This is a genomic window from Corynebacterium nuruki S6-4 (assembly GCF_007970465.1).
Classification (GTDB): domain Bacteria; phylum Actinomycetota; class Actinomycetes; order Mycobacteriales; family Mycobacteriaceae; genus Corynebacterium; species Corynebacterium nuruki.
On record NZ_CP042429.1, the window covers coordinates 173,015 to 1,095,760 of the forward strand.

Consider the following 922,746-nt stretch of genomic DNA (forward strand, 5'->3'; position numbering starts at 1 on the left):
TCAACGCCCTCGGCGACTGCCTCGACGAGCCCGGTCTCGGCCGGGACGGCGAGCAGTGGGGCATCCACCGCGACGCCCCGTCCTTCGACCAGCTCGAGGGTCGCACCCAGATGATGGAGACGGGCATCAAGGTCATCGACCTGCTGACCCCGTACGTCCAGGGCGGCAAGATCGGCCTGTTCGGCGGTGCCGGTGTGGGCAAGACCGTGCTCATCCAGGAGATGATCACCCGTATCGCCCGCGAGTTCTCCGGTACCTCCGTGTTCGCCGGCGTCGGCGAGCGCACCCGTGAGGGTACGGACCTCCACCTGGAGATGGAGGAGATGGGCGTCCTGCAGGACACCGCCCTCGTTTTCGGCCAGATGGACGAGCCCCCGGGAGTCCGTATGCGCGTGGCCCTGTCCGGTCTGACCATGGCGGAGTACTTCCGCGATGTGCAGAACCAGGACGTGCTGCTGTTCATCGACAACATCTTCCGTTTCACCCAGGCCGGTTCCGAGGTCTCCACGCTGCTGGGCCGCATGCCCTCCGCCGTGGGTTACCAGCCGACCCTGGCGGACGAGATGGGTGAGCTGCAGGAGCGGATCACGTCGACCAAGGGCCACTCGATCACCTCGCTGCAGGCCGTCTACGTGCCTGCCGACGACTACACCGACCCGGCCCCGGCGACGACGTTCGCCCACCTGGACGCGACCACCGAGCTCGACCGTGCGATTTCCTCGAAGGGTATCTACCCTGCGGTGAACCCGCTGACGTCGACCTCCCGCATCCTGGAGCCCGGCATCGTCGGCCAGCGCCACTACGACATCGCGCAGCGCGTGATCGGTATCCTGCAGAAGAACAAGGAACTGCAGGACATCATCGCCATCCTCGGTATGGACGAGCTGTCCGAGGAGGACAAGATCGTCGTGGCGCGTGCCCGCCGGATCGAGCGCTTCCTGGGCCAGAACTTCTTCGTGGCCCAGAAGTTCACGGACATCCCGGGTTCGTTCGTGCCGCTGAAGGACACGATCGACGCGTTCGAGCGGATCTGCAACGGCGAGTTCGACGCCTACCCGGAGCAGTGCTTCGACGGTCTGGGTGGACTCGACGACGTCGAGGCCGCCTACAAGAAGCTCACCGAGAAGTAGGGAGACACGCACATGGCTGAGATTGCCGCTGAACTGGTGGCCGTGGAGCGGAAGCTGTGGTCCGGTAAGGCCACCTCCGTCTCCGCGCAGACCACCGAGGGCGAGATCGGCGTGCTCCCCGGCCACGAGCCGCTCCTCGGCCAGCTGGTCGAGGACGGTGTGGTCGTCATCCGGACGGTCGACGGCGAGAAGCTCGTCGCCGCCGTCCAGGGTGGTTTCATCTCCGTGTCCACGGAGAAGATCACCATCCTGGCCGACACGGCCGTCTGGGCCTCCGAGGTCGACACCTCCGCGGCCGAGGCCGCGGAGAACCGGGCGGACGCCTCCCGGAGCGACCACGACCGGGCGGTGTCCGAACTGCGCGCCGTCAAGCGTCTGCAGGAGCACTAGACCGCTCCCGTCGCGCTTGCGACCCGGGCTCCCCGCGAGCCCCCTGACCGGCGGCCCTCCCCACCACGGGGAGGGCCGCCGGTTTCTGTATGCCTTTTTGTCCGCACACCCCGGGCCGTTAGACTGGTCGGAAAGCTCCGGCAGGCCGGAGAGTGTGACGTCAGTGGACTCCGCGGGTGACTCCCGCCGGGGAATCGGCGACCGAGAAGGGGCGTGACTGGTGGTCTGGACCATCGTGGTGACCGTGGTAGTGATCGCACTGGTATGTGCGGTGCTCATCGCCGGAGGGCGGTTCCTCACGCTCCGGAGTCGCGGTATCCTTGTGGTGGTCAGGCCCCTTCCCAGCCCGGAAGGACGGCACTGGCGCCACGGGGTTCTCGTTTACGGGGGACTGGGCGCCCGGGTGTTCCAGGTCCGGTCACTGCGCCCGCTGCCGGACATGGAGATCCACCGGCAGGGCACCGAGATCGCCGGCCGCCGGGGGATCACCGAGTGGGAGTCCCAGTTCCTCGAGCCCGAGCTCCACGTCCTCGAGGTCACCGACGGGGGACGCCGTTTCGAGGTCGCCCTCGACGAAGCGGGGGACACCGCGCTGGTCGCCTGGCTGGAATCGGCGCCGTCGACCCGCCAGGTCCGGTCGATGAACAAGGTGGACCCGCGGCACGGTCTCGACTCCCGGTCGTGACCGCCCCCGCGGCTTTGTTACGCTGTCACCCATGCGAGTGCTGATCTGCCGGTGTGCCGTGGACTACGACGGGCGGCTGGAGGCGCACCTGCCCGAGGCCGACCGGCTGGTCCTGGTCAAGGCGGACGGTTCGGTGAGCATCCACGCCGATGACCGCGCCTACAAGCCGTTGAACTGGATGACCCCGCCCTGCACCCTGCGGGAGACCACCGGGGACGACCTCACGGAGGCGGACCGGGAACTCGGCGTCCGGCAGCTGTGGACGGTGGAGAACCCGAAGAAGGAACGTCTGACGATCCGGATCTTCGAGGTGTACCAGGACGTCTCCCGGGAGCTCGGGGAGGACCCCGGCCTGGTCAAGGACGGTGTGGAGGCGCATCTGCAGGAGCTGCTGGCCGCACAGATCGAGATCCTCGGGGAGGGTTACACCCTGGTCCGGCGGGAGTACCCGACCGCGATCGGGCCGGTCGACATCCTCTCGCGCGACAGTGAGGGCGGCTCGGTCGCCGTCGAGATCAAGCGGCGCGGCGGGATCGACGGCGTGGAACAGCTGACCCGCTATGTCGAACTGCTCAACCGTGACGAACTGCTCGCCCCGGTGCAGGGGGTGTTCGCCGCCCAGGAGATCAAGCCGCAGGCCCGGACCCTGGCCGAGGACCGCGGATTCCGCTGCGTGGTGCTGGACTACCAGGCGATGCGCGGTCTGGAACCGACCGAACTCCGGCTGTTCTGAGCGGGGGTCACAGCGATGCCGCGCCACAACCGCCGCGCCACCCCGGTTCCCCGCGGGCGGCGGACCCTGCCGTCGGAGGGGTCGACGTACTGGGGGACCCGCCGGGAGACCGGTCCGGGATGGGCGATGGGGGAGACCTACCTGGTCCGCCACATGGGTGCGTCCGCGGCCCGCAAGTTCTACGTGTGCCCGGGCTGCAACCAGAACATCCCGCCCGGGGTGGCCCACATCGTCGCCTGGCCGGACACCCACCGCGGCGGGGAGGACCGGAGGCACTGGCACACCGCGTGCTGGGACCGTCGCTAGAGTGGGGACCATGACCAACCCCCAGTCGCCCCGTTCATCCCAGCCCGCCGCGCCGGACCGCTTCGCCGCCCGCGCCATCGATCTCGCCGCCGTGAAACAGGCGGCGGACCAGCGGGAGAAGGCCAGGGAGGAGGCGGCGTCCGGGGTGCCGGTGCCGGTCGCGGCGACGGTCACCGCGGAGAGCTTCGAGCAGGACCTCGTGGTCCGCTCCACCCAGGTGCCGGTCATTCTCCAGCTCGGCAGTTCCCGGGCCCAGGGATCCGACGACATGGCGGCGGACCTCGCGCGCCTGGCCGCGGAGCAGGAGGTCTCCGGGGAGATCCGGTGGGTGTTCCGTCAGGTCGACGTGGACGCCACCCCGGAGATCGCGCAGGCACTCGGCGTCCGCGCTGTCCCGACCGTCCTCGCGCTCGCCGCGGGGCGGCCGCTGACCAACTTCGAGGGCGTGCAGCCGGAGGACCAGCTCCGTCAGTTCGTCGCCGCGGTGATCCAGGCGACGGCGGGGAAGCTGCCCGGCCTGCCCGCGTCCGGTGCCGCCGCGGAGGACGCCGGGGCAGCGGACACCGCCGGTGATCCGCGCTTCACGGAGGCGGCCGAGGCGCTGGAGCGGGAGGACTACCTCGCCGCGGTGGCGGTGTACGACCGGATCCTCGCCGACAGTCCGGAGCCGGAGGTGAAGAGCGAGGCGCAGACCGCCCGTGCCACCGCGGTGCTGCTGGGCCGGACGGCCGACGGCAGCGGCGACGAGGTCGACGAGATGCTGCTCGCCGGTCAGCGGACCGACGCCTTCGACACCCTCATCGGCCAACTGCAGGGTGCGGTGACCGGGGGACGGACCGACGAACGGGACGCCCTGCGCGACCGGCTGCTCGACCTGTTCTCCCTCTACGACCCGGCGGACCCGACGGTCATCGACGCCCGTACCCGTATGGCCAGCGCCCTGTTCTGACCCCGACAACCTAGAATGCGTGCTGTGGACAACAAACTGATCTCCGCCCCCGCGACCGCCGAGACGTGGCAGGAGGATCTCGTTCTCGACCTGCGGGATGTTTCGGTCCGGCGCGGTGGGCGTGCCCTCGTCTCCCACGTGACCTGGCAGGTCGAGGAGGATGAACGGTGGGTGGTCATCGGCCCGAACGGGGCGGGGAAGACCACCCTGATGAGCATCGCCGCGGCCACCCTGTACCCGTCCGAGGGCACCGCGACGATCGTGGGCCAGGAACTGGGCAGGACCGACGTCCGGGAGATCCGGACCTCGGTGGGGGTGACCTCCTCCGCCCTGGCCCACCGTATCCCGTCCCATGAGACGGTCAGTGACCTGGTGATCTCCGCCGGCTACGACGTGCTGGGCCGGTGGCGCGAGGAGTACGACGCGGCGGACCGGGAGCAGGCCGTCGCGATGCTCGAGGAGGTCGGTGCGATGCATCTGGCGGACCAGGAGTGGGGCACCCTCAGCGAGGGTGAACGCAAGCGGGTGCTCATCGCGCGCGCGCTGATGACCGACCCCGAACTGCTGCTGCTCGACGAGCCCGGTGCGGGGCTGGATCTCGGCGGCCGGGAGGACCTCGTGACCCTGCTCGGCGATCTGGCCGTGGACCCGGACGCCCCGGCGATGGTCATGGTGACCCACCATGTCGAGGAGATCCCGCAGGGATTCACCCACGGTCTCATCCTCGACGAGGGCGAGGTGGTGGCCATGGGGCTGCTCTCCGACGTGATGACCGCGGAGAATCTCACCCGCGCGTACCACCAGCCGATCGCCCTGACCGTCGACGACGGACGCTACTTCGCCCGCCGGGCCCGCCGCGGCGGGGACCACCGGGCCGGGCGTACGGACCGTGGCTAGAGTGGACGGCATGGCTGACAGCGCGGACGAGAAGAAGCCGGTGACGCCGCGTCACTCATCGACGGTGATGCTGCTCCGGGACACGCTCAGCGGACCGGAGGTCTATGTGCAGGAGCGGGCCAGCACCATGGCCTTCTGCGCGGAGATGACCGTCTTCCCCGGCGGCGGGGTCGACTCCCGTGACATGCCGGGGGACGTCGACGGAGACGGGCAGCCGTCACCGGAGATCCGGTGGCAGGGCCAGTCCACGACGTGGTGGGCCGAGCGGCTCGCGACCACACCCGAGATCGCCCGCGCGCTGGTCTGCGCGGCGGTCCGTGAGACCTTCGAGGAATCCGGGACGCTGCTCGCCGCCCACGCCGACGGGTCGCCGGTGACGGACACCACCCCCTACCTGTCGCAGCGGGCGGACCTGGAGCACCACCGCCTCGCCTTCACCGACTTCATGGACCAGCACGATCTCACGCTGCGCAGTGACCTGCTGCGGCCGTGGGCGAACTGGGTGACCCCGGAATCCCAGCCGATCCGCTATGACACGGCCTTCTTCGTCGCCGCGATGCCCAAGGGGCAGCAGGCCCACGGTGATACGCGGGAGGCGACCTCGACCGGCTGGTTCCGCCCGGGCACGCTGCTCGACGGCTGGCGCAACCGGAAGATCAACCTCATGCCCCCGACCTGGGCACAGCTGCGGATGCTCGACACGTTCCGCACCGTCCGCGAGGTGATGGAGTTCGCGGCCGGGGTGAAGGTCGACCCGGTGACCGAGGAACCGGTCGACGTCCCCTACATGGCCGAGTACTATCTGCTGGAGACCCGGATGTACGGCTACCCGGAGCGGGTCTTCGCCCCCGGGATGAAGTTCGCCGTGGACCCGGACGATCTGCCGCGGCACCCCTACGAGGGCTGAGCGGGACCACTGTGGCTTTCTCCGTCGACGACGTCGCCTGGTTGACGTCGCATCCGGACGCCGTCGTCGCGGCGTCCGGTCTCAGTTTCTCCGCCGCGGACACGGTGCGGGACACCGCCACCCTGCGTGACGCCTACGGCGACCGGGCGCGGGTGCTCGCTGAACTGGTGACCGCCCGGCGCCGGGGCAAGGTCCCGGCCGACTGGCTGGTGTGCTCCGACTCGGCGCAGCAGGCGACCCCGGCGGCCGTCGCGGCGGTCCGCGCCCGGCATCTCGCGGCGGTGGCACCGGGCGCGGTGGTCTTCGACGCGACCTGCTCGGTGGGGACCGAGCTGGCGCACCTGGCTGACCCGGCGTGGGGGTTCGGCCTCGTCGCCGGCGGCGACCTGGATCCGGCGCGCCTGGCGATGGCCCACCACAATCTGCCGGAGATTCCGCTGGTGCGGGCGGACGCGACCCGGCCTGCGGTGCGCGCCGATGTCGTCGTCGCCGATCCCGCCCGCCGGACGGCCCGGGGCCGGATCCGGGACCCGAAGGATCTCATTCCGCCGCTGCCGGACCTGCTCGAGGCCTGGCGTACCGTCCGGGGGCCGGGTGGCGGTCCCACCGGAACCGCGGTGAAGTGTGCCCCGGGCATCGACTACTCGGAGTGGGAGGGGCAGGTCGACATCGTCAGCCTGGCCGGCTCCTCTGGCGCCGGCGGGGGAGTGAAGGAGGCGTGCCTCTATTCCCCGGGACTGTCGGTGGTCGACCGTCGTGCCGTGGTGGTGGGGCAGGACCGTACCGTCGAGCTGACGTCCGCGGATGCGGAGTCCGACGCGGTGGCCCCGGTCGGCCGCTACATCCTGGACCCGGACGGGGCGGTGGTGCGCGCCGGGCTGGTGACGCAGTATGCGGCGGCGTTGGGCTGGTGGCGGCTCGACCCGCACATCGCCTACCTGTCCGGCGACACGGTCCCGGCGCCGGCGGACATGGTGCCGGGTCAGCGGGTCTTCGAGGTGGTGGACACGGTGCCGCTGAAGAAGCTGAAGGCGGCGCTCGCCGCGGCGACGGCGGGGCTGTCCGCGGCGGAGACCGGTGGCCGGGGTGCGACGAGCCTGGAGATCCTGGTGCGCGGGGCGGACGTGGACCCCGATGCACTGCGGAAGAAGATGCGGCCGGTCCTGACCCGTGGGGGTGGTGGATCGCTGACCGTCGTGATCGCGAGGATCGGACGGTCCCCGGTCGCGGTCGTGACCCGGCAGGTACACCCGCGGGGGTAGTGATAAAAATATTTTTATCTTGGGTCGTCGGGAAACGTGCAGGTTATCGCGGTCATGATACGGTGTTTCGCTAGGTGAAACGAGCTGGATTCCGGGGTGTGCCCTGCGTCACGCCGCTGCGAATGTAGACTGACCACCGAGAAATCGCACCCTACGGCAGGAAGGCCAACGAATGTCGAACATCGTGGTTCTGGTCAAGCAGGTGCCGGACACCTACTCCGAGCGCAAGCTGACCGATGACGACTTCACTCTCGACCGGGAGGGCGCAGACGCCATCCTCGACGAGATCAACGAGAACGCCGTCGAGGCGGCGCTGCAGCTCAGGGAAGCCGACGGATCCCGCAACATCGTCGTCATCTCCGTCGGTCCCGAGCGCGCCACGGAGGCACTGCGCAAGGCCCTCTCCCTCGGCGCCGACGAGGCCATCCTCGTCACCGACGAGGCGCTCGCCGGTTCCGACGCACTGGGCACCGCCTGGACCCTGTCCAACGCGCTGAACCTCGTCGACGACATCGAGCTCATCATCACCGGTAACGCCTCCACCGACGGTGGCGCCGGCGCGGTCCCCGGACTGCTCTCCGAGTACCGCCAGATCCCCGCCCTGACCCACCTGCGCAGCCTCGAGGTCACCGCGGACAAGGTCTCCGGCGAGCGGGTCACCGAGGACGGCGTGTTCACCGTCGAGGCCCCGAAGCCGGCCATCGTCTCCGTCACGGAGAAGGCCAACACCCCCCGCTTCGCCGTCTTCAAGGGCATCATGGCCGCGAAGAAGAAGAAGATCCGCGAGGTCTCCATCGCCGAGATCGGCGTCGACCCGGCCAACGTCGGCCTCGCCGCCGCCGCGACCCGCGTCACCGCCTCCAACCCGAAGCCGGCCAAGACCGCCGGTGAGATGGTCACCGACGAGGGTGACGGCGGCGTGAAGCTCGTCGAGTTCCTCGTCAACAACAAGCTCGTCTAGGCCCACCCGAGCACTGCGAGAACAACCACCTTCCGAAAGGACTTTCCAGCCATGACCAATGTCCTGGTCCTCGTTGAGCACACGCAGGGTGAGCTGAAGAACGCCACCCGCGAGCTCATCACCGCCGCCCGCGTCTTCGGTACCGTCGGTGCCGTCGTCGTCGGCGCCCCCGGCACCTCCGAGAAGCTGCAGCCCGCCCTGGCCGCCGCCGGCGCCGAGACCGTCTACGCCGCCGAGGCCGACTTCGCCGACAACCACGTCGTCACCCCCTCGGTGGACGCCGTCTCCGGCCTGGCCGCCCAGTTCCAGGTGCCGGTCATCATCTCCGCCTCCGCCGCCGGCAACGAGATCGCCGGCCGCGTCGGCGCCCGGGTCGCCTCCGGTGTGCTCTACGACCAGATCGAGATCAACGCCGACCGCAGCGCGAAGGGCTCGATCTTCGGTGGCGACTTCACCACCGAGAACACCGTCGGTGGCGCCGCACCGGTCTACACCCTGCGCTCCGGCGCCGTCGACCCGGTCGAGCAGGCCGCCGCCGGCACCGTGCAGCCCGTCGAACTCCCGGCTCCGGGCCCGACCGCCGTGACCGTCACCAACTTCGCGCCGGCCGAGCAGGCCGACCGCCCCGAGCTCACCGAGGCGAAGATCATCGTCTCCGGTGGCCGTGGTGTCGCCGGTCCGGAAGGCTTCCACGACGTCGTCGAGCCGCTCGCCGACGTCCTCGGTGCCGCCGTCGGTGCCTCCCGTGCCGCGGTCGACGCCGACTACTACCCGGGCAAGTTCCAGGTCGGCCAGACCGGTAAGACGGTCTCCCCGAACCTGTACATCGCCCTCGGCATCTCCGGCGCCATCCAGCACAAGGCCGGTATGCAGACCTCCAAGACCATCGTCGCCGTCAACAAGGACGAGGAGGCCGGCATCTTCGAGATCACCGACTTCGGCGTCGTCGGTGACCTGTTCAAGGTCGCCCCGCAGGCCACCGAGGAGCTCAAGAAGCGCCAGTAGGTGTGTTCCGCCCGTCGCGGCGGAAACTGCAGGTGAACACCGGTCAATTACCGGGAGACACCGCACGGTAGAATGGACGGCGATAACCGTCCGTGACCACCGGACCACAGGGTCCGCACCCGGTCGGGTGCGGACCCTGCGGTTGTCTCTGCACCATCCCCGCCCGTCGTCGTCCCGTCCCCGGAAGGACCCCCGCCTCAGTGACCACACTGATCGTCATTCTCGGCCTCATGCTCGCCACCGTCATCACCGTGGGCGTGGGTGACCGGGTCGGGTTGCCCTGGCCGGTCCTGCTGCTGCTGGTGACGACCGCGGCCATGTTCATCCCGGGAATGCCGACCGTCGACGTCGATCCGCACCTCATCCTCCCGCTGGCCCTGCCACCACTGCTGTGGGCGCTGGCCCGCCGGACATCGTGGGGGATGTTCCGGGACCAGTGGCGCTCCATCCTCAGCCTGTCGGTGATGCTCGTCATCGTGACCGTCGCTGTGGTCGCCGGCGTCGCCATGTGGATCATCCCGGGGCTCACCCTCGTCGGTGCCCTGGCGCTGGCCGCCGCGGTCGCCCCGCCCGACCCGGTCGCCGTGGAGGCGGTCGCCGAACCCGCGGGCATCCCGCGCCGCATCATCGGCACCCTGCAGTCCGAGGGACTGTTCAATGACGCCGCCTCGCTCGTCATCTTCAGTGCGGCGGTCACCGCCGCCCAGTTCCACCACGACATCCACTGGTTCGAGGCCGCCGGCACCATGGTCTACAGCGCCCTGGTGGCGGTGGCACTGGGCTGGGTCGTCGGCCGACTGTCCGCGAAATTCGTCGAATGGCTCGATTCCCCGGTCGCCGGCAACGCCTTCACCTGGGTCCTGCCCTTCGTCATCTACCTGGTGTGCGAGGAGATCCACGTCTCCGGTGTCATTGCCGTGGTCGTCGGCGCCGTTGAACTCAGTTCCCGGCTGGACGCCACCGCGGCCGACGCCCGGCTCGCCGGCTCCTCCTTCTGGGAGGTCATCGAACTGCTCGTGACCGGCATGGCCTTCGGCCTGATGGGCATGAACGTCCGGGAGTCCATCTTCGACGAGGAGGTCCAGCACCTCAGGCCGGTGATGTGGGGGCTGGTGATCTCCGTCGTCCTCGTCGCGGTCCGGGCACTGTGGATGTCCACCCTGCTGTGGCAGAACATGCGCAAGAGAGGCCTGTACCGCGCACCGGTGCGCTGGACCGACGTCCTCCTGCTCACCTGGGCCGGCATGCGCGGCCTGGTGACGTTCGCCCTGGTGCTGTCCCTGAGCCCCGCCGACTTCCCGATGCGCGACGAGTTCACCATCGTGGCCTTCATCGTCCTGCTGTGCACCATGGTCATCCCGGGACTGACCCTGCCGTGGCTCACCGACTACCTCCGCCGCAGGTACGACCTCCACGACCTGGCGGACGCCGCCACCGAGGAGGCGATGGACGAGGCGCACCGGGCAGCGGTCGCGGTGGTGACCCGGAAACTCGCCGACGAGGTCATCACCCCGGAGACCGCGGCGAGGATCTCCGAACGTCTCAACGTCATCCGGTCGCCCTCCGCCCTCGACGACGGCGATGACGGGGTGGCCGATGCCGACGAGGACGCCCGGCTGCGCCGGCAGAAGCGCGAGCGCGCGGCACGTACCGCCATCGAGATCCGGCGCGAGTCCCTCAACGCCGCCCAGCGCAGCCTCGCCGCCGCCCGGTACCGCAAGGGCGTGGACCCCACGGCCGTGGCGGAAAAGATGCATGAGCTGGACCGCCGCCTGCTCGCCCTCCCGCACGGGGAGGAGCGGTGACCACGCGCATCTACCTGGACCACGCGGCGTCCGCTCCGCTGCGGCCCGAGGCCGTTGAGGCACTTGACCGCACCGCCGCCCTGCTGAACCCGGCGGGCCAGTACGCCTCGGGGCGGGCAGCGTCCCGGATCGTCGAGGACGCCCGCGAACAGATCGGTGCTCTGCTGGGGGCGGATCGGGCGGAGGTCCTGTTCACCGGCTCCGGGACGGAGGCCGACAACATCGCCGTGCAGGGGCTCGCCTTCGGTGCGCTGCGGGCCCACGGTGCCCGCCGGATCCACAGTTCCCCGGTGGAGCACCCGGCGGTGGGGGAGGCCGTCGACTGGCTGTGCGACCCGGCCGGACTGCCCGTCCCCGAGCCGCTGTTCGACCGGGTCCCGCTGACGGTGGACGCGACCGGCCGGCCCCGCCCGGTGGACGGCCCGTTGTCGGTCAGGGACGATGCGCTGGTCACCGCCATGTGGGTGAACAACGAGACCGGGAACATCACCGACCTGGCCGGGGTCATCGGCCCCGCGGTCGCCGCGGACGTGCCCACCCACGTCGACGCCGTCCAGGCGGTCGGCCATCTGCCGGTGGACTTCCGGACCCTCGGGGTCTCGACGCTGGCGGCGAGCGCCCACAAATTCGGCGGGCCGAAATCCGTCGGCCTGCTGCTGGCACGCCGGGACGCCGCCGTGCAGTCCCCGGTCCGCGGCGGTGGCCAGGAACGTCGGCTGCGCTCCGGCACCGTCAACCCGCAGGGTGCTGCGGCTGCGGCTGCGGCACTGCAGGCCGCCGTCGACGAGATGGACGCCGAACACGCCCGGCTGGCCGGTTACCAGGCGCGGCTGCTGGCCGTGGCCCGGTCGATCCCGGATGCGGTGGTGTACACCGATCCGGTCGCCGACGGGCAGGGTGCGTCAGGTGCGTCAGATGTGCCGGGCGCGCTGCCCTCCCACGTCCACATGAGTTTCCCCGGGGCGGAGGGCGACAGCCTCATCATGCTGCTGGACGCTGCCGGGGTGGACGCTTCCACCGGGTCCGCCTGCTCCGCCGGGGTGAACCGGGCGTCCCACGTCCTCACCGCCATGGGTGTGGAGGTGCACACCGCCCGCGGGGCCCTGCGCCTGACCACCGGACCGGCCACCACCGACGGCGACATCGACCGGATCTGTGCCCTGTTGCCGGGCGTGGTGGACCAGGCGCGGGCGGCCGGGACGGCCTACTGAGCGCTCTGCTACGCTCACCGCCGTGAACCGCATCGGCATCATCGTCACCGACCCCGCGTCCTACCCGCCGGAGGACATCGACCACGACACCCCGCTGCTCCTCGCAGCCCTGCGTGAACGGGGTGCGACCGCGGAAGCCGCGGTCTGGCACGACAGCGGCGTCGACTGGACCGGCTTCGATCTGCTGGTCATCCGCAGCCCCTGGGACTACATGCGGCGTCCCGCCGACTTCATCGACTGGCTCGACCGGGTGGGCGCGGCTGGGGTGCGGGTGCTCAACGACCCCCGGCTGATCCGGTGGAACATGGACAAGCGCTACCTCGCCGACCTTGCCGACCTTGCCGATACCGACTCCGCCGACCGGTCTGGAGCAGGCATCGCGGTGGTCCCCACCGGCTACCACCACACCCTCGCCGCCGCGCGCACCGCCCTCGCGGCAGCAGGGGACGGCAACGTCGTCGTCAAACCGACCGTCGGGGCCGGATCCTCGCACACCGGCCTGTTCACGGCGTCCGACCCCGCCGCGGCGGAGCTGGCCGCCGAGATCCTCGCCACCGGTGCCTCCGTCATGATCCAGCCCGAGATCCCCGAACTCTCCGCCGGGAAGGAGAAGGCGCTCTACCTCGTCGACGGCCGGCTCACCCACGCCATCGCCAAGGGTGCGCTGCTCGCCCACGGCGGCGGCTTCCGCGGTGGCGTCTACCGGGAACACCCTGTGACCGTGGAGACCACACCGGCGGAGGAGGAGTTTTCCTCCCGCGTGCTCACCGCCGCCGCCCGGTTCACCCGCACGGCCCTGCCGCTGTACGGCCGTATCGACATGGTCGAGACCGCCGGCCCGGCAGGGTCGGCGGGGTCGGAAGAGAAGAGCCTGGTGCTGCTGGAGGCGGAACTGTTCGAACCTGACTTCCACCTCGACCTCGTCCCCGGGGTCGCCGGGACACTGGCGGACGCCGTCCTCGCGCGCGTGTCCGACCGCCCGGCCACGGTGTAGGGTGAAGGGCTGTCCACACGACGGTCCACGACAGAAAGGTGACAGGCGGATGCGGGTAGTCGCGGCGATGAGCGGAGGCGTCGATTCCTCCGTGGCGGCGGCCAGGGCACTGGCGGCCGGACACGAGGTCATCGGCGTCCACCTAGCCCTGTCCCAGTCCCCGGACGCGGTCCGCGCCGGGTCGCGCGGCTGCTGCTCCCTCGAGGATTCCGCCGACGCCCGCCGGGTCTGCGACGCACTCGGCATCCCCTTCTACGTCTGGGACTTCTCCGACCGGTTCAAGGCCGACGTCATCGACAACTTCGTCGAGTCCTACGAGATCGGCGAGACCCCCAACCCCTGCCTGCGCTGCAACGAGAAGATCAAGTTCGAGGCACTGCTCGACCGCTCCATCGCCCTCGGTTTCGACGCGGTCGTCACCGGCCACTACGCGCAGCTGCACGACGGGGTGATGCGCCGCGGCATCGACGACAACAAGGACCAGTCCTACGTCCTCGGCGTGCTCACCGACGACCAGCTGGCCCACTGCCTGTTCCCGGTCGGCGACACCTGGAAGCCGCAGATCCGGGAGGAGGCCGCCGAACTGGGGCTCGGGGTGGCCTCCAAGCCGGACAGCCACGACATCTGCTTCATCCCCGACGGGCGGACGCAGGCCTTCCTCGGCACGAGGATCGGCATGCGCCCCGGCATCGTGAAGTCCGTCGACGGTGAGACCCTGGCCGAACACGACGGCGTCTACGGCTTCACCATCGGCCAGCGCAAGGGCCTCGGCCTGCCCGGCCCCGCCGCCGACGGGCAGCCGCGCTACGTCACCGACATTGACGCGGCCACCGGCACCGTGACCGTCGGCCGCAAGCGCGACCTGCGGACCGGGCACATCACCGCCGACCGGCTCAAGCGGCTCGACCCGGCGAAGCACGGCCGGCACTTCGACTGTGAGGTCCAGGTCCGCGCCCACGGCGGGGTGGTCCCGGCGACCGCGACGCTGACCGGGGCGGCGTCCGACGGGCCCGAGGCGGCCGTGGAACTGGAACTGCACGAACCGCTGCAGGGCGTCGCCCGGGGCCAGGCGGCCGTGATCTACCTGCCCGACGAGGCCGGGGACATCCTCATCGGCTCTGGCACCATCAGTGCCACCGTCCCCTGGCAGGACGCCGGCACCGGGGCAGAGGCGCGGACTGCATGACCCGGCTGGCCTGGTGGGAGGACATCCGCACCACCCACAGTGACCTGCACGCCGCCCTCGCCGCGGCGTCCCGCCGGACCAGGGACGTCGACGAGGACGTCGGCGTGGTGCCGCCGCTGAGCCTGCCCCGGTCCGCCGTCGACGGTGGTCTGCTCATGGAGACCGCCGCGATGGGGGTGACCGTAGGCGGGCCCTACCTGCGGTCCCACTCCCGCGGCTGGGAGATCGCACCGGGGAAGACCCTTGACATGCGCGCATTCCTGGGACGCCGCCACGAACTCACCGACCTCGTCGCCGAGGTCATGCCCGGTGCTGACCGGCTCATGGTGCACGTGACCGGGCCGTGGACCTTCGGGGCGTCCGTGGAGTACCACGGGCACCCGCTGTGTTTCGACCGGCCGGCCTTCCGGGACGTGGCCCTGGCACTGGGGGAGGGGGTGCGCGAATTCTGCGACGCGGTCGGCGCCTCGGTGGTGCACGTCCACGAACGACGGCTGCCGGAGGTGACCTCGCGGCTGGAGGGTGCGACCGAATTCGAGACGATGAGTGTGGACCGCGAGATCGCCGTGAACGTCGAGCGGCGGTTCCTCGACCAGGTGCGTGGCGCCGACGGTGCTCAGGTCGGTGCCGACGGTGCTGATGAGGCCACCGCGGGTGACGACGCCGACGGTGGGGACGCCGCCCGGGTCATCGCGCTGGACGCCGGCTGCATGTACCCGGACCTGGTGCACACCGGGGCGGACGTCCTGGTGGCCGATGAACTGGACGACGATGTCGCCCGGTTGATCGACGGTGGATCGTCGGTGGCCTGGCGGGTGTACGGTGACCGCTCCAGCGAGGACATCGCGCACGCGGTGATGCGCACCTGGCGGCAGTGGACCTTCGACGGCGCGAGCCCCGAGCCGCAGATCGACCTGGTGGCGTGCAGTGCCGGTGACGGCGCCGGCGTCCTCACTCCGAATGCGGCGGCCGAGCTGGCGCGGACCGTGCGCGGGGCCGCCGCACTGCTGCACCGGAACTGACCGGCGCGGCTGTTGCGCGGCCCAGCGCCCGACCCGGTGCCCGGCTTGGTGCACGGCCCGGAAAGTATTACCACCTCAGGCCGGTACTTTTTTCGGCGACCTGGGGAAATGTCCCGTTGCGGCCGGCTGAGGCGGTAATACTTCTGACGGTTTCGGCGGCGGGGCGGGGCGGCTACTCCTGTCCGGCGATCGCGTCGAGATCGACGACCTCGAACTCCAGCAGGTCGGCACCGGTGGCCACCGGCTTCTTCCCGGCGCCGGAGTGGCTGCCGCTGTGCGCCGCCTTCGCCGGACCCGCGGCCCACGCCCGGAAATCCTCTTCGGACGCCCAGGTGGTGACGACGAAGTAGCGGTCGTCGCCGTTGGTCGGGCGCAGCAGCTGGAAGCCCTCGAAACCGGGGGAGTTCTCCACGGTGTGCGCGCGGCCGGCGAACCGCTTCTCCAGTTCGGGGCCGGCACCCTCGGGGACGGAAATGGCGTTGATCTTCACGACAGACATACCCGTGAGCCTACCCTCAGCCGGTCGAGCAGAACCTCGTCGTGGCTGACGACGATCAGGGCACCCCGGTAGGACGCCAACGCCTCCACCAGTGCGTCGACGGTCGCCAGGTCGAGGTTGTTCGTCGGCTCATCGAGGATGAGCAGCTGGTTCGTCGGCTCCGTGAGTAGCAGCCGGGCCAGGGACACCCGGAAACGTTCGCCACCGGAGAGAACGCCGATGCGCCGGTCGACGTCGTCCTTCCGGAAGAGGAACCGGGCCAGTTGCGCCCGGATCCGCTGGGGATCGGCGGAAGGAGCGGCGATCCGCACCTGGTTGAACACCGTCGCACCCTCGTCGAGATCGTCGGAACGCTGCGGCAGGTACCCGACCCGGTCGGTGTGCAGGCAGCCACGTCGTCCGTGGACGAGATCCTCGAGCAGCCGGGTCTTGCCGCAGCCGTTGTCACCGGTGACGGCCAGACGCTCCGGGCCCTGCAGGATCACACCGCCCGACGGGGTGGGCAGCTCGGCGATGACCCGGGACGCGGGGACGCCCGGGTCCGGCAGATCGATGCGGACATGGTCATCGCACCGGACCGCGGCGGCCTTCTTCTCGACAGCGGCCTGTGCGGACTCCACGTCGCCCGCCATGGCGGTCCGCAGTTTCCCGGCGCTGACCTGGGCCTCCTGCTTCCGGTTGTTCATGATCTGTTTCGGACGCCGTTTGTTGGCGAAGTCCTTCTTCGCGTACCTCAGCCGACGGGCGAGCCTGGTCTGTGCCTCCACCTGCTGGCGCTGCTCGGTCTTCAGTGCCTGTTCGGCGGTGCTGAGCGCCTGTTCCGCCGCGGCCTGCTGCACGGCACGTTGCTCACGGTAGGCGGAGTACGGGCCGCCGAACACCGTCAGCGACCCGGTGTGCAGCTCGGCAGTATGGTCCATGAGGTCGAGGAGCTCGACATCGTGGGAGACGACGATGAGGGTCGGCGCCCAGGATGTGTGGCCGGCCACGGCGTCGTACAGGTACTCCCGGGCATGCCGGTCGAGATTGTTCGTCGGTTCATCGAGCAGGACGAGTTCATGGCGGCTCCGGCGCAGACCGACGAGGGCGGTGAGGACGGTCTGCCCGCCGGAGAGCGTCCTGACGCGCCGGGTGAGGGCGATGCCGTCGAGCCCGGCGGCGGCGAGGTCGGCGAGGCACCGGTCGCCGATGTCCCAGTCGTCACCGACAGTGTCGAAGTCGGCCGGGTCGGTGCTGCCGTGCCCGATCCGGTCCAGCGCGTCGAGGATGCCCCGGACGCCGAGGAGGTCGGCGACCGTGACGTCTGTGTCCGGTGTGAGGCGCTGCGGCAGGTACCCCACGTCGTGGGGGGGCCCGGAACCGGGGACGGAAAGATGCCCGGAGGTGGGGGACAGTTCCCCGGTGAGGACGCGGAGCAGCGTGGACTTCCCGGTGCCGTTCGCGCCGGTCAGACCGGTGCATCCGGCGGGGAACGCGGCGGTGAGATGGTCCAGGACGGGTGTGCCGTCCGGCCAGGTGACAGTGAGGTCGTCGAGGACGACTGAAGGGTGTGTGGATAACACAGGGGCCTCCCGGTGATCAGCGGTCGCGCTGATCGGAGCAGGGCCGGGACGGCAGGCTCTACGACGTCAGCGCACGGACCGCGCGGACAGTGGCGCGGAGTGGGAGTCGCAGATGATCATGGGGACGAGGCTAAGCCCTGACGGGGCCGTGGTCAAGGGTCAGGCGCAGGACTCATCGACCGGGTCCAGCGGGACACACGGACGGGGCAGCCTGGGGCAGGCGCGTCCTACCTCACCGCGTCCGGGCCCTCGGTCAGCAGCGTCTCGAACCCGTCCTCGTCGAGTACCGGGACGCCGAGATCCTCGGCCTTGGTGAGCTTCGAGCCGGCCTTCTCGCCGGCGACGAGGAAGTCGGTGTTCTTCGACACCGAACCCGCAGCCTTGCCGCCGCGGGACTCGACGGCCTCCTTCGCGCTGGTCCGGTCGTAGTTCTCCAGGGAGCCGGTGACGACGACCGTGAGCCCGGCCAGGGTCTGCTCCGGAAGATCGGAGGCCTCGACAATCTGCTCCATCCGGACGCCGGCCTCGGCCCAGGCGTCCACGATCTCCCGGTGCCAGTCCACGGCGAACCAGTCCTTCACCGACTGCGCGATGATCCCGCCGACACCGTCGATCTCCGCCATGTCCTCCACCGACGCCTCATCGATGGCGGGGATGGACTGCAGGGTGGCGGCCAGGGCCTTCGCCGCCGTCGGACCGACATGGCGGATCGACAGGGCGGTGATCACCCGCCACAGGTCAACCTGTTTGGCCTGCTCCAGGTTCGCCAGCAGGATCTCACCGGGCTTGTTCAGCTTCCCGGCCTTCGTCGTGTACGCACTGGTGGTGGTGAGATCCTCGGCTGTCAGGGAGAACAGGCGTCCCTCATCGGGCAGGACGCCGGAGGCGATGAGGTCGTGGGCGGCACGCTCACCGAGCGCGTCGATGTCGAAGGCGCCGCGTCCTGCCAGGTAGTTCAGCCGGTTCTGGAGCTGGCCCGGGCAGTAGCGGGTGTTGGGGCAGCGCCAGTCGGCGTCCCCCTCCTTCGTCGGGGCGAGCGGGGTCCCGCACTCCGGGCAGACCGAGGAGAAGAGGAACTCGCGTTCGGAGCCGTCGCGCGCCTCCTCGACCGGTCCGAGGACCTCGGGGATGACCTCACCGGCCTTGCGGATCATCGCCCGGTCGCCCAACCGGATGCCCTTGCGGTGCGCCTCGGTGGGATTGTGCAGGGTCGCCATCGAGACCGTCGACCCGGCGACGTAGGTGGGGCTCATCACGGCGAACGGGGTGGCGCGCCCGGTGCGTCCGATCCCGACGCGGATCGACTCCACCGTCGTCATCGCCTCCTCCGGGGCGTACTTGTAGGCGATGGCCCACCGTGGTGCACGGCTGGTGGCGCCCAACCGTTCCTGCTCGGCCAGGGAGTCGACCTTGACGACCACGCCGTCCATCTCGTGGGCGGCATCGTGGCGGTGCCCGCCCCAGTACTCGACGCGCTCCAGGACCTCCTTCGCCGAATGGACCTGCTTCGTGTACGGGCTGACCGGCAGCCCCCACGCCGCGATCGCCCGGTACGCGTCATGCTGGGTGGCCGGCTCGAAACCCTCCCGGGCGCCGATGCCGTGGCAGATCAGCTTGAGCGGACGCTTCGCGGTCTCCGCCGGATTCTTCTGCCGCATCGCCCCGGCCGCGGCATTGCGCGGGTTGGCGAACATCTTCTTTCCCTCGGCCTGCCGGTCGGCGTTCATCGTGGCGAAATCCTCGACGGTGATGAAGATCTCGCCGCGGATCTCGACCAGGTGGGGGACCGGGAACTCGTCGGTGCCGGTGAGCCGGTCGGGGATGTCCCGGATCATCCGGGCGTTGTGGGTGATGTCCTCACCGGTCACCCCGTCGCCCCGGGTCAGGGCCGTGTCGAGCACCCCGTCGATGTACAGCAGGTCGATGGAGGCGCCGTCGATCTTCAGCTCGGTGAGGTACGTGTCGGCCGGAGTGCGGTGCAGCCACTCGGTGAGCTCGTCGGCGTCGAAGACGTTGTCGAGGCTGAGCATGCGCTCGCGGTGGTCGACATTGCGGAACGGGGACCGCCCCGGGGTGGGCGGCGGGGCGACCTCCTGGGTCGGGCTCGGGCCGGTCACCGCCTCGGGGTGTTCGGCCTCGAGCTGCTGGAGCTCACGCATGTAGGTGTCGAACTCGGCGTCCGAGATTTCCGGGGTGCCGTAGTAGTAGAGGTCCCGGTGGTGCCGGACCAGATCCGCCAGGCGGGTCCACTGCTGTGCGGGGGTGCCGTCGGTTGTCGCTGCGGGGGTCTGTTCCGGGGTGTCAGTCACGTCGACGATTCTAGCGGCGCCACCGGACAGCGTCGGATTCCGGCGGACGCCGTCGGACAGCATCGGACGCCGGCGGACGCCGTCGGACGCCGGCGGCAGGTAGTTCTGCCGGCAGGTGAGTGTCAGATCACAGTGGACGGGACCGGTGCGGGACGCATCACAGCAGGTGGGGGTGGGGATGCGTCCGGTCAAAACAACTTCTCGGTCGTCGCTGAGCGCCGCTGTGCTGGGGCGACGGTCAGGTGGTGATGGAACTATACGGGGGGACGGGGTGCGCAGGGGTAGATCTGTTCGTGGCAGAAAACATAGTGTCGTCGGAGTCAGAGGAACACCCCACACCTTCCAGAGAGGACGGACACCATGTTCAACCAGCTCAGCCGTGAAGAGATCGCCGACATGACGGCCGGCGCCTCCTACTACCTGTTCGGTGACGACGAGGCACTCGCCGTCGACACCCCCGAGTACGAGGACTTCCTCGTGTAGATCAGGATCCACCGCACGTCACGGCACCCCGTGCCCGCCCACCGGTGGACACGGGGTGCCGTCGCTGTCCGGCGGGCGTTATAGGGTGGCTGCCATGACGACGACACCCCGGTTCGACCCCGGCCACATGCTCAGTTTCGACCTGGAGACCACCGGCCCCGACCCGATGACCGCACGCATCGTGACCAGCGCGCTCATCACCATCAAGGGACCGAACCGCGACGACCTGGAGCTGCTCGCCGACCCCGGCGTGGAGATTCCCGAAGGCGCCACGAAGGTCCACGGCATCACCACCGAGTACGCCCGGGAACACGGCCGGCCGCACGACGAGGTCCTCGCCGAGACCATCGAACGCATCCGCCGCGGCTGGCAGGAGGGGGCCACCCTCATCGTCTACAACGCCTGTTACGACCTCACCGTGCTGCGGCAGCTGGAGCCGACCTTCGCCGTCGACGGCCCGGTCGTCGACCCGCTGGTGATCGACAAGGCGGTGGACCGCTACCGCAAGGGCGGCCGTCGGCTCACCCAGGTCTGCGAACACTACGGGGTCAGCCTCGACAACGCCCATGAGGCGTCGGCGGACGCGGTCGCGGCCGCGAGGATCGCCTGGAAACTCGCCCGCGCCTACCCCGACAAACTCACCGGAGTCAGCGCCGACCAGCTCATGCTCGACCAGGCCACCTGGTACTACGAGCAGCAGACCGGGCTCCGGGAGTACTTCGAGAAGAGCGGCAAGCCGGAGCGTGCGGCGACCGTGAACACCTCCTGGCCACTGCAGCTGTGACGCGCCTCGCAGTCGCGCCGGGTCACTGAGTAGCATGGTCTGTCATGGCAAAGACTTCGGCACAGTACCTCCGTGACATCGTCGCGGCTCCCGTCTACCGGGCCGCGAAGCACACCTCCATTGAGACGATGGACGGGCTGTCGGAGCGAATTCACAACCGGGTGCTGGTCAAGCGCGAGGACCAGCAGCCGGTGCACAGTTTCAAGCTGCGCGGCGCCTTCAACCGCATGTCCCAGCTCACCGACTGCGCCGGTGTGATCACCGCCTCCGCCGGCAACCACGCACAGGGTGTGGCTCTGTCCGGCCAGGTCCTCGGTATCCGGTCCGTCATCGTCATGCCGGTCACCACCCCGTCGATCAAGGTGGACGCCGTCCGCGGATTCGGGGGAGAGGTGGTCCTCCACGGGGAGAACTTCGACGCCGCCCAGGGCAAGGCCATCGAACTCGCGCGCCTGGAGAACCTCGAGTACGTCCCGCCGTTCGACAATGAGGCGGTCATCGCCGGGCAGGGCACCATCGGCCTGGAGATCTTCCAGTCCGGGGAGACCGTCGACCGCGTGTTCGTCCCCGTCGGCGGCGGCGGACTCGCAGCAGGAGTGGCCGTGCTGCTCAAGGAACTCGACCCGTCGATCCAGGTCATCGGTGTGGAGCCGGAGGAGTCCGCCTGCCTCACCGCCGCCCTGGAAGCGGGCGAACCGGTCACGCTCGACCACGTCAGCCTCTTCGCCGAGGGGGTCGCGGTCAAGACCATCGGGACCGAGACGTTCCGGCTGTGCCGGCAGTACCTCGATGACGTCATCACCGTCAGCTCCGACGAGATCAGTGCGGCGATCAAGGACCTCTTCGATGACACGCGTGCCATCGCCGAACCCGCGGGCGCGACGTCGCTGGCCGGGCTGAAGAAGTATGTCGCCGCCAACGACATCCGCGACGAGACGCTGGTGAACGTCCTTTCCGGAGCGAACCTCAACTTCCACACCCTGCGCTACATTTCGGAGCGCGCCGAGCTCGGTGAGGGCGGCGAGGGGATCTTCGCCGTCAGCATCCCCGAGGAACAGGGGGCCTTCCTGCGTTTCTGCCAGGTCCTCGACGGTCGGATGGTCACCGAGTTCAACTACCGGGTCGACGACCGCAGTGCCGGCCAGAAGGACGGGCACAGCGCGCGGATCTTCGTCGGTGTCCAGCTCAAGGAGGGGGCGGCCGAGCGCAAGGCCATCGCCGGAGCACTGGTCGACGCCGGCTACGACGTCGTCGACCTCTCCGACGACGAGGTGGCCAAGGAACACGTCCGCTACATGGTCGGTGGCGTGCCGCCGCGGTTCGTCGACGAGCGGGTGTTCTCCTTCGAGTTCCCGGAGCACCCCGGTGCCCTCATCCGGTTCCTCGACGTCCTCGGCACCCGGTGGAACATCACCGCGTTCCACTACCGCAGTCAGGGCATGGACTACGGTCGGGTGCTCGCCGCGTTCGAGGAGGCCGGCAGTGCCGAGTTCGTCTCCCACCTCGCGGAACTGGCCTACCCGTTCACCGAGATCACCGACGACCCCTCCTACCGGCTGTTCCTGGCCCCGGCGTCCGCGGAGTAGGAGTAGCCGCCGGGACCGTGCCGGGCTGAGCCGGGCTGTGGCTACCGGCCTTCCCCTGGATCGTGGGACGGCAGGTCACTTTTCCGGTTGAGGGCGGACCTGCCGGCCCAATGTGTGGACGTCGGGAGGGTGACGATCGCACGGGGGGGATTTCTGCAGTGCCAAATCTGCTTTGATGGAGGAATGGGGGAGAACAACACCAATCCGGCATGGGAACTGCCGCAGGACATCATCGACGCACTGAATGAGGGGCGCTACACGCCCGGGTGGGGACCCTGGTACTGCACCAGAATCCTCCCGGTGATGATGCCTCGGCGTCGGAAGGATCTGCTGGCCGGGGGTGTGACCAGGAGGACCCTCGACCGGGACTACGTCACGCTCACCCGCGGGATCGTCGTTCCCGCCGCCGAGATCCCGGATTCCGGTGAAGATCGTGGCGTTTACGGTGCCTGCGGTGTGCTCCGGGCGCGGGCGTTCCACGTTCTCTACCCGGACCGTATCGTCGCGGGCTGGCAGGCGGCGGCGCTCCACGGGCTGCCCTACTGGGCCGATTCGGCCCCGGTCCTCATGCTCAGTCTCACCGCTGCGCCCTCCGGGTCACACCGGACGACTGTAGCGGCGGAGCACCCGTACCGGGTGGCGGTACGGCGGCCACCGGAGAACTTCGACGTCGACCGGGACACGGTCACCCCGGACCCGGTGTGTCCGGCGATGCGGGTCGTGACAGTTCCGGTCGCGCTGGCGCAGTGTGTCCGTTCCGTATTGTCGGGCCACCATATCTGGCAGGTGCCGGAAGTCCCCGGCCTGACGGACAGGGAGATCCGTGCCGTCCAACTCATCGACGCCTTCGTGCAGTGCACGACGGTGACGGCCGGGGAGTTCGCCTACGCAGCGAAAGGACTGGTCTCACGGCGGCAGGTCAGGAAGCTCACCGGTCTGGCATGTCGGGGTGCGGAATCACCGCGGGAGACGCTGCTCCGGCTCTACGTCCGGGCGCTGCTTCCGGCCGGGTACCGCTGGCGCACCCAGGTCGCGGTCCGGTACCGCGACATCCGCAGTGACGGTAGTGAGCGGATCCGGACAACCTATCTTGACCTGGGTTGTCCCGAGCTGAAGGTGGGGCTGTACTACGACGGCGGACACCACGCCGGTGCAGGGCAGACGGACCGGGATTTTGCGCAGTTGCAGGATCTGCGTGACGAGCAGTGGACGGTGGTCCGGATCGACAAGGACCTCATGAAGAATGTCAGGAAGATGCTCACCCAGGTCAGCACGGTGATCGGAATGGCGGTTCAAGCCGGTGACCGCGGCGCCGGAGATGCCGGTGACGGCACGGAGTGAGCGGACGTGCGTGGTGGGGTGGTGCCGGGTGGTGCGGGGTATGGGACGGCAGGTCACTTTTTCGGTGCTGAACGGGCCTGCCGTCCCAAGAACTGGCACGCGGTGGCAGGGCGGGCGGTGCGTGGGGCGAGGTATGGGACGGGAGGTCACTTTTTCGGTGCTGAACGGGCCTGCTGTCCCAAGGAGGAGCCGAAGGAGGAGAAGAGTGGGCCGCGGCAGCGGCTCAGCTCAGCAGTGCGCCGAGGATCTGACCCATCTCGCCGAGGTGTCCGATCTCGGTGAGCAGGAAATCGGGCCCGCCGGGGCGTCCGATGACGAGGATGAGGTCCGTGCCGTCGAGCGGTGTGGCGGCCAGCGCCGAATCCATGACCTTCCAGCTGTCGGGGACCCAGGAATCCGCGTCGGTGAGGGTCCTGGCCTCGGTGACGGGGGTCTCCGGCAGCGTCCTGCCGTCGTCCTCCGGCGCGGAGGATGAGGCCGCGACCCGGTGCACCCCGACGACACCGTCGGCGTCCGTGACGGATTCGAGTACGACCGCCCACTGCACCGACATCGTCTTGGGCAGCTTCTCGAGCAGCGAGGTCAGGCTCTCGTCGCGCCGGTGACGGCGCCGGGCGACCGAGGCGATGAGGCTGACCTGGCCGCGGCGGTCGACGGAGCCGGAGAAGGGACGGAGCGAATCGACGTAGACGCCGTCGACCTCCTGGGCCGCACTGATGAGGGCGTCCGCCAACCGGCCCGAAGGCAGGTCGACGACGATGTCGTCGACCACGGAACCGTCGGGGTCATGTTCGACGACGTCGACTGTCCTGATGTCGGCGTCGATCGCGCCCAGCGTCGCGGCGATGAGGCCGAGGGTGCCGGGAATGTCGGGGAGACGGACACGCATCAGGTAGGACAACAGGACCTCGCTTAATTCTGGAGAGCAACCGGAAACCGGTGTGCGGTGGCTTGCAACGTGCCGATTGTAGCGAACCTCCGGCCACCGGGGCAGGGCACAGTGGTCGGAGGACGGACGCAGTGGGCGCGGAGTCCGGTGGTCCTACTACAGTGGTCCGGGTAGAGAAGACAGGTCGGTAACGGCCGACCACCACCATGCACAGACAGAAGGGATCCCCTGTGCCCGAGATCTCCCGCGACGAGGTCGCCCACCTCGCGACGCTCTCCCGACTCGCGCTGACCGAGGAGGAACTCACGCACTACGCCGACCAGATCGACGACATCGTCGCCACGGTCGCCGCCATCCAGGAGGTGGACACCGACGGGGTCACCCCGCTGAGCCACCCCACCCAGAACGTCGACGGCGCGGTGTCCGTCATGCGTGAGGACGTCCCCGAGTCGCTGCTCACCGCCGAGCAGGCACTCGACCAGGCCCCGAAGCAGGACCAGGACCGCTTCCAGGTCCCGCGGATCCTGGGCGAGTAGAACCGGCGACAAGGAGAACAACACCATGACTGACACTGTGCAGACCGCCCTCGTCGGGGAGCGCACCGATGCGGACCTGACCACCTGGACCGCCGCCGAGCTCGCGGAGAAGATCCACTCCCGCGAGATCAGCTCGGTGGACGCCACCCGCGCCCACCTGGACCGCATCGCCGCCGTCGACGGCGACGTCCACGCATTCCTCCACGTCGGGGAGGACGCCGCCCTCGCCGCCGCTGAACAGGTCGACAAGGACATCGCCGCCGGGACCGTGGCCTCGCCGCTGGCGGGTGTGCCGCTGGCGCTCAAGGACGTCTTCGTGACGACCGACGCACCGACGACCTGTGCCTCGAAGATCCTCGAGGGGTACATGAGCCCCTACGACGCGACGGTGACCACGAAGCTGCGTGCCGCCGGCATCCCGATCCTCGGCAAGACCAACATGGACGAGTTCGCCATGGGGTCCTCCACCGAGAACTCGGCCTACGGCCCCACCCACAACCCGTGGGACCTGACCCGGACCGCGGGCGGCTCCGGCGGCGGCTCCTCCGCCTCACTGGCCGCGGGCATGGCGCCGCTGGCCATCGGCACCGACACCGGCGGGTCGATCCGCCAGCCCGCCGCACTGACCAACACCGTCGGCGTGAAGCCGACCTACGGGTCGGTCTCCCGCTACGGACTCGTCGCCTGCGCGTCCTCGCTCGACCAGGGCGGTCCGACCGGCCGCACCGTGCTGGACACGGCGCTGCTCCACGAGATCATCGCCGGCCACGACCGGTTCGACGCGACGAGCTCGCAGCGTCCGGTCGCCCCCGTCGTCGCCGCGGCGAAGGAGGGCGCGAACGGCGACCTCACCGGCGTGACCGTCGGTGTGGTCAAGCAGCTGGAGGCCGTCCGCGGCCTGCAGCCCGGCGTGGAGGAGAGCTACAAGGCCTCCCTGGAGCAGCTGAAGAGCCAGGGTGCGACGATCGTCGAGGTCGACTGCCCGAGCTTCGACTACGCGCTGAACGCCTACTACCTCATCCTGCCCTGTGAGGTCAGCTCCAACCTGGCCCGGTTCGACGGCATGCGCTACGGCCAGCGCCGGGGCGACGACGGCCACCACTCCGCCGACGAGGTCATGGCCATCACCCGCGCCGAGGGCTTCGGCCCGGAGGTCAAGCGCCGCATCATCCTGGGCACCTACGCCCTGTCGGTGGGCTACTACGACGCCTACTACATCCAGGCGCAGCGGGTCCGTAACCTCATCGCGCAGGACTTCGCGAAGGCCTACGAGAAGGTCGACGTGCTGGTCTCCCCGGTGACCCCGTCCACGGCGTTCGCGCTGGGGGAGAAGGCGGACGATCCGCTGGCGATGTACCTGTTCGACCTGTGCACCCTGCCGCTGAACCTGGCCGGGGTGTGCGGCATGTCCGTGCCGGCCCCGCTGGCGAAGGACACCGGCCTGCCGGTCGGTCTGCAGATCATGGGCCCGGCCCACGGCGATGACCGGCTGTACAAGGTCGGCGCCGCCTTCGAGGCCGGCCGGAAGTAGGCCGCCGGCCCCGGCGTGACCGCCGGGGCCGCCAGGGGGATCAGGGGGTGCCCCAGGGCCGTAGAGGCAGTCAGGGGCTGTCAGGGCACAGCGGGGGTGCCCCAGTCGTGGGCGAGCCCGCGCACGACGATGTCGATCTTCTCCTCGACCAGCCGACGGGCGGTCGCGGGGTCGCTGACCCCCACGACGGGTCCGGGGGCGTCCCCCGCCTGCAGGCGGGCAGCGGACATCATCGACAGGGTGGCATGGGTGCTGAACGCGACCCCGCAGACGAAGTCGAGTCCGAATCCGGCACGCAGGCGGGGGAGCCCCGCGGCCGTCGCGGCGTCCAGACAGGGCGTGGTCGCCGGCACGATGAGCAGCCGCGCCGCCGCCGGGTGGCTGTAGACGATCGGCGCCAGGCCGGGATGGCGCTCGCAGGCGTCCCAGCATTCGGTGCCCCAGAGCCGGAGGACGCCCTGCCACCCGGTGCCGGGGTCGGGTGTGCGGAACTCGGTGGCGATGCGGGCCAGGCAGGCGTCGAGCACCGCCTCCCGGTGCGGGAACAGCCGGTAGAGTGCCGGCGTGCCGACGCCGAGGCGGGCGGCGACGTCGGCGAGTGCGAAGGTGCCGATACCGAGGTCGAGCGCGGCGTCGACGATGTCGTCGGCAGTGAAGGTGGCGCGGCGGCCCCTGGTGTGCCGGGCCTGCCGGTCCTGCCGGTCCGGGTGCGGCCTACCGGAGTGGAGGCTGTCCATACCGGACCAGGGTAGTCGGGGAGCTCGGGGCGGTCGCGTGCAGGCGGGTCAGTTGCCGGGCCGCACGCGTAGGGTGGGCGCCATGGCAACACAGGAGATCCACGGTGACGGCTGGGCCGTCGGAGCGGACGGCGTCCGGCGCTGGGGCACCCTCGGAGCGGCCGGACTGTTCCTGACCACCGCGGAGGACGGTGTCACCCTGCTGCTCGTCCAGCACCGGGCGATGTGGACCAACTTCGGCGGCACCTGGGGCATCCCCGGCGGCGCGATCGACACCGGCGAGACCGCCGTCGAGGCCGCGCTGCGCGAGACCATGGAGGAGACCGGCGTGGACCCGTCCGACGTGACCACCGGTGAGGCGGTCGTCACCGCCCGGGCCCCGCTCGACCATGTCCTGCGCCGCGTGCCGCTCACCGAGGCCGAACTGCCGCTGGCGGACGCCGTGACCTCGGCCGTGGCAGGGGGAGCCACGCTCTTCGACGCCGTCCGGGGTCACCGCCTGACCCACCCGGAGACCGGCTATCCGCTCGTCGCCACCCTGCAGGGTGACCTGTGCTGGGAGGTGCCCGACGACACGGTCCCGGAATGGACCTACACCACCGTGCTGTGCACCGCCGACCACCCGCTGGAACTCAACCCCACCGCGGAGAGCGCCGACCTGGCCTGGTGCCCGCTCGACGAGGTCGCCGAACTCAACCTGCTCCCGCCGTTCCGCGAGGCGCTGCCGGGACTGATCGCCCGGCTGGGTTCCTGACCCCGGAGAAGGGCGGCAGGGCCGGCAGGAGGGACCGGCAGGAGGGACTGCCCCTGACCCGCACCGTGTGGCAGACTGTCCCTCTGTGACTGACGCCGACAACCCCACCGACACCCGGGCGGACAACTCCCGGTACCCCTCACTTCCGCTGCCCGAACCGCAGGCGTGGAAGGCGCTCATCGCGCTGTGCACGGGTTTCTTCATGATCCTGCTCGACCAGACGATCGTGGCGGTGGCGACCCCGGAGTTCCAGGACCATCTCGACGCCGACTACAACTCGGTCATCTGGGTCACCTCGGTCTACCTGCTCACCTTCGCCGTCCCGCTGCTCGTCACCGGACGCCTCGGCGACCGCTTCGGCCCCAAGAACGTCTACTGCGTGGGCATGGTGATCTTCACCCTCTCCTCGCTGTGGTGCGGCCTGTCCGGCAGCATCGAGATGCTCATCGCCGCCCGTGCGGTCCAGGGACTGGGTGCGGCGCTGCTCACCCCGCAGACCATGGCCGTGATCAACCGCATCTTCGCGCGCGACCGGCGCGGTGCAGCCCTCGGCGTCTGGGGTGCCACGGCCAGCCTGTCGACACTGTCCGGCCCCATCCTCGGCGGACTGATCACCGAGTACGTCGGCTGGGAGTGGATCTTCTTCGTCAATGTGCCGATCGGCGTCATCTCCGTGCTGGCGGTGACCCGGTGGGTGCCGCAGCTGCAGACCACCACCCGGCCCATCGACCCGCTGTCCATCATCCTGTCGGTCGCCGCCGTGTTCTTCCTCGTGTTCGCCCTGCAGCAGGGCGAGAAGGAGGACTGGACCTGGTGGATCTGGGTGATGGTCGCCGCCGCCGTCGTCCTGTTCGGCTGGTTCGTCCGACAGCAGGTCGTCGCCGAGGACCGTGGCAGAGACCCGCTGATGCCGCTGAGCCTGTTCAAGGTGCGCAACTTCAGCCTCGGCAACATCGGCATCACGGCCATGGGCTTCACCGTGGCGTCCATCCCCCTGCCGTTCACGATGTACTACCAGCAGGTCCACGGGCTGGACCCGCTGGGCGCCGGCCTGATGATGATCCCGCAGGCCGGTACCTCGCTGATCCTGTCGCCGATCGTCGGCCGGATGAGTGACCGGCTCAGCGCCCGCCGCCTCGGTGCCTTCGGCTTCGCCGCCGTCTTCGTCGGCATCATCGGGATGACCGTGGTCATGTCCTCGGGAACCTCCTACTGGTGGACGGTGATCCCCCTGATCGTCCTCGGTGTGGGCAACTCGTTCGTGTGGGCGCCGAACTCCGCCTCGACGATGCGGGACCTGGAACTGCACCAGATGGGCACCGGCTCCGGTGTCTACAACCAGACCCGTCAGCTCGGCTCGGTGCTGGGCGCGGCGACCGTCGGCGCACTCATCCAGTGGCGGATCGTGGCGACCGACCCCGGCTCCGCCTTCGGCCAGGCGATCCTGGCCCCGGCGGTGGTCATCCTGCTCGGCGTGGTGACCAGCCTGCTGTCCCGGGACAGTGACCTGAGCACCCCGGCGCGGCCGTAACGGCCTGGCACCCGGGTCTCCGCCCCCGGCGGCCCGGGGCGTCCGGCGGTACGCTGGGCGCCATGCGTATCGCGACTCTCACCAGCGGCGGCGACTGCCCCGGGCTCAATGCGGTGATCCGGAGCGTCGTCCGCACCGCGGCCGGGGCCGGGGCCACCGTCGTCGGCTACGAGGACGGCTGGCAGGGCCTGGTCGGGGACCGGCGCCGGCAGCTCTACGACGACGAGGAGATCGACCGGATCCTCACCCGCGGCGGCACGGTCCTGGGCACCGGACGGATGAAGACCGCCGACTTCACCGCGGCCGTCGACACGGTCAAGGAGAACCTCGCGGACGCCGGCATCGACGCGCTCATCGCCATCGGCGGGGAGGGGACGCTCAAGGGCGCCCGCTGGCTCCACGACAACGGGGTGCCGGTGGTCGGGGTGCCCAAGACCATCGACAACGACGTCAACGCCACCGACTACACCTTCGGTTTCGATTCCGCGGTCGCCGTCGCCACCGACGCGATCGACCGGCTCCACACCACCGCCGAATCCCACAACCGGGTGATGATCGTCCAGGTGATGGGACGCCACGTCGGCTGGATCGCGCTGCACGCCGGGATGGCCGGCGGTGCCCACGACATCCTCATCCCCGAGCACCCCTTCGACATCGAAGGCGTGTGCAAGCGGATGGCCCGCCGGTTCCAGCTGGGGGAGAAGTACGGGATCATCGTCGTCGCCGAGGGGGCGATGCCCGAGGAGGGGACGCTGGAGATGCCGGAGCGGGAGGTCGACCAGTTCGGCCACCAGAAGTTCGACGACATCGGGTCCGTCATCGCCCGGGAGATCGAGAACCGGTTGGATACCGACGTCCGGTCGACAGTGCTCGGGCACATCCAGCGCGGCGGGACGCCGACCGCCTTCGACCGGGTGCTCGCCACCCGCTACGGGGTGCATGCGACGAAGGCGGCGCTGCGCGGGGACTTCGGGAAGGTCGTCGCCCTGCACGGTGAGGACATCGAACTGGTCACCTTCGATGAGGCGGTCGGGACCCTGAAGCAGGTCCCGGATCTGCGGTGGGAGAGTGCGCTGGCCCTGCTGGGCTGAGCGACCCGCTGGCTGTACAACCGGTTTTTCACACTTCCATGGCGTCCCACGATAAGAGACGTGCAGGTCAGATCGTTGTGAGTTCGACGGGGACCGCGGCGCAGGTGTGAAAAACCGGCGGGGGTGCCGGCACGGGCGAAGGCGCACTACGGTGGGTGCGCAGTGGCCCGGCGGGGGAGGATGCCGGGGACCGTCGGCCGGGCGACAGCCGGGAGAACGGCCGGGGACAGCAGTCAGGACAACAGGGGTGGGGACAGTGCCGTACTACGGCGGGGAACTCGACAGGCGGATCCGGGATGCCTGGGTGCGGCCGAACGCACTGTCGGATCTGCCGGCACCGCTTCCGCTGCCGCCGGGGGACAACGCCGGAATCCCGGACCGCTACATCATCCACAACGGTCTGCTGGTTCCCCGTGCGGCGGTCCGGGAACCCCGCCCCGTCGCTCTCGGGGCGCGCGGTCATCCGCGGGGGATCAGTTACGACCTTGACCCGCTCACCCGGATCCGCATCGCGTTGCTCGGGCACCGGGACCGCGCCGCCGCGGCATGGAGTGCGCTGCATGTCTGGGGTCTGCCCTACTTGTGTGCGGACGCCGACACGTGTGTGCTCTCGGGCGGGCGACCTGTCGTGGCGTCCGGACCGGAGGAGGTGACGCGGGTGCGTCGGCAGGGGGTGCAGGCCACCGTCGCGACGTTCCGGCCTGACCCCGTGGTCCGCGACATGGCGGTGGTCCCGCCGGTGCAGGCGCTGTTGCAGGCCCTGCGGATGCTCTGGCGTGGCACCCACGACTGGTACACCCCACCTGTCGCGGGGACGCCGCGCCAGGAGGTCGCGGCGGTGCAGCTGATCGACAGTTTCTGCGGCACGTTCGGTGTCGACCCGGTGGAACTCCCGGCGGCGGGCAGGTTCCTGTTCGACAGTCCGACGCTGCAGCGGCTTGTCCGGTCGTGCGACCGTGGGGCGGAATCGCCGATGGAGACGGTGCTCCGGCTGCTTGTCGTCGATCTGCTGGGGCAGACCGGGCGGGAGCTGGTGCCCCAGCTGGTCATCCACCGTGACGGGGGAGTGTCTGACCCGGTGCACGGTGTTCCCCGGACAGATGCGGCGTCGCCGGTGGTCGCCCGGGTGGATCTGGGGCATCCCGGCCTGAAGCTGGCCCTGCAGTACGACGGGGAGGGGCACCTCGCAAAGGAGCGGCGTGACCGGGATGCGAGGGTCAACACCGGTCTGGCGAATCTGGGGTGGCACACCCTCCGGCTGACCTACGGGCACCTCACCGATCCGGTGGAGCTGGGTCGGGTGCTGCACGACGGGGTGGCGTTGTGCCGGGAGCGGTTGAGTAGCTGAGACGGGGTGAGGCGGGACGGGGACGGGCCGTGCCATCCGGTTTTTCACACCTGCAGGGCGTCCCACGATGAGAGACGTGCAGGTCAGGGACGTGCGGAGAAGACCGTTCGCGCGGCGGAGGTGTGAAAAACCGGGGCGGGGGACCGGGACGCCCCGGCCGGTCGTAATGTGACGCTCACCGCACGCCCGTCCCCTCCGTCGACCACGGTGCGCCTTTCGTCCCGAACCCGGGACGGCCGCACGCGTCGACATTTTCCTGACGTGAAAGACCGCTTCCCGACATGTCCTCCCCGAATTCCACCCCGGACGCCGACCGGAGTGCTGCGCCGGCCGCCGAACCGCAGCAGTCCGCCGACCGCAGTGCCTACATCGCCACCCTCGGCTTCCCCCTCCTCGTCATCATCGGCGGTCTCGTCGGCTTCATCGGCCACGGGTCGATCGCCGGACACAGTGACTGGGTCAATCCACTGCTCGGCGTGATCATGTTCGGGATGGGGCTGACACTGCGTCCCGCCGACTTCGTCCTCGTCGTCAAGCGGCCGCTGCCGGTCCTCATCGGCGTCGTCGCCCACTACGTCATCATGCCGCTGGCCGCCCTGCTGGTCGTGTGGGTCCTGCGGCTTCCGGACGCGGTCGCCGCCGGCGTCATCCTCGTCGGCTGCGCACCCTCGGGCACGGCGTCCAACGTCGTCGCCTTCCTCGCCCGCGGTGACCTGGCACTGTCGGTGGCGATGTCCTCGATCTCCACCCTCATCGCCCCGGTGATGACCCCGCTGCTCACCCTCTGGCTCGCCGGTGAGTACATGCCGCTGGAGGCCGGAGACATGGCACTCGACATCGTCAAGGTGGTGCTGCTGCCGGTGCTCGTGGGTCTGCTCGCGCACATCTTCGTGCCGCGGATCGTGGAGAAGATCCTGCCGGTCCTGCCGTGGGTGTCCGTCCTGGCCATCGCCGTCGTCGTCGCCCTGGTCATCTCCGGGGCGCACGACAAGATCCTGGACGCCGGGATCAGCGTCCTGGCCGCCGTGGTCCTCCACAACCTGCTCGGGCTGGGCTTCGGCTTCGGCGCCGGGAAGCTCTTCCGGCAGCCGGAACCGGCGTGCCGGACGATGGCCGTGGAGGTCGGGATGCAGAACTCTGGGCTGGCCGCGGGGCTTGCCGCACAGTACATGGAGCCGCTGTCGGCGCTGCCGGGGGCCATTTTCTCGGTGTGGCACAACGTCTCCGGCGCACTGTTCGCGATGCTGTGCCGGGCTGTCGACAACCGGCGGGCGCGGAGCAACTAGAGTAGGGGACCATGACTGCCGCGGTGAACGACTACTCCGATGATGTGATGGACTTCGACGAGGTGCTCGAGCGCTTCGACCCGGTGATGGGTATGGAGGTCCACGTCGAGCTGCTGACGAAGTCGAAGATGTTCTCGACCTCGTCCGCCGAGTTCGGCGACGACCCGAACAGCAACGTCGACCCGGTGTGCCTCGGCCTGCCGGGCGCGCTGCCGGTGGTGAACCGGCAGGGTGTGGAATGGGCCATCAAGATCGGCCTCGCGCTGAACTGCGAGATCGCCCCCTACTCCCGCTTCGCCCGGAAGAACTACTTCTACCCGGACCAGCCGAAGAACTACCAGATCTCGCAGTACGACGAGCCCATCGCCCACGACGGCTACCTCGACATCGTCCTCGACGACGGGACGCCGTGGCGGGTCGAGATCGAGCGCGCACACATGGAGGAGGACACGGCCAAGCTGACCCACCTCGGTGGTGCCGGCGGCCGTATCCGTGGCGCCACGGCGTCCCTGGTGGACGCCAACCGTGCCGGAATCCCGCTCATCGAGATCGTCACCAAGCCGATCGAGGGTGCCGGTGCCCGCGCCCCCGAGGTCGCCCGTGCCTACGTCACCGCGCTGCGTGAGCTGGTCAAGGCACTCGGCGTCTCCGACGTCCGGATGGACCAGGGGTCGATGCGCGTGGACTCGAACCTCTCGCTGCGTCCGGTCGGCACCACGGAGTTCGGCACCCGCACCGAGTCGAAGAACATCAACTCGCTGAAGTCGGTCGAGCAGGCCGTCCGCTTCGAGATGCAGCGGCAGGCCGCCTGCCTGGTCAACGGGGTGGAGATCGTCCAGGAGACCCGTCACTACCAGGAGGCCGACGGCACCACGGCCAAGGGCCGGCCGAAGGAGACGATGGCGGACTACCGCTACTTCAACGACCCGGACCTGCCGCCGGTGCTCGCCCCCGCCGAGTGGGTCGAGGAGATCCGGAAGACCCTGCCGGAGATGCCGTGGATCCGCCGCGCCCGCATCCAGGAGGAGTGGGGCCTCAAGGACGAGGAGATGCGTGACCTCGTCAACGCCGGTGCCCTCGAGCTGATCATCGCCACCGTCGAGGCCGGGACCACCCCGGCCGAGGCACGCAGCTGGTGGGTCGCCTACCTGTCCCAGAAGGCCAACGAGGCGGGGACGGACCTGGAGGGCCTGGCCATCACGCCGGCCCAGGTCGCCCGCGTGGTCGCGCTGATCAAGGAGGGCAAGCTGACCAACAAGCTCGCCCGCAAGGCCGTCGACGGTGTGCTCGCCGGGGAGGGTGACGTCGACGAGGTCGTCGCCGCCCGCGGCCTCGAGGTCGTCCGTGACGACGGTGCCATCGAGAAGGCCGTCGACGAGGCGCTCGCCGCGAACCCGGACATCGTCGAGAAGTACCGGGCCGGCAACAAGAAGGTCACCGGTGCGATCGTCGGCGCGGTCATGAAGGCCACCCGCGGCAAGGCGGATCCGGGCCAGGTCAACAAGCTCATCGCCACGAAGCTGGGCTGACCGGCCGGCGTCACATCCCCGCCACCTCCGTACCACCTCTCCGTCATCTCCCCGTCCGCTGTCCGGGTCGCCCCGGGCCGTGGGCGGGGAGAGGTCTGTCCGGGGGGTTTCCCGGGGGTGGGGCCGGGGAAAGTTCGGGGCGATTTTCCCGTAACCGTTGTTCCAATATGGGTCTATCTGCATAATTAACACGACGTTTACAGACGTGACCGCATTGACGAGCCGTCACGCTCGGGGACCCGCCGGAGCCACCCACCCGAAGCCTCCGGTGCGTCCGCCCCGCGCGCCACGGCCGCCCACCAGAGGAGCCCTACGTTGCTCATCGGTATCCCGCGGGAACCACAGACACTGGTTGCCGCCACCCCCGACACGGTCGGCAAACTCATCAAGCTCGGCTACGACGTCGAGGTCCAGTCCGGCGCCGGCGACCGCGCGGACCACCCGGACAGTCAGTACGAGGCCGCCGGGGCCACGGTCGTCGGCGACGACGTCTGGTCGACCGCCGACATCATCACCACCCTGGACACCCCCGACGCCGCCCAGCTGGCTGCGATGAAGCCGCAGGCCATGCTCGTCTCCCGGCTCGCCCCGGGCCGCAACGACGACCTGGTCGCCGACCTCGCAGCGAGGAACATCACCGCGCTGGCGATGGACACCGTCCCGCGCATCAGCCGCGCACAGGCCATGGACGTGCTCAGCTCCCAGGCCAACGTCGGCGGCTACCGCGCCGTCATCGAGGCGGCCAACGCCTTCGGCCGGCTGTTCACCGGTCAGGTCACCGCCGCCGGCAAGGTTCCGCCGGCCACCGTGTACGTGATCGGCGCCGGCGTGGCCGGGCTGGCCGCCATCGGCACCGCCAGCTCCATGGGCGCGATCGTCAAGGCCACCGACCTCCGCCCGGAGACCGCCGAGCAGGTCGAGTCGATGGGCGCCGAGTTCGTCGCCATCCCGACCGCCGCCGAGAAATCCGACGACGGCTACGCCAAGGAGATGACCGACGACCAGGCGACCGCCGCCGCGAAGCTCTACGCCGAGCAGTCCGCCGCCGCCGACATCGTCATCACCACCGCGAACATCCCGGGCCGCACCTCCCCGGTGCTGCTCACCGCCGCCGATGTCGCGGCGATGAAGCCCGGCTCCGTCATCGTCGACATGGCCGCCGCCAACGGCGGCAACTGCGAGCTCACCGTCGCCGGGGAGGTCACCACCACCGACAACGGTGTGACGATCATCGGCTACACCGACCTCGCCGGCCGGCTGCCCGCGCAGTCCTCGCAGCTCTACGGCCAGAACGTGGTCAACCTGTTCAAGCTGCTCACCCCGGCCAAGGACGGTACGCCCGTCCTGGACTTCGACGACGAGATCGTCCGCGGCATCACCGTCACCCACGCCACGGCGTCCGGTACCGACATCCTGTGGCCCCCGCCGCCGGTGAAGGTCTCCGCCGCCCCGGCCCCGGCCGCCGCCCCCGCGCAGGACGCCGCGGCGTCCGCCCCGGAGGAGGAGAAGTCCTCCTCCGGACTGTGGTGGAAGATCGTCGCCGGGGTGCTCGGTGTGGCCCTCGTGCTCGCCAGCCCGCTGTCGGTGACGACGAACTACATGATCCTCATGCTCGCCGTCGTCGTCGGCTTCTACGTCATCACCGCGGTGACGCACTCCCTGCACACGCCGCTGATGAGTGAGACCAACGCCATCTCCGGCATCATCCTCGTCGGTGCGGTGCTCCAGGTCGGGTCCTCGAACGTCGCGATCGCCGTGCTCGCGTTCATCGCGATCGTCATCGCCTCGATCAACATCTTCGGCGGCTTCGCCGTCACCCGACGCATGCTCGCCATGTTCCAGGGAGGTAACTGATGAACACCCTCACCCTCGCCGCCGAGGTCACCGACCCGGACGTCTCCCAGGACCTCCTGGACTGGACCGACCGCATCTCGACGCTGGCCTACCTCGTGGCCGCCCTGCTGTTCATCCTGGCGCTCGCCGGGCTGTCCAAGCAGCAGTCCGCCTCGCGCGGCAACACCTTCGGCATCGCCGGCATGACCATCGCCCTGGTGGCGACCGTCTTCAAGGCCGCGGTGCAGTCCCACGCCGACCCGGAGAACTACAACAGCGCCTGGGTCACCGTCCTGCTCGTCGCCGTCGCCATGCTCATCGGTGCCGTCGTCGGCATCGCCCGGGCCCGCAAGGTCGAGATGACCGGCATGCCCGAGCTCATCGCCATGCTCCACTGCTTCGTGGGTCTGGCCGCCGTGCTCATCGGCGTGAACTCCTTCATCCACTCCGAGCACGCCACCGAGGCCGGCTATGAGAAGTTCCACCTCGGCGAGGTCTACCTCGGCATCTTCATCGGTGCGGTGACCTTCACCGGCTCCATCATCGCCTTCCTCAAGCTCTCCGGCCGGATCAAGGGTGCCCCGTTGACCCTGCCGGGCCGCAACCTGCTGAACCTCGGCATCATCGTGGTCTCCGTGGTGGGCATGGTCTTCTTCATCCTCACCGGTACCGAGGCGGCGGACAACCGGCCGGTGGCCTGGATCATCCTCGCCGTGATGATCGTCCTCGCCCTGGCTCTCGGCCTGCACCTCGTCGCCGCGATCGGCGGCGGTGACATGCCGGTCGTCGTGTCGATGCTGAACTCCTACTCCGGCTGGGCCGCGGCCGCCGCGGGCTTCATGCTCGCCAACCCGCTGCTCATCATCACCGGTGCACTGGTCGGCTCCTCCGGTGCCTACCTGTCCTACATCATGTGCAAGGCGATGAACCGGTCGTTCATCTCGGTCATCCTCGGCGGCTTCGGCACCGAGGCCGCCTCCGCCGACGACCGGGACTACGGGTCCCACACCGAGGTCACCGCCGAGGAGACCGCGGAGATCCTGAAGAACGCGAAGTCCGTCATGATCACCCCCGGCTACGGCATGGCCGTCGCCCAGGCGCAGTACCCGGTCGCCGACCTGGTGCGCAAGCTCCGGGACAAGGGTGTGGACGTGACCTTCGGTATCCACCCGGTCGCTGGCCGCCTCCCCGGACACATGAACGTGCTGCTCGCCGAGGCGAAGGTCCCCTACGACATCGTCCTGGAGATGGACGAGGTCAACGATGACTTCGCCGACGTGGACGTCGTCCTCGTCATCGGCGCCAACGACACGGTCAACCCCATCGCCGAGGAGCCGGGTTCGCCCATCGCGGGCATGCCCGTGCTCAAGGTGTGGGAGGCCGGACGCGTCATCGTGTTCAAGCGCTCCATGGGCGCCGGTTACGCCGGCGTGCAGAACCCGCTGTTCTTCAACGAGAACTCCGACATGCTGCTCGGCGACGCCAAGCAGTCCGTCGAGGCGATCAGCGCGGCACTGTAACGGCCCGCAGCGGACCGCTTCTCCCGCCACCGGCGGAACCTCAGACGAACGCCCCGGTCTCGTCACCGTCCCGGACATCCTCCGGACGCGGTGCGGCCGGGGCGGTCGCATCTCCGGCGGCGTTGTGGAAGGGCGTCCCGCCGAGCCGGTCCCGGTCGTGCGGGGTGTAGAACGCCGCCGGATCCGGGCCCACCGCGACCACCCCGGTGGGGTTGATGTCGGTGTGCACCCGGTAGTAGTGCTGCTTGATCTGGTCGAGGTTCACCGTGTCGCCGAAACCCGGGGTCTGGAACAGGTCCCGCAGATAGCCCCACAGGTTCGGCATCTCGGCGATCCGGTTCCGGTTGCACTTGAAATGACCGTGGTAGACGTGGTCGAAGCGCACCAGTGTGGCGAACAGGTACACGTCGGCCAACGTCAGATGGTCACCGACGAGGTAGCGGCGGTCGGCCAGATGCTCCTCGAGCTCGTCGAGCCGGCTGAACAGTGCCGCGAACGCCTCCTCGTAGGACGCCTGGTCGCCGGCGAAGCCGCAGCGGTACACCCCGTTGTTCACCGTCCGGAAGTTGACGTCCGCCATTGCGTCGATCTCCGCCTGCAGCCCGGCGGGGTAGAGGTCCGGGGCGCCGGGACGGTGCAGCGGGGCCCATTCGGTGGCGAGATCGGTGACCATGGTGCGGAAATCGTTGGTCACGACCGCCTTCGAGCCGATCTCGACGAGGGCGGGGACCGTGATGCCCTTCGGATAGTCGGCGTAGCGGTGCAGGTAACAGTCCCGCAGCCGTCCCACCCCGAGGACGGGATCCACCGAATCCGGGTCGAGGTCGAAGGTCCACGACTTCCAGTCGTGCGTCGGACCGCACAGCCCCAGCGACAACGGCGCCGGGCCGGTCTCCTCCGGCCCGGCGTCGAGTCCGGTCAGCCGGCGGGTGATGATCGCCCGGTGGGCCCAGGGGCAGGCCCGCGACCCGACCAGCCGGTACCGGCCCGCGGCGACGGGCCACCGGCGGTCCCCGGTCGGGTCCGCCACCACCCGGTCGTCGATGTAACTCATGTCGCGGTCGTACCCGCCCGCCTCGACATACCCCATGATGAACTCCTGCCGTCGTTTCTGTCGTTCCTGTCCTCCGCGGTCCCGGGCGTCGTCGCGACATGCGCGAGGTGCGGCGCCTGCGCGGATCAGCGTGCCGCCTAGCCTAGGCTGGACGGCGTGAACAGTGCACCCGGGACCGGAAGGTGGATGCCATGAGCAGGAAGCGTGACAGGCTCGACGACAGGGTCGGGGACCTCGACGACGTCTCCGATATCGAGGACTTCGACGTCCCCGACGTCCCCGATGCCCCTGAGGGTATCGACGTACCGGACGCCGTGGAGCAGCGTGAGGCCGACGACGCCGCCGGTGACGGGGCCGCCGGGGCAGGTGACGGGGCGGCCGGGACTGCCCCGACCAGTCGCGTGAGCCGGGACATCTACGACGTCGTCGGTCGGGCCCGCCCGCAGAAGATCGCCCCCGCGGCGTCCGGCGCCGGTGGACCGGCCGCAGCCGACCCGGCGGAGGACGAGGCCGGGAACGAGGGTGAGGACGCCGCCCCGACCGAGGTCTTCGCCACCGGCGACGGGGGACAGGCCGACGACGGGTACCGGCTGCCCGAGAGCGCCGATGCTGCCGACGGTGCAGCAGCCGTGACGGCGGACGAGACCGCCACCACCGCATTCGCGGGAACCCCTGCGGCCTACACCGACCCGGGCCCGGTCTACGAGTCGCCGTTCGACGAGAACGGCGGCTACGTGCAGGCCGACGGCAGCGCCGGGAGCCAGGACGTCGCGGCCGACGACGGGGACAACGAGACCCGTGTCTTCGCTCCCGCCGGTGCCGCCGGTGCCGCCGGTGCAGTCGGGGCGGCCGGTGCGGCTGCCGCAGCCGGTGACGGCTACGACGGCTACGACGAGACCTACGGTGCGGTGCCGGTCCCTCAGCAGGAGGCCGAGGAGGCTGACCGGGCGGCCGCCGACGAGGCGGCGTCGACACGGCGCGGCACACTCGACCTGGGCCTGCTCATTCTCCGCCTGGTGGCCGGCGTGCTGCTGGGACTGCGGGGCGTGCAGACCCTATTCGCCTTCGGTGGCGACCCGGGGATCGACTCCCTCGAACAGGTCCTCGGCAGCTACGACGGGGCCCAGGTCCTCGCGATCGCCCTGCCCGTCGCGGAACTCGTCGGCGGCGTCCTCCTGCTCCTCGGACTGCTGACTCCGGTGGGCGGTGCGGTGGCACTGGTCTCCGCGAGCTTCATGGCCCTGCACTACCTCTCGGGCTCCGGGGCCGAGTACTGGCCCTACCAGCTGGACGCCAACGCCCAGGCCTGGGCGTTCCTCGCGGTGCTCGGGCTGGTGCTCGTGTTCACCGGACCCGGCCGCTACGCGGTCGACGGCAGCCGCGGCTGGGCGACCCGTCCGCGCGCCTCCGCCTGGCTGTGGGCGGTCATCGGCCTCGCCGGCGCCGCGGCGCTGTGGATCCTCGTCGGTGGCGGCAACCCCTTCTGACCGGGTGCCGGCGGGCCCGTCGCGTGCACTGAGCTTCCTGAGCTCCGTGCGCGAGCTCCCTGAGCTCCCTGAGCTCCCTGAGCTCCCTGAGCTCCCTGAGTTCGTCACCGAATCCGGACGCCGTGGCCCGACCGCGGTGAATTCGGTGACGAACTCGGGGAGTGCCGGGGAAGCTGGAGCGGGGGACTCAGCCCATCATCGCCAGGCGCGCAGCCATGCCGATCATGAGCACCCCGATGCCGAGGTTGATCCAGCGCCAGACCCTCACACTCGACAACGGCCGGCTGAGCAGCCGCGCACCGTAGCCGATGCAGATGAAGAACAGCGTGGAGGCCACGAGTGCGCCGGTGGTGAAGACCCACTTCCCGGCGTCGTCGTACTGGTTGGCCATCGAACCGAACACGACCATCCCGTCGACGTAGGCCGCGGGGTTGAGGAAGGTCACGGCCAGGGCGGTGGGCAGGGCGGCGAGGGCGGGGAGCCGGGTCACCGCCCGGGACCGGACGGACGTGCGGGCCGGCAGTGTCGCGACCGCCGTGCCACCGGTGCCGCCGACGCCCGTCCCGCCAGTAGGCAGGTCGGTGTCACCGGAGACGGCCGGGACGGCGTCCTGACCGGCGTCCTGACCGGGGGCGGCGCCGGAGGTGTCGATGGGGGTGGGGTGCCGGACATCGCGCAGGCAGGTCGAGGCGAACCACAGCAGGTACGCCACACCACCCCAGCGCAGGATCTCGAGCAGCACCGGCATCCGTTCCACGACCACGCTGACGCCGGCGGTGCCCACCGGCAGCAGGATCAGGTCGCCGAGGGTGCACACCGCGACGACCAGACCCACGCCCCAGCGTCGCACGCCCTGCCGGAGCAGGACGATATTCTGCGGACCGACGCCGACGATGACCGTCAGCTGGAAGAAGAGTCCGGCGAGTGCGATGTGGAGGGATTCGGTGAACACGACCGGAAGCCTAGGAACCCACCGGTAGTGAAGGCAAACAAGCATATCTGGACTCGCGTAAGATCAGCTTCATGATTGCACGTCACCTGGATACTCTGCTGCTCGTCGTCGATGAGGGGAGTTTCGAGGCCGCCGCCGCCCGGCTCGGCGTGAGTCCCTCGGCGGTGAGCCAGCGGATCAAGGCCCTCGAATCCGACGTCGGCCGGGTCGTCGTCCGCCGCACGACCCCGGTCGGCGTCACCGACGCCGGCGAGGTACTCGTCCAGGCCGCCCGCCGGATGCGGCTGCTGGAGACCGAGACCGACGACCGCCTCCACCACCGGGTCAGTGAACGGCCGGTGACCGTCGGCATCAACGCGGACTCGCTGGGGACCTGGTTCCGGCCCGTGCTGCGCAGCGTCGCCGCCCACGGCGGCATCGGTCTGCAGCTGCAGGTCGAGGACGAACAGCACTCCCTGGAGATGCTGCGCCGCGGCGACGTCATGGGCGTGGTCACCGCCGAAGCCGATCCTGTCCCCGGCTGCGTGTCCGAGGAACTCGGGGTGATGCGCTACTGGCCGGTGGGCTCCCCGGAGCTGGCGGCGACCCTCGGCGACGGGCCGGGGCAGGTGGGGCTGGACCGGCTCCCGGTGCTCATCATCGGGTCCTACGACCGGATGACCGACGACGTCCTCGCCGGGCGCGGCCTCACCGGGTCCGCGGACCGGCGGGTGTCCCGCATCCCGAGTTTCGAGGGGCTCAATGACGCGGTCGTCGCCGGCCTCGGCTGGACGGTGGTCCCGGTCAGTGCCGCGGACCCGTATGTCCGGGCCGGGACGATGGTGCGGCTCGGCGACGAGGTGGGGGAGGTGCCGCTGTACTGGCAGCGCTGGCGGCTCGAATCGGACACCCTCGGGGCACTCACCGACGCGGTCCACGCCGCCGCCGCGGTGGGCCTCGACTGACTCAGGCCGGACCTGTCCCCGCGGCCTCCGCCAGCGCCCGACCGGTCGCCGTCCCGGACGCCGCCACCTGTGCCGGTGTGCCGTCGGCCACCACCCGGCCACCCGCGGCCCCCGCACCCGGCCCCAGGTCGATGACCCGGTCGGCACCGGCGACGACCCGCAGGTCGTGTTCCACCACGACCACCGTGTCCCCGTCGGCGACCAGCCGCCGGAGCTCGGTGACCAGCAGGTCGACATCCGCCGGGTGGAGCCCGGTCGTCGGCTCGTCGAGCAGGTGCACGGTCGGGGTGCGGCGCCGGGTGCGGGTGGACCGCTGCAGCTCGGTGGCCAGCTTGATGCGCTGCGCCTCCCCACCGGAGAGCTCCGGGGCGCCCTGACCCAGCCGCAGATAGTCCAGCCCCACCGCGTGCAGCGCCGCCAGGGCACCGGCGACCGGCGGTTCACCGGCGAACACCTCCCGGGCCTCGGCGACCGTCAGGTCGAGGATGTCGGCGACGGTGTACCCGTGCCAGGTCACCTCGAGAGTCTCCGGGTTGTAGCGGGCCCCGTGGCAGTCCGGGCAGGTCGTGTAGCTGCCGGGCAGGAACACCAGCTCGACCTCGATCTTGCCCTCACCGTGGCAGGTCGGGCAGCGGCCCTGGGTGACGTTGTAGGAGAACCGGGAGACCGTCCAGCCCCGCCGGCCCGCCTCCGGTGTGGCGGCGAAGAGCCGGCGGACATGGTCGAACAGTCCGGTGTAGGTCGCCAGCGTCGACCGCGGGGTGCGTCCGATGGGCTGCTGGGTGATGAGGTTGGTGCGCAGTCCCTCCTGACCGAGCACCTCGGGCAGCACCCGGGAGACCAGCGTGGACTTCCCCGCACCGGAGACCCCGGTGACCGCGGTGAACTGGCCGAGACCGAGGCCGAGATCCACGTCGAGCGTGCGCTCGGTACTGCGCACCCGCAGCGGACCGGACGCCGCCTCCGCACCGTCGCGCAGGCGGGGGAACGGTGCTGCCAGGGCGCGGCCGGTGGGGGTGTCCTGCCCGGTGAGCCCGGCGACCGGCCCGGACCACAGCACCTCACCGCCGAGTTCGCCGGCACCGGGGCCGACATCGACCACCCAGTCCGCCCCCGCCACCAGATCCATGTCGTGCTCCACGAGCAGGACGCTGTTCCCGGCGGCGAGGAACCGGTCCATCAGGCCGCGGACCGCCGCCCGCTCGGTCGGATGCAGTCCCGCCGTCGGCTCATCGAGGACGTACACCACACCGAACAGGCCGGAGTGAAGCTGGGAGGCCAGCCGCAGCCGTTGCAGTTCCCCGGCGGACAGGGTGGTCGCCGGGCGGTCGAGGCTGAGATGACCGAGACCGAGATCCACCGCCGCGGTGAGCGTGGGCACCACCTGGTCGAGCAGCAGACGCTCGGCCTCGGCGGCGGCGTCCTGCCCGGTGGTACCGGAGCCGTCATCCCCGTCGAGTAACGCCAGCAGCCGGTCCAGCGGCAGCGCGTTGAGGCGGTCGACGGTGAGACCGCGGTACGTGACGCGCAGGGCCCCGGGGATCAGCCGCCGCCCGCCGCAGGCCGGACAGGTCGAATCCGTCATGAACGACAGCACCCGTGCCCGCGTCTTCTCCGAGGACGTGGACGCCAGCGACTCGCGCAGGTACACCGCCACCGAACGCCAGGTGCCCCGGTAGGTGCCGTGCGCCTGGTCCGGCCCGCGCTCCGGATGCACCGTCACCACCGGACGCTCCTCCGTGAACAGGATCCAGTCCCGGTCGGCCCGCGGCAGGTCCCGCCACGGCACGTCGGTGCGGTACCCGAGGGTGACCAGGATGTCGTGGAAGTTCTTGCCCAGCCACGCGCCCGGCCAGGCGGCGACCGCGCCGTCGTCGATCGACAGGGACGGGTCCGGCACCATCGATTCCTCGGTGGGGGCGTGGACGGTCCCGGTGCCCTGGCAGGTCGGGCACATGCCCGCGGCGGTGTTGGGGGAGAAGCAGTCCGAGTCGAGGCGTCCCGCCGTCTCCCGCAGGTCGGCCGGGTAGTCGCCGCAGCGGGAGAACAGCAGCCGCACCGAATTCGACACGGTGGAGAACGTGCCGACCGTCGACCGCGCCCCACCGGCCGTCCGGTTCTGTTCCAGGGCGACGGTCGGGGGCAGGCCGTCGATCCGGGCGACCTGCGGGTCGACCGCGCCCGCGATGAGCCGGCGGGCGAAGGGAGCGACGGACTCGAGGTAGCGGCGCTGTGCCTCACCGTGGATCGTGCCGAAGGCCAGTGAGGACTTCCCGGACCCGGAGACACCGGTCACCGCGACCAGCCGGTCGCGGGGCAGCTCCACGTCGACGTGGCGGAGATTGCGCAGGTGCGCATCGTGGACGGTGATGTTGCCAGCCATGGCCGCCCAGTCTAGGCGGTACGGTGGGCGCCATGGACTTCGGTATCGCAGGACGGTGGGCGCTGGTGTGCGCCTCGAGCAGAGGACTCGGATTCGGATGCGCCGAGGCGCTGGCCGGCGAGGGGGTGAACCTCGTCGTCAACGCGCGGAGTTCGGACACCCTCGCGCAGGCCGCCGAACGGTTGCGCGGCCACGGTGTGGAGGTCCGGGAGGTCGCCGGGGACGTCACCTCACCCGCCGTGCGCGGCATGCTGCTGGACGCCGCCCCGCAGGTCGACATCCTCGTCAACAACGCCGGCAGCCCGCCGCCGGGGGACTTCCGGGACTGGGGTGAGTCGGAATGGCTGGCGGCCCTGCAGTCCAACATGCTCACCGCGGTGGAACTGATCCGGGGGACCGTGGACGACATGGCGGCCCGCGGCTTCGGCCGGGTGGTGAACATCACCTCGGGATCGGTGAAGGCACCGATCGCGAACCTGGGCCTGTCGAACGGGGCGCGGTCCGGGTTGACCGGGTTCGTCGCCGGGGTGGCGCGGCAGCCGCAGCTGGCGGCGCACGGGGTGACGCTGAACAATCTGCTGCCGGGCCGTTTCGCGACCGCCCGGATCCTGCAGACCAACGGCGGGACGCCGCCCGAGCCGACCGGGATCCCGGCCGGGCGCTTCGGGGATCCGGCGGAGTTCGGTGCGGCGTGCGCGTACCTGTGCTCGGCACAGGCCGGGTACATCACCGGGCAGAACCTGCTGCTCGACGGTGGGGCGTACCCGGGGACGTTCTGAGGTGGTGGAGGCTGGTCCGCCTCCCCCCGCCTCCCCACACCCCGGTTTTTCACACCTGCGCGGTCGGGGACGCTCATCGGGCGACTCTCTGACCTGCGGGTATCACATCGTGGGACCGGGTGGAGGTGTGAAAAACCGGACGGCCCGGCCACCGTGTCACGGTGACCGGGCCGTCCGGCCGAGGCGGGAAAGCGGGGATCAGTCCTCGGGGACGATACGGACCGCACCCTTGTCGGCGCTGGACGCCATGCTGGCGTACGCGCGCAGCGCCTTGGTGACCTTGCGCTGCCGGTGGTCCGGCTTCCACGGACGCTCGGAGGCGTTCATCGCCACCCGCCGACGCTCGATCTCCTCATCGGGGAGGTCGAGGGTCAGGCTGCGGTTGTGGACGTCGATGGTGACCGTGTCACCGTTCTCGATGAGACCGATGAGCCCGCCGTCGGCGGCCTCGGGGGAGACGTGGCCGACGGAGATGCCCGACGATCCGCCGGAGAACCGGCCGTCGGTGACCAGGGCGCACTTCTTGCCGAGGCCGGACCCCTTGAGGAAGGAGGTCGGGTGCAGCATCTCCTGCATGCCCGGACCACCCGACGGACCCTCGTAGCGGATGACCAGGACGTCGCCGGCCTTGATCTTCTTCTTGAGGATGACGTCCACCGCCTCCTCCTGGGACTCGACGACCAGCGCCGGGCCGGAGAAGTGCCACAGGGACTCGTCGATGCCGGCGGACTTGATCACCGCACCGTCGGGGGAGAGGTTGCCGCGCAGGATGACCAGACCACCGTCGGAGGTGATGGCGTTCTCCACCGAGTGGATGCAGCCGTTCTCCGGGTCGGTGTCCAGCTCGTCCCACACGTTGTCCGTGGAGAACGGGACCGTGGTGCGCACTCCGCCGGGGGCGGCGTGGTACAGGTCGAGGGCCTGCTGCGACGGGTGCTCCGCCGAGATGTCCCATGCCTCCAGCCACTCGGCCAGGGAGGCGGAGTGGACGGTGTGCACGTCCTCCTCGAGCTTGCCGCCGCGCCACAGCTCACCGAGGATGCGGGGGATGCCGCCGGCGCGGTGGACGTCCTCCATGTGGTAGTCGGAGTTCGGGGCGACCTTCGACAGGCAGGGGACGAACCTGGACAGGTCGTCGATGTCCTGCAGGTCGAAGTCCACGCCACCCTCCTGGGCGGCGGCGAGGATGTGCAGCACCGTGTTGGTGGAACCGCCCATGGCCATGTCGAGGGCCATGGCGTTGCGGAAGGCGTTCTTCGTGGCGACGTTGCGCGGCAGGACCGAATCGTCACCCTCGCCGTAGTAACGGCGGCACATGTCGACGATGAGCCGGCCGGCCTCGGAGAACAGGGCGCGACGCTTCTCGTGGGTGGCCAGGGTCGAACCGTTGCCCGGCAGCGACAGGCCGAGGGCCTCGGTCAGGCAGTTCATCGAGTTCGCGGTGAACATGCCGGAGCAGGAACCGCAGGTCGGGCAGGCGGCCTGCTCGACGGTCAGCAGACCCTGCTGGGTGACCTGGTCGTTGGCGGAGGCGGACATCGTCGAGATGAGGTCGGTCGGGGCGTGGGCGACGCCGTCGACGACGACAGCCTTACCGGCCTCCATCGGACCGCCGGAGACGAAGACCACCGGGATGTTGAGCCGCATGGCGGCGTTGAGCATGCCGGGGGTGATCTTGTCGCAGTTGGAGATGCAGACGATGGCGTCCGCCTTGTGCGCGTTGACCATGTACTCGACCGAGTCGGAGATGATCTCGCGGCTCGGCAGGGAGTAGAGCATGCCGGAGTGACCCATCGCGATCCCGTCGTCGACGGCGATCGTGTTGAACTCGCGGGCGATGCCGCCGGCCTCATGGACGGCTTCGGCGACGATGTCGCCGACGTTCTTGAGGTGCACGTGGCCGGGGACGAACTGGGTGTACGAGTTGGCGATCGCGATGATCGGCTTCTCGAAATCCTCGTCGGTCATGCCGGTGGCGCGCCACAGGGCGCGGGCACCGGAGGCGTTGCGCCCCTGGGTGGTCACCGAGGACCGGAACGGGATCTTGTTCATGGTCGTGGTCGTCCTCTCAGCGGGCCGTCTCGCGGCCCGTCATACGTGAGTCATGCAGTTGTGGTGTGTGGTCGGCGGGGAAGTCACCCCGAACCCGGTGTGTCCGCTGACTCTGCCGCTACGTGCGCGGCCGCTGCTCTTCTTCCCGGCGCCGGAGTTCCTCGCGGGCCAGCGTGGCGGTGCGGCGACGGGCCTCGTACTCGTCGTAGTCGTCCTTGTCCATGAGGACGGTGTCGCCGCTGTCCCGGTTGACCACCTTCACCTTGTCATCGGAGGCGGTGATGCCCGGGGTCACCGGGTCGGGAATTCTGCCCCCGGTCACCTCGGCCAGGGTCACCAGCGAGTTGAAACTCACACCGGGCAGCGGGAACGACGTCCCGTCGGTCCGGACGGCGAGGGCTTTTCCTCCACGGGTGAATCGTAGCGCCTTGAACTCGTCCCACACCAACGACCTCCCGGCACGCAGCATGTAGCGGGCACTGATGCCCGTGGCGTCCACGATGGTCCGGCACCGCAGGATGTACACGATGAACAGGATCGGGAGGAGCGGCAGCCAGACGAGGAAGGGGGTGTAGGCGATGCCGATGAGGCTGAGCCCGAGCATCAGCAGGGCGGGAACGAGGTTTCCGCGGTCAGGGCCGGTCCGGTAGGTGGAATTCCGGTCCGGAGCGGCGTCCGGGGAAGTGTCCGTGGAATCCGGTGAACTCATGGTGCCCCATCTAACCAGTCTGACCACCCTGCGGAGCAATCGGGACGCCGTCCCCGGCCCCGGTGCTCCGCCCCAGGGACTGGGACTGAGGGTCGGACTGCGGGTTCGCCTGTCCGGTACCGCCGGTGCCGCCACCGCCGTTGTCGGCCTGGCCGCCGATCTCCCCGGAGTTCCCGGAGTTCCCGGTGTCCCCGGAGGTGCCGGTACCGGTGCCGTAGTCGGAGTTCCCGGTGCCGGTGGTGTCGGTCGTGCCGTCGCCGGTGCCGTGGTCGGTGCCCGAATTCGACGTACTCTGCCGGGCCTGCCCGTCACGGTCGGCGGTGCCGGTCCCGGTCGTCTGCCCGGAGTCCCCGGTCGGGGTGGCCTGTTCCTGACTCGTGGGCGCCGGGGTGCCGGTGCCCGCGGTGCCCGGGGCGGTGGTGGCGGGTGCGGTGACCGCCGGTGCGTCGTTGCGCAGGCGGGACGGGGCGAGCCAGCCGGCGTCGCCGCCGGAGGGGGTGGCGGAGAACAGTCCGATGACCCCCAGCACGGCGAGGACGATGAACAGCACGGTGGTCGAGGGTCGGACGCGGCCGCCGACACTGAAGATCCGCTTGGCGCGGGACCGGTGCGTCTCGTGCCGCCACACCCCGTGTTCGGTGACGTCCTCGATCAGCTCGTCGGTGCTGTCGGTGACCGGCTCGGCCGAGGTGTCGACGGGTTCACTGCCACTGTCGGCGTCGGCATCTCCGGGAGCTGCGGGGTTTTCCGACGTCGCGGGGTTCCCGGTGCCGGGGCCGGCGGTCGGGGTGGCGTCCTGCCGGGTGTCCTGGTCCGTTCCGCCGGACGCCGCGACGATCTGTTCCGGGGTGATCGGCGGCCACTCCTGGGTGGGGGTGTCCTCCCGGTCGACGGCCCGGCCCGGGGCCTGGAACCGGTCCCAGAACGCGGTGATGACCGCCGACCGGATGGTGCGCTGGACCATCCACTGGGTGGCTGGGTTGACGTCGACGGTGACCTCCATGCCGACCGTCCACGGCAGTCCGGCGGCGGTGGGGGCGGTGATGCTCATGGCGGGCAGGACATCGATCTCACCGAGGATCTCGTCCTTGATGCCGGCGGCCTCGATGGCGTCCTCCGCGGCCTCGTGGACGGTCTCGGACAGCGAGGACATCGTGTCCCCGTCACGCATCGGTACCTCGATGTCCACCACGGCGCGCGACCAGTGCTGCGAATAGTTGATCGTCACACTGGCCTGGCTGTTCGGCACGGTGATGAGTTCGCCCTTGCCGGTGCGGATCTGGGTCGCGCGCAGCGTGAGGCGCACGACCTTGCCCATGACCTGGTCACTGGTGCCGTCGAAGGAGACCGTGTCCCCGACGCCGTACTGGTGCTCGGAGATGATGAAGAACCCGGCGAGGAAGTCCCCGATGACCTTCTGGGCGCCGAAACCGACGGCGGCGGAGACCACGGTGGCCGGGACCGCCGCGCCGACGGTGGAGACGCCGAGGTTCTTCAGTGCGGCGTAGACGATGATGAAGTAACCGAGCACCTCCAGCAGGTACACCCCGGCGCCGATGAGGGCGGTCCAGGATTTCCTGCCCTCGTCATCCTTCATGAGCCGGTTGGTGGCGACCCGCAGGAGCAGGCGGGCGACCCGGGGGATGAGGATCCCGACGATGATGAGGGCGGCGAGGGTCAGACCGTGGACGACGATCCAGTCCCACAACGCAATGAGCACGAACTTCACATCCATGGTGCCGACCGTAGTGCACAATTGTTGGGACTTCCTGGCGTGACCGGGATCACCGGAGAATGGCCCGGCGGCGTCCCCGGTGACGGTCCCGGTGACGGCCCGAAACTCGATCACAGAATGAGACTGGGGGTATCAGCGGGTGGGAAAATTGTGGCCACAGCGTTGACCGACGGGGGTCGGTCCGCTACGCTGACCGCCATGACAAACTTCCGACTTCTCGTATCCGCCGGGCGCTAGAGCCCCTGCGGACCATGTCGCGGAAACTTCTGGCGCCCCCGCCCCGTGCAACTGGCACGGGGTCGCGGGGCGTCAGTCATGTCAGGACCTGTCAGACCCACAACTCACGAACCCGTAAAGGAGCGCACGGACTGTGAACGACACTTCACGCTCACGCCCCAGTCCCGCTACTGTCGCCGCCACCGGTCGTGGCCGACGCCCCGAGCGCATCAACGGCGCCCAGGCCGTCGTCCGGTCCCTGGAGGAACTCGGCACCGACGTCGTCTTCGGACTTCCGGGCGGAGCGGTACTCCCGCTCTACGACGCGATCTACGGGTCGGAGAAGCTCAACCACATCCTCGTCCGCCACGAGCAGGGCGCCGGCCATGCAGCCACCGGTTACGCCCAGGTCACCGGCGGCGTCGGCGTGTGCATCGCCACCTCCGGCCCCGGGGCGACGAACCTCGTCACCCCGCTGGCGGACGCCAACATGGACTCGGTCCCGGTCGTCGCCATCACCGGGCAGGTCGGCACCCAGCTGCTGGGCACCGACGGCTTCCAGGAGGCCGACATCCGGGGTATCACGATGCCCGTCACCAAGCACAGCTTCATGGTGACCCGCGCCGAGGACATCCCCGCCGCCATCGCGGAGGCCTTCCACGTCGCCACCACCGGGCGTCCCGGTGCCGTGCTCGTCGACATCCCCAAGGACGTCCAGAACGCCGAACTCGACTTCGTCTGGCCGCCGAGCTACCGCCTGCCCGGGTACCACCCGGTCACCGCGCCGCACTCCCGCCAGATCGAGGAGGCGGCACGGATGCTCAGTGCCGCGAAGCACCCCGTCGTCTACGCCGGCGGTGGCGTGATCAAGTCCAACGCCTCCGCGGAACTGCTCGACTTCGCCGAGCAGACCGGTATCCCGGTGACCACCACCCTCATGGCGCTGGGTTCCTTCCCCGAGTCCCACCCGCAGTTCCTCGGCATGCCCGGCATGCACGGCACGGTCCCGGCCGTCGCCGCCCTGCAGAAGGCCGACCTCATCCTCGCCGTCGGTGCCCGCTTCGACGACCGCGTCACCGGTGACGTCAACTCCTTCGCGCCGGACGCCGCGGTCATCCACGCAGACATCGACCCCGCCGAGATCGGCAAGATCCGTGAGGCCCAGGTGCCGATCGTCGGGGACGCCCGCGAGGTGCTCTCCGCCCTGACCCGGGCCATGGGCGACCTGCAGCTGCCCGTCCCGGACATCGCCGAGTGGCGCACCTACCTGCGCAAGCTCGGTGAGGACTTCCCGGCCGGCTACGACGAGCCGGAGGACGGCAAGACCGCCCCGCAGTACGTGCTCGAGCAGCTCGCCGAGGCCGTGGGCCCCGACGGGATCTACGTCGCCGGCGTCGGCCAGCACCAGATGTGGGCCGCCCAGTTCCTCAACTTCGAGAAGCCGCGCACCTGGCTGAACTCCGGTGGCCTCGGCACGATGGGCTACGCCATCCCCGCGGCCATGGGTGCCAAGGCCGCGGCGCCGGACCGCGAGGTCTGGGCCGTCGACGGTGACGGCTGCTTCCAGATGACCAACCAGGAACTCGTCACCTGCGCCATCGAGGGCCTGCCGATCAAGGTCGCCCTGATCAACAACGGCAACCTGGGCATGGTCCGCCAGTGGCAGACCCTGTTCTTCGACGGGCACTACTCCAACACGAACCTGAAGCCGGGGGACAAGTACCTGCCGGACTTCGTCGGGCTCGCCGAGTCCATGGGCTGCGCCGCGATCCGGGTGACCCGCAAGGAGGACGTCGCCGACGCGATCGCCAAGGCCCGGGAGATCAACGACCGCCCGGTCGTCATCGACTTCATCGTCGGTGAGGACGCCCAGGTGTGGCCGATGATCGCCGCCGGGGCGTCCAACGACGAGATCCAGTACGTCAAGAGCCTCGCGCCGTTGTTCGAGCCCGACAACGTCGCCGAGGTCGCCGAGGAAGGTGAGCAGTAACCATGTCGCAGATCCACACCCTCAGCGTGCTGTGCGAGGACGTGTCCGGTATCGCCTCCCGGATCACCGGGATGTTCACGCGCCGTGCCTTCAACATCATCTCGATCTCCTCGGGACGCACCGAGGTCGAGGGCGTCAACCGCTTCACCATCCAGGTGGAGGGCGAGGACCACGTCATCGAGCAGATCACCAAGCAGCTCAACAAGCTGATCCCGGTGATCAAGGTCAGCCGGCACGCCCCGGACTCGATCGTGTCCCGCGAGCTCATGCTCGTGAAGGTCAGCGCGGACAACGCCAACCGGACCCAGGTCGTCGAGGCGGCCAACCTGTTCCGTGCCCACGTCGTGGACGTCGGACCCGAGTCCCTCGTCATCGAGGCGACCGGTACCCCCTCGAAGCTGCAGGCTCTGCTCGACGTCCTGGAGCCGTTCGGCATCCGGGAGCTCGTCGAGTCCAGCCTGACCGCGGTGAGCCGCGGCCCCAAGGCGATGTACCCGGCGAAGCTCTAGTCGGAAAAACTTTAGTCACCGTGTGAGATACCCCGTCTCACACTTTGAAAAAACATCCTGTTACGATCGGCTGCAGAGAATCAGCCATCCCAGCGAAAGGTGCTCAACCATGGCAATTGACGTCTACTACGACGACGACGCCGACCTGTCCATCATCCAGGGTCGCAAGGTCGCCGTGATCGGCTACGGCTCCCAGGGCCACGCCCACTCCCAGAACCTGCGTGACTCGGGTGTCGAGGTCGTCATCGGCCTGCGTGAGGGCTCCAAGTCCCGCGAGAAGGCCGAAGAGGCCGGCTTCAAGGTCCTGACCAACGCCGAGGCCGCCAAGTGGGCCGACGTCGTCATGATCCTGGCCCCGGACACCTCCCAGGCCAAGATCTACGAGGACGACATCGCCCCGAACCTGGAGGACGGCAACGCCATCTTCTTCGGCCACGGCCTCAACATCCACTTCGAGCTGATCAAGCCGGACGCGAACATCACCGTCGCCATGGCCGCCCCGAAGGGCCCGGGCCACCTGGTCCGCCGCCAGTACGTCGACGGCAAGGGCGTCCCGTGCCTCATCGCCGTCCAGCAGGACCCGAAGGGTGAGGGCCACGACCTGGCGCTGTCCTACGCCGCCGCCATCGGTGGCGCGCGCGCCGGCGTCATCGCCACCACCTTCAAGGAGGAGACCGAGACCGACCTGTTCGGTGAGCAGGCCGTGCTCTGCGGTGGCCTCGAGTACCTCATCATGAACGGTTTCGAGGTCCTCACCGAGGCCGGCTACCAGCCGGAGATGGCCTACTTCGAGGTGCTGCACGAGATGAAGCTCATCGTCGACCTCGTCTACGAAGGCGGCATCGGCAACATGAACTACTCCGTCTCGGACACCGCCGAGTTCGGCGGCTACCTCTCCGGCCCGCGCATCGTGGACGCCGGCGCCAAGGAGCGGATGCGCGAGGTCCTGACGGACATCCAGAACGGTAACTTCGTCAAGCGCCTCATCGCCAACGTCGAGGGCGGCAACAAGGAGCTCGAGGGTCTGCGCAACAAGATCGCGGAGCACCCGATCGAGGCCACCGGCGCCAAGCTGCGCGACATGATGAGCTGGGTCAAGAACCCGCTGGACGCCACCGCGTAGTCTGACCCGGTCTGACCCGGTCTGACCGACCCCGCCCGCTGTCCCCGGATTTCCGGGTGCGGCAGGCGGGGTTCTGTCATGTCCGGGGCAGGTGGGCGCACCGAGCGGTCACGGGGCGGACCGCGTGTCCGCGGGCGCCATGTCGCCGGTCGAGAGCTCCGTGTGATCCGTGAAGTCGAGCAGGAACTGTACCGGGGCCCGCACTCGGCACCATTGCTGCTCGAGTTCGCTGATGCGTGACTCGCGGGGGCAGGGTGTCGGGGGAGGGATGGAGGGATGTCGACCAAACGAACCCAGGTGGCGGATTCTAGCGATCGACGCAACACCCTCACGGGTAGCGGATCTGCTTAAGCCTCACCGAGGATACCGTCCAGTTCCGCCCACATCGCCTCAGCGGGGGTAGCCCAGTTCAGTGCCTTCCGCGGCCGGTTGTTCATCAGCATCTCCACCTCCCGCAACCGGTCACGCCCATGGACCGACAGGTCCGTGGACTTCGGGAAGTACTGCCGCAGCAACCCGTTGGTGTTCTCGTTGGTGCCCCGCTGCCACGGGGAATGCGGATCACAGAAGTACACGTCCAGATCCGCGGCCACACTGATCTCCCTGTGCAACGACATCTCCGACCCCTGGTCCCAGGTCACCGACAACCCCATCTGGGCGGGCATGCCGGTGAACCGTTCGATCATCGCGTCGCGGACACTGAGTGCATCATGGGCACCGGGCAGGTGCAGCAGCATCACGTACCGGGTCTTACGGTCGACCAGCGTGCCGATCGCGGACTTGTTGTACGCCCCACAGATCAGATCCCCTTCCCAGTCACCGGGTACCGCCCGGTCCTCGATCTCAGCGGGCCGCTCGGCGATGCTGACCCGGTCATGGTCGCGGGGGATCCTCACCGCTGACTCCCTGGGTTTACGGGTTGTCCGACCGGTACGCAGGGCCTTTTTCACCTCACTGCGCAGGCTGCCCTTCGGGTAGACGTACAACGCCTGGTAAATCGTCTCAGTACACACATGCCACTCCGGATGCTCGGGGAAGTCCAACCGTAACCGGTGGGCGATCTGCTCGGGTGACCAGTGCTCCAGTCGTTGGGTGATCAGCGCCCGCAGCATCGGGTCGGCGTACACCTTCGACAACCTCGGTCGGGCCCGGCGGGCTGCGGCATGCCGGGTCGCGGTGAACGGGTTGTACACCAGGTCACCGGCCCCGCCGGTACTGCCGGTGTCGCCGGGATCGGCAGGATCAGCAGGATCAGCAGGATCAGCAGGATCACTGTTGCGGGCGAGTTCCCGGCTGATCGTGGACCGGTGCCTGCCCAGCTTCCGGGCGATCGCCGCCTTCGTCGCTCCCTCACGCAGCATCACCGCGATGGTGTCCCGTTCTGCCGCGGTCAGGTACCGGTCGGATATCACCCGGTCAGGGTCACGGTGGTGGACCGGGGCGGCCGGTGGCATCCGGGGATCGGGTGCCGGGGTGTCAAAGACCATCGGGGCGGGGATACTGTGCCGGCCACTGTGCCGACCACGTCGGCGGGTGGGTTTGGCCGTGGGACTGTGCCGGGCACGGTTCCCCCGGTGGGCACCACGATCGGCACTGTCGGCGGTGAACCCGGCTTTCCGGTCCACGGCGTCGGTGGCGTCGGTGGCGTCGGTGGCGTCGGTGGTGTCGGTGGTGTCGGTGGCGCGGCCCAGTTTGCGGTCCCTGCGGGCAGATGGTCGACGCACCGGTGCCGCCGGTGTCGCCGATGCCGCCTCAGACTCCACGGGGCCGCCGGCAGGCGGGTTCTTCCGGGCCCGGACTGCCGGTGCAGCAACCGGCGCGGGACTCGGTGCGGGACTCGGTGCGACCGGGCGCAGTGCGGCGCCGGGTTTACGCCGGAGCTGTCTGCGGCCGGCCCGTCCGGCATCACGCTGACGCTGATCAGCGGCGTGTTGGCGCCGAACCCGTTTCGGGGTGTCGACGGTGATCTGGTCGGCCACGGCGGTGTTCACATCTGATGAGTACACCCCGTCGGGATCCAGTTGCGACAGTGGCCTGCCGGTACTGGCCGCCGCTGTCGCCGGGGTCGCCCCGGACAGCAGTGCCCGGTAGAAACTGATGGTCGCCTCGTCGTAGGCATCCTCCGGCCGGGCGGGGGTCGGGAACCGGTTGACCCAACCGCAGACGGTCTGACGGGTCACGTTGATCAGTGCGGCGACGTCAGCCTGGGTCATACCCGCGCTGACCAGGATCAGTGCGAGTTGCCGGACAAGGTGGTTGGGGCGGCGCCGTGGGGTGTGGAGCCCGTGCCGGGTCAACCAGTCGTTGACCGTGGTAGCCGGGCGGCCCAGTGCCGTGGATATCTGTCGGACGGTGGAGCCGGCGGCGTGCTCGGTGATCATCAACTCGCGCTCGGCGGGGGTGAAGGCGGTGAAGGCGAGGAGTCTCTGCGCGGGGGTGGATCGCGGTCCGGCGGTGGGCCGGTGCGAGGGGTTCGGTGTGGGCACTGTTCACTCCTGAACATGTCAGGGGTGTTGCAACGACCACTGGAACCCAAGGGTGCCGCTCCAGGTCGGATTTTTCGACCTGTGGGTTCGTTCCGTCGACCTGCGGTCCTGGATGTCGACCTGTCGGTTCGTTCCGTCGACATGGGGTCCGTGACATGGGGCCCGGCGGCTCTGTCCACGGACAAGACGGGACGTCGGGGTGATGCCAGGGTCATCTTCGGCAGGGGAGGGGGCAGGGGACATGGCGGGGTACCGGGAAGGGGTACCAGGGCGGGTGCCAGTGGAATGGGAGCCAGTGCGGAGACCTGTCGACGGAAGGCCTCCGCGTCGCCTTAACGAAAATGATTACGGTTGCCTAAATATGACGTTGACGTGCGGAAATGTTGGACGTAGGCTTGGGTCTGACCGTTAATGAAAATGGAGGACCGGGATGACCCACGAGCACATGCACGATCAGGATCACGCCCACGACCACAGTCACAGCCAGGACCACGATCACAGCCACGATCACGGCCACAGTCACGGCCACGGGCATGACCATCCGGCACCCCGGGGACGTGCCCTGTGGGTCGTCATCGCGATGACCGCCGTCATCTTCCTCGCCGAGGTCATCGGCGGCCTGGTCTCCGGATCACTGGCCCTGCTCGCGGACGCCGGCCACATGCTCTCCGACGCCGGCGGACTCATCATCGCCGCCTGCGCGATCCTCATCGGACAGCGCCGTGCGACGACCCGCGCCACCTACGGCTTCCGACGCGCCGAGGTCATCGCCGCCGCCGTGAACGCCGGGGCAGTGGCCGTGATCGCGGTGTGGATCGCCGTCTCGGCCCTCCGCCGGTTCGGGGACCCCGAGGAGGTCACGACCGGTCTAATGGCGGGTATCGCCGTCGTGGGTCTGGTGGCCAACATCGTGTCGGCGGTGGTGCTGCACCGGTCGGCGGGGGAGTCGCTGAACCTGCGCGGCGCCTACCTCCACGTCCTGGCCGACCTGCTCGGTTCGGTGGCGGTCATCGTCGCCGCGGTGGTCATCGCCGTCACCGGCTGGACCTGGGTCGATCCGCTGGCGTCACTGGGGATCGCGGCACTGATCCTGCCCCGGTCCTGGAACCTGCTGCGCACGGCGGTGGGCGTCCTCATGGAGAACGCCCCGGCGTCCTTCGACCCGGTGGGGATCCGGGACGACATCCTGCGGGTCGACGGGGTCGAGGCGGTGCACGACCTCCATGTGTGGTCGGTCGACGGCGAGAGCGCCATGGCGTCCGTCCACGTGGTCAGTGCGGACCGCGATCCGGGCATCCTCGACCGGGTCCGTGCGGTCATCGCGGGCCGTGGGGTGGGGCATATCACGGTGCAGCTGGAGAAGCCGGAACACCGGGACCACGAGGAAGAGGTGTGCGACTCGCCGCTGGCGGGAGCGGTCGGGGAGACCGGAGAACCCGGTGGCTCCGGCGTGAACCGCAGCTGAGAACGTCGGCAGGGGTGACCGCCGGGGTGACCGTCGGTCTACCGGCGACCTTCTTCACCCCCGGCGGGCGGGGGCGTACTAAGCTGTTCTGCGTCGTACGTCACTCCCCGTCGGGCTGCTACGGGTCCGTCGGGGGAAAGGCGTGGGCCCTGCCCTCCGACGCGGTCGTGCCGGAGGTGACAGGCACTCAATGATTCGTCAGGAGATCCTGTGAGCCAGAATTCCCGTCCCGTCGTCCTCATCGCCGACAAGCTCGCCCAGTCCACCGTGGACGCCCTCGGAGACTCTGTCGAGGTGCGCTGGGTCGACGGTCCGAACCGCCCCGAGCTCCTCGAAGCCGTGAAGGACGCGGACGCGCTGCTCGTCCGTTCCGCCACCACCGTGGACGCCGAGGTCCTCGAGGCCGCCCCGAAGCTGCAGATCGTCGGCCGCGCCGGCGTGGGCCTGGACAACGTCGACATCGAGACCGCCACCGCCAAGGGCGTCATGGTCGCCAACGCCCCGACCTCCAACATCCACTCCGCCTGCGAGCACGCCATCGCGCTGCTGCTGTCGACCGCCCGCCAGATCCCGGCCGCGGACAAGACCCTGCGGGACGCCGAGTGGAAGCGCTCCTCCTTCAAGGGTGTGGAGGTCTTCGGCAAGACCATCGGTATCGTCGGCTTCGGCCACATCGGCCAGCTGTTCGCGCAGCGTCTCGCCGCGTTCGAGACCGACATCATCGCCTACGACCCCTACGCCAACCCGGCCCGCGCCGCCCAGCTGGGTGTCGAGCTCGTCGAGCTCGATGAGCTGGTCGCCCGTGCCGACTTCGTGACGATCCACCTGCCGAAGACCCCGGAGACGGCCGGCATGTTCAACGCCGAGCTCCTTGCGAAGTCGAAGAAGGGTCAGATCATCATCAACGCGGCCCGTGGTGGCCTCGTTGACGAGCAGGCCCTGGCGGACGCCATCAAGGCCGGTCAGATCCGCGGCGCCGGCTTCGACGTCTACTCCAAGGAGCCCTGCACCGACTCGCCGCTGTTCGAGCTCGACGAGGTCGTCGTGACCCCGCACCTGGGTGCCTCCACCGTCGAGGCGCAGGACCGCGCCGGCACGGACGTCGCGGCGTCCGTCCTCAAGGCGCTCGCCGGTGACTTCGTGCCGGACGCCGTCAACGTCACCGGCGGCAAGGTCAGCGAAGAGGTCGCCCTGTGGCTCGGCCTGTCCACCAAGCTGGGCAAGGTCGCCTCCGCCCTGCTGGACGCCCCGGTCGCCGCGGTCACCGTCGAGGCCCGTGGCGAGCTGTCCACCGAGTCGGTGGACGCCCTGGGGCTCGCCGCCCTGCGCGGCATCTTTGACGGTGTCGTCGATGAGCAGGTCACCTTCGTCAACACCCCGCAGATCGCGGAGGAGCGCGGTGTGGAACTCACCGTCACCACCGCCGATGAGTCGGTCACCCACCGCTCCGTGCTCGAGGTCAAGGCCGTGACCGGTGACGGCACCGCGGTGAGCGTCATCGGTGCGCTGACCGGCCTGGAGCACGTCGAGAAGATCGTCCGGATCAACGACCGTGGCCTGGACCTGCGTGCCGAGGGCCTGAACCTGTTCCTGACCTACACCGACCAGCCGGGTGCGCTGGGTACCGTGGGCACCTTCCTGGGTCGCGAGGGCATCAACATCAACGCCGCCGCGCTGTCGCAGAACCTCAACGAGGGTTCCGCCACCCTGGTGCTCCGCGTCGACAAGGAGATCTCCACCGATCTCGTCGGCCAGATCAAGGACGCCCTCTCGGCGTCCCACGCTGTCCTGCTGAACCTGGGTTAGTCTCCGGTTCCTTAAGGGGAGTGTCCGCCCGGTCCCCGTCGTGGGGGCCGGGGTGGGGGAGGGCGAGCGGAGTCGAGCGGAGTCGAGCGAGACGGCCGCAGACAGCAGCTGACAGCCGCAGACAGCTGTAGACAGAGCCGCAGACCCGGTCCGGGTCTGCGGCTGTCGTCGTTTTTGTCTGGGTTTGTCGGGGGTCTCTCAGGCGACCGGCGGGACCGGATGGGCGACTTGGTGTTTAAGAGACTTATATAATACGGTGGACTGTCGTGGTCGACACAGACAATCAGAACCAGGATGACAACCTCATCGTCGCGGCGGAGGTGCGCGAAGCGCTGCGCTCCGCACTCCACATGATCCGCATGCTCGAATACCCGGGGGAGCTGTCCACCACCCAGGTCTCGATCCTCAACACCGTCGCGGCGGAACCGCACCCCATGGGGTTGCTCGCCCGGCGCAGCGGGATGACCCAACCGGGAATGAGCCAGCAGGTCGCCCGCCTCGAAGCGGCCGGCCTGGTGCGGCGGGACCCCGATCCCCGGGACGCCCGGGTCGCCCTGGTGACGATCACGGACTCCGGCGAGGAGACCCGGCGACGGGTCAACCACGAACGCAACGAGGTCCTGGCCCGCTACTTCGCCGTCCTCGACGATGACGCACGGACCGCACTCCGGGACGGGCTCGGCCCGCTGACCCGGCTGTCCGAGGCCGTCGTCCAGCGCGAGATCCGAGGCGTCCGACCACAGGAGAACACCCGGCGGGACTGAGCGCCCCGCCCCATGACACGAACAGAAGAGAAAAGAGGGATGCGGCCGGATGGTCACGTCGAATCAGCATCAACAGAGAGTGACGGTCGAGGGCGCGACCCTCGAATCCGAGAAGGCGTCGATGCTCCGCCAGCCGATCGCCGTCTGGGCGACCGCGCTGGCCTGTGTGTTCGCCTTCATGGGCATCGGCCTGGTGGACCCGATCCTGCCCGCCATCGCAGAGAACCTCGACGCCGGGCCGTCCGAGGTCTCCCTGCTGTTCACCAGCTACTTCGCCGTCACTGCGGTGATGATGCTCATCACCAGTGCCGTGTCCAGCCGGATCGGCGGCAAGAAGACGCTGCTCGCCGGGCTGACACTCATCGTCATCTTCGCCGCGCTGGCCGGGACCTCCTCCAGCGTCGGTGAGCTCGTTGGCTTCCGCGCCGGCTGGGGTCTGGGTAACGCACTGTTCGTGGCGACCGCGCTGGCCGTGATCGTCGCCGTGGCCTCCGGTGGCCGGGCCGTCGCGATCATCCTCTACGAGGCCGCGCTCGGCCTGGGCATGGCCTGCGGCCCGCTCGTCGGCGCCGTCCTCGGCCACATGAACTGGCGGGGTCCGTTCTTCGGCACCGCCGTCCTCATGTTCATCGCCCTCGTCGTGCTGCTGTGGAAGCTGCCGGAGACCCCGAAGCCGGCGACGAAGACCGGATTCCTCGACTCACTGAAGGCGCTGCGCCACGGTGGGCTGTTCGGGGTCTCGTTCTCCGCACTGTTCTACAACTTCGGCTTCTTCACGGTGCTCGCCTACACGCCGTTCCTGCCGGTGATCAAGGAGACCGGCGAATACGGCATCGGCCTGGTCTTCTTCGGCTGGGGCTGCGCCCTGGCGGTCTGCTCGGTGTTCCTCGCCCCGATCGTCCAGAACCGGATCGGCGCGGCGAACACCGCCATGGTCATGCTCATCGGGCTGCTGGTGCTCTACGTGCTGCTCGGCCTGTTCCACGACAACCGGCCGACCGTCATCCTCGTGGTGATCGTCGCCGGTGCGCTGATGGGCATCAACAACACCGTCTACACCGAGATGGCGATGAGCGTGTCCGACAACCCGCAGCCGGTCGCCTCGGCCGCGTACAACTTCGTGCGGTGGATGGGCGGCGTGATCGCCCCGTTCGCCTCGACGAAGATCGCCGACCACTTCTCGGTCGACACCCCCTACTACGTCGCCGCGGTGGTCGTGGTCGTCGCCGTCGCGGTGATGCTGTTCACCCGCAACGCCGTGGAGGTCCACGGACCCGAGGCGGTCTAGGCGCCTGCGGCTCCCGCGGACTTCGGGGCAGCGTCCTGACTGCCCTGACTGTCCTGGGCGTCCTCAGCGTCCTGCGGAGCCTGCTGCCGGCCGGCGAGGAACTCCCGGAGCCCGAGTGCCGCGAAGACCAGCATGATCACCGAGGCCCACAGGATCCACAGGTGGTCGAAGGGGGCGGGCAGTCCCGGTTGTCCGAGGAAGGAGAACCGGACCGAGATCTGGTGACTGCAGTAGGGGATCATGGTGACGAACACGATCACCAGGGTGACGATCATCGCCGCCTGCTCGGTGAGCCAGCCGCGGACCCCGGGTGTGCGACCGCGCAGCCGGGCACCGGCCCGGGCCCCGAGGTCGACGAGACAGACCACCAGCGGCACCAGCCACACCCAGTGATGGTGCCAGGAGAACGGGGAGACCAGGCAGGCGGTGATACCGCCGAAGCACATGACCAGTGCCTGGTTGCCCCGTCGCGTCGCCCACCGCACCGCGAAGAAGCAGGCGACGAGGGCGACGAGCACGAGGACGATCCACAGGAGGGTGGAGCCGGTCCCGGTGCCCAGCGTGCGCTCACAGAACCCCTTGAGCGACTGGGACGCCGAGATCGTCACGTCGCCGACCCGGTCGGACTCGAACATGGACTTCGTCCAGAACGTCGTGGCGTCCGGAACCGCGATGAGCCCGATCACCACCGTGACGAGGAAGGTAACCGCGGCGGTGACCGCCTCACGCCACCTCCGCTGCATGGCGAACACGATGATGAAGAAACCGGGGGTGAGTTTGAGCCCGGCGGCCAGGCCGACGCCGATGCCGGTGAACCTGTCGCGCTTACGCAGGAAGTCGAAGGCCACCAGCAGCATGAGCAGGACGTTGATCTGCCCGTAGAAGAAGCTGTCGCGCACCGGGGACAGGGCCAGGGTGCCGACCGCGGCACCGACGCCGATGACGGCGGTCGGGGCGTCCAGCCGGTACCCGCGCTGCGCGAGGACGCCGAGGATGACCGCGATGACCGCGCCGACACAGGCCAGCTGCCAGAATGTCGCGGCCATCGCCTCCGGGGCGACCGCCAGGCCCCGGAACAGTGCCCCGGCGAACGGCGCGTAGGTGAACGGCAGCTCACCCAGCAGCGGACCGTCGTAGAGGTTGCCGCCGTGCGCCATGACTTCGCCGGCACGGTAGTAGACGAGGAAGTCGGTGGGGACCTTGTAGAGGTTCAGCTCGGTCCCGAACACCGGGGGGCGGGTCTCCCGGTACGCGACGACGGCCAGCAGGATCACGAGTCCGATGCCGAGGACACCACGCCCCGGCAGCCGGCGACCGGGGGAGGCCGGCTGCGCCGCGGCCGGAGGGGACACCGGGTCCACCTGAGGTGCAGACGTGTCAGGTTTGCTCATAGGAACACAAAACCACTGTCCGGTGCGGATATCCGGTAGACCCGCCGGTGGGGGTGCACGGAACGGGGCATCTCACCCGAACAGGGCGTTGCCCCAGGGGTCGGCGCAGGTGGGGTGACGGCCCGGACATGGTAATGTGTCGGTAATTTCCAACGATGTGGGACGAAACGACACAAAGGAGTCCAAGGAATGAAACTCGCGGTCATCGCCGGCGACGGTATCGGTACCGAGGTCACGACGGAGGCACTGAAGGTTCTCCGGGCCGTCACGGCCGCGACCAGTGACGAGACCGTCGAGACCACCGACTACGATCTCGGTGCCCGCCGCTACCTCCGCAACGGTGAGCTGCTCACCGACGCTGACCTGGCGTCCCTGAAGGAGCACGACGCGATCCTCCTCGGCGCGATCGGTGATCCGCGCTCCGTGCCCGCCGGCGTCCTCGAGCGTGGCCTGCTGCTGCCGCTGCGGTTCAAGCTGGACCACGCGGTGAACCTGCGTCCGGCGAAGCTCTACCCGGGGTCCACCTCACCGTTGGCGGACCCGGGCGAGATCGACTTCGTCGTCGTCCGCGAGGGCACCGAGGGCCTGTACTGCGGCAACGGCGGCACCCTGCGGGAGGGCACCGACCACGAGGTGGCCAGTGAGCTCAGCCAGAACACCTGGTACGGCGTGGAGCGCGTCGTCCGGGACGCCTTCGGACGCGCACGGTCCCGCCGGAAGAAGCTGACCCTGGTCCACAAGACCAACGTGCTGGTCAACGCCGGTGGCCTGTGGCAGCGCGCTGTCGACGCGGTCGGGGCGGAGTTCCCCGAGGTCGAGGTCGACTACTGCCACATCGACGCCGCCACGATCTACATGACCACCGACCCGGGCCGCTTCGACGTCATCGTCACCGACAACCTCTTCGGCGACATCCTCACCGACCTCGCCGGTGCGGTCACCGGGGGCATCGGCCTGGCGGCGTCCGGCAACATCGACCCGTCGCGCGTCAGCCCGTCGATGTTCGAGCCGGTCCACGGCTCCGCGCCGGACATCGCCGGCCAGGGGATCGCCGACCCGTGCGCGGCGATCCTCTCTGCGGCCCTGCTGCTGCGTCACCTCGCCGGTGACGAGGGGGAGGACGCCGCGCTGCGGGTCTCCCAGGCGGAGAAGATCGAGGCTGCGGTGCTCGCCGAGGCGGGGTCCCGCGACGGTTCGCAGATCCGCACCGCCGAGGTCGGCGACCGGATCGCCGCCGCGGTGTCCGCGTAGGTTCCGTCACCCGCGTGACGGACCAGGGCAGGGGCGTCAGTGGGGCGTCAGTGCGGGTACGGCCAGGTGTGTTCCTCGTCGTTCCAGAGGGCCTGGTACTTCCCGTCCTTCTCCTCTGACGGCGGATCCCCGGTGATCCACCCCTTCACCATCCGGTAGAGCCCGTAGATGAGGGCGACGATTCCGTTGACGATGTATCCGAGTGCCATATGCGGCCCTCCTGCCTCTTCCTGCGTTGTCGGGGGCGTTGCTGTGCCGTACCGACCACGGTACATACCGGGGCGGGACGCCGTGACGGGTCACGGGGCCGGAGGTGGACGGCTACTGCACGAGGTAGAGCAGGCTGCCGTTGCCGGCCTTGTCGATCCGGACCTGGGCATTGTTGCCGCCGGTGCAGACCGATGACACTGCGGCGGAACCGATACCGCACTGCATCGTGTACGTCTGACCGGTGGAGGGACTGGTAGCGGTGACGGTGGCGATGCCGGCGTAGCCGTTGGCGTCGGGGGAGGAGATCGTGTCCGGCCCGTAGACCGGCTGCAGCGCCTGGGCGGCGACATTCATCGCGAAACCGCAGCTCGTCGATTCCCCGGCGGTGACCTTCGCCCCGTCGAGGGTGCCGCACGTGCCGCCGACCTGGTCGGGATTGTCCGCCTGGACCGCCGGGGTGGCAGGTGCTGACGGGGCAGTCCGATGTGCCGGAGCCGGTGCCCCGGCCGTGGGGGCCGGGCCACCGGCTGCCGCCTGGCTGGTCGAGGGGGCATCGGCGGTGACCGTCACGACCTCGGGGTCGGAGCTGCCGGAACAGCCGGTGGTGGCGGTGAGGAGGGCAACGGTGGCCGCGGCAGCGGCGGGGACACGACGGCGCATGGAAAATCCTGAACGTCATAGGGGAAGTTGCTGAGTTTCCATCAGTGTAGCCGGTGGCCCCCGGATTCCCGCGTACCCGGCGTGTGCTGCGGCTACCGTCATGGCGGAAGCATAGGTCAGGAAAGGAAAGCACCATGCACATACACCGACCCGGTGCCTCGTCCGGCAGATCCCCGGTCAGCCTCCTCATCGCACTCACGGCGGTACCCGTCCTGCTCGCCGGCGCGGTGGCTCTTCCCGCAGCCCGGGCGGACAGTCCGGACGCACCGGTGACGGCCGGGGAGGAGTGGCCGCCGCTGACCGTCGACGAGGCGGACCTCGACCGTTCCCTGGACTGCCACGGCGACCCGGCCGGAAGTGACCGCAACACGGTGCTCCTGCTGCACGGGACGACCGCGAATGCGTCGGCCAACTGGTCCTGGAACTGGGAACCGGCGCTCGCCGCGGAGGGTCGGCCCTACTGCACGGTGGATCTGCCGGAGAACGGCCTGCAGGATATACAAGTCTCCGCCGAGAACGTCACCCACGCCATCCGGACGATCCACGCGACCAGCGGCCGGAAGGTGGACATCGTCGGCCACAGCCAGGGCGGGATGATCGGCCGGTGGACCACGAAATGGTGGCCGGACACCCGCGACATGGTGGCGAACATGGTCGGCCTCGGGTCCTCGAACAACGGCTCCGACATGATCTCCCTGACCTGCACGGTCGGATGTCCGGACGCACTGCGGCAGCAGGGCAGCGGGTCGGACTTCATCACCACGCTCAACGACGACGGGGCAACCTATCCGGGGATCAGGTACACCACCATCGCCACCCGCTTCGACGAGATCGTCACGCCCTATGACAGGGCCTTTCTGCCGTCCGCGGACAACGTCACGAACATCACCCTGCAGGACCAGTGTCCGAACGAACCGGTGGACCATTTCCTCCTCGCGGTGAGTAACCCGGTGTGGGAGCTGGCCAACCAGGCGCTCGACGGCAACCCGTCGCCGTCGGTGGATCCCGGCGCCTGTCTGAAACTGATGCCGGGGGTCGATCCCGCCCGACTGCCGGAGAACACCGGTGACACACTCCTGACGCTGTCCGGGGCACTGATCTCCACCCCGTGGACGCAGACTGAGCCGGGCCCCGCGGAATACGTGCGCCGGTAGTCGTCAGTGGCTCAGGCGACGATCGGTGTAATGGCGTCCAGTTCGTCGTGGTGTTTTTCTTTGGCGATCTCGATGTCGTAGTCGAGCTGAAGGTTGACCCAGAAGTGTTCACTCATGCCCAGTGCCCTGGACAGCCGGATGCCGGTGTCGGGGGTGATCTTCCTTGTCCCGTGGACGATCTCGTTGATGCGCCGAGGTGGGACGTTGATGGCCTTGGCCAGTCGGTACTGGGAGATTCCCATGGGCTTGAGGAACTCCTCCAGAAGAATCTCGCCGGGCGTGATCGGCTCATGGGCTTTGTGGTCAGCGGGATGCGGTGCGGAAGCCATGGAGATTCTCCTCAGTGGTAGTCGGTGATTTCAACGTCTGCCGGGCCGTCCTGAGTCCAGCGGAAGCAGATTCGGAACTGACTGTTGACTCTGATCGAGTACTGCCCCTGACGGTTGCCGGAGAGCTTCTCCAGTCGATTTCCGGGAGGTACCCGTAGATCGTTGATGGTCTCTGACCGGTTCAGAATCAGCAGTTTCCGGTGGGCCGCTCGCTGCACGTCCGGGCCGAGTCCTTTCGCCCGGTCACGTTGCCAGACCTTCCGGGTACGCGAGTCTGCAAAAGACCGGATCATTTAACCATGATAACGCGATGCGTTATTATCGGCAAGGATTCACCGCCCCGTGTGACGCAGCCAGGCGAGCACCGCACGGACCCGCCGGTTCTCGTCGGTCGGGGTCATCCCCAGCTTCATGAACACGTTGGCGACGTGTTTGCTCACCGCGCCGGGGCGTCGGTGGGGCAGCGCCGTGCGGTGGCGTGGTGGGAGTCTGCGGCGGTCGTCGTCAGCGCAGGGATCCTCACCCTGCTGTTCACCGTGCCCGGGGTGGCGGTCACCGACCACATCTACCGGGGTGCGTTCTTCCCGGACAGCTGGTGGCGGGACATCCTCTGGGGTCCGTTAGGAGTGGTCCTCGTGGTGATGTGGATGCTCGTCGCCGCGGTGACGGTGGGGACCTCCCGGATGCGGGGTTGACGGTACAGGCGGTGCAGCCGGTGCAGGCCCGGGTGAGGGACGCGGGTTAACCTGGGGGATGTCCGGCGTGCTGTCCCGCCATACTGTCCCGCCCAGGAGGAGTCCTGACCGTGTCACCGTCCCCGTCCCGTCCGTCATCGTCCCCGTCGACCGACCAGACGACGGCCTGGCCGATCGTCATGCTGGTCGGCGGGTTCCTGTCGTTCATCGGGATCATGTTCACCCCGCTGGCGGGGATCCTGGCGATCGCCGTGGTGGTGCTCTCGGGGCTGCTGCTGCGGTTCGCCCTGCTGCCGCGGGACCGGACCCGGCTGAAGATCGCGCTGGGGATCTCGGGGACCGCGACATTGCTGTTCATCCTGATGGTGCTGCTCACCATCGGATAGCAGGAGGTCGCAGCAGGTCGCAGGAGGTTGCCGCAGGTCACGACCGGCGCCCGACAGAGTGGTGCCCCCGACCAGCACAGGGGCGCGGTCAGTGACCGCTGTCGGCGAGCTTCGCCGCCATGAGCCGACGGCACAGCTGCTCGGGGACCTCGTCGGTGTACATGATCTTCAGGAATCCGGCGCCGTAGCCGTAGCCCGCCGCGGCGACCTCCGCCTGGAACGGGCCGAAGAAGTCCGGGGTGAACCGCAGTGAGCAGTGCTTCGCGAACGCCTGCAGCAGCCACGCCGTCCCGTCCCCGGTGACGTAGGCCGGCTGGTTCCATTTCAGGGTCTCGGTGACCTCGGGGTAGGAGAGGCTGATCTCCCGCAACGTCAGCAGGTGCGGCCGCTGCTGCTCGTCGAGCAGGTCGAAGAAGTTGTCGGGGCTGGTGCGCCTGGGGAACGGCATGGCGCCGATGCTACGGCGCCCGATGCGTCCGCGGCCGTGTCCGCCGTGTCCGCCGTGTCCGCGGAACGAACCGGGAGGGCGTCCACGGTCCGATTTTTCAGCACCTCGGTTCGCTCCACCGACCTGCGGGGCAGGACCACGACCTGTCGGTTCGTTCCACCGACCTGCGGCAGTGGCAGCGGCCCGGCTCCCTCAGCCGACCTCACCGCGCTGCCGCGGGTGGCGCACCACGATCACGGTCCGGACGCCACGGGCCCCGGGCAGGTCCGGGCGGGCGAACAACTGCTCCATCGCGGTGGTGCCGGCCTCGTCGAGGTGCTCGAACGGTTCGTCGAGCAGCAGCACCGGCGCGTCGGTCAGCAGCATCCGGGCGAGCAGCAGCCGGCGGCGCTGCCCACCGGACAGACTTCCGGCGCCCCCGCTGAGCACGGTGGACAGCCCGTCGGGCAGACCGTCGACCCAGTCGTCGAGCCCGACGGCGGTGAGGACCGCGTGCATCTGCCCGTCGGAGGCGGTCGGCGCCCCCACCGCGAGATTGTCGCGCACGGTGGTGAGGAACACGTGGGCGTCCTCCGGCAGGTAGGCGATGGTGCGGTGCAGCTGCTCCGGGTCCGCCGCGGCGAGCTCCCGGATGTCGGTGCCGTCGAGACGGACCGCCCCGGAGACCGGGGGGATCAGCCCGGCGAGGGTCAGCAGCAGGGTGGTCTTGCCGGACCCGGAGGCGGCGGTGACCGTCTTCCTCACCCCGGCGGGCAGATCCAGGTCGACCTCGCCGAGGGGACCGTCGTGGCCGTAGACCAGGTGCGTGGCGGTCAGCTCCGGCACGGCGGCCGGCACAGCTACCGGTGCATCCGGTGCAGCGGCCCCGGCCGGGGGCTCCGGGGGCTCCGGGAGCTGCCGGGTGGCGTCCGGGTCACCGACGAGTTCCCGCAGCCGGCGTCCGGCACCCCGGGCGCGGGTGACCGCCACCGCGGCCTCCGGCAGCGCCGAGGTCGCCTCGAACGCGGAGAGCGCCAGCAGCACCAGCACCCCCAGCCACTGCGGGGAGTGGCCGGGGTAGGCGGTCACCGCGACGCACAGCACCCCGAGCGCGGTCGCCGCGGAGGCGAAGACGGTCAGTCCGGCGCCCGCGGCATCGGCGGGGGCACCGGCCTCGGCGGCGTCCGTCAGACCGCGGGAGGCGCCCGCGGCCCGGCCCAGCTCCCCGTCGAGCCGGCCCCGGATCCGCAGCGAGGGGGCGTCCGTGAGCACCCGGTCGACCGCGGTCGCGTAGTCCCGGACCGCCGCAGCACGGCGGCGTTCGGAGGTCTGCACCGACCGGCCCACCACCCACGGGGCCGCGACCCCGGCGATGAGCAGTCCGACGGTCAGCACGAGCGCCGCCGACGGCGACAGCAGTGCGGTGAACCCCACGGAGATCACCGCGGTGACCAGGGCGACAAGGGCGGGCACGATGCCCCGGACGATGACGTCGGCCACCGCGTCCACATCCGCGGTGAGCCGCGAGGTGAGGTCACCCCGGCCCAGCCGGGCGGTCCGGGTGACCGGGGCGAGGCTCAGCGCCCGGTAGGCGGTGACCCGGGCCTGTGCGGCGCAGCGCAGCGCCAGTGAATGGGAGGCCAGCCGGTCGATGTAGCGGAACACCGCCCGGGAGATGCCGAGTGCCCGGACGGCGGTCACCGCCACGGTGAGGTCCATGACCGGCGGCATCTGCCAGGCCCGGGTGATCAGCCAGGCGGAGACGACGGTGAGGCTCAGCGCGGCGAGGAGCGTGACCGTGCCCGAGAGCACCGGCCACACCAGGTCCCGGGCGCGCAGCCCGGTGAGGGTACGGAAGGTCATGACGCCACCTCCTGCGCGGTACCGACCGCGATGACCCGGTCGGCCGCCGCGGTGAGCAGCGGATCGTGGGACGCCGCGACGACCGTCGCGCCCTCGCGGGCACACCGGCGCAGCCGGTCGACCATCAGCCGCGCGTTGGCGGTGTCCAGGTGCGCGGTCGGCTCATCGAGGACGACGAGCTCGCGGCCCAGTTCCAGCTCGTCGGCGACGGCGACACGCTGCCGCTGGCCGAGGGAGAGTCCGGAGGTGTCGCCGACCGAGGCGGCGTCCAGCACCGGGCGCTGCGGCAGATAGGACGTCCGGTCCCACAGCTCCCGCCCGGTGAGCACGCCGGTCCGGTCGAGGCACACGGCGGTGCCGTGGACCCCGTCGGTGACGATGCCGAGCAGGGCGAGCAGGGCGGTGGACTTGCCGGAACCGTTGGCGCCGGTGAGCACGGTCAGCGCGCCGGGGTCGGCGGTACCGGTGACGTCACCGGGGCGGGCACCGTCCCGGCCGTCGACGCTGAGCCCGTCGAAGACGACGCGGACACCGTCGGCGGGCAGCGAGGGTACCGGCCGGACGGCCGGCGCGGCGGCGTCCGGTGCGGCGTCCGGTGCGGTGGTGGTGCCGGAGTTGAGCAGGGTGAGGATCTCGCCGACGGCGACGAAGCCGTCGCGGGCGTCGTGGAACCGGGCGCCGACCTGGCGGACCGGGTTGTAGACCTCCGGGACGATGATGAGCACGCACAGTCCCGCCGCCAGCGTCATCGACCCGTCGAGCAGCCGGAAACCGATCCCGACGGCGACGAGGGCGATGGACAGGGTGGCGAGGAACTCCAGGACGAAACTGGAGAGGAACGCGATGCGCAGCACCGCCAGGGTGGAACTGCGGTGCCGGTCGGACAGCCGCCGGATCTCGTCGGCGGGGGAGCGCAGCCGACCCAGGGCACGCAGGGTCGGCAGCCCGGTGATGAGGTCGAGCAGCTGGTCGGCGAGGGTGCCGAGGGCTTCGAGCTTGCGTTCGGTCAGTCCGGCGGTCAGGGTGCCGACGAGCCACATGAACAGCGGGATCAGCGGGAGGGTGACCAGGGCGATGAGTGCGGACCCGGCGTCCAGCCACCAGACGGTGACGAGGACCGCGGGGGTGGCGATCGCCGTGCTGACGAGTGCGGGGAGGTAACCGGTGAGATAGGGGCCCAGCCCGTCGATGCCCTCGGTGAGCAGGGTGCGCCACCGGGGGCGGTCCACCTGCCGGGGGTCGGTGACCGCCAGGGCACGCAGCGCGCGGTCCCGCAGGTCGCGGGTCGCCTGACCGGCGGCGCGCCGGCCGTAGCGCTTCTCCGCCCAGGCGAGCACGGCGCGCAGCACGACGAGGATGCCGAGGGTGACCAGTGGGCCGGTCTCGTCGGCGAGGTCGATGGCGGTGCCGTCGGCGGCGTCGGTGATGACCCGGGCGGCGACGGTACCGGTGAGCACACCGGCGGCGACGAGACAGACGGTGCGGGCGGCGGTCACCGCGGCGAGCAGCAGGATCCACCGGCGTGCGTCACCGGACAGCCGCAGCAGGCGGGCGTCGACGGGACCGGGCACGGTCACTCACCTCCTGTGACGGTGTGCGTGGTCGGCGGGGTTGCCTGCGGGGGTTCCGGGGCAGTGGTGGTGGCACCGGTGGAACTGTCGGCGGGTGCCGGGGTCCCGACCGGGGCGGCGGTGATGCGGCGGCGGAAGACCCAGTAGGTCCAGCCCTGGTACAGCAGCACCAGCGGCAGGACGAACACGGTCGCCCACGTCATCACCGTCAGCGTGTAGTGCCCGGAGGCGGCGTTGCGGATGTCGAGACCGGTGCCGTCGGCCAGGGTGGTGGGCATCAGCCACGGGTACAGCGAGCCGAACAGCAGCACCACGGTGCAGACCACCGTGACGGCGGTGGCGGTGAACGCGGTGCCGTCGTGGTGGCGGAGCATCGCGGCCACCGCGGTCAGGACGCCGACCACCGCGAGGACGGTGACGGCCCAGGTCCACGGCTTACCGTGGGAGAGCTGCGTCCACAGCAGGAATGCCGTGCCGGCGACGGCGGCGAGCACACCGACCGGGGTGATGAGCCGTCCGGCCCGGTCCCGGACCTCGCCGGCGGTCTTCAGGCGCAGGAAGCTGAGCCCGTGCAGCAGGAAGACGGTGGCGAAGGCGGCGGCCCCGAGCAGGCCGTAGGGGTTGAACAGGCCGAGCAGGGTGCCCAGGTCACTGGACATGTTCAGGTCGGCATCGACCGGGACGCCGCGGACGAGGTTGGCGAAGGCGATGCCCCACAGTACCGGTGGCAGCCAGGAGCTCACGGACACCGCGAGGTCGCAGCGGCGGCGCCAGGTCAGGCTGCCGACCTTGCCGCGCCATTCCAGTCCGACGACCCGGACGATGAGGGCGACGAGGATGAGGAACAGTGGCAGGTAGAAGCCGGAGAACAGGGTGGCGTACCACTCGGGGAAGGCGGCGAACAGGGCGCCGCCGGCGAGGATGAGCCAGACCTCGTTGCCGTCCCACACCGGGCCGATGGTGCGCAGTGCGGCGGTCCGGCGGGCATCGCGGGCAGTGCCGTCGGTGTCACGGCCGCCGAGGAACGGCAGCAGCATGCCGACGCCGAAGTCGAATCCCTCCAGCAGGAAGTACCCGGCGAACAGGCAGGTGACGAGGATGAACCAGAGGACGGGGAGATCGATACCGGACATGGCTAGACGCTCCTTCCGGCGGTGACGGGATCAGTGGAATCAGTGGACTCGGCGGACTCGGTGGGATCGGTGGCGGCGGGTGCCGTGGTGAAGTGGACCGGCTCGGCCGGTCCGGCGTCGCCGTCGACGGTCGGACCGTCTTCGACGGGCGGTCCGGCGAGCACGGCCCGGCGCACCAGCCAGAACCAGATCACGGCGAGCACCGCGTAGAGCAGGGTGAACCCGATGAGGGTGACGATGACGGTCCAGGGGGCGTGGTCGGACACGCCCATGTCGACGGTCATCCGGATCAGTTCGGTGTTCGGGTCACCGACCGAGTCCGGGTTGGGGTGGACGATCCAGGGCTGGCGTCCCATCTCGGTGAAGACCCAGCCGGCGGAGTTGGCCAGGAAGGGGGTCGGGATCGCGATGAGGGAGATCCAGCGGAAGGCCGTCGCGGCCCGGCCGGAGGGGATCCGGCCCTTCCTGGTCAGCAGCCAGCTCAGGGCGGCGAGGAAGAGGGAGACGACCATCAGTCCGATCATCATCCGGAATCCCCAGTAGGTCACGAACAGGTTCGGTGAGTAGTTGCCCGGACCGTAGAGCTGTTCGGCCTGCCGTTGCAGGTCCTCGACACCCTGCAGTGTCACACCGCTGAACTTCCCGTCGGCGAGGAAGGGCAGCACCCACGGCAGCTCGATGAGGTGCCGGACAGAGTCACAGTCGTTGTGGGTGCCGATGGTCAGGACGGAGAACATCGGGTCGGTCGCGGTGTGGCACAGGGACTCGGCGGACGCCATCTTCATCGGCTGCTGGACGAACATGAGCTTCGCCTGCATGTCGCCGGTGATGAACAGGGCCACGGCGGAGACCACGGTGGTCCACCAGCCGAGCCGGTGGGCGGGCCGGTGCATGTCGTGGCGGGCGACCTCGGGCGCGAGCTGACCACCCTCGGCGAGCTTGCGCATCGCGGCGCGGTCGCGGACCATCCACCAACCGCTGACGCCGAGGACGAACGTGCCCGCGGTGAGCAGGGACCCGGCGACCGCGTGGGGGAACGCCGCCAGTGCCGTCGGGTTGGTGAGCAGGGCGATGATGTCGGTGAGTTCGGCGCGTCCGGTGTCCGGGTTGTACTCGGCGCCGACCGGGTGCTGCATGAACGAGTTCGCCACGATGATGAAGTAGGCGGAGAGGTTCACGGCTACCGCGACGATCCAGATGCACGCGGTGTGCAGCCAGCCGGGGAGCTTCCCCCAGCCGAAGATCCACAGTCCGAGGAAGGTGGATTCGAGGAAGAAGGCGACGAGGCCTTCGAGGGCGAGCGGGCCGCCGAAGACGTCACCGACCATCCGCGAGTACTCGGACCAGTTCATGCCGAACTGGAATTCCTGGACGATGCCGGTGGCCACGCCGACGGCGAAGTTGACGAGCAGGACGGTGCCGAAGAACCGTGTCGCCCGGTACCACGCCGGTTTCCCGGTGACCTGCCAGAACGTCTGCATCAGGGCGACCATCGGCGCCAGCCCGATGGTCAGCGGAACGAAAATGAAGTGATAGACGGTGGTGATGCCGAACTGCCACCGTGAGATGTCGACGACATCCATGGGCTCATTCCTCCACGACTGGTGTTCCCGGCCCGGCGGACTGCCGGGCCTCTGGACGGGGCCGGACATCGGCGTCCGGATTGTCCGTCTGTAGAAAGGGTCGTCCGGGCCGGGGACGGAGTTCCGGTGGGGCGATCACCTCTACCCGCAATCTTAAGTCGACTTATGCATGACTGGGGGTGATGTCCTAGCCATCACATAAGTGATAACTCAATGCATAACAGCTGGTTATGTTGCGGGGTGACCGGTCAGCCCGTCCGGCATGCGTCCCCGGCGGGTCGGCCGTGTTGCGCCGGTGTGTCCGGCACCGGGGCCTGCCGCAGGTCCGTGAACCGGAGGTTAAACAGTGCTCTCACGGCTCAACAGCTCCGACTGCGCCGGTTAGCGTCCTGTCCAGACCGACCCGCCCCGCATCAGGACCGACGGTGACGGGGTCACGACGACGGAAGGACCGGCACAATGACCAGCACAGCGACCAGCATGACGACCGGCACGGCGACCGGCACGGCGACCGGCACAGACCGGAGCAACGACGGTGACGTCACCGGGGGAGGCATCGTCATCGTCGGCCTCGGCATGGTCGGCCACCGCACCGCCGGGGAGATCCTCGCCCGCGACCCGGCGGCGCGGGTGACCGTGGTCTCCGGCGAGCACTGTCCCGCCTACGACCGGGTGGCCCTGTCCAGTTACGTCGGCAACTGGGACCGCGGCCTCCTCGAATTCGACGCCCTCCCGGCAACTGTCGACCGCATCGACGGCACCGCGACGGCGGTCGATCCCGGGACGCGGACGCTCACCGTGACGGACGCCGCGGGTGAGACCACCGACCTGCCCTATGACCACCTCGTCCTGGCCACCGGCTCCCACGCCTTCGTCCCCCCGGTGCCCGGCCACGATCTGCCGCACTGCACCGTCTACCGGACCCTCGACGACCTTGACGGTATCCGCGAGACCGTCGAATCCGCCCGGGCGCGGCAGCTGACCGCGGCAGGCACAGACGGCACAGGCGGCACAGGCAGCACGGATGTCACGGTGCGGGCCGCGGTCATCGGCGGCGGGCTGCTCGGTCTCGAGGCCGCGAATGCCCTGCGACTGCTCGGCGCCGAGGCCCACATCATCGAACGCTCGCCCCGGCTCATGCCCATCCAGGTCGATGCCCCCGGTGGCGCCCTGCTCGCCGACAAGATCCGGGAACTCGGCGTCCGGGTCCACACCGCGGCGACCACCGACGCGATCACCGTCAGCACCGTCGATCCCGAGCGGCTCGACATCGCCCTCTCGGTGGAGACCGACGGCACCGGAGAGACCGGCGGCCGCCTCACCCTCACCGTCGACATCGTCGTGTTCTCCACCGGGGTGCGCCCCAACGACCAGCTCGCCGGCCCCGCCGGCCTGGCCACCGCACCGCGCGGCGGCATCCTCGTCGACCGCGACTGCCGCACCTCCGACCCGCACATCAGCGCCGTGGGGGAGTGCGCCGCCGTCGACGGGGTCTGCTACGGACTCGTCGCCCCCGGCTACACCACCGCGACCATCGTCGCCGACCGGCTCACCGGGCGCACCCACACCCCGTTCGAGGACCCGGACATGTCCACCAAACTGAAACTGCTCGGCGTGGGGGTCGCCAGCTTCGGCGACGCCCACGCCGTCACCCCGGACGCCCGCGCACTCAACATCACCGATCCGGTGACCGGGGTGTACAAGAAGCTGGTCATGGCGTCCGACAACGCGACCCTGCTCGGCGGGGTGCTCGTCGGTGACGTGGAGGCGTACTCGCTGCTGCGCCCCATGGTCGGGGCCGCACTGCCCGGCGACCCGGTGTCCTTCATCGCACCGGCCGGGGCAGGCGCCCCGGAGGTCGGCGTCAGCGCGCTGCCGGACGCCGCCCAGATCTGTTCGTGCAACTCGGTCACCAAGGGCGAGCTGTGCGGGGCGATCCACGACGGCGCCCACTCCGTCGGCGACCTCAAGACCTGCACCAAAGCCGGCACCAGCTGCGGATCCTGCGTCAATCTCCTGAAGAAGCTGCTGGACGCGGAGGGCATCGAACAGTCGAAGGCGGTCTGCGGACACTTCGACCAGTCCCGCGCCGAACTGTTCGAGATCGCCTCGTCCACCGGCATCCGCGACTTCACCACCTTCATCCGCCGCTTCGGCACCGGCCACGGCTGCGAGGTGTGCAAACCGACCCTCGCCTCGATCTTCGCGACCCTCGACACCAGCGACCACGTCCTCGACGACGGGCGGGCGGCCCTGCAGGACTCCAACGACCGCTTCCTCGCCAACATCCAACGCAACGGCTCCTACTCGGTGGTGCCCCGGATGCCCGCCGGACAGGTCACCGCCGAGCAGCTCATCGTCGTCGGCGAGATCGCCCGCGACTTCGACCTGTACGTCAAGGTCACCGGTGCCCAACGCATCGACATGTTCGGCGCCCGGGTCGAGCAGCTGCCGGAGATCTGGCGGCGGCTGGTGGACGCGGGGATGGAATCCGGCCAGGCCTACGGCAAGTCACTGCGTGCGGTGAAGAGCTGCGTGGGCACCGACTGGTGCCGCTACGGTCAGCAGGACTCGGTGAAGATGGCCGTCGAACTGGAACTGCGCTACCGGGGCCTGCGCAGCCCCCACAAGCTGAAGATGGGCGTCTCCGGCTGCGCCCGGGAATGCGCGGAGGCCCGCAGCAAGGACGTGGGCGTGATCGCCACCGAGAACGGCTGGAACCTCTACGTCGGCGGCAACGGCGGTGCCACACCCCGCCACGCCGAACTGCTCGCCGGCGATCTCGACGACAGCACCCTCATCGCCTACATCGACCGGTTCCTCGGTTTCTACGTCCGCACCGCCGACCGTCTGCAGCGCACCGCGCACTGGATCGAGGAGACCGAGGGCGGCCTCGACCATATCCGGGACGTCGTCTGCGGGGACTCGCTGGGCATCGCCGGGGACCTCGAGGAGTTCGTCGCCGCCCATGTCGACGCCTACACCGACGAATGGACCCGGGTCCTGGAGGACCCGGAGAAACTGTCCCGCTTCGTCTCCTTCGTCAACGCCCCCGGGTCCCCGGACCCGACGATCCGGTTCGGGCAGCAGGACGGCCGCAAGGTCCCGCTGCCGGCCCCCGCCATGCCCGCCGCCGTCTGATACCGCACCACCTCCCACCCCGGAAGGATTTACGCCATGACCTCCACACTCACCTCCACCGCCGCCTCCACACCCACCCCGGCGTCCACCCCGACCCGGCACCTCACCGTCTGCCGTGCCGACGATCTCGAGGACAACCTCGGGGTCGCCGTCCTGCTGCCCGACGGCAGCCAGGCCGCCCTGTTCCGGATCCCCGCCGACGACGTCGATGACGCCGCCAACGGCGACTACACCGACGAACCCGTGTTCCTCGCGGTCTCCAACACCGACCCCTACACCGGTGCCGCCGTCATCAGCCGTGGCATCGTCGGGGAGCACGACGGGCACCCCACCGTGGCGTCCCCGCTGCTCAAACAGTCCTTCTCACTGATCGACGGCACGTCGACCGCCGGTGACGGCCGGGATCTCCCGGTCTACCCGGTGGAGACCGTCGACGGGGACGTCATCCTGCACTACTGAACCCCGCAATCTCACACCGCCCACCGGCGTGCGCTGAGAACTCCGACGCACGCTGCTGACCCGGGCGTGGCGGAGCGGACACACACTCCGCCTACCCTGGGACCCGTGACGAACAGACCGACCACCATCCACGCCACACAGGCGGCCCGCGGCGTCCGGCAGCTCTCGGAGGCCCTGTCGGGATGCGCCGTCCTGCTGCCCGTCGACCGGAGATCCACCGAACTCGCCGGCGCCCTGCAGCGCCACGGTGCGGAGACCTCCATCGCCCCGCCGTTGACCGTCATCCCGCACTACGACGACGTCGAACTCATCGACCGGACCCGCGACCTCATCGCGGACCCGCCGGACATCGTCATCGCGACCACCGGGGTGGGGTTCCGCGGCTGGATCGACGCCGCGGAATCCGCGGGACTCGGCGACGCCCTCACCGACGCCCTCGGACAGGCGCAGATCCTCGTCCGTGGTCCGAAGGCCCGCGGCGCCGTCCAGCAGGCCGGGTTGGAGACCGACTGGGTCGCCGAATCCGAGACCTCCGGCGAACTCACCGAATTCCTGCTGGCGGAGGGGGTGGCGGGCCGGCGCATCGCCGTGCAGCACCACGGTGCCGGCGACCCGGACATGGAGGACACCCTCCGGGACGCCGGGGCGCAGGTCCGTGGCCTGACCGTGTACCGCTGGGGACCACCCGCCGATCCCGCCCTGGTCGGGCGCAGCACCGGACTCGTCGCCGCCGGAGACGTGGACGCCGTGCTCTTCACCTCCGCGCCGGGCGTCCGCGCCTGGCTGGAGACCGCCGAACAGCTCGGCACACTGCCCGCCGTGCTGGAGATGTTCCGGGACCGGACGATGGCCGCCGCGGTCGGACCCGTCTCCGCGGCACCGCTGCGCCAGTACGGTATCGACCCGGTCGTGCCGGACCGCTACCGGATGGGGGCGATGGTCCGCGAGACGGTCAACCATCTCGCCGGCGAGGACACGGCGGTCCCGACCGCCGCCGGCGCACTGCACGTGCGGACCGGGGGAGTGCTGCTCGACGGCGCGTTCCACCCGCTCGGCCGCACCGCCACCGACGTGCTGCGCCTGTTCGCCCGGCGGCCCGGGGCGGTGCTGAGCCGCCGTGAGCTGCTCGACGGGCTGGTCGGACGCCTCGCCGACGGCCAGGCCACCGACCATGCGGTGGAAGTGACGGTCGCCCGGATCCGGGAGAAGCTCGGTGCCGGGTTCATCGAGACGGTGTACAAGCGCGGTTACCGGCTGGCCGTGTAACCGTAGTTCCCCGTGAAGTTGTGACGTTGTGACGTTGTGAGGGTGTGAGGTTGTGACCGTCGCCGTGTGGAACGGGCGAGGCCCGTAGTCGGTGCGACGTGGTCGTCGGGTCGGTGTCGGTTTCACGAACCGAGGTGTCGATCGGCCCCTGTGCATGTCGGTTTCACGAACCGAGGTGCGGTCCGGGGACAGGAAAATCGACCTGTCGGTTCGTTCCGCGGGCGGCGGGGGACAGCGTCGGGGTCAGCACAGGTCAGCACAGGTCAGCACGGGTCAGTACGGGGTCAGCACACGGCAGGTCAGCACAGGTCAACGCTGGTCAGTACACGTCGCGCACGTAGCGGCGGGAGGACACGAGGTCGGCGACGAACGCGTCGGCCTGCGCGGCGTCCAGCCCGCCCTGGTCGGCGACGATGCCCCGCAGGGTGGCGTCCACGTCCGCCGCCATCCGGGCGGCGTCGCCGCAGACATAGAGGTGGGCACCGCGGCGCAGCCACGACCACAGTTCCCCGGCGCGTTCCCGCATCCGGTCCTGGACGTACACCTTTTCCGGCTGGTCGCGGGAGAACGCCAGGTCCAGGCGGGTGAGGACGCCCCGGTGTGTTCGCGGTCCTGCAGGAATCCGCGGAACGGCGCGACCCCGGTCCCCGGGCCCACCATGATCATCGGGGTACCCGGCTCCGGCGGCCCGGGACCCGGTTCGCGGCCGCCGACGTGTGACCGTCACGCGATGGCGGCGGCGGCCTCGGTACCCTGCCGGATCGCCCGCTTGGCGTCCAGCTCGGCGGCGAGATCGGCACCGCCGACGACGTCCACGCTCAGCCCGGCGGCCGTCAGCGGACCGGCGAGTTCCGCCACGGACTCCTGACCGGTGCACAGCACGATGTTGTCGACCTCGATGACACGTCGGCCGGTCAGTTCCTTCGAGACCACGTTGCCCTTCCGGTCCTTCTTCTCCTCGTAGAAGGCCAGGTGCAGTCCGTCGTCGTCGATCTTCTCGTAGGTCGCGCCGCTGATCTGCTCGACCTTCTTCCCCTTCACCGCCGCCCGGTGGACCCACCCGGTGGTCTTGCCCAGGGACTTCCCCTGCCGGGAGGACTTACGCTGCACCATGTACACCTCACGCAGCGGGGCCTCCGGCCGGGGCCTGGTGAGGAAGCCGGGGGTCTCCAGGTCCTCGGTCACACCCCACTCCTGCTCCCACTCCTTGAGGTGCAGTGACGGGGAATCCTCACCGGTCGGGGTGGTGAGGAACTCGGAGACGTCGAAGCCGATGCCGCCGGCGCCGAGGACGGCGACCCGGTGGCCGATCTCCCGCTCGCCGAGCACCGCCTGGGCGTAGGTCATGACCATCGGGTGGTCCACCCCGTCGATCTGCGGGATGCGGGGGGTCACACCGGTGGCGAGGATGACGTGGTCGAAGCCCCCGTCGACGAGGTCGTCGACGCTCGCGCGGGTGTTCAGGCGCACATCCACCCCGCGGACCTGCAGCTGCGTCCGGAAGTAACGGATGGACTCGTGGAACTCCTCCTTGCCGGGGATCCGGGAGGCGATGGCGAACTGGCCGCCGACATGGTCGCGGGATTCGAAGAGCGTGACCTTGTGACCCTTCTCCGCCGCGGAGACCGCGGCCGAGAGACCGGCGGGGCCGGCGCCGATGACCGCCACCTTCTTCGCGGTGCGGGTGGGGGAGAGGGTCAGGGTGGTTTCCCGGCCGGCACGGGGGTTGACCAGGCAGGAGACCTTCTTCCCGACGAAGATGTGGTCGAGGCAGGCCTGGTTGCAGCCGATGCAGGTGTTGATCCGGTCGGAGTGCCCCGCCGCGGCCTTGGCCATGAACGCGGGATCGGCGAGGAACGGCCGGGCCATGGAGACCGCGTCCACCCGGTGCTCGGTGAGGACCTGCTCGGCGACCTCCGGGGTGTTGATGCGGTTCGAGGCGATCAGCGGGATGGCGACCTCGTCGCGCAGCCGCTCGGTGAACTTCACGAACGCGGCGCGCGGCACCGAGGTGACGATGGTGGGGACGCGCGCCTCGTGCCAGCCGATGTCGGTGTTGATCGCGTCCACCCCGTGGCGTTCGGCCCGGCGGGCCAGCAGCGCGATCTCGTCGAAGGTCTGCCCGTCCTTGACGAAGTCCGCCACGGACTGCCGCAGGATCACCGGGAAGTCCCGCGGCACCTGGCGGCGGATCTCGTCGATGACCTCGATGAGGAACCTCTGCCGGTTGGCGGTGGACCCGCCCCACCGGTCGGTGCGGTCATTGGTGTGGGGGCACAGGAACTGGTTGATGAGGTAGCCCTCGCCACCCATGATCTCGACCGCGTCGTACCCCGCCTTGCGCGCCAGCCGGGCGGCGCGGCCGAAGGAGCGGATGGTCCGCAGGATCATCGACTCGGTCATCCGGATGTGCTTGAACGGGTGGATGGGGGAGGGCTCCGACCCCGGCGCGGCCTTGAAGGGGGTCACCCCGTAGCGGCCGGCGTGGAGGATCTGCATGGCGATGAGACCGCCGGCCTCGTGGACCTTGTCGGTGACCTTGCGGTGGTGGTACACGGACAGCGGGGTCGCCATGCGGCCGCCCATGGCCATGAGGTCACCGGACCGGATCGGAGCGATGCCGCCGGTGATGATCAGGCCCACGCCGCCGCGGGCGCGCTCGGCGTAGAACTCGCCGAGTTCGTCGGCATGTTTGATGCGGTCCTCCAGGCCGGTGTGCATCGAGCCCATGACCGAGCGGTTGGGCAGCGTGATGCCGCCGATGTCGAGCGGCCGGAACAGGCTCGGGTACGGGGAGGTGGCGGAGGCGGAGGTGGAGTCAGTCATGTCAGCTCTTCTCTGCTGTCGGGGTCGTCGTTGTCGTCGTTGTCGCAGTTGTCGGGTCGCAGGTCGGGTCCGGGGTGAGCGCGTCCAGGACCTCGTCGCACCAGTCGACGAAGGCCTCCTCGAGACGGATGCCGCCGCGCAGGACGAGGTACTGGTGGAGCCGGCGGCCGGTCAGGGTCGTCCGCTCGGGGAACTGGCTGTCGGCGTAACCGTGGTAGAGCGCCAGCCGGTCGTGGTGGGCACGGCGGTGGTGGGCGACGTCGGCGAGGACGTCGGTGAGGGCACCGTGCTCGGCGCCGCGCAGTTTCACCCCCAGTTCGTCACGCAGGGCGGTCACCGTCGTCGGCTCGGCGATCCAGGCGGCCAGGGCGTCCTGTCCGGCGGATGCCAGGGAGTAGACCTTCTTGTCGGGCCGGCCCTGCTGGGGGACGTCCCGGCAGGTGATGAGACCGTCGTCGGACAGTCGGGCGAGGGTGCGGTAGATCTGCTGGCGGCTCGCCGGCCAGAAGTGGCCGAGTGAGACCGAGAACTGCCGGCCCAGCTCGTAGCCGGTGCCCGGCCGTTCCGCCAGGGAGATCATGATCGCGTGCTCCAACGCCATGGGTGAAGCGTAACGCAGCTCACACCACTATGTGCAACTTGTTGTATATACCCCCGGGTCGGGGGTGAACTTTCGTCGCCGCACGTACCCTCACAGCATGAGCGTGGAACTCGACGAGGTCCGGCGGTTCCTCGCCGCCCACGAACCCTTCGCCCACCTGCCCGCCGCCGAACTCGACGCCCTGCCCGCGGCCATGACGGTGAGCTACGTCCGCCGCGGCACGACGATCATGGCCGCCGGGGCGGCCTGCTCGCAGATGTTCGTCGTACGCTCCGGGGCCGTCGACGTCCTCGACGCCGACGGCGTCCTGCTCGACCGGCGGGGGACCGGCGATTCCGTCGGCTACTCCACCGTCGTCCCCGCCCCCGGCAACCCGCCGGGCACCGCCCGCTACACCATGGTCGCCGTCGAGGACAGCCTCCTGCTCACCCTCCCCGGCGCCGACCTGCTCGGCCTGGTCGACCGCTGCCCCGAGGTCGCCCGCTACTACGCCGGCCTGTCGGTACGGATCCGGGCGGACGCCGACCGGCTGCGGCAGCGCGCCGGCGCCGACATCCTGCGGATCCGGGTCGCCGACCTGCTGCCGGACGCCCCCGAAGGCGTCCTGCGGACCGCCGTCACCACCGGGGCGGACGCCACCGTCGCCGCCGCGGCCCGGCTGATGGTCGCCGAGGGGGTCTCCTGCCTGCCGGTCACCGACGACGGCCGGCTCGCCGGCATCCTCACCGACCGTGACCTGCGCAGCCGGGTCGTCGCCGCCGAGCTGCCCGGCACCACCGGGGTCGGGGAGGTGATGACCGCCGACCCGGTCGCCGCCGACCCCGACGCGACCGTCTTCGAGGCCATGCTGCAGATGAGTGACCTGGGCATCCACCACCTGCCGGTCGTCGCCGAGGACGGGCAGGTCATCGCCGTCCTCGCCGCCGCCGACGTGATGCGCCGGCTGCGGACCGACCCCATCTACCTCGCCGCCGACCTCGCCCGGGCCACCGACCCCGCACAGCTGCGCCGGATCGTCGACGACACCGCCGAAATGGCGTCCGGATTCATCGAGCGCGGCGCCTCGCCCGACGAGATCGCCGGCCTGCTGACCGTCGGACTCGACGCGCTCGCCCGCCGGCTGCTCACCCTCGCCGAGGAGGAACTCGGCGCCCCGCCGGTGCCCTACGCCTTCGTCGTCGTCGGGTCCCAGGGGCGCCGCGCCGTCGGTTTCGCCTCCGACCAGGACAACGCCCTCGTCCTCGACGACAGCTACGACGCGGACGCCCACGGCGCCTACTTCGCCGCGCTGTCACAGCGGGTGTGCGACGGACTGCATGCCGCCGGCCAGGTTCACTGCCCCGGGGACATGATGGCCTCCAACCCGGCGTGGCGGATGACCGAGTCCCAGTGGCGGGAGACCTTCCACACCTGGGTCACCGCTCCCGACCCGGACGCCCTGCTCCACGCCCAGACCTTCTTCGACATGCGCGTCATCCACGGCGTCCGCGACCTCGTCGACGGCGACCACGGGGTGCACCGCTACGCCGTGGCGGTCGCAAAGGACGCCCCGCGCCTCCACGCCCAGCTCGCCGCCATCGCCGCACGCCGCGAACCGCCCCTCGGCGTGTTCCGCGGACTCGCCGTCGACCGTGGCGGCGCCTACGCCCACACCCTGCACATCAAGGCCGGCGGGACCGCGGCGATCGTCCAGATCGCCCGGCTCTACTCCCTTGTCGCCGGCTCCACAGTCGTCGGCACCCGGGCCCGGCTGGCCGCGGCGGCCGAGGCCGGCGTCCTGTCCGGGCAGGGTGCCCGCGACCTCACCGACGCCTTCGACGCCCTCACCGCCGTCACGCTGCGCCACCAGGCCGCCCGGCTGCGCCGCGGGGAGACCCCCGACTACCACATCGACCCCGACACTCTCGGGAAGATGGACCGGGAGAACCTGCGGGACGCCTTCGGGATCGTCAAGTCCGCCCAGTCCGGCCTCGCCGTCGCCTACCCGGTGCGTGCGACATGAAGTGGGGACGGACGAGGTGGGGCCGATGAGATGGGGCAGAGACCGCCGCGCCACCGCCGCGGCGAAGGCCACCGGCGCACTCGGGAATTTCTACCGGACGCCCGCGCCCGACCCGGAGACCGGGCTGGCGGACCTGCCGCTGCTCGCCGTCGACGTCGAGACCACCGGCCTGGACCCGCGGCGCGACCGGCTGCTCTCCATCGGGTGGGTCCCCGTCGACGGGCGGCACATCACCCTCGCCGGCGCCCGGGAACTCGTCCTCACCGGACAGACCGGACCGGCCGGGGTGGGGCAGTCCGCCACGCTCCACGGCCTGACCGACGACGCCCTGGCCGGCGGCGTGCCCGTCGAGGAGGCGCTGGGTGAACTGCTCACGGCACTGTCCGGCCGGGCGCTGCTCGCGCACTTCGCCGACATCGAGACCGGGTTCCTGTCGGTGGCCTGCCGTCGGGCGTTCGGGGCGCGCCTCGAGGTGCCGACCGTCGACACCCTCGAACTCGAACGCCGCCACATGGAGCGGATGGCCACCCTGCCGCGCGGCGAGGATCTCCGGCTGCCGCGGGTACGGTCCCGCTACGGGCTGCCCGACTACCGCAGTCACCGCGCGGTGACCGACGCCCAGGCGTGCGCGGAACTCTATCTCGCACTCACCGAACCGGAGCCGGGACGCCGCGAGTACCGGACGCTGGGGGAGCTGCGGACCTGACAGGGGTGAGGGGCCGGAGCTGTACGCTGCGACGACGGGGGTGATGGTTTTGGTCACGCAGCGAACGCTGCTATGTCGAGGGGTGATGCCCGCGGGCACAGGGTGCCCTCTGTAATGTGGGGCACCATGCGAATCTCCAGAATTGCCCACCCGGAAGGGATGTCCTTCGTCGTCGTGGAGGGCGGCGAGGCGGACGGTGCCGGTGCCACCTGCTGCGAGATCAAGGGCCACCCCTTCGGCGAGCCGGAGTACACCGGCCGCACCTGGCCCCTGGCCGACGTCCGTCTGCTGTCCCCGATCCTGCCCTCCAAGGTCGTCGCGGTCGGACGCAACTACGCCGACCACGTCAAGGAGGTGTTCAGCAAGTCCGCCGAGCACCTGCCGCCGACGATCTTCATCAAGCCGCCGACAGCCGTCGTCGGCCCGGGTGCCCCGATCCGGATCCCGGAGTGGGCCACCCGTGTCGAGTTCGAGGGCGAGCTCGCCATCGTCATCGGCCGGCCCTGCAAGGACGTCAAGCGGGAGGACTGGAAGTCCGTCGTCCGCGGCTTCACCATCGTCAACGACGTCTCGTCGCGCGACCTGCAGTTCTCCGACGGCCAGTGGGCGCGGGCCAAGGGCCTGGACAGCTTCTGCCCGCTCGGCCCCTGGATCGAGACCGACCTCGACTTCGCCGAGCTCGACAACCTGCCGATCAAGGCGCACCTCACCCACGACGGGGTGACCGAGACCAAGCAGGACTCGAACTCCAACCAGATGATCAAGGCAGTCCCGGAGATCGTCGAGTGGATCTCCTCCGCCTTCACCCTGCTGCCCGGCGACGTCATCTGCACCGGTTCCCCCGCGGGCACCGCCGAGATGGTCCCCGGCGACTCGATCGACGTCGAGATCCCCGGCATCGGCCACCTGGTCAACCCGGTCGAGCGCTACTAGTACCGGCCGGTACCGGCCGGTACCGGTTGGTACCAGCCGGCACCAGCCGGCACCAGCCGGCACCGACCCCGCCGGTCGAGACAGGAAACCGGGCCCGTCACATGTCCCTCATGACATGACGGGCCCGGTTCCCTGTGCCGTGCGCGCACCGGTGCACCTGGCTGTGGGCCGGGGCGGATGTGTGTGGCTGCCCCGGCCACTCAGCGCCGCTCAGTGGCGTCCGCTCAGAACGGCAGCTCCGGCAGCTTGATGTCCAGGGCGTTGCCCAGACCGATGCCCGCGGTGATCAGACCGATGACCGTGGTGATGTGGGAAATCGTGTCGAATTCGTCGTCGCCGACGAACGAACCGAGGATTCCGTCCTGGTCCGTCAGGCTCGACAGGATGTCGCCGCCGCCCTGGCCGCCCTCGCTGGAACCCTCGGCGTTGGCGACACCGGCGCCGGCGAAGGTGACGGCGCCGACGGTGGCGACGGCGAGCAGGCTCTTCTTGATCTTCATCGGGTACTTCCTTTTCAGGTCAGAATGCCCCGGCGGCTCACCGGAGCCGCGGAACCTTCAGTGGTCGCCGGCCCCGTTGCCGGAGCGCATGGAGATGCACCGACCATGATCTTCGCCGCCCGTCCGGAACGTCGACTACGGGTACCGCGGGTGTATCCGCCGGTCAGCCCGTCACCGTCTCTGACCTCGGACGGTGCGGTCCGGCCGGGGGGAACGAGACCTGCTGCATGTCTGCCCGACGGGACCGGAAACACTTCTACAAGGATATTAAGATAAGCGTCACATCAGTATCCATTAAATGTCCGGCGCTGTGAACTCGCCACGATCTCAGGGAAATCAGACGGTCCGCATCGCCAACGGGACATTCAGCGCCCGCAGTGCCGTCTGCAGCTTCGCCGTCGTCTCCGTGGTCTCCGCCGCCGCCGAGGAACTCGCGATGATCCCGCCGCCCGCCCAGCAGCGGGCGATCGTCCCGGCGACCTCCGCGCAGCGGATCGAGACCATGTACTCGCCGTCGCCGTCGGAATCGCACCAGCCGACGAAACCCGCGTAGAAGTCCCGCGGCTCCTCCACCTCCTCGATGATGCCCAGCGCGGCATCCGTCGGCGTCCCGCCGACCGCCGGAGTCGGGTGCAGCATCAGCGCGAGATCCAGCGCAGAGGGCGCGGTACCGTCCGCACCGACCGTCAGCGTGCCGGTGATGTGGGTGGCCAGGTGCCACATCTCGTTGGTCTGCACCAGCTCGGGGGAGTCCGGCACACTGAGCTCGTCGCACACCGCACTGAGGATCCGCCGGTAGTGGTCGGTGACCCACCGGTGCTCGCTGAGGTCCTTGACCGAATCCTGCAGGGCCCGGCCGGTGGCCATGTCCTTCTCCAGATCGGACTGCCGGGCCGCCGACCCCGCCAACGGCAGCGCCTCGACGGTCCGGCCGCGCCGGCGCACCAGCATCTCGGGGGACGAGCCGACGAACATCGTGTCCCGGTCATCGGACCGGCCCGTCGCCCCCAGATCGACCGCGAAGCCCTCCCGGTGGGCGGACAGGTCGATCATCCGCGCCGCGATGAGCAGCGGATCGACCTCGTCGGCGTACTCCACGTCCACCGCCCGGGCCAGCACGACCTTGTCCAGCACCGTGTTCTGCATCGTCGCGATCGCCGACTCGACGGTCGCCTGATGCTCCTCCGGCGTCGTCAACGGGGAGACTCCGACGACCTCCATGAGGTCGGCGGCGTCCTGCCCCCGGTAGTGCGCGGGCGGCTCCAGCGGGCCCTCGTCCCGGATGACCGACTCGGGGGCCATGAGGGCGGCCCGGTTGGCCGTGTCGAACGGTACCGCGCCGACGACCAGACGCACCTCACCGTTGCGCAGCGCGGTCGCCGCCTCGAAGGGGTCCGGGTAGGACGCCTTCATCCCCTGGGTACGGATGCTCCCCGACGGGCGGGACAGGAGAAAGTCGGGGGCCGTCGCCGGACGGTCGTCATAGCTCACAGGTCCACCGTACTCAGCCCCGGCCGAGGTACGGCATTCCGGCGGCGGTCACGGTCACCGCGTCCACACTGACACCCGCCGGCAGTTCGGCGACGGTGGTCAGCAGACGTGCGGCATCGTCGGCACTGAACATCGGTTCGGCGCCGGTGAAGGTGCCGAGCAGGTCCGTCCGGGCATTGCCGATGTCCAGCTCGGTGGCCGTGATCCCGCAGTCCCGCCCGTCCAGGGCCGTCGAGACCGTCAGGGAGGCCACCGCCGCCTTGGAGGCGGCATAGGCCGCGGCCTGCGCCCGCGGGGCGTGGGCGGCGATCGACCCGTTGTTGATGATCCGGCCGCCACCGTGGCCGGCCATCCAGGCGAAGACGGCTCGGGTGCACAGGAACGTGCCGAGCGTGTTGGTGCGCAGCGTGGCCTCGAATGCGACGGGGTCCACCGTGTCGAGCCGGCCGGTGGGGCCGGGCGTGCCGGCGTTGTTGACGAGCAGGTCGAGACGACCGTAGCGGCCGGTCACCTCGGCGAGGGCCGCGGCGACCGAGGATTCGTCGGTGACATCGCAGACCGTGGTGTGGTCGGCGGTGCCGGACGCCGTGAGCTCGGCGAGGGTGGCCGCGGTCCGCCCCCAGCCGACGACGGTCCACCCGGCGTCGGTGAGCGCGGCGCAGAAGGCGCGGCCCAGACCTCCGGCGGCGCCGGTGACGACCGCGACTCTCGTTGTCGGGGTGCCGGGATCGGTGATGTGGTCAGTGGCGGCGGATGACGGGTCCGGGGTGCTCATGGGGTCGATCGTAGAGTGTGGCGGCCGGTGAGGTGGCCCCGATGCGCGCATCGCGCGACGGGAGGATGGTCGGACCCCACCCGGACCATCCCCACGTCGCGCGATGCGGACATCCGTGCTGCCGGGTGGTCGACCGGGGGGCGGACCCGTCACACATGACCCGCCGGACCCGCCATACTGGTGCCCATGACCTCCGACTGGGACCGCCCCGACCCCGACCGGCTCTGCACCGCCGTCAACTGCTCGATCGGCCGCCCGGCCGGTGACCCCGACCTCGGCCGCGCACGGCAGCTCGGACTCGACCGCATCGAACTGTGGTGGCCGTGGACCACCCCGGAGCCGACCGACGACCAGGTCGACGAGCTCGTCGGGGAACTGAAACGGCGCGGACTCACCCTCGTCGCCCTGAACTTCTGGGGCGGGGACACCGCCGGCGGCGAGCGGGGCGTCCTCGACGTCGAGGATCTCAGCGCCCGCCATCTGGACGCACACGCCCGCCTCGCCGGCAAAACCGGTGCCGACAGGTTCAACCTGCTGGTCGGCCGGGGCGGGCGGACAATCACCACCGCCCAACGTGACCGGATCGCCCGGGTGGCAGACTCGGTGACCGGCCGCGGACTCGGCACCGTGCTCCTCGAACCGAGCCGCAGCCCGGGGGAGGGGCCGGCGGACTATCCGCTGCAGACCTTCGACGACGTCTACGACGTGCTGTTCTCCACGGCCGGAACCGGGCTGCTCGTGGACTTCTGGCACCTCGCCGGGACCGAGGGTACGGCGGGGATCGGGACCTGGCTGGAGCGCATCACGGCGTCCCGCCAGCTGCCGTCCCACGTCCAGATCGCCGACGACCCGGGCCGCGGCGCCCCGGGCACCGGACACCTGCCGGTGGGCGAGTGGGTGGCGGGCCTGCATGCGGCCGGTTACACCGGCGATGTCGCGGGGGAGTGGGTGTGGTGAAATAGGGGTTATGAGTGACATTCGCGTCCGATTCTGTCCGTCGCCGACCGGGACCCCGCACGTCGGCATGGTCCGTACCGCACTGTTCAACTGGGCCTGGGCCCGCCACACCGGTGGCACGCTCGTCTTCCGTATCGAGGACACCGACGCCGCCCGGGACTCGGAGGAGTCCTACCAGGCCATCGTCGACTCGCTGAACTGGCTCGGCCTGAGCTGGGACGAGGGCATCGACCCGGTCGGCGGCCCCTACGGCCCGTACCGCCAGTCGCAGCGCATGGACATCTACGCCGATGTCCTGCAGAAGCTCAAGGACGCCGGGGAGGTCTACCCCGCCTACTCCACCGCCGAGGAGGTCGAGGAGCGCCACAAGGCCGCCGGGGAGGACCCGAAGCTCGGCTACGACAACTACGACCGCGACCTCACCGACGAGCAGATCGCCGCGTTCGAGGCCGAGGGCCGTAAGCCGGTGTGGCGGCTGCGGATGCCGGCACGCACCTGGACCTGGAACGACCTGGTCCGCGGCGAGGTCAGCGTGGAGGGCTCCACCCTGCCGGACTTCGTCGTGGCCCGCTCCAACGGTGCCCCGCTGTACACCCTGGTCAACCCGGTGGACGACGCGATGATGAAGATCACCCACGTACTGCGCGGCGAGGACCTGCTGCCGTCCACCCCGCGTCAGCTGGCGCTGTACGAGGCGCTGCAGCGCATCGGTGTCGCCGAGTTCACCCCGGAGTTCGGCCACCTGCCGTTCGTCATGGGCGAGGGCAACAAGAAGCTGTCCAAGCGTGACCCGGAGTCCAACCTGTTCAACCACCGGGACGCCGGCATCATCCCCGAGGGCATGATCAACTACCTGTCGCTGCTGGGCTGGTCCCTGTCCGCGGACCAGGACATCTTCAGCGTCGACGAGCTCGTCGCCAACTTCGACATCGCCGACGTGAAGCCGAACCCGGCCCGCTTCGACCAGAAGAAGCTGGAGGCGATCAACGCCGACCACATCCGGCTGCTGGACCCGGCGGACTTCGCGACCCGGCTGCGGACCTACCTGGAGGAGTACAGGGACTTCCCGGCGGACTACCCGGCCGACAAGTTCGCGGTCGCCGCCGACCTGGTGCAGACCCGCATCAAGGTCCTCGGCGACGCGGACGGGCTGCTGCGCTTCCTCATCACCGCGGACGCCGACCTGGAGCTCAACCCGAAGGCGGCGAAGAAGAACCTCAAGGAGGACGCCGTCGCGGTTCTCGACGCCGCCCTCGAGGAGCTCGAGGCGCTCGGGGAGGACGAGTGGGTCACCGCCACGATCGAGGAGAAGCTGTCCGGCCGGCTCATCGGGTCGATGGAGCTGAAGCCGCGGAAGGCCTACGGTGCGCTGCGCGTCGCCGTCTCCGGTGAGATGGTCTCCCCGCCGCTGTTCGAGTCGATGGAGCTGCTGGGCCGTGAGTCGACGCTTGCGCGGCTGCGTGCGGCCCGTGCGGTCACCCCGTTCGTCGCGCCGGAGCAGTAGCGGAGCAGTGACAGGGCACTGCCTACCTGCGGGTTTGCGCCGCTGAGCGGCGCGGGCCTATAGTAGTCCCCGTTGCACGGCAGGGGGCACCGGTTTTCGGAGGCTCCCCTCACCGTCGTAATGATTGGCCTATGGTGTAATTGGCAACACAGCGGTTTCTGGTACCGCCATTCTAGGTTCGAGTCCTGGTAGGCCAGCTGAAAAGCTGGAAAGTTTTTCATGCTCCGTTCGTCTAGCGGCCTAGGACGCTGGCCTCTCACGCCGGTAACACGGGTTCAAATCCCGTACGGAGTACCATGCATGTCTTCTGACGTGCAGTTTGATTGGCCTATGGTGTAATTGGCAACACAGCGGTTTCTGGTACCGCCATTCTAGGTTCGAGTCCTGGTAGGCCAGCTGAAAAGCTGGAAAGTTTTTCATGCTCCGCTCGTCTAGCGGCCTAGGACGCTGGCCTCTCACGCCGGTAACACGGGTTCAAATCCCGTGCGGAGTACAACAGGGACAAGGCCCCGCACCGATCTTCCGGTGCGGGGCTCGTCGCATGCGCGGACAGCGGGGGCCCCGGACCTCGTCCGGCGTGTGGCCCCGATACTGCACTCCCTGTCACCGCCCGGCCGACGACAACGGTGCTGGGCAGTGCAGTATCTTCTGTTCACCGCCGTCACCCTCCGCATGCCCGGGTGGCTACGCTGGGCAGCATGATGCCGAAGAACCTCATCCTCGTCCGGCACGGCCAGAGTGAGGCCAATGTGATCCAGACCCACGACAAGCACGGGGACCAGGCGCTCTACACCGAGGAAGCCATGCTCGTCCCCGACCGCTCGTGGCGGTTGACGGAGACCGGCGTGGCCCAGGCGCGGACCGCCGGGGCATGGATCCGGACCCATGTGCCGTCCTTCGACCGCTGCATCACCTCCCCGTACATCCGCACCCGGGAAACCGCCGCGAACCTCGGCATCCCCGGTGCGCGGTGGGAGGAGAACCGGGTGGTGCGGGAACGCTCGTGGGGTGAGATCTCGCCGCTGCCCAGGAAAGTCTTCGAGGAGCAGTACGCCCACAATGCGATGCTGAAGCACAATGACCCGCTGTACTGGGCGCCACCGGCGGGGGAGTCGGTCGCCAATGTCGCGGAGAACCGCGTCCGGAACCTGCTGTCCACCCTGCACCGGGAGAGCGCGGACCAGGACGTGCTCGTCGCCACCCACGGTGAGTTCATCTGGGCGACCCGGCTGGTGCTGGAGCGCTGGAGCGACGAGGAGTTCCTGCGCTACGACAAAGACCCGGCGATGAAGCTGCACAACTGCGTGGTGATCCACTACACCCGCATCGACCCGTCGACCGGGGAGGAGGCCCGCAAGATCCGCTGGGTGCGGCGGGCCTACCCGGAGCGCGTCGACGGGCAGTGGCGGATGAGCGTCGACGACTGGTACGAGTTCGACCGCCGCTACCTCAGCGGGGACGACCTGCTGGCGCTGGCCGAGGAACAGTCGAGGATCCTCACCACCGACCGGTGACCGTCCCGGCGTGGACGGTGACGGGCCGGAAGATACCGTTCTTCGTCGCCACCTCGGCGAAAACCGCCGGACTGACGATGTCGGAGCGGTCGGCGTAGGCCAGCAGGTATTCGTCGAACCCGGGCAGGCGCAGCGGCGGGGCGTCAGGGGAGACCGCGGCGGCGAGTTCACCGGGCGTCACGTCGGCCTGCCAGTCGGCGAGGTACAGGGTGCGGCCGTCGTCGGCGGTACGGGCGATCACCGTGCCGGTGGCGAGCGCGAGGACGGCGGCCTGTTTTGCGTCGGTGCGCGTCAGCCCGGCCCACCACGCGAAATCGGCTGTGGTCGCCGGGCCCCGGGAGTGGAAGTAGCGGACGCCGAGTTCGCGCAGGGCGTCCTGTCCGGTGAGCTCCACCGGGTCGGTGACCACGGCATCGTGCAGCACGAACGTGTCCCCGTCGGCGGGGGCGCCCTGGATGATGTCGCCCTCCCCGCCGAAGTGGCGGAGCAGGTGCGGCCCGCGTCCGCCGTCGGGGTCCACCCCGGCGGTGCGGAAGACGTCGTAGCACTGTGTGCGGGTGAGCGTGGCGCCGGCCGGGAGGGCGGCGAGGGCGGTGAGCAGCGCCTCCCGGCAGCGGTCGACGTCGTCGTCGGTGAGCCCGACCCGGCCGCGGCGCTGCGCGGAGGCGCGCTGGACCCGCGGGCTGCACAGCCGGGTGATCCACCGGACGTCGCGGGCCGGCAGCAGGTGGTGTGTGCCGCGCTGTGACCAGCTGCGGACGATACCGGCGGCGGCGAGGTCGGCGGGGGAGACGGTGCCGGGGTCGGCGTACACGTCGGTGCCGAGGCGCAGGGCGAGGGCGTCCCGTCCGGCGGCGGCGTTCTGGTCCTGGACGGCGGTCATCCAGGACGCCGCCCCGGCCAGGTCGGTGGGGGTGGGGCGGGCTGCGGCGGGGGCGAGGAGCTGGGCGATGAGCCGGCGGGCGCGGAGGTCGGCTGACCCGGTGGTGTCGGTTGTGCCGGTGGATCCGGTGGTGTCGGCGGTCATGGCGACAGGGTACGCGGTCTGGCTGTGGACGACGCGCTACCAGGCGATTAGGTGGGTCCGTGCGGCTCGTATACACTTCTCCCCGTTGCACAGCGCGGCTCCGGCCGGGTTGGGTGGAACATGCTCCGTTCGTCTAGCGGCCTAGGACGCTGGCCTCTCACGCCGGTAACACGGGTTCAAATCCCGTACGGAGTACCAGAAGGAAACCCCGCACCTGAATGATCAGGTGCGGGGTTTCCGCATGTGTCTGGCGGGGCCGGTGATGCGGCGCCGGGGGTGCGTGGGTGCGGTCGTCGTCCGCCCCATGCCGTCGGTGTACCGAGCTGACCCGGTTCGGGCGATTCGGTCCCCCGGAAACGGTGGAACCGGGTCAACTGGCTCCGGGTGTGCGTCGACAGGGTGGCCCGGCGGAGGAAAACCACCCTGTCGACGGACACCCGGAAGGGCTGTCCCGCGGGCAGGGTCAGGCAGGGGCAGGCAGGGTCAGGCAGGGGCAGGCAGGGGGCCGACCAAGGTCAGCTGGGGTTGCCAGGGTCCGCGATGTGGCGCCGGCAGCGGCCGTCGGCGTGCCACCCGGACGCAGCTGCGCGGGCGCCACAGCTACCGCAGGTGGGCCTCCAGCTCCGCGGCGGCGTCCTGCAGCGCTTCCCGGTGCAGAGCGGCGGGGGAGGGGCCCATCCGGTCGACCGGGCCGGAGATCGACAGTGCTGCGATGACCCCCGTGGCGTCCCGCACCGGGACTGAGGCGCTGGCCAGCACCGGTTCGCGCTCGCCGATCGATTCCGCGACCCGGGCCATGCGGACCTTCTCCAGGTCCGCGGCGGAATACACCGAGTGCTCCAGGACCGAGGCCTGGAACGCCGGCGGGGCATAGGCGACGAGCACCTTGGCCGCGGACCCGGCGGTGAGCGTCATCCGGGAACCGACCGGGACCGTGTCCCGCAGACCCAGCGGCGGTTCGGCGGTCGCCACGCAGATCCGCTCATTGCCGGAGAGCTTGTAGAGCTGGACGGATTCGCCGGTGCGCTTGACCAGGTTGGGCAGCACGAACTCGGCGGCCTCGTCGAGCCGGGCCGAGGACTTCGGGGCGAGCTCGGCGAGGGCGGGGCCGGCGGTCCACTGACCGTCGTCGAGCCGGGTGACCATACGGTGCTTCTCCAGCGCCACGGCGATACGGTGGGCGGTGGCGCGGGGGAGACCGGTGGTCTCGCAGAGTTCGGAGAGGCTGTGCGGGCGCCGGGCCACGATGCCGAGGATGAGCAAGGCGCGGTCGAGCACCTGGATACCGCTGGTGACGGGCGCAGGGGCGTCGGAGGTGTTTCCCATAATCTGATACTATACATTCCATTCCGTGGAACTGTCACGGAGGTCCGGGGATGACGACCCGGCCCCGCGGCAGCGCACGGCCGACCCTGTCAGCACCGAGGAGAGAAGGCCCGTGAACGCTGTGACACAGCAGAACCGGCAGCAGGAGGACGCGGCGGCGGTGACCACGCCACGCACCCTCGCCCAGAAAGTCTGGGACGACCACGTCGTGAAGAAGGGGGAGAACGGGGAACCCGACCTCATCTACATCGACCTCCACCTCATCCATGAGGTGACCAGCCCCCAGGCCTTCGACGGCCTGCGCCAGGCGGGACGCCCCGTCCGGCGCCCCGACCTCACCCTGGGCACCGAGGACCACAACGTCCCCACCATCGGCGTCCACAGCGGCAACCTGCTGGAGATCGAGGACAAGGTCTCCCGCACCCAGGTCGAGACGCTGCGGAAGAACTGCGCCGAATTCGGCGTGGAACTGCACCCCATGGGCGACGCCGACCAGGGCATCGTCCACACCGTCGGCCCTCAGCTCGGCGCCAGCCAGCCCGGCATGACCATCGTCTGCGGCGACTCGCACACCTCCACCCACGGCGCCTTCGGCTCCATCGGCATGGGCATCGGCACCAGTGAGGTCGAGCACGTCCTGGCCACCCAGACCCTGTCGCTGCGCCCGTTCAAGACGATGGCCATCGAGGTCAGCGGCCAGCTGCAGCCGGGAGTCACCGCCAAGGACCTCATCCTCGCCATCATCGCGAAGATCGGCACCGGCGGCGCCCAGGGCCACATCATCGAGTACCGCGGCGAGGCGATCCGCAACCTGTCCATGGAGGGCCGGCTGACGGTCTGCAACATGAGCATCGAGGCCGGCGCCCGCGCCGGCATGATCGCCCCCGACGACACGACCTTCGACTACCTGAAGGGACGCCGCTTCGCGCCCACCGGGCAGGACTGGGACGATGCGGTCGCCTACTGGCGCTCCCTGGCCACCGACGAGGGGGCCGAATACGACACGGTCGTGGAGATCGACGGATCCGCGCTGACCCCCTTCGTCACCTGGGGCACCAACCCCTCCCAGGGGCTGCCGCTGTCGGGGTCGGTGCCCGACCCGCTCGACATCACCGACGAGACCGAACGTGTCGCCGCCGAAGCCGCCCTGGAGTACATGGGGCTGGCACCGGGCACCCCGCTGCGCGACATTGAGGTGGACACCGTCTTCCTCGGCTCCTGCACCAACAGTCGCATCGAGGACCTGCGCGCCGCCGCGGAGGTCCTCCGGGGCCGCACGGTCGCCGACGGCGTCCGGATGATGGTCGTGCCCTCGTCTACGAGGGTGAAGATGCAGGCCGAGGAGGAGGGGCTGGATCAGATCTTCCTCGGGGCGGGCGCCGAATGGCGTACCGCCGGCTGCTCGATGTGCCTGGGGATGAACCCCGACCAGCTCGACCCGGGCGAGCGCTCGGCCTCGACCTCCAACCGCAACTTCGAGGGACGCCAGGGCAAGGGCGGTCGCACCCACCTGGTCTCCCCGCCCGTCGCCGCCGCCACCGCCGTGCTGGGGCACTTCGCCTCACCCGCGGACCTGTAGAGAGAGGAGAGCACCATGAAGGCCTTCACCACCCACACCGGGGTCGCGCTGCCGCTGAAGCGGTCCAACGTGGACACCGACCAGATCGTCCCCGCCGAATACCTCAAGCTCGTCACGAAGACCGGCTTCGAGTCCGGCCTGTTCAAGTCCTGGCGGACCGACCCTGCGTTCATCCTCAACCAGGCGCCCTACGTGCACTCCTCGGTGCTCGTCGCCGGCCCCGACTTCGGCACCGGATCCTCCCGCGAGCACGCGGTTTGGGCGCTGCTGGACTACGGCTTCCGGGTCGTGTTCTCCCCGCGCTTCGGTGACATCTTCCGCGGCAACACCGCCAAGAACGGCCTGCTCGCCGGCATCATGCCGGAGGAGCAGATCGAACTGATCTGGAAACTGCTGGAGCAGCAGCCCGGTGCGGAGATGACCGTCGACCTCGAGTCCCGCACCGCGACCCTCGGCGAGCACGTCTTCCCCTTCGAGGTCGACGACGACACCCGCTGGCGCCTGCTCAACGGTCTCGACGACATCGGCATCACCCTGCAGGACGAGGACGCCATCGCCGCCTACGAGGCGACGCGCCCCTCCTTCAAGCCGGTGATCCGCTGACCCCGTCCGGTCACTTCACCGGCAGCGGGGAGGCCAGGTAGTCCGCGCCGAGCAGCTGCTCGTTCTCGGCGACGTGCAGCACCCACACCGACGCCTTCTTCGCCCGGAAGTCGTCGATCTCGAAGCCGGCGTCCGCCGCGAGCCCCTGGACGACCGCGGGGATCGCATCGCCCTGGGAGGCGACGACACTGACCTTCGCCGAACACGCCTTCGCCAGCGACTCGATCGCGGTGCGGGGGGAGAACTCCAGGACGGCGTCCCCCAGATTGGGGTCGGTGACGACCTCGAGGCCGAGCGCGTCGGCCAGCGGGGAGACCGTGTCCACGCACCGCTCGGGCAGCGCCGCGGCGACCGACCCGGGCCGGTAGGCGGCGAGCGCCGGAACCAGCGACTCCGCCTGCCGCCGGCCCTTCCTCGTCAGCGGGCGCAGCTGGTCGTCGCCCTGCCAGCCGCGGCGGTCGGCGGCCTTGGCGTGGCGGACATAGAGCACCCGGCGGACCGCACCCCGGCCCAGGGCGTCCAGCGCCGCGTCGATGACCTCGCGGTCGGCGGCGTAACTGACGATGTCGCGGGCGGCGGCGGGGGAGAGCCAGCGCAGTTCCTCCACCTCGTCGGTGTCCTCCGGGACGGCGGCGGAACGGTCGGTGACCTCGGCGGTCCAGTAGTAGACGACCTTGGTGGATTTGCCGACCGGATAGTGGACGTAGCCGAGCAGCCACCCGAGGGCGGGCGAGTAGCCGGTCTCCTCCCGGATCTCCCGGGCGGCGGTCTGCGGCAGATTCTCACCCTTGTCGACCTTGCCCTTGGGCAGCGACCAGTCGTCGTAGCGGGGCCGGTGGATGACCGCGATCTCGATCGCCGCCGGGTCAGCGGTCTCCGGGCTGGCGGGATCCCGCCCGTCGCCGGTCCGGCGCCAGAGCACCGCACCGGCGGCGAAGGTGGGATTCTCGAACTCGTCGCCGGGGGCGCTGCCGATGCGGGCGACCGGGGCGTGTTCGAAGGACCGGGAGGCGATGGAGGTGGAGAGGTCGCCGGTGCCGGAATGTGAGATCACAATGGAAACCTTCCTGTGCCGCCCGACACCATCACCGGGTTCGGTCCACGGCGGCGGGCGCGTCTGGTTCAATAGTCTGAAGTACCGGGGTACATCGTACCAACGAGAGGAGAACGGGCAGTATGGCAAGTCCTGGCAGCAACAGCCGCGTCGCCGTGATGGGGGCAGGGTCGTGGGGGACGACGGTGGCGAAGATCGCCGCGGACGCCGGTTGCCCCGTCACCCTCTGGGCGCGCCGCCCCGAGGTCGCCGAGGAGATCAACGCCGGCGGCAACGCCCGCTACCTGCCCGACATCACGCTGCCGGACTCGCTGCGGGCCACCAGTGACCCCGCCACCGCCCTCACCGGCGCCGACATCGTCTTCCTCGGCATCCCCTCCCAGTCCATGCGCGACAACCTCGGCGGCTGGCGCGACCTCATCGGGCCGGACGCCACGCTCGTCAGCCTCACCAAGGGCATCGAACATTCCAGCCGGCGCCGCATGAGCCAGGTCATCGCCGACGTGGCGGGGGTCGACGAGGACCGGGTGGCGGTGCTCTCCGGACCCAACCTCGCCTACGAGGTCGCCCAGCGCCAGCCCGCCGCCACCGTCGTGGCGTGCCGCGACGCCGAGCGGGCCGTGGCCGTGCAGACCGCGGTCGCCGCACCCTACTTCCGGCCGTACACCAACGACGACGTCATCGGCTGCGAGATCGCCGGCGCCTGCAAGAACGTCATCGCCCTGGCCTGCGGGATGGCGGCGGGCAAGGGGATGGGCTACAACTCCACCGCCACGGTCATCACCCGCGGCCTCGCCGAAATCACCCGGCTCGTCGTCGCACTCGGCGGTCAGGAACGCACCATGGCCGGGCTCGCCGGCCTCGGGGACCTCGTGGCGACCTGCAACTCGCCGCTGTCGCGCAACCGCACCTTCGGCGAGCGGCTGGGCCGCGGTGAGACCCTCGACCAGGCGCGGCAGTCGACCCGTGGCCAGGTCGCCGAGGGCGTGATCTCCTCGATCTCCATCGCCGAGATCGCCGCCGACCACGGGGTGGACATGCCGATCACCCGGGCCGTCGTCGAGGTCTGCCACCACGGCGGCAGCGTGGGCGAGGCGATCCGGGCGCTGCTGGGGCGCACCCGCAAGGCGGAGTGAACCGGGGGTCGGGTCACCGCTACACTTGGCCCCTGTGACTGACAAGCCTGTCTCCCCAGCCCCCCGTACCCGCGTCGCCGTCCTCTACGGGGGACACAGCGACGAACACAGCGTCTCCTGCATCTCCGCCGCCGCGGTGATCGGGCACCTCGACCCGGAGCGTTACGAGGTGGTGCCCGTCGGCATCACGGAAAACGGCCGGTGGGTCAAGGGCACGACCGACACCGACAAGCTCACCGCACACGGCCGGGAACTGCCCACCGTCGGCGGCGGCCGGTCGGTGCACCTCACTCTCGGCGGGGAGGCGAAGGAGTTCCGCTTCGACGACGGCTCCCTCTACGCCGCCGTCGACGTCGTCTTCCCGGTGCTCCACGGCCGGGACGGTGAGGACGGGACCGTCCAGGGGCTGCTGGAGCTCGCCGGGGTGCCCTACGTCGGCAACGGGGTGCTGGCCTCCGCGGCCTGCATGGACAAGGAGTACACCAAGCTCATCGCCCGGGCGTCCGGTATCCCGGTCGGGGACGAGGTCGTCCTCACCGAGCGGCGCGAACTCACCGCCGCCGAGCACGAGCAGCTGGGACTGCCGGTCTTCGTCAAGCCCGCCCGCGGCGGCTCGTCGATCGGCATCACCAAGGTCAGTGACTGGGACGCGCTGCCCGCCGCCCTGGACCTGGCCTTCGACCACGATTCCAAGGTCCTCGTCGAGGCCATGCTCCACGGTGTGGAGGTCGAGTGCGGGGTGCTGCAGTACCCCGACGGGACCGTCCACGCCTCCCACCCGTCCCTGCTCAAGGGCACCGAGGACGGTCCGGAGGGGTTCTACGGTTTCGACACCAAGTACCTCGACGACATCATCAGCTACGAGATCCCCGCCCCGCTGCCCGACGGTCAGGCGGACGCCGTGCGCCGCTGGGCGGTGGAGACTTTCCGGGCGCTGGGCTGCGAGGGGCTGGCCCGGGTCGACTTCTTCGTCACCGAGGACGGTCCGGTGCTCAACGAGCCGAACACCATGCCGGGGTTCACCCCCATCAGCATGTACCCGAAGATGTTCGAGGCCTCCGGGGTGGCCTACCCCGAACTGCTCGACATCCTCATCGCCCGGGCGCTCGCACCGCGCGCCTAGCGGAACACCCCGGGGACGCCGGGTGTGCGAACCGAGGTGTCGGTCGGACTCAGAGTCGGGGGCAGGGGAGGGACGCTATTCGCCGGTCTTCCGGAAGGACCCGGCGATCTGCTCACTGACCTGGGTGAGCACCTGGTTCCCCGCGTCGGTCGGCAGGGAGACTGCGACGGTGGGGGCGTAGCCGAGGGCGTACCACACACCCGCCGTGGACCCCTGCGCCAGTGCAGTGTCCTCGAACCAGGGGACGTCGTTGATCTGGGTCAGCCGGGCACCGGCCTGATAGGAGTCAGACAGCCGGACGCCGCAGCGCACCACCACCGGCTCCAGGCCGGGGGCGGTCCAGGCCGCGGCACGGTCGGGCAGGTCGGCAGCGCGCGGGTCATCGGCGGCGATCCGCCGGTAGTCGCCGAACCCGTCGGGCAGGCCGTCGAGCAGTCCGGTGCACCGGTCGGCTGCGGCACCTGAGGCGGCGTCCTGCCGCAGGTCGGTGAGGGGGACCGGGGCGGGGGCGGGGGCGTCCGCACCGTCGGTGTGTCCGGCGAGGGCGGTGCCGAACCCGGTGAGGGCGGCCGCGTCATCGGCGCCGTGGGATCCGGTGACGGCGACGACGGGGGAGACGCCCACGGAGTACCAGGTCGTGAGGTCGGAGCCGGGGGTGGCGTCGGTGACCTGCAGCCACTCGACGCCGCCGTGCCCGGTGGTCTCGCTGAGCACCGAGTACTGCGCCGGGAGGTTCACCCCGCAGCGCACCGTCAGTTCCGTCCCGCCGGAATCCCGGTAGGCCGCCGTCCCGGCCGGGGCGGGGTCCGCCACATCGACCGACCGGTAGTCGGAGGTCCGGTCGGGCAGGGCGCCGACGACGTCGGCGCAGGTCTGCGAATCCGCGGCGGGGGAGTCCACCGGACCCATCGCGACGGCGGTGTAGACATTGCGGTCGACGAGGATCTTCGCCCCGCCGAGCACGGCCGCGACGAAGACGAGGGCGATCACCAGGGCGAGCACCGCCCGGCGGTTCACCCCCCGTCGCCCGGTGGCGCCGTCCTGTCCGGTGGTGCTGCTACCCTGATCGGAGACTTCGGAACCGTTCGACATGGCTCCGATACTACGGTCCGCCGTAGCGACGACTGACGAGAGGACGCGGGCAACGCCGATGACAGGGACACGCACGGTGGCACAGGCCGGGGAGGCGGGGACCATCGCGGCCATCCGTGACGCGGCCCCCAGTTCGGTCAACGGCGACGATGCCGCTGTCCTGGACCCGGATCCGCCGAATTCCCGGCATGTCGCCTCCACCGATGTCCTCGTCGAGGACGAGCACTTCCGCTTCGACTGGTCGACCCCCTTCGAGGTGGGGGCGAAGGCCGTCACCCAGAATTTCGCCGACATCCAGGCGATGGGGGCCCGGCCGACCGCCGTGCTCATGTCCCTGGCGACCCCCGGTGACCTGCCGCTCGACATCGTCAGTGAGATTGCCCGCGGGATGGGGGCGACGGCGGCCCCGTGGGCCGTGGAACTTGTCGGCGGGGATGTCGTCCGCGCCCGCCAGCTGGTGATCTCGGTGACGGCGATCGGGGTGCTCTCCGGCCCGGACCGGGCCCTCACCGTCGACGGTGCCGAGGTCGGGCACACGGTCGTCGCCGGTGGGGTGATGGGGCACTCCGCCGCCGGCCAGGCACTGCTGGAGTACTTCGGCGGCCGGGCGAACGTGCCGGACGATCCGGTGCTCCAGGACCTGGTGCAGCGGCACTGTTCCCCGCAGCTCGTCGTCGGCCGGGGGTCGGTCGCACGCGCGGCGGAGATGGCGTCGATGACCGACAACTCCGACGGCCTCATCCACGACCTCACCACCCTGGCGCGCCGGTCCGGCGTCCGGATCAACCTCGACGGTGCGGCGCTGACCCCCGACGCGCAGCTCTACTACGCCGCCGAGGTCCTCGGCGTGGACCCGTGGCAGTGGGTCTTCACCGGCGGGGAGGACCACACCCTGGTCGGCACGACCGCCCACGAGCCGCCCGCCGGCTACCGGGCGATCGGCGAGGTCGTCGCCGTCGCCGACCCCGACGGTGCTGAGGGTACTGACGGCGCCGGCCTGCCGCCGGTCACCGTCGACGGCCAGATCCCCGCATTCAGCGGGGGGTGGGACTCGCTGTGAGCGACACCCAACGGCTCGCCGGGCGGATCCTCGCCACCGTGCACCCGACGTGGCGCCACGAACTGGAGACGGTCCGGGGCGTCTCACTGAGCGAGGCCGCCGAATGGGCCGCCGCCCGGATCACCGACGGGGAACAGGTCCTGCCCGCCCCGGAGAACATCTTCCGGGCGCTGAGCCGGCCCGCCGACGAGACGCGCGTGCTCATCCTCGGCCAGGACCCGTACCCCACCCCGGGCCACGCGGTCGGACTGTCCTTTTCCTCGGCGGCGACGACCCGGCCGCTGCCGAAGTCACTGCAGAACATCTACACCGAGTACGTCGACGACCTCGGTCTGCCGCGTCCGGAATCCGCCGATCTCACCCCGTGGACCCGGCACGGGGTGATGCTGCTCAACAGGGTGCTCACCGTCTGCGCCGGTGCCGCGGGCAGTCACCGCGGTATGGGCTGGGAGCAGGTCACCGGGGCTGTCGTCGACCATCTCTCCCGGCGTCCGGTCGCGGCGATCCTGTGGGGCCGGCAGGCCCAGGAGGTCGCCACGACGGTGGGGAAGCAGCGGTGCGTCCTGTCCCCGCACCCGTCACCGCTGTCGGCCTACCGCGGGTTCTTCGGCTCCCACCCGTTCACCCGCGCCAACCGGATCCTCGCCGACCAGGGTGTCGGCGAGGTGGACTGGTCCCTGGCCGACCAGGAGGTGGCGTAGGTGGCACCGCACAACGATCCGCGGGACGCCGGCCTGACCGGTGAACTCATCGCCGCGTGGGCGCGCCGGTCGGCTGAGCTGCTGCACCACCACCGCAGCGAGATCAACGGTCTCAACGTCTTCCCGATCCCGGATGCGGACACCGGGTCGAACATGACCGCCACGATGGAGTCCGCGGTCGCTGCGCTCGATGCGATGCAGCTGCCCGCCCCGCAGGACGCCGCCACCGTCGCCGCGGCCCTGGCCGCCGGGGCGGTGCGCGGTGCGCGGGGGAATTCCGGCATGGTGCTCAGCCAGATCCTCCGGGCGCTGGCCGAGACCGCCTCGATGTCACCGACCGGTGAGCTCAACGCGACCGCCGTGCCCACGATGCTCACCCGGGCCGAACGGCTCGTCTGCACCGCCATGTCCGATCCGGTGGAGGGCACGGTGATCACGGTGCTGCGCCGCGCCGCCGCCGGTGCCGCGGCCGTCGGACCGGACGCCCCGCTCGCCGTCGTGGCGGACGCCGCCCGGACGGCGGCCCAGGAGGCCCTCGCGGCGACGACGGACCAGCTCGACGCCCTGCGGGAGGCCGGTGTGGTCGATGCCGGCGGCCGGGGGCTCGTCGTCATCCTCGACGCGCTGCACGATGCGCTGGCCGGCACCGCCGCGGGGACGACGGATGCCGGGGCAGAGACCGGCGACGGGACCGGGTCGGGCACCGGCGACGGTGCCCCGGAACAGTGCGCGGTGACCGGGGCCGGCGCCGCCCTGGAGATCATGTTCACCTTCCGCGGCCCCGCCGACCGGCTGCGCACCGTCCTGGAGCGCAGCGGGGACAGCGTCATCGTCGTCGGTGACGGCGGTGGCGCCCACCGGGCACATGTCCACACCCGCAGCGCCGGTCCGCTGATCGAGGAGATCTTCGCCCTCGGTGAGGTCGGTGACCTGCGGCTGGAGGTTCTTCCCGAGTCCGGTGTGACGGAACACGACCGGGGCCGGAACCACCGGACCTCCCCGGTGTACGCGCTGGCGCCGGCCGGCGGCCCCCGGGAGATCTTCGCGCGGGCCGGGGCGACCGTCGGCGACCCGGCCGAGGTCCTGCCCGACGACCGGGTCAGCATCGTGCTGACCAACGGGCAGGAGACCGGGGCACTGCCGGCCGCGCTCGCCGCCGGCCTCACCGTGGTGGACACCGGCAGTCTCGTCGGCGGGCTCGCCGCCCTCGCCGTCTACAGTGCGTCCGCCGACGCGGAGGACAATGCCGAGGAGATGGCGGACGCCGTCTCCGCGCAGCGCAGTGCCGTCGTCCCCGGGTCGGCGGCGGACTCGACCGCCGACGCGGTCGTGGCGACCGCCGGTGACCTGCTCGCCGACGGCGGGGAACTGGTCACCGTCCTCTACGATCCGGCGCTGCCGGAGGAGAAGGGGGCCACGGTGCAGGAGTCGTTGGCGGCGTCCTGGCCCGGCGTGGAGGTCCACACCATCCCCGTGCCCGGTCTCGGCATGGTCGCGCAGGTGGGGGTGGAGTAGATGCTCGGCTGGGACGATCCACGGCCGCTGAGCCTGGTGGTCACGCCCGAGCGCGCCCGGACCCTGGCGGGCAAACCCGGGCTGGCGACGATGGGGGAGGCGCTGCTGAACTTCCCGGTCTCCTACGTCCACTCCAGCGCCACCGGCGCCTTCGCCGACCGGCACGGGGCGGAACCCGAGGAGGGCGACCAGCTGACCTGCCTCGCGGAGATCACCGACGCCCGGGTGCAGGACAACCGGGGCCGGCGCGGCCCCCGCGAGATCCTCACCTTCCACTTCGTCGTCGACGGGGTGGAGATGAGCTCCGCACTGTTCGGCAACGTCCGGCAGCACAGGCCGTTCATCCAGCCGGGCGCGAAGATGATGCTCTCCGGGAAGCTGGGCCTGTTCCGCGACCAGTGGCAGCTGAAGAACCCCAGCTACATCACCCTGCACCCCGCCCCGCTGCCGGAGGGGCGGCCCCGGACCGAGGCCGAGTACGAGGCGGCGTTCGGCGCCTTCGGCCCGCTGGCGACGATCGTCGAGGTCTCCGGCGGGATGCGGGCGGCCCAGCAGCTGCTGTCGAAGCCGTGGCTGCCGACCTACCGGCGGCGTCCCGGCACCAGCTCCGCGGAGGTCATGGCGGTGACCGGCCAGGTGCTGGCCGCGATGGGCAGCCCCTCGGAGATGCTGCCGCACCATCCCGGGGCGCCGGCCTGGCCACGGATGTGGGGCGGGCCGCTCATCGATTTCGCCACCGCGCTCCACGACGTCCACCAGCCGCCGGAGGAGGGGCCGGACGCCGCCCGGACCCGCCTGAAATTCAACGAGGCACTGGGCCTGCAGCTGGTCATGGCGCTGCGTCGGGCGGAGACGACCGTCCGGCTCGCACGCCCCGTCGTGCCGGTCCGCCCCGGTTCCGCCTATGCCGCGCTGATCTCCCGGCTGCCGTTCACCCTCACCGCCACCCAGGACAGTGCCCTGGAGAAGATCGGCGACGCGATGGAGGGCAACGACCCGACCGCACCGACCGCGCCGATGAGCATGCTGCTGCAGGGCGACGTGGGTTCCGGCAAGACGGTCGTCGCGCTGCTGGCGATGCTGCGGGTGGTGGACTCCGGCGGCCAGTGCGCCTTCCTCGCCCCGACCGAGGTGCTCGCCACCCAGCACGCCGAGACCCTCACCCGCCTGCTCGACGGCACCGGGGTGACGGTCACCCTGCTCACCGGCTCGCAGCGCGCCGCCGCCCGCAAGGCCGCGCTGCTCGACATCGTCGCGGGCACCGCCGACATCGTCATCGGTACGCACTCTGTCATCCAGGACTCGGTGGAGTTCTTCGACCTGGGGATGGTCGTCGTCGACGAGCAGCACCGGTTCGGCGTCCGGCAGCGCGACCGGCTGCGGGAGACCTCCCCGGTCGACCGGACGCCCCACCTGCTCGTCATGACCGCCACCCCGATCCCGCGCACCGTGGCGATGACGATGTTCGGCGACCTGGAGATCTGCACGCTCTCCGGATCACCGGCCGGCCGCGGGTCGGTGAAGTCCTTCGTCGTGCCGATGTGGAAACGCAGCTGGATCGACCGGGTGTGGGCGGTCATCCGGGAACAGGTCGCCGCCGGCCACCAGGCGTTCATCGTCGTGCCCCGCATCGACGGCGAGGGCGGGGTGGACGACGTCGCCGACCGGCTGTCGGCCGGGCCGCTGGCCGGCCTGCGCATCGGCCGGCTGCACGGCCGGATGGACGACAAGAACGAGGTCATGGCGGACCTCGCCGCCGGGGACCTCGACGTCCTCGTCGCCACGACCGTCATCGAGGTCGGGGTCGATGTGCCGGGGGCGACGGTGATGGCGGTGCTCGACGCCGAGAATTTCGGCGTCAGCCAGCTCCACCAGCTGCGCGGCCGGGTCGGCCGTGGCACAGCGGACTCCCTGTGCTTCCTGTGCACCACCGCGCTGCCCGCCGGGGATCCGGGGGCGACCCCCGGTTCCGCCCGCTCGTACCACCGGCTCGACCAGGTCGCGGCGACGACCGACGGATTCCGGCTGGCGGAACTGGACCTGCGGACCCGCACCGAAGGCGATGTCCTCGGGGAGGCGCAGTCCGGGGCACGGCTGCGCCGCACCACGCTGCTCGACCTGGTGGACGACGGGGAGATCATCGCCGAGGCCCGCCGGTACGCCGAGGACCTCGTCGACTATGACCCGGCGCTGGCCCGGGCCCTGGTCGCCGACATCGCCGGCGACGACCAGGAGTACATCGAACGCAGCTGAGTGCCCGGCCCTGACTCACGTCCCTGTCTCCCGGCCGGGTCGGTGGCGCGGGCACGGCCCCGATAGACTCGGTGGTCATGGACATCTACGCACCCTTCGCCGGGATCGTCAGGTTCGAGGTCGCCGACGGCCAGACCGTGGCCACCGGCGACCGCCTCGCCGTCGTCGAGGCGGTCAAGCTCGAGGCCCCGGTCGAGGCACCGGGGCCGGGGACCGTGCGCCGCGGGATCGTCGACGACTTCGCCGACGTCTCCGGCGGGGACGCCCTGCTGCGGATCGAGGCCCTGCCGTGACCCGCATCATCTCCGGCACCGCCCGCGGCCGCACCCTGAAGGTGCCCGACGAGGTCACCCGACCGACCTCCGACCGGGCGAGGGAGGGACTGTTCTCCTCCCTGCAGGTCCGCTTCGGTTTCGACGGTGAGATCGTCCTCGACCTGTTCGCCGGCTCCGGGGCACTCGGTCTGGAGGCGGCGTCCCGCGGGGCGGCGGATGTCACCCTCGTCGAGGCCGACCACCGGGCGTGCGCCACGATCACGAAGAACATCGCGACCGTCGGCCACCCGCACACCCGGGTGGTGGAGGCGAAGGCCTCCGCATTCCTGGCGAATGCGCCGCGCAACCACTACACGATGGTGCTCGCCGACCCGCCGTACGCACTGACCGACGAGGCGGTCGACGAGATGGTCGCCGCGCTGGTGCCCACGCTCGCCCCGGACGCCGTCGTCGTCGTGGAGCGCCACGTGGACTCCGCCGGAGTCGACTGGCCGGCGGGCTTCGAGCCGACCGGCCAGAAACTGAAGAAGCGCACCTTCGGCATCGCCCGGATGGACATGGCGATCTGGCGGGGCGCCGGGGCCTGAACAGGGCTCTGCACCTGCGTCACGGCCGGTCCCGTTCGTCGACCATCGCCGCCGGCAGCCGGCCCTTCGTCACCGTCACGGTGAGCTCCGGGTACCGGCGGGCCAGCTCCCGGTCGAGCTGCCCGGTGTAGGCCGACCAGGACGGCGTCCGGCGGCGCCACCGGTACCAGGAGACCCGGAGACCGTCGTCGACGGTCTCGACCTGGGCGCGGACGACGCGGCCGGGCCAGGCCGGGGAGGGGTCGGCGAGGAGCTCGCGGGCAGCGCGCCCGCTGCCGGGGCCGCTGAGGTGGACTGTCGCCGACCGGGTCGCCAGAGAGGCGACGAAATCGATGTCGAGCAGGGCGCTGAACGCGCCGCCGAGGATGTCCAGCATGCGGGCCAGGGTACCGGCGGGCATAGAATGTCCGTCATGCGAGTCTGCTGCCCCGGGTCCTTCGACCCCGTCACCAACGGCCACATCGACGTCTTCACCCGTGCCGCGCGGATGTTCGACGAGGTGACGGTGCTGGTCACCTACAACCCCAACAAGTCCGGCCTGTTCACCCCGCAGGAGCGGATCGACCTGATCCAGGGGGCGCTCGCCGAGCACGGCGGCCCCGAGGTGTCGAAGATCACCGTGGACACCTGGGACAGTCTGCTGGTCGACTACCTCTCCGACCATGAGATTCCTGCACTGGTGAAGGGGCTCCGCAGTTCCCTGGACTACGAGTACGAACTGCCGATGGCGCAGATGAACCAGCGGCTGACGGGGGTCGACACCTTCTTCCTGCTCACCGACCCGAAGTACGGGTACGTCTCCTCGTCGATCTGCAAGGAGGTCGCGAAGTACGGTGGCGACGTCCACGGGCTGCTGCCGGAGAACGTGGCGGACGCCGTCGCGGAGCGCTACCGCGCGGACTAGACGTCCGTCCCGGCGAGGTCGCGGAGACGACTAACGGGATGACGTGAACGGAGTCGCTCCGTGACGCATCCCGAGTCCGGCACCGACCCCGACGTCCGTGGAACGAACCGACGGGTCGATTTTTCTGTTCCCGGACGGCACCTGGGTTCGTAACTCCGGCCGTCCCGGGACGTGACCGACCTCCCGGTTCTGAAAACCGACACCGGCGGCGTCCGCAACCTCCCGGGGCGTGCAACTGGACCTCGCGTGTCACACCAGCCCCATCCGCACTGTTTCTGGCATGCTGGTCGGCATGTACAAGACATTCCAGGGCCTTGATGATCTCCAGAACATGGTGGACCAGGCGTACGGCGTGCCGATGACGTCGAACTGCATGGTTCCGCGGCGCGAGGTCCAGGATCTGCTCGACGAGGTCAGGACGGCCATCCCGATCGAGATGGACGACGCCCAGGACGTCCTCGACCGCCGGGACGCGGTCCTCGCCGAGGCCGAGGACGAGGCCGAGGGCATGATCTCCGACGCGAAATCGGAGCGCGACCGCATCCTCGACGAGGCCCGCCGCCAGGCCGACGAGATGGTCGCGGACGCCGAGAACCAGGCCACCGCCACCGTCTCCCGCGCCGAGGCCGAGGCGGACCGGCTCGTCAGCGACGCCCGCCGGGACGCCGAGGACACGGTCTCCCGCGCCGAGTCCGAGTCCCAGCGGCTGGTCTCCGCCGGCAACGAGTCCTACGACCGCTCCGTCAACGAAGGCATCGCCGAACAGCAGCGGCTGGTCAGCGAGGCCGAGGTCGTCCGCCAGGCCAATGACGAGGCCCGCCGTATCGTCGAGTCCGCCCACGCGGACTCCGACCGGCTGCGCCGCGAATGCGACCAGTACGTGGACTCGACCCTCGCTCAGTTCGAGGAGTCCCTCACCGGCACGCTGCGCACCGTCACCCGCGACCGCACTGCACTGCGCAAGGGCGCCGGGGTCTCCGGACCACGCGCGCCGCGTGGCGACGGTGGCGATCGTGGCGGGCGTGGCGAACACAGCGATGTCCGGGAATCCTCCCGCGAGGACGGCTGGGGCACGCGGGGCTGACCCCGCACCGACTGCACCGACTGCACCGACTGCATCGACCACACCGTTCGCACCGGCACCACCACCGGCCGTCCTGATTGGCACCGTCACCGCTGGCAGGGGTACAAATGACCACCGTGAGTAACAATCCGTTCCAGCTTGACGTCCGCGAGGCCCTGCGCACCACGGGGCTTCCCCAGCACCTGACGACTTCGGGGCCCGCACCCCAGCGCCTCGGTGGCGAGATGCTCGGTGTGGCCGAGGGTGCCCCGGTCGAGATCATCGCCGACGTGACGAACCTGGGGGAGTCCCTGCTGGTGGACGCCACCCTGCACGGCACGGCCACCGGCCAGTGCTCCCGCTGCCTCAGCCCGCTCGAGGAGCCGCTGGAGCTGCACGTCAGCGATGTCTTCGGTCTCAGCCCCGACTTCATCACCCGGGACGCCGGGAAGACCGGCACCGATGACGGGGACGGCGAGGACGACTTCGAGCCGTTGTTCGTCGAGGAGGACCGGGCCGACCTGACCCAGCTCTTCGTCGACGAGGCCGGACTGACCCTCCCGTTCAACCCCACCTGCGCCGACTACGGCCGCGAGTGCGATGAGGGGACGCCGGAACCCGACGGCATCTCCGAGGAGCAGGCCGCCGCCCCCGACCCCCGCTGGGCAGGGCTGGCCGAGAAGTTCGGCGCCACCGATGAAGACGGAGAGAACTGATGTCCCGTAAGCGCCGTCTCACCGGGGAGGCCGCCCTCGAGGCCGCCTTCACCCGCACCGACCATGCCCCGCTGCTGGCCGCCTGGGGCGTGGAGCTGTCCGACGACATGCTCCGCCTCGCCCTCACCCACCGTTCCTTCGCCAACGAGAACGGCAACCTGCCCAACAATGAGCGGCTCGAATTCCTCGGGGACGCCGTGCTCGGACTCTCCGTCGCCGAACAGCTCTACCGGCAGTTCCCGGACCGCTCGGAGTCCGACATCTCGAAGATGCGCGCCGGCGTGGTCAACATGTACGCCCTCGCCGACGTTGCCCGGGAACTCGGTATGGGCGACCACCTGCTCCTCGGCCGCGGCGAGATGATGACCGGCGGATCCGACAAGCACTCGATCATCGCCGACTCGGTGGAGGCGATGCTCGGGGCGATCTACCTTGAGAAGGGCTTCGACGTCGCCCGGGCCACGGTGCTGCGCATCTTCGAACGCCGCATCACCACCGCCCCCTCCACCGGCCTGACGATGGACTGGAAGACGGTGCTGCTGGAGCGGCTGTCCGACCTGAGGATGTCGGTCGACCCGGTCTACGAGTCCGAGGCGGACGGCCCGGCCCACGACCAGACCTTCCACGCCACCGTGTCCTTCGACGGTGCGGTGAAGGGCCGCGGGGACGGCCACACCAAGAAGGAGGCCGAGCACCATGCGGCCCGCGAGGCCTACCGGGCACTGAGCTGACCCGGACCCGCGGGAATCCGTCATGCCTGAACTCCCCGAGGTCGAGGTCGTCCGCCGTGGTCTGGCCGCCCACATCACCGGCGCGACCATGGTGGGCACCGAGGTGCTGCACCCGCGTGCGGTGCGCAGCCAGCCCGGCGGCGCCACCGAACTGGAGGCTGGGCTCGACGACGTCCGCATCGACGCGGTCCGGCGCCGCGGCAAGTACCTGTGGCTGGAACTGACGCCCCGCCGGGCGGCGTCCGGTGGGACGCGCTGCCTGCTCGTCCACCTCGGCATGTCGGGCCAGATGCTGCTCGGCGAACCCGGCGAGGTCACCTCACCGCACCTGCGGATCCGCTCACTACTTGTCACCGAGGACGGCCGGGAGCTCGAACTGAGCTTCGTCGACCAGCGCACCTTCGGCCGCTGGGAACTCTGCGACCGGGTGCCCGCCGCCGACGGGTCGGGATACCGGGTACCGGCGGCGGTCGCGCACATCGCCCTCGACCCGCTCGATCCGGCCTTCGACGCGGCGAAGGTGGCGCGGGTCATCCGGAAGAAGCGCTCCGAGATCAAACGCGTCCTGCTCGACCAGACCGTGGTCTCGGGGATCGGGAACATCTACGCCGACGAATCCCTGTGGGCCGCGCAGGTCCACCCGCGGAAGAAGGCGACCGCGATGCGGCAGGGCGACGTGGTCACACTGCTGGACGCCGCGGCGGAGGTCATGACCCGTGCCCTGGCCGCCGGCGGCACGTCCTTCGACGACCTCTACGTCAACGTCAACGGCGCCTCCGGCTACTTCTCCCGGTCGCTCAACGTCTACGGGCGTGAGGGGCAGCCGTGCCCCCGCTGCGGGACGCCGATCGTGCGGGAACAGTGGACCAACCGGTCCTCGCACTTCTGCCCGGTCTGCCAGCGGAGGTAGCCGGCCAGGCGGAGTGACCCCGGGGTGGGTGACGCGGGGCGATCACCTCTGCACCGGCGATGATCACCTCCCCGGCAGCGCATCTGTCCGGGCGGCAGGCCAAAACCATGCCGCAGGCGGTGATGAACGACGTTTACGCCTGCCGGTGTGACAGATGCGCTGCCAGGTGGGGGAAAGACAGTCCAGCGGCATCGGTGGCGGGGTCGATGCCAGAGGCGGGGTGCTACCCCAGATGCCGGAGGAACCGCCGGGGCTCGTCGAGGAAATTCCGCCAGTTCCGGACCAGATCCAGGTCGTCGTAGTCCCGGTGGTGGGAGGCCCGTGTCGTCGAGCTCGAGGATCTCGGCGTCCGGCAGTGAAGCCAGCAACGGGGAGTGGGTGGCGACAATGACCTGCGACCCCTGCTCCGTCAGGCGGGAGATCTGGGCCATGAGCAGCAGACACCCGCTGAAGGAGAGCGCGGACTCGGCCTCGTCGAAGATCCAGAGGCCCCGGATGCCGGCGCGGGAGGTGACGAACTCGATGAAGGACTCACCGTGGCTCTGGAAGTTGTTGCGGCCGGCGTCCCCGATACCGGACAGGTAGGTGAAATGGCCGTGCATCGTCTCGGCACGGAGGAACACACCCTTGCGGGGCGCGCCGCCGGCACGGATGAGCTTGAGGTGGTCGGCGAGCCCGGACTCGGTCCGCTCGGTGACATGCACCGCATTGTGCGTACCACCTTCCGGATTGAGCCCGTAGGCCTCCGCGACCGCCTCGACCAGGGTGGACTTGCCGGAACCGTTCTCGCCGACGAGCACGGTCACCGGGGAGAGGTCGAGACCGTGGTCGAGCAGGTCACGGACGGCGGGGACGGTGGCCGGCCAGCTGCGGCGGTCGGCGGGGTCGATGCCCAGCTCCTCGATCCGGCGGACCGGGAGGGGAAGACGGCGGAGCATGGCAGCCAGCCTAACGTGCGCGGCCGCGTCGGGGCAGTGGCCTGACCACCGGTGCGGTAACCTCAGCAGCCATGACGGACTTCATCACTTCACTGAACGACGGTTACTGGGGCGTGGTCGTCTGGATCCTCCTGGCCGCCGGCGTGTACTTCGGCGTCCGGACGGTGGTGGTGCAGCTCCGCCTGCTGCCCCACATGTTCCGGGCCGTCACCGAACAGCCCTACGAGGAGGACGAGATCCTCGCCGCCGGACGCGCCGAAGCCGGTCCGCAGAAGAGCATCTCCCCGTTCAAGGCGTTCACGATCTCCGCGGCGTCCCGCGTCGGCACCGGCAACGTCGCCGGTGTGGCGGTCGCCATCACCCTCGGCGGGCCCGGGGCGGTGTTCTGGATGTGGATGATCGCCATCCTCGGCGGGGCGACCGCCTTCATCGAGGCGACGCTGGCACAGCTGTACAAGACCCGCGACTACACCAGCAACGCCTACCGCGGCGGGCCCGCCTACTACATGACCCGCGGCCTGAACGCCCGCTGGCTCGCGGTCATCTTCGGGGTGGTCATCACCGTCACCTTCGGCTTCATCAACAACGCGCTGCAGACCAACTCCATCGTCAGCTCCGTCGGTACCTCGGTCGGCAGCGACGCCACCGCCCTGAAGGTCGTCATCGGGGTGGCCGTCGCCCTGCTCACCGCCATGATCGTCTTCGGTGGTGTGCAGCGGATCGCCTCGTTCACCCAGATCTTCGTCCCGTTCATGGCGATCGCCTACATCCTGCTCGGCCTGCTGGTCATCGGGATGAACATCTCCGACCTGCCCCGGGTGATCGGCGACATCGTCGGCGGGGCGTTCGGCCTCAGGGAATTCGCCGGGGCGACGGTCGGTGCCGCGTTCATGAACGGTATGCGCCGCGGCCTGTTCTCCAATGAGGCCGGCCAGGGGTCCGCACCGAATGCCGCGGGCACCGCGGCGGCGTCCCACCCGTGCAAGCAGGGACTGGTCCAGACCCTCGGCGTGTACTTCGACACGCTCATCGTGTGCTCGGTGACCGCCTTCATCATCCTGCTGTCGCACCCGACCTACGGCACCGAGGTCGAGGGGGCGAAACTCACCCAGGACTCGGTCGCCTCGCAGGTCGGCGACTGGGGCATCCATGCGGTGACCCTGATCCTGTTCTTCCTCGCCTTCTCCTCGGTGATCGGCAACTACTACCTCGCCCAGTCCAACGTGGAGTACTTCACGAAGAACCCGGTGGTGATGCTGGTGTTCCGGTCGCTGGTGGTGGTGTGCGTCTTCCTCGGCGCCCTGGTGGACGTGCCCGCGATCTGGGCGCTGGCGGACACCGGCGCGGCGACCATGGTGGTGCTCAACCTCTGTGCGCTGGTCCCGCTGTGCCCGGTGGTGCTCAAACTGCTGCGCAACTACCGGATCCAGAAGAAGCAGGGCCTCGACCCGGTGTTCCGCCGGTCGATGATCCCGGGACTGAAGAACGTGGAGTGCTGGGACGACAAGGACGAGACCTTCGACGCAGCCGACCCGGTCAGCCTGCGGGGGTAGGTGGGTCAGGCCCTTCGGGGGATGATGGGGCACATGGACATCGAGGTACGTCCGGCCACTGTCTTCGAGGACGTCGCCACGCTGGTCGGCCCGAAGAAGTCGCCGACGGCCAACGTGTGCTTCTGCCTGAGCTACCGGCTGCGCAGCAAGGAGAACAACGCCCTGCGCGGTCCGCAGCGCGGTGAACGGGTCCGGGAACTGTGTGCCGGGGATCCGCCGCCCGGGGTGGTCGCCTACCTGGACGGGGAACCGGTCGGGTGGGCTGCGGTGCACCCCAGGTCGGCGACGAGTTTCGCCGTGAACCGGCGGATCCCGCACATCGACGACCTGGACGTGTGGTCGCTGTGGTGCCTGCGGGTCCGCCCCGGGTACCGGAAGAAGGGGATCACCCGTCAGCTCATTGCCGGCGCGGTGGAGCATGCGCGGGCATCCGGGGCACCGGCGGTCGAGGCCTATCCGGTGGACAACGCGGGGGAGCGGGTGGACCTGACGATGGCCTACGTCGGGACCCGCCACATGTTCGAGGAGGCCGGGTTCACCCTCGCCTCGGAGACGACCTCGGTGCTCAACGGGTTCCCGCGCGTCCTCATGCGGCTGGATCTGCGGTGACCGGTGACGTCTGATACACAATCCGGGACATCCGTGCCACGGACCGACCGATTTGTGTATCCGTTGTCACCGCGACGGTGACCGGGCCGCCGACTAGGATCTTCGGCATGGACACCGCCGACACCACCGACCTCCCCGCCCGCCTCACCGCCTGGGTGCACGGGCACGTGCAGGGCGTCGGCTTCCGGTGGTCGACGCGGAAGAAGGCCCTGGAACTCGGCCTGGTCGGCTTCGCCTCGAACTACCCCGACGGCCGCGTCCTCGTCGTCGCCGAAGGGCCCGAGACGGCGACCGACCGGCTGCTCGCCTGGCTGAAATCCGGTGACACGCCGGGCCGGGTGGACACGGTGGTGCACGACGTCACCGGCCCCCGCGGCGGGTACAGTGGCTTTGATACCCGCTAGCTGAAAGACACCGACCACCCCATGTACCTCAAGTCCCTGACCCTGAAGGGCTTCAAGTCCTTCGCGTCAGCGACGACGCTGAAGCTCGAACCCGGGATCTGCGCCGTCGTCGGCCCCAACGGCTCCGGCAAGTCCAATGTCGTGGACGCGCTCGCCTGGGTGATGGGGGAGCAGGGGGCGAAGACCCTGCGCGGCGGCAAGATGGAGGACGTCATCTTCGCCGGCGCCGGGGACCGCAAACCGCTCGGTCGTGCGGAAGTCACCCTGACCATCGACAACTCCGACGGCGCACTGCCCATCGAGTACTCGGAGGTGTCCGTCACCCGGCGGATGTTCCGCGACGGGGCGTCCGAATACGAGATCAACGGGGCGAAGGCCCGGCTGATGGACATCCAGGAACTCCTCAGTGACTCGGGCATCGGCCGGGAGATGCACGTCATCGTCGGCCAGGGGCGGCTGGCCCAGATCCTCGAGTCCCGGCCGGAGGAACGCCGCGCCTACATCGAGGAGGCGGCCGGTGTGCTGAAGCACCGCCGTCGCCGGGAGAAGGCGCAGCGCAAGCTCGTGTCGATGCAGGGCAACCTCGACCGGCTGCACGACCTCACCGACGAACTGGGCAAGCAGCTCAAGCCGCTGGCCCGGCAGGCCGAGACCGCACAGCGCGCCGAGCAGGTCCAGGCCACGATCCGGAACAACCGGCTGCTGCTCACCGCCGACAAGGTCAGCCGCCTGACCGCGGAACTGCAGGACGCCGACGGGCAGGCCACCGTCCTCGCCGAGGAGATCACCGAACTGCGGGACGCCCTGGAGGAGCACACCGGGGAACTCACCGCCACCGAGGAGGAACTGCGCACCGCCCTGGAGCAGGCCGAGGCGGCGAAATCCCTGTGGTACCGGCTGTCGACGGTGGCGGAGAAGAACTCCGCCACGCTGCGCATCGCCGCCGACCGGGCCGCCGATTCCGGGGTCGGCACCGAATGGACCGGGCAGGACCCCGCCGAGCTCGAGGCGCGTGCGGAGCAGGCGGAGGAGGAACAGGCCGCCCTCGACGAGGAGGTCGAGATCGCCACCGAACGCCTCGAGCAGGTCCGCGAGGAGGTCGAGGACCGGGCGGAGGCCGCCCGCGAGGCCGAACACGAGCACATGGCCCAGGTCCGGGCGGTCGCCGACCGGCGGGAGGGCATCGTGCGGCTGTTGTCGCAGCAGGACGCCCTGGCCCAGCGCCGGACCGCGGCCGACAATGAGCTGGAGCGGCTGGAACAGGCCCTCGTCGACCAGCGCGGCGCCCTCGAGGAGGCGTCCGACCCCGGGGCACTCGAACAGCTCGACGAGGTCGAGGCGCAGGGTGGTGGACTGCAGGAGGCCGCCGACCGGGCGGCCGAGGAGTCCGCGGGGGCGGAGGCCCGGGTCGCCGAGCTGCGGGGGACCGAGCGGGACCTGGAGCGCACCATCGCCCGGGACGAGGCGAGTGTCGCCGCCTGGACCGACCGGCTGCGGCCCACCGACGGCGGCGAGATCGCGGTGACCACGGCGCGGGAGCTCGGTCTCGGCGAACTGGAACCGCTGGCCGGGCTGGTGACGGTCCGGGACGGCTGGGCGGCCGCCGTCGCCGCGGTGCTGCCGGAAGGACTCGTCGGCTCCACCGACGCCCGGGTGGTCGAGGCGCTCGTCGCCGCGGCGCAGGGCCGCTCCCTGCTCATGGACGGCACCGCCGGCAGCGACGGGCGGTTCGGATCCTCCTGGCGGCTCGACCGGCCGGACACGGCCGGGCCCACCGACTGGCTGCTCGACCACATCGACATCACCGCCGGCACCGACATCACCGCACCGTTGACCGCCCTGCTCGTCGACGTCGTCGCCGCCGACTCGGTCGACGAGGCACGCCGTACCGTCACCGACGACCCCCGGCTGCGCGCCGTGACCCGCGACGGCGTGCTCTGCGGGGCAGGCTGGGTGGCCGCCGGCTCCGGTGGGGCGTCCCCGGTCGAACTGAACACCCGCATCGCCGAGACCACCGCGGCCACCGACGCACGCCGGGCGGAACTGTCCGACCTGCAGGCCACCCTGCGCGGTGCGGAACAGGCCGCGGAGGAACTGCGCACCGCCGCCGCCTCGGCGAAGGCCGCCGTGCGGGACCACGCCACCCGGCTCCAGGCCGCCCGGCAGCGGGCCGAGGCCGCCTCGAAATCCGCGGAGCAGGCCGCCCGGCTGCTGGCGCGGGCCACCGAGCAGCGTGACGAGGCCGAACAGCGCCGCGAGAAACTCATCGCCGAGGCCGCGGAGGTCGACGACCGGCTGTCGCGGGTGGACGCCGAGGAGACCGGCGACGAACCCTCCACCGTCGAGCGGGACGCCACCGCCCAGGCCCTCACCCAGGCCCGCGCCATGGAGATGGAGGCCCGGCTGGGGCTGCGCACCGCCGAGGAACGTGCGGGCAGTCACCGTGGCCGGGCCGAGGGACTGCGCCGGCAGGCGCGGCAGGAGGCCGCCGCCCGCGCGCAGTTCGAGCAGGCCGCCGAACGCCGCCGCCGGGCCCGCGAACGCGCCGAGGTGGTGCACGCCCAGGCCCGCCGGGTCGAACTGCGGATCCGGGACGCCCTGGCACGGTCGGAGGAGGCCCGGCAGCACACCGCCGAGGCCCACCGGCAGTGGCAGGCGGCCCTGTCGCAGCGCAAGGACAAGGTCGACAGCCTGACCCTGCGCCTCAACCACCTCACCGACAAGTCCCACCAGGCCGAACTCGCCCGCAGTCAGGCGCAGCTGCGCATCGAGCAGGCGCTGGAACAGGCGACCGAGCAACTGGGCATGTCCGCCGCCCAGCTGCTCGCCGAGGCCCCCGGCGAGGACTTCGACCGGGAGGCCGCGGCCAAGGAGCTCAAGGCGGCGGAGAAGTCGCTGCGGTCCCTCGGCAAGGTCAACCCGTTGGCGCTCGAGGAGTACGCGGCGCTGGAGGAGCGCTACCAGTTCCTGTCGACCCAGCTCGACGACGTCGAGCGGGCCCGCGGCGACCTCGAGGGCGTCATCCAGGATGTGGACGCCACGATCCTCCAGCTGTTCACCGACGCCTGGCACGACGTCGCGGAGGAGTTCCCGCACGTCTTCGACACCCTGTTCCCCGGTGGTGCCGGACGCCTGTTCCTCACCGACCCCGACGACATGCTCACCACCGGCATCGAGGTGGAGGCGCGTCCGCCGGGCAAGAAGGTCAAGCGGCTGTCACTGCTGTCCGGCGGGGAGAAGTCGTTGACCGCCCTGGCGCTGCTCGTCGCGATCTTCCGCGCCCGCCCCAGCCCGTTCTACGTCATGGACGAGGTCGAGGCGGCCCTCGACGACGTCAACCTGCGCCGCCTCATCGCCCTGTTCGAGGAGCTGCGGGAGGACAGTCAGCTCATCGTCATCACGCACCAGAAGCCCACCATGGACGTGGCGAACGTGCTCTACGGCGTGACGATGCGCGGGGACGGGGTGACCCGTGTGATCTCCCAGCGGATGCATCCGGCGCCCGCCGGGGCCGCGGTCTCCGACCCGTCCTAGAATGGGCGACCGTGACGTCTCAGAGCCCCACTGCCAGCCCTGCCCTTTCCCCCATCGCCGACCTGTCCGACACCCTCCTCGCGTGGGCCTCCGGGACCGAGGTCGACCTCGCCCGTCGACTCGGTGAGGTCGAGGTCTTCGTCGACCTCGACATCACCGGTGACGAACTCGAGCGGATCACGACGTTCTACGGGACGTTCCTGTCCCGGCAGATCGCCGCGGGCGGTGACGAGGCCGCACTGCTGGCGACCTGCCCGGCCCTGACCGCGACGACGCTGCTGTTCCGCGCCGCCCGGCTCAACGTCGTCGACGAACTGCCCGCCGAGTTCTGGTCCGGCCTCGGCCTGACCCCCACGCCGGAGCGCATCGCGCTGGTGGACGCCGACCACTACGCCGGCCTGCTCACCGCCGCCGGGCTCGACCCGGTGGACAGTGCGGTGGCGGGGCCGGACGGTGACCGCGGCCGCCTGTTCGCCCACATCGGGCTCGCCAGTGACTGGATCCCCGAGCTCATCGAACTCATCGACACCCGCCGGCTCGACGGCACCGCGGCGCAGGACGCGACCGCCGAGGCCGCCGCGGTCGTCGGCGTCCTCGCCGCCGAATCCGTCCAGGCCGGCCCGCTGTGCGCGGTGCTGCCGGACCTGGCGGCCCGCCTCATCGCCCCGGTCGTCACCGTCGTGCGCTACGCCGCCGGCCACCCTGACCACTGGCGCCACGGCCTCGCCGGTGCGGGGGCCGGCACGGTCCCGGGCAGCGACCTGCGCGTGCCCCGGCTGATCCTCGAGGACGTCCTCGAGGAGCTGCGGGAGCGCCCCGCCGGCACGACCGCCCGCCGCCACCGGGTGGGCGTCGGCACCCGGGAGGACCAGCCCCGGCTCGCCCTGGATCTCGCCCGGCAGCGCACCGTCCTGCGGCTGCCCGCCGTCCCGCTGGAGGAGGGGCGGACCGAGGTGCGCTGGCACATCGACGTGGCCGGACGCCCCGCCGGTTTCCGCACCCGGGTCGCCGAGACCCCGGCCGATCCGGTGGAGGGGGAGACCTCCGTCGCCCGGCCGGTGACCAGCGTGCTCGACATCCCGGTGCGCCGCCCGGTCCGGGAGATCGGCGTCCGCGACCTCAGCCACGACGAGTCCTGGGTGCTCAGCGGTGTCGACGAGGACGACCCGGTGCTCGTGTTCACCCGCCGCGGCACCGAACTCACCGACCGGGTCTCGCTGCACCACGCCCGGGTCCTCGTGGTCTGCCCGGCGGACTCGACCGCGGTCGACCCGGTCAACGACACGACGATCCCGGTGGTCTCCGAGCGACCGCTGAAGACCTGGGACGGCTGGGTCATCCGCGACCTCGACCTCGCGGCGGCCACGTCCCTGTACATCGAGCGCCCGGGCGTCCCGCGGCCGGCGATGGGGACGCTGCGCTGCGTGGACGCCCGGCAGCGTGTGTGGTTCCGTGAGCCCGATGAGCCGGTCGCCGGACTGCGCTCCCTCGGCGGGTTGCCGGTCCACGCCGAGAGCCTGCAGGCGGTGTTCCCGCCGACGGTCTCCGGCGCCCCGGAGATCTGGTTCCTGTCCGTCAGCTCCTGGGCCGGCCCCGACGAGACCGGGGAGGAGGTCACCGAGGAGGAGCCGCTGGAGGTCCCCGCCGAGGGCGGCATGTTCGAGGTCTTCGACCCGGAGGCCTACGACACCCCGTGGGTCGGCGAGTACCTCGTGCGGCTGCGCGGCCCGCGCAGCGAGTCCTTCCGCCACGAGTACGCCGTCGTCGAGGGACTCGACGTCGAGGCCCCAGAGTCACCGCGGCTGGCGAAGACCGCCGGCCTGTCGCCGGTGACCGTGACCTTCCACGGCGGTGAGAAGCCGCTCATCATCCCCCGGTCGGTGGACCTGACCCCGACCGAGAAGTCCGTCCAGGTCGTCGCCGAGACCGACGCCGGCGATGCCCTTCCGCTGGTCGTCGAGCCGCCGCGGCTGCGCTACCAGCTCATGCTCCAGGGTGAGGACCCGATGTGGCGCACCGAGTCGGTGACCGTCTCCGCCAGCGGCCTGGACACCCGCACCCGGTTCCGCATCCGCCCGGGCATGGCCGTCGAATCGCCGCGGCTGGTCGTCCGCGACCGGCACGGCTCCCCGCTGCGGACCCTGCGGCTCGGCACCGTCGACGACGTCACCTGGTCGGTCGCCCTGTCCCCGCTGGCCGGACTGCTCCCGCAGCTGCGGGAGGGTTCCTGTGAGCTCGAATTCGTCGCGGACGGTCGCAGCCACAGCGTCCGGGTCGCGACCCTGCGGCCCGCCGTCGAGCGCACCGCCGAGCTCACCGACGGCGTCCTGACGATCACGCCCGCCCCGGCCGGCGGTGTGTGGATCTGGCCGTTGACCGCCCCCTGGCAGTCTGCGGCGACCGTCGATTTCGGCGGGTCGGAGACCGCCGCCGTCCCGGCGGACCTCGTCGACGCCGGACCGCTGAGCGTCCAGCTGTTCAACCGGGACCGGTTCAGCCCGCTGTACCCGCCGGCCGCGCCCGGCCCCGCCGCCCTGCGCGTCGAGGCCGCCGGGTACGCCCACTCCGACGACGGTGGCCCGTGGACGCGCCTGTCCGCGTTCATCGCCGGGGAGTCCGACGAAGCCCCGGATGATCCGGACGTGCTCACCACCCTGTGGGACGTGCTCGCCGGCTGGCTGTCGGGCAAGGCGACGGCCGCCGCCGGGGAGGCGATGCGGGCCGCGCTCGGCCGCCACCCGCGGGAGTCCCTCCACGCCATGTCACGGTCCCTGGTGCCGTCGACCGACCGCCCCGCCCAGTTCATCCTGTCGGGTCTGGTGGACGCCCCCATGGTCGCCGAGGAGGGCAGGCCGGTCACCGGCATCGCCTGGATCGCGGCCCTGGAGACCCTCGGTGAGCTCGCCGCCACCTCCGACGACGAGATCACCGCGCGTCGGGCCATCGTCCGCCGGCTCAGCGGCATCGGCGGACCGGAGCTGTCGAAGACGGTGGAGTCCGGCCGGGACGCCACCCTGGAGACCTCCTGCATCGACGCGACGACGGTGCAGATCGCCCACCTGTCCGAGGAACAGCAGGAGGCCGTGCTCGGCGCCTTCTTCGCCGGCTCGCAGGTCGTGCCCGGTGCCCTGTCGGAGGGCAACTCGCGGCTGATCGCGGTGTTCGAGGCCTTCCGCCACCGTGACGAACTCAATGAGCTGCTCGCCGACCCGGAGCTGCTGCGCGTCGCGCTGTCCCTGCTGCGCCGCATCAAGCAGACGAACCGGCAGCTGTACACCTCGGCGCGTGTGCGCTTCGACCGGCTCGACAACGTCGACACGGACGCCGCCGCCAACCGGTGGGCGCTCGCCCCGGTCATCAGCATGATCCTCGCCCTCGCCGCGCGGCTGCGCGCCCACGGACGGCTCGGGTCGCTGGGCCAGCTGCGCGACGCCTATCCCGGGTGGGCGGAACTCGCCCGCGTGGTCCCCGACCTGGTGACCGGCGACATCGTCTCCGCCGACGCCATGGTGCTCGGCGTCTTCGGTCCCGACGAACCGGAGACCGACGACTAGCCGGTCACCCCGTGGCGCCCGGGCAGCCGGGGCTGCCCGGGGCGGGCGGGGCTGGCACGGCGAAAAGTGACGGTCCGCCACTTTTGATTCCGTTGTCGCAGGGGCGGCACTGGGGCAGGATTGACGGTATGACCTCCCCATCCCCGACCTCACCGGCCGTCGGCCGCGTCCCCCGGGCCATCGGAATAGCGCTGTGCAGCTACGCCCTGCTGGGCGTCCTCCTCGTCATCCTCGGCTACATCGACCACGGTGTCCGGGGTCTGCGGACCGATCTCGGTCTGCTCGTCCTCCCGCTTCCGGCGTCCTTCGCCTGGTGCGTCGCCCTGGTCTTCCTCGGCGGCGCACTCCTCGCGGCGAAACGGACCGCCTGGGTGATCTCCGTCGGCCTCCTGCTGCTGCTCAACCTCGCCAACCTCGGACTCCTGGCCTACGTGCTCGGCAACGGCGGCTCCGACGACATGTCGGCGCTCGAGGACAGCAGCCTGCCGGCGGTGGTCACCGGGAACCTCCGGGAACTCTACGGGGACCGCTGGATCCTGTTCATCATCGGCTGCGTCGTCGAACTCCTGCTGCTCATCGTCCTGCTCGCCGCCGGACGCAGCTTCCGCGCCCGGACCCGCCGGGGGGCGGTCCTGCGGGGTATCGGCGCCTGGCTCGCCGGCGTCGTCTGCGCCGGCGTGGTCGGTGCGGTACTCGTCGCGCTCTGGCCCGGCGGCCTCCACGGCGCCGACCGGTGGTGGTGGGTGGTCGACCATGCGGTGGGGGTGGCGGTCACCGACCACAACCTCGCCGGCAGCGGACCCTCGGGCATCATCCGCCTCATCGTCTCGGTCATCTCCGCACTCGCTGTCATCGCCGGCGCGATGACGCTCCTGCGGTCCCGCAGCGACCGCAACGCGCTGACCGCCACCGAGGAGGAGATCCTCCGTGCCATGACGGCGCGCTACAACACGACCGACTCGTTGGCCTACTTCGCCCTCCGTCACGACAAGTCCGTCATCTTCGCCCCCGACGGCCGGTCCGCGGTGACCTACCGGGTCGAGAACGGGGTGTGCCTGGCCTCCGCCGACCCGCTCGGTGACCCCGGGGTCTGGGATGAGGCGATCTCGGCGTGGACGGCCATGGCGGCGTCCTACGGCTGGACCACCGCGGTGATGGGTGCCTCGGAGACCGGCGCCGCCGCCTACGGCCGGCACGGCCTCACCGCCCTGCACCTCGGCGATGAGGCGGTGCTCAACGCCGACGACCTGCACCTGTCCGCCCCGGAGTTCCGGGCGCTGCGGCAGGCGGTCGCCCGCGCCCGACGGGCCGGGATCACCGTGCGGGCCCGCCGCCACCGCGACCTCACCGACGACGAGCTCCGGCTCGCCGAAGAACGCGCCAACCTCTGGCGGGACACCACCGACGAGCGCGGTTTCTCCATGGCACTGGGACGCCTCGGTGACCCCGGGGACGGCGACTGCGTCCTCGTCGAGGCGCTGCTCGACGACGAGGTCGTCGCCGAACTCTCCCTGGTGCCGTGGGGGACCGACGGACTGTCGCTCGACCTCATGCGCCGCAGCCCCGCCGCACCCAACGGCACCGTCGAGACGATGGTCGTCGACCTCGTCCTCGGCCAGGCGACCACGACCGGCAGCACGATCGAACCGCGGCGGGTGTCGCTGAACTTCGCCGTCTTCCGCAGCATCTTCGCCACCGAGAACCAGATCGGCGTCAACCCGCTGACCCGGCTGACCCGGCGCATCCTCGTCTTCTTCTCCCGGTGGTGGCAGATGGAGGCCCTCTACCGGTCGAACGAGAAGTACAACCCGCAGTGGGTCCCGCGGTTCATCTGCTACGGCGAGAGCGCCTCGGTGCTGCGGGTCGCCGTGGCGTCCGGGATGGCCGAGGGGTTCATGCCCGACCTGTCCACCCTGCCGGGACTGCGCCAGCTGACCGCCCGTCGCCCGCACCGGGACCCCGACCCGTCGCCGGCGGTGCGCCGGGCCCTCGACCTCGTCCCGGTCTGGCAGGAGGAGACCGCCAACCCGCCACGGCCGGCGCGGCGGGTGCCCGAGCAGGTCGCGGTGCGGATCGCCACCGCACAGCGGATGCGGGACGCCGGGACCGAACCCTGGCCGGTCACCACCGCCCCCACCGCGGGCTGCGGGGACATCAGCGACCGGAGCGCCGGCCCCGGAACCACCGTCACCGTCGCCGGCCGGGTCATGGGACGCCGCCGTTTCGGCGGTGTGGTCTTCCTCGACCTGCAGGACCTCACCGGCCGGTGCCAGATCCTGCTGGAACGCGACCGGCCGGCCTCACTCGCCGGACTGCGCGACCTCGACCTCGCCGACCTGGTCCAGGTCACCGGGACCGTCGGGACCTCGCGCACCGGCACCCCCTCGGTCCTCGCCGACACGGTCACCGTCGAAGCCAAGGCACTGCACCCCCTGCCGGACACCCGGTCCGGGCTCACCGACCCCGAGACGCGGCTGCGCAACCGCCACCTCGACATGACCGTCAACCCGGAGCTGAGCCGACGCCTGCGGGCCCGGGGTGCGGTCCTCGGGGCGATCCGCAGCGAACTCGGCGGCGACGGCTACCTCGAGGTCGAGACCCCGATCCTGCAGAAGACCCACGGTGGCGCGGCGGCCCGACCGTTCCTCACCAGGTCGAACGCCTACAACATGGACCTCTACCTGCGCATCGCCCCCGAGCTGTACCTCAAGCGGCTGCTGTGCGGCGGGCTTGACCGGGTGTACGAACTCGGCCGGGACTTCCGCAACGAGGGAGTGGACGCGACCCACAACCCCGAGTTCACGGTGCTGGAGGCCTACCGGACCCACTCCGACTACCGGGACATGATGGACCTGACCCGGCGGCTCATCCAGGCTGCCGCGGCCGCCGTCCACGGCAGTCCGAAGGTCGTCGGTCCGGACGGCGACCTCGTGGACATCTCGGGGGACTGGCCCGTCGTCAGCGTGTACGGTGCGCTCACCGATGCCCTGACCGGGGAACTCACCGCCCGGGGCCGGACCCCCGAACCCGGGTGGCAGCTGACGCCGTCCACCCCGGTCGAGGAGCTGCGCGCCATCGCCGACATCATCGGATTCGACTACCGGACCGAGTGGGACCACGGCTACCTCGTCGAGGAGCTGTACGGCGACTACGTGGAGGACCGGACGACCACCCCGACCTTCTACGCGGACTTCCCGGTCTCGACATCCCCGCTCACCCGACCGCACCGTTCCATCGCCGGTGTCGTCGAACGGTGGGACCTGGTCGCCTGGGGGACCGAGCTCGGTACCGCCTACACCGAGCTGACGGATCCGCTGCTGCAGCGGGAACGGCTCGAGGCGCAGTCGCTGCTCGCCGCCGGCGGGGACCCGGAGGCGATGGAGGTCGACGAGGACTTCCTGCGTGCCCTGGAATTCGGTATGCCGCCGACCGGCGGTATGGGTATCGGCATCGACCGGTTGATCATGCTCATCGTCGGTGGCAGCATCCGCGACGTCCTGGCATTCCCCACCACCCGGTGACCCGGCTGTGGGGGAGGGGGCGGGCCGTCACGGTCGTCGCCGTTGTCACGGTTGTCACGGTCGTCACGGTCGTCACAGCCCGCCCTGCTCGGCGACGGTGGGGAAGGCCTCCTTCAGCGCGGTCCGCCAGGTCCCGAAGTCATGGCCGCCGGGGACCTTGCGCACCGTGACATCGGCGCCGGCCGCGGTCGCCAGCTGGGCCAGGGCGGAGAGATCTCGGACCGCGCCCTGGTCGGAATGTCCGGCGACGAACCAGATCCGCAGATGGCGGTAGCGACCGTCGTCGGCGTGGGCCTTGAAGAGATCCTCCGGGTTGGCCGCCCGGAAGGCGTCCTCCGACCCGCCGAAGAAGTCCCGGACCGTCGCGGCATGGTCGCCCGCGTCGTTGACCGGGGTGCGTTCCCCCGAGAAGTCCAGCACCGTACCGTAGCCGCGGGGCGAGTTGGCGCCGACCTGCAGGGCACAGGTGCCGCCGTAGGAGAGACCGCCGATCGCCCAGTGGGCGCGGTCCGGGTCGGCGTCGAGCCGGTCGGTCAGCCAGGCCGGGACGTCCTGGTCGAGGTAGGTGCGGACCTTCCCGCGGGGGGAATCGGTGCACACCGGGTTGTTCCAGGTCGCACCGGTGGCGTCGACGACCGCGACGATGGGGGAGAGGCCGTGGTGATTCTTCTGGTAGTCCTGGGACACTTCGGCAGCCTGTCCCTCATCGAACCACTGGTCGGGTGACCCGGGGATGCCGGGCATGAGGACGACGACGGGGAGCCGGGGGCGCGGCACGGTGAACCAGGCCGGCGGCAGATAGATCTGTGCCGGCCGGGCCTGGAACCCCGAGGCGGGGGCCGGGATCGTCGCGGAGAACCGGGTGCCGACATCCGGCATGCCCCGGCTGGTCCGCGGCGGATTCCAGTCGCGGACCGCGACTGTCCCGTCGGCACCGACGGCGTCGGGGATCTGGTCGGCGTGGACCTTGGTGTAGGGCTCGTCGGGGGTCAGGGACCCGATGTCCGGGTAGATCCGGTAGGAGCCGTTGACCGTCACCAGCCCCACGATGACGGCGACCGCGACCGGCACGGTCAGCCACACCCGTCGCCAGGAGGTGGACAGCCGGTCGAGGTGGGAGGCCAGGTCCACGACGCCCAGGAACAGGCACCAGAGGATCAGGACGACACCGACCATGGTGCCCACCGGTATCTCACTGAGCGGTACCGACAGGACGACAAGGACGACGACCAGTGCGACCACGCTGACGAGCACGGTCAGTCCGCTGGCGAGGACGAGGATCCGCGTTCTGCGGTCCTTCGGCAGGGCGAGGACCAGGACCACGACGGCGAGGACGCCGAGGACGGCACAGACCACGGTCGTCGCCGTGCCGTACAGGGGAATGGAATCCAGGAAATCCAGCACGTCACCGATGGTAGTGCCCGGGCCGGGCGTTGAGGGGTGGAATGGACGGCCCTGCCCCGGCCCTGACCTGGTCTTGACCTGGTCTGCCCTGTGCTCGCCCGATCTGCCCCGGCCTGCTCTGCTCCGGCCTGGCCTGGTCTGCCCTGATCTGCTCCGGCCTGTCCCGGAGCAGGTCGGGTGGGCCGGCTGCCGGGCGTCGCATCCGGAGGCAGCGGATCTGTCTGTGTGGCAGGCCAAAATGGCGTCGGACACGGTGGTGAACGACGTTTTGGCCTGCCAGCCGAACAGATGCGCTGCCACGGAGTCTGGCTCCGCCCCTCCGGAGACTCCCGGTCGACCGGGTCCGGCAGCCGCTTATCCGCGGTCGACGCTCACCTGGTCCGGGGTTATCTGATTCACTGGGGGGTATGGAGCCGCTTTACTGGATCATTATTGCCGCGGTCGTAGTCGTCGTTGTCGTCGCGCTGCTGATCGTCCTCGGGATCCGCCGGGGGAAATCGAAGGAGATCTCGTTCGAGAAGAAGGACGAGCTCGAGCAGCAGAAGCCGTCGTCCGGAAACTACGAGGCGAAGGGCGGATTCAACTTCAGTGCCGGGACCGCGACGGGGCTGGCGGACGAGGCCCAGAAGATCGCGGAGGGCAAGACCCCGGAGCCGGAACCGGTGACGGAGGCTGTGACGCCCCCGGAGGAGAAGCCGGCCGCCCCCGAGCCTGTTCCCGAGCCCGAGCCCGAGCCCGAGCCGGAGCCGGAGCAGAAGCCTGAGCCTGAGCCTGAGCAGGCGCCGGAACCCGAGGCGGCTCCCGAGCCGGAGCCCACTCCGGAGTCCGAGCAGGAGCCGGAGCCCGCGGAAACGCAGGCACCTGCTGCCGAAGAGGCGCCCACGGAAGCGACCGAAGCGGCATCTGCCGAGGAGGAGGCCCACGAGACCACTGCTGCGGAGGAACCGGCAGCGGAGCCGGCCACCGAGGCAGCACCGGAGGTCACTCCGGCACCCGTCGTCGAACCTGTTCCCGAGCCCGAGCCCGAGCCCACCCCGGAGCCCGAGCCCCAGCCGGAGCCCGCACCGCGCGACGAGATCGCCCCGGTCGAGGGCCGGCTCGGACGGCTGCGCGGCAACCTGTCGAAGTCGCAGAACGTCATCGGGCGCGGTGTGCTCGGTATCCTGTCCGCCGGCGACCTCGACGAGGACGCCTGGGAGGAGATCGAGGACACGCTGATCATGGCGGACCTCGGCACGAAGACCACCGTGGCAGTCGTCGAGAAGCTCCGGGACCGGATCGCGGAACACGGCGTGTCCAGCGAGGACGAGGCCCGCGCCATGCTGCGCGAGTGCCTCATCGAGGCCGGACGCCCCGAACTCGACCGGTCGATCCACGCCATGCCCTACGACGGCAAGCCCGCGGTGATCATGGTCGTGGGTGTCAACGGCACCGGCAAGACCACCACCACCGGCAAGCTCTCCCGGGTGCTCGTCGGCATGGGGCACAGCGTCCTGCTCGGTGCGGCGGACACCTTCCGTGCCGCCGCAGCGGACCAGCTGGAGACCTGGGGACGCCGCGTCGGGGCCGAGACCGTCCGCGGCAAGGAAGGTGCGGACCCGGCGTCCGTCGCCTTCGACGCCGTCGCCCGGGGCGTGGAAGACGGGGTGGACGTCGTCCTCGTCGACACCGCCGGCCGACTGCACACCTCCGTCGGTCTGATGGACCAGCTCGGCAAGGTCAAGCGTGTCGTCGAGAAGAAGGCGAAGGTCGACGAGGTCCTCCTCGTGCTCGACGCCACGGTGGGGCAGAACGGCCTGATGCAGGCCCGGACGTTCCGCGACGTCGTCGACATCTCCGGTGTGGTGCTCACCAAGCTCGACGGCACCGCGAAGGGCGGTATCGTCTTCCAGGTGCAGGAGGAGCTCGGCGTCCCGGTGAAGCTCGTCGGACTGGGGGAGGGGGCCGACGACCTCGCCCCCTTCGAGGTCGAGAGTTTCGTGGACGCACTGCTCGGCTGACCGGCGCACCGTGAACGCACGGTGACTGCCGCGGCGACCGCCCTGTGGCGTGACGGGAAACATTCCCGTAACGCCCGGGGCGGTTCTTTCATGTCACGGAAATCTGAGCGGGAGAAAAGACGAAACACGGGGGACGTTTACTCAGGGACAAGACCGATCCGCTGCACGACAGCAAGGAGAGAGTGAAATGACCCCTGAGGAGATGGCCTCGGCCACCGGCGATTCCGCCTGGATGCTCATGAGCGCCGCACTGGTGCTGCTCATGACCCCGGCACTCGCCCTGTTCTACGGCGGCATGTCCCGCCAGAAGTCCGCGATCAACATGATGATGATGTCCTTCGGGACACTCGGACTCGTCGGCGTGATCTACGTGCTGTGGGGCTGGTCGATGTCCTACGGCACCGAATCCGTGGCCGGCTGGTTCGCCAACCCCTTCCAGTTCTTCGGCCTGCGGAACTCGGTGACCGACGCCGCCGGCAACTACCTCGCCGGCGCCAACGGCTACGCCAACGTCATCGACATCGGCTTCCAGCTGACCTTCGCCGTGATCACCGTGGCGATCATCTCCGGGTCGCTGGCCAACCGCGTGAAGTTCTCCACCTGGATGATCTTCGCCGGCCTGTGGGTCACCCTCGCCTACTTCCCGCTGGCGCACATGGTGTGGGGCGGCGGTTTCCTCTCCGATTCCGCCGACGGTATCGCCGCGAAACTGTTCGGTACCGTCACCGAGGACGGTGAGAAGATCGCGGCGATCGCCCCGATCGACTTCGCCGGCGGCACCGTGGTGCACATCAACGCCGGTATGGCCGCCCTGATCCTCGCCCTGATCATCGGCCGTTCCCGCTCGTTCATGAAGACCGAGACCCGGCCCCACAACCTGCCGCTGGTCATGCTCGGTGCCGCGCTGCTGTGGTTCGGCTGGTTCGGGTTCAACGGCGGCTCCGCCTTCGGCGCCAACGGGGACGCCGGCCTGGCGTGGCTCAACACGACCGTCGCCACCTGTGCCGCGATGCTCGGCTGGCTGCTCGTCGAACAGCTGCGTGACAAGCACGTCAGCTCGCTCGGCGCGGCGTCCGGTGTGGTCGCCGGCCTGGTCGCGGTCACCCCGGCCGCCGGGAACCTCACCCCGGTCACCGCGATCATCCTCGGCGCGGTCGGCGGTGCCCTCGCCGCGGTCGGTGTGGGCCTGAAGTACCGCTTCAAGTTCGACGACTCGCTCGACGTCGTCGGCGTCCACCTGGTCGCCGGCCTGTGGGGCACCGTGGGGATCGGCCTGCTGGCCACCGACGACGGTCTGCTCACCGGGGGCGGCACCGCCGGCTTCAAGCTCTTCATCGTCCAGGTCGTCATCGCGGTCGTCGCGCTGGTCTACACCGCGGTGGTCACCTTCCTCATCGGCATGGCCCTGAAGAAGACGGTGGGCTGGCGCATCTCCGGTGACGACGAGGTCGCCGGTATCGATGCCACGCTCCACGCCGAGACCGCCTACGCCAACGACGAGGCGCGGGAGCTCACCGCCCTCGAGGAGGAACAGGACGCCGCGGCGGCGCCCACCATGGGCTGACCCGGCAGGGTCGGCCGGCGCAGGGGAGAGGCGGGGGCAGAGTGGGCGCAGGGCGGGGGCAGGGATGGGCTCAGCCGAACCCCGCCCCACCGACTGTGCCGGTCGTGACCCGCCGGGTAGTGTGGTGGGGTCACGTGCCGTCCTCAACCCGCAGGGAGAAGTTCCACAGTGTTTGAGTCCTTGTCCGACCGTCTCACCGGCGCCCTCAAGGGGCTGCGGGACAAAGGCCGGCTCACCGAGGCCGACGTCAACGCCACCGCGCGCGAGATCCGTCTGGCGCTGCTGGAGGCCGACGTCTCCCTGCCGGTCGTGCGGGGCTTCATCAAGCGGGTGAAGGAGCGGGCGAACGGCGTCATCGTCTCCGAGGCCCTCAACCCGGCGCAGCAGGTCATCAAGATCGTCGACGAGGAGCTCAAGGACATCCTCGGCGGCGAGACCCGCCGCCTCAACCTCGCGAAGAACCCGCCGACGGTGATCATGCTCGCCGGCCTGCAGGGTGCCGGTAAGACCACCCTGGCCGGAAAGCTCGCCCACCACCTGGAGAAGCAGGGGCACACCCCGCTGCTCGTCGCCTGTGACCTGCAGCGTCCGGGCGCGGTACAGCAGCTGCAGATCGTCGGCGAGCGCGCCGGCGTCCCGACGTTCGCCCCGGACCCGGGCACCTCCCTGGATTCGCACGAGCACGAGATGGGCACCAGCCACGGCGACCCGGTCGCCGTGGCGAAGGCCGGTATCGAGCAGGCGACCCACGACAAGCGCGACGTGGTCATCATCGACACCGCCGGCCGCCTCGGCATCGACGAGGACCTGATGACCCAGGCGCGGAACATCCGCGACGCGGTCAACCCCGACGAGGTCCTGTTCGTCATCGACGCGATGATCGGTCAGGACGCCGTCACCACCGCCGAGGCCTTCCGGGACGGGGTGGACTTCACCGGCGTGGTGCTCACCAAGCTCGACGGTGACGCCCGCGGTGGTGCCGCCCTGTCGATCCGTGAGGTCACCGGCAAGCCGATCCTGTTCGCCTCCACCGGTGAGAAGCTCGACGACTTCGATGTCTTCCACCCCGACCGCATGGCCGACCGCATCCTCGGGATGGGTGACGTGCTCACCCTCATCGAACAGGCCGAACAGGTCATGGACCAGAAGCAGGCCGAGGATTCGGCGATGCGGATGGCACGGGGTGAGCTGACCCTCGAGGACTTCCTCGAGCAGATGCTCATGATCCGGAAGATGGGCCCGCTGGGCGGCATCCTCAAGATGCTGCCGGGCGGCAAGCAGATGAGTCAGATGGCCGACCAGGTCGACGAGAAGCAGCTCGACCGGATTCAGGCGATCATCCGCGGTATGACCCCGGCGGAGCGCACCGACCCGAACATCCTCAACGCGTCCCGCCGCCGACGTATCGCCACCGGTTCCGGCGTGGAGGTCTCGGACGTCAACCAGCTGGTGAACCGTTTCTTCGAGGCGAAGAAGATGATGGGCAAGATGGCCGGCCAGTTCGGGATGGGCGGCGGTGGCCGCAGCGCGACGAAGAAGAAGCCGAAGGGCCGCAAGGGCAAGAACGGCAAGCGCAAGCCCGCCAAGAAGGGCGGCGGCCAGCGTGGCGGACAGGGGATGCCCGGTATGCCGGGCATGGGCGGAATGCCGGGGATGCCCGGTATGCCGGGTGCCGGTGGCGGCACCCCCGACCTGTCCGCCCTGCAGGGACAGATGCCCCCGGGGTTCGAGAACGTGGACCTCAGCAAGCTCGATTTCGGTAAAGGAAAGAAGTAGGGGTACTGTGGGACGGTCTGCGTAACACCGTCCCCGACCCCGGTCGGCCGGTGGTCACGCGCAGGATAAATCCAAGGGTTGAACCGGCCCGGTGCGTCACCGTCACAGGTGGGGCAGCGGGTGTCCGCACTGCCCGGTGACCGTCTACAGGAAGAGGACCATCATGGCCGTCAAGATCAAGCTCCAGCGTCTGGGCAAGATCCGTACCCCGCACTACCGCGTCGTCATCGCCGACGCCCGCACCCGCCGTTCCGGCAACGTGATCGAGAACATCGGCACGTACGAGCCGAAGGCTGAGCCCTCCGTCATCAAGATCGACTCCGAGCGCGCTCAGCACTGGCTGTCCGTCGGCGCCCAGCCGACCGAGCCGGTCCTCGCCCTGCTGAAGGTCACCGGTGACTGGCAGAAGTTCAAGGGTCTGCCGGGCGCCGAGGGCACCCTGAAGGCCCAGCCGGAGAAGCGCTCCAAGCTGGACATCTTCAACGAGGCCCTCGCCGAGGCCGCCAACGGCCCGACCGCCGAGGCCATCACCGAGAAGAAGAAGAAGAAGGCCAAGGCGGACGCCGAGGCCAAGGCCGCTGCTGAGGCTGAGGCTGCTGCCGCCGCCGAGGCTGCCGAGGCTGAGGCCCCGGCCGAGGAGTCCGCTGAGTAACAGCGTTTTCCCGGCGCTCCCGGCGCCGCCCGCGCGGAACCGACCCCGCCACCGCACCTTCACCGGTGCGGCGGCGGGGTTCCGTGTATCCGGTGCCAGGTGTCTGTCGGCCGGGTGGCCGGGCCGGGACAATCCACCCTGCCGACGCGCACCCGGAGGCTGGACCCGACCACCCCCGCCGTGTTAACACGATGTAAAAGATCATCGTGAAGATTACCGTTGTATTTCGACCAAGGTATCTCACCGGTAAACTGTGCGAGGTTGCGTGTTTCGCCCGCGTTACGTGGTCTCCATCGGCCACCGGGGCGCACACGCCGGCCAACGGGACCGCTGGTCTGCGGTCCCCATGCCTACCGAAGGGAGCACGATGGACGTCGATTCCACAGTCAAGGGCTTTTACGAGCAGATTCTCCAGCGCAATGCGGGGGAGCCGGAGTTCCACCAGGCGGTGTCGGAGGTGCTCGCCAGCCTCCGGTACGTGCTGCGGAAGGACCCCCATTACGCAGACAACGGACTCATCCAGCGGCTCACCGAGCCCGAGCGGCAGATCATCTTCCGCGTGCCGTGGATCGACGACCAGGGCCAGGTCCAGGTCAACCGGGGTTTCCGGGTCCAGTTCAACTCCGTCCTCGGCCCGTACAAGGGGGGTCTGCGCTTCCACCCGTCGGTGAACCTGGGCATCATCAAGTTCCTCGGCTTCGAGCAGATCTTCAAGAACTCGCTGACCGGCCTGCCCATCGGCGGCGGCAAGGGCGGCTCCGACTTCGACCCGAAGGGCAAGTCGGACATGGAGATCATGCGCTTCTGCCAGTCCTTCATGACCGAGCTGGAGCGCCACATCGGCGACAAGGTCGACGTCCCCGCCGGTGACATCGGCGTCGGCGGCCGCGAGATCGGCTACCTGTTCGGCCAGTACCGGCGCATGACCGGCCGCCACGTCTCCGGCACGCTCACCGGCAAGGGCCTGACCTGGGGTGGTTCCCTGGTCCGTACCGAGGCCACCGGATACGGCTGCGTGTACTTCACCCAGGAGATGATGGCCTCCCGCGGTGACCGTCTCCACGGGGCGAAGGTCATCATCTCCGGGTCCGGCAACGTCGCCATCTACGCCATCGAGAAGGCCCAGGAGCTCGGCGCCACCGTCGTCGCGTTCTCGGATTCCTCCGGCTACGTCTCCACCCCTGACGGGGTCGATGTCGAACTGCTCCGCGACATCAAGGAGGTGCGTCGGCTGCGGGTCTCCGACTACGTCAAGGAGACCAACGGCGCCACCTTCCACAAGGGCGGCAACATCTGGGAGACCGAGGCGGACGTCGCGCTGCCGTGTGCCACCCAGAACGAGCTCGACGGCGAGGCGGCGAAGCTGCTGGCCGACCACGGCGTGAAGTACGTCGCCGAGGGTGCGAACATGCCCTGCACCCACGACGCGATCCAGGTGTTCAAGAAGCGGAAGATCGACTTCGCCCCGGGCAAGGCCGCCAACGCCGGCGGTGTGGCGACCTCCGCCCTGGAGATGCAGCAGAACGCCTCGCGGGACTCCTGGACCTTCGAATACACCGACAAGCGGCTGCGCGACATCATGCGCAACATCTTCAAGAACGCGGCGAGGACCGCCGAGGACTACGACGTCCCGCGGGACTTCGTCGTCGGTGCGAACATCGCCGGGTTCAAGAAGGTCGCCGATGCGATGATCGCCCAGGGCGTCATTTAATCTGGACTGCATGACAGAACTGCAGATCGGCCGGGTCATCAAACCGCACGGGGTGCGTGGTGAGATTGTCGTGGACCCCACGACAGATGATCCGGACGCCCGGTTCGCCGTCGGAACGGTGCTGACCGGACGACAGGGGGGCCGTGGCGGCCGGGGTGGCCGTGAGCTCAGCCTCACGGTGGCCTCGGTGCGCCCCCACCAGGGGCGGCTGCTCATCACCTTCGACGAGGTCCCCGACCGGACCGCGGCCGAGTCCATGCGGGGTCTGAAGTTCTTCGCGCCGCCGGTGTTCGACGCCGACGACGACGGCTACTACGACCACGAACTCGAAGGCCTCCACGTGCTCGACTGCGGGCCGGTGGATGCGGCGACGGCGTCCGCCCGTGCCTACGAGGGTGCACAGCCCGAACCGGTCGACATCGGTGAGGTCACCGGCGTGACCCACGGTCCGGCCGGCACCCTGCTCGAGGTGGCCGTGGACGGGCGCACCGTCCTCATCCCGTTCCGCCACGCGATCGTGCCGATCGTGGACCTGGACAACGGGGCACTCGTCATCACCCCACCGGAGGGGTTGCTCGAGCTGTGACCGGGTAACATCCGTGCCCATGCGTCTGGATGTCGTCACCATCTTCCCCGAGTACCTCGACCCGCTGCGGCACGCCCTGCTGGGGCGCGCCATCGAACGCGGCATCCTCGAGGTCGGGGTGCACAATCTGCGGGACTGGGCCCACGACGTGCACAAGTCCGTCGACGACACCCCCTTCGGCGGTGGCCCCGGCATGGTCATGAAACCGGAGGTGTGGGGCCCCGCCCTCGACGACGTCGTCGCGCTCACCGGGCCGGCCGCCGCCGACGGTGTACTGGATTCCGCGCTGCCGCACGTCCCCGCGAATGTTCCGGAACAGGTGGCCGCGCAGGAGCGGGGAGAGGACGCCGCCACGGCGTCCGACGGTGACCGGCGTCCGGTCCTCGTCGTCCCGACCCCGGGCGGGGCACCGTTCACCCAGGACACCGCACAGCGCTGGTCCTGCGAGGACCGGCTGGTCTTCGCCTGCGGCAGGTACGAGGGCATCGACCAGCGGGTCTTCGACGACGCGGCACAGCGGTACCGCGTCGAGGAGGTCTCGCTCGGCGACTACGTCCTCATCGGCGGGGAGGTCGCGGTTCTCGTCATGGCGGAGGCCGTCGTGCGGCTGATCCCCGGGGTGCTCGGCAACCGGCGCAGTCACGAGGAGGACTCCTTCCAGGACGGTCTGCTGGAAGGCCCGGCGTACACGAAACCGCGGGTATGGCGCGACCTCGAGGTCCCCGGGGTCCTCACCTCCGGGGACCACGGGAAGGTGGACCGGTGGCGGCGGGACCAGGCGTTGCTGCGGACCGCGCGGCAGCGTCCGGACCTCATCGAGGCGGCACGGGCCCGCGGGGACCTGGACCGGCAGGATCTCGGGGTGCTGGGGGAGTAGCCGGGCAATGTTGTCCACAGGGGTCCGGTTGTCCACAGGCTCCTGGGCTTTCGCCGTCGGGACATCCGGTGCCGGGGCGGGGGCCACGTAGTCTCCGGCAGGGAAGGCCACCGGAACCCCGGGGGCCGGGGACACACATCCTGGAGGGGACCCACCATGCTGTACACCGAACCCGTCGGACATCCGGCGATCGAGGAACTGACCGTCTACCCGCTCAACCGGGCGGAACTCCGGCTGGCGGACGCCTTCGCCGGCGGGCGGTCGGCGGTGGAACGGACCGCCGTGGAGAACGCCACCCGCGGCCGCGGTGCCGCCTATGTCGCCCGTGTCCGGCACACCACGGAGATGTCGTGGCGGATGCCGGTCCTGTTCTCTGCCGCGCTGGACGACGGCCGGATGACCGTCGACCACTTCGATGCCCTGTGGCGGCGGATGGACCGCCACCCTTGTGTGCGCGCCGAGGTCGATAGTCAGATCATCGCCCGCGAGAACCGGGCGGCGGAGCGGGCACGCCGCGAGGAGCTGCGGGAACAGGCGCGGGAGGCGGGGGAGCCGGAGCCGACGTGGGACGACGAGGGCTACCACGACGATGCGTGGGACGGGTACTCCGCCGATCCGGTCCGCCGTGACCCATTCAGCGGGAGCATGGTCTACCGGCTGCCGGATCCGGAGAACGGCCGCAGCAGCTTCCTCGACGAGCATGTCGAGCGGGTGCTGCTCGACTGGTTGCGGGACATCCCGCACCGGCTGAGCAGTCCGGGTGGGGAACAGACCACGGTGCCCCGCCCGACGGTGACCATCCACCGGCTGCGTGAGGCCGTCGACCGGGCGCTCGATGACGCGGCCGAGGATCTGGAGCGTTACCGCGAGCAGGGGCAGGAGATGGCAGAGCAGGCCGAGCAGGCCGACCGGGACCGGCTGGAGGCGGCGGCTCGCGCGAAGAAGGCGGCGGATACCCGGGCGAGGAAACGGGCGGAGCGGGCGGCGCGCAGGAAGGCGGAGAAGGTGAGGGACGCAGAGCAGGCAGCGAAGGCAACGAAGGCAACGAAAGCGGCGAAGGCGGGGACAGCGGCGAAGGCGGGGGACACCGGGAAAGCCGGGATCCCAGTGGAGGATGCCGCCGCGGTCGTTCCGGACGACGGGGATGCCCGGCCCTTCTAGGTGTAGTTCCCGTCCTGGTGTACGTCCCGGGGAGGTTGTGAACGTCGCCGTCGGTGTCAGGATTGCGAATCGAGGGGTCGGCCGGCTGCTGCGGATGTCGGTTTTACGAACCCAGGGGTCGGTCCGCTCTTCCGGATGCTGGGTTCACGAACCCAGGTGCTGCATTCAGACGGGAAAATAGACCTGTCGGTTCGTTCCGCGGGCATCGGCCCAGTGGCAGGCGCAGTATCGGCCCAGCGTCGGGCCCAGCGTCGGGCCCAGCGTCGCGTTCAGTGTCGGATCCACGGGCGCGTCACGGGTGGGGTACCGGGGCCCGCCGGTTCCCCGTTGCCGGTGGCGGTTGCCCTGCCACGGTCACCGGTGGTCTTCTTCGGTGTTCTCCCGGTGGTCGTGTCCACAGCCTCTCCGGGAACTACATCTAGGCTGGGGCCTATGACACCGGACCGCCACACCTTCACTGACCTCAACGCCCTGTTCCGTGGTTCGGACAAGGCAGCGACCGTCACCCGGATCACCGACGGGGTCACCGCCCTCGGCTGCACCGGTGTGCAGGTCCGTGCCCGGGTGATCACCCTGGCCTGCGAACCCGACAACATGCTCGTCGCCGCCTACCAGCAGGTGCACGACGCACCACCGGTGACCGAGGACCTGCACCGCATCACCGTCTCCGCGACGGTACCGGCCGCGGTCACTGCCGCAGCCACTGCCACAGCCGCCGACACAACCGCCGGAGCTGCCGACATCACGGACCGGGTCACCCGGGCCGTGGTCGCGGCCCTGCCGACCGGGCCGGACGGGACGGCCACCGTCTGGTTCGGCTCCACCCGCTACGATGAACCGAATGACGACAGTGACATCCCCAGGGACAATCACAGCGACAACCACAGCGGCCATCACGGCGACGATCGCCCGTGAACTCGGTGTCGGCGAGCAGCAGGTCGCCGCGACCGTCCGCCTGCTCGACGAAGGCAACACCGTGCCGTTCATCGCCCGCTACCGCAAGGAGATCACCGGCGGGCTCGACGACAGTCAGCTGCGCACCCTCGACACCCGCCTGACCTACCTGCGCGAACTCGAGGACCGGCGCGCCACCGTGCTCGCCGCGATCGAGGAGCAGGGCAAACTCACCGACGACCTCCGGGGCCAGATCCTCGCCTGCACGACGAAGGCCCGTCTCGAGGACCTCTACCTGCCCTTCAAGTCCACCCGTCGGACGAAGGCGACGATCGCCCGCGAAGCCGGTCTGGAACCGCTCGTCGAGGCACTCCTCGGCGACTGCGCCACCGACCCCGCCGACCTGGCGTCCGGCTACGTCACCGAGGGGTTCGCCGATGCGAAGTCGGTGCTGACCGGGGCGCGAGCCATCGTGCTCGACGAGATCGCGACGGACGCCGACCTCGTCGGCGAGGTCCGTGAACGGTTCTTCGGTACCGGCACCATGGCCGCCGGTGTGGTCGAGGGCAGGGAGAACAGTCCCGAGGCACAGAAGTACCGCGACTACTTCGAGTTCTCCGAACCCTTCACCGACCTGCCCTCCCACCGCATCCTCGCACTGCTGCGCGGGGAGCATGAAGGGGTGCTGCAGCTCAACCTCGACCCGGGTGACGACACGGTCTACCAGGGCATGATCGCCGACGCCCGGGGCCTGGCCCCGCGCGGGGACGCCGCCGACAAGTTCCGTGCCGAGTGCGTCCGCTACGGCTGGCGCACCAAACTGCAGATCTCCTCCGGCGTCGATGTCCGGATGCGGCTCAAGGAGAAGGCGGACGCCCAGGCCGTCGAGGTCTTCGCCCGCAACCTCCATGACCTGCTGCTCGCCGCCCCCGCCGGCCAGCGCGCCACCCTCGGACTCGATCCCGGGTACGCCCACGGCGTGAAGTGCGCCGTCGTCGACTCGACCGGCAAGGTCCTCGATACGGCGGTGGTCTACCCGCACCAGCCGCGCAACCGCTGGTCGGAGAGTTCCGACGTCCTCGCCCGGCTCTGCGCCCGCTACAACGTCGAGCTCATGGCCGTCGGCAACGGGACGGCGTCCCGGGAGACCGAGAAACTCGCCCGGGAGATCTCCGACACCGTCTCCACGGCCACCGGCACCCGGCCCACGCCCGTCGTCGTCTCGGAGGCCGGCGCCTCGGTCTACTCCGCCTCCGAACTGGCGGCCGAGGAGTTCCCGGACATGGATGTCGCACTGCGTGGTGCGGTCTCCATCGCCCGTCGGCTCCAGGACCCGCTCGCCGAACTGGTGAAGATCGACCCGAAGTCCATCGGCGTCGGCCAGTACCAGCACGACGTCAACCAGGTCATGCTCGCCGGGGGACTCGACGATGTCGTGGAGGACGCCGTCAACTCCGTGGGCGTGGACGTGAACACGGCCTCGGCGCCGTTGCTGCGCCGGGTCGCCGGCATCTCCGCGACCGTCGCCGAGAACATCGTGCGCTACCGGGAGGAGCACGGTGCCTTCGCCTCCCGTCGCCAGCTCGGAGACGTCCCGCGGCTCGGCCCCAAGGCCTTCGAGCAGTGCGCCGGGTTCCTGCGCATCCGCGGCGGCTCCGATCCGTTGGACGCCTCGGCGGTGCACCCTGAGGCATATCCGCTGGTCCGGCGCATCACCGACCGGACCGGAGTGGATGTCGCCGAGCTCATCGGCAACACGCGGGTGCTGTCGACGGTGAAGCCGGCCGATCTGGCGGACGCCACATTCGGCGTCCCGACCGTGACCGACGTGCTCGCCGAGCTGGAGAAGCCGGGCCGGGATCCGCGGCCGGAGTTCCGGACCGCGGCGCTGGCCGAGGGGATCGAGAAGGTCTCCGACCTGACGCCCGGCATGGTACTGGAGGGCACGGTCACCAACGTGGCTGCGTTCGGCGCCTTCGTCGACGTGGGCGTCCACCAGGACGGTCTGGTGCACGTCTCGGCGATGTCCGACAAGTTCGTCGAGGATCCGCACGACGTGGTCCGCTCCGGGCAGGTCGTCCGGGTCAAGGTCATGGAGGTCGACGTGGAACGTCAGCGGATCGGTCTGTCGCTGCGGCTCACCGATGAGCCGGGGCAGGAGCGGCCGAAGAAGGGCTCCGGCGGCGGTCGTGGTCCCCGCGGTGAGCGTGGCGAGCGTGGTGGCCGACGTGGTGGTCAGGGCAACCGTGGCGGTCGCTCCGGTGGCCGGCAGGGCGGCCAGCAGGGTGGCACGCAGGGCGGCAAGGCCGGTGGTTCGATGGCGGACGCCCTGCGCGCCGCCGGTTTCGGCCACTGACACCGTCGGATTTGTCCGTCGGCCAGCGCCGCTGGCATACTTTGAGGGTTGCGTGTCTGCGGTGAACCGCCGTCGGTCACGACACAACTGAATGGTGTGGGCACGAACGCGGCTGCCGCGGTCCTCTGTCCGATCGAGCTACAGCAAGGATTCTTCCATGAACAACATCCTCGACAAGGTTGATGCAGCCCAGCTGCGGACCGACATCCCGGACTTCCGCCCCGGCGACACCCTCGACGTGCACGTCAAGGTCATCGAGGGCTCGAAGAGCCGTATCCAGGTGTTCCGTGGCGTCGTCATCCGTCGCCAGAACTCCGGCATCCGCGAGACCTTCACCGTCCGTAAGGTCTCCTTCGGCTGCGGTGTGGAGCGTACCTTCCCGGTCCACTCCCCGAACATCGACCACATCGACGTCCTGACCCGCGGTAAGGTCCGGCGCGCCAAGCTGTACTACCTCCGTGACCTGCGCGGCAAGAAGGCGAAGATCAAGGAGAAGCGCTAAAGTCAGCTGCCTGACCAGCGCGAAACAGGCCCCGGCCTGCGTGATGTCCCGAGCGGACACCATGCGGGACGGGGCTTTTCCCATGTCTGCCCCGTGTCCGTCCCGTGTCTGGCTATTGCCTGGCCCGTGTCCTCCCCGTGCCTGCCCATGTCCTCCACGTGCCTGCTAGTGCCCAGCTGTATTTCCCGGGAAGGTCGTGGACACCGCCGTCGGTGTCGGTTTTACGAACCCGGGGGTCGGTCGGCTCCTGCGGATGTGGGGTTCACGAACCGAGGTGCGGTCTCAGGACCGGAAAATCGACCTGCCGGTTCGTTCCGCGGACACCGGGGTCAGTGCCGGGGTCAGAGTCGGGACCTGTGTCAGTGCCGGGGTCGCTGTCGGACCCGGCGACGGTACGGGGGTGGGCTGCCGACTCCCGGTGCACCGCGGTCTCCGGGACGGCCGATGGTAACGTGACCAGGCGTGACCCACGCCAGCTCCCCGACCCCAGAATCCGCCGGACGCCCCTACGGGCGCCACGCGTCACCGGGGGAGGGCCACGGGCAGGACGCCCCGGCACCGCGGCGTCCGACCAGTGAACGCGAGAAGGTCGCCGCCCGGCGCCGTGCCGAAGAAGAGAAGCGCCGCGGGCGCAAAACCTACCCCTGGTGGGTCGAGTTCCCCATCATCCTCGTCGCCGCCCTGGTGCTGCTCGCGCTGATCAACTCCTTCGTCGGGCGGCTGTACCAGATCCCCTCGGAGTCCATGGAACCCACACTGCACGGCTGTGAGGGCTGCACGGGTGACCGGATCTTCGTCAACAAGATCTCCTACGATTTCGGACGCCACCCCGAACCCGGGGACGTGGTCGTGTTCGTCGGCCCGGACTCGTGGAACGACAGGTACGTCTCGCAGCGCTCCGACAACGGGGTGAAGCGTGGCGTGCAGAACGGGCTGTCCTATATCGGCATCGTCGCCCCTGACGAGAACACCCTGGTCAAGCGGGTCATCGCCACCGGTGGGCAGACGGTGAGCTGCCAGGCGGGCGATCCCGGGATCATGGTCGACGGCAAGGAAGTCGACAGTTCCTACATCCAGGATCCGGCGACGTACCCGGTCGACGCCGCGACCGGCTCGGACGCCTGCGGCGGGGCCTATTTCGGCCCGGTGACCGTCCCCGACGGCAACCTGTGGATGATGGGCGACAACCGGACGAACTCCGGGGACTCGCGCTACCACCTCGGCGATGAACTGCAGGGCACCGTCCCGGAATCCAACGTCGTCGGCAAGGTCGAGGCCAAGGTCTGGCCGCTGGGCAGGATCGGGGGCGTCGGTGCCCCCGACATCCAGAAGTGACGTGCCCGGCATGACCGCCACGGTACGCACCATGCCCGACGGCAGGACGCTGGAGTGGGCGGTGCACAAGGCAGGGCTGGGTCCGGTCGCCGGAGTCGACGAGGCGGGCCGGGGCGCCTGCTGCGGCCCGGTGACCGTGGCCGCCTGCATCCTGCCGCCCGGCCCGCTGCCGGAACTCGACGGTCTCACGGACTCGAAGAAGCTCACCGCGCGCCGACGGGAGAAGTACTTCGACCTCATCACCGCGGCGGCGGTGGACTATGCGGTGGTGAACGTGCCGGCGTCCTACGTCGACCGGTGGGGGATCCAGCACGCCAACCTCGGCGGTATGCGCCGGGCGGTGGCCCGGCTCGGGGTACGCCCCGGCTATGTGCTCACCGACGCGATGAAGGTCAACGGCTTGACCCGGCCGCATCTTCCCGTGGTCAAGGGCGATCTGATCTGCCGGTGCATCTCGGCGGCGAGCGTGCTGGCCAAGGTGACCCGGGACCGGTTGATGGTGGAACTGGACGCCGTGTACCCGGGCTACGGTCTGGCATCGCACAAGGGGTACGGCACCTCCTCCCACATGGACTCGGTGAGTCTGCTCGGCGGTACTCCGGAGCACCGCTACACTTACTCCAACGTGGCCGCCGCACACGCGCGGTGGCTCCAGGCAGCACAGCAGGCACAGCAGAAGGGGTGATCCGTAACCGTGAGCGCGGAGGATCTTGAGGACTACGAGTCCAATGTCGAGCTGTCGATGTACCGCGAGTACCGCGATGTCGTCAGCCAGTTCAGCTATGTCGTGGAGACCGAGCGCAGGTTCTATCTCGCCAACGCCGTCGAGCTGATCCCGCGCAACTCCGGGGGCGAGGTCTACTACGAGGTCCGGATGTCGGACGCCTGGGTGTGGGACATGTACCGTCCCGCCCGCTTCGTCCGCTACGTGCGGGTGATCACCTACAAGGACGTCAACATCGAGGAGCTCGACAAGCCCGACATCCGGGTCCCCGAGTGAAGTCCGTGGCCTGACCGGGCTGGTCGAGGCCGTTCGAGGCCGTTCGAGGCGGTCGGTGCTGGTCAGGGCCGGTCGTGCCGGCCGGAAAAATATTGTCCACAGGGGCCGGGTTGTCCACAGGCTCCTGGGCTTTCCCCGCCGGGGCGACGGGGCGGGTCCACCGGATCTGCCAGGGTCGGGGGCATGGACACCACAGACCACACCCGGAATCTCCGTCAGGTCGGTGCGGCGGGGGAGGACACGGCCGCCGGCTACCTGACGGACCGTGGCTACACCCTGCTCGACCGCAACTTCTTCACCCGCCGCGGCGAGATCGACATCGTCGCCCGTCCACCGGGCGACCCCGCCGATCCCACGGTCGGCGACGAGATCGTCTTCGTCGAGGTCAAATGGCGCACCGGCGGACGCTACGGCACCGGGGCGGAGGCGGTCACCGCGGCGAAACTCGCCGCCATGCGGTACGCCTCCCGGGAATGGTTGCGCCGCCACCCCGACCACCGGGCGGAATTCATCCGCTTCGACGTGCTCGACATCACCGCCGGCGAGATCACCCACTATGAGGGGATCGGATCATGACGGGGACAGCCGAGGCAGCAGGGGTAGCAGGAAAGTCAGGGGCGACCGGTGCCGTCACCGTCAGTGACCGGTCCCCGGTCCGCGTCGGCCAGGCCAGGGGCATGTGCCTGGTCGGGGTCGACGGTGTGCCGGTCACCGTGGAATGCGACATCAGCCGTGGTCTGCCCGGGATGAGCATCGGCGGACTCGGCGACACGGCCGTCAACCAGGCCCGCGACCGGGTCCGGTCCGCGATGATCAACAGTGGTCTGGCCTGGCCGAAGAGCCGCGTGGTGATGAGCCTGTCCCCGGCGGCCCTGCCGAAGTCCGGGTCAGGATTCGACCTGCCGATGGTGCTCGCCGTCCTCAGCGCGCAGGGCATGGTGGCCGACGGTGCCCCCGGAGCCGACCCGACGGCCACCGTCGTCATCGGCGAACTGGGACTGACCGGGGAGGTCCGGCCGGTCCCCGGCGTGCTGCCGATGCTGCTCGCCGCCCGCGGCGCCGGTGCTGTGCGGGCCGCCGTCCCGGCGGGGAACGCTGCCGAGGCGGCCCGGGTCGACGGCATGGACATCACCGGGCTCGACCACCTCGACCAGCTGCTGCCCTGGGTCCACGAGGAACTCGATGCACCGGTGGCGGACCTCGTCGGAGCGGAGGGAGACCAGGTCGCGGCCACCCCGTCGCGGGTTCCCGATCTCAGTGAGGTCTCCGGGCAGTCCGCGGCACGCCGGGCCCTCGAAGTCGCCGCCGCCGGCGGCCACCACCTGTGGCTCACCGGCCCACCCGGCTCCGGCAAATCGATGCTCGCCGAACGGCTGCCCGGCATTCTGCCGCCGCTGACGGACACCGAGCGGACCGAGACCGCGGCCGTGCACTCTGTCGCCGCGGAGCAGGGCAATCTGCCGGCGGTGTGGAGCGGTCGGCGACCTTTCGTCGCCCCCCATCCCTCACTGACCCTGCCCGCCCTCACCGGCGGGGGTGCCGGCCGGGTCCGGCCGGGGGCGGCGAGCCTGGCACACCACGGGGTGCTGTTCCTCGATGAGGCCCCCGAAATCCGTCGGGAGGTTCTCGAGGGGCTGCGCACCCCGATGGAGAACGGCCGTATCGCCCTGTCCCGGGCCCGCGGCACGGTGGTGCTGCCCGCCCGGTTCCAGCTGGTGCTGGCGTCCAACCCGTGCCCGTGCGGGGCGCCGGAACCCGCCGACTGCCGGTGCCGGGGCGGGGTCCGGGACCGCTACCTGCAGCGGATCTCCGGCCCGGTGCGTGACCGCCTCGATCTCACCGCCCGCACCACCACGGACCGCTCGGCGGTGCTGGACACCGGCGGTGGCGTCGAGGACTCGGCGACGGTGCGCGACCGGGTCCTCTCCGCCAGAGACCGTGGCCGGCACCGGTGGCAGGCGGTCAACGCCCTCGTCGACGGTCCGGCACTGCGGCGGGACCATCCCGCGCAGGACGCCGCCATGCTGCTGCTCCAGGAGCACCTGCGCGCCGGCGGCCTGACGCACCGGGGCGTGGACCGGTCCCTGCGGGTGGCCTGGACCCTCGCCGACCTCGCCGGGGTGGGGCAGCCGGGGATCGGTGAGGTGATGGATGCGGTGGAACTGTTCACCGCCGAGATCGACGGCGGACGGTCATGACCGGGACAGGCCGGGGCGTCGGGGGCACCGGGCGCGATGACGGACAGCAGACGGCGTGGGACACCCGCCGCACCGCCTGGGCCTACCTGCGCCGGGTGGTGGAGGCCTCCCGCGGCGACGTCGTCCGGCTGCTGTGGCCCGACGGCGATGTGACGGCACCGGCCGATGTCGAGCGGGTCGCCGGCATGATCCGGGCCGCCGATCCGACACTGCCGGCCCGCCTGGCCGCGGCGACCGGGCCACGCACCGGGGCGGACCCGGCGACCGACCGGGAATGGGCGGAGCGGCACGGTTGGCGGCTGATCACCCCCGACGACCCGGAGTGGCCCACCACCCGGCTGGCGGAGGCCTTCCGGGACTTCCCGGACCTCGCCGGCGGCGGCGATGTCGCCGACGACGGGGTGCGGGGCCGGGCCGCACGACCCTTCGCCCTGTGGGCCACCGGACCCGCCGACCTCGGTCGGGCGGTCGAGCGCAGTGTCGCGATGGTCGGCACCCGCTCGGCGACCTCCTACGGCACCCGGATCACCCGCACCATGGCCGGTGACCTCGCCGCAGCCGGGCACACCGTCGTCTCCGGCGGGGCGGTGGGCATCGACACCGCCGCACACCGCGGGGCGCTCGCCGTGCAGGGCACCACGGTCGCGGTGGCGGCGAGCGGACCGGGGGAGATCTACCCGCGGGCGAACGCCGACCTGTTCGGCAGGATCGCCGGGTCCGGGCTGGTGGTCACCGAGTACCCGCCCCTGCTGCGTCCGGCACGGCACCGCTTCCTCACCCGCAACCGACTCGTCGCCGCCCTCACCCGCGGCACCGTCCTGCTCGCCGCCGGCTACCGGTCCGGGGCCGTCAACACCGCCAACTGGGCGGACGCGATGCTGCGGCCCGTCATGGTGCTGCCCGGGCCCGTCGACTCGCCGGACTACGTCGGCTGCCACAAACGGCTGCGCGACCAGGCCGGGATCCTCGTCACCCGCGCCGACGACGTCCGGGAGATCCTCGACCCCGTCGGAGCGGTCGACACCGACGGTCAGCTGCGCATGGAGTTCGCCGCCACCCCGGTCCAACAGCTCACCCAGGACCAGCTGGCGGTCTTCGACGCGTGCGCGCTCGCCGGCCGGCGCGCCGACGGCACCGGCACACCCGACCGCATCGTCGCGGAGACCGGACTGGCACTGCGCGCTGTGGTCCGCATCATCGCCGAGCTGGAGAAGGCGGGTCTGGCGCGCCGGGAGGGGAGCCGCTGGATCAAGACCGACCGGTGACCGACGGCTGAGTCACTGAGCCGCTGAGCCGCTGAGCCGCTGAGTCACCGGGTCACCGGGGCGCCGCCGGTCCGCGGACTAGGATGGGCTGCCATGAGCACCGGATCAGTCACCGAGGTGGCGCAGGCCGTCGACGGGTACCTCGAGTACCTGGAGCTGGTGAAGGGCCGGTCGACGAACACGGTGAAGGCCTACGGCGCCGACCTGCGCACCGCGTTCGAGGATGTGCCCACCCTCGACCGGTTCACCCTCGACCACTGCCGTGACGTGCTCGACTGGGCACTGCAGGCCGGCGAGTCCCGGGCCTCGGTCGCCCGGATGGTCTCCAGCCTCCGGGGTTTCGGGTCCTGGCTGAGCCACACCGGTGCCCTGCCGGCCAATCCGGCCGCCGGACTGCAGGCACCGCGTACCCACCGCCCGTTGCCGCGGGTGCTCGACAACGATGAGGCGGCCTCGGTCCTGGAGACGGCACGCACACTCGCCGGGGTTCCCGACGACACCGGACGCCCCGATCCGGTCGCGGTCCGCGACTGGGCCATGCTGGAGCTGCTGTACGCCAGCGGGATCCGGGTCTCCGAACTCACCGGCGCCGATGTCGGGGATCTCGGTGACCACCAGCTGCGGGTGCACGGCAAGGGCGGCAAGACCCGGGTCGTGCCGTTCGGGCACCGGGCCGATGAGGCTCTCGGTGCCTGGTGCGGGGAGCGCCCCCGCCTGCTGCCCGACCGGTCCGGGGCCGAGGCGGCGCAGTCCGCCCTCTTCCTCGGTACCCGGGGCGGCCGGATCGATCCGCGGCAGGTCCGGCGCGTGGTGCACCGGGCGACCGGTGGTGAGGACGGGGAAGCGGCCGGTATCGCCCCGCACGGGCTGCGGCATTCGGCGGCGACCGCGGTTCTGGAGGGCGGGGCGGACCTGCGGGTGGTCCAGGAGCTGTTGGGTCACTCGTCGATGGCGACGACGCAGATCTACACCCATGTCGGCACCGAGCGGCTGCGAGCGGCCTACCGGCAGGCCCATCCCCGGTCAGGGTCCCAGGACTGACGGCGCCGTGCCGGTCGTTCAGGCCCAGAGCCGGACCTGCACCGGGCCGAGCAGCGTCATCGGGTCGATGTAGTGCCCGTCGGCGTCCTCACCGATGACCGCACCCCAGGACAGTCCCGGGGTGCGCCGGGCGGTCTCCGGCAGGGTGGCGGCGTCCGCCAGATGACCGATGACCTGGCCACGGCTGACGTGGTCGCCGCGGTGGACCGTGGTGAGGACCGGTTCGTAGGTGGTGCGCAGTCCGGTGCCGTGGTCGATGGAGACCACCGGTGTCCCGGCGACGGTGCCGGCGAACCGGACGGTGCCCGCGGCACTGGCGTGCACCGCGGCGCCGGGGGCGGCGGTGAGGTCGACTCCGCGGTGGCCGGGCAGCCAGTTCTTCTCCGGAATATCGGCGGGGACCAGGACGCTGCCGGGGACGGGGCGGCGGTGCGTCGCCGTGACACCCGGCGGAGCGTCGGCGGGTGCGGCGTCCGGTGGGGGAAGGGTGACGACCAGGGCGGCGGCGAGCAGACCGGCGGTCAGGCGGGGGCGGCGGCGGAACCGGCAGGGACGGCAGGGCCGGCGGAGCAGAGTGGTGGTCATGGCACCGATCGTCGCCGGTCACCGGGCCACGCACCAGGGCCGGAAAATCCTGTGGACAACGCCGGTGGAGTTGTCCACAGGCGGCACGGGGAAAGTTGTGTGTCAGACCAGCGCACGGTATTATTTCGCGTGCAGTATGCCCGGCCCGGCGCCGGTGGCGACCGCAGCGATCGGATGGCACACGCTTCCACCCCTGACCTGCACGACAGTTGCCACGGTCACGGTCCGCCCGGTTCGGACGCACTGACATCGCGTAGGTACTGCGTGATCCGATATGTGGCCCGTCCGTCAACGGTTCCCCGGAGCTTTTCCGGGGTCTATCTGGGCGGGGACGACCCCGGATGCCTGCCAGGACGACCGGTGAGCCCGACCGATGAGGGACGGTGAGCCGGCGTGAGGAAAACCGTCAACCCTTCACTTTCGAAAGCGAGGAAGGGGAGTGGAAGGCCGCACCTGCTTCAAGGGCGGCACGCAACAACTCCCCTGAACACACCATGGCTGTTGTCACCATGCGAGAACTGCTGGACGCCGGAGTTCACTTCGGCCACCAGACCCGTCGTTGGAACCCGAAGATGCGTCGTTTCATCTTCACCGACCGCAACGGCATCTACATCATCGACCTGCAGCAGACGCTGACCTTCATCGATGAGGCCTACGAGTTCGTCAAGGAGACCGTCGCCCACGGCGGCAACATCCTGTACGTCGGCACCAAGAAGCAGGCCCAGGAGGCCATCGCCAACGAGGCACAGCGCGTGGGCATGCCCTACGTCAACCACCGTTGGCTCGGCGGCATGCTCACCAACTTCCAGACGGTCGCCAAGCGTCTGCACCGCCTCAAGGAGCTCCAGGCCATGGATGCTGCCGAGGACGGCTACGCCGGCCGCACCAAGAAGGAGGTGCTGATGCTGACCCGCGAGCGCAACAAGCTCGAGCGCGTCCTGGGCGGCATCGCCGACATGTCCAAGGTGCCCTCCGCACTCTGGATCGTCGACACCAACAAGGAGCACATCGCCGTCTCCGAGGCGAAGAAGCTCAACATCCCGGTCGTCGCCATCCTCGACACCAACTGTGACCCGGACGTCGTCGACTACCCGATCCCGGGCAACGACGACGCCATCCGCGCCACCACCCTGCTGACCTCGATCATCTCCTCCGCCGTCGAGGCCGGTCGCACCGCCCGCGCCGAGCGCCAGGCCGCCGCCGCCAAGGAGACCGCCGGGGACGCCGAGGTCGCCGAGATCGTGACCGAAGCCGAGCAGGAGAACGCCGCGAACGCCGCGGAGATCGCCTCGGAGGAGGTCGCCGCCGAGGAGAAGCCCGCCGAGGACAAGTCCGGCGAGCAGACCCCCGCCGCCGAGTAAGACCTCTATCCACTCCCATCACATAAAGGAGGATCGCCACACATGGCGAACTACACCGCCGCCGACGTGAAGAAGCTGCGTGAGACCACCGGCTCCGGCATGATGGCCTGCAAGAAGGCTCTGGACGAGGCCGAGGGCGATTTCGAGAAGGCCGTCGAGATCCTGCGCATCAAGGGTGCCAAGGACGTGGGCAAGCGCGCTGAGCGCACCGCGGCCGAGGGCCTGATCGCTGTCTCCGGCGCCACCATGATCGAGGTCAACTCCGAGACCGACTTCGTCGCGAAGAACGAGGAGTTCATCGACTTCGCGAACAAGGTTGCCGAGGCCGCTGCCGCCGTCAAGGCGAACAGCGCCGAGGAGCTCGCGGCCGTCGACGTCGACGGCAAGACCGCCCAGGAGGCGCTCGACGAGCTCTCCGCCAAGATCGGTGAGAAGCTGCAGCTGCGCCGCGCCGTCACCCTCGAGGGTGACAACGTCGCCGTGTACCTGCACCACCGCTCCGCCGACCTCCCGCCGGCCGTCGGCGTGCTCGTCGCCTACACCGGTGACGACGCCGAGGCCGCCAAGGGCGCCGCCATGCAGGTCGCCGCTCTGAAGGCCCAGTTCCTCAACGAGGACGAGGTCCCCGAGGAGACCAAGGACAAGGAGCGGGAGATCGCCGCCGCCACCGCCCGCGAAGAGGGCAAGCCGGAGAAGATCATCCCGAACATCGTCGAGGGTCGTCTCAAGGGCTACTTCAAGGACGCCTGCCTGCTCGACCAGCCGTCCGTCACGGACAACAAGAAGTCCGTCAAGCAGGTCATGGACGCCGCCGGCGTCACCCTGACCGGCTTCGTCCGCTTCGAGGTCGGTCAGTAGACCGTCCCCGTCCGGCACGGACCGCACACCGGCCCGCCGCATCCTGACCCCGCACCGCGGGGGGAGGGGCGGCGGGTCTGTCGCATGTGGGGGAGGGGCCGCACGGTAGGATGACTGCCGGAGCCGTGGCCCGGGGGACACCGGGCCGCACGCCACCGATCACGACGCTCACGGATGCAAGGAGACCCCCAGTGACTGACAGCGAGAACGCCCCGGAACGGACCGGCTACAAGCGGGTGATGCTCAAGCTCGGCGGTGAGATGTTCGGTGGCGGCAAGGTCGGTATCGACCCCGACGTCGTCGAGAACGTCGCCCGCCAGATCGCGGAGGTCGCCAAGTCCGGGGTGGAGATCGCCGTCGTCATCGGGGGCGGGAACTTCTTCCGCGGCGCCGAGCTGCAGCAGCGGGGCCTGGACCGGTCGCGTTCGGACTACATGGGCATGCTCGGCACCGTGATGAACTGCCTGGCACTGCAGGACTTCCTGGAGAAGCAGGGGGTCGACACGCGCGTCCAGACCGCCATCAACATGGCCCAGGTCGCCGAGCCCTACCTGCCGCTGCGTGCGGTCCGCCACCTGGAGAAGGGCCGCGTCGTCATCTTCGGCGCCGGCATGGGCATGCCCTACTTCTCGACGGACACGACCGCCGCGCAACGCGCCCTGGAGATCGGCTGCGAGGTGCTGCTGATGGCCAAGGCCGTCGACGGGGTGTACGACGACGACCCGCGCACCAACCCGTCGGCCGAACTGTTCACGCAGATCACCCACGCCGAGGTCATCGAACGCGGCCTGAAGGTCGCGGACGCCACCTCGTTCAGCCTGTGCATGGACAACAGCATGCCGATGCTCGTGTTCAACCTGCTGACCGAGGGCAACATCGCGCGCGCCGTCTCCGGCGAGCCGATCGGCACGCTGGTCGCCAGCGGCGGCGACGCGGCCTGACCTGGTAGATTCACCTACCGAATCCACTTTCCCTACCCACATTCTTTTCACGAGGACGCACCGATGATTGACGACACACTGCTCGAGGCAGAAGACCACATGAGCCGCTCCGTGGAGCATGTCCGCGAGGACCTGACCACGATCCGCACCGGGCGGGCCAACCCGGCGATGTTCAACGGTGTGTTCGCCGAGTACTACGGCGTCCGGACGCCCATCACCCAGATGGCCACCATCAGCGTCCCCGAGCCGCGGATGCTCATCATCCGCCCCTACGAGATGTCCGTGCTCGGCGAGATCGAGAACGCGATCCGCAACTCCGATCTCGGCCTGAACCCCACCGATGACGGTCAGGTCCTGCGTGTCACCGTGCCGCAGCTGACCGAGGAGCGCCGTAAGGAGATGGTGAAGGTCGCCAAGTCCAAGGGGGAGGACGCGAAGATCGCGATCCGCAACATCCGCCGCAAGGGCATGGACGCGCTGCAGAAGATCCAGAAGGACGGCGACGCCGGCGAGGACGAGGTCAAGGCCGCCGAAAAGGAGCTCGACAAGGTCACCCAGACCTACGTGGGGCAGGTCGACGACGTCGTCGGCGCCAAGGAGAAGGAGCTGATGGAGGTCTAGCACCATGGCAGATTCCTCCACCGCGTCGTCGGACAAGGACGACAGACTCCACCTCCCGCACCCGAAGAACTCCGCGGGACGCAACCTCCCGGTCGCGATCACCACCGGTGTACTCCTCGGCATCCTGGTGATCGTCTGCCTCATCGTGCCCTACGCGTGGTACCCGATGATCGCGGTCGTCATGGGGCTGGCGACCTACGAGGTGTGGCGGCGGCTCACCGAGCACGGCTACGACCTCAACCTGCCGGTCCTCCTCGTCGGCGGCCAGGCGATGATCTGGTTGTCCTGGCCGTTCGGGGCGACCGGACTGCTCTCCGCGTTCGCGGTCACCGCACTGGTCACGGTGATTGTCCGGCTGTTCCATTCCGGACGCACCGAACCGCCGCGGAACTGGCTGCGGGATTCCGGGGTCTCCCTGTTCGTCATGTTCTGGATCCCGCTGTGCGGCGGTTTCGCCGCCATGCTCTCGGAGATGGAGCACGACGGTGTCCGCGGCTGGGCGTTCATCGTCACCCTGATGCTGTGCGTCATCGCCTCCGACGTCGGCGGATTCGCCGCCGGCGTGTTCTTCGGCAGTCACCCGATGGTCCCCGCCATCAGCCCGAAGAAGTCGTGGGAGGGGTTCTGCGGCTCCCTCGTCGTCGCCGCCCTGGTGGGGATGGCCGGGGTGGTCATCCTGCTGAAGATCCACGGTGTGGGCGGATACCTGCTGGGTCTGGGCCTCGGGCTCGGCCTGGCACTGTGCGCCACCCTCGGTGACCTCGTGGAATCCCAGTTCAAGCGGGATCTCGGCATCAAGGACATGTCGACGATGCTGCCCGGCCACGGCGGTCTCATGGACCGCCTCGACGGGATGCTGCCCGCGGCGCTGCTGACCTGGGTCGTGCTCAACGCCGTGTCGGCGGCCTAGCGGCTCACTTCGCCACCTGCCGGCGCAGCTGCACGATCCGCACCACCCCGACGCTGGCCATCACCAGGGCACCACCGACGGCGGCGATGAGCATGCCGACGCCGATAGGGAAGTTCCACTGCCACGCGAACATGTGGAGGGTGACCGTGTCCATGTTCTGCAGGATGAACACCAGCAGCAGGACGAGAATCAGCGCGCCGATGATGAGCGCCACCCAGGTCGATCCGGCGAGGCTGCTGCGGACCTTGCGGCGTCCGGCTGTGTCTCCGCCGGCGCCTGTGGTGGCGGCGGAATCCTTCTCCGGGACAGCGCCGGACGCCGCCTCCGGGGCGGGGGCGGTAGTCGATGCGCCCCGGTCAGTCGTGGTGGTCGGGGTGGGTGTGTCGGCCGTCGTCGGCTCCTTCTTTGCCATGGTGGCCATTCTAGGTCGTCCCACGATGTGCCTGCAGCGGTGCTGAAGTGCAATAATGACCACACCATGGCTACACCCGTACAACTGCAGTTCCGTGCCCCGACCCGCGGCATGCCCCCGACCCACCTGGCCGACCTCACCGACGACGAGGTCAAGGCCGCGCTGAAGGAGGCCGGGCTCCCCGGTTTCCGTGCCAACCAGATCGCCCGTCAGTACTACGGCCGCCTCGAAGGCGACCCGTCGGCGATGACCGACCTGCCGGAGAAGCTCCGCGACACGGTCAAGGACGCCCTGTTCCCGACCCTCATGGACCCGGTCCGGCACATCGCGTGCGATGACGGCCAGACCCGCAAGACCCTGTGGCGGCTGCACGACGCGACCCTGCTGGAGAGCGTGCTCATGCGGTACCCGGACCGGGCCACCCTGTGCATCTCCTCCCAGGCCGGCTGCGGTATGGCCTGCCCGTTCTGCGCCACCGGCCAGGGCGGGCTGGACCGCAACCTGTCCACCGGCGAGATCGTCGAACAGGTCCGCGCCGCGGCCCGGGCCATGCGCGACGGCGATGTCGAGGGTGGCGAAGGCCGGCTGTCCAACATCGTCTTCATGGGGATGGGGGAGCCGCTCGCCAACTACAAGCGCGTGGTCGCCGCGATCAAGCGGATCACCTCGCCGGCGCCGGAGGGCTTCGGCATCTCCCAGCGCAACATCACCGTCTCCACGGTGGGTCTGGCACCGGCGATCCGGCGCCTCGCCGACGAGGGGATGCACATGCGTCTCGCGGTGAGCCTGCACTGCCCGGACGACGAGCTGCGCGACACGCTCGTCCCGGTCAACAACCGCTGGTCCATCGACGAGGTGCTGGACGCCGCTGCCTACTACGCCGAGAAGTCCGGACGCCGCGTGTCGATCGAGTACGCGCTGATCAAGGAAGTCAACGACCAGCCGTGGCGGGCCGACATGCTGGGCAAGCGGCTGAAGCGCAAGCTCGGCAACCAGGTGCACGTCAACCTCATCCCGCTGAACCCGACGCCGGGTTCGGAGTGGGACGCCTCACCGAAGCCGGTGCAGGACGAGTTCGTCCGGCGTGTCAACGAGCAGGGCGTGGCCTGCACGGTGCGCGACACCCGCGGCCAGGAGATCGCCGCGGCCTGCGGCCAGCTGGCCGCCGAGGAGCGGTAGTACCGGCCGACGGCGCCGCAGTAGCACCGTGGTGTCATGGTGCAGTGGCGCGAGCTGACCCGATTCTGCTGTTTTCCGGGGACTGAATCGTCTGAATCGGGTCAACTGGGGAGACTCCCTCCGGCCCCTCGCCGGACGCAGTCTCCGGGTGTCCGTCGGCAGGGTGGATTTTCCCCGCCCGGCCACCCTGTCGACGCACACCCGGAGCTGCCGGGTCGGCCGGTGTCACGCTGTAAGTAGCACATACGGAAAACCCCGCCGACTGCAGCTGCAGTGGGCGGGGTGGTGCTCCGTCGGGCGGGGCGACTACTTGTGGGCCAGGCCGTAGGACGGGGTCGGGACATCCTCGACACCGTCGACGCCGACACCGGGGAGGTTCCAGGCGCGCAGCTCGGCGGTGGTGAGGTCCGCGTAGCGGCCGGTGAGGTTCGCCTGGTCCTCGGTCCAGAGCGGCTCGACGTGGCCGACCGGCTGGTTGTGGGAGGTCAGCGTCTTCCGCGAAGCGTGCGGCTGCCAGTTCGGCGAGGACTTCCGGGCGTAGATCGTGACGCCGACGGCGACGAACACCGCGAGGACCACCAGGTAGATGTCCTCGATCTTGCCGCGGTGGTTGCCGAAGAGCATGCCCAGCAGGCACAGCGCACCGAGGTAGCCGATGGCGATGGTGGTCTTACGCGGGAACTGGTGCCAGCCCCACGCTGCGGAGGGCTCGTCCTCCGTGGACACTCCGTTGAACACTTCCACTGTCGTACCGTGGTCAGCCACGTCGCGATCCTCCTGAAGTCGGCGGCAGGTGTCACCTGCCCGGTTTATCTGCCGTCCATTCTTGCATACCGGCCGGACAATGCGAACACCAGCGCCCTGTCGGGGCCCTCCACCGCCCCCGGATGTGTCGACCCGCCGTTCCGTGGAACAATGGGGCGGGTGAAGACGCGCGTTGTGGTGCTCGGCAGCACCGGATCCATCGGTACCCAGGCCCTCGAGATCGTCGCGGAGAATCCCGACCTCTTCGAGCTGGTCGGCATCTCCGCCCACGGCTCCAAGCCCGATGTCCTGCTCGACCAGGTCCACCGGTTCGGACTGTCCCCGTCGTGCGTCGCCGTCGCCAGTGACCGGACCGCCGATCTCATCGACCGCGAGATCGACGGGCACGTCATCCGTGGCGCCCATTCCTCCCGGGAGCTCGCGGAGCGGGTCGAGGCGGACGTCGTGCTCAACGCCCTCGTCGGTTCCCTCGGTCTCGACGCGACCCTGGCCACCCTCGAAGGTGGCGCGCGGCTGGCGCTCGCGAACAAGGAGTCGCTGGTGGCCGGCGGTGACCTCGTGCTGGACGCCGCCGATGAGGGTCAGCTGATCCCGGTGGACTCGGAGCACTCGGCGATCCTGCAGTGCCTGCGCGCCGGAGTGCACGATGAGGTGGCCTCGCTCGTGCTCACGGCGTCCGGCGGTCCGTTCCGCGGCTGGACCCGCGAGCAGCTGGAGCCGGTCACGCCGCTGCAGGCCGCCGAGCACCCGACCTGGTCGATGGGGCAGATGAACACGCTGAACTCCTCGACGATGGTGAACAAGGGTCTCGAGGTCATCGAGGCGTCGCTGCTGTTCGACACGCCCGCCGACCGGATCGAGGTGACGGTCCACCCCGAGTCGGTCGTCCACTCGATGGTGACGTTCACCGACGGTGCGACGATCGCCCAGGCGTCCCCACCGTCGATGCGGCTGCCGATCAGTCTCGCGCTGGGCTGGCCGCACCGCATCGCCGGCGCCCACACCCCGCTCGATTTCGCCGGGGCGACCGGCCCGACGTCGTGGACGTTCGAGCCGCTGGACGACGAGGTCTTCCCCGCCGTGACACTCGCCCGGCAGGCCGTCACCGCCGGCGGCCGGATGCCGGCGGTGTACAACGCCGCGAACGAGGAGGCCGCCGTCGAGTTCCTCGCCGGGACCCTGTCCTTCCCGCGGATCGTGGACACCATCGCCGCGGTCCTCGACGACTGCTCCGAATTCGACACGGCGCCGCGTGACCTCGACGACGTCCTCGAGGCCGAACGTGCGGCCCGTGCCGCCGCCCACGAAAGGATGAGTGCGTGGCTTACGCGGTAGGCGTCATCCTCTTCGCGGCCGGCATCTGCCTGTCGATCGCCCTGCACGAGGCGGGCCACATGGCCGCCGCCAAGTCCTTCGGGATGCGGGTGCGCCGCTACTTCATCGGCTTCGGCCCCACCATCTGGTCGACGAAGAAAGGGCACACCGAGTACGGCCTGAAGGCCGTGCCCGCCGGCGGGTTCTGCGACATCGCGGGCATGACCGCCCTCGACGACTACACCGAGGACGAGAAACCGTACCTCATGGTCGACCGTCCGGCCTGGCAACGCCTGGTGGTGATGCTCGCCGGCATCATCGTCAACATCGTGCTCGGCATCGCCATCATCTTCGGGGTCGCGGTGGCGCACGGACTGCCGAACACCGCGATCAGCACCCTCTCCGACGTCCCTGCGGTGGTGGGGAAGACGTTGTGCACCCCGGCCACCGCCGCGGACGCCAGCGCCAATGACGGGGAGGGGGAGTGCACCGGCGCCGGGCCGGCGGCCGATTCCGGGCTGCGCGAGGGAGACCGGATCACCGCGGTCGACGGCTCCGCCACCGACACCTTCGGTGACCTGCAGGAGAAACTGGACGCCGTCGGCTCGGCCGCCGCGGCGTCCGGCACCGTCACCGGCTCCCGCACCACCGTGCCCGCCACCGTCGAGCGCGACGGCGCCGATCGTGGGATCGACCTGCAGGTCGAGGTCGTGGAGCGGGAGAAGACCGACGGGTCGACGACACAGACCGGCGCGGTCGGCATGCAGGTCCGCATCCCCGGCTCCGGGGAACTGACCAACCACTACAATCCGGTCACCGCAGTCGGCGGCACCGCGGACTACTCCTGGTACGTGGTCCGGGGGACGGCGAAGGCACTGGTGGACCTGCCGTCGCGGTACTGGCCGGTCGTCGAATCCATCTTCGGCGGCGAACGGTCGATGGACAGCCCGGTCAGTGTGGTCGGCGCCTCGCGGGCCGGCGGTGAACTGGTCAAGCACGACCAGTGGGTGCAGTTCGCCCTGCTGCTGGCGAACCTGAACTTCTTCCTCGCCGCGTTCAACCTCGTGCCGCTGCCGCCGATGGACGGCGGCCACGGCGCGGTGATCGTCTGGGAGAAGATCCGCGACTGGTTCCGGAAGCGCCGCGGCCTGGCCCCCGGTGGTCCGGCGGACTACACGAAGCTGCTGCCGGTGACCTATGTCGTCGCCGCGATCCTGCTGGTCTTCGGGGCGACGGTCATCATCGCCGACGTGGTGAACCCGGTCCGGCTGTTCTGAGCGGCCGGTCCGGGCGCGGGTACGATGCGGGGTGACGACCACGACGACAGTCTCCAGACCCTGGAGAAGACCCTGAAACAGACCCTGAAAAGAGGACCCGTTCACCCATGACCGGTATCTCACTCGGCATGCCCGACGGACCGCTGCCCACCCTCGCACCGCGTCGAAAGACCCGCCAGCTCATGGTCGGCGATGTGGGCGTGGGCAGCGACTATCCGGTGTCCGTCCAGTCGATGACGACGACGAAGACGCACGACATCAACGCCACCCTCCAGCAGATCGCCCAGCTCACCGCCGCCGGCTGCGACATCATCCGCGTCGCCTGCCCGAAGACGGTGGACGCCGAGGCCCTGCCGGTCATCGCGGCGAAGTCCCCGATCCCCGTCATCGCCGACATCCACTTCCAGCCCAGGTACATCTTCGCCGCCATCGACGCCGGCTGTGCCGCGGTGCGCGTGAACCCCGGCAACATCAGGGAGTTCGACGGCCGGGTCAAGGAGGTCGCCAAGGCCGCCGGGGACGCGGGCGTCCCGATCCGCATCGGCATCAACGCCGGCTCCCTGGACCGGCGGATCATGGAGAAGTACGGGAAAGCCACCCCGGAAGCCCTCGTGGAATCCGCGGTCATGGAGGCCGCCCTGTTCGAGGAGCACGGCTTCGGCGACATCGCCATCTCCGTCAAACACAACGACCCGGTGGTGATGGTGGCGGCCTACCGGCAGCTCGCCGCGCAGACCGACTATCCGCTGCACCTGGGTGTGACCGAGGCCGGCCCCGCCTTCCAGGGCACCGTCAAGTCCGCCGTGGCCTTCGGTGCCCTGCTGGCCGAGGGGATCGGGGACACGATCCGGACCTCGCTGTCGGCGGACCCGGTGGAGGAGATCAAGGTCGGCGACCAGATCCTCCAGTCGCTGAACCTGCGGCCCCGCACCCTCGAGATCGTCTCCTGCCCGTCCTGCGGCCGCGCCCAGGTCGACGTCTACACCCTCGCCGAGCGGGTCTCCGCCGGGCTGGAGGGACTGGAGGTCCCGCTGCGGGTCGCGGTGATGGGCTGCGTGGTCAACGGGCCGGGCGAGGCCCGCGACGCCGACCTGGGGGTCGCCTCCGGCAACGGCAAGGGGCAGATCTTCGTCAAGGGTGAGGTCATCCGGACCGTTCCCGAGGACCAGATCGTCGAGACCCTCATCGAGGAGGCCATGCACATGGCCGACGGGATGACCGACGACCCGGCAGGTGTCGCTGGCGCGCCTCAGGTGACCGTCACCCGCTAGTTGCTACGGTGCTGACATGCACCCCAGTTTCCGCCGCCCCGCCACCACCGTCGCGGCTGCACTCCTCACCGTCGGAGTCACGGCGGCAGGCCTGACCGCATGCACCCCGCGGCCGGATTCCGCGGACGATGTCGTCGGGGACTTCCTCGCCGCCCTCGCCGACCGGGACGCCGGCGCGGCCGCCGGAGACACCGACGACGCGCAGACCGCACAGGACGCCATCGCCGCCAGCTGGGACGGACTGCAGGCCGAGGGGCTGACCACCGACGTGCACTCGGTGACCACCGACGGGGACGTGGCACAGGCCTCCTACGCCCTGAACTGGGACCTGCCCGGCGACCGGGACCTGAGTTACGACTCGACCCTCACCGCCACCAAGTCCGGCGACGACTGGTCGGTGCGCTGGACCCCCTCGGTCCTGCATCCGGACCTCGGGGCGGACCAGCACCTGGAGCTGCGCAAGGTCGCCGCACAGACCGCCGACGTCGTCGGCTCCGACGGATCGGTCCTGCTCACCCCGGGCACCCGGTGGCGTGTACTCGTCGACACGGACAAGGTCAAGGACCTGTCCGGAACCATGAACCACCTGGCCGGTGTTCTCGCCGGGGCACACAACCAGGATGAGGCGGTGCCCACCATCGACGCCGCCGAGGAGACGACGGAGGCGCGGCAGGCCGGCGGCACCTACTCGGTCACGCTGCTTCCCTCACCGCAGGGGACGAAGATCCGGGACCAGCTCGCCGGGGTCGACGGGCTGACCTTCAACGAGGAACCGACGATGGTGCGCCCGGACCCCGGCTTCGCCCCCGACCTCATGTCGCGGGTCAACGCGCTCGTCGGTCCGGACCTCGCCGGCGAGGACGGCTGGGAGGTCGTCGGCGCGAACCGGGACGGCAATGTCGTCACGACGATGGAGAAGACCGCCCCGAAACCGTCGCCGGCGGTGAAGGTCAGCCTGTCGAAGCAGGTGCAGGCCGCCGCGCAGAAGGCGGTCGACACCCGGCAGGACGCACAGACGATGATGGTCGTGATGAAGCCCTCCACCGGGGAGCTACTCGCCGTCGCCCAGACCCCCGAGGCTGACAAAGCCGGTGACCTCGCACTGTCCGGCCAGTTCCCGCCCGGGTCGACGTTCAAGATGATCACCGCCTCGGCCGGGCTGTCCGGGAAGACGGGACAGGACCTCACCCCGGACACCACGGTGCCCTGCCCGGCGACGATGAACATCGGCGGGCGTGTGGTCACCAACTACAACTCCTTCGACCTGGGCAACACGAGTCTGCGCCACGCCTTCGCCGAATCCTGCAACACCACCTTCGCCGACCTGTCGACCCAGTTGCAGCCCGGCGAGTTGAAGGGGCAGGCCGAACAGATGGGCCTGGGCCGCAACTACGACATCCCCGGGCTCACCACCGTCACCGGTGACGTGCCGCAGGGCGACGTGATGCTCGACCGGACGGAGTCCGGCTACGGGCAGGGCCTCGACCTCGCCAGCCCGTTCGGCATGGCGCTCGTCGCCGCGACCGCGGCCAACGGCCGGACGCCGGTCCCCACCCTCGTGGAGACGGAGAAGGGTGCCACCACCGACGACGGGAAGAAGGCCGAGCCCGGGGCCCCGCTGGACCCGCACGTCCTCGACGGCCTGCGTGACATGATGCGGGCGGTGGTGACCAGCGGCTCCGGGTCGGCGATCTCCGGCGCCGGCGAGGTCTACGCCAAGACCGGTGAGGCCGAGTACAACGGCGGGTCCCACGCCTGGTTCGCCGGATACCGCGGTGACCTCGCCTTCGCCACCCTCATCGTCGGCGGTGGCGGGTCGGAGCACTCGGTGGCGGTCACCCAGCAGTTCTTCAGGGAACTGGACGCCCCGGCGCCGCAGTAGCGTCCGATCGGCGGCAGCGTCCCGCCGCAGCCGTGGGCGGCAGGGACCGGCCACGGAGTACGCTGGAGGTCCATGAGTACCAGCAACAGAGCACCGCAGGTCCCCGGTAAGCAGAGCCCGATCCGGACCGTCCCGAAGAACATCGCCCGCCCCGAGTACGCCTGGAAGGACTCGGTCCGGGAGAACATCGGCGAGCCGTGGGTGCAGACCCCCGAGGTGGTCGAGGCGATGCGGGAATCCTCGAAGATCGCCGCGGACGCCCTGTCGGCCGCCGGTGCGGCCGTCGCCCCCGGTGTGACCACCGACGAGCTCGACCGGATCGCCCACGAGTACATGTGCGACCACGGCGCCTACCCCTCCACCCTGGGGTACCGGCACTTCCCGAAGTCGGTGTGCACCAGCCTCAACGAGATCGTCTGTCACGGCATCCCGGATTCGACGGTGCTGCAGGACGGCGACATCGTCAACATCGACATCACCGCCTACAAGAACGGCGTGCACGGGGACACCTCCGCGATGTTCATCGCCGGCGAGCCCACCGAGGAGCACCAGCAGCTCGTCGACCGGACCTACGAGGCGATGTGGCGCGGCATCAGGGCCGTGAAGCCGGGCCGTGAGGTCAACGTCATCGGCCGGGTCATCGGTGCCTACGCCAAGCGCTTCGGCTACAACGTGGTCAAGGACTTCACCGGCCACGGTGTGGGTCCGACGTTCCACAACGGGCTGATCGTCGTCCACCACGACGAGCCGGCGTACGACACGATCCTGGAGCCGGGGATGACGCTGACCATCGAGCCGATGTTCAACCTCGGGTCGCTGGACTACACGATCTGGGACGACGACTGGACGGTGCAGAACACCGACCACAAGTGGACCGCCCAGTGGGAGCACACCATGGTCGTCACCGACGACGGGGTCGAGGTGCTCACGCTGCGCGAGGGCGAGGTCGACCGCACGAAGAAGTAGGGGGAGGGGCTCGCCGGGCGGCCGACCGGGGCGGCCGACCGGTCCGACCGGGGCGGGCCGCGGCCAGGTTTTTCACACCTGCGCCGCATCCCACGATGAGAGACATGCAGGTCAGGGGGTTGCGGTGAGCGGTGGTCCGCGACCCGGGGTGTGAAAAACCGTGGGGAGCGGCGCCGGGGAGGTAGCGTCGGGGAGTATGAGTGCAGGACAACAGCCATCCCTCCGCCCCGGTGAGAGACGCCCGGGACTGCGCCAACTCGGTCCCGTGAACTATGCCGTCGAGCGGATCGGCGCCCGGGTCAGGGGGACCAGGACACTCGGCGTGTTCGCCACCGTCGGCCGGGCGAAGACCCTGTTCAAGGGCTGGCTGGCGTACTCGGGGACGATGATGCCGTTCGGGGACCTGTCCCGGAAGGAGACCGAGCTGGTTATCCTGCGCGTCGCGGCGCTGAAAGGGGGCGACGGCGGCGCGTACGAGGCCGACCACCACCGCGCACTCGGCCGGAAGGCGGGGCTCATCGACGGGGACTTCGCGGCGGTGGCCCGGGTCGACGAGGGCCTGGAACCGGGGACCCACGGTTTCCGGGACCGGACCGGGGCGATGATCGACGTCACCGACGAGATCGTGCGGTTCGGGGAGGTCTCGGACGCCGCGTGGGAGCGGCTGGCCGCCTATCTCGACGACCGGGAGTGTGTGGCACTTGTGATGCTGGTGACGCACTACGCCGGACTGGCGACCGCGCTGTCGGTACTGCACACCCCACGCGACGAGAAGCGCTGACGCCCGTCGACGACCAGGGTGGGGGACGCCATCCGGATCGTCACCGGAGCACCCGGGCATCGGCGGCGCTCGTCATCGTCCACGGGGACTTCTGGTCGACCAGGAACTTCTCCACGTCCTTCGCAATGGCCCGCAGTTCGGGGTCGAATTTCAGGTACGCCTTCGTCTCCCGTGCGATCAGGCCGGAGAGGATCAGGAGGCCCACCAGGTTCGGCAGTGCCATCAGTCCGTTGGCCAGGTCGGAGAACGTCCAGGCGACGTCGAGCTCCATCGTCGCGCCGATGACGACCACACAGGTGAAGATCGCGCGGTACGGGACGGTCGCCCAGGATCCGAAGATGCGCTGCGCGTTGCGTTCCCCGTAGTAGGACCAGCCGAGCAGGGTCGAGAACGCGAAGAAGACGATGGAGATCGTGACGATGTTGCCTCCCCAGTCGCCCGGCAGAGCCTCGGAGAAGGCGTCCGAGGTCATGGTGCCGGCGCGGTCCTCGCCCTGGTCCCACACCCCGGAGCAGACGACAACCAGTCCGGTGAAGGTGACGACGATGATCGTGTCGATGAAGGTCTGCGTCATGGAGACCAGGCCCTGCCGGACCGGGTGGGTGGTCTTCGCGGCGGCGGCTGCGACGGCGGCCGAGCCCATCCCGGACTCGTTGGAGAAGATGCCGCGGGCGACACCCATCTGGACCGCGAGCATGATGCCTGAGCCGATGAAGCCGCCGACGGCCGAGGTGCCGGTGAACGCGTCCGAGAAGATCAGGCCGAAGGCGTCGGGGATGTTCCCGGCGTTGATGCACAGCACGACGATGCCGCCGATGATGTAGATCAGGATCATCAGGGGGACGAAGGCCGAGGTGACGTTGCCGATGGCCTTGATGCCGCCGAGCAGGACGGCGCCGGTGAGGATGAAGAGGATGACGGCGGTGATCGTCGGGTCGATGTTGAAGGAGTTCTCGAGGTTCTCGGAGACGGCATTCGCCTGGGTCATGTTGCCGATACCGAAGGAGGCGATGACCGCGGCGATGGCGAAGAACCAGGCGAGGAACTTCCCGAGGCCGCCCGGGATGCCGCGCTCGAGGTAGCGCTGCGGCCCGCCGGACATGTTGCCTCTGGCGTCCTTGACGCGGAAGCGGACACCGAGGAACGCCTCCGAGTACTTGGACGCCATCCCCACCAGGCCGGTGACCCACATCCAGAACAGGGCCCCGGGGCCACCGACGGAAATGGCGGTGGCGACACCGACGATGTTGCCCACTCCGACTGTCGCGGCCAGCGCCGTGGTGAGTGCCTGGTACTGCGAGATGTCGCCCTCGCCGCCGTCGTCGCTGCGGTCCATGAGGCCGAGCCGCAGGGCGGGCACGAGCTTGCGGAACTGGATGCCCCGTAGCCGGAACGTCAGTACGAGACCGGTGATGAGGAGCAGGGGGATCAGCAGCCAGGGGCCCCACACGAAGTCCCGGACTGATCCGAGCCAGTCATTGAGGTGGTCGGTGAACGACGTTGCATTCTCTTCCATGTCGTGAAGGTATCCGACCGAGGAGGAGCCCGGCGGGTCGAACGTGTAAAAACTGCGGGAATCCTCTGTGTGGCTGGTTGTCCAGCCACTGTCCGCCGGCGGCGGGGGTGACCCGGGGGTAGTTTTGGGCAGTAAGTAGATCCGCGGAGGTAACGCACGAGGTTTCGACGGGGATACCATGACTGGGACGGAGCACGAGGCACCGTCACAGAAACCTGAAAGGTCCACCGACATGATCGCGAGCATCGCCGAGTTCTTCCAGAGCATCGTCTCCCTTGTGGGCGACGGCATCATCGGGCTGTCCCACGCCATCGCCGGACTGCTGAAGTAGCTGACGCAGCTGACGTAGCAGTGCCCCGCGGGAACCTCTCACGATCCACGACCTGCTCTCCGCCTCATCCTTCAACATCAAGGAGTTTCTCATGATCGGTGCAATCTCTGACTTCCTCGGCCTCCTCGTCCAGGTTCTCGACCTCGGTGTCCAGCTGATCGTCGGCGGCCTCGTCGACCTCATCAACGGCTAGGACAGCAGCCGGGACCCCGGTCTGGGTCCGACCTGCCGGCCCCCGCCCGCTCCGGTCACTGTCACCGGAGGCGGCGGGGGCCGTCGCTGTGCCGGTGCGCGTCCGTGCGCGACCGGGCCGGGGCGTCACATTCCGGACGGCATGTCGAGAGTCCGGGTGATGAACGCGGTGGTCAGCCCGAGGACCTGCTCGCCGGTGGGGACCTTCCCCGCGGCATTGACCAGCCCGTGGGCGTGGTGCGGCAGATAGTGCAGTTCCACCGCGGTGCCGCACCGGGTGAGGGCGGCCGCGTAGTCCACCGCCTCAGTACCCAGCGGATCCAGTCCCAGCGCGAGGACGAACGCCGGCGGCTGTGCCACGGCCGTCCCCGCCTCCTCCTGCCCACGCAGCCACGCCAGCGGGGAGGCCCGCGGATCATCGGCGTCCGACGGATCGGCGGGACGGGAGAACAGCCGGTCGGCGAACCAGCGGACCGATGCCGCCGTCAGCTGGAATCCGGCGGTGACTCGCTGGTAGGCCTCGGTCTCGTGGGCGAGATCCACCGAGGGGTACAGCAGCACCTGGGCCACGACCGTCGTGCCCGCCACCTGCGCCGCGGGAACCGAGGCGAGCCCGGCGGCGATGCCACCGCCGGCACTGTCGCCGGAGACCACGACCCGGTCCGGATCCCAGTGGCGGTCGGACGCCGCATCCCGGACCCAGGCCAGTGCGTCGGCACAGTCGGTGTAGGGCACCGGGAACGGGTGCTCCGGGGCGAGCCGGTAGTTCACCGACACGACCGGCAGTCCGGTGCCGGAGCACAGCCGTCGGGCGACGGAATCGTGGGTGTCGACCGAGCCGATGACCCAGCCGCCGCCGTGGGCGTAGAGGATGACGGGGGAGGGGCCGGTACTGCCGCTGCTGTTGCCGCCGCGGGGGTCGTAGACCCGGACACTGAAGTCGCCGAGGTCGACATCCTCCACCGCGGCGATGTCGTCGGGCGGCAGCGCACCGGCCGCCGACAGCTCCGCGGAGGAGACCCGCAGGGCCTCGACGGACGCGGCGTCCTCGTAGGAGGCCTCGCCGGCCTCGCGGAAGGCGCGCACCGACGGGCGCTGGTCCGTGGCGACCTCCTCGAGGGGGATACGGTCGGGGTTGCGGTCAGCCATGGTCTACGCCTCCCTGTCCTCCGCGCCCTTCGCGCCCTGCACGTCCAGTACCCCACGCTGGATCCGGTCGCGTTCCACGGCGATCTCCGGCCGGGGCGGCTGCCCGTAGGCCTGCTCCACCTGCTCGAAGACCGGCTCCATCCCCGCGGTGCTCATGTCCGGGGTCGCCGGCGGGATCGAGGCGAAGCTCGGGCCGATGTGTTCCATGAAGCCGCGGAGTCCGCCCTCACCGCCGCCGAGGTGCATCCCCTCCAGCGGTCCGACGGCCGCCCAGCGCAGGCCGAGGGAGTTCTTCACCGCGTCGTCGAGATCGGCGGCGTCCACGATGCCTTCCTCGACGAGGTAGACCGCTTCGCGCAGCACCGCGTTCTGCAGCCGGTTGCCGACGAAGCCCGCGGACTCCCTGTGCAGCCGGACCGGGTGCCGGTCCAGTGCACGGTAGAAGTTCAGGGACCGCTCCACCGTCTCCCCGCTGGTGCGGGGGCCGGGGACGACCTCCACCAGCGGCATGAGGTGCGGTGGGTTGAAGGGGTGGCCGACGATGATCCGGGCCGCGGTGGTGTCGTCGAGGTGTTCGCCGATGATACCGGCGGTGATCGCCGAGGAGGAGGTGGCCAGGACCGCGTGATCGGGGGCGGCCGCGGCGATCTCGGCGAACAACTGCTGCTTGACGTCCGGACGTTCCGGGCCGTTCTCCTGGACGTGGTCGGCTCCGGTGACGGCGTCCGAGACGGAGGTGGCGACGAGGATGCGGTCCTCGTCGACCCCCGCGGCGGTCCGCACCGCGGCGGCGACGTCGGCGAGGTCGGGTCGGGGATCGGAGAGCCGGACAGTGAGTCCGCGGGAGGCGAACAGCCGTGCCCACGACTGTCCGATGGTGCCCGCGCCGATGACGGCGACGGTGCCGGAGAGTGAGTTAGTTTCGGTCATGATCCCACCGTAACCCCGTGCCCGCCCCCGGTGGGCCGGTCCGGCTATCCTGGGCCGCAGGAACGGACCCGGTGACAGTCACCGGGAGACAGTACGGAAAGGGCCTCATGAGCAGCGACAGGACCGATGTCTGGGATGCCGTCGGCTGGGACCGGCCGACGGTCCTCGGACCGGACAACACCCTGCGCGCCGTGGACCATCTGGTGACCTATTTCGCCGACCGTGCCGGCCACACCGGCCCGCGGTACACCGGGGCCCTGTTCACCGAGATCGGTGGCGGCGGCGACCGGCCGGCCGTGGCCACCGCCGTCACCGCCGAGGACATCGTCGCCGTCTCCACCCTGTCGCGGGAGATCCCGGCCGAGCACGCTCTCCAGCTCATGGGCCTGGTCAGTACCCCGGAGGGGGAGGCGCAGACCGCGCTGTGGCGGGGGTCCCGGGAGGTTCCGGGGATCCGCGACGTCCCGGTGGACGCCACGGAGATCTCCCGGCTGCTCGCCGAGCTGCCCGTCGACGTCGATCTGGTGGACGCCACCGACGGGGATCTCGAGGTCGCCGGCCGACTGTGGTGGGAGGTCCGCCGCCGTGGCCTGGGACAGAGCCGGGTGAGCGCACTGCTGGCGCGCAAACGCCCCCGCCTGCTGCCCGTCATCGACCGGGACGTGCGCCGTCAGCTCGGGCACGGCAGGAACCGGACCGACGTCCTGGTGTCGCTGCGGACGGTCCTGCAGGACGCCACTGCCGGTCTGCCCGGTCAGCTGGCCGACATCCGGCAGCTCGCGGTCGCCGAGAGTGGTGGGGACGCCCGCATCGGCCGTCTCAGTGACCTGCGTGTGTTCGATATCGTGCTGCGGATGGCGGAGCGGCGGTCGCGCCGGGGGTCATGACCGGCATCATGACCGGCGCAGCCCGGTCCAGCGGGTGTACTCCGGCAGGCGCAGTCCATCGTCGGCCGGGTCGCCCAGCAGCGTGAGGAATTCGGTCACGGCCGGCGAGGGGGTGCGTCCGGTGTCCTGCAGGACGCCGATGTGGCGGGTGGTGTCCCCGGCAGGCAGGGGCCGGGTCACCACACCGGCGATGCGAGTCATGGGGACGACGAACCCGGGCACCGCCGAGACCCCGAGTCCGGCGGCGCACAGGCCGGCCACCGCGGAGATCGTGCCGGCGGAGACAGTGCGGGCGGCGGCGAGTCCGGCGGCGGCGAAGGCCCGGTCGGTGATCCGGCGGACGGAGCTGGCCCGGGTGAAGGAGATGAACGGCTGGTCGGCCAGATCGGCCCAGTCAACCGAGTCCCGGGCGGTGAGGGGGTGGTCCTCGGGGAGGATGCAGGCGAAGTCCTCCTCGGCGACGGCATCGAAGCGGAAGCCCGGCGGGAGGTCGACGGCCAGGTCGGCGTCCTGCGCGGTGATGGCGAGGTCGACCTCGCCGCGGCGGCACAGGTCGATGATGTCGGCGGCCTTGAGGTCGAGCAGGTCGACGGTGACGCGGGGGAACCGCTGGTGGAAGCGGTGGATGAAGGCGGGCAGCAGGGTGGCGGCCAGGGAGGGCAGGGTGGCGATGCGTAGGGCGCCGGACGGGCCGTCGAGGAAAGCGCGGAAGTTGTTGACGGCCCGGTCGTAGTGTCCGACGACCGAGCGGGCGGTGCGCAGGAATTCCTCGCCGGTGGCGGTGGTGGCGAAACTGCGGGTGGTGCGGTCGAACAGGCGGGTGCCGACGGCTTTCTCGACGAGGGCGACAGTGCGGCTCAGTGAGGACTGGGACTGGCCGAGACGGTCGGCGGCGGGGGTGAAGCCGCCCTCGTCGGCGATGCAGACGACCGTCCGCATCTGGTCCACCGTGATCTGATCTATGCGCATAGCGCAAAAATCTATGCCATATTGTTGTTTGACGCAACTAAGTGAGGCGGATCATACTCAGGAGGTCCATGCGGGGCCGGCACAAGCCGACCCGCACCACCTACCGACAGAAGGGGGAACCCGTGCTCGCACTGTGGGGATTCCTCACCGTGGGCGTCTTCCTGGCCCTCACCCTGTTCACGAGGACCTCCGTCCTCGTCGGACTGGTCCTCGTGCCCATCGTGTTCGCGGTCATCGCGGGGAAGGCCGGCGACCTCGGCGACAACATCGGCGACGGCCTGCTGCAGGTCGCCCCGGTCGCGGTCATGATGACCTTCGCGGTCCTGTACTTCAGCCTGATGATGGAATCGGGCCTGTTCGACCCGCTGATCCGCAAGATCGTCGCCTGGGCCAAGGGCGACCCCGTCAAGATCGCGGTCGGCACCGCCGTCGTCACGATGTGCGTCCACCTCGACGGCGACGGTGCCGCGACGTTCCTCATCACCCTCTCGGCGTTCCTGCCGATCTACCGGCGGATCGGCATGCGGCCGATCACCCTGACCGCCATCGTCGCCCTCGGCGCCGGCCTGATGAACATGCTGCCCTGGGGTGGACCCACGTTGCGCGCCATGGCGGCCCTGGACCTGCCGTCCTCCGAGGTCTTCTTCCCGATGATCGTGCCGATGATCGCCGGCGGCATCTGGGTGCTCTTCGCCGCCTGGATCCTCGGCCGGCGGGAACGCCGACGGCTCGGCACCATCAGCGTCGGCGGTTCCGGACAGGACGCCACGGCCGGTGCGGCCGACGACGACGGCATCTCTGACGGCGCTGAGATCGCCGAGAACGTTGAGAGTGCTGACGGCGGTGCGGTCGACGACACCAGCCACGCGTCCCGCGACAAGGACGTCCCGCGCTGGCGGATGATCACCAACCTGCTGCTCACCGTCGCGCTCATCGTCGTCCTGCTCACCCACAGCCTGCCGATGGAAGTCTGCTTCATCGTCGCCTTCACCATCGCCGCGGTGGTGAACATCCCGAAGTGGGCCGACCAGCAGAAGCTGTTCAAGGACCACGGCGCCAACGTCGTGCTCGTCACCTCGATGGTCTTCGCCGCCGGCGTGTTCACCGGCATCCTCGGCAACACCGGCATGATCCAGGAGATGGCGAAGACCCTCGCCGACCTCATCCCCGACGGTGTCGGCGGTGCCCTGCCCGCCATCGTCGGCGTGGTCGCCATGCCGCTCAGCCTGGTGTTCACCCCGGACGCCTTCTACTTCGGCGTCCTCCCGGTCTTCGCCGAGACCGCCTCGGCGATGGGCGTCGACCCCGCGATGGTCGCCCGCGGCGCGATCGCCGGCCAGATGACCACCGGCTTCCCGCTGAGCCCGCTCACCGCCTCCACCTTCATCCTCATCGGCATGGCGAAGGTCGAACTGGGCAAGCACCAGCGCTTCACGTTCCTGTGGGCCTGGGGCACCACGATCGTCATGCTCGTCGTCGCGCTCATCACCGGCGCGCTCACTCTCTGACCCCCTCCCTGATCCACTCTCTGACCTCTGCAAAGGAGCATCCATGTCCACCATCAGAATCGGCTCGGGCGCCGGCTTCGCCGGTGACCGCCTCGACCCGGCGGTGAAACTCGCCAAGGACGGGAACCTCGACTACCTCGTCTTCGAGTGCCTCGGCGAGCGCACCGTCGCCGCCGGCCAGCTGCGCCGTCTCACCGACCCCTCGACCGGCTACGACCCGCTGCTCGAGACCCGGATGCGGGCAGTCCTGCCGTACACCGTCGCCCGGGGCACGACCGTGGTCACCAACTCCGGTGCCGCGAACCCGGAGGCCGCCGGCCGGCTCATCGCCCGGATCGCCGCCGAGGTCGTCCCGGACCGCACGGTCACCGTCGCCGTGCTGACCGGCGACGGCGTCCTGTCCCAGGTGCGCAGCGCCGACCCGCAGGTGTGGGAGACCGGGGCACCGCTGTCCGCGGAGACCGACGAACTCGTCTCCGCCCACGCCTACCTGGGGGTCGAGCAGGTACTGCCCGCCTTCGGCCTCGGCGCCGACGTCATCGTCACCGGCCGACTGGCGGACCCCTCCCTGTTCCTCGCCCCGATGGTCCACGAATTCGGCTGGTCGCTGGCGGACTGGCCCCGGCTCGGCGCCGGGACCCTGGTCGGCCACCTGCTGGAATGCGCCGGCCAGGTCACCGGCGGCTACTTCGCCGACCCGGTCACCAAACCGGTGCCCGGCATGGCCGACCTCGGCTTCCCGTTCGCCGACATCTCCGACGACGGCACTGCGGTGCTCGGCAAACTCGCCGACACCGGCGGCATGCTCACCCGCGCGACCGTCCGCGAGCAGATGCTCTACGAGGTCGCCGACCCGGGCGCCTACCTCACCCCCGACGTCGTCGCCGACTTCACCGGCGTGACCGTCGACCAGGTCGGGCCGGACGCCGTCCGGGTCTCCGGCGGGACCGGCCGACCGCGCACCGGCACCCTCAAGGTGACCCTCGGCTACCGCGGCGGCTGGCTGGGGGAGGGACAGATCAGCTACGCCGGGCCGCGCGCCCGGGAACGCGCCGAACTGGCCTGGCAGATCGTCTCCGAACGGCTCGTCACCGTCCACGGCCTCGACCCGGAGGCGGCCAGCGTGGAGTTCATCGGCACCGGCGCCGCCTTCCGCGGCCTGGCCCCGATGCCCGCCGACCCGCCGGAGGTGCGGATGCGTGTCGCCGGCCGGGTGGAGACCGCCGCCCAGGCCCACGCCATCGGCTGGGAGGTCGAGGCCCTCTACTGCGCCGGCCCGGCCGCCGGCGGCGGAGCCCGCAAGGGGCTCAGCGAGGTGCTGGCGATCCGCTCGGCCCTGCTACCCCGCGAGGCCGTCGAGGCGCAGGTCACGATGTACAGCTCCGACAATGCCGCCGACGGCGCCGTCGCTGCTACCTCTACCGATACCGACAAGGAAGGGGCACTGTGATGCCGATCCTCGACGACTACGCGGACACCCGCACCGGCGACAAGGGGGACACCCTCATCGTCGCCGTCCTGCCGCGCACCCACGACCACTACGAACACCTGGCCACCGCCCTGGAACCCGCCGGCATCGCCACACACTTCGGCTGCGCGCTCACCGACGTGACCGTGCGCCGGGTGCCGAACGTCGGCGCCTTCGTCGTCGAACTGCGCGGCATGCTCGGCGGCGGGGTCACCGGCTCGCCGGTCCTCGACGGGCACGGCAAGACCCTCAGCTACCACATGCTCACCCTGCCGGTGCCGGGGGAGTAACCGGCGCGACTCAGCTCCGAAAGAATCCGGTGGCGCAGAGCACGTCCACGGCCTCGGACAGCAGGATCCGCTCCTGTTCGATCCGCAGGTTCCCCAGGGATGCCAGAAGATCCAGCGCCGCATCCTCCGCGGTGGTGAGATACGGCAGGATCTTCCGGTCGGGATGGGTGTCCGTCGTCGCGAGAGGACGCCATCGCCGTACCGCCGCCTCATCCATGAGAACTGACTGGACCTGCGGCAGGTGGGAACGGACCGCCGAGAGAATTGCGAAGCCGTCCGTGTCCAGATCGCCCCAGTACCAGGTGGGCAGATTGACCAGCCACGGCAGTTGCGCCCATTTCCGGGCACGGTAGCCGGCACCCCAGATCAGCATCCGTCCCGGGCAGACCGGTAGCGCCAGAAAGGTCTCGAGGTTCTCCACGATGAGCACTCCGGTTACCGGGACCGTCGTTTCCGCCCACAGCATGGCCGCCCCGGTCCATGTCAGTGTCATGTCTTCCGGAAACACGTCACGTCCCGGGACATCCGACGGAAGCCGCATCCTGATCTGGGGCTCCCGCTCGACCAGTCCAAGATCGGACAGTGACCGGACCAGGCTACCGTCCGGTGCACCGCGATGGGCGGACACCAGACGGGTGACGAGGGTGAGATGATGGGGCCTGACCCCCGTGTGGTGGACACCCTGACCCCGGCGATGCGCCGGGAAAGAAAGGTAGTGTTCCACCATGCCCCTGAAGACCTACTCGGAGCAGTTCAAACGTGACGCCGTCGCCCTCTACGAGTCCACCGAAGGCGCGTCACTGAAATCCGTGGCCGCCGAACTCGGGATCAACCGCAACACCCTCAAAGCCTGGGTCGCCCGCTTCTCCGCCAACCCGCGGGCCGGCAGCACCGACGATTCCCCGGCAGCCGTGATCACCGATGCTGAACGGATCCGACAGCTCGAACGCGACAACGCCAGACTCCGGGAGGAACGCGACATCCTGCGGCGGGCCGCGAAGTATTTCGCGGAAGAGACGAACTGGTGAGCCGCTTCAAGTTCGTTGACGACACCCGCACCGACTACCCGGTCAAGCGGCTCTGCGAGGTCCTGAACCTCAACAGGTCCTCCTACTACAAGTGGAAAGCCTCAACCCCCGCACGCAACCAACGCACCTGTGACGATGCGCTGCTGGCAGCCAGGATCACCGTCATCTTCAACGATCACGACGGGTGCTACGGAGCCAAGCGCATCGCCGCTGAACTCAACGATGTCGCCGACCCCGGTGACCTTGGGGACCTCGGTGACCTCGGCGATGACGTACCCGTCGACGCACAACAGCCGGTGAACCATAAGCGTGTCGCCCGGCTGATGAAGACCAACGGCCTGGCCGGGTACGTCCGGCGCCGACGGGTGACCACCACCGTCGCCGATACGTCCCGACGGGTCTTCGCCGACCTCGTCAACCGCAGGTTCACCGCCGAGGACCCCAACAAGGTCTACGTGGGTGACATTACCTACCTGCCGATATCCGACGGGTCGAACATGTACCTGGCCACGGTCATCGACTGCTTCTCCCGCCGGCTGGTCGGCTTCGCGATCGCCGACCACATGCGCACCAGTCTGGTCGTCGATGCACTGAACTCGGCGGCCGGTCAACGCGGGAGTCTCGCCGGGGCGATCTTCCACTCCGACCACGGCAGCGTGTACACCTCCGGGACGTTCCAGAAAGCCTGCCGGGAGCTCGGAGTCCGGCAGTCGATGGGGGCGGTCGGTACGAGCGCGGACAATGCTCTGGCGGAGTCGTTCAACGCCGCACTGAAACGTGAGGTCCTCAAAGACGACAGGACCTTCGCCAACCAGTTGGTGTGCCGTCGGGACGTGTTCCGGTGGTGCGTGCGTTACAACACAACTCGTCGGCATTCCTGGTGCAGGTACCTCTCGCCACAGGTCTACGAGGCCCGGAGTTCGGGTAGACTCCGACTCGTATCCTGAATCACATCCCCGTGTCCACCATCCGGGGTTCGGGCCCATGCTCCAGCCACTTGCCGTGTACCCCCTCAACCGGCACCGCCCGGGGAGTGAGTCCGGAATCCGGGTACGCCAGCAGCCAGTCGACGACGGCATGCAGCCGGACCAGGTCTTCGTCGGTCAGGTCACTCCACCGTGTCATGACCGCGGCCGCCGCAGTGCGCACCCCGGGGGCCGGACGTTCGCCGAGCAGCCGTGACATCCGGTGGATCAGTCCGCGCCATCGGCTCTTCTGTCCGGTGAGAGTCACCAGTGCCTCCACTCCGGTGACCTGCAGCCGGTCCGGTACGCGTTGACGGCCCAGTCCGGCGGCCGACCAGGACTTCTCCACCCAGACCACCGTCACAGTCGAATCTGCACCTGTATGCCCGCGCTCCCACCGTTGCCAGGACCGTATCCAGTCAGCGGCCGAGGCGGGGTCGGCGCCGGCCTTTTTCCCCGTCGGCGGATGCAACGGCAGATCGGCAGTGGCAGTGTCCGCAAGCTGCGGATCAGCCAGCCAGTCCTTCCACTGACGCTCCACCCACGCGGTGAGTGAGGTGACGGCATCGGTCGGGGTGAGGGGGCCGCTACTCTTCACCATCGTGATCCCTGCTCCGTCGCAGTGCCTCTTCGAAGCTGACTGGTGCCAGGGTCGTGGCTGCACGAATCACACCTGAGGGGTCCGGACGCTCGGTATAGGCGACGACGGCCACCCCGCCGACATAGTCATCCAGGGTCTGGATCAGCTTCAGCGGGGTGGCGAGCACCATGTGGAACCCGAAGCTGGTGAACACGTCCATGGCGGTGCGGGTGAACTCCGGGTCTGCCCGGTCGAAAGCTTCGTCGAGGATGACCGTGGCATACCGGGGGAACTCCTCGTCCACATCGGCGAGCTGGAACCGCAGCGCCGCAGCGAGACAGAAGAACACCAGCTTCTGAGCCTGCCCACCGGACAGGGAGGCGGAATCCACATAGGCGTTCACTGCTGTGCCATGTTCATCGACCTCCACCCCGATGAACCGGACATGCCGACGGGTGTCCAGCACAGTGCGACGCCAGCGACGGTCCGCCGTCTCCTCGGATGCCAGCCGGTCGAGCAGCTCCGACATCCGCCGGTAACGGGACTCAGCCTCTTCCGGACTGTCCGCGGTACCCAGCCGGTTCTCCACCGCGGCCTGCAGATCCCGCTGGAAATCGGTGACTTCGCTGCCGCGGTTGTCGCGGACGTCGATGCGCAGCCAACGTCCCGGCGCGAACCGGGAACGAGACAGTGACTCGTTGACACTGCTGATCCGTTCCTCGATGAGGTCCTTCGCCCGCCGCAGTGACCGGGACAGTTGGGTGAGGTTCGTGACCGAGGTGCCGTTCATCAGGGTCAGGAACCGGTCGGTGAACTCGGCGAGCCGGTTGCCGCGTAGCGCGGTGAGCCGGGCAACCGCTTCGCCGGCGAACTCAGGGTCGGCGGTAAGGTCGGACTTCTCCTCCGGCCACCGCTCCAGATAGGTCGCCAGGACCGACTGGATGCGCTGGTCGGCGCGGTGGATACTGTCCCGGGCGTCCGTCTCGGCGCGGTGCAGGTTCTCACTGACCAGAGTGGTCAGCTCCTGGACATTATCCACTGTTACCCGACGGGTGTGGCGGGCATATTCGGCTTCGACAGCGGCGACGGTGGCAGCCGCATCGGTCGTCTCCGGGCGGTCAATGGCACTGCTCATTTTCTCGAGTCCGGCAAGCTCGGCGACGGCACGGTCGCGTCGGTCCGTGATCACCCCGACCTTCTGGTCCGCCGCGCTACGGACCTTCACTGCGTCATGCACTCTGACGGTCGCGGCATCACGGGATTCCGTGAGCGTGGTGCGCTCCGGAGATCCTGACCAGGCGGTCACAGCTGCGGTCGCCTCGGCAAGCTGCCTTCCGGCACGGGAGGTGTCGACATCCAGCCAGGTGGTGGCGCGGATACGGGACGCCGCGGCTTTCGACGCTTCGAGCGAGGCCAGCGCGACTTCACCGTCGCGCCGTTGCCGGTCGGCAGCTTCGACCTGCCCGGCGACAGTTGTCTTCCGTCGCGACAGGAGTTCCTGTTTGTCATGGTTGGTGGAGCCCAGTGTCCAGTGGCTCCGGTCATCGATACGGTGGCGGTCGTCTTTTTCGAAGCGGACTGATCCATCGGACTCCCGCCGACCGTGGACCAGACCACTGCGGGTCACTCCGCGGTCAGTGCCGAGTGTGGCGAAGTCCGCCGGAGACTCCACACACCGGTATTCGTACCGGGTACGCAGTTGAGCCAGTACCCAGTTGTGGAAAGGGCCGTCGACGATCTTCAACTTCAGGCTGAGAGCATCTGTGGTGCCTGCCCGTTGCGGTACCCGCACCTGATCGGGGATGGAACGGTACACCAGGCGCACTCCGGTGTGATGGTCGTTGATGTACGCGGAAACCTGACCGATCACCGACTCGGGGACGAGCAGGGTGGTGGCGAAACCGCCGAGCAGCCGTTGTGCGACCGGCTCCCATTCCCGGTGGTCGTCGACGACGTCGATGAGTTCCCCGGCAAAGGGCAGTTCGCGGGGGCGCAGTCCCAGTTCACGGCACAGTTCCTCTCGGACGATGATGTGACGGTGCCCGATGTTCGAGGTCCTCTTTGCGAGGCTCGTCAGTTCCTCATTGATCTCACGGAGTTCTGTCCGTGCCTTACCGTGGCGGCGGATGGCGTCATTACGGGCGCTCTCATGGCGCTCCCGCTCCGTCGTATATGTCTCGAGGACATTGAGCGCCTGCCCGGTGAGTACCGTGAACTCCTCGTCGCTGGTCGGCGCGGCGCCGCCCAACGTAGTGACGGCATCGGCCAGGGTCTCCGCCTTCTCCCGGACGCGGTCGAGCGCACTGCGTGCCAGTTCGACATCCTTCTCCAGAACGCGCAGTTGGTCGCCGCCGGCTCCTGCGAGGGCAGTTTCGATATTCTGCAGGTCGTCGATCGCACGGCGTTCATCCTGCAGCGCCCGGGCAAGCACATCATTGGCCGAGACCAGTGTCGTCTCCTGTTCACGGATGAGGTCGGTGAGTGATTCGCGGCGCAACCGGTCGCGGACCTGCGGCAGGACCGACAGCATGGACGTTGCTCGAGTGGCCTCGAGCGTTGCCGCATCACGGGTGGAGACCAGTTCCGGCAGAGGAGACAGCACGTCGATGCGGGACTTGACGTCCTGCACCCGCTCGTAGGCGGTCCGTAGTTCGGTGAACTGGTTCACGGCGTCCGCTGCCAGAGTGAACGTCTCCGGTTCCACGAGCATGTAGTCGCGGAAAAGCTGGTCGAGATTGTCGAGCTGCTTCGCCGACTGGGTACGGTGCAGCAGCAGGAGCGCTTCCGGGGAAGTGATGCCCAACTTCGGGCGGAACCGGTCAGCGAATATCCGGTGTGTCTGGGTGAACTGGGCGGGTGAGGGCCAGTGCGCCTTGATCCGGCGGACATTGATACCGGTGCTCATCATCGGGTGCAGGGTGCTCGGATCAAGATCCAGGGGCTCGTGATGCACCCCGTAGAGCTTCGAGACCGCGGTCTGTGAGGTATCCCCGGCGCGCAGGTAGTAGAACGCGGTGAGAGTGACGACCTCGGTGCCGGAGGTGTAGGTCAGCGCGACGGCGGACCACGTCGCGCCGGGACGCAGGTAGGTCGACGTCATATCGCCGGTCGCGGCGTCCTCTCTGCTGCGCCACGCGCCGCGGATGTAGGACACAAGGGTGCGGCCGGTGGAACGGCGGGTGCCACCGGACTGGCCGGCTGCGTTGAAGTGCAACTTCTCCGGCGGCATGAGAACTGCCGCCACTGCGTCGATGATCGTCGACTTGCCGGAACCGGACGCGCCGGTGACGAGGAAACCTTCGCGGGGAACGTCGACGTCGAGGTAACCGTCGACGGTGCCCCAGTTGATCAGCTGGATGCGGGAGAGCCGGAACTGCCCGGGGTGGATGGTCATTGTGCTTCTCCTGCTTCTTCTGTGTCTTCCTCTCCGCCAGTTTCAGCGAACCGTCGGTATTCAGCGGTGACCGCAGAGACGGTCTGTGGGTCGAAGATGTGCTTGAGTGCAGGGGAGATCTCGTAACGGCCGTCGGTCTCCGTGGTGCTCAGCAGATTGAACTTGTTGTTGAGACGGGTCATGGAGGCATCGAAACGTCGGCGGAATGCTGCTTCATCCGTATCAGTCACACTGCGGTAGACGAGTATCTCGGCGAACAGGTCGTCCGCGTCGACGATCACCCGTTCACCGGGCAGGGCATGCGCTATCCGGGAACGCAGGTGCAGGAGGATAAGTGTGTCCACGTGGGTCAGCGGTTCGGTGCGCAGGACCTGCGGAATGTCGAGTTCCTCTGGAGCTTCTATACCGGGGCGCACCATCCGCGTGAAGGCGATCCCCGCGTTCTCGTCGAGGACCAGGTCGAGAAAGACCTCTGCCAACCGGGCCCGGAGTGCGGACTCGTCGGAGAGCACTGCGGCCCAGATCGCAGAATGTTTTGTCGCAGTGATCAGCGGTCCTTTAAGTAACTGAACCAGGGCGCGTCGGGATCTCAGTGACAGCGATCCGGTGTCGCCGGGCCACAGAGCGTCGGGGGTGTCAGGAGTGGTCATCAGCCTTCCTCGGTGGTGACAGGTGTCTCGGTGATCTCTGGTGTCTCAGGCGCGGCGAATATCCAGCGGGGGATGGTGGCGCGTCGCGGATTTCCACGCTCATCGTCCCAGGTGACCTGCTCGGTCCCCTCACCGGCCGTACCATGGCGGATCGCGAGATGCAGTAGGCCCACGACCGAGGCGAGACCCTGGGATGCAGGATGACGGTGCAACACCGTGGCGACCGTGGCTGTTGAAGAGTCGCCGAGCACGTCGCGGATGTCCGCCTCGAGTTCCGTCAGGTCGATTTCACTGGATCTGACGGCAGCGAGCAGCGCGTCCGCATCGACGGTGGGCGTTGCCACGGGCGTCGGTGCGTTCTGTACCGTCTCATCTCCCGGATTCCGGAGTCTCAGGGCGCTTACCGAGGTAATCGGCATGCCGATACGGACCAGGGGAGTCTGCATACGCTGGTAGGCGCGGACGTCCACACCGTCGCCGGACACGGCTTCGGCGGCGGCGGTGCGTGCCTCGTGCAGCAGCTCCACCATTCTCCGGTCCTCCGCGAACTCCTCGGAGGTGACGTAGTTGCGCAGGGATCTGGCCAGGCTGGTCATCGTACGGTTCACGTGTGCGCCGGCGTCCTCCATGGACCGGAACAGGTGGCGTAGCCGGGTTCGGGTTGCAGTCGGTAGTTCTTTTGCCTGTGGCCGGCTGAGTATGTCGGCTATCCATCGGTCGATCCAGGCTGACCGCTCCTGGTCGAGCAGGACCGAGTAGAAACCGTTGAAGCTGCGTCCGGCTTCGGATTCGCCGATGAGGTCCACTCCGTCGAAGATTTCGTCGAGGACGTCTCCGCGCGACCCCTCCGGATCGAGCAATTGACGGCGCAGTGACCGGTTGAGATCTTCCAGATCCCGGGAGACCCGGGAGAAGTCAGCTGGAACCGCGGACGCCTGATCGAGGATGTCGGTGACCCGTTCAACCACCTCGGCACTGCCCAGAACCTCGTAGTCGCCGTGTTCCACCCGCTCGATCTGCCGGTCGATTCCGTCGCGTTGGGCCTGGAGAGAGGCCACGCGGGAGCGGGTGTCCGGGTCGACGTCACGGGCGAGGGTGCGCAACGATTCGGTGAGGGATTCCACCCGGGTCGCGGTCACCACGGAGCGCGGTTCCTCCCAGCGGCTGACCGTGTCGAGCACGGAGAGCGTCTCTTCTGTGGGTTCGAGCATCTCTCCGGTTGCGGCCGTGCCGGGGTGCCGGATAAGCCACCCGGCCTTGACCCAGTCGGTGCAGTACTGCTGGGCAGATCGGGAGAGTGGAAACTGGTCGGGATAGCGGCCTGTAAGAAGGCGCAGATCGGCGCCGAGCAGTTCGTACAGTTCGGCGGCGGGTCGTTGCCGGGTGCCCTGCGGGAAATATTCGTGGACCATCGCCAGAACAACCGGTGCGAGCGGGCTTCGGAGCAGCGACATCGCAGGGGAGGACCGTTGCAGGCGGGAAATCGACAGCGCCCGGGCTTCGATGCTCATGTGCGTCATTGTCGCATGTGAGGGGCTCCAGGGGTGAGGTGGATGTGGACCGGGTGTGCCCGGATCGGCCATGCCAGGCACCATCGGCTGATACTGTCCCGTTCTATGGGGAAACAAGATGCTGTCGGGGTGTGGACATCGGAACGGGAACCGCGGCTGGCGCGACTCGGTGAATCCATCGGGGGCGGAGACGGTATGGATGGTGCCGAGCTCGGTCTGCTGTTCACTGCTCTCGCCTCAGAGTTCCAGGGATTCAGCCGCGATCTGCACGACGAGACTGCCACGGAGATCATGGATCTGATGACGGGACTACCGCTGGTGTTGAGGAGTATCGCCCCGATGACAGCGGTGCAACGCCGTGCATTGAACCGGGGGAGTGCCACGACGAGGACCGTCGGCGAAGACTTCAAGCTGATGGGGGTGTCAGTATGGCGGCTGGTCCAGCGGGCGGAACGCGAGAGGTATCCACTGTGGCGGCGCGCGCTGGATGATGTCCACCGCATCCGGAATGCGTCGGTACATGCCAACCGGAGTTCACTGGCCAGCCTGATCGAGGAAGGACTGGTGACCTGGGCGAGATGGCAGGCGGCGAAAACGATGATCGGGGAACTGGTCCTTGGTATGGACGGTGCCGTCACGGCATACTTGAGGTCCGTGGCCATGGCTGAGTACTCGGGAGGGTGAGTGGAAATGGCAGACAGTGTGACAGTGACCGACCCCCGTTTCGGCGATCGTGTCCGCGTGCAGTTCGGGCCGGCCGTCTACCCGGGTATCGTCCGTGGTTTTGTCCGGGACAGGATCAAGGTCCAGATTCTCTGGGGCGATGAAGACGACTTCAATGACGATGTCGACCACATCTGCTCCTTCTACCGGCCGGAGGAACTCAGACCGGATGATCCGGATGCGCCGTCGCCGGAGGAACAGATCCTCGAGGGTTTCGACTGGGAGGCGGCGAAGCGTCGCCGTCGGGCCTGACCGATAGACTGACCGGGTCCCAGTTCCCCGACCCGGAGTTCCCGTGCACCGACGCCTCACCGTCCCCGCCGCCACCGCCGTACTCGCCGGCGCTGCGGCATTCCTTCTCACCGCGTGCGCCGGGGGCGCCGATGACAGTGCCGCCCCCACGTTCACACCGGCGGACACCGTCTCTGCGGACGCCGGGACCACGGGCTCCGGCGCACCGGACCCGACCACCACAGCGGCTGCGCCGTCCGGATCCGCCCACGACACCGGGGCAGCGGCGTCCTCCCGCAGCAGCGGCCGGCACGGGTCCGGTTCCGACCGCCCGGCGTCGCTCACCGATGCCGGCTGGGCGGGGACGTCCACGAAATGCCGGCACGGTGACCCGTGGGTCTACGCGGCCCAGGGTGAGCCGGGGCAGGTCGTCATCTGTGTCTCCGATGACTTCCTCTACGCCGTCGACACCGGTCGACCCGGCGGTTACGACGCGGCACAGGAATTCCTGACCAGTGTCTGCCCGGTGGAGGGGAACAGTCCGGGCCGGTTCGTCTGGAACAACTCGGATGTCGGCTGGACCGAGTACAACGGCACCTCGCACTCCGTCATGGACGTGATCGACGGCGCAGGGGAGATGGATCTGGGGGATGCCCGCAACCTCGTCCAGGATTCCTACGACGGCGCCTGGACCAACACCGCCGTGGACATCCCCGATCTCCGACGGTGCAACAGTGACCGCGACTGGTCCCGTACCGACCGGCTGCTGTCGCAGTCCTGAGTGCGTCCGACCGGACATCAGGTTGCTGTCCGGTGGGCATGGCACAATGCGCCGCATGGCACGCCACACCGTCACCACCAGCCTTCTCGACCTCATCCGGACCACCACCTCCGACCGGACATGCGACGAGGCACTCACCGTGTTTGACATGGGCGGGGTGGTCTCCGCGGGCTCCGAGACCATCCCCGACGGCACCGTCCACTTCTTCGACGTGCTGAGCAGCCCCGCGGCCGCCACCGCCGAGGAGGTCACCGTCGTACAGGCCCGTGGCCTGCTGCGCGCCACCGAGTGCAGTTGCCCCAGTACGGTCCCGTGTGTCCACGAGGCGGCCGCCCTGCTCGCCCTGGACGCGGCGGGTGCACTCCAGATCGGCGACGACGGGGCGGCGTCCGGAACCGTCGACACGCCCGTGGTGCCGCCGTGGCGGCAGGTCCTCGACGAGGTACTGCCGCCGGTGCAGGAGGAGGAGTCGCCGGTGGGGAAGCTCTGCCTCTTCGTCGACCGGCAGGGACTCTCGGTGCGCATCCGCCCCGGCGAGAAGGGGAGGAAGGGCGGATGGATCAAGGGGACGATGGGCTGGGACCGCGTGCCGTACGCCCGGGTCGGCCGGGAGGTCACCGCGCTGCTGGAGACGATGTACGAATTCTCCGTCCAGGGCTACGACCGGTACGGCCGCGGCTACGGCTTCGCCGGCGAATGGCTGCCGCTGGAACACCTCGACGACCCGCACCTGTGGGAGCACCTGCGGTTCCTCCGCGATGCCGGGGTGGAACTGCTCACCTGGGAAGGCCGCGTCCCGGTGGACCTGTCGGACGCCCCTGCCGCCCTGCAGGCCGGCATCACCGAGGGACCGGACGCCGCACTGCGGGTCGCCGGGGAACTCACCGTCGCCGGCGAGCCCGTCGTCGACCGCCCCGGCACCGAGCACCTGTTCCTCGGGAACCCCGCCACCACACTGGCGGTGGTGCAGTCGGGCCCGCGGCACCAGCAGATCACCCTGCACCGCATCACCGAACCCGTCACCCGGGACATGGCGGTGCTGGCCGACCACGTCCGGGATCTGCAGGTCACCGCGGCGGACCGCGCGGAGTTCGAGTCCGACTACCTGCCGAGGATCCGGAAACTGCTGGCCGTGACCTCCCCCGACGGCTCGTACACACCGCCGGAACCGCGCCGGGCGGTGCTCGTCATCGAGGTCTCACCCGTCCTCGACGAGGCGGAGATGCTGACGGGCGTGCGGCTCACGCAGCGCTGGGACCGCAGCGGCGGAGTGGACGACCGCGTCCATGAGGAGGCCGTGCTGCAGTCCGTCCGCGACCTGGACGGACCTCCCCTGGAACCGTCGATGTCACGGCACCAGGCGGTCCCGTTCCTCGCCGAGACCCTGCCGCGACTGCTGGAACTCGACCATGTCCGCGTCGAGGTCACTGCCCCGATCCCGGAGTTCCGGCGCGCCGGGGAGGATCCGACGGTGACGGTACGCACCGCCGGCGACGTGGACAATGACTGGTTCGACCTGCGGGTGACCGTCAGCATCGCCGGGGAGGACGTGAATTTCGCCGACCTGTTCCGCGCGCTGACGCTGCGGGAGCCGCTGTTCATCCTGCCGTCCGGCACGTACTTTCCCCTGGACATCCCGGAGTTCGACCAGCTGCGGCGCATCATCGACGAGGCCCGCACCCTCAACGACGTCGGCCCGACCGGACTGCGCATCAGCCGCTACCAGGTCGACATGTGGGAGGAACTCGTCCGCTCCGGTCTCGTCGAAGCCCAGGACCACGCCTGGTGGCAGCGGATCCGGGACCTCGTGGCGGACGGGTCCGCCGTTGACGGTCCGGTGCGGGCGGTGCCGTCGGGACTGGCGGCGACCCTGCGCGACTACCAGGTCCGCGGGTACCGGTGGCTGGAGACGCTGCGGCGCAACAGGCTCGGCGGCATTCTCGCCGACGACATGGGTCTGGGTAAGACGCTGCAGGTCATCGCCATGATGCTTGCCGCGCACGAGGACGCCGCAGCGCAGGGGGAGGATGGCGCGCCGGCCCGGGTCGCCCCGTTCCTCGTCGTCGCGCCGACCAGCGTGGTGGGCAACTGGGTCCGGGAGATCGAACGGTTCGCCCCCGGGTTACGGGCCCGGGCGGTGACGGAGACCTCGAAGAAGCGCCGGTCGAGCCTGGCCGGGGCGGTCGCCGGGGCCGATGTGGTGGTCACCAGCTACACCCTGTTCCGGCTGGACATCGAGGAGTACCACGCCCTGAACTGGTCGGCGGCGGTCTTCGACGAGGCGCAGATGATCAAGAACCACACCTCGCGGGCCTACGCCGCCGCCCGTGTGCTGGGCACCCCGGTGAAGATCGCGGTGACCGGTACCCCGCTGGAGAACAACCTGCTGGAACTGTGGGCGCTGGCCTCCCTGGTGTGCCCCGGACTGCTGGGCTCGAAGGCGCACTTCACCGAGTTCTTCCGCCATCCGGTGGAGAAACAGGGCGACACACAGCGGCTTGCCCTGCTGCAGCGTCGGCTCCGCCCCTTTCTGCTGCGCCGGACCAAGGACATGGTGGCCGCCGACCTGCCGGCGAAAACGGAGAAGGTCCTGGAACTGCAGCTGTCGCCGACGCACCGGAGGATCTACGACGTCCGGCTGCAACGCGAGCGCGCCAAGGTCCTCGGCCTGGTCCAGGACCTGGACGCCAACCGGTTCGAGGTCTTCCGCTCACTGACTCTGCTGCGCCAGCTCGCCCTGGATTCGGAACTGGCGGGGGAGGCGCCGACCCCCTCGGCGAAACTGTCGGCGCTGGCGGAACTGCTCACCACGGTGACGCAGGAGGGGCACAAGGTCCTGGTGCTCAGCCAGTTCACCCGGTTCCTCCGCAAGGCGCGGGACGCCGCCACCGCCGCGGGGATCGACAGTCTCTACCTCGACGGGGCGACGAGGAACCGGCAGCAGGTCATCGACGCGTTCCGCGGGGAGGGGGACGGTGACGGTGCCGCTGGCAGCGGGGCGCCGGTGTTCTTCATCTCGCTGAAGGCCGGCGGCTTCGGACTGAACCTCACCGAGGCGGACTATGTGGTGCTGCTGGACCCGTGGTGGAACCCGGCGACCGAGGCGCAGGCGGTGGACCGGGCGCACCGGATCGGCCAGACCCGCCCGGTGGTCGTCTACCGGCTGGTCTCGGCGAACACCATCGAGTCGAAGGTGATGGCCCTCAAGGAGACGAAGGCGGCCCTGTTCGACCGGGTCCTCGACGGCGGTGGTGCGGTGGTCGACGGTGATGCGGCCGGAGGTGCCGCTGACCGGTCGGCGGTCGGCGGTGGTGACATCGGTCGGGCGCTGGACGCGGCCGACATCCGGGAGCTGCTGGCGTAGGTGGGGCCGGGGTGGGCGAGGCCGGGGTGAATGGAGCTCAGGTGTACCTCCCGGAGAGGGTGTGAACGTCGCTGTCGGTGTCGGTTTTCCGAACCGAGGGGGCGGTCGGCTCCTGCGGATGTCGGGTTCACGAGCCCAGGTGCGGTCTCAGGACCGAAAAATCGGCCCGTCGGTTCGTTCCGCGAGCACTGGGGTCAGTGTCGGACGCAGCGTCGGTGTCAGGGGCGTCCGCCGTGGGGCGTGGTGACCCGGGTGAAACGGACCGTCGCCTCGGCCGCCGCGGTCCGGCTGTCCTCGTCGAAGTCCGGGGCACAGCACAGGAACAGATCCCGGCCGTCCGGGCCGCCGGGCATGCAGGCGAAGACGGGGGAGCCGGCATCGACCCGGTCGAGGATCTCCCCGCCTTCGGCGACGAGCAGGGTGGGGCCGCCCAGGGCGTCCGCCACCCAGAGGTTGCCGTCGGCATCCAGGCCGCAGCCGTCGGGGGCGACCACTGCGGCGGCCATGGCGTCGTCCAGGGCGGAGGATGCCGCGCGCGGACCGAACACCGCCCAGTCGCGGCGGGGGCCGAGGCTGCCGTCCGCGGCGATGTCGAAGGCGCTGACCCGGTTGGCGAAGGTCTCGTCGACCAGCAGGGTGCGACCGTCCGGGGTGATCACACTGCCGTTGGGGAAGTACAGCTCGTCGGCGACGATGCGGGCGGAACCGTCCGGCTCGACGAGGATGAGGGCGGCGGGGGCGACATCGTCGCCGGCCATGAGGTCGAAACCGAAGTTGCCGACGTAGGCGCGGCCCTGATCGTCGACGACCATGTCGTTGAGGTGCCCGGTCGCGAGGCTGCTCAGATCGGCGTGCTCGACGACGGCGCCGTCGGCCTCGCGGCGCAGGATCTTCCGGTCCTTCATGGAGATGACCAGCAGGCGGTCATCGGGCAGCCACCCCAGGCCGGAGGGCTGGGCGGGGACGTCGAGTTCGGTGCGCAGTCCGGAACCGTCGGCGGCCATGGACAGGACGCGGCGGCTGTAGAAGTCGACGAAGAACCAGCGGTCGCCGTGCCAGCGCGGGCACTCGGTGAAGTGGAGGTTGGTGAGGACGGTGCGGATCTCGTGGGTGGTGGAGGACGCGGAGGTGCCGGGTGTGGTTTCAGTCATGAAACGGAGGCTAGCAGGGGGCGGTGGGGTGACGCTCGCGACTGTAGTATCAGTAGGGAAATGGCACAGGGGGCGGGGTTGTTCCGGCTTTCCTTGTGGGGCGGACAAAGGGGACGTTGTGAAGCGTAATACGAACGTAGTACGGTGAAATCGTGGCTGACTGGACATACCGGGCCAGCTACATCGCCAAGCACGGCACGACTGTGGCGCAGGTGGAAGAGGCACTGTCAGATGACGAACGGCTGGTTCTCGAGCCGGATCCTGCGAGTAGAAGCGGCGTCAGCGTTCGTACGATCGGATTTTCCGCTTCTGCGGCCGCGGTGTTGACGGTCATTACGGTCCTTGACGGCGACAGGACCTACGGCGTCAACTGCTGGCCGTCTAACTCGACCGACCAGGCGAAATACCGAAACAGACAGGAGGAGTTATGACCATCCCCGACAAGTTGCGCCGGGCGATCGAGGAGACGGCCGATGTCGAAAAGGGGGCGACTGTCCGGCAGGACACGTCGGTGAGCAGGCCGGGGAAGTCACGGAACCATACCTTGCAGATCCGGCTCTCCGACGCCGAATACCAGCAGCTCGTGACGGTGGCAGGGGATGAGCCGGCATCCGCTTTCGCCCGGTCAGTGCTGATGCAGTGCATCGCCGACGGCTCCACCGAGTCCCTCCGACTGGTGGGGGCATTGCGTGACGCGCTGGAATCGACCGGTTACGAACTGACCCGTCGCGGGGTGGCCTGATCCGGCGTCCGTGCGCGCGACACCCGCGGAATCCGACACGGAAAGCGACCCCGGACGGGGCTTCACATATGTAAAAACTCGCCGCACCCACTACTTTCGTAACGCTCACAACTGTTGCTCTCAGTTTCCTGGCACAGTGGTGACCCATCGGCACCGCCGGACAACCACCGGGTACACCACTGACGAAAGGGAACCGCCATGCCTGACCGACGACCCGAGGTGGTCAGCACATGACCGGCGTCATCGCACTGGCACTGATCGGGGCAATGTGCAGCATCGGCGTCCTGCTGCGCCGCTGGGTGCCGCTGTTCCGCAACTACCTGGTCCCGGCGACCGTCATCGCCGGCGTCCTCGGCGTGGTCGTCATGAACGCCGGCCTGGGGAAGGCCTTCGACGGGGTGGACGCCACACTGTTCGGCAACATCACCACCGAACTGTTCACCCTGACCTTCATCTCGATCGGCCTGACCGCCGCACCGAAGACCGCCGACGGCGACGGGGAGGGACCGCAGGCCCGCGGCTGGCGGCGGCTCGTCCCGCAGTCCCCGCTGGTGCGCGGCGCCTGGATCATGGGCCTGACCTGGGTGGTCCTGTTCGCCGTGCAGGATTTCGTCGGCGTGGGCATCGTGGGATCCCTCGGCAGCGCCTTCGACATGCCGCCCGAGTACGGCCTCATGGCCGCCTTCTCCTTCGCCCAGGGACCGGGCCAGGCCGCCACCTTCGGCTCGATCTTCGTCGACCAGGGTTGGGACGAGGCCGTCAGCGTGGGCCTGACGTTCTCCACCCTCGGCTTCCTCGCCGCCTTCTTCGTCGGCGTGCCACTGGCCAAGCGCGGCATCGCCCGCGGCCTGACGAGCCAGAACGTGGAGATCAACGAGACCACCAAGCGCGGCCTCTACAGCCGCGAGGAGCAGCGCGAGTCCATGGGCCGGGTGACGACCTTCTCCGGGAGCATCGAGTCCCTCGGCCTGGCCATGTCCGTGGTCGGGGTCTGCTACCTCGGGGCGATGGGGATCGCCCGGCTGTTCGCCCTCATCCCCGGCTTCATCGGCACGACGATGAGCGGGATGATGTTCATGAACGGCCTGTTCGCCGCCTACATCATCCGCTGGATCCTGGGCCGGTTCGGCGCCGACCACGTCATCAACGCCGATGTGCAGCGCAAGATCACCGGCCTGTTCAGTGACTTCACGGTCGTCGCCGCGTTCATGGCGGTGGAGCTCGCCGTGGTGATGGACTGGATCGTCCCGATCCTCGTCGTCACCGTCGCCGTCACCGTGGTCACCCTGCTGATCACCGTGTTCCTCGGCCAGCACTACGGCAGCGACCACGATTTCGAGCGCACCCTCGGGCTGTACGGCACCGGTACCGGCACCACCCCGACCGGGCTGGCCCTGGTGCGCATCGTCGACCCGAAACTGCGGACGCCGACCGCGGCGGAGATGGGCCTGATGAACCTGCCGGAGCAGCTCTACCTGCCGGTCGTGGTCATCGTCTCGGCCGTCTTCGCCGGCGACCTGTCGATGACCGTCGGCCTGATCCTCACCGCGGTCTGTCTGGTGGTCTACCTCGGGCTCACCCTGTGGGCGGGGGACTTCAGCAGGGCGTCCTACCGGCTCACCGGCACGCCGCGGCGTGGGGCACAGCGGCAGGACGCCGCCCCGACCGCGCTGGAGGGCGAACTGGTCATGGACACCCGGACGGGGAGGCAGTGAGATGACGACGATCTACCATTCGGGAACGGTCATCACGATGGACGGCGGACCCGACGACGGTCCGGACGCACCGGAGTGCGTGGTCACCGACGGCGCCCGCATCGTCTACGTCGGCGGGCACGCGCGGGCGCGGGAACTCTACGGCGCCGGATGCGTAGAGGTCGACCTGCAGGGACGCGTCCTCATGCCGGCGTTCATCGACGCCCACGGCCACTTCATGAACTTCGGCATGGCCGCCCGCCAGGTGGACCTGCGGGCGTGCGGGAGCGTCGACGAGATCGTGGCCGCCCTCGCCGCCGCGCTCGCGGCCCGGCCGGCGGGGGACGCCGCACCGGTGGTCGGGGTGGGCTACGACCACAACAACCTGCCCGGCTACCGGCACCCGACCCGCCACGATCTGGACCGGGTCAGTACCGGTGTGCCGGTCGTCGCCGTGCACCGCTCCTCCCACATGGGCGTGGTGAATTCGGCGGCGCTGGCGCACGTGGGGATCACCGCGGCGACCCCGGACCCGGTCGGCGGCCGGTTCGGGCGGGAGGCCGACGGGGTGACCCCCGACGGCTACGTCGAGGAGATCTCGGCGCTGATGATCGTCGCCGAGGGCCTCGCCGACGGGGCCCGGCCGTCGCTGCTGATGCCGGGGGCGCGCACAGACCCGCGCGACGCGATCCGCACCGCCCAGGACGGGTACCTCGCCCGCGGCATCACGACGGTGCAGGAGGGGGCGGCCGCCCCGGAGGAGGTGGACGCCCTCATCGCCGCCGGCGGTGACGGTGACCTGGTGGTCGATGTGGTGGCGTACCCGATCGTCACCGCCGGTGGCCTCGATGTGCTGGACGCGCACCCGGAACGGGTCGGCGCCTACGAGGGGCATGTGCGGCTCGGCGGCTGCAAGATGATCCTCGACGGGTCGCCGCAGGCCCGCTCGGCGTGGCTGTCGCAGCCCTATGAGGTGGAGGGTGCTGGGGCAGAGGGTGCTGTGGTGGCCGGTGACGTGGGCGCCCACGATGACGGCCCCGGGCAGTGCTGCTGCGGCTACCCGTCCCTGCCGGACGACCAGGTCGAGGATTACATCGCCCGGGCGGTCGACAGCGGCTACCAGGTGCTCGCACACTGCAACGGGGACGCCGCCTCCGAACAGTTCCTCACCGCTTACGCCGCCGTGTCCGCCGACCGGCCGGAAGCGGCGGCGCTGCGTCCGGTGATGATCCACGCCCAGACGGTGCGCGACGACCAGCTCGACCGGATGCCCGCCCTCGGCATGGTCGCCTCGTTCTTCGTCGGCCACGTCTGGTTCTGGGGCGACACACACCTGCGAAACCTCGGGGACGACCGCGGCCGGCGGATCTCGCCGGTCCGCTCCGCGCTCGACCGGGGTGTGCCCGTCACCCTGCACCAGGACGCCCCGGTCACCGACCCGGACATGCCCGTCTCGCTGGCCGCGGCGACGACCCGACGGAGTTGCCGGGGGACCGTCGTCGGCCCCGAGCAGGCCGTCAGCCGCTATGAGGCGCTGCGGGCCGTCACCGCCGGCAGTGCCTACAAGTACGGCGAGGAGACCGACAAGGGCCGGATCCGGACCGGCCTGCGCGCCGACCTCATCGTCGTCGACCGTAACCCACTGACCTGTGCCGATGACGACCTGCAGGGGCTGACCGTCCTGCGCACGGTCAAGGACGGCACCACCGTATTCACCCGACAGGAGCAACCGTGAAACTCATCGAAGCGATCATCAGACCCGAGAAGCTCACCGACGTCCAGCAGGCGCTGGGCGAGGCCGGCTTCAGCGGCATGACCCACTGGAGCGTGTCCGGGCGCGGAAAACAGCAGGGGATCAAGGTGGGGGAGGCCACCTACTCCGAACTGCCGAAGGCCATGGTCCATGTCGTCGTCGCCGACGGGGACAAGGACGAGGCGATCAACATCATCATCGACCACGCCGCCACCGGGGAGGCCGGCAACCCCGGTGACGGGCGGATCTTCGTGGTGGATGTGGCGGAGAGCTACACGATCTCGAGTCAGAGTAAGGACTGAGAAGGTGGACTGTCTGTGACGGTGGGGGAGCAGTCACACCGGCGCGCCGGGCCGGGGCCGCAGGATGCGCGGTGTGACCACGCGTCCACTACTTGTCGAACAGTGCCGAGGAGACCTGGTCGAGACCGTCAAGGATCGCGGTGCCGGAGGACACCCCGGTGATGGCGGAATCCACGTAGTAGACCCGGTCGTTCTTGACCGCCGGCACATCCTTCAGCGCAGGGTTGTCGATGAGTTCGGCGAAGGCGTCCTTGCCGGAATCGGCACTGGTCTGCACGATGATGACCTCGGGAGCCTCCTTGACGATGACCTCGGGGTCGGCGGCGATCATGGACTGGGCGTCCAGGTGATCGACGGCGGGATCACCGCCGGCCTCGCGGATCAGGCCGGTGAGCATGAGGGTCTTCGAACCGATCATCTGCTTGTTGGCGTGGGCCCAGATCCCGATGGTGTTCGGGGCGTCCTTCCCGTCGGCGCGGGCGATGATCTTGTCGCGCTTCTCGGTGAGATCCGCGGCGAGCTCTTCTCCCTTGGCCTTCTCACCGACCAGGTCCGCGATCTCTCCGATGTGGTCGATGATCCCTTCGGAACCCGACCAGGAATCCCCGCTGAACACGGCGACCGGGATGTCGAAACTGCGGAGCTGGTCGGCGGCGTCCTTCTCGAAATCGTGGCGGGCACTGATCATCACCAGATCAGGCTTGGACGCCATGACCTGCTCGGCATCGATGCTGGCCGACGGAGCCATCGTGGTGCCGACCTTGTCCAGCTCGGTGGCGAGGTCGCCGGTGGCGGACATCTCCGGGGCGAGTGCGACGTTGTCGCCGCCGGTCAGCGGGAGGACCAGGGAGGCGAGGTCGCTGGAGAGTACGGCGATGTGCTCCGGCTTGGCGGTGAGTTTGACCTCCTCGTCACCGACGGTGACGCTGCGCGGGTAGGACGCCTCGGATGCGGTCGTGGATCCCGGGGCGGACCCGGAGGCGTCGTCCGAGCTGCAGGCGGTGAGGGTGAGGCCGGTGCCCAGCAGCAGGGTGGTGGCAGCGATGCCGAAGCGGCGGGTGAGCGTGACGGTCACGGGTGTTCTCCTTGTTGGGTTTCTTGAAAGTCAGGTTGGTGCGCGCCGGCACCGGGATGGTCCGGCAGTGGCACAACGGTCAGCCGGCGCGGACGCCCCGGGGAACCGGAGTGCTCCACCCCGACCGGGATGTCGTAGACCTCACTGAGCAGATCCTCGGTGAGGACCTCGTCGGTGGTGCCTTCGGCGTGGACACGGCCCTGGTGGAGCAGGACGGCCCGGTCACACCAGCGTCCGACGTCGTTGAGGTCGTGCAGGACGACCAAGACGGTCGCCCCGGCCGCGGCCCGGTCACGCAGCAGCTGGTAGACGGCCACCTGGTGCTGCAGGTCGAGAGCACTGGTTGGCTCGTCGAGCAGCAGCACCGGGGTGGACTGTGCGAAGGCGCGGGCCAGGTGCACCAGCTGGCGCTGGCCGCCCGAGAGCTGGTCGACCGGATGGTCGGCGAAGGGGCGGACGCCGGTGATGTCGAGGGTTTCCTCGATGATCCGCCGGTCCTCCGGGGTCTCCCGGGTGAAGCGGCCGCGGTGCGGGTGGCGCCCCATGGTGATGACCTCGCGGGCCGGGAAGCTGATGGACAGCGTGGTGGTCTGCGGGACCATTGCCATGCACCGGGCGCGCTCGTCGATGCGTTGGGAGAGCAGGTCGGAGCCGTCGAGGTCGACGCGTCCGGTGGACTCGAGGAGCCCGGCGACCGCGCCCAGGAGGGTGGATTTACCGGTGCCGTTCGGGCCGATGAGGGCGGTGACCTGACCGGGTGGGACGGTGAAGTCGACGTCGTGGACGACCTCGTGGTGGTCGTAGGAGACGGAGAGTCCGCTGACGGTGAGCCGGCCGGTCATACGCCCAGCCCCTTGTGCCGGCGGGCGCGGGTGGTCAGCAGCAGCCAGAGGAAGATCGGCGAGCCGAGGAAGGCGATGACGGTGCCGGTCTGCAGGACGACGGGGGAGAAGAGCATCCGGGCGATGATGTCGGAGACGATGACGAAGGTGGCGCCGAGGACCGCGGCGACGGGCAGCAGACGGCGGTGGTCGGGGCCGAGGAGGATGCGGACGAAGTGGGGGACGATCAGGCCGATGAAGGAGATCGCACCACTGACGGCGACGGCGCTGGCGGTGATCCAGGCGGCCAGGGCGAGCAGCTTCATCCGGAGCTTCCTGACGTCTACGCCGGACGACTGGGCGGTTTCGGAGCCGAGGAGGAGGACGTTGAGGTCGCGGGCGAGCAGCCAGGACAGTCCGATACCGCCGAGGATCGGGACGGTGGCGATCGTCACGTGGTTCCAGGTGCGGGCGACGAGGTCGCCGTTCATCCAGAACTGGACGCTGCGCAGGTCGGAATCGTCCGGGGCGTTGGCGATGACGGCGGAGATGATCGCACCGAGGAAGGCGGTGATCGCCATGCCGACCAGCACGAGGGTGGCAGGGTCCGCGCCGCGGCCGCCGAGGGCTTTCGAGTTCGCGATGAGGTAGATCAGCAGGACGGTGGCCAGGGCGCCGAGGAAGGCACCGGCGGGCAGGGTCCAGCGGCCGAGGAAGTTCACTCCGGTGACGATGACGAGGACGGCGGCGACGGCGGCACCGGAGGAGACGCCGATGATGCCGGGGTCGGCCAGCGGGTTGAGGAAGACGGTCTGCATCAGGGCGCCGGCGGTGGCGAGTCCGGCGCCGACCAGCCCGGCGATGATGATGCGGGGCAGGCGGATCTCACGGACGATGTCGGAGCCGGCGATCTCGGTGAGGGGGATGGTCACCGGGCCGATGGAGACGGCGGCGAGGAAGGCGATGACCAGCAGACACGGGGCGAGGATGAGGATGACCGGGACGGTCTTGCGCGGGGCTGTGCCGGGAGCGATGTCGGGGGGCTGACCCGGGGAGTTTCCCGGGTCTCTGCCGGTTTCCTGCACTGCCACGACCTGGATCCGCCACCTTGTTCTCTTGAGTACCGTTCTTATGACGCTCGTAGTAACAATATAGGGAAGGTTGCGCTAACCTCAAGTCAGGCTGGAGTATGTATCCGAGGCCAGAGTGGGCCGACGCTATAGAGTTCCGGGGAGCAGGCGGCCCTCCGCAGCCGGTAGCCTGGCCGACATGGACAATTCCGTGTGGGAGACTGTCGGATGGACCCGGCCGACAGTCCTCGACGAGCATCGGGCACTCGTCGCAGTCGACCACCTTGTCACCTACTTCGCCGACCGCGCCGGGCACACCGGACCCCGGTTCACCGGTTCCCTGTTCACCGAACTTGGCGGAGGAGGGGACCGGCCGGAGACCGCCCACTCCTTCACTGCCGAAGACCTTGTCGCGATCTCGACGCTGTCGGTGGACATCGCCGCCGAGCACGCCCTGCAGCTGCTCGGTGTGGTGGGGATCCCCGAGGGGGAGGCCGCCACCGCGATCTCCCGCGGTTCGACGGGTGTGCGCTCGTCCCGGGACGTGCCGATCGACCCGGTCGAGGTCTCCCGGCTGCTCGCCCAGCTGCCGACGGACGTCGACCTGGTGGACGCCACCGACGAGGACCTGGCGACAGCCGACCGGCTGTGGCGGGAGATCCGGCGCAAGGGACTGGGCCCGACGAGGGTGAGCAAACTGATGGCTCGGAAACGTCCGCGGCTGTGCCCGGTGATCGACCGGGACGTGCGCAACCACCTGGGCCACGGGAAGAACCGGACCGACTTCTTCGCCAGCCTGCGCACCGTACTACGCGACGGGGACGCCGGACTTCCGGCCCAGCTGCACAAGATCCGTCAGCTGGCCGTGGCGGAGAGCTGGCGGGCGACCTGGCCGGTGCAGACTCCGGTCGGTGACGGGCTCGTCGCTAACCCGGCGGCCCCGGAAAGGATCGGTCGGCTCAGTGACCTGCGCGTGTTCGATATCGTGGTGTGGATGGCGGAACAGGAGGAGCGGCGGGACCGCTCAGGTGGTGGGGCTTTTCTTCTTCCCGAACCTAGCGCCGCCGAGAGAGTTCAACCTCATTTCGACGTTGTTGAGTCCGATGACCGCAGTCGTGAGGGAGGACGGTGAAACCAGTTCCTCGATCTGCTGGTCGCGGATCCGGAGGGGCTCGCCGGTCTCGGTCGTGCCCACCTGAGTGTTGCGCAGCCGGTAGGCGTGCATGACCTTCGACACCAGTTCGTCTTCGTACACTAGGGCGTGTCTCTTTAAATAGTGGCCGTGTCCCGCCATACTGGGCTCATGGCCGCCACCGACCGCTACCAGCAACTCACCGATGCCCAGTGGGCCCGCATCGAACCCCTCCTACCCTCCAGTGACGGCAGGAGGGGTCGCCCGTTCCGGGACTCCCGCCAGATCCTCGAAGGGGTGATCTACCGGTACCGCACCGGGATTCCCTGGCGTGACCTGCCCGAACACTTCGGACCCTGGCAGACGGTGTGGAAACGTCACCGCCGTTACACCGTCGACGGGACCTGGGACCGGATCCTGCAGTCACTGCTGGCCGACGCTGACGCCGCCGGCCTGATCAGCTGGATCGTCTCGGTCGACGCGACGATCAACCGTGCTCACCAGCACGCGACGAACACGACCCGCCCCGAGCAGCACACGGGGGGCCCAGTCGAATTACAGGAATCAGGCCTGTTCTGACCTTGATGAGTGCGAACCTGCAGGCCATGGGGTTGGGCGTTCGCGGGGAGGGTTGAGCACGAAGATCCATCACGCCGTCGACGGGAAGGGCCGTCCACTGTCGGTGGTGGTCACCGGAGGTCAGCGTAACGACGGCAGTATGTTGCAGGTGGTCATTGACGATATCCGGGTGCCACAGCCGGCAGGACGGTCGGGCAGGCCCCGGACCACCCCGGATGCGGTGATGGCGGACCGGGCGTACCCGAGTCGGGCGAATCGGGAGTACCTGCGGGACCGGGGGATCGTCGCGGTGATCCCGGAGAAGGTCGACCACGTCAACGCCCGCAAACGCAAAGGATCTGCCGGCGGTCGTCCACCCAAGATGGACTGGGAGGCGTACAAGGGCCGCAATGTGGTGGAGAGGTCGTTCAACCTGCTCAAACAGTGGCGGGGACTGGCGACCCGGTACGACAAGCTGGCGGTGATCTACCGCGGGGCTGCCGTCCTGGCTGCGATCGTCGCCTGGCTCAAAGCATTAGGAGACACGCCCTAGGTGGATGAGGTCGATGACCTCGGACTGGGTGGCACGGGGGAACTTTTCGGTCCAGTGCCGGATCTCTTCCTGGAACACCGGGAATGCCTTGTTGAAGTGGATGGTTCCGTTGGATCCGTCCCGGATCTCCTTGGGATCGAAACGAGCGGCGTAGAGCTTCTCGTTGTCTGCGGTGAATTCGTCGTCCCACGTAACTTCGGGGATGCCGTTGGTTGCCCGCCGGTGCCGGCCCAGTTTGCTGCCTGCAGCGTCAGCGGAGAGTCTCACCGTGGATCCGGACGCCCGACCTCCGTCCGGATGCACGCCGGTGGTGGTTTTTGGTGCCCGGGTGGTGTCCGAGTTCGTGCTGCCACCCGATGTTGCCGTCGGGTTCCCACGGTGCTTGCCGGACTTCGACTGGGTGAGGGAGGAGCCTCGCCAGCGGTTGCCGAACTGGCTCTCCAGGCGCTCCATCCTCTTCCGTCGGCTTTCCGCGTCCCCGGACGCCTCGGTCCGCTGACTGGCGATCTTGGCCTTCTCGATTGGCTCCGGGGTGTTGTCCAGGAAATAGTCCCACCATTCCTCCCAGGGCAGCGGACCACCGTCATTGGAGATCAGCATTCCCCGGGACGCCTGGGGTGTGACTCCCCAGGACAAGGAGTTCTTGGACATGCGGGGAGGTTCGATGACGAGCCAGACCCGGTCCCGGATCTCGTCCGGGATGCCGAACTGCCGAAAATCATGAGCGGCGTTCTTGACGTCGTAGGCTTCGTTGTCGTACTTGACCACGATCGAAGGATGGACGAGCTGGTAGGAGCCCACTCCCTTCCGGTCGTCCGATTCCGCGGTCAGGTACCACTGGATCGTGGTGTCACGTGGGGCCTCCATCGTCCCGGACTGCAGGGCCTTCGTGGCGTCTCCGGTGATCCGGGACCGGATACCGGACACCCGTCGGGAATGGACGGACCGCCGGTCCTCGGTCCCGTCCGTCCGGACATGGACGATGAACCGGTCCTTGCTGTCCCGACGGTCGGTGTCCTGGGCGTCCTTCTTCGCCTCTGCGGTGGAGACAGTCAGATCGACCCCCTCAGGGAGATCCAGGAACCTGCTGTTGAGATAGCGGACGATACCGCGGCGGTCATTCCGGCACTCGTCGCGGAGATAGTCCCCGTCCACCGTGTCCGGGTGGTCCTCGCTGCCGAGGAAGAGGAAGACCGTACCCTGCCCGGCGTCCGCGATCTCGTCCGTCTTCAGCAGGGAAGCGTCGATGTCGATCCCGGGGATGGTGATGTCCGGCCGGATGCAGTCACCGAAGCTGTCCACGAACTCGCCGTTCTCGTCGTAGAAGTCGAAGTCCTTCAGCTCCCAGTAGACGTGGTCGCCGTCCTGTCGTCGGTGGATCCAGATCATCCATCCCTCAGGATCTTCCCTGGTCCAGGAGGCGACGATGATCCCGTAGGGGTTCCACTCGTAGCAAGACGCCTTGAAACCCTGGCCGTAGTTCTGCCCGATCCCGATCTCCCGGCCCCCGCCGCCGAACGAGGAGAGGAAATTAGGGAGTTCGTCCGCGCCCATCCCGCAGCCGTTGTCGGCGATGTAGCGGCGCAGGATGCCGTGCTTCTGGAAACCCTGCGGTTCAATCCCGAAGTTGATCCACGTCGCACCTGCCTGAACGGAGTTGACGGCGCCTTCCCGGGCCCACTGGAACTTTCCGCCGGCATGGTATGCCTCGGTGATGAGGTGGTGAACGTCGTATTCGTTGACGCCGACGCGCTTGCTCATGGTCTTCTCCGTTGCTGTCGTGTGTGTCGGGGTAGAGCATATTGGCAGCGTGGTCGGGAATTATCGTTCCTCGAACAGATATTCCTCTCGTGGGTCGACAGGATCAGTGCCTCCCCGGTCACCCCGGATCGCTGTATTATGCGTCGGGCGTCGTGGTCTTGCCTGCACGGTAGGCCGCTCGGACCTGGTCAAGTGTCTGACCGGTACCCTCGACCGCCCACCAGATCCATCCGTTCTCAGACTCTGATCCGGCGGCCACCCGGGCGGCCATGGACGGGGAGGGGTACGTAGTCCCGTCCAGGGCGATGTCGCCATCAGCGGTGACTGTTGCCGTTGTACCGTGCCATCGGCTGCTCTGCCGGGCGCAGTGGAGGACGGTTCCGACGGGGAGGGCGCCGGATCTGACGAGGTCCTTCAGCGTAACTGTCGTGGAGGGAGTGGTCGGTCCGGATACATGGTCGGTGACGGTGCAGCCTTCCGGAACCGGCCAGATCGTGAGGATCTCCTCGACAAGTTCGCTGGTCCGTGCCTCGATGGTCTCCTCGTCCCACACTGGTGGTTCTAATGTGGTGGCATCCCTGGTCAGAAGGACATCATCGTGACTGATCAGGTCCGCACGCTTGGTGGTCCAGGCGCTGTTGCTGACCTTGCTGTTGAGCTTCTGGGTGAGCAGAGTCAGGTTACCGATCTGGTCGAGGACCGAATCCCGTGTGGCCTCCTGCTCCTCGGTGAGGTCTGCGGGCCAGTGCTTCCGCCACTTCTGGGGCATGAGGTGCTCCACTGTGCCCTTACCGCGGGGGATTGGTCCCATGGACAGTTGTTTACCGTCAGGGTAGCCACGCCGGTTGTCTTCGACTGCCTCAAGGACCATACGTAGTCGGTCGCGTCGGTATTTCTGGAAGGCCCGGGCGCCGACCAGGGACGCTCGGACATCGTGGTCACTGGGCCAGTACCCGATGGTCGTGGCGTTGGCGGTGAGGAAGCGCGCAGTTTCCGAGGGGAGTGCGTCCTGCGGGGACTTGCTCAGCGTTTTCATGAGGTCGATGATCAGCCGGTTCCCGCCCTGGGACGGGACCTTCACCAGCGCCCGTCGGACAAGCCATCCCTCCAGGATGACGAGGACGCATCCCTTGTCCTCCTGGGGGATTCCGGACTGTTCGGGCTCGTCGAGCCAGATCAGCAGGGGCCGGGTGATCTCGGAGTCGAGAGTGCTGATTCGGTAGCTGAACAATTCCGGTCGGCTGAGCTCTCCGATGGGTCGGGAACCTCCCTCGATGATCGACCGATAACGGTCGGACGACCTCTTGATGTGAGGGAGGAGGCCAGAGACGGGGATGTCGGTGGTGGCTACGTAATTCTTGAACTGACGGAACACTTCACGGATGGGAAATTCCGTGAGGGTACGGGCGATGAGCCACTGCCAGAGGAACCAGGAGGAACGCGAGTTCGTCACCCGACCGTAGGTGATCTCCTTCTCCCACCAGTCGGTCTCGAACTGCTCCCAGTAATTCGCGTAGGCGTCTTCCGCCTGGTGCTGTGCGGTGTCGAGGTTCTGGAAGACGAAGTTCTTGATGAGGTCTGCGGCGGACAGCGGGGTTCCGCGGGCGTTGAGGGTCTCGAAGATGGCCTGGGCGTCCTCATTGGAGTCGAGCTGGATGTTCACGATGCGCAGGCGGTCGAGAATGGTACTCACCAGGGCGGTCGCCCGTTCCGGGGAGTCATCGTCATCCAGCCACGTGTCGATCGCCTCCATGAAGAACCGGTGCGCGGGAACCAGTCGGGAGGACGTCGAGTCGCCTTGGGGGCTCCCGGATGGGCAGACGTTGCTCGCGTCGAGATATGTGGCAGTCATGGCTGAGACGAAGGCGGTGCGGTCCTTGTTGGTCGGCCAGAGTTTGTACCTGTCGTCGTCGGTCTGCCGAATGTACTCGGGGTTCTCGATCAGGGGGAGAACCTGTGCTGCGATCTGTTCATGGCCGTGGGCGACCAGTTGCCGGTACAAAGCATTGAGGATGATCTGGAGCGTAGTGAGGCGCTGCTGGCCGTCAATGGCGATCCACCGGGGCAGCCCACCGAACGGGGAGTTGCGGCTCTGGAGGACGACTGCCCCGAGGAAGTGGGTGGACTGGTTGTCGTGTGAAGCCAGCGAGTCGTTGGTGAGCCGGATGATGTCCTCCCATAGCGGCTCCCACTGGATGTCCCGGGTCCAGACGTACGGGCGCTGGAACAGCGGGACGTCGATCCGGACGGGGGTCTGGAAGATCTCCCGGAGGCTCTGGAAGTTGGGCGGGATCATGCGGGGGCTCCGTTCTGTTCCGTGGCGCTGGGGGTGATTCCGGCGATGATCTTCTGCGTCTCCACAGCGACGGTGGTGACGCGGCCGATAAGGTCGATGATGTAGCGAGGGTTGTCCTGCTCGTCGCACCAATCGTTGGGGTCGTTGGTGATGCCGGAGGCCTTATCCGTCTTCACCTGCCACCGGTCGATGACCCAGCCCAGGGCGGACCGGGAGCCGAGCATGTATTCCTCGGCCTCCTCGGGAATGTCGATGATCGTGACCTTCGGGTTGTAGATGATGGTGGTGTGGTCGGTGACGCCCTTCGTCTTCTTCCACTTCATCTTCGTGACCCGCCAGGTCTCCCGGTCGGAAGGGTCGGCGGTCTTCTTCACATCGACGGTCAGCGGGTACGGTTCCACGGTCTCGAAGTTGATGTGCAGGTCCATGAGCTGCTGACCCGCGGTGGCGAGTGCATCGAAGCGGGACCGGTCGGTCGGCGTCTGGATGTGAGGGAGCATCTTCTTCAGGTCCGCGGCATAGGTTTCCCGGTAGGCGGGGTCGTGCAGTTGGCCGTAGACGAAGTGGAAGATGTCGTCCTTGGTGATCTCTTCGCCGAGGACCTGCCGGTAGATGCCGAGGATCTCGTCGGTGATGTTGTCTATACGACGGTAGCCGTCGGCATCGACGTCATTTCCGTCGGAGGACGTGGCGGAGAAGTCGAGAGTCCCGGATTCCGGCTCGACCTTTTCATAGGTCCAGCGAGGAAAGAACTGACCGGTATCCAGAGTGTGGAGGTTAGGCAGAAGGTCCGTGGCAATCGGTGTGAAGTCGAAGTGCGATCCGGAGGCGGTCAGGATGATTCCAATGTTCTTGTGACGAGGGGTGGGGAATAGTGATGGGAGTAGGGATACAATTTCATTGATCTGTCGGTCGAAGTAAGTATTTTGTTTCTGAAATGGCCTATATAGGCTAATTCGGAATCCGTCCTCATCCAAGTTGATCTCATCGCCTCGAGCGAGTTGCTGTTTGAGGCCTCGGCTCCAATTCGTGGAGCCTGGACCTGTAATGTCAGGATGTGTGGCGAGGAAATCATTAACGTCGGAAACCTTTACCTTCTGAATGTTATTGTCTCTACGCCGTGTTGCGAATAGTGATCTTGCCTGACAATACTGATCGGATATTGACTGTACCTGTTCGTGGAGCTGCACATCCGAGTACGAATAGCACCAGGCATCACGAGCTGTACTGAGACCGAGGGAATAGGTTGAGAAGAATTGGGGAACTCCGTTTTCGTTCTTTTTGTCTCCGAGGATCGGCCAGGTGGCGAAGTCTTCGGAGCGCTGGTTGACCCAGTCACCCTGGATGTTCGGGGTGATCGATGCCCAGTCGAGATTCTCCAGCGTCGCCTTTGAGACCAGGGAGAGCTTCTCCTCTCGGGAGAGGTAATCGCCGATGTCCTTGTAGAAGACCTCGCAGGAACCGGTATGTGCAGGATCTTTGACACCGATCCAGATGGCGATGGTGTTCCGGGACCCCGAACCGAAGACCTTGCCGCCTTCTCTACGTGAGAGTTCACCGGTCGTGCGCTGGTTACCACGCAGGTTGTAGACGTAGATTCGTGAGTAATCCTCTGCCAGAGACAGTCGGATACCGTCTGCCGTATTGCCGTCGATCCACCCACCGTTCGAGACGAAGGAGACGATCCCCTGGCTCCCGATGCGGTCCGTGGCCCAGCGGAAGGCTCGGAGGTAGGAATCGTAAAGGTTTCTCTTCAGTGCTGCCGTCGAATATTTCGCGTAGGTCTCCTCGATCCGGGCATCCAACGTCGGGTACTTCAGGTTCGCGTTGAGATCGTTCGCCGAGGTCTGTCCCACAGAGTACGGCGGGTTGCCGACGATCACATTGATGGGCGATGCGAGCTGCGCCTCGATACGCTCGTTGTTGGCGGGAAAGACCTCCAGATCTAGCTCATCATTGTTCTCCGAGATCTGGAACGTATCCGCCATGACGATACCGGGGAAAGGCTCGTAATCCTGGGTATCAGCGTTCTGCCCCGGCTCGCGGGTCAGCGCATGGTACGTGGCTTCGATGTTCACTGCGGCGATGTAGTACGCCAGCAGCATTAGTTCATTGGCGTGCAGTTCGGTGGCGTATTTGCGGGCCAGGTCCTCCGGTCGGATGAGACCGGACTGCAGCAGGCGCGTCATGAAGGTCCCCGTGCCGGTGAAGCCGTCGAGGATGTGCACGCCCTCGTCAGTCAGCCCCTTACCGAAAGCGTTCCGGGAGGCGGTGTCCGCAGCCCGGAGGATGAAGTCCACGATCTCGACCGGGGTGTACACGATGCCCAGGGCGTCCGACTGGGCCTTGAAACCGATACGGAAGAACTTCTCGTAGAGCTCCGCGATGACCTGCTGCTTTCCCTCCGCACTCTGTACCTCGGAGGCACGGACCCGGACCGAGGCGTAGAACTTCTCCAGCCCGGCGGTCTCGGACTCCAGACCGTAATCGTTGAGAGCCTCCACCATGGTCTGCATGACTTTGGACACCGGGTTGTGCTCGGCGAAGTTCTGGCCCTCGAAGAGGGCGTCGAAGACCGGCTTGGTGATGAGGTGTTGGGCGAGCATGGAGACGGCGTCCGCTACAGACACGGATTCGTTCAGATTGTCGCGCAGCCCCTGGACAAAGGTGTCGAAGCGCCGGCGCATGACCGAACGGTTGCCCGTCTCGTTGTAGACGGCGGTGATCCGGGTGATGAGGCGGTCGACGATGTCAGCGACATCGGCTGCCCAGTCCTCCCAGTAGGTTCGGGTGCCGACTTTGTCGACGATGCGGGTGTAGATGGCCTGGGTCCATTCGGACAAGGCGAACAGAGCCATCTGGCTACCGGTGACAGCATCACCTTCCCTGGTCTGTGCCTGGTCCTGAGGATCAGCGGTGCCCTCGGCGAGAGACTCATCCTCGGTGGTGGGCCCGACGTGGCCGCCGAGCAAACGGTCGGACTCCTTGCCGTTCTTCTGCGGTTCTTTCGCATTGAGGGCGATGGAGTTCACCATGGCATTGAAGCGCTCATCATGAGCGCGCAGGGCATTGAGCACCTGCCACACCGTCTTGAACCGCTTGTTGTCGCCGAGAGCAGCAGCGGGTGCAACACCGGCGGGCACAGCGACCGGCAGGATGATGTAGCCGTAGTCCTTGCCCTCGGCTTTTCGCATCACCCGGCCCACCGACTGGACCACATCGACGACCGAGTTGCGTGGATGGAGGAACAGGACAGCGTCCAGTGCCGGAACATCCACACCCTCCGACAGGCACCGGGCATTGGTCAGGATGCGGCACTCGTCATCGGCGACAGGGGCCTTGAGCCAGGTCAGTTCCTCATTGCGCTGCAGGGCGTTGAAGGTGCCGTCGACATGGTGGACCTCACAGCGCAGATCGCGGTTCGTTCCCTCGATGCTGTGACCTTTGTCCTCCTGTTCATTGAGAAGGTCCTGGTAGGCGGTGACCACCTGCGGGAACATCTCGGCGACCTGCTTGGAGGATTTGATGTCCTTGGCGAAGGCCACCGCCCGTCGCATCGGAATCTCGCCGGGGGAGAAAGACGACCCGTCCGGGGCGGTGCCGGCCCGCTTGGCCAGACCGTTCCAGCAACCGACGATCTTCGAGGCATCGTCCAGATTCAGTTCACCGTCCGTCGCGAGCGATCCCTGGAGTTTTCCTGCCATGACGGAGTCATCGACCGTGAGGACCAGCACCTTGTAATCGGTGAGCAGGCCACGGTCCACCGCCTCGCCGAAGGACAGTCGGTGGAACTCCGGGCCGAAGGTGTCCAGATCATCCATGGAGACGATCTCCGCGGAGTGTTCCTCGGCCTTGGACTTCGTTGTGTCATCGAACAGTCGGGGGGTGGCGGTCATGTAGAGCCGCTTGGCGGACCTGATGAAGTCCGGATCGTGGACCTTCACGAAATTCGAGGCGTCCTCTCCGTCGAGGGTGACGCCGGTGGTGCGATGAGCTTCATCGCAGATGATGAGATCGAAGGCGTCCGCGCCATGCTGTTGTGCTTCGTGGATGGCCGGCAGGGACTGATAGGTGGTGAAGACAACCGTCAGACCCTTCGCGCGGCGGCGGTGCCCGCCGAGCTTTTCCGCCAGGACGGTTCCGTCGGTGGTGACGGGGATGATGACGTCCTCGGTGGACATGTCCTCGGTCGCGCGCGAGACCTTGTTGTCCGAGCAGACCGCAAAACTGCGCATGTCGACAGTGGACTGGGCGTTCCACTCGCGCAGCGTCTGGGACAACAGGGAGATCGACGGGACCGCGAAAAGGATGCGCGCCTTGCCACCGAGATCCCCGGCGAGACGTTCCGCGATCTTCAGGGAGGTGAAGGTCTTGCCCGTGCCGCAGGCCATGATGAGTTTGCCGCGATCGGTGGTGGTTCCGTCACCCTCGGCCCAGCCCTGGAAGACGGCGTCCACCGCTTCACTCTGGTGTGGGCGAAGCTCGTGAGGCTTCTTCGGGGTGAGATCGACCTGCAGCGAATTCTGCGGCCAGGCGATATCCCAGCTGACCGGGGAATCCTCCAGGTCCTTCATACTGATCCGGGTGACCGGAATCTGCTGCCCCTCCAGGGCGGCCTCGGCGTTCTTCCCCCACTTGTCGGTGGTGGAGATGATCACCCGGCGGGTGAAAGGGGCCTTGCCGGACTCGGTGAAGAAGGAATCGATGTCCTGCTTCGCCAGGCGGTGCTCCGGGTCGTAGAACTTGCACTGGACTGCGGCGAACTCGTCGTCGGTACCGAAGTCCGGTCCGGTCTCCCTGACGTGGGCGACGATGTCGATTCCATTGTCGCCGTGGTTGTGACGGCCCGGCCAGTCCGGCCACCGCCACACCTTGTCGTACTGCTCATGCAGGGTCGGGTCGAGCTCGAACCAGCGGACCATGAGTTGCTCGAACTGCGTGCCCCGTTCGGAGGTGGAGCGGGAGGTGCGGAACGCATCGATCACATCATGCACAGAAGCCATGGTCGGGCAGTTTACTTCGGCTGTACTCAGTTTCGGGGGAGGTCAGTGGGGTGTGGGGGATGTTCAGGAGCGCGGAGTACCCCCGAGGGTCTGTGACCCGTCAGCGGGCCGGAACACCCGGAATGCCGTTCGGGTACTTCTGGTTGACCGCGCCGCAGAGCGAGGGATCGGTGATGTATCCGTCCTCGCAGCCGTTGTAGGTCTGGATTTCGCCGGAGGAGGGGTTCGGGTTGCCGTTCGCGTCGTGTCCGTAACCGCACCGGTAGGCGGGGCAGGTGCCGCCGTCAGCGAACGGGATGGTGGCGGGATCCGGCGCGGTGTTCACGGGTGGGGCAACCTCTACCGGGCTGGCGGGCTCGACCGGATCGGGTGCCGGTGCAGGCGCCAGCGCGGGTTCGGGGGCGGTTGTCGGGGACGGAGTGGCGCTGCTTGACGACATCGTCGATGACGAGGTCGTGGTCGACGGTGTGGCGGACGAGAAGGTGGGGGTCGAGCTGTCGTCATCGCTGCCGCAGGCGGCGAGGAACAGCGTGCCGGCGGCGCCGAGGGCGAGGACGGTGCGACGGATGGTCATGGGAAGCTCCTGACAGGGGCGGGAAAAGGAGGGCCTGACTGCGTTCCCGGTCAACAATATGCGCTACGGTTCACATCATGAAAATAAGAGCAGCTGGAGCTGCCGCTGGGATCATCCTTATGATGGCCTCTCTGGTCGCCTGTACTGACGGGCAGGCTGCATCACCGTCGACGGTGACGAACACCGTGGAACGGACCGTGGAGCACACGGTGACGGTTACTGCGTCGCCTGTCGCAGATCCTGAGAAGCAGTCGGCGGCGACTTCGCCGGTTGAGCCGCGGCGTCCTGCCGCCCCGGCGACGGGTGGTGGCGGCATGATGGACGGTATCTACGCGGACATGATGCGGGACGAGGGGATCGACGTGACCGCCGGTCAGATGTCCCAGTTGTCGGCACAGGTGTGCGACGCCTTCGATACCGGTTCGGGTCAGGATGAAGCGCTGGGAATCGTGCAGGAGGTGACGGGGGAGACCGGGTGGCGAGCGACGCGTCTGCTGCAGGGCGCTGTGGTGAACCGGTGTGCTCAGCACTCCGACAGCACCTACTGAGGAAGTGGCAGTGCACTGACCGGGGGTGACATGACGTAAACCCCCGCTCCTGTGACGAGGAGTCTTGACGGCCGGGGTGAAATAATGATCACCGCATAAGAGCAGAGGGAGAGAAATGAACAGGAAGATCAGTCTGTGTGCCGTGGTTGCCGCCGGCGCGTTGGCCCTGGCGGGGTGCTCCGGCGACGGTGATGTATCCCCGTCGGAAGCTGCTTCGGCGTCGTCAGATTCGAATGTGCCAGCGCAGAAAGCTGTCGGACAGCCGGGCGGCGCATACTGCGGCGAATCGGACTCAGACAATCCGGAGGACTGGAACTGCGCAGTGCTGTTCACCGTGACCGCTCTCAAGATCGGAGATACCTGTTCATCCCTCGGATACCCGAACCAGGAATACGGTGAGCCGGAGAAGCCGGTCCTGCGTATAGATGCGGATATGGCCTTCGCCCCGGAGGCTGACGACCAGGAAACGATCTTCGGTGCCGCCACAAACTGGGAGGTCGAGACCGGAGACGGGTTCACAACACCGCTGCAGCAGGCCTCCGCGTGCTACGGGGACGGTGGATACGACGGGAACAACAACTGGTCCACGTCCAGTCAGCCGGGCAGGAAATACCAGCGCACCACCCTGTTCGAACTCCCGGCAGGTGCTGAGAAACTCGTTCTCACGTCGATCCAGAGCAGTGGCATGCAGTGGGAGTGGGAGCTGCCGGACACCGGAGCGGGTGATAGTGCGGCCGCCAGCGGGGGCCCGCATCCGACTGTCTCCGCCGCATGAGAATGTCGGCCTTCGGAGCTTCTCAGCCTTCCGCCCATAGGGGTTCCGTCTGCGGCGTTTCGTCAATCACCGGCGCGCTCGGCCCCGGCGATCCCCGAGAAGTCGATGCCGTCCACCGCATCAGAGCTGAGGTACTCCTGCACCCTCTCCTTGAACCGGTCCACGTGCCGGACGGCCGTCGCCAGCGCCCGGGGGAGATCCCGGTCGCGGAGTGCGGCGAGGTAACCCCAGTGCTCGTCGTGGACATTGCGGTAGTGCGCGGCGAGTTCCTCGGTGGAATCCGGGCTCCGGATGTCGCCTCCGGTGCCCCCGAAACTGATGAAGGACAACCGCTGCAGGTGGGTGTGGATCGTCCGGCCCATCGGCAGCAGGTACGAGTTCCCCGACAGCTCCACCTCGAGGATGTGGAGGCGTGCGTTGGTCTCGGCGACCGCCCCGGGATCACCTGACAGTTCTGCCTCGTCGACGTCGCGGACCGCCTGCTCGAGCCGGTCCAGGTCGGCCTCGGTGATACGCGCGATGAGCAGGTGGGTGACCGCGCGGACGAGGATGTGCTGGGCTTCGATGAGTTCGCGGAACCGGGGGATGTTCATGTCGGCGACGACGTAGCCGCCGCGGGAGACCACGGTGACGAGTCCTTCCGAGGCCAGCTGGTAGAAGGCTTCCCGGACGGGGGTACGGCTGACGCCCACCCGCTCGGCGACGGTGCTTTCGTCGATCCGTTGCGAGGGGAGCAGGCGCAACGTGAGGATATCCGCTCTCACCTGGTCGTACGCGCGGTCGCGGGCACTGCGGTCTCGGGTGCTCATGGGGTATTTCTACCACCTTCCGGAAACAAACTTTCAGTCAGCTAGTGACACACACCACATCCTGTGTCACTGTGTATTCGGATCGTATACAACTCTCACGATGCTCAACCCCTGAGGAGAAGAACCGTGACGCAAGGTACGACAGCACAGACACACGGCGACCCACCGACCGAGAGCGCCGAACTCGTCAGCAACCGCCGCAAAGCGGTCACCGCCTCCGGCATCGGCTGGGGCCTGGACGGCTTCACCTGGACGATGTACGGCTTCGCCCTGCCGGCGGCGACCGCCGCGCTGGGGATGAGCTCCGGCGCCGGCGGCTGGATCACCGCCGTCAGCATCGTCGCCTCCGCCGCGGGCGGACTGCTCTTCGGCAACCTCGCCGACCGGTTCGGCCGGGTGAAGATGCTCAGCATCGTCATCCTCGGCTACGCGGTGTTCACCGCACTGACCGCGACCTCGCAGGCCGGCTGGCAGTTCCTGATGTGGCGACTGCTCGAGGGACTGTTCTTCGGCGGGGAATGGGCCGTCGGTGCCGCACTGGTGGCCGAATACGCCAGGCCGTCGCAGCGTGGCCGCCAGCTGTCCATCGTGCAGAGCTGTTACGCGGTCGGCTGGGCGGCCTCGACCCTGGCCTACCTCACCCTGTACTCCGTGTTTTCGGCCGAGCAGGCCTGGCGCTACCTCTTCCTCGTCGGGATCCTCCCGGCTCTCGCCGTGTTCTGGATCCGACGGTCGGCCAAGGACGCCACGGACATCGCGCCTGCCACCACCACGGACGACACCGGAGCCGACGCTTCCGGAACAGCCGCCCCGGCAGGCGGGACGGTGAGGAAGCCGGTCAAGATCCGACGCCTGTTCGCGCCCGGCATCCGGCGGCACACCATCTTCGGCGTCCTGCTCGGTATCGGGGTGCAGGGCATCTACTATTCCGTGTTCGTCTTCCTGCCCAGCTACCTCCAGCAGGACCGCGGCCTCGGCATCGGCGGGACCGCGACATTCACCTGGTTCGCCATCCTCGGGTCCTTCATCGGCTACCTCTCCTCCGGCTGGTTCCTCGACAGCATCGGACGCCGCAGGACCTTCTTCTTCTTTTTCGTCGGCTCCGCGGCCAGCACCGCACTGTTCGTCTTCACCCCCTCGGTCAACACCGGGGTGGCCCTGTTCTTCATCGTGCTGCTCGGCTTCTTCTCCTCCGGCCAGGCCGGTGGCACCGGCGCCTACCTCGCCGAACTGTTCCCGACGGAGATCCGCGCCACCGGCCAGGCGCTGACCTACAACCTGGGCCGCGGCCTCGCCGCCTTCGGACCGCTGAGCATCGGCATCCTGGTCGGATCGATCGGCTGGGGGAAATCGATCTTGGCCATCACCGTCGCCGGAGCCGTCATCGGCTCGGTGGCGCTGGCCATGCTGCCGGAGACCAAGAACGCACAACTCGTCGACACAATCGACTGACCCGACAACCGACGACAACCGACCAGCAGGAGACACAGCATGACTGCACAGAACCCGCGCGCGACCCCCACCGCCGTCCAGGTGGCCGCGGACACCGGCGGAACATTCACCGACATCGGCCTGCGCCGCGCCGACGGAAGCCTGTCGGTGTGGAAGGTCCCCTCCACCCCGTCACATCCCGATGAAGCGGTCATCAAGGGGATCCGCGCCGTGCTGGAACAGCAGGGCGTGTCCGCCCAGGACATCAACCGGCTCGTGCACGGCACGACGGTCGCGACGAACACGGTCCTCACCAGAGAAGGGGCGAAGGTCGGCCTGCTGACCACCGCCGGGTTCCGTGACATTCTCGCGATCTCCCACCAGGCGCGCCCGATGATCTACGACAACGAGGTCCACCGACCCGCACCACTGGTCCCCGACGACCTCATCGTCGAGATCACCGAGCGCACCGGAGCCGACGGCGAGGAGATCACCCCGTTGGAGGACAGTGAACTCGAGCGGGTCGCCGGCGAACTCGCCGACCTGGACCTGGACGTGGTCGTCGTCTCGTTCCTCAACGCCTACCGCAACAGCGACCACGAGGACCGGGCGGTCAGCTACCTGACCGGGCGGGGAGTGGCCCCGATCGTCTCGGCGGCCACGGACGTCACCTCGGAGATGCGGGAGTACGACCGCACCTCGACGGCCGTCATCAACGCCTATGTGCGCCCGAAGGTCTCCGGCTACATGGACCGGCTGGGGACCACGGTCGAGGACATGGGGGTGGCGTCCCGGCTCTGGGTGATGCAGTCCAACGGCGGCCTGCTCACGCCCGGTCTCGCCGGCACCCACAGTGCCCGCACGGTCCTGTCCGGCCTGGCCGGTGGCGTGATCGGGGCGGCGAACTGGGCCCGGCACCTCGGCCTCGACAAGGTCGTGAGCTTCGACATCGGTGGCACGAGCACGGACATCGCCATGATCCGGCACGGTGAACCCGACGAGACCACCACCGGCGAGATCGACTCGATGCCGCTGCGACTGCCCAGCGTCGACGTCAACACCATCGGTGCCGGCGGTGGCTCGATCGCCTGGCTCGACAGCGGCGGCGGACTGCGGGTCGGCCCGCACAGCGCCGGCGCGGTCCCCGGACCCGTGGCCTACGGACACGGCGGCACCGAACTGACCGTCACCGACGCCCACGTGGTGCTCGGGAGACTGGGCACCTCACTGCTCGGCGGCGGATTCGACCTGGACTACGCCACCGCCCGCGCCCGGATGGCGGAGTTCGCGGAGAAGCTCGGCATGTTGGCAGAGGACTGCGCTGAAGGCATCCTCACCGTCATCGCGGCGACGATGGGCCGGGGCATCCGGAAAGTCACCGTGGAGCGCGGCATCGACGTCCGTGCCAGTCACCTCATGGCATTCGGCGGCGCCGGCCCGCTGCACGGGGCCGATCTCATCCACGAACTGGGCATGACCTCGGCGGTGATCCCGCCGCTGCCCGGCATCGCTTCGGCAGTGGGCATGCTCGATGCCCCGGTCCGGCACGATTTCGCCGCTCCGGTACCGCGGGAGAATGCCGACGGTTCCGGCAGCCTCGAGGACGTCTTCCGGACGCTGCGTCGCCGTGCCCTCGACGAGATGGGGGACGCAGGCTTCGACGAGGAGCGGCTGATCGACGCCCGGTACACCGGCCAGAGCTACGAACTGACGATCCCGTACACCGCCGACCAGTTCGCGCAGCGTGAACTGCTCGATGAGAACCACGAGGAACGCTACGGGTTCCGGGACCCGGACGCCGAGATGGAACTGGTGGCGGTGCGGCTGGTGGCCACCGTCCCGAAGCCGGACATCCCGCAGGCCCGGATCGCCGCGGGGGACGGGGCCGCCGTCGTCCCGAAGGAGCGGCGTCCGGTCTACATCGACGGTGCCTGGACGGACACCGCCGTCTACGACCGGGATGCCCTGTCCGCCGGCACCACCCTTGAGGGGCCGGCGATCATCGACCAGTTCGACACGACCACCTACGTGCGGCCCGACCAGACCTGCCGGTGCGACGACGCCGGATTCCTGCACCTGACCCGACGCTGACACCGGACATCACAGAGGAGCCACCACCATGCACGACCATGACACCGACAACACCGCTGCCGTCAACGCCATCGAGATCGAAGTCGCCCGGAACCGGCTGACCTCGATCTCCGAGGAGGTCGGGACGGCGCTGATCCGTACGTCCTATTCCCCCAACATCAAGGACCGCCGTGACTGCTCCGCCGGCATCTACGCCGCCGACGGCACGCTGATCTCGCAGGCGGAGCATATCCCGCTGCACCTCGGCCTCATGCCGACCCTGATCTCCAACGCACTCGAGGAATACGGGGCGGACCGGCTGCGGCCCGGCGACGTCCTCATGACCAACAACCCCTATCTCGGCGGTTCCCACCTGCCCGACATGTGCGTCATCACCCCGGTGTTCGTCGACGGGACCGTGACCGCCCTGGTCGCCACGATGGCCCACCACGTGGACATGGGCGGCATCGTGCCCGGCTCCATGGCGACCCAGGCGACCGAGATCTTCCAGGAGGGGATCCGGGTCCCGCCGATCCGGCTGTTCGCCGGTGGAGAGCTGCAGCGCGAGTCGCTGGAGCTGCTGCTGATGAACATCCGGACCGCCGACAAGACCCGGGGCGATCTCATGGCACAGGTCGCGGCCAACCGGCTCGGCGAACGCCGCATCCTCGAACTCGTCGGGGAGTGGGGTGCCGACGGTTTCCGGCAGTCCTGTGAGGCCCTGGTGGACTACGGGGAGCGGCGGACGCGTGCGGCGCTGGCGAAACTGCCGGACGGTACCGGGACCTTCACGGACCACCTCGAACACGACGGGGTGGAGCCGGTGGACATACCGGTCACCGCGACGGTCACCGTCTCCGGGGAGGACATCGTCATCGACCTGACCGGCACTGCCGACCAGGTCCAGGGTGCGGTGAACTGCTCCTACGCCGTCGCCCGGGCGTGTGCGGCCTATGTCGTGAAGATCCTCGCCGACCCGTCACTGCCCTCGAATGCGGGGCTCATGGCCCCGATCGAGGTCCGTACCCGCCCCGGCAGCCTCGTCCACGCTGAATTCCCCGCCCCGGTCGCGCACGGCAACACCCAGACCTCCCAACGGATCGTGGACGCCATCCTCGGCGCCTTCGAACAGTTCACCGACGGCCTGGTTCCGGCGGCGTCGAGCGGCAGCATGAGCATCGTGACGATAGGCGGCGTCGACCCGCGGGACGGGCAGTACTACTCCTACGTCGAAACTTACGGCGGCGGTCAGGGGGCGTCCCCGGCCTCGGACGGGGCTTCGGCCACCCACACCCACATGACCAACACCCGGAACACCCCGTGCGAGGTGATTGAACGGGAGTATCCGCTGCGGGTGGACAGTTACGGAATCGTGCGGGGGACCGGCGGTGCTGGGGACCACCGGGGCGGTGACGGACTGTACCGGCAGCTCTCGCTGACCCGGGGCGAGGCGACGGTGGTGGCCGGCACGTCGAGAGTGACGACGGTGCCGTGGGGTCTCGGTGGCGGCGCCCCGGGCAGCAGTGCCGCCGTCCGGTACCACCACGACGGCACAGCCGAACCCCGGCCCTCGATGAGCCGGTTCGACCTCACCGCGGGCGAGGGGGTGTCGATCAGTACCGCCGGCGGTGGCGGCTACGGGGCATCCGGCGCCGGTGCGGCCGGATCCCGATAAGAACTCCCCACCCGCGAATGTCGAGCGCACCGGGGCTGCCCACGTGGTGTAACTTAACGTTCGACGATACACACGCTGAGGAGAATAACCAGTGGAACACATGCCCCGGATCAGAGGATTCGCAACGGCTGCGGTGGCCGGACTGCTCACCGTGTCGATGACCGCGTGCGGCGTCTTCGACCGTGACCAGGAGACGGTCACCGTCACCCAGACCCCCGCGTCGCCGAGCGGCGCATCCAACGGCTCGGCGGGCGGGGCGTCCGGCAACGCCGGCCCGGCACCGACACCGGGTGCGCCCGCCGCGGCCCCGCAGGCCCCGGCACCCGCTGCTCCGGCGGCCCCGGTCCAGACCCGGTACACCACCTACTACGCGGCGACCTCGAACACCTCCGAGAGCTTCGCCGCGGCGGTCTTCAGCGCCTTCACCGCCACCTACGCCTCCACCGGAAACTCGGAGCCGACCCTGTCGGTGACCTCCCCGGAGACCGGGCAGACCTACACGATGCGGTGTGCCCACTACGGGCAGACCGTCCACTGCAACGGTGGGAACAACGCCATCGTCGGGATCTACTGACCGGCGGTCAGCCACTCGTTGAACGGGTCGCCGGTCGTCGGCCCCTCGACATCGGTCCAGACGGCGGCGTCCTCCGCCGTCAGTCCGAGCGCCTCCACCCCGGTGCGGGGTGTGTCCTGCCCCCAGCGTTCCTTCAGCCAGGCCCGGTAGGGCGCCAGTGCGGTATCGGAGAGTTCGGCATCGGGGATGTCGTCGAGTTCCGGTGGTGCACTCCACCCTTCGTTGAATGCCGGGGTGAAGTATCCGACGGCGAACAGGCGCAGGACGGACAGGGCGTCCGGGAACGTCGCCCACAGACACGATCCCGAACCCGAGCCGTGGTTGACGACGTGCTGCACACCGTCGTCGTCGAGCCACAGGCAGAAGGTGGACCCGTCGCCGCCGGTGTACCCCACCTCGTAGAGCCGGTCCGGGTCGGGGAGATAGCCGTCGGGGAAGGGGACCCGCTCGCCGAGGAAGAGCTTCACGTCGCCGGTGACGTGGATATCGGGGTCGGCGATGAAGGTGATGTCACTGATGCCGTACCCCTGCTGTTCGCACCAGTCGGCGAGACTGAGGAACTCTTCGGGCATGGTGAAGTGGCCGGGCATGCCCGTGGTCAGTTTTTCCCGGAAACTCATGCGGTGAAAATACCAGGACGCCGGGGTCTGCCGTCTGCGGTCGTCCGCAGGGTAACCTCAGGGCCGAGATCCGGAACCGTGCCGCAGCCCTGTGGTGTGGTGCGCCGGCACCGAACCTATGAGGACCACGAGGAGCACACTGTGACGGAGCCATCGTCGACCCCGCCGGACAACGACCCGGAGAACGGACCGGACCAGACCCGGGACGACATTCCGGACCAGACCCCCGGAGCCAACCCGGACGAGCAGGAGACAACCGTCTGGGGCAGGGCCGACGAACCGTCGGTGCCGTCCTCTGACGGCACGCCGTCCGCCGACCAGACCCCGTACAGCGGGACTCCGTACACCGACACCCCGTACGGCACCGCGTCGTACGAGACCGCGGTCTACGGCGATACCCCGTACGGCCAGCAGTACGCCCAGCCGGATCAGCCGGGCCAGTACAACCAGCCCGGTCAGCCCGGTCAGCCCGGCCCTTACAACCAGCAGGTCCCGCCGCAGGGACAGGGTTACCCGCAGGGCCCCCAGGGGAATCCCGGCTATCCCGGTGGACCGACGCCGGCCGGATACCCCGCCGGCGCCCCCGCCTATGGCATGAACCCCGGTTACCCCGGTGCGCAGGGTTACCCCGGCTATCCGGGTCCTCAGGGTTACCCGGGCTACGGCGTCCCGCAGACCTCACCGAAGTCGAAGATCGCCGCGGCCCTGCTCGCGTTCTTCCTCGGTGGTCTCGGAGTGCACAACTTCTACCTGGGCCTGAAGAACCGCGCCATCGGCCAGCTGGTCACCACGGTGCTCAGCATCATCCTCATGATCGTCGGCTTCGCGGTCATGTTCTCCGGCTTCGGTGACAGCTACGACTCCTACGACGGCACCTCCGGGTACTACAACACCTGGGAGGAGGACAACGGTGCCCTCATCGGTACCGGACTCGTCCTCATCGTGATCTCCTCGATCGCCCTGTGCGCCGTCAGCATCTGGGCGTTCGTCGAGTTCATCCTCATCCTCGTGGGCTCCGGCAACTACGCCCACGACCGGGAGGGACGTCCGCTGAGCTGACGCGGACACGTCCCTCCGGCCCGGGGAACCGGGGGACAGGTCGGGCAAGCGAACTGACAGGTCGATATCCCGGTCTCCACGTCGAGGAAACGAACCCGTAGGTCGAAAAAACCGCCGTGGAGCAGCACCTGGGCTCTTTCCGCGGACATGGCAGGCACAGCAGGCACAGCGGACACAGCGGACACAGCGGTCACGTCCCGTGCACCGCAGGGGGGCGCCGCATCGATCGTCGGATCCTGTGATTAGGATGACTCTCCGTTCCATCGTGTCAGAGGTCACACCACACCAAGGTCGGGCACCGGAACGACAGGCACCCGGTGACCCTCCGACCGTGCCGTCACGAACCCGTGTCCACTCCCGCGCGCTCCCTGTCCCACCTTCCCCGTGAAAGAGACCCCGTGAGCATCCACGTTGTCACGATCGTCGTTCTGGTACTGATCTTCCTGGTCGGCACCCTCCGCAACATCAACCTGGGCATCCTCGGCCTGGTCGGTGGCTTCCTCGTCGCCCTCGGCGTCCCGGAGTTCACCGGTGACGGGGCGGACACCGGCGACATCTTCTCCAAGGTCTTCGACGGTTTCCCCGTCGACCTGATGATCGCCCTGATGGGCCTGACCTACCTGTTCGGCTTCGCGCAGCAGAACGGCACCATCGACCTCATCCTGCGGTGGGCGATGCGGGCGGTCCGGGGCAACCGGGCGGTGATGCCGTGGATCTTCTTCGCCCTCACCGGATTTTTCATGTCCATCGGCGCCATCTTCGCCATCGGTGTGATCTCCCCGCTGGCGATCCCGTTCGCCCGCCGCTACCGCATCAACCAGCTGATGATGGGCATGATGGTGGTCCACGGCGGCATGGCGGGGCTGCTCAGCCCGCTGAGTGTCTACGGCATCTACGTCAACGACTTCCTCACCAACCACGATCTCGGCGACCACACCTGGGCACTGTTCCTCATGGCGATGGCCTTCAACATCGTCATGGGCGCGGTCGTCTACGTCTTCCTCGGCGGCCGGGCCCTCTTCGGCGCCCGCGCCCGGGCAGACGAGGAGAAACTGCGGGCGGATGCCGCCTCCGCCGGTGACACGGCCCCGGACACGGACGGGGCGTCCGGTACGACACCGGTGGCCACCGCGGTCGACGCAATGGCCGGTACCGCCCCGGTCCGTCAGGTCACCTGGTACCAGTGGTGCACCATCGTGGGTCTGACGGCCCTCGTCATTGCGGCCGGGATCTTCGGCCTGGACATCGGGGTGGTCTCGCTGGTCATCGGCGCGGTGCTGGCGGTGCTGAAGCCGAAGGAATCGCACAAGGCACTGGCGAATGTGTCCTGGTCGACCATCGTGCTGGTCGGCGGCATGGTGACCTACATCGAGGTGCTGCAGGACGCAGGCACGGTGGACGTCATCTCCGACGGCATCGCCACCCTCGGCGCCCCGATGCTGGGCCTGGTGCTGCTGTGCTACATGTCAGGCATCGTCTCGGCGCTCGCGTCCTCGATCGCCACGATCGGGATCGCGATCACCATGGCCGCCCCCTTCCTCACCAGCGGGGATCTGCCGGTCGCGGGCACGGCGGCGGCCATCGCCATCGCCGCGACGGTGGTGGACGTCTCCCCGTTCTCCACCAACGGTGCGATGGTGCTGGCCAATGTGGATGCCGACCACCGCGACCGGTTCTTCCGGCAGATGCTCGTCTATTCCGGCGTCGTCGTCGCCGTCGGACCGCTGGTGGCGTGGCTGCTGGTGCTGCTGCCGTTCTGACGGCGCGCCGTCACCAGATGCCGGGACACCGGCCACCGCAGCTGCTCGGTGCGGTGGTGCGGGTGACGCCAGAACAGCGGCTTAGTCAGCTCGGTGACGGCCACGTACCCGATCGCGATGAGCACCACCAGGCCCACCAGCGACCACCGGATGACCTCCAGGTGCAGCAGATCGCCGACGGGGGAGAGCACGATACCGAAGGCGGAGACGGCGACGAGCACCGACAGCAGCACGAGGATCCGGGACGGCTTCGACCGCCACAGCGGACCCCGGGTGCGCAGGCTGAACAGCACCAGCACCTCGGTGAGCACGGAGGCGAGGAACCAGGCGGTCTGGAACTCGCTCTCCCCGGCGTGGAACCCCCAGCGCAGCACACCGAAGGTCACCAGGTCGAAAACCGAGGACAGGATGCCGAAGACGAGCATGTAGTTGCGGATCAGCCGCATGTCCCAGCGCTGCGGGTGGCGCAGCTGCCGCGGGTCGACCCGGTCGGTGGCGATGGCGGTGGCGGGCAGGTCGGTGAGCAGGTTGATCACCAGGATCTGGGAGGCCAGCAGCGGCAGGAACGGCAGGATCACCGAGGCGACGGCCATGGAGATCATGTTGCCGACGTTCGCACTGGTGGTCATCTGGATGTACTTCATGGTGTTGGCGAAGGTGCGGCGTCCGGCGTGCATGCCGTCGAGCAGGGCGCGCAGGTTCTTCTCCAGCATGACGATGGAGGCGGATTCGGCGGCGACGTCGGAGGCGCCGGTCACCGAGATGCCGACGTCGGCGGCGTGGAGGGCGGGGGCGTCGTTGATGCCGTCGCCCATGTAACCGACGGTCTCCCCGTCGTGGCCGAGTGCCCGGACGATGCGTTCCTTGTGGTGCGGGGTGGTCTCGCAGAACACCCGGATGCCCTCGGCCTGGTCGGCGAGATCCTCGTCGGACAGGGCGTCGATCTGGGTGCCGCTCATCACCGCCGCCGGGTCCAGGCCCAGCTCGCCGGCGATGTGGGTGGCGACCGGGCGGGCGTCCCCGGTGATCATCCGGACCGTCACTCCGGCGGTCGCGAAGTCGGCGATGGTGTCCGCCGCATCGGGTTTCACCGGGTCGGCGAAGCTCAGCAGGCCGACGAGGGTGAGCTCGGACTCGTCGGCGGCGGTCGTGGCGGCGTCCTGCCCGGTGGCGGCGACGGCGAGGACCCGGAAGCCGCGGGCGCCGAGGTCGTCGACCACGCCGCGCACATCGTCGATGACCTGCGGCAGCGCCACGGTTTCCCCGTCGATCCGGGCCCGGGTGCAGACCTCCAGCACCTTCTCCACCGCCCCCTTGGTCACCAGCGTCGGGACGCCGCCCCCGGTCTCCGGATCGGTCACCAGCACCGACAGGCGCTTCCGGGTGAAGTCGTAGGGCAGTTCGTCGATCGCCGTGGCGTCCGACAGGTCCAGGCCCGCACCGTGGACCGCCCGGGTGATCGCCTGGTCCATCGCATTGGTCTTGCCGGACTGCAGCATGGCGTTGAGCCCGGCGGTGCGCAGCAGCGCGGGATCCTTGTCGCCGTGCAGGTCCAGCGGGGCGGAGAGGTGGATCTCCCCGGCGGTCATCGTGCCGGTCTTGTCGGTGCACAGGGCCGTCATCGCCCCGAAGTCCTCGATGGCGTTGAGCCGCTTGACGATCACCCGGTGCTTGGCGATGATCTTCGACCCCTGGGCCAGCGACAGGCCGACGATCGCGGGCAGCAGCTGCGGGGTCAGGCCCACCGCCAGGGACAGGGAGAACAGGGCCGAGTCGACGACCGGCCGGTCGAGGACGAGGTTGACGATGAAGATGGCGATGACGAGCACCACCATGATGCGGGTGAGCATCAGGCCGAAGCGGGTCATGCCCCGTTCGAAACCGGTGGGCTTCTGCTTGGCGGCCAGGGACTGCTTCACCCGGCCGAATTCGGTGTCGCGGCCGGTGGCGACGACGACGGCGGTCCCCTCGCCCGACGCCACGTGGGTGCCGGAGTACAGCAGACAGCTGCGCTGCGCCAGTTCGGTGTCGGCGGCGACCGGGCCGGGCTGCTTGTCCACCGGGAAGGTCTCGCCGGTGAGAGACGCCTGGTCGAGCTGCAGGTCGCGGGCGTCGAGCAGGACGGCATCCGCCGGGAGGATGTCGCCGCCGCTGACCCGGATGACGTCACCGGGGACGACCTCGGCGAAGGGGACCTCCGTGTCCGACCCGTCGCGGACGACGGTGGCGGTGAGCCGGACGGCGCCGAGGAGCTTGTCCATGGAGGCCTGGGCGCCGCGCTCCTGGGCGAAGTCGAGCAGGCCGGACAGGACGACGATGACGAGGATGATCACCGTGTCCAGCCAGTCGCCGAGGATGCCGGCGATGAGCGTGGCGACGATGAGGATGATGATGATCGGGCTGGTGAACTGCTTGGCGAGCAGACGCCAGGCCGAGTTCGCGCCGGAGCCGGCGACGGCCCGGGCGCGGGTGGCGGGGAGCCGGCGGGCGGCTTCGTCCGCGGTGAGCCCGGGGGCGGCGGAGCTGTCGTCGGTCGCGACACTGGTGCCCAGTGCCTCGGCGAGCTCGGCGGGGCTCTTCGCCCACGGCTGTGCCGGGAGGCCCGCGGCGGCTGTCTCGGCGGTGCCGGCGGTGCCCGGCGCGCCGGCTGTGGAGTGTCCGGTGGAGTTCTTCACAGGTCCAGGTTTACCCCGGAACCTTCTCCGCCTGCAGCCACGAGTAGGTCGCATCCCGACGCGCCAGGTCAGTCATACCCCCGGGTGACCGTCCTGGCCCGTCGGGATGCGGACATCCGGCGGGGATGCCGTTCAGGCCGCCGCCCACCGCAGCCCGCGGTTGAGCAGCCGCATCACCGCGCGGTACGCCCACGGCATGTTCACCTGCGCCCACCGGCCGAGGCGGATGTCCGCGCTGGTGTAGATGAGGTACCGGTTCTTCCGTACCCCGCCGACGATCTTCCGGGCGGCCTTCTCCGGGGTCACGGCGATGCCGCGGAACAGGCCCTTGACCCGCGCCGCCCGGGGCGCGTCGGTGTCCACCCCCTCGATGTCGATGGTGCGGACCAGGGGAGTGTCCACCGCGCCGGGCACCGCACAGTGCACCCTCACGTCGTGTGGCGCCAGATCGAACCGCAGCACCTCGCACATCCCCAGCACCCCGCCCTTCGACGCGGCATAGGCACCGTGCCACGGCAGTCCGAGGAACCCCGCGGCCGAGGACACACAGCACAGGTCACACCGCCCCGGGGCCTCGGTCATCGCCGGCACCAGGGCCTCGACGACGTTGACGGTGCCCATGAGGTTGACGTCGATGACCTTCGTCCACTTGTTGTGCGGCAGGGTACGCGGATCGCCCCAGACGGCGATGCCGGCGACGTGGTACACCTCGGCCGGTGCGCCGTGCTCCGCCACCAGGCCGGACGCCCACCGCTCGACCGCGTCATGGTCGGTGATGTCGAGCACCGTGGCATCGAGTACGGCGTCCGGCAGTTCGTCGCGCACCGACGCCACCCCGGCGGCGTCCCGGTCGGTCACCGCCACCCGGCGTCCCTCACCGGCCAGCAGCAGTGCCACCGCCCGCCCGATACCGGACGCCGCCCCGGTCACCACGCAGTATCCGCCGTCGACCACGACAGGCCTAGACGAACTCGAGGCCGAGCAGCGCATTCTCCACCAGTTCGGAGAGGGCGGGGTGCGGCCAGTACTGCTTCGTGGCGAACTCGACGAGGTCCAGGTCGAACTCGATGGCGGTGACCAGCAGCTGGATCAGGGTGGCCGCCTGCGGGCCCATGATGTGGGCGCCGAGCAACCGGCGGGAATCGGCGTCCGCGATGAGCTTGCAGAACCCGGTCGTGTCCTCCATCGCCCAGCCGTAGGCGACATCGGAGTACTCCTGCACCTTCACGGTGATCCGCCGGCCGTTGTCCGCCGCCCAGTCGCGCGCCTCGGCCTCGGTCATGCCGACATAGCCGATCTGCGGGTGGCTGAAGATCCCGCCCGGGACATTGTCGTGCTTGAGCCGCTGCAGCTGCGACTCATCCCCGTCCGCGATGGTGACGTTGTGGAACACCGCCCGCGCCTCCTGGTTGGCGACGTGCTTGAGCTGCAGGGTGTTCGCCGCATCCCCGAGCGCCCACACCCCCGGCGCGCTGGACCGGCCGAATTCGTCGACGAGCACCCGGTTGTCGTCGGCGAGATCCACGCCGCCGGACGCCGCGTCCAGCAGATCGCCGTTGGGCACCCGCCCCTGGGCGAGCAGCAGTTCGTCGCAGTCGATCTCCCGGCCGTCGTCGAGGGTGAGGGTCACCAGACCCCCCTCCTCGCGGGCGGCGGTGACCGTGCGGCCCAGCAGGTTGGTCCACTGCCGGCCGGCCAGTTCGGTGAACCGGGAGCTCACCGTCTCATCCTGCTTGCGCAGCAGGGTGTCGGACCGGTTGATGAGGAAGACCTCCACCCCCATCGCGGAGAAGATGTGGGCGAACTCGGTGGCGATGATGCCGCCGCCCATGATCGCCAGGGTGCGGGGGAGCTTCTCCATCCGCATGATGTCGATGTTGGTGCGGTAGCGGACCCCGGACTCGGCGATCACCGGCGGCACCCAGGTCCGCGACCCAGTGGCGAGGATGATCTGGTCGGCGGTGATCGTGGCGTCCGGGCCGCCGTCGGTGCGGTCGGTGACCGACATGGTGCGCTCGCCGGTGAAGCGGGCGGTGCCGGAGTACAGGGTGATGTTCGGGGTCTCGTCGCCGCGCCGGTACGCCTCGCCGCCGCGCGAGATCGGGTCGATGCGCCGGCCGAACACGCGGGCCTGCAGGTCGGCCCACTCGATGTCCCAGTCCGGCGGTTCAACCGGGTCGCCGGTGACCGGGGAGGTGGCGGTGATGCTGTAGCGGGAGAAGTCACGCAGTTCGCGGAGGACGTCAGCGGCGTAGACGTACATCTTCGTCGGGATGCAGCCGACGTTGATGCAGGTGCCGCCGAAGATGCCCTTCTCCACGATGGCGATCTTCCGGTCGTTGAGCTCCTCGGGGATGGAGTTCCCGGAGCCGGTGCCGACGATGATGAGGTCGTAGTGCTCTGCGCTGTCTGCCATGCGCCCGATCGTAGCGCGTGCGGGACTGCGGGACGCCGCTCCCGCCCGACCATCAGGTGTGCGCATCGCGCGACGTGGGGATGGTCGGGGACGCCGCTGACCATCCCCACGTCGCGCGATGCGCACAGGTGCCGGCGGAAACCGCCGAACCCCGGTCACCCGGGCGGCAGCTGTGCTGTGATGGGGACGGCACACGGGGGTGAGGGGCACTCCCGGGAGGGGAGGATGACCGTGGCCTACCGCAACGGGACCCGTGACGAGAACGTGAATCCGGCCTGGCGGCTGCCGGAGCACGTCGCCGAGGCCGCGGAGCAGGGGCGCTACACGCCGGGCCGCGGGCCCTGGTACTGCGTCCGGATCCTCCCGGACCATGGTCCGGTGACCCGCCGGAGCCTGCTCGACGGGGGCGTGAGCCGGTGGAAGGTCGACAACTACTACACCGCCGTCGCCGACGGGGTCGTCGTGGCGCGGGAGGTGGCGGGCAACGGGGAGGACACCGGTGCCTACCCCGCCTGCATCATCACCCGGGCCCGTGCGCAGCACCTCAACCACCCGACGTGCATCCTCGGCGGCTGGGCGGCCGCCGCCTACCACGGGTTGATGTACTGGGCGGACGCCGCGGTGGTCCTCCTGCTCAGCCCCACCAGGTCCGGTGGTTCCGACCGGACGCAGCGGGCGGCGTCCCGACCACTGCGGGCGGCCTTCCGGCACCTGCCCGCCGGATTCGATCCGGTCCGTGACACTGTCACCCCGGACCCGCGGTTCCCGCACCTGCGGGTGGTCTCCGCGGCGGTGGCCCTGGCGCAGTGCCTGCGGTCGGTGCTGTCCGCCAAGCACACGTGGCATGTTCCCGCCGTCGCCGGACTGTCCGACGTGGAGATCCGGGCGGTCCAGCTCATCGACGCCGTCGCCCAGTGCACCGGCGTGACCCGGGCACAGATCATCCGCGCCTGCCGGGGATTGGTCTCCGTCCGGCGGGTGCGACGACTGCTGGCGTTGTCCGTCGGCGGAGCGGAATCGCCGCGGGAGACTCTGCTGCGCCTGTTCGTCCGGGATCTGCTGCCGGCCGGACACCGTTGGGAGACCCAGGTGGGGGTGCGGTACCGGGAGGTCGTCGGCGGCGGCGTCCGGACGAAGCGCACCTTCTTCGACCTGGGCTGCCGGACGCTGCGGATCGGCCTGTACTACGACGGTGCCCACCATGGCGGGGAGGCGCAGACGGAGAAGGACTTCGAACAGCTGCAGGATCTGCGCGACGAGAGGTGGCAGGTTGTCCGGGTGAACAAGACGCTGATGGCCAACCCCGCGAAGATGCTCGCCCAGATCGGCAACGCGATCGCGCGGGCGGAGGCGTCAGCGGATGCGGAGGCGGACACAGACACGGCGGCGGGGGAGCAGGGGCAGGGGCGGGGCAGCTGACGCTCCGCCCCGGTGTACTGACCCGACTCTCCGCCCCGACTCTCCGCCCCGGTGTACGCATCGCGCGACGAGGGGATGGTCAGCGGCGTCCTCGACCATCCTCTCGTCGCGCGATGCCGACAGGTGGGCTGCTGCCCCGCGCGAGGCCGAGAGGAGGGCCGCTGCTCCTGTGCGGAGCTACGGCAGGGCGGCGAGCCAGGCGTCCGCCGCCCGGAAGGCCGCGGCGCGTACCTCCGGGCCGGACAGGAACACGTCGTGCATCGCGCCGGGGACGGTGCGGACGTCGCAGTGCGGGTCGACGAGGTGGGCGGCGGCCCGCATCTGGTCGGGTTTCAGGACCGTGTCGGTGAGGAAGGCGTCCGGATCGGGGGCGGCTGCACCGTCGGCACCGGGACGACCGCCGCCACTGTGCCGGTCGGAGCACAGCAGCAGGGTCGGCACCCCGGTGGCGAAGCCGCCGGTGTGCAGTTTGTCGATCTCGCGGGACACCCCGACCAGCCAGCTGACCTTCTTCGGCCGCGGGTACAGCGGCTTGTACGTCCGGTCGTAGTCCCATTCGCCGTACTCCTCGACGTGCAGCGTCCGGCCGTAGGAGGGGTCGATGCCGCCGGGGACGTGCCAGTCCGGGGCGAACCGGGCGACGGTGGGGAAGATGTGGCGGATGACGGCGTTGGTCACGGCGTCGAACTGCAGGTCGAGCCACGGACTGTTGAGGACGACCGCGCGGACGGCGGCGTACAACCGGGCGCGGGCGGCGTCCCCGTCGGTGGCGGCACGGTGCAGCCGGGCGACCCACATGGTGACGTCGAGCCCACCGGTGGAGTGGCCGACGGGGATGACCGAGGGATGGCCGGCGGCGAGCAGGGACAGGGCGACGGTGAGGTCCTCGTCGTAGATCGACTGGCTGGACACGTGGTGCCAGGTCTGGCCGGGCCGGTGGGACCGGCCGCACTTGCGCAGGTCGAGGCCGTAGACGGCGTAGCCGAGGGCGTGGAAGTGTTCGGCGACGTGGGTCTGGAAGAAGAAGTCGGTCATGCCGTGGACGAACAGCAGTGCCGGCCGGGTCCGCCAGGCGTCGTCGGCCACCCCCGTCGGAAGGTGGCGGACGAGGGTGGTCACGACGGGGCGTCCGGGCGTCTCCCCGTCGGGGTCGTCGCCGAGGACGAGGGTGTGCGCCCCGTAGCCCGGACCGAGCAGGTCGGGGCCGAAGCTCAGGTCATGGACGGACTTTCCCATGGGGTGGGACAGGACGTCGGCGAGGGACAGGCGGGAGGTGGCGTCCTGCGGCGGCAGGGCGGTCCCGGTGGTCTCAGCAGTCTCAGTGGTCTCAGCGGTCACAGCCGTCGATGCTACCGCCGCCACGCACGGGGGTTGGATGTGGTGGCGCGCACCCCGCGGCGTACCATTGCCTGATTGTGGACGCCAGCGGGTCCCGTCCGCGGACCAGGGACCCCCGGGCGCAACAGCCGCCAAAAGAAGGATTGTCTATATCGTGTCTCCTCAGAACGATCATGTCGACGTCGCGCTGATCGGCGCCGGTGTCATCTCGACCACCCTGTCTGTGATGCTGCGCGAGCTGCAGCCGGACTGGAGCCAGCTGATCATCGAGCGCCAGGATATCCCGGCCTCCGAGTCCTCCGACCCGTGGAACAACGCCGGTACCGGCCACTCCGCGCTCTGTGAGCTCAACTACACCCCCGAGGTCAACGGCAAGGTCGACACGACCAAGGCCGTGAACATCAACGAGAAGTTCCAGATCTCCCGCCAGTTCTGGTCCTACCTCGTCGAGAACGGCACCCTGGGTGAGCCGAGCGAGTGGATCAACCCCACCCCGCACATGTCCTTCGGCCACGGCGCCAAGGATGTCGCCTACATCAAGGCCCGCTACGAGGCTCTGAAGGACAACCCGCTCTTCCCGGACATGAAGTTCACGGATGATCCGGACACCTTCTCCGAGATGCTGCCGCTGATGGGCGAGGGCCGCGACTTCTCCGAGGGCGCCGCCGTGTCCTGGACCAACGTGGGAACCGACATCAACTACGGTGCCCTGACCCGCCAGTACCTGGACGCCGTCACCGCCGAGGGCGTCGAGGTCCGCTACGGCTCCCAGGTCACCGACATCACCCGCGACGGTGCAGGCTGGAAGGTCACCGTCAAGAACCTGCACAACGGCGACACCTCCACCGTGCACGCGAAGTTCGTCTTCGTCGGCGCCGGTGGCATGGCCCTGCCGCTGCTGCAGAAGGCCGGCATCCCGGAGATCAGGGGCTACGCCGGCTTCCCGGTCTCCGGCGAGTGGCTGCGCTGCACCAACGAGGAGCTCATCGAGCAGCACGCCGCGAAGGTCTACGGCAAGGCTGCCGTGGGCGCCCCGCCGATGTCCGTGCCGCACCTGGACACCCGCATCATCGACGGCAAGAAGGGCCTGCTGTTCGGCCCGTACGCCGGCTGGACCCCGAAGTTCCTGAAGAAGGGCTCCTGGCTCGACCTGTTCAAGTCGCTGCGTCCGGGCAACATCCCCTCCTACCTGGGCGTCGCCGTCCAGGAGATGGGCCTGACCAAGTACCTGGTCACCGAGGTCCTGAAGAACCAGGAGGCACGCATCGAGTCCCTCAAGGAGTACATGCCGACGGCGAAGTCCGAGGACTGGGAGCTGGTCACCGCCGGCCAGCGTGTCCAGGTCATCAAGCCGGCGAAGGCGCCGAAGTTCGGCACCCTCGAGTTCGGTACCGCGCTGATCAACTCCAACGACGGTTCGATCGCCGGCCTGATGGGTGCGTCCCCGGGAGCCTCCATCGCCCCGTCCGCGATGATCGAGGTGCTCGAGCGGTGCTTCGGTGAGCGCATGGGCGACTGGGCCCCGAAGCTCAAGGAGATGGTCCCGTCCTACGGCGGGAGGATCTCCGACGATCTCGCGCTGTACAACCAGCAGTGGGAGCGCAGCCAGAAGGCGCTGAAGCTGGCCCGCTAGGTCAGCTAGGCCCGCCCGGGACAACTCCCGGCACCGGAGACCCGCACCGTGCGCGGTGGTCTGATCCGTTCAGACCACCCCGCGGGGGCGGGTCTCCGGTCGTACCGGGTGGGGTGACCGGGGGCGCACTATGATCTTCCCCATGAGTCTTCTCCTCACCGGGGTCCGGGTCCTCGTCGCCGACGGACCGGACGCCGCCCTCACCGCCGACCGCCTCCGCGAACGCGGCGCACTCCCGGTCGCCGCAGACACGGCAGACAGCACCGACCACCCCGCCGCACTCGTCCACATCGCCGCCACCACCCCGCCGGACGCCGCGGCGACGACCCTGGCCTGGGCCACCGCCCACGGCGTCCCCGTCGATGACCGGCGCGCGCAGGACGCCACCCCGACCGCGGCAGCCGGGGAGTCCACCGTCGGCGAGGTCGTGCTCGTCGGCGGGGGACCCGGCGACCCGGACCTCATCACCGTCGCCGGTGCCCGGGAGATCGCCGCCGCCGACGTCATCCTCGCCGACCATCTCGGCCCGGTGGTGCTGGCGGAGCAGGCCGCCGGGCGGGGCGTGGAACTCATCGACGTCGCGAAGATCCCCTACGCCCGCCAGGTCGCCCAGGAACGCATCAACGACCTGCTCGTCGAGCGGGCGCGGGCGGGGAAGCGGGTCGTCCGGCTCAAGGGCGGCGACCCGTTCATCTTCGGCCGCGGGTTCGAGGAGATCGAGGTCTGTGCGGCCGCGGGCATCCCGGTCCGGGTGGTGCCGGGCGTGACCTCGGCGACCGCCGCACCGGCCCTCGCCGGGTTCTCGGTCACCCACCGGGGGCTGAACCACGACCTCACGCTGGTCTCCGGGCATGTGCCGCCGGACTCGCCGAAGTCCCTCGTGGACTGGGACGCCACCGCCCGGATGACCGGCACTCTCGTGCTCATCATGGCGGTGCGCAACGCGGGGGCGATCGCCGCCCGCCTCATCGACGGCGGGAAGCCGGCCACGACGCCCGCCGCGGTCATCGAGAACGCGTCCACCGCCGGGGAACGGGTGACGCAGACGACCCTCGGGGACCTCGGCGGGACGATCACGCGGGAGGGCCTGGGGTCCCCGGCGATCATCGTCGTCGGGGAGGCGGCGGGGCGCCGCGCCCGGCTGGGGTGAGCCTTACACCACCAGGGTCAGGGAATCCTTCGGCGGCGTGACCTTCCCGGATGCCGTCGTGGTCGGCGCGTTGACCTCGACGGTGAACCCGGCACCGCGGGCCAGGTCGGCGACGTCCGCGGCGGTCCGCGCATCATCGGCGTCCGATCCCGCGGTGGCCAGCACCCGCGCCAGGACGCCCTTGTAGTGCTTGTTGAAATGACTGACGACCTTGCGGGTCCCGTCCGGGCGGACCGACTCGACCCGGACCGTCACCGCCCCGGTGCCGGACGCCGCATCCTGGACGGGCAGTTTCCCGAGTCCCTGGTAGCTGCCGGACCGCAGGTCGACGATCACGCCGTCCCCGGCGCCGTCGGGGGTGGTGGTCAGTGCGTCGGTGATGGTCCGGCCCCAGCGCTTCTTCATCGTCGGTGCCGCACCGGACGCCGCCGCCCGCCGCGGCAGTTTCGTCGACCCCGACAGCCGGTAGTGGGGGATGGGGTCGTCGGCGCGCACCACACCGAACAGAGCCGAGCCGACGGCGAGCCGGGACCGGGCGGCCGGGTCAGCGTCGGTGAGGGTGGCGGCGTCCAGTGCGTCGTAGAGCACCCCGGTGTAGCGGCCCAGTGCGGGCATGGTCGGCGCCTCCCGCAGCGCCCGGTTGGCCTCCGCCTCGCCGCGCAGCGTCTCCGAGATGCCCAGCACGGTCAGTGCCTCATCGACGTCGAGTGCCACGAGATCGGCGAGAATATCCGCCCTGACCTCGGTGAGTCCGGGGAAGGACAGGGTGGTCAGATCGAGGGCTCCGCCGGTGCCGCCGGTGGCCTTCGTCTCGGACGGGGGCAGGAGGATGAGCATGGGGCACACCCTAGCGCCACGGCGTGAGCGGATGAACTAAAGTACCCCCCATGATCACCCGGATGTCCTCCCTCTTCCTGCGTACCCTGCGAGAAGACCCCGCTGATGCGGAAGTTCCCAGCCACAAGCTTCTCGTGCGAGCCGGTTATATCCGGCGCGTCGCCCCGGGTGTCTATTCGTGGCTGCCGCTGGGACTGCGCGTCCTGCACAAGGTCGAGGAGATCGTGCGCCGGGAGATGGACGCCATCGGCGCCCAGGAGATCCGGCTGCCCGCCCTGCTGCCGCGGGAGCCCTACGAGCGCTCCAACCGGTGGACCGAGTACGGCGATTCCCTGCTGCGCCTCAAGGACCGCAAGGGGGCCGACTACCTTCTCGGGCCGACGCACGAGGAGATGTTCACCGACCTGGTGAAGGGGGAGTACTCCTCCTACAAGGACTTCCCGGTCACCCTGTACCAGATCCAGACGAAGTACCGCGACGAGGAGCGGCCGCGCGCCGGCATCCTCCGTGGCCGCGAGTTCATCATGAAGGACTCGTACTCCTTCACCATGGACGATGCCGGACTGGATGAGGCCTACCGGCTGCACCGTGCCGCCTACCAGCGCATCTTCGATTCGCTGGGTGTGGAGTACGCGATCTGTGCGGCGACCTCCGGCGCGATGGGCGGCTCGGCCTCCGAGGAGTTCCTCGCGGTGTCCGCCAACGGTGAGGACACGTTCGTCCGGGCCACCGACGGTGACTACGCCGCCAACGTCGAGGCCGTCGTCACCCCGGCTCCGGCCCCCCGTGACATCGAGGGACTGCCCGCCGCCCAGGTGTACGAAACGCCTGACGCGACGACGATGGACACGTTGCTCGAGTGGGCCCGGTCCATCGATCTGCAGGTCGACGGGCGTCCCGCCGAGCTGTCGGACACCCTCAAGTGCCTGGTCGTGAAGATCACCGAGCCCGGTGGGGAGCCCACGCTCACCGGTGTGCTGCTGCCCGGGGACCGGGAGGCCGACATGAAGCGTCTCGAGGCCTCGCTGGAGCCGGCGGTCGTCGAGCTCGCCTCCGACGAGGACTTCGCGAAGAACCCGTTCCTCGTCAAGGGGTATGTCGGGCCGAAGGGCCTGGCGGACAACGGGGTGCGGGTGCTCGCCGATCCGCGCGTGGTCACCGGTACCTCCTGGATCACCGGTGCGGACGCGAAGAACCACCATGTCGCGAACATGGTGGCCGGCCGTGACTTCATCCCGGACGGCTACATCGAGGCCGCGGAGATCCGTGAAGGCGATCCGGCGCCGGAGGGGATGGGGACGCTCACCCTCGAGCGCGGTATCGAGATCGGCCACATCTTCCAGCTCGGCCGGAAGTACACCGAGGCTTTCGAGGTGAAGATCCTCGACGAGAACGGCAAGCGGTCGGTGCCGACGATGGGCTCCTACGGGCTCGGCGTCTCGCGCCTCATCGCCGTGATCGCCGAGCAGATGCACGACGAGAAGGGTCTGCGGTGGCCGTCGACCGTCGCGCCGTTCGACGTGCATGTCGTCATCGCGAACAAGGACGTCGCCGCCGGTGAGGCGGCGCAGAACCTGGTGACTGCGCTGGACGACGCGGGACTGACGGTGCTGTTCGACGAGCGGCCCAAGGTCGGCCCGGGTGTGAAGTTCAAGGACGCCGAGCTGCTCGGTATGCCGCTGGTCGTCATCGTCGGACGCGGTTTCGCCGAGGGCACTGTCGAACTGCGCAACCGGCTGACCGGCGAGACGACGAATGTCCCGTACGGCGAGGCGGTCGCCACGATCCGCGGTCTCGCCGGAAAGTAGTCGCCTGGCTGCGTTATGCTGTCCTGCGGTCGTCCTGCACGGAGGCGGGACCACGGACGCGGGAGGTGAATACTTGGCGCAGAAGAAGCGGGGACGTGCGCGGACCCGGTCGACATCGACGGTCGGGGAGACCCGGCCGGGGACCTGGAAGATGGACCCGGAGCAGCTGCAGCAGCATCTGCTGCTGAAGAACCGGGCGCGGATGATCCCGGACAAGAAGAAACAGCATGACCGCAGGGCCTGCCGGAACACCCGGCAGGCCTTTCGGCCGTCTACGGCCATTCTGCTGCGGCAGCCCGAGTCCTCCGCACACGACAGTGCACGACAGTGCCGGTCGACGTCTCCGGCGGAACCTGCGGACCCGACCCGGACGATACGGCAGCCACATCAGTTGCAGCCGTCACAACAGTCCCGGCCGTCAGAACATCCAGGGCATCCACAACAGTCACAACACCCAGAACTTTCACAACAGTCACAGCAGTCACTGTGGCTGCGGCGGGGCGGGTATGTCCCGGAGAAAAACAGCTATGCTATGCCGCATGGCATAACGGAAAATGGCGGGGACATATAACCTGCCGTGGAACCAGGGGGGGCAAGTGGGACCGGCGGGGTCCGCGTGACCGGTGGGGACTGTTTGACTGCCGGGAACTGTTCGACCGACGGGAACCGTGGCGACTGACCGCTCCGGCAGCTACTGGCCGCGGACGGTGACCGTCAGCGGATCCGTCCCGAGCTGGTCCTCGAGCGCGGCCTCACACCGGGCGGAGACCGCAGCCCACATGGCTGCCGTCTCACGGTCGGCACCGTCGAGGGAACCGACCGCCCGACGCAGCTCCACCGTCACGTCGTGCACGGCCTGCAGCAGCGCGGTGACCGCGCCGTTCCGGTCGGTGGGCGTGGCGGCGCCGTCAGCGAAGGTGTAACCCGGTGCGGCGGGCACACCGGAGGCCTCCGCCACGGCGTCCCGGATCCCGCGCAGCCGGCTTCCGACGGCGGAGACCGTGCCCGAGGAATCGCCGGCGACGGGGAGGACGACGCCGGTGAGGTACACCGCCTGGTCGACGAGCTCGGTCGCCCTGCCGAGCGCGTCGGAACTGCCGTCGGTGAATCCGGCGTCGGTGATGTCGGAGTCGATGGCGGGACCGCCGGCATCGGCGTCCTCGACGGTCGCAAGTGCGGCATGGAGCCCGGTGAGCAGGACCGCGCGGTCACCACCGCCGGTACCGATGAGATCCATCATCTCCGTCCGGACCTTGTCGATGTCCGGTACGTCTGCGGGGGCCTGGGCCGGGGTGGCGCAACCGGCCGGGGATTCCCCGTCCCGGGTCCCGCACTCCCGCAGCACCTCCGCATCGACCAGGTCCGCCTGGGCGGCGAAGATCCCGTTGCCGTCGAGGGCACCGTCGGACGACAGTGCGCGCAGATCGGCGGAGATCCCCTGCAGACCCGCATCGGGCGTGGGGTCGTCGGGGGAGCAGGCCACCATGCCGGCGGCACCCGGGACGACCGCGAGGGTCAGCAGGAGGGCGGCGGAGCGACGGGACGCGAGGGTGAGATGCACGGTCCTCATAGTGCCATCCGGGTGGGATACCCCGAGGCACCGCACCGGCCCTCTGCTATCGTCAGGCCATGGCGTTCCCCACTGAGCAGGAGATTCGTGATGTCGTGGCCCCGCTGGCGGCCGCCACGGGACTGGATGTCGAGGGGGTGAAGATCACCCGGGCGGGAAAGAAGTCCGCGGTGCGTATCGCACTCGACGGTGACCGACGGCCCGACCTCGACCTGCTGGAGACGGTGAGCCAGGCGGTGTCGGGGGAGTTCGACGCCCGGGAGGCGTCCGGTGCGATGAACTTCGGTGCCGGGTACACCCTCGAACTCACCACACCGGGCCTGGACACCCCGCTGACCGAGCCGCGGCATTTCCGCCGCAACATCGGCCGCCTCGTCAGTATCGCTCCGGCCGCTCGGGACGCGTCCGCTGATGCCGCCGCGACCGGGAAAAAGAAGAAGTCTGCCCCCGAGAAGCTCCGCGTCGCGGGGACGGACGGGGAGACGGTCTGGCTGGTGCGTCCGGCCGCCAACCGCCGGGCGGAACCCACCGTCGAGGCCCGCGGATTGGCGGATGCGGCGGGGGCACTGGTAGAAGTTGAATTCTCTGAACCACCGGCCGCCGAGGCGGACCTGGTGGGACTCGACCCCGAGAAGTACCGTGCGCTGACCGCGCAGGAGGAAAACAAGTGAAAATTGACCTGAGTGCCCTGAAAGCCCTGGAGAACATCGAACATGTCCCGGAGCAGAACCTCATCAGGGCGATCTCGTACGCCCTGAAGGACTCCTACCGGGAGCTGACCGGGGACACCGGCAATGTCTGGGTCGCCATCGACCCGGTGGACGGCGCGGTCACCGTGACCCGCCGCGAGCTCGATGACGAGGGCGAGGTCACCGGCGAGTTCGACGTCACCCCCGACGACTTCGGCCGGGACGCCGCCCGCACCGTCCGGGACGCCATCCGTGGCCAGGTCAAGGCCGCCCGTGCGGAGACGACCTACGGCAAGTACGCCTCCCTCGAAGGCACCGTCGTCTCCGGCGTGGTGAACCGGGACGCCCGCGCCAACGAGCGCGGCATCACCGTCGTCCACCTCGGGACCGAGGCCGACGGCCAGGACGGACTGATCCTCTCGGCCGAGCACCTGCCCGGTGAGCGCCTGGAGCACGGCACCCGCGTGAAGTGCTACGTCACCGCGGTGCACAAGGGCCCGCGCGGCGTGCAGATCCTGCTGTCCCGTACCCACCCGGAGCTCGTCCGCGGACTGTTCGCCCTGGAGGTCCCGGAGGTCGCGGACGAGTCGGTGGAGATCACCGGTATCGCCCGGGAAGCCGGCCACCGGTCGAAGGTGTCGGTGAAGTCGACCGTCAACGGCCTCAACGCGAAGGGCGCCTGCATCGGCCCGCGCGGTCAGCGCGTGAGCGCCATCATGACCGAACTTGGTGGGGAGAAGATCGACATCGTCGACTTCTCGGAGGACCCGGCACGCTACGTCGGGAATGCCCTGGCACCCGCCAAGGTTGTACGGGTCGAGGTCACCGACCACGACATGCGCGTCGCGCGGGCCGTGGTCCCGGATGACCAGCTGTCGCTCGCGATCGGTCGTGAGGGGCAGAATGCCCGGCTCGCGGCGCGGCTCACCGGCTGGAAGATCGACATCCGCCCGGTCTCTGACGCGGACGCCGCTGACGGGGCCGACACCGGAATCACACCCGTGTAACCCGGTGCCGCCCCTGCGGTCGGCACACGGTTGGCTCCGGGGGTCGGTGAGGAGTTACACTGAACGTCGGTCTGATTCCGCCCGGGACGAGGAGTGTGAGTGGTGGCGAAGAACCACGACGAACGCAACGTCGCCCCGGCGGAGGCAGGTCCCCAGCGGACCTGCATCGCCACCCGCCGCGTGCAGCCGGCCGACCGGCTGCTGCGGTGTGTCGTTGAGACGGCTCCGGACGGTACCCGACGTATCGTCCCGGATCCGGCCCGGCGGCTTCCCGGACGGGGTGCCTGGATCACCCCGACGGTGGCGGCGTACGAGACAGCGGTCCAGCGCCGGGCGTTCAGCCGGGCGCTGAAGGTTCCTGCGGGTACCGACTCGCAGGCGGTCCGCGATGTCATCGAGACGGACCATCCGCTGCACGGGACGTGCAGCGGCTGAGAAGGAAAAGGAAACCGATTACTGATGAGCGCACGATGAAGCAGCATCAGCGATGAGTGTCCATCTGCACTGGAGTCGCACGTAGCTGGGATACGCCGGGAACACCGGTGGTCGACCGGCCTGCGGCTCCGACGGAATGAAGGAGAGTAGTGCCCGGAAAGCTACGTGTCCACGAGCTCGCGAAGGAGCTCGGGGTGACCAGCAAAGAACTTCTCGCCTCGCTCAAGGAGCAGGGTGAGTTCGTCAAGTCGGCGTCTTCCACGGTGGAGCCGCCGGTCGTGAAGAAGATGCGGAAGCACTTCGGCGTGGATTCCGCGTCGAAGGGTTCCGCCGTGCCGCAGCCCGACCTGAGCGGACAGCCGTCCGGTCAGGCGGCGGTGAAGCCGGGGCCGACCCCCGGTGCCGCGGCGAAGAAGCACCCGACCCCGGGCCCGGCGAAGAAGCCGACCCCGGGTGCGGGCCACAAGCCCGGCGAGAAGCCGGCCGCCGGCCAGTCGGCGCCGAAGCCGCACAAGGCTCAGCCGGGTCAGCCGACCCGGCACCCGAAGCCGGCTGCCGGTTCCACCGCGCACCCGACCCCGGGTGCGAAGCCGCGTCCGAACCCCGCTGCGGCGGCGAAGCAGGCCGATGAGGCCCGGCACGCCCCGAAGCCGGGGTCGGCTGCCGCGCACGGCGGTCAGCAGGCGAAGCCGGCGCACAAGCCGGGTCCGCGTCCGGCCCACAAGCCGGGCCCGAAGCCCGGTGGCCGCGCACCGCGGGTCGCCAACAACCCGTTCTCGTCGGGGACCGAGCGTCCGGCACCGCGTCCGCGCGGCGGTCAGGGCGGTCGCAACGACATGCCGCGTCCGGGCCAGGCCCGGGGCGGTGCCCCGCGTCCGGGTCAGGGCGGTGCCCCGCGTCCGGGTCAGGGCGGTGCCCCGCGTCCGGGTCAGGGCGGCGCGAAGCAGGGCGGCGGCAACCGGCCGTCGCCGGCGATGATGCCGCACCACCCGAGCCCGGGTCAGATGCCGGCGAAGTCCGGCAACAACGCCGGTGGCGGCGGTCGTGGCCGGGGCGGTCACGGTCCCGGTGGCGGCGGTCCCGGTGGCGGACCCCGCGGTGGTCGCGGTGGACGCCGCGGCGGTACCGCAGGAGCGTTCGGACGTCCGGGCGGCGCACCGCGCCGTGGGCGGAAGTCGAAGCGGCAGAAGCGGCACGAGTACGAGGCCATGCAGGCCCCGTCCGTGGTCGGTGGCGTCAAGCTGCCGAACGGCAAGGGCGCGACCATCCGGCTGCGCCGTGGTGCCTCGCTGTCCGACTTCGCCGAGAAGATCAACGCCGATCCGGCCGCACTGGTCCAGGCGCTGTTCAACCTCGGTGAGATGGTCACGGCGACGGCGTCCGTCCCGGACGACACGCTGAAGCTGCTCGGCAACGAGATGGACTACCAGGTCGAGGTCGTCTCCCCGGAGGACGAGGACCGCGAGCTGCTCGAGTCCTTCGACCTCAGCTTCGGTGAGGACGCCGGCGACGACGAGGACCTGCAGAAGCGTCCTCCGGTGGTCACCGTCATGGGCCACGTCGACCACGGTAAGACCCGGCTGCTGGACACGATCCGCAAGACCAACGTCGGTTCCGACGAGGCCGGCGGCATCACCCAGCACATCGGTGCCTACCAGGTCGATGTCGACCTCGACGGTCACGAGCGCACGGTCACGCTGCTGGATACCCCGGGTCACGAGGCGTTCACCGCCATGCGTGCCCGTGGTGCGAAGGCGACGGACATCGCGATCCTCGTGGTCGCCGCGGATGACGGTGTGATGCCGCAGACCGTGGAGGCCATCAACCACGCGAAGGCGGCCGATGTGCCGATCGTCGTGGCGGTGAACAAGATCGACAAGGAGGGCGCCGACCCGGAGAAGATTCGTGGCCAGCTTACCGAGTACGGTCTGACTCCCGAGGAGTGGGGCGGTGACACGATGTTCGTCGACATCTCCGCGAAGAAGGGCACGAACATCGACGAGCTGCTCGAGGCCGTGCTGCTGACGGCGGACGCCTCGCTGGATCTGCGTGCGAACCCGGACATGCCCGCCCAGGGTGTCGCCATCGAGGCGCACCTGGACCGCGGCCGTGGTCCGGTGGCGAACGTCATCATCCAGCGCGGTACCCTGCACGTCGGTGACTCGATCGTGGTCGGTGACGCCCACGGCCGTGTCCGTCGCATGGTCGACGAGCACGGTGAGGACGTCAAGGAGGCGGGTCCGTCCCGTCCGGTCCAGGTGCTGGGTCTCACCAGTGTCTCGGGTGCCGGCGACAACCTGCTGGCCGTCGACGACGACCGCACCGCCCGTCAGATCGCCGACCAGCGCAACGCCCGTCGCCGTAACGCTCTTCTCACGAAGAACCGGAAGCGGGTCAGCCTGGCCGACCTCGACAAGGTGCTCCAGGAGACCAGTACCCTGAACCTCATCCTCAAGGGTGACAACGCCGGTACGGTCGAGGCCCTGGAGGACGCGCTGCTCAAGATCGACATCGACGACGAGGTGGAGCTCAACGTCATCGACCGCGGTGTGGGTGCTGTCACCCAGACCAACGTCGACCTGGCCGCTGCGTCCGACGCCGTCATCATCGGCTTCAACGTCCGCGCCGAGGGCAAGGCGACCGAGGTCGCCCACTCGGAGGGTGTGGAGATCCGGTACTACTCGGTGATCTACGATGCGATCGACGACGTCGAGAATGCCCTCAAGGGCATGCTCAAGCCGGTCTACGAGGAGCGGGAGATCGGTACCGCCGAGATCCGCCAGCTGTTCCGGGCCTCCGCGGTCGGCCTCATCGCCGGTTGCATGGTCCAGACCGGTCACATGCGCCGCAACGCGCAGGTCCGCCTCATCCGCGACGGCAAGGTCGTGGCGGAGAAGGCGACGATCGAGTCGCTGCGCCGCGGCAAGGACGATGCCACCGAGGTCAACCACGGCTACGAGTGCGGTATGGTTCTGTCGTACCCGAACATCGAGGTCGGGGACGTCATCGAGGCCTACGAGCTGGTCGAGGTTCCGCGCGACCAGGTGAAGAAGGACTCGAAGGAGTCCGGGAACAAGGGCAACGACAAGTAGTCGTCCCACCCCCGCCGTACCGGCCCCGTCCGCATCCGCGGGCGGGGCCGGTGCGGTCATGTTGTCACGAGAACGAACTGAGGAGAGGCCACCATGGCAGACCACGCCCGCGCAGCCCGTATGGCCAAGCGCATCATGACCATTGTCGCCAGCGCGATCGAGCATGAGGTGAAGGACAACCGGCTCGAGTACGTCACTGTGACCGACTGCCGGGTGACCGGCGACCTGCATGACGCGACCGTGTACTACACGGTCCGGGGCCGCACCCTCGACGAGGAGCCGGACACGGCCGCCGCCGCCGAGGCGCTGCACCGCGCCCGCGGTCAGCTCCGCAAGATCGTCGGGGACCAGCTGTCGGTGCGTTTCACCCCGACCCTGGCCTTCGAACTCGACACGGTGCCGGAGGCGTCCGCCCACATGACGGAGCTGCTGGCGAAGGCCCGCGAGATCGACGACCGGGTCCGCGCCCAGGCCGCCGGCGCGGCCCCCGCCGGCGACGCCGACCCCTACCGCACCGGCGGAGACGGTGACGACGACGCCGCGCGCTGACACGACCGGGGACGCGGGCACCACCGGTGCCGGCACAGCGCCCGGGACCGCCGTCACGGCGGGCCCCGGGCGCATTCTCGTGTTGGCGTGGCCCGCCCTGGCGGTCCTCGCCGCGACCCCGCTGTACCTGCTGTGGGACACCGCGGTGGTCGGCCGGCTCGGCGCCGCCGAGCTGGCCGCCCTCGGTGCGGGCGCGACCGTCCTCGCCCAGGTGACCACGCAGCTGACCTTCCTGTCCTACGGGACGACGGCCCGGGCCGCCCGGCGCTACGGGGCGGGCGACAGTACCGGTGCGGTCGCCGAGGGCGTCCAGGCGACGTGGGTCGCTCTGGGCGTCGGTGTGGTGCTCGCCGTGGCGCTGCGCCTGCTCGCCGCACCCGTCGCCGGCTGGCTCACCGGCGGTGACGGAGAGGTGGCCCACGAGGCCGCCCGCTGGCTGGAGGTCACCTCGCTGTCGGTCGTGCCCGCCCTGGTGACGATGGCCGGCAACGGCTGGCTCCGGGGGATGTCGAACACCCGGTGGCCGTTGTACTTCACGCTGGCCGGGGTGGTGCCGATGGCGGTGACCGTCCCGTTGGCCGTCGGCCGCTGGGGTCTGGTCGGCTCGGCGTACGCCAATGTGCTGGGGGAGACCCTGACGGCCCTGGGCTTTCTCTGGGCGCTTGTCCACACCTGGCGGGAGGTGGGGGACGACCGGGGGACCCGGCCGTCGTGGCGGGTGATCCGCCCTCAGCTGGCGATGGGTCGGGACCTGGTGCTGCGCTCACTGAGTTTCCAGGTCGCGTTCCTCTCCGCCGCGGCGGTGGCCGGCCGGATGGGCGCGTCGTCGTTGGCGGCCCACCAGATCCTCCTGCAGGTGTGGAACTTCCTCACCCTCGTGCTCGACTCGGTGGCGGTGGCGGCGCAGGCCCTCGTCGGTGCGGCCCTGGGATCAGGGTCCGCGTCGGCGGCGCGACGGGTGGGGCGGACGGTGCTCCGGTTCTCGGTCGGTGCCGGTGCCGTCCTGGCGGTGGCGGTCGCCGTCGGCGGCGCGGTGCTGCCCGGGGCATTCACCTCGGACGCCGCGGTGCTCGCGGCGATGGGGGCGCCGGGCGGGCTGCCGCCGTGGGGTCCGTGGTGGATCCTGGCGGTGATGGTGCTGGCCGGCGGTGTGGTCTTCGCCCTGGACGGGGTGCTGCTCGGGGCGGGCGATGTAGCGTACCTGCGGACCGCGACGATCGTCTCTGTGGTGCTCGGCTTCATCCCCGGAGTCTGGCTGGCGTGGTTCGCCGATCTCGGGCTGACCGGGGTGTGGTACGGGCTGCTGGCCTTCATCGGCGTCCGGCTGGTGGCGGTGGTGTGGCGGTTCCGGTCGGGCCGGTGGGCGCGGACCGGAGCCGTGGCGACGGCCGCCGACGAGTGACACAGGTTGTTCCTGTGGCAAATGTGACTAAAGTGACGTGAGTGACTTTTCAGGACGGAGACGGTATGACGGCACGGCGGACCCTGTGGGCGGTCTCGGACCTCCACGTCGCGGCCCGGGGCAACCGGGAACTCGTCGACGCCCTGGTCCGCCCGAGGGACCCCGGGGACTGGCTCATCGTCGCCGGAGATGTCGCCGAACGGACCGCGACGGTCCTCGGCGTCCTGTCCGACCTGCGTGACCGTTTCGCCCAGGTGATCTGGGTCCCCGGCAACCACGAACTGTTCTCCCGCAGCACCGACACCCGGCACGGTCGGGAGCGCTACGCCGATCTCGTCCGCGGATGCCGCGATCTGGGGGTGCTCACCCCGGAGGATCCGTGGCCGGTGTTCGCCGGGCGGACCATCGTGCCGATGTTCACGCTGTACGACTACTCGTGGCGGTCGCCGGGGACGACCACCGAGGAGGCGCTCAGCGCCGCCGAGGGCAACGGGGTGATGTTCACCGACCAGGTCGCCATCGCCCCCTATGTCGATGTCCCGGTGTGGTGCCGCGAGCGGCTCTCGGCGACCGTGCGCCGGCTGTCCCGGGTTACCGGGCCGACCGTGCTGGTCAACCACTGGCCGCTCGTCCGGGAGGTCACCGACCGTCTCGCGCTGCCGGAGATCGCGCTGTGGTCGGGCACCCGGCACACCGAGGACTGGCCGACCCGGTTCCACGCCGAGACGGTGGTCTACGGGCACCTGCACATCCCGCTCGTCCGCGAGATCGACGGGGTGGTCCATGCCGAGGTCTCACTGGGCTATCCCCGCGAACACGACCGCTCCCTCGCCACGCGGCGGGCGGACGGTCTGTGGCCCTATCCGGTGCTCACGGAACCGGCAGAGTTTTCCGCAGAGGTTATGGAATGATTACCACTATGTCCCGAATCACCGCCGTCGACCGGCACGGTACGCGCCTGCGGTCCGTCCTGGACGCCGCGAGCGTCCCGGTGGGGACCACGCTGGTCGAACTGCACACCGACGGTACCCCGGACCTCAGCCGGTTCCGGATGCTCTCCGCCCTCGAACAGCGCATCGTCCGGCACGCGGTACCGTTGCGCAAGTCGGATTTCGGGGACGCCCGGTGGTGCGCCCATGAGGCGCTGCGGCAGTGGCGGGAAAGCGGCGGCACCTACGGCACCGGGGACACGGGGGACGTGGCAGGCTCGGCGGACGCCGTGTCGGCCGCCCCGGTGCTGCGCGGGCTCAAGGGGATGCCGCTGTTCCCGACCGGGGTGGTGGGCAGTCTGTCGCACACCGAGGGACTGCGGGCGGCGCTGGTCGGCCCGGCGGACCGGTGGCGGAGCCTGGGGATCGACGTGGAGCGGGCGGTGCCGCTGCCGGCCGGTGTGCTCCATTCGGTGACCTCACCGGTGGAACGCTGGCAGCTCGAACTCGCCGCCGGGGACGATATCGACCCGGACGTCCTGGGGACCGTGCTGTTCAGTGCGAAGGAGTGCGTCTACAAGTCCTGGTTCCCCCTGGCGGAACGCTTCCTCGACTTCGACGGTGCGGAAGTGACCCTGACGGTCGACCATGTCCTCCCGCACCACCGGTCACCGGAGGTGCGGGGGAGCTGGGTCGCCCGGCTGCTGGCCGACCCGACGCCGGTGGATGAGATCCACGGGTCCTGGGTGGTCAGGGACGGTTATGTCGCGACCGTCGGCGCGGTCGATCAGTAGTAGCCGCCCTGGCGGAAGTCCCAGGAGTTGAACTGGTCGGAGAGGATCAGGACGATCTCGTCGTTGTACACGCCCTTGCGGATCAGGGTCGGGCACGGGGTGATGCCGCGCTCGCCGTGCTGCTCGGGGACGAGATTGCCCTCGTCATCGACCATGGAGACCATGACACCCTGCTCGTAGCGGGTCTCGACGGTCTTGTCGGGCTGGATGGAGGCGACGTAGGCGTCGCCCTCGATGATGAGGTCGGCCTCGTTGGCGATCTCCTCGCCGATGCCCTCGACCATGCCGCGGTTGCCCTTGCCGGACGGGTTGGCGGACGAGGCGAAGACCAGCTTGCGCTCCTTGTCCCACAGTTCACGGGCGATGTTCTCGCCGGGGGTGCCGAACTTCAGCACGAAGCAGCTGGTGTTGCGGACGTCGGTGGCCAGTTCCCCGGCACCCTCGGGCAGGTACTTCTCCTGGGCCTCGGGCTTCCAGGGCAGGATGCAGCCCATGAGGATGTCGCGGTCCCAGCAGGTCTGGTAAAACTTCTCGATCTCCGGGGTGAGCTGGGCGAGCTCCTTGAGCTGCTCCATCGAGCCGCACAGGACGACGCCCGGCTTGTTGCGCTTGCGGTGCTTGACGGCGAACTTGCGCTCGAGTCCCTCGCGGTCGCTGGTGGCGATGATGTAGCCGACCTTCGTGGGGGTCACCACGATGTGCCCGGGGGTGTTGAGCAGCTCGACGGCCTCCTCCTGGAGTCCGCCGTTCCAGGTGATCTGGTTAGTGGCCATGGGGTTCCTCTCGGTTGACGCGACGGTCGCCGTCTCACAGGTCGGGAGACGGCGTCTCATACTCTGGCATTGTAGGGTACAGCACGCTGGACGGGGCAATCAGGGGCGGGGAGGGCGGAGGCGACGGGGGTGCAGGACCGGACAGGCACGCGTACATTAGAAGGTAAGGGTAACCAAACACGTAGTTTCCCGGTTGATTGGCGGCTGCCCGACAGCTGCCGGAAGGAGAACGTAGATGACGGAAGTTCAGGACCTCGCCGCCTTCGTCGAGAAGGCCTCGCTGGACGACCTCAGTCCGGAGGCGCTCGAACAACTCAAGATCCGGGTACTCGACACGCTCGGCGTCGCCGTCGGTGCGCTGGACGCCGAACCGATCGTCGCGATCCGCGGCCTGCTGGCCGACCTCGGCGGCACCGAGCAGTCGACCCTCATCGGAGGGGGGAAGACCACCCCGGAGCGGGCCGCGTTCTTCAACAGCGCACTGAGCCGCTACCTCGACTTCATGGACGCCTACCTCGCCAAGGGGGAGACCAACCACCCCTCCGACAATTTCGGGGCGGTCCTCGCCGCCGCCGAGGCCGTCGACGCCTCCGGCGCCGATCTGCTCACCGCCTTCGCGGTGGCCTACCAGATCCATGCCCGGCTCTCCGACGTCGCACCCGTGCGTGATCTCGGGTTCGACCACACCACCCAGGGCGCCTTCGCTGCCGCCGCGGCGGCCGCGAAGGCCTTCGGGCTGCCCGCCGACCAGATCGCCAACGCCGCGGCGATGGCGGGGACCGCGAACGTGGCGCTGCGTGTCACGCGTACCGGGAACCTGTCGAACTGGAAGGGACTGGCCTACCCGCACGTCGCCAAGGAGGGCACCTGGTCGGCGATGCTGGCCTCCCGCGGCATCACCGGCCCCGAGGAGGTCTTCGAGGGCAACAAGGGGTTCAAGGACCTCGCCGGCCACTACGAGCTGGACTGGTCGAAGGAGAACCTCGAGCGGGTCACCCGCAGCATCATCAAGAAGTACAACGCGGAGATCCACTCGCAGTCCGCCCTCGACGCAGCGCTCAAGCTCCGTGAGGAGAACAGTATCGACCCGGCCCGGATCGCGAAGATCGAGCTGACCACCTTCGACGTCGCCTACTCCATCATCGGTGGTGGCGAGGAGGGCTCCAAGCAGCTCGTGCGCACCAAGGAGGAGGCGGACCACTCCCTGCCGTGGATGCTGGCCGTCGCACTGCTCGACGGGGAACTCAACCCCGGCCAGTACGCCCCGGAGCGCATCGTCGCCGACGACGTGCAGGACCTGATGAAGAAGGTCACCATCACCCCGGACCAGGCGCTGTCCGACCGGTTCCCCGACGAGATGCCCGCCGTCGTCACCATCACCCTCGACGACGGCACCGCGTACACCCGGGAGGACGCCGCCTACGACGGCTTCTTCACCCAGCCGCTGGACTGGGACGGTGCACGCCGCAAGTTCGACGCGCTCACCACACCGTTCACCGACCAGGGTCTGCGCGACGAGATCAGCGACCTCGTCCATGACCTGGAGCACCACCGCGTCAGCGAACTGACCGCGGCGCTCGCCAGGGTCAGCACCACCCGCAGCCAGGTGTAGTTTCCCGTGAGGTTGTGAACACGACCACCGGGAGGACGCGGAAGAACCCCTCCGGCGCCCCGACCCCGGCGCTGGCCCTGATGTTTGCCTCGACCCCGGCGCTGGCCCCGGTGTCCGCGGAACGAACCGGCAGGTCGACGGCTCGGCCCTCATGTCGACATTGCGAACCGGCAGGTCGAAAAACCCGCCCCGGAGCAGCACCTGGATTCGTTCCACCGACTTCGCAGGGACACGGGGGACCTCTCGGTTGTTGAAAACCGACATCCGCAGGAGCCGACCGGACAACCACGTCACACCGTTCACGAGTCTCGCCCGTTCCACACGGCGACGTTCACGGCCTTCCCGGGAAGTACGGCTAGGCCATCCCGGCGGGCCGGGCGACGAACACGCTCGCCGCCCGGTTCCCCTTCTCCTCGAGCAGTGCGACCGCCCGACCCGCAGGTGTGACCGCTGCGACGACCCGCTTCTCACCGATCGGGTCGAGCCATTTGCCCGTCGCCAGGTCCTCGCCCTCCGCCTCGGTGATGTTCCGGACCGGGAAGCAGGACGCCATGGCCTCGTCCAGGGTCGACGACAGTGCCGGGGGGCGTCCGGTGGCGGTGACCTCCTCACCGAGCTCGTCGAGGGTTCGGGCCTGTCCGGCCGTGAAGGGGCCGGCACTGGTGCGCCGCAGGGCCACCAGGTGGCCGCCGACCCCGAGATCCTCGCCGACGTCACGGGCGATCGACCGGATGTAGGTGCCCGAGGAGCAGTGCACCCGGATGTCCGCCTCGGCCCAGGGCCGGTCCGGACCGGGCAGCCGGATATCGTCGACGTCCAGGGTGAACACGGTCACCGGCCGCTCGGGCAGCACCACATCCACGCCCTCGCGGACGAGTTCGTGGGCGCGGCGGCCGTTGACCTTCACCGAACTGACGCTGCTGGGGCGCTGCATGATCTCACCGGTCTGCCGGGCGAACGCCGCCCGGACCCGGTCCGCGTCCAGCGCCGCCAGCGCCTCCGGGGTCGCGGTGGTGAGGACGTCGCCCTCGGTGTCGTCGGTGACGGTGGAGGTCCCGAACCGGACGGTCGCGGCGTACCGCTTGTCGTGGGTGACGACGTGGGCGAGGAATTTCGTGCCCCGTTCGATCCCGATGACCAGGACGCCGGTCGCCATCGGGTCGAGGGTGCCGGAGTGTCCCACGCGGCGGGTGCCGAACAGGCGCCGGCAGCGTCCCACGACATCGTGGCTGGTCAGGCCGGACGGCTTGTCGACGATGACGAGGCCGGAGCGGTCGAGGATGCCGAGGTCGCTGAGGTCGGCGGTCGGGCGGGGTGTGTCAGACATGCGGCTCAGTCTAGGTGTGCGGGTACGCGGCGGGGGAGGTGTGTCGTAGTCTGGACGCCGTGGATATCTGGAACGGACTGGATCAGGTCCCGGCGGATCTCGCGGGCTCCTCGGTGACCATCGGGGTCTTCGACGGGGTGCACCGGGGACATCAGCGGCTCATCGCCACTGCGGTGGAGAAGGCGCACGAAGCGGGCGTCCCGGCGGTCATGGTGACCTTCGACCCGCATCCGACCGTGATCTTCCGGCCGGACCATGTCCCGCCGATGCTCGCCACGCTCGAACAGCGGGCGGTCACCGCGGCACGCTACGGCATCGACGCGATGCTCGTGGTCAGCTTCGACCGGGAGATCGCCGCGTGGAGCCCCGAGGAGTACGTGCAGCGCGTCCTCGTCGACCTGCTGCACGCCCGGGCGGTGACGGTCGGGGACAACTTCACCTTCGGTCACCGGGCGGCCGGCACCAGCGACACCCTCGTGGAACTGGGGGAGAAGTACGGCTTCGACGTCACCGTCCACGGCCTGCTCACCGACGGGACGGGGGAGGACGCCCACGCCGTGTGCTCCACCTGGATCCGGGACCGGATCGTCGTCGGGGACGTGGCCGCGGCCGCCGGGGCGCTCGGCCGGAATTTCACGGTGCGCGGGGTGGTGACCCGCGGGGCGGGACGCGGTGGCGCAGCCCTCGGGTTCCCGACCGCCAACCTGTACTTCCCGGACGAGCAGGCGCTGCCGGCCGACGGGGTGTACGCCGGTGACCTCCGGATCCTGCCGACGCAGAAGGATCCGAAGGGTGCACTGGTGGGCGACATGCCGGTGGGGACGCACCTTCCGGCGGCGATCTCGGTGGGCACCAACCCGACATTCGGCGACGAGACCCGCAGCGTGGAGGCCTACGTCCTGGATCACGAGGCGGACCTCTACGGCCGCAAGGTCACGGTGAGCTTCATCGACCGGATCCGGGGGATGGAGAGCTACCCGGACCTGGATTCCCTCGCCGCCGCCATCGGGCGGGACGTGTCCGAGACCCGTCGTTTGGTCCCCGGGGAACGCGACTGATAGTGTCGGACGGTCTGTGACTGTGGTCTGCGGTAGTCACGGCGGTCACGACCCTTTCATTGCGCGGACTGAAAAAACGACAGGAGATTCACCATGGCTCTCACCAAGGAGCAGAAGGCCGGGACCCTCAAGGAGTTCGGTCTCCACGAGACCGACACCGGCTCGCCCGAGGCGCAGGTCGCGCTGCTGACCGTCCGGATCACCCAGCTGACCGAGCACCTCAAGTTCCACAAGCACGACCACCACTCCCGCCGCGGCCTGCTGCTGCTGGTCGGTCGTCGTAAGGGCCTGCTGAAGTACCTGCAGGAGAACAACGTCGAGCGTTACCGCTCGCTCATCGAGCGCCTGGGCCTGCGCCGCTAGCCGGTCAGACCCGGAGCCGACCCCCGGTCGTCCCACCTCACGGTGCGGGTGACCGGGGGTTCTCTGTGTTCGCGGCGCTGGTGTACGCTGGCCCGTGACCTATGTCCGAGATTTCCGCAGCCGACACCGAAGATCGGCGTCCCACGAGGGTGGGGCAACGGAGAGCTGACCCGAAAGGGAACACACCATCGTCATGACGACGAAGAACACCAAGAGCACGTCCGCGAAGAAGGCCCCGACGACGAAGGCCACCGCGAAGAAGTCGGCCCCGAAGGCCGCCCCCACCCACACCGCCGAACTGGTCGACCCGGACTCGGGCGTGTGGGAGTCCGTCGCCACCATCGACAACGGCGACTTCGGTACCCGCACCATCACCTTCGAGACCGGGCTGCTGGCCCGGCAGGCCGACGGTGCCGTCACCACCTACCTCGACGATGACACGATGCTGCTGTCGACGACGACCGCGTCGAAGCACCCGCGCGAGAACCTCGACTTCTTCCCGCTGACGGTGGACGTCGAGGAGCGGATGTACGCCGCCGGCCGGATCCCCGGCAACTTCTTCCGCCGTGAGGGCCGGCCGAGCAGCGAGGCCATCCTCGCCTGCCGTCTCATCGACCGTCCGCTGCGTCCGACCTTCTTCAAGGGCCTGCGCAACGAGGTCCAGGTCGTCATCACCGTGATGTCGATCGACCCGGAGGACCAGTACGACGTCGTCGCGATCAACGGCGCCTCCGCCTCCACCCAGCTCTCCGGTCTGCCGGTCTCCGGCCCGGTCGGCGGCGTGCGCATGGCGCTCGTCGTCGACGAGGCCCACCCGGCCGGCCAGTGGGTCGCCTTCCCGACCCGCAGCCAGCACGAGCAGGCGGTGTTCGAGCTCGTCGTCGCCGGCCGCATCTCCGAGACCGCCAGGGGCCGTGGCCGTGGCCGCCGCAAGGCGAACCCCGGCGACAACGTCGCCATCATGATGGTCGAGGCCGGCGCCACCGAGAACGCCGTCGCCCGGATCGCCGAGGGTGCCCCGGCGCCGACCGAGGAGGTCGTCGCCCAGGGTATCGAGGCCGCCCGCCCGTTCATCGCCGAGCTGTGCGGTGCCCAGCAGGCACTGACCACCGCCGTCGTCGACGAGTCCGCCACCCGTGACTTCGAGCTGTTCCCGGCCTTCGGTGAGGACGTCTACGCCTCCGTTGAGTCCGAGGCGGGCGAGGCGCTGCGCGGCATCATGGCCGTCGCCGACAAGCAGGAGCGGGACGCCGCCCTGTCGGCGAACATGGACGCCACCGTCGATGCCCTCATCGAGCAGTACGAGGGCCGCGAGTCCGAGATCCGCAACGCCCACAACGAGGTGAGCCGGCAGATCGTCCGCGAGCGCATCCTCACCGAGGGCTTCCGCATCGACGGCCGCGACACCACCGCGATCCGCGATCTCGGCGTGATGATTGACCTGGTGCCCCGCGCCCACGGTTCCGCGCTGTTCGAGCGGGGCGAGACCCAGATCCTGGGCGTCACCACCCTCGACATGCTCAAGATGGAGCAGCAGATCGACAGCCTGAGCCCGGTGGAGTCCAAGCGCTACATCCACCACTACAACTTCCCGCCGTACTCCACCGGTGAGACCGGCCGCGTCGGGTCCCCGAAGCGCCGCGAGATCGGCCACGGTGCGCTCGCCGAGCGCGCCCTGCTGCCGGTCATCCCGTCCCGCGAGGAGTTCCCCTACACGATCCGTCAGGTCTCCGAGGCCCTCGGTTCCAACGGCTCGACCTCCATGGGTTCGGTCTGTGCCTCGACCCTCTCGCTCTACAACGCGGGTGTCCCGCTGAAGGCACCGGTCGCCGGCATCGCCATGGGTCTGGTCACCGGCCAGGTCGACGGCAAGGACACCTACGTCACCCTCACCGACATCCTCGGTGCGGAGGACGCCTTCGGCGACATGGACTTCAAGGTTGCCGGTACCTCGCAGTTCGTCACCGCCCTGCAGCTGGACACCAAGGTCGACGGCATCCCGGCCGAGGTCCTCAACGAGGCGCTCGGCCAGGCCCGCAACGCCCGGCTGGAGATCCTCTCGACGATGGCCGAGGCCATCGAGGGCCCGGAGGAGATGAGCGACTTCGCGCCGCGCATCGTCACCGTCTCCGTGCCGCAGAACAAGATCGGTGAGCTGATCGGCCCGAAGGGCAAGACGATCAACAAGATCACCGAGGAAACCGGCGCCGAGGTCAGCATCGAGGAAGACGGCACCGTCTTCGTCTCCGCCACCGACGGCAAGGCCGCCGAGGCAGCCGTCGACCGCATCAACTCGATCGCGAACCCGCAGCTGCCGAAGGTCGGGGACCGTTTCCTCGGCACCGTGGTGAAGACGACCGCCTTCGGCGCGTTCGTCTCGCTGCTGCCGGGCCGCGACGGTCTGCTGCACATCTCCAACCTCGGCGGCGACCGCCGGGTGGAGAAGGTCGAGGACGAGGTCAACGTCGGGGACTCCCTCGAGGTCGAGATCGCCGACATCGACAACCGCGGCAAGATCTCCCTGGTCCTCGTCGAGGACTAGTCGAGGACTCGTCGAGTCACACACCGGCCGGAGCCCCGGTCCGGCACCGGCCGGTCACACCACACACAGCGAAGGAGCACATGAGATGACGAAGGTTGGCGTTCTCGGGGCGCACGGACGGGTCGGGACGGCGGTCGTCGCCGCCGTGGAACGGACGGCGGGCCTCGAGCTCTCCGCCGCGCTCGACCATGCCGACGATCTGCAGGAGCTCGTCGACACGGGCACCGAGGTCATCGTCGACTTCACCGTGCCGGAGGCGGTGATGGGAAACCTGGAGTTCTGCGTGAACCACGGTATCCACGCCGTGGTCGGGACCACCGGATGGACGGCGCAGCGGTACGACGAACTGCGTGGCTGGCTCGCCGCCAACCCGTCGGTCGGCGTCCTCGTCGCCCCCAACTTCGCCATCTCGGCCGTGCTCACCATGAAACTGTCGGAGATCGCCGCACCCTACTTCGACTCGGTCGAGGTCATCGAGATGCACCACCCGAACAAGAAGGACGCCCCCTCCGGCACCGCGGTCCACACCGCCGAGGGCATCGCCCGGGCCAGGAAGGCCGCGGGCCTGGGAGCCCAGCCGGATGCCACGGACCAGGCACTCGACGGTGCGCGCGGCGCGGACGTCGACGGTGTCCCGGTCCACGCGGTCCGGATGACCGGCACGGTCGCGCACGAGCAGGTGATCTTCGGGGCTGCGGGCCAGACCCTGACCATCAAGCAGGACTCCTACGACCGTGAGTCCTTCATCCCGGGCGTCCTGCTCGGTGTGGAGAAGACGCCGCAGACGCCGGGCCTCACCATCGGCCTGGAGACCTTCCTCGGGCTCGACGGGTGACACGACCGTGAGTGAGTCGAATGTCCCCGAGGTTCCCGGTGGACACGGCGGGACCGCCGTACCGTCTGAACTGGCGGAATTCTCGGTCCGGCTGATCGCCCGGACCTCCTTCACCCCGCCCGACGATGTCCCCTGGGAACCGTCGCCGGAGGCGGGGGAGGCGTCCTCGCTCGTCGAGTTCGCCGGCCGCGCCTGCTACGAGACGTGGGACCGGCCGAACCCGCACACCGCGACGACGGACGCCTATGTCCGTCACATCATGGATGTCGGGCACCTGAGCCTGCTCGAGCACGCCTCGGCGACGATGTACCTGCGTGGCGTGTCCCGGTCGTGTGCCCAGGAGATCATGCGGCACCGGCACTTCTCCTTCAGTCAGCTCTCGCAGCGCTACGTGCCGGCCGGCCGGTCGGATGTGGTGGTGCCTGAACCGATCGCCGGTGACGCGGACCTGGAGGACCTGTTCCTGCGGGCCAGCGATGTCTCGCGGCAGGCGTACGAGGAACTGCTGGACGCCCTGGAGGAACGCTTCTCCGGCGAGTCGAACACGGTGCTGCGCGAGAAGCAGGCCCGGCAGGCGGCGCGGGCGGTCCTGCCGAACGCGACCGAGACCCGGTTCGTCATGACCGGGAACCTGCGGAGCTGGCGGCACTTCATCGCGATGCGGGCCGCCGAGCACGCCGACCCGGAGATCCGCCGGGTGGCGGTGACCTGCCTGCGGCTGCTGCAGGAGATGAGCCCGGAGGTCTTCAACGACTTCACGGTGCTGGAGCTCCGCGACGGCACGGAGACGGCGAGCAGCCCGTACGTCGCCGACATCTGAGCAAGGTTTTCCCCTCCTGTAACCCGACACACATGCCCCGGTACACACGTCCGGGGTCTGTGGCGGTATCCTGGGTGGTCATGAGCACAGGTATGGCAGCGACAAGGGGAGCCGAGTTCTTCGGCACGGTGTCTGTGGCGATGGTCACGCCCTTCACGAAGGACGGCGACCTCGATCTGGACGCCGGCGTGGCCCTCGCCGGACATCTGGCGGACAAGGGCCTCGACGGCCTGGTACTCGGCGGCACGACGGGCGAATCCCCGACCGTGCGCCCCGAAGAGAAGCTGAACCTGCTCAAGGCCGTCCGTTCCGAGCTGGGGGACCGCATCAAACTGGTCGCCGGCAGCGGAACGTACAGCACCGCGGAATCCGTGGAACTGTCCCGCGCCTCGGAGAAGGCCGGTGCGGATGGTCTGCTCGTGGTTACCCCGTACTACTCCCGTCCCAGTCAGGAGGGGCTCTACCGGCACTTCACCGCAGTTGCGGACGCCGTGGACACCCCTGTCTGCCTGTACGACATCCCGTCCCGTTCCGTGGTGCCGATCGCCGAGGACACGCTCCGTCGGCTGGCGGCCCACCCGAACATCCGGGCGGTGAAGGACGCGAAGGGCGATATCCCCGCCGCCATGCGGCTCATGGAGGAGACCGACCTCGCGTGGTACTCGGGGGATGACCCGTTGAATGTCCCGTGGCTCGCGGTCGGCGCCACCGGTCTGATCTCCGTGATCGGACACGCCGCCCCGGCCCAGCTGCGCGCCCTGCGCGACGCCGTGGACGCCGGCGACATCACCGGCGCCCGGACGATCTCGAACCGGCTCGCTCCGCTCATGGCGGCGCAGGGTCGGCTCGGAGGCGTCACGTTCGCGAAGGCCGCGCTCAAGCTTCAGGGAATCGAGGTGGGCGCGCCGCGCCTGCCGATCATTGAACCGACGCCGGACGAGTACGACCGTCTGGCCGAAGACCTGCGTACCGCAGGTGTGTAGTTAGGACACTATGACTGAAAACCGTTCCCGGGCACGCAAGGTGACCCGGAAGTCCGCTCCGCCGAGTGCGGAGACCGCCGCGGCGGCCAACGAGGCCGCCGGCACCACCTTCAACGACGGTGGCCAGGCGGCTGCGGCAGCGGCCGACCAGACCGCCCCCGCCGCATCGAACGCCGGCAAGGCCGACCGGGCCGAGAAGGCCGACAAGACCGACAAGTCTGACGGCAACACCGGACACTCCGGCGGCAACCGCAACCGCTCGCGCCGTTCCCGCGGCCACGGCGGCAACAGCGGCAACGCCAACAACTCCGGCGGCAACCGCTCCGGTCGGGGCCGCGGCGGCAACAGCGGTCACGGCGGCGGTCGCAACAGCAACCGTGGTGGGGGCCGCAAGACCTCCCTGCAGACCATGCAGGGCGCGGACCTCACCCGTCGTCTGCCGAAGCCGCCGGCCGCCCCGAAGGAGGGCCTGCGCATCGTCGCACTCGGCGGTATCTCCGAGATCGGCCGCAACATGACCGTCTTCGAGTACCACAACCGGCTGATCATCATCGACTGCGGTGTTCTGTTCCCGTCCTCCGGAGAGCCGGGTGTGGACCTGATCCTGCCGGACTTCTCCTACCTGGAGGGCAAGTGGGACCGGGTCGAGGCGCTCGTCGTGACCCACGGTCACGAGGACCACATCGGCGGAATCCCGTGGCTGCTCAAGCAGCGTGCGGACATCCCCATCATCGCCTCCCGGTTCACCTGCGCCCTCATCGAGGCCAAGTGCCAGGAGCACCGTCAGCGCCCGAAGCTGGTGCAGGTCGACGACACCTCGCACGAGAAGCGCGGTCCGTTCGACATCCGTTTCTTCAACGTCGGCCACTCCATCCCGGAGTGCCTCGGCATCGCCCTGAAGACGGGTGCCGGCCTGCTCATCCACACCGGTGACGTCAAGATGGACCAGACCCCGGCCGACGGTCGTCCGACCGACCTGCCGGCACTGTCCCGGTTCGGTGACGAGGGCGTGGACCTGCTGCTCTGCGACTCGACGAACGCGACCACCCCCGGTGTGTCCCCGTCCGAGGCCGGCATCGCGCCGACCCTGGAGCGGCTCATCGGCAACGCCAAGCAGCGCGTCCTGGTGGCGTCCTTCGCCTCCAACGTCAGCCGCGTGCAGATGGCCGTGGACGCCGCCGTGAAGGCCGGCCGCAAGGTCGCCTTCAACGGCCGGTCGATGATCCGCAACATGGAGATCGCCGAGCGCCTGGGACTGCTCACCGCGCCCCGCGGCACCATCGTCTCGATGGACGAGGCCTCCCGCATGGCGCCCCACAAGGTGCTGCTGATCACCACCGGTACCCAGGGTGAGCCGATGGCGGCCCTGTCCCGGATGGCCCGCCGCGAGCACCGGCAGATCACCATCCGCCCGGGTGACCTTATCATCCTGTCCTCGTCGCTGATCCCCGGCAACGAGGAGGCGGTGTTCGGTGTGACCAACATGCTCGCCCAGATCGGCGCCGAGGTCATCACGAACAAGGACGCCATGGTCCACACCTCGGGCCACGGCTACTCCGGGGAGCTGCTGTTCCTCTACAACGCCGCCCGGCCGAAGAACGCGATGCCGGTCCACGGTGAGTGGCGCCACCTGCGCGCGAACCGCCAGCTGGCCATCTCCACCGGCGTGAACCCGGACAACACCGTGCTGGCCCAGAACGGCGTGGTCGTCGACCTCGTCAACGGTCAGGCCTCGGTCGTCGGCCAGGTGCCGGTCGGCAACCTCTACGTCGACGGCGTCACCATGGGTGACGTGGGCGAGGAGGAGATCGAGGAGCGCGCCACGATGAAGGAGGGCGGCCTGATCAACGTGACGGTCGTCATCGACAACCGCAGCGGCCGTCCCCTCGAGGACCCGCAGGTCGTGGCGAAGGGCTTCTCCGACGCCTCCGCCGCCATGATGAAGCAGGTCAGCGAGGTCGTGGACAACACGATGCTCGACCTGGCCGGCGAGGGCGAGAACGATCCGTACCGGATGGCGCAGGTGCTGCGCCGCAAGGTCGGCAAGTTCGTCCGTGACAAGTGGAAGCGCGAGCCGCTGATCGTCCCGACCATCGTCCCGATGACCAGCGAGATCGTCGAAGAGCTCGACCCGGAGGAGCACGTCCCCTCGCTGTAGTGCAGCAGGAGATCTGAACCCCCGGAAGGTCCGCCACACGGCGCGTAGCATCGGGAGACATGACCGTCTCCCATGATGAACGCACCGCGTGTGCGGACCTTCTGCTGTCCCTGGGCCCCGATGCGCCGACCCTGTGCGAGGGGTGGACCACCCGGGATCTCGCGGTCCACCTCGTCGTCCGGGAACACCGGCCGGACGCCACCGTCGGCATGTTCGTCCGACCGTTCGCCGGGCATCTCGCCGCGGTGACCGAACAGTACTCCGCGAAACCCTACGAGGAACTCGTGGAGAGCTACCGGCAGGGGCCGCCGGTGTGGAATCCGATGCGGCTGGTGGACCGGTTCATCAATCTGGCGGAGAACTTCGTCCACCACGAGGATGTCCGCCGTGGGGGAGGGGAGCGGACGCCGCGGGATCTGCCGCAGGCGACGCGGGACGCCCTGTGGTCCGCGGTCACCCAGTCGGCCCGGGGTTTCGTGAGTTCCTCGGGTGCCGGTGTGCGGCTGGTCCGGACCGATGCCGCCGGGTCCGGGTCCGGCCACCGGCCCGAGGTGACCGTCGGTGGTAGCCCGGAGGTCACGCTGACCGGTGAAGCCGGCGAGCTGCTGCTCTGGATTTTCGGTCGGGACAAGGCGTGCACGTTGACCATTGAGGGTCCAGTCGACAAGGTTGTCCGCCGGAAAATCTGAGCAGAAGTTGCGCGTGTGACGTGTGTTGCGACTGTTAAGCCTGGGGTTCGCGGGCTAGACTGGCGGGCATGCCTACGACAAGCCGTTCGAGAACGTCGCCGTCCCGGGACTCCGGTCGCCGGCCGGCGTCGTCGCGTCCTGCCCGTCGGACCCCGTCCTATGACACGAGTGACTTCGAGCGCACCTCCGGGGCGTTCGGTGCCGTCGGGTCATCGCTGGGGTCACTGTTCAGCGGGGCGGCGCGGGGAGTCGGCGGACTCGCCCGGCACCTGTCCGTCCGGGATGACGGAACCGGTCTGACCGACGATCTCGACCTCGTCGACGACGCGGATGACGCCCCCCGCCCCGCGCGCGGGCGGAAGAAGCGGCGCCGGACCGACAGTGCAGACAGAGCTGCCGGTGATGCGGTGCCGACGACGGTGATGGACCGCGCGGCGGCGAACTTCTCCCGTGCGACGACGAAGACGGGCGGGCGGCACGGCGGTAAGGACGACCCTGCCGGTGACGCCGGCCGGGACGACCGTGACGACCGTGACGACCGTGACGACCGTGACGACCGTGACGACCGTGACGACCGTGACGACCGTGACGACCGTGACATCGCCGCCGCGGCGGAGCCGGTGGACCGGCTGCCCGTCGGCGGCGGCTACGACGGCCCCGCCCTCATCGTGTTCGCCCTCGCCCTCGTCACGGCCGCCACACTCTGGTTCGGTATCGGCGGGACGGTCGGCGACGGTCTGGCGTTCGCGCTGACCTGGCTGATCGGCGCGGGCGCCCTCGTGGTGCCCGTCGTCCTGGTCGGTGTGGGATGGGTCCTCATGGTCGGCATCCGCACCACCCAGCACTCCCACCTCCGGTTGGGTATCGGCATCGCCCTGATCGTCGTGGCGGTCCTCGCCCTGTTCCACGTCTTCGCGGGCCAGCCGGCGGACACCGACGGTCGCGCCCGGGCCGGCGGAATCATCGGCACCCTCATCGGCGGCCCGGCGGCGGTGGGCTTCAGTCCCTATCTCGCTGTGCCGCTCCTGCTTCTCGTCATCGTCTACGGCGGACTGCAGCTGACCGGCATGACGGTCCGGGAACTCGGTCGCGCCCTGTCGTCCTGGCTCGGCTTCGCCGGTCGCGGCCGCATGTCGTACCGACGTGACTACCGTGACTACCGTGACGGGGCGGACGCCCCGTACACCACGTCCGATCAGGTGGACGGGCACGACGACCCGATGGAGCTCAGCGACTACCCGGCCCACCGCCCGCCGGCGAGCCGCCGGGCCGCCGGGCCGCGGTCGGCGCGCGGCGGTGCGGGACGTCCGCACCGTGCTGCAGCGGCTCCGGGGCGAGCCGAAGCTGCTGAGCCCCCGCGGTCGCCCGTGGACAACTACCCGGTGGACGAGCACGGCACCCTGTCGTTCTCTCCGGCGGACGCTGCGGATGCCTCGGACGCTGCAGACACAGATCCCGTCGACACCGTGGAACCGTGGGATGAGCCGGTGGCCCCCGAGGACGGCGAATACGAGGCCTTCGGCTTCGATGAGCCGCACCACCAGGATCACCGGCCGGACGACGACCTCGACGTCAATCTGCTCGACGACGTTGCTGCGGACACCGCGGCTCCTGCGGCGCCCGTGACCCCCGCTGCGGCGCCCCGACCGGCCGCGGCACGTCCGGTCACCTCCCGCCCGGCCGCGACCCAGGACGAGACCCCCACGTCAGAGCTGCCGACGGTTGACGCCACCGCCGGTGCTGCCGCCGCGGCGCCTGCCCCGGCCCCCGCCGTGGTCGAGGAGACCCGCCGTCGGATCGCGGCACGGTCCGGTATCGACGCAGCCACCGTCCCGGCGACCGCACCGGTGGAGGAGGACGGTGCCGCTGCACCGGCGGACACGGCGTCCGACTACGTCCTGCCCTCCAGCGACCTGCTGATCCCCGGCGAGGCGCCGAAGACCCGCAGCGCCGCGAACGACCGGATGATCGCCGCGATCACCGAGGTCTTCCTGGAATTCAAGGTGGACGCCAAGGTCACCGGGTTCTCCCGGGGGCCGACGGTCACCCGCTACGAGGTCGAGCTCGGCCCGGGTGTGAAGGTCTCCAAGATCACCAACCTGCAGTCGAACCTGGCCTACGCCGCGGCGACGGACAATGTCCGCCTGCTCACCCCGATCCCGGGGAAGTCCGCGGTCGGTATCGAGGTGCCGAACACCGACCGTGAGATGGTGCGGCTCAGCGATGTGCTGCACGCTCCGGCGGTGGTCGCCGACCACGACCCGATGCTCATCGGCCTGGGCAAGGACATCGAGGGCGACTTTGTCGCGCACTCGATCCAGAAGATGCCGCACCTGCTGGTCGCCGGCTCCACCGGTTCCGGTAAGTCGGCCTTCGTCAACTCGCTGCTCGTGTCCCTCCTCACCCGGGCGACCCCGGAGGAGGTCCGCCTCATCCTCGTCGACCCGAAGATGGTGGAGCTGACCCCCTACGAGGGCATCCCGCATCTCATCACGCCGATCATCACGCAGCCGAAGAAGGCTGCGACGGCGCTGACCTGGCTGGTCGAGGAGATGGAGCAGCGGTACATGGACATGAAGTCCGCCCGCGTGCGCCACATCAAGGACTTCAACCGGAAGGTGAAGTCCGGCGAGATCACCACCCCGCTCGGCTCCGAGCGGGAGTACCGGCCGTATCCGTACATCGTCTGCGTCGTCGACGAGCTCGCCGACCTCATGATGACGGCCCCGAAGGAGATCGAGGACGCCATCGTCCGGATCACCCAGAAGGCCCGCGCCGCGGGTATCCACCTGGTGCTGGCGACGCAGCGCCCGTCCGTGGACGTCGTCACCGGTCTGATCAAGACCAATGTGCCGTCCCGGCTGGCCTTCGCGACGTCCTCGCTGACGGACTCCCGCGTCATCCTCGACCAGGGTGGTGCCGAGAAGCTCATCGGTATGGGCGACGGCCTGTTCATCCCGCAGGGGGCGAACAAGCCGAAGCGGCTCCAGGGCGCCTTCGTCACCGACGAAGAGGTCCAGGCGGTCGTGGACGCCGCCAAGGCGCAGGCGGAGCCCGACTACACCGAGGGCGTGACCGAGGACAAGGCCGCCGAGGCGAAGAAGGAGATCGACGCCGATATCGGCGACGACCTCGAGGACCTGCTCCAGGCCGTCGAACTGGTCGTGAGCAGTCAGTTCGGTTCGACGTCGATGCTGCAGCGCAAGCTGCGTATCGGTTTCGCCAAGGCCGGCCGTCTCATGGACCTCATGGAGACCCGCGGCGTGGTCGGACCGTCCGAGGGATCGAAGGCCCGTGAGGTCCTCGTCAAGCCCGAGGAGCTGGAGACCATGCTCTGGATGATCAAGGGGGCCGACCCGGCGGACGCGCCCAAGGGCGTGCTCGACGACGGGCCGGACGCCGCCGACGACGGTGCCGGAGACGGCTTCGGCGTGGTGGACGCGGACCCTGCGACCCGGGTGGTCCGGGCGGACCCTAGCGGGAACACCGGGGCGTTCTGACCGGCAGGCGCGGCACCCCCTGCCGCGGCGTCCGGGCCTGGTATGCTGGCCAGCGTCATGGAGGGGAGTACCCCGCCCACGACGACGATCGTCAACACGGTGGCGCGCGCCCGGCTCCTACAGCCGGTCCCGTGGCGTCCCCCGGTCGCGTCGGCCACCCGCCCGTTCCGGGGCGAGGTGGTGGGGGAGACCTCCGGTCACCGACTCATCGCGACCGGAGGAATATTCCGTCATGGAAGTGAACGCTCTCACCTGGATCATCACGATCCTCGTCATCGCCGGCTTCTTCATCTTCGATTTCTACTCCCACGTCCGGAAACCCCACGCCCCGTCGATGCGGGAATCCGGGTTCTGGACCCTCTTCTACGTCCTGGTGTCCGTCGCTTTCGGCGTGTTCCTCTGGCTGACCTGGGGTGAACCCGGCGACCCGCACGCGCACGGCATGGAGTTCTTCTCCGGCTATGTCACGGAGAAGGCGTTGAGTGTGGACAACCTCTTCGTCTTCGCCCTGATCATGGGCGCATTCAAGATCCCGCCGAAGTACCAGCAGAAGGTCCTGCTCATCGGCATCGCCCTGTCGCTGGTGCTGCGGGGCGTGTTCATCGCCCTGGGTGCGGCGATCATCGAGGCATGGTCGGACGTGTTCTACCTCTTCGGGCTGTTCCTGCTGGTGATCGCGGTGAAGACCATCGCCGACGAGGTGCGGGACGTGCCGGAGACCGACCCGAACGACATGAAGCTCATCAAGTTCATCCGGAAGGTCATCCCGGTCAGCGAGGGCTATGACTCGGACCGGCTGGTCACCCGCCACCTCGGCAAGCGTGCCCTGACCCCGCTGTTCATCTGCCTCGTCGCCATCGGCCTGACCGACCTCATGTTCGCGCTGGACTCCATCCCCGCGATCTACGGCATCACCCAGGAGCCCTACATCGTGTTCACCACGAACGCGCTGTCGCTGCTGGGGCTGCGTCAGATGTACTTCCTGCTGGGAGGGCTGCTCGAGCGTCTCGTGTACCTGCCCTACGGACTGGGCGTCATCCTCGCCTTCATCGGCGTGAAGATGGTCCTCCATGCCCTCCACGAGAACAACATCCCGTTCATCAACGGCGGCGACGGCGTGCACGGTGCCCCGGAGATCAGTACCGTCACGTCGCTGCTGGTCATTGTCGTGGTGCTCGTCGTCACCATCGGCGCGAGTCTCTGGAAGAGTCGGCGGGACACCGACGAACAACCGGTGGAGCACGAGCGTCACGTCGTCGAGGGCACCGATTAGGGGCACGACCGGCACAGAGCAGGCGGTGGCCGCGCCCGGAACGGGGTCCGGGTCGGCGCCGCGACGGGTCATCTGGGTAGAGTGAGGGGCGTGCACGAGACAGCGGACCAGAGCAGGGAGCACCACCACGGCCTGAGGTGGCGCCGGTCGACCATGGGGCGGGCGGTCCACCGCTACCACGTCCCCAACGTACTGACCACGGTCCGTATCGTCCTCATCCCGTTCTTCGTCTGGCTGCTGGTCGCGGCGGGTCCGCTCGACGGCGACCGCGAACTCCACGACGGGCTGCGCTGGTGGGCGCTGCTGGCCTTCGCCGCACTGATGATGACCGACCAGCTGGACGGCTTCCTCGCCCGGCGCTACGAGGTGATCACCGACTACGGCAAACTCGCTGACCCGGTCGCGGACAAGGCCCTCATGATCTCCGCGATGGTCACCCTGAACATCCTCGGTGACCTGTGGTGGTGGGTCACGGTCGTCATCGTGGTGCGTGAACTCGGTATCACCGTCTGGCGGATGATCCTGGCCCGCCGCGGCAAGGTGGTGCCCGCCTCCAAGGGCGGAAAGCTCAAGACCCTGCTGCAGACCTTCGCGGTGGGCATGGTCATCGCGCCGCTGCCGGGCTGGACCGACTGGATCACCCTCGTCCTGGTGCTCGCCGCCGTTGTCGTCACCGTCGTCACCGGTGCCCAGTACCTGCTGGACTCGCGGAACCGGCCGGAGGTCGGGGCTCAGGCATGACCGGCCACGGATTCCGTCAGGCGGAGACGAGCGCGGACACCACCGGTACCGGCCGGCAGGTGGCGGCCGACCTCGTCGCGACCGCCGGTGCCGCGGGTGTCACCGTCGCCACCGCGGAATCACTGACCGCCGGACTGCTCGCCGCCACGGTGGCGGAGATCCCGGGTGCGTCCGCTGTGCTGCGCGGCGGCCTCATCGTCTACGCCACCGAACTCAAGCACGACCTCGCCGGGGTGGACGCCACCCTGCTTGCCCGCCGTGGCCCGGTGGACCCCGAGGTCGCCGGTCAGCTCGCCCGGGGGACGGCACAGCGGTGCGGCGCGGATCTCGGGGTCGGGGTCACCGGCGTGGCCGGCCCGGACAGTCAGGACGGGCACCCGGTCGGGGAGGTGTGGATCGGAGTCTGGTCCGCACGTCTGGACGCCGGGGTACCGCGGGTGGCCGCCCTGGATGACCGCTGGCAGTCGGCGGCCGGGGGTACGGACGAGGCGGTCCGCTCCGCGGTACGGCGGGCGACCGTCGACCAGGCGCTGGAGGAACTGCTCACCGCGGTCGGCGCGCTGCAGCCCGGGGGCGCCTGCCGGGAATGACCGGCCCGGTGTTCCCGGGACCGGTCCCCGGACAGTTTCCGGAATGCGGTCGTCACATGCCTGTGACATGCGACGGAGCTCAGTCGGGTAAACTCGGGGAACATAACCGCCCCCTCAGCCGTTGGAGGTTGTGATGGCCAAGAACACGACGCTACTCGAGAAAAGGCACCCGGGGAACGCTGAGCAGGCTCAGCACCCCGAGGTGTTCCGCACTGCCGGTACCACTGCCCCGGTGGCGGAACCCCTGCTGCGCGAGGCACTGGGGGCGACGCTGCGTGGGCTCCGGGAGGACGCCCACCGGTCGCTGCGCGACCTGGCGGACCAGGCGAAGGTCAGCCCCGGGTATCTCTCCGAGCTGGAACGCGGTCGCAAGGAGGTCTCCTCGGAACTGCTGGCGAGCATCTGCCATGCTCTCGGCGTGCAGGTGTCCCGGGTGATCCTCGAAGCGGCCGAGATGATGGCGTTCGATGCCGCTGCAGCGCAACTCGCCGCTCATCTCGACGAGGGTGGTCGCCCTGATATACTTTCGCCCGTCTCGCCTGCGTGACGACCCGCCGCAGCATCCGAACCTCTAGGAGAGCACAAGACCCATGGCTAACCCGTTCAGCAAGGGCTGGAAATATCTGATGGCCCTGTTCGACTCGAAGATCGAGGAGAACGCGGATCCGAAGATCCAGATCGAGCAGGCGATCCAGGAGGCGCAGAACCAGCATCGCCAGCTCTCCCAGCAGGCGGCCGCCGTGATCGGCAACCAGCGGCAGATCGAGATGAAGCTGAACCGTCAGCTCGCCGAGATCGAGAAACTGCAGGCGAACACGAAGCAGGCGCTGACGCTGGCGGACAAGGCCCGCGCCGACGGCGACGCGCAGAAGGCCACCGAATACGAGAATGCCGCGGAGGCCTTCGCCGCACAGCTGGTGACCGGCGAGCAGTCGGTGGAGGACCTCAAGACGCTCCATGACCAGGCTCTCCAGCAGGCTGCCCAGGCGAAGAAGGCGGTGGAGCGCAATGCGATGCAGCTCCAGCAGAAGACCGCCGAGCGCACGAAGCTGCTCAGTCAGCTGGAGCAGGCCAAGATGCAGGAGAAGGTCGCCGAGTCCCTGCAGTCGATGAACCAGGTGACCGACGGCAGCTCCCCGAACCTGGACCAGGTGCGGGAGAAGATCGAGCGCCGGTACTCCAACGCGCTCGGTCAGGCCGAACTCGCCGAGAACTCGGTGCAGAACCGGATGGTGGAGGTGCAGCAGGCCGGGGTGCAGATGGCCGGGCACTCCCGCCTCGAGCAGCTGCGTGCCGAGATGAACGGTGGGCAGCAGGGTGGTCCGGCCGCGGTGGCCGGCGGCGCTGCGAAGGCCATCGACGGGCAGGCGCAGCCGGACGCGGCCCAGCCCACGGCGCAGAATGTCAGTGCGGACGCCGTCGCCGAGAAGATGCGGCAGCTCCGGGGGGAGTAGCTGTACGTCCCCGGGGTCAGTCGGCCGCGCCGCGGGCCCGCAGGGCGTCCGAGATGCCACGGGCCCGCAGGATGGTGCGGACGACGACGGGGACACCGAAGGCGGTGAGGGACAGGCCCGCGGCACGGGAGCCGCGGGCCTTTCTCGCGTCGAGGACCTCACCGACCATCTGCACCTGCAGGGGGATGAGCCGGATGGTGAGGGTCAGGGCGAGACTGACGGCCTCGACCGGAACACCGAACCGTCCCAGCGGCCGCAGCATCCGGTCGAAACCCGCCATCATCGCCGAGACCCGGGTGGTGAGGGTGAGCAGGACGGCGGCGGAGACGGCGGCGAGGAGGACGAGGACGGTGGACAGGGCGTCCTGCCAGGTGCTCCGCCACCACAGCAGCAGACCGACGAAGACGAGGATCGGCACCGGGCCGGTGAGCTGACGTGCCAGGACACGCAGCGGCACCCTGGCCAGCAGTGCGACGAAGACCACGACGGCGATGCTGACCAGCCCGCCGACCCAGGTGTCGACGACGATCGCGGTGGTGACGAGAAATACGGCGAGGACGGTGAGCTTCGCCCACACCGGTGCCCGGTGGACTGGCGAGGTGCCGGGGACGTACAGACCCAGCGGGACGCGGTCGGCCCGGATCATGCGACGGCCATCCTCTCGACGTAGGAGGCGATGACGTCCGCCGGGGCTCCGTCGTCGATGACGCGGCCGCCGGAGATGCAGAGCGTCCGGTCGGCGTCCGCGGCGAGCTCGAGATCATGGGTGACGACGATGAGCTGCTGCGGGAGGGCGTCGAAGCGGCGGCGCAGCCGGTTGCGGTTGACGAGGTCGAGCAGTCCGGTGGGCTCGTCGGCGACGATGAGTGAGGGGTCCAGGGCGGTGACGGACGCCAGGGCGAGCATCTGTTTCTCCCCGCCGGAGAGCAGGTGGGGGGACTGGTCGCCGCGTCCGGCGAGGCCGACGGCGGCGAGCGCGTCCTCGACCGCCTGTGCGGTCGCCGCCCGGGACAGTCCGGTGCCGCGCAGCGAGAAGGCGACGTCCTCGGCGACGGTCGGCATGATGATCTGGTTGTCGGGGTCGGAGAAGAGGAACCCGACGCGCTGTCGGACCTTGCGGCCCTTCTTCGCGACGTCCAGGCCGTCGACGTGGACCTGTCCGCCGGTGAGGTCGGTCAGTCCGTTGATGAGGCGGATGAAGGTGGATTTCCCGCTGCCGTTGGCCCCGATGATGCTGATGCGGTGTTCGGCGAGCGTGCAGCTCGTCGGGTGGAGGATGGTGCGGTCGTCGGTGACGACGGTCGCACGGTCGAACTGCACGGTCATCTAGATCGCCCGGGTCGGGGTGCCGGCGGTCGCGGGGGCGCCGGTCGCCGTGCTGGCGGTGGTGGCTGCGGTGGAGCGCCGGGGCCGCAGGTCCGGGATCGCGCGCAGGACGGCGGTGGCGATGACGGCGGCGACGACGACCTTGATGACGTCTCCGGGGATGAAGGGGCCGTTGGAGGCGAGCGCGGCGCCGAAGTCCATGCCGGTGCGGACCATGAGCCCGACGGATCCGCACAGGTACTGCACCAGGACGCCGATGAGGCCGGCGACGGTGAACCAGGCGGTGAGCAGGGCGGGGTTCCCGGCGACCCGGGGGATGCGGGAGCTGAGGTCGCAGAGTGCCCCGACGAGGAAGCCGACGACGGCGTAGCCCACGATGTAGCCGACGGTGGGCCCGGAGACCGCGGAGAGGGCGGGGGTCCAGCCGGCCATGTTCGGGACGCCGAGGAAGCCGACCCCGAGGAACAGGAGGACGGCGAGGCCGCCGCGGCGCCAGCCGAGGATCATGGTGGCCAGGGCGATGCCCATGTTCTGCAGGACGATCGGGACGCCCGCGCCGCCGACTGGGACGGAGACACCGCCGAGGACGATGATGAGGGCCGCGAACGCGGCGATGACGGCGATGTCACCGGCCCGGACGCCGGTGGGGTTTCCTGCGGATCGTTTTGTCATGGGCAGTAGTGTAGATCCTTACTGTACGGTGTTCAATTCGGGGTGGGTGCGGCTCGGAGGTAGGCTGGGGCACCATGCGACGTACGGAATTCGACCGGCTGGTCACGGGGGAGTTCGGCGACGCCTTCGGCAGCTGGATCGCCGGCTCCCATGTCCTGTCCGCCTTCGGCGCGACCGCCGGGGAACTGGTGGAACGCGGCGCTGACCTCCGGGAGGTCTGGTGGGCGCTGTGCGACGATTTCGACGTCCCGGAGGACCGTCGGCTCGGTGCGGACGAATGATCTCGACATTCGAACAGTCGTTCGTGTACAGTGGCCGGTGTCCGACGGCCACGGTAGAACGACGGGGAACCAACGGACGCGCAGGAGCGTCTATCCGGTGAATCACCGGGAACTACACGGCGTGACCACCACGAAAGCGAGAGAACATCATGGCTGCTAAGAAGAAGAGTTCCGCATCGGGCGGTAACGACAGGCAGAAGGCCCTCGATCTGGCCATGGCGCAGATCGAGAAGGACTTCGGCAAGGGCGCCGTCATGCGTCTGGGGGATGACGACCGGCCACCGATGCGTGTGATCTCCTCGGGGAATATCGCGATCAACGTCGCGCTCGGCATCGGCGGGTTCCCGCGGGGCCGTGTCGTCGAGATCTACGGTCCGGAGTCCTCGGGTAAGACCACGGTGGCGCTCCACGCGGTCGCCGAGGCACAGAAGGGCGGCGGTATCGCCGCCTTCATCGACGCGGAGCACGCCCTCGACCCCGAGTACGCCAAGAAGCTCGGCGTGGACACGGACAACCTCCTCGTCTCCCAGCCGGACACCGGCGAGCAGGCACTCGAGATCGCCGACATGCTCGTCCGGTCGGGTGCGGTCGACATCATCGTGGTGGACTCGGTCGCGGCGCTGACCCCGAAGGCGGAGATCGAGGGGGAGATGGGCGACAGCCACGTCGGTCTGCAGGCCCGCCTCATGAGCCAGGCGCTGCGCAAGATGACCGGTGCGCTCAGCCAGACCGGCACCACCGCCATCTTCATCAACCAGCTCCGCGAGAAGATCGGCGTGATGTTCGGTTCGCCGGAGACGACGACCGGCGGTAAGGCACTGAAGTTCTACGCTTCTGTCCGCTGTGACATCCGCCGGATCCAGACCCTCAAGGACGGGCAGGACGCGGTCGGTAACCGGACCAAGATGAAGATCGTCAAGAACAAGGTCTCGCCGCCGTTCAAGATCGCCGAGTTCGATGTCCTCTACGGCCAGGGCATCTCCCGGGAAGGGTCGATCATCGACCTGGGCGTGGACAACGGACTGATCAAGAAGTCCGGATCCTGGTACACCTACAAGGGCGACCAGCTGGGGCAGGGCAAGGAGAAGGCCCGTGAGTTCCTCAAGGAGAACCCGGACCTGTCCTCGGAGATCGAGGATCTCATCATGCAGGAACTGCACGTCGGCCCCTACGCCGGCAAGCAGGCCGAGCCGGAGGAGGACGCGGCGGAGGATGCCGCAGGTCTCGCCGCCGTCGCCAACGGCGTCCCGGAGGACGCGCCGATCGGTGTGGTGCCGACCTTCGACGACGAGGACGACGACTAGACCGTGCCGGGGGACGACACAGGCCGGACCGACCGCCTCGAGCGACTGCGCGCCGCCATCGAGGCGGTCCAGTCGGGCGGGGGAGAACCGCTCGTCGACGAACTGGCGGAGGAACGCCTCGCGCCGTTGACGGCGAAGGCGAACCGCCTCATCGAACAGCGGGACCGGTCCGTCGCCGAGCTGCGGCGCCGGCTCACCGACAGCCTCGACGAGGGCGACGATCCCGCCCTGGTGGAGGCGGTCATCGACCGCTGCCTGCGGGCCGGCATGCTCGATGACGCACGTTTCGCGCACGAATGGGTCCGGCAGCGGGCGGCCAACCAACGCAAGTCGGTGGCCGTGCTGCGCCGCGAGCTCCGGGAGAAAGGCGTGGCGGCCCCGGTCATCGAGGAGGCGCTGGAACAGGTCTCCGAGGCCGACCAGGACCGGGTGCTCGGCGAGCTCGTGACGAAGAAGGCCGGCACGGTGAAAACCGTGCCGGCCGACCGGCGGGACTACGACCGGGCGCTCCGACGGATCGTCGGGGTGGCGGCCCGCCGCGGATTCCCGCAGGGGCGCAGCCTCACCGCCGCGCGGCAGGCGCTGGACGCCCGCATCGCCGAACTCGGCGGGGAGCGGTAGCCCGGCCCCCGGGGCTACTCGAAGTCGCCCTGGATGGGCTTGTACCCCTCATCGTGCGGGTCCACGATGGCGCCGTCCTTGGTCTCCAACCCACCCTGGGTCTTCTGGTGGGGGACCTTCGCCACGATGTTGCGGCGGGAGCGGCCGGCGCGGAGCTGGTACTCGATCCGCTCCGCGAGCTTCGTCAGCGCGTAGTTGATGATGATCATGATGGCCGCCACCACCAGCAGCGACGGCAGCATCGAGCTGTAGTACTCACCGAGCTGGCGTCCGCCACGGACGACCTCGACGAAGCCGATGGCGTAACCGAGCGCGGAATCCTTCAGGGCGATGACCATCTGCGAGATGATCGCCGGCAGCATGGCCGCGAACGCCTGCGGCAGTAGGATCTTGCGCATGGTGAGACCCCAGGACAGGCCCAGGGCCGCGGCCGCCTCCGACTGACCCTTCGGCAGCGACTCGATGCCGGACCGCAGGGTCTCGGCGATGACCGAACCGTTGTACATCGTCAGACCGAAGACGACGGCGGCGAAACCGAGCATGGTGGAGGGGAACACCGCGTACTCCGCGAAGAGTACGTAGGCGAACAGCATGAGCACCAGCACCGGGATCGAGCGGAAGAACTCCACGATCACGGTGCAGATCCACCGGATCGACCGGTGGGTGGAGAGACGTCCGATGCCCAGCAGGGCACCGATGATGAGGGCGAGGATGATCGAGAAGATCGCTGCGACGACAGTGTTGAGCAGCCCGGGGAGGATATAGGTCGTCCACGTGGTGCCGTAGAAGAAGATCTCCCACTTGTCGCCGTCGAGCTGTCCGCCGTCACCGAGCTTCCACAGCACACCGGCGAGGATGAGCAGCAGGACGATGACGGTGATGACGGCGAGACCGAGGTTGACCTTCCGGGCGCGGGGGCCGGGGGCGTCGTAGAGGACGGTGGCGCGGGTATCGGACATCAGCGCTTCACCGCCCAACGCTTGCCGGCCCAGCCGAAGAACAGACCGGTCGGGAGGGTGAGGATGATGAAGCCGACCGCGATGATCGCGAAGATGGCGAACATGTCACTGGCGTAGTTCTCCTGCATTGTCTTCATCAGCAGTGAGGCCTCCGCCACACCGATGACCGAGGCGATGGTCGTGTTCTTGATCAGGGCGATCAACGTGTTCCCCAGCGGGACGATGGAACCGCGGATGGCCTGCGGGAAGACCACGTAGCGGAAGTTCTGCATGAACGACATCCCGAGCGAGCGGGCGGCCTCGGCCTGTCCGAAGGGCACGGTGTTGATCCCCGATCGCAGGGACTCCGCCACGAAGGTGGAGGTGTAGACGATGAACGCCAGCACCGCCAGGCGGAAGTTCTGCTGCTCGATGAACTTGTTGCTGGAGTCCGAGGCGAGCAGCACGTTGAGGTTGTAGTAGAGGCCCAGCGACGCGATGAGGATGATCAGCGTCAGCGGGGTGTTACGGATGATGGTCGTGTAGGCGTTGGCGACCGCACGGAGGATACCGACCGGGCACACCCTCATGGCGGTGAGGATGATGCCGAGGATCAGGGACCCGATCGCGGAATAGACCGAGAGCTTGATGGTCACCCAGAAGGCGGGCCACAGCTCAGGGCCCATATCGGACCAGAGTTCGGAACTCATGATGTGATGCACCTCCCTTTCTAGTCTTTGTCCGCGAACGACAGGTCACCGATGTCGGGCTTGTCGCCGATCTCGAAGTCGTCGCCGAGGTTGTCCTTGACCATCCGTGTGAAGCTTCCGTCGGAGTACATGTCCTCGAGAGCCTCGTTGATGGCGTCCTTGTCGGCGCCGTCACCCTTGGGGATGCCGATGCCGTAGTTCTCGTCGGTCCAGAAGGAGCCGTCGGGGTTCTTCAGCTGCACGACCTTGAAGTCGTCGCCGTAGCGCTCCTTGTAACGCTCCGCGAACCCGGCGAGGATCGTCGCGTCGGTGGTGAGGGCGTCGACGACGCCCTGCTTCACTCCTTCGGCGCAGGCGGCGTAGGTGTCGAACTCCTGGAGCTGCACGTCGGGCAGCGCCGCCTTGACCTTCTGGGCGGGGGTGGAGCCGGAGACCGAGCACAGCCGGGTTCCGGGGGCGACGTCACTGAGCTGCTTGATTCCCGAGTCGCCGCGCACCAGCAGTGCCTGGTGCGTGACAAGGTAGGGTCCGCCGAAGTCGACGGCGGCGAGCCGTCCGGCGTTGATCGAGTACGAGGCGGTGATCATGTTGACCTCGCCGTTGTTGATCAGCGTCTCACGCTGGGCGGACGGTGTCTCGCGCCAGGTGATGTCCGGTTCCTCCCAGCCGTTCTTCTCGGCGATGTGGTTGACGACGTAGCGGGAGACGTCGGTGTCGAGACCGACGAAGTTCTTGTTCGGCGTGCGCTCGCCGAGGCCGGGCTGGTCGAACTTGGTGCCGAGGGTGACATGGCCGTCACGGATGTCGTCGAGCAGCGACCGTGGCTCCGAGGAGCCGCAGGAGGCCAGTGCGAAGGCGCCGGCGACGGCGACGACCGCCGCGGTCGTGCGCCGTACGAGGTGTCGGGTGATTCTGCCTTTCCTGGGCATGTGCACCGCCTCCTAGTGTCCGACGATCTTGGACAGGAAGTCCTTGGCCCGGTCGGACTCCGGGTTGGTGAAGAACTCGTCCGGGGTGGAGTCCTCGACGATGGCGCCGTCGGCGAGGAACAGGACGCGGTTGGCGACCCGGCGGGCGAAACCCATCTCGTGGGTGACACAGACCATGGTCATGCCGTCGGCGGCGAGACCGGCCATGACGTCGAGCACCTCGTTGATCATCTCCGGGTCGAGCGCGGAGGTCGGCTCGTCGAAGAGCATGATCTTCGGCTCCATGGCCAGGGCGCGGGCGATGGCGACGCGCTGCTGCTGGCCGCCCGAGAGCTGGGCGGGGTACTTGTCGGCCTGGGCGCCGATCCCGACCCGTTCGAGGAGCTGGTCGGCGAGCTTGTTGGCCTCGGCCTTCGACTTGCCGCGGACCTTCATCGGGGCGAGGGTGATGTTGTCCCGGATGGTCATGTGGCTGAACAGGTTGAACTGCTGGAAGACCATGCCGACATCGGACCGGAGGCGGGCGAGGTCCTTGCCCTCCTCGGGGAGGAGTTCACCGTCGATACGGATCTCACCGGAGTCGATGGTCTCGAGCCGGTTGATGGTCCGGCACAGGGTCGACTTACCGGAACCGGAGGGACCGAGCAGGACGACGACCTGGCCGGCCGGGACGTCGAGGTTGATGTCGCGGAGGGCGTGGTAGTCGCCGAAGTACTTGTTCACCCCGCTCAGCTGAATCATGCTGTGGGCATTCTCTGTTGCTGTCATAGTGGAACCCTATCCGATGGGGGCGGGGGCGGTGCGCTGCGCCACAGGTTTTTTAACCGGGAGGAAATGGCGGCCCCCGACGGTGGCCCACGACGGCGGCTCAGATCGTGGCCCGGCACGCGGACGCAGGTTTCGGGGGCGTCCGTCGGCTGCACTAGACTCGGGGACCGTGGTTGACTACCAGAGAACTGACGGAGCCGGGGGCGTGGCCGGGGAGACGGCCACGGCCCGCCGCACCTACCAGGTGCGGACGTTCGGCTGCCAGATGAACGTGCACGATTCGGAACGGCTCTCCGGCCTGCTGGAGGACAGCGGCTACCTGCCGGCGGGGGAGGACGCCGACCCGGACGTCGTCGTCTTCAACACCTGCGCGGTGCGGGAGAACGCCGACAACCGGCTCTACGGCACCCTCGGCCAGCTGAAGAAGGTGAAGGACGCCCACCCGGGGATGCAGATCGCCGTCGGCGGCTGCATGGCGCAGAAGGACAAGGACGTCGTCGTCGACCGTGCCCCGTGGGTCGACGTCGTCTTCGGCACCCACAACATGGGCTCGCTGCCGACACTGCTGTCGCGCAGCGCCCACAACCGGCGCGCCGAGGTGGAGATCGCCGACTCGCTGGAGCAGTTCCCCTCCGTCCTCCCGGCGAAGCGGGAGTCCGCCTACGCCGGCTGGGTGAGCGTCTCGGTGGGCTGCAACAACACCTGCACCTTCTGCATCGTCCCGTCGCTGCGGGGCACCGAGCAGGACCGGCGTCCCGGCGACATCCTCGCCGAGGTGAAGGCACTGGTCGATCAGGGGGTCACCGAGGTGACACTGCTCGGCCAGAACGTCAACGCCTACGGCGTCCACTTCTCCGATCCCGCCATCGCGCGGGACCGCAGCGCCTTCTCGAAACTGCTGCGCGCCTGCGGGGAGATCGAGGGGCTGGAGCGCCTCCGCTTCACCAGCCCGCACCCGGCCGAGTTCACCGATGACGTCATCGACGCGATGGCGGAGACCCCGGTGGTGTGCCCGCAGCTGCACATGCCGCTGCAGTCGGGCTCCGACAAGGTGCTGAAGGACATGCGCCGGTCCTACCGGTCGAAGAAGTTCCTCGGCATCCTCGACAAGGTCCGGGCGAAACTGCCGGACGCGGCGATCACCACCGACATCATCGTCGGCTTCCCCGGGGAGACCGAGGAGGATTTCCAGGACACCCTCCGGGTGGTCGAACAGGCCCGGTTCACCAGTGCGTTCACCTTCCAGTACTCGCCGCGTCCGGGAACCCCGGCCGCCGACCTGGCCGACCAGGTGCCCAAGGCGGTGGTCCAGGACCGGTACGAACGGCTCCTGGCCCTGCAGGAGCGCATCAGCGCCGAGGAGAACGCGAAGCTGGTGGGACGCCGCCTCGAACTGCTCGTGCAGGAGGGCGGCGGACGCAAGAACGCCACCACCCACCGGATGTCCGGCCGCGCCCGCGACGGACGACTGGTGCACTTCGCGGTGCCCGACGAGGCGACGGTGCGTCCCGGCGACGTCGTCGAGGTGACGGTCACGGGTGCGGCACCGCACTTCCTCCTCGCCGATTCGGGGCTGCACAGCCACCGCCGCACGCGGGCGGGCGACATGAGCGCGTCAGGTCAGACCCCTACGACGGCACCAGTCGGCGTGGGGCTGGGACTGCCCGGGATCGGGCGTCCCGGACAGGAACCGGCAGCATCCTGCTGCGGTTCGGACACGGACGGAGGATGCGGTTGTGAGTGACACGCAGGACACGCCGGAGACGGCACGGGCGGAAGCCAACCGGAAACGCCGGTCGGCGATCGACCGGCGGGTGACGCAACTGACCCAGGAATCCGGCGGTGACCTGGCGAAGGCGGAACGCTCCGCGGCAGGGACGATCGTGCTGGGGCGGGTCACCCCGTGGCTCGCCATCGGCCTGATCATGGTGTTCGTGGCGATCTTCCTGCCGCACTCCGGCAAGGTGTTCGGCTACGACGTGCTGCTGTTCTCGCAGCGCGCGGAAGACTACGTCACGACGATGCCCGAGCGGATCTACGCCTGGCTGGCCCTGATCGGCGGCGTGCTCCTGCCGCTGGGCACGTTGTTCTCGAAATCCTCGGTCGTGGCCTGGGTGAACTGGGCATTCGCCGCCGTCGGTGCCTTCTACTGTGTGCTGGCGATCGGCTTCCGGAACTCCCGGCCGCCGACAGAGCCCGGCTCGGGCCCGTCGATCGGCCTGTTCATCGGCGGTATCGGCCTGCTGGTCATCGTCTTCACCCTGTCGTCACGGCTGTTCCGCCGGAGCGCGGTGCAGTCGGCGATCAACGCGCTGCGCCGGGACGCCGTGCACCGGGACGAGGATTCCCGGGCCGCCCAGCAGGTCCTCCGGACCGGACTGCAGCCCCATGACGATGCGGTCGTCGTCGACGACCGTCGTGCCCGGGCCCGTGCCCGCCGGGAACGGGCCGGCCGGGACAGCGGTGCCGACAGCAGCGACAGCAGCGGCAGCACCGGTAGCACCGGCAGCACCGACGGGAGCGCCGGGGCCGACGGCGCCGGTCAGTCCTCCTGACCCGCTGCGGCGGCCGCGGTGGCCGCCCATTCCTCCCACTGTGCCGCCTGAGCCCGCAGCTCGGCGGCCTTCTTCGTCTTCCCGGCCTGCGCCGCGGCCGCGGCGTCGGCGGTGAACTGTGCCGCGCGGTCCCGGAACTGGTCGAGCCGGGACTGCAGTTCCGGATCGGTCCGGCGCCACTGCGCATCCGCGAAGTCGGTGACCCGGGACTGCAGGGCCCCGAGCCGGTCATCGAACTCCCGGACCCGGTCGCGGGGGACGAAACCGATCGCGTCCCACTTCTCCTCCAGCTCCCGGAGCAGGTCACGCGCCCGGTCGAGGCCGGCGGCGGGGTCGATGCGGCTGTCGTACTCGTCGAGCAGCGCCAGTTTGCGCTCGGCGTTGCCGGCGAACTCGTCGTCCCGTCGGGCGTTGTCGGCGTCCCGGGCGGCGAAGAACACGTCCTGGGCGGCGCGGAACCGGGCCCACAGCCGGTCGTCGTCGGCGCGGTGGGCGCGTCCGGCGGCCTTCCACTCGGCCATGAGGTCCCGGTAGGCGCGGGCGGTGGCACCCCAGTCGGTGGAGTTCTGCAGCCGCTCGGCACGTTCGACGAGCTTCTCCTTGTCGGCACGGACCCGGTCGCGGGCCCGGTCCAGGTCGGCGAAGTGACCGCTGCGCCGCTCGTTGAAGGTTTCGCGGGCGGCCCGGTACCGCTTCCAGAGGGCGTCGTCGGTGTGCTTGTCGATGCCGCGGACCGCCTTCCACCGGTCCAGGACGGAGGTGAACCGGTCACTGGCGTCCCGCCAGCCGTGCGGACCCTCATGGTCGCCGGCGGCGAGTTCCTCGGCCTCGGCGATGAGGGCCTCCTTGCGGGCGACCGCCTCCTCCCGCTGCTGCCGGCGGCGCGCGGCCTCGTCCTCGCCGGCGGCGGTGGCGCGGTCGACGAGGGCGGTGAGGCGACGCTCCAGCGCGGGGAGATCGCCGACAACCTCGGCGGTGGGCAGTTCGCCGAGCAGCTTCCGGGCGTCCGCGGTGACGTGAGCGGCCTCGTCGGGGTGTGCGGTGAGGCGGGACTCGAGCTGGGAGACGGTGGTGGCGAGGTCGTCGTAGCGCCGGCCGAAGTGAGCGAGACCTTCGGCGGGGGTGCCGGCCTGCCATTCCCCGACGCGGCGCTCACCGTCGGCGGTGGTCACCCAGACCACGCCGTCGTCGTCGATCCGGCCGAACCGGGTCGGGTCCGACGGCCGCACCGCGGCGGCGGGGGCGACCGGTCCGGTAGACCCTGCCGCCCCTGCCGCCCCTGCCGCTGCGGCAGGGCGGGCGACGCTCCCGGGGCGGGGCCCCGGCTTGGGGCCCGGCTTCGGACCCGGTTTCGGCACCGGTCTCGTCATGGGAAGTCCTCCTGGTTGTCGTGTTGGGTCACCTGACAGTGTCACCATTATGTTCCACGGCCGAATAGGAGCGGACGGCCACCCCCGGCACCCCCGGGTCGGTGCCGGGCGACTGGCCGGGCTGTCCCGGCGGCTTTGTAGAGTCGGACCCATGCCTGCGCCCGTAGATCCGGTGGAACCTGTCGAGACCGCTGAGACCGCTGAGACCGCTGAGACCGCACGGCCGCGTCCGGTCGCCGTCATCGGCCCCACCGGCTCGGGGAAGTCCGAGCTCTCCCTCGCCCTCGCCGAAGCGCTCGACGGGGAGGTCGTGAACATCGACTCGATGCAGCTGTACCGCGGCATGGACATCGGCACCGCGAAACTTCCCCCGGCCCAGCGCCGCGGCATCCCGCACCACCAGTTCGACACGCTCGACGTTACCGAGACCGCCTCCGTCGCCGCCTACCGGGACGCCGCGACCGCCGACATCACCGCAATCCGGCAACGGGGGAGAACCCCCGTCATCGTCGGTGGCTCGATGATGTACATCCAGGCCCTGCTGGACGCCTGGGAACTGCCGCCGACCGACCCGGCGGTGCGCGCCCGGTGGGAGGCGGAACTGGACCGGGTGGGGGTGGAGGCACTCCACGACGAACTGGCCCTCCGGGATCCGGCCGCCGCGGCCGTCATCGAGCGACGCGACCCCCGCCGTACCGTCCGGGCACTGGAGGTCATCGAGCTGACCGGCCGCCCCTTCGCCGCCTCCCAGCCGCCGAAGGACCGGCCGACCCGGTGGAACACCCTCATCCTCGGCCTGCAGGCGGATGCCGACTGGCTCAACCCGCGGCTGGCGGACCGGGTGCACCGCATGTTCGGGCAGGGACTGGTCGCCGAGGTGGAGGGACTTGTCGGGCAGGGGCTGCGCCGTGACTCGACCGCGGGACAGGCGATCGGCTACGCCCAGGTCCTCGACTACCTGGCCGGCGACCTCGACTACGACGAGGCGGTGGAACGCACCGTCACCGGGACCCGGCGGTACGCCCGGCGGCAGCGGGCCTGGTTCCGCCGCGACCCCCGCATCCGGTGGTTGGCCGCCGCGGGCCCGGATGTGGCCGACCGGGCACTGGAGGTCGTGCGGCTAGAATCGTGAGCCATGACCGCTCTCGACTTCCTCAAGGGACACGGCACGGGCAATGACTTCGTGGTGCTCCCGGACCCGTCCGCCGACATCGACCTCACCCCGGACCTCGTCCGTGCCCTGGCCGACCGGCACCGCGGCATCGGTGCCGACGGGGTGATCCGGGTCGCGACGACCGGTGCCCTGGTCAGCCGGGGGGTGATCGCGGAGGCTCCCGCGGGGGTGGGGGAGGAGGACTGGTTCATGGACTACCGCAACGCCGACGGCTCGGTGGCGGAGATGTGCGGTAACGGCGTCCGTGTCTTCGGCCACGTTCTCGCCGGAATGGGCGTCCCCGGGACGGCGGAGGGCGACCCCGTCACCATCGGTACCCGTGCCGGTCGGCGCGTGCTGACCGTCCATGCCGTCCAGGGTGACCTGGCCGACGTCAGTGTGGACATGGGTGCACCGGTGGTGGGCGGGGAATCCGCCGCCACCCTCGACGGGGAGACCTACCGTGGCCTGGCGGTGGACATGGGCAACCCCCACCTCGCCTGTGTCGTCCCCGGTCTGACGGCGGACACGCTGGCCGCGCTGGATGTCACCTGTCAGCCGACGTGGGATCCCGCTGACTTCCCGGCGGGGGTGAACCTCGAACTGCTCACCCCACTCGCCGACGGTGCGGTGCACATGCGTGTCCATGAGCGTGGCGTGGGCGAGACCCTCTCCTGCGGGACGGGGACGGTCGCCGCCGCCGTCGCCGCACTGCGGGACGCCGGGGAGCGGACCGGGGTCGTCGAGGTCCACGTCCCCGGCGGTACCGTGCGGGTCACCGTCACCGCGGACGGCTCCGAACTCCGTGGTCCCTCCCGCCTGGTCTTCCGCAGCACCGTGGAGACCTCGGCCCTGGCGGGTTAGCTGTACCTCTGGGCCCGATGGCCCCGATAGCCCCGATGACCGTGGAACGAACCGACGGGTCGATATTTCTGTCCTCAGGCGGCACCTGGGTTCGTGATCCCGACATCCGCAGGAGCCGACCGGCCCCCGGTTCGTAAAACCGACTCCCGGGACGTGCAGCTAGCTGCAGCCGCAGCTGCCCGAACTGCACCCGTCACCGCAGCCGCCCGAGCAGGCCGCCGGATCGGTGGCCGTGGCGGTGAACTGCACCTCGCCGGCGAGGATGCTGCCCGGCTCCACCGTGACAGCCCCGTCGGACCCGTCAGCCCCGTCGGCCCCTGCCGTCGCCGACAGGACGACGGTGAAGTCGAAGGGTGCCTGGATCCGGCACACCCAGAAGGGCTGGCCGGTCAGTGCGGTCGTCCGTCGTTCCGCCTCGACGACCTCGAGGGCGACGGTGGCGGCGGCGTGCGGGGCGACACCACCGGAGTTCAGGTCCGCCGCACCGCGGGAGTCGACCACACCCACCCGCAGGACGCCGGCCCGGGCGGCCTCATCCCGGCCGGCGTACACGGCGAGGTCCGCGGCCAGGGCGGTGAGCTGCACCGGCTGGTAGGACAGTTCGCCCGACTCGGCGAGCAGGGCTCCCTGGGCGACGGTGGCGGTGAGCGTGGCGAGCACCGGGGCGTCCTGCGCACCGATCTGCAGCAGGGGCGTGTCGGCGACGATGTCGAGGACCCCGACGATGTCGTTGACCATCGACAGGTGGGCGGTGGTGCCCACCCCACCGCTGAAACTGGCGAACGAACCGTAGGGCGGTGCGGCGAGGATGACGAGGCGGGCGCCGCTGGGATCGTCGTACTGGAGGACCTGGCCGTCCTCGACTTCACCGGTGACGCGCAGGGCCCCGGAGCCGTAGGCGGCCTCCAGGGCGTCCTGCCAACGGAGGAAATCGAGGCCGACGCTTCTGAGTTCCGGAATCATGCCCCGTAGTCTAGTCCCGGTCGCCCGCTGCAGCCGTGTCCGGTGGCGCCGGACGCCGATGGCACCGGAACCGCCGGACCGTGGAAAGATGGTGGGTGATGACTGATGTGACTGACGCCGGCAGCAACCACGGCGACCCCACCGTCGGCGAAATGGACCTCGCCCAGCGGTCCAGCCTGCGCCGCCTGTCCCGCGGAACCCACGACCACACGACCGAGCAGTCCGACGGCTATGACGTCGAGTACCGCAAACTGCGACTGGAACGGGTCGTGCTCATCGGTGTGTGGACCGAGGGCACCGTCGACCAGATCGAGGCCCGCCTCGACGAGCTGGCGGCCCTCGCGGAGACGGCCGGTTCCGAGGTCGTCGACATGCTCTACCAGCGACGCGACAAGCCCGACGCCGGAACCTACATCGGGTCCGGAAAGGTCGAGGAACTCCGCCAGGTCGTCGTCGAGACCGGGGCGGACACCGTCGTCGCCGACGGTGAGCTCAGCCCCGGCCAGATGATCGCCCTGGAGAAGGCGCTGGACGTCAAGGTCATCGACCGGACGATGCTCATCCTCGACATCTTCGCCCAGCACGCGAAGTCCAGGGAAGGCAAGGCGCAGGTCCAGCTCGCCCAGCTGGAGTACCTCATCACCCGGGTCCGTGGCTGGGGCGGGGCACTGTCCCGGCAGGCCGGTGGCCGGGCCGGTTCCAACGGCGGCGTGGGACTGCGCGGTCCCGGTGAGACGAAGATCGAGGCCGACCGTCGACGGATCCGCACGGACATGGCACGGCTGCGCCGGGAGATCGCCGGGATGAAGAAGGCGCGCGAGACCAAGCGTCGCCGGCGGGACGCCTCCGCCGTCGCCCAGGTCGCCATCGCCGGCTACACCAACGCGGGGAAATCCTCCCTGCTCAACGCCCTGACCGGCGCCGGCGTCCTCGTCGAGGACGCGCTGTTCGCCACCCTGGACCCCACGACCCGCCGTGCCTCCCTGAAAGACGGCAGGACCGTGGTGTTCTCCGACACGGTCGGCTTCATCCGCTTCCTGCCCACCCAGCTCGTCGAGGCGTTCCGGTCGACCCTGGAGGAGGTGATGGCCGCCGACGTGGTGCTGCACGTCGTCGATGGTTCCGACCCGTTCCCCATGGAGCAGATCGCCGCGGTCAACTCCGTCATCGGCGACATCGCCGCCGAGACCGGTGAGGACGCCCCGCCGGAGATCCTCGTGGTCAACAAGGTGGACGCCGCAGACCCACTGGTCCTCGCCGAGCTCCGCAGCCGGCTCGACGACGTCGTCTTCGTCTCCGCGGCCACCGGTGAGGGCATCGCCGAACTCGAGAGCAGGCTGGAACTGTTCCTCAACTCGCTGGACACCCGCGTCCGGCTGCACATCCCCTTCGACCGTGGCGATGTCGTCGCCCGGGTGCACGAGTACGGGACGGTGCTCTCCGAGGAGTACACCGCCGACGGCACGGACATCGATGTCCGGCTGCCCCCGGTGACCGCCCGCGAACTGGCGGAGTTCCGGGCGGACTGAGCGCCCTGCGGAGGGCCGGTTTAGGATCATCCGCATGACATCTCACGAGCGAGAATCCGCGACCACCGGTGCGCGGCGGGGCTGGGGCTGGTCCCTCCACGGTGACGGCCGGCACGTCCGACCCGGTGCCGTCGTCGCCCCCGACGAACGGCTGAGCTGGCCCCGTACCGTCGGCATCGGCATGCAGCACGTCATCGCCATGTTCGGGTCGACCCTGCTGGTCCCCACCATCACAGGTTTCCCGGTCAACACGACCCTGCTGTTCTCCGGGCTGGGCACACTGATCTTCCTGCTGGCCACCCGGAACCGGGTGCCGTCGTATCTCGGCAGTTCCTTCGCCTTCATCGCCCCGCTGACGGCGTCCCAGGCCGACGGATTCCCCGCCCAGCTCGGCGGCATCGTCGTCGTCGGCGTGGTGCTCTTCGTCATCGGTCTGATCGTCAAGGCGGCGGGGCGTCGTGTCATCGACGCCGTCATGCCGCCGGCGGTGACCGGCGCCATCGTCGCGATGATCGGCCTGAACCTCGCCCCCAGTGCGGCGGAGAACTTCGGGACGCAGCCGCTGGTCGCCGCCGTGACCCTCGCCGCGGTCCTGCTGTTCACCCTGGCCGGCCGAGGCATGGTCGGCCGCCTCGGCATCCTGTTCGGTGTCGTCGTCGGCTGGCTGTTCGCCGTGGCGACCGGGAACCTCGCCGACGGCGCCGGGGACACGATCCGGGAGGCGTCCTGGATCGGCCTGCCGCACTTCGACACCCCGGAGTTCCAGCTCAACGCGATCCTGCTGACCCTCCCGGTCATCGTCGTCCTCATCGCCGAGAACGTCGGCCACGTGAAGGCCGTGTCCGGGATGACGGGCCGCGATCTCGACGACGAGCAGGGGCCGGCACTGATGGCGGACGGTGTGTCCACCGCCCTCGCCGGCATGTTCGGTGGTTCGGGCACGACCACCTACGCGGAGAACATCGGTGTGATGGCCGCGACCCGGGTGTACTCCACCGCCGCCTACTGGGTGGCCGGTGTCACCGCGGCGGCCCTCGCCTTCGTCCCGAAGTTCGGGGCCGTGATCCAGACGATCCCGGTCGGCGTCCTCGGCGGCGCGGCGATGGTGCTCTACGGCATGATCGGGCTGCTGGGCATCCGCATCTGGGCGGAGAACGGGGTGAACCTGGCGCACCCGCTGAACCTGTCGACGGCGGCGGTCGCGCTCATCGCCGGGATCGGCAACCTCACCCTGAGCTTCGGCGACCTGACCCTGGAGGGGATCGCCTGGGGTGCCGTCGGCATGATCATCGGCTACCCGCTGCTGAAGTGGATCTACGAGCATGTCGGGGAGGGGCGCGAACCCCTGGTCCGGACCTACCTCACACCGCACATGACCCGGGACGGGGTCCGGGAGAAGTAGCTGTCCCGCCCGGACGCCCGCCCGGCGTCCAGTTCGTCGTGTTATTCGTCGTCGAGGTTCTTCTCGACGAGGGCGGCGATGGCCTCGACGGCGTCCGCGTTGTCGGAGCTGACGGTCACCTGGTCACCGTGCTCGGCACCCAGGGCCATGATCATCAGCGAGGAGGAGGCGTCCGACGGCTCCTCGTCGTCGCCGACGAGGGCGAGCAGGATCTCGTCGTCATAGGCGGCCGCAGCCTCGGAGATGACGGTCGCGGGGCGGGCGTGGAGGCCGACGGTGGAACCGACGGTGACGGTCTTCGAAGCCATGGCAGAAATCCTTTTCGTGGGGGAGTCCGTCGCGGAGCCGGACGGTCCGGGGATCCGGCGACGGGTGGTCGGGTCTGACGGCCCCAGCGTAGCGGAGCGGCGTCCGGTCGTGCACCGGCCTCAGTTACCGAGGACGGCGATGCCGGCGTCCCGGAACGAATCCAGGTAGCGGTCGGGGGCACCGTCGTCGGTGACGATGACGTCGACCTCGTCGACGGTGGCGAAGCTCACCAGGTAGTCCCGCCCGAATTTCGTCGAGTCGCACATCGCCACGACCATCGCCGCATTGGCGATCATGGCCCGCTTCACCGCGGCCTCCTGGGCGTCCGTCGTGGACAGGCCGTGTTCCAGTGACAGGGCGTTGGTGCCGATGAAGGCGACCTCGGCATGCTGCACGGCGAGGGCGCGCAACGTCGTGTCACCGATGACCGCCTGGGTGTTGGGGCGGATCCTGCCGCCGAGCAGCTCGACCTTCTCGATGCCGGCGGCGCCGAGCCGGACGGCGATCGGGAGGCAGTTGGTGAGGAACGAGACCTCCGGGCTGACCCGCGAGGGATCCTCGGCGATGGCGTCGGCGAGCATGGCGGTCGTCGAGCCGGCGTCGAGGAAGACGAGGCCGGCGTCCGGCAGCAGTCCGACGGCGGCGCGGCCGATGCTGATCTTCGCCGCCGTGGACGTCGAACTCCGGACGTCGAGGGGGGTCTGGCGCGTCTGGTAGTCGTTGCTGGGGACGGCCCCGCCGTGGACCCGGTGCAGGGCACCGTCGTCGTCGAGGACGGTGAGGTCCCGGCGGATGGTCTCCGGGGTGACGTTGAAACGCTCCGCGAGTTCGACGACGGTGACCCGGCCGTTCACGGCGGTGAGTGAGGCGATCTGCCGGCGACGTTCTTCAGAATTCACACCCCTCATCCTATGGGGTGGGGGTGGTCAAGGGTGGGGGATGAGGGGGTGAGGGCACCCGCCGGGTGGGGGTAGTGTGGGGCGCGATAACGAACCGCGCGACACTCTGTCGTCCCTGTCACCAGGGGTGGGACGCCCCACCCCGGGGCAGCGGCGCAGATTTCTGGAGGCCACTGTGACCACGTCAGATCCCGTCCACGATGCTGATTCCGCCACTGAAGAGGTCGGTGTGCCGGCGCTGCTGAGGGGCAAGCCGGTGGTCCCGGGGGCGGTCACTGCCCCGGTGACCTGGGTGACCGCCCGGCCGGCGCTGCCCGGACCGGACGCGACGGTGCCCGAGGACCGGCGGGACGCCGAATTCGCCGCCTTCACCGCCGCCGTGGACGCCGTCGCGGACCGGCTGTCCGGGCGCGCGGAGACCGTGGACGGGCACGCCCGGCAGGTCCTCGAGGCGACGGTGGCCATCGCCCGCGACCGTGCCTGGGCGAAGAAGGTGAAGAAGTCGGTCGCCGGGGGACAGGCCGCCGACTATGCGGTCCGGCAGGCCACCGACGACTTCGTCGCCATGTTCGTCAAGGCGGGCGGGGTGATGGCGGACCGGGTGACCGACCTGCGGGACGTGCGGGACCGGGTGATCGCCGAACTGCACGGTGAGCCGGAGCCGGGCGTCCCGGTGGTCGACGCCCCGCATGTGCTGTTCGCCGACGATCTCGCACCGGCGGACACCGCCACCCTCGACCCGTCCCTGATCGTGGCGGTCGTCACCGAGAAGGGCGGGGCGACGAGCCACACCGCCATCATCGCCCGACAGCTCAACATCCCGTGCGTGGTCGCGGTCGGCGCGGATCTGCGGGCCATCCCGGCGGACACCCCCGTACTCGTCGACGCGTCGGCCGGCACGGTGGAGACCGGTGTGCCGGCGGATGAGGCACAGCGCCGGGTCGCCGAGGCGGCGGACCGGGCGGCGCGGATCAGCAGCTGGACCGGTCCCTGTGCGACCGCTGACGGTCACCGGGTTCAGTTGCTGGCGAATGTGCAGGACGGCGCGACGGCACGGCAGGCCGCCGCCTCCGTGGCGGAGGGGGTCGGCCTGTTCCGCACCGAGCTGTGCTTCCTCAGTGAGACGAGTGAACCCTCGGTGGAGGACCAGGCGGCGCGGTATGCGGAGGTGTTCGCCGCGTTCCCGGAGGGGAAGGTGGTGGTCCGCACCCTCGACGCCGGGTCGGACAAGCCGGTGCCGTTCGTCAACGCCGAGGACGAGGAGAACCCGGCCCTCGGTGTCCGTGGACTGCGGATCGCCCGGGGGAATCAGGAGCTGCTGGAACGTCAGTTGGACGGTATCGCTCTGGCCCTGTCGCAGACGGAGCGCCGTGGCCCGGACGCGCAGGCGTGGGTGATGGCACCGATGGTGGCGACGGTGCATGAGGCGGCGTGGTTCGCCGAGCTGTGCCATGCCCGGGGGCTCACCGCCGGCGCGATGATCGAGGTGCCGGCGGCGGCGCTGCTGGCGGAGAAGATGATGCGCCACCTGGATTTCGTCTCGATCGGGACCAATGACCTGACCCAGTACACGATGGCGGCGGACCGGCTGTCGGCGTCGCTGGCCTATCTCACGGATCCGTGGCAGCCGGCTGTGCTGCGGCTGGTGCACACCACCTGCCGGGCGGGTTCCGCGGCGAAGACCGCGGTGGGCGTGTGCGGCGAGGCTGCCGCGGACCCGCTGCTGGCCTGTGTACTCACCGGTCTCGGGGTGACGTCCCTGTCGGCGGCGACGCCCGCACTCGCAGCGGTCGGTACCCAGCTCGGTGAGGTCGATTTCGTCACATGCCGCGACATGGCCGCCGCCGCACTCGACGCCGACGGCGCGGAGGAGGCCCGGATCGCGGCCGCCGCGGTCATCGGTCTCTAGCTTCCGCCCGCTGGGTCCCTGTGGCCCCCGGTACTGCTGGGCCCGGTACTTCCGTGGCCTTGTGATCCTGCGACCCTGCGCTCCTGCGCTCGACCCGCACGTCCAGGGGCGGTTGCGGACGTCGCCGGTGTCGGTTTTGAGAACCCAGGGGTCGGTCGCATCCTGGCCCGGTCGGGTTCGCGAGCCCAGGTGCTGTCCTGGGGCAGGAAACTCGACCCGTCGGTTCGTTCCGCGGACATGAACCTGTCGGTTCGTTCCGCGGACATCGGGTTCGAAGCCGGGATCAGGGTCGGGCTCAGGGTCGGGCCCGGGGGTCCTTTCCCGCGTCATCCCGGTGGTCGCGACCGGGTGCCACGACATCCCCGGGACGGCCACCTAGATCTTGCGGAGCACGGCGACGACCCGGCCGAGGATCTCGGCGTCGTCGCCGCGGATCGGCTCGTACAGTGCATTGTGGGGGATGAGCCAGGCGTGGCCGGCGTCCCGCTGGAACTCCTTGACCGTGGCTTCGCCGTCGATCATGGCGGCCACGAACTCGCCGAGCTCGGCGGTGTTCTGGGACCGGACCACCACCCAGTCACCGTTGTAGATGCCGGCATCCTGCATGGAGTTGCCGACGACCTGGAGGAGGAAGAGCTCGCCACCGCCGACGAGCTCCTGCGGCAGGGGGAAGTGGGCCTCGACATGCTCCTCGGCGAGGATCGGGGCGCCGGCGGCGATCTGGCCGACGACGGGGACGTAGGCCGGGGTCGGCATTGAGTCGTCGACGGCCGCGGCGGACATCGGTTTACGGCCCGGTCGGGGAGCGGACGAGATGTCCTCCGGACTGCCGTCGAAGGACCGGATGTCCACGGCACGGGGCTTGTTGTCCTCACGACGGAGGTAGCCCTTCCGCTCAAGTTCCTTGAGGTGGTAGGAGACCGAGGAGGTCGAGTTCAGGCCGACCGCGTCGCAGATCTCGCGGATGCTGGGCGGGTAGCCGCTGAACCGGATCGCGTCCTTGATGACCTCGAGGATCCGTCGCTGCCGGTCGGAGAGCTTCTCCCGCCCCTGCGGATCGTCGTGGGTCCCCTTGGCGGACAGTGACCCCTTCGGCCTGCCCCGCTTGCGTCCGCCCGTGGGTGTCCCCGTCGGCTGCTGTGTGTCTGCCATGATCCCTCACTCCTGGACTGGGTCAATCTGTGGCCCGTCGCCGCCGGCGCCGGGTAGTCCCCTCTGACCCTACAGGACGGCGAGCGGTTTTCCCACCAAGATGTTCGAAATATTCCCGCGGGCTGTGGACAGTCTCGAACGGGTGTGCTACCTTCGCGTTCGACGGCGTCATTTCGAACAGAGGTTCCATGTTCGATGGCCGCTGACGGTCCGGTGTCCGGTGCCGGTGGTCTGATGACCGGCATCGGCGCTGCACCGTCAGTGCGGACGCACCGAGCAGAAGGAGATTGCCACCATGGCTGCACCAGTTGTCTATCCGGTCCGGTTGACCGACTACCGTGACCGCCCCGTGACCCCGTCGGCCCGGATCCACGGCACCGGCCGGGTGCGGCGGTACCGGGATGCGGACACCGGTACGGGGAGTTCGAACACCGCGGGATGCGGTGAGGCGGTCCGTCCGACCCCCGCGGCGCGGGCCCGGCTCCGGATGCGGACCACCCGGCAGGAACGCCCGTTCGACGTCGGGGGACGGGCCGTCGCACTGCGCCGGCGGATCTGGTCCGTCGCACAGTCGCCCGGCGGCGTGCTGCTGTCCTTCGCCACCGCGCTCCTGCTCGCGTGCGGGGTGCCGGTCCTCACCGGGTCCCTGGACGGGGATGCCGGACAGGGGCCGGAACCGGCGGTCGCCGCGGCGACGGTGGACGACGGGACAGCCCCCGGCGGGCCCGGCACACCGCACTATGTCCGGGTCGCGGAGGGGCAGAGCCTCTACGACATCGCCCGCTCACAGGCGCCGGACATCGCGGTCGGGGAGGCGATGGCCGCTCTCTCCGACCTCAATGATCTGGGGGACCGGGACCCGCGTCCGGGCACGTTACTGTCCGTCCCGCAGTGGTGACCGGCACGGAAGTGCGGCCCTGCGGGCACGGACGGCTAGGATGGTGGCGTTTCTGACCGCCACCCGATTTTCAAGGACGTCGCCCATGCTGTGCCCCTCCTGCCGTTCCGAGCAGTCGCGGGTGGTCGATTCCCGCACCGTGGACTCAGGGTCGGCGATCCGCCGCCGGCGTGAGTGCACCCGGTGCGGCACCCGGTTCACGACCATGGAGCGGTCGGTGCTGCTGGTGACCAAGCGCAACGGGGTCACCGAGGAGTTCAACCGGGACAAGCTCATCCGGGGTGTCGGCCGGGCATGTCAGGGGCTCGGGGTCTCCGGGGACGAGCTGAAGGTGCTCGCCCATGAGGTGGAGCAGTCGGTCCGCGCGACCCACGGCTCGCAGGTCGCCGCCAACGAGATCGGGCTCGCGATCCTCGACCCGCTGCGTCGGCTCAACGAGGTCGCCTATCTGCGCTTCGCCTCGGTCTACAAGTCCTTCCGTTCCGCCGACGATTTCGAGGAGGAGATCCGGTCACTGCGCGCCCTCCGGACCGGTGGGCCCGGACAGCCGGGGGACGGGACCGCCGCGGCGGGCGGGACGGCGGGCGACCGGCCCGTCAGCTGAGACCGGGGAGTCGACGCACCCGCCGCCCCGCGTCAGTGGATCTTCGCCAGTGCCTTGTGCACCCGCTGCACGCTCGCCGTGCGGGCGGTACCGAGGTGCTGGGCGAACAGCGAGACGCGCAGTTCCTCCACCAGCCACTCGACATCCTTGAGCTGCGGTGAGGCCGCCCGCGCCGACGGCAGGCGGTCGCGGGTCGCCTTGACGGCCTCGATGCAGCCGTTGACCTGGTCGGCGAGCTCGGCCTCCTTGTCGGGGTCCTGCTCCAGCAGGGTCAGCCGTTCCTGCATCGCCGCGACATAGCGGGGCACATGGCGCAGATGCGCCACACCGTTGCGGGCGATGCGGTGCGGGCCGAGGAAGAAGTCGAGCTGCCGGGACATGTCGTCGATGGACTCGCCGGACCACCCCTTCAGCTCTTCGCGCATGTCCGCGACGGCGAGGACGGCCGGGGCGACCGCCACCACCGTCTGACGGACGAGACCGGGGCCACGGTCGCGGGCGGCGGCGACCGCGTCGGCGCACCGTTCCGGGTCCCGCACGACCGGTCCGTACTCCTGCAGCAGCTGCCGGCAGGCGAGGACCCGGCAGTCGTCGACGACCGCCTCAGGACCACCGGACGGGTAGTTGTCCAGGGCCACCCGCTGGCGCAGCGGCAGTCCCTTCACCATCTGTTTCGTCGACACGGTGCAGTCCGCGAGCATGAGATCGAGGACGGCGGTGAACTGCTGTCCGGCTGCCGCGCGTTCGGTCGGGTACGCACGCAGGACGACCGACCCCTTCTCCACGACGAGAGCGGGATACGTGTCGACCGGCTGGCCGTCGACGAAGGTCTGGACCGACTCGGGGATCGTACCGATGCCGTCAGCGGTCCAGCTGTCCTCACGGGCGAGGATACCGGCGGCACTGCCGGCGCTCCCCGCGCCGCCGGAGCCGCCTGAACTGTCCCGGCCGGCCCGGTCCCCGGAACCCCGGCGCTTCCGTTTCCGGCCCGGGGTGTGGACCGCGGCATCGGTGGGTGCGGGCGCATTTCCCCGGGCCGCGGCGGCGGCGATGGACTGGGTGATCTCCCCGGCGAGCTCCCGCTGCAGGTCGGCGAGATCACGGCTGCGCGCGACGGTGTTGCCGCGCCGGTCCACCGCGGCGAAGATCATCCGCAGGTGGTCGGGGACCCGGGACCAGTCGAAGTCGGAGGCGCTGATCCCGGAGCCGCCGAGTGACCGGAGTGCATCGGCGAGCGCCTCGTCGACGGCCCCGTCGAAGGGGGTCATGCGCTGCAGTGCCGCACGGGCGAACTCACCGGCCGGGACGACGGTGGTGCGCAGCGGTTTGGGCAGCGTGCGGATCAGCGCGACGCAGAGCTCCTCACGCATGCCCGCGACGAGCCAGCGGGTGTCGGTGTCATCGACACTGGCCAGCAGCGGCAGGGGGATGCGCATCGTGATGCCGTCATCGGGGTCCCCGGGCCGGAAGACGTATGTCAGGTCGAACTCCATCGAGCCCTGCCGCCAGGTGTCCGGGAACTCCCGGGCCTGCGCGGCCTGGTCGTCGGAACTGATGAGGGCGTCCTCGGTGAAATCCAGGAGCGTCGGATCACTGCGGCGGGCCTTCTTCCACCACGAATCGAAGTGCCGGGCGGAGACGACCGAGTCGGGGATCCGTCGGTCGTAGAACTCGTAGAGGATGTCGTCGTCGACGACGATGTCGCGCCGGCGGGCCTTCTCCTCCAGCAGGGTGGTCTCCTCGAGCATCTCGCGGTTGTGCCGGAAGAACGCGTGGTTGGTCCGCCAGTCGCCTTCGACGAGGGCACTGCGGATGAACATCTCCCTGGCTTCGGCGGGCTGGACCCGGGCCAGCGGGACCGTCCGGTCGGGGATAACCGGCAGTCCGAGCATGAGGACCTTCTGGTGCACCATCGCCGCGCCCCGCTTCGAGGACCAGTGCGGCTCGGAGTAGGTGGACTTCAGCATGTGCGGTGCCACCTCCTCGAGCCATTCCGGGACGAGCGGCCCCACGGTGCGGGCGTACACCCGGGAGGTCTCGACGAGCTCGGCGGCCATGACCCACTGCGGCGGCTTCTTCGCCAGGTTCGACGACGGGTGGATCATGAACGAGGTGTTGCGGGGTCCGGTGAACTGCCGGCTCGAGCCCTCCCGCATGCCGATGTTGGTGATGAGTCCGGAGAGCATCGCCTTGTGGACGGCGTCCTCGTCGACCACCGGACCGGACGCCGCGGTGGCGGCGGTGGCGTCAGAGGCGTCGAGGACGAAGCTGAGGTTGCGGACGTGCCGGATGTTCGGCACCTTCCAGTGCAGGTCCTGGATGGTGGTGAGCAGCTGACGGACGAGGTCGATCCACTCCCGGACCCGGACGTAGTGGATGAACTCGGCCTTGCACAGCTGGCGGAACCGGTTGCCGGACAGTTCCCGACGCTGCTCCTGGAGGTAGTTCCAGAGTTTGAGCAGCGAGGTGAAGTCGGAGTCCGCCCGGAACCGGGCGTGCGCCTGGTCCGCCTGGGCCTGCTTCTCCATCGGGCGTTCGCGCACGTCCTGGATACTGAGGGCGGCGACGATGACCGTGACCTCCTCGAGGACGTGGGCGACATGGGCGGCGACGAGCATGCGGGCCAGGCGCGGATCGGTGGGGATCCGCGCCATGTCGCGACCGGTCGGGGTGAGGGTCTGTCCGGTGCCCTCGAAGGCGCCGAGTTCGCGGAGCAGCTGGACGCCGTCCCGGACCGACTTGGCGTCCGGCGGCTGCAGGAAGGGGAACCGGGAGATGTCGCCGAGGTCGAGTGCCGCCATCGACAGGATGACGCTGGACAGGTGGGTCCGGAGGATCTCGGGATCGGTGAACTCCGGGCGGGCCTCGAAGTTCTCCTCGGAGTAGAGGCGGATCGCGATACCGTCGGCGGTACGGCCGCAGCGTCCGGAACGCTGCCGGGCACTGGCCTGACTGATCTCCTCGACGGGGAGGCGCTGGACCTTCGTCCGGTGCGAGTACCGCGAGATGCGGGCGTACCCGGTGTCGACGACATAGCGGATACCCGGGACGGTCAGTGAGGTCTCCGCGATGTTCGTGGCGAGGATGATCCGTCGCCGGGGCCCGGTGGAGAACACCCGGTGCTGCTCCGCCGAGGACAACCGGCCGAACAACGGCAGGATGTCGATGTTCCGGAACTTCGCGTCATGGAGGGCGTCCGCCGCATCCCGGATCTCACGCTCCCCGGAGAAGAAGCAGAGGATGTCGCCGGGGCCCTCCGCCATGAGCTCGCCGACCGCATCGGTCAGACCGACCAGGGGGTCGGTCTCGACCTCCCGGCCACCGTCGCCGTTGTCGTCGGCGCCGACGGTGCGGGTCAGGGGGCGGTAGCGGATCTCGACCGGATACGTGCGGCCGGAGACCTCGATGACCGGAGCCGGCGTGCCGTCGGGCTCGGCGAAGTGCTTCGCGAAGGATTCCGGGTCGATCGTCGCGGAGGTGATGATGACCTTGAGATCGGGACGCTTCGGGAGGATCTCGCGCAGGTAGCCGAGGAGGAAGTCGATGTTGAGGCTGCGCTCGTGTGCCTCGTCGACGATGATCGTGTCGTAACCGCGTAGCAGGCGGTCGTGCTGGATCTCCGCGAGCAGGATACCGTCGGTCATGAGTTTGACGGCGGTGGAGTCGCTGACATGGTCGTCGAACCGGATCTTGTAACCGACCCGGCCGCCGGGCTCCCCGGCCTTCTCCCCGAGCTCGTCGGCGATGCGGTCGGCGACGCTGCGGGCGGCGATCCGTCGCGGCTGGGTATGACCGATCCGTCCCCGGGCACCCCGGCCCAGGGCGAGGCACATCTTCGGCAGCTGGGTGGTCTTGCCCGAGCCGGTCTCGCCGGCGACGATGACCACCTGATGGTCACGGATCGCGGCCATGATGTCGTCCCGTCGTGCGGAGACCGGGAGCGACTCGGGGAACCGGATGCCCCGGTCCAGGTTCTGGCGCAGTGGACGCCGCGACTGTCGTGCCCGGTGCGACCGGTTCCCCCTGCCCCGGCGTCGCTTCCCCGGCTGTCCCTGCCGGCCCTGTCCGCTCTGCTGACCGTCATTCCGGGGGGCGGTCGCGCGCTGCCCTGCCTGTTCTCCGTCGGATGCCACCCCGCGATTCTACCACCGGGTCTGCTGCCGGCGGACCGGGCGCCGGAGCGTCCCGCCGCTGGTCGCGGGGGAGGTCAGGGGAGTGGTCGACCCGGTCACGACAGCAGACAGCGTGGCCGACCTGGTGTGGTCGGCCACGCTGTCTGTGTGGCTGGGTGGTCGCCGGAGCGACCGGTGTGTGCTAGATCGAGTCCGCGATCTGCAGCGCCTGGGCGACGCCCTGGACGGTTGCGGCGACCTTGACGGCCTCGAAGACCTGCTCCTTGGTCAGACCCTCCTCGCGGACGGTCTTCTCGTGGGCGACGGTGCAGTGCTCGCAGCCGTTGATCGTCGACACGGCGAGGGAGAAGAGCTCGAAGTCGGCCTTCTCGATACCCGGCTTGGAGATGACGTTCATCCGCAGGCCCATACGGACCTGGGAGTAGTCGTCCCCGAGCCAGCCGCGGGCGCGGTAGGCGACGTTGTTCATCGCCATGATCGAGGCGGCGGCGAGGGCCGCGTTGTAGGCCTCGTCCGACAGGTGGGTCTTGGCTTCCTCGGTGATCTCGGAAATGACCTGGTCGTTACGGGTGGCGGCGGCGGTGGCGACGAAGGTGCCCCACAGCTGCTGCTCCGACAGCTCAGTGGACCGGGCGAGCGAACCGAGGTTCAGCTTGAGATCCTTGGCGAACTCGGGCAGGCCGCCCTTGAGGTTGTCGATCGACATTACTTGAGGGCCTCCTGCACGACATCCATCTTGTTGATGTTCTTGGTCGGGTCGTTGGCCTGCCAGTTGCAGGCGCAGACCTCCTCGGACTGCAGCGCGTCGAGGACGCGGAGCACCTCGTCGACGTTACGGCCGACGGCGTCCGGGGTGACGGAGACGAACTGGATGACGTTGTCCGGGTCCACGATGAAGGTGGCGCGGTCGGCGACACCGTCGGCGTTCTCCACACCGAGGGAGCGGATCAGGTTGTGGGCGACGTCGGCGAACATCGGGAACGGCACACCCTTGAGGTCCGGGTGGGTTGCGCGCCAGTTGAAGTGCGCGAACTCGTTGTCGGTGGAGCCGCCCAGGATCTGGGTGTCGCGGTCCTGGAACTCGTCGTCGAGCTTGCCGAAGGCGGCGATCTCGGTCGGGCAGACGAAGGTGAAGTCCTTCGGGTAGAAGAAGATGACCTTCCACTTGCCCTGGAACTTGTCCAGGCTGACGGTCTCGAAGTAGTCGTCGGGGGACTGGGCGTTGGCCTCGTGCAGGTCGCCGCCCTTGAGGGCGGTGAGCTCGAACTCCGGGAACTTGTCACCGACGGTGAGGATTGACACGGTATTTGCCTCCTAGATGGATGTGGAGCGCCTGACATGATCCGCATGGGACGCTCTGTCAACAACGGAACCCAGTATGCCACGGGGTCGGCGGAAGTGCAAAGGGAAATCCTCTGAATGGGGGTAATCCTATAGGTATTGCGTATTTCCGGGTGAGGATAAGGCATATCCAGGCGTCGGGCGTAGTGTGATAGGCATGGCCAATAAAGAGTACCGCCCCACGGTGTCGCAGCTCCGGACCTTCGTCACCATCGCCGAGAACGGTCACTTCGGCGCCGCAGCCCAGCGGCTCGGCATCTCCCAGCCGTCGCTGTCCCAGGCGCTCGCCGCGCTGGAGCAGGGACTGGGCGTCCAGCTCATCGAACGGTCCACCCGCAAGGTGATCGTGACCCCCGTCGGACAGACGCTGCTGCCGTACGCGCAGGCCACGCTGGACAGCATTGATGCGTTCGTCAGCCACGCCCGGGGCGCCCGCGGCGGTCTCGTCGGGCCGATGAACATCGGGATGATCCCGACCGTCGCCCCGTTCATCCTCCCGGCACTGCTGCGCCAGCTCAGTGAGACCGCCCCCTCGCTGCAGCCCCGGATCGTCGAGGAGAAGACGGCGAACCTCGTCGATTCGCTGCGCCAGGGCGGGTTGGACGCCGCCGTGGTCGCCAGCCCGGTGAACTCCTCGGCGATCCGGTCGACCGACATCTACACCGAGGAATTCGTCCTCGTCCTCCCCGAGGGACACCCGTTCGGGGGGCGCCGCGACATCCGCGTCGACGAACTCGAGGGACTCGATCTCCTCCTGCTCGACGACGGACACTGTCTCCGGGACCAGGTGCTCGACCTGTGTCGTGCCGTCCCCGGCAGCCGGGATCCGTCCCGCGCCGTCACCCGGGCCGCGAGCCTGTCGACGATCGTCCAGTGCGTCGTCGGCGGACTCGGCAGTACCCTCGTCCCGCTCTCGGCCGTCGCCGCCGAATGCGACCGGCCGGGGCTGACCCTGGCGACCTTCGCCGGGGGAGCGGCGACGGCGGGACGGACCGTGTCGTTGAGCTACCGGTCGAGCTCGAACCGTGCCGACGACTTCGCGGTCATCACCGAGGCGGTGTCCCGGGCCTACCAGGATTCGGTCGTGGATTCCCGCCGGGTCCTCGAGGAGAAGATCGCCGCCGCCGGCAGCGGCGCTGAGGCAGCTGAGTCAGCCGACGCCCGCGGGCTGAGCACCGCCGGGCGCAGCTAGCTGCACTCCCCGGGGGGTCAGTGGAACGAACCCAGGTGCTGCTCCGGGGCGGATTTTTTGACCTGTCGATTCGCAATGTCGACATGGCGGCCGGGCCGTCGACCTGTCGGTTCGTTCCGCGGACATCGGGGGCCGGCGTCGGGGGTCAGAGACGGGGTCGCCGGAGGTCTTCAGTGGCGTCACCCCGGTGGAGGCGACCGACAACGCCCCCGGGGAGGTGCGGCTAGCCCCGCACCACCCGCAGGCTCGACAGGCGGACCTCGCCGGCTGCATCGGTGGCGTCGAGGTCCACGACGCCCTCAAAGGCCCAGCCGTGGTCCTTCTCCGGATCATCGAGAATCTGCCGGACGGCCCAGGACCGGCCGTTCTCCGTGATGAGGATGAGCTCCGGCGACCGCGCCCCGGCGTCCACCCCGAGGTCGTCGTACTCGTCGAAGTAGGCGTCCATTTCGTCGGGCCAGTCCGGGGCGTCCTCCAGATAGCTGTCGAGTTCCGCCAGATCCTCCTCGCGCTCGAAGGCGAACAGCTCGATGTGCCGGAAGAAGTGGTTGCGTACCATCCGGCGCAGCGCGCGGGGATTGGCGCTGAGCAGGGACGGATCGGTGACGCCGAAGGCGTGCTCGGCGACCTGCTCGTCGGTGACCGGTGCGTCCGGGTCCGACATGGCGGTCCACTCGTCGACCAGGGAGGAGTCCACCTGGCGGATGAGCTCGCCGAGCCACACGAGGATGTCCTCGAGTTCCTCCGTGCGGTGTTCGGGCGGCACGCTGTGGGTCAACGTCCGCCACGCGTCGGTGAGGTACCGCAGCACGACCCCCTCGGAGCGGGCCAGGGAGTACGTCGACACGAGGTCGGAGAAGGTCATGGCCTTCTCGATCATCTCCCGCACCACCGACTTCGGGGACAGCCGGAAGTCGCGGGCCCACGGGTTGGATTCGCAGAACGTGTCGTAGGCCTGCTCCAGTTCCTCCTCCAGCGGCTTGTCCCAGGTGACCTCCTCGATCAGCGCCATCCGCTCGGTGTAGTCCACGCCCTCCGCCTTCAGTGCGGCGATCTCCTCACCGCGGCGGGCCCGCTGCTGGGCCGACAGGATCTGGTTCGGGTCGTCGAGGATCGCCTCAAAGGTGCTGATGATGTCGAGCGTGTAGGTGTCCGACTCCGGGTCCAGCAGATCCAGCGCCGCGAGTGCGAACGGGGACAGCGGCTGGTTGAGGGCGAAGTCGCGCTGCAGTTCGCGGGTCAGCCGCGCGTCCTTGCCGGAGGGGGTGTCCGCCGGGACTTCCTCGACGATGCCGGCCTGCAGCAGTCCCCGGTACAGGGCGATGGTGGTGAGGATCTCCCTGTTCTGCCGGGTCCGTGTGTCATGGTTGCCGCGCAGCAGCCCCTTGAGCGCCGCATAGGTCCAGCCGTCGCGGGCGATGACGTTGATGAGCATGGCGTTGCTCATCCGGAACTGGCTGACCAGCTCCTCGGGCTCGGCGGTGGTCAACCGGTCGAAGGTCGACTCGGACCAGGTCGCCCGCCCTTCCGGGGCGTGCTTCTTGCGCAGCTTCTTCAGCTTCTTCGGGTCCTGGCCGGCCTTCTGCCGCAGCCGGTAGTTCTCGATCTCGTGGTCGGGTGCCTCGACGACGACGGTGCCCTCCGTGTCGTAGCCGGCGCGTCCGGCCCGTCCGGCGATCTGGTGGAACTCACGGGACTTCAGGACGCGGTGGCGGACCCCGTCGTACTTCGCCAGACCTGTCATGAGGACGGTGCGGATGGGCACGTTGATGCCCACGCCGAGCGTGTCGGTCCCGCAGATCACGGTGAGCAGTCCCTGCTGGGCGAGTTTCTCGACGAGCCGCCGGTACTTCGGCAGCATGCCGGCGTGGTGGACGCCGATACCGCGGCGCAGGAGCCCGGACAGGGTCTTGCCGAAAGAAGAGGTGAAGCGGAACGACCCGATGGCCTCGGCGATCTCCGCTTTCCGGGTCTTTGGGTCCAGGCCGGCCTTCGTCAGGATGTCGATGCTGGTCAGTGACTGGGCACGTTCGACGGCGTCCCGCTGGGAGAAGTGGACGACGTAGATCGGGGCCTTGCCGTCGGACAGCAGGTCCTCGACCGTCTCGTGCACCGGGGTGTAGACGTAGTGGAAGTCGAGCGGGACCGGCCGGGTGGACCCGGCGACGGTCGTCGAGGTGCGGCCGGTACGGCGTTCGAGGTCGTCCTCGAGCCAGCCGGTGGATCCCAGGGTTGCGCTCATGAGGAGGAACTGGGCCCGGTGGAGCTCGAGCAGCGGCACCTGCCAGGCCCAGCCGCGGTCCGGTTCGGAGTAGTAGTGGAACTCGTCCATGACGACCTGGTCGATGTCGGCGGCGGCACCGTCGCGCAGGGCGATGTTCGCCACGATCTCGGCGGTCGCGCAGATGATCGGGGCGCGGCCGTTCACGGTCGCGTCCCCGGTCATCATCCCGACATTCGCCGGGCCGAAGATTTCGCAGAGGGCGAAGAATTTCTCGCTGACCAGTGCCTTGATCGGCGCGGTGTAGAACGTCCGCTTCCCGTGGGCGAGGGCGATGAAGTGCGCGGCGGTGGCGACCAGCGACTTGCCGGAGCCGGTGGGGGTGGCGAGGATGACGTTGTCCCCGGCGGCGAGTGCGGTGGCGGCCTCCTCCTGCGCCGGGTACAGGGAGATCCCGCGGTCCCGGGCCCAGGCGAGGAAGGAGTCGAGGACGGCGTCGTCAAGCAGTCCGGACGGCACCTCCGCGAGGTCAGGGAGGAGATCGGACAGGGTCTGACGGGGGGCGCCGGTCTCGGGAGTGTTCACGGTCCCCAGCGTACCGGGGTGGGACGCACCGGTCAGTGGCCGGTGTCGTCTCCACGGTCCGGCGGGGTGTCGTCGTCACCCCGGGGCGCATCCCCGTGGTCCATGCCGTCTCCGTGGCCCCGGTCGTCGCCGGTGCTGTCGTCGCCGGTGCTGCCGGACGCCGCGTCGCGGTCGGAGACATCGGCGAGGAACTTCTCGAACTCCGCACCGATCTCGTCGCCGGAGGGGACTTCCTGGCCGGGGGCCAGCAGGGTGTTCTCCCGCTGCCGCCGCAGCCGCGCCATCTCGTTGTCGTACTGGCGCTCGAGGGCGTTGACCACCCCGGCGATCTCCGCGGAATCCTCCACCTGCTCGGCGAGCTGGCGGCGGACCTTCTCCATGTCGGACTGCAGCGCGCGCAGCGGCAGCTCCAGCCCGGTCACCTTCTCGGTCGCACGGAGCAGCCCGTAGGTGGCCTCCGGGTAGTCCGAGGCCGCGATGTAGTGGGGCACGTGCGCGGTCAGTCCGACCGTGTCGAGCCCCGCCCCGGAGAGTCGGAGCTCGATGCCCAGCGCCGCGCCACCGGGGATGATCATCCGAGACTCCCACGACTGCAGATCGGAGACGATCCCGGGGTCCGACGCGTGGGCGGACACGACCAGCGGACGGGTGTGCGGCACCGTCATCGGCGCGGCGTACAGCGCGACGCTGCGGGTGACACCCAACCGGTCGGCGAGTTCGGCGACGGCGCCGGTGAAGGCGTTCCACCGCAGATCCGGCTCGGGTCCGGCGAGCAGCAGGAACGGCCGCCCGGAACTGTCGGTGAGCAGGTGGAGTGTCAGCGAGAGATCCTCACTGCCCACCAGCCGGCTCCGGTCGATGGTCACACCGGGGCGGCGGGAGCGGTAGTCGATGAGGGAGTCCACGTCGAACGTCGCCACCGGACGGTGGTCCAGTGCCTGCAGCAGGTGCTGCGCGGCCTGCTGGACCCCCTGGCCGGCGTCCGCGTAGCCGTGGAGCGCGATGATCATCGCCAGTCCGTCGCGTCCGTCGACCTCGACAGACGGTGCGGGATACTCGAGTTCGTACATGCGACCGTTGTCCGACATGATCCGGAATACTCCCTTCGCGCTGGCACGGTGCTGCTGACTGTCAGCTTAGCAATGCCGCTGGTGTGAATCTTGTCCACAGGTGCCGAGTTGTCCACAGGCTCCTGCGGGAACGCTGTCCGCCGGCGGGGACATGTCCGGCCTGCCGGTCATGATGGCCCTATGACGTACACCATGGACAACCCGAAACACACCGACGGTATTCCCGGCGACAGCATCCACCTCGGAGCCGACCCGGGCGGGCTCATCGCCGCGGTGCCCGCACTGCTCGGCTTCGTGCCGGTCGACTCACTCGTGCTCATCGGGCTGGCGACGGTGCCGACGCCGGCCGGTCGGCCCGGCCATCCGGCGCAGGTCGGTCCGGTCCTGCGCACCGATCTGGACTCCGGCGCGGTCCGTGAGGGCGCCCGCGTGCTCACCCGTGCGGTGGCGGACCTGCCCGGCGGGGAGGTCGTCGCCGTGCACGCCGGTCGGTGGGACCCGTCACCCGGTGGCCTGGACCGGCTCACCGACCTCCTCGCCACGGCGGAACAGGCGCTGGAGCGGAAATCGGTGACGATCACCGCCGCGTACTCGGTCCCGGCGCTGACCGCCGGATCCCCGTGGCGCCGGCTGCACCCCGGGGCGCTCGGAACCGTCGACTGGTCGGTCGCCGGGCTGCGGGACGGGGAGGGTGGCGTCCTGCCGGACCCGTCGGCCAGCCCCGCCCGCGGGGCGGTGGTGACATCGCCGCCGACGGCGCCGGGGGCGGACCTCCCGTCCCAACGCGAGTTCGATGCACTGCTGGACCCGGTGCGCGTCCCGGACGACCTGTCGGCGGCGCTGCGTCGGCACCGGCGGTCCGGGGAGCGCGCTGGACCCGCTGCCGGAGCCGTCGGCCCGGTGCAGGTGGCGGCACTGCTGGCCTCGTTACCCGAGGCGGCCGCACGGGCCCTGTCCGGGGCGGATGCCGCGGCGACGGTCGAGGTCCGGGGGTGGCTGAGAGCGCCCGGCACGTTGGACATTCTGATCCCTGCGTGCGACCGGGCCGACCTCTTCCCGGTACTGGTTGTCGCGTCGGTCGGGCAGCGGAGTGAACAGGTCCGCGGCCTGCTCGCCGAACTGGCACGGCTGACCCGGGGGACGCTGCGCCACCGGGTGCTGGTGCTGTTCGGTCTCGCCGCCCTCGCCTCCGGCAGCGGTGTGGTCGGCTACCGGGCGGTCTCGCGGGCGGAGGGGGAGATCACTGTCAGTGAGGACCGGGCGCGGCGCCGGGGCGGACCGGGGACCCCGGAGGAGGACCGGGTCCGGGAGGCCGACCGGGAGCGGGTCACCGGACGCTGTGTCGCGGCGCTGCTCGGGCCGGTCCGGACCGGTGGTCCGGGGACGCCGGGTGATCCGGCTGATCCGGTCGCCGCCGTCCTCTCCGAGGGGCTCGGCCTGGTCACACTGTCGGATACGGAGCGGGCGTCCCTCTCCGTGGTGGAGCGGGACGCCCTCGATGCGGTCGTCGATCCGGCGGCGGTCAGCGCCGTGCTGCGTGCGCCCGGTCGCCGAGTCCGGCGGTGAAGGACCAGGCGTCCTGCACGATGGTGTGCAGATCCGAGCGCTGCGGCCGCCAACCGAGGTCGGCGACGGCACGGGCGGAGGACGCGATGAGTGTCGCGGGATCGCCGGCGCGGCGGGGAGCCACCTCGGCCGGGATCGGGTGGCCGGTGACCTCCCGGCAGGTGTCGATGACCTGACGGACGCTGAAGCCGTCGCCGGAACCGAGGTTGAAGATCCGGTGGGTTCCGGGCTCATTCGAGGTGGCCGCCAGCAGGTGCGCGTCGGCGAGATCACGGACGTGGATGTAGTCGCGGATGCAGGTGCCGTCCGCGGTGGGGAAGTCGTCACCGAAGATGAAGATCTTCTCCCGGTAGCCCATGGCGACCTGCAGCACCAGCGGGATCAGGTGGGTCTCGACGGCCCGGTTCTCGCCGACCTCGCCGTAGGCGCCGGCCACGTTGAAGTAGCGCAGGCTGGTCGCCCCGAGCCCGTAGGCGGCGGCGTAGGAGGTGATGATCGCGTCGATGGAGAGCTTCGTCGCACCGTAGGGGTTCGTCGGGAGGGTGGGCATGTCCTCGGTGATCGGCACCGTCTCCGGCTCGCCGTAGCAGGCGGCGGTGGAGGAGAACACGAGGTTGTCCACGCCCGCGGCGCGCATGAGGTCGAGCAGCTGCAGTGTGGTCACCACATTGCCGTGCCAGTACTTCGCCGGCGATTCCACCGACTCGCCGACCAGTGACTTCGCGGCGAAGTGGAACACGGCGGCGCAGTCGTCGGCGAGGACCGACGGGGCGGCGTCGAGAACATCGCTCTCGACGAAGGTCGCGTCGGACGGGACCGCCGCGCGGTTACCCGTGGACAGGTCGTCGATGACGGTGACGCGGTAACCCTGCTCGCACAGCACCGTGGCGCACACGCTGCCGACATAGCCGGCGCCGCCGGTGACCAGGACATGGGATCCGGGGGTGAGGGACATGGTCGGATCAGTCCTCCGTGAGGACGATGCGGATCGCGTGGCCGAGCTCGTCGGGGACGGTGACCGTCCCGTTGTCGCCGGTGATGGTGAGACCGTCCGGCGTGTCCTGCAGGGTCACGGTGCTCCCGGTCCGCACACCTGCGGCGTCGAGGCGGCCGATGACACTGTGCTCGACTTGGATGATCTCGTTGAAGCTGACGATGCGGGCCTTCTTCGGGGAGCTGAGATCGAGGTCGGAGGCGCGGTGCGAGTCCGCGGGGGCGCCGACGGACGTCTCACCGAGCTCCTCGAGCCCGGGCACGGGGTTGCCGAAGGGGGAGCTGCTGTGGTCCTGGAGGACGGAGAGCAGCCGCTTCTCGACCTCCAGACCCATGACGTGCTCCCAGCGGCACGCCTCATCATGGACGTCGGCGAGCGGCATCCCGATGACGTCCACGAGCAGCCGTTCCGCCAGCCGGTGCTTACGCATCACGGCGGTGGCGTGGGCACGCCCCTCCTCGGTGAGCTTCAGCGACCGGTCATCCGCGATCCACAGCAGGCCGTCACGCTCCATCCGGGCGACGGTCTGGCTGACCGTCGGGCCGGACTGCTCGAGACGCTCGGCGATGCGGGCGCGGAGCGGCGGAATCCCCTCTTCCTCCAGCTCATAGATGGTGCGGAGGTACATCTCGGTGGTATCGACGAGGTCCTTCACTTGATGAGGCCTTTCTTATCAATGTCACGTGTCTGATTATGTGTGACAGTATCCCCCCACACCGTACACGGTCCTCCCCGCGACGGGGAGGACCGTGGTGGCCGGAGGCCGGATGAGCTGGTATCGGCGGACGATACGGGAGCGGTCAGAAGGTCAGACCGCGTACTCCCGCAGTCGGGCGGCGCGGTCACCCTCACGGAGCTTGGCCATGACCTCACGCTCGATCTGGCGGACGCGCTCCCGGGACAACCCGAAGCTGCGTCCGATCTGGTCGAGGGTCCGGGGCATGCCGTCGTCGAGACCATAGCGCATCTTGATGACATCCTGCTCCCGCTCGTCGAGAGTGTCGAGCACGGCGCGGACATCGGAGTGCCGCAGCGACGCCACCACGGCGGCCTCCGCATCGGTGGCCTCCGAATCCTCGATGAAGTCGCCGAGCGGCGCCTCCTCGTCGGAACCGACCGGCATGTCGAGGCTCACCGGGTCACGGGACTGCTTGAGCAGCATCTCGATCTTCGACTCGTCGATGCCGGACTCGTCGGCGAGCTCCTCGTTGGTCGCCTCGCGGCCGAGCTGCTGGTACATCTCCCGCTTGATGCGCGAGAGCTTGTTGACCTGCTCGACGAGGTGGACGGGGAGCCGGATGGTCCGGGACTGGTCCGCCATGCCGCGGGTGATGGCCTGCCGGATCCACCAGGTGGCGTAGGTGGAGAACTTGTAGCCCTTGGCGTAGTCGAACTTCTCCATGGCGCGGATCAGGCCGAGGTTGCCCTCCTGGATGAGGTCCAGCAGCGGCATGCCACGACCGGTGTACCGCTTGGCCAGCGAGACGACGAGGCGGAGGTTCGCCTCCAGCAGGTGGGTACGGGCGGCACGGCCCTCGCGGACGAGGACCTTGAGGTCACGCTTGCGGGCGCGGGTGAGCTTCTCGCCGGAATCGAGCAGGTGCTCGGCGTAGAGCCCCGCCTCGATCCGCTGGGAGAGCTCGACCTCGTCCGCCGCAGTCAGCAGCGGCGTCCGGCCGATCCCGTTGAGGTAGACCCGGACGAGGTCAGCCGAGGGGTTCTCGTTGTTGCCGCGGCGGCGGCCCTTGTCCTTCTTGGGGGCCTTGTCGGCGGATTCGCTGTCCTCGGCGGAGTCCTCGGAGTTCTCCGAGTCCGCAGAGTCCTCTGCATCGCCGGCGCCGTTGTCGCTGTCGACGACGGCTCCCGGGTCCGCGGTCGGGGCAGAGTCGCCGTCGTTGTCGTCGTCGTTGTCGGCGTCGGTGGCCACGCCGGAGTCCTCGACGGTGGTCTCGTCGAGCTCGTTGATCTCGTCGGCGGTGTCGCCGGTCGCCCGGGTGGTCTCCAGAATGCTGTCGTCGTCGGCCGTGCCGGGTTCACCGGCGCTGTGGCTCTGTCGTGCCGCTGTCGTACTCATACGGGACCTCCTGGATAGGTTGTCGGACGCTCTGACAGTGACAACGGGGCAGGAGCCGCTATTGTTCCCGGTCCGGTCCGCGGCGGTGGCCGCCGGGCCGTCGGAACGCCCCTCCATCGGTGGGGTGCGCTGGGTAAATGCCACCATTGTAAGTTATTGTCCCCGGCAGTGTTCCGGGAGGGAAACTACACCTGTAAGGGGGTGGTCAGGCCTCTACGAGGACAGTGTACGGACCGTCATTCACCGAACTCACCGACATCTGCGCACCGAATACGCCGGTCTCGACCCGCAGTCCCCGTTCCCGCAGGTCGGCGACGATCCGGTCGATCACCGGTTCCGCCACATCCCCCGGGGCCGCCGCGGACCAGGACGGGCGGCGTCCCCGCGCGGTCGCCCCCAGCAGGGTGAACTGGCTGACGACGAGGACCTCGGCCCCGTTGTCGACCGCACCGGCGTCCCGCCGCGCGTCGGTGTCCGGGTCCCCCTGCCCGTCCGACCCCTCCGGGCCGGCGGCGGGACGCAGGATCCGGAGCTCCGCGATCTTCCGGGCGACAGTGCGCCAGGCATCGGGATCGTCGTCGCGGCCCACCCCGATGAGGGCGAGCAGGGCGCCGCGGCCGGCCCCGTCGCGGTTGCCGTCGACGGCGCCGACGACCTCCCCGTCGACGGTGACGGAGGCCTCGGTCACGGTGGAGATGACCGCCTTCACCGGTCCACCTCCGGCCCCTCGGGATCATCGAACCCGTCGGCGTCGCCCTGATCATCGAGATCCCCGGGGATGAGCAGCCCGTGCCGGACGAGGTCGACGATGAGCGGGACCAGGGCGTCGCAGAACTCGGCGGCGTCCCGGTCCGTCACCGCGCAGTAGAGTTCCGCGGTGTCCCGCAGCGACAGTCCTGACGGGTTGAGCCCGGCGATGACCGCCGACAGCGGCTCGTCGATCTCGTGGCTGAACCCGGGGCCGTCGGTGCGGGTGAGACGGGTGACCACCTCACGGAACCCGGCACCGGTGGTGCGGTCGGGCAGTTCCACGGTCTCCCGGGCGACGGTCGGCCGCACCCGGTAGGTGCTGTCGAGGATCCCGTCGCCGTCCCGGTCGGCCAACCAGCCGGCACGCCGGAACCAGTCGGTCACCTCATCGCCGAAGAAACCGAGGTCGGCGGTGGTGATCTCCTCGAATGTGACCTCGCTCGGGCCGGTGATCCGCTGCAGATGGACGAAGCCCATCCCGATCCGTGCCACGTCCGCGTCGGCGAGCACCTCCAGCCAGGCCGCGGTCCGGTCCCGGCCGTCCGTCGTGCGCACATCGACTGATTCATCGGTCAACCAGGTCCGGACGTAGTCGGCGGGGCTGACCTCGTCGCGCTGGATGACCCACGCGCGGACCCCCGTGTCCGGCAGCCAGCCGGCGACCCGGGACGCCGGGGACTCCGACAGGCCCGTCGCCCAGGCACCGAGCAGATGAGCGGTACCGCCGGGGGACAGGTGTCCGGCGGCGCCGCGGACGACGAGGGCACTTGCGCCGTCGAGTGCGATCCCCGAGTCCCGGTAGACGTGGCCGACGTCGCCGGGGCCGACGACGAACGGCGGATTGGACACGATGCGGTCGAAGGTCTCCCCGGCCACCGGGTCGAACCAGCTGCCGGCCCGCCAGTCGACGGTCCGGTCCCGGGCGCTCTGCGCCGAGGCCCGGGCATAGGCGAGGGCACGCTCGTGGATGTCGGTGGCGACGGTCTCCCGGGCGGGCAGGATCAGACTCAGCACGCCCGATCCGGTCCCGAGGTCGAGCAGTCGGTCAGCGGGGGTGGACGGGATCTGCCGGAGCAGGGTCAACGGCGCCTGCCCGACGCCGGGCACATGGTCGGGTCCGGGGATCACGGCCTCGGAGGAGGCGTCCGGATCAGAGACGACGAGCACTTCCGCACCCCCGTCCTCCCGGGGGCTGACCGGCCGGATGTCGACGGTGCTCCGCACGGCCGTCGTGTCCGGTGCCACCGGGGTCAGGACGCCCGCCCCGCGCAACCGGTCGATCAGGTCACCACCGAGAAGGTCGGTGAGAGCGCGGGCGTCAGCGGGTTCGCGGAGGAAGAACGCGCGCACGATCAGCCGGTCGCGGTCGGGGGCTGTAGACCGGTCGAGGAACCACACCGCTGCCCCCGGGTTGCCGGACAGGGCCTGGCGGAAGCCGTCACGGCCGAGGGTGCGCACGATCAGCGGGGTGCCGTAGCCGAGGGCGCTGAGGGCGGTGACGAGGCCGCCCAGCGCGTCGACGTCAGGGGTGGCAGGGGCAGTGGGGGCGTCGGTGCTCACGGGGTCTCCTCGGTGTCGGTCTCGGTGTCAGGGTCGGTCCCGGGGGCGGTCCCACGGTCAGTCACGGTGTCCGGGGTGTCCGGCGGGTCGTCGGCATCGATGATCCCGGGCCCGTCGTCGAGCTCCCGCGGCGCCGCCTCCTGCTGTGCCTCCAACTGCTGGCGGGCAATTCTCGCCCGGTTCTCCCGGACGAGTGCGGGCTTGTAGACCTTCGGCTCACCCTTCTCCCGCCCGTCGCCGGTCTCATTGGCCAGCAGTACCGCGATCCACGGCAGCGGCAGGGAGACCACCGCCACGCAGGCGGCGATGACCGGCTGGTGGGCGAGGCCGTAGACCGCCACCGCGATGATGAACAGGGGGATGCGGGCCAGCTGCAGGGTCGCGTAGAGGTGCCGTCGGTGCCGCCAGCCGGCGAGCCGGGAACGCCGGGCGGTGGTGATCAGGGAAACGGGCCTGTCGCCGTGCGGCGTCCGGCGTGCGCCGACGCGACGGGTGCGGTGGCCGCGGTGTGCTGATCCGTCGTCTCCCTCATCTGCCATGCCGCCCACGGTAGTCCCCCGGACCAGCGGGCATGCGGCACACCCGGCCACAGCGGCGGGCCGGGGTGGAAATGACCGGGGACGAGGGGCATGATTGTCTACCGTGACTACTCCCGGAACAACAACGATTGAACGCCCGGATGTCCGGACCGACGAGAAGACCTCCGATGACACACCGAAGTTCTTCCACTACGTCAGGAAGGACCAGATCGTGGATTCCGCGGTGAACGGCAGGATGGTCGTCGCGCTGTGCGGCGAGACCTTCCCCGTCACCAAGCAGGCCAAGCCGGGATCCCCCGTGTGCCCCGACTGCGAGAGGATTTACCAGGGGCTCAGCAAGAAGTGAGTCAGAGCCTGTCCACCGCAGCACCGGATGCCCTGTACACCGGCCTCCGCACCTGGCAGCGAGAGGCGCTGCAGCGCTATCTCGAGACCGGTCCGCGTGACTACCTGGCGGTGGCGACGCCGGGCGCCGGGAAGACGACCTTCGCGCTGACCGTCGCCCGCGCCCTGCTCGACAACCGCACCGTCGAGCGGATCGTCATCGTCGTACCGACCGAGCACCTCAAGTCGCAGTGGTCGACGGCCGCCGCCCGGATGGGGATGGCGATCGACGCGGACTTCACCAACTCCTCCCCGGTGAACCCCTCGTACCACGGTGTGGCGGTGACCTACGCCCAGGTCGGGATGAAGCCGACCAAGCACTACCAGGTCGCCACGGCGCGCAAGACCCTGGTCATCCTCGACGAGATCCACCACGCCGGCGACGCCAAGAGCTGGGGCGACGGTGTCCGCTTCGCTTACGAGCAGGCGGAACGACGCCTGGCGCTGACCGGTACACCGTTCCGGTCAGATGACTCGGCCATCCCGTTCGTGCTCTACCGGGACATCGACGGGGCCCTGGTCTCCCAGGCCGACTACACCTACGGCTACCAGGAGGCGCTGGCAGACGGTGTGGTGCGCCCCGTCGTCTTCCTCGCCTACTCCGGTAACGCCCGCTGGCGGGACAGTGCCGGCGAGGAGTACGAGGCGCGCCTCGGCGAACCGCTCAATGCCGAGCAGACCGCCCGGGCGTGGCGGACCGCCCTCGATCCGGCGGGGGAGTGGATCCCGGCCGTCCTCGCGGCCGCGCACACCCGGTTGATGCAGCTGCGGGAGAACATCCCGGACGCCGGTGGCCTCGTGATCGCCACCGACACGACCACCGCCCGCGCCTACGCGAAGATCCTGGAACGGATCAGCGGCCGCCCGGTGACCGTCGTGCTCTCCGACGAGGCGGGTTCCAGCGACCGCATCAAGACCTTCTCCGACTCGACGGACTTCTGGATGGTCGCCGTCCGGATGGTCTCCGAGGGCGTCGACGTCCCGCGGCTCGCCGTGGGTGTGTACGCGACCTCGGCCTCCACCCCGCTGTTCTTCGCCCAGGCGATCGGCCGTTTCGTGCGGTCGCGCCGCAAGGGCGAGTCCGCCAGTGTGTTCCTGCCGAGTGTCCCGGTGCTGCTGGACCTCGCCTCGAAGCTGGAGCGGCAGCGCAACCACGTCCTCGGTAAGCCCGACCGGCCGAACGAGGGCTGGGACGATGAGCTGCTCGCCCAGGCCAACCGGGAGGAGAACGAGCCGGACGAGGACAAGGGCTACGAGTCGCTCGGCGCGCAGGCCGAACTCGACAGCCTGATCTTCGACGGGTCGACCTACGGCACCGCCACGATGACGGGTTCGGAGGAGGAGCAGGACTATCTCGGGCTTCCGGGGCTGCTGGACGCCGACCAGATGAAGACCCTCCTGCGCGCCCGGCAGGCCGAGCAGCTCGATCACCGGGCGAAGGAGGAGCACGCGCAGCGGGAGCGGGCGGCCAGGGAGGCGCAGGACGCCGCGGCAGGTGGACACGGTGGTGCGGACACCCACCGCGACCGGGTCGCCAGTGAGGAGATCCCGGCACTGCGCAAGAAGCTCAACGCACTCGTGTCGGCGAAGTCCGCGCGGACCGGCCGGCCACACGGTGCGATCCACAATGACGCCCGCCGCAACTGCGGCGGTCCGCCCACCGCACTGTGCACCGCGCAGCAGCTCCGCGACCGGATCGCGTATCTGCGCGACTGGTGAGAAGCGCGGACGGGCGGGTCCGCCGGTCCCGTTGGTCCGTCAGACCGTCAGTCCGTTAGTCTTGGCCGGACCGTCCGGTGCCGGCACCGGTATCCACCACGAGAGGCAGTGACCCTGATGCCCCCGAAGCCCCCCTCGCACCCGACGTCCCCGTCTCCCTCGTCGCCTTCTGCCGCCGTTCCCGGGAAGCGGCCACCGCGCCGGCAGAGCAGGCTCGGGCTTGTCGCCCTCATCTTCGCTGTCCTGGCGTTGCCCGCCGCCCTGTCCCCGGTTCTGGGGATCATCGTGGCGGTCATCGTCCTCATCGTCGGGCTGGTGGCGCTCATCCGCGCGACCAGGGTCAGCGAAATCAGTACGGGTCAGCCGGTGGTGGCGGTCGTGGTCGCCATTGTGGCGCTCATCCTGGCCAGTGTCGTGACCTCGGCGGCCGATGACCGGGTGCAGGACTGCGGTGCCCGGACCTACGACGATGCCCGGGAGTGCCTGCAGGGCGACAACTGACCCCGGGCACCCACCCCCGATGTCCCGATACCCTCCCCCGAAGCCCCGGTGCCCCAACCCCCGATGCCCGCGGAACGAACCGACAGGCGGATTTTCCTGCCTCTGAGCGGCACCTGGGTTCGTGAACCCGACCACCCCGGGCCGCGACCGACCCCTGGGTTCGTGAACCCGGCATCCGCGGGAGCGGACCGGGCGCCTGCACCTAGTCCAGGTAGTCGCGCAGCACCTGGGAGCGCGAGGGGTGGCGCAGCTTCGACATCGTCTTCGACTCGATCTGACGGATCCGCTCGCGGGTCACGCCGTAGACCTGACCGATCTCGTCGAGCGTGCGGGGCATACCGTCGGTGAGCCCGAACCGGAGCTTCACCACACCGGCCTCGCGGTCGGACAGCGTGTGGAGGACATCCTGCAGCTGGTCCTGCAGCAGCGTGAAGCTGACGGCGTCGACGGCGACGACGGCCTCCGAGTCCTCGATGAAGTCGCCCAGCTGGCTGTCGCCCTCGTCGCCGATGGTCTGGTCCAGGGAGATCGGCTCACGGGCGTACTGCTGGATCTCCAGCACCTTGTCCACGGTGATGTCCATCTCGCGGGCGAGTTCCTCGGGGGTGGGCTCGCGTCCCAGATCCTGGAGCAGTTCGCGCTGGATACGGCCGAGCTTGTTGATGACCTCGACCATGTGCACCGGGATACGGATGGTACGGGCCTGGTCCGCCATCGCGCGGGTGATGGCCTGCCGGATCCACCAGGTGGCGTAGGTGGAGAACTTGTAGCCCTTGACGTAGTCGAACTTCTCGACGGCGCGGATCAGACCGAGGTTGCCCTCCTGGATCAGGTCGAGGAAGGCCATACCGCGACCGGTGTAGCGCTTGGCGATCGAGACCACCAGGCGCAGGTTCGCCTCGAGCAGGTGGCTCTTGGCCTTCCGGCCGTCCCGGTCGATCTCGCGGAGATCGCGGCGCTGCATGGGCGAGAGCTTCTCGTCGTTGAGCTTGGCCTGGTCGAGCCGGTAATGGGCGTAGAGGCCCGCCTCGACCCGCTTGGCGAGCGAAACCTCCTGCTCGGCGTTGAGCAGGGCGACCTTACCGATCTGCTTGAGGTAGGCGCGGACCGAGTCCGCCGAGGCGGTGAGCTCGGCGTCCTTCCGGGCCTGGCGCAGTGCCGCGGACTCGTCCTCGTCCCAGACGAAGCTGCCGTCCTCCTTGGTGGCCTTGGCGGCTTTGCCGGAGTTGGCCGAGTCGGTGTCCCCGTCAGCGTCGTCGTCGGAGGAGGTGTCCTCCTCGTCCCCGTCATCGACCGCGAGATCCTCGTGGTCGTCCTCGTCGAGGTTGTCGAAGTCGGCGTCGTCGATGTCCTCGTGGTCCGGGTGGAAGTCGTCCTCGTCCGCGGCCTCCTCATCGTGCACGCCGTGGCCCGCCTTGGCGGCGCGGCGGGTCTGCTCGGCACCGTCCTTGGTCGCGGTGGCCTTCGCGGCGGCCGTCTTCTTCGCCGCCGTCTTCTTCGCGGTCGTCTTCTTGGCGGCCTTGCGGGTCGTCTTCTTCGCCGCGGTCTTCTTCGCGGTCGTCTTGCGGGCGGTCTTGCGCGCCTTCTTCGGGGCCGGGGCCTCCTCGGCCGCCGGGGTGGACGCTGCTGCCGCCGCAGCTGGCGTTTCCGACGCTGCAGCCCCTGCCGACCCTGTCGGGACAGCGGGGGTGGCTGCGGCCCTCCGGGTGGCGGTCCGCGCCGTCTTCCGGGCGGCAGACTTCTTCGCCACCTTCCGGGCCGGGGTCGCGGCCGCGGTAGCTTCGTTGTCGGTACCGGAGGTGGAACTGGTGTTGACCGCCACGGAAGACCTTTCATACGGGGACGGGGACAGTTGCCTGGGGTCCGCGGACACGTCAGCGGACCGCGGAGCATGATCGACCCCCAATTGTAACCCAGCCGGCGATCCGGCTGCGCCACGGGTGGTCAGGGGTGGTACCGGATCAGGGGCGGATACCTTCACGGACCGCGACGGCGGCACCGACGATGCCGGCCCGGTTGCGGAGTTCGGCCGCCACGACGGGGACGTCGACGGTGAGTTCCGGCACCCATTTGTCGGCCTTCCGGGACACTCCGCCGCCGACGATGACGGTCTGCGGGTTGAGGATCCGCACGTACTCGGCGAGGACGAGATCGAGACGACGGGCCCACTCGCGGTAGGTGAGGTCCTCCCGGTCCTTCACGGCCGAGGACGCCCACTTCTCGGCGTCCATCGCCGGGAACCGGAGATGCCCCAGCTCCGTGTTCGGGTAGAGCACCCCGTTGACGAGCAGGGCAGAGCCGATGCCGGTGCCCAGGGTCAGCAGCAGGACCGCACCGCTGCGGGCGGCGTCCGAACCGTACCGGGCCTCGGCGATGCCGGCGGCGTCCGCGTCATTGAGGACGGTGACCTCGCGCGGGACGCCGTCGACGGCGAGCCGGGTGCGGAACAGTTCCGCGCAGTCGGTGCCGATCCAGCTGTGGTCGATGTTCGCGGCGGTGCGCGCGGTCTGGTCCTGGACCACCGCGGGCACCGTGATCCCGACCGGTCCGGTCCAGCCGGTGCGGTCCAGCAGGTCGGCGACGACGTCGGCGACGGCGTCCGGTGTCGCGGGACGAGGAGTGAGGATCTTGGTCCGCTCGCCGATGAAGTCACCGGTGTCGAGATCGACCGTGGCACCCTTGATCCCGCTGCCGCCGATGTCGACGCCGAATCCGACGTCCTGTGCTCTGCTGTCGGTAGCCATGGCGACTGATCGTACCGGACGGTGGCACCATGGGGGACATGACCGGAACACCTGACCAGCTGCTGCTGACGCCGCAGAACACCGCTGACCTGACCGCCCCCACCGCCGCCGTCCTCGGCGACCGCAGCCCGGAGGACCTGCGGGCGCTCGCCGTGCGGGTGGCCTCCGAGGCTGCCGCCCACGTCCGCCGGTCCCGTGCCGGGCTCCACGGCCGGGTGGCGGTCGCCGACACGAAGAGTTCGGAGGTTGATCCGGTGACCGCGGTCGACCGTTCCAGTGAGGCGGTGATCCGGCGGCGACTCGCGGAACTCGCCGCCGGCGACGCGGTGCTGGGGGAGGAGGACGGTGGTGCGCTGGCCCCGGACCGGGTCACCTGGGTGGCAGACCCGATCGACGGGACGGTGAACTTCGTCTACGGCATCCCGTCGAGTGCGGTGAGCATCGCGGCGGTGGTCGACGGTGTGCCGGTGGCGGCGGCGGTCGCCGACATCGTGCGGCAGCGGGTGTTCTCGGCGTGCACGGGCGGCCGGGCGATGGTCTCGGGGGAGACCGAGCCCGACGGCCGGCTCACCGGTGGCCGGGTGCTGCAGGTCGGCACGGAGACGCCCACGGAGCTGTCGACCGCACTGGTGGGCACCGGATTCTCCTACGGGGCCGACCGGCGCCGGCAGCAGGCGGAGCTGCTGGTGACGGTCCTGCCGCGGGTCCGGGACATCCGTCGCATCGGGTCGGCGGCCCTGGACCTGTGCGCGGTCGCCGCCGGGTCGCTGGACGCATACTACGAGCACGGACTCGGCCCCTGGGACCATGCCGCCGGTGCCCTCGTCGCCGCCCGCGCGGGTGCGGTCGTGCGCCAGGCGAGCCTGTCCGCCGGGTCCGACCGGGGACTCTGCACCCTCGCGGCCGTCCCGTCGGTCGCCGACGAGCTGGCCGACCTCGTCGCCGCGGTGAGTTTCCCCGCCTGAACCTGCGGCGGTCCGGCCGCCGGGTGTCCCCGGGGGAACGGCTTTCCTGCAGGTCGCGGGCGTGTCCGCCGGGCAACGTGACAACAACGCCCCGCTCGTTTACCATGCGCGGGACAACCCTGGGAATGCGGGTCGGTGAAGCTACGTTGACCTGTCCGCGTAAGCCTGGAACAACTGCAGGACCGACGACCGAGGAGGCACCACCATGGCCACCGATTACGACGCACCGCGTCAGAGTGCGGAAGACGAGATCGAGACCGATTCACTGGAAGGACTGAAGTCCGCCGAGAAGGCGGAACCGGCGGTCGACGACACCGATGACGGTGAGGTCGTCGAGCCCCTGGACATCCCGCTGGCCGACCTGTCGGGTGAGGAACTGAGCGGAACGGTCATTCCCCGCCAGCTCGACGAGTTCACCTGTTCCGTGTGCTTCCTCGTGCAGCACCGCAACCGGATCGCCGAAGAGGACGGCGAGGGCGGCTACATCTGCGTGGACTGCGCCTGATACTCCGCCGGACGCCCTGTCCGGTGCTGTCCGGCAGGGCGTCCGGACCGGGGAGGGGGTACCGGACGCCGCGGGGGAGTCCGGGGACGTGGGGGACGGACTCAGGCGACCGGGGCGCCGAAGGCGGCGAGCAGGTCCTCGGGATGGTTCGTCGAGATGAGCCAGTAGGGGGTCGGGTCGTCGGCGTCGTCGAGGACCAGCATCGCCATCGACGGGATCCACGGCCGGTGGACCACATAGGCCGCCGGGTCGAGCTGGCGGCCCATCGCCGCACTGCGGGCCGTCGGCGGCACCGGCAGCGTCCGGCTGACGGCGGACCGGGGCAGTGAGGCTTCGCCGACGTGCAGCCAGGTCTCCCCGCTGCCGTCGCGTTCGACGATCACCTGGTTGCGGGACATGTAGATCAGCGCCCAGGCCACGGCGGCGAGGGCGACGACGCCGAAGATGACCCCCCAGTACCAGGACCGGCTCATCTGACCCTGCCAACCGATGAGGGCGGCGACGCCCACCCCGATGACCCAGTACGACAGCGGTACCCGCTGGTGTTCCCGGTAGAGCACTCCCGGGTCGCCCTGCGGGGTCGTGTCCTCGGTCACGTCATCTCCTGTCGGATCACCGTCGTTCACAGTTGCACAGTGTACCGCGACGGGCCGTGGGGACCCTAAGCAGGTGAGACGGTAGAGTGTCCGACCATGACTGGTAGCAGCGCAGAACCTCCCCTGCGGATCCGGCGGCTCGACCCTGACCTGCCGCTCCCACGGCGGGCCCACCCCACCGATGCGGGCATTGACCTGTACAGCGCCGAAGATCTCACACTCGCCCCCGGCGAGCGGGCCCTCATCGGCACCGGCATCGCCATGGCGCTCCCGGTCGGGACGGTCGGCCTGGTCCACCCCCGGAGCGGGCTGGCCGCCCGGCACGGTCTCTCCATCGTCAACACCCCGGGCACCATCGATGCGGACTACCGTGGCGAGGTGAAGGTGTGCCTGGTGAACACGGACCGGGACACTCCGGTCACGGTGAGCCGGGGCGACCGTATCGCCCAGCTGCTCGTCCAGGCGGTGAGCCTGTGCGACGTCGTCGAGGTCGACGACCCGGCGGAGCTCGGCGAGACCGTCCGCGGCACCGGCGGATACGGATCGACCGGCGTCTGACCGGCGCCCCGACAGGACAATCTCAACAGAGAAGGGAGCCACACGGTATGTGGCCTTTCGGCAGTAAATCCTCCGGCACTGACCGGGACGACGACCGCGACGCGCAGCGGGGCAGTACGGCTGCGACGTCTGCGGACTCTGCGGACTCTGCGACCGCTGCAACCTCTGCGGCGTCCGGTGCCCCGGCATCCGGGCCGGACGCGGCGACGGCTCCGGCCGGGACATCCGACACGGCAGGCTCTGCAGGCTCTGCAGGCTCTGCAGGCTCTGCGGGTACGGCAGATGCGGCCGGGGCGTCCTATGACCCGGTCAACGGAAGCTACGGTCCGTTCGACGGTGACCGGGTGGACTACCGGGAGTTCGACTTCTCCGACTTCGCCAAGGGGGGACTGGACCTGGGGTCGATGATGGTCCCGGTGCCGCACCAGGGTGAGGTCCAGGTGGAGATGGGCCCGCAGGGACCCCAGATGATCCACATCGTCACCCCGGTCGGCAGGGTGACCCCTGTGGCGTTCGCCGCGCCCCGCAGCGGCGGGCTCTGGGAGGAATCCCTGGAGTCCCTGGAGGAGGGGATGGTCAACGACGGTCTGGCGACCTCGCGTGGCACGAACCTCTGGGGCGAGGAGATCATCGGGACCGCCGGCAACGGACGGATGCGGGTCATCGGGGTCGACGGTCCACGCTGGATGCTCCGGGTGACGCTCGCCGGACCGGCCGAGACCGCCGACGAGTTGGCGTCACTGGCCTATGACCTGATCTCGCGCACGTTCGTCAACCGCGGGGACGCCCCGGTCCCGGCGGGTTCGCCGCTGCCGGTGACGATTCCCGCGGCAATGGCGGAGGAACTCAAGCGCGCCGTCGAACAGCAGAACCAGCAGGCCCAGCAGGCACAGGCCCAGCAGAACCAGGCACAGCAGAACCAGGCACAGCAGCCGGCGGCACCCGCCGGACCTGTCGACCACGACGCGGACGGCCCGGCACGCCCCGCCCGCCGGAACTCCGGGACGGCCGACGGCCGGATGGGGGACGCCGGGTGAGTCGACACGCCGTCGGCGACACGAACCCCGGCCCCGATTCCGACGCCGGCACCGCCGACCGCTCCGCCGGGGAGCCGACCCTCCTCGACCAGCTCGGCGGCCTGTCGGGCCTGCTGTCCACGGTCATCCCGGTGCTCGTGCTGGTCCCGGTCAACGCGAAGTGGGGCCTCGGGCCCGCACTGTGGTCGGCGGTCGGCGTGTCCGTGGTCATCTTCATCTGGCGGCTGGCCCGCCGGGAGACGGTCATGCCGGCGGTCTCGGGACTGCTGGGCGTCGGACTGTGCGCCCTCATCGCCTGGTTCACCGGCGACGCGAAGGGCTACTTCGCCTACGGGATCTGGTACTCGCTGGTCGCGGGCATCGTCTTCGTCCTGTCGGTCGTGGTCCGGTGGCCGCTGGTCGGTCTCATCTGGAAAGGCGTCAACGGTGATCCGCGACGCTGGCGGACGAGCCGCACCTCGGTCCGGGTCTATTCGCTGGCGACGCTGGCGTGGGCGGTCGTGTTCTTCGCCCGGTTCATCGTCCAGCAGTGGCTCTACGGTCAGGACGACGCGGTCGGCGCACTCGGCGTCGCCCGGATCGCCATGGGGCTGCCGCTGACCGCGGTGGTCGTGGCCGCGACGGTCTGGGCGGTCAGGGTCGCCGACCGCGCCGAGGGAATCGGCCGGCACGGCGACCCGGACAGTAACCACAGCCCCGGCAGCACGACCGACAACACACATCACAATCAAGGAGAGCAAGAGTGAGCGAGACCCCGGTCCTACTCGACATGGCGGGCCCGGCCCACGGCGGCCAGACCGTCGCGCGGCTCGACGGGCAGGTCGTCTTCGTCCGTGGCGCCCTGCCCGGGGAGAGCGGCGTCCCCGTCGTCCTCGACCCGCCGACGAAGAAATCCTTCCGGACCGGGCAGGTCGCCGATGTCGCCGCGATCGCCGCGCCGTCGCCCCACCGGGTCGCCCCGCAGGATCCCGCGACCGTCGCCGGTGCGGGCTGCTCCGATCTCGACATCGTCGACGCCGCCGGGTCACTCGAGCTCAAACGGCAGGTGGTCCTCGACCAGTTCGCCCGGATCGGGCACCTGGACTTCGCCGGTGAGCTGGCGGATGTCCCGGTCGAGGCGGTCTCCCCGGAACCCTTCACCGGGTACCGGACGCGGGTGCGGCTCGGTGTCGACGGGCAGGGGCGGGCCGGGCTCCGCCGTGCGGCCAGTCACGACATCGTCGCCCTGACGGACATCCCCGGTGGCGCGAGCGCGCAATGGTCCCCGGCGTTGGCCGACGGGCTGGCCGGGGAGCTGGCCGCGGTGGAGCTCACCCCGGGCGCGGAGGTGTGCGTCGCCGTCGGCGACGACGGCGTCCGCTCGGCCGTGGAGCTCACCACGACCGGTCGTGGCCGCCGCCGGGCGTCCGGACGCCGCGTGCTCACCGGCACCGGCACCGTCACCCACACGGTCAACGGCTTGTCCTGGACGGTGCCGGTGGAGGCCTTCTGGCAGGCGCACCAGGGTGTGCCGGCGCTGTACTCCGGCTGGATCGCGGACGCCCTCGCCGACGACCCGACCGCACCCGGCCACGTGCCCGGGGAGCGGGGCGCCTGCGCCTGGGACCTCTACGGTGGTGCCGGCGTGTTCGCCGCCGCCCTGACGGACGCCGTCCCGGGACTGGCCGTCGACAGTGTCGACGTGGAGTCCGAGGCCGTCGCCGCGGGCCGCGCGGCACTCGACGGCCGGGACATCCGGTTCGTGGCCGGTGACGTGGCGAAGAAGACCGATGCCCTGCGCAGCCGGGGCGGTCTGGAAGCGGTCGTCCTCGACCCGCCGCGCACCGGTGCGGACAAGAGCGTGCTCGCCGCGGTGGTCAAGGCCCGGCCGCGGCACATCCTGCACATCGGCTGTGATCCGGCCACCGCGGCGCGGGACGCCGCCCGCCTGGTCGCCGGTGGGTACCGGCCGGCGGGGATGACCGTCGTCGACGCCTTCGGCCTCACCCACCATGTCGAGGTGCTGCTGCACCTCGTGGCCGTGACCGGGGACGGGGACGGCACCGTCCGGAACTGACGGTGACGACGGCGGTGACGACGATGACGGCGATGCAGTGAACCGGCTGCACCGTCCCGGCCGGTAGCATGGGCGCATGTCGATTCTCGAGACGGTGTCTTCCCCGGCGGACCTGAAGAACCTGGATCCGGTGGACCTGGACCGGCTCGCCGGGGAGATCCGGGGCTTCCTCATCGAGAAGGTCTCGGCCACCGGCGGGCACCTCGGCCCGAACCTCGGTGTCGTCGAATTGACGATCGCCCTGCACCGGGTGTTCACCTCTCCGACGGACCCGGTCATCTTCGACACCGGGCACCAGTCCTACGTCCACAAGATCCTCACCGGACGCCGCGACATGTTCGACACCCTGCGACAGTACGACGGACTGTCCGGGTACCCCTCCCGGCAGGAGAGCCCCCATGACTGGGTGGAGTCCTCCCACGCCTCGGCGTCGCTGTCCTACGCCGACGGGCTGGCGAAGGCCTTCGAGGTCACCGGCCAGACCCGGCGGTGCGTCGTCGCCGTCATCGGTGACGGTGCCCTCACCGGGGGCATGGCCTGGGAGGCGCTCAACAACATCGCCGAGGCCGACCACCGGCGGGTGGTCATCGTCGTCAACGACAACGGCCGCTCCTATTCCCCGACGATCGGGGGACTGGCGCAGAACCTCGCGGCGCTGCGGCTGCAGCCCGCCTACGACCGGATGATGGAACAGGGCAAGAACTCCCTCGGCCGGATGGGCACGCTGGGCGACCGCGCCTTCCAGCTGCTGCACGGCTTCAAGGAGGGGGTGAAGCATGCGGTCGTGCCCCCGGAACTGTTCAGCAACCTCGGGCTGAAGTACGTCGGCCCGGTGGACGGCCACGACATCGGGGCGGTGGAGAAGGCGCTGCGGTACGCCCGGAACTACGGTGGCCCGGTCATCGTCCACACGGTGACCGAGAAGGGCCACGGTTTCGCCCCGGCGGTCAACGACACGGCCGACCAGATGCACTCGACCGGGGTGATCGACCCGGTCACCGGCGTGCCGGTCACCACCGGGGGACGCGGCTGGACCGACGTCTTCGCCGACGAGCTCATCCGGCTCGGCGACCAGCGTGACGATCTCGTCGCCCTCACTGCGGCGATGGCCGGGCCGACCGGCCTGGCTCGGTTCGCCGAGCGGTTCCCGGACCGTACCTTCGACGTCGGTATCGCCGAGCAGCACGCGATGACCTCTGCGGCCGGTCTCGCCCTCGGCGGCCTGCACCCGGTCGTGGCCCTGTACTCCACGTTCCTCAACCGGGCCTTCGACCAGCTGCTCATGGATGTCGGCCTGCTGCACCTGCCGGTCACCGTCGTCCTCGACCGGGCGGGGGTCACCGGCCCTGACGGGGCCAGCCACGACGGGATGTGGGATCTGTCGGTCACCGGCGTGGTGCCGGGGATCCGGGTCGCCGCGCCCCGCGACGGCGCGCGGTTGACGGAGGCCCTCGACCGCTGTGTGGCGGTCGCGGACGGTCCCACGGTCATCCGGTTCCCGAAGGGGAGTGTGCCGGACCCGGTGGCCGCGGTCCGCTCGGAATCCGACCACGATGTCCTCGTGGAACGGGCCGGCACCGCCGCCGACGCCCGCACCGTCCTCATCGTCAACTACGGTGCCTTGACGGCGCAGAGCGTCGCGGCGGCGGACGCGGTGACCGCGGCCGGCCACACCGTGACGGTCGTCGACCCGGTGTGGGTCACCCCGGTCGCCGCTTCTCTGGTCGACCTCGTGGCGGCGTCCGATCTGGTCATCACCGTCGAGGACGGTGGCGTGCACGGCGGTGCGGGCCAGCAGCTGCACCGCGCCGCGGTGGACCGTGAGGTCGACACACCGTTCCGCTACCTGGCCATTCCGCAGGAGTTCCTCGACCAAGGGTCGCGCGCGGAGGTCCTCGCCGACATCGGACTGGACACCGGCAGTGTCACCCGGCGCGTCGCCGACTGGCTGGGGACCGGCGCGGAAGCCTGAGGTCAGCCGCCTCAGCGGCCAACGGGGGCAGCAGGGCGTCGGTGAGCAGATCCTCCTGCCAGCGACGGACGCCCTGCTGGTCGAGCAGACCACCGAGAAGCACCTCGAGATCGCCGACCGGGTCAGGCGAGTCCGGTCGCAGGGCCGTGTCCGGCGCGGTCAACCCGACGGCGGACTCCCACGCGACGGTCCGCACGGACCGGGCGACGAGCAGCTCGGGCGGCTGCAGCCCGAGGTCGTCGGCGAGAGTGTCGACGGCGTCCCGGTAGCCGTGCAGCAGCCGGTCGGCGAGTGGATAGTCCCGGGCCCAGGTGCGGTGGTCGGGGTGACCGTGGTGGACTGCGGGCCGCGGCGGCAGGGTGTCGGGGGCGGCGGTGAGCGCCTCGTCGACGGCCCGGGCCAGTGCCCGGCGCAGCCGCGCGGAACCCCGGAGACCGTCGGCGAGGATGTCGGCGGCCCGGGCGGGGGTGCGGGCGGCGTCCACGATGGTGGCGGAGCGCAGCACCTTCTCCGGGGGGATGTCGCGGTCCTGGGCGACCGCGGTGCGGACCTGGGAGAGCCGGCGGGCGACCTCGAGACCGCGCGGGTCCCGGACCGCGCCGAGCCCCCGCAGCCCGGTCCAGTCGGGTGCGGTGACCGGACGGGACCAGGTGGTGAGGATGTGCTCGCACTCCTGCCGGTACCAGTCGGCCCGGCCGAGGTCGTCGAGGCGGGGGAGGGTGTCGGCGAGCAGCTCCGGGAGCAGCTCGACGTCGAGGGCGGCGTAGGTGAGCATGTCGGTGGGGATCGGCCGGGTCGACCAGTCCTCCCGCCCCTTGTCCTTGGCGACGGTCACACCGAGGAAGTGTTCGAGCATGCCCGCCAGGCCGATCTGCCCGAAGCCGAGGAGCCGACCGGCGATCTGCGTGTCGTGCAGCTGCGGTGCGGACCAGCCGAGGGTCGTCAGGGCAGGCAGGTCGGTGTGCGCCGCGTGGAGGACCCACGGGCTGGCGTCCATCACCGGAGCCAGCAGCCGGCCGGCCGCGGGGACGGCGGCCGGATCGATGAGATGGGTCCCGGCACCCGACCGGCGGAGCTGGACGAGCCAGGCCCGGTCGTCGAAACGGAACCCGGAGGCGCGTTCGGTGTCCACGGCGATCGGGCCGGTGCCCGCGGCGAGGGCGTCGGCGGCCCGCTCCACGGCGGCCCGGCTGTCCGCCAGCGGGGGCAGTCCGTCCCGCGGCCGGGTGACGATCGGCAGGTCGGTGCCGCTCACCGTCGGCTGCGGCGCCGGAACGAGGCCACCCCCTCCGGCGGCAGGCCGGCGGACTTCGCGAGAACGTGTGCGAAGGCCGTGACATGTCCGGACAGGTCGGTGCCGGTGGCGGTCCACGAGGCACGCAGCTCCAGCTGGAACGCCCGTGGTGGGCCGGCGATGTCGCCGTAGCGCACCGACGTCGTCGACGTGACGGTGCCGCCGAGGTCGGTGTACAGACCGGGGGAGCCGGTGAGTTCCTCGGTGAGCCAGTCCCAGGCCACCTCGGGCAGCAGGGGATCGCCTTCGGTGGTCGGGTCCTGGTCGGCCTGGATGTAGGCGACGAGCCGCATCACGCCGGGGCCTTCCTCGCCCCGGGGGTCGTGGAGGAGGATGAGCCGGCCGAAGGCGTCTCCCTCACCGTCGACCGGGACGGCGTCCGGGTCGGGCAGAACGGCTTCCCCACCGTTCTCCCCGGCCGCGGCGGCGCGGTCGACCTCGAAGCCGACCGCGTGGCTGTAGGGGGCGAGTTTCCGGGGCGGTCGGATGTCGGTGAGCACCACTCCCGCGCGCACCGGCGCGGCGTGCATCGACTCGACGGCCGCCCGGAAGGCGTCCGGTGCCGGTGCGGAGCCGCCGACAGCGTCCCCCGGTGAGGGTGCTGTGGGTTGTCTCTCTAGGTTCACACCGGCCAACCTATCGAGCGGTGCGGACGTGAGGGGGTAGGCGCGCCGCAGGTACAGCCCCGGTATCTGATTTCGTCCGGCCGGCGGGGCATAATCGGGACCATGGCTCTGACGACCTCCCCCGACGATGTGACAGCGTCCGCCGTGGCCGCCGCCGCGTCCGCCCGCCGCGCCGATGCGGACGCCCCCTTCCTCGCCGCGGTGCGCGGCGAACGCCCGTCCCGCCGGCCGGTGTGGATGATGCGGCAGGCGGGCCGGTCCCTGCCCGAGTACCGGGAGCTGCGCGCCGGCGTGGCCATGCTGGACTCCTGCTTCCGGCCCGACCTGCTCTCCGAGATCACCCTGCAGCCGGTCCGCCGGCATGACGCGGACGCCGCCATCCTGTTCTCCGACATCGTCGTCCCGCTCAAGGCGGCCGGCGTGGCGGTCGACATCGTGCCGGGCCGTGGTCCGGTCATGGATCACCCGGTCCGCACCGCGGCGGACATCGCCGCCCTGCCCGAGGTGGAGCCCGACCAGCTGGCGCCGATCGTCGAGGGCATCGGCGGGGTGCTGGCAGGACTGCGCGGTGACCAGGTGCTCATCGGCTTCGCCGGTGCCCCGTTCACCCTGGCGTCCTACCTCATCGAAGGTGGGCCGTCGAAGGACCACGGGGTGACCAAGGCGCTGATGTACAGCGAGCCGCAGCTGTGGCACGCGCTCATGGCGAAACTCACGCCGACGGTGATCCGGTTCCTCCGGGCCCAGATCGGTGCCGGGGCGGATGCGGTGCAGCTCTTCGATTCGTGGGCGGGTTTCCTCTCGTTGCGCGACTACCGGGAGTTCGTCGCCCCCTACTCCCGGCAGATCTTCGACGCGGTCCGGCCGTTCGGCGTGCCGATGATCCACTTCGGGGTCAACACCGGGGAACTGCTCGGGGAGATGGCGGCGGTCGGCCCCGACGTCACCGGGGTGGACTGGAAGGTCCCCCTCGACGTCGCCGCCCGCCGGATCAGTGAGGCGGCCGGGCCGACGGTCCTGCAGGGCAACATGGACCCCGCCGTGCTGCTCGCCGGCGACCGGGTCATCGCCGACCAGGTCCGCCGCATCTGCGGCGAAGCCGATGCGGCGGTCGCCGCGGGGACCGCCCGCGGCCACATCTTCAACCTGGGACACGGGGTGCTGCCGCAGACCCCGGCGGACGCCGTGACCCGTGCCTTCGAGGAGGTCCACGCACTGTGACATATTCGGTAGCCGTGATCGGCGGCGGTATCTCCGGGGTGACCGCGGCCTGGGAACTGCGCCGGCAGCTCGGGCCGGAGGCGGCGATCACCGTCTTCGAGGCCTACGACCGGCTCGGCGGCAAACTCAAGACCGTCGACTTCGCCGACGGCCCCGTCGACATGGGGGCCGAGGCCTTCCTCACCCGCCGTACCGGACTCGACGCCATCATCCGTGAGGTCGGGCTCGCCGACCAGCTGCGCGTCCCGTCCGGACTGCCCAGCGGGTTCTTCGCCGACGGACACCTCGTGTCCGCCCCGGCGCACACCGTGATGGGTATCCCCGCCCACGGCGCGGACGTCGCCGACCTGGTCTCAGTGGAGACCGCCGCCCGGATCGACGCCGAACCGGACGCCGCCGGGCTGGACTGGACCCCCGGCACCGACATCAACGTCGGGGAGCTCGTCCGCTCCCGGTACGGTGACGAGGCCGTGCAGCGGCTCGTCTCCCCGATGCTCGGCGGGGTGTACTCCAGCAGTGCCGACGATCTCGGCCTGCGGGCCACGGTGCCCGACCTCGCCGCGGAGTTCGACGCGCTCGCCGAACGCGACGGCACCGTCCACCTGGCGACCGCCGTCCAGCGGATGCTGGACCGGCGGGCCGTCGCCGCCGAAAAGCAGCGGGAATCCGGCACCGCCCCCGCCCCGGCGTTCAACACGCTGGCGACCGGCTACCGGGAACTCGTCCGGCAGCTGGCCCGGGCCGCGGACGCGGACATCCGGCTGAACTCCCAGGTCGAATCGGTGAGCAGCTGGCAGGGCGGCTACTGGCTCGAACCCTTCGGCCAGTTCGACGCGGTCATCGTCGCCACCCCGGCCCCGACCGCCGCCGTGCTGCTGCAGGACGTCGTCCCGCACGCCGCCACCCGCCTCGACCGGGTGCAGCTGGCCAGTTCCGCCGTCGTCGGGATGCGTTTCGCGACCGACGAGGGACTGCCGCGCCGGTCCGGGGTCCTCCTCGGGTCGGACGCCCCGACCCATGCCAAGGCCTTCACCTTCTCCTCCCGGAAATGGCCGCACATCGCCGACCGGGGCGGCGCCTTCGTGCGCGCCAGCTTCGGCACCCTGCGCGACCCCGGGCTGCTCGACGCGGACGACGAGACCCTCATCGGCTACGCCGTGGAGGATCTCGCCACCGTCACCGGCGCGTCGCTGCGTCCGGTGGAGACCTTCGTCCAGCGCTGGTGGGGCGGACTGCCCTGCTACGGGGTCGGCCACCGCCGGCTCGTCGACGGAGTCCGTGCCGCCGTCGCGGAGGTCGACGGGATCGCGGTCGCCGGCGCCGTGTTCGACGGGGTCGGCGTGCCGGCCTGCGCCGACACCGGCCGCGCCGCGGCGACGAAGATCGTGGCCGACCTCGGTGCACGCTAGAACCTGCTAGAACCTGCTGTACCCGCTAGAACCTGCCAGAATCCAGACACAGACTGTCCCGCGAGAGGAAAACCGATGTCCAAAATCAACTTCAGGGCACTCAACGAAAAGCTGCAGTACACGATGTGGTCAGTGTTCAAGGTCCGCAACGGGGAACTCGGGGAGGAGTCCGGGCGCGCCGCGGTCGCCGAGGAGTTCCGCGCCTTCCTGGCGTCCTACGACGACGAGGAACTCACCGTCCGGGGTGTCTACGACCTCACCGGACAGCGTGCCGAGGCCGATCTCATGATCTGGTGGCACGCGGAGAAGTTCGAGGACCTGCAGCGCGCCTACCGCCGCTTCCTCCGGGAGACCCGGCTGGGTCAGGCCTGCGACGCGGTGTGGACGAACTCCGCCCTGCACCGGCCCGCCGAGTTCAACAAGTCCCACCTGCCGTCGTTCATCATGGGGGAGGAGCCGGGCGACTGGATCGCTGTCTACCCCTTCGTCCGCTCCTACGACTGGTACCTGCTGCCCGACGCCGAGCGTCGCACGATCCTCGCCGAGCACGGCATGGCCGCCCGCGGTTTCGACGAGGTCCGGGCGAACACCGTCCCGGCCTTCGCCCTCGGCGACTACGAGTGGATCCTCGCCTTCGAGTCCCCGACCCTCGACCGGATCGTGGACCTGATGTACAAGATGCGGTACACCGAGGCCCGCCGGCACGTCCGGGAGGAGATCCCCTTCTTCACCGGCCACCGCGTCAACGGTTCGGACGCCGACCTGACCGGCTTCATCACCGAACTGCCCTGATACGCAGGGTCAGTGAGGGCGGCCGGCGCGGTGGGGGTCGGCCGACCGTCTACTTCGGCTGCTGCTGCAGCGCCAGACCGTTGATGCAGTAACGCAGATCGGTGGGGGTGTCATAGCCCTCACCGGCGAAGACATGGCCCAGGTGGCCGCCGCAGTTCGCGCACAGCACCTCGGTCCGGCGCGTCCCCAGGGAATCGTCGACGCGCTCGATGACCGCGTCCGAGTCCGCCGGGTCGAAGAAGGACGGCCACCCGCAGTGCGAGTGGAACTTCTCGGTGGAGCGGAACAGCTCCGCGCCGCAGCCGCGGCACACGTAGACGGCCTCGGTGTCGTCGTCGTTGTAGGGGTGGCTGAAGGGGCGTTCCGTCGCCGCGTGCCGGAGCACCTGGTAGGAGTTCGGGTCGAGACGCTCCCGCCACTGCTCGTCGGTGAGGGTGGAGAAGTCCTCGATCGGGCCGACCGCCGCGGTCCCGCCGGTGCTGTTCTGGTCAGTCTCAGGTGTCTCAGTTGTCTCGGATGTCTCAGCCATGGTGCCTGTGCCTCGCTGTCGTCGTATCGGAATCTCTGTCCCCAGTTGTAGCGCTTTCGGCGGACGCCGTGTTCCCGGTCATCGTGCGCACCGGGGACAGCAGGTCGCGGACCAGCGCCGCAGGGCCCACCGGCATCCCCGACGCACGCAGCTGCCGCAGCCAGACGACGACGGCGACCGCCGCGGTCAGGACGAGCAGACCCCAGCCCACGGTGCCGCGGGTGTACTCCAGGACCCGGCCGACGGACTCCCAGCGGTCCGAGGTCCAGGAGTCGGGGGCCATGCAGCAGAAGACCCCGGCCCAGGCGACGGCGTTGTGCATCACCGAGCGGGAGCAGAAGACGGTGAAGATCATCGGCAGCAGCATCATCGAGTAGTACATCTGGCCCAGCGTGCTGACGAGGAACACCCCGGTCAGCAGCACACCGGTCGACGTCGCCGCCCAGAGGAAGGGGGCGGACTCACGCCACCACAGCAGGCCGAGCACCGCCACCGCCACGGCGACCGCCGCGATGACCTGGAACACCGGCACGATGCCGGCGGGGAGACCGTAGTGCGCGCCGACCCCGGAGATCGACGAGTTCGCGTAGTCGCGGACCTCGCCGAGATAGGGGGCGACGATGTCGAGGTAGTCCCCGGGCCGGGTCATGAGCGGCCAGGCGATGACATTGGCGAGCACCGGCACGGCGATACCGGTGCCGAGCGTGGCCCACTGGCGCCGCACCAGCGGCAGAAACAGCAGGACCGCGAACTGCGGCTTCACCGTGATCGCCAGGCCGAGCGCCAGTCCGGCCAGTACCCCGGACCAGCGGATCCGGTCGCGGGCGAGCAGCAGGGCGAGGAACAGCACCTCGAGCAGCAGCAGAACACCGTTGACGTTCGTGAACAGGAGCGTGTTGGTCACCGACTCGGTGGCGAAGACCAGGAAGAGGGAGACCGGCCACACCGGCCCGGAGAGACGGCGTCCGACGAGAACGGTGAGCAGCGCGAGGGCGGCGACGATCGCGACGGCGTCGGCGGCGATGAGCAGTGCACGGCCGGCCTCCTGCGACAGCGCGCCCAGCGGGCTGAGGACCAGGGTGCCGCCGGGGGAGTAGAGGTAGTGCGGGTCGTCGCCCGAGTAGTCCTCGGTGTAGACGGCCACCCCGGTGACGAAGCGGTGGACCGCGGCCCAGACCGTCGAGAAATCGTCGGTCGGGTGGTTGTTGTACGGGGTGATCACGATCCGGTGGATCATCGTCAGGACCGCGAGCGGCCATGCCGCCCGGGTCAGGATCCGCGGGGCACGTGCTGCGGCCGAAGGACGGACGGGGTGCGGGGTCGCGGAATCGGGGAGTCTGGTGCTGGTCACCACTGCATCATATCGGCAGGTCATCCCGCCGGGGCAGATTGGGGCGTACCGGCGACGATCCGGCTCTGATCCGGCTCTGATCCGGCGCTGTCGGCTGTCGGGTCACCTGATGGACGTGAACGTCGGATACTGCACTGTGTGGCACCGTTTCGGTCCGCTCGGCGGTGACAGGGAGTGCAGTATCGACGGAGCGGGCGGGTGCCGGGGAGATGCACAAACCGGGTTAATGGTCAAAAAGTGTGTCCGGGTTCCAGCCTCCACAGCAGGTCACCACCCTGAAAACGGCCCCGAATGGCTCCCGGACAGCTATTCGCCCAGGGTGCGTGACAAAGCCATACCCATATGTCCTACGCGGCCGGGCGTCTGGAGCGCCAGGATCGGGTCACTGTCGACAACGCCGTGCCACACGTCGTAGAGAACCGGCATCTGACAGGTCAACACGTCCTGACCGGGACATACCGAGGGTTACAGCGGTGCGTGCACGGTGGCAGAGATCCTGGTCGTCTCCGAGGCCCCAAGCCGACCAGAGGGTCTGCGAGGCTGCACGCACCTCCGCCGGTCGTCCGGTCTCCCCGACCCGAACTCCTCGACACGCCCACAAAAGACACACATTCTGACCATTAACCCCACAAAGCCCCGGTGCGCCAGGCCAGAGTTGGATCTGGCCGGCGCACCGGGGCGGTGTTCTGTGGTCCCAGCTGGGATCGAACCAGCGACCTTTCCGGTGTGAACGGAACGCTCTTCCACTGAGCCATGGGACCGCTCGGGAACGGCAGTAAATGTAACACCTGTCGCGTGGTTCCGGAAAACCGCGAGGTCAGCCGGGGTAACGGTGGCGCCCGCGGAATCACATGGTGTCGCATCGTGTCGCACTGTGTCGCATCTGCCGTGCGGGCCGCCGGGTTCGTGCCGTGTCTCCGGCAGGGACTGCCCATGTCCACCGCGGAGGCTGCGGTCGGCGGTACGGGGACTGCGGTGCCGGTTGTCTGTCACTGACGGCGACAGTCGGTGTTCCGCGGTGTGTTGCGGAAGAAGAGGGGGAAGGAAGAGAAGAGTGGGGAGAAGAGGTGAGGTCAGGAGAAGCGAGGGAGGTAGGGGGTGGCTGAGGGGAGCGGGTCCGCGGGGTGGACGTGGCCGACCCGGTCTGTGCGGGCCGGTTAATCACACCGATGTCATCCCGATTGCGCCCTGTCAGCCTGCCTCGGCGTCCGGAAATCGTTGTGACCTGCGTGTTTGTGCCTCTGTGGCGGAACCGCTAAAGTTCATTCCCGCACCGCAACGGTGCATGCGGATGTAGCGCAGTTGGTAGCGCATAACCTTGCCAAGGTTAGGGTCGCGAGTTCGAGTCTCGTCATCCGCTCAGGATATCCATTTCCCTCTCGTCTCCCGGGACGGTAGGGTCGGAGTCCGAACGAGGCGGAGACGCCACGGTGGAATGGCTGAGTGGCTTAGGCAACGGTCTGCAAAACCGTGTACACGGGTTCGATTCCCGTTTCCACCTCGCAGCGCGCGTTTAGCTCAGCGGGAGAGCGCTTCCCTGACACGGAAGAGGTCACTGGTTCGATCCCAGTATCGCGCACGAACAGGTCGCCTGTGGTGGCCTGGTCACAAGTGAAAATGCGGATGTAGCGCAGTTGGTAGCGCATAACCTTGCCAAGGTTAGGGTCGCGAGTTCGAGTCTCGTCATCCGCTCCACTCCCGTCCGGACCTCGGTCCGGGCACGAGGGAGCCCGCGCGTTTAGCTCAGCGGGAGAGCGCTTCCCTGACACGGAAGAGGTCACTGGTTCGATCCCAGTATCGCGCACGAACAGGTCGCCTGTGGTGGCCTGGTCACAAGTGAAAATGCGGATGTAGCGCAGTTGGTAGCGCATAACCTTGCCAAGGTTAGGGTCGCGAGTTCGAGTCTCGTCATCCGCTCAGAAGCCACGGAGGCCCGGTACCCCAGGTACCGGGCCTTCGTCGTCGTATCTGCGGGGCGCCAGGTACCGGGGTCGAGGGTCGGGGGTCAGGGTGATCCGGGGTGTCGCCGACGCCGATGTGCCGGCGGTGGCAGCGGTCACGGTGGAGTGGCAGCGCATCTGTCCGGGCGGCAGCGGAAAATGTCGTTCACCATAGGGGTGATCGACGTTTACCGCTGCCGGTCCGTCAGAACCGCTGCCGGCCGGAGGTTCTGAGGGTGCGCTGGCCCGCCAGCGAGTGAGAATCCCGGGCACGATGCTCTGTCGCGGGCGCAGGCGCGGCGGAAGGGCCGGGCTCCGGGATTCTGCGCCGACTTGTTGGATTGGCACTGCCACGAGATGGCCGAAATGTCGGCGGAAATGCCGGCGCGCCCCTGCTACGGGTCCGGGAGCTGCCCCGGCGACCCGGCAACTCCACGACCCCCGGTATGAGCCCCATCACGGCGGGCTATCCGGGCTGGCAGATCCGGGCAGGTCACGGGCTAGGGTGGGAGGGGAACAGGGAGTCCGCGTACCCCCGACGGCACCACCCGCCGGACCCCGGCGGGAACCACCGGGTCAGCGGCACCGACTGATAGTCCGGTGGTGCATGTGCGCCACCCGACGCGAAGGACCCCAGAACACACCGGAAGAGGGAGAACCCGAGGATGACATCAAGCCGTATCCGCCGCATGACCATGGCACCAGCGCTGGCAGGTGCCCTGTTCGCCGCCGGCGGTGTTGTCGGGGCATCCTCCCTGCTGCCTGCCGCCGTCGCCCACGACGGCCTCGTCGCGGCGACCCCGGGGCAGGACGCCACCGTGGACGCCGCCCCGACCACGATCACCCTCGAATTCTCGGGGGAGCCGCGACCGGACTTCAACACGGTCGCCCTCTCCCGCGACGGGGAGGTCGTGGCCTCCGGGACCCCGGATCTCGACGGCCGGACCCTGACACTGGACATCCCCTCGGACGTGACCCTCGCCGACGGTGACTACACCGTCGGCTACCAGATCACCTCCTCGGACGGACACCCCACACGCGGCAGCTACAACTTCACGCTCGCCGCCGGTGGGACGTCGACTGACGGGGCGTCCGGACAGGGTGCTGCGACAGACAGTCCGGCCGCCTCCGCCGACTCCGACAGTGGGCTGCCCGGCTGGGCGAAGCCGCTGCTCGGCGTCGCCGGGGTGATCGTGCTGATCGGCGTGATCGTCGTCCTGGTCACGCAGCTGCGTCGGACCCGTCACGACCGGTGACGGCCAGTATCGACTAGAGACACAAGAGAAGAGAGCAACCGTGAACATTTCCCGCTCCACCGGACGCCGCCTCACCGTGGCGGCCTTTGCTGCGACCCTCAGCCTCGGCGTCGCCGGCCTCACGGCCTGTGGTGACGACTCGGACGGGGACCAGGCCACCACCACTGCGGCCGGTACCTCGGCCGGTACCTCGGCCGGTACCTCGGCCGGTACCTCGGCCGCAACTTCGGACGCTGCCGCCGATGCCGTCACCCTCAAGGACGGCTACGTCGGCGCGAAGGCGGCGGACAAGGCGATGACGGCGGTCTTCGGTGACCTGACCAACACCACCGACAAGGACATCCATCTGACGAAGGTCACCGGTGACCTGCCGGGGATGTACCAGTACCACGAGGTCGTCAACGGGGTGATGAAGGAGATGGACGACGGTCTCGTCGTCCCCGCCGGTGGCAGTGTCCACATGGCACCCGGTGGGCACCACATCATGGTCATGGACAACCATGACGACATCGCCGCCGGTGACGTGCTGACCCTCACCCTCACCGCGGAGGACGGCACGACCTACACCCTCAAGGACATCCCGGTGCGGGTCCAGCAGTCGGGCCACGAGGACTACGGCACCGACGGCATGGCCGACAGCAGTGACAGCGGTGACGGCAGCGGCCACGGCGGCGACGGTCACGGCGGTATGAGCGGTACGGATATGGATCATGCCGGGCACTGACGCAGGCCCTGACACGGGTACCACCCGGTTCACCCGCCGGCGTTTCCTCGGCGGACTCGGTGTGCTCGGGGCGACGGCGGCGGTCTCCACGACGGCCGCCTGCGCCACCGACGACGACCGTGACCCGGGCGAGACCGCCGGGCGTGCGGCTGCGGCCGCGGCGTCCGCCACCGTCGCGTTCGACGGGCCCCATCAGGCGGGGATCGCCACGCCGTCCCAGTCGCACAACACCACCGTCGCGTTCTCGCTGCGTGACGGGGTGGGACGCCGTGAGATCCAGCGTCTGCTGCGGATCTGGACCGGTGACGCCCGTCGCCTCTGCTCCGGGGAGAAGGTCCTCGCCGACCTCGAACCCGAACTGTCGGTCAACCCGGCGAACTTGACGATCACCTGTGGCTTCGGTCGGGGACTGTACCGGCGTGCCGGTCTCGCCGACGCGGCGCCGGAGTGGCTCACCCCGCTGCCGGGGTTCGCCGGTGACCGGCTCGACGACCGGTGGGGTGAGCGGGACCTGGTCCTGCAGCTCTGCGGCGACGACCGCACCACTGTCTCGCATGCGTTGCGGGTCCTGGTGCGCGGCGGCGCCGACTATGCCCGCCCGTCATGGACGCAGACCGGGTTCCTCGATATCCCGGTGGCCGCCGACGGCAGTCACGGCACCCCACGGAACCTCTTCGGGTTCAAGGACGGCACTGTCAACCCCCGGACCGACGGGGAGTTCGACGCCCAGGTATGGAACCCGGACGGCGGCAGCTGCATGATCGTCCGGCGGATCGCCTTCGACATGCCGCTGTGGGAGGAGGCCGACCGGGTGACCCGGGAGGTCTCGATGGGCCGGGACATCCCGGAGGGCGCGCCGCTCAGCGGCGGTGACGAGTTCACCGCCCCGGATCCCGGGAAGGTCGGCGCCGACGGGCTGCCGCTCATCGACACGCATTCGCATGTCGCTCTGGCGACGGCGACCGGGCGTGACGAGGCGCAGCGGCTGCTGCGGCGGGCGTACAACTACGATCTGCCGGTCACCGGTGCCCGTGCGGACACCCTGGCGGACGCCGACCTGGTGGCACTGTCGGACACCGGGCTGATCTTCACCTGTTTCCAGCGGGACCCCCGGACGTCGTTCATCCCGGTGCAGCGCCGGCTGGCGGACGGGGACCGGCTCAACGAATGGATCACCCACGTCGGCTCGGCGGTGTTCCACGTCCCGGGCGGGACGGATCCGGACGGCTACTGGGGGCAGGGCATCCTCGGCTGAGACGCGGCTAGTACAGTGAACGGGGAATTCTGACTGTCACCAGGTATGTGACCGTCACCACCTGTTGTGTAAGGAGCACACCACCCGTGAGTGAATCAGCCGTGAGCACCACCCCCGCCGCCCCCGTGACCTTCACGGTCCCGGCGGGCGAGTCCGCCGGTGCCGCCATGCGTCCGCTGGAACTGCCCAACAAGGGTCCCGAGGCTGTCGTCTGCGTGAAGGACGCCGACGGTAACCTGCGTGACCTCGCCTTCACTCCGGAGACCGACACCGAGGTCACCGCCGTCCCGGCCAACACCGACGACGGGCGTGGCGTGATCCGCCACTCCTGCGCCCACGTCCTGGCCCAGGCCGTGCAGAAGGAGTTCCCCGGCACGAAGCTGGGGATCGGTCCGGCGATCGAGGACGGCTTCTACTACGACTTCGAGCCCGCCGAGCCCTTCACCCCCGAGGACCTGAAGAAGCTCGAGAAGGTGATGAAGAAGATCATCAAGTCGGGCCAGAAGTTCGAGCGCAAGGCCTATGACTCGGTGGAGGACGCCCGCCTGGAGTACCTCCAGGAGCCGTTCAAGCTGGAGCTCGTCGACGACAAATCCCGCGGCGACATCCCCGACGGCGATGCCTCGGTGGAGGTCGGCGAGGGTGAGCTCACCGCCTACTCCAACGTGAACCCGCGGACCGGCGAGGTCGAGTGGTACGACCTGTGCCGCGGCCCGCACGTCCCGACGACCCGGTACATCCCGGCGTTCGCCCTCACCCGTACCTCCGCCGCCTACTGGCGCGGCGACCAGTCCAAGGCCGGCCTGCAGCGCATCTACGGCACCGCGTGGGAGTCGAAGGAGGCGCTCGACGCCTACCAGACCCGCATCGCGGAGGCGGAGAAGCGCGACCACCGTCGCCTCGGCCAGGAGCTGGACCTGTTCAGCTTCCCCGACGAGATCGGCTCCGGCTTCCCGGTCTTCCACCCGGACGGGGCGATCGTGCGGTTCGAGATGGAGGAGCACTCGCGTCGCCGGCACCTCGCCAGCGGCTACTCCTTCGTCAACACCCCGCACATCACCAAGGGTGACCTGTTCAAGAAGTCGGGGCACCTCGACTGGTACGCCGACGGCATGTTCCCGCCCATGAAGCTCGACGAGGAGCGGGACGCCGACGGCAACATCACCAAGCAGGCCGTCGACTACTACGCCAAGCCGATGAACTGCCCGATGCACAACCTCATCTTCGCCTCCCGCGGCCGGTCCTACCGCGAACTGCCGCTGCGGCTGTTCGAGTTCGGCACCGTCTACCGCTACGAGAAGTCCGGTGTGATCCACGGCCTGACCCGCGCCCGCGGCTTCACCCAGGACGACGCGCACATCTACTGCACCGAGGACCAGCTCGAGACCGAGCTGACCTCCGTGCTCGAGTTCATCATCTCGCTGCTCAAGGACTACGGTCTCGACGACTTCTACCTGGAGCTGTCGACCAAGGACCCGAACAAGTACATCGGTGACGACGACGTGTGGGAGCGCTCCACCGAGACGCTGCGTTCCGTCGCCGAGAAGTCCGGCCTCGAGCTGGTCCCGGACCCGGCCGGTGCGGCGTTCTACGGCCCGAAGATCTCGGTCCAGGCCCGGGACGCCATCGGCCGTACCTGGCAGATGTCCACCCTGCAGCTGGACTTCAACCTGCCGGAGCGTTTCGACCTGGAGTACACCGCCCCCGACGGTTCGAAGCAGCGTCCGGTGATGATCCACCGTGCCCTGTTCGGGTCGATCGAGCGGTTCTTCGCCGTCCTGCTGGAGCACTACGCCGGTGCGTTCCCCGCCTGGCTGGCCCCGCACCAGGTCACCGGCATCCCCGTCGCCGACGAGTTCACCCCGTACCTCGAGGAGCTCATCGCCGAGCTGCGCGGCCACGGCGTCCGCGCCGCGGTGGACACCTCCGACGACCGGATGCAGAAGAAGATCCGCAACCACACCACCGGCAAGGTCCCCTTCATGCTGCTGGCCGGTGGCCGGGACGTCGAGGCGAACGCGGTGAGCTTCCGCTTCCTCGACGGCTCCCAGGTCAACGGGGTGCCGCGGGAGGACGCCGTGCGCGTGATCGCGGACTGGGTCGCCTCCCGCCGTAACCAGCAGCCGAGCGGAGAGAGCATTGCAGAGTTCCTCTGACCCGCGGGACAGTGACCGGCGCGACAGCGACCGGCCGGCTCCCGTGACGGACACCGGTGCCGGCGTCCCCGACCGCCTCGAGCGGCTGTGGGCGCCCTACCGGTCGTCCTACGTCAGCAGCAACGGGCGGTCGGCCGATCCTTTCGTCGACCTGCCCGCGGGCACGGACGAGGACGGTCTCATCGTGGCGCGCGGGGCCGAGGTGTTCTGCATTCTGAACCTCTACCCGTACAATCCTGGTCACATGATGGTCATCCCGTACCGTCCGGTCGCCTCCTATGAGGACCTGACGGAATCGGAGACCGCCGAATTCGCCGCCTTCACCAAGACGGCGTTGCGTGTGCTGCACCGCGTGTCCCACCCGGACGCGGTGAACGTCGGCATGAACCTCGGGAAAGCCTCGGGGGGTTCGGTCCCCGGTCACCTGCACCAGCACATCGTGCCGCGGTGGCAGGGCGACGCGAACTTCATGACGGTCCTGGACGGGACGAAGGTGCTCGTCCAGGCACTGTCGGAGACCAGGGCACTGCTGGCGCAGGCGTGGCGGCAGTGTGATGAGGGTGGCAAGACGGAGGAGACGGAGTAATGCTCAGTGTGCACGGACGGCGTCCGGCGGCGGTCGTCATCGAACCGATCGCCCGACGGCTGGTGTCGTGGGGGGTGACCCCCAACGTGGTCACCATCGCCTCGACGACCGTCGCTGTGGTGCTGTCGGTCGCACTGATCCCGACGGGCTGGCATTTCCTCGCCGCCGTGCTGCTCGGCGTGGCGGTCGCCAGCGACATGATCGACGGCACGATGGCGCGGATGCGCGGCGGCGGAACCCGGTTCGGCGCCACGCTGGACGCCTCCTGCGACCGCATCACCGACGGGGTGCTCTTCGGGTCGATCGCCTGGTGGATGGCCTTCCAGAACGACCACGAGCCGTACCGGGGCCTGTTCCTGTGCGCGCTGATCATCATGGTCGCCAGCCAGGTCACCTCCTATGTGAAGGCCCGCGCCGAGGCCTCCGGCATCAAGGTCGACGGGGGTCTCATCGAGCGCCCCGAGCGGCTCATCATCGGGCTCGTCGCCCTCGGCCTGTCCGGGCTCGGCGTGCCCTACGTGCTGGGCGGCGGCCTGATCATCCTCGCGGTCGGCTCGGTGTACACCGTCATCGAACGGCTCGTCATCGTCGCGAAATCCGATCTGGCGCAGGAGACCATCGCACCGCCGACGGGGGCGAAGGACTTCACGGACGAGGCGGAGGACTGACCCCGCGATGACGGAACAGACCCCCGCCACCCCGACCCTCACCGACCGGCTGACCTCCGAGGCCAGCGCCCTGGCCTACCGGGCGGGCTGGGCCGTCACCCGGCTGCTCCCGCAGCAGGTGGCGGACCGGCTCTTCGACATGATCGCCGACGTCGCCTCGCATCAGGGGGTCGGCCCCGAGCAGTTGCGCGCCAACCTCGGCCGGGTCGTCGGGGACGCCAACGTCACCCGTCGGCTGGTCCGCGACTCGATGCGGTCCTACCTGCGCTACTGGAAAGAAGCCTTCCGGCTGCCGTCGATGAGCGGCCCGGACAAGGTCGCCGACCTGACCGCGACGCTGCGTGCCGGCTTCGCACCCGCGGACATCGAGCGGCTCGCCGCCGCCCACGCGCGCGGCAGAGGGGTGGTGCTCACCCTGCCGCACTCCGGCAACTGGGACATGGCGGGGGTGTGGCTGGTCAACACCTTCGGCCAGTTCACCACCGTCGCCGAGCGGCTGAAACCGGAGAGCCTGTTCGAGGCCTTCGTCGACTACCGGGAGTCCCTCGGCTTCGAGGTGCTCCCGCTGTCGGGCGGGGAGCAGCCGCCGTTCGCGCGGCTGCGCGAGGTGCTCCGTGGCGGCGGGATCGTCTGCCTGCTGGGGGAGCGGGACCTCTCTGGTAAAGGTGTGGAGGTTGACTTCTTCGGTGAGCGCACGAGTATGCCCGCCGGGTCCTGCCGGCTGGCCCAGGAGACCGGGGCGGCGGTGATCCCCGTCCACTCCTACTTCACCGACGGCGGCTGGGGTCTCGTCATCGGCGAGGAGATCGATTCCACACTGCCGCTGACGGAGATGGTCCAGCAGCAGGCGGACCAGTTCGCCGCGAACATCGCCGCCCATCCGGCCGACTGGCACATGCTCCAGCCGCTGTGGTTCGGGGACCTCTCGGACCGCCGGCGGCGCATCCTCGGCCTCGACGACACGGACGGTGCGACCGGAGGTGACCGGGCGTGAAGATCGGCATGGTCTGCCCCTACTCCTTCGACGAGCCCGGCGGCGTCCAGAACCACGCGATCCAGCTCTGCGAGGAACTGCAGCGCCGGGGCCACGAGGTCAGCCTCATAGGCCCCGGCGGGCCGGACGCCGACGTACCCGATTTCGTCGACTGCGGCGGCGGCTCGATCCCGATCCGCTACAACGGGTCGGTCGCCCGGCTGTCCTTCCTCCCGCCGACCTGGCACCACCTCAAGCGGTGGATCTCGGCCCATGACTTCGACGTGCTGCACCTGCACGAACCCAACTCGCCGAGTTACTCGATGATCAGCCTGGCCGTCGCCGACGGCCCGATGGTCGCGACCTACCATGCCGCCACGACGAACTCCCTGATCCTGCGGACTTTCCTGCCGGTGCTGCGCCCGTTCCTGGAGAAGATCCACGCCGGTATCGCCGTCTCGGAGGAGGCGCGCCGCTGGCAGGTCGAGATGCTCGCCGGCGACCCGGTGCTCATCCCCAACGGTGTGGAGACCCGCCTCTACCGGGACGCCACGCCGCTGGCGGGTCTCGACCCCGACCGGCCGCGGGTGATGTTCCTCGGCCGGTTCGAGGAGCCCCGCAAGGGGTTCCAGATCCTGCTGCGTGCCCTGCCCCGGATCCTGAAGGAGGTCCCGGACCTCGAGGTGATCGTCGTGGGCGGCGGTGACATCGGGGACCTGCACCAGATGCTCCGCCGGGCGAAGGTCAGCTGGGTCGACGGGGTGGAGACCGCCGACCGGGCGACGGTGCGGATCCTCGGCCGGGTCAGTGAGGAGGACAAGGCCGCGGCCCTGGCCGCCTCGGACGTCTACATCGCCCCGAACACCGGCGGTGAGAGTTTCGGCATCGTGCTCGTCGAGGCGATGGCGGCGGGCGCGGCGATCGTCGCCAGTGACATCCCCGCGTTCGCCGCCGTCACCGACCACGGCCAGGCCGGCCGGTTGTTCGGAAACGGGTCGGCCCGCGAACTCGCCCAGGCCGTCACCGGGGTCCTGCTCGACGACGAGGGCCGGGCGGACCTGATCCGGCGCGGCACCGAACGCAGCCGCGACTTCGACTGGGACCGGGTCGCCACCCAGGTCGAGCGGGTCTACGAGACCGTGGTGACCCCCGGTCGCAAGGTGGTGCGCGCATGATCCCCGGCTGGCTGCTCATTGTCGTGGCCGTGGTCGCGGTGGTCGCCGTGGTGGGGATGTGGTTGTCGGGGCTGGCGAACCGCCTCAACCGGCTGCACATCCGCACCGACTCGGCGCGGATCAACCTGGAGGGCGCACTGCGCGCCCGGGCCGGCGTGGTCGCCGCACTGCGCCCGGACCTGTCGCCGGAGGCCGGTCGGACGACCGCGGTCGCGCTGCGGGCCTCCGACATGGACGCCCGCTCGGAGGTGGAGAACCTGCTGCTGCGCGAGCTCAGTGACTCCGACCGCCGCAACCCCGCCTTCATCGAGGCCTCGACGAAGGTCGATCTCGCCGGCCGGTTCTACAACGACGCGGTCGGGGACACCCGCGACGTGCGCGGACGCCTGGTCGTCCGACTGTTCCGGCTGGCGGGCAACGCCCCGTTGCCGGAGTACTACGAGGCCCTCTCGGCCGGCGACGTCGGCCTCTGACGGTAACTGTGGCCCCGGAACGGACCGGGCGGTCTACCGGGCGGTACGATGACTTCAACTGCGAACGGACGCAGGGCAATCACGAGACAAGCGAGGATCGATGACTGACAACACTGCCGCCGCCGACGCCGGACGGGGCACCGCCCGCGTGAAGCGGGGCCTGGCCGACATGCTCAAGGGCGGCGTGATCATGGACGTGGTCACCCCGGAGCAGGCGAAGATCGCCGAGGACGCGGGCGCGACCGCCGTCATGGCACTGGAGCGGGTACCCGCCGACATCCGCGCCGAGGGCGGGGTCTCCCGGGCATCCGACCCCGACATGATCGAGGGGATCATCGAGGCGGTCACCATCCCGGTGATGGCCAAGGCCCGGATCGGCCACTTCGTCGAGGCGCAGGTGCTGCAGAGCCTGGGCGTCGACTTCATCGACGAGTCGGAGGTCCTGACCCCGGCCGACTACAGCAACCACATCGACAAGTTCGATTTCACCGTGCCGTTCGTGTGCGGCGCGACGAACCTCGGCGAGGCGCTGCGCCGCATCAACGAGGGTGCCGCAATGATCCGGTCGAAGGGTGAGGCCGGCACCGGTGACGTCTCCAACGCCGTCACCCACATGCGCACCATCCGCGCCGAGATCAACCGGCTGCGGTCGATGGCCCCCGACGAGCTCTACGTCGCGGCCAAGGAGCTGCAGGCCCCCTACGAGCTGGTCCGCGAGGTCGCCGAGAACGGCAAGCTCCCGGTGGTGCTGTTCACCGCCGGCGGCATCGCCACCCCGGCCGATGCCGCGATGATGATGCAGCTCGGCGCCGAGGGCGTGTTCGTCGGCTCCGGCATCTTCAAGTCCGGCGACCCGGTCAAGCGGGCGAAGGCGATCGTCCAGGCCACCCTGAACTACGAGGACCCGGCCACCATCGCCGAGGTCTCCCGTGGTCTCGGCGAGGCCATGGTCGGCATCAACGTCGACGACATCCCGCAGCCGCACCGGCTGGCGGAACGGGGCTGGTGACCCGGTCGTGACCGACACCCCGAACACCCGCCCCGGGCTGCGTGACGTTCCCACGGAACGTCGTCCGAGGATCACCGACGTCCTGGATCTCGAGCGTATCGACTCGGGCATCTACCGTGGCCAGGTCATCCCCTCGGCCCTGAAGCGGACGTTCGGTGGTCAGGTCGCGGCACAGTCGCTGGTCGCGGCGACCCGCACGGTCGGCCCCGAGTACCGGGTGCACTCACTGCACGGCTACTTCGTCGGCCCCGGCGACTCCGACCGGCCCGCCGTCTACCTCGTCGACGAGGTCCGCAACGGCCGTTCGTTCCGGGTCCGCTCGGTGCGGGCGGTGCAGGACGGCCGCACGCTGTTCATCATGCAGGCCAGTTTCCATGTCCGGGACGACCACGGCCCGGAGCACTCCAACACGATGCGCGACGTCCCCGGTCCCGAGTCGATCGTCCCGGACCTGTCGGACAGTCGGCCGTCGACGAAGGCCTTCGCGAAGGACTGGGAGGACTGGGACATCCGTATCGTCCCGCCGGACCAGTACGAGCACGATCCGCACGCCGCCTCCCAGCAGGTGGTGTGGTTCCGGTCGAAGCTGCCGCTGCCCGATGACGAGACCTTCCACATCTGCACCCTGGCGTACATGTCGGACATGACGTTGCTCGGTTCGGCGACGGTGCCGCACCGGGACCAGAAGGTGCAGGAGGCGTCCCTGGACCACGCCATGTGGTTCATGCGCCCGTTCCGGGCCGACGAGTGGCTGCTCTACGACCAGACCTCGCCCTCGGCCCATGGTGGCCGGGCACTGACCACCGGACGGATCTTCAACCAGCACGGTGACCTCGTTGCCTCGGTGACCCAGGAGGGCCTGACCCGCATTCTGGCGGAGGGCCGGCAGCCCATTCCCCTGAAGGAGCAGAAGTGACGGATCCTCTGATCGGCGTCCTGGCGCTGCAGGGCGGCGTGGTGGAGCACCGGGCGTCGCTGGAGCGGGCCGGCGCCCGGACCCGGCTGGTGCGCCGCACCGCGCAGCTCGAGGGACTCGACGGGCTGGTGCTGCCCGGTGGCGAGTCGACGACGATGTCGAAGCTGCTGGACATCGGCGGGATGCTCGACCCGCTGCGCGGCATGCTCGCTGACGGACTGCCGGCCTTCGGAACCTGCGCAGGGCTGATCCTGCTGGCCCGTGAGGTGCTCGACACGCGCGCGGACGCGCACAGTCTCGGGGCACTTGACATCACGGTGCGCCGCAACGCCTTCGGACGCCAGGTCGACTCGTTCGAGACGGATCTGGCGGTCACGGGCGTGACCGACGGTGAGGACGCCGCTCCCGTCCATGCGGTGTTCATCCGTGCACCCTGGGTCGAGGGTGTGGGGGAGGACGTGTCCGTCGTCGCCCGCGTCTCCGACGGGGGTGCCGCGCACGGTGCCGTCGTGGGGGTCCGGCAGGGTCCGGTGCTGGGGATCTCCTTCCACCCGGAGCTCACCGGCGACGACCGGCTGCACCGGCATTTCCTCGACATCGTGGCAGGGCAGGCCTGATATCCACGGGTCGGTGGTCGTGCACTAGGATGGGTCCGTCAGAGTATCCCCACCCGAAAGAGCAGGTAGACCATGAGCGGCCACTCGAAATGGGCGACAACCAAGCACAAGAAGGCTGCGAATGACGCCAAGCGTGGCAAAGAGTTCGCGAAGCTGATCAAGAACATCGAGGTCGCGGCCCGGACCGGCGGCGGGGATCCGTCGGGTAACCCGACCCTCGACGACATGATCAAGAAGGCCAAGAAGGCCTCGGTCCCCAACACCAACATCGAGAGCGCGCGGAAGCGCGGTTCCGGTGAGGAGACCGGCGGCTCGGACTGGGAGACCATCGTCTACGAGGGCTACGGCCCCAACGGCGTCGCCGTGCTCATCGAGTGCCTCACCGACAACCGCAACCGTGCCGCGACGGACGTGCGGACCGCCATGAACAAGAACGGCGGCAACATGGCGGACGCCGGTTCGGTGTCCTACCTGTTCAACCACAAGGCCGTCGCCGTGCTGGACAAGGGCGACAACACCGAGGACGACGTGCTGATGGCCGTGCTCGACGCCGGTGCCGAGGAGGTCAACGACCTGGGCGACAAGTTCGAGGTCGTCGCGGACTTCTCGGACCTGGCGAAGGTGCGCAACGCGCTCAATGAGGCGGGGATCGAGTACGATTCGCTGGATCCGGACTACCGGGCCGATGTCGAGGTTCCGCTGGACGCGGACGGGGCGAAGAAGATCCTGCGCCTCATCGACGCGCTCGAGGACGTCGACGACGTCCAGGACGTCTTCACCAACATGGACGTCTCCGACGAGGTCCTCGCCGAACTCGACGACTAGTCGGGACCCCGGGGCGTCACCCGCCGAACGGCGGGCCGACGACCATGAGGACCGCGAAGACGACCACGACGACGGCGGCGAGGGCTCCGGTGGTCGCCAGGGGGCGGCCGACGACGGTCGCGAGAACGGGGCCGTCCTGCCGCCAGCCGCCGTCGAGCAGCCCGGACCGGGTGGTGGACCGGGCGAAGGGGACCGTGCAGAACGGGATCACCGAGCTCAGCAGCCCGGTGATACCGCGGCCGGGGGACCAGCGGTTGTTCGTCCACACCAGCGCGGTGACGACGACGAAGGTGAGGAAGGCCAGGCCGTGGACGGGCCCGGCGACGGGGACCAGGGCACCGGTCAGCCCGGTGTATTTCAGGATCATGCCGAGGATCAGCAGGCCCCAGGTGGCGGCCTCGATGTCGGCGACGGTGCGGTACAGTTTCTGCGGTCTCATCGGGGCCTGATGCTACCGGAGCGGCGCGCGTCCGGCGCCATTCCGGTGAGTGACGTTCACCACCGGGGGAGAGTTCCTTTATCGCACATCCGTGCTAGATTGGCGGCGTGCAGATGAATCTCAACGGACTCCGCGTGATGGGGATCGACCCCGGGTTGACCCGGTGCGGCCTGTCGGTCGTCCAGGCCGGCCACGGTCGCAGCGTCCGGCCGGTGGCCGTGGGGGTGGTGCGCACCCCGCACACCGATGAGCTGCCGGTCCGCCTGCTCCGGCTGTCGAACGCCGTCGAGGAGTGGATGGACGACTACCGGCCGGACGTCGTGGCGATCGAGCGCGTATTCGAACGGGGGAACGTGTCCACCGTGATGAACACCGCGCACGCCGTCGGCGTCCTGATGCTCAGCGCCGCGCGCCGGTCCCTGCCGGTCACCCAGTACACTCCGAGTGAGGCCAAGAAGGCACTGACCGGCAACGGCCGGGCGGACAAGAAGCAGATGACGAACATGATCACCCGGATCCTGGGGCTCGCGGAGCCGCCGAGACCGGCGGATGCGGCGGATGCACTGGCGTTGGCGGTGTGCCACTGCTGGCGCGCCCCGTTCACGGCGGAGGCGCTGGCGCTGAGCCAGGGGAGCCGGGACAGGCAGACACAACAGGCACGACAGGCACAGGACACGACGAGGAGTGGACGACAGTGATCGCATCCCTGCACGGGACCGTGGTGGACAAGGGACTCGACAGTGTGGTCGTCGAGTGCGGTGGCGTGGGCTATCTCTGCCAGGCCACCCCCCGCACCCTGGCGGAGCTGCCCGGGGGCGCCGAGGTCACGGTGCTCACCACCATGGTCGTCCGGGAGGACGCGATGACGCTCTACGCGTTCAGCGACGCCGCCTCCCGTGAGATCTTCGCCCTGGTGCAGACCGTCTCCGGGGTGGGCGCGCGCAATGCGCTGGCCCTGTTGTCGGTGCTGACCCCCGGTGAGATCGCCGGCGCCGTCGCCGACGGTGACGTCAAGGCGCTGCAGCGGGCTCCGGGGGTCGGTAAGCGGCTCGCCGAGCGGATGGCGGTGGATCTCAAGGGGAAGCTGGACGCCTACATGGTGGCTGCACCGGCCCCGACCGCACCCGACGGAGGTGCCGGAACAGCCGGGGACGCCGCTGACGCCGCGGTCGTCGCACAGGTCACCGAGGCCCTCACCGGACTCGGCTTCGGGGACAAGGAGGCCGCTGCCGCGGTCGCCGAGGTCCTGACCGACTCAGCCGACTCAGCCACCGCCGGCGCCGCGGACGTGTCCTCGGTGCTGCGGGCGGCGCTGTCGGTGCTGGGTGGGGCGCGGTAACCGTGGGAGACATCGAACGGACCGAATTCGACCTCGGGGGCACCACCGGCGGGGCCGGCGCACCTGCCCGCAGCGACAGCGTGTCTGCCCTGCCGTTGTCCGGCGAGGCGGAGCAGGAACTGTCGCTGCGTCCCCGCTCGCTCGGGGAGTTCATCGGTCAGCCGAAGGTCCGCAGCCAGCTGGAACTCGTCCTCGGCGGTGCCCGTACCCGCGGGGTGGTCCCGGACCATGTGCTGCTGGCCGGGCCGCCCGGACTCGGCAAGACGACCATGGCGATGATCATCGCCCAGGAACTCGGCACCTCGCTGCGGATGACCTCCGGACCCGCCCTGGAGCGGGCCGGGGACCTCGCGGCGATGCTCTCCAACCTCATGGAGGGTGATGTCCTGTTCGTCGACGAGATCCACCGGATGGCGCGGCCGGCGGAGGAGATGCTCTACATGGCGATGGAGGACTTCCGCATCGACGTCATCGTCGGCAAGGGCCCGGGGGCGACGTCGATCCCCATCGAGATCCCGCCGTTCACTCTCGTCGGGGCCACGACCCGGGCCGGGATGCTCACCGGTCCGTTGCGCGACCGCTTCGGGTTCACCGCGCAGATGGAGTTCTACAGCACCGAGGATCTCACCCGGGTCGTCACCCGCACCGCAGGGATCCTCGGGGTGGAGCTGCGGCAGGACGCCGCCACCGAGATCGCCTCCCGGTCCCGGGGCACCCCCCGTATCGCCAACCGGCTGCTCCGGCGCGTCCGCGACTATGCCGATGTCCAGGGCGACGGCACCATCACCCTCGAGGTGGCCCGGGCGGCACTGCTCGTCTTCGACGTCGACGAACTCGGTCTCGACCGGCTCGACCGGGCCGTGCTCGATGCGCTGGTCCGTGGCCACGGCGGTGGCCCGGTGGGCGTCAACACCCTGGCGGTGGCCGTGGGGGAAGAGGCCGGCACCGTGGAGGAGGTCTGCGAGCCGTATCTCGTCCGGGCCGGGATGATCTCCCGCACCCCGCGCGGCCGGACCGCCACACCGGCGGCGTGGCGCCACCTGGGGCTGCAGCCACCGGGGTGAACAGAGGTCAACGACTGACGCTGTGGCAGACTGGCGGACATGGAAATCCTCATCTTCATCGTCATCGTCGTGATCTTCCTGGGCCTGCCGGTCATGCAGATGCGCAAGCAGAACAAGCAGGTCAACGAGATCAAGAACTTCCAGTCCCGGCTGGAGCCCGGGATGGTGGTGCAGATGACCTCGGGGATCCACGGCAGGATCACCAGCGTCGGGCCGACGACCGTCGACGTGGAGGTCGCCACCGGCACCGTGACGACCTGGGACCGCAATGCCGTCCTCAAGCTCGTCACCTCCGTCGAGCCGGGGACGACCGAGGCCGACCGGCTCACGGCCGGGAACGCCGGCACTGACGACAGTGCCGAGGGTACCGACGGTGCCGACAGCGTCGACGACAGCGACACTCCCGTGGTGCCCGACGATCTCAGCAGCCTCGGTGACTTCGGCGGCATGGACGCCGGCACGGCCGGCACCGCCGACGATGCCCCGGATGACGTCACTGACCGCACCACGGATGCTGCCCGTGACCACGACAGCGACCGCAGCGGCGACCGGAACACCGACCACGGCGACGACGGGGACGGACGGGGCACCACCGGCCACTGACCGGCCACTGACCGGCCACTGACCGGCACGCCGGGCGGGGCAACGGTGGTCGTCGCCAGGATGGAGGTCTAGACTCTGGCGGGGTTGCGTGTCCCCGTGACACGCCACAGCATGTGTCCTTTCCCCGACCAGCCAGGAGATTCCAGCGTGAGTTCTTCGGGTGCATCAGCTGCCCGGGCCAGAAAATGGCCCGTGCGGGCGCTCCTTCTCTTCGTCGTCGTGACCGTCGTGGTCTACGCTCTCGTCTTCCTCACGGGAGACCGGAAGGCCGAACCGAAACTCGGTATCGATCTGCAGGGCGGTACCCGGGTCACCCTGGTACCGCAGGGCGGCAGCCCCAGCAGTTCCCAGCTCGACCAGGCCCGCAAGATCCTGGAGAACCGCGTCAACGGTATGGGCGTCAGCGGCGCCGAGGTGGTCACCGACGGTAACTCGCTGGTCATCACGGTCCCGGGGGAGGATTCCTCCCAGGCCCGGGCCCTCGGCCAGACCTCGCAGCTCAGCTTCCGTCCGGTGGACACCCAGGGCGGTGTACCCGACGACAAACTGCCCGACGTGCTCACCGACATGGCGAACCGCTGGGTGAAGGCCGGAATCCTCACCGCCGACGAGGCGAACCAGAAGATCAAGGACGGCCTCGACCAGATGAAGCAGGGGGGCGCCCCGGTTCCGGACACGACCCCCACGGTCTCGGAGAAGGACGCCCCGGCGCCGAAGAACTCCATCGAGGAGACCGACCGGCGCAACACCATGATCGACGTGATGAAGAAGGACCGGCAGTCCACCGACGGCAACGCGCAGAACGCCGCGGTCCTGCTCATGGGCTGCAACCCCGAGCAGACCGGCGACGATCCGCTGGCCGGTGCCGACGATCCCGCCAAGCCGCTGGTCTCCTGCAGTGAGCAGGGCCCGGTCCTGCTGTCCCCGGTCCCGGTCCTCACCGGACAGAATCCGGATGATCCGGCCGCCAAGCGGCTCACCGGCGACATGATCGACAGCAACTCGCAGATCTTCGGCGGGCTGAACACCCAGACCGGACAGATCGAGATCAACTTCAAGTTCAAGACCGGGTCGAACACCCCCGGCGGCGAAACCTGGAGCGACCTCACCACCAAGTATCAGGGCCAGCAGGTCGCCATCACGCTGGACAGCCAGGTCATCTCCGCCCCGCAGATCCAGTCGCCGACGCCGGCCGGCCAGTCCACGCAGATCACCGGTGACTTCACGGAAAAGGAGGCGCAGGACCTCGCCAACAACCTCAAGTACGGTGCCCTGCCGCTGAGCTTCACCGGCGAGAACGGGGAGAAGGGCGGCACCGCCGAGACCATCTCCCCGACGATGGGTGAGGCCTCGTTGAAGGCCGGCCTCATCGCCGGCGTCATCGGCCTGATCATCGTCGCCGTCTACGCGCTGATCTACTACCGCGGACTCGGGCTGGTCGCGCTGGCCTCCCTGATCACCTCCGGCATCCTGATCTACGGCGCCCTGGTGCTCCTGGGTCGCTGGATCAACTACAGCCTGGACCTCGCGGGTATCGCCGGCCTGATCATCGGTATCGGCACCACCGCGGACTCGTTCGTCGTCTACTTCGAACGCGTCAAGGACTTCATCCACCGGGGGTCGACCTTCCGGTCGGCCGCCCCGAAGGCCTGGGACCGCGCGAAGAAGACGATCATCACCGGCAACGTGGTCTCCCTCGTCGCCTCGATCGTGCTGTACTTCGTCGCCGTCGGCGAGGTGAAGGGCTTCGCCTTCACCCTCGGCCTCACCACCGTCTTCGACATCGTCATCGCCTTCATCGTCACCGCCCCGCTGGTGGTGCTGCTGTCGCGCAAGGAGGCGTTCGCGAAGCCCTCCGTCAACGGTCTGCACTCCGCCTACCGTGCCGCAGCGCGCCAGAAGGAGCGCGACGAGGCCGAGCAGGCCGAGCTGGCCGCCGAGGTAGCTAAGCAGGCTGAGCAGGCCGGGCCGGAGGCCGGGGCAGTCGCCACGGACACGCCGGACGAGGACGCGACCACGCCGGGAAAGGACAACTGACATGAGCCAGTCCACGACGAAAACCAGTTTCCTGGAACGGATGTACAACGGCGAGGGCGCCTTCGCGATCGTCGCGAAGCGCCGCCGCTGGTACTGGATCTACGCGATCCTCACCGTCGTCTTCATCCTCGTCATCGCGCTGCGCGGGTTCACCCTCGGCATCGATTTCGAGGGTGGCACGAAGATGTCGATGCCGCCGGCCTCCGGCGCCACCGAGACCTCCGTCGCAGAGACCTTCGAGGACGCCACGGGCATGGCCCCGCAGACCACGCAGACCGTCGGCTCCGGCGACTCGAAGATCATCGAGGTCACCGCGGAGCAGATGTCCGACGACCAGATCCGTGAGGCCCGCCAGGCACTGTTCGACAAGTACCACCCGGTCGACAACACCGGCCAGCCCAGTCCGGACGCCATCAACGACTCGACGGTCTCCGAATCGTGGGGCTCGTCGATGACCCAGCGCATGCTCATCGGCATGGCGGTGTTCCTCGTCCTCGTCTTCGCCTACATCACCATCCGGCTGGAGCGGGACATGGCGGTCTCGGCGATCGTCACACTCATCCTCGACGGCCTGTTCGTCGCCGGAGTGTACTCCATCGTCGGCTTCGAGGTCTCCCCGGCGACGGTCATCGGCCTGCTGACGATCCTGGCGTACTCGCTGTACGACACGGTCATCGTCTTCGACAAGGTCCACGAGAACACCGAGGACGTCCTGTCGTCGACCCGGTCGACCTACGGCGAACAGGTGAACCTGGCGGTCAACCAGACGATCATGCGGTCGCTGAACACCTCGCTGTTCTCCGTCATCCCCATCGCCGCACTGCTCGTCATCGCCGTGTGGCTGATGGGCGTCGGCACGCTCAAGGACCTGGCGCTGGTGCAGCTGGCCGGTGTCATCGCCGGTACCTTCAGCTCGATCTACTTCTCGGCGCCGCTGCTGGTGACGATGAAGGGCTGGCAGAAGAAGTACCGCGAGCACGACCAGCGCGTCGCCCGCGCCCGGGAACTCGGTATCGACCGGGTCACCGCCGCGGCCGGGACCGCGCCGGAGCCGGCGACCGTACCGGCCGCGGGGGAGCCGGCCCCGACACCCGAAGAGACCGGCACCACCGGTGCGTCCGACGACGCCCCGCAGAAGCGGACCGTCAGCCGGCCGAGCGCCCCGGAGGGGGACGCCGGGCGCTCCTGGCGTCCGGGGATGTGAGCGGCACCGTGAACCGCAGTGTCCACGGTGCCCGCGCTGCCCGCCGCACCGGCCGTACCGTGCTCGCCACGGCCGTCACCACGGTGACCGCCGCGGGCCTCGTCGCCTGCTCCGGATCCGACGACGACGCGCAGGGACCCCGGTTCGGCTACGCGCTGAACACCCCGCTGGTGACGGTGAACGCCGCCAGCGCCCGGGGTGTGGCGACCGACGCGGCGAAACTGTCCGCACGCCTGTTCCCCGGCGCCTTCATCCTCGGCCCCGACAACCGGCTGCTGCCCAACCACGACCTGGTCACTGCCACCCCCGCCGAGGATGCCCCGGACGAGGTGGACTACGCCATCAACGACGACGCCACCTACTCCGACGGCTCCCCGGTCGTCTGCGACGACTTCCTGCTGTCGTGGGTCGCGGTCGCCACACCCGGGGTGTTCGCCTCCTCCGGCGGGCTCGCCGAACGGGTCCGCAACCTCGACTGCGCCCCGGGGCAGAAGACCTTCCACGTCTCCTTCGACGAGGGCATGGGCGAACGCTACCGGGAACTCTTCCCCGCCGGGGAGGTGCTCCCCGCACACACCGTCGCCGACCGCGCCCACCTGTCCGCCCGGGACCTCGTCGACACCCTCGACGCCCGCGACCCCGAGGCCCTCGCCCCGGTCGCCACAGCCTGGCAGGACGCCTTCGACCTCACCGACGGTGACGTCGCCGACATCCCGACCGCCGGCCCGTTCCGGATCAGTGCCCGCGGCGACGCCGGGGAACTGACCCTCACCCCCAACCCTGAATGGGACGGGGACCGCCCCGGCCTCGACGAGATCGTCGTCTGGCCCGGGACTACCGGTACCGACGGTGCTCCGGACCATCACCAGCTCGTCGAGGAGGACCGGCTGCAGGTTGCCGATGCCGCCCCGGGCGCGGATTCGACCGGCCTGCCGGAGACCCGGGCGACCGGACACCGGGTGGACACGCTGAGTTTCGCGCAGTCGGGACTGTTTTCCACCCCCGAAGTCCGGAAGGCCTTCGCCGGTCTCGTCGACCGGAAGGCGGTCGCCGTCGCGGTGGAGAAGGCGACCGGTACAGCGGTGGAACCCGCGGCCCTGCGGATCGCCGCCCCGGCGAGCACGCTGGCCGGCAAACTGGGCGACGTGATCGCCCGCAACAGTGCCGTCGACCCGGCGGCGGCGGGGGACGCCCTGGGCGGGGCGACCGTGCGGATCGGCTACCTGGGCGGCGTCCCGCGCTACAAGGCACAGATCGACGCGCTCGTCGCCGCGGCGAAGGCCGTCGGCGTGACCGTCGAGCCGGTGTCGCTGACACCGGAGCACTACGGCACACTCGGCCGGGACTACGATGTCCTGCTGGACACCCGGTCGTCGTTCGGCCGGAACCCGACCTCCACCGCCTCGCCGGTCTCAGCCCTCGCTGCGGTCCGGCAGGCGGAGGACGACCTGGCGGCCCAGGCACTGACCGTCCCGCTCACCGCGGAGCCGCGGATCATCGCCGTGGCAGACGGGGTGGACAACGTGACCGACAACGCCGGTGAGACCGGACTGAGCTGGAACATGGACCGCTGGACCGCGGACCAGTTCCCGGCCGACGAGACCCGTACAGAGGAGAAGCAATGACCGCCCTTGACGGCGCCGATGCCCGCGAGGCACTGGCCAGCCTGACCCGGTTCGTCCCGGACTACCCGGACAAGGGTGTGGTCTTCCAGGACCTCACCCCGGTCCTCGCCGACGCCCACGGGTTCCGCCTCATCGTCAACGACATGGCGGACGCCTGCGGCCCGTGCAACGCCGACCTGGTCGGCGGGCTCGACGCCCGCGGCTTCCTGCTGGGCTCGGCGGTCGCCATGTCGCTGGGGGTGGGCATCCTCGCGATCCGCAAGGCGGGCAAGCTGCCCCCGCCGGTCCTCAACGAGACCTACGCGCTCGAATACGGGGAGGCGGCGCTGGAGATACCGGCCGACGGACTTGATCTGACCGGACGCCGCGTCCTGCTCATCGACGACGTGCTCGCCACCGGCGGCACCATGGCGGCGTCCCGCCGGTTGATCGAGCGGGCCGGTGGCACGGTGTGCGGCATGGCCGTCGCCCTGGAAGTCCCGGAACTCAACGGCCGGGCACGGTTCAGCGACCTCCCGTTGTACGTCGTTTCGAAGGGCCAGTAGGCTTACCGGAACAACAAGGGTGACACCCCGGAGAGGCAACGGTGACTGATGAGCAACGAGAAGAACTCGCTGTGGATGGCGGCACGGATCGCCAGGAGCCTCACCGGAAGGAGCCGGATCAATCCGGTGCTCGGGCCGCTCATCGCGGTGCACCGGCGCTACCACCCCAAAGCGGACATCGAACTGCTCGACCGGGCGTACACGACCGCCGAGAAGCTGCACGAGGGGGTGCTGCGCAAATCGGGTGAACCCTACATCACCCACCCGCTCGCGGTGGCGAACATCGCCGCCGAGATCGGCATGGACACCACCACCCTCGTCGCCGCCCTGCTCCACGACACGGTGGAGGACACGGACTACTCGCTGGAGGACCTCACCCGCGACTTCGGCCCCGAGGTGGCACTGCTCGTCGACGGGGTGACGAAGCTGGACAAGGTGGCGCTCGGCTCGGCGGCGGAGGCCGAGACGATCCGCAAGATGATCGTCGCGATGGCCCACGACCCCCGCGTACTGGTCATCAAGGTCGCCGACCGGCTGCACAACATGCGCACCATGCGCTTCCTGCCGCCGGAGAAGCAGGCGAAGAAGGCCCGCCAGACCCTGGAGGTCATCGCCCCGCTGGCACACCGGCTCGGCATGGCGACGATCAAGTGGGAACTCGAGGACCTGTCTTTCGCGATCCTGTACCCGAAGAAGTACGACGAGATCGTCCGACTGGTCGCCGACCGGGCGCCGAAGCGCGACCAGTACCTGACGAAGGTCATCGACGAGATCCAGCAGACGATGACGTCCGCCCACATCACCGCGGAGGTGGTCGGCCGGCCGAAGCACTACTGGTCGATCTACCAGAAGATGATCGTCCGCGGCCGCGACTTCGACGACATCTACGACCTGGTCGGTATCCGCATCCTCGTCGACGACGTCAAGGACTGCTATGCGGCGATCGGTGCGGTGCACTCGCTGTACCAGCCGATGCCGGGCCGGTTCAAGGACTACATCTCGCAGCCGCGGTTCGGGGTGTACCGGTCGTTGCACACCACCGTCATCGGGCCGGACGCCAAGGCCCTCGAAGTCCAGATCCGGACCCACGAGATGCACTACGAGGCGGAGTACGGCATCGCCGCCCACTGGCGCTACAAGGAGACGAAGGGCTCCCACAAGGGCGACAATGCCGAGGTCGACCAGATGGCGTGGATGCGCCAGCTGCTGGACTGGCAGAAGGAGGCGGCGGACCCCAACGAGTTCCTCGATTCGCTGCGCTACGACCTGTCGACCAACCAGATCTTCGCGTTCACCCCGAAGGGCGACGCGATCACCCTGCCGGCCGGCTCCACCCCGGTGGACTTCGCCTATGCGGTCCACACCGAGGTCGGTCACCGCTGTATCGGGGCGAAGGTCAACGGCCGCCTGGTGGCGCTGGAGACCACGCTGAACACCGGCGACAAGGTCGAGGTCTTCACGTCGAAGGACGCCGGGGCGGGTCCGTCGAAGGACTGGGAGAGTTTCGTCGTCTCCCCGCGGGCCAAGAACAAGATCCGGGCCTGGTTCAACAAGGAGCGGCGTGAGGAGTCGCTGGAGAAGGGTAAGGAGGCCCTGGCCCATGAGGCGCAGCGCACCGGGATCCCGCTGCAGCGACTGGTGACTGCCGAGGCGCTGAAGACGGTGGCCGCCTCGTTGCAGCGGTCGAGCGTCGATGACCTCTATGACGCGATCGGCAAGGGCGGGGAGACCGCCGGGCATGTCGTCAAACTGCTCAAGGAGATCTACCAGGGCGACGCGGTCGATGACGCAGACGACATCCCGGAGCTCACGCCCGCCCGTTCCGGACGCGCCGTCACCCACGCCGGTGCGACCCGGGCCGGCCGCGGTGACGGCTCGGGTGTGCTGGTACAGGGCAACGCGGACTTCTCGGCGAAGCTGGCGAAGTGCTGCACCCCGGTGCCCGGCGACGACATCTTCGGCTTCATCACGAAGAACGGTGGCGTGTCCGTCCACCGCACCGACTGCACCAATGCGGAGAAGCTGCACGCCGAGCCGGAGCGGATCATCGAGGTCAGCTGGGCCTCCGACACCCGCGATGCGACGTTCATGGTGACGCTGCAGATCGAGGGGCTGGACCGGACCGGGCTGCTGTCGGAGGTGACCAGGGTGGTCAGTGAGCAGAAGGTCCCGATCACCTCGACGAGCACCCATGTCTCCGAGGACCGGGTGGCGGTGTGCCGGTTCACCTTCGAGGTCTCCGACATCAAGCAGCTGGGCTACCTGATGAACCAGCTGCGCAACGTGGAGGGCGTGTTCGACGTCTACCGCGTGACGACCGGCGGTTAGTGAGGGTCCACGGCGACCCGGGCCAACGTTGCGGTCGCTCGCCGGGTTCGTCAGGAATCCTCGGCTGCCGTACCCCGCTATTCGCCCTGACCACGTCAGCCTTATCAGTCCCGTCGGGCCCGTCAGTCCTGTCAGCTCCGTTGGTCACACCTGTCACGACCGTCACGACCGTCACGACCGTCACCGACGGGGGAGTATGTCCGGATGAAAATCCACTATGTGATGCGGCATAGCATAGTGACGAATTTCGGCGATATACATCCGCCACCCAGTGGCCCACGTGTCTGCGGTAGCTGCAGTGGCTCCAGAGGTTGTAGAGGGTTCAGTGGTCCTAGTGGTCCTAGTGGTCCTAGTGGTCCTAGTGGTCCTAGTGGTCACAGCGGTCACGGGGCCGCAGTGTCCAGAGCGGCCGATGTGGCTGAAGCGACCCGGAACGACGAGAAAATCCTCACCCCCAGGGGAACGCATCCGGACCTGTGATGTCTCAGGACATCGGTAACAAAACCGACTCAAGACATCGGTGACAGTTCATGTCTCAGGACTTCGGTGACACTTCACCGCTGTCCCGGGACTTTCCTGTTTTCCGGGGGCGTCCCTGTGGGACACCGTTGCTGACGTAGTCCGTCCCGGCCGGTGGATGCTCATGGACGACGATGACTACCCCGTCCATGTCCGCGAACACGATGAAATCCGGATCCCACGCCACTCTCACCTCTTTTCCCCGGTACCGGCTTCCCATCAGGAACTTGACCCCACGGAATGAGACGTAGCCCCGGGCGGTGGCGTGCCTGGTCGTGTATCCGGAATCCTCGATCCTGCGGGCCGGGGTCCTGACCACCGCAGTTGCGTCGCCAGACTCGTCGACCTTCGCGTCACCGACCTGCAGTGACTGCTGCAGATGGTCCTGGTATGTCGGGGGTTCGTACCACTGCCCGGCCTGTTGCCCGGGCACGGGTCGGTGCGGTGCCGGCGGATCCGGCGGGGCAGCCACCGGGGTCGCCTCCCACGCCTGGGCCGGGGTCATCCGGCAGGTCCGACCGTCACTGTCTCGCCTGGTCAGGCCCTGGTGACGACGCTGCGTGTTGTACCAGACGTCGAACTCGTCGACCAGGGCCTGCATCCCGGCGATACTGTCAGGGTCGGGGCGGGTGTCCAACCAGGTGAACAGGGTCTGGTGGAACCGTTCGTTCTTTCCCTGTGTGGTGGGCTTGCCGGGTTTACCGGTGATCATGGTGACCCCCAGCGGAGCCAGGTAGGCCATCAGCCGGGTGGTCCAGCCGCGTCGGGAACTGTTGAACGACACGCCGTTGTCGGACAGGAACTTCTGCGGGATCCCGTGGGCGTCGATAGCTTTCTTCACGACCGTCAGGGCTCCGGCGGCGGTTTCGCCGGTGTCGACGTGGCTGGCCAGTGCCAGGCGGGAATGGTCGTCGATGAGCTGGAAGATCGTGCACGTCGTGCCGTTCGCGAGGGGTCGTTCGGTGCCGTCGATCTGCCACAGGCAATTGGGGGCGGGGTAGACGAACCGTTTGTACGCGGAGCGGGGGTTTCTTCCTCGGTTGCTCGGGGGCTGCACCGGTGTCACGGAAGATCCTGCCGATCGATGCGACCGACGGTGGGCTCATGCCCATGTCGGCCATCTTGTCGAACACGCTGATCGGGCCGTGGTCTGCGCCGGATTCTTCCAGGGCATCACGGACGTTGACGACGTGTTGTTTCACCTCGTCGGTGATCCTCGTGGGGGAAGTGTGTGGTCTGCGGGACTTCGGTTCCAGGACCGCTGCGGGTCCTTCGGTCGCGGCGATGCGCCGCAGCTTGTAGAAGGTCTTGCGTGACAGGTTGTACTCGTCGCAGAACGCGGTGACCGCGCCGCGGGGGGCATTGTCGGGCCACCGGCTGATCACCAACCGGATTCGGGGGTCGATGGGGTCGTTGGATGCCATCGGACAAGCCAACCCCCGCCGGTGTGGCGGGGGTTGGATTACTCACCGGAAGTGTCACCACGTGACCCCGGGGAAGTGTTACCGATGTCCTGATCCGGAACTGTTACCGATGTCCTGAGACATGACAGAACGCATCCGGACCGGAAACGTTCCCCCGGGGGTGAGGATTTCGTGGTGGAGAGGGGATCGAGGCGGAGCAGCGGCGCAGCCGGACGGAACTGCTACGCGTCCACCGTGGCGGACTCGATCTTCACCTCGTTGACCGGGGCACCGTCGCCGCCCTTGTCCTGGTTGGCGTCCTTGTTCTCGTCGATGACCTTGTCCAGGGTGGCCAGACCGTCCTCGGAGATGGTGCCGAAGATGGTGTAGCTGTTCTGCAGCTTCGAGTCCCCGTCAACGAGGAAGAACTGCGAACCGTTGGTGTCCGGGCCGGAGTTGGCCATCGCGAGAGTGCCGCGGGTGTACAGGTTGTCGCCGGCATCGGCGTCGCCCACCGGGAACTCGTCGGGGAAGGAGAAGCCCGGGCCGCCGGAACCCTGACCGGTCGGGTCACCGCACTGCAGGATCTTCATGCCGTCGGAGACCACCACACGGTGGCAGACCGTGTTGTCGTAGAACTTCTCGCGCACCAGGTGCTCGATCGCGTTCGCGGCGTCCGGCGCCTTCTTGTGGTCGAGAGTGACCGCAATGTCGCCGGCGCTGGTGTGGAAGGTGACGTTCGTCGTCCCGTCCTGCGGAATGTTGTCACCGTCGGGCAGGGAGACATCCTTCGCGGCGTCCCCGGTGCCCTTGTACGGGCCGGAGGTCTCGGCGGGGGTGTCCTCGGTGGTCGACCCGGCGGCGTCCTGCGCGGTCGTGTCCTCGTCATCGCCTCCGCGGGTGGCGGCGAACCACATACCGCCGACGAAGACGACCAGGACCACGAGCGTGGCCAGCGTGACACCCAGCGGGCGGAGCTTCTCGCGGCGCGCGCGGGACTTCAGCTCCTTGTCGAGGTTCTTCAGTGCCGCATCGCGGCGGGCGGAGTTATCGGACAACGCTCCAGGCCTCCCAGTGTGTTCGGTCAGTTTCCAACGCACCATTGTTCCACACCGGTAGTCTCGGGCGACATGACCGCACCGAAGGAACTCAACATCGTCGTCCTGCCGACCGGCCCGTTCGAGACGAACTGCCTCCTCGTCCATGACGGAACCGAAGCCACCGTCGTCGACCCCGGCATGGGTGCGGCGACTCTGGTCCGTCAGGCCGTCGCCGCCGCCGGGGTGACCGTCACCCAGATCGTGCTCACCCACGGGCACATCGACCATGTCCGTGACCTGCCCGAGGTGCAGCAGGAGTACGGCGTCCCGTCCTACATGAACCATGACGACCTGCCGTGGATCACCCGCGAGGCCCTGGACTCGATGGGGGAGCTCGGCCGTACCCACGCCACCGGTGACATGGCCGTCCCGGAGCAGCCGCGCCCGGTCGCCGACGGCGACACCCTGGACATCGCAGGGGTGGAGTTCACCGCCTTCCACATGCCCGGGCATTCGCCCGGCTCGGTGATGTACCGGGGCGAGCACGGCGACGGTGCCGTCATCCTCGGCGGCGACGTCCTGTTCCGCCGGGGGATCGGACGCACCGACCTGCCACTGTCTGACCCGCACGCGATGGTCGCCAGCCTGCAGCGCATCCCGGAGATCTTCGACGACGCAGACACGGTCTTCCCCGGCCACGGTCCCACGACGACCGTGGGGGAGGAGCGGCGCGAGAACGGGTTCCTGCAGGGGTTGGCAGGCTAGGCCATCGCATCAGTCTTCACGTTGTCCTGTGGAGCGGCTACTGTGGGGCGTGAACAAGGAGGTGCAGCATGACCGTCGCATTCAACTACGTGACCGACGATGAGCTTCAGCATCGCCGGGACTCGCTCCTGGCGGATGCGGACCTCACATGGGGGCAGCTCGAGCAACTCGCGGAGGACCGGGACCTGACGGAGGACCAGGAGTACCTGCTCGAGGAGATCAGACGGATCGACTTCCTTCTGGGGAAGTAGACCAGGTGGATGCGGGGGCCATCGAACGATGGTGCGCAGAGTTCGTGGAGGAGACCAGGGCGACACTGTGCGCCGTCCTTCCCGGGGCGCCCCAGCTGATCAGCGGTATCGACGTCAGCGAAAAGCGCTGCGTCGCCGCATTCGACATGTGCATCGATCTCAGGACACCGGCGGCTGACCGTCTCGCACGCCTGGTGCTGAGCTACCGGATCGGCACCGACCGGTCAGGCCGGCACATCGCGGTGCACAACTCGTCATTCAAGGTCGGGATTCCGCGTCAGAAGACCCAGGTTCTTCCGGCCATCAGATATGAATACGACCGGGAACCCAGACGGTGGGTCTCCGCCCACATCCACGTTCATGCCGAGAACGGAATGCTCACCAGGGTGAGGACTCTGGCGGGAAAGAAAGCGCCGGACGAGCTCAGGCACATGCACTATCCGGTGGGCGGGGACCGGTTCCGACCCTGCCTCGAAGACTTCCTCTATTTCCTCATCGAGGAGTGCGGATTCCAGTCGAAGAAGGGGTGGGAGGAGGCGCTGACGGAGCGTCGCGACGTCTACCGGAGAAAACAGGCGCGTTCGGTGATCCGTGACTATCACGATGACGCGGCAGAGGTCCTCCGGGCGCTCGGTTACACGGTGACCGGCGCGCCCACGAGTGAACCGAACCCACCGCACCGCGAGTGGTGACCCGTGGGCCGGTCATGACCTGCAGGGGCTACACTGAACCGCGTGACTGACGCCCAGAACACCCCGAAGATCCAGCCGTTCCACGCCCCCAAGGGCGTGCCCGACTACGTGCCGCCGGCCTCCGCCGACTTCCATGCGGTGCGCAGTACCTTCGAGAAGGTCATCCATGACTCGGGCTACGGGCACATCGAACTGCCGGTGTTCGAGGAGACCGCCCTGTTCGCCCGCGGGGTGGGGGAATCCACCGACGTCGTCTCCAAGGAGATGTACACCTTCGAGGACCGCGGCGGCCGCTCCGTGACCCTGCGCCCGGAGGGCACCGCCGGGGTGATGCGCGCGGTCATCGAGCACAACCTCGACCGCGGCCAGCTGCCGGTGAAGCTGACCTACTCCGGCCCGTTCTTCCGCTACGAGCGCCCCCAGGCCGGCCGCTACCGCCAGCTGCAGCAGGTCGGCGTGGAGGCTATCGGGGTCGACGACCCGGCCCTCGACGCCGAAGTCGTCGCCCTGGCGGACCGCTGCTACCGGGCACTGGGCCTGTCGGGCTACCGTCTGGAGCTCACCAGCCTCGGCGACGAGACCTGCCGGCCGCAGTACCGGCAGAAGCTGCAGGACTTCCTGTTCGCCCTGCCGCTCGACGAGGAGACCCGGAAGCGGGCGGAGATCAACCCGCTGCGCGTCCTCGACGACAAGCGCCCCGAGGTCCAGGAGATGCTCGCGGACGCCCCGCTGATGCCCGACCACCTGTCGGCCGAGGCCCGCGAGCACTTCGAGACCGTCACCGGCCTGCTCGACGACATGGGTGTGGAGTACACGCTGAACCCGCGTCTGGTCCGTGGCCTGGACTACTACACGAAGACCTGCTTCGAGTTCGTCCACGACGGCCTCGGCGCCCAGTCCGGCATCGGCGGCGGCGGACGCTACGACGGCCTCATGGCCCAGCTCGGCGGCCAGGACCTCTCCGGTATCGGCTTCGGGCTCGGCGTGGACCGCACGATCCTCGCCCTGGCGGCCGAGGGTGTGTCCCCGACGACCGGACGCCGAGTCGACGTCTACGGCGTCCCGATGGGTGTCGAGGCGAAGAAGACCCTCGCGGTCGTCGTCGACCGGCTGCGGCGGGCCGGGGTGAGCACCGACATGTCCTACGGCGACCGTGGCCTCAAGGGTGCGATGAAGGGCGCGGACCGGGCCGGCGCCCTGTTCGCCCTGGTCCTCGGGGAGCAGGAGCTCGCCGACGGCACCGTGGTGCTGCGTGACCTGACCACCCGCGAGCAGCACGAGGTCGCGCTGCAGGATGTGGTGGACACGGTGCGCCGGGCGCTGGCGTAGCGGCGTCCCGCGGGACCGGGCTCAGACCCCGGAGGCTGCAGGATTTGCTGAGCGGGTACGGTGGTCCGCGTACACACGCATTCTGAATCGAGAAAGGCTGTGCCGGTGGCACACTCAGAAACATCGACGGACGACGGGGATCCCGAACTAACCGGGCCGGACGGGGGGTCCGGGAACGAGGGCGTCCGCGGGGGGAAGACGAAACACGTCGATTCGCCGGTGAACTGGCCGGTCTTCGGCACCGCCGCAGGCCTCATCATCGCCTTCGTGCTGTGGGCCTGGCTGGCCCCGCACTCGGCGGACACGGTCATCAACAACGTCAAGGACTGGATCGCGACGAACCTCGGCTGGTTCTACGTCCTGACCGCCGGGGTCGTCGTCGTCTTCGTCCTCGTCATCGCCTTCCGCCGGACCGGCAACACGAAGATCGGCCCCGACCACTCCCAGCCGAAGTTCGGCCTGTTCACCTGGGGCGCGATGCTCTTCGCCGCGGGGATCGGCGTGGACCTGATGTTCTTCGGCATCTCCGGGCCGGCGACGAACTACCTCACTCCGCCCGAGGGCGCCGGCATGTCCGACGAGGCCGCCCGCATGGCGCCGCTGTGGACGATGTTCCACTACGGCATCCCCGGCTGGGCGATGTACGCCCTGATGGGCATGGCCTTCGGCCTGTTCGCCTACCGCTATCACATGCCGTTGAGCATCCGCTCGGCCCTCGCCCCGATTTTCGGCCGCCGCATCCACGGCGCCCCGGGGCACGCGGTCGAGATCGCCGCGTCGATCGGCACCGCCTTCGGCATCTCCGTCTCCCTCGGCATCGGCGTGGTCTTCATCAACTACGGCCTGTCCGAACTGTTCGGCATTCCGACGAGCACCGGGGTGCAGATCGCCCTGATCTGCCTGTCGGTGTTCATCACGATCCTGTCCACCGTCTCCGGGGTGGACAAGGGTATCCGGCGGCTGTCGGAGCTCAACGTCTGGCTGGCCGTGATCCTCATGGTGTGGATCGTGGTGATGGGCAAGACCGCGGACCTGCTGAACTCGCTGGTGCAGAACATCGGCGACTTCGTCTCCCGGTTCCCCTCGATGATGCTGAACACCTTCTCCTATTCCGAGGGGTCCCCGGACTACCCGGCCCAGGACTGGATGTCGGACTGGACCCTGTTCTTCTGGGCGTGGTGGATCGCCTGGGCGCCGTTCGTCGGTCTGTTCCTCGCCCGCATCTCCCGGGGCCGGACGGTGCGCCAGTTCGTCGTCGGCGTGCTGGTCATCCCGTTCACCTTCATCGCCATGTGGATCTCCATCTTCGGCAACGCGGCGCTGAGCTTCTTCCGCGACGGTGACGAGGAGTTCCTGAAGACCGCGGTGGACACCCCCGAGTCGGGCTTCTTCCTGCTGCTGCAGCAGTACCCGGGGGCGACCTTCGCGGTCGCCCTGGCGGTCGTCACCGGCCTGCTGTTCTACGTCACCTCGGCGGACTCCGGTTCGCTGGTCATGGCGACGATGACGTCGAAGTCCTCGAAGGACGATTCGGACGGCCCGCCGTGGCTGCGCATCGTGTGGGCGGTGATCACCGGTGCCCTGACGCTGGTGATGCTGCTCATCGGCGGGGTGTACACCCTGCAGTCCGCGACGGTGCTCATCGGTCTGCCGTTCGCCGTGGTGATGTACCTGATCATGCTGAGTGTGTGGCGGGTACTCACCGCCGAGCGGCACTCCCTGGAATCCCGGGAGATGTCCCGGGTCGGCGCACTGCTGGACCGGGCCGGGGACACCGGACCCGCACGGCTGGCCTGGCGGCGTCGCCTGCGCCGCCGGATGAGCTTCCCGAGTGCCGCGGAGACCGAGAAGTACCTGGAGGAGACCGCCGCCCCGGCGATCGAGGAGGTCGCCGCCGAGCTCAAGGGCCTCGGACTGGACGTGACCTGCCACCGCGGCACCCACCCCGACTACCCGATCAGCTACGTCGACCTCGTCGTCCAGTTCCCGCACCAGGACGAGTTCAAGTACGAGGCCTACCCGGTGGCCGCACAGGTGCCGAACTTCGCGGTGAACCTCAACGTCGACGAGGACGTGTACTACACCCTCGAGATCTTCTCGGCGACCGGCTCCCGCGGCCACGACATCCTCGGGTACACGAAGGATCAGGTCATCGCGGACGTCCTCGACGCCTATGACGCCCATGTCGAGTACATGGAGTTGGTCGGCGACAAGGGCACCCCGACCGGGGAGGCCCACACCCCGGTGCCGGAGTTCTGGGGCGAGGACGGCGAGGTCACCGACGACAACATCACTGATGAAACCACTGACGAAACCACAGCCAAGGAAAGAGAGAACCAGGAATGAGTGAGACAACAGCGACGCTGTTCATCGACGGGCAGTGGGTGGCGTCCTCCGACGGCGGCACGCGCACCGTGACCTGCCCGGCGGACGGCTCGACGGTCGGCGTGGTCTCCGAGGCCACCGCCGCGGACACCGAGAAGGCCATCGCCGCGGCCCGGCGTGCCTTCGACGAGGGTTCCTGGTCGGCCACCCCGGCCGCCCGGCGCGGTGACCTCCTGCTGAAGGTCGCCGACGCGCTGGTGGAGCGGAAGGACGAGTTCGCCCGCGCCGAGGCCCTCGACACGGGCAAGCGCCTGGTCGAGGCCGAGGGCGACATGGACGACATCGCCAACTGCTTCCGGCACTTCGGCAAGATCGCCGACCAGCACCCCGGCCGGATCGTGGACGCCGGTGACCCGACGGTCATCTCCCAGGTCGTCTACGAGCCGGTGGGGGTGTGCGGGATGATCACCCCGTGGAACTTCCCGCTGCTCCAGGCCAGCTGGAAGATCGCGCCGGCGCTCGCCGCGGGCGACACCTTCGTGCTCAAGCCGGCGGAACTGACCCCGCACACCGCGATCCTCATCATGGACGTGCTCGACAAGCTCGGCCTGCCCGCCGGCGTCGGCAACCTGGTCCTCGGCGCGGGTGCGGAGGCCGGTGCACCGCTGTCCTCCCACCCGGACGTCGACCTGGTCTCGTTCACCGGGGGACTGGTGACCGGCCGCACCATCGCGGCCGCCGCCGCACCGACGGTGAAGAAGGTCGCGCTCGAGCTCGGCGGGAAGAACCCCAACGTGGTCTTCGCGGACGCCGATTTCGACGCCGCCGTGGACAACGCCCTCAATGCGGGCTTCCTCGATTCGGGCCTGGTCTGCTCGGCCGGTACCCGGCTGATCATCCAGGACTCGATCAAGGAGAAGTTCGTCGACGAACTCGTCCGCCGCGCCGAGGGCATCGTCCTCGGCGGCCCGTTCGACGAGAACGCCGAATCCGGCCCGCTGATCTCCGAGGCCCACCGGGCGAAGGTGACCGACTATGTCAGGCGTGGTGTCGAGGCCGGCGCGACGCTGCGCTGCGGCGGCAACTGGGGCGGCGAGGAGCTGGCCGCCGGCTGCTTCTACCGGCCGACGGTGCTGGACAACTGCACCATCGATAACCCCGCCGTGGTCGAGGAGGGCTTCGGCCCCGTGATCACCGTGGAGACCTTCTCCACGGAGGCGGAGGCGGTCGCGATCGCCAACCACACCGAGTACGGCCTGGCCGGTGCGGTGTGGACCACCGACCGCGGCACGGCCCACCGGGTCTCCCGGGCCCTGCGCCACGGGACGATCTGGATCAACGACTACCACCCCTACGTCCCCCAGGCGGAGTGGGGCGGGTTCAAGGCCTCCGGAAACGGCCGTGAGCTCGGCATCACCGGACTCGAGGAGTACCGGGAGGCGAAGCACATCTACGAGAACACGGAGCCCGCCGAGACCGGCTGGTTCCCGAAGAAGTAACAGACGACGACAGGAGAATACATGCGCGAGAAGTACGACTACATCATTGTCGGTGCCGGGTCCTCCGGCGCCGTGGTGGCGTCCCGCCTCAGTGAGGACCCGTCGGTCAGCGTGGCCCTCATCGAGGCCGGCCCGACCGACGTGGACAAGCCCGAGATCCTCAATCTCGATGAATGGCCTGCCCTGCTGGAGTCCGGCTACGACTGGGACTACCTCATCGAGCCACAGGAGAAGGGGAACTCCTTCATGCGGCACGCCCGGGCCAAGGTGCTCGGCGGCTGCTCCTCGCACAATTCCTGCATCGCCTTCCACACCCCGGCGCAGGACCTGGACCACTGGGTCGCGCTCGGCGCCGAGGGGTGGGACGCGGAGACCGTGCTCCCGCTGATCCGGGAACGCCTCGAGGACAACGACCGTCCCGGGGACAACCACGGCCACGGCGGCAACGTCCATCTGCGCTCGGTCCACCCGAAGGACCCGGTGGGTGTGGCCGTCCTCGAGGCCTGTGAACAGGAAGGCCTGCCGACCACCCCGTTCAACGAGGGGGAGACGGTCAGCCACGGCGCGGACTGGTTCCAGATCAACGCCAGCACGGACAACATCCGGGCCTCGTCGTCCGTGTCCTACCTGCACCCGGTGCTGGACCGGGAGAACCTGGACATCCTCACCGACCTCCACGTCTCCCGCATCCTGTTCGAGGGGACGCGCGCGGTCGGCATCGAGTACCAGAAGGACATGTTCGGCCGGATGGCCACGCTGGCCGCCGACCGGGAGGTCATCGTCTCCGCCGGTGCGATCAACAGCCCGAAGCTGCTCATGCTCTCCGGCATCGGCCCGGCCGACCACCTGCGGGAGTTCGGGATCGACGTGCTGGTGGACGCCCCGGGCGTCGGCTCGAACCTGCAGGACCACCCGGAGGCGGTGATCTCCTGGGAGTCGAAGGTCCCGATGATCCGGGACGCCAGCCAGTGGTGGGAGATCGGCATCTTCGAGAAGGTCGACGAGGGCGGGGCCGACGGTCTCGGCCTGCCGGACCTGATGATGCACTACGGATCGATGCCCTTCGACATGCACACCCGGCGGCAGGGGTACCCGACCGCGGACGAGGCGTTCTGCCTCACCCCGAACATCACCCACGCGAAGGCGCGGGGCACGGTGCGGCTGCGGTCCTGCGACTACCGGGACAAGCCGAAGGTCGACCCGCGGTACTTCACCGACGAGGAGGGCTACGACATGCGGATCGCCGTGGCGGGCATCAAGTTGGCCCGGCAGATCGTCGCGCAGCCCGCGATGGCGGAGTTCGCCGGCCGGGAACTGTTCCCGGGCACCGACGTGCAGTCCGACGAGGACATCGCCGACTACGTGGCCAGGACCCACAACACCGTCTACCACCCGGCCGGCACGGTGCGGATGGGTGCGGTCGACGACGACATGTCGCCGCTGGACCCGCAGCTGCGGGTCAAGGGGGTCGAGGGGCTGCGCGTGGTGGACGCCTCGGTGATGCCGCAGCTCACCGCGGTGAACCCGAACATCACCTGCATGCTGATCGGGGAGCGGGCCTCGGACCTGATCCGCGGCTGATCCGCACCTGACTACTGCCGGAACTCCTGCCGGCAGGAGTCCACCGTGCCGCCCTGGTAGCCGGTCGTGAACATCTGCTGACGCTGTTCCGAGGACCCGTGGGTCCAGGCGTCCGGGTTGACCCGGGAGCCGGAGGAGCGCTGGATCGCGTCGTCGCCGATCGCCTGGGCCGACTGGATGGCCTGGGCGATCTGGTCGTCGGTGAGCGGGTCGAGGACGGCGCCGTCACCCTTGTCGGCGTGGCTGGCCCACACCCCGGCGTAGCAGTCGGCCTGCAGTTCCATCTTCACCGCGTTGGAGTCCTCACCCGGGTCGTCGTAGTTCGACAGGCCGATGGTGCCCTGGAGGTTCTGGATGTGGTGGCCGAACTCGTGGGCGACGACGTACATCTGCGAGAACGGTCCGTTCGACCCGCCCATCTGTTTGAGCTGGGCGAAGAAGTCGTCGCCGATGTACACGGTCTGGTCACCGGGGCAGTAGAACGGTCCGGTCTGTGCGGTGGACGCCCTGCCGCAGCCGGTGTTCACCGTCCCGTCGCCGATCTGGACCTGCGGCCTGGTGTAGTTGATGCCGGCCTGCTCGGGCAGGATCTGCCCCCACACCTGGTCCAGGGAGATTGCGGTGCCTTCGATGCGGCAGTCGTCGTACTTGTTCGCGTCCTCGTAGGTCTTGCAGTGGGTCAGGCTGCCACCGTTGACGTTGCCCTGTCCCCGGTCGTAGGCGTTGCTGCCGGAGTTGCCCCCGCCGAACATGCCGGTGCCGCCGTTGACGAAGAAGAGGATGACGGCGACGACGATGATGCCGGGGATGCCGAAGCGGCGCCCGACCTTGCTCATCAACAGCATCCCGAGTATGCCGCTGAGACCGCCCCCGCGGTTGCCTCCGCCGCCGCCACCGAATCCGAAGCCGCCGCCGGGCCCGCCGGAGCTGCCGCCGGAGGACGCCCGGCCGCCCATCCCGTTCAGGTTGTTGTTGAAGGTCATGGTGGTTACCCTACCGTACGGCGTTTTCCCAGGTCACTGCGGCGAATAGGCCGGGCGGGTTGGACCCGGAAGCGACTGACGTCAGCATCGCGCGACGTGAGGATGGTCGGGCCCCTGTCAGACCATCCCCACGACGCGCGATGCGGACAGGCCGGGTGTGCTGCGCGGCAGCAGGCGCCCTGGTGTGACACGATCATGGCATGGCACAATCCCACACCCCTCTCGCAGCGCTTCTCACCGGCGCCGGTGTACTCCACCTGGTCCCCGCAACCGCCCGGTACTTCGACACCCTCATCCCCGACGAGCTTCCCGGGACAGCCCGCACCTGGACGGTCGGGTCAGGAATCGTCGAACTGGCGACCGCCGGTCTCCTCAGCCGTCGACGGACCCGCCGCCTCGGTGGGACAGCCGCTGCGGCCCTGTTCGTCGCCGTGTTCCCCGGCAACCTGAAAATGGCCCACGACTGGCGTCACAGTGCGGCGTGGATGCAGCTCATCGCCTACGGACGCCTTCCCCTCCAACTTCCTCTGATCTGGGCGGGGTGGCAGGTCAGACAGCAGAACGCGGCATAGCACCCGGGACGCCCTGATGGTGAGATCGGTGGACCGGGGGTTTCTACGTACCCCGGGAACCTGTCCGTCAGTGATCCCAGCCGGTGATCACCAGCTCGTTGAGGATGGCGCGGGCGGTGGTGAAGTCCGTTACCGAGTCGACGGTCTGCCCGCCCGACCCCTTCGGTGAGCCGTGCCGCACACCGACCAGGGCGACCGTCTCCGGGCCGGTCTTCATGTACGCTGGCGTACCATTCACGCTCGTTCCCCGGGGTGTGGTGTATGCGGCTGGCCCGATACCGGTGGCGGTGTGTGGTGTCCCGCAGCTGTCCCCAGCACGCTTCGGGCACCGGCGTCTGGCAGTGCCTGGCGTCAGCAGTGCCCCGAAGCTCCGAGGTGAGCAACGCGCGACGTGAGGATGGTCGGGCCCGTGTCAGACCATCCCCACGTCGCGCGATGCGGACCGGCCGGGCGTGCTGCGCGGCGGCAGGGCGGGTGTGCTGCGTTGCGGACAGGCCGGGTGTGCTGCGCGGCGACAGTATGTCCTGCGGACGCTGCTAAGCCGCTACAGCTGCTCGGCGAGCATCGGGGCCGCGGTGGCCGGGTCGACACCGGCGGCACGCAGCGCGTCGATCGCGCCCTGCGGGTTCGAGGAGAACTGCTCGGCGGTGCCCCGGTCGATGCCCATCCGCTCGGCAGCGGAGATGGTGGCGGCCGGGTCGGCGGCGAGACGGTCGGCGGTCCCGGGGTCGACCCCGGCGCCGAGCAGGGCGTCCCGGATCCCGGCGTCCCCGGCCGGTGCCGGCGGTGCCTCCGGGGCAGGGGCTGCCTCGGGTGCCGGCGGGGCGTCTTCGGGGGCGGGGGCCGGTGCAGGTGCTGCCTCCGGCGGCGGGGTCGGCTCCCCGGGCTTGTCGGCGGGCGGCTGCTCCGACGAGGGGGCGGCCGAGGTCGTCGACGAGGGGTGCGCGGTCGTCGCCGAGCTGGTCGGGGACCCGGTGGTGGTGGACGATGCAGGGGCGGCCGAGGGATCGTCGTCGGAGGAACAGGCCGTCACCGCCAGTCCGGAGACGAGGACGGCGGCGGCGAGGAACTGGATGCGGTGGTCCGCTGGACGGCAGTATTTCACCCGGCAAGCGTATCCGAGAGCGCGGCCGATGCAAGGGCGACGCGCGGGCGACGCGCGGGCGACCGGACGCACCGCCGGGACCGCCGACTAAGATTCCCCACCGGAAACCAGAATGCCGTCCGGCACCGCCCCGTCCGAAGGAGAACCGTGTCCCCGATGTCCATCCCCGACCTGGCCGACCAGGCCTGCCTCATCGTGCACGGCCCCGACCAGCAGGGCATCGTCGCCCACGTCTCGGCGCTGATCGCCCGCAACAACGGCAACATCACCGCCCTGGACCAGTACTCCACCGGCTCCCAGGACGGTGACTTCTTCCAGCGGATCGTCTTCCACCGGGAGAATCTCGTGGCGGCGATGGAGGACATCCAGGCGGATCTCGCCGAGACGCTCGCCCCGTACAATATGGCGTGGTCGCTCAGTGACCGGTCGCAGCCGAAGCGGATGGCGATCCTCGCGTCGAAGAGCGATCACTGCCTGCTCGACCTGCTGTGGCGGCACCGTCGCGGTGAACTGCCGGTGACGGTCCCGATGGTGATCTCCAACCATGCGGACACCGCCGATGACGTCCGCTCCTTCGGCGTCCCGTTCTTCCACGTGCCCTCGCAGCAGGGCGCGGACAAGAGCGCGTCGGAGGAGGCGATCCTCAAACTGCTGAAGGGCAATGTCGACTTCGTCGTGCTGGCCCGCTACATGCAGATCATCTCCGAGGATTTCCTGCAGAAGCTGGGTGTCCCGGTCATCAACATCCACCATTCCTTCCTGCCGGCGTTCATCGGCGCCGACCCGTACCGGCGGGCCTGGGAGCGCGGCGTGAAGCTCATCGGGGCGACCGCCCACTATGTCACCGGGGATCTCGACGAGGGGCCGATCATCGAGCAGGACACGGTCCGGGTCACCCATGCCGATTCGGTCGCCGACCTGCGGCAGCGTGGCGCCGAGGTGGAGCGCTCCGTGCTGTCCCGGGCAGTGAGCTGGCACGCCCAGGACCGGGTGATCCGCACGGGGAACCACACCATCGTGTTCTGAGGCCCGGGCGATCCTCTAGGGTGGTCCGGTGTGCGGGTACTTCTGATTACCAACCCTTATGCCACCTCGACGACCAGGGTGGGGCGGGACGCCGTCGCGTCGGCGCTGGCGTCCCGCGTGGACGTCGACGTCGTGCCGACGACCCACCGTGGTCACGCCGCGGAGCTGGGCGCCCGGTCGGTCGAACAGGGCTATGACGCGGTCGTGGTCCACGGCGGCGACGGGTCGGTGAACGAGGTCGTCAACGGCATGCTCGGGACGCCGGGGGAGCCGGCGGCACGGGGGTCAGCACCGGTCGACCCGGCGGACCTGCCGGCGGTGGGCGTGGTCCCCGGGGGTAACGCCAATGTCTTCGCCCGGGCGCTGGGGGTGGACCGGCACCCGGTGCAGGCCACCGCGCAGCTCGTGGACAGTCTCGTCGCGGGACGCCGCCGGACCGTCGGGCTCGGCCACATGCTCGACCGATGGTTCCTGTTCAACGCCGGCATGGGGCTGGACGCCTCCGTGGTCCGCGGTGTCGACGAGAAGCGGGGGACCGGTCGGCCGGTGACGAACCTGATGTACCTGCAGACCGCCGCCGCGGCGTTCCTGAAGCCGGAGCTCACCGACGCGGACATCACCGTGGAAGTTCCCGGCCGGGCACCGGTCAGCGGCGTCCGGTTCGGGTTCGTCAGCAACACCGCGCCGTGGACCTACCTGGGGCCGCGGGCGATCCGGACGAATCCGGGCACGGACTTCGACCACGGTCTCGGGCTGTTCGCCGCGACGTCCACTGCGCTGCTGCCCAGTCTCGCCCTGGGGGCGCAGCTGCTCGCCGGGTCCGGTGATCCGCGGGGGCGCAGCCTGGTCCGCGACGACGATCTCGCGTGGGTGCGCTTCACCGCGGACCGGCCGGTGGACGTCCAGATGGACGGGGAGTATCTCGGCACGCACCGGACCGTGGAGTTCGGGTGCCGGCCCGGCGTGCTCGACGTGGTGGCCGGACGCTGAGTTCGGCTGAGCCCGGCTGAGCCCGGTTACTGCGGGTCGGGTTCGACGAGGGTTCCGCCGAGGATCTTCGTGACGTCGATGCACCGGTCGAGGCCGAATGTGCCGCCGGGGCCGCAGTCGAACAGCCAGTTCTGGCCGACGATCACTGCGGGGGTGTCGGGGTCCTGCTGGAACGTCACCGCCGCGGTCGCGGCCGGGTTGTCGGCGATGTACACGCCGTGGACGCCGGCGTTGCCGGCCATCAGGCAGGACGCCACCCCGTCGTCGACGTCGTTCCATTTTCCGCAGGCGTGGTCGGTGTCCGCCAGGGCGTCCCGGATGTCGGTCGTCTTCTCGTAGCGGGTCAGGGAGGAGCCGGTGTCGGGCGGGGTGGTGCCGGCACCGTCGGCGTGATCGTCTCCGCTGCCGCAGGCGGTGAGCAGGAGGACGGATGCTGCGGCGGCACTCAGGAACTTCAGACGCATGGGGGAGACGCTACCCGCCCCGGGTATCCTGAGAGACGGAAAACGCCGTTCACCGACAAGATTCCGGGAGTAGTCCATGAAGTCCCTGCGTACGCCCCTGTTCACCGCCGTGCTCGTGGCGGGGGGAGTGCTCACCGCCTGTGGTTCCGATGATGGAGCGGCACCGGAGACGACGGTGGCCGGCACGACTCCCGCCGCGACGTCCGCTGTGCCCGCCACCGGCTCCGCCACAGGTGCCCCGGTCGATGCCCGCGGTGCCGCCGAGGCGGCACTGGCGGCGCAGCCGGGGGCGGCGGTCATCGGCATCGACGACGAGCGGGACATCCGGAAGTGGGAGGTCACGCTGGTGACCGCCGGCGGGGACGGGGTGGAGCTGCTCGTGGACATGGCCGACGGGTCGGTCTCCGGTGAGCGTCCGACCATGGTCCACCCGGAGGAGGCCACCCCGCCCCGGATCGCGGCGGTGGACGCGGTCTCGGCGGCGCTGGCGGAGCGGCCGGGGACACTCACGGAACTGGATTACGACCGGGATCACGGCCGGATGGTCTGGGAGGCGAGTGTCCGCGGCGACGACGGTGCCGAATGGGAGATCGACATCGACCCGGACAGCGGGGATGTCATCGCGGTGGACCGGGACTGACCCCGCCGGGTCGGGGATCAGGGCTGGTAGTTGGACCAGGCGTCCGGGATGATCGCGTCGAGGACGCCGTGCACGAGGTCCCAGTTGCTGTAGGCGAGCCAGTCGGCGCGGGTGAGGAGGTCTGAGATGAGGGAAGTGATGTCCATGACGGTCACCCTAACACCTCATTCCTGCAGGCGGGAGTGACGGGTGTTACCTATGTGACTCATGTTACTCGGAGTTTCACCCCCGGGGTCGGGCGGCCTTCAGTGTCACTGCGTGACATGTCCCTGCTCCGACACTGACCCGCCCTGGTCCACACCTGCCCCGCTCGTGGCCCCACCCTGACCCCACCCTGATCCCGCCGCTTCCCCTGATGTCCGCGGAACGAACCGACAGGTCGAATGCCTGCGGAACGAACCGACAGGCGGATTTTCCGGTCCCCGGTCGGCACCTGGGTTCGTGAACCCAACCGCCCCGGGACAGGACCGACCTCCGGGTTCGGAAAACCGACACCGGTGCCGGCCGGGGCCGGACTCAGTCCCAGGTCCGGTGCCGGCCGGGACTGGCGACTAGGTGACGTTCGCGCTCTTGAGGTCGCTGCCGATCCGGGACAGCAGCAGTCCCACGATGGACAGCATGCTCACGATGAGCGACAGCATGCCGCTGATCCACACGCCGTCACTGTCCACGGCGATCCCGGTGATGATCGCGATGACCGCGAAGACGAAGGACACCGCGAGGATCACCTGGTTGCTCACCCAGAACAGGCGGTAGGGGTCCCGCTGGTCCAGCGGGGTGACGATGACGTCCTCGACGGTCATCTCGTCCGGGACGCCGTCGGAATCCGGATGGCGGGCGGACTGGCGTCCGGTGTTGTCGGTCATGGATCTTCTCCTGTCGGGGTCGAACTGTCGCCCCCAACGGTAGCGGGCGGCGGGCCGGGGGTGGTTGCCCGACCCGCCCCCGGGCCGGTATCGGGATCGTGCCGGAACCTCTCCCCGCGCCGTCGGGGGCACCCCGGCGAGGGCGGCGGTGCGGGGAGTACCATTGGCAGCCGACATGCGTGCGCCCACCCGTTGCGCGCACCCGACCTCCCGACCCCACGGCCGGGACATCCCAGGCCCATCACCGAAAGGACAACGCGACGTGCTGCGGACGCATCTGTGCGGCGAACTTCGCTCCGACGACATCGACGGGGAGGTCACCCTCACGGGGTGGGTCGCCCGCCGCCGGGACCACGGTGGGGTGATCTTCATCGACCTGCGGGACCGCTCCGGACTCGCCCAGGTCGTCTTCCGCGAGAACGAGGTGGCGGAGCGCGCCCACGCGCTGCGCAGCGAGTACTGCATCAAGGTCACCGGCATCGTCGAGGCCCGCCCCGAGGGCTCCGCGAACCCGAACCTGGCCTCCGGCGCCATCGAGGTCAACGTCTCCGACCTCGAGATCCTCAACGAGGCTGCGCCGCTGCCGTTCCAGATCGAGGACACGACCGGCGGTGAGGTCGGCGAGGAGACCCGCCTGAAGTACCGCTACCTCGACCTGCGCCGCGAGAGCCAGGCACGCGCCCTGCGGCTGCGTTCGAAGGTCAGCCAGGCCGCCCGTGGCGTCCTGCTCGACCAGGACTTCACCGAGATCGAGACCCCGACGCTCACCCGCTCCACCCCGGAGGGTGCCCGCGACTTCCTGGTCCCGGCCCGCCTGCGCCCGGGCAGCTTCTACGCCCTGCCGCAGTCCCCGCAGCTGTTCAAGCAGCTGCTCATGGTCGCCGGCATGGAGCGCTACTTCCAGATCGCCCGCTGCTACCGCGACGAGGACTTCCGCGCCGACCGGCAGCCGGAGTTCACCCAGCTCGACGTGGAGATGAGCTTCGTCGACCAGGAGGACGTCATCGCCCTGGCCGAGAAGATCCTCACCGCCGTGTGGAAGGAGATCGGCTACGACATCCAGACGCCGATCCCGCGCATGACCTACGCCGAGGCCATGAAGAAGTACGGCTCCGACAAGCCGGACCTGCGCTTCGACATCGAGATCACCGAGTGCACGGAGTTCTTCAAGGACACGACCTTCCGCGTCTTCAAGTCCCCCTACGTCGGTGCCGTGGTCATGGACGGCGGCGCCTCCCAGCCCCGCCGTACCCTCGACGCCTGGCAGGAGTGGGCCAAGCAGCGCGGCGCCAAGGGCCTCGCCTACATCCTCGTCGGCGAGGACGGCACCCTGTCCGGCCCGGTGGCCAAGAACATCACCGACGGCGAGCGTGAGGGCATCGCCGCCCACGTCGGCGCGAAGCCCGGCGACTGCATCTTCTTCGCCGCCGGTGAGGTCAAGCCCTCCCGCGGTCTGCTCGGTGCCGCCCGCAACGAGATCGCCGACCGGCTCGGCCTCATCAAGGACGGCGACTGGGCCTTCACCTGGGTCGTCGACGCGCCCCTGTTCGAGCCCGCCGCGGACGCCACCGCCGAGGGCGACGTCGCCCTGGGCCACTCGTCCTGGACCGCCGTGCACCACGCGTTCACCTCCCCGAAGCCGGAGTGGATCGACTCCTTCGACGAGAACCCGGGCGAGGCCACGGCCTACGCCTACGACATCGTCTGCAACGGCAACGAGATCGGCGGCGGCTCGATCCGTATCCACCAGCGCGACGTCCAGGAGCGGGTCTTCGCCGTCATGGGCATCACCGAGCAGGAGGCCCGCGAGAAGTTCGGCTTCCTCCTCGACGCCTTCGCCTTCGGCGCCCCGCCGCACGGCGGCATCGCCTTCGGCTGGGACCGTATCGTCTCCCTGCTCGGCGGCTACGACTCGATCCGCGACGTCATCGCCTTCCCGAAGACCGGTGGCGGCGTCGACCCGCTGACCGACGCGCCGGCGCCGATCACCGCCCAGCAGCGCAAGGAGGCCGGCCTCGACGTCAAGCCGAAGAAGGCTGACGCGGCTGCCCCGACCAACAGTTAAAGGATCCGTTGTGCTGAGTATCGACGCTGTCCTCGACCGGGCCGCCCACCTGCTGGGCAACCGGTTCGGAGGCACTCCGGAGCTCACCCACCCGGAGGACCTCGGCGGGTCCTCCGAGTCCGTGGTGCTGCGGGTCAAGGTCACCCCGAACCCGTTCCTCCAGGAGCGGACCGTGGTCATCAAGCAGCTCCCGCCGGTCGACGCGACGGCGTCCGACGGGGCGACCGCCGAGGCCGCCGAAATGGCTGAGGCCGCTGAAGCCGCTGAGGCGGCCATGATCCGTGAGGTCGTCGCATACCAGTACACCAACACCCTCGCCGAGGAGAACCGGCCGGGGCCGCTGCTGCTCGCCCACGACATCGACCAGCGCGTGATGGTGCTCTCCGACGCGGGTGACGGCACCAGCTACGCCGACATCCTCTCCGTCGACGGGGACGAGAAGCGCCGGTCGGCGCTGCGCAAGCTCGGCCGCGCCCTCGGCCGGATGCAGGTCGCCACCGCCGACGGCGAGGAGGCTTTCAACACCCTCAACCGGCGCCAGTACTCCCGGCACGGTCTGCCGGCCGACCGGGTCGACGAGCGTGACGTCGACGTCGCGGCGCTGGTGGAGCAGGGGCTCGGGCTGCTGCGCCGCAGCGGCATCGAGGTCTCCGACACGGTCGCGGAGTTCGCGGCGGAGGCCGGGCAGCGGCAGCAGCGGTCGCGTCTGCGCGCGTTCACCCCGTTCGACCTGACCCCCGACAACATCATGCTCACCGACCGGGTCGACTTCCTCGACTTCGAGTGGGCGGGCTTCCGCGACATCGTCTCCGACGTCGCCTGTGTCGTCGCCGGGTTCCCGCATGACACGGCCACCCCGCTGCTCGACGACGGGGAGATCCGCGAGTTCATCGACGCGTGGAGCTCCGAGGTCGTCGCGGTGTGGCCTGACGTGCGCCGGGAGAACGAACTCGCGGGGGCCCTCGTGACCTCGCTGATCGGCTGGGCGCTGATGAGCCTGTCGCTGCTGTACCACGGCACCCTGGCGGTCATCGCCAACGCCGGCGGTGCGGAGGAGGGTGCGCGCCGGCTCGACCGGATGCCGGAGACCCACCTCGCCGACCTGGCGACGACGATCGAGTCGATCCGCCGGTTCTCGTTGCACGCCGCCGAGGAGAACCCCGACGACCCCCGGTACCCGGATGTCACCGGCTTCGCGGCCGGTCTCCTGGAGAAGCTCGCCGGTCTCGGCGCCTACCCGCAGATCCGCTGACATGGCCGACCTGTTCGACCAGCAGGCCGACCCGCCGCCGCCCTCGCGGTCGGCGGACGCCTACTTCCACCCCGGGGCGCACGCCCCGTTGGCGGTCCGGCTGCGGCCCCGCACCCTCGACGAGGTCGTCGGCCAGTCCCACGTCCTCGGCGAGGGCTCGCCGCTGCGCCGGCTCATCGACGGCCGGGGTGAGTCCTCGGTCATCCTCTACGGCCCGCCGGGCACCGGCAAGACCACCGTCGCCTCACTCATCGCCGGCTCCTCCGGACGCCGTTTCGAGGCCCTCTCCGCACTGAACTCCGGGGTGAAGGAGGTCCGCGCGGTCATCGAGGCCGCCCGTGACCGGCTGCGCGACGGGGTGTCCACCGTCCTGTTCATCGACGAGGTCCACCGGTTCTCGAAGACGCAGCAGGACGCCCTGCTGGCCGCCGTGGAGAACCGGACGGTGCTGCTGGTCGCCGCGACGACCGAGAACCCGAGTTTCTCGGTCGTCGCCCCGCTGCTGTCCCGCTCCCTGCTGGTGCAGCTGAAGCCGCTGGCACCGACGGACATCGCCACACTGCTGCAGCGCGCCGTCGACGACGACCGCGGCTACGGCGGCCGCATCACGCTGACCACGGAGGCCCGCGACCAGCTCACCGCACTGGCGGCCGGGGACGCCCGGCGGGCACTGACCTATCTCGAGGCCGCCGCCGAGACGGTGGAGGACGGCGACGCCGAGGTCACCCTCGAGGTGGTGCAGCGCTCCACCGACCGGGCCGTGGCCCGCTACGACCGCGACGGTGACCAGCACTACGACGTCACCAGCGCCTTCATCAAGTCCATCCGCGGCTCCGACCCGGACGCCGCCCTGCACTACCTCGCCCGGATGATCGACGCGGGGGAGGACCCCCGGTTCATCGCCCGGCGGCTGGTGATCCACGCCGCCGAGGACATCGGCATGGCCGACCCGCAGGCCCTGCAGACCGCCGTCGCCGCCCACCAGGCGGTGAGCTTCATCGGCATGCCCGAGGGCCGCATCCCGTTGGCCGAGGCGACGGTGTACCTGGCGACCGCCGCCAAGTCGAATTCGGTGATCACCGGCATCGACGCGGCGCTGGCCGACGTCCGGGCGGGCCGCGGCGCGGTGGTGCCGGCCCATCTGCGCGACGGCCACTACTCCGGCGCCGAATCCCTCGGCAACGCCGTGGGGTACCGCTATCCCCACGACGACCCCCGTGGCGTCCTGCGGCAGGATTACCTGCCCGCCGACCTGGCGGACGCCCGCTACTACAGTCCCACCGACCACGGCCACGAGCGCCGGGTCGGCGTCACCCTCGAGACCCTGCGTGGGATCGTGCGTGGCGACGGGTAGACTCTTTCCCGGTAAAGCCCCGAAACAAGCAAGAAGGTTCCCAACACCGTGCAGACGCATGAGATCCGCGAGCGATTCATCAACCACTACGTCAAGGCCGGACACACCGAGGTGCCCAGCGCTTCGCTGATCCTGGACGATCCTGACCTGCTGTTCGTCAACGCCGGCATGGTGCCCTTCAAGCCCTACTTCCTCGGGCAGCAGAACCCGCCGTTCCCCAACGGCACCGCGACGTCCATCCAGAAGTGCGTGCGCACCCTCGACATCGAGGAGGTGGGCATCACCACCCGCCACAACACCTTCTTCCAGATGGCCGGCAACTTCTCCTTCGGCCAGTACTTCAAGGAGGGGGCGATCACCCACGCCTGGTCGCTGCTCACCGACTCCGTCGAGGACGGCGGCTTCGGCCTGGACAAGGACCGGCTGTGGGTCACCGTCTACCTCGACGACGACGAGGCCGCCCAGATCTGGCACGAGAAGATCGGACTGCCCGAGGAGCGCATCCAGCGCCTCGGCATGGCGGACAACTACTGGTCGATGGGCGTGCCCGGCCCCTGCGGCCCGTGCTCGGAGATCTACTACGACCGCGGTGAGGCCTACGGCGAGTACGGCGGGCCGGTCGTCGACGACACCCGCTACATCGAGCTGTGGAACCTCGTGTTCATGCAGAACGAGCGGGGCAAGGGGATCGGCAAGGACGACTTCGAGATCCTCGGCCCGCTGCCGAAGAAGAACATCGACACCGGCATGGGCGTCGAGCGCATCGCCTGCATCCTGCAGGGCGTGGACAACGTCTACGAGACCGACCTGCTCGCCCCGGTGATCAAGGTCGCCGAGGAACTCACCGGCGCGACCTACGGCCGCAGCGAGAAGCTCGCCGAGGACGATCCGGAGTACGCGGCCGCCCACACCGACGACATCCGCTTCCGCGTCATCGCCGACCACTCCCGCACCGGCCTCATGCTCATCCTCGACGGCGTGACCCCCGGCAACGAGGGCCGCGGCTACATCCTGCGCCGCCTGCTGCGCCGCATCATCCGTTCCGCCCGGCTGCTCGGCGCGACCGGCCACACCATGGAGCGGTTCATGGACACCGTCCGCGAGACGATGACCCCCTCCTACCCGGAGATCGCCGACGCGTGGGAGCGCATCCGCGCCGTCGCCGTGGGCGAGGAGACCGCCTTCCTCAAGACCCTCGAGTCCGGCACCCGGCTGTTCGAGGACGCCGCGGCACAGGTCAAGGCGTCCGGCAGCACCGTGCTCGGCGGGGACGCCGCCTTCACCCTCCACGACACCCACGGATTCCCCATCGACCTCACCGTCGAGATGGCCGCCGAATCCGGACTGACCGTGGACACCGAGGGCTTCGACGCCCGCATGGCCGAGCAGAAGGCCCGCGCGAAGGCCGACAACCGTGCCAAGAAGCACGGCCACGCCGACGTCTCGGTCTACCGGCCCTTCGTCGACAACCAGCCCACCAGCTTCCTCGGCTACGGCTCGACCGAAGCCGAGGGCCGCATCATCGGCCTGGTCCGCGACGGCGCCCTCGTCGACCGTGCCGCCGAGGGCAGCCAGGTCCAGGTCATCCTCGACCAGACGCCCTTCTACGCCGAGTCCGGCGGACAGCTCGCCGACCGCGGCACCATCGCCGGCCCCGGCGGGGTGGCGCAGGTGGAGGACGTCCAGAAGACCGGCAAGAAGGTCTGGCTGCACGACGTCACCGTCACCGGCGGTGAACTCGCCGTCGGCGATTCGGTCGAGGCGACCGTCGACCACACCTGGCGCCACAAGGCCCGCCAGGCGCACTCCGGCACCCACCTCATCCACGCCGCCCTGCGGCAGGTGCTGGGCCCGACCGCGGTCCAGGCCGGCTCGATGAACCGGCCCGGCTACCTGCGTTTCGACTTCAACTACGGTGAGCAGCTCACCGACGACCAGATCCACCGGATCGAGGCCATCGCCAACGAGGCGGTGGACACCGACTACACCGTCAACACCATCGAGACCAGCCTCGACGAGGCCAAGGCGATGGGCGCGATGGCCCTGTTCGGCGAGAACTACGGTGCCCAGGTGCGCGTCGTGGAGATCGGCGGTCCGTTCTCCATGGAGCTGTGCGGCGGCACCCACGTCGCCCACTCCTCCCAGATCGGCCCGGTGACCGTCCTCGGCGAGTCCTCCGTGGGCTCCGGCGTCCGACGGATCGAGGCCTACACCGGCACCGAGTCCTTCCAGTACCTGTCCGGCCTGCACCGGATGTCCGACACGGTCGCCTCGCAGCTGCGGATCCCCACCGCCGAGCTGCCGGAGCGTGTCGAGTCGATGAGCAGCCGGCTGAAGGAGGCCGAGAAGCGGATCGAGCAGTTCCGCTCCGCCGAACTCACCGCGAAGGTCGGCGACTACGTGCTGGAGTCGGTGGACCTCGACGGCGTCCGCTTCGTCGCCGCCCGCGTCCCCGACGGCACCGCCGCCGGCGACCTGCGCACCATCGCCAACGACGCGAAGGGCCGCTTCGGCGCGGACGCCGCGGTGGTCGTCTTCGCCGCCGCCGACCCGGACTCCGGCAAGGTGCCGTTCATCGTCGCCGTCACCACCGCCGCCCAGGACCTCGGTCTGTCGGCCGGGGCACTCGTCAAGGCCTTCGCCCCCGCGGTGGGCGGCCGCGGCGGCGGCAAGGCAGCCATGGCCCAGGGTTCCGGCTCGGACGCCACCGGCATCGAGGCCGGCTTCGGCATCGTGCGCGAGGCCGTCGCCGGGCGGGGGACGGGCAAGTAGTGTCCGGCTCCACCCTCGGGACCCCCGACGACGCCACCCCCGTGTCGGACCGGCCCGGACCCGATGACCCCGGTCGTGGGCGACGCCTCGCCCTCGATGTCGGCACCGTCCGCATCGGCGTGGCCCTGTCCGACCCGGACGGCATTCTGGCGACCCCGCTGGAGACTGTCGCGGCGGACAAGACCTCCGGTGCGAAGCCGGGCGCCGAGTTCGACCGTGTCCTGCAGCTCATCGACGAGAACTTCATCGTCGAGGTCGTCGTCGGACTGCCGGTGAGCCTGCACTCCCGGCGGACCGCCTCGACCCGCCGTGCCGAGAACTATGCGGCGAAGATCGGGCGTGCCCGCCGCGGCATCCCGGTGCGCCTCGTCGACGAACGCATGTCGACGGTCGCGGCGACCTCGGCGATGCACTCGTCCGGGGTGAACCAGAAGAAGGGCAGGTCGCGGATCGACCAGGCCGCCGCCGTCCATATCCTGCAGGGATGGCTCGACGCCCGCCGCGCCTGGCTCGCCCGACAGGATGTCACCCCCGACGCCGGTGTGTCCGATTCCGAATCGTGACCGTTTCGTGACACAATGGGCGGGTTGAAGCCCCCTAGGACAGGGGGAGGCCGCCCGGGCCACCTGACGTGACGACCGAATAACCATTGCGACTGTGAAAGGCGCGGAGACGACAGCCATGCCGAGAACGCCCAGCACCGAACCGAAGTACCGCCGCCGGAAGCAGTGGTCTCTCGCGATCAGCCTCGGCCTCGTACTGTTGCTGGTCTTCGTCATCGGCTACGTCTACTACCAGCGTGAGGTCCTCGGGAACCGGGACTACGACGGGGAGGGCAACGGCAAGGTCGTGCTCGTCCGCGTCGAGGAGGGGGACACGGTCGACGGCCTCGTGCCCCAGCTGCTCGACGACGATGTCGTCGGCTCGCGGACCGCGATGATCAACGCCGCGGAGGACTACGAGAAGTCCGGGAAGAACCGCGGCGTCGAGGCCGGCTACTACGCGCTGCAGCAGAAGATGTCGGCGGCCTCCGCCATGTCCGCGCTCACCGACGACAACCGCCGGCTCGGCGTCGTCGACGTCTCCAACGGCCTCACTCTCGATGACACGGCCGTCGTCGGCGGGGAGACCCGCACCGGCATCCTGACGATGATCGCCGACAACTCCTGCCGTGAGGGGCTCACCGACGGGCTCGAGGACTGCGTCACCGTCGACGACCTGCGCAGCGCCATCGCCGACACGGACCCCGCCCAGCTCGGCGTGCCGGACTGGGCGGTCCAGCAGGTCACCGACCGGGGCAACGACCCGCGGCGCATCGAGGGGCTCATCTCCCCGGGTGTCCACCTGTTCGACCCGACCGCCGACGCGCAGGAGATCATCCGCCAGCTCGTCACCTCCTCCACCCAGGTCTACGAGGGCACCGGCCTCACCGAGGCCGCGGGCACCGTCGGCCTGGCCCCCTACGACATGCTCACCGCCGCCTCACTGGTGGAGCGGGAGGCACCCGCCGGCGACTTCGACAAGGTCGCCCGGGTGATCCTCAACCGGCTCAACGAAGGCCAGAAGCTGCAGTTCGACTCGACGGTGAACTACGGTCTGGACTCCCAGGAGGTCGCGACCACCGACGACGACCGCAAGCGCGAGACGCCGTGGAACACCTACGCCATGGACGGTCTGCCGCACACCCCGATCGCCTCGCCGGGCATCGACGCCGTCAAGGCCATCGAGCACCCCGCCGACGGTGACTGGCTGTACTTCGTCACCGTCGACAAGGACGGCACCACCGTGTTCAACCGGGACTTCGGCGAGCACGAGAAGGCCATCGAGGATTCCCGCGCCAACGGCGTGCTGGACAGCCACCGATGAGCCCCGCCGGCCCGGCGGTGTACTCCGTCGCGGAGTTCCTCGACCTCGCGGCGACCCGGCCCGCCGACGCGCCGCTGTGCGCCGTCCTCGGCCGCCCCGTCGCCCACTCCCTGTCCCCGGTGATCCACCGCGGTGCGGCGGATGCCGCCGGCGCAGCCGTCCCCGGGTCCTTCGACTATGTCCGCGTCGAGGCGGGGGAGACCTGGGAGCTCCGGCAGCTGACCGCCTCGGCGCCGGCATGCGTCCGCGGCTTCTCGGTCACCATGCCCGGCAAGCCGGTCGCGCTGGCGCTGGCCGACGAGGTCACCGACCGCGCGGCCGCGGTGGGCAGCGCGAACACGCTCATCCCGCTGGGCGGGGGCCGGTGGCGCGCCGAGAACACCGATGTCGCCGGCGTGGCCGCCTGCCTGGACGCGGTGTCGGGGGAGAACCCGCTGCGCCGTGCCGCGGTCGTCGGGAACGGGGGGACGGCCCGGCCGGCCGTCGCCGCGCTCGCCGCCGCCGGTGTCGGCCACGTCGAGGTGATCGCTCGGTCGGACCGGGCGCTCCGGCTGCGCGACCTCGTCGAGGGCTACGGCATGACCTTCGCCTGGACCCGGCTCGACGATCCGGCGCTGGGGGAGGTCTGTGCCGGCTGCGACGTGCTGGTCTCCACCGTCCCGGCGGCCGCTGCCGCACCGGTGGCACCCGCCCTGGCGCGGGCGGCCGCGGTCGTCGACGTCATCTACGACCCGTACCCGACCGACCTGCTCGCCGCGGCGCGGACGGCCGGACGCCCCGCCGCCGACGGCCTGCTCATGCTCGCCGGACAGGGCGTGGAACAGTTCCGGCTGTTCACCGGCGCGACGACATCGACGTCCGCCATGTATTCTCTGCTGAAAGGACATCTCGGGCTGGGGTAGGCGCCCGGGGTGAGGCCCAGCGGAGGGGGAGTGTCGTGGGGGCGGCGATGGTGGCGGGACTCGCGGTGCTGGCGGCACTGTGGTCCGTCGCGCTCATCGTCACCGATCTGCGGTCCCGGCGACTACCCGATGTGCTGACCCTGCCCGCGGCGGCGGTGACGACGGCCGCGGTGATCGCCGCCGGACACCCGTGGGCGGTGGCCGGCGGGACCGCATGGTTCCTGGTGTGCGTGGTGCCCGACCTGCTGCCGGGGCCGGCGGGACGCCGGGTGCGGGTGGGGCGGGGGGACGCGAAACTCGCCCTGACCCTGGGCACCGCCGCGGTGGCCGCCGCCGGACCGGGCGGCTGGTTCGCGGCGGTCGCGGCGTCCGGGATCCTGACCCTCGGGACACTCGTCCTGCCGGGCGTCCGGCAGATGGGAACCGACCGCCTGCCGCACGGCCCGGGCATGATCCTCGCCACCGCGACGGTCGTCGGGCTCTCCGGCACGGGGTGGTGGTGACCCGCAGATGGTTCGCGTGTCACAATGAGCGCATGCTTCGTTGGACGACTGCCGGGGAATCCCACGGCCAGGCCCTTGTCACCATCGTCGAGAACATGCCCGCCGGTGTGCCGGTCACGCGCGCGGACGTCTCCCGGCAGCTCGCCCGTCGGCGGCTCGGCTACGGCCGCGGCGCCCGGATGAAATTCGAGGCCGACGAGGTGACCTTCCTCGGTGGCGTCCGCCACGGCCGCACCCTCGGGTCACCCGTCGCGGTCATGGTCGGCAACACCGAGTGGCCGAAGTGGACCACCATCATGTCCGCCGACCCGGTGGACCTCGACGACCCCGAGGTCGCCAAGGAGATGGCCTCCGGCCGCGGTGCCCGGCTCACCCGTCCCCGCCCCGGTCACGCCGACCTGTCCGGCATGCTCAAGTACGGGCACACCGAGGCCCGCCCGATCCTGGAACGCTCCAGCGCCCGCGAGACCGCCGCCCGCGTCGCGGCGGCCACGGTCGCCCGCTCACTGCTGCGCGAGGTGCTCGGCGTCGAGGTCGTCAGCCACGTCGTCTCCATCGGCGACTCGGTCGACTACGACGGACCCGCACCGGCCCCCGCCGACCTCGGCGCGGTGGACGCCTCCCCGGTCCGGGCCTTCACCGGTGAGACCGACGCCCACGAGGCCTCGATGATCGAACAGATCGAGAAGGCGAAGAAGTCGGGGGACACCCTCGGCGGTGTCGTCGAGGTCGTCGTCACCGGCCTGCCGGTCGGCCTCGGCAGCCACGTCAGCTGGGACTCCCGCCTCGACGGCCAGCTCGCCCAGGCCGTGATGAGCATCCAGGCCATCAAGGGCGTGGAGATCGGCGACGGTTTCGCCGAGGCCCGCCGCCGCGGCTCCGAGGCCCACGACGAGATCTACAACGACGGCGACCACCTGACCCGGCACACCAACCGGGCCGGCGGCCTCGAGGGCGGCATGACCGACGGGCAGACCCTGCGGATCCGGGCGGCGATGAAGCCGATCTCCACCGTGCCCCGCGCCCTCGCCACCGTCGACATGGACACCGGCGCGAAGGCCACCGGCATCCACCAGCGCTCCGACGTCTGCGCGGTGCCCGCCGCCGGCGTCGTCGCCGAGGCCATGGTCGCGCTCGTCCTCGCCCGCGCCCTGCTGGCGAAGACCGGCGGTGACAGCCTCACCGAGGTGCAGCGCAACCTCGCCGCCTACCTCGCCGACGTCGACGCCCGCCAGCACTGGTCCGGGGAGGACGCATGACCGCACCCCGGCTCGTCCTCGTCGGGCTGCCCGGCGCCGGCAAGACCACGGTCGGCCGGCTGCTCGCCGAGGCCCTGGACTGCGGGGTGGTGGACTCCGACGAGCTGCTGGAACAGGAGTCCGGCACCGCCTGCGGGGAACTCTTCGCGGCCCTCGGCGAACCGGCGTTCCGGGAGCGCGAGGAGGCCGCGGTCGCCCGCGCCCTGACCACCGACGGGATCGTCTCACTCGGCGGCGGTGCCGTCACCAGCGCCGCGACCCGCGCCCTGCTCGCCGACCACACCGTCGTCTACCTGCGGATCAGCGCCGAGGAGGGCGTCCGGCGGACCGCTGTCGACGATTCCCGCCCGGTGCTCGCCGCCACCGACCCCACCGCCCGCTACCGCAGCCTGCTCACCGAGCGGGAACCCTGGTACCGGGAGGTCGCCGACCTGGTGGTCGACGTCGACCACCGCACACCCCCCGAGATCGTCACGGAGATCACCACCATGCTCAACCAGTCCGGCGACCTGCCCGGAGCGGCCGCCACCCGCGTCCGCGTCGCCACCGACCACCCCTACGACGTCGTCATCGGCCGTGACCTGGTCGGCGAGGTCGCCCCCGCGGTCGCCGGGGCGTCCCACGTCGTCGTCCTCCACCAGCCGCCGCTCGCCGACCTCGCCGGCCGGATCGCCGAGGCGGTCCGCGCCGTCGGCATCGAAGTGACCGTCCACGAGACCCCCGATGCGGAGGACGCGAAGACCGTCGCCGGCGCCGCAGAATGCTGGGACGTCTGTGCGGCCGCCGGGCTGTCCCGGCAGGACGCCGTCATCGGCGTCGGCGGCGGCGCCACCACCGACCTCGCCGGGTTCATCGCCGCGACCTGGATGCGCGGCATCAACGTGGTGCAGTACCCGACCACGCTGCTGGCGATGGTGGACGCCGCGGTGGGCGGGAAGACCGGCATCAACACCGCCGCCGGCAAGAATCTCGTCGGCGCCTTCCACGAACCCGCCACCGTCCTGGTGGACCTCGACGTGCTCGACGGCCTGCCGCGCCCCGAGATCGTCGCCGGCTCCGCCGAGATCATCAAGGCCGGCTTCATCCGCGACCCGCGGATCCTCGACCTCTACGAGGCGGATCCGGCCGCGGCCCTTGACCCGCGGGGCGCACTGCCGGAGCTCATTGAGCGGTCCGTCCGGGTGAAGGCCGATGTCGTCGGCCAGGACCTGCGGGAATCCTCGCTGCGTGAGATCCTCAACTACGGCCACACCTACGGCCACGCCGTCGAACAGCACGAGCACTACCGGTGGCGCCACGGCAACGCGGTCGCCGTCGGCATGGTCTTCGAGGCCGAACTGGCCCACGCCGCCGGGCTGCTCAGTGCGGCGGCGGTGGAGCGGCACCGTCGCATCCTCACCTCGGTCGGGCTGCCGACGTCCTACGACGGGGCGACCCTCGCCGAGCTGGTGGAGGTGATGGGCCGCGACAAGAAGAACCGCGACGGGCACATCCGCGTCGTCGTCCTCAGTGACGGCGGTGACGGCGGTGACGGCAGCGACGGCAGCGCGAGCACCGGCAGCACCTATACCCCGCAGCGCCTCGAGGCCCCCGCCGGCGAGGACCTGCAGACCGCCTACGACGCCACCCGGGAGGCGTGACATGCGCATCGTCATCATCAACGGCCCCAACCTCGACCGGCTCGGCAAGCGCCAGCCGGACGTCTACGGGGCGACCACCCTCGCCGACATCAACGCCGGACTGCGGACCCGCGCCGACGAACTCGGGGTCGAGGTCGACTTCTTCCAGTCCAACATCGAAGGGGAACTCGTCGAGCGCGTCCACGCCGCCGCCGACGACGGCGACGCGGTCATCGTCAACGCCGGTGGCCTGACCCACACCTCCGTCGTGCTGCGGGACGCCCTGGCCGAGGTCGCCGACGGCGCCGGCTTCGTCGAGGTCCACATCTCCAACGTCCACGCCCGTGAGGAGTTCCGCCACCACAGCTACCTCTCGGCCATCGCGTCCGGCGTGATCGTCGGGCTGGGGGAGTTCGGCTACACCGCGGCCCTGGAGTACCTGGCCCGGAAGTAGCTGCGCATCCCGGCACGGTGCTGCCCGTCGTCGTGGGGCATGGGCGGGGCCGGTAGCCGACGCGATGTGGTCGTACGGCCGGGGCCCGGTGTCGGGTTCACGAGCCGAGGGGTCGGTCGCGTCCGGGAACGGTCGGGTTCACGAGCCGAGGTGTCGCCCGGGGACTGGAAAATCCGCCTGTCGGTTCGTTCCGCGGGCATCGGCGCCCGGTGTCGGCGTCTGGTGTCGGGTTCGCGAGCCGGGGGGTCGGTCGGCTTCGGGGGCGGTCGGGTTCACGAGCCGAGGTGTCGTCTGGGGACTGGAAAATCCGCCTGTCGGTTCGTTCCGCGGGCATCGGCGCCCGGTGTCGGCGTCTGGTGTCGGGTTCACGAGCCGAGGGGTCGGTCGGGTCCGGGGGCGGTCGGGTTCACGAACCCAGGTGCCGCCCGGGGACCGGAAAATCCGCCTGTCGGTTCGTTCCGTGGGCATCGGTGTCCGACCCGCCGGGACGGGGTACCGTGGTCGCCATGACCGACTACGCTTCCCGCCGGGCCGCCGTCGCCCGCACCGTCGCCGAGGCAGGACACAAGAACCTGCTGGTCAGCGACCTGAAGAACATCCGTTACCTCACCGGGTTCTCCGGCTCCAACGCCGCAGTACTGCTCAACGCCGACGGTGCCGCGACCATCGTCACCGACGGCCGCTACGACACGCAGGTCCACCAGGAGACCGCGTCGGGCCCCGCCTCCCCGCTCGACATCATCATCAGCCGGGACCTGTTCGGTGAACTCACCCGCGTCGCCGGGGACGCCGGCTACGCCATCGAACCCGGGCTGAGCGTCGGGGAGGCCCGCACCCTCGGGGACCCGGCGATCCTCGCCGGCGCGGTGGAGTCCGCCCGGCTCGTCAAGGATGCCGCCGAGCTCGACGCCCTGCGGGAGGCCGGCCGCCTGGCGGACACGGTCTTCACCGAGTTCCTCGCCGCCGGCGGTATCCGCGCCGGCCTCACCGAGATCGAGGCCGCCGCCGACCTGGAGCACCGGCTGCGCGCGGCCGGTGCCGACGGCCTGAGTTTCGACACCATCCTGGCGTCCGGCGAGAACGCCGCGAAGCCGCACGCAGGGGTCTCCCGGGACGTCATCGTCCCCGGGCTCGTGACAATCGATTTCGGGGTGTGGCTCGACGGCTACGCCTCCGACCAGACCCGCACGGTCTGCGTCGGTGAGCCGGACGCGCTGTCCCGCGAGCTCTACGACCTCGTCCACCGGTCCTTCTCCGCCGGGACGGACGCCGTGCGCCCCGGTGCGGGCCTGTTCGCGATCGACAAGGTCTGCCGCGACATCATCGCCGACGCCGGGTACGGGGAGTACTTCGTGCACTCCACCGGCCACGGGGTGGGGCTCGACGTCCACGAGGGTCCGAATGCGGCGTCCCGCACCGATGAGTCCGAGACCCTGGTGGCCGGGGAGACGCTGACCATCGAGCCGGGCGTGTACCTGCCGGGGAAGACCGGGGTGCGGATCGAGAACACCTACATCGTCACCGACGACGGTGCGGAGACGGTCAACCCGTCGACCACCGAACTGCAGGTCGTGTGACGGCCTGACCCGACCGGCCTGCTAGACTGACAGGCCGATTACCTGTCCGACTTTCCTCTAGGGAGTACACACGTGGCAACCACCGCGGATTTCAAGAACGGTCTTGTGCTGAAGATCGACAACAAGCTGCAGCAGATTACCGAGTTCCAGCACGTCAAGCCCGGTAAGGGCCCGGCGTTCGTCCGCACCAAGCTCAAGGACGTCGTCTCCGGCAAGGTCATCGACAAGACCTTCAACGCCGGTGTCAAGGTCGAGACCGCCACGGTGGACCGCCGCGACATGGACTACCTGTACAACGACGGCGAGAACTACGTCGTCATGGACCAGAAGACCTTCGAGCAGTACGAGGTCCCGCAGGAGAAGTTCGGCGACGCCGGCCGCTTCCTCAAGGACGGCATGAAGGTGCAGCTGTCCTTCCACGACGGTGAGATCCTCTTCGCCGAGCTGCCCGTCTCCGTCGACCTGGTCATCGAGCACACCGACCCGGGTCTGCAGGGCGACCGCTCCACCGGCGGCACCAAGCCCGCCACCCTCGAGACCGGCGCCGAGATCCAGGTTCCGCTGTTCCTCGAGACCGGCAACGTCGTCAAGGTGGACACCCGCTCCGGCGAGTACCTCTCCCGCGTCAACAACTAGAGGACGCCGGACACCCGCAATGACAGACGAGAAGAAGAACCACCGCCGCCACGGCAGCCGGTACAAGGCGCGCCGCCGTGCGGTGGACATGCTCTTCGAGGCGGAGTTCCGCGACATCGACCCCGTCGAGATCGTGACGGACCGCGTGGAGCTGTCCCGCGACCCGGCGAACCAGGTCAACCCGGTGCCGGAGTACACCGGAACCATCGTCCGGGGGGTCGCCACGGCCCTCGACGGGATCGATGACGCCATCGCACGTCACCTCAGCAGCGAGTGGTCGCTCGACCGCCTGCCCGCGGTGGACCGTGCGGTGCTCCGGGTCTCGGCCTGGGAGATCCTCCACAACGACGATGTCCCGGTGAAGGTCGCGGTCTCCGAGGGGATCGGCCTGGCGGGGGAGTACTCCCACGACAAGGCGCCGGGCTACGTCAACGCCGTGCTCGACGGCATCGCCCGCGACAAGGGAATCGCCGACCGGGAGGCCGCCGACGCCGCAGCCGCCGCCGAGCAGGCCGCGGCCCGTGCCGAGGCCGACGCCCGGACCGAGGACCTCATCGAGGGCGTCCTCGGTGACGTGGCCGGCGAGGCCGACCACAAGGCCACCGACAGCGCCGCCGACGAGGCCGCTCCGGAGGAGTGACCGGCTCCGGCCGGTACCGCCCGCCCCACCAGGTCGCAGGACCGGGTGGGGCGGGCATCTGTATGCCGGTGTCACCGGGGGGACCACGGCCGCGGCCCACCCCCGTGCTAATATCGTCGTCGGACAAGGACCGGTTCACCGCCGGTCCGGCCACCTTTAACGATCCGTCCAGAGAGGCGGGGAAGGAGGTCACGATGAGTACGGAGCATGCCGACGACAGCGCGGTGTCCCTCATGGACACCGACGACGTCGGACGCACGGTCGCCCGCATCGCGCACCAGATCATCGAGAAGACGGCGCTCGACGCGCCCGGCGCCGACCGGGTCGTCCTGCTGGGGATCCCGTCGGGGGGAGTGCCGCTGGCGGCGCGTCTCGCCGCGAAGATCGGGGAGTTCAGCGGAGTCTCCGTCTTCCACGGGGCCCTCGACATCACGCTCTACCGGGACGATCTCGAGAAGACCCCGCACCGGGCACTGAAGCCCACCACCGTGCCGCGCGAGGGCATCGACGGCACCACCGTCATCCTCGTCGACGACGTGCTCTACTCGGGCCGCACCATCCGTGCCGCCCTCGACGCACTGCGGGACATCGGCCGCGCCCACGTCACCCAGCTCGCCGTCCTCGTCGACCGGGGCCACCGCGAACTGCCGATCCGCGCCGACTACGTCGGCAAGAACATCCCGACCTCCACCACCGAAGACGTCGAGGTGACCCTCGCCGAGATCGACGGCGCGGACGGCGTCCGGCTGGTCCGGGAAGGAGACCACGCATGAAGCACCTGCTGAGCATCGGTGACCTCGACGCCACCGAGATCACCGGCCTGATGGACGAGGCCGACCGGTTCGCCGAGACGCTGCGCGACCGTGAGATCAAGAAGCTGCCCACCCTGCGGGGCCGCACCGTCTTCACCCTGTTCTACGAGAACTCGACCCGCACCCGCTCCAGCTTCGAGACCGCCGGCAAGTGGATGAGCGCGGACGTCATCAACATCTCCGCCTCCTCCTCGTCCGTGAAGAAGGGGGAGTCGCTCAAGGACACGGCCCTGACCCTGCGCGCGGTCGGCGCCGACGCGATCATCATGCGGCACCCCTCCTCCGGCGCGGCCCGCCAGGTCGCGAACTGGGTGGGGCAGGGGCCCGACGGCATCAGCGTCCTCAACGCCGGTGACGGTGCCCACGAGCACCCCACCCAGGCACTGCTGGACGCGGTCACCCTGCGCAACCGCCTCGGCGACCTCGCCGGTGCGAAGATCGTCATCGTCGGCGACATCCTGCATTCCCGGGTCGCCCGGTCGAACGCACTGCTGCTCACCGCCCTGGGCGCGCACGTCACCTTCGTCGCCCCGCCGACGCTGCTGCCGGTCGGCATCGACCACTGGCTGAACCCGAACGGCGCCCCCGGCACGGTCACGACCGGCACCGACTTCGACGCGGCGCTCGACGGCGCGGACGCGGTGATGATGCTGCGGGTCCAGGCCGAACGCATGAACGGCGGCTTCTTCCCCTCGCACCGGGAGTACGCGGCACGCTACGGCCTGTCCGAGGCGCGGGCCGGCCGGCTGCCGGAACACGCGGTGATCATGCACCCCGGCCCGATGCTGCGCGGCATGGAGATCAGCGACGCGGTGGCGGACGCCCCCAACGCGGTGGTCCTCCAGCAGGTCAGTGCCGGGGTCCACGTCCGTATGGCGGCCCTGTTCACCCTGCTGGTCGGAGCGGAAGGAAGCGTCACAGAATGAACCAGGAGAACAACGTGAACGACTACCCGGTGACCGGGACGCTGCACGCCCCCGCCGAGGGTGAGGTGCTGCTGCGCGGCGTCCTGCTCTACGGCGACGGTGACCCCTCCGACGTGCTGGTGCGCGACGGTGTGATCGCGGAGATCGGCGCCGCCGGCACGCTGACCGCCGACGCGGCCGAGGTCCTCGACCTCGACGGCCAGGTGCTGCTGCCCGGCCTGGTGGACATGCACGTCCACCTGCGGGAACCGGGCCGGGAGGACACGGAGACCATCGCCTCCGGCTCGGCCGCGGCCGCCCGCGGCGGCTTCACCGCCGTGTTCACCATGGCGAACACCCAGCCGGTGACCGACAACCCCGCCGTCGCCGAGATGGTGTGGCTCAAGGGCCAGCAGACCAACCTGTGCGACGTCCACCCGGTCGGCTCGATCAGCGCGGGCCTCAAGGGTGCCGAGCTCACCGAGTTCGGCATGATGGCGGCGTCCGAGGCGAAGGTCCGGATGTTCTCCGACGACGGGAAATGCGTCGCCGACCCGCGGCTGATGCGCCGCGCCGTCGAGTACTCGAAGGGGCTCGACGTCCTCCTCGCGCAGCACTGCGAGGAACCGCGCCTCACCGAGGGCGCCGTCGCCCACGAGGGCGAGGTCGCCGCCCGCCTCGGACTGCGCGGCTGGCCGCGGGTCGCCGAGGAATCCATCGTGATCCGGGACGCCCTGCTCGCCCGCGACTACGGCGGCCGGGTGCACATCTGCCACGCCTCCACCGAGGGGACCGTGGAACTGCTGCGCTGGGCGAAGGACCACGACATCCCGCTGACCGCGGAGGTCACCCCGCACCACCTCGTCCTCACCGACGGGAAGCTGGAGAGCTACGACGGGAACTTCCGCGTCAACCCGCCGCTGCGGGAGGAGCGGGACACCCTCGCCCTGCGCGCGGCACTGCTCGACGGCACCATCGACTGCGTGGCCACCGACCACGCCCCGCACGGCTCCGAGGAGAAGTGCTGCGAGTTCGACCACGCCCGCCCGGGCATGCTCGGCCTGGAGACGTCGCTGGCGCTGGTCGCCCGCACGTTCGCCGGTGCCGACGGCACGGTGGACTGGCGCTTCGTCGCGAAGGTCATGTCGGAGCGACCGGCGCAGATCACGAAGCTGCCGGGGCACGGCCGTCCGCTGGCGGTCGGCGAACCGGCGAACCTGTGTGTGGTGGACACCCGCCGCACCTGGACCGCCCACGGCGCGGACCTGGCATCGAAGGCCTCCAACACCCCGTACGAGGGTGAGGAGATGCCGGTGAAGGTCTCCACCACGCTGCTGCGCGGCAGGGTCACCTGCCGCGACGGCGAGGCGGTGACGGAGTAAATGACGACTACGAGAGAGAAGAGCACTTCCGTGAGTTCCACCCGAACCACCGACCGGATCCCTGCGGCACTCGTCCTCGGCGACGGACGTGTGTTCCGTGGCCGGGCGTTCGGTGCGACCGGCACCACCCTGGGCGAGGCCGTGTTCAGCACGGCGATGACCGGCTACCAGGAGACGATGACCGACCCGTCCTACGACCGTCAGATCGTCGTCGCCACCGCCCCGCAGATCGGCAACACCGGCTGGAACGACGAGGACGGCGAGTCCCGCGGCGACCGCATCTGGGTCGCCGGCCTGGTCATCCGCGACCTGTCCCGCACGGTCTCCAACTGGCGCGCCGCCCGGTCGCTGCCGGAGGAGATGGCGTCCCAGGGCGTCATCGGCATCCAGGGTGTGGACACCCGCGCCATCGTCCGCCACCTGCGCGACAAGGGGTCGGTCAAGGCCGGCATCTTCTCCGGGGACGCCGCCGACCGCCCGGTCGACGACCTCGTCGCCGAGGTCAACGGCCAGGCCGACATGAAGGGCGCCGACCTCGCCGCCAACGTCTCCACCGACGAGACCTACATCGTCGAGCCCTCCGGTGAGTTCGCCGGGAAGGACCCCCGGTTCACCGTGCTGGCCTACGACATGGGCATCAAGACCAACACGCCCCGCAACTTCGCCGCCCGCGGCATCCGCACCGTCGTCGTGCCCGCCGGCTCGCCGGTCACCCCGCTGCTCGAGCAGTACAAGCCGGACGGTGTCTTCGTCTCCAACGGCCCCGGCGACCCCGCCACCGCCGACGACATGGTCGAGCAGGTCCGCACCGTGCTGGGGAAGAAGATCCCCTTCTTCGGCATCTGCTTCGGCAACCAGATCCTCGGCCGCGCGCTCGGCATGGAGACCTACAAGCTGAAGTTCGGCCACCGCGGCATCAACGTGCCGGTCATCAACCACCTCACCGGGGTCATCGACATCACGGCCCAGAACCACGGCTTCGCTCTGCGGGGACGCGCCGGTGAGCCGTTCGAGACCGACTTCGGCACCGCCCAGGTCACCCACACCTGCCTCAACGACGACTGTGTGGAAGGTGTCGCCCTCGACGACGGCATGGCCTTCTCCGTCCAGTACCACCCGGAGGCCGCCGCCGGCCCCCATGACGCCAACCCGCTGTTCGACCAGTTCATCGAGCTGATGGAGGGAAACAACTAAATGCCGAAGCGCACCGACCTCAACCACATTCTCGTCATCGGCTCCGGCCCGATCGTCATCGGCCAGGCCTGCGAGTTCGACTACTCCGGCACCCAGGCCTGCCGTGTCCTCAAGGAGGAGGGGCTGCGGGTCACCCTCATCAACTCCAACCCGGCGACGATCATGACCGACCCGGAGTTCGCCGACCACACCTACATCGAGCCGATCCAGCCGACCTACATCGAGAAGATCTTCGCCGCGGAGGCGGAGGCGGGCCACAAGGTGGACGCCGTCCTCGCCACCCTCGGCGGCCAGACCGCGCTGAACGCCGCGATCCAGCTCGACGAGCTCGGCATCCTCGACAAGTACGGTGTCGAGCTCATCGGCGCCGACATCCCCGCCATCCAGCGGGGTGAGGACCGCCAGAAGTTCAAGGACATCGTCGCCTCCATCGGCGGCGAGTCCGCCCGGTCCGCGGTGTGCCACACCATGGACGAGGTCCACGAGACCGTCGCCGAGCTCGGCCTGCCCGTCGTCGTCCGCCCGTCGTTCACCATGGGCGGCCTCGGCTCCGGCCTGGCCTACACCTACGAGGACCTGGACCGGATCGCCGGTGGCGGTCTCGCCGCCTCGCCGTCGGCCAACGTGCTCATCGAGGAGTCCATTCTCGGCTGGAAGGAGTTCGAGCTCGAGCTCATGCGTGACGGCGCCGACAACGCGGTCGTCGTCTGCTCCATCGAGAACGTGGACGCCCTCGGCGTGCACACCGGCGACTCGATGACCGTCGCCCCGTCGATGACGCTCACCGACCGCGAGTACCAGAAGATGCGTGACCAGGGTCTCGCCATCCTCCGGGCGGTCGGCGTGGACACCGGCGGCTGCAACATCCAGTTCGCGATCAACCCGGACGACGGCCGGCTCATCACCATCGAGATGAACCCGCGCGTGTCCCGGTCCTCGGCGCTGGCCTCCAAGGCCACCGGTTTCCCGATCGCCAAGATCGCCGCGAAGCTGGCCATCGGCTACACCCTCGACGAGATCACCAACGACATCACCGAGGTCACCCCGGCCGCCTTCGAGCCGACCCTGGACTACGTCATCGTCAAGGCCCCCCGGTTCGCCTTCGAGAAGTTCCCCGGCTCCGATGACACGCTCACCACGACGATGAAGTCCGTCGGCGAGGCCATGGCCGTCTCCCGCAACTACATCTCGGCCCTCAACAAGGTGCTGCGCTCCCTCGAGACGAAGGCCGCCGGCTTCTGGACCATCTCCGACGAGCAGCTCGCCGGCGAGCGGGCCCACGACGTCGCCGCCGTGCTCGACGACCTGTCCCGCCCGACCGAGGGCCGGATGTACGACATGGAGCTGGCACTGCGGCTCGGCGCCACCGTCGACGAGGTGCACCGCGCCTCGCAGGGCGTGGACCCGTGGTTCCTCGAGGAGCTCAAGGCTCTCGTCGACTTCCGTGCCGAACTGGAGGGGGCCCCGGTCCTCACCGCGGAGCTGCTCCGCGAGGCGAAGGTGTTCGGCCTGTCGGACGCCCAGGTCGCCGCGCTGCGTCCGGAGTTCAACGGGGAGGACGGCGTCCGGTCCCTGCGCTGGTCGCTGGGGATCCGCCCGGTCTACAAGACCGTCGACACCTGCGCCGCCGAGTTCGAGGCGCGGACGCCGTACCACTACTCGACCTATGAGCTGGACCCGGCCGCCGAGACCGAGATCGCCCCGCAGACCGAGCGGCCGAAGGTGCTGATCCTGGGTTCCGGCCCGAACCGGATCGGCCAGGGCATCGAGTTCGACTACTCCTGTGTCCACGCGGCCCTGGAACTGTCGCGGGTCGGCTACGAGACCGTCATGGTCAACTGCAATCCGGAGACGGTCTCCACCGACTACGACACGGCCGACCGCCTCTACTTCGAGCCGCTGACCTTCGAGGACGTCATGGAGGTCTACCACGCGGAGACCGAGTCCGGCGAGGTCGCGGGCGTCATCGTCCAGCTCGGCGGCCAGACCCCGCTGGGCCTGGCGCAGCGCCTGTCGGACGCCGGCGTCCCGGTCATCGGCACCTCCCCGGAGGCCATCAACCTGGCCGAGGACCGTGGCGAGTTCGGCCACGTCCTGGCGAAGGCCGCGCTGCCCGCTCCGGCGTACGGCACCGCCACCAGCTTCGACGAGGCCAAGGCCGTCGCCGCGGAGATCAGCTACCCGGTGCTCGTCCGCCCGTCCTACGTGCTCGGCGGCCGCGGCATGGAGATCGTCTACGACGAGGACTCGCTGCACGACTACATCGACCGCGCCACCGAGATCACCTCGGACCACCCGGTGCTGGTCGACCGGTTCCTCGACAACGCCATCGAGATCGACGTGGACGCCCTGTGCGACGGCGAGGATGTCTACCTCGCCGGCGTGATGGAGCACATCGAGGAGGCCGGCATCCACTCCGGTGACTCGGCCTGCTCGCTGCCGCCGATGACGCTGGGGGAGTCCGACATCGAGAATGTCCGCCGCTCCACCGCCGCCCTCGCCCACGGCATCGGGGTCAAGGGTCTGATGAACGTCCAGTACGCCCTCAAGGACGACGTCCTCTACGTCATCGAGGCCAACCCGCGTGCCTCGCGCACCGTGCCCTTCGTCTCGAAGGCGACGGGTGTGCAGCTGGCGAAGGCCGCCGCACGGATCATGACGGGCACCAGCCTGCGTGAGCTCGTCGCCGAGGGCATCGTCCCCGGGGACCGTGACGGTGGCTCGCTGCCGCTGGGCCACCCGGTGGCGGTGAAGGAGGCGGTCATGCCGTTCAACCGCTTCCGTGACCCGAAGGGTGAGGTGCTCGACAGCCTGCTCAGCCCGGAGATGAAGTCCACCGGTGAGGTCATGGGTCTCGCCGCCGACTTCGGCACGGCCTTCGCCAAGTCGCAGGAGGGCGCCTACGGTCGGCTGCCGGTCGAGGGCACCGTCTTCGTCTCGGTCGCCAACCGCGACAAGCGGACGATGATCCTGCCGATCCAGCGGCTCGCCTCGCTCGGTTTCGACCTGCTCGCGACCGCCGGCACCGCCGCCATGCTGCGGCGCAACGGTATCGACTGCACCACGGTGGCGAAGCAGTCCGACGAGCTTCCGGCACACTCGTCGGAGCGTCGCGTCGTCGACCTCATCAAGGCCGGCGAGGTGGACTTCATCCTGAACACCCCGGCCGGCAACGCCGCGGCCCGCGACGACGGCTACGACATCCGCTCCGCGGCGGTCAACGTCGGCGTGCCGTGCGTGACCACGGTGCAGGGTGCGGTCGCCGCGGTGCAGGGCATCGAGGCACTGAAGGACCACGAGACCGGCGTGACCGCGATCCAGGACATCGCCCATGACGAGCAGTAGTCCGGGCACCTTCGGTGACCGCTTCCTCGCGCGCTCGGCCCGCTACGGGCGGCTGTGTGTGGGGATGGACCCGCACGCGGGCATCCTCGCCGACTGGGGCCTGACCGTCGACGTCGCGGGACTGCGCGAGTTCTCGCGGATCTGTGTCGAGGCGTTCCGGGAGACCGCCTGCGTCGTGAAGCCGCAGGTCGCGTTCTACGAGGCCTTCGGGTCGGCGGGGTTCGCGGTCCTGGAGGAGTCGATCGCGGCGCTGCGTGCCGCGGGCGTGCTCGTCATCGCGGACGCCAAGCGCGGTGACATCGGGTCGACGATGGCCGGTTACGCCCGCGCCTGGCTCGACGACGGTTCCCCGCTGTGCGCGGACGCCGTGACGGTGTCCCCGTACCTGGGCCTGTCCTCGCTGGACCCGGTGGTGGAGCTCGGGGAGCGGACCGGTCGGGGCGTCATCGCCCTGGCCGCCACCTCGAACCCGTCGGGGCCGCAGTTCCAGACCCTCGACGCCGGTACCGGCGTGAGCGTGGCGCAGACCGTCGTGGACTGGGCGGCCGCGGGTAACGCGGCCCGGGTCGCCGCCGGTGGCGCCGGGAATCTCGGTGTCGTGGTCGGCGCGACGGTCGTCGATCCGCCCCGGCTGGACGCAGTCGGCGGCATGGTGCTCATGCCCGGTGTCGGCGCCCAGGGCGCGACCGGGGCGGACGCCGACCGGATCGCCGGCGCGGCGGCCCGCCATGCCTGCCCCAACATGTCGCGGTCGGTGCTCGCGGCAGGTCCGGATGTGGGGTCGCTGGCGGCCGCCGTCCGGGCGTCCGGCGCGGAGTTCCCGCAGGTGGCCGGGGCGTAGGACCCGCCCCGGTATTCGACAACCGCAGGTGGTGGCGCTACACTTGCCTCCGTTGTTTCTCGGTGGGACCGGCGGAAACGCCGGAATCTCCGGGAGCGAAGCAGTACTGTGCGGTAACGTACATCCCAATATTCGACGACTACATACGGAGGAACCCGTGGCCCTTCCCCAGCTGACCCCGGAGCAGCGTGCAGAAGCCCTCAAGAAGGCTGCCGAGGCCCGCAAGGCCCGTGCCGAGCTCAAGGACAAGCTGAAGCGTGGCGGTACCGACCTCAAGCAGGTCCTGGCCGACGCTGACAGTGATCCGATCATCGGCAAGATGAAGGTCTCCGCCCTCCTCGAGGCTCTGCCGAAGGTCGGCAAGGTCAAGGCCCAGGAGATCATGACTGAGCTGGAGATCGCCCCGACCCGTCGTCTGCGTGGTCTCGGCGACCGCCAGCGTCGTGCCCTGCTGGAGCGTTTCGGTTACGAGGCGTAGTTCTGGTGGCAACGGATGCCAGCACGACCGGAACCGGGGAGGGGACGCCCCGTCTCGTCGTCCTCGCCGGTCCGTCCGCCGTCGGGAAGTCGACGGTCGTCCAGGGACTGAAGGACTCGGTCCCTGACCTGTTCTTCAGCGTCTCGATGACCACCCGGGACCCCCGTCCCGGTGAGGTCGACGGCCGTGACTACCATTACGTGTCAGAGGCCGAATTCCGGCAGGCCATCGACGACGGTCAGATGCTCGAATGGGCCGAGATCCACGGTGGGCTCCAGCTGTCGGGGACGCCCCGGCAGCCCGTCGAGAACGCTCTCGCCGCCGGACGCCCGGTCCTGGTCGAGGTCGACCTCGCGGGTGCCCGCAACGTCAAGCAGTTGCTGCCGCAGGCGGTGACCGTCTTCCTCGCCCCGCCGACCTGGGAGGATCTCGTCTCCCGGCTCACCGGCCGTGGGACCGAGAGTGACGAGGTCATCCGGCGTCGGTTGGAGACCGCCCACGAGGAGCTCGCCAGCAAGGACGAGTTCGACCGGGTCGTCGTCAACCGGGACGTGGACACGGCGGTCGGTGAGATCGCCGATATCCTGCTCGGCCGGTAGTACGAACATTCCCCTTCGATTTACAGAGGTGCACCAGTGGACACCCAGTCCGACCAGGACGTCATCGACGTCAACGACAACTCGCGGGTCTTCGACCAGCCGATCGGCATCACCAACCCGCCCATCGACGACCTCCTCACGAAGGTCTCGTCGAAGTATGCTCTGGTGATCTTCGCCGCGAAGCGGGCCCGCCAGATCAACAACTACTTCCAGAACGTGGGCGAGGGCGTCTTCGAGTTCGTCGGCCCCCTGGTGACCCCGGAGCCGAAGGAGAAGCCGCTGTCGATCGCCCTGCGCGAGATCGACGCCGACCTCCTGGAGCACACCGAGGGCTAGTCACCCCGGCGCACGTCACGACCGCCCAGGGGTGGTTCTGCTGGTCAGAACCGCCCCTGGGCGGTCGTCGTGTCCGTGCCCCGCTCGGCTAGGATGGTCCACCGTGAATGACGTGAGCGAAAGCCTGAAGATCCTCGTCGGCGTCGGCGGGGGTATCGCCGCCTACAAGGCGTGTGCCCTCATCCGGAGTTTCACGAAGGCCGGGCATGACGTCCACGTCATCCCGACCCCCTCGGCCCTGCAGTTCGTCGGTACCGCGACGTTCGAGGCCCTGTCGGGCAACCCGGTCTCCACCACGGTCTTCGACGCGGTCGACGAGGTGCAGCACGTCCGGCTGGGGCAGGAGGCCGATCTCGTGGTGATCGCCCCGGCCACCGCCGACCTCATGGCCCGGCTGGCCCAGGGGCGGGCCGATGACCTGCTCACCGCCAGTTGTCTCGTGGCGACCTGTCCGGTGGTGCTGGCCCCGGCGATGCACACCGAGATGTGGCAGAACCCGGCGACGCGGGCGAACGTGGAGACCCTGCGCGGCCGCGGCACCGTCGTACTGGAACCGGCCTCCGGACGCCTCACCGGTCCCGACTCGGGCCCGGGCCGGCTGCCGGAGCCGGAGCACATCGCGTCGCTGGCGCTGGCGGCGGTGGACCGGTTCGGGATCTTCCGCCGCTCGTTGGCGGGCCGTCGCATCCTCGTCACCGCCGGCGGCACCCATGAGCAGCTCGACCCGGTGCGCTTCCTCGGCAACGCCTCCTCGGGCCGGCAGGGGTACGCGCTGGCGGACATCGCCACCCAGCGCGGCGCCCAGGTGGAGCTGGTCGCCGCGCACACCGTCGAGCTGCCCACCCCGTCGGGGGCGACTGTCACCCGGGTCAGCACCGCCCTGGAGCTGCAGGAGGCGGTGGCGGCCCTCGCTCCGTCGGTGGATGCCGTGGTCATGGCCGCCGCCGTCGCGGACGTCCGGCCGGCCTCGAAGGCCGCCGCGAAGATGAAGAAGGGCGGTTCCGACGACCTGTCGACGCTGGCGCTGACGGAGAACCCGGACATCCTGCGCGGGCTCGTCGAGGCCCGCCGCACCGGTGATCTGCCGGAGGACCTGCTCATCGCCGGCTTCGCGGCGGAGACCGGGGACGCCGACCACACCCCGCTGGACCTTGCCCGGGCGAAGCTGCGGCGCAAGGGCTGTGACCTGCTGATGTGCAACCAGGTGGGGGAAGGGGTGGTGTTCGGGCAGCCGGACAGTGCAGGATGGCTCCTGGTACCCGGCGACCAGGCGGGCCATGAGGAGGTCCGGGAGGTCCCGGCATCCTCGAAGCTCGTCGTCGCCTCGCACATCCTCGACGCGCTCGAGGAGCTTTTCCCGGCGTCCTGAGGACCCCGGCGCCCCCATTGGCAGACCGCTTGGTCTAATATGGTGCAGTCTATCCGATCCACCCCGACAGGAAGTGACCACGACAGTGTCCTACCGTCTTTTCACCAGTGAGTCCGTGACCGAGGGTCACCCGGACAAGATCTGCGACGCCATCTCCGACACGATCCTCGACGCGATGCTCACCGAGGACCCGCACGCCCACGTCGCCGTGGAGACCCTCGTCACCACCGGCCAGGTCCACGTCGTCGGTGAGGTGAAGACGGGCGGTTACGTCGAGATCCCCGATCTGGTCCGCAAGGTCATCCGGGACATCGGCTTCACCTCCTCCGAGGTGGGCTTCGACGGCTCCACCTGCGGCGTCAACGTCGCCATCGGCGCCCAGTCCCAGGAGATCGACGAAGGCGTGACCACCTCCCACGAGTACCGCAACGGTGAGGACGGGCAGGCGCAGGACGCCGACGACGAGGCCGGCGCCGGCGACCAGGGTCTCATGTTCGGCTATGCGACCGACGAGACCCCGGAGTACATGCCGCTGCCGATCGCGACCGCCCACCGGCTGTCCCGTCGCCTGACCCAGGTGCGCAAGGAAGGCATCGTCGACCACCTGCGTCCGGACGGGAAGACCCAGGTCACCTTCGCCTACGACGAGGACGGTGCCCCGCACCACCTCGACACGGTCGTCATCTCCACCCAGCACGATCCGGAGGTCACCCAGCAGTGGCTCGAGGAGCAGCTGCGCGAGCACGTCATCAACTGGGTCGTCCAGGACGCCGATCTGGCGCAGTACGTCACCGGCGACCTCACGGTGCTCATCAACCCGTCGGGCTCCTTCATCCTCGGCGGCCCGATGGGCGATGCGGGCCTCACCGGCCGCAAGATCATCGTCGACACCTACGGCGGCATGGCCCGCCACGGCGGCGGTGCGTTCTCCGGCAAGGACCCGAGCAAGGTCGACCGGTCCGCCGCCTACGCGATGCGCTGGGTCGCCAAGAACATCGTCGCCGCCGGCCTCGCCCACCGGGCGGAGGTGCAGGTCGCCTACGCCATCGGTAAGGCGCAGCCGGTCGGTCTCTACGTCGAGACCTTCGGCACCGCCGCGGAGGGCCTGACCGACAGCAGCATCCAGGCGGCCGTCGACGAGGTCTTCGACCTGCGTCCCGCCGCGATCATCCGCGAGCTGGACCTGCTGCGCCCGATCTACGCGCAGACCGCCGCCTACGGCCACTTCGGCCGGACCGACGTCGACCTGCCGTGGGAGCACACCGACCGCGCCGACCTGCTCAAGGTCGCCGCAAAGGCCGCTGTCGGCGCGTAACGGTGGATCTCCCGGTGGCACGGGTGCTCCCGCTGACGGGGGTGCCCCATCTGGACCGGCTGTTCGACTACGCGGTCACCGACGAGCTGGACGCCACCGCGCAGCCGGGGGTGCGGGTACGCATCCGCTTCGCCGGCCGTCTGGTCGACGGGATCCTGGTGGAACGCCGTCGCCGCACCGACCACCAGGGGAAACTTTCTGACCTCCAGCGCGTCATCAGCCCGGAACGGGTCGTGCCACCGCAGCTGTGGGAGCTGGTCAACCGGCTGGCCGACCGCTACGCCGGCGTCCGGCCGGACATCATCCGCTCCTGCGTCCCGTCCCGGCACGCCAGTGCGGAGAAGGCGGGGCTGTTCGGCGACGGCCGCTCCTGGGAGGAGCTCTACGGGGCGTTGGAGTCCCCGGCCGACCTGGCGACGGCCGCCCGGGAGGCGGCGCTGGACAACTGGTCGGCCTACCGCCACGCCGACAGTCTGCTGGGTGCTGTCCTGGCGGGGCGGGGACCGCGGGCGTCCTGGTTGTGGACGCCGGGGGAGGACTGGCCGACCCGCATCGCCGAACTGGCCGCCGCCGTGGCCTGGGACGGTGGCGGGGTGCTCCTCGTCGCCCCCAACCAGCGGGAGGTCGACCGGATCACCGGCGCCCTGCGACGGTTCCTGTCCGCCGCCCAGATCACCGAACTGACCGCGGCGGTCGGCCCGCAGGCCCGCTACCGGCGCTACCTCTCGGTGCTGGCGGGCCAGGGCCGGGTCGTGGTGGGCACCCGGTCGGCGGCCACCGCCCCGGTCGCAGACCTGCGGCTGATCATGCTCGTCGGCGAATCCGACGAGTCCCTGGTGGATCCGCGCGCCCCCTACATCCACGCCCGCGAGGTGCTCCGGATGCGCGCGGAGGCCGAGGGCCCCGCGTTCGTCGTCGGCGGCGCGCACCGGTCCGCCGAGGTGCAGTCCTGGGTGGCGGAGGGGTTTCTGCCGACCCTGCGCGCCGACCCGGCGGTGCTGCACGAACGCATGCCGTGGATCCACGGCCTCGACGACATCTTCGACGCCCACGCCTCGTTCACCCGGCTGCCCACCGCCGGGTTCAAGGCGGTCCGCCGGGCGCTGGACGCCGACCTCCCGGCCCTGGTCCAGGTGCCCCGGCGCGGCTACGCCCCGGCGGTGGCGTGCTCGTCGTGCCGCACCCCGGCCCGGTGCCGTCGGTGCAACGGCCCGCTGGAGATCCCCGCCGCCGGCCCCGGGGAGACCGCTGCGGCGCCCCGGTGCCGCTGGTGCGGGGCGATCGAGGGGCACTTCACCTGTACCAGCTGCGGTGGTCATGCCCTGCGGATGACGGTCGTCGGCTCGGACCGTACGGCCGAGGAACTGGGCCGGGCCTTCCCCGGGGTGCCGGTGACAGTCTCCGGCGGGGCACAGGTGCACCCCACCGTCGCCGCGGGGGCGCGGCTGGTGGTGGCGACGACCGGTGCGGAGCCGGTGGCGGAATCCGGCTACGGTGCGGCGGTGGTCCTCGACCCGTGGCTGTCGCTGAACCGGCCGGATCTGCGGGCCACGGAGAATGCGGTGGCCCGCTGGATGGACCTGGCCTGCCTCGTCGTGCCACGGGCGCAGGGCGGTGAGCTGCTGGTCGTCTCCGCCCCGGATGTCTCGGCGGTCCAGGACCTCATCCGGTGGGACCCGGAGGGTTCGGCGGCCCGGGAGCTGGCGAACCGGGCGGAGGCGCATTTCCCGCCGGCGGTCGTGCTCGTCGCCGTCGACGGGACCTCGGCGACCCTCGGTGAGCTGCGGGAGGCCTGGGAGGGCCGGCCCGGGGCGGCGGAGCTGGGTGTGGAGTTCCTCGGCCCGGTGGAGCTGCCGCCCGGGGTCCGGTTGCCCGCCGGTCTGGGCGAGCAGGAGGCGGGGCAGGCGCGGCGGCTGATCCTGCGCGCTCCCGGCGACCGGGCGGAGCGCCTCGGCGCCACACTGCGGGAGGCGCAGGCGGTGCGGTCGGGTCGCCGGCAGTCGGGCCCGCTGCGGGTGGTCGTCGACCCCGTCCGGGTCGGGTGACCCGCTGGGCTAGACTGGGCGGTCATGACTGCCCTTGATATCCGCCTGTTCGGCGACCCGGTGCTGCGCACCGTCGCCGACGAGGTCACCGACCCGTCCGACCCGACTCTGCGCACCCTCGTCAGCGACATGTTCGAGACGATGGACGCCGCCGGCGGGGTGGGTCTGGCGGCGAACCAGGTGGGGGTGACCCGCCGGGTCTTCGTCTACGACTGCCACGGCGACCGGGGCCACATCGTCAACCCGGTGTGGAGCGCGGTCGGCGGGGAGACGCAGACCGGCCGGGAGGGCTGCCTGTCGGTCCCGGAGGTCGGCGGCGACGTCACCCGGGCGCAGTCGGTGCACGTCACCGGAGTCACCGTCGACGGTGAGCCGGTGGACCGGGAGGTCAGCGGGCTGCTGGCCCGGTGCGTCCAGCACGAGACCGATCACCTCGACGGGGTGATGTTCTTCCAGCGGATGGCCGCGGACGACCGCCGTACGGTCATGTCCGGTATCCGGGAAAGTGAGTGGTTCAACCGATGAGGATCCTGTTCGCCGGCACGCCGGAGCCGGCCGCCGTCACCCTGCAGTACCTGCTTGAGGACTCGCCGCACGAGGTGGTGGCGGTGCTCACCCAGCCGGACGCGAAGCGGGGCCGGGGCCGGACCCTGCACCCCTCCGCCGTCGCCGAGGTCGCCGAGGCGGCCGGGGTGCCGGTCCACAAGTGGCCGTCGTTGAAGGCGTCCGCCGAGGACGCCGAGGAGGTCCGCGCCGCACTGCGCGCCTATGCGGCGGACGGCGTGACGGCGGTGGCGGTCGTCGCCTACGGCCAGATCCTCCCGGCCGACGTGCTCGACGTGTTCGACGAGGGGTGGGTCAACCTGCACTTCTCGCTGCTGCCGCGGTGGCGCGGGGCGGCCCCGGTGCAGGCCGCGATCGCCGCGGGCGACGAGGTCACCGGGGCCACGACCTTCCGCATCGTCCCGGAGCTGGACGCCGGCCCGGTACTCGGTGAGGTCGAGGAGGCGATCGGCCAGGAGGACACCGCCGACGACCTGCTGACCCGGCTGACCTACGCCGGTCGGGAACTGCTCGCGGACACGCTCACCGGACTGGAGACCGGCCGGGTCACCGGGACCGAACAGCCGGCGGAGGGGATGACGTACGCGGCGAAGATCACGCCGGCGGACGCCCGGGTCGACTGGGCCCGTCCCGCCGCCGAGATCCAGCGGGTCACGCGCGCCCACACCCCGGCGCCGGGGGCGTGGACCACGCTGGCCGGGGACCGGTACAAGCTCGGTCTGCTCCTGCCGGTCGACGACTATGACGGGCTGGCCGTCGGTGAGGTCGTCGCCGGGAAGTCCCGGGTCCTCGTCGGGACCGGCGACGGCGTCCTGCAGATCACCCGGATCCAGCCGCCGGGGAAGAAGATGATGGCCGCGGCCGACTGGGCGCGCGGCCAGGGCGACCTGTTCGCCGGCGAGGTCCGTTTCGACACGGCTGGCACGACCGGCAGGACTGACACAGAGGGAGAGAACTGATGGGTGGCTTCCGGGCACGGTCGGAGTCCGCACGCGAGACGGGGCAGGCACGCAGCACCCCGCGCGGCGGGAAAAAGAACGGCGGGCAGAACGGCGGCGACGGCGGTTACCGGCGGCGCAGTGAGTCGCACCGCCGCGAACATGCGCAGGCCACCCGCCGGACCGGGTCGGGTGACCGGGTCCGCGACATCGTGTTCGGCGTCCTGCGGCAGGTCAGTGAGAAGGGGGCGTTCGCCAACATCGCCCTGCCTGCCGCGCTGCGCGAGCAGAAGGTCCACGGGCGGGACGCCGCCTTCGCCACCGAACTCACCTACGGCACGCTGCGTGCCCGCGGGCTGCTTGACGCGGTCATCGCGTCCGCCGCGGGGCGTCCGGTGAACAAGATCGACGCGGTGGTCCTCGACGCGCTGCGGCTGGGCACCTACGAGATCCTGCGCACCCGGGTGGAGGACCACGCCGCGGTGAACACCACCGTCGAACTGGTCAAGGCCAACGGGGAGGGGAAGGCCGCCGGTTTCGCCAACGGTGTGCTGCGTACCGTCACCCGCACCCCCGCCGCGACCTGGGTCGACCGGGTCACCGCGGGGATCAGCGATCCGGTGGCGCAGCTGGCCCTGCGGACCGCGCACCCGGCCTGGATCGCCGAGGCCTTCAACGAGGCGCTGGGCGGTACCCCGGAGCAGCCGGCCGCGGAACTCGCCGCGGCGTTGGCCGCCGATGACGCCCGCCCGCTGGTGCACCTCGCCGCCCGGCCCGGCCAGATCACCGCCGAGGAGCTCGCCCTGGTCACCGGTGGGGAGGAGGGCCGCTGGTCCCCGTACGCCGTGTACCTGCCCGAGGGCGACCCCGGGCAGCTGGAGCCGGTGAAGGAGCAGCTCGCCGGCGTGCAGGACGAGGGGTCCCAGCTCATCGCCCTGGCGCTGCTGCGGGCCCGGGTCGACGACGACCACGGCCGCTGGCTGGACCTGTGTTCGGGCCCGGGCGGCAAGACCGCCTTCATCGCCTCCTGGGCGATGGGGACCGCGGTCACCGGCGGTGCCGCAACGGTGGACGCGGTGGAGCCGGCGGAGCACCGGGCGACGCTGGTGCGCAATGCCACACACGGGCTGCCGGTCCGCGTGCATGTCGGTGACGGTCGCAAGCCCGCCGGCATCGACGGGCTGGACATCCCGGCCGCCGGCTTCGACCGGGTGCTCGTCGATGCGCCGTGCACCGGTCTGGGTGCCCTGCGGCGGCGTCCGGAGGCGCGCTGGCGCAAGTCGCCGGAGGATGTCACCGAGCTCGTCAGCCTGCAGCGTGATCTGCTGCGCTCGGCGGTCGGGGTCACCCGCCCCGGCGGGATCGTCGTCTACTCGACCTGTTCGCCGCACCCGGCGGAGACCAGCGGGGTGGTCCGCTCCATCGCGGCGGAGACCGGTGCGGTGATCGAGGACGCCACGGCACTGTTCCCGGAGTTCGACGGGGCCGCACCGGAGGAGTCGCTGGATTCGGCGCCGTTCGTGCAGCTGTGGCCGCACCGGCACGGGACCGACGCGATGTTCTTCGCGGTGCTGCGGGTCCCGGCGTAGCGTCCGGCCGCCGGACATGGTTCACTGGTCAGACATGGACACTCCCACGACCGGTCCCGCCCAGCGTGCCGTCGTCGACGCGTTCCTCGACGTCGCCGCCGAGATCCTCGACGGGTACGGCGCGGCCCTGGCGACCTTCGACGATGACACGGTCAACGCCACCCCGGTGCCGGGGACCGTCAACAGTGCCTTCGCCCTCGTCGCCCATGTCCACGGTATGGCGGTGTTCTGGGGCGGGTCGTTCATCGCCGGCGAGGACCGGGAGCGGGACCGTGCCGCGGAGTTCCGCGCGACCGGCACGGTGCAGGAGGCCGGTGCCCTGGTCGCCGAGATCCGGGACCGGCTGCCGGAGTGGGCGGCGGTGGCGATGACCGAGGGCGTCCGGAACCGGTCGGCGAAGGGCACGTCCCGGCCGGACGCCGCGTTCGTCACCCCGGAGTGGGTGCTCAACCACATGCTCCGGGAGATGGCGCAGCATCTCGGCCACCTGGAGGTGTGCCGGGACGTCGTCCTGGCCGAACGCGCTGACCGGGCTGACCGGGCCCGCTGACCGCCGCGTTACGATGGTCCCCATGAGCCGACAGCCCCTGATCGCCCCGTCCATCCTTTCCGCGGACTTCGCCCACCTCGCCGACGAGATCGCCCGGGTCCCGCGCGCCGACTGGCTGCACATCGACGTCATGGACGCCCACTTCGTGCCGAACCTCAGCTTCGGTCTGCCGGTCGCCGAAGCGGTCCGGTCGGTGACGGACACCTTCCTCGACGTCCACCTCATGATCGAGGATCCGGCCCGCTGGGCCCCGGACTACGCCGCGTTCGGCAACGTGACTTTCCACCTCGAGGCGGTCGCCGACGTCGATGCCGCGGTGGCGCTGGCCGCCACGCTGCGTGCCGCGGGGACCCGGGCGGGGGTGTCGGTGAAGCCGGGGACGCCGGTGGAGCCGCTGCTCGACGAACTCGCCGCCTTCGACACGGTCCTCGTCATGAGCGTGGAGCCGGGCTTCGGCGGGCAGTCGTTCATGCCGGAGGTCCTCGACAAGGTCCGTGCCCTGCGTGCCCGGATCGACGAGGAGGGGCTGACCACGGTCGTGGAGATCGACGGCGGCATCACCCCGGAGACCGCCGCACCCGCCGCGGCGGCCGGGGTGGATGTCTTCGTCGCCGGGTCCGCGGTCTTCGGTAAGGAGGATCCGGCCGGGCGTATCGAGGAGATCCGTACGGCTGCCGCCGCGGCCGGGGACTACCGGTAGCTGTGGCGGAACCAGCAGGGGTCTCGGCACTGACTGCAGCACTGCCCGCTGTGCTGCGTGAGGCTGTCGCCCGGGCGGACGCCGCCGGCCAGGCGGTCCGCGGCACCACCAGTCCCAACCCGCCGGTCGGTGCCGTGATTCTCGATGCCGCCGGGGAGACCGTCGGTGTCGGGGCGACCAGTCCGGTCGGTGGCCCGCATGCCGAGGTCAATGCCCTGGCCGCGGCGGGGGAGCGGGCGCGGGGTGGCACGGCGGTGGTCACCCTGGAGCCCTGCAACCACACCGGACGCACCGGGCCGTGCAGTGAGGCGTTGCTCGCCGCCGGGATCGCCGAGGTCGTCTATGTCTTCGCCGACCCGGGTGCCGCCGCCGGCGGTGGCGGGGACCGGCTGCGCCGGGCCGGGGTGGCGGTGACGGGTCCGCTGGTGACGGCGTCCACCGCTCTGGCCGGGGTTCCGCAGTTCAGTGTCGAACCGTGGTTGGCGGCCCAGCGGCTCGGTCGGCCGCACGTCACGCTGAAGTACGCGGGCACCCTCGACGGCTTCGCCGCGGCGACCGACGGGACGTCGCAGTGGATCACCGGGGAGGCCGCCCGGGCGCGTGTCCATCTCGACCGGTCGCGGCGGGACGCCATCCTCGTGGGCGCCGGGACGGTGCGGGCCGATGATCCGCGGCTGACGGCACGGCGTCCCGACGGCGGGCTCTACGACCATCAGCCGGTGCGGGTCGTCGTCGGCCGGACCGATGTGCCGGCCGGTGCCGCGGTGCTCCCCGCGCTGCGGTACCGGGATGAGGGGCTGCCGGAGGTGCTGGCGGACCTGTGGGGCAGGGGAGTGGTGGATCTGCTCGTCGAAGGGGGACCGCATGTCGCCGCCTCCTTCATCGCGGCCGATCTGGTGGACGCGGTGGACGCCTACACCGCCCCGGCACTGCTCGGTGCCGGTATCCCCGTGGTGGCGCCCGGGCCGCACGCGTCGACGACGATGGCGGGGATCCGGCGGTTCACGTTGCGTTCGGTGGCGGCGCTGGGCGGGGATGTGGTCAGTGTGGCGGTGCGCGGTCGGTCCTGAGGTCGGCGCTGTGGTCGGTGCTGTGGCCTGTTTGTGACCGGTTCCGGCCTGTCAGTTTCTCAGCTGTCCGGGTGCGGTGCCGGTGCCGTCAGATTCGTGGTCCGCGACACGCCGGGAACGTGGCGGGACAGGACGCTTTTCCGTCGCCTCCACGGGCAGTTTCCCACGGGACGTGAGAACCTCCGGTGAACTCCACCAGAATCGAACATATGTATTGTTTCCTGTTCGAATCCGGGTATCCTCGAGGACAGTGCACCACACCGGGGAACAACCGGGAACAACCGGTGTCACAGACAGGAGGGGACCATGACCACCACACCGCCCACCGGGCCCGACGACGGCGGAATATCCTACAACGCGCTGTCGGCGGAACTCGCCGGGCCGGTCAACCGTGCCGAACTGCACCTCGTCAGTTTCCTCACGACCGTCCCGTCTGATGCACAGCTCTCCGTGGCGCAGGCGGTCCGCCGTCGCGGCCCCCGCGAGTGCCGGATGTACGCCCATGCCGCGGACCTCGCGGTGCGGATGCCGGCACTGTTCGACACTATGGTCGCCGATACGCGCTATTCCGTGGAACACCTCGAGGCGATCTGGAACAGGATCAACCGGCATGCCCGTGCTCTCGCCCGGGCGGGCCGGGAGATGCCTGCCGAAGTCGACACGCAGGTCGCCGAGGCGGTCCTCGACTGGGTCGCGGACCCGGGCCACAGTGTCGGGATCCCGGCGGTCTCCGACGTCACCGATGCGACGCTCGTCCACGTGGCCGAGATCCCCGTCGCCGAGACCGAGGCCACCGAGGCCAGGTCCGTGGAGCTGAGGAAGAAGGACACCCGACTGATCCTGGAGTGCGGGGACCCGATGGTGGCCGCCGGCCTGTGGGAGACCGTCAGCGATGCGGCGCTGGCCGTCCGCAAGGAACTGATCGCCGAACAGGAGGCACGGCGGGACGACCTGACCGGGCAGGACGCCACCGGGGAAGACCGGGAGGAGGACTCTCCCGAGATGGCGGCGGCCCGGCAGACCGTCACCGAGGTCCTCGCCCGGCGTGCCGGCAGTGACGGCGATGCCGCCGATGCCGCCGATGCCGACGGTGACGATGCCAGCGTTGCCGATGAGGAGTCGATGCCGACCAGGGCCGAGCCGCTGCCCCCTCCGGGGATGGCCCGGTGCCGGGGTGAGGCCGTGCTCGGTATCCTCGGTGGCCGTCGGAGCCAGCTGAAGGTCACCGTCAACGTCTACACCCCGGCAGGCGGTCCCGAGCCCCGGCCGGACAACGGCGGCCCCGGGCCCGGCCCCGAGCCTGATCATGAGCCCACCGGCAACGACCCGGCAGGCCCCACGGCCACCACGGCACCCACGGCACCCACCGGCCCCACCGGCCGTGCCGGGTACATCATCGGCACCGGCTGGGTCTCCCCGGCGACCACGGCCGCACTGGCCGAGACAGCCGACCTGGTCCGGAAGCTTCCCGCCCTCGACGAGATCAGGGACACCTCCTGCTACCGGTTCACCACCCGGCAACGGGCGGCGGTCATCGGCCGGGATGTCCGGTGCCGGTTCCCCGGCTGTCAGGTCCCGGCCGACCGGTGCGAACTCGACCACATCGTCAACTCGCCGTTCACCGACCCGACCAGTCACGGACCGACGGACATCTCCAACTGCGCCTGCCTGTGCCGGACCCACCATGCGTTGAAGACGAAGAAGGTCTGGCAGGTCTGCACCCCGGACAACGGCGTCACCCTCGCATGGAAGGGACCGGCGGAAGTGGCGGTGACGACCGTGGCGTCCGGACCGGTGTCCCCGTCGCAGGCGGCCTGACCGGCTGTGACCTACCCCCCGGCAGAACCACCGGCCGCTGTGCCGGCGATCAGCCGTGCCCTGCCTCCAGCGCCCGGGCCCTGCGCACCTCCAGCGCGGACTCCGCCTTCGTCCGCGGCGGGATCACCCCGCGTTCGGTGAGCCGGTGCAGCAGTGTCGAGGCCTGCGACAGGTAGGAGGCCTCCTCGGCCTCCGTGGCGGCGCCGTCGGCATGGCTGAGCAGTTTGAGGGCACGGTCGGCGTCCTTCGCCAGCGGGGCGCTGAGCCTGTCGTGGCCGGTGCGGCGCGCGTTCTGCTCCGCGACGCGCCAGGCCGCCAGCAGGCGCCTGGTCGCCGCGTCATAGTCCTCGACGGCCCCGGGATGCGGGTTCTTCGGCCCACCCGGGATATCGCCGGTGCGCAACCGGCTGCAGCGCTCCATCGCGGTGAAGAACTCCTGCGTCTCCGGCAGCGCGTAGTTCCACAGTGCCGGATACGACAGCAGCATCCGGGGGTCCAGTTCCCATTCGCTGTACTCGGTGAGAACCCGGTCATGGCGGTCGGTGGCGTCGGCCCACAACGCCCTCGCCCGCTCGGCCGGTGTTTCCGCGGCCTGTGCGCCGGTCGCCGCAGGATGCATCCGGTGCGGGGCCGGCGCGGATTCGGGCTTCCCGATCTCCCGCGCCGCAGTCCACGCGACCAGCGCGGCGACCAGCACCCCGCCGAGTATCCCGGTGACGGCCCACGGCACCGTCTCACCGACGGACAGGGCGGCCATGACAGCGACGACCGCGACCACCGCCACGCTGGTGACGGCGGCGGGGACGGGGCTGCGGCGGGTGACCCGCTGGTCGGTCATGAGGGTAAGAGTACCGTGACCGGCGCCACGGCTGTGACGTGGCATACACTGACGGGGTGCACAGCAGCTCACGAGGAGTTCCCCCGGCCCTGCCCGCCTTTTTCACGGTCACCGCGGTCATCCTCGCCATGCTCGCGCCCGCGGCCCCCGCCGGGTCGTGGCAGGTCATCGGCTTCACCCTCGCCGCCGTCGAACTCGCCGCACTGCCGTGGCTGCTGCACGCCGCCGGGCAGCATCCCGGTGCCGGATCCACCCGCTCCGGCGTCATCACCGCGGCCGTGGTGGGCGTCGTCGTCGGCGGCATCCTGCTGTCCTTCGTCCCGATGTTCCGCACCCTGACCGACGATGTCGCCGGCACCGGCACCGGCAGCCCGGGGGACCCCGTCGCCGCCGGGGAGACCGCGGCGGGGGAGCACCGTTTCCAGGAACTCTGGGAGGACACGCTCCACGCCGTCGAAAACGCCTCGCCCGGCTCCACACAGCGGCTCGACGATGTCCGCATCCAGGGTAACCAGGTGTGGGTGACCTACCTCGATGAGCGCGGCGCCACCTTCGACATGTACAACATGGGCGGCCGGGGGTGGAACGATCCGTCGCCGGGGATCATCGCCTCGAACCGGCAGAACATCTTCGACGCCGCCGTGGTCACCGCGGACCTCGACGCGACCGCGGACGCCGTGCTCGAGTCCTCCCGGCCGGTGGCCGACAAGCTGTCGGTCATCGACCTGGAGGTCGGGAAGGCCGACGGGGACATCGTCGTCGACACCCCCGGCCGGGAGCACGTCGTCGCGGACTCGGGCGAAGCGGTCATCACCGTCGGCCTCGACCCGCTGGCCGATCAGAACATCCCGAGCTTCAGTTTCGAGGCGATGGGCGACGGCTCGCAACCCGCGGTGATCGCCGGGCGGGACGACATCGGCGCCAACCACCGCCTCGGGGCGTCCGCCCTGCAGGCCGCCGGGCAGGATCCCGATACGACCGTGGTGACCGGGTTCACCGTCGACGGCAACCCGCCGTACCCGGACTACTCGGCGCAGGTCGACCTGTCGGGCGGCCGGTGGGCCTACCTCAACTGGACGCCGGGCACGTTCGTCCGGCAGCGGGTCGAGTCCGCCGGCGGGGACGATGTACCGACGGGCCTGCTCTACCGTGATCTCGACATCGCCGGGCTCGACCGGGCGGTGCTGGATGCCCGCACCCGGGGCGGGTACGCCCCCGGTGACTACGGCCGGGACTACGTCTCCCTGACCTACCGGGATCTGTGGGGTGACGGGGCGGAGGTCACCGTGAAGATCAGCGACGATCCCACGGCGACGGGGATCTACGATGCCGCCGGGGCCTGGCTGCGTCCGGTCGGCTAGCCGGCTAGCCGGTGAGCCCGGCGTAGCGCTCGGCCTCCGCCCGCCACCGTGCGGCCTCCGCCGGCTGCCCGAGGTCGTCGTGGAGGCCCGCCAGGGTGGAGCAGTACGTCGCCGTCGCACCGGGGTCCACCCCGGGCACCGCGACGGCCTGTTCCAGCATCCCGACCGCCGCCGGCAGGTCCTCCGACCACACCGCGTACCGGGCACCCTGGTTGAACTGGGCGGCGGCATTGTCCGGGTCGCCGCGGTCGACCATGACCGCGGCGATCTCCCGGCAGCCGTCGAGCGCCTCCGCCAACCGGCCGAAGGTGTACAGCACCCGGTTGAAGGATTCGCGGACGTACACCTGGTCACTGACGGTGAGGGCCCGGTCGAGGTTCTCCTGCAGGGTGTCGAGTGCGGCCGGGTCCCCGGCCTCGGCCTGCGCCACCGCCACCCGGTCGCGCAGCCGCAGTTCGGCCTGCCGGTCATCGGACAGGGTCATCGCCGCCGGCAGCGTGGCGGTCAACTGGTCGACGACCGCCGCATGGTCCCCGGTGCGGGCGGCCAGGTCGGCGAAGTCGTTGACCGCGGCGACCGCCAACCCGACCTCACCCTGGTCCAGGGCGATGTCCCGGACCTGCAGCAGTACCCAGCCCGCCGGTTCGGCGGTCGCCGGGCGGGTGGACAGCGCCAGCCCGAGGGCCAGGGCGGCGTCCAGCTCTGCGCCGCTGAACTCCCCGTCACGCTGCTGCAGCCGGGGGACGAGCAGCGGTTCGAGCACCTCGCGGCACTCGTCGTACCGGCCGGCGTAGTTCAGTGCCTCGCCGTGGGCCAGTTCGGCCTCCCGGGTGGGGTAGCCGGCCGCGGCGAGTTCCCGCACCGCCAGCCGCGCCCGTTCCACCGCTTCCGGACGCCGCCCCGAGCGGATCAGGGCATCCACGCTGCCCTGGGCGACCCGGGCAGTGACCTCGCGCATCCCCAGGTGAATCAGGTCGGCGAGCAGCCGGTCGACCACCGGGAAACCGTCCTCGGCACCGGCGCGGGCGGCGGCCTGGGCGAAGAGGATGTCGAGTGCCACGGTCGTCGGCCAGGTCAGTTCCTCGCGCAGCGCGGTGTACGCGGCGGGCGGATCGGCGAGTTCGCCGAGGGACAGCCGGATGCTGAACCAGTTCACCGCTGCCAGGCCGTGCGCGGCGAGGGTGCCCGCCGTCCGCAGCCGGGCGATGAGTTCCCGGGTCCGCAGGATCCCCTCCTCGCTCTCCCCGCCGGACGCCACCATGAGCGCGGCGACGAGGTGGCCGGTCAGTTCCGCCCAGGAATCACTGCCCGGGGTCAGCCGGTCGATTTCCGCCCGCCACCGGTCGAGGTGGTCGGCGGGGATGTCGACGAAGTCCCCGACCGTGAGGGTGGACAGGAAGTCGGCCTCGGGCCGTCCCTGTGCAGTGAGTTCGGCGAGGTAGGCGGCGTGGACCTGCTGTGCCCCGTCCCGGTCGCCGCTACGGTGCCGGAACCGCAGCACGTTGTCGAGGTGGCGGATCTTCGCCGCCGGCGGCAGATCGAGGTCCGGGTCGGCGTAGACCGCGGCGTCCCGCCGGGCACCGGTGTGCAGGGCGAGGGCGAACCGGTCGGCCCGGTCGGCGTCGGTGGGTTCTGTCGGGGACGCCGGCGCGGTCTGTGCCTTGAGCAGGAGGTTCGTCGAGCCCAGGTCGAGCGGGATGTCGAGGGTGGTGTGCTCGCGGGCGGTGGCGAGGCGGGTGGTGTAGTTGTCGTTGCCGTTGCGTTCGTCGTAGCGGGCGGCGAGGTCGGCGGCGGCGGAGGCACAGCGGTCCGCGAGAGCGGCGACAGTGTAGTCTCCGCCGTCGGCACCGTCAGTACCGTCGCCGGCCGGGCCGTAGACCGGGGCCAGGTCCGCCGCACCCGACCCGGTGACGGCGACGTCGCCGAACCCGGCGCGGTCGGTCGCGGCGAGCAGCACCCAGGCCCCGGTGAGGAACCGGAACCGGCTGTCGGTGTCCAGCGGATCGTCGAGCAGGTCCCTCTGGTAGCGCTGGAGCATGCCCAGGCCGAGGGAATGGTTGCCGGTCACCCCGAGGAACTCGAGGTGGCGTCCGACGGTGCTGAGGTAGAGCAGGCGGGGGTTCACCGAGGCGCTGGTGCGTTGGGCGTAGGCGGCGAGCTCGGGGTCGCCCTCGGTCAGGGCCGTGAGCATGTAGCCGGCCAGCGCGCCCTCCGGCTCGTTGCGGCAGCCGATGTCACCGGCCTGCAGGATCGCCATGAGACTGTCGCGGGCGGCGGCCGTGTCCCCGGTGGCGAGGTCGAGGTACATCCGGCCCGCCAACCGGCAGGTGGGGCAGTCGTCGAACGGGTCACGCACCCCGGCCTCCTCATCCGCCTCCACCCGGGCCTGCAGGGCAAGCGCGGTGGCCGGGTCGCCGTTCAGGACCGCATCCTCGCGGCGGGCGATGTCCACGGCGGTCGCCGGGACACCTGCGGCACGGAAATGCTCGTCCATCTGGTCGAGGATCGCCGCCGCCTGCTCCCGCGAGAAGAACACCGAGGAGGTGATGATCTCCACAGCCTCCTTGTACTGCCAGAACAGGTGCGGGTAGCTGCCGTCGCTCTCACCGGGGAACCGCTGCGGGTCACGGTCGTGCATGGACGCCGCGGCGGAGAAGTGGGTGAGGAAGGAGGGACTGTCGTCGATGCTGCGGTAGCTGGCGGTCAGGGCCAGCCGCGCCCGGTACTCCGTGTCCTCGTCGCCGGTCTCCCGGGCCAGCGCCAGCGCCTCGTGGAGGACGTCGCGTTCCTCCTCACTGAACGGCAGGTGGTTGGCACGGTCGAGCAGGTCGGTGGGCGTCATCGCGGGGCCGTCGGGGGAGGTCATGGGGGAGAGGATACCGGGCGCCTGCCCCTGGCGATCCTTTTCTACCCCGCCAAGGAACGAACGCGCTCCCGAAGCGCGTCGGCGTACTTGTAGATGTCCTCGATAGCTTCGAGGTCGTGTTGCGTCTCGTTCTTGTCCGCGTCGAAGGTGATGATCCGCGGCACCTTGCGGTCGAACAGCAGCCGGGCGATGGGCTTGCGGTTGTTGTCCTGGAACAGGATCGCGCAGTAACTCTTGGCGTCACGCATGGTGATGTCGGTGGCGGGCACCTCAGAGCAGCAGATCGCCCGGATGATGTCGTGGGCCTGGCGCTCCTCGTCGGTGGTGACGACCCCGCCACCGGGCGTATCCGGTTCCGAGCTCTCGGACACCTGCGCAGCGGCTGGCGCAGCCGGGGTCTCCGGCTCCTCCAGATCTTGGGCCGAGCGCAGCCGGCGATTGGCTTCGTCGCGCAGGTACTGGCTGGCGGCGGTGGCGGTCAACCGGGTGAACAGTTCCATGTTCGCCGCTATCATCCGACGGGAGGTCACCTTTGCAGCGAGCAGCTTCACGAAGTCCGAGCTGGGCTCCTTCAGCTCGGAAGCGATGTTCTTGCGCAGCTCGGAGACGTACTTCAGTTCCTCGGCGTTCGCTGCGATGGTCTCGGAGTCGAACCGGGACTTGGTGCACATCTCCAGGTGGGGGAACAGGCGGGCGTCGACCGAGGAGAGGTCCAGCGTCATGAACGGCCGCTGGTCCATGCGGTTGGCGGCGTCGAGCTGGGCGTAGAACTGGAACACCTCGCCGTTGGTCAGGATCGCGAACTCGGTGTCGGTGAGATTGAAGTAGCGGACCAGCTGGCTGGCATGGTTCAGATTCAGCGGCTCGCCGATCTTCTTGCACTCGATCAGGAACCGGAAGTCGTCGCCGGACTTGATCGCGAAGTCGACCTTTTCGCCCTTCTTGGTTCCGACGTCAGCGGTGTACTCGGGGATCACTTCGCGGGGGTCGGTGACGTCGTAGCCGAGGACTGTACTGATGAACGGGATGATGAAGGCGGTCTTGGTCGCTTCTTCGGTCTCGATGATGGGCTTCAGCTCGCGGACCTTGGTGGCGAGGTCGTAGATGGCCTGGTCGATGCTCACGGTGATGTAGACCCTCCTGCGCGGACAATAATGTATGCCTGAAGAATCTACCTGCTTTGTGCCGGGGGACGTACATGGGGCTACCGTTGCTCCAGATACCCCCGGCCGGGAGTCACCTGCTCCGCGAGATCGTCATGCGGTGAAGTCTAGTGACAGCGCCACCAGGTCCGACAGTGAATCGGTGAGCATCGCCCGCTCCTGTTCCCCCAGCGGGCGGCGTCCGGCGAGCAGGGCCTGGACGTAGAGCAGGCGGACGGTGCGGGAGACCACGGTCGTGTCGCCGGCGTCGGCGAGCTGCCGGACCAGTGGCGCATTCCAGTTCAGGCACAGCACCGCCAGCGGGCCGGCTCCGTCGTCGGGCTGCTGCGCGGTCAATGACCGGTCGACGGTGGCGAGGATGTCCGCCCACCGCCCGGTGGCCTCGTCCCGGGCGTCCGACCGGTCGCGTCGTGCCCCGGCCGCCCGGTCGGTGACGAACACCGCCGGGACATCCGCCGGTTCGAAGACCCGGACCGCCCCACGGACCTGCATCTCCGACAGTGCGCCGGTGACCGCCGTCTCCAGGGCGGTGGTCCGCCCGGCAAGCTCCAACGGCGGTACGGCCAGCAGGTCCAGGGAGGCGCGCAGGTCCGCGGTCGTCAACCGGATGTCGTCGTAGAGCCGCGGCAGCAGCCAGGCCAGTTCCGTGTCGTGGACGTAGCCGCCGTTGATGACCAGCGGGGTTTCCGGGCCGGGCGCGGGCGGGGTGAGTGCGGCGATCTGCCGGAAATCGTCGAGTCCGCGGGCGATCTGCAGCGGCCGGCCGGAGTCCCGCACGATGTCGACGATGTCGGTCACCGGCAGCCGGCCCTGCGTGGTCTCGAAGGTGAGGAACTGCAGCACCGTGGCCGCCAGCTCGGCGTCCGAGACGCACAGTGAGCGCAGCGCCAGGTCGTGGACCGCGGTGAACTCGCGGAGCCGCTGCGGGTTCGACCGGCCCAGCTCCAGCAGCCAGGCCCGGATCCGGCCGGCGATGTGGTCGCGGACGTCGAGCAGGGCGGCGTCCTCCACCAGTGCCTCGCGGGAGGCCGTCGGCGACAGGTCCGTGGAGTTGATCTCGCACTCGACGAAGAACGCCCAGGACGGCAGCAGCGGCGACGGGCCGTGGTCGACGAGCATCCGGTTGACGTACACACTGTGGTTGCGGGTCATGTGCGGCGCCTGCGGCTGCGGCAGCACGTAGGCCACGCCCTGCAGCCCGGGGAACTCCGGGCCGGCCAGGTCGATGACGTCGAAGGGGGAGCGGCCCAGCCGCTCCCGGCCGGCGGCCAGCCGGGTGCGCTTGTCCACGCCCGCCGCGAACACCGGACGCCGCGTCAGGTGCGTGGTCCTGACCCCCTCCACGACAATGTCGACCGGCAGGTAGCGGCCGTATTCGCCGGCGACCGCCACGACGGCGTCCTCGGTGAGCAGCATGCGCTCGTCGGGGCGTGGGGTGAGGCGGGTGGTCGTGCCCACCGGCAGGGCGTCGGTCTGCGCGGCGGTGAGTTCGGTCAGCTCGAAGGTGCCGTCGGCGAAGCCGGTCCACTGCACCGCCCGGGTGCCGGGCAGCGCCGACCGGGAGACCATCGTGATGCCGTCGGCGACCATGAAGCAGCTCAGCAGGCCGATGCCGAACTGGCCGAGCCGGCATTCCCGCTGCAGTCCGAACTCGTCGCGTTTCGAGGTCCGGCCGACGGTGGTGAGCAGATCCCGGGCCTCGTCGGCGGTCAGGCCAATGCCCGGGTCGGTGAGGGTGAAGGTGGTGCGGGCGTCCGCGGTGCCGTGGGCCTCGGTCAGCGGCCGGATGCGGATGACGGGGGTGGCGGAATCCGCCGTGCTGTGATCCGCGCTGTCATCCGGGTCGATGTCGCGCCGGGCGGCGACGGCGTCCACCGCGTTCTGCAGCAGTTCCCGCAGGTACACCCGCGGACCCGAGTACAGGTGACGGCTGAGCAGGTCGACCACCCCGCCCAGGTCGACCTGGAAATTCTGCTGATTCTGCGGGTCCCCGTTGTCCGTCGGCATGGGGTGATTGTCGCACAGGCCGAAATGGGCCGCGGCCGGTCGGGGTACCCTCGCCACCATGTCCGATGAGAACCCCTCGACCGTGAATCCGCCCACCTGGTCCGCCGAGGACCCCTTCTCCCCGCGTCCCGTGCTCGGGGCGCTGCTGTACGACGAGCTGCCGACGGTCGAGGCCGTCATCGGCGCCGTGACCACCATCCCCGGTGCCGACGAACTCGGCATCACCGCGACCCCCGTCGAGGGGGAGGACGGCATCATCGACGTCCGCCTCGGCAAGTTCGGGATCTCCGCCCTGCTGACCGTCATCGACGCGCCCGTGCCCGGCTCCGAAGCCGTCGACAACGCCCACCAGCTCTACTGCCAGGGCGAGGAGCGCGAGCGGGTGGCCGCACACGCCGGCCAGGTACTCGTCGCCGTGCGCCCCGAGATCGAGGAACGCACCGCCGACCAGGTCCGTGACCTGCCGGGACGCCAGCAGCAGCTGGTGTTCAGCCGGGTCCACGGCCTCATGGTCGTCGCACTGACCCGGATGCCGGGGATCGCCGGCTACTACTCCGGGGACGCCGCAGCGACCTTCGGCACCACCTTCCTGCACCAGGTGGCCGCCGGGGAATTCGGCGCCACCCCGTGGCCGCTGTGGGTCTCCGCCTGGCTGCAGCCCGGACCGACGGGCGTGTCCGGCTACACCTACGGACTGTGGGCACTGGGCCATCCGGAACTGCAGGTCGAGAACTCGACGATGCCGCCGGAGGACCTGTTCCTCTACCTCATGGACGTCGCCGCCTACCTCGTGCTCGACGGCGGCAGCTTCGCCGACGGGGAGACCACCGGACGCAGCGAGCGGGAGAGGTTCACCATCCACGCGGACGCCTGGGTCGTCGACCAGTCTGTTCCGGCGTTCCGTATCGACATGTGAGACCGCCGCGGGGGCGCGGCCGGGGCCGGAATTGGGGACCGTTGCACGGGGGTGTTGCGGTGGGGGCGGCCGGGCTACTGTTCATCTCACCCCTGCCACGGGATGCGGGGGCGCGGACGCCGGCAGCGGCGGACGCCAGGGGAGAGGAACACTGAGGGGAAAGACATGGGGAACCAGGGATGATCGGCCGTGGGAGACGACCCGGCCGGTACCGGCCGACGGTCAGGGCGACCGCGGCCGCCACGACAGGAGTCGCACTGCTGGTCAGCGGGTGCGCCGGTGACAGGGACGACCGGGCGACCGGACAGTCGGGCGACGCCGCCGCAGCCGTGACCGAGGACGGCATCCCGCCGCCGCCCGGGCATGTCGGGCTGTGGTTCGGGACGGAGCCGTGGGGGCCGCTGGACCACCTCGTGTGGGCGTCGCAGCGCTACATCGGGGACCCGGTCGCGGTACCACCGGTCGGTGACCGGGCGAAGGGGCCAGCGGCGAGGGACCTGCCGGACGTCTGCGACCCGCGGGTCGTGGACCGGATGGTGGAGCTGGGGTTGCGGGCAGGGGCGGAACCATCTGCAGGCCACTCGTACAGACAATGCTCGGTGCTGGGAGACTTCGCCGACAAAGGGCTGCGAGGGGTCCAATTCTATTGGGGCTCGCTGTCGGAGATCAGCATACTTTCCGACAAACGACTAGACGGCGGCCCTGATGAAAGTGGAACAGAGACCCTGGCAACTGGGCCAATTGCCGAGCAGTTCGGTTGTGTTGGCTTGCGCCGCCCGTTCTCTGAGCACGGCGCAGTCTTCGCCTATTTCGGCACCATTGCCGACTATGGCGAATGCAGGGATGTTCGAAAAATTATTCAGATCGTATTCAATACACTAGGGGGAGATCTTGTTCAAATTTGATCTTGAGGCAGTTCGGGAAGTAAGCGTCATGGTTGGTAACGCTGCCACTCAGTTCGGTGAAACGGGGATGGCATCGGTCGATATCGCCGGCTTCACCACCTCGCCGGCACTCGGTGCGGTCGCCAGTCAGTACGCCGCCTACCTCGGTGGACATCCGGGGTCGCTGCAGGTCGCCACAGAGGCAGTCACGAAGAACCTCGAGTTCCTCCACACATCGATGACCAGGCTCGCCGATGCCCTGACGAAACAGGAGGACCTGGCGGAGAAGTGCTTCATCACCGGACCCGGACTCATCGAACTCCCGGACGGTCTCGGGAAATTCGTCCTGCCGAACAGGACGCACGTCCCGATCCTCGATCTGGGCTACCTGGCACCGGTCGCCGCGACCGAAGCGACAACTCCACTGTCCGCACTCACAGCGATGTTCGCCGGGTCCGACGGAGCCGTCATCGCCGCCGCGGACGCCTGGACCGAAGCCGGGACCCGCATGACCGGGGTGGTCGATGCGCTGACCTCCGCGGGTTCACTCCTCGCCGCGACGACCGAGGGAGAGGCCTTCGACGCGGCCCAGAAAACCATCGCCGAGGTTGCGAAACAGGGCACGGTCATCGCGATGAACTCCACCGCCATGGGAACGGCGATGGCCGAGCTCGCCCCGATCCGGGCCTCCGCCCATGCCCAGCTGGTCGCGCTCGAAGCGGAGGCTGATTCCCGCAAAGCCGCCATCGCCGCCGCCGGGGCCACCAACCCCGCGGCAGCGGCCTCCGCACCGGCGGCCCTGGCCGCGGCGGAGACCCAGACCCAGGCAGAAGTCGCCGCCTTCGTCTCCTCCTACCTCCAGCCCGCGCTGGACACCGCCCGCCCCCGCGTGACGAATCTCGGTGTGGAGGTCGTGGGACACACCGGCGGCGACACCCTGACCACCGGAGCGACCCCGACCCTGCCGTCAGAAGAGGTTGCCACACAGGTCGCCGGGGGTGCGACCGCCGCCGGCCAGACCACGGCAGCATCACCACTGACCGCGGCGTCGCATCCGGCGGGGGCGACGGGCGCACCGACGGCGGCGCCCACCGGGTCACCGGCACCTGCCGGACAGGTGGGACAGGTCGCGACCGCACCCGCCGGAAGTCCGGTCCCCGCACCGGCTGCCGCGACGACCGGAGACCGCGCAGCAACAGCACTGGTCCCGCCCACCGGTCGGCCCACGCTGACCACAGCCGCCGGGGCCGCTCCGACGGGGCGTACAGCTGCTATGCCGCCGACGACAGGGCCCGCCGTGCCGGCACGGCCTGCAACGCCTGCCGCAGGACTGGGTGGGGCTGCGGGCCGTGGCACTACCGGATCCCCGCGGGGGACCGTGGTGCAGCCGCTGCTGCCCCGGTCAGTCAACGGGACCGGCGCGGTACCCGGCACGGGGCAGGGGACAGGTGTGGGACGAGGACCGGGGGCAGGCGGGGCGACCGGAGTTCCCGGCGGCGCAGGGGCGCGGCCGTTCGGCGGGCACGGCGGTAACGGTGGATCCGGCATCCACGGTGGACTCAGCGGCCCCGGTCCGGTGTCCGGCACCGCGGCCGGTGGTGGAGCAGGTGCCGGAACCCGCGGTGGCGGCGTCCCGATGGGTGGCGGGATCGGGGGACCGGCCGGCGGCAGGGCCGGGGCCGGACGCACCGACAGGAAACCCGGGGCATCACCGTTCGCGGCGGGACCGAAGACCTCGACGCGGGACCTGGTCACCGACTACTTCCGCCGGCAGTTCCTCGGGAAGAAACCGCGGACGGTGAAGAAGGTCATCCGGTGACGGCCTCCGACCATCTCTGACGGTCGGCTTACGCGCCCTGCCAGACCGTGTCGAACGGGGTGTTCGCCGACACGCGGTGCTCGATACCGCGGGTGACGAAGTCCTTGGCGACGTGGACGGCGGTGGCGACGTCATTGCCCTTGGCCAGCTCCGCGGTGACGGCCGCGGCGACGGTGCACCCGGCACCGGACACCCGCTGCTCGCCGACCTTCGGGGCGGTGAAGCGGGTGATCTCGTGACCGTCCCACAGCACGTCGACAGCCTGGTCGCCGGGCAGCTCCACGCCACCCTTGGCCAGCACGTAGGGGACATGCTCACCGATACGCCGGGCAGCCTCCTCGAGGTCCTCGACGGTGTCGATGCGGTCCATCCCCGACAGGGTCTGGGACTCGAAGACGTTCGGGGTGACGACGGTGGCCAGCGGCAGGATCTTCTCACGCAGCGCATTGTCGGTGTCGAGTGCGGCCCCGGGCTCCTGGCCCTTGCAGATCAGCACCGGGTCGACGACAAGGTTCTCCCAGGAACGCTCGGCGAGCTTCGCCGCGACGATGTCGATGGTGGCCGGGGTGCCCAACATGCCGACCTTGGCGGTGTGCATGGCCTCGGGCGAGTGGGTGGCCAGTGCGGCCTCGAACTGTTCGGCGATGATCTCCGGGTCGACCGGGTGGAAGCGGTGCGCCCATCCGTTGGCCGGGTCGAAGGCGACGATGCAGCTCAGGGCACCGACGCCGTAGACGCCGAGCTGCTGGAAGGTCTTGAGATCGACCTGGAAACCGGCGCCACCGGTGGCCTCGGAGCCGGCGATGACGAATGCGATGGGGGGAGTGGTCATGGGGCAATCTTAGGCGACCGGGTGGGGAACCTGAACGCGGCAGGGCCGACTTCTGACCTGATACGGGGATAACCCCCCGACCTGCGGTGCCGTTCGCTATACCGGTTATGCCGGCAATGCCGGACGCAGCGCCCCGATGATCTGCCCGTCATGCCCGTGGACGATCATGAGCAGACCGTAGTGGTCGATGCTGCTCACCCCACCGAGCCACTGGTTCTGGCCCGGGCAGGCCATCATGGTGGAGATGAACGGTTCGACATGCGCGACATTGCCGGTGACCGTGTAGGTCGAGCCGATGCCGTTGCAGCCGTCGGTGCCGGAGACCCGGCCGTTGTCAAACGTCAGTTCACCGCTACCGCCCGGGTAGAGATCGACCCACCGCCCGGCGAAATCGACGTCCGGCAGCGAGGGCAGCGACGACAGCGACGAGGTCGCCCCGTCGGGCAACGCCGGAAGGTCGGGCAGGCCGGGCGCCGCGCCGGCGGTGGGCAGTCCGGCGAGACCGGCCGCGGTGAGTACGGCGGCGGCGCCGGTGAGAATCCTGCGGGTGAGTCGGGTGCGTGGTGTACGTGTCATGGTCTCTGCCACTCCTCATGGCGGTCAGGGGCGACCGGCGGTGGCCGCCCTCTCACCCTGTTCGAACGCCGCACACCCCGGCTTCGTTAACGGGTCAGCCGAGCGTCCGCTCCAGCACCTGCGCCACCCCGTCCTCGTCGTTCGACCCGGTGACGGCGTCCGCGATGTCCTTCACTGCGTCATCGGCGTTGGCGACGGCGACACCGTGGCCGGCCCAGGCGAGCATCTCCCGGTCATTGAGACCGTCACCGAAGGCGAGGACCTCGGACTGCCGCACCCCGAGCCGGGCGCACAGCTGTGCCAGCCCACTGGCCTTGGACACGCCGGACGCCATCACCTCGACGAACGGTGCCCCCGACATCGTCATCTCGAAGTCCGCGCCGTCGAGTGTCCCGCTGCCGACCAGGCCGCGGGCGATGTCGTAGAGGTCCGCGCTGCTGATCGTCGCGTGACGGAAGACGAGTTTCAGGGCGGACGCCCCGGTCACCGTCGCCAGTGACTCGCCGTGCATCGCCGCGGGGTCGCGTTTGTGGTCGGCGAACGTGGCCAGCTCGGCATATCCCTCCTGGGCGACGAACTGCTCCCCGGCGTCCCGCACCGCCGCATACCGGACGCCGGGCACGGCCCGGTCGAGGGTGCGGACGAAGCGGCCGATGATCCCGGCGGGGAGTTCGTCGGCGAACAGGAGTTCGCGGGTGGACAGGTGCACGCCGAAGGCGCCGTTGCTGCACAGCGCCCAGTCCCGGAAGCCGGTCTCCGGCTGCAGGTGCTGCAGTCCCACCGGGTTCCGGGCCGTGGCGGGGACCACGGGGATTCCGGCTGCCGCGGCGGCGTCGAGTGCCGCCCGGGTCCGTGGACTGACGGTCCCGTCGCCGGTGAGCAGGGTGCGGTCGAGGTCGGTGGCGATGAGGCGGGGGATCACGCCGGTTCCACCGGTTCGAGGCGGCCGAGTTCGACGCCCTCGGCGCCGGCGTCCGCGCCGTCCCTGACGGCGGCCCGGACGGTGAGGTGGTCGCCGTCATGGTGGAAGGACTTCGCGGATGTCAGCCAGGCACTCCACGGGCCGGGGCAGGCCATCATGGTGCTGATGAAGCCCTCGACGGTGGCGGTGGAGCCCTCGCCACCGTCGCCGTCGGTGAGGGTCCAGGTGGATCGCAGGCTGTTGCACCCGTCGGTGCCGGTCACGGTGCCGTCGTCGGCGAAGGTGAGGGCACCGCCGCCGTCCGGGTCGTGCCAGGTGCCGGTGAAGGCCGCCGGACCGGCGGGGACGACCGGCTGGTCGGGCTGGCCGGGGTGGGACGACTCAGACGGGACAGGTGCCACAGTGGTCTCCTCCGGGGCGGTCGTCGGTGCCTGACCGGACGCCGTGGCGGTGGCGTCCTGCGTACTGTCCTGCTCGGAGTTCGAGCAGGCGGCGAGGGTGAGCGCCAGCACCGCGGCGGCGACGCAGGCCGGCATCGTTCGTCGGTTCATGCCACCTACTCTGCCACTCCCGCGGTGTACTGCGACAGCGCACCGTCGCGCAGGAAGCGTCCGGAGAGGTCGACGGCGGGCTCGGAGGAATCCGCGCCGGCGATGAAGGTGCAGAAGGCGAGGTCGCCGACCGTGCCGACGAACCAGCCGTGGGCCGCACCGCCGTCGACCTCCGCCGTGCCGGTCTTGCCTCCCAGACCGGGAATGTCCGACAGGGACCGGGCGGTGCCGGAGGTGACGGTCTCCCGCATCATCGACCGCAGTTCCTCCACCACCGTCGGATCGAGGGGGTCGGGATGCTGGTCGGAGGTCGTCTTCTGCCCCTGGATGACCGACGGGGTGACCATGCGGCCACCGTTGGCGACGGAGGCCTCCATCAGAGCCAGTCCGAACGGGGACGCGACGACCTGGCCCTGGCCGATGGCGGACTCCACCCGGGCCGCCCCCTGACCGGTCTCCGGCACGGAGCCGGTGACACTGGTCATCCCGGGTGCGGTGAAGTCCACGCCGAGACCCAGCCGGGCGGCGGTGTTCTTCAGGTCGGCCGGGTCCAGGTCGCGGGAGATCATCGCCTGGGTGGTGTTGCAGGACTGCGCGAAGGCGGTGTGCATCGGGACGTCACCGAGGTCGAAGTCGTGGTCGTTGGGGATCACGCGCCCGTCAACCTCGGTGCTGGCGGGGCAGGCGACCGTGTCGTCGGGGTGGACGGTGCCCTTGCCGAGTGCGGCGGAGGTGGTGACCGTCTTGAAGGTCGAGCCGGGCGGGAACAGGCCGGTCATCGCCGGGGTGCCCTGGTCGTCGGCGGCGCCGTTCTGGGCGGCGGCGACCACACCGCCGGTCGAGGGGGAGATGGCGACGATCGCCGCCGGGCGCTGCTCCGCGTCCAGGGCCCGCTGTGCCGCACCCTGGACGCCGAGATCCATGGTGGTGTGCACCGGGTCGGTCGTCCCCGGGTCCTTGTGCCCCAGCACGTCCCCGGCCGAGGTGGCGAGAGTCCAGCCGACGGACTTGTCGAGCTGCTGGTCCCAGTAGTCGCGCAGGTCGCCGTCGAGCGGGGAGCGGGTCTCCCGGCCGGACAGCAGGCGGCCTTCCTCGCGGGTGCTGACACCGGGGATGTCCGCGAGGGCGTCGGCGACCTTCCCGGCGTCCTCGGGACGCAGCGAGAACAGTGTCACGGCACCGTCGCCCGCATTCCTGATCTGGGAGGCTGCGTCCTGCGTGTCGAAGTCGGGGATCGCGGGGCGGACCGCATCGGCCACCGCCTGCAGATCGGCCTCCTTCGTCGCCGAGACGACGGTGACCGGGGTCCAGGACATCTGGGAGGCGTTGCGGATGTCGGTGACCGGGACATCCCAGGTGCGGTCGTCGGCGTAGGTGACCGTGTCGGAGTCCCCGAGCTGGTCGGAGAACACCGCCGGGGTCCAGGTGACCTTGCCGCCGTCACCGGTGGTGAGGGTGCCGTCGGTGGTGACCTCGTCGCCGGCGGGGACGGTCCACGTCGCGGTGGTGCTGCCGTCGTCGGCGGACAGGTGCAGGGTCGTGTCCCCGGTCGAGTCGTCGAGGTCGGCGAGCCACCGGCCGGCGGCGTCCGGATCGGTGGTCTGGTCGGCCGCGGCGGTCCAGTCGCCGTCGTTGACCGCATCGAGGAACTTGTCGGTGGGGGAGTGCGACCACGGGGCGGAGCAGCCGGCGAGGAGCAGGGCCCCTTCGAGACCGCGTCGATCGGACGCCTCGAGCTCGAGGACGGCGGGGTGATCGAGGACTGCTGGCTCGCCTACGCCACCGCCGGCGAGCTCAACGCCGACAGGTCGAACGCGATCCTCATCCCCACCTGGTACTCGGGCACCCACGGCACGTGGTTCGAGCACTACATCGGGGACGGCCACGCCCTCGACCCGGAAAAATACTTTCTGATCTGCATCAACCAGATCGGCAACGGCATGTCGGTCTCGCCGTTCAACACCACCGACGACTCCATCGCGATGTCGAAGTTCCCCCACGTGCGGATCGGCGACGACGTCGTCGCCCAGGAACGGCTGCTGCGGGAGAAGTTCGGCATCGAGACCCTGTTCGCCGTCGTCGGCGGGTCGATGGGCGCCCAGCAGACCTACGAGTGGGCCGTCCGGTTCCCCGACAAGGTGCAGCGCGCCGCCCCCATCGCCGGCACCGCGAAGAACACCCCGCACGACTTCCTGTTCACCCAGACCCTCAACGAGGCCGTCGAATCCGACCCCGGATTCAACGGCGGCGAGTACTCCTCGCACACCGAGGTCGCCGACGGGCTGCGCCGGCAGTCGCATCTGTGGGCGACGATGGGCTTCTCCACCGAGTTCTGGAAGCAGGAGGCCTGGCGGGGGCTCGGGCTGGAGTCGAAGGAGGCGGCCCTGGCCGACTTCCTCGATCCGCTGTTCATGTCCATGGACCCGAACACGCTGCTCAACAACGCCTGGAAGTGGCAGCGCGGCGACGTCTCCCGCCACACCGACGGCGACCTCGCCGCCGCGCTCGGACGGGTCACCGCCACCATGTTCGTCATGCCCCTCAGCGAGGACATGTTCTTCCCGGTCCGGGACTGCGCCGCGGAGCAGGCCCTGGTCCCCGGCAGTGAACTGCGCGTCATCGACGAGATCGCAGGTCACCTGGGCCTGTTCAATCTCAGCGCGACCTACATGCCGCAGATCGACCGGAACCTCACGGAGCTGTTCGCGCGCTAACGTGGCCGGTGTGACCGACACCTACACCCACGGCCACGGCGCCGCCGTGCTCGCCAACCACGCCACCCGGACCGCCACAGACTCTCTGGCGGTGGTCCTCCCGTATCTCACCGCCGGCTCCCGGGTCCTCGACGTCGGCTGCGGCCCCGGATCGATCACACTGGACCTGGCGGCGATGATCGCCGGTCTCGGCGGCGCGGCGTCCCAGGTGACCGGGGTGGAGAACACGCCGGAACCGTTGCGTGAGGCCCGTGCGGCCGCCACCTCCCGCGGGATCGCCGCCCGGTTCGTCCCCGGGGACGCCTACCGGCTGCCGTTCCGCGCCGGGGAGTTCGACGTGGTGGTGGCCCACCAGGTGCTCCAGCATCTCAGCGACCCGGTGGCCGCCCTGTCCGAGATGCTGCGGGTGACCGCCGCCGGCGGCGTGATCGCGGTGCGGGACGCCGACTACGCGGGCATGTTCTTCTCACCCGCCCCGCCCGGGCTGCGGGAATGGCAGGCCCGCTACCGGGAGATCGCCCACCGCAACGGTGCCGAGCCGGATGCCGCCCGCCACCTCGTCGGCTGGGCGCTGGCCGCCGGCTGCACACCGGAGCAGTTGACCTTCTCCTGCTCGACCTGGGTGTACACCCGCAGTGTCGGGGACGCCGCCTGGCTGGCCGGCAGCTGGATCCGGCGGACCGGAGAGGAGCACTACCGTGCCCAGCTCGCCGGACTGCCCGACGTCGGGTCGGCTGGTGACACGGTCCACCGCATCACCGAAGGGTGGATGGAATGGGCGGAGGACCCGGCGGCGACGTTCGTCATGCCGCACGGTGAGTTGCTGATCCACGTCCCCTGAGCAGCACTGCTGCTACCTTTCTGTGGAAAAAGGGTCACGATCCGGTAACGGGTCTGCTACCGTCGCCGCCATGAGATCCACCTCCACCTCTCTCACCGCCCTGTCCGTCCTCTCACTCGCCACCGCCGCCTGCCTCACCGCCGCCACACTGCCCGCCGCGGCCGCCGAAGACTCCGCCGGCTCCCTCGGCGGCGGCGGCGGTGGCACCGTCGCCGGCATCGACGTCTCCAGTCACCAGCACAACGAGTCCCCGGTCTCCGACTGGATCGCCGCCCGTGGCGCCGGCACCGGCTTCGTGTACGTGAAGGCCACCGAAGGCACCGACTACGTCAACCCGAACTGGATCGGCGACGTCAACCTCGCCCGGACCACCGGCATCCGCGGCGGCAGCTACCACTACGCCCGTCCCTCGGACGCCCCCGGGGACGCCGCCGCCCAAGCCAACACCTTCGCCACCGCCACCATCGGTTCCCCGGCACCGACCCTGACCCCCGTCCTCGACCTCGAGGAGAGCGGCGGACTGTCCCCGGAGCAGCTGCAGTCCTGGGTCCGTGACTACCTCAACGTCCTCAAGCTGCGGACCGGACGGGACGCGGTGATCTACACGTACCCGAACTTCTGGCGGGACGCGATGGGGGACACCGCCGAATTCTCGGACCACCCGCTGTGGATCGCCGACTACAACGGCGGCTCCGCCCCGGACCTGCCCGGCGGCTGGGACAACTGGACGATCTGGCAGACCGGCTCCGACGGAACGGTCCCGGGCGTCGAGGGCCCGGTCGACCAGAACGTCTTCAACGGCGACGCCCAGGGTCTCGACAGAATGCTCGGGTAACATCGAGGGGTCGAGAATCCCCGATGCGACCGAAAGCGAAGTTCCCCGATGAGCAACAACTACCCCTACGACAACAACGGGCGTCAGGACGAGACCCGTCAGTACCGTCGGCAGGAGTACGGCCAGGGCTACGACCGCAGCTACGACCAGAACTACCGCGACGGGTACCCGCAGCCCCAGTATCAGGAGCAGTACCAGCAGCAGTACCAGGACCAGTACCGGCAGCAGGACAACGGGCCGACACTGCTCGCCGGGAAGTTCGACCCGAAGAAGGTCGCCGTCAACCTCGTCCTGCTCGGTGTGCTCGCTGCGGTGGTCACCTTCGCCATCGTGCTCATCGTCGACCAGATCATCGCGCGGATCACCGGGGATCCCGCCCAGGGGCCGGGGCAGGCGGTGATCACCGGGGTCATCGCCGGCATCATCGGCGTCCTCGCCGGCCTGCTCTACGTCCCGGTCTCCGGGACCGGCAATGAAGGCCTGTTCAATGCGGCGATCGTCGCGCTGACCGTCGCCGCCGCCGTGTTCTACGTCCTGTTCGGCGGGCTGCTCGACAAGGACTGGACCACGATCCTCACCCTCGCGGCGATCCTGTGCGCCGGGGTCACCGCCTCCGCCGCACCGACCCGGATCGAGGCGGCGCGGGTCCGGTAGCAGGTCCGGCAACAGGGGGCGCAGGCCGGGGGGACCGGTCGGGCCGGGGTGTACCATGACGGCATTGCACCGGACTGAAGAAAGGCAACCCTTCATGGCAGTGACCCCCGACATTCCGCTGATCGATGTCTCCACCTGGCGGTCGTCGGGGCCGGAGGAACGGGCCGTCCTGGCCCGACGGCTGGACCGGGCGATGCAGGATTCCGGCTTCTTCATGGTCAGCGGGCACGGGATCGATCCGCAGCTGTCCGCCGACCTGCGCGCCGCGGCGTCCCGGTTCTTCGCCCAGCCGGACGCGGTCAAGGAACAGTACCGGACGCCGGTCGGCGGTCGCGGGTGGATCCGCACCGGCGACGAGGCCAACGCCTACTACGGTGAGGAGATCGACCCGGACCGGGCCGACCTCAAGGAGACGCTCACCTTCGGTCGGGAGCACACCACCGGCGACCCCGCGATCGACGAGGTCTACTTCCGCCCGAACGTCTATCCGGCGGAGGTGCCTGAGCTGCACGAGCTCGTCCCCGCCTGGATCGGGGCCGCCCGGGCGCTCTACCGGGACCTGCTGGAGATGCTCGCCACCGCACTCGGGCTCGACGAGCAGTACTTCGTGGTGCGGGCGGAGAACTCGCCCAACACCTTCAACATCAACCGCTACTCGTCGCTCGGGGTGGTCGGCGCCGCCGGGGAGGACCAGTACCGCATCGCGCCGCACACCGACTGGGGGCTGGTGACGATCCTCGACCGCCAGCCCGGCTACGGCGGCCTGCAGGTCCAGACTCTCGACGGGGAGTGGGCGGACGCCCCCTTCGTCGAGGGCGCGATGACGATCAACATCGCCGACCTGCTCGCCCGCTGGACCGGGGACCGGTGGCGCTCCACGAAACACCGGGTCCTCGCCCCCAGCGACCGGGCGCCGGGGGAGGAGCTGTACAGCATCATCTGCTTCTGCGAACCCGACATGGACCAGATCGTCGAGCCGCTCGCCCCGCCGGTCGGCGGCGGCGTCCACTACGACCCGGTGCGTGCGGCCGACTACTTCGACGAGCGGAACGCGGCGGCGAGTGTGGACACCCCCGTCGCCGCCGGTGCCACACTGGAGGTATGAGCGACCGCGACGACCTCCTGACCGTCGACGTCGCCGGGACACCTGTCCGGGTCACCCACCCGGACAAGGTCATGTACCCGTCGACGGGCACGACGAAGCGTGACGTCATCGACTACGCCTGCGCGGTGGGGCCCTGGTTCACCGCGCACGCCCACGACCGGCCCGCGGCCCGGCGACGCTGGGTCGACGGCGTCGGCACCGCCCGGGACCCCGGCGAATCCTTCTTCGAACGGGACCTGCGCACCGGCGTCGGGGACATGCCCACCCGTGACTACACGCACCGGACGAGGACCGTCACCTACCCGCTGGTCAACGACACGGCCACGCTGGTGCGGCTCAGCCAGGCCGATGCCCTGGAGATCCACACCCCGCAGTGGCGGTACGGCCCGCGCGGCGGGATCCACAATCCCGACCGGGCGGTCTTCGACCTCGACCCCGGGGACGGCGCCGGCCTCGCCGAGTGCAGTGCCGTCGCCCACCTCATCCGGGAGGAACTGGACCGGCAGGGGGTTGTCACGGTCCCGGTGACGACCGGGAGCCGGGGGATCCACGTCTACGCCGGCCTGTCCGGGCGGCACCGGCCGTCGGTGATCCGGGACGGCGTCCACGCCCTCGCCGACCGGCTCGCGGAGGAGCATCCCGACCTGGTGGTCAGTGCGCAGTCGGCGGACCGGACCGGAAAGGTGCTCATCGACTGGAGCCAGAACGACGGGGTGCGGACCACCTGTGCACCGTACTCCCTGCGCGGACGGCTCCGGCCGACCGTCGCTGCGCCCCGGCGCTGGGAGGAGATCGGTGACGGGCTGCGCCAGCTGGAGTACCGGCAGGTGCTCGACCGGCTGCTCACCGACGGGGACCCGATGGACGTGCTGCTGACCCCGGGCGACGGCGGGCCGTCCTTCGTCATCCAGGAACACGATGCCTCCCACCTGCACTGGGACTTCCGGCTGGAGCACGACGGCGTGCTCGTCTCCTGGGCACTGCCGAAGGGGGTGCCGACCGACACCCGGCACAACCGGCTGGCGGTCCGGACGCCGGACCATCCGCTGAGCTACGGCAGGTTCGAGGGGACGATCGGGGAGGGGAAGGCCGGTGCCGGGACGGTCCGCATCTGGGATGCGGGCACCTACCGGCTGGACAAGTGGCACGACGACGAGATCTCGGTGACGCTGCACGGTCGGGACGCCGGCGGCCTCGGCGGCACTCCGGTGGCTGTCACCCTGATCGCCGCAGCCCTGGACGGGGATCCGGACAACTGGTTGCTGCACCGACGTCGGAATGGATGACGTATCACCGGGTGGGGCGTACAGATGGAGTAGTTGAACAATCAACTACCAAGACAGGAGCTTTTCCGATGTCCACTCTCCGTACGACCCTGAGCCTCGGCGCCGGCGCCGTCCTTCTCGCAGCCGGCGCGGCGACCGCGACCGCCGCCGCCGACACCCCCTCCGCCCCCAACTACGGCGGTGGCGCCGTCGTCCCCGGTGGCGGCGACTACACCTACCCGGTCCAGCTCGAGGGCCCCACGGTCCACGAGGGGGGGACCACCGCGGCACCGGCACCGACCGCGCCGAACGGCTCGCCGGTCACCGTCCACTCCGAGGAAGGCCTGGCCGTCAGCGGTGGTCAGGTGACCTACCCGCGCGAGGGTTACTACCACTGGAGCTTCCAGTCCGAGGACAACTCCTACACCGGCGTGGTCCTCGTCCGCGTCGTCGCCTGACCGGTCACAACCGGTCACAACCGGTCGATCGCCTCATCGAGGCGTTCGACCTTGCCGGTGATCTCGCCGGACCTGCCGGGCCGCAGATCCGCCTTCAGGACCAGTGACACGCGGGGGGAGACTTCGGCGACGGCCTCACAGGCGCGCTTGATCACCGGCATCACCTCGTCCCAGTCGCCCTCGACCGTGGTGAACATGGAGGAGGTCTCCTGGGGGAGACCCGATTCCCGGATCACCTCCACGGCGCGGGCGACGATGTGGGACATCGAGCCGTCCGGTTCCGGGGTGGTGGCGGGTGAGATGGAAAACGCGAACAACATCTAGAGACCGAGCTTCTCCAGGCCGGCCCGCAGACGCTCGACGGTGCCGTCGACGTCCTGCAGCTTGTCGAGACCGAACAGGCCCACCCGGAAGGTGGAGAAGTCCGCGGACTCACCGCACTGCAGCGGGACACCCGAGGCGACCTGGATCCCGGCCTCCTTGAACTTCGCGCCGGACTTCAGCTCCGGATCGTCGGTGTAGACCACGACCACGCTGGGGGCAGCGCAGTCGTCGGCGGCGATGGAGGCGAAGCCGTGCTCGGCCAGCAGGGCGCGGACCTTCGTGCCCAGCTCGATCTGCGCGGCACGCAGCTTCTCCAGTCCGTAGTCACGGGCCTCGACCATGAGCTGCGCGTTGTGGAACAGGCCGTCGGTCGGCAGGGTCGCGTGGTAGGGGGTGCGGCCGGCGCGGTACTCGTCGGCGATGAACAGCCACTTCTTCAGGTCCGCGGCGAAGCTGGTGGAGGTCGTGGACTCCACGGCCTTACGGCCGGCCTCGCTGAGCATGACGTAACCGGCGCACGGGGTGCCGCTCCAGCCCTTCTGCGGGGCGCTGATCAGCACGTCGACCCCGTTGTCGGACATCGACAGCCAGGAGGCGCCGGAGGCGACGCAGTCGATGACCAGCAGGCCGCCGACCTCGTGGACGGCCTCGCCGAGTGCCCGGATGTAGTCGTCGGACAGCTGGATGCCGGCGGCGGTCTCGACATGGGCGGCGATCACGACGGCCGGCTTCTGCTCGCGGATCGCGGCGGTGACCTCCTCGACGGGGGCGGGCTCCCACGGTGCGGTGGCCCCGGCGCCGGTCTGTGCGGCAGTGAAGACGGTGACGTCGTCGGTGATCTTGCCGGCGTCGATGATCTGCGACCACCGGTAGGAGAACAGTCCGTTGCGGACGATGAGGGTCTTCTGGTCCGTCACGAGCTGACGGGCCACGGCCTCCATGGCGTAGCTGCCGCCACCGGGGACGACGGCGGCGTCCGCCGCATCGTAGGTGGTGATGAGGACGTCGAGGAGTTCCTGCATGGAACCGAGGAAACGCTTCGACATGTGGTTGAGGGAACGGTCGGTGAAGACCACCGAGTATTCCAGCAGTCCGTCGGGATCGATGTCAGCGTGGGGAAGAGTCGTCATACCGGCTATTTTGCCATATGCCCCCGACGGAATTCCCACCAGACGGTGGAAACGTCCCACTCAGCGCCGGATATGTCCCACTCTCTGGAATGCCCGGGCGTGACAGACCGGGCCGGACGCCGTCTCAGGCCGGGGGAGGCGGCAGCTCACCCTCACGGATCACGGTCCCGTCCGCATTGAGCGTGTAGCGGGAGGAGACCAGGCCGGTCGGGTCGGCGTTCGAGTCGCCGGGCTGCGGGAACCGGTAGTCGACCTGGAGGATGTTGTCCTCGATCCGGAGCACCTGCTGGTTCGGATAGGCGGCCGCGGTGGTCGTGCCGATGTAGCGGTCACCGGCGAACAGTGCGACCTGCTGCGGGGAACTTTCGGTACCGCCCGCGGTGTTGATGCGGATCGCGGAGAACGGCAGCCACGGCAGGTAGGTGGCGGTGTCCGCACCGTCGGTGGTCCACGGGCCGGCCGGTGACGGCGGCGTGAGATCGACGGCCGTCTGGACCGCCGCCTGGTCGTCAGCGGCCACCTGTGCAGCTGCCGGGCCAGTCGGATCGGCAGGATCAGCTGTGGTCGTGGCCGTCGTGGCGGCGGCACCTCCGAGCGCGAGGAGTCCTGCGGTGGTGAGTGCGATGAGCTTCGGATGACGCTGTGTGCGGTACATGACTTGTCTCCCGTCTGTGGATTCAGTGTCAGTCCTTCCACCGGGGCAACCGGGCCCTGTCAGGGAGCCGTTACAATGCCCAGCGCATCCCGTAGGTTCGCGACAGGAAATATCCGGCCCGCGCACCGGTCCGGAGGGTAGCCTGTGCGCATGACGCTCTACCACATCGCCCGGCTGCCGGACTGGCAGGACGCCCTGAAGATCGGGGAGTACCGGGTCTCCACGGCGGGACTGTCCCTGACGCAGGTCGGCTTCATCCACGCATCCGCCGCCGACCAGGTCGCGCCCACGGCGGAGCGGTTCTACAAGGACGAGGAGGGTGGCCTCTGCGTCCTGGTCATCGACGACGCCGCGGTACGCCGGGCCGGGACAGAGATCGTCACCGAGAATGTCGGCGGTGAGCTGTTCCCGCACATCTACGGGCCGCTGCGCACCGCCTGGGTGAGTGAAGTCCGCCCGGCGGCGTTCACCTCGGACGGCCGGTTCCTGTGGTGACGTCAGCGACGGGGCCCGCCGACCTGCCGGTCCGGCAGGCGCGCCTGTCCGATATCGACGCAATGCAGGCCGTCGTCACCGCCGCGTACAGCATCTATCTGCCGCGGATGGACACACCGCCGGCGCCGATGACCCATGACCTCACCCCGGATGTCGGGGCCGGCCATGTCTGGGTCATCGGGGACCCGGTCATCGGACTGATCTGTCTGATCCCGCGTGACGGCGCACTGCTGATCGAGAACGTCGCACTGGCTCCGGAGGCCCAGGGTCGCGGCGCGGGACGTCGCCTGCTCCGTTTCGCGGAAGACCGTGCCCGCGAACTCGGCAGGAACCGTCTCCGGCTGTACACGAACGAGAAGATGACCGAGAACGTGGCACTCTACACGCGGCTCGGATACGCCGAGACCGACCGCCGGACCGACGACGGACACCGGCGCGTGTTCATGGAGAAGGTCCTCGGTGAGCCGACGTGACCGTCGCCGGCGTCCGCGCACGGCGAGGGAGGCCCCTGATGTCCAAAATGTCATAATGTATATTATCGGACAATCGCGGTGAGGTGCACGGACCGTACGTCACCCGGCCGCCATCCTGACTGCCGGCCCGGCTGCCGCCTGATCCTGTCGACGTGCCCGACAGGCAGGCTCACTGCGCCGCACATGCCGACCCGGCCGCCGACCGATTCGCCGTCGGCGGGTACCCGTCGCCTGCAGACGCTCCGGCGACAACGGATATCACGACGTCTCCACCCGGGCCGACCCGACGTCGTCGCCGGAAAACGCCTCCGACCCCGGTTTTCCGGCGATCCGCCGTCAGGACTCAAAACGTCAGTGTGACGTTTCATTGAGGATTCCCGGGGGTCCCGGCGCCGCAGATTCCTGTGGGACGATAGGTCCATGCATGTCACCTACGCCACCGCCACCACAGCGAACGGTTTCCTCGCGACCCTCGACGACTCGCTCGCATGGCTCTTCGCCGTCACCGGCGACACACCCGACCTTGACGCGCTCTACTCCGCGGCCAATGCCGTCGTCATGGGATCCAGCACCTACGAGTGGCTGCTGCGTGACCGCACCCTCAACGACGACCCCGACGGCTGGGCCTCCGCGTTCGGAGACACTCCCGTCGTCGTCTTCACCACCCGGGCGCTCCGGGTGCCGGACGGCGCCGATGTCCGGTTCCTCTCCGGCCCCGTCACCGACAATGTCACCGCACTCCGCAGGATCTCCGGGGACGGGACCGTCTGGGTCCAGGGCGGCGGCGATCTCGCCGGACAGTTCCTCGACGCCGACCTGCTCGACGACATCACCCTGCACATCTCCCCTGCTTTCCTTTCCGAAGGAAAGCCCCTGTTCCCACGCAACCTCGCCTCCGACCGCCTGACGCTCGTCGATGTCCGCCGGACCGGCCAGTTCATCGAGGCGACATGGCAGGTCAGGAACGACTGAGCGCGTCCTGCAGACACCGGCCGGTCACCGACCGTGCCCCGGCCCGTGCCAGCTCGGCGGGCGTGCCCTCGAAAACGACCCGACCACCGTCCCCGCCGGCACCCGGACCGATATCGATGACATGGTCGGCATGGGCGATGACCTGCAGGTTGTGCTCGATGAGCACGAGTGTGCCGCCGGCGTCCACAAGGTCGTCGAACAGGTCCAGCAGGCGGCGCACATCGGTGGCGTGCAGCCCGGTCGTCGGCTCATCCATGATGAGCTGCAACGGTGCGTCCGCGTCGACCCCACCGAGATGTCTGGCCAGGAGCAGTCGCTGACGCTCACCGCCGGACAGCCCGTCGAGCGTCCGGCCCACCGCGAGGTAGCCCAGCCCGACCCGGTCGACCCAGCGCAGCCGGGCCGCGTCCTCCGGGCCGAGCAGGTCCGCAACCTCGGCCGGGCGCAGTGCCTCGACATCGGCGACGGTCCGCCCACCCACCGTCACGGACAAGGCCCTGTCGTTGAACCCGGACCCGCCGCAGGCCTCACAGGGCGTTCTCGTGTCCTCCAGGAAAGCCAGATCCGTGGTGATCTCCCCGGTGCCGCGGCACTCCGGGCAGGCGCCCTTCGCATTGCGGGAGAACCAGGACGCCGACAGGTCACCGGCCGACGCGAACAGCGCCCGGAGCCCGTCGGCCACACCGGTCACCGTCAGCAGCGAGGAACGGCGTCCACCGTGCAGGGGCTGTTGCCCGACGACGGTGAACCCGGGGTGTTGCGCGGCGAAATCCGTGGTCAGCGAGGACTTCCCGCTTCCTGCCACACCGGTGACGACGGTGAGCACGCCGGTCGGCACCGTCACCGTCAGATCCCGGAGATTGTGGCTCCGGGCGTGCTCCACGGTCACCGAACCCGTCGGTGTCCGGATCACCGGCTTGAGCACCGGCACCTCGCCCCCGGGCAGCCCGTCGGGTGTGCCGGTGTACATGACCCGACCACCGTCTCCCCCGGCCCCCGGCCCCATGCCGATCACATGGTCCGCCGAGGCGATGACGGCCGGATGGTGGTCGACGACGAGAACCGTGTTGTGCCGGTCCCGCAGTCCGGTGAGCAACGTGATGAGTCGCTGCACGTCAAAAGGATGCAGGCCGGCGGCCGGCTCGTCGAAGACATAGGTCACCTCGGTCAACGGACTGCCCAGGTGGCGCACCATCTTCACCCGCTGGGCCTCACCGCCGGACAAGGTCGGCGACGGTCGGTCGAGATTCAGGTAACCCAGCCCGACCTCGACCAGGGCGTCCACCCGGCGGGAGATGTCCGCCAGCAGCGGTGCGGCACTCTCCCCCAGCGATGCCGCCTCATCCACCAGTCCGCGCAGGTCGGCGACAGGGACTGCACTCCACTCCGCAATGGACCGGCCGTCGATGAGACTGCCCCGGGCTGCCGCATTGACCCGGGCACCGGCGCAGTCCGGGCAGGTCCGGTGATCGACCACGGCCGCCAGCCCCGCGCGCTCTGCGGCGGTGAGCCGGGACGGCGTCCTGCGCAGGTAGGAATCCTGCAGGCGGGGAAGGATCCCGTCGAAGCGCCGGTGGGCCGGATACCCGGGCAGCGGGTGCTCCAGGCGGAGATCCCGGGCGTGCAGCAGCACGTCGCGGACCTGTGCCGGCAACTGCGACCAGGGCGTCGACGGATCGCAGAGACCGGAGGTGACCAGGCGCTTCCACCGGTAGGTGCCGGGCGCGAACGTCGGGAACTGCACCGCACCGGCCGCCAGCGAGAGTGCGGGATCAATCAGCGCGTCCTCGTCGATGACGGAGACGGTCCCCAGCCCCTCACAGGTCGGGCACATGCCCGCCGGATCGTTGGGCGAGTATGCCGGGGAGAAGCCCGCGGACGGGACGGCGAACCGGGAGAAGAGCATCCGCAGCGGTGTCGAGAGATCCACGGCGGTGGCCACCGTCGACCGGACGTTGCCGGTGAACCGGTGCTGGTCGACCACGGTGGTGAAGGTCAGCCCGTCGATCCGGTCGACGTCCGCCGCCGGGTACTGCGCCAGGCGGGTGCGGACGAAGGACGGGTATCCGGCGGCTGTGGCCCGTTGTGCTTCCGCCGCGACCGTGTCGAAGACCAGTGAGGACTTCCCTGACCCGGACACCCCGGTGACCACGGTCAGCGTGTGGGCCGGGATCGACACGTCGATGCCCCGCAGGTTGTGGGTCCGGGCGCCGGTGACGGTGATCATGGTCGTCTCAGAGCATACTGGCGAGGATGACCTGGGCGATGGAGAAGTAGATGATCAGGCCGGTGGCGTCCACCAGGGTGGAGACCATCGGGGTGGAGAACACCGCCGGGTCCACGCCCAGCTTCTTCGCCGCCAGCGGGAGCATTCCGCCGACCAGGCAGGCCCAGGTGCAGATGCAGGCGATCGTCAGGCTCATCACCGCACCGATCCGCGGTTCGTAGATCAGCGCGATGAACGGGAAGATCAGCACACCGAGGAACACGCCGAGCATCAGGCCCACCCGGGCCTCCCGCCACAGGACCTTGGCGATGTCCCGCGGTCTCACCTCGTCGACCGCCAGGGCACGGACCACCGAGGACGCCGCCTGGGACCCCGCGTTTCCGCCGGTGCCGGTGATCATCGGCACGAAGGTCGCCAGGACGACCACCTTCGCCAACGTGTCCTCGAAGAAGCTCATGACGTTGATCGTCAGTACGGCGGTGATGATGAGGACGAGCAGCCAGGTACCGCGCTTGCGGGCGATGTCGAAGACCGTGGCGGTGAGGTACGGCTGCTCCAGCGGCTCGGAACCACCGGCACGGTAGGCGTCCTCGGTGGCCTCGTCCTCGAGGATCTCCATCGCGTCATCGACGGTGATCATGCCGAGGAACCGGTTCTCGTCGTCGACGACGGGCAGGGCCAGCAGGTCGGCCTCCTGCACCAGGCGGGCCGCCGCCTCCCGGTCGTCGGTGGCGTTGACCGCGTGGGTCTCCTCGTTCATCATCTCGTCGAGCGGGGTGTCCGCCGGAGAGGTCACGAGCGTCGACAGGTCCACCACGCCGACGAGCCGCCGGGTGTGGTCGGTGACCGCGAGCACCGCGATGTCCCGGTTGCGCAGTTCCCGGCCGCGGAGCTTCTGCAGGGCGGCCTCCCGCGTCGAATCCGAGGAGATGACGGTCGGCACGGGGGTCATGTAGCGCCCGGCGGACTGGTCCGGATAGCCCAGCAGCGTGGAGGTCATCTTCCGACGGTCCTCCGGCAGGCCCGCCAGCATCCGGGCGGCGACCTTCGCCGGCATCTCGTCGAGCAGCCGGGCGCGGTCGTCGTCCGGCAGTTCGAGCACCAGCTCGGCGGACCGGCCCTCCCGCAGTTCGTCGAGCAGCTCCGCCTGGTGGGCGACATCGAGGTACTCGAAGACCTGGGACGCCCGGTCCTTGTCCAGCAGGCGGAACAGCACCGCCTGGTCGGTCGTGTCGAGCCGGGACATCTCGTCGGCGATCTCGACGGTGTTCAGTTCGCCGAGGCTGGCGTGCAGTGCAGTCAGGTCCACGGCGGGTTACTCCATGTACTTCTCGTCGGTGTAGAGCTTCCAGAGCTGCCAGGCGGTGAGTGCGAGGAACGCCGCACACACCGCGATGAAGAGATAACCGACCGCCGACCTCAGGAACAGCAGCAGGATGATGAAGGCGATGAGTGCCGCCAGCCGGATCCACCGGGTGACGACCATGACGTTACGGTCCACGGATCTCCTCAGGTTGTGTCCCCGCTACCCGGGGTTCCTCTACTTCTGCCCGAACACGAGCAACAGGTCGAGGGTACCCTCGTCGGCGATCTGGGACGCCACGAAGGTCGGCGAGTTCAGGTCGTAGTCCGCCCGCACGACCGGCAGATTCCCCTCGACGATGACGTTGTCGCCGGTGCGCAGTGCCTTCACATCGGTCGAGACCGGACGGGTCTTGCCGTGCAGGGTGAGATTGCCGGTGAGCGTGACCTTGCCCGAGGTGCCGTCGTCGGGCAGTGCCGACAGATCGGTCGACTTCGTCACCTCGAACGACGCCTCCGGGTAGGTGTCGGTCTGCAGGATGTGGTTGCGGACGTTGATGTCCCGCTTCTCGATGTCCGAGCTGATCGACGCGACATCGACGGTGATCTTCCCCTCGGTGAGCTTCCCGCCGGTGACGACGAGATCACCGCTCACCCCCTCACCACGTCCGGAGGTGGACTTCCGCTGTCCCGGGAGCACCTCGTCGAAGGTGTAGCCGACCTGGCTGGTGTTCTTCCCGGAGCCGGGGATGACGTCCCAGTGCCCGTCGACGCCGACACTGGCGGCCTGTCCGGAATCATCCGAGATGGACGCGGTCTGCAGTCCGTGGTCACTGAAGAGACGGTAGACCGGTGGCCCGACGAGTCCCAGGGCGAGGGCGACACACGCGATCACGAACAGCGTGACGAGTCCTTTACGCATACCCCCACCCTAACCGTCGGGGGACCGGTCCCCGGCATCGCCCATAACCCGGGGTTACCCCTCCCCTGCCCCGTCTTCGCCGACCCGGCGCCGGATCTTCTCCGCCGTCTTCGCCATCGCCACCAGTTCGGTGCACAGTGCCGCGACCTCGGCGGAGCTCACGGCGTCCGCGTCCTCGGTGACCGCGGTGCGGATGTCCTCGGCGGCGCAGCGCAGCTCGAACAGTGTGTCGGTGAGCTCCTCGGCGGCCCGGCGGGACAGCACCACGACATCGGCCGGCAGACCGGTCCCGGACAGCTGCCGGCGCTGTTCGTAGGCCCGCTGCCGGCACGACTGGCTGCAGTACCGGCGGTGCCGGCCCGACCCGGACTGCACGATCTCCCGCCCGCACCAGGCGCAACGGTCAGGTTTCCTGGCGGGCATGTGGCAGTCCTTCCGGTTCCGGGGTAACATTACAGGGTTGACAGTACGCGAGGGTACGGAAGGAAGAGGTAACGATGGCAGATCGTGTTCTCCGCGGCAGCCGCATGGGGGCCGTCTCCTATGAGACGGACCGTGACCATGACCTGGCTCCCCGCCAGATGGCGAAGTACCAGACGGAGTCCGGCGAGGTGTTCGAGGTCCCCTTCGCCGATGACGCCGAACTCCCGAACGAGTGGATGTGCAAGAACGGGCAGATGGGCAAACTCCTCGAGGGTGAGGGGCAGGACGCCAAGCCCGTCAAGCCGCCGCGCACCCACTGGGACATGCTGCGTGAGCGCCGCTCCCTCGAGGAGCTCGACGAGCTGCTCGACGAGCGCATCGAGCTGCTGCGCAAGCGCCGCCGCTCGGCGATGAAGCTCATGAAGGAACAGCAGGAGTCCGCAGCCAAGTAATACCGGCCAGCTGACCCCGGCCGTCACCGGAACCCGCCGACCGCCCACCCCTGACCCGGGGTGGGAGGTCGGCGGGTTCTCCTGTGTCGGCCGTCTACCGGCGGGCCCGACGGTTCTTCCGGGCCTCCCGCACCGTCTGCACGGCCAGGCCGCCGAACGCGGACACGAGATCCCGGACCTGACGGTAGCGGTGCTCCAGGCCCCACTTCGTCACGACCGCGAGACTGTCCTTGACGAAACTGCCGTCCAGCTTCGACTCGCCGATGACCCGCTCGGTGAAGGTGATCGGCACCTCGCGCACGTCGTAGCCCGCGTCGACGGACCGGCGGGCCAGGTCGACCTGGAAGATGTAGCCGGCATTCGACAGCTCGTCGAGCGGGAGTGCCTCCAGCAGCTCCCGGCGGTACGCCCGGTACCCGGCGGTCATGTCGGACAGGCCGGCGCCGAGTGCGACCGAGATGTAGATGTTGCCCAGCTTCGACAGCAGGTAGCGCTGCCACGGCCAGTTGACGGTCTTGCCGCCGCGGATGTAGCGGGAGCCGATGACGAGGTCGGCACCGTTGTCGACCTCCTCGAGCAGCAGGTGGAGCTGCTCGGGGGCGTGTGAACCGTCGGCGTCCATCTCGCACAGGACGGTGTAGCCGGCGTCCAGCCCCCACTGGAAACCCTTCATGTAGGCGCCGCACAGACCGCCCTTGCCCTCCCGGTGCAGGACGTTGATGTGCCCGTCGGCGGCGGCGAGCTCGTCGGCGAGCTCACCGGTGCCGTCGGGGCTGTTGTCGTCGACGATGAGGATGTCCACGCCGTCGGGCAGCGCATCCCGGACCCGTCCGGTGATGAGCGGGAGGTTCTCCAGCTCGTTGAAGGTCGGGATGATGACCAGCGTTCTGTCGCTGGGCTGTACCGTTGCGCTCATTCTCTTCCTCTTCGTGTGGTCTTCCGGAATCTCATCCCGGCGTAGAGGGCGGCGGCCAGCCCTGCGGCTGAGAGGACCCACTCCCCGACAGCTCCGAGACGTGCGGACAATGTCCTAGTATCCCGCAAAGGTATGTCAGCCTGCAAAAGGCCCTGCCGGAAAATCTCCGTGTCCTGCGTGACAGCCCCGTCCGGGTCGATCATCGCCGAGACACCGGAGGTGGCGGCGACGGTGACGGCACGATCGTACTCGATGGCCCGCATCCGGTTGATGGCCAGCTGCTGGTAGGTCATGTCGGTGTGCCCGAAAGTCGCGTTGTTCGTCGGGCTGGCGAACATCGTCGCGCCGTTGTCGACCGCGTCCCGGTAGGCCCCGTCGAAGGAGACCTCGTAGCAGGTCGCCACGCCCACGACCGGACCGCCGGTGCCCGCGGGGTGCAGGGTGCCGGGGCCGTCACCGGGCTTGTAGTCGCCGGCGAGGTCGACGTAACTGCTCACGTGCCGCAGCAGGTCGCGCAGCGGCATGTACTCGCCGAAGGGCTGCAGGAACTTCTTGACGTGCTGCTCCCCCGGGCCGTCGGTCGGATCCCAGACGACGATGGTGTTGCGGGACCCGACCTCGTCACGGGTGATCGTGCCGACGAGGATGGGGGCCTTGACCGCCTCGGCGGCGGCCTGGATCCGCGTGTAGGCGTCCGGGTTACGGAACGGGTCGACGTCGGAGGCGTTCTCCGGCCACACCACCAGGTCCGGCCGGGCCCGCGTCCCGGCATCGACCTCGTCGGCGAGCTGGCGGGTGACCTGCAGGTGGTTGTTGAGCACCGCCTCGCGCTGGGCGTTGAAGTCGAGACCGAGCCGCGGCACATTGCCCTGCACCGCCGCGACATTGAGCGTGGGGCTGTCGTCCCCGCTGCGCCACACAGGGCTCACCACGGGGATGATCAGGCCGCCGACCAGGGTGACGACCAGGGCAGCTGCCCCGGTGATCCACCGGCGGTGGACCAGGAGGGCGATCCCCAGGCCGGCGACGACGACGGCGTAGGCGACCAGTGCCGGGCCGGCCAGGGTGATCCAGTGCGCGAGCGGGCCACCGACCTGACCCCAGGCGAGCCGGACCCAGCCGAAGCCACCGAAGGGCCAGTTCGCACGGAGCCATTCCACGGCCACGTACCAGGCCGGCACGGCGAGGAACGGCAGGATCCCGCGGGTCCGCCCACCTGCCGCGGAGGCGGACCGCGACCAGGTCAGCAGGGCGGCGAGTCCCAGCCCGAACAGCAGACTGTAGAGGGACTCGACGACCGACAGGCCGAACCAGGCGATTGCGCCGACGTACTCACCCACCCAGGGCAGCAGCAGGAGGTAGCAGGTCAGCCCCTGGACCCAGGACAACCACACCGACCAGCGCCGGGTGGTGCGCGGATCTTTTCCCGCGACGGCCCGGTCAACGGTCCAGAAGAACAGGCCGAAGCCCAGCGGGGCCGCCCACCACAGTCCGGTCGGCTGGTAGGAGGCGTACTGCGCGAGTCCGGCGAAGGCGGCGGCCAGGGTGAGGAGGAGGAACCGGCCCACCGTGCGTCGGTCCGGGCGCCTCACTTGTCGCCGAATTCATCGCCGCGGTGGTCGATGACGTCGCCCCAGCCCCCGGTGGCGTCCCCGGGCCTGCCCGAGCCGGGGCCACCGCCGCCGGGGAACCGCGATCCGAGGGAGACGACCTGCAGGCCGAGGGACTTCCCCACCCGGTGGCCGACGAGGGTCCGCACCGGCGGGATGAGCAGTACCAGTCCGACGACGAAGGAGGCGATACCGGGCACGACCAGCAGACCCGCGGCGATCATCGTCACCGCGATGTCGGCGACGAAGGCGTCCGTCCGGGCGGAGCTGGACCGCTGGCCGGGGCTGCGGCGGCGGACCGCGGCGAGCGCCCGGTGGGCGACAGGCATCCCGACCAGCGGGGTGACCAGGGCGATGAGGACGGCCCATCCGAATCCGATCCACTGTCCGAGGACGATGAACACCGCAATCTCGACGACGAGATAGATCAGGGGGAGGGAGAACAGCATGCGACCATCCTAGCGGGTCACCGGGTCCGCTATGATCTCTGCTCATGACCAGACTCCGTCGCAGCTCCGTCGCCCTCGCCCTCGCCACCACCACCGCCTTCGCCGGTGCCGCGGCCGTCCCCGCCGTCGCGGACACCGCAGCGACGTCGGCGCCCGCGGCGGCCACGGTCGCTGAGGCTCCGGCAGCCTCGGCGGATCTGCCGACCGGCAGCGCCACCGGATCCTCCCCCGCCGCCAACTGCGGCGAGAACGCTCCGGAGGGCGTGACCGGGTCCCTGCAGTGTGCCGCCGCCGTGGGCAGCAGCGCCGGGCTCGCCGCCGTCCTCTTCGGCGCGCTGCGCACCCTCGTCTACAACATCCTCGGGATCTGAGCCGGGGTGGCCCGGCCGGGGCGTCCTGGTTTTTCACACCTCTCCCCCGGCTCCGTCAGCTACTCTGCTGACATCGCCGCAGGTCAACGCGTTCCTGCGGTCCGGGTCGTCCCGGCCCGGGTGTGAAAAACCGGGGATCTACCGCGGGGCGAGCCGCCACAGCGCCCGCGGCACCAGCCGCATCACCGTGGCGACCAGCCCCAGTGCCCGCGGCACCCACACATCGGTCCGGCCCCGTTCCAGCGCGGTGACCACCGCCTCCGCCACGACCTCCGGCGTCGTCGACAGCGGTGCAGGGTCCATCCCCGTCGTCATCCGGCCGATGACGAATCCGGGTCGCACGACCGTCAACGTCACCCCGGTACCGCGGAGCGCATCCTGCATGCCCTGGCAGAACCCGTCGAGGCCCGCCTTCGCCGACCCGTAGACGTAGTTCGGACGCCGCACCCGCGCCCCGGCGATCGACGAGAACGCCACGAGCCGCCCGCTGCCCCGCGCCCTCATCCGGGCCGAGAGTTCGGTGAGCAGCACCGCCTGCGCCGTGAAGTCGGTATGCAGGATCCGCGCCACCTCCCCACCGTCGCGTTCGGCCAGATCCTGGTCGCCCAGGACACCGAAGGCGGCGACGGCGGTGTCGACCGCGCCCCGCGACCAGATATCGTCGAGGACCGCGGCCTGGCCGGCCACGTCCGCGGCATCGAAGAAGACGGTCTCCACGTCGGTCGCACCGGCGGCACGGCAGGCGTCCGCCAGTCCGTCGAGCGCCTCCGGCCGACGCGCGGCGAGCACGACCGCGTTGCCGGCCGCGAGCCGGGTGACGACCTCGCCGCCGATCTCGCTGGTCGCACCGAACAGGGCGATGCGGCTCATGCCTGCGCCCCGGTACCGGCGGCGGTCGACACCAGGTCGTGGGTGGTGACATTGAGCGGTTCACAGCCGGACGCCGTGAGTACGACGATGTCCTCGATCCGCGCACCCCAGTCACCCGGGACGTAGATGCCCGGCTCGATGGAGAAGGCCATGCCCTCGGCCAGCGGCAGCTCATTGCCCGCGATGATGAACGGTTCCTCGTGACCGGACAGGCCGATGCCGTGGCCGGTGCGGTGGGTGTAGTACTCCCCGTAGCCGGCCTCGGCGATCACACCGCGGACGACCGCATCGAGTTCCTGGGCGGTGATGCCCGGCTTCGCGGCGTCCAGTCCGGCCTGCTGTGCCTGCTGCAGCACGGCGTAGGCAGCGAGCCGGTCCGCCCGGTCGTCACCAACCCCGCCGACGACGTAGGTGCGGGTGCAGTCCGAGTGGTAGCCGGTGTCGAGCGTGCCGCCGATGTCGACGACGACGATGTCGCCCTCGGTGATCACCCGGTCGGAGAAGTCGTGGTGCGGGTCGGCGCCGTGCGGTCCGGACCCGACGATGATGAAGTCCACGACCTCATGCTCGACGAGGATGAGGCGTTCCAGGTCGTCAGCGACCTCCCGCTCGGTGCGTCCGGCGCGCAGCAGGCCCGGCACCTGCCGGTGCACGGTGTCGATCGCGCGGCCCGCACGGCGCAGCTCGTCGATCTCGGCGGTGTCCTTGACCATGAACACGTCCCGCAGGACGGCGGTGGCGTTGACCGTGGTCAGGCCGCGGTCCTGCAGCGCGAGCACATGGTTCGCGGGCATCTCGCCGGAGACCGCGACAGTGGCGCCCTCCGGCAGGTCACCGACGGCGAGGGCGAGGGCGTCCTGCCCGTCGTTCCACGGCACGACGGTCACCCCGGCCCGGCCGGGGACACCGTCGCGCAGTGCGCCGGCGTCCACCGAGGGCACGATGACGCGCAGGGAGGTCGGGGTGACCACGAGGGCGGAGAACCGCTCGTGGGTGTCGAGGTCGCTGGCGAGGAGGAAACGCAGGTCGGCGCCGGGGGTGAGCACGGCCGCGTCGATGTGCTGCCGTGTCAGCAGGTCGGCGACGGCGGCCAGCCGGGTGGTGTAGGTCTCGAGGGGGAAAGCGGTTGTCATGGTCCCCCACTGTACGACGTGGGCGGGCCGGTCAGCCCGCGGAGGCCCCCAGCTCCACCACACCGCGGCGGATCGCCGGCACCGCCTTGCGCGAGGCGGCCTTCACCCCGTCCGAGTAACCGGTGTACCGGATCTGCCCGAGCAGGTCGATGACCCGGTTGCACCAGCGCACGAAGTCCCCCGGGGTGAGCTCGGCCCCGCTGGCCTCCGCCGCCCGGATGCAGTACTCCAGCGGAGCCCCGGCGGTCCACTGGTGCAGGGCGGTGACGAAACCGGTCTGCGGCTCCCGGGTCTGCGGCAGACCGTGCCGCTCCTCGTCACTGGTGAGCTCCCGGTGGATGCGCTGGACCGCGTTCACCGCGTCCACGAGCGCCTCAGTGGGTACACCGACATCGGAGCGGTCCTCGGGCCGGGTCTCCTTCCGGTTCTCGAAGACGCAGGTCGAGGCGGCGGCGGCGAGCTCGGCGGGATCGAGACCGTCCCACACACCACGGCGCAGGCACTGGGCGACGAGCAGATCGGACTCGTGGTGGATCCGGGCGAGCTTCTCCCCCTCCTCGGTCACCACGGCGGTCTCCCGGCCCCCGTCGAGTTCCAGGTAGTCCAGCTCGGCGAGCAGGTCGACGATGTGGTCGAAGGTCGCGGACAGGGACTCGGAGTCCGGGGTGAGGGCCTGCTCCTCGAGATCGAGGGTGCGACGCGCGGCGACGACGCGCTCGGCCGGGCGGACCAGCTCCTCCCGCTCGGGCAGGGCGTGCACCGGGTGCATGTGCAGCCGGTCCCGCAGGTCCGCGACCTCCTTCGACCCGCCGCGTGCCTTCGGCCTGATCTTCTTCGGCCGGTCGATGTGCTGGCGCCGCAGGTTGGCGGCCACCGCCCGGGCCTGCCGCTTCGGGGAGCGTTCCACGCCCCGGCCGAGCCGCATGTGGCCGACCTCGACCGGCACATTGCCGAAGGCCTCCGAGGACACCGGGCCGCACCAGCCGTCCTCGGTGATGATCCACGGGCGGGGACGCCGCCGGTTCGAGTCGCCGCGGGCGACGACGGCACACACCGGGTTCTTGCCCGTCGGCAGGGCGATGATGTCGCCGACCTGCAGGGAGGCCAGCAGTGCGGCGGTCTCCTTCTCCCGCTCCTCCCCGGCGTTGCGCCGGGCCTTCCGTTCGGTGACGGACAGTTCCCGGCGCAGCCGCGCGTAGTCGACGATCTCCTCGGGGGTGACGTCGGCGTGGATCTTCTTCAGGGTGCGGGCCAGGTCCTTCTGCAGTCCGGCGAGGTCGCGGCGGCGCTGGGTGAGCCGGGCGGCCTCCTCCACGACGTGGGCGGCGGTCTGGTACTGGGCGAAGGAGCGGTCGAGGATCCGCTGCGAATCCTCGTAGCCGCGGGTGCCGATGAGGTTGACGGCCATGTTGTAGCCGGGCCGGAATGTCGAGTCCAGCGGGTAGGTGCGGGTCTGCGCGAGGTTCGCGACCGCGTACGGGTCGATCCCCGGGCTCCACAGCACGACCGCGTTACCTTCGGTGTCCTTGCCGCGGCGTCCGGCGCGCCCGGTGAGCTGCGTGTACTGGCCCGGGGTGAGGTCGACGTGCGCCTCCCCGTTGAACTTCACCAGCTTCTCGAGCACCACCGACCGGGCGGGCATGTTGATGCCCAGGGCGAGGGTCTCGGTGGCGAAGCAGACCTTGAGCAGTCCGCGGGTGAACAGGTCCTCGACGATGTGGCGGAACGCCGGCAGCATGCCGGCGTGGTGGGCCGCATAGCCGTTGCCCAGGGCCCGGCGCCACTGCCGGAATCCGAGGACGCCCAGGTCCTCGGTGGGGATCTCGTGGACGCCCTCGTCGACGGTGCTGAGGATCTCGTCGCGTTCGTCGTCGGTGGTCAGTCGGATCCGGTCGACGAGCAGCTGCCGCATCGCCGCATCGCAGCCGTTGCGGGAGAAGATGAAGTAGATCGCCGGGAGCATGCCGGCCGCACGCATCCGCATGACGACGTCGGTGCGTTTCGGGCCGCGGCGGCGTCCGGTGTCCTCGGCGTGGCCGGCGGCGTGCAGCAGGGCGCGGTTGACGTAGCCGGGGTCCGGCCGGTCCTGGTCGGCGAACATCGGAAGCATCTGACTGCCGACCATCATGTACTGGTGCAGCGGCACGGGCCGGTGGGTGGTGATGATGAGGTCGGTCTGTCCGCGGACGGTGGTGAGCCAGCCGCCGAACTCCTCGGCGTTGCTCACCGTCGCCGACAGGCTGACGAGGATGACCGACGGATCGAGGTTGAGGATGACCTCCTCCCACACCGGACCGCGGGACGGGTCGGCGAGGAAGTGCACCTCGTCCATGACGACGTGGGTGAGCCGGTCGAGCCGGTCGGAGGTCGCGTAGACCATGTTGCGCAGCACCTCGGTCGTCATGACGACGACGGGGGCGTCCCCGTTGATGCTGACGTCGCCGGTGAGCAGACCGACCTGTTCCTCACCGTAGCGGTCGACGAGGTCGTGGTACTTCTGGTTGCTCAGGGCCTTGATCGGCGTGGTGTAGAAGCAGGCGCCGCCGTCGCGCAGCGCCTGGTGGACGGCGAATTCCCCCACCACGGTCTTACCGGCGCCGGTGGGGGCGCACACCAGGACGCCCCGGCCCGCCGCGATCGCGCGGGCGGCCTCGAGCTGGAAGTCGTCGAGGGGGAAGGGGTAGTCGGCGGCGAAGGCCGCGACCGAATCAGAGGATGTCATCGCTGCTACCGTAGTCGAACGCCCGGTCCGGACCGGCGTCGCGGACCGGTGCGGGTGCGGCGACCCGGTCGGTGGTGACCGGCCGTGCACCGCTGACCGGCTGCGCGGCGGCGATCTGTGAGCCCTCGTCGTCGGCGATCCCGACCGGTGCCCCGTCGGACCCGGACCTGCGTGCCTTCCGCTTGTCGTGGATCCGGGCGATCTGCATGGCGATCTCCATGAGCACGCACAGCGTGACCGCGAGTGCGGACATCGAGAACGGGTCCTGGCCGGGGGTGATGACGGCGGCGAAGATGAACAGTCCGACGATGATGTACCGGCGCTTGTTCTTCATCGCGCTGTAGGGCAGCACCCCGGCGAGGTTCAGCATGACGATGACGAGGGGTACCTCGAAACTCACGCCGAACAGGAGGATGAGGATGAGGACGAAGTTGAAGTAGTCGGTACCCGTCAGGGCGGCGATCTGCGCCTCACTGCCGATCGAGAGCAGGAACTCGAAGGCGAAGATGAGGACGACGTAGGCGAGCACCGCGCCGAGGATGAACAGGGTCGTCGCCGCGGCGACGAAGGTCCGGGTCCAGCGCTTCTCGTTCTTCTTCAGGCCCGGGGTGATGAACCCCCACAGCTGGCCGAGCCAGACCGGGGCGGAGACGACCAGGCCGACGATGCTGCCGAGCTTGAGCCGGAGGATGAACATCTCGAGCGGCGCGGTCGACAGCAGCCGGCATTCCCCGGTCTCGCTGCCGAACCGGAGGTCCGGGTCCAGGGCACAGTAGGGACCCCGGAGGATCTCCCCCAGGCTCGGGACGGGGCCGACGGACACGCCGTACCAGATGAAGCCGAGGATCGTGCCGACGAGCATCGCGGCGAGGGCGACGAGCAGTCGCCGCCGGAGTTCCTTGAGATGCTCGATGAGGGCCATCTCGGCACCGTTCGCGCGGCGCCGACGACGACCGGAACCCGGCAGGTGTACGTGCCGGGTTCTGTTCTGGGGGTTGTCGGAAGTGGTCATCGCGGTGGGGTCTAGGACTCCCCGTTCTTCTCCGCAGTGGACTTCGGGGTGGACTTCGTGGCGTCCGTGACCGTGACGGTCACGTCCGGCTCGTCGGCGGCGGGGATTTCCACGGTCTTGCCGTTCTTGCCGTCCGTCTTGAGCTCATCCATCTCCGACTTGAAGATGCGCATCGACCGTCCGAGGTTCCGGGCCAGCTTCGGCAGCTGGGAGGCGCCGAGGACCAGCACCACCACGAGGATCACGATGAGCCACTCGTTCATCGGGTACTACCTTTCCGTCAGTGCGCCGGTCGAGGAGAACCGGCCGTCGGTTGTCACCCTACGCCAGGTCCCGGTAGGCGGCCAACGCGCGGGACGTGCGGTCTGCCACACGGTCCCGGACCTCGTCGGGCGCCACCGCGGTGATGCCGGACGCGTAGGCGATGAGGAAGCGGTCGAGCCAGGCACCGGTGTCCGGGATGAGGGCGGTCGGTGTCTCCGGGGTGGTGTCCGCCGTCGGCCAGATCTGCAGGTACTCCAGCATCCACGCCGCATCCGGGGTCAGGGTGAGTTCGGCGCCCTGTTCGGCGGCACGCTTCATCCCGAAGGGGTCGTCGGCGGTGATCCGGGGACGCACCCGCGCTGGTGCGGGACGGTCGGTCACGGTGAGCCCGGAGATCCGGGACACCGCGAAACAACGCTGTGCGGCGTCCCCGGTCGGCCGGCCCCACAGGTAGCCCTCCCCCTCGACCAGTCCGACGTGGTCCGGGATGAGGACGCGGTGCCGGCGGGTGTCTGAGGAGGCGGAGACGTAGTCGAACTCCACCTCGTGGCGTCCGGCGACGGCCCGGTTGAGCCGTGCCATCGTGGCCGCGGCAGGGCCCGACGGATCGGGTGTCCCGGCAGAATCACCGGTGCCGCCGGTGTCACCGGGCGCACCCGCGGGGTCGTCCCAGCCTTCCCGCCGGTTGCGGGACTCGCGGAGCAGGCCACGGATCTTCCCGGCGGCGGACGCGACATCCCCGCGCTCCTCCGCCGGCAGCACACTCGCCAGGCGTTCCAGGCAGAACAGCAGGACGCCCGCCTCCGAATCCGTGAGGGAGAACGGGACATCGAGGCCCTGGGCGTCCACGACATCGGCGTGGTTGGCCGACAGGGTGACGTCCACCAGCGAGCCGGCGAGATGGCCGGGCAGGCCGCACTCGGTGGCCTGCAGCAGCTCGTGCTTGAGCTGCGGCACACTCACCCCGAACTGCTCGGCGGCGGCGGTGAGACTGCCGCCCGGGTGACTGCGGAACCAGGCCAGCAGGTTGACCGTGCGGCCGACCTGCCAGGCGGCGTAGTCACGGGTGTTCCGGCGTGGCCGGGTGGGCCGGTCGAAGCGGTCGGTCACGGCTGCTCCCCTCCGTAGACGGTGGCGGCATGGTCCAGCAGGGTGATGACGGCGTCGACGACCTCGGGCGGGTCGAGGACGAGCGCGTCCGGGGCGTAGGCGGCGGCCAGCCGGACCAGACGGTCCCGGTCGACGGGGCCGAGGGTCAGGACCTCCCCGCGGGGGTCGGTCAGCTGCGGTTCCGCCCGGTTGTCCGGATTGTCCGGGGCCGCCAGTGCCCGCAGTTCGTGGGCCCCGTCGGTGGTGAACAGCACCCGTGCGGTGGTCTCGGTGGCCGCGGCCGCCAGCCCCCGGGCGACGAGACTGCGGGGGCTGCCCGCGGGCCGGTCATGGGTGATGAACTGCTGCAGCACCGCGACATCGGTCAGCCGGGACAGCCGGAACGTCCGCTGACCCTCCCGGTCGAGGTCGAAGCCGGTGAGGAACAGTTTGCCGTCCCGGGCGGCCAGCGCCCACGGGTCCATCCGGCGGTCCTGCGGCTCCGCCAGCGGGGTCGGCCAGTACCGGAACCCCAGGGCGAGACCACGGTCGAGTGCCCGGTTGATGGCCTCGACATCCTCGCCCCCGAGATCGAGGGTGTCCGGTACCTCACCGACGACGGGGCTCACCCCTCCGGCGGATTCGCGCTGCCCGGCGGCGGCGAGCTTGCTGAACGCGGAGCGGACCTGCCGGGCCTGACGGTCGGTCAGTGCCCACCGCGAGGCCGCCGTGACGGCGTCCCATTCGCCGGGGGTGAAGGAGATCTCCGGCAGGAAGCTCAGCGAGCGCTCCACCCGGAAACCGGTCTCCGCGTGGTTGTCGTCGTCGTGGATCTCCGTCTCGACGATCCGGATGCCGAGATCCTCGAGAACCTGCCGGTCGCGGCTGAACCGCTTCCGGACGGTGTCCGCACCGTCCCCGTCACCGTAGCCGTCGACATGGTCGGCGATCCAGGACAGCGACCGGGGCATCCGCTGGTTGAGCAGGGCGATCACGAGGTTGAGCAGGCGGCCGGAGGCGTCGTCCCAGTGGACCTCGACCTCGGTGTTGCGGTTGCCGGACACGTCTCACCCCTCCGGCGACGGGGTGGCCGGCGAGTCGTCGAGGATCCGGATGAGATCGTCGACCCCGTCACCGGTGCTGTCGAAGGGGTCCGGCAGCAGCAGTTCGCCGCCGCCGTCCCCGTTGACCTTCAGCCGGGTCCAGTCCACCGTCGTCTGCCGGGCGGAGTGCTCCGCCGCGGCGAGGAACCGGCCCCGCACGGCCGCCCGGGTCGTGGCCGGGGCGGTGGTCGCCGCGGTCGCGACCTCGTCGTCGGTGACGAGGGTGGCGGCCCGGCCGCGGCGGGCGAGCAGGTGGAACAGGCCGCGGTCCGGGTTGATGTCGTGGTAGGTCAGGTCGATCTGGGCGAGCCGGGGATCGGTGATCGCCAGGTCACTGCGGGCGGCGACCGCATCGATGAGCTTCTTCTTGATCACCCAGTCGATCTCGGTGTCCACCGCGGAGAAATCCCCGCTCTCAAAGCCGTCGAGCACCCGGCCCCACAGGTCCACGACCGGGGCGAGCTGCGCGTTCGGCGTGCCGGTGCCCTCCTCCGGGCGGCGGGCCAGCCAGTCGGTCGCCGCCGCGTGGAAGGCGCGCTGGATCTCCAGCGCGGTGACGGTGCCGCCGTGGCGCAGGGTCAGCAGGGCACCACCGGTGAGGTCCCGGGAGATCTCCCGGATCGACCGGATCTCGTTGGCCAGCTCGAAGTCCGGCAGACTGATGCCGGCCTCGATCATCTCGAGGACGAGGACGGCCGAGCCGACCTTCAGCGCGGTGGTCGTCTCCGACATGTTCGAGTCGCCGACGATGATGTGCAGCCGACGGAACCGGGACGAGTCCCCGTGCGGTTCATCGCGGGTGTTGATGATCGGCCGGGACCGGGTCGTCGCCGAGGAGACGCCCTCCCACACATGGTCGGCCCGCTGCGACAGGCAGTAGCCGGGCGCGAAGTTCTCGTTGGGCGCCCCCGCCGTCGGCACACTGATCTTCCCCGCCCCGCAGATCAGCTGACGGGTGACGAGGAACGGCAGCAGCTGGGCGGCGAGCGCCTTGAGCGGGATGTCCCGGCCCACGAGGTAGTTCTCGTGGCAGCCGTAGGAGTTGCCGATCGAGTCGGTGTTGTTCTTGAGCAGGTACACCCGCCCGCCGATCCCGCGCTCGCCGAAGGAGGTCTCGCACCGGGCGGCGAGATCCTGGAAGATCCGCTCCCCCGCCCGGTCGTAGGCGATGAGCTGGTGCAGCGAGTCGCATTCCGCGGTGGCGTACTCCGGGTGCGCCCCGACGTCGAGGTAGACCCGCGAGCCGTTGCGCCAGTAGATGTTGCTGGAGCGCCAGCGTTCCACCACCGGACTGAACAGGTGGCGGGCGACCTCGTCGGGACCGAGCCGACGGTGGCTGTCGAGCACACTGGTGATGCCGAACTCGGTCTCCAGCCCCATGATCCGGCGGGTGTACAGCGGAGTGGCCGGGCCCGTCACCGTGCTCACTCGCCGCCCTTCTGCACGTAGGACTTCACGAACTCCTCGGCGTTGGATTCCAGCAGGCCGTCGATCTCGTCGAGCAGGTCGTCGGTGCCGCTGACCTTCAGCTGGTCCTGGCCGGACGCCGTGACCCCGGTGTCCGGTTCCCCGGATCCACCGTGGCCGTGCCCGCCGTGGACCTGTCCCTGTCCGCCGCTCGTCATCGTCGTCTCCGTTCCTGTGGGCGTCGTTTCCCTGTCAAGGCTAGTCCATGCCGGCGACACATCCGGGCAGGGCACGGTCGAGGACGGCCACCAGCTCCCCCGCGTCCGTCACCCCCGCCAACTGTCCCTCCAGCTGGCCGGCGGTCGCCGCGGCCGGGTCCGGCAGGCTCACCCGGGTCGTGGTGGACCCGTGGAACGGCGCGTCGAGCACCAGGGCGTCCCAGTTCGCGGCGAGGAGGGCGTCCGGGAACCGGCGGGCGACCTCACCGCGCAGCCAGGCGCGCGTGTCCCGCGGCGGGGTGGCGACCGCGGCCGCGACCGCCTCCGCCGGGACGAGGGTGCGCATCCGGCCCTTGCGGACCAGGGCGTTGTACAGGCCCTTCGCCGGATCGATGTCGTGGTACTGGATGTCGATGACCGCCAGCCGCGGATCCCCCCACGCCAGGCCGCGCGCCCGGTAGGCGTTGAGCAGGGCGAGCTTCGCCGACCAGTCCAGCCGGTCGGCGGTGCTCGCCGGGTCGCGGTCCAGGTCGTCGAGGATCTCCCCCCACAGTTCCAGGACGAGCTCGTCGTGGCCCACCCGGTCGGCGGCGGGGACCGCCTCGGCGACGCGCCGGCGGATCTCCCGCTGCAGCTGCACCGCGGTCATCTCCCGGTTGCCGTACAGCCGGAGCGGGCGGGTGCAGGCCAGGTCGCGGGAGACCTCCCGGACCGCCTCGACCGGGGCGTGGAGGGCCAGGTCGGAGAAGTCCGCCCCCACCCCGACCGCGTCGAGGACCAGGGCGGTGGTGCCCAGTTTGAGGAAGGTGGCGTACTCCGACAGGTTCGCGTCGCCGACGATGACGTGCATCCGGGCCCAGGTCTCCCCCGAGTGCGGTTCATCGCGGGTGTTGATGATGCCCCGGTTCAGCGTCGTCTCCAGGGAGACGGTGGTCTCGATGTAGTCGGCGCGCTGACTGATCTGGAAACCGTGGTCCTGCCCGGTCTCCCCCAGCCCGACCCGGCCCGCCCCGGTGTAGACCTGCCGGGTGACGAAGTGGACCGTCAGTGCGGCCTGCACCGCCTCAGCGTCGTAGGAGCGGGGGTAGAGGTAGTTCTCGTGGGCACCGTAGGAGGCGCCCTTGCCGTCGACGTTGTTCTTGTGGATCTGCAGTCGCGGCTGCCCCTCGACCTCGCCGGCGGCCTGCGCGGCGGCGTGCATGACCTGCTCCCCGGCCTTGTCCCAGATCACCGCGTCCCAGGCGTCCGTGGTCTCCGGGGAGGAGTACTCGGGGTGGGCGTGGTCGACGTAGAACCGGGCACCGGAGGTCGTCACCACGTTCGCGTTGCCCGGGGTGTTCGGGTCGATGACCGGTGCACTGCGGTAGCGGCGCAGGTCGAATCCGCGCAGGTCACGCAGCGGGGACTCGGCGGCATAGTCCCAGCGGGTCCGCCGGTTCACGCCCAGCCCGCTCACCGCGGCATAGGCGATGACGGCCTGGGTGGAGGTCTCGATGGGGCTCAGCGTCGGCTCGTCGGGGGCGATGATGCCGAACTCGGTCTCGGTGCCGAGGATGCGGCGGGTCATGCGGTCACCCCTGCCGAACCGGCAGAGTCGGTCGAGTCGGTCGGGTCGCCGGCATGCAGCGTGATGTCCACGACCCGCTTCGAACTGTGGCCGGAGATCCGGGCCCATTCGCCCGGGTTGGTGGTGTCCGGCAGATCGTCGTTGTCGTGGCACTCCTCGGCCACCGCCCGGTCGACGTGGGCGGTGGTGATGCCGCCGACCTCCCCGCGCAGGGCGTCCTTGATGGCGAACTTCTTCGCCCGGTCGACGATGTTGGCGAGCATCGCGCCGGAGGCGAAGTCACCGTAGTACAGGTCACTGTGGCCGCCGTCGGCGTAGTGCAGGGTGAGGAACGGCCGGTCGTGGGAGTACAGGTCGTCGACGATGCGGGTCCGCAGCTGCGCCGCCGTGGCGGAGGCGTCCAGCGGCAGGTCGTCGGTGAGGTACTTGCCGAGGATGTCGAGTGCGGCGGCCCGGTCGGGGCGCTCCACCCGGATCTTCACGTCGAGGCGTCCGGGGCGCAGGATCGCCGGGTCGATGAGTTCCTCCCGGTTGGAGGCGCCGATGACGATGACGTTGCGCAGCCCCTCCACCCCGTCGATCTCGGCGAGCAGCTGCGGCACCACGGTGGACTCCACATCGGAGGAGACCCCCGTGCCGCGGGTCCGGAAAATGGCCTCCATCTCGTCGAAGAAGACGATGACCGGATGACCGGCCGAGGCGATCTTGCGGGCGCGCTCGAAGATCAGCCGGATCTGCCGCTCGGTCTCGCCGACGAACTTGTTGAGCAGTTCCGGGCCCTTGATGTTGAGGAAGTAGGAGCGGTTGTGCGCCGCGTCCGCCCCGCCCTCGGCCTGGATCCGCTTCGACAGGGAGGACGCCACAGCCTTGGCGATGAGCGTCTTACCGCACCCGGGCGGGCCGTAGAGCAGGACGCCCTTCGGCGGCAGCAGGCCGTAGTTCCGGTACAGGTCGGGGTGCAGGAACGGCAGTTCGACCGCGTCATGGAGCTGTTCGATCTGGTCGGTCAGCCCGCCGATGTCGGCGTAGGAGACGTCCGGCACCTCCTCGAGCACGAGGTTCTCCACCTCGGCGCGGGTGATGACCTCGAAGGCGTACCCGGCGCGCCGGTCCACCACGACACTGTCCCCGGGACCGACCTGCTCGGCGGCGAGGTCGTCGGTGAGGGCGCCGGCGCACTTCATGAGGGTCTCCTCGCCGAGCTTGTCGGCGACGACGATGCGGTCGGCGTCCACGACCTCGACGACGGTGGCGATGTCGCCGGAGTCGGTGTAGCCGCACACCTCGACGACCTGCTGGCCCTCACCGAGCCGGACGAGGGTGCCGGGCTGCAGGTCGGAGCGGTTGACGAAGGGGCTGACCATCAGCCGCATGCGGCGTCCGGCGGTGTGGACCTCGGCGGTGGCGGCGTCCTCCGCGATCTCGAGGAGCACACCGTAGGTGCTGGGGGGTTCGGCGAGGGCCTCGAGCCGGCCGTTGAGGTCGTCGAGCTTGTCCCGGCTGGCCCTGAGCAGCTCCGTGAGCTTGGCGTTCCGGGTGCCGAGGGTCCGGTTGGCCAGCTGCAGCTGGCGGTAGGACTCGGGACCGGAGTCCACGTGGGGATGTGTGTCGTTCGCCGCACCGTTGGTCATGACCCCACTCTACAAGCCAGGTGAGGCTGTGTTCGTGGTCCCCTGGGTCCGGGGTCACCCCGGGGTTGCCCCAGGGTTGCCCCGGGGCTGTTTCCCGGCTACTTCCCGGCTACTTCCGGGCGCGACGCTGCGGTTTCGGTGCCACGGTCCCGTCGGCCAGGCGGCGGGCCCAGACGAGGAAGGCGGTGTGGGCGTTCATGCGGTGTTCGGGACGGGTCGCCAGCCCCTCGACCTTCCACTCCCGCACGAGGGACTCCCACGCCTTGGGCTCGGTGAAGCAGTGGAGCTCACGGATGCCCTCCATGACCTTCATCAGCTGCGGGACGGTGGCCACGTAGGTCATGAAGACGCCGCCGGGGATGAGCAGGTCGCGGACGGTCTCCAGGCACTCCCAAGGGGCGAGCATGTCGAGGATGACGCGGTCGACCGGGCCGTCGGTGTCCTCGACGGTGACGTCCTTGAGGTCGCCGAGCCGCAGATCCCAGTTGTCGGGGTGGCCGCCCATGTACTCGGTGACGTTGTCCTCGGCGTACTGCAGGTGGTCCTCGCGGACCTCGTAGGAGATGAGCCGGCCGTGTTCACCCACGGCACGCAGCAGGGTCATCGACAGGGCCCCGGATCCGGCGCCGGCCTCCAGGACCTTCGCGCCGGGGAAGATGTCGCCCTCGACGAGGATCTGCGCCGAGTCCTTCGGGTAGATCACCGCCGCGCCGCGGGGCATGGAGAGCACGTGGTCGACGAGCAGGTGGCGGAAGCACAGGTATTCGCCGCCGACGTGGGAGGTGACGACGGTGCCCTCATCCCTGCCGATGATGTCGTCGTGCTTGATCTCCCCCTTGTGGGTGAAGTAGCTGCCCCCCGATTCCAGGGTGATGGTGTAGTGGCGGCGCTTGGCGTCGGTGAGCTGGACCCGGTCACCGGGCTGGAACGGACCGGAGTAGGCCACGGGGTTCCCCTTTGCGGTTGGACTGTCGCTGAACCCGGACAGTCTAGTGCAGGGCCCCGGGCTTCCCGGCCCCGGATGTCCGCATCACGCGCCGTGGGGATGGTGGCGGCACCTCGCCACCATCCTCACGTCGCGCGATGCCGACGCCGCCGGGGCCGGATTCAGGGTAACGGCTGCGCCACGCCGCACACCCCGGCGCGGCAGATCTGCGCCACCGCGCTCTCTGCGCTCTCTGCGCCACCGGGGGCCTCGCCGACGAGTTCCGCCCCGTCCTCGACACGGACGATGAGCGCGGATGTCCCCAGCTCCGCCCGGAGCTCGCTGATCTGCTCGTCGGACGCCCCGCGCACCGTGGCGGTCACCGGGCCGGCCAGATGGGCGGTGAGGGCGCACAGCCAACCGCCGGCGGAGGGCAGGTGGCGTTCGATCACGGCGGTGTGGGCGTCGAGGATGCGGCGGGCCTCCGCACTCCACCGGCCGCCGAGAGTCCGCAGGTCGGCATCCCCGGAGGCACCCGCACGGGCACCGGCGTAACTCAGCGCCTCGGCGAGCACGCCGACCGCGGCCGGGGTGGCACCGTCGTAGGGCTCCCGGGGCCGGACGCCGGTCCCGCCGACACTGTCCGCACCGTCGTACCAGGTGCCCCGGTGCCCGTCGCCGGTGCGGGAGAAGACCAGCTGGATGTAGCGGATGAGTTCGCTGACCCGCCCGGCAAGGACAGTGCTGTCCTCCCTGCCGTCGTCGCTGCCGTCATCCCCGCCGCATTCCCAGGCGCGCACCAGGGCCAGCAGCAGCCAGGCGCAGTCCTCCAGGGTGCCCGGGGACGCCGGCTCCCCCGTGCAGCGCACCACGTCGAGGACGGTGCCGTCGTCGTCGGTGAGCACCGCATGGTCCCACAGTCGGGCGGTGACCGCCGGACCGGCGGAGTCCGACGACCCGGTCAGGGGAGCCGCGGCCTCGGTCAGCGCCACCGCGGCCATGGCGTTCCACGCGGTGACGGTCTTGTCGTCGACGGCGGGGCGCGGCCGCTCCCGGCGGGCTGCGAGCAGCGCCTTGCGCACCCGGTGCATCCGCAGGTTCTCGGCGGCCCCGCCGTCACCACCGGTCTTCCAGTCGTCGATGATGCCGCGGGCCTCCCACGGCAGGGCCTCGTTGGCGGCCAGGTCCTCGCCACGTTCCCCGTCGCTGTAGCCCACGTCCCGGCGGTAGGTCAGCACCGAGCGGCCGTCGATGTCACCGTCGTCGGTGACCCCGAAGGCGGCCATGGCGTAGCGGGCGTCGCTCTCAGCCTCCGCCGGTTCCCGGCGCAGCTCCTCGGGCATCCGCGTGCGCCACGCCTCCATGGCCTCGCGGACCTGCTGCGGAGTCCACGTGTAGGTCAGCCCCTCCACCCCGTCGGTGTCGGCGTCCAGTCCGCTGGCGAACAGCCCGTCCGTCGTCCCCAGGTCGTCGGTGAAGAAGGCGACGGTCTTCTCGGCGGCACGGCGGACCAGCAGGTCCGCCGGCCGGTCGGCGAGGTAGGCGGCCATGGCCCGCAGCAACAGGGCATTGTCGTAGAGGGTCTTCTCGAAGTGCGGGACCTGCCAGGCGGCGTCCACGCAGTAGCGGTGGAACCCGCCGCCGAGCTGGTCGTACAGGCCGCCGCGCAGCATCGCGTGCAGGGTCTCCCGGACCCGGTCGGTCTCCCCGGCGCGCACCAGCCCCAGCAGTGCGGCACTCGGCGGGAAGGTCGGTGCGCCCTCGACCACGCCAGCCCCGGCCCCGACGATCCGCGCCGGGAGACCTGTCGTGGCGTCCTGCGCCGCCCAGGAGGCGCTCCCCCGGTCCTCCTCGGCGGCGGCGGACAGGGCGGCGGTCAGTTTCCCGGCGATGCCGTCCACCTGTGCCCGGTCGGTGGTCCAGACCCGGGTGAGGGCGGTGAGCAGCTGGCGGAGCTGGTCGCGGCGGAAGAAGGTGCCGGCGAAGAACGGCCGGCCGTCGGCGTCGGTGACCACGGTCATCGGCCAGCCGCCCTGCCCGGTGAGCGCCTGGGTGGCCTGCAGGTAGACCGCGTCGACCCCCGGCAGCTGCTCCCGGTCGACCTTGACGGGCACGTAGCCGGCGTTGATCTGTGCGGCGGTCGCCGGGTCGGTGAAGCTGTCGGCGGCCATGACGTGGCACCAGTGGCAGGTGGCGTAGCCGATCGAGAGGAACACCGGGACGTCCCGGCGGCGGGCTTCGGCGAAGGCGTCGGCCCCCCACGGCCACCAGTCGACCGGATTGTCGGCGTGCTGGCGCAGGTACGGCGAGGAGGAGTCGGCGAGGCGGTTCAGCGGCTGGGTCATGGCGTCCACGGTAACCTGTGCTGTCGTGCACAACTACCGTCGTGGTGAGCAGCTGCTCGCCGTCGCCCTCACCGTCCTGGCAGGTTTCGTCGATTCCGTCGGCTTCCTGTACCTGGGTGGCGTGTTCCTGTCGTTCATGTCCGGCAACACGACCCGCTTCGCGACCGCCGCCGTCGAGGGCGACACCCATCTCGCCTGGTTGGCGGGCAGCTGCCTGATCCTCTTCCTCGTCGGGGTCGTCTGGGGCGCACTGATCCACCGGCTGACCCGCCGCCGCTACGACCTCACCCGGGCCCGGGAGGTGGTGCTGTTCACCGTCGCCGGACTGTTCCTGCTCTCCTCACTGCTCGTCGCGGTCGGGGTGGAACGGGCGGCACTGCTGGTGCTGTCGGTGGGCATCGGTGCGCTCAACAGTGTCTTCGAGCGCGACGGGGAGGTCTCGATCCCGCTGACGTACATGACCGGCACCCTGGTGAAGATGGGGCAGCGACTGGTGGACGCGTTCTTCGGCGGCAGTCACGCCCGGTGGATCCACCATTTCGTGCTGTGGCTCGGGCTCGCGACCGGTGCGGTGCTCGGCGCCCTGACCTTCGACGCGGTGGGGATCAGCACCGTCTATGTCATCGCCGGGTACACGCTGGTCGTCGCGACGGTGAACCTCGTCGTCCGGGAGCGCCGGCGCCGCCTGGGGCTGCCGCTGTGACGTGGCGGACGGTGACTACAGTGGATTCCCATGACTTTCACCGACCTCGGTGACCGGCTGACCGGCTCGCTGACCACCGACCCCGACATCCTGGCGACCTACTCCTGCGACCAGTCCCTCTACAGCCCGGCGGGGACCCCTGCCGCGCTGGTGCGGGCGAAGACCGTGGACGATGTCGTCGCGACGATGCGCTACGCTCACGACCACCACATCCCGGTGGTGCCGCAGGGGGCCCGCTCCGGGATCTCGGGGGCGGCCAACGCGGTCGACGGGGCGATCCTGCTGTCGGTGCGCGGTATGGACCGGATCCTCGAGGTCGACGAGGCGAACATGACCGTCACCGTCGAGCCCGGAATCATCAACCAGGAGCTCAAGGACGCGCTGCGGCCGAAGAAGCTCGCCTATCCGCCGGATCCGGGGTCGGTGGCCATGTGCTCGATCGGCGGGAACATCGCCACCAACGCCGGTGGCATGTGCTGCGTGAAGTACGGCGTGACCCGCGAGTACGTCCGGGAGCTGAAGGTCGTGCTCGCCGACGGGACGCTCACCCGGCTCGGCCACCGCACCGTCAAGGGGGTCGCCGGGCTGGACCTCGCCGGCCTGTTCACCGGCTCGGAGGGGACGCTCGGCGTGATCGTCGAGGCGACCCTGAAGCTCGTGCCGCTGGGCCCGGACCCGCTGACCGCCCTGGCGACCTTCCCCTCGGTCACCGCGGCGATGCGGGCGGTCGCCGCCTACATGGCCACCGGCGCCAGCCCCTCGCTGCTGGAGATGATGGACGCCACGACCATCGGCATGATCAACCAGATCGGCGATTTCGGTCTCGACGAGAACGTCGGTGCGGTGCTCATCATGCAGTCGGACGCCACCACGGCCGCGGCGGACACCGAGGCCTTCGCCGCGGTCGCCCAGGACAACGGCGCCACCGACGTCGCCTTCGCCGACAATGCGACGGACTCCGAACTCCTCGTCGCCGCCCGCCGTTCCGCCCAGCCGGCCTGGGAGCACTACGCCCAGGGCCACGGCGGCGGCCAGCTGCTCGACGACGTGTGCATCCCGCGCTCCACGATGGCGGAGTTCTGCGACCGGATCGAGGGGATCAGCGCGGAGACCGGCGCGATGGTGGCCGTCATCGCCCACGCCGGCGACGGCAACATGCACCCCTCGGTCTTCTTCGACTCCTCCGACGAGGCTTCCGTCGCCCGCGCCCAGGACGCCTTCGACCGCATCATGGCCCTCGGCCTGGAACTCGGCGGCACCATCACCGGTGAGCACGGGGTGGGCAACCTGAAGTCGGCCTGGCTGGCGAAGGAACTCGACGAGGGCAACCGCCGGCTGCACCGTGAGATCAAGAACGCCGTCGACCCCGACGGCATCCTCAACCCCGGGAAGATGCTGGCGGACCTGTGACCGATCCCGATACCCCCGCCGCCCTGGCCTCCCTCGCCGCCGAACTGTCCGGCTCACTGAGCACCGACCCCGACATTCTCGCGACCTACTCGGTCGACGAGTCCGTCCATGAACCGACCGGGCAGGCCCTCGCCCTGGTCAGGGCGTCCTGCGTCGACGATGTCGTCGCCACGATGCGGTTCGCCCACGCCCACGGCATCCCCGTCGTGCCGCAGGGGGCGCGCTCCGGGCTGTCCGGTGGTGCCTGCGCGGTCGACGGCGGCATCCTGCTGTCGGTGCGCGGCATGGACCGCATCCTGGAGATCGACGAGGCGAACATGACCGTCACCGTCGAACCCGGGATCATCAACCAGGATCTCAAGGACGCCCTGCGTCCCCACGGTCTCGCCTACCCGCCGGACCCCGGCTCGGTCGGCATGTGTTCGATCGGCGGGAACATCGCCACCGATGCCGGCGGAATGTGCTGCGTGAAGTACGGGGTGACGCACGAGTACGTCCGGGAGATCACCGTCGTGCTCGCCGACGGCACCGTCACCCGGCTCGGTCACCGCACCGTCAAGGGTGTCGCCGGGCTGGATCTCGCCGGCCTGTTCACCGGCTCGGAGGGCACCCTCGGTGTCATCGTCGAGGCGACCCTCAAACTCGTCCCGTTGGGGGCCGACCCGCTCGCCGCCCTGGCGACCTTCCCCAGCGTGCGTGCGGCCACCGAGGCCGTCGCTGCCTACATGGCCACCGGTGCGACCCCGTCGATGCTGGAGATGATGGACGGGATGACCATCGGCTTCCTCGCCGAAATCGGCGACTTCGGGCTGGACGCCTCGGTCGGCGCCGTGCTCATCATGCAGTCGGATTCGGACCGGGCCGCCGCGGACACCGAGGCCTTCGCCGACATCGCCCGCGACAACGGTGCCGTCGACGTCGCCTTCGCCGACAACCCCACCGATTCCGCGCTGCTGCTCAACGCCCGGCGGTCGGTGCAGCCGGCCAACGAGTTCTACACCCGCTCCCACGGCGGCGGCCAGATGATCGACGACGTGTGCGTCCCGAGGTCCCGGCTCGCCGAATTCTGCACCGGAGTGGAGGCCATCCGCGACGAGACCGGGGTGACCGTCGCCCTGGTCGCCCACGCCGGGGACGGCAATGTCCACCCGTCGGTCTTCTACGACACCGCCGACGAGGCCTCGGTCGCCGCCGGCATGGGCGCCTTCGACCGCATCATGGCGCTCGGGCTCTCCCTCGGCGGCACGATCACCGGTGAACACGGCATCGGCGTGCTCAAGGCGCAGTGGCTGGCGGAGGAGCTCGACGAGGGAAACCGTCGGCTGCACCGCGAGATCAAGCACGCCGTGGACCCCGCCGGGATCCTGAATCCCGGTAAAATGCTGGACTATGTCTGAACTTGCTGAACTCGCCGGGCAGCTGTCCGGATCACTGACCACCGACCCCGACATCCTGGCCACGTATTCGGCCGACCAGTCGGTGTACCGGGCCGACGGCACCGCGCTGGCCCTGGTCCGCGCGAGCTGTGTCGACGATGTCGTCGCCACGATGCGGTGGGCGCACGCCAACGGCGTCCCCGTGGTGCCGCAGGGCGCGAGATCGGGACTGTCCGGCGGGGCCTGCGCGGTCGACGGCGGCATCCTGCTGTCCGTCAGCGGCATGGACCGCATCCTCGAGATCGACGAGGCGAACATGACCGTCACCGTCGAACCCGGCATCATCAACAAGGACCTGAAGGACGCCCTGCGCCCGAAGAAGCTCGCCTACCCGCCGGACCCCGGGTCCTACGCCATGTGCTCGATCGGCGGCAACATCGCCACCAACGCCGGTGGCATGTGCTGCGTCAAGTACGGCGTGACCCGTGAGTACGTCCGCGAGATCAAGGTCGTCCTCGCCGACGGGACGCTCACCCGGCTCGGCCACCGCACCGTCAAAGGTGTCGCGGGCCTGGATCTGGCGAGCCTGTTCACCGGCTCGGAGGGGACCCTCGGCGTGATCGTCGAGGCCACCCTGAAGCTCGTCCCGCTGGGCCCGGACCCGCTCAGCGCGCTGGCGACCTTCCCCTCGGTCACCGCGGCGGCGGAAGCGGTGAGCGCCTACATGAACACCGGCGCCCAGCCGTCCATGCTGGAGATGATGGACGGCACCACCATCGCCATGGTGCAGGACATGACCGACTTCGGACTGGACACCTCGGTCGGCGCGGTGCTCATCATGCAGTCGGACGCCACCACCGCCGCGGCGGACACCGAGGCCTTCGCCGACATCGCCCAGGCCCACGGTGCCGTCGACGTCGCTTTCGCCGACAACGCCACCGACTCCGAGCTCCTCGTCGCCGCCCGCCGGTCGTCCCAGACCGCCTACGAGCACTACGCGCAGAGCCACGGTGGCGGCCAGATGCTCGACGACGTGTGCGTCCCCCGTGACCGGCTCGCCGAATTCTGTACCGGGCTGACCCGGATCAGTGAGGAGACCGGCATCACCGTCGCCGTCATCGCCCACGCCGGCGACGGCAACACCCACCCGTCCGTGTTCTTCGACGACAGTGACGAGGCCTCCGTGAAAGCCGGGTACGACGCCTTCCACCGCATCATGGAGTACGGCCTGGAACTCGGCGGCACGATCACCGGCGAACACGGCGTGGGCGCACTCAAGGCGGTGTGGCTGCCCGAGGAACTCGACGAGGGGTCCCGGCGACTGCACCGCGACATCAAGGACGCCGTCGACCCCGACGGCATCCTCAACCCCGGAAAGATGCTCTCTCACCTGTGAACCAGCCCGCCAAGCGCCGTCGTCTCGCCCTCTCCCCCTCACGTGTCGGGGACTACCGGCAGTGCCCGCTACTCTACCGGTTCCGCACCATCGACCGGCTGCCCGAGCCCAGCACCGTCGCCCAGGTCAAGGGCACACTCGTCCACGCCGTCCTGGAGGAACTCCACGGCCTGCCGCGCGACGAGCGCACCTACCCGGCGGCGGTGAAGATGATCAAGCCGCACTGGGCGGCGATGACCGCCAAGGACCCGGAGCTGTCGGAGCTCGTGCCCGACGAGGACTACATGGACTTCCTCGTCGAGGCCCGGCGCCTGGTCAAGGGCTATTTCCTCATGGAGAACCCCAGCGGGTTCGATGCCGAGTCCTGTGAGAAGTTCGTCGACACCACCCTGCCCAACGGTGTGCCGGTCCGCGGCTTCATCGACCGGGTGGATGTCGCCCCCGGCGGCCAGGTCCGGGTCGTCGACTACAAGACCGGGAAGAAGCCGATCCCCCGGTTCGCCGGGCAGGCGATGTTCCAGATGCGGTTCTATGCACTGGTGTGGTGGCGGCTGTTCGACCACATCCCCGAGCAGCTCCGGCTGATGTACCTGAAGGTCCACGATGACATGGTGCTCTCCCCCACCCCGGCGGAGCTGAACTACGTGGAGAAGGACCTCGCCCGCACCTGGGAGGCCATCGGCGACAACGCCCGGACCGGGAACTTCGCCCCGAAGACCTCGAAGTTGTGCGGCTGGTGTTCGTTCCAGAGGATCTGCCCGGCCTTCGGCGGGACGCCGCCCGAGTACCCGGGGGTGCCGCCCGAGTTCGCGTGACGGGGCAGGGCCGACTGTCTGCGCATCCGTCCGGCAGGCAGGCGAAAACGTCGTTCACCTGGGTCATCGAGGCACTTTTGGCCTGCCAGGCGAGCGGATGGTCTGCCATGCCGACGGTTGCGCTGCCACCGGCCGGTGACACGATGACACGCCGGTAAAAGACACGCGTTGTGACGTATAACCCGAACAGCGCGAGCCGCAGGATTACTCGCCGTATGACGAGGCCTGCGGTTCGCGCTGTGTCGGGGCGGTCTGCGGGGCCGACTACCGCAGCGGCGTGAGCACCCACGGCGAGTCGGGGTGGTGCAGCGCCGTCGCCATCCCACCGGCGTACTCCAGCGACCCGTCGTCGACGGCTTCCACCCACTGGGCCCGGCCGACGAGGAAACCGTCGGCGTGCTCCCGCCAGGAACCGTAGACCTGCCGGGTGAGGTCGAGGGCGGCCCGGACGAACGGCTCGGCGTCCTGTTCGGTGACGAACCCGGCCCCGTGGGCCATCCACAGCACCCGCAGGGACCGCGCCGTGTCCCAGCCGACCGTGTCCGCCGGCAGCGTGGCCGGCAGTGCCAGCACGGACTCCGGGACGAGGAACGGACCGACCACCCGGTTGACTTCCGCGACGACCTGCTCGTCGGTGACCGAGTCCTCGACGGCGCCGCGCACCATCTCGGCGATGCTGGCCAGGTAGCCGGGCCGCTGGCCGACCGGGACGGTCAACAGCTGCCGCAGGGCAGGGAGCATCGCCCGGTACCCCGGATCACCGGCGTACTCCAGCAGGTTCTGCACCGTCCCCAGGGTCTCGTCGCGGTCGTGGACGCCCCAGGAATTGGCGAGCATCTGCCGGTAGGTGCCGGCCATGTCGGTGCCGAACATCTTCTTCAGCCCCTTCTTCGGGGTGTGGACCGGCCCCGGGGCGTCCACGACCTGGCCGTCACCGAGTTCGTAGGGCATGTGCAGCGACCAGCCGAGCGCGAGGTCCGGGTCGAGCCGGTTCTGCCGGACGAGGTGCCAGCCCCGGTCGCGGAACTCAGGCAGTTCCAGGTACTCGTCGTAGGTCGTGGCGGTGCTCTGCTGAGGTGAGGTCATGCTCAGTACCGTATCAAGGTCGAGTACTGTGGCGCGGACAAGGTCGACCCCGCGGCAACTGTCCTCTCATCGCCGACTGTAAGCCCGTAGTCAGGCAGTGACGGAGCGACTCGCTTCCCAGGGGTTCTCGGCAGTCCAGGCAGACCATTGACAGATTAGATCCGAAATGGGACATTATCTGTCATGGACGGCAGTCAGTTTCTCACGGTCACCGAGACCGCTGAAGCTCTCGGAGTGACGCCGCGGCACGCCAGAAGGCTGGCGGATTCGGGGGCTCTCACCAGGATCGCCCGAGGAATCATCGACCGGGAGTCGGTGGACAAGTACCTCGTTTCACAGCGTCAAAGTCGCACCAGGTCATGGTCCGAACCAACCGCCTGGGGAGCTGCCGCCCTTCTGTCGGGAGGCGCACCGGACTGGATGGGAAATACTCAGACCTCCCGGTTACGACACTCTCTCCGTGACATCTCCAGTGCGGATGAGCTGATCACTCGGATGAGGGGGCGTAGCCGGGTACAGACATTCGACGCTCACCGAGCAGCACTCCCCCGGCTCCGTGGCCTCATAGCGATGAGTGATCAACATCAACTCGGGCTCAGTGGGATCTCCGGCGACATCGCTGACGGATATATCGACGGGAATCAGATCAGAGAGGTCGTCCGGGGGCTCGGCCTTCGGCCGGCCGTCCACGGAAATGTCACCCTCCGTGCCGTGACCTTTGATTTTGGCCGCGTGCAGTCCCTCGTCACCACCCGCGTGGTGGCGGCACTGGATGCGGCCGTCAGTATTGACCCCCGCACCAGAGGCGTCGGGGAACAGGCACTCGAGGAGATCCTGGAGGTGTTGGCGTGAGTACGGACCGCGCACACATCTCCGTGAATTCTCCGGCCGGCGGATGGCCCACGCCGTGGCCGAGTGTCGCCGAATTGTCCGAGGCGCTTCCCGCCGGTTCCTGGACCCTGGTCGGCGGACTGATGACACAGCTCCACACCATCGACCACGGCATAGGCGTGGTACGGCCGACCAACGACGTCGATATCGCCCTGCACATCGAGACGATGCGTGGTGTCCCCGGAGCCGTAGCCACCGCCCTGGAGGGGTTGGGGTACCGCCTTCAGCACAGTATCGATCCCAGGAACAATACCGCCCATCGCTTCATACGCGGAACAACAGCCATCGACATCGTCACCGACGGTCAGGATGACCAGGTTGATGTACTGATCGCTGATCACGCGGCTCCCCGCGTGGTGGAGAAACTTCGTGGCCGGGACATGGTGAGAATGGAAGGCGGTACGCAGGCACTCCGCCGTACGGTGAATGCCAGGCTGCAGATCGTCGGGGAGGCACGGAGCACCGTGTCCGTACCACGGCCGTTCGGTGCTCTGATCCTCAAGGCGGCCGCTTTCATCACGGACTCGAGGGACAGAGGCCGCCACCTGTTCGATGCCGTAGCGCTTCTCGCGTGTATCGATGATCCGTACGCAGAGCGGGAGGACTTCACGGGTTCAGACCGCGGACGTATAGCCATGCTGGTGTCGCACCTTGGGCAGTCCCACGCGGCCTGGCGATCGCTGCCGGAAGAACACCGGGTACAGGCACAACTGGCACTCGACATCCTCGCTGCCTGAGCGCGCGGGTCAGTCCAGTCCCAGTTCGTCGAGCAGCGCGAGGAACGCCGGCTGCACCCCGGTACGCCACAGCACGTCGACCCGGGCATCGGCCCGGCCCGGTCCCCCGTTGATCACGCTGACCCGCTTGCCCTGCTGCTGTGCGTCGAGGATCAGCCGGTAGCCGCTCATCACCGCCAGTGACGAGCCCGCCACCAGCACCGAGGAGGCGTCCGCGAGCATCCGGGAGGCCCGCTCGCGGCGTCCGGCCGGCACGGCCTCCCCGAAGTAGACGACGTCCGGCTTCAGCAGTTCCGAGCCGCACACTTCGCAACCCACCATCCGGAACTTCGCCACGTGCGCCTCATCGAGGGAGACGTCGCCGTCCGGGTTGACCTGCGTCGGGTCCAGCCGGATCTGTTCGAGGTACCCCGGGTTCGCCGCGGTGAGGCGGATGTCGAAATGCCGCCGGTCCTCGGTGTGCCCGCACGCCAGACAGATCACCCGCGACAGATCCCCGTGCAGGGCCAGCAGATTCTGCGACCCTGCGGCCGCGTGCAGTCCGTCGACGTTCTGCGTCACCACGCCGGAGACCAGCCCGGCCTGCTCCAGCTCGGCGATCGCATAGTGCGTCGGGTTGGGACGCCGCCCCGACATCTCCCGCCACCCGACGTACGACCGCGCCCAGTACCGGTGCGAGGCCGCCGGATCATAGCGGAACTCCTGGTAGGTCATCGGCCGGTGGCGGCCCAGCGAACCGTGCGGCCCCCGGTAGTCCGGGATCCCGGAGTCCGTGGAGACCCCTGCCCCGGTGATGACGAGAACCCCCGCCTCCCGCAGCTGCGCGGCGATCGACCGCAGGGCGACCGCCGGATCGGTCGGCACACCCGTCTCGTCGACCACCCGGGCGATCGAACGCAGTGCGGAGCGGTGGGCCAGGGTGACGGGATCGGGAAGAGCCATGGCCCCGATTCTAGGAGCCCGCCCCGGGTGTACGCCCGGGGACGTTGCGGACACGGGCCCGACCCCGCCGTCCGCGGAACGAACCGACAGGTCGATTTTCCTGTTCCCGGGCATCACCTCGGTTCGTAAACCCGACCGCCCCGGGAATCCGTCCTAGGAGTTGACGTAGAGCTTGCCGCGCCACGTCGGGTGCAGCAGGTTCTCCGTGCTCAGGACCTCGTCGAGGGTCTTCTCGTCGAGCAGGCCGCGCTCCAGCACGACCTCCCGGACCGACTTGCCGGTCCGGGCGCATTCCTTACCGACCAGGTCACCGTTGTGGTGGCCGATGAGCGGGTTGAGGTAGGTGACGATCCCGATGGAGTGCTCGACGTAGGCGCGGCAGACCTCCGGGTTCGCCGTGATGCCGACGACGCACAGGGTGCGCAGCGTGGTGCAGGCGCGCGCCAGCAGCCGGATCGACTCGAACAGCGACTGGGCGATGACCGGCTCCATGACGTTGAGCTGCAGCTGGCCGGCCTCGGCGGCCATGGAGATGGTGACGTCGTTGCCGAAGACCTTGAAGCAGATCTGGTTGACGACCTCCGGGATGACCGGGTTGACCTTCGCCGGCATGATCGACGAACCGGCCTGCCGCTCCGGCAGGTTGATCTCGTTGAGGCCCGCCCGCGGACCCGAGGACAGCAGCCGCAGGTCGTTGCAGATCTTCGACAGCTTCATGGCCACACGCTTGACCACCGAGCTGGCGTTGACGTAGGCGCCGGTGTCACTGGTGGCCTCCAGCAGATCGCCGGCCCCCTTGATCTCCAGACCGGTGACCTCGCTCAGCGCGGCGGTGACCTGCGCCTGGTAGCCGGCGGGGGCGTTGACCCCGGTGCCGATGGCGGTGCCGCCGAGGTTGACCTCCAGCATGAAGCCGGCGGCGCGGTCGAGCTGTGACTGCTCCTCGTCGAGGTTCCGGGCGAAGGCGGTGAACTCCTCGCCGAGGCTCACCGGGACGGCGTCCTGCAGCTGGGTGCGGCCCATGGTGATGGTGTCACCGAATTCCGCGCCCTTGGCCTCGAAGGCACGCTCCAGCGCGCCGAGGTGCTTGATGAGCTCCTGGAAGGCGGAGTGGATGCCGAGCCGGAACCCCGTCGGGTAGGCGTCGTTGGTCGACTGGCTCATGTTGACGTCGTCATTGGGGTTGATGACGTCGTAGCTGCCCTTCGGTTCCCCGAGGTGCTCCAGGGCCAGGTTGGCGACGACCTCGTTGACATTCATGTTCGTCGAGGTCCCCGCACCGCCCTGGTAGACGTCGATCGGGAACTGGTCCATGCACCGGTGGTGCTCGAGGATCTGGTCACAGGCCCAGACAATGGCGTCCGCCTTCTCCCCCGGCAGGGTGTGCAGGCGCTTGTTCGCCAGCGCCGCCGCCTTCTTCACCTGCACCATGCCCCGGATGAACTCGGGGAGCTGGTTCAGCGTGGTCCGCGAGATCTGGAAGTTGTCCACCGCGCGCAGGGCGTGGACGCCGTAGTAGGCGTTCTCGGGGACCTCCATCGTGCCGAGGAGGTCTTCCTCGGTGCGGAAGCTGTCGGCGGAGTGGGCCGACCGGGAGATCGTCTCCGCGGAAGTGATGATGTCCGTGGAGGATGTCACGTACCGTGTCGTGCGTCCGGTCGGGGTCTCCGGGGAGTCCTGCAGGTCCGGGGCGTCCAGGGCGTCCGGGGAGTCCGGGGTGTCAGTCAACTGTCAACCTTTCGGGTTACCGCCGGGTCCGGAAGGGATGGGTGTGTCAGATGCGTGCGATACGGATGTCGCTGGCCAGAATGGCTTTTGCTCCCATGGCGGACAGCTGGTCCATGAGGGTGTTGGCGTCCCTGCGCGGCACCATGGCACGCACAGCGACCCAGTCCTCCTGGGCGAGCGGGGACACCGTCGGAGCGGACAGACCCGGCGTGACCGAGGATACGCTTTCGAGGATGGAACGAGGGCAGTTGTAGTCCAGCATCACGTAGTTGCGGGCGTGGAGGATGCCCTCGATGCGCTTGAGGAAGATCCGCTGCCGGTCATCGAGCTGGGCACCCCGGCGACCGATGACGACCGCCTCGGAGGAGATGATCGGCTCACCGAACGGCTCCAGCCCCTGCTGGCGCAGGGTACGGCCGGTCTCCACGACATCGGCGATGGCGTCCGCCACGCCCAGTCGGATGGAGATCTCCACCGCGCCGTCGAGCCGGATGACCTCGGCGTCCAGCCCGCGGTCCTGCAGGTCACGACGCACCAGGTTCGGGAACGAGGTCGCGATCCGCTTGCCGTCGAGCGCCTCGACGGTCCAGTCCCCGCCCACCGGGGCGGCGTACCGGAACGTCGACCGGCCGAAGCCGAGCCCGAGCAGTTCGTCGGTCTCCTCCCGGGTGTCGGCGGCGAGGTCGCGGCCGGTGATCCCCATGTCGAGGTGGCCGCTGGCGACGTAGATGGCGATGTCCTTGGGGCGCAGGAAGTAGAACTCCACGCCGTTCGGCTCGTCGAGGACGGTCAGGGACTTGCGGTCGCCGCGGCCCGGGTAGCCGGCCTCGCGGAGGATCTCATCGGCGGTCTCGGACAGTGCGCCCTTGTTGGGCACGGCGACGCGCAGCATGGTCTCGGTCATGGGGTGTGCCTGCCTCGCCGTCTCAGAGGAACTTGTAGATGTCGTCGGGGTTCAGGCCACGCTTGACCATGACCACCTGCAGCCAGTAGATGAGCTGCGAGATCTCCTCGGAGAGCTCGTCGTCACTCTGGTACTCGGCGGCGAGCCAGACCTCGCCCGCCTCCTCCGCGATCTTCTTCCCGAGGTTATGCAGTCCACCGTCCAGAGCCTTCACGGTGCCGGATCCTTCCGGACGCTCCTGCGCACGCTGGGACAGTTCCTCAAACAGGGAATCGAAGTTCTTCACGTCCCCTATTCTGTCACACCCGCCCGGGCCTGCCACAGCCGGACCACGTCAGGCAGCGTCAGACCGGCCAGCGCCCCCGGTGCCGAGACATCGACGACCCGGCAGCCGGCCGCGGCCGCGGAGGTCCGGCCGTTGACCGAGTCCTCGAACACCAGGCAGTCGTCGGGGTCGACGCCCAGCCGCCCGGCCGCGGTGCGGTACGGCATGGGATCGGGCTTGCCGACCGCGACCTCGTCGCCGCACACCGAACCGACGAACCAGTGCCTGCCGATACTGTCCAGTGCCTGGTCGGCGAGCCGGCGGAAGGTGTTGGTCACCACCATCATCGGGATGCCGGCGGCCTTCGCCGCCGACAGCAGGTCGTGGACGCCCGGCTGCAGTTCCAGGCCGCGGGCGAACCGGGCGGAGACGTCCTCGTAGAGCCGGTCGATCCAGTCGGCGACCCCGGCGTCGGTGAGCTCCAGGCCGGCCCAGTCCGCGCACAGCCGCACCGTGCCCTCCGCGCTCCCGCCGACCGTCTGTGCCCGGAGTTCGGGGGTGAGCTCGCGTCCCATCGCCGCCGCCATCGCGTAGGTCGCCTCCCCCCAGCGCGGTTCGGTGTCCACCAGTGTCCCGTCCATGTCCCACAGCAGTGCCTTCACACCCCCATCATGCCCGCCGGGATACACTCTCACACTATGACAGACATCACGGACGCTTACTTTCTGCCAGGTGCGACACACACCGATGACGTGGGTACCTCATGGCAGACCTTCACCGCCACCGAACACACCGGGAGCCCCTGGGGCCCCGGATTCCAGCACGGGGCACCCCCGTCCGCCCTGGTGACGCACCTCCTCGAGTCGGCGACCCCCGCCAGCGGCCGACTGGTCCGCACCACCACCGACCTGCTCGGCGCCGTCCCGCTCGGCGAGCTGCGCACCAGCACCCGGGTACTGCGGCCGGGCCGCCGGATCAGCCTCGTCGAGGCCACCGTGACCAACCCGGACGGCCGCGAGGTCGCCCGCGGCACCGGCTGGTGGGTGCGGGAACTGGACACCACCGCCATCGAGACCGCCGTCGCCCCCGACGTCGTCCCCCTGGCCGAGGCGACCCCCGACGACGACCCGTCGGATCCGGGCTCCTTCACCGGCCGGTGGTCGGGCGGCTACATCGACACCCTCGAATGCCGGATCGCCCCCGGTCAACTGTGGGTCCGCAGCACGATCCCCGTCGTCGCCGGCGTCCCGGACTCCCCCTGGACCCGGCTCATGGCGGTCGCCGACGTCGCCAACGGCACCAACCCGACGCTCGACCCGGGCCAGTGGCAGTTCATGAACACCGACCTCACCGTCTGCGTCCACCGGCTGCCGCGCGGCACCTGGACCTGTGTGCAGGCCGACGCCAACTACGGCCCCGACGGTGCCGGCCTCACCGTCGGCCGGCTCTACGACGAGGAGGGCCCGGTGGGCACCACCAACCAGGCGCTGCTGCTGGAGCCCGCTACTCCTGCTCCGTGACACGGTCGAGGTCGGCGAGGATCTCCTCGGCGTCCGCCCCGACCTCCGCGGCCAGGGCGACGACGACCCGGCGGAAGTCCGCCTGCTCCTCCTCCTCGAACACCGCGTCCCCGTACGCCGCACTGACCGTGGTCAGCGCACCGTGGGCGGCGAGGACCGCGAGTGTCGCGGCGTCCGGGACACCGGCGGCACCGGCCGCCTCCCGGACCTCGGCGACCATCCGGCGCAGCACCGCCGCAACCTCGTCGGCGACCTCCGGCGGGTACGGCGGGTCCCACAGGGCCCGGTCCTCCTCGCGCAGGTAACTGCCGGTGGCCATGGCCGTGATGTTCTCCACCATCTCGGCGGCCGCCCGGTCGGCGGCACCCTGCCCCGCGGTCACAGCCGGACGCCCAGCAGGGCGTCGGTCATCGCCGTGACGAGCTCACCGGCGGTCTGACCGGCCCCGTCGCCGGACGCCGCGACCGATCCGCCGGTCACCTGCTCACACCAGTCGTCGACGAGCTGCAGCACCCGGGGGGTGTCCAGGTCATCGGCGAGGGCCGCACGGACCTCGGCGACCAGCGGCGCCGCAACGTCCGCCGGCAGCACGGCGGCCGCCTGTGCCGCCGCCCGCCACCGGGCCAGCCGCTCCTCGGCACGGGTCAGGACCGCATCGGACCAGTCCCGGTCGGCCCGGTAGTGGTTCTCGTAGAGGCCCAGCCGGATCGCGGCGGGATCGTGTCCGGCCTCGACGAGCTTCGAGACGAAGACGAGGTTGCCGAGCGACTTGCTCATCTTCACCCCGTCCAGCCCGATCATGCCGGTGTGGACGTAGTGGTCGGCCATCCGGGCACAGCCGTGGGCCGCCTCCGCGTGGGCCGCGGAGAACTCGTGGTGCGGGAACCGCAGGTCACTGCCGCCGCCCTGGACGGCGAAGGACGCACCGAGCCGGTTGGTGGCGATGGCCGAACACTCGACGTGCCAGCCGGGGCGGCCCGGGCCGAAGGGCGAGTCCCAGGCCGGCTCGCCGTCACGGTGGGCCCGCCACACCAGGGCGTCCAGCGGATGCCGTTTCCCGGGACGGTCCGGGTCGCCACCGCGCTCGGCGAACAGCTCGGCCATCGTCGCGGCATCGTAGCGGGACTCGTAGCCGAACTGCTCGGTGGCGGTGTAGTCGGCGTAGACGTCCGGGTACCCGTCATCGTCGAGCCGGTAGGCCGCACCGACGGCCATCAGCCGACCGACGAGATCGACGACCTCGTCGATGGTCTCCATCGCGCCGACGTACTCGCGCGGCGGGATGACCGACAGGGCCTCCATGTCACCGCGGAACAGGTCGATCTGGGAGGCGCCGAGTTCACGCCAGTCCACCCCGTCGCGCTCGGCCCGCTCGAACAGCGGATCGTCGACGTCGGTGATGTTCTGCACGTAGTGCACCGCATGGCCGTTGTCGGTGAGCAGCCGGTTGACCAGGTCGAAAGTGACGTAGGTCGCGGCATGCCCCAGGTGGGTCGAATCGTAGGGGGTGATGCCGCAGACGTACACACCGACCTCGCCGGACGGCCAGTCGGTGGCGACGGGGCGGACCACGTCATCGGCGGTGTCGTAGAGGCTTAGGGGGACGCCGGACCCGGGGAGGGCCGGAATCTCGGGTGAGGGCCAGGAACGCATGGGAACCGATTCTACCGGCCGGGTCAGGCCGTGATCACGCCGGTGGCCAGCAGCACCATGACCAGCACACCGACCGGGATCCGCCACACCGCGAACCACGCGAAGGAGTGGTGCGAGACGAACTTCAGCAGCCAGGCGATCGAGATGTACCCGAGGATGAAGGCGATTCCCGTGCCCACCAGGAGCTGCAGGCCCGTCGCCGACTGCCCGTCGGTGGGGTTGAAGGCGTCATCGAGGCTGAACAGGCCGGAGGCGAGCACCGCCGGGATGGCCAGCAGGAAGGAGAACCGGGTGGCGACCTCCCGGTCGAGGTTGAGGAACAGTCCGGCGGACACGGTCGCCCCGGACCGGGAGACTCCCGGGATCAGGGACAGGCACTGGGCCAGACCCATGAGGACCGCGTCCTTCATCGTCAGTTTCCCGTAGGTGCGCGTCCGGGTGCCGACCTTCTCGGCCCAGATGAACACGAAGGAGAACAGGATCAGCACGGTGGCGGTGATCCACAGGTTCCGCAGATTGTCGCGGATGATGTCCTTGGCGAAGAAGCCGATCAGGCCCACCGGGATGGTGGCGACGATGACCATCCAGCCCATCCGGTAGTCCAGCGTCCCGCGCCGTTCCCGGTGGAACACCCCGGCGAACCAGCCGGTGATGATGTTCCAGATGTCGCGGGCGAAGAACACCAGGACCGCGAGCTCGGTGCCGAGCTGCACGACGGCGGTGAACGAGGCGCCGGCGTCCCGGCCCCAGAACAGCTCGGAGACGATGCGCAGATGCCCGGAGGAGGACACGGGCAGGAACTCGGTGAGCCCCTGCACGACGGAGAGGACGATGGTCTGGAGCCAGTCCATACCCATGGTGGTGTCAGTCATGTGACGACAGGGTACCGGGTCCGGTGTAGTACCGTGACACCTGTGAAACGCCTGTCCATCATGCTCGCCGGCACCGCAGCTGCCGCACTGACCCTGACCGGCTGTTCAGACCAGGTCTACGACAATGACGACCCGGACGGTGACACCGTCGTCGGCGTGGCCGCCACCCCCGGTGACTCGCCCGCCGCCGTGTCCCCGGTCGGGACCGTGACCGGAGGTTCCCCCGTGCAGGGGGTGGCCCGCGCCGGGGCCGGGAAGTCCGGCGCCCCGGTCGCCCTGCTCGGTGACGGCAGCCTCACCGTCGGTCCCCTGTCCGCGGTGGCCGACGGCTCCGCCCGTCGGGTCGATGTCCCGGCCGACTGCGACCGCATCTCCTCCGCCGTCGACGGCGTGACCCTCGCCTGCGGCGACAAGGTCCTGCTTCTCGACGCCACCGGGAAGACGACCCGCACCGTCGACACCGGCGGCACCCTCACCTCGGCCGTCGCCGCGCCCGACGGGTCGGTGGCGGTCACGAAGGAAGGTACCGACAAGGTGACCTGGTACGGCTCCGACGGTGCGGAGACCGGCAGTGAATCGGTCACCGCGACCGGATCGGACGCCCTGCTGGTCGGCAACGACCGCAACGACGACCACGACGGCGTCCAGTGGCGTGGCGTGGTCGTCGACGCCGGCCAGTCCAGCGTCACCGACATCGACATCTCCGGGCACCAGCGGCAGGCCGGACTCCGGGTCGGCCAGGGCGTGGGCACCGTCTCCGCCGGCTACCTGCCCGACGGTGTGTTCGTCGCCTCGGACCCCCGCCAGGACCAGGCGCTGGTCTACACGATGACCGACCTCGTCCGGCACACCCAGGCCGTCCCCACCGGCCCCGGACCGTGGGCCACCCTGTGGGACGCCGACCGGCAGATCATGTGGGTCTCCACCACCGGCGACAACACCCTCACCGGCTACCGGCTGTCCTCGGGCACCCCGGTCTCCGTCGGCAGTGTCAGGACCGTCGCCGCGGTCCGGCACCTCGTCGACGACGGTTCCGGCGACCTGCTGGTCGTCGGCGCCGACGGCAGCCGTGAACTCATCGACGACAAGGATCTCCCGGCATGACCCCCGCCTCCACTGTGTCCCCAGTGTCCCCTGTGTCTGCTGCGTTCCGTGCCCTCCGCGGACTCGTCTACCGCGGCTCCCTCGGCCTCATGTTCCGGCTGCGTCCGGAGCGGATCCACGGCCTCATGGCCACCGCCCTGCACACCGCCGCCGGGATCACCCCGGTACGCCGCGGCCTGCGGGCACTGCTTCCGGTGACCGACCCGGTGCTCGCCCAGCGCATCGCCGGGCTCGACGTCCCGCGCCCGCTGGGCCTGGCCGCCGGGTTCGACAAGGACGCGACGATGGCCGACATCTGGGGGCCGCTCGGTTTCGGCTTCGCCGAAGTGGGCACGGTCACCGCCGTCGCCCAGCCGGGCAATCCCACGCCGCGGATGTTCCGCTTCCCCGGCGATCACGCCATCCTCAACCGGATGGGCTTCAACAACCACGGTGCGCTCGCCGCCGCCCGCCAGCTGGCCGGACGCCGGGAGTACGCCGAGCCGGTGGGAGTGAACCTCGGGAAGACGAAGAAGACCCCCGCCGAGGTCGCCCCGGCGGACTACTTCGAGTCCGCCCGCGCGGTCCACGCCGTCGCCGACTACCTCGTCATCAACGTCTCCTCCCCCAACACCCCCGGTCTGCGGGATCTGCAGGCGGTCGAGAGTCTGCGTCCGATCGTGGCCGCGGTCCGCCGGGCCAGTGACCGCCCGTTGTTCGTCAAGATTGCACCGGACCTCTCCGACGAGGACGTGGACGCCGTCACCGACCTCGCCCTCGAACTCGACCTCACCGGTCTCATCGCGACCAACACGACGATCAGCCGGGACGGTCTGACCGGCTCCCCCGCCGTGATCGCCTCCTACGGGGCCGGCGGGATCTCCGGACCGCCGGTGGCGGCGCGCGCCCTGACGGTGCTGCGCCGGATCCGGCACCGTGCCGGCGACCGGCTCGTCCTCATCGGCGTCGGCGGTATCGAGACACCGCAGCAGGCCTGGGAGCGTATCGGCGCCGGAGCAGACCTCCTCCAGGGCTTCACCGGGTTCATCTACGGTGGCCCGGACTGGATCCGGGACATCCACCTGGGTCTGGCCGACCAGGTGCGGCGCCACGGTCTGCCGTCGATCTCGGCGGCCGTGGGCCGTGAGCTGGAGTGGCTCGACTGACCGACCGGCCCGGTGCCCCGGGACTCAGTTCTCGGCCCAGCCCCACAGGATCGCGCGGGCGGAGGCCTGGAAGTTCAGGCTGAAGCCGAGGATCGTCGGGCTGGAGCTGTCCCGGATGTCGAGCCGGGTCGGCACCGCGTGGACGACGTAGAGGTAACGGTGGGGGCCGTGGCCGGCGGGCGGCTCGGCACCGTAGTAGCCGCGGCTTCCGGAGTCGCCGCGCAGCGCCACCGCCCCGTCCGGCAGACCCGACAGTTCACTGTCCCCGGCGCCGGCGGCCAACGAGGTCACCGAGGCGGGGATGTTGAACACGGCCCAGTGCCAGTAGCCGGCACCGGTGGGGGCGTCCGGGTCGTAACAGGTCACCGCATAGGTCTCGGTCCCTTCGGGGGCGCCGCTCCAGGACAGCTGCGGGGAGACGTCGCTCCCGCCCAGCTGGGCGGCCGGGAGCCGGTCGCCGTCGGCGAAGTCCTCGCTGGTGAGGGTGAAGGTCGGGAGGTCGGTCAGCGGGGCGTAGGGGTCGGGGCCCGGGAACCGGTCCGAGATGTAGGTCGGTTGGTGGTTGCGCGCGGAATCAGTCATACCGTCAAGTATGCCGAACCCGTCGACACCCTGCAGGAACAGGTTATACCGATATATGGATTCGGCCGGAGCGGCAGGACCCGCCCCGGAACGTGTCAGCAATTTGTCAACGCCGGACCCCGGCAGGTACAGTGTGCGGAGTCCACGGCACAGCGCAGCAGCTGGGCGGTGTACTCCATCCATGTCCGGGTGGCGGAATGGCAGACGCGCTAGCTTGAGGTGCTAGTGTCCTATTAACGGACGTGGGGGTTCAAGTCCCCCTCCGGACACCACGGGAAGACCCACCGGCACGGTGGGTCTTTTTTCGTCCGCTACCGTATCCGACGCCACGGGAGGAGGTCGGGGTGAAACCCCTGCTCCGTGATCTCCTCACCGGGTGGCGCCGGCTGCCCACCAGTGTGCAGCTCGCCCTGCCGACCCTCCTGGTCGTCCTCGTCGCGGCGGGCTTCCTCCTTCCCCTGCCGGACGCCTCGACCCTGCGGGACGCGATCGCCGCCACCGGGGGGTGGGCCCCCCTCGCCTATCTGCTGCTCATGGTCACCGTGACCCAGCTGCCGGTGCCCCGGACGGTGTGGACCGTGGCGGCCGGTCTGCTGTTCGGGGCCTGGACCGGGTCCCTCCTCGCCCTCGGCGGTCTCCTGCTCTCGGCCGGGCTCTCCTTCCTGCTGATCCGCCGGCTCGGGCGCGGACTCGTCCACCGCACCGCCGACCTCCGGCAGATCGCGGTCCTGCAGGCCCGCCTGGAACAACGCGGCTGGATCAGCGTCCTGGGGCTCCGGATGATCCCCGCCGTCCCCTTCACCCTCCTCAACTACGCCTGCGGACTCTCCCGGATCCCGGTGGCCCCGTATCTCACCGCGACCGTCGCCGGTTCCGCCCCGAACACGGTCGCCACCGTCGTCGCCACGGACGTGATCGTCACCGGAGGGAACCCCTGGACACTCGGCATCACCGTGGTGACCGCCGCGCTCGGACTCGGACTGACCGTCCGCGAAAGCAGGATCCTGGGCCGACCGCAGACCGGGCCCCCGCACACTCCCCCTGAGGTCAAGGCGACAGAGTAGACAGCGTAGACTGGGCGGCATGTTCGCCATCCATGCGCTCTACCGCGGCCACGCCCGCCGACGGGGCGATTACGTCCGTGAAATTGCCGGGGCCCTCGCCGGGAGCCGGGCCGTCACCGACGCGACGATCCTCGCCCCCGACGCGTTCGTCCTGCTCTCCCCGGACGCCGACAGCACCACCACGGTCGTCCTCAACCTGCTGCAGGTCGGCGACTTCGCGGTCGGCATCGGCGCAGTGCTCCCGGACGCCGATGACGGGGACGCTGACCCCGACCACCTCACCGCCGCGGCCGAACGTGCCCTCGCCGGCAACCGCCGGGCCGGCGCGGTCAGCGCACGCATCGAGCAGCCGGGACCGGGCGGAGCCCAGGCGCCCGGGCACGCGGTCGACGTCGCCGACGACATCGCCGCCGCCTTCACCCTCATCGCCCACCTGCTGAGCAGGCGGACGGCCGAGGGGCGGGAGGCGACGGCACTGATGCGGCAGGGGTACCTGCAGACCGAGGCGGCGGAGATGGTCGGGATCTCCAAACAGGCTATGTCCCAGCGTCTGGCTGCGGCGGGCTGGCAGGCTGAGCAGGCGGGGTGGACGTTGGCGGTTCATATGCTCGCGCGTGTCGGGACGCTGCGCTGACAGCCGGGTCGTCGACGGCCTCCTCCTCGGCCACACTGCGGTTGGCGACGGCATTCGCCTCGGCCACCGCCTTCGCGATCTCGGGGGCGGACTCGGTCTTGAACCAGTCCTCCGAACTCGTCTCGTTGGCCTCCTCCCGCACACTGTCGTCGACCTCCGGCGGTTCGTAACGGAACACCCCGTCGTCGCCCTTGTCCGCGAAGGACTTCGCGAACTTCTCCAGCGAGTCACCGAACTGCATCGGCAGCATCCAGACCTTGTTCGCGTCGCCCTGCGCCATCTCCGGCAGCTTCTCCAGGTACTGGTAGGACAGGACCTCCGGAGTGATGCGTGCCGCCTTGATCGCCGCGGCGACCTTCTGGATCGCCTTCGCCTCACCCTGCGCCTCCAGGTACTTCGCGGCGCGCTCACCCTCGGCCCGCAGGATCCGCCCCTGCCGCTCGGCCTCGGCGGCGAGGATCTGGGCGTGCTTCTCACCTTCCGCACCGAGGATACGGGCCTGTTTCTCACCTTCGGCGGTCTTGATGTCGGACTCCCGCCGGCCCTCGGCGGTGAGGATCATCGCCCGCTTCTCCCGGTCCGCCTTCATCTGCATCTCCATGGACTGCTGGATCGACGGCGGCGGATCGATGGCCTTGAGCTCCACGCGGCTGATGCGCAGACCCCATTTCGTCGTCGCCGCGTCCAGCTCCCCACGCAGCCGCCGGTTGATGACGTCGCGGGAGGTCAGGGTCTCCTCCAGCGTCATGCCGCCGACGACGTCACGCAGCGTGGCGACGGAGATCTGCTCGACACCGACGATGTAGTTGTTGACCCCGTAGATCGCCCGTGCCGCATCGTTGATCTGGAAGGTCACGACAATGTCGATGGCCACCGTGAGGTTGTCCTGGGTGATGACCGCCTGCGGCGGGAAAGACACGACCTGCTCACGGGTGTCCACCTTGTCGCGGACGCGGTCGATGAAGGGCACCAGGATCGTCAGTCCCCCGGACACGGTCCGGATATAGCGGCCGAGACGTTCGATGACGGCCGCCTCCCCCTGTGGAATCAGGGCGACCGCCTTGACGAGGAGGACGACAACGAGCACCAGGACGACGATCAGGAGAACAGCCAGCACACTCACGGTCCTCACACTCCTTTCCACACCACTGCGGTGGTGCCGTCGATGGAGACGACCTGCACACGGTCCCCTTCACTGAACATGTCCCCGGGGTGTGCCGCCCGGGCCGACCAGATCTCACCGTTGACCCGGACCTGGCCTGTCGTGTCGGTCGAGGTGACCGGGACCAGGACCACAGCGTCCATCCCCTCCAGCTCGCGCGGCGTGAACGCCGTGATCTCCGAACTGTCCACGACACGGCGGCGCAGAGCCGGCCGGACCAGCAGGACCGTGCCCAGGGCGGCGACGACGAAGACGCAGACCGTGGCCCAGACCGGGATCCCGGTGACCGCGACACCGGCGGTCACCAGGGCGGCGACGCCCAGCATGAGGAGCGTGAAGTCCATGACGAGGAGTTCACCGATCGCGAGCACCGCTGCCGCGATCAACCAGATGAGCGGGACCATGTGACCCAGCCTACAGAAATACCGTCATTCCCCGACCGTGACGAAGTCCACCAACCGTTCCACGGCGCCGATCAGCGTGGCGTCCAGGTCACGGAACGTGTGGACCGACGAGTAGACCCGACGCCAGCCGTCCTGCGGCGTCCCCCAGCCGAGCCGCCGGCACACCCCGGTCTTCCAGTCCTCGCCGCGCGGCACCCGGGGCCACGCACTGATCCCCACCGACGCCGGCTTCACCGCCTCCCAGATGTCGATGTACGGGTGACCGGTGACCATGACATGCCGGGCGACCGCCGGGTCCAGACCGGCGACGAGCCGGCTCTCCTTCGACCCCTCGACGAGGTGGTCGGCGAGGACGCCCACCCGGCGCTCCGGTCCCGGACCGAACGCCGCGAGCATCTCCGGCAGGTTGTCCAGACCCTCGATGAACTCCACGACCACTCCCTCGACGCGCAGGTCATGACCCCAGACCTGTTCAACGATGGCGGCATCGTGGAGTCCCTCCACCCAGATCCGTGACGGGGCGGCGACTTTCGCCCGCACATCCGCGACCCGACGCGACCCCGAATTCGACCGCTGCTCCGGCACCGGCACCTGCTGCTGCCCGACATAGCGGGTCAGGGTGACCCGCCGGCCGTCGACGAGGAAGCCGCCGGGCCGCATCTTGAACAGCCGTTCCCGGCCGTGCCGGTCCTCCAGCCGGACGAAGTTCCCGTCGTAGGTCTTCTCGAAACCGGTCACCGCCCCGACCCATCCCTCGGACAGGTCCTCAACGACGAGCCCCGGCGCCGCCGGGACCTCCGGGGGCGGCGGCGGACGGTGGCCGCCGCCGTGTCCCCTCCCGTGTCCGCTCCCGTCTCCGCCGCCGAGCACGTCCGCACCGTACCTGTCACTGAAACCCATGGGAGCCCACTCTAGAGGGGCGCGTCTAAGGTGGGACGAATGACTCACCCCGGTACCTCGCTGCGCGAGCAGCTCTGGTCACCTGTCCAGAACTCCACCCTGTGGCTCGGCTGGTGGCTCCACGGCCTGCTCTCCACCGACGACCTCATCGACGCCTTCCAGGACGTCCAGGGACCCGCCCATGTCCTGCGGACCGATCCGGCCGCCGACGACCCCTTCGACGGACGTCTCGGACAGGCCGGATCCCGCCCCACCGGTCTCGTCGACCTGTTCCACGCCGTGCGCGAGGTGACCCGCGACGCCCCGGTCGGACTCGCCGAGCGTCCCCTGGTCGGACTGGCCCTCGCCGGCGCGGGCGATCCGCCGCCGCTACCCGCCGGCAGCAACGGTGCCGTCGCCGTCACCGAGACCGGTGCCGGCATCACCGTGGCGGACGCCGACCCCGACGTCACCCACGTCGCCGTCCCCCGTGTCCTCGACCGCTCCCTCGTCGAATGGACCTGGTACCGGTGCGAAGGGCGTGGCGTCCCCGCCCCGGTCCTCGGGCCGGGGGACGCCGACCGGATGCTGCGGGACGCCACCGACCGCGCCGCCGGCCTCGTCGCCGCCTCCGGGACGCCGCCGATGCGGCACACCGCGCCCCGTCTCGCCGTCGGCGCGCTGAGCGACGCCTTCGGCCTGCCGGGTCTTCCCCCCGGGGTGGCCACCCGGGCGGCGAAGCTCATGGCCCGGGCGGATGTCGTCGCGTCGATCATCGAGGTGACCAGGTCATCCAACGCCGGGGCGGGCCTCGATCCCCTCCTGCTCCCCCTGTCACGCGCAGTGCGCACCGCACGGACGACTGCTGTCGACCATGCGATGCGCGAACTCCTGCGTTAACTCCCCGAGCCCCTCGACCCTGCGGTCACTCGATCATCCGGGTGGCCATCGGCTGGATGCCGTCCCACCGGACGTCGGAGACGTGGACGTCGGACCCGGATTCGGGGGCCTCCAGCATCTTGCCGTCGCCGAGGTAGAGGGCGACGTGGGTGCCGCCGCCGGGACCCCAGAACAGCATGTCGCCGCGCTTGGCCTGGTCGACCGGCACCTGGGTGCCGGCGGTGTACTGGTAGCCGGAGTAGTGGTCGAGCTGGATGCCGACAGCGTAGAACGCGTACATCATCAGCCCCGAGCAGTCGAAGCCGGTCTTCGCGTAGTCGCCGTAGGAGTCGGCCACGCCGCCGTCCCGGATGCCGAGGGTCGGGCCGAACCAGTTGCCGCCGCCCCAGGCGTACTGCACGCCCAGCTGCGTCATCCCGCGGTCGATGACCCGCTCGATCTTGTCGCTGACGGATCCGGAGGTGTCGGGGTCGCTGGTGTCGCCGGTGTTGCCCGTGTCGCCTGAACCACCGTTTCCACCGGATCCCCCGGAGGTCCCCGGCGTCGAGGACTCGTCCGGGGCCCCGGACTCGGGACGGCCGGCCACGGGCAGACCCGCGTAGGCGTCCGACGCGGCCTGCTGTCCGGCCTGTCCGGCGGCCGACAGGGACGCCGTGGCGTCTCCACCACCGAGGAAGGTCGAGGCACCGGCGTAGGCGGCGGCACCCGCCGCACTGAAGAGTCCGTCGATGGCGGACTGCCGGCGGTCGTCACCGGCGTCGGAGGCGTCGAAGCTCGACGGTGCCTCGTAGGTCTGTGCCGTGGCGTCGGCCCCGGACTGCTCGGCAGGCTCAGTTGCCTCAGCTGCCTCAGCCGACTCCGTACCGTCGTCGGCACTGCTGTCGGCGGCGGGGTCGGTCGTGGTCTGCTCTGTGGTGGCCTGTTCAGTCGTGGCCTGTTCAGACGTGGCCGTGCCGGTGGTACCTTCCCCGGTATCACCGGCGGGGGCGGTCGTCGTGACATCCACCTTGGTGTCCACCGCCGGAGCCTGCGCCGCCGGGGTCCCGGCGGCCTGCGGCACGGCGGGGGCACTCGCGGCGTTGTCGGCACTGTCGGCGCTGTCCCCGGCCGGAGCGGCCGGAGTCGAGGCAGGAGCCTTGTCCACCGCAGCTTCTGCGGCGCGGCGCTTGTCGAACGAGGTCGCACCCGGGTCGGACGCCGCGACCGAGTCGACCGCCTTGCGTGCCGCCTCGAGCTTGGCCCGTGCCTGGTCCGCCGCCGCACGCAGCTGCTGGACCCGGCCGGTCTTCTCCGCGACCGAACCCAGGACGTCGTCGTAGGCGGACTGGGCGGTGTTGTGGGCGTCCACCGCCGCGGCGACCTTCTCGTCGGCGCCGTTACGGGCGTCGCGCAGCGAGGATTCCTCGTTCGCCGCCTCGGTCCGGCTGCGGTCCAGCCGCTCGACCTCACTCTGCTGCTTCTCGGCGGCCATGCGGAGATAGGTGGAGCGGTCGAGTGAGTCGGAGGCTGCGTCCCCGCCGGCGGCCACGGCCACCGGCGAGGCGTCCCCACCCTGCGTGTACGCCGACCGTGCCAGGCCGTCCAGCTTGTCCTGCGCCTTGTCGACGTCGGTCTGGGACCTGCCCAGCCGGTCCTTCGCCGACATGACGTCATCCTGGGCCTGCTGTGCCTCGCGCTGGCTGTGCTCGACATCGACGCGGGCCTTGTTGACGGACTCGCGGAGGCCGCCGAGCTCGCTCTCGGCGCCGGCGGCCTCCTTCTCGGCGTCGGAGACCTTCCCGACGAGGTCCGCCAGGTAGGACTCGGCCCCCTCGGTACGGTCCGCGGCCGCCGGGTCGGCGATCGCGGTCGAGGCATGGGCGGCGAGACCGGCGGTGACCGCCACGGCCAGCAGCGCCCGGCTGGACCGGGTGCTGGCGCCGCGGGCCCTGCCACGGGTTCTCAGTCGAAGTGCCACGTTGTTCTCCTCGTGGGTGGTGGACGAAAAATGCTCCACCGTCCCGTCGGCTGCCTGCCACCGCACTTCCCCATGCGGTGGCGAGAGCGCCCGTCCGGTCCGGCATCCCGGTGGATGACCGGGAGCGTCACTGTCCGGTACCGACCGATTCCGGTGATGTCGGGAAAGGATCTCGCCTCGCCCGTCACGCCGATATCTGTTCGTTACCAAATGACGACACGTGCACCGTAGGGCAGCTCATGCACCATCCGAAACCTCGACAACGTGGACAACTTCAGAACCATTCGTCACATCCGTCACGCCATATGGCTTGACCTGCAGAGATCGGTTACCAAACTGTGATTGTGATCTATGTCACACCTCCGTAACGCACGGCGTGTCGGGTTGCGGCAGACACCTGGAACATCCCCTCAAGCTCTAGATTGCCTTCACCAACGACAAGTCTTTTTCCTTGACTAGTCGGCTATGCCACCTCGGGGACGCCGAGTACGCGCCCCTCCCTGCCCCTCCCCGCTCTCTCCGGCAGGTCCGACGCGCCCGGGCCGGGTGGCCGACAGTGCCGGAGCGGCCCTGCCGGACAATGCCGGATCCGGACGATCTTCCCGATTCAGGTAAGCATCGCTTTAGTTATGGAAGCGACCCGACTTTCCGTCACTAATTCGCGGAGTTTCCGCACGCGAGTCAGCCACCCCCAAAAGAACAGCGCTCTGAAAAGGGATTATGTAGCAATACGTCCGTACTGTTAAGATGGTCGCGACGGATCAGAGTTACCTGCTGCACAATAGTGGCAGACCTCCGTGGGCGTCTCCTGAGACGTCGGGACCAGATCCACGGTCCCCGCACGGAGGGGACGTCTGACAAACGTCATACAACGACGACTCATAACGAGAAGAGATTCAGGAGCACTCACGTGACTGAAAGCAAGAACTCGTTCGGTGCCAAGGGGACACTCGAGGTTGGCGACCGCACGTACGACATGTTCCGCCTCAGTGCGGTCCCGGGCATGGAGAAGCTGCCCTACTCCCTGAAGGTCCTCGGCGAGAACCTCCTCCGTAACGAGGACGGGGCGAACGTCACCCGGGAGCACATCGAGGCCCTCGCGAACTGGGATCCCTCCGCGGAGCCCAGCATCGAGATCCAGTTCACCCCGGCCCGCGTGGTCATGCAGGACTTCACCGGTGTCGCCTGCGTGGTCGACCTGGCCACCATCCGCGACGCGGTCGTCGCCCTCGGCGGTAACGCCGACGACGTCAACCCGCTGAACCCGGCCGAGATGGTCATCGACCACTCGGTCATCATCGAGAACTTCGGTGACGAGTCCGCGCTCGAGAAGAACGTCGACATCGAGTACCAGCGCAACGCCGAGCGTTACAAGCTGCTGCGGTGGGCCACCGGCGCCTTCGACAACCTGCGCGTCGTCCCCCCGGGAACCGGCATCGTCCACCAGGTCAACATCGAGTACCTGGCCCGTTCCGTCTTCGACAACAACGGCCTGGCCTACCCGGACACCTGTGTCGGTACCGACTCCCACACCACGATGGAGAACGGCCTGGGCATCCTGGGCTGGGGCGTCGGCGGCATCGAGGCGGAGGCCGCCATGCTCGGCCAGCCGATCTCCATGCTGATCCCGCGCGTCGTCGGCTTCAAGCTGACCGGTGACATCCCGGTCGGCGTCACCGCCACCGACGTGGTGCTGACCATCACCGACATGCTGCGCCAGCACGGCGTGGTCGGCAAGTTCGTCGAGTTCCACGGCAAGGGCGTCTCCAAGCTGCCGCTCGCCAACCGTGCCACCATCGGCAACATGTCCCCGGAGTTCGGTTCCACCGCCGCGATCTTCCCGATCGACGAGGAGACCATCAAGTACCTGCGCCTGACCGGCCGTGACGAGGAGACCCTCGCCCGCGTCGAGGCTTACGCCAAGGAGCAGGGCATGTGGCTGGACGCCGAGACGGCCGACGAGAACGAGCCGACCTTCTCCGAGTACATGGAGCTCGACCTCTCCACCGTCGTCCCCTCCATCGCCGGCCCGAAGCGCCCGCAGGACCGCATCGAGCTGTCCGACTCCAAGGCACAGTTCCGCAAGGACCTGCACAACTACACCGACAGCACCTCGGGCTCCCAGGACGCCCAGGACTTCGTCGCCGAGGGCGGCAACGTCGGCGGCCACACCGGAAACCCGGCCACCGCGGGCGACGCCAAGGGCAACATCCCCTCGGCCGCTCTCGGTAACGAGGGTCGTCCCTCGAACCCGATCGAGGTCAACTACGACGGTCAGGACATGATCCTCGACCACGGTATGGTCGGCATCGCCTCCATCACCTCCTGCACCAACACCTCCAACCCGTCGGTCATGGTCGGCGCCGGTCTGCTCGCACGCAAGGCCGCCGCCAAGGGCCTGAAGTCCGCTCCGTGGGTCAAGACCTCGGTCGCCCCGGGTTCCCAGGTCGTCACCGGCTACTTCGAGAAGGCCGACCTGTGGAAGGACCTGGAGGCCATGGGCTTCTACCTCGTGGGTTACGGCTGCACCACCTGCATCGGTAACTCCGGCCCGCTGCCGGAGCCGATCTCGAAGGGCATCAACGACGCCGACCTGGCCGCCACCGCGGTCCTGTCCGGTAACCGTAACTTCGAGGGTCGCATCTCCCCCGACATCAAGATGAACTACCTGGCGTCCCCGATCCTGGTCATCGCCTACGCGATCGCCGGCACCATGGACTTCGACTTCGAGACCCAGCCGCTCGGCCAGGACCAGGACGGCAACGACGTCTTCCTCAAGGACGTCTGGCCCTCCACCGAGGAGATCGAGGACGTCATCAAGTCCTCCATCTCCCAGGAGCTCTACACCGCCGACTACGCGGACGTCTTCAAGGGCGACCAGCGCTGGCAGTCCCTGCCCGTGCCGGAGGGCAAGACCTTCGCATGGGACGAGAAGTCCACCTACATCCGCCGCGCCCCGTACTTCGACGGCATGAGCACCGAGCCGGAGCCCGTCAAGGACATCCACAGCGCCCGCGTGCTGTGCCTGCTGGGCGACTCGGTCACGACCGACCACATCTCCCCGGCGTCCTCGATCAAGCCCGGCACCCCTGCCGCGCAGTACCTGGACTCCTTCGGTGTGGAGCGCAAGGACTACAACTCGCTGGGTTCCCGCCGTGGTAACCACGAGGTCATGGTCCGCGGTACCTTCGCGAACATCCGCCTGCAGAACCAGCTGCTCGACGGTGTCTCCGGTGGCTACACCCGCGACTTCACCCAGGAGGGTGGCCCGCAGTCGTTCATCTACGACGCCTCCGTCAACTACGCCAACGAGGGCACCCCGCTGGTCGTCCTCGGTGGTAAGGAGTACGGCACCGGTTCCTCCCGTGACTGGGCCGCCAAGGGCACCCTGCTGCTGGGCGTCAAGGCCGTCATCGCCGAGAGCTTCGAGCGTATCCACCGCTCCAACCTCATCGGCATGGGCGTTGTCCCGCTGCAGTTCCCGCAGGGCGAGTCCTGGAAGTCCCTGGGCCTCGACGGCACCGAGACCTTCGACATCGACGGTATCGAGAAGCTGAACGAGGGCTCCACCCCGGAGACCGTGCACGTCACCGCCACCAAGGAGGACGGCACCACCATCGAGTTCGACGCGGACACCCGCATCGACACCCCCGGTGAGGCCGACTACTACCGCAACGGCGGCATCCTGCAGTTCGTTCTCCGCAACATGATGAAGAACGCCTAACACCGTTCCTCACCGGGAGAAGGACGCAGCCCATGCCGAAGGTCAGCGAAAGCGACCTTTCCGAGCGTCGGAGCGAAATCCTCCTCGGTGCCCGTGAGTGCTTCGTCTCCCACGGGTACGACGGTGCGACGGTGTCGCGGTTGGAGAAGACGACGGGCAAATCGCGCGGCGCCATCTTCCACCACTTCCACAACAAGGAGACCCTCTTCCGCGAGGTCGCCCACCGGGACATGCAGCTCATGACCCGGTTGGCCTCCGAGCGGGGCATGATCGGCCTGATCAGGTACATCCTCGATGAACCTGAGCTCGCCGAATGGTGGAGCCTCCGGGTGGAGATCACGCGGCGCATCCGCACCGACGGTGAGCTCCACACCACGTGGGACGCCGACCAGCGCGCTCTCAAGCAGGCGGTCACCGCCCGTCTCGAGGAACAGCGTGCATCGGGTCGGCTGCGCACCGACATCTCCACCGAGACCACACTCCAGCTCCTGGAGCTGGTCCTGGAGGGGGTCATGGCGCACCTCGCGTCAGACCGCGGCAGCGACCGCCTGCCGGCCGCACTCGACATCGTCGAGCACTCCCTGCGGGCGTCCTGACCCCCGACGCTGCGGACAAGGTCCCAGCACCCGCCACCCACCGTCCGCCCTGCGGACCGGTGGGTGGCGGTGTCTGTCCCCCGGGTACCATGAGGGGCCATGATCGCGATCATGACCGTCACCGGACGGGACCACACCGGCATCGTCGCCGCCGTCGCCACCGCGTGCGCCGACCTGGACATCAACATCCGCAACATCTCCCAGACCATCATGGACGAATGGTTCACGATGATCCTCCACGTCGGTCTCCCCGACGATCTCGACGTCTCCACCCTCGACGACCGGATGGCACAGGTCGAGGACGCGGAGAAGCTCGTCATCACGGTGCAGTCCCAGGCCATCTTCGACGCGATGCACACCATCTAGGGGATCCGGACACATGACCGCTTTCCTCCCCTCCGCCTCGATCCTCGAGACCATCGCGATGATCAGCCGCTACCGGCTGGACATCCGCACCGTCACCATGGGGATCAACCTGCTGCCCTGCGTCCGGGCCACCCCGGCCGCGACGTGCACCGCCATCTACGACCATGTCACGACCCGCGCGAAGGACCTCGTGTCCGTCGCCCGGGGCATCGAGCATGAACTGGGTATCCCGATCGCGAACAAGCGGGTCTCCGTCACGCCGGTGGCGATCGTCGCCTCCGCCGTCCCCGACTGCGACCCGGTGGACATCGCCCGCGCCCTCGACCGGGCGGCCGCCGAGATCGGTGTCGACTTCATCGGCGGCTACTCGGCCCTCGTCGAGAAGGGCGGCACGGCGGCCGACAAACGCCTCATCCGCTCCATCCCCGAGGCGCTCAGCACCACCGACGTCGTCTGCTCCTCGGTGAACATCGGCTCCTCCCGCGCCGGCATCAACATGAACGCGGTCGCGGAGATGGGCCAGGTCGTCCGGGACTGCGCCGAGGCGACGGCCGACACCGGCTCGATCGCCGCCGCGAAGCTCGTCGTCTTCTGCAACGCCGTCGGTGACAACCCCTTCATGGCGGGCGCCTTCCACGGTGTGGAGGAACCGGACTGCGTCATCAATGTCGGGGTCTCCGGCCCCGGCGTCGTCGACCGGGCCGTCGCCGCCATGCCCGCCGAGGCCTCCCTCAACACCGTCGCCGAGGAGATCAAGAAGGCCGCCTTCAAGATCACCCGCACCGGCCAGCTCGTCGGCACGATGGCCGCCGAACGTCTCGGAGTGCCGTTCGGCATCGTCGACCTGTCGCTGGCCCCCACGGCGGAGATCGGCGACTCGGTCGCCCACATTCTCGAGCACATGGGGGTCGGCCAGGTGGGCACCCACGGCACGACCGCGGCACTCGCCCTGCTCAACGATGCGGTGAAGAAGGGTGGCATGATGGCCTGCTCCCGCGTCGGCGGACTGTCCGGATCCTTCATCCCGGTCAGTGAGGACGCCGGCATGATCGACGCCGTCAGGGCAGGAACCTTGTCCGTCGACAAGCTTGAAGCCATGACCGCCATCTGCTCGGTCGGACTCGACATGATCGCGGTGCCCGGCGACACCAGCGCCGCCACCATCGCCGGCATGATCGCCGACGAGGCCGCCATCGGCATGATGAACCACAAGACCACCGCCGTCCGCGTCATCCCGGCCATCGGCCGCAGTGTCGGCGACGACATCGACTTCGGCGGCCTGCTGGGCCACGCGCCGGTGATGCCCGTCCACGAGGTCCCCACCACCGACTTCGTCGGCCGCGGTGGTTTCATCCCGGCGCCGGTCCACGGCTTCCGGAACTGACCGTCCCCCGGGCGGGCCCGCCCGCCCTCAGGTCAGCGCCGTGGTGAGATCGAGCTCAGCGAGCACATTGCCGATGACCTCCTCCACACCCCGCTGACCGCCGGCGGCCAGGCCGTACATGTGCGGCCGGCCGAGCAGCACCGCGTCGGCTCCGCACGACAGCGCCACCGCCACGTCCCGCCCGGTGCGGATCCCCGAATCGAACAGCAGCGGGAAGGCGTCCCCGACGGCACCCCGGATCTCGCGCAGCGCGTCGAGGGAGGCGACGGCGTTGTCGACCTGACGGCCACCGTGGTTCGAGACCACGATCGCGTCGGCCCCCGCCTCCACCGCCGACAGGGCGTCCCGCGGATCCAGGATGCCCTTGAACACCACCGGCAGGGTGGTCCGCTCCGTGACCGTCGCCAGCAGGTCCCAGTCCAGCCCCGGATTGGAGTAGATGTCGAGGAAGGTCTCGACGGCGGCCCGCGGCTCCGGGCTGAGCAGGTTGCGCAGTGCCCGGCCCGGATGGTGCCGGGCGATCGACAGCAGGGACGCCACGGCCGCCGGGGTCACCTTCACCCCACCGATGCCGCCGGCGGTGCCTGCGGCCAGCCGGTCCCGGACGATCTCCAGGAACCGGTTGTCCGACAGGTACTGGGCGATTCCCTGGCCCCGGGAGAACGGCAGCGATCCGAGATTGAGGTCCTGCGGCCGCCAGCCGAGGACCGTCGTGTCCAGAGTGACGACGAGGGCGGACGCGCCGGACGCCTCCGCCCGGGCGATGAGATGGTCCACCAGCTGCTCATCGGTCGACCAGTACAGCTGGAACCAGTGCCGGGCCGCCGGGTCGACCGCCCGCATCGCCGCGACGGTCTCCTCGAGCGGTGAGCTGCCCTGGTTGCTGATGATGTACGGCGTGCCGGTCGCCGCCGCGGCCCGTCCGACGGCCAGGTCGGCGTCCTCCCGGACCAGGGCACCGGCGCCCACCGGGGCCAGCAGGACGGGATTGTCGTACCGGCCGCCGGGCAGGGTGACCGACAGATCCCGACGGCTCCGGTCCACCCCGACCCGGGGCACCAGGCGGACGGCGTCCAGCGCCTCCCGGTTGTTGACCATCGTGCGGCCCTCACCGGCCCCGCCGGCGATGTAGGCCCAGGCCTTCCGCGACATGCGGCGGCGGGCGGCGCGTTCGAGTCCGGCGGCGTCGGTGGGGACGGTCGGCCGGATCCCTGCCACACCGGCGCGGTAGACCGTGTCCTGCCGGATCCGGCCCGGGCCGGGGCCGCTCATGTCACTGGGGGAAACCATGTCCCCGAGCCTATCCGGCCGGGCGCTCCCCGACGCCGGTTCGGCGATCTGCGCCGGATGACCCCCTGTCAGCATCGCGCGACGACAGGATGGTCCGGACCCCCTCCGACCATCCTGGCGTCGCGCGATGCCGACATCGCCGACATCGCCGGCGTGCGCCCCGCTGCGTCCCCTACGCCAGCTCCACGATGTCCATGTAGGCGTCGCTCCACAGGTCCTCGTCGCCGTCGGGCAGCACGATGACCCGCTCCGGCTCCAGGGCCTTCACCGCACCCGGGTCGTGGGTGACCAGGACGACGGCGCCGGTGTAGGTGCGCAGGGCGTCCAGCACCTGCTCACGGGACTGCGGGTCGAGGTTGTTCGTCGGCTCGTCGAGGAGCAGCACATTCGCCCGGGAGCTGACCAGGGTGGCCAGCGCCAGACGGGTCTGCTCACCGCCGGAGAGCGTGCCGGCCGGCTGGTTGAGCTGGTCACCGGAGAACATGAAGGCACCCAGCAGTCCGCGCAGGTCCTGCTCATCGGAGTCCGGGCAGGCGGCGATGGTGTTCTCCCAGACGGTGGCGTCCGGGTCGATGGTGTCGTGCTCCTGCGCGAAGTAGCCGATCTTCAGGCCGTGCCCGGAGACGATGCCGCCCTCGCCGTCGGTGCGCTCCACTCCGGCGAGCAGCTTGAGCAGGGTGGTCTTGCCGGCACCGTTGTAGCCGAGGACGACCACCCGCGAACCCTTGTCGATCGCCAGGTCCACCCCGGCGAAGACCTCGAGGGAGCCGTACATCTTCGTCAGCCCCTTGGCGAACAGCGGCGTCTTGCCGCACGGGGCCGGTTCCGGGAAGGAGATGTGCGCGACGTGGTCCTCCTGGCGCACCTCGTCGAGGCTGCCGATCATCTTGTCGGCGCGGGCGAGCATCTGCTTGGCGGCGGCGGCCTTCGTCGCCTTGGCGCCGAGTTTCGCGGCCTGCTTGCGCAGGGCGTCCGCCTTCTTCTCCGCGTTGGCCTTCTCCCGGCGGCGGCGGGCCTCGTCGGTGGCGCGGGCGTCGAGGTACTTCTTCCACGTCATGTTGTAGACGTCGGCCTCGCCGCGGACGGCGTCGAGGAACCAGACCTTGTTCACGACATCCTCGAGCAGGTCGACGTCGTGGGAGATCATGACGAGCCCACCCTCGTGCTTCTGCAGGAAGCCGCGGAGCCAGTGGATCGAGTCGGCGTCGAGGTGGTTGGTCGGCTCGTCGAGCAGCAGGGTGGTCTGCGAGCGGCCGGAGCCGGCGGTGGCGGCGAAGAGGATCTGGGCGAGCTCCACACGGCGGCGCTGACCACCGGAGAGGGTCTTGAGCTGCTGGTCGAGGATCCGCTGCGGCAGGCCGAGGCCGTCGCAGATGCGGGCGGCCTCGGAGTCCGCCTCGTAGCCGCCGAGGGCACTGTACTGTTCCTCGAGCCGGCTGTACTTCCCGATGGCGGCGTCCCGCTGGACGTCCGTGCCCGCCTCCATGAGCTCCTGCTGCCGCTCCATCGACGACCGGAGCTTGTCGAGTCCGCGCGCGGAGAGGATACGGTCGCGGGCGGACTGCTCGATGTCACCTTCCTTGGAGTCCTGCGGCAGGTAGCCGATCTCGCCCGAGGTGACGACCTTGCCGCCGTAGGGCTCGGTCTCCCCCGACAGGATCCGCATGGTGGTGGTCTTGCCGGCACCGTTGCGCCCGACGAGCCCGATACGGTCGCCGGGCTGTACCCGCAGCAGCTGGCCGGGGGCGTCAAGCAGCGTCCGTGCCCCCACCCGGACTTCAAGATCCTGAGTAACAATCACAACGGTCCAGCATATCACGACGGCAGACGGGCTCCTGCACCGGTGAACGGGGACGCAGTCGTGGGGACGGGCGCCGCGCTCTCCGCCTCCCGCCCTAGGCGGAGAGAGCCGCGACGGTACCGTGGTCACCATGGTCACCGTGGGCGACCCGTCCACCACTTCCGCTGAAGAACCGGAGATACCCGCCCCACTCCGGCAGAGTCCTGCCGGAGGTTTCTTCCCGCGGACTACCGGTAGCGTATCTGCTGTCCGGGCCGGTGGCAGGAAGTTCCCCGGAATACCCGCGACAGCACGTTGTTTCGGGGGTGAACTCTGTTTCGGATTGTCGCACTGCTCCGATATCATCCCAGGTGGATGCCGCACCGGAATTTTTCCGGACGCCGCACCCCGGGGGTGGCCGCCGCCACCGACCATCCGATGTCAGGAGACTGTCAGACCATGCACATCGCCGTCCTCGGTCTCGGACCCGCCGGCGCCGTTCTCGCCCACCGTGCCGCCGTCCGGGGCTGGACCGTCGACGCCTACGACCCCGCCGCCACCCCGCCGCTGCCGCCGCAGTGGCCGGGCAGCTACGGCGTCCCGCTCGACGCCCTGCCCGGGTGGGCCCGGACCGTCATCCCCTTCGGCGACGTGGCCCGCACCCTGCGGGCCCATACCCCGGAAGCCCGTCTCCTCGACCTCGGCCCCTACGCGATGATCGACCGGACGGCGGTCCGGGAGCGGCTCGCGCCCGGGGTACGGATCCATGCCCGCCGCATCACTGATCCGGACGCCGCCGGCCTGGGTGTGGACGCCGTCGTCGACTGCCGCGGTGTGGTGGACCGCCCCGGGGCGGTCCGGCAGGTCGCCTACGGCATCGTCGTCCCGGCGGACGCGGCGCGGGCCGCCGGATACACCGCCGCCGAATTCATGGACTGGCGGCCGGCCGCGGGACCGGACCCCGACCCGGACGCTGTCCCGAGCTTCCTCTACGTCCAGCCGGTCGACGGTGGCGTTCTGCTGGAGGAGACAGTGCTGGCGACCCGGCGCCGGACCCGGGACCTGCTGCCGGTGCTGCGCGACCGGCTGCTGGCCCGGCCGGGGCTGGCGGGCCTGGATGCGGTGCGCACCCGGGAGGAACGGGTGCACTTCCCCATGGACCGCCGCCGACGCCCCTGGTACCGGGGAACCGATGAGCGGGGTGTCGCCTGTTTCGGGGCGGCCGGTGGTCTCACGCATCCGGCGACCGGGTACTCGGTGGCCGCCGCGGTCGCCGGTGCCGACCGGATGCTCGATCTGCTGGCCGCGGGCCGGGTGCCCCGCAGGATCCGCTGGTCTGCGGCGGCGGCCTGGCGGCTCCGGCTGCTCGGTGCCGAACTCATCGTCCGGGCCGACGGGCCGGTCCTGCAGCGGTTCTTCGACGCCTTCTTCCGGCTGCCGGCCACACTGCAGCGCGGCTACCTCGGCGGGCAGCAGGCCGGTCCGGTCGCGGCGGCGATGCTCGCCCTGGCCCGGTACCCCCGCCGGGTCCTCCCCTTCCTCCGGCCGCTGCCGGCGGCGGTGCGGGCGGCCCTCAGAATCAGACGCTGAAGCCGAGGTAGCGGAGCTGCTCGCGGCCTTCCTCGTTGATCATGTGCGGGCCCCACGGCGGGGACCACACCCAGTTGATCCGCAGGCTGGCGACACTGTCGACGGTGCCGATGACGGCCGCCTGGGTCTGGTCCTCCAGCATGTCGGTCAGCGGGCACGCCGGGGAGGTCAGCGTCATGTTGATGACCGCCTCGGTGCCCTCCATCCAGATGTCGTAGACCAGGCCGAGGTCGACGACGTTGATGCCGAGCTCGGGGTCGATGACGTCGAGCATGCACTCCTCGATCTGGCCGGCGAGGAAGACCTCGTGGTCGGTCTGCTCGGCCGGCGGCTGCGGCACGGCGTCCAACGGGTTCGGGTCCATCTCCGGTGCCGTGGGCTCGGTGGTGTCCGTGCCGGTGTTCTCGTCACTCATCGTGAACCGTCCTCTCCGTCTCCGTCGCGGGTCGCTCCCGCGTCAAGTGCGGCGGCCTCGAAGGCCTTCCATCCCAGCAGGGCGCATTTGACCCTGGCCGGGTAGCGGGACACCCCGGCGAAGGCCACTCCGTCGCCGATGATGTCCTCGTCACCCTCCTCGGCGCCGCGGGAGGTGACCATCTTCTCGAACTCGGCGAGCTTGCCGAAGGCCTCCTCGACCGGCCGGCCGATGATCTCCTCGGCCATCACCGAGGTAGAGGCCTGGCTGATCGAGCAGCCGAGGGCGTCGTAGGACACGTCCGCCACGGTCTTCCCGTCGTCGCTGAGGTGCACGCGCAGGGTGACCTCGTCGCCGCAGGAGGTGTTCACGTGGTGCACCTCCGCCTCGAACGGGTCGCGCAGGCCCGCGTGCTGCGGGTGCTTGTAGTGGTCCAGGATGACCTCCTGGTACATCGATTCCAGTTTCACTGGCTCGCTCTCTTCCCTGGCCGCCGGCTCGTCTACCGGGTGCCGAAAAATTCCTGGGCGTGGCGCACACCGTCGGCCAGCGCGTCCACCTCGTCACGGGTGTTGTACACGTAGAAGCTCGCCCGCGCGGTGGCCTGCACCCCGAGGCACCGGTGCACCGGCCAGGCGCAGTGGTGCCCCACCCGGATGCAGATGCCCTGGTCGTCGAGGACCTGTCCCAGGTCGTGCGGGTGGATGCCGTCGACCACGAAGCTCACCGCCGAACCGCGGTTCTCCGCGGTCGTCGGCCCGATGATCCGCAGGCCGTCGATCTCCTGCAGTTTCTCCAGCGCGTAGGCGGTGAGGTCGTGCTCGTGGGCGGCCACGGCCGCCATGCCGAGCCCTTCCAGGTACTCCACCGCGGCACCGAGTCCGACGACCTGCGAGGTCATCTGGGTGCCCGCCTCGAACCGCTGCGGCGGCTCGGCGAAGGTGGTCTTCTCCATCGTCACGACCTCGATCATCGAGCCGCCGGTGAGGAACGGCGGCAGCGCCTCGAGCAGGTGCTTCTTCCCGTACAGGACGCCGACCCCGTTGGGGCCGAGCATCTTGTGCCCCGAGAAGGCCGCGAAGTCGACGTCGAGGGCGTGGAAGTCCACCGGCATGTGCGGCACCGACTGGCAGGCGTCGAGGACGAACAGGGCCCCGACCGCGTGGGCGCGGCGCACCGCCTCGTCGACGTCCAGCTGTGCGCCGGTCACGTTCGACTGGTGGGACAGTGCCACGACCTTGGTCTTCTCCGACAGCTCCAGGCTGTCGAGGTCGATCCGGCCGTCCGGGGTGGCCTTGTACCAGCGCAGGGTCGCACCGGTGCGCAGCGCGAGTTCCTGCCACGGCACGAGGTTGGCGTGGTGCTCGACCTCGGAGATGACGATCTCGTCGCCCTCACCGACGGCGTACCCGCCGGCGCGCCGGTCACCGAGGATGAAGGCGACCTCGTTGAGCGCCTCGGTGGCGTTCTTGGTGAACGCGATCTCCGGGTCGTCGGCGCCGACGAACCGCGCGATGCGGTCGCGGGCGGACTCGTAGGCGTCGGTCGCCTCCTCGGCCAGCTGGTAGGCACCGCGGTGCACCGGGGCGTTGTGGTGGAGCAGGAAGTCCCGCTCGGCGTCGAGGACCTGCAGCGGACGCTGCGAGGTCGCCCCCGAGTCCAGGTAGACGAGCGGACGCCCGTCACGCACCGTGCGCGACAGGACCGGGAAGTCCGCGCGCACGGCCGCGATATCGTAGGTGGCTGAGGTCATGTCGGTCACGCCTTCGCCGTGTACTTCTCGTAGCCGTGCGCCTCGAGCTCCGCGGCCAGCTCCGGGCCGCCGGACTCCACGACGCGCCCGTTGGCGAAGACGTGGACGAAGTCGGGCTTCACGTAGTTGAGGATGCGCTGGTAGTGGGTGATCAGCAGCAGGCCGCCGTTCTCCCGCTCCTTGTAACGGTTGATCCCCTCGGACACGATGCGCAGTGCGTCGACGTCCAGGCCCGAGTCGGTCTCGTCGAGGATGGCGAACTTCGGCTTGAGCAGCGACAGCTGCAGGATCTCGTGGCGCTTCTTCTCACCGCCGGAGAAGCCCTCGTTGACGGACCGCTCGGAGAAACTCGGGTCGATGTCGAGTTCCTCCATCGCCGCCCGGGTCTCCTTGACCCAGGTCCGCAGCTTCGGGGCCTCGCCGCGCACGGCGGTGGCCGAGGAGCGCAGGAAGTTGGCCATCGACACGCCCGGCACCTCGACCGGGTACTGCATGGCGAGGAACAGGCCGGCGCGGGCCCGCTCCGAGACGTCCATGTCCAGCAGGTTCTCCCCGTCGAGGAGGACCTCGCCCTCGGTGATCTCGTACCGGGGGTGGCCGGCGATCGCGTAGGACAGGGTGGACTTGCCGGAACCGTTCGGGCCCATGATGGCGTGGGTCTCGCCGGAGTTGATGGTGAGGTTCACGCCGTGCAGGATCGGCTTCGGCTCCTCGCCCTCCTCCTGGGGGACAACCTGGGCGTGGACGTTCTTGATCTCGAGAGTGCTCATGAAAATGTTCTTTCTGTTGTGCGGGGTGGGGTCAGAGGACGGTGTTCTCGAGTTCGCGCTCCACCACGTCCTCGAGGCTGTCGCGGACGTCCTCGACCGGGACCCGGCGGATGACGTCGGAGAAGAAGCCGCGGACGATGAGGCGGCGTGCCTCGCTGTCGGGGATGCCGCGGGACATGAGGTAGAACATGTGCTCGTCGTCGAAGCGGCCGACGGTGGCCGCGTGGCCGGCGCCGACGATCTCGCCGGTCTGGATCTCCAGGTTCGGCACGGCGTCCGCCCGGGCACCCTCGGTGAGCACCAGGTTGTTGTTCTTCTCGTAGGTGTCGGTGCCGGTGGCGTCCGGCCGGATCAGGCAGTCGCCGATCCAGACGGTGCGGGCCTCGGAGCCGTGGCGGCCCGACTCACCCTGCAGCGCGCCCTTGTAGAGCACGTTGGAGCGGCAGTTCGGCTGACTGTGGTCGATGAGCAGCCGCTGCTCGAAGTACTGGCCGGCGTCGGCGAAGTACACGCCGAGCATCTCGGCGTCCCCGCCCGGACCGGCGTAGCGCACGTGCGGCAGGGAACGGACCACGTCGCCGCCGAAGACGGCGGTGGTGTGACGGATGGTGGCGTCCCGCCCGACGAGGATGTGCGAGTTGGACAGGTGCACCGCGGTACGGTCCCAGTCCTCCCAGACGACGGCGGTCAGTTTCGCCCCGTCACCGAGCACGTACTCGATGTTGTCGGACTGGACGCCGGCACCCTCGAAGCGGATGACGACGACAGCCTCGGCGAAGGCACCGAGCTCGATGACCGTGGTGCCGTAGCCGGTGGCGTCCTCACCGGAACCGGTGACGGTCACGGTCACCGGCTTGTCCAGGACGGTCTCCGGGTCGATGAGGATGTGGTCGGCGACCGTGCAGTTGGTCCATGCCTCGGCGGCCGGCCGGTCGACCGGCAGGCCGGCGCGGCCGACCCGCTCGTCGTCCATCGGCAGTTCGGAGACGGTGACCCCGGACTGGTCGGCGGTGTCGATGTCGATCCGCTGCCGGGCGGCCGGGGCGGCCGAGCCGTTCTGCAGCCCGCGCAACCGGCGCAGCGGGGTGAAGCGCCAGTCCTCGTCCCGGCCGTAGGGGACAGGGAAATCCTCGGGGTCCGTGGACTGGAACCGGTCGCCCTTGGTGGGGGTCCGGTTGGCCGGGGTGAGTGTAGTCGGGGTGGTCATGTCTTAGCCCACCGATCCTTCCATCTGCAGTTCGATCAGGCGGTTGAGTTCCAGCGCGTACTCCATCGGCAGCTCCTTGGCCACCGGCTCGACGAAGCCGCGGACGATCATCGCCATGGCCTCCTCTTCCTCGAGGCCCCTGCTCATCAGGTAGAACAGCTGGTCCTCGGAGACCTGGGAGACCGTCGCCTCGTGGCCGAGGGTGACGTGGTCGTTGCGGATGTCGTTGTAGGGGTACGTGTCGGACCGGGAGACCGAGTCGACAAGCAGGGCGTCACACTCGACGTTCGCCTTCGAGTGGTGGGCGTCCTTGTTGACCTGGACGAGGCCACGGTAGGCGGCACGGCCGCCCTGCCGGGCCACCGACTTCGAGATGATGTTGGACGACGTGTAGGGCGCCATGTGCACCATCTTGGCGCCGGTGTCCTGGGTCTGGCCCTCCCCGGCGAAACCGAGGGAGAGGACCTGGCCCTTGGCGTGCGGGCCGGTCATCCAGACCGCCGGGTACTTCATGGTGATCTTGGAGCCGATGTTGCCGTCGACCCACTCCATGGTCGCGCCTTCCTCGGCGCGGGCCCGCTGGGTCACCAGGTTCAGGACGTTGTTCGACCAGTTCTGGATCGTCGTGTAGCGGCAGCGGCCGCCCTTCTTGACGATGATCTCCACGATCGCCGAGTGCAGCGAGTCCGACTGGTAGATCGGCGCGGTGCAGCCCTCGACGTAGTGCACGAAGGCACCCTCGTCGACGATGATGAGCGTCCGCTCGAACTGGCCCATGTTCTCGGTGTTGATCCGGAAGTAGGCCTGCAGCGGGATCTCGACGTGGACGCCCTTGGGGACGTAGACGAACGAGCCGCCGGACCACACCGCGGTGTTCAGCGCGGCGAACTTGTTGTCGCCGGCGGGCACGACGGTGCCGAAGTACTCCTTGAACAGGTCCGGGTGCTCGCGCAGCGCGGTGTCCGTGTCGAGGAAGATCACGCCCTGCTTCTCCAGGTCCTCGCGGATCTGGTGGTAGACGACCTCGGACTCGTACTGGGCGGCGACACCGGCGACCAGGCGCTGCTTCTCCGCCTCGGGGATGCCGAGCTTGTCGTAGGTGGCCTTGATGTCCTCGGGCAGGTCCTCCCAGGACGTCGCCTGCTTCTCGGTGGAGCGCACGAAGTACTTGAATTCGTCGAAGTCGACCTCGGACAGGTCGGCACCCCAGGTGGGCATCGGCTTGCGCTCGAAGGTGTCCAGCGCCTTCAGGCGGCGCTCGAGCATCCACTCCGGCTCGTTCTTCATCGCCGAGATGTGGCGGACGACCTCCTCCGACAGGCCGCGCTGGGCGTCCTTACCGGCGGCGTCGGAATCGTGCCAGCCGTATTCGTATCCTCCGCCCATCGAGTCGACGATCGCGTCATCGGCCCGGAGCTTCTCCTGGTTTTTCGCCAGCCGCGCCTCCTCGACGGCGCTCGGCGGTGTCTGTGCAGCTTGAGTCATGTCTCAACTCTCCTTCGTGCGGGAAGGGTGGATGGTGGTCAGCGGAATGTGGGTGGTGCAGATCCCGTTGCCGTCGGCGATCGTGGCCAGCGGCTGGGTGTGACGTCCGAGCAGTTCCGCGACCACCCGGTGCTCGGCGGCGCAGAGCTCGGGGAACTCGTGGGCCACCTCCTGGATCGGGCAGTGGTGGCGGCAGATCTGCACGCCTCCGCCCGCATGGTCGACCGTGGCGGCGTAGCCGCGGGCGGTGAGTGCGGCGGCGATGCGGCCGGCCCTGTCCTCGACCGTCTCATCGTCACCGCCGTCAGGCACGGCACTGAGCAGGTCCTGGACCCGCTGGTCGGCGAAACTCTCCACGGCGGCCGGCCCGCCGGTCTCGCGCAGTGTGCGCAGGGCCAGCAGGGCCAGTGTGTCGTAGTCGTGGCCGAACTGGCCGCGTCCGATGTCGGTGAGCCGGTAGAGCCGCGCCGGTCGGCCGCGCCCCCGGGTACCTGCCGCGGTCACCCGCGGTGCCTCGGTGGTCTCGGCGAGTCCCTCGGCGACGATGTTGTCGAGGTGCCTGCGGACGCCGGCGGCACTGAGGCCGAGGGCGTCCCCGATGTCCGATGCGCTCACCGGTCCGTGCCGCAGGATCTGCGTGAGGACCGAGCGGCGGGTGTCACCTTCGCTCATGACCTGCACCTCCTCTGCGTAATGACGGTGTTCTCGTCTGTGTCGATGCACGGCGTGTCCCGCCGTCCATGATTAGACAACACGAGTCTTGCGTAATTGATTCCCGATGTCCAATAAGGCAAGCCTGACCTGCACGTCGTCGATGTCGTGAGGTCGAGTGAATTACGCAACCGCGGGACGGTCCCTCCCGCGCCGCTACAATGCCGGTGTGACCCCGCAGCAGCCGCACCCCGAACCCGCCCCTCCCCGGGAGACCGGCCGCGGCCTGCGCACCGTCCTGCCGGACCTGGGCCCCGCAGGTTCCCGCTCCGCGCTGCTCCACGACAGTGACGACACCGACGACACCGCCGCCACAACCACCGGCACGGCACATACCGGATCCCCGGACCTGCCGCGCTACCGGGTCCGCGACCACCACCTGTTCACCACCGCCGTCTTCACCGGCACACTCGGCAGCGTCCTCATCGGCATCGGCGGGATCGGCGCCGGTGCCGTCCCCGTCGTCGAGAACTCCCTGTGGGAGCTCCCCGTCACCGGATTCCTCTCCCGGCTGCTGCACGCCACCACCGTGACCGTGTTCATCGGTATCGCCCTGCTCTGCCTGGCCTGGGTGGTGCTCTGGCGGTACTGCGCCCCCGGCCGCGACCGGGCCGGACGCCCCCGCCGCCGCAGCCTGCCGCTGCGCACCGTCCACCGCACCGCGGTCGCGTGGATCATCCCGCTGCTGTTCACCGCACCGATGTTCACCCAGGACATCTACTCCTACCTCGCCCAGGGCGCCATCGCCGCCCGCGGCATGGACCCCTACTCCGCCGGCCCCGTCGACCTGCTCGGCGCCGACGACCCGCTGGCCCGGTCGGTGCCCTACGTGTGGGCACACTCCCCCGCCCCCTACGGACCCGTCGCCGTCGGTCTCGCCTCCGTCATCTCCCACCTCACCGGGGACACGATCGGGGCGGCGGTGATCCTCCACCGGCTCCTGGCCGTCGGCGGCATCGCCCTCGCCGCCTGGGCACTGACCCGGCTCGCCCGCCGCTGCCGCGTCAACCCCACCGCCGCACTGTGGCTCGGCATCCTCAACCCCCTGGTCCTGCTCCACCTCGTCGCCGGGGTCCACAACGAGGCCGTCATGCTCGGCCTCCTGCTGCCCGGCCTCGAACTCGCCCTGCGCGCCACCGACCCCGGCCGGTCGCGCCGGGCCCGCTGGTGGCTCGGCACGGCCGGGATCCTCCTGATCTGCGGCGCCGGGCTGGTCAAGGTCACCGCCTTCCTCGCCCTCGGGTTCACCGGGGTGGCGCTCGCCCGGTTCCTCGGTGGCCGGCTGCGCGACCTCGTCGTCGCCGCCGCACTCCACGTGGCCGCGGCCGTGGTGGCCGTCACCGCACTCTGCCTGGTCACCGGGCTCGGTTTCGGCTGGATCTTCGTCCAGGGCGGCGCCTCCGAGGTCATCAGCTGGATGTCGGCGACCACCGACCTCGGCCTGCTCTCCAACGGGCTCGCCGAATCCCTCGGCCTCGGCGACCACCGGGACGCCGCACTGACCACCGCACGCGCCGTCGGCGTCCTCATCGGGGCCTTCTGGGTCGTCCGCATGCTCTGGGCGGCGTTCCGCGGCCGCATCCACCCGGTCGGCGGCCTGGGCGTGGCGATGTTCTTCCTCGTCATCTTCTTCCCCGTCGTCCACCCCTGGTACGTGCTGTGGGCCGTCATCCCGCTGGCCGCCTGGGCCGACCGCCGGTCGTTCCGGATCGCCGTCGTGGCCTACAGCGTGATCCTCAGTTTCTTCATCCTGCCCCGCGGTCTCAACCTGCCCCCGGGCACCGTCGCGGTCATCTACCTCATGTCCGTCGTCTTCCTGGCCGTGGTCCTCGCCGTCGGCTGGTCGCTTTACCGCCGCGGTCGACCGGCGGACTAGAGTGGGCGGCCGTGGCAGCAACCCCGGAACATCCCGTCCTCGACCTCTCCGGCGTCGTCAAACGCTACGGTTCGGTGACCGCCGTGGACGGACTCGATCTCACGCTCGGCCAGGCCGAGGTCCTCGCACTGCTCGGCCCCAACGGGGCGGGCAAGACCACCACCGTCGAGATGTGCGAGGGTTTCATCACCCCCGACCACGGCTCGGTCCGGGTCCTCGGTCTGGACCCCACCGGTCAGACCGACGAACTCCGCGGCCGGATCGGCATCATGCTGCAGGGCGGCGGCGCCTACCCGGGGATCCGGGTCGGCGAGATGCTCCGCCTCGCGGCGTCCTACTGCGCCAACCCGCTGGACACCGGCCGGCTGCTGGAGACCGTCGGCCTCGCCGGGCATGAACGCGCCAGCTACCGCCGGCTCTCCGGCGGTCAGCAGCAGCGCCTCTCCCTCGCCCTCGCCCTCGTCGGACGCCCCGAACTGGTCTTCCTCGACGAACCGACCGCCGGGCTCGACGCCCAGTCCCGGCTCGCCGTCTGGGACCTCATCGCCGCCCTGCGCCGCGACGGGGTCTCCGTCGTGCTCACCACCCACCTCATGGACGAGGCCGAGGCACTCGCCGACCGCGTGGTCATCATCGACCACGGCGCGGTCGTCGCCGAGGGGTCCGTCTCCGAACTCACCGGGACCGCCGAGCCGCGGATCAGCGTCCGCACCGCCGGGGTACTCGACCTCGACCCCCTCGCCGGCCGGCTCGCCCCGCTCGGCGCCACGGTCACCGCGGGGCGTCCCGACCGGTTCGCCGTGACCGGGTCGACCGCCCCCGCCGTCCTCACCGCCGTCACCGCGGAAGCGGAACGGCAGGGGATCACGGTCACCTCACTCACCGTCGACCAACGCAGCCTGGAGAGCGTGTTCCTCGACATCACCGGACGGGAGATCCGCGCATGACCAGCACAGGAACCGGTGCCGACCGCTTCCCCGCCGGCACCTTCACCCCCGACCCCCGGCCGGCCGCACCGTGGAAGATGCTCGCCAGCCAGGCCCGCATCGAGACCCTGCTGTTCCTCCGGCACGGCGAACAGCAGCTGCTCTCGCTGGTCATCCCCGTCGCCCTGCTCATCGCCATGAGCCTGGTGCCCGTCGTCCCGCTCGACGACCCGGTCCAGCAGGTCTACCCGATGACCGTCGGTATCGCGCTGATGAGCGCCGGGTTCACCGGCCAGTCCATCGCCGTGGCCTTCGACCGCCGCTACGGGGCGCTGAAACGCATCGGCGCCTCCGGCGTCCCGAAATGGGCGCTGATCGGCGGCAAGGTCGCCGCGGTCCTCGCCGCCGTGGTCGTGCAGCTCATCATCCTCAGCATCATCGGCCTGCTGCTGGGCTGGCGGCCGGACGCGTCCGGCTTCCTGGCCGCCGTCGTCTTCCTCGCCGTCGGCGTGTTCACCTTCACCTCACTCGGCCTCCTGCTCGGCGGCACCCTCGGGTCCGACGTCGTCCTGGCCCTCGGCAACACGGTGTGGTTCCTGTTCATGGGTGCCTCGGTGGTCACCGTGATCGACCAGGATCTGCCGTCGGCCGCCCGGGACGTCCTCGAGCTGCTCCCCTCCGTCGCCCTCACCGACGGGCTCGTCGACGCCTCTGCCGGGTCCTTCAATCTCGCCGGACTGATCGTCCTGCTCGTCTGGGGGGTCGTGGCCTCCACCCTGGCCGTCCGCAGATTCTCGTTCACCATGGACGACGACTAAACTGCAGCCCCGTGACGACCTCCACGACGGACCATCCCAGCACCTCCCCGGCCGCCCAGCCGGCCACCGCAGCCGAGGCCCGGCAGCGGCTGAAGGCCCGGGCGGCGGCCACGAATCCGGCCGACCGGGCGATGCTCCTGTTCTACGCCGCGATCGTCCGGCTGTGCACCCGGTTCCGCGTCCCGTCGGTGCGGCGCCAGCGGCTCTACGCCCTCATCCTCCTGTTCTGCCAGGGCGGCATCACCTTCACCGGCTCCCTCGTGCGCGTCACCGGATCCGGACTGGGCTGCCCGACCTGGCCGCAGTGCCAGCCCGGGTCGCTGGTGCCCGAATCGGGCGCCGCCCCCGCACTGCACCAGGCGATCGAGTTCGGTAACCGGCTGCTCACCTTCGTCGTCTCGGTCGCGGCGATCCTCGCCTTCCTCGCGGTCATCCGCGCGGCCCGCCGCAGCAGCCTGCTGCACATCGCCTTCCTCGAGGGCATCGGCATCATCGTCCAGGCGGTGGTCGGCGGGATCACCGTGCACCTCGACCTGGCCTGGTGGATGGTCATGGCGCACTTCCTGCCGTCGATGCTGCTCACCTTCTTCGCCGCGGTGCTCGTCGTGAAGATCACCGAACCGGACGCCGCCCCGAAGCGTGCGGCCATGCCCACCGCCCTGCGCTGGGCGACGTGGATCTCGGCCCTGGCGCTGGCGGTGGTGCTCGTCACCGGGACGATGACGACCAGTGCCGGGCCGCACGCCGGCGACGAGAAGATCCTGCCGGCGAACCGGCTGCAGATCGAACTCATCGAGATCGCGAACCTGCACGCCCACGCCATGTACCTGTACCTGGGTGTGACGATCGGGCTGCTCGCCGGCCTGTTCGCCGTCCGGGTCGACCGGCGGCTCCGGATCGCCGCCGGGTGGCTCATCGTCGGGATCGTGCTGCAGGCCGCGGTGGGGATCCTGCAGTACAACCTCAATGTGCCGAGCTGGTCGGTGCCGCTGCACGTCATCGGCTCCGCCATCCTCACCGGGGCGACCGGTCTGCTGTGGTCGATGCGGTTCCGCCGGGGTGAGGAGTCGCTCACCCGCGACTTCGACCACTGGGACGCCGAGCTCGACGCGCAGGACAGCCGCGACTGACCTGTTCCCCCTCCTGCTGCCCCGGGGCACGCGACACCTGCTGTCACGTCCCCCGGGGCACAGTGCTGTCTGCCGGACAGCTGTGTCCCGGTGAACGGCAGATACTGCACGCCCTGTCACCGCCGTCCAGCCTGAAACGGTGACGGGGAGGGAAGTATCTGCCGTTCACCCGGGCAGCGCCGTGCCGGCACCGCCCGACAGACGGGAAGACCCGCTGACCGACGTGCGGTCAGCGGGTCTCTCTCCTCTCCCCCGGCGGGAACGGCGTCAGGGCCGTCAGAACCCGAGCATCTCCGAGACCGTCTCCAGGCCGATGACGGCGTCCACCGACAGACCGACGAAGAGGATGGAGAGGTAGTTGTTCGACAGGAAGAAGAGGTTCATGGGCTTGACCTTCACGCCCTTCTTCACGCCGTTGTGCAGGCCGTGCGCCCGGATGATGAACCAGGCACCGCTGACCACGGCGATGACACCGTAGACCCAGCCCGCCGCGGGGACGAGGAGCAGCGAGCAGATCACCGTCGCCCACGTGTACCAGAGGATCTGGCGGGTGACCTCCAGCGGCGGCTTGACCACCGGCATCATCGGCACGCCGGCCGCCTCGTAGTCCTCGCGGTAACGCATGCCGAGCGCCCAGGTGTGCGGCGGCGTCCAGAAGAAGATGATGAGGAACAGGATGACGGCCTGCGCCCAGGAACCCCAGCCGGCGTGGAAGGCGCCACCGTTCGCGTCGGTGACGACGGCCCAGCCCACCATGACGGGCATGCAGCCCGCGGCGCCGCCCCAGATCACGTTCTGCCAGGTCCGGCGCTTCAGCCACTTCGTGTAGACGTAGATGTAGAACCACACGGTGAGCAGGATGAACAGGCCGGCGAGCAGCGAGTCACACAGCAGCCAGAGCCAGAGGAAGCTGGCGACCATGAGCACCCAGGCGAAGACCGTGGCGTGCCCCTTGGTGACGGTGTGCTTGGCCAGCGGACGCCGCCGGGTCCGGCGCATCAGCTGGTCGATGTCGTAGTCGGCGACCATGTTGAAGGCGTTCGCCGAGGCGGCCCCCATCCATCCGCCGACGAGCGTGAGCAGGACGAGCCCCAGATCGATCTCGCCGCGCTGCGCCTGCAGCATCGCCGGGATCGTGGCGACGAGGAGAAGTTCGATGACCCGCGGCTTCGTCAGTGCGAGGTACGCCTTGATCTTCTCCACCGGTTCGAACGCCTCCGTAACGCCGTCATGCCGCACTGTTCCCGTCACTGCGCCTGTCGTCCGGACACAGGTGTCCCGGCGGCAGGTCTGCCAGTCCGTCAGGTTACCCGAGGGGCGTCCCGCACCGGTAACCGCCGCTCCCCTGTCGCCGGTCGGGGCCGTGCATCTACACTGGCTCAGGTAAATCCCGTGAGCACTTTTCCGACCCCCGTCGACCCCGGCGGACCACGGGCGGACCACAGCAGGAAGGCAGCACCAGCGTGACTCTCCCCCCGGAACTCGAGGCCCGTACCGTCCGGCACTACCCGGACGACTGGACCGAGCTGGACACCCGGGCGGTGGACACCGCCCGCGTCCTGGCGGCGGACGCCGTCGAGAAGGTCGGGTCGGGCCACCCCGGCACCGCGATGTCCCTGGCCCCGTTGGCCTACACCCTCTACCAGCGGGTGCTGCGCCACGATCCGGCGGACACCCGCTGGGCCGGTCGCGACCGGTTCGTCCTGTCGGCCGGCCACAGCTCGCTGACCCAGTACATCCAGCTCTACCTCGGCGGTTTCGGTCTGGAGCTCGAGGATCTCGAGTCGCTGCGGACCTGGGGCTCGAAGACCCCGGGCCACCCCGAGGTCGGTGAGACCGCCGGTGTGGAGATCACCACCGGTCCGCTCGGCCAGGGCCTGGCCTCCGCCGTGGGCATGGCGATGGCCGCCCGCCGGGAGCGCGGCCTGTTCGATCCGGCCGCCCCCGCCGGCGAGTCCCCCTTCGACCACCGCATCTACGTCATCGCCTCCGACGGGGACATGCAGGAGGGCGTGACCGCCGAGGCGTCCTCGCTCGCGGGCACCCAGCAGCTCGGCAACCTCATCGTGTTCTGGGACGACAACTCGATCTCCATCGAGGACGACACGGAGATCGCCTTCACCGAGGATGTCGTCGCCCGCTACGCCTCCTACGGCTGGCAGACGCTCGAGGCGAACGCCGAGGACGTCACCGGCATCCTGGCCGCCGTCAGCGCGGCGCAGGCGGACACCGACCGCCCGAGCTTCATCCGCATCCGGTCGGTCATCGGCTACCCCGCCCCGACGAAGATGAACACCGGCGGCGTGCACGGTGCCGCCCTGGGCGGTGACGAGGTCGCCGGCGTCAAGGAGGCGCTCGGGTTCGACCCGGCGCAGAATTTCGCCGTCGCCGACGAGGTCATCGCCCACACCCGCGGCCTGCGTGACCGCGCCGCCGCCGACCACGCCGCCTGGCAGGAGCGGTTCGACGCCTGGGCCGCCGCCAACCCGGAGAACAAGGCCCTGTTCGACCGGCTGTCCGCCCGGGAACTCCCGGCCGGCTTCGACGCCGACCTGCCGACCTGGGACGCCGGCGAATCGCTCGCCACCCGTAAGGCCTCCGAGGCCGCCCTCCAGGCGCTCGGCGCCACCCTGCCGGAGCTGTGGGGCGGCTCGGCCGACCTCGCCGGGTCCACCAACACCATCATCAAGGGCTCCCCGTCCTTCGGTCCGGAGTCCATCTCCACCGACGCCTGGACCGCCGAGCCCTACGGCCGCAACCTCCACTTCGGTATCCGCGAGCACGGCATGGGCGCGATCCTCAACGGTATCGCCCTGCACGGCGGTACCCGGCCCTACGGTGCGACCTTCCTCCAGTTCGCCGACTACATGCGCGGTGCGGTCCGCCTCGGCGCCCTGATGAGCACCGACGTCTACTACGTGTGGACCCACGACTCGATCGGTCTGGGCGAGGACGGCCCGACCCACCAGCCGGTCGAGCACCTGGCCGCGCTGCGCGCCATCCCGAACCTGTCGGTCATCCGCCCGGCGGACGCCAACGAGGCCGTGCAGGCCTGGGCCGCCGCACTGAAGGCCCCGGCCGCGCCGAAGGCCCTCATCCTCACCCGGCAGGGCGTGCCGGTGCTCGAGGGCACCGCGGACAGGGCCGCCGAGGGTGTCGCCCGCGGCGCCTACGTCCTCGTCGAGTCCTCCACCGAGGTCCCGCAGGTCATCCTGCTCGGCACCGGCTCCGAGGTGCAGCTCGCCGTCGAGGCCGCCGCCGCCCTGGAGTCCGAGGGCATCGGCACCCGGGTCGTCTCGGTGCCGTGCATGGAGTGGTTCGAGGCGCAGGACGCCGCCTACCGCGAGTCGGTCCTGCCCGCCGCCGTCACCGCCCGCGTGTCGGTCGAGGCCGGGATCGCCATGCCGTGGAAGGCGTACACCGGGCTCACCGGCCGCAACATCTCCCTGGAGCACTTCGGTGCCTCCGCCGACTACAAGACCCTGTTCCGCGAGTTCGGCATCACCGCGGAGGCCGTCGCCGCCGCGGCCCGCGAACTCGTCTAGTCCCCTCCCCCCTCCAGAAAGCTGGTTGATCACCGATGACCTCCTCGACCTCCACCACCCCGGTCGACGCGCTGTCCGCCGCCGGCACCTCGGTCTGGCTCGACGACCTGTCCCGCGACCGGATCCGCAGCGGTAACCTCGCTGACCTGATCGCCGGCTCCGGCATCGTCGGCGTCACCACCAACCCGGCGATCTTCGCCGCCGCGATGTCGCAGGGCACCGCCTACGACGACCAGATCGCCGAGCTGAAGGAGGCCGGCGCCGACGTCACCGACGCGGTCTTCGCCATGGCCGTCGACGACGTGCGGAACGCCTGCGACATCTTCGCCGACACCTACTCCGCCACCGACGGGGTGGACGGCCGGGTGTCCATCGAGGTGGATCCCCGGCTCGCCCAGGATCCCGCCGCCACCGTGCGGCAGGCGGAGGAACTCGCGGAGCGGGTGGGGCGTCCCAACGTGATGATCAAGATCCCCGCCACCGAGGTCTGCCTCCCGGCGATCACCGAGGTCCTCGCCAAGGGCATCAGCGTGAACGTCACGCTGATCTTCTCGGTGGCCCGCTACCGGCAGGTCATCGCCGCCTTCCTCGACGGCATCACCGCCGCCCGGGACAACGGCCACGACCTGTCCACCATCCACTCGGTGGCGAGCTTCTTCGTCTCCCGGGTGGACACCGAGATCGACCGTCGGCTCGACCGGGCCGACACCCCGGCCGCCGCCGCGCTGAAGGGGAAGGCCGGGGTGGCGAACGCCCGCCTGGCCTACCAGGCGTTCACCGACGACCTGCTGCAGGACGCCCGGTGGGCGGACCTCGCCGCCGCCGGGGCGCACGTCCAGCGCCCGCTGTGGGCCTCCACCTCGGTGAAGAACCCGGACTACCCGGACACCCTCTACGTCACCGGGCTCGTCGGACCGCACACCGTCAACACGATGCCGGAGAACACCCTCACCGCGACCCTCGACCACGCCGAGGTCACCGGTGACACGCTCAGCGGCACAGGCGACGAGGCGGGCCGGGTCTTCGCCGACCTCGTCGCCACGGGCATCGACCTCGACGACGTCTTCACGGTGCTGGAGACCGAGGGTGTCGACAAGTTCGTCGCCTCCTGGCAGGAACTGCTCGACACCATCGGGGAGCGGCTGTGAGCCTCGCCGGCAATCCGTTGCGCGACGGCAACGACCGTCGTCTCCCCCGCATCGCCGGTCCCTGCGGGCTCGTCATCTTCGGCGTCACCGGCGATCTGGCGCGCAAGAAACTCCTCCCGGCGGTCTACGACCTCGCCAACCGCGGTCTGCTGCCCGCCGGATTCAGTCTCATCGGCTACGGCCGCCGCGACTGGACCGCGGAGCAGTTCACCGCCGAGGTGCTCGACTCGGTCCGCGACCGGGTCCGGACGCCCTGGCGGGACTCGGTATGGGAGCAGCTCGCCTCCGGCATCCGGTTCGTGCAGGGTGACTTCGTCACCGACTCGGCCTTCGACGACCTGGCGGCGATGACCCGCCGGCTCGACGAGGAGCGCGGCACGCGCGGCAACTGGGCCTACTACCTGTCGGTCCCGCCGCAGTTCTTCTCCGACGTGTGCAACCAGCTGGAACGCGCCGGACTGGCTGACAGTGAGACCGGCTGGCGGCGGGTGGTCATCGAGAAGCCCTTCGGACGTGACCAGGCCTCCGCCGAGGAGCTGAACCGGACGGTCAACGCGGTCTTCCCCGAGTCGTCGGTCTTCCGCATCGACCACTACCTGGGCAAGGAGACCGTGCAGAACATCATGGTCCTGCGCTTCGCCAACCAGATCTTCGAGCCGCTGTTCAACTCGCGCTACATCGACCACGTCCAGATCACCATGGCCGAGGACATCGGCCTGGGCGGCCGCGCCGGCTACTACGACGGCATCGGCGCCGCCCGCGACGTCATGCAGAACCACCTGCTCCAGCTGCTCGCCCTCGTGGCGATGGAGGAGCCGGTCACCTTCGCCCCCGACGAACTGAAGGCGGAGAAACTCAAGGTCCTCAAGGCGACCTCCGCCACCGGCCCGTTCACCCAGACGACGGCGCGCGGCCAGTACACCGCCGGCTGGCAGGGCTCCGAGTTCGTCCCCGGCCTCCGCGAGGAGGGCGGGTTCGACCCGGATTCCGGGACGGAGACCTACGCGGCGGCGACGTTCGGCATCAATTCGCGGCGCTGGGCCGGCGTCCCGTTCTACCTGCGCACCGGGAAGCGGCTCGGCCGGCGGGTCACGGAGATCGCCCTGGTCTTCAAGTCCGCCCCGCACCAGCCGTTCGGCGCCGGGCAGACCGAGGCGCAGGGCGACAACGCGCTCGTCATCCGGGTCCAGCCCGATGAGGGCGTGCTGCTGCGCTTCGGGTCGAAGGTCCCGGGCTCGGCGATGGACGTCCGCGACGTGAACATGGACTTCTCCTACTCGGAGGCGTTCACCGAGCAGTCGCCGGAGGCCTACGAACGGCTCATCCTCGACGCCCTGCTCGACGAGGCGAGCCTGTTCCCCACCAACGAGGAGGTCGAGGAAGCCTGGCGCATCCTCGACCCGGTCCTCGACTACTGGGCGGCGTCCGGCCAGCCCGAGGAATACGCGGCCGGGACCTGGGGCCCGGCCGGCGCAGACCGGATGCTCAACCGCAACGCAAGGACGTGGAGGCGACCGTGACCGACACAACCGTGACCGACACACTCGACGGAAGCTCGGATCTCGACCTGGGCCGGACGACGACCGGGGAACTGACCCGCCGGCTGCGCGCACTGCGCGAGGAACGCGGGGAGGTCGCCACCGGCCGCGTGCTCACCCTCATCGTCTCGGTACGTTCCGAGGAGGACCTGGACGCCGTCGTGGCGGCCACCAACGAGGCGTCCCGGGAGCACCCGGCCCGCGTCATCATCGTCATCCACGACCGGTCGACCGACCGGGTGAGCATGGACGCCCGCATCCGGCTCGGCGGTGAGGCCGGCGCCTCGGAGGTCATCCTCCTGCGGCTGCACGGCGAGCTCGCCGACCATGCCGACAACGTCGTCATGCCGCTGCTGCTGCCGGACACCCCGGTGGTCGTGTGGTGGCCGTTCACCTCACCGCGGAACCCGGCGGGCGACGCGCTCGGTGCCCTGGCGACCCGCCGGATCACCGACAGCTTCGCCGACGCCGCCGCGGGCAAGGGGTCCAAGGCGATCTTCCGTCGCCGGATCGGCTTCTCCCGCGGCGACTCCGACCTGGTGTGGAGCCGGATCACCCAGTGGCGCGGCCTGCTGGCCAGCGCCCTGGACCAGCGTCCCGGCGACCCGGTGGAGGCCGCGGAGATCACCGGCCCGGCCGAGGACCCGGCGGTGGACATCGCCGCCGGCTGGCTCGCCGACCGGCTCGACATCACGGTGACCCGGCAGAGTTCCGGGGCTCCGGCGGTGCCGCTCGACGCGGAGGGGCGTCCGACGCCGCCGATCCAGCGGGCGGTCCTGCACTGCGCCGGGGGTGACCTCGTCATGGAGGTCGCCGACCACCGCACCGTCCGGGTCGACGCGGGTGACGGCACGAGCAACATCGTCACCCTGCACCGCCGCACCGTCGGCGAATGCCTCGCCGAGGAACTGCGCCACCTGGAGCCGGACACGGCCTTCGGCGACGCCCTCCACGGCCTGCCGCGGGTCCACATCCCCCGCGACCGGGTCGATCCCGCCGCCTTCAGCGAGCAGGCGAGTCCCCGGTGAACGCCGCGACACTGCGGACCTGGGCCGACCAGGACGACCTCGCCCGTGGCGTGGCCCGCGACATCGTCGACCTCCTCGTCACGGTCCAGGGCACCGACGGGGAAGGGACCGGGGTGGGCGGTGCCGACGGCCCCGACGGCTACGCCCGTATCGTCCTGACCGGCGGCGGGGCGGGCATCGCCGTCCTCCACGAACTGGCGCGGCTGGACCACGCCGCCCGGGTGACCGCGGACAGCTACCCCATCGCCGCGGTGAACTGGCGTCGGGTCCACGTCTTCTTCGGCGACGAGCGCTACGTCCCGCGGGACGACCCCGAGCGCAACGAGGGCCAGGCGGACGCCGCCCTGCTCGACCATGTCGGCATCCCCCCGGAGAACGTGCACCGCTACCCCGCCCCGGCCACCGGTGAGGATCCGGCCGGCCCGGGCCTCGACGCCGCGGCGCAGGCCTATGCCGCGACCCTCGCCGAGTTCGCCCCGGCGGGCTTCGACCTGCATCTGCTGGGGATGGGCCCGGAGGGGCACGTCAATTCACTGTTCCCCCACGCCCCCGCGCTGGACGCCACGGCCCCGGTCGTGGCGGTACGGGGCTGCCCCAAGCCCCCGCCGTCCCGGGTCTCCCTCACCCTCGGTGCACTCGGCCGCGCCCGGCAGGTGTGGCTGCTGGTGTGCGGTGCGGCGAAGCGGGAGGCCGCCGGCCATGCCCTGCGCGGTGATGATCCGGCGCAGTGGCCGGCCGCCGCCGCCCGCGGCTCGGTCGGCACGGTGCTCCACGTGGACGCCGCCGCCGACCCGGCCCAGAGGTCGTCCTAGAGGTCGTACTGCAGGACCAGGTTGAGGCCGATCACGGCCGCCACCCAGATGACCGCGCTGATGATCGTCAGCCGGTCGAGGTTCTTCTCCACCACGGTGGACCCCGAGAGGTTCGACTGCATACCGCCGCCGAACAGGCTGGACAGTCCACCGCCCTTGCCCTTGTGCAGCAGGACGGACAGTCCCATGATCAGGCTGGTGACCACCAGGACGATCTGGAGGGTGAGAATCATCGTCGGATGCCTTACGTTCGCTCGGGGACGGATAACGGTCCTACCCTACCACCGCCCTAGCCCGAGTTCCGTAGCCCGGTCGCGAGTCCGTTCATCGTCAACCGGATGCCGTCGAGGACGTCCGCCGACTCGTCCCCGGCCCGGTACCGGCGCAGCAGTTCGAGCTGCAGCACATTCAGCGGGATGAGGTACGGGATCCGGTCGCGCATCGAGACCGCCAGCCCGGGATTGTCGTCGAGCAGCGACGACCGGCCCGTGATCTGCAGGTACATGTCGAGCGTGAGGTGGAACTCCGCGGCGATGGTGCCGAAGATGCGCTCCGCGTCGGCCCGGTCGGGGACGAGACCGGCGTAGAGCTCGGCGATGTTCAGGTCGGCCTTCGCCATGACCTGCGCCATGTTCGACAGCACCGAGCGGAAGAACGGCCACCGCCGGTACAGGTCCTGCAGGTAGGCCATCCGCCCCTCCCCGGCCCCGGTCCAGTCCCGCACGGCCGACCCGACCCCGAACCAGCCGGGCAGCATGATCCGCGACTGGGACCAGGACAGCACCCACGGGATGGCCCGCAGGTCGGCGATGCCGGCGGTCGGTTTCCGGGAGCTGGGCCGGGAACCGATGTTGAGGTTGCCGATCTCCGCCAGCGGGGTCGATGAGGTGAAGTAGCAGATGAACCCGGCGTCCTCGTGCATGAGTGCCGCGTACCGGCGGCGGGACACCGCGGCGATCTCCCCCATCACCCGGTAGGCCCGCTCCGGGTCGTCGATCCGGTCGACGGGGGTGAGACTGGCCTCCAGCGTCGCGGAGACGAGCGCCTCGAGGTTGCGGCGGGCGCCGGCGGGCATGCCGTACTTCGCCGAGATGATCTCGCCCTGCTCGGTGATCCGGACACTGCCCTGCACCGCGCCCTCCGGCTGCGCGAGGATCGCCTCATGGCTGGGACCGCCGCCCCGGCCGACCGTGCCACCCCGGCCGTGGAACAGGCGCAGGCCGAGCCCGGCGTCCGCGGCGGCGGCCACGAGGGCGAGTTCGGCGTCGTAGAGCGCCCAGTTGGCCGCGAAGTACCCGCCGTCCTTGTTCGAGTCGGAGTAGCCGAGCATCACCTCCTGGATGCCGGCCCGGTGGTCGGTGACGTAGTCCCGGTAGAAGGCGTGGCCCCACAGGTCGGTCATCACGGCCGCACCGCCGGCGAGGTCGTCGATCGTCTCGAACAGCGGGATGATGTCCACCGCGCCGGACAGGACGCCGTCGGCAACCCGCAGCAGCCCGACCTCCTTCAGCAGGATCGCGGGTTCGAGGATGTCGGAGACGGTCGAGGCCATGGAGATGATGCAGTGTGGCACCACCTCCGGCCCGAACCGGCGGGCCGCCTCGGCGGCGGCGCGGAAGATGTCGAGTTCCCGGCCGGTCTCCTCCGACCACTCGGCCTGCGGGTCGACGAGGGGACGCGGCGAGTGCAGTTCCCGGGTCAGCAGCTCGACCTTCGCCGTCTCCGGCAGGGCCGCGTAGTCGTCGGTGACCCCGGCCCGGGCGAAGAGTTCGGTGAGCACCGTTTCGAAACTCTCGGAATTCTGCCGCAGGTCGAGGGCGTGGAGGTGGAAGCCGAAGCTGCGGACCCCGGAGATGAGGGTGGCGAGCCGGTGGTCGGCGATGATGTCGTCGTGGTGCCCCCGCAGTGAGCGGTCGACGGTCTCCAGGTCGGCGAGGAGCTGGTCGGCGGTGCGGTAGCGGACGTGTCCCTCGGTGAGCAGCCGGGCGGCCCCCGCGCCGACGGCGGCCTCACCGAGGGTGTCCACCGCCGTGGCGGCGAGGCGGCCGCGGATGCCGTGGACGGCCCGGCGGTAGGGTTCGTCGGACCGGGAGGGGACGTCGTTGCGGCCCCGTTCGGCGAGCAGCAGCAGCCCGTCGCTGACGGCGGTGAACTTCGTCGAGAGACTGAGCTCGTGCTCGAGGGCGGTGAGTTCGTCGAGGTACCAGTCGAAGACGGTCTGGGCGGCGCGTCCGGTGGCGAACCGGACGGTGTCCCCGGTGACGTAGGGGTTGCCGTCGTGGTCGCCGCCGATCCAGGAGCCGGGCCGGACGACGGGCGTGTCGGGGATGCCGGGGCCGTAGAGTTCCCGCAGCCTGCCGGTGACCCTGCGGTTGAGCAGCGGGATCTCCTGCAGCAGGCTGATGCTGTAGTAGCGCAGGCCGACGTTGATCTCGTCCTCGATACGGGGCCGGACGGAGCGGATCAGCGCGGTCTGCCAGAGGATCGTCACCCGGCGGCGGATGTCGGTGTCCACGGCGGTGAGCCGGGCGTCGCTGCGGGCGGTGCGGCCCGCGCGCAGCAGGTCACCGCGGCGGCGCAGCAGTGCGGTGATGTCGGACTGGACGTCGAAGACGGTGCGCCGGCGGGTCTCGGTGGGGTGGGCGGTGAGGACCGGGGCGACGTAGGCGTGGGCCATCACCCCGGCGACCCGGTCCGCGGTGACCCCACGGTCGGACAGCACCTGCCAGGTGGCGTCCAGGGAGGCGTCGGGCGGCGGATCCCCGGCGTCCGCCCGGTGGTCGCGGACCCGCTCCTCGTGGAGGTCCTCGGCGAGGTTGGCGAGCAGGCCGAAGTGGCAGAATGCCCGGATCACCGGCAGTGCGGTCGTCGGCGGGAGGTCGCGCAGCCGGTCGGCGAGACCGGCGACGTCGCCCTCGCCCTCCCGGATGGCGAAGGACGCCCGGCGGGCCGCCTCGACGAGGTCGAAGACCTCGGTGCCCTCCTGTTCGCGGATGACGTCGCCGAGGATCGCGCCGAGGTAGCGGATGTCCTGCCGGACGCCGGGGATGACGTCCGGGGTGTCCTCGTCCGGTGGCACCGCAGGGACGGCGGTACCGGGGACGGTCAGGGTGGTGCGGTGGTCTGCCATGGGGCCATTGTGCCCCTAGCTGACCGCCTTCGCAGCGGCGGCGCAGAGCCGGGCGAAGTCCTCGCCGTCGAGGCTCGCCCCGCCGACCAGGCCGCCGTCGACGTCGGGCTGGCTGACGAGCTCGCCCACCGAGTCGGTCTTCACCGAGCCGCCGTAGAGGATCCGCAGCGTGGCGGCGGTCTCCTCACCGGCGAGCTCGGCGACCACACCGCGGACGGCGTGGCACACCTCCTGGGCGTCGGCGGCGGAGGCCACCTTGCCGGTGCCGATCGCCCAGACCGGTTCGTAGGCGATGACGACGTCGGCGAGCTTGTCCGCCGGGATCCCGGCGAGCGAGGCCCGGGTCTGGTCCACGACGTAGCTGACGTGGTCGCCGGCCTCGCGGATCTCGAGCGGTTCCCCGACGCAGACGATGGGCCGCAGCCCGTGGCCCAGGGCAGCGACGGCCTTGGCGGCGACGGTCGCGTCATCCTCGGCGTGGTACTGGCGGCGTTCGGAGTGTCCGACGACGACCCAGGTGCAGCCGAGCTTCGCGAGCATCGCGGCGGAGACCTCGCCGGTGTAGGCGCCGGACTCGTGGGCGGAGACGTCCTGCGCCCCGTAGGTGAGCAGGAGCTTGTCGCCGTCGACGAGGGTCTGGACGCTCCGGATGTCGGTGAATGGCGGGATGACGGCCACGTCGACGTGGTCGTAGTAGTCGCGGGGCAGGGCGAAGTCGAACTTCTGCACGACCTGGAGTGCCTCCAGGTGGTTGAGGTTCATCTTCCAGTTGCCCGCGATGAGCGGGGTGCGCGTGGTCTGTGCCATGTCCGTCCCCCCTACTTCTCGAGGACGGCGATGCCGGGCAGTTCCTTGCCCTCGAGGAACTCGAGGGAGGCACCGCCGCCGGTGGAGATGTGGCTGAAGCCGTCCTCGTCGAGGCCGAGGGTGCGCACGGCCGCGGCCGAGTCACCGCCGCCGACGACGGAGAAGGCGCCGGACGCCGTGGCGTCGATGATCGCCTGGGCGACCCCGCGGGTCCCGTCGGCGAAGGCGGGGAACTCGAACACGCCCATCGGACCGTTCCAGAACACGGTCTTCGCACCGCGCAGCACGGTGCCGAAGGCCTCGACCGACGCCGGGCCGATGTCCAGGCCCATCTGGTCGTCGGGCACGGCGTCCACCGTGACGGTGGTGGCAGGGCTGTCGGCGGCGAAGGCCGGCGCGACGACGACGTCGGTGGGCAGCACGATGACGTCACCGAAACGCTCGAGCAGGTCACGGCAGGTATCGACCATGTCCTCCTGCAGCAGGGAGGTGCCCACGGACAGGCCCTTCGCGGCGAGGAAGGTGAAGCACATGCCGCCGCCGATGACGAGGTTGTCGACCTTCGGGGCGAGGGCCTCGATGACCCCGAGCTTGTCGGAGACCTTCGAGCCGCCCAGCACGACGGCGTAGGGGTGCTCCGGGTGCTCGGAGACGCGGCGCAGCACCGCCAGCTCGGCCTCGACGAGGCCGCCGGCGTAGTGCGGCAGCAGGGTAGCGACATCGTAGACGGAGGCCTGCCGGCGGTGGACCACGCCGAAACCGTCGGAGACGAACGCACCGTCATCGGCGGTCAGCGCGGCGAGTTCCGCGGCGAAGGCGGCACGCTCGGCATCGTCCTTCGAGGTCTCCCGCGGGTCGAAGCGGACGTTCTCCAGCAGGAGGATGTCCCCGTCGTTGAGGCCGTTGGCCCGCTCGTGGGCGTCCTCGCCGGTGACGTCGGCGGCGAGCGGCACCCACTGGTCGAGACGCTCGGAGAGTGCCTCGGCGACCGGGCCGAGGGAGAACTCGGGGTTCGCCTCCCCCTTCGGGCGGCCGAGGTGGGCGGCGACGATGACGCGGGCGCCGGCGTCCAGCAGGCGGCGCAGGGTCGGGACGGAGGCGTCGATCCGGCCGGGGTCGGTGATCTCACCGTTGTCCAGCGGGACGTTGAGGTCGGCGCGCACGAGGATGTGGCGGCCTTCAACTCCGTCGCTGAGCAGGTCATCGATGGTCTTGACGGTCATGGCTGGGGTTCTCCTTCGTTGAGGATCAGTACCGTGTCATGCCAACGACGGGTCGGCGGCTGCGGCCGACCCGTCGTGACGGGATACGTACAGGATAGTCAGAGGCGCTCGGCGACGTACGCGGTGAGGTCCACGAGCCGGCTGGAGTAGCCCCATTCGTTGTCGTACCAGGAGACGACCTTGACCTGGTTGTCGATGACCTTGGTCAGACCCGAGTCGAAGATCGAGGAGTGCGGGTCGCCGACGATGTCGGTGGAGACCAGCGGCTCATCGTCGGAGTAGGCCAGCACACCGGCCAGCTCGCCCTCGGACGCCTTCTTCAGCGCCGCGTTGACCGACTCGACGGTGACCGGCTTCGCGGACTCGAAGGTCAGGTCGGTGACCGACCCGGTGGGGACCGGCACGCGCAGGGCGTAGCCGTCGAGCTTCCCCTTGAGCTGCGGGAGCACGAGGGAGACGGCCTTGGCCGCACCGGTGGAGGTCGGCACGATGTTGAGGGCGGCGGCCCGGGCGCGGCGCAGGTCCTTGTGCGGCGCATCGTGCAGCCGCTGGTCGCCGGTGTAGGCGTGGACGGTGGTCATGAGGCCGCGGACGATGCCGAATTCCTCGTCGAGCACCTTCGCCAGCGGCGCGAGGCAGTTGGTGGTGCAGGAGGCGTTCGAGATGATGTGCTGGGTGGCGGGGTCGTAGTCGGTGTGGTTGACGCCGACGACGAAGGTGCCGTCCTCGTTCTTCGCCGGGGCGGAGATGATGACCTTCTTCGCGCCGGCGTCGATGTGGGCCTTCGCCGCGTTCGCGTCGGTGAAGAAGCCGGTGGACTCGATGACGATGTCCACCCCCAGCTCCCCCCAGTTGAGGTTCTTCGGGTCCCGCTCGGCGGTGACGACGACGCGCCGGCCGTCGACGGTGATCGACTCGTCGTCGTAGGTGACCTCCTTGCCGAGACGTCCCATGATCGAGTCGTACTTCAGCAGGTTGGCCAGGGTCTTGTTGTCGGTGAGGTCGTTGAAGGCGACGACCTCGAGGTCAGCGTCACTGTCCTGCAGTGCGCGGAAGAAGTTGCGGCCGATGCGGCCGAATCCGTTGATACCGACGCGAACCGTCACGATGGGGCTCCTGTTCTGTGGGGGCATTGTCCCCTCCGACAGTACCTGTCAGGGGTCGCTGCCGGGGGTGGTTTCCCCACCCGCCCCGTCTCCGTCGTCACCGTCGTCGACGCAGGCGGCCGAGGTGTCCGGGACGCCGAGCTCCGCGGCCCGACGGTCCGCCATGGTCAGCAGCCGGCGGATGCGGCCGGCGACGGCGTCCTTGGTCATCGGCGGGTCGGCCAGCCGGCCGAGCTCCTCGAGGGAGGCCTCCCGGTGCCGCACCCGCAGCGTCCCGGCCTGGGCGAGGTGGTCCGGGACATCGTCGCCGAGCAGCGCCAGCGCCCGCTCGGCCCGCGCCGCGGCCACCACCGCCGCCCGGGCGGAGCGGCGCAGGTTCGCGTCGTCGAAGTTCGCCAGCCGGTTGGTGGAGGCCCGGACCTCCCGACGGCGCCGGTGCTCCTCCCACACCAGCCGGCTGCGGGTGGCGCCCATCAGCGCCAGGAGTTCGTTGACCTCGTCACCGTCGCGCACCACCACCTTCACCGCCCCGCGGCTGTCCCGGGTCTTCGCGGTGATCCCCGCCCGCCGGGCGGCACCGACGAGCGCCAGCGCCGCCTCATTGCCCGGTGTGGTGATCTCGAGCGCGGAGGACCGCCCCGGATCGGTGAGGGACCCGCAGGCCAGGAACGCACCCCGCAGCGCGGCAACACACTGGTCGGCGGTGCCGCCGATGATGAACGGCGGCAGTCCCCGCACCGGACGCCCCGCCCTGTCGATGAGCCCGGTGCGCCGGGCGAGTTCGGTGCCGCCCCGGCTCCAGCGCAGCTGGTAGCGGGCGGGATTCGTCGGTGACCCGCCGAACTCCTGCACCGTGACGTGGAGGTCGAACAGTTCGTCCACCGCCTCGGCGAGCCGGAGTGCCGTCGACCTGGTGTCGATCTGTGCCTCGACCACCACCTCGCCGTGCACGAGATGCAGTGCCGCGGTGTAGCGCAGCAGTCCCGCCACTTCCGCGGTCATCACGTCGGGTCGCGTGACGACGACGACGGCGAGCTCCTCCTTCACATCAGACGTCAGCGACACCTGTGCTCCTTTCCTGTGTCCGTTCCCGGGCGAGTTCGCGCAGCACCACCGCCATCTTCGACGGCGAATGACGGTCACTCCACCGGCCCCGGTCGTCGTCCTCACGCACGTCCCGGTAGATCACCCGGGCGCCCAGCCCCTTCGCCGCCCGCTCCAGGTGGCGGCGTTCCTTCCCGGCCGGGACCGTGGCGCTGTCCACGACGACGACGTCGACCCGCAGCGCGGGGTTGTGCTGCTGCAGCATGTGGATGTGCCGTTCCATCGAGAAGCCGCTGGTCTCGCTGGACTCGGCCACGAGGTTCATGATGACGACCCGCAGGGCGTCCGTCCGGTTCAGGGCGTCCACGATGCCGGGCACCAGCAGGTGCGGGATCACCGAGGAGAACCACGAGCCGGGGCCGAGGGTGACGATGTCGGCCTGCTCGATCGCGAGGACCGCCTCCGGGGTCGGCGCCGGATCGGTGGGGATCAGCCGGACCCGCCGGACCTGTCCGGGGGTCGAGGCGACCGCGACCTGGCCACGGACCGCATTGACCTCCCGGGGGTCCTCACCGAGGCCGAGCACCTCGGCCTCCAGGTCCAACGGCTCGGGCGACATGGGCAGCACCCGGCCGGAGACGCCCATGAGGGTGCAGAGTTCGTCGAGCGCGGCGATGCTCGACCCGGTGACCTCGGAGAGGCCGGCGAGGATGAGGTTGCCGACCGCGTGCCCGGCCAGGGCGCCGTGCCCGCCGAAGCGGTACTGCAGCGTCTCCTCCCACAGCCGGCCCCGCGGATTGTCGGCCACCAGGGCCGCCAGCGCCATGCGCAGGTCCCCGGGCGGCAGGGTGCCGAGCTCACGGCGCATCCGGCCGGAGGAACCGCCGTCGTCGGCGACGGTGACCACGGCGTTCACCCGCACCGCGGCCGCGCGGGCGGCCCGCAGCGTGGCGAACAGTCCGTGGCCGCCGCCGAGTGAGGTGATCGTGCCGGTGGCAGGTGCCGGTTCCGGGATCGGTTCGTTCGGCAGCCCGGGATCCGCGGCGGGCAGGTCGGACGCCGTCACCGGGTCGCCTCCCCCGGCTGCTCCGCACCGTCGAACGGGACGAGGTCCCGGTGCACGGTCCGGACGTCGAGGTCCGGCAGTGCACGCAGCCGTGCGGCGAGGGCCTCGACGACGGCGGGGCTGCGGTGCTGGCCTCCGGTGCAGCCGACGGCGACGGTGATGAAGTGCTTGCCCTCCCGGCGGTACCCGGGCAGGGCGGTGGTGACGAGCTGCTCCGCCGCCTCCAGGTAGCCGCGGGCCTCCGGGCGGTCCAGCACGAATTCGGAGACTGCGGTCTCCAGGCCGCTGTGGTCACGCAGCTGCGGGTCCCAGTACGGGTTCGGCAGGAACCGGGCGTCGAACATGAGGTCCACGTCGCGGGGCGCGCCGTTCTTGAACCCGAAGGACTGCACCGTGATGTGCTCCTTGCGGTCGGACAGTGAGGTGAAGTAGTCCTCGATGATCCGGCGCAGGTCGTGGACGCTGGTGCCGGAGGTGTCGATGACGATGTCGGCCCGCTGCCGGATCGCGCGCAGCATCTCCCGCTCCCGGTCGATACCCGCCTGCAGCGTCTCGTCGCCCTGCAGCGGGTGGGTGCGCCGCACCCGACCGAACCGCTGGATGAGCGTGCGGTCGTCCGCGTCGAGGAAGAGGGTCACCGGCCGGCGTCCGGTGTCGTGCAGCCGGCCGAGGACCTCCGTCAGCGACCCGACGAAGGCGCGGGACCGCACGTCGGCGACGATGGCGAGCCGTTCCACCGGCGACTCGGAGGAGAAACTGAGTTCGACCATCCGCGTGATGAGCTCCGGCGGGAGGTTGTCGGCGACATACCAGCCGAGTTCCTCGAGGACGGTGGCCGTCTCCTTCCGGCCGGCGCCGCTCATCCCCGTCACGAGGATGAGGGACGCCTCCTGCTGATGCTCGGTGTGATGCTCGCGGCGGGTGTCCATGGCGACCATCCTAGCCGTCGGCCGCGGGCGACAATGCCGCGATGACGTTCGCCGCCAGTTTCGGTCCGAAGCCGGGCAGTGCCGCGACGGCGTCCTCCCCCGCCTCGCGGACCTTCGCCACCGACCCGAAGGCCTTCACCAGCTGCGCCCGCCGCTTCGGCCCCAGCCCCGGCACGTCGTCGAGCGCGGAGCGGGTCATCCGCTTGCCGCGGCTGGACCGGTGGAACGTGATGGCGAACCGGTGCGCCTCATCGCGCAGCTGCTGCACCAGGTACAGCGCCTGCGAGTTGCGCGGCACGATCACCGGGTACTCCTCCCCCGGCACCCAGATCTCCTCGAGGCGCTTGGCGATGCCCACCAGGGTCACGTCGGTCACCCCGAGCTCGTCGAGGACCGCCTGTGCCGCCTCGACCTGGGGCCGGCCACCGTCGACGATGAACAGCTGCGGCGGGTAGGCGAACTTCTTCGACCCGGCCTCCGCCTCCTCGGCGGTGACCTCACCCTCCAGCCGTTCCGCCCCGAGGGTCTCCTCCCCGACGGGCACGGCGGACCGGTCCTCGCGGTAGCGCCGGAACCGGCGGCGCACGACCTCGGCGATCGACGCCACATCGTCGGAGTGGCCGCCGCCGGCCGCCTCCTTGATGCGGTACCGGCGGTAGTCCGACTTGCGGGGCAGTCCGTCCTCGAAGACGACGAGGCTGGCGACGACATCGGTGCCCTGGATGTGCGAGATGTCGGTGCACTCGATGCGCAGCGGCGGCTCGTCCATCCACAGCGCCTCCTGCAGTTCCTTGAGCGCGGCGGTGCGGGCGGTGAGGTCGCCGACGCGGGCGAGCTTGTGCTGCTTGAGTGCCAGGGTGGCGTTGTTGGCGGCGGTCTCCATCAGCGCCCGCTTGTCACCGCGCTGTGCGGTACGCACGGTGACCCGCGCCCCCCGCAGGCCGGTGAGCCACTCGGTGAGTTTCGCGACATTGGTCGGCAGTTCGGGCACGAGGATCTCCCGGGGCACCGGTTCCAGCGTCACCTCCCGGCTGCGCGCCCCCTCCGCCTTCGAGCTGCCGGCCACCGCGGATTCGGTGGCGTTCTGCAGCTCCGAGGTCTCGCCGTAGAACTGGGTGAGGAAATCCTCCAGCAGGGACGCCACCCCGTCCCCGCCGGTCTCACCGCTGTCCTCGGTGGAGGCGGTCCGTTCGACGACCCAGCCGCGCTGGCCGCGGATCCGTCCGCCGCGGACGTGGAAGATCTGCACCGCGGCCTCGAGCTCGTCGGTGACCACGGCGATGAGGTCGGCGTCGGTCCGGTCGGAGAAGACCACGGCCTGCTTCTCCATGGCCTTCTCCATCGCACCGAGCTGGTCCCGCAGTGAAGCGGCCCGTTCGAAGTCCAGGTCGCCGGCCGCCGCCTCCATCTCGTGGCGGACGTCGCGCATCACCCGGTCGGTGTTGCCGCCGGCGAGGAAGGAACAGAACCCGTCGACCAGCTCCATGTGCTGTGACGGCGAGATCCGGCCGACACACGGTGCCGAGCACCGGTCGATGTAGCCGAGCAGGCAGGGGCGTCCCAGCTGCTCGTGGCGCCGGTAGACCCCGGCGGTGCAGGTCCGCACCGGGAAGACGCGGGTCAGGGATTCCAGGGTCTCCCGGATCGCCCACGCCTTCGGGTACGGCCCGAAGTAGCGGACCCCCTTCTTCCGCGGTCCGCGGTAGAGGAACGCGCGGGGGAACTTCTCCTTCACGCTGACCGCGAGCATCGGGTAGGTCTTGTCGTCGCGGTACATGACGTTGAACCGCGGGGCGAACTTCTTGATCCACGTGTACTCGAGATTGAGTGCCTCGAGTTCACTAGAGACGACCGTCCACTGCACGTGGTCGGCCGTGTACACCATCGTGCGGATCCGCGGATTGAGGTGTGCCGGGTCCTGGAAGTAGTTGGACAGCCGGTTCCGCAGGTTCTTGGCCTTGCCGACGTACAGGACGCGGTCGTCGGCGTCCCGGAAGGTGTAGACCCCCGGGTCGGTGGGGATCGTGCCGGGGGCAGGGCGGTAGGAGGCGGGGTCTGCCATGGCTTGCGGCCTCCTACTCGTCGGGCATGTACTTGTCTTCCAGCGTACGGAAGGCTTCGACGGTCCCGGCGATCGTGGCCTTGTCCCCGATCTGCATCGCCATCATCGGCACGAACTCGAAGTCCGGCAGCTCGAGCCGGGCGGACCGGCTGTTCCGGGGGAAGGACAGGCCGTGGATCATCTCCCACGGGTAGAACTGTGCGCCGAAGATGTTGCGCACCTCCACCCCACGCCGGTTCACGCGGACCCGGGGGCGGCGCAGCAGGAGGCAGGCCGCCGAGATCAGCAGTCCGAGGCCGATGAAGGAGACCTGGTCCACACCCGTGACGGTGGCGCCGGTGTCCCCCACCCCGGACACGACCGCCATGAAGATGTGCACGACCATGACGACGGCGATGAGGATCCACGCGAGTTTCCGCATCCAGGGGGAGGTGACCACCAGCTGCCAGTCCTCGCCGGTGGTGCTGGTCGCCTGGGTGTTCTTCACTGTCTCAGCCGCGCTCACGGCACCCCACGTTACCCCGGTGCCACGACCGTGCCTAACCGGTGCCCGACCGGTCCCCGTCACCCCCGCGCGGCGATGTCCCGCAGCACGAGGACGGAGTGCAGGGCGGCGCGGGCGGCGTCCGCCCCCTTGTCCTCCACCGCACCGTCGACGCCGGAGCGGTCGACGGCCTGCTGGTGGTTCTCCACCGTCAGGACGCCGTTGCCGACCGGCTTTCCCGCGTCAAGGGCGACCCGGGTCAGACCGTCGGTGACCGACCGGCAGACATAGTCGAAGTGGGCGGTGTCGCCCCGGATGACGCAACCGTTGGCGACGACGGCGTCCCGCGTCTTCAGTGCCTCGGCGGCGACGACGGGCAGCTCGACGGCCCCGGCTACCCGCCAGTCGTCGACCTGCACGCCGAGTTCCCGCAGGGCGGCGACGGCGTGGTCGTGCAACCGGTCGGTGATCTCCGCGTTCCAGGCTGCGGAGATGACGGCCATGCGCAGGCCCTCCCCGGCGCCGGGGCGCAGCGTGATCTGGGCGAGTCCTTCAGCGGACATGACGGCTTCCTAACTGCTCAGGGAATCGAGCTGGTGGCCCATCCGGTCACGCTTGGTGCGCAGATAGGCCTCGTTCTCGGGGTTGGCGGGCAGCTCGATGGGCACCCGGCGGGCCACGGAGATACCGTGACGCTCCAGGTCGAGCCGCTTGGCGGGGTTGTTGGACAGCAGCGCGACGGAGGTCACGCCGAGATCGCGGAGGATCTGGGCGGCGGCACTGTACTCACGGGCGTCGGCGGGCAGCCCCTGGGCCGTGTTCGCGTCGACGGTGTCCAGCCCCTCGTCCTGCAGGTTGTAGGCGCGCAGTTTCGGCACCAGGCCGATGCCGCGGCCCTCCTGGCCACGCAGGTAGATCAGCACGCCGCGACCGGCCTCACTGATGCGGTCGAGGGCGGCGTCCAGCTGTTCGCCGCAGTCGCAGCGCAGCGAGCCGAAGATGTCACCGGTGATGCACTCGGAGTGGATGCGCACCGGCACATCCTCACCGCCGTCGGACGCCGGGTCCCCGGCCACCAGGGCGAGGTGCTCCACACGGTCGACGGTGCCGGTGTAGGCCACGACGCGGAAGTTGCCGTGGCGGGTGGGCAGCCGCGACTCGACGGTGCGGGTGACCACCGGGGTGTTCACCCGGCGCCACTCGGCGAGCTGCTCGATGGAGATGAGCGACAGGCCGTGCTCGTCGCAGAACCGGCGCAGTTCCGGCAGCCGGGCCATGCCGGTCGGGTCCTCGTGGGAGACGACCTCGCACAGCACACCGGCCGGCCGGAGGCCCGCGGCACGGGCCAGGTCGACGGACGCCTCGGTGTGGCCGACGCGTTCGAGCACTCCGCCGTCCTTCGCCCGCAGCGGCACGACGTGCCCCGGCCGGTGGAAGGTCGCGCGGGTGGAGTTCGGGTCGGCGAGTTTGCGGACCGTGTTGGCGCGGTCGGTGGCGCTGATGCCGGTGGTGATGTCGTCGGCGGCGTCCACGGTGACGGTGTAGGCGGTGCCCCGGACGTCCTCACTTCGGGCGACCATCGGGGGCAGGCCGAGCCGGTCGGCGTCCTCGGCGGTGAGGGTGGCGCAGATGTAGCCGGAGGAGTGCTGCACGGTGAAGGCGACGAGCTCCGGGGTCGCCTTCTCGGCGGCGAAGATGATGTCGCCCTCGTTCTCCCGGTCCTCGTCATCGACGACGACCACGGCCTTGCCGGCGGCAATGTCGGCGATCGCGTCCTCGACGGGGTCGAGCAGACTGGTGCGCTGTTCGGATTCGCTCACTTGGTGGTTCCTTCCGGGGCTGCGGCGGTGTCGGTGTCGGCGGCGGCGGCGAGCCGTTCGATGTACTTGGCGAGGACGTCACATTCGATGTTGACGCGGTCACCGACGGCCAGGTCACCCAGGACGGTCTCGGCGAGGGTGACGGGGATCAGGGAGACCTCGAACCACGGGTCGGTGACCGGGCCGACTTCGGCGACGGTCAGGGACGTACCGTTGACCGCGATGCTGCCCTTCTTGGCGACGTAGCGGGCGAGTCCGGGATCGCCGAGCCGGAACCGGAGCACGTCCCACTCGCTGCCCGGGGTCCGGGACTCCAGGGTCGCGGTTCCGTCGACGTGTCCCTGGACGATGTGTCCGCCGAGACGACCGCCGGCAGCGGTGGCGCGTTCGAGATTCACCCGGTCGCCGACGGTGAGATCACCGATGGCGGTGTAGTCGAGGGTGACCTGCATGCAGTCCGCCCAGAAGCCGGGATTGTCACCGGATTTCTCGAACTCGGTGACGGTCAGACAGACGCCGTTGACGGCGATGGAGGCGCCGTGTGTGACGTCGGCGAGGACATCGTGGCAGGTGATGCGGAGACGTTGGGCGTCGGCCGTGCGTTCCACGGCGGCGACGGTCCCGGTCTCCTCGACGATTCCGGTGAACATGACTGATCAGTTTAAGCCACGGTTGCGTGGATCACGCCTCCAGGGTTCTGGAGGAGGCGAAGTGGACGGGCGGCGGGCCCCGGCTCCGGTACGGCGACCCGTCCGCGGTTTTCGGGCGTGGGTGTGTCCCGGTCGTCCGGGGTGGTGTTTCCGGACGCCGGGTCGGCTTCGCTCAGGTAGTGACGGCCGTGGTTCAGGCTGCCTGTGCCGGCCCGCCGGGATCGGTTCCGGAGGCACAGTCGACAACCAACGGGCCCGACGCCACGGTGGTGGCGGTGACCCCTGCGGGGCCGGCCCAGTGCAGGGTGATCCCGTCGTCGGGGGTGTGTACTTTCCAGAGTTTCTTCGTCTTCAACTGGTGGTGGGTCCGGCACAGGCATGCGCAGTTGCGGATGCTCGTCGGCCCGTCACTGTCCGGGTCGGTGAACGGTGAGTTGATGATGTGGTCGAGTTCGCACCGGTCGGCCGGCACCCGGCAGCCGGGGAACCGGCAGCGGGCGTCCCGGCCGACCGCGGTGGCCCGGTGCAGGGTGGTGAACCGGTAGCAGCCGGTGTCGGTGAGATCCTCGATGTCGGGCAGGTCGCGGACCAGGTCGGCGGTGTTGATCAGGGTGGCGGTGGTGGCCGGGGACACCCAGCCGGTGCCGATGACGAACCCCGGACCACAGGCGGGGCCGGTGGGGCCGGTGGGGCCGGTCGGGCCGGTCGGACCGGCCTGCGGGGCAGTGCCTGGAGAACCCGGACCCGTCCCCGGGGCAGCCGGGCCGGCGGCAGGACTGCCGTTGTCGCCACCGTCGCCGTTGTCCGGGCCAGTGGGTCCGTCGGGGCCACCGGTGGAACCGTCGGGTCCGTCGGTTTTCGGCGTGTACACGTTGACGACGACCTTCAACTGGTCACGGTGACCACCCAGAATCTTCAGCATCGCCTCACCCCGGCACCGGATCATCCCCGGCGCCGGCAACGGATCCGCCAACGTCGCCACCGGCTCCTCCTCCGGCACACCGGTGTCGGCAGGGTTGTCGGCGGGGTCGCCGGCCGGGTTGCCGGCCGGGTTGATGATGCCGTCGACGATCCGACGGGCCGCCACCAACTCCGCCGACTCCTCCGACTCAGCCGACTCCGGCCCAGTTTCTCCGGCCGCACGCGCCTGCTGCGCCCGGAGGGTCTCCTGCTCAACCAGGAGCTCCTTACGCACCTCCAGCGCCGCAGCGGACAACGGTTCCCACAGTCCGTCGGCGACCGACCGGTCCCCGCACTCCAGAGTGAACCGGGTACCCCGCCGCGTCAGCCCCACCGTCTTTCGCTCAGTCTCCTCGGTGTCGGCGACCGGCACCGGTGCGACGTCGGTGAGGATCCCGTCGGTGGCGTCGCCGAGAGCCGGCACCGACCACACCGTCCCGTCCGGGGTGATCTGCATACCGATCCTCGAGGCGACCGCCTCGTCGACGGTGGCGGGCAGCTGCTGCCCGGCGGCGGCGAGGGCGCGGGCGTGCCGGTTGATGCGGGTCCAGATGATCTCGAGGTGTTCGACACTGTAGCGGGAGTCGGTGCGCATACGGTCGAACAGGGCCGGCATCCGCACCGCCAGATCCGCGGCGTGGGCGTAGCAGACGGCTTCGCGGTGGCCGCGGCGGCGGACGGCCTGGGCGGCCGACAGGCGGGCGTCGGCGCCAACGGTGGTGAGGAAGGCGACGAGGGTGAGTTCGGCGGTGTTCACCGGCCCGGCCAACTTCTGCGACAGACTGTTGTAGGTCTCTCCGCTGGTCGGTTCAGTACCGTGCGGGATATGCCGACCACCGCGGGGATGGTCCCCGCCGTCGAGCCGGCTGGTCCTGCCGCTCTCGCCGCCGCGCTTGTCGCTGCTGTTGCCGTGGTTGCCGTGGTTGTCGTCGGTGGGTGGTGTGGTGGTCATGGTCCCCTCCCGGTGGTCCCCGCCTGACCTCTCCTGATGTGCTCTACGTCACACAGTACCCCACCCACCGGACAGAGTCAACCACCTGTTCGAAATAATGTGGAACGCCTGTTCGTCGGACTGCATCCCGGCGTCCGACCGCGCTACTCCCCCGCCCGAACACCCGGAATGCCGCACAGGCAGGCCCACGGGCAGCGCTGTCCCATGCGCCACCCGGCGCGACATCGGGCAAGGGGAAATTGTGTTCACCCCCGCACCCCACCATAATGACCGCCATGCCTGCTTCCAGTGACAGCACGGACACCAGCGACAATCCCGGTCATCCCGGCAATCCTGACGACGACAACCCTCCCAGTCCCGGCGCCACCCAGCGACAGGGCTTCCTGGACCAGACCCGGTCCACCACCGTCGGTATCTACCCCGACGACATGCACCCCGGCCTCGTGCCCGGCATCAGCGTCGACGAACTACGCACCAGATTCGGCCTCGACAAGGTCGTCTTCGGCATCACCGCCGCGCTCATCGTGGCCTTCATTCTCTGGGGCGTCATCGCCCCGGACTCCGTCGGGGACACCTCCTCCACCATGTTCTCCTGGGCGATGGAGAACACCGGCTGGCTCCTCAACATCGTCATGATCCTCGGTCTCGTGATCATGATCTACCTGGCCTTCTCCCGCTTCGGGAACATCAATCTCGGCAAGGACGGCGAGAGTCCCGAATTCTCCCGGTTCTCGTGGATCGCCATGATGTTCGGTGCCGGCATCGGCGTCGGCATCTTCTTCTTCGGCCCCTCCGAACCCCTCTGGCACTACCTCTCCCCGCCCCCGCACACCGTGGACCCCGAGACCCCCGAATCACTCCACCAGGCCCTCGCCCAGTCCCACTTCCACTGGGGCCTGGCCGCCTGGGCCCTCTACGCCCTGGTCGGCGGCGCCCTCGCCTACAGCATCTACCGGCGCGGCCGCGTCTCCCTGATGAGCTCGGTCTTCCGCAGCCTGTTCGGCGACCGGCACACCGACGGGGTCGCCGGACGCCTCGTCGACATGATGGCCATCATCGCCACCCTCTTCGGCACCGCCGCGACCCTCGGCCTCTCCGCCATCCAGATCGGCGAAGGCGTGAAGATCGTCTCGGGCGCCTCCGACGTCACCAACACCGTCCTCATCCTCATCATGGCGGTCCTGACGGTCTGCTTCATCATCAGCGCGGTCTCCGGGGTCTCCCGGGGCATCCGTTACCTGTCGAACCTCAACATCACCCTCACCCTCGGTCTCGTCCTCTTCGTCTTCATCACCGGGCCGACACTGTTCCTGCTCAACCTCATCCCCTCCGGCATCGCCTCCTACGCCGACAACCTCATCGACATGATGGGCCGGTCGCTGTCGTGGGGCCAGGACACACTCGATTTCCAGGCGCAGTGGACCGCCTTCTACTGGGCATGGTGGATCGCCTGGACGCCCTTCGTCGGCATGTTCATCGCCCGGATCTCCCGCGGCCGCACCCTCCGCGAGTTCGCGGTCGTCACCACCCTGGTGCCGACGTTCATCCTCATCCTCGCCTTCACCGTCTTCGGCGGCACCGCGATCGCCTTCCACCGTGACGGCAAGGCCGGCTTCGACGGGTCCGGCACCTCCGAACAGACCCTGTTCAGCATGTTCGACCACCTGCCGCTCAGTGGCGTCATCCCGTTCATCGTGATCTTCGTGCTGGCGGTGTTCTTCATCACCTCGGCGGACTCCGCCTCCGTGGTGATGGGCACCCTGTCGTCGAAGGGCGACCCCGCCCCGCGGAAAATCATCGTCGTCTTCTGGGGTCTGTGCATGATGGGGATCGCCGTGGTCATGCTGCTGGCCGGCGGCGAGGACGCCCTGTCCGGGCTCCAGAACCTCACCATCCTCATCGCGATCCCGTTCTCCGTGGTGCTCATCGGCCTGGTGGTCGCCTTCCTCCGGGACCTCGCCACCGACCCGGCGGCGATCCGCCGCGCCTACGCGGAGAACGCCATCCACAATGCGGTGGTCAAGGGGCTCGAGGAGCACGGCGACGAGTTCGAGATCACCGTCGGCCGCGCCGAGGAGGGCCACGGTGCCGGCGCCGACTTCGACTCGACCGCCAGTGAGGTCACCGACTGGTACCGGCGGACCGACGAGGACGGCAACGAGGTCGACTACGACTACACCTCCGGCGAGTGGGGCGACGGCTGGTCCCCCGACGACGCCCGCCGCGACGACATCGGGGACGAGGACGCCGACGGCGACCCCGCCACCCCCGGTCTCAACCGCGAGTGAGCTGAAGTTCCAGCAGTCCCCCGACGAGGTCGAGCAGCGGAGTCGGCACACCGTGCTCCGCGCCGACCCGACGGACCGCACCGAGCTGGGAGTCCAGTTCCCCGGCGATTCCGGCGGCGATGTCCCGCTGCATCGAACTGGTGGCGTCCGCCGGCTGCGCGTCGACGAAGGCCACCGTGCGGTCGACCGCGTCGGAGGCCAGGGCGACACCCGAGCCCCGCGCCGCGGCGTCCGCCTCGGTGATCATGCCCACCAGGCTCGACCGCAGTGTGGTGCGCAGTACCCCGACGGGGCGGTCGGCGACGGCGCCGAGTGCGCCGAAGCAGGTGACGAACATCGCCTTCTCCCAGATGTCGCACCACAGGTCGTCGCGGACGATCCCCTCGATGCCCGCGTCGGTGAGGGCCTCGGCGAACCGGCCGAGCGCGGCGTCCTCCGTGCTGCCGCTCCCCTCCCACCGGCCGACGGTGTAGGTGGCCAGCGGCGGGTGGAACCGCACCGTCGCCGGGCCGGTGTGGATGAAGTAGCCGCGCACCACGCCGGGCCAGGTGCGCCCGGTGCCGACCGCGTCGGCGACGAGCCGGTGCGCCTCCACCGAGTTCTGGGTGGTCGCGATGACGGGATCGCCGGGGATGCCGGAGACCATCGCCGCAATCTGCGCCCGGCGGTCCGCCAGGGTCTCGCCGGTGGCCTTGACCGCGAGCAGCACCACGTCCAGCGGGTCACCGTCGGCGGTGACCAGGTCCGCCGGTGCTGCCGCAGCGGTCACCGGCTGGTGCCGGGTCTCCCCGTCGACCTGCACCGTCAGGCCGGTGTCGCGGATCCGGTCGAGTGCGGCGCCGCGCGCCAGGACGGTGACCTCATGGCCGGCGGCCGCCAGCCGGGAGCCGAAGAATGTGCCGACAGCGCCGGCCCCGATGATTCCGATTCGCATGCTGAGCATCCTATGCCCCGGCCGGTTCGCTACGATGAACTGCCATGAGCCCCACAACCGCTGACCGCGAGATCCTCACCTATGAACTGTTCGGCGACGCCATCAAAGAGCTGGCGCAGACCGTCGTGGACGACTACGAACCGGACCTCATCCTCTCCATCGCCCGTGGTGGCCTGCTCATCGGTGGTGCTCTCGGGTACGCCATGGGGGTGAAGAACGTGTCGGTGATCAACGTGGAGTTCTACACCGGCATCGGTCAGACCCTCGAGCAGCCGGTGATGCTGCCGCCGACGCCCGAGGCGGTCGACCTGTCGGGGATGAAGGTGCTCATCGCCGACGATGTCGCCGATTCCGGGAAGACCCTCGAGCTGGTCCAGCAGTACTGTGCCGAGACCGTCACCGAGTCCCGCACCGCCGTGATCTACCACAAGCCGCGGTCGATCATCACGCCCGACTACGTGTGGAAGAAGACCGACCGGTGGATCGACTTCCCGTGGTCGTCCTTCCCGGTCATCACCCCGACGGGCCTCCCCACCGGCGGGGACGCCAGCTAACCGGTCAGCTCGGCGGCCAGGGCCACCAGCCGTTCCTCCCCGTCGGCCGGGCCCACCAGCTGCACGGACAGCGGCAGACCGTCGGTGCCGGTACCGGCGGGGACGGCCGCGGCCGGGAAACCGGTGACGTTCCACATCGCCGTGTACGCCACCGGACCGGCGGCGGCGAGCAGGGTGCGCAGGGCACCCCGGCCTACGGTGGCGTCCGCCGGGCCCGGCCGGTCCGGCACGGTCGGGGTGAGCAGGACGTCGACGTCGTCCCAGACCCTGTCGAGGTCACGGGCGATGCGGACGCCGCGTTTCTCGGCCCGGCGCCGGACCGGGGTCCGAACCCAGCTGCCGAGCCGGACAAGGTTCCGGGTCCGGCGCTCCAGTCGGTCGGGGTGCTCCACCTCCGCGGCCTCGCTGCGGATACCGGCGAAGAACTGGGGGATGAACGCCGCCGTGGGGTCCGGGTAGTGCGGGTCGTAGTCGATGACCGTGTGGCCGGCCGCCCGCAGCCGGTCCGCGGCCCGACGGACGGCACCGGCGTGCTCCGGGTGGAGCCTCCCGGTCTTCGCCGGCGGGGTCAGGCACACCCCGATCCGTTGCCGTGGTGCGGTCGCCGCACCGGCCGCGGCCGCGACGAGGGAGCCGACCGGCCCGGCGCGGTGCTCGTCGGTGTCGACGTTGCCGTCGATGAGGTCGTGGACCAGGGCGGCGTCCCGCACCGACCGGGTGAGCGGACCGGTGGTCCCCAGCGCGTGCCACAGGTGCGGGTGCGGCGCCGGGGAGACCCGTCCGCGCTGCGGTTTCAGGCCGAACAGTCCGCAGTTCGCCGCGGGGATGCGGATCGATCCGCCGCCGTCCCCGCCGAGTGCGAGGGGGACGAGACCGGCGGCGACCGCGGCCGCCGAGCCGCCGCTGGAGCCGCCGGGGGTGCGGGTGCGGTTATACGGGTTGCGGGTCACCCCGTCGCCGGTGGTCTCGGTGTACGGCCACGCGCCGAATTCGGGCATCCGGGTGGTGCCGATGATGACCGCGCCGGCGTCCCGGAGCAGCCGGACGACGCGGGCGTCCGCGGTGGCGGGGGTGCTGTTCGCCCGGGTGCCGTAGGTGGTCACCACCCCGGCGACGTCGATCTCGGACTTCACCGCGACGGGGACGCCGTGGAGCGGGCCGCGGTCCGCCGGGGCGACCTCGTCGAGCTCCGCGGCCCGGTCCAGGGCCTCCTCGGCGAGGACGGTGGCGAAGGCGTTGAGGTCGCGGTCGTGGCGGGCGATGCGGGCCAGGGCGGCCCGGATCCCCGCGGTGGCGCCGTAGGACAGGCCGGCGACGGCCGCCCGCCAGTCGTGGGCGTCGAGGGTGTGCCAGGTGACCGTCACCGGAGCGCTCCGGCCAGTGCCTCGCCGACCCGCTTGCCGGAGTGGATGCAGCCGCCGAGGAAGGTGCCCTCCAGGGCGTTCCTGCCGTGCATCCCGCCGCCGCCGAAGCCTGCGACCTCCCCGGCGGCGTACAAGCCGGGCAGGACCGAGCCGTCGGAGCGGAGGCACCGGCCGGACAGGTCGGTCTCGATGCCGCCGAGGGTCTTGCGGGTCAGCACCCGCAGCCGCACGGCGATCAACGGACCGTGCTTGGGGTCGAGGAGCTTGTGGGGTGCCGCGGTCCGGATCAGCTTGTCGCCGAGGAAGTTGCGGGCGGTCCCGATGTAGTTGACCTGGGCATCCTTGCTGAACTTGTTGTCGAGCTGACTGTCGCGGTCCTCGACGGTCCGGCGGACCGCGGCGGCGTCCAGCAGATCGTTGCCGGCCAGTTCGTTCATCCCGGCGACGAGCTGGTCCAGGTCGCCGGCGATGACCCAGTCCTCACCGTGGTCCATGAAGTTCTGGACGGCGACGTGCATGCCGGGGCCGACCTTGCCGGCGAGCTTCTTCAGTTCCTTGTCGGTGAGGTCGGGGTTCTGCTCCGAGCCGGAGAACATGAACTCCTTGGCGGCGATGGTGCGGTCGAGCAGGAACCAGCTGTAGCCGTGGCCGGTGCGCCCGATGTGGGCGAGGGATGCGAGGTTGTCGGCGCCGGGGAAGAGATTGGTGGGCAGGCGGGTCCCGGTCGCGTCGAGCCACAGGGAGCTGGGGCCGGGGATGATGCGGATGCCGTGGTTCGGCCAGATCGGGTCCCAGTTCATCATCCCCTCGGTGTAGTGCCACATCCGGTCGGTGTTGACCGTGTTGGCGCCGGCGGCCTCGGAGATGCCGATCATCCTGCCGTCGACATGGGCGGGGACGCCGGTGACCAGGTCGTCGGGGCAGTCGCCCCACCGCTCGGTGGGCCAGGACCGGCGGACGAGGTCGAGGTTGCCGCCGATGCCGCCGGAGGTGACGGCCACCGCGGCGGCCCGGAACTCGAAGGTGTCGACGACCTCGCGCGGGGAGGCGGTACCGCGGCCGAGTTCGTCGCAGGGGGCCAGGACGCTGCCCCGGACGCCGACGACGGCACCGTCCTCCTCGATGAGTTCGTCGACACGGTGCCGGAAGGCGAAGTGCACACGGCCCTCCTGTTCGGCGGCGAGCAGCGGTTCCCGGAAGACCCGGACGACCTCCGGGCCGGTGCCCCAGGTGAGGTGGAACCGGGGGACGGAGTTGCCGTGGCCGGAGGCGTCCCCGCTGCCGCGCTCGGCCCAGCCGATGGTGGGCAGCACGTTGAGGCCCAGGCCCTTGAGGTAGTCGCGTTTCTCCGTGGCGGCGAAGTGGACGTAGGCCCGGCCCCATTCGCGGGGCCACCGGTCGTCGGGGCCCTCGTCGTAGTCGGCGGAGTTCTCCCAGTCGCGCCAGGCCAGCTCCTCCGAGTCGTGGACACCCATGATCTTCTGTTCGGGGCTGTCGACGTAGAACAGGCCGCCGAGCGACCAGAACGCCTGGCCGCCGAGGTTGGCCCGGTTCTCCTGGTCGAGGATGCGGACGCTGAGCCCCGCCCGTTGTGCCTCGTAGGCGGCGACCATGCCGGCGAGTCCGCATCCGACGATGAGCACATCTGTGGTGTCTGTCATGTTCTCTCCCATAGGCAACTAGCGTACGGCGCCCGTCAGATTTCCGCGGCGTCCCGCAAGTTCCCACACAATGAGATTTGACGTCCACCTTATGGTCGGAGTAACTTCCCGCACATCGGTCGGCGCATCCCATTAAGTGGGAAACTTCGACCTGCTGACATATTCACGGACCCCCGAGACACTTCAAGAAGAGACATGACCGCCACACTCACAGAACCTGAGGCCCCGAAGGCCAGCGGGAACTCCAAGGGCCGCGTGATCATCGCGTCCACCATCGGAACGACCATCGAGTTCTACGACTTCTACGCCTATGCCACGGCCGCCGTCGTCGTCTTCCCCGACCTGTTCTTCCCCAAGAACGCGAACTCCACCGTCGGACTCCTCGCCTCGCTGGCCACCTTCGGGCTCGCCTTCGTCGCACGCCCCGTCGGCTCCGTCCTGTTCGGCCACTTCGGTGACCGCATCGGCCGCAAGGCCACCCTCATCGGCGCCCTGCTCACCATGGGCATCGCGACCTTCATCATCGGCTGCCTGCCCACCTACGACCAGATCGGCCTGTGGGCGCCCGCCCTGCTGGCCCTGCTCCGCTTCTGCCAGGGCATCGGCCTCGGCGGCGAATGGTCCGGCGCCGCGCTGCTCGCCACCGAGAACGCCGAGGAGGGCAAACGCGCCCGGGCGGCCATGTGGCCGCAGCTCGGCGCCCCCTTCGGCTTCCTGCTCGCCAACGGCCTGTTCCTCGTGCTCGTGACGATCATGGGCCACACCGACGGCGACATCAAGGGCGACTTCCTCTCCTGGGGCTGGCGCGTGCCGTTCCTCTGCTCCTCGGTCATGGTGGCCATCGGCCTGTGGGTCCGGTTCAAGCTCGACGAGACCCCCGTCTTCCAGGAGACCCTCGACAAGGGCGAGGACGTCAAGGTCCCGACCGCCGAGGTGTTCCGCACCGCCTGGAAGGACGTCATCCTCGGCACCTTCGTCATGGTCTCCACCTACACGCTCTTCTACATCGTGACCACCTGGTTCCTCTCCTTCGGTATCGGCGACAAGGACGAGGGCAAGGGCCTGGGCATCGAGTACGAGCACTTCCTGGTCATCCAGCTCATCGCCGCCTGCTTCTTCGTCATCGGCATCCCGATCGCCGGCTACCTGGCGGACACCGTCGGCCGCAAGAAGTACCTCACCGTCATCTCGGTCATCATCCTGGTCTACTGCTGCGCCTTCCAGCTCTTCCTCGACCCGGACACCGCCGGGGAGGTCTCCGCCTGCATCTACCTCTCCCTCGGCATGCTCCTCATGGGCCTGATCTTCGGCCCGATGTCCGCGGTCCTGCCGGAGATGTTCGCGACCAACGTCCGCTACACCGGATCCGGCATCGCCTACAACTTCGCCTCCATCCTCGGCGCCGCGATCGCCCCGTTCATCGCGGTCGCCCTGGCCACCTCCTACGGCCCGTGGGCCGTCGGTGTGTACCTGGGCGTGGTCACCCTGATCTCGCTGGTCGCCATCCGGCTGATGCGCGAAACCAGGGACATCGACCTCTACAGCGTCTGACCCTGCCACCTGCGCACCGTCGTTTCCCGGCCCCGGAGTCCCTGACTCCGGGGTCGTTGACATATCCTGGACTGCGTTTACGCGCCGGGTCCGCCCGATCCGGGTCCGGCGCCCCGCACGCCGAGTGAAAAAGCGAGGTTGCATCGCCGTATGTTCGATGTCGACAGTCTCCTGACCACCTTCGGACTGGTGGGCGTCCTCGCCGTCATCTTCATGGAGACCGGCATCCTCATCGGGTTCATCTTCCCCGGTGACACGCTGCTGTTCACCGCCGGCATCATGTCCGCCTCCGCGGACCGGGAGATCGCCCCGCTGTGGATGCTCATGGTGCTCATCCCGGTCGCCGCCGCGCTCGGCGACCAGCTCGGCTACCTCATCGGACGCCGCTACGGACCCCCCGCCCTCCAGTCCCGGGTACTCAACTGGATCGGTCCCGAAGCCGTGGCGAAGACCGAGGCCTTCTTCGACCGCTACGGGCCGGTGACCGTGATGTTCGCCCGGTTCATCGCCGTGGTCCGCACTGTCACCCCGCTCGTCGCCGGCATCGCGAAGATGAAGCACAGCGTGTTCACCCTCTGGTCGGTTCTCGGCTGCATCATCTGGGGCGCCGGCATCACCCTCCTCGGCTACCTGCTCGGCGGCATCCCGCTCATCCAGAAGTACCTGGACGTCTTCATCCTGCTCGGAGTGGCCAGTGTGCTCATCCCGGTGATCATCAAGATCGTGCGGCTGCGGCTGGCCGCCCGGAAGCACCGCGGCACCGTCGACGAGGGTGACGACGGCCCTGCCTGAGCCTGCCTGAGCTCTCAGCGCCGCAGGACGAACTGGACGCAGTCCAGGTCGCCGGTCCCCACCAGCGCCTCGTGCAGGGCCAGCTGGTAGGTCCACAACCGGCGGTACACCGGGTCATAGCCCGCCGCGGCCGCCGACCGTTCCCGTGCGGTGAAGGCGGACCGCCACAGCGACAGGGTCCGCTCCAGGTGTGAACCGAGGTGCACCTCCCGGGTCAGCGTGAGACCCGCCTTCTCCGCCGCCGCCCGCACATGGCCGACCGTCGGATAGTGCAGCGCGGGCCACACGTAGGCCCGGACGACATCGAAGGCCGGATCCACCGACGGGCGGTCCTTCGTCGGCTCCGCCGAGGTCACCGACTGGATGACCGCCGTGCCCCGCGGGGCGAGCATCCGCTCCGCCGCCCGCAGGTAGTGCAGCGTGCCCTCGTCACCGAGCGTCTCCATCCGCTCCACGCTGAACACCGCCTCATAGGTCCCGGACCACTGCCGTGGGGAGGGCACCGGCCCCCGGATCGTCTGCACCCGGACCGCACCGCCGACGCCGGCGGCACGGGCACGCTCCCGGACCGCGTCCGCATGGTCGGCGTCCGAGGTGAGGACGTCGACGCGGGCACCCCGGCGGGCGGCGACGACCGGGAGTGCTCCCCCGCTCGACGTCAGCTCCAGGACCCGGTCACCGGGGCCGACCTCCGCGAGGTCGAGCATGTGGTCGATCCGGTTGAGCTGTGCACCGTCGAGGTCGGCCCGCTCGACCCGGGCCGGGGCGTCCAGCCACGTGGTGATCACCGGGGTGGGCCGGCCGTGCTGGGTGACGGTGACGGTCTCCGAGGTCCGGGTGCCCGACGCGAACAGTGCCGAACCGGTCGCCCGCGTGTCCCCGGTGTAGATGCCGACGAGACTGTCCGGCAGCTCCCCGGACCGCACCTGGCCGAAGTCCGGACGCCGCCGCCGCGCCAGCCGGGCGCCGAGCCCGGCCTCCAACGGCTGCGACAGCAGGACCCGGAGCACCTCCGGCAACGGTTCCGCCGACCACTCCCCCGCCATGTAGCCCTCGGCCATCCCCAGCCAGCCGGCGGCGACCGCCCGGTCGAGCACCACCCCGTCCGACACGACGAAGCGGGGGGAGGCACCCCTGGTCAGGGCCACACCGTTGCGCCGGGTCAGCTCCTCCAGCCGGGTGCGGAGTTTCTCCGCACGGCGCCCCAGCAGCGGGGCGTCCGGTCGTCCGACCAGCGCAGGCCACCGCTCCGGGTCAATGTAGCCCTCGGACACCGGGCCTCCTTCCTTCCGGCAGGTCCGTCAGCACCGGGGGGACGCGCCGCCCCCGGTCCCCCCGGGTTCCGGAGGAAACGGACATTCGTGAATCCGGTCACGTCTGGATGGGTCCCACGTTCTGAACACAGAACGAAGACGCACTACACTCTGATGGTGTATCCGCGCCCCGCGGACCGGAAGTTGAGTCGGCTGCCGACACTACACCGGGCCACCGTGGCGTTCCTGGAGAACACGCAGTACATCAACAGACGAGAGCCGCTCATCCGGTACGCCACACCCGGCGCCCCCGGAGATGTGTGCAGAACGAGGAGCACGATCCCATGACAGCCACCCCGACCCGTCCCGCCGGTGGACGCCACCACGTCGTCATCATCGGCGGAGGTTTCGGCGGACTGTTCGCCGCCAAGAACCTGGCGGACGCCGACGTCGACGTCACCATCATCGACCGGACCAACCACCACCTGTTCCAGCCGCTGCTGTACCAGGTGGCCACGGGCATCATGTCCTCCGGTGAGATCGCCCCGACGATCCGCCAGATTCTCCGGAAGCAGAAGAACACCCGCGTGGTGAAGGCCGAGGTCCGCGACATCAACGTCGCGGACAAGGTCGTCTCCGCCGACCTGGGTGGCCGCGAGGTCGCCCTGCAGTACGACTCGCTCATCGTCGCCGCCGGCGCCGGGCAGTCCTACTTCGGCAACGACCAGTTCGCCGAATTCGCCCCCGGCATGAAGAGCATCGATGACGCCCTGGAGATCCGCGCCCGGATCACCGGGGCTTTTGAACGCGCGGAGATCACCGACGACCCGGAGGAGAAGCGCCGCCTGCTGACCTTCGTCATCGTCGGCGCCGGCCCGACCGGTGTCGAGCTCGCCGGCCAGGTCGCCGAGATGGCGCACCGCACGCTGCGCAACGAGTTCCGCTCCACCGACACCGACAGCGCCCGCATCCTGCTGGTCGACGGCTCGCCGCAGGTGCTCCCGCCGTTCGGCAAGAAGCTGGGCACCAAGGCCGCCTCGCGGCTGAAGAAGCTCGGTGTCGAGGTCATCACCGACTCGCTGGTCACCAACGTCGACGCCGACGGCGTCACCTGGAAGAACATGAAGAGCGAGGAGGAGACCACGGTCCGCTCCTACTGCAAGATCTGGTCCGCCGGTGTCTCGGCCAGCCCGCTGGGCAAGATGATCGCCGACCAGATCGACGGGGTCGAGGCCGACCGCGCCGGCCGCGTCGCCGTCAACGACGACCTCTCCGTGGGCGACCACAAGGAGATCTTCATCGTCGGTGACATGATGAGCCTGAACCGCCTCCCGGGCCTCGCCCAGGTCGCGATGCAGGGCGGCCAGCACGCCGCCGCCGTCATCAGGTCCCAGGTCGAGGGCCGCAACGAGCGCCCCGCCTTCGAGTACTTCGACAAGGGCACCATGGCCATCGTCTCCCGGTTCTACGCCGTGGTGAAGATCAAGGACACCGAGATCACCGGCTTCCTCGGCTGGCTCATGTGGCTCGCCGTCCACCTCATGTTCCTCGTCGGTTTCCGCAACCGCTTCGTCGCCGGGTTCAGCTGGGGCCTCAACTCCCTGTCGCCGAACCGGTGGCACCTGGTGGCCACCCGCCAGCAGCTCCACGCCCGCAACGCGATCCAGAAGCTGCGCGGCTACGAGGACGAGGCCGGCGTCCGGTCCGTCGAGGTCCGCGACAACCTCAAGGTCGGTGAAGGCCGCGACGACAAGCCCGTCGCCGACTAGCTGACGCACCGCTGACGCGACCACCCCACCTCCCCTGACCACCCCTGTCCGGGCGAGGTGGGGTTCTGCATGTCCGGGGTGCCGTGGACTACGGTGGGGACCACAGACACGGGGTGCGCCGACAGACTCGGCGCTGAGAACACACCCGCTGAACCTGCTCTAGTTCGGACTAGCGAAGGGACCGTCGCATGACTGCCACGCGCCTCGACCACCTGAGGCGGACCACGCCTCTGGTGCAGTGCCTCACCAACACCGTGGTCACCCAGTTCACCGCCAACGCCCTGCTCGCCGCCGGCGCCTCGCCGGCGATGGTGGACACCCCCGAGGAGGCCGCGGAGTTCGCCCGCGTCGCCGACGGCGTCCTGGTCAACCTCGGCACCCCCACCGCCGCCGGGTACACCGCCATGCGGGAGGCCGTCCGGGGCGCCGGGGACGCCGGGCACCCCTGGGTTCTCGACCCGGTGGCCTGCGGCGGTCCCGCCGCGCGCTCCGCGTTCGCCGCCGACATCGTCCGGCACCGGCCCGCCGCGGTCCGGGGCAACCCCTCGGAGATCCGGGCGCTGGCCGGCGCCACCGGGGGCGCGGGCCGGGGCGTCGACGCGACCGACGAGGTCGGGTCCGCCCTGCCGGCGGCCCGGGACCTGGCCCGCGCCACCGGCGCGGTGGTCGCGGTCTCCGGCCCCCGCGACCTCATCGTCAGTGCCGGTGGTGCTGACGCCACCGGCGACCGCATCACCTGGCTCGCCTCCGGTGACCCGCTGATGCAACGGGTCGTCGGCACCGGCTGCGCCCTGGGGGCACTGACCGCCGCCTACCTGGGGGCGGAACAGACCGACCCGCACGCCGCCGTCGTCGCCGCCCACGCCCACGCCGGCGCCGCCGGACAGGTGGCACGGCGCACCGCGTCCGCCCCGGGCAGCTTCGCGGTCGCCTGGCTCGACGCCCTGTTCACCGTCACCGGTGACGACCTCGATGAACTGGCACAGACCGAGGAGACGGTCGACCGTGCGCTCTGACTCTGCGGACCCCGTCGACTGGTCGCTCTACCTCGTCACCGACCCGGTCCTCGGCGGCGGCCCCGACCGCGTCCCGGCCATCGTCGACGCCGCGGTCGCCGGCGGCGTGAGCATCGTCCAGCTCCGCGACAAGACCGCCGACGCGACGACCTTCACCGCCCGCGCCGCCCGGTTGCGCGACCTGCTCGCCGGCCGCGGCGTCCCGCTGTTCGTCAACGACCGGATACCGACCGCCCTCGAGCTCGGCCTGCACCTGCACATCGGGCAGGACGACATGCCCTACCGGCAGGCTCGCCGGCTGCTGCCGGAGACCTCGATGATCGGACTGTCCGTGGAGACCCCCGCCCACCTGCGGGCCGTCGCCCGCGACATCGCCGACGGCGTCCGACCACCCGACGTCCTCGGCATCGGACCGGTCCGGCAGACGGCGACGAAGCCGGACGCCGCCGCACCACTGGGTATCGGCGGCTTCGCGGAGCTCGCGGCCGGAGCCGCCCGGCTCGGCATCCCCGCCGTCGCCATCGGCGCGGTCCGGCAGGACAACGCCGCCGACCTCATGCACGCCGGTGCCGCCGGAATCTGCACCGTCTCCGCCGTCATGGCCGCCGGCGACCCCCGCCACGCAGCACATGAACTGCGCACCCTCGTCGACACCACCCGTGTCGACCCGATCCGTCAGGAGAACTGAGTGACCGTCCCCCGCATCCTGTCCATCGCCGGCACCGACCCGACCGGCGGCGCCGGCATCCAGGCCGACATCAAGGCCGTCTCGGAGGCCGGCGGTTTCGCCATGACCGTGGTGACCGCCCTCGTGGCGCAGAACACGCACGGGGTGCGCAGCATCCACACCCCCGACATCTCCTTCCTCACCGAGCAGCTGGACGCCGTGTTCGACGACGTCACCGTCGACGGGGTGAAGATCGGCATGCTCGGCACCGCCGAGATCACCCGGACCGTGACCGGATACCTGCGGGCCCACCCCGTCCCGGTGCTCGTCGTCGATCCGGTGATGGTCGCCACCAGCGGCGACCGGCTGCTCACCGCGGACGCGGAAGCCGCACTCGGCGACCTCTGCCGGCTCGCCGACGTCATCACCCCCAACCTCGCCGAACTCGCCGTCCTCGCCGGCACCCGGCAGGCCGGCACCCTCGCCGAGGCACTGGACCAGGGACGCGCCCTCGCCGCCGACCTCGGCACCACCGTCATCGTCAAGGGCGGTCACCTGACCGGTGCGGGGGCCGACAACTCCGTCGTGGAACCCGACGGCACCGTCCACACCGTGCCGGTCGCCCGGGTCGCCACCCACAACACCCACGGCACCGGCTGCTCCCTGTCCTCGGCGCTGACCACCCGGCTCGCCGCCGGCGACTCCACCGCCACGGCCCTGACCTGGGCGACCCGGTGGCTCGCCGAGGCCATCCGCTACGCCGACGACCTGCATGTCGGTACGGGGAACGGTCCGGTCGACCACACCCACCGGTCCCGCCGCCTCGCCGCCGCGGCGGACACCACCCCGTGGGCCCTGACCGCCGCCGTCCCGGACACGCTGGACGCCCCGGAGCAGCTCGCCCCCGGTGCCGCCGCACCGGCCCCCGGCATCGCCGCCGCCGGGCCGTGGACCGACGCACTGTGGCGGGCCTCCGCCCCGCTCCACGCCCGGATCGCGGAACTGCCGTTCATCACCGACCTCGGCGCCGGCACCCTCGACGCCGACGACTTCTCCTTCTACCTGGCCCAGGACGCCGTCTACCTCTCGCTCTACTCCCCCGCGCTGGCGTCCCTGGCGGCCTCCGCCCCGGACCAGGCGTCCGCCCTGTTCTGGGTGAAGGGGGCGGCTGAGTGTCTCGAGGAGGAGGCCGAGCTGCACCGCTCGTGGCTGGGGGACGCCGCCCCGGTCGACCCCTCGCACGTCACCGCGGCCTACACCTCGCACCTCATGCGGTGCGTGCAGACCCGCGACCACGTCGTTGGCGCGGCGGCGGTGCTGCCCTGCTACTGGCTGTACGCGGAGGTCGGCCGGGTGCTCGCCGACCGCTCCGGCGACGACAACCCCTATGCCACGTGGGTGGAGACCTACTCCGGTGAGGAGTTCACCGACGGCGTCCGGCAGGCGGTGGCACTGGTCGAACAGGCCTTCGCCGCGGCGACCCCGGCCCAGCGCGCCGAGGCCGCCCGGGCCTACCTGGACGCCTCCCGGTGGGAGGTCGAGTTCTTCGACCAGGCGGGGCGGCGCAGCTGACAGGGAGGTCCTGTTGTCCGGGAGTCACCGGTCGTGCGAGGGTCGACGGATGAGCTACGAACAGGTAGGAACAGCGGCCCCAGGGCACCCGGTGACAATCCGCGAGGCCACCCCGGACGACGACACCGTGAACCGGATCGACGATTCGTTCACCACCGACACGATCATCGAGATCCGCCCCACCGGGGACGGCTTCGTCCTGACGGAGCGGACCACATCGTCGCCGATCAGGAAAGAGTTCCCGGACGAGACATCCGTCGAGGCCGGGGACAAGGAGCCGTCCGCGCGGTTCGTCGCCGTCGACGAGCACGGTGCCGTGTGCGGTGTCATCGACCTCGTCTCCGAATCGTGGAACCGTCGTGTCTCGGTCACGGAACTGAAGGTTCGACCGGCACAGCGCCGACGCGGGATCGGTCGGCAACTGATGTAACGTGCTGTCAGCTACGGACACAAATGCGATGCACGGACCCTCTGGCTGGAGGTCACCAATATCAACACCCCGGCCATCCACGCCTATCTCCGTATGGGATTCACGTGGTGCGGGCTCGACATGTCGTTGTACCGCGGAACCGGATCGGAAGGCGAGGTCGCGCTGTTCATGAGCCGGAGCCTCGCCGAACTCTGAGCCGGCGCAGGACATGGTGACGGGCCGGATGTGAACCGGCCACCTAACCTCTGGACGCGACGACGGTCCGCAGCTCCGTGGTCGCCAGCAGCTTGCCGGTCGCCGCGTTGACATGGTCGATGCGCCAGAGCTGACTGGTGCGTCCGGTGTGGACCGCGTGGGCGGTCGACCGGACGACGTCGCCGGGCATCGACGGCCGCAGGAAATTGGTCGAGTTGGTCACCCCCATGACATTCGCCTCCCCACCGGCGGCGATGTAGCCGGCGAAGGAGCCGACGGACTCGCCGAGGCTGGCGTAGATACCGCCGTTGGTGATCCCCCACGGCTGGACGTGGTCGGCGGTGATCTCCAGCTCGACGACGACCTCGGGGGCGAAGGCCACGTACCGGACGCCGAGGGTGCGGTCCAGGCCCGGAACCCCGGTCCCGAAGATCCCGGCGAGTTCGGCGGACTCCTCCGCGGTGATCCCGCCTCGCGCCGCCCGGCCGAGAAGCACGGTCATCCGTTCGATGACGGCGGTTTTCTTCTCCTGCTCGGCCGTCTTCTGCCCGTCGGTCAATTCCGCCATGTTTCCCTCTGCCTCTCGTACACCGGTCCGGTTCCCCGGCGAGTCTAGCCACCCGCGGGGCGTCGCGGGGCGGACGCACGGTCACGGGCGCTACTATGGGGCACCATGACAGAATCCTCCGCACAGATCGGTGTCGTGGGTCTGGCCGTGATGGGCTCCAACATCGCCCGGAACTTCGCCAGCCACGGTCACACCGTCGCCGTGTACAACCGTACGACCGCAAAGACCGACGACTTCATGGCGGAGTTCGGCGCGACCGGCAGCTTCGTGCCCGCCGCCACCGTCGAGGACTTCGTGGCTTCCCTGGAGAAGCCCCGCCGCGCCCTCATCATGGTCCAGGCGGGCAAGGCCACGGATGCGGTTATCGGCCAGCTGGCGGACGCCATGGAGCCCGGCGACATCATCATCGACGGCGGCAACGCGCTCTACACCGACACGATCCGCCGCGAGGCCGAGATGTCCGCCCGTGGTCTGCACTTCGTCGGCGCCGGGATCTCCGGCGGCGAGGAGGGCGCCCTCAACGGCCCGGCGATCATGCCCGGTGGCCCGGCCGAATCCTACGAGTCCCTGGGCCCGCTGCTCGAGGACATCTCCGCCAAGGTCGACGGCACCCCCTGCTGCACCCACATCGGCCCCGACGGTGCCGGCCACTTCGTCAAGATGGTCCACAACGGCATCGAGTACGCCGACATGCAGGTCATCGGCGAGGCCTATCACCTGCTGCGCTACGCCGCCGGCATCGAGCCTGCCGAAATCGCCGACATCTTCCGCACCTGGAACGCCGGTGACCTCGACTCCTACCTCATCGAGATCACCGCGGAGGTGCTCTCGCAGACCGACGCCGCCACCGACCGTCCGCTCATCGACGTCATCGTCGACGCCGCCGGCCAGAAGGGCACCGGCCGCTGGACCGTCAAGGCGGCCCTGGACCTGGGTATCCCGGTGACCGGCATTGGCGAGGCGGTCTTCGCCCGCGCCCTCTCCGGCGCCCGCACGCAGCGCGCCGCCACCGCCGGTTCCCTGCCGTCGGGTGAGCTGACCACCCTCGAGGCTCTGGGTGTGTCGAAGGACGACTTCGTCGAGGACGTCCGCCGCGCGCTCTACGCCTCCAAGCTCGTCGCCTACGCCCAGGGCTTCGACGAGATCAAGGCCGGCTCCGCCGAGCACGACTGGGATGTCGACCCCCGTGACCTCGCCACCATCTGGCGGGGCGGCTGCATCATCCGCGCGAAGTTCCTCAACCGCATCGTGGACGCCTACAACACCGACCCCGATGTGCAGTCCCTGCTGCTCGACCCCTACTTCAAGGGTGAGGTCGAGGGCCTGGTGGACGCCTGGCGCCGCGTCGTCGTCACCGCCACCCGGACCGGCCTGCCGATCCCGGTGTTCGCGTCCTCGCTGTCCTACTACGACTCGCTGCGTTCCGACCGGCTGCCCGCCGCCCTGATCCAGGGTCAGCGTGACTTCTTCGGTGCCCACACCTACGAGCGCACGGACCGCCCCGGACACTTCCACACCCTCTGGTCGGGCGACCGTAGCGAGGTGGAAGCCTAAGTGGGCGCAGAGAGTACGGGCAGCAGCGCCGGGAGATCCGGGACCCGCCGCCGGCGGGTCGTCCGCGGCAGCCGGCCCGCCGGTGACCCGCGCGGTACCGGCAGCCGGGGTTCAACCGGCAGGAAGCCGGCCGGCCAGAAATCCGGTGGCCAGAAGTCAGGCGGCCAGCGGTCGGGCGGCCAGCGCGGTGCCCAGCAGTCCCACGGCAGGTCGTCCGGAGGCGGCCGCAACCGGAACCAGCAGCAGCAGCAGCAGCGGCGGCGTCCCCAGCGCGCCCAGCAGCGGCCCCAGCAGCGCGAGCAGCACCCCGTGGTCCGCTCCACCGACCCGGTGGCCACAGCCGGTGCCGCGACCGGCGTGGACATGTCACTGAGCTTCGCCGACATGGGACTGCCGGAACCGGTCGTCCGCGAGCTGACCCGTCAGGGACTGGTCCATCCGTTCCCGATCCAGGCGGCGGCGATCCCCGACGGGCTCGCGGGCCGCGACGTCCTCGGCCGTGGCCCCACCGGCTCGGGCAAGACCTTCACCTTCGGACTGCCGGTCATCACCCGGCTCGTCGGCGGCGCCTCGAAGCCCGGCCATCCGCGTGGCCTCGTCCTCGTCCCCACCCGGGAACTCGCCCAGCAGGTCGCCGGCCGGCTGCGGCCGCTCGCCGAGTCGGTCGGCCAGCGCGTCATCGAGATCGTCGGCGGCGTGAACATCAAGCGGCACATCACCGCCCTGGCCCGGCCGGTCGACATCCTCGTCGCCACCCCGGGCCGGGCCGAGGACCTCATCGGGCAGGGGAAACTGTCCTTCGACTCGGTGGAGACCATCGCCCTCGACGAGGCGGACCAGATGGCGGACATGGGGTTCCTCCCGCAGGTCCGCCGGCTGCTCGACCGGACGCCGTCCGACGCCCAGCACCTGTTCTTCTCCGCCACCCTCGACGGCGACATCAAGGTGCTCATCCAGCGCTACATGAACGACCCCGTCACCCACTCCACCGGTGAGGTCGCCGCCAAGGTCGAGCGGATGGACCACTACCTCGGTGTGGTCCCCGACAAGCCGGCCCGCAACGACGTCGTCATCGAACTGGGCCTGGCCTCGACGAAGACGATCATGTTCATGCGCACCAAGCACACCGTCGACCGCCAGGTGAAGAAGCTGGTCCGCGCCGGCGTCTCCGCCGTCGGTCTGCACGGCAACAAGGGGCAGGGCGCCCGCACCCGCGCCATCGGCGAGTTCGCCGACGGCACGGCCACCGTCCTCGTCGCGACGGACATCGCCGCCCGCGGCATCGACATCAAGGGTGTGGACCTGGTGGTCCACATCGACCCGCCGGCCGAGCACAAGGCCTACGTCCACCGTGCCGGGCGCACCGCCCGGGCCGGGGAGCGTGGTACGGTCCTCACCCTCACCACCGCCGAGACGGAGAAGGACACGCTGGCGATGATGAAGAAGGCCGGGGTGTCCCCGACCGTCTGGCGGCTCGGCACCCACGGTATCGGTGACCACCTCACCGACCTCGGGCTCTCCACCCGCGGTGCCGCGCGCGGCAAGAAACCGGGGCCGAGGTAGGCCCCGATGGACATCGCCCTCAGCATCCTCGGGCTGCTCGCCTTCATCCTGCTCACCGCGGGAACAGGCGTGTTCGTCGCCGTGGAATTCGCGACGACCAGCCTGGAGCGTTCCACCATCGACGCCGACGTCGCCAAGCGTGGCGACGCCGCGTCGAAGATGGTGCAGAAGGCGCACTCGCACCTCAGCTTCATGCTCTCCGGCATGCAGCTGGGCATCACCCTGACGACCCTGGCGACCGGCTATCTCGCCGAACCGATCCTCGCGAAATACTTCACTCCGCTGCTCGAACTCGCCGGGCTCAGCGAGAGCGCCTCCGCCCCGGTCGCCCTGATCATCAGCATGGTCATCGCCACCATCCTGTCGATGGTCTTCGGTGAACTGGTGCCGAAGAACCTGGCGATCGCCAACCCGCTGCGTGCCGCCCGCCTGCTCACCGCACCGGTGTGGCACTTCAACCGAATCTTCCGGGGCTTCATCAACCTGCTCAACAAGGCAGCCAACGCCATCGTCCGGGCGTTGGGCATCGAACCCGCCGACGAACTGGCGTCCGCCCGCTCCCCGCAGGAACTCAGCGCCCTGGTGCGGCATTCGTCCGGCGCCCAGGGCTTCGACACCTCGAAGGTGCGGATCCTCGACCGGTCACTCAAATTCGGCGACGCCACGGCGGAGGACGTCATGACGCCCCGCTCGACCGTCGACACGCTCGAGACCACCGACACCGCCCTCGACCTCATCCGGCAGGCCTACGAGTCCGGGCACTCCCGGTTCCCCGTCGTCCGCGGCGACCTCGACGAGACCGTCGGTGTGGTCCACGTCAAGGACGCCCTGACCATCCCGGCGTCCGAACGGGCGACCACCACCGTCGAGTCACTGGCACGGCCGGTACCGACCGTGCCGGAGAGCCTGGAGGGCGACGCGGTGCTCAACCAGGTCCGCCGCGCCGGCACCCAGCTCGTCCTCGTCGCCGACGAGTTCGGCGGGACGGCCGGCATCGTCTCGATCGAGGACGTCGTCGAGGAGATCGTCGGCGAGGTCTGGGACGAACACGACAACCGCGACGAGGACCGCGAGGTCCGCAAGGTCGGCCGCAGCTGGGAGCTCTCCGGACTGGTCCGGGTCGACGAGCTCACCGACATCTGCGGCTACCACGTCCCCGACGGCCCCTACGAGACGCTCGGCGGACTGGTGATGGCGACCCTCGGCCGCATCCCCGCCGTCGGCGACCTCGTGGTCCTGCCGCCCGACGAGCGGACCGGTACCGAGGTCTTCTCCGACGGTCCGGTCGTCCGGTGGCGGGCCGCGGTGATCTCGATGGACAACCGGCGGGTGGACAAGGTCCACCTGGTGCCCGTCCCCGACGCCCCCGCCGGCCCGGCCGGGGAGGTGGTCCGCGGTGAATGACCTCCTCGCGGTGCTGCTGACACTGTTCCTGCTGCTCGTCAACGCCTTCTTCGTCGGCGTGGAGTTCTCCCTGATCTCCTCGCGCCGCGACCGCCTCGAGAACATGGCCGCCGCCGGAAACCGGCGGGCCGCCAAGGTCATCGAGGCGACCGAACAGCTCACCATCATGCTGGCCGGCGCCCAGTTGGGCGTGACCGTCGCCTCGCTGCTGCTCGGTAAAGTCGGTGAGCCGGCGATCGCCCACCTCATCGAGGCCCCCTTCCACGCCCTCGGCCTTCCCTCGGAACTGCTCCACCCCACCGGGTTCGTCATCGCCCTGCTGCTGGTGACGGTGCTGCACATCATCCTCGGCGAGATGGTTCCCAAGAACATCTCACTGGCCGGGCCCGAGTCGGTGGCGGTCATCCTCGTCGGCCCGCACATGGCCTTCTGCACCGTCGCCCACCCGATCATGATCTTCCTCAACTGGATCGCGAAGGTGACGCTCCACCTCCTCGGAGTCGAGCAGCGCGACGAGCTCGATTCGACGGTCTCCCCCGGTGAACTGGCGCAGATGATCTCCGAGTCCCGGTCCGAGGGGCTCATCGAACCCGACGAGGCGGCCCGGTTGTCCCGTGCCCTGAACTCGTCGAAACGGACCCTCCACGAGGTCCTCATCCCGCTGGACCGGGTCCGGACCATCCCCCGGGGCCCGGCAGGTGTCACGGTCGGTCAGATCGAGGACGCCGTCGCCGAGACCGGCTTCTCCCGGTTCCCGGTGACCGACGCCACGGGGAACTACCTCGGCTACGTCCACGTCAAGGACGTGCTCGACAATGTGCTGGATCCGGCGACCGGCCCCGACCTCGTCATCGACGAACACGATGTCCGTGACCTGGTCTCCGTCGAAGGCGGGGCGAACTTCGACGTCGCTATGCGGCAGCTGCGCCAGACCAACTCCCACATGGCGCAGGTCATCGAGAACGGCCGGGTGGTCGGGGTCGTCACTCTGGAAGACATCATCGAGGAGCTCGTCGGCACGGTGCGGGACTGGACCCACGATGACTGAGCCGATTGACGTGACAGTGCTGACCGTGCTCGATGCCGACCGGTGGCACGCCGACCAGGCGGAACACACCGCGGTGGCGGATGCGCTCACGGCGGGCCACCGGGCGCGTCGGGCGGCCGGTGAGCGGCACCCTGTGTGGGACTTCATGTTCCACTACTACCCGGTGAAGCCCTCCCAGCTGCGCCGCTGGAGCCCCGGCGCCGGCACCGGACTGCAGTTGACGGCGGCGGACGCCGACGGGCCGCAGACCCCGGGCCCGCCCGCCCTCCACCGGATCGTCGACGGCGACCGCGGCCGGATCTGGCAGGTCGACACGGACGCGGTCCGCGCCCGCCGGGGCCGGGCGGTGAGGTACATCCACCGGCTGCTACGGGCGACGGCCGGGCGCCCCGCCCAACTCGCCTGCTTCGGCATGCACGAGTGGGCGATGGTCTACCGCGCCACCCCACGGCATCCCGAGCCGCTGCGGCTCGGTGCCGCGGCCACCGACCGGGTGGTGGAATCCTCGACGCTGCGGTGCACCCACATCGACGCCTACCGGTTCTTCACCGCGGACGCCGCCCCGCGCAACACCCTGCGACCGACCCGGGAGACCCAGGTCGATCTCGAACAGCCGGGCTGCCTGCACGCCACGATGGACCTCTACAAGTGGGCCACCAAGCTCGGACCGCTGGTTCCCGGGGATCTGTGGCTGGACACGTTCCGGCTGGCCTGCGACGTCCGTACCCTCGACATGGCGGCCAGCCCCTACGACCTCACCGCCTGGGGTCTCGACCCGGTGCCGGTGGAAACACCCGCCGGTCGGTCGGAGTACGCCCGACGCCAGCGTGGTCTCGCCGACCGTGGGCAGCAGCTGCGCCGGCGACTGCTCGCACTGCTCGACCGCACGTACCCGGATCTGGTGGAGGAGGACGACCGTGGGTGACCATCAGCGTCAGGGAGGCGGCCGGCGGAAAGTCGCCGCGTGGGTGTGGGTGACCCCGCTCGTCATCGTCGCCATCGGGGTACTCGTCGTCGGCTGGCTCGCCCTGATCCGTGACCGGGGCGACGACAGTGCACAGTCCTGTCTGGCCGGGGACCTCACGCTACAGGTCTGGTCGGACCCCGCCGCGGAGCCGTCGGCGCAGCAGCTCGTCGACGGCTACAACGCGGGATCACCGGTGGTCCGGGACCACTGCGTCCGTGCGACGGTCGAGGTGAAGGACACACCCGGGGCGGTGGACGCCTACCGGGCCGGGGCGCCGGGTGTGGCAGCGGTCTGGTTCCCCGCCACCGCCGCCGACGTCACCGGTCTGCCGGGGGCTCCCGTCACCGTCCCGGTGGCGCACACGGCGGCCGGGGATGTGCCGGTGGTGGCGTTCGGCTCCTCCCCCGCGGTCGGGGAGGACGCCGCCCGCGCCGCCGCGGACTTCGTCGGCACCATGGTGCCGGAAGGATCCTAGGAGGACCGGCGCTGCCGGCGGGCGGCCAGTTCGTCGTTGACGGCTGCGCCGTCCGTGCTGTCTGCGCCGGTGGTGTTCTCCGCCCGCTCGGACGGGAAGGCGGTGATCGTGCCGGAAAGTTCCTTCATCAGGCCCGGCACGGCGATACCGAAGACGCCCTGACCACCGTTGAGCAGGTCGATGACCTCCTCCGGCGACCGGCACTCGTAGACGGTCCGGCCGTCGGAGACGAGGGTGAGGCCGGCGAGATCGTCGACGCCGAGGTTCTCGAGCTTCGAGACGGCGCGCCGGATGTTCTGCAGCGAGATGCCGGTGTCGAGCAGTCCCTTGACGATCTTGAGGACGAGGATGTCCCGGAAGGAGTAGAGCCGCTGCGACCCGGAGCCGTGCGCGGTCCGGATCGACGGCTGGACGAGCTTCGTCCGGGCCCAGTAGTCGAGCTGCCGGTAGGTGATGCCGGCCACCTGGCAGGCGATGGTCACGCGGTAGCCGACCTGGTGGTCGTCCTCATGCACCTCGAACAGTGCGTCCTGCTGTTCCATCAATGTCTCCTCTGTCGGGCGTGTCCGCTCGCACGCCTGTGATTCATGGTTCCCAAGCCTAGACGGGATCGCGGTCCAGTCAACCGCTCGTGCGACCCTCAAGTCTCACGTTCAACTTCAGACTGAGGTCAGCGTACCAGCACAGCAGAAGGACACGCGTGTAACAACACGCGTGTCACAGAGGAAAACAGGGAATGTGCGGCAGGTCAGTGCGGCAGATTCGCCTTCACCATCGAGGCGTTGAGCGAGACGACGAGGGCACTGATCTCGCGGGCACGTTCCGCTGCCCGCTCCTTCGCGTTCTCGTCCCGGCTGTGCGCCACCGGCTCGGTGACCCGGGAGACCAGGTCGACCTGCCGGCGGGCCATCGTGACCAGCGTCTTCAGGTTGCGTTTGTCGATGCCGTAGTCGACGAGACTGTCGGCCAGCCGGACGATGTCGATGTCGTCGGCGGAGAAGAACCCCGCGGCGTCCGGCGTGACCATCTCCATACGCACCAGTGCGGCGATCAGTGAATCCTCCGCGCCGGAGCGGGCCGCCACGTCATCCCGGGTCAGCCGCCGCACCTCGGCGGCACGGAACTGGTCCGGGCTCACCGCACCCGCGACGGTCTTCCGGGCGGTCACCGGGGTGACCTTGCCGGAATCCATCGCGTCGAGCTGTTCCTTGATGACCTTCAGCGGAAGGTAACTGTCCCGCTGCCGCGTGAGGATGTAGCGCAGCCGGGAAATGTCCTCCGGCGAGAACCGCCGGTACCCGGACTTGCTGCGCTTCGGGGTGATGAGCCCCTCGTTCTCCCAGAACCGGATCTTCGAGACCGTGACATCCGGGAAATCGACCTGGAGCTGTTTGAGCACGTCGCCGATCGACGAGGTGGGAAGAATCCCACCCGGTACGACGGGTGCGGCGTGCCGCTCCGGCTGTCCGGCGGCTGCAGGTTGTGCGCTCACGGGTCTCCTCTGATCGCGGGTGGGTCGGGGTGTCTGGCTACTGGTCCTTGGCGCCGTTGAGGAAGACCAGCCGGAACTTGCCGATCTGGATCTCGTCACCGTTGCTCAGCACCGCAGAGTTCTTCGGCTCCCGGTTGACGTAGGTGCCGTTGAGGCTTCCCACGTCGACGACCTCGTAGTCGTTGCCGCTGCGGCGGAACTCCGCGTGGCGGCGGGAGACCGTGACATCGTCGAGGAAGATGTCGCTGTCAGGGTGCCGGCCGGCCGTGGTGGTGTCCTGGTCGAGGAGGAAACGCGAGCCCGCGTTGGGGCCGCGCTTCACCACGAGGAGGGCCGATCCGCTGGGCAGCCCCTCCACACCGGCAGGAGTGGATTCGGACTGCGCACCGGTCTCCATCTCCTTGAGCAGGTCTGCACGGAAAACCGAGGTGGTCTCGACCGAGGCTTCCGGGATCCCGGTGTTGTCGCTCATATTCAGTTCCTTCCTGGAATCTGTCGCTCGTGTCCACATGCCCCCGCCGCGGTTGCGGCAGGACCGAAGCACATCAGGCGGTCCGCCTGTGATTCGTTGCCATCATACTACCCGCCCCTGTCGACGGGGGCGGCGCCTTCACCGGAACATGGCGGCGATCGACCCCATCATCGACCCGCTGCCCGAGGACAACGGGTTGTCGTTGACCATGTAGGTCCAGGTTGCACTCGGCTTGTGCAGCCCCAGTCCACCCAGATCGACACCCCCGGCAGTGATCTCGGCCTCACTGAAGGTCTCCCGCGCCTTCGCGACCGCCCGGCCGGCGAGCTCGCCGAACGCCGCGATCGACATCCGGTGGAACTCGTCGATCGGGCTCTCGTTCGCGATGGCCCGCAGGTGGATGGACTCGCGGATGTCGTCGAGGTACGCCAGGTGGTCGCTCCACTCGTGGTCGAGGTGGTACAGCATGATCTCCCGGGCGGCCTGCACCAGGACCGCGTGGTCGATGCCCGCCGCCGTGAGTTCCCCGGCCTTCTCCACGTCGTGGAGGCTCAGGTCGTCCCAGGCCGTCTCGGTGTCCAGGACCGCGTCCCGCCGGGCGTTGATGATCTGCCGCTGGTCGTTGATGAGCTTGTTGTACTTCCACGTCGTGGCGTGGATATCCAGCATCTGCCCCTCGGTCACCCGCTGGCAGTGGTCGACGAACTGCAGGACCTTCTTCTGCTCCAGCCGGCCGTCCGCGTCCGGCTGGGCGGTGAGCTCGTCACCGGCCCCGCCGACGGCGACCATGTCGTCCTCCAGGCTGACGAAGAAGACCGTGGAGCCCGGGTCGCCCTGGCGTCCCGCCCGGCCGCGCAGCTGGTTGTCGAGGCGCTGCGAACGGAACCGCCCCACCCCCACCACGTGCAGCCCGCCGAGTTCGACGACCCGGGCGTGCTCGGCGTCCTCGGCGTCACTGCTGCCGCCGAGCCGGATGTCGGTGCCGCGGCCGGCCATCTGGGTCGACACGGTGACCCGGCCGGGACGCCCCGCCTCGGCGATCGTCGCCGCCTCCACCTCATGGTTCTTGGCGTTGAGGACGTTGCAGTCCACCCCGCGCAGCACAAGGGCGTCCGCGATGCGCTCGGAGGCGGCGATGTCCTGGGTGCCGACGAGCACCGGCTGCCCGGTGCCCTGCACCTCGACGATGTGGTCGATGACCGCGGCGTCCCGGTCCTCGTCCGTGGCGAAGACGTGGTCGACCTCGTCGAACCGCTTCGTCGGGACATTCGGCTCGATGACGCTCACCGACAGGTCGTAGAACTGCCGCAGCTGGTCCGAGGCCGCCACCGCGGTACCCGTCATCCCGCACTTCTGGGGGTACAGGCCGATGAGCGCCTGGACGGTGATCTGGTCGAGGATCCGGCCACCGTCGGTGACCTTCAGCCCCTCCTTCGCCTCGACGGCGGCCTGCAGACCGTCCGGCCACCGCTGCAGTTCGGCGACCCGGCCCCGGGCGTTGTCGATGAGCGCGACCTTGCCGTCCCGGACGATGTAGTGGACGTCGCAGGTGAGCAGGTGCTGGGCATGCAGGGCGACGTTGACCTGGGACAGCAGCGGCCCCGGCGCGGCGTCACCGCTGTCGCCGGCCTCGCCGTACAGCGAGTCGATGCCGAGTTCCTTCTCGATGAACGCGGCCCCCTCGTCGGTGAGGAAGACACTGCGGTGGTCCCCGGAGACGGTGAAGTGACGGTTCTCCTCCATCCGGCGCACCAGATCGGTGATCTGTCCGGCCGGCGCCGGGCCCGGCTCGGAGCCGGCGAGCACGAGCGGGACCAGGGCCTCGTCGACCATCACCGAGTCCGCCTCGTCGATGACCGCGACATCCGCCGGCGTCCGCACCGCGTCCGCCCGCCGGGTGATCAGCTGGTCACGCAGCACGTCGAACCCGGCCTCGTTGACCGCGGTGAAGATCACGTCGCGGGCGTAGACGTCCCGGCGCTCGTCCGCCCCCGCCTCCTCACGGATCGCCCCGTGGGTCAGCCCGAAGAAGTCGAGCAGCGGACCCATCCACGCCTCGTCGCGTCCCGCCAGGAACGAGTTGACCGTGATGACGTGGACCTTCTTGCCCTGCAGCCCGTAGCCCACCGCGGTGAGACCACCGACAAGGGTCTTGCCCTCACCGGTGGCCATCTCCACGACATCGCCGACGAGCATGCGCAGGGCACCCTGCAGCTGCACGTCGAACGGACGCAGCCCCACCGTGCGGGACGCCGCCTCCCGCAGTGCGGCGAGCAGCAGCGGCGCATCGACGATCGCGCGGTCCTCCCCGGTGCCGATACAGGACCGGGCGATGTCGACGACCTCCGCATCCGGGGCGTCGGCCAGCCGGTCGGCCGCCTTCGTCGACTCCGACACGATCGTCTTCGACTTCTTCTGGTTCGCCGTCGCCGACGACCCCATGGCCTTCCAGAACCAGCCGAAACCGGCCATTGTTCGCCTCCGTGGATGGACTGCAGGTGTTCGTCAGACAGGGTAGACGATGACGGTCCGTCCGGTACGCGCAGTATCCTCGGCGGACGTGGCAGTCCGCAGCGTGAGCACCATCGACATCCAGATCCCCACCCGCACCGGCGGGACCCTCGCCGGCAGTCTCGACCTGCCGGGCGACGTCGCCCATCTGCCGCCCGAGGAATTCCGGGCCGCCCGGGTGCCCGTCGCCGTGCTGGTCCACTGCTTCACCTGCACCCGCAAGGCACCGGCCACCTTCCGCATTGCCAAGGCCCTGGCCCGCGCCGGGTTCGCCGCACTGCGCTTCGACCTGACCGGGCTGGGCGACTCGACCGGGGACTTCGCTGACACCACCTTCAGCAGCGACCTCGACGACCTGCGGGACGCCGCGGCGTGGGCCACGCAGCAGCTCAGTGCCCCGCAACTGCTCGTCGGCCACTCCCTCGGCGGTGCCGCCGTCCTCGCCGCCGCCGGCGACCTCCCCTCACTGCGCGCCGTCGCGACGGTCGGGGCCCCCTACCGGCCCGCCGACGCCGCCGCGACCCTCGGGGACGCCCTGCCCGGACTGCTCGCCGCGCCGGACGACACCCCGCAGACCGTGGCCCTGTCGGGCCGGGACCTGGCCTTCCGCCGCAGTTTCCTCACCGACCTCGCCGCACAGTCCGATCCGGCGGTGCTGGCGGAGCGGATCGGCGGGCTGCGGGTGCCGCTGCTCGTCCTGCACTCCCCCGTCGACCAGACCGTGCCAGTGGCCGAGGCCGCCCGGCTGTTCGCCGCCGCCCCGTGGCCGAAGTCGTTCATCAGCCTGCCGGAGGCCGACCACCTGCTGACCTGGCGGGGTTCGGCGCAGCATGCCGGGGAGACGATCGCCTGGTGGGCGCGGCAGTACATCACGGCACTAGACTGACCGGACATGACCGACATCACCTTCATCCCCACCGCGGACCTCGTGGACATCATCGGCGCGGACGTCCGCAGCTGCGACACCCAGTTCCGTGACCTCGGCGGCCGCACCGACTTCTGCGGCCCGATCACCACGGTCCGCTGTTTCCAGGACAACGGCCTGGTCAAGAAGATCCTGCAGGAGGACAACCCCGGCGGCGTGCTCGTCGTCGACGGGGATGCCTCGGTCCACACCGCCCTGATGGGCGACATGATCGCCGAGTTCGGGGTGCAGCACGGCTGGGCCGGCGTGATCATCAACGGCGCCATCCGCGATTCCGCCGCCGTGGGCGGCATGGAGTTCGGCGCCAAGGCGCTGGGCACCAACCCCCGCAAGTCCGCCAAGGACGGTGCGGGCGAGCGGGATGCCGTCGTGCACTTCGGCGGGGTGGACTTCGTGCCCGGCCACATCGCCTACGCGGACGCCGACGGCGTGGTCGTCACCGAGGCCCCGGTACAGCCCGCTGAGTAGGTCCGACCTGCGGATTGGCGCCCACGAATCCCCGTGTTGTAAGCTGTGCGTCGTTCAGCAATGGACGGCGGACTGTGGCGCAGTTTGGCAGCGCACTACACTGGGGGTGTAGGGGTCGCAGGTTCAAATCCTGTCAGTCCGACCAGCACCGACCCGCCCGGGTCTCCTCCACCGAGGAGATCCGGGCGGGTTTTCGCATGCCCGGCGGGATGGCAGCAGGTGAACGGCAGAGCCAGCGCCGTCCGGGCCAGCGCCGCGAACTCCGCCGGGACCAGCTGTCCGGCGCCGGCGGGCACACAGCCGAGCAGCGGCACACCGGTGACCACCGGCAGTTCGGCCACATTCAGCCCGGTCGCCAGGTCCGGGTCCGGCGGCAGACTGCCACCGACCAGGCCGAGCACCCGGAGTCCGTGGTCCAGTGCGCAGCGCACCGTCAGCTCCGCGGCGTTGAGCGAACCCAGGCCCAGCGTGGTGACCACGACGACCGGGGCGTCCAGTTCCACGGCGAGGTCGGCGAGGGTCCAGTTCTCCCCCAGCCGGACGAGGATCCCGCCCGCCCCCTCGACGAGCAGGATCCGGTCCGGGTCGGCGGCGTCGAGGGTCCGCAACCGGCGCGCGATATCGGGCAGCTGTGCCGCCGGCATGCCCGCCCGGCGTGCGGCGAGGTCCGGGGCCAGCGGCTCGGGATAGCGGTGGAACTCGTGGAGGTCGGTGATCCCGGTGAGCCGGTGCACGGTGGCCAGATCGCCACGGTCGGACGGTCCGCCGGGTTCCCCGGTCTGGACGGGTTTGACCACACCCACCCGGTGGCCGTCCTGTACCAGGTGCACGGCGAGTGCGGCGGTGGCGACGGTCTTGCCGACATCGGTGCCGGTCCCGGTGACGCAGACGATCATGCGTGCACCTCCGCCCTGTCCGCGGCATCGACGGCCGCCCGCACTCCGGCGCAGATCGTGGCGACCTCCCCGGTGGTGCTGATGAACGGCGGCATGACGTAGATGAGGCGTCCGAACGGCCGCAGCCACACCCCGGTCGCCACGGCGGCGTCGGTGGCCGCGGTCATGGCGGCATCGTCGAGGGGCCGGTGCAGGTCGACGACGCCGACCGCCCCGAGGACCCGGACGTCGGCGACGGCGTCCCTGCCGGCCAGCGGGGTGAGCCCCCGCTCCAGTTCCGTGGCGATCCGGGGAACGGTCTCCCGCCAGTAGCCGGCGGCGACGAGGTCGAGGGATGCCGCGGCGACCGCACACGCCAGCGGGTTGGCCATGAAGGTGGGGCCGTGCATCAGTGCCCCGCCGCCGGCCGGTGAACTGACCGCGTCGGCGACGGCCCGGGTGGTGAGGGTGGCGGCCAGGGTCATCATCCCGCCGGTCAGTGCCTTGCCGACGCAGAGGATGTCGGGGGTCACCCCGGCGGCGGCGGTGGTGAGCAGGTCGCCGGTGCGTCCGAAGCCGGTGGCGATCTCGTCGGCGATGAGCAGGACGCCGTGGGCGTCGCAGATCCGCCGGACGCCGGCGACGAGTGCATGGTCGTGGAAGCGCATCCCACCGGCCCCCTGGACCACCGGTTCGATGATGACCGCGGCGACCGTCCCGTCAATGAGACTGTCGAAGACCTGCAGGTAGTCGGCGATCTCCCGGTCACTGCTGCCGCGGACCGGTGGGGCGGGCGCGAAGAGCTGGTCGGCGAGGGTGCCGGTCCACAGGGCGTGCATCCCGCCGTCGGGGTCGCAGACCGACATCGCCCCGAAGGTGTCGCCGTGGTAGCCGGAGCGCCAGGTCAGCAGGCGGGTGCGCTCCGGGTGGCCGGCTGCGCGCTGTGCCTGCAGGGCGGCCTTGACCGCCACCTCGACGGCGACAGAGCCGGAGTCCGAGTAGAACACCGCGTCGGGCGCGCCGGGGCCGAAAGCGTCGGCGGTGAGGGCGAGGAGACGCCGGGTGAGCTCCACGGCGGGGGTGTGGGTCAGGCCGCCGAACATGACGTGAGGCAGGATGTCGAGCTGCCGGTGGGCGGCGGCGACGAGATCGGGGTGCCGGTGCCCGTGGGCGGCGGCCCACCAGGAGCTCATGGCGTCGATGAGGACCCGGCCGTCGTCGAGGGTCAGGTACACCCCGTCCGCGGCGGCGACGGGGAGGTTGGGGCGGGGTCCGGGCAGCGGTGAGTAGGGGTGCCAGATGTGGCGGGTGTCCGTGGTGGAGTCAGATGTGGGCTGCATGGCCACTATCGTCACCCAAACTTGAACAGTGTTCAAATCGATGGTTGAGTTTCCCGGGTGACGTCAATTGAACACCGTACAGTCCAGGTCGGACGCACTCCCGACACAACCGCCACCGCCGTGACCGCCGTCGCCGGCATCGAGATGTGGGAACGCTTCAGCTTCTACGGCATGCAGGCGATCCTCGTCTACTTCCTCTACCACTCCACCGAACTCGGCGGACTCGGCATGGATCACACCACCGCCACCGCCGTCATCGGCGCCTACGGCGCGGCGGTGTACCTGTGCACCATCGCCGGCGGCTGGATCAGTGACCGATTCCTCGGCGCTGAACGCACCCTCCTCGGTGGCGCGATCCTGCTCGTCGCCGGGCACCTCACCATGGGACTCGTCGGCGGCGTCCCCGGCACCGTGACCGGACTCGCCCTCATCGCCGTCGGCTCCGGGTCACTGAAAGCATCCGCCGTCACCGTGCTCGGCCACTGCTTCAGCGGACAGGGCGGCACCCGGCGGGCGGACACCGGCTTCCTCGTCTTCTACCTCGGCATCAACATCGGAGCTTTCTTCGGCCCTATGCTCACCGGCTGGCTGCAGCAGCACCACGGCTTCCGCGCCGGTTTCTCCGCCGCCGCCGTCCTCATGGTCCTCGGCCTGGTCATGTACCTCACACTGCGACGGAGGTACCTCGCCACCCTGCCCGACACCGCCCGCCGGGCCGTCCTGCACCCCGGTCAGCCCGCCGACCGACGCAGCGTCCTCATCGTGGTCCCGACGGTGACCGCAACAGTCATCGTCGTCACGGTCCTCGCCGTCACCGGGGTGACCGGGGTGGAGGCTCTGACGGACGGGATGCTCATCGCCGTGGTGCTCGTCGCCGTGGTGACCTTCGTCAGCATACTCACCGCACCGGGTGTCACGGCCGCGGAACGGCGCAACATCCGCGCCTTCATCCCCCTGTTCATCGGGTCCTCGGTGTTCTGGGCGATGCTCAACCAGAATTTCGGGGTCCTCGCGGTGTACTCCGATCTGCGACTGGACCGCACCCTGCTCGGCTGGGAGATGCCCGCGGCCTGGACGCAGTCACTCAACCCGGTGTTCCTGCTCATCGCCATTCCGGTCACCGGATGGGTCTGGTCGCACCGGCGTGCGGCCCGGCCCGGCGCGTCCCCGGCACACCGGATGTCGGTCGGCGTGGCGATGGCGGGGGCCGGCATGCTGGTCTTCGTCCCCTTCGCCGACGGCGGCGAGGCCTCGACCCCGCTGCCCGTCCTTGTCACCGCGATCCTGCTCATCACCCTCGGGGAGATCAATGTCGGACCGGTCGGCATGGCGGCCGCCGGAGATCTGGCACCTGCCCGGTTCGCCACCCGCTTCTCGGCACTGTACTTCCTGTCCATGGCGGTCGGGACCGCGGCAGCCGGAGTGGTGTCCGGGTTCTACTCCCCCGGCGATCCGGGTGCGGAGCGACTGTACTTCTGCGGCTGTGCTGCGGTGGCGGTGGCCACGGCGGTAGCGTTGCGCCGCTGCGCGCGAAAGGTCGGCCCCTAGAAATCTTCACTTACTGAGGTACGTCCTGCAGGGCTGCACGTACCCCAGAAGGTGAAGATTTCCCGGGTCAGGCCTGCCGGGACGCCACCGGTAGTACACCAGGCACAGCACGGTGAACGGGACGCCGATGGTGAGCGCCTCCCGCTGGTCGGCGTCGAACCCGACCCCGATGAGGGACGCCACCAGCGCGATGATCGAGAGCCAGGCCAGCACCCGGGAGGCCGGGGCCCGGTAATGCAGCCCGGCGACCCGGCCCCCGGCGGCGGCGAACCGGCGACGGAACATCAGCTGCGAGGCTGCGATCGCGATCCACACCGCCACCACCGCGAAACCGGCGATCGACACGAGGATCATGTAAAGGCTGCCCGGCGCGATCTCACTCGACAGCAGCGAGGCCACCCCGCCGATCATCGACACGCACAGTGCGAGCATCGGGATGCCGCGCTTCGTGGTGCGCAGGAAGGCCTTCGGCGCCTGCCCCTCCGCCGCCATCGAGTGCAGCATGCGGGTGCAGGAGAACAGCCCCGAGTTCCCCGCCGACAGCAGCGCGGCGATGATGACGAAGTTCATCACGTCGCCCATCCCGGGGATCCCGGCGATGTCGAAGACGGTGACGAAGGGGGATTCGTCCAGGCCGGCGTCCTCGTAGGGCACGAGGGCGGCGATGACGAAGATGGCGCCGACGAAGAACACCGTCAGCCGCAGCACGGCGGTGCGGATCGCCTTCGGGATCACCGTCGCCGGATCCTTCGTCTCCCCGGCGGCCACCCCGATCAGTTCGGTGCCGGAGAAGGCGTAGAACACGCCGAGGGTGACCACGAGCATGCTGCCGAGGCCCTCGGGGAACAGTCCGTGGTCGGTGTCGAAATTGGTGAGCCAGACGGCGGGGCCGTCGGCGACCGGGTTGATGCCGACGATGGTCGCCGCCCCCACGACGATGAGGGCGAGGACGGCGACGACCTTGATCAGCGAGAGCCAGAACTCGGTCTCGCCGAAGACGCGGGCGGAGACGGCGTTGAGGACGAACAGGAAGACCCCGAAGACCACGCACCACACCCACACGTCGACCCCGGGGAACCAGCGCTGCATGAGGATCCCGGACGCCGTGAACTCACTGCCCAGTGCCACCGCCCAGCACAGCCAGTACAGCCAGGCGGTGGCGAAACCCCAGGCGGGGCCGAGGTTGCGGGAGGCGTAGATGTGGAAGCCGCCGGAGACCGGCCAGACCACGGCGAGTTCGCCGAGGCAGCACATCACCATCCAGGCGACGAGGGCACCGAGGACGTAGGCCAGCACCGCGCCGAGCGGGCCGGCCTCCCCGATGGTGTACCCGGAGGAGACGAACAGGCCGGAGCCGATGACGCCGCCGAGGGCGATCATCACCAGGTGGCGCTGCTCCATGGTGCGTTGCAGGCCGGTGTGTACTGTGCCGGCTGCCCCGGCGGTCTCTGTCATGGGGATAAGCCTATACTCGTGATGATGACTGATAAGCACTCCCCTTCCCTGTTCGACACCCTCGCCGAGCGCCCGGTGATCCTCGACGGCGGCCTGGGCACCCGCCTGGAGGACCGCGGCAACGACATCACCGGCGCCCTGTGGTCCGCCCAGATCCTGAAGGACAACCCGGATGAGGTCCGGGCCGCCCACGCCGACTTCTTCGCCGCCGGTGCCGAGGTCGCCACGGCCTGCTCCTACGAGGTGACCGTCGACGGGCTGGTGGCCACCGGCATGTCGCGGTCGGACGCGGTGTCCGAATCGGAACTGCTGCTGCGCCGGGCGGTGTCGGTGGCGCGGGAGGCGGCGTCCGCTGCTGCCGAGGCGGCCGGTGCGCCGCGCTGGGTCGCCGCCTCGGTCGGTCCCTACGGTGCGGGCCCGGGTGAGGGCACCGAGTACGACGGTGCCTACGGGCTGACTGTCGACGAGCTGGCGGACTGGCACCGCGACCGGATCGGGATTCTCGCCGACTCGGGGGCGGACGTGCTCCTTGCGGAGACCGTGCCCTCGGTCCGGGAGATCGAGGCACTGGCCCGCGAGTTCACCGCCGCCGGGGTGGACGCCCTGCTCAGTGTGACGGTGCTCCCCCGCACCCCGGGGACGCTGGCCGACGGGGTGACCCTGAGCGACGGTACCGAGCTCTCGGAGGTCGCCCGGATCGTCGCGGAGACCCCGGCATTCCGCACGGTCGGCGTGAACTGCGTCAGCGCGGACGCCGCCCTCGCCGGTGTCCGGGCACTGGGTGAGGGGCTGGCTGAGGCGGGGCGTCCCCTGCCACTGTCGGTGTACCCGAACAGCGGTGAGCTGTGGGACCACGTGAACCGCTGCTGGCTGCCGCGCACGGCGGAGTCTGCGGGTGGGGCGACCACCAGTCTGCTGGACGCGGTCCCGGACTTCCTCGACGCCGGCGTGCGCCTCATCGGCGGCTGCTGCCGGGTGACCCCACGGGAGATCACCGCGATCGCGCAGGCGGTGCGCGGGCGGTAGGTGACGAAGCGGGATATGCCGCCGCATTCCTGTCCATCTTGATGTTGTCCACAGGGGCTGAGTTGTCCACAGGTACCGGGGGTTTTGAGATTTCGCCGTCGTGTGGACGACGTAGCACCGCGTACCGTCAACGGAACCGCTGCCTTCAGACGGCAGTACGACACGGGGAGACCTCCACATGCTTCTGCCGCCTGACCCCTGCCCGATCAACGTCAATATATCCTTGACGCTCCCGCCAACGTCAAGATAGAGTTTACGTATGAGGGTCGCTGACAGTGCTCTCAAACATGACGTCTCAGAGGAATCGATCCGCCACGCCTGGGAGAACGCTATCCGGCTCATCGAGTACGAATACCACGGCGAAGACCGGCTACTGATCATCGGTCCAGACCCGGGCGGCATCCTCCTGGAACTCGTCGCGGTGCCCGCCGGAGACCCCACGAGGATCATCCATGCCGACCGACTTCGCGCCAAGTTCCACGACTATCTCCGATAAGGACGGCTTACCCATGACCACCAGCCACATCAACGAGGCGACCGGCCTCGATGCCATCGACCCGGCTACCATGCCCGCCAGAGATGCCAGCCACTTCCGCCGCATCATCGCCGCGCGTAAGAATCTCGATGCCGCAAAGGACGAGCTGCAGGCAGCTGTGGACGCGGCCCGGGACGCAGGTGATTCCTGGACTGTCATCGGTGCCGCCCTGGATGTCAGCAAACAGGCCGCGTACCAGCGCTTCGGCAAGCGCTGACCATCTTCGAGCGCCGCGCTGTTCGCCGGGACCGTGCTTAATTGTGGTGATGGCGCCCAACCCGACTTACGTCGAGGGTCGTCTCCACGGGGACGCCTCAGCCGTCAGCTCGGAGTTCCGGAACCCCTGCTCCGCCTCCTGCGCGAGCTCCGCAATGACCGCATCGGTCAGCACAGCGCCGTCGGCGGCAACATAGTCACTCATCGCGCTTTCCTCATTTCTGTCGCGAATCGGACTCGACCCTGTTCTTCATCCAGCCGTGCTTGTACGCGTGCGGGTGGATGGTGATCTGCGCATCTGCCAGCATAGTTTCCCCTCCATGCGAATCGCACTACGTTTTCGCATTGCACTCCCTCCCCGGGTGAGCCGTCAGCCTAGCCAGCGCGGCGCCGGGTAGGCTGACCCTTTACCCCAGATCCCCAGGACACTGTGGGCAACTTACGCAGGTCCGTCTCACCGCTCTGTTGAGCACCGAACTCGAGCACTGATCCGTCGGACAGGGGCTGTTCGCGGAATCCGTGCTCGACTTCACGGACGCGTCCCCGATCAGCAGCGGTGGTGAACATCAGATTCCCCTTCTTCACCGCCGACAGGTTCGCGAAGGCCGGGGTATTCTCCGGTGACTGTCCAGGGTGATGTCCCCGTACTTTGTGCTCATGGTGAGCGGGCAGCCGGCAGTCTCCGCACCCTGTCGCAGTGGAGCGAGAACCTCGGCATTCCGCAGGGCAGACTGTTCGAACACTTCCGGAAAGAAACCGGCCAGTCCTTCACCCTGTGGAACTCCGACCTGCGGATGAATGCGTCGCGTCTCCGGCTTCACCTGGGCATTCACCGCCCGCCACGGGATGACGCCCACCGAGTTCCGGAAGCAGTACTCACGGCCGATCATCTACGACGAGGTCACCGGGTAGCGCCAGCTACCGATGTTTTGACGCCATCATCTGGTGGAAGATCTCTGCGGCCGAGCGGTTGTCACGCACTCCCTCGGTCACTGACAGTGCACCTGAGGCCGCCTGATCCGCCGGCACCACCGCAGGACGCAGCTCCCGGGCGAGGAACGAGTAGTCCACCGTGGCTGCCCCGACGTAGCGGGCGGCGTGCACCCGGTCGGCGTTGATCACTGTCCAGTCCACGGCCCAGCCTGCACTCCGGAGCATCTGGTCGAAGAAGTAGCGCTGGGTCCGGGAGTTCCCGTCCTGGAACGGGTGCACCATCGTCAGCTCCGACCAATGCTCGGCCACAGCAGCTACTGCAGCATCTACATCCGTGGGTGAGGGCGGACGCCGCCCGATGTCGCGGAACACCCGGTCGAGTTCCCGGTCGACGTACTGTGCCCGGCACATCGCCATCCCCATTGCACCGACCTCGGTGGTACGTATTCGCCCGGCCCACGGGTAGACGTCCTGCATAAGGTAGGCGTGCACTCGACACAGGTCATCACGGGTGAAACTGGTCAGTGGTGCCGAGTTTTCGAGTTCGAAGAGCCTCCTGGCTGCAAGTTCTCCTCCGATGTCCTCCAGCTCAACGGCATCGGTGATCCCGAACCAGTTGTCGGGTACCCCCGCGTTTTCCTCCCCCATGTCCATCCCCTATGCGCTCGCGGCGATCCGCCGGCGTAGCTCACGAGCTCGGGGGGTGTCCCCGTAACCTCGCTTCTCCAGCAGCTCCAGAGCAGACTGGTCGGCAGAGATCTCTCCCCGGAGAATCCGCCGGCCTTCCTGCTCAGTCTCCTTGCTCAACGGCTGCCCCGCCATCGTCATCGACGCGGCGACGGCGGCGACCTTCTGGTCCTCGGTGCGGTAGTCGTCCATGTGCTGGCCTCCCTGGTCCGGGTCCATCGTACCTGTGGCGGTAGTCCAGTTTCCAGGATCGGCGGCTGCTGCCGCGTCACCCGGTACGACGTCACTGCGACCGCACAGGCGGTGCGCCGAGCAGGTCGTCCCGGTTGATCTCCGCCAACGGCCGGTGCGCCCGGTCCCGGAACAGCACCAGTGCCGGCACACCGGTGACGATGATCACCGCCACCGCGTACCAGGCCGGGGCGTAGACCGAGCCGGTGACGGTGATCAGCCAGGTCGCCACGAACGGCGACAGTCCGCCGAAGAGGACCGTGGCGATGTTGTAGCCGACCGCCATCCCCGAGAACCGGCCGACCGCGGTGAACTGCTCGGGGACGGCGGACGCCGCGACCGCGCTCCAGCCCGCCGCGGGGACCGCGAGAAAGGCCCCGCCCACCAGCGCCGCCGACCCGGAACCGCCGGCGAGCAGCAGGTACGCCGGCAGTGTCGTCACCAGGATGACCACTGCCAGGACCACGAACACCGGGCGACGCCCGACGACATCGGAAGCCAGGCCGAACAACGGGGTGACGATAATGGCGACCACCGCGGCCACCGTACCCAGCCACAGTGACGTGGTGCCCGGCATATCCGCGGTCGTCTCGAGATATGTCGGCACGTTGGTGATGTTGAGGAAGTAGGCGGCCGACCCCGCCGCGGAGACCAGGAAGGCGACGACCACAGCCCGCGGGTGCGACCGCAGCACGGTGAGCAACGGGGACCGGCCGGGGTCGGCCGGGTTATCCCGGACCTCCTCGAACGTCGTCGTCTCATCCATGAGCCGGCGCAGCGGGACCATCAGCGCGGCCAGCGCCGCCCCGGCCAGGAACAGCACCCGCCATCCCCAGGCGTCCAGGTCCGCCGGGGTCAGCAGCCGGGACATCAGGTAGCCGCCGCCGACCGCCAGCAGGGAACCGATCTCGGAATTCGCGGCCGCCCAGCTGGCCGCCAGGCCGCGCCGGCCGTCCCGGGCGGTCTCGGCGAGGTACACCATGATGCCGGTGTATTCGGCGCCGACGGCGAACCCGGCCAGGCAGCGCAGCACCAGCACACCCACTCCACCCCAGACGCCGACCGTGTCCGACCCCGGCATGACCGCGATCCCCGCCAGTGCCGCGGCCATCAGGGAGGCGGAGACGATCAGCGACGCCCTGCGTCCGATCCGGTCGCCGAGATGGCCGAAGACCATCGCCCCGACCGGCCGGAAGACGAACCCGGCCGCCCCGAGGGCGAGGGTCAGCAGCAGGGATCCCTCGTCGCCGCCGAAGAAGGTGGTCGCCAGGCTGGACGAGACGTAGAAGAAGACGGAGAAGTCGTACCACTCCACGACCGTGCCGAACGCCGCGACCGCCATGGAGCGGCGCCGACGCGTACCGGGGGACGCAGCGTCGGTGGGCGCTGCAGGGGTTACGACCGCTGTGGGCGCTGTGGGCCCGGGAGGCTCAGGGGACATGACGACGAGACTACGTGCGGCCGCCGGCTCACCGCACTGCGCAGTCCGAGGCGATGTCCGGGCTGATCACTCCCCTGTTCTGCAGCCAGCCGAACATCCGGCAGCCCAGGCAGAACCCGGCGAAGCCTTCCAGGGAGGCCGCCACCACCAGCAGGAGCAGCACCACATCCGCCGCCACCGGCCACCCGACCAGCCGGAGCACCAGCGCCACCCCGGAGAACACCACCCCGATGCCCTGGGCGAACCGCTTGGGCGGGCCGGCGGTCATCACGGGCTCCCCGAACGCTACCCGCGCCAGCCACCGCACCGACAGCTGGCCGAACGGGTCGAACCGGGGCCCGGCCAGCACCCGCAGGACGAAACCGAGGAACAGCAGCAGGTTCAGGACCACCGCGGCGGCGTCCCACCCCACCAGTGACTCGACGATGGTCGCCACCGAGAGGGCGACGACCAGCATGGCGGTGGTGCGTGCCGCCCGGTCGTTGACCACCGGCGGGAACCACCACAGGGTCGCCGGCCCGCGTGGCGGGCGGGCGTCCGCCTCACCGGCCGAGCGCGGCGGGATCACGGGCTGCTGCGGCACCTGGAATGAACTGCTCATGGTCCGCGGAGCCTACTCCCCCGCCCTCACCCCGACCAGGGTTCGGCTCACGGCCGACCGCACCCTGGTTTTTCACACCTCGCCGCGGTCCCGCATCGTGAGACGCGCAGGTCAGCGCCCTGCGTCAACGGGCCCGACCCCGGTCGCCGGTGTGAAAAACCGGGGAGAAGGCGGACCCCGGCCCTACTTCTTCTTCCGCCGGTCCCGCTTCTCGCGCACGCGCACGGCGATACGCACCGGCGAGCCCTCGAAACCGAAGGACTCGCGCAGCCGGCGCTCCAGGAACCGGCGGTAGCCGTGCTCCAGGAAGCCGGTGGTGAACAGCACGATCACCGGCGGCTCGGCAGAGGCCTGGGTGGCGAACAGCACCCGCGGCAGGCGTCCGCCACGCATCGGCGGCGGGGTCTGCGCGATCACCGCACGCAGCCAGGTGTTGAGCTGACCGGTGGGGATGCGCTGGTCCCAGCTCTCCAGGGCCTCGATCATCGCCGGCTCCAGGCGCTGCAGGGCGCGGCCGGTCTTCGCCGAGATGTTGATCCGGCGGGCCCACGGCACGTGCGACAGCTGCAGGTCGATCTCGCGCTCCAGGTCGTCGCGCCGGTCCTCGTCGACGAGATCCCACTTGTTGTAGGCGACGACGAGGGCGCGGCCGGCGTCGAGGATCATGCGCAGCACCCGCTGGTCCTGCTCGGCGATCGGCTCGGAGGCGTCCACCAGGAAGATGACGACCTCGGCGGCGTCGATGGCCGCGCGGGTCCGCAGCGAGGCATAGTACTCGTGGCCCCGGGCGGTCTTGGTCTTCCGCCGGATACCGGCGGTGTCCACGAATCGCCAGTTCTGTTCCTCCAGCTCGACGATGGAGTCCACCGGGTCGACGGTCGTGCCGGCGACATTGTCGACGACCGAGCGTTCCTCGTGGGACAGCTTGTTGAGCAGCGAGGACTTGCCCACGTTCGGACGCCCCACCAGGGCCACCCGTCGCGGACCGGACACGACGGAGATCGCGCGCGGTTCGGCCGGGAAGGAGGCGAGCACCTTGTCGAGCACGTCGGCGGCGCCACGGCCGTGCTGCGCGGAGACCGGGAACGGGTCACCGAGACCCAGCCCCCAGAACTCCGCCATGTCGGCGTACTGGGAATCCGAGTCGAACTTGTTCGCCACCAGGACGACCGGCACGGTGGAGCGCTGCAGTCGGCGGGCGATGATCTCGTCGGAGGAGGTGATGCCGACCTTGGTGTCGACGACGAAGACGATGACGTCGGCGGTGGCCATGGCGGTCTCCGCCTGGCGGGCGATGGCGGCGTGGATGCCCTTGGCGTCCGGGTCCCAGCCGCCGGTGTCCTGCACCCAGAAGCGGCGTCCGTTCCAGTCACCGAGGTAGGAGATCCGGTCACGGGTCACACCCGGGAAGTCCTCGACGACGGCCTCGCGGCGGCCGATGAAGCGGTTGACCAGGGTGGACTTGCCGACGTTGGGGCGTCCGACGATGGCGACGGTGCACAGTGCCTCGCGCTCGGCCTCGTCGTCGCCGAGGACGCCGAAGGCCGCCTCGACGGCGTCCCAGTCCGTGTCCTCGTCGGTGCCGGTCAGCAGGTCGAAGTCGGCCTCGTCCGGGCCGGCACCGGTGACGATGAACTCGGGGCCGTCGCCGTCGTCACTGTCGCTGTTGTCGCCGTCGTCGAGGTCGTCTTCGTCGACGAAGTCGTCCTCGTCGTATTCGCCGAAGAACTCGTCCTCGTCGGAGAAGTCGCCGACGATCTCGCCGTCGGTGGTGCGGAAGACGAGGTCCTCGTCCCGCTCGTTGGTCTCGTCGCTCACTTGGCAGTCTCCCTGGAATCGGCGCTGAAGTCGGCGGGGTGCTGTGCCGAGGCGGTGGCCAGTCGGCCGAGTTCCGCGAGCACCTCGTCAATGGTCATGTCCCCCGTGTCCAGCAGGGTGGCGTCCTCGGCGGGACGCAGCGGCGACACCGTACGCGAGGAGTCCGCCGCGTCGCGGCGCTCCACGTCGGCGAGCACCGCGTCGAAGTCGGCCGCCCGTCCGGCGGCGATGTCCTGGTCATAGCGGCGGCGTGCCCGGATCTCGGCGGCCGCGGTCATGAAGACCTTGCAGGCGGCGTCCGGCAGCACGGCGGTGCCGATGTCCCGGCCCTCGACCACGCAGCGACCCGCGCCGAGGGCGAGGGAGCGCTGCAGGGCGACGAGGTTGGCGCGCACCGCCGGCACCGCGGAGACCGCGGAGACGTGGGCGGTGACCTCGGGGCCGCGGATCTCCCCGGAGACGTCCTCCCCGGCCAGCAGGGTGGAGGTGGAGGCGGGGTCCTCGTTGACCTCGATGGGCAGGTCGGCGGTGGCGGCGGCGACCGCGGCGGCGTCCGACGGGTCGATGCCGGCGCGCAGGACGTGGAGGGTCGCGACGCGGTACATCGCGCCGGTGTCGAGGTACTTCGCCCCGGCGGCGCGGGCCAGCGCCCGGCTGACGGTCGATTTCCCGGTCCCGGAGGGGCCGTCGATGGCGACGATGAAGCCGCCGCCGACGACGTTGTCGACTGCGGTGAGATTCTGGTCGGTCACGGTCATGCTCCTCACATCTCCACCGCGTTGTACAGGCTGGTCAGTTCCGCGCGGTTGAGGGCGCGCAGGGTGCCGGGCTTCTGGTCGCCGAGCTGCACGGTGTGCACCTTGGTGCGCACCAGCGCCTGCACCGGGTAGCCGGCCTCCTTGAGCATGCGGCGCACGATGTGCTTGCGGCCCTCGTGCAGCACGATCTTCACCAGGGACTTTCCCTGCCAGACGTCGATGATCTGCATGTCGTCGGCCTTGGCGATGCCGTCGTCGAGTTCGATGCCCTCGGTGAGCTGCCGGACCAGCGCGCGGTCCGCCTCTCCCAGCACGGTGGCCAGGTAGGTCTTCGTGATGCCGTAGCGCGGGTGCATCAGCCGGTTGGCGAGCTCTCCGTCGTTGGTGAGCAGCAGCAGGCCCTCGGTCTGGGCGTCGAGGCGGCCGACGTGGAACAGCCGCTGTCCGGCGGCGACACGGTCGCCGACGAGGTCGGACAGGCAGGGCCGGCCCATGTCGTCGTGCATGGTGGAGTGGACGCCGCGCGGCTTGTTCAGTGCGAAGGTGACGGTCTCCTCGTCGGCGATGACGCGGGTGCCGTCGACGCGGATGACGTCGTTCTCCGGGTCGACGCGCAGGCCCTGCGTCGTGACGATCCGGCCGTTGACCTCGACGCGACCCTCCTCGATGAGCTTTTCGCTCATCCGGCGGGACGCGACGCCGGCGGCGGCCAGCACCTTCTGCAGGCGGGTCTTCTCGGTGTCCTTCTTCGGCCGGCCCTGGCCGGCCGCGGCCCCGGCCGGACCCCCCTGCTTCTTCGGCGGTTTGCGGTCGGTGACGTGCTGGTGGCGGGCGGGTCGGGCGTTGGATACGTAGATGTCGGCGACGGTTTTCTTGTCCGGTGTGCCGTCTCGGCGAGCGGTATTGTTCACGCCTGACCACACTACCCGCCGCAGGTGCACGAGTCGATCCGGTCACCGGTGGCCGACTTTTCCGGACTGACCGTTCCAGCACGGCCGGTCACACCGACCGGTACGCTGCTGAATCATGATTCGAGATGACGTCACCTTCCCCTCCGGCGAGACCTTCTGCTCCGGCTGGCTCTACCGCCCCGACACCCCTGACACAGGCGGCACCGACACCGACAGCGGTAACCTGCCCGTCATCGTCATGGCCCACGGGCTCGGCGGCGTCAAGGAGATGCGGCTCGACGCCTTCGCCGAACGGTTCGCCGCCGCCGGCTACATCTGCCTCGTCTTCGACTACCGGTACTTCGGCACGAGCGGCGGGACGCCCCGGCAGTGGCTCAGTATCCGGCGCCAGCGCGAGGACTGGCGGGCCGCCGTCGCCGCCGCCCGCACCCTCGACGGCGCCGACCCCGACCGGGTCATCGTCTGGGGCACGTCCTTCGGCGGCGGGCACGTGGCCGTGACCGCCGCCGAGGATCCCCGGATCGTGGCCGCCGTCGCCCAGTGCCCGTTCACCTCCGGGCTGGCGTCCTCCCTCGCCATCCCCACTCTCACCGCCGCGAAGATCGGCGTCCGCGCGGTCCGTGACCTCATCGCCGCGTTCCGCCACCGGGAACCCGTCACCGTGGCGGCCTACGGTCCTCCCGGCTCGACGGCCCTGATGACCGCGCCCGACGTCGTCGCCGGCTGCGAGGCCATCATCCCCGACGACTATGACCTGGACAACGCCATCACCGCGCGGTTCGGCCTCGACATCGTCCGGGACTTCCCGGGACGCCGCTTCCGCGACGTGCAGTGCCCGGTCCACATCACGATCTGCACCGGGGACACGGTCGCGCCGGCCGGCCCCTCCACCCGCTACGCCCGGCAGGCCCCGCACGGTGAGGTCGCGTTCGCCGACGCCAACCACTTCGGGATCTACGTCGGCGAGGCCTTCGAGGAGAACGTGGCCCGGCAGATCGACTTCCTCACCCGGACGGTACCGGCCGTCCCTGCCTGACCGGTGTACGGCTAGTCGAGCTGGTCGATGGCGTCCACCTCGGGCAGCAGCGGGGCAAGGTTCGGCAGCGCCGTGAGCGACTCGATGCCCAGCTGCTCGAGGAACAGTTCGGTCGTCGAGTACAGGTGGGCGCCGCCGGCCTCCCCGGTCGTCCCGGTCTCCGCGATGAGGCCCCGCAGGGTCAGGGTGCGCATCACCCCGTCACAGTTGACGCCACGGACCGCGGCAACCTGGGCACGGGTGACCGGCTGCCGGTAGGCGACCACGGCGAGGGTCTCCAGCGCCGCCCGGGACAGCCGGGACTGGGCACCGTCGAGGATCTTCGCCTCCACGGTCGCCGAGTTCTCCCGGCGGGTGTAGAGCCGCCACAGGCCCTCACGTTCCCGCAGTTCGAACCCCATGCCGCGGTCGGAGAACTCGGTCGCGATCTCCTGCAGCACCTCGGTGACCTCCGGGGCGGGGGCGTCCAGCACCCGGGCGAATTCGGCGGCCGAGGTCGGCTCGTCGGCCACGAGCAGCAGCGACTCCAGCCGGCTGCGCAGCAGTGACACAGGTTCCATCGGTGTTCCTTTCTAGTCCCAGTTACTCGCCGCGACGACCGACGGGTCGACGTCCAGTCCGGTCCAGGCCACGGACATCTCGCCGAGCGGTTCGGCCTGCTCGATGCCGACCGCACGGGCCTTGTACAGCTCGAGCAGTGCGAGGAACCGGCCGACGACCGTCATCGAGAGGTCGCAGTCGGAGATGAGGGTGGCGAAGCTGACCCACCGGTCCGCGCCGGCGACCTTGAGGGTGGACAGGATGTGTCCGGCCTGTTCAGGCACCGAGACCGCCGGGGTGTGGACGTGCCCGGTCGCGACCTCGTGGGGCTTCGGCCGGAACACGGCGGCGGCGAGTTCGGCGAACTGGTCGACGTCCATCCCGAGCTCCACCGGCGGCATGAGGTCCACGAACTGTTCCTCGGGTGCCAGCTGCACCGGGTAGCGGCGGGCGGCGTCCCGCTGCCAGCCGGCGAACATCTCCGCGACGGCCTTGTAGGCCCGGTACTGCAGCAGGCGGGCGAACAGCAGGTCCCGGGACTCCAGCAGCGCCAGGTCCTCCTCGCTCTCCACCTCGCCGCGCGGCACCAGCCGGGCGGCCTTGAGGTCGAGCAGGGTGGCGGCGACGACGAGGAAGTCGGTGACCTCGTCGAGGTCGTCGACGCTGCCGGTGAGCGTCCGGGTGTAGGCGATGAACTCGTCGGTGACCGTCGCCAACGCCACCTGCGTGACGTCCATCTTGTGCGAGTGGATCAGCTGCAGCAGCAGGTCGAAGGGGCCGTCGAAGTTGGCCAGGGCCACCCGGAAGCCGGTGATCTCCGGCTGGACGGGTGCCGTGGTGCCGGTGCCGCTGTCCGTCACCGCATCAGGCCCGTTCGATGACCTCGGCGGCGAGGTGCCGGTACTGGGCCGCCCCCTGCGACGACGGTGCCCAGCTGGTGATCGGCTCGCCGGCGACGGAGGTCTCCGGGAACCGGACGGTGCGGGTGATCACCGTGTCGAAGACCTTGTCCCCGAACACGTCGACGACCCGCTCCATGACCTCCTTGGAATGGTTGGTGCGGCGGTCGAACATCGTCACCAGGATGCCGAGGACATCCAGCCGGAAGTTCAGCCGGTCCCGGACCTTGTCGACGGTGTCCATGAGCAGTGCGAGCCCGCGCAGTGAGAAGTACTCGCACTCCATCGGGATGATCACGCTGTCCGCACAGCTCAGCGCGTTGACGGTGAGCAGGCCGAGGGAGGGCTGGCAGTCGATGATGATGAAGTCGTAGTCGTGCATCACCGGACGCAGTGCCCGGGCCAGCGACTGCTCCCGGCCGACCTCGTTGACGAGCTGGATCTCGGCTGCGGAGAGGTCGATGTTGGCGGGGACCACGTCGAGCCCCTCCACCCCGGTGTGGTGCAGCGCCTCGGTGACGTTGGCGGAGGAATCGACGAGCAGGTTGTAGACCGTGACGTCGAGGTCGTCGTAGTTGATGCCGAGCCCGGCTGACAGGGCACCCTGCGGGTCGAGGTCGACGAGCAGGACGCGGCGCCCGTACTCGGCGATCGCCGCCCCCATGTTGATCGTGGAGGTCGTCTTGCCGACGCCGCCCTTCTGGTTGCACATCGCGATCACGGTGGCCGGGCCGTGCCGGTCGAGCGGGGCGGGATCGGGGATCTCGCGCACCGGCCGACCCGTCAGGCCGATCTCGGGCCTGTTGAACAGACCGTCCGCCCCGGAACTGGTCTCCGCCATGTCCGTCAAGCTCCTTCCGTTGACCGCCGTGCAGGAATCACATCGTTGAGCTTATCACGCACTCTTTCCCCGCCGTGGCGGCGGTGACCCGGTCGGGCACAGTCAGGCATAGTCAGGCACAGTCACGCCCGGGGGTGGGACTCCGCCCAGCTCTCCCGCAGCAGCTCCGGGCTCACCTTCGTGTAGATCTGCGTGGTCACCACGCTGGAGTGGCCGAGCAGCTCCTGCACCACCCGGACATCGGCGCCGCCGGTGATCATGTGGGTGGCGAAGCTGTGCCGCAGACTGTGCGGCGAGATCTTCCCCAGTCCGGCCCGTTCCCCGGCGGCGGCGACGACGTTGAACGCCGACTGCCGGCTCATCCGGCCGCCGCGCCGGTTGACGAACAGGGCCGGGGTGCCGCCGGCGGAGTGCTGCACCAGCGTCGGCCGGGCACGTCGCCGGTAGGCCTCCACGGCCGCCAGAGCCGGGCCGCCGACCGGCACGAGCCGTTCCTTGCCCCCTTTACCGTGGACCAGGACCATCGCCTCACCCGGGGCGTCCTCATCCTGTCTGATGTCGTCGACGTCAAGGTCGAGGGCTTCACTGACCCGGGCGCCGGTGGAGTACAGAAGTTCGACGAGCGCCCGGTCCCGCAGATCCAGCGGACCCGCGGCCTCCCCGTCGGGGCAGGCCTCGATCAAGGCCACGACCTGCTCCACCGTCAACGCCTTGGGCAGGTCCTGCCGGCCCCACGCCACCGGCACATCGTCGGCGACATCGGGGACGCCCACGTCGGTCGCGGCGAACCGGTGCAGCCCCCGCACCGCGCTGAGGGTCCGGGCCGCCGAGGTCTGCGCGAGCGGCCGACCGCCGGTGACCTCGTGGCCGTGGCGCAGGTCGACGACGAACCGTTCGATGTCCGGCGCCCCCGCCGTCGCGACCGTCAGTCCCTGCCCCGCGAGCCACGGCAGGTAGCGGTCCATGTCCCGCCGGTAGCCGGCGAGGGTGTTCGGGCTGAGCCCCTTCTCAGTGCGCAGGTAACGGAACCAGTGCGCGACCAGGGTCTCGTCAGCGTTCATGCTTCATGTCGGTGCCCGGTGCCCGCCCCGGGGCACGCCGCTCGGCCAGCGACGAGTGGTAGGCGAAGGGCTCGGTGACCTCACGGCGCGTCCCGACGGCCAGCTGGAGGATCCCGACGACCGCGATGGAATTCTCCACCCGGCCGTCCCGGACCCACGCGACCGCCTCGTCGACCGGCAGCCACCGCCGGGTCATGTCGGCCTCCTCCCCCTCCGCGGCGGGAATGTCGGCCTCGGGGACCTCGGTGACGTCCTCGGCGAGGAAGATGCGGCACATCTCCTCACTGGTCCCCGGCGAGGTCACGACATCGCCGAGCAGGTGCCAGGACGCCGCCTGCAGTCCGGCCTCCTCGACCAGTTCCCGCTGCGCCGCGGTGAGCGGGCTCTCCCCGACCATGTCGAGGATGCCGGCGGGCAGCTCCCACAGGTAGCGGTCCACCGGACGCCGGTACTGGCGCACCAGCATGACCTCACGGTCCCCGCCGGCCCCGGTGCGGACCGCGACGACGGCGGCGGCACTGAAATGCTCGACGACCTCGCGGGTCACTTCACCGGTGACGGTGGTGACCCGGTCCCGGCGCAGCGCCAGGATCGGGGCGTCCACCAGCAGTTCGGAGGAGACGGTGCGGTAGGTCACTTGGCGTCCCGGCGGGCGACGGCGGCCTTGATGAGACCGGCGAACAGCGGGTGCGGCCGGGTCGGCCGGGACTTGTACTCCGGGTGCGCCTGGGTGGCGACCAGGTAGGGGTGGACGTCCTGCGGGTACTCCACGAACTCCACCAGCCGGCCGTCCGGCGAGGTGCCGGAGAACTGCAGACCGGAGCCCTCGGTGATCTGCTCCCGGTAGGCGTTGTTGACCTCGAAGCGGTGACGGTGACGCTCGGAGACCTCGGTGGTGCCGTAGGCCCCGGCGACGACCGAGCCCTCGGCCAGCACGGCCGGGTAGGCGCCGAGCCGCATGGTGCCGCCGAGGTCCGCGTCGCCGTGGACCGCGGCCTCCTGCTCGGCCATCGTGGAGATGACCGGGGCGGCGGTGTTCTCGTCGAACTCGGTGGAGGACGCGTCGGTGATCCCGGCGGTCCGGGCGGCCTCGATGACGATGCACTGCAGGCCCAGGCAGATACCCAGCAGCGGGATCCTGTGCTCCCGGCAGTAGGTGATCGCGCTGATCTTGCCCTCGATGCCGCGGATGCCGAAGCCGCCGGGGACGACGACCGCGTCGACGTCACCGAGCTGCTCGGCCGCACCCTCGGGGGTGGCGCAGTCGTCGGCGGCGACCCAGCGGACCTTCGCCTTCTGGTGGGCGCCGAACGCGCCGGCGCGGATCGCCTCGGCGACCGAGAGGTAGGCGTCCGGCAGGTCGATGTACTTGCCGACCAGTGCCACGGTCACCTCACCCTGCGGGTTGTGGACGCGGTCGAGCAGGCCGCCCCACACGGTCCAGTCCACGTCGCGGAACGGGAGGTTCAGCTTGCGGATGAGGAACGAGTCGAGGTGCTCGTTGTAGAGCACGCGCGGGATGTTGTAGATCGACGAGGAGTCGGCGCAGGAGATCACGCCTTCCTCGTCGACGTCGGTCATCAGGGCGATCTTCTTCTTCAGACCCTCCGGGACCTCCCGGTCGCAGCGCAGCACGATGGCGTCCGGGATGATGCCGATGCTGCGCAGCTCGGCGACCGAGTGCTGGGTCGGCTTGGTCTTCAGCTCACCCGACGGGGCGAGGTAGGGCACCAGCGAGACGTGGATGAAGAAGATGTTCTCGCGGCCGACCTCGTGGCGGACCTGCCGCGCGGCCTCGAGGAAGGGCTGGGACTCGATGTCACCGACGGTGCCGCCGATCTCGGAGATGACGACGTCGGGGACCACGCCGTCGGCGTCCGGCGTGGCCTGGGCCAGGATGCGCGCCTTGATCTCGTCGGTGATGTGCGGAATGACCTGCACGGTCTTGCCGAGGAACTCGCCGCGCCGCTCCTTGGCGATGACGGTCGAGTACACCTTGCCGGTGGTGACGTTCGCGTTCTGGGTGAGGCTGCGGTCGAGGAAACGCTCGTAGTGGCCCAGGTCGAGGTCGGTCTCGGCGCCGTCGTCGGTGACGAAGACCTCACCGTGCTCGAAGGGGTTCATCGTGCCCGGGTCGACGTTGAGGTACGGATCCAGCTTCTGCATCGTGACCGTCAGCCCCCGCGACACGAGCAGCTGGCCGAGACTGGCGGCGGTGAGGCCCTTGCCCAGCGAGGACACCACGCCCCCCGTGACGAAAATGAACTTGGTGCTGTGGTCGCTGCGTGCCTGTGACACAATTACTCCCCGAGGTCGAAACGGATAAAACCTACGGGATTTCAGCCTATCACAAAGGTCGTCACTTCACCGTGGCCGCGGCGGCGTTCGGCGCCGTCCCGTAGGATCCCGCCTTCCCCGCCAGTTGCTCGACCAGCGCACGGACCACCGTGACCCGCCCCGCGGCCCGGTCACCGTTGTCCACGGTACTGACCGCCGCCGTCGCCGCCTTGTCGCCACGGACCAGACCGAGGGCACCGCCGGCGTCCGCGGCGTCCCGGCCACCGGAGAGCACCACTCCGCCGGTCGTCGCATCGAGCGCGGTCGCCATGTCGGCGACCATCCGGGTCGCGTAGCTTCCCCGGTCGCCGTCACCGCCGTCATCGTCACCGGTGACGACGACCACGGCCGCGGCAGGACGCACCGAATCCGGGTCATAGGTCAGGAAGCCGCCCTTCTCCAGGGCGCCGAGCACGAGGCCACGGTCCGAGTCGCTGGCGGCCGCACCACCGTCGCGCCCCTCCCCCAGCGCCTGGCCCAGCAGTTCACCGGCATGGTAGCCGGGGTCGCGCCGGTCCTCCGAGAGCTTCGCCTTCGCCGGCAGGGAGTTCGCGGCGATGGTCTTCACCTCGTCACCGTTGTCCTGGTCGGTGAACGCCCCGGTGAGCCTGAGGTCCCCGGCGTTGACCGCACCGGCGGCGTCGAGCATCGTCCGGGTGGCCTCCACGGTCACCGCATCGGCGTCCGCGGTGGAGACGACGAGCACCGGGCGGTCCTTCAGGGCGTCCCGTACGAGATCCGGGGCCGCGGCGGCGATGATGCCGTCGGCGGCGTCGTTCTCCGCGGCGGCGGTGTCCCGCTCCGAGGTCGCCGCCGCCAGCGCGTCACGGCTGTCCCCGACGACCCGGTCCGGACCGCCGTCGATGTTCGGGGCGAGGACGAAGAATCCGAGCAGCGTCCCGAGTGCCACGCCGACCGCACCGCCGGCCACGACCTTTCCCGCGCTCATCAGAACAGGTCCTGGACGCGCAGGGCGATGTTGTTCCAGCTGTCGACGAGATTGTCGACGAACCCGTCGGGACCCGACAGGCCGGCGATGAGCACGATGACCACCAGCGCGACAATCACACCGAGCACCGCCCACAGCCAGCCGCCGCCGGACCGGGAGACCCGGTAGAGCTCGGCGACCGAGGACGAGTCGACGAGTTTCCCGCCGACCTTCAGCCGCGACAGCAGCGCCGACGGGGCGCCGTCGGCCTGCGCGGTATCGAAGACCCGCTCCAGGTCGAGCGTCGGACCGAGGTTCACCACCATCGAGGCACCGTGGTAGTCGGCGAGCAGCAGCGCCAGATCCGTGGCGTTGTCCGAGGCCGCCGGGAACGTCACCGCCCCGATCCCCAGATCCTGGATCCGCTCCAGTCCGGCGGCCTGACCGTCGGGGTCGGCCGGCAGGATGACCGCGGCGGCACCCCGCAGGTTCTCCGGGGCGATCAGCTCCGGGTCACCGATGATGATGCGCGGCCGGTACCCGTGCTTGACCAGGTCGTCGACGGCCTGGTCGACGCCGATGATGACCGGGTCGTACTCCCGGATGAAGTAGCGCAGCGACTTCAGCTTGTCGTCGAGGTGCGGGTCCGGGCTGACCACCAGCACCTTCCGGTCGTCCATGTCGACGTCGACGTCGGGGACGCCGAGCCCGTCGACGAGCAGGGGCGCCTCGGTCCGGACGAATTCGGCGGTGTTGCCGGTCAGCGCCTCCATGTGGTCGACGAGGGCCTCCCGGGCGTCCGTGAACCGGGTGACGGCGGTGTCCTCGTCGAGCAGTTCACCCTTGCCGATGGACCGGTCGCCGTAGAGGATCTTCCCCTCGTGCAGCCGGCCCTTCCTGCCGTTCTTCAGCTTGGCCGGCAGGTCGGCGTCCGCGTTCTCCACGAGGACGATGCCGGCGTCCAGCAGCATCTGGGGGCCGAAGTTGGGCACGTTGCCGGTGGACAGCAGCTCGGTGTCCACCACGGCACTGACCTTGGCGTCGATGAGCTTCTGTGCCAGGGCACGGTTGATGTCGGGCGTGTCGATGACGACGATGTCACCTTCCTCCAGACGGGAGGCGCCGCGAGTCCCGGTGCAGTCCCGGGTATGGCCATGGATGCCGGGGGTGTCGGTGCGGGAGAAGATCATGCCGACCATTGTCGCCGGTGGAGCGCCGGAATCACGGAAGGCGCGCCGGTAGGGTCACCGGGTCACCGGGTCAGGCGCCGGCCCCGCATCCGGCGATCACGATGCCGGCGATCAGCAGGACCAGCACCAGCAGCGCCGTCGCCCACACTCCGCTGGCCAGTGGTCGCCCGGCGTCCCGGTCGTCCGGTGACAGTCGTGTCTCCATGGGTGTCCCCCTCCGTCGTCCTGTCCGGTATCCCCGCCCCCGGGTCAGTGCGACCCGGACCACATCAAACTATCCGGACGGAAACGGTACCGCAAGACCCCCGGTGTCAGCCGGCCGCGGCGTCCACCGCACGGAGGATCGACGGCACCTGGTCGGTGTCCAACCGGGCCAGCGCCAACGGCATCCGCACCACCGGCTCCACCAGCTCCCGGACCACGACCGAGGGATCCCCGAACGCGTCCGCGGCCATCTCCGGGACGACCGCCGCCCACCGCCCGGTGGCCGCCAGGGAGATCAACGTCTCCGCCGAATCCGTCTCCGCCCCCGGGGTCGCGGTCAGCCCCTGCTCCGCGAGCGTCTCATCGAGGATCGCCCGGGCCCGCATCCCGGTGTCCAGCAGTGCCAGGGGCAGCCCGACGAGTTCGTGGCCGGTGATCTCGGCCCGGCGGAACGCCTCCAGTCCCTGGTCCATCGCCCGCCCGAGGACCGCCACGAACCGGACCGAGGCGAGCGGGTGCAGCGACAGGCCCGCCAACGGCACCCCGGACGGGTGGATGATCCCGGCGTCCAGCCGGTGGTCGTGCAGCCCCGACACGATCTGTTCACTGGTCTTCCCGGTCCGCAGCCGGACATGCACACCGGGGTGGGCGTCGGCGAGCCGGGCGAGCATCTTCGCGGCCGCCGCCGTCGCCGACGGGATCACCCCGATGTCCAGCGCGCCGACGAGGTTCCCGCGGGCCCCCGAGATGTCCTGGACCAGCCGCCGGTGTTCGGTGTTGATCCGCCGGGCGTAGCCGAGCACGAGCTCGCCTTCCGCGGTCAGCCCCTGGAACGACGACCGCCCCCGGTTCACCAGCGGGACACCCAGTTCTGTCTCCAGTTTGCGGACGGACTCCGACAGGGTCGAGGTCGTCACGAAGCACGAGGCTGCCGCGCGGCCGAAATGCCGTTCACGGGCGAGCGCCTCGAAGTACTCCAGCTGGGTCAGCAACATGTCACATCACCGCCTTCGCCTGCGCCGCGGTCTCCAGCAGCTCCTCGGCATGCGCCCGTCCGGTGTCCGATTCGAGCCCGGCGAGCATCCGGGACAGCTCCTCGACCCGCTCCGCGTCGTCGAGGGTGCGCACACTCGACCGGACGGTGCCGCCGTCGTCCTCGGCCGCCTTCGCGACATGGACGTGCGCGTCGGCGAAGGCCGCGACCTGCGGCAGGTGGGTGACGACGATGACCTGGTTGTGGACGGCCAGCCGCGCGAGCCGACGCCCGATTTCCACCGCCGCCCGGCCGCCGACGCCCGAATCGACCTCGTCGAAGACCATCGTCCGGCCGGTCCCCGCGAGGATCACCTCGAGGGCGAGCATCACCCGGGACAGCTCACCGCCCGAGGCGGTCGCCGCCAGCGAGTTGGCGGTGCCGCCCTGTTCCAGCTGGAACTCCACCGTGGTGATGCCGTCCGGTCCGCAGTCCGCGGCCGTCGGCGCGGCCACGGTCGTCACCTCCACCCGGAACCGGGCGGCCATCTGCAGCCCGCGGATCTCCTCGGTGACCTCGGCGGCGAACCGGTCCGCCGCCTTCTTCCGGGCGGACGCCAGTTTCCGGGCCGCCGCGACCATCGCGGACGCCGCCTCGCCGACCTGTGCCCGCAGGTCCTCCAGCACGTCATCGGAGACGTCGATGGAGTCCAGCCGTTTCCGCGACTCGTCGCGCCAGGCCAGTACACCGTCGATGTCGACGGCGAAGGTGCGCAGCTCCCGCAGCTCCTGCTGCCGCTGGAGCAGCCCCTCCAGGCTCTCCGGGTCGGCGACGTCGCCGAGTGCCCGGCCGATGTCCCCGGAGATGTCCGCCAGCTCGCCGGCCACCGCGTCCAGCCGGTCACCGAGCTCCCCGAACCGTGCGTCCGACCCCGCGACCGCGTGGAGAGCGGACGCCGCCAGGCCCAGCGCCTCGGCCGCGGGCACGGCGGCCTCCTCCCCCGACTCCGGATCGGCACCGTCGATGTGGCCGAGTGCACCGACCGCCGCCGCCCGCAGGTCGTCGGCGTCCTGCAGCCGGCTGATCTGCTCCTTGAGCAGTTCGTCCTCCTGCGGCTGCGGATCCAGCGCGTCGATCCGGTCCAGCGCGTGGCGCAGCGTCTCTGCCTCGAGCGCGAGTTCCCGCCGTTTCGACGTCCGCTCCTGCAGGTCGCGGGCCAGGGCGGCCCAGTGCCGGCGCAGGCCGCGGTACGCCCGACGCTCGTCGTCCAGCCCGGCGTAGCGGTCGAGGCTGCGCAGCTGACGGACCGGGTCGGTCAGCTGCAGCTGGTCGGACTGGCCGTGGATGGTCAGCAGCCGGGAGGTGAACTCGCCGAGGACACCGGCGGCGACGGTCCGGCCCGCGAGGTGGGCGCGTGAGCGTCCGGAGGCGTTGACCGACCGGGAGACGACCACCTCCCCGTCCTCCAGGTAGCCGCCGACCTCCTCGACGAGGGCCGCGGATTTCGCCCCGGAGCCCGCCGGGTCGATGCAGAACACGCCGTCGACGCTGGCGCGGTCGGTGCCGCCGCGGACGCGTTGGGCGTCCGCCCGGGCGCCCGAGAGCAGTTTCAGGCCGGTCACCACCATCGTCTTGCCGGCGCCGGTCTCTCCGGTGACGACGGTGAACCCGTCGGCGAAGTCCGCCGTGGCCTCCTCGATGACACCGAGGTTCCGGATCTGGAGTTCAGTCAGCATAACGGAGCCGACTATACCGGACACTCGCCGACGTATCCGAACATAGTGACGAAATCAGCGGCAGATTCAGCGACGGGGCCCCCGCCACCCGGTGACCGGCAGCCGGAACTTCTTCACGAGCCGGTCCGTGAACGGTTCGGCGTCCAGCCGCACCCAGCGGACCGGCTGCGGACCCCGGCGGATCTCCACCCGGGCGCCCGGCGGCATGTGGATCTGCCGGAAACCGTCCATCACGGCGGTCGCCGGGGAGGTCCGCGGGTTCGTCTCCACCGCCACCATCGAATCGGGGCTGACCACCAGCGGCCGGGCGAACAGGGTGTGCGCGTTCGAGGGGACCACGAGGATCGACTCGAGCTCGGGCCAGAGAATCGGACCGCCGGCGGAGAACGCGTAGGCGGTCGACCCGGTGGGGGTCGAGACCAGTACACCGTCACAGCCGAAGGAGCTCACCGGGCGCTGGTCGACCTCGAGGATCGTGTCGAGCACACCCTGCCGGTTGAGGTTCTCCACCGAGCACTCGTTGAGGGCCCAGCCGGTGCCGAGGACCCGCCCCTGGTTGTCGCGCACGGTGATCGACAGCGTCATCCGGTCGGAGATCCGGTAGTCGCCGCTGATCACCCGGTCGAGGGCCTCGGCGAGACCGTCCTGCTCCCATTCCGCGAGGAAACCGATGTGCCCCATGTTCACGCCGAGCACCGGGACGTCCTGGGAGTGCGCGATGTCCGCGGCACGCAGGAACGTCCCGTCACCGCCGAGGACGAGCACGAGGTCGACGCCCTTGGCGGCGTCCGGCGTGTGCCCGTACCGGGGGAACCGGCCGAGGATCTCGTGGCGGGCGACCGGGGCCGGATCGCCGGTGGACATGACCCGCACGGTCAGTCCGCCGTCGGCCAGTTTCTGTGCCGCGGCGGCCGCGGAACTCAGTTTGTCGTCACCGCCGGTGTGGGCGACGAGCAGCACCTCGCGCGGCGGCCGGTGCACCGTGGTCAGGGTGTCGGTCACTTCAGTCACTGGGGACCCTCCTCGATCGCCGTCTCGACCATGGTAAGCAGTTCTTCGTCACCGGGGGCGGATTCGCCGCCGTCCTTGACCAGCCACAGGAAGTACTCGACGTTCCCGCTCGGACCGGGCAGCGGGGATGCGGTCACCGCCTTCGTCGACAGACCGTTCTTCAGCGCCTCCCGGGCGACGTTCAGTGTCACCTCGGCCCGCAGTTCCGGGCTGCGCACCACCCCACCGTGGCCGAGCCGGTCGCGACCGACCTCGAACTGGGGCTTCACCATGGGCAGCAGGTCACCGCCGTCCCGGATGCAGGCGGCGAGGGCCGGCAGCACCAGCTCGATGGAGATGAAGGACAGGTCGCCGACCATGGCGTCCGCCTGCCCGCCGAGCTGCTCCGGGGTCAGGGTGCGCACGTTGGTGCGGTCGAGGACGCGGACCCGGTGGTCGTTCTGCAGCCGCCAGATCAGCTGGCCGTAGCCGACGTCGACGGCGAGGACCTCCGCCACGCCGCGTTCCAGGCAGACGTCGGTGAACCCGCCGGTCGAGGCGCCGGCGTCCAGCACCGTCTTCCCCGCCAATGACAGTCCCTGCGGTTCGAAGGCGGCGAGGGCGCCGAGCAGTTTGTGGGCGCCGCGGGAGGCCCACCGGTCGTCGTCGTTCTCGGTGACGCGGATGGAGACGTCGCCGTCGACCCCGGTGGCCGGCTTCTTCGCCAGCATGCCGTTCACGCTGACCCGCCCGTCCAGGATCATCTCCCGGGCCTGCTCCCGTGACCGGGCGATCTTCCGCTTGACCAGTTCCGCGTCCAGCCGCTGCAGCCGTCGACCCTGCTTCGCCATCTACCTGCCCTCCAGTGCGTCATTGATGATCCGGTGCGCGTCCTCGAGCAGCCGGGCCTCCTCGTCCCCGGTCGCGTCGGAGGCGAGCAGTGCGTCGATACGGGCGGTGAACGCCGCCGCGTCGAAGGATCCGCCGGGGGTCCCCGGACGTGGCCCGGGGACCGGCCCGGGTGCCGACTCCCCGCTCACCGCCACGCCTCCACGGCGGCGGCGGCCACGGCGTCCCCGCCGACGACCTCCACCGTGCGGGCGGCGTCGTCCGCGGCCCACACCAGCGGTGCGGCGACCGCGAGAGCCTCCGCGGCGGCGACCTCCACCGGCCCGGGTTCGCCCGCGCTGACGGTCACCCGACCGTCCTCCTCGCGGGCACTCCACCCCGGCAGGTGGTCGCGGAGGTTCGCCGCGATATGCGTCGGCCGGTCCGTGGTGTGCAGCAGTTCCCGGTGCGTGGCCACGCCGGTGAGCACGCACAGGGTGTCCATCCCGGCGGCGATGCCGCCCGCGATGTCGGTGTCCAGCCGGTCACCCACCGCCAACGGTCGGGACGCCCCGATCTGGTCCGCCGCCACGTGGAACATGGCGGGGCCGGGCTTGCCGGCGCTGACCGGGGTCACCCCGGTGGCGCTGACGACGGCGGCGACCATCGACCCGTTGCCGACGAGCAGGCCCCGTTCGGTCGGCAGGGTGGTGTCCATGTTCGAGGCCACGTAGACCGCGCCGGCGCGGATCGCCAGGGCTGCCTCGGACAGCCGTGCCCAGTCGTTCTCGGGTGAATGTCCGTGCAGCACCACGTCGGGGTGTGCCGACGCGCCGTCGACGACGGTGAACCCCGCGGTCCGCGCGAGAACGCCGAAGGAGGCGGCACCGACGACGTAGGCGCGGGGACGCCCCGGGTGGTCGAGGCCGCGACTGTCGACGACCTCCCGGGCCAGCCGGCAGGCAGCCTGCGCCGAGGTGAGCACGTCACCGTCGGCCGCGGGCACGCCGAGCGACCGCAGCTGGTCGGCGACTTCCCGGGGCGACCGGGACGCGTTGTTGGTCACGTAGACCACGCGGCGCCCGGCGAGTGCCCCGGCTGCTCCGGGGACCGGGGCACCGCCCCGGTAGACGGTTCCGTCGAGGTCGACGAGAAGACCGTCGTAGCTGTCCAGGACGGGGTGACCCGTCCGCTGCCCGTTGGTGTCCACCGGCGCCCGCCGCCTACTCGCCGAGCGCCCGGAGACGCTCCGCCGTGTCCAGCACGCCGTGCTTGTCGTGCTTCTGTGCCTTGGTGAACCACTCGACGGCGGCATCACGGTCCCCGGCGAGTTCGAGGGCGTCCGCGTAGGCGTAGGTGACGCGCAGTGCCGTGACATCCGGCAGGTCACCGGCGGTGGTCTCGGGCTCGAGCGCGGCGAGGGCCAGATCGTTCTCCCCCAGGTCGTGGTGTGCGCCCGCGATGACGATGGCGAGCTCGGCCCGGCCTTCCGGATCCAGGTCCGCGGCTTCTGGGGTGCTGCCCAGTTCGATGGCCTTCTCCGGGTGGCCGAGACCGCGTTCGCAGTCGGCCATCACGCCGAGCAGGCCCGGGCCGCCGGCCATCCGGCGGGCGGCGCGCAGTTCGGTGAGGGCTTCCTTCCAGAGTCCGGCGTGGTAGCAGGCGATGCCGAGGGTCTCGCGGGTGATCGGCACCCGGCCGCCCCGCTCCTTGGCCGCGCGGGCGTGGGCGAGGGCGGTGTCGATGTCACTGTCCATGACGGCGGCGGCCATCACGAGGTGGCCGGCGACCTTGTCGGCGTTGTCCTTGGACAGGCTGCGCAGTTCCTGGCGGATGCCGGCGTCGAGCTCCTTCGGGCTGACGTCCTTCGGGATCTCCGGCTCGTTGGAGCGCTGGTTGATCCGCTCCTCGCGGTAGCCGGAGCGCTGCGGGCCGTTGTGGTGGTCGCGGCGGCGTCCGTCGTCGCGGCGTCCTCCGTCGCGCCCCTGGTAGCCCCGGTTCCGGTTGTCGCCGTTGCGGTTGTCGCGGCCGCCGTGGCCGTTGCCGCCGGTGCGGCCCCGGCCCCGGAACTCGTCCCGGCCGCCGCGGCGGTCGCCGCGGTGGTCGTCCCGACCGCGGTAGTTGTCACGCCAGTCCCCGCCACGGTTGTCGCCGTTGCGGCGGTCGTCACGGAAGTCGCGGTGGTCGTCCCGGCCCCGGTAGTTGTCGCGACGGTCGCCGCCGCGGTTGTCGCGTCCACGGTAGTTGTCGCGGTCGCCCGGCCGTCCCTGCCGCCGACCACCGCGGTGGTCGTCGTTCCACCGGCCGCCGCCACGGTTGTCGCGGCCTCCGTCCCGGCTGCCGCGGTAACCGCCACCGGGTCGGCCGTTGCCGCCCCGTCCACGGCCGCCGTCCCGGCGGTTGTCGGATCCGGAAGACTCGCTCATCAGATACCTTTCACGAAGTTTTGTCGACTGCCCCGATTCTAGAGGGCGCACCACCACCCGACAACCGAGCATCGGTCACCGGACGCAGTTGTGGCGCCCGCTGAACCTGACCGGCAGAGGGCATGAAAAAAGGAGGGGAACCCGCCTGCCGGAGAATACTCCAGCGGGCGGATTCCCCTCCCACACAAATTTAAATGCCGGCGGCGACCTACTCTCCCACACCCTCCCGGGTGCAGTACCATCGGCGCAGGTGGGCTTAGCTACCGGGTTCGGAAAGGGACCGGGCGTGACCCCACCGCCAAAACCACCGACAAATCTATCAACGAAACAACCACACACACCCAACACCCACCAACCGGTGAACACTGGTGTGCTGTGCCGTTCCAGACACTGCACAATGGACGCGAAAACTCTTCAACGCTGCAACACATGCCGCACACCAACAACCCGTAACACGAGTGTTTAAGTGTAATGCTCGGTCAATTAGTACCGGTCACCTCCACCACTCACATGGCTTCCAGATCCGGCCTATCAACCCCGTCGTCTACAGGGAACCTCACACGAAACCTCATCTCGAAACAGGCTTCCCGCTTAGATGCTTTCAGCGGTTATCCCTCCCGTACGTAGCCAACCAGCAATGCCACGGGCGTGACAACTGGCCCACCAGAGGTACGTCCAACCCGGTCCTCTCGTACTAGGGTCAGCCTTTCTCAAGTTTCAACGCGCACGGCGGATAGAGACCGAACTGTCTCACGACGTTCTAAACCCAGCTCGCGTGCCGCTTTAATGGGCGAACAGCCCAACCCTTGGGACCAACTCCAGCCCCAGGATGCGACGAGCCGACATCGAGGTGCCAAACCATCCCGTCGATATGGACTCTTGGGGAAGATCAGCCTGTTATCCCCGGGGTACCTTTTATCCGTTGAGCGACACCGCTTCCACAAGCCGGTGCCGGATCACTAGTCCCGACTTTCGTCCCTGCTCGACCTGTCAGTCTCACAGTCAAGCTCCCTTGTGCACTTACACTCAACACCTGATTACCAACCAGGCTGAGGGAACCTTTGGGCGCCTCCGTTACACTTTGGGAGGCAACCGCCCCAGTTAAACTACCCACCAGGCACTGTCCCTGACCCGGATCACGGGCCGAGGTTCAGACATCCAATACGATCAGAGTGGTATTTCAACAACGACTCCACAACCACTGGCGTAGCCGCTTCACAGTCTCCCACCTATCCTACACAAACCGAACCGAACACCAATACCAAGCTATAGTGAAGGTCCCGGGGTCTTTTCGTCCTGCCGCGCGTAACGAGCATCTTTACTCGTACTGCAATTTCGCCGGGCCTGTGGTTGAGACAGCAGGGAAGTCGTTACGCCATTCGTGCAGGTCGGAACTTACCCGACAAGGAATTTCGCTACCTTAGGATGGTTATAGTTACCACCGCCGTTTACTGGGGCTTAAATTCTCCGCTTCGGGCCGAAACCCTAACAGGTCCTCTTAACCTTCCAGCACCGGGCAGGCGTCAGTCCGTATACATCGACTTACCGTCTTCGCACGGACCTGTGTTTTTAGTAAACAGTCGCTTCCCTCTATTCTCTGCGACCCACACCAGCCAACAACCCGCAAAAGGCTGCGACCAGCACGGGCCCCCCTTCTCCCGAAGTTACGGGGGCATTTTGCCGAATTCCTTAACCACAGTTCACCCGAACGCCTCGGTATACTCTACCAGACCACCTGTGTCGGTTTAGGGTACGGGCCGAACACGCACTCGCTAGAGGCTTTTCTCGACAGCACAGGATCACCGACATCCCCACAAAAGGGTACGCATCACGCCTCACCCATCATGTGCCCCGGATTTACCTGGGACACGGGCCACACGCTTACACCACAATCCAATAAGTGGCTCGGCTACCTCACTGCGTCACCCCATCACTAGACTACTACGGATCAGGTCCCACGCATCCACACCACCAGCACACCAAAGATGCACCGACAGTCCTTCAGGGTGGTTAGTCTCACCGCCTCATCTTCTTTCGCACATGCTCGGGTACGGGAATATCAACCCGTTAACCATCGACTACGCCTGTCGGCCTCGCCTTAGGCCCCGACTCACCCTGGGAAGACAAACTTGACCCAGGAACCCTTAGTCATTCGGCGGATGAGTTTCTCACTCATCAATCGCTACTCATGCCTGCATTCTCACTCGCATAGCCTCCAGCACTGGGTCACCCCGCACCTTCACCGGCCACACGACGCTCCCCTACCAACCACACACCAAGTGTGCAGTTCCGCGGCTTCGGCGGTGTACTTAAGCCCCACTACATTGTCGGCGCACGGCCACTCGACCAGTGAGCTATTACGCACTCTCTCAAGGATGGCTGCTTCTAAGCCAACCTCCTGGCTGTCTTCGCGACCGCACATCCTTTTCCACTTAGCACACCCTTAGGGGCCTTAGCCGGCGATCTGGGCTGTTTCCCTCTCGACCACGAAGCTTATCCCCCGCAGTCTCACTGCCGCACTCTCACTTACCGGCATTCGGAGTTTGGCTGACGTCGCTAAGATGATAGTCCCGCTCAACCAACCAGTAGCTCTACCTCCGGCAAGAAACACACGACGCTGCACCTAAATGCATTTCGGGGAGAACCAGCTATCACGGAGTTTGATTGGCCTTTCACCCCTACCCACAACTCATCCCCTCAGTTTTCAACCTAAGTGGGTTCGCGCCTCCACGACGTCTTACCATCGCTTCACACTGGCCATGGGTAGATCACCCCGCTTCGGGTCCAGGACACGCCACTACAACACACTCGTTAGTATTCGCTTTCGCTACGACTACCCCACACGGGTTAACCTCGCGACGTGCCGCTGACTCGCAGGCTCATTCTTCAAAAGGCACGCCATCACCCCAAAAGGCTCTGACGGATTGTAAGCACACGGTTTCAGGTACTATTTCACTCCCCTCCCGGGGTACTTTTCACCATTCCCTCACGGTACTATCCGCTATCGGTCACAATGAGTATTCAGGCTTACCGGGTGGTCCCGGCAGATTCACAGCAGATTCCACGAGCCCGCTGCTACTCGGGGACACTCACACACCCGCACACACATGCTTTCACGTACCGGACTCTCACCGTCTACGGCAGGCCATCCCAGACCACTTCCGCTAACACGCATGCCACAGGCGACCAGCTGTCAGACCAGTCCTGCAAGACCCCACAACACCGACACCGCAACCCCTGACAGGTATCACACAGCACCGGTTTAGCCATCATCCGCTGTCGTTCGCCACTACCCACGGAATCACAATTGTTTTCTTCTCCTGCGGGTACTGAGATGTTTCACTTCCCCGCGTCACTCCCACACCGACTATACATTCACCGGCAGGTGACCGCCCACAACGACGGCCGGGTTTCCCCATTCGGACACCCTCGGATCAACGCTTGGTTGACAACTCCCCGAGGCATTTCGCAGTCTCCCACGTCCTTCATCAGCTCATCATGCCAAGGCATCCACCGTGTGCCCTTCACACACAACACAAACAGGCTCAAAAGAGCCCGGGTGAACAACAAAAAAATTTGCAGTAATAAAGAAGATACTCGCGTCCACTATACAGTTCTCAAACAACACGAACCCCCGAGAACCGACAACCACCAACGGCCACCGGACAACCAGGAATCCCAGAATCAGGAGTAGGACACTCCAGACACCCAACAACGATGACGAACCAACAAGCTGCACCACAGGCGCACAACAACCGGCCGACCCACATCACGCTCGTGGCATCCACCCGGATTAACAAAAAAGCACCCAAACGTCCGTGTTGACGCGGTGCACAAAAAACTCCTTAGAAAGGAGGTGATCCAGCCGCACCTTCCGGTACGGCTACCTTGTTACGACTTCGTCCCAATCGCCGATCCCACCTTCGACGGCTCCCTAACGAGTTTGGGCCACCGGCTTCGGGTGTTACCAACTTTCATGACGTGACGGGCGGTGTGTACAAGGCCCGGGAACGTATTCACCGCAGCATTGCTGATCTGCGATTACTAGCGACTCCGACTTCATGGAGTCGAGTTGCAGACTCCAATCCGAACTGAGACCGGCTTTAAGAGATTAGCACCACCTCACGGTGTAGCAACCCACTGTACCGACCATTGTAGCATGTGTGAAGCCCTGGACATAAGGGGCATGATGATTTGACGTCATCCCCACCTTCCTCCGAGTTAACCCCGGCAGTCTCCCGTGAGTCCCCACCACAACGTGCTGGCAACACAGGACAAGGGTTGCGCTCGTTGCGGGACTTAACCCAACATCTCACGACACGAGCTGACGACAACCATGCACCACCTGTATACCGACCACAAGGGAAGACACATCTCTGCGCCGATCCGGTACATGTCAAGCCCAGGTAAGGTTCTTCGCGTTGCATCGAATTAATCCACATGCTCCGCCGCTTGTGCGGGCCCCCGTCAATTCCTTTGAGTTTTAGCCTTGCGGCCGTACTCCCCAGGCGGGGCGCTTAATGCGTTAGCTACGGCACAGAAGTCGTGGAAGACCCCCACACCTAGCGCCCACCGTTTACGGCATGGACTACCAGGGTATCTAATCCTGTTCGCTACCCATGCTTTCGCTCCTCAGCGTCAGTTACTGCCCAGAGACCTGCCTTCGCCATCGGTGTTCCTCCTGATATCTGCGCATTTCACCGCTACACCAGGAATTCCAGTCTCCCCTACAGCACTCAAGTTATGCCCGTATCGCCTGCACGCCCGGAGTTGAGCCCCGGAATTTCACAGACGACGCGACAAACCACCTACGAGCTCTTTACGCCCAGTAATTCCGGACAACGCTCGCACCCTACGTATTACCGCGGCTGCTGGCACGTAGTTAGCCGGTGCTTCTTCTACCACTACCGTCACAAAAGCTTCGTCATGGTTGAAAGGAGTTTACAACCCGAAGGCCGTCATCCCCCACGCGGCGTCGCTGCATCAGGCTTGCGCCCATTGTGCAATATTCCCCACTGCTGCCTCCCGTAGGAGTCTGGGCCGTGTCTCAGTCCCAATGTGGCCGTCCACCCTCTCAGGCCGGCTACCCGTCGCCGCCTTGGTAGGCCATTACCCCACCAACAAGCTGATAGGCCGCGAGCTCATCCTGCACCGAAAAACTTTCCACCACCAGTACCAACCGGTAGTCCTATCCGGTATTAGACCCAGTTTCCCAGGCTTATCCCGAAGTGCAGGGCAGATCACCCACGTGTTACTCACCCGTTCGCCACTCGAGTACCGGGTGCAAGCACCCGGCCTTTCCGTTCGACTTGCATGTGTTAAGCACGCCGCCAGCGTTCGTCCTGAGCCAGGATCAAACTCTCCATAAAAGCAAAAACCCTACAAAGAGCCCTCACTGGCAAACAAAAAAACAAAATACTGAACTGCTGACAATCAAAAGATCATCACAATCCGACCCGGTCGGGGGACCAAGGTCGGACCAATCACCACAGTGACACAGCAACAGCAACAATCAGATATCAATGATTTAACGAACCCCCGATTATTCAGGGCTCGCCGGCACCACCGACACAGACCAACCTGTTGTCATGCGCACACTGTCGTGCAACAAAAAACTTGGTTCATCACGCTATTGAGTTCTCAAACAACCTACGCACACCGACAACCACTGACCAGGATTTCATCCCCCGGCCGGTCTCGGCGACCTGCACTAATGTACACGGGCCGGTCACCGACGACAACCCTGCAGGTCACCGGGTGTTTACCCGATGCGCCGGGCACCGGCGGACGGGGTGGCCGTGAAGAACGTGGGCGCCGCCAGCCCGCGGGTCGCCGCCGCCTCCGCCACGGTGCCGGCCGTCGCCTCCACGGCGTCCTCTTGCACCAGGGCGATGACCGCTCCCCCGAACCCGCCGCCGATCATCCGGGCCCCCAGCGCGCCGGCGGCCAGCGCCGCCTCCTGGGCACAGTCGAGTTCGGGCACCGTCACCTCGAACTGGTCGCGCAGACTGGCGTGACTCGCCGAGATCAGCGGCCCCAGTTCCGCCACCTTCCCCGCACGCAGCAGCGGGAGCGCCGTATTCACGGTGCGGTCAGTCTCCTCGAGGACATGGTGGATCCGGCGCAGTGCGGTCGCCGTCTCCTCCTCCCCCGTCCCGCCGAGCAGGGTCGCCGCCTCCGGTGTGGCCGCCCAGTCCCGCACCGCGGCGTCCACGTCGAAGGACGGGTCCCCGGCACGGCGGGCGAGGACGGCGGCGTTGAGGGTGGGTGCGCCGAGCCGGCGGGCGACCGCGTCCACCACACCCCGTCGCGACGCGTACTGCCCGTCGACGAGGGCGTGGTCGGCGTTGGTGTTGATAACCAGCAGTGCCAGTCCCTCCCCCGCCATGTCACAGGGCAGCAGGTCCACCCGGTCGTGGAGGAAGTCCACGGCGAGGGCCTGGCCCGCCCGCCCGTACAGGGCGCTGCGCTGGTCGAGTCCGCCGGTGGAGGCCCCGACCACCTCGTTCTCGGCCCGCATGCACGCGGTCACCAGGTGTGCGGTCTCCCCGGCGTCCGGCCCGCGCCCCACCGCCAGGTCGTGGGCGGCGAGTGCGACCGAGCACTCCAGCGCCGCGGAACTCGACAGCCCCGCACCCACCGGGACGTCGGAGACCAGGGCGATGTCCAGTCCGGCGCACGTGGGGATCACCCCGTCCGCCAGCCCGGCCCACACCGCGCCGGCCACATAGCCGGCCCAGCCGGCGGGGTGACCGGGGCCGACGGTGCCCAGATCGACCGTGACCTGCTCCGGGGTCGTCTCCCCCGGGGGCAGGGAGACGATGCGCAGCTGACCGTCGTCCCGGCGTCCCACCGCGGCAGCGGTGTTCTGCGGCAGGGCGAACGGCACCGACATCCCGCCGGCGTAGTCGACATGTTCGCCGATGAGGTTGACCCGTCCGGGCGCGGCCCAGACTCCCGCCGGTTCCGCCGGGCCGAATGTCCCGGTGAACAGCGCGCGGGCGTCCCGGGCCAGGTCACTGTCGGTCCTGGTCCCCCACCAGTCGAGGGCGGCCGCCGCGGTCACCGGAGTTCCTCCGGGGTCGGCCAGACCTCCTGCAGGCGGGCGGCGACGGTCTCCGGGGTCGTGTCACTGATCCACGCGCCGAACGCGGATTCGGACCCGGCGAGGTACTTCATCCGGTTCGGCGACCGCATCAGGGAGAACAGCTGCAGGTACAGCCGCCCCTCACCACGCAGGGCCTCGTCCTCGCCGGTCAGCCGGGACTGTACCGGGGCCTGGTTCCACGCCGCGATGTACGGGGTGCGGTCCACTCCCTCGAAGTAGCGGTCGACCGCGGTGTACAGCGACTTGAGCAGCAGTGGCAGTGCGGCACGCTCCTCCTCTGTCAGCTCCGTGAAGTCGGCGACCGGCCGGTTCGGCATCACCATCACCTCGACCGGCCATTTCGCCGCCGCCGGGACGAAGACGGTGAACAGGTCCGTCGCCACGAGGATCCGGGTCCCCGCCCGGCGTTCGGCGGCGATCATGTCGTCGAAGAGATCCCGGCCGGTCCCGGCACGGTGCGCGGCCGCACGGGTGAGCACCGCCCGGCTGCGCGGCGGCAGGTACGGGTAGCTGTAGATCTGCCCGTGCGGGTGCTGGAGCGTCACCCCGATCTCCACACCGCGGTTCTCGAACGGTGCGACCTGCACCACCCCCTCGATCTCCGACAGGGCGGCGGTCCGGTGCCGCCATGCCTCGACGATCGTGCGGATCCGGGACAGCGGCAGGTCGCGGAAGGACCGGTGGGCGTCCGGGGCGAAGCAGATGACCTCGCAGCGGGCGCGGGCCGGACGCCGCGGGTAGAGCTCCTCGCCGTCGACCGTCCACGGGTAGTCCGCCGGGTCCGCCGGCAGGTCGAGCCGGGTCGAGAAGGACGGGAACCGGTTCTCGAAGACCACGACGTCGTAGTCGTCGGCGGGAATCTCCGAGGGCAGGGCGCCAGGCCGGGTCGGGGCGAGCGGGTTCTCGCTGGCCGGCGGCATGAAGGTCCGGTTGTTGCGGTGCGCGGCATAGGTGATCCACTCCCCGGTCAGCGGGTCACGGCGCAGTTCCGAGGCGGCGACCGCCTCGGGCAGGTCACGGGGGTCGGTGAGTTCCCGGGTGACCTGACCGGAGATGACTGCGGGGTCATCGTCGAAGTAGATCAGTTCCCGGCCATCGGCCAGGGTCGTGGCGGTGACGGACAGCGGTACCCCGCTCACTGGTCGACCTCCGATTCCCGGGCGTTGGTGACGGCGTCCTCCGCGATGATCTCCTCGTCGACGATGACGGGGTTGAGCTTCGACCAGGCGAACAGGACCAGGGCGGCGACGATCAGGGCCACTCCGGTCCACAGGTTGTCGGCGGAGGATTTCGCCGCGCCGGTGTCCGGGTTCACCCCCGGGTCGAGGAAGGCCGCGCACAGCAGCAGGACGATGCCGTAGATGCCGAGCAGGGCGGCGATGACGTTGCGGATGTCGAAGGCACCCGCCGAATGACGGTTCTTGTCGGTCATGATGACTCCTGTGATGTCGGTGCCGGCTCAGTGGAAGACCACGTTGAGGATGATGACGAGGCCGAGACAGAGCGTCCCCAGCGGGACGGTCCGCCGGTACCAGGGAAGTTCCTTCTCCTTCGGGTCCTCGAGCATCGCCTTCGGGGTCACCGACTTGACGAAACCGACGAGTTCCTCGTCGGGCTTCGGCGTCGTGAACGAGGTGACGACCACCGACACCAGGATATCCACCACGAAGGCCAGGCCGGCGGCGACGAAGGCGGTGCCCTGCCCCGGCAGGTTGACCAGCGGGGATTCCCCGAGGGAGAACGCCCAGAAGATGATCGCCGCCGCGGTCCCGGCGACCAGGCCGGACCAGCCGGCGTGGGGGGTCATCCGCTTCCAGAACATCCCGAGGAGGAAGGTGGCGAACAGCGGGGCGTTGAAGAAGCCGAACAGCGTCTGCAGGTAGTCCATGACGTTGCCGAAGTTGTTGGCGATCAGCGCGGTGCCCACGGCGATGACGGTGGCGGCGACGGTCGCCCAGCGGCCGACCTTCAGGTAGTAGCCGTCCTTGCGGTCCTTGACGACATAGGCCTGCCAGATGTCGTAGCTGAACACGGTGTTGAACGCGGAGATGTTCGCGGCCATGCCCGCCATGAACGAGGCCAGCAGACCGGCGATGGCGACACCGAGCAGACCGTTGGGCAGCAGGTCGCGCATGAGGTAGAGGATCGCGTCGTTCGGTTCGGCGTCCCCGCCGTCCTGCAGGGCACCGACGAGCACCCCGGCGATCATGCCGGGGACGATGACGATGAAGGGGATGAACATCTTCGGGAAGGCGCCGATGATGGGCGTCTTGCGTGCCGAGCTGATCGAGTCGGAGGCCATGGCACGCTGCACCTCGACGAAGTTCGTCGTCCAGTAGCCGAAGGAGAGCACGAAGCCGAGGCCGAAGACAACGCCGATGACCGAGAGCACGGGACTGTCGAAGCCGGACAGTTCCTGCGCCGGCCAGGCGTGGTTCTGGAAGTCACTGACCTTGTCCTTCAGTCCGCCCCAGCCGCCGACCCGGTTGAGGCCGATGATCGTCAGCGGTGCGAGCGCGGCGATGATGACGAAGAACTGCAGCACCTCGGTGTAGATGGCCGCGGAAAGGCCGCCGAGGGTGATGTAGGACAGGACGATGACCGCCGCGACGATGAGGGTGACCCACAGCGGCCAGCCGAGCAGGGCGTTGACCACCTTCGCGAGCAGGACGAGGTTCACGCCGGCGATGAGGAGCTGTGCGACGGCGAAGGAGATCGAGTTGACCAGGTGTGCCGCGTCGCCGAACCGCCGGCGCATGAACTCGGGCACCGACCGGACCTTCGACCCGTAGTAGAAGGGCATCATGACGATACCGAGGAAGATCATCGCCGGGACGGCGCCGATCCAGAAGTAGTGCATCGTCTGCAGGCCGTACTGCACGCCGTTGGCGGACATGCCGATGATCTCGACGGCGCCGAGGTTGGCCGAGACGAAGGCGAGGCCGGTCACCCAGGCGGGCAGGCCACGGCCGGACAGGAAGAAGTCGATGGAACTGGAGACCCTGAGTTTCGCCGCCCAGCCGATGCCGAGGACGAAGATGAAGAACAGGGCGACCAGCGCGTAGTCGATCCAGCTCGCGTCGAGCCGGAGGACATTTTGTGCGGTCTCCATGGTTGGTGTGCTTTCTTGTGGGGGTTTGAGTGAAACGTCGGTCACGGCACCGGCGGGATCGCGGTGACCGTCCAGGAGCAGTGCAGCTCCCCGCCGGGTGGCAGCCGTGCCAGTCCGGTGCCCGAGTTGAGGGCGTCCGGCGGGGCGGTCATCGGTTCGACCGCGACCGCGCGGCCGTCGGGCCGGCCGGGGAAGGGCATCCCGCAGCGGCGGTCGGCCGTGAAGACCTGCAGCCACCGCAGTCCGGTGGAGGTCCGCAGCGCCACTCCCCCGCCGTCGGGGCCGGTCAGCCGGATGTCGGCGCCGCCCTGGCCCGGGACGTGCAGGCAGTGGTCGAGCAGCCGGCCGCGCAGCGGGTTCGCCCGGGCCGGCAGGACGCCGCGGTCGGCGGACTCCGGTCCGGCGGGCAGACCCCGGTCGTCGAGCGGTACGAGCCGGTGGTCCGGGACCACGAGGGTGCAGTCGTCGGTCGCCGCGCCCAGGGCCGAGGGGTAGAGATGGACGCCGCAGGCGGCGGGGGCGGTCTGTCCGGCGGCGTTGTACACGGTGAGTCCGGCGGCGAGTCCGTCGTCGGTGAGCCGGTAGGTCACGGTGAACCGGAGGTCCCAGGGCCAGCCGGGCTGGGGGCCGGGGGCGAGGGTGAGGGTGGCGGCGTCCGCGCGGGCGGAGCTGACGGTCCACCGGCGCCCGGCGACGAATCCGTGGAGTGCGGTGTTCCGGGCCGGTTCGGTGACGGTGAGGCGGTGACTGTGGCCGTCGAAGCTGAACCGGGCGTCCCGGGTGCGGTTCGGCCAGGGGGCGAGCACCGTGTTGGCGTGCAGCGGTGCGGGGTCCGGTCCCCCGGGGTGCGGGTAGCTCTCGAGGAGGTCCCGGCCGCGCCAGGTCAGCTGTGCAATACCGCCGCCGCGCAGGTCGACGGTGGCCGCACAGGCGGCTGTGGCGAGGGTCACGACGGCCCCGGACATTGTCATGGGGCACAGCGTAACCCATTGTTAACGCTAACGGAATCTGACACACGGAGTTTCCCCCGTGAACGGTGTTCATCTCAGATGCAGGTCAGCGGCCCCCCACCGCGCCTGCTCCCCCGATCACGGGGCGCTAGGCGCCCTGGACCCGCACCCCGGCGAAGCGCTTCTTGCCCTTGCGCAGCACCAGCAGCGACCCGTGGAGCAGATCCCCGGCACCGGGCACCCACTCCGCGTCCGCCACACGCACGTTGTTGACGTACGCGCCGCCCTCCTTGATCGTGCGGCGGGCCGCACCCTTGGTCGACTCCAGACCGGCGGCGATGAGCAGGTCGACGATCGCGGTGCCCGGCGCCGCCTCGACGATGCCGGCGTCCCCGCTCTCCGACAGGGCCGCAGCCAGCGTGGCCTCGTCGAGATCGGCGAGCTCGGCCTTGCCGAAGAGCGCCTGCGCGGCCTGCTCGACCTTCGCCACGGCGTCCTGCCCGTGGACCAGGGCGGTCATCTCCCGGGCGAGGGTGCGCTGCGCCTCCCGCTTGAACGGCCGCTCCTCGACCTCCACGGCCAGCCGGTCCAGCTCCTCCTTCCCCAGGAAGGTGAACCAGCGCAGGTAGCGGATGACGTCGGCGTCCGCCGCGTTGAGGAAGTACTGGTACCAGCTGTACGGGCTCGTCATCTCCGGGTCGAGCCACAGCTTGCCGCCGCCGGTGGACTTGCCGAACTTCCGGCCCTCCGAGTCGGTGACCAGCGGGACGGTCAGGCCGTGGACGACTTCACCTGCGACCCGGCGGTTGAGGTCCACGCCGGAGACGATGTTGCCCCACTGGTCCGACCCGCCGATCTGCAGCCGGCAGTTGTAGCGCCGGCGCAGCTCCACGAAGTCGTTGGCCTGCAGCAGCATGTAGGAGAACTCGGTGTAGGAGATGCCGTCGGACTCCAGGCGGCGCTTCACCGTGTCCCGCGAGAGCATGGTGTTCAGGCTGAAGTTCTTGCCCACGTCACGCAGGAAGTCCACGACCGACATCTTCCCGGTCCAGTCCATGTTGTTGGCCATGATCGCGGCATTGTCCCCCTCGAAGGAGACGAACGCGGCGAGCTGCTCACGGATCTTCGCGACGTTCTCCGCCGCGGTCTCCGCCGAGATCATGGACCGCTCCCCGACGTCACGGGGATCGCCGATCATGCCGGTGGCCCCGCCGGCGAGCAGGATCGGGGTGTGTCCGGCCCGCTGCAGCCGGGCGAGCATGAGTAGCGGCACGAGGTGCCCGGCGTGCAGTGACGGGCCGGTCGGGTCGAAGCCGACGTAGGCGGTCGTGGGGGTGTCGAGCTCGGTGCGCAGCTCGTCGATGTCGGTGGACTGCGCGATGAGGCCGCGCCAGGAAAGTTCGTCGATGATGTTCGACACGGGATGGGGTCCTTCAGAAGATGAGATCGGAACGGGGATCAAATTCAGGCCAGCGGCCAGGCGACGGCCTCGTCGGCCAGCAGGACGGGGATACCGTCCTGCACCGGATAGGCCACCGACAGGCGCGGATTGACCAGATAGTCACCGTGATCCTCCAGGGGCTGCTTGTCCTGCGGGCACACGAGAATCTCAAGAAGGCGCGGATCGGTCATGCCCCACAGTCTATCCGCCCGCCCCCGCCCGTGACGCGTCAGGGGCGCCCGGGGGACCGTCCCCCGGGCGCCCTGCTCCCCCGCTGTGCCGGTTGTGCCGGCCTGTGCCGCCTGTGTCAGCCGCGGACGGGCGTCCCCGCCCACGTGCGGTCGGCCGCGGCCCGGTCGACGACCCGGCCGAGCTGCTCGGCGACCCGCACCCCGGCGGTCCCGCCGCGGGTGGCACGGGACGCCACCGCGCCCTGGACGGTGAGCACCGACCGGACCTCCGGGGTCAGCTTCGGGTGCACCCCGGCGAGTTCCTCGTCGGTGAGGTCGACCAGGCCCACCCCGCGCTCCTCGGCGATCCGGACGCACTGGCCGGACGCCTCGTGGGCGTCGCGGAACGGCACGCCCTGCCGCACCATCCACTCGGCCAGGTCGGTGGCCAGCGTGAAGCCCGCCGGGGCCAGCTCGAGCAGCCGGTCCGGATGGAAGGTCAGCGTGCCGACCAGCCCCGCCATGGCCGGCAGCAGGAGGTGGAGCTGGGTGACCGCGTCGAGGATCGGCTCCTTGTCCTCCTGCAGGTCCCGGTCATAAGCCAGCGGCAGCGCCTTGAGCGTCGCCAGCAGCCCGGTGTGGTCGCCGATGAGGCGTCCGGTCTTGCCGCGCATCAGCTCGGCGACGTCCGGGTTCTTCTTCTGCGGCATGATCGAGGAGCCGGTGGACCACTCGTCGGCGAGGGTGACGTAGCCGAACTCCGGGGTGGACCAGGCGATGATCTCCTCGGCCAGCCGGGACAGGTCGATGGCGACCTGGGCGAGGACGTAGGAGGTCTCGGCGGCGAAGTCGCGGGAGCTCGTCGCGTCGATCGAATTGTCCGCGGCGGAATCGAAGCCGAGTTCCGCGGCGATGGCCTCCGGGTCCAGTGCCAGCGAGGAGCCGGCGAGGGCCCCGGAGCCGTAGGGCGAGACGGCGAGCCGCTTGTCCAGGTCCTGGAACCGCTGGATGTCGCGCAGCAGCGGCTGCGCGTGGGCGAGCAGCTGGTGGGCCAGCAGCACCGGCTGGGCGGCCTGGAAGTGCGTCTTGCCCGGCATGATGACCTCCGGGTTCGCCTTCGCCTGGGCCACCAGGGCGTCCACGACGTCGAGGACGCCCTCGGAGACCTCCCGCACGGCGTCCCGCACCCACATGCGGAACAGGGTGGCGACCTGGTCGTTGCGGGACCGGCCGGCGCGCAGCCGACCGCCGACGACCGGGCCGACCCGGTCGATGAGACCACGTTCCATCGCCCCGTGCACGTCCTCGTCGGACGGTTCCGGGCCGAAGGCACCGGAGGCGACGTCCTCACCCAGCCGGGCGAGACCGTCGAGCATGGTCGCCAGGTCCTCGTCGGACAACAGTCCGGCGTTGTGCAGCACCTTCGCGTGCGCCGTGGAGGCCAGCACATCGTAGGGGGCGAGTACCCAGTCGAACTGGGTGGACTTGCTCAGTGCGGCCATCGCCTCGGTGGGTCCGCCGGCGAACCGGCCGCCCCACAGGGCGCCTTCGTTGGTGGCGTGCTTCTCGATCGACATGATGGTGCGTGCCCCTACTTCCCGGCCTCGCGGTCGCGCTTGTTGGCGATCTTGGAGGACAGGCCGTGCAGCTCGACGAAGCCCTTGGACATGGTCTGGTCGAAGGTGTCGCCGGTGTCGTAGGTCGCCAGGTTGAAGTCGTAGAGGGACTCCTGCGACCGGCGGCCGTTGACGGTGATGCTGCCGTTGTGCAGCACCAGGCGGATGTCACCGGTGACGTGCTCCTGGGTGGAGGCGATGAAGGCGTCCAGCGACCTCTTCAGCGGGGAGAACCACAGGCCGTCATAGACCTGGTTGGACCACTCGGCCTCGATACCGCGCTTGTAGCGGGCGAGCTCGCGCTCGATGGTGACGTCCTCGAGGGCCTCGTGGGCGCGGATGAGGGTGATCGCACCCGGCGCCTCGTAGATCTCGCGGGACTTGATGCCGATGAGGCGGTCCTCGACCATGTCGAGCCGGCCGACGCCCTGCGCACCGGCACGGCGGTTGAGCTCCTCGATGGCCTGCAGCACGGTGACCTCGCGGCCGTCGATGGCGACCGGCTTACCGGACTTGAACGAGATGATGACCTCGTCGGGGGCCTGGCCGAGGGAGGGCTCCTCGGTGTAGGCGTAGATGTCCTTGGTCGGGGCGTTCCACAGGTCCTCGAGGTAGCCGGTCTCGATGGCGCGGCCCCAGACGTTCTGGTCGATGGAGAACGGCGAAGAGGCCGACTGCTCGATCGGCACGTCGTTCTCCTCGGCGAAGGCGATGGCCTTGTCGCGGGTCCAGGCGAAGTCGCGGGCCGGGGCGATGATCTTCAGCGACGGGTCGGTGTCCATGAAACCGACCTCGAAACGCACCTGGTCGTTGCCCTTGCCGGTGCAGCCGTGGGCGACGTGGGTGCCGCCGTGGGCCTGGGCGGCCTCGACGAGGTGCTTGACGATCAGCGGGCGGGAGATCGCGGAGACCAGCGGGTACTGCTTCATGTACATGCCGTTGGCCTGGATGGTCGGCAGGCAGTAGTTCTCGGCGAATTCATCCTTCGCGTCGACGACGATGGCTTCCACGGCCCCGGCGCCGAGGGCGCGCTGGCGGACGGACTCCATGTCCTCGCCGCCCTGGCCGAGGTCGATGGAGACAGCCACGACCTCGCCGCCGGTCATCTTCTTGAGGTAGGGGATGGCGACGGTCGTGTCGAGGCCACCGGAGTACGCGAGTACGACGCGGTCAGTCATGATTGTTCGTTCGTCCTTTCGGGATCGTGATATCAGGGAAAGTCTAACTGGTTGCGGTTCTGCCCGGGTCGGCGGACCGGGCGAGCGCCTGGAGGTGCCCGGCGAGCACCGCACCGGTCACCGGGCCGCGGGCGAGCACGAAGACCGTGTCGTCACCGGCGATGGTGGCGACCACCTCCGGCAGCTCCGAGCGGTCCAGCACGCTGGCGAGGTACTGGGCCGCCCCGGGCGGGGTGCGCAGCACCGCGATGGTGCCCGAGTGGTCCGCCCCGACGAGCAGTTCCTGCAGGACCCGTCGCAGTCGGGCGGGCCCGTCGGCGGACAGCTGCGAGTCCGGCTCGCCGAGACTGTAGAACGCCCGGCCGTCCACCCGGACCTTCCGGGCGCCGAGGTCGTCGAGGTCCCGCGACAGCGTGGCCTGGGTGATCTCCACCCCCTCGTCGACGAGGTGGTCGAGGAGTTCACGCTGGCTGGGGATCCGGTGGGACCGGATGAGTCGGCCGATGAGGTCCTGGCGGGCGGAGCGGGTTACCGGAACAGCCATTCGAGGAGGGCCTTCTGTGCGTGGAGCCGGTTCTCCGCCTCGTCGAAGACGATCGACTGCGGGCCGTCGATGACCTCGGCGGCCACCTCGTAGCCGCGGTAGGCGGGCAGGCAGTGCATGAACACGGCGTCCCGGGCGGCGGTGGACATGAGCTCCGGGGTCACCTGGAAGGGACGCAGCGCCGAGGTGTCGCGGTCGGCGTCCATCCCCATCGAGACCCAGGTGTCGGTGATGACGACGTCGGCGCCGGTGACATCGGGCTCGCCGATGACCTTCAGGGTCGCCCCGGTCTCGTCGGCCCGAACCTGTGCCCGGTCGACGAACCGCTGCTCGGGCTGGAAGCCCTCGGGGGCGGCGATGGTGATGTCCACTCCGGCGGTGGCGAAGCCGAGCATGTAGGAGTTGGCCATGTTGTTGGCGCCGTCGCCGAGGTAGACGGCCTTCACCCCCTTGAGGTCGCCCTTGCGCTGCTTGATGGTGAGCAGGTCGGCGAGGATCTGGCAGGGGTGGAAGTCGTCGCACAGGGCGTTGACGATCGGCACGGTCGCGGTCTCCGCCATGTCGTGGAGGTTCTGGTGGGCGCCGGTGCGCCACACGACGGCGTCCACGAAGCGGGACAGGACCGCGCCGGTGTCCTGGTAGCTCTCCTTCTTGCCCATCTGGGACACCCCCGAGTCGACGATGATCGGGTGGCCGCCGAGCTGGTAGATGCCGACGTCGAAGGAGAAGCGGGTCCGGGTGGAGGTCTTGTCGAACAGGACCGCCACGGACCTGTCCTGCAGGCTCCTACGGATCGGGTTCGCCACCATGTCCAGGCCGAGGTCGAGGACCTCGGCCTGCTCGGCGACGGTGAGCGAGTCGTCGGCGAAGATGTGGTGCGGTGCGGTGGTCACTTAGAGCAGCTCCTTGAGAATGTCGACGGCGTCGTGGACGTCGGTGTCGGTGATGTTGAGCGGGGGGACGAGGCGCAGCACGTCGTCGGCGGGCTGGTTGAGCAGCAGGCCGGCGTCCAGCGCCGCGGCGGCGAGGCCCGGGCGGGCCTCGGTGAGGACGACGCCGAGCATCAGGCCGCGGCCGCGGACGTGGTCGACCGCGTCGAGCGCCCCGAGTTCGGTGCGCAGGTACTCCCCCTGCGCGTTGACGTTGGCGAGGATGTCCTCGGCGAGGACCGTGTCGATGACGGCGTTGCCCGCCGCGCAGGACACCGGGTTGCCGCCGAAGGTCGAGCCGTGCTGCCCCGCCGACAGCAGTCGACCGGCCGGGGTCGCGGCGACGCACGCCCCGATCGGCAGGCCGCCGCCGAGACCCTTGGCCAGGGTGACGACATCGGGCACGACGCCGGCGGGCAGGTCCGCCTGGTAGCCGAACCACTGGCCGGTGCGGCCCATGCCGGCCTGCACCTCGTCGACGATCATGAGGGCGCCGAACTCGTCGCACAGCTCACGCACCCCGGTGAGGAAACCGGCCGGGGCGGGGACCACACCGGTCTCGCCCTGGACGGACTCCAGGATGACGGCGGCCGTGTCGTCCGGGGCGACCTCGATGAGGGCACGCAGGGCGTCCAGGTCACCGTAGGGGTAGAACTCCACCCCGGCGGGCATCGGCTCGAACGGGGCCCGCTTGGCGGGCTGCCCGGTCATCGCCAGTGAGCCCATCGTGCGGCCGTGGAAGCCGTGCTCGGCGGCGAGGATCCGGGACCTGCCGGTCAGCCGAGCGGTCTTGAACGCGGCCTCGTTGGCCTCGGCGCCGGAGTTCGAGAAGAACACGTGGGCGTCCGGGGAGATGAGGTCCCGCAGCTTGTTCGCCAAGGTGATGACCTGCGGGTGGGCGAAGATGTTGGAGGTGTGGCCCAGGGTGGCGATCTGCTCGGAGACGGCCTTCACGACCGCCGGGTGGGCGTGGCCCAGGGCGTTGACGGCGATGCCGGCGAGCAGGTCGATGTACTCCCTGCCGTCGGAGTCGGTGACCCGGCTCCCCTTCCCGGAGACGAGTTCGATCGCCGGGGTGCCGTAGGTCGGCATGACCGCGGCCTCCCAGGCGGACTTCCAGTTCTGTGCGGTGCTGTCAGGCATTGGGCGACTCCCAGTCTTCAGGGGCGATCATCGTGCCGATGCCGCCTTCGGTCATGAGCTCGAGGATGACGGAGTGCCGTTCGCGGCCGTCGATGACGTGCGCGGCCGAGACGCCCGTGCGCACGGCGGACAGGCAGGCCTCCATCTTGGGGATCATGCCGGCGTCCAGGTCCGGCAGGATCTTCGCCAGTTCGTCCGGGGCGATCCGGGACACCAGCGAGTCGCGGTCCGGCCAGTCGGTGTAGAGCCCCTCGACGTTGGTGAGCATGACCAGGCGCTCGGCACCCAGCGCGCTGGCGAGCGCACCGGCGGCGGTGTCCGCGTTGATGTTGTAGACGTTGCCGTCCTCGTCGGGGGCGAAGGGGGCGACGACCGGGATCCGGCCGGCGTCGATGAGGTCCATGAGCACGGTGGCGTCCACCTGGGCGATGTCGCCGACGCGGCCGAGATCGACCTCCTCGCCGTCGATCCAGGCGTTCTTCTTCACGGCGGTGAACAGGCCGGCGTCCTCCCCGGAGGTGCCGACGGCGAACGGGCCGTGCTGGTTGATGAGGTTGACAAGTTCTCGGCCGACCTTGCCGAACAGCACCATCCGGACGTACTCCATGGTCTCCGGGGTGGTGTAGCGCAGCCCGCCGATGAACTTCCCCTCCAGCCCGACCTTGTCGAGCATCTCGGTGATCTGGGGGCCGCCGCCGTGGACGACGATGGGGTGCGCACCGACGGTGCGCAGGAAGGCCATGTCGGCGGCGAAGGCGGCCTTGAGGTCGTCGTCGATCATCGCGTTGCCGCCGTACTTCACGACGACGATCTTGCCGCGGTAGTGCAGCAGCCAGGGCAGTGCCTCGGCCAGCACGTCGGCCCGGATCGCCGGCGAGAGGCCGGCGGTCCCCCGGTAGACGACCTTCTCGGGGGTCTCTGACGCAGGTTCAGTCATGGTGTCCGTGATCTCCTAGGAGCTGTAGGCCGAGTTGATGTGGACGTAGTCGTGCGAGAGGTCCGTGGTCCAGACGGTGGCCGTGCCGGGCCCGCCGGTGCCGAGGTCGACGAGGACGTCGATGTCGGTGCCGGACAGGTCGACGTCGCGGGCGCCGGGGGCGCCGGTCGCGTCGACGCACACCGGGTGGCCGTTGAAGCTCACCGAGATCTTCTCCGCGTCCATGTGGACCGGTGCCATGCCGACGGCGGCGAGGGTGCGGCCCCAGTTCGGGTCGGAGCCGAACATGGCGCACTTGAACAGGTTGTCGCGGCCGAGCACCCGGGCGGCAGTCTTGGCGTCCGCGTCGGTGTCCGTCCCGGTGACGGTGATGTTCACCCGCTTGGTCACGCCTTCGGCGTCGCCCTGCAGCTGCTTCGCCAGGTCCAGGCAGACGGCCCGGACGGCGGCGGCGAGCTCCTCGTCGCACGGGCTGATGCCGGAGGCGCCGTTGGCCATGAGAATGACCGTGTCATTGGTGGAGGTCGAGCCGTCGATGTCGATGCAGTCGAAGGAGACCTCGGCGGAGGCGCTGAGGTACGGGGCCGGATCGTCGATGTGGGCGTCGGTGGTGAGCACGACGAGCATCGTCGCCAGCGACGGGGCCATCATGCCCACGCCCTTGGCCATGCCGCCGAGGGTCCAGCCCTCGCCGTGGTAGACGGCCTGCTTGGCGACGGTGTCGGTGGTCATGATGGCGGTCGCGGCGGCGAGGGCGGCGTCCTGCCCGGTGGCAGAATCCTGCTGCACGTCGGTGGTGACGGTGCTGATCCCGGCGAGCAGCTTGTCCATCGGCAGGGTGTCGCCGATGAGCCCGGTGGAGCACACCGCGACCTCGGACGCCGCGACGCCGAGCGCCTCACCGACCGCCGCGGCGGTCGCTTCGGCGTCCCGGTCGCCCTGGGCGCCGTTGCAGGCGTTGGCGTTGCCGGAGTTGAGGATGACGGCGTGGAAGGTGCCGTCATTGTGGCCGCGGGTGTACTTCACCGGGGCGGCGAAGACCTTGTTGCGGGTGAAGAGCGCGGCGGCGGTGTACTCGGGGCCGTCGTTGACGACGAGGGCGAGGTCCGGGTTGCCGGAGGGCTTGATGCCGGCGGTCGTGGCGGCGGCCCGGAACCCGGCGGCGGCGGTCACACCGGTGGTGTTGTCGGTCATGTGGTTGTTCTCCTGTTTCCGGCTCTACAGCCCGGCCATGGGCAGGCCGGCGGTCTCGTCCCAGCCCTGGATGATGTTGAGGCACTGGACGGCCGCGCCGGCCGTGCCCTTGGTGAGGTTGTCGATCGCGCTGGTCGCCACGACCACACCGTCGACGACGGTGACCTGCAGGTGGCACATGTTCGTCCCGACCACACTCTTGACCTCGGGCTGTTCGCCCTCGGGCAGCAGGTGGAGGAAGGGTTCGTCGGCGCAGAAGTCCTCGTAGGCGGCGCGGATCTCCGCTGCTGTGCCGCGGGCGTCCGCGGTGACGGTGGTGAGGATGCCGCGGCGCAGCGGGGCGAGGACCGGGGTGAAGGTGACGTGGACTTCGCCGGGGTGCCCGTCGGGCAGCACGCGGCGGATGTTCTGCGCCATCTCCGGGGTGTGCCGGTGGGTGCCGACCTTGTAGGAGCGCAGGTTGGACATGGTCTCGCCGCCGAGCATGTTCACCGCGGCCTTCTTGCCGGCGCCGGTGACGCCGGTGACCGAGACGACGGAGACCTTCGGGTCCATCAGGCCCGCGTGCATCGCGGGGGTCAGGGCGAGGGTCGCGCCGGTCGGGAAACAGCCGGGCACCGCCACGCCGGTGGCCTTCCTCAGGATCTCCCGGTTCCCGGGCAGCTCCGGGATGCCGTAGGGCCAGCTGCCGGGCCACTCGCCGCCGTAGTAGGTGTCCCAGTCGTCCCGGGAGACCAGCCGGCGGTCGGCGCCGCAGTCCAGGACGACGGTGTCCCCCAGGTCGAGGGAGGAGGACACGCCGTGCGGGAGGCCGAGGATCGCGACGTCGTGGGCGCCGAGGACGGCCTCGGTGGTCGGTTCCACCGTGCGGTCGGCGAGCTGCGGCAGGCCGGGGACGAGGTCCCCGAAACGCTGTCCGGCGTTGGAGGCGCCGGTGAGGGCTCCGATGGTGAAGTCCCGGCCGTATCCGGGATGGTTCAGGAGGAGGCGGAGGGCTTCTCCGCCGGCGTATCCGCTGGCGCCTGCGACTGCGATCGAGATCATGGAGCCAGTATGCCCCCGGAACACACCGTACGCAAGTTATGCGCGGAACCGGTTAATATTCATTCCGGCCACCTCCGGGAAAGTGTTACCACCTGACGCCGCCGTCATTTTCCCTGACCTGCGGAAACGCCGGCCGACGTGGCTGCAGGGTGGTAATACTTCCGCCACCCGCCCCGGACCCCCCTGGGCGCAGCTACCCGCGCAGGGTGGCGCCGACCTTCTCCGCGGCGGCGGCGACCGCAGCCTCGCGGGCCGCGGACGCCTCGTCCTCGGTGAGGGTGCGGTCCGGGGCGCGGAACCGCAGGCTGTAGGTCAGCGACCGCTTGCCCTCCCCCAGCGCCTCGGCGTGGTAGACGTCGAACAGCCGGATCGACTCGAGCAGGTCGCCGGCCCCGCCGACCAGCGCGGCCTCGACATCGGCGGCCGGGGTCGTCTCGTCGACGACGAGGGCGACGTCCTGGTACAGGGCGGGGAACGGCGACAGGACCGGCCGGGGGAAGTTCTCCGTCAGCGGCAGGCCGTCGAGGTCGAGTTCCAGGGCGATGGTGCGCTTCGGCAGCTCGGCCCGTTCGCAGACCTGCGGGTGGAGTTCACCGGCGTGCCCGACGACGACCTTCTCCCCGTCGGTGCCGACGGCGACGATCTCGGCACAGCGGCCCGGGTGCCACGGCAGGTACTCGCCGTTGCGCAGGGAGATCTCCACACCGGCGGCCCGGGCGATCACCCGGGCGGCCTCGAAGGCGTCCGCCGCGGAGTAGGGCTGTGCGGGGCCCCAGGTGCCCTGCAGCTCCCGGTCCCCGGCGGCGATGACGGCCACGTGCAGCGGCTGCTCCGGGAGGGAGGCCTTCAGTGCGGCGATCTCCTCGGCGCTGGGACGCCCCGCCGTCGACGGCATCGGGGAGAGCCCGGACGCCGTGGTCGGCAGCGTCACCTGCTCCACCCCGAACAGGCCCAGGTCCTTCTGGCCACGGGTGATGTTGCGGCGCAGCGAGTCGATCATCGACGGCAGCAGCGTGGTGCCGATCGTCGCGACGTCGGACTCCAGCGGGTTGAGCACCCGGACCGCGTCGCGCCGCGGGTCCTCGTCGGCGAGGCCCCAGACGTCGAAGGTGTCGTTCGGGATGAACGGGCTCGGCAGGATCTCCAGCCAGCCGTTCCAGGCCAGGGCGTGCCCGACGGCGCGGCGACGGCGCTGCCGCGGGGTGAGTCCGCGCCCCGAGGGCGACGACGGGATCACCGAGGGGATCTGGTCGAGCCCCTCCAGCCGCAGCACCTCCTCCACCAGGTCGGCGGGCATCGTGAGATCCGGACGCCACGTCGGCGGGGTGACCTCGATGGCCATCGCACCGTTGGCGTCCCGCTGCCCGGTGGGGGTGACCGAGCAGCCGACCTCGGTGAGGCGTCCCACCGTGGTGCCCGAGGGGTAGGTCATCCCGGCGGTGCGGCCCGGGGCGGAGGTGTGCATGTCGATGATGCGCATGACGGGGATCTCCCCGACCAGCGAGGATCCGGCGATGACCGTGCCGCCGGCGATGCGGGTCAGCAGGGCGACGGCGTAGTCCAGCGCCGCGCCGATGACGGCGGGGTCGGTGCCGCGCTCGAACCGGCGGGACGCCTCGGACGACAGCCGGTGGCGCCGGGACGTGCGGGCGACCGTGATCTGGTCGAAGTGGGCGGCCTCGAAGAAGACGTCGGTGGTCTCCGCGGAGATCTCGGAGGTGGAACCGCCCATCACCCCGGCCATCGACTGGATACCGGTCTCGTCGGAGATGACGACGTCCTCGCCGGAGAGGGTGCGCTCCACCCCGTCGAGGGTGGTGAGCTTCTCCCCCTCGACCGCACGGTGGACGTGGAGGTCACCGGCGATCCGGCCGGCGTCGAAGGCGTGCATCGGCTGGCCGAGCAGGAACATGATGTAGTTGGTGACGTCGGTCGCCGCGTTCACCGGACGCTGGCCGCACAGCAGCAGTTCCCGCTGCAGCCAGTACGGGGACTCGGCGGTCGGGTCGATACCCTCGACCTTCCGGATGCCGAAGCGGGAGCACTTCGTGTCCTCGTCGACGGTGATGGCCGGCAGCCCCTCCCCCGGCTCCGCCCCGTCGGGCAGGCCGGCGAACAGGTCGGTCGGCAGCGCGGCGGCCGCCGGGTCCCAGGCGGGGTCCCGGAAGCTCAGGCCGAAGGAGCTCGCCAGTTCCCGGGCGAGACCGCGGGCGGACAGTGCGTAGCCGCGGTCCGGGGTGATGTTGACGTCGAAGACCGTGTCGTCCAGGCCGAGGAAGTCCCGGGCGTCCGCACCGATGACGATGTGCGGGTCGCGGGCCTCGGCGCCGCGCAGCGCGATGATGCCGGCGGTCTGCACGGAGGCGAGACCGAGCTCGGCGGCCGAACACATCATGCCCTCGGAGATCTTGCCGTAGGTCTTGCGTGCGGCGATCTCGAAACCGCCGGGCAGGACCGCCCCGGGCAGTGACACGACGACCGTGTCGCCCTTCCGGAAGTTCCGGGCGCCGCAGATGATGTGCTGCAGCTCCCCGGTGCCGTTGGCGTCCCCGACGTTGACCTCGCAGTAGCGGATCGGCTTCTTGAAGCCCTCGAGTTCCTCGTAGTCCTCGACGCGGCCGAAGACGACCGGGCCGGTGGATTCCTCGATGTGGGCGTAGCCCTCGGTCTCGAATCCGACGCGGACGAATCCGGAGTCCATCTCCTCACTGGTGACGGAGAAGGGGGCGGTGGAGGTCCGGAGAAGGCGGGTGAGCCAGTCCTGGGAGATCAGCATGGGTGGTACTCGGTTCCTTGGAGTGAAGCGGTCGGTGAGGTGTCTGGGAAGGTCGGCGGTGTCAGCCGCGGATGCCGAAGGGCTCGGTGAACCGGACGTCGCCTTCCACCATGTCACGCATGTCGGGCAGGCCGTTGCGGAACTGGAGGGTGCGTTCGATGCCCATGCCGAAGGCGAAACCGGAGTAGACGGTCGGGTCGATGCCGGCGGCGGTCAACACGTTGGGGTTGACCATGCCGCAGCCGCCCCACTCGATCCAGCCGGCGCCGCCCTTCTTGTCCGGGAACCACACGTCGACCTCGGCGGAGGGCTCGGTGAACGGGAAGTAGTTCGGGCGGATGCGGGTCTTCGCGTCCTCGCCGAACAGGACGCGGGCGAGGTGGTCGAGCGTGCCCTTGAGGTGGGCCATCGTCAGGCCCTTGTCGACGGCCAGTCCCTCGACCTGGTGGAAGACGGGGGTGTGGGTGGCGTCCAGCTCGTCGGTGCGGAAGACGCGGCCGGGGCAGGCGATGTAGACCGGCACGTCGCGGGAGAGCATGGTGCGCATCTGCACCGGCGAGGTGTGGGTGCGCAGCACCTGCTTCGAACCCTCCGGGGCGATGTGGAAGGTGTCCTGCAGGGTCCGGGCCGGGTGGTCGGGCAGGAAGTTCAACGAGTCGAAGTTGTAGTACTCCGCCTCGATCTCGGGACCGTCGGCGATCTCCCAGCCCATCCCGACGAAGATGTCGGCGATCTGCTCGGAGAGGATGGTGATGGGGTGCTGGCCGCCGCGGTGGGCCCGGGCGGTCGGCAGGGTGACGTCGATGCGCTCGGCGGCGAGGACCTCGGCGTTGCGCTTGTCCTCGAGCCGCTTCTTCGTGAGGTTGAAGGCCTTCTCGATCCGGCCACGTGCCTGGTTGACGATGCGGCCGGCGTCCTTGCGCTGGTCCTTCGGCAGGGTGCCGAGGGCGCGGCGGGCGGCGGGCACGGGGGCGTCGTCCCCGAGGTGTGCGCGGCGCAGCTCGGGAAGCTGGTCCAGATCCGTGGCGGTGTTGAACGCCTGTTCCGCCGCCTCAGCCGCGGCCGTCAGGCCGGCCTCCGTCATGTCTACCCCGTCAGCCACGTGCTGTACCTCGTCCTTAGTCGTCGGCCGGTCAGTTACCAACCGATTATCTTAGCAAGCCGTCGCCCGCACCACCCTCGCGGTCTCGTAGAGGCACACCGCCGCCGCGGTGACAAGGTTGAAGGACTCGGCCTTCCCCTGCATCGGGATGGAGACCCGCAGGTCAGCGAGGTCCTGCCAGTCCCCCAGCCCGTGTGCCTCGTTGCCGAACAGCCAGGCGACCTTCTGGGTCAGCAGCGGCTTCCCCCCGTCGACCGACGCGGTCGCCTCGTCGAGGCTGATGTCGCCGTCGCCGGCGGTCGCGAGCACGAGGTACCCGTGCGCGTGCAGCGCGTCGACCACGTCGGGGACGCTGCGCTCGCGGGCGACCGGCAGGTGGAACAGCGACCCGGCGGAGGAGCGGACGGCCTTGCCGCCCTGCGGGTCGACCGAGTCGCCTGCGAACAGGACGCCGTCGCAGCCCGTCGCGTCGGCGACCCGGACCAGGGCGCCGGCGTTGCCCGGCTCGGCGGTCTCCACCGGGACGGCGAGGCACCCGGTGGTCACCTCCTCCCCCGTGTACAGGCCGTCCGCGGCGACCAGCTGGTCGGCGCACAGGGCGAACAGGCCGGTGGTGGACACCGACTCGCTGATGTGCGCGGCGGCACGGTCGGTGATGAGGAAGACGCGGGTCCCCCGGTCGCTCTCCCCGGTGAGCCCGTCGAGCAGCCGGCCGAACTCGTCGAGTGCGTCCTCGGTGAGGTACACCTCGACCACGGTGCCGTGGCGCAGCGCCGAGCCCACGGCGTTCGACCCCTCGGCGAGGAAACGGCCGACCTTGCGGCGGGCGGCGGCGCGGTGGAGTTTGGCGGCGGTGACGATGCGGGGGGTGCGTTCGGTGAAGGGCTCGTCCCCCATGCGGGTGCGCCAGTCGGCGGCGAGCGGGGAGGACGGGGATGCGGAAGTCATGGCCCCATCGTATCGGTGCCCCGGACAGGGACGCCGACGGCCCCGTGACCCGCTTCCACCGTGTGGAATGCGGGGCACGGGGCCGTGGAGCGGAATCGCGTTACTTGGCGACCGGCGCGTTGACGTCCTCGGGGAGGGCGGCCTTGGCGGCGGCGACGAGGGCGGCGAACGCCTGCGGGTCGTTGACGGCCAGCTCGGCGAGGTTCTTGCGGTCGACCTCGATCTCGGCCAGGCGGAGACCCTGGATCAGACGGTTGTAGGTGATGTCGTTCGCGCGGGCGGCAGCGTTGATGCGCTGGATCCACAGCTTGCGGAACTCACCCTTGCGGGCGCGGCGGTCGCGGAAGGCGTAGGTCTTGGAGTGGAGGACCTGCTCCTTGGCCTTACGGTAGAGCCGGGAGCGCTGGCCGCGGTAACCCTTGGCCTCCTCGAGAGTGGAGCGGCGCTTCTTCTTCGCGTTCACAGAGCGCTTGACACGTGCCATGATGTGACGTCCTTATCTGGATTGACGGTGAGTCGTGGGTGAAGGGGGTGGGCCGGTCAGGCCTTGCCCAGGAGACGCTTGATGCGCTTGGTGTCGGCGGGGGCGACGTCCGTGGTGCCCTTCAGGCGGCGCGTGCGGGTGGAGGGCTTGCCCTCCAGCAGGTGGCGGCGGTTGGCCTGCTCGCGGCGGAGCTTGCCGGAGCCGGTGACCTTGATGCGCTTGGCGGTGCCCTTGTGGGTCTTCTGCTTCATCGTGGATCCTTATTGTCGTTTGAACGTTGACGGTGGGCGGGTACTACTTCTTGCCCTTGCGGACCGGCCCCAGCACCATCGTCATGTTGCGTCCGTCCTGCTTCGCCCGGGTCTCGACGACGCCGTACTCCTTGACGTCCTCAGCCAGCCGTTCCAGCAGACGGAAACCCAGTTCCGGGCGGGACTGCTCCCGACCGCGGAACATGATGGTCACCTTGACCTTCGATCCCTTGGACAGGAACTTGACGACGTTACCCTTCTTGGTCTCGTAGTCGTTGTCGCTGATCTTCGGGCGGAACTTCTGTTCCTTGACCACGGTCTGCTGCTGGTTGCGGCGGGACTCGCGGGCCTTCTGGTCCTGCTCGTACTTGTACTTGCCGTAGTCCATGATCTTGCACACGGGCGGCTTGGCGTTCGGTGCCACCTCGACGAGGTCGAGGTCGGCGTCATAGGCCAGCTTGCGTGCATCGTCGACGCGGACGATACCGACCTGTTCGCCACCCGGGCCGACGAGCCGGACCTCGGGAACGCGAATCCGGTCGTTGATGCGAGCTTGAGCGCTGATGAGAACTCCTGACGTAGCAGTGGTAGTGATGTGTACCGCTCACTGCCCGTGAAGATTCCCCCCGGTACAGCGTCCGTCGGACGCCGCACGGCCGTCCGGGGTGGCTGACCACCCCGGGTGATGGACCCGAGCCCGGTCGTCACCGACGGTCTCAGGTGGGAGATGCTCCACTTGCAGCCCGTCACGGATGACGGGCGGTAGTGGGTCCGATGGTAGCACCAGCCAGACCCGGCGGCAAAACGACGGTCAGAGCAGCTCCCGCAGGTACTGACCGGTGAAGGACTCCCCCACCTCGGCCACCTGCTCGGGCGTCCCCTCGGCGACCACCGTGCCGCCGCCGCTGCCGCCCTCCGGACCCATGTCGATGATCCAGTCCGCGGCCTTGATGACATCGAGGTTGTGCTCGATGACCAGGACGGTGTTGCCCTTGTCGACGAGCCCCTGGATGACGAGCATGAGCTTGCGGATGTCCTCGAAGTGCAGGCCGGTGGTCGGCTCGTCGAGGATGTAGATGGTCCGGCCGTTCGACCGCTTCTGCAGCTCACTGGCCAGTTTCACCCGCTGTGCCTCACCGCCGGACAGTGTGGTCGCGGCCTGCCCCAGGCGGACGTACCCGAGACCGACGTCGACGAGCGTGTCGAGGTACCGGGAGATCGAGGTCACCGGCGCGAAGAACTCCGCGGCCTCACTGATCGGCATGTCGAGGACCTCGGAGATGCTCTTCCCCTTGTAGAGGACCTCGAGGGTCTCCCGGTTGTACCGGGCGCCGTGGCAGACCTCGCAGGGGACGTAGACGTCCGGCAGGAAGTTCATCTCGATCTTCAGGGTGCCGTCACCGTGGCAGGCCTCGCAGCGTCCGCCCTTGACGTTGAAGCTGAACCGGCCCGCCTTGTAGCCGCGGACCTTGGCCTCGGTCGTCTCGGCGAAGAGGTTGCGGATCTTGTCGAAGACGCCCGTGTACGTCGCCGGGTTCGACCGCGGGGTGCGGCCGATGGGGCTCTGGTCGACGCGCACCAGTTTGTCGAGCTGGTCGAGGCCGGTCACCTTCCGGTGGTGGCCCGGCACCAGGCGGGCACCGTTGAGGTCGTTGGCGAGGACGGTGGCGAGGATCCCGTTCACCAGGCTCGACTTGCCCGAGCCGGAGACGCCGGTGATACAGGTCAGCACGCCGAGCGGGAAGGAGACGTCGACGTTCTTCAGGTTGTTCTCCGTCGCGCCGTGGACGGTGACCGTCCGCCCCGGGTCGACGGGGCGGCGGTGGTCGGGGACGGCCAGGACGCGGCGTCCGGACAGGTACTGCCCGGTGATGGACTCCTCACAGTCCTCGATGCCGGCCGGTTCGCCCTGGTAGACGACGTGCCCGCCGTATTCGCCGGCGCGGGGCCCGATGTCCACCAGCCAGTCGGCGGTGCGGATGGTCTCCTCGTCGTGCTCGACGACGATGAGGGTGTTGCCGAGGTCCCGCAGGTGCTTGAGCGTGGCGATGAGCCGGGTGTTGTCGCGCTGGTGCAGCCCGATCGACGGCTCGTCGAGGACGTAGAGCACCCCGGCGAGCCCGGAGCCGATCTGCGTCGCCAGGCGGATGCGCTGCGCCTCGCCGCCGGACAGCGTGCCGGCGGCCCGGGCGAGGGTGAGGTAGTTCAGCCCGACGTCGACGAGGAAGCGCAGCCGCGCCTGGATCTCCTTGAGGACCCGCCCGGCGATCATCTCGTCACGGCTGTTGAGGGTGAGGTTGTCGAGGAAGGTGCTCGCCTCGTCGATGGCCATGGCGGAGACGTCGGCGATGGACTTCTCCCCCTCCGCCGAGGCGATGGTCACCTGGAGGATCTCGGGACGCAGCCGGGTGCCGTGGCAGTCCGGGCACGGCACCTCGCGCATGTAGCCGAGGAAGCGTTCCTTCTGGTTCTCACTCTCCGCCTGGTCGATCTTGCGGTGCAGGTAGGGCATCACGCCCTCGAACGGCGCCGCGTACTGCCGGGACCGCCCGTAGCGGTTCCGGTAGCGCACCGTGATCTCCTCCGGGTGCCCGTGCAGCACCGCCTTGCGCTGCGCCTTCGTCAGCGCCGACCAGTGCACCCGCGGATCCACCCCGAGGTTCTCCGCCAGCGCGGAGAGCAGCTTCTCGAAGTACCGGTGGTTCGGGCTGGACTTCCAGGGGGCGACGGCGCTGGTCAGCGGAGCGTCCTCGTCGGGGATGAGGAGCTGCTCGTCGACCTCCAGGCGGGTACCGAGACCGTCGCAGGTCGGACAGGCGCCGTAGGGGCTGTTGAAGGAGAAGCTCCGCGGCTCGAGCTCGTCGATGGCCAGCGGGTGGCCGTTGGGGCAGGCCATGTTCTCGGAGAACCGGCGGACGCGCTGCGGATCGTCGTCGGGCAGGCCGACGACGTCGATGACCACCCGGCCGTCGGCGAGCCGCAGGGCGGTCTCCACCGAGTCCGTCAGCCGCTGCTTCTGCGACGGCTTGACCTGGAGCCGGTCGACGACCACGTCGATGTCGTGCTTGACCTGCTTCTCCAGTTGCGGCGGGTCGGTGAGCCGGTGCAGCTCCCCGTCGACGAGCACCCGGGCGTAGCCCTCGGCGGCGAGGTCCTCGAAGAGGTCGACGAACTCCCCCTTGCGGGTACGCACGACGGGGGCGAGGACCTGGAACTTCAGGCCCTCGTCCATCTCGAGGACCTGGTCGACGATCTGCTGCGGGGTCTGCCGTTCGATCCGTTCGCCGCACACCGGGCAGTGCGCCACACCGGTGCGGGCGAACAGCAGGCGCAGGTAGTCGTGGATCTCGGTGATGGTGCCGACGGTGGACCGGGGGTTCCGGTTCGTCGACTTCTGGTCGATGGAGACCGCCGGGGACAGGCCCTCGATGAGGTCGACGTCGGGCTTGTCCATCTGGCCCAGGAACTGCCGGGCATAGGACGACAGGGACTCGACGTACCGTCGCTGCCCCTCGGCGAAGATCGTGTCGAAGGCCAGCGAGGACTTCCCTGACCCGGACAGGCCGGTGAAGACGATCATCCGGTCGCGCGGCAGGTCGATGTCGACCCCCTGCAGGTTGTGCTCGCGTGCGCCCCGCACCGTGAGAATCTCTGCCACCTGTGTCTCCTGACTCGCTCGTGGTAACGGCCCTCCAGTCTACGTCATCGCGCGACGATCAGTCGAACGGATAGTCGAGAACCGTCGCTGTCCGCCGGCCGCGCTAGGGTTGACGCCATGACTTCCACACCGATCACCGACGACCCCGGCACCGCCGGGACCTTCGGCCATCTCGCAGGACCCCGCGAGACCCGGCTGATCACCACCACCCTGCCCGACGGCACACCGCTGCGCATCGCGAAGACGACGGTCGGGCCGATGGACAACAACGCCTACTTCCTCTGCGCGGGACAGGACGCCCTGCTCATCGACGCGGCGGCCGACGCCGACCACCTGCTGGCCGTGGCCCGGGAACTCGGCGTCCGGATCACCGACGTGCTGACGACCCACCGTCACGACGACCACGTCCAGGCACTGCCCGCGGTCCTCGCGGCGACCGGTGCCCGCCACCACGCCTCCGCGCCCGACGCCCCGGCACTGCCCGCCGCCGTGGACAGCACCTGGTGCGGCACCGCGGAGTCCGAGACGCTCGTCCCCGCCTCCGACGCGGTCGCCGGTCTCGGCCTGACCGTCACCCTGCTGCGCGGCCACACCCCCGGCGGGCTGGCCGTCAGCCTTCCCGGGCACGTCTTCACCGGTGACAGCCTGTTCCCCGGCGGCGTGGGGAAGACGGACTCGGCCGCGGACTTCGCCCGGCTGCTCGGCGACGTCACCGACCGGATCTTCACCCTGCCGGACGCCACCGCCGTCCACCCCGGCCACGGCGACGACACCACGCTCGGCGCCGAGCGTCCGCACCTCGAGGAATGGAAGGCCCGCGGGTGGTAGAGACCGTCACCGCGCAGATCGCCGACGAACAGGCCCGGCTCGACGACCTGCTGACGATGGTGGACGCCGTCCGCCACCGCCTCGAGACCCGGGCCCGCGCCGTCCAGCGCCACCGCGCCGACGTCGACCAGCCGCAGGCCCTGCTGGAACGCGACCGGGAGACCTACGAACTCGAGCAGCGCCTGACCGAGTACTCGGCGGCGGAGATCGGACTGTTCTTCGGCCGGATCGACGTCGAGGACGACGACCCGGAGAACCCGGTCCCCGACGACGGCCCCGGGGGCGACGGCGCGGTCCTCGACCGCCGGTACATCGGCCGGATCGGCCTGCACACCCCCGACGACGAGATGCGGACACTGCTCATGGACTGGCGGGCGCCGATGGCCCGCCCGTTCTACCTCGCCACGACCCTCCACCCGGAGGGCGTGCACGTGCGGCGCCACATCCGTACCCGCGGCCGGCGGGTCACCGACGTCGCCGACGAGCGGTTGTCCGGCGACGCGGACTACACCGCGGGCGCCGACGGTGGTGAGGGCTCGGTCGCACAGGAGGGCGCACTGCTCTATGCGGTGAACCGTGCCCGGTCCCGGCACATGAGCGACATCGTCGACACAATCGTCGCCGAACAGGACCGGATCATCCGGGAGGAGCACCGCGGGGTGACCGTGGTCCAGGGCGGTCCGGGCACCGGGAAGACCGCGGTGGCCCTGCACCGCACCGCCTACCTGCTGTACACGTGGCGGGAGCAGCTGGCGAAGACCGGTGTGCTCATCATCGGCCCCAACCGGCGGTTCCTCGACTACATCTCGCAGGTGCTGCCCAGCCTCGGTGAGACCGGTGTGGTGCTCGCGACGCCCGGCACCCTGCTGCCCGGGGTCACCACCCGGCCGATCGGCGCCGAGAGCCTCGTCGCCCAGGAGGTCAAGGGGTCCCTGGAGATGCTGGAGATCCTCGCCAATGCGGTGAAGGACCACCAGACCGTGCCGGAAGAACCCGTGGAGTTCCTCATCGACGGGGTGACGCTGGAACTGACCCCCGCGATGGTGCGTGCCGCCAGGACCCGGGCCCGGCGCTCCCGCCGGCCGCACAACCAGGCCCGCGACCGGTTCCTCTCCCACGCCCTCGACCTGCTGGCCGAGGCACTGGCCACCTCGATCGGCACCGATCCGTTGGGCGGGGAGAACCTGCTGTCGGCCGCGGACCGTGTCCAGCTGCGCGACGACCTCGCCGAGGAGTCCGCCGTCACCACCGCGCTCGACGGGTTCTGGCCGGAACTGACGGCCGAAGAGGTGCTGGCGGGGCTCTACGGGTCGCGGTCCGCGGTGGATTCCGCCGCCGGCGACTACGACGACCTCACCCGGGACGCCCTGCTGCGCACCGACGGGACGGTCAGGCCGGACGACTGGACCGAGGTGGACGCCCCGCTGCTCGATGAACTCGCCGAGCTGCTCGGCATCGTCGGGATCGAGGAGGCGGAGGACGACGAGCGTCGGAAGTGGCAGGCGAAGGTCGAGGAGGCGCAGGAGGCCCTCGACATCCTCACCGGGTCCGCCGCCCAGGACCTCGATGACGGGACGGACGCCGAGATCCTCATGGCCTACGACGTCATCGACGCCGAGCAGCTGGCCGAGCGTCAGCGCGTCCGGACGTCCCTGTCGACCGCCGAGCGGGCCGCCGCGGACCGGACGTGGGCCTTCGGACACGTCATCGTCGATGAGGCTCAGGAACTGTCGGCCATGGCGTGGCGGATGGTCTTCCGCCGGTCGCCGAACCGGTGGATGACACTGGTCGGCGATCCGGCACAGACCGGCAGCCCGGCCGGTGTCGAGGACTGGACCACCGCGCTCTCCCCGTTCGTCAGGGACCGGTGGAAGCTCCACGAGCTCACGGTGAACTACCGGACCCCGGCCGACATCTCCGCCATCGCCGACCGGATCCTCGCCCGGATCGACCCGGCCCAGCAGACCCCGTCGTGCCTGCGGGAGACGGGCACCGGTGTCCGGGAGTTCCCGCTGGCGGATCTGCGCCGTGCCGTCACCGAGGCCGCCGGGCGGGCCGGTGAGGGACTCGTCGGGGTCATCGGTGTCCCCGACCGTCTCGCCGCGGTCGCCGGGATCACCGACGACCTCGCTGCCGACATCGTCGTCTCCGACGTCACCGGCGCGAAGGGACTCGAATTCGACGAGGTGGTCCTCATCGAGCCCGCGGAGATCGCCGCCGCCTCCCCGCAGGGCCTCAACGACACCTATGTCGCCGTCACCCGCGCGACCCAGGGTCTGACGCTGGTCCACGACCGCAGCCTGCCCTGGGAGGACTAGAAGGGGCACTCCTCCCGGTCGCGGGCCTGTTCCGCCGCAGCCCTGGTCTCCGCGAGTCGTTCCAGGCGGGCGGCATTGTGCTCGGCCCGGGTGGCGACCCGGCGCTGCAGCCGGCGGTCGAAGGTGAGCACCGCGTCCGCCAGTGGGCCGGTCGGGACGGTCACCACGGTGTGGCCGTCGTCGATGCTGGTCCACCAGCAGGTCCCGTCCGGGTTGAGGGTGGCATTCCACAGGCCCCTGGTCTTCATCGCGTGGCAGCCGGGGCACAGGGACTGCATCGCCCAGGTCGCGGTCTTCCCGCCCCGGCCGGCGTCCTGCAGGTCCTCGTCCCAGCGCTCGACATGGTCGTACTGTGCGGTGGCCGCCGGCCGGTCGCAGCCGGGGAACCGGCAGGTCCCGTCCCGGCCGGCGAGCGTGGCGCGCTGCCCCTCGGAGGCGGTGTAGCTGCCGGTCTCACTGTGGCCGGGCACGCACAGCTCGGTGACCCGGGCCATCCACCGGTCGGTGGCGACCTGTGACAGCCAGGTGTTCTCCAGGTGCATCTCGCCGCTGTCGAGGTTGCGGTAGCAGTTCAACGTCACCGAGACGTCTCCGGCGGTGCCGAGGACCAGTTCGGTGAGCGCGGCGGCACGGCTGGTGCCGCGGACGGCCGCGACCGCGTCAACGACGCGCAGCACCCCGGTCGCCTCGTCCACCGGGAGGTCGACGTGGAGGACCGTCCGCTCGGGGCTGCGGGTGTCGACGGAGAACTCGAGCTGGTGCGCCGGCTCCCGCGGTGGCGACGTGGTCTCGTCGGGGTCCGGTGGGCGGGCCGAGGGCTGGTGGCGTCCGACAAGTTCGGTGACCTGACGGCGCAGGGTGTACACGCCGGGGACCGCCTGGTTCGGCACGGTCGGGGTGAGCAGTGCGGCCAGGTCCTCCTCCACCGCCTCCCGGTGTTCGTCATCGACGGCACAGGTCGCGTCCGCCAGGACGCGCAGATGGTCGAAGGAGAAGGCGCCGCACGCCAGGACCTCATGGACCGCCGGCATGGTGACGAGCATGGTCCCGATGTCGCAGTAGGTCAGTGCCCTGCCGCGGGAGACACCGAGGTCCGCCGCCAGGACGCGCGCCTGCCGGGCCACCTCCGTCTCCGGTTCCGGTGCGGCCACCAACGCGATGTCCAGATCGGCACGGTTGATCCGCACCTTCGCCTGCGACAGCAGACTGCGCTGCAGAATGTCCCAGCGGGGTTCGGCCCGCCGGGCCGCACACTGTGCTCGGTAGCGCTCCTGTTCCCCCTCCGGCAGCAGGGAGATGACCCGCTCCTCGAGTCGTATCTCCCGCCCGGTGTCTGTCATGTAGTCGGTGTCCACTGCCCCGGCCCTCCCCGGTCGTGTCAGATGTTATTGGAACCCATACTACCGCACTTCAGTTCGATCGACAAGGGGTTCGATAAATCTTTTCCGGTACATCCCCGGTGACTTGACCTTGTCACACTGACAACGTGCAGGATGACAGCATGAGAATCAGCGACGCCGCCGCAGTTGCCGGTTGTTCACCCCGGATGATCCGGTACTATCACCGCACCGGAGCCCTCCCTGAGCCACCCCGGAGCTCCAACGGATACCGGGACTACCGTCTCGACGACATCGCCCGTCTCATCCGCCTGACGACCATAACCCGGGCCGGTGTCCCCGCCTCCGCAGCCGATGCCGACCTGCAGGAGGCGCTCACCGCCGTCGAGACCCGTATCGACCAGCTCCGCCTGCAACGCCAGACTCTCCTCGACATGCTCGCGGGCGACCGCCGCATCCCTCCCGATGTCGTCGCTCTGTTCGACAGCACTCTCCGGTGGTTCAGACCGCACGGGCACTCCGGACACCTCACACAGGAGCGCGCCGCACTCCAGCTGATGGTGGATACCGGTATGACCACCCCGGAGACCTGGCGCCTGCTACGCCGGACACTGCCGGACCTGCAACGCCGGAGGCTGACCGCCGACGGCTACAGGGCCTGGGATGAACTGGGGACCCTGCGACCAGGTGCCCCAGCGGTCTCCTCCCTCGTGGAACGGTGCAGCCACGCTGCCCGGCACGGCATCACCGCCGGGCTCACCGACACCCTCATCCCGGGCGACCTCCCTCTCACACCCGCCGACCACCCGACAGAAGGAGCACAGCGACAGGCTCTCGAAGCAATCCTGGCCGAGGTGACACCGTGAATTTCCTGCTCCGACATCCGGGCTTCCGACTCCTGGTCGGGGAAATCCATCTCTGGCAGGATCTCGCACGCCTGGTCACCGGACGCCGTGTGGTTCCCGTGAACGCCACAGTTCTGACCGCCACCAGCGGTCTCTGGTTTCTGCCGGTCGTGCTGACCGCCGTGACCGCGGTCGAAGTAGCCGCGGTCGAGCTGTTGGTCCGGTCGCTGCCGGTCCGGATAACCGTCACCGTGATATCGGCGTACTCCCTGCTTCTGCTCTGGGCGTTCTTCGGTCGACGGCTGGTCTACCCGCACTATATCGACGCGACGTCACTGGTGATCCGGCAGGGCCGCACTCCCCTGCTCACCATTCCCCGGGATGACATACGGGAGTTCCTCCGGCACCGTACCCATCGTGCGGAGCGCGCAGCCGTGGTTGACGACGCCCTCGTCATCGGCAACGGCACCGGAACGAACATGAAGGTCGTCCTGTCGGGCGCGGTACCGGTGACCGACCCTGACCGCTGGCCGTGGCAGTCACGCAGGACACTGCACGTCGAGGCGCTGCTGCTGTGGGTCGACGACCCGGCTACACCGTGTGGACGATCATGACGTCGCAGTCCGACTGCCGGGCGACATCCGCCGGCACCGAGCCGAGCAGCCGGCCGGTCAGCGAGTTGATGCCCCGGTTCCCCACCACCAGCAGCTCGGCGCCCGTATCCGTGACGATGCCCATGAGCGCCTCCACCGGCGACCCCGACTTCACGGCCGTCGACACGTCCGTGCAGCCGAGCTCGCGGGCCGCGGCGACCGCGGCGTCGAGGTTCTGCTGCGCCGGGAAATCCCCCACCACCGTGTTCGAGTCCATCCGCACGGCCTGCACCGCGGCGTCCTCGTCGGCGTAGTACGCACAGCCGATGACCAGGTGCGCGTCGAACGCGACCGCCATCGCCGCGGCCCGCTTCACCGCCAGTACCGAAGAATCCGAACCGTCGGTCCCGACAACGATGGTGCTGTAAGTCATGGCCCCAGGATACCCCATCACAGACCGGCCTCGACCATGCCGCGCAGCTCCTTCTTCAGGTCCGCGATCTCGTCGCGGAGCCGTCCGGCGAGCTCGAACTTGAGCTCCCGGGCGGCGTCCTGCATCTGCGTGGTGAGGTCGGCGATGAGCTTCTCCAGCTCCGGACGCGCCATCGAGCCGGTCTCCCGGCCGGGGGCCGCAACCTCGGCGTCCGCCCCGATGCCGGACGCCGCCTCGCCGGGCACCGGCTTCCCCTCCTCCGCCCGGTTCTCGTAGACCTGGTCGAGGATGTCGGCGATCTTCTTGCGCAGCGGCTGCGGATCGATGCCGTGCTCGGTGTTGTAGGCGATCTGCTTCGTGCGGCGCCGCTCCGTCTCGTCGATGGCGTACTGCATCGACTCGGTGACCTTGTCCGCGTACATGATCACCTCGCCGGACACGTTGCGGGCGGCACGGCCGATCGTCTGCACCAGGGACCGCTGCGACCGCAGGAACCCCTCCTTGTCCGCGTCGAGGATCGCGACGAGGGAGACCTCCGGCAGGTCGAGACCCTCGCGCAGCAGGTTGATGCCCACCAGCACGTCGAACTCCCCCAGCCGGAGCTGGCGCAGCAGTTCGACGCGCTTGAGCGTGTCGATGTCGGAGTGCATGTAGCGGACCTTCACCCCGTGTTCCAGCAGGTAGTCGGTGAGATCCTCCGCCATCCGCTTGGTCAGCGTCGTGACAAGGACCCGTTCCTGCTTGTCCACCCGCTGCCGGATCTGTTCGATGAGGTCGTCGATCTGCCCGTCGGTCGGCCGGACCTCGATCTTCGGGTCGACCAGACCGGTCGGACGGATGACCTGCTCGACGAACTCGCCGCCGGCCGCCGCGATCTCGTAGTCGCCCGGGGTGGCGGACATGTAGACGCACTGCCCCTTGCGGTCGTCGAACTCCTCCCAGGTCAGCGGCCGGTTGTCGAGGGCGCTGGGCAGCCGGAAGCCGAAGTCGACGAGGTTGCGCTTGCGTGACATGTCGCCCTCGAACATGCCGCCGATCTGCGGGACCGTGACGTGGGACTCGTCGATGATGGTGAGGTAGTCGTCCGGGAAGTAGTCGATGAGCGTGGCGGGGGCGGACCCCGGTTCGCGCTGGTCAATGTGGCGCGAGTAGTTCTCGATGCCGGAGCAGTACCCGACCTGCTGGATCATCTCCAGGTCGTACTCGGTGCGCATCCGCAGCCGCTGCGCCTCCAGGAGTTTGCCCCGGTTCTCCAGCTCGGCGACCCGGTCCTCGAGCTCGGCGCGGATGTCCTCCATCGCCTTCTCCATCCGCTCCGGGCCGGCGACATAGTGGGTCGCCGGGAAGATGCGGATCTCGGAGACCTCGTTGACGACGTCCCCGGTCAGCGGGTGGATGTAGTAGAGACTGTCGATCTCGTCGCCGAAGAACTCGACGCGCACCGCCAGCTCCTCGTAGGCGGGGATGATGTCGACGATGTCGCCCTTGACGCGGAACGCACCCCGGGTGAAGGAGATGTCGTTGCGGTCGTACTGGATGTCGACGAGGAGGCGGAGGAACTGGTCGCGGTCGACCTCCTCGCCGACCTTGAGCACCACCGACCGGTCCAGGTAGGACTGCGGGGTGCCCAGGCCGTAGATGCAGGAGACCGAGGAGACGACCACGACATCGCGGCGGGACAGCAGGTTCGAGGTCGCCGAGTGGCGCAGCCGCTCCACGTCGTCGTTGATCGAGGAGTCCTTCTCGATGTAGGTGTCCGTCTGCGCGATGTACGCCTCGGGCTGGTAGTAGTCGTAGTAGCTGACGAAGTACTCGACGGCGTTGTTCGGCAGCAGGGTGCGCAGCTCATTGGCCAGCTGAGCCGCCAGGGTCTTGTTCGGGGCCATGACGAGGGTAGGCCGCTGCTGCTTCTCGATGAGCCATGCCGCGGTGGCGGACTTGCCGGTACCGGTCGCACCCATGAGCACGATGTCGCGTTCCCCGCGATTGAGCCGCTTGTCGAGTTCGGCGATGGCGGTGGGCTGGTCGCCGGCGGGTTCGTAGTCGCTGACGACCTCGAACGGTTTGTCGGTACGCTCGACCTCACCGACCGGCCGGAACTCGGACTCGGAGAGGACGGGATGCTCTGCTGCGAAAGCCATGCCGCCCAGTCTAGGACTGTCCCGGCAGCCCCGCCCAGAACGCGTCGACCTGTGCGAGGAGGTCCTCCCGGGTGCCGGAATTGTCGAGGACCGTGTCCGCCGCCGCCAGCCGGGTCTCCCGGTCGATCTGGGCGTCGATCCGGCGCCGGGCGTCGGCCTCGTCGAGGCCGCGCTGGTCGACCAGCCGGCGGATCCGGAGTTCGTCGGGGGCGTCCACCACCAGGACGGTCTGGACCTTGTCCGTCTCCCTGTTCTCGATGAGCAGCGGCATGTCGTAGACCAGGTACCGCACGCCGGCCTCGGCGGCCTCCCGGAACTGCCGGACGGTCCGCTCCCGGATCCGGGGATGGGTGATCGCGTTGAGCTTCGCGGTGCCCTCGGGGCTGCTGAAGGCCTGCCGGGCGAGCTCCGCCCGGTCCAGGGTGCCGTCGGCCTTCAGGACGCCGTCGAAGGTCTCCCCCAGTTCGGCGAGCGCCGGCTCGCCGGGTTCCACGACCTCCCGGGAGATGAGGTCGGCGTCCACCACCGTGGCGCCGAGTTCGGCGAGGCGGGCGGAGACGGTCGATTTACCGGAGCCGATGCCCCCGGTCAGTCCGATGATGTACATGCCGGCCAGGCTACCCGGCCGGCCGGTACTACCGCTCGATGATCGCGGTGACGCCCTGGCCGCCGGCGGCGCAGATGGAGATCAGCGCGCGGCCGCCACCGTTCTGCTCCAGCAGCTTGGCGGCGGTGGCGATGATCCGGCCACCGGTCGCGGCGAACGGGTGGCCCGCGGCGAGCGAGGAGCCCTTGACGTTCAGCTTGGAGCGGTCGATCGCACCCAGCGGCTTGTCCAGGCCGAGACGGTCGCGGCAGTAGTCCTCGGACTCCCAGGCCTTCAGGGTGGCGAGGGTCTGCGAGGCGAAGGCCTCGTGGATCTCGTAGAAGTCGAAGTCCTGCAGCGTCAGGCCGTTGCGCTCCAGCAGGCGCGGAACGGCGTAGGTCGGGGACATCAGCAGGCCGTCGGGGGTGAGCCCGTCGTGACCGTTGATGAAGTCGACCGAGGCGGTCTCGGTGTCCACGAAGTAGGCGCGGACCGGGATGTTGTGCTCCTTGGCCCACTCCTCGCTGGCGAGCAGGACGACGGAGGCGCCGTCGGTCAGCGGAGTGGAGTTACCGGCGGTCATGGTCGCCTGCGTGCCGTGGGCCGCGGCATCCTTCTTGCCGAAGACCGGCTTGAGCTTGGCGAGCTTCTCGACGCTGGAGTCGGGACGCAGGTTGGTGTCGCGCTGCACGCCGAGGTACGGGGTGACGAGGTCGTCGAAGAAACCCTCCTCGTAGGCGGCGGCGAGCTTCCGGTGGGACTCGGCGGCGAGGGCGTCCTGGTCCTCGCGGGTGATGCCGAGCTCGCGGGCGGTGATCGCGGCGTGGTCGCCCATCGACAGGCCGGTGCGGGGCTCGCCGTTCTGCGGCTGCTCCGGGGCCAGCTGGGAGGGACGCACCGAACCGAGCAGCTTCAGCATCTCGGGGGTGGACTTGGCGTTGTTGACCTTGATGAGGGTCTTGCGCAGCTCGTCGTTGACGGCCAGCGGGGCGTCCGAGGTGGTGTCGGTACCGCCGGCGAGGCCGGCCTCGATGCGGCCGAGGGCGATGGCGTCCGCGACCTGGGCGGCGGCGGAGAGGCCGGTGCCGCAGGCGTGCTGGAGGTCGAAGGCCGGGGTGGTGGAGCTCAGCGCCGAGCCGATGACGCACTCGCGGGTGAGGTTGAAGTCACGGGCGTGCTTGAGCACGGCGCCGGCGACGACCAGGCCGAGTTCCTCGTCCTGCAGGCCGAACCGTGCCACCAGGCCGTCGATGACGGTGGTGAGCATGTCCTGGTTGGAGGCCTTCGAGTACTCCTTGTTCGAACGGGCGAAGGGGATGCGGTTGCCGCCGAGGATGGCGACCTTGCGCGGGGAGGAAGTAGTCATGGGTAGAAACTCTCTCTGTCATCGTTGTGGTGTCAACCGGTCGGGGCCGACCGGTGACCCCGCGGGGGTACTGTTATCCGTATCACGGATTTACCGGACATGGTACGGAGTCACACGCTAGGGTACGAATAAGAACATACATTGTTCGGGCCGCCCGCGGGGTAGGCTTCCGGATAACCGACCGAGACAGACCGACACAGACCAAGGAGAACACGACATTGTCTTCCAACAAGGGCCTGCTGGACCAGATCATCAACTCCAGCTTCGCAGGTAAGCTGGGCGTCCCGCAGGGTGAGCCGCTCCACCGCTACAAGAAGGGTGAGCCCTACCTCGACGGCCCCGTCGTCCTCGCCGGCGACGGCCGCATCGCCGCCGGCCTCCGCGACCGTCTCGCCGACGACTACCAGTTCGTCGACGCGGACACCGACATCAAGAAGTCCGCCATCGTCTTCGACGCGACCGGCATCAAGAAGCCCGAGGACATCAAGGACCTCTACGACTTCTTCCACCCCCAGATGCGCAAGGTCCGCCCCTCCGCCCGCTTCCTCGTCATCGGCACCACGCCCGAGGCCATCGAGGACCCGGAGGAGCGTATCGCCCAGCGCGCCATCGAGGGCTTCACCCGCTCGCTGGCCAAGGAGCTGCTGCGCGGTGCGACCGCCCAGCTCATCTACGTCGACCCGGCCGTCTCCGACGACCTCTCCGGTGTCGAGGCCCCGGTCCGCTTCGTGCTCTCCGGCCGCTCCGCCTACGTCGACGGCCAGGTCATCCGCGTCGACGACACGAAGGTCACCGTCCCCGAGGACTGGGACGCCCCGCTCGCCGGCAAGCTGGCGCTGGTCACCGGTGCCGCCCGCGGTATCGGCGCCGACATCGCCCGCGTCCTGCACCGTGACGGTGCCGACGTCATCCTCGTCGACGTCCCTGCCGCCGGTGAGGCCCTCGCCCAGACCACCAACGAGGTCAAGGGCTCCGCCCTGCCGCTCGACGTCACCGCGCAGGACGCCGCCGAGCAGATCAAGGCCCACGCCGAGGAGCGCTGGGGCCGCGACGTCGACATCATCGTCCACAACGCCGGTGTCACCCGCGACAAGCTGCTGGCGAACATGGACGAGGGCAAGTGGAACCTGGTCCAGGCCATCAACTTCATCGCCCCGATCCGCATCACCGAGAAGCTCGTCGAGAACGGCGGCCTCGCCGACGGCGGCCGCGTGATCACCCTGTCCTCGATGGACGGCCTCGCCGGCCAGCGCGGCCAGACCAACTACGCGATGTCCAAGGCCGGCATGATCGGTGTCGCCGAAGCCCTCGCCGGCCCGCTCGGCGAGAAGGGAATCACCGTCAACGCCATCGCCCCCGGGTTCATCGAGACCGCCATGACGGACGCCATGCCGACCGCCACCCGCGAGGTCGGCCGCCGGATGAACTCCCTGTCCCAGGGTGGTCAGCCGCTCGACGTCGCCGAGGGAGTCGCCTTCTTCGCCGGTAACGGTGCCGGTGCGGTCACCGGCCAGTACCTGCGTGTCTGCGGCCAGCACCTGATGGGCGCCTAGGGGGACCGCATGACTGTCACCTACACGACCCTCCCCGCCGTCCCGGAGCTCATGGACGAGTACAAGGGTGCGGCGAAGGACCTCGTCCCCGTGATCGGCGCCAAGCGCTCCGCGAAGGCCGACCCGACCACCGGCTTCGAGGTCACCGGCGTGACCGTCGACATCGCCCACCTGGGCGACTACTGCGCGTCCACCGGGCTGCGGCTCACCAACGAGCTGCCGGCCACCTACCCGTACGTGCTGTCGTTCCCGCTGGCGATGAAGGTCATGGCGACCCCCGACTTCCCGTTCAACGCGGTCGGCGCCGTGCACCTCACCAACGACATCACGCAGACCCGTCCGCTGACCGTCGATGACGTGCTCACCGTCCGCACCCGTGCGGAGAACCTGCGGACCCACCGCAAGGGCCTGCTCATCGACATGGTCACCGAGGTCTTCGTCGAGGACGCCGAGGGCAACCCCGGCGGGACCCCGGTGTGGACCCAGACCTCCGGCTTCCTCGCGAAGGGCGCGAAGCTCTCCTCCTCGGCGGACGCCGCGGTGAAGGCCCGCCCGGAGGACTCCGGCTCGCTGTTCGAGCGTCCCGAGGTGCCGGCGGACCCCACCCCGACCGCCACCTGGGAGGCGAACCCGGAGATCACCCGCTACTACGCGGAGGCCTCCGGCGACAAGAACCCGATCCACGTCTCGGCGCTGGGTGCGAAGGCCTTCGGCTTCCCCGCCCGCATCGCCCACGGCATGTGGTCCGCCGCCCGGCTGCTCAGCGGCCTGGAGGGGCAACTGCCCACCGGTGGTTCCCGGTTCACCGTCGAGTTCGCCAAGCCGGTCGTCCTGCCCACCAAGGTCGCGTTCTTCGCGGCGAAGGACGGCGACGCCTGGAACCTCCAGCTGCGCAAGGCCTCCAAGCTGGAGACCCTCCACGCGATCGGTCGCGTCGAACCCGCCTGACCGGCTGAGTGACCGACTGAGCGTCACCCGGGCGTCCGACTTCTCCACTGTCGGGCGCCCGGTTTTCTGTACCACCGACACAGCATGGAGACCTCCGTGACGACAACCTCCCGGCAGTCAACCACCTTCACCCTTGTCCCACTGGGGCTGTTCCTCGCCCTCCTCTGCGTCGGCTTCCCGTCCGGGCTGTTCGACAGTTACCGGGACCGTTTCGGATTCAGCACCTCAGTCCAGTCCCTGCTCTTCGCGGTCTACGCCTTCACGCTGGTACCTGCACTGCTGTGTACCCCGTTGATTCTCAGGCGGACGACACCCCGGGGCCTCTACCTGATCGGCACCGTCGCCCTGGTGCTCGCGGACATCGTCTTCCTCACCGCACCGAACGTGCTCCTGCTCTTCGTCGGCAGAGCCGTCCAGGGCATCACCGTGGCATTCCTCAACGCCGCCGCCCCACAGATCCTCCTCGACCTCCAGCGGCGCCGGTGGGGACGCTTCGACCCGCTCGTCCTGGCACTGATGACCTCGGCGGGCCTGGGCCTCGGACTGTTCGGGGCGAAACTGCTCACCGGCGTCTCCGGGGACGCCGACCGCATCCTGTTCGCCCTCCATCTGCTCCTCACCCTGGGATTCCTGGTCGTCGCCGTGGTCCGACGTCCCCCGACGGGTGAGAACCCCGGGACGGACACCGGGTCGGAAACCGGGTCGGACCAGGCGTGCACAGCACGACGGCCACAGCATCTCGCGGCCCGCGAGGAGGATCACCGCACGTGGAACGCCCTGGGTGGCTGGGCCGGTGCGACGTCCTGGTCACTGGGCGGCCTGTTCCTCGGTCTCGGCACCGTCATCGGGGACGCCGCCTCCCCCGGGCTCGCCGCCGTGGTCCCCTTCCTCTTCTTCGTCGCGATGCTCGTCGGGCAGTTGGCGACCCGCCGGATCACCGACATCAGCCGGGCGCTGCGGTGGGGACTCGGCGGCAGCGTGGTCAGCGCGGTCGCCACGGCGGGCGCCGTCATCGTCGCCTCAGACAGTCCCGGCGCATTCTCCGCGACCGTGGCAGTCCTGGGATCAGTCATCGGCGGAGTGAGCCTCGGCGTGGTCTTCGTGATGGCGACCGCCGTCTACGAACGCACGACTGACCCCGCCACCGAGGGACCCCAGACCGCGGTGTTCTTCGCGAAGATCTTCGGCGGCAATTCTCTGCCCACGCTGGTGGTGGGCGTCCTCACGACCGCTGTCGGACTCAACTGGTCGTTGACCGTGTTGGCCGCGGCGCTCGCAGCGGCGTCCGGAATCCTGGTGGTCAGGATCCGCGGCCTGGAGGTCTCCGATCCCCGGTGACCTCCCGGGGCTGCTGCCGGTCTACTCGGCATCCGCTCCGGCGTGCTCGTCCGCCGCGGCCTTCGCCGTCACGGTGATGATGTCGTCACCGGGGGCGGCGACCGGGGCGGGCATCCCCTCGACCTCGGCGAACTTCTTCGTGTTCACCACGACGACCGGGGTGACCGGAGAATAGCCGGCCGCCTCGATCTTCTCCCGGTCGAACCGGACCAGTGGCGTGCCCGCCGCCACCTTCTGCTTCTTCTCGACGAGGTTCTCGAACCCGTCACCCTCCATCTTCACCGTGTCGATACCGATGTGGATGAGCAGTTCAATGCCGTTGTCGAGCCGCAGGCCGACAGCGTGCCCGGTTTTCTGGATGGTCAGCACCGTGGCGTCCGCCGGGGCGAGGATGGTGTCCCCGCTCGGGTCGATGCCCACACCGTTGCCCAGCGCCCCACCGGCGAACGCCGGGTCCGGCACCTCCGACAGCGGCAGCACCTTGCCCTCCACCGGAGAGGTGACCACCGTGACCGCACCGGGTTGCAGCGCAGCCTTCGGTGCCGCGGCGGCGACGCGGGCGTCCTCCTCGGCGCTGGCCTTCTGACGCTCCGCCTCCAGCTGGGCCAGAATCTCCGCCCTCTCGTCCTTGCCGCGGTAGTCGAACAGCACCACCAGCACCATGGAGGTGAAGAACGCCGCGGCGATAGCCAGCAGGTAGCCGCCCCACGGATCCATCGCCGGGAAGGTCAGCAGCGAGGTGTAGACGAACGCACTGGCCTTGATGTTGAAGAAGCCGGCGATGATGCCGCCGACCAGGCAGCCGGGCAGCAGGCGGACATAGGACTTCTTGAACCGGAGCAGCACACCGTAGAGGGACGGTTCCGAGATACCGCCGAACAGGCCGGCCATCAGGCCACCGAGGGAGAGCTGGCGCATGCCCGAGTTCTTCTCGCGCACGGAGATGACGAGTACCCCGGCGACCACGCCGAAGCAGGCGAAGTTCCAGGTGCCCATCGGCCCCTGGATGAAGTCGTAGCCCAGCACGGCGATGTTCTGGATCATGATGGCGTTCAGTGGCCAGTGCAGGCCCAGCGGCACCATGAACGGGTAGATCAGCGGGATGACGATCGCCAGGATGAACGGCGAGACGTCGTTGAGCCACAGCAGGAAGTCGGAGATCCCGTTGCCGATGCCGATGCCGAACGGTCCGAGCAAGAACGCGGTCGCCGGGATCATGATGAGCATCGAGAAGAACGGGACGAACACCATCTGCACCGCGGACGGGATGATCTTCTTCAGGCCCTTCTCCACCCAGAACAGGCCGATCGCGGCGATCAGCGGCGGGAAGACCTGCGCCGAATAGTCGTTGAGGACCAGCGGGATGCCGAAGATGTGGACCGTGTCCCCTTGTTCACCGAGGGAGAGGAACTCCGGGGTGAGCATGGCCGCCGGGATCGCCGCACCGACCCACTCGTTCGCCCCGAGTTTGCGGGCCGCGGTCGCGCCGATCATGACCGGCAGGAAGTAGAACACCGACTGGTACATCGCATGCAGCAGCACATAGCCGGTCGGCTGCTCGTCGAGCGGGGCGCGGGAATCCTGCCAGCCGAGGGTGTCCGCGATGACGACGAGGGTGATGATCAGCGAGGCACCGAGCAGCGCCCAGAGGATCGGCCGGAAGGAGTCCGAGAGGAACTCGAACGCGTAGTTGACCCACCCGTACTTCCCCCGGACACCCCCGTACTCCTTCTTCGCGGGGGCGGCCCCCTCCTCCCCCATCCCCGGTTCCTTGACGATGGCGTTGTAGAACTCGGCGACGCCACCGCCCATGACGACCTGGAGTCCGTCACCGCCCTGCGGCACGACGCCGAGCACCGACGGTACCGCCTCCAGTGCCTTCTGGTCTGCTCTGTCGCGGTCGGCAAGCCGGAATCTCAAGCGGGTCGCGCAGTAGGTGAGGTCGACGACGTTGTCCGCGCCGCCGACCTCCTCGAGGATGCGCCGTGAACTGTCGGTGGTGGACGCCATGGTTCTCCTGGCCTTTCAGACGGGGGTACCGCAGGGAGGTGTTGCCGCCACCCTAGGCGTCCTCCACCCCCGGGTGGAACCCCCTGCCCCCGGTCGGGTGCCAGACCGGTGGACATGGAACTCACCGCAAAGACCGTCATCGTCACCGGCGGCGGCGCCGGCATCGTCCAGGACTTCGTCGACATCAGCGAGATCGACCAGGCGACGATCGACCGGGTCATGGCCGTGAACTTCGGCGGGACGGTGAACGTCACCCGGGCCTTCCTGCCTGCGCTGCTCGCCCGGGGTGAGGGGGCGGTCGTCAACGTCTCCAGCATGGGCGCCCTCGCCCCGGTCCCGGGTCAGAGCGCCTACGGGGCGTCCAAGGCGGCGGTGGCACTGTTCACCGAGGGGCTGCGGGTCGAGCTCCGGAAGACCGGGGTGACCGTGTCCGTCGTGTACCCGGGTGGGGTGAACACCGAGATCACGAAGAACTCGGGGGTGGAGTCCGCCGCCGAGACGGAGGCGGATCCGGCGACGGAGGCCCGGATGAGGAAGCTGCTCACCCAGCCGGCGGCGGCCGCCGCGAAGATCGTGCGGGCGGTGGAGAATGGCACGCCCCGGGTGATCATCGGGAAGGACGCCCGGGTGGTGGATCTGCTGGCCGGGCTCATGGGGAAGCTCACGTAGGCGCGTGCGCTGGTGCGCGTCGGCCGGCGCCGTGGACCGGTGGCACGAGTTGACCCGGATCGGTCAGTTCCGTCGGGTCCGAAACGCAGAACCGGGTCAGCTCGGGACAACTCCGGCCGGGCAGGCCGGTGGGCCCGGCGCCCCCAGACAGACGACAGCCCCTGTGGACGGATCCACAGGGGCTGTCGGAGATGTTCCGGAGCAACGGAACACTGCCGTCGACCGCTCAGGCGGCCGACAGCGGGACCGGACTAGTTACCGGCCAGCTTCTCGCGCAGTGCGGCGAGCTGCTCGTCGGAGGCCAGCGAACCGGCGTCCGTCGTCTGCTCCTCGCGTGCCGGGGCGGCAGACTCGGAGTTCGAGGAGGAGGAGTATCCACCCTCACCGGCGGCGGCAGCCTCGGCGGCCTGGGCGCGGTGACGCTCGATCTGGGCGGCGTGCAGCTGGTGACGGCGCTCGGACTCGGCGTAGCGGGCCTCCCAGGCCTCACGCTGGGCGTCGTAGCCCTCCATCCACTCGTTGGTCTCCGGGTCGAAGCCCTCCGGGAAGATGTAGTTGCCCTGCTCGTCGTAGGAGTCGGCCATGCCGTACTTCGAGGGGTCGAACTCGTCGGAGTAGTCCTCGTCGGCCTGCTTGAGCGACAGGGAGATCCTGCGACGCTCGAGGTCGATGTCGATGACCTTGACCATGAGGTCCTGGCCGACGGACACGATCTGGTCCGGGACATCCACGTGGCGCTCGGCCAGCTCGGAGATGTGGACCAGGCCCTCGATGCCCTCCTCGACGCGGACGAAGGCGCCGAACGGGACGAGCTTGGTGACCTTGCCCGGGACGATCTGACCGATCGCGTGGGTCCGGGCGAAGACGCGCCACGGGTCCTCCTGGGTGGCCTTCAGCGACAGGGACACGCGCTCGCGGTCCAGGTCGACGTCGAGCACCTCGACGGTGACCTCGTCGCCCACGGAGACAACCTCGGACGGGTGGTCGATGTGCTTCCAGGACAGCTCGGAGACGTGGACCAGACCGTCGACACCGCCGAGATCGACGAAGGCGCCGAAGTTGACGATGGAGGACACGACGCCCTTGCGGACCTGGCCCTTCTGGAGCTGGTGCAGGAACTCGGAGCGGACCGCGGACTGGGTCTCCTCGAGCCATGCACGGCGGGACAGCACGACGTTGTTGCGCTGCTTGTCCAGCTCAATGATCTTGGCCTCGAGCTCCTGGCCGATGTACGGCTGCAGGTCGCGGACGCGGCGCATCTCGACGAGGGAGGCGGGAAGGAAGCCGCGCAGGCCGATGTCGAGGATGAGGCCACCCTTGACGACCTCGATGACGGTACCGGTGACCGGCTCGTCCTTCTCCTTGAGATCCTCGATGGTGCCCCAGGCGCGCTCGTACTGGGCGCGCTTCTTGGACAGGATCAGACGGCCGTCCTTGTCCTCCTTGGTCAGGACCAGGGCGTCGATCTCGTCGCCGACCTCGACGACCTCATCGGGGTCGACGTCGTGCTTGATGGACAGCTCGCGCGAGGGGATGACACCCTCGGTCTTGTAGCCAATGTCCAGGAGGACCTCGTCGTGGTCGACCTTGACGACGGTACCTTCGACGATGTCACCGTCGTTGAAGTACTTGATGGTCTTGTCGACTGCGGCGAGGAAATCCTCAGCGGAGCCGATGTCGTTGACGGCTACCTGAGGAACGTTGTTGGTGGGCATATGTGCAGGTGCTCCGAAACGGATTGTTCTCGTAAAGTGGACAGGATCCGCCCGATCTGCCTTGACGGCAGCCCCGGCGGGCGCGGCGCCGCGGGGGATCCACCTGTGCAATTACCGGGTAATTTTTCGAAGTCAATCCAACCGACGCGCAACGGTGGTGAACATTACACGAGCGCTGCAGCCGCCGCAAACACCCCGGCAGAGAATTCTGCGGTGGTCACGACGGGTGCGGCAGCCCCTGTGACTGCCCCTGCGGCAGCCCCTGCACCGACCCCCGTGCCGACCATGTCCGGCGTCGGGTGCGACTGCAGTGCGGCCCGCACCGCCGCCGCCAGCAACTCCCCCGACCGGGGGTACCCGAGATGGGTGAGCAACTGCGCCGCCGAGTTCATCAGCCCCGCCGGGTTCGCGATCCCCTCCCCCGCGATGTCCGGCGCCGCCCCGTGCGCCGCCTGCGCCATCGCCTGCCGGTCACCGGCGTTGATGCTGCCCGCTGCACCGAGGGACCCGCCGAGGGCGGCGGTGAGGTCACTGAGGATGTCACCGAACATGTTCTCGGCGACGATGGTGCGGTGCCGCGCCGGACGCCGCACCAGGTCCGCACACAGGGCGTCGATGTGCACCGGGCGCAGCTCCACCCCGGTCTCCGCCGCAGCACGCTCCGCCTCCTCCAGGTACATCCCCGAGGTGCGGGTCAGCACGTTGGACTTGTGGGCGACGGTGAGTATCCCGCCGCGGGAGGCGGCGATCTGCGCGGCACGGTCACAGATCCGGGCGATCTTGTGCCGGGTGAACACCCCCACCGCCAGTGCGACATCGGTGGTCACCCGCAGATCCCCGGAGCCGGCGGCCATGTTCCGGTCGGCGTACATCCCCTCCGTGTTCTCCCGGACCACGGTGACGTCCAGGTCCGGTGCCGGCGCCCCGGGCACGGCGACGACCGGCCGGATGTTCGCCCACAGGTCCGCCGACTGCCGCAGGGCCGCCGACGGGTTGAGTTGCGCCCGCGCCGCCGGCGGATAGGAGACGTTGTCGTGCGGGCCGAGGATCCAGCCGTCGAGACCGCGGATCTTCTCGAGCGTGATGTCCGGCACGACCCGGCCCGTGGCGTCGAACGCGGCGATGCCCAGTTCCAGCGGCACCCAGGTCACGCCCACTTTCGCGGCGTCCAGCACCTGCTCCACGGCGGTGCGGGTCGGCGGGGTGATCTCGGGGCCGATACCCTCCCCGTCCCAGTATCCGAGGGTGAGGGTCGTGGCGTCCGCTGCCTGGCTCATGGCGTCGATGATAGGGCCCGGGTGTTCCACCGGTTACCATGGCGTCCTGTGAACGACATTAACCACAACGCCGTCCCACGCCCGCCCGCTTTCCCGCCCACACCGCGGACGCCCGGCGCCCTGCTTTTCAACGCCGTGCGCGGCGGGCTCATCGGCACCGCCGAACTCGTCCCCGGCATCTCCGGGGGCACCGTCGCACTGGTCACCGGCGCCTACGAACGGGTGCTCTACAACGCCAACCGGCTGCTCGACGGGGTCAAGGCCCTGCCGAAGGACCGGGCGGAGGGACTGCGGCGCATCCGGGCGGTCGACTGGGCGATGCTCCTGCCGCTGGGCATCGGGATGGTGGTCATGGTCTTCGCCATGGCCGGCCTCGTCAGCGGCTTCGTCGAGGACCACGAGACCCCGGCCCGGGCGCTGTTCCTCGGGATGGTCACCGTCTCCCTCGCCGTCCCACTGCTGATGATCGACTGGTCCGACCTGCGGCGTCGACTCCCCGTGGCGGTCCCGCTGTTCCTCGTCGGCGCGGCGTTCACCTTCATCGCCACCGGGTTCTCCGCCTCCGACAATGACGACCCGAACCTGCTCCTCGTCTTCATCGCCGCGGCCGTCGCGGTGTGCGCCCTGATCCTGCCGGGTGTCTCCGGATCCTTCTTCCTCTACGCCATCGGCATCTACACCGCCACGCTCAACGCGGTCAGTGACCTCGACCTGGGCTATATCGCCGTCTTCGGGCTCGGCGCACTGACCGGACTGGTCCTGTTCGTGCGCGTCATGGAGACCCTGCTGACCCGGGCGCGCACCCTCACACTGTTCACCATGACCGGCATGCTGCTCGGGTCCCTGCGGGCCCTGTGGCCCTGGCAGGACGCGGACTCGAACCTGCAGGCACCCGGTGACCAGACCGGCCTCGCCGTCCTCCTCTTCGTCGTCGGCGCCGGCGTGGTCGCCGCCATGGTCACCGTGGAACAGGTCACGAAGCGGCGCCGGCTGCGGGAGCAGGCGGAGCGGAACCCGGCGTAATATGTCGGCATGTCTGTCCTGGCCGCAGCGTCCTCTGACACGCACGAGCTGGAGATGATCGGTCTCCTCCTGCTCGCCTTCGTCCTGAGCACCCTCATCGGACTGGAACGACGGCTGCGCGGCCGCAACGCCGGCCTGCGCACCCAGGCGATCGTCGGAACGTCCTCCGCCCTGTTCATCCTGGTCAGCAAGTACGGCTTCTTCGACGTCCTCGGCGACGAGGTGAGCTTCGACCCCTCCCGTGTCGCCGCCGGGATCGTTTCAGGCATCGGCTTCCTCGGTGCCGGACTGATCCTCACCCGCCGCAACACGGTGCTCGGGCTGACCACCGCCGCCAGCGTGTGGGAGACCGCCGCGATCGGCACCGCCGCCGGGGCGGGACTGTGGCTGCTGGCGATCGTGGTGACCGCCCTGCACTTCGTCATCACCTACGGACTGCGGGCACTCTCCCGCCTGCTGCCCGGCGGGGACGCCCGGGTGCACATCAGCGTGGTCTACGACGACGGGCACGGACTGCTGCGCGTCATCCTCGCCGCGCTCACCGACCAGGGCTGGTCGGTGCAGGAATCGGGTCAGCAGGCGGACGCCGGCGAGGGGCGGACGGGGCTGCAGATGGGTCTGACCGGCCGACACTCCCCCGGCGACCTGGTGACAGTGCTCTCCGGGATCGAGGGGGTGCGCTCGGTCCGGGTCCTCAGCGAGGAGGACGACGACTAGGAGCAGGTCCCGGGGACGCCGTGAACGCCGCCACCGGTGTCGGGTTCACGAACCGAGGGGTCGGTCCGCTCCCGCGGATGCCGGGTTCACGAACCCAGGTCTTGGGTTCCAGTGGTCGTTGCAACACCCCTGACATGTTCAGGAGTGAACAGTGCCCACACCGAACCCCTCGCACCGGCCCACCGCCGGACCGCGATCCACCCCCGCGCAGAGACTCCTCGCCTTCACCGCCTTCACCCCCGCCGAGCGCGAGTTGATGATCACCGAGCACGCCGCCGGCTCCACCGTCCGACAGATATCCACGGCACTGGGCCGCCCGGCTACCACGGTCAACGACTGGTTGACCCGGCACGGGCTCCACACCCCACGGCGCCGCCCCAACCACCTTGTCCGGCAACTCGCACTGATCCTGGTCAGCGCGGGTATGACCCAGGCTGACGTCGCCGCACTGATCAACGTGACCCGTCAGACCGTCTGCGGTTGGGCCAACCGGTTCCCGACCCCCGCCCGGCCGGAGGATGCCTACGACGAGGCGACCATCAGTTTCTACCGGGCACTGCTGTCCGGGGCGACCCCGGCGACAGCGGCGGCCAGTACCGGCAGGCCACTGTCGCAACTGGATCCCGACGGGGTGTACTCATCAGATGTGAACACCGCCGTGGCCGACCAGATCACCGTCGACACCCCGAAACGGGTTCGGCGCCAACACGCCGCTGATCAGCGTCAGCGTGATGCCGGACGGGCCGGCCGCAGACAGCTCCGGCGTAAACCCGGCGCCGCACTGCGCCCGGTCGCACCGAGTCCCGCACCGAGTCCCGCGCCGGTTGCTGCACCGGCAGTCCGGGCCCGGAAGAACCCGCCTGCCGGCGGCCCCGTGGAGTCTGAGGCGGCATCGGCGACACCGGCGGCACCGGTGCGTCGACCATCTGCCCGCAGGGACCGCAAACTGGGCCGCGCCACCGACACCACCGACACCACCGACGCCACCGACGCCACCGACGCCACCGACGCCGTGGACCGGAAAGCCGGGTTCACCGCCGACAGTGCCGATCGTGGTGCCCACCGGGGGAACCGTGCCCGGCACAGTCCCACGGCCAAACCCACCCGCCGACGTGGTCGGCACAGTGGCCGGCACAGTATCCCCGCCCCGATGGTCTTTGACACCCCGGCACCCGATCCCCGGATGCCACCGGCCGCCCCGGTCCACCACCGTGACCCTGACCGGGTGATATCCGACCGGTACCTGACCGCGGCAGAACGGGACACCATCGCGGTGATGCTGCGTGAGGGAGCGACGAAGGCGGCGATCGCCCGGAAGCTGGGCAGGCACCGGTCCACGATCAGCCGGGAACTCGCCCGCAACAGTGATCCTGCTGATCCTGCTGATCCTGCTGATCCTGCCGATCCCGGCGACACCGGCAGTACCGGCGGGGCCGGTGACCTGGTGTACAACCCGTTCACCGCGACCCGGCATGCCGCAGCCCGCCGGGCCCGACCGAGGTTGTCGAAGGTGTACGCCGACCCGATGCTGCGGGCGCTGATCACCCAACGACTGGAGCACTGGTCACCCGAGCAGATCGCCCACCGGTTACGGTTGGACTTCCCCGAGCATCCGGAGTGGCATGTGTGTACTGAGACGATTTACCAGGCGTTGTACGTCTACCCGAAGGGCAGCCTGCGCAGTGAGGTGAAAAAGGCCCTGCGTACCGGTCGGACAACCCGTAAACCCAGGGAGTCAGCGGTGAGGATCCCCCGCGACCATGACCGGGTCAGCATCGCCGAGCGGCCCGCTGAGATCGAGGACCGGGCGGTACCCGGTGACTGGGAAGGGGATCTGATCTGTGGGGCGTACAACAAGTCCGCGATCGGCACGCTGGTCGACCGTAAGACCCGGTACGTGATGCTGCTGCACCTGCCCGGTGCCCATGATGCACTCAGTGTCCGCGACGCGATGATCGAACGGTTCACCGGCATGCCCGCCCAGATGGGGTTGTCGGTGACCTGGGACCAGGGGTCGGAGATGTCGTTGCACAGGGAGATCAGTGTGGCCGCGGATCTGGACGTGTACTTCTGTGATCCGCATTCCCCGTGGCAGCGGGGCACCAACGAGAACACCAACGGGTTGCTGCGGCAGTACTTCCCGAAGTCCACGGACCTGTCGGTCCATGGGCGTGACCGGTTGCGGGAGGTGGAGATGCTGATGAACAACCGGCCGCGGAAGGCACTGAACTGGGCTACCCCCGCTGAGGCGATGTGGGCGGAACTGGACGGTATCCTCGGTGAGGCTTAAGCAGATCCGCTACCCGTGAGGGTGTTGCGTCGATCGCTAGAATCCGCCGGTGCCTTTCTGGGACCGGAAAATCGACCTGTCGGTTCGTTCCGCGGGCACCGGGGCCAGTACCCGGGGTCAGCGCCGGGCCAGCGCCGCAGTCAGCCACCGGGTCAGTGCCCGGCGGTGTCCCAGTCGTCGCCGGTGCCGGTGGACACGTCCAGCGGGACGCTGAGCTCGGCGGCGGTGTCCATCTGTTCCTGCAGCAGCTGCGTCATGGCGGCCAGCTCCCCCGGCGCGACCTCGACGACGAGTTCGTCGTGGACCTGCAGTAGCACGCGGGACGCCATCCCGGCCCGCGACATCGCCCGGTCGACCCGCAGCATCGCCCGCTTGATGATGTCGGCGGCGGTGCCCTGGATCGGGGCGTTGAGTGCGGCACGCCCGGCGGCCTCCGCCGCGACCCGGTTACTGGAGCTCAGCTCGGGCAGGTAGCGGCGCCGGCCGTAGAGGGTGGCGGTGTAGCCGGTCTCCCGGGCCTTGTCCACGACCTCGTCGAGGTAGCGCTTCACCCCGCCGAACCGCTCGAAGTAGCTCTCGGTGATGGCCTTGGCCTCCCCGGCGGAGATCCCGAGCTGCTGGGACAGGCCGTAGGGGGACAGTCCGTAGACCAGGCCGTAGCTCATGGCCTTGACCCGGCGGCGCAGTTCCGGGGTGACCTCGTCGACCGGGACGTCGAAGACCTTCGAGCCGACGTAGTTGTGCAGGTCCTCGCCGTGCCGGTAGGCCTCGATGAGACCGGGGTCCTGGGACAGGTGCGCCATCACGCGCATCTCGATCTGCGAGTAGTCGGCGGTGAGGAGGGTCTCGTAGCCGGCTCCGACACCGAAAGCCCCGCGGATGCGGCGTCCGGCCTCGGTACGGACCGGGATGTTCTGCAGGTTGGGGTCGGAGGAGGAGAGGCGTCCGGTGGCCGCACCGCGCTGGTTGAAGGTGGTGTGGATCCGGCCGTCGTCGGCGACCGCCTCGACGAGCCCGTCGACGGTGGTCTTCATCTTCTGGTACTCACGGTGGGCCATGAGGTGGTCGAGGAACGGGTGCGGGTGGGAGGCCGCGAGCTTCTCCAACTCCGCGGCGGCGGTGGAGTACCCGGTCTTGGTCTTCTTCGTCTTCGGCAGGTCGAGGGTCTCGAAGAGGACCTTCTGCAGCTGCTTGGGGCTCGACAGGTTGAGCGAGTCGTCCCCGGCGAGTTCGCGGGCGGCGGCGACCTCCGCGGCGACCTTGTCGGCGTAGTCGGCGGAGAGGTCCTCCAGGGCGGCCCGGTCGACGGCGATGCCGGCGGACTCCATCCGGGCCAGCACGGTCGCCAGCGGCACCTCGAGGTCGAGGTAGAGCTCCATCGCACCGATCCCGGCGAGTTCGGGGGTCAGCGCGGTCACCAGTTCGGCGACGCACCGGGCGCGCACGGCGACCGGGGCGGACGCCGCGAGCTCATGCCCGACGTGCCGCTGGACGACCTCGGCCAAGGCAGTGTTGCGCTGGTCGGGGCGCAGCAGGTAGGCGGCCAGGGCGGTATCGTGCTCCACCCCGGCGAGCACCAGGCCCTCGCCGTGGAGCATGTGCCAGGCCTCCTTGGCGTCGTGCAGCCACAGCGGGGCACCCGGGTCGGCGAGCCAGGCGGTCAGCGCCGCCTCGTCCTTCGGGTCCTGGTCGGCCAGGTCGATCTCGACGGCGTGCAGTGCGGCGTCCTCCCCGGGCACCGGGTCGAGCAGCGCGAGCCGGTCGGCGTGGCCGCCGGCGGGCAGGCCCTCCCCGGTCACGGCGACGGCGAGCGGCCGGTTGACCGCCGCATCACCGGCGGGGCGGGACTCTTTCCACCCGGCGTGGGTGGTCAGCCACTTCGCCAGCTTCCCCTCCCCCGGCTCATCGGTGGTCAGCGTGGTGGCACCGGTGTCCTCGAACTCCACGCCGAAGGCGCGGAAGGTGCGGTTGCGCAGCGTCGTACCGAACTGGAGGGTCTCGAACATGCCGAGGGCGGCCTGCGGGTCCGGGGCGGCCGGGCGCAGGGCGTCCAGCTCCCCGCCGGGGCCGGCGAGGTCACCGAGGTCGAGATCCTTGACCATCTCGGTGATGTTGCGGGCCAGGGTGACGTTGTCGATGTTGTCGCGCAACGACTGGCCGACCTTGCCGCCGATGTCGTCGATGTGGTCGATGACCCCGTCGAGGCTGCCGTAGGTGGTGATCCACTTCTGCGCGGTCTTCGGGCCGACGCCGGGGACGCCGGGCATGTTGTCGGAGGTGTCGCCGCGCAGCGAGGCGAGGTCCGGGTACTGGGTGGGGGTCACCCCGTACTTCTCGGCGACGCGCTCCGGGGTGAACCGGTCGAGTTCGGAGACACCCTTGAGCGTGTAGAGCACCGTGACATCGTCGTTGACGAGCTGCAGGCTGTCGCGGTCACCGGTGCAGATGAGGGTGCGCATGCCGGCCTCGCGGCCGCGGACCGAGAGGGTGGCGATGATGTCGTCGGCCTCGAAGGTCTCCTTGGTGAGGGTCCGCACCCCCAGCGACTGGAGCGTCTCGCGGATCAGTTCGACCTGGCCGTGGAACTCCGGCGGGGTGGCGGGGCGCTGCGCCTTGTACGCCGGGAAGGTCTCGGAGCGGAAGGTCGGGCCGGCGAGGTCGAAGGCGGCGGCGATGTGGGTGGGGTGCTCGTTGTCGATGAGGCCCAGCAGCATGCCGAGGAAGCCGTAGACGGCGTTGGTGTACTGGCCGCCGGTCGTGGAGAAGTTCTGCGGCGGGAGGGCGTAGAAGGCGCGGAAGGCCAGGGAATGTCCGTCGAGCAGCAGCAGTGTGGGCTTCTCCGTCGTGCTGTCACCGCTGCCGGCTGGTGTGTGGCTCATGTGCCCTTCCTGTGAGAATCGTCGTTCCGGCGCGGAGATTCTCCCCTCCGCGACCCGTCGCGGCTATCCTAGTCGCCATGACTGACCAGACCGACCTGACGGCGACAGGCGTGCCCACCATCCGCCGGACCGCCGAAGAGACCCGGCAGGCCATCCTGGACGCCGCCCGAGAGGTGTTCAACACCCGCTCCTACAACGAGATCACCCTCAAGGAGATCGCCGCCGAGGTGGGGGTAAGTGCGCCGCTGATCATCAAGTACTTCCGGACGAAGGAGGGACTGTTCGTCGAGCAGCTCGACTTCACCATCACCGCCGACCGGCTCGCCCTCCTGCCGTTCAGTGAGCTCGGTGTGAAGCTGGCCCGGCGCGCCGTGGAGAGCCCCGACGATAACCCGGGTTCCCTGGTCCACCGCATCGCGGACGCCGGCGGCAGCCGGGCGGTCGTCGAGCGCATCGGTGAGGCCTACCGGGACCGGGTCGTCGCCGCCCTCACCGAGAAGATCGAGGCGGAGGCGCCGAACCTGGGGCAGGACGCCGAACTGGACGCCGAGGCCCGGGCCGAAGCGGCGATGTCCATGGTCGCGGGACTGTCGTTGATGCGACGGCTGGTAACCAAGGAGTACTTCCGCCCCGGCGCGCACGACGGCTTCATCAGCTACTACGGTGCGCTCATCCAGGGGGCGCTGGACGGGACCGCGGTGCAGCAGACCGCCCCGGAAAGCCAGGCCACCGGAAGTCAGGCCCCGCACAGCCAGCCCACCGAGCCGGTCCGGTAACATCGCCGGGCGTACCCCCAGTAGCCCAATTGGCAGAGGCAACGGATTCAAAACCCGTCCAGTGTGAGTTCGAGTCTCACCTGGGGGACCACCTGCAGCCGTGACGCCTCAGCGTCGCGGCTGCATCTGTGTCTGTATCCGTGGCCGTGTCCGCTACGCGTCCTCGGAGGTCTCCACCTGGGTCCCGTCGTCCAGGCGCCGGTCGCCGAGCAGGCCGTCGGGGTCGATGACCGCCACCCGGTGGCCGTCCTCCCGGATCCGGCGCAGTCCCTCGAGCACCATGGCCCGGCCGAAACTGTTCGTGTCGTTGACCCGGCGCATGTCCACGACGACCCGGGTGGTCGTCAGTTCGTGGGCGGCGACGGTGGACAGGAAATCCTCCGCCCCGGTGAAGCCGAGACCGCCCTGCAGCCGGATGACGGTGGCCAGGCCCCGGGAGCGGATGCTGCGCACCGCCGAGCCCCGCGACGGCAGGGCGGACATGAGGTGCAGCCCCATGTCGTCGGACAGGATGCGGAAGACCTCGGCCCCGCGCACGCTGTTGCCGGAACCGTCCAGCCGCGGCGAGAAGGTGGCGATGCCCAGCTGGCCGGGCAGGGTGCCGAGCAGGCCACCGGCGACGCCGGACTTCGCCGGGATCCCCACCCCGGCCATCCACTTCCCCGCCCCGTCGTACATGCCGGCCGAGGCCATCACCGACTGGACCTGCCGGCACACCCGCGGGTCGAGCACCTGGTCCCCGGTCACCGGCTGGCGGCCGCCGAGGGCGAGGGTGGCGCCCATGACCGCCAGGTCCTTGACGGTGACGAGCATGGAGCATTCCCGGACGTAGCCGGCGACCGCGTCCTCGGCGGTGTCCGCGATGATGCCGTAGCTGCGCAGCATGTGGGCCAGGGCGAGGTTGCGGTCGGCGGTGGCCAGTTCGGAGCCGGTGACCCGTTCGTCGATCCGCAGGTCGCGTCCGGCGAGCCGGGAGAAGTAGTGCCGCAGCAGTTCCACCCGGTCGTCGACGGTCGAGTCCTCCCCGTTGATCAGCTGGCTGACGGCGATGGCGCCGGCGTTGATCATGGGGTTGACCGGCCGGTGCGTCCCGCCGTCGAGGGAGAGCTCGTTGAAGGCCTCGCCGGAGGGTTCCATGCCGACGGTGGCGAGCACCTTCTCCACCCCCACCTCCTGGAGGGCGACGGCGTAGGCGAAGGGCTTGGCGATCGACTGGATGGAGAATTCCACCCCGTCGTCGCCGGCACTGTAGACGTGGCCGGTGGCGGTGCACAGGGCGACGGCGAGCGGGTCGGGATCGGCGGCGGCGAGTTCGGGGATGTAGTCGGCGACGGCGCCGGAGGTGTCCTCCCGGACCCGGTCGAGGGTGGCGGACAGATAGTGCGGCAGCGGGATCTCCATGGGGCCCGAGGGTACAGAGCCCACCACCGGCGGGCGGCCGGCGAAGCGTCACCTATGATTTCCCCATGACATCCTCCACCTCCCGGCGCACCCGCCCGGTGCTCGCCGCGGTCGCTGTCGCGGCCGTGGCGGCGTCCCTGGCGGGCTGCGTCACCAACGAGGAGTCCGCGAACCCGGAAGGGTGGGTGTCCGAGCGTCCCGAACCTGTCGCAGCGCTGCAGGACCTGCTGCCCGACGACATCCGGGAGCGCGGCACCCTCGTCGCGGGCACCAACCCGACGTTCCCCCCGAACCAGTTCAAGGATCCCAGCGGAAAGATCATCGGCTTCGAGGTCGATCTGGTGGACGCCACCGCGGCCCTCCTCGGCCTCGACGTGACCTACCAGCAGCAGGACTTCAACCTCATCCTCCCGTCGCTCAACGCCGGCACGGTGCAGCTGGGCGTCTCCGGGTTCTCGGACACCGACGAGCGCAACAAGTCGTACGACTTCGTGGACTTCTACACCTCCGGCATCTCCTGGGCCGGCCACCCCGGTTCCGACATCGACCCGCAGGACGCCTGCGGGCTCAGTGTGGCGGTGCAGAAGGGCACCTACTCGGACACCGACGATGTGCAGGTCAAGGCCGAGGAGTGCGCGGCGGCCGGGAAGCCGGAACTGAAGAAGCTCGTCTACCAGTCCGCCAACGAGGCCGCCACCGCCACCGCCCTGGGCCGCGCGGACGCCATGAGCTCGGACTCGGCGGTCACCGACTACGCCATCCAGCGTTCCAAGGGCAAACTCGTCCCCGCCGGGGACGCCTTCGACACAACCCCGTTCGGCTGGGCGTTCCGCAAGGGCGACTCCCTCGTCCCCGCCTTCGCCGCGGCCCTGCAGCACCTCATCGACTCCGGTGACTACGAGAAGATCCTCGAGCCCTGGGGCCTCACCGACGGCGTGATCGACACCGTCACCGTGAACACCAAGGAGACCGACCAGTGAGCACCAGACTGAGCCCCCGGCAGCGACCGGCCGACAACCAGGTCGTCCCGCTCAAGCACCCCGGCCGCATCATCGCCGCCGTCATCCTCGTCGCCCTGGCGGCGTGGGTCATCATCGGCGCCGCGGGCAACAGCGCCTTCGGCTGGGGCACCTACGTCGACTACCTCTTCGACACCCGCATCCTCGCCGCCCTGTGGAAGACCGTCGCCCTCACCGTCCTCGCCATGGTCATCGGCGTGGTCGTCGGTGCGCTCATGGCGGTGCTGCGCATGTCGCCCAACCCGGTGATGCGCGGCTTCTCCTGGGTGTACCTGTGGCTGTTCCGCGGCACCCCGGTGTACGTCCAGCTGGTGTTCTGGGGCCTGCTCGGCACCATCTACCAGACCATCAACGTCGGCTTCGCCGAGATCACCCTCGACAGTTTCCTGTCGAACTTCTTCGTCCTCGCCTTCCTCGGCCTGGGCCTCAACGAGTCCGCCTACATGGCCGAGATCGTCCGCGCCGGCGTCCAGTCGGTGCCGGAGGGCCAGTCGGAGGCGTCGAAGGCACTGGGGATGACCTGGGGGCAGAACATGCGGCGCACCGTGCTGCCGCAGGCCATGCGGATCATCATCCCGCCGACCGGCAATGAGCTGATCAGCATGCTGAAGACCACCTCGCTGGTCATCGCGGTGCCCTACGCCGGCGAGCTGTACGGCCGGTCCACCGACATCGCCTACGCCATGTTCGAGCCGGTGCCGATGCTGCTGGTCGCGGCGACCTGGTACCTGGTCATCACCTCGGTGCTCATGGTCGGCCAGCACTACCTGGAGAAGTTCTACGCCCGGGGTTCCTCCCGGACCCTCACCAGCCGCCAGCTCGCCGCACTCGCGGACGCCGAGGGCGTCCCGCCGGCGAACGTCACCGTCGAAGAGCAGGAGAACCGCTGATGACCGAGACGACCCCCATGATCAGCTTCCGTGACGTGTGGAAGCGCTACGGTCACCTCGACGTGCTCAAGGGCATCGACCTGGAGGTGCCGGCCGGGTCGGTGACCTGCCTGATCGGCCCGTCGGGCGGCGGCAAGTCCACCCTGCTGCGGTGTGTGAACCACCTGGAGCAGATCGATGCCGGACGCATCGAGGTCGACGGTGAGCTCATCGGTTACACCGAGCGCAACGGCCGGCTCTACGAGATCACCGAGCGGGAGGCCGCCCGGCAGCGCGCCGATGTCGGCATGGTCTTCCAGCAGTTCAACCTGTTCCCCCACCGCACGGTGCTCGCCAACATCACCGAGGCGCCGGTGCGGGTCAAGGGTGAGTCGAAGGCCGCGGCGGAGAAGACCGCCCGCGAGCTGCTGGCCCAGGTGGGGCTGGCGGACAAGGCGGACGCCTGGCCGGTGCAGCTGTCCGGCGGGCAGCAGCAGCGGGTGGCGATCGCCCGCGCCCTGGCGATGAAGCCGAAGCTGATGCTGTTCGACGAGCCGACCTCCGCCCTGGATCCCGAGCTCGTCGGGGATGTGCTGGGGGTGATGCGTCAGCTCGCCGAGGACGGGATGACGATGCTGGTGGTGACCCACGAGATGGCCTTCGCCCGGGAGGTCGCCGACCAGGTGGCGTTCATGGCCGACGGTCGCATCGTGGAGACCGGGTCGGGCCGTGAGCTGATCACGGACCCGAAGGAGGAGCGCACGAAGGAGTTCCTGTCGAGCATCCTGTAGCGGCTCGCGGCTGCGGCGGCGGCTGCGGCGGCGACTACGGCCGCACGTCGACGTGCCAGGGCACGCGCGGCTTCCCCGGGTCGTCGAGGATCTCCTGGTAGAGCTGCTCGGCGGGCTGTTTCTCCCGCTCGGTGAGGATCTCGGCGAGCTTCATGCTCAGCCCCGAGATACTGCCGGAGTGCTCCTTCACGTCGATGACGACGGCGGCGGGTTCGGGGGTGCCGTGGATCATGTCCACGAAACCGTAGTCGCGCCACACCCCCTCCAGGTCGGGGTCGTCGGCGATGTCGGTGGTCACCGACAGGTCGGCGGTGAGCAGGTCGGGGTTGACGGCGAGGGCACGGTCGAAGTCGGAGACGATCCCGGCACGCTGCTCCGGGGTCGCGAGGATACGGAACACGATCTGTGGCATGGACACCAGTTAAGCACGCCCTGACCCGGCACCGCCACGGAGGCGCTACCCTGTACCTGTGATCAGTCACTCCCCGATGAACCCGGCACCCGTTCCCCCGCTGACGACTCTCCCCGACGGCACGATCAAGCAGGTCAACCCGTTCTCCGGCACCGAGGTGTGGACGGTCCCGGGCCGCGGCCACCGCCCGCTGCCGGTGCCGCAGTCCGACACGTTCCCGGTGACCGACGCCAACCGGGACTCACAGACCGACTTCGGGCTGGACAACATGCTGAAGACCACCCCGGAGAAGGCCCGCCTGATCATCGACGACAACGGCGAACCCCGCATCCTGCGGGGGCTGACCGTCTCCCAGCTGCACGAGAGCGTGCCGCTGTTCCGCCGGGTGGCGAACCTCTTCGAGATCCTCACCTACAACTACTGGGCGGTGAACTACGGCTACCGGATGGACGCCTCCGCCTCCCGCCACATGGCCGAGTACCTCGCCGAGGACGAGGGGGTGCGCCATGTCGCCGACATGCTGCGCACCCGGCTGCGCGCGGCGGGGGTGCCCGACGGGGAGCTCGACGAGCTGTTCTCCGACGAGCGGGTGTTCCAGACCGTCAACGAGAAGGCGCCGGCCCTGTTCGGCGGCGGCCATGACGTGATCATCGCCCGCGACCACTACATCCCCGGGGCGACGAGCAGTGACCAGTTGTGCGGCAGCGGGGAGCTGGACTGGGACGTCCACCGGCTCTACATCGCCTTCACGGTGGACGCCATGGACCGGCTGTACCGCGCCAACCCCTACGTGCGCTATGTCGCGACCTTCCAGAACTGGCTGCAGCCGTCGGGGGCGAGTGTGGAGCACCTGCACAAGCAGTGCGTGGCCATCGACGAGCACGGGCTGCAGAACGAGACGGAGATCGCGCAGGTCCGCGGCAACCCGAACATGTACAACGAGTGGGCGGTGGACTACGCCGGCCACCACAACCTCATCTTCGCCGAGAACGACCATGCGGTCGCCTTCGCCGGGTTCGGCCACCGCCACCCCACCCTGGAGGTCTTCTCGAAGTCTTCGACGGTCGAGCCGTGGCTGATGGCCGACGAGGAGCGGGACGCGGTCGCCGATCTCGTCCACGCCTGCCACATCGCCGCCGGGCCGCACACCCCCTCCAACGAGGAGTGGCTGCACCGGCCGCTCGACGTGGATGTCCCGATGCCGTGGCGCATCGTCATCAAGTGGCGGGTCACCCCGCTGGCCGGTTTCGAGGGCGGGACGAAGATCCACCTGAACACGATCTCCCCCGGGGATCTGAAGCGGCGGGTCCTCGCCTCGCTGCTCGCCGCCCGCGAGGAGGGCCGGCTGGCGCCGGGGATCCGGCTGGGCAACGAGGCCCGGTGGGAGCGCAACAGCCTGCGCTACAACCCGGCGATAAGATAGCGGGTATGAGCGCCACCCCCGACATCGCCGAATTCATCGCCGACCCCGGTGTGGACCTGTCCTGGCAGGACAGTTTCCACACCTGGATGCACGAGCACCCGGAGCTCTCCGAGCAGGAGGAGCAGACCGCCGCCCAGATCCTCTCCCGGCTGTCGCAGCTGGACTGCGAGGTCACCCACGACATCGGCGGCCACGGCATCACCGCCGTGTGGCGCAACGGGGAGGGCCCCACGGTGCTGTACCGGGCGGACATCGACGCGCTGCCGGTCACCGAGGCCACCGGTGCCCCGTACGCCTCGAAGAATCCGGGGGTGATGCACGCCTGCGGCCATGACGTGCACACCACCGCGCTGCTGGGCCTGTGCGAGATCATGGACGCCCGCCGCGACGTGTGGTCGGGCACCTTCATCGCCCTGTTCCAGCCGGCCGAGGAGGTCACGAAGGGCGCCTCGGCGATGATCGACGACGGCCTGGCGGAGAAGATCCCCGCCCCGGAGGTCTGCCTGGGTCTGCACATCTACCCGGGTCCGGTCGGCACGGTGTATTCGGCGCCCGGCCCGGTGATGGCCGCCTGCGACACGATCACGGTGACCCTCCACGGCGTCTCGGCGCACGCCAGTGCCCCGCAGAATTCGGTGGACCCGACGTATCTGGCCGCGATGATCGTGGTGCGGCTGCAGGGCATCGTCGGCCGGGAGATCGCCGCCGAGGACTTCGGTGTGGTCTCGGTGGGCACGCTGAGCGCGGGGCACACCAACAACACCATCCCGGACACGGCCACCCTGGTGCTGAACTGCCGGTTCTACGATGCGGCGGTGCGCGACCGCACCTATGCCGCCATCGAGCGGGTGGTGCAGGCCGAGTGTGCGGCCTCGGGTACGCCCGCCCCCGCCGACATCGTCTACTCGGCCCACGGTGAGCTCACCGACAATGATCCGGCGGTGCACGAGGTTGTCCGCCCGGTCCTCGACGAGGTCTTCGGTGCGGATTCGGTGGACGCCCCGCGGTGGACCGCCTCCGAGGATTTCTCGGAGATCCCCCGGCATTTCGGGGTGCCCTACGAGTTCCTGCTGGTCGGGATGACCGACCGGGCGCAGTGGGATGCCGCGGTGGCGGCCGACCGGGTCGCCCAGGACATCCCGAGCAACCACTCGGCGGACTTCCTGCCGGCGGCGGGGACGGTGGAGGCCGCCACGGGTGCGGCGACCGCGGCGGTGCTCGCCTACCTCTGGAAGGAGTAGGGCCGAAGCACCGGGGTGTCTACCGGCTCACGCCCCGGTGACCGCCGCGCCGGCGCCGGCGCTGTCCCCGGCGGCCCCTGCACTCTCCCGCAGGAACTGCTCCCACATCGGCCACTGCCGCAGTGCCTGGGCGGTGCCGTAGGACAGGGAACGGCGCAGCACCCGGATGTCCCGCTCGGTGGAGCTGACCAGCTGGTCGACATCCTCGGGGAAGACCAGGAAGGCCCTCCCCTGCCGCTCCAGGTCGTAGAGCCGCTCCATCGTCGCGTTGTACCGCTCCGGCCGGGTGATCATCGCCTCCGCCACCGCCGGATACTTCCGCAGGACGGTCCGGGTGAGGCGGTGCTTCGAGGTCGGCGGCTTCACGTAGTCGCGCGGGTGGCTGAGCACGGCGAAGAACCGGTCGAAGCCGTCGGCTTCCGCGGCGTCCAGCGGGATCCCGCCGGAGGCGCCGAAGGCACCGTCGACGTACGGCACGCCCCCGATACGGGGCACCGGCATCGCCAGCGGGATCGTCGAGGAGGCCCGCACCCGGACCATCAGGTCCTCGCCGGAGGCGATGTCGTCCCGACCCCAGTAGACGCCCTCGCCGGTCTCCGCGTTCGTCGCGCCGATCCGGAACTGGGTGGGTGAGGTCAGCGCCCGCGAGATCTCGTAGGGCCGCGGCAGGTCCAGACCCGGGGCGCGGCCGTAGATGTACTCGGCGTTGAAGTAGCCCTTGCCGCGCAGCAGCCAGGTCCAGCCGCCGAACTCCGGCTCCAGCACGAAGTCGACGAAGTTGCGGCGGATCCGGTCGCGCTCCCCGGTCAGGTAGCTGATGAGGTGCGAGGCACCGGCGGAGATCCCGCCGGCCCAGCCGAACTCCACACCGTGGGACATGAGGACGTCGACGATGCCGGCAGTGTAGGCCGCCCGCATACCGCCGCCCTCCAGCAGCAGCGCCGTGTCATGGACCGGCATCATCGCAGCGTCACTTCGTCTCCCCGTCGAAGACCTGGCCGAGCAGGTGGGCGTGGATCATGTTGGTGTTGCCCTCGATTCCGGGGGGCGATCCGGCGGCGATGACCACGAGATCGTCCGGGTTGTAGTCGTCCTTGGCCAGCAGCACGCGGTCGACCTCCTCCATGATCTGGTCGGTGCTGTGCACCTCGCGGGTCAGGAAGGTCTCCACACCCCAGGTCAGGGCGAGCTGGTTGCGGACCTCCTCATGCGGGGTGAACACGAGCAGCGGCAGGCGGGAGCGCAGCCGCGCCACCCGCCGGGCCGTGTCACCCGAGGCGGTGAAGGCCACCAGGGCGCGGGCGTTGAGCCGCTCCCCGACATCCTTGGCGGCGAAGCTGATCACACCGCGCTTGGTGCGCGGCACGTGCGACAGCGGCGGCACCTCCCCGTCGACCTCGGCGGCGGTGACGATGCGGGCCATGGTCTGCACGGTCTGCACCGGGTACTTGCCGACCGAGGTCTCCCCGGAGAGCATGACGGCGTCCGCCCCGTCAAGGACGGCATTGGCGACGTCGGAGGCCTCCGCGCGGGTCGGGCGGGAGTTCTCGATCATCGAGTCGAGCATCTGGGTGGCGACGATGACCGGCTTGGCGTTCTCCCGGGCGATCTGGATCGCCCGCTTCTGCACCAGCGGCACCTCCTCCAGCGGCACCTCCACGCCCAGGTCGCCGCGGGCGACCATGACCGCGTCGAAGGCGAGGATGATCGGCTCGAGCGCGTCGACCGCCTCCGGCTTCTCCAGCTTGGCGATGACCGGCACCCGCCGGCCTTCCTCGTCCATGACCGCGTGGACCAGTTCGACATCCGCCGGGGAGCGGACGAAGGACAGGGCGATGACGTCCGCCCCCATCTTCAGCGCGAAGCGCAGGTCGGCGATGTCCTTCTCCGACAGTGCCGGCACGGAGATGTCCATGCCCGGCAGGGACACGCCCTTGTGGTCGGAGACCGGACCGCCCTCGACGACCTCGCAGACGACATCGTCGCCGTCGACGGCCTTGCAGACCAGGCCGACCTTGCCGTCGTCGACCAGGAGACGGTCACCGGGGCGGGCGTCCCGAGCGAGCTGCCTGTAGGTCGTCGACACCCGGTCATGGGTCCCCTCGACGTCCTCGACGGTGATACGGATCTCCTCACCGTCGGCCCAGTAGGTCTTGCCCTCGGCGAACTTCCCGAGCCGGATCTTCGGACCCTGCAGGTCGGCGAGGACGCCGACGGCGGCGCCGGTCTCCGCCGCAGCCTGCCGGACCCACTCGTAATTCTGCTGGTGGTCGGCATGCTCCCCGTGGGAGAAGTTGAGGCGGGCGACATTCATGCCCGCGTCGACCAGCTGGCGGATACTCTCCGCCGAGGCGACGGCGGGGCCCAGGGTACATACGATCTTGGTTCGTCTACTCACGGTATCCGAGGATAGCCCCGGTGCGGACCCACCCGCTACCGCAGGGCGGCCTCACCGGCGCCGCTCAGCGAACCCCGTCGCCGTCCCCGGTCCGGACCTCGTCGACGTCCCCGTCGGCGGCCCTGCCGGCAACCCCGCCGGCGACTTCGCCACGGACCTGCTCCGGGGTCTCCCGGGTCCGCTTCCTCGTCCAGAAGAACAGGGCGACGGCGACCACGAAGACCACCGCGGAGGTCACCGAGTTGACCCGGACGTCCCCGAAGACGGTGGTGGCCGGATCGGTGCGGATCAGCTCGATGAAGAACCGGCCGAAGGTGTAGCCGGCGACGTAGAGCATGAACACCCGTCCCCCGCCGAGCCGGAACCGGCGGTCCGCCCACACCAGCAGCGCGACGACGAGCAGGTTCCACACCAGCTCGTAGAGGAACGTCGGCTGGACCGTGGCGATGACCGTCCCGTCGGAGACCCCGTCCATGTTGTCCACCCGGCCGGATTCGGTGACCCGCCGGTAGATCTCCAGGGCCCAGGGGGCGTCCGAATCGCCGCCGTAGAGCTCCTGGTTGAACCAGTTACCGAGCCGTCCGATCGCCTGGGCGAGCAGGATCGGCGGGGCGACGGCGTCCGCGAACGGGGCGAGCGGCAGTTTCTTGTACTTCAGGACGCCCCACACGGCCAGTCCGCCGAGCACCACCGCACCCCAGATGCCGAGGCCGCCGGCGGTGATGTTGAAGGCGTCCGTCCAGTGCTTCCCCTCACCGAAGTAGCGCTCGTGGTCGGTGATGACGTGGTAGACCCGCCCGCCGATGATGCCGGCGGGCACCGCGGCGATGGCGCAGTCGATGACCGTGTCCCCCACCCCGCCGCGGGCCGCGTAGCGGCGCACCGTCCACCACACGGCGATGACGATGCCGATGAGGATGCACAGGGCATAGGCCCGCAGCGGCACGGGGCCGAGGTGCCACACCCCCTGCGGCGGCGACGGGATGGTGGCCAGGTACTCGGTGGTCATCGGGGAAGCCACCCGCTCACCTCCGGACGCCGTCGTGGAGGTCGGCGGCCAGCGCGGCGAGCGCGTCGGTCCCCTGGGCCGCGGCGGTGATGAGGGCGGAGCCGACGATCACGCCGTCGGCGTAGGCGGCGATGGCGGCGGCCTGGTCCCCGGACTTCACGCCGAGGCCCACGGCGACCGGCAGGTCGGTGGCGGCCTTCACCCGGTCGACGACCTCCTTCGCCGAGCCGGCGACCGAATCCTGTGCCCCGGTGACGCCCATGTGCGACTGGGCGTAGATGAACCCGCCGCCGGCGTGGACCGTCATGTCCAGCCGCTCCGGGGTGGTCGAGGGGGCGACGAGGTAGACGTTGTCGAGCCCGTTGGCCTCGCAGGCGGCGAGCCACCGCTCGGACTCCTCCGGCAGCAGGTCGGGGATGATCGCACCCAGCCCGCCGACGGCGGCGAGATGGGCGGCGAACGTCTCCGGCCCGTACTGCAGCACGAGGTTCCAGTAGGTCATGACCACGGCGTTGCTGCCCGCGTCGACGACGGCCTTGACCACGCCGAAGGTGTCCCGCACCCGGAATCCGGCGGCCAGGGCCACGTCGGCGGCATCCTGGATGGTCGGACCGTCCATCATCGGGTCACTGAACGGGATACCGACCTCGACGAGGTCGGCGTAGCGGGCCAGGGTGGTGACGTTGTCCACCGAGCCGGCGACGGTCGGGTAGCCGGCCGGCAGGTAGCCGACGAAGGCGGCACGCCCCTCGGCCTTCGCCGAGGTGAAGATGTCGGACAGGGCGCTCATCAGTTGTTCTCCTCGGTGTTGTCGGTGGTGTCGGCGTTGTCGGGGTGCATGTGGAACCACTTCGCGGCGGTGTCCACGTCCTTGTCGCCGCGGCCGGAGATGTTGACGATGAACACCGGCTCCTCCCCCGACGCGGTCGTGCGGGTGCCGTCGGCGTACTCCGCGGCGATCTTCACCGCCAGGGCGACAGCGTGGGAGGACTCGATCGCCGGGATGATCCCCTCGGTCCGGCACAGCAGCCGGAAGGCGTCCATCGCCTCGGTGTCGGTGACCGGCAGGTACTCGGCGCGGCCGGTGTGGGCCAGGTAGGAGTGCTCCGGGCCCACACCCGGGTAGTCCAGCCCGGCGGAGATGGAGTGGGACTCGATGATCTGGCCGTCCTCGTCCTCCATCAGGGCGGCGTAGGAGCCCTGGAAGACCCCCTCGCGGCCGACGGTGATGGGGGCGGCGTGGTGGCCGGTCTCCACCCCGTCGCCGCCGGCCTCCGCACCGAGCAGGGCGACACCCTCATCGTCGATGAAGCGGTGGAACAGGCCGATGGCGTTCGAGCCGCCGCCGACGCACGCCAGCACGGCGTCCGGCAGGCGCCCGGTCTCCGCGAGGATCTGCTCGCGGGCCTCGACGCCGATGATGCGCTGCAGGTCGCGGACCATCTCCGGGAACGGGTGCGGTCCGGCGGCCGTGCCGAAGGCGTAGTAGGTGCCCTCGGCGTGGGAGACCCAGTAGCGGAAGGCCTCGTTGATCGCGTCCTTCAGCGTCCGGGAGCCGACGGTGACCTCGACGACCTCGGCGCCGAGCAGTCGCATCCGGGCGATGTTGAGGGCCTGGCGCTGCGCGTCGACCTCACCCATGTAGATCCGGCAGTCCAGTCCGAGCAGGGCGCAGGCGGTGGCGGTGGCCACGCCGTGCTGACCCGCACCGGTCTCGGCGATGACGGTGGTCTTGCCCATCCGCTTGGCGAGCAGCACCTGGCCGAGGACGTTGTTGATCTTGTGGGAACCGGTGTGGTTGAGGTCCTCCCGCTTGAACCAGACCTTCGCACCGACCGCCTCCGAGAACCGCGGTCCGAAGTACAGCGGCGAGGGCCGCCCGGTGTAGGTGCGGTGCAGTTCATCGAGCTCGTCGAGGAAGGCCTGGTCGGCGCGGGCCTTGCCCCAGGCGTCCTGGATCTCCTCGACGACGGCCATGAGCGCCTCGGGGATGAACCGGCCACCGTAGTCCCCCCAGTGGCCACGCTCGTCGGCATCGTGGGCGGTCGGCGCCGCGACGACCTGACCGGCCGTCGGCAGCCCCTGCTGGTTCTTGAAGTTCGGAGTAGTCACAGGGACAGACTGTACCCTGCCGCCGGGTCAGGACCGGTGGAAGGCGGGGTGCTGACCGGCCGCGACGAGCGACCGGCAGGCCTGCCCCGGGTTGGGGGCGGTGACGAGACCCTCGCCGACGAGGATGGCGTCCGCCCCGGCGCCGGCGTAGTTCTGCAGGTCCGTCTTCGTCTTCACCCCGGACTCGGCGACCCGCAGGATCCCCTCCGGGATCAGCGGTGCGATCCGGGCGAACACGGACGTGTCGACCTGCAGGGTCTTGAGGTTGCGGGCGTTGACGCCGATGAGCTTCGCACCGACCTGCACGGCCCGCTCCGCCTCCTCCTCGGTGTGGACCTCGACCAGGGCGGTCATGCCGAGCGACTCGGTGCGGTCGAGCAGGGCGGCGAGCCGGTCCTGGTCGAGGGCCGCGACGATGAGCAGCACCAGGTCCGCGCCGTGGGCGCGGGCCTCGTGGATCTGGTACGGGGTGGTGGTGAAGTCCTTGCGGAGCATCGGGATGTCCACCGCGGCGCGCACCCGGTCGAAGTCCGCCAGGGAGCCGTGGAAGCGGCGTTCCTCGGTGAGGCAGCTGATGACCGAGGCGCCGTTGGTCTCGTAGGCGCTCGCCAGGACCTCGGGCTCCGGGATCTCCGCCAGGTCGCCCTTCGACGGGCTGGCCCGCTTCACTTCGGCGATGACGCTGACCGCCGGGCTGCCGAGGACGCCGAGCACGTCGCGGGCCGGGGGCGCGTCCAGCGCCCGGGCCTTGATCTCGGCGAGCGGGACCTCCGCCTCGCGGCGGGCGGTGTCCTCGAGGACTCCGGCGATGATCTCATCGAGTACCGACGGCACACTCACGGTGAGGGCTCCTTTACGTGCACGGGGTGACGGGTTGACCCGTCCATCGTAGACCGCTCAGTCCTTTTTCCCGGAATCCGCAGTGTCCCCGGTCACACCCGTCTCCCCCGTCTCTCCTGTGCCATCGGACTCGCCGATCGCGCCGGGCTTGCTGGGCTCGTCGGGCTTGCCGGGCTCGTCGGGCTCGGTCGGGTCGATGCCCGCATCGAGGGCGTCCCACAGCACCCGACCGGAATCCGGGTTCTCCGCGAGATCCTCGGCCACCCCGGCCCGACGGACCTCCGGACGCTCGTAGCGGCTGTGGCCCTTCCCGGCCTCCCCCGGCTTCATCGCCAGCAGGACGCCACCGACGACCCCACACGCGGCGGCCAGCAGTCCGAGGACCACCGGGAAGGTGTGCACCTGTGCCGAGACCACCCCGGCCCAGTCGGAGATCTGCACCGGGTCCGACTGCTTCTGCGTCGCCGCCCCGCTCGACAGCAGCCGCTGGGCCCGGTCCAGGTCCGGGTCGCCGCTGAGCAGCGTCACCGCCGCGAAGCCGGCGACCGCCGCGAGGGCGGCACTGACCACCCCGAGCACCCGGCGCAGCACCGGGCGCAGGGCGAAGGACAGGATCATCGCGGCGAGCATCGCCAGGGCCAGCGGGGTGCCCGCGGCATCCCACACCCGGCCGATGATCTCCTTGGTGGCGTGACCGGACTTGTCGTCCTCGATCTCCGCGGTGAGCCACACCATCTGGCCGGTACCCCACAGTCCCGCGGCGCTGAGCACCGTGAGGAACAGTGCGAGCGTCCGGCCGTTGAGGCGCTTGGTCACCTTCACTGGTCCTCCTCTGTGTTCCCGACCGGGGTGATCGTCTCCGCGGCGGCGACGGCGCGCAGCACCGCCAGAGCCTTGTTCCGGGTCTCGTCGTCCTCGGCCTCCGGGTCGGAGTCCGCGACGATACCACCACCGGCCTGGACGTACACGGTGCCGTCCTTGTACAGGCCGGTCCGGATGGCGATGGCCTGGTCGGTGTTGCCCGAGAAGTCGAAGTAGCCGACGGTGCCGCCGTACACGCCGCGGCGGGTGTCCTCCAGCTCGTCGATGATGCCGAGCGCCGAGGGTTTCGGCGCCCCCGACAGGGTGCCGGCGGGGAACGTGCCGACGAAGGCGTCCAGCGCGGTCTTCCCCTCAGCCAGCCGGCCGGTGACCCCGGAGACCAGGTGCATGATCGCACTGTAGCGCTCCACGTGCCGGAAGTCGTTGACCTCCACGGTACCGGGTGCGCAGACCCGGCCCAGGTCGTTGCGGCCCAGGTCGACGAGCATGAGGTGCTCGGAGTTCTCCTTCTCGTCGTTGAGGAGTTCCTTCTCCAGCAGCTGGTCCTCCTCGTAGCTGGCGCCGCGGGGCCGGGAGCCGGCGATCGGGAAGGTCGTCACCCGGCCGTCCTGCACCTGGACCAGGGACTCCGGCGAGGAGCCGACGATCTGGAAGGCGGTCTCCGAGAAGTCCTCGGAGGGGATGTTGACCAGGAACATGTACGGGCTGGGGTTGGCGACCCGCAGCATCCGGTAGATGTCCACCCCGGCGACGGCCGTGTCCATCTCGAAGCGCTGCGACAGGACGATCTGGAAGGCGTCCCCGGCCCGGATGTGCTCCTTGCACAGGCCGATCCGGCGGATGTGCTCCTCCCGGCTGCGCTGCCGGCGCGGCTGCGGGGCCGGGGTGTCGAAGGTGACGGCCGGGAGGTGGTCACCGCCGGCGAGGCGGCGCTCCATCTCCGCGATGCGGGCGACCGCGTCCGCATACGCCTCGTCCACCCGGTCATCGGAACCGTCCCAGTTCACCGCGTTGGCGATGAGCCAGATGGTGCCCTCGTGGTGGTCGACGACGGCGAGCGTGTCGACGAGCAGCTGCACCATGTCCGGGACCTGCAGGTCGTCGACGCAGGTGTCCGGCAGGTCCTCGACATAGCGGACCATGTCGTGGCCCATGTAGCCCACCAGGCCCGAGCTCAGGGTCGGCAGGCCCGGGATCTCCTCGGTATGCAGCAGGGCGAGGGTCTCGCGCACCGCCTCCAGCGGGCCCATGCCGGTGGTGTCCATCACCTCGGCCGGCGGGGTGCCGGTCCAGCGCACCTGCCCGTTCTTGGCGGTCAGGGCACAGCGGGCGCCCGCCCCGATGAAGGAGTGGCGCGACCAGGACTGGCCCGGGGCGGCGGATTCCAGCAGGAAGGTGCCGGGCCGGCCGCCGGCCAGCTTCGTGTAGGCGCTCAGCGCGCTCTCGCCGTCGGCGAGGACCTTGCGCACCACGGGCACCACCCGGTGGCGGGCGGCGAGGCGGCGGAAGGTCGCCAGGTCGGTGATCCGGTACGGGTCAGTCATCGGTGGCCTCCGTCTCCGCTGTGTCGTCGGTCGTGTCGGCGAGCAGCAGGTCGGCGTCGAAGCAGGTGTGGTCGCCGGTGTGGCACGCCCCGCCGGTCTGGTCCACGGTGAGCAGCACCGTGTCCCCGTCGCAGTCCAGCCGCACACTGTGCACGTACTGGGTGTGGCCGCTGGTCGCACCCTTGACCCAGTATTCGCCGCGCGAGCGGGACCAGTAGGTGCCCTGCCGGGTGGCGAGGGTGTGGGCGAGCGCGTGGTCGTCCATCCAGGCGAGCATGAGGACGTCGCCGGTGCCGTGCTCCTGCACGACCGCCGGGACCAGACCCGCGTCGTTGCGGGTCAGCCGGGCGGCGACGGCCGGGTCGAGTTCGTAGGACGCCGGGTCGGTGACGGAGCCGCTCATCGGCGCACCTCGATCCCCTCGGCCGCCATCGCGTCCTTGACCTCGCTGATGGCGACATCGCCGAAGTGGAAGATGGAGGCCGCCAGGACGGCGTCCGCCCCCGCGGTGACCGCCGGCGGGAAGTCGGCGGCCTTCCCCGCCCCGCCCGAGGCGATGACGGGGATGGTGACGACCTCGCGGACCGCGCGGATGAGTTCCAGGTCGAAGCCGTCGCGGGTGCCGTCGCCGTCCATGGAGTTCAGCAGGATCTCGCCGACGCCCAGCTCCTGGCCGCGGCGGGCCCACTCGACCGCGTCGAGCCCGGCGGAGCGGGTCCCGCCGTGGGTGGTGACCTCGAACCCGCTGGGCTGCGGGGTGCCGTCGGCCGGCACCCGGCGGGCGTCGACGGACAGCACGATGCACTGGGCGCCGAAGCGGGCGGAGAGCTCACTGAGCAGCTCCGGGCGGGCGATGGCCGAGGTGTTGACCGAGACCTTGTCCGCGCCGGCGCGCAGCAGCTGGTCGACATCGTCCTCACTGCGGACGCCGCCGCCGACGGTGAGCGGGATGAACACCTGGTCGGCGGTCCGCCGGACGACGTCGAGCATGGTGCCGCGGCCGTCCTTCGACGCCGAGACGTCGAGGAAGGTCAGTTCGTCGGCACCTTCCGCGTCGTAGCGGGCGGCGAGTTCGACCGGGTCGCCGGCGTCCCGCAGGTTCTCGAAGTTGACCCCCTTGACGACGCGACCGTTGTCGACGTCCAGGCAGGGGATGACGCGTACTGCGACAGTCACCTGATTCCTCCTCTGTCCTTGATCTCCTGGGCCGTGGTGGCGGCCGTGCCGATCGGCACCGACTGAATGTGTCTGATGAGGTTGGCGTGGACCTCGGGTTCCCCGGCGACGAGACCGGAGACCCCGGGCACCCACCGGTTGCCGGCGAAGTCGGTGACCACGCCGCCGTTCTCGCGGATCATGAGGATGCCCGCGCAGTTGTCCCACAGGTTCGGGCTGAAGGTCACCGTCCCGCCGAAGATACCGGCGGCGGTGAAGGCCAGGTCGATCCCGCAGGAGCCGCTCACCCGCATCCGCGGGTAGGTCCGGCCGATGGCGTTGAGCATGTCCTGCCGGTACGAGACGGGCAGGTTGCCGCGGCGCTGCGACAGGATCGAGCCGAAACTGATCTGCGTCACCGCCGGATCCGACGGCGGCAGCGGGCGGGCCGGATGACCGTCGACGAACAGGCCGTGGCCCTTGCGGGCGGTGATGCGCCGACCGAGCAGCGGCATCTCGGTGACCGCGACCACGGCCTCACCCTTGTGCACCAGGGAGACCAGGATGCAGCAGAACGGGTTGCCGACCGCGTAGTTGGCCGTGCCGTCGATCGGGTCGACGACCCAGCAGGTCTCCGGCAGCTCATCGAGGCCCGGATTGGCCCCCGGCTCACCGAGGCGTTCCCGGCCCGGGCCGTCGATGTCGTCGGCGAGATCGTCGTTCGGGTTGAGTTCCAGGGCCTCGGCGATCCGGTCGCCGGGGCGCACCACCCCGTACTCCTCACCGTGGACGGGCAGGCCGGTGTAGCGGGTCAGCAGCGTGCGCAGCTGGCGCTCCACCGACAGGTCCGCCTCGGTGGCGAAATCGCCCGGGCTCTTCATCACCGACGGGTCGGCGCCGACCGCGGCTGTGAAGGTCGTCTCCGCCTCGTCGACGGCGGCTTCGGCGATGGCCAGCAGGGCGCGGGTGTCTATCTCGCGCTCGATGTCGGCGGTGTCCCGCAGTTCCCCGCTCATGCTGTCGGCTCCTCTCCCCTGGCCACGGTCAGGGCGTCCTGCAGGGTGAATTTTCCGGCGTACAGCGACTTACCGAGGATCGCGGAATCCACGCCCTCGTCGACGACGGCGGCGAGGTTGCGCAGGTCATCGAGACTCGAGATGCCGCCGGAGGCGACGACCGGGGCGGAGGTCGCGGCGGCGACATCGCGGAGCAGGTCGATGTTCGGGCCGGTGAGCATACCGTCGCGGGAGACGTCGGTGACCACGAACCGGGAGCAGCCCTGCTGGTCGAGGCGTTCGAGGACCTCCCAGAGGTCACCGCCGTCGGAGACCCAGCCGCGGCCGCGCAGCCGCCACTCGCCGTCGATCTGGCGGGTGTCGAGGCCGATGGCGACCCGGTCGCCGTACTCGGAGATGATGCGCTCGCACCACTCCGGGTTCTCCAGGGCGGCGGTGCCGATGTTGACCCGTCGGCAGCCGGTGGACAGGGCGCGCTCCAGGGAGGCGTCGTCCCGGATGCCGCCGGAGAGTTCGACGTCGACGTCGAGCCGGCCGATGACGTCATTGAGCAGGTCGAAGTTGCTGCCCTTGCCGAAGGCGGCGTCCAGGTCGACCAGATGCACCCACTCGGCGCCCGCGTCCTGCCAGGTCAGCGCCGCCTCGAGCGGGGAGCCGTAGCTCGTCTCGGAACCGGCGGCCCCCTGGACCAGGCGGACGGCCTGGCCGTCGGCGACGTCAACGGCGGGGAGCAGGGTGAGAGTCATGGTGTTCCTGTTCTGGTGTCAAGCGGATCGGGGAAAGTAAGGGGAAGTACAGGGAGGTCAGAAGCTGGCGAGCCAGTTGCGCAGCAGGCGGGCGCCGGCGGCGCCGGACTTCTCCGGGTGGAACTGGGTGGCCCACAGCGGGCCGTTCTCCACGGCGGCGACGAAGCGGCAGTCGCCGTGGGTCGCCCAGGTGACCTTGGGGGCCTCGGTGTGGCCGTCGGTCTCCAGCTCCCAGCGGCGGGCGGCGTAACTGTGCACGAAGTAGTAGCGCTCGGCGGGGTCCGCGCCGGCGAACAGGTCGCTGTCGGCGGGCTGTTCGACGGTGTTCCAGCCCATGTGGGGCAGGACCGGGGCCTCGAGGCGGCTGACGGTGCCGGGCCATTCGCCGCAGCCGGCGGTGCCGGGTCCGGCCTCGCCGTCCGCCTCGCCCTCGGAGCCCTCCACGCCGTACTCGAAGAGCACCTGCATACCCACGCAGATGCCCATCACGGGTCGGCCCCCGGCCAGCCGCTCGCCGATGAGGCGGGGGCCGTGGACGGCGCGCAGTCCGGTCATGCAGGCGCCGAAGTTGCCGACACCGGGCACGAGGAGCCCGTCGGCGGCGAGCACGGTGGCCGGATCGGCGGTGACGGTCACCTCCGCCCCGACATGTTCGAGGGCACGCTGTGCCGAGCGGAGATTACCGGAACCGTAGTCGAGGATCGCGACGCTGGGTGCTGCCATACCCGCAGATTCTAGCGCGCGCCCCGGCCGTTACCGCGCGCGGCGTCCCGTAGTGAGCCGGGACAGCCGGGTGCGGATGTCGTGCTGGTCGACGACCCGGTGCCGGCCGAGCACGCGGTCGCCGGTCAGGGCGACGGTCCCGGCGCCCACCAGCCCGGCACCGGCGAGGAAGACCCCGCCGTAGCCGCCGAGGCCGGCGACCACACCGAGCACCGCGGAGCCCACACCGGTGCCCGAGTCGAAGGACATGTTCCACACCGCGGAGGCCTCGGAGACGCGGTCCTTCGGCATCCGGGCGAACATCATCAGCAGGGTCTCGGACTGGACCGCCCCGAAGCCCAGGCCGAACAGTGCCGCGCAGCCGAGGGCGCCGAAGACGAGTCCCGCACCGTGGGGTGCGCCGTGGATGACCGCGGCCATGGCGAGCATGCCGCACACCGCCAGGGCCGAGGCGGGGACGACGAGCCGGCCGGGCTCCCCCACCCGGTCGGCCCACCAGCCGGAGATCGTCCGGCCGAGGATCTGGGCGGCGCCGGTGAATGCGAGGGTCAGACCCGCGACGGTGGCGGCCGCGGCCGGGTCGATGCTGTCGACCGCCGGTGCGGTGAAACTCGACAGCGCACCGAAGCCCATCGCCGCGGTGCACAGGCCGACGACGGGGACCAGTGCGAGCTTCCACAGCGGGACGTGGGTGCCGGACGCCGCGGCCTGCCGTGCCGCAGTCCGGTCGACCTCGGCGGCGTGCAGCGGCGGGACCGCGAGGGCGCCGAGGGCCCCGACGATGCCGAGGGCGACGGCGACGAGGAAGACGACGTCGCCGGAGCGGGTGTAGAGGGTGAGGCCGATGCTGAAGCCGAGGATCTCGCCGGTCCCGATCGCCGCGCCGAAGAAGGCGTTCGCCCGGCCGAGCTGGCGGGGCGGGACGAGTTCGGCCAGCAGTGCGGACTGGGCGACGGTCACCGCGCCGAAGCCGATGCCGCGGACCGCCGAGACGGCGAGGACGAGGCCGGATCCGCCGTCGATGACGTAGAGAGCGGACGGGACGCCGAGCAGGACCGCGGCGGCGACCATCACCGGGACATAGCCGATGCGGCGCAGCAGTTTCGGCACGAAGGCCTGGGTGATCACGGTGGTGGCCATGAACACGCCGGTGGACAGGCCGGCGAGGGTGTCGCCGTAGCCGGCGTCCAGCATCGCCACCGGGATGACCGGCAGCAGCAGCGACCAGCCGAGGAAGGCGCAGAAGACACTGAGCAGGGTCAGGGGAAGACCCTTGACCTTCAGGACGGACAGGGCGCTGCCGGGGGCGGCTTCCGTCACAGTGTCCCCTTCGTCGACGGCACCCCCGTCACCCGTGGATCGGCCTCGGTCGCGGCGCGCAGGGCGCGGGCCACGGCCTTGAACTCCGCCTCGGTGATGTGGTGCGGGTCGCGGCCGTAGAGGCAGCGCACGTGCAGGGCGATCTTCGCGTTGAAGGCCAGCGACTCGAAGAAGTGCTGGTTGATCACGGTGGCGTAGTGGCCGCCGATGACGGCGGAGACCATGGACTCCGGCTCACCGGTGCCGACGTAGTAGGGCCGGCCCGAGACATCGACGACGGCCTGGGCCAGCGTCTCGTCCATCGGGATCCAGGCGTCCGCGAACCGGCGGATGCCCTTCTTGTCGCCGAGGGCCTGACCGAAGGCCTGGCCCAGGACGATGGCCGTGTCCTCGACGGTGTGGTGGGCGTCCACCTCCGTGTCGCCGTCGGCGTGGACGGTGAGGTCGAAGGAGCCGTGCACGCCGAAGGCGGTCAGCATGTGGTCGAAGAAGGGCAGGCCGGTGGCGATGTCCACCTGACCGGTGCCGTCGAGGTCGATCTCGACGGTGATGGAGGATTCCTTCGTGGCGCGTTCGATCCGCGCGGTACGGTTGCTCACTTGTATTCTCCGATGATCTTGTCGGCGGCGGCGAGGAAGGCGTCGTTCTCCGCCGGCAGACCCACGGTCATCCGCAGGTGGCCGGGGACGCCCACGTCCCGGATGAGGACGTCGAGGTCGAGGAACTTCTGCCACAGATCGTGGGCGTCGGCGTGGTCGGGGACGGCGAAGAAGACGAAGTTCGACTCACTCGGCACCACCCGGTAGCCCAGGTCGGACAGGGCGGCGACGACGCGCACCCGCTCGTCGCGCAGCTTCGCGACGGTGGCGAGGGTCTCGTCGGCGTGCCGCAGGGCGACGGTCGCCGCCGCCTGCGACAGGGTGGACAGGTGGTACGGCAGGCGCACCAGCATGACCGCCTCGATGAAGGCCGGGTCGGCGACGAAGTAGCCCAGGCGGCCACCGGCGAAGTCGAAGGCCTTCGACATGGTGCGGGAGACCACCAGGGTCGCCGGGTAGTCGGCGAGCAGGGTGGTCGCACTCGGCTCGTCGGAGAACTCGGCGTAGGCCTCGTCGATGACGGCGATGCCGCCGACGGCCCGCTCCGCCTCGATGATGCGGCGCAGGTCGGCCAGCGGAGTGATCCCGCCGGTCGGGTTGTTGGGGGTGGTGACGAAGACGAGGTCGGGTTTCTGTTCCCCGATCTGTGCCACAGCCTTGTCCACGTCGACGGCGAAGTCCGCGCCGCTGCGGGGCACGTCGAGGAACTCCGTCTGCGTGCCGGCGGCGAGGATCGGGTGCATCGAGTAGCTGGGGGTGAAGCCCATCACCGAACGCCCCGGTCCGCCGAAGGCCTGCAGCAGCTGCTGCAGGACCTCGTTGGAGCCGTTGGCCGCCCACACCTGGTCGCGGGTGACCTCGACGTGGGTCTGGCGCGAGACGTAGGCGGCCAGTTCGTCGCGCAGTTCCACGGCGTCCCGCTCCGGGTAGCGGTTCAGCGTTGTCGCCAGGCGGCGGACCTCGGCGACGAGATCCTCCACCAGCCCCTCGCTCGGCGGGTACGGGTTCTCGTTCGTGTTGAGCTGGTTGGTGACGGTGAGCTGCGGGGCACCGTAGGCGGATTTCCCGCGCAGTTCCGGACGCAGCGGCAGGTCTTTCAAGTCGGTCATCGCTCTCAGATCTCCGGGTTCTCGAAGCGGGCCTTCACGGCCTCACCGTGGGCCGGCAGCCGCTCGGCGTCCGCCAGCGTGGTGACCGTGTCGGCCACCTCCTGCAGGGCGGCACGGTCGTAGTTGATGACGTCGACGTGCTTGAGGAAGGTGTGCGTCGACAGTCCCGAGGAGTGCCTGGCGGTCCCCGACGTCGGCAGGACGTGGTTCGAGCCGGCGGCGTAGTCACCCAGCGGCACCGGCGAGTAGGGCCCGACGAAGATCGCGCCGGCGTTGGTGATCCGTGCGGCGACCGCCGGGGCGTCCTGCGTCTGCACCTCGAGGTGCTCGGCGGCGTAGGCGTCCGCGACGCGGACCGACTCGTCGAGACTGTCGGTGAGGATGATGCCGGACTGCACACCGGTCAGCGCCTCCTCCACCCGGTCGTGGTTCAGGGTGACCTTGTAGCGCTCGGCGACCTCGGCGTCCACCGCATCGGCGAGCTCCACCGAATCGGTGATGAGCACCGAGGCGGCCATCGGGTCGTGCTCGGCCTGACTGATGAGGTCGTAGGCGACGGCCACCGGATTGGCCGAGGCGTCCGCCAGGACGGCGATCTCGGTGGGGCCGGCCTCCGCGTCGATGCCGACGACCGAGCGGCACAGCCGCTTGGCGGCGGTGACGAAGATGTTGCCGGGGCCGGTGATCATGTCGACCGGCGCCAGATCGGCGGCATCGTCACCGTAGGCCATCAGCGCGATGGCCTGGCCGCCGCCGACCGCCCAGATCTCGTCGACGCCGAGCAGCGAGCAGGCGGCGAGGACGGTGGGGTGCGGCCAGCCACCGCAGTCGGCCTGCGGCGGGGAGCAGACGACCAGCGAGCCGACACCGGCCTCCTGGGCGGGCACGACGTTCATGATCACCGAGGACGGGTAGACGGCCTTGCCGCCCGGGACGTAGAGCCCCACCCGGTTGACCGGGATCCACCGCTCGGAGACGAACCCGCCGGGAGCGATCTCCGCGGTCACCGGCTCCGGGACCTGGGCGGCGTGGAAGGCGCGGACGCGGCGGATCGCCTCGGAGATGGCGGCGGTGACCGCCGGATCCAGGTTCTCGGTCGCCTCGGCGACCACCTCGGCCGGCACCCGCACGGACGCGGGACGCACATGGTCGAAGCTCTCCCCGTACTCGAGTGCCGCCTCGGCACCACGGTCGCGCACCGCCTCGACCACGGGGGTCACGGTCGGCAGGACATGGTCGATGTCCACGCCTCCACGGGGCAGGATGCGGCGGAGTTCGGCTGTCGAGGGGGTCGTGCCCCTCAGATCCAGACGAGTGAGCATGAGCTGGGATCGTCTCCTCGGGTGATGGTCGGGTAACGTCTGCAGATTCTAGACGTAGTGGACACAGGCGATAGGACGGAGGGTCTTGAGCACGATGACGGATGCGGGGCAGGGCGGGGACCGACAGGGGATCACGGAGCTGCTGGCGGCCTCGGTCGCGGCGGCCCGCGCCGGCGACCACGCGACAGCCTGGCGACTGACCAGCGAGTTCGGCACCCGGTTCTGGCTGGTGGAGGCCGATGAGCTTCCTACCGACCTGCCGACGGTGCAGCGCACCGAATTCCACGTGCTGCGGGCGGCGGCGGCCGACCGGATGGAACTCCACGATGACACGGTCACCGAGGTCCGCGCGTGGCGGGAGCTGGCGACCGCCGCCGGGGACGCCCCCTCGGCGGCCCTGGCACTGTCCTCCCTCTGTCTCGTCGCCATGGTCGTCGAGAGCGACGACGCCCCGGTCACCACCGGACTCGCCCCCGCCGACGTGCTGCTCTCCGAACTGGCGGTGGAGATCGGCAACGCCGGCGCCGGGCTGGCTTCCGGGGGCTCAGCGGCGTCCGGGCCGTCCGGGGCTGCGGGGGACGCGCCGGCGCCGCGGCACGTCCGGGTGTGCCTGTCGCTGGCCGCGATGGCCGGTCTGACCTGCGCCACCTCGGTCGAGAACGCCGCGATGCGGACCCGGTTCCGGGAGCTGAGCGCCCGGTTCACCTCCGACAGCGTCCAGCCGGGCGACCGGATGCTCACCGAGGCCCAGCAGCTCTACGCCGACGGCCGCACCGACGAGGCCGTCGCCCTGGTCACCGGCCAGCTGGCGACCCTGGACCCGCAGGTCTCCCCCACCCGTGCCTACGAGGCCCACGACCTGCTCGGCTACTTCGCCCTCACCGCCGGGGAGGTGCCCGAGGACATGGACACCACCGGGGTGCTGGAGCACTGGCGGGCCTGCGCCGAGATCGCCCTGGAAATCGGCGCCCCGCTGGAGGGCATGCACCGGGCGGAGCAGGTGTGCCAGCTGCTCAACGCCGACGGCGACTACGACGCCGCCCATGATCTGGCCCGGCGCTACAGCACCGCACTGCAGGGCGCGCCGGTGAGCCCGGCCCTGCTGAACCTGCGGGCGGTGCAGGCCCGGTCGGCGCTGGGTGCCGGACTGCCCGACGAGGCGTACGCCCTGGCCGTGGCCACGGCGGACTGGTCGACGCTGACCCCGGACTCCGAACGCACCCTGGCCTGCCTGTCGATCGCCACGATGGCGGCGGAGGAGGCCGGGGTGGCCGGGGCGGGCTCGGGCGACGGGGCCGACTCCGTGGCCGACTCCGGGGAGACGGTCGTGGCCCTGCTGGAGCGGGCGGCGTCCCTGCACCTGGACCGGGGTGAGGGCATCGCCGCGGCGCAGGTGCTGCGCACCGCCGCCCGGGAGCGGTGCGCCGCCGGGGCGTTCTCGCGGGCGGTGGAGCTGATGGAGCGGGCCCGGCAGGTGCTGGAGGATCCGGTCACCTCCGCCACGCATTCGGTGGACACCGACGGCGACATGCTCACCTGGCATCTGGCGGACTGGAACGAGGACATGTCGGCGGTGTGGGAGATGAGTGACCGACCGGACCTCGCGGTGGGCTACGCGGAGCGGGCCGCCCGGCTGTTCCGGGACGCCTACGACCACTCCGGCGCGGCGCTGAACTGGGTCAGTGCGGCGGAGCTGTACCTCGGGCAGGGCGACGGTGCGGCCTGTGACCGGGCACTGGATCTGGCGCACGGTGAGCTGCTCAGTGTGTCGGGCGGGACCGACGGTGCCGGCGGTGCCGGCGGGAGCACCGGGGCGAGCGGGGCGACCGGGGCTCCGGGTTCCGCCGTCGACCCGGGCGAGGACGCCGCCTGGGAGGGCTACCACGCCCTGCGCAACCTGCGGCAGGAGTAGTTTCCCCGGGGCGCTACTCGCCGTTCGCCGGTGCATCCGTCAACTCGAGCACGGGTGACGTGAACAGTGTGGTGCGCGAGCTTTCCTGCTCGAGTTGACGGATCGCTGCGGTGTGGCCGTCGCCGGGCGCTCCCGACACAGCTTCCCCACGTCCCGGGCCCGCGCCCCGCCGCCGATGCTCCGGCCGCCCTACCCGCCCCTACCTGCCCCTGCCGCCTGGGCCCGCCTTCAGTTCGGGTCCGCTGCCTTCAGTCCGTGTCGGTCCGCGGCCTCCCGCGCGACACTAACTGAAGGCGCCCGACCCGAACTGAAGGCACTGCGACGGCGTCCCCGGCCCCGAAGCTCCGGGCGCCGACACCGGACGCCAGTACCGGGGACGCCGGGGCCGGACGCCGACACCGGACTCCAGTGCCAGACGCCGAGCCGGACGCCGGGGTCAGGCCTGGCCGGTGATGCGGTCGACCTGGCTCTGGGCGACCCCGATGAGCAGCTGCGGGTCGGTGCCCGCGGTACCGCTGACCCGGAAGTGGACCGCGCCGACGCTGCCGATGATGACCGGGACCGTGCCGAACTCCTCCGGTGCACCCTCTCCCCCGGTGACGGTGACGACGTGGACGTTGTCGGCACCCTTGACTTCACCGTCACTGCGCTCGGCGTGGAACGTGGCGACATGCTCGCCGCCGTTCTCGTCGAGGTCCGTGGTGGTCTGGGTGAAGGTCGCACAGTCGGCGGGATCGTCGGGCAGCTGGACGGTTCCCTCGCCGTCTCCGGTGGTGACGACCGCGTCGATGACGGTCGGCTGATCACCGCCGTCGTCGTTCGGGGTCAGCTCGGCCGCCGCCATGGTCTCCGGGTTGTGGTGGAGCTGGGACATGAGTTCGAGGTTGTTGACGAGCAGTCCCGCGCACTGTGCCGGGTCGGCGACGGTGCCGACATTCCAGGAGTCGATCTCCCCGATGGTGGCGTCCGGATCCTCGCTGGTGGCGAAGAGGTCGGCGATGTTCAGCCACCCGAACCCGGCCGGGGCGTCCTCGGCGGTGAGCATCATGTCGGCGGGGTTCGTGGAGACGGGGGTCCGCGGCGCGGCGGAATCCCCGGCAGACGAGTCGTCGTCGGACCCGCAGGCGGCGAGGGGGACGGCGAGAAGGAGGGCCGCACCGGCGGCGGCAGTGGTTTTCCGGGTGAACGTCATGACCGTGAACATTACCGCATCAGTCACACAGGCCACACTGAGAGCATCCGCAACAGCGCTCAGTCACGGTGGTCAGTCAGCAGCGCGCCCGAACAGGCGGTCCGGACTGAACAGGACACACACCCAGTAGACGACCAGCGCCGCCGCCGGAGCCACGGCCAGACCCACCCCGCCCGAAACCTTCCCGACCACGGTGAACTCGGCACCCGGCCGAAGATCCGGATCACCGCCCGAACCGTGCAGCATATCGGCGAAATGGTTGCCGAACAGCAGGAACACCGCCGCCCCCGCCAGGGCGACGACAACCGCCAGCAGCATCCCGACGATCCCCCGCAGCCGGGGCGCCCGGGCGAAGGCCCAGCCGCCGAACACCGCGGCGAGCGCGGCAGTGACCAGGACGAAGACACCGAACGAGGTCACCGCGGCACCCGAGCCACCGGTCACGGCGATCGCGTCACCGCTGTCGGTGACCGTGCCGGTCGTCACCGGATGCCACCAGCCCCACAGCAGACCGGCGACGATGAACGCCACCAGCCCGACCACGGTGACCTTGGCACCCTGACTGACCGGCGGGTTCGGCCGCTTCACACGTCCCCTCATGCGGTCGGGCAGATCTTCCAGGCCCCGCCCTCACGCTGGTACGTCGCCGGCGAACTCGAGGGCTGACCGTTGACGGTGCCGTTGGTGACCGCGGTGGCGTGGTCGCCGTCGATCCGGATGTCATCGACGGAATCCACGGTGATCTGCGCGTTCACGTCGTGGTCGTCGGTGCGCGTCCGGTCGACCTCGCCCTGCAGGGCGTCCCGCCCGCCGCGGCTGTCGATGTAGGCGGCGCAGTAGTTGTCGAGGGTGTACTGGTCGAAGTCGGCCTGGGAACGCTGGTCCGCCATCCCCCGGACCACCGCGGTGATGGCGGCGGCGTCATCACCGCCGGCCGCCGGGGCGGGCGCCCCACCGTCGCGACGGGCACCGTCGCCGGCACCGCCGTCAGGGTGCTGCGGATCCGCGCCGGGGTGCCCGGGGTCTCCGGGACGCCCCGGCTCCGACGGATCGCCCGGCTCCCCCGGCTTCTCCGACCCGGTGGACGGAGCGGCCGACGTGGATGCCGCAGAGGAGCCGGCCCCGCGCGAGGCGGTGGCGGAGGAGTGCGACGACCCTGCCGCGGAACTGTCGGTCGAGCTGTCCGAATCATCGTCCGAGCCACAGGCGGCGAGGACCAGCGATCCGGCGGCGACGGCGGCCAGCGCGGCACGCCGCAGCCGCCGCGCGGGACCGCCGGTGTGGCGGAGGCGGGCACTGGTGCGGGGACTGGGCAATGACATGGGAACACCTTTCCGAGAAGTCCGTCGTGTCCGGTACGACACTACATCCCCTGCCCCATCGTCCCCGCCGTCACCGACGTTAACCGGCACGTGTCCCCGGCATCCGCCCCGGTACACTCTGGGCCGTGACCCTCAACCGTGACCGCATCCTGTCCGCCGCGTTCGACATCCTCGACGAGTACGGCCTCGGCGACCTCAGCATGCGTCGGCTGGCCCGCACCCTCGATGTCGCCCCCGGCGCCCTGTACTGGCATTTCCCCAGTAAGCAGGAGCTTCTCGGCGGGATCGCCGACCGGATCCTCGATGCCCCGGTCCCCGACGATGCCCGGCAGGCCGCCGCCGCCATCCTCGACCGGCTGCTCGCCACCCGCGACGGGGCGGAGATCGTCGCCGCCGCCCTGGCCACCGGCACGGTCAGCCGGGACCCCGCCGCGGAGCTCGCCGCCACCCTCGACGGCGCCACCGACGACCCGGCGCTGGCCGGCTGGGTACTGTCCCGCTACCTGCTCGGTGCCGCCCAGGATGTGCAGACCGCCCGCGCCGCCGGGGTGGAGCCCCGGACCGTCGACGAGGTGCTGGCGGGCGTCGGGCTCATCGTCGCCGGAGCTACAATCGGTCACCATGAGTGACGCGACGACTCCCCCGGTCATCACCGCCCACGCGGCCTCGGTCGAGGTCAGCGACGACGGCGTCCGGATCGAGCGGACCCCGATGGGCAGTACCCTCACCGACGCCGAATTCTCCTTCCCCGCGACCGCGCTGCGCGGCTGGTACCGCAACGCCCCCACCGCCACCGACCCCGGCTGGATCCAGTTCAGCCTCGCCGGCGACACCCCGGACGGCTACCTCGCCCGCCCGGTCCGCGGGTACCCCGCCACCCACGGGGCACCGAACATCGTCGCCTTCGCCCCCGGACAGCTCGAGCAGTTCGCCGATCTCGACCGGGCGTTGACGAACCTGCAGGCCGGCTACCCGCTCGGCGCCGCCACCCCGGTCCCGGAGGACGCCGCCCCGGCCCCCGCGGCCACCACCGCCCCCTCGACGGCCTCACCGGACCAGGCGACGGCGCAGAAGGCGGAGACCGCGACCCCGGCCGCCGCGGCGTCCCCGAAGAAGAAGTCCGGCGGGAAGGGCAACCCCGGCTGGAAGCGGGTCTCCACCCCCGACGTGGTGCCCGAACCCGACCTCACCGCGGACGCCAACGGGCCGGTCTTCGGCCAGAACGTCACCGTCACCGGCGATGTGGAGCCCTATGACAAGGGCGAGATCTGGGACATGATCGCCGCGGCCGGCGGCACCGTCGGCAAGAATGTCACGAAGAAGACGACCGCCCTCGTCATCGGCTCCTGGGGCTCGACGACCAGCAAGGAGAAGCGTGCCCGGGAGCTGCGGGACAAGGGCCAGGACATCGCCCTGTGGAGCCTCGACGAGTTCCTGACGAAGGTCGGCCGGCAGCCCCGCCCGGATCTGGACGAGGTCCGGGGAACCGACGCGCCCTTCTGAGCGTCTGTCAGGGGTATGACGCCCACCCTGTACCTCACCGCCCTGCCCGCCGACTCTGCTGTCTCCGCTGACTCTGCCGGCGCCCCGCCGACGATCTTCACCCCCGCCGCCCCGCTGCGCATCCCGCTGGGGGCGGGACTCGCCGCCGCCGTGCACGACACCGACGGACCGGCCGACCGCGAGCTCACCACCGACGACCTCGTCGCCCGGGACGCCACCGCGGGCATGCTGTGGGACGCCGCAGCCACCGCGATGCTCACCACCCTGGGGCGGCTCACCGCCGTCCACGGTCCCGCGCTGCGCCGTCGGCGCGTCCCCGACCTCGGCGGGGATGTCTGGGAGATCGCTGTCGTCGACGACCCGTTCCCTGCCACCGGTCTGGTGGCGCACCCGCGGCTCGCCCGGCACACCCACCGCGTCCTCACCGCCGCCGGCATCCCCCGCATCGCCGTCTCCGGCACCCGGCTGCTCGCCCTCGGACCGGACGCCGCCCCGGCCGCCGGCCCCGTCGGGCTCGACATCTCCACCGGGCACTGCCTGCAGACCGTCTGAGACCGGCCGGTCCGGGTGGCCGCTACGATTGGTCCCCATGAACCCCGTGCAGTCCTACGACCGGTGGATGGCGGCCCATCCGACCATCGCCCGCGATATCCAGCTCGTCCTCACCGACGAACTGCTGGACGCCGGACTCTCCTTCGACCAGGTCTCCGTCCGGCTCAAGGACCGGCACAGTTACCTGAGCAAACTGCGCAACCCCGACTACCCCGAGTACGACAGTTTCGAGTCCGCCCACGACGTCGTCGGCATCCGCGTCACCTCGTTCACCACCTCCGAGATCCCGCTGCTGCTCGGGGTGGTGCGCACCCTCTTCGCCGTCGAGGAGGTCGAGGACAAGGCGGCGAAGGCGATCGCCGAGGGCCGGTTCGGCTACGCCTCCCACCATGTCATCGCCCGGATCGACGGGGACAAACTGCCCGCACTCGCCGGACTCGACGGCCGTCTCGTGGAGATCCAGCTGCGCACCGTGCTGCAGCACGCCTGGGCGGAGTTCGAGCACGACATCCGGTACAAGAACCCGGGCGATGAACTGCCACCGCAGGTCCACCGGGCGTTCACCCTGGCCGCCGGGCTCATCGAACTGGCCGACGGCCAGTTCGACGACATCGCCCGGATCGTCGGAGCCGGCCGCTCCGGCCCCGGCGACGCCGAACTGTCGGCCACGATGCTGCCCGGGGTGCTCACCATGCTCGTCGGCGGGGACTACCCGCCGTCGAAGGCCGAGTACTACGTCTTCGCCGTGGACATGCTCGCCGCCCACGGCATCACCACCGTCGGTGAGCTGACCGACCTGTGCTCCCCCGCCGCGGTCTCGCAGCTCAAGGACATCATGGACTACGACTACCCGCCCGGGCAGGTACGGCTCATCGACGACCTGCTGCTGTTCACCTACGGCCGGGACCATATCCGCCGGACCGTCCACATCGGCGACAATCCGGCGTCCCGCCCGGGCCGGCTGGGCAACCGGTGGCAGCGGATGGGTCAGCAGACTGTCTCCCCGAGCTCCCCGAACTCCCCGGCTACCCCTCCCGCCCCCTGAGCCGGTCGAGCTGGCGACGTTCCCGTTTCGTCGGCCGGCCCGCCCCGCGGTCCCGGTGCGGCAGGGAGGCCAGCACCTCCTTCGGCGGGGGCGGCGGCGAGTGGTCGATGTAGTTCTGCCGGGCCTGCGCCGCCCCGACCCGCTTGGCGACGAGTCCGGTGACCTCGTAGACATGGTCCCGGTGGTTCACCCAGGCGCGGACCGTGTCCCCCACCGCGACGGGTTGGGCGGGCTTCACTGTCTGGTCGTTGAGCTTGACGTGCCCGGCCCGGCAGGCCTCCGCCGCCGCACTCCGGGTCTTGTAGAGCCGGACCGACCAGACCCAGGCGTCGATGCGGGTCACCACACGTCCTTGTGGGTGACGACCTCCCGGATCTTCCAGGCGTTCCAGCCGAAGACGACCACGGCGACGAGGGCGACGACGTAGAAGTAGCCGGAGGCGAACAGTCCGAGCACCACCCCGGCGACCGCGACACCCCCGGTGACCTGCAGTGCTCTCGACCTCCGGTGGACCTCGTCCTTACGCTGGGCGACCGGATTCCCCGGATGCTTCTCCACCGACCTGTTGTGGCTCATACCCGCCGAGTTTACCGGGGGACGTCCGCCCACCGCACGCCGTCGCGCCGAATCACAGCAGATCCGGAGGTTATCCCCGCCACCGTGCCCGACGGGTCCACCCCCACCGGGGTCGTCAGGTGCAGGGTGACCCGGGCACCGTACTCGGCGGTGACGGTCACACCCCGGTTCCGCAGCTCCGATTCGACCCGGCCCGCCTCGGCGTGGCCCACCTCGAAGGACCAGGCCGACTGCGGTTCCCGCCGGACGACGGGCAGGTCGGCCAGGGCCGGGCGCAGGGCGTCCTGGTAGGCGCGGACCAGTCCGCCGGTGCCGAGTTTCACCCCGCCGAACCAGCGGACGACGACGGCGACGACATCCTGCAGACCGCTGCCGCGCAGCACCTCGAGCATCGGCTGACCGGCGGTGCCGGAGGGCTCCCCGTCGTCACTGGATCGCTCCACCGGATTCGCGCCGGCGACGTGGACGATCGACGCGCTGCAGTGGTGCCGGGCGTCCGGATGTGCGGCGCGGGCGGCGGCGATGAACGCGCGGGCCTCCGCCTCACCGGTGGCGCGGCCGACCAGCGCGAGGAACCGGGACCGCTTCACCTCGAGAACCGCACGGGCCAGCACAAGGTCCGGCCCCGGCGCGGCGGGACGCAGATAGGCTGCATCGGTCCCGGGGCCGGACGCAGCGTCCGCCACTAGCCCAGCACCCCGGCCCAGGTGGAGGCCTTGAGATCACCCATCAACGAGGAGGTGCGGTTGACGCGCAGCTCCTTGGGCAGCATGTACTGCAGTTCCTCGTCCCCGTCGTGGAGGGTGACGTAGACGTCCGAGTCGCCGTGGTTGTTGTGCAGCACGTCGCGCAGCCGGGAAATGTTGTCCGGCGTGCACTGGTCGACACGCATCCGCAGCCGCAGCGGCGCCCCCGAGCCGGACCCGGTGGTCAGCTCGGCGAGCTTGAGGTCGTTGCAGAACAGGCTCATCCGGTCGTCACGGATACTGACGTCGGCCTGCGCGAGGACGATGTTGTCCTCGGCGATCATCGGGGCGACCATCTGGTAGGTGCGGGCAAAGACGAGCAGCTCGGCCTGGGCGGAGTGCTGGTCCTCGATGGTGACGATGGCCCACGGGTTGCCCTTCTTGTCCACCCGCCGGTCCACCGCCGAGATGATGCCGCCGACCTTGATGGTCTTGCGGTCGGGCAGCTCGCCGGAGAGCACCGTGGTGATCGGCGTGTCGATCTGGGAGTCCAGGGAGGCCTCGAAGCCGTCGAGCGGGTGGCCGGAGACGTAGAGGCCCAGCATCTCCTTCTCCAGGGTGAGCGCATGCTTGCGGTCCCATTCCTGGTCGGGGACCTCGACTTTGAAGGCGTCCCCGGTCTCCTCCTCACTCAGCCCGGCGAACAGGTCGAACTGTCCCTTCGCCGCCGCCTTCTTGGTGGAGGTGACCGCATCCACCGCGTCCTCGTGGATGAGCTGGAGGCCCTTGCGCGGGTGACCGAGGGAATCGAAGGCGCCGGCCTTGATCAGCGAGTCGGTGACGCGCTTGTTGCAGGCGGTGGCGTCGATCTTGTCGAGGTAGTCCGAGAAGTCCGTGAACTTCCCCTTCTCCTCGCGCGCCGCGATGATCGAGTCGACGACGTCCTCACCGACATTGCGGACCGCGCCGAGGCCGAAGCGGATGTCCTCGCCGACGGACTGGAAGGTGTAGGCGGACTCGTTGACGTCCGGGCTGAGCACCCGCACCCCGAGGTGGCGGCAGTCGGCGAGGTAGATCGCGGACTTGTCCTTCTTGTCCGCGACCGAGGTCAGCAGCGCCGCCATGTACTCGGCGGTGTAGTGCTCCTTGAGGTAGGCGGTCCAGAAGCTCACCAGGCCGTAACCGGCGGCGTGCGACTTGTTGAATGCGTAGCCGGCGAACGGCAGCACCGTGTCCCACAGTGCCTGCACGGCCTCGTCGGAGTAGCCGTTGGACTTCATGCCGGCGGCGAACTTGTCGAACTCCTTGGCCAGCACCTCGGGCTTCTTCTTACCCATGGCCTTGCGGAACCCGTCGGCCTCACCGGCGGTGTAGTTCGCGACCTTCTGCGAGATCCTCATGATCTGCTCCTGGTACACGATGAGACCGTAGGTCTCCTCCAGGATGTCCTTGATGGACTCGGCGAGCTCCGGGTGGATCGGCTCGATCGGCTTCCGGCCGTTCTTGCGGTCCGCGTAGTCCCAGTGCGCCCCGACACCCATCGGGCCCGGCCGGTACAGCGCCAGGGACGCCACAATGTCGTTGAAGCCGGTGGGCTTCATGCGCTTGAGCAGTTCCTGCATGCCGCCGGAGTCCAGCTGGAAGATGCCGAGCGTGTCGCCGCGGGCCAGCAGCTCGTAGGACGCCGGGTCGTCGGTCGACAGGTTCTCCAGGTCGAAGTCCTCGCCCCGGTTCTTCTTGATGTTCTCCAGGCAGTCGGCGATGACGGTGAGGTTGCGCAGCCCCAGGAAGTCCATCTTCAGCAGGCCGATGGCCTCACAGGCCGGGTAGGGCCAGCCGGTGATCAGGGCGCCGTCGTTGGGGCGCTTCCACATCGGGATGTGGTCGAGCAGCGGGACCGAGGCCATGATCACCGCGCAGGCGTGGACGCCGGCCTGGCGGACGACGCCCTCCAGTCCGAGGGCGTCGTCGTAGATCTCCTTGACCACCGGATCGGTCTCGATGAGGGTGCGGATCTCCGCGGCCTCGCCGTAGCGCGGGTGCTCCGGATCCATGATGCCGGACAGCGGGATGTCCTTCGCCGCCTGCGCCGGGGGCAGGGCCTTGGTGATCCGGTCGGCGATCTGGAAGCCGGGCTGGCCGTGGTGGGCGCGGGCGGCGTCCTTGATCGCCTGCTTGGTCTTCACCGTGCCGAAGGTGATGACCTGGGCGACCTTGTCCTCGCCCCAGTTCTGGGCGGCGTAGCGGATCATCTCAGAACGGCGGTCATCGGCGAAGTCGATGTCGATATCGGGGGCGGAGGGGCGTTCCGGGTTGAGGAAGCGCTCGAACATCAGCCCGTGCTCGATGGGGTCGATGTTGGTGATCGTCAGCGCGTAGGCGACCAGGGCGCCGGCGGCGGAGCCACGGCCCGGGCCGACGGAGATGCCGATGGACCGGGCGTGCTTGATCAGGTCGGCGACGACGAGGAAGTAGGACGGGTAGCCCTTCATGTCGATGACGCTGATCTCGTACTCGGCGCGGTCGAGGTACTCCTGCGGCACCGGGCCGCCGTTGAACCGGGCCTTCAGCCCGTCGGCGACCTCGCTCTTGAGCCAGGAGACGGGGGTGTGGCCCTCCGGGACGTCGTACTTCGGCATGCGGTCGTGGGTGTGCTCCTCCCACAGCTCGCCGTAGTCCTGCACGCGCTCGGCGATCCACAGGGTGTTGTCGCAGCCGTCGGGGACGATCGGGTCCCAGTACTCGCGGAGCATCTCGGCGGGTTTGACGTAGTAGCCGTCCCCGGAGAAGGCGAACCGCTTGCCGCCCTCGTCGAGGGTCGGTTCCTCCAGGGTCGCGCCGGTCTGCACGCAGAGCATCACCTCGTGCGGCTTGGCCTGCTTCTGCAGCACGTAGTGGCAGTCGTTGGTGACCAGCGGCGGGAGATCGAGGCGGCGTCCGATCTCGAGAAGGTCGTCGCGGACCCGCTTCTCGATGGACAGGCCGTGGTCCATGAGTTCGAGGAAGTAGTTGTCGCGGCCGTAGATGTCCTGCCATTTCGCGGCGGCCTCGAGTGCCTCGTTGAACTGGCCGAGTCGCAGCCGGGTCTGCACTTCGCCGGAGGGGCAGCCGGTGGTGGCGATGATGCCGTCGGCGTGCTCGGCGACGATGTCGGCGTCCATCCGCGGGTACTTGGAGACCTGCCCCTCGTAGGAGGCCATCGAGGACAGGTAGAACAGGTTGTGCAGGCCGGTGGCGTTCTCCGCCATCATCGTCTGGTGCAGGTAGTAGCCGCCGCCGGCGACGTCGTCGCGTTTCTGCTCCGGCTCGCCCCAGCGCACGCGGCTCTTGGTGAAGCGGGATTCGGGGGCCATGTAGGTCTCGATGCCGATGATGGGCTTGACCCCGGCGGCGGTCATGGCGTGGTAGAAGGCGTCCGAGCCGAACATGTTGCCGTGGTCGGTCATCCCGACCGCCGGCATGCCCTGCCGGGTGACCTCCTGGGCGAGCAGGTCCACCTTGGCCATGCCGTCGAGCATGGAGTACTCGGTGTGGTTGTGCAGGTGGACGAAGGAGGACTTCTTCATGCCGGACAGTCTACCGGTGGGGGCAAGTCGGGTCGCCGCGGTGACGACGGATACACATTCCGGCGGATCCGTGGCACCATCCGGCCGGATTGTGTATCCGTCGTCACCCGGGACGCCGTGCTATACGGTGCTATACCGAAACTTTTGTGCTATACCCGCTAGACTCTGCCCATGGCCACACCACCGACCGGACGCCACCCCAACCCCTACCGCCCCGGTTTCAACCAGACCCCGCTGGTCTTCGCCGGACGCACCGGGATCCTCGACGCCGCCAATGAGGCCCTCGAGGTCGCCGCCTTCGACGGCCGGACGCCCCGACCGCTCATCCTCGTCGGACCCCGCGGGGTGGGCAAGACCGTCACCCTCGGCGAGATCGCCCAGGCCGCCGCCGAACAGCACTCCTGGCCGACGGTCCACGTCGAGGCGAAACGCTCCGACCTCCTCGGCGAGCTCAGCGGAAAACTCCGTGCCGCGGAACAGCTCTTCCGCGGCACCACCCCCGACGGCCCCGCCCACCGAACCCGGATCACCGGCGCAAAGGTCCAGGCCTCGGTCCTGGGCGTCGGCGGCGGCATCGAGGTCGCCCGGGACGAGGGATCCCCCGAGCCGCTCGCCACCGTCCTGCGCCGGACGATGACCGCCGCGGTGGAGCGGGACGCCGGCCTCCTGGTCACCCTCGACGAGCTGCAGAACGCCACCCCTGCGGAACTGCACGAACTCGGCGGCGTGCTCCAGGAGACCGTCCCGGAGAACTGGCCGCTGGTCGTCGCCGTCGCAGCCCTCCCCTCACTGCGGGAGAAACGCGGGAACCGGCTCCCCACCTACCTCGAACGTGCGGAATGGCATCCGTTGGACGCCCTCCCCGGCCCCGACGCGCGGACGGCCCTCACCGGCCCGGCCGACCGCTCGGGGCGTCCGATGACCGACGAGGCCGCCGACCTGCTGCTCGCACAGTCCGGCGGCTATCCCTACGCCATCCAGGTCGCCGGCCACTTCGCCTGGCGCGCCTCCCACGGCAGCGACGCCATCACCGCCGCACATGCGACCGCGGCACTCCCCCGGATCACCGCCGATCTGGACCAGCTGTTCCTCAGCCGGTGGGAGGACGCCAGCGGCCGGGAACAGGAGTACCTCACCGCCTTGGCGACCGCGGAACTCACCGTCGACGAACCCAACGGCGGGCAGGTCGCCGAGGTGCTGGGCAGGCCGGTGAAAGCCGTCTCCTACCTGCGTGACCGGCTGATCAAGAAGGGGACGGTCTACCGCAGCGGTGCCGGTGGCCTGCACTTCATCACCCCGGGCATGGGTGCCTGGGTCAGGCGCCGGGACGCGGACTGAGGCGGCCGGCGTCGGCGGCACCGTCGACGGCTGCCGAGATCGCTGAGGTACAGGCCTCCGCATCTGCGGTCGAGGACAGGAAGACGGTGTACGTCTCCCCCGCCGTCGTGGCGATCCGTGGCCCGAGCGTCCCGCCCATGCTGAGCCGGACCCCGGCCGGGGAGGTCGCCCGGCCGACGACCGGCCAGTTGACCAGACTGTGGTCCCCGGCGTCCTCGCGGTGCAGGACCACATCATCGATGTCCCCGACCGGGATCGTGCGGCGGTAGAACGGTCCGGCGATGTCGACATTCTCCTCCCCGACCCGGACCCACACGCGGGCGATGAACGCGGCCCAGATCAGCAGCGCGAGGATGCCGACGACCACCACGATCACCGGCCAGACCGGCTCCACCAGGACAGCGACCATCGAGGGCATGAGGATGATGAACGGGATGACCCGGAATTCGGTCGGTGTCTTCGCCACGAAGGTCACCCGATCACCCCGGTGTTCACTCTCGTCTTCTCGCCCGCTTCCCATACTCTCAGGGTAGCAGGGGCGGGCGAACACCCCGGCCCCGCTGCCACCGACGGCCGGGGCGACCTCAGGCCAGGTCGAGGCCGATGTCCAGCGCGGTGACCGTGTGGGTCAGCGCACCGACAGCCACCGAGTCCACCCCGGTCGCCGCGTAATCCCCGACGACATCGAGGGTCAGCCCGCCGGAGGATTCCAGCAGCACACGCGGCGCCTTCTCCGCACGCAGTGCCGCCGCCGCCGCCGTGTCCGCCACGGTGAAGTTGTCCAGCAGGATCTGCTGCGGCGGCTTCTTCATCCCCAGCAGCGACGCCAGCTGGTCCAGGTTGTCGACCTCGACCTCGCACCACAGCTCCGGGTGGGCGGAGCGGACCGCCCGGTAGGCGTCCAGGACCCCTCCCCCGGCGACGACATGGTTGTCCTTGACCATCGCCTGGTCGGACAGGTTGTAGCGGTGCGGTACACCGCCACCGTGGACCACGGCCCGCTTCTGCAGCAGCCGCAGACCGGGGAGGGTCTTGCGCGAGTCCCGTACCGCGACCGTATGGCCCGCCGGCGCACCGTCGGCGGCCGCCGCAACCCACCGTGCGGTCTGGGTGGCCACCCCGGAGGCGTGGGTGAGCATGTTGAGCACCGTGCGCTCGAGCTGGAGCATGGCGCGCACCGACCCGGTGAGCACACCGACGGTCTCCCCGGTGACGACCCGGGCCCCGTTGGCCGCGGCGTCCGTCAGCGCGACGGTGCCGCCGAGCACCGCGCGGTACTCAGGTTCCGCCGCGGCGACGAGGACGGCCCGGACCGCGTCGATACCGGAGATGACACCGTCGGCGCGGGCGACGAGGCGTCCGGAGCCGGTGGCGGACTTCGGCACGGTGACGAGGGTGGTGGCGTCCCCGTCAGCGAGGTCCTCGGCCAGCGCGGTGGCGGCGAGAGTGCGGAAGAGTGAGGGGTCACAGCCCGGCGCGCCCGGCTCACCGATGTTGCCCAGCGGCGCGGTGAAGGGGAAACGGGGATCAGCGGGGAACATCCCCCGCGACAGTGTCTTCGAAGCAGTCACGGCCGATAAACCTACTCCCCTGAACCCGCTGTGCCTACAGCGATCATCCGTTCCACGGCGAGACGCGCCTGAGCTGCGACATCCTCGTCCACATCGACCTCGTCGGCGCCGAGTGCGAGGCAGCGCAGCAGTGCCGCCGGGGTGATCATCTTCATGTAGGGGCACGAGGCCCGCTCGTTGACGGGAGCGAAGTCCACGTCGGGTGCCACCCCCTTGAGCTGGTGGAGCATGCCGATCTCGGTGGCGACGAGGACCTTGCCCCGGCCCGCAGTCTCCGCGGCCTTCGCGGAGGTGAGCATCTCGCCGGTGGAGAGCATGTGCACCCGCGCCGGGTCGATCACCCCCTCCCCCGCCAGGTAGATCGCGGAGTTGGCGCAGCCGCACTCCGGGTGGATGAACAGGTCGGCGTCCGGATCCTCCTCGGCGCGGCGGGCGAGCTCCGGCCCGGAGATCCCGGCGTGGACGTGGCACTCGCCGGCCCAGACGTGGATGTCATCGCGTCCGGTCTGCCGGCGGACATGCGCCCCGAGGAACTGGTCGGGTCCGAAGAGGATCTCCCGGTCGGCGGGGAGCCCGGCGACCACGTCGACGGCGTTGGAGCTGGTGCAGCAGACGTCGGTGAGACCCTTCACCGCGGCGGTGGTGTTGATGTAGCTGACGACGAGCGCGCCGGGGTGCTCGGCCTTCCACTCGGCGAGCTCGTCGGCGGTGATGGAGTCCGCCAGGGAGCAGCCGGCGGCGGCGTCCGGGATGAGGACGGTCTTGTCCGGGGAGAGGATCTTGGCGGTCTCGGCCATGAAGTGCACGCCGCAGAAGACGATGACGTCGGCGTCGGTCTCCGCGGCGATGCGGGACAGGGCCAGGGAATCACCGGTGTAGTCGGCGATGTCCTGGATCTCGGGCAGTTCGTAGTTGTGGGCGAGGATGACGGCGTTGCGGGCCTTCTTGAGCCGCCGGATCTCCGCGGCCCACACGTCGTCGCCGACGACCCCCTCCCAGCGGCCGACGGGCCCCTCCGGGCCGGTGTGGCCCGGCGCGCGGTACACGTCGGCGAGCAGCGGGCTGTCGAGTTGTTCCCCGGTGGTGGGTCGGGTGGTGGGTCGGGTGGTCACCCCGGCATCAGTCACATGCATGTCGGGTAACCATAGCCGGTTCGCCGGACAGCACCCCCGAAATGTGGAAGTATGCGCCCATGGCCACACCGCGTCCCGCTCTCCGTGCCGCCGTCGCCGACCTCGACGGGCCGTTCAGCGTCCTCGACCTGGACGCCGCCCTGGCCAATGCCGGTGACCTGGTGCGGCGGGCGGGCGGGACGCCGGTCCGGCTGGCGAGCAAGTCGGTGCGCATCCGGCCGCTCATCGAACGGCTGCTGGCGGTCGACGGCATCAGCGGCGTCCTGTCCTACCACCTGGGCGAGGCCCTGTGGCTGGTCGACGAGGGCACCTGCGACGACATCCTCGTCGCCTACCCGTGCGTGGACCGGGGACTGCTCGCCCGGCTGGCCGGATCTGCACGGTACCGGGCGGCGGTGACACTCATGGTGGATTCCCCGGCGCACCTCGACTACATCGACCGGGTGCTCGGCGCCGACCACCCGGAGCTGCGGGTCTGTCTCGACGTGGACGCCTCGCTGGACCTGGGGCCACTGCACCTGGGTGCGCGCCGCTCCCCGGTCCACACTCCCGCCCAGGCTGCGACGGTGGCCCGCGAGATCACCGGACGCCCCGGCTTCCGGCTGGTGGGGATCATGGCCTACGAGGGGCAGATCGCGGGGACGACCGACAGTTCCCCGGCGGTTACCGCGATGAAGCGGATCTCCGCCCGGGAACTCGCCGGACGCCGCGGGCGGGTCGTCGCCGCCGTCGAGGAGGTGGCCGGCCCCCTGGAGTTCGTCAACGGCGGCGGCACCGGCTCGGTCGAGTCCACCGCCGCCGAGGCCGCGGTCACCGAGATCGGCGCCGGGTCCGGGGTGCTGGGCCCCGGCCTGTTCGACCGCTACCACAGTTTCCGGCCGCAGCCGGCCGCCTGGTTCGTCCTGCCGGTGGTCCGCCGGCCCGCCGCGGACATCGTCACCGTCGCCGGCGGGGGCCGCATCGCCTCCGGGGTGCCCGGGGCCGACCGGGTGCCGGTGGTCGACTACCCGAAGGGACTGTCGTTCTCCGCGACCGAGGGTGCCGGCGAGGTGCAGACCCCGCTGCGGGGTGCGGCCGCCCGCGGGCTGGCACTCGGCGACCACGTGTGGTTCCGGCACGCCAAGGCGGGCGAACAGTTCGAGTGGGTCGACGAGGTCCTCGTCGCCGCCCGGTCCGGCCCCGACGGCACGACGACGGTCACCGGACGGTGGCCGACCTACCGCGGCGAACAGAGGAGTTTCGTATGACAGTCCGACCGGCCACCTGGCACAACTGGTCGGGGGCGCAGACCGCGCACCCCGTCGACCGCCGCCAGCCCCGCACCGTCGCAGAGGTGCAGGAGACCGTCCGCCGCGCCGCGGAACAGGGACGGCACGTCCGCACCGTCGGTGCGGGGCACTCCTTCACCCCCGCGGCGGTGACCGACGGCGTCCTGCTCAACCTCGACCACCTCAGCGGCCTCGTGCGCGTCGACCGGGCGGCGATGGAGGTCACCCTCCTCGCCGGTACCCGGCTGCACGACATCCCCGGGCTGCTCGCCCCGCACGGCCTCGCCCTGGCCAACCAGGGCGATGTCGACCCGCAGTCGCTCGCCGGGGCGGTGAGCACCGGTACCCACGGCACCGGCACCGGTTTCACCGGGTTCGCCGGGATGGTGCGCGGCATGCAGCTGGTCACCGCCGACGGTACCGTCCGTGACGTCGGTCCCGGTGATCCGCTGTTCCGTTACGGGCGGATCGGCCTCGGCGCCTTCGGCGTGGTCACCGCCCTGACGATGGCGGTGGTGGAGGCGTTCACCCTGCATGCGGTGGAACGCGCCGAACCGTTGGACGCCGTCCTCGGCGGCTGGCCGGACCTGTCCCGGGAGACCGACCATGTGGAGTTCTACTGGTTCCCCGGCACCGGCGTCGCCCACGTCAAACGCAACACGAGGTATCCGACAGGCGGCGCCACAGACCTGCCCGGCCCGGTCCCCCGCTGGCGCTCCCTGCTCGACGACGAACTGGTCAACAACGTCCTGTTCGGTGGGCTGTGCGCGGCGATGCACGTCGTCCCGGCACTCACCCCGACGGTCAACCGGCTCTCCGCCGCCGCCCTGGCCCAGCGCGAGTACAGCGCCCCCGCGCACGAGGTCTTCGTCTCCCCGCGCCGGGTGCGGTTCAACGAGATGGAGTACTCGGTGCCGCTGTCGGACGCCGCGGAGGTGCTCGGTGAGGTCCGCCGCACCCTCGACAGTTCCGGGCTGCCGGTCGGCTTCCCGCTGGAGGTCCGGGCCACCGGTGCCGACGACGTCCCGCTGTCGACCGCGCGCGGCCGGGACTCCTGCTACATCGCGGTGCACCGCTACCACCGCGACGACTACCGGGAACTGTTCGCCGCGGTGGAGCCGGTGCTCGTCGCCGCCGGTGGACGCCCCCACTGGGGCAAGCACCACACCCTCGACCACGACGGGCTCGCCGCGGTCCACGACGAGCTGGACGCCGTCGGGCAGCTGCGGGCGGTCACCGACCCCGACGGGGTGTTCCGTAACCCCTACGTCGACCGGGTGTTCGGGCCGGCATGATCCAGCCGGGCGAGCCGGCTGCGGCGGCCCCGGTTGTGGCGCGGGCTGTTGGCCACCGTGTCGCCCGCGAAGATGACCACCGCCAGCCAGATCAGCCCGAAGCCGATCCAGCGGGCCGGTTCGATGTGTTCGTGGACGACGAAGACGGCCCACAGCATCTGCAGCACCGGGGTGAGGTACTGCAGCATGCCGAGGGTGGTCAGCGGGAGCTCGTGGGCGGCGCGGGCGAAGCACAGCAGCGGCAGGGCCGTCACGATCCCCGCCGTGGCGAGCAGCAGGACGTGGCCGGCGCCGTGACCGCCCTGGAGGGCGGTGTTCTCCCCCTGGGACTGCAGCCACGCGAGGTAGGTCAACCCGGGCGGGGCGAGCACGAGTGTCTCCGCGGCGAGCGACTGCAGCGGCGGGAGGGTGACCTTCTTCTTGAGCAGCCCGTAGAGCCCGAAGCTCAGGGCCAGCATCAGCGACAGCACCGGCGGCTGGCCCAGCGCCACGGTGAGCACGACGACCGCCAGGACGGCGACCGTGACCGCCGTCCACTGCAGCCGACGCAGCCGCTCGTGCAGGACGAGGACGCCGAGCACCACGCTGACGAGCGGGTTGATGAAGTAACCGAGGGCGGCGTCGGCGACATGGTCGTTGTTCACCGCGTAGATGTAGAGCCCCCAGTTCACGCCGATGGCCACCGCCGCGACGGCGATCCTGGTCCACTGGGCGGCACCGACCGACCGGAGCCAGCGGAAACCGCCGCCGTGGCCCCGGCCGACGACGAGCAGCACGAGGACGACGAACACGAGGGTCCAGACGAACCGGTGCGCAAGGATCTCCATCGGCGCGGCCGGTTCCAGCAGCGGGAAGAACGCCGGGAAGAACCCCCACATGGCGTAGCAGGCGATACCCCAGATCACGGTGCGGGAGCCTCCTGGGTGGCCTCCTGCGGGGCCTCCGGCGGGGCGACGGGCCGGAAACCGATGCGTCCGAACACGGCGTCCTGCGGGGCGGCCTCCACGGCGAGCACGCCCGGGGTCTGCGCCAGCGTGGTGAGGTCGGCGGGGGTGGCGTGGACGACCACGCCGAGCACGTCGAGTGCCGGATCGTCGACGGGGGCCCCGGCCCCGGCGGCGGCACGCTCCCGGGCGGTGGCGAAGACGTCCGCCCGCTGGTGGCCGGCCGCGGGTTCGGGCACGGCCTGCTGGGCACCGCCGGCCAGCAGGGTGGAGACCCGGATATCGGGCAGCGGCGAGAAGACGGCCGTCAGGTCGTCGACGGTCGCCGGGTGGTCCGGGGTGACCAGTGCCCAGCGGGGGGCGTCCCCGGTCACGGCGTCCAGGCTCCCCCGGGCACGGTCGACGTAGGCGGGGACCTCCTCGCCGGTCGTGATGCCGAGGGTGTCGCCGTTGACCGCCTGCGGGCCGGAGACCCGGTCCGAGGTGGACAGGGCGATGACCACCGCGACGAGGACGACGAGGCAGGCGACGGACAGCCACATCACCCAGGCGGGGCGGCGGGTGTCCTCCCAGTCGAGTTTCCGGCGGGTGCGGCGGTCCGCCGGGATCTTCTCCGAGGCACGCATCACACCCGTTCCCCGTTCATGGCGCGGAGCCGGTCGAGGGCGGTCTGCAGGTCCGCCGGATAGGGCGACTCGATGTCCATCCACGTCCCGTTCGGGTGGGTGAAGCCGAGGTGGACGGCGTGCAGCCACTGCCGGGACAGGCCGAGTTCCCCGGCGAGCACCGGGTCGGACCCGTACATCGGGTCACCGACACAGGGGTGGTGCAGTGCGGAGAAGTGCACCCGGATCTGGTGGGTGCGTCCGGTCTCCAGATGGACCTTGACGAGGGTGGCCTGGCGGAACGCCTCGAGGGTCTCGTAGTGGGTGACGGCACGCCGGCCGCCGTCACGGACGGCGAACTTCCAGCCGGCACCGGGGTGCCGGGCGATGGGGGCGTCGATGGTGCCGGTGGTGGGGTCCGGGTGGCCCTGGACGAGGGCGTGGTAGGTCTTGTCCACCGTGCGGTCGCGGAAGGCCCGCTTGAGCACCGTGTAGGCCCGCTCCGACGCGGCGACGACCATGACCCCGGAAGTGCCGACGTCGAGGCGGTGGACGATGCCCTTGCGCTCCGGCGGGCCGGAGGTGGAGATACGGAAGCCGGCGGCGGCGAGACCGGAGGTGACCGTGGGCCCCTCCCAGCCGATCGTCGGGTGCGCGGCGACGCCCACCGGTTTGTCGACGACGATGATGTCGCTGTCGGAGTAGAGGATGTCCATGCCCTCCACCGCCCGGGCCGGTTCATCGGCCAGGTCGCGGGGCGGGGCGGGGAGGGTGACGTCGAGCCAGGCGCCCTCGGTCAGGCGGTCGGACTTGCCGACGGGGGTGCCGTCCTGATTGATGTCCCCGGCGGCCGCCAGCTCGGCGACGACGGTGCGGGAGAGGCCGAGCAGCTTGGACAGCCCGGCATCGACCCGCATGCCGGCCAGGCCGGGCGGGACGGGCATCATCCTGGATTCCCGGTCGCTCATGCGCTCGCCTCCGTCGTCGTGCTGTCGGTGTGGTTGTCGGTGCCGGTGCGGTCGTCGCTGTCGTTGTGGCCGTCGTTGTCGCCGTCGTTGCGCCGGCGGGGCTCCACGAGCAGCGCGTAGACGAGGTAGACGATGACACCGGCGTTGATCGCCACATCGGCGACATTGAAGATCGCGAAATCGCCGATCGAGATGAAGTCCACGACGTGGCCGTGCAGACCGCCGGGTTCCCGGAAAATCCGGTCGACGAGGTTTCCGCCGGCGCCGCCGCCGATGAGGCCCACCGCGGCGACGGTCCAGCCCGACCGCACCCGGAAGGCGAGGACGGCGCACAGCACGAGTGCGACGATCTGGATGACGGCGAAGACGACGGTGGCGTTCTCCCCCATCGAGAACGCCGCGCCGGAGTTGCGGATGAGGTACAGCCGGGCGAAGTCCCCGAGCACCGGGTAGGCGGTCCGGGGGTCGAGGTTCTCCACGACGAGCCACTTGGTCAGCTGGTCGAGTGCCACGACGGCGACGATCAGCAGCAGGGCCCGGGGCCGGACGGCGGGCCGTGATGTTCGGTGCGGAGAAGTCACAACGACCCATCCTAGACGGTGGGCCGGACCGGACGGTGTCCGCCACCTTGGTACCCTGTGCTGCGTGTACCGACTCATCTCCCGCGCCGCAACGGCGGTCACGCTGGTCACCGCCCTGGCTCTGGGGCTGGGTGCCTGCTCCTCCGGCGACGACTCGTCCCCGACCTCCTCCGATGTCCCCGTCGACGGGGTGTCCGTCGACCTCGTCGATCCCGGTGAGGGGCCCACCGAACCGCTCGTGTGGTTCAGCGACAGCGCCGAACAGAAGTCCACCTTCCGCGCCACCCAGGGCTGGGAACAGCACACCGAGGGCGGTCAGGACGCCGCCGCAGCCCCCTCCACCACCGACTCCCCCGGCAGCGCCGACAGTGCCGACGGTGACGGGGGCGACGACGGCTCCACCGCCGCAACCACCACCGATTCCGGTTCAGGGTCCGGCACGGATCCGGCCGACGCCGCCGACATCCCCTACGACGAGGTGACGATGGCGGTGCCGCTCACCGCATCGGCGAGCACCGACGGGGAGAACCTGAAGTCGACGGTCACCGCCGGCGTCCCCACCGGGTCGAACACGGACCTCAACGACGACATCGCCACGGCGGAGGGCTTCGTCATGTCCCAGCAGTACGGACAGGACGGCCGGATCTCCTCGCGCAGCTACACCGCCCCCGAGAAGACGACCGGCACCGCCCGGGCGAACATCGAACCGTCCTTCACGCAGATGACCGACATCCCCCTGGTGTTCCCCACCGACCCGGTGGGCACCGGCGCCACCTGGACGGTCACCGGCCAGGTCGACGACAACGGGACCGCGATGCAGCAGAAGGTCACCTACACGCTGACCACCCGCGACGGATCGCACGTCGAGCTGAAGATCGGTATCGAACGCACCCCCACCGTCCGTCACCTGCAGGGCACGGACCTGGACATCCTGTCGTCGTCCAGCGATTCGGGCGGCGCGCTGAGCCTGGACCTGCGGCGCCCGCTGCCGGTCTCCGGTGCGGTCGACACCGCGACGACGGTGACCTACGGCCAGCCGGATTCACCGGTCCGGGTGGTCCAGACCTACCGGTCGAAGTCGGTGTGGGAACCGGTCTCCGACAACTGACCGGGTCAGGCTGCCGGAGCCTCTTCCGGAGCCGGCGCCGGGGCGTCCTCCGGGGCAGGTGCGGGGGCACCCTCGGGGGCCGGCGCGTCAGCCGGGGCCGGCGCATCCTCCGGCGCGGGGGCCGGGGCCGGGGCACCCTCGGGGGCGGGCGCGCCCTCCGGTGCGGGGGCCTTGTCGACGTCGGCGCACAGCGGCGGCACCTTGTCGGGCGCCACATTCTGGATCAGGGTGCAGGCCCAGGCGGTCGACAGCTTCCACTGGTCGCCCTCCTTGACGAACTCCACACCGTTGACCGGCTGCGGCTCACGGTCCGGGACGATGAGGTTCATGGAGACCGAGACCGTGTCCGGCAGGACGCCGGGCAGCACCGGGTCGACGATCTGGAAGTCGGCGCCGGACTCCTTCTTGGACTCGGTCATGATGTCGAAGAGCTCGAGTGCCTGGTCACCGCCCTGGACCGTGTCAGCCTTCTGGTCGGAGGGGATGTTCGGGTCGACCGCGCGGTTGAGGATCTCCGACAGCTCCGCCGAGGTGGGCAGCGGGGCGGCCTGGGTGGTGGCCTCGGTCGTGGGGTTGTCGTCGCCCTTGTCGTCGTCCGATGAGCACGCCGCCAGGGACAGGCCCGCCCCCAGGGCGGTGACGGCGGCGAGGATCTTCAGGGATTTCACGGTGCGGCTGCTCCTTCGTTCCTTGTGTGACAGGGTGCGGCATCGTGGCCGGGTCGGACAGACCCGGTGACACGTGTGACGCATGTGTCGGCGAGTGTACCGCCCGTCCGCGGGTATCCTGGTAACCCGTGACCACGCGCCCCCGCCCCACCCGTCCTGCCACCGTCCTGGCCACCGGCGGGACGATCGCCTGCACCACCGGTGCCGACGGCGCCCGCACCCCGACCCGGACCGTCGCCGACCTGCTGCAGAGCGCCGCACTGCCGGCCGCTGCGGTCCGGGACGCCCGGGACGTCCTCCACCTCGACTCCTCCACGATGACCCTCGACGACCTCGACAGTCTCCTCGCCGGCATCGCCGCGGCGGCGGCACGGGGACCGGTCATCCTCACCCACGGCACCGATTCGATGGAGGAGACCGCCATGGCCGTCGACCGTCTCATCGGCGGCCCGGTGGTGCTCACCGGGGCGCAGCGTCCCGCCGACGACGCCGCACCCGACGGACCCGGCAACCTGCGGGACGCCCTCACCGCCGCCGGCGAGGTGCACGCACCGGTGATCGTCATGGGCGGGGCGCGGGTCCCGGCCTACGGCGCTCGGAAAGTGGACACCGTGGCGGACCGGGCCTTCGCCAACCCCCTGCCGGACGGCGCCCCCGCCCCGCTGACCACGACGCCGGCCCCGCTGGCCGGGCTGCGGGTCGACATCGTCGCCGCCTACCAGGGCGGGGATGCGACCCTCGTCGACGCGGCGGTCGACGCGGGGGCCGAAGGCATCGTCGTCGCCGCCTTCGGCTCCGGCAACGTCGGCGTCCTGTCCCCCGGTGTCGAACGGGCACTGGACCGGGGCATCCCCGTCGTCATCTGCACCAGGGTCCCCGGCGGCCCGGTGGACCTGGTCTACGGCGGTCCCGGAGGCGGTGCCCGGCTGGCGCGCCGTGGCGTCCGCTCCGGTGGTCTGCTGAGCCCGGCGCAGGCCCGGATGAAGCTGCTCTGCGAGCTGGCCGTCACCAGGCGAGACTGTCCAGCGGGTCCGCGGGACTGAGGTCCGGATCGTCGACGGCGAAGGTCCGGGTACGGCCCGGGCCGGTGGCGCGCGTCTCGAAGCGGATACTGACCACGCCCGACCCGGTGCCCTGCACCCAGCCGTGGCCGTACTCCCGGTGACGGACGTCCTGGGTGGGGGTCCAGTGACCGGACGTGTCGGCCGGTGCGGGGTCGGGCGCGGCATCCGGGGCGGGAACGTGGTCCGGTTCCGGCGGGTCGCCGGGCACCGCGAGTTCGGGAAACAGGACGACCTGACGCTCGTCGGTGAGCCCGGACAGACTCACCCCGACCAGCCGGACCGCCCCGGACTCCTCCGGATGCGGCACCACGGACCGGGCGGCCGCCGTGATCTCGTCGAGATCGTCGGTGGGGGCCGCCAGGGTGATCGACCGGGTGTGCGCCTGAAAATCGGAGGTCCGGGTCTTCACCGTCACCGTGCGCGCGGCCCGGCCGTCGGACTTCAGACGGCGGTGCGCGGCAGCCGCCGTCGCCGCGAGGACGGGCAGGACCCCCGCGGTCGTCGCGGCATCCACCTCGAGGGTGCGTTCGGCGGAGACCTGTTTGGCCCGCGCCCGCGGGGCGACGGGCCGGGGATCGTCACCGCGGGCGTAGGCCTGGGTCTGCAGGCCGACACTGCCGAGCAACGACCGGACATCCGCGTCATCCATGGCGGTGAACTGGCCGATGGTGACCACCCCGACCTCGGCGAGCCGGGCCCGGGCGACCGGACCGATCCCCCACAGATCACCGACCGGGCGGGGTCCGAAGACATCCCCGCGCTCCGCGCGGGAGACGACGGTCACGCCGTGGGGTTTCGCCAGGTCGGAGGCCATCTTGGCGTCCGATTTCCCGCCGGCGACGCCGACCGAGCAGGGCAGACCGACCTCGCGGTCCACGGTGGCCTGCAGCTCCCGCGCCCAGGCTTCGGCCGTGTCGCGGTCGGCGCCCTGCAGGACCGCAGGCTCGGCGAAGCCCTCGTCCACGCTGAGCTTCTCGATGGTGCCGGCCTCGCGGGTGAGGATGTCGAAGACACGGGCGGACACGGTGGAGTAGACGATGAAGCGCGGCCGGACGACGACCGCCCGGCCGCGGCACAACCGCACCGCCTGACTCATGGGCATCGCCGAGCGTGCCCCGTAGACGCGGGATTCGTAGGAGGCACCGGCCACCACTCCCCGCCCCGACATTCCTCCGACCAGCACGGGACGGCCCTGCAGGGTCGGCCGGGTGAGCTGTTCGACCGAGGCGAAGAAGGCGTCCATGTCGACATGGACCACCCATCGCTGCCCGGCACCTGTCATGGTGGTCCATCGTATTACGCGCGGGCGGGAGGGGTGGAACGGGACAGGGAAAACCGGTTTTAATTCGTTTCTGTGTTCTATTATGTGAGGACGGGGACCGTCGCTGTCCGGTGGACGTGACAGAGTGATACCCGTCACACCGACAGCGGGGAGGAGACGGCCATGGACACCACCGCCATCGCGGACGCGGCGGCCGATGCGGCGACCGGCGATCTGGACGCGCTGCGCCGTCACCTCAACCAGGGGGACATGGCGATCATCGCCCACCTCACCACGCTCGACACCCGCACCCGTACTGCCGCGGCACTGGCCCTGCGGGGCCGGGGGCCGGCCGATGCACGCCGGTTCGCCCACGCCGCCGACCTGACGCTCCGCATCCCCGGGATCTACCTCGCCGTCGCGACAACCGGGCAGATCGCCGTCGACCACCTCGCACTGATCTGGTCCCGCATCAACCGGCAGCTCGTCCACGTCGTCGCCGACCGGGCCGACGAACTCCGGGGACTGCTCGACTCCGCCGTGGCGGAGCAGGTGACCCCGTGGCTCGAGGCCGCCTGCGCGCGGGGGCCGGTCGACCTCACCGCACTGCAGGCCGCCGTGGACGCCGCCCTCATCGACGCCGCCCCCGCGCTGATCGCCGCCACGACCGACGCGGAACGCGACACGGCGGCACTGCACCGGCGCGGCACCGACTTCATCCTGACGACCGGGTCCGAGGTGACCAGCGGGACCGTCGACGCAGCCCTGGACAAGAAGGTGGACACCCGGCTCGCCGGTCTGCGCCGGGACCGCCGGGACGCGGTGGAGCGCGGCGAGGCCGACGGTCCCGGCGATTTCCCCGCCCTGCCGACCCGGGCGCAGCTCAAGGCCCAGGTCCTGCTGGAACTGCTCGGCGACGATCCGGAGACCATCCATGTGCGGGTCAGCCTGTACCGGGCCACCACCGACGGCATCCACGGCACCGGGGCCGGCTGGATCGCCGAGACCGGCTGGATCGACCCGGGAACCGCCGACAGACTCGAGTCGGCCGCAGAGACAGTACATAACGTCCCCACCGACCCGGAGGACCTCAAGCCGTCGAAGAGTTACCGGTTCCCGCTCATCCACCAGCTCCACATCGAGGCCAGGGACGGCACCTGCCGGTTCCCGGGATGCACCGAACCCGCGTCCCGCTGCGAGAAGGACCACATCGTCAACTCGCCGCACACCGACCCCGACAGTGACGGCCCGACACATGTGAGCAACGGGATGAGCCTGTGCCGTGCGCACCACCGGGAGAAGAGCGCCGGGCGCTGGCGGGCAGCCACCACGGACGGCGGGTACACGGTCCGCTGGACCTCCCCGGGAGGCCAGGAGTACACCACCCACGCCTCCGGGCCGATCGGACAACACCACCGGGAACGGATGACGGGGCAGGACGAGGAGGCCGGCAACGGCCCGGCCCCGCCGTGACCCGCTCCCCCGATCACCGCGTCCGGCGTACCGGCACGCGGTCATCCGGCATGCGGTCATCCGGCATGCGACAGAAAAGACCGCACCCCGGTGCGCCGCTGACAGCGGAGCACCGGGGTGCGGGGAGACCGGTCAGTCCGGGGCGGACAGTCGACTACTCGGTCGGAAGGTTCGTGCCCGGATCCTCATTGCGCGGCACGTAGGTGTGCTCGACGTTGAGCTCGAACTCCCGGCGACGGCGGATCACGCTCGGCTTCACCCACCGCCAGCTGAACCAGACGACGAGGATGATCGGGATGGAGATGATGATCGTCCACAGCCCGATCGAGTCACCGGACGCGACGAGGACCACCACGAGCAGCAGGAACGCGAGGGTCAGCCAGTTAGAGTACGGGGCCAGCGGCATCCGGAACGAGGGGCGTTCGAACTCGCCGCGCTCGGCCTTCTTCTGCATCCTCATCTGCGCGACGATCATCGCACCCCAGGTGAGCACCAGCGTCACGGAGGTCATGTTCATCGCGATGTCGAAGGCCCGGCCGGGGGCGACGTAGTTGATGATCACGCCGATGACGACGACGAGGCTGGTCAGCACGATGCCGCCGAACGGGACGCCGCGTGAGTTCATCCGGCCCAGGGCCTGCGGTGCGGATCCGGCGTGCGCCATCGTGCGGATGACGCGGCCGGTCGAGTACAGGCCGGCGTTCAGCGACGACAGGGCGGCGGTGATCACGATGAGGTTCATGACATCGCCCATGTGGGAGATACCGACCTTCGAGAACACCGTGACGAACGGGCTCTCGCCCTCATCGTATTCCGTGTAGGGCAGCAGCAGCGCCATGACGAGGACGGATCCGCAGTAGAGGACCAGGATGCGCCAGATGACGTTGTTGACGGCCCGGGGCATCTCCTTCTCGGCGTGCTGGGTCTCGCCGGCGGCCGTGGCGATGACCTCGATACCGAGGTAGGCGAAGAAGACACCCGAGGTGACGACCGCCAGCGGCACGACACCCTCCGGGAAGATGCCGCCGTTGTCGGTGATGTTCGACAGGCCGGGGATCTCGCCGCCGATCTCGTGTCCGGTGAAGATGAACCACAGGCCGGTGACGAGGAAGACGACGATCGCCGCGACCTTGACGAAGCTGAACCAGAACTCCACTTCGCCGAACACGCCGACGCCGATCATGTTGAACAGCACCACGACGACCAGCGATATCAGCGCCAGCACCCACTGCGGGACCGAATCGAAGATCCCCCAGAACTTGAGGTACAGGGCGACGGCGGTGGTGTCCGCGATGCCGGTGATGGCCCACTGCAGGAAGTAGTTCCAGCCCAGCAGGTAGGCGGCCCGCTCGCCGAGGAACTCGCGGGCGTAGGAGACCACACCGCCCGAGCTCGGCCGGTGCATGACCATTTCACCGATGGCGCGCAGGACGAGGAATCCGAAGAATCCGCAGACCGCGTAGGAGATGAACAGCGACGGACCGGCGTCATGCAGTCGGCCGCCGGCGCCGAGGAAGAGTCCGGTACCGATGGCGGAGCCGATGGCCATCATCTGGATGTGCCGGTGTTTCAGGCCTTTCCGGTACCCTTCCTGGTCACCGGTGAGGAACGACGGTGAGCCGCCGGTTGTCTCTGGTTGTGTCACGGTGGTTGTCCTCTTGTCTTGTCAACAGCCGGTGAAAGTCATTCACCCGACTCCCCTGCCAGACACCGCCGGGGCCGGGGCCGACAGATGTCAGGCCCCGGCCCCGGCGGCAGCCCGTCGGAGGGAATGTGGTTGTGGTTGCTTTCCAGGTACAGACGTTACCGTCGTCACCGTCAGTCGGCGACAGCGACCCTCACAACATCGACGGAGCAGCCGTCGCCGGTGTCGTGGGCGAGATCCTCCCCCACGACGACGGAGTAGCTGGTGGCCAGCACCTCACCGGCGATCGTGGCGATGTGCTCGTCCGCCCACGCGCGCCGCTCGGCCGGCACCGACAGGGTCAGCACGATCCGGTCCGAGACATCGAAGTCCTCGGTCCGCCGGGCGTCCTGGATTCCGCGGATGCGGTCCGCGGCCCAGCCCTCCGCCTCGAGCTCCGGGGTGAGCGTCATGTCGAGTACGACGAGGCCCTCGGTCCCGGGGATCTCGGCGGTCTGATCGGGGTCGACGGCGACCAGCCGACGGGAGAATTCGCCGTCGACCAGGGCGATGCCGTCGGCGGTGACCGTCCCGGCCTCGTCCACGGTGTAGTTGCCGGATTTCACGGCCTTGATGACCTTCTGGACGTCCCGGCCCAGCCGCGGCCCGGCGACCCGGGCGTTGACGACGACCTCGAAGCGTCCGACGGAGCTCACGTCATCGGTCAGGGCGACGTCCTTGACGTTGACCTCGTCCCGGATGATGTCGGCGAACTCCGCCAGGCGCCCCGAACCGGGCAGTGCGACGGTCAGCCGCTGCAGCGGCAGGCGGTTACGCAGCTTGTGGGCCTTACGCAGCGAGGACGCCGCGGAGCACACACTGCGCACCTCGTCCATCGTGGCGACCAGGTCGGCGTCCGCCGGGAACTCGTCGGCGTCGGGCCAGTCGGTCAGGTGCACCGAGCGGCCACCGGTCAGGCCGCGCCAGATCACCTCGGTGGTCATCGGCAGCAGCGGGGCGCTGATGCGGCACAGGGTCTCCAGCACCGTGTACAGGGTGTTGAAGGCGTCGGGGTGTTCCTCGTCCCCGGCCCAGAACCGGTCGCGGGACCGCCGCACGTACCAGTTGGTCAGGGCGTCGCAGAACTGCCGGATCTCATCGGTCGCCGCGGCGATGTCCGTGGCGTCCAGCGAGGTGGTCACCGCAGTGACCGTGTCGTGGAGCTTGGCGAGGATGTAGCGGTCCAGAACGTTCGTCGGCGCCTTGTCCCCCACGGCACGCTCCGCGGGCCTGTGCGCGTAGAGCCGCAGGAACGAGTAGGCGTTCCACATCGGCAGCATCGCCTGACGGACGCCCTCGCGGATGCCCTGTTCAGTGACGATGAGGTTGCCGCCACGCAGGATCGGCGAACTCATGAGGAACCACCGCATGGCGTCCGAACCGTCGCGGTCGAAGACCTCGTTGACGTCGGGGTAGTTGCCCTTCGACTTGGACATCTTCAGGCCGTCGTCGCCGAGCACGATGCCGTGGGAGACGACCTTCTTGAACGCGGGACGGTCGAACAGTGCGGTGCCCAGGACGTGCAGCAGGTAGAACCAGCCGCGGGTCTGCCCGATGTACTCGACGATGAAGTCGGCGGGGCTGTGGCTGTCGAACCAGTCCTTGTTCTCGAACGGGTAGTGCACCTGGGCGAACGGCATCGAGCCCGAGTCGAACCAGACGTCGAGGACATCCGACACGCGCCGCATGGTGGACTTCCCTGTCGGGTCGTCCGGGTTGGGGCGGGTGAGTTCGTCGATGTACGGCCGGTGCAGGTTGGTCGGCCGGACGCCGAAATCGGCCTCCAGTTCATCGAGGGACCCGTAGACGTCGATGCGCGGGTAGGCGTCATCGTCGGAGACCCACACCGGGATCGGCGACCCGAAGTAGCGGGAGCGGGAGATGTTCCAGTCCCGGGCCCCCTCGAGCCACTTGCCGAACTGGCCGTCCCGGATGTGCTCGGGGATCCACTCGATCTGGTCGTGGTTGAGCTCGACCATCCGGTCGCGGAACTTCGTGACGGACACGAACCAGCTGGGCAGCGCCATGTAGATCAGCGGCTCGCCGGACCGCCAGGAGTGCGGGTAGGAGTGCTCGATCGTCTGGTCACGGACGATCCGGCCCTTCTCCTTGAGGTCGCGGATGATCTGGCGGTTCGCGTCGAAGACCAGCTGACCCTGGTAGTCGGGCACCAGCGAGGTGAACTTGCCGTCCATGTCGACGGGGATCACCACGTCGATGCCGGCGGCGTTGCAGGTGTTCATGTCGTCCTCACCGAAGGCCGGGGCCTGGTGGACGATACCGGTGCCGTCCTCGGTGGTGACGTAGTCGGCGGCGAGGATGCGGAAGGCACCCTGCCCCGCGCGGTCGGCGAAGTAGTCGAAGGGGGGTGTGTAGGTCAGGCCGACGAGCTGCTCGCCGGTGAATTCACCGAGCACCTCGGCCTTCTCGCCGAGCTCCCTGGCATAGGCGCCCTGCAGGTCCTTGGCGAGGAGCACCTTCTGTCCGGCGACCGCTTCCGCTCCGTCGTCACCGACCCGCACGAGCACATAGGTCACCGTGGGGTTGACCGCCAGGGCCAGGTGCGAGGGCAGGGTCCACGGGGTGGTCGTCCACGCCAGCGGGGCGGCGTCCGCCAGTTCGGGGTGCGCGGCGAGCGTCTCGACCGCCGCGGTGCCCGGGTAGGCGCCGGTCAGCGGGAAGGTGACGGTGACGGTCGGGTCCTGCCGCATCTTGTAGGAGTCGTCGAGCCGGGTCTCCTGGTTCGACAGCGGGGTGTGCTCGGCCCACGAGTACGGCAGCACACGGAAGCCCTGGTAGATCAGCCCCTTGTCGTAGAGCTGCTTGAAGGCCCAGATCACGGACTCCATGTAGGTCAGGTCCATGGTCTTGTAGCCGTTGTCGAAGTCCACCCACCGGGCCTGACGGGTGACGTAGGCCTTCCACTCGTCGGTGTAGCGCAGCACCGACTTCGCGCAGTAGTCGTTGAAGGCTGCCAGGCCCATGTCCTCGACCTGGCCCTTGTCCTTGATCCCGAGCTGCTTCTCCGCCTCGAGCTCAGCGGGCAGGCCGTGGGTGTCCCAGCCGAAGACGCGCGGGACGTGGTAGCCGCGCATCGTCTTGTAGCGCGGGACGATGTCCTTGACGTAGCCGGTCAGCAGGTGACCGTAGTGCGGCAGGCCGTTGGCGAAGGGCGGGCCGTCGTAGAAGATGTAGTCGGGCGCGTCCTCACGGTTGGTGAGGGACGCCTGGAAGGTCTGGTCGTCCTCCCAGTACTTCAGGACGTTCTCCTCCATGTGGGGGAACGAGCTGGTGCCGTCCGTCATGTCGTGACGGGGGTAGGCGCCGCCGGCGGGGGTGGTCATCGCGGACTCCTCAGGGTCATCATCGTCTGGGTCCGCGGGGACGTGCCCACCCCGGCAGGTCCGCCGGTGGTGGGACGCGGTACCACCCCGCTTGGAGATTCCCGCCGACCGCCGTCCGGGCGGGACTCCCGCTTCGTTGACGGCGTGACGTGCCGCATCCGCCCGGTTCTACTGGGGACCACGGTTCTCACCGGGTCCGGTTCTTCCGGAGACGCTCCCCGGTGATGGCCGGATCAGTGCGCGATGACCGGCCCACCGCGGCGGCGGTGGGCCGGGACCGGGGAAAGTATAACTCCCCTACCGTCGCCTCAGGATGATGAGGTCGACGATGAACAGGATGATCCCCACCGCGGCCACCACGATGCAGATCCACGCCCACAGCATCGAGCCGGCCCACAGGGCCACGAGAAGCGCGATGAATCCGAGGAGGGCGAGGAGCAGCGAGACAGCGAGCATCGGCGGGGACCTTCTCCTACTTGTCGTCGAAGTCGACGTTGCCCTGCGGCGCAGCCGTGTTCCGGCTGTTGAGCTCGTCGAGCTGGGACTCGAGGAACGTCTTCAGGCGGGTCCGGTACTCGCGCTCGTAGGTGCGCAGCTCGTCGATGCGGCCCTCGAGGGCCGTCTGCTGCTTCTTGATCGTCGACATGATCTCGGTGTGCTTGCGCTCGGCGTCCTTCTCCAGGGCGTCGGCCTTCTCCTGGGCCTGGCGGACCTGGGCCTCGGACTGCGCGGTGGCGTCCGCGATCAGGGTGGCCGACTTCTGCTTCGCGTCGGCGACCATCTTCTCGGAGCTCTGCTTCGCCTCGGCGAGCTGCTTCTCGGAGGAGGACTTCGCCTCGGCGAGCTGGGTCTCGGAACGCTTCTTGGCGTCGGCCAGGGTGGCCTCGGCCGAGGAGTTCGCGTCCTTGACGATCCTGTCGGCCTCGGAGCGGGCGTCGCTCAGCATGGCCTGCGACTGGTCCTTCGCGTCACCGGTGAGGCGGTCGGCCATCTCCTGTGCCAGCGACAGCACGCGTGCGGCCTGCATGTGGGTCTCCGGCGTTGCGGTGCCGTCCGGTCCGGTGACCGGTGCGGCCGCCGCGGCGGCCTGCGGCTGGGCGGACGCCGCCGCGGCATCGGAGGATGCGGCGGCGCCGGACTTCCGGGCCTCGGCCGCGGACTTCTCTGCGGCGGTGGCGCGGGCCTCCGCAGCGGAGGTGGCCTTCTTGGCCTCGGCGAGTTCCTTCTCCAGGTCCGCGACGCGGGCCTTGGCGTCGGAGGCGGCCTTCTCGGCGTCCTTGAGCGCGGCCTTCGTCTTGTCGAGTTCCGCGCGGTCGACGGAGTCCGCGGAGCCCGTCGAGCCGGCGGCGGCAGCTGCGGCCGCCGGGGCGGCGGAACCGGCACCCTGCTCCCGCAGCTCGGTGTTCTCGTCCTGGAGCTCAGCGAGAGTGTCTTCGACGAGATCGAGGAACTGGTCTACCTCGTCCTCGTTGTAGCCACGCTTGCCGATCGGCGGCTTGCTGAAGGCCACGTTGTGAACGTCAGCGGGAGTCAACGGCATCGGTAGTTCCCTTCACAGTCGGATAATGTCTCGCCGGCTCTCGCCAGCGCATTGTCTTGGTCGATCGTAACAACTGACTGCAACAGTACAGGTTCACGGTCAACCTGATGTGCAATCTTTACGGCCTGTTATACCGCACCGAGTTTCCCACCGGCAACAACAGACAGCTGGAACCGCAGTAATTATCATCCTTCACAGTGCCATCATCCCTGCTAGGCGGCGGCAATACCTGCGCTCTGCACAATTCCGGTGAGGATCGTCAGAATGAGGAAAAGCACCAGGACCGAGAGATCCAGGGCCACCCCACCCAACCGCAGCGGCGGGATCAGCCGCCGCAACGGCTTGATGGCGAAGTCGGTGAGGACGAACAGCGGTTCGGCGATCACGGCGAACCACCGGGGCGGGGTCCAACGGCGGGAGAAGGACTGGATCATCTCGATGATCACGCGCCCCAGCAGGATGTACCAGTAGAGGCGCAGGACCAGGGCGACAGCGAACAGAGCAACGGCCACAGCGGCTACCGGTCCCCCGCCAGCTTGGCGTCCAGGTCATCCAGGTGTCCGCGGTCGAGTGTGACATCGGCCGGCACCAGGACGAAGCTGCGGAAACCACCCAGCTTCTTCAGGTCGCCGGCGAGTCCCTTGGCCAGGCCCGCCGAGAAATCGAGCACCCGGGTCGCCTCCGCCTTCTCCATACCGGAGAGCGAGAAAGCCACCACGTCGCCGGTGCGGAAGGCGTTCGCCAGGTTCCCCGCCTCCCGGAACTCGCTGATCTTCACGACCACGAACCGGGGTTCGACCGACGCCGGCGTCGCCGGCGTCGTGGCGGAGTACAGACCACTGCGGGGGTGGCGGTCCTCCCCCTCGTAGCGGGACGCCGCCTCCGGACGCCGGTACGCGTCCTCCGGCTCCCGGGCCGGCGCGCCGTAGCGGCTTGACGGGCGCGCCTCCCGGGTCTCGCGTGGCTCACGCACGGCGTGCGTGTCACGCGGATCCTCGGCCGGTTCCCGGTGGTCCCGGCGGCCCCTGTCGTCCCGGTCGTCATCGAACTCGTCGTAGTGGTACGGATCCTCGTAGCTGTCGACACTGCCCAGCCCGAAGAAGTCCTTCATTTTCCCGGTGATGCCTTCTGCCATGGTCCTCACTCTCCTTCATCGTGGTGTTCTCGGTAGCCCGCGCGGTAGCCTTCTCCACCCTGGTACTGCTCTCCACGGTACCGGCCCGCCGTCTCCGGCGGCGACGGTGACACGCAGGGCACCAGTCAGCGTCTCGTCCGCCGGGGTCAGGGCATCCAGACCACGGCGGCCTGACGCCCGGTGGTGCCGTCGCGACGGTAGGAGAACAGGCTCTCCTCCGCCAGGGTGCTCCGCGGATCGGCGTCGATCATCGTCACACCGCGTTCCATGAGCTGGCGCAGCAGTCCGGCCCGGAGGTCGAGCCCGGTGGTCCCGGTCGACGTCCGCGTCCGCGACCCCGGCAGCCGCTCCTCGACGTCCCGCGCCATACTCTCCGGAATCTCGTAGTCGGTGCCCGCGATCGCCGCACCGAACAGGACATGGACACGGGCGGGCACGGCTCCCAGCCGCTCCATCTCGTCGAGGGTGCGGGCGAGGATTCCGTTGCGGGCGCCGAGGCGTCCGGCATGCACGGCGGCGACGACCCCGGCGTCCTCGTCCGAGAGCAGGACCGGCACGCAGTCGGCGGTGAGCACCACCAGTGCCGTCCCGCGAAGTGTGGTCACGAGGGCGTCGGTCACCGGCACGGGGCCGCCGGCGAGTCCGTCGAGCAGCTCCTGCGTCACCTCCGTCACCGTCGGCGAATGCACCTGCTCCATGTACACCATCCGGTCCTCGGGCAGGCCGAGGAGACCGGCGAGCCGGGTCCGGTTCGCGGCGACCGCCGTCGGGTCGTCACCGACGTGGTCCCCCAGGTTGAATGACCCGTACGGGCCCTCGGAGACGCCGCCGGACCGGTCGGTCACGACCTTCCGGACGCGGCGCTCAGCACCGTCGGCGGGACTCTCAGAAGAACGAGGGGAGGTCAAGGTCGTCCTCTCCGTCATCGTCGCGGCGGTCCCGCTCCGGGCTGCTGAACAGGCCGGAGCTCTCGTTGCCGTTGCGGCGCTGCGCGAAGCTGGCCGGCACCTCGGCCTCACGGTTGTCGCGGTTGTCCCGGTTCTGCCGCTCACGGGGCTGCGGGGCGTCCGCGCCGTCGAAGATGCCCTGCTGCTGGCGCTCCTGACCACCCTGGTCGGCCTGCCGTTCCGGCCGCTGGGTCTCCGACGGTTCCGGTGCCCGGTGCTGGCCGGGACGCTGCGACTGGGCCGGGGTCACGTTCGGCGAATCGTCGAAGCCGGTGGCGATGACGGTCACCCGCACCTCGTCGCCGAGCTGTTCGTCGACGATGGTGCCGAAGATGATGTTGGCGTCGTCGTCGGCGAGTTCCTCGACGATCGAGGCGGCGTCGTTGACCTCGAACAGGCCGAGGTCGGAGCCGCCCGCGAAGGACAGCAGCACACCCTTGGCACCCTTCATCGTCGTCTCGAGCAGCGGTGAGTTGATCGCCATCTCGGTGGCCTTGCGGGCGCGGTTCTCACCCCGGGCGAAACCGATGCCCATGAGCGCCGACCCGGCGTCCGTCATGACCGAGCGCACGTCGGCGAAGTCCACGTTGATCATGCCGGGGGTCGTGATGAGCTTGGTGATGCCTTCGACACCTGAGTGCAGGACCTCGTCGGCCTTGCGGAAGGCGTCCATGAGCTGGAGGTCCTCGTCACCCATCTTCAGCAGACTGTCATTGGGGATGACGATGAGCGTGTCACAGACGTCGCGGAGCTGTTCGATACCCTCGAGGGCCTGCCGGGTGCGGCGCTTGCCCTCGAACTGGAAGGGGCGGGTCACCACACCGACGGTCAGGGCACCCTGCTTCTTGGCGATCTGCGCGACGACCGGCGATGCGCCGGTACCGGTGCCGCCACCCTCACCACAGGTGACGAAGACCATGTCGGCACCCTCGAGCGCCTCCTCGATCTCCTCCTTGCCGTTCTCGGCCGCGCGACGGCCGACCTCCGGGTTCGCACCGGCTCCGAGCCCGCGGGTCTCCTCGCGGCCAATGTCGAGCTTCGTGTCCGCGTCGGTCATCAGCAGGGCCTGCGCGTCGGTGTTGATGGCGACGAACTCCACGCCCTGCAGGTTTGCCTCGATCATGCGGTTGACGGCGTTCACGCCGCCGCCGCCGACGCCGACCACCGTGATGTTGGCGAGGTGGTTGTCGTAGTCGCTCATGGCCTGTGCTCTCACTTTCCTGTCTGCTGAATGCCCCGGATTTGTCTTGCTCATTGTGGTGGACACCGCCGGACTTTCCCGGAACATTTCCGGCGGCGTGTCGTATCCCTCAATGAAAGGTTTAGAGTTATTCTCGCACCGACGGGAGCCCGGGATTGGAGACATTCCACCGGGCTCCCTTTCTGGTCAGCACGACCCGTGTCGCCTCGGCCTTGTCCGCGGCACGGTCAGCGGAACCCCAGTACACTTCCCTGCCCTCCGGGAATTTCAGGAGGACGTCGTTGGCGCCCTGGGCGTCCGCGCTCTCGACCTGATCGTACAGGCCCTGATCCAGCTGCCGGACGGCGGCGAGGGCGCCGGCGGCGGCGGACACCGCACCCTGGTCGTCGGCACGCGCGGTGATCTTCTTCACCCCGTCGGGCGTCACACCGCGCAGGAACAGCCGGCCGTCCGCGTCGACGACGGCGGGGTCCCCACCGTCGTCGAGGACGCCGACCGCCTCATGTTCGGTCACGTCGATGCGCACCGTCGACGGCCAGGACCGGGACACGGTCACGCTGTCGGTCCAGGGCAGCCGGGAGACCCCGGAGGCCGCGGCCGAGGTGTCCAGCCGGGCCAGGTTCTGGCCCTCCTGCACCCCGGAGGCGTCCCGGACCTCGTCGGCGGTGAGGTTGTGCGTCCCCTCGACCTCCACCGAGCGGACGTGCAGCAACGGGCTGACGTACACCACCAGGGCCGCGATGACCACCACGACCACCACGGCGACGGGGATGAGCCACCGGCGGCGTGTCCGACGTGTCCCGGCCATCTCCCTCACTCCCCCAGCCGGTGCAGGATCTCGTCGGCGAGCATCGTCACGGTGCCGGCGCCGACCGTCAGCACGATGTCACCGGGCCGGACGATCTCCGCCACCCGGTCCGGCGCATCGGAGAACCGCGGCTCGAAGACGACCGGGGTGGTCATCTTCGAGGTGATGATGCGCGAGTCGACCCCTTCCACCGGGTCCTCCCGCGCGCCGAAGATGTCGAGGACGACCACCGAGTCGGCCAGATCGAGGGCGGCGGCGAACTCCGTGGCGAAGTTGACGGTCCGTGAGTACAGGTGCGGCTGGAAGACCACGATGACCCGGCCGCCGCCGCGGGCGTCGACCTTGGCCCGGGCGGCGGAGAGCACGGCACGGACCTCCGTGGGGTGGTGCGCGTAGTCGTCGTAGACCTCCACACCCCCGACCTCGCCGTGGAACTCGAAACGGCGGCGCACCCCCTCGAAGTCGCCGATCCCGTCGGCGACGGACTGCGGGTCCGCGCCGACGAGCACGCCGGCGAGCAGTGACGCGGCGGCGTTGAGCACCATGTGGTGCCCCGGGGTGTGGACCGTCAGTTCGACGACCGGTGCGCCCGGGACGCCGTCGAGCCGTACCCGGGCCCGCGACCCGCCGTCCGGCAGCGCCGCCGATTCCAGGACCACGGCCCCGGCGGGCACCGACGGATGTGCGGCGAGCGCCGCCTCCGCCCCGTACCCGAACACCCGGACACCGTCGGCGAGCGGAAGCTCCCCGGCGGCGGCGCGTTCGGCGAGTTCGGCGGCGCCGTCGTCCTCCACACAGGCCACCAGGGCGCCGCCGTCCCTGATCCGGCCGGCGAACTCGCCGAAGACGGCGTGGTAGGCGGCCTCGGTGCCGTAGTAGTCCAGGTGGTCCGCCTCGATGTTCGTCACGACCGCCACGGTCGGCGAATAGGTGAGGAAGGAGCCGTCGGACTCGTCCGCCTCGGCGACGAAGACGTCTCCGGTGCCGTTGTGGGCGTTCGTCCCGGCCCGGTTCAGCTGGCCGCCGATCGCGAACGACGGGTCCAGCCCGGCGGCCTGCAGTCCCACGACCGCCATCGACGTCGTCGAGGTCTTGCCGTGTGTCCCGGAGATCAGCACCGCACGGGAGTCCGCCATGAGCAGCGCGAGCATGTCGGACCGCCGCAGCACCGGGATTCCCCGTTCGCGGGCGGCGACGAGCTCCGGGTTGTCCTGCGGGATCGCGGCGAAGGAGGTCACCACGGCATCCGGTGCCCCTCCGGCCAGGTCCAGGTTCTCCGCGCGGTGGCCGACGCCGATGACGGCGCCGGCCGCGCGCAGCGCGAGCACGACCCGCGACTCCTTCATGTCCGAACCGCTGACCGCCACGCCCCGGTCCAGCAGGATCCGCGCGATGCCCGACATGCCGGCACCGCCGATCCCCACCATGTGGACCCGCTGGAGCCGGTCGGCCGACACTCCGTTGATCTCGTTCATTTCTTCTCCGTCGCTTCCTCGATGACGATCTCCGCGATGCGCGCGGCCGCGTCCCGGTGCCCCGCCCGGGAGGCGGCGGCCCCGGCCTTCTCCAGCCGGTCGGCGTCCCGCAGCAGCGGGACGACCTCGCGGGCGACCCGGCGGGCGTCCAGTTCGGCGTCCGGCACGATCGACCCGCCGCCGGCCTCGACGACCGGCCGGGCGTTGAGTTCCTGCTCCCCGTTGCCGTGCGGCAGCGGGACGTACACGGCCGGCAGTCCGCAGGCCGAGATCTCCGCCACCGTCATCGCACCGGACCGGCACAGCACCATGTCCGCGGCGGCGAGGGCCAGATCCATCCGGTCGATGTACGGTACCGCGACATACGCCGGGGCGCCGGGGGTCTGGGCGACCTCCACCGAGTTCTTCCGGCCGTAGGCGTGCAGGACGCCGATCCCGGCGTCCGCCAGGGTCGGCGCGGCACCGGCGACCGCGGCGTTGATCGACGCGGCGCCCTGGCTGCCGCCGGTGACGAGCAGCACCGGCGCGTCCTGGTCGAGGCCGAAGAAGTCACGGGCCTCCCGGCGCAGCCCGGCCCGGTCGAGGTCGAGCAGGCTCCGGCGGACCGGGATGCCGACCACCTCGGCCCCGGGCAGTCCGGAATCCGGGACGGCGGCGAGCGCGCGGCCGCCGAGTTTCACCCCGAGCCGGTTCGCCATGCCCGTGCGGGCATTGGCCTCGTGGACGACGACCGGGATCCCCGCGGACCTCGCCGCGAGATAGGCCGGGCCGGAGACGTAGCCGCCGAAGCCGACGACGACGTCCGCGTCCAGACGACGCAGCGTCCGGCGCGTCTCCCACAGTGCCCGGACCAGACGGAACGGGAACGTCAGGAGATCCTTGTTCACCTTGCGGGGCACCGGGACCGGCGGGATGAGGGACAGGTCGAAACCACGCTCTGGCACCAGGCGTCCCTCGAGGCCGCGTTCAGTGCCCAGGGCGGTGATCCGGGCGTCCGGCCGGGCCGCCCGCAGCGCCTCACCGACGGCCAGTGCGGGTTCGATATGCCCGGCGGTCCCGCCGCCGGCGAGGACGATCGAAAGGGGTGCCGGGGTTGCCCGGGACGGGGTACTGGTCTCACTGGTCACAGTTGTCACTGTCTCCTGGTGCGGTTGGTCGAACGGTAGGGGGAATGGGACGGCGAGCGCGGTGGACTGTCACCGCGGGCCGTGCGGTCGGGACCGTCGGGACGACGGGCACGGTCCGGCCGGCGGGTGACCGGCTCCCCGTACCGGCGGGCCCGGGGCCGGGCCTGGGCGCGCTGCTCGCCACCGGCGGTGTACGGACGGGGTTCCGGCAGCAGCATGATCCGGTCCAGCCACGGCCGGCCCTCGTGCTGCATCGACGAGATGGCGGCCGGCTCGTGCCGGGCACAGTTCATCAGCAGCCCCAGCGACGCCAGGGTGATGATCGCCGAGGTACCGCCCGACGAGATCAGCGGCAGCTGCACACCGGTGACCGGCAGCAGCCCGATGACGTAGCCCATGTTGAACATCGCCTGGAAGACGATACCGACGGTGAGCGTGGCCGCCATGAGGCGCAGGAAGGGGTCCGTCTGCCGGACCGCGGTCCGGATCCCGAACCAGCCGAGGAACGCGAACAGCACGATCACCAGTCCGGCGCCGATCCAGCCGAGTTCCTCGCCGATGATCGCGAAGACGAAGTCGTTGGTGGCCTCCGGCAGATAGGACCACTTCGCCCGGGACTGGCCGAGGCCCTCCCCGGTGAGCCCGCCGGAGGCGAGTGACAGGATGCCCTGCTTGGCCTGGTAGGCGTCGCCCTGGGAGTTGGCCTCACTGAAGCTCAGGGTCACGGCGTCCACCCAGGTGCTGAACCGCGCCCCACGGAAACTGTGCGTCAGGGTGAAGACGGCACCGATGACGGCACCGACCACGGCGCCGCCGACCAGGACCCGGGAGGACGCCCCGCCGAAGTACAGCATCGCGAAGACCACCAGGCCGACCGACAGCATCATGCCGAGGTCGTTCTGGCCGAGGACGAGAGCGAGGATGAACACCGCGACGCACAGGAACGGCCCCATCCCGCGGAAGAAGGTCCGCTCCCGCCGCGCATGGACGGCCACCGAGGCCGAGCCCCAGACGGCGAGCGCCATCTTGCCGATCTCGGAGGGCTGGATGCCCACCGAACCGAGCCGGATCCACGACTTCGACCCGACCTCCGTGCCGCCGGTGCCGAACGGGGTGAGCACGAGCAGCAGGAGCGCGATCGCCAGGCCGAGCAGCCACGGCGAGTAGTCACGGATCTTCGTCGGACGCATCCGCAGCGCGATCCACATGGCGAACAGCCCGATGACCACCAGGACGGCCTGCTTGACGAAGGAGCTGAACACGCTGCCGCCGCCCTCGACCGAGGTCACCATCGACGACGACAGGGCCATCACCAGGCCGATCACCACCAGGGCGGCGGTGACGGTCATCAGCACCCGGTAGTCGAGCTGGGGCGTGTCGAGGAACCGCCGGGCCTTGCCCTGCAGGCCGACCCAGGGGGACGCCTCGGCACCCCGGGCGGGCCGTCCGGTCCGGCTGTCCGTGCGGTTGCTCACGTCGGCTACCTCTCTCCCCGTGGTTCGGTCTGCGGTTGGGTCCCTGATCCGGTCGCGAAGCGGGCGAAAAGGTCTCCACGCTGGGACATTCCAGCGTACATGTCGAGCGAGGCGGCGGCGGGAGCCAGCACGACCGTGTCGCCGGGGCCGGCGGCGCCGCGGGCGGCCTCGACCACCTCGCGCATCGCCACGGTCGGATCCGTCTCGTCGATGACCGTGACCGGCAGGTCCGGGGCCGCGGCGGCGAGTGCGTCGGCCAGGATCCCCCGGTCGACGCCCAGCAGGACCGCGGCGCGCAACGTCGGCGCCACCTCCGCGACCAGATCGGCCACGGCGGCGCCCTTCAGCTGTCCGCCGGCGACCCAGACCACGTGACCGAGGCCGCGCAGTGCGGCGGACGCCGCATGCGGGTTGGTCGCCTTCGAGTTGTCGATCCAGGTCACCCCGTCGACGTCGGCGACGACCTGTCCCCGGTGCGCGGCGACGTGGAAGGACGCCAGTCCCCGTCCGACGGCACCGGCGGCCACGCCGGCGGCGCGGGCCAGTGCGGCGGCCGCGGTCGCGTCGGCGACACCGGCGGGTCCGGCCGGGGACAGCCCGGTGGCCGCCGCGAGGTCGGTGAGGTCGCCGGAGGTCGTGTCGAGTTCGACGATCCGTCCGTCGCGGACGCCGGTCACGGTGGTCAGCCCCGGCACGGCCGCACCGGCCGCACCGGCCGCACCGGCCGCACCGGCAGGGTCGCCGAGGGTGAAGCCACGCCGCTCCCCGGTGACGACGCCCTCGCGGGCCGCCTGGGCGAGCACCGCCGGGTCGTCGAGCGCCAGTACGGCGACCGTCCCGGTCAGTGCCCGCGCCTTGTCCGCGGCATAGTTCGCGAAGGATCCGTGCCAGTCGAGGTGGTCGTCGGCCAGGTTGAGTACGCAGCCGGCGTCCGGGGCAAAGTCCGGGGCCCAGTGCAGCTGGAAACTCGAGACCTCCGCGGCGAGCACGTCGGTGTGCGGTTCGCTGAGCAGTGCCTCGCCGGGCGGCGTCCCGATGTTCCCGACTGCCTCGGCGGCCCGTCCGTCGGCCACGAGGATGCTGTGGAGCATGCCCGTCGCCGTGGTCTTGCCGTTGGTCCCGGTGACCGCGAGCCAGGTCCGCGGCGCGCCGAACAGGCCCGCCCGGTCGGCGAGCCACGCGGCCTCGATGTCGCCGATGACCGGCACCCCGGCCTGTGCGGCCGCGACGAGCAGTGCCGAGTCAGGCCGCCAGCCCGGCGAGGTCACGACGATGTCGGTCTCCCCGAGCATCCCGGTCGCGGTGGCCACATCGACCGGCCGGCAGCCGGTCTCCGTGGCCAGCGCCCCGCGTGCGGTGGCGTTGTCGTCGGCGACGGTGACGGTCGACGGCAGCCCGGCGAGCATCCGTGCCACACCGCGGCCGGCCACGCCGGCCCCGGCGATCAGGACCCTGCCGTGGTCGAGGTGGTCGACGAGCGTGCGGTCAGCTGCGTGTGTCGTGTCCATGTGTTCCCGGTCCTCCTAGAATGACGCCGAGCCGAGCCAGTCACTGTAGAACAGTGCCACCCCCGCCATCGCGAAGATCGCGGAGAGCAGCCAGAACCGGATGACGACCGTCGTCTCCGCCCAGCCGCCGGCCTCGAAGTGGTGGTGGAAGGGGGCCATGCGGAACACCCGGCGTCCGGTGGTCTTGAAGAACAGCACCTGGATGACCACGCTGGCGGCCTCCATGACGAACAGGAAGCCGACGAGGACCATGAGCAGCTCGGTGCGCGAGGCGACGGAGAGGCCGGCGACGAGGCCACCGAGGGCCAGGGAGCCGGTGTCGCCCATGAAGATCTTCGCCGGGGCGGCGTTCCACCACAGGAATCCGAGGCAGCCGCCGAGGCCCGCCGCGGCGAGCATCGCCAGGTCCAGCGGGTCGCGCACCGCGTAGCAGGACGCGGTCGGGTCCGAGCCGCAGGAGTTGCGGAACTGCCAGAACGTCAGCACGACGTAGGACGCCAGCACGATGCCGGTCACCCCGGCGGCCAGGCCGTCGAGACCGTCCGTGAGGTTCACCGCGTTCGACCAGGCGGAGATCACCAGGTAGATGAAGATGAGGAAGATGACGGTCCCGATGACCACCCCGCCGATCCTGAGGTCGAAGGAGTCGATGTCACGGAGGAACGACAGCTTCGACGAGGCCGGGGTGAGGCCCTGGTCGTCGGGGAACTTCAGCACGAGGATGCCGAAGACGACGGCGGTGACGAGCTGGCCGGCGAGCTTCGCCTTGGCGTTCAGCCCGAGGTTCCGGCCCATGACCAGCTTGATGTAGTCGTCGGCGAAACCGAGTCCGCCGAGGGCGAGGGTCAGTCCGAGGACGATCCACCCGGAGGCGCCGGGTCCGGTGCCGTCGGAGGTCACCAGCCCGACGACGACGGCGGCGAGGTAGCCCACGACGAGGGCGAGGAGGATCGCCAGGCCACCCATGGTCGGGGTGCCGCGCTTACGCAGGTGCGACTTCGGGCCCTCTTCGCGGATCTCCTGGCCGAGTCCCTCCGCGGAGAACCGTTTGATGAGGTACGGGGTGAAAAAGATCGCGACGAGGAACGACACGACCCCGGCGGTGATGATCTGCAGCATTGTCTACTTAGTCTCCTTGTCGTGGAGGCCGTCGGCGACCCGCCACAGACCGTCAGAATAGGACGCCTTGACCAGCACGACGTCCCCGGGGTGCAGAACCGTGGCGAGATGTGCGACCGCCGCGTCAGTGTCCGCGGCACGGTACACCGTCACGCCTTCCGCCCGGGCGGCGTCGGCCAGGGCGTCGAGCTCGGCACCCTCGCCGACGACGACCGCCTCGCCCACCCCGCGGGTGGACAGGTAGTGCCCCAGTGCGGTGTGCTCGGCGACCGTCCCCTCCCCCAGTTCGGCCATCCGGCCGAGGACCGCCACGGCCTCCGCGCCGGTGCGTCCGGTGGCGGTGTAGGCCAGCGCGTCCACCCCGGCCCGCATCGAGTCGGGGTTGGCGTTGTAGGAGTCGTTGATGACCGTCACCCCGTCGGCCCGGGTGCGGACGTCCATCCTGTTCGCGGACGCCGCGACATGCCCGTCGAGGGCTGCGGCGATCTGTGCCGCGTCGAGACCGCACTCCATACCGACAGCGGCGGCGGCCAGGGCGTTGCCGACATTGTGGATGCCGAAGACGCCCAGGTGGATCTCCACCGGCTCCCCGGCGGGGTGGTGCAGCCGGAACGAGGGCCGGGCGACATCGTCGAGCCGGATGTCGGTGGCCACGTACTCGATGCCCCGGTCCAGGGCGTCCGCCGCCGAGGAGAACCGGACGATCCGGGCGGTGGTCCGCCCGGCCATCGTCATGACCAGGTCGTCGTCGGCGTTGAGCACGGCGATACCGCCGTCGGCCGCCGCGGGCAGTGCCTCGACCAGTTCACCCTTCGCCTGCGCGATCGCCTCCCGCGAGCCGAACTCGCCGAGGTGGGCGGTACCCACGTTGAGTTCCACCCCGATCCGGGGCGGCGCGATCCGCGCGAGATGGGCGATGTGGCCCTGTCCGCGGGCGGACATCTCCGCGACCAGGAAGCGGGTGGTCCGTCCCGCCTTCAGGGCGGTGTACGGGTGCCCGATCTCGTTGTTGAAGCTGCCGGGCGGGGCGACGGTCTCGCCGGCGCGGTTGAGCACCGCGCCGATGAGGTCCTTTGTCGAGGTCTTGCCGGCCGATCCGGTCACTCCGACGACGGTGAGTCCGTCCTCGGCGGTGAGCACGTCGGTGTTGTACCGGGCGAGTCGGCCGAGTGCGGTGAGCACCCGTTCGCCGTCGCCGTCCGGGTCGTGTTCGAGGTAGGAGGCGTTGCGCTGTTCGCCCGGCGTGGATTCCACCGGCGGGCAGAGCAGGGCCGGGACACCGACCCGGTGGCCGACGAGAGCCAGGGCCGCACCGTCGGCGAGGGCGCCGGGGACGAAGTCGTGACCGTCGACGCGGGCGCCCGGCAGCGCCAGGTAGACCCCGCCGGGGACGATCCGGCGGGAGTCGAATTCCACGGGCCCGGTGACCGGTGTCGCGGGATCCGCCCCGTCGACGAGGGTCCCGCCGGTGACCTCGGCGATCTGTGCCGCCGTCATCTCGATCATGCTTCCGTCTCCTGTCGGTCGCTCTCGGCCCTGTTGTCGCCGGTGCCGCCGGTGTCGCCGGTGTCGCCGGTGTCGCCGGTGTCGTCTATGGCGGCGGCGAGTTCCGCCACGTCGTCGAAGTCGACCACCGTGTCGCCGATGATCTGGCCCTTCTCATGTCCCTTGCCCGCGACGACGAGGATGTCGCCGCGTCGCGCCCAGGCGACGAGGTCACGGATCGCGGTACGGCGGTCCCCCACCTCCCGCACCTCGGCGGAACCGGCGGCCGATTCCGCGCCGGCGAGGACGGCGGCGCGGATCTGGGCGGGATCTTCGTCCCTGGGGTTGTCGTCGGTGACGATGACGAGATCGGCGAGTGCGGCGGCCTGCTTCCCCATGAGCGGCCGCTTCTCGTGGTCCCGGTTTCCGCCGGCACCGAGGACGATACCGATACGGCCGCCGTGGCCGGACCGGTCACGCTGGCCGACCAGGGTGTGCAGGACGGCCGCGACCGCGCCCGGCTTGTGGGCGTAGTCGACCAGGGCCAGGTAGTCGGGACGCACCCCGCTTCCCGTGACCGACTGCATGCGTCCGGGGACGCGGACATCGCCGAGCTGTGCCGCGTACCGGTCCGCGGCGGCGGCCACGTCGGTGGTGGCGGTCACCCGGCCGGCCGCCGTCAGGGTGGCGAGGGCGAGCACCGCGTTGGCCACGTTGAAGTCGCCCGGCAGTGACAGGGCGAACGTCGTCGAGGTGCCGTCGTGGTCGACCGTCACCTGCTGGGTGCCGTCGACGTCGACGGTCACCTCGCGGACCTGCCAGGTCGCCGGGGCGCCGTCGGTGTCCGGGTCGCTCGCGACCGTCGTCACTGTCCGGCCGGCGGCGGTCAGCTCGTCGGCGAGGCGGCGTCCCCAGGAATCGTCGACGCAGACGACCGGGACCGCCGGCGACCGGCCCGGGTCCTGCGCCTCAGTGAACAGCTGTGCCTTCGCCTGGAAGTAGTCCTCCATCGTCGGGTGGAAGTCGAGGTGGTCCTGGGAGAGGTTCGTGAAGCCGGCGACGTCGACGTCCACGCCGCGGACCCGGCCGAGTACCAGTGCGTGGGAGGAGATCTCCATGACCACCCGGGTCACCCCCTCGTCCCGCATCCGGGCGAACAGGGCCTGCAGGGTGGGTGCCTCCGGAGTGGTCAGGGAGGTCGGTACCGGGGTCCCGTTGATCCGGGTCCCGGTGGTGCCGATCAGCCCCACCCCACCGACGGCCGGATCCGCCGCACTCTCGGCGAGCAGCGCGTGTTCCATCATGTAGGTGGTCGTCGTCTTCCCGCTGGTGCCGGTGACCCCGATGACCGTCATCCCGCGGGTCGGGTGGCCGTGGATCTCCGCGGCGACCGGTCCCAGCCACCGACGGCAGTCGTCGACGACCAGGACGGTCCCCGGGTACCCGGCGTCCGTGAGGATACGCAGGCCCGCCTCGTCGGTGAGCACGCTGGAGCCCGCCGACTGCCCGGCGAATTCCGCGCCGTGGTGGCGGGTGCCGGGGACGGCCATGAACATGCCGCCCGCCGGGACGTCCGCGGCGCCGATCGCCGCGGAACCGACCACTGTCGCCCCCTCCGGTGTCCCTCCCGACGGCTTCTCGAGCCGTCCGCCGGTCAGGTCCGCAAGGCGCGCCAGAGTGGCGCCTGCCGAGGTTGTCACTGTGCCTCCAGAGTCATTCGGGGTGCCGCCTCCGGTGACAGCGGCACGTTGTAGTGGTCGAGCAGCCACGACATGACGTCGTGGAACAGGGGTGCGGCGGACTGGCCACCGGTGCCGTCCGTGCTGCGCTCCGGATTGTCGAGCATGATGCCGACGACGTACCGGGGGTCATCGGCCGGGGCCATGCCCGCATAGGTTATCCAGTACGCCGAGTTCGAGTAGGCACCGGTGTCCGGGTCGATCTGCTGGGCGGTGCCCGTCTTACCGGAGGTCTGGTAGCCCTCGATCGCGGCGGCGGGTGCCGTGCCCTGCTGGACGCCGGTCGGATCATCCTGGTTGATTCCGCGGAACATGTCCACCACCGTCCGGGCGGTCTGCGGGGAGACCACCTCGGTGGTGGCCGGCTCCGGCTGCGGGATGTCCGTCCCGTCCGCGGTCGTCACCTTGTCGATCAGGGTCGGCTGCACCCGGACGCCGCTGTTGGCCATGGCCTGGTAGATGCCCGTCATCTGGACGAGGTTCATCGACATGCCCTGCCCGATGGGCAGGTTCGCGAACGTCCCGCCCGACCACTGGTTGAGGTCGGGGACGTAGCCGGAGGTCTCCCCCGGCAGGCCGAGGTCGAGCGACTGCCCGATACCGAACTTCTTCAGGTACTTGTCGTAGCTGTCCTGACCGACCCGGTCGGCCAGCATGAGCGTCCCGACGTTCGAGGACTTCGAGAACACGCCGGTGGTCGTGTACGGCACGGTGCCGTGTTCCCACGCATCCTTCACCGTCACACCGGACATCTCGATCTGGCCGGGGACCTGCAGCACCTCGTCCGGGGTCGTCTTCCCTTCCTGGATCGCCGCGGCGGCGGTCATCACCTTCGCCACGGAGCCGGGCTCGTAGGCGGCCTCCACTGTCCGGTTGCCGAACTCCTTGCCCTGGTCCAGCTGCTTGTCCAGGTCACCCTGGGGGTTGATGGTGTCCGAGGTCGCCATCGCGCGGATCTTTCCGGTCTTCGCGTCCATCACCACGACCGAGGCGGAATCCGCCCCGGATTTCTCCTTGGCCTGCTGGGTGGCCTGCTGGACGTACGTCTGGGCGTCGACATCCAGGGTCAGGTGGTAGGTGTCGCCGTTGACCGACGGATGCTCGTCCCGGGTCGACCCCGGCACCACGTTGCCCGACCCGCCGATGTCCACGGTCCGGGAGCCGTCGATGCCCTGCAGTTTCGCGTCCTGCGACAGCTCCAGGCCGAACTGGCCCTCGTTGTCCCGGCTGATCTTGCCGATGACGTTGGCCGCCACCGCCCCGTTGGGGTACTGCCGGACGTCCTGCCGCTCCGCGGTGATCTCCGGGAACTTCTTGGCGACCGCCTCCGCCTTGTCGGGGTCGACGTCACGGACGAGGACCTCGTAGGTCGAGTCGGAGGTGAGCTTGCGCCGCAGGTCCTCCGGGTTGATCTGTGCACCGTCACCGAGCATGCCCGGCACCTCACGGATGATCTGTTCGAGGCGTTCGGTCGGTTCCGCGACATCGTCGGGATCCAGCTCGTGACGCTCCTCCATCCAGGGCAGCAGGTTCTTCGGGTGGACCGACAGTGCCCGCGCATCCATCGTGTAGGCGAGCTCCCGGCCGTCGTCGTCGACGATCGCGCCCCGTTTCGCCGGGTCCGCCAGCACCGCGGTGCGCTGCTGGGACGCCTCCGCCGACAGGGACGGACCCTCGATGACCTGGAGCTGCACGAGCCGGGCGACGAGGACCACCGTGCAGACGATGACCACGACGATCACCGCCGAGCCGCGCCAGCTGAACCGGCCGGCCGAGGGGTCGACCTGGAGCCAGCTGTTCATCGACCGGTCGGGCTCCGACGTCCGCTGGGAGGGACGCGTGGGGCGGTACCGGTCCCGGTCCGAAGGCACAGTGCGGCTCCCTTCTGGAGGTGGACGGGGTACGGGTTCCTATTGTGGACGCCGACGGCACCCGGAGGCCTGATTGCCCGGGGCGTGTCGGATCAGTCACGGATCAGTCACGGATCAGTGACAGGCCGGTGACAGGTGAGTGACAGGTCAGTACGGCAGCTGCCCGTTTCCTGCCGGGGCCGCCTGGGCCGCCGGGGCCGCCGGCGCTGCGGGAGAAGCCGGAGCAGCAGCGTCCGGCTGGGGCGCGGCCGGAGCGGCATCGGTCGGGGCGGAGGGCACCAGGCCCGGGACCTGTCCGGTCCGTCGCGGGTCACTGGTCGGACCACTGCGGGTGACATCACCGTTGACGTCGGTGACGTCCCTGTTCTTGTCGGCGTCCGGGGCACGCTTTTCGTCGACGCGGTTGCCGTCGGCGTCGAGGACGCCGGTCTGCCCCGGCACGACCATCCCCAGCCGGGCGGCCTCGGCCGCGAGGTGCTGGGTCGACCCCGCCTCCTTGACGTCCCGGTTGAGGGTCTCGATCTGGTCCGACAGGGTGTCGCTGGTCCCCTCCGCCTCGGCGAGCTGGAAGGACTGCTCGGTCGTCTTGCCCGACAGGTACATCGTCACCGCCACGCCGACAGCCACCACGACACAGATCAGTGCGAAAGTCTTGAGCAGCATCCGGTTTCCGCGTCCGGCGGTCGCCACCCGGCGGCCTCGGACGGTGGTCACCTGGAGAGATCCGGGACGGCGCAGTGCGCTGCGGTGGACCCGGCCCGCCCGGCCCGCCCGGTCGACACCCTCGCGCGTCGCACCGGTTCCGGTGCGGGGACGCCTCGTCCCGGTCGTCGTCCGCCGGTCGGTGACGCTGCCGGTCGTCGTCGTAGCCGTCGTCATGGGGCAACCTCTCTGTCGGTATCAGTCTCGGTCGGTGTCGGTCAGGGTCGGTCAGGGTCGGTCAGGGTCGGTGGTCAGTTGTCGAGGATGCGGCGGACCGCGCGGACCCGGACCGGTGCCGCCCGGGGGTTCCGGGCGATCTCTTCATCGTCGGCGGTCTCCGCGCCCCGGGTGATGAGCTCGAAGTGGGCCGCAGTCCCCGGGAGATCCACGGGGAGCCCGGGTGGGGTGCGGTTCGCCGTCAGTCCGGCGAGCGCCTTCTTGACGATGCGGTCCTCCAGAGACTGGTAGGACATGAACACCGCCACCCCGCCGCGCCGCAGCCGGTCGGCCGCCGCGGGGACGGCCGCGGCGAGCGAATCCAGTTCGCCGTTCACCTCGACCCGCAGGGCCTGGAACGTCCGCTTCGCCGGATGCCCGCCGGTGCGGCGGGTGGCCGCCGGGATGGTCCGGTAGAGCAGGTCGACGAGACGGCCGGACCCGGTGAACGGTTCCTTCTCCCGTTCCCGCAGGACAGCAGAGGCGATCTTGCCGGCGAACCGCTCATCGCCGTAGGTCTTCAGGATCCGGGCCAGATCACCGTGCGAATAGGTGTTGAGGATGTCCGCCGCCGTCAGGGGCGCCGACGGGTCCATCCGCATGTCGAGCGGCGCATCCTGGGCGTAGGCGAAGCCGCGGTCCGGCTGGTCGAGCTGCATGGAGGACACCCCGAGGTCGAACAGGAACCCCGAGATCCCCGCGGTGGGGGTGTCCGACGGGATCCGTCCCTGTTCCGCCAGATCGTCGAGCGCCTCGCCGAGATCATCGAACCGGGTCCGGTAGGCGACGAACCGGTCCCCGAAACGGGCCAGGCGGTCCTCCGCCTGGGCGATGGCGTTGGGGTCGCGGTCCAGACCGACCACCACGGCGTCCGGGAACGTCTCGAGAAAAACCTCGGTGTGGCCGCCCGCACCGAGCGTGGCGTCCACGATGACCGGTGTCCTCGGTGCGTCGGCGGCCGTGACGCCGACCCCCACCAGCTCGACCATACGGTCGCGCATCACCGGGACGTGTCCGAACTCGCCGGAGACCCGGTGCGGGCGGGCGTCTCGCCCGGGGTTGTCGGTCATGGTCCGGTCCTTTCACTGTCGTCGGTGGCTGGCTGGGAGCTGTCTGGATGGATGGCGGGGTGGCTGTGCGGGGTGTGTCCGGCCGAGTGGTGGAGGGACTGTGCACGGGGCCTCACCTGCACGGGTCCGTTTGACATCGGGGAAGTACATCAAACAGGTCGTCCGCGCAGATGAGGGCCGGCGCACGGTCCCCGTCCCGCAGAAGGTCGCACGTGTCACAACAGGTCGGCGATGTCCTCGGAATCTCCCTCGGCGAAGTCGTCCTCGTACTCCTCCTGGTACCGGGACCACGCCTCGGCGTCCCAGATCTCCATGAAGTCGACGGATCCGATGACCACACACTCCCGCTCCAGCCCCGCGTAGCTGCGGTGCGCGGGAGAGAGTGTGATCCGCCCCTGCTTGTCGAGTTCCTGCTCGTCGGCGCTGGCCGCCAGCCGTCGGACATACGCCCTGGCCTTCGGGTTGGAGCGGGAGACTTTGGCCGCATTCCGTGCCCTGACCTGGAACTCCGCCCGCGGATGGACGGCGAGACTGTGGTCCTGGCCGTTCACGACGACCAGACCGTCCGCCAGCTCCTCCCGGAACTTCGCGGGCAGGGTGAGGCGACCCTTGTCATCGAGCTTCGGGGTGAAGGTACCGAAGAACATGTCGACGGCTCCTTCCTCCCGCTGCTCCTGCCGTGTCGTGTCTCTCTGTGGAATTGTCCCGGAACCACCACTCGCGCTCCGTTGCGCCCCACCATACCCCACTTTCCCCCACTCATCCCAGCGATATTTCCGCCCGGACGCCGACCGACACTGTCGAAGGCACAACAATATCCCGATAACCAGCAACTATGACAGAACCATGTGAGTGGGGAAACGTGGGACACCCGGTGCGTCGCCCGATTCTTCCGCCGCCCGGCCCGGCAAGCGGCACCGGGCAGAATCTCCGTCGCCGCAGGTCACCGCACCCCTCCCCGACCACCGCGCCCGACCGCTCCGCACGACACCCGTCATTCCAGCCCTGCCGGGAACGGAGTGGAGGAAAGTGGGAGATCCGCGGCCGCGGCCCGGGCACACCCGTCATCGCCCGCCGCGGATCGGCCTGATCTGCTGTGACGCGCATCACCGCGGTCACAGCCACCCACATTCTGAAGATCCGCGCAGAGAACCGCTGCAGGACCACTCAGGTTCGGATACAGTGCCTTACGTTGACTGGCCGGACAGCCCGTGTCCGGCCCGGGAGAAGGAGGTGCCGCGGAACCACCACGCGCACGATTCCGGCGGACACGCAGGTCCGCATACGACGACACAGAGAGTGAGCTCTCGTGAACACTGACACACCTTCACAACCCGCACATCCGACATCCGGGGCGGGGAAGAACGGACCACCGGCCGGGGACGGAAACCCCCGGCTCACCATCGGCCACGTCAATGTGGTCTCACCGAAGAGAATCCGGCCCGCGATCAAGGGGACAGCGGTCGGAAACTTCATGGAATGGTACGACTTCGGTATCTACGGCTACCTGACGGTCACCATGACCTCCGTCTTCACCGACGGACTTCCCGAACAGTGGCAGCTGCTGGCCGTCATGTTCGGTTTCGCGGTCAGCTACCTCGTCCGCCCGATCGGCGGCATGGTGCTCGGACCACTGGGGGACAAGATCGGCCGACAGAAGATCCTCTACGTCACGATGGCGATGATGGCCCTGTCGACCGCCCTGATCGGCCTGCTGCCCACGGCGGCAGCCGTCGGCGGCTGGGCACTGGTCCTGCTGTACCTGCTCAAGCTCATCCAGGGCTTCTCCACCGGCGGCGAATACGCCGGTGCGACAACCTACATCGCCGAATTCTCCTCCGACAAGCGTCGCGGCTTCTTCGGCTCCTTCCTCGACATGGGCTCCTACATCGGCTTCGCCGCCGGTGCCACGGTGGTCGCCGTGACCACCTGGATCCTCGAGGCCGCCGTCGGGCCGGACGCCATGGCCGACTTCGGCTGGCGCATCCCGTTCCTCACGGCCATCCCGCTGGGGATCATCGCCGTCTACCTGCGGACCCGGATCCCGGAGACCCCCGCGTTCGAGGACAACATCGACAACGAGACCGAGCAGACCGTCAAGGACCCGGACGACCCCTACGCGCGACTCTCGCTGCTCGGCGTCATCCGGCACCACTGGCGTGCCCTGCTCATCGGCTTCGCCATCGTCGCCGCGACGAACACCGCCGGCTACGCGTTGACCAGCTACATGCCGGTCTACCTCGAGGAACAGATCGGAATGCACTCGGCCTCCGCGGCCGCGGTGACCGCCCCGATCCTCGTCGTGATGTCGCTCCTGCTGCCGCTGGTCGGTGGCTGGAGCGACCGGGTGGGACGCAAGCCCGTCTACATCGCCGCGGTCGTCTCGACCCTGGTCCTGCTGGTCCCGGCGTTCCTCATCATGAACACCGGCTCGCTCCCGGCGGTCATCATCGCCCTCGCGATGGTCGCCGTGCCGACCGGGCTCTACGTGGCACTGTCGGCCTCCGCACTGCCGGCCCTGTTCCCGACCGCGTCGCGGTACAGCGGGATGGGTCTGTCCTACAATTTCGCGGTCTCGATCTTCGGTGGCACCACGCCGCTGGTCACCCAGTTCCTGCTGCAGCAGACCAACCTGAACATCGTTCCGGCGCTGTACATCATGGTGTTCGCGGTCATCGCCGGCGTCGCGCTGCTGTTCATGACGGAATCCTCCCGTCGTCCGCTGCCGGGATCCTTCCCGACGGTCGAGTCCGACGAGGAGGCCGAAGCACTGATCCGGCGCCATGAGGAAGACCCCTTCTTCGACACGGTCGGTATGCCGTTCACCGAGGAGGAGAAGAAGGAGGCCCTCGCCACCGCACGGTGACGGGGAATCCTGCCGCACCGACGGCGACCCTCCCCTGCCAAGGTGGGCCCCGGTCGCTCCGGGTCAGTCATCCGGAACCGTTGTTCCGGGTCTGACCGGACAGCCCGGGCCCACCTTTTTCCGGTTCCGCCGGAGCCCCGCCGGACTCGGCCTCCGGACTCGGCCTCCGGGTGTGCGTCGGCAGGGTGGATTTTCCCTGCCGGGCCACCCTGCCGACGCACACCCGGCACCGGTTGACCCGGTTCCGCCGTTTCCGGGGGACTGGAACATCCGAATCGGGTCAGCTCGGTACACCGACGTCGTGGCGACGGATGACACCGGCACCGACGCACCCCCGCGCCGCCCGCCCCGGTACGCAAAAAGGGTCACAGGGCGGCTGCCCTGTGACCCCACCGCGGTCAACGACCGTCGCTCACTCGAAGCGGCGGCGGAAGCTGTCCTCCATCCGGGAGGCGAGGCCGCCTGACGCGTCCTTTCCCCGACCGGCCGTGGCGTTCCCGGTCCCGTTCCTCTTCCGGCGCGACGCTGAACCGCCCGACCGGAAGGCCAGCATGCCGCCGGCGAACATGACGAGGAAGCCGACGACCCCCAGCAGGACGAACCAGAGGCTCGTCTGCGAGAGCACCATTCCGGCGATCAGGATGCACAGACCCAGCAGCAGGACACCGATGGACCTGATGTTGAAGGACACGCCCTCGTTACCGACCTTGGCGGTACGGTCCGCCAGGCCCGGATCGTCCGCGATCAGCGCCTGCTCGATCTCCTCCAGCATGCGACGTTCCTGCTCTGACAGGGCCACGATCATCCTCCCCGTGGGGTCTCGGTTGGGTGGGTAACTTGCTCACCCTGTACAACGTCCGACGTCTCGTTTTCGTTCCCGGACCTGTCACGGGAGCTGCGGATGTCGTCTCCCGTTCATCCTACCCCAGCAACCGGAGAACCCCTCATGCCGCGTCTTCGCCGAGATAACCGGTACGGATCCTCACGGCATCGACAAAATCACAGGCCCGTGCGTAGATCCGGTCCGCCGCCTCCGGCGCAAGTCCGTGCTCGAGTCCCATCTCGACCCGGGCGACGTACCGTGCCTGTTCATCGAACTCGGCGGCCCACTCCGACATATCCGGGGACAACGTCCGCAACCGCACCCAGGCACTGCCGGACGGGAGCCGGCGGCGCTTCTTGCGCGCGGTCTGGATGACCGCCCCGGCCGCCCGCAACGCCGCACGGTACGCCCAGGTGATCCGGTCCTCGGGACGGTCCTCACTCCGGCTGCGCTCGAGCAGTCGCTCCGCCTCCTCGACGAATGCCGCCGGCGACGCCGATCCCTCCCGCGACCGGAGCCGTGCGACATTGCCCGCCGCGGCGTACCGCGCCGCCCCGTTCCGGCCTGCTGCCCTGTCCTGTGCCATGTCACCTGCTCCTTCCGGTTCTGACCCGGACACTACGACCGCCACCGGACACCGGCCGCACCTCCGACCGGTTTAATAGAACATGCGTTCTGTCGTGTGGAATACCGCCCCACCAGAGGTCGACCTTTGGCACGATGGAACTGTGCAGAACACCATCAGCGTCACAGCCGTCACCCCGCGGGACTTCCTCTTCCGGATCGACGACCTCGTCGACCTCCACCTCACCGCGATGGGCTATGACCGGGCGGCGTTCCATCAACGTCGCCTGCTGTGGAGTTCCAATGCCAGGAACCGCGGCTTCACCGGCGTCGTCGCCCTGGAACACCCCGACGGCACCACCCCGGACCCGGCGGACCCGTCCCAGCGGGTGGTCGGCGTCGCCTACGGCTTCCCCGGTTTCCGGACCTCCTGGTGGTACCGCGAGGTCCACCGCGGCCTCCGCGGCAGCGGGTTGGACGCCGGACAGGCCGGCGCCGTCCTCGCCGACTACGACGAGGTCTCCGAGGTCCATGTCCTCCCCGAGTTCCAGGGCCACCGCATCGGGCACCGCATGCTCGCGCAACTGCTTCCCCGGCTGACCTCGGCCACGGCCATGCTGTCGACTCCGGAGGTCCCCGACGAAGGTAACGCGGCCTGGGGACTCTACCGGGCACTGGGATTCCGCGACGTACTGCGGAACTTCCGCTTCACCTCGGACGACCGCCCCTTCGGCATCCTCGCCCGCCCCCGAGGGGACGTCCCGGACTGAGCCGGGACCGCTACCGGGCCCTGCCGGGCCCTATCGGGCACTGCCGGGCTCTACCGGACCATGTCCTGGCCGAGCTCCGGCCCCCACGCCGGTGCCATACCGAGGTTGTGGAGCACCTCCTGGGTGGCCCGGACGTTGTTCATCGTCACGAAGTGGATACCCGGCACCCCCTCCGCGATGAGCCGCTCGGCCATCGCTGAGGTGACCTCGATCCCCGCCCGGCGGACCGCCGCAGCGTTCTTCTCGCCGTCACCCGCGGCGGCGGTGAGCAGCGGCTCCACGACCGAGGACGGCAGCGTCCCCCCGGAGAGCTCCTGCTGACGTTCCAGAGAGCGCAGCGAGGTGATCGGCATGAGTTCGGCGATGATCGGCTTCGCACCGTGCACCGGATCGGCGGCGGCCAGCCGGTCACGCAGCCGCAGGTAGGAATCCACGTCGAAGAAGATCTGGGTGATCGAGTACGCCGCCCCGGCGCGCAGCTTGTCGATCGTGTAGCGGGTGTCGTCCTCGAGGGAGGCGGCGTGCGGGTGGCCCTCGGGGAAGGACGCGATACCGATCTCGAACTGCTCGCACTCCGGCATCGAGCGGACCAGTTCGATCAGCTCGACCGCATGGCTGAGCCCACCGGGTTCGGCGGTCCACTCACCGTTGATGTCGCCGGGCGGGTCCCCGCGCAGCGCCAGCAGGTTGGTCAGCCCCAGCGACGCGAACTCGCGCAGGATCCCCCGGAGTTCCTCCTCGGTGTGCTGGACCAGGGTGAGGTGCAGCAGGGTGGTGAGCGGCTTCGTGGCGAGCCGGGCGGCGACCCGCTCGGTGCGGGTCCTGCTGGATCCGCCCGCCCCGTAGGTCACGGACACGAAACTGGCCCCCAGGTCGTGGTAGGCCTCGGCGGCGTTCCACAGCCGCTGCTCGGCCGCATCGTCCCGGGGCGGCATGAACTCGACGGAGAACGGCACACGCCCCGGAGTACCCCACTTCAGGGTGTCGGTGACGGGGACCTGCATGCTGGGGGCGCCGGGAACAGAAGTCATACCGTGGAATCCTAACCTGTCCTCCTCACCGCCGGAGTGTCCCCCTACTATGGAGGCGATTCCCCGTCCCCGCCACCGGAAAGTGACCCCGATGCCAGAGAGCCTCCAGCTCAGTCCGCTGTCCGCCGTCCCCACCGAGGTGGACGCCGCCCTCGGCACGTTCTTCCGCGACCGTCACGCCGACTACGACGCGATCGACCCGGTCGTCGCCGACGGGATCGACGCCCTCGAGGAGTTCGTCACCGGCGGCGGCAAGCGGCTGCGGCCGGTCTTCACGTGGGCGGGCCTGCGCGCGGTGGTCGAATCCGGACGTGGCACCGGACTGCCGGGCACACCGGATCAGCTCATGACCGCCGCAGCCTCACTGGAGTTCATCCAGGCGTGCGCCCTCATCCACGACGACATCATCGACCACTCGGACACCCGCCGCGGCCACCCCACCACCCACCGGCGGTTCGCCGCCCGCCACCGTGCGGCCGGCTGGCCCGGTTCCGCCGAGGACTACGGCGAGAGCCTCGCCATCCTCGTCGGGGACCTCGCCTTCGCGTGGGCCGACGACATGCTGGCGGACGCCGGTCTCGACAGTGCCGCCCTGCAGCGTGCCCGGGAGCCCTGGCGGGCGATGCGCACCGAGGTCATCGGCGGACAGATGCTCGACATCGCCCTGGAGAACAGTCCCCTCGACGCCGCGCCGGATCCGGAGGCCGCATTGAAGGTCAACCGGTACAAGACGGCCGCCTACACCGTCGAGCGGCCCCTCCACCTCGGCGCCGCACTCGTCGGTGCGGACGCCGCGACCGTCGACCTGCTGCGCACCGCCGGCCGCGACATCGGACTGGCCTTCCAGCTCGAGGACGACTACCTGGGCGTCTTCGGGGATCCGGCGGTCACCGGCAAGGCCGCCGGCGACGACCTGCGGTCAGGTAAGCGCACGTTCCTGCTCGCCGGGGCGCTCGCCGCCGCCGACCGGGATGATCCGGCCGCGGCACGACGGCTGCGCGGCGGTGTCGGCACCGTCACCACCGACGCGGAGGTGGATGCCCTGCGGGACATCATCCTGACCTCCGGAGCGGTCGACCAGACCACCGACCTGGTCCGCACCCTCACCGACCGTGCGGTGGCCCTGCTGCGCGGCACCTTCGCCGGCACCCCCGTCCTCGACGAACTCATCGCCGTCGCCGAGAAGCTCACCGACCGCAGGAGCTGACATGACCGACGCCACTGTGTCCGACCCGCCCCACACCGGGTCTCCGGACGCCGCCGGGGCGCCGACCGGCGTCCCGTTCCGGCGCGCCGCCCGCCGTCTCCGCGACATGCCCCGGCGACGCGCCGTCGGCTGGGGACTCGCCGGCACGCTGGTCATGGCCCTGTGCTCCCATGCGGTCGGTGCCACCCGGTCACGAGGCGGCGTCCTGCAGTCACTCGGGATGACCAATCTGTCGTTCGGTCACATCGCCGGTATCCTCGAGGTCGTCCTCTGGATCGCGATCCTGGCGTTCATCGTCTCCTGGGCCGTCGTCGGCGGCCGGATCCTGCGGCGTGGTGAGCGGCTGGGCCGCGGCACCCTCGCCGCCTGGACACTCCCCTTCCTCATCGCGGGGCCGCTGATGAGCCGGGACGTCTATTCCTATCTCATGCAGGGCCAGCTTACCCGCGACGGTTTCAACCCCTACGACGTCGGCGCCTCCGCCGATCCGGGGCGGTTGTTCTACGAGGTGAGCCCGGACTGGCGGAACACCACCACCCCCTACGGCCCGCTGCACCTGTGGCTCGGCGAGGGGATCACGCGCATCAGCGGGGAGAACATCACCGTCGGCGTGTTCCTCTACAAACTCCTGTCGCTGGCCTCGTTCGCGGTGATGGTGTGGGCCGTCGCCCGGCTGGCCCGGGCGCTCGGGGCGAACCCCGATGTCGCCGTCTGGCTCGGCGTCGCCAACCCCGTGGTCGTCATCCACCTCGTCGCCGGGATGCACAACGAGGGCACCATGATGGCGCTCGTGCTGTGCGGGCTGCTCGCCGTCGTCCGGCTGCCGCTGATCCGCGGGGCAGTCGCCGGGAGCATCCTCATCGGTCTCGGGGTGGCGCTCAAGGCCACGGCCTTCATCGCCCTGCCGTTCCTGGTGTGGATCATCGTCGCGCGCTGGTGCGGCGGTAACCGGGCCAGCGGTGGCACGGCACTGGCCGACGCGACGGAGACCCTGCGGCGCCGTCCGTTCCGCACCCTGGTCCGGGACGCCTGGACCTTCTCCACCCGCAGGTTCCTCACCCTGGTCGTCGCCGGCGTCGGATCCCTGGCCGTGTCCCTGGCGACGGTCGCGGCCGTGACCTGGGCCAGCGGTCTGAGCTGGGGATGGATCGGCGAGATCAGCGGCAACAACAAGGTCATCAACCCGCTGTCCCTGCCCTCGACCCTGGCGGGCGTCCTGGACCGTCCGGTGGGCGTGTTCTCCGAGGACCTCCACTTCAACAACATCCTCGACGTGCTGCGGCCGGTGTCGGTGGCGGTCATGGTGCTGGTCATGGTCACCGCCTGGCTGCTGTGGCGCCGGTCGGCCCGGGACGCCATGGTCGGCGCCACCGTCGCCTACGCCGCCACCTGTGTCTTCAACTCCGTCGTCTTCCCCTGGTACTACAGCTCCCCCCTGGCGCTGCTCGGACTGTGGCTGCGGGACCCGCGCGGTGTGTTCACCGTCGCCTGGCTGTCGATGATCGCCGCCTTCACCTTCGGCGGCGGCGGCAACAACCGGCTCTACAACATCCCCTGGGTCATCGGCGTGGGACTGCTCATGTGGTGGATCGGCCGGAGCTGCTTCGCCGCAGGCTTCCGGACGCTGCCCGCCGGGGCCGCGCTGCCGACCGGCTCGACAGGCCCGACCAGCTCAGCCGGCTCAGCCGATGGCGAGGGCCTGGGCGCGGCGCATGACCTCACGGGCGAGGTGCCCGTGGAGGGCGTCGACGGGGCGTCCCGGCAGTGACTCGTCCTCGGTGAAGAGGTAGTCGAGGATCTCGTCATCCCGCCAGCCGCCGTCGGCGAGCAGGGCGATCACGCCCGGGACGAACCGGTTGATCTCACCGTGCCGCGCATCGCCGCCGAGGAAGCGGGCGGGGATGCGGCGCACGCCGTCCTGTTCGACGGCGATGAGGCGGTGCTGGTTGAGGTCGTCGAAGACCCGGGTCACCTGGACGCCGAGGCGTTCTGCCACGTCAGGGACGGTGAGGGTCTCTTCGCCGGCGGGGAGCCCGGACCGGTCCCCGGGGCCGCTGGTGCTGGTGTTGCTGTCGTTGTCGGTACTCACGGCTTCAACCTTATCCCGTCCTCCCCGTATAATCGCCCGGTACCCTCGGGGACGGGGACAACACCGACGAACACCGACCGGACAGAGAATCACAGGAGGCGAGGCGGCTACCGTGGCACCGCATCTTCAGGCAGGGGACCTCATCGACGGCAGGTACCGTGTCGGGGCGACCATCGCCCGGGGCGGAATGTCGACCGTGTACCACTGCGTGGACACCCGGCTGGACCGCGACATCGCCGCCAAGGTGATGGACCCCTCCCTGGCCGCCGACCCGGCGTCCCGGACCCGTTTCGAGCGGGAGGCGCGCGCCGTCGCCCAGCTCAACCACCCCTGCCTGGTCAACGTCTTCGACCAGGGGGTGGACCACCGTCCGACCGGGGACACGGTGTTCCTCATCATGGAACTGGTCCCCGGCGGCACCCTCCGGGAACTGCTGCGGGAACGCGGCGCCATGCCCCCGTACGCCGCCCTGGCGGTCATGGCCCCGGTCCTCGAGGCGCTCGCCCTCGCCCACGAGCACGGCATGGTGCACCGGGACGTCAAACCGGACAATGTCCTCATCCGGGAGGACCACCAGGTCAAACTCGCGGACTTCGGCCTGGTGCGCGCCGCCCACCGGCACCGCCGCACCGACGGTGGCCCCGTCCTCGGCACCGCCGCCTACCTCTCCCCCGAGCAGATCCGCGACGGCGCCGCCGGCCCCACCAGCGACGTCTACTCCGCCGGGATCCTGCTGTTCGAACTGCTCACCGGGGCTCCACCGTTCCGCGGCGCCACACCCGACGAGACCGCCCGGATGCGGCTGGACGCCGAGGTCCCCCCGCCGTCGTCACGGATCGCCGGAGTCCCCCCGGAACTCGATGAACTCGTCCATCGCGCAACCGCCCAGGATCCGGCGGACCGGTACGCCGACGGCGCGGAGTTCCTCGCCGCGGTGACCGAGACGCGGCGGACGCTCCGGCTGCCGGACTTCGCCGTCCCCGCACCGCGACTCTCCGCGGTCGGGCGGGCTCTCGCCGGGTCCGAGTTCGGCGACCGGCTCAGCTGGGACGACGACGCGATGTCGACCAGCTTCGTGGCCCCGGTACCGGAGACCACCGTCGTCGACCGGCAGCAGGCCGCCCACACCGCGCGGACCCGCTACCAGGAACAGCCGCCGGTTCCCCCGCAGCAGCAGGTACCCGCGGCACCCGCCCCGGCTCCTGTGCCCCGGGCGGGCGGTACCGGCGGCCCCGGCGGTGGTGTTCCGGCACCGCCGCTGACGAACCGGCGTCCCCTCGTCACCGTCATCTGGTCGGTGGTCGTCGTCGCCCTGGTCGCCGTCGTCGCCCTCGGCGCCTGGTGGCTGACCTCCGGCCGCTACGGCGAGATCCCCCAGGTCCTGGGCCGCGACGTCACCTCCGCCCGGTCCGCCGTCGAAGACGCCGGGTTCACCGCCACCGTCAACGAGGTCTGGTCCGACGACCAGCCGCAGCAGGCCGTCGCGGGGACCGACCCCGACGGCGGCTCCCGGGTGGTCCGCGGCAGTGACGTCGCCGTCCTCGTCTCCCGCGGCAGGCCCACCGTCCCGCAGCCCGGCCAGGCGGACACCCTCTCCGCCTACCAGGCCAAGCTCACCGACCGGACGCTCACCTGGCATGTCGGCGATGACGTCTGGTCGGACTCCGTGCCTGTCGGCGTCGTCGCCGAGACCGACCCGGCACCCGGCAACGCGGTCGCCACGGGCACGACGGTGACCCTGCACGTCAGCAAGGGCGCCCGGCCCGTCACCCTTCCGGACGTCACCGGCCAGTCCGAGGACCGGGCCCGCAGCACGCTCGAGGCCGCGGGTGTGAAGGTCGACGGCATCGACCGACGCTTCGACGACCGGACCGACGGCGGGGACGCCGTGGGCACCTCCCCCGCCGCCGGGGCCGAGGTACCGTCCGGGTCGGCGGTGCGGCTCATCATCTCCTCGGCCATCGAGGTCCCCGACGTCACCGGGAAGTCCGAGTCGAAGGCGCAGGACGCCCTGCGCAAGGCCGGTCTCAACCCGGTCATCGGGGAGGGGACGGACGCTGAGAGCAAGGTCGGTGCCGGCGACATAGCCACCCAGGAGCCGGCGGCGGGGACCCGGGTCGATCCGTCGCAGTCCACGACCGTGACGCTGCATCCCTCGACGGTCTCCCAGGTGCCGCTGGTCATCGGCAGCACCGTCAAGGAGGCGAAGAAGGCGCTGACGGACGCAGGGTACAAGGTCAAGGTGACCGGCAAGTCCAGCTCCGGTGCCCGGGTCGTCACCCAGTCCCCCGGTCCGCTGACCAGGAAGTCGAAGGGGACGACGGTCGAGATCCGCGGGATCTGACCGGGTAGCCGGGTGACCGGCAACTCCCCCCCCGTCCCGCGGTTTTTCACACCTGTCGACCGGAAGCAGCCGACTCCGCAGCGCTCTGACCTGCATGTCTCATGAAATGGGACACGGGCGAGGTGTGAAAAACCGCCCCGGCACGCTCATCGTGCCGGGGCGGTCTCCGTGGGGAACTACCAGGACTCCCCTAGTTGCGGAGCATCTCCGCGACCAGGAAGGACAGCTCCAGCGCCTGCTGGGTGTTCAGCCGCGGGTCCACCACCGTCGCGTAGCGCGAGGGCAGGTCGAGGTCCGTGATGTCCTGGGCGCCGCCGATGACCTCGGTGACGTCCTCCCCGGTGAACTCGATGTGCACACCACCGGGGTGGGTGCCGAGCGTCCGGTGCACCTCGAAGAAGCCCTGGACCTCGTCGATGATGCGGTCGAAGTCACGGGTCTTGTACCCGTTGGAGGACGTGTAGGTGTTTCCGTGCATGGGATCGCACTGCCAGATCACCTTGTGCCCGGTGGCCTCCACCGCCTCGACGATCGGCGGGAGCACCTCACGGATCTTGGAGTACCCCATCCGGCTGATCAGCGTCAGGCGGCCCGGCTCGTTGTGCGGGTCCAGCTTCTCGACGTAGGCGACGGCCTCCTCCGGCGTGGTCGTCGGCCCGATCTTCACACCCACCGGGTTGCCGACCAGGGCGGCGAAGGCGATGTGGAAGTCCTCGAGGCCACGGGTGCGCTCCCCGATCCAGATCTGGTGCGCGGAGAGGTTGTACAGCACGTCCTCGCCGCTCTCACCGTGCGCCAGCCGCAGCATGGCCCGCTCGTAGTCGCGGACCAGCGCCTCGTGGGAGCAGTAGATGTCCGCGGTCTGCAGCGTCGAGTCAGTGACCCCGCAGGCCTCCATGAACTCCAGACCCCGCTCGATCTCCTCGGCGAGTGCCTCGTAGCGGGCACCGGCCGGCGAGTTCGACACGAACTCCCGGTTCCACTCGTGCAGCTTCGCCAGGTCGGCCGTGCCCGACCGGGTCAGCGCGCGCACCAGGTTCATGGCCGCGGCCGAGTTGGCGTACGCCCGCACCATTCGGGACGGGTCGTGGCGGCGTGCCTCCTCGGTGGCCTCCACACCGTTGACGATGTCACCGCGGTAGTTCAGCAGACCGTTGGAATCGGTGTCGGCGGACCGGGGCTTGGCGTACTGGCCGGCGATACGGGCCATCTTCACCACGGGGGTCGAAGCGCCGTAGGTCAGGACCACGGCCATCTGGAGCAGCGTCTTGACGTTGCCGCGGATGTGCGGCTCCGTGTTGGTCTCGAAGGTCTCGGCGCAGTCGCCGCCCTGCAGCAGGAAGGCCTTGCCGAGTGCCACGTCGCGCAGTTCCGCGCGCAGCCGGCGGATCTCCGGGGCGACGACGATCGGGGGAACGGATTCGAGGATCTTCCGCACCCGGTCGGCATGCCCCTGGTCCCAGGACGGCTGCTGCTTGGCGTCGCGGGCGACCGCGTCCTGGAACTGTTCCTCCAGGACCCCCGGCAGCGGCGGCAGATCGGGGAGCTCGTCGAGAGGTGCGTCAATAGTCCAACCCATGCAGATCATCATACGAGATCTTTCGTCCAGGATGTGAACTGGGGCGTATCTACCGCCGGCGGGAGCGCAGCGCCTCCATCGACCGCCGGTACTTCACCACGTTGAAACGCGCATCCGCCAGCGCATCATGCGCATTCGCCGGCTCCTCCGGCAGGCGCGGACGCCCGGCGAAGTCCCACAGCTGCCGCAGTTCATGGGTGAACCGCGGCAGTTCCCGCGGCAGGCGGGTCATGTCCCCCCACAGCTGGGCGAGGGCCACATGGTCGTAGGCGCCGATCCACGCCCACAGTTCGGGCCGGTCCGCCGCCGCGACCCGGTCCCCCTGCCGGTGTCCGGGCAGCAGGAAGGAGTACAGGCGGTCGCGCAGCGTCGCCCGGTCCAGCCAGACCGGATCGGTCCGCGGCGGCAGCTGCGGCAGGACGTGCCGGCGCACCCAGGCACCCGCCCGGTGCTCGTTGAATTCGGACGAGACGGCGTAGAACTCCCGGCCGTCCTCGGCCACCACCCCGATGGACACGAGTTCGATCGTGGCCCCGTCCTCGATGAACTCCGTGTCATAGAAATAACGCATGACCCGACAGTCTAGTCGTCCCGGTGACCCGTCAGGTCGTCCTGTCCGTACATCTGACGCTCCAGTTCCCCGGCCAGCATCCCGGAGTACACGGTGGTGAGATGGTCGTCATCCCGGTACACCAGCACGTTGCCGACCACCCCGGGGCACCGTTGCGCCGTACACAGGGCATCGGTGAGGTCGATGTTCGTGGCCCGCAGTCCGGACGCCGGCCCGAAGGCCGCCAGCGCGGGATTCTGCGGCGCCAGCGTCTGTGCCCGGGCCGTGCCGCAGTCCTTGCCGGGGTCGGACTGCCGGTAGAAACCGTCGGCGACGCACAGCCGGGGGTCGATCTCGTTACCGTCGGAGTCCCGGATCCACGGAGTGTCCCGGACACTCCAGGTGTGGATCCCGGCCGCCGAGAAACTGCGGACCACGTCGACATAGCCCTGGGGCACGACATCCGGTCCCTCACCGGTGTCGGTCGTCGGCCGGGTGGTCGTCATGAACACCCCGTCGGTGGGCGGGTTGTCGAGGATGTACCGGCGGACGTTCTGGTCCCACTCGATACACTCCGGGTAGTCGTGGCCGTCCCATTTCATCTGGTCGGACGGGCCGAGCACGCAGCCCAGTTTGAGGATCGGCACGATCCGCAGGTGACGGTCCCGGCCGACGGCGTCCAGGGCGGGCAGCAGCTGCTCCGAGTGGGAGCCGCCCACGAGGTAGATGGTCCGCTTCGCCGCCGTATCACCGTAGGCGCAGGACTGGGCCGACGCGTTGAAGTCACGGGTACGGATCACGTCCGTGTCCTCGTAGCGTCCGACACAGCCGTCGGCCTGGGTCGCCGGCTGGGCGTCGCCCTCGAAGGACGGGTTGGGTCGGATCTCGACCCGGGTCGGCAACGGGACCTGCCGCAGCAGCGCGTCCGGTCCCGGATACCGTCCCGGGTCGATCGGCTGGGCCAGCAGTTCCGCCCGGCGGTGGTCGTCGGCCCGGCTCGCGGCAGGACCACTGGCCAGCACCAGTCCGGTGACGACGACCATGACGACCACGGCCACGGCGGGAACCACCCCGGCCCGCCGGTACCCCGACTGCAGGGCTGCCCACACATACGCCGGCGAGGTCAGCACCCGGGACCGGGCGGGCTTCCCGCGCTGCCGCAGCGGCGTCTCGATGTACCGTTCGGTCAGCCACGCCAGGCCCAGGGAGCCGACGATCACCGTGACACCCACGACGAGTCCGCCGACCATCCCGAGGCTCGCGGTGACACCGGAGGATCCGGCGACCTGGCCCCGGATGGTGCCCGAGTTGACGGTCCACAGGTACGTCGCCAGCACCAGCAGCGGCCAGTGCCACAGGTACAGGCTGTAGGAGATCCGCCCGAGCGTCTGGAACGGCCGGGACTGCAGCAGCCGGGTCACCCCGCGCCCGACCGCGGGATCACCCTCGGCGGCATCGCCGGCCACCGGATTCCCGGACAGGACGACAAGCGCGGCACCGGCCAACGGCACGAGGGTCCAGGGCCCGGGGAACTCCGCGGCCCCGTCGAGCAGGAGGCCGGTGCACACGATGAACAGCACACCCGCCACCCCGGCGGCCACCCGCAGCCGCTCGAGGGCCGCGGGCAGGGCCTTACCGAGCACCAGGATCCCGAAGAGTCCGCCGAGGCCGATCTCCCAGAACCGGCTGAGCGGGGAATAGTAGTTCCAGCTCTGGTCCACCTGGTGCAGCGCGACCGCGTAGCAGAAGCTGGCCACCGTCCCCGCCGCCAGCAGCCAGTACAGCAGGAGGGACGCCACCCGCTGGCGGCGTCCGGTCAGCACCGCGACCACGACGACCGCGACGAGTGAGGCGACGTAGATCTGCAGCTGCACGGACATCGACCAGATGTGCTGGAACACGCTCACGGAGCTGCTGATCGACGCGTACGCGGCCCCCACCTCGGCGAGGTGGATGTTCTGCCGGTAGAGCAGGGACGCCGCGGCGTCCTCCCCGACCCCGACCCACCGGGCCGCCGGGTAGGCGAGCAGGGCGATCGCCAGGGACACCGCAACCACCGTGACCAGCGCCGGGTAGAGCCGGCGGAAGATCCGCAGCACCGACTGCACCAGCGTGAGTCCGTGCCGGTTCAGCGCGTTGCGGATCTGCGGGCCGAAGAAGAACACGCCGCCGAGGAACAGGAACACGTCCACGCCCGAGGAGACCCGCCCGACGAAGACGTGGAAGACCACCACGAGCGCGATGGCCAGGCCCCGCAGCCCGTCGACGTCCCGGCGGTGCCCGCCCCGGCGGCTCCGGGCGGCAGGAGGCGTGTCTGTGTCTGTCATGGTGGGGACGATCTTATCGTGGCCGTCGACCGCATCCCCGGCAAAGGGCGACCTTTCCTCAGGGTTGTCCCCGGGCCGTGCACCGGCTGTAATACGCTGGCCTCCGTGGAACACACTCCCCCCGGGCGCCGGAGCGCCCGCCCCGTCATCGTCGCCGGCGCCGTCGTTCTGGTCATCGCGACCGTCTGTGCCGTCCTCCGGTTCTTCGTCAACACCGGCGGTGTGGTCTACCACATCGACTTCGACGTCTACCGGGCCGGCGGCCGGGCGGTCCTCGACAGCATCCCGCTCTACGAGGGCAGCTTCGCCGTCGGCGGGATCACGCTCCCGTTCACCTATCCCCCGCTGTCGGCACTCGCCTTCGTCCCGACCGCGGTGCTGCCCACCGATGTCGGGGCCGTGCTGTTCAACCTCGTCAGCCTCGCCGCACTCGCGGCGACCGTCGCCGTCGTCCTGCAGGCGGCGGCCCGTGAGGCCGGCCGGACGCTGTCCCGCCGCACCCTGTGGGCGGTCTCCTGTGCCGTGGTCCCGCTGGCGGTCTGGCTGTGGCCGGTGAACTCGACCCTCGGCTACGGGCAGATCAACGTCGTGCTCATGCTGCTCGTCGTCGCCGATCTCCTGCTGCCGCGGACCCCGTGGCCGCGCGGCATGCTCATCGGCCTCGCCGCCGCGCTGAAGCTCACCCCCGCGGTCTTCGGCCTGATGTTCCTGCTGCGCCGGCAGTGGCGTGAGGCCGCCACCTCGGTCGTCTCCGGCGTGGCGTTCTCCGCCCTGGCGTGGCTGATCCTGCCGGGCGACTCGCACCGGTACTGGACCGAGACCATCAGCGACCCGACCCGCATCGGCGGTCTGGCCTACTCCGCCAACCAGTCCTGGCGCGGCGTGGCCGCCCGGTTCACCGACGGCCCCGGCCAGGAACACCTCTGGCTCGTCCTCGCCGTCGTCACCGCGGTGGCGGTCATCGTGGTGATGCTGCGTCAGCTCGCGGTCGGCGCGGTCGCGGCGGCGGTGTGCACCAACAGCCTGCTCGGGCTGCTGGCCTCACCGGTGTCCTGGGCGCACCACTGGGTGTGGGTGCTCCCCATGCTCGTGATCCTCGGGGCCGCCTGGTGGTGGGGACGCCGTCCCGGCGCCCTCGCACTCTTCACGGTGATCCTGCTGCTGTCGACGGTCCTGGTATTCCACGTCTGGTACCCCTCCAAGGACAATGTGGAACTCGACTGGTCGCTGATCATGAAGGTGACCGGCGCGGAGTTCGTCGTCCTCGGCGTGATCTGGCTGGTGGCGGGGGCCGTGGCCCCCGCCCTCGCCCGCGCAGGTTCGTCTCAGAGACGGTAGCGCAGGAACCGCGGCCGCGGCTTCTCGCCGAGCACGAGCCCCGTCCCCGGTTCCGCCCCTGCCGGGTACCCCTCCCCGGCCTCGAGCGACTTCTTGACGTCGGCGGCGTACACGTCCTCGACGTACTCCTGCCCCGACAACGCCGCGAGTGCGCGCATCGTGTGGTCGGTCAGTGCCCGCGCCTGCGCGTGGGAGTCCCCGGCACCGGCGAAATCGGCCGGGTCGATCGGGTCACCGACGACGACGCCCACCCGGTAGGGACGCAGCAGCCAGGAGCCGGCGACATTCGCCTTCTGCGTGTCGATCATCGCGACCGGGTAGACGGGCACACCGGATTCCAGGGCCATCCGGGCCATGCCGGTCTTCCCCCGGTACAGCCGACCGTCCGGTGACCGCGTCCCCTCCGGGTACATGCCCAGCGGATCACCCTTGGCGAGCACGCCGAGGGCGGTGTGCAGGGCGGCGTCCTGCTGCGACTTGTCCTGGCGGTCGATGGGCACCTGCCCGACCGAGGAGAAGAACCACTTCTGGATCCCGCCGGCGAACCCGGGGGTGGTGAAGTACTCCTTCTTGGCCAGGAAGGTCAGCTGCCGCTTCGCCAGCAGCGGGAAATACAGCGAGTCCATCACCGACAGGTGGTTCGAGGCCAGGATGACCGGGCCGCTGGACGGGATCTTCTCCAACCCCCTCTGGTACGGCCGGTTGTACAGCCACAGCCACGGTCCGATCACGACATTCTTCAACCACCAGTAGGTGCGGTTACGCACGCGGAACTCCCTTTCTCTCGTCAGCACCGCTCCGCACCGTCCCTGCGGCGAGAAGCGCCACGCCGATCATACCGGCGTCCGCCCCGAGGACCCCCGTCGCCACCCGCGCGAGCGGCCGGTGCCCGGCGCCGACGACCTCCCCCGCCATCTCCTCGACGGCACGGTCGAGGAAGAGGTCGGCGTCCCGGCTCACACCGCCGCCGACGACGATGAGCTCCGGGTCGAGGATCTCCTGCACGCTGGCGAGACCACGGCCGAGCCACACCGCAAAATCGTCGATGACCTCCTCCGCCAGCGGGTCACCCCGGCGTGCCAGGCGCACGACGTGCCGGCCGGTGATCTCCTCGGGGGCGGAGTGGTAGTGCTCGGCCAGGGCACTGTCCGGGTGCCGGCCGGTGGCGATGAACTCCCGTGCAGTCAGCTCCAGGGCACTGCCGGAGCAGTAGCGCTCCAGGCAGCCGCGTTTCCCGCAGGGGCAGGCCCGGCCGCCGCGGACGACGGTGAGGTGCCCGAATTCCGGGGCGGTGCCGAAGGAGCCGCGGTAGATCGTCCCGTCAGTGATGAGTGCCCCGCCGATGCCGGTGCCCACCGCGAAGTACACCCAGGTGTCGGCGTTGCGCCCCGGGCCGAGGAGCTGCTCGCCCCAGGCCGCGGCGTTCGCGTCATGTTCGAGCACGACCGGCAGTCCCAGGCGCCGGGTGAGCCGGTCCCGGATCTCGATGTCCCGCCACGGCAGGTGCGGCGCGAAACGGACCCGGGACTGGTCGGCGGTGATGAAGGCGGCGACGGCCAGGCCGACCGCCGACACCTCGTTGCGCACCCGCAGCAGGGTCACGACGTGGTCGATGGCGGTCTCCAGGGCCGCCACCGAACTCGGTGTGGGGAGCTGTTCGATGTCGAGGATCTCGCCGGCCGGGCTCACCACCGCTGCCCGGAGGTTCGTCCCCCCGATATCGATGCCGATCGTGGCAGCCGTGGATTCCATCTCCGACATCTCTCCTCCGTCAACTGTGTAACCAGACCAGCGTATCGGTCAGCCGCGCCAGTTCCAACTGTGGTGCGGCGGCCGCCGACCGTCCCCGGCGAGCACCGACTCGAGCTCCGCCCCGAGGATGTGCCAGTTCCAGGCGTGTTCGGCGTACTCGCGCCCCGCTGCCGCATAGGACGCCGCCCGGGCCGGGTCGTCGAGCAGGTCCGCCACACAGCCCGCGACGGCGGAGACGTCGGTGCCGTCGACGACATCGCCGGTCACCCCGTCCCGGACGGTCTCCGGGGCACCGCCGCCGTCGCCCGCCACGGTCGGTACACCGCAGGCCTGCGATTCGAGGAAGACGATGCCCAGCCCCTCCACCGAGAAGCCGCCGGCCTGCGTACGGACCGGCATGGCGAACACGTCACCCGCGCAGTACGCGGCGACCAGGTCGTCCGCATCGACCGGCCCGGCGACCGTCACCCGGTCGGTGACCCCGAGATCGGCGGCGCGCGTCCGGAGATGGCCCGCGTAGTCGCCGGGACCGACGATCAGCAGATGGGCGTCCGGGATACGGCGCAGCAGCTCCGGCATCGCCTCGACGAGCGTGTCCTGGCCTTTGCGGGGCACCACGCGGGAGACGCACACCACCACCCGCCGGTCGGCAATGCCGTACCGCTGCCGGAGGCGCTCACGGCCCGCCGGGTCCGGCCGGAACCGGGTCGCGTCCACTCCCCCGGGCATCGGTTCCCACGCCACGGTCGGCCCGAAGGCGGCCATGAACCGGCCGCGGGCGTAGCGGGACACGAACGTCAGGCAGTCGACGTTGCGGCCGATGTGCCGCAGGACGCTGCGTCCGCCCGGCACCATCGACCAGCCGACCTCGTGGCCGTGGGTGGATCCGATGATGCGGCGGGCACCGGCGCGACGGGCCGCCCCCGCCATCAGCGCCATCGGGGTGGACGAGCCGAACCACACCGTGTCGATGTCGTTGTCGCGGATGAGCCGGGCCATCCGCCGGGCGGTCGCCGGGGTGGGGAGCATGATCCGCCGGGGCCACCGCACCACCCGGTACGGCACGGCGGCGTCATAGGCGCGGGCGGCCGCGGCGTCCTGCGTCGAAGCGAAGACGGTCAGCCGACCGGGGTCGCGGCGCTCCAGCTCCGCGCAGTAGTCGCGCAGGTAGCTCTGGATGCCGCCAAAGGTCGGGGGAAAGTCGTTGGTGACCAGCAGGACGCGGTTGCCCATGGTGGGAGCGCGACCGGACTCAGTAGCGCGCGGCGCCGGCGAAGGGCATGCTGTCGACGCCGACGACCTGCACCGGGATGCCGTAGTCGGAGGCGTGGACGACCTTGCCGTCGCCGATGTACATGCCGACGTGGGTGACGCCAGAGTAGTAGCCGACGATGTCGCCCGGCTGCAGCTCATCACGGCTCACCGGGGTGCCGCCGGAGACCTGGGCCTGCGAGGTCCGCGGGATGGACTTGCCCATCTGCTGGTAGGCCCAGTACATCAGTCCGGAGCAGTCGAAGGCGTCCGGGCCGACGGCGCCCCACGAGTAGGGTGCTCCGAGTTTGCTCATCGCCGCGCCGACGACGCCACCGCCGATCGCGGACGCCGCGCCGGCCAGGTCGGGGAGCTTCCCGAGGAATTCATCGACGTCGACGTCGATGGGGCCGTTACGGTCGACCCACCGCTGCTTCTGGTCGGGGCTCAGGCCGTCGACCGCGGTGGTGATCTCGTTCTTCAGGCCGTCGAGCTGCGCATTGCGGTCGTCGAGACCCTTCTGCTTCGCGGCGAGGTCGGCGACCTGGAAGTCGGCGGTCGCCTTCGACCGCAGCGCGAGCGACTGCGCGTCGGCGGCGTCCTGCAGCTGGCTCCGCAGCGCCTCGACCTTCGAGGTGCGGTCGTCGTTGATCGCCGTGACGTAGGCACGCCGGTCGATCGCGTCCTGCGGGTCCGCGGCGCCGGCCACCGCGGTGACCCGGTCGACGGTCGCACCCCGGTACATCGCCTGCGACAGTTCACTCACCGGGATCCGCGCCTCATCGGCGGCGGCCCGGGCACGGTCCGCACGACCCTTGTTGGCGTCGACGGCCTTGTTGGCCTCGTCGAGGCGGGCCTTCGCGTCCTCGATCGCCGCGTTGTTCTCCACGATCCGGTCGCTGGTCTCCTGCGCCTGCCGGGAGACCTCCTGCAGCCGGTCGAACAGACCGTCCGCGTCCCCGGGCAGTGGCGCAGCGTTCACCGGGTCCGCGGGGTCAGCCGGGGCTCCCGCGCCCTGCGGGGCAGGATCGGCGACGGCCACACCGCTGCCGACGACAGCGAGGCCGAGACCGATCCCGGCTCCGGCGACGACACGACGGGAACGACGCTGAGGGGGGAGAGAATGACGTGACACAGGAAAGTTCCTCTTCAATGTGGTGGACATGAGGTGAGACGGAGAACTGTGGGCGGCGATGCCGTCACACATATATTGCCACAACAGCGTGACCGAAATGTAACCATACGGACATCCGTGTCGGTGCCCCCCGGGACGCCGAAGACCGGCGCCCCGTCGGGACGCCGGTCAGAGGTCGTTCAGCCGGTCACGGCAGTGGCTAGAAGCGCACCGCGTTGTTGATCGGCATGTAGTCGAGATCGTTGATCTGGACCGGCTCACCCTCGTTCAGGGCGTGGACGATCTTGTGGTCGCCGATGTAGATGCCGACGTGCGAGGCACCGGCGTAGTAGGACACGATGTCACCGGGCTGCAGGGCGTCCAGGGAGACCGGGGTGCCGCTGTACGCCTGGGCGTCGGAGGTCCGCGGGATGGACTTGCCGAGCTGGCTGTAGGCCCAGGAGGTCAGGCCGGAGCAGTCGAAGGCGTCCGGGCCGGTGGCGCCCCAGACGTAGGGCGCGCCCTGCTTGGACAGCGCCTTGTCGGCGATCTGCTGGCCGACCGAGGACGGGGCGGCGGGCAGGTTGGCCTGCGATGCGACATCGCCGGCGACGGCGTTGACGTCGACACCGGTGTAGTCGCCGGCGGCGGCGATCAGCTCGTCGGGCACCTCCGCGGAGAAGTCCGTGCCCGGAACCTGAACCGTGGCGGCCTGCGCGGTAGCGGGCAGGGCCACGACGGCGCCCACGCCCACCGCGGCGACAACCACGGCGTTCCGGCGTGAGTGGTCCTTCGTCAGACTGTGCTTACCCATGAAGATAATGCCTTTCGTGATCGTTGGCGGAGCGCGTATCTCGTTCGCTCCTCAAGGTCACGAGAAGATTACGAAATGGTCACGCTTCGTGTCCAGTCCTGCCGCAAGATTTTTGCGGACCAGTCCCCGTTACCGAACCGTTATCGAACCGCAGCACGACTACCCCGCCGCGCGTCAGACAACCTCCCCGTTTCACAAAAACCGCTGCTGCGCAGCAGTTTAGCCGGGCCGGTACGGCCGATGCTGCACAGCCTGCACGCTCCGCCGACGGCAGGCGGATATTTCTATGTGAGTTACATCACACCGTGGCAGCCGACCGCCCGGCGGTTCCCGCGCGCCCCTTCAGTCACGACCGTAACACAGCGTCGACCCGTCACCGACGCCCCGCGCCGCCGGTCCCCGCCACCCTCCCGGGCCGTCCTGTCCGGTCGCCCCGCTAGAATCCGGGACTGTGGACCACAGCTCACCGGAGGACCTCCCCGCGGCACTGCACGACGCGGTCGCCGACTGTGTCGTCATCGACTGCGAGACGACCGGCCTCCACCCCGCCGACGACCGCATCATCGAGGTCGCCGCCGTCGCCGTACGGTACGGCCGTGTCGTCGACTCCTTCCACTCCCGCGTCAACCCCGGACAACCACTGCCGCAGATCATCACCGAGCTCACCGGGCTCCGGGACGATGACCTGGCCACCGCACCGGCGGCCGCCGACATCCTTGTCCCGCTCAGCGACTTCCTCGACGGTCACACGGTCGTCGGGCACAACATCGCCTTCGACCTCTCCTTCCTGGCCTCCGAGAGCGCCCGGACCCGCGCGGTGACGTTCCGCACGCCGCCGCATCTCTGCACCGCCGACAGTGCCCGGACCCTCATCCCCCGCAGCGAGGTCGGACGCTACCGGCTCACGACCCTCGCCGACCGGCTCGATCTCCCCCACCGGCCGTCCCACCGGGCCGCCGGCGATGTCCTGGCGACGCTGGACCTGCTCAACCATCTCGACGGTCTGGCCCACCATACCCCGCGTCCCTGAGCCCGAACGCGTCAGGAACCGCCGTGCCTCCCTGTGACGACAGAACGAGACGACAGGCCGTCTCCCCCGGCCCGTGTCGGACGGACGGAAAGTCCGGCACAGAGCTGCACCTGGAATCTCTCCGTCGACGTCACCGCCGGCCGGACCGGGGCCACGTCCCGGCGGCGTCGTGGCCGTGGCGCGATGTCCCCGAGTCTGCGCCGACGATTCGCCGTGACCGTGGCGACGGACTGCCGGACTGTCGGCGCATCCCCCGGACGCTCCGCCGGACGCCCCGGGTTGACCCGAGTTGACCCGGTTCCGCCGTTTCCGGGGGACAGAACGAGCGTCCGAATCGGGTCAGCTCGGTACACCGTCGACATGTCGCACGCATTGCGACCGTTGACCCGGCCACGGCGTCCGGTCCGACAGCGCACCTGTTCGGCCGGCAGGCCAAAACCACGCCGGAGACGGTGGTGAACGACGTTTTGGCCTGCCATGCCGACGGGTGCGCTGCCACCGGTCGGCCGGTCATCGCGAGGACGTCGTGATGTCCCGAGTTGACCCGGATCGGTCAGTTCCGTCGGACCGGAAACGCAGAATCGGGTCAGCTCAGAACAACGCCGGCCGGGTCGGCAGGTGACACGCCGGCAAAAGACACGCATATTGACCATGAACGCGGCGTCGTCCCGGCCGCGTCCATGACGGAACCCCCGGTCTCCCGTCGCTGTGACGGGAAACCGGGGGTTCCGGGGAGGCTGGGCCCGAGAGGGGCTCAGGGGCGCGGACTACGGGTTCGCGTGACCCTTGTCCTCGAGAGCCTTGCGGTTCGCCTCGTTGAGGTTGCGGAGCATCTCGATCTTCTCGTGCTCGTTCTCCTCCTCGATGCGCTCGACCTGCTCGACGATCTCCTCGGGATCCGGGGAGAACAGGCTGCCGCGGCCGGGCTGGCCGGCGAAGCCGAGCTGGTTCATCTTCTTCGGCACCTGGGCACCCGCGTACTCGAGCGGGATCTGGTGACCGTGCTCGTCGACCGGGCCGATCGGCTGGTGGACCTCGATGAAGCCGCCGTTCGGGAGCTGGCGGATCGTGCCGGTCTCGATGCCGTGCTCCAGGACCTCACGGTCGGAGCGCTGCAGACCGACGCAGATGCGGTAGGTCACGAAGTAGGCGATCGGCGGGGCCAGCAGGAACCCGATGCGTCCGATCCAGGTCATGGCGTTCAGCGAGATCTGGAAGTGCAGGGCGAACAGGTCGTTACCACCGGAGACCGTCAGGACCAGGTAAGCCACCAGGGCCATCACACCGAGCGAGGTACGCACCGGCACGTCGCGGGGACGCTGCAGCAGGTTGTGGTGCGCGTTGTCCTTCGTGAAGTGCTGCTCGATGAACGGGTAGGCGAACAGCAGGACCACGAGCAGACCCAGCAGCAGAGCCACCCAGAACACACCCGGGATGGTGTAGTTGCCGAGGTAGAGCTCCCAGGCCGGCATGATGCGCGCCGCGCCGTCCGTCCAGAGCATGTAGATGTCAGGCTGCGAACCGGCGGAGACCTGCGACGGGTTGTACGGGCCCAGGTTCCAGATCGCGTTGATCTGGAACACACCGGCCAGCAGGGCGATGAAGCCGAAGGTGATCAGACCGAAGGACGCCGAGTGCACGGCGAACACCGGGAGAATACGGGCACCGACGACGTTGCGCTCGGTACGGCCCGGTCCGGGGAACTGGGTGTGCTTCTGGTACCAGACCAGCGCGAGGTGCGCCGCGATGAGGGCCAGCAGGATCGCCGGGATCAGCAGGACGTGGACGATGTACAGGCGCGGGATGATGATGTCGCCCGGGAAGTCGCCGGCGAACATGATCCAGTGCAGCCAGGTACCGATGATCGGCAGACCGACGATGATCGCGGACATGATGCGCAGGCCCACGCCGGAGAGCAGGTCGTCCGGGAGGGAGTAGCCCATGAAGCCCTCGGCCACGGACAGCAGCAGCAGGACGCAGCCGATGATCCAGTTGGCCTCGCGGGGCTTACGGAACGCACCGGTGAAGAAGATGCGCAGCATGTGCACCATGATCGACACGGCGAACAGCAGCGCCGCCCAGTGGTGGATCTGGCGGATGAACAGACCACCGCGCACCTCGAAGGAGATGTTCAGTGCGGTCTCGTAGGCCTTCGACATTTCCACACCGTTGAGCGGTGCGTAGGCGCCGTCGTAGATGACGGTCGACATCGAGGGGTCGAAGAAGAGCGTCAGGTAGACACCCGACAGCAGCAGGATGATGAAGGCGTACAGCGCGATCTCACCGAGCATGAAGGACCAGTGGCTCGGGAAGACCTTGTTGATCTGCTTCCGGATGCCGCCCGCCATCGTGTAGCGCTCATCCATGTTGTTCCCCATCTCAGCGAGACGGGAAGGTTTAGTGGTCGTTGTCATGACTGACGCTCCCAGAATGCCGGGCCGACGGGCTCGATGAAGTTACCCTTCGCGTACAGGTAACCGTCCTTGTCGACGTTGATGGGCAGCTCGGGCAGGGCCCGGGCCGCAGGACCGAAGACCGGCTTGCCCCAGTGAAGTGCATCGAACTGCGACTGGTGGCAGGGGCACAGGATCCGGTTGGTCTGCTGCTCGTAGAGGGACGTCGGGCAGCCAATGTGGGTGCAGATCTTCGAGTAGGCGTAGTAGTCGCCGTAGTGGAAGTCCTCCTGGCCCTCACGCTGGACCGCCTTCATGGCGTCGCCGTGACGGAGACGGATGAGCATGACCGCGTTACGGGGGCCGTGGACGGACTCCATGTGCTCCTCGTAGACGTCCTTGTTCTTGTCGTACCCGGCACCGTCGTTCACCATCTCCTCGGTGAGGGGGAAGACGGTCTCCATCGCACCGGCGTCGAGATCCTCCGGACGCACGCGCACCAGTCGGGTGACACCCTCGGTGCTGTACTTGCCGTCCTTCTCCTCGGCGATACCGCCGGTGTCGCGGCCGAGGTAGACCTTCTCGTCGTGCTCGGTGAGCGTCCAGCCGGTGGTCCACAGCGTGCCGTCGCCCTGGATGCCCATTTTCTTGGTGGGCTTCCACGGGTTCTTCACGATGCCGCCGAGCGGCAGGATGATCGACAGTCCGGCCAGAGCGGCACCGCCGCCGGCCAGACCCATGATCACCTTGCGACGACCGAGGGTGGAGGTCTTCCACGCGTCGTTCAGCAGGGCGGTGATCGTCTTGCGGTCGACCTCGGCGGACGGACCGTCGTGACGGGTCTGGACCGAGATCTCCTCGGGGACGAATTTCTTGGAGTAGTCGACCGCGCCGATGCCCAGGAACAGGATCGACAGGCCGGCCGTCACGCCCAGCAGCGGCGTGTACAGCGTGTAGGTCCAGAGGCCGTCCTCGGCGAGGTGCTTGTACTGCCACGGCCAGAACAGGTAGATCAGCACGAAGGCGATCCCCATGATCACGGACAGGGCGAACCAGAGGCCGACCTTGCGGGCGGCCCGCTTCTCGGCGGGGTCGTTCTCGACCGGGAAGCGTTCCTTGCGGTACGCCACCGTGACGCCGTCGAGCTCGGTACCCAGGCGGGCGAGCTCGTCGTCGCTCATCGCCTTGAGCTCTTCCTCGGTGTAACTGCTCTTGATCTCACTCATGACCGGGTTCCAATCCACATGGCCGCGCCGATGAGCACGACGATCCCGACGATCCACATCAGCATGCCCTCGGTGACCGGGCCGATCCCGCCGAGACCGTAGCCGCCCTGCGACGGGGTCTCCTTGGCGGACTTGATGTACGCGATGATGTCCTTCTTCTCGTCAGCGGAGAGCTGGCGGTCGGAGAACTTCGGCATGTTCTGGGGGCCGGTGAGCATGGCCTGGTAGATCTCCTGCTCATTGGCGTTGTCCAGCGTCGGCGCGTACTTACCGCCGGACAGCGCGCCACCACGGCCGGTGAAGTTGTGGCAGGAGGCGCAGTTCAGGCGGAACAGGTCGGAACCGCGGGAGACATCCTGCGGGTCGATCTCGCCGTTGTCGTTGTGCGAGCCGCGCAGCGAGTCCATGGCGATGTTGCCGTCCGAGTCCTTCACGATGCCCGGGCCGCCACCGTTGGCGTTGACGTAGGCCGCCAGCGCCAGCGTCTGCTGCTCGTTGAAACGCGCGTCCTTGCGGGAGGCCTGCGCCTCGTTGCGCTTCATCGGCATACGGCCGGAGTGCACCTGGAAGTACACGGCACCTTCACCGACGCCGACCAGCGACGGACCGCGGTCCTGCACACCCTGCAGGTTGGCACCGTGGCAGGTGATGCAGGCGACCTCGTAGATGTCCTTGCCCTGGTTGACCATCGAGGCCGCGTCCAGGTCGGCGGTGGCCGTCTGCGCGTCCGGGGTGACCGCCTGGGCGACCAGGCCGGCACCGGTCAGGCCGAGCCCGAGCGCAACGGCTCCGACCACGACACGGCGTCCCTTACGCTTCAAACGCCGCTTCCTGCGGGTTGTGGATGCCTCGGTTGAGGCGGCCGCGGATACGCCGGTCACCGGCTCCTCCGGGCTCATGGGGTTGTTGGTATCCATCTTGTCCCTTTAATTCGTCATGTGGAATGCGATGGGCTGACAGCCGACCGTCACGTGTCGGCCGGTTCGGCCTACTGGATGAAGTAAATGGTGATCCACAGGCCGATCCACACCACGTCGACGAAGTGCCAGTAGTACGACACGACGACGGCGGCGGTGGCCTGGGCCGGAGTGAACTTGGACTTCACCGTGCGCAGCAGCACCACGACGAACGCCAGGACACCGGCGATGACGTGGGCGCCGTGGAAGCCGGTGGTGATGAAGAACACCGACCCGTAGACGCTGCCTCCGATGGTCGTCCCCTCGTGCACGAGGCTGACGTACTCGTACGCCTGGCCGACGATGAAGATCGTGCCCAGCACGATCGTCAGCGTGTACCACTTCCGCAGGCCGAACACGTCACCCCGCTCGGCGGCGAAGACGCCCCACTGGGCGGTGAAGGACGACGACACCAGGATGACGGTGATCAACAGCGCCCACGGCACGTTGAGGTGCGTCGGGTGCGTCGGCCAGTCACCCCCGGAGTTCGCCTTCGACACGAAGTACATCGCGAACAGACCCGCGAAGAACATCAATTCCTGGGACAGGAACACAATCGTCCCGACGCTGACCATGTTCGGTCGGTTCAGCGTCACGGCACGTTGTGGTGCTGCCATACCTTGGTTTCCAACTGCGCTCGTCACGCGTACAAGTATGGCTGGTCGACGCCCGGTAGTCGATTCCGACCCCCCTGAAAATGCCGTTTATCTGTAAAACCGCAGGTCGTGGCTCCAGATTCCCTGGCAATTCACCACAAACGGGGTTAGACGGGAACTATCCGGCCCTCCCGGCCGACGCACCGACATTACCGCTGGTAGTGCCCCGATTAGGCCGGACCCCCGACCGACCCGGCCCGACTTCGGCACCCCCGTACGGGGCTACCGTCGTCGCGACTACTGCATACACATCCTACAGGGCGTCCCCGGCCCGCAGAGAACTCCCGGCAGGCCCGCAGCCCGCACACCCCTCCCCCGCCCACGGTCCGGCGGGTTCCGGTCCACGGACTAGACTGGACCGGTCACAGTAACCCCTGGAGGAAAGGCCACCATGGCAACGTCCGACGTTCACCCCGACCACGTCCCACCACTCGGTCAGGACAAGCTCCCCGCCAGCTATTTCACCTGGCCGGGCGTCCTCGACCGGATGGCACGGCACGAGGAACTGAGTGAGTCCCAGGTCGCATGGGCCATGGAACAGATCATGCGGGGCGACGCCACCGACGCCCAGGTCGCCGCGTTCGCCTACGGAATCCGCGTCAAGGGCATCACCGCCGCCGAGCTCTCCTCCGCAGCGAGCACCATGACCTCCTTCGCCACCCCGGTCGACTTCTCCGACATCCCGGCGGCCGTCGACATCGTCGGCACCGGCGGCGACGGCCACCACACCGTCAACGTCTCGACCATGGCGTCCTTCGTCGTCGCGGCGACCGGGACGACCGTCGTCAAGCACGGCAACCGGGCGGCGTCCTCGCTGTGCGGCGGTGCCGACGTCCTCGAGGCTCTCGGTTACGACATCGAGCGCTCCCCGGAGACCATCCACGCCGACGCGCTGGAGACCGGCTTCGCGTTCATGTTCGCCAAGACCTACCACCCCGCCATGCGCTTCGCCGGCCCGGTCCGCTCCCAGCTCGGTGTCCCGACCCTGTTCAACATGCTCGGACCGATGACGAACCCCGCCGCGCCCCGCTACGGGCTCATCGGCTGCGCGTTCCGCGACATGATGCCCATCATGGCCGGGGCATTCGCCCACCAGGGCATCCGCGCCCTCATCGTCCGTGGCCTCGACGGGATGGACGAGATCAGCGTCTGCGCCCCCACCGAGGTCGTCTCCGTCGACTCCGAGGGCAGGACCGGCGAGTACACGCTGAATCCGCGGTCGTTCGGTCTCGACATCTACGACGACGACGCCCTGCGTGGCGGCGACCCGCAGTTCAACGCCGATATCGCCCGTCGCCTGCTGCACGGCGAACTGGAGGGCGCCGTCAAGGACGCCGTCCTGATCAACGCCGCAAGTGCGCTGGCGGCGGTGCACGGCTGGGAGGACTCGGACCTCCACTCCGTCATCGCCGAGCAGCTGGACATCGCCCGGGACACGCTGGAGTCCGGTCGCGCCCTGGAACACGCCGAGAAGATCCTCGCCCGCTGACCCGCTCCCCCGTGCCGGCGTGACGTGGGCCCGTCGGTCAGAGCGGCCACGTCCCACCGCCATCACCGCCCCCGGTGACCGTCCCCCGGTCCCCGGGGGCGTCCCCATGTCCGGAACAGTGCCCGGCACATGCGCCCCCCCAACTGACGCCGGACATGCGGAAGCCCCGCGGAGCCCACCGAGGAAGATGGTGGGACGCGGGGTGGAACGGAAGCTGTTACTCCTTCTCCGGCGGGAGACCGTACTGGAGGTTGAGCATGATCGTCGACCAGACGAGCATGACCGCGCCCAGCAGGATCAGCCAGATGTGGAAGAAGGAGATTCCGTAGCCCATGAGCATGATGGCGAAGGCCATCAGGAAGGGCCAGCCGGAGCTCGCCGAGAAGAAGCCGAGCACACCGGCACCGTCCTCGATCTCGGCCTCCTCCCAGTCCTTCGGCTCGATGTCCGTCTTCGAGCTGGTCAGGTGGAAGTACACACCCAGGAACAGCGCCAGCAGGGTGGCCAGCACCATGCCGGTACCACCGGCCCACTCGATGCCCTTCCCGGTCGAGCTGTCGCTGAGCTGCGACGTCGCGACAAAGTACAGCACCGTCATGATGAGCATGAACGTCGCGAGCGCGTACATGATCTTCGCTGTCTGCTTCATTGTTCTCTCCTCGTCCTCGCCGGGTCCGCTTAGGCCGCGCTCGGCGCGATGTAGTTCTCGCCGTCGACACCACGGGTGGCGTCACGACCCGGCAGGAACGGGCGGGTGCTGGTGGCGTAGGGATCCTGGCCGATGGACTTCAGCGCGTCGGCGTTGGACGCCTGCGGGTTCTTCTCACGGAAGTCCAGGTAGGCCTTGAAGTCCTCCGGCGAGACCGCCCGGACCTCGAAGTTCATCATGGCGTGGTAGGTACCGCACATCTCAGCACAGCGACCGACGAATGCGCCTTGCTTCTCGATCTGCTCGATCTGGAAGTTCGGCACCTGGCCGTTGGCGTCCGGGTGCGGCATGACGTCGCGCTTGAACAGGAACTCCGGCACCCAGAAGGAGTGGACGACGTCCGAGGACGCGAGGTTGAACTCGATCGGCGTACCGGTCGGCAGCACGAGCACCGGAACCTCCTCGGAGGTACCGACGGTCTCGATCTTGTTGTACCGCAGGTAGTCGAAGTTCTCCTTCGACTTGCCGTGGATCGGTCCGACAGCCTCGCCCTCTTCGGTGCGGTCGGTCGGCTGACCCATGACGTCGGCGTCCGCCTTCTTCTGCGCGTCCGCACCTTCGTAGGTCTTGCCGTCGGCGGTCAGGGAGTCGGCGACCTCGTTGTAGCCGAACTTCCAGTTCCACTGGTAGGCGGTGACGTCGACCTTGACCTTCGGGTCCTTGTTCAACGCGGTGGCCTGGTCCTGCGCCTGCACGTTGAAGAAGAACAGGCCCATGACGATGAGCACCGGGATGACGGTCAGCGTCAGCTCGAGGTTGACGTTGTAGGCCGTCTGGCGCGGGAACTCGCCCTTGCCCGCCTTCTTGGCGCGCTTGGCACTGTCCCGGAACATCACGAAGAGCAGCAGTGCCCACATGATGATGCCGATGATCCAGGCCACGACCCAGGTCCACACCCAGAAGTTGCCCATGGACTTGGACTCCGGGGTGATGCCGTCGGGCCAGCCCATGCGCAGGGCATGGAAGAATCCGTTGTCGGGCGGGTTGACGTCACAGCGACCAGGGCCGTGGCGCCGAGTCCCAGCGCACCGACCAATCCCAGCTTGCGGGCCATACCGTGAACTTTTCGCTGTTCCACGCGAGTATGCCTTCCTCAATCACACGTCGTGTTCACCGGAACGGTCCCGGGACATCGACTGCAGAGGACGACCCGGAGGTTCCGTATCAGGTAATGACAATAGTCCATCGGGTGGACGCGTCCACCATCATCCCGGCCGTGGCGGCGGCGCATGGACCCTATTCGGGGTTGCCGCCGACGCCAGGACCGGACAGACGGGCACGCCACCTGCGACGGGGCACCACCCCCGGCCCCACCCGTGCGATTCCCCGGCCCCGGCCCATGACCCGCCCCACGTTCCACTCCACGCCTCACCGTCAGGCGCGCCGGTACCCGTCCTGCGCGCTACTCCCCTAGTATTCTCTAGGTCCGTATGCGGTCGACTCCCCCCGACCGCCCGCCCACCTATTGGAGATGACCCCTACAGCCTATGTGTGGACTTCTTGGAATCCTCACCGCCCTCGGTGACGCATCGCGGTTCGCCGACCCCGTCGCCGCCGCCCTGCCCTGCATGCGGCACCGCGGCCCCGACGACTCCGGCACCTGGCACGACGACGACGTCGTCTTCGGCTTCAACCGGCTGTCCATCATCGACCTGGAGCACTCGCACCAGCCGCTGCAGTGGGGCCCCGCCGGTCAGCCCGACCGATACGCGCTGACGTTCAACGGTGAGATCTACAACTACGTCGAACTCCGCGAGGAACTGCAGGCGCAGGGGTACGAGTTCGCCACCGGCGGAGACTCGGAGACCATCGTCGTCGGCTACCACCACTGGGGCGCCGACGTCGTCAACCACCTGCGCGGCATGTTCGCCTTCGCGGTGTGGGACACGGTCGACCGCAAGGTGTTCCTCGCCCGGGACCCCTTCGGCATCAAGCCGATGTTCTACGCCACCACCGACGCCGGCACCGTCTTCGGCAGCGAGAAGAAGTGCATCCTCGCCATGGCGGACGCCATCGGTCTCGACAAGAGCCTTGACGACCGTGCGATCGTCCACTACACGGACCTTCAGTACGTGCCGGAGCCCGAGACCCTGCACCGCGGCATCCGCCGCCTCGAGTCCGGCTGCCACGCGACCCTGACCCCCGGTGGCGAGGTCAACGCGGTCCGCTACTTCACCCCGGACTTCACCCCGGTGCCGGTCCCGGCCGGTGGCGAGGACGCCCTGTTCCACCGGATCGCGGACGCCATGGAAGACTCGGTCGCCAAGCACATGCGCGCCGACGTGACCGTCGGGTCGTTCCTCTCCGGCGGCATCGACTCGACCGCCATCGCCGCACTCGCCAAGCGCCACAACCCCGACCTGGTCACCTTCACCACCGGGTTCGAGCGCGAGGGCTACTCCGAGGTCGACGTCGCCGCCGAGTCCGCCGAGGCCATCGGCGTCGAGCACGTCGTCAAGGTGGTCTCCCCCGAGGAGTTCGCCGCCGCCGTCCCCAAGATCATCTGGTACCTCGACGACCCGGTGGCCGACCCGGCCCTGGTCCCGCTGTACTTCGTCGCCGCGGCCGCCCGCGAACGCGTCAAGGTCGTCCTGTCCGGTGAGGGCGCCGACGAGCTCTTCGGCGGCTACACGATCTACAAGGAGCCGCTCTCCCTCGCACCGTTCGACAAGGTGCCGTCGCCGCTGAAGAAGGTGCTCCACAAGTTCGGCGAGCTCCTCCCCGAGGGACAGCGCGGCAAGTCGCTGCTGCTGCGCGGCACCACCCCGATGGAGCAGCGCTACTACGGTAACGCCCGCTCCTTCAACTACGAGCAGCTCGAGCGGGTCCTGCGCATCGCCCGCCCGGAGTGGGACCACAGCGACGTCACCGCGCCGATCTACGCCGCCTCCCGCGACTTCGACCCCGTCGCCCGAATGCAGCACCTGGACCTGTTCACCTGGATGCGCGGCGACATCCTCGTCAAGGCGGACAAGATCACCATGGCGAACTCACTCGAACTTCGGGTGCCGTTCCTCGACAAGGTCGTCTTCGACGTCGCCCGGACCATCCCCTACGACCTCAAGATCAGCCACGGGACCACGAAGTACGCTCTGCGCCGGGCCATGGAGCTCATCGTCCCGCCGCACGTCATCAACCGGAAGAAGCTCGGCTTCCCGGTGCCGATCCGCCACTGGCTGGCCGGCCCCGAGCTCTACGACTGGGCCCGCAAGATCATCGAGGACTCGCAGACCGACGCGATCTTCAACCGGGCCGAGGTGCTCGCCATGCTCGACGAGCACCGGGTCTCGATGACCTCCGGGCACGGCCCCGACCACTCCCGCCGACTGTGGACCGTCATCGCCTTCATGATCTGGCACGGCATCTTCGTCGAGGACCGCATCCACCCGGAGATCGACGAGCGGGATTACCCGGTCTCACTCTGACCGGCGCTCCCCGGAGAAAGACTGACCCGGTGAAAGACTGACCGCCTGAGGGTGGATCCCGGAAAGGATTCCACCCTCAGGCGGTCAGTCTGTCTCTGAGCGGGGACGCCGCACCTGAGGCGGCGTCCTGGCGGTCAGCTGAACGAGTCGCCGCAGGCGCAGGAGCCGGAGGCGTTCGGGTTGTCGATCGTGAAGCCCTGGGACTCGATGGTGTCCGAGAAGTCGATCTTCGCACCGGTCAGGTACGGGGCCGACATCTTGTCGACGACGAGGGTCACACCCTCGACCTCGTCGACCAGGTCACCGTCCAGGGTCCGGTCATCGAAGAACAGCTGGTAGCGCAGGCCTGCACAACCACCCGGCTGCACCGCGATGCGCAGCGACAGATCGTCGCGGCCTTCCTGTGCGAGCAGTCCCGCAGCCTTACCTGCCGCAGCACTCGACAGCTCGACGCCTGTGTTCGTGGTCTTCTCGGGAGCAGTCATCTATTCCTCCTCGGTAGTGGGTTGACACCAAACTACCCCCGTACAACGCGCTAATCCAACGATCTGTTCCCGGACCCGCGTTGGTGCCGGTGACTGCCGGTGCTCTAGCCTGTGGAGTGTGAAGATGCCGTGGAAGAAAGACGACGAGACCGGCGGGGACCCCGCCGACCGGACCGGGACCGCCGGTACCGCGACCGACGACGCCGCAACCGACACCGACGGTGCCGCCGCCGAGGGTCCGAAGGGTTACACGCCGAAGAAGGGCCGCCCCACCCCGAAGCGCAACGAGGTCGAACGCGCCGCCGGCACCCGCCGCGCCCACTACGAGGCGCCGCTGACCCCGAAGGAGGCACGTCAGCGCCGCAAGGACGTGAAGAACTCCATGACGAAGGAGGAGTTCAAGGAGGCCAAGCGGAAGCAGCGCGAGGAGGCCACGGCCGCCCGCCGCAAGGCCAACGACCGGATGATGGCGGGCGACCCCGACTATCTCCTCGCCCGTGACCAGGGCAAGGAGAAGCTGCTCATCCGTAACTGGGTGGACGCCCACCGGTACGCGATGAACTTCTTCCTGCCGCTGGCGCTGGTGGTCATCGTCATCATGATCGTCGGCACCCGGCTCCCCGAGGTCGCCAGCCTCACCTCGATCATCATGATGGTCATCATCCTCGCCCTGATCGTGGAGGGCTTCTTCCTCGGCAGGAAGGTCAACAAGGTCGTCCGCGCCCGGTACCCCGGCACCAGCCTCGGCCGGTGGACGATCGGGTTCTACGCCTTCACCCGCGCCACGATGATCCGCCGCATGCGTTCGCCTGCCCCGCAGGTCGCCATCGGCGACGAGGTCTAGCACCGTGACGGCACCCACCCCGTCCGCTGCGTCCCCTGCATCCGGCTCCCCCGCGTCCGGTTCCTCCGGTCCGTCGGGGCTGCTGCAGGAACTCGCCGACTGGCTCCGGACCACCGGGGCAGCGGACGCGCTCGCCGCGACCGCAGTCGGCCCGGACCAGGATCCGCCGGCATCGGGTCCACTGCTCGTCAGCGTCACGGGGGTCACCGATGTCACAGGGGGCGGTGCGGGCACCGGTGTCACCGGCGACCGGCTCTCCGCGGCAATGCAGATCCAGACCGTGCACCGTGACGTCGCCGGCACGTCGGTCGACCAGGCCCGTGACCTCGGTGCGGAGATCGCCGACCGGGCGGCCGACGACGGCGTCCCGCTGCTCGTCCTCGCCGGACCCGACGTGCCCGACACGACGACGGCCGCGATCGTCGGGACCCTCTGCAATCTCGAACCGGTGAAGGCCCACAGCCCGGCCGGCCGCACGGACCACGCCTGGGCCGACGAGGTCGCGGAGGTGCGGGACCTCATGTTCGCCACCCGGTCCCTGCGCAGAGGCCCCGCTGACGCGACGAAGGCCACTGCCGTGCTCGACGCCGTCGGATCACCCGTGGTTGCAGCCGTCACCGGTCTGCTCGCCCGGGCGGCGCAGCGGCGCACCCCGGTCATCCTCGACGGTGCGGCCTCCCTCGCGGCCGCACTCCTGGCTGAAGCCCTCTCCCCCGGTTCCGCGGCCTGGTGGCTCGCCCCGCACCGCCCCGGTGGTGCCGGGGCAGGAGCGGCCGGGGCAGCGCTCGACCGACTTCAGCTGCGTCCCGTCCACGACCGCGAGCTCGGTGCGACGGCCGGCGGAGCCGGCCTGTGCGTCCTGCCCCTGCTGCAGGCCGCGGCACTCGGCACCGCCCGCTGACCCCGCCCCGACCCTGTTGTCCCCCGATCCCGCTGATCGCGGAACGAACCGACAGGTCGACATTTCCGTCCTCAGACGGCACCCGGGTTCGCGAACCCGACATCTGTAGGAGCGGACCGACCCCCGGGTTCTGAAAACCGACCGGGGCGCGGCGGTCCGGAGCGGATGCACCGGCCGGACGCCCGGGTCACCCCGCCCCCGGCGCCCCGAGCCTCCCTCCCCGACAGTGCGGCTAGTCCGCCTGGTCGATCAGGGTGTAGTTCCAGTGGTGCGTGTCCTCGACCGTGCCACGCTGGATCCCGGTGAGGTGCTCACGCAGCTTCATGGTGATCTCGCCGGCCTTCCCGCCGTTGACCTGGAACTCCCCGCTCTTGTCCTTGACGGTCCCGACCGGCGTGATGACGGCGGCGGTTCCGCAGGCGAAGGCCTCGCTCATGGCACCCGACGCGGCGGCGTCCTTCCAGTCCTGCACGCTGAACCGCTTCTCCGAGACCTTGAGGCCCTCGTCGGCGGCGACAGCCAGCAGCGAGTCCCGGGTCACGCCGGCGAGCAGTGAACCGGACAGTGCCGGGGTGATGAGCTCGGCGTCCTCACCGGTGCCGAAGATGAAGGCGAGGTTCATGCCGCCCATCTCCTCGATGTACTTCCGCTCGATCGCGTCGAGCCAGACGACCTGGTCGCAGCCCTGCTCCTCAGCGTGCGCCTGGGCGACGAGCGAACCGGCGTAGTTGCCGGCGAACTTCGCGGCGCCGGTCCCGCCCGGGGCGGCGCGGACGTACTCGGTGGACAGCCAGACGCTGACGGGCTTCACACCGCCGGCGAAGTAGGCGCCGGCCGGGGAGGCGATGACGTAGTAGGAGTAGCTGTTCGCCGGGTGGACGCCCAGGCCGACCTCCCGCGAGATCATGAAGGGGCGCAGGTACAGCGCCTCCTCGCCACCGGCGGCCGGAACCCATGCCCGGTCGACGTCGACGATCTGGCGCAGCGACTCGAGGAAGAGCTCCTCAGGCAGTTCCGGCATCGCGAGACGCTCGGCGGAGTTCCGGAAGCGTGCGGCGTTCTTCTCCGGACGGAAGGTGACGATGGACCCGTCCTCGTGGCGGTACGCCTTGAGTCCCTCGAAGATCGCCTGACCGTAGTGCAGCACCGAGCTCGCGGGGTCCATGCTGATCGGACCGTAGGGGACGACACGGGCATCGTGCCAGCCCTCGTCCTCGGTCCAGTCGATGATGACCATGTGTTCGGTGAAGTAGTTGCCGAAACCGGGGTTGGCGAGCACCTCCCCGATCTTCTCTGCACTGGTCGGTGTGGTGGTGAGTGTGCGGGAGAACGACGCGGCGGCGCCGTCGGCGAAGGACGTATCAGACATGGCCTGTATCTTAGACCCGGCACCGTCCCCGGGACACAGACAGGCCCACCGCCGTATCCCCGGGACAACCAACCGGCCGACAACCGGCCCGGTCGAAGACCCAGCTTCCCGAGAGGACGCCGACGTGACCCGGTCCGCACCCCAGACACCTCCACCGCGGCCCACGGCCGTCGGCGCCGACCTGCCCGACAACTTCTTCGTCCGCGGGGACGTGCCCCGGATCGTCCCGGTGACCGATCCCGCCACCGTCCCGGACGCCACCGTGGACCTGCTCGTCGTCCCGTGCATCGCCGGGCCCACCGGACTGTCGCTGCCCGACGATCTGCCGCTGCCCCGCACGGCGGTCACCGACCTGTGGAAGACCCTCATGGAGACCGGGGTGACCGGTGCGGCCGAGGAGGTCCACACGGTCCCCGCCCCCGACGGCGTCCGCGCCCGACAGGTCCTGGCGGTCGGACTCGGATCCACGGACACCGGCAGCACAGCAGGCGCAGACGGCACAGCCGACCCGACCGGCCGACGCGACCGCCGGATCCGTGCGGCTGCGGGCGCCGCCTCCCGTGCCCTGCGGAGCCTCCCCGGGACGGCCCTGACCGTCCTCAGCCTGCTGGGCCGGTACTCCCCGACCGCCGCCGTGGAGGGGCACGCGCTCGGCGCCTACCGCTACACCGGCCTGCGCACAGCCGGGCCCGCCGAGGGCGGGATCGCCCGGCTCGGCGTCCTCGTCGACGGTCAGCTCGCGGCCTTCGCCCGTGCCTGCACCGTGGTGGAGGCGGTCGCCACCGCCCGGGATATCGTCAACGCCCCGACCGGGAGTCTCGACCCCGCCCGTCTCGCCGCCCTGGCTGCCGGCCTCGCCGCCCGGTCCGGTATCGGTGCGGAGATCCTCGACGCGACGGAGCTCGGCGACCGGAGGTTCGGCGGGATCCTCGGCGCCGGCGGCGGATCAGTCCACGCGCCCCGCCTGCTGCGCCTGGTCCACCGCCCCGAACCGCTCGCCGGGCAGGACAGGGTGCCGCACATCGCACTGGTCGGTGCGGCGGTGACCGCCGGGTCTGCCGGGGCTGCCGGAGTCACCGACCTGGCCGGTTCATCCGCCGCCGCAGCCGCCGCCGTCGCCGCCACTGTCGCCGCGGCGGAGCTGGAGCTTCCCGTGGCGGTCACCGCGACAGTTCCGGTGGTCGAACTCGCGTCGGACGCCCCGGCGCTGCGTCCCGGTTCCGTGCTGCGGCACGTCGACGGCACCACCACCGAGATCTCCGGCTGCGACCCCACAACCCCCACCGACCCCAGCGACACCGTCAGGACAGCCACCTCTCTCGTCCTCGCGGACGCCGTCGCACGGGCGGTGGCGGATTCACCCGACCTGCTGGTGACGGTCTCCGCGGTGACAGGCTCCCGGACCCTGCCGTTCGGTGACCGCACCGCCGCGGTGACGGGCAGCCCGGCGCTGCGCGACCTGCTCGTCGATCTCGCCGACCGTGCCGGCGAGGACGCGTGGGCCGCGCCGTTGCCGGTGGAGTCCGACCGGGAGATCGGTTCCGAGGTCGCCGATCTGCGGACCGCCGCCCCGGACCGCTATCTGCCGGCGTTCGTCCCCGCCGGGACGCCCCGGGCCCACGTCGATGTCGCCGGCCCCGCCGTCAATTCCGGTGCCCCGTACGGTGACATTCCCGGTCGGGCATCGGGCCGCCCGGTAAGGACCCTCGTCGCGCTGCTCGGGAGTGCACGGGATTACGCTGACAGGTAAGCGCCGTCACCCCGTTCCGGGAGGTCTCACCGGACCGCGGACGGCCGGTCAATGTACTATCTGGTCAGAGACCACAACTGTATTTCTCGTCATTTAGGAGCTTCAACACCATGGCGCACTCCGTCGAAATGCCCGAGCTGGGCGAATCCGTCACCGAAGGCACTGTCACCCAGTGGCTGAAGAAGGTCGGCGACACGGTCGCGGTCGACGAGCCGCTGCTGGAGGTCTCCACCGACAAGGTGGACACCGAGATCCCCTCCCCCGCGGCCGGCGTCCTGCTGAAGATCCTCGCCGACGAGGATGACACGGTCGACGTGGGTACCGTCATCGCCGAGATCGGCGACGAGGGCGAGACCCCCGCGGAGCCCGCCGCCGAGGAGAAGGCCGAGCCGGCCGCCGAGAAGGCTGCGGAGCCCGCCGAGAAGCCGGCTGAAAAGCCCGCGGAGCAGCCCGCCGCTGCACCGGCTGCCGCACCGGCGGCGTCGGGAGACACCACCGACGTCACCATGCCGGAGCTCGGCGAGTCCGTCACCGAGGGCACCGTCACCCAGTGGCTGAAGAAGGTCGGCGACACCGTCGAGGTCGACGAACCGCTGCTCGAGGTCTCCACCGACAAGGTCGACACCGAGGTCCCCTCCCCGGTCGCCGGCACCCTGGTCGAGATCCTCGCTGACGAGGACGACACCGTCGACGTGGGCGAGACCATCGCCCGCATCGGCGATCCGGACGCCGCGGCAGCCGCCCCGGCCCCGGAGCCCGCCCCAGAGCCCGAGCCCGCCCCGGAGCCGGCCCCGGCCGCCGCCGAGAAGCCGGCCGAGAAGGCTGCACCGGCTGAGGAGCCGGAGAAGCCGGCCACCCGACCCGCCGAGGGCAACCTCCCCTACGTCACCCCGCTGGTGCGCAAGCTCGCCGACAAGCACGGCGTGGACCTGTCCACCGTCACCGGTTCCGGTGTCGGCGGCCGCATCCGCAAGCAGGACGTCCTCGCCGCCGCCGGCCAGACCTCCGGGGCAGAGAAGGCCACCGCCGCAACCGCGGCCCCGGCGCAGCGCGTGCTCAAGGGTGTGGACCCGGCGAAGGCGTCCCTGCGCGGCACCACGCAGAAGGTCAACCGCATCCGCGCCATCACGGCGAAGACCACCCTCGAGTCCCTCCACGGTGCCGCCCAGCTCACCCAGGTCCACGAGGTCGACATGACCCGTATCGCCGAGCTGCGCACCGCCTCCAAGGAGGCCTTCGAGGACAAGCACGGTGTGCACCTCACCTACCTGCCGTTCTTCGCCAAGGCCATCGTCGAGGCCCTCGTGGCCCACCCGAACGTCAACGCGTCCTACAACGCGGAGACCCAGGAGATGACCTACCACGAGCAGGTCAACCTGAGCATCGCGGTGGACACGAAGGAGGGCCTGATCTCCCCGGTGATCCACAACGCCCAGGACCTGAGCCTGCCGGAGCTCGCCGCCGCGATCGTCGACATCGCCGACCGCGCCCGGAACAAGAAGCTCAAGCCGAACGACATCAGCGGCGGCACGTTCACCATCACCAACATCGGCTCCGAGGGCGCCCTGACCGACACCCCGATCCTCGTGCCGCCGCAGGCCGCGATGATCGGCACCGGCGCCATCGTCAAGCGCCCGGTGGTCATCTCCGAGGACGGGCAGGACGCCATCAGCATCCGCCGCATGGTCTACCTCCCGATGACCTACGACCACCAGGTCGTCGACGGTGCCGACGCCGGCCGTTTCCTCACCACCGTCAAGGACCGTCTCGAGAACACGGACTTCACCGCCGACCTCGGACTCTGATCCCACGGTTCCCCGGATCGGCCGCACTGACCGTGTCCGTCCGGTCGGCTCAGTCCTGAACCCCGCCGCAGCCCGTCCCCTCCCCGGGGACGGCCGCGGCGGGGTCTCGTTTTGCCGGGAGTAGGATTGTCGTCCATGGGCTTCCAACACGGATCAATCCGCCGCTCCGGTGATGACATCGCCGTCGAGCAGCTCGGCACCGTCGACTACCTCTCGACCTGGGACAGACAGGCCGCCATGGCCAGGAAGCGGGCTGCCGGGGAGATCCCCGACACGGTCCTGCTGCTGGAGCACCCGTCGACCTACACGGCGGGCAAGCGCACCCAGCCCTCCGATCTGCCCACCAACGGGCTCCCGGTCGTCGACGTCGACCGCGGTGGCCGGATCACCTGGCACGGCCCCGGCCAGCTCGTCGCCTACCCGATCATCCAGCTCGCCGACCCGATCGACGTCGTCGACTACGTACGGCGCGTCGAAGAGGCCGTCATCGCCACCTGCCACGACCTGGGACTGGAAAATGTCGGTCGGGTGCCCGGCCGGTCCGGGGTGTGGCTGCCCGCCGGTATCCGGCGTGGCGAGCTGCTGCCCGCCCGCAAGGTCGCGGCGATCGGTATCCGGGTCACCCGCGGGGTGACGATGCACGGTGTCGCCCTCAACTGCGACAACACCCTCGATTTCTACAACCACATCGTGCCCTGCGGACTGCCGGACACGGGTGTCACGACCCTGTCCGACGAGCTGGACCGGGACGTGACGGTCGAGGAGGTCACCCCGACTTTCACCCGGCACCTGCTCGACGCGCTCAACGGCACGCTGGCCATGTCCGACGTCGACGTCCCCGAGCAGCTCGCCCACGGGGCGCCCACCGACCCGGACGCCGTCTTCGACGCTGCCGGGACGCACGCGTAGGCTGGCGACCGTGACTGTTACAGCAGACGGACGACGACTTCTGCGCATCGAGGCCAAGAACGCGCAGACCCCCATCGAACAGAAGCCGCGGTGGATCCGCACGCAGGCGAAGATGGGCCCGGAATACCGTGACATGAAGAACCGTGTCTCGGGCGCCGGCCTGCACACCGTGTGCCAGGAGGCGGGCTGCCCGAACATCCACGAGTGCTGGGAGGACCGTGAAGCGTCCTTCCTCATCGGCGGGGACACGTGTTCCCGGCGCTGCGACTTCTGCCAGATCAAGTCGGGGCGCCCGTCCCCGCTCGACCGGGACGAGCCGCGGCGGGTCGCGGAGAACATCCGCGAGATGAACCTGCGCTACGCCACCATCACCGGCGTCACCCGCGACGACCTCGACGACGAGGGCGCCTGGCTCTACGCCGAGATCGTGCGCAAGGTCCACGAGCTCAACCCCAACACCGGTGTGGAGAACCTCACCCCGGACTTCTCCGGCAAGCCGGACCTGCTGGCCGAGGTCTTCGAGGCCCGCCCCGAGGTCTTCGCCCACAACCTGGAGACGGTCCCCCGCATCTTCAAGCGGATCCGCCCGGCGTTCAAGTACGACCGTTCCCTCGAGGTCATCCGGGCCGCCCGGGACTTCGGCCTGGTGACGAAGTCGAACCTCATCCTCGGTATGGGGGAGACCGCCGAGGAGGTGCAGTCGTCGCTGACCGATCTGAAGGACGCGGGCTGCGACATCATCACCATCACCCAGTACCTGCGTCCGACCTCGATGCACCACCCGATCGAGCGGTGGGTGAAGCCGGAGGAGTTCATGGAGCACTCCGAGTTCGCCAAGGAGCTCGGCTTCGGTGCGGTCATGTCGGGTCCGCTGGTGCGCTCCTCGTACCGTTCCGGACGGCTCTACGCCGAGGCCAAGGCCGCCCGGGGTGAGGCACTGCCCGACAATCTCCGCCACCTGGGGGACTCGCTGGGATCCACCACCAGCCAGGAGGCCAGCACCCTGCTGGCGAAGTACGGCCCGTCGAAGGAGACCCCGGTCTCCGCCGCCCGGTAGCGGCTGCACGTCCCCCGGTACCCATGCTCTAGAGTTGGGGGCATGGCGAAAGACAACCGGGCGAAAGAAGAGAAGCGGCTGGCGAAGGCCGCGAAGAAGGCGAAGCGGAAACAGACCCGCGGCCAGATGTGGCAGGCGTTCAACCTGCAGCGCAAGCGGGACAAGAAACTCGTCCCGTACATGCTGCTGGGATTCCTGGTCCCGATTGCGCTGCTCCTGCTGCTGAGCCTCGTGTTCGGCGCCTGGTGGATCAACCTCATCATCGGTATCCTTTTCGGCGTCGTCGCCGCCATGTGGATCTTCTCCCGGCGGCTGCAGTCCGGCGTCTACGACCAGATCGAGGGCCAGGCCGGCGCCGCCGGCTGGGCGCTGGACAACATGCGCAACGGTGTCGGCATGAAGTGGATCACCGAGACCGCCGTGGCCACCAACACGCACATGGATGCGGTCCACCGTGTCGTCGGCACCCCCGGTGTGGTGCTCGTCGGTGAGGGCAGCCGGTCGCGGCTCAAGCCGATGATGGCCCAGGAGCGTCGGCGTCTCGCCCGCATCCTCGGCAACACCCCGATCTACGACGTCTACGCCGGTGAGGGCGAGGACGAGGTCCCGATCCGCAAGCTCCAGAACCACCTGATGAAGCTCCCCCGGAACGTCAAGAAGAACGAGGTCGATGCCCTCAACAGCCGTATCGATTCCATCTCCCGGCTGCACTCGCGCGAGTCGCAGCTGCCCAAGGGGCCGCTGCCGGGGAACGCGAACATGTCCGGCATGAACCGGCGTGCCCGTCGCGCCTCGCAGCGCAACAAGAAGGGCTAGCGACTGCGGATGACCGCGGTGCCGGTCGCCCGGTCGTGCATGCCACGCCGGTCGGTGTCCTGGATCAACGGGGGGAACAGGAAGACCGTCAGCACGGTGCGGACCACCGCGCGCCACAGTCCGACCCGCTTGTCGGTGTCGTCCACGCGGGCCACACCGATACCGACGAGGGCATGTCCGGGGGACTGCCCGAACAGCCAGACGGTGATGATCCGCCAGATGACCCAGACGACGAGTGTCGTCATGGAGACGTCCCCCAGAGCGTCCGTCATCGTGGTGACGAGGAAACCGATCCCCCAGCAGATCAACCAGTCGATGAGCAGCGCGAGAACCCGCTGCCCCATGGAGGCCACGGACCCGGCGCCGCTCTCCGGCAGTCCGAGGAGCTTGCCCGGCCACGGGCTGAGGTCGTGCGGGTCCTCGTAGCGTCCGGGGACCCGGGGGCCTTCGAGCCAGCTCGGCTGCTGCGCGCGCGCCTGACGGAATTCGGACCGCGCCTGCTTCTTCCCGTCCTTCCCGTCTCCGCCGGCATCCCCGCTCTTCCGGGTCCGCTGACCGTTCGCCGCCCCCTGACGCTTCTTCGCACCCGACCCTTTTCTCTGGCGTTGTGACATGCTGGCCAGCCTACCGGCGGCGTCCGCCAACCTAAAAAGGGGCGGACCACGGTACACCGGAGCGGGGCGGTAGGGTGGAAGCAGTTCCCGATCGGGGAGCGGCGCGTGACGCCACCTGTGTTACACGCCTGAAACATCGGTTTGACCACCGGGCAACAACTTCCCTTTAGAGTTGTTTCCATAGACTCAGCCATCACTGCGGTACCGACGGGGTTCCGCTGAGAAAATCCGGGCTGGGGCGCGACCATGACTGCAAGGAGTCTCCACAGTGGCATTCACTACGGCCGAAGAGGTCACCAAGTTCATCAAGGACGAGGGCGTCGAATTCGTTGACGTCCGTTTCACGGACGTTCCGGGCACGGAGCAGCACTTCACCATCGCAGCCTCCGCCTTCGACGAGGACGCCATGGAGGACGGTCTCGCCTTCGACGGTTCCTCCGTCCGCGGGTTCACCACCATCGACGAGTCCGACATGAACCTGCTCCCGGATCTCACGACCGCGCAGATCGACCAGTTCCGTAAGGCCAAGACGCTGAACATCAAGTTCTTCGTCCACGACCCCTTCACCCGCGAGCCGTTCTCCCGCGACCCGCGCAACGTCGCCCGCAAGGCCGAGGAGTACCTCGCCTCCACCGGCATCGCCGACACCTGCAACTTCGGCCTCGAAGCGGAGTTCTACCTGTTCGACAAGGTGCGCTACGCCGCCGAGCAGAACTCCTCCTTCTACGAGGTGGACTCCGACGAGGGCTGGTGGAACCGCGGCAAGGAGACCAACACCGACGGCACCCCCAACAACGGTTACAAGACCCGCGTCAAGGGCGGTTACTTCCCGGTCCCGCCGTACGACAAGACCCTCGACGTCCGTGACGAGATGGTCGAGAACCTCCTCGCCGCCGACTTCGACATCGAGCGGTTCCACCACGAGGTCGGCACCGGTGGCCAGCAGGAGATCAACTACAAGTTCAACACCCTGCTGCACGCCGCCGACGATCTGCAGACCTTCAAGTACATCATCAAGAACACCGCCGCCGCCCACGGCAAGGCCGCGACCTTCATGCCGAAGCCGCTGGCCGACGACAACGGCTCCGGCATGCACGCCCACCAGTCGCTGTGGAAGGACGGCCAGCCGCTGTTCTTCGACGAGAACGGCTACGCCGGCCTGTCCGACATGGCCCGCTACTACATCGGCGGCATCCTCGCCCACGCCGGTTCGGTCCTGGCGTTCACCAACCCGACGCTGAACTCCTATCACCGCCTGGTGCCCGGCTTCGAGGCCCCCATCAACCTGGTGTACTCGCAGCGCAACCGCTCCGCCGCGATCCGTATCCCGATCACCGGGTCCAACCCGAAGGCCAAGCGCCTCGAGTTCCGCGCCCCGGATCCCTCGGGCAACCCGTACCTGGGCATGGCCGCGATGATGCTCGCCGGTCTCGACGGCATCAAGAACCGCATTGAGCCGCACGCCCCGGTCGACAAGGACCTCTACGAGCTGCCCGCCGAGGAGGCCGCCGGCATCCCGACCGCCCCGACCTCGCTCGAGGCCGCGCTGAAGTCCCTCTCGGAGGACAACGAGTTCCTCACCGAGGGCGGCGTGTTCACCGACGACCTGCTGGACACCTACATCGGCTTCAAGTACGACAACGAGATCTCCCCGGTCCGGCTCCGCCCGACCCCGCAGGAGTTCGAGCTCTACTTCGACTGCTAGTCGGTCCCCGGCAGTCAGCGACTGCCCCTGCCACGCCGGCAGCGCACGAAAACCGGCGGGGTGGACCCGGATCTCTCCGGGTCCACCCCGCCGGTTTTCCGTCGTGCGGGCCGCCGGAACTCAGACCAGGGCGTTGTTCAGCAGCGCGCTGGGTGCGACCTGCGGCGAGTCCGAGGCGAGTGCCGCCGACCGGGTCTCGAGCTCACCGCCGTAGATCTGGCGGAAACCGGTGAGCGCGGCGGCGTAGTGGCTGATCGCCGCCTCATAGGTCACGCCGATCCCGCCGTGAAGCTGGATGGACTCCTCGGCGACAGTGCGGGCCTGGCCGTTGAGGAACACCTGCGCATCCCGTGCGGTCTGGATCAGGAGTGCGTCATCCCCGTTCTCGAGCGCGGCGGTCGCCGTCGCCGTCGCCCACAGTGCGAGCGACTGAGCACTCTCCAGGTCGGCGTACAGCTGCGCGGCACGGTGGGTCAGCGCCTGGAACCTGTTGAGGGTCACCCCGAACTGCTTGCGCACCTTGAGGTACTCGACGGTGGTGGTCACCGCGGTCTCCATCAGTCCGACGGCACGACCGCCCTGCAGGATCCGTGCCACGGCGGTGGTGCGGTCCAGGGCCGCGGTGACCGTGGCGGCGTCCGGCCCGGAGCCCACGGCACCGCCCAACCGCTCCGCCGGGACGTCGGTGAAGGTGACGGTCCCGGTGCGCACCCATTCCGCGTTCCGGTGGACTTCGACGGCCACGCCGTCGGCGGTCGCCTCGACGAGATAGACGCCGGGCACCCCGTCCTCGACGGCGGTGACGAGGAACGAGGTCGCCGCGTCCGGGACCGCGACCGCCCGCTTCGTCCCGGTCAAGGTGCCGGACGCCACCGTGGCGGTGCGTGCGCTGTCCCAGCCGGTGCCTGCTTCGGCGTGCGCCAGCGGAATCCGTGCCTCGCCGGCGGCGACGGCCGGCAGGACCGCGCCCTGCTGGTCGGCGGTGCCGAGCGCGGCGACGAGCACCGAGGGTACGTAGGCGGCGTCCACCAGCGGCTCCGGTGCCGCAAGTGCACCCAGGGCGTTGGCGGCCGCCCAGGCCTCGCCGAGACCGGCCCCGGCACCGTCGTGCTCCTCGTCGATGAGCAGGGCGGTCAGCCCCAGCTCGGCACCCTGGCTCCACAGTGCGGCGCGGAACTCGAGTCCGCCCTCGGGTGCCTCTCCCCCGGCGGTCGGGTCGCCCTCGGCGCCGGAGAAGACGCTCCGGACGCTGTCAGCGAGCATGCGCTGTTCATCGGTCAGTGAAAGATCCATGTCTGCTCTCCTGTCGTGTCCGTGCTCAGAGTCCGAGAATGCCCTTGGCGATGACGTTCGCCTGGACTTCGTTGCTGCCGCCGTAGATCGAGACCTTGCGGTTGTTGAGGTAGTCCACCACCGCGTCCCCGTCCCCGGCCGCACCGGTCGTCGGTGTGCCGGTGATCTCCACGGCTTCCGAGCCGAGCGCGGTGACCGTCAGATCGTTGAGCTCCTGGATGATGCGGCTGCCCTGCATCTTCAGCAGCGAGGACAACGGGCTCGGCTTGCCGTCGGCGCTCGCGGCCGTCACCCGCAGCTGGGTGGCTTCGAGGGCGGTGAGCCGCATCTTGACGTCGAGCAGCCGGCCGCGGAAGACCGGGTCCTCGAGGACCGGCCGGCCGGCGACCTCACGGTGGGCGGCGATCTCGACCAGCGCGGTGTACAGCCGCTGGCTGCTGCCCACCTGGGCCATGCCGTTGCGCTCGTTGCCGAGCAGGAACTTCGCGTAGGTCCAGCCCTTGTTCTCCTCGCCCACGAGGTTCTCGGCCGGGATGCGCACGTCGGTGAAGAAGAACTCGTTGACCTCGACGGAGCCGTCGATCAGGCGGATCGGACGCCGCTCGATGCCGGGAGTGTCCAGGTCCACCAGCAGGAAGGAGATGCCCTTCTGCGGCTTGTCGGCGTTCGGGTCCGTGCGGGCCAGCAGGAACATCCAGTCGCCGTACTGGCCGAGGGTGGTCCACGTCTTCTGCCCGTTGACGACGTACTCGTCACCGTCGCGGACTGCGGTGGTCTTCAGCCCGGCGAGGTCGGACCCCGCACCCGGCTCGGAGAAACCCTGCGACCACCAGATGTCGAGGTTGGCGGTCTTGGCGAGGAAGCGTTCCTTCTGGTCGTCGTTGCCGAAGGCGGCGATGACCGGGCCGACCATACCGACGTTGAAGGGCAGCGGCTCGGGGACCCCGGCGCGCTGGAGCTCGTTGGTGAAGATGTGCGCCTGGGTGGCCGTCCAGTCCTGTCCGCCGTACTCGACGGGCCAGTGCGGCACCGCGATGCCGTGGCTGTTCAGCACCTGCTGGCTGGCGACGATGTCGTCGTGGGTGACCTGACCCGCGCGGTTACGGTCGCGGATCTCCTGCGGGACTTCCCGGAAGATGGCGCGGAGGTCGTCGCGGAACGCGATCTCCTCCGGTGTGAGCTCCAGATTCATCCGTGTTTCTCCTCACGTTGTCGGGTGACAGGTGCCGTGCATCACTGCCACGGGGATGTCTGTGACCCTACCCGGCGACCGGACACGGTTCGGAGGAAGCGACCTGAATTTCTCTTCAATTACCCCCGGAGCGTCAGAATTCACCGTGTGAACAGCGGATTCCCACATGCCGGTGGGCACGGAGCCGCAACGGGGGTAGACACGGGGCATGACCAACATCCTCATCCTCGGAGGCCACGGCAAGGTGGCCCTGCTCGCTGCACCGAAACTCGTCGCCCGCGGCTTCGCGGTCACCTCGCTGATCCGGAAGCCGGAGCAGTCGGCGGACATCGAGAAGCTCGGCGCCACTCCCCTGGTCCGCGATCTCACCACTCTCACCGGTGACGACTGGGACGCCCTGCTCGCCGACTTCGACGTCGTCGTCTGGTCCGCCGGGGCCGGCGGCGGCGCACCGGAGCGCACCTACGCGGTCGACCGGGACGCCGCCCTCGCCGTCATCGACTCCCTCGAGCGGCTCCGTGACGCCGGCACCGCACCCCGCTACCTCAACGTCTCCTACCTCGGTGCGACGACGCACAACGTGCCGGAGGACGACTCGTTCTTCCCCTACGCGGACGCCAAGAAGACCGTCGACGACCGGCTGAACGCCACGACGGGGCTGGATTACGTGATCCTCGGCCCCTCGTCGCTGACCCTGGAGCCCGCGGGCGGTTTCGCCACCCCGACCGCCGACCTGCCCCGGGAGGACTCGCACACCTCCCGTGAACTCGTCGCCGACGTCATCACCGAACTCGCGGGCCGGGATCAGCTGCCCGCCGACCGCACCGTCGAGTTCATCGACGGTGACCGCCCGGTCTCCGAGATCGGACGCTGAGACCGGGCCGTGCGAGGTCAGCATCGCGCGACGCCAGGATGGTGAACAGTCACCGGAACCGACCTCACGTCGCGCGATGCTGACCACGCTGGCGTCGGCCGCGCCCACTGCACCCGCTGTGCCCACTGCACCCACTGCACCCGCTGCGCCCGCTGTGCCGCTACTGACTCCTCGCCATGTCGAGCATGCCCCGGAGCCCCAGGCCTGCCCGGTTGCCGCCGTCGACGAGAATGTCGGTACCGGTCAGGTAGCCGGGCTCCCGGCTGACCGCGAAGGCGAGGACCGCCGCAATCTCCTCGGGCCTGCCGAACCGCTTGAGGGCGGCGTACTCCACCATCTTCCCTGAGCCGTGGTCCTTCTCCAGCTGTCCCATGTCGGTGTCGAAGGATCCGGGGGACACCGAGAGGATGCGTGCGCCGTGCTCCCCGAAGGCAGCGGCCATCCGTGCCGAGTACCAGATGACGAAACTCTTCGAGACCGAGTAGGCCATCCCCGACCGGGAGGCCGCGGGCACGATTTTCGTGGCCGTGGTCATCTTCGCGACGAACGCGTCGACGTCGGTGAGCGCCCGGGCGAAGATACGGGTCGGCTGCAGCACCGTGGGGGACATGTGTCCGGCAATGGAGGCGACGTTGACCAGGGCGTCCCCCTCCCGCGCGATCTGCAGGTATTCCCGGGTGATGTTGACCGTGCCGAGCCCGTTGACCCGGATGATGAAATCGGGGTCGCCCATCTGCGGGCTCACGCCGGCGGCGTGGACGACCGCACGCACATGTCCGTGGGAGGACGCCGTCTCGAACAGGGCCGCCACGCTTGCCCGGTCGGTGATGTCACACGGCGCGACGTAGACGGTGATTCCCTCGGCGGTGAGACTGTCGGCCGCTGTCCGGAGCTTCTGCCCGTTGACGTCACTGAGGACGATGACGTGGTCCCCACCGAGCTTCCTGGCGGTCGCGAGGCCCATGCCTCCTGCTCCGCCGGTGATGACGGCGACGTCGGTGGGCGTGCCGGTGGGCGTGTCGGCGGGTGTGCCGGCGGGGGCCGTGCTGCTGTCGTCGGTGGTGTCCGTCATGGTGGTTCCCTCCGCGGTGTCCGGAATTGTCACCTCAACTCTGCCACCGTTGCCGCGTCGACCGCGACCACCCGGTCAACGGGACCGGACGGTGCAGGATCGGGCGCCGGTGCGGGAAGTGTTACCACCTCACTCCGTCATAAGCTGGCGGATCCGCACTTTTCCGCAGGTCACGGAAAGTCCGGCGGGCCTGGGGTGGTAACACTTTCCGGAGCGCGCGCACGGAGCTGTGCGATGTCGGCATCGCGCGACACCAGGATGGTGGGCGGCCGTCAGGACCGACCTCACGTCGCGCGATGCGGACCACGCGGCCGCAGCGCGGGTGCTACCGACCAAGCACCGCCTTGAGCTCCGCCGCCGCGGCACGCGGATCGGCGGCCTCCGTCAGCGCCCGCACCACCACGGCACGCACCGGGACCTGCCCGTCGAACGCTGCCCCGGATGCCGGTCCGGACGCTGCCCCGGATGCAGGTCCGGACGCCGCGGCGTCCTGCACCTCGGGCAGCGTCCGTGCGTTGACGCCCCCGATGGTGAACCAGACCTTCTCCCGCTGCGCCGCCACCGGAGCCGCGGCCAGCATCGCCGCGGTCTCCGTCACCAGGGACAGCCCGGTCGCCGCGCGGCCCGGCTTGGTCGGGGTCTCCCACAGCGGCCCGGTGCAGAAGTAGTCGAGGGCTCCGTCCTCCATCGCCGCCCGCGCCTGCGGCAGTGAATGGGTGGACAGCCCCACCACCACGTCGGGCCCGAGCAGCTCGCGGACCTGAGGGACCGTCAGATCGTCCTGGCCGACATGGAACACGTCGGCACCGACGAGGGCGGCGATGTCCGCCCGGTCGTTGACGGCGAACAGCTTCCCGTGCTCCCGTGCCACCGTGGCGAGCACCTCCAGCGCGGCGATCTCGTCGCAGGTGTCGATGGACTTGTCGCGCAGCTGGATGATGTCCACTCCGCCGTCGTAGGCGGCGTGCAGGAAGTCCCGCAGATCGCCCTGTTCCGTCCGCGCGGGGGTGCAGAGATAGAGGGCGGCGTTCGACAACAGGTCGAGACGGTGACGGCGCAGATCACGGTCGGGGGTAGCGGCAGATCGCAGGATGCTCATGTGGTGAAATGGTAGCCGTAGGCGAACTACGGGAGCCCCTGGCGGTGCCACAGCAGTGACGCACCGCGGCCGGGGCTGAGAGGACCGGTGCACCGGTCGACCGTCCACACCTGACGCGGATCATGCCGCCGGAGGAAAGGAACGCATGAACTCCATCACCGTCGATACCGTCAACACCGCCGACAGCGTCGACACCGTCATTGTCGGGGCCGGCGTCGCCGGACTCACCGCCGCCTGGAACCTGCACAAGGCCGGGCAGTCGGTCACCGTCGTCGACCCGGAGCCCGGGATGGGGGCCAGCCGCGCCGCCGCCGGGATGATCGCCGCGGTCAGCGAGGTGATGTACCAGCACCGCACGATGCGCACCCTGATGACCACCTCGGCGGCGCTCTACCCGCCGCTGGTCGAGGAGCTCACCGGGCTGCTCGGTCACGATGTGGGTTACCGAGGCACCGAGACCCTCGACATCGGCGCGCACTCGGCCGACCGGGACTATTTCGCCGATCTCGCTGAGGTCCAGCGGGCCTCCGGCATGACCGTCGAGAAGATCACCACCCGCCAGGCCCGGAAGCTGGAACCGGCCCTCTCCCCGGCGATCGCCGGGGCATTCCTCGTCGCCGGGGACCACCAGATCAACCCGCGACGGCTCGTCCCCGCCCTCATCGAGGCGCTGGAGAAGACCGCCACGACGGCGGCACCGTTCACCCTGCTCCGGCAGCGTGCCACGGAGGTACTGCGCACCGGCGACAGCACCAGCAGCACCAGCAGCACAGGCGCCACCGGCGGCGGCGCGGTCACCGGTGTCCGGCTCGACGACGGCACGGAGATCCACGCCGGCACCACGCTGCTGTGCCCCGGGGTGTCCTTCGACGGCATCGGCAATCTGCCGGAGGCCGCGGCGGTGAAACTGCGGCCGGTCCACGGCGACGTCCTGCGCGCGCACCTGCGTCCCGGCCAGCCGCCGCTGCTGGAACGCACCGTCCGCGGCATGGTCAACGGCAAGCCGGTGTACCTGGTGCCCCGGACCGACGGCGAGATCGTCATCGGCGCGACCGAACGCGAGGACGGTTTCGACGGGGTGGTGCTCGAGGGCGCCTACCAGCTGCTGCGCGATGCGCAGGTCCTCGTTCCCGGCGCCGCCGACCTGGAGCTCACCGAGATCCTCGCCCGTGCCCGCCCCGGAACCCCCGACGACCTGCCCTATATCGGCCGCCTCGACGGGGTCGACGGCCTGGTGGTCTCCACCGGCTACTCGCGCCACGGGATCCTGCTGGCCCCGCTGGGCGGGCACCTGGCCGCCGGCACGGTCCTCGGCACCACCCCGACGGACCGGGACGCCGCGGTCCTCGCCGCCACCGACCCGAACCGCACCGCACACGAACTGGAGCATGTGACCCCATGATCACCGTCAGCGTCAACGGAACCGACCACGACTACCCGGACGGTGCGACCGTCGCCGACCTCGTCCTCGACATCACCGGCCACGCCGCCGACGACGACCAGCTGGGCGTCGCCGTCGCACTGGACGCCGCCGTCGTCCCGCGCAGCCGGTGGTCCGCCACCGGGCTGTCCACCGGGTCCCAGGTCGAGATCATCACCGCCATGCAGGGAGGCTAGGCACAACCATGTCAGCAACCGAATCACTGACCATCGGGTCCACCACCGTCGGATCCCGCCTCATCATGGGCACCGGCGGTGCCACCTCGATGACCGTCCTGCGTGAGGCACTCACCGCCTCCGGGACGGAACTGACCACCGTCGCGCTGCGCCGCTTCAACCCGTCGACCGGCACTTCCCTGTTCGGGCTGCTCCGGGAGCTCGGTATCGGCGTCCTGCCGAACACCGCCGGCTGCTACACCGCCCGGGACGCCCTGCTCACCGCACAGCTCGGCCGGGAGGCCCTGGGCACCAACCGGGTGAAGCTGGAGATCCTCGCCGACGACGAGACCCTGCTGCCCGATGTCGTGGAGCTGGTGGACGCCACCGAGCAGCTCACCGACGACGGCTTCGAGGTCTACGCCTACACCTCCGACGACCCGGCCGTCGCCCGGTCGCTGGAATCGGCGGGCGCGGTGGCGGTCATGCCGCTCGGCGCCCCGATCGGCACGGGTCTGGGCATCCTCAACCCGCACAACATCGAGCTGATCTGCGCCCGCGCCACCGTCCCGGTGATCCTCGACGCCGGGGTGGGCACCGCCTCGGACGCCGCCCTGGCCATGGAACTGGGCTGTGACGGCGTCCTGCTGGCCAGCGCGGTGACGCGCGCCCAGGACCCGGCGGCCATGGCCACCGCCATGAAGTCCGCCGTCGAGGCCGGCCTGCTGGCCCGCGGCGCCGGACGCATACCGAGGCGCACGCTGGCCGAGGGTGCGCTGGCGTCCTCCCCGATGGAGGGGCGCATCGCCACCGGCACGAGCCGCGAGAGCGAGTCGATGTGAGACCGCTCGTCGAACCCGCCGCCGAACTCACCCGCGATGAGCTGGTCCGCTACGCCCGCCACCTCACCCTGCCCCAGATCGGGCACGAGGGGCAGCGCCGGCTGAAGAACGCCCGCGTCCTCGTCACCGGGGCCGGTGGGCTGGGCTCCCCTGCACTGCTGTACCTCGCCGCCGCCGGAGTGGGCACCGTCGGCGTGGTCGACGATGACGTGGTGGATGTCTCCAACCTGCAGCGCCAGGTCGTCCACGGGGTCGACGACCTCGGCCGGCCGAAGGTGGAGTCCGCCGCGGACGCGGTGGCCCGGATCAACCCCGCGGTCACCGTCGTTCAGCACAACACCCGGCTCACCGCCGACAATGCCGTGGACATCATCGCCGGCTACGACCTGGTGATGGACGGGGCGGACAACTTCGCGACCCGCTATGTCGTCTCGGACGCCTGCACGCTGACCGGCACCCCGTGCGTGTGGGGGTCGATCCTGCGCTTCGACGGGCGGATCTCGGTGTTCTGGAACGGTCCGGAGCACGACGGCATCAGCTACCGTGACCTGCACCCGGACGCCCCTGCCCCAGGCGAGGTGCCCAGTTGCGCCGCCGGTGGCGTCATCGGCTCGCTGCCGGCGACCGTCGGCTCACTGATGGTCACCGAAGCGGTGAAACTGATCACCGGGTGCGGGGAGCCGCTCTACGGCCGGCTGCTCATCCATGACGGGTTGGCGATGACCTTCCGCGAGCTGAAAATTCTCCCGGATCCGGACGCCCCCCTGGTCACCGCCGTCGACGACGGGATCTCCGACGCGTGCACGGTGCCGGCGTATCCGACGGTGACGCCGGCGCAGCTGCAGGACCGGCTCGACGCCGGGGCGGTGCTCGTCGATGTCCGGGAGCCGTGGGAACGCGAGATCGTGTCGGTCCCCGGCGCACTGGCCGTCCCGCTGGCCGAGCTGCAGGACCGGGGCGCCGACGCACTGCCGGACGCCGCCCGGGGCCGTGACATCATCTTCCACTGCAAGGCGGGCAGCCGCTCCGAGCAGGCGCTGGACGCCGTGGCGCCGTACTTCGCCGCGCGGGAGGAGAACGCCGCGCACCTCGACGGCGGGATCCTCGCCTGGGTGCACGATCTGCACCCGGACCTGCCGGTCTACTGAGACCGGCGCCGAGGTGCCCCGGTCCCGTCCCCGGCTCAGGCGCTGTACTGCCGGGCCCGCCAGCGCACCATGACCGCCCGGCTCACCAGCAGGCCGACCACACCGACGGCCCACACCCCGCCGACGGCCACCAGCCAGGCCAGCCGGAAGTCGTCCCAGGTGTAGTCCCCGCCGTGCGCGGAGGCATCCAGGATGACACCCACCAGCTGTGAGGCGACCATGGCGGCGGTGAACCCGCCCATGTTCGACAGCCCGGTGGCCGTCGCGGTGAACCGGCGGTCCACCTCCTCACGGACGGTGTCGAAACCGAAGTTCGCGACCGGGGCCAGCCCGGGCAGCAGGATGTTCATGACGATGATCGCCGCGAAGCCGCGCGGGGCGTCCGGCAGGAAGAACACCACCCATCCCACCGCCACGACGACCGTGGCGGCGAGAGTGACGAGCGGACGCTGCCGACCGGCCCGCGCCGAGATGATCCCCATGACCGGGCCGACGGCGACACTCATCAGCATGTTGACGACGAGCACCGTGGAGGCCTGCCCGTCGGACAGCCCCATACCGAGGGTCATCAGCGGCTTGCCCCACAGCAGGGTGAAGACGACCTGGCTCATCAGGGTGAAGTGGATGAAGAACCCGAGCCAGCAGGCCGGCTGCCGGACGACGACGGCGAGGGTGCGGCCGATACCGGAGCGCGCCGGACCGGTCCCCCCGGACGCTGCCGGGGCACCGGCGACGGTCGGCTCCGGGGTGTCCCGCACGGCCAGTCCGACGAGGACCGCGATGAGTACGCTGAGCCCGCCGAGGCTGATGAATGCACTGCCCCAGCCGGAGGCGTGGAGCAGTGCGGTGAACGGCACCGCGGAGATGAACTGGCCGATGTAGCCGAGCCCGCCGGTGAGCTGGGTGAACAGCGGGGTCCGCCGCATCGGGATCCAGGCGGGGAGCAGCCGCATGACCGACAGGAACGCGGTGGCGTCCGCCGAGCCGACGATGACCCGGGCGACGATCGCCACCGGGTAGGAGGAGGTCGCCCCCAGCAGTACCTGGCCGATGCCCATGAGCAGTGCGCCGACGACGAGCATCCGGCGGGGTCCGAACCGGTCGATGAGCATGCCCATGGGGATCTGGGCGAGGGCGTACACGCCGACCTGGACCGAGGAGAACACCGCCAGGCGGCTCGCCGACATGCTGAAGTGGTCCATCGCCTCCACCCCGGCCACGCCGAGGGAGGTCCGACCGGTGATCGCCAGGATGTAGGCGAGGATCGACGCGCCCCAGACGAGCAGGGCGCGGGTGGTCAGACGGTCATCAGGTGGTGTGGTGGAGGAGGCTGGCACGGTCCCCCACTGTAGACCTGGTACGACCTCACCTGACCGCTGGGTCGGCGACGGGGCGTCCGGTGACCGGACGCCCTGCCACCGCACAGCAGACGACTGTCAGCCGGCCAGCGTGAGGCAGCCACGCACCAGAACAGTCAGGGCGCCGACGGCGGCGAGCGTCACCGCCAGCCGGTGGGCGACGGTGCGGTCGACCCGGTCGCTGACCCTCATACCGACGGCGATGCCGATGACGATGGCGACCAGCGCCGCCGGCCAGATACCCCAGGGCTCGGAGCCGATGTCCCCCGCGCCGGTGAGCCACTTGACGAGGAAGCTCAGTGTCCCGGACACGACGAACAGCGGCTGCAGGGTGGCGGCGAAGGTCCGCTGCCCCCAGCGGGACGCCTGCCCGTAGACCGTGATGACCGGCCCGGCGACACCCGCCAGCGTGTTGCTGAACCCGGCGACGACACCGGCGGCCATCGCCGGTGCCCTCCCCCGACTGCGGGGATGTAACGCCGGCCGAAGGTGGTGATCCCCAGCGCCACGAGGATGAGCGCACCGACGATGATCTGCAGGACGGCGGGACTGATGACGTGGATGAGCCAGGTCCCGGGGACCACACCGACGACCATGACCGATCCGATGAGTCCGAACTTCCGCCAGTCGACGTTCTGCCGCTGGGTCCAGGTCGACAGCAGGGCGTTGACCACCGCGATCGCGTTGACCACCATGATCCCCTCGACCGGCCCCATGGCCAGTGACAGCACCGGGCCGCCGAGAATCCCGACCCCCATCCCCGACACGCGCTGCATGGCGGCCCCGATGAGGATCGTGACGAAGACGAGCAGCACCAGTGACATAACTTCAGAATCTAGACCTGTGTGACTCAGGACAACGTCAGCACCCCGGAGTTCTTCCGGACTCCTGCTCCGACGCCGGAGGACGGGCGGTACGCTGCATATCCGTGACCTCTGCCACCGCTGCGACGTCCGGACCTGCCGGAACTTCAGGGACTTCAGGGACTTCAGGGACTTCTGAGCCCGCCGGGTCTTCTGCACCCTCCGGGGCCGCCGACCCTGTCGCCGACCACCCCGACGGTCCCGGTCGGCCCGGTCGACCGAGCCGGCCCGTGCTGCGCACCGTGGTCCGTACCGTCTCGACTCTTGCTGCCTGTGCCGGGTGGGTCGTCGCCCTGCTCATCCAGCTGTCGCTGCTGGACCGGCACCGTCCCATGATCATCACCGACGTCCACTACTACTACCGGGTCCTCACCGGGGTCTGGGGCGGCGACCTCGGCGAGTATCCCGTCGTCGGACTCTGGCCGGTCCACCTGCTCCTCGGCCTGACCCGCTCGGCCGGCGGCGACGAGGACTGGTTCACGACCGCCTTCAGTGTCATGTGCGCGGTGTGTTCGGCGTTTTTCACCCTGTGGCTGCTGTGGCGTGATCCGTCACCGTGGTGCCCGGCCGCCTGGTTCTGGGTGCTGTACTCCGGGTGCGCGGGGCCGATCATCCTCACCCGGCTCGATCTCTTCCCCGGCCTGCTGGTCGCGACTGCGGCGGCCCTCCTGTTCGCCCGGCACAGGCCAGGCAGGACCGGCGGTACCGGTGGGTCAGGCGGCTCCGGCAGTGTCGCGCAGACGGTGGCCGCCGTCCTCCTCGCGGTGGCGACGGCGGCGAAACTGTGGCCCGGTGTCCTCGCGGCGGGTCTCGTCGGCCGGTGGCGGCACCTGTCGACCTGGGCGCGGACGGCGGGGTTCCTCGCCGCGCTCGCCGTCGTCGCCGGGCTCGTCGCCGCAGTCTCCGGGGCGGACCGGCTGACATCGCCGCTGGACTACCAGACCGATCGCGGCCTGCAGGTCGAGTCGGTCTCCGCGACCCCGCTCGTCCTCGCCGCGGCACTCGGAAACCAGGACGGTCGCTGGCATGTCGGTCAGGCCCCGTCGAAGAGCATCGAGATCACCGGCCCGTGGGAGTCGACGATGGTGACCGTGGCGGATGTCGGGCTGATCGTCGTCCTCGTCGCCGCGGCCGGCGTCGGACTGTGTCGGCTGCTCCGTGGCGGCTGGACGCCGCAGCGCACCCTGTCGTTCTGGGCGGCCCTCATCATGGCGGTCATCGTGACCGACAAGGTCCTGTCACCGCAGTACCTCGTGTGGATCACCCCGCTCCTCGCCGTCGGGCTCACGGTGAGCCGTCGGCCGAGTCTCCGGATCGCCGCCCTGCTGACGGTCGTCGCGGCGCTGCTCACCACCCTGGTCTTCCCGGTGAACTACGACGGACTGCTGGCCGACGGTGGCCCGGAGCTGCTGCCCGCTGTGCTGCTCACCGTCCGGAACGGTCTGCTGCTGCTGGTCACGGCGGTGTGCCTGCGCTGGGCCACGGCCCGGGACCGGTAGACTGCGACGGTGTGACTCTCCCCCGCCGTAGCCCCCGGTCGACCCGGCCAGCCAGGTCGGCGCAGTCAGCACAGTCGCAGCTGCCGCTGTTCTGGCTCGTCTGGCTGGTCGCCCACGCGATCCCGGTCGTCTGGATCGTCGTGGGTCACACCTCCACCGGGGACGTGCACTACTACCGCAGCGGGGTCTCCGGAGCCGTGACGGACGCCATGACCGAGTACCCCGAGGTCGGCACCTGGCCGGCGGTGTTCGTCAACGCGGTGACCGACCTCGTCGGCGGCGGACAGGACACGTTCGTCACGGTGTTCATCGGCCTGTGCGTCCTGCTGTCCGCCCTGTTCACCGGGTGGCTCCTCAGTGAGGGGTCCCTCCGCCACGGTCACGGCGCCGGGGTACGGGGGACACGGGGGGCACGGGGGACACGGACCGCCGCGTGGTTCTGGGTGGGGTTCATCGCGTTCTCCGGCCCCATCGCCGTCACCCGGCTCGACCTGTTCCCCGGTGTGACGGTGGCGTGGTACGCCGCCTGCCTCATCGCCGGGTCCTCCCGGGTGCGAACGGCGGGGACGGCACTGCTCGCTGTGGCGACGATGATGAAACTGTGGCCGGGCGTCCTGGCCGCCGGACTTGTCGGCGGGCTTCGCCGCCGGTCGACGTGGCTGCGGGTCGGCGCCTTCGTCGCCGCGCTCGCCGTGCTGTGCGCCCTCGTGGTCCTCCTCGCCGGCCCGGAGCGGCTGACCTCGCCGTTGACCTACCAGAGCGACCGTGGCCTGCAGGCCGAATCTGTCCTGGCCACCCCTGCCATGGTCGCCGCCGCCGTCGCCGGGACGGACGCCGCGGGCACCAGCCGGTGGTCCATCGGGTACGCCGCGTCGAAGAGCTACGAGATCGAGGGACCCGGGGTGGAGGCCCTCACGACCGTGTCCACCGTCCTGATGGCCGCCATGATCCTCTTCGCCCTCGGATGGGCGGTGACCCGGCTGATCCGCGACGACTGGTCACGGGAGCGGGCGTTGGCGTTCAGTGCCGCGATGATCATGCTCGTCATCGTCACGAACAAAGTCTTCTCCCCGCAGTACCTCACCTGGATCGCCCCGCTGACCGCGGTGGCCCTCCTGGCCTACCGGCGGCGGATCGTGTCCATCATCGCGGTGGAACTCCTCGTGACTGCGGCGCTGACCACCGTCGTCTACCCCTCCCTGTACGACTGGATCATCGCCGTCCCGCCGTCGCCCGTCCCCACGATGGTGCTGCTGCTGCGCAACGCCATGGTCCTCGTCCTCACGGTCACCTGCCTGTGGTGGTGCGTCACCGCCGGCCGGGGTTCCCGGGGCCGCTCGGGACGCCGTGGTCAGAGTGCGAGCACCTCCGCGACCGCCCGTCCGGTCTCGGCGACATAGCCGCCGCCGAAGACCGCGGCATGCAGGTACAGCATGTGCAGGCGGTGCAGCGGGAGGAGTTCGCGCCACCGGGTCGGCAGCTCCGCCACCTCGGCGTAGGCGCCGAGAATGTGGTCGAGGAAGGGGGCACCGAACAGGGTGAGCCCCGCGAGGTCGGTGAGCGGGTGGCCACCGTGGGCCGCCGGGTCGATGAGGACCACCCCGTCCGCGCTCCACAGCACATTTCCGGACCACAGGTCGCCGTGCAGCCGCGCCGGTGGCAGGTCGTCGTCGAAGTCTCCCGCGGTGAGCCGCGCGCACAGCTGCGGCGTCCCCGCCACGGCGCGGCCCCGGTCGGCCGCCACCTGGGCCAGTGGTCCGATCACCGAGGACGCGAAAAACGTGCCCCAGTCGGTGGCCGGGGCGAGGGGCAGCTCGAGCAGACTGTCATTCGGTCCCTGGTAGCCGCTGCCGCTCCAATCGGCCGGTCCGGCACCGAAGGCGGGGGCACCGGCCCGGTGGGTCGCGGCGAGGCGGCGTCCGAACTCCTCGGCGTGCGCGGCGTCGGGTGCGGTCGGGGTCACCCGTTCCAGGACCGTGTCGCCATCGTGGCGGTCGAGGACCCCGACGACCGGCACGCCACCGTCGGCGGCCGCCAGCCAGGTCAGGCCGGCGACCTCCCAGTCGCCGGGGCGTCCCGGATTGTGCTTGATGTAGGTCTGCGGTGTCACCTCACCCACCGTAACCGTCCGGCGAGCACCGGGAACACCTCGGACATCAGCGGAGCTAACGGAGGGGCCGGAGCACCCGGGGCACCGTCAGCACCATCAGCACCGTCAGCACTGCCGGTACTGTCCAGCGGAAACCAGCGGCCTTCCTCGATCTCCGCGGCGACCACCGGGGCGGTGTCCTGCCCGACGGACACGACATACACTCTGGCCTGCACGTCGCGGCCGGGCTCGTTGGCTGCAGGGCTCCGGAAGACGCCCATGTCCTGCAGCTGAACGTCGGACAGGTCCAGACCCGTCTCCTCGGCGACCTCACGTCGGGCCGTCTGCTCCGGTGTCTCCCCGGGTTCGGGTTTACCGCCGGGGAACTGGAACAGTGCGGTCCCCCGTTTCCGGACCGTGAAGACGTCGGTGCGGGCCGCATCCCGCCCCGTGGCCGGTCCGCGCAGCAGCGCCACCGCGCTGACGACGACCGGCCGGCTCACTGCTGGAGGGCGCCGCGGATCATCGAGACCGTCACCATGCATTCGGCGTCCGGGTTGCGGTCCTGGTAGCCACGGCAGATGTCCGAACCGTGCTGGAGGACGAGCATGAGGGCGGCGCTGAATTCCTCGGAGAGGCGTTCGAGGCCCTCTTCGTCGTGGACGAGGGCACCGGCGATGTCCCGGAGGCCGTCCGTCGGCGCGTCCACGGTGGTGTCCGCGGTCGCCGGCCGCAGGCAGACGGCCGCGCAGTCCAGCCTGAGCAGCACGTGGGCGACGAGGGCGGCGGTGTCCCCGGCGGCGAGCAGTTCCGCGACATGCCGACGGAACTCCAGGGTCGAGGGGACGGTCACGTGCCGGTCCCGCCATCGGGCGGTGGCATGGGCGCGGTCCAGGGTGGTGGCGAATCGTTCGGTCACCACCGCGAGGATCCGGCGCAGTCCGGCCGTCGGGGCACCGGTGCACGCCGGGTCCGCCAGGGCTGTGCGGAGTACGCGGAGGCCTTCCCAGTGCTGTTCGAGATAGGCGGCCCGGCCCGCGAACGGCAGACTGCCGTCGGCCATCCGCCGGATCACCGTGGACCGTCGCAGGCAGTCGACGGCGGCGGCCGAGGCTGCGGCGACGGTGGCCGTCGTCTCCCGGGCGAGGGGCTGTCGCGGTTCGTCTGCGGGCACGACCGTCATCTGCGTCATCGCCTTTCCACTGTCGCCGAAAATTCTATGCTGTGAGCCTACCCTAATCAGTCGCGGCGGGTGTTCTCCCGGTCCCGCTCGAGCCCGGCGAAGACGCCGGAGTTGAAGGCGAAGGCCTCCACTGCCGCTGCGAGCAGCCGTTCCTTCTCCGGCGCGGAGAAGTCGGCGGCGTCGAGCCGGGCGCGGTAGCCGTCGCGGTACGGCTTCGGCTTCCCGATCTCCGGGAAGTCGTAGAAGTTCAGGCCGGTCGACGGCACGCCGTAGTGGCGTCCCATCAGCCGGCCGATCACCTGGCCGCCCGCCAGATCACCCAGGTAGCGGGTGTAGTGGTGGGCGACGAGCCCCGGGACGTCCCCGTCCCGGGCGATGCGCTGCAGTTCTGCGACATAGGCCGCCGTCTCCGGCAGCGGGTCCGCGTCGACGGTCCCGCCCAGGGCCGCCAGGTCGGCGGCGAGTCGCGCGCGACGGTCAAGACCCCGGTCGTCGACACTGTCCAGGCGGGAGTCGCCCGCCAGGGCCGCGACCGCGTCCTCCAGCGCCGAATAGAACAGGTAGGCCTGCTCCTGCAGCGCAGTGAACGCGGCGGCGTCCAGGTCCCCGTTGAGCAACTGTTCCATGTACGTGGAGTGTTCGGCCCGGTCATGAGCCTGGCGGGTCTCCTCGCGGAGCTGCTCGGAAAGGGTGGTGGTCGTTGTGCCGGTCACGGTCGGTCCTTCTCTCGGTCCTGTGGTCGCGTCTCCCGATGTTACTGAGGCAACCCTGTCCCCCACATCATCCGAAAGGTTGATTGGCGATGCCGACCGGCAGCGGATCTGCCAGCGTGGCAGCGGATCCGCCGGGATGGCAGCGGTAACGTCAGAGTGGCAGCGGTAAACGTCGCTCACCACCGTGGTGAACGACGTTTTCCGCTGCCAGAACGCAGGAACCGCTGCCGCCCCGCTACGGCTCCGCGTGCGGGGTCGGCCGGATCCACAGCTGCCCGTCGACGTCGCTGACACTGACCGGCCACTCGTAGACCGTGGACAACCGCTCGGCGGTGCAGACCTCCCGCGGCGTCCCGACCGCCACGACCCGCCCCGCCGACAGCAGCGCCAGCCGGTCGCAGTACCGCGCCGCGAGATTGAGGTCGTGGAGCACGACGAGCACACCCCGACCGGTCCCGTCCGCCGCCGTCTCGTGCGCCAGCGTGCGGGCGGTGACCATGGTCCGCTCCTGGTGACCGATGTCCATCGCGGCCGTCGGCTCATCGAGCAGCAGGCACCGCGCCCCCTGCGCCATCACCCGGGCGAACGCCACCCGGGCACGCTCACCACCGGACAGCGTGGTGATCTCCCGGTCCTGCAGTTCCGTCATCCCCACCGCCTCGAGACAGCCGTCGACGATCAGCCGGTCGGCCTGCGGGTCCCGCGGCCAGGCCGCCCGCCCCATCTGCACGACGTCCCGCACCAGGTGGGCGAAGGCGACGGTCGGGTCCTGCAGCATCACGGCCCGCGCCCGCGCTGCCTCCCGGGCGGAGTAGCCGGTGTAGGGCTCGCCGAGCAGGTCGACGCGCCCGGCGGACGGCGCCGTGTCCCCGGACAGCACCGACAGCAGTGTCGACTTGCCGGCCCCGTTCGGCCCGATGAGGCCGACGACCTCCCCGGCGTGCACCGCCAGGTCCACCCCGTGCAGGATCTCGCGGCCGCCGAGACCGACGACGGCGCCGGACGCCTCGAGCAGCGTCTCCCCGCTCAGACTCCCACCGCTCACACCACTGATACCGCTCATACCGTTCCTCCCCGCTTCAGCATCCGCCGCAGCAGGACGAAGAATGTCGGACCGCCGACAAGGGCGGTGAAGATACCGATCGGCAGGTCCGCGAACGCGATGAGCGTCCGCGCCGCCAGGTCGGCGAGCACGAGCAGCAGCGCGCCGCCCACCGCACTCAGCGGCACCAGCCACCGGTTCGAGGCACCCACCACCTGCCGCAGGATGTGCGGGACGATGAGCCCGACGAAGCCGATGATCCCGGCGAAACTCACCGCCAGCGCGGCCAGCGCCGTCGAAAGGCCGATGATCGCGAACCGCATCAGCGGCACGTTCACTCCGGCGTGGCCGGCGGCCTTCTCCCCCAGGCTCAGCACGTCCGTGCGTCCGGCGATGGCGCAGGACGCCACGAGGCAGAGCACCACCGGAATGACGACGATGCCGACCTGGCTCCACTGGGACCCGTTGAGCGAGCCCATCTGCCAGAAGATGATCTGTTCCCGGGACGTGGTCGGCGCGAGGAAGACCAGGAAGGAGATCGCCGCCCCGGCCACCGCGTTGACCGCGATACCGGTGAGGATCAGGGTGAGCACCCGGACCTCGCCGTTCATCGAGGACAGCCGGTAGATCAGCACCGTCGTGAGGATGCCGGCGGCGAAGGCGAGGACCGGGGTCGTCGCCGCACCGAGGAAGTCGAGGCCGAAGACGATCGCCGCCGCCGCCCCCACTCCGGCGCCGGAGGTGACGCCGATGACGCTCGGTTCGGTCAGCGGGTTGCCGAACAGGCCCTGCAGCAGCGTTCCGGCGACCGCCAGCGCCGCCCCGACCAGCAGGCCGAGGACGATGCGCGGCAACCGGATCTGCCAGAGAACGTTCGCCCCGGTCTCCGAGGTGTCGCCGGGGCCCGCGGTCAGCGCGTTCCAGACTTCCCCCGGGGACAGGGAGTACTGCCCGAGCACGAGGTTCACCCCGACGGTGACGACGAGGAGGACCAGCAGGACCACCAGGGTCGTCCACCGTACCGACGTCCTGTGCTCGAGGACGCCGCGGCGGTCGGTTGAGGCTTTCATCGTCCGGAGAGTTTACCCTTACTCGTCGTAGAGGGCGTCCACGACCTCCTCACCCCAGAACACCCGGTCGATGACCCGGCGCGCCCGTCGGGTCTTCTTCAGGTAGTCGTCGAGGAAGCCCTGCGAATCCTCCGGATCCCAGTCCGCCGCCGCGGCGACGTGCGCCAGCTGCGGGCCGGGGTCCGGCAGCTGGTCGGGCCGCTTGGCCTTGACGAGCACCAGGGCGTTGCGGGCGCGGGTCGCGGTGAGCCAGGCGTCCCGGAGGATCTGGGTGTCGTACTCGGAGAGCAGTCCCGCCGTCCGGATCGCCTCGAGCACCTCGAGGGTGGAGGTGTTGTGCAGGGTCCCGATCTCGTGGGCGTGCTGCATCGTGAGCAGCTGGACGGTCCATTCGATGTCGGTGAGGGCGCCGCGTCCCAGTTTGGTGTGGGTGTTGCGGTCGGCGCCGCGGGGCAGCCGTTCCGCGTCGACCCGCGCCTTCATCCGGCGGACCTCCCGCACGGTCTTCTCGTCCGCCCCCTGCTCCGGGTAGCGGAACTCGTCGACCATGTGGAGGAACCGGATGCCGAGGTCCTTGTCGCCGGCGATCCAGGTCGCCCGCAGCAGGGCCTGGTACTCCCAGGTCTCCCCCCAGCGTGCGTAGTAGCTGTGGTACGAGTCCAGGGTGCGGACCGTGGGGCCGCTGCGTCCCTCCGGACGCAGGTTGACGTCGACCTCCAGCGGCGGGTCCTGCGAGGGTTTCGCCAGCCGGCCCCGCAGCCGGTCGCACACACCGACCGCCCAGGCGACCGCCGCGTTCTCGTCGAACTCGGGGTCGTCGGGGTCCGGCTCGCAGACGAAGAGGACGTCGGCGTCCGAGCGGTAGCTCAGCTCCGCGCCGCCCAGGCGTCCCATGCCGATGACGGTGACCACCGCGGGGGCGTTGCGCCGGTGGGTGTCCTCCCAGGCGCGGGTCTCGGCCTGCAGCGCCGCTTCGAGGACGGCGTTCCACACCAGGGACAGCGACCGGCACACCTCCGGCACGTCCATCATGCCGAGCAGGTCGGCGGAGGCGATGCGGGCCAGTTCGGTGCGGCGCAGCGACCGTGCCACGGCGATCCCCTTGTCGGGGTCGTCGTGGCGGGACGCGGCGGCCACCAGGGAGTGGCTGAGCACCGAGGCGTCCTTCTCCAGCAGTTTCGGGCCGGACGCCCCGTCGGAGAGCATGGTCACCGCATCCGGTGCGGCGATGAGCAGGTCCGCGATGTACGGCGAGGTGCCGAGGATCTGCATGAGGCGCTGCCCGACGATGTTCTCGTCGCGCAGCAGCCGCAGGAACCAGGACTTGGCCACGGCCGCGTCCGAGAGTTTGCGGTAGGCCAGCAGTCCGGCGTCCGGATCGACGGTGCCGGCCAGCCAGTCCATCAGCGACGGCAGGATCATCGCCTGGATACGGTCCTTGCGGGTACTGCCCGAGGCCAGTGCGGTGAGGTGGTCCATCGCCCGGTCGGGGTTCCGGTAGCCGAGGGCGGCGATCTGGCGTTCCGCCGCCTCCGGGGTCATCCGCAGTGCCTCGACCGGGACGGCGACAACCGAGTCCAGCAGCGGCCGGTAGAACAGTTTGGTGTGCAGCTGGCGGATCTGGTGGCCGACCTGCCGGGCCTTGACCGAGAGTTCCTCGGCGACCGAATGGTTGGCCTCGGCGCGGATCCCGGCCGTGCGCCCCAGCCAGGTCCGCGCGGCGACATCGTCTTCGGGCGGCAGGGTGTGGGTGCGCCGCAGGTGCCGCAGCTGCATCCGGTGTTCCAGCAGCCGCATGAAGCTGTAGCAGGTGATGAGGGTGTGCCCGTCGGTGCGGCCGACGTAACCACCGGCGACCAGGGCGTGGAGTGCGTCGACGGTCGACCGGACCCGGAGGCTCTCGTCCACCCGGCCGTGCACGAGCTGGAGCAGCTGGACGGCGAACTCCACGTCCCGCAGTCCCCCGGGCCCCAGCTTCAGCTCGCGGGACTGCAGGTCCTCCGGCACGTTCTCGATGACACGGCGGCGCATGGCCTGCACGTCCGGGACGAAGTCCTCCCGCTCCGCCGCCGACCACACCATCGGCGCCACGCCGGCGACGTAGTCCCGCCCCAGATCGAGGTCGCCGGTCATCGGGCGGGCCTTGAGCAGGGCCTGGAACTCCCAGGTCGAGGCCCACCGCCGGTAGTAGGTCAGGTGGGAGTCGAGGGTGCGGACCAGGGCGCCGTGGCGCCCCTCCGGACGCAGCGCCGCGTCGACCTCGAAGAAGTTCCGGCAGCCGATGTTGATGAATTCGCCGGCCAGCCGGGTCGTCGAGGCGTCGGCGGGTTCGGCGACGAAGATGACGTCCACATCGGAGATGTAGTTGAGTTCCCGGGCGCCGCACTTGCCCATCGCCAGCACCGACAGCTTCGCCTCCACCGGCCCGTCCGGGAAGACGGTGGCGACCGCCACTGCGAGGGCGGTGGTCAGGGCCGCGTCCGCGGCGTCCGACAGTCGTGCGGTGACGGTGACGAAGTCGGTGGGTTCCGGCTCCGGGGCGCCCGCCACATCGTGGGTCGACGTCCAGGGCACGAAGGTCCCGGCGAGGTCGATGGCGGCGATGCGGGCCAGCAGGGTGCGGTAGGCGTCGCGCATCGCACGGTCGGCGGCGGTGCCGGTGACCGTGGCCCGGTACAGCAGCGAATCCTCCGCGTGGGGCCCCGGCGCCCGCTCCGCGCCGACCGAGGCGAGCATCGTCGCCATCAGCTCGTCGCGCCCCGGCATCGCCCCACGCAGTTCCGGCCAGACCTCCGGCGAGGCGACGACATGGTCGCCCAGCAGCGAGGACGCCCCGAACAGGGCGAGCAGCCGCACCCGGAACACCACGTCATCGCGCAGGGCCGTCAGCAGCGGGTCGACACCTGCCGCCGGGTCGACCGTCCCCGCCGTCTCCCCGGCCCGCAGATTCTCCACGAGGCGGACGACGGTGATCAGTGCCCGGTCCGGGTCACCGGTCGCCGCCAGGGTCCACAGCAGATCGAGATGCTCCTCATTGTCCCAGCCCAGCGCCGCCAGATCGGCGGCCGCGTGCGGCCGGGACAGCCCCAGCGACGCCGCGGAGGGCACACTGCGCCGGGTGGTCCTCGGCTGGACCATCAGAACTCCAGGTTGTGGGCGAGCTCCCAGGGCGTGACCTGGGCCTGGTACTCCTTCCACTCCCGCCACTTGTTGCGGAGGAAGAACTCGAAGACGTGCTCACCGAGCGCGTCCGCCACCAGTTCGGACTTCTCCATCGCGTGCAGCGCCAGGTCAAGGTCCGTGGGCAGGTCCTTGTAGCCCATCGCCATGCGCTCCCGGCGCGTCATCGTGGCGATGTTGTCCTCCGCCGGCGGCATGAGCTCATAGCCCTCCCGGATGCCCTTCAGACCGGCGGCGAGCAGCACCGCGTTGGCCAGGTACGGGTTCGCGCCCGAGTCCGGGCTGCGCACCTCGACCCGGCGCGAGGCCGGCTTGTTGACGGTGTACATCGGGACCCGGACCAGGGCGGAACGGTTGGACGCCCCCCAGGTCGCCGAGGTCGGCGCCTCCGCCCCGCTGGTCACCCGCTTGTAGGAGTTGACCCACTGATTGGTCACCGCGGAGATCTCCGGGGCGTGCTCCAGGATGCCGGCGATGAAGGACTTCGCGGTCGGGGACAGGAAGTACTCGTCGTCGGGGTCGTGGAAGGCGTTGGTCTCCCCCTCGAACAGCGACATGTGGGTGTGCATCGCCGATCCCGCGTAGTCGCGGAAGGGCTTCGGCATGAACGTGGCGCGCACACCGTTGCGCTTGGCCACCTGCTTGATGATGTAGCGGAAGCTCATGATGTTGTCCGACATCGACAGGGCGTCCGCGAAGCGCAGGTCGATCTCCTGCTGCCCGGGGGCGGCCTCGTGGTGGGAGAACTCGACGGAGATGCCCATCGACTCCAGCGCGGTGATCGCGTCCTGCCGGAACGCCGGGGCCGCGTCGGTGACGGCCTGGTCGAAGTAGCCGCCGGTGTCGGAGGGGACGGGACGCCCGTCCGCGTCGTTCTCCTTCTGCAGCAGGAAAAACTCGACCTCGGGGTGGACGTAGGCGGTGAAGCCCTCGTCGGCCGCCCGGTTGAGTTGGCGCCGCAGCACCTGGCGCGGGTCCGCCCAGCTCGGTTCCCCGTCGGGCATGGCGATGTCGCAGAACATCCGCGCGGTGAGGTTCGTGTCCCCCTCACTGTCGTTGAGCGGGAGAATCTGGAACGTGGACGGGTCGGGGCGGGCGATCGTGTCCGACTCGACGATCCTGGAGAACCCCTCGATGGAGGATCCGTCGAAGCCGATCCCCTCCTCGAACGCGCCCTCGAGCTCCGCAGGCGCCACCGCCACGGACTTCAGGTAACCCTGGATGTCGGTGAACCAGAGGCGGACGAAACGGATGTCCCGCTCCTCCAGCGTGCGGAGGACGAATTCCTGTTGACGACTCATGGCGACCATCGTATCCGCCGCCACCTGTCCGGGGGGTGCCCGAGAGCGGATATCCCCCTTGTTGTTACAAGCCGTTAACACCGGGCCGCCGGGAGTGGCACAATATCCTGCCATGGCAGACAACTCCCCCTCCACCGGTTACCTCGTCCCGACCCGCCAGGTCCGCATCGCCGACCTGCAGAAGAAGAAAGGCACCGGCGAGAAGTGGGCCATGCTCACCGCCTACGACTACTCCACCGCCCGGGCGTTCGCCCAGGGGGGTGTGGAGTGCCTCCTCGTCGGTGATTCGGCGGCCAACGTCGTCTTCGGTTACGGACAGACCCAGCAGGTCAGTCTCGACGAGATGGTCTACCTGGCCGCCGCCGTGGTCCGCGGTGCCGGCAATGCCCTCGTCATCGCCGACCTGCCGTTCGGCACCTACGAGGCCTCGGACGAACAGGCCGTGGTCTCCGCGGCCGAGATGATGCGCCGCTCCGGTGCGGCGATGGTCAAGATCGAGGGCGGGGTGCGCATCGCCCCGCGGATCCGTGCCCTCGTCACCGCCGGTATCCCGGTGTGCGCGCACATCGGGTTCACCCCCCAGTCGGTCAACGCCCTGTCCGGGTTCAAGGTGCAGGGTCGGGGGGACGCCGCCGACCAGCTGCTCGCCGATGTCCGGGCCATCGCGGAGGCCGGGGCATCGATGGTCGTGCTCGAGATGGTGCCCGCCGCCGTGGCCGCCGAGGCGACCGCCGCGGTCGACATCCCCACGATCGGTATCGGCGCCGGCCCGGAGACCGACGCCCAGGTGCTCGTGTGGCATGACCTGGCGGCGTTGCCAGCCGACGGTCACCGGCCGAAGTTCGCCAAGCAGTGGGCGCAGGTCGGCGCGGACCTCACCACCGCCGCGTCCTCCTACAAGCGGGAGGTCGCCGAGGGGACCTTCCCCGCGGCGGAGCACTGCTTCTAGGCGTCCTGCCCCGGGGAGGTCGTGAACGTCCCCGTGGGTGTCGGTTTTACGGACCGGGAGGTCGGTCGCGTCCCGGAGCGGTCGGGTTCACGAACCCGGGTGCCGTTCCGGGACAGGAAAAACGGCCCGTCGGTTCGTCCCACGGACATCGGGGTCAGGGGCGGGTCAGGGAGAGGGCAGCGCCGGGGTCAGGGGCGGGACCGCGTGACGGGACCGGGGCCGACGGCTGTCAGTCCTCGTCCCACTCGTCGGCGGCGGCGGTGCGTGCCCGCGCGGTCTCGAGGGCGGCACGTGCCGCCGCTTCGGTGTCGTAGGGGCCCATCCGGTTGTCCCAGCCGGTGGTCTTGCCCCGGCTGACCTCCCCGGTGGATGTGTCGAAGTACCAGGCGCCGTTTCCGCTGTTGTCGCTGTTGTCGCTCATGCCGCCGAGTGTAGCCCGGGACGGCACCGGACAGCCCGCGTCCGGTCACACCACCCCGAGGATGACCAGCACCACGCACAGCACCCCGACCGCCAGGGTCGCGGCCGCGAGAACGATCACCCCGCCCGCCGCCGGCCGGACGGCCCCGTCGCCGATCCCCCGGGCATGCCGCCGGTACCGGTGACGCTGGGTGACCTGGATCCCCAGGCCGATGACGGCGAGCACCCCGGCCGCGACGGCGACCGACAGGCCGTGCCCGGCGACCCACGACAGCAGGGCGGTCGCGGTGAGCAGGAGGCGCAGGGTCGTCCTGCCCCAGGCCAGGTTCGTCCGCTCCGGCTGCAGACCCGGGTCACGGCGTCCGGACGTCATTCCAGGACCACGAGGGCGAGCAGGACCGCGGCGATGATGGCCCCCGCCGACAGCACCGGCACGATGGACGGCACGGGCAGCGGCTCATTCCGGCGCATCGCCCGTTCGATGCGCAGCCACCGCACCGCCGACCCGGCGGCGAGGAGAATACCGGTACCGATGGCCGCCAGTGCGGCGACGGTGCGCAGTCCCGGCGACATGACCGAGACCGGAAGCGCCTCGATGCCCACACCGCCGGCGATGAAGGCCAGGGCGGTGCGCATCCAGGCGAGGAAGGTCCGCTCGTTGGCGAGCGTGAAGCGTGGATCGGGTTCCTCCCCGTCGGGGAAGAGCCGCCGGGTCAACGGTGTTCTGCTCTTTCCGGTCACGGTGCCCCAGTGTATGGACACCGGAGGAAGTCTGTGCCGAGAGGGTCTGTGAGCCGGATTCTGTCCTATCCCTTGCGGGACGAGGTGATCATCCATCTGGGGCGGCCGTCACCGGCCGTCTCGAGCGGTCTACCTGCCCCTTGTCCGACGAGCAGCCGACGGGGCACTGCCCGCACCGCGGACGGTGCGGACATCCATGACCTTGCTCCCGGTGGGGTTTACCCAGCTACGACAGTCACCTGCCGCACTGGTGCGCTCTTACCGCACCTTTTCACCCTTACCCGGTTCACACCGGGCGGTCTGTTTTTCTGTGGCACTGTCCCGCGGGTCACCCCGGGTTGCCGTTAACAACCACCGTGCTCTGAGGAGTCCGGACTTTCCTCGACCCCGGCTACGCCCCGCGGACGGGGACGGTTCCGGGACCGCGATCACCCGACCCTCTCGACAGTGTCCAAGACTATCACCGCGCCGTGTCGCGCAGCAGCAGCACCCCGCACTCCGGGCAGGTCAGCACCTCGTCGGCGGGGGCGGCGGCGAACCGGCGCAGCGTGACGGCGTCCAGGTCGATGAAGCAGGCACCGCAGGAGCTGCCGAGCAGCGGTGCCGCCCCCACGCCGTGGTCACGTTCCCCGTCCCGGTAGAGGGCGAGGATCTGCGGCGGCAGGGCGTCCCGCAGCTCCCGCGACCGGTGCTCCAGATCGGTGATCTGACCGGTCAGGTCACGGACCACCGCCTGCTGCTCCGCGCGGGCCTGCACCAGGGCGGGATCCTCGACCGGACCCGCATGGCCGGGGTCGTCGGGGGCGCCGAAGGCCTCGAGGGTGCGCTGCTCCCGCGCGATCTCGTCGGTGAGTTCGGCCAGCCGCCGCTCGGCGACGGCGAGGTCGTGCCGGAGGTCACGACGGCGTTCGGTGTCCGGGTTCGCGCGCAGTCCCTCGATGTCCCGGCGGCGACGGGCACGCATGTTCGCGGCGTCCCGGGTCAGCCGCCACAGGGTGGCGGAGCGGCCGCGTTCGTCACCGCGGGCCCGGCGGGCGAGACGCTGCCGCTCCTCGTCGGCGGCCTCGAGCCGTTCAACCTCGGCGGTCTCCGGCAGGGCCTGCAGCCGGGCGGTGAGCAGCCGGGTGCGTTCGTCGACGCCGGCGAGCTCGGCGAGGATGCCGCGTCCGGCGGCGTCCAGGGTCAGCGGGGCGGTCATGACTGCACCGCCGTCGTGCTGTCGGCGTGCAGTGTCCACGGATCCGTCCGGACGCCGATGACGCCGGTCGCCACGCCGGGCAGTTCCGCACCGAGCAGATCGGCGGCCTGGGCGCACCACGGGAACTCACTGGCCCAGTGGGCCGTGTCCACCACCGGGCAGCCGCCGGCCCGCAGATGCTCGTCGACGGGGTGGTGCCGAAGGTCCGAGGTGACGAAGCAGTCGACGTCGAGGGATGCGACGGTCCCGAGGAAACTGTCCCCGGCACCGGAGGCGACCGCGACCCGGCGGATGATCCGGTCGGGGTCACCGGCGGCACGCACACCCCACACGGTCGCGGGGAGCCGGTCGGCGACCCGGGCGGTGAACTCGCGCAGGGTCATCGGGGTGTCCAGGTCACCGACCCGCCCGATCCCGGTGGCGGTGGCCGGGTCCACCCCGTCGGGCACCGGGGTCAGCGGCGGCCCGGGGGTTACCCCCAGCAGTTCGGCGAGCCGGTCGTTGACGCCGGGGCGGGCGGCGTCCGCACTGGTGTGCGCGGCGTAGAGGGCCACACCGGCACGGATCAGCCGGTGGATGATCCGCCCCTTCGGGTGCGTCACCGGCACACCGGTCACCCCACGCAGCAGCGGCGGATGGTGGACCAGCAGGAAGTCCGCGCCGTCGGCGATCGCCGCATCGGCGACCGCATCGGTGCAGTCCAGGGCGACACGGAGGCGACGGACCGGGTCGGCGGGATCGCCGCAGACCAGCCCGCAGGCGTCCCAGGATTCGGCGAGGCGGGGCGGGTAGGCGGCCTCGACCGCCGCGACGACGTCAGCGACGGTGGTTGTACTGTTCTCACTCACCTGTCCCACGATAGTCGTCCGGCTGACCGGCGGGACCCCGGTGCAGGCGGCACGGACCATATTCTGGCAGTCTGGATGTGTGGCAGCATCAACGGATTCATCACAGCGGATTCTCCTCCTCGACGTCGACGGCACGCTCGTCGACTCGTACCCGGGTATCCGGGACAGTTTCGTCCGTGCCCTGGAGGACAACGACATCCCGCTCCCCGGAGACGATGTGATCGCACGCCTCCCCGGCCCGCCGATGATCGACACCCTGCGGTCCCTCGGTCTGGAGGGCGATGACCTGGACCGCGTCTTCGCCTCCTACCGCGCCGCCTACGACAGTGCCGGCTGGCAGGCCGCCGAACCGGTCGAGGGCATCGCGGATCTCCTCGCCGACTGGAAGGCCCGCGGTTTCACCCTCGCGACCGCGACCTCGAAGGCGGAGGCCTCGGCCCGGCGGGCGCTGGAACAGTTCGACCTGCTGCAGTACATCGACGTGCTCGGCGCGGCGGAGGACGGGACGGACCCGGGGGCACGGCGGGACAAGACCGACGTCGTCCGCCACACCCTCGGGCTCCTCGACCGGTCCACCGACAGTGTCGACGAGGGCGGGCCCGCCGCCCGCCACGACATCCTGCTCGTCGGGGACCGCATCCACGACGTCACCGGGGCACACACCTTCGGTATCCGGGCGGCCCTCGTCGACTGGGGCTACGGCAGCCGCGACGAACACGCGAAGGCGGACTACTCCGTCGCCGACGTCGGGGAGCTCCGCCGGCTCGTCGACGACTGGTCGGACACCCGGCCGCACCTGTGTGTGGTCTGCACCGGCAATATCTGCCGGTCGGCGATGGCCGAGATCATGCTGCGGGCCGCGTTCGAGAAGGCCGGGGTGGCGGACGCCGTGCGGCTGAACTCCTGCGGTATCGAGAAGTGGCATGTCGGAGAGGCCGCCGACCCGCGTGCCGTCGCGCAGCTGCAGGAGGACGGGTACCAGGGGTCCGGGCACCGGGCCGCCCAGTTCGGCCCGGAGCACCGGGACGCCGACCTGTTCCTCGTCATGACCGCGGCGCACCGCAGGGCGCTGGTGAAGCTCGGCGTGGACCCGGAGAAGATCCGGCTGTTCCGCTCCTTCGGGCCGGCCGGCGACCGGGAGGTCGAGGACCCGTACTACGGCGGTGACGACGGCTTCGCCCAGGTCTCCCACCAGCTCGCCGAGGCGATCCCCGGGATCGTCGACTGGGCCGAGGCCGAGACCGGGAAGTGACCGGCCGGCGCCGGTAGGTCAGCGCTCACCCAGCATCTCGGAATCGGTCTCGCCGTGCCGGGGGCACACGGCGGTCCAGCCGTGGGGGGTGACCTGGACGGTGCGTCGGCGACCGCACTCGGGGCAGTAGCGCGGTGCGTCGAGCCCCGCCTGCTGCGCGGGCGAGTAGTCGATCCACTCCCCCTCCCCCAGGTCGGCGCCCGTGTACGGATCGAAGGGGCCGGTCCCCCGGCGCCTGCTCCGGCTGCGGGTTGTCCGGGGCATCACACGCTCCGGGACAGGACCTTGATCGGCAGGCGCAGCCGGTCGACCATGTCCATGTCCTGCTCGGCCGGCCGCCCCAGGGTGGTGAGGTAGTTGCCGACGATTACCCCGTTGATCCCGCCGAGCATCCCCTGCTCCACGCCGAGATCGCCGAGGGTGAGTTCCCGGCCACCGGCGAAACGCAGCGTGGTCTTCGGCATCGCCAGCCGGAACATGCCGACCGCACGCAGGGCGTCCTTGCCGTCCATGACATCCATGTGACCGAACGGGGTGCCCGGACGCGGATCCAGGAAGTTCAGCGGAACCTCGTCCGGGTCGAGGTCGGCGAGCTGCAGGGCGAATTCCACCCGCTGTTCCGGGGACTCCCCCATGCCGATGATCCCGCCGCAGCAGACCTCGATACCGGCGTCCCGCACCAGCTGCATGGTCTCGCGGCGCTCCTCCCAGGTGTGGGTGGTGACGACCTGCGGGAAGTAACTGGCGGCGGTCTCGAGGTTGTGGTTGTAGCGGTGCACGCCGACGGCCTTGAGCCGGTCGACCTGCGCCGGGGTGAGGATACCGACGGACACGGCGACGTCGACGCCTTCGACGTTGGCGTAGATCTCCTCGACGGCCTGCTCGACCTGGCTCATGAGGTTCTCGTCGGGGCCCTTGACCGCGGCGACGATGCAGAATTCGGTGGCCCCGGTCTTGCGGGTCTGCCGGGCCTGTTCGACGAGCTGAGCGATGTCGAGTTTGGCGGAGCGGACCGGGGACTCGAAGAGCCCGGACTGGGAGCAGAAGTGGCAGTCCTCGGGGCAGCCGCCGGTCTTGATGCTGACGATGCCCTCCATCTCGATCTCCTCGCCGCACCAGCGGACGCGGACCTCGTGGGCGAGGGCGAGCAGGTCGGGGATGCGGTCGTCGGGGAGGTCGAGGATCTGCAGGAGCTGGTCATGGTCGAGTCCGCGTCCGGTGTCGAGGACGCGGGTACGTGCAGTGGTGAGTATGTCCGTCATGGCACACACTCTAACTTGAACAGTGTTCAAGTTCCACCCGGAAACTACGGTCCTGTCAGAACCGCTCCTCACCACGGGCGTTGTGCCGCTCATGGAACCGGTTGCGCGAATGGCCGTAGCGGTCGGCGAGCTTCCGCTCGGTCGACGGGACCCGGTCACGGTCGTCCCCGCCAGCCGTGTCACCCGACGCGGCCGGCGCAGTACCGGACGCAGCAGCAGAGGTCGCCGCGGCTACGCGGTCCGACCCGGCATCCGCCGATCCGGTCTCCGCAACGTCGCCGACCCCGGACTCTGCTTCCGACTCTGCCCCGGACTGCACCCCGGACTCTGCCTCGGACGCGGCGATCTCGGCACGCTGCCGCCGCCGCTCCCGGATCTCCGCCCAGACGAAGTACCCCAGACCCAGCGGGACCATGATCCCGAAGGCGATCCACTGGATGCCGTAGGACAGGTACGGGCCCGATTCCAGGTCCGGCAGCGGGATCGGCTGCAGCCCCCGGCCCGCGCCGGTCGTCGCATCCTTCACCGAGACCTCGTCGAGCTGGACGTAGTCCCCGGTGAGCTGCAGTCCGGTGAGTTGCCCGATCGCCCCGGTGTTCATGCCGTAGACCTGCCGGCGGCCCTGCTCGGTGATCGGGGCGCTCGTCGGCGGCGCCTCCGACATCCGGATGTAGCCGTTGACCGTGATCTCCCCTGCCGGTGCCGCGGGGATCTCCGGGACGTCCGCACCCTCCTTCGGCGGGATCCAGCCCCGGTTGACCAGGGCCGTCTGACCGTCATCGGTGCGGAACGGGGTCAGCACCTGGAAGGCCGGGCTGCTGTCGACCGGCCGGTTGCGCAGCAGGACCTCGTCCTCGGGAAGGAACCTGCCCTGCAGCTCGACGCGGGTCCACTCCTTCTCCGGACCGGCACTCGAGCGGTCCGCGGGCTCCACGTCCCGCAACGGGACAGGGTCTTCGTCGAGGGCCGCCTCGAGCCGGTGGTTGAACTCCTGGGTGTCCTTGTTCTTGCCCAGCTGCCAGGGCGCGAGGACGGTGAAGGCGACGTAGGCGAACGCCACCACGATGACCGCCGTCAGCACCCACCCCGGGGTGAAGAAGGCACGCCAACCGCGGCGCCGACGGGGCCGGTGGGAGGGGACGGTCGAGGATTCTGACACGGCCCCCATCCTAGTCGCCTCCACCGCCTGGGCCCTACCGCTGCTCCTGCCCGTCGTTATCGCCTCTCAACTGCTGCCCGGCCGCTGTTCGGCCACTACTCGGCACTGTCGTCGGTGTCGCTGCCGCCGGTCTCACCGGCGGTGCGGTTCCGGCGCAGCTGGAACCCGAAGATCCCGGCGATGATCACGGCGATCAGCGCGATGGCACTCGGGATCATCGAGGCAGGGTCCTTGATGAACGCGACGAGACCGCTGTCCGTGTCGTCCTTGTGCCCCGCATCGGCGGCATTGTGGACGGTGACCTGCCCGTCGTTCTTCCGGGCGTGGTCCTTGTCGTCCTTGTGGTCCTTGTCGGATTCGTCCGCCGGCTTGTCACCGAGCGAGGCGCGGGACTTGTCGTCACAGCCGGACGACAGCGCCGCGCGGAAGCTCACCGGATCCAGGGCCGATCCGGCCTCGTAGAACCCGGCGAGTGCCGCCGCACCGTCGGAGGACAGGGTCGCGCCCGCCTTACCGTCCAGGACGTCGTCCTTCACGGACGCCGAGTTGATGCTCAGTTGCGCCAGCGCGATCCGTCCGAAGTCCTGCGGGTGGCCCTCCGTGTCATTGGAACTGACGTTGGCGACGAGGGTGCCGCCGGAGCCGTCGATGCGGATCTCCGGGTCGGAGATGGTCGTGCGCAGCACACCGCCGTGCCCGGTGAACAGCACCGAGCCGCCGAACTTCAGGGTGCCGGAGGAGACGGTTCCGCCACTGACCTTCACCGAGCCGTCGGACCCGCTGAACACGAAGTTGCCGGAACTGTAGACGGCGCCTCCGGTGGGCGTCCAGTCACCCTTGGCGATGCTGCCCTTGATGTAGGAGCGGAAGGATTCCTTGATGCCCCAGCCCATGCGGTCCTCGACGACCTTCCGGTCACCGTCGGACGCCTTGCAGGTCGTGTCGGCCGAGCCGGCGCCCGATGTTGCGGCACCCGCCGTCCCGACGACCCGGGGAGCACGCGACATGCCCAGATCCGGGGTCCCGGTCGACACGTCGCCGGAGGCTGCGGCGCCGCCGGAGGTGGCCGCCCCCGCGGACTGCAGTCCGCCCAGGCCGGCACCACCGCAGTCGCCGCTGGTGTTCAGGGCGATGTTGATCGGGTCCGCCTCGTTGTTGCCTTCGCCGTACTGGCCGCCGAGAGACTGGTTGCCGTCCTCGGTGATGTAGCCGGGACCGCTGAGGTTGACGGCACCGCCGCTGATCGGCTGGCCGAGGGTGAACTGGGCGATCGGGACCTGGCTGCCGGTCTTCGCCCCGGTGACCGTGGCGCCGGCGGTGAAGCTGCTCACGGTGGTGCTCCGGTAGTCGGCGATGAACTGCGCCGTCGTCCCGCGGACCTTCACGCTCATGTTCGTGTACGTGATGTCGAGGGCGCCGAGGTGGCCGGTGAGGTGGATGGAACCCGGGAGCGGGATATCGGCGTCCTGCCCGGAGACCCGGACCGCAGAGGGGTCGGCGGTGAACTGGAAGGCACCGTCGTCCCCGCCCTGGCTGCCGCTGAAGCCGACGCCGTCCAGGTCCCAGTGGCCGCCGGCGATCGGGCCGGTCAGGTAGCTGCGGAAGGACTTCTTCAGACCCCAGCCGACCGACGCGGAGTTCACGGTGCCGCAGCTTCCGGCGTCGGCCGGCTGCCCGGTCGTCGTGGCCTGCGGTGCCGCCTGTGCCGCCGGGGCGGCCTGCTGTGCCGCGGGGGCGGCAGCCGCCTGGCCGGGTTCCGGGTTACGGTCGGGCTGTCCCGGCGACGTCGCCATCACGGCGTTGTCGTCGACGGCACAGTGCCCGCCCGGTGCGGTGCCGAGAGTGACGGTGACCGGGTCGCCGTCGTTCTTGCCCTCGCCGTAGCTGCCGAGCAGTCCCTTGTTGAGGTTCTCGTGGATCCAGCTGGTACCGGTGAGCGTCGCGGAGCCGCCCTGGGCGCCCGCCTGCGTGAGCGTCTGGTCGAGGGTGAAGGTCGCCACGGGCTGCTGGGTGAAGGCCGGGGCGCCGCCGGCGATACTGGACAGCGCCGCGGGGTCGGCGGCCAGGTACCGGCCGTCGGCGAGCAGCTGGGCCTTCGTCCCGCGGATCTGCAGGGTGAAGTTGGAGAGGGTGACGTCGATGATTCCGCCGTGACCGGTGAGCTTGAGAGTTCCCGGCATCGGCAGGTCGGCGGCGTCCCCCTGCACGGCGGAACGCCCGGGATCGGCGGTGAAGTGGAATGCGCCGTCAGCCGCGTTGTTCTCCCCGGTGTACGTCACATGGTCGAGATCCCAGTGTCCACCGGCGATCGGACCGGTGATGTAGTTGCGCAGCGACTGCTTGATGCCCCAGGACATCTCCCCCGAGGTGACCGCCAGGCACTGGTCAGACGCCGCCTCGTCGGCGACGGCGGCGGGCAGCGCGGCGGTCGGCAGCACGGCGACGCCCACCAGGGGCAGGGTCGACGCGACGGCTGCCGCCGAGGCGACTCGCAGGGCTCGGGGTGACCGGCGGGAAGCCGGGCGGCTAGCTGACATGGACAACATTCTCCTGGGACACGTCTCAGGGCCGCGGTTGTGTCCGGATCTCCGGTGTCCGCGACCCCCTTTCACTTAGGCAAGGCTAGTCCACTTTCAGGGTCTCCCCAAGCAGAGCAGGCACTCCAGGTCGCGCAACGTGACAGAATTCACACAGGGGCCGCCGGGTGCGCCGGATGCAGGCCTGTCGGGTGTGCCGGGTGTGTGCCACACACCCCCCGGCCGCACAGCCCGCCGGCCGCGCCGGCCACCTCACCACTCCGCCACGCCGCCCAGCGGCAGGCCAGGGTCCCCGTCGGCAGGCCAACCGCTCAGCCGGCAGGCCGGCTGTCAGACCGACAGGCCAACTGCCCGCCTGGCAGGCATAAACAACGTTCACCAGGGGTACGGCGGCACTTTTGGCCTGCCACGCGAACAGATGGCCTGCCAGCCCGCCCCCGACCAGACGGAAACTGTTTTCAGTCGGTGTGATGCCGTCAATTACCGCCCTGGGAACGTGGTCGCGACGCAGCGGAGTCAGAATGTGGTCACGGATGAGGAACAGGGCACCACGGATGCACCACGGATGCACCACGGAGTCACCGGACATAGAAAAACCAGCCTGCTCTACCCTCGTAAGAGAAAGAACACGCCGGTCACTGATGGTGCGCACTGACGGGTTCGAACCGCCGACCTGCTGGGTGTAAACCAGCTGCTCTTCCAGCTGAGCTAAATGCGCTCACCGCCACACCCGGTCACAGCCGGGGCGCGGATGTCCGGTAGAACTCTAGCGTTTGTTTCCCCCGGCGACCAGACAGGCCCCCTGCCAACCCCCCAGACGGGTCGACCTGGTCTGCACCATGCCTGCGACCTGGGCGGATTCGGCGATCTCGCCCGGGTCGACAGTCCCGGCGGTCCCGGCGGCAGGGGTCAGCAGCCAGATGGAGCCGTCGTCGCCGAGATTCCGGCCGGCGTCGACAAGCCCGTCGATGAGGTCGCCGTCATCGTCCCGCCACCACAGCAGGACCGCGTCGACGACCTCGTCGGTCTCCTCGTCCAGCAGCGGATCACCGAGCTCGTTCTCCAGGGCTTCACTGATGGAGCTGTCCGCGTCCTCGTCCCAGCCCAGTTCCTGCACGACCTGGCCCTTGACGATGTCCATCATCGCCGCCCAGTCCGTGCCCTTGTCCACTGTCGCCTCTGAGGCGTCCACCACGTGCTTCTCCTGACCTTTCTGTCATGTCTGTCGATGTCCCGACGGGATTCTGCGTCCGAACCACGGTCGATCCGCGGCCGTCACATATGTCTGCCGTGCATACTAGGGGATTTTCAGGCTGCGGGCCAGACCCGCCACCCGAATACGTGCACGTCACCTCGCGGACATGCCACTTTGGTTTCCCTTAGATACGGGCCGAACCGGGCTGACGTAAAGTAGCGGGGACATCGACGTGCGTGCGACCACCACCGGAGGCCGTGTGTGCGTGACCCACACCAGGTTATTTAGGAGGATCGTCTTGGCACCTGCTCACGACAGTAATTTCGGAAACATCCGGGACGGCGTCGCGTCCTATCTCAAGGACGCTGACCCGGATGAGACCCAGGAGTGGATGGACTCCCTCGACGGTCTGCTCGACGAGGCCGGCCCCGACCGCGCCCGCTACCTCATGCTCCGCCTGCTGGAGCGCGCCTCCGCCAAGCGCGTCGCCCTGCCGCCGCTGCTGTCCACGGACTACGTGAACACCATCCCCACCTCGATGGAGCCGGAGTTCCCCGGCGACGAGACCATCGAGAAGCGCTACCGCCGCTGGATGCGCTGGAACGCCGCCATCATGGTGCACCGTGCGCAGCGTCCGGAGATCGGCGTCGGCGGCCACATCTCCACCTACGCCTCCGCCGCGGCGCTCTACGAGGTCGGTTTCAACCACTTCTTCCGCGGCAAGGACCACCCGGGCGGCGGCGACCAGGTCTTCTTCCAGGGCCACGCCTCGCCGGGCATGTACGCCCGCGCCTTCCTCGAGGGCCGGCTGTCCGAGGAGGACATGGACGGCTTCCGGCAGGAGAAGAGCAAGCCCGAGCACGGCATGCCCTCCTACCCCCACCCGCACGGCATGCCCTCGTTCTGGGAGTTCCCGACGGTCTCGATGGGCCTCGGCCCGATGGACGCCGTCTACCAGGCGAAGTTCAACCGCTACCTCCACGACCGGGGCATCAAGGACACCTCCGACCAGCACGTCTGGGCCTTCCTCGGCGACGGTGAGATGGATGAGCCGGAGGCCCGCGGCGTGATCCAGCAGGCCGCGCTGAACAACCTCGACAACCTGACCTTCGTCATCAACTGCAACCTGCAGCGCCTCGACGGCCCGGTGCGCGGCAACACCAAGATCATCCAGGAGCTCGAGAGCTTCTTCCGCGGTGCGGGCTGGAACGTCATCAAGGTCGTCTGGGCCCGCGAGTGGGACCGGCTGCTGGAGAAGGACCAGGACGGCCACCTGGTCAACATCATGAACACCACCGTCGACGGTGACTACCAGACCTTCAAGGGCAAGGACGGCGCCTACGTGCGCAAGTTCTTCTTCGAGCGCGACCCGGAGACCGCCAAGCTGGTCGAGGACATGACCGACGAGGAGATCTTCGCGCTGCGCCGCGGCGGTCACGACTACCGCAAGATCTACGCCGCCTACAAGAAGGCGATGGAGACCAAGGACCAGCCGACCGTCATCCTCGCCCACACCATCAAGGGTTACGGGCTGGGCCACAACTTCGAGGGCCGCAACGCGACCCACCAGATGAAGAAGCTGACCCTCGACGACCTCAAGCTGTTCCGCACCAAGCAGGAGATCCCGATCTCCGACGAGGAGCTCGAGGCCGACCCGAAGCTCCCGCCGTACTACAACCCCGGCCCCGATTCCCCGGAGATCCAGTACATGCTGGAGCGCCGGCGTGAGCTCGGCGGCTACCTGCCGGAGCGCCGCACCACCTACACCCCGCTGGCCGTTCCGGACGCCTCGACCCTCGCCCCGGTCCTCAAGGGCTCCGGCAAGCAGAAGGTCGCGACGACCATGGCGCTCGTCCGTACCCTCAAGGAGCTGATGGAGGACGAGGAGATCAAGAAGCGTCTCGTCCCGATCATCCCCGACGAGGCCCGCACCTTCGGCATGGACTCCTGGTTCCCGACACTGAAGATCTACAACCCGCACGGTCAGAACTACACCCCGGTCGACGCGGACATGATGCTGTCGTACAAGGAGTCCACCGACGGACACATCCTGCACGAGGGCATCAACGAGGCCGGTTCGGTGGCCGAGTTCATCGCCGCCGGCACCTCCTACGCCACCCAGGGCGAGGTGATGATCCCGCTGTACATCTTCTACGCGATGTTCGGTTTCCAGCGCACCGGTGACTCGATCTGGGCCGCCGCCGACCAGATGGCCCGCGGGTTCCTCATCGGCGCCACCGCCGGTGCCACCACACTGACCGGTGAGGGTCTGCAGCACATGGACGGACACTCCCCCGTCCTGGCCTCCACCAACCCCTCGGTCATCTCGTGGGACCCGGCCTTCGCCTACGAGGTCGCCCACATCGTGCGCGACGGTATCCGCCGCATGTACGGCGAGGGCTCCGGCCCCGACGGCACCGGTGAGAACGTCATCTACTACATGACGGTCTACAACGAGCCGGTCCACCAGCCGGCCGCCCCCGCCGACCTGGATGTCGAGGGACTGCTCAAGGGCATCTACCTCTACTCCCCGGCCGACCGGCTGATCGGCACCGGCCCGAACTCCACCGGCGACGCGGGCGAGGCCCCGGCCTCGGACCTCACCGCGACGCTGCTCGCCTCCGGTGTGGGGATGACCGAGTCGATCCGCGCCAAGGAGATCCTGCGGGAGCAGTTCGACGTCAACGTCGCCCTGTACTCGGTGACCAACTGGAACGAACTGGCCCGCGAGGGTCGCGCCCTCGAGCTCGAGGAGCTGCGTCACCCGGGCAGTACCGTGGAGCAGCCGTACGTCACGCAGGTCCTGCAGGACGCCGAGGGGCCGTTCATCGCGGCGACGGACTTCACCACCACGCTGCCGGAGCAGATCCGGAAGTTCGTGCCCGGTGACTACACCACCCTCGGCTGCGACGGTTTCGGCTTCTCCGACACCCGCCCGGCGGCCCGCCGGTTCTTCAACTCGGACGCCGAGTCGATCGCCGTGGCCGTGCTGTCCGCCCTGGCCCGTCAGGACAAGGTCAGCTGGGACGTCGTGGCGAAGGCCGCGGCGGACTTCAACCTGACCGACCCGACCAAGGCCTGATGCTGGGTCCCGATTCCGGGTCCTGACCACGTGTCGGCCGTCGGCCGACCGTTGGTAGGCTGACGGTCGACCCATCCGTCCGACGAGACAAGAGGAATTCAACTGGTGGAGATCTCCCGCGAAGCACAGGAGAAGCTGGCGGCCGCCCTCGGCGGCACCGCGACCGCGGCAGGTGACAAGGCCGCCGGCGGGACCGGTGACACGGCCGGGGCCGACGACACGGTCCGTGCCCGGATCGCCCGCATCATCGAGGGATCGACCGGCATCGACGCCGACGAGATCACCGATGACGCGGACCTCTCCGACGATCTCCACATCAGTTCCGTGTCCCTCATCGAGATCGCCATCCACATCGAGGACGAACTGCACGTCAGGGTCGAGGAGGAGGACATCTACTCCGCCCACTCCCTGGCCGACCTCGTCTCCTTCGTGGAGAAGGCACAGTCGGGCGGGAAATGACCGTGCCGGGCGGCGTCCCCACCACCGGCCCCGCCGGAATTCTCGCCGGAATCGACGACTGGCCGGTGGACACCGCCGCGGCGGCGGTCGTCCGCCCCGACGGCACCACCGTCAGCCACGGCGACACCACGGCGGTGTTCGCCCTGGCGAGCGTCAGCAAACTCATCACGGCCCACACGGTGCTGTGCGCCGTCGCCGAAGGCTGCTTCGAGCTCGATGACACGGTCGCCGACGTCGCCGTGGAGAGCGGGCACGACGTCGACGGTCCGCAGGACGCCACCGTCCGCGAGCTGCTCGCCCACGCCTCCGGTGTCGGTTTCAGGGGCCGGACGCGGGAGCGGGACGCCCGCACCCGCCGGATCTACTCCTCGGCGGGCTTCGAGATCCTCGCCGACCTGGTCAGCGCCACGGTCAGTGAGGTCGACCTCGACTTCGCCGGATACGCGCGCGCCACCGTCCTCGACCCGTTGGGGATCCCGGCGGACCAGCTCGTCATCGACGGCTCCGCCGGCCACGGTTTCCGGGGGTCGGTCGGGGCGCTCACCCGGCTGGCGCAGGAGTTCCTCTCCCCCACCCTGCTGCCCGCCGGACTGTGGGACGAGGCCCTGACCCCCCAGTTCCCGGACCTCGACGGCGTGGTCCCCGGTTACGGCCGGCAGCGCCCCTGCCCGTGGGGGCTCGGGTTCGAACTGCACGACCACAAGTCACCGCACTGGTTGTCCCCGGACATGCCCACGGACGTGGCGGGGCACTTCGGCCAGGCGGGCACGTTCCTGTGGTTCCACCGCGGCACCGGGACGGCGGCGGTCGTCCTCACCGACCGGAACTTCGGCGACTGGGCGAAGCAGCGGTGGGACGGGTTCAACGGGCGGCTGTGGACCGCCCTCACGGCGTCCTAGATCCAGTAGCCGGACGCCACCTCGGAGGTGTGCGCGGTGACGTGCTCCGGGGTCAGGTCACTGACCCTGGTGACGCCGCACAGTCGCAGGGTGCGCCGCAGCTGGTCCTCCATGATGTCGAGCATCCGGGCCACGCCGCGCTGCCCGCCGGCCATGAGACCGTACATGTAGGCCCGCCCCACGAGCGTGTAGTCGGCGCCGAGGGCGACGGCCGCGGCGATGTCCGCACCGTCCATGATGCCGGTGTCCAGACCGATGGTGGCGTCCTCACCGACGGCGGCACGGACCTTCGGCAGCAGGTGCAGCGGGACGGGGGCCCGGTCGAGCTGGCGTCCGCCGTGGTTGGACAGGATGATGCCGTCGGCACCGTGGTCGAGGACGCGCTGGGAGTCCTCGACGGTCTGCAGTCCCTTGGCGATCAGGGTGCCGGGCCACAGGTTGCGGAGCCAGTCGATGTCGTCGAAGGTCAGCGCCGGGTCGAACATCCGGTCCACGAGGTCGGCGACGGTGCCGGAGCTTCGCGACAGTGAGGCGAAGGACAGCTGTTCGGTGGTGAGGAAGTTGAACCACCACGCGGGCCGGTAGGAGGCGTCCAGGACGGTCTTCCAGGTCAGCTGCGGCGGGATGGAGAAGCCGTTGCGGGTGTCGCGCAGCCGGGCGCCCGCGATGGCGGTGTCCACCGTGACGATGAGCTTGCGGTAGCCGGCGTCCCAGGCGCGCCGGACGAGCTCCTCGGAGGCCTCGCGGTCCTTCCACAGGTACAGCTGGAACCAGTTGTTCCCCTCCGGGGCGTGCGTCGCGACATCCTCGAGGGACGCCGTGCCCATCGTCGACAGACAGAAGGGGATCCCCTTGTCCGCGGCGGCGGCGGACCCGGCGTACTCACCCTCGGTCTGCATCATGCGGGTGAACCCGGTGGGGGCGATCGCCAGCGGCATGCTGATCCGGTCGCCGAAGACCTCGGTGGACAGGTCCGCGTCGGAGACGTCGCGCAGCACACCCGGGTTGAACTCGAGGTCCCGGTAGGCCAGTCGGGCGCGGTTGAGGGAGATCTCGTTCTCGGCGGCGCCGTCGACGTAGTCGAAGGGGGCTTTCGGGGTGCGGCGCTTCGCGATCTTCCGCAGTTCCCAGACGTTCGTGGCCTTGGCGAGTTTCCGGCCGGTGAGGTCCAGGGTCGGCTTCTCGAACTGCATGAGTTCCTTCAGGTCCTTGACCGGGGGGAACCTGCGCTTGAGTGCGGCCGGGGTGGGACGCTGCGGTGACATGCTCGTTTGCTCCTTCGGGCTCGGTGACTTTCTGCGGCCTGACCTTACTCGCGGGCGGAAGGTCCCCGGAACGTGCCCGGGACGCACTTGGAAGGCGCGGAGCCCCGCCGCCCTGTTGTCCCGGATTGCCCCGAGTTGTTCCGAGTTGACCCGGATCGGTCGGTTCCGTCGGGTCGGGAACGCAGAATCGGGTCAGCTCGGGACAGACCCGCTCCAGAGGCCCCCGCCGGGCCGGCACTGAAACCGCACCCGGATACGACTGAACCCCGCTACCGTCGGTAGCGGGGTTCTGCTGCTCCCCCAACTGGATTCGAACCAGTAACCTTCCGATTAACAGTCGGATGCTCTGCCGTTGAGCTATGGAGGAATATCTCTGCTGTCCGGAAGCGGTGCTCCCTGGCAACGGGACATACTGTACCCAGCGGTTGTGATTCGATCAAATCCGCTGTTCAGGATGGATAATGCGGACAACTTCGGTGACTTCTCCACCACCGGTGGACGACTGGCTGGAACCCGACGCCAGCGTGACCCCGGTGGACCCGCGCCGACCACGGGTCGTCGGTCGCCGGCGCCCGGCACCGTAACCGGGTCACCTGTACGGCGTCCCCGAACCCGTGTGATTCAATATCCGCGGGACTATAGCTCAGTTGGTTAGAGCCGCGGACTCATAATCCGCTGGTCGCGGGTTCAAGCCCCGCTGGTCCCACACGATCCCCCGGACGCCGTACGGCACCCGGGGGATTCCTGTTTCCGCATCCCCCGCTGTCCCGGACCACAGGACCGGCCTGCGGCGGCCCCGTCCGTCGGTCAGGAACAGGACGCCGCCGCTCAGTCCGTGTTCGAAAAATCTCACCCCCGAAACTCATCCCGTCCCATGGTCGGTCTACATTATCGGCTATCTCATGTTGATGTTTCATAAAGGAGAAGAGATGCAGAAGGCAGGATCCCGGCTGCGGGTCGTCACGGCACTCGCCGCGACAGTCCTCCTCGGGACCGGTGCACTGACCGGGTGCTCATCCGGTGACGGGAAATCCGGGGCAGCCACGTCAACCACTGCGGCGTCCGGTATGGGTGTGCCCGTGAAAGGCGACGGCGCCACCATCACCATCACCGGCGCCTACGCGACCGACCAGATCGACTTGTACACCGACGGATCCTGGAATGCATCAGAGGGACGCCCGACGACCCCGACGCGGGCACGTGACGGTGGCCGGTACATTGTCGTCGAAACGACGGTCAGGAACGATACGTCATCGGACATGGACCTGACCTGCCGCTCCACCGGCGACTACGTGGATACAGCTCTCCGGACCGAGAACGATGCCATCTACCAGCCGATCGATTCACTGTACGAGATTCCCGGCAATCCGGAGTGCAACCACAATCTCGGATCGGGTTTCGATACCCCGATGACCTGGGCCTTCCTCGTCCCCGACGATCGCACGCCGGAGAGCCTGCTGTTCAGGACGGGCAGCTCCACCCGCGACGACAAGGTCGCGGTCATTTCGCTGGACAAGTTCGGCGCCCCGGCATCCGACAGTAAGCGACCGTCCCCCACCACGGGACGCCCTGCGGAAGGTTCTTCTCCGACGGGCCAGGGCGCGGCCAGCTCCCCCGGCAACACGGGCGGCGCCCCGGAATCGGACGAACTTTCACCCTCCGTTCCCACCGACAGCGGACAGTCGCAGTCCGGTGTGGCCTACAGCGACACCTGCGATGCTGGGAGCCTCGGCATGCCCACCACCGGCCCGAACGGAGAAACCCTGGTATGTACCGGAATGGGCGGCAACGCACCGTCCCGATGGGTCTACGGACCTGATGAGCTGCAGGGCGCCGGCACCGCCGACGTCGGTGGCGCCTGTGCCGACGGGGAGTCCGGTGGGCAGGACGCCGCAGGTCACGTCCTGCTCTGCAGCAACGGTCAGTGGTATCCCGGCCCCTGACATCCGTCGACGCCCTACTTCATCAGGCGGGCCACCGCCGCGGACACCTCGTCGAGCTTCTCCTGCGCTTCCCCGCCACCCTGCTGGGCGGCGTGGAGCACGCAGTGGTGCATGTGGTCGTCCAGCAGGGCCAGTGCGACCCCTTTGAGGGCCGACTGGACGGCGGAGACCTGGGTGAGGATGTCGATGCAGTAGGCGTCCTCGTCGACCATCCGGTGCAGGCCCCGGACCTGCCCCTCGATGCGCTTCAGGCGCGCGAGGTACCGCTTCTTGTCCGGGCTGTACCCGTGCGCTCCCCCGGCACAGTCGTCCCCGTGCTGACCGGCAGCGCCGTGGTCAGCGCCGTGCTCTGTGCCGCACGTGTCAGCACCGCGCTCAGCGCCGCACGTGTCGTCACCGCACCGGTCACCGACAGCCGGGATGTCCTCGGTATCGTCCACGGTTTCCAGGTTGTCCACGGTTCTCCACGCCTCCGCATTCACACCGCCGGCACGCCGCTCATGCCGGACACACCCGCGACGATACCCCCGAGGGGTATGCCGACGCCAGGTCCGTGCCGCGGACCCGGCTCAGTATCCGCGGGCGATCCACTCCGCCAGGTGCGGCGCCTCCGCGCCGATCGAGGTGGCGTCCCCGTGACCGGTGTAGACCTCCGTCTCCCCCGGCAGGGTCAGCACCTTCTCCCGGATCGAGTCGATGATCGTGTCGAAGTCACTGAACGACCGCCCCGTCGCCCCCGGACCGCCGGCGAACAGTGTGTCGCCGCTGACGAGCACCTTCGCCTCCGGCAGGTAGAGGCAGCAGGATCCCGGCGAGTGCCCCGGGGTGTTGATGACCTGCAGCTGCGTGCCCGCGATGTCGAACAGTTCCCCGTCGGCGAGATCCTCGTGCCCCACGCCGGGGTGGGTCTGGTCCCACAGCATCTGGTCGCCGGGGTGCACGAACACCGGGGCGTCCAGTTTCTCGGACAGCTCCGGGGCGACGGTGACGTGGTCGTTGTGGGCGTGGGTGCAGATGATGCCCCGCACCGTCCGACCGCCGACCGCGTCGATGACGGGTGCTGCGGTGTGCGCCGCGTCGACGACGATGACCTCGTCGTCGTCACCGATCAGCCAGATGTTGTTGTCGACCTCCCACTCCCCGCCGTCGAGGGCGAAGGTGCCGTGGGTGACCACCCGGTCGACCCGCAGACCGGTCTCGCTGGTCCCCTGTCCGGACGCCGCGGTCACAGCTCCACCACCGACCGCAGGACCTCGCCCTTCTTCATCTTCGCGAACGCGTCCTCCACCTTGTCGATGCTGGTGCGCTCGTCGATGAAGTCGCCGAGCGGGAACCGGCCCTGCAGGTACAGGTCGGTGTACAGCGGGAAGTCCCGCTCCGGCAGGCAGTCGCCGTACCAGGCGGACTTCACCGAACCACCGCGGCTGAACACGTCGGCCAGCGGCAGGTTCAGCTGCATCTCCGGGGTCGGCACACCGACGAGCACCACGCGGCCGGCGAGGTCGCGGAGGTAGAAGGCCTGGGTGAAGGTCTGCGGCACACCCACCGCGTCCACCACCACGTCGGCGCCGACCCCGCCGAGGATCTCCTGCACCGCCTTGACGACCGGCTGGTCCTCACCCTGCGCTGAGGCATCGCCCGGCAGGGAGCGGGAGTTGATGACATGGGTCGCGCCGAAGTCCTTCGCCCGCTCCAGCTTCCCGTCGGAGACGTCGATGGCGATGATCGTCGTCGCCCCGGCGAGCTTCGCACCGGCGACCGCGGCCATCCCCACACCACCGCAGCCGATGACGGCGACGGACTCGCCGCGCCGGATGTCGCCGGTGTTCACCGCGGCGCCCAGGCCCGCCATGATGCCGCAGCCGAGCAGGCCGGCCGCCGCCGGATCCGCCGCCGGGTCGACCTTCGTGCACTGCCCCTCGTGGACGAGGGTCTTGTCGATGAAGGCGCCGATGCCGAGCGCCGCCTCGAGCTCGGTGCCGTCGGCCAGGGTCATCGGCGCCGAGGCGTTGAAGGTGTTGAAGCAGTACTGGGGCTGCCCCTTCTTACAGGCGCGGCACTCGCCGCACACCGCGCGCCAGTTGAGGACGACGAAGTCCCCGACGGCGACATGGCTGACCTCGGAGCCGACGGTCTCGACGATGCCGGACGCCTCGTGGCCCAGCAGGTAGGGGTAGTTGTCCCCGATGCCGCCGTCGCGGTAGGCGAGGTCGGTGTGGCACACCCCGCAGGCCTGGATCTTCACGATGACGTCATGGGGGCCCGGGTCCGGGACCACCACGTCGACCAGTTCGACGTCCGCGCCCTTGCTCCTGGCGATGACTCCCTTGACGGTGGTGCTCATTGTGTTTTACCGGTCCTTCCTCGGGTTTTCCTGTCGGTGATGACGATCACGTCTCACCCTACCGGCCCCACCGCCACCCCGCCCGGCACCGGCCCCCGGTCCGACCGGACCCGTCGGTGGCGGCCCGGACCCGCTAAGATCGACGGGCAGACAACCATCACCCGTCCAGGAGGCTCCAGCATGATCCAGCTCGTCGTCGGCGCCGCAGCCGGGTACGTTTTCGGCACGAAGGCGGGACGCCGCCGCTTCGAACAGATCCGCGGCGCCTACGAGACCGCCGTCAATTCCCCGGTCACCCGCCGTGCCGTCCGCGCCGGACGCAAGGCCCTCGCCGACCGGCTCGACCCCGAACCGCGGATGCGCGAGGTCCGCGACCTGCGCCCCGGCCGCCACGGCAACCGGAGCCTCGACGGCCAGGAGCTGCTGGAGAACGACGACCTCGACTTCGACGAGGACCGGATCATCGGCACCGATGACCCGGTGATGCGGGACGCGAAGGGGCGTCCCGCCCGCGACCAGGACCGGTCCGGACGCCCCACCGGCCGCCGCCGCTAAACCGGACCAGCCGGCCCGGGGGTCGCGAGCCGAGCCGGGGGTCAGTCGGCCAGTTCCCCGTAGTCCTGCGCGCGGTCCTGCAGCGTCCGCCGGTACTTCTCCAGCGCCATGAGGTCGGCGAAGGTGGCGTTGTACTCCTTCTTCTCCGCCCCGCCCCGGTCCGGGCGCATCCGCTGCATCCGGGCCTTCAGCTCGGCGATCTCCGCACCGACCCAGCGTTCCTCCATCCGGGCGACGACGGCGTCCGCGTAGAACGGCAGCCGGTCCGCCTCACACCGCGGTTCCTCGACCGCCAGCTCACTGATCACCGCCCGGCACATGACGTCGCCGGTCGCGGCGGTGACCGCATCCAGCCAGTCGGCGCCGGGGGCGTGGCCGCCGTCGCCGGACGCCCCGACCGAGCCCACGCCGCCGGCCTTCTGCACCGCCTCGGCCACCGCCATGTAGGTGGGGTGTTCGAAACTGTCGGTGAGCAGGCCGTCGGCGTCCGCCCCGACGAGCTGGGGTTCCTGGAGCATGAGCTTGAGCACCTCCCGGACCGGCTGCAGGTAACCGTCATCGGGATCGGGCCGGGTCAGGCTCGACTGCTGTGCCTGTGCCGCGGCGGCCTCGCGTTCCTTCTCCTCGGCCCGGCGGGCGAGCCGGGCCACCCCCTCCTTCAGCGCGGGGCCGGAGGACCGGCGACCGGCCCGGCGCGCCTCCTGCCGCACCTGGGCGACGACCTCGCCCGGGTCCGGCCAGGACAGCCACCCGGCGGCCTGCCGCGCGTATTCGTCGCGCAGCGCGTCGTCACGGATTCCGGCGAGCACGGGGACGACCCGGCGCATCGCTTCCACCCGACCGTCGATGTGGTGGGTGTCGTAGCCGCCGATGATGGTGCGGATGACGAACTCGAACATGGGGATCCGGTCGGCGACCATCTCACGCACCGCGGCGTCGCCACGGTCCATCCGCAGGTCGCAGGGGTCCATCCCGTCGGGTGCGACGGCGACGTAGCTGCGTCCGGTGAATTTCTGGTCGCCCTCGAAGGCGCGCATCGCGGCCTTCTGCCCGGCCTCGTCCCCGTCGAAGGTGTAGATGATCTCCCCGCGGAAGAACTGGTCGTCGAGCATGAACCGGCGCAGCATCTGCAGGTGCTCCTCGCCGAAGGCGGTACCGCAGGCCGCGACGGCGGTGTGCACCCCGGCCGCGTGCAGCGCCATGACGTCGGTGTAGCCCTCGACGATGACGGCCTGGTGGTCGGCGCCGATCGACTTCTTCGCCCGGTCGAGGCCGAACAGCACCTTCGACTTCTTGTACAGGAGCGTCTCGGGGGTGTTCATGTACTTGCCGAGCTTGTCGTCGTCGAAGAGTTTCCGTGCACCGAAGCCGATGACGTCGCCGGCGGAGTTCCGGATCGGCCACAGCAGCCGCCGGTGGAACCGGTCGATGGGACCGCGGTTGCCCATCCTGCTCAGCCCCGCGGCCTCGAGCTCCTTGAAGTCGAAGCCCTTGCGCAGCAGGTGCTTGGTCAGGGTGTCCCACCCGGCGGGCGCGTACCCGCAGCCGAACTCGGCGACGAGATCATCGTCGAAACCCCGGTCACGCAGCAGGTCGCGCGCCTTCTCCGCCCCGGGGTCTGTGTTGCCGGTATCGGTGAACTGTGCCCGGTAGAACTCCTGGGCCGCCCGGTTCGCGGCGATGAGACGCTGCCGGGTGCCGGGCTCGACCCGGTTGACCGGGCCGCCACCGGTGTAGTTGATCTGGTAGCCGATCCGCTCGGCGCATTCCTCGACGGCCTCGGGGAAGGTGACGTGCTCCATCTTCATGAGGAAGCTGAAGACGTCCCCGCCCTCGCCGGTGGCGAAGCAGTGGAAGTAGCCCTTGTTCGGCCGGACGTGGAAGGAGGGGGTCTTCTCGTCCTTGAACGGGCTGAGCCCCTTCAGCGAGTCCACGCCACCGGGGGTGAGCTGCACATACTCCCCCACCACCTCCTCGATCGGGGTGCGCTCCCTGATCGCGGCGATGTCGCTGTCCGGAATCCGCCCTCGTGCCATGCCGACCATGATAGCCACCTGTCCCCCGCCCGTCCGCGGTGGCGTCCCACCGCTTCCTCCGTTCTGCTCCGCGGCCGTCGGGATGCCCCTATGCTTTCTCCGTAACAACTGATCCAGACTGTGACGACTGCATGACGACCGCGCGCCCTGACCGGCACCTGCGGCGCCGCGTGCTCAGAAGGGATGACTGACCATGGCTGCAGCAGCCAAGCATTATGACGTGCTCATCGTCGGCTCCGGATTCGGCGGCTCGGTGTCCGCCCTCCGGTTGACCGAGAAGGGCTACTCCGTCGGCGTCGTCGAAGCCGGACGCCGCTTCGCCGACAAGGACTTCGCGAAGAACTCCTGGCACCTCAGGGACTTCCTGTGGGCCCCGAAGCTGGGCTTCTACGGTATCCAGCGGGTCCACCTGCTCAAGGACGCAATGATCCTCGCCGGCGCCGGGGTCGGCGGCGGCTCCCTGAACTACGCCAACACCCTCTACAAGCCCGGCGAGAACTACTTCCACAGCCCCGCCTGGGACCACATCACCGACTGGGAGGACGAGCTCAGCCCGTACTACGACCAGGCGCGCAAGATGCTCGGCGTGGTCGACAACCCGACGTTCACCCCGGCGGACAAGCTGTCCAAGCAGGTCGCCGAGGAAATGGGCGTCGGTGACACGTTCCGGATGACGCCGGTCGGCGTGTTCTTCGGCAAGAAGGTCGGACTGGAAGGCGAGGAGGGCGAGACCGTCGCCGACCCGTACTTCGGCGGGGTCGGCCCGGAGCGCACCGCCTGCACCGAATGCGGCGAGTGCATGACCGGCTGCCGGCACGGTGCGAAGAACACCCTGCTGAAGAACTACCTCTACCTGGCGGAGAAGGCCGGCACCGAGGTCCACGACCGGTCGACGGTGACCACGGTCCGCAAACTCGGCGCCGACGACGAGCCCGGCTGGGAAATCACGGTGGAGCGCACCGGCCCGCTGTTCGGGAAGAAGAAGACCCGCACCTTCACCAGTGACTACCTGATCATCGCGGCCGGGACCTGGGGCACCCAGAACCTGCTGCACCGGCAGAAGGAGGACGGCACCCTGCCGCACCTCTCCCCGCACCTCGGCCAGCTCACCCGCACCAACTCGGAGGCACTGCTGGGTGTGGGGCTGTGGAAGTCCGACCCGGAATACGATTTCCACAAGGGCGTGGCGATCACGTCGAGCTACTGGCCGGCGCCGGACACCCACATCGAACCGGTCCGCTACGGGGTGGGCTCCAACGCGATGGGCCTGCTGCAGACGATGAACACCGACGGGGACACGAAGTGGCCCCGCTGGGTGGAGTTCCTCCGCCAGCTGGCGATGAACCCCAAGGCGGTGAAGCTCGTCGCCGACCTGCGCGGCTGGTCGGAGCGCACGATGATCAACCTGGTCATGCAGGCCCGCGACAACTCGCTGACCACCAGCCTGAAGAAGCTCGGCCCGCTGCGGCTGCTCACCAGCCGGCAGGGCGAGGGGGAGCCGAACCCGAGCTGGATCCCGGAGGGCAACGAGGCGACCCGCCGTGGTGCCGCCCACTTCGACAAGGCCGTCGCCGGCGGCGTGTGGCCGGAGGTCTTCAACATCCCGCTGACCGCACACTTCCTCGGCGGCTGCACGATCTCGGACACGCCCGAGGACGGAGTGGTCGACCCCTACCACCGGGTGTGGGGTTACCCGAGCATGTTCGTCACCGACGGCTCCTCGATCACCGCGAACCCGGGTGTGAACCCGTCGCTGTCGATCTCGGCGAACGCGGAGCGGGCCGCCGCCCTGTGGCCGAACAAGGGTGAGGCGGACCCCCGCCCGGCGCAGGCGGAGACCGTCGGCGCCTACCGTCGGGTCTCCCCGGTCGAGCCGCACCACCCGGTCGTCCCGGCGGACGCCCCGGCCGCACTGCGTCTGCCGATCACCCCGGTCCGTTCCGCGCCGGCGCCGTCGGTCTGATTCCCGGTCCCGTGCCCGGTGTGGTTCACTGGTAGACCGTGAACTCAGGGAACAACACCCCGCGGGGGAAGATCGGCGCCGTCGTCGGGGCCGTGGTGGTCCTCGTCGCCGGCTACTTCGGGGTGGACGCCGCCCTCGACGACGGCGGATCCGGAACGGACACCACCGCCCGGACGAGCAGTGCGGCGCGCGCGACAGGCGCGACAGGCACGGGCGGCACAGCGGGTGCATCGGGCACTGTCTCCGCCGGCGGGGATTCCTGCGCGGTCGACACGCTGCCCACCGAGGCCGACGAGGTCATCGACGCGGTCCTCGACGGTGGTCCGTTCGACCATCCCGGTGACGACGGGAAGCACTTCGGCAACTACGAGGGGGCGCTGCCGAAGGAGTCCGGCAGTTACTACCGCGAGTACACGGTGGACACTCCCGGGGTGCACCACCGCGGGGCCCGCCGCATCGTCGTCGGCGGCGGCTCGGACACCGACCCGGACGTCTGGTATTACACCGACGACCACTACGCGTCCTTCTGCAGCATCCCCGACGCCGAGGACTGAGCCGGGCCGGAACTCACCCCCAGGCGGCGCTGATCGCCGAGGCCGCCCGGTCGAGCCGTTCGAGCCGCGACTCGGTGAGTGAGGCCACCTGGTCGACGACGACGCGCAGCCGGGCGGCGTCGCTGTCCGCCTCCTGCCACCACATCCGGTAGATCTGGTCGAGGCTTCCCGGCGCCCCGGCCGCCAGATAGTGGGAGACCCGGAAGATCCGGTCGCGTTGCCGGTCCTGCCGGGCGAGGTGCTGCTTCTCGTCCATGACGTAGAGCACCGCCAGGGACTTCAGCAGCGTCACCTCCGCCTGCGCCTCGGCGGGGACGACGAGGTCGGCGGCGAAGCGGCCGAGCCCGACCCCGGCATCATGTTCCCGTTCATGCCGGGCGCGGGTGGCGGTCACCGCCGCGGTGACGAACCTGCTCACCAGTTCACTGGTCAGTCCCTTGAGCGCGACGAGATCCGCCAGCGACCCCTGGAAATCCGCGGCGCGCACCACCGGCGGCATGGCACGCAGCCGGTCGGCCGCCTCGACGAGTTCGGCCGGGTCCCCGCCGAAGGCCCGCGCCCCCTTCTCCGCGAGGTTCGCCAGTTCCACCAGGTCCCACAGCACATTGAGGCTGATGCGTCCGGACAGCACCCCGTCCTCGACATCGTGGACGGAGTAGGCCACGTCATCCGACCAGTCCATCACCTGTGCCTCCAGGCACTTGCGCCCCTCGGGGGCGCCCTCCCGGATCCAGTCGAGCACCGGCAGGTCCTCGGCGTAGCAGGAGTACTTGCGCCGGCGGGAGCCGTCGGCGGCGACGGGTCCCCAGGGATACTTGCAGGCGGCGTCCAGACTCGCCCGGGTGAGGTTGAGCCCGTAGCTGGTCTCCGCCCCGTCGTGGCCGGGGCCGAGCACCTTCGGTTCGAGGCGGACGAGGATCCGCAGAGTCTGGGCGTTGCCCTCGAAACCGCCGCAGGACGCCGCGACCTCGTTGAGCGCGTTCTCCCCGTTGTGCCCGTAGGGCGGATGCCCGATGTCGTGGGTCAGTCCGGCGAGGTCGGCGAGGTCGGGATCCACCCCGAGCGTCTTGCCGATCCCCCGGGAGATCTGCGCGACCTCCAGGGAATGGGTCAGCCGGGTGCGCGGTGTGTCGCCCGAGCCGGGTCCGACGACCTGCGTCTTGTCGGCGAGGCGACGCAGTGCGGCACTGTGCAGCACCCGGGCGCGGTCCCGGTCGAAGGCGTCCCGGTGGTCCGGCAGTGCGCCGGGCAGCCCGAGGGTCTTGTCCGGGGTGGGCAGGATGCGGGCGAGATCGTGCCCGGTGTACCGGTAGCGTTCCACGGCGGTCAGTCCCGGTCCCGGCCGACGAGCTTCGCGGCGGTCGAGTCGTCGAAACTGTAGTCACCGCCGCCGCGGTGGGTGGCCTTGTAGTACAGCAGGCCACCGGTCTCGTGGAGGATACTGTCGACCTGTTCCTGGCGTCCGGAGACCGCCGGACCCTGCCGCGTCGGCGACCCGTGGGCCGATATCCCCTGGTCGCGGACCATGTCGGTGGCGCGCAGTGAGTGGCTGGGGTCGGTCACGACGACCACGCTGCCCCAGCCTTCGTCGTGGGCCCGCCGGCCGAAGGCCTCGGCGGATTCGAGAGTGTCCGCACCCTCGGTGATCTCGGTGATGTCCTGCTGCGGCACGCCCCGGTCCACCAGGTACATGCCGCCGGCCTGCGCCTCGGTGTAGGCGTCGCCCTCCTGCTTGCCGCCGACGGTGACGATGCGGGGTGCGACCCCCGCCTCGTAGAGGTCGCGGGCATGGTCGAGGCGGGCCTCGAACCACTGGGAGGGTGTGCCGTTGTACTGGGCGGCACCGAGGACGAGGATGGTGTCCGCCGACGACCGGTCGTCCTGGCGGGCGTAGGCCCAGACGTGGGCGGCGGTGGCGATGCCGATGACGAGCGCGACGACGACGGTGCCGACGATCGCGTAGATCAGTCCGCGGACCGTCGTGCCGACTCCTCTTCCCAGTGACTTCAGTGCAGCCATGCAGCTCACTGTACGCACCTGTACCTGGAAGTTCCGTTATTGTTGGGGGTATGTGCGCTGATAATCCTGTCCTGTCCACCCCCGCTGGTGAGCGTCGTTCACCCCTGCGTGTCCGCGGTCGCCGTGCCGCCGCCTCGCTGGCGGTCGCAGGGGTGGCCGGGCTGGGTGCCGTCGGATTCGGGCTCGTCGGGGCACCGGCCGCGGGTGCGGTGACGGCGCCGGCGGGACAGTCCTCGACCGTGCTCGCGCAGGGCACCGCCACCGCGCCGGAGATCACCCTGGACTCCCAGGTCGTTGACCAGGCCGGGGTGCTCTCCGACTCGGAGAAGTCGTCGATCGAGGACAAGCTGGCCAAGGGGCCGAAGGAGACCGACGTCAAGGCGTACCTGGTGTACGTGGACGGCGGGAACGCGGAACAGCTCGCCGGTAGTCTCCAATCCCAGCTCAACATCAACAACGCACTGATCATCGTCGTGGACACTACGTCCGGAAGTGTCTCCACGAATCCGGGCCGCAGTGTACCCAATTCGGTCACAAAAGACGTCAATTCGGCCATCAAGGACAAGATGACGGGTGGCAACTGGGCCGAGGGTGGAGAAGCGATCGGTGACGTCGTCGCCGATGTCACCCCGACCTCCACCTATGTCTGGGGCGGAGTCGCCGCCGTGGTCGTCGTCGGCGGAGGTGGCGGCGCCTTCTGGTGGAGCAGGAAGAAGAGGAAGCAGAACGAGGCGCAGGAGATCGAGGCAACCCGCTCGGTGGCCCCGGGTGATTCCGGTGACCTCTCCCAGCAGCCGACCCACGCGCTGCGGACCGTCGCCGCCGAGGAGCTGCAGTCCACCGACGAGTCCATCCGTAAGGGGGCTCAGGAACTCCAGACCGCGGAATCCGAGTTCGGCGAGGAACGCACCCGCGATCTGCGACGTGCCCTCGATTCCTCGCGTCGCACACTCAGCCAGTCCTACAGCGAATACCAGCGCCTCCAGAACGGCGTGGTCCGCGACGAAATGGAGGAACGCGCCGTCCTCATCGACGTCATCTCGTCGTGCGGGAAGGCCGATGAAGAGCTCAACAGCCAGGCCGCCCGATTCGCGGAGCTGCGTCACCAGCTCATCAACGCCCCCGAGATCATCGAGAAGATGTTCCAGCAGACCGTCGAACTGCGTTCCCGCGTCCCGCAGGCGCGGACCACGCTCGAATCGCTGACCACCCGCGTCGACCCCGATCTGCTCAGCTCCGTCGTCGACAACCCGGACATCGCCGAGGCCGAGATCGCCGAAGCGGAAAAGGCCATCAGCCGGGCCCGCGAGATCCTCAAACTCCCCGCCGGCCAGCAGGGTGGGCTTATGGAGGCCGCCGGTACCGCCCACGTCGCACTCGGCCAAGCCCGCAGCCAGCTCGACGGCGTGGACCACGCCGAGCTCCAGCTGCGCGAGGCACAGTCCAACCTGTCCTCCCTCATCGACGAGGTCGACGGAGAGATCACCGAAGCCACCCAGCTCGCGGCCGGCAACGCCGAGTTCAATCGCACCGCCATGGCGGCAGCGGTTGACACGGCGAAGACCGCGCTGGCCGCCGCGCGGAGCAACGGCGCGAAAGACCCGCTGGGCACCTACTCGGCCCTGCTCGAGGCCGACGGCGAACTCGACATCCAGATCGATGAAGCCCGCGGTGCACAGAACTCCTACGAGCGGACACTGTCGATGGTCGACCGCACCATCGCGGACGCCACTGCCCGGTTACAGGGCGTCGAGGACACGATCCACACCCGCGGCAGCATGATCGGTGTGACCGCCCGGTCACTCGCCCAGTCGGCGGGGCAGGCCCTCGACAACGCCCGGAGGATCCGGGACACCCGCCCCCGGGACGCGCTCACGGCCGCACAGCAGGCGAACAACATCGCCGCCCAGGCGGCGCAGCACGCCAAGAAGGACATCGACGACTACAACCGGCGGAACAACTACCACGGTGGCGGCGGGGCCGGAAACCTCGTCACCGGACTCGTCCTCGGTTCCCTGCTCAGCGGTCACGGTGGATTCGGTGGCGGGTTCGGTGGCTTCGGCGGCGGCGGTGGCGGCGGAGACAACGGTTTCGGGGGCGGCGGAGACACCTTCGGCATCTGACCCCGACAACTTTTCCCCCCCTCGGACCCCCGGACTACCCCGGAATGCCGGCACCAGCGCTGGCGCAGTCAGTCTTCCTCCGGGTGCGAGGCCCGCTCGACCTGAATCGTGGATTCTTCCAGTGCCTGGATGACCGGTATCCGGGTCTTCACGAGATCACCGGTCTCAATCCGGGGATATTCGTGGCGGCGACCGCCGTCCTGAACATTATGCGTGCTGTAGTCCGCCCTACGGAACCCTGAAAGCTCCCTCGCCAGCACGTTTCATGTCGGTGGCCGTGGTTGAGGACGCATAATGTTGACGCAGATTGTCACGGCGCTTCCCATCATGCCCTCCCCCGACTTTGCACCGACAATCCGGGACTTTCGTGGCAGCGGCCGGGCGAAAAGTCGGCGCAAAATCCGGGTAGCTTCACTGCGCCTCGACCTGGCGACAGGCGCGTGGTGGCAACGCAGCCTGGCGGCAGGCGCGTAGTGGCAAAGCAGCCCTATGACAGACGCGTGGCGGCACGGCAGGCACCCACCAACGGGGCCCCGGGGGACCCCGTGCCGGGTACTCCCCACCTCTATCTCCCCGTGGCCGGCTACGCCCCCGCCCCTACCTCACAGGTAGCCCAGGATGTAGAACAGCACGACGGGGATGAGGATGATCATCGAGATCGTCAGCCCCCACGCACTCGAGACCGCCCGGGTCTCCATCGCATGGCGGGCCACCCAGGACAGGAAGACCTGCGCATCCAGCGGGAGCTTCTGCCCCGCGCCCTCGAACTCGACGTGGAGGTTCTTCAGCCCACCCTGCTCCGAGGTGAACTGACCGATCTTCGGGGCGCTCTCCAGGTCGATGGGGGCCTGGCCCTCCCCGCCGGCATCCGTGGCGTCCAGCAGGACGAACTCCTTGCGGGACTCCTGGTGGAGCAGGACGCGGTACCGGTCGATGGTGCAGACCACGTTCTTCGACCGGCCGAACGTCGCTGCATCACCGACGGCGGTGAAGACCTGGGACCCGGTCTCCGGCGAGGTGGTCGCCGTCATCCGCGGCCCCTTGCCCGCCTCCAGCTGCCAGACGTCGCCGGCGAAGCGGATCGTGGCCGTGTCCCGCTCGACCGCGTAGTCACCGAGGCGCTCCATGTCGCTGGGAGCACCACCGTAGATCGGGAAGGTGTGCCCGTCCGAGGGGGTGCTCCAGCGGATGTCCGGGTTCGGCATGGTCGGTCTCTACGCCCTAGCAGCCCGCGAGCTCGGCGGCGAGGTAGCTCTGCAGCTTGTCGAGGCTGACACGCTCCTGCTTCATCGTGTCGCGCTCACGCACGGTGACGGCGTTGTCCTCGAGGGTGTCGAAGTCCACCGTGACACAGAACGGGGTACCGATCTCATCCTGACGGCGGTAGCGGCGTCCGATGGCACCGGAGGTGTCATAGTCGATGTTCCACAGCTTGCGGAGGTCCTCGGCGACCTTCTCCGCGGTCGGGGTGAGCGTCTCCTTCTTGGACAGCGGCAGCACGGCGACCTTGACCGGGGCGAGCCGGCGGTCCAGCTTGAGCACGGTGCGCTTGTCCACGCCTCCCTTGGTGTTCGGGGCCTCGTCCTCGGTGTAGGCGTCGACGAGGAAGGCCATCATCGCACGGCCCAGGCCGGCGGCCGGCTCGATGCAGTAGGGGATCCAGCGCTCGCCGGTGGCCTGGTCGAAGTACGACAGGTCCTCACCCGAGTGCTCGGAGTGGGTCTTCAGGTCGTAGTCGGTGCGGTTGGCCACGCCCTCCAGCTCGCCCCACTTCGACCCGGTGAACCCGAACGCGTACTCCACGTCCACCGTCCGCTTGGAGTAGTGGGACAGCTTCTCCTTCGGGTGCTCGTAGAGCCGCAGGTTCTCCGGGTCGATGCCCAGATCGATGTACCAGTTCAGCCGGTTGTCGATCCAGTACTGGTGCCATTCCTCATCCTCGCCGGGCTTGACGAAGAACTCCATCTCCATCTGCTCGAACTCGCGGGTACGGAAGATGAAGTTGCCGGGGGTGATCTCGTTACGGAAGGACTTGCCGGTGTTCGCGATGCCGAACGGCGGCTTGCTGCGGGAGGCACCCATGACGTTCTTGAAGTTGATGAAGATGCCCTGGGCGGTCTCCGGACGCAGGTAGTGCAGGCCCTCCTTGTCGTCCACCGGGCCGAGGTAGGTCTTCAGCAGGCCGGAGAACGCGCGCGGCTCAGTCCACTTGCCGGGCTGGCCGGTCTCCGGGTCGTTGATGTCGGCCAGGCCGTTGGGCGCCTCGTGGCCGTGCTTCTCCTCGTAGGCCTCCAGCAGGTGGTCGGCACGGTAGCGCTTGTGGGTGTAGAGCGACTCGACCAGCGGGTCGGTGAACACCTCGACGTGGCCGGAGGCCTCCCAGACCTGGCGGGGCTGGATGACGGAGGTGTCCACGCCGACGACGTCCTTGCGGGAGGTCACCATGTGGCGCCACCACTGACGCTTCAGGTTCTCCTTGAGCTCCACGCCGAGGGGGCCGTAGTCCCAGGCGGAGCGGGTACCGCCGTAGATCTCACCTGCCGGGAAGACCAGTCCCCTGCGCTTGCAGAGGTTGACGACGGTATCGATATTGCTCGCGGCCATGCGCTGTGACACTCCTCGATGGTGGTGAGGTTGAACGGGAAAGACTTAAGGTCACGCCCATCCTACCGGCCCGCCCGCCGGACGCCACACCAGCCCCCGCCCTCGTCAGAGTATTAAAAAGGACCCGCGAAAGGGGGGGGGGTATTCGCGGGTCCCGGCCACGCTGTCCTCCGAAGAGGATGGGGCCTGTTCCCCGTAAAGTTGGGATGGACGCAGGGGGGGGGGTAGCGCCATCCCAGGGGAACTGCCACCACGATACGGAGCACCGGAACATCTGTCAAATCTTCGCTCCGGCGCCGGTCGGGGGCTACGCTGGGGCCATCATGGACACTCCGAGGATCGGTCAACGCAACACCCGGCAGCGCGCTGCCGTCATCGAGGTACTCGGGAAGCTCACCGCCTTCGCCAGTGCCCAGGACATCCACGCCTCCCTCATCACCGACGGGCAGAAGGTCGGCCTCACGACCGTCTACCGCACCCTGCAGCAGCTCAACAACCAGGGCATGGTGGACACGCTCCAGGACGACAGCGGCGAGATGCTCTACCGGAGCTGCTCCACCGAACACCATCACCACCACCTGGTGTGCACCGGCTGCCGTCGCACCGTCGAAATCGACGGTGGTCCCGTCGAGTCGTGGGCCGCCCGGGTCAGCCGGGAGCACGGCTTCGTCCTCACCGGGCACACCGCCGACGTCTTCGGACTGTGCCCGGACTGTGTGGCGCGGCAGCAGCACGCCGACTGACCGGCCGCCACCGGCCGTCGGCGACCGCCACCGGCCGTCACCGATACAGCCCGGTCACCCGGCGGCGACGTCGAAGACGGTGCCGAGCCCGAAGGTGACCAGCGCCGCGCCGAGACCGATGCCCAGCTGACGCAACGCCCGCAGCAGCGGCGGCTTCCCCGAGAGCAGCCCGACGAGCGCACCGGTGCACAGCAGGGCGACACCGACGAGCACGGCGGCCAGCACCACCGCCGCGGTCCCCGCCATCCCGAAGATGAGTGGAAGCACCGGAATCAGGGATCCGGCACCGAAGCACAGGAAACTCGAGACCGCGGCGGACACGCCCGTCCCTGTGGTGTCGGCCGTGTCAGAGTCATCGGTACCGTCAGCGCCGTCAGCGCCGTCAGCGCCGTCAGTGTCGGCGGTCTCGGCGGTGTCGACACCCTCCCTGCCGTCGGTCCCGTCCTGCCCGGCCCCGAGCTCATCGCCGGTCCCCAGGACCTCGGCCCCGTCGAGCGCCTCGAGATCGGCCATCCGGTCGAACACCCGGTGGGCCTTGAGCCTGGCCGCCTCCGGCTCCATGCCGCGCGCCCGGTACACCAGCTCCAGTTCATTGCGGTCGACATCGAGCTTCGGCACCGCATCCCGGGTGTCCGGGTCCGGCCGCGAGGAATCCAGCAGCTCACGCTGCGAGGTCACCGAGACGTACTCACCGGCGGCCATCGACAGCGCCCCGGAGAACAGCCCGGCGATGCCGGCGGTGAGCATGGTGGACTGCCCGGCACCGGCGCCGTACATACCGAGGATGAGGGCGAAGTTGGACACCAGCCCGTCATTCGCCCCGAAGATGGCGGCGCGGAAGTTCCCCGACATCCGGGCCCGGCCGCGGGTCGCCAGGCCACGGACGACCTCGGCGTGGATCTTCTCGTCGGCGGCCATCGTCGCCAGGTCGTCGCTGCGCTCCTCCTCCGTCAGGTAGACGTTGCGGTCCTCGGCGGACTGCATGAGCGCGAGGACGAACACCGAACCGAACCGCCGGGCCATCCAGGCGGTCAGCCGCGTCCGGAAACTGGCGCGCTGCGGCAGCCCGACCTCATCGCCGAGGCGCTCCCGCCAGTACTGCTCGTGGCGGGATTCGGCGTCGGCGATACCGAGCAGGATGTCGCGCTCCTCCCCCGACTTCCGGCGGGCGAGTTCGCGGTACACCGCCCCCTCCGCCCGCTCGTCGGCCAGGTAGCGCCGCCACCGCCGCAGCTGCTGTTTCGTCGGCTCCGGCCCGGTCATTTCACACCCCCGAACCGACGGTCCCGGCGGGCGTACTCCAGGACGGCGGCCCGCAGATCGTCCCGCGTGTAGTCGGGGAAGAGCACGTCCTGGTACACCATTTCGGCGTACACCGACTGCCACGGCAGGAAGTTCGAGGTGCGCTGCTCCCCCGAGGGACGCAGGAACAGGTCGACGTCGGGCATGTCCGGCTCGTCGAGATAGCGGGCGAAGGTCTTCTCGGTGATGTCCCGGGGCCGGAGCCGCCCGGCGGCGACCTCCTCCGCGGCGGCACGGGCGGCGTCCGCGATCTCGGCGCGGCCCCCGTAGTTGACGCACATCGCCAGGGTCAGCCGGGTGTTGTACTTCGTCTGCTCCTCGGCCTTCTCCAGCTCGGTGATGACGCTGCGCCACAGGCGGGGACGGCGTCCCGCCCACCGGACGCGGACGCCTTTGGCGTCGAGCTCGTCGCGCCGACGGTGCAGCACATCCCGGTTGAAGCCCATGAGGAACCGGACCTCACCGGTGCTGCGGCGCCAGTTCTCGGTGGAGAACGCGTAGGCGGACAGGTAGTCCACCCCGAGGTCGAGGCATTCGTCGACCATGTCCATCAGCACACCCTCGCCGCGCTTGTGCCCCTCGGTCCGCGGCAGCCCGCGCTCCTGGGCCCACCTTCCGTTACCGTCCATCACCAGGGCGATGTGACGGGGAATGAACTCAGCGGGGATCTCAGGGGTACTCACGCGCCCCATTCTGCCAGACGGCCGGCCGCCGACGGCACCCGCTCACAGTGCCGCGTAGGCGGGACACGGGGCACCGGTCTGGTACCGGACGTGCCCGAGCAGCAGAGCGTGGGCCGCCCCCAGGATCCGGGAGCCGTCCGGGCCCGCCGCCACCTCGCCGACCTGGCCGGCCCGGCCGTGGCTCAGCAGCCACAGCACGCGCACCGCCTGAGGATCGGGGGTCGACGCGCCCACCGGCCGGCACCGGACACACACCGCGCCACCGGCGGCGGGGTGGAACGCCCGGTGCGGGCCCGGCCGACCGCACTGGGCGCAGTCGACGAGGCTGGGTGCCCAGCCGGCGACCGCCAGCGCCTGCAGCACCATCCGGTCCGCCTGCGTCCGGGGCGGCAGCGTGCCCGCCACCGCCGTGTCCGCCGGTGGGGCGGCAGCTCCCGGTCCGCCGGGGCTTCCGGTTCCGGGGGTTCCGGTGCCGGCCAGAGCCGCGAGGGCGGCGTCCAGCTGGCCGAAGATCAGCGCCGTCTCCTGCGGATCCGCCCCCTGCACCACCTGCCCGGCGATTTCGAGCATCGCCACCCCGGCGTAGAAGCGGTTGACATCCGCACAGATCGTCGGCGCGTAGGTCGCCACCGTGGCGGCGTCGGTGACGGTGGCCAGGCCACCGTCGGGCTTCGACCGGTTACGGCCCGGATAGACCTGCACGTTCACCCGCACGAAGCGGTCGAGCCGTGACCCGAACCGGGACTTCGTCCGTCGGACGCCCTTGGCCACCCCCCGGACCAGACCGTGCCCCCGGGTGAGCAGGACGAGGATGAGGTCCGCCTCCCCCAGCCGGTGGGTACGGAGCACGAACGCCTCGTCCCGGTAAGTGGGACGAGGCGCACGGGACATGGCTGTCAGTCTAGCGCCGACCGGCACCACGCTCGTCGATGCTCTGCGCGGACTGGGCGATCCGGATGTTGGAGAGGTAGAACTCCAGCATCATCCGCATCATCATGAGGCTGAACAGCGCGCCCACCGACATGACCACCGCGGCGACGAGGCCGAGCAGGACACCGCCGGCGCCGAGCTCGGAGGCGAACCCGCCGATGAGGATGATCGCGTAGACCACCCACACCAGGGCGATGAACACGAACCCGAGGACGTAGGCGAACTTGATGATCGAGGGGGTGGCGTACTTGGTGAAGCTGAAGTCGAACAGCGCCGACCAGAACGTGTCCTGCCGGGTGCCCTGCCATGCCGTGCCGGGGCCCTGCTGGCCGGGCTGGCCCGGCTGGCCCGGCTGACCGGCCGGGTAGGCGCCGAACGCCGGCTGCTGACTGTGCCGCGGCTGCTGACCGGGGTCGGGCTGACTGCTCCACCGGCCGGAGCCGTTGCCGCCGGTACCGAAGTTCCCGTCATCGGGCGTCGTCATACTCGTTCCTTTCAGGAATCAGGAGAGAAGGCTTCCCTGAGAAGATATCAGAAGCCGAGCTTGCCGAGCTGCTTCGGGTCGGACTGCCAGTTCTTGGCGACCTTCATCCGCAGATCAAGGTAGACATTCTGGCCGAGCAGGTCGATCAGCCCCTTGCGGGCATTGTGGATGATCCGGCCCATGCGACGGTTGTCCTTGCCCCGCAGGATCCGCTTCTGTCCCTCGCGCTCCACGAAGATCACCGCGTGGACGTCGAGCACACCCTCGCGCTCCTCGTCCGGCAGCACCTCGTCGACCTGCACGGCCACCGAGTGCGGCAGTTCGTCGTGCAGTCCGGCCAGCGCCGCCTCCCGGATGAGTTCGGAGATCCGGGTGTCCCGGTCGTCATCGGTGACATGATCGTCCGGGTAGTACTTCGGCCCTTCCGGCAGCAGTCCGGTGATGACGTCGAGCAGCACATCGAGCTGCACCTGCTCCTTCGCGGAGACCGGCACCACTTCGGCACCGCCCTCGACGCCGCCGAGCAGGTCGTGCAGCGCGATGAGCTGGGCGCCCACCTGGTCCTTGCTGGCCTTGTCCAGTTTCGTGACGATACCGATGACCGGGGTCTTCGGTGCCGTGGCCCGCACCGCCTCGAGGATCCACCGGTCACCCGGTCCGATCTTCTCGTCGGCGGGGATGCACAGGCCGATGACGTCGACGTCGGCGTAGGTGTCCCGCACGACCTCGTTGAGCCGCTCGCCGAGCAGGGTGCGCGGCCGGTGCAGCCCGGGGGTGTCGACGACGATGGTCTGGGAGTCCGGGCGGTGCACGATGCCACGGATCGGGTGCCGGGTGGTCTCCGGCTGGTCGGCGGTGATGGCGATCTTCTCACCGACCAGCGCATTGGTGAGCGTGGACTTGCCGGTGTTCGGGCGGCCGACGAAGCTGACGAATCCGCTGCGGAACCCCTCCGGAGCGGAGAAGTCGACCGGCGCCGCCGCCGCGGCGTCCGCCGGAAGATCGTCGAACTCCGGGAACACGGCGGGATCAGTGGGCTCGGTGGGCTCGGTGGACTCAGTCATGGGGGTTCCTGTCGGTTGTGTCGTTGTCGCGACGGTCGGCGCCGGACATGTCATCGTCGGTGTCTCTGGTGTCACGGTCGCCGCTGTCGTCGGCGCCGTCGGTGTCCGGGGTCGCGCCGGTGACGACGACCGACCTGACCTTTACCCTGCCGCGGCGGTCCCGGCCACCCTCGCAGTACAGGTGCAGACCGGCGACATCGACCTCGGCGCCGGGCAGCGGGACGCGGCCGAGTTCGAAGGCCACCAGACCGGCGACGGTCTCGACGTCCTCGTACTCGTCCCCGTCGAACTCCACACCGGCGTCCTCGTAGAGTTCCTCGAGATCGTCGAGGGTCAGCCAGGGCACCACACGGTGGCGGCCCGGGCCGAGATCCTCGACGGGGACATCGGTGGAGTCATCGTACTCGTCGGAGATCTCCCCGACGATCTCCTCGAGAATGTCCTCGATGCTCACCAGACCGGAGGTGCCGCCGTACTCGTCGACGAGCACGGCGATGTGCACCTGGTCGCGCTGCATGTCCTCCAGCAGGTCGTCGAGCAGCCGGGAATCCGGGACGAAGAAGGGTTCGCGCATCAGCGTGCGGACGCCGACGCGGCGTCCCTCCCCCACCGCGGGATCCGCCTCGTACGTCGCGGCGACGAGATCCTTGAGGTACACCATCCCGATGATGTCGTCGGCACTCTCGCCGACGACGGGGATCCGGGACAGTCCGGAGCGGATGCACAGCCGGGTCGCCTGCACCGCGTTCTTGTCGTCCTCGATCCACACCATCTCCGGTCGCGGCACCATCACCGAGCGGGCGGTCGTCGAGCCGAGGTCGAAGACCGACTGGATCATCCGCCGCTCATCGGTCTCGACCACGCCGCGCCGTGAGGCGATGTCGACCATCTCCCGCAGCTCGATCTCGGTGGTGAACGGACTGTTGCTCGATTTCCCGCCGGGGACGAGCAGACTGCCCGCCCGGACCAGGACGCGGGCCACCGGCCCCAGGACACGGTTCACGACGACGAGCGGCAGTGCCGCGCGCAGCGACAGGTCATAGGGGTTGCGGAGGCCGAGGGTCCGGGAGACCACACCGACGGCGACGTAGATGAGCAGTGCCCCGACGACGACGGCCACGACGACCGCCCAGGTCGTGGACCCGATGAGGTCGAGGGCGACGAGGGCGACCAGGACGGTCGCGGTCACCTCCGACACGGTGCGCAGCAGCACCAGCAGGTTGATGTGGTCCGGACGCCTGTTCACCACGGCCGACAGCCGGGGTGCACCCGGACGGTCGTCGTCGACGAGGGTCTCCACCCGCGCCACCGAGAGTGTGCGCAGTGCGGTCTCCACCGACGAGACCACGCCCGCGAGCAGGACGACGAGCGCGGCGACGATGAGGAGGACGGCGACGGTGAGCCCGCTCATTTGTCCCCGCTGAACGGCGGCGGGACCGGATTACTCCACACCGAGTTGCCGTTGCCGTCACTGTCGTCCCGGTCGGCCGCGGTCGGGAACGCCGCGGCACCGGCCGGCTTCGGCGCGAAGTGCACGCCGCGCTCCTCCTGCGAGTCGTACCAGTTGGCGAGGATCTCGTTCTGCAGCGCGAACATGCGCTGCTCGTCCTCCGGCACGACGTGGTCGAATCCCAGCAGGTGGAGGACGCCGTGCACCGTCAGCAGATCCAGCTCGTGCTCCAGCGGGTGCCCGGCCCGGTCGGCCTGCCCCTGGGCGAAGGCCGGGCACAGGATGATGTCGCCGAGCACCCCCGGTCCCGTCGGCGGGCCGTCCTTCCGGCCCCAGCCCGGCGTCAGTTCATCCATCGGGAAGCTCATGACGTCGGTCGGGCCGGCCAGGTCGAGCCACCGTTCGTGGAGATCGGCGATCGTCTCCTCGTCGACGATGTGGATGCTCAGCTCCGCGCTGGAGTGGACGTCCAGGCTCCACAGTGCGAAGCGGGCGACGTCGATGAGTTCCTCCTCGTTGACTTCACCCATCCCGGATTCGTTGAAGACCTCGATACTCACCGTGCGTTCCTCTCTGCTCGTCGTTCCTCCCGGTCCTGCCGGGCGAGCTCCTGTTCGGCCTCGAAACTCTCGTAGGCCTCGATGATCCGCCCCACGAGGTGGTGGCGCACCACGTCGCCGCTGTCGAATTCGGTGACGGTCACCCCGTCGATGCCGGAGAGCACCCGCCGGGCGACGGTCAGCCCGCTGACCTGGCTGCGGGGCAGGTCGACCTGGGACAGGTCACCGGTGACGACGATCTTCGTCCCGAAGCCGAGCCGGGTGAGGAACATCTTCATCTGCGCCGGGGTGGTGTTCTGCGCCTCGTCGAGGATGACGAAGGCCCCGTTGAGGGTGCGTCCACGCATGTACGCCAGCGGCGCAATCTCGATGACCCCGGACTCGATGAGCCGGGGGACGTCCGTCGGGTCGAGCATGTCCCCCAGCGCGTCGTACAACGGCCGGAGGTAGGGGTCGATCTTCTCGCCGAGTGTGCCGGGCAGGAAGCCGAGCTTCTCCCCCGCCTCGACGGCGGGCCGGGTGAGGATGATGCGGGTGACCTGCTGCTTCTGGAGCGCCTGCACCGCCTTGGCGACGGCCAGGTAGGTCTTGCCGGTGCCGGCCGGTCCGATGCCGACGACGACGGTGGAGTTGTCGATCGCGTCGACGTAGCTACGCTGTCCGGGGGTCTTGGGGCGCACGACCCGGCCACGTCGGGTGACGATCGCCTCGCCGGTCAGGGCTGCCATCCCGGTCTCCGGCGCCGCACTGTCCCCGGGGGTCGCCGCAGTGCCGGTGGTGCCGGCATCCGCATCCGCGTCCGCGTCGGCGAGGTCCAGTGCCCGCCGGGTGAGGTCGGGGGTGACCACCTGGTCCCGGGCCGCCATGGTCTCGAGTTCGTGCAGCACGCGGCGGGCGCGCGCGACCTGGGAGGCCTCACCGCGCAGGGTGACGAGGTTGCCGCGGCTCAACAGATCGACATCGACATGGTCCTCGATGATCCGCAGGTTCTCGTCGGCGGTCCCCGCGACCGACTGTGCGGTCTCCGGGGAGAGCTCGACGGTGGTGGAGGCGATACGCCTGGGTGGCTGTTTCAAGACTGTCCGGGTTCTCCTGAGGTGGAACGAATGTATACCGCGAGTCTAGCGGGGGTCGCGTGACCAGCGGGGGGTGAGGACACCCAGTGCACCGAGGGCGACCGCGGCCGCGGCCGCGCTGCGGTACACCTCGGGGCCGAGGACGACGGCGCTCCCTCCGACGGCGGTGACCGCGGCGATCTCCCGGTCGGTCACCCCGCCCTCGGGACCGATGACGAGGACGAGCTCGTCGGCGTCCAGATCGGTGTCCGCGAGCGGCTGTGCGGCGACCTCGTGGAGCACGAGCACCCGGTGACGGTGCGCCGGGTCGAGCCGACCGGGCAGGTCGGCGATGTCGGTGAGCAGCTCGTCGACCCGGGCACCGCTGAGCCGGCGGGCCTGCTTCATCGCGGTGACGGCCGTCGCCTCCCACCGGCCACGCGCCTTGTCCGCTTTCCCGGGTTTGCCGTCCCAGCGGGCCACGCACCGGTCCGCCTGCCACGGGATGATCCGGTCGGCCCCCGCCTGGACCGCCAGGTCGACGGCGAGTTCGGCCCGTTCCCCCTTCGGGATCGCCTGGACCACCGTCACCGTCGGCTGTGCCGGGGTGTACGGCAGGACGCGCCGACCGGTCACGGTGCCGCCGGTCTCCCCGGTGCGGACGCCCGCGACACCGAGCCCGCGGCCGTCGGTGAGGACCACGGACTCACCGTCCCGGATCCGTTTGACGGCCAGATGCTTCGTCTCCGTCGCCGGCAGGGTGAACACCGCCCCCGAGGCACCGTCGGTGTGGGTGGCGAGCTGCGCGGCGAGGTCCGGGACGTGGAAGACGGGGTCGGTCACGGTCGTGATGCCCCTACCGGCCGAACTTCTGCTTGAGCCGCGAGAACAGGCCGCCGGAGTGGTTCTCCTCGTCGCCGCTGGTCTGGACCCGGGCGGCGTCGTCGCCGGCGCCGCGCAGTTCCTCCAGCAGCTCGCGCTGCCGGCTGTTCAGGTCGGTCGGGACGGAGACGTCGACATGGGCGACGAGGTTGCCGTGGCCCTCCCGCCGCAGGTGCGGCATACCCGCACCCCGGACGCGGACCACCGACTCCGGCTGGGTGCCGGGGTCGAGGGAGACGGTCGCGTCGGTGCCGTCGAGCAGGCCGACGTCGACGGAGGTGCCGAGGGCCGCCTCCACCATCGGGACGCGGACGGTGACGTGGAGGTCATCGTTGTCCCGCACGAAGTAGGGGTGCTCCTCGACGGAGACCTCGACGTAGAGGTCACCGGACGGGCCACCGCCCGGGCCGACCTCACCGGCGCCGGACATGCGGATACGCATGCCGTCCCGGATCCCGGCGGGGATGTTGACGGTGACGTCGCGGCGCGAACGCACGCGACCGTCGCCGGCGCACTCCTCACACGGGTCGGAGATGATCTCGCCGGTGCCCTGGCACCGCTGACAGGTCCGGGCGACCTGCACCCGGCCGAGGATGGACTGCTGGACCTCCATGACCTGCCCCTGCCCCTGGCAGGTCGGGCAGGTCACCGGGGCGGCCTTGCTCTTCGAGCCGGTCCCCTCGCAGACGTCGCAGAGCACGGCGGTATCGACGGTCACCTCGCGCTGCACACCGGTGAAGCACTCCTCGAGTGTGACGTCGAGGCGGAGCAGCGCGTCGTTGCCCGGGCGGACCCGGGACACCCGCGGTCCGCCGGCGCCGGCACCACCGCCGCCGAAGAAGGCGTCGAAGATGTCCCCGAAACCACCGCCGCCGAAGCCGCCGCCGGCACCGCCACGGCCGAAACCGGGATCCTCCGGGTCGCCGCCGGCGTCGACGATCCGACGCTTCTCCGGGTCGGTGAGAACCTCCTGTGCCAGGGACGCCTCGCGGAACTTCTCCGCGGCTTCCTCGGACGGGTTCACATCGGGGTGGTACTTGCGGGCGAGGCGCCGGTACGCCTTCTTGATCTCGGCATCGGAGGCGTTCTGGTCAACGCCGAGGATGCCGTAGTAGTCACGAGCCAAGGGTACTTGCTTCCTTACACAATTAAGCGGTCACACTGCAGACCGGACCATACTACTCCCCGGCGAGGATCCTGCTGACATAGTGTGCCACCGCATGGACCTGGCTGATCGCCGCCGGGTAGTCCAGGTACGTGGGGCCGACCACGCCGAGTCCGCCGAGCACCTCGTCGTGGGACCCGTAGCCGGTGGACACGACCGAGGCGGACTGCAGCTGTTCGGTGCGGTTCTCCTCGCCGATGGTCACACTGACCCCCGCCGACTGCACGCTCGACAGCAGCCGCAGCACCACCACCTGCTCCTCGAGCGCCTCCAGGACGTCGCCGAGTTCACCGGCGCGGACCAGGTTCGGCGTCCCGGCGAGGATCAGCCGGTCGGTGGGCCGTTCGAGCATCGTCTCGACGAGCACGGTGGCGCAGGTCAGCGCGGGGGCGCGCAGTGCGGGCGGAACCCGGGGATCATCGCCGGCCGCCATCGCCGAGATCTCCGCGGAGGCGTCATCGAGGGTGTGTCCGTCAAGGGTCTCGTTGATGATGTCCCGCAGCCGGATGACCTCGTCCTCGCCGAGCGGCTCCGGCAGGTCGACATTGCGCTGGTCGACCTGGCCGGTGTCCGTGATGAGCACGAGCAGCAGGCGGGTCGGTGACAGCTGCACGACCTCACAGTGCTTCACCCGGCCGCGACGCAGGTCCGGCAGCTGCACGACCGCCACCTGCCGGGTGAGGCGGGCGAGGAGCTGGACGCTGCGGCGCAGCACGTCCTCCATGTCCACCCCACCTTCGAGGAACGTGGTGATCGCCCGGCGCTCCGCACCGCTGAGCGGCTTGATGGTGGCGATACCGTCGACGAACCGCCGGTAGGCCTTCTCCGTCGGGATCCGCCCGGAACTGGTGTGCTGCTGGATGATGTAGCCCTCGGACTCCAGCACCGCCATGTCGTTGCGCACCGTCGCCGAGGAGACGCCGAGATTGTGCCGGTCCACCAGTGCCTTGGAGCCGACCGGCTCATGGGAGTGGATGAAATCGGCGACGATGGCGCGCAGGACGTCGTCCCGTCGTTGCTGTGTTCCTGTCGCCCTGGCCATGGTCCCCAGCCTAGCCGCAGTCCCCGGCGCCGTGGCAGGGACGGCCCGATGGTGGCGCACGCCACCACTGCGGGTCACTGTGGGGCGGTCACTGTGCGTCAGTCTCTTCGGCGAGCAGGATGTCCGTGATCACCCCGTCGGCGAGCAGTCGGCCGGCGTCGGTGACGCGGATCCGGTCCTCTTCTCCGTCGCCTGCGCCCGCGCCGGCGCCGGCGCCGGCGCCGCTGACCCGTTCCAGCAGACCCAGCCCGGTGTGCCGCGCCACGGCGGCACCGGCGTGGTCGAGCCACCGGGCCGGGACGCCCTCGCGCAGCCGCAGCCCCAGCATGATCTTCTCGGTGTGCCGGTCCGCGGCGCCGAGGTGCTCGACCTCGACGACCGGGGTCCGCCCCTCCGACAGCGCCCCGGCATAGCGGCGCGGCAGTTTGGCGTTGACCAGCCGGGTCACCCCGGTCGGCGCACCGTCCGGCGGCGTGACATGGTCGTCGGGGACACCGCGGGTCGCCGCGGCGTCCGGTGTGAGCGTCACGAGGCCGTGCGCCCCGGGGCCAGCCCCCCACCACTCGCCCTCCCGCCAGTACACGAGGTTGTGGCGGCATTCCCCGCCGGGCCGCGACCAGTTCGAGACCTCGTACCAGCCCATACCCGCGTCGACCAGGGCACTGTCGATGATCTGGTACCGGTCGGCGAGGACGTCCTCGTCGGGCATGGGCAGTTCGCCGCGGCGGACCCGGCGTCCCATCGCGGTCCCGTCCTCGACGATCAGCGAGTAGGCGGAGATGTGGTCGACGCCGGTCGCCAGGGCGGCGTCCAGCGTGCGGCGCAGGTCGTCGTCGGTCTCCGTCGGCGTGCCGTAGATCAGGTCGAGGTTGACGTGCCCGAACCCGGCGGCGAGGGCTTCGCGGGCGGCGTCGGTGGCACGCCCGGGGGTGTGGGTGCGGTCGAGCACGCGCAGCACGTGGGCGGCCGCGGACTGCATCCCCAGGGAGACGCGGGTGTACCCGGCCTCGAGCAGCGCCTCGAAATAGGCCGGGGAGGTGGACTCGGGATTCGATTCGGTGGTGACCTCCGCCCCCGGGGCCAGGCCGAGGGTGCGGCGCACCGCGTTCAGGACCCGGGTGAGCCCGTCCGCGCCGAGCAGCGAAGGCGTCCCGCCGCCGAGGAAGACCGTGTCGGGTGGGCCGGGCCGGTCCCAGTCCGCCGCCGCGCGCTCGAGTTCGGCCTCGAGGGCGTCGAGGTAGGTGCCGACCGAGGAGGAGCCGGACTGTCCCGGCGTGTAGGTGTTGAAGTCGCAGTACCCGCAGCGGGTGGTGCAGAAGGGGACGTGGATGTAGAGCCCGGAATCAGTCATAGTCAGGCGACAACACTACCCGGTGGCCGCACGGCGACGGCGAATCTTCGCCACCACCCGCTCGACCCGCGCCCGTTCGGCGAGGAACTCCGGCGGCGCCTCGCCGCGCATCTCGGCGACGATGACCGGGTGCTCACCGACGACGGTGGCCTGCCACCGGTCCACGAGCTCGACGGTGTGCCGTTCGGCACGGGCGAGCGCCTGCGGCAGCAGGACCGACTGCTCCCCCACCGCCCGGGCGGTCTGGTCGACGACCCATTCGGCCAGTTCCGACAGGGCCCCGGTGAGTTCGGTGTTGCGGCGGCGCAGTTCCAGCCGCACTGTCGCGGTGCTCGCCACCGGCGACGCCGGCTCCGGGTCCGCCCCTGCCGCCGCCGTGCCGGCCCCCTCCTCCCCCGCCGGGCCGGACGCCGGACGCGGGTGCAGGAAAGACAGTGTCCGACCGGGATGGTCGTAGGCGGGGGCCGCCGACAGGGATCCGGACCGGACACCGGAGACGAACGCCTGCCGCAGGCCGTTGAGTTCCGCCAGGTAGCGGCGGACCTCCCCCCGGCCCTGGGCGACGGATTCCGAGAGTTCCTCCAGGCAGTCGGCGACGAGCTCCGGGTCCCAGTCGGTCATCGCCGCGGCGACGTTGTCGATGTACTCCGCCACTTCGTCCCCGATGTCGTAGACGCCCTGGGTGAGTTCACGCAGGCGAAGACTGGCGGCATCGTGCACGTCGGGGCTCCTCTCGCGTCAGTCGGGCGGGCAACGTCACCAACTCTAAGACAGCGGACGCCCCGGACCGGGGAGGCCGGGCCGGGGCGTCACGGGTTTCCGGAGAACTCCGGGTCGCGTGTCACTTCGTGTTGTAGATCCACTCGATGTCGTCGGCGAAGTGCTCGGCGACGGCGAACCGCTTGACCTTCAGCGACGGGGTCATCTCGCCGTCCTCCTCGGTGAAGTCGCGGTTGCAGATCCGGAACTTCTTGATGCCCTCGGAGTGCGAGACCGTGTCGTTCGCCTCGTTGATGGCGTCCTGGATCTCGGCGCGCAGCACCGGGTTCTTGGCGAGCTCCCTGACCGGGGTGTCCGCCGGGACGTTGTTGCGCTTCTTCCAGCCCGGCAGGGCGTCCTCGTCGAGGGTGATGAGGGTGGCGACGAACTTCTGGTTGTCGCCGACGACCATGGCCTGCGAGATCAGCGGGGCGGACCGCATGATGTCCTCCAGCGGCCCCGGGGAGACGTTCTTGCCGCCGGCGGTGACGAGGATCTCCTTCTTGCGGCCGGTGATCTTCAGATGGCCGGTGTCCAGGATGGTGCCGAGGTCACCGGTGTGGAAGAAGCCCTCCTCGTCGACCGATTCGCGGGTGGCCTCCTCGTTGTTCCAGTAGCCGTCGAAGATGACGGTGCCCTTGAGCAGGATCTCGCCGTCCTCGGCGATGCGGGCGGTGTTTCCGCCGACCGGCTTGCCCACGGTGCCGATGATGTTGTCCGGCTCGAAGTTCACCGCGACGGCGGCGGTCGACTCGGTGAGGCCGTAGCCCTCGTAGATCCGGACGCCGATGCCGCGGAAGAAGTGCATCAGTTCCGGGTTCAGTGCGGAGCCGCCGGAGATGCAGTACTGCAGCGCCCCGCCCATCGCGGCACGGACCTTGCCGTAGACGAGCTTGTCGAAGATCGCGCGGCGGATCTTCAGGCCGGCCGAGGGGCCCTCGGCGGTGTCGAGTGCCTTGGAGTACTCGACGGCGGTCTTCTGCGCGACCGGGAAGATCTTTGCGCCGATGCCACCACCGTCGGTGGCGTTGGCGAGCACGCCGGCGTGGACCTTCTCGAACACGCGCGGGACGCCGAGGATGAGGTGCGGCTGAGACCGGGCGAACTCCGGGACCAGGGTGGACATGTCCGCCCAGTGGGACTGGGTCGCGCCACCGAGGGTCGCGGCGATGGAGACGGCGCGGGAGAGCACGTGGGCCAGCGGCAGGAAGGTCAGCAGCCGGTTGCCCTCGACGGCGATGCCGCCGACCGGGTGGGTGAGGATGGCGCGGGCTTCGCCGAGCCAGTTGGAGTGCAGCAGCCGGCAGCCCTTCGGGCGGCCGGTGGTGCCGGAGGTGTACACGAGGGAGGCGACGTCGCTGGCCTTCGTGGCCGCGATGCGGGCGTCCACCTCCTCGTCGGTGATGTCCCTGCCCTCCTCGACGAGGGTGGCGATGGCACCGTCGGTGATCGACAGGACGCGGTTGAGGTGGGCGGAGCCGTCGCCGGGGTCCGTGTCGTGGACGAAGGTGGACAGGCGCTCGAAGTGGCCGGACTTCTCGGCGATGCCGAACATGGCGCCCGAGTCCTTGACGATCCAGTCGCACTGGTAGGTCGAGGAGGACGGGTAGATCGGCACGGAGACCGCACCGGCGGCCATGATCGCGTAGTCGAGCAGGTTCCACTCGTAGCGGGTGTCCGACATCAGCGCGACCCGGTCGCCCTGGTTGATGCCGTTGGCGATGAGGCCCTTGGCGACGTCATACACCTCGCGGAGGAACTCGTCGGCCCGCACGTCGACCCACTCGAACTTCCGGGGGCGGCTGAACAGGACCGTCTGCGGGCGCTTGCGGGTGTTGTCCCGCAGCACCGTCAGACAGGTTTCGCTCTCACCGATGGTGTACAGCGCCTCCGAGGTGTACTCCTGCATGTTTCTCCTTATTGAACTGGTCTTCACTCCGGCACGACAGTACCGGGGATCACACGGAGCGTGTCGACGTGGTGCACGACACTCTCCCGGATACAGATAAGAACATACGCTTCCCCCGGTGTTCCGGCAGCATTTTGCCGGGACCGGATCAGAAGAGCGTCGTCACCGCCCAGACGACGACGAGGAACACGATGAGCAGGACAAGTGCCTGCCGCACCTTCGAATGTTTCACTACCTGTCTCCCTTACTTCCCGTACTTCCTGTACCGCCGGTGACACCGGTGACGTCAGCGACATCGGTGACATCGGTGACATCAGCGACACTGGTGACATCAGCGGTGTCAGCGGCACCGGTGCCGCTGTCCGCCCGTCCGAAGAACCTGCGTTCCTCGTCGTCCGGCGCGATGACCTTCGTCACCAGCCACAGGATGACCCTGGTGACGACATACGAGACGGGGAGGAGCACCACCAGCACCAGCGGGGTCTGGAACCACACCGGCAGGTTGATGACCCACTGCTCCACACCGTCCGTCACACCACCAGTCACGTGCACCGATCCTACCGTGCCTGCCCTGCCTGCCGTGTCTGCAGTGCCAGCCATGCCACCCGGTCCACCCCGGTCCACCCGGTCCACCCGGGTCCGCCCGGGCCCGGATGTCCTTCCCCGGTGAGGTAGAGAACCTCGCCGTCAGAAACAGGCGAGGTCCGGGGGGTGTCCCTATGTAGATTGTCAACCCCTGCAACCGTCTTTTCTCTGACCCGTGTAGCCCTCCTGGGGCGAGGGTTGTCGAACATGCTGACGTGGACGTTCCACCCGTCGTGACGGTGGAACGCCTGACGTGGGGTCGGCGTGGTTCAGCTCAGCTATCTAGGCAGCCGGGACCTCCTGCGGGGTGCGGGCCGGCAGCTCACGGAAGAACTCACCGCGGGTCAGCATCGCGAAGATGACGTTGCACCGTCGCCGGGCCAGACACATCACCGCCGCATTGTGCCGCTTACCCTCGGCCCGTTTCTTCGCGTAGTACGCCCTGGACGCCTCATGGCAGTTCGATGCGACCCACGCAGATCGGAACAGGGCATTCTTGAGCCTCTTGTTACCTGACCTGGCCGGGAACTCACCCCTGATTGACGTGCCGGAGCGTCTCGTCACCGGGGCGATCCCGGCGTAAGCAGCCAGGTGGGCGGCATCGGGGAAGTCGGAACAGTCGCCGACGGCCAGGAGGATGTTTGCGGCGGTCTTGATGCCGACTCCCGGCATCGACATCAAGACCTCGGCAAGAGGGAAGTCGTCCAGCATCTCCTCGACCTGCCCTGCGATGGACTCACGTTGAGCCTTCAACGACTTGATGTTGGTGGCCAGCATCGGTATCGCGATTTCGGCGGCCCCGGTGCCGGGTACGGTGACGGTCTGGGCTCCGAGGGCCTGGAAGATGTCGTCGACCAGGGCTTCCGGGTCCTTCTTAGCGTGATTTCGTGCCCAGGCCAGAACCCGGGCCTTACCCGACTTCTTCAGCTTGGTGGGGCCGCCGTAGTGGATCAGCAGGTCCAGTACGAATGCACGTTGCAGGACTTCGCCGGCGAACACGCGCTCCAGTGACGGGTAGATCTGCACCAGGATGCTGCGCAGCCGGTTGATGGTGCGAGTGCAGTCGCGGGCGATGTCGTCGTCCAGGCCGGACAGCATCTTGAGTGCTGACAGGACCTCGTCGTTGCGGTCGACGACCCGCAGAGTATGCGGCATGGTGCGGGCGGTGTCGGCGATGATGAACGCGTCGCGGGGATCGGTCTTGGCCTGACCGGGGTACAGGTCGGCTGCCTTGCGCATCGCCAGGCCTGGCAGATAGGCGACACCGCACCCGGTGGCACGGGCCACGGCGACCGGGAGGGCGCCGATGGTGTTGGGCTGGTCGACGATCAGCAGCACACGGCCGTGCTCTTTGAGCTCGTTGAACAGGGCGGTGAGGTGGGCTTCGTCCTGCGGCAGGCCTTTGCCGTAGAGCCTGGTGCCGTCGGCGAGTAGGGCGCAGCCGTGGTGGGCGGTCTTGCCGACGTCGAGTCCGAGGTAGACGTCGTAGCCGGTGGTGTCTTCCATGGTGTTTTCCCTCCTTGATCCTGGGGAGGTCGGTGTGGTTGTGGTGGAAGATCACTGGTGGTCAGACACTCGTCGCGGGCACCCACGTTACGAAGAGACTTCACGGAACTGTGGCCGTGAGCCGCGTCCCTATTAGCCGTCGGCGTGCGTCCTGGTTCCCCGGTGGCAACACCCCCCGGATCATGTCGAACAACAGGGCGAGTAAGCCATACCGAGGCCAGTGACCTGTCCCCGAGGGTACGGGGACTGGATCAAGGTAACGGGCGCCGGAGTCAACGCCGGGTCAGCGCCGGGTCAGCGCCCGTGTCGGTTTTCCGAACCCAGGGGTCGGGCGACTCCTGCAGATGTCGGGTTCACGAGCCGAGGTGTCGCTTGAGAACAGGAAAAAAGACCTGTCGGTTCTTTCCGCGGACATCGGGGTCGGGCGCGTGTCCACAACCTCCCCTGGCGTACTGCCGGACCGCCCGTGCAGGTCAGTGCCGGTCAGTGCCGGTCAGTGCCGGTCAGTGCCGGTCATGCCGGTCAGTGGTCTCCGCCACCTCCGGCCAGCCCGCGGCGCTCCAGCAGCGGTTCCACACTGCGCTGCTGTCCGCGGAACATCCAGAAGGCATCGTCGTAGTCGATGGTGGCGCCCCGAGACAGGATCATCCGACGGAACCGGTCACCGGCGAACCCGACATCGTCCGGGTCCGGGGCAGCGGCACCGACAGCGTCACCACTGGCACCACTGTCACCGGTACCGCCGGTACCGCCGGTCGCCGCGCCGGTGTCGACAAAGGCCCGGAACCCGTCGGCGTCGAGCACCTCCGCCCACAGGTAGCTCCAGTAGTCGGCCGAGTACCCGCCGGCGAAGATGTGGTTGAAGTAGGTCGACCGGTACCGCGGGGCGATCGCCGGCACCGCGGCCGGCCCGACCCCCGCCGCCTCCAGCGCCTCCGTCTCGAAGGCCGCCACATCGGTGACCCGGTCCGCCTGGGCCGCCGACAACCGGTGCCACGCCAGGTCGAGCCAGCACGCCGCAAGATACTCGGTGGTACTGAACCCCTGTCCCCACTGCTGCTGCGCACGCACCGCGGTGACCAGCTCCGGAGGCAGCTGTTCACCGGTCTCCACATGGTGGGCGTAGTTGGCGAGCACGGCGGGCTCCAGCGCCCAGTTCTCGTTGATCTGGCTGGGGAACTCCACGAAGTCACGGGGCACGTTGGTGCCCGACAGGCTCGGGTAGCGCACATCGGACAGCAGCCCGTGGAGGGCGTGGCCGAACTCGTGGAACACCGTCGTCACCTCGTCGAGGCTGAGCAGCGCCTGCTCCCCCGCGGCCGGCCGGGCGATGTTCAGCACGTTGACGACCACCGGGGCCTGACCGATGAGGTTGTTCTGGTCGACGAAGCTGCTCATCCAGGCGCCACCACGCTTGGTCGGGCGGGCCCACGGATCGAACAGGAACAGGCCGACAGAACGCTCCCCGTCGCGGACCTCCCAGACCGAGACATCCGGGTGGTAGCCGACGAGATCCTCCCGCGGGACGACGTCGATGCCGTAGAGCCGGTGCGCGGCGAAGAAAGCGCCGTCACGCAGCACCCGGTCGAGCGGGAAGTACTTCATCAGCTCCGCCTCGTCGACGTCGAGCTCCTCGGCACGCAGCTGTGCATCCCAGTAGGGCAGGTCGGCCTCGGTCAGCCGCGGGTCCGCGCCGCTGACCGAGGCCTTGTCCGCCGCCCGCTTGTACTCGCCGAGCGCGTTGGCGACCGCCGGCGCCGTCACCCGGTCGAGCAGGTCGTCGACCGCGGCCACGGTGCCGGCGGTCTCCTCCTCGGCGACGAAGGCCGCGTGGTTGGGGTAGCCGAGCAGTTCGGCCCGCCGGGCGCGCAGCCGCACGGTCTCCAGCACGATGTCGTCGTTGCCGGTCTCCCCGGTTCCGCGGCCGCGGGCCGCCGAAGCCTCGGCGATGCGCCGTCGGGACGCCGCATCCGACAGCTCCTCGAGCACCGGCTGGACACTGGGCAGTCCGAGCCGGACGAGCCAACCGTCCTGCCCGGCCTCCTCGGCATCGGCACGCAGCTGGTCCTTCCGGGTGCGGCTCAGCCCCGCCAGCTCCTCCTCCGCGGTGAACAGCACCGCACCGGCGTCGGTGGCGGCGACGAGGCGGCGTCCGAACGCGGTGGAGAGCTCGGCGAGCCGGGCGTCGATACCGCCGAGTTCCTCCCGGCCCGCCTCGTCGAGGTCCGCGCCACCCCGCCGGAACTGCCGCAGCCAGTGTTTCAGCAGTGCCGCGTTCTCACTGTCCTCCGGCTGCGCCGGCATGGCTTTCACCCGCGCATACAGGCCCTGGTCGAGGTTGACGGCGGTGATGTGCCGGGACAGTTCGGGGGCGACGGTCTCCTCGGCGGCGATGACGTCGGCGGTGGCGTCCGTCCCCGCGTAGTTGAAGACGATGGCCAGCACCCGCTGGAGCAGCTGTCCGCTGGCCTCGAGGGCCTCCATCGTGTTCTCCCAGGTCGGCGGTTCCGGGTTCGCCACGATGGCGGCGATCTCCGCCTCGTGGTCGGTGACGGCGGTGCGGAAGGTGGGCACCAGGTCGGCGACGTCGATGTGGGCGAAGTCGGGCAGTTCGTGGTCGAGGACCGAAGGTTCGAGCAGCGGATTCATGGTCCCCACCCTAACGGCCGCGCAGGCTAGGGTGATCCCATGGTCTCTCCTGTCCTGGATACCCCGTCCGGTCGCGTCTCCGGTTCCCTCCGCGGTTCCGGGCCGGACGCCGTCGCGGTCTTCCGCGCCGTCCCGGTCACCACCTCCTCCCCGTTCGGTGACCCGGAGCCCGCCGCACCGTGGCCGGGGGTGCTCGACTGCACCGACAGCCGGGAACGGCGCGCGCTGCGCGGGGACGGCACCGTCACCGTCTTCGCCCCGGCCGACCGGGCAGACCTGGCCGGCGCGTCGCTGCCGGTCATCGCCTGGGTCCACGGCGGACGGTACGAGGAAGGGCACGGCGACGACGGCTGGTACGACGGCACCACCCTCGCCCGCTCCGGCTGCATCGTCGTCACCCTGAACTACCGGAAGCGCTTCGCCGGGTTCCTCCCGCTCGACACTGACGACACTGACGAGTCTGACGGGACCGACGGGACTGACGGGCCGGGTTCCCGCGGCGTCGCCGATCTCCGCCACGCCCTGCAGTGGGTGCAGGAGACCGTCGCCGGGCTCGGCGGTGACCCGGACAACGTCACCCTGGCCGGCCAGTCCGCCGGCGGCGGGCTGGTGACGGCCCTGCTCGCCGACCGTCGGGCCGACCTGCTGTTCCACCGGGCGCTGGTGCTCTCCCCCGGACTGCCCCGGATCAGTGCGCGCACCGGCTGGCGGGTCCGTCGGGCGCTCGCCCGGCTGTTCCTGCGCACACCGCTGACTCGCACCCGGCTCGAGGCACTGCCCGCCCGGCGCCGGGCGGCGGCCTACCGGTGGATGGCGCGGGCCTGTGCCACCGACTGCGCCGTGGGCCCCGGCCCGGTGGACTTCGACGCCCTGCGGGAGGTGCCGCTGCTGGTCTCCACGATGCAGGACGAGTTCGTCCGCTTCCCCGGCGTCCACCAGCTCGACCGGGTACTGCACCGGCTGCACCTGTCGCCGTGGTGGGTGGCCCCGGGCATGCTGGTGCTCGGTGTGCCGTGGCGGTCGCTGCGCCGGTGGGTACGGTCGGTCGACCGTGCCCGGCCGACGGGACAGACCGTGGGGGACACGATGATCCGCCGGTGGGCGGCGGGGCTGCTGGAACATGCCCGTGGGGCCGACGTGTGGGCGTGCGAGTTCCGGGGCGGGGACAGTCACGGCGGCCGGGTTGATGCCCTGCACTGCGGGGAACTCCCGCTGTTGTTCGACACCCTGCAGGTCGGGAAGAAACTGGTCCGCGCCTTCTGCGGCCCCGGTGCACAGGAGCGGCTCGGCGGGCCCGGTGGTGCCGGGGAGCGGTTCCGGGCCGCCGTCGTCGCGTTCGCCCACGGTGCGGGGCCGGGCTGGGAGCCCTACCGGGACGAGCGGACCACGCACGTCTTCGACCTGACCGGCGGAACGGACCGGGACGTCACCGATCCGTTGCGGGAGATCCGCACCCTGCTGCCGGTCGGCTGACACCGGCACCTGCGCCCGGCCACGGTCGGGGCGACGGCCCCCGGAGCGGCCCTTTAGACTGGTCGCCATGGCACTCACCTTCCCCGACATCGACACGCTCCGTGCCCGCGGCACGATGAAGTGGACGAAATACCCCGCCGACGTCCTGCCCCTGTGGGTCGCCGAGACCGACTTCGACACCTGCCCCGCCGTCGACGACGCCGTCCGACGGGCCGTCGACCGCCAGTACTTCGGCTACCCGGTCGCCGGTGCCCGTTCCCGGAACCTCGCCGACGCGCTCGCGGAGTTCACCGCGGCCCGCCACGGCTGGAACATCGACCCGGCGAAGGTCACCTACGTCCCCGACGTCGTCCAGGGCATCTGCGTCGCCGTCGACGCCCTCACCCCCGCCGGCTCGACCATCGTCGTGCCCATGCCCGCCTACCCGCCCTTCCAGAAGGTCCCCACCGCCACCCGCCGGCCGGCCGCCTATGTGCCGATGACCGACGAGTCCGGTTTCGACCTGGCGGCCCTGGAGCGCGCCTTCACCTCGACCGACAACCCGCACGGAGTCGGCAGTCTCATCCTGTGCAACCCCTTCAACCCGCTCGGCCGGGCGTTCTCCGCCGAGGAGCTCCGCGCCGTCACCGACCTGGCGGCCCGCCACGATGTCCGCGTCATCTCCGACGAGATCCACGCCCCGCTCGTGTACTCCGGCCACCACATCCCCACCGCGACGGTCTCCGACACCGCCTACGGCAACACCGTGACAGTCACCGCCACCTCCAAGGGTTGGAACACCGCGGGCCTGAAGTGCGCCCAGATCATCGCCACCGCCGACGAGGACGCCAAGCTCATCGGCCGGCTGTCCAACGTCGTCACCGGTGAGCCCTCCACCCTCGGCATCGAGGCCGCCACCGCCGCCTACCTCGACGGCGTCCCGTGGCTCGAGGAGGAGGTCAGCTACCTCGCCGCCAACTGGGAGCACCTGCGGACCCGGCTGCCCGAGGTCCTGCCCGGGGTCCGGCTGCCGCAGCAGCAGGCGACGTTCCTCGCCTGGCTCGACGTCTCGCAGGTCGACCGGCTGCGCGGCGCCGACGGCACCGTCGCCGACCCGGCGGAGCGGCTGCGCACCCACGCCCGGGTCGCCTTCAACGAGGGCACCGATTTCGGCCCCGTGGGCCGCGGCCACGTCCGGCTGAACTTCGGCACCTCCCGCGCGGTCCTCGACGAGGCGCTGGACCGGATCGCCGAGGCCGACCTGCACACCGGAGAGGCTCTGTGAGCAGCCTGACCCGGATCGTCCGCTCCATGCGGGAGCTGTGGCCGTACTACGTCATGGTCATCGTCGCCGCCACGGCGACCTCCCTGCTCGGCCTCGCGGCACCGTTCCTCATCAAGCACGTCACCGACACGATCGTGGACGCCGCCAACGGCAGCGTCTCCGTCGGCGACGCCACCCGCACCGCCGTGTGGATCGCCGTCGCCCTGTTGTTCGCGGAGCTCGCCAACACCGTCATCCACAACATCGGCGGCTGGTTCGGCGACGTCATGGGCATGCGGATGCGGCAGATCCTGTCGAACCGCTACTTCGCCAAACTCCTGGCACTGCCGCAGCGCTACTTCGACCACCAGATCACCGGCACGATCATCTCCCGGCTGGACCGGTCGATCCTCGGGCTCACCCAGTTCCTCCAGTCCTTCGCCAACAACTTCTTCTCGATGATCCTCACGGTCATCCTCGTGCTGGCGATCTCCGCCTGGTACTACTGGCCGCTCGCCCTGCTGCTCATCGTCATCTTCCCGCTCTACCTGTGGCTCACCGCCCTCACCAGCCGGAAGTGGATGCGCTGGGAGAAGACCAAGAACGAGCACATCGACACCGCCCAGGGCCGGTTCGCCGAGGTCATCGGCCAGGTGAAGGTCGTGAAGTCCTTCGTCTCGGAGCTCCGGGAGCTGCGGCTGTTCCAGGGGCACTTCGCCGAGACCGTCGCCGTGACGAAGAAGCAGTCCGGCTGGTGGCACATGATGGACATCTTCCGCATGGCGGGGATGAACATCATCTTCTTCGCCATCTACCTCGTCCTGTTCTGGCGCACCCTGCACGGCTACTTCACCCTCGGTGACATGGTGCTCCTCGTCCAGCTGGTGACGATGGCCCGCCAGCCGGCGACGATGATGAGCTGGATGGTCGATTCCGCCCAGCGCGCCGCCGCGGGCTCCCGCGAGTACTTCGAGGCGATGGACGAGCTGGAGGAGCCCACCACGGACCCCGACCTGCTCGCGGCGTCCCGCGAGTACGGCCCGGACCTCGTCCCCGAGCGGGCGCTGCGCAACGCCGTCCCGGCGCCGCCGGCTCGCACCGGCGACGGTCCGGTGTTCAGCTTCGAGCACGTCAGTTTCGGCTACGAGGCCGATGAGCAGGTCATCCACGATGTCACGTTCACCGCCGGCCGTGGCGAGCGGGTCGCGCTCGTCGGCGAATCCGGCGGCGGCAAGTCGACGCTGGTCAACCTGCTGCTGGGCCTGTACCGGCCGACCGGCGGCACGCTGCGGATCTGCGGGCACGACATCCGTGACCTCTCCGCGGCGCAGCTGCGCGGCATGGTCGGGGTCGTGTTCCAGGAGGCGGCGCTGTTCTCCGGCACCATCCGGGAGAACATTGCCTACGCCCGCCCGGACGCCACCGACGAGGAGGTCGCCGCCGTCGCCCGCCGGGCCAACGCGGACGCCTTCATCCGCGAATTCCCCGACGGCTACGACACGGTCATCGGCGAACGCGGGCTCCGGCTCTCGGGCGGCCAGAAGCAGCGCATCGCCGTGGCCCGCGCCATGCTGAAGGACGCCCCCATCCTCGTCCTCGACGAGGCGACCTCCGCCCTCGACACCCGCTCCGAGCAGGCCGTGCAGGCCGGTCTCGAGGAGCTGATGGTCGGCCGCACCACCCTGGTCATCGCCCACCGGCTGTCGACCATCGCGACCGTCGACACGATCGTCACGCTCGACCACGGTCACGTCGACGAGATCGGCTCCCCCGGTGACCTGGCGGTCTCCGGCGGCATCTACGCCGAACTGCTCCGGCTCACGGCCAGTTCCTCGGCCGCGGACCGGGAACGGTTGAAGAAGTTCGGCTTCCACACCGACGGGGAAACAGACAGTGCCGACGGGACCGACAGCGCCGAAGGTGCCGAGGGTGCCGAGGGTGCTGTCCCCGGCACCGACGGGACAGCAGAACCCCCGGTCCGCTGACGGCGGACCGGGGGTCGGGCCCCGCGGGGCGGGGACAGTGAACTGCAGGCGGGCTACTTGTCCTTGAACTTGCCGATGACCTCGTTGGCCTTGTCGGTCACCTGGTCCTTGGCGTCCTCGAACTTCTGCTTCGCGTCGGACTTGACCTGGTCGGCCTTGCCCTCGTTCTGCAGGTCATCGTTGCCGGATGCCTGGCCCGCGGCCTCCTTGGCCTGGCCGGCGAGTCCTTCCGCCTTGTTCTTGATGTCGTCGATACCGGACATGTCTTTCACAACCTCCTGTTGTCGAAGAAATGCGCCTCGGTCGGCGCCCTACCCGTTCCACGGTACGCGGAGAACGGGTCGGACGGCGGGCTTCCGCCCGGGGTGATCCGTACCGTCGACACCGTCGACACCGTCGACACCGTCGACTCTGTCCACTACTTCGAGTAGTCGTAGAAGCCCTGGCCGGACTTCCGGCCGAGCTGACCGGCCTGCACCATGCGGCGCAGCAGCGGCGGGCAGGCGTACGACGGATCGCCGTACTCCTCGTACATGACGTCGGCGATGGAGGCACAGGTGTCGAGTCCGACCATGTCGGCCAGGGTCAGCGGGCCCATCGGGTGGGAGGCGCCGAGCTGCATGCCGGTGTCGATGTCCTCCCGGGTGGCCACGCCCTGCTCCACCATGCGCACGGCGGAGAGCAGGTAGGGCACGAGGAGGAAGTTGACGATGAAGCCCGACCGGTCCTTCGCCTGGATCGCGGTCTTGCCGAGCACCTCGGTGGCGTAGCCGCGGACGGTCGCCACGGTGGCGTCGTCGGTGGTGAGGGCCGGGATGACCTCGACCAGCTTCAGCACGGGCACCGGGTTGAAGAAGTGCAGGCCGATCACCCGGCCCGGGTTCTCCGTCGCCGAGGCGATGGTCTGGATCGGCAGGGAAGAGGTGTTCGAGCACAGCGGCGCGGACTTGTCGGTGACGACGGCGTCCAGCTTCGCGAAGACGTCCTTCTTGATGTCCTCGTTCTCGACGATGGCCTCCATGACCATCTCACGGTCCGCGAAGTCCGCCAGGTCGGTGGTGTAGCTGATCCGCGCGACGGCGGCGTCGCGGTCCTCCTGGGAGAGCTTGCCGCGGCTGACGGCCTTGTCGAGGGACTTCTCGATCCGGGCCTTGCCGCCGTCGAGGAACTCCTGCTTGGCCTCCCAGACCAGGACGTCGCTCCCGGACTTCGCGGCGACCTCGATAATGCCGCTGCCCATCTGACCTGCGCCGACAACGCCTACACGCTGAACCATGTGATGCTCCTTCTTCACGGGATGAATAAACGCAATAGTTATACTGACATAGTGTAACGCCAGTCACTGCTCCCGGTCGACGATACCGGGTCAGAGCACCGCACGGGGGCACGGGCGAGGGGGACTGTCCGGCAGACCACCCGTCAGCCCGGCAGGCCAAAAGTCCCTCAGAAGGCGTCCCGGACCCCATTGTGGCCTGCCACCTGAACCGATGGCCTGCCGGACCGGACGCAGCACCCCGTGCCGGGCGGTCGGGAGCCCCCACCCGACGCCGGACACAGATCACCCCCGGCACCTGACAGGACCGGGGGTTCACTGCTGACGTTTCAAGAGGAGAATGCTCAACTACCGTATAGCGGGGTTCCTTTCCTTCGATCGCTCCGACACCATTGACGGTACGGTCCGATCATTGGAGGAGCCTGCCAGCCGGCTTCCGGTTCGGTCCGGATCAGATCCAGACAGAATCCGGGCCAGATCCGGGTTCCGGAGGCGTCCCCTAGGCGCCGATCTGCCCCTGGTGCGACCAGGTGCCGTCGAAGACGTTGAACAGCACCGGGCTGCCGTTCGACAGGGCACCCAGGATGTGGGCCTTCCCGTCGGCGCCGAAGACGTAGAGCGGGCTGCCCGAGTCCCCGGAGACGGCCGGAATGAGGGCGAAGATCTCCTGGCTCTGCGAGTTGACCGACAGCACCGGACCACAGGTGCGTCCGGACAGTGCCCCGTCCTTGCAGACCAGACCGCCGACGAGCTCGTGCCCGACCGGGTACTGGTCACCGAGTTCGAGGCGCGGCCCGTTGAGCAGTGCATCGATCGGCATCCCGGTCGTGGCGACGCTGGCGATCCCCGTGGCGTCCGCGTCGACGGAGCCGTCCAGCCGGAACCAGCCGAGATCGTCGAGTCCGGCCTGCGGATCGGCCGGGTTGGCGCCGCCCTCGTCCACGAAACCGCCGGCGGCGAGGCCCGCAGCGTCCGCCAGCAGCTCCCCGTCCAGCGTCGTGATCCGGGTCGGCTGCTCACCGTGGAAGGACTCCGGGTCCAGGCAGTGGCCGGCGGTCACCCCGTAGGTGTCGTCGCCGCGGACCGCGACGGAGTTCAGCGTGCACTCGCCCACCGAGCCTTCGTCGGTGTGGATGAGGATGGAGGCACCGGCATGGGTCGTCGCCGCGGCGGCCACGGCGGGAGCCCCGGCTGCCACAGCGGCGGTCACGGCACAGGCGGTCAGGATTTTGCGGGACGAAAGTGTCATGGCCGCAGTCTAGACTGCCGGACATGCCCCTGTCCCCCAGCTACCCCGTCCGTTTCACCGGGGCCTCGGCCGACCCCGCCGCCCGCACCATCCGTGCGCTGCGTGCGGCGGGATTCCACACCTTCTCCCACACCACCCCCGTCACGCCCGGCGTGTCGCTGTCCGCCCCCGTGATCGACCGGTGCATCGACGAACTGTTCAGCGGCCGGGCCCACCGCCGCGCCGGCGCGCCGTTCACCGGCAGTCTCACCGCCGGGTCCGTGGTCGTCATCCGGCCGCTGGGCATCGGCGCCCTGGCGTCCCCCTGCCTGGTGCTGCGCGCCGACGTGGAGCGGACGGCCGCCGCCGTGACCGCCGAGGTCATCTACGCGACCCTGCCGGGGCACCTCGAATGCGGGGAGGAACGCTTCCACCTCCGCTGGGACCGGGACGCCGGTACCGCAGCCGTCACCGTCGGCGCCTTCTCCCGCGCCGCGCGGCCGCTGACCCGGCTGGGCGGCCCGGTCGCCCGCGGGGTGCAGCGGCTCATGGCCCGGCGCTACGCCGCGGCAGTCGCCGACCCCGGTTTCCGGAACTGAGGGGGTACCGCTAGTACGCCTCGCCGGGAATGAGCTCGGTGAGCATCCGCTCGCCACGGACGAACCGCCGGTAGTTCTCCGCCGTCGAAGCAGCGAGCTGCCGGTCCATCGACGAGACGGTGTTCGCCGAGTGGGTGGTGATGGTGACGTTGTCCATCTGCCACAGGTCGCTGCTGTCCGGCAGCGGCTCCGGATCGGTGACATCCAGACCGGCACCGGACAGGCGTCCCGACCGCAGGGCGTCCTCGAGGTCCGCGGTCACCACGACCGGACCCCGGGCGACGTTGACGAGCGTGGCCCCCTCGCGGAACAGGTCGAGCGTCTCCGCATTGATCATGCCCCGGGTCTCATCGGTGAGCGGGGCCGACAGGATCACATGGTCGCCCTGCGGGAGGACCTCCGCCAGCCGGTCGAACGGGACCGTCTCGCGTGCCCCCTCGACCGGACGCCCCGAGTGGTTCACGGCGACGACGTCCACACCGAACGGGGTGAGCATCTCGATGAGGTGCCGGCCGATTCCACCGGCTCCGACGATGGCGACGGTGGACCCGGCGAGCCAGCGGGTGCCGGCGTCCACTTCACGGGACACCGACCAGCTGCGCGCCCGGGCGATACGCACGTGCAGGTGGAGCACCGACAGCAGCAGCCCGACCGCCGCCTCGGCGACCTGGCGGCCGTAGATGCCGGAGGCGTTCGACCACCGGCGGTCACCGTCGGGTCCGGTGGTGACCAGACCGGCGTCCAGGTACTGCTCGATGCCGGCCTGGCACAGCTGCACCCACTTCACGGAGTCCGGTAACTCGGGGAACGCCGAGGGTCGCACGTTGATACTGATGAAGGCGTCCGCGTCGGCGATATCGTCGACGATCTGCGCCCCCTCCGCCTCCAGCGCGGCACGGGTCTCCGGCAGCGGCATCCGGGCGATGAAGACACGGAGCGGTCGCGGGGCGGGTGTCCGGTCGGTGGTCGGGGCGGGCGTCGGGTTCGGCGTCGAGGTAGTCATGCCCTACTTCATACCCGTCAGGCAGGCGCCCCTGCACCGCCGCCGATCTGGTCCCGGAAGTTGTTGAGCAGATCGTCGAGGTCCTGACCCCACCGGTCGACGTCCGGGAGCCCGTCGGGCAACCGGATTCCGCCGTCGTCGGGGGCGGACGGGTCCGGTTCCCCGGGCGCCCCGGGCGTCTCAGACGGTGCCGGGGGCGCCGAGCGGGGCGCGGACGGCGGGCTGGACGGTGTCACGGTCCGTTCCACCGTCCGGGTCACCGTCGTCTCCTCCCCGCCGCCTCCGGTGTTCGAGATCCAGAGCAGGAAGAACAGCAGAGCGGTCAGGGCCGCCACGACGAGCAGGACGGCTCCCCACAGTCCGGAGGACTTCCGGGGCGGCCGGACGCCGTCGGGTCGTGGTTGACCGGTCGGCCCGCCACCCGGCTGGCCGGTCGGCTGCCCGCCCTGTCGCCCGTCCGGCTGCGTCCCGAACTCCGGTCCGGGAGTGTCGTAGCGGTACACCGGCGGTCGGGGTCCGTTGTCGGGTTGCGGGCCGCCGAAGGCCCGTGTCTGGTCGTCGTCCATGATCTCCTTCCCCGTCTCCGGGTGTGGTGTCGCGACGATTGTAGTCTCCCCCTCACCGCAACCCCGCGGGTGCGCCGTATACCGTTCCACCGACGCCACGCACTAGGATGATCCCCGACGATCCAGACTGAACCTCTTCGGGAGACGAGAAATGACGCGCATCCGCCGGACCACTGCCCTGATCACCGCCGCCGTACTGGCTCTGGGCGTGACGGCCTGTTCCGCCAAGCACCAGAACGACAGCGACGTCAGCCCCGCCGACGTCAGCACCGTCGCCCCCGACGCCGGCTACGAGGGCGCCGGGGTCCCCGCGACCAGTGCCGCCGCCACCGGGTCCACGGAGGCCGGTGCCGGCACCGTCGACGAGGACACGACCGCGGGAACCCAGGCCGAGCCGACCGCCGCCGGCACTGCCGGTACCGCTGGCACAGCCGGCGCAGCGGGCGCCGTCAACTAGCCCCGAACAGCGTCTGCTGCACCCGGTCCCGGGGAACCGGACGCAGCTCCCAGGCGTCGAGTCCGACGTCGACCATCCCCGGCCCCGTGACGGGCCGGTCGGAGTGCAGGTGGCCGTGCACCAGCAGGGGGACGTCGAGCCGCAGCTCGTCGTGACGGGAGGCCATCCCCTCGTGGTCGTGCCCCGGCCGCGGGAAGTGCGACAGCCAGACATCCTCGCCCGCCCACACCATCTTCTGGTACGGCTGGACCGAGGCGAAACACGTGAGATACGCCCGCTGGTGCAGGTAGCCCTTCCGGTGCATCGGATGACACGCGTCATGGTTGCCGGCGATGAGGTGCGCGGTCACCCCCGTCTCCTCGAACAGGGCACCGAGCAGGTCAATCGCACGGGCCGGCGATCCGACGGCGAGGTCCCCCAGACACCACAGCACATCCCCCGGTCTCAACGCCTCGCGCAGGTTGCCGAGGATGACCCGGTCATGCTCGTCGGTGTCCTCGAAACCACGGAGACCCGACACGAGCCGGTGGCCGAGATGCAGGTCGCTGGTGTACCACTGCTGTCCCATCGGCCCAGGCTACCGGACCGCCGACAGCGGCAGATCGTGCTCCCCCGCCCAGGCAGCCCAGTCCGCCACCGTCCGGTCCGCGAACACCTGCTCCAGCGCAGTGCGGTCCATCGGGTCCACGCCGAGCTCCTCGCCCAGTCGCGCGACGAAGTGCGGTTCCAGCGCCGCCAGGGCGATCCAGCCGTCCGCCGCACGGTACAGGCCGTAGGTCGGCAGCGCGCCGCCGAGCAGGGCGCCGGGGCCGGCCAGTCCCGAGGTCACCGCGTGCGCGGCATCGTCGATCCCCTGCGCCAGTGACACTTCCCGGTATCCGCCGTCACCGGTCCGGGCGGCCCGGACGAGCAGTGCGGCGGCATCCCCGACGACGCGTTCGGCCCCGAGCAGGTCCGCCACCGGCAGTGTCGGGATCGTCGGCTGCTCCGGTGGGAGCAGGGTGCCGGCCTCGGCCTGGTAGGTGAGATCGTGGCCGGGCCGGTCCGCGTCCGCACCCGGGTGGCCGACGACCGCGACCTGGCACAGTCGCGGGTATGTGGCGTGCAGGCTGTCCCAGGCCAGACCCAGCACCGCCAGGGCACGGGGGCGTGACGAGGTGATCAGCAGGTCTGCGTCGGTGAGCAGGGCGTCGAGCTCGCCGCGCCCCGCAGTGGTCTTCAGGTCGAGGGTCCGGATCTCCTGGCCCGCGGCCAGCCAGCGGTGGTAGTCGGGGGCGAAGGTCGCCACCGGGTCCCCCGCCGGCGGTTCGATCTTGGTCACGGTCGCGCCGAGTTCCACCAGCCGGTGGGCCGCGGCCGGTCCCGGCAGGTTCGGGGCGAGGGTCACCACCCGGACGCCGGACAGCGGGGCATCTGCCGGGGCGGTGTCGTGCTCGGTGGTTCCCTGTGACATGGGGCGGCGTCCTTCGTTGTGGGGTCCCGGTATTTCTCCGCCCGACGCTAGCAGTGCGGTGCCGACCCGGCTCCGGACGGACCGTTACAGTCGACCCATGCACATCTTCGGTTTCGAATCCTACGGCGGCCCCGGGGTGGCCGGCGTCCTCGATGTCCCGGCCCCTGAGCCGGTCGACGGCAGTGTCCTCATCGAGACCGTGGTCACCACCGTCAACCCCGCCGACATCAAGGTCCGCAACGGTGACCGGCAGGGGAAGTTCCCCGTGACCTTCCCCATGGCGATGGGGCGCGAGGCCGCCGGCCGGGTCATCACCTCCACGGATCCGGCGTTCCACCCCGGCGACGTGGTGTTCGGCGGGACGCTCGCCGGGACCGGTTCCTTCGCCCCGGAGGTGCTGCTGGACGCGTCCCAGACCGCGGTGGTGCCGGTGGGGGTTCCGGCGGCGGAGGCGGCGTCCGTCCCCGTGGCCGCAGGCACCGCGTGGGACATCCTCCACGAACTGCGCGCCGACGGGCTGCCCGACGGCGGCCGTGTCCTGGTCCTCGGTGCCGGCGGCGGGGTCGGGCACTGCGCAGTCCAGCTCGCCCGCCACCTCGGCCATCCGGTGACCGGGGTCGCCGGGGCGGCCAAGCAGGAGTTCCTCGGCAGGCTGGACGCCGCCTGGGCCCCGACCGTGACGGACGCCGCCACCGTCGGGCCGGTCGACGCCGTCATCGACCTCGTCGGCGGACCGGTGCTGCAGGACGCTCTGGCGCTGGTCGCCGGGACACCGGCCCCGGTCCGCAGCGTGGCGGAGCCGGCGGTCGGCGGCGGGGTGACCCGCCGCCGTACCCGGGCCGTGTTCACGGAACTCGCCGACCTCATCGCCACGGACGCCTTCCATCCGGTGATCAGTGCACTCTTCCCGTTCCGGGACGCGGCTGAAGCCGTCGCCGCGGTCGAGGCCGGGCACGCGACCGGGAAGACCGCCGTGCTGTTCCCGTGAGTCCGTCTGAGCCCGCCTGAGTTGGCCTGAGGTCCTTCCACTGTGGAAATGACCCCCGTACGATCGGAGCCATGCCCACTCCGACCACTCCCACCACACTGACCACTCTGCTCACTGACGGCAGCGCCGGCAGTGCCGGCGCCACCGCCCGCATCGCCCTCGACGTCGCCGCCGACGACTGGCGGTCCGCCGTCACCACCGCCGGACGCCTGCTCGAGGACACCGGTGCCACCGACCCCGACTACACGGCGGCGATGATCGCCACGGTCGAGGACAACGGCCCCTACATCGTCGTCGCCCCCGGTTTCGCCTTCGCCCACGCCCGCCCCTCCCCCGCCGTCCACCGCACGGCGATGAGCTGGGTACGGCTCGCCGCACCCGTGGCCTTCGGCCACCCGTCCAACGACCCGGTGACCCTCGTCGTCGCACTCGCCGCGACCGACGCCACCGCGCACACCACCGCCATGGCCCAGCTGGCCAAGGTCATCGGGAAGAAATCCACCCGGGACGCCCTGGCGGCCGCGACCACCGGCGAGGAGATCCTGGCCGTCCTCGACGGCGGGTCACCGTCACCGCCGACAGCACCACCGGCCGCTGCCGCAGCAACCGGGACAGCTCCGGGCACAGCGACAGGCGCGGCGGAGGCTGCGGAAACGGGGGCCTACCCGGGCGGGAACACCCGCGACCACATCCTCACCGTCTGCGGCAACGGGGTGGGCACCAGCCTGTTCCTCAAGAACACCGTCGAGCAGGTGCTCGACCGCTGGGGATGGGGTCCGTTCCTCACCGTGGAGGCGACCGACACGATCTCCGCGAAAGGCAAGGCCGGTGAGGCCGACGTCATGATGACCTCCGGCAGCATCGCCGACACCCTCGGCGACCCCGGCATCCCGGTGTGGGTCATCAACGACTTCACCGACGAGACCGAGATCGACGCCGCCCTGCGGCAGATCTACGACCTGTAAAGGAACCACCATGCACTGGCTGCTCACCGTCGCCGAGTTCCTCGTCAACGAGATTCTCGCCGTCCCCGCCTTCCTCATCGGCATCTTCACCGCCGTCGGACTGATCGCCCTGCGCCGTTCCGCCGGGCAGGTCACCGGCGGCGCGATCAAGGCCGTCCTCGGCTTCCTGCTCATCGGGGCCGGGTCCACCCTGGTCACCAACTCCCTCGACCCGCTCGGCCGGATGATCGAGGGGGCGACCGGGATGCACGGGGTGGTCCCCACCAACGAGGCCATCGCCGGCATCGCCCAGGAAGAGTTCGGCTCCCAGGTCGCCTGGCTGATGATCCTCGGCTACGTGGTGAGCCTGCTGCTCGCCCGGTTCACCCCGCTGCGCTATGTCTTCCTCACCGGGCACCACGTGCTGTTCATGGCGACGATGATCACCATCATCCTCGTCACGAACGACTACGCCGACTGGGTGGTCGTCATCCTCGGCGCGGTGCTGCTCGGCGTGCTCATGGTCTCGATGCCCGCGCTGGCACACCCCTGGACCCGCAAGATCACCGGTGATGACTCGGTCGCCATCGGCCACTTCGGCACCGCCGGCTACATCGCCGCCGGTGCGGTCGGCAAGGCGGTCGGCGGGAAGGGGAAGAAGGCCTCCGCGTCCACCGAGGACCTGAAGGTCCCCGAAGGTCTGCGGTTCCTGCGGGACTCCATGGTCGCCACCGCCCTGTCGATGGTGCTGATGTACCTGGTCCTCGCGGTGCTCTACGTGATGCGCTCCGGGCAGGACGAGGCCTTCACCGCCTTCGACGACGGTGCCACCGACCTGGGCAACTACCTCATGCAGGCGGTCACCCAGGGCCTGCAGTTCGGGGTGGCTGTCGCCGTGATCCTCTTCGGTGTGCGCACGATCCTCGGTGAACTCGTGCCCGCATTCCAGGGCATCGCCGCGAAGGTGGTGCCGGGTGCGGTCCCCGCGCTGGACGCCCCGATCGTCTTCCCCTACGCCCAGAACGCCGTCCTCGTCGGGTTCATCGCCAGCTTCGTCGGGGGTCTCGTCGGACTGGTGGTGCTGTCGAGCTGGCTGAACCCGGCGTTCGGCGCGGCACTCATCCTGCCGGGGCTGGTGCCGCACTTCTTCACCGGCGGTGCCGCGGGTGTCTTCGGCAACGCGACCGGTGGACGCCGTGGCGCGGTCCTCGGTGCCTTCGTCAACGGCCTGATCATCACGATCCTGCCCGCGTTCCTCATCAACGCCCTCGGCGACCTGTCCGGGGAGAACACCACCTTCGGGGACGCCGACTTCGGCTGGTTCGGTCTCCTCATCGGCAATGCCCCGGCGGGGATCTGGGGCATCGTGATCACTGTCCTCGTCGCCGTCGTGGTCTTCGCCGCCGCCGTCATCGTCCAGAAGAAGCTCGTCGACGGTCACTGGGATCCGGCCCCCGGACGGGTGAAGGGTTCCCTGGTCTCTGCGGGGGACAACGGGCGTTCCGGGGGTGCCGGAGATAGTGCCGGTGCCCCCGTCACCGTCTCCGACGGGTTCACGGTGGCCGGGAAGTACCCGCCGATCGCACCCCCGAAAGGGGCTCCGGTACCCCCGCCTCCCCCGGGGTCCGGGAGCGGTTCCGCGTAGCGTCAGTGGTATGACCGACAACAGCACAGACATCCGGAACGTTACCGTCCTGGGAACCGGCGTCCTCGGCTCCCAGATCGTCATGCAGGCCGCCTACGCAGGCAAGACCGTGGTGGCCTACGACATCAAGCAGGAGTTCCTCGACAAACTCCCCGACCGGTGGGAGTGGATGCGCGGACACTACGCCCACGACCTCGCAGACTATTCCGCGGACAAGTTCGACGCCGCCATCGCCCGCATCACCACCTCCACCGACCTCGCGGCGGCCGTCGGCGACGCCGATGTCGTCATCGAGGCCGTCCCCGAGAACCTCGACCTGAAGAAGGACGTCTGGGGCAACGTCGGCAAAGCCGTCAAGGACAGTGCGATACTGCTGACCAACTCCTCGTCGCTGCGTCCCTCCGACTTCGCCGACGTCACCGGCCACACCGACCGTTTCCTGGCCCTGCACTTCGCGAACATGGTGTGGAAGTCCAACACCGGTGAGGTCATGGCGACCCCGGCGACCGACCCGGCGGTGTTCGAGCGCACCGTGGAGTTCGCCCGCGAGATCAACCTGCAGCCCTTCCCGATCCACAAGGAGATCCCGGGTTACCTGCTCAACAGCCTGCTCATCCCGTGGCTCAACGCCGCCGCCTCGCTCTATGTCGGTGGCGCGGCGAACCCGGAGGTCATCGACGACGACTGGAAGGTGTCCACCGGGTCCCCCAACGGCCCGTTCGAGGTGTACGACGTGGTGGGCTTCAACGTGGCCTACAACATCATCCAGGGCGCCCAGCCGGAGGGGTCGCCGCTGCGCGCCTTCGCCGACCAGCTCAAGTCGAAGGGCATCGACCAGGGGAAGACCGGTGTCGGTGACGGTGCCGGCTTCTACGAGTACGACGACAAGGGGAAGATCGTCCGGCCGAACCCGGACTGGGTGGTCTACCGGGACTGAACCGCCGGTAGGATCCTCGGTCATGCCGAAGAAAGTCGACCATGACCTGAGACGCCGCGAGATCATCGCGAAGGTCTGGCGGCTCATCGCCGACGAGGGGATCGACGCGGTCACCACCCGGCGGATCGCCGAGGTGACCGGGTTCTCCAACGGCCTGCTGCGGTACTACTTCCCGGGCAAGGACTCGGTCATCACCGAGGCGTACCGCTTCGTCGTCGAGGCGACCGACATCCGCGCCGCCCTGACCTCGGGGGAACGGGGACTGGCCGGGGTGCGGACCCTCGCCCGGGAGATCCTGCCGCTCGACGACGTGCGCCGGGCGGAGGCCCGGGTGGCGCTGGCCTTCTGGCAGCGGGCGTTGACCCGTGACGATGAGGCCGCCCTGTTCGCCGCGAGTTTCGGGTCCTGGCGGGACTACTTCTCCGCCCGACTCGCCGAAGCGGCGTCCGACGGCGAGATCGCGGCGGGCACCGATATCCCGGCGGTGACCGATGAGCTCCAGAACATGCTGATGGGGGCGCAGATCACCGCGGCGTTCAACACCCCGGAGGGGGACGCGGCCCGGCTCACCGCACTCCTCGACCGCTTCCTCGCCCGTTTTTCTCCATCCGTACAAAGATGACACTGCGCGGCAACTGACCCGAAACACGGTGACTGTTGACTGTCACCCATGACAGCGACACTCACCTCCACCTCCTCCGGTCCCCGGACCACCGCACTCCAGACCCGTTACCTCTCCGAACCCGACATGGTCGCCGCCGGCGTCCGCGACATGCCCGCCTGCGTCGACACCATGGAGCGGATGTTCGCCCTCCTCGGCGCGGGCGACTACCGGATGGCCGGCGCCAACAACAACTCCCACGGCGCCATGGTCCTCTTCCCCGACCGGTCCCCCCACGAGCGCATGCCGCTCAACGGCCCCGACCGCCGGTTCATGGCCATGCCCGCCTACCTCGGCGGGGACTTCCACACCTCCGGGGTGAAATGGTACGGATCCAACATCGACAACCGCCGGTCCGGCCTGCCCCGGTCCATCCACACCTTCATCCTCAACGACGCGGACACCGGCGCACCCCTGGCCGTCATGAATGCCAACCTGCTCTCCTCCTACCGCACCGGCGCCGTCTCCGGCGTCGGCGCCCGGCACCTCGCGGCACCCGGCGCGACCGTCGCCGCGGTCATCGGCCCCGGGGTGATGGGCAGGACCGCCCTCGAGGCGTTCGCCGCCGGTGTCCCGACGCTGGACACCGTGAAGGTCAAGGGGCGCAGCCGCGCCGGCATCGACTCGTTCGTCGCCTGGGTGCGCGAGACCCTCCCCCAGTTCACGACGGTCGAGGTCGTGGAGACCGATGAACAGGCGGTCCGCGGTTCCCAGGTCATCGCCTACACCACCACCGCCCCGACCGGGTCCGGAAACTACCCGCAGCTCGACCCGGACTGGCTCTCCCCCGGCGCCTTCGTCTCGGCCCCGGCCTGCGTGACCGTCCCGGACCGGTGGTTGGCCTCGGGCGCGGGCCGGCTGGTCCTCGACAACCGTGGTCTCTACGAGTGCTGGCACGAGGAATTCGGGGAGGACGCCTTCGAGACCGTCGGCATCATCGGCAACAGGTTCCTCGCGCTCGAGAAGGACGGCGTCCTGCCCCCGGGCGCGGTGACCGACATCGCCGACGTCATCACCGGGGACGCCGTCGGCCGGCGCAGCGACGACGACATCGTCATCTACTCGGTCGGCGGGATGCCGGTCGAGGACGTCGCCTGGGCCACCGCGCTCTACCGGCGGGCCTGCGCGGCGGACATCGGCACCGTGCTGCCGGTCTGGGACACCCCGGAGATGGCCTGATGACACACTCCGACTCCGGCACCCACTACGCCCACTACGACTATGCCGTCATCGGCTGCGGCACCATCGGCTCGATGGCCCTGTGGCAGCTCACCGAACAGGCACCGGGGGCCCGGATCCTCGGCATCGAACGGTTCGACCGCGTCCACACGAAAGGCTCCTACTCCGGGGAATCGCGCCTGTTCCGGGTCGCGCTCAAGGAGGGCGGCATCTACATCCCCCTGGTGCAGCAGGCCCGGCGGATGTGGCTGGCGATGAACGAACGCTCCGGCCGCGACATCTTCCTGCCGGTCGGCGCCGTCTCCGTCGGTCCGGCCGATTTCCCGACCATGGTGCAGACCATGGCGGTCATCGAGGAGTTCGGTCTCGACCACGAGGTCCTCGACGCCGCCGAACTCGCCGAGCGGTTCCCCGTCTTCGCCGCCCCCGCACCCGGCGCGGCACCGGACACGGCGATCCTCGACCCGGCCGGCGGTGGTATCCGCCCCGAGCTCGCCGTCGCCTGGGCCCAGCAGTTTGCCCTGTCCGGCGGGGCGACACTGTGGGACAACACCCGTGTGCTCGCCGTGGAACCGGGCCCGGACCACACCCTGATCCGCACGGAGCGCGGCGACGTCACCGCCGACAAGGTGATCGTCGCCACCGGGTCCTGGGCCGCGGACATCTTCCCCGACCTCGCAGCGCACATCAGTGTGCAGTCCATTCCGCTGACCTGGTACCTGCCGCTGGACATCACGGGGTTCCTGCCCGAAAACCTGCCGATCTTCATGCGGGACATTGTCCGGGAGACCGGCGGGGGCACAGAGATCTGGCACTGCTACGGCGCCCCGACGCTCGACGGCTACTCCGTGAAGATCTCCCACGGGGACTTCGTCGGCGGGGCGACCACCCCCGACGGTCTCGAGGCGCTGCGCACCGGGGAGATCCCGGCGGACGTGGTCCGGGTGTTCTCGGAACGCACCGCCGCGTTCTTCGACGGCATGCTGGACGCCCCGGTGCGCATCTCCCTGCACCACGACGGTTTCACCGCCGACCACGCCCCGGTCCTCTGCCACGTCCCGGGGACCGGCGGTGCGGTCACCGTCGCCACCGGGATGAGCGGCAACGGCATGAAGTTCGCCCCGGTCTACGGGCGGGCCGCCGCGCAGCTCGCGGTCGACGGTGCAGCACCCGGGCTCCCCGACGCCTTCGGCTACCCGACCGCCGTCCGCGAACCGTCCCCCGCCGTCATCCCCGCCACCCTGCACTGAACCAGCACGAACCAGCACGAACCAGCACAGGCACCACACCGAACCAGAGAGGCCACACCATGTCCGCTCCCACCGCCACCTCCGCCCCCGCGGCGTCCGGCACGTCACTGAAAGGCGGCTCGCTGACCACGGCGTCCATCGTCTTCATGGTCATCGCCGCCGCCGCACCGCTGACCGTCATCGGCGGCGCCCTGCCGATCGGCATGGCCGTCGGCAACGGTCCCGGCTACCCCACCATGTACGCCGTCGGCGCCGTGATCCTCATCCTGTTCTCCGTCGGGTTGACGACCATGTCGAAGTTCATCGACGAACCCGGCGCCTTCTACTCCTACGTCGAGACCGCGTTCGGACGCCGCCTCGGGATGGGCACGGCCTACCTCGCCCTGCTCACCTACACGGCGATCCAGTTCGCCGTCTACGGATTCCTCGGGGCACAGCTCAGCCAGCTCGTCGACCCGCTGGTCCACCTGCCGTGGTGGGTCTTCTCCCTCGCCGTCGCCGGAATCGTCGGCTACCTCGGCTACCGCAACATCGAACTGAGCTCGAAGGCACTGGGTGTGCTGCTCATCGCGGAGATCGCCATCGTCGTACTCATCGACGTGGTGGTCACCGGCAAGGGCGGGGACGCCGGCCTCAACGCCGACCCGTTCCTGCCGGAGAACATCTTCTCCGGCTCCATGGGGGTCGGTCTGATGATGGCGATGGCCGGCTTCATCGGGTTCGAGGCCACCACGGTCTTCCGTTCCGAGGCGAAGGACCCCGACCGCACCATTCCGCGGGCGACGTACATCGCCGTCGCGGTGATCGGCATCTTCTACACCGTCTCCGGCTGGGCCGTGGTCCAGGCCTGGGGGACGGACAAGGTGCTGGCCGAGGCGACCGATGACCCGGACAACATGATCGCGCACACCGCGGAGAACTACCTGGGTTCCTGGGCCGGCCCGGTGGTCGACGTGCTGCTGCTGACGAGCCTGTTCGCCTGCGTCCTGTCGTTCCACAACGTGCTGACCCGCTACCAGCACGCCATCTCGCACAAGCGCGGCCTGCCGCGGGCGCTGCGGGCGGTGCACCTCACGCACCGGTCGCCGCACATGTCCTCCCTCGTGCAGACCGTGACGGTCGCCGTGCTCGTCGTGGTCTGCGCGGTCGCCGGTCTCGACCCGGTGGCGGAGATCTTCACCTGGTTCTCCGGCCTGGCGACCTTCACCATCATCATCCTCATGCTGCTGGTCTCCGCCGCCGTCATCGCCTGGTTCCACGCCCGGCCGTCGCTGCAGGTCTCCGTGTGGAAGCGGCTCATCGCACCGGTGCTGTCGTTCCTCGGTCTGGGAACCGCACTGTACTTCATCGTCACGAACTTCACGGTGCTGTTCGGCAGTGTGGCGGTCGCCTGGGTGATGGCGCTGTCGGCGCCGGTGGTGTTCGTCTTCGGGACTGTCTTCGCGACCTTCGTCCAGGAGTTCGACGACCGGATCATCACCCGCAACATGGACAAGCGGATGTGACCGCCGGCGCCGGCCCGGTCACGGATCAGCCCCCGGTCACCTCACAGCCGCGAGTATCCGCCGTCGGCCATGCGCACCGCGACTCCGGTGGAGTTGTCGGTCACCGTGGTGCCGTCACCGGTGGTGTCCACGGTGTAGCGGTCCCCGACCGGGGTCGATGTTCCGGCGGCCAGGGTGTCGGTGGCGGTGACCCCGGAGTTGCCGAGCAGTGCGTAGACCTCCGGGTCCGCGCCCGGCCGGTAGGCGACGCTGTTGGCTTCGCCGCCGTCGGTCGCCTCCCAGCCGAGGTGGACCGGCGCCTGGCAGGCCCAGGCGAAGCCCTCGTCCGCCGGGTTCCCGTTGAAGGAGCAGGTCAGGGTGGCGTTACCGGTCCCGCCGAGGGGGACGAGATAGTTGCCGTAGGAGACTGCGGTGGCGTCCGCGGGGGCGGTGGGCCCCGGGGTGTCCTGCGACCCGGCCGGGGGCGCGACGGTCGCCCCCGGGGCGGGCTGCGGTGCACCCGGTGTCGGCTGTGGTGCCCCGGGTGCGGGGTTCGGCGCTTTGCCGAGTTCGCTGGACAGGGCCGTGTCTGTGTGACTGTCGTCGTGGGATCCCGCGTCCTCGACGCCGGTACCGTCGCTGTCGCATCCGGCCAGCAGCAGTGCGGCAGCGGATGCCGCGGCGCAGGCCACGGACAGGCGACGCCGGCCTCGTTTCACGGGGCTCACAGGGGTCACAGGGGTCACGGTGTTCATCTCCAGTCTCGGGGGTGTCACCCCCAACCGTGCCACAGCCTGCCCGGCCCGTGCCAGCAGACCACCGGGAAACCCCCGGCTGTTTCCGGCCGGGGGCCGGCAGCGTCCGGCAGCGCCCGGCCGGGACGTGCCCCGTCCGGAGCATGTCAGCGCCGTGCGGGGGCCGTGCGGGGTTAGGCTGGCGACAGTGACAGCCCCGAACAGCACCTCCGTCTTCCGCGACCGCCGCGGTCCGGTCCTCATCGCGATCATGCTCTCCTCGGCCCTGATGGCGGTGGACGCCACCATCCTCGCCACCGCCGTCCCCAGCATCGTCGACGACCTCGGTGACTTCGCCCGCTACCCGTGGCTGTTCTCGACCTACCTGCTCGCCCAGGCGGTGACCGTCCCGGTCTTCTCCAAACTCGCCGACATGTACGGCCGGAAACCGGTCATCCTCACCGGCATCGCCGTGTTCGTCCTCGGCTCCGCCCTGGCCACCGCCGCGCCTTCGATGACCGTCCTCATCGTCTGCCGGGCGGTCCAGGGCCTCGGCGCCGGGGCCGTCCAACCCATGGGGCAGACCATCGCCGGCGACATCTACACCGTCCGGGAGCGTGCCCGCGTCCAGGGCTACCTCGCCAGCGTGTGGGGGATCTCCTCGGTGCTCGGCCCGCTGGTGGGCGGGGTGTTCTCCCAGTACGTCTCCTGGCGGTGGATCTTCGCCGTCAACATCCCGCTGGGACTGCTCGCCGCGGTGATGGTCGTGCGCAACTACCACGAGTCGGTGGAACGGCGGCCCCACCGCATCGACGTCGCCGGCTCACTGTGCCTCACCGCCGGACTGACCATGCTCCTGCTCGGTCTGCTCGAGGGCGGCACCGGGTGGGACTGGGGTTCCGGGCAGTCCCTCATCTGTTTCCTCGGCGGTGCCGCGGCCCTGGCCGTGTTCGTCCTCGTCGAGCGTCGGGCAGCTGAACCGGTGGTGAGCATGCACCTGCTGTCCCTCCGGCTCATCATCAACGCGGTCGTCATCGCCGCGGCCATCGGCGGCATCGTCCAGGGCCTCACCAGTTTCGTCCCGACCTACCTGGAACGGGCCGCCGGCGCCACCCCGGTCGTGGCCGGTATCGCCGTCGCCGCACTGACGATCGCCTGGCCGTTCGCCAGCGCGAACGCCGGCCGGATCTACGTCCCGTACGGTTTCAAGGCCTCGATCGCGCTCGGGGCGTCCGTCGTCACCGTGGGGACGGTCCTGCTCGTGCTCGTCGCCCACCACCCGTCGGTGTGGCTGATCACCGGTGTCGCGGTCGTCATCGGGGCCGGTCTCGGGTTCACCGCCGCCCCGAACACGGTCGCCGCCCAGTCCTCGGTGGGCTGGTCGGAGCGGGCGGAGGTCACCGGGCTGACCATGTTCGCCCGCTCCGCCGGCAGTGCCGTGGCGGTGGCGGTCTACGGGACGATCTCGAATGCGGTCATCGGCGGACGCAGCGGTGCCGCACCGATCGTGGACGCCACCGCCGCGGTCTTCTGGGGCGTCCTGTCCGCCGCAGTGGTGCTGCTGATCGCCGCCTGGGCACTGCCGGCACACCGCAGGGCGGTCCCGGTGACCCCCGCCCCGTGACCGCACCTGGTACCGTCATGACCTGAGCTGATCTGAAGCACAGGCTGACAGTCCGGGAAGGGGCGGAGACATGACACGGTGGGGTACGGCGGCGGTGGTCCTGCTCTGCGCGGGAAGCCTGGCCGCCTGTTCCGACGACAACACCGGTGATCCCGGCACCTCACCGGGGTTCACCGAGGCCGCCTCCGCCCCCGCCACGGCGTCCGGCACCGCCGCCTCCCCGACCCGGGGCGCCGCACCGGACGCCGCCACCGACGTCGACGTCGCCGACTACACCACCGGCGACCTCGTGAGCTGGTCGCTGGAGGGCGCCGGTGTGACCTGCTCGGTCAACACCGCCCCACGCAGCGACTACGCCGACTGCACCCTCGACTTCACCGACGACGTCCGCGACCGGAAGGACCCCCGGTTCGCCGCCGGCGCCGTCCTCTGGATCGCCGGCGAAGGGTTCCGGCCCGCCATGCAGACCGGCGGCGGAGACGCCACCGACCACCCCGTCCTGCACCCCGGGCAACGCATCAGCGCCGCGGGAGTCACCTGCACCGCCACCGGCCCACGCGGCATCACCTGCGGTCGCGACGGCCGGGAGTTCCGCTACGACGACGGGGATTTCGCCGCGACGGGGTGGGACGGGCCCGGTGCCCGCACCATCGTCGAGGGGTCGAAGACCCGGGGGCAGTTCTGCGGACGGGCCAACAACGGCCTCTACGCCGACCTCGCCGTCACCGATGTCGTCGTCACCAAGGGCACCGTCGACTGCGCCGACGCGGTCGGTACCGTCGACTCCTACCTCGCCACCTGGCAGGACGGCTCCCGCGGGAACACTCTCCTCACTCCGCTGGACAACGGCTGGACCTGCTCGTTCCCCACGGCGAAGCGTTCGGAGGACGACGATGTCACCGTCAGCTGCGGCACCACCGACGGTCGCGGGGTCAAGATTCCCCGGTCGTGATCAGCGGGACGAAGCGGTACCGCCCGTGCCCGTCCGAGACCACCCCGTCCGCCGTCCGGCGCGTCACCGTCATCACGCCGCGGACCGGGCCGACCATGATCCCGCCGTCGGCAAGCTGGTCGACCAGCTCCTGCGGGACGCCCTCCCCCGCGTCCGCGGAGAACAGGATCCGGTCGTAGGGGCCGTCGGCGGGATGCCCGAGGGTGGCGGGGTCGGCGGCGAGGATCCGCGCGTTGCCCACCGATCGGCGCCGGAGCACCTCCCCGGCGGACGCCGCGAGATCGGGCAGCAGCTCGACCCCGGTCACCGAGCCGGCCGGGCCGACGAGGTGGGCGAGAAGTTCGGTCGTCCACCCCGACCCGGACCCGACATCGAGGATCCGCTGGCCGGGACGGACGTCCAGCAGGCGGAGCATCCTGGCGACCGTCGACGGTTGGGAACATGTCGCTCCCCCGGTCAACGGCAACGGGGTGTCGAAGTCGGCGAACTGCTGCTGGCCGGTGGGCAGGAAGGCCGCTCGCGGGGCGAGGTCGAATGCGCGGTCCACGGCATCGGCGCCGGTGGCCGAGCCGGTGGAGGCTGCGGGGTCAGTGGAATCGGTGGGATCTGTGGTGCCGGAGTCCATGCCCCCAGTATGCGCCGGAACGCCGGCACCGGCCCGGACACCGGATGTCAGTCGTCGGCGTCAGTGCTCGGGGTCAGTCGTCGGCCTCAGTCGTCAGTCACCACGACATCGACGTCGATGTTGCCGCGGGTCGCATTGGAGTAGGGGCAGACCTGGTGGGCGGCGTCCGCCAGCTCCTGCGCCTCGGCGTGCGGCAGCGCCGGAATGACGACCTCGAGGGTGACCGCCAGGCCGAAGCCGCCGTTGTCCAGGCGGCCGATGCTGACCCGGGCACCCACGCTCGAATCGCCGAGGTCGACCTTCTTCTGCCGGGCGACCCCCTGCAGCGCGCTGTGGTAGCAGGCCGCGTATCCGGCGGCGAAGAGGGTCTCGGGGTTGAGGCCGTCGCCGGGACCTCCCATCTCCTTCTGGATCTTCAGGTCGGTGTCCAGGTAGCCGTCGCGCGAGGCGACATGGCCGCCGCGGCCTGCACCGGTGGCGATGGCCTCCGTGCTGTAGATGGCGTCGATACTCATGGTGGGTGATCCTTCCGTTGGCGTGGTCCTGATGTCACCGACAAGTATTGCGCGCATTTTAATTGTGCGCAATCTTTATGCGGAGACCATCGGACCCGCCACGGTGGACGCCGTACCGCCGCCGGCCCCACCCACCGGCCGCCGCGCACAGGCCGGCGTCCCCATGCCGGCATACCCAGGCCGCTGCACGCCCGCCGTCGCACCCCAGGCCGCCGCGCCGGAAGTGTTACCAGCTGGACCCGGTAGAACTTTTCGCGACCTGGGCTTTTCCCGGATCCGGGACGCCGGAGGTGGTAATACTTCTGCCGCCCGGCGCGCTGCGACGGGGCAGCGGCACAACCGACGACGGAGGAGGCGACAGCACAGAGCCGCCGGGCGCACCGGGGGCACCGGGGGCACCGGGGGCACCGGACGTACTGTCCGCACGACCCTCGTGCGCCTCGAGCAGCGCCCGGATCCCGTCGGCGAGGTCCGCGGGCACCAGCACCGGCACCGGCGCACCGGCCCCAGTCCTGTCGCCTGCCCTGTCTCCTACCCTGTCACCAGTCCTGTCGCCTGTCCCCGTCGCCGGCAGGGCGTCCGCGTCATAGGCCTGCTCCGCGTGCTCCGCCTCATCGATCCCGATACCCTCGTCGCGCTGCGAGATCCGGATCGGGCTCACCCGGTTCATCAGCCAGGCGATGGCATAGGTCGCGCAGAAGGAGAATCCCACCGTCACCGCGATCGCCACCGCCTCCCGCCAGACCTGCCCCCAGCTGCCGCCGAAGAAGATCCCGGCGTGGTGGGCCGGGGCCGCCGGATCACCGACGAACACCACAAGCATGGACGCAGCCATCCCCGCCACCCCGTGGACCGCGAAGACATCGGCCGAGTCATCCACCCCGAAGCGGTGGGCCAGGCGTACCGCACCGAACGCGGCCGCCGCCCCCGCGATGCCGACGACGACGGCGAAGACCGGGCTCACGGCGTCCGCCGTCGGGGTGATCGCGACAAGCCCCGCAATCGCGCCGGTACCCAGGCCCACCAGCGTGTACGAGCCGTCGACGACCCGCTGCATGACGATGTAGCCCAGCATCCCGCCGGCCAGGGCGAGCAGGGTGGTCATCACCGTGTACTCCGAGGTGAAGTTGGCGCCGCCGGCCGAGCCGCCGTTGAACCCCATCCAGCCCATCGCGAGCATGCCCACCCCGATGAGCATCAGCGGAAGGTTGTGGGGACGCCGGTCGACCTGGGCACGGCGTCCCAGGAACACCGCCAGCGCCAGCCCCGCGGCACCGGCGTTCATGTGCACCGGCGTCCCGCCCGCATAGTCGTGGACGTGCAGGACGCTGCGGAACCAGCCGTCCTCCGCGAACGCCCAGTGTGCGACCGGCGCATAGACCACCAGCACCCAGATCACCGCGAAGCCCATCCACGCGTCGAACCGCATCCGGCCCGCCGCGCCGGAGGAGACCAGCGCCACGGAGATCGCGGCGAACAGGGCGTAGAAGGCGGCGGTGACCGTCGTGCCCGCCCCGTCATCCGCGGTCAGCGAGCTGAAGAAGGAGAAGCTCCCCGGGTCCCCGATGATCCCCCACCCGTGGAACGAGGTCCCCAGCACCAGCCCGTGCCCCACCAGCACGTAGATGATGACGGTGACCGCCAGGGAGCTCATCACCATCATCATCATGTTCAGGACGCTGCGCCCGTTGAGCATCCCGCCGTACAACATCGCCAGCCCCGGGAACATCAGGAGCATGAGGGCGAAGGCGGTGCACATCCAGGCGATATCTGCGGGGCTCATGACCGTAAACCGTAGGAAACACCGGTTACGCCCGTATCTGCCGCAGATTACCCGGGTGTTAACCCTTGGCCGGTTCGGCCTCCGCGGCGTCCGCAGCGTCCGAGGTGTCTTCGGCGCCCTCGGCGTCCTCCGCACCGTCGGTGTGCTCGGCCGCCTGCTCCAGCGGATTGTCGTAGATGCGCTCGACGTGGTGCGGGATGTGGGTCCGCAGCGGTTTGAACCGGTCGATGACCATCACGAGGAGCAGCGAGACCACACCCCACGCCAGGAACGTCAGCAGGCACTGCCCCACGATGTCGGAGTCGAAGTACAGGATCGACCGGGCGGACTCCACCGACGCCGCCATCGGCAGCACCTGGTGGAGGTGGACGAACAACGCCGGCTCCATGTAGATCGAGATCGCCCCGCCGGACGCCGGGATGCCGAGGAACATGATCGTCCCGACGATGGGTATCACCCCCAGCAGGCCGAAGAGCCGTTCCAGGACCGCGGCGAACATCGCGACGCAGAAGATCGCGACGATGCCGGTCCCCCACATCTGCCAGAAGTGGCCCGGTCCCACACCACCGACGATCGGGCTGGCGATGAGCCAGACGATGAAGGACATGAACACGGCGTACCCGGCGACGATCGGGATCAGCCGGCGCAACGGCCGTGACTCCGGCTGGGCGTTCGACCCGACGAGGATGATCATGAACCCGGACATCATCCAGCCGATGGCGATGTACAGGCTCACCGTGCCCATGCTGTCGCGGTCGGGCAACGGGCTCATATCATCGTCGTTGACCTGCATGTGCTGCGCCTGCGCCACCTGTGTGAAGGCGCGGTCCACGGTCTGGGCGGTGCTCATGCCCGCGGCCTGGTTGGTCACGACCGTCGCGGCGGGGTTGTCCTGCGACGGCAGGATGAACGCACCGGCGACGTCCCGGTCACGGACCTGGTCGCGGGCCTGGTCCGGCGAATCCGCGACGGTGAACTTGAAGCTGCCCGGCATGGCCTCGGTCAGACCGTCGGCGGTCTGCTGCGCCTGCTCCGTGGTCGCCCCGGCCACCGCGATCGGCATGTCCCGCGGTGCGGGATTGTGCATGGCACCGAGCATCCCGACGACCATCATCAGCACCATCGCCAGCGGGAAGAACGCCAGGGAGGCGTACTGCCAGAACCGGCTCTTCGGCCGCTTCCCGCCGTGCAGGGAGGGCATGTTGATGACCATGGTCTCCGGACGCGTGCCCTTGCGCTGCTTCGACAGGTCGATGAGTGTGGTGAGCAGGATCCCCACCGCCGCACCGATGATGAGGACCCGCAGGTAGTGCCATGCGCCGGCCCCGTCGAAGTACAGCACCGAGCGCAGCGATTCGCCGATCGCCGGCGCCGGCAGGAACTGGTGGAGGAAATGGTGGAACCCGGGTGCCGACCAGATGGGGATACTCACGTTGGACGCCGGGATGCCGAGCACCATGAGCAGGAACATGCCGGCCAGGACCGACATCGGGCCGAGGATCCTGGTGAGGCACATCTGGACGCAGCCGACCGAGAAGACTCCCAGCCAGGCGATCCCCAGCACCTGCCAGGCGTCGCTGGAATCCACGACATGCAGGCAGGGCCCGGCGATGAACCAGACGATCACCGCGATCAGCGCAGACCATCCGGTGATGATCGGGATCGCCCGTCGCTTGAGCAGCAGCAGCTGCGGCGAGTTCGTCAGTGTGATCGTCAACGGCAGGAAGCCCGCCATGAGCAGGGCGGTGGTCATGAACATCGCACCGAGGCCCGCGGGATCACTGCCGGGCAGCGGGACCAGGTCCTCGTTGTCGAGCTGGATGTGCCCGGCGGCGGCGACCGCCCCGACCATCTGCTGCACGGTCGAGGCCTGCTGGGCGCCGGCCCCGCTGGCGGTGTACAGGGTCACGCCGTTGTCGCCGACGACCACGGCGCCGGAGGCGTCACGGTCGATGACCTGCTGCCGGGCCTCGTCGGCGCCGGGGACGGTCTTCACGGAGAAGGCCTCGTCGCCGACGTCGGAGAGCCCCTGGGACAGCGCTTCGGCGGTGGCCTGCGCCTGCTGCGACGTGGACTGGGTCGTCACCGTGACCGGCATGTGGTGGGGTGTCGGCGAGTGCAGCGCACCCATGTACCCCCACACCATCATGCCGACCATCAGCAGCGGCATGACGAACATCGCCACGTACCGGCCGATCTTCTCCGACTTCGCACGCTTGGCGGCTGCGGCGGCGGCATCCACCCCGGTCTTCTCACCTGCGGCGGCGGTGCCGACGTCTTCTGTCGGTTCCGGTTCATCCCGGGTGGTGGCGCTCACGTCGCCTCACTTTCTGTCGTGGAGAATGGTCTCTTCTGGACCGGACCCGACGATCCTACGCCACCTGACTTAATATGCAACGCGAGGCCGCCCCGGTACCATCACCTGCATGGAGACGAGGGGAACCGCGGGCACCCGCAGCGAACGTGCCCGCACCGCACTGCTGGACGCCGCCGAGGCACTCTTTGCCGTCCACGGCATCGACGCGGTCTCCGACCGCACCATCGCAGAACACGCCGGTACCGCCAACCATTCGGCGGTCGGCTACCACTTCGGCGGACGCGACGGTCTGCTGCACGCCCTGCTGCTGCGCGCCACCGGGGGAAAGACCGCGCAGACGGCGCAGATCTTCACCGAACTCACCGCGGACCACGACCCCGACGTGCGCGATGTGCTCACCGCCCACGTCACCCCCTGGATCCGCGACTTCGCGGCACTGCCCACCCCCACCCGGCGCGCCCGGTTCCTCACCCAGCTGCCCACGTCCCCGGCACTCGGCGATCTCGTCCGGGACGCCGGATTCGAGGCCCTCCGGCTCGGAGTCGCCCTGGACCGGACGGGCGTGGCACCGCAGGGGGTTCCGGCGGATGTCCTGGCGAACCGGGCGAGAATGCTGGACGCGATGATGCTCAACGCGTTCGCGTCCTACGAGGCCCGGCTCGAGGACGGGGCGGGGGACGAAACGGGGGACGGAACCGACGACGGGGACTGGTCCACCGTCGGCGGGTTCCTGATCGACGCCGGCGTGGGGTTGCTCAGCGCCGCTGTCACCGAACCGACCCATCTGCTGTCGACCGGCCGGTGACCGGCCCGGTAACCGGTACCGCGGCCGGTCAGGACACCGGTCGCCCGACCGCGGCGCCGATCTCACTGTCGGCGTAGTCGCTGGCGGCCTCGTTGTCGTCCGACTCCGCCCGGGCGTACGCCGCTTCGTCGTGGACGGCGACGTCGATACCGAGGTGCTCGTCCTTCGCGGTGATGCGGATCGGGTGGACCTTGTTCATCAGCCAGGCGATGACGTAGGTGGCGCAGAAACTGAAGCCGACGGTGACGATGATCGCCACCGGCTCCCGCCACAGCATGTCCCAGCCGCCGCCGAAGAAGATGCCGGCGTGCTCGGCCGGGGCGTCCGGATCCCCGAGGAAGACGACGAGCATCGCCCCGACCATGCCGGCGACGCCGTGGACGGCGAAGACGTCCGCCGAGTCGTCCACCCCGAAGCGGTGGGCGACACGGATCGCGCCGAAGGTACCGGCGGCGCCCAGCAGTCCGACGATGATGGCGACGGTCGGGTTGACGGCGTCCGCCACCGGGGTGATGGCGACCATCCCGGCGATGGCGCCGGTGCCGAGCCCCATGAGGGTGTAGGCGCCGTCGAAGATGCGCTGCATGATGATGAAGCCGAGCATGCCGCCGGCGAGGGAGAGGATCGTGGTGAGCACGACGTACTGCGCCAGGAAGTCCGCGGCACCGGCGGTACCGCCGTTGAAGCCGAGCCAGCCCATGGCGATCATGCCGACACCGATGAGCATCAGCGGCAGGTTGTGCGGCCTGTCCTTGCGTCCGGAGTTGCGGCGGCCGAGGAACACGGCGAGGGCCAGTCCGGCGGCGCCGGCGTTCATGTGGACGGCGGTACCGCCGGCGTAGTCGTGGAGTCCCAGGTCCGCGCGCATCCAGCCGTCCGGATTGAAGACCCAGTGGCCGATCGGACCGTAGACGACGATGACCCAGATCGCGGCGAAGCCCATCCAGGCGTCGAACTTCATGCGCCCGGCCGCGCCGGAGGAGACCAGGGCGACGGAGATCGCGGCGAACAGGATGTAGAAGGCGCCGGTGATGGTGGTCCCCTCCCCGTCGTCGGTGACCAGATCACTGAAGAACGGGAAGGACCCGGGACTGCCGATGATGCCCGAACCTCCGACGGAGTCCCCCATCACGAGGCCGTGGCCGACGATGACGTAGACGACAGTGGTCACCGCCAGTGAGCTCATGACCATCATCATCATGTTGATGACGCTCCGGCCGTTGAGCATTCCGCCGTAGAGCATCGCCAGTCCGGGGAACATCAACAGGACCAGGGCGGTGGCGGTCAGTATCCATGCGACGGATGCAGCATCCATGTCGCCTCCTTGGGTATCAGTGGTGGAAAGTCGTGTGCTTGACGTTCACCGTTCAACTTAAGGAGGCATGGTTTCCCGATAGTGGTTGTCGTGTTTCGTGCCAGTAAACGTTGCGGCCGCTCAGTCCCCCACGGACGGGCGCGTCACCGCCGGCCAGATCAGTTCAGTTCAGGCCGGATCAGGCCGGGTCAGGCCGGGTCGGCCGGGTCAGGCGAGCTCAGGGGCGTCCCAGAGCTTCAGCACCTGTCCGATGTTCTTCTCCTCGGCGGTGGTGAACAGGTCTGTCGCCCAGGCGACGTCCTCGACCGGCATGCCGCCCACCGAGTACAGGGTGACCGTCGACGGGTCCCAGCCCGGTGCCTTCCCCTCGGCGACGTCGGCAATGACCTCGATCTTCTCCTTCGGCAGGGCGCCCTCGCGGGCCAGGTCGTACCACCGGGTGCCCGGGATCCCGAGCAGGACGAACGCCTGGTCGCCGTACTCCTCCTCCCAGGCCTCGTAGAGACCGTAGGCGTCGACGACGAGGCGGGCGTTTCCGGCGAGGAAGTCGTCGTCGAAGCGGGCGGCGGCGGGGGCGGCGACGAGGCAGCCGGGCTTCAGCCACTCCTCCTTGAAGTAGGGGAACGCCGAGGGGCCGGCGGCGTCGGTGGTGGTGGACGCCATGACGATGTCTGCGTCCTTCACCGCCTCCTCCACCGAGTCGCAGCCTACGACGGTCACGGACGGGTACTTCTCCGCGATATCGGCGGCGAAGCCGTCGATGCCGCGCTGACTGCGCCCCTTCACCTTGATCGTGGTGATCCCGGGTCGCAGCGCCATGATCGCGTCGGTGTTGGTGCGGGCCATCACGCCCGGGCCGACGACGGCGAGGATCTTCGAGTCCGGGTTCGACAGGTACTTCACGCCGACGCCGGGGACCGCCCCGGTCCGCACCGCGGAGAGCACGTTGGCGCTCATGACGGCCTTCGGTGCGCCGGTGACCGTGTCATTGAGGACGAAGACGTGGATGGAGCGGGGCAGCCCGTCCTTCCTGTTCTCTGCGTTGGAGCCGTACCATTTCACGCCGGTGTTGTTGAACCGGCCGCCGAGGTAGGCGGGCATGGCCATGAAGCGGCGGTCCGGGCCGTCGGCGGGCATGCCCTCGAACGCGGGCTTCTCCGGGAAGGAGATCATCGCGCCGTGGGAATTGTGGTTGAGGCCGGCCATCATGTAGTCGCCCTTGTTGAGCAGGATGAGGGTCTCCTCCATGACGTCGACGCAGCGGGCGATGTCGGTGACACCGGCGGCGATCATGTCGGGTTCACTGAGGTAGCGGAAGGTGATGGCGGTGCCGTCGATGGCCATGTGCTGTGCTCCTTGGGGTTCCTTGCAGTGTCTGATGTTGAACACCAAGAAACTTACGGAGAGGCCTTTTCCGCCGGGTCACCCGACTGTTTCGCGCCGGTTAATCATTCCTTCCGGTCACGGGCGGACCGTCCTGCGGGGCCGCGACCAGGACCGCCAACGACCGGACGAGCGCCCGCAGTCCGGCGAGGACATCGGCATCGGCGGCGTCCTCCAGCGGAGAGTGCGAGATCCCGTGCGGCGAGCGGACGAACAGCATCGAGGTGGGCAGTTCCGCCGCGAGAATCCCGGAATCGTGCCCGGCCTGGGTCGGGATCTCCGGCAGCCGCTCCCCCGCCTCCGCCGCGAGTTTGCCGTGCAGGTCGCGCAGTCCCTCATCGAAGTCGACGACCGGGGCGCGGGAGATCTCCCGCACCGTCACCTCCACGCCGTGGTCACCGGCCGCATCCCGAGCCGCCCGGCCGATCCGGTCGACGAGGTCGGCGAGGACGGCGTCGGTCGCCGCCCGGGCGTCCAGCAGCGCCACGACCTTCGCGGGCACGACATTCGGCCCGCCCGGCTCGACATGGAACCGGCCGAACGTCGCCCGCGCATCCAGGTCCTGCGCCGCGCCGCGGGCCGCCAGCACCGTCGCGGCGAACGGCAGTGCCGCATCCCTGCGGTCGGCCAACCGCGCGGTACCGGCATGGTCGGCGAGGCCGGTGAAGGTGAACTCCCACCGACCGTGCGGCCAGATCGCCGTGGCCAGCCCGACCGGCGCCGCCAGCCCCACCAGCTGCTTCCCCTGCTCGATGTGGACCTCGACCTGCGCGCCGGTCTGCGCCAACGCCACCTCGTCGCGGCCGATGGCCTGCGGATCCGCCCCGGCCGCGGTCATCGCCGCGGCGAGGGTCACCCCGTCACCGTCGGTGAGAGCGCGGGCGGTCTCCGGATCCAGCGCCCCGGACATCAGTTTCGAGCCGAGACAGGCGACGCCGAACCGCGTCCCCTCCTCGTCCATGTAGTCGACGACCGCCAACGGCCGGGCACGGACGAGATTCCCCCGTGCCTCGGCGGCGGCGAGGGCGTCCACCGCCAGGAAACCGAGCAGCACCCCCAGCGGTCCGTCCCACTTCCCGCCGTCGGCGACCGAGTCAAGGTGCGACCCGGTGGCGACCGCACCGTCGGCAGGTTCGCCCCACCAGGCGCGGATATTGCCGTTGGGGTCGGTGTGCACCGTCATTCCCCGGGACGCGGCCTGGTCGGTGAACCACCGGCGCAGCGCGGCGTCCTCGTCGGTCCAGGAATAGCGGCGGGTCCCTGTCGGGTGGACGCCGATCGCGCCGAGCTGGTCCCACATGGTGCGGAACGTGGCGAGCGCGGCCGCCTCGTCGACGGCGGCGGCGGTACTGACGCCTGAGCTGAGGTCGGGGGTTGTCATGAGCCTCTTTCACGGTCTCGGTACCGGACTGCAATCTTCCGGTAACATGGTAAATGTTTCATCTCAGTTGTCAGAGATTCACAACGGGAATCGCCACCATCCTAGCCGGACACCACAGACAGGACAACAGACCATGAGCAGCAGTGACAACTACGACTGGGTCATCATCGGCGGTGGACTCGAGGGTCTCGCCATCGCCTGGGGACTGACCTCGCGCGGCGAGAAAAGCGTCCTCGTCCTCGAACGCGACCAACTGTGCGGCGGGATGACGGGGAAATCCTCCGGCGTCGTCCGGGCCCACTACGGCACCCCCTCGGTGGCGAAGATGGGCTGGAAGGGCACCCGGTTCTTCCACCGGGCCCCGGAGATCCTCGGCGACGACTGCGGCTTCCGCAACTGCGGCTACATGGTGGCCGTCGGCGAGGAGAACGTCACCAACCTCGAAGCCACCATCGCCATGCAACAGGACCTCGGCGTCGACGTCGACTACATCAGCGGCGACAAGGCCCGCGAACTGTGGCCCGGGCTCCGCGTCGACGACTTCGCGAAGATCGCCTACGAACCCCTCGCCGGCCGCGGGGACGCCCCCATGCTCGGCATGGCCTTCTCCGTCGTCGCGCGGCAACAGGGCGCGAAGATCCGCACCGGCGCCGAGGTCACCGGCTTCACCCGGGACGGGAACGGGACCGGCGACCAGGCAGCCGTCACCGGGGTCACCCTCGCCGACGGCAGCAGCATCGGCGCCGGCCACGTCATCCTCGCCACCGGCGCCTGGGCCGCACAGCTCGGCGCCACCGTCGACCTCGACATTCCGGTCCGCGCCCAGCGCGCCCAGCTCATGCTCGTCAACCCCGGTGAACCGATGCCGCACGTCCCCGTGCTCTCCGACCTCGTCAGCCTGCAGTACCTGTGCGGCGAACCCAACGGCGACATCCTCTGCGGCAACTCCGACCATGCCGAACCCCACTGGGCCGACCCGGACTCCTACCCCAACAAAGCCGACGACGACTTCATCGAATGGACCATCGGCAAGCTCATGCAGCGCCTGCCCGACATGCCGAACCCGGCACTGACCAGCACCTACGCGGGCTGCTACGACACGACGCCCGACTACAACCCGATCATGGGACCCTCCGGCATCGACGGTCTGTTCCTCGCCGTCGGATTCTCCGGACACGGGTTCAAGATCGCCCCGGCCGTCGCCGAGTTCGTCGCCGACCTGCTGCTCGACGGCGATTCCTCCGACCCCGACATCCCGGCCGCCGACTTCCGGTTCTCCCGGTTCGCCGACGGCGATCTCACCCGCAGCCTGCACCCGTACATCGGTGCCGGTGAGATGCGGTGACCCGGTCGGCGGTCCGGCCGCTGTACCGGGTATGTCCCGGCCGCTGTACCGGCTCTGTTCCGGCCGCTGATCCCACGCAGCAGACCCGCAGCGGCTACGATCATGGCCCATGACAGACAGGCAGCCCACAGGAAACGACGTCAACCCCGCTGACACAGTGCCGGACCACGAGATCCCCGACGGGACCCACGGCCACGACGACCGGTCCATCGAGGCCGGTCTCGGCGCCCGCGTCCGTGCGCTCCGCACCGGGCGCGGCATGTCCGTCGCCGCCCTCGCCGAACGGGCGGGGCTGTCCAAGGCCATGCTGTCGAAGATCGAGAACGCGCAGACCTCCTGTTCACTGACCTCTGTCGCCCGGCTCGCCGAAGCGCTCGACGTCGCCGTCCCCACCCTGTTCCAGGACGCCCAGACCTCCCGGCCGGTCGCCTACACCCCGGCCGGGAAGGGCGCACTGATCAACGGCCGCGGGACCCGCCACAACCACATCTACGAACTGCTCGGCTCCTTCCGCGGGCACGGCGCCACGACCGGTCCGCACCTCGAACCGGTCCTGGTCACCCTCAACGACCGCTCGGAGACCTACCCCCGGTTCCAGCACCCCGGTACCGAACTGCTCTACATGCTCGAAGGCGACATGACCTACCGGTACCAGGACGAGGACTACCGGATGCGTCCCGGGGACGCACTGCTCCTCGACGGCGAGGGCGTCCACGGCCCGGTCGAGCTCGCCGAACTGCCCATCCGTTTCCTCGCCGTCACCGCCTACCCCACCGAAACCATCCCCGATTCCCTGCACGACTCGCCACACGACCAGGAGTAACCCCATGGAGCGCACCCCCGCCGGGCTCGCCGGCAGGACAGTCGTCGTCCTCGACCCGCTGAGCAGGCGCCCCGACCGCCCGGAATTCGACCGGCTGCTCACCGTCCTCACCGGGTCCGTGCGCAGAACCGTGAACGAACTCGGCGGCACCGCCGTCGTTCTGGCGGCGGACCGGGTGGACACCGACGAGGTCCGCGCCCGGTGCCGCGCCGCCGACCTCATCGTCATCGCCGGTGGGGAGGACGTCAGCCCCGGACTCTACGGCGGCACCACCGGCTACCCGGACGCCGGAGTGCACGCCCCCGCGTCCGACATCCAGCACATCCAGGTCATCCGGGACGCCGTCGCCGCGCGGACGCCGCTGCTGGGCATCTGCCGTGGCCTCCAGCTGATCAATGTCGCCTGCGGCGGAACGCTCATCCAGCACCTCCCCGGCCACACCTGCGCCTCCGGTGACGACGCCCCGTTCACCCGCACGTGGCTGCGTCCCGTCCACGGTGCACCCCCACCACCCGGTGCCGACCTGCATGCCCCCGTGCGCTGCACCCACCACCAGGCCGTCGGTGAGCTGGGCAGCGGTCTCGAGGTCACCGTCCGCGCCCGCGACGGTGTGGTCGAGGCGGTCCGGCACACCTCGGCGCCGGTCATCGGGGTGCAGTGGCACCCCGAACACCCGGCGGTCGCCGCGGAGCAGCTCACCGCGCTCCTCCGCGGCACCGCAGGTCTCGCCGACGGCCGTGTGTGCGATCCGGCCGCCGGTCCGACGACGCGCCGTGCCACCGTCGGCGCCACCGTCTCTCTACCGGCCGCACCTCGCCCGTGCGCGGAGCCGTCCATGCCACCACTAGGATGAATGCCGTGATCACGGCCGACCCCACCGGTTCCGGCCGTCTGACGCGATGACCCGACCGGCCAGTTCCGCAGAAAGGCACTGAATCAATGAGCATGACGCCCCGCACCTACACCGTCACCGTGACCAGGGCCGGCGACGACTGGCTCGCGGTCATCCCCGGACTGCCCGGTTTCTCTGAGCTCGGCTCCACGTTCGAGGAACTCGAGGATGCCGTTCGCGCCGCGCTGGCGGCCGGACTGTCCCTCTCCGCCGACGAGCAGGCGGAGCTCGACCTGGTGTGGAGTGTCGACGGGGGCATCGACGGCGGTCAGACCCCGCTCAGCCAGTCCTGACCGGTCCAGCCTTCCTGCAACCCCGTCCCGGAGGCGGTTGGCAGCAACACCCCCGCACAATGCAGTCGTCCGTGAAGTCGAGCACGGATCAGTGCGACGACACCCCCACCTAGGTTTCCTGCTCGACTTCACGCACCACACCCACCGGCACCGACCCGCACTCAGTCCCCGGGTGTACGTCGGCAGGGTGGATTCTCCCCACCGGGCCACCCCGCCGACACACACCCGGCACCGCCGGCACCGCCGGCACCGCCGGGGTCGACGGTGATTTCAACGCCCTGCCCCGCCGCGGCGCCGCGGATCGTCCGTCAAGTCGAGCACGGATCAGCGCCAGGACACCCGCACCGGGGTGTCCTGCTCGACTTGACGGACCACACACACAAAAAAAGAGAGGCCCCGCCCCCACCCCGACCGACCAGAAGTCGACCAGAGCAGGGGGCAGGACCTCCCACACATGTTTAATGCCGGCGGCGACCTACTCTCCCACACCCTCCCAGGTGCAGTACCATCGGCGCAGGTGGGCTTAGCTACCGGGTTCGGAAAGGGACCGGGCGTGACCCCACCGCCAAAACCACCGACAAATCTATCAAAGAAACAACCACACACACCAGACAACCACCCCGAACCAACAGGGGGCCACGGTGTGCTGTGCCGTTCCAGACACTGCACAATGGACGCGAAACTCTTCAACCCTGCAAAACATGCCGCACACCAACAACCACCAATATGACTGCTTAATGTGTAATGCTCGGTCAATTAGTACCGGTCACCTCCACCACTCACATGGCTTCCAGATCCGGCCTATCAACCCCGTCGTCTACAGGGAACCTCACACGAAACCTCATCTCGAAACAGGCTTCCCGCTTAGATGCTTTCAGCGGTTATCCCTCCCGTACGTAGCCAACCAGCAATGCCACGGGCGTGACAACTGGCCCACCAGAGGTACGTCCAACCCGGTCCTCTCGTACTAGGGTCAGCCTTTCTCAAGTTTCAACGCGCACGGCGGATAGAGACCGAACTGTCTCACGACGTTCTAAACCCAGCTCGCGTGCCGCTTTAATGGGCGAACAGCCCAACCCTTGGGACCAACTCCAGCCCCAGGATGCGACGAGCCGACATCGAGGTGCCAAACCATCCCGTCGATATGGACTCTTGGGGAAGATCAGCCTGTTATCCCCGGGGTACCTTTTATCCGTTGAGCGACACCGCTTCCACAAGCCGGTGCCGGATCACTAGTCCCGACTTTCGTCCCTGCTCGACCTGTCAGTCTCACAGTCAAGCTCCCTTGTGCACTTACACTCAACACCTGATTACCAACCAGGCTGAGGGAACCTTTGGGCGCCTCCGTTACACTTTGGGAGGCAACCGCCCCAGTTAAACTACCCACCAGGCACTGTCCCTGACCCGGATCACGGGCCGAGGTTCAGACATCCAATACGATCAGAGTGGTATTTCAACAACGACTCCACAACCACTGGCGTAGCCGCTTCACAGTCTCCCACCTATCCTACACAAACCGAACCGAACACCAATACCAAGCTATAGTGAAGGTCCCGGGGTCTTTTCGTCCTGCCGCGCGTAACGAGCATCTTTACTCGTACTGCAATTTCGCCGGGCCTGTGGTTGAGACAGCAGGGAAGTCGTTACGCCATTCGTGCAGGTCGGAACTTACCCGACAAGGAATTTCGCTACCTTAGGATGGTTATAGTTACCACCGCCGTTTACTGGGGCTTAAATTCTCCGCTTCGGGCCAAAGCCCTAACAGGTCCTCTTAACCTTCCAGCACCGGGCAGGCGTCAGTCCGTATACATCGACTTACCGTCTTCGCACGGACCTGTGTTTTTAGTAAACAGTCGCTTCCCTCTATTCTCTGCGACCCACACCAGCCAACAGTCCGCAAAAGACCACGACCAGCACGGGCCCCCCTTCTCCCGAAGTTACGGGGGCATTTTGCCGAATTCCTTAACCACAGTTCACCCGAACGCCTCGGTATACTCTACCAGACCACCTGTGTCGGTTTAGGGTACGGGCCGAACACGCACTCGCTAGAGGCTTTTCTCGACAGCACAGGATCACCGACATCCCCACAAAAGGGTACGCATCACGCCTCACCCATAAAGCGCCCCGGATTTACCTGGGACACGGGCCACACGCTTACACCACAATCCAATAAGTGGCTCGGCTACCTCACTGCGTCACCCCATCACTAGACTACTACGGATCAGGTCCCACGCATCCACACCACCAGCACACCAAAGATGCACCGACAGTCCTTCAGGGTGGTTAGTCTCACCGCCTCATCTTCTTTCGCACATGCTCGGGTACGGGAATATCAACCCGTTAACCATCGACTACGCCTGTCGGCCTCGCCTTAGGCCCCGACTCACCCTGGGAAGACAAACTTGACCCAGGAACCCTTAGTCATTCGGCGGATGAGTTTCTCACTCATCAATCGCTACTCATGCCTGCATTCTCACTCGCATAGCCTCCAGCACTGGGTCACCCCGCACCTTCACCGGCCACACGACGCTCCCCTACCAACCACACACCAAAGTATGCAGTTCCGCGGCTTCGGCGGTGTACTTAAGCCCCACTACATTGTCGGCGCACGGCCACTCGACCAGTGAGCTATTACGCACTCTCTCAAGGATGGCTGCTTCTAAGCCAACCTCCTGGCTGTCTTCGCGACCGCACATCCTTTTCCACTTAGCACACCCTTAGGGGCCTTAGCCGGCGATCTGGGCTGTTTCCCTCTCGACCACGAAGCTTATCCCCCGCAGTCTCACTGCCGCACTCGCACTTACCGGCATTCGGAGTTTGGCTGACGTCGCTAAGATGATAGTCCCGCTCAACCAACCAGTAGCTCTACCTCCGGCAAGAAACACACGACGCTGCACCTAAATGCATTTCGGGGAGAACCAGCTATCACGGAGTTTGATTGGCCTTTCACCCCTACCCACAACTCATCCCCTCAGTTTTCAACCTAAGTGGGTTCGCGCCTCCACGACGTCTTACCATCGCTTCACACTGGCCATGGGTAGATCACCCCGCTTCGGGTCCAGGACACGCCACTAAAACACACTCGTTAGTATTCGCTTTCGCTACGACTACCCCACACGGGTTAACCTCGCGACGTGCCGCTGACTCGCAGGCTCATTCTTCAAAAGGCACGCCATCACCCCAAAAGGCTCTGACGGATTGTAAGCACACGGTTTCAGGTACTATTTCACTCCCCTCCCGGGGTACTTTTCACCATTCCCTCACGGTACTATCCGCTATCGGTCACAATGAGTATTCAGGCTTACCGGGTGGTCCCGGCAGATTCACAGCAGATTCCACGAGCCCGCTGCTACTCGGGGACACTCACACACCCGCACACACATGCTTTCACGTACCGGACTCTCACCGTCTACGGCAGGCCATCCCAGACCACTTCCGCTAACACGCATGCGACAGGCGACCAGCTGTCAGACCAGTCCTGCAAGACCCCACAACACCGACACCGCAACCCCTGACAGGTATCACACAGCACCGGTTTAGCCATCATCCGCTGTCGTTCGCCACTACCCACGGAATCACAATTGTTTTCTTCTCCTGCGGGTACTGAGATGTTTCACTTCCCCGCGTCACTCCCACACCGACTATACATTCACCGGCAGGTGACCGCCCACAACGACGGCCGGGTTTCCCCATTCGGACACCCTCGGATCAACGCTTGGTTGACAACTCCCCGAGGCATTTCGCAGTCTCCCACGTCCTTCATCAGCTCATCATGCCAAGGCATCCACCGTGTGCCCTTCACACACAACACAAACAGACTCTCAAAAAGAGCCCGGGTGAACAACAAAAAAATTTGCAGTAATAAAGAAGATACTCGCGTCCACTATACAGTTCTCAAACAACACGAACCCCCGAGAACCGACAACCACCAACGGCCACCGGACAACCAGGAATCCCAGAATCAGGAGTAGGACACTCCAGACACCCAACAACGATGACGAACCAAACACGTCACACAACAACGCACGACGACCGGCCGACCCACATCGAACTGTGGCATCCACCCGGATTCAAAAAAGCACCCGACGTCCGTGTTGACGCGGTGCACAAAATAAAACTCCTTAGAAAGGAGGTGATCCAGCCGCACCTTCCGGTACGGCTACCTTGTTACGACTTCGTCCCAATCGCCGATCCCACCTTCGACGGCTCCCTAACGAGTTTGGGCCACCGGCTTCGGGTGTTACCAACTTTCATGACGTGACGGGCGGTGTGTACAAGGCCCGGGAACGTATTCACCGCAGCATTGCTGATCTGCGATTACTAGCGACTCCGACTTCATGGAGTCGAGTTGCAGACTCCAATCCGAACTGAGACCGGCTTTAAGAGATTAGCACCACCTCACGGTGTAGCAACCCACTGTACCGACCATTGTAGCATGTGTGAAGCCCTGGACATAAGGGGCATGATGATTTGACGTCATCCCCACCTTCCTCCGAGTTAACCCCGGCAGTCTCCCGTGAGTCCCCACCACAACGTGCTGGCAACACAGGACAAGGGTTGCGCTCGTTGCGGGACTTAACCCAACATCTCACGACACGAGCTGACGACAACCATGCACCACCTGTATACCGACCACAAGGGAAGACACATCTCTGCGCCGATCCGGTACATGTCAAGCCCAGGTAAGGTTCTTCGCGTTGCATCGAATTAATCCACATGCTCCGCCGCTTGTGCGGGCCCCCGTCAATTCCTTTGAGTTTTAGCCTTGCGGCCGTACTCCCCAGGCGGGGCGCTTAATGCGTTAGCTACGGCACAGAAGTCGTGGAAGACCCCCACACCTAGCGCCCACCGTTTACGGCATGGACTACCAGGGTATCTAATCCTGTTCGCTACCCATGCTTTCGCTCCTCAGCGTCAGTTACTGCCCAGAGACCTGCCTTCGCCATCGGTGTTCCTCCTGATATCTGCGCATTTCACCGCTACACCAGGAATTCCAGTCTCCCCTACAGCACTCAAGTTATGCCCGTATCGCCTGCACGCCCGGAGTTGAGCCCCGGAATTTCACAGACGACGCGACAAACCACCTACGAGCTCTTTACGCCCAGTAATTCCGGACAACGCTCGCACCCTACGTATTACCGCGGCTGCTGGCACGTAGTTAGCCGGTGCTTCTTCTACCACTACCGTCACAAAAGCTTCGTCATGGTTGAAAGGAGTTTACAACCCGAAGGCCGTCATCCCCCACGCGGCGTCGCTGCATCAGGCTTGCGCCCATTGTGCAATATTCCCCACTGCTGCCTCCCGTAGGAGTCTGGGCCGTGTCTCAGTCCCAATGTGGCCGTCCACCCTCTCAGGCCGGCTACCCGTCGCCGCCTTGGTAGGCCATTACCCCACCAACAAGCTGATAGGCCGCGAGCTCATCCTGCACCGAAAAACTTTCCACCACCAGTACCAACCGGTAGTCCTATCCGGTATTAGACCCAGTTTCCCAGGCTTATCCCGAAGTGCAGGGCAGATCACCCACGTGTTACTCACCCGTTCGCCACTCGAGTACCGGGTGCAAGCACCCGGCCTTTCCGTTCGACTTGCATGTGTTAAGCACGCCGCCAGCGTTCGTCCTGAGCCAGGATCAAACTCTCCATAAAAGCAAAAACCCTACAAAGAGCCCTCACTGGCAAAAAATAAAACAAAATACTGAACTGCTGACAATCAAAAGATCATCACAATCCGACCCGGTCGGGGGACCAGGGTCGGACCAATCACCACAGTGACACAGCAACAGCAACAATCAGATATCAATGATTTAACGAACCCCCGACTATTCAGGGCTCGCCGGCACCACCGACACAGACCAACCTGTTGTCATGCGCACACTGTCGTGCAACAAAAAACTTGGTTCATCACGCTATTGAGTTCTCAAACAACCTACGCACACCGACAACCACTGACCAGGATTTGATCCCCCGGCCGGTCTCGGCGACCTGCACTAATGTACACACCACGATCCGATGTCACAAACATCCTGGTCACGATGGTTTATGCCCGCCAGACCGCGGTTTCGCCCGCGGCGTCCGGCCCGCAACGTGGCACCATTGACACCATGGATCTCCCGCTCTGCCCCGGCGACCGCCTCACCGCCCGCTACGGTCGGCACCTGCCCCGGGTCCCGCAGCCGGACAGCACCGCATGGAACGCTACCGTGGACGCACTCCTGGCACACCGGTCCGTGCGGAAATGGCTCGACCGCCCCGTGGACGAGGACCAGCTGCTGACCGTCACCGCCGCCGCACAGTCCGCCCCCACCTCCTCCAACAAGCAGGTCGTGTCCGTCATCGCCGTCGAGGACGCGGATCTGCGCCGCCAGCTCGCACGGGTCGGTGGACGGATGTCCTCACACGTCGAGAACGCACCGGTTGTCCTGGTGTGGCTCATCGACTTCAGCCACGGGCGCTTCCTGGCGCAACGGGAGCAGGCCCACCCCTCCGACGTCGCCGGCGGACACGGCACCGCCGGGCGCGTCCCGACCGACCTCGGTGCGCTGGACTACATCGACGAACCGATGATGGCCGTCCTCGACATCGGCATTGCCGCACAGAACGCCGCTGTGGCCGCCGAGTCACTCGGGCTCGGGACCGTGTTCCTCGGCTCCCTGCGCAATGACATCGACGAGGTCCGTCGCATACTCGACATTCCGGAGCATGTTGTCCCCTTCGTCGGCCTCGAGCTCGGGCACCCGGACCCCACAGAGAACGCCGGCGTGAAACCGCGGCTTCCCATGGAGCTGTTCCTCCACCGCAACCGGTACAACCGCCGGGAGGACGCCGCCGGCGCCGCCGAGCGCTCCAGGCTGCTCGGAAGTTACGACGATGTGCTCGGTACCTATTACTCCCGCTACGGCTCCCATCCCCGGTGGTCGCACCAGCTGCTCAACCGGTTGACCTCCACGGCGACGGAGAAGTCCAAGCGTCGACTGCTGCGCGACGTGCTGCGCAGGGCAGGGTTCGGTCTGCGGTGAACGGCGCCCTGGTCATCGACACCGACGGGGGCGTGGACGATGTCCTCGCCTGCCTCACCGCCGAGCACAGCCACCCCCGCACACTCGTCACGACGGTGGGCGGCAATGTCTCAGCCGCCCAGGCGGCGCAGAACATCGCGCAGTTCACCGCACTCCCGGTCGCCGTCGGGGTCGATCCACCGGACCGGGTTCCGGGGTACCGGCACGGCACCGACGGCGTCAACGGCTGCTCGGACGGGGTGCGCAGGCGGGTCGACGAGGACGCGGTCGGCGTTCTGCGCGGGGCACTGCAGGATCCGCGCACCACTGTCGCGGCGCTCGGTCCACTGACCAACGTCGCCGCGGCCGCCGGAACCCTCGCCCCCGGGGATCTGCGCGCCAGGGTCCTGGCACTGGGCGGAATCATGGACTGCCCACCGGGACTGCAGGACACCAACGTCGCCGCCGATGTGACGGCCGCGCGGTTCACGGCGTCCCGCATCCCGCAGTTCACCTGGCTGGGGCTCCGGGACGCCGCGGAGCGGACCAGGACCCCGCTGACGACTGTTGCGGCGTCCGGCGCGGCGGAGCTGGCCCGCGCTGTCGCGCAGCGCACCGCGGCGGCGTGGGGCACGGTATGGGGCGGACAGGACGCCGCGTTCTACGACGTCGCCGTCGTCTGCGCCGCACTCGGCGTCACGGACGCCGCGGCGGTCCGCGGTGCCGTCTCGGCGGCACTGGACGCCGTGTCCGTCTGACCCGCAGACGCGCCGCGGTACGCGGCGGCCGGGCGGGTGTGCGGCAACAGGTCTCGACCGGTGGCCGTGAACCGGGTCGTCCCCCCGGGGTGCCGGTGTGCGTGACTGCACACCCCAACTAATGTGACACGTCAACTACTTCGGCGTAGAGTGAAACCCATGAGCAGCGACGACACCACCTGGCCGGACACCTCCGACATCACCTCCCTCACCCCCGACAACGATCCGAACCTGCCGCTGAAGAAGCTCGGCTTCCTGACCATCGGCACCTTCGATCCGGCCGACCCCGCCACCGGGATCACCGACACCCTCGACCTCATCAGCTACGGCGAGGAACTCGGTTTCGACAGCGCCTGGCTGCGCAACCGGCACATGCAGTACGGCATCACCTCCCCGATGACCGTCATCGCCGCCGCCTCCCAGCGCACCGACCGCATCAGCCTCGGCACCGCCGTCACCCCGCTCGGCCCGGAGAACCCGCTGCGCCTCGCGGAGGACATGGCCACCGTCGACATCCTCTCCGGCGGACGCCTCAACCCCGGCGTCTCCGTCGGCACCCCGATGCGCTTCGACGGCTGGAAGGACGCCCTCTACCCGGACACCGCCGAGGCCGAGGACTTCTCCAAGCGCCGGGTCGAGCGACTCGTGGAGAACCTGCGCGGCGACGAGGTCGGCCACTTCCCCGCCGTCGAGAACGCCGAGGACTTCGCCAACGTCGTCCAACCGCACGCCCCCGGCCTGGTCAACCGGCTCTGGTACGGGGCCGGGTCGCGCGGCTCCACACAGTGGACCGCGGAGCACGGCCTCAACCTGCTGACCTCCTCGGTCATCTCCGCCGAGGTCAGCGACGACTTCGACGTCAACCAGCGCTCCCAGATCGACCTGTACCGGCAGCACTGGACCGATCTCCTCGGCGGGACGCCCCGGGTCTCCCAGGGACTCGTGGTCATCCCCACCGACCACGCCACCGCCGACCAGAAGGCCCGGTACGAGGCCTATGTCGAACACCGCCGCACCGTCGGCGTGGGCCGCATCCAGTCCTTCGGACCGAAGAAGATGATCACCGCCCCCGACCTCATCGGCACCTCCGACGAGATCGCCGAACAGCTCATCGGACTCGCCGCGTTCCGGGCCGTCGAGGAGGTCGCCTTCGCGCTCCCCTTCACCTTCGAGGGGCCGGACTACCGGCAGATTCTCGCCGACATCGCCGGTGAACTCGCCCCGAAGCTCGGCTGGGCGCCGCAGGCCTGACCGCCGCCCCGAGCGTGCCGGGAACGTCTCCGGCACGGGCCCGGATCCCGCCCGGTCGTGATCACTCCGGCAGCGTGACCAGCAGGGCGTCCGGAATTCTCGTCATGTCCGGCCCGGTGACGCGGTTGGTCACCACGTAGTCCTTCTGCGCGGACTCGATCCGCTCCGCGAACGTCCGCGCCCACCGGCCGTTCGACTGCTCCGCCGCGGGCAGCGCCGCATACCGCCGGGCGGCCTCGGACACGACCAGGTCAGCGGAGTAGTCCCACCGGTCGCCGAGGTGGAGCACCACCATCTGCCCGACCTCGTCCGGGGTGTAGTCCGGGAATTCGATGCTCTCCGGGATCCGGGAGCGCAGTCCCGGGTTCGCGCCGAGGAAGGTGTCCATCTCGGCGGTGTAACCGGCGAAGATCGCCACGAACTTCCCCCGGTCGTTCTCCAGCCGGGTCATCAGCGCCTCAATCGCGTCGCCCCCGAAATCATTCGGCGATTCCGGCTTGTGCAGCTGGTACGCCTCGTCGACGAACAGCACACCACCCATCGCCTCGTCGAGGACGCGGGTGGTCTGCTTCTCGGTGTGTCCGATCCAGGACCCGACGAGGTCACTGCGGTCCACCTCCTTCACCGTGGGACTGTCGAGGATGCCGAGTTCGTGGAAGAGGCGTCCGATGATGCGGGCGACGGTGGTCTTGCCCGTCCCCGGATTCCCGGTGAAGGTCATGTGGTAGTTCGGGCGGGACGTCGTTCCGCCGGCCCGGGTCTGCTCCCGGTCGAAGGTCACCCGGTTGACGAGCTGACGCACCCACTCCTTGACCGGGGCAAGTCCGAGCATCCCGTCGAGTTCGGCGAGGATGCCGGCGACGGCGGCGTCCTGCTGCGCGGTGTCCCCGCCGGTGAGGGTGTGGACGTCTTCATCGAGGATCGTCATGAGCTCGGTGACCCCCGGGTCCTCGATCCGGTCGATCCGGCGGTTCGCCACCTTCACCAGACTGTCGTTGAAGTTGCGGGCCCACCGGGCGTTGCTTTCGTCGGCCGAGGTCGCGTACTTCCGGCCGATGGCGCGGCGGTAGAGGTCCTCGTCGACGAGGTAGTCCCGGTCACACAGGTCCCGGTAACCGATCTCCGCGATCTCGTCGACGGAATAGTCCTCGAAGTCGACCCGGTTCGGGACGCGGGAGACCAGCCCGGGGTTCATGCCGAGGAAATCCTGCATCCGGTCGGTGTAGCCGGCGAAGATGACCATGATGTCGGCCCGGTGCTTCTCCATGTAGTCCAGCAGCGTGTCCACCGCTTCCTGGCCGAACTCGTTGTTATTGTCCTGGTACAGCGTGTACGCCTCATCGATGAACAGGACGCCACCGCGGGCCTTCTCCAGGACGCTCTTCGTCTTGATCGCCGACTGGCCCAGGCCCATGCCGACGAGGTCACTGCGGCCGACCTCGACGAAGATGTCCTTCTCGACCGCACCCGCGTTGTACAGGGCCTTCCCCAGCAGTCGGGCGACGGTCGTCTTGCCGGTCCCGGGATTGCCGAGGAACAAGCTGTGCAGCGTCGTCTGCTGCACCTTGAGTCCCTGGTCCTGGCGCCGTTTCCGGGCCCGGGCCTCCCGGATGATGTCCTGCACATGGGTCTTCGCCGATGCCAGACCGGTCATCGCCATGAGCATCGCCACCGGATCTGCCTGGTCATCCGGATCAGCGGGGTCTGCCGGATCAGCCGATCGGGCGGAGCCGCCCGCCGGACCGCCGTCACCGGCTGACCGCGTCACCGGGTCCTCCTGCGGATCCTCTCCGTCGTCGCCCGGTCCCGCCCCCGCGGTCCCGGGCAGCGAGGTCCGGGCGGCGAGATAGGTCTCCTCGTCCGCGACGGTCACCGCATCGCCCGCGACCTCGGCCGTCCCGCCGTCACCGGTGAAGGCGAGGACGGCACCGTCGTCCGGGCACGAGTAGTCGGCGATCCGGATCGTCCCGCCGTCCGCCGCCTTCAGTTCGGTGTAGCCGGCGTCGGTGGTGACGGCCGCCAGATCCACTGTCGCGGTCCCCGCGGCCGTCACCGTCCGCATGGCGCAGTCGTTCGGCATCATCGTCAGGCGTCCCGTCCCGGTGACCGTCGCCGAGCCGTGGGCGAACAGGGCCATGGCTCCACCGGAGTGCAGCGTCACCGTGCTGCTGCCCTCGGCGGACACCCAGCCGAGGAAGCAGTTGTCGGCCTCGACGGCACCGTTTCCCGACACGACCGTCTCGCCCTGCTGCGCGGTCGGCGACGCAGGGACCCGGCACCCGGTCATCCGGAGCATTCCCGCCACATACAGTGCCGGAATGTCGGAGTCCCGTGGTGTGTCGACGATGACGTCGGTCGCGGTCATCACCGTTCCCGCCGGCACATTGATGCCGTTGTATCCGGTCGCGGGGACCACGGTGAGGGCGGCGAGAGTGGCGGACCGTCCCGCCACGACCGACAGGGTGCCGTGGACCACCGTATCCTCGGGTCTCCCCCGGCCGACGAGACTGATGTCGAGGGCCAGCAACCGGCCGTCGAGGTCGTCGAGGAAGTAGTCCCCCGGCTCGAGCACGACCGTGTCTCCGACGCACAGTCCCGGGAGTACTGCCCCGGTGAAGTTCCGGTTGTCCGACTGCCGCCACACGACCTCCTTCGGCCCCGGGGCCGGCTCCGGTTCCGCCGGCCGGTCCAGGTCGGTCACCTCCACCACGGGGCTGGCGGTCCGGACCATGCCCCGTCCCTTCGTCAGGACCCGGAGCGTCCCGCCACCGTTGACCCGGACCTGGCCGACCTCCAGGAAACCGTCGTCGCACAGGACCTCCCCCGGACCCGTGGCCAGCGTCATCCGCTCGACCCGGCAGGTGGATTCACCGGTGAGGAAGAAGGCACGCTGCTTCTCCTCGGAGAGGAAGGTCATCTCGCCGGACGCCTCGATCACGCCGCGTCCGTCACCGGCGATGAATTTCGCCCGGCAGTCCCTGAAAAACGCTTTCGCCGCGTTCACGGTCACCACGGTCAGGTCGCTGCCGAGGGCCTGCAGCTGTCCCCCGTTCTCCACCGCGACCGCGGCGGCCTGTCCCTCACCGGACACCACGGTTCCGGTGAGCGCTACGCGGCCGGCGGCGCAGTAGACCGCCGGATAGGTCCCTGAAGGCTCCCCGACAACCCGGCAGTTGAGCAGTTCCACCCCGGTCCCGGAGGCATCGACGTACACCGCGTTCTTGTACGGCGGGGCGGCCAGGGTCACGTTCCCGACGCGGTTGGCCCCCGCCGACTCGATGGTCCCCCGCAGCACCGTGCGCGACGGGTCACCGGTCCCCGTGATGGTGATGCCCCGGATCGTGATATGGCCGCAGTCGTACACCCCCTCGTCGAGAATGAGCTCGTCGCCGATGGTGCAGCCGTTGAGCGCGTCCCCGAACGAGCGCTTCATGAAGCCTCTGCCTACGCGGATCTTCGTCACGTCTTCCTGTCCTTTCCCACGTCCGTCAGCAGTTCCTGAGGTTACTCCGGAGCCGCACGCTGTCAGGCCGTCGACGGGGACTCGTCCCCGATCCGCAAGCCCCGCCGACGCGACCCGGGCCCGCCCGACCCGGTCCGGCACCCCGCGTCCCGGCTGCTACGCTGCACAGACATGGTTGACGGTGACAGGAACAGCAACGGTCGCGGCAACGGACCCGGCGATGACCTGCGGAGACTTCTCCGGGACCTGGACGGCGCCGGCTACGGCGGCTACCGGCGGCTCACCGGGAGGACCTTCGGCATCGGCGGTCCGCGCGACGGGATCACGCTGCGCCCCGTCCATGTCCAGGCCGATCCCTTCGCCCCGCCGTCGCAGGTGGAGGTCACCGTCCCCGGTGACCTCACCGGTATCGACCCGGCACTGCTCGGCACCGGTCCCGCCGGTGATGTCCCGGTCCGCGACCACCTGACCCGCCGGATCGCCGGGGCCCTCGACCGGCACCGCACCCACGGCGGCAAGTCCACCGGCTTCCTCAGCATCGACACCCCCGGTCAGGAGGTCCTCGACCGGGCGGCCGTCACCGTCGACGGCGACCTGCTCCGCATCCGGTTCGAGGCCGCGCTCCCCGCCCAGGGCCGGCGGATCCGCGGCCGGGCGGCCGCCGACCTGCTGTGCGACCTGCTCCCCGACGTCATCGGGGACGCCCTGCTCGATCTCTCCGGGGACCAGCTCGCCGACCTCACCGCCCGGGTGGAGCTGTGGCGTGACCAGGAGGACCTGCGTGCCCGGCTGCCTGAACTCGGCCTCGTCGGCTTCCTCGCCGACGGCTCCGTCCTGCCGCGTGCGGCGGGGAACTCGCAGCGGCCGTTGTCCGGTGCCCTCCCCCTCACGGCACCGGATTCGCTGCGCCGGACCGTCAACCTCAGCTCCGGCCGGGTGGTCAGCGGGCTGGGTGTCCCGCAGGGGGTGACCCTCATCGCCGGTGGCGGGTACCACGGCAAGTCCACACTGCTCAACGCCCTGCAGCGCGGGGTGTACAACCACATTCCCGGCGACGGCCGCGAGCTGGCGGTCACCGTCGGGGATGCGACGGCACTGCGCGCCGAAGACGGCCGCGCGGTGACCGGGGTGGACATCTCCGCCTTCCTCCACGATCTTCCCGGACAGACCGCCGGCACCGACACCCGCTGTTTCACCACGACGAACGCGTCCGGGTCGACCTCGCAGGCCGCCGGGCTGGTCGAGGCGCTCGAAGCGGGGGCGGGTGCCCTGCTCATCGACGAGGACACCTCCGCGACCAACTTCATGATCCGGGACGCCCGGATGCGCGCCCTCGTCCCCGCGGACAAGGAACCGATCACTCCGCTGGTCGACCGGGTCCGCTCCCTGTGGCACGACCACGGGATCTCGACCGTGCTGGTCGCCGGTGGTTCGGGCGCCTTCCTCGATGTCGTGGACACGGTGATCATCATGGACGCCTACCGGCCGGTGGACGCCACCGCCCGGGCGCGTGACCTCGCCGAACCGGTACCGGATGACCTCGGTGCGGTCCGGCTCCCCGCGCCCCGCAGCCCGGTGGGCGGACTGTTCCGGACCGGCACCGGCGGTGGCGGCAGGGGCCACCGGGGTGGCCGGGGTCCGGCTGCCCGCGGTGGGAAGAAACCGCGGCCGCCCCAGGCGAAGGGGCTGCACAGCATCCGCGTCGGTGACGGCGACATCGACCTGTCCGCGCTCCCCCAGCTCGTCGACCCGTCGCAGACGAACGCGGTCGCCGCGGCCCTCACCCGGCTCGACGGGCACGGGCCGCTGCGCGGGCAGGTGGAGCGTGCGCTGGCGGATCTGGCGTCCGATGTGGCGTCCGGCCGCAGTGACCGGCCGTGGCGACTGGCGCGGCCCCGGGTGGCCGAGGTCGCCGCGGCGGTCAACCGTTACCGGGAACTACGCCTGCGGTGATCCGGCGCTGATCCGGCACGGCGTGCCTCTGCCCAGCGGAACAGCACGGTGACGACCACCCCGGCGACCAGCGCCCAGAACGCGGCACCGATGCCGAGGAATGTCGCCCCCGAGGCCGCCACCAGGAACGTCACCGCGGCGGGCAGGCGCAGCCGCGCGTCGGCCCACGCCCCCTGCACCGCACCGGTGAAGGCGCCGAGGAGTGCGACGCCGGCGACCGCGGCGAGCAGCCCCGCCGGGGCGGAGGCGGCGAGTGCCACGACCGCCGCGGCGGAGACCGCGAGCACCAGGTAGGTCGAGCCGCTCCAGACCGCGTTGCGCCACCGGAGGTTCTTCGCCACCCCGGTCTCCGGGGCGGCGGACAGGGCCGCGGAGATGGCCGCGAGGTTGACCGAGCTGCCGCCGAACGGGGCGACGACCGCACTGCCCAGCCCCGTGGTCACCAGTGCGTCACGCCAGGGGGTGGCGTAGCCGTAACTCTTGAGCACGGCGACACCCGGCAGGTTCTGGGAGGCCATCGTCACCACGTACAGCGGCAGCGCGATACCGACCACCGCCCCGGCGCTGAAGCCGGGTGCGGTGAGTTCGAGGGACGGGAGCATCGCCGCGGTATCCACCGTGGCGGCATCGTCGACGACCAGGTGCACGGCGATCACCACCCCGGCGACGAGGAAGGTCAGCGGCACCGCCCACCGCGGCAGGAACAGGGTGCCGACCAGCCACACCACCAGTACGGGGATCACGGCCCCAGGCGATTCCTCCAGTCCGGTCACCGCCTTCATGCACAGCGGCAGCAGCACGCCGGCCAGCATCGCCTGGGCGACGGGGGTGGGGATGGCGGACGCCACCCGCCCGAGCGCCGGCCACAGTCCGGACAGGACCAGGAGTACGGCGCAGACGAGGAAGGCCCCGACGGCGTCCCCGAAGCTGTCGGCGGAGGCCCCGGCGGTGCCGAGGATCGCCCCGCCGGGGGTCGACCAGGCGGTGGTGACCGGGACGCGGTGCCGCAGCGCGAGCCAGAGGGTGCTGGCCCCCACCACCACACACAGGCCGAGCAGTCCGCTGGCGGCCTGGTCGTCGGTGGCGCCGACCGCGCGCAGCCCGGTGAGGATCACGACGAAGGAACTGGTGAACCCGACGAGGGCGGTGACGATGCCGGCTGCGGCGGACGACGTGACGGACGCAGAAGCGGGACCTGTATGTGACACAGGTCCCGCATACTAGTCGGTCAGGTCAGACGGTCACTCCAGACCCTTGCCGGACGGGGAGACGAGGATCTTCACCGCGGTCTCGTTGTGGTTGATCAGCGTGTCGAAGCCCTTGTCGATGAGGTCGTCGAGGGCGATCTTCCCGGTGATGAACGGCTTGAGGTCGATCTTCCCGGACTCGACGAGCTTGATCGTCGCCGGGTGGGAGTTGACGTAGCCGATGGTGCCGCGGATGTCGAGCTCCTTCATGACGAGCTTGTGGAAGTCGACGCTGGCGGGCTTGCCCCAGATGGCGACGACCTGCAGCACGCCGTGCGGGCGCAGGGCGTCCATCAGCGTGTCGAACACGACCTGCACGGAGGTGCACTCGAAGGCGACGTCCGCGCCCTCACCACCGGTGAGCTTGCGGACCTCCTCGACCACGTCGACCTCGGCGGGGTTGAGGGCGACGTCGGCGACCCCGGCGTCCAGTGCCTTCTGACGGCGCAGCTCGGAGAGCTCGGAGATGATGACCTTGACCCCGAACGCCTTGAGCACCGCGGAGGTCAGCAGGCCGATCGGGCCGGCACCGCCGACCAGGGCGGTCTGCCCGGCCGAGGACTCGTCGACCCCGGCGCGCTGGACGGCGTGGTAGCCGACCGACAGCGGCTCGATGAGTGCGGCCTCGTCGAGCGGCAGCTCCTTGTCGATCTTGTGGACCCAGCGGTCCTTGACCACGACGTTCTCCGAGAGTCCGCCACCGCGGCCGCCGAGTCCGATGAAGTTCATGTCGGGCGAGATGTGGTAGGTCGAGGAGGCCGGGGAGGTGTCCACGTCATCATGGAGGATGTAGGGCTCGATGACGACATGGTCGCCGACGGCGAGGTCGTCGACGCCCTCGCCGACCTCGGAGACGACGCCGGAGAACTCGTGGCCGAGGGTGACCGGGGCGGTCTCGCCGGAGACCGGGTCGGGGGTGTCCTGGGTGGGGCAGAAGATCGGCCCGTCCAGGTACTCGTGCAGGTCGGTGCCGCAGATGCCGGTCCAGGCGACGTCGACCCGGACGGTGCCGGGCTCCAGGGGCTGCTGATCGATGTCCTCGATGCGGATGTCGTGGTTGCCGTAGTAGCGTGCTGCCTTCATGGCTGTTCAACCTTTCGTTCGCTTTACGCTGTGACGGCCCCCAGTGTAGGTCGCCCTCACCGTCGTTGGCAGTGTGAAAATACGGACATTCTGCGGGCCACTGTGACACGCAGGTCTGTCGCGGTCCGGGCGAGGTTCTCCGCGACCGGCCGGGCCGGGTCCCCGACGGTCACGATATCGGTGAACAGGCCCGGGACCAGCGTGGCGGCGTCCGCGGTGACGGCCCCGCCGACGGCGATGACGGGGACGCCCCCGGCAGCCCCGCCGGTCGCGGCGTGGGCCGCCGCCGCGACGCGTGCGGGCGCCTTGCCGTGTCCGGTCTGCGCGTCGATCCGGCCCTCCCCGGTGAGCACCAGGTCCGCGTCCCGGCACGCCGCGGTGAAATCCACCAGGTCGAGCAGCAGTTCCGCCCCCGACCGCAGCGACGCACCGAACACGGTGGCCAGCGCCGCGCCGACCCCGCCGGCCGCCCCGGCACCCGGGGTGGTCCGGACGGTCGCGGCGTCCTGTCCGGTCGCAGTGGCGAGGATCCCCGCCCACCGGGACAGGGCGGCGTCCAGCTCACGGACGTCCGCGGGGGACGCGCCCTTCTGCGGGCCGAAGACCGCGGCGGCGCCCTGCGGGCCGCAGAGCGGATTGTCGACATCCCCGGCGACGGTGACCTGCACCTCCCGCCACCGCGGATCCATGCCCCGGTCCTGCAGGTCGGCGGCCCGGATGAGCCCGGCGGCGTCCCGGCTGACCGGGGTGCCGGCCGTGTCGACGGCGACGAGGCCGAGCGCGGCGAGCAGTCCCAGTCCGCCGTCGGTGGTCACCGACCCGCCGAGACCGACGATGATGTGCCGCGCACCGTCGTCGAGGGCCTGTGCCATGATCTCGCCGACACCTGCCGTGCCCGCGGCCCGGATGTCGCGGTCGGCGGGGTCGACCAGGTGGATGCCGGCGGCCTCGGCGAGTTCCACCACGGCCGTCACCGGGCGACCGGCGCCGGCCGGCACCAGTCCGTAGCGGGCGGTCACCGGGGCGCCGAGCGGTCCGGTGACCGTCACCGCGTGCAGCTCCCCGCCCAGTGCCCGGGTCATCGCGACGGCGGTCCCCTCCCCACCGTCGGCGACGGGGAACTCCAGGATCTCGGCGGTCGGGAGGGCGTCCCGGACCCCGGCGGACATCGCGGCGGCGACACCGGCGGCATCGAGGGCCTCCTTGAACGAGTCCGGGGCGACGATGATCTTCGCGGTGCTCATGCCCCGGATATTACGGAGAAATGCCCCGGAAACACGCGACTGCAATACTCTGGTCGGTCAGAGGTGGGCTGTGCGGTCGCTATACGGCTGCACCGTGGTCAGGTGACCGTGAGGTGACCGACCCCGGTGGAGTGTCCGGACCCAGGCGACCGTCCCACCCCGCGTCACAAGGAGAACCCCCGTGACTGCACCACACACAGATATCCGGTCCACGACCACGATGACGGTCAACGGGACGCCCGTCACCACGGCCGGGGCCCACACCAGCACACTGGACGCCCTGCGCGACCACGGGCTCACCGGCTGCAAGGAGGGCTGCGCCGAAGGAGAGTGCGGCGCCTGCGCCGTCCTGGTCGCCCGGCCCGACGACACCGCAGCGGCGTCCGGAGCGGCGACCGGGACCCGCTGGGTACCGGTCAACGCCTGCCTGGTCCCCGCCGCCGCGCTCGACGGCCAGGAGGTCGTCACCGCCGAAGGCCTCGCCGGGACAGCGACCACCCGGACCACTACCCCGCCCGCCCCGCCCACCACGCCCGGGGCCGCCGACCTGCACCCGGTGCAGGAGGAGATGGCCCGCGCCGGCGGATCCCAGTGCGGCTACTGCACCCCCGGATTCATCTGCTCGATGGCCGCGGAATACTACCGGCCGGAGACGGAACAGCCCTTCGACCTGCACGCCCTGTCCGGCAACCTGTGCCGGTGCACCGGCTACCGGCCCATCCGGGACGCCGCCCTCGCCCTCGGCACCCCCGGCGCCGACGACCGGCTCGCCGCCCGCCGGCAGGCCCCCGCCCCCGCCGCCGCCCACACCGACATCACCTCGGTGACCCCGGACGGTGACCGGGCCCGGTTCCGCCGCCCCGCCACCCTCGCCGAGGCACTGGACATCCTGCGCGACGAGCCGGACACCACCGTCGTCGCCGGTGCGACCGACCACGGCGTGCTGGTCAACATCCGCGGCGACCGCCCCGGCAACGTCCTGGCGGTCGACCGGCTGCCGGAACTGCGCGGGATCCGCCGCACCGCCGACCACACCGACATCGGGGCCGCGCAGACCCTCTCGGAGATCGAGCGGACCCTCGGCCGGGAGATCCCGCTGCTCGGCCGGCTGCTGCCGCAGTTCGCCTCCCGGCTGATCCGCAACAGCGCCACCCTCGGCGGCAACCTCGGCACCTGCTCCCCCATCGGCGACACGCCCCCGGCACTGCTGGCCCTGGAGGCCTCCCTGCTGCTGGTCTCCGCCGACGGGGAGCGCGAGGTTCCGCTGGCCGACTACTTCACCGGCTACCGGCAGTCGGTGCGCCGTGCCGACGAACTCATCGCCGCGGTGCGCATCCCGGTCCCCGTGCAGCCGGTCACCGCCTTCCACAAGATCGCGAAGCGACGGTTCGACGACATCTCCTCCGTCGCCGTCGGCTACGCGCTCACCGTCACCGACGGTGTGGTGGCGAAGGCCCGGATCGGACTCGGCGGTGTGGCCGCCACCCCGCTGCGCGCCTACGCGACCGAACAGCTGCTGGAGGGCAGCACCTGGGACGCCGCGACGGTCGCCCGCGCCGCCGCGGCACTGCGGGCGGAGGGCTCCCCGATGTCCGACCACCGGGCAAGCTCCGCCTACCGGACCGCGGTGCTCGGCACCTCGGTCGAACGGTTCTTCGCGGAAACGCAACAGACACAACAGGCACAGGAGGGGGTGCGGTCATGAGCCGGCTGTCACAGCGCCCCACCGACCCGGTGGTCGGCGAATCCCACCCGCACGAGTCCGCCGTCGGACATGTCACCGGCACCGCCCTGTACACCGATGACCTGGTCAACCGGTACCCGGGCATCCTGCACGCCCACCCGGTGCCGTCGCCGCACGCCCACGCCCGGGTCCTCGGGCTGCGGGTGGACGGCGCCTACCGGGTCCCCGGTGTGGTGCGCGTCCTCACCTCCGCCGACGTCCCCGGGGTCAACGACGCGGGGACGAAGCACGACGAACCCCTGTTCCCGGACGCCCCGGGCGGCGAGGTCATGTTCGTCGGCCACGCCGTGTGCTGGGTGCTCGCCGAGTCCCTGGAGGCCGCCCGGCTGGGTGCGGCGGCGGTCGAGGTCGACTATGAACCGCTGGACGCCGTACTCACCCTCACCGACGCGATCGACCGCGGCAGTTTCCACGGCGACCGGCCCACGATGCTGCGCGGGGACGCCGCCGGCGCCCTCGACCTCGCGGCGTCCGATGCCGCACAACACACCATGACCGGTTGCTTCGAGTTCTCCGGCCAGGAGCATTTCTACCTGGAGACCCAGGCCTCGCTCGCCCACGTCGACGAGGCCGGGCAGGTGTTCATCCACTGCTCCACCCAGCACCCCTCCGAGACCCAGGACATCGTCAGCCATGTCCTCGGCGTCCCCGCGAACGAGGTGACCGTGCAGTCACTGCGCATGGGCGGCGGCTTCGGCGGCAAGGAGATGCAGCCGCACGGCTACGCCGCCGTCGCCGCGCTCGGCGCCACCCTCACCGGCCGGCCGGTGCGGGTGAGGCTGAGCCGCGCCCAGGACATGGTGATGACCGGCAAGCGGCACGGCTTCCACTCCACCTGGACCGTCGCCTACACCGACGAGGGCCTGCTCACCGCCCTGGATGTCACCCTCACCGCCGACGGCGGCTGGTCGCTGGACCTCTCCGGGCCGGTGCTGGCCCGGGCGATGTGCCACGTCGACAACGCCTACCGGATCCCCGACATCGCCGTCCACGGCCGTATCGCCCGGTGCAACAAGACCTCCCAGACCGCCTTCCGCGGCTTCGGCGGGCCGCAGGGCATGCTCGTCATCGAGGAGATCCTCGGCCGCATCGCCCAGACCCTCGGACTGCCCGCCCGCGAGGTCCGGCAGCGCAACTTCTACCGGGAGGGCGACCGCACCCCCTACGGGATGCCCGTGCGCCACGCCGACCGGCAGGACGCCGCCTGGACCCAGCTCCTCGCCGACGCCGACATCGCCGGCCGGGACGCGGAGATCGCCGCGTTCAACGCCGGCCACGACGACCGGAAACGCGCGGTCGCCCTGACGCCGGTCAAGTTCGGCATCTCCTTCAACCTCACCGCCTTCAACCAGGGCGGTGCCCTCGTCCTCGTCTACAAGGACGGCTCCGTGCTGGTCAACCACGGCGGCACCGAAATGGGCCAGGGACTGCACACCAAGATGCTGCAGGTCGCGGCGACGACCCTGGGTGTGCCGCTGTCCACCGTCCGGCTCGCCCCCACCCGCACCGACAAGGTCCCCAACACCTCCGCGACCGCCGCGAGCTCCGGGGCGGACCTCAACGGCGGCGCGGTGAAGGACGCCTGCGAACAGATCTCCGCCCGGCTCCGGGACGTCGCGGCCTCCCGGCTGGGGGTGCACGCCGACGATGTGCGCATCTCCCGCGGCGTAGTCTCCGCCCTCGGTACCGCGGACACCCTGACCTGGAAAGATCTGGTCGGCACCGCGTACATGCAGCGCGTCCAGCTCTCCGCCTCCGGCTTCTACCGCACCGAGGGGCTGCACTGGGATTCCTCGGTGATGCAGGGCGAACCGTTCAAGTACTTCGTCTACGGGGCCGCCGCCACCGAGGTGGAGGTCAGCCGGTTCGACGGGTCCTACCGGGTGCGGCGGGTGGACATCGTCCACGATGTCGGGGATTCCCTGTCGCCGCTGATCGACCTCGGCCAGATCGAGGGCGGCTTCGTCCAGGGCTTGGGCTGGCTCACACTGGAGGACCTGCGCTGGGACGATCTCAGCCACGACGGTGACCGCGGCACCGGCCGTATCACCACCGCCGGCGCCTCGACCTACAAGATCCCCTCCCTGTCCGAGCTGCCGCCGGAGTTCAACATCTCCCTGCTGGACAAGGCGCACGAGGAGGGCGCGGTGTACGGCTCCAAGGCCGTCGGCGAACCGCCGTTCATGCTCGCGTTCTCGGTGCGCGAGGCGCTGCGGCAGGCCGTCGCCGCCTTCGCCCCCGACCCGTCCACCACCGTCGTCGACCTGCCCTCCCCCGCCACGCCCGAGGCGGTGTTCTGGGCGGTGGACCGGGCGCGGCGTCCCGCGGACGGCAGTGCGAACGCGGCACAGTCGGCAGAGGCGGCGCAGGTGACACAGTCGGCCGAGGCGACACAGGTGGCACCGTGAGCTGGCTGTCGGACGCCGCGGCGCTGCGGGCAACCCGCACCCCCGCCGTGCTGGTGACACTCGTCGCCCGCCGGGGCCACGCACCCCGGGAGGCCGGCGCGAAGATGCTCGTCACCGCCGACGGGCTGTCCGGCTCCGTCGGCGGCGGGAACCTGGAGGCCGGCGCCGTCGACCGGGCCCGGGAGATGCTCGCCGGAATTCCCGCGGCCGGCGGGACCACCGGCCCCGAGTTCCTCGACTTCGCACTCAATGACCGGGTGCCCTACGAACACGGCCGCCAGTGCTGCGGCGGAGAGGTCACCGTGCTGCTCGAACACCTGCCCGTCGTCCCGGCCGTCGCCGTCTTCGGCTGCGGCCATGTCGGCCTCGAACTCGCCCGGATCCTGTCTCGGCAGGACGCCGAACTGTGGTTCTGCGACTCCCGCCCCGACCAGGTCGACGCGCTGCGCACCGAGGTCGCCGGCAGCCCCGCGACGGTGCACACGACGCACTCCATGCTGCCCGAGGAGGTGGTCGACGACCTGCCCGCGGGGACACACGTCCTGGTCATGACCCACGACCACGGTGAGGATCTGCACCTGTGCCAGGCGCTGCTCGCACGGATCCGGGATGCCGGTGACCTGGGGTCGGTCGGGCTCATCGGGTCCTCGGCGAAGTGGGCCCGGTTCCGCGGGAAACTGGCGGACGCGGGATTCAGCGCCGAGGAGATCGGCGGGATCAGGTGTCCCGTCGGGCTGCCGGACCTGGGCGGACGCCACCCGGCGACCATCGCGGTCAGTGTCGCCGCGGAGCTGCTGCAGCGCTGGTGAGCCGTTCCATCAGTAGCGGGGCGAAATCCCGGTCGACCGACCGGACCACCCGGGTGGTCGCCCCCTCGACGTCGCCGGGGACCCGACGCTGACTGCGCAGGTCACAGATCGTCTGGCCGCGCCCTGGTCCGGCGGTCGCATCGACCTCGACGTCGACCACCGGGGCGTCCCGCAGGCCGAGCTCACCGAGTGCGATCGCCGCGGCCAGCGGATCATGGAGAGCGGCGGTGCGGCGACCGAAGACCACCTCATCGTAGAAGCCCAGGTAGACGTCCAGCATGGCACCGAGTGCCCGCGTGAACGCCGACGGTGCGGCGAGGAGCCGGTCACGGTCGGCGTCCCCGACCGTGTGGTCCATCGTCACATCCAGCGGCACGAGCGTCACCGGCCAGGAGGCGGCCACGACCTCGGCGGCGGCCTCGGGGTCATTCCCGATATTGGCCTCCACGACCGGCCCCATGTTGCCCGGGACCAGGGCGGCACCACCCATCACCGTCACGCCGGCGACCCGCCGGATGACTGACGGGTCCCGCTGCAGCGCCAGCGCCAGGTTCGTCAGCGGACCGATGGCGAGGATCTGCAGCCGCCCCTCATGTTCGTGCGACAGCCGGAGCAGCAGGTCGGCGGCGTCCTCGTCCGGCAGCGGCACCTCCGGGGCGGCCGGGAGTGTGTCCCGGATCCCGCCGATGCCGTCGCGGCCGTGGACGAGCACCGCGCCACCGGCGAAATCGCCGATCAGGGGGTCAGTCGCCCCGACCGCGACAGGCACCCCGGGGCGTCCGGCGAGGGCGAGCAGCCTCAGGGTGTTCTCCGCCGCCCCCGGCGCGTCGATGTTGCCGTGGACCGTGCCGGTACCGACCAGCTCCGCGGTACCGCGGCGTTCGGTGTCAAGCAGGTAGCCGAGGGCGAGAGCATCGTCGATGCCGGTGTCGCAGTCGAGGTAGACCGGGGTGGGTGCGACAGCGTTCTTCGGCGGGGTGGTCATGCCGCACGAGCATACTGCTCAGCGGAACCGCGCAACCCGCCGCTCCCCCGCCGGAACAGGCACGTCCAACAGGTTGGCAGCCGACGGCAGCGGGCAGTGGAAGGCACCGGAGAACGCGAACGCGGGCAGTTCGGCCCGGTTGAAGTCGATCACCGTGTTCCCGTCGGCGTCCGGCGCCGGGATGTGCAGGAAGCGGAAGGCATGGGTGCCGGCCGCCCGTCCCGCATCCGAGAAGGAGACGAAGAATCCACCGTCCGCGTCGGTGACCCGGAGGCTGTGGGAGGTGCCGTCGGGCAGGGTGAACTCGAGCCGGCCCGCGGTCGACCCCGGTGCTTCGAAGCCGTCGGCGCTGGTGACGGTCACGGTCGCGGGGTCGGCGACGAAGTGGGCGGTCACCTCCCAGGCCGGGTCGTGGTCGAACACCTCGATACCGCTGACGGAGGTCCGGGTGCCGGCGGTGGCGTCGAAGACCCGCAGTGCGGCATCCCCGGCCCGGGCATGGCCGACGAGGGTCAGGCCGCCGTCGGACACCCGGTCGCCGGGCGCCAGGCGTACCGGCGTGGTCCACCCGTCGGGCAGACCGGTGCCGGTGACGGCGACGGTGTCCCCGTCGCCGTCGATGTACCACCGCCCCGGTACGCCCGGGACCTCGACCGCGTCGTCGGGGCCGGTGGCGTGGATCCAGTGCGTCCCGGTGAGTGCGGCGGCACCGTCGGGGGCGGTGACGGCGGCGATCCGGTCGGTGTGCCAGGTCTTCCAGGACTGTGATGTGGCGGTGGTCATGGTTGTTCATCCTGCACCGCATACCGCGACCGCGTCCACGGGACGGTTCGGGCCGAATAGAGGGGTGCCGCGGAATGTGGTGCGGGTATACAGGGGCCATGAGCCTCATCTCCGCCACCTCCCTCGCCGACCTCCTCGCCGGGCCGGACGCCGCCACCGTCACCGTCCTCGACGTCCGCTGGACCCTCGCCCGGCCCGACGGCCGCGACGCCTTCGCCGCCGGGCACATCCCCGGGGCCCGCTATCTGGACCTCGACTCGCAGCTCAGCGACCATTCCCGCACGGGGTTGGGACGCCATCCACTGCCGACCGGGCCGGCGCTGCAGGAGTCGCTGCGCAGTCTCGGGGTCAATGACGGGGACACGGTCGTGGTCTACGACGACGGGCAGGCCGCCGGGTCCTCCCGCGCCTGGTGGACACTCACCGCCGCGGGCCTGGAGGATGTCCGGATCCTGGACGGAGGCTGGTCCGCATGGCAGGAGTCCGGCGGAGCGGTCGAGACCGGCCCCGCGACCGCGCCTGCTCCCGGCGACGTCACCGTGACCTACGGGGACCTGTATGACGGTGCCCGGCGGACGTTGACGAAGGAACAGGCGGCGGCGACCGGGGAACACAGCGTCCTCCTGGATGCCCGCGCCCCGGAGCGCTACCGCGGGGAGACCGAGCCCGTCGACCCCGTGGCCGGGCACATCCCCGGGGCGGCGAACCTGCCCTCGACCTCCGTGCTCGACGGGGACGGGCGGTTCCTGCCGGCAGATGAACTGCGCGAGGTCTTCGCGGAGCTCGGGGTGGGGCCGACGACCGCAGGAGGTCCGGTCTCCGGTGCCTACTGCGGTTCTGGGGTCTCCGCCGCGGTCCTGGTGGCGGCAGCGGATTCGGTCGGCATCGACCTGGCCCTGTTCCCCGGCTCCTGGTCGCAGTGGTCGGCGGACCTGGATCAGGCCTGACGCCCGGTTTTTCACACCTGCCGCGCTTCCCATACTCTGAGACCTGCAGGTCAGAGGGCTGCGCTGCCCGGCCGTCCGCCGGCCGAGGTGTGAAAAACCGGGACGGAGTGAGGCGGGGCGGCTACCCCACGAACCGGTCGACCAGGGACCGGTAGGCCGCCACCGTCAGCTTCAGATCGACCAGCGGCAGGTGCTCGTCATGGGTGTGCAGCTGCGCATTGACGTCGGCCAGCGACCGGTCCCGCGCATTGAGGGCGAATCCGTAGCCCACACCCCCGAGGCGGCGTCCGAACCGGAGATCGGAACCACCGGCCGACAGGGTCGGCACCACCGTCGCCTCCGGGAAGAACTCGCCGACGGTGGCGGTGATCGCCTCGTACAGTGCTGACCCGGTGGTGCTGACCTCGGCGGGTTCAGAGATGAGATGCTCGATCTCCACCTCGTCGGCCAGGTCACCGAGGGCCTCGCGCAGCCGGGCGTCCACGTCGTCGGTCTGCCCGGGCAGTGTGCGGATGTCGAGTTCCAGGTAGGCGGCGCTCGGCAGCACGTTGATGGCCTGCCCGGCGCGCAGCACCGTCGGGGAGACGGTGAGGTGGGAGACCGCGTGGGCGTAGCGGGCGAGGTCGCCGAAGGCCAGGTAGTCGTCCTCGTCCGGGTCGGTGAGCAGGGCCTCCCGGATGTCCGGGGAGAACCGGAAGGCGTCGACGAAACCGGTCCACAGCGGGTCCTTCGACACGGGCTGCCGGTAGTCGGCGATCCGCCGGGCGACCTCGGCGATCCGGGCGACGGCGAGGTCCCGGCCCCACGGCTGGGAGCCGTGGCCGGCGTCGCCGGTGACGTGCAGGCGACGCTGGGCCGCACCCTTCTCCCCCACGGTGACCGTCACGGCGTCCGATCCGTCGCTGACCGGCAGGTGTGAACCACCGGTCTCCGAGATGCAGTTGCGCCAGCTGAACGCCTCGGGGTGGACCTCGGAGAGCCACTTGGCGCCGAGGCCGCCGCGTGCCTCCTCGTCGGCGACGCCGACGAAGGTGAGGGTGCCGCGCGGGGGACGTCCGGACGCCGCCTCCCGGGCCACCGCCCGGGTGACCGCGGCCATCGGGGCGGTGAGGCCGAGCATGTCGGTGGTGCCACGGCCGTAGATGACCGCGTCCGGATCGTCGGGGCCGTCGCCGACGATCTCCGCGCCGAACGGGTCGCGGGTCCAGCGTGCCTCGTCGACGGGGACGACGTCGGTGTGGCCGAGGAAGGTCAGCGGTTCGGCGTCCGGGTCGGAGCCGGGCACGGTGACGATGATGCTGGTGCGGCCCGGGCGGGGTTCCAGGCGCTGCACCTGCACGGCGCCGGTGGCAGCGCCGGCGGCGATCTCGTCGGCGAAGAACTGCCCGAGAGTGTCCGCGTTACGCACCTCCTGGCCGGAATCGGGGGTGAGGTCGTTGACGCAGGCGTTGCGGACCAGCTGCTGCAGCAGGTCCAGGGCATCGGTGTAGAGCGGGTCGGTCATCTGGTCCTCACTTCTTCAGGTCGTCCGGGACGAACCAGTAGTTACCCTCGTTGCGGCCCTTGAGGTAGTCGGCGAACTCGTCGGACCGGTAGGCGTCGGTGACGGCCTTCGCCCAGTCGGAGTCCACCTGGTCCTGCTGGGTGACGGCGACGAGGATGAGGTCGGGCAGCAGCTCCTCCTGGAGCAGTTCGAGCTTCTGGTCCACCCCGGAGGCGTAGGCCATCGAGCCGGGGATGACGGCCCAGTCGACGTCGTCGAGCCCGCGGGGGATGAACGCGGAGTCCATGGTGCGGATGTCCAGGTTGTGGGGGTTGTCGGCGATGTCCTGCATCCGGATGGAGGTTTCGTCGGTGCCCGGCTTGACGGTGATCCAGCCGGCCTGCTTCAGCAGGCGCAGGGCACGGGAGGTGTTGGAGGCGTCCTCGGGGACCGAGACACTCTGCCCGTCGGCGATCTCCTTGAGGTCCTTGTGCTTCGAGGAGTACAGGCCCGAGGGGACGGTGGGAATCTGGGTGAGCGAGGCGAGGTCCGCGCCGGTCTCCTTGTTGAAGTTCTTCATGTAGGCCGTGTGCTGGTCGACGTTGAGGTCGGCGGTGTTCTCCTGTAGGGCGGTATCGGCCTGCTGCAGTTCGGTGAAGTCCTTGATCTCGACCTTGTAGCCGTCCTTCTCCAGGATCGGCTGCACGCCCTGCTGGAACAGTTCGCTGTACGGTCCCGGTGACGTGGCGACCCGGATCGTGTCATCGGACTTGCCGGTGCCGTCGTCCGCGCAGGCGGCGAGGCCGGCGACGATACCGGCGGACGCCGTGACGGCCGCGATGGCGCGCAGTGCACGGGAGTGGTGCGTGAAGATGGTCATGGTGGGTTCTCCTCTGGACGTCTGACACAGTCTCCCCCGAGAATAGACCAACCTGTCTGTCTAGCGAAGTCGGCGGAACACCCCCTCCGGATCATCGGTCGTGATCTGGTCGACCCGCAGATCCAGTAGCCGCTCCAGCAGCGGCACCGTCGCCTCATCGGCGGTCGGCACCGTGTAGGCGTCCACCGCCATGCCCCCGGCATGGAAGGCCGCGACGATGTCGCTGCCGGCATCGGCCGCACCGGTGACCACCCGGTGGTCCAGATAGACGGTCGTCGCATCCGGCGCCGCCGCCACCGTCGAAGCGACGAAGCCCGGGACGTCCCCGGTCCGGCGGAGCTCCCGGATGCGGCCACGTGTGCACGGGTCGGTGCCGACCGCGGCCCCGGGCAGAGTGTCGGCAAAGACGGCGACCGCGGCCGGGTCACCGGCCGACAGGATGACCGCCGGCCCCAGCTCCCCCAGCGCCACCCGGACCGTCTCCCGGGACCGCGCGGTCATCCGGCGGCGCAGCACTGTCCCGGAATCCTTGATGTCCAGCTGCAGCACCGCGCCGGTGCCGGAGAGAGCGGCCAGGTCAGCGAGGGCAGCGAGGTCTGCGAGGTCAGCGAGGGTGCCGACCGGGCCGGACTCCGGACGCCACCAGCGGCGCGGATCATGCCGGATCTCCACCGTGCCGTCCCGGCGGACCCGCACATCGATCTCCACACTCGCCCCGGCGGCGAGCCCCTCCCGGATCCGTGCGACAGTGAACGGCTCATCGGTGAGCCGGCGCCGCGCCCGGTGCCACTTCAGCCGGGTACGGTGCCCGTCGCGCACGATGTCGGGGAACGGTTCAGGACGGGTTCCGGTCATGCCCGCATTATCCGCCTACCCTGGGACCCATGAACGGTTTCGCCGCCGTGGATTTCGAGGTCGCGCGCCAGGTGCTGCAGCGGGGCATCGCGGTGCTGTTCCTCATCGGATTCATCTCCACGCTCAACCAGTTCCGACCGCTGGCGGGCGAGCACGGTCTGCTCCCCGCCCCCGGGTTCCTCCGCCGGGCACGACGGATCGAGGCGGCGTCCGGGCGGAAGATCCTGCGCCCCACCGTCTTCCGGTGGATCCGCTACACCGACCGGCGCCTGGTCATCCTGTGCACCACCGGCATCGTCCTCGCCGCCCTGCTGGTCACCGGCCTGCCGCAGGCCGGGCCACCCTGGGTGCCGATGCTGTGTTTCCTGGCTCTGTGGGCCGGGTACATGTCGGTGACGAGTATCGGCCAGACGTTCTACGGGTTCGGCTGGGAGATGCTGCTGTGCGAGGCCGGGTTCCTCGCCGCCTTCCTCGGCTCCGCCTCCCAGCCGCCGCCGACGGTCATCATCGTCCTGTTCTGGTGGCTGCTGTTCCGGCTGGAGTTCGGTGCCGGGATGATCAAGATCCGCGGCGGGCGGGAATGGCGCGACCTCACCGCCCTGATGTACCACCACGAGACCCAGCCGATGCCCGGGCCGTTCAGCAGGACCGCGCACCTGCTGCCCCGCTGGTTCCACCGCGGTGAGGTCATCGGCAACCACATCACGCAGCTCGGGGTGACGTGGCTGCTGTTCGTCCCGGTGCTGTCCCTGGTGACGGACGCCGCCTGGCCGCTGCTCGTCGGCGCGGGCGCGGCGGCGGTCATGGTCCTCACCCAGCTGTGGCTGGTGCTCACGGGCAACTTCGCGTGGCTGAACTGGGCGACGATCGTCCTGGCGTTTTCCGCGGCGGGGATCCCGCACTCCGGGACGCCGGACGCCACGCTCCCGGTGTGGTGGACCGTCCTCACCACCGTGGTCTTCGTCGGCTATGTCGTGGCCAGCTGGCCGGCGGCGCGCAACCTCGCGGCGAAGAACCAGGTGATGAACGGGGCCTTCAACCGGCTGCAGCTCGCCAACGCCTACGGCGCCTTCGGCACGGTGACGAAGACCCGCACCGAGTACGTCATCGAGGGCACCACTGCGGCCGACCCCGGCGAGGACGACTGGCGGGAGTACGGCTTCAAGGGCAAGCCCGGTGACGTGTCCCGCCGGCCCCGGCAGTTCGCCCCCTACCACCTGCGGCTCGACTGGATGATGTGGTTCCTGCCGCTGGGTGGCCGCCTCGACAGCTGGTTCGTCGTCCTGCTGCGCCGACTGCTGGCCGCGGACGCCCCGACGCTGAAACTCCTGGACTCCGACCCCTTCGACGGCGCTCCACCGCGGCTGGTGCGGGTGGTGTCCTACCGGTACCGCTTCGCCGACCGTGCGCAGTTCCGGGCCACCGGGCAGCGATGGATCCGCGATCGGCGGTATGTTCTGGTACCGGGACTGGCCGCCGAGGATCTGGACACCGGGCGGTAGACCGGGCGGGCCCGACGCTGACCCCGGTGTTCACGGAGGTCCGTGGAGGTCCGTGAAGGTCCGTGGAACGAACCGACAGGATGATTTTCCGGTCCCCGGACAGCACCTGGGTTCGCGACCCCGACCGCCCCGGGACCCGACCGACCCCTGGGTTCGGAAAGTCGACACCCTCGCCGACCGGGCACAGGCTCAAGTTCGGGCACAGACACCGGCACAGCTTCGGGCTCAGGCTCAGCGGGGACGCCGTGTGGGGAACACTCCCTGAGAAGACCGCACCTGTCCGGTGGGCATGACACAGTGCGGGCATGACGTTGCTTCTCAGTTTCCTCCTCGCCGTCCTCGTCGCGCTCCTGCTGCTCATCCTCCGCGAGAGCACCCGGGCGCGGCGCCGCCGGACCTGGTGGAACACCTACCGGACCGCGGAACGCCAGCTCCGCTCCGACAATGCGGCGACACGGGAGTGCGGCGTCCTGCTGCTCGGGGAGCTGACCCGCACCGCCGTCACGGCCGAGGACGTCCGGATGGCCGAGGTACTCGCCGACGTGTACGGCACCGGTCGTCCCCCGCGTACCCCGCGAACCCCGGCAGATCCCGCCGCCCGGTGACAGCCCGACCGCGGCACTGCAGCGGGCGGACCGGTCGGGCTACACGAACAGCGAGAGGAACAGGGCCATGACCAGGCCGACAACCGAGACAATGGTCTCCGCCGCCATGTGCGTCTTCGTCGCCTGCCCCAGAGTCATCCCGAAAGACTCCTTGATGAACCAGAACCCGGCATGGTTCACCCAGTTCAGGCCGAGGGACCCCGACCCGGTGGCGATCACCACCAGCGAGACGAGGACCGGGTCGGCGCCGGCAAGCAGCGGCGCGAGAATCCCCGTCGCACTGACGATCCCGACGGTCGAGGACCCGGTGCAGAACGCCAGCACCAGCCCGATGAGCCAGCCCAGCAGGATCTCGTTGATGTGCAGGTCACCGAGCAGGTCGACGACCGCCGTGTCGATCCCGCTCGCGGTGAGCACCTGGTTGAACATGCCGCCCCCGGCGATGATCAGCGCCACCCCGGCCACCGACCCCAGGGAGGCCTTGAAGGAGCTCTTCACGTCCGCACCGCTCATCCCGCTGACATGGGACAGCAGTGCGCCGGCGACGAGGACGGCGACGAGCATCGCCACGACCGGGTGGCCGAGCAGGTGGGCCGGGGTCGCCACCGCGGCGTCCGGCGCGAAGACGTCGACGAGGGCGGAGAACAGGGTGAGCACCACCGGGACAAGGACGCACACGAAGGCGGTCCAGGTCGGCACCGGACGCAGCTCCGTCCCCGATTCCTTCCCGTGCCGGTGCGGCACCGGGACGGTGACCGGCGACCCGGAGCGCGCCGCCCACCGCCGCTCCTCGACCTCACCCGGGGTGGAGCCGGTGAACTGCCGGACCAGGCCGTCGGAGGGTTCCAGCCGGAACCGGGAGACCACGAGCCGGGCGTACACCGGACCGGCGAGGATCACCGCCGGAATCGCACAGATCAGGCCGAGCCCGAGCGTGAGACCGATGTCGGCGTCCAACGCGTTGACCGCGATCATCGGGTCCGGGTGCGGCGGCAGCATCGCGTGCAGGCAGGACAGCGCGGCGACCGCGGGAATGAGGATCTGCAGGTACCAGGTCTTCGGCCGGCCCGCCGCCACGTCGAGGCGCAGCGCGACAGCGTAGATCACCGGCATGAGCATCACCAGGCCGACGTCGAAGAACATCGGGATGGCCACCAGGAACGCCACCGCCGACATCACCCACGGGGCACTGCGCGGTGAGCTGAGCCGGACCACCAGATCGGCGATGCGGCTGACCGCCCCCCGAGTCGGCGAGCAGCCGGCCGAGCATCGCACCGAGGAAGACGACGATCCCCGTCTGCCCCAGTGTGCTTCCCGCCCCGTCGACCAGTGTGGTGGGGATGTCCTCGGCCGGCAGGCGGGAGGCCACGGCGGCGACGAGCGACGCGGCGGCGAGCGCCAGGAACGGGTGCATCTTCGTCCGCCCGTTGATCAGGACGACCAGCAGGACAATCGAGACGGCGAGCACACCGAGCAGATACCCGGGATTTTCAACCATGTCGGCAGGGTACCCGGCCGCGGCCCTCAGACCGCGTACCGGTCGAGCTCCCCGAGCGCCGCGTCGATGACGTCGAGACCGCGCACGAGGTCCTCCTCGGAGATGACCAGCGGCGGGCCGATGTGCACACCGTTGAAGTGGGTCCACGGCCACACGCCGCCGGCCTGGCACAGCCGGGTGAACTCCGCCATCGGGGTGTTGGACTCCCCCGCGGCGTTGAACGGCACCAGCGGCTCGCGGGTCTGTGCGTCCTTCACCAGTTCGACGGCCCAGAACAGGCCGAGGCCACGGACGTCCCCGACGACGGCGTGCTTCTCCTTCATCGCCGCCAGCCGCGGCGCCACGACGCGTTCGCCGAGGTCGCGGACGCGTTCGAGGATGCCCTCGTCGACGAAGGTCTTCATCGACTCGACGGCGACCGCGCACGCCAGCGGGTGTCCGGAGTAGGTCAGCCCGCCGCCGAAGGACCGGTGGGCGTAGAAGTCCCGGATCGCGTCCGAGACGACCACGCCGCCGAGCGGGACGTAGCCGGAGTTCACGCCCTTGGCGAAGGTGATGAGGTCGGGTTCGATGTCCCAGTTGTCCACCGCGAACCACTGGCCGGTGCGTCCGAAACCGGCCATGACCTCGTCGGCGATGTACATGATGCCGTATTTCGTGCACAGCTCCCGCACGCCGACGAGGAAACCGGGCGGCGGCACGAGGATGCCGTTGGTGCCCACGACGGTCTCCAGGATGACCGCGGCGATCGTGTCCGGGCCTTCCAGGATGATCTGCTGTTCCAGGGCGTTGAGGGCGGACGCCGTCTCGGCCTCCGCGGTCTCCGCGTTCCACACCGAGCGGTACAGGTACGGGCCGAAGAAGTGCACGACGGAGGAGTCGCCGGGTTCATTGGACCAGCGGCGCGGGTCGCCGGTCAGGCTGATCGCCGTGGCGGTCGCCCCGTGGTACGAGCGGTAGGCGCTCATCACCTTGCGGCGTCCGGTGACGGCGCGGGCCATGCGCACGGCGTTCTCGTTGGCGTCCGCGCCGCCGTTAGTGAAGAAGACATGGTTGAGGTTCCCCGGGGCGACCTGCGCGATCATGGTGGCGAGCTGGGAGCGGACATCGTTGGCGAAGGCCGGGGCGATGGTGGGCAGGGTCTCCGCCTGGTCCTTGATCGCCCGGATGAGCCGCGGGTGGCGGTGGCCGAGGTTGACGTAGACGAGCTGGGATCCGAAGTCGAGGTACTCGTTGCCCTCGTAGTCGGTGAAGGAGGCGCCGTCGCCGGTGGCGACGGGCAGCGGGTCGATCTCGTCCTGGGCGGACCAGGAGTGGAAGACGTGGGCGCGGTCGAGGTCGCTGACCTCGGCGGCGGTGGTGGGACGCTGCGGGAAGACGGTGTCGGACCGGGCGGACGCCCCGGGTGTCGCAGCGGTGGACGCAGCGGTGGAGGTGGTCATGGCAGTGCTCCTTGGTCGGGTCAGTTCGGGTGAGTACCGGTCAGGTCGGGTCGGTACGGGTCAGTTGGTGGGGAATCCCATGGTGATCTGCGATTCACTCGGCAGCGGCCAGCGTTCGGTGACGACCTTGCGGCGGGTGTAGAAGTTGAACGACTCGGGGCCGTACATGTGCGTGTCGCCGAACAGCGAGTCCTTCCACCCGCCGAAGGAGAATGCGCCGATCGGCACCGGGATCGGCACGTTGACCCCCACCATCCCGACCTCGATGTCGAAGGTGAAGGACCGGGCGGCCCGGCCGTCGCGGGTGAAGATCGCCGTACCGTTGGCGAACCGGCAGTTGTTGATCAGCTCCACCGCCTCGTCGTAGGTCTCCACCCGCACGACCGACAGGACCGGGCCGAAGATCTCCTCGTCGTAGACCCGCATCCCCGGGCGCACGTGGTCCAGCAGGGTCGGGCCGGTGAAGAAGCCCTGCTCCGGCAGGTCGGTGCCGTGGCCGGCCCGGCCGTCGACGACGACGGTCGCGCCCTCCCCGGCGGCGCCGGCGACATAGCCTTCGATCCGGTCCTTCGCCTCGGCGGTGATCACCGGGCCCATGTCCGCCCCGGCGGTCGCACCGTCGGCGACGGTGAGGTCCGTCATCCGGGAGCTGACCTTGGCGACCAGGTCGTCGGCGATGTCCCCGACGGCGACGACGACGGAGACGGCCATGCAGCGTTCCCCGGCGGCCCCGTAGCCGGCGGAGACCGCGGCGTCGGCGGCGGCGTCGAGGTCGGCGTCGGGCATGACGACCATGTGGTTCTTCGCCCCGCCGAGGGCCTGGACGCGCTTCCCGTTGGCGGCGGCGGTGGTGTAGATGTGCCGGGCGATCGGGGTGGAGCCGACGAAGCTGACGGCCTTGATGCGGGGTTCGTCGAGGATCCGGTCGACGGTGTCCTTGTCGCCGTTGACGACGTTGAGTACCCCGTCGGGCAGGCCGGCCTCGCGGAAGGCTTCGGCCAGCCACAGGGCGGCCGAGGGGACTTTTTCGCTGGGCTTGAGGATGACGGTGTTGCCGGCGGCGATGGCGGTGGTGACCATCCACAGCGGGACCATGGCGGGGAAGTTGAACGGGGTGATGCAGGCGACCACGCCGACGGGCTGGCGCAGTTGGGTGACGTCGACGCCGGTGGAGGCCTGTTCGAGGGTTTCGCCTTTCATGTGGTGGACCAGGCCGGCGCAGAATTCGACGTTCTCGAGGCCGCGGGTGATCTCGCCGTCGGCGTCGTCGAGGACCTTGCCGTGTTCGGCGGTGATGATCGCGGCGAGTTCGCCGCGGCGGGCGGTGATGATCTGGCGGAGGTTGAACATGATGTTCGCGCGCTTGGCCATGCCGGTGGACCGCCAGGCGGGGGCGGCGGTTTCGGCGGCGTCGACGGCGGCGGTGAGGGTGGCGGCGTCGGCGAGGGGGACCTGGCCGGTCTGGACGCCGGTGGCGGGGTTGTACACCGGGCTGGTGCGGTCACCTGCGGTGGAGGCGTCCCCACCGATGAAATGGTGGAGCGTCGCAATGTTGTCGAGGGTGCTGGTCATGTCACGTCCTTCGGGTCTGGTCCGACAGTGGTTTCACCAGGGACACTACGGGTGGTTCGGTCGGCCGTCGGGTGCCGGAGTGTGGCACAGTTGACCTGTGACTGAACACACTGTCCACCCCGCCACCCGCGGCATGACCGTGCGCGAGACACTCGCCCTGCCCGCCTTCCGCCACACCGCCGTCCACGTCCTCGTCGGCGCCGACAAGCTCGACACCCCCGTGCGCTGGGTCCACGTCACCGAATCCACCCGCGCCGGCCAGCTGCTGCGCGGCGGGGAACTCCTGCTCGCCACCGGCTCCGGCTGGGGGACGGACCCCGCCGCCCGGCGCGCCCTGGTCCGTGCCTTCCACGATGCCGGCGCCGCCGCCCTGCTCCTCGAGATCGGCGAGTTCTGGACCGAGGTACCGCCGGAGGTGACGCAGACCTGCCGGGCCACCGGCCTGCCGTTGGTGACGACCGGCTCCGAGATCCGGTTCCGGGACGTGTCCGAACAGGTCCACTCCACCCTGCTCGACCGGGAGGTCGCCACCGTCGAGGCGATGCGCGAGGTCGCCGAGACGTTCACCACCATGATCGTCGACGGTGCCCCACCCCAGCAGCTCATCCGGCAGGCGGCCCGACTGCTCGGCGCCCCGGTGATCCTGGAGGATCCCGCCCACCGGGTGGTCCACTACGCGGTCGGCCTGGAACAGCCCTCGACCCTGCTGGACAACTGGACGTCCCGGTCGTCCCGCTGGGCCGGGGCGGTCGGTCGGACCGGGACGGTCGCCGAACCGGTCCCCCTGCCCGCACCGGACGCCGGCTGGTGCGTCGACGTCATGGCGCGGGGCACCCACTGGGGCCGGCTCATCACCCTCGGGACCCCGACGCCGGACGCCGGGGCGTCCCACGTCCTGCGCCAGGCCGCGGTGGCGCTGGCGGTGGAACGGCTCGGCGCGGCCCGCCCGTTCACCTGGGAGGACCTGCTCAACCGCTCGGCACTCGACCGGTTGACCGGCACGCTCTACACCACCACCGACGGGCTGGCGGAGGTACTGGCCGCCTCAGGGTTCCGGACCCGCAACCGCTCGCTGATCGCCC

At 69.6% G+C, this 922,746-nt stretch carries 796 protein-coding genes, 18 tRNA genes, 6 rRNA genes, 1 other RNA gene, 11 pseudogenes and 1 riboswitch (2 of these 833 only partly in view); of the genes and pseudogenes, 426 read left to right on the top strand and 406 right to left on the bottom strand.

What is annotated here, in order from left to right:
• The 16 genes from atpD to FSW06_RS00890 form a co-directional block, all read left to right on the top strand.
• Nucleotides 1-1,130, top strand: the 3' portion of a protein-coding gene (gene atpD / locus FSW06_RS00815) for a F0F1 ATP synthase subunit beta (RefSeq protein ID WP_010119239.1). It extends 319 nt beyond the left edge of the window; only the last 1,130 of its 1,449 coding nucleotides appear in the window; its start codon lies beyond the left edge, outside the window; its stop codon occupies nt 1,128-1,130.
• Between the two features lie 12 nt (nt 1,131-1,142).
• The gene (locus FSW06_RS00820; protein ID WP_010119235.1) at nt 1,143-1,520 is read left to right on the top strand and encodes a F0F1 ATP synthase subunit epsilon; all 378 of its coding nucleotides are present in this window, start codon (nt 1,143-1,145) and stop codon (nt 1,518-1,520) included.
• Nucleotides 1,521-1,791: 271 nt separating this feature from the next.
• Nucleotides 1,792-2,205: a DUF2550 domain-containing protein gene (locus FSW06_RS00825; protein ID WP_238525922.1), complete on the top strand. Its 414-nt coding sequence runs from the start codon at nt 1,792-1,794 to the stop codon at nt 2,203-2,205.
• 31 nt (nt 2,206-2,236) lie between these two features.
• Complete coding sequence (nucS, locus tag FSW06_RS00830) at nt 2,237-2,938, top strand: endonuclease NucS (RefSeq protein WP_010119231.1); 702 nt, start codon at nt 2,237-2,239, stop codon at nt 2,936-2,938.
• Nucleotides 2,939-2,953: 15 nt separating this feature from the next.
• Complete coding sequence (locus FSW06_RS00835) at nt 2,954-3,244, top strand: hypothetical protein (RefSeq protein ID WP_029448990.1); 291 nt, start codon at nt 2,954-2,956, stop codon at nt 3,242-3,244.
• 10 nt (nt 3,245-3,254) lie between these two features.
• Nucleotides 3,255-4,193, top strand: coding sequence for a tetratricopeptide repeat protein (locus FSW06_RS00840; RefSeq protein WP_010119226.1), 939 nt, complete (start codon nt 3,255-3,257; stop codon nt 4,191-4,193).
• 15 nt (nt 4,194-4,208) lie between these two features.
• A complete protein-coding gene (locus FSW06_RS00845; RefSeq protein WP_040429918.1) occupies nt 4,209-5,090 on the top strand; it encodes an ABC transporter ATP-binding protein in 882 nt (293 codons plus the stop codon).
• Between the two features lie 10 nt (nt 5,091-5,100).
• Nucleotides 5,101-5,997 (top strand): NUDIX hydrolase, encoded by an 897-nt coding sequence (locus FSW06_RS00850; RefSeq protein WP_029448988.1) that lies wholly within the window; start codon nt 5,101-5,103, stop codon nt 5,995-5,997.
• Between the two features lie 11 nt (nt 5,998-6,008).
• Nucleotides 6,009-7,259 carry a THUMP-like domain-containing protein gene (locus tag FSW06_RS00855; RefSeq protein WP_010119221.1) on the top strand — a complete coding sequence of 417 codons (1,251 nt, stop codon included), beginning with the start codon at nt 6,009-6,011 and terminating at the stop codon, nt 7,257-7,259.
• A gap of 172 nt (nt 7,260-7,431) precedes the next feature.
• Nucleotides 7,432-8,220: an electron transfer flavoprotein subunit beta/FixA family protein gene (locus FSW06_RS00860; RefSeq protein ID WP_010119219.1), complete on the top strand. Its 789-nt coding sequence runs from the start codon at nt 7,432-7,434 to the stop codon at nt 8,218-8,220.
• Nucleotides 8,221-8,271: 51 nt separating this feature from the next.
• The gene (locus FSW06_RS00865) at nt 8,272-9,225 is read left to right on the top strand and encodes an electron transfer flavoprotein subunit alpha/FixB family protein (RefSeq protein ID WP_010119217.1); all 954 of its coding nucleotides are present in this window, start codon (nt 8,272-8,274) and stop codon (nt 9,223-9,225) included.
• A 200-nt stretch (nt 9,226-9,425) separates the two neighbouring features.
• Nucleotides 9,426-11,030 carry a cation:proton antiporter gene (locus FSW06_RS00870; RefSeq protein ID WP_010119215.1) on the top strand — a complete coding sequence of 535 codons (1,605 nt, stop codon included), beginning with the start codon at nt 9,426-9,428 and terminating at the stop codon, nt 11,028-11,030.
• The gene (locus tag FSW06_RS00875; protein ID WP_010119213.1) at nt 11,027-12,241 is read left to right on the top strand and encodes a cysteine desulfurase family protein; all 1,215 of its coding nucleotides are present in this window, start codon (nt 11,027-11,029) and stop codon (nt 12,239-12,241) included. Before FSW06_RS00870 ends, FSW06_RS00875 begins: the two co-directional genes overlap by 4 nt.
• Before the next feature lie 22 nt (nt 12,242-12,263).
• A complete protein-coding gene (locus tag FSW06_RS00880; protein WP_010119211.1) occupies nt 12,264-13,235 on the top strand; it encodes an ATP-grasp domain-containing protein in 972 nt (323 codons plus the stop codon).
• 49 nt (nt 13,236-13,284) lie between these two features.
• Nucleotides 13,285-14,421 (top strand): tRNA 2-thiouridine(34) synthase MnmA, encoded by a 1,137-nt coding sequence (gene mnmA / locus FSW06_RS00885; RefSeq protein ID WP_010119209.1) that lies wholly within the window; start codon nt 13,285-13,287, stop codon nt 14,419-14,421.
• Nucleotides 14,418-15,443: a uroporphyrinogen decarboxylase/cobalamine-independent methonine synthase family protein gene (locus FSW06_RS00890; RefSeq protein ID WP_010119207.1), complete on the top strand. Its 1,026-nt coding sequence runs from the start codon at nt 14,418-14,420 to the stop codon at nt 15,441-15,443. The genes mnmA and FSW06_RS00890 overlap by 4 nt, the downstream gene beginning before the upstream one ends.
• Before the next feature lie 172 nt (nt 15,444-15,615).
• Here FSW06_RS00890 and FSW06_RS00895 read toward each other — a convergent pair whose 3' ends face one another.
• The 3 genes from FSW06_RS00895 to ligA form a co-directional block, all read right to left on the bottom strand.
• Nucleotides 15,616-15,942: an antibiotic biosynthesis monooxygenase family protein gene (locus tag FSW06_RS00895; protein WP_010119206.1), complete on the bottom strand. Its 327-nt coding sequence runs from the start codon at nt 15,940-15,942 to the stop codon at nt 15,616-15,618.
• Nucleotides 15,930-17,504, bottom strand: a complete 1,575-nt coding sequence (locus tag FSW06_RS00900) for an ABC-F family ATP-binding cassette domain-containing protein (protein WP_010119205.1) — start codon at nt 17,502-17,504, stop codon at nt 15,930-15,932. The genes FSW06_RS00895 and FSW06_RS00900 overlap by 13 nt, the downstream gene beginning before the upstream one ends.
• A gap of 227 nt (nt 17,505-17,731) precedes the next feature.
• Nucleotides 17,732-20,005, bottom strand: coding sequence for an NAD-dependent DNA ligase LigA (gene ligA, locus FSW06_RS00905; protein WP_010119204.1), 2,274 nt, complete (start codon nt 20,003-20,005; stop codon nt 17,732-17,734).
• A gap of 168 nt (nt 20,006-20,173) precedes the next feature.
• Here ligA and FSW06_RS14895 point away from each other — a divergent pair, with 168 nt between their 5' ends.
• From FSW06_RS14895 to FSW06_RS00920, 4 genes are all read left to right on the top strand, one after another.
• Nucleotides 20,174-20,296, top strand: coding sequence for a hypothetical protein (locus tag FSW06_RS14895; RefSeq protein ID WP_010119203.1), 123 nt, complete (start codon nt 20,174-20,176; stop codon nt 20,294-20,296).
• Nucleotides 20,297-20,390: 94 nt separating this feature from the next.
• Nucleotides 20,391-21,080 (top strand): 3'-5' exonuclease, encoded by a 690-nt coding sequence (locus FSW06_RS00910; RefSeq protein ID WP_010119202.1) that lies wholly within the window; start codon nt 20,391-20,393, stop codon nt 21,078-21,080.
• Nucleotides 21,081-21,124: 44 nt separating this feature from the next.
• Nucleotides 21,125-22,666 carry a threonine ammonia-lyase, biosynthetic gene (ilvA, locus tag FSW06_RS00915; RefSeq protein WP_010119201.1) on the top strand — a complete coding sequence of 514 codons (1,542 nt, stop codon included), beginning with the start codon at nt 21,125-21,127 and terminating at the stop codon, nt 22,664-22,666.
• A gap of 183 nt (nt 22,667-22,849) precedes the next feature.
• Nucleotides 22,850-24,007: an endonuclease domain-containing protein gene (locus tag FSW06_RS00920; RefSeq protein WP_010119199.1), complete on the top strand. Its 1,158-nt coding sequence runs from the start codon at nt 22,850-22,852 to the stop codon at nt 24,005-24,007.
• 223 nt (nt 24,008-24,230) lie between these two features.
• On the opposite strand, the gene FSW06_RS00925 is transcribed toward FSW06_RS00920, so the two are convergent.
• Nucleotides 24,231-24,896: an ACT domain-containing protein gene (locus FSW06_RS00925; RefSeq protein ID WP_193345942.1), complete on the bottom strand. Its 666-nt coding sequence runs from the start codon at nt 24,894-24,896 to the stop codon at nt 24,231-24,233.
• A gap of 230 nt (nt 24,897-25,126) precedes the next feature.
• Here FSW06_RS00925 and gatC point away from each other — a divergent pair, with 230 nt between their 5' ends.
• Both gatC and gatA read left to right on the top strand, forming a co-directional pair.
• On the top strand, nt 25,127-25,432 hold the full coding sequence (gene gatC / locus FSW06_RS00930) for an Asp-tRNA(Asn)/Glu-tRNA(Gln) amidotransferase subunit GatC (RefSeq protein WP_010119195.1): 306 nt from the start codon (nt 25,127-25,129) through the stop codon (nt 25,430-25,432).
• A 25-nt stretch (nt 25,433-25,457) separates the two neighbouring features.
• Nucleotides 25,458-26,963, top strand: coding sequence for an Asp-tRNA(Asn)/Glu-tRNA(Gln) amidotransferase subunit GatA (gene gatA / locus FSW06_RS00935; RefSeq protein ID WP_010119193.1), 1,506 nt, complete (start codon nt 25,458-25,460; stop codon nt 26,961-26,963).
• 80 nt (nt 26,964-27,043) lie between these two features.
• On the opposite strand, the gene FSW06_RS00940 is transcribed toward gatA, so the two are convergent.
• Nucleotides 27,044-27,700, bottom strand: coding sequence for a TetR/AcrR family transcriptional regulator (locus FSW06_RS00940; protein ID WP_010119191.1), 657 nt, complete (start codon nt 27,698-27,700; stop codon nt 27,044-27,046).
• An 82-nt stretch (nt 27,701-27,782) separates the two neighbouring features.
• On the opposite strand from FSW06_RS00940, the gene FSW06_RS00945 reads away from it, so the two are divergent.
• The 8 genes from FSW06_RS00945 (at nt 27,783) to pntB (ending at nt 38,592) form a co-directional block, all read left to right on the top strand.
• Nucleotides 27,783-28,454: an NUDIX domain-containing protein gene (locus tag FSW06_RS00945; protein ID WP_010119189.1), complete on the top strand. Its 672-nt coding sequence runs from the start codon at nt 27,783-27,785 to the stop codon at nt 28,452-28,454.
• 85 nt (nt 28,455-28,539) lie between these two features.
• Nucleotides 28,540-29,985, top strand: coding sequence for an MFS transporter (locus tag FSW06_RS00950; protein ID WP_010119188.1), 1,446 nt, complete (start codon nt 28,540-28,542; stop codon nt 29,983-29,985).
• Nucleotides 29,986-30,047: 62 nt separating this feature from the next.
• The gene (locus FSW06_RS00955) at nt 30,048-31,076 is read left to right on the top strand and encodes an ATP-dependent 6-phosphofructokinase (protein WP_010119185.1); all 1,029 of its coding nucleotides are present in this window, start codon (nt 30,048-30,050) and stop codon (nt 31,074-31,076) included.
• A gap of 247 nt (nt 31,077-31,323) precedes the next feature.
• On the top strand, nt 31,324-32,424 hold the full coding sequence (locus tag FSW06_RS00960) for a hypothetical protein (RefSeq protein WP_029448986.1): 1,101 nt from the start codon (nt 31,324-31,326) through the stop codon (nt 32,422-32,424).
• Nucleotides 32,425-32,705: 281 nt separating this feature from the next.
• Nucleotides 32,706-33,710, top strand: coding sequence for a bile acid:sodium symporter family protein (locus tag FSW06_RS00965; RefSeq protein ID WP_010119182.1), 1,005 nt, complete (start codon nt 32,706-32,708; stop codon nt 33,708-33,710).
• An 11-nt stretch (nt 33,711-33,721) separates the two neighbouring features.
• Complete coding sequence (gatB, locus tag FSW06_RS00970; protein WP_010119180.1) at nt 33,722-35,239, top strand: Asp-tRNA(Asn)/Glu-tRNA(Gln) amidotransferase subunit GatB; 1,518 nt, start codon at nt 33,722-33,724, stop codon at nt 35,237-35,239.
• 315 nt (nt 35,240-35,554) lie between these two features.
• On the top strand, nt 35,555-37,093 hold the full coding sequence (locus FSW06_RS00975; RefSeq protein ID WP_010119178.1) for a Re/Si-specific NAD(P)(+) transhydrogenase subunit alpha: 1,539 nt from the start codon (nt 35,555-35,557) through the stop codon (nt 37,091-37,093).
• Nucleotides 37,093-38,592, top strand: a complete 1,500-nt coding sequence (pntB, locus tag FSW06_RS00980) for a Re/Si-specific NAD(P)(+) transhydrogenase subunit beta (RefSeq protein ID WP_010119175.1) — start codon at nt 37,093-37,095, stop codon at nt 38,590-38,592. Before FSW06_RS00975 ends, pntB begins: the two co-directional genes overlap by 1 nt.
• Nucleotides 38,593-38,632: 40 nt before the next feature.
• On the opposite strand, the gene FSW06_RS00985 is transcribed toward pntB, so the two are convergent.
• Nucleotides 38,633-39,682 (bottom strand): glutathione S-transferase family protein, encoded by a 1,050-nt coding sequence (locus FSW06_RS00985; RefSeq protein WP_010119172.1) that lies wholly within the window; start codon nt 39,680-39,682, stop codon nt 38,633-38,635.
• 155 nt (nt 39,683-39,837) lie between these two features.
• Between FSW06_RS00985 and FSW06_RS00990 the strand changes: the two genes are divergently transcribed.
• Nucleotides 39,838-41,133, top strand: a complete 1,296-nt coding sequence (locus tag FSW06_RS00990; RefSeq protein ID WP_010119170.1) for a DoxX family membrane protein — start codon at nt 39,838-39,840, stop codon at nt 41,131-41,133.
• A gap of 187 nt (nt 41,134-41,320) precedes the next feature.
• On the opposite strand, the gene FSW06_RS00995 is transcribed toward FSW06_RS00990, so the two are convergent.
• Nucleotides 41,321-42,085, bottom strand: coding sequence for a LysE/ArgO family amino acid transporter (locus tag FSW06_RS00995; RefSeq protein WP_010119168.1), 765 nt, complete (start codon nt 42,083-42,085; stop codon nt 41,321-41,323).
• Nucleotides 42,086-42,156: 71 nt separating this feature from the next.
• On the opposite strand from FSW06_RS00995, the gene FSW06_RS01000 reads away from it, so the two are divergent.
• A complete protein-coding gene (locus FSW06_RS01000) occupies nt 42,157-43,029 on the top strand; it encodes an ArgP/LysG family DNA-binding transcriptional regulator (RefSeq protein WP_010119167.1) in 873 nt (290 codons plus the stop codon).
• A gap of 1 nt (nt 43,030) precedes the next feature.
• Here FSW06_RS01000 and FSW06_RS01005 read toward each other — a convergent pair whose 3' ends face one another.
• Complete coding sequence (locus FSW06_RS01005; RefSeq protein WP_146881282.1) at nt 43,031-45,412, bottom strand: ATP-binding cassette domain-containing protein; 2,382 nt, start codon at nt 45,410-45,412, stop codon at nt 43,031-43,033.
• A 32-nt stretch (nt 45,413-45,444) separates the two neighbouring features.
• On the opposite strand from FSW06_RS01005, the gene FSW06_RS01010 reads away from it, so the two are divergent.
• Complete coding sequence (locus FSW06_RS01010; protein ID WP_010119160.1) at nt 45,445-46,191, top strand: SDR family oxidoreductase; 747 nt, start codon at nt 45,445-45,447, stop codon at nt 46,189-46,191.
• 198 nt (nt 46,192-46,389) lie between these two features.
• On the opposite strand, the gene ilvD is transcribed toward FSW06_RS01010, so the two are convergent.
• From ilvD to FSW06_RS01025, 3 genes are all read right to left on the bottom strand, one after another.
• The gene (ilvD, locus tag FSW06_RS01015; protein WP_010119158.1) at nt 46,390-48,243 is read right to left on the bottom strand and encodes a dihydroxy-acid dehydratase; all 1,854 of its coding nucleotides are present in this window, start codon (nt 48,241-48,243) and stop codon (nt 46,390-46,392) included.
• A 118-nt stretch (nt 48,244-48,361) separates the two neighbouring features.
• The gene (locus tag FSW06_RS01020) at nt 48,362-48,952 is read right to left on the bottom strand and encodes a PH domain-containing protein (protein ID WP_010119157.1); all 591 of its coding nucleotides are present in this window, start codon (nt 48,950-48,952) and stop codon (nt 48,362-48,364) included.
• Between the two features lie 10 nt (nt 48,953-48,962).
• Nucleotides 48,963-50,687, bottom strand: a complete 1,725-nt coding sequence (locus FSW06_RS01025) for a mechanosensitive ion channel domain-containing protein (RefSeq protein ID WP_010119156.1) — start codon at nt 50,685-50,687, stop codon at nt 48,963-48,965.
• A gap of 370 nt (nt 50,688-51,057) precedes the next feature.
• Here FSW06_RS01025 and FSW06_RS01030 point away from each other — a divergent pair, with 370 nt between their 5' ends.
• From FSW06_RS01030 to ilvC, 3 genes are all read left to right on the top strand, one after another.
• Nucleotides 51,058-52,893 (top strand): acetolactate synthase large subunit, encoded by a 1,836-nt coding sequence (locus FSW06_RS01030; protein WP_010119155.1) that lies wholly within the window; start codon nt 51,058-51,060, stop codon nt 52,891-52,893.
• Nucleotides 52,894-52,895: 2 nt separating this feature from the next.
• Complete coding sequence (gene ilvN, locus FSW06_RS01035) at nt 52,896-53,402, top strand: acetolactate synthase small subunit (protein ID WP_010119154.1); 507 nt, start codon at nt 52,896-52,898, stop codon at nt 53,400-53,402.
• 109 nt (nt 53,403-53,511) lie between these two features.
• Nucleotides 53,512-54,525 carry a ketol-acid reductoisomerase gene (gene ilvC / locus FSW06_RS01040; protein WP_010119153.1) on the top strand — a complete coding sequence of 338 codons (1,014 nt, stop codon included), beginning with the start codon at nt 53,512-53,514 and terminating at the stop codon, nt 54,523-54,525.
• A 347-nt stretch (nt 54,526-54,872) separates the two neighbouring features.
• Here ilvC and FSW06_RS15030 read toward each other — a convergent pair whose 3' ends face one another.
• Nucleotides 54,873-57,011 (bottom strand): IS30 family transposase, encoded by a 2,139-nt coding sequence (locus FSW06_RS15030; protein WP_146881284.1) that lies wholly within the window; start codon nt 57,009-57,011, stop codon nt 54,873-54,875.
• A gap of 430 nt (nt 57,012-57,441) precedes the next feature.
• Here FSW06_RS15030 and FSW06_RS01050 point away from each other — a divergent pair, with 430 nt between their 5' ends.
• From FSW06_RS01050 to FSW06_RS01065, 4 genes are all read left to right on the top strand, one after another.
• Complete coding sequence (locus FSW06_RS01050; RefSeq protein WP_010119141.1) at nt 57,442-58,476, top strand: cation diffusion facilitator family transporter; 1,035 nt, start codon at nt 57,442-57,444, stop codon at nt 58,474-58,476.
• A gap of 210 nt (nt 58,477-58,686) precedes the next feature.
• Entirely contained in the window at nt 58,687-60,282 is a 1,596-nt protein-coding gene (serA, locus tag FSW06_RS01055; protein ID WP_010119140.1) for a phosphoglycerate dehydrogenase, read from the top strand.
• A 266-nt stretch (nt 60,283-60,548) separates the two neighbouring features.
• Nucleotides 60,549-61,046 carry a MarR family winged helix-turn-helix transcriptional regulator gene (locus tag FSW06_RS01060; RefSeq protein ID WP_010119139.1) on the top strand — a complete coding sequence of 166 codons (498 nt, stop codon included), beginning with the start codon at nt 60,549-60,551 and terminating at the stop codon, nt 61,044-61,046.
• A 49-nt stretch (nt 61,047-61,095) separates the two neighbouring features.
• Complete coding sequence (locus tag FSW06_RS01065; protein WP_029448974.1) at nt 61,096-62,334, top strand: MFS transporter; 1,239 nt, start codon at nt 61,096-61,098, stop codon at nt 62,332-62,334.
• Here FSW06_RS01065 and FSW06_RS01070 read toward each other — a convergent pair.
• The gene (locus FSW06_RS01070) at nt 62,331-63,686 is read right to left on the bottom strand and encodes a glycosyltransferase 87 family protein (RefSeq protein WP_158005205.1); all 1,356 of its coding nucleotides are present in this window, start codon (nt 63,684-63,686) and stop codon (nt 62,331-62,333) included. The two genes, FSW06_RS01065 and FSW06_RS01070, sit on opposite strands and share 4 nt — an antisense overlap.
• Nucleotides 63,687-63,914: 228 nt before the next feature.
• Between FSW06_RS01070 and FSW06_RS01075 the strand changes: the two genes are divergently transcribed.
• Nucleotides 63,915-64,976 carry a 3-isopropylmalate dehydrogenase gene (locus tag FSW06_RS01075; protein WP_010119135.1) on the top strand — a complete coding sequence of 354 codons (1,062 nt, stop codon included), beginning with the start codon at nt 63,915-63,917 and terminating at the stop codon, nt 64,974-64,976.
• Between the two features lie 47 nt (nt 64,977-65,023).
• Here the strand turns inward: FSW06_RS01075 and FSW06_RS14395 are convergent, their stop codons facing one another.
• Both FSW06_RS14395 and FSW06_RS01080 read right to left on the bottom strand, forming a co-directional pair.
• Nucleotides 65,024-65,185: a hypothetical protein gene (locus tag FSW06_RS14395; protein ID WP_010119134.1), complete on the bottom strand. Its 162-nt coding sequence runs from the start codon at nt 65,183-65,185 to the stop codon at nt 65,024-65,026.
• A 112-nt stretch (nt 65,186-65,297) separates the two neighbouring features.
• Complete coding sequence (locus FSW06_RS01080) at nt 65,298-65,846, bottom strand: hypothetical protein (protein ID WP_010119133.1); 549 nt, start codon at nt 65,844-65,846, stop codon at nt 65,298-65,300.
• Between the two features lie 134 nt (nt 65,847-65,980).
• On the opposite strand from FSW06_RS01080, the gene FSW06_RS01085 reads away from it, so the two are divergent.
• Nucleotides 65,981-67,000 carry an esterase/lipase family protein gene (locus tag FSW06_RS01085; RefSeq protein WP_010119132.1) on the top strand — a complete coding sequence of 340 codons (1,020 nt, stop codon included), beginning with the start codon at nt 65,981-65,983 and terminating at the stop codon, nt 66,998-67,000.
• An 11-nt stretch (nt 67,001-67,011) separates the two neighbouring features.
• Here the strand turns inward: FSW06_RS01085 and FSW06_RS01090 are convergent, their stop codons facing one another.
• The 3 genes and pseudogenes from FSW06_RS01090 to FSW06_RS01100 form a co-directional block, all read right to left on the bottom strand.
• Nucleotides 67,012-67,329: a HigA family addiction module antitoxin gene (locus FSW06_RS01090; RefSeq protein ID WP_010119131.1), complete on the bottom strand. Its 318-nt coding sequence runs from the start codon at nt 67,327-67,329 to the stop codon at nt 67,012-67,014.
• Between the two features lie 11 nt (nt 67,330-67,340).
• Nucleotides 67,341-67,622 carry a type II toxin-antitoxin system RelE/ParE family toxin gene (locus FSW06_RS01095; RefSeq protein WP_010119129.1) on the bottom strand — a complete coding sequence of 94 codons (282 nt, stop codon included), beginning with the start codon at nt 67,620-67,622 and terminating at the stop codon, nt 67,341-67,343.
• 39 nt (nt 67,623-67,661) lie between these two features.
• Nucleotides 67,662-67,775: pseudogene (locus tag FSW06_RS01100) on the bottom strand (DNA-binding response regulator); the annotation flags it as partial.
• On the opposite strand from FSW06_RS01100, the gene FSW06_RS14400 reads away from it, so the two are divergent.
• A complete protein-coding gene (locus FSW06_RS14400; RefSeq protein WP_162097142.1) occupies nt 67,758-68,024 on the top strand; it encodes a hypothetical protein in 267 nt (88 codons plus the stop codon). The pseudogene FSW06_RS01100 and the gene FSW06_RS14400 sit on opposite strands and share 18 nt — an antisense overlap.
• A gap of 110 nt (nt 68,025-68,134) precedes the next feature.
• A complete protein-coding gene (locus FSW06_RS01105) occupies nt 68,135-68,410 on the top strand; it encodes a hypothetical protein (RefSeq protein ID WP_010119123.1) in 276 nt (91 codons plus the stop codon).
• Between the two features lie 88 nt (nt 68,411-68,498).
• Here the strand turns inward: FSW06_RS01105 and FSW06_RS01110 are convergent, their stop codons facing one another.
• The 5 genes from FSW06_RS01110 to FSW06_RS01130 form a co-directional block, all read right to left on the bottom strand.
• A complete protein-coding gene (locus tag FSW06_RS01110) occupies nt 68,499-68,858 on the bottom strand; it encodes a DUF1801 domain-containing protein (RefSeq protein WP_010119121.1) in 360 nt (119 codons plus the stop codon).
• A 192-nt stretch (nt 68,859-69,050) separates the two neighbouring features.
• On the bottom strand, nt 69,051-70,700 hold the full coding sequence (gene cydC, locus FSW06_RS01115; protein WP_010119119.1) for a thiol reductant ABC exporter subunit CydC: 1,650 nt from the start codon (nt 70,698-70,700) through the stop codon (nt 69,051-69,053).
• Nucleotides 70,697-72,277, bottom strand: a complete 1,581-nt coding sequence (locus FSW06_RS01120) for an ABC transporter ATP-binding protein/permease (RefSeq protein ID WP_010119116.1) — start codon at nt 72,275-72,277, stop codon at nt 70,697-70,699. The genes cydC and FSW06_RS01120 overlap by 4 nt, the downstream gene beginning before the upstream one ends.
• Nucleotides 72,274-73,395 (bottom strand): cytochrome d ubiquinol oxidase subunit II, encoded by a 1,122-nt coding sequence (cydB, locus tag FSW06_RS01125; protein ID WP_193345940.1) that lies wholly within the window; start codon nt 73,393-73,395, stop codon nt 72,274-72,276. The genes FSW06_RS01120 and cydB overlap by 4 nt, the downstream gene beginning before the upstream one ends.
• A gap of 11 nt (nt 73,396-73,406) precedes the next feature.
• On the bottom strand, nt 73,407-74,987 hold the full coding sequence (locus FSW06_RS01130; protein ID WP_010119113.1) for a cytochrome ubiquinol oxidase subunit I: 1,581 nt from the start codon (nt 74,985-74,987) through the stop codon (nt 73,407-73,409).
• Nucleotides 74,988-75,563: 576 nt separating this feature from the next.
• Here FSW06_RS01130 and nirB point away from each other — a divergent pair.
• From nirB to FSW06_RS01145, 3 genes are all read left to right on the top strand, one after another.
• Nucleotides 75,564-78,128, top strand: coding sequence for a nitrite reductase large subunit NirB (gene nirB, locus FSW06_RS01135; RefSeq protein ID WP_238525920.1), 2,565 nt, complete (start codon nt 75,564-75,566; stop codon nt 78,126-78,128).
• A gap of 36 nt (nt 78,129-78,164) precedes the next feature.
• The gene (locus FSW06_RS01140; RefSeq protein WP_010119109.1) at nt 78,165-78,587 is read left to right on the top strand and encodes a nitrite reductase (NAD(P)H) small subunit; all 423 of its coding nucleotides are present in this window, start codon (nt 78,165-78,167) and stop codon (nt 78,585-78,587) included.
• A 105-nt stretch (nt 78,588-78,692) separates the two neighbouring features.
• Nucleotides 78,693-79,853 (top strand): uroporphyrinogen-III synthase, encoded by a 1,161-nt coding sequence (locus tag FSW06_RS01145; RefSeq protein ID WP_010119107.1) that lies wholly within the window; start codon nt 78,693-78,695, stop codon nt 79,851-79,853.
• A gap of 319 nt (nt 79,854-80,172) precedes the next feature.
• On the opposite strand, the pseudogene FSW06_RS01150 reads toward FSW06_RS01145, so the two are convergent.
• The 3 genes and pseudogenes from FSW06_RS01150 to FSW06_RS01160 form a co-directional block, all read right to left on the bottom strand.
• Nucleotides 80,173-80,540 (bottom strand): annotated as a pseudogene (locus tag FSW06_RS01150) (hypothetical protein); the annotation flags it as partial.
• Between the two features lie 36 nt (nt 80,541-80,576).
• Entirely contained in the window at nt 80,577-82,679 is a 2,103-nt protein-coding gene (locus FSW06_RS01155) for an NADPH-dependent 2,4-dienoyl-CoA reductase (RefSeq protein WP_010119104.1), read from the bottom strand.
• 1 nt (nt 82,680) lies between these two features.
• Nucleotides 82,681-83,280 (bottom strand): PadR family transcriptional regulator, encoded by a 600-nt coding sequence (locus tag FSW06_RS01160; RefSeq protein WP_010119103.1) that lies wholly within the window; start codon nt 83,278-83,280, stop codon nt 82,681-82,683.
• 97 nt (nt 83,281-83,377) lie between these two features.
• On the opposite strand from FSW06_RS01160, the gene FSW06_RS01165 reads away from it, so the two are divergent.
• The 3 genes from FSW06_RS01165 to FSW06_RS01175 all read left to right on the top strand — a co-directional run bounded on the left by FSW06_RS01165 (nt 83,378) and on the right by FSW06_RS01175 (nt 86,921).
• A complete protein-coding gene (locus tag FSW06_RS01165; protein WP_146881285.1) occupies nt 83,378-85,282 on the top strand; it encodes a DUF294 nucleotidyltransferase-like domain-containing protein in 1,905 nt (634 codons plus the stop codon).
• A 25-nt stretch (nt 85,283-85,307) separates the two neighbouring features.
• Entirely contained in the window at nt 85,308-85,988 is a 681-nt protein-coding gene (locus FSW06_RS01170; RefSeq protein WP_010119102.1) for an exonuclease domain-containing protein, read from the top strand.
• A gap of 126 nt (nt 85,989-86,114) precedes the next feature.
• Nucleotides 86,115-86,921, top strand: coding sequence for a fumarylacetoacetate hydrolase family protein (locus tag FSW06_RS01175; RefSeq protein WP_010119101.1), 807 nt, complete (start codon nt 86,115-86,117; stop codon nt 86,919-86,921).
• Between the two features lie 224 nt (nt 86,922-87,145).
• Here the strand turns inward: FSW06_RS01175 and FSW06_RS01180 are convergent, their stop codons facing one another.
• The 3 genes from FSW06_RS01180 to FSW06_RS01190 form a co-directional block, all read right to left on the bottom strand.
• Nucleotides 87,146-87,421, bottom strand: coding sequence for a hypothetical protein (locus tag FSW06_RS01180; protein ID WP_010119099.1), 276 nt, complete (start codon nt 87,419-87,421; stop codon nt 87,146-87,148).
• A 336-nt stretch (nt 87,422-87,757) separates the two neighbouring features.
• On the bottom strand, nt 87,758-88,912 hold the full coding sequence (locus FSW06_RS01185; RefSeq protein ID WP_029448957.1) for an isochorismate synthase: 1,155 nt from the start codon (nt 88,910-88,912) through the stop codon (nt 87,758-87,760).
• A 13-nt stretch (nt 88,913-88,925) separates the two neighbouring features.
• Nucleotides 88,926-89,687, bottom strand: a complete 762-nt coding sequence (locus tag FSW06_RS01190; protein WP_010119095.1) for an SDR family oxidoreductase — start codon at nt 89,685-89,687, stop codon at nt 88,926-88,928.
• A gap of 186 nt (nt 89,688-89,873) precedes the next feature.
• Between FSW06_RS01190 and FSW06_RS01195 the strand changes: the two genes are divergently transcribed.
• From FSW06_RS01195 to FSW06_RS01225, 7 genes are all read left to right on the top strand, one after another.
• Complete coding sequence (locus FSW06_RS01195; protein WP_010119088.1) at nt 89,874-90,644, top strand: TIM barrel protein; 771 nt, start codon at nt 89,874-89,876, stop codon at nt 90,642-90,644.
• Between the two features lie 10 nt (nt 90,645-90,654).
• Nucleotides 90,655-92,148: a glutamate--tRNA ligase gene (gltX, locus tag FSW06_RS01200; RefSeq protein WP_010119086.1), complete on the top strand. Its 1,494-nt coding sequence runs from the start codon at nt 90,655-90,657 to the stop codon at nt 92,146-92,148.
• Between the two features lie 125 nt (nt 92,149-92,273).
• Nucleotides 92,274-92,345 (top strand) — tRNA-Gln (locus FSW06_RS01205).
• Nucleotides 92,346-92,369: 24 nt separating this feature from the next.
• Nucleotides 92,370-92,445, top strand: a tRNA-Glu gene (locus FSW06_RS01210).
• A 27-nt stretch (nt 92,446-92,472) separates the two neighbouring features.
• Nucleotides 92,473-92,544, top strand: a tRNA-Gln gene (locus tag FSW06_RS01215).
• A 24-nt stretch (nt 92,545-92,568) separates the two neighbouring features.
• Nucleotides 92,569-92,641, top strand: a tRNA-Glu gene (locus FSW06_RS01220).
• Nucleotides 92,642-92,846: 205 nt separating this feature from the next.
• Nucleotides 92,847-93,662 carry a histidine phosphatase family protein gene (locus FSW06_RS01225; protein WP_010119083.1) on the top strand — a complete coding sequence of 272 codons (816 nt, stop codon included), beginning with the start codon at nt 92,847-92,849 and terminating at the stop codon, nt 93,660-93,662.
• Here FSW06_RS01225 and FSW06_RS01230 read toward each other — a convergent pair.
• A complete protein-coding gene (locus FSW06_RS01230) occupies nt 93,646-94,689 on the bottom strand; it encodes a winged helix DNA-binding domain-containing protein (protein ID WP_010119080.1) in 1,044 nt (347 codons plus the stop codon). The genes FSW06_RS01225 and FSW06_RS01230 overlap by 17 nt on opposite strands.
• A gap of 122 nt (nt 94,690-94,811) precedes the next feature.
• Here FSW06_RS01230 and FSW06_RS01235 point away from each other — a divergent pair.
• Nucleotides 94,812-94,887: transfer RNA gene (locus tag FSW06_RS01235), tRNA-Glu, on the top strand.
• A 402-nt stretch (nt 94,888-95,289) separates the two neighbouring features.
• Here FSW06_RS01235 and FSW06_RS01240 read toward each other — a convergent pair.
• A complete protein-coding gene (locus tag FSW06_RS01240; protein WP_010119078.1) occupies nt 95,290-96,015 on the bottom strand; it encodes an IclR family transcriptional regulator in 726 nt (241 codons plus the stop codon).
• Between the two features lie 112 nt (nt 96,016-96,127).
• Between FSW06_RS01240 and leuC the strand changes: the two genes are divergently transcribed.
• Nucleotides 96,128-97,594: a 3-isopropylmalate dehydratase large subunit gene (leuC, locus tag FSW06_RS01245; RefSeq protein ID WP_010119077.1), complete on the top strand. Its 1,467-nt coding sequence runs from the start codon at nt 96,128-96,130 to the stop codon at nt 97,592-97,594.
• A 15-nt stretch (nt 97,595-97,609) separates the two neighbouring features.
• A complete protein-coding gene (leuD, locus tag FSW06_RS01250; RefSeq protein WP_010119076.1) occupies nt 97,610-98,197 on the top strand; it encodes a 3-isopropylmalate dehydratase small subunit in 588 nt (195 codons plus the stop codon).
• Nucleotides 98,198-98,207: 10 nt separating this feature from the next.
• Here leuD and FSW06_RS01255 read toward each other — a convergent pair whose 3' ends face one another.
• Nucleotides 98,208-99,251: an NUDIX hydrolase gene (locus tag FSW06_RS01255; RefSeq protein ID WP_010119075.1), complete on the bottom strand. Its 1,044-nt coding sequence runs from the start codon at nt 99,249-99,251 to the stop codon at nt 98,208-98,210.
• A gap of 122 nt (nt 99,252-99,373) precedes the next feature.
• Between FSW06_RS01255 and FSW06_RS01260 the strand changes: the two genes are divergently transcribed.
• Together FSW06_RS01260 and FSW06_RS01265 are read left to right on the top strand one after the other, a co-directional pair.
• The gene (locus FSW06_RS01260) at nt 99,374-100,387 is read left to right on the top strand and encodes an NAD(P)H-dependent glycerol-3-phosphate dehydrogenase (protein WP_040429895.1); all 1,014 of its coding nucleotides are present in this window, start codon (nt 99,374-99,376) and stop codon (nt 100,385-100,387) included.
• A 34-nt stretch (nt 100,388-100,421) separates the two neighbouring features.
• Nucleotides 100,422-101,510: a D-alanine--D-alanine ligase family protein gene (locus FSW06_RS01265; RefSeq protein WP_010119073.1), complete on the top strand. Its 1,089-nt coding sequence runs from the start codon at nt 100,422-100,424 to the stop codon at nt 101,508-101,510.
• Between the two features lie 75 nt (nt 101,511-101,585).
• On the opposite strand, the gene FSW06_RS01270 is transcribed toward FSW06_RS01265, so the two are convergent.
• Nucleotides 101,586-102,602, bottom strand: coding sequence for a DUF3515 domain-containing protein (locus tag FSW06_RS01270; RefSeq protein ID WP_010119072.1), 1,017 nt, complete (start codon nt 102,600-102,602; stop codon nt 101,586-101,588).
• A 58-nt stretch (nt 102,603-102,660) separates the two neighbouring features.
• On the opposite strand from FSW06_RS01270, the gene FSW06_RS01275 reads away from it, so the two are divergent.
• The 6 genes from FSW06_RS01275 (at nt 102,661) to rsmD (ending at nt 108,993) form a co-directional block, all read left to right on the top strand.
• Entirely contained in the window at nt 102,661-103,662 is a 1,002-nt protein-coding gene (locus FSW06_RS01275; protein ID WP_029448948.1) for a thiamine-phosphate kinase, read from the top strand.
• A complete protein-coding gene (locus tag FSW06_RS01280; RefSeq protein ID WP_010119069.1) occupies nt 103,659-104,363 on the top strand; it encodes a uracil-DNA glycosylase in 705 nt (234 codons plus the stop codon). The genes FSW06_RS01275 and FSW06_RS01280 overlap by 4 nt, the downstream gene beginning before the upstream one ends.
• Nucleotides 104,364-105,878: a DAK2 domain-containing protein gene (locus tag FSW06_RS01285; protein WP_010119068.1), complete on the top strand. Its 1,515-nt coding sequence runs from the start codon at nt 104,364-104,366 to the stop codon at nt 105,876-105,878.
• The gene (locus tag FSW06_RS01290; protein ID WP_010119067.1) at nt 105,879-108,131 is read left to right on the top strand and encodes an ATP-dependent DNA helicase RecG; all 2,253 of its coding nucleotides are present in this window, start codon (nt 105,879-105,881) and stop codon (nt 108,129-108,131) included.
• A gap of 77 nt (nt 108,132-108,208) precedes the next feature.
• Nucleotides 108,209-108,424, top strand: coding sequence for an acyl-CoA carboxylase biotin carboxyl carrier protein subunit (locus tag FSW06_RS01295; RefSeq protein ID WP_010119066.1), 216 nt, complete (start codon nt 108,209-108,211; stop codon nt 108,422-108,424).
• Complete coding sequence (gene rsmD / locus FSW06_RS01300) at nt 108,421-108,993, top strand: 16S rRNA (guanine(966)-N(2))-methyltransferase RsmD (RefSeq protein WP_010119065.1); 573 nt, start codon at nt 108,421-108,423, stop codon at nt 108,991-108,993. Before FSW06_RS01295 ends, rsmD begins: the two co-directional genes overlap by 4 nt.
• Before the next feature lie 19 nt (nt 108,994-109,012).
• On the opposite strand, the gene FSW06_RS01305 is transcribed toward rsmD, so the two are convergent.
• Entirely contained in the window at nt 109,013-109,369 is a 357-nt protein-coding gene (locus tag FSW06_RS01305) for a hypothetical protein (protein WP_139024387.1), read from the bottom strand.
• Between the two features lie 36 nt (nt 109,370-109,405).
• On the opposite strand from FSW06_RS01305, the gene coaD reads away from it, so the two are divergent.
• From coaD to lysX, 13 genes are all read left to right on the top strand, one after another.
• Nucleotides 109,406-109,897 carry a pantetheine-phosphate adenylyltransferase gene (gene coaD, locus FSW06_RS01310; protein WP_029448925.1) on the top strand — a complete coding sequence of 164 codons (492 nt, stop codon included), beginning with the start codon at nt 109,406-109,408 and terminating at the stop codon, nt 109,895-109,897.
• Nucleotides 109,898-110,189: 292 nt separating this feature from the next.
• Nucleotides 110,190-110,981 (top strand): DivIVA domain-containing protein, encoded by a 792-nt coding sequence (locus FSW06_RS01315; protein ID WP_083827003.1) that lies wholly within the window; start codon nt 110,190-110,192, stop codon nt 110,979-110,981.
• Nucleotides 110,982-111,088: 107 nt separating this feature from the next.
• Nucleotides 111,089-111,676, top strand: coding sequence for a YceD family protein (locus tag FSW06_RS01320; protein WP_010119060.1), 588 nt, complete (start codon nt 111,089-111,091; stop codon nt 111,674-111,676).
• Nucleotides 111,676-112,407, top strand: coding sequence for a ribonuclease III (gene rnc, locus FSW06_RS01325; RefSeq protein ID WP_010119059.1), 732 nt, complete (start codon nt 111,676-111,678; stop codon nt 112,405-112,407). Before FSW06_RS01320 ends, rnc begins: the two co-directional genes overlap by 1 nt.
• A 22-nt stretch (nt 112,408-112,429) precedes the next feature.
• On the top strand, nt 112,430-113,317 hold the full coding sequence (gene mutM / locus FSW06_RS01330) for a bifunctional DNA-formamidopyrimidine glycosylase/DNA-(apurinic or apyrimidinic site) lyase (RefSeq protein WP_010119058.1): 888 nt from the start codon (nt 112,430-112,432) through the stop codon (nt 113,315-113,317).
• 429 nt (nt 113,318-113,746) lie between these two features.
• Nucleotides 113,747-113,902: a hypothetical protein gene (locus FSW06_RS14405; RefSeq protein ID WP_170233709.1), complete on the top strand. Its 156-nt coding sequence runs from the start codon at nt 113,747-113,749 to the stop codon at nt 113,900-113,902.
• Between the two features lie 5 nt (nt 113,903-113,907).
• Nucleotides 113,908-114,300 carry a hypothetical protein gene (locus tag FSW06_RS14410; protein ID WP_029448916.1) on the top strand — a complete coding sequence of 131 codons (393 nt, stop codon included), beginning with the start codon at nt 113,908-113,910 and terminating at the stop codon, nt 114,298-114,300.
• Nucleotides 114,301-114,326: 26 nt separating this feature from the next.
• Nucleotides 114,327-115,808 (top strand): alanine/glycine:cation symporter family protein, encoded by a 1,482-nt coding sequence (locus FSW06_RS01340; protein ID WP_010119054.1) that lies wholly within the window; start codon nt 114,327-114,329, stop codon nt 115,806-115,808.
• 33 nt (nt 115,809-115,841) lie between these two features.
• Entirely contained in the window at nt 115,842-116,417 is a 576-nt protein-coding gene (locus FSW06_RS01345) for a GNAT family N-acetyltransferase (RefSeq protein WP_010119052.1), read from the top strand.
• 107 nt (nt 116,418-116,524) lie between these two features.
• On the top strand, nt 116,525-116,821 hold the full coding sequence (locus FSW06_RS01350) for an acylphosphatase (RefSeq protein ID WP_010119050.1): 297 nt from the start codon (nt 116,525-116,527) through the stop codon (nt 116,819-116,821).
• A gap of 21 nt (nt 116,822-116,842) precedes the next feature.
• A complete protein-coding gene (gene smc / locus FSW06_RS01355) occupies nt 116,843-120,355 on the top strand; it encodes a chromosome segregation protein SMC (RefSeq protein ID WP_146881287.1) in 3,513 nt (1,170 codons plus the stop codon).
• A gap of 11 nt (nt 120,356-120,366) precedes the next feature.
• On the top strand, nt 120,367-123,909 hold the full coding sequence (locus tag FSW06_RS01360) for a hypothetical protein (RefSeq protein ID WP_010119041.1): 3,543 nt from the start codon (nt 120,367-120,369) through the stop codon (nt 123,907-123,909).
• A gap of 128 nt (nt 123,910-124,037) precedes the next feature.
• Complete coding sequence (gene lysX / locus FSW06_RS01365) at nt 124,038-127,430, top strand: bifunctional lysylphosphatidylglycerol synthetase/lysine--tRNA ligase LysX (protein ID WP_010119040.1); 3,393 nt, start codon at nt 124,038-124,040, stop codon at nt 127,428-127,430.
• Between the two features lie 72 nt (nt 127,431-127,502).
• On the opposite strand, the gene FSW06_RS01370 is transcribed toward lysX, so the two are convergent.
• Nucleotides 127,503-128,834, bottom strand: coding sequence for an alpha/beta hydrolase (locus FSW06_RS01370; protein ID WP_010119039.1), 1,332 nt, complete (start codon nt 128,832-128,834; stop codon nt 127,503-127,505).
• A 407-nt stretch (nt 128,835-129,241) separates the two neighbouring features.
• On the opposite strand from FSW06_RS01370, the gene ftsY reads away from it, so the two are divergent.
• The 18 genes from ftsY (at nt 129,242) to FSW06_RS01460 (ending at nt 149,752) form a co-directional block, all read left to right on the top strand.
• Nucleotides 129,242-130,834: a signal recognition particle-docking protein FtsY gene (gene ftsY / locus FSW06_RS01375; protein WP_010119038.1), complete on the top strand. Its 1,593-nt coding sequence runs from the start codon at nt 129,242-129,244 to the stop codon at nt 130,832-130,834.
• 187 nt (nt 130,835-131,021) lie between these two features.
• Nucleotides 131,022-132,398, top strand: a complete 1,377-nt coding sequence (locus FSW06_RS01380; protein WP_010119036.1) for an ammonium transporter — start codon at nt 131,022-131,024, stop codon at nt 132,396-132,398.
• Nucleotides 132,399-132,566: 168 nt separating this feature from the next.
• A complete protein-coding gene (gene ffh, locus FSW06_RS01385) occupies nt 132,567-134,174 on the top strand; it encodes a signal recognition particle protein (protein ID WP_010119034.1) in 1,608 nt (535 codons plus the stop codon).
• 163 nt (nt 134,175-134,337) lie between these two features.
• The gene (rpsP, locus tag FSW06_RS01390; RefSeq protein ID WP_010119033.1) at nt 134,338-134,826 is read left to right on the top strand and encodes a 30S ribosomal protein S16; all 489 of its coding nucleotides are present in this window, start codon (nt 134,338-134,340) and stop codon (nt 134,824-134,826) included.
• A gap of 367 nt (nt 134,827-135,193) precedes the next feature.
• Entirely contained in the window at nt 135,194-136,537 is a 1,344-nt protein-coding gene (gene gdhA, locus FSW06_RS01395) for an NADP-specific glutamate dehydrogenase (RefSeq protein ID WP_010119032.1), read from the top strand.
• 10 nt (nt 136,538-136,547) lie between these two features.
• The gene (gene rimM / locus FSW06_RS01400) at nt 136,548-137,123 is read left to right on the top strand and encodes a ribosome maturation factor RimM (RefSeq protein ID WP_010119031.1); all 576 of its coding nucleotides are present in this window, start codon (nt 136,548-136,550) and stop codon (nt 137,121-137,123) included.
• Nucleotides 137,124-137,142: 19 nt separating this feature from the next.
• Nucleotides 137,143-138,000, top strand: coding sequence for a tRNA (guanosine(37)-N1)-methyltransferase TrmD (gene trmD / locus FSW06_RS01405; protein ID WP_010119030.1), 858 nt, complete (start codon nt 137,143-137,145; stop codon nt 137,998-138,000).
• Between the two features lie 156 nt (nt 138,001-138,156).
• Nucleotides 138,157-139,161: a hypothetical protein gene (locus FSW06_RS01410; RefSeq protein ID WP_010119029.1), complete on the top strand. Its 1,005-nt coding sequence runs from the start codon at nt 138,157-138,159 to the stop codon at nt 139,159-139,161.
• Nucleotides 139,162-139,593: 432 nt separating this feature from the next.
• Entirely contained in the window at nt 139,594-140,076 is a 483-nt protein-coding gene (locus FSW06_RS01415) for a hypothetical protein (RefSeq protein WP_010119028.1), read from the top strand.
• Nucleotides 140,003-142,411, top strand: a complete 2,409-nt coding sequence (locus FSW06_RS01420) for a Tex family protein (RefSeq protein WP_050801931.1) — start codon at nt 140,003-140,005, stop codon at nt 142,409-142,411. Before FSW06_RS01415 ends, FSW06_RS01420 begins: the two co-directional genes overlap by 74 nt.
• Before the next feature lie 157 nt (nt 142,412-142,568).
• Nucleotides 142,569-142,913: a 50S ribosomal protein L19 gene (rplS, locus tag FSW06_RS01425; protein WP_010119026.1), complete on the top strand. Its 345-nt coding sequence runs from the start codon at nt 142,569-142,571 to the stop codon at nt 142,911-142,913.
• Between the two features lie 462 nt (nt 142,914-143,375).
• The gene (gene lepB, locus FSW06_RS01430) at nt 143,376-144,248 is read left to right on the top strand and encodes a signal peptidase I (protein WP_010119021.1); all 873 of its coding nucleotides are present in this window, start codon (nt 143,376-143,378) and stop codon (nt 144,246-144,248) included.
• A 49-nt stretch (nt 144,249-144,297) separates the two neighbouring features.
• Nucleotides 144,298-144,933 carry a ribonuclease HII gene (locus tag FSW06_RS01435; protein WP_029448899.1) on the top strand — a complete coding sequence of 212 codons (636 nt, stop codon included), beginning with the start codon at nt 144,298-144,300 and terminating at the stop codon, nt 144,931-144,933.
• Between the two features lie 9 nt (nt 144,934-144,942).
• Entirely contained in the window at nt 144,943-145,248 is a 306-nt protein-coding gene (locus FSW06_RS01440) for a DUF2469 domain-containing protein (RefSeq protein ID WP_010119019.1), read from the top strand.
• 183 nt (nt 145,249-145,431) lie between these two features.
• A complete protein-coding gene (locus FSW06_RS01445) occupies nt 145,432-145,824 on the top strand; it encodes a YraN family protein (protein WP_010119018.1) in 393 nt (130 codons plus the stop codon).
• The gene (locus FSW06_RS01450; protein ID WP_083827001.1) at nt 145,821-147,446 is read left to right on the top strand and encodes a YifB family Mg chelatase-like AAA ATPase; all 1,626 of its coding nucleotides are present in this window, start codon (nt 145,821-145,823) and stop codon (nt 147,444-147,446) included. The genes FSW06_RS01445 and FSW06_RS01450 overlap by 4 nt, the downstream gene beginning before the upstream one ends.
• Entirely contained in the window at nt 147,443-148,711 is a 1,269-nt protein-coding gene (dprA, locus tag FSW06_RS01455; protein ID WP_010119016.1) for a DNA-processing protein DprA, read from the top strand. Before FSW06_RS01450 ends, dprA begins: the two co-directional genes overlap by 4 nt.
• A 93-nt stretch (nt 148,712-148,804) precedes the next feature.
• Nucleotides 148,805-149,752, top strand: a complete 948-nt coding sequence (locus FSW06_RS01460; protein ID WP_010119015.1) for a tyrosine recombinase XerC — start codon at nt 148,805-148,807, stop codon at nt 149,750-149,752.
• Between the two features lie 18 nt (nt 149,753-149,770).
• Here FSW06_RS01460 and FSW06_RS01465 read toward each other — a convergent pair whose 3' ends face one another.
• Nucleotides 149,771-150,337, bottom strand: a complete 567-nt coding sequence (locus tag FSW06_RS01465; protein ID WP_010119012.1) for a murein hydrolase activator EnvC family protein — start codon at nt 150,335-150,337, stop codon at nt 149,771-149,773.
• A gap of 494 nt (nt 150,338-150,831) precedes the next feature.
• Between FSW06_RS01465 and rpsB the strand changes: the two genes are divergently transcribed.
• The 5 genes from rpsB (at nt 150,832) to FSW06_RS01490 (ending at nt 155,028) form a co-directional block, all read left to right on the top strand.
• Nucleotides 150,832-151,698 carry a 30S ribosomal protein S2 gene (gene rpsB, locus FSW06_RS01470; RefSeq protein WP_029448894.1) on the top strand — a complete coding sequence of 289 codons (867 nt, stop codon included), beginning with the start codon at nt 150,832-150,834 and terminating at the stop codon, nt 151,696-151,698.
• Between the two features lie 42 nt (nt 151,699-151,740).
• On the top strand, nt 151,741-152,556 hold the full coding sequence (tsf, locus tag FSW06_RS01475; protein ID WP_010119008.1) for a translation elongation factor Ts: 816 nt from the start codon (nt 151,741-151,743) through the stop codon (nt 152,554-152,556).
• 239 nt (nt 152,557-152,795) lie between these two features.
• The gene (gene pyrH, locus FSW06_RS01480) at nt 152,796-153,497 is read left to right on the top strand and encodes a UMP kinase (protein WP_238525917.1); all 702 of its coding nucleotides are present in this window, start codon (nt 152,796-152,798) and stop codon (nt 153,495-153,497) included.
• A 63-nt stretch (nt 153,498-153,560) separates the two neighbouring features.
• Nucleotides 153,561-154,118 (top strand): ribosome recycling factor, encoded by a 558-nt coding sequence (gene frr / locus FSW06_RS01485; RefSeq protein WP_010119005.1) that lies wholly within the window; start codon nt 153,561-153,563, stop codon nt 154,116-154,118.
• A 4-nt stretch (nt 154,119-154,122) separates the two neighbouring features.
• Entirely contained in the window at nt 154,123-155,028 is a 906-nt protein-coding gene (locus tag FSW06_RS01490; protein WP_010119003.1) for a phosphatidate cytidylyltransferase, read from the top strand.
• 4 nt (nt 155,029-155,032) lie between these two features.
• Here FSW06_RS01490 and FSW06_RS01495 read toward each other — a convergent pair whose 3' ends face one another.
• Nucleotides 155,033-155,449 carry a LapA family protein gene (locus FSW06_RS01495; protein WP_010119002.1) on the bottom strand — a complete coding sequence of 139 codons (417 nt, stop codon included), beginning with the start codon at nt 155,447-155,449 and terminating at the stop codon, nt 155,033-155,035.
• A 57-nt stretch (nt 155,450-155,506) separates the two neighbouring features.
• Between FSW06_RS01495 and rlmN the strand changes: the two genes are divergently transcribed.
• Entirely contained in the window at nt 155,507-156,619 is a 1,113-nt protein-coding gene (rlmN, locus tag FSW06_RS01500) for a dual-specificity RNA methyltransferase RlmN (protein ID WP_010119001.1), read from the top strand.
• A 306-nt stretch (nt 156,620-156,925) separates the two neighbouring features.
• Here rlmN and FSW06_RS01505 read toward each other — a convergent pair whose 3' ends face one another.
• A complete protein-coding gene (locus tag FSW06_RS01505) occupies nt 156,926-157,384 on the bottom strand; it encodes a DUF2631 domain-containing protein (RefSeq protein WP_010119000.1) in 459 nt (152 codons plus the stop codon).
• 150 nt (nt 157,385-157,534) lie between these two features.
• Here FSW06_RS01505 and dxr point away from each other — a divergent pair, with 150 nt between their 5' ends.
• From dxr to FSW06_RS01535, 6 genes are all read left to right on the top strand, one after another.
• A complete protein-coding gene (gene dxr / locus FSW06_RS01510) occupies nt 157,535-158,719 on the top strand; it encodes a 1-deoxy-D-xylulose-5-phosphate reductoisomerase (RefSeq protein ID WP_029448886.1) in 1,185 nt (394 codons plus the stop codon).
• Entirely contained in the window at nt 158,704-159,975 is a 1,272-nt protein-coding gene (locus FSW06_RS01515; RefSeq protein WP_010118998.1) for a M50 family metallopeptidase, read from the top strand. Before dxr ends, FSW06_RS01515 begins: the two co-directional genes overlap by 16 nt.
• Before the next feature lie 107 nt (nt 159,976-160,082).
• On the top strand, nt 160,083-161,246 hold the full coding sequence (gene ispG / locus FSW06_RS01520) for a flavodoxin-dependent (E)-4-hydroxy-3-methylbut-2-enyl-diphosphate synthase (RefSeq protein WP_010118996.1): 1,164 nt from the start codon (nt 160,083-160,085) through the stop codon (nt 161,244-161,246).
• Between the two features lie 16 nt (nt 161,247-161,262).
• On the top strand, nt 161,263-163,128 hold the full coding sequence (locus tag FSW06_RS01525; RefSeq protein ID WP_010118995.1) for a penicillin-binding transpeptidase domain-containing protein: 1,866 nt from the start codon (nt 161,263-161,265) through the stop codon (nt 163,126-163,128).
• Between the two features lie 72 nt (nt 163,129-163,200).
• On the top strand, nt 163,201-164,094 hold the full coding sequence (gene map / locus FSW06_RS01530) for a type I methionyl aminopeptidase (protein WP_010118994.1): 894 nt from the start codon (nt 163,201-163,203) through the stop codon (nt 164,092-164,094).
• A gap of 265 nt (nt 164,095-164,359) precedes the next feature.
• A complete protein-coding gene (locus FSW06_RS01535) occupies nt 164,360-164,875 on the top strand; it encodes a carboxymuconolactone decarboxylase family protein (RefSeq protein ID WP_238525915.1) in 516 nt (171 codons plus the stop codon).
• Between the two features lie 40 nt (nt 164,876-164,915).
• On the opposite strand, the gene FSW06_RS01540 is transcribed toward FSW06_RS01535, so the two are convergent.
• The 3 genes from FSW06_RS01540 to FSW06_RS01550 all read right to left on the bottom strand — a co-directional run bounded on the left by FSW06_RS01540 (nt 164,916) and on the right by FSW06_RS01550 (nt 168,993).
• On the bottom strand, nt 164,916-166,391 hold the full coding sequence (locus FSW06_RS01540) for an alanine/glycine:cation symporter family protein (protein WP_010118992.1): 1,476 nt from the start codon (nt 166,389-166,391) through the stop codon (nt 164,916-164,918).
• A 649-nt stretch (nt 166,392-167,040) separates the two neighbouring features.
• The gene (locus FSW06_RS01545; protein ID WP_010118991.1) at nt 167,041-168,063 is read right to left on the bottom strand and encodes an alpha/beta hydrolase; all 1,023 of its coding nucleotides are present in this window, start codon (nt 168,061-168,063) and stop codon (nt 167,041-167,043) included.
• 3 nt (nt 168,064-168,066) lie between these two features.
• On the bottom strand, nt 168,067-168,993 hold the full coding sequence (locus FSW06_RS01550) for a 3-hydroxyacyl-CoA dehydrogenase NAD-binding domain-containing protein (RefSeq protein WP_010118989.1): 927 nt from the start codon (nt 168,991-168,993) through the stop codon (nt 168,067-168,069).
• A 107-nt stretch (nt 168,994-169,100) separates the two neighbouring features.
• Here FSW06_RS01550 and FSW06_RS01555 point away from each other — a divergent pair, with 107 nt between their 5' ends.
• Nucleotides 169,101-169,880, top strand: a complete 780-nt coding sequence (locus FSW06_RS01555) for a DUF6308 family protein (RefSeq protein WP_010118988.1) — start codon at nt 169,101-169,103, stop codon at nt 169,878-169,880.
• Nucleotides 169,881-169,886: 6 nt separating this feature from the next.
• Here the strand turns inward: FSW06_RS01555 and FSW06_RS01560 are convergent, their stop codons facing one another.
• Nucleotides 169,887-170,849, bottom strand: coding sequence for a LysR family transcriptional regulator (locus tag FSW06_RS01560; protein ID WP_010118986.1), 963 nt, complete (start codon nt 170,847-170,849; stop codon nt 169,887-169,889).
• Nucleotides 170,850-170,917: 68 nt separating this feature from the next.
• Between FSW06_RS01560 and FSW06_RS01565 the strand changes: the two genes are divergently transcribed.
• From FSW06_RS01565 to FSW06_RS01575, 3 genes are read left to right on the top strand one after another with little or no spacing between them, the layout of a single operon-like run.
• Nucleotides 170,918-172,357, top strand: coding sequence for a CitMHS family transporter (locus tag FSW06_RS01565; RefSeq protein WP_010118984.1), 1,440 nt, complete (start codon nt 170,918-170,920; stop codon nt 172,355-172,357).
• A 43-nt stretch (nt 172,358-172,400) separates the two neighbouring features.
• Entirely contained in the window at nt 172,401-173,807 is a 1,407-nt protein-coding gene (locus FSW06_RS01570; RefSeq protein ID WP_010118981.1) for an acyclic terpene utilization AtuA family protein, read from the top strand.
• On the top strand, nt 173,807-174,115 hold the full coding sequence (locus FSW06_RS01575) for an AtuA-related protein (protein ID WP_029448873.1): 309 nt from the start codon (nt 173,807-173,809) through the stop codon (nt 174,113-174,115). Before FSW06_RS01570 ends, FSW06_RS01575 begins: the two co-directional genes overlap by 1 nt.
• A gap of 10 nt (nt 174,116-174,125) precedes the next feature.
• Here the strand turns inward: FSW06_RS01575 and FSW06_RS01580 are convergent, their stop codons facing one another.
• On the bottom strand, nt 174,126-174,842 hold the full coding sequence (locus FSW06_RS01580; protein ID WP_146881289.1) for a DUF2220 domain-containing protein: 717 nt from the start codon (nt 174,840-174,842) through the stop codon (nt 174,126-174,128).
• Between FSW06_RS01580 and FSW06_RS01585 the strand changes: the two genes are divergently transcribed.
• Nucleotides 174,841-176,090 (top strand): IS3 family transposase gene (locus tag FSW06_RS01585; protein WP_139024623.1). Its coding sequence is split into 2 segments (ribosomal slippage): nt 174,841-175,129 and nt 175,129-176,090, totalling 1,251 coding nucleotides; the frame shifts between segments, so codons are not numbered across the junction. The two genes, FSW06_RS01580 and FSW06_RS01585, sit on opposite strands and share 2 nt — an antisense overlap.
• A gap of 1 nt (nt 176,091) precedes the next feature.
• Here FSW06_RS01585 and FSW06_RS01590 read toward each other — a convergent pair.
• Genes FSW06_RS01590 through FSW06_RS01605 form a run of 4 tightly spaced genes read right to left on the bottom strand, consistent with a single transcriptional unit; the run spans nt 176,092 to nt 182,243 of the window.
• Nucleotides 176,092-176,709, bottom strand: a complete 618-nt coding sequence (locus FSW06_RS01590; RefSeq protein ID WP_146881291.1) for a DUF3322 domain-containing protein — start codon at nt 176,707-176,709, stop codon at nt 176,092-176,094.
• Nucleotides 176,696-180,082, bottom strand: a complete 3,387-nt coding sequence (locus FSW06_RS01595; protein WP_010118968.1) for an ATP-binding protein — start codon at nt 180,080-180,082, stop codon at nt 176,696-176,698. The genes FSW06_RS01590 and FSW06_RS01595 overlap by 14 nt, the downstream gene beginning before the upstream one ends.
• Complete coding sequence (locus FSW06_RS01600) at nt 180,079-180,732, bottom strand: DUF4194 domain-containing protein (RefSeq protein WP_029448866.1); 654 nt, start codon at nt 180,730-180,732, stop codon at nt 180,079-180,081. Before FSW06_RS01600 ends, FSW06_RS01595 begins: the two co-directional genes overlap by 4 nt.
• Entirely contained in the window at nt 180,732-182,243 is a 1,512-nt protein-coding gene (locus tag FSW06_RS01605) for a DUF3375 domain-containing protein (protein ID WP_050801929.1), read from the bottom strand. The genes FSW06_RS01600 and FSW06_RS01605 overlap by 1 nt, the downstream gene beginning before the upstream one ends.
• A 105-nt stretch (nt 182,244-182,348) precedes the next feature.
• On the opposite strand from FSW06_RS01605, the gene FSW06_RS01610 reads away from it, so the two are divergent.
• Genes FSW06_RS01610 through FSW06_RS01625 form a run of 4 tightly spaced genes read left to right on the top strand, consistent with a single transcriptional unit; the run spans nt 182,349 to nt 187,342 of the window.
• Nucleotides 182,349-182,927: a hypothetical protein gene (locus FSW06_RS01610; protein ID WP_139024383.1), complete on the top strand. Its 579-nt coding sequence runs from the start codon at nt 182,349-182,351 to the stop codon at nt 182,925-182,927.
• A 24-nt stretch (nt 182,928-182,951) separates the two neighbouring features.
• Nucleotides 182,952-183,218: a hypothetical protein gene (locus tag FSW06_RS01615; protein WP_040429869.1), complete on the top strand. Its 267-nt coding sequence runs from the start codon at nt 182,952-182,954 to the stop codon at nt 183,216-183,218.
• Between the two features lie 43 nt (nt 183,219-183,261).
• The gene (locus tag FSW06_RS01620; protein WP_010118959.1) at nt 183,262-183,978 is read left to right on the top strand and encodes a hypothetical protein; all 717 of its coding nucleotides are present in this window, start codon (nt 183,262-183,264) and stop codon (nt 183,976-183,978) included.
• A gap of 55 nt (nt 183,979-184,033) precedes the next feature.
• Nucleotides 184,034-187,342 carry a DEAD/DEAH box helicase gene (locus FSW06_RS01625; RefSeq protein WP_238525913.1) on the top strand — a complete coding sequence of 1,103 codons (3,309 nt, stop codon included), beginning with the start codon at nt 184,034-184,036 and terminating at the stop codon, nt 187,340-187,342.
• 218 nt (nt 187,343-187,560) lie between these two features.
• On the opposite strand, the gene FSW06_RS01630 is transcribed toward FSW06_RS01625, so the two are convergent.
• Nucleotides 187,561-188,493 (bottom strand): SMP-30/gluconolactonase/LRE family protein, encoded by a 933-nt coding sequence (locus FSW06_RS01630; RefSeq protein WP_010118956.1) that lies wholly within the window; start codon nt 188,491-188,493, stop codon nt 187,561-187,563.
• A 152-nt stretch (nt 188,494-188,645) separates the two neighbouring features.
• On the opposite strand from FSW06_RS01630, the gene FSW06_RS01635 reads away from it, so the two are divergent.
• From FSW06_RS01635 to FSW06_RS01655, 5 genes are all read left to right on the top strand, one after another.
• Entirely contained in the window at nt 188,646-188,924 is a 279-nt protein-coding gene (locus tag FSW06_RS01635; RefSeq protein ID WP_010118954.1) for a hypothetical protein, read from the top strand.
• Nucleotides 188,921-189,235 (top strand): hypothetical protein, encoded by a 315-nt coding sequence (locus tag FSW06_RS01640; protein WP_010118952.1) that lies wholly within the window; start codon nt 188,921-188,923, stop codon nt 189,233-189,235. Before FSW06_RS01635 ends, FSW06_RS01640 begins: the two co-directional genes overlap by 4 nt.
• A gap of 230 nt (nt 189,236-189,465) precedes the next feature.
• Nucleotides 189,466-190,950 (top strand): sodium/glutamate symporter family protein, encoded by a 1,485-nt coding sequence (locus FSW06_RS01645; RefSeq protein ID WP_010118950.1) that lies wholly within the window; start codon nt 189,466-189,468, stop codon nt 190,948-190,950.
• A 1-nt stretch (nt 190,951) separates the two neighbouring features.
• A complete protein-coding gene (locus tag FSW06_RS01650; protein ID WP_010118948.1) occupies nt 190,952-192,664 on the top strand; it encodes an amidohydrolase in 1,713 nt (570 codons plus the stop codon).
• Nucleotides 192,661-192,984, top strand: coding sequence for a P-II family nitrogen regulator (locus tag FSW06_RS01655; protein WP_010118946.1), 324 nt, complete (start codon nt 192,661-192,663; stop codon nt 192,982-192,984). The genes FSW06_RS01650 and FSW06_RS01655 overlap by 4 nt, the downstream gene beginning before the upstream one ends.
• An 88-nt stretch (nt 192,985-193,072) precedes the next feature.
• Here FSW06_RS01655 and FSW06_RS01660 read toward each other — a convergent pair whose 3' ends face one another.
• From FSW06_RS01660 to FSW06_RS01670, 3 genes are read right to left on the bottom strand one after another with little or no spacing between them, the layout of a single operon-like run.
• On the bottom strand, nt 193,073-194,059 hold the full coding sequence (locus FSW06_RS01660) for an ABC transporter substrate-binding protein (RefSeq protein WP_010118944.1): 987 nt from the start codon (nt 194,057-194,059) through the stop codon (nt 193,073-193,075).
• Nucleotides 194,056-194,901 (bottom strand): ABC transporter ATP-binding protein, encoded by an 846-nt coding sequence (locus tag FSW06_RS01665; RefSeq protein WP_010118943.1) that lies wholly within the window; start codon nt 194,899-194,901, stop codon nt 194,056-194,058. The genes FSW06_RS01660 and FSW06_RS01665 overlap by 4 nt, the downstream gene beginning before the upstream one ends.
• Nucleotides 194,898-195,914, bottom strand: a complete 1,017-nt coding sequence (locus tag FSW06_RS01670) for a FecCD family ABC transporter permease (RefSeq protein ID WP_029448858.1) — start codon at nt 195,912-195,914, stop codon at nt 194,898-194,900. The genes FSW06_RS01665 and FSW06_RS01670 overlap by 4 nt, the downstream gene beginning before the upstream one ends.
• Before the next feature lie 235 nt (nt 195,915-196,149).
• On the opposite strand from FSW06_RS01670, the gene FSW06_RS01675 reads away from it, so the two are divergent.
• Nucleotides 196,150-197,082, top strand: a complete 933-nt coding sequence (locus tag FSW06_RS01675) for a DUF6308 family protein (protein WP_010118939.1) — start codon at nt 196,150-196,152, stop codon at nt 197,080-197,082.
• 171 nt (nt 197,083-197,253) lie between these two features.
• Nucleotides 197,254-198,193, top strand: a pseudogene (locus FSW06_RS01680) (IS5 family transposase).
• Here FSW06_RS01680 and FSW06_RS01685 read toward each other — a convergent pair.
• From FSW06_RS01685 to FSW06_RS01700, 4 genes are all read right to left on the bottom strand, one after another.
• Nucleotides 198,176-199,954: a hypothetical protein gene (locus FSW06_RS01685; RefSeq protein WP_146881293.1), complete on the bottom strand. Its 1,779-nt coding sequence runs from the start codon at nt 199,952-199,954 to the stop codon at nt 198,176-198,178. The pseudogene FSW06_RS01680 and the gene FSW06_RS01685 overlap by 18 nt on opposite strands.
• Before the next feature lie 136 nt (nt 199,955-200,090).
• Entirely contained in the window at nt 200,091-202,250 is a 2,160-nt protein-coding gene (locus FSW06_RS01690) for a GmrSD restriction endonuclease domain-containing protein (protein WP_010118931.1), read from the bottom strand.
• Complete coding sequence (locus FSW06_RS01695) at nt 202,247-207,253, bottom strand: DEAD/DEAH box helicase (RefSeq protein ID WP_040429852.1); 5,007 nt, start codon at nt 207,251-207,253, stop codon at nt 202,247-202,249. The genes FSW06_RS01690 and FSW06_RS01695 overlap by 4 nt, the downstream gene beginning before the upstream one ends.
• Nucleotides 207,254-207,353: 100 nt before the next feature.
• Nucleotides 207,354-207,827, bottom strand: a complete 474-nt coding sequence (locus FSW06_RS01700) for a hypothetical protein (protein WP_083826999.1) — start codon at nt 207,825-207,827, stop codon at nt 207,354-207,356.
• A 122-nt stretch (nt 207,828-207,949) separates the two neighbouring features.
• Between FSW06_RS01700 and FSW06_RS14670 the strand changes: the two genes are divergently transcribed.
• Together FSW06_RS14670 and FSW06_RS01710 are read left to right on the top strand one after the other, a co-directional pair.
• A complete protein-coding gene (locus FSW06_RS14670) occupies nt 207,950-208,375 on the top strand; it encodes a hypothetical protein (protein ID WP_238525912.1) in 426 nt (141 codons plus the stop codon).
• 115 nt (nt 208,376-208,490) lie between these two features.
• A complete protein-coding gene (locus FSW06_RS01710; protein WP_170233711.1) occupies nt 208,491-209,150 on the top strand; it encodes a hypothetical protein in 660 nt (219 codons plus the stop codon).
• A 62-nt stretch (nt 209,151-209,212) separates the two neighbouring features.
• On the opposite strand, the gene FSW06_RS01715 is transcribed toward FSW06_RS01710, so the two are convergent.
• A complete protein-coding gene (locus FSW06_RS01715; RefSeq protein ID WP_010118921.1) occupies nt 209,213-209,959 on the bottom strand; it encodes a GntR family transcriptional regulator in 747 nt (248 codons plus the stop codon).
• 126 nt (nt 209,960-210,085) lie between these two features.
• On the opposite strand from FSW06_RS01715, the gene FSW06_RS01720 reads away from it, so the two are divergent.
• From FSW06_RS01720 to FSW06_RS01735, 4 genes are all read left to right on the top strand, one after another.
• Nucleotides 210,086-211,411 (top strand): MFS transporter, encoded by a 1,326-nt coding sequence (locus FSW06_RS01720; RefSeq protein WP_010118919.1) that lies wholly within the window; start codon nt 210,086-210,088, stop codon nt 211,409-211,411.
• Between the two features lie 39 nt (nt 211,412-211,450).
• Nucleotides 211,451-213,481: a hydantoinase/oxoprolinase family protein gene (locus FSW06_RS01725; RefSeq protein WP_010118917.1), complete on the top strand. Its 2,031-nt coding sequence runs from the start codon at nt 211,451-211,453 to the stop codon at nt 213,479-213,481.
• A 28-nt stretch (nt 213,482-213,509) separates the two neighbouring features.
• Nucleotides 213,510-215,135: a hydantoinase B/oxoprolinase family protein gene (locus FSW06_RS01730; RefSeq protein WP_010118914.1), complete on the top strand. Its 1,626-nt coding sequence runs from the start codon at nt 213,510-213,512 to the stop codon at nt 215,133-215,135.
• Nucleotides 215,136-215,226: 91 nt separating this feature from the next.
• Entirely contained in the window at nt 215,227-215,709 is a 483-nt protein-coding gene (locus FSW06_RS01735; protein ID WP_146881297.1) for a hypothetical protein, read from the top strand.
• Here FSW06_RS01735 and FSW06_RS01740 read toward each other — a convergent pair.
• The gene (locus FSW06_RS01740; RefSeq protein WP_010118912.1) at nt 215,703-216,329 is read right to left on the bottom strand and encodes a hypothetical protein; all 627 of its coding nucleotides are present in this window, start codon (nt 216,327-216,329) and stop codon (nt 215,703-215,705) included. The genes FSW06_RS01735 and FSW06_RS01740 overlap by 7 nt on opposite strands.
• 141 nt (nt 216,330-216,470) lie before the next feature.
• Here FSW06_RS01740 and FSW06_RS14675 point away from each other — a divergent pair, with 141 nt between their 5' ends.
• Nucleotides 216,471-217,388 (top strand): TM2 domain-containing protein, encoded by a 918-nt coding sequence (locus FSW06_RS14675; RefSeq protein WP_010118911.1) that lies wholly within the window; start codon nt 216,471-216,473, stop codon nt 217,386-217,388.
• 398 nt (nt 217,389-217,786) lie between these two features.
• Nucleotides 217,787-219,148, top strand: a complete 1,362-nt coding sequence (locus FSW06_RS01750; protein WP_010118910.1) for an SLC13 family permease — start codon at nt 217,787-217,789, stop codon at nt 219,146-219,148.
• Here the strand turns inward: FSW06_RS01750 and mgtA are convergent.
• From mgtA to mtr, 3 genes are all read right to left on the bottom strand, one after another.
• Entirely contained in the window at nt 219,082-221,823 is a 2,742-nt protein-coding gene (mgtA, locus tag FSW06_RS01755; RefSeq protein ID WP_010118909.1) for a magnesium-translocating P-type ATPase, read from the bottom strand. The two genes, FSW06_RS01750 and mgtA, sit on opposite strands and share 67 nt — an antisense overlap.
• Before the next feature lie 132 nt (nt 221,824-221,955).
• Nucleotides 221,956-222,777, bottom strand: a complete 822-nt coding sequence (locus tag FSW06_RS01760) for an SDR family oxidoreductase (RefSeq protein WP_029448851.1) — start codon at nt 222,775-222,777, stop codon at nt 221,956-221,958.
• A gap of 7 nt (nt 222,778-222,784) precedes the next feature.
• Nucleotides 222,785-224,239, bottom strand: a complete 1,455-nt coding sequence (gene mtr / locus FSW06_RS01765; protein WP_010118906.1) for a mycothione reductase — start codon at nt 224,237-224,239, stop codon at nt 222,785-222,787.
• Between the two features lie 225 nt (nt 224,240-224,464).
• Here mtr and FSW06_RS01770 point away from each other — a divergent pair, with 225 nt between their 5' ends.
• Nucleotides 224,465-225,658, top strand: a complete 1,194-nt coding sequence (locus FSW06_RS01770; protein ID WP_010118904.1) for a hypothetical protein — start codon at nt 224,465-224,467, stop codon at nt 225,656-225,658.
• A 177-nt stretch (nt 225,659-225,835) separates the two neighbouring features.
• Here FSW06_RS01770 and FSW06_RS01775 read toward each other — a convergent pair whose 3' ends face one another.
• Nucleotides 225,836-226,996, bottom strand: coding sequence for an alpha/beta fold hydrolase (locus FSW06_RS01775; protein WP_010118902.1), 1,161 nt, complete (start codon nt 226,994-226,996; stop codon nt 225,836-225,838).
• Between the two features lie 154 nt (nt 226,997-227,150).
• Here FSW06_RS01775 and mqo point away from each other — a divergent pair, with 154 nt between their 5' ends.
• Entirely contained in the window at nt 227,151-228,629 is a 1,479-nt protein-coding gene (mqo, locus tag FSW06_RS01780) for a malate dehydrogenase (quinone) (RefSeq protein ID WP_010118900.1), read from the top strand.
• Between the two features lie 142 nt (nt 228,630-228,771).
• On the top strand, nt 228,772-229,779 hold the full coding sequence (gene cobA / locus FSW06_RS01785; protein WP_238525911.1) for a uroporphyrinogen-III C-methyltransferase: 1,008 nt from the start codon (nt 228,772-228,774) through the stop codon (nt 229,777-229,779).
• 3 nt (nt 229,780-229,782) lie between these two features.
• Here the strand turns inward: cobA and yaaA are convergent, their stop codons facing one another.
• Complete coding sequence (gene yaaA / locus FSW06_RS01790) at nt 229,783-230,616, bottom strand: peroxide stress protein YaaA (RefSeq protein ID WP_010118896.1); 834 nt, start codon at nt 230,614-230,616, stop codon at nt 229,783-229,785.
• 50 nt (nt 230,617-230,666) lie between these two features.
• Between yaaA and FSW06_RS01795 the strand changes: the two genes are divergently transcribed.
• A complete protein-coding gene (locus FSW06_RS01795) occupies nt 230,667-232,424 on the top strand; it encodes a proline--tRNA ligase (protein WP_010118894.1) in 1,758 nt (585 codons plus the stop codon).
• Nucleotides 232,425-232,575: 151 nt separating this feature from the next.
• A pseudogene (locus FSW06_RS14680) lies at nt 232,576-232,671 on the top strand (PTS nitrogen regulatory IIA subunit); the annotation flags it as partial.
• A 444-nt stretch (nt 232,672-233,115) separates the two neighbouring features.
• Here the strand turns inward: FSW06_RS14680 and FSW06_RS01805 are convergent.
• Nucleotides 233,116-233,994: a hypothetical protein gene (locus FSW06_RS01805; RefSeq protein WP_010118892.1), complete on the bottom strand. Its 879-nt coding sequence runs from the start codon at nt 233,992-233,994 to the stop codon at nt 233,116-233,118.
• Between the two features lie 59 nt (nt 233,995-234,053).
• Between FSW06_RS01805 and rimP the strand changes: the two genes are divergently transcribed.
• The 8 genes from rimP to FSW06_RS01845 all read left to right on the top strand — a co-directional run bounded on the left by rimP (nt 234,054) and on the right by FSW06_RS01845 (nt 242,891).
• Nucleotides 234,054-234,665 (top strand): ribosome maturation factor RimP, encoded by a 612-nt coding sequence (gene rimP, locus FSW06_RS01810; protein ID WP_029448848.1) that lies wholly within the window; start codon nt 234,054-234,056, stop codon nt 234,663-234,665.
• Nucleotides 234,662-235,690 carry a transcription termination factor NusA gene (nusA, locus tag FSW06_RS01815; RefSeq protein ID WP_010118888.1) on the top strand — a complete coding sequence of 343 codons (1,029 nt, stop codon included), beginning with the start codon at nt 234,662-234,664 and terminating at the stop codon, nt 235,688-235,690. Before rimP ends, nusA begins: the two co-directional genes overlap by 4 nt.
• A gap of 102 nt (nt 235,691-235,792) precedes the next feature.
• Complete coding sequence (locus FSW06_RS01820) at nt 235,793-236,125, top strand: YlxR family protein (protein ID WP_010118887.1); 333 nt, start codon at nt 235,793-235,795, stop codon at nt 236,123-236,125.
• Nucleotides 236,126-236,274: 149 nt separating this feature from the next.
• Complete coding sequence (infB, locus tag FSW06_RS01825; RefSeq protein ID WP_010118884.1) at nt 236,275-239,217, top strand: translation initiation factor IF-2; 2,943 nt, start codon at nt 236,275-236,277, stop codon at nt 239,215-239,217.
• Nucleotides 239,218-239,310: 93 nt separating this feature from the next.
• Entirely contained in the window at nt 239,311-239,766 is a 456-nt protein-coding gene (gene rbfA, locus FSW06_RS01830; protein WP_010118882.1) for a 30S ribosome-binding factor RbfA, read from the top strand.
• The gene (locus tag FSW06_RS01835; protein WP_010118880.1) at nt 239,744-241,168 is read left to right on the top strand and encodes an MATE family efflux transporter; all 1,425 of its coding nucleotides are present in this window, start codon (nt 239,744-239,746) and stop codon (nt 241,166-241,168) included. The genes rbfA and FSW06_RS01835 overlap by 23 nt, the downstream gene beginning before the upstream one ends.
• 65 nt (nt 241,169-241,233) lie before the next feature.
• A complete protein-coding gene (locus tag FSW06_RS01840; protein WP_010118878.1) occupies nt 241,234-242,079 on the top strand; it encodes a metallophosphoesterase family protein in 846 nt (281 codons plus the stop codon).
• A gap of 8 nt (nt 242,080-242,087) precedes the next feature.
• Nucleotides 242,088-242,891 carry a 4'-phosphopantetheinyl transferase family protein gene (locus tag FSW06_RS01845; RefSeq protein WP_010118876.1) on the top strand — a complete coding sequence of 268 codons (804 nt, stop codon included), beginning with the start codon at nt 242,088-242,090 and terminating at the stop codon, nt 242,889-242,891.
• On the opposite strand, the gene FSW06_RS01850 is transcribed toward FSW06_RS01845, so the two are convergent.
• A complete protein-coding gene (locus tag FSW06_RS01850; RefSeq protein ID WP_010118873.1) occupies nt 242,885-243,664 on the bottom strand; it encodes an L-threonylcarbamoyladenylate synthase in 780 nt (259 codons plus the stop codon). The genes FSW06_RS01845 and FSW06_RS01850 overlap by 7 nt on opposite strands.
• 235 nt (nt 243,665-243,899) lie before the next feature.
• Here FSW06_RS01850 and FSW06_RS01855 point away from each other — a divergent pair, with 235 nt between their 5' ends.
• Nucleotides 243,900-245,276 carry an MmgE/PrpD family protein gene (locus FSW06_RS01855; protein WP_010118871.1) on the top strand — a complete coding sequence of 459 codons (1,377 nt, stop codon included), beginning with the start codon at nt 243,900-243,902 and terminating at the stop codon, nt 245,274-245,276.
• Between the two features lie 355 nt (nt 245,277-245,631).
• On the opposite strand, the gene truB is transcribed toward FSW06_RS01855, so the two are convergent.
• Nucleotides 245,632-246,603: a tRNA pseudouridine(55) synthase TruB gene (gene truB / locus FSW06_RS01860; protein ID WP_010118870.1), complete on the bottom strand. Its 972-nt coding sequence runs from the start codon at nt 246,601-246,603 to the stop codon at nt 245,632-245,634.
• A gap of 59 nt (nt 246,604-246,662) precedes the next feature.
• Here truB and FSW06_RS01865 point away from each other — a divergent pair, with 59 nt between their 5' ends.
• The 14 genes from FSW06_RS01865 (at nt 246,663) to FSW06_RS01930 (ending at nt 263,609) form a co-directional block, all read left to right on the top strand.
• Complete coding sequence (locus tag FSW06_RS01865; RefSeq protein ID WP_010118869.1) at nt 246,663-247,661, top strand: bifunctional riboflavin kinase/FAD synthetase; 999 nt, start codon at nt 246,663-246,665, stop codon at nt 247,659-247,661.
• 93 nt (nt 247,662-247,754) lie between these two features.
• Entirely contained in the window at nt 247,755-248,024 is a 270-nt protein-coding gene (gene rpsO, locus FSW06_RS01870; RefSeq protein ID WP_010118868.1) for a 30S ribosomal protein S15, read from the top strand.
• Between the two features lie 193 nt (nt 248,025-248,217).
• Nucleotides 248,218-250,566, top strand: coding sequence for a polyribonucleotide nucleotidyltransferase (locus tag FSW06_RS01875; protein ID WP_010118867.1), 2,349 nt, complete (start codon nt 248,218-248,220; stop codon nt 250,564-250,566).
• Nucleotides 250,567-250,651: 85 nt separating this feature from the next.
• A complete protein-coding gene (gene dapB, locus FSW06_RS01880) occupies nt 250,652-251,401 on the top strand; it encodes a 4-hydroxy-tetrahydrodipicolinate reductase (protein ID WP_010118866.1) in 750 nt (249 codons plus the stop codon).
• A gap of 7 nt (nt 251,402-251,408) precedes the next feature.
• Complete coding sequence (gene thyX, locus FSW06_RS01885) at nt 251,409-252,221, top strand: FAD-dependent thymidylate synthase (protein WP_010118865.1); 813 nt, start codon at nt 251,409-251,411, stop codon at nt 252,219-252,221.
• 80 nt (nt 252,222-252,301) lie between these two features.
• A complete protein-coding gene (dapA, locus tag FSW06_RS01890) occupies nt 252,302-253,204 on the top strand; it encodes a 4-hydroxy-tetrahydrodipicolinate synthase (protein ID WP_010118864.1) in 903 nt (300 codons plus the stop codon).
• Between the two features lie 10 nt (nt 253,205-253,214).
• Nucleotides 253,215-255,362: a ribonuclease J gene (locus tag FSW06_RS01895; protein ID WP_010118863.1), complete on the top strand. Its 2,148-nt coding sequence runs from the start codon at nt 253,215-253,217 to the stop codon at nt 255,360-255,362.
• Nucleotides 255,363-255,421: 59 nt separating this feature from the next.
• Entirely contained in the window at nt 255,422-256,051 is a 630-nt protein-coding gene (locus tag FSW06_RS01900) for a TIGR03085 family metal-binding protein (RefSeq protein WP_010118862.1), read from the top strand.
• Nucleotides 256,052-256,119: 68 nt separating this feature from the next.
• Nucleotides 256,120-259,551, top strand: coding sequence for a DNA translocase FtsK (locus FSW06_RS01905; RefSeq protein WP_146881299.1), 3,432 nt, complete (start codon nt 256,120-256,122; stop codon nt 259,549-259,551).
• A 232-nt stretch (nt 259,552-259,783) separates the two neighbouring features.
• Nucleotides 259,784-260,824: a TerC family protein gene (locus FSW06_RS01910; RefSeq protein ID WP_010118848.1), complete on the top strand. Its 1,041-nt coding sequence runs from the start codon at nt 259,784-259,786 to the stop codon at nt 260,822-260,824.
• Nucleotides 260,825-260,977: 153 nt separating this feature from the next.
• The gene (pgsA, locus tag FSW06_RS01915; RefSeq protein WP_010118846.1) at nt 260,978-261,565 is read left to right on the top strand and encodes a CDP-diacylglycerol--glycerol-3-phosphate 3-phosphatidyltransferase; all 588 of its coding nucleotides are present in this window, start codon (nt 260,978-260,980) and stop codon (nt 261,563-261,565) included.
• Nucleotides 261,562-262,155: a CinA family protein gene (locus tag FSW06_RS01920; protein WP_010118844.1), complete on the top strand. Its 594-nt coding sequence runs from the start codon at nt 261,562-261,564 to the stop codon at nt 262,153-262,155. Before pgsA (FSW06_RS01915) ends, FSW06_RS01920 begins: the two co-directional genes overlap by 4 nt.
• A gap of 133 nt (nt 262,156-262,288) precedes the next feature.
• Nucleotides 262,289-262,702: a helix-turn-helix domain-containing protein gene (locus tag FSW06_RS01925; RefSeq protein WP_010118842.1), complete on the top strand. Its 414-nt coding sequence runs from the start codon at nt 262,289-262,291 to the stop codon at nt 262,700-262,702.
• Between the two features lie 43 nt (nt 262,703-262,745).
• The gene (locus FSW06_RS01930) at nt 262,746-263,609 is read left to right on the top strand and encodes a PspA/IM30 family protein (protein WP_146881300.1); all 864 of its coding nucleotides are present in this window, start codon (nt 262,746-262,748) and stop codon (nt 263,607-263,609) included.
• A 16-nt stretch (nt 263,610-263,625) separates the two neighbouring features.
• Here the strand turns inward: FSW06_RS01930 and FSW06_RS01935 are convergent, their stop codons facing one another.
• Genes FSW06_RS01935 through FSW06_RS01945 form a run of 3 tightly spaced genes read right to left on the bottom strand, consistent with a single transcriptional unit; the run spans nt 263,626 to nt 265,607 of the window.
• Entirely contained in the window at nt 263,626-264,255 is a 630-nt protein-coding gene (locus tag FSW06_RS01935; RefSeq protein WP_083826996.1) for an energy-coupling factor transporter transmembrane component T family protein, read from the bottom strand.
• Nucleotides 264,252-264,935 (bottom strand): energy-coupling factor ABC transporter ATP-binding protein, encoded by a 684-nt coding sequence (locus tag FSW06_RS01940; RefSeq protein ID WP_010118838.1) that lies wholly within the window; start codon nt 264,933-264,935, stop codon nt 264,252-264,254. Before FSW06_RS01940 ends, FSW06_RS01935 begins: the two co-directional genes overlap by 4 nt.
• On the bottom strand, nt 264,936-265,607 hold the full coding sequence (locus FSW06_RS01945; protein WP_010118836.1) for a biotin transporter BioY: 672 nt from the start codon (nt 265,605-265,607) through the stop codon (nt 264,936-264,938).
• Between the two features lie 74 nt (nt 265,608-265,681).
• Here FSW06_RS01945 and FSW06_RS01950 point away from each other — a divergent pair, with 74 nt between their 5' ends.
• The 3 genes from FSW06_RS01950 to FSW06_RS01960 all read left to right on the top strand — a co-directional run bounded on the left by FSW06_RS01950 (nt 265,682) and on the right by FSW06_RS01960 (nt 267,813).
• On the top strand, nt 265,682-265,888 hold the full coding sequence (locus tag FSW06_RS01950) for a DUF3046 domain-containing protein (RefSeq protein ID WP_010118835.1): 207 nt from the start codon (nt 265,682-265,684) through the stop codon (nt 265,886-265,888).
• 149 nt (nt 265,889-266,037) lie between these two features.
• Complete coding sequence (recA, locus tag FSW06_RS01955) at nt 266,038-267,192, top strand: recombinase RecA (RefSeq protein ID WP_010118833.1); 1,155 nt, start codon at nt 266,038-266,040, stop codon at nt 267,190-267,192.
• A 3-nt stretch (nt 267,193-267,195) separates the two neighbouring features.
• The gene (locus tag FSW06_RS01960) at nt 267,196-267,813 is read left to right on the top strand and encodes a regulatory protein RecX (RefSeq protein WP_010118831.1); all 618 of its coding nucleotides are present in this window, start codon (nt 267,196-267,198) and stop codon (nt 267,811-267,813) included.
• Between the two features lie 14 nt (nt 267,814-267,827).
• Here the strand turns inward: FSW06_RS01960 and FSW06_RS01965 are convergent, their stop codons facing one another.
• Genes FSW06_RS01965 through FSW06_RS01980 form a run of 4 tightly spaced genes read right to left on the bottom strand, consistent with a single transcriptional unit; the run spans nt 267,828 to nt 271,131 of the window.
• Entirely contained in the window at nt 267,828-268,772 is a 945-nt protein-coding gene (locus tag FSW06_RS01965) for an amino acid ABC transporter permease (RefSeq protein ID WP_010118830.1), read from the bottom strand.
• Entirely contained in the window at nt 268,772-269,461 is a 690-nt protein-coding gene (locus FSW06_RS01970; protein WP_010118829.1) for an amino acid ABC transporter permease, read from the bottom strand. The genes FSW06_RS01965 and FSW06_RS01970 overlap by 1 nt, the downstream gene beginning before the upstream one ends.
• Before the next feature lie 20 nt (nt 269,462-269,481).
• The gene (locus tag FSW06_RS01975; RefSeq protein ID WP_010118828.1) at nt 269,482-270,390 is read right to left on the bottom strand and encodes a glutamate ABC transporter substrate-binding protein; all 909 of its coding nucleotides are present in this window, start codon (nt 270,388-270,390) and stop codon (nt 269,482-269,484) included.
• A gap of 12 nt (nt 270,391-270,402) precedes the next feature.
• A complete protein-coding gene (locus tag FSW06_RS01980) occupies nt 270,403-271,131 on the bottom strand; it encodes an amino acid ABC transporter ATP-binding protein (protein ID WP_010118827.1) in 729 nt (242 codons plus the stop codon).
• 292 nt (nt 271,132-271,423) lie between these two features.
• On the opposite strand from FSW06_RS01980, the gene miaB reads away from it, so the two are divergent.
• Nucleotides 271,424-272,902, top strand: a complete 1,479-nt coding sequence (gene miaB / locus FSW06_RS01985) for a tRNA (N6-isopentenyl adenosine(37)-C2)-methylthiotransferase MiaB (protein ID WP_238525909.1) — start codon at nt 271,424-271,426, stop codon at nt 272,900-272,902.
• On the top strand, nt 272,895-273,713 hold the full coding sequence (locus FSW06_RS01990; RefSeq protein WP_010118824.1) for an Rv2732c family membrane protein: 819 nt from the start codon (nt 272,895-272,897) through the stop codon (nt 273,711-273,713). The genes miaB and FSW06_RS01990 overlap by 8 nt, the downstream gene beginning before the upstream one ends.
• Here FSW06_RS01990 and FSW06_RS01995 read toward each other — a convergent pair.
• Nucleotides 273,701-275,083 carry a DUF349 domain-containing protein gene (locus tag FSW06_RS01995; RefSeq protein ID WP_040429800.1) on the bottom strand — a complete coding sequence of 461 codons (1,383 nt, stop codon included), beginning with the start codon at nt 275,081-275,083 and terminating at the stop codon, nt 273,701-273,703. The genes FSW06_RS01990 and FSW06_RS01995 overlap by 13 nt on opposite strands.
• A gap of 151 nt (nt 275,084-275,234) precedes the next feature.
• Between FSW06_RS01995 and miaA the strand changes: the two genes are divergently transcribed.
• Both miaA and dapF read left to right on the top strand, forming a co-directional pair.
• Nucleotides 275,235-276,215, top strand: coding sequence for a tRNA (adenosine(37)-N6)-dimethylallyltransferase MiaA (miaA, locus tag FSW06_RS02000; RefSeq protein WP_083826994.1), 981 nt, complete (start codon nt 275,235-275,237; stop codon nt 276,213-276,215).
• Between the two features lie 3 nt (nt 276,216-276,218).
• Entirely contained in the window at nt 276,219-277,100 is an 882-nt protein-coding gene (gene dapF, locus FSW06_RS02005) for a diaminopimelate epimerase (protein ID WP_010118819.1), read from the top strand.
• A 159-nt stretch (nt 277,101-277,259) separates the two neighbouring features.
• Here dapF and FSW06_RS02010 read toward each other — a convergent pair whose 3' ends face one another.
• Nucleotides 277,260-278,063, bottom strand: a complete 804-nt coding sequence (locus FSW06_RS02010; protein WP_010118818.1) for a hypothetical protein — start codon at nt 278,061-278,063, stop codon at nt 277,260-277,262.
• Nucleotides 278,064-278,161: 98 nt separating this feature from the next.
• On the opposite strand from FSW06_RS02010, the gene hflX reads away from it, so the two are divergent.
• Both hflX and FSW06_RS02020 read left to right on the top strand, forming a co-directional pair.
• Nucleotides 278,162-279,592 carry a GTPase HflX gene (gene hflX / locus FSW06_RS02015; RefSeq protein WP_010118817.1) on the top strand — a complete coding sequence of 477 codons (1,431 nt, stop codon included), beginning with the start codon at nt 278,162-278,164 and terminating at the stop codon, nt 279,590-279,592.
• A 34-nt stretch (nt 279,593-279,626) separates the two neighbouring features.
• On the top strand, nt 279,627-280,994 hold the full coding sequence (locus FSW06_RS02020) for a uracil-xanthine permease family protein (protein WP_010118816.1): 1,368 nt from the start codon (nt 279,627-279,629) through the stop codon (nt 280,992-280,994).
• A 41-nt stretch (nt 280,995-281,035) separates the two neighbouring features.
• Here the strand turns inward: FSW06_RS02020 and FSW06_RS02025 are convergent, their stop codons facing one another.
• Complete coding sequence (locus FSW06_RS02025) at nt 281,036-281,302, bottom strand: HPr family phosphocarrier protein (protein ID WP_010118814.1); 267 nt, start codon at nt 281,300-281,302, stop codon at nt 281,036-281,038.
• 120 nt (nt 281,303-281,422) lie between these two features.
• On the bottom strand, nt 281,423-282,202 hold the full coding sequence (locus tag FSW06_RS02030; RefSeq protein ID WP_010118813.1) for a DeoR/GlpR family DNA-binding transcription regulator: 780 nt from the start codon (nt 282,200-282,202) through the stop codon (nt 281,423-281,425).
• Nucleotides 282,203-282,377: 175 nt separating this feature from the next.
• Between FSW06_RS02030 and ptsP the strand changes: the two genes are divergently transcribed.
• The gene (gene ptsP, locus FSW06_RS02035) at nt 282,378-284,111 is read left to right on the top strand and encodes a phosphoenolpyruvate--protein phosphotransferase (protein WP_010118811.1); all 1,734 of its coding nucleotides are present in this window, start codon (nt 282,378-282,380) and stop codon (nt 284,109-284,111) included.
• A gap of 375 nt (nt 284,112-284,486) precedes the next feature.
• On the opposite strand, the gene lexA is transcribed toward ptsP, so the two are convergent.
• The gene (gene lexA / locus FSW06_RS02040) at nt 284,487-285,263 is read right to left on the bottom strand and encodes a transcriptional repressor LexA (RefSeq protein WP_010118809.1); all 777 of its coding nucleotides are present in this window, start codon (nt 285,261-285,263) and stop codon (nt 284,487-284,489) included.
• Between the two features lie 295 nt (nt 285,264-285,558).
• Between lexA and FSW06_RS02045 the strand changes: the two genes are divergently transcribed.
• Entirely contained in the window at nt 285,559-286,161 is a 603-nt protein-coding gene (locus FSW06_RS02045) for a LysM peptidoglycan-binding domain-containing protein (RefSeq protein ID WP_010118806.1), read from the top strand.
• An 85-nt stretch (nt 286,162-286,246) separates the two neighbouring features.
• Nucleotides 286,247-286,765: a transcriptional regulator NrdR gene (nrdR, locus tag FSW06_RS02050; protein ID WP_010118804.1), complete on the top strand. Its 519-nt coding sequence runs from the start codon at nt 286,247-286,249 to the stop codon at nt 286,763-286,765.
• A 32-nt stretch (nt 286,766-286,797) separates the two neighbouring features.
• On the opposite strand, the gene hrpA is transcribed toward nrdR, so the two are convergent.
• From hrpA to FSW06_RS02065, 3 genes are all read right to left on the bottom strand, one after another.
• Entirely contained in the window at nt 286,798-290,898 is a 4,101-nt protein-coding gene (gene hrpA, locus FSW06_RS02055; protein WP_040429798.1) for an ATP-dependent RNA helicase HrpA, read from the bottom strand.
• 181 nt (nt 290,899-291,079) lie between these two features.
• The gene (ahpD, locus tag FSW06_RS02060; RefSeq protein WP_010118802.1) at nt 291,080-291,604 is read right to left on the bottom strand and encodes an alkylhydroperoxidase, AhpD family; all 525 of its coding nucleotides are present in this window, start codon (nt 291,602-291,604) and stop codon (nt 291,080-291,082) included.
• The gene (locus FSW06_RS02065) at nt 291,604-292,200 is read right to left on the bottom strand and encodes a peroxiredoxin (protein ID WP_010118801.1); all 597 of its coding nucleotides are present in this window, start codon (nt 292,198-292,200) and stop codon (nt 291,604-291,606) included. Before FSW06_RS02065 ends, ahpD begins: the two co-directional genes overlap by 1 nt.
• 196 nt (nt 292,201-292,396) lie before the next feature.
• Here FSW06_RS02065 and FSW06_RS02070 point away from each other — a divergent pair, with 196 nt between their 5' ends.
• Nucleotides 292,397-293,431, top strand: a complete 1,035-nt coding sequence (locus FSW06_RS02070) for a LysR family transcriptional regulator (protein ID WP_083826993.1) — start codon at nt 292,397-292,399, stop codon at nt 293,429-293,431.
• A gap of 223 nt (nt 293,432-293,654) precedes the next feature.
• Here FSW06_RS02070 and FSW06_RS02075 read toward each other — a convergent pair whose 3' ends face one another.
• Both FSW06_RS02075 and FSW06_RS02080 read right to left on the bottom strand, forming a co-directional pair.
• Nucleotides 293,655-296,237, bottom strand: a complete 2,583-nt coding sequence (locus FSW06_RS02075) for a DEAD/DEAH box helicase (RefSeq protein WP_010118798.1) — start codon at nt 296,235-296,237, stop codon at nt 293,655-293,657.
• Nucleotides 296,238-296,269: 32 nt separating this feature from the next.
• Nucleotides 296,270-297,325, bottom strand: coding sequence for a PAC2 family protein (locus FSW06_RS02080; protein ID WP_010118796.1), 1,056 nt, complete (start codon nt 297,323-297,325; stop codon nt 296,270-296,272).
• Nucleotides 297,326-297,487: 162 nt separating this feature from the next.
• Between FSW06_RS02080 and FSW06_RS02085 the strand changes: the two genes are divergently transcribed.
• A complete protein-coding gene (locus FSW06_RS02085) occupies nt 297,488-298,873 on the top strand; it encodes a DUF4192 domain-containing protein (protein WP_010118794.1) in 1,386 nt (461 codons plus the stop codon).
• On the opposite strand, the gene galE is transcribed toward FSW06_RS02085, so the two are convergent.
• The 6 genes from galE to FSW06_RS02115 form a co-directional block, all read right to left on the bottom strand.
• Complete coding sequence (gene galE / locus FSW06_RS02090) at nt 298,830-299,828, bottom strand: UDP-glucose 4-epimerase GalE (protein ID WP_010118792.1); 999 nt, start codon at nt 299,826-299,828, stop codon at nt 298,830-298,832. The genes FSW06_RS02085 and galE overlap by 44 nt on opposite strands.
• A 7-nt stretch (nt 299,829-299,835) precedes the next feature.
• The gene (locus FSW06_RS02095) at nt 299,836-300,522 is read right to left on the bottom strand and encodes a metal-dependent transcriptional regulator (RefSeq protein ID WP_010118791.1); all 687 of its coding nucleotides are present in this window, start codon (nt 300,520-300,522) and stop codon (nt 299,836-299,838) included.
• Nucleotides 300,523-300,675: 153 nt separating this feature from the next.
• Nucleotides 300,676-301,794, bottom strand: coding sequence for a sigma-70 family RNA polymerase sigma factor (locus tag FSW06_RS02100; protein WP_238525908.1), 1,119 nt, complete (start codon nt 301,792-301,794; stop codon nt 300,676-300,678).
• A gap of 352 nt (nt 301,795-302,146) precedes the next feature.
• Nucleotides 302,147-302,650: a D-aminoacyl-tRNA deacylase gene (gene dtd, locus FSW06_RS02105; RefSeq protein WP_010118787.1), complete on the bottom strand. Its 504-nt coding sequence runs from the start codon at nt 302,648-302,650 to the stop codon at nt 302,147-302,149.
• A complete protein-coding gene (locus tag FSW06_RS02110; protein WP_010118786.1) occupies nt 302,647-304,251 on the bottom strand; it encodes a DUF7782 domain-containing protein in 1,605 nt (534 codons plus the stop codon). The genes dtd and FSW06_RS02110 overlap by 4 nt, the downstream gene beginning before the upstream one ends.
• A complete protein-coding gene (locus FSW06_RS02115) occupies nt 304,248-304,790 on the bottom strand; it encodes a DUF3099 domain-containing protein (RefSeq protein ID WP_010118785.1) in 543 nt (180 codons plus the stop codon). The genes FSW06_RS02110 and FSW06_RS02115 overlap by 4 nt, the downstream gene beginning before the upstream one ends.
• Nucleotides 304,791-304,893: 103 nt before the next feature.
• Here FSW06_RS02115 and FSW06_RS02120 point away from each other — a divergent pair, with 103 nt between their 5' ends.
• From FSW06_RS02120 to FSW06_RS02130, 3 genes are all read left to right on the top strand, one after another.
• A complete protein-coding gene (locus FSW06_RS02120) occupies nt 304,894-305,136 on the top strand; it encodes a DUF3039 domain-containing protein (RefSeq protein WP_010118784.1) in 243 nt (80 codons plus the stop codon).
• 32 nt (nt 305,137-305,168) lie between these two features.
• Complete coding sequence (locus FSW06_RS02125; protein WP_029448815.1) at nt 305,169-306,893, top strand: DEAD/DEAH box helicase; 1,725 nt, start codon at nt 305,169-305,171, stop codon at nt 306,891-306,893.
• A gap of 117 nt (nt 306,894-307,010) precedes the next feature.
• Nucleotides 307,011-307,394 carry a hypothetical protein gene (locus FSW06_RS02130; protein ID WP_193345937.1) on the top strand — a complete coding sequence of 128 codons (384 nt, stop codon included), beginning with the start codon at nt 307,011-307,013 and terminating at the stop codon, nt 307,392-307,394.
• Between the two features lie 202 nt (nt 307,395-307,596).
• Here the strand turns inward: FSW06_RS02130 and FSW06_RS02135 are convergent, their stop codons facing one another.
• Complete coding sequence (locus FSW06_RS02135; RefSeq protein ID WP_010118780.1) at nt 307,597-309,216, bottom strand: RNA polymerase sigma factor; 1,620 nt, start codon at nt 309,214-309,216, stop codon at nt 307,597-307,599.
• Nucleotides 309,217-309,355: 139 nt separating this feature from the next.
• Nucleotides 309,356-310,138: a polyphosphate--glucose phosphotransferase gene (gene ppgK, locus FSW06_RS02140; protein WP_010118779.1), complete on the bottom strand. Its 783-nt coding sequence runs from the start codon at nt 310,136-310,138 to the stop codon at nt 309,356-309,358.
• Nucleotides 310,139-310,167: 29 nt separating this feature from the next.
• On the opposite strand from ppgK, the gene FSW06_RS02145 reads away from it, so the two are divergent.
• Together FSW06_RS02145 and FSW06_RS02150 are read left to right on the top strand one after the other, a co-directional pair.
• Nucleotides 310,168-311,103, top strand: coding sequence for an inositol monophosphatase family protein (locus FSW06_RS02145; RefSeq protein WP_010118778.1), 936 nt, complete (start codon nt 310,168-310,170; stop codon nt 311,101-311,103).
• Nucleotides 311,104-311,308: 205 nt separating this feature from the next.
• Nucleotides 311,309-311,608, top strand: a complete 300-nt coding sequence (locus tag FSW06_RS02150; protein ID WP_010118777.1) for a DUF4193 domain-containing protein — start codon at nt 311,309-311,311, stop codon at nt 311,606-311,608.
• A gap of 101 nt (nt 311,609-311,709) precedes the next feature.
• On the opposite strand, the gene FSW06_RS02155 is transcribed toward FSW06_RS02150, so the two are convergent.
• Nucleotides 311,710-312,204 carry a DUF3093 domain-containing protein gene (locus FSW06_RS02155; RefSeq protein WP_010118776.1) on the bottom strand — a complete coding sequence of 165 codons (495 nt, stop codon included), beginning with the start codon at nt 312,202-312,204 and terminating at the stop codon, nt 311,710-311,712.
• Between the two features lie 96 nt (nt 312,205-312,300).
• Between FSW06_RS02155 and dut the strand changes: the two genes are divergently transcribed.
• The 5 genes from dut (at nt 312,301) to dxs (ending at nt 317,827) form a co-directional block, all read left to right on the top strand.
• Nucleotides 312,301-312,762 carry a dUTP diphosphatase gene (dut, locus tag FSW06_RS02160; RefSeq protein ID WP_010118775.1) on the top strand — a complete coding sequence of 154 codons (462 nt, stop codon included), beginning with the start codon at nt 312,301-312,303 and terminating at the stop codon, nt 312,760-312,762.
• 47 nt (nt 312,763-312,809) lie between these two features.
• Nucleotides 312,810-313,799: a DUF3710 domain-containing protein gene (locus tag FSW06_RS02165; RefSeq protein WP_083826992.1), complete on the top strand. Its 990-nt coding sequence runs from the start codon at nt 312,810-312,812 to the stop codon at nt 313,797-313,799.
• Nucleotides 313,796-314,545, top strand: coding sequence for a DUF3159 domain-containing protein (locus tag FSW06_RS02170; protein ID WP_010118771.1), 750 nt, complete (start codon nt 313,796-313,798; stop codon nt 314,543-314,545). Before FSW06_RS02165 ends, FSW06_RS02170 begins: the two co-directional genes overlap by 4 nt.
• Nucleotides 314,542-315,855, top strand: coding sequence for a class I SAM-dependent RNA methyltransferase (locus tag FSW06_RS02175; RefSeq protein ID WP_010118769.1), 1,314 nt, complete (start codon nt 314,542-314,544; stop codon nt 315,853-315,855). The genes FSW06_RS02170 and FSW06_RS02175 overlap by 4 nt, the downstream gene beginning before the upstream one ends.
• Nucleotides 315,856-315,931: 76 nt before the next feature.
• On the top strand, nt 315,932-317,827 hold the full coding sequence (dxs, locus tag FSW06_RS02180; RefSeq protein WP_010118767.1) for a 1-deoxy-D-xylulose-5-phosphate synthase: 1,896 nt from the start codon (nt 315,932-315,934) through the stop codon (nt 317,825-317,827).
• On the opposite strand, the gene FSW06_RS02185 is transcribed toward dxs, so the two are convergent.
• A complete protein-coding gene (locus tag FSW06_RS02185) occupies nt 317,781-319,082 on the bottom strand; it encodes a ribonuclease D (RefSeq protein ID WP_010118765.1) in 1,302 nt (433 codons plus the stop codon). The genes dxs and FSW06_RS02185 overlap by 47 nt on opposite strands.
• Nucleotides 319,079-319,747 carry a DUF3000 domain-containing protein gene (locus FSW06_RS02190; RefSeq protein ID WP_238525905.1) on the bottom strand — a complete coding sequence of 223 codons (669 nt, stop codon included), beginning with the start codon at nt 319,745-319,747 and terminating at the stop codon, nt 319,079-319,081. Before FSW06_RS02190 ends, FSW06_RS02185 begins: the two co-directional genes overlap by 4 nt.
• 102 nt (nt 319,748-319,849) lie before the next feature.
• Between FSW06_RS02190 and hemE the strand changes: the two genes are divergently transcribed.
• The 3 genes from hemE to hemQ all read left to right on the top strand — a co-directional run bounded on the left by hemE (nt 319,850) and on the right by hemQ (nt 323,169).
• Nucleotides 319,850-320,968, top strand: a complete 1,119-nt coding sequence (gene hemE / locus FSW06_RS02195; RefSeq protein WP_010118763.1) for a uroporphyrinogen decarboxylase — start codon at nt 319,850-319,852, stop codon at nt 320,966-320,968.
• Nucleotides 320,969-320,982: 14 nt separating this feature from the next.
• Nucleotides 320,983-322,377, top strand: a complete 1,395-nt coding sequence (gene hemG, locus FSW06_RS02200; RefSeq protein ID WP_010118762.1) for a protoporphyrinogen oxidase — start codon at nt 320,983-320,985, stop codon at nt 322,375-322,377.
• Between the two features lie 75 nt (nt 322,378-322,452).
• Nucleotides 322,453-323,169 (top strand): hydrogen peroxide-dependent heme synthase, encoded by a 717-nt coding sequence (hemQ, locus tag FSW06_RS02205; RefSeq protein ID WP_010118760.1) that lies wholly within the window; start codon nt 322,453-322,455, stop codon nt 323,167-323,169.
• A 49-nt stretch (nt 323,170-323,218) separates the two neighbouring features.
• Here hemQ and msrB read toward each other — a convergent pair whose 3' ends face one another.
• The 3 genes from msrB to FSW06_RS02220 form a co-directional block, all read right to left on the bottom strand.
• Nucleotides 323,219-323,698, bottom strand: coding sequence for a peptide-methionine (R)-S-oxide reductase MsrB (gene msrB, locus FSW06_RS02210; RefSeq protein ID WP_010118759.1), 480 nt, complete (start codon nt 323,696-323,698; stop codon nt 323,219-323,221).
• Nucleotides 323,691-325,049: a glycosyltransferase family 87 protein gene (locus FSW06_RS02215; protein WP_010118758.1), complete on the bottom strand. Its 1,359-nt coding sequence runs from the start codon at nt 325,047-325,049 to the stop codon at nt 323,691-323,693. Before FSW06_RS02215 ends, msrB begins: the two co-directional genes overlap by 8 nt.
• 689 nt (nt 325,050-325,738) lie before the next feature.
• A tRNA-Val gene (locus FSW06_RS02220) sits at nt 325,739-325,810 on the bottom strand.
• Nucleotides 325,811-326,336: 526 nt separating this feature from the next.
• Between FSW06_RS02220 and FSW06_RS02225 the strand changes: the two genes are divergently transcribed.
• The 19 genes from FSW06_RS02225 to FSW06_RS02315 all read left to right on the top strand — a co-directional run bounded on the left by FSW06_RS02225 (nt 326,337) and on the right by FSW06_RS02315 (nt 339,622).
• A tRNA-Gly gene (locus tag FSW06_RS02225) sits at nt 326,337-326,409 on the top strand.
• Nucleotides 326,410-326,478: 69 nt separating this feature from the next.
• Nucleotides 326,479-326,550: transfer RNA gene (locus FSW06_RS02230), tRNA-Cys, on the top strand.
• A gap of 6 nt (nt 326,551-326,556) precedes the next feature.
• A tRNA-Val gene (locus FSW06_RS02235) sits at nt 326,557-326,628 on the top strand.
• A gap of 40 nt (nt 326,629-326,668) precedes the next feature.
• Nucleotides 326,669-326,744, top strand: a tRNA-Gly gene (locus FSW06_RS02240).
• A gap of 37 nt (nt 326,745-326,781) precedes the next feature.
• Nucleotides 326,782-326,853, top strand: a tRNA-Val gene (locus FSW06_RS02245).
• Nucleotides 326,854-326,893: 40 nt separating this feature from the next.
• A tRNA-Gly gene (locus FSW06_RS02250) sits at nt 326,894-326,966 on the top strand.
• A 712-nt stretch (nt 326,967-327,678) separates the two neighbouring features.
• Nucleotides 327,679-328,245 (top strand): copper resistance CopC family protein, encoded by a 567-nt coding sequence (locus FSW06_RS02255; protein WP_010118756.1) that lies wholly within the window; start codon nt 327,679-327,681, stop codon nt 328,243-328,245.
• Nucleotides 328,246-328,285: 40 nt separating this feature from the next.
• On the top strand, nt 328,286-328,969 hold the full coding sequence (locus tag FSW06_RS02260) for a copper chaperone PCu(A)C (protein WP_010118754.1): 684 nt from the start codon (nt 328,286-328,288) through the stop codon (nt 328,967-328,969).
• The gene (locus FSW06_RS02265; RefSeq protein ID WP_010118752.1) at nt 328,956-330,224 is read left to right on the top strand and encodes a Dyp-type peroxidase; all 1,269 of its coding nucleotides are present in this window, start codon (nt 328,956-328,958) and stop codon (nt 330,222-330,224) included. Before FSW06_RS02260 ends, FSW06_RS02265 begins: the two co-directional genes overlap by 14 nt.
• A 167-nt stretch (nt 330,225-330,391) precedes the next feature.
• Nucleotides 330,392-332,380, top strand: a complete 1,989-nt coding sequence (thrS, locus tag FSW06_RS02270) for a threonine--tRNA ligase (RefSeq protein ID WP_238525907.1) — start codon at nt 330,392-330,394, stop codon at nt 332,378-332,380.
• Nucleotides 332,364-332,966, top strand: a complete 603-nt coding sequence (locus FSW06_RS02275; RefSeq protein ID WP_010118747.1) for an HIT family protein — start codon at nt 332,364-332,366, stop codon at nt 332,964-332,966. The genes thrS and FSW06_RS02275 overlap by 17 nt, the downstream gene beginning before the upstream one ends.
• Nucleotides 332,966-333,634, top strand: coding sequence for a phosphatidylinositol phosphate synthase (gene pgsA / locus FSW06_RS02280; RefSeq protein WP_010118746.1), 669 nt, complete (start codon nt 332,966-332,968; stop codon nt 333,632-333,634). The genes FSW06_RS02275 and pgsA (FSW06_RS02280) overlap by 1 nt, the downstream gene beginning before the upstream one ends.
• Before the next feature lie 7 nt (nt 333,635-333,641).
• Nucleotides 333,642-334,628 carry a phosphatidylinositol mannoside acyltransferase gene (locus tag FSW06_RS02285; protein WP_010118745.1) on the top strand — a complete coding sequence of 329 codons (987 nt, stop codon included), beginning with the start codon at nt 333,642-333,644 and terminating at the stop codon, nt 334,626-334,628.
• Entirely contained in the window at nt 334,625-335,782 is a 1,158-nt protein-coding gene (locus FSW06_RS02290) for a glycosyltransferase family 4 protein (RefSeq protein ID WP_010118744.1), read from the top strand. Before FSW06_RS02285 ends, FSW06_RS02290 begins: the two co-directional genes overlap by 4 nt.
• A complete protein-coding gene (locus FSW06_RS02295) occupies nt 335,779-336,255 on the top strand; it encodes a hypothetical protein (RefSeq protein WP_010118743.1) in 477 nt (158 codons plus the stop codon). Before FSW06_RS02290 ends, FSW06_RS02295 begins: the two co-directional genes overlap by 4 nt.
• Before the next feature lie 100 nt (nt 336,256-336,355).
• The gene (gene pdxS / locus FSW06_RS02300) at nt 336,356-337,264 is read left to right on the top strand and encodes a pyridoxal 5'-phosphate synthase lyase subunit PdxS (RefSeq protein ID WP_010118742.1); all 909 of its coding nucleotides are present in this window, start codon (nt 336,356-336,358) and stop codon (nt 337,262-337,264) included.
• 7 nt (nt 337,265-337,271) lie between these two features.
• Nucleotides 337,272-338,180, top strand: coding sequence for an acyl-CoA thioesterase (locus FSW06_RS02305; RefSeq protein ID WP_010118741.1), 909 nt, complete (start codon nt 337,272-337,274; stop codon nt 338,178-338,180).
• Nucleotides 338,177-338,797 carry a pyridoxal 5'-phosphate synthase glutaminase subunit PdxT gene (gene pdxT / locus FSW06_RS02310; RefSeq protein ID WP_010118739.1) on the top strand — a complete coding sequence of 207 codons (621 nt, stop codon included), beginning with the start codon at nt 338,177-338,179 and terminating at the stop codon, nt 338,795-338,797. The genes FSW06_RS02305 and pdxT overlap by 4 nt, the downstream gene beginning before the upstream one ends.
• Before the next feature lie 72 nt (nt 338,798-338,869).
• Nucleotides 338,870-339,622 (top strand): YebC/PmpR family DNA-binding transcriptional regulator, encoded by a 753-nt coding sequence (locus FSW06_RS02315; RefSeq protein WP_010118737.1) that lies wholly within the window; start codon nt 338,870-338,872, stop codon nt 339,620-339,622.
• A gap of 16 nt (nt 339,623-339,638) precedes the next feature.
• On the opposite strand, the gene FSW06_RS02320 is transcribed toward FSW06_RS02315, so the two are convergent.
• Nucleotides 339,639-340,061: a DUF3817 domain-containing protein gene (locus tag FSW06_RS02320; protein ID WP_010118735.1), complete on the bottom strand. Its 423-nt coding sequence runs from the start codon at nt 340,059-340,061 to the stop codon at nt 339,639-339,641.
• Nucleotides 340,062-340,174: 113 nt separating this feature from the next.
• Between FSW06_RS02320 and ruvC the strand changes: the two genes are divergently transcribed.
• The 9 genes from ruvC (at nt 340,175) to FSW06_RS02365 (ending at nt 350,806) form a co-directional block, all read left to right on the top strand.
• A complete protein-coding gene (ruvC, locus tag FSW06_RS02325) occupies nt 340,175-340,759 on the top strand; it encodes a crossover junction endodeoxyribonuclease RuvC (RefSeq protein WP_010118733.1) in 585 nt (194 codons plus the stop codon).
• Nucleotides 340,756-341,400 (top strand): Holliday junction branch migration protein RuvA, encoded by a 645-nt coding sequence (gene ruvA, locus FSW06_RS02330; RefSeq protein ID WP_010118732.1) that lies wholly within the window; start codon nt 340,756-340,758, stop codon nt 341,398-341,400. The genes ruvC and ruvA overlap by 4 nt, the downstream gene beginning before the upstream one ends.
• A 2-nt stretch (nt 341,401-341,402) precedes the next feature.
• Nucleotides 341,403-342,464, top strand: coding sequence for a Holliday junction branch migration DNA helicase RuvB (gene ruvB, locus FSW06_RS02335; protein ID WP_010118730.1), 1,062 nt, complete (start codon nt 341,403-341,405; stop codon nt 342,462-342,464).
• 39 nt (nt 342,465-342,503) lie between these two features.
• Nucleotides 342,504-343,067, top strand: coding sequence for a preprotein translocase subunit YajC (gene yajC, locus FSW06_RS02340; protein WP_010118728.1), 564 nt, complete (start codon nt 342,504-342,506; stop codon nt 343,065-343,067).
• Nucleotides 343,068-343,259: 192 nt separating this feature from the next.
• Nucleotides 343,260-345,104, top strand: a complete 1,845-nt coding sequence (secD, locus tag FSW06_RS02345; protein ID WP_010118727.1) for a protein translocase subunit SecD — start codon at nt 343,260-343,262, stop codon at nt 345,102-345,104.
• Nucleotide 345,105: 1 nt separating this feature from the next.
• A complete protein-coding gene (secF, locus tag FSW06_RS02350; protein ID WP_010118726.1) occupies nt 345,106-346,308 on the top strand; it encodes a protein translocase subunit SecF in 1,203 nt (400 codons plus the stop codon).
• Nucleotides 346,305-347,933, top strand: a complete 1,629-nt coding sequence (locus FSW06_RS02355) for an ABC transporter substrate-binding protein (protein ID WP_158005202.1) — start codon at nt 346,305-346,307, stop codon at nt 347,931-347,933. The genes secF and FSW06_RS02355 overlap by 4 nt, the downstream gene beginning before the upstream one ends.
• Nucleotides 347,930-348,478 (top strand): adenine phosphoribosyltransferase, encoded by a 549-nt coding sequence (locus FSW06_RS02360; RefSeq protein WP_010118723.1) that lies wholly within the window; start codon nt 347,930-347,932, stop codon nt 348,476-348,478. The genes FSW06_RS02355 and FSW06_RS02360 overlap by 4 nt, the downstream gene beginning before the upstream one ends.
• Nucleotides 348,479-348,526: 48 nt before the next feature.
• On the top strand, nt 348,527-350,806 hold the full coding sequence (locus FSW06_RS02365) for a RelA/SpoT family protein (protein WP_010118721.1): 2,280 nt from the start codon (nt 348,527-348,529) through the stop codon (nt 350,804-350,806).
• A 535-nt stretch (nt 350,807-351,341) separates the two neighbouring features.
• On the opposite strand, the gene FSW06_RS02375 is transcribed toward FSW06_RS02365, so the two are convergent.
• Nucleotides 351,342-352,391: a DDE-type integrase/transposase/recombinase gene (locus FSW06_RS02375; RefSeq protein WP_010118720.1), complete on the bottom strand. Its 1,050-nt coding sequence runs from the start codon at nt 352,389-352,391 to the stop codon at nt 351,342-351,344.
• Between the two features lie 579 nt (nt 352,392-352,970).
• Nucleotides 352,971-353,786, bottom strand: coding sequence for a peptidylprolyl isomerase (locus tag FSW06_RS02380; RefSeq protein ID WP_010118719.1), 816 nt, complete (start codon nt 353,784-353,786; stop codon nt 352,971-352,973).
• A 72-nt stretch (nt 353,787-353,858) separates the two neighbouring features.
• Between FSW06_RS02380 and FSW06_RS02385 the strand changes: the two genes are divergently transcribed.
• The 7 genes from FSW06_RS02385 (at nt 353,859) to FSW06_RS02415 (ending at nt 362,210) form a co-directional block, all read left to right on the top strand.
• Complete coding sequence (locus FSW06_RS02385) at nt 353,859-354,533, top strand: MBL fold metallo-hydrolase (RefSeq protein WP_010118718.1); 675 nt, start codon at nt 353,859-353,861, stop codon at nt 354,531-354,533.
• Nucleotides 354,534-354,601: 68 nt separating this feature from the next.
• Nucleotides 354,602-354,784 carry a hypothetical protein gene (locus FSW06_RS02390; RefSeq protein WP_010118717.1) on the top strand — a complete coding sequence of 61 codons (183 nt, stop codon included), beginning with the start codon at nt 354,602-354,604 and terminating at the stop codon, nt 354,782-354,784.
• 5 nt (nt 354,785-354,789) lie between these two features.
• Nucleotides 354,790-355,476, top strand: coding sequence for a hypothetical protein (locus tag FSW06_RS02395; RefSeq protein ID WP_010118715.1), 687 nt, complete (start codon nt 354,790-354,792; stop codon nt 355,474-355,476).
• Nucleotides 355,477-355,518: 42 nt separating this feature from the next.
• Entirely contained in the window at nt 355,519-356,805 is a 1,287-nt protein-coding gene (hisS, locus tag FSW06_RS02400; RefSeq protein WP_010118713.1) for a histidine--tRNA ligase, read from the top strand.
• Between the two features lie 219 nt (nt 356,806-357,024).
• On the top strand, nt 357,025-359,151 hold the full coding sequence (gene betT / locus FSW06_RS02405) for a choline BCCT transporter BetT (RefSeq protein ID WP_010118711.1): 2,127 nt from the start codon (nt 357,025-357,027) through the stop codon (nt 359,149-359,151).
• A complete protein-coding gene (locus tag FSW06_RS02410) occupies nt 359,148-360,629 on the top strand; it encodes an aldehyde dehydrogenase family protein (protein ID WP_010118709.1) in 1,482 nt (493 codons plus the stop codon). Before betT ends, FSW06_RS02410 begins: the two co-directional genes overlap by 4 nt.
• A 21-nt stretch (nt 360,630-360,650) precedes the next feature.
• Nucleotides 360,651-362,210 carry a GMC family oxidoreductase gene (locus FSW06_RS02415; RefSeq protein WP_010118707.1) on the top strand — a complete coding sequence of 520 codons (1,560 nt, stop codon included), beginning with the start codon at nt 360,651-360,653 and terminating at the stop codon, nt 362,208-362,210.
• 11 nt (nt 362,211-362,221) lie between these two features.
• Here FSW06_RS02415 and ypfJ read toward each other — a convergent pair whose 3' ends face one another.
• Entirely contained in the window at nt 362,222-363,193 is a 972-nt protein-coding gene (gene ypfJ / locus FSW06_RS02420) for a KPN_02809 family neutral zinc metallopeptidase (protein ID WP_010118705.1), read from the bottom strand.
• A 200-nt stretch (nt 363,194-363,393) separates the two neighbouring features.
• Between ypfJ and FSW06_RS02425 the strand changes: the two genes are divergently transcribed.
• Nucleotides 363,394-363,765, top strand: a complete 372-nt coding sequence (locus FSW06_RS02425; RefSeq protein ID WP_010118703.1) for a DoxX family protein — start codon at nt 363,394-363,396, stop codon at nt 363,763-363,765.
• A 67-nt stretch (nt 363,766-363,832) separates the two neighbouring features.
• Here FSW06_RS02425 and FSW06_RS14415 read toward each other — a convergent pair whose 3' ends face one another.
• Both FSW06_RS14415 and FSW06_RS02430 read right to left on the bottom strand, forming a co-directional pair.
• Nucleotides 363,833-363,982 carry a hypothetical protein gene (locus FSW06_RS14415; protein WP_010118699.1) on the bottom strand — a complete coding sequence of 50 codons (150 nt, stop codon included), beginning with the start codon at nt 363,980-363,982 and terminating at the stop codon, nt 363,833-363,835.
• Between the two features lie 327 nt (nt 363,983-364,309).
• Nucleotides 364,310-364,870, bottom strand: a complete 561-nt coding sequence (locus tag FSW06_RS02430) for a hypothetical protein (protein ID WP_010118697.1) — start codon at nt 364,868-364,870, stop codon at nt 364,310-364,312.
• A 156-nt stretch (nt 364,871-365,026) separates the two neighbouring features.
• Between FSW06_RS02430 and purU the strand changes: the two genes are divergently transcribed.
• On the top strand, nt 365,027-365,896 hold the full coding sequence (gene purU / locus FSW06_RS02435; protein WP_010118695.1) for a formyltetrahydrofolate deformylase: 870 nt from the start codon (nt 365,027-365,029) through the stop codon (nt 365,894-365,896).
• 30 nt (nt 365,897-365,926) lie between these two features.
• Nucleotides 365,927-366,886, top strand: a complete 960-nt coding sequence (locus tag FSW06_RS02440; RefSeq protein WP_029448788.1) for a diacylglycerol/lipid kinase family protein — start codon at nt 365,927-365,929, stop codon at nt 366,884-366,886.
• A 26-nt stretch (nt 366,887-366,912) separates the two neighbouring features.
• Here the strand turns inward: FSW06_RS02440 and FSW06_RS02445 are convergent, their stop codons facing one another.
• Nucleotides 366,913-367,350 carry a hypothetical protein gene (locus FSW06_RS02445; protein ID WP_010118691.1) on the bottom strand — a complete coding sequence of 146 codons (438 nt, stop codon included), beginning with the start codon at nt 367,348-367,350 and terminating at the stop codon, nt 366,913-366,915.
• Between the two features lie 76 nt (nt 367,351-367,426).
• On the opposite strand from FSW06_RS02445, the gene FSW06_RS02450 reads away from it, so the two are divergent.
• A complete protein-coding gene (locus tag FSW06_RS02450) occupies nt 367,427-367,990 on the top strand; it encodes a PepSY domain-containing protein (RefSeq protein ID WP_010118689.1) in 564 nt (187 codons plus the stop codon).
• Between the two features lie 17 nt (nt 367,991-368,007).
• On the opposite strand, the gene FSW06_RS14905 is transcribed toward FSW06_RS02450, so the two are convergent.
• Both FSW06_RS14905 and FSW06_RS02455 read right to left on the bottom strand, forming a co-directional pair.
• Nucleotides 368,008-368,136, bottom strand: a complete 129-nt coding sequence (locus FSW06_RS14905) for a hypothetical protein (RefSeq protein ID WP_274376967.1) — start codon at nt 368,134-368,136, stop codon at nt 368,008-368,010.
• A 405-nt stretch (nt 368,137-368,541) separates the two neighbouring features.
• Nucleotides 368,542-368,856 (bottom strand): hypothetical protein, encoded by a 315-nt coding sequence (locus FSW06_RS02455; protein WP_010118686.1) that lies wholly within the window; start codon nt 368,854-368,856, stop codon nt 368,542-368,544.
• 262 nt (nt 368,857-369,118) lie between these two features.
• Between FSW06_RS02455 and aspS the strand changes: the two genes are divergently transcribed.
• The 33 genes from aspS (at nt 369,119) to FSW06_RS02620 (ending at nt 407,605) form a co-directional block, all read left to right on the top strand.
• Nucleotides 369,119-370,921: an aspartate--tRNA ligase gene (aspS, locus tag FSW06_RS02460; protein WP_010118684.1), complete on the top strand. Its 1,803-nt coding sequence runs from the start codon at nt 369,119-369,121 to the stop codon at nt 370,919-370,921.
• 10 nt (nt 370,922-370,931) lie between these two features.
• Nucleotides 370,932-372,173 carry a phosphotransferase family protein gene (locus FSW06_RS02465; protein ID WP_010118683.1) on the top strand — a complete coding sequence of 414 codons (1,242 nt, stop codon included), beginning with the start codon at nt 370,932-370,934 and terminating at the stop codon, nt 372,171-372,173.
• Nucleotide 372,174: 1 nt separating this feature from the next.
• Complete coding sequence (locus FSW06_RS02470) at nt 372,175-373,527, top strand: replication-associated recombination protein A (RefSeq protein ID WP_010118682.1); 1,353 nt, start codon at nt 372,175-372,177, stop codon at nt 373,525-373,527.
• A 48-nt stretch (nt 373,528-373,575) separates the two neighbouring features.
• Nucleotides 373,576-376,299 carry an alanine--tRNA ligase gene (gene alaS / locus FSW06_RS02475; protein ID WP_010118681.1) on the top strand — a complete coding sequence of 908 codons (2,724 nt, stop codon included), beginning with the start codon at nt 373,576-373,578 and terminating at the stop codon, nt 376,297-376,299.
• Complete coding sequence (gene ruvX / locus FSW06_RS02480) at nt 376,299-376,862, top strand: Holliday junction resolvase RuvX (RefSeq protein WP_010118680.1); 564 nt, start codon at nt 376,299-376,301, stop codon at nt 376,860-376,862. The genes alaS and ruvX overlap by 1 nt, the downstream gene beginning before the upstream one ends.
• Nucleotides 376,863-376,980: 118 nt before the next feature.
• Nucleotides 376,981-378,165, top strand: a complete 1,185-nt coding sequence (gene mltG, locus FSW06_RS02485) for an endolytic transglycosylase MltG (RefSeq protein WP_010118678.1) — start codon at nt 376,981-376,983, stop codon at nt 378,163-378,165.
• Entirely contained in the window at nt 378,162-379,067 is a 906-nt protein-coding gene (locus tag FSW06_RS02490) for a shikimate dehydrogenase (RefSeq protein WP_010118677.1), read from the top strand. The genes mltG and FSW06_RS02490 overlap by 4 nt, the downstream gene beginning before the upstream one ends.
• Nucleotides 379,068-379,102: 35 nt before the next feature.
• The gene (locus FSW06_RS02495; RefSeq protein ID WP_238525904.1) at nt 379,103-379,570 is read left to right on the top strand and encodes a prepilin peptidase; all 468 of its coding nucleotides are present in this window, start codon (nt 379,103-379,105) and stop codon (nt 379,568-379,570) included.
• 32 nt (nt 379,571-379,602) lie between these two features.
• Nucleotides 379,603-380,829, top strand: coding sequence for a chorismate synthase (gene aroC / locus FSW06_RS02500; RefSeq protein WP_010118674.1), 1,227 nt, complete (start codon nt 379,603-379,605; stop codon nt 380,827-380,829).
• The gene (aroB, locus tag FSW06_RS02505; RefSeq protein WP_010118672.1) at nt 380,826-382,469 is read left to right on the top strand and encodes a 3-dehydroquinate synthase; all 1,644 of its coding nucleotides are present in this window, start codon (nt 380,826-380,828) and stop codon (nt 382,467-382,469) included. The genes aroC and aroB overlap by 4 nt, the downstream gene beginning before the upstream one ends.
• Nucleotide 382,470: 1 nt before the next feature.
• Nucleotides 382,471-382,902, top strand: coding sequence for a type II 3-dehydroquinate dehydratase (gene aroQ / locus FSW06_RS02510; RefSeq protein ID WP_010118671.1), 432 nt, complete (start codon nt 382,471-382,473; stop codon nt 382,900-382,902).
• A gap of 506 nt (nt 382,903-383,408) precedes the next feature.
• Complete coding sequence (locus FSW06_RS02515) at nt 383,409-384,479, top strand: M24 family metallopeptidase (protein WP_040429785.1); 1,071 nt, start codon at nt 383,409-383,411, stop codon at nt 384,477-384,479.
• Nucleotides 384,480-384,551: 72 nt separating this feature from the next.
• Nucleotides 384,552-385,115, top strand: a complete 564-nt coding sequence (gene efp / locus FSW06_RS02520) for an elongation factor P (protein WP_010118665.1) — start codon at nt 384,552-384,554, stop codon at nt 385,113-385,115.
• A 19-nt stretch (nt 385,116-385,134) separates the two neighbouring features.
• Nucleotides 385,135-385,755 (top strand): transcription antitermination factor NusB, encoded by a 621-nt coding sequence (nusB, locus tag FSW06_RS02525; RefSeq protein ID WP_010118663.1) that lies wholly within the window; start codon nt 385,135-385,137, stop codon nt 385,753-385,755.
• Between the two features lie 194 nt (nt 385,756-385,949).
• Nucleotides 385,950-386,528 (top strand): bifunctional pyr operon transcriptional regulator/uracil phosphoribosyltransferase PyrR, encoded by a 579-nt coding sequence (pyrR, locus tag FSW06_RS02530; protein ID WP_010118662.1) that lies wholly within the window; start codon nt 385,950-385,952, stop codon nt 386,526-386,528.
• Nucleotides 386,525-387,493: an aspartate carbamoyltransferase catalytic subunit gene (locus FSW06_RS02535; protein ID WP_010118661.1), complete on the top strand. Its 969-nt coding sequence runs from the start codon at nt 386,525-386,527 to the stop codon at nt 387,491-387,493. The genes pyrR and FSW06_RS02535 overlap by 4 nt, the downstream gene beginning before the upstream one ends.
• Complete coding sequence (locus tag FSW06_RS02540; protein ID WP_010118660.1) at nt 387,490-388,854, top strand: dihydroorotase; 1,365 nt, start codon at nt 387,490-387,492, stop codon at nt 388,852-388,854. The genes FSW06_RS02535 and FSW06_RS02540 overlap by 4 nt, the downstream gene beginning before the upstream one ends.
• Nucleotides 388,855-390,048, top strand: a complete 1,194-nt coding sequence (gene carA / locus FSW06_RS02545; protein WP_050801917.1) for a glutamine-hydrolyzing carbamoyl-phosphate synthase small subunit — start codon at nt 388,855-388,857, stop codon at nt 390,046-390,048. It begins immediately after the preceding gene.
• Nucleotides 390,049-393,393: a carbamoyl-phosphate synthase large subunit gene (gene carB / locus FSW06_RS02550; RefSeq protein WP_010118657.1), complete on the top strand. Its 3,345-nt coding sequence runs from the start codon at nt 390,049-390,051 to the stop codon at nt 393,391-393,393.
• Nucleotides 393,380-394,234 (top strand): orotidine-5'-phosphate decarboxylase, encoded by an 855-nt coding sequence (gene pyrF, locus FSW06_RS02555; protein WP_010118654.1) that lies wholly within the window; start codon nt 393,380-393,382, stop codon nt 394,232-394,234. The genes carB and pyrF overlap by 14 nt, the downstream gene beginning before the upstream one ends.
• 157 nt (nt 394,235-394,391) lie before the next feature.
• Nucleotides 394,392-394,712, top strand: a complete 321-nt coding sequence (mihF, locus tag FSW06_RS02560; protein WP_010118653.1) for an integration host factor, actinobacterial type — start codon at nt 394,392-394,394, stop codon at nt 394,710-394,712.
• 5 nt (nt 394,713-394,717) lie between these two features.
• A complete protein-coding gene (gene gmk, locus FSW06_RS02565) occupies nt 394,718-395,311 on the top strand; it encodes a guanylate kinase (protein ID WP_010118652.1) in 594 nt (197 codons plus the stop codon).
• A gap of 63 nt (nt 395,312-395,374) precedes the next feature.
• A complete protein-coding gene (rpoZ, locus tag FSW06_RS02570) occupies nt 395,375-395,647 on the top strand; it encodes a DNA-directed RNA polymerase subunit omega (RefSeq protein ID WP_029448763.1) in 273 nt (90 codons plus the stop codon).
• Nucleotides 395,648-395,750: 103 nt separating this feature from the next.
• Nucleotides 395,751-397,016, top strand: coding sequence for a bifunctional phosphopantothenoylcysteine decarboxylase/phosphopantothenate--cysteine ligase CoaBC (gene coaBC, locus FSW06_RS02575; RefSeq protein ID WP_010118649.1), 1,266 nt, complete (start codon nt 395,751-395,753; stop codon nt 397,014-397,016).
• Between the two features lie 85 nt (nt 397,017-397,101).
• Nucleotides 397,102-398,331 (top strand): methionine adenosyltransferase, encoded by a 1,230-nt coding sequence (metK, locus tag FSW06_RS02580; RefSeq protein ID WP_010118647.1) that lies wholly within the window; start codon nt 397,102-397,104, stop codon nt 398,329-398,331.
• A gap of 14 nt (nt 398,332-398,345) precedes the next feature.
• Nucleotides 398,346-400,376, top strand: a complete 2,031-nt coding sequence (locus FSW06_RS14420; protein WP_010118646.1) for a primosomal protein N' family DNA-binding protein — start codon at nt 398,346-398,348, stop codon at nt 400,374-400,376.
• A 24-nt stretch (nt 400,377-400,400) separates the two neighbouring features.
• On the top strand, nt 400,401-400,901 hold the full coding sequence (def, locus tag FSW06_RS02590) for a peptide deformylase (protein WP_010118644.1): 501 nt from the start codon (nt 400,401-400,403) through the stop codon (nt 400,899-400,901).
• A complete protein-coding gene (gene fmt / locus FSW06_RS02595; protein WP_010118641.1) occupies nt 400,898-401,899 on the top strand; it encodes a methionyl-tRNA formyltransferase in 1,002 nt (333 codons plus the stop codon). The genes def and fmt overlap by 4 nt, the downstream gene beginning before the upstream one ends.
• The gene (locus FSW06_RS02600) at nt 401,899-403,467 is read left to right on the top strand and encodes an RsmB/NOP family class I SAM-dependent RNA methyltransferase (protein WP_010118639.1); all 1,569 of its coding nucleotides are present in this window, start codon (nt 401,899-401,901) and stop codon (nt 403,465-403,467) included. The genes fmt and FSW06_RS02600 overlap by 1 nt, the downstream gene beginning before the upstream one ends.
• Before the next feature lie 34 nt (nt 403,468-403,501).
• Nucleotides 403,502-404,017 (top strand): mycothiol transferase, encoded by a 516-nt coding sequence (locus FSW06_RS02605; RefSeq protein ID WP_010118637.1) that lies wholly within the window; start codon nt 403,502-403,504, stop codon nt 404,015-404,017.
• A 22-nt stretch (nt 404,018-404,039) separates the two neighbouring features.
• Nucleotides 404,040-404,717, top strand: a complete 678-nt coding sequence (gene rpe, locus FSW06_RS02610) for a ribulose-phosphate 3-epimerase (protein ID WP_010118636.1) — start codon at nt 404,040-404,042, stop codon at nt 404,715-404,717.
• Nucleotides 404,718-404,767: 50 nt separating this feature from the next.
• Entirely contained in the window at nt 404,768-405,787 is a 1,020-nt protein-coding gene (ribD, locus tag FSW06_RS02615; RefSeq protein ID WP_010118635.1) for a bifunctional diaminohydroxyphosphoribosylaminopyrimidine deaminase/5-amino-6-(5-phosphoribosylamino)uracil reductase RibD, read from the top strand.
• Between the two features lie 306 nt (nt 405,788-406,093).
• Nucleotides 406,094-407,605, top strand: coding sequence for an HNH endonuclease signature motif containing protein (locus tag FSW06_RS02620; RefSeq protein WP_010118634.1), 1,512 nt, complete (start codon nt 406,094-406,096; stop codon nt 407,603-407,605).
• Between the two features lie 49 nt (nt 407,606-407,654).
• Here FSW06_RS02620 and FSW06_RS02625 read toward each other — a convergent pair whose 3' ends face one another.
• Nucleotides 407,655-408,443 (bottom strand): hypothetical protein, encoded by a 789-nt coding sequence (locus FSW06_RS02625; protein ID WP_010118633.1) that lies wholly within the window; start codon nt 408,441-408,443, stop codon nt 407,655-407,657.
• Nucleotides 408,444-408,499: 56 nt separating this feature from the next.
• Here FSW06_RS02625 and FSW06_RS02630 point away from each other — a divergent pair, with 56 nt between their 5' ends.
• Nucleotides 408,500-409,804 (top strand): exosome complex component, encoded by a 1,305-nt coding sequence (locus tag FSW06_RS02630; RefSeq protein WP_139024364.1) that lies wholly within the window; start codon nt 408,500-408,502, stop codon nt 409,802-409,804.
• Nucleotides 409,805-409,808: 4 nt separating this feature from the next.
• Here the strand turns inward: FSW06_RS02630 and FSW06_RS02635 are convergent, their stop codons facing one another.
• The 3 genes from FSW06_RS02635 to FSW06_RS02645 form a co-directional block, all read right to left on the bottom strand.
• A complete protein-coding gene (locus FSW06_RS02635; RefSeq protein ID WP_010118630.1) occupies nt 409,809-412,670 on the bottom strand; it encodes a tetratricopeptide repeat protein in 2,862 nt (953 codons plus the stop codon).
• Nucleotides 412,671-412,711: 41 nt separating this feature from the next.
• A complete protein-coding gene (locus FSW06_RS02640; protein WP_010118628.1) occupies nt 412,712-413,794 on the bottom strand; it encodes a type I restriction enzyme HsdR N-terminal domain-containing protein in 1,083 nt (360 codons plus the stop codon).
• 132 nt (nt 413,795-413,926) lie between these two features.
• Nucleotides 413,927-415,840 carry an HSP90 family protein gene (locus FSW06_RS02645; RefSeq protein ID WP_010118625.1) on the bottom strand — a complete coding sequence of 638 codons (1,914 nt, stop codon included), beginning with the start codon at nt 415,838-415,840 and terminating at the stop codon, nt 413,927-413,929.
• A 58-nt stretch (nt 415,841-415,898) separates the two neighbouring features.
• Here FSW06_RS02645 and FSW06_RS02650 point away from each other — a divergent pair, with 58 nt between their 5' ends.
• The 3 genes from FSW06_RS02650 (at nt 415,899) to FSW06_RS02660 (ending at nt 419,459) form a co-directional block, all read left to right on the top strand.
• The gene (locus FSW06_RS02650) at nt 415,899-416,756 is read left to right on the top strand and encodes a DUF4261 domain-containing protein (RefSeq protein WP_010118623.1); all 858 of its coding nucleotides are present in this window, start codon (nt 415,899-415,901) and stop codon (nt 416,754-416,756) included.
• 599 nt (nt 416,757-417,355) lie between these two features.
• Nucleotides 417,356-417,661, top strand: a complete 306-nt coding sequence (locus tag FSW06_RS14625) for a hypothetical protein (protein ID WP_139024363.1) — start codon at nt 417,356-417,358, stop codon at nt 417,659-417,661.
• 67 nt (nt 417,662-417,728) lie between these two features.
• On the top strand, nt 417,729-419,459 hold the full coding sequence (locus tag FSW06_RS02660; protein ID WP_010118621.1) for a hypothetical protein: 1,731 nt from the start codon (nt 417,729-417,731) through the stop codon (nt 419,457-419,459).
• 28 nt (nt 419,460-419,487) lie between these two features.
• Here FSW06_RS02660 and FSW06_RS02665 read toward each other — a convergent pair whose 3' ends face one another.
• The 5 genes from FSW06_RS02665 to FSW06_RS02685 form a co-directional block, all read right to left on the bottom strand.
• Nucleotides 419,488-420,291, bottom strand: coding sequence for a hydroxymethylpyrimidine/phosphomethylpyrimidine kinase (locus FSW06_RS02665; protein ID WP_010118620.1), 804 nt, complete (start codon nt 420,289-420,291; stop codon nt 419,488-419,490).
• A 105-nt stretch (nt 420,292-420,396) separates the two neighbouring features.
• Nucleotides 420,397-420,867 (bottom strand): META domain-containing protein, encoded by a 471-nt coding sequence (locus FSW06_RS02670; protein WP_010118619.1) that lies wholly within the window; start codon nt 420,865-420,867, stop codon nt 420,397-420,399.
• Between the two features lie 94 nt (nt 420,868-420,961).
• Entirely contained in the window at nt 420,962-421,789 is an 828-nt protein-coding gene (locus FSW06_RS02675; RefSeq protein ID WP_010118618.1) for an HAD family hydrolase, read from the bottom strand.
• Entirely contained in the window at nt 421,786-422,340 is a 555-nt protein-coding gene (locus tag FSW06_RS02680) for an META domain-containing protein (protein ID WP_083826984.1), read from the bottom strand. The genes FSW06_RS02675 and FSW06_RS02680 overlap by 4 nt, the downstream gene beginning before the upstream one ends.
• A 5-nt stretch (nt 422,341-422,345) precedes the next feature.
• Nucleotides 422,346-424,040, bottom strand: coding sequence for a penicillin-binding transpeptidase domain-containing protein (locus FSW06_RS02685; protein WP_029448752.1), 1,695 nt, complete (start codon nt 424,038-424,040; stop codon nt 422,346-422,348).
• Between FSW06_RS02685 and FSW06_RS02690 the strand changes: the two genes are divergently transcribed.
• The 7 genes from FSW06_RS02690 to FSW06_RS02720 all read left to right on the top strand — a co-directional run bounded on the left by FSW06_RS02690 (nt 424,005) and on the right by FSW06_RS02720 (nt 430,212).
• Nucleotides 424,005-425,054: an alpha/beta fold hydrolase gene (locus FSW06_RS02690; RefSeq protein ID WP_010118612.1), complete on the top strand. Its 1,050-nt coding sequence runs from the start codon at nt 424,005-424,007 to the stop codon at nt 425,052-425,054. The two genes, FSW06_RS02685 and FSW06_RS02690, sit on opposite strands and share 36 nt — an antisense overlap.
• A 10-nt stretch (nt 425,055-425,064) precedes the next feature.
• Nucleotides 425,065-425,895 (top strand): class I SAM-dependent methyltransferase, encoded by an 831-nt coding sequence (locus FSW06_RS02695; RefSeq protein WP_139024362.1) that lies wholly within the window; start codon nt 425,065-425,067, stop codon nt 425,893-425,895.
• 70 nt (nt 425,896-425,965) lie between these two features.
• Nucleotides 425,966-426,730: a glycoside hydrolase family 25 protein gene (locus FSW06_RS02700; RefSeq protein WP_010118608.1), complete on the top strand. Its 765-nt coding sequence runs from the start codon at nt 425,966-425,968 to the stop codon at nt 426,728-426,730.
• A gap of 48 nt (nt 426,731-426,778) precedes the next feature.
• Nucleotides 426,779-427,384, top strand: coding sequence for a hypothetical protein (locus FSW06_RS02705; protein ID WP_010118607.1), 606 nt, complete (start codon nt 426,779-426,781; stop codon nt 427,382-427,384).
• A gap of 94 nt (nt 427,385-427,478) precedes the next feature.
• Nucleotides 427,479-428,489, top strand: a complete 1,011-nt coding sequence (locus FSW06_RS02710) for an isopenicillin N synthase family dioxygenase (protein ID WP_010118606.1) — start codon at nt 427,479-427,481, stop codon at nt 428,487-428,489.
• On the top strand, nt 428,486-429,775 hold the full coding sequence (ligD, locus tag FSW06_RS02715) for a non-homologous end-joining DNA ligase LigD (protein ID WP_010118605.1): 1,290 nt from the start codon (nt 428,486-428,488) through the stop codon (nt 429,773-429,775). The genes FSW06_RS02710 and ligD overlap by 4 nt, the downstream gene beginning before the upstream one ends.
• Nucleotides 429,776-429,843: 68 nt before the next feature.
• Nucleotides 429,844-430,212 carry a hypothetical protein gene (locus FSW06_RS02720; RefSeq protein ID WP_010118604.1) on the top strand — a complete coding sequence of 123 codons (369 nt, stop codon included), beginning with the start codon at nt 429,844-429,846 and terminating at the stop codon, nt 430,210-430,212.
• Nucleotides 430,213-430,226: 14 nt separating this feature from the next.
• Here the strand turns inward: FSW06_RS02720 and FSW06_RS02725 are convergent, their stop codons facing one another.
• The 3 genes from FSW06_RS02725 to FSW06_RS02735 all read right to left on the bottom strand — a co-directional run bounded on the left by FSW06_RS02725 (nt 430,227) and on the right by FSW06_RS02735 (nt 432,321).
• Nucleotides 430,227-430,532, bottom strand: coding sequence for a thiamine-binding protein (locus FSW06_RS02725; protein ID WP_010118603.1), 306 nt, complete (start codon nt 430,530-430,532; stop codon nt 430,227-430,229).
• Entirely contained in the window at nt 430,533-431,666 is a 1,134-nt protein-coding gene (locus FSW06_RS02730; RefSeq protein WP_010118601.1) for an aminotransferase class V-fold PLP-dependent enzyme, read from the bottom strand. It lies immediately after the preceding gene.
• Between the two features lie 124 nt (nt 431,667-431,790).
• Nucleotides 431,791-432,321 carry an LppP/LprE family lipoprotein gene (locus tag FSW06_RS02735; RefSeq protein WP_010118600.1) on the bottom strand — a complete coding sequence of 177 codons (531 nt, stop codon included), beginning with the start codon at nt 432,319-432,321 and terminating at the stop codon, nt 431,791-431,793.
• Between the two features lie 150 nt (nt 432,322-432,471).
• Between FSW06_RS02735 and FSW06_RS02740 the strand changes: the two genes are divergently transcribed.
• The 3 genes from FSW06_RS02740 to FSW06_RS02750 all read left to right on the top strand — a co-directional run bounded on the left by FSW06_RS02740 (nt 432,472) and on the right by FSW06_RS02750 (nt 434,261).
• Nucleotides 432,472-432,816 (top strand): DUF952 domain-containing protein, encoded by a 345-nt coding sequence (locus FSW06_RS02740; RefSeq protein WP_010118597.1) that lies wholly within the window; start codon nt 432,472-432,474, stop codon nt 432,814-432,816.
• Nucleotides 432,813-433,289 carry a GNAT family N-acetyltransferase gene (locus FSW06_RS02745; protein ID WP_029448744.1) on the top strand — a complete coding sequence of 159 codons (477 nt, stop codon included), beginning with the start codon at nt 432,813-432,815 and terminating at the stop codon, nt 433,287-433,289. The genes FSW06_RS02740 and FSW06_RS02745 overlap by 4 nt, the downstream gene beginning before the upstream one ends.
• A gap of 420 nt (nt 433,290-433,709) precedes the next feature.
• Entirely contained in the window at nt 433,710-434,261 is a 552-nt protein-coding gene (locus FSW06_RS02750) for a dihydrofolate reductase family protein (protein WP_010118593.1), read from the top strand.
• On the opposite strand, the gene FSW06_RS02755 is transcribed toward FSW06_RS02750, so the two are convergent.
• From FSW06_RS02755 to FSW06_RS02775, 5 genes are read right to left on the bottom strand one after another with little or no spacing between them, the layout of a single operon-like run.
• Entirely contained in the window at nt 434,248-436,488 is a 2,241-nt protein-coding gene (locus tag FSW06_RS02755; protein WP_010118592.1) for an excinuclease ABC subunit UvrA, read from the bottom strand. The genes FSW06_RS02750 and FSW06_RS02755 overlap by 14 nt on opposite strands.
• A gap of 7 nt (nt 436,489-436,495) precedes the next feature.
• Nucleotides 436,496-437,797 (bottom strand): magnesium transporter, encoded by a 1,302-nt coding sequence (mgtE, locus tag FSW06_RS02760; RefSeq protein ID WP_010118590.1) that lies wholly within the window; start codon nt 437,795-437,797, stop codon nt 436,496-436,498.
• A 6-nt stretch (nt 437,798-437,803) separates the two neighbouring features.
• A complete protein-coding gene (locus FSW06_RS02765) occupies nt 437,804-437,989 on the bottom strand; it encodes a hypothetical protein (RefSeq protein WP_010118589.1) in 186 nt (61 codons plus the stop codon).
• Between the two features lie 39 nt (nt 437,990-438,028).
• Entirely contained in the window at nt 438,029-438,712 is a 684-nt protein-coding gene (locus FSW06_RS02770; protein WP_010118587.1) for a YceI family protein, read from the bottom strand.
• Between the two features lie 54 nt (nt 438,713-438,766).
• Nucleotides 438,767-439,135, bottom strand: a complete 369-nt coding sequence (locus tag FSW06_RS02775; RefSeq protein WP_040429753.1) for a hypothetical protein — start codon at nt 439,133-439,135, stop codon at nt 438,767-438,769.
• 74 nt (nt 439,136-439,209) lie between these two features.
• On the opposite strand from FSW06_RS02775, the gene FSW06_RS02780 reads away from it, so the two are divergent.
• Complete coding sequence (locus tag FSW06_RS02780; protein WP_010118583.1) at nt 439,210-439,587, top strand: RNA polymerase-binding protein RbpA; 378 nt, start codon at nt 439,210-439,212, stop codon at nt 439,585-439,587.
• Nucleotides 439,588-439,681: 94 nt separating this feature from the next.
• On the opposite strand, the gene FSW06_RS02785 is transcribed toward FSW06_RS02780, so the two are convergent.
• From FSW06_RS02785 to FSW06_RS02795, 3 genes are read right to left on the bottom strand one after another with little or no spacing between them, the layout of a single operon-like run.
• A complete protein-coding gene (locus FSW06_RS02785) occupies nt 439,682-440,503 on the bottom strand; it encodes a polyprenol monophosphomannose synthase (RefSeq protein ID WP_010118581.1) in 822 nt (273 codons plus the stop codon).
• Complete coding sequence (gene lnt, locus FSW06_RS02790) at nt 440,500-442,095, bottom strand: apolipoprotein N-acyltransferase (protein WP_139024361.1); 1,596 nt, start codon at nt 442,093-442,095, stop codon at nt 440,500-440,502. Before lnt ends, FSW06_RS02785 begins: the two co-directional genes overlap by 4 nt.
• Nucleotides 442,092-442,562: an FxsA family protein gene (locus FSW06_RS02795; protein ID WP_010118579.1), complete on the bottom strand. Its 471-nt coding sequence runs from the start codon at nt 442,560-442,562 to the stop codon at nt 442,092-442,094. The genes lnt and FSW06_RS02795 overlap by 4 nt, the downstream gene beginning before the upstream one ends.
• A gap of 44 nt (nt 442,563-442,606) precedes the next feature.
• Here FSW06_RS02795 and FSW06_RS02800 point away from each other — a divergent pair, with 44 nt between their 5' ends.
• Nucleotides 442,607-442,933, top strand: coding sequence for a hypothetical protein (locus FSW06_RS02800; protein ID WP_010118578.1), 327 nt, complete (start codon nt 442,607-442,609; stop codon nt 442,931-442,933).
• Between the two features lie 138 nt (nt 442,934-443,071).
• Here FSW06_RS02800 and FSW06_RS02805 read toward each other — a convergent pair whose 3' ends face one another.
• The 13 genes from FSW06_RS02805 to FSW06_RS02865 form a co-directional block, all read right to left on the bottom strand.
• Entirely contained in the window at nt 443,072-443,803 is a 732-nt protein-coding gene (locus tag FSW06_RS02805; RefSeq protein WP_010118577.1) for an SDR family NAD(P)-dependent oxidoreductase, read from the bottom strand.
• Nucleotides 443,800-444,936, bottom strand: coding sequence for a M24 family metallopeptidase (locus FSW06_RS02810; RefSeq protein WP_010118576.1), 1,137 nt, complete (start codon nt 444,934-444,936; stop codon nt 443,800-443,802). Before FSW06_RS02810 ends, FSW06_RS02805 begins: the two co-directional genes overlap by 4 nt.
• Nucleotides 444,937-444,967: 31 nt before the next feature.
• Nucleotides 444,968-447,658: a DEAD/DEAH box helicase gene (locus FSW06_RS02815; RefSeq protein WP_010118575.1), complete on the bottom strand. Its 2,691-nt coding sequence runs from the start codon at nt 447,656-447,658 to the stop codon at nt 444,968-444,970.
• Nucleotides 447,645-448,580, bottom strand: a complete 936-nt coding sequence (tatC, locus tag FSW06_RS02820; RefSeq protein ID WP_010118574.1) for a twin-arginine translocase subunit TatC — start codon at nt 448,578-448,580, stop codon at nt 447,645-447,647. Before tatC ends, FSW06_RS02815 begins: the two co-directional genes overlap by 14 nt.
• Before the next feature lie 101 nt (nt 448,581-448,681).
• Nucleotides 448,682-448,933, bottom strand: a complete 252-nt coding sequence (tatA, locus tag FSW06_RS02825; protein WP_010118572.1) for a twin-arginine translocase TatA/TatE family subunit — start codon at nt 448,931-448,933, stop codon at nt 448,682-448,684.
• 58 nt (nt 448,934-448,991) lie between these two features.
• Nucleotides 448,992-450,044 carry a helix-turn-helix transcriptional regulator gene (locus FSW06_RS02830; RefSeq protein ID WP_029448733.1) on the bottom strand — a complete coding sequence of 351 codons (1,053 nt, stop codon included), beginning with the start codon at nt 450,042-450,044 and terminating at the stop codon, nt 448,992-448,994.
• On the bottom strand, nt 450,041-451,087 hold the full coding sequence (locus tag FSW06_RS02835; RefSeq protein WP_029448731.1) for a helix-turn-helix transcriptional regulator: 1,047 nt from the start codon (nt 451,085-451,087) through the stop codon (nt 450,041-450,043). The genes FSW06_RS02830 and FSW06_RS02835 overlap by 4 nt, the downstream gene beginning before the upstream one ends.
• Nucleotides 451,088-451,090: 3 nt before the next feature.
• Complete coding sequence (gene pafA / locus FSW06_RS02840) at nt 451,091-452,554, bottom strand: Pup--protein ligase (protein WP_010118570.1); 1,464 nt, start codon at nt 452,552-452,554, stop codon at nt 451,091-451,093.
• Entirely contained in the window at nt 452,551-452,751 is a 201-nt protein-coding gene (locus FSW06_RS02845) for a ubiquitin-like protein Pup (protein WP_010118568.1), read from the bottom strand. The genes pafA and FSW06_RS02845 overlap by 4 nt, the downstream gene beginning before the upstream one ends.
• Before the next feature lie 40 nt (nt 452,752-452,791).
• Nucleotides 452,792-454,318: a depupylase/deamidase Dop gene (gene dop / locus FSW06_RS02850; protein ID WP_010118567.1), complete on the bottom strand. Its 1,527-nt coding sequence runs from the start codon at nt 454,316-454,318 to the stop codon at nt 452,792-452,794.
• Nucleotides 454,315-455,949 carry a proteasome ATPase gene (gene arc / locus FSW06_RS02855; RefSeq protein ID WP_010118564.1) on the bottom strand — a complete coding sequence of 545 codons (1,635 nt, stop codon included), beginning with the start codon at nt 455,947-455,949 and terminating at the stop codon, nt 454,315-454,317. Before arc ends, dop begins: the two co-directional genes overlap by 4 nt.
• A 109-nt stretch (nt 455,950-456,058) precedes the next feature.
• Nucleotides 456,059-456,895, bottom strand: coding sequence for a tRNA (adenine-N1)-methyltransferase (locus FSW06_RS02860; protein WP_010118562.1), 837 nt, complete (start codon nt 456,893-456,895; stop codon nt 456,059-456,061).
• A 161-nt stretch (nt 456,896-457,056) separates the two neighbouring features.
• Complete coding sequence (locus FSW06_RS02865) at nt 457,057-459,219, bottom strand: thioredoxin domain-containing protein (RefSeq protein WP_010118560.1); 2,163 nt, start codon at nt 459,217-459,219, stop codon at nt 457,057-457,059.
• 25 nt (nt 459,220-459,244) lie between these two features.
• Between FSW06_RS02865 and FSW06_RS02870 the strand changes: the two genes are divergently transcribed.
• Genes FSW06_RS02870 through FSW06_RS02890 form a run of 5 tightly spaced genes read left to right on the top strand, consistent with a single transcriptional unit; the run spans nt 459,245 to nt 464,919 of the window.
• Nucleotides 459,245-459,922 (top strand): YoaK family protein, encoded by a 678-nt coding sequence (locus FSW06_RS02870; protein ID WP_010118558.1) that lies wholly within the window; start codon nt 459,245-459,247, stop codon nt 459,920-459,922.
• Between the two features lie 30 nt (nt 459,923-459,952).
• Nucleotides 459,953-461,332 (top strand): FAD-binding oxidoreductase, encoded by a 1,380-nt coding sequence (locus FSW06_RS02875; protein ID WP_010118556.1) that lies wholly within the window; start codon nt 459,953-459,955, stop codon nt 461,330-461,332.
• Nucleotides 461,329-462,729 carry an FAD-binding oxidoreductase gene (locus FSW06_RS02880; protein WP_010118554.1) on the top strand — a complete coding sequence of 467 codons (1,401 nt, stop codon included), beginning with the start codon at nt 461,329-461,331 and terminating at the stop codon, nt 462,727-462,729. The genes FSW06_RS02875 and FSW06_RS02880 overlap by 4 nt, the downstream gene beginning before the upstream one ends.
• The gene (locus FSW06_RS02885; protein WP_010118552.1) at nt 462,722-464,104 is read left to right on the top strand and encodes an FAD-binding oxidoreductase; all 1,383 of its coding nucleotides are present in this window, start codon (nt 462,722-462,724) and stop codon (nt 464,102-464,104) included. Before FSW06_RS02880 ends, FSW06_RS02885 begins: the two co-directional genes overlap by 8 nt.
• A complete protein-coding gene (locus FSW06_RS02890) occupies nt 464,101-464,919 on the top strand; it encodes a RecB family exonuclease (RefSeq protein ID WP_010118550.1) in 819 nt (272 codons plus the stop codon). Before FSW06_RS02885 ends, FSW06_RS02890 begins: the two co-directional genes overlap by 4 nt.
• 264 nt (nt 464,920-465,183) lie before the next feature.
• Here the strand turns inward: FSW06_RS02890 and FSW06_RS02895 are convergent, their stop codons facing one another.
• Entirely contained in the window at nt 465,184-466,005 is an 822-nt protein-coding gene (locus tag FSW06_RS02895; RefSeq protein WP_010118548.1) for a DUF1266 domain-containing protein, read from the bottom strand.
• A gap of 183 nt (nt 466,006-466,188) precedes the next feature.
• On the opposite strand from FSW06_RS02895, the pseudogene FSW06_RS15035 reads away from it, so the two are divergent.
• From FSW06_RS15035 to FSW06_RS02905, 3 genes and pseudogenes are all read left to right on the top strand, one after another.
• Nucleotides 466,189-466,266 (top strand): annotated as a pseudogene (locus tag FSW06_RS15035) (hypothetical protein); the annotation flags it as partial.
• Nucleotides 466,267-466,575: 309 nt separating this feature from the next.
• Nucleotides 466,576-466,857: a hypothetical protein gene (locus tag FSW06_RS14685; protein WP_029448722.1), complete on the top strand. Its 282-nt coding sequence runs from the start codon at nt 466,576-466,578 to the stop codon at nt 466,855-466,857.
• Entirely contained in the window at nt 466,854-467,633 is a 780-nt protein-coding gene (locus FSW06_RS02905; protein WP_010118545.1) for a hypothetical protein, read from the top strand. The genes FSW06_RS14685 and FSW06_RS02905 overlap by 4 nt, the downstream gene beginning before the upstream one ends.
• 9 nt (nt 467,634-467,642) lie before the next feature.
• On the opposite strand, the gene FSW06_RS02910 is transcribed toward FSW06_RS02905, so the two are convergent.
• From FSW06_RS02910 to FSW06_RS02930, 5 genes are all read right to left on the bottom strand, one after another.
• Nucleotides 467,643-468,575 carry a Sir2 family NAD-dependent protein deacetylase gene (locus FSW06_RS02910; RefSeq protein WP_010118543.1) on the bottom strand — a complete coding sequence of 311 codons (933 nt, stop codon included), beginning with the start codon at nt 468,573-468,575 and terminating at the stop codon, nt 467,643-467,645.
• A 153-nt stretch (nt 468,576-468,728) separates the two neighbouring features.
• Nucleotides 468,729-470,195, bottom strand: coding sequence for an aspartate ammonia-lyase (gene aspA / locus FSW06_RS02915; protein WP_238525901.1), 1,467 nt, complete (start codon nt 470,193-470,195; stop codon nt 468,729-468,731).
• A gap of 154 nt (nt 470,196-470,349) precedes the next feature.
• On the bottom strand, nt 470,350-471,195 hold the full coding sequence (gene hisG, locus FSW06_RS02920) for an ATP phosphoribosyltransferase (RefSeq protein ID WP_010118540.1): 846 nt from the start codon (nt 471,193-471,195) through the stop codon (nt 470,350-470,352).
• Between the two features lie 34 nt (nt 471,196-471,229).
• Nucleotides 471,230-471,493, bottom strand: coding sequence for a phosphoribosyl-ATP diphosphatase (locus tag FSW06_RS02925; RefSeq protein WP_010118538.1), 264 nt, complete (start codon nt 471,491-471,493; stop codon nt 471,230-471,232).
• A 5-nt stretch (nt 471,494-471,498) separates the two neighbouring features.
• Complete coding sequence (locus FSW06_RS02930) at nt 471,499-472,134, bottom strand: HAD family hydrolase (RefSeq protein ID WP_010118537.1); 636 nt, start codon at nt 472,132-472,134, stop codon at nt 471,499-471,501.
• 36 nt (nt 472,135-472,170) lie between these two features.
• Here FSW06_RS02930 and FSW06_RS02935 point away from each other — a divergent pair, with 36 nt between their 5' ends.
• Nucleotides 472,171-472,992 (top strand): thioesterase family protein, encoded by an 822-nt coding sequence (locus FSW06_RS02935; RefSeq protein WP_010118536.1) that lies wholly within the window; start codon nt 472,171-472,173, stop codon nt 472,990-472,992.
• Here FSW06_RS02935 and FSW06_RS02940 read toward each other — a convergent pair.
• The 3 genes from FSW06_RS02940 to FSW06_RS02950 are packed head-to-tail and all read right to left on the bottom strand — an operon-like array spanning nt 472,976 to nt 475,517.
• Complete coding sequence (locus FSW06_RS02940; protein ID WP_010118535.1) at nt 472,976-473,374, bottom strand: hypothetical protein; 399 nt, start codon at nt 473,372-473,374, stop codon at nt 472,976-472,978. The genes FSW06_RS02935 and FSW06_RS02940 overlap by 17 nt on opposite strands.
• A complete protein-coding gene (gene mshC / locus FSW06_RS02945; RefSeq protein ID WP_010118534.1) occupies nt 473,371-474,645 on the bottom strand; it encodes a cysteine--1-D-myo-inosityl 2-amino-2-deoxy-alpha-D-glucopyranoside ligase in 1,275 nt (424 codons plus the stop codon). Before mshC ends, FSW06_RS02940 begins: the two co-directional genes overlap by 4 nt.
• A 23-nt stretch (nt 474,646-474,668) precedes the next feature.
• Nucleotides 474,669-475,517, bottom strand: coding sequence for an undecaprenyl-diphosphate phosphatase (locus FSW06_RS02950; protein WP_238525897.1), 849 nt, complete (start codon nt 475,515-475,517; stop codon nt 474,669-474,671).
• Nucleotides 475,518-475,559: 42 nt separating this feature from the next.
• On the opposite strand from FSW06_RS02950, the gene FSW06_RS02955 reads away from it, so the two are divergent.
• Nucleotides 475,560-476,621: a hypothetical protein gene (locus tag FSW06_RS02955; protein ID WP_010118532.1), complete on the top strand. Its 1,062-nt coding sequence runs from the start codon at nt 475,560-475,562 to the stop codon at nt 476,619-476,621.
• Nucleotides 476,618-477,766 (top strand): quinone-dependent dihydroorotate dehydrogenase, encoded by a 1,149-nt coding sequence (locus FSW06_RS02960; protein WP_010118529.1) that lies wholly within the window; start codon nt 476,618-476,620, stop codon nt 477,764-477,766. Before FSW06_RS02955 ends, FSW06_RS02960 begins: the two co-directional genes overlap by 4 nt.
• Before the next feature lie 24 nt (nt 477,767-477,790).
• On the opposite strand, the gene FSW06_RS02965 is transcribed toward FSW06_RS02960, so the two are convergent.
• Entirely contained in the window at nt 477,791-478,348 is a 558-nt protein-coding gene (locus FSW06_RS02965) for a YbhB/YbcL family Raf kinase inhibitor-like protein (protein WP_010118527.1), read from the bottom strand.
• Between the two features lie 183 nt (nt 478,349-478,531).
• Between FSW06_RS02965 and FSW06_RS02970 the strand changes: the two genes are divergently transcribed.
• The 3 genes from FSW06_RS02970 (at nt 478,532) to FSW06_RS02980 (ending at nt 480,046) form a co-directional block, all read left to right on the top strand.
• Nucleotides 478,532-478,620: transfer RNA gene (locus FSW06_RS02970), tRNA-Leu, on the top strand.
• A gap of 72 nt (nt 478,621-478,692) precedes the next feature.
• Entirely contained in the window at nt 478,693-479,412 is a 720-nt protein-coding gene (locus FSW06_RS02975; RefSeq protein ID WP_010118525.1) for a TVP38/TMEM64 family protein, read from the top strand.
• Nucleotides 479,413-479,431: 19 nt separating this feature from the next.
• Nucleotides 479,432-480,046, top strand: coding sequence for a DNA-binding protein (locus tag FSW06_RS02980; protein WP_083826983.1), 615 nt, complete (start codon nt 479,432-479,434; stop codon nt 480,044-480,046).
• Here FSW06_RS02980 and FSW06_RS02985 read toward each other — a convergent pair.
• From FSW06_RS02985 to FSW06_RS02995, 3 genes are read right to left on the bottom strand one after another with little or no spacing between them, the layout of a single operon-like run.
• The gene (locus FSW06_RS02985) at nt 479,949-481,160 is read right to left on the bottom strand and encodes an SPFH domain-containing protein (protein ID WP_416372554.1); all 1,212 of its coding nucleotides are present in this window, start codon (nt 481,158-481,160) and stop codon (nt 479,949-479,951) included. The genes FSW06_RS02980 and FSW06_RS02985 overlap by 98 nt on opposite strands.
• Nucleotides 481,161-481,174: 14 nt before the next feature.
• Nucleotides 481,175-481,612 carry an NfeD family protein gene (locus tag FSW06_RS02990; RefSeq protein ID WP_010118519.1) on the bottom strand — a complete coding sequence of 146 codons (438 nt, stop codon included), beginning with the start codon at nt 481,610-481,612 and terminating at the stop codon, nt 481,175-481,177.
• 24 nt (nt 481,613-481,636) lie between these two features.
• Nucleotides 481,637-482,512, bottom strand: coding sequence for a DUF3097 domain-containing protein (locus FSW06_RS02995; RefSeq protein WP_010118518.1), 876 nt, complete (start codon nt 482,510-482,512; stop codon nt 481,637-481,639).
• Nucleotides 482,513-482,551: 39 nt separating this feature from the next.
• Here FSW06_RS02995 and FSW06_RS03000 point away from each other — a divergent pair, with 39 nt between their 5' ends.
• Nucleotides 482,552-483,391: a hypothetical protein gene (locus FSW06_RS03000; protein ID WP_010118516.1), complete on the top strand. Its 840-nt coding sequence runs from the start codon at nt 482,552-482,554 to the stop codon at nt 483,389-483,391.
• Nucleotides 483,392-483,416: 25 nt separating this feature from the next.
• Here FSW06_RS03000 and FSW06_RS03005 read toward each other — a convergent pair whose 3' ends face one another.
• Nucleotides 483,417-485,348, bottom strand: a complete 1,932-nt coding sequence (locus FSW06_RS03005) for a DIP1281 family NlpC/P60 protein (protein WP_029448707.1) — start codon at nt 485,346-485,348, stop codon at nt 483,417-483,419.
• 910 nt (nt 485,349-486,258) lie between these two features.
• Between FSW06_RS03005 and FSW06_RS03010 the strand changes: the two genes are divergently transcribed.
• From FSW06_RS03010 to FSW06_RS03025, 4 genes are all read left to right on the top strand, one after another.
• Nucleotides 486,259-489,072, top strand: a complete 2,814-nt coding sequence (locus FSW06_RS03010) for an aconitate hydratase (RefSeq protein ID WP_010118511.1) — start codon at nt 486,259-486,261, stop codon at nt 489,070-489,072.
• A 32-nt stretch (nt 489,073-489,104) separates the two neighbouring features.
• Nucleotides 489,105-489,668 carry a TetR/AcrR family transcriptional regulator gene (locus FSW06_RS03015; protein ID WP_010118509.1) on the top strand — a complete coding sequence of 188 codons (564 nt, stop codon included), beginning with the start codon at nt 489,105-489,107 and terminating at the stop codon, nt 489,666-489,668.
• A gap of 99 nt (nt 489,669-489,767) precedes the next feature.
• Nucleotides 489,768-490,034, top strand: coding sequence for an ACT domain-containing protein (locus tag FSW06_RS03020; RefSeq protein ID WP_010118508.1), 267 nt, complete (start codon nt 489,768-489,770; stop codon nt 490,032-490,034).
• A gap of 13 nt (nt 490,035-490,047) precedes the next feature.
• The gene (locus FSW06_RS03025; RefSeq protein WP_010118506.1) at nt 490,048-491,418 is read left to right on the top strand and encodes a PFL family protein; all 1,371 of its coding nucleotides are present in this window, start codon (nt 490,048-490,050) and stop codon (nt 491,416-491,418) included.
• Between the two features lie 27 nt (nt 491,419-491,445).
• On the opposite strand, the gene FSW06_RS03030 is transcribed toward FSW06_RS03025, so the two are convergent.
• Both FSW06_RS03030 and FSW06_RS03035 read right to left on the bottom strand, forming a co-directional pair.
• On the bottom strand, nt 491,446-492,708 hold the full coding sequence (locus FSW06_RS03030) for an alpha-hydroxy-acid oxidizing protein (RefSeq protein WP_010118504.1): 1,263 nt from the start codon (nt 492,706-492,708) through the stop codon (nt 491,446-491,448).
• A gap of 172 nt (nt 492,709-492,880) precedes the next feature.
• Nucleotides 492,881-494,509 carry an ABC-F family ATP-binding cassette domain-containing protein gene (locus FSW06_RS03035; protein ID WP_010118502.1) on the bottom strand — a complete coding sequence of 543 codons (1,629 nt, stop codon included), beginning with the start codon at nt 494,507-494,509 and terminating at the stop codon, nt 492,881-492,883.
• A gap of 438 nt (nt 494,510-494,947) precedes the next feature.
• Between FSW06_RS03035 and FSW06_RS03040 the strand changes: the two genes are divergently transcribed.
• Nucleotides 494,948-496,078, top strand: coding sequence for a lycopene cyclase family protein (locus FSW06_RS03040; RefSeq protein WP_010118500.1), 1,131 nt, complete (start codon nt 494,948-494,950; stop codon nt 496,076-496,078).
• Here FSW06_RS03040 and FSW06_RS03045 read toward each other — a convergent pair.
• Genes FSW06_RS03045 through FSW06_RS03075 form a run of 7 tightly spaced genes read right to left on the bottom strand, consistent with a single transcriptional unit; the run spans nt 496,068 to nt 502,380 of the window.
• Complete coding sequence (locus FSW06_RS03045; protein ID WP_010118498.1) at nt 496,068-496,493, bottom strand: metal-sulfur cluster assembly factor; 426 nt, start codon at nt 496,491-496,493, stop codon at nt 496,068-496,070. The two genes, FSW06_RS03040 and FSW06_RS03045, sit on opposite strands and share 11 nt — an antisense overlap.
• Nucleotides 496,490-496,963, bottom strand: coding sequence for a Fe-S cluster assembly sulfur transfer protein SufU (sufU, locus tag FSW06_RS03050; RefSeq protein ID WP_010118495.1), 474 nt, complete (start codon nt 496,961-496,963; stop codon nt 496,490-496,492). Before sufU ends, FSW06_RS03045 begins: the two co-directional genes overlap by 4 nt.
• 32 nt (nt 496,964-496,995) lie before the next feature.
• On the bottom strand, nt 496,996-498,246 hold the full coding sequence (locus tag FSW06_RS03055; protein WP_010118494.1) for a cysteine desulfurase: 1,251 nt from the start codon (nt 498,244-498,246) through the stop codon (nt 496,996-496,998).
• A 5-nt stretch (nt 498,247-498,251) separates the two neighbouring features.
• Nucleotides 498,252-499,016 (bottom strand): Fe-S cluster assembly ATPase SufC, encoded by a 765-nt coding sequence (gene sufC / locus FSW06_RS03060; RefSeq protein ID WP_010118492.1) that lies wholly within the window; start codon nt 499,014-499,016, stop codon nt 498,252-498,254.
• Between the two features lie 31 nt (nt 499,017-499,047).
• The gene (gene sufD / locus FSW06_RS03065) at nt 499,048-500,223 is read right to left on the bottom strand and encodes a Fe-S cluster assembly protein SufD (protein ID WP_010118490.1); all 1,176 of its coding nucleotides are present in this window, start codon (nt 500,221-500,223) and stop codon (nt 499,048-499,050) included.
• Between the two features lie 3 nt (nt 500,224-500,226).
• Entirely contained in the window at nt 500,227-501,708 is a 1,482-nt protein-coding gene (sufB, locus tag FSW06_RS03070; RefSeq protein ID WP_010118488.1) for a Fe-S cluster assembly protein SufB, read from the bottom strand.
• A gap of 3 nt (nt 501,709-501,711) precedes the next feature.
• Nucleotides 501,712-502,380 (bottom strand): helix-turn-helix transcriptional regulator, encoded by a 669-nt coding sequence (locus FSW06_RS03075; RefSeq protein ID WP_010118486.1) that lies wholly within the window; start codon nt 502,378-502,380, stop codon nt 501,712-501,714.
• Between the two features lie 208 nt (nt 502,381-502,588).
• On the opposite strand from FSW06_RS03075, the gene mptB reads away from it, so the two are divergent.
• Genes mptB through FSW06_RS03095 form a run of 4 tightly spaced genes read left to right on the top strand, consistent with a single transcriptional unit; the run spans nt 502,589 to nt 507,169 of the window.
• Nucleotides 502,589-504,295, top strand: coding sequence for a polyprenol phosphomannose-dependent alpha 1,6 mannosyltransferase MptB (gene mptB, locus FSW06_RS03080; RefSeq protein ID WP_050801915.1), 1,707 nt, complete (start codon nt 502,589-502,591; stop codon nt 504,293-504,295).
• A gap of 11 nt (nt 504,296-504,306) precedes the next feature.
• Nucleotides 504,307-505,242: an ABC transporter ATP-binding protein gene (locus FSW06_RS03085; protein WP_010118483.1), complete on the top strand. Its 936-nt coding sequence runs from the start codon at nt 504,307-504,309 to the stop codon at nt 505,240-505,242.
• A complete protein-coding gene (locus FSW06_RS03090) occupies nt 505,239-506,039 on the top strand; it encodes an ABC transporter permease (RefSeq protein WP_010118480.1) in 801 nt (266 codons plus the stop codon). Before FSW06_RS03085 ends, FSW06_RS03090 begins: the two co-directional genes overlap by 4 nt.
• 11 nt (nt 506,040-506,050) lie before the next feature.
• Nucleotides 506,051-507,169 carry a COX15/CtaA family protein gene (locus tag FSW06_RS03095; protein WP_010118478.1) on the top strand — a complete coding sequence of 373 codons (1,119 nt, stop codon included), beginning with the start codon at nt 506,051-506,053 and terminating at the stop codon, nt 507,167-507,169.
• Between the two features lie 276 nt (nt 507,170-507,445).
• Here the strand turns inward: FSW06_RS03095 and FSW06_RS03100 are convergent, their stop codons facing one another.
• A complete protein-coding gene (locus FSW06_RS03100; protein WP_010118476.1) occupies nt 507,446-508,372 on the bottom strand; it encodes a heme o synthase in 927 nt (308 codons plus the stop codon).
• A 260-nt stretch (nt 508,373-508,632) separates the two neighbouring features.
• Between FSW06_RS03100 and tkt the strand changes: the two genes are divergently transcribed.
• Genes tkt through pgl form a run of 5 tightly spaced genes read left to right on the top strand, consistent with a single transcriptional unit; the run spans nt 508,633 to nt 515,240 of the window.
• Nucleotides 508,633-510,714, top strand: a complete 2,082-nt coding sequence (tkt, locus tag FSW06_RS03105; RefSeq protein WP_010118474.1) for a transketolase — start codon at nt 508,633-508,635, stop codon at nt 510,712-510,714.
• A gap of 35 nt (nt 510,715-510,749) precedes the next feature.
• Entirely contained in the window at nt 510,750-511,862 is a 1,113-nt protein-coding gene (tal, locus tag FSW06_RS03110) for a transaldolase (protein WP_010118472.1), read from the top strand.
• A complete protein-coding gene (gene zwf / locus FSW06_RS03115; RefSeq protein ID WP_010118471.1) occupies nt 511,859-513,382 on the top strand; it encodes a glucose-6-phosphate dehydrogenase in 1,524 nt (507 codons plus the stop codon). The genes tal and zwf overlap by 4 nt, the downstream gene beginning before the upstream one ends.
• Nucleotides 513,379-514,428, top strand: a complete 1,050-nt coding sequence (locus FSW06_RS03120) for a glucose-6-phosphate dehydrogenase assembly protein OpcA (protein ID WP_139024359.1) — start codon at nt 513,379-513,381, stop codon at nt 514,426-514,428. Before zwf ends, FSW06_RS03120 begins: the two co-directional genes overlap by 4 nt.
• Nucleotides 514,425-515,240, top strand: a complete 816-nt coding sequence (pgl, locus tag FSW06_RS03125) for a 6-phosphogluconolactonase (protein ID WP_010118469.1) — start codon at nt 514,425-514,427, stop codon at nt 515,238-515,240. The genes FSW06_RS03120 and pgl overlap by 4 nt, the downstream gene beginning before the upstream one ends.
• Here pgl and secG read toward each other — a convergent pair.
• The 14 genes from secG to FSW06_RS14910 form a co-directional block, all read right to left on the bottom strand.
• The gene (gene secG, locus FSW06_RS03130) at nt 515,237-515,473 is read right to left on the bottom strand and encodes a preprotein translocase subunit SecG (RefSeq protein WP_010118467.1); all 237 of its coding nucleotides are present in this window, start codon (nt 515,471-515,473) and stop codon (nt 515,237-515,239) included. The genes pgl and secG overlap by 4 nt on opposite strands.
• 56 nt (nt 515,474-515,529) lie before the next feature.
• Nucleotides 515,530-518,370, bottom strand: coding sequence for a phosphoenolpyruvate carboxylase (gene ppc / locus FSW06_RS03135; protein WP_010118466.1), 2,841 nt, complete (start codon nt 518,368-518,370; stop codon nt 515,530-515,532).
• Between the two features lie 15 nt (nt 518,371-518,385).
• Nucleotides 518,386-519,177, bottom strand: a complete 792-nt coding sequence (gene tpiA, locus FSW06_RS03140; RefSeq protein ID WP_010118464.1) for a triose-phosphate isomerase — start codon at nt 519,175-519,177, stop codon at nt 518,386-518,388.
• Between the two features lie 11 nt (nt 519,178-519,188).
• A complete protein-coding gene (locus FSW06_RS03145) occupies nt 519,189-520,400 on the bottom strand; it encodes a phosphoglycerate kinase (RefSeq protein WP_010118462.1) in 1,212 nt (403 codons plus the stop codon).
• A gap of 98 nt (nt 520,401-520,498) precedes the next feature.
• The gene (gene gap, locus FSW06_RS03150) at nt 520,499-521,506 is read right to left on the bottom strand and encodes a type I glyceraldehyde-3-phosphate dehydrogenase (RefSeq protein ID WP_010118461.1); all 1,008 of its coding nucleotides are present in this window, start codon (nt 521,504-521,506) and stop codon (nt 520,499-520,501) included.
• Nucleotides 521,507-521,554: 48 nt separating this feature from the next.
• Nucleotides 521,555-522,571 carry a DNA-binding protein WhiA gene (gene whiA / locus FSW06_RS03155; protein WP_010118459.1) on the bottom strand — a complete coding sequence of 339 codons (1,017 nt, stop codon included), beginning with the start codon at nt 522,569-522,571 and terminating at the stop codon, nt 521,555-521,557.
• Nucleotides 522,555-523,616 (bottom strand): gluconeogenesis factor YvcK family protein, encoded by a 1,062-nt coding sequence (locus FSW06_RS03160; RefSeq protein WP_010118457.1) that lies wholly within the window; start codon nt 523,614-523,616, stop codon nt 522,555-522,557. Before FSW06_RS03160 ends, whiA begins: the two co-directional genes overlap by 17 nt.
• The gene (gene rapZ / locus FSW06_RS03165) at nt 523,613-524,545 is read right to left on the bottom strand and encodes an RNase adapter RapZ (protein ID WP_010118455.1); all 933 of its coding nucleotides are present in this window, start codon (nt 524,543-524,545) and stop codon (nt 523,613-523,615) included. Before rapZ ends, FSW06_RS03160 begins: the two co-directional genes overlap by 4 nt.
• Before the next feature lie 10 nt (nt 524,546-524,555).
• Nucleotides 524,556-526,607, bottom strand: a complete 2,052-nt coding sequence (gene uvrC / locus FSW06_RS03170) for an excinuclease ABC subunit UvrC (protein ID WP_010118454.1) — start codon at nt 526,605-526,607, stop codon at nt 524,556-524,558.
• Between the two features lie 13 nt (nt 526,608-526,620).
• The gene (locus FSW06_RS03175) at nt 526,621-527,112 is read right to left on the bottom strand and encodes a PH domain-containing protein (protein WP_420794961.1); all 492 of its coding nucleotides are present in this window, start codon (nt 527,110-527,112) and stop codon (nt 526,621-526,623) included.
• 59 nt (nt 527,113-527,171) lie between these two features.
• A complete protein-coding gene (gene ribH / locus FSW06_RS03180; RefSeq protein WP_010118452.1) occupies nt 527,172-527,654 on the bottom strand; it encodes a 6,7-dimethyl-8-ribityllumazine synthase in 483 nt (160 codons plus the stop codon).
• 9 nt (nt 527,655-527,663) lie between these two features.
• On the bottom strand, nt 527,664-528,911 hold the full coding sequence (locus tag FSW06_RS03185) for a bifunctional 3,4-dihydroxy-2-butanone-4-phosphate synthase/GTP cyclohydrolase II (protein WP_010118451.1): 1,248 nt from the start codon (nt 528,909-528,911) through the stop codon (nt 527,664-527,666).
• Entirely contained in the window at nt 528,908-529,561 is a 654-nt protein-coding gene (locus tag FSW06_RS03190; protein WP_010118449.1) for a riboflavin synthase, read from the bottom strand. Before FSW06_RS03190 ends, FSW06_RS03185 begins: the two co-directional genes overlap by 4 nt.
• A 193-nt stretch (nt 529,562-529,754) precedes the next feature.
• Nucleotides 529,755-531,473, bottom strand: a complete 1,719-nt coding sequence (locus FSW06_RS14910; RefSeq protein WP_146881302.1) for an HNH endonuclease signature motif containing protein — start codon at nt 531,471-531,473, stop codon at nt 529,755-529,757.
• 428 nt (nt 531,474-531,901) lie between these two features.
• On the opposite strand from FSW06_RS14910, the gene FSW06_RS03200 reads away from it, so the two are divergent.
• Entirely contained in the window at nt 531,902-533,761 is a 1,860-nt protein-coding gene (locus FSW06_RS03200; protein ID WP_139024358.1) for a BCCT family transporter, read from the top strand.
• Here FSW06_RS03200 and FSW06_RS03205 read toward each other — a convergent pair.
• Nucleotides 533,748-534,695 carry a 2-dehydropantoate 2-reductase gene (locus tag FSW06_RS03205; RefSeq protein ID WP_010118426.1) on the bottom strand — a complete coding sequence of 316 codons (948 nt, stop codon included), beginning with the start codon at nt 534,693-534,695 and terminating at the stop codon, nt 533,748-533,750. The two genes, FSW06_RS03200 and FSW06_RS03205, sit on opposite strands and share 14 nt — an antisense overlap.
• A 44-nt stretch (nt 534,696-534,739) precedes the next feature.
• On the opposite strand from FSW06_RS03205, the gene FSW06_RS03210 reads away from it, so the two are divergent.
• Nucleotides 534,740-535,249, top strand: a complete 510-nt coding sequence (locus tag FSW06_RS03210; protein ID WP_010118424.1) for a phosphoribosyltransferase — start codon at nt 534,740-534,742, stop codon at nt 535,247-535,249.
• Here the strand turns inward: FSW06_RS03210 and FSW06_RS03215 are convergent.
• Both FSW06_RS03215 and FSW06_RS03220 read right to left on the bottom strand, forming a co-directional pair.
• Nucleotides 535,246-536,613: an amidase family protein gene (locus FSW06_RS03215; protein WP_010118422.1), complete on the bottom strand. Its 1,368-nt coding sequence runs from the start codon at nt 536,611-536,613 to the stop codon at nt 535,246-535,248. The genes FSW06_RS03210 and FSW06_RS03215 overlap by 4 nt on opposite strands.
• Complete coding sequence (locus tag FSW06_RS03220; RefSeq protein ID WP_010118420.1) at nt 536,610-538,274, bottom strand: FAD-binding dehydrogenase; 1,665 nt, start codon at nt 538,272-538,274, stop codon at nt 536,610-536,612. The genes FSW06_RS03215 and FSW06_RS03220 overlap by 4 nt, the downstream gene beginning before the upstream one ends.
• 195 nt (nt 538,275-538,469) lie before the next feature.
• Between FSW06_RS03220 and FSW06_RS03225 the strand changes: the two genes are divergently transcribed.
• Together FSW06_RS03225 and FSW06_RS03230 are read left to right on the top strand one after the other, a co-directional pair.
• The gene (locus tag FSW06_RS03225) at nt 538,470-539,825 is read left to right on the top strand and encodes an MFS transporter (RefSeq protein WP_010118419.1); all 1,356 of its coding nucleotides are present in this window, start codon (nt 538,470-538,472) and stop codon (nt 539,823-539,825) included.
• A 150-nt stretch (nt 539,826-539,975) separates the two neighbouring features.
• Nucleotides 539,976-540,617, top strand: a complete 642-nt coding sequence (locus FSW06_RS03230) for a DedA family protein (RefSeq protein ID WP_010118418.1) — start codon at nt 539,976-539,978, stop codon at nt 540,615-540,617.
• Between the two features lie 14 nt (nt 540,618-540,631).
• Here the strand turns inward: FSW06_RS03230 and FSW06_RS03235 are convergent, their stop codons facing one another.
• Nucleotides 540,632-541,891, bottom strand: a complete 1,260-nt coding sequence (locus FSW06_RS03235; protein ID WP_010118417.1) for a class I SAM-dependent methyltransferase — start codon at nt 541,889-541,891, stop codon at nt 540,632-540,634.
• A gap of 323 nt (nt 541,892-542,214) precedes the next feature.
• On the opposite strand from FSW06_RS03235, the gene FSW06_RS03240 reads away from it, so the two are divergent.
• The 4 genes and pseudogenes from FSW06_RS03240 (at nt 542,215) to FSW06_RS03260 (ending at nt 547,324) form a co-directional block, all read left to right on the top strand.
• Nucleotides 542,215-543,639, top strand: a complete 1,425-nt coding sequence (locus FSW06_RS03240) for an NAD(P)/FAD-dependent oxidoreductase (protein WP_029448673.1) — start codon at nt 542,215-542,217, stop codon at nt 543,637-543,639.
• Nucleotides 543,640-543,738: 99 nt separating this feature from the next.
• Nucleotides 543,739-543,838: riboswitch (TPP riboswitch) on the top strand.
• The gene (gene thiM, locus FSW06_RS03245) at nt 543,828-544,655 is read left to right on the top strand and encodes a hydroxyethylthiazole kinase (protein ID WP_029448671.1); all 828 of its coding nucleotides are present in this window, start codon (nt 543,828-543,830) and stop codon (nt 544,653-544,655) included. Its footprint overlaps the riboswitch before it by 11 nt.
• Nucleotides 544,612-546,894: pseudogene (locus tag FSW06_RS03255) on the top strand (bifunctional hydroxymethylpyrimidine kinase/phosphomethylpyrimidine kinase). Before thiM ends, FSW06_RS03255 begins: the two are co-directional and overlap by 44 nt.
• A 91-nt stretch (nt 546,895-546,985) precedes the next feature.
• Nucleotides 546,986-547,324, top strand: a complete 339-nt coding sequence (locus tag FSW06_RS03260; protein ID WP_010118408.1) for a GNAT family N-acetyltransferase — start codon at nt 546,986-546,988, stop codon at nt 547,322-547,324.
• A gap of 238 nt (nt 547,325-547,562) precedes the next feature.
• Here FSW06_RS03260 and FSW06_RS03265 read toward each other — a convergent pair whose 3' ends face one another.
• Nucleotides 547,563-548,087: a PaaI family thioesterase gene (locus FSW06_RS03265; RefSeq protein ID WP_010118406.1), complete on the bottom strand. Its 525-nt coding sequence runs from the start codon at nt 548,085-548,087 to the stop codon at nt 547,563-547,565.
• A gap of 105 nt (nt 548,088-548,192) precedes the next feature.
• Between FSW06_RS03265 and gndA the strand changes: the two genes are divergently transcribed.
• The 6 genes from gndA (at nt 548,193) to FSW06_RS03295 (ending at nt 555,098) form a co-directional block, all read left to right on the top strand.
• Nucleotides 548,193-549,641, top strand: a complete 1,449-nt coding sequence (gndA, locus tag FSW06_RS03270) for an NADP-dependent phosphogluconate dehydrogenase (RefSeq protein ID WP_010118404.1) — start codon at nt 548,193-548,195, stop codon at nt 549,639-549,641.
• A gap of 363 nt (nt 549,642-550,004) precedes the next feature.
• A complete protein-coding gene (locus tag FSW06_RS03275; protein ID WP_083826981.1) occupies nt 550,005-551,204 on the top strand; it encodes a DEAD/DEAH box helicase in 1,200 nt (399 codons plus the stop codon).
• A 6-nt stretch (nt 551,205-551,210) separates the two neighbouring features.
• Nucleotides 551,211-552,608 (top strand): hemolysin family protein, encoded by a 1,398-nt coding sequence (locus FSW06_RS03280; RefSeq protein WP_010118392.1) that lies wholly within the window; start codon nt 551,211-551,213, stop codon nt 552,606-552,608.
• Nucleotides 552,601-553,656 carry a hemolysin family protein gene (locus FSW06_RS03285; protein ID WP_010118390.1) on the top strand — a complete coding sequence of 352 codons (1,056 nt, stop codon included), beginning with the start codon at nt 552,601-552,603 and terminating at the stop codon, nt 553,654-553,656. The genes FSW06_RS03280 and FSW06_RS03285 overlap by 8 nt, the downstream gene beginning before the upstream one ends.
• A complete protein-coding gene (locus FSW06_RS03290; RefSeq protein WP_040429719.1) occupies nt 553,649-554,581 on the top strand; it encodes a hypothetical protein in 933 nt (310 codons plus the stop codon). The genes FSW06_RS03285 and FSW06_RS03290 overlap by 8 nt, the downstream gene beginning before the upstream one ends.
• A complete protein-coding gene (locus FSW06_RS03295; protein ID WP_010118388.1) occupies nt 554,574-555,098 on the top strand; it encodes a hypothetical protein in 525 nt (174 codons plus the stop codon). Before FSW06_RS03290 ends, FSW06_RS03295 begins: the two co-directional genes overlap by 8 nt.
• Here the strand turns inward: FSW06_RS03295 and FSW06_RS03300 are convergent.
• The 4 genes from FSW06_RS03300 to secA2 form a co-directional block, all read right to left on the bottom strand.
• Nucleotides 555,095-555,640 carry a MerR family transcriptional regulator gene (locus tag FSW06_RS03300; protein WP_010118387.1) on the bottom strand — a complete coding sequence of 182 codons (546 nt, stop codon included), beginning with the start codon at nt 555,638-555,640 and terminating at the stop codon, nt 555,095-555,097. The two genes, FSW06_RS03295 and FSW06_RS03300, sit on opposite strands and share 4 nt — an antisense overlap.
• A 206-nt stretch (nt 555,641-555,846) precedes the next feature.
• Complete coding sequence (gene ftsR, locus FSW06_RS03305) at nt 555,847-556,590, bottom strand: transcriptional regulator FtsR (protein ID WP_010118386.1); 744 nt, start codon at nt 556,588-556,590, stop codon at nt 555,847-555,849.
• 37 nt (nt 556,591-556,627) lie between these two features.
• Nucleotides 556,628-557,062, bottom strand: coding sequence for an oxoglutarate dehydrogenase inhibitor Odhl (gene odhI, locus FSW06_RS03310; RefSeq protein WP_010118385.1), 435 nt, complete (start codon nt 557,060-557,062; stop codon nt 556,628-556,630).
• Nucleotides 557,063-557,200: 138 nt separating this feature from the next.
• Nucleotides 557,201-559,534, bottom strand: a complete 2,334-nt coding sequence (gene secA2 / locus FSW06_RS03315; protein WP_010118383.1) for an accessory Sec system translocase SecA2 — start codon at nt 559,532-559,534, stop codon at nt 557,201-557,203.
• Nucleotides 559,535-559,622: 88 nt separating this feature from the next.
• Between secA2 and FSW06_RS03320 the strand changes: the two genes are divergently transcribed.
• From FSW06_RS03320 to FSW06_RS03330, 3 genes are all read left to right on the top strand, one after another.
• Nucleotides 559,623-560,459 (top strand): alpha/beta hydrolase family protein, encoded by an 837-nt coding sequence (locus FSW06_RS03320; protein WP_238525893.1) that lies wholly within the window; start codon nt 559,623-559,625, stop codon nt 560,457-560,459.
• 6 nt (nt 560,460-560,465) lie between these two features.
• Nucleotides 560,466-560,966 (top strand): ribonuclease E activity regulator RraA, encoded by a 501-nt coding sequence (gene rraA / locus FSW06_RS03325; protein WP_010118381.1) that lies wholly within the window; start codon nt 560,466-560,468, stop codon nt 560,964-560,966.
• Nucleotides 560,967-561,034: 68 nt separating this feature from the next.
• A tRNA-Pro gene (locus FSW06_RS03330) sits at nt 561,035-561,111 on the top strand.
• A 79-nt stretch (nt 561,112-561,190) separates the two neighbouring features.
• Here FSW06_RS03330 and bioD read toward each other — a convergent pair.
• Both bioD and FSW06_RS03340 read right to left on the bottom strand, forming a co-directional pair.
• A pseudogene (gene bioD, locus FSW06_RS03335) lies at nt 561,191-561,862 on the bottom strand (dethiobiotin synthase); the annotation flags it as partial.
• The gene (locus FSW06_RS03340; protein ID WP_010118379.1) at nt 561,859-563,181 is read right to left on the bottom strand and encodes an adenosylmethionine--8-amino-7-oxononanoate transaminase; all 1,323 of its coding nucleotides are present in this window, start codon (nt 563,179-563,181) and stop codon (nt 561,859-561,861) included. The gene FSW06_RS03340 and the pseudogene bioD, both read right to left, overlap by 4 nt.
• Before the next feature lie 57 nt (nt 563,182-563,238).
• On the opposite strand from FSW06_RS03340, the gene FSW06_RS03345 reads away from it, so the two are divergent.
• The gene (locus FSW06_RS03345) at nt 563,239-564,729 is read left to right on the top strand and encodes a peptide MFS transporter (protein WP_238525892.1); all 1,491 of its coding nucleotides are present in this window, start codon (nt 563,239-563,241) and stop codon (nt 564,727-564,729) included.
• Between the two features lie 6 nt (nt 564,730-564,735).
• Here FSW06_RS03345 and FSW06_RS03350 read toward each other — a convergent pair whose 3' ends face one another.
• Nucleotides 564,736-566,184, bottom strand: a complete 1,449-nt coding sequence (locus FSW06_RS03350) for an amino acid permease (RefSeq protein ID WP_010118377.1) — start codon at nt 566,182-566,184, stop codon at nt 564,736-564,738.
• 24 nt (nt 566,185-566,208) lie between these two features.
• Here FSW06_RS03350 and mmuM point away from each other — a divergent pair, with 24 nt between their 5' ends.
• From mmuM to FSW06_RS03365, 3 genes are all read left to right on the top strand, one after another.
• The gene (gene mmuM / locus FSW06_RS03355; RefSeq protein WP_040429729.1) at nt 566,209-567,210 is read left to right on the top strand and encodes a homocysteine S-methyltransferase; all 1,002 of its coding nucleotides are present in this window, start codon (nt 566,209-566,211) and stop codon (nt 567,208-567,210) included.
• A gap of 259 nt (nt 567,211-567,469) precedes the next feature.
• On the top strand, nt 567,470-567,706 hold the full coding sequence (locus tag FSW06_RS03360) for a hypothetical protein (RefSeq protein WP_010118374.1): 237 nt from the start codon (nt 567,470-567,472) through the stop codon (nt 567,704-567,706).
• Nucleotides 567,707-567,719: 13 nt separating this feature from the next.
• Entirely contained in the window at nt 567,720-567,962 is a 243-nt protein-coding gene (locus tag FSW06_RS03365; protein ID WP_010118372.1) for a hypothetical protein, read from the top strand.
• Between the two features lie 66 nt (nt 567,963-568,028).
• On the opposite strand, the gene FSW06_RS14430 is transcribed toward FSW06_RS03365, so the two are convergent.
• The 8 genes from FSW06_RS14430 to FSW06_RS03400 all read right to left on the bottom strand — a co-directional run bounded on the left by FSW06_RS14430 (nt 568,029) and on the right by FSW06_RS03400 (nt 575,341).
• Entirely contained in the window at nt 568,029-568,166 is a 138-nt protein-coding gene (locus FSW06_RS14430) for a hypothetical protein (protein ID WP_010118370.1), read from the bottom strand.
• 713 nt (nt 568,167-568,879) lie between these two features.
• Nucleotides 568,880-569,542 carry a Fic/DOC family protein gene (locus FSW06_RS03370; RefSeq protein ID WP_238525891.1) on the bottom strand — a complete coding sequence of 221 codons (663 nt, stop codon included), beginning with the start codon at nt 569,540-569,542 and terminating at the stop codon, nt 568,880-568,882.
• Nucleotides 569,543-569,551: 9 nt separating this feature from the next.
• The gene (locus tag FSW06_RS03375) at nt 569,552-569,773 is read right to left on the bottom strand and encodes a hypothetical protein (protein ID WP_139024353.1); all 222 of its coding nucleotides are present in this window, start codon (nt 569,771-569,773) and stop codon (nt 569,552-569,554) included.
• Nucleotides 569,774-569,864: 91 nt separating this feature from the next.
• Nucleotides 569,865-571,253, bottom strand: coding sequence for an MFS transporter (locus FSW06_RS03380; RefSeq protein WP_139024352.1), 1,389 nt, complete (start codon nt 571,251-571,253; stop codon nt 569,865-569,867).
• 28 nt (nt 571,254-571,281) lie between these two features.
• The gene (locus FSW06_RS03385; protein WP_010118362.1) at nt 571,282-571,854 is read right to left on the bottom strand and encodes a DUF4395 domain-containing protein; all 573 of its coding nucleotides are present in this window, start codon (nt 571,852-571,854) and stop codon (nt 571,282-571,284) included.
• A gap of 183 nt (nt 571,855-572,037) precedes the next feature.
• Nucleotides 572,038-573,672: a ribosome biogenesis GTPase Der gene (der, locus tag FSW06_RS03390; protein WP_010118360.1), complete on the bottom strand. Its 1,635-nt coding sequence runs from the start codon at nt 573,670-573,672 to the stop codon at nt 572,038-572,040.
• Entirely contained in the window at nt 573,669-574,430 is a 762-nt protein-coding gene (gene cmk / locus FSW06_RS03395) for a (d)CMP kinase (protein WP_010118358.1), read from the bottom strand. Before cmk ends, der begins: the two co-directional genes overlap by 4 nt.
• A gap of 5 nt (nt 574,431-574,435) precedes the next feature.
• On the bottom strand, nt 574,436-575,341 hold the full coding sequence (locus tag FSW06_RS03400) for a pseudouridine synthase (protein ID WP_010118356.1): 906 nt from the start codon (nt 575,339-575,341) through the stop codon (nt 574,436-574,438).
• Nucleotides 575,342-575,456: 115 nt separating this feature from the next.
• On the opposite strand from FSW06_RS03400, the gene FSW06_RS03405 reads away from it, so the two are divergent.
• The gene (locus tag FSW06_RS03405) at nt 575,457-576,377 is read left to right on the top strand and encodes an alpha/beta hydrolase (protein WP_010118354.1); all 921 of its coding nucleotides are present in this window, start codon (nt 575,457-575,459) and stop codon (nt 576,375-576,377) included.
• An 11-nt stretch (nt 576,378-576,388) separates the two neighbouring features.
• Here FSW06_RS03405 and scpB read toward each other — a convergent pair whose 3' ends face one another.
• From scpB to uvrA, 41 genes are all read right to left on the bottom strand, one after another.
• Nucleotides 576,389-576,937, bottom strand: a complete 549-nt coding sequence (gene scpB / locus FSW06_RS03410; protein ID WP_010118353.1) for an SMC-Scp complex subunit ScpB — start codon at nt 576,935-576,937, stop codon at nt 576,389-576,391.
• 12 nt (nt 576,938-576,949) lie between these two features.
• On the bottom strand, nt 576,950-577,777 hold the full coding sequence (locus FSW06_RS03415) for a segregation and condensation protein A (protein WP_010118352.1): 828 nt from the start codon (nt 577,775-577,777) through the stop codon (nt 576,950-576,952).
• Nucleotides 577,778-577,781: 4 nt separating this feature from the next.
• Entirely contained in the window at nt 577,782-578,657 is an 876-nt protein-coding gene (locus FSW06_RS03420; protein WP_010118351.1) for a ParA family protein, read from the bottom strand.
• 122 nt (nt 578,658-578,779) lie between these two features.
• Nucleotides 578,780-579,718, bottom strand: a complete 939-nt coding sequence (locus FSW06_RS03425; protein WP_010118350.1) for a site-specific tyrosine recombinase XerD — start codon at nt 579,716-579,718, stop codon at nt 578,780-578,782.
• Nucleotides 579,708-580,355: an NUDIX domain-containing protein gene (locus FSW06_RS03430; protein WP_010118349.1), complete on the bottom strand. Its 648-nt coding sequence runs from the start codon at nt 580,353-580,355 to the stop codon at nt 579,708-579,710. The genes FSW06_RS03425 and FSW06_RS03430 overlap by 11 nt, the downstream gene beginning before the upstream one ends.
• Entirely contained in the window at nt 580,352-582,016 is a 1,665-nt protein-coding gene (locus FSW06_RS03435) for a CTP synthase (protein ID WP_010118348.1), read from the bottom strand. Before FSW06_RS03435 ends, FSW06_RS03430 begins: the two co-directional genes overlap by 4 nt.
• A 61-nt stretch (nt 582,017-582,077) precedes the next feature.
• Nucleotides 582,078-583,004, bottom strand: a complete 927-nt coding sequence (locus tag FSW06_RS03440; RefSeq protein WP_010118347.1) for a copper transporter — start codon at nt 583,002-583,004, stop codon at nt 582,078-582,080.
• Nucleotides 583,004-584,182 (bottom strand): putative cytokinetic ring protein SteA, encoded by a 1,179-nt coding sequence (gene steA / locus FSW06_RS03445; protein WP_010118346.1) that lies wholly within the window; start codon nt 584,180-584,182, stop codon nt 583,004-583,006. Before steA ends, FSW06_RS03440 begins: the two co-directional genes overlap by 1 nt.
• A 61-nt stretch (nt 584,183-584,243) precedes the next feature.
• Nucleotides 584,244-584,378, bottom strand: a complete 135-nt coding sequence (locus tag FSW06_RS14915; RefSeq protein WP_010118344.1) for a hypothetical protein — start codon at nt 584,376-584,378, stop codon at nt 584,244-584,246.
• A 106-nt stretch (nt 584,379-584,484) separates the two neighbouring features.
• The gene (locus FSW06_RS03450) at nt 584,485-585,372 is read right to left on the bottom strand and encodes a LysR family transcriptional regulator (RefSeq protein ID WP_010118342.1); all 888 of its coding nucleotides are present in this window, start codon (nt 585,370-585,372) and stop codon (nt 584,485-584,487) included.
• A 1-nt stretch (nt 585,373) separates the two neighbouring features.
• Nucleotides 585,374-587,086 (bottom strand): DNA repair protein RecN, encoded by a 1,713-nt coding sequence (recN, locus tag FSW06_RS03455; RefSeq protein ID WP_010118340.1) that lies wholly within the window; start codon nt 587,084-587,086, stop codon nt 585,374-585,376.
• Nucleotides 587,087-587,152: 66 nt separating this feature from the next.
• Nucleotides 587,153-588,097 (bottom strand): NAD kinase, encoded by a 945-nt coding sequence (locus FSW06_RS03460; RefSeq protein WP_010118337.1) that lies wholly within the window; start codon nt 588,095-588,097, stop codon nt 587,153-587,155.
• A complete protein-coding gene (locus FSW06_RS03465; RefSeq protein WP_010118336.1) occupies nt 588,094-588,927 on the bottom strand; it encodes a TlyA family RNA methyltransferase in 834 nt (277 codons plus the stop codon). The genes FSW06_RS03460 and FSW06_RS03465 overlap by 4 nt, the downstream gene beginning before the upstream one ends.
• The gene (locus tag FSW06_RS03470; RefSeq protein WP_010118334.1) at nt 588,928-589,116 is read right to left on the bottom strand and encodes a hypothetical protein; all 189 of its coding nucleotides are present in this window, start codon (nt 589,114-589,116) and stop codon (nt 588,928-588,930) included. It abuts the gene before it with no gap.
• Nucleotides 589,113-590,114: an HAD-IIA family hydrolase gene (locus tag FSW06_RS03475; RefSeq protein ID WP_010118333.1), complete on the bottom strand. Its 1,002-nt coding sequence runs from the start codon at nt 590,112-590,114 to the stop codon at nt 589,113-589,115. Before FSW06_RS03475 ends, FSW06_RS03470 begins: the two co-directional genes overlap by 4 nt.
• Nucleotides 590,115-590,127: 13 nt before the next feature.
• Nucleotides 590,128-591,330, bottom strand: coding sequence for a hypothetical protein (locus FSW06_RS03480; protein WP_010118332.1), 1,203 nt, complete (start codon nt 591,328-591,330; stop codon nt 590,128-590,130).
• Between the two features lie 195 nt (nt 591,331-591,525).
• A 5S ribosomal RNA gene (gene rrf, locus FSW06_RS03485) occupies nt 591,526-591,642 on the bottom strand.
• 152 nt (nt 591,643-591,794) lie between these two features.
• Nucleotides 591,795-594,867 (bottom strand): 23S ribosomal RNA (locus tag FSW06_RS03490).
• 312 nt (nt 594,868-595,179) lie between these two features.
• Nucleotides 595,180-596,699, bottom strand: a 16S ribosomal RNA gene (locus tag FSW06_RS03495).
• Together the 16S, 23S and 5S rRNA genes form the textbook arrangement of a ribosomal RNA operon.
• A gap of 392 nt (nt 596,700-597,091) precedes the next feature.
• Nucleotides 597,092-598,396 (bottom strand): galactokinase, encoded by a 1,305-nt coding sequence (gene galK / locus FSW06_RS03500; protein ID WP_010122094.1) that lies wholly within the window; start codon nt 598,394-598,396, stop codon nt 597,092-597,094.
• A complete protein-coding gene (gene galT, locus FSW06_RS03505; RefSeq protein ID WP_029450123.1) occupies nt 598,393-599,562 on the bottom strand; it encodes a galactose-1-phosphate uridylyltransferase in 1,170 nt (389 codons plus the stop codon). The genes galK and galT overlap by 4 nt, the downstream gene beginning before the upstream one ends.
• Before the next feature lie 11 nt (nt 599,563-599,573).
• Nucleotides 599,574-599,870: a hypothetical protein gene (locus FSW06_RS03510; RefSeq protein WP_010122097.1), complete on the bottom strand. Its 297-nt coding sequence runs from the start codon at nt 599,868-599,870 to the stop codon at nt 599,574-599,576.
• A 27-nt stretch (nt 599,871-599,897) separates the two neighbouring features.
• Complete coding sequence (locus tag FSW06_RS03515) at nt 599,898-601,550, bottom strand: sodium:solute symporter family protein (protein ID WP_010122098.1); 1,653 nt, start codon at nt 601,548-601,550, stop codon at nt 599,898-599,900.
• A gap of 41 nt (nt 601,551-601,591) precedes the next feature.
• Nucleotides 601,592-602,521: an aldose epimerase family protein gene (locus FSW06_RS03520; protein ID WP_238526011.1), complete on the bottom strand. Its 930-nt coding sequence runs from the start codon at nt 602,519-602,521 to the stop codon at nt 601,592-601,594.
• Between the two features lie 127 nt (nt 602,522-602,648).
• Complete coding sequence (gene tyrS, locus FSW06_RS03525) at nt 602,649-603,920, bottom strand: tyrosine--tRNA ligase (RefSeq protein ID WP_010122100.1); 1,272 nt, start codon at nt 603,918-603,920, stop codon at nt 602,649-602,651.
• A gap of 44 nt (nt 603,921-603,964) precedes the next feature.
• A complete protein-coding gene (locus FSW06_RS03530) occupies nt 603,965-604,132 on the bottom strand; it encodes a Trm112 family protein (protein WP_010122101.1) in 168 nt (55 codons plus the stop codon).
• Between the two features lie 116 nt (nt 604,133-604,248).
• Nucleotides 604,249-605,688: an argininosuccinate lyase gene (gene argH, locus FSW06_RS03535; RefSeq protein ID WP_010122102.1), complete on the bottom strand. Its 1,440-nt coding sequence runs from the start codon at nt 605,686-605,688 to the stop codon at nt 604,249-604,251.
• 14 nt (nt 605,689-605,702) lie between these two features.
• Nucleotides 605,703-606,905: an argininosuccinate synthase gene (locus FSW06_RS03540; RefSeq protein WP_010122103.1), complete on the bottom strand. Its 1,203-nt coding sequence runs from the start codon at nt 606,903-606,905 to the stop codon at nt 605,703-605,705.
• A 43-nt stretch (nt 606,906-606,948) separates the two neighbouring features.
• Nucleotides 606,949-607,449, bottom strand: a complete 501-nt coding sequence (locus FSW06_RS03545; RefSeq protein ID WP_010122105.1) for an arginine repressor — start codon at nt 607,447-607,449, stop codon at nt 606,949-606,951.
• Complete coding sequence (gene argF, locus FSW06_RS03550) at nt 607,434-608,342, bottom strand: ornithine carbamoyltransferase (RefSeq protein WP_010122106.1); 909 nt, start codon at nt 608,340-608,342, stop codon at nt 607,434-607,436. The genes FSW06_RS03545 and argF overlap by 16 nt, the downstream gene beginning before the upstream one ends.
• Nucleotides 608,343-609,521 (bottom strand): acetylornithine transaminase, encoded by a 1,179-nt coding sequence (locus FSW06_RS03555; RefSeq protein WP_010122107.1) that lies wholly within the window; start codon nt 609,519-609,521, stop codon nt 608,343-608,345.
• Nucleotides 609,514-610,458, bottom strand: a complete 945-nt coding sequence (gene argB, locus FSW06_RS03560) for an acetylglutamate kinase (protein WP_010122108.1) — start codon at nt 610,456-610,458, stop codon at nt 609,514-609,516. The genes FSW06_RS03555 and argB overlap by 8 nt, the downstream gene beginning before the upstream one ends.
• 15 nt (nt 610,459-610,473) lie before the next feature.
• Nucleotides 610,474-611,652 carry a bifunctional glutamate N-acetyltransferase/amino-acid acetyltransferase ArgJ gene (argJ, locus tag FSW06_RS03565; protein ID WP_010122109.1) on the bottom strand — a complete coding sequence of 393 codons (1,179 nt, stop codon included), beginning with the start codon at nt 611,650-611,652 and terminating at the stop codon, nt 610,474-610,476.
• Between the two features lie 24 nt (nt 611,653-611,676).
• Nucleotides 611,677-612,696: an N-acetyl-gamma-glutamyl-phosphate reductase gene (argC, locus tag FSW06_RS03570; protein WP_010122110.1), complete on the bottom strand. Its 1,020-nt coding sequence runs from the start codon at nt 612,694-612,696 to the stop codon at nt 611,677-611,679.
• A gap of 193 nt (nt 612,697-612,889) precedes the next feature.
• On the bottom strand, nt 612,890-615,472 hold the full coding sequence (pheT, locus tag FSW06_RS03575) for a phenylalanine--tRNA ligase subunit beta (protein WP_010122111.1): 2,583 nt from the start codon (nt 615,470-615,472) through the stop codon (nt 612,890-612,892).
• A 61-nt stretch (nt 615,473-615,533) separates the two neighbouring features.
• Nucleotides 615,534-616,556, bottom strand: coding sequence for a phenylalanine--tRNA ligase subunit alpha (gene pheS / locus FSW06_RS03580; protein WP_010122113.1), 1,023 nt, complete (start codon nt 616,554-616,556; stop codon nt 615,534-615,536).
• A 69-nt stretch (nt 616,557-616,625) separates the two neighbouring features.
• Nucleotides 616,626-617,522 (bottom strand): TrmH family RNA methyltransferase, encoded by an 897-nt coding sequence (locus FSW06_RS03585; protein ID WP_010122115.1) that lies wholly within the window; start codon nt 617,520-617,522, stop codon nt 616,626-616,628.
• Nucleotides 617,523-617,622: 100 nt separating this feature from the next.
• Entirely contained in the window at nt 617,623-618,006 is a 384-nt protein-coding gene (rplT, locus tag FSW06_RS03590) for a 50S ribosomal protein L20 (RefSeq protein ID WP_010122116.1), read from the bottom strand.
• Nucleotides 618,007-618,062: 56 nt separating this feature from the next.
• Complete coding sequence (gene rpmI / locus FSW06_RS03595) at nt 618,063-618,257, bottom strand: 50S ribosomal protein L35 (protein WP_010122117.1); 195 nt, start codon at nt 618,255-618,257, stop codon at nt 618,063-618,065.
• A 43-nt stretch (nt 618,258-618,300) separates the two neighbouring features.
• Entirely contained in the window at nt 618,301-618,852 is a 552-nt protein-coding gene (infC, locus tag FSW06_RS03600; protein ID WP_083827112.1) for a translation initiation factor IF-3, read from the bottom strand.
• A gap of 216 nt (nt 618,853-619,068) precedes the next feature.
• On the bottom strand, nt 619,069-621,915 hold the full coding sequence (uvrA, locus tag FSW06_RS03605; RefSeq protein ID WP_010122119.1) for an excinuclease ABC subunit UvrA: 2,847 nt from the start codon (nt 621,913-621,915) through the stop codon (nt 619,069-619,071).
• Between the two features lie 117 nt (nt 621,916-622,032).
• On the opposite strand from uvrA, the gene FSW06_RS03610 reads away from it, so the two are divergent.
• Complete coding sequence (locus FSW06_RS03610) at nt 622,033-622,743, top strand: MBL fold metallo-hydrolase (RefSeq protein ID WP_010122120.1); 711 nt, start codon at nt 622,033-622,035, stop codon at nt 622,741-622,743.
• Entirely contained in the window at nt 622,722-625,061 is a 2,340-nt protein-coding gene (locus tag FSW06_RS03615; RefSeq protein ID WP_029450137.1) for a HelD family protein, read from the top strand. Before FSW06_RS03610 ends, FSW06_RS03615 begins: the two co-directional genes overlap by 22 nt.
• On the opposite strand, the gene FSW06_RS03620 is transcribed toward FSW06_RS03615, so the two are convergent.
• Nucleotides 625,058-626,401 carry an HNH endonuclease signature motif containing protein gene (locus FSW06_RS03620; protein ID WP_139024580.1) on the bottom strand — a complete coding sequence of 448 codons (1,344 nt, stop codon included), beginning with the start codon at nt 626,399-626,401 and terminating at the stop codon, nt 625,058-625,060. The two genes, FSW06_RS03615 and FSW06_RS03620, sit on opposite strands and share 4 nt — an antisense overlap.
• A gap of 161 nt (nt 626,402-626,562) precedes the next feature.
• Here FSW06_RS03620 and FSW06_RS03625 point away from each other — a divergent pair, with 161 nt between their 5' ends.
• Together FSW06_RS03625 and FSW06_RS03630 are read left to right on the top strand one after the other, a co-directional pair.
• Nucleotides 626,563-627,264, top strand: coding sequence for a MerR family DNA-binding transcriptional regulator (locus tag FSW06_RS03625; RefSeq protein ID WP_083827113.1), 702 nt, complete (start codon nt 626,563-626,565; stop codon nt 627,262-627,264).
• 98 nt (nt 627,265-627,362) lie between these two features.
• Entirely contained in the window at nt 627,363-627,857 is a 495-nt protein-coding gene (locus FSW06_RS03630) for a hypothetical protein (protein WP_139024581.1), read from the top strand.
• On the opposite strand, the gene FSW06_RS03635 is transcribed toward FSW06_RS03630, so the two are convergent.
• The 4 genes from FSW06_RS03635 to FSW06_RS03650 are packed head-to-tail and all read right to left on the bottom strand — an operon-like array spanning nt 627,835 to nt 632,362.
• Nucleotides 627,835-628,269, bottom strand: a complete 435-nt coding sequence (locus tag FSW06_RS03635; protein WP_010122129.1) for a universal stress protein — start codon at nt 628,267-628,269, stop codon at nt 627,835-627,837. The genes FSW06_RS03630 and FSW06_RS03635 overlap by 23 nt on opposite strands.
• A gap of 17 nt (nt 628,270-628,286) precedes the next feature.
• Nucleotides 628,287-630,410, bottom strand: a complete 2,124-nt coding sequence (gene uvrB / locus FSW06_RS03640; RefSeq protein WP_010122130.1) for an excinuclease ABC subunit UvrB — start codon at nt 630,408-630,410, stop codon at nt 628,287-628,289.
• 10 nt (nt 630,411-630,420) lie between these two features.
• Nucleotides 630,421-631,017, bottom strand: coding sequence for a dephospho-CoA kinase (gene coaE / locus FSW06_RS03645; RefSeq protein WP_010122131.1), 597 nt, complete (start codon nt 631,015-631,017; stop codon nt 630,421-630,423).
• 28 nt (nt 631,018-631,045) lie between these two features.
• Nucleotides 631,046-632,362, bottom strand: coding sequence for an acetyl-CoA C-acetyltransferase (locus FSW06_RS03650; RefSeq protein ID WP_010122132.1), 1,317 nt, complete (start codon nt 632,360-632,362; stop codon nt 631,046-631,048).
• A gap of 218 nt (nt 632,363-632,580) precedes the next feature.
• Here FSW06_RS03650 and FSW06_RS03655 point away from each other — a divergent pair, with 218 nt between their 5' ends.
• From FSW06_RS03655 to FSW06_RS03665, 3 genes are all read left to right on the top strand, one after another.
• Complete coding sequence (locus FSW06_RS03655; protein ID WP_010122133.1) at nt 632,581-633,915, top strand: 3-oxoacyl-ACP reductase; 1,335 nt, start codon at nt 632,581-632,583, stop codon at nt 633,913-633,915.
• A 9-nt stretch (nt 633,916-633,924) separates the two neighbouring features.
• Nucleotides 633,925-634,863 carry a MaoC/PaaZ C-terminal domain-containing protein gene (locus FSW06_RS03660; RefSeq protein ID WP_010122134.1) on the top strand — a complete coding sequence of 313 codons (939 nt, stop codon included), beginning with the start codon at nt 633,925-633,927 and terminating at the stop codon, nt 634,861-634,863.
• A 96-nt stretch (nt 634,864-634,959) separates the two neighbouring features.
• Nucleotides 634,960-636,201: an MFS transporter gene (locus FSW06_RS03665; protein ID WP_158005227.1), complete on the top strand. Its 1,242-nt coding sequence runs from the start codon at nt 634,960-634,962 to the stop codon at nt 636,199-636,201.
• A gap of 21 nt (nt 636,202-636,222) precedes the next feature.
• Here the strand turns inward: FSW06_RS03665 and FSW06_RS03670 are convergent, their stop codons facing one another.
• Nucleotides 636,223-638,211 carry a glucose PTS transporter subunit IIA gene (locus FSW06_RS03670; protein ID WP_010122138.1) on the bottom strand — a complete coding sequence of 663 codons (1,989 nt, stop codon included), beginning with the start codon at nt 638,209-638,211 and terminating at the stop codon, nt 636,223-636,225.
• Between the two features lie 114 nt (nt 638,212-638,325).
• Here FSW06_RS03670 and FSW06_RS03675 point away from each other — a divergent pair, with 114 nt between their 5' ends.
• A complete protein-coding gene (locus tag FSW06_RS03675) occupies nt 638,326-638,880 on the top strand; it encodes an SDR family NAD(P)-dependent oxidoreductase (RefSeq protein ID WP_083827114.1) in 555 nt (184 codons plus the stop codon).
• A 251-nt stretch (nt 638,881-639,131) separates the two neighbouring features.
• On the opposite strand, the gene rpsA is transcribed toward FSW06_RS03675, so the two are convergent.
• Together rpsA and FSW06_RS03685 are read right to left on the bottom strand one after the other, a co-directional pair.
• Nucleotides 639,132-640,595: a 30S ribosomal protein S1 gene (rpsA, locus tag FSW06_RS03680; protein WP_010122142.1), complete on the bottom strand. Its 1,464-nt coding sequence runs from the start codon at nt 640,593-640,595 to the stop codon at nt 639,132-639,134.
• A 164-nt stretch (nt 640,596-640,759) separates the two neighbouring features.
• Nucleotides 640,760-641,872 carry an isocitrate/isopropylmalate family dehydrogenase gene (locus tag FSW06_RS03685; RefSeq protein WP_029450142.1) on the bottom strand — a complete coding sequence of 371 codons (1,113 nt, stop codon included), beginning with the start codon at nt 641,870-641,872 and terminating at the stop codon, nt 640,760-640,762.
• Between the two features lie 48 nt (nt 641,873-641,920).
• On the opposite strand from FSW06_RS03685, the gene FSW06_RS03690 reads away from it, so the two are divergent.
• The 3 genes and pseudogenes from FSW06_RS03690 to FSW06_RS15090 form a co-directional block, all read left to right on the top strand.
• Nucleotides 641,921-642,895 carry a DUF368 domain-containing protein gene (locus tag FSW06_RS03690; RefSeq protein ID WP_010122146.1) on the top strand — a complete coding sequence of 325 codons (975 nt, stop codon included), beginning with the start codon at nt 641,921-641,923 and terminating at the stop codon, nt 642,893-642,895.
• A 9-nt stretch (nt 642,896-642,904) separates the two neighbouring features.
• Nucleotides 642,905-643,612 carry an MgtC/SapB family protein gene (locus tag FSW06_RS03695; RefSeq protein ID WP_010122147.1) on the top strand — a complete coding sequence of 236 codons (708 nt, stop codon included), beginning with the start codon at nt 642,905-642,907 and terminating at the stop codon, nt 643,610-643,612.
• 1,081 nt (nt 643,613-644,693) lie between these two features.
• A pseudogene (locus tag FSW06_RS15090) lies at nt 644,694-645,902 on the top strand (IS30 family transposase); the annotation flags it as partial.
• A gap of 152 nt (nt 645,903-646,054) precedes the next feature.
• Here the strand turns inward: FSW06_RS15090 and polA are convergent.
• Nucleotides 646,055-648,781 carry a DNA polymerase I gene (gene polA, locus FSW06_RS03710; RefSeq protein WP_010122151.1) on the bottom strand — a complete coding sequence of 909 codons (2,727 nt, stop codon included), beginning with the start codon at nt 648,779-648,781 and terminating at the stop codon, nt 646,055-646,057.
• Between the two features lie 77 nt (nt 648,782-648,858).
• On the opposite strand from polA, the gene FSW06_RS03715 reads away from it, so the two are divergent.
• Both FSW06_RS03715 and FSW06_RS03720 read left to right on the top strand, forming a co-directional pair.
• Entirely contained in the window at nt 648,859-649,557 is a 699-nt protein-coding gene (locus tag FSW06_RS03715; protein ID WP_010122152.1) for a TetR/AcrR family transcriptional regulator, read from the top strand.
• A gap of 14 nt (nt 649,558-649,571) precedes the next feature.
• A tRNA-Leu gene (locus tag FSW06_RS03720) sits at nt 649,572-649,648 on the top strand.
• Between the two features lie 62 nt (nt 649,649-649,710).
• Here FSW06_RS03720 and FSW06_RS03725 read toward each other — a convergent pair.
• Nucleotides 649,711-650,958 carry a glutaminase gene (locus FSW06_RS03725; RefSeq protein WP_010122153.1) on the bottom strand — a complete coding sequence of 416 codons (1,248 nt, stop codon included), beginning with the start codon at nt 650,956-650,958 and terminating at the stop codon, nt 649,711-649,713.
• Between the two features lie 65 nt (nt 650,959-651,023).
• Here FSW06_RS03725 and FSW06_RS03730 point away from each other — a divergent pair, with 65 nt between their 5' ends.
• The 3 genes from FSW06_RS03730 to FSW06_RS03740 are packed head-to-tail and all read left to right on the top strand — an operon-like array spanning nt 651,024 to nt 653,637.
• Nucleotides 651,024-651,938 (top strand): ABC transporter substrate-binding protein, encoded by a 915-nt coding sequence (locus tag FSW06_RS03730; protein WP_010122154.1) that lies wholly within the window; start codon nt 651,024-651,026, stop codon nt 651,936-651,938.
• The gene (locus FSW06_RS03735; RefSeq protein WP_010122156.1) at nt 651,935-652,867 is read left to right on the top strand and encodes an amino acid ABC transporter permease; all 933 of its coding nucleotides are present in this window, start codon (nt 651,935-651,937) and stop codon (nt 652,865-652,867) included. Before FSW06_RS03730 ends, FSW06_RS03735 begins: the two co-directional genes overlap by 4 nt.
• The gene (locus tag FSW06_RS03740) at nt 652,867-653,637 is read left to right on the top strand and encodes an amino acid ABC transporter ATP-binding protein (protein WP_010122158.1); all 771 of its coding nucleotides are present in this window, start codon (nt 652,867-652,869) and stop codon (nt 653,635-653,637) included. Before FSW06_RS03735 ends, FSW06_RS03740 begins: the two co-directional genes overlap by 1 nt.
• A 34-nt stretch (nt 653,638-653,671) precedes the next feature.
• Here FSW06_RS03740 and FSW06_RS03745 read toward each other — a convergent pair whose 3' ends face one another.
• Nucleotides 653,672-654,049 carry a hypothetical protein gene (locus FSW06_RS03745; RefSeq protein ID WP_010122160.1) on the bottom strand — a complete coding sequence of 126 codons (378 nt, stop codon included), beginning with the start codon at nt 654,047-654,049 and terminating at the stop codon, nt 653,672-653,674.
• Nucleotides 654,050-654,107: 58 nt separating this feature from the next.
• On the opposite strand from FSW06_RS03745, the gene FSW06_RS03750 reads away from it, so the two are divergent.
• Both FSW06_RS03750 and FSW06_RS03755 read left to right on the top strand, forming a co-directional pair.
• The gene (locus FSW06_RS03750) at nt 654,108-655,472 is read left to right on the top strand and encodes a DUF4921 family protein (RefSeq protein ID WP_010122162.1); all 1,365 of its coding nucleotides are present in this window, start codon (nt 654,108-654,110) and stop codon (nt 655,470-655,472) included.
• Nucleotides 655,473-655,477: 5 nt separating this feature from the next.
• On the top strand, nt 655,478-656,713 hold the full coding sequence (locus tag FSW06_RS03755) for an amidohydrolase (protein WP_010122164.1): 1,236 nt from the start codon (nt 655,478-655,480) through the stop codon (nt 656,711-656,713).
• Nucleotides 656,714-656,740: 27 nt separating this feature from the next.
• Here the strand turns inward: FSW06_RS03755 and FSW06_RS03760 are convergent, their stop codons facing one another.
• The 17 genes from FSW06_RS03760 to hisD all read right to left on the bottom strand — a co-directional run bounded on the left by FSW06_RS03760 (nt 656,741) and on the right by hisD (nt 673,428).
• Nucleotides 656,741-657,676 carry a patatin-like phospholipase family protein gene (locus tag FSW06_RS03760; RefSeq protein ID WP_010122165.1) on the bottom strand — a complete coding sequence of 312 codons (936 nt, stop codon included), beginning with the start codon at nt 657,674-657,676 and terminating at the stop codon, nt 656,741-656,743.
• Between the two features lie 7 nt (nt 657,677-657,683).
• Nucleotides 657,684-659,111, bottom strand: a complete 1,428-nt coding sequence (gene pyk, locus FSW06_RS03765) for a pyruvate kinase (RefSeq protein WP_029450155.1) — start codon at nt 659,109-659,111, stop codon at nt 657,684-657,686.
• 64 nt (nt 659,112-659,175) lie between these two features.
• Complete coding sequence (gene lgt, locus FSW06_RS03770) at nt 659,176-660,120, bottom strand: prolipoprotein diacylglyceryl transferase (RefSeq protein WP_010122167.1); 945 nt, start codon at nt 660,118-660,120, stop codon at nt 659,176-659,178.
• A gap of 16 nt (nt 660,121-660,136) precedes the next feature.
• Nucleotides 660,137-660,910: a tryptophan synthase subunit alpha gene (gene trpA, locus FSW06_RS03775; RefSeq protein WP_010122168.1), complete on the bottom strand. Its 774-nt coding sequence runs from the start codon at nt 660,908-660,910 to the stop codon at nt 660,137-660,139.
• Entirely contained in the window at nt 660,910-662,232 is a 1,323-nt protein-coding gene (gene trpB, locus FSW06_RS03780; RefSeq protein WP_010122169.1) for a tryptophan synthase subunit beta, read from the bottom strand. The genes trpA and trpB overlap by 1 nt, the downstream gene beginning before the upstream one ends.
• Before the next feature lie 27 nt (nt 662,233-662,259).
• Nucleotides 662,260-663,066, bottom strand: a complete 807-nt coding sequence (gene trpC, locus FSW06_RS03785; protein ID WP_029450158.1) for an indole-3-glycerol phosphate synthase TrpC — start codon at nt 663,064-663,066, stop codon at nt 662,260-662,262.
• A gap of 63 nt (nt 663,067-663,129) precedes the next feature.
• Nucleotides 663,130-663,894: a TIGR02234 family membrane protein gene (locus FSW06_RS03790; protein ID WP_010122171.1), complete on the bottom strand. Its 765-nt coding sequence runs from the start codon at nt 663,892-663,894 to the stop codon at nt 663,130-663,132.
• Complete coding sequence (locus FSW06_RS03795) at nt 663,891-665,438, bottom strand: anthranilate synthase component I (protein ID WP_010122172.1); 1,548 nt, start codon at nt 665,436-665,438, stop codon at nt 663,891-663,893. Before FSW06_RS03795 ends, FSW06_RS03790 begins: the two co-directional genes overlap by 4 nt.
• Nucleotides 665,431-665,841: a phosphoribosyl-AMP cyclohydrolase gene (gene hisI / locus FSW06_RS03800; RefSeq protein WP_010122173.1), complete on the bottom strand. Its 411-nt coding sequence runs from the start codon at nt 665,839-665,841 to the stop codon at nt 665,431-665,433. Before hisI ends, FSW06_RS03795 begins: the two co-directional genes overlap by 8 nt.
• Nucleotides 665,838-666,614 (bottom strand): imidazole glycerol phosphate synthase subunit HisF, encoded by a 777-nt coding sequence (hisF, locus tag FSW06_RS03805; protein WP_010122174.1) that lies wholly within the window; start codon nt 666,612-666,614, stop codon nt 665,838-665,840. Before hisF ends, hisI begins: the two co-directional genes overlap by 4 nt.
• Nucleotides 666,611-667,609: an inositol monophosphatase family protein gene (locus tag FSW06_RS03810; protein WP_010122176.1), complete on the bottom strand. Its 999-nt coding sequence runs from the start codon at nt 667,607-667,609 to the stop codon at nt 666,611-666,613. The genes hisF and FSW06_RS03810 overlap by 4 nt, the downstream gene beginning before the upstream one ends.
• Complete coding sequence (gene priA / locus FSW06_RS03815; protein ID WP_010122177.1) at nt 667,606-668,355, bottom strand: bifunctional 1-(5-phosphoribosyl)-5-((5-phosphoribosylamino)methylideneamino)imidazole-4-carboxamide isomerase/phosphoribosylanthranilate isomerase PriA; 750 nt, start codon at nt 668,353-668,355, stop codon at nt 667,606-667,608. The genes FSW06_RS03810 and priA overlap by 4 nt, the downstream gene beginning before the upstream one ends.
• Before the next feature lie 57 nt (nt 668,356-668,412).
• Nucleotides 668,413-669,078 (bottom strand): imidazole glycerol phosphate synthase subunit HisH, encoded by a 666-nt coding sequence (gene hisH, locus FSW06_RS03820; RefSeq protein ID WP_010122178.1) that lies wholly within the window; start codon nt 669,076-669,078, stop codon nt 668,413-668,415.
• 30 nt (nt 669,079-669,108) lie between these two features.
• The gene (locus tag FSW06_RS03825; protein WP_010122179.1) at nt 669,109-670,398 is read right to left on the bottom strand and encodes an MFS transporter; all 1,290 of its coding nucleotides are present in this window, start codon (nt 670,396-670,398) and stop codon (nt 669,109-669,111) included.
• Nucleotides 670,395-670,997 (bottom strand): imidazoleglycerol-phosphate dehydratase HisB, encoded by a 603-nt coding sequence (hisB, locus tag FSW06_RS03830; RefSeq protein WP_010122180.1) that lies wholly within the window; start codon nt 670,995-670,997, stop codon nt 670,395-670,397. The genes FSW06_RS03825 and hisB overlap by 4 nt, the downstream gene beginning before the upstream one ends.
• Nucleotides 670,994-672,106 carry a histidinol-phosphate transaminase gene (locus tag FSW06_RS03835; protein ID WP_010122182.1) on the bottom strand — a complete coding sequence of 371 codons (1,113 nt, stop codon included), beginning with the start codon at nt 672,104-672,106 and terminating at the stop codon, nt 670,994-670,996. The genes hisB and FSW06_RS03835 overlap by 4 nt, the downstream gene beginning before the upstream one ends.
• Nucleotides 672,107-672,111: 5 nt before the next feature.
• Nucleotides 672,112-673,428, bottom strand: coding sequence for a histidinol dehydrogenase (gene hisD / locus FSW06_RS03840; protein ID WP_010122184.1), 1,317 nt, complete (start codon nt 673,426-673,428; stop codon nt 672,112-672,114).
• Between the two features lie 94 nt (nt 673,429-673,522).
• On the opposite strand from hisD, the gene FSW06_RS03845 reads away from it, so the two are divergent.
• Nucleotides 673,523-675,340: a hypothetical protein gene (locus FSW06_RS03845; protein WP_010122186.1), complete on the top strand. Its 1,818-nt coding sequence runs from the start codon at nt 673,523-673,525 to the stop codon at nt 675,338-675,340.
• A 436-nt stretch (nt 675,341-675,776) separates the two neighbouring features.
• Here FSW06_RS03845 and FSW06_RS03850 read toward each other — a convergent pair whose 3' ends face one another.
• From FSW06_RS03850 to FSW06_RS14435, 3 genes are read right to left on the bottom strand one after another with little or no spacing between them, the layout of a single operon-like run.
• A complete protein-coding gene (locus FSW06_RS03850; protein ID WP_139024583.1) occupies nt 675,777-676,559 on the bottom strand; it encodes a hypothetical protein in 783 nt (260 codons plus the stop codon).
• 45 nt (nt 676,560-676,604) lie between these two features.
• Nucleotides 676,605-677,120 carry a hypothetical protein gene (locus tag FSW06_RS03855; protein ID WP_010122189.1) on the bottom strand — a complete coding sequence of 172 codons (516 nt, stop codon included), beginning with the start codon at nt 677,118-677,120 and terminating at the stop codon, nt 676,605-676,607.
• An 8-nt stretch (nt 677,121-677,128) separates the two neighbouring features.
• Nucleotides 677,129-677,854, bottom strand: a complete 726-nt coding sequence (locus FSW06_RS14435) for an Rv0361 family membrane protein (RefSeq protein ID WP_010122191.1) — start codon at nt 677,852-677,854, stop codon at nt 677,129-677,131.
• Nucleotides 677,855-677,979: 125 nt separating this feature from the next.
• Here FSW06_RS14435 and FSW06_RS03870 point away from each other — a divergent pair, with 125 nt between their 5' ends.
• From FSW06_RS03870 to FSW06_RS03885, 4 genes are read left to right on the top strand one after another with little or no spacing between them, the layout of a single operon-like run.
• A complete protein-coding gene (locus FSW06_RS03870; RefSeq protein WP_010122192.1) occupies nt 677,980-678,483 on the top strand; it encodes a TetR/AcrR family transcriptional regulator in 504 nt (167 codons plus the stop codon).
• Nucleotides 678,476-679,357, top strand: a complete 882-nt coding sequence (locus tag FSW06_RS03875; protein ID WP_010122193.1) for a BRCT domain-containing protein — start codon at nt 678,476-678,478, stop codon at nt 679,355-679,357. Before FSW06_RS03870 ends, FSW06_RS03875 begins: the two co-directional genes overlap by 8 nt.
• 15 nt (nt 679,358-679,372) lie before the next feature.
• Nucleotides 679,373-679,909, top strand: a complete 537-nt coding sequence (locus FSW06_RS03880) for a hypothetical protein (protein ID WP_010122194.1) — start codon at nt 679,373-679,375, stop codon at nt 679,907-679,909.
• 37 nt (nt 679,910-679,946) lie between these two features.
• Entirely contained in the window at nt 679,947-680,954 is a 1,008-nt protein-coding gene (locus FSW06_RS03885) for a hypothetical protein (protein ID WP_010122195.1), read from the top strand.
• On the opposite strand, the gene FSW06_RS03890 is transcribed toward FSW06_RS03885, so the two are convergent.
• The 4 genes from FSW06_RS03890 to dnaE are packed head-to-tail and all read right to left on the bottom strand — an operon-like array spanning nt 680,935 to nt 685,782.
• Complete coding sequence (locus FSW06_RS03890) at nt 680,935-681,297, bottom strand: RNA-binding S4 domain-containing protein (protein ID WP_010122197.1); 363 nt, start codon at nt 681,295-681,297, stop codon at nt 680,935-680,937. The genes FSW06_RS03885 and FSW06_RS03890 overlap by 20 nt on opposite strands.
• Nucleotides 681,294-681,530: a hypothetical protein gene (locus tag FSW06_RS03895; protein ID WP_010122198.1), complete on the bottom strand. Its 237-nt coding sequence runs from the start codon at nt 681,528-681,530 to the stop codon at nt 681,294-681,296. The genes FSW06_RS03890 and FSW06_RS03895 overlap by 4 nt, the downstream gene beginning before the upstream one ends.
• An 11-nt stretch (nt 681,531-681,541) precedes the next feature.
• The gene (locus FSW06_RS03900; protein ID WP_010122199.1) at nt 681,542-682,216 is read right to left on the bottom strand and encodes a YigZ family protein; all 675 of its coding nucleotides are present in this window, start codon (nt 682,214-682,216) and stop codon (nt 681,542-681,544) included.
• Entirely contained in the window at nt 682,216-685,782 is a 3,567-nt protein-coding gene (dnaE, locus tag FSW06_RS03905; protein ID WP_010122200.1) for a DNA polymerase III subunit alpha, read from the bottom strand. The genes FSW06_RS03900 and dnaE overlap by 1 nt, the downstream gene beginning before the upstream one ends.
• A gap of 171 nt (nt 685,783-685,953) precedes the next feature.
• On the opposite strand from dnaE, the gene FSW06_RS03910 reads away from it, so the two are divergent.
• On the top strand, nt 685,954-687,120 hold the full coding sequence (locus FSW06_RS03910) for an ATP-binding protein (protein ID WP_010122201.1): 1,167 nt from the start codon (nt 685,954-685,956) through the stop codon (nt 687,118-687,120).
• On the opposite strand, the gene FSW06_RS03915 is transcribed toward FSW06_RS03910, so the two are convergent.
• The 3 genes from FSW06_RS03915 to nadA form a co-directional block, all read right to left on the bottom strand.
• A complete protein-coding gene (locus FSW06_RS03915; protein ID WP_238526013.1) occupies nt 687,098-687,586 on the bottom strand; it encodes a hypothetical protein in 489 nt (162 codons plus the stop codon). The two genes, FSW06_RS03910 and FSW06_RS03915, sit on opposite strands and share 23 nt — an antisense overlap.
• 118 nt (nt 687,587-687,704) lie before the next feature.
• Nucleotides 687,705-688,661 (bottom strand): carboxylating nicotinate-nucleotide diphosphorylase, encoded by a 957-nt coding sequence (gene nadC, locus FSW06_RS03920; protein ID WP_010122204.1) that lies wholly within the window; start codon nt 688,659-688,661, stop codon nt 687,705-687,707.
• 41 nt (nt 688,662-688,702) lie between these two features.
• Nucleotides 688,703-689,824 (bottom strand): quinolinate synthase NadA, encoded by a 1,122-nt coding sequence (nadA, locus tag FSW06_RS03925; protein WP_010122205.1) that lies wholly within the window; start codon nt 689,822-689,824, stop codon nt 688,703-688,705.
• Between the two features lie 59 nt (nt 689,825-689,883).
• Here nadA and FSW06_RS03930 point away from each other — a divergent pair, with 59 nt between their 5' ends.
• Together FSW06_RS03930 and FSW06_RS03935 are read left to right on the top strand one after the other, a co-directional pair.
• The gene (locus FSW06_RS03930; protein WP_010122207.1) at nt 689,884-691,071 is read left to right on the top strand and encodes an amino acid deaminase/aldolase; all 1,188 of its coding nucleotides are present in this window, start codon (nt 689,884-689,886) and stop codon (nt 691,069-691,071) included.
• Nucleotides 691,068-692,387, top strand: coding sequence for a D-arabinono-1,4-lactone oxidase (locus FSW06_RS03935; RefSeq protein WP_010122209.1), 1,320 nt, complete (start codon nt 691,068-691,070; stop codon nt 692,385-692,387). The genes FSW06_RS03930 and FSW06_RS03935 overlap by 4 nt, the downstream gene beginning before the upstream one ends.
• Here the strand turns inward: FSW06_RS03935 and rarD are convergent.
• Genes rarD through lspA form a run of 4 tightly spaced genes read right to left on the bottom strand, consistent with a single transcriptional unit; the run spans nt 692,357 to nt 695,485 of the window.
• Nucleotides 692,357-693,292, bottom strand: a complete 936-nt coding sequence (rarD, locus tag FSW06_RS03940) for an EamA family transporter RarD (protein ID WP_010122210.1) — start codon at nt 693,290-693,292, stop codon at nt 692,357-692,359. The genes FSW06_RS03935 and rarD overlap by 31 nt on opposite strands.
• The gene (locus FSW06_RS03945; protein WP_010122211.1) at nt 693,289-693,957 is read right to left on the bottom strand and encodes a hypothetical protein; all 669 of its coding nucleotides are present in this window, start codon (nt 693,955-693,957) and stop codon (nt 693,289-693,291) included. The genes rarD and FSW06_RS03945 overlap by 4 nt, the downstream gene beginning before the upstream one ends.
• Complete coding sequence (locus FSW06_RS03950) at nt 693,957-694,904, bottom strand: RluA family pseudouridine synthase (RefSeq protein ID WP_010122213.1); 948 nt, start codon at nt 694,902-694,904, stop codon at nt 693,957-693,959. The genes FSW06_RS03945 and FSW06_RS03950 overlap by 1 nt, the downstream gene beginning before the upstream one ends.
• Nucleotides 694,901-695,485 carry a signal peptidase II gene (lspA, locus tag FSW06_RS03955; RefSeq protein ID WP_010122214.1) on the bottom strand — a complete coding sequence of 195 codons (585 nt, stop codon included), beginning with the start codon at nt 695,483-695,485 and terminating at the stop codon, nt 694,901-694,903. The genes FSW06_RS03950 and lspA overlap by 4 nt, the downstream gene beginning before the upstream one ends.
• 64 nt (nt 695,486-695,549) lie before the next feature.
• On the opposite strand from lspA, the gene FSW06_RS03960 reads away from it, so the two are divergent.
• Nucleotides 695,550-696,593 carry a hypothetical protein gene (locus FSW06_RS03960; RefSeq protein ID WP_010122215.1) on the top strand — a complete coding sequence of 348 codons (1,044 nt, stop codon included), beginning with the start codon at nt 695,550-695,552 and terminating at the stop codon, nt 696,591-696,593.
• A 5-nt stretch (nt 696,594-696,598) separates the two neighbouring features.
• On the opposite strand, the gene FSW06_RS14440 is transcribed toward FSW06_RS03960, so the two are convergent.
• The gene (locus FSW06_RS14440; protein ID WP_010122216.1) at nt 696,599-697,261 is read right to left on the bottom strand and encodes a WKL family lipoprotein; all 663 of its coding nucleotides are present in this window, start codon (nt 697,259-697,261) and stop codon (nt 696,599-696,601) included.
• A gap of 128 nt (nt 697,262-697,389) precedes the next feature.
• Between FSW06_RS14440 and FSW06_RS03970 the strand changes: the two genes are divergently transcribed.
• Nucleotides 697,390-698,304, top strand: coding sequence for an asparaginase domain-containing protein (locus tag FSW06_RS03970; RefSeq protein WP_010122217.1), 915 nt, complete (start codon nt 697,390-697,392; stop codon nt 698,302-698,304).
• On the opposite strand, the gene FSW06_RS03975 is transcribed toward FSW06_RS03970, so the two are convergent.
• Nucleotides 698,267-699,607, bottom strand: coding sequence for a DNA polymerase IV (locus tag FSW06_RS03975; protein WP_040430840.1), 1,341 nt, complete (start codon nt 699,605-699,607; stop codon nt 698,267-698,269). The two genes, FSW06_RS03970 and FSW06_RS03975, sit on opposite strands and share 38 nt — an antisense overlap.
• Before the next feature lie 162 nt (nt 699,608-699,769).
• Between FSW06_RS03975 and FSW06_RS03980 the strand changes: the two genes are divergently transcribed.
• Complete coding sequence (locus FSW06_RS03980; protein ID WP_010122220.1) at nt 699,770-701,059, top strand: HNH endonuclease signature motif containing protein; 1,290 nt, start codon at nt 699,770-699,772, stop codon at nt 701,057-701,059.
• 154 nt (nt 701,060-701,213) lie between these two features.
• Here the strand turns inward: FSW06_RS03980 and FSW06_RS03985 are convergent, their stop codons facing one another.
• The 20 genes from FSW06_RS03985 to mraZ form a co-directional block, all read right to left on the bottom strand.
• A complete protein-coding gene (locus FSW06_RS03985) occupies nt 701,214-702,704 on the bottom strand; it encodes an amino acid permease (RefSeq protein WP_010122222.1) in 1,491 nt (496 codons plus the stop codon).
• A gap of 173 nt (nt 702,705-702,877) precedes the next feature.
• Nucleotides 702,878-706,087 carry an isoleucine--tRNA ligase gene (gene ileS / locus FSW06_RS03990; RefSeq protein ID WP_010122224.1) on the bottom strand — a complete coding sequence of 1,070 codons (3,210 nt, stop codon included), beginning with the start codon at nt 706,085-706,087 and terminating at the stop codon, nt 702,878-702,880.
• A gap of 297 nt (nt 706,088-706,384) precedes the next feature.
• On the bottom strand, nt 706,385-706,543 hold the full coding sequence (locus FSW06_RS14445; protein ID WP_010122226.1) for a hypothetical protein: 159 nt from the start codon (nt 706,541-706,543) through the stop codon (nt 706,385-706,387).
• Between the two features lie 16 nt (nt 706,544-706,559).
• A complete protein-coding gene (locus tag FSW06_RS03995) occupies nt 706,560-707,627 on the bottom strand; it encodes a DivIVA domain-containing protein (protein WP_029450182.1) in 1,068 nt (355 codons plus the stop codon).
• A 212-nt stretch (nt 707,628-707,839) separates the two neighbouring features.
• Entirely contained in the window at nt 707,840-708,139 is a 300-nt protein-coding gene (locus FSW06_RS04000) for a YggT family protein (protein ID WP_010122230.1), read from the bottom strand.
• A 5-nt stretch (nt 708,140-708,144) separates the two neighbouring features.
• The gene (locus FSW06_RS04005; protein ID WP_010122231.1) at nt 708,145-708,762 is read right to left on the bottom strand and encodes a cell division protein SepF; all 618 of its coding nucleotides are present in this window, start codon (nt 708,760-708,762) and stop codon (nt 708,145-708,147) included.
• 146 nt (nt 708,763-708,908) lie between these two features.
• The gene (gene pgeF, locus FSW06_RS04010; protein WP_050802045.1) at nt 708,909-709,670 is read right to left on the bottom strand and encodes a peptidoglycan editing factor PgeF; all 762 of its coding nucleotides are present in this window, start codon (nt 709,668-709,670) and stop codon (nt 708,909-708,911) included.
• Nucleotides 709,648-710,910: a cell division protein FtsZ gene (gene ftsZ, locus FSW06_RS04015; protein WP_010122235.1), complete on the bottom strand. Its 1,263-nt coding sequence runs from the start codon at nt 710,908-710,910 to the stop codon at nt 709,648-709,650. The genes pgeF and ftsZ overlap by 23 nt, the downstream gene beginning before the upstream one ends.
• Before the next feature lie 127 nt (nt 710,911-711,037).
• A complete protein-coding gene (locus FSW06_RS04020; RefSeq protein ID WP_010122237.1) occupies nt 711,038-711,718 on the bottom strand; it encodes a cell division protein FtsQ/DivIB in 681 nt (226 codons plus the stop codon).
• Nucleotides 711,719-711,723: 5 nt separating this feature from the next.
• Nucleotides 711,724-713,193 carry a UDP-N-acetylmuramate--L-alanine ligase gene (gene murC / locus FSW06_RS04025; RefSeq protein ID WP_010122239.1) on the bottom strand — a complete coding sequence of 490 codons (1,470 nt, stop codon included), beginning with the start codon at nt 713,191-713,193 and terminating at the stop codon, nt 711,724-711,726.
• Nucleotides 713,190-714,320, bottom strand: coding sequence for an undecaprenyldiphospho-muramoylpentapeptide beta-N-acetylglucosaminyltransferase (murG, locus tag FSW06_RS04030; protein ID WP_010122241.1), 1,131 nt, complete (start codon nt 714,318-714,320; stop codon nt 713,190-713,192). The genes murC and murG overlap by 4 nt, the downstream gene beginning before the upstream one ends.
• Before the next feature lie 5 nt (nt 714,321-714,325).
• Complete coding sequence (locus FSW06_RS04035) at nt 714,326-715,795, bottom strand: peptidoglycan glycosyltransferase FtsW (RefSeq protein ID WP_010122243.1); 1,470 nt, start codon at nt 715,793-715,795, stop codon at nt 714,326-714,328.
• Between the two features lie 5 nt (nt 715,796-715,800).
• Nucleotides 715,801-717,303 (bottom strand): UDP-N-acetylmuramoyl-L-alanine--D-glutamate ligase, encoded by a 1,503-nt coding sequence (gene murD, locus FSW06_RS04040; RefSeq protein ID WP_010122245.1) that lies wholly within the window; start codon nt 717,301-717,303, stop codon nt 715,801-715,803.
• A gap of 15 nt (nt 717,304-717,318) precedes the next feature.
• Complete coding sequence (gene mraY, locus FSW06_RS04045; protein WP_010122247.1) at nt 717,319-718,422, bottom strand: phospho-N-acetylmuramoyl-pentapeptide-transferase; 1,104 nt, start codon at nt 718,420-718,422, stop codon at nt 717,319-717,321.
• Nucleotides 718,423-718,425: 3 nt separating this feature from the next.
• The gene (locus tag FSW06_RS04050) at nt 718,426-719,928 is read right to left on the bottom strand and encodes a UDP-N-acetylmuramoyl-tripeptide--D-alanyl-D-alanine ligase (protein ID WP_010122249.1); all 1,503 of its coding nucleotides are present in this window, start codon (nt 719,926-719,928) and stop codon (nt 718,426-718,428) included.
• A complete protein-coding gene (locus tag FSW06_RS04055) occupies nt 719,925-721,607 on the bottom strand; it encodes a UDP-N-acetylmuramoyl-L-alanyl-D-glutamate--2,6-diaminopimelate ligase (protein WP_083827118.1) in 1,683 nt (560 codons plus the stop codon). Before FSW06_RS04055 ends, FSW06_RS04050 begins: the two co-directional genes overlap by 4 nt.
• Nucleotides 721,604-723,448: a peptidoglycan D,D-transpeptidase FtsI family protein gene (locus FSW06_RS04060; protein WP_010122251.1), complete on the bottom strand. Its 1,845-nt coding sequence runs from the start codon at nt 723,446-723,448 to the stop codon at nt 721,604-721,606. Before FSW06_RS04060 ends, FSW06_RS04055 begins: the two co-directional genes overlap by 4 nt.
• A gap of 216 nt (nt 723,449-723,664) precedes the next feature.
• Entirely contained in the window at nt 723,665-724,396 is a 732-nt protein-coding gene (gene ftsL, locus FSW06_RS04065) for a cell division protein FtsL (protein WP_010122253.1), read from the bottom strand.
• 74 nt (nt 724,397-724,470) lie between these two features.
• Nucleotides 724,471-725,505, bottom strand: a complete 1,035-nt coding sequence (gene rsmH / locus FSW06_RS04070) for a 16S rRNA (cytosine(1402)-N(4))-methyltransferase RsmH (protein ID WP_010122255.1) — start codon at nt 725,503-725,505, stop codon at nt 724,471-724,473.
• 215 nt (nt 725,506-725,720) lie between these two features.
• Nucleotides 725,721-726,152 (bottom strand): division/cell wall cluster transcriptional repressor MraZ, encoded by a 432-nt coding sequence (gene mraZ / locus FSW06_RS04075; protein ID WP_010122257.1) that lies wholly within the window; start codon nt 726,150-726,152, stop codon nt 725,721-725,723.
• Nucleotides 726,153-726,979: 827 nt separating this feature from the next.
• Here mraZ and FSW06_RS04080 point away from each other — a divergent pair.
• On the top strand, nt 726,980-728,371 hold the full coding sequence (locus FSW06_RS04080; protein ID WP_010122259.1) for an MFS transporter: 1,392 nt from the start codon (nt 726,980-726,982) through the stop codon (nt 728,369-728,371).
• Nucleotides 728,372-728,783: 412 nt separating this feature from the next.
• Here the strand turns inward: FSW06_RS04080 and FSW06_RS04085 are convergent, their stop codons facing one another.
• Nucleotides 728,784-729,176 carry a DUF3040 domain-containing protein gene (locus FSW06_RS04085; protein ID WP_010122261.1) on the bottom strand — a complete coding sequence of 131 codons (393 nt, stop codon included), beginning with the start codon at nt 729,174-729,176 and terminating at the stop codon, nt 728,784-728,786.
• Between the two features lie 139 nt (nt 729,177-729,315).
• The gene (locus FSW06_RS04090; protein WP_010122263.1) at nt 729,316-729,780 is read right to left on the bottom strand and encodes an SAV_6107 family HEPN domain-containing protein; all 465 of its coding nucleotides are present in this window, start codon (nt 729,778-729,780) and stop codon (nt 729,316-729,318) included.
• A gap of 142 nt (nt 729,781-729,922) precedes the next feature.
• Here FSW06_RS04090 and FSW06_RS04095 point away from each other — a divergent pair, with 142 nt between their 5' ends.
• A complete protein-coding gene (locus tag FSW06_RS04095; protein ID WP_010122264.1) occupies nt 729,923-730,528 on the top strand; it encodes a GNAT family N-acetyltransferase in 606 nt (201 codons plus the stop codon).
• Nucleotides 730,529-730,578: 50 nt separating this feature from the next.
• On the opposite strand, the gene FSW06_RS04100 is transcribed toward FSW06_RS04095, so the two are convergent.
• Entirely contained in the window at nt 730,579-731,559 is a 981-nt protein-coding gene (locus FSW06_RS04100) for a methylenetetrahydrofolate reductase (RefSeq protein WP_029450194.1), read from the bottom strand.
• A 91-nt stretch (nt 731,560-731,650) separates the two neighbouring features.
• On the opposite strand from FSW06_RS04100, the gene FSW06_RS04105 reads away from it, so the two are divergent.
• Nucleotides 731,651-732,766, top strand: a complete 1,116-nt coding sequence (locus FSW06_RS04105) for a polyprenyl synthetase family protein (RefSeq protein ID WP_010122268.1) — start codon at nt 731,651-731,653, stop codon at nt 732,764-732,766.
• 1 nt (nt 732,767) lies between these two features.
• Complete coding sequence (locus tag FSW06_RS04110; RefSeq protein WP_010122270.1) at nt 732,768-734,534, top strand: alpha-(1->6)-mannopyranosyltransferase A; 1,767 nt, start codon at nt 732,768-732,770, stop codon at nt 734,532-734,534.
• Here the strand turns inward: FSW06_RS04110 and FSW06_RS04115 are convergent.
• Nucleotides 734,448-734,855, bottom strand: coding sequence for an Rv2175c family DNA-binding protein (locus FSW06_RS04115; RefSeq protein ID WP_010122271.1), 408 nt, complete (start codon nt 734,853-734,855; stop codon nt 734,448-734,450). The genes FSW06_RS04110 and FSW06_RS04115 overlap by 87 nt on opposite strands.
• Nucleotides 734,856-734,967: 112 nt before the next feature.
• On the opposite strand from FSW06_RS04115, the gene pknB reads away from it, so the two are divergent.
• Nucleotides 734,968-737,199 carry a Stk1 family PASTA domain-containing Ser/Thr kinase gene (gene pknB, locus FSW06_RS04120; protein WP_010122272.1) on the top strand — a complete coding sequence of 744 codons (2,232 nt, stop codon included), beginning with the start codon at nt 734,968-734,970 and terminating at the stop codon, nt 737,197-737,199.
• Between the two features lie 190 nt (nt 737,200-737,389).
• On the opposite strand, the gene FSW06_RS04125 is transcribed toward pknB, so the two are convergent.
• From FSW06_RS04125 to FSW06_RS04135, 3 genes are read right to left on the bottom strand one after another with little or no spacing between them, the layout of a single operon-like run.
• A complete protein-coding gene (locus FSW06_RS04125; protein ID WP_010122273.1) occupies nt 737,390-738,778 on the bottom strand; it encodes a class II 3-deoxy-7-phosphoheptulonate synthase in 1,389 nt (462 codons plus the stop codon).
• 49 nt (nt 738,779-738,827) lie between these two features.
• Nucleotides 738,828-739,349, bottom strand: a complete 522-nt coding sequence (locus tag FSW06_RS04130) for a polyadenylate-specific 3'-exoribonuclease AS (RefSeq protein ID WP_010122274.1) — start codon at nt 739,347-739,349, stop codon at nt 738,828-738,830.
• A gap of 11 nt (nt 739,350-739,360) precedes the next feature.
• On the bottom strand, nt 739,361-741,655 hold the full coding sequence (locus FSW06_RS04135) for an acyltransferase family protein (RefSeq protein ID WP_010122275.1): 2,295 nt from the start codon (nt 741,653-741,655) through the stop codon (nt 739,361-739,363).
• A gap of 105 nt (nt 741,656-741,760) precedes the next feature.
• Here FSW06_RS04135 and FSW06_RS04140 point away from each other — a divergent pair, with 105 nt between their 5' ends.
• Complete coding sequence (locus tag FSW06_RS04140) at nt 741,761-742,993, top strand: glycosyltransferase 87 family protein (protein WP_010122277.1); 1,233 nt, start codon at nt 741,761-741,763, stop codon at nt 742,991-742,993.
• Here FSW06_RS04140 and FSW06_RS04145 read toward each other — a convergent pair.
• The 5 genes from FSW06_RS04145 to FSW06_RS04165 form a co-directional block, all read right to left on the bottom strand.
• Entirely contained in the window at nt 742,981-743,760 is a 780-nt protein-coding gene (locus FSW06_RS04145; protein ID WP_010122278.1) for a lysophospholipid acyltransferase family protein, read from the bottom strand. The two genes, FSW06_RS04140 and FSW06_RS04145, sit on opposite strands and share 13 nt — an antisense overlap.
• Nucleotides 743,753-744,754 (bottom strand): ROK family protein, encoded by a 1,002-nt coding sequence (locus tag FSW06_RS04150; protein ID WP_010122279.1) that lies wholly within the window; start codon nt 744,752-744,754, stop codon nt 743,753-743,755. Before FSW06_RS04150 ends, FSW06_RS04145 begins: the two co-directional genes overlap by 8 nt.
• A gap of 39 nt (nt 744,755-744,793) precedes the next feature.
• Nucleotides 744,794-745,978: a glycosyltransferase family 4 protein gene (locus FSW06_RS04155; RefSeq protein WP_010122280.1), complete on the bottom strand. Its 1,185-nt coding sequence runs from the start codon at nt 745,976-745,978 to the stop codon at nt 744,794-744,796.
• A gap of 19 nt (nt 745,979-745,997) precedes the next feature.
• Entirely contained in the window at nt 745,998-747,131 is a 1,134-nt protein-coding gene (locus tag FSW06_RS04160; protein WP_238526014.1) for an NlpC/P60 family protein, read from the bottom strand.
• A gap of 199 nt (nt 747,132-747,330) precedes the next feature.
• Nucleotides 747,331-747,924 (bottom strand): C40 family peptidase, encoded by a 594-nt coding sequence (locus tag FSW06_RS04165; RefSeq protein WP_010122283.1) that lies wholly within the window; start codon nt 747,922-747,924, stop codon nt 747,331-747,333.
• Nucleotides 747,925-748,375: 451 nt separating this feature from the next.
• Between FSW06_RS04165 and FSW06_RS04170 the strand changes: the two genes are divergently transcribed.
• Nucleotides 748,376-748,954, top strand: coding sequence for a 3'-5' exonuclease (locus FSW06_RS04170; RefSeq protein WP_010122285.1), 579 nt, complete (start codon nt 748,376-748,378; stop codon nt 748,952-748,954).
• Between the two features lie 767 nt (nt 748,955-749,721).
• Here FSW06_RS04170 and qcrB read toward each other — a convergent pair.
• The 4 genes from qcrB to ctaE all read right to left on the bottom strand — a co-directional run bounded on the left by qcrB (nt 749,722) and on the right by ctaE (nt 754,173).
• Nucleotides 749,722-751,368: a cytochrome bc1 complex cytochrome b subunit gene (qcrB, locus tag FSW06_RS04175; RefSeq protein ID WP_029450201.1), complete on the bottom strand. Its 1,647-nt coding sequence runs from the start codon at nt 751,366-751,368 to the stop codon at nt 749,722-749,724.
• Nucleotides 751,365-752,573, bottom strand: coding sequence for a cytochrome bc1 complex Rieske iron-sulfur subunit (gene qcrA / locus FSW06_RS04180; protein WP_010122289.1), 1,209 nt, complete (start codon nt 752,571-752,573; stop codon nt 751,365-751,367). Before qcrA ends, qcrB begins: the two co-directional genes overlap by 4 nt.
• Nucleotides 752,570-753,490, bottom strand: coding sequence for a cytochrome bc1 complex diheme cytochrome c subunit (gene qcrC / locus FSW06_RS04185; protein WP_029450203.1), 921 nt, complete (start codon nt 753,488-753,490; stop codon nt 752,570-752,572). Before qcrC ends, qcrA begins: the two co-directional genes overlap by 4 nt.
• 71 nt (nt 753,491-753,561) lie before the next feature.
• Complete coding sequence (ctaE, locus tag FSW06_RS04190; RefSeq protein WP_029450205.1) at nt 753,562-754,173, bottom strand: aa3-type cytochrome oxidase subunit III; 612 nt, start codon at nt 754,171-754,173, stop codon at nt 753,562-753,564.
• A gap of 403 nt (nt 754,174-754,576) precedes the next feature.
• On the opposite strand from ctaE, the gene trpD reads away from it, so the two are divergent.
• Entirely contained in the window at nt 754,577-755,674 is a 1,098-nt protein-coding gene (trpD, locus tag FSW06_RS04195) for an anthranilate phosphoribosyltransferase (protein WP_010122293.1), read from the top strand.
• Between the two features lie 217 nt (nt 755,675-755,891).
• On the opposite strand, the gene ctaF is transcribed toward trpD, so the two are convergent.
• Together ctaF and ctaC are read right to left on the bottom strand one after the other, a co-directional pair.
• A complete protein-coding gene (gene ctaF / locus FSW06_RS04200) occupies nt 755,892-756,323 on the bottom strand; it encodes an aa3-type cytochrome oxidase subunit IV (RefSeq protein WP_010122294.1) in 432 nt (143 codons plus the stop codon).
• A gap of 29 nt (nt 756,324-756,352) precedes the next feature.
• Nucleotides 756,353-757,461: pseudogene (ctaC, locus tag FSW06_RS04205) on the bottom strand (aa3-type cytochrome oxidase subunit II).
• A gap of 409 nt (nt 757,462-757,870) precedes the next feature.
• Between ctaC and asnB the strand changes: the two are divergent.
• Nucleotides 757,871-759,808, top strand: coding sequence for an asparagine synthase (glutamine-hydrolyzing) (asnB, locus tag FSW06_RS04210; protein WP_010122296.1), 1,938 nt, complete (start codon nt 757,871-757,873; stop codon nt 759,806-759,808).
• Nucleotides 759,809-759,942: 134 nt separating this feature from the next.
• On the opposite strand, the gene FSW06_RS04215 is transcribed toward asnB, so the two are convergent.
• The gene (locus tag FSW06_RS04215; RefSeq protein WP_010122297.1) at nt 759,943-760,293 is read right to left on the bottom strand and encodes a HesB/IscA family protein; all 351 of its coding nucleotides are present in this window, start codon (nt 760,291-760,293) and stop codon (nt 759,943-759,945) included.
• A gap of 124 nt (nt 760,294-760,417) precedes the next feature.
• Here FSW06_RS04215 and FSW06_RS04220 point away from each other — a divergent pair, with 124 nt between their 5' ends.
• Both FSW06_RS04220 and FSW06_RS04225 read left to right on the top strand, forming a co-directional pair.
• Complete coding sequence (locus FSW06_RS04220) at nt 760,418-761,137, top strand: DUF3043 domain-containing protein (protein WP_010122298.1); 720 nt, start codon at nt 760,418-760,420, stop codon at nt 761,135-761,137.
• Nucleotides 761,138-761,141: 4 nt separating this feature from the next.
• Nucleotides 761,142-762,038 (top strand): nicotinate-nucleotide--dimethylbenzimidazole phosphoribosyltransferase, encoded by an 897-nt coding sequence (locus FSW06_RS04225; protein WP_010122299.1) that lies wholly within the window; start codon nt 761,142-761,144, stop codon nt 762,036-762,038.
• A 232-nt stretch (nt 762,039-762,270) separates the two neighbouring features.
• Here the strand turns inward: FSW06_RS04225 and FSW06_RS04230 are convergent, their stop codons facing one another.
• A complete protein-coding gene (locus tag FSW06_RS04230) occupies nt 762,271-763,407 on the bottom strand; it encodes a branched-chain amino acid aminotransferase (RefSeq protein ID WP_010122301.1) in 1,137 nt (378 codons plus the stop codon).
• Nucleotides 763,408-763,531: 124 nt separating this feature from the next.
• Between FSW06_RS04230 and FSW06_RS04235 the strand changes: the two genes are divergently transcribed.
• From FSW06_RS04235 to FSW06_RS04255, 5 genes are all read left to right on the top strand, one after another.
• On the top strand, nt 763,532-765,157 hold the full coding sequence (locus tag FSW06_RS04235; RefSeq protein WP_010122302.1) for a M17 family peptidase N-terminal domain-containing protein: 1,626 nt from the start codon (nt 763,532-763,534) through the stop codon (nt 765,155-765,157).
• Nucleotides 765,158-765,267: 110 nt separating this feature from the next.
• Entirely contained in the window at nt 765,268-766,962 is a 1,695-nt protein-coding gene (gene sucB / locus FSW06_RS04240; RefSeq protein ID WP_010122303.1) for a 2-oxoglutarate dehydrogenase, E2 component, dihydrolipoamide succinyltransferase, read from the top strand.
• A gap of 135 nt (nt 766,963-767,097) precedes the next feature.
• On the top strand, nt 767,098-767,871 hold the full coding sequence (gene lipB, locus FSW06_RS04245) for a lipoyl(octanoyl) transferase LipB (RefSeq protein ID WP_010122304.1): 774 nt from the start codon (nt 767,098-767,100) through the stop codon (nt 767,869-767,871).
• 1 nt (nt 767,872) lies between these two features.
• Nucleotides 767,873-768,928: a lipoyl synthase gene (gene lipA / locus FSW06_RS04250; RefSeq protein WP_416372552.1), complete on the top strand. Its 1,056-nt coding sequence runs from the start codon at nt 767,873-767,875 to the stop codon at nt 768,926-768,928.
• A 42-nt stretch (nt 768,929-768,970) separates the two neighbouring features.
• On the top strand, nt 768,971-769,744 hold the full coding sequence (locus FSW06_RS04255; protein WP_010122306.1) for a DUF4191 domain-containing protein: 774 nt from the start codon (nt 768,971-768,973) through the stop codon (nt 769,742-769,744).
• On the opposite strand, the gene FSW06_RS04260 is transcribed toward FSW06_RS04255, so the two are convergent.
• Nucleotides 769,741-770,358 (bottom strand): RDD family protein, encoded by a 618-nt coding sequence (locus tag FSW06_RS04260; RefSeq protein ID WP_010122308.1) that lies wholly within the window; start codon nt 770,356-770,358, stop codon nt 769,741-769,743. The genes FSW06_RS04255 and FSW06_RS04260 overlap by 4 nt on opposite strands.
• 268 nt (nt 770,359-770,626) lie before the next feature.
• On the opposite strand from FSW06_RS04260, the gene glnA (FSW06_RS04265) reads away from it, so the two are divergent.
• Nucleotides 770,627-772,063 (top strand): type I glutamate--ammonia ligase, encoded by a 1,437-nt coding sequence (gene glnA, locus FSW06_RS04265; protein ID WP_010122310.1) that lies wholly within the window; start codon nt 770,627-770,629, stop codon nt 772,061-772,063.
• 120 nt (nt 772,064-772,183) lie between these two features.
• Here the strand turns inward: glnA (FSW06_RS04265) and FSW06_RS04270 are convergent, their stop codons facing one another.
• Both FSW06_RS04270 and FSW06_RS04275 read right to left on the bottom strand, forming a co-directional pair.
• Nucleotides 772,184-773,356, bottom strand: coding sequence for an acyl-CoA dehydrogenase family protein (locus FSW06_RS04270; RefSeq protein ID WP_010122311.1), 1,173 nt, complete (start codon nt 773,354-773,356; stop codon nt 772,184-772,186).
• 25 nt (nt 773,357-773,381) lie between these two features.
• The gene (locus tag FSW06_RS04275) at nt 773,382-774,548 is read right to left on the bottom strand and encodes an acyl-CoA dehydrogenase family protein (RefSeq protein ID WP_010122312.1); all 1,167 of its coding nucleotides are present in this window, start codon (nt 774,546-774,548) and stop codon (nt 773,382-773,384) included.
• Nucleotides 774,549-774,756: 208 nt separating this feature from the next.
• Here FSW06_RS04275 and FSW06_RS04280 point away from each other — a divergent pair, with 208 nt between their 5' ends.
• On the top strand, nt 774,757-775,422 hold the full coding sequence (locus tag FSW06_RS04280) for an NAD(P)H-binding protein (protein WP_010122313.1): 666 nt from the start codon (nt 774,757-774,759) through the stop codon (nt 775,420-775,422).
• Between the two features lie 160 nt (nt 775,423-775,582).
• Here the strand turns inward: FSW06_RS04280 and FSW06_RS04285 are convergent, their stop codons facing one another.
• Both FSW06_RS04285 and thiE read right to left on the bottom strand, forming a co-directional pair.
• Nucleotides 775,583-776,494, bottom strand: coding sequence for an SDR family oxidoreductase (locus FSW06_RS04285; RefSeq protein ID WP_010122314.1), 912 nt, complete (start codon nt 776,492-776,494; stop codon nt 775,583-775,585).
• A gap of 325 nt (nt 776,495-776,819) precedes the next feature.
• Complete coding sequence (gene thiE / locus FSW06_RS04290) at nt 776,820-777,593, bottom strand: thiamine phosphate synthase (RefSeq protein ID WP_010122316.1); 774 nt, start codon at nt 777,591-777,593, stop codon at nt 776,820-776,822.
• 145 nt (nt 777,594-777,738) lie between these two features.
• Here thiE and thiO point away from each other — a divergent pair, with 145 nt between their 5' ends.
• Genes thiO through moeB form a run of 4 tightly spaced genes read left to right on the top strand, consistent with a single transcriptional unit; the run spans nt 777,739 to nt 781,179 of the window.
• Nucleotides 777,739-778,995, top strand: coding sequence for a glycine oxidase ThiO (gene thiO / locus FSW06_RS04295; RefSeq protein ID WP_010122317.1), 1,257 nt, complete (start codon nt 777,739-777,741; stop codon nt 778,993-778,995).
• Nucleotides 778,992-779,210, top strand: a complete 219-nt coding sequence (gene thiS, locus FSW06_RS04300; RefSeq protein WP_010122318.1) for a sulfur carrier protein ThiS — start codon at nt 778,992-778,994, stop codon at nt 779,208-779,210. Before thiO ends, thiS begins: the two co-directional genes overlap by 4 nt.
• Before the next feature lie 8 nt (nt 779,211-779,218).
• Nucleotides 779,219-780,031 (top strand): thiazole synthase, encoded by an 813-nt coding sequence (locus FSW06_RS04305; RefSeq protein WP_010122319.1) that lies wholly within the window; start codon nt 779,219-779,221, stop codon nt 780,029-780,031.
• On the top strand, nt 780,028-781,179 hold the full coding sequence (gene moeB / locus FSW06_RS04310; RefSeq protein WP_010122320.1) for a molybdopterin-synthase adenylyltransferase MoeB: 1,152 nt from the start codon (nt 780,028-780,030) through the stop codon (nt 781,177-781,179). The genes FSW06_RS04305 and moeB overlap by 4 nt, the downstream gene beginning before the upstream one ends.
• A gap of 35 nt (nt 781,180-781,214) precedes the next feature.
• Here moeB and FSW06_RS04315 read toward each other — a convergent pair whose 3' ends face one another.
• Together FSW06_RS04315 and FSW06_RS04320 are read right to left on the bottom strand one after the other, a co-directional pair.
• Entirely contained in the window at nt 781,215-782,516 is a 1,302-nt protein-coding gene (locus FSW06_RS04315; protein WP_010122321.1) for an MFS transporter, read from the bottom strand.
• Nucleotides 782,517-782,615: 99 nt separating this feature from the next.
• A pseudogene (locus FSW06_RS04320) lies at nt 782,616-783,361 on the bottom strand (sulfite exporter TauE/SafE family protein).
• A 269-nt stretch (nt 783,362-783,630) separates the two neighbouring features.
• Between FSW06_RS04320 and FSW06_RS04325 the strand changes: the two are divergent.
• Nucleotides 783,631-784,899, top strand: coding sequence for a glycosyltransferase 87 family protein (locus FSW06_RS04325; protein WP_010122325.1), 1,269 nt, complete (start codon nt 783,631-783,633; stop codon nt 784,897-784,899).
• Between the two features lie 11 nt (nt 784,900-784,910).
• Complete coding sequence (locus FSW06_RS04330) at nt 784,911-786,299, top strand: hypothetical protein (RefSeq protein ID WP_193345963.1); 1,389 nt, start codon at nt 784,911-784,913, stop codon at nt 786,297-786,299.
• On the opposite strand, the gene FSW06_RS04335 is transcribed toward FSW06_RS04330, so the two are convergent.
• The 8 genes from FSW06_RS04335 to glnA (FSW06_RS04370) all read right to left on the bottom strand — a co-directional run bounded on the left by FSW06_RS04335 (nt 786,251) and on the right by glnA (FSW06_RS04370) (nt 795,477).
• Nucleotides 786,251-787,018 (bottom strand): fructosamine kinase family protein, encoded by a 768-nt coding sequence (locus tag FSW06_RS04335; RefSeq protein WP_010122329.1) that lies wholly within the window; start codon nt 787,016-787,018, stop codon nt 786,251-786,253. The genes FSW06_RS04330 and FSW06_RS04335 overlap by 49 nt on opposite strands.
• A complete protein-coding gene (locus FSW06_RS04340; protein ID WP_029450223.1) occupies nt 787,006-787,464 on the bottom strand; it encodes an NUDIX hydrolase in 459 nt (152 codons plus the stop codon). Before FSW06_RS04340 ends, FSW06_RS04335 begins: the two co-directional genes overlap by 13 nt.
• Before the next feature lie 23 nt (nt 787,465-787,487).
• Complete coding sequence (locus FSW06_RS04345) at nt 787,488-788,180, bottom strand: hypothetical protein (protein WP_010122333.1); 693 nt, start codon at nt 788,178-788,180, stop codon at nt 787,488-787,490.
• Nucleotides 788,181-788,227: 47 nt separating this feature from the next.
• Nucleotides 788,228-788,884: a biliverdin-producing heme oxygenase gene (locus tag FSW06_RS04350; RefSeq protein WP_010122335.1), complete on the bottom strand. Its 657-nt coding sequence runs from the start codon at nt 788,882-788,884 to the stop codon at nt 788,228-788,230.
• A gap of 235 nt (nt 788,885-789,119) precedes the next feature.
• Entirely contained in the window at nt 789,120-789,947 is an 828-nt protein-coding gene (locus FSW06_RS04355) for a heme ABC transporter ATP-binding protein (RefSeq protein ID WP_010122337.1), read from the bottom strand.
• On the bottom strand, nt 789,944-790,996 hold the full coding sequence (locus tag FSW06_RS04360; RefSeq protein ID WP_010122338.1) for a FecCD family ABC transporter permease: 1,053 nt from the start codon (nt 790,994-790,996) through the stop codon (nt 789,944-789,946). The genes FSW06_RS04355 and FSW06_RS04360 overlap by 4 nt, the downstream gene beginning before the upstream one ends.
• Nucleotides 790,997-791,014: 18 nt before the next feature.
• Nucleotides 791,015-794,134: a bifunctional [glutamine synthetase] adenylyltransferase/[glutamine synthetase]-adenylyl-L-tyrosine phosphorylase gene (locus tag FSW06_RS04365; protein ID WP_010122339.1), complete on the bottom strand. Its 3,120-nt coding sequence runs from the start codon at nt 794,132-794,134 to the stop codon at nt 791,015-791,017.
• Complete coding sequence (glnA, locus tag FSW06_RS04370; RefSeq protein WP_010122340.1) at nt 794,134-795,477, bottom strand: type I glutamate--ammonia ligase; 1,344 nt, start codon at nt 795,475-795,477, stop codon at nt 794,134-794,136. The genes FSW06_RS04365 and glnA (FSW06_RS04370) overlap by 1 nt, the downstream gene beginning before the upstream one ends.
• Nucleotides 795,478-795,589: 112 nt before the next feature.
• Here glnA (FSW06_RS04370) and panB point away from each other — a divergent pair, with 112 nt between their 5' ends.
• Complete coding sequence (gene panB / locus FSW06_RS04375) at nt 795,590-796,426, top strand: 3-methyl-2-oxobutanoate hydroxymethyltransferase (protein WP_010122341.1); 837 nt, start codon at nt 795,590-795,592, stop codon at nt 796,424-796,426.
• 229 nt (nt 796,427-796,655) lie between these two features.
• Here panB and FSW06_RS04380 read toward each other — a convergent pair whose 3' ends face one another.
• The 6 genes from FSW06_RS04380 to FSW06_RS04405 all read right to left on the bottom strand — a co-directional run bounded on the left by FSW06_RS04380 (nt 796,656) and on the right by FSW06_RS04405 (nt 799,693).
• Entirely contained in the window at nt 796,656-796,847 is a 192-nt protein-coding gene (locus FSW06_RS04380; RefSeq protein WP_010122342.1) for a hypothetical protein, read from the bottom strand.
• Between the two features lie 45 nt (nt 796,848-796,892).
• A complete protein-coding gene (locus tag FSW06_RS04385) occupies nt 796,893-797,219 on the bottom strand; it encodes a DUF202 domain-containing protein (RefSeq protein ID WP_010122344.1) in 327 nt (108 codons plus the stop codon).
• Entirely contained in the window at nt 797,216-797,587 is a 372-nt protein-coding gene (locus FSW06_RS04390; RefSeq protein ID WP_029450231.1) for a YidH family protein, read from the bottom strand. Before FSW06_RS04390 ends, FSW06_RS04385 begins: the two co-directional genes overlap by 4 nt.
• A gap of 33 nt (nt 797,588-797,620) precedes the next feature.
• Nucleotides 797,621-798,031: RNase P RNA component class A (rnpB, locus tag FSW06_RS04395), an RNA gene on the bottom strand.
• A 16-nt stretch (nt 798,032-798,047) separates the two neighbouring features.
• Nucleotides 798,048-798,785, bottom strand: a complete 738-nt coding sequence (locus FSW06_RS04400; protein ID WP_010122347.1) for a C4-type zinc ribbon domain-containing protein — start codon at nt 798,783-798,785, stop codon at nt 798,048-798,050.
• Nucleotides 798,782-799,693, bottom strand: coding sequence for a Nif3-like dinuclear metal center hexameric protein (locus FSW06_RS04405; RefSeq protein ID WP_010122348.1), 912 nt, complete (start codon nt 799,691-799,693; stop codon nt 798,782-798,784). Before FSW06_RS04405 ends, FSW06_RS04400 begins: the two co-directional genes overlap by 4 nt.
• 19 nt (nt 799,694-799,712) lie before the next feature.
• Here FSW06_RS04405 and FSW06_RS04410 point away from each other — a divergent pair, with 19 nt between their 5' ends.
• Nucleotides 799,713-800,885, top strand: coding sequence for an arsenate reductase/protein-tyrosine-phosphatase family protein (locus FSW06_RS04410; RefSeq protein WP_010122349.1), 1,173 nt, complete (start codon nt 799,713-799,715; stop codon nt 800,883-800,885).
• 18 nt (nt 800,886-800,903) lie between these two features.
• Here FSW06_RS04410 and bsaP read toward each other — a convergent pair whose 3' ends face one another.
• The 6 genes from bsaP to FSW06_RS04440 all read right to left on the bottom strand — a co-directional run bounded on the left by bsaP (nt 800,904) and on the right by FSW06_RS04440 (nt 807,038).
• Nucleotides 800,904-801,149 (bottom strand): biotin synthase auxiliary protein BsaP, encoded by a 246-nt coding sequence (gene bsaP, locus FSW06_RS04415; protein WP_010122350.1) that lies wholly within the window; start codon nt 801,147-801,149, stop codon nt 800,904-800,906.
• Complete coding sequence (gene bioB, locus FSW06_RS04420; protein ID WP_010122351.1) at nt 801,149-802,147, bottom strand: biotin synthase BioB; 999 nt, start codon at nt 802,145-802,147, stop codon at nt 801,149-801,151. Before bioB ends, bsaP begins: the two co-directional genes overlap by 1 nt.
• A 55-nt stretch (nt 802,148-802,202) precedes the next feature.
• Complete coding sequence (locus tag FSW06_RS04425; protein ID WP_010122353.1) at nt 802,203-803,315, bottom strand: SURF1 family cytochrome oxidase biogenesis protein; 1,113 nt, start codon at nt 803,313-803,315, stop codon at nt 802,203-802,205.
• Nucleotides 803,316-803,401: 86 nt separating this feature from the next.
• Nucleotides 803,402-805,756 (bottom strand): HtaA domain-containing protein, encoded by a 2,355-nt coding sequence (locus tag FSW06_RS04430; protein WP_010122354.1) that lies wholly within the window; start codon nt 805,754-805,756, stop codon nt 803,402-803,404.
• 729 nt (nt 805,757-806,485) lie between these two features.
• Nucleotides 806,486-806,561: transfer RNA gene (locus tag FSW06_RS04435), tRNA-Val, on the bottom strand.
• A 48-nt stretch (nt 806,562-806,609) separates the two neighbouring features.
• Nucleotides 806,610-807,038, bottom strand: coding sequence for a DUF3052 domain-containing protein (locus tag FSW06_RS04440; protein WP_010122355.1), 429 nt, complete (start codon nt 807,036-807,038; stop codon nt 806,610-806,612).
• Nucleotides 807,039-807,336: 298 nt separating this feature from the next.
• On the opposite strand from FSW06_RS04440, the gene aceE reads away from it, so the two are divergent.
• The 3 genes from aceE to FSW06_RS04455 all read left to right on the top strand — a co-directional run bounded on the left by aceE (nt 807,337) and on the right by FSW06_RS04455 (nt 811,478).
• On the top strand, nt 807,337-810,120 hold the full coding sequence (aceE, locus tag FSW06_RS04445; RefSeq protein ID WP_010122356.1) for a pyruvate dehydrogenase (acetyl-transferring), homodimeric type: 2,784 nt from the start codon (nt 807,337-807,339) through the stop codon (nt 810,118-810,120).
• 105 nt (nt 810,121-810,225) lie between these two features.
• Nucleotides 810,226-810,579, top strand: a complete 354-nt coding sequence (locus FSW06_RS04450) for an acyl carrier protein (RefSeq protein WP_010122357.1) — start codon at nt 810,226-810,228, stop codon at nt 810,577-810,579.
• A complete protein-coding gene (locus tag FSW06_RS04455) occupies nt 810,576-811,478 on the top strand; it encodes a serine hydrolase domain-containing protein (protein ID WP_010122359.1) in 903 nt (300 codons plus the stop codon). The genes FSW06_RS04450 and FSW06_RS04455 overlap by 4 nt, the downstream gene beginning before the upstream one ends.
• Here FSW06_RS04455 and FSW06_RS04460 read toward each other — a convergent pair.
• Together FSW06_RS04460 and FSW06_RS04465 are read right to left on the bottom strand one after the other, a co-directional pair.
• The gene (locus FSW06_RS04460; protein ID WP_010122360.1) at nt 811,475-812,743 is read right to left on the bottom strand and encodes an alpha-hydroxy acid oxidase; all 1,269 of its coding nucleotides are present in this window, start codon (nt 812,741-812,743) and stop codon (nt 811,475-811,477) included. The genes FSW06_RS04455 and FSW06_RS04460 overlap by 4 nt on opposite strands.
• A 295-nt stretch (nt 812,744-813,038) precedes the next feature.
• Nucleotides 813,039-813,110, bottom strand: a tRNA-Asn gene (locus FSW06_RS04465).
• Between the two features lie 265 nt (nt 813,111-813,375).
• Here FSW06_RS04465 and FSW06_RS04470 point away from each other — a divergent pair.
• Both FSW06_RS04470 and FSW06_RS04475 read left to right on the top strand, forming a co-directional pair.
• Nucleotides 813,376-813,449: transfer RNA gene (locus FSW06_RS04470), tRNA-Ile, on the top strand.
• Between the two features lie 223 nt (nt 813,450-813,672).
• On the top strand, nt 813,673-814,686 hold the full coding sequence (locus FSW06_RS04475) for a hypothetical protein (protein ID WP_010122361.1): 1,014 nt from the start codon (nt 813,673-813,675) through the stop codon (nt 814,684-814,686).
• 14 nt (nt 814,687-814,700) lie between these two features.
• Here FSW06_RS04475 and FSW06_RS14920 read toward each other — a convergent pair whose 3' ends face one another.
• From FSW06_RS14920 to FSW06_RS04490, 3 genes are all read right to left on the bottom strand, one after another.
• Nucleotides 814,701-815,126, bottom strand: a complete 426-nt coding sequence (locus FSW06_RS14920) for a metal-sensitive transcriptional regulator (RefSeq protein ID WP_273051413.1) — start codon at nt 815,124-815,126, stop codon at nt 814,701-814,703.
• A 129-nt stretch (nt 815,127-815,255) separates the two neighbouring features.
• Entirely contained in the window at nt 815,256-815,915 is a 660-nt protein-coding gene (locus FSW06_RS04485) for an MBL fold metallo-hydrolase (protein ID WP_010122363.1), read from the bottom strand.
• A complete protein-coding gene (locus tag FSW06_RS04490; protein WP_010122364.1) occupies nt 815,912-817,030 on the bottom strand; it encodes an S-(hydroxymethyl)mycothiol dehydrogenase in 1,119 nt (372 codons plus the stop codon). The genes FSW06_RS04485 and FSW06_RS04490 overlap by 4 nt, the downstream gene beginning before the upstream one ends.
• A gap of 180 nt (nt 817,031-817,210) precedes the next feature.
• Between FSW06_RS04490 and FSW06_RS04495 the strand changes: the two genes are divergently transcribed.
• The gene (locus FSW06_RS04495) at nt 817,211-817,585 is read left to right on the top strand and encodes a hypothetical protein (protein ID WP_010122365.1); all 375 of its coding nucleotides are present in this window, start codon (nt 817,211-817,213) and stop codon (nt 817,583-817,585) included.
• Between the two features lie 41 nt (nt 817,586-817,626).
• On the opposite strand, the gene dnaG is transcribed toward FSW06_RS04495, so the two are convergent.
• Nucleotides 817,627-819,621, bottom strand: a complete 1,995-nt coding sequence (dnaG, locus tag FSW06_RS04500; protein WP_193345964.1) for a DNA primase — start codon at nt 819,619-819,621, stop codon at nt 817,627-817,629.
• Nucleotides 819,622-819,814: 193 nt separating this feature from the next.
• Between dnaG and FSW06_RS04505 the strand changes: the two genes are divergently transcribed.
• Both FSW06_RS04505 and FSW06_RS04510 read left to right on the top strand, forming a co-directional pair.
• Entirely contained in the window at nt 819,815-821,584 is a 1,770-nt protein-coding gene (locus tag FSW06_RS04505; protein WP_029450234.1) for a GMC oxidoreductase, read from the top strand.
• A 38-nt stretch (nt 821,585-821,622) separates the two neighbouring features.
• A complete protein-coding gene (locus FSW06_RS04510) occupies nt 821,623-822,138 on the top strand; it encodes a guanyl-specific ribonuclease (RefSeq protein ID WP_010122370.1) in 516 nt (171 codons plus the stop codon).
• Between the two features lie 13 nt (nt 822,139-822,151).
• On the opposite strand, the gene FSW06_RS04515 is transcribed toward FSW06_RS04510, so the two are convergent.
• Both FSW06_RS04515 and FSW06_RS04520 read right to left on the bottom strand, forming a co-directional pair.
• Nucleotides 822,152-823,459 carry a deoxyguanosinetriphosphate triphosphohydrolase gene (locus FSW06_RS04515; RefSeq protein ID WP_010122372.1) on the bottom strand — a complete coding sequence of 436 codons (1,308 nt, stop codon included), beginning with the start codon at nt 823,457-823,459 and terminating at the stop codon, nt 822,152-822,154.
• A gap of 5 nt (nt 823,460-823,464) precedes the next feature.
• Nucleotides 823,465-824,157 (bottom strand): YdcF family protein, encoded by a 693-nt coding sequence (locus FSW06_RS04520; protein WP_010122373.1) that lies wholly within the window; start codon nt 824,155-824,157, stop codon nt 823,465-823,467.
• Nucleotides 824,158-824,207: 50 nt separating this feature from the next.
• Here FSW06_RS04520 and FSW06_RS04525 point away from each other — a divergent pair, with 50 nt between their 5' ends.
• A complete protein-coding gene (locus FSW06_RS04525) occupies nt 824,208-826,280 on the top strand; it encodes a TPM domain-containing protein (protein ID WP_029450235.1) in 2,073 nt (690 codons plus the stop codon).
• Nucleotides 826,281-826,882: 602 nt separating this feature from the next.
• Here FSW06_RS04525 and FSW06_RS04530 read toward each other — a convergent pair.
• Complete coding sequence (locus FSW06_RS04530; RefSeq protein ID WP_010122377.1) at nt 826,883-827,485, bottom strand: hypothetical protein; 603 nt, start codon at nt 827,483-827,485, stop codon at nt 826,883-826,885.
• Nucleotides 827,486-827,501: 16 nt separating this feature from the next.
• Entirely contained in the window at nt 827,502-828,884 is a 1,383-nt protein-coding gene (locus FSW06_RS04535; protein ID WP_010122379.1) for a glycine--tRNA ligase, read from the bottom strand.
• 323 nt (nt 828,885-829,207) lie between these two features.
• On the opposite strand from FSW06_RS04535, the gene FSW06_RS04540 reads away from it, so the two are divergent.
• Nucleotides 829,208-829,627 carry a Fur family transcriptional regulator gene (locus FSW06_RS04540; RefSeq protein WP_010122381.1) on the top strand — a complete coding sequence of 140 codons (420 nt, stop codon included), beginning with the start codon at nt 829,208-829,210 and terminating at the stop codon, nt 829,625-829,627.
• 54 nt (nt 829,628-829,681) lie between these two features.
• Here the strand turns inward: FSW06_RS04540 and FSW06_RS04545 are convergent, their stop codons facing one another.
• From FSW06_RS04545 to FSW06_RS04625, 17 genes are all read right to left on the bottom strand, one after another.
• On the bottom strand, nt 829,682-830,890 hold the full coding sequence (locus FSW06_RS04545; RefSeq protein WP_010122383.1) for a VIT1/CCC1 transporter family protein: 1,209 nt from the start codon (nt 830,888-830,890) through the stop codon (nt 829,682-829,684).
• Entirely contained in the window at nt 830,887-831,621 is a 735-nt protein-coding gene (locus FSW06_RS04550; protein WP_029450236.1) for an isoprenyl transferase, read from the bottom strand. The genes FSW06_RS04545 and FSW06_RS04550 overlap by 4 nt, the downstream gene beginning before the upstream one ends.
• A 33-nt stretch (nt 831,622-831,654) precedes the next feature.
• Nucleotides 831,655-832,503 (bottom strand): DNA repair protein RecO, encoded by an 849-nt coding sequence (recO, locus tag FSW06_RS04555; protein WP_029450237.1) that lies wholly within the window; start codon nt 832,501-832,503, stop codon nt 831,655-831,657.
• Nucleotides 832,504-832,513: 10 nt separating this feature from the next.
• On the bottom strand, nt 832,514-833,026 hold the full coding sequence (locus FSW06_RS04560; protein ID WP_010122389.1) for a DUF4282 domain-containing protein: 513 nt from the start codon (nt 833,024-833,026) through the stop codon (nt 832,514-832,516).
• Between the two features lie 47 nt (nt 833,027-833,073).
• Nucleotides 833,074-834,090 carry a GTPase Era gene (gene era, locus FSW06_RS04565; RefSeq protein ID WP_010122391.1) on the bottom strand — a complete coding sequence of 339 codons (1,017 nt, stop codon included), beginning with the start codon at nt 834,088-834,090 and terminating at the stop codon, nt 833,074-833,076.
• Nucleotides 834,083-835,501 carry a hemolysin family protein gene (locus tag FSW06_RS04570; RefSeq protein ID WP_010122392.1) on the bottom strand — a complete coding sequence of 473 codons (1,419 nt, stop codon included), beginning with the start codon at nt 835,499-835,501 and terminating at the stop codon, nt 834,083-834,085. Before FSW06_RS04570 ends, era begins: the two co-directional genes overlap by 8 nt.
• On the bottom strand, nt 835,498-836,100 hold the full coding sequence (gene ybeY, locus FSW06_RS04575) for an rRNA maturation RNase YbeY (protein ID WP_010122393.1): 603 nt from the start codon (nt 836,098-836,100) through the stop codon (nt 835,498-835,500). Before ybeY ends, FSW06_RS04570 begins: the two co-directional genes overlap by 4 nt.
• On the bottom strand, nt 836,097-837,176 hold the full coding sequence (locus FSW06_RS04580; protein WP_010122394.1) for a PhoH family protein: 1,080 nt from the start codon (nt 837,174-837,176) through the stop codon (nt 836,097-836,099). Before FSW06_RS04580 ends, ybeY begins: the two co-directional genes overlap by 4 nt.
• 45 nt (nt 837,177-837,221) lie before the next feature.
• Nucleotides 837,222-837,998 carry a 16S rRNA (uracil(1498)-N(3))-methyltransferase gene (locus FSW06_RS04585; protein ID WP_010122395.1) on the bottom strand — a complete coding sequence of 259 codons (777 nt, stop codon included), beginning with the start codon at nt 837,996-837,998 and terminating at the stop codon, nt 837,222-837,224.
• 13 nt (nt 837,999-838,011) lie between these two features.
• Entirely contained in the window at nt 838,012-839,163 is a 1,152-nt protein-coding gene (gene dnaJ / locus FSW06_RS04590) for a molecular chaperone DnaJ (protein ID WP_010122397.1), read from the bottom strand.
• 52 nt (nt 839,164-839,215) lie between these two features.
• Nucleotides 839,216-840,244: a heat-inducible transcriptional repressor HrcA gene (hrcA, locus tag FSW06_RS04595; RefSeq protein WP_010122398.1), complete on the bottom strand. Its 1,029-nt coding sequence runs from the start codon at nt 840,242-840,244 to the stop codon at nt 839,216-839,218.
• An 88-nt stretch (nt 840,245-840,332) separates the two neighbouring features.
• Nucleotides 840,333-841,595, bottom strand: coding sequence for a radical SAM family heme chaperone HemW (gene hemW, locus FSW06_RS04600; protein ID WP_010122399.1), 1,263 nt, complete (start codon nt 841,593-841,595; stop codon nt 840,333-840,335).
• 15 nt (nt 841,596-841,610) lie between these two features.
• Nucleotides 841,611-842,315 carry a hypothetical protein gene (locus tag FSW06_RS04605; RefSeq protein WP_010122400.1) on the bottom strand — a complete coding sequence of 235 codons (705 nt, stop codon included), beginning with the start codon at nt 842,313-842,315 and terminating at the stop codon, nt 841,611-841,613.
• Nucleotides 842,316-842,436: 121 nt separating this feature from the next.
• Nucleotides 842,437-844,263 (bottom strand): AMP-dependent synthetase/ligase, encoded by a 1,827-nt coding sequence (locus FSW06_RS04610; protein WP_010122401.1) that lies wholly within the window; start codon nt 844,261-844,263, stop codon nt 842,437-842,439.
• 231 nt (nt 844,264-844,494) lie between these two features.
• Entirely contained in the window at nt 844,495-844,809 is a 315-nt protein-coding gene (locus tag FSW06_RS04615; RefSeq protein ID WP_139024589.1) for a hypothetical protein, read from the bottom strand.
• A 321-nt stretch (nt 844,810-845,130) separates the two neighbouring features.
• Nucleotides 845,131-846,354 (bottom strand): IS110 family RNA-guided transposase, encoded by a 1,224-nt coding sequence (locus tag FSW06_RS04620; RefSeq protein WP_010122897.1) that lies wholly within the window; start codon nt 846,352-846,354, stop codon nt 845,131-845,133.
• Nucleotides 846,355-846,876: 522 nt separating this feature from the next.
• On the bottom strand, nt 846,877-849,003 hold the full coding sequence (locus FSW06_RS04625; protein WP_010122406.1) for a M3 family metallopeptidase: 2,127 nt from the start codon (nt 849,001-849,003) through the stop codon (nt 846,877-846,879).
• Nucleotides 849,004-849,042: 39 nt separating this feature from the next.
• Here FSW06_RS04625 and FSW06_RS04630 point away from each other — a divergent pair, with 39 nt between their 5' ends.
• The 3 genes from FSW06_RS04630 to FSW06_RS04640 all read left to right on the top strand — a co-directional run bounded on the left by FSW06_RS04630 (nt 849,043) and on the right by FSW06_RS04640 (nt 853,704).
• Nucleotides 849,043-850,476, top strand: a complete 1,434-nt coding sequence (locus FSW06_RS04630) for a carboxylesterase family protein (RefSeq protein WP_010122407.1) — start codon at nt 849,043-849,045, stop codon at nt 850,474-850,476.
• Nucleotides 850,477-850,543: 67 nt separating this feature from the next.
• Entirely contained in the window at nt 850,544-851,740 is a 1,197-nt protein-coding gene (locus FSW06_RS04635; RefSeq protein WP_010122408.1) for a MalY/PatB family protein, read from the top strand.
• A gap of 26 nt (nt 851,741-851,766) precedes the next feature.
• Nucleotides 851,767-853,704 (top strand): ABC transporter ATP-binding protein, encoded by a 1,938-nt coding sequence (locus tag FSW06_RS04640; RefSeq protein WP_050802060.1) that lies wholly within the window; start codon nt 851,767-851,769, stop codon nt 853,702-853,704.
• Between the two features lie 53 nt (nt 853,705-853,757).
• Here FSW06_RS04640 and FSW06_RS04645 read toward each other — a convergent pair whose 3' ends face one another.
• Entirely contained in the window at nt 853,758-853,967 is a 210-nt protein-coding gene (locus FSW06_RS04645; RefSeq protein ID WP_010122412.1) for a CsbD family protein, read from the bottom strand.
• Nucleotides 853,968-853,985: 18 nt separating this feature from the next.
• Here FSW06_RS04645 and FSW06_RS14450 point away from each other — a divergent pair, with 18 nt between their 5' ends.
• Nucleotides 853,986-854,135, top strand: coding sequence for a hypothetical protein (locus FSW06_RS14450; protein ID WP_158005230.1), 150 nt, complete (start codon nt 853,986-853,988; stop codon nt 854,133-854,135).
• Here the strand turns inward: FSW06_RS14450 and FSW06_RS04650 are convergent.
• Together FSW06_RS04650 and FSW06_RS14455 are read right to left on the bottom strand one after the other, a co-directional pair.
• The gene (locus FSW06_RS04650) at nt 854,123-854,980 is read right to left on the bottom strand and encodes a 3-hydroxybutyryl-CoA dehydrogenase (RefSeq protein ID WP_029450250.1); all 858 of its coding nucleotides are present in this window, start codon (nt 854,978-854,980) and stop codon (nt 854,123-854,125) included. The two genes, FSW06_RS14450 and FSW06_RS04650, sit on opposite strands and share 13 nt — an antisense overlap.
• A gap of 496 nt (nt 854,981-855,476) precedes the next feature.
• Nucleotides 855,477-856,226 (bottom strand): chymotrypsin family serine protease, encoded by a 750-nt coding sequence (locus FSW06_RS14455; RefSeq protein ID WP_029450252.1) that lies wholly within the window; start codon nt 856,224-856,226, stop codon nt 855,477-855,479.
• A 23-nt stretch (nt 856,227-856,249) separates the two neighbouring features.
• Here FSW06_RS14455 and FSW06_RS04660 point away from each other — a divergent pair, with 23 nt between their 5' ends.
• A complete protein-coding gene (locus FSW06_RS04660; protein ID WP_010122417.1) occupies nt 856,250-856,804 on the top strand; it encodes a DUF1990 family protein in 555 nt (184 codons plus the stop codon).
• A 10-nt stretch (nt 856,805-856,814) separates the two neighbouring features.
• Here the strand turns inward: FSW06_RS04660 and FSW06_RS04665 are convergent, their stop codons facing one another.
• On the bottom strand, nt 856,815-857,807 hold the full coding sequence (locus FSW06_RS04665) for a D-isomer specific 2-hydroxyacid dehydrogenase family protein (RefSeq protein ID WP_010122419.1): 993 nt from the start codon (nt 857,805-857,807) through the stop codon (nt 856,815-856,817).
• 17 nt (nt 857,808-857,824) lie between these two features.
• Nucleotides 857,825-858,373 carry a hypothetical protein gene (locus FSW06_RS04670; RefSeq protein ID WP_010122421.1) on the bottom strand — a complete coding sequence of 183 codons (549 nt, stop codon included), beginning with the start codon at nt 858,371-858,373 and terminating at the stop codon, nt 857,825-857,827.
• A 151-nt stretch (nt 858,374-858,524) separates the two neighbouring features.
• Here FSW06_RS04670 and FSW06_RS04675 point away from each other — a divergent pair, with 151 nt between their 5' ends.
• Nucleotides 858,525-858,830, top strand: coding sequence for a hypothetical protein (locus FSW06_RS04675; RefSeq protein ID WP_010122422.1), 306 nt, complete (start codon nt 858,525-858,527; stop codon nt 858,828-858,830).
• Here the strand turns inward: FSW06_RS04675 and FSW06_RS04680 are convergent.
• Entirely contained in the window at nt 858,823-859,398 is a 576-nt protein-coding gene (locus FSW06_RS04680) for a metallophosphoesterase family protein (protein ID WP_010122423.1), read from the bottom strand. The genes FSW06_RS04675 and FSW06_RS04680 overlap by 8 nt on opposite strands.
• A gap of 9 nt (nt 859,399-859,407) precedes the next feature.
• Nucleotides 859,408-860,283, bottom strand: a complete 876-nt coding sequence (locus tag FSW06_RS04685) for a CoA transferase (protein ID WP_010122424.1) — start codon at nt 860,281-860,283, stop codon at nt 859,408-859,410.
• 97 nt (nt 860,284-860,380) lie between these two features.
• Here FSW06_RS04685 and FSW06_RS04690 point away from each other — a divergent pair, with 97 nt between their 5' ends.
• From FSW06_RS04690 to FSW06_RS04725, 8 genes are all read left to right on the top strand, one after another.
• The gene (locus FSW06_RS04690; RefSeq protein ID WP_010122426.1) at nt 860,381-861,271 is read left to right on the top strand and encodes a zinc-binding dehydrogenase; all 891 of its coding nucleotides are present in this window, start codon (nt 860,381-860,383) and stop codon (nt 861,269-861,271) included.
• 71 nt (nt 861,272-861,342) lie between these two features.
• Nucleotides 861,343-862,236: a PTS sugar transporter subunit IIAB gene (locus FSW06_RS04695; protein ID WP_010122428.1), complete on the top strand. Its 894-nt coding sequence runs from the start codon at nt 861,343-861,345 to the stop codon at nt 862,234-862,236.
• 10 nt (nt 862,237-862,246) lie between these two features.
• Complete coding sequence (locus FSW06_RS04700) at nt 862,247-863,860, top strand: PTS ascorbate transporter subunit IIC (protein WP_010122429.1); 1,614 nt, start codon at nt 862,247-862,249, stop codon at nt 863,858-863,860.
• A gap of 10 nt (nt 863,861-863,870) precedes the next feature.
• Entirely contained in the window at nt 863,871-864,797 is a 927-nt protein-coding gene (locus FSW06_RS04705) for a 3-hydroxyacyl-CoA dehydrogenase (protein ID WP_010122430.1), read from the top strand.
• A 22-nt stretch (nt 864,798-864,819) separates the two neighbouring features.
• Nucleotides 864,820-865,419 carry a TetR/AcrR family transcriptional regulator gene (locus FSW06_RS04710; RefSeq protein ID WP_010122431.1) on the top strand — a complete coding sequence of 200 codons (600 nt, stop codon included), beginning with the start codon at nt 864,820-864,822 and terminating at the stop codon, nt 865,417-865,419.
• A gap of 48 nt (nt 865,420-865,467) precedes the next feature.
• Entirely contained in the window at nt 865,468-866,637 is a 1,170-nt protein-coding gene (locus FSW06_RS04715; protein WP_010122432.1) for a tyramine oxidase subunit B, read from the top strand.
• Nucleotides 866,637-867,887 (top strand): FAD-dependent oxidoreductase, encoded by a 1,251-nt coding sequence (locus tag FSW06_RS04720; protein WP_010122433.1) that lies wholly within the window; start codon nt 866,637-866,639, stop codon nt 867,885-867,887. The genes FSW06_RS04715 and FSW06_RS04720 overlap by 1 nt, the downstream gene beginning before the upstream one ends.
• Nucleotides 867,888-867,946: 59 nt before the next feature.
• Entirely contained in the window at nt 867,947-869,392 is a 1,446-nt protein-coding gene (locus FSW06_RS04725; protein WP_010122434.1) for an APC family permease, read from the top strand.
• Nucleotides 869,393-869,433: 41 nt separating this feature from the next.
• Here the strand turns inward: FSW06_RS04725 and FSW06_RS04730 are convergent, their stop codons facing one another.
• Nucleotides 869,434-870,108, bottom strand: coding sequence for a hypothetical protein (locus FSW06_RS04730; protein WP_238526015.1), 675 nt, complete (start codon nt 870,106-870,108; stop codon nt 869,434-869,436).
• A gap of 196 nt (nt 870,109-870,304) precedes the next feature.
• Between FSW06_RS04730 and FSW06_RS04735 the strand changes: the two genes are divergently transcribed.
• The gene (locus FSW06_RS04735) at nt 870,305-871,729 is read left to right on the top strand and encodes an MFS transporter (protein ID WP_416372522.1); all 1,425 of its coding nucleotides are present in this window, start codon (nt 870,305-870,307) and stop codon (nt 871,727-871,729) included.
• 70 nt (nt 871,730-871,799) lie between these two features.
• Nucleotides 871,800-872,681 carry a hypothetical protein gene (locus FSW06_RS04740; RefSeq protein ID WP_010122437.1) on the top strand — a complete coding sequence of 294 codons (882 nt, stop codon included), beginning with the start codon at nt 871,800-871,802 and terminating at the stop codon, nt 872,679-872,681.
• On the opposite strand, the gene FSW06_RS04745 is transcribed toward FSW06_RS04740, so the two are convergent.
• From FSW06_RS04745 to FSW06_RS04760, 4 genes are all read right to left on the bottom strand, one after another.
• On the bottom strand, nt 872,662-873,306 hold the full coding sequence (locus FSW06_RS04745; protein WP_010122438.1) for a protein-L-isoaspartate O-methyltransferase family protein: 645 nt from the start codon (nt 873,304-873,306) through the stop codon (nt 872,662-872,664). The two genes, FSW06_RS04740 and FSW06_RS04745, sit on opposite strands and share 20 nt — an antisense overlap.
• Nucleotides 873,307-873,392: 86 nt before the next feature.
• Entirely contained in the window at nt 873,393-873,821 is a 429-nt protein-coding gene (locus FSW06_RS04750) for an organic hydroperoxide resistance protein (RefSeq protein WP_010122439.1), read from the bottom strand.
• Between the two features lie 226 nt (nt 873,822-874,047).
• Nucleotides 874,048-875,604, bottom strand: a complete 1,557-nt coding sequence (amt, locus tag FSW06_RS04755) for an ammonium transporter (protein ID WP_238526016.1) — start codon at nt 875,602-875,604, stop codon at nt 874,048-874,050.
• Nucleotides 875,605-875,662: 58 nt separating this feature from the next.
• Nucleotides 875,663-877,921: an ABC transporter permease gene (locus FSW06_RS04760; protein WP_010122443.1), complete on the bottom strand. Its 2,259-nt coding sequence runs from the start codon at nt 877,919-877,921 to the stop codon at nt 875,663-875,665.
• A 109-nt stretch (nt 877,922-878,030) separates the two neighbouring features.
• Between FSW06_RS04760 and FSW06_RS04765 the strand changes: the two genes are divergently transcribed.
• A complete protein-coding gene (locus tag FSW06_RS04765) occupies nt 878,031-878,726 on the top strand; it encodes a TetR/AcrR family transcriptional regulator (protein WP_010122445.1) in 696 nt (231 codons plus the stop codon).
• Nucleotides 878,727-878,754: 28 nt separating this feature from the next.
• Here the strand turns inward: FSW06_RS04765 and FSW06_RS04770 are convergent, their stop codons facing one another.
• The 3 genes from FSW06_RS04770 to FSW06_RS04780 form a co-directional block, all read right to left on the bottom strand.
• A complete protein-coding gene (locus FSW06_RS04770) occupies nt 878,755-880,041 on the bottom strand; it encodes an ammonium transporter (RefSeq protein WP_010122447.1) in 1,287 nt (428 codons plus the stop codon).
• 207 nt (nt 880,042-880,248) lie between these two features.
• Nucleotides 880,249-881,385, bottom strand: coding sequence for a tyramine oxidase subunit B (locus FSW06_RS04775; RefSeq protein WP_010122448.1), 1,137 nt, complete (start codon nt 881,383-881,385; stop codon nt 880,249-880,251).
• A gap of 100 nt (nt 881,386-881,485) precedes the next feature.
• Complete coding sequence (locus FSW06_RS04780) at nt 881,486-882,805, bottom strand: allantoate amidohydrolase (RefSeq protein WP_010122449.1); 1,320 nt, start codon at nt 882,803-882,805, stop codon at nt 881,486-881,488.
• 133 nt (nt 882,806-882,938) lie between these two features.
• Here FSW06_RS04780 and FSW06_RS04785 point away from each other — a divergent pair, with 133 nt between their 5' ends.
• The 4 genes from FSW06_RS04785 to FSW06_RS04800 all read left to right on the top strand — a co-directional run bounded on the left by FSW06_RS04785 (nt 882,939) and on the right by FSW06_RS04800 (nt 886,158).
• Complete coding sequence (locus FSW06_RS04785; protein ID WP_010122450.1) at nt 882,939-884,150, top strand: NAD(P)/FAD-dependent oxidoreductase; 1,212 nt, start codon at nt 882,939-882,941, stop codon at nt 884,148-884,150.
• 109 nt (nt 884,151-884,259) lie between these two features.
• A complete protein-coding gene (locus FSW06_RS04790) occupies nt 884,260-884,973 on the top strand; it encodes a helix-turn-helix domain-containing protein (protein WP_050802059.1) in 714 nt (237 codons plus the stop codon).
• Nucleotides 884,974-884,977: 4 nt separating this feature from the next.
• Complete coding sequence (locus tag FSW06_RS04795) at nt 884,978-885,826, top strand: gamma-glutamyl-gamma-aminobutyrate hydrolase family protein (RefSeq protein WP_010122454.1); 849 nt, start codon at nt 884,978-884,980, stop codon at nt 885,824-885,826.
• Between the two features lie 86 nt (nt 885,827-885,912).
• Nucleotides 885,913-886,158 carry a hypothetical protein gene (locus FSW06_RS04800; RefSeq protein WP_010122455.1) on the top strand — a complete coding sequence of 82 codons (246 nt, stop codon included), beginning with the start codon at nt 885,913-885,915 and terminating at the stop codon, nt 886,156-886,158.
• Nucleotides 886,159-886,620: 462 nt separating this feature from the next.
• Here the strand turns inward: FSW06_RS04800 and rrf (FSW06_RS04805) are convergent.
• The 3 genes from rrf (FSW06_RS04805) to FSW06_RS04815 form a co-directional block, all read right to left on the bottom strand.
• Nucleotides 886,621-886,737, bottom strand: a 5S ribosomal RNA gene (gene rrf, locus FSW06_RS04805).
• A gap of 158 nt (nt 886,738-886,895) precedes the next feature.
• Nucleotides 886,896-889,969, bottom strand: a 23S ribosomal RNA gene (locus tag FSW06_RS04810).
• 314 nt (nt 889,970-890,283) lie between these two features.
• A 16S ribosomal RNA gene (locus tag FSW06_RS04815) occupies nt 890,284-891,803 on the bottom strand.
• A 455-nt stretch (nt 891,804-892,258) separates the two neighbouring features.
• On the opposite strand from FSW06_RS04815, the gene FSW06_RS04820 reads away from it, so the two are divergent.
• The 3 genes from FSW06_RS04820 to FSW06_RS04830 all read left to right on the top strand — a co-directional run bounded on the left by FSW06_RS04820 (nt 892,259) and on the right by FSW06_RS04830 (nt 895,161).
• The gene (locus tag FSW06_RS04820) at nt 892,259-893,173 is read left to right on the top strand and encodes a nitroreductase family protein (protein WP_010121603.1); all 915 of its coding nucleotides are present in this window, start codon (nt 892,259-892,261) and stop codon (nt 893,171-893,173) included.
• The gene (locus FSW06_RS04825; protein ID WP_010121604.1) at nt 893,170-893,910 is read left to right on the top strand and encodes a nucleoside hydrolase; all 741 of its coding nucleotides are present in this window, start codon (nt 893,170-893,172) and stop codon (nt 893,908-893,910) included. The genes FSW06_RS04820 and FSW06_RS04825 overlap by 4 nt, the downstream gene beginning before the upstream one ends.
• Nucleotides 893,911-894,069: 159 nt before the next feature.
• Nucleotides 894,070-895,161: an LLM class flavin-dependent oxidoreductase gene (locus FSW06_RS04830; RefSeq protein ID WP_010121605.1), complete on the top strand. Its 1,092-nt coding sequence runs from the start codon at nt 894,070-894,072 to the stop codon at nt 895,159-895,161.
• Nucleotides 895,162-895,222: 61 nt separating this feature from the next.
• Here FSW06_RS04830 and FSW06_RS04835 read toward each other — a convergent pair whose 3' ends face one another.
• Nucleotides 895,223-898,624 carry an AAA family ATPase gene (locus FSW06_RS04835; RefSeq protein ID WP_139024549.1) on the bottom strand — a complete coding sequence of 1,134 codons (3,402 nt, stop codon included), beginning with the start codon at nt 898,622-898,624 and terminating at the stop codon, nt 895,223-895,225.
• Between the two features lie 171 nt (nt 898,625-898,795).
• On the opposite strand from FSW06_RS04835, the gene FSW06_RS04840 reads away from it, so the two are divergent.
• Complete coding sequence (locus tag FSW06_RS04840) at nt 898,796-900,577, top strand: ABC-ATPase domain-containing protein (protein WP_010121607.1); 1,782 nt, start codon at nt 898,796-898,798, stop codon at nt 900,575-900,577.
• On the opposite strand, the gene FSW06_RS04845 is transcribed toward FSW06_RS04840, so the two are convergent.
• From FSW06_RS04845 to FSW06_RS04855, 3 genes are read right to left on the bottom strand one after another with little or no spacing between them, the layout of a single operon-like run.
• The gene (locus FSW06_RS04845) at nt 900,553-901,785 is read right to left on the bottom strand and encodes a benzoate/H(+) symporter BenE family transporter (protein ID WP_010121608.1); all 1,233 of its coding nucleotides are present in this window, start codon (nt 901,783-901,785) and stop codon (nt 900,553-900,555) included. The genes FSW06_RS04840 and FSW06_RS04845 overlap by 25 nt on opposite strands.
• Nucleotides 901,786-901,818: 33 nt before the next feature.
• Nucleotides 901,819-902,907, bottom strand: coding sequence for a 2,3-butanediol dehydrogenase (locus FSW06_RS04850; RefSeq protein WP_010121609.1), 1,089 nt, complete (start codon nt 902,905-902,907; stop codon nt 901,819-901,821).
• A 56-nt stretch (nt 902,908-902,963) separates the two neighbouring features.
• A complete protein-coding gene (locus tag FSW06_RS04855; protein WP_010121610.1) occupies nt 902,964-904,151 on the bottom strand; it encodes a glycerate kinase in 1,188 nt (395 codons plus the stop codon).
• Between the two features lie 181 nt (nt 904,152-904,332).
• Here FSW06_RS04855 and FSW06_RS04860 point away from each other — a divergent pair, with 181 nt between their 5' ends.
• The 3 genes from FSW06_RS04860 to xdhC are packed head-to-tail and all read left to right on the top strand — an operon-like array spanning nt 904,333 to nt 909,112.
• On the top strand, nt 904,333-905,856 hold the full coding sequence (locus tag FSW06_RS04860; protein WP_238525992.1) for a xanthine dehydrogenase small subunit: 1,524 nt from the start codon (nt 904,333-904,335) through the stop codon (nt 905,854-905,856).
• Entirely contained in the window at nt 905,853-908,303 is a 2,451-nt protein-coding gene (xdhB, locus tag FSW06_RS04865) for a xanthine dehydrogenase molybdopterin binding subunit (RefSeq protein ID WP_010121612.1), read from the top strand. Before FSW06_RS04860 ends, xdhB begins: the two co-directional genes overlap by 4 nt.
• A complete protein-coding gene (gene xdhC / locus FSW06_RS04870; RefSeq protein ID WP_010121613.1) occupies nt 908,300-909,112 on the top strand; it encodes a xanthine dehydrogenase accessory protein XdhC in 813 nt (270 codons plus the stop codon). The genes xdhB and xdhC overlap by 4 nt, the downstream gene beginning before the upstream one ends.
• Here the strand turns inward: xdhC and FSW06_RS04875 are convergent.
• Together FSW06_RS04875 and FSW06_RS04880 are read right to left on the bottom strand one after the other, a co-directional pair.
• Nucleotides 909,078-910,097, bottom strand: coding sequence for a nucleoside hydrolase (locus FSW06_RS04875; RefSeq protein ID WP_010121614.1), 1,020 nt, complete (start codon nt 910,095-910,097; stop codon nt 909,078-909,080). The two genes, xdhC and FSW06_RS04875, sit on opposite strands and share 35 nt — an antisense overlap.
• 18 nt (nt 910,098-910,115) lie before the next feature.
• Entirely contained in the window at nt 910,116-910,880 is a 765-nt protein-coding gene (locus tag FSW06_RS04880; RefSeq protein WP_010121615.1) for a DUF1684 domain-containing protein, read from the bottom strand.
• Between the two features lie 98 nt (nt 910,881-910,978).
• On the opposite strand from FSW06_RS04880, the gene FSW06_RS04885 reads away from it, so the two are divergent.
• Complete coding sequence (locus FSW06_RS04885; protein WP_010121616.1) at nt 910,979-911,827, top strand: sulfurtransferase; 849 nt, start codon at nt 910,979-910,981, stop codon at nt 911,825-911,827.
• Between the two features lie 121 nt (nt 911,828-911,948).
• Here FSW06_RS04885 and FSW06_RS04890 read toward each other — a convergent pair whose 3' ends face one another.
• The 3 genes from FSW06_RS04890 to FSW06_RS04900 are packed head-to-tail and all read right to left on the bottom strand — an operon-like array spanning nt 911,949 to nt 915,045.
• Nucleotides 911,949-913,331 carry a M20/M25/M40 family metallo-hydrolase gene (locus tag FSW06_RS04890; RefSeq protein WP_010121617.1) on the bottom strand — a complete coding sequence of 461 codons (1,383 nt, stop codon included), beginning with the start codon at nt 913,329-913,331 and terminating at the stop codon, nt 911,949-911,951.
• 7 nt (nt 913,332-913,338) lie between these two features.
• Nucleotides 913,339-914,190 (bottom strand): MetQ/NlpA family ABC transporter substrate-binding protein, encoded by an 852-nt coding sequence (locus FSW06_RS04895; protein WP_010121618.1) that lies wholly within the window; start codon nt 914,188-914,190, stop codon nt 913,339-913,341.
• A gap of 60 nt (nt 914,191-914,250) precedes the next feature.
• Nucleotides 914,251-915,045, bottom strand: a complete 795-nt coding sequence (locus FSW06_RS04900) for a glycerophosphodiester phosphodiesterase (RefSeq protein ID WP_010121619.1) — start codon at nt 915,043-915,045, stop codon at nt 914,251-914,253.
• A 29-nt stretch (nt 915,046-915,074) separates the two neighbouring features.
• Here FSW06_RS04900 and FSW06_RS04905 point away from each other — a divergent pair, with 29 nt between their 5' ends.
• Nucleotides 915,075-916,547 (top strand): lipase maturation factor family protein, encoded by a 1,473-nt coding sequence (locus FSW06_RS04905; RefSeq protein ID WP_010121620.1) that lies wholly within the window; start codon nt 915,075-915,077, stop codon nt 916,545-916,547.
• 305 nt (nt 916,548-916,852) lie between these two features.
• The gene (locus FSW06_RS04910) at nt 916,853-917,152 is read left to right on the top strand and encodes a hypothetical protein (RefSeq protein WP_010121621.1); all 300 of its coding nucleotides are present in this window, start codon (nt 916,853-916,855) and stop codon (nt 917,150-917,152) included.
• A 39-nt stretch (nt 917,153-917,191) separates the two neighbouring features.
• Here FSW06_RS04910 and FSW06_RS04915 read toward each other — a convergent pair whose 3' ends face one another.
• The 4 genes and pseudogenes from FSW06_RS04915 to FSW06_RS04925 form a co-directional block, all read right to left on the bottom strand.
• Nucleotides 917,192-918,367, bottom strand: coding sequence for a GntP family permease (locus FSW06_RS04915; protein WP_050802008.1), 1,176 nt, complete (start codon nt 918,365-918,367; stop codon nt 917,192-917,194).
• Between the two features lie 76 nt (nt 918,368-918,443).
• Nucleotides 918,444-918,650: pseudogene (locus tag FSW06_RS15045) on the bottom strand (GntT/GntP/DsdX family permease); the annotation flags it as partial.
• A gap of 26 nt (nt 918,651-918,676) precedes the next feature.
• Complete coding sequence (locus FSW06_RS04920) at nt 918,677-920,092, bottom strand: aspartate aminotransferase family protein (RefSeq protein ID WP_010121622.1); 1,416 nt, start codon at nt 920,090-920,092, stop codon at nt 918,677-918,679.
• 60 nt (nt 920,093-920,152) lie between these two features.
• Nucleotides 920,153-921,664 carry a CoA-acylating methylmalonate-semialdehyde dehydrogenase gene (locus tag FSW06_RS04925; protein WP_010121623.1) on the bottom strand — a complete coding sequence of 504 codons (1,512 nt, stop codon included), beginning with the start codon at nt 921,662-921,664 and terminating at the stop codon, nt 920,153-920,155.
• Between the two features lie 97 nt (nt 921,665-921,761).
• On the opposite strand from FSW06_RS04925, the gene FSW06_RS04930 reads away from it, so the two are divergent.
• On the top strand, nt 921,762-922,746 hold the 5' portion of the coding sequence (locus tag FSW06_RS04930; RefSeq protein ID WP_010121624.1) for a PucR family transcriptional regulator. The gene runs 632 nt beyond the window's last position; the window shows 985 of its 1,617 coding nt (coding positions 1-985); its start codon is at nt 921,762-921,764; its stop codon lies off the right edge, out of view.

What these genes read in the sequence shown, in the direction of transcription:
- FSW06_RS00820 (WP_010119235.1), top strand. Translation starts at nt 1,143, where the DNA reads ATGGCTGAGATTGCCGCTGAACTGGTGGCCGTGGAGCGGAAGCTGTGG.
- nucS (WP_010119231.1), top strand. Translation starts at nt 2,237, where the DNA reads ATGCGAGTGCTGATCTGCCGGTGTGCCGTGGACTACGACGGGCGGCTG.
- FSW06_RS00835 (WP_029448990.1), top strand. Translation starts at nt 2,954, where the DNA reads ATGCCGCGCCACAACCGCCGCGCCACCCCGGTTCCCCGCGGGCGGCGG.
- FSW06_RS00840 (WP_010119226.1), top strand. Translation starts at nt 3,255, where the DNA reads ATGACCAACCCCCAGTCGCCCCGTTCATCCCAGCCCGCCGCGCCGGAC.
- FSW06_RS00845 (WP_040429918.1), top strand. Translation starts at nt 4,209, where the DNA reads ATGCGTGCTGTGGACAACAAACTGATCTCCGCCCCCGCGACCGCCGAG.
- FSW06_RS00850 (WP_029448988.1), top strand. Translation starts at nt 5,101, where the DNA reads ATGGCTGACAGCGCGGACGAGAAGAAGCCGGTGACGCCGCGTCACTCA.
- FSW06_RS00860 (WP_010119219.1), top strand. Translation starts at nt 7,432, where the DNA reads ATGTCGAACATCGTGGTTCTGGTCAAGCAGGTGCCGGACACCTACTCC.
- FSW06_RS00865 (WP_010119217.1), top strand. Translation starts at nt 8,272, where the DNA reads ATGACCAATGTCCTGGTCCTCGTTGAGCACACGCAGGGTGAGCTGAAG.
- mnmA (WP_010119209.1), top strand. Translation starts at nt 13,285, where the DNA reads ATGCGGGTAGTCGCGGCGATGAGCGGAGGCGTCGATTCCTCCGTGGCG.
- FSW06_RS00890 (WP_010119207.1), top strand. Translation starts at nt 14,418, where the DNA reads ATGACCCGGCTGGCCTGGTGGGAGGACATCCGCACCACCCACAGTGAC.
- FSW06_RS00895 (WP_010119206.1), bottom strand. Translation starts at nt 15,942, where the DNA reads ATGTCTGTCGTGAAGATCAACGCCATTTCCGTCCCCGAGGGTGCCGGC.
- FSW06_RS14895 (WP_010119203.1), top strand. Translation starts at nt 20,174, where the DNA reads ATGTTCAACCAGCTCAGCCGTGAAGAGATCGCCGACATGACGGCCGGC.
- FSW06_RS00910 (WP_010119202.1), top strand. Translation starts at nt 20,391, where the DNA reads ATGACGACGACACCCCGGTTCGACCCCGGCCACATGCTCAGTTTCGAC.
- ilvA (WP_010119201.1), top strand. Translation starts at nt 21,125, where the DNA reads ATGGCAAAGACTTCGGCACAGTACCTCCGTGACATCGTCGCGGCTCCC.
- FSW06_RS00920 (WP_010119199.1), top strand. Translation starts at nt 22,850, where the DNA reads ATGGGGGAGAACAACACCAATCCGGCATGGGAACTGCCGCAGGACATC.
- FSW06_RS00925 (WP_193345942.1), bottom strand. Translation starts at nt 24,896, where the DNA reads ATGCGTGTCCGTCTCCCCGACATTCCCGGCACCCTCGGCCTCATCGCC.
- gatA (WP_010119193.1), top strand. Translation starts at nt 25,458, where the DNA reads ATGACTGACACTGTGCAGACCGCCCTCGTCGGGGAGCGCACCGATGCG.
- FSW06_RS00940 (WP_010119191.1), bottom strand. Translation starts at nt 27,700, where the DNA reads ATGGACAGCCTCCACTCCGGTAGGCCGCACCCGGACCGGCAGGACCGG.
- FSW06_RS00945 (WP_010119189.1), top strand. Translation starts at nt 27,783, where the DNA reads ATGGCAACACAGGAGATCCACGGTGACGGCTGGGCCGTCGGAGCGGAC.
- FSW06_RS00955 (WP_010119185.1), top strand. Translation starts at nt 30,048, where the DNA reads ATGCGTATCGCGACTCTCACCAGCGGCGGCGACTGCCCCGGGCTCAAT.
- FSW06_RS00965 (WP_010119182.1), top strand. Translation starts at nt 32,706, where the DNA reads ATGTCCTCCCCGAATTCCACCCCGGACGCCGACCGGAGTGCTGCGCCG.
- gatB (WP_010119180.1), top strand. Translation starts at nt 33,722, where the DNA reads ATGACTGCCGCGGTGAACGACTACTCCGATGATGTGATGGACTTCGAC.
- pntB (WP_010119175.1), top strand. Translation starts at nt 37,093, where the DNA reads ATGAACACCCTCACCCTCGCCGCCGAGGTCACCGACCCGGACGTCTCC.
- FSW06_RS00985 (WP_010119172.1), bottom strand. Translation starts at nt 39,682, where the DNA reads ATGGGGTATGTCGAGGCGGGCGGGTACGACCGCGACATGAGTTACATC.
- FSW06_RS00990 (WP_010119170.1), top strand. Translation starts at nt 39,838, where the DNA reads ATGAGCAGGAAGCGTGACAGGCTCGACGACAGGGTCGGGGACCTCGAC.
- FSW06_RS01000 (WP_010119167.1), top strand. Translation starts at nt 42,157, where the DNA reads ATGATTGCACGTCACCTGGATACTCTGCTGCTCGTCGTCGATGAGGGG.
- FSW06_RS01005 (WP_146881282.1), bottom strand. Translation starts at nt 45,412, where the DNA reads ATGGCTGGCAACATCACCGTCCACGATGCGCACCTGCGCAATCTCCGC.
- FSW06_RS01010 (WP_010119160.1), top strand. Translation starts at nt 45,445, where the DNA reads ATGGACTTCGGTATCGCAGGACGGTGGGCGCTGGTGTGCGCCTCGAGC.
- ilvD (WP_010119158.1), bottom strand. Translation starts at nt 48,243, where the DNA reads ATGAACAAGATCCCGTTCCGGTCCTCGGTGACCACCCAGGGGCGCAAC.
- FSW06_RS01020 (WP_010119157.1), bottom strand. Translation starts at nt 48,952, where the DNA reads ATGAGTTCACCGGATTCCACGGACACTTCCCCGGACGCCGCTCCGGAC.
- FSW06_RS01025 (WP_010119156.1), bottom strand. Translation starts at nt 50,687, where the DNA reads ATGGATGTGAAGTTCGTGCTCATTGCGTTGTGGGACTGGATCGTCGTC.
- ilvN (WP_010119154.1), top strand. Translation starts at nt 52,896, where the DNA reads ATGTCGCAGATCCACACCCTCAGCGTGCTGTGCGAGGACGTGTCCGGT.
- ilvC (WP_010119153.1), top strand. Translation starts at nt 53,512, where the DNA reads ATGGCAATTGACGTCTACTACGACGACGACGCCGACCTGTCCATCATC.
- FSW06_RS01050 (WP_010119141.1), top strand. Translation starts at nt 57,442, where the DNA reads ATGACCCACGAGCACATGCACGATCAGGATCACGCCCACGACCACAGT.
- FSW06_RS01065 (WP_029448974.1), top strand. Translation starts at nt 61,096, where the DNA reads ATGGTCACGTCGAATCAGCATCAACAGAGAGTGACGGTCGAGGGCGCG.
- FSW06_RS01075 (WP_010119135.1), top strand. Translation starts at nt 63,915, where the DNA reads ATGAAACTCGCGGTCATCGCCGGCGACGGTATCGGTACCGAGGTCACG.
- FSW06_RS14395 (WP_010119134.1), bottom strand. Translation starts at nt 65,185, where the DNA reads ATGGCACTCGGATACATCGTCAACGGAATCGTCGCCCTCATCTACGGG.
- FSW06_RS01080 (WP_010119133.1), bottom strand. Translation starts at nt 65,846, where the DNA reads ATGCGCCGTCGTGTCCCCGCCGCTGCCGCGGCCACCGTTGCCCTCCTC.
- FSW06_RS01085 (WP_010119132.1), top strand. Translation starts at nt 65,981, where the DNA reads ATGCACATACACCGACCCGGTGCCTCGTCCGGCAGATCCCCGGTCAGC.
- FSW06_RS01090 (WP_010119131.1), bottom strand. Translation starts at nt 67,329, where the DNA reads ATGGCTTCCGCACCGCATCCCGCTGACCACAAAGCCCATGAGCCGATC.
- FSW06_RS01095 (WP_010119129.1), bottom strand. Translation starts at nt 67,622, where the DNA reads ATGATCCGGTCTTTTGCAGACTCGCGTACCCGGAAGGTCTGGCAACGT.
- FSW06_RS01110 (WP_010119121.1), bottom strand. Translation starts at nt 68,858, where the DNA reads ATGCCGTTCCCCAGGCGCACCAGCCCCGACAACTTCTTCGACCTGCTC.
- cydC (WP_010119119.1), bottom strand. Translation starts at nt 70,700, where the DNA reads ATGACCTTCCGTACCCTCACCGGGCTGCGCGCCCGGGACCTGGTGTGG.
- FSW06_RS01130 (WP_010119113.1), bottom strand. Translation starts at nt 74,987, where the DNA reads ATGGATGTCGTCGACATCTCACGGTGGCAGTTCGGCATCACCACCGTC.
- nirB (WP_238525920.1), top strand. Translation starts at nt 75,564, where the DNA reads ATGGTCGGCCACCGCACCGCCGGGGAGATCCTCGCCCGCGACCCGGCG.
- FSW06_RS01140 (WP_010119109.1), top strand. Translation starts at nt 78,165, where the DNA reads ATGACCTCCACACTCACCTCCACCGCCGCCTCCACACCCACCCCGGCG.
- FSW06_RS01155 (WP_010119104.1), bottom strand. Translation starts at nt 82,679, where the DNA reads ATGACTGACTCCACCTCCGCCTCCGCCACCTCCCCGTACCCGAGCCTG.
- FSW06_RS01160 (WP_010119103.1), bottom strand. Translation starts at nt 83,280, where the DNA reads ATGGCGTTGGAGCACGCGATCATGATCTCCCTGGCGGAACGGCCGGGC.
- FSW06_RS01165 (WP_146881285.1), top strand. Translation starts at nt 83,378, where the DNA reads ATGAGCGTGGAACTCGACGAGGTCCGGCGGTTCCTCGCCGCCCACGAA.
- FSW06_RS01170 (WP_010119102.1), top strand. Translation starts at nt 85,308, where the DNA reads ATGAGATGGGGCAGAGACCGCCGCGCCACCGCCGCGGCGAAGGCCACC.
- FSW06_RS01175 (WP_010119101.1), top strand. Translation starts at nt 86,115, where the DNA reads ATGCGAATCTCCAGAATTGCCCACCCGGAAGGGATGTCCTTCGTCGTC.
- FSW06_RS01180 (WP_010119099.1), bottom strand. Translation starts at nt 87,421, where the DNA reads ATGAAGATCAAGAAGAGCCTGCTCGCCGTCGCCACCGTCGGCGCCGTC.
- FSW06_RS01190 (WP_010119095.1), bottom strand. Translation starts at nt 89,687, where the DNA reads ATGAGCACCCCGGACCCGTCATCCGCCGCCACTGACCACATCACCGAT.
- FSW06_RS01195 (WP_010119088.1), top strand. Translation starts at nt 89,874, where the DNA reads ATGACCTCCGACTGGGACCGCCCCGACCCCGACCGGCTCTGCACCGCC.
- gltX (WP_010119086.1), top strand. Translation starts at nt 90,655, where the DNA reads ATGAGTGACATTCGCGTCCGATTCTGTCCGTCGCCGACCGGGACCCCG.
- FSW06_RS01225 (WP_010119083.1), top strand. Translation starts at nt 92,847, where the DNA reads ATGATGCCGAAGAACCTCATCCTCGTCCGGCACGGCCAGAGTGAGGCC.
- FSW06_RS01230 (WP_010119080.1), bottom strand. Translation starts at nt 94,689, where the DNA reads ATGACCGCCGACACCACCGGATCCACCGGCACAACCGACACCACCGGG.
- FSW06_RS01240 (WP_010119078.1), bottom strand. Translation starts at nt 96,015, where the DNA reads ATGGGAAACACCTCCGACGCCCCTGCGCCCGTCACCAGCGGTATCCAG.
- leuD (WP_010119076.1), top strand. Translation starts at nt 97,610, where the DNA reads ATGAAGGCCTTCACCACCCACACCGGGGTCGCGCTGCCGCTGAAGCGG.
- FSW06_RS01260 (WP_040429895.1), top strand. Translation starts at nt 99,374, where the DNA reads ATGGCAAGTCCTGGCAGCAACAGCCGCGTCGCCGTGATGGGGGCAGGG.
- FSW06_RS01270 (WP_010119072.1), bottom strand. Translation starts at nt 102,602, where the DNA reads ATGTCGAACGGTTCCGAAGTCTCCGATCAGGGTAGCAGCACCACCGGA.
- FSW06_RS01275 (WP_029448948.1), top strand. Translation starts at nt 102,661, where the DNA reads ATGACAGGGACACGCACGGTGGCACAGGCCGGGGAGGCGGGGACCATC.
- FSW06_RS01290 (WP_010119067.1), top strand. Translation starts at nt 105,879, where the DNA reads ATGCTCGGCTGGGACGATCCACGGCCGCTGAGCCTGGTGGTCACGCCC.
- FSW06_RS01295 (WP_010119066.1), top strand. Translation starts at nt 108,209, where the DNA reads ATGGACATCTACGCACCCTTCGCCGGGATCGTCAGGTTCGAGGTCGCC.
- FSW06_RS01305 (WP_139024387.1), bottom strand. Translation starts at nt 109,369, where the DNA reads ATGCTGGACATCCTCGGCGGCGCGTTCAGCGCCCTGCTCGACATCGAT.
- coaD (WP_029448925.1), top strand. Translation starts at nt 109,406, where the DNA reads ATGCGAGTCTGCTGCCCCGGGTCCTTCGACCCCGTCACCAACGGCCAC.
- FSW06_RS01315 (WP_083827003.1), top strand. Translation starts at nt 110,190, where the DNA reads ATGTACAAGACATTCCAGGGCCTTGATGATCTCCAGAACATGGTGGAC.
- FSW06_RS01320 (WP_010119060.1), top strand. Translation starts at nt 111,089, where the DNA reads ATGACCACCGTGAGTAACAATCCGTTCCAGCTTGACGTCCGCGAGGCC.
- rnc (WP_010119059.1), top strand. Translation starts at nt 111,676, where the DNA reads ATGTCCCGTAAGCGCCGTCTCACCGGGGAGGCCGCCCTCGAGGCCGCC.
- mutM (WP_010119058.1), top strand. Translation starts at nt 112,430, where the DNA reads ATGCCTGAACTCCCCGAGGTCGAGGTCGTCCGCCGTGGTCTGGCCGCC.
- FSW06_RS14405 (WP_170233709.1), top strand. Translation starts at nt 113,747, where the DNA reads ATGAGCAGCAGACACCCGCTGAAGGAGAGCGCGGACTCGGCCTCGTCG.
- FSW06_RS14410 (WP_029448916.1), top strand. Translation starts at nt 113,908, where the DNA reads ATGGCCGTGCATCGTCTCGGCACGGAGGAACACACCCTTGCGGGGCGC.
- FSW06_RS01340 (WP_010119054.1), top strand. Translation starts at nt 114,327, where the DNA reads ATGACGGACTTCATCACTTCACTGAACGACGGTTACTGGGGCGTGGTC.
- FSW06_RS01345 (WP_010119052.1), top strand. Translation starts at nt 115,842, where the DNA reads ATGGACATCGAGGTACGTCCGGCCACTGTCTTCGAGGACGTCGCCACG.
- FSW06_RS01350 (WP_010119050.1), top strand. Translation starts at nt 116,525, where the DNA reads ATGGACACCGCCGACACCACCGACCTCCCCGCCCGCCTCACCGCCTGG.
- smc (WP_146881287.1), top strand. Translation starts at nt 116,843, where the DNA reads ATGTACCTCAAGTCCCTGACCCTGAAGGGCTTCAAGTCCTTCGCGTCA.
- lysX (WP_010119040.1), top strand. Translation starts at nt 124,038, where the DNA reads ATGACCTCCCCATCCCCGACCTCACCGGCCGTCGGCCGCGTCCCCCGG.
- ftsY (WP_010119038.1), top strand. Translation starts at nt 129,242, where the DNA reads ATGGAGCCGCTTTACTGGATCATTATTGCCGCGGTCGTAGTCGTCGTT.
- FSW06_RS01380 (WP_010119036.1), top strand. Translation starts at nt 131,022, where the DNA reads ATGACCCCTGAGGAGATGGCCTCGGCCACCGGCGATTCCGCCTGGATG.
- rpsP (WP_010119033.1), top strand. Translation starts at nt 134,338, where the DNA reads ATGGCCGTCAAGATCAAGCTCCAGCGTCTGGGCAAGATCCGTACCCCG.
- gdhA (WP_010119032.1), top strand. Translation starts at nt 135,194, where the DNA reads ATGGACGTCGATTCCACAGTCAAGGGCTTTTACGAGCAGATTCTCCAG.
- rimM (WP_010119031.1), top strand. Translation starts at nt 136,548, where the DNA reads ATGACAGAACTGCAGATCGGCCGGGTCATCAAACCGCACGGGGTGCGT.
- trmD (WP_010119030.1), top strand. Translation starts at nt 137,143, where the DNA reads ATGCGTCTGGATGTCGTCACCATCTTCCCCGAGTACCTCGACCCGCTG.
- FSW06_RS01410 (WP_010119029.1), top strand. Translation starts at nt 138,157, where the DNA reads ATGCTGTACACCGAACCCGTCGGACATCCGGCGATCGAGGAACTGACC.
- FSW06_RS01415 (WP_010119028.1), top strand. Translation starts at nt 139,594, where the DNA reads ATGACACCGGACCGCCACACCTTCACTGACCTCAACGCCCTGTTCCGT.
- FSW06_RS01420 (WP_050801931.1), top strand. Translation starts at nt 140,003, where the DNA reads ATGACGACAGTGACATCCCCAGGGACAATCACAGCGACAACCACAGCG.
- rplS (WP_010119026.1), top strand. Translation starts at nt 142,569, where the DNA reads ATGAACAACATCCTCGACAAGGTTGATGCAGCCCAGCTGCGGACCGAC.
- FSW06_RS01445 (WP_010119018.1), top strand. Translation starts at nt 145,432, where the DNA reads ATGGACACCACAGACCACACCCGGAATCTCCGTCAGGTCGGTGCGGCG.
- FSW06_RS01450 (WP_083827001.1), top strand. Translation starts at nt 145,821, where the DNA reads ATGACGGGGACAGCCGAGGCAGCAGGGGTAGCAGGAAAGTCAGGGGCG.
- dprA (WP_010119016.1), top strand. Translation starts at nt 147,443, where the DNA reads ATGACCGGGACAGGCCGGGGCGTCGGGGGCACCGGGCGCGATGACGGA.
- FSW06_RS01460 (WP_010119015.1), top strand. Translation starts at nt 148,805, where the DNA reads ATGAGCACCGGATCAGTCACCGAGGTGGCGCAGGCCGTCGACGGGTAC.
- FSW06_RS01465 (WP_010119012.1), bottom strand. Translation starts at nt 150,337, where the DNA reads ATGACCACCACTCTGCTCCGCCGGCCCTGCCGTCCCTGCCGGTTCCGC.
- rpsB (WP_029448894.1), top strand. Translation starts at nt 150,832, where the DNA reads ATGGCTGTTGTCACCATGCGAGAACTGCTGGACGCCGGAGTTCACTTC.
- tsf (WP_010119008.1), top strand. Translation starts at nt 151,741, where the DNA reads ATGGCGAACTACACCGCCGCCGACGTGAAGAAGCTGCGTGAGACCACC.
- pyrH (WP_238525917.1), top strand. Translation starts at nt 152,796, where the DNA reads ATGCTCAAGCTCGGCGGTGAGATGTTCGGTGGCGGCAAGGTCGGTATC.
- frr (WP_010119005.1), top strand. Translation starts at nt 153,561, where the DNA reads ATGATTGACGACACACTGCTCGAGGCAGAAGACCACATGAGCCGCTCC.
- FSW06_RS01490 (WP_010119003.1), top strand. Translation starts at nt 154,123, where the DNA reads ATGGCAGATTCCTCCACCGCGTCGTCGGACAAGGACGACAGACTCCAC.
- FSW06_RS01495 (WP_010119002.1), bottom strand. Translation starts at nt 155,449, where the DNA reads ATGGCCACCATGGCAAAGAAGGAGCCGACGACGGCCGACACACCCACC.
- rlmN (WP_010119001.1), top strand. Translation starts at nt 155,507, where the DNA reads ATGGCTACACCCGTACAACTGCAGTTCCGTGCCCCGACCCGCGGCATG.
- dxr (WP_029448886.1), top strand. Translation starts at nt 157,535, where the DNA reads ATGGGGCGGGTGAAGACGCGCGTTGTGGTGCTCGGCAGCACCGGATCC.
- ispG (WP_010118996.1), top strand. Translation starts at nt 160,083, where the DNA reads ATGACCGGTATCTCACTCGGCATGCCCGACGGACCGCTGCCCACCCTC.
- FSW06_RS01525 (WP_010118995.1), top strand. Translation starts at nt 161,263, where the DNA reads ATGCACCCCAGTTTCCGCCGCCCCGCCACCACCGTCGCGGCTGCACTC.
- map (WP_010118994.1), top strand. Translation starts at nt 163,201, where the DNA reads ATGAGTACCAGCAACAGAGCACCGCAGGTCCCCGGTAAGCAGAGCCCG.
- FSW06_RS01540 (WP_010118992.1), bottom strand. Translation starts at nt 166,391, where the DNA reads ATGGAAGAGAATGCAACGTCGTTCACCGACCACCTCAATGACTGGCTC.
- FSW06_RS01545 (WP_010118991.1), bottom strand. Translation starts at nt 168,063, where the DNA reads ATGGCTGACCGCAACCCCGACCGTATCCCCCTCGAGGAGGTCGCCACG.
- FSW06_RS01550 (WP_010118989.1), bottom strand. Translation starts at nt 168,993, where the DNA reads ATGACCGAAACTAACTCACTCTCCGGCACCGTCGCCGTCATCGGCGCG.
- FSW06_RS01555 (WP_010118988.1), top strand. Translation starts at nt 169,101, where the DNA reads ATGAGCAGCGACAGGACCGATGTCTGGGATGCCGTCGGCTGGGACCGG.
- FSW06_RS01560 (WP_010118986.1), bottom strand. Translation starts at nt 170,849, where the DNA reads ATGCGCATAGATCAGATCACGGTGGACCAGATGCGGACGGTCGTCTGC.
- FSW06_RS01565 (WP_010118984.1), top strand. Translation starts at nt 170,918, where the DNA reads ATGCGGGGCCGGCACAAGCCGACCCGCACCACCTACCGACAGAAGGGG.
- FSW06_RS01570 (WP_010118981.1), top strand. Translation starts at nt 172,401, where the DNA reads ATGTCCACCATCAGAATCGGCTCGGGCGCCGGCTTCGCCGGTGACCGC.
- FSW06_RS01575 (WP_029448873.1), top strand. Translation starts at nt 173,807, where the DNA reads ATGCCGATCCTCGACGACTACGCGGACACCCGCACCGGCGACAAGGGG.
- FSW06_RS01580 (WP_146881289.1), bottom strand. Translation starts at nt 174,842, where the DNA reads ATGGTGGAACACTACCTTTCTTTCCCGGCGCATCGCCGGGGTCAGGGT.
- FSW06_RS01590 (WP_146881291.1), bottom strand. Translation starts at nt 176,709, where the DNA reads ATGGTGAAGAGTAGCGGCCCCCTCACCCCGACCGATGCCGTCACCTCA.
- FSW06_RS01595 (WP_010118968.1), bottom strand. Translation starts at nt 180,082, where the DNA reads ATGACCATCCACCCCGGGCAGTTCCGGCTCTCCCGCATCCAGCTGATC.
- FSW06_RS01600 (WP_029448866.1), bottom strand. Translation starts at nt 180,732, where the DNA reads ATGACCACTCCTGACACCCCCGACGCTCTGTGGCCCGGCGACACCGGA.
- FSW06_RS01605 (WP_050801929.1), bottom strand. Translation starts at nt 182,243, where the DNA reads ATGAGCATCGAAGCCCGGGCGCTGTCGATTTCCCGCCTGCAACGGTCC.
- FSW06_RS01610 (WP_139024383.1), top strand. Translation starts at nt 182,349, where the DNA reads ATGGGGAAACAAGATGCTGTCGGGGTGTGGACATCGGAACGGGAACCG.
- FSW06_RS01625 (WP_238525913.1), top strand. Translation starts at nt 184,034, where the DNA reads ATGGCACGCCACACCGTCACCACCAGCCTTCTCGACCTCATCCGGACC.
- FSW06_RS01630 (WP_010118956.1), bottom strand. Translation starts at nt 188,493, where the DNA reads ATGACTGAAACCACACCCGGCACCTCCGCGTCCTCCACCACCCACGAG.
- FSW06_RS01640 (WP_010118952.1), top strand. Translation starts at nt 188,921, where the DNA reads ATGACCATCCCCGACAAGTTGCGCCGGGCGATCGAGGAGACGGCCGAT.
- FSW06_RS01645 (WP_010118950.1), top strand. Translation starts at nt 189,466, where the DNA reads ATGACCGGCGTCATCGCACTGGCACTGATCGGGGCAATGTGCAGCATC.
- FSW06_RS01650 (WP_010118948.1), top strand. Translation starts at nt 190,952, where the DNA reads ATGACGACGATCTACCATTCGGGAACGGTCATCACGATGGACGGCGGA.
- FSW06_RS01665 (WP_010118943.1), bottom strand. Translation starts at nt 194,901, where the DNA reads ATGACCGGCCGGCTCACCGTCAGCGGACTCTCCGTCTCCTACGACCAC.
- FSW06_RS01675 (WP_010118939.1), top strand. Translation starts at nt 196,150, where the DNA reads ATGGACAATTCCGTGTGGGAGACTGTCGGATGGACCCGGCCGACAGTC.
- FSW06_RS01685 (WP_146881293.1), bottom strand. Translation starts at nt 199,954, where the DNA reads ATGAGCAAGCGCGTCGGCGTCAACGAATACGACGTTCACCACCTCATC.
- FSW06_RS01690 (WP_010118931.1), bottom strand. Translation starts at nt 202,250, where the DNA reads ATGATCCCGCCCAACTTCCAGAGCCTCCGGGAGATCTTCCAGACCCCC.
- FSW06_RS01695 (WP_040429852.1), bottom strand. Translation starts at nt 207,253, where the DNA reads ATGGCTTCTGTGCATGATGTGATCGATGCGTTCCGCACCTCCCGCTCC.
- FSW06_RS01700 (WP_083826999.1), bottom strand. Translation starts at nt 207,827, where the DNA reads ATGACCATCCGTCGCACCGTCCTCGCCCTCGGCGCCGCCGGCACGCTG.
- FSW06_RS14670 (WP_238525912.1), top strand. Translation starts at nt 207,950, where the DNA reads ATGGCCTCTCTGGTCGCCTGTACTGACGGGCAGGCTGCATCACCGTCG.
- FSW06_RS01710 (WP_170233711.1), top strand. Translation starts at nt 208,491, where the DNA reads ATGAACAGGAAGATCAGTCTGTGTGCCGTGGTTGCCGCCGGCGCGTTG.
- FSW06_RS01715 (WP_010118921.1), bottom strand. Translation starts at nt 209,959, where the DNA reads ATGAGCACCCGAGACCGCAGTGCCCGCGACCGCGCGTACGACCAGGTG.
- FSW06_RS01725 (WP_010118917.1), top strand. Translation starts at nt 211,451, where the DNA reads ATGACTGCACAGAACCCGCGCGCGACCCCCACCGCCGTCCAGGTGGCC.
- FSW06_RS01730 (WP_010118914.1), top strand. Translation starts at nt 213,510, where the DNA reads ATGCACGACCATGACACCGACAACACCGCTGCCGTCAACGCCATCGAG.
- FSW06_RS01740 (WP_010118912.1), bottom strand. Translation starts at nt 216,329, where the DNA reads ATGAGTTTCCGGGAAAAACTGACCACGGGCATGCCCGGCCACTTCACC.
- mtr (WP_010118906.1), bottom strand. Translation starts at nt 224,239, where the DNA reads ATGGCAGACAGCGCAGAGCACTACGACCTCATCATCGTCGGCACCGGC.
- FSW06_RS01770 (WP_010118904.1), top strand. Translation starts at nt 224,465, where the DNA reads ATGACCGTGGCCTACCGCAACGGGACCCGTGACGAGAACGTGAATCCG.
- cobA (WP_238525911.1), top strand. Translation starts at nt 228,772, where the DNA reads ATGAGTCTTCTCCTCACCGGGGTCCGGGTCCTCGTCGCCGACGGACCG.
- yaaA (WP_010118896.1), bottom strand. Translation starts at nt 230,616, where the DNA reads ATGCTCATCCTCCTGCCCCCGTCCGAGACGAAGGCCACCGGCGGCACC.
- FSW06_RS01795 (WP_010118894.1), top strand. Translation starts at nt 230,667, where the DNA reads ATGATCACCCGGATGTCCTCCCTCTTCCTGCGTACCCTGCGAGAAGAC.
- FSW06_RS01805 (WP_010118892.1), bottom strand. Translation starts at nt 233,994, where the DNA reads ATGAGGACCGTGCATCTCACCCTCGCGTCCCGTCGCTCCGCCGCCCTC.
- rimP (WP_029448848.1), top strand. Translation starts at nt 234,054, where the DNA reads ATGGCGTTCCCCACTGAGCAGGAGATTCGTGATGTCGTGGCCCCGCTG.
- rbfA (WP_010118882.1), top strand. Translation starts at nt 239,311, where the DNA reads ATGGCAGACCACGCCCGCGCAGCCCGTATGGCCAAGCGCATCATGACC.
- FSW06_RS01840 (WP_010118878.1), top strand. Translation starts at nt 241,234, where the DNA reads ATGACGGCACGGCGGACCCTGTGGGCGGTCTCGGACCTCCACGTCGCG.
- FSW06_RS01845 (WP_010118876.1), top strand. Translation starts at nt 242,088, where the DNA reads ATGTCCCGAATCACCGCCGTCGACCGGCACGGTACGCGCCTGCGGTCC.
- FSW06_RS01850 (WP_010118873.1), bottom strand. Translation starts at nt 243,664, where the DNA reads ATGGCCACTAACCAGATCACCTGGAACGGCGGACTCCAGGAGGAGGCC.
- FSW06_RS01855 (WP_010118871.1), top strand. Translation starts at nt 243,900, where the DNA reads ATGACGGAAGTTCAGGACCTCGCCGCCTTCGTCGAGAAGGCCTCGCTG.
- truB (WP_010118870.1), bottom strand. Translation starts at nt 246,603, where the DNA reads ATGTCTGACACACCCCGCCCGACCGCCGACCTCAGCGACCTCGGCATC.
- rpsO (WP_010118868.1), top strand. Translation starts at nt 247,755, where the DNA reads ATGGCTCTCACCAAGGAGCAGAAGGCCGGGACCCTCAAGGAGTTCGGT.
- FSW06_RS01875 (WP_010118867.1), top strand. Translation starts at nt 248,218, where the DNA reads ATGACGACGAAGAACACCAAGAGCACGTCCGCGAAGAAGGCCCCGACG.
- dapB (WP_010118866.1), top strand. Translation starts at nt 250,652, where the DNA reads ATGACGAAGGTTGGCGTTCTCGGGGCGCACGGACGGGTCGGGACGGCG.
- dapA (WP_010118864.1), top strand. Translation starts at nt 252,302, where the DNA reads ATGAGCACAGGTATGGCAGCGACAAGGGGAGCCGAGTTCTTCGGCACG.
- FSW06_RS01895 (WP_010118863.1), top strand. Translation starts at nt 253,215, where the DNA reads ATGACTGAAAACCGTTCCCGGGCACGCAAGGTGACCCGGAAGTCCGCT.
- FSW06_RS01900 (WP_010118862.1), top strand. Translation starts at nt 255,422, where the DNA reads ATGACCGTCTCCCATGATGAACGCACCGCGTGTGCGGACCTTCTGCTG.
- FSW06_RS01905 (WP_146881299.1), top strand. Translation starts at nt 256,120, where the DNA reads ATGCCTACGACAAGCCGTTCGAGAACGTCGCCGTCCCGGGACTCCGGT.
- FSW06_RS01910 (WP_010118848.1), top strand. Translation starts at nt 259,784, where the DNA reads ATGGAAGTGAACGCTCTCACCTGGATCATCACGATCCTCGTCATCGCC.
- pgsA (WP_010118846.1), top strand. Translation starts at nt 260,978, where the DNA reads ATGGGGCGGGCGGTCCACCGCTACCACGTCCCCAACGTACTGACCACG.
- FSW06_RS01920 (WP_010118844.1), top strand. Translation starts at nt 261,562, where the DNA reads ATGACCGGCCACGGATTCCGTCAGGCGGAGACGAGCGCGGACACCACC.
- FSW06_RS01925 (WP_010118842.1), top strand. Translation starts at nt 262,289, where the DNA reads ATGGCCAAGAACACGACGCTACTCGAGAAAAGGCACCCGGGGAACGCT.
- FSW06_RS01930 (WP_146881300.1), top strand. Translation starts at nt 262,746, where the DNA reads ATGGCTAACCCGTTCAGCAAGGGCTGGAAATATCTGATGGCCCTGTTC.
- FSW06_RS01935 (WP_083826996.1), bottom strand. Translation starts at nt 264,255, where the DNA reads ATGATCCGGGCCGACCGCGTCCCGCTGGGTCTGTACGTCCCCGGCACC.
- FSW06_RS01940 (WP_010118838.1), bottom strand. Translation starts at nt 264,935, where the DNA reads ATGACCGTGCAGTTCGACCGTGCGACCGTCGTCACCGACGACCGCACC.
- FSW06_RS01945 (WP_010118836.1), bottom strand. Translation starts at nt 265,607, where the DNA reads ATGACAAAACGATCCGCAGGAAACCCCACCGGCGTCCGGGCCGGTGAC.
- FSW06_RS01950 (WP_010118835.1), top strand. Translation starts at nt 265,682, where the DNA reads ATGCGACGTACGGAATTCGACCGGCTGGTCACGGGGGAGTTCGGCGAC.
- recA (WP_010118833.1), top strand. Translation starts at nt 266,038, where the DNA reads ATGGCTGCTAAGAAGAAGAGTTCCGCATCGGGCGGTAACGACAGGCAG.
- FSW06_RS01965 (WP_010118830.1), bottom strand. Translation starts at nt 268,772, where the DNA reads ATGTCCGATACCCGCGCCACCGTCCTCTACGACGCCCCCGGCCCCCGC.
- FSW06_RS01970 (WP_010118829.1), bottom strand. Translation starts at nt 269,461, where the DNA reads ATGAGTTCCGAACTCTGGTCCGATATGGGCCCTGAGCTGTGGCCCGCC.
- FSW06_RS01975 (WP_010118828.1), bottom strand. Translation starts at nt 270,390, where the DNA reads ATGCCCAGGAAAGGCAGAATCACCCGACACCTCGTACGGCGCACGACC.
- FSW06_RS01980 (WP_010118827.1), bottom strand. Translation starts at nt 271,131, where the DNA reads ATGATTCAGCTGAGCGGGGTGAACAAGTACTTCGGCGACTACCACGCC.
- miaB (WP_238525909.1), top strand. Translation starts at nt 271,424, where the DNA reads ATGAACGTGCACGATTCGGAACGGCTCTCCGGCCTGCTGGAGGACAGC.
- FSW06_RS01995 (WP_040429800.1), bottom strand. Translation starts at nt 275,083, where the DNA reads ATGACGAGACCGGTGCCGAAACCGGGTCCGAAGCCGGGCCCCAAGCCG.
- miaA (WP_083826994.1), top strand. Translation starts at nt 275,235, where the DNA reads ATGCCTGCGCCCGTAGATCCGGTGGAACCTGTCGAGACCGCTGAGACC.
- dapF (WP_010118819.1), top strand. Translation starts at nt 276,219, where the DNA reads ATGACCGCTCTCGACTTCCTCAAGGGACACGGCACGGGCAATGACTTC.
- FSW06_RS02010 (WP_010118818.1), bottom strand. Translation starts at nt 278,063, where the DNA reads ATGATTCCGGAACTCAGAAGCGTCGGCCTCGATTTCCTCCGTTGGCAG.
- hflX (WP_010118817.1), top strand. Translation starts at nt 278,162, where the DNA reads ATGACTGATGTGACTGACGCCGGCAGCAACCACGGCGACCCCACCGTC.
- FSW06_RS02020 (WP_010118816.1), top strand. Translation starts at nt 279,627, where the DNA reads ATGACATCTCACGAGCGAGAATCCGCGACCACCGGTGCGCGGCGGGGC.
- FSW06_RS02025 (WP_010118814.1), bottom strand. Translation starts at nt 281,302, where the DNA reads ATGGCTTCGAAGACCGTCACCGTCGGTTCCACCGTCGGCCTCCACGCC.
- lexA (WP_010118809.1), bottom strand. Translation starts at nt 285,263, where the DNA reads ATGGCAGACACACAGCAGCCGACGGGGACACCCACGGGCGGACGCAAG.
- FSW06_RS02045 (WP_010118806.1), top strand. Translation starts at nt 285,559, where the DNA reads ATGGCTGCACCAGTTGTCTATCCGGTCCGGTTGACCGACTACCGTGAC.
- nrdR (WP_010118804.1), top strand. Translation starts at nt 286,247, where the DNA reads ATGCTGTGCCCCTCCTGCCGTTCCGAGCAGTCGCGGGTGGTCGATTCC.
- ahpD (WP_010118802.1), bottom strand. Translation starts at nt 291,604, where the DNA reads ATGTCGATCGACAACCTCAAGGGCGGCCTGCCCGAGTTCGCCAAGGAT.
- FSW06_RS02070 (WP_083826993.1), top strand. Translation starts at nt 292,397, where the DNA reads ATGGCCAATAAAGAGTACCGCCCCACGGTGTCGCAGCTCCGGACCTTC.
- FSW06_RS02080 (WP_010118796.1), bottom strand. Translation starts at nt 297,325, where the DNA reads ATGTCGGACAACGGTCGCATGTACGAACTCGAGTATCCCGCACCGTCT.
- FSW06_RS02085 (WP_010118794.1), top strand. Translation starts at nt 297,488, where the DNA reads ATGACGTACACCATGGACAACCCGAAACACACCGACGGTATTCCCGGC.
- galE (WP_010118792.1), bottom strand. Translation starts at nt 299,828, where the DNA reads ATGTCCCTCACCCCCGGATCCCATGTCCTGGTCACCGGCGGCGCCGGC.
- FSW06_RS02115 (WP_010118785.1), bottom strand. Translation starts at nt 304,790, where the DNA reads ATGGCAGATGAGGGAGACGACGGATCAGCACACCGCGGCCACCGCACC.
- FSW06_RS02130 (WP_193345937.1), top strand. Translation starts at nt 307,011, where the DNA reads ATGCCCCCGAAGCCCCCCTCGCACCCGACGTCCCCGTCTCCCTCGTCG.
- ppgK (WP_010118779.1), bottom strand. Translation starts at nt 310,138, where the DNA reads ATGGCTACCGACAGCAGAGCACAGGACGTCGGATTCGGCGTCGACATC.
- FSW06_RS02145 (WP_010118778.1), top strand. Translation starts at nt 310,168, where the DNA reads ATGGGGGACATGACCGGAACACCTGACCAGCTGCTGCTGACGCCGCAG.
- FSW06_RS02150 (WP_010118777.1), top strand. Translation starts at nt 311,309, where the DNA reads ATGGCCACCGATTACGACGCACCGCGTCAGAGTGCGGAAGACGAGATC.
- dut (WP_010118775.1), top strand. Translation starts at nt 312,301, where the DNA reads ATGACTGGTAGCAGCGCAGAACCTCCCCTGCGGATCCGGCGGCTCGAC.
- FSW06_RS02165 (WP_083826992.1), top strand. Translation starts at nt 312,810, where the DNA reads ATGTGGCCTTTCGGCAGTAAATCCTCCGGCACTGACCGGGACGACGAC.
- dxs (WP_010118767.1), top strand. Translation starts at nt 315,932, where the DNA reads ATGTCGATTCTCGAGACGGTGTCTTCCCCGGCGGACCTGAAGAACCTG.
- hemE (WP_010118763.1), top strand. Translation starts at nt 319,850, where the DNA reads ATGGCTCTGACGACCTCCCCCGACGATGTGACAGCGTCCGCCGTGGCC.
- hemQ (WP_010118760.1), top strand. Translation starts at nt 322,453, where the DNA reads ATGTCCAAAATCAACTTCAGGGCACTCAACGAAAAGCTGCAGTACACG.
- msrB (WP_010118759.1), bottom strand. Translation starts at nt 323,698, where the DNA reads ATGGCTGAGACATCCGAGACAACTGAGACACCTGAGACTGACCAGAAC.
- FSW06_RS02255 (WP_010118756.1), top strand. Translation starts at nt 327,679, where the DNA reads ATGACCATGGCACCAGCGCTGGCAGGTGCCCTGTTCGCCGCCGGCGGT.
- FSW06_RS02265 (WP_010118752.1), top strand. Translation starts at nt 328,956, where the DNA reads ATGCCGGGCACTGACGCAGGCCCTGACACGGGTACCACCCGGTTCACC.
- thrS (WP_238525907.1), top strand. Translation starts at nt 330,392, where the DNA reads ATGCGTCCGCTGGAACTGCCCAACAAGGGTCCCGAGGCTGTCGTCTGC.
- pgsA (WP_010118746.1), top strand. Translation starts at nt 332,966, where the DNA reads ATGCTCAGTGTGCACGGACGGCGTCCGGCGGCGGTCGTCATCGAACCG.
- FSW06_RS02285 (WP_010118745.1), top strand. Translation starts at nt 333,642, where the DNA reads ATGACGGAACAGACCCCCGCCACCCCGACCCTCACCGACCGGCTGACC.
- FSW06_RS02295 (WP_010118743.1), top strand. Translation starts at nt 335,779, where the DNA reads ATGATCCCCGGCTGGCTGCTCATTGTCGTGGCCGTGGTCGCGGTGGTC.
- pdxS (WP_010118742.1), top strand. Translation starts at nt 336,356, where the DNA reads ATGACTGACAACACTGCCGCCGCCGACGCCGGACGGGGCACCGCCCGC.
- FSW06_RS02315 (WP_010118737.1), top strand. Translation starts at nt 338,870, where the DNA reads ATGAGCGGCCACTCGAAATGGGCGACAACCAAGCACAAGAAGGCTGCG.
- FSW06_RS02320 (WP_010118735.1), bottom strand. Translation starts at nt 340,061, where the DNA reads ATGAGACCGCAGAAACTGTACCGCACCGTCGCCGACATCGAGGCCGCC.
- ruvC (WP_010118733.1), top strand. Translation starts at nt 340,175, where the DNA reads ATGAATCTCAACGGACTCCGCGTGATGGGGATCGACCCCGGGTTGACC.
- yajC (WP_010118728.1), top strand. Translation starts at nt 342,504, where the DNA reads ATGGAAATCCTCATCTTCATCGTCATCGTCGTGATCTTCCTGGGCCTG.
- secF (WP_010118726.1), top strand. Translation starts at nt 345,106, where the DNA reads ATGAGCCAGTCCACGACGAAAACCAGTTTCCTGGAACGGATGTACAAC.
- FSW06_RS02360 (WP_010118723.1), top strand. Translation starts at nt 347,930, where the DNA reads ATGACCGCCCTTGACGGCGCCGATGCCCGCGAGGCACTGGCCAGCCTG.
- FSW06_RS02365 (WP_010118721.1), top strand. Translation starts at nt 348,527, where the DNA reads ATGAGCAACGAGAAGAACTCGCTGTGGATGGCGGCACGGATCGCCAGG.
- FSW06_RS02385 (WP_010118718.1), top strand. Translation starts at nt 353,859, where the DNA reads ATGACCGCACCGAAGGAACTCAACATCGTCGTCCTGCCGACCGGCCCG.
- FSW06_RS02390 (WP_010118717.1), top strand. Translation starts at nt 354,602, where the DNA reads ATGACCGTCGCATTCAACTACGTGACCGACGATGAGCTTCAGCATCGC.
- FSW06_RS02410 (WP_010118709.1), top strand. Translation starts at nt 359,148, where the DNA reads ATGAGTGAGACAACAGCGACGCTGTTCATCGACGGGCAGTGGGTGGCG.
- FSW06_RS02415 (WP_010118707.1), top strand. Translation starts at nt 360,651, where the DNA reads ATGCGCGAGAAGTACGACTACATCATTGTCGGTGCCGGGTCCTCCGGC.
- ypfJ (WP_010118705.1), bottom strand. Translation starts at nt 363,193, where the DNA reads ATGACCTTCAACAACAACCTGAACGGGATGGGCGGCCGGGCGTCCTCC.
- FSW06_RS02425 (WP_010118703.1), top strand. Translation starts at nt 363,394, where the DNA reads ATGGCACAATCCCACACCCCTCTCGCAGCGCTTCTCACCGGCGCCGGT.
- FSW06_RS14415 (WP_010118699.1), bottom strand. Translation starts at nt 363,982, where the DNA reads ATGAAGACCGGCCCGGAGACGGTCGCCCTGGTCGGTGTGCGGCACGGC.
- purU (WP_010118695.1), top strand. Translation starts at nt 365,027, where the DNA reads ATGTCCATCCCCGACCTGGCCGACCAGGCCTGCCTCATCGTGCACGGC.
- FSW06_RS02445 (WP_010118691.1), bottom strand. Translation starts at nt 367,350, where the DNA reads ATGCGTCTGAAGTTCCTGAGTGCCGCCGCAGCATCCGTCCTCCTGCTC.
- FSW06_RS02450 (WP_010118689.1), top strand. Translation starts at nt 367,427, where the DNA reads ATGAAGTCCCTGCGTACGCCCCTGTTCACCGCCGTGCTCGTGGCGGGG.
- FSW06_RS14905 (WP_274376967.1), bottom strand. Translation starts at nt 368,136, where the DNA reads ATGGACATCACTTCCCTCATCTCAGACCTCCTCACCCGCGCCGACTGG.
- FSW06_RS02455 (WP_010118686.1), bottom strand. Translation starts at nt 368,856, where the DNA reads ATGACCGACAACACCGGACGCCAGTCCGCCCGCCATCCGGATTCCGAC.
- FSW06_RS02470 (WP_010118682.1), top strand. Translation starts at nt 372,175, where the DNA reads ATGGCCGACCTGTTCGACCAGCAGGCCGACCCGCCGCCGCCCTCGCGG.
- mltG (WP_010118678.1), top strand. Translation starts at nt 376,981, where the DNA reads ATGCCGAGAACGCCCAGCACCGAACCGAAGTACCGCCGCCGGAAGCAG.
- FSW06_RS02490 (WP_010118677.1), top strand. Translation starts at nt 378,162, where the DNA reads ATGAGCCCCGCCGGCCCGGCGGTGTACTCCGTCGCGGAGTTCCTCGAC.
- aroC (WP_010118674.1), top strand. Translation starts at nt 379,603, where the DNA reads ATGCTTCGTTGGACGACTGCCGGGGAATCCCACGGCCAGGCCCTTGTC.
- aroB (WP_010118672.1), top strand. Translation starts at nt 380,826, where the DNA reads ATGACCGCACCCCGGCTCGTCCTCGTCGGGCTGCCCGGCGCCGGCAAG.
- aroQ (WP_010118671.1), top strand. Translation starts at nt 382,471, where the DNA reads ATGCGCATCGTCATCATCAACGGCCCCAACCTCGACCGGCTCGGCAAG.
- FSW06_RS02515 (WP_040429785.1), top strand. Translation starts at nt 383,409, where the DNA reads ATGACCGACTACGCTTCCCGCCGGGCCGCCGTCGCCCGCACCGTCGCC.
- nusB (WP_010118663.1), top strand. Translation starts at nt 385,135, where the DNA reads ATGACAGACGAGAAGAAGAACCACCGCCGCCACGGCAGCCGGTACAAG.
- pyrR (WP_010118662.1), top strand. Translation starts at nt 385,950, where the DNA reads ATGAGTACGGAGCATGCCGACGACAGCGCGGTGTCCCTCATGGACACC.
- FSW06_RS02535 (WP_010118661.1), top strand. Translation starts at nt 386,525, where the DNA reads ATGAAGCACCTGCTGAGCATCGGTGACCTCGACGCCACCGAGATCACC.
- FSW06_RS02540 (WP_010118660.1), top strand. Translation starts at nt 387,490, where the DNA reads ATGAACCAGGAGAACAACGTGAACGACTACCCGGTGACCGGGACGCTG.
- carA (WP_050801917.1), top strand. Translation starts at nt 388,855, where the DNA reads ATGACGACTACGAGAGAGAAGAGCACTTCCGTGAGTTCCACCCGAACC.
- carB (WP_010118657.1), top strand. Translation starts at nt 390,049, where the DNA reads ATGCCGAAGCGCACCGACCTCAACCACATTCTCGTCATCGGCTCCGGC.
- pyrF (WP_010118654.1), top strand. Translation starts at nt 393,380, where the DNA reads ATGACGAGCAGTAGTCCGGGCACCTTCGGTGACCGCTTCCTCGCGCGC.
- def (WP_010118644.1), top strand. Translation starts at nt 400,401, where the DNA reads ATGACTGCCCTTGATATCCGCCTGTTCGGCGACCCGGTGCTGCGCACC.
- fmt (WP_010118641.1), top strand. Translation starts at nt 400,898, where the DNA reads ATGAGGATCCTGTTCGCCGGCACGCCGGAGCCGGCCGCCGTCACCCTG.
- FSW06_RS02600 (WP_010118639.1), top strand. Translation starts at nt 401,899, where the DNA reads ATGGGTGGCTTCCGGGCACGGTCGGAGTCCGCACGCGAGACGGGGCAG.
- FSW06_RS02605 (WP_010118637.1), top strand. Translation starts at nt 403,502, where the DNA reads ATGGACACTCCCACGACCGGTCCCGCCCAGCGTGCCGTCGTCGACGCG.
- rpe (WP_010118636.1), top strand. Translation starts at nt 404,040, where the DNA reads ATGAGCCGACAGCCCCTGATCGCCCCGTCCATCCTTTCCGCGGACTTC.
- FSW06_RS02620 (WP_010118634.1), top strand. Translation starts at nt 406,094, where the DNA reads ATGACCACCACACCGCCCACCGGGCCCGACGACGGCGGAATATCCTAC.
- FSW06_RS02625 (WP_010118633.1), bottom strand. Translation starts at nt 408,443, where the DNA reads ATGACCGACCAGCGGGTCACCCGCCGCAGCCCCGTCCCCGCCGCCGTC.
- FSW06_RS02635 (WP_010118630.1), bottom strand. Translation starts at nt 412,670, where the DNA reads ATGACCTCCCCCGACGGCCCCGCGATGACGCCCACCGACCTGCTCGAC.
- FSW06_RS02645 (WP_010118625.1), bottom strand. Translation starts at nt 415,840, where the DNA reads ATGCCGACGGACAACGGGGACCCGCAGAATCAGCAGAATTTCCAGGTC.
- FSW06_RS02650 (WP_010118623.1), top strand. Translation starts at nt 415,899, where the DNA reads ATGTCCGATGAGAACCCCTCGACCGTGAATCCGCCCACCTGGTCCGCC.
- FSW06_RS02660 (WP_010118621.1), top strand. Translation starts at nt 417,729, where the DNA reads ATGGCATCGGTCGATATCGCCGGCTTCACCACCTCGCCGGCACTCGGT.
- FSW06_RS02665 (WP_010118620.1), bottom strand. Translation starts at nt 420,291, where the DNA reads ATGACCACTCCCCCCATCGCATTCGTCATCGCCGGCTCCGAGGCCACC.
- FSW06_RS02670 (WP_010118619.1), bottom strand. Translation starts at nt 420,867, where the DNA reads ATGACACGTACACCACGCACCCGACTCACCCGCAGGATTCTCACCGGC.
- FSW06_RS02680 (WP_083826984.1), bottom strand. Translation starts at nt 422,340, where the DNA reads ATGAACCGACGAACGATGCCGGCCTGCGTCGCCGCCGCGGTGCTGGCG.
- FSW06_RS02700 (WP_010118608.1), top strand. Translation starts at nt 425,966, where the DNA reads ATGAGATCCACCTCCACCTCTCTCACCGCCCTGTCCGTCCTCTCACTC.
- FSW06_RS02705 (WP_010118607.1), top strand. Translation starts at nt 426,779, where the DNA reads ATGAGCAACAACTACCCCTACGACAACAACGGGCGTCAGGACGAGACC.
- FSW06_RS02710 (WP_010118606.1), top strand. Translation starts at nt 427,479, where the DNA reads ATGGCAGTGACCCCCGACATTCCGCTGATCGATGTCTCCACCTGGCGG.
- ligD (WP_010118605.1), top strand. Translation starts at nt 428,486, where the DNA reads ATGAGCGACCGCGACGACCTCCTGACCGTCGACGTCGCCGGGACACCT.
- FSW06_RS02720 (WP_010118604.1), top strand. Translation starts at nt 429,844, where the DNA reads ATGTCCACTCTCCGTACGACCCTGAGCCTCGGCGCCGGCGCCGTCCTT.
- FSW06_RS02725 (WP_010118603.1), bottom strand. Translation starts at nt 430,532, where the DNA reads ATGTTGTTCGCGTTTTCCATCTCACCCGCCACCACCCCGGAACCGGAC.
- FSW06_RS02730 (WP_010118601.1), bottom strand. Translation starts at nt 431,666, where the DNA reads ATGACGACTCTTCCCCACGCTGACATCGATCCCGACGGACTGCTGGAA.
- FSW06_RS02735 (WP_010118600.1), bottom strand. Translation starts at nt 432,321, where the DNA reads ATGTACCGCACACAGCGTCATCCGAAGCTCATCGCACTCACCACCGCA.
- FSW06_RS02740 (WP_010118597.1), top strand. Translation starts at nt 432,472, where the DNA reads ATGACGCTCTACCACATCGCCCGGCTGCCGGACTGGCAGGACGCCCTG.
- FSW06_RS02750 (WP_010118593.1), top strand. Translation starts at nt 433,710, where the DNA reads ATGCATGTCACCTACGCCACCGCCACCACAGCGAACGGTTTCCTCGCG.
- FSW06_RS02755 (WP_010118592.1), bottom strand. Translation starts at nt 436,488, where the DNA reads ATGATCACCGTCACCGGCGCCCGGACCCACAACCTGCGGGGCATCGAC.
- FSW06_RS02770 (WP_010118587.1), bottom strand. Translation starts at nt 438,712, where the DNA reads ATGCGTAAAGGACTCGTCACGCTGTTCGTGATCGCGTGTGTCGCCCTC.
- FSW06_RS02775 (WP_040429753.1), bottom strand. Translation starts at nt 439,135, where the DNA reads ATGCCCGCCAGGAAACCTGACCGTTGCGCCTGGTGCGGGCGGGAGATC.
- FSW06_RS02780 (WP_010118583.1), top strand. Translation starts at nt 439,210, where the DNA reads ATGGCAGATCGTGTTCTCCGCGGCAGCCGCATGGGGGCCGTCTCCTAT.
- FSW06_RS02785 (WP_010118581.1), bottom strand. Translation starts at nt 440,503, where the DNA reads ATGAGCGCAACGGTACAGCCCAGCGACAGAACGCTGGTCATCATCCCG.
- FSW06_RS02795 (WP_010118579.1), bottom strand. Translation starts at nt 442,562, where the DNA reads ATGCTGTTCTCCCTCCCCCTGATCTATCTCGTCGTCGAGATTGCGGTG.
- FSW06_RS02800 (WP_010118578.1), top strand. Translation starts at nt 442,607, where the DNA reads ATGACCAGACTCCGTCGCAGCTCCGTCGCCCTCGCCCTCGCCACCACC.
- FSW06_RS02805 (WP_010118577.1), bottom strand. Translation starts at nt 443,803, where the DNA reads ATGAGCCGCATCGCCCTGTTCGGTGCGACCAGCGAGATCGGCGGCGAG.
- FSW06_RS02810 (WP_010118576.1), bottom strand. Translation starts at nt 444,936, where the DNA reads ATGACAACCGCTTTCCCCCTCGAGACCTACACCACCCGGCTGGCCGCC.
- FSW06_RS02815 (WP_010118575.1), bottom strand. Translation starts at nt 447,658, where the DNA reads ATGACATCCTCTGATTCGGTCGCGGCCTTCGCCGCCGACTACCCCTTC.
- tatC (WP_010118574.1), bottom strand. Translation starts at nt 448,580, where the DNA reads ATGGCCCTCATCGAGCATCTCAAGGAACTCCGGCGGCGACTGCTCGTC.
- tatA (WP_010118572.1), bottom strand. Translation starts at nt 448,933, where the DNA reads ATGAACGAGTGGCTCATCGTGATCCTCGTGGTGGTGCTGGTCCTCGGC.
- FSW06_RS02845 (WP_010118568.1), bottom strand. Translation starts at nt 452,751, where the DNA reads ATGACGAGCGGCGGACAGGGACAGGTCCACGGCGGGCACGGCCACGGT.
- dop (WP_010118567.1), bottom strand. Translation starts at nt 454,318, where the DNA reads ATGACCCGCCGCATCCTCGGCACCGAGACCGAGTTCGGCATCATCGCC.
- arc (WP_010118564.1), bottom strand. Translation starts at nt 455,949, where the DNA reads ATGACCAACGGTGCGGCGAACGACACACATCCCCACGTGGACTCCGGT.
- FSW06_RS02865 (WP_010118560.1), bottom strand. Translation starts at nt 459,219, where the DNA reads ATGACCCAGCCGCTGAACCGCCTCGCCGACTCCTCCTCGCCGTACCTG.
- FSW06_RS02875 (WP_010118556.1), top strand. Translation starts at nt 459,953, where the DNA reads ATGACTTTCACCGACCTCGGTGACCGGCTGACCGGCTCGCTGACCACC.
- FSW06_RS02885 (WP_010118552.1), top strand. Translation starts at nt 462,722, where the DNA reads ATGTCTGAACTTGCTGAACTCGCCGGGCAGCTGTCCGGATCACTGACC.
- FSW06_RS02895 (WP_010118548.1), bottom strand. Translation starts at nt 466,005, where the DNA reads ATGACCTCACCTCAGCAGAGCACCGCCACGACCTACGACGAGTACCTG.
- FSW06_RS14685 (WP_029448722.1), top strand. Translation starts at nt 466,576, where the DNA reads ATGAGTGATCAACATCAACTCGGGCTCAGTGGGATCTCCGGCGACATC.
- FSW06_RS02910 (WP_010118543.1), bottom strand. Translation starts at nt 468,575, where the DNA reads ATGGCTCTTCCCGATCCCGTCACCCTGGCCCACCGCTCCGCACTGCGT.
- hisG (WP_010118540.1), bottom strand. Translation starts at nt 471,195, where the DNA reads ATGCTGCGCGTCGCCGTGCCCAACAAGGGCGCACTGTCCGAGACCGCC.
- FSW06_RS02935 (WP_010118536.1), top strand. Translation starts at nt 472,171, where the DNA reads ATGACAGACATCACGGACGCTTACTTTCTGCCAGGTGCGACACACACC.
- mshC (WP_010118534.1), bottom strand. Translation starts at nt 474,645, where the DNA reads ATGCGTTCCTGGCCCTCACCCGAGATTCCGGCCCTCCCCGGGTCCGGC.
- FSW06_RS02950 (WP_238525897.1), bottom strand. Translation starts at nt 475,517, where the DNA reads ATGACTGACACCACCATGGGTATGGACTGGCTCCAGACCATCGTCCTC.
- FSW06_RS02960 (WP_010118529.1), top strand. Translation starts at nt 476,618, where the DNA reads ATGACCCCCGCCTCCACTGTGTCCCCAGTGTCCCCTGTGTCTGCTGCG.
- FSW06_RS02965 (WP_010118527.1), bottom strand. Translation starts at nt 478,348, where the DNA reads ATGACTGATTCCGCGCGCAACCACCAACCGACCTACATCTCGGACCGG.
- FSW06_RS02980 (WP_083826983.1), top strand. Translation starts at nt 479,432, where the DNA reads ATGTTCGCCATCCATGCGCTCTACCGCGGCCACGCCCGCCGACGGGGC.
- FSW06_RS02990 (WP_010118519.1), bottom strand. Translation starts at nt 481,612, where the DNA reads ATGGTCCCGCTCATCTGGTTGATCGCGGCAGCGGTGCTCGCGATCGGT.
- FSW06_RS02995 (WP_010118518.1), bottom strand. Translation starts at nt 482,512, where the DNA reads ATGGGTTTCAGTGACAGGTACGGTGCGGACGTGCTCGGCGGCGGAGAC.
- FSW06_RS03000 (WP_010118516.1), top strand. Translation starts at nt 482,552, where the DNA reads ATGACTCACCCCGGTACCTCGCTGCGCGAGCAGCTCTGGTCACCTGTC.
- FSW06_RS03015 (WP_010118509.1), top strand. Translation starts at nt 489,105, where the DNA reads ATGCCGAAGGTCAGCGAAAGCGACCTTTCCGAGCGTCGGAGCGAAATC.
- FSW06_RS03020 (WP_010118508.1), top strand. Translation starts at nt 489,768, where the DNA reads ATGATCGCGATCATGACCGTCACCGGACGGGACCACACCGGCATCGTC.
- FSW06_RS03025 (WP_010118506.1), top strand. Translation starts at nt 490,048, where the DNA reads ATGACCGCTTTCCTCCCCTCCGCCTCGATCCTCGAGACCATCGCGATG.
- FSW06_RS03030 (WP_010118504.1), bottom strand. Translation starts at nt 492,708, where the DNA reads ATGGTTTCCCCCAGTGACATGAGCGGCCCCGGCCCGGGCCGGATCCGG.
- FSW06_RS03040 (WP_010118500.1), top strand. Translation starts at nt 494,948, where the DNA reads ATGCACATCGCCGTCCTCGGTCTCGGACCCGCCGGCGCCGTTCTCGCC.
- FSW06_RS03045 (WP_010118498.1), bottom strand. Translation starts at nt 496,493, where the DNA reads ATGAGTGACGAGAACACCGGCACGGACACCACCGAGCCCACGGCACCG.
- FSW06_RS03055 (WP_010118494.1), bottom strand. Translation starts at nt 498,246, where the DNA reads ATGACCTCAGCCACCTACGATATCGCGGCCGTGCGCGCGGACTTCCCG.
- sufC (WP_010118492.1), bottom strand. Translation starts at nt 499,016, where the DNA reads ATGAGCACTCTCGAGATCAAGAACGTCCACGCCCAGGTTGTCCCCCAG.
- sufD (WP_010118490.1), bottom strand. Translation starts at nt 500,223, where the DNA reads ATGACCACCCCGACTACACTCACCCCGGCCAACCGGACCCCCACCAAG.
- sufB (WP_010118488.1), bottom strand. Translation starts at nt 501,708, where the DNA reads ATGACTCAAGCTGCACAGACACCGCCGAGCGCCGTCGAGGAGGCGCGG.
- FSW06_RS03075 (WP_010118486.1), bottom strand. Translation starts at nt 502,380, where the DNA reads ATGAGCGAAGGTGACACCCGCCGCTCGGTCCTCACGCAGATCCTGCGG.
- FSW06_RS03090 (WP_010118480.1), top strand. Translation starts at nt 505,239, where the DNA reads ATGACCAGCACAGGAACCGGTGCCGACCGCTTCCCCGCCGGCACCTTC.
- tal (WP_010118472.1), top strand. Translation starts at nt 510,750, where the DNA reads ATGACCTCCTCGACCTCCACCACCCCGGTCGACGCGCTGTCCGCCGCC.
- secG (WP_010118467.1), bottom strand. Translation starts at nt 515,473, where the DNA reads ATGATTCTCACCCTCCAGATCGTCCTGGTGGTCACCAGCCTGATCATG.
- ppc (WP_010118466.1), bottom strand. Translation starts at nt 518,370, where the DNA reads ATGGCAGACCACCGCACCACCCTGACCGTCCCCGGTACCGCCGTCCCT.
- tpiA (WP_010118464.1), bottom strand. Translation starts at nt 519,177, where the DNA reads ATGGCACAGACCACGCGCACCCCGCTCATCGCGGGCAACTGGAAGATG.
- FSW06_RS03145 (WP_010118462.1), bottom strand. Translation starts at nt 520,400, where the DNA reads ATGACCGTCAAGACCATCGATGACCTGCTCAGCGACGGAGTTGAAGGC.
- rapZ (WP_010118455.1), bottom strand. Translation starts at nt 524,545, where the DNA reads ATGGACACCCGCCGCGAGCATCACACCGAGCATCAGCAGGAGGCGTCC.
- uvrC (WP_010118454.1), bottom strand. Translation starts at nt 526,607, where the DNA reads ATGGCAGACCCCGCCTCCTACCGCCCTGCCCCCGGCACGATCCCCACC.
- ribH (WP_010118452.1), bottom strand. Translation starts at nt 527,654, where the DNA reads ATGTCCGCTGAAGGACTCGCCCAGATCACGCTGCGCCCCGGCGCCGGG.
- FSW06_RS03190 (WP_010118449.1), bottom strand. Translation starts at nt 529,561, where the DNA reads ATGTTCACCGGAATCGTCGAGGAGACCGGGACCGTCGCCGCCGTGGAA.
- FSW06_RS14910 (WP_146881302.1), bottom strand. Translation starts at nt 531,473, where the DNA reads ATGACCACCACACCACCCACCGACGACAACCACGGCAACCACGGCAAC.
- FSW06_RS03200 (WP_139024358.1), top strand. Translation starts at nt 531,902, where the DNA reads ATGCACCCCGGCCTCGTGCCCGGCATCAGCGTCGACGAACTACGCACC.
- FSW06_RS03205 (WP_010118426.1), bottom strand. Translation starts at nt 534,695, where the DNA reads ATGCGAATCGGAATCATCGGGGCCGGCGCTGTCGGCACATTCTTCGGC.
- FSW06_RS03210 (WP_010118424.1), top strand. Translation starts at nt 534,740, where the DNA reads ATGAGCCCCACAACCGCTGACCGCGAGATCCTCACCTATGAACTGTTC.
- FSW06_RS03220 (WP_010118420.1), bottom strand. Translation starts at nt 538,274, where the DNA reads ATGACAGACACCACAGATGTGCTCATCGTCGGATGCGGACTCGCCGGC.
- FSW06_RS03225 (WP_010118419.1), top strand. Translation starts at nt 538,470, where the DNA reads ATGACCGCCACACTCACAGAACCTGAGGCCCCGAAGGCCAGCGGGAAC.
- FSW06_RS03230 (WP_010118418.1), top strand. Translation starts at nt 539,976, where the DNA reads ATGTTCGATGTCGACAGTCTCCTGACCACCTTCGGACTGGTGGGCGTC.
- FSW06_RS03240 (WP_029448673.1), top strand. Translation starts at nt 542,215, where the DNA reads ATGACAGCCACCCCGACCCGTCCCGCCGGTGGACGCCACCACGTCGTC.
- thiM (WP_029448671.1), top strand. Translation starts at nt 543,828, where the DNA reads ATGACTGCCACGCGCCTCGACCACCTGAGGCGGACCACGCCTCTGGTG.
- FSW06_RS03265 (WP_010118406.1), bottom strand. Translation starts at nt 548,087, where the DNA reads ATGGCGGAATTGACCGACGGGCAGAAGACGGCCGAGCAGGAGAAGAAA.
- gndA (WP_010118404.1), top strand. Translation starts at nt 548,193, where the DNA reads ATGACAGAATCCTCCGCACAGATCGGTGTCGTGGGTCTGGCCGTGATG.
- FSW06_RS03275 (WP_083826981.1), top strand. Translation starts at nt 550,005, where the DNA reads ATGTCACTGAGCTTCGCCGACATGGGACTGCCGGAACCGGTCGTCCGC.
- FSW06_RS03280 (WP_010118392.1), top strand. Translation starts at nt 551,211, where the DNA reads ATGGACATCGCCCTCAGCATCCTCGGGCTGCTCGCCTTCATCCTGCTC.
- FSW06_RS03290 (WP_040429719.1), top strand. Translation starts at nt 553,649, where the DNA reads ATGACTGAGCCGATTGACGTGACAGTGCTGACCGTGCTCGATGCCGAC.
- FSW06_RS03300 (WP_010118387.1), bottom strand. Translation starts at nt 555,640, where the DNA reads ATGGAACAGCAGGACGCACTGTTCGAGGTGCATGAGGACGACCACCAG.
- odhI (WP_010118385.1), bottom strand. Translation starts at nt 557,062, where the DNA reads ATGAGCGACAACACCGGGATCCCGGAAGCCTCGGTCGAGACCACCTCG.
- secA2 (WP_010118383.1), bottom strand. Translation starts at nt 559,534, where the DNA reads ATGGCCGGTTTCGGCTGGTTCTGGAAGGCCATGGGGTCGTCGGCGACG.
- rraA (WP_010118381.1), top strand. Translation starts at nt 560,466, where the DNA reads ATGACCGACATCACCTTCATCCCCACCGCGGACCTCGTGGACATCATC.
- FSW06_RS03340 (WP_010118379.1), bottom strand. Translation starts at nt 563,181, where the DNA reads ATGCAGCCCACATCTGACTCCACCACGGACACCCGCCACATCTGGCAC.
- FSW06_RS03350 (WP_010118377.1), bottom strand. Translation starts at nt 566,184, where the DNA reads ATGACAGAGACCGCCGGGGCAGCCGGCACAGTACACACCGGCCTGCAA.
- mmuM (WP_040429729.1), top strand. Translation starts at nt 566,209, where the DNA reads ATGACTGATAAGCACTCCCCTTCCCTGTTCGACACCCTCGCCGAGCGC.
- FSW06_RS03360 (WP_010118374.1), top strand. Translation starts at nt 567,470, where the DNA reads ATGAGGGTCGCTGACAGTGCTCTCAAACATGACGTCTCAGAGGAATCG.
- FSW06_RS03365 (WP_010118372.1), top strand. Translation starts at nt 567,720, where the DNA reads ATGACCACCAGCCACATCAACGAGGCGACCGGCCTCGATGCCATCGAC.
- FSW06_RS14430 (WP_010118370.1), bottom strand. Translation starts at nt 568,166, where the DNA reads ATGAGTGACTATGTTGCCGCCGACGGCGCTGTGCTGACCGATGCGGTC.
- FSW06_RS03370 (WP_238525891.1), bottom strand. Translation starts at nt 569,542, where the DNA reads ATGGGGGAGGAAAACGCGGGGGTACCCGACAACTGGTTCGGGATCACC.
- FSW06_RS03375 (WP_139024353.1), bottom strand. Translation starts at nt 569,773, where the DNA reads ATGGACGACTACCGCACCGAGGACCAGAAGGTCGCCGCCGTCGCCGCG.
- FSW06_RS03380 (WP_139024352.1), bottom strand. Translation starts at nt 571,253, where the DNA reads ATGTCCCCTGAGCCTCCCGGGCCCACAGCGCCCACAGCGGTCGTAACC.
- FSW06_RS03385 (WP_010118362.1), bottom strand. Translation starts at nt 571,854, where the DNA reads ATGAGCAGTTCATTCCAGGTGCCGCAGCAGCCCGTGATCCCGCCGCGC.
- cmk (WP_010118358.1), bottom strand. Translation starts at nt 574,430, where the DNA reads ATGACCGTGACCGACCAGAATCTCACCGCAGTCGACAACGTCGTCGGC.
- FSW06_RS03405 (WP_010118354.1), top strand. Translation starts at nt 575,457, where the DNA reads ATGATTCGAGATGACGTCACCTTCCCCTCCGGCGAGACCTTCTGCTCC.
- scpB (WP_010118353.1), bottom strand. Translation starts at nt 576,937, where the DNA reads ATGGAACCTGTGTCACTGCTGCGCAGCCGGCTGGAGTCGCTGCTGCTC.
- FSW06_RS03420 (WP_010118351.1), bottom strand. Translation starts at nt 578,657, where the DNA reads ATGGCGGAGACCAGTTCCGGGGCGGACGGTCTGTTCAACAGGCCCGAG.
- FSW06_RS03425 (WP_010118350.1), bottom strand. Translation starts at nt 579,718, where the DNA reads ATGAACGCTGACGAGACCCTGGTCGCGCACTGGTTCCGTTACCTGCGC.
- FSW06_RS03440 (WP_010118347.1), bottom strand. Translation starts at nt 583,004, where the DNA reads ATGAGCGCGGGAAAGGTCGTGGCCGGCGGTGCGGTCGGCGTGGCACTC.
- steA (WP_010118346.1), bottom strand. Translation starts at nt 584,182, where the DNA reads ATGGTCGGCATGATCTTCTCCCGCACCGACACCCCCGGCATCCATGGC.
- FSW06_RS14915 (WP_010118344.1), bottom strand. Translation starts at nt 584,378, where the DNA reads ATGGAGACACGACTGTCACCGGACGACCGGGACGCCGGGCGACCACTG.
- FSW06_RS03450 (WP_010118342.1), bottom strand. Translation starts at nt 585,372, where the DNA reads ATGTTGCTGACCCAGCTGGAGTACTTCGAGGCGCTCGCCCGTGAACGG.
- recN (WP_010118340.1), bottom strand. Translation starts at nt 587,086, where the DNA reads ATGCTGACTGAACTCCAGATCCGGAACCTCGGTGTCATCGAGGAGGCC.
- FSW06_RS03465 (WP_010118336.1), bottom strand. Translation starts at nt 588,927, where the DNA reads ATGGCGAAGCAGGGTCGACGGCTGCAGCGGCTGGACGCGGAACTGGTC.
- FSW06_RS03480 (WP_010118332.1), bottom strand. Translation starts at nt 591,330, where the DNA reads ATGAGCGAGTCTTCCGGATCCGACAACCGCCGGGACGGCGGCCGTGGA.
- FSW06_RS03510 (WP_010122097.1), bottom strand. Translation starts at nt 599,870, where the DNA reads ATGACCGACAAGAACCGTCATTCGGCGGGTGCCTTCGACATCCGCAAC.
- FSW06_RS03515 (WP_010122098.1), bottom strand. Translation starts at nt 601,550, where the DNA reads ATGGAGACCGCACAAAATGTCCTCCGGCTCGACGCGAGCTGGATCGAC.
- FSW06_RS03520 (WP_238526011.1), bottom strand. Translation starts at nt 602,521, where the DNA reads ATGACAATGTCCGGGGCCGTCGTGACCCTCGCCACAGCCGCCTGTGCG.
- FSW06_RS03530 (WP_010122101.1), bottom strand. Translation starts at nt 604,132, where the DNA reads ATGACCGATCCGCGCCTTCTTGAGATTCTCGTGTGCCCGCAGGACAAG.
- argH (WP_010122102.1), bottom strand. Translation starts at nt 605,688, where the DNA reads ATGTCGATCGAGAAGCACGCCACCAACGAAGGCGCCCTGTGGGGCGGC.
- FSW06_RS03540 (WP_010122103.1), bottom strand. Translation starts at nt 606,905, where the DNA reads ATGACTGACCGCGTCGTACTCGCGTACTCCGGTGGCCTCGACACGACC.
- FSW06_RS03545 (WP_010122105.1), bottom strand. Translation starts at nt 607,449, where the DNA reads ATGGCTGTTCCGGTAACCCGCTCCGCCCGCCAGGACCTCATCGGCCGA.
- FSW06_RS03555 (WP_010122107.1), bottom strand. Translation starts at nt 609,521, where the DNA reads ATGCCTGACAGCACCGCACAGAACTGGAAGTCCGCCTGGGAGGCCGCG.
- argB (WP_010122108.1), bottom strand. Translation starts at nt 610,458, where the DNA reads ATGACTGAACCTGCGTCAGAGACCCCCGAGAAGGTCGTCTACCGGGGG.
- argJ (WP_010122109.1), bottom strand. Translation starts at nt 611,652, where the DNA reads ATGACCGACAACACCACCGGTGTGACCGCCGCCGCCGGGTTCCGGGCC.
- argC (WP_010122110.1), bottom strand. Translation starts at nt 612,696, where the DNA reads ATGATCTCGATCGCAGTCGCAGGCGCCAGCGGATACGCCGGCGGAGAA.
- pheT (WP_010122111.1), bottom strand. Translation starts at nt 615,472, where the DNA reads ATGCTGATCTCCCAGGACTGGCTCACCCGCCTTCTCCGGACCTCCACC.
- pheS (WP_010122113.1), bottom strand. Translation starts at nt 616,556, where the DNA reads ATGACGGAGGCCGGCCTGACGGCCGCGGCTGAGGCGGCGGAACAGGCG.
- FSW06_RS03585 (WP_010122115.1), bottom strand. Translation starts at nt 617,522, where the DNA reads ATGACTTCCGCATCCCCGTCCTCCCCGCTCGCCGCCGACTGGCGCACC.
- rplT (WP_010122116.1), bottom strand. Translation starts at nt 618,006, where the DNA reads ATGGCACGTGTCAAGCGCTCTGTGAACGCGAAGAAGAAGCGCCGCTCC.
- rpmI (WP_010122117.1), bottom strand. Translation starts at nt 618,257, where the DNA reads ATGAAGCAGAAGACCCACAAGGGCACCGCCAAGCGCATCAAGGTCACC.
- FSW06_RS03610 (WP_010122120.1), top strand. Translation starts at nt 622,033, where the DNA reads ATGACTTCCACACCGATCACCGACGACCCCGGCACCGCCGGGACCTTC.
- FSW06_RS03615 (WP_029450137.1), top strand. Translation starts at nt 622,722, where the DNA reads ATGGAAGGCCCGCGGGTGGTAGAGACCGTCACCGCGCAGATCGCCGAC.
- FSW06_RS03620 (WP_139024580.1), bottom strand. Translation starts at nt 626,401, where the DNA reads ATGACAGACACCGGGCGGGAGATACGACTCGAGGAGCGGGTCATCTCC.
- FSW06_RS03625 (WP_083827113.1), top strand. Translation starts at nt 626,563, where the DNA reads ATGAGAATCAGCGACGCCGCCGCAGTTGCCGGTTGTTCACCCCGGATG.
- FSW06_RS03635 (WP_010122129.1), bottom strand. Translation starts at nt 628,269, where the DNA reads ATGACTTACAGCACCATCGTTGTCGGGACCGACGGTTCGGATTCTTCG.
- uvrB (WP_010122130.1), bottom strand. Translation starts at nt 630,410, where the DNA reads ATGGCTTTCGCAGCAGAGCATCCCGTCCTCTCCGAGTCCGAGTTCCGG.
- coaE (WP_010122131.1), bottom strand. Translation starts at nt 631,017, where the DNA reads ATGTACATCATCGGACTGACCGGGGGCATCGGCTCCGGTAAATCGACC.
- FSW06_RS03650 (WP_010122132.1), bottom strand. Translation starts at nt 632,362, where the DNA reads ATGACTACTTCCTCCCCGCGCAAGGTCGCCATCCTCGGCGGCAACCGC.
- FSW06_RS03660 (WP_010122134.1), top strand. Translation starts at nt 633,925, where the DNA reads ATGACTGTCACCTACACGACCCTCCCCGCCGTCCCGGAGCTCATGGAC.
- FSW06_RS03670 (WP_010122138.1), bottom strand. Translation starts at nt 638,211, where the DNA reads ATGGCGTCCACCACCGACAGTTCACGGCGCATCCTCGAGGAGGTCGGC.
- FSW06_RS03675 (WP_083827114.1), top strand. Translation starts at nt 638,326, where the DNA reads ATGGAACTCACCGCAAAGACCGTCATCGTCACCGGCGGCGGCGCCGGC.
- rpsA (WP_010122142.1), bottom strand. Translation starts at nt 640,595, where the DNA reads ATGCCCACCAACAACGTTCCTCAGGTAGCCGTCAACGACATCGGCTCC.
- FSW06_RS03685 (WP_029450142.1), bottom strand. Translation starts at nt 641,872, where the DNA reads ATGAGCCAGGCAGCGGACGCCACGACCCTCACCCTCGGATACTGGGAC.
- FSW06_RS03695 (WP_010122147.1), top strand. Translation starts at nt 642,905, where the DNA reads ATGTCTGTCCTGGCCGCAGCGTCCTCTGACACGCACGAGCTGGAGATG.
- polA (WP_010122151.1), bottom strand. Translation starts at nt 648,781, where the DNA reads ATGAGCCACACACCAGCCGGCAGCGGTGACAGCACGACGGAGAAGCCC.
- FSW06_RS03715 (WP_010122152.1), top strand. Translation starts at nt 648,859, where the DNA reads ATGACTGACCAGACCGACCTGACGGCGACAGGCGTGCCCACCATCCGC.
- FSW06_RS03725 (WP_010122153.1), bottom strand. Translation starts at nt 650,958, where the DNA reads ATGGAGATCCCGCTGCCGCACTATCTGTCCGCCACCCTCGACCGGGTC.
- FSW06_RS03730 (WP_010122154.1), top strand. Translation starts at nt 651,024, where the DNA reads ATGACATCCTCCACCTCCCGGCGCACCCGCCCGGTGCTCGCCGCGGTC.
- FSW06_RS03740 (WP_010122158.1), top strand. Translation starts at nt 652,867, where the DNA reads ATGACCGAGACGACCCCCATGATCAGCTTCCGTGACGTGTGGAAGCGC.
- FSW06_RS03745 (WP_010122160.1), bottom strand. Translation starts at nt 654,049, where the DNA reads ATGCCACAGATCGTGTTCCGTATCCTCGCGACCCCGGAGCAGCGTGCC.
- FSW06_RS03755 (WP_010122164.1), top strand. Translation starts at nt 655,478, where the DNA reads ATGAGCGCCACCCCCGACATCGCCGAATTCATCGCCGACCCCGGTGTG.
- FSW06_RS03760 (WP_010122165.1), bottom strand. Translation starts at nt 657,676, where the DNA reads ATGATGCCGGTCCATGACACGGCGCTGCTGCTGGAGGGCGGCGGTATG.
- lgt (WP_010122167.1), bottom strand. Translation starts at nt 660,120, where the DNA reads ATGACCACCGAGTACCTGGCCACCATCCCGTCGCCGCCGCAGGGGGTG.
- trpA (WP_010122168.1), bottom strand. Translation starts at nt 660,910, where the DNA reads ATGAGCGCCCTGTCCGACATCTTCACCTCGGCGAAGGCCGAGGGGCGT.
- FSW06_RS03795 (WP_010122172.1), bottom strand. Translation starts at nt 665,438, where the DNA reads ATGACTGACCCGTACCGGATCACCGACCTGGCGACCTTCCGCCGCCTC.
- hisI (WP_010122173.1), bottom strand. Translation starts at nt 665,841, where the DNA reads ATGAGCGGCTCCGTCACCGACCCGGCGTCCTACGAACTCGACCCGGCC.
- FSW06_RS03810 (WP_010122176.1), bottom strand. Translation starts at nt 667,609, where the DNA reads ATGAGCGGGGAACTGCGGGACACCGCCGACATCGAGCGCGAGATAGAC.
- priA (WP_010122177.1), bottom strand. Translation starts at nt 668,355, where the DNA reads ATGACTCTCACCCTGCTCCCCGCCGTTGACGTCGCCGACGGCCAGGCC.
- hisH (WP_010122178.1), bottom strand. Translation starts at nt 669,078, where the DNA reads ATGGCAGCACCCAGCGTCGCGATCCTCGACTACGGTTCCGGTAATCTC.
- FSW06_RS03835 (WP_010122182.1), bottom strand. Translation starts at nt 672,106, where the DNA reads ATGACCGACTTGAAAGACCTGCCGCTGCGTCCGGAACTGCGCGGGAAA.
- hisD (WP_010122184.1), bottom strand. Translation starts at nt 673,428, where the DNA reads ATGCTCACTCGTCTGGATCTGAGGGGCACGACCCCCTCGACAGCCGAA.
- FSW06_RS03845 (WP_010122186.1), top strand. Translation starts at nt 673,523, where the DNA reads ATGACGGATGCGGGGCAGGGCGGGGACCGACAGGGGATCACGGAGCTG.
- FSW06_RS14435 (WP_010122191.1), bottom strand. Translation starts at nt 677,854, where the DNA reads ATGTCATTGCCCAGTCCCCGCACCAGTGCCCGCCTCCGCCACACCGGC.
- FSW06_RS03875 (WP_010122193.1), top strand. Translation starts at nt 678,476, where the DNA reads ATGAGTGACGCGACGACTCCCCCGGTCATCACCGCCCACGCGGCCTCG.
- FSW06_RS03880 (WP_010122194.1), top strand. Translation starts at nt 679,373, where the DNA reads ATGACGCCCACCCTGTACCTCACCGCCCTGCCCGCCGACTCTGCTGTC.
- FSW06_RS03885 (WP_010122195.1), top strand. Translation starts at nt 679,947, where the DNA reads ATGAACCCCGTGCAGTCCTACGACCGGTGGATGGCGGCCCATCCGACC.
- FSW06_RS03895 (WP_010122198.1), bottom strand. Translation starts at nt 681,530, where the DNA reads ATGAGCCACAACAGGTCGGTGGAGAAGCATCCGGGGAATCCGGTCGCC.
- dnaE (WP_010122200.1), bottom strand. Translation starts at nt 685,782, where the DNA reads ATGAAGAAGTCCTCCTTCGTCCACCTGCACAACCACACCGAGTACTCC.
- FSW06_RS03910 (WP_010122201.1), top strand. Translation starts at nt 685,954, where the DNA reads ATGGCCACACCACCGACCGGACGCCACCCCAACCCCTACCGCCCCGGT.
- nadC (WP_010122204.1), bottom strand. Translation starts at nt 688,661, where the DNA reads ATGTTCCCCGCTGATCCCCGTTTCCCCTTCACCGCGCCGCTGGGCAAC.
- nadA (WP_010122205.1), bottom strand. Translation starts at nt 689,824, where the DNA reads ATGCATGTGACTGATGCCGGGGTGACCACCCGACCCACCACCCGACCC.
- FSW06_RS03930 (WP_010122207.1), top strand. Translation starts at nt 689,884, where the DNA reads ATGGCCACACCGCGTCCCGCTCTCCGTGCCGCCGTCGCCGACCTCGAC.
- FSW06_RS03935 (WP_010122209.1), top strand. Translation starts at nt 691,068, where the DNA reads ATGACAGTCCGACCGGCCACCTGGCACAACTGGTCGGGGGCGCAGACC.
- FSW06_RS03945 (WP_010122211.1), bottom strand. Translation starts at nt 693,957, where the DNA reads ATGCGTGCCTCGGAGAAGATCCCGGCGGACCGCCGCACCCGCCGGAAA.
- FSW06_RS03950 (WP_010122213.1), bottom strand. Translation starts at nt 694,904, where the DNA reads ATGAGCGACCGGGAATCCAGGATGATGCCCGTCCCGCCCGGCCTGGCC.
- FSW06_RS03975 (WP_040430840.1), bottom strand. Translation starts at nt 699,607, where the DNA reads ATGACAGGTGCCGGGCAGCGATGGGTGGTCCATGTCGACATGGACGCC.
- FSW06_RS03980 (WP_010122220.1), top strand. Translation starts at nt 699,770, where the DNA reads ATGGACACCACCGCCATCGCGGACGCGGCGGCCGATGCGGCGACCGGC.
- ileS (WP_010122224.1), bottom strand. Translation starts at nt 706,087, where the DNA reads ATGACCACCCCCGCCGGCGGCGCCTACCCCCGTCACGACATGACGGAC.
- FSW06_RS14445 (WP_010122226.1), bottom strand. Translation starts at nt 706,543, where the DNA reads ATGCTCGCTGTCTCGCTGCTCCTCGCCCTCCTCGGATTCATCGCGCTT.
- FSW06_RS03995 (WP_029450182.1), bottom strand. Translation starts at nt 707,627, where the DNA reads ATGCCGTTGACTCCCGCTGACGTTCACAACGTGGCCTTCAGCAAGCCG.
- FSW06_RS04005 (WP_010122231.1), bottom strand. Translation starts at nt 708,762, where the DNA reads ATGGCAGAAGGCATCACCGGGAAAATGAAGGACTTCTTCGGGCTGGGC.
- ftsZ (WP_010122235.1), bottom strand. Translation starts at nt 710,910, where the DNA reads ATGAGCGACTACGACAACCACCTCGCCAACATCACGGTGGTCGGCGTC.
- FSW06_RS04020 (WP_010122237.1), bottom strand. Translation starts at nt 711,718, where the DNA reads ATGGCCGGGACACGTCGGACACGCCGCCGGTGGCTCATCCCCGTCGCC.
- murC (WP_010122239.1), bottom strand. Translation starts at nt 713,193, where the DNA reads ATGAACGAGATCAACGGAGTGTCGGCCGACCGGCTCCAGCGGGTCCAC.
- murD (WP_010122245.1), bottom strand. Translation starts at nt 717,303, where the DNA reads ATGGACACGACACACGCAGCTGACCGCACGCTCGTCGACCACCTCGAC.
- mraY (WP_010122247.1), bottom strand. Translation starts at nt 718,422, where the DNA reads ATGCTGCAGATCATCACCGCCGGGGTCGTGTCGTTCCTCGTCGCGATC.
- FSW06_RS04050 (WP_010122249.1), bottom strand. Translation starts at nt 719,928, where the DNA reads ATGATCGAGATGACGGCGGCACAGATCGCCGAGGTCACCGGCGGGACC.
- FSW06_RS04060 (WP_010122251.1), bottom strand. Translation starts at nt 723,448, where the DNA reads ATGAACAGCTGGCTCCAGGTCGACCCCTCGGCCGGCCGGTTCAGCTGG.
- ftsL (WP_010122253.1), bottom strand. Translation starts at nt 724,396, where the DNA reads ATGACGACGGCTACGACGACGACCGGCAGCGTCACCGACCGGCGGACG.
- rsmH (WP_010122255.1), bottom strand. Translation starts at nt 725,505, where the DNA reads ATGACCGACAACCCCGGGCGAGACGCCCGCCCGCACCGGGTCTCCGGC.
- mraZ (WP_010122257.1), bottom strand. Translation starts at nt 726,152, where the DNA reads ATGTTCTTCGGTACCTTCACCCCGAAGCTCGATGACAAGGGTCGCCTC.
- FSW06_RS04080 (WP_010122259.1), top strand. Translation starts at nt 726,980, where the DNA reads ATGGAATGGTACGACTTCGGTATCTACGGCTACCTGACGGTCACCATG.
- FSW06_RS04085 (WP_010122261.1), bottom strand. Translation starts at nt 729,176, where the DNA reads ATGATCGTGGCCCTGTCAGAGCAGGAACGTCGCATGCTGGAGGAGATC.
- FSW06_RS04090 (WP_010122263.1), bottom strand. Translation starts at nt 729,780, where the DNA reads ATGGCACAGGACAGGGCAGCAGGCCGGAACGGGGCGGCGCGGTACGCC.
- FSW06_RS04100 (WP_029450194.1), bottom strand. Translation starts at nt 731,559, where the DNA reads ATGACTTCTGTTCCCGGCGCCCCCAGCATGCAGGTCCCCGTCACCGAC.
- FSW06_RS04105 (WP_010122268.1), top strand. Translation starts at nt 731,651, where the DNA reads ATGCCAGAGAGCCTCCAGCTCAGTCCGCTGTCCGCCGTCCCCACCGAG.
- FSW06_RS04110 (WP_010122270.1), top strand. Translation starts at nt 732,768, where the DNA reads ATGACCGACGCCACTGTGTCCGACCCGCCCCACACCGGGTCTCCGGAC.
- FSW06_RS04125 (WP_010122273.1), bottom strand. Translation starts at nt 738,778, where the DNA reads ATGGGTTGGACTATTGACGCACCTCTCGACGAGCTCCCCGATCTGCCG.
- FSW06_RS04130 (WP_010122274.1), bottom strand. Translation starts at nt 739,349, where the DNA reads ATGCGTTATTTCTATGACACGGAGTTCATCGAGGACGGGGCCACGATC.
- FSW06_RS04135 (WP_010122275.1), bottom strand. Translation starts at nt 741,655, where the DNA reads ATGACAGACACAGACACGCCTCCTGCCGCCCGGAGCCGCCGGGGCGGG.
- FSW06_RS04150 (WP_010122279.1), bottom strand. Translation starts at nt 744,754, where the DNA reads ATGTCGGAGATGGAATCCACGGCTGCCACGATCGGCATCGATATCGGG.
- FSW06_RS04155 (WP_010122280.1), bottom strand. Translation starts at nt 745,978, where the DNA reads ATGGGCAACCGCGTCCTGCTGGTCACCAACGACTTTCCCCCGACCTTT.
- FSW06_RS04165 (WP_010122283.1), bottom strand. Translation starts at nt 747,924, where the DNA reads ATGGGTAAGCACAGTCTGACGAAGGACCACTCACGCCGGAACGCCGTG.
- qcrB (WP_029450201.1), bottom strand. Translation starts at nt 751,368, where the DNA reads ATGACAACGACCACTAAACCTTCCCGTCTCGCTGAGATGGGGAACAAC.
- qcrA (WP_010122289.1), bottom strand. Translation starts at nt 752,573, where the DNA reads ATGAGTGAGATCAAGAGCAGTTACACCGAGGAAGAGCTCAAGGCGATG.
- qcrC (WP_029450203.1), bottom strand. Translation starts at nt 753,490, where the DNA reads ATGGATACCAACAACCCCATGAGCCCGGAGGAGCCGGTGACCGGCGTA.
- trpD (WP_010122293.1), top strand. Translation starts at nt 754,577, where the DNA reads ATGGCAACGTCCGACGTTCACCCCGACCACGTCCCACCACTCGGTCAG.
- ctaF (WP_010122294.1), bottom strand. Translation starts at nt 756,323, where the DNA reads ATGAAGCAGACAGCGAAGATCATGTACGCGCTCGCGACGTTCATGCTC.
- asnB (WP_010122296.1), top strand. Translation starts at nt 757,871, where the DNA reads ATGTGTGGACTTCTTGGAATCCTCACCGCCCTCGGTGACGCATCGCGG.
- FSW06_RS04215 (WP_010122297.1), bottom strand. Translation starts at nt 760,293, where the DNA reads ATGACTGCTCCCGAGAAGACCACGAACACAGGCGTCGAGCTGTCGAGT.
- FSW06_RS04220 (WP_010122298.1), top strand. Translation starts at nt 760,418, where the DNA reads ATGCCGTGGAAGAAAGACGACGAGACCGGCGGGGACCCCGCCGACCGG.
- FSW06_RS04230 (WP_010122301.1), bottom strand. Translation starts at nt 763,407, where the DNA reads ATGTCTGATACGTCCTTCGCCGACGGCGCCGCCGCGTCGTTCTCCCGC.
- sucB (WP_010122303.1), top strand. Translation starts at nt 765,268, where the DNA reads ATGGCGCACTCCGTCGAAATGCCCGAGCTGGGCGAATCCGTCACCGAA.
- lipB (WP_010122304.1), top strand. Translation starts at nt 767,098, where the DNA reads ATGGGCTTCCAACACGGATCAATCCGCCGCTCCGGTGATGACATCGCC.
- FSW06_RS04255 (WP_010122306.1), top strand. Translation starts at nt 768,971, where the DNA reads ATGGCGAAAGACAACCGGGCGAAAGAAGAGAAGCGGCTGGCGAAGGCC.
- FSW06_RS04260 (WP_010122308.1), bottom strand. Translation starts at nt 770,358, where the DNA reads ATGTCACAACGCCAGAGAAAAGGGTCGGGTGCGAAGAAGCGTCAGGGG.
- FSW06_RS04270 (WP_010122311.1), bottom strand. Translation starts at nt 773,356, where the DNA reads ATGGATCTTTCACTGACCGATGAACAGCGCATGCTCGCTGACAGCGTC.
- FSW06_RS04275 (WP_010122312.1), bottom strand. Translation starts at nt 774,548, where the DNA reads ATGAATCTGGAGCTCACACCGGAGGAGATCGCGTTCCGCGACGACCTC.
- FSW06_RS04280 (WP_010122313.1), top strand. Translation starts at nt 774,757, where the DNA reads ATGACCAACATCCTCATCCTCGGAGGCCACGGCAAGGTGGCCCTGCTC.
- FSW06_RS04285 (WP_010122314.1), bottom strand. Translation starts at nt 776,494, where the DNA reads ATGACGGACACCACCGACGACAGCAGCACGGCCCCCGCCGGCACACCC.
- thiE (WP_010122316.1), bottom strand. Translation starts at nt 777,593, where the DNA reads ATGAGCATCCTGCGATCTGCCGCTACCCCCGACCGTGATCTGCGCCGT.
- thiO (WP_010122317.1), top strand. Translation starts at nt 777,739, where the DNA reads ATGAACTCCATCACCGTCGATACCGTCAACACCGCCGACAGCGTCGAC.
- thiS (WP_010122318.1), top strand. Translation starts at nt 778,992, where the DNA reads ATGATCACCGTCAGCGTCAACGGAACCGACCACGACTACCCGGACGGT.
- FSW06_RS04305 (WP_010122319.1), top strand. Translation starts at nt 779,219, where the DNA reads ATGTCAGCAACCGAATCACTGACCATCGGGTCCACCACCGTCGGATCC.
- FSW06_RS04345 (WP_010122333.1), bottom strand. Translation starts at nt 788,180, where the DNA reads ATGACGCAGATGACGGTCGTGCCCGCAGACGAACCGCGACAGCCCCTC.
- FSW06_RS04355 (WP_010122337.1), bottom strand. Translation starts at nt 789,947, where the DNA reads ATGAGCGGTATCAGTGGTGTGAGCGGTGGGAGTCTGAGCGGGGAGACG.
- FSW06_RS04360 (WP_010122338.1), bottom strand. Translation starts at nt 790,996, where the DNA reads ATGAAAGCCTCAACCGACCGCCGCGGCGTCCTCGAGCACAGGACGTCG.
- FSW06_RS04365 (WP_010122339.1), bottom strand. Translation starts at nt 794,134, where the DNA reads ATGGTCCAGCCGAGGACCACCCGGCGCAGTGTGCCCTCCGCGGCGTCG.
- glnA (WP_010122340.1), bottom strand. Translation starts at nt 795,477, where the DNA reads ATGAGTCGTCAACAGGAATTCGTCCTCCGCACGCTGGAGGAGCGGGAC.
- panB (WP_010122341.1), top strand. Translation starts at nt 795,590, where the DNA reads ATGGCAGACAACTCCCCCTCCACCGGTTACCTCGTCCCGACCCGCCAG.
- FSW06_RS04380 (WP_010122342.1), bottom strand. Translation starts at nt 796,847, where the DNA reads ATGAGCGACAACAGCGACAACAGCGGAAACGGCGCCTGGTACTTCGAC.
- FSW06_RS04385 (WP_010122344.1), bottom strand. Translation starts at nt 797,219, where the DNA reads ATGACGTCCGGACGCCGTGACCCGGGTCTGCAGCCGGAGCGGACGAAC.
- FSW06_RS04400 (WP_010122347.1), bottom strand. Translation starts at nt 798,785, where the DNA reads ATGACCGCCCCGCTGACCCTGGACGCCGCCGGACGCGGCATCCTCGCC.
- FSW06_RS04405 (WP_010122348.1), bottom strand. Translation starts at nt 799,693, where the DNA reads ATGGTCCGTGCCGCCTGCACCGGGGTCCCGCCGGTCAGCCGGACGACT.
- bsaP (WP_010122350.1), bottom strand. Translation starts at nt 801,149, where the DNA reads ATGCCCCGGACAACCCGCAGCCGGAGCAGGCGCCGGGGGACCGGCCCC.
- bioB (WP_010122351.1), bottom strand. Translation starts at nt 802,147, where the DNA reads ATGACGGACATACTCACCACTGCACGTACCCGCGTCCTCGACACCGGA.
- FSW06_RS04425 (WP_010122353.1), bottom strand. Translation starts at nt 803,315, where the DNA reads ATGGGGGCCGTGTCAGAATCCTCGACCGTCCCCTCCCACCGGCCCCGT.
- FSW06_RS04455 (WP_010122359.1), top strand. Translation starts at nt 810,576, where the DNA reads ATGACCGTGCCGGGCGGCGTCCCCACCACCGGCCCCGCCGGAATTCTC.
- FSW06_RS04460 (WP_010122360.1), bottom strand. Translation starts at nt 812,743, where the DNA reads ATGTCACCGCAGCGTCCCACCCCGGCCGCACTCAAGCGCAGGTTCCCC.
- FSW06_RS04475 (WP_010122361.1), top strand. Translation starts at nt 813,673, where the DNA reads ATGCAGAAGGCAGGATCCCGGCTGCGGGTCGTCACGGCACTCGCCGCG.
- FSW06_RS04490 (WP_010122364.1), bottom strand. Translation starts at nt 817,030, where the DNA reads ATGAGCACCACCGTCAAGGGAGTCATCGCCAGGAGCAAGGGCGCGGAC.
- FSW06_RS04495 (WP_010122365.1), top strand. Translation starts at nt 817,211, where the DNA reads ATGATCCAGCTCGTCGTCGGCGCCGCAGCCGGGTACGTTTTCGGCACG.
- dnaG (WP_193345964.1), bottom strand. Translation starts at nt 819,621, where the DNA reads ATGGCACGAGGGCGGATTCCGGACAGCGACATCGCCGCGATCAGGGAG.
- FSW06_RS04505 (WP_029450234.1), top strand. Translation starts at nt 819,815, where the DNA reads ATGGCTGCAGCAGCCAAGCATTATGACGTGCTCATCGTCGGCTCCGGA.
- FSW06_RS04520 (WP_010122373.1), bottom strand. Translation starts at nt 824,157, where the DNA reads ATGGCTGCACTGAAGTCACTGGGAAGAGGAGTCGGCACGACGGTCCGC.
- FSW06_RS04525 (WP_029450235.1), top strand. Translation starts at nt 824,208, where the DNA reads ATGTGCGCTGATAATCCTGTCCTGTCCACCCCCGCTGGTGAGCGTCGT.
- FSW06_RS04530 (WP_010122377.1), bottom strand. Translation starts at nt 827,485, where the DNA reads ATGCCGAACCCGGACATCCGCTGGAGCACCCCCTCGGACGGGCACACC.
- FSW06_RS04535 (WP_010122379.1), bottom strand. Translation starts at nt 828,884, where the DNA reads ATGGCCGCGAGCAATATCGATACCGTCGTCAACCTCTGCAAGCGCAGG.
- FSW06_RS04540 (WP_010122381.1), top strand. Translation starts at nt 829,208, where the DNA reads ATGGACACTCCGAGGATCGGTCAACGCAACACCCGGCAGCGCGCTGCC.
- FSW06_RS04545 (WP_010122383.1), bottom strand. Translation starts at nt 830,890, where the DNA reads ATGACCGGGCCGGAGCCGACGAAACAGCAGCTGCGGCGGTGGCGGCGC.
- FSW06_RS04550 (WP_029450236.1), bottom strand. Translation starts at nt 831,621, where the DNA reads ATGGGGCGCGTGAGTACCCCTGAGATCCCCGCTGAGTTCATTCCCCGT.
- recO (WP_029450237.1), bottom strand. Translation starts at nt 832,503, where the DNA reads ATGTCCCGTGCGCCTCGTCCCACTTACCGGGACGAGGCGTTCGTGCTC.
- FSW06_RS04560 (WP_010122389.1), bottom strand. Translation starts at nt 833,026, where the DNA reads ATGACGACGCCCGATGACGGGAACTTCGGTACCGGCGGCAACGGCTCC.
- era (WP_010122391.1), bottom strand. Translation starts at nt 834,090, where the DNA reads ATGACTGAGTCCACCGAGCCCACCGAGCCCACTGATCCCGCCGTGTTC.
- FSW06_RS04570 (WP_010122392.1), bottom strand. Translation starts at nt 835,501, where the DNA reads ATGAGCGGGCTCACCGTCGCCGTCCTCCTCATCGTCGCCGCGCTCGTC.
- hrcA (WP_010122398.1), bottom strand. Translation starts at nt 840,244, where the DNA reads ATGGCCAGGGCGACAGGAACACAGCAACGACGGGACGACGTCCTGCGC.
- hemW (WP_010122399.1), bottom strand. Translation starts at nt 841,595, where the DNA reads ATGACTGATTCCGGGCTCTACATCCACGTCCCCTTCTGCACCACCCGC.
- FSW06_RS04610 (WP_010122401.1), bottom strand. Translation starts at nt 844,263, where the DNA reads ATGCAGGAGTACACCTCGGAGGCGCTGTACACCATCGGTGAGAGCGAA.
- FSW06_RS04620 (WP_010122897.1), bottom strand. Translation starts at nt 846,354, where the DNA reads ATGGAAGACACCACCGGCTACGACGTCTACCTCGGACTCGACGTCGGC.
- FSW06_RS04625 (WP_010122406.1), bottom strand. Translation starts at nt 849,003, where the DNA reads ATGAATCCGCTGCTCGAACCTTCGGTCCTCGACCACGAACTGCCCGAC.
- FSW06_RS04630 (WP_010122407.1), top strand. Translation starts at nt 849,043, where the DNA reads ATGGTCTCTCCTGTCCTGGATACCCCGTCCGGTCGCGTCTCCGGTTCC.
- FSW06_RS04635 (WP_010122408.1), top strand. Translation starts at nt 850,544, where the DNA reads ATGGCACTCACCTTCCCCGACATCGACACGCTCCGTGCCCGCGGCACG.
- FSW06_RS04640 (WP_050802060.1), top strand. Translation starts at nt 851,767, where the DNA reads ATGCGGGAGCTGTGGCCGTACTACGTCATGGTCATCGTCGCCGCCACG.
- FSW06_RS04645 (WP_010122412.1), bottom strand. Translation starts at nt 853,967, where the DNA reads ATGTCCGGTATCGACGACATCAAGAACAAGGCGGAAGGACTCGCCGGC.
- FSW06_RS04650 (WP_029450250.1), bottom strand. Translation starts at nt 854,980, where the DNA reads ATGGTTCAGCGTGTAGGCGTTGTCGGCGCAGGTCAGATGGGCAGCGGC.
- FSW06_RS14455 (WP_029450252.1), bottom strand. Translation starts at nt 856,226, where the DNA reads ATGACACTTTCGTCCCGCAAAATCCTGACCGCCTGTGCCGTGACCGCC.
- FSW06_RS04660 (WP_010122417.1), top strand. Translation starts at nt 856,250, where the DNA reads ATGCCCCTGTCCCCCAGCTACCCCGTCCGTTTCACCGGGGCCTCGGCC.
- FSW06_RS04665 (WP_010122419.1), bottom strand. Translation starts at nt 857,807, where the DNA reads ATGACTACCTCGACGCCGAACCCGACGCCCGCCCCGACCACCGACCGG.
- FSW06_RS04670 (WP_010122421.1), bottom strand. Translation starts at nt 858,373, where the DNA reads ATGGACGACGACCAGACACGGGCCTTCGGCGGCCCGCAACCCGACAAC.
- FSW06_RS04675 (WP_010122422.1), top strand. Translation starts at nt 858,525, where the DNA reads ATGACGCGCATCCGCCGGACCACTGCCCTGATCACCGCCGCCGTACTG.
- FSW06_RS04680 (WP_010122423.1), bottom strand. Translation starts at nt 859,398, where the DNA reads ATGGGACAGCAGTGGTACACCAGCGACCTGCATCTCGGCCACCGGCTC.
- FSW06_RS04685 (WP_010122424.1), bottom strand. Translation starts at nt 860,283, where the DNA reads ATGTCACAGGGAACCACCGAGCACGACACCGCCCCGGCAGATGCCCCG.
- FSW06_RS04690 (WP_010122426.1), top strand. Translation starts at nt 860,381, where the DNA reads ATGCACATCTTCGGTTTCGAATCCTACGGCGGCCCCGGGGTGGCCGGC.
- FSW06_RS04695 (WP_010122428.1), top strand. Translation starts at nt 861,343, where the DNA reads ATGCCCACTCCGACCACTCCCACCACACTGACCACTCTGCTCACTGAC.
- FSW06_RS04700 (WP_010122429.1), top strand. Translation starts at nt 862,247, where the DNA reads ATGCACTGGCTGCTCACCGTCGCCGAGTTCCTCGTCAACGAGATTCTC.
- FSW06_RS04705 (WP_010122430.1), top strand. Translation starts at nt 863,871, where the DNA reads ATGACCGACAACAGCACAGACATCCGGAACGTTACCGTCCTGGGAACC.
- FSW06_RS04710 (WP_010122431.1), top strand. Translation starts at nt 864,820, where the DNA reads ATGCCGAAGAAAGTCGACCATGACCTGAGACGCCGCGAGATCATCGCG.
- FSW06_RS04715 (WP_010122432.1), top strand. Translation starts at nt 865,468, where the DNA reads ATGACAGCGACACTCACCTCCACCTCCTCCGGTCCCCGGACCACCGCA.
- FSW06_RS04720 (WP_010122433.1), top strand. Translation starts at nt 866,637, where the DNA reads ATGACACACTCCGACTCCGGCACCCACTACGCCCACTACGACTATGCC.
- FSW06_RS04725 (WP_010122434.1), top strand. Translation starts at nt 867,947, where the DNA reads ATGTCCGCTCCCACCGCCACCTCCGCCCCCGCGGCGTCCGGCACGTCA.
- FSW06_RS04740 (WP_010122437.1), top strand. Translation starts at nt 871,800, where the DNA reads ATGACACGGTGGGGTACGGCGGCGGTGGTCCTGCTCTGCGCGGGAAGC.
- FSW06_RS04745 (WP_010122438.1), bottom strand. Translation starts at nt 873,306, where the DNA reads ATGGACTCCGGCACCACAGATCCCACCGATTCCACTGACCCCGCAGCC.
- FSW06_RS04750 (WP_010122439.1), bottom strand. Translation starts at nt 873,821, where the DNA reads ATGAGTATCGACGCCATCTACAGCACGGAGGCCATCGCCACCGGTGCA.
- amt (WP_238526016.1), bottom strand. Translation starts at nt 875,604, where the DNA reads ATGAGCCCCGCAGATATCGCCTGGATGTGCACCGCCTTCGCCCTCATG.
- FSW06_RS04765 (WP_010122445.1), top strand. Translation starts at nt 878,031, where the DNA reads ATGGAGACGAGGGGAACCGCGGGCACCCGCAGCGAACGTGCCCGCACC.
- FSW06_RS04770 (WP_010122447.1), bottom strand. Translation starts at nt 880,041, where the DNA reads ATGGATGCTGCATCCGTCGCATGGATACTGACCGCCACCGCCCTGGTC.
- FSW06_RS04775 (WP_010122448.1), bottom strand. Translation starts at nt 881,385, where the DNA reads ATGGCCATCGACGGCACCGCCATCACCTTCCGCTACCTCAGTGAACCC.
- FSW06_RS04780 (WP_010122449.1), bottom strand. Translation starts at nt 882,805, where the DNA reads ATGACAACCCCCGACCTCAGCTCAGGCGTCAGTACCGCCGCCGCCGTC.
- FSW06_RS04785 (WP_010122450.1), top strand. Translation starts at nt 882,939, where the DNA reads ATGAGCAGCAGTGACAACTACGACTGGGTCATCATCGGCGGTGGACTC.
- FSW06_RS04790 (WP_050802059.1), top strand. Translation starts at nt 884,260, where the DNA reads ATGACAGACAGGCAGCCCACAGGAAACGACGTCAACCCCGCTGACACA.
- FSW06_RS04795 (WP_010122454.1), top strand. Translation starts at nt 884,978, where the DNA reads ATGGAGCGCACCCCCGCCGGGCTCGCCGGCAGGACAGTCGTCGTCCTC.
- FSW06_RS04800 (WP_010122455.1), top strand. Translation starts at nt 885,913, where the DNA reads ATGAGCATGACGCCCCGCACCTACACCGTCACCGTGACCAGGGCCGGC.
- FSW06_RS04820 (WP_010121603.1), top strand. Translation starts at nt 892,259, where the DNA reads ATGGATCTCCCGCTCTGCCCCGGCGACCGCCTCACCGCCCGCTACGGT.
- FSW06_RS04830 (WP_010121605.1), top strand. Translation starts at nt 894,070, where the DNA reads ATGAGCAGCGACGACACCACCTGGCCGGACACCTCCGACATCACCTCC.
- FSW06_RS04840 (WP_010121607.1), top strand. Translation starts at nt 898,796, where the DNA reads ATGGTTGACGGTGACAGGAACAGCAACGGTCGCGGCAACGGACCCGGC.
- FSW06_RS04850 (WP_010121609.1), bottom strand. Translation starts at nt 902,907, where the DNA reads ATGAAGGCAGCACGCTACTACGGCAACCACGACATCCGCATCGAGGAC.
- FSW06_RS04855 (WP_010121610.1), bottom strand. Translation starts at nt 904,151, where the DNA reads ATGAGCACCGCGAAGATCATCGTCGCCCCGGACTCGTTCAAGGAGGCC.
- xdhB (WP_010121612.1), top strand. Translation starts at nt 905,853, where the DNA reads ATGAGCCGGCTGTCACAGCGCCCCACCGACCCGGTGGTCGGCGAATCC.
- FSW06_RS04875 (WP_010121614.1), bottom strand. Translation starts at nt 910,097, where the DNA reads ATGACCACCCCGCCGAAGAACGCTGTCGCACCCACCCCGGTCTACCTC.
- FSW06_RS04880 (WP_010121615.1), bottom strand. Translation starts at nt 910,880, where the DNA reads ATGACCACCGCCACATCACAGTCCTGGAAGACCTGGCACACCGACCGG.
- FSW06_RS04885 (WP_010121616.1), top strand. Translation starts at nt 910,979, where the DNA reads ATGAGCCTCATCTCCGCCACCTCCCTCGCCGACCTCCTCGCCGGGCCG.
- FSW06_RS04890 (WP_010121617.1), bottom strand. Translation starts at nt 913,331, where the DNA reads ATGACCGACCCGCTCTACACCGATGCCCTGGACCTGCTGCAGCAGCTG.
- FSW06_RS04895 (WP_010121618.1), bottom strand. Translation starts at nt 914,190, where the DNA reads ATGACCATCTTCACGCACCACTCCCGTGCACTGCGCGCCATCGCGGCC.
- FSW06_RS04900 (WP_010121619.1), bottom strand. Translation starts at nt 915,045, where the DNA reads ATGACCGGAACCCGTCCTGAACCGTTCCCCGACATCGTGCGCGACGGG.
- FSW06_RS04905 (WP_010121620.1), top strand. Translation starts at nt 915,075, where the DNA reads ATGAACGGTTTCGCCGCCGTGGATTTCGAGGTCGCGCGCCAGGTGCTG.
- FSW06_RS04910 (WP_010121621.1), top strand. Translation starts at nt 916,853, where the DNA reads ATGACGTTGCTTCTCAGTTTCCTCCTCGCCGTCCTCGTCGCGCTCCTG.
- FSW06_RS04920 (WP_010121622.1), bottom strand. Translation starts at nt 920,092, where the DNA reads ATGACCACCTCCACCGCTGCGTCCACCGCTGCGACACCCGGGGCGTCC.
- FSW06_RS04925 (WP_010121623.1), bottom strand. Translation starts at nt 921,664, where the DNA reads ATGACCAGCACCCTCGACAACATTGCGACGCTCCACCATTTCATCGGT.